At 43.5% G+C, this 922,746-nt stretch carries 854 protein-coding genes, 22 tRNA genes and 1 pseudogene (2 of these 877 cut by a window edge); 331 read left to right on the top strand and 546 right to left on the bottom strand.

Features of this window, described 5'->3' with window-relative positions; genetic code table 11:
• Window positions 1-273: the 5' portion of a ribonuclease E gene (gene rne / locus ACYTXU_RS04640; protein ID WP_462208724.1), read on the bottom strand. Its footprint begins 2,631 nt before the window's first position; only the first 273 of its 2,904 coding nucleotides appear in the window; the start codon lies at window positions 271-273; the stop codon falls past the left edge of the window.
• A 611-nt stretch (window positions 274-884) separates the two neighbouring features.
• Here rne and rluC point away from each other — a divergent pair.
• Both rluC and ACYTXU_RS04650 read left to right on the top strand, forming a co-directional pair.
• On the top strand, window positions 885-1,835 hold the full coding sequence (rluC, locus tag ACYTXU_RS04645) for a 23S rRNA pseudouridine(955/2504/2580) synthase RluC (protein WP_462208726.1): 951 nt from the start codon (window positions 885-887) through the stop codon (window positions 1,833-1,835).
• Window positions 1,832-2,482 (top strand): HAD-IIIA family hydrolase, encoded by a 651-nt coding sequence (locus ACYTXU_RS04650; RefSeq protein WP_462208727.1) that lies wholly within the window; start codon window positions 1,832-1,834, stop codon window positions 2,480-2,482. Before rluC ends, ACYTXU_RS04650 begins: the two co-directional genes overlap by 4 nt.
• 76 nt (window positions 2,483-2,558) lie before the next feature.
• Here ACYTXU_RS04650 and ACYTXU_RS04655 read toward each other — a convergent pair whose 3' ends face one another.
• Window positions 2,559-3,077, bottom strand: a complete 519-nt coding sequence (locus ACYTXU_RS04655; RefSeq protein ID WP_462208729.1) for a peroxiredoxin — start codon at window positions 3,075-3,077, stop codon at window positions 2,559-2,561.
• 80 nt (window positions 3,078-3,157) lie between these two features.
• On the opposite strand from ACYTXU_RS04655, the gene ACYTXU_RS04660 reads away from it, so the two are divergent.
• The 5 genes from ACYTXU_RS04660 to ACYTXU_RS04680 all read left to right on the top strand — a co-directional run bounded on the left by ACYTXU_RS04660 (window position 3,158) and on the right by ACYTXU_RS04680 (window position 6,259).
• A complete protein-coding gene (locus ACYTXU_RS04660; RefSeq protein ID WP_462208731.1) occupies window positions 3,158-3,715 on the top strand; it encodes a GNAT family N-acetyltransferase in 558 nt (185 codons plus the stop codon).
• A 12-nt stretch (window positions 3,716-3,727) separates the two neighbouring features.
• Window positions 3,728-4,234, top strand: coding sequence for an O-acetyl-ADP-ribose deacetylase (locus ACYTXU_RS04665; RefSeq protein ID WP_462208733.1), 507 nt, complete (start codon window positions 3,728-3,730; stop codon window positions 4,232-4,234).
• A 21-nt stretch (window positions 4,235-4,255) separates the two neighbouring features.
• Window positions 4,256-5,011 (top strand): fructosamine kinase family protein, encoded by a 756-nt coding sequence (locus tag ACYTXU_RS04670; protein WP_462208735.1) that lies wholly within the window; start codon window positions 4,256-4,258, stop codon window positions 5,009-5,011.
• Between the two features lie 113 nt (window positions 5,012-5,124).
• Window positions 5,125-5,805: a hypothetical protein gene (locus ACYTXU_RS04675; RefSeq protein WP_462208737.1), complete on the top strand. Its 681-nt coding sequence runs from the start codon at window positions 5,125-5,127 to the stop codon at window positions 5,803-5,805.
• Between the two features lie 145 nt (window positions 5,806-5,950).
• Window positions 5,951-6,259, top strand: a complete 309-nt coding sequence (locus ACYTXU_RS04680; protein WP_462208738.1) for a hypothetical protein — start codon at window positions 5,951-5,953, stop codon at window positions 6,257-6,259.
• A gap of 80 nt (window positions 6,260-6,339) precedes the next feature.
• Here ACYTXU_RS04680 and ACYTXU_RS04685 read toward each other — a convergent pair whose 3' ends face one another.
• Entirely contained in the window at window positions 6,340-6,930 is a 591-nt protein-coding gene (locus ACYTXU_RS04685) for a Maf family protein (RefSeq protein WP_462208740.1), read from the bottom strand.
• A 179-nt stretch (window positions 6,931-7,109) separates the two neighbouring features.
• Here ACYTXU_RS04685 and ACYTXU_RS04690 point away from each other — a divergent pair, with 179 nt between their 5' ends.
• From ACYTXU_RS04690 to ACYTXU_RS04825, 28 genes are all read left to right on the top strand, one after another.
• Complete coding sequence (locus tag ACYTXU_RS04690) at window positions 7,110-7,634, top strand: YceD family protein (protein ID WP_012801116.1); 525 nt, start codon at window positions 7,110-7,112, stop codon at window positions 7,632-7,634.
• A 14-nt stretch (window positions 7,635-7,648) separates the two neighbouring features.
• On the top strand, window positions 7,649-7,813 hold the full coding sequence (gene rpmF / locus ACYTXU_RS04695; RefSeq protein WP_462208741.1) for a 50S ribosomal protein L32: 165 nt from the start codon (window positions 7,649-7,651) through the stop codon (window positions 7,811-7,813).
• Window positions 7,814-7,984: 171 nt separating this feature from the next.
• Window positions 7,985-8,995 (top strand): phosphate acyltransferase PlsX, encoded by a 1,011-nt coding sequence (gene plsX, locus ACYTXU_RS04700; protein ID WP_462208743.1) that lies wholly within the window; start codon window positions 7,985-7,987, stop codon window positions 8,993-8,995.
• 132 nt (window positions 8,996-9,127) lie between these two features.
• Window positions 9,128-10,090 (top strand): beta-ketoacyl-ACP synthase III, encoded by a 963-nt coding sequence (locus ACYTXU_RS04705; protein WP_462208745.1) that lies wholly within the window; start codon window positions 9,128-9,130, stop codon window positions 10,088-10,090.
• Between the two features lie 374 nt (window positions 10,091-10,464).
• Window positions 10,465-11,394 (top strand): ACP S-malonyltransferase, encoded by a 930-nt coding sequence (gene fabD / locus ACYTXU_RS04710; RefSeq protein ID WP_462208747.1) that lies wholly within the window; start codon window positions 10,465-10,467, stop codon window positions 11,392-11,394.
• 54 nt (window positions 11,395-11,448) lie between these two features.
• Entirely contained in the window at window positions 11,449-12,195 is a 747-nt protein-coding gene (fabG, locus tag ACYTXU_RS04715; RefSeq protein ID WP_462208749.1) for a 3-oxoacyl-ACP reductase FabG, read from the top strand.
• A 220-nt stretch (window positions 12,196-12,415) separates the two neighbouring features.
• Window positions 12,416-12,655, top strand: coding sequence for an acyl carrier protein (gene acpP, locus ACYTXU_RS04720; protein ID WP_012801122.1), 240 nt, complete (start codon window positions 12,416-12,418; stop codon window positions 12,653-12,655).
• Window positions 12,656-12,862: 207 nt separating this feature from the next.
• Window positions 12,863-14,101 (top strand): beta-ketoacyl-ACP synthase II, encoded by a 1,239-nt coding sequence (fabF, locus tag ACYTXU_RS04725; protein WP_462208751.1) that lies wholly within the window; start codon window positions 12,863-12,865, stop codon window positions 14,099-14,101.
• A gap of 233 nt (window positions 14,102-14,334) precedes the next feature.
• Window positions 14,335-15,180, top strand: coding sequence for an aminodeoxychorismate lyase (gene pabC / locus ACYTXU_RS04730; protein WP_462208752.1), 846 nt, complete (start codon window positions 14,335-14,337; stop codon window positions 15,178-15,180).
• Window positions 15,181-15,223: 43 nt separating this feature from the next.
• Window positions 15,224-16,228, top strand: coding sequence for an endolytic transglycosylase MltG (gene mltG / locus ACYTXU_RS04735; protein ID WP_462208754.1), 1,005 nt, complete (start codon window positions 15,224-15,226; stop codon window positions 16,226-16,228).
• Window positions 16,229-16,243: 15 nt separating this feature from the next.
• The gene (tmk, locus tag ACYTXU_RS04740; RefSeq protein WP_462208755.1) at window positions 16,244-16,894 is read left to right on the top strand and encodes a dTMP kinase; all 651 of its coding nucleotides are present in this window, start codon (window positions 16,244-16,246) and stop codon (window positions 16,892-16,894) included.
• Window positions 16,891-17,889 carry a DNA polymerase III subunit delta' gene (gene holB / locus ACYTXU_RS04745; RefSeq protein WP_462208757.1) on the top strand — a complete coding sequence of 333 codons (999 nt, stop codon included), beginning with the start codon at window positions 16,891-16,893 and terminating at the stop codon, window positions 17,887-17,889. Before tmk ends, holB begins: the two co-directional genes overlap by 4 nt.
• Before the next feature lie 58 nt (window positions 17,890-17,947).
• Window positions 17,948-18,298 carry a PilZ domain-containing protein gene (locus tag ACYTXU_RS04750; RefSeq protein ID WP_018624994.1) on the top strand — a complete coding sequence of 117 codons (351 nt, stop codon included), beginning with the start codon at window positions 17,948-17,950 and terminating at the stop codon, window positions 18,296-18,298.
• Window positions 18,299-18,321: 23 nt separating this feature from the next.
• A complete protein-coding gene (locus ACYTXU_RS04755; RefSeq protein ID WP_462208759.1) occupies window positions 18,322-19,107 on the top strand; it encodes a TatD family hydrolase in 786 nt (261 codons plus the stop codon).
• Window positions 19,108-19,156: 49 nt separating this feature from the next.
• Window positions 19,157-22,012, top strand: a complete 2,856-nt coding sequence (locus ACYTXU_RS04760) for a M16 family metallopeptidase (protein WP_462208761.1) — start codon at window positions 19,157-19,159, stop codon at window positions 22,010-22,012.
• A 542-nt stretch (window positions 22,013-22,554) separates the two neighbouring features.
• A complete protein-coding gene (locus ACYTXU_RS04765; protein WP_462208763.1) occupies window positions 22,555-24,615 on the top strand; it encodes a S8 family serine peptidase in 2,061 nt (686 codons plus the stop codon).
• 201 nt (window positions 24,616-24,816) lie between these two features.
• On the top strand, window positions 24,817-27,282 hold the full coding sequence (locus ACYTXU_RS04770; protein WP_462208765.1) for a S8 family peptidase: 2,466 nt from the start codon (window positions 24,817-24,819) through the stop codon (window positions 27,280-27,282).
• Between the two features lie 212 nt (window positions 27,283-27,494).
• Complete coding sequence (locus tag ACYTXU_RS04775) at window positions 27,495-28,334, top strand: DUF6689 family protein (RefSeq protein WP_462208766.1); 840 nt, start codon at window positions 27,495-27,497, stop codon at window positions 28,332-28,334.
• A 17-nt stretch (window positions 28,335-28,351) separates the two neighbouring features.
• Window positions 28,352-29,248: an FHA domain-containing protein gene (locus ACYTXU_RS04780; RefSeq protein ID WP_462208768.1), complete on the top strand. Its 897-nt coding sequence runs from the start codon at window positions 28,352-28,354 to the stop codon at window positions 29,246-29,248.
• A gap of 20 nt (window positions 29,249-29,268) precedes the next feature.
• Window positions 29,269-32,631 carry a protein kinase domain-containing protein gene (locus ACYTXU_RS04785; RefSeq protein ID WP_462208770.1) on the top strand — a complete coding sequence of 1,121 codons (3,363 nt, stop codon included), beginning with the start codon at window positions 29,269-29,271 and terminating at the stop codon, window positions 32,629-32,631.
• Window positions 32,621-33,367 (top strand): sensor histidine kinase, encoded by a 747-nt coding sequence (locus tag ACYTXU_RS04790; protein ID WP_462208772.1) that lies wholly within the window; start codon window positions 32,621-32,623, stop codon window positions 33,365-33,367. The genes ACYTXU_RS04785 and ACYTXU_RS04790 overlap by 11 nt, the downstream gene beginning before the upstream one ends.
• Complete coding sequence (locus ACYTXU_RS04795) at window positions 33,364-34,002, top strand: response regulator transcription factor (protein WP_462208774.1); 639 nt, start codon at window positions 33,364-33,366, stop codon at window positions 34,000-34,002. Before ACYTXU_RS04790 ends, ACYTXU_RS04795 begins: the two co-directional genes overlap by 4 nt.
• 132 nt (window positions 34,003-34,134) lie before the next feature.
• On the top strand, window positions 34,135-36,597 hold the full coding sequence (locus ACYTXU_RS04800) for a S8 family serine peptidase (RefSeq protein ID WP_462208776.1): 2,463 nt from the start codon (window positions 34,135-34,137) through the stop codon (window positions 36,595-36,597).
• A 157-nt stretch (window positions 36,598-36,754) separates the two neighbouring features.
• A complete protein-coding gene (locus ACYTXU_RS04805) occupies window positions 36,755-37,933 on the top strand; it encodes an acyl-CoA dehydrogenase (protein WP_012801140.1) in 1,179 nt (392 codons plus the stop codon).
• Between the two features lie 207 nt (window positions 37,934-38,140).
• A complete protein-coding gene (locus ACYTXU_RS04810; protein ID WP_462208778.1) occupies window positions 38,141-38,437 on the top strand; it encodes a hypothetical protein in 297 nt (98 codons plus the stop codon).
• Between the two features lie 128 nt (window positions 38,438-38,565).
• Window positions 38,566-40,749, top strand: coding sequence for a carboxy terminal-processing peptidase (locus tag ACYTXU_RS04815; protein WP_462208779.1), 2,184 nt, complete (start codon window positions 38,566-38,568; stop codon window positions 40,747-40,749).
• A gap of 95 nt (window positions 40,750-40,844) precedes the next feature.
• Window positions 40,845-41,840, top strand: coding sequence for a mechanosensitive ion channel family protein (locus tag ACYTXU_RS04820; RefSeq protein ID WP_462208781.1), 996 nt, complete (start codon window positions 40,845-40,847; stop codon window positions 41,838-41,840).
• A 17-nt stretch (window positions 41,841-41,857) separates the two neighbouring features.
• The gene (locus ACYTXU_RS04825; protein ID WP_462208783.1) at window positions 41,858-42,829 is read left to right on the top strand and encodes a zinc transporter ZntB; all 972 of its coding nucleotides are present in this window, start codon (window positions 41,858-41,860) and stop codon (window positions 42,827-42,829) included.
• 127 nt (window positions 42,830-42,956) lie between these two features.
• On the opposite strand, the gene ACYTXU_RS04830 is transcribed toward ACYTXU_RS04825, so the two are convergent.
• A complete protein-coding gene (locus ACYTXU_RS04830) occupies window positions 42,957-44,936 on the bottom strand; it encodes a pyridoxal phosphate-dependent decarboxylase family protein (protein ID WP_462208785.1) in 1,980 nt (659 codons plus the stop codon).
• A 120-nt stretch (window positions 44,937-45,056) separates the two neighbouring features.
• Window positions 45,057-45,443, bottom strand: coding sequence for a putative zinc-binding protein (locus tag ACYTXU_RS04835; RefSeq protein WP_462208786.1), 387 nt, complete (start codon window positions 45,441-45,443; stop codon window positions 45,057-45,059).
• A 227-nt stretch (window positions 45,444-45,670) separates the two neighbouring features.
• On the opposite strand from ACYTXU_RS04835, the gene ACYTXU_RS04840 reads away from it, so the two are divergent.
• The 3 genes from ACYTXU_RS04840 (at window position 45,671) to ACYTXU_RS04850 (ending at window position 48,704) form a co-directional block, all read left to right on the top strand.
• Complete coding sequence (locus ACYTXU_RS04840; protein WP_462208788.1) at window positions 45,671-47,710, top strand: ribonucleoside triphosphate reductase; 2,040 nt, start codon at window positions 45,671-45,673, stop codon at window positions 47,708-47,710.
• Window positions 47,711-47,817: 107 nt separating this feature from the next.
• Window positions 47,818-47,955: an anaerobic ribonucleoside-triphosphate reductase gene (gene nrdD, locus ACYTXU_RS04845; RefSeq protein ID WP_462208790.1), complete on the top strand. Its 138-nt coding sequence runs from the start codon at window positions 47,818-47,820 to the stop codon at window positions 47,953-47,955.
• Window positions 47,955-48,704, top strand: coding sequence for an anaerobic ribonucleoside-triphosphate reductase activating protein (locus tag ACYTXU_RS04850; RefSeq protein ID WP_462208791.1), 750 nt, complete (start codon window positions 47,955-47,957; stop codon window positions 48,702-48,704). Before nrdD ends, ACYTXU_RS04850 begins: the two co-directional genes overlap by 1 nt.
• A 31-nt stretch (window positions 48,705-48,735) precedes the next feature.
• Here the strand turns inward: ACYTXU_RS04850 and ACYTXU_RS04855 are convergent, their stop codons facing one another.
• The 9 genes from ACYTXU_RS04855 to ACYTXU_RS04895 form a co-directional block, all read right to left on the bottom strand.
• Window positions 48,736-49,458 carry a Crp/Fnr family transcriptional regulator gene (locus ACYTXU_RS04855; protein ID WP_462208793.1) on the bottom strand — a complete coding sequence of 241 codons (723 nt, stop codon included), beginning with the start codon at window positions 49,456-49,458 and terminating at the stop codon, window positions 48,736-48,738.
• A 71-nt stretch (window positions 49,459-49,529) separates the two neighbouring features.
• Window positions 49,530-50,744 carry an alginate export family protein gene (locus ACYTXU_RS04860; RefSeq protein WP_462208795.1) on the bottom strand — a complete coding sequence of 405 codons (1,215 nt, stop codon included), beginning with the start codon at window positions 50,742-50,744 and terminating at the stop codon, window positions 49,530-49,532.
• Window positions 50,745-50,981: 237 nt separating this feature from the next.
• Window positions 50,982-52,298 (bottom strand): prephenate-dependent tRNA uridine(34) hydroxylase TrhP, encoded by a 1,317-nt coding sequence (trhP, locus tag ACYTXU_RS04865; RefSeq protein ID WP_462208796.1) that lies wholly within the window; start codon window positions 52,296-52,298, stop codon window positions 50,982-50,984.
• Between the two features lie 24 nt (window positions 52,299-52,322).
• Window positions 52,323-53,144 carry a phenylalanine 4-monooxygenase gene (phhA, locus tag ACYTXU_RS04870; protein ID WP_462208798.1) on the bottom strand — a complete coding sequence of 274 codons (822 nt, stop codon included), beginning with the start codon at window positions 53,142-53,144 and terminating at the stop codon, window positions 52,323-52,325.
• Between the two features lies 1 nt (window position 53,145).
• Window positions 53,146-53,685, bottom strand: a complete 540-nt coding sequence (locus ACYTXU_RS04875; protein WP_462208799.1) for a VOC family protein — start codon at window positions 53,683-53,685, stop codon at window positions 53,146-53,148.
• Window positions 53,686-53,707: 22 nt separating this feature from the next.
• Window positions 53,708-54,790, bottom strand: a complete 1,083-nt coding sequence (gene hppD, locus ACYTXU_RS04880) for a 4-hydroxyphenylpyruvate dioxygenase (protein ID WP_462208801.1) — start codon at window positions 54,788-54,790, stop codon at window positions 53,708-53,710.
• A gap of 138 nt (window positions 54,791-54,928) precedes the next feature.
• Window positions 54,929-55,864, bottom strand: a complete 936-nt coding sequence (locus ACYTXU_RS04885; RefSeq protein WP_462208802.1) for a cation transporter — start codon at window positions 55,862-55,864, stop codon at window positions 54,929-54,931.
• A gap of 3 nt (window positions 55,865-55,867) precedes the next feature.
• Window positions 55,868-56,323, bottom strand: a complete 456-nt coding sequence (locus ACYTXU_RS04890) for an MgtC/SapB family protein (RefSeq protein ID WP_462208803.1) — start codon at window positions 56,321-56,323, stop codon at window positions 55,868-55,870.
• A gap of 52 nt (window positions 56,324-56,375) precedes the next feature.
• On the bottom strand, window positions 56,376-57,290 hold the full coding sequence (locus ACYTXU_RS04895) for a pirin family protein (RefSeq protein ID WP_462208805.1): 915 nt from the start codon (window positions 57,288-57,290) through the stop codon (window positions 56,376-56,378).
• A 155-nt stretch (window positions 57,291-57,445) separates the two neighbouring features.
• On the opposite strand from ACYTXU_RS04895, the gene ACYTXU_RS04900 reads away from it, so the two are divergent.
• The 13 genes from ACYTXU_RS04900 (at window position 57,446) to ACYTXU_RS04960 (ending at window position 68,566) form a co-directional block, all read left to right on the top strand.
• Window positions 57,446-58,204, top strand: a complete 759-nt coding sequence (locus ACYTXU_RS04900; protein ID WP_462208807.1) for an SDR family NAD(P)-dependent oxidoreductase — start codon at window positions 57,446-57,448, stop codon at window positions 58,202-58,204.
• A 163-nt stretch (window positions 58,205-58,367) separates the two neighbouring features.
• Window positions 58,368-58,562 carry a hypothetical protein gene (locus ACYTXU_RS04905; RefSeq protein ID WP_462208809.1) on the top strand — a complete coding sequence of 65 codons (195 nt, stop codon included), beginning with the start codon at window positions 58,368-58,370 and terminating at the stop codon, window positions 58,560-58,562.
• Between the two features lie 184 nt (window positions 58,563-58,746).
• Window positions 58,747-59,739 carry a Kelch repeat-containing protein gene (locus tag ACYTXU_RS04910; RefSeq protein ID WP_462208810.1) on the top strand — a complete coding sequence of 331 codons (993 nt, stop codon included), beginning with the start codon at window positions 58,747-58,749 and terminating at the stop codon, window positions 59,737-59,739.
• A 20-nt stretch (window positions 59,740-59,759) separates the two neighbouring features.
• Entirely contained in the window at window positions 59,760-60,422 is a 663-nt protein-coding gene (locus tag ACYTXU_RS04915; protein WP_462208812.1) for a hypothetical protein, read from the top strand.
• A gap of 116 nt (window positions 60,423-60,538) precedes the next feature.
• Window positions 60,539-61,144, top strand: a complete 606-nt coding sequence (locus ACYTXU_RS04920; RefSeq protein ID WP_462208814.1) for a hypothetical protein — start codon at window positions 60,539-60,541, stop codon at window positions 61,142-61,144.
• Between the two features lie 42 nt (window positions 61,145-61,186).
• Window positions 61,187-61,567, top strand: coding sequence for a VOC family protein (locus ACYTXU_RS04925; protein ID WP_462208816.1), 381 nt, complete (start codon window positions 61,187-61,189; stop codon window positions 61,565-61,567).
• Between the two features lie 51 nt (window positions 61,568-61,618).
• Complete coding sequence (locus ACYTXU_RS04930; RefSeq protein ID WP_462208818.1) at window positions 61,619-62,944, top strand: APC family permease; 1,326 nt, start codon at window positions 61,619-61,621, stop codon at window positions 62,942-62,944.
• Between the two features lie 67 nt (window positions 62,945-63,011).
• A complete protein-coding gene (locus ACYTXU_RS04935) occupies window positions 63,012-63,821 on the top strand; it encodes a PhzF family phenazine biosynthesis protein (protein ID WP_462208819.1) in 810 nt (269 codons plus the stop codon).
• Window positions 63,814-65,160: an ergothioneine biosynthesis protein EgtB gene (gene egtB / locus ACYTXU_RS04940; protein WP_462208820.1), complete on the top strand. Its 1,347-nt coding sequence runs from the start codon at window positions 63,814-63,816 to the stop codon at window positions 65,158-65,160. The genes ACYTXU_RS04935 and egtB overlap by 8 nt, the downstream gene beginning before the upstream one ends.
• Before the next feature lie 27 nt (window positions 65,161-65,187).
• A complete protein-coding gene (gene egtD, locus ACYTXU_RS04945; protein ID WP_462208822.1) occupies window positions 65,188-66,123 on the top strand; it encodes an L-histidine N(alpha)-methyltransferase in 936 nt (311 codons plus the stop codon).
• A 27-nt stretch (window positions 66,124-66,150) separates the two neighbouring features.
• Window positions 66,151-66,615, top strand: coding sequence for a tetratricopeptide repeat protein (locus ACYTXU_RS04950; protein ID WP_462208823.1), 465 nt, complete (start codon window positions 66,151-66,153; stop codon window positions 66,613-66,615).
• A gap of 37 nt (window positions 66,616-66,652) precedes the next feature.
• A complete protein-coding gene (locus tag ACYTXU_RS04955) occupies window positions 66,653-67,087 on the top strand; it encodes a YqaA family protein (RefSeq protein ID WP_462208825.1) in 435 nt (144 codons plus the stop codon).
• An 81-nt stretch (window positions 67,088-67,168) separates the two neighbouring features.
• Complete coding sequence (locus ACYTXU_RS04960) at window positions 67,169-68,566, top strand: amidohydrolase family protein (protein ID WP_462208826.1); 1,398 nt, start codon at window positions 67,169-67,171, stop codon at window positions 68,564-68,566.
• Between the two features lie 76 nt (window positions 68,567-68,642).
• Here ACYTXU_RS04960 and ycaC read toward each other — a convergent pair whose 3' ends face one another.
• Window positions 68,643-69,266 (bottom strand): isochorismate family cysteine hydrolase YcaC, encoded by a 624-nt coding sequence (ycaC, locus tag ACYTXU_RS04965; protein ID WP_462208828.1) that lies wholly within the window; start codon window positions 69,264-69,266, stop codon window positions 68,643-68,645.
• Window positions 69,267-69,465: 199 nt separating this feature from the next.
• Between ycaC and ACYTXU_RS04970 the strand changes: the two genes are divergently transcribed.
• From ACYTXU_RS04970 to ACYTXU_RS05065, 20 genes are all read left to right on the top strand, one after another.
• A complete protein-coding gene (locus ACYTXU_RS04970; RefSeq protein WP_462208830.1) occupies window positions 69,466-70,323 on the top strand; it encodes a helix-turn-helix domain-containing protein in 858 nt (285 codons plus the stop codon).
• A 98-nt stretch (window positions 70,324-70,421) separates the two neighbouring features.
• Window positions 70,422-71,276, top strand: coding sequence for a pirin family protein (locus tag ACYTXU_RS04975; protein WP_462208832.1), 855 nt, complete (start codon window positions 70,422-70,424; stop codon window positions 71,274-71,276).
• A 49-nt stretch (window positions 71,277-71,325) separates the two neighbouring features.
• A complete protein-coding gene (locus ACYTXU_RS04980; RefSeq protein WP_462208833.1) occupies window positions 71,326-73,086 on the top strand; it encodes a cation:proton antiporter domain-containing protein in 1,761 nt (586 codons plus the stop codon).
• Between the two features lie 127 nt (window positions 73,087-73,213).
• Window positions 73,214-73,591, top strand: a complete 378-nt coding sequence (locus ACYTXU_RS04985; RefSeq protein WP_462208835.1) for a BlaI/MecI/CopY family transcriptional regulator — start codon at window positions 73,214-73,216, stop codon at window positions 73,589-73,591.
• Window positions 73,592-73,599: 8 nt separating this feature from the next.
• Window positions 73,600-74,577, top strand: a complete 978-nt coding sequence (locus ACYTXU_RS04990) for a M56 family metallopeptidase (RefSeq protein ID WP_462208837.1) — start codon at window positions 73,600-73,602, stop codon at window positions 74,575-74,577.
• Window positions 74,578-74,691: 114 nt separating this feature from the next.
• The gene (locus ACYTXU_RS04995) at window positions 74,692-75,912 is read left to right on the top strand and encodes a TolC family protein (protein ID WP_462208839.1); all 1,221 of its coding nucleotides are present in this window, start codon (window positions 74,692-74,694) and stop codon (window positions 75,910-75,912) included.
• 2 nt (window positions 75,913-75,914) lie between these two features.
• Entirely contained in the window at window positions 75,915-77,153 is a 1,239-nt protein-coding gene (locus ACYTXU_RS05000) for an efflux RND transporter periplasmic adaptor subunit (RefSeq protein ID WP_462208841.1), read from the top strand.
• 9 nt (window positions 77,154-77,162) lie between these two features.
• On the top strand, window positions 77,163-80,291 hold the full coding sequence (locus ACYTXU_RS05005) for an efflux RND transporter permease subunit (RefSeq protein ID WP_462208843.1): 3,129 nt from the start codon (window positions 77,163-77,165) through the stop codon (window positions 80,289-80,291).
• The gene (locus tag ACYTXU_RS05010; protein WP_462208844.1) at window positions 80,284-80,979 is read left to right on the top strand and encodes a HupE/UreJ family protein; all 696 of its coding nucleotides are present in this window, start codon (window positions 80,284-80,286) and stop codon (window positions 80,977-80,979) included. Before ACYTXU_RS05005 ends, ACYTXU_RS05010 begins: the two co-directional genes overlap by 8 nt.
• Before the next feature lie 18 nt (window positions 80,980-80,997).
• The gene (locus ACYTXU_RS05015) at window positions 80,998-81,531 is read left to right on the top strand and encodes a hypothetical protein (RefSeq protein WP_462208846.1); all 534 of its coding nucleotides are present in this window, start codon (window positions 80,998-81,000) and stop codon (window positions 81,529-81,531) included.
• Window positions 81,532-81,544: 13 nt separating this feature from the next.
• Complete coding sequence (locus ACYTXU_RS05020; RefSeq protein ID WP_462208847.1) at window positions 81,545-81,886, top strand: DUF6488 family protein; 342 nt, start codon at window positions 81,545-81,547, stop codon at window positions 81,884-81,886.
• Window position 81,887: 1 nt separating this feature from the next.
• Window positions 81,888-82,973 (top strand): DUF2231 domain-containing protein, encoded by a 1,086-nt coding sequence (locus tag ACYTXU_RS05025; protein ID WP_462208849.1) that lies wholly within the window; start codon window positions 81,888-81,890, stop codon window positions 82,971-82,973.
• A gap of 299 nt (window positions 82,974-83,272) precedes the next feature.
• Complete coding sequence (locus ACYTXU_RS05030) at window positions 83,273-83,509, top strand: OadG family protein (RefSeq protein ID WP_462208851.1); 237 nt, start codon at window positions 83,273-83,275, stop codon at window positions 83,507-83,509.
• Window positions 83,510-83,547: 38 nt separating this feature from the next.
• Window positions 83,548-85,347, top strand: a complete 1,800-nt coding sequence (gene oadA, locus ACYTXU_RS05035; RefSeq protein WP_462208853.1) for a sodium-extruding oxaloacetate decarboxylase subunit alpha — start codon at window positions 83,548-83,550, stop codon at window positions 85,345-85,347.
• A 36-nt stretch (window positions 85,348-85,383) separates the two neighbouring features.
• Complete coding sequence (locus tag ACYTXU_RS05040; RefSeq protein WP_462208855.1) at window positions 85,384-86,682, top strand: sodium ion-translocating decarboxylase subunit beta; 1,299 nt, start codon at window positions 85,384-85,386, stop codon at window positions 86,680-86,682.
• Window positions 86,683-86,809: 127 nt separating this feature from the next.
• The gene (locus ACYTXU_RS05045; RefSeq protein ID WP_462208857.1) at window positions 86,810-88,249 is read left to right on the top strand and encodes a serine hydrolase; all 1,440 of its coding nucleotides are present in this window, start codon (window positions 86,810-86,812) and stop codon (window positions 88,247-88,249) included.
• A 6-nt stretch (window positions 88,250-88,255) separates the two neighbouring features.
• Window positions 88,256-88,633 carry a DUF6249 domain-containing protein gene (locus tag ACYTXU_RS05050; RefSeq protein WP_462208859.1) on the top strand — a complete coding sequence of 126 codons (378 nt, stop codon included), beginning with the start codon at window positions 88,256-88,258 and terminating at the stop codon, window positions 88,631-88,633.
• A gap of 5 nt (window positions 88,634-88,638) precedes the next feature.
• The gene (locus ACYTXU_RS05055) at window positions 88,639-89,166 is read left to right on the top strand and encodes an RNA polymerase sigma factor (RefSeq protein ID WP_462208860.1); all 528 of its coding nucleotides are present in this window, start codon (window positions 88,639-88,641) and stop codon (window positions 89,164-89,166) included.
• On the top strand, window positions 89,159-89,383 hold the full coding sequence (locus ACYTXU_RS05060) for a hypothetical protein (RefSeq protein ID WP_462208862.1): 225 nt from the start codon (window positions 89,159-89,161) through the stop codon (window positions 89,381-89,383). The genes ACYTXU_RS05055 and ACYTXU_RS05060 overlap by 8 nt, the downstream gene beginning before the upstream one ends.
• A gap of 102 nt (window positions 89,384-89,485) precedes the next feature.
• Window positions 89,486-89,809 carry a hypothetical protein gene (locus ACYTXU_RS05065; RefSeq protein WP_462208863.1) on the top strand — a complete coding sequence of 108 codons (324 nt, stop codon included), beginning with the start codon at window positions 89,486-89,488 and terminating at the stop codon, window positions 89,807-89,809.
• Between the two features lie 42 nt (window positions 89,810-89,851).
• On the opposite strand, the gene ACYTXU_RS05070 is transcribed toward ACYTXU_RS05065, so the two are convergent.
• Window positions 89,852-90,475, bottom strand: coding sequence for a LysE family translocator (locus ACYTXU_RS05070; protein WP_462208865.1), 624 nt, complete (start codon window positions 90,473-90,475; stop codon window positions 89,852-89,854).
• A gap of 377 nt (window positions 90,476-90,852) precedes the next feature.
• Between ACYTXU_RS05070 and ACYTXU_RS05075 the strand changes: the two genes are divergently transcribed.
• The 10 genes from ACYTXU_RS05075 to ACYTXU_RS05120 all read left to right on the top strand — a co-directional run bounded on the left by ACYTXU_RS05075 (window position 90,853) and on the right by ACYTXU_RS05120 (window position 96,617).
• Window positions 90,853-91,143, top strand: a complete 291-nt coding sequence (locus ACYTXU_RS05075; RefSeq protein ID WP_462208866.1) for a hypothetical protein — start codon at window positions 90,853-90,855, stop codon at window positions 91,141-91,143.
• Window positions 91,144-91,146: 3 nt separating this feature from the next.
• A complete protein-coding gene (locus ACYTXU_RS05080) occupies window positions 91,147-91,518 on the top strand; it encodes a hypothetical protein (RefSeq protein ID WP_462208868.1) in 372 nt (123 codons plus the stop codon).
• An 84-nt stretch (window positions 91,519-91,602) separates the two neighbouring features.
• Window positions 91,603-92,226, top strand: coding sequence for a hypothetical protein (locus ACYTXU_RS05085; RefSeq protein ID WP_462208869.1), 624 nt, complete (start codon window positions 91,603-91,605; stop codon window positions 92,224-92,226).
• Between the two features lie 542 nt (window positions 92,227-92,768).
• Window positions 92,769-93,551, top strand: coding sequence for a tyrosine-type recombinase/integrase (locus ACYTXU_RS05090; protein ID WP_462208871.1), 783 nt, complete (start codon window positions 92,769-92,771; stop codon window positions 93,549-93,551).
• A gap of 109 nt (window positions 93,552-93,660) precedes the next feature.
• Window positions 93,661-93,993: a hypothetical protein gene (locus tag ACYTXU_RS05095; RefSeq protein ID WP_462208872.1), complete on the top strand. Its 333-nt coding sequence runs from the start codon at window positions 93,661-93,663 to the stop codon at window positions 93,991-93,993.
• A 349-nt stretch (window positions 93,994-94,342) separates the two neighbouring features.
• Window positions 94,343-95,137 carry a transporter gene (locus ACYTXU_RS05100; protein ID WP_012801253.1) on the top strand — a complete coding sequence of 265 codons (795 nt, stop codon included), beginning with the start codon at window positions 94,343-94,345 and terminating at the stop codon, window positions 95,135-95,137.
• Window positions 95,138-95,184: 47 nt separating this feature from the next.
• The gene (locus ACYTXU_RS05105; protein ID WP_012801252.1) at window positions 95,185-95,484 is read left to right on the top strand and encodes a heavy-metal-associated domain-containing protein; all 300 of its coding nucleotides are present in this window, start codon (window positions 95,185-95,187) and stop codon (window positions 95,482-95,484) included.
• 59 nt (window positions 95,485-95,543) lie between these two features.
• Window positions 95,544-95,942, top strand: a complete 399-nt coding sequence (locus ACYTXU_RS05110; RefSeq protein ID WP_462208874.1) for a hypothetical protein — start codon at window positions 95,544-95,546, stop codon at window positions 95,940-95,942.
• Between the two features lie 157 nt (window positions 95,943-96,099).
• On the top strand, window positions 96,100-96,375 hold the full coding sequence (locus ACYTXU_RS05115; RefSeq protein WP_462208875.1) for a thioredoxin family protein: 276 nt from the start codon (window positions 96,100-96,102) through the stop codon (window positions 96,373-96,375).
• A gap of 164 nt (window positions 96,376-96,539) precedes the next feature.
• Window positions 96,540-96,617 carry a hypothetical protein gene (locus ACYTXU_RS05120; protein ID WP_462209356.1) on the top strand — a complete coding sequence of 26 codons (78 nt, stop codon included), beginning with the start codon at window positions 96,540-96,542 and terminating at the stop codon, window positions 96,615-96,617.
• Between the two features lie 123 nt (window positions 96,618-96,740).
• Here ACYTXU_RS05120 and ACYTXU_RS05125 read toward each other — a convergent pair whose 3' ends face one another.
• Window positions 96,741-97,058, bottom strand: coding sequence for a transcriptional regulator (locus ACYTXU_RS05125; RefSeq protein ID WP_462208877.1), 318 nt, complete (start codon window positions 97,056-97,058; stop codon window positions 96,741-96,743).
• 812 nt (window positions 97,059-97,870) lie between these two features.
• Between ACYTXU_RS05125 and ACYTXU_RS05130 the strand changes: the two genes are divergently transcribed.
• Window positions 97,871-98,716 (top strand): DMT family transporter, encoded by an 846-nt coding sequence (locus ACYTXU_RS05130; protein WP_462208878.1) that lies wholly within the window; start codon window positions 97,871-97,873, stop codon window positions 98,714-98,716.
• A 60-nt stretch (window positions 98,717-98,776) separates the two neighbouring features.
• Here the strand turns inward: ACYTXU_RS05130 and ACYTXU_RS05135 are convergent, their stop codons facing one another.
• The 23 genes from ACYTXU_RS05135 to ACYTXU_RS05245 all read right to left on the bottom strand — a co-directional run bounded on the left by ACYTXU_RS05135 (window position 98,777) and on the right by ACYTXU_RS05245 (window position 125,345).
• Window positions 98,777-99,910, bottom strand: coding sequence for a phospholipase D-like domain-containing protein (locus tag ACYTXU_RS05135; RefSeq protein WP_012801247.1), 1,134 nt, complete (start codon window positions 99,908-99,910; stop codon window positions 98,777-98,779).
• 78 nt (window positions 99,911-99,988) lie between these two features.
• Complete coding sequence (locus ACYTXU_RS05140; protein ID WP_012801246.1) at window positions 99,989-102,355, bottom strand: phosphoketolase family protein; 2,367 nt, start codon at window positions 102,353-102,355, stop codon at window positions 99,989-99,991.
• Between the two features lie 14 nt (window positions 102,356-102,369).
• Window positions 102,370-103,497, bottom strand: a complete 1,128-nt coding sequence (locus tag ACYTXU_RS05145) for a hypothetical protein (protein ID WP_462208880.1) — start codon at window positions 103,495-103,497, stop codon at window positions 102,370-102,372.
• 29 nt (window positions 103,498-103,526) lie between these two features.
• Window positions 103,527-103,781, bottom strand: a complete 255-nt coding sequence (locus ACYTXU_RS05150; protein ID WP_012801244.1) for a DUF5676 family membrane protein — start codon at window positions 103,779-103,781, stop codon at window positions 103,527-103,529.
• Window positions 103,782-103,840: 59 nt separating this feature from the next.
• Entirely contained in the window at window positions 103,841-104,299 is a 459-nt protein-coding gene (locus ACYTXU_RS05155; protein ID WP_462208882.1) for an ATPase, read from the bottom strand.
• Between the two features lie 19 nt (window positions 104,300-104,318).
• On the bottom strand, window positions 104,319-105,674 hold the full coding sequence (locus tag ACYTXU_RS05160) for an MBL fold metallo-hydrolase RNA specificity domain-containing protein (protein ID WP_462208884.1): 1,356 nt from the start codon (window positions 105,672-105,674) through the stop codon (window positions 104,319-104,321).
• Entirely contained in the window at window positions 105,671-106,582 is a 912-nt protein-coding gene (locus ACYTXU_RS05165) for a ribose-phosphate diphosphokinase (RefSeq protein ID WP_462208886.1), read from the bottom strand. The genes ACYTXU_RS05160 and ACYTXU_RS05165 overlap by 4 nt, the downstream gene beginning before the upstream one ends.
• Complete coding sequence (locus tag ACYTXU_RS05170; RefSeq protein ID WP_462208888.1) at window positions 106,579-108,111, bottom strand: thymidine phosphorylase family protein; 1,533 nt, start codon at window positions 108,109-108,111, stop codon at window positions 106,579-106,581. Before ACYTXU_RS05170 ends, ACYTXU_RS05165 begins: the two co-directional genes overlap by 4 nt.
• Window positions 108,108-108,479, bottom strand: a complete 372-nt coding sequence (locus ACYTXU_RS05175; protein WP_012801239.1) for a hypothetical protein — start codon at window positions 108,477-108,479, stop codon at window positions 108,108-108,110. The genes ACYTXU_RS05170 and ACYTXU_RS05175 overlap by 4 nt, the downstream gene beginning before the upstream one ends.
• Before the next feature lie 93 nt (window positions 108,480-108,572).
• A complete protein-coding gene (locus tag ACYTXU_RS05180; protein WP_012801238.1) occupies window positions 108,573-109,214 on the bottom strand; it encodes a methyltransferase family protein in 642 nt (213 codons plus the stop codon).
• Between the two features lie 26 nt (window positions 109,215-109,240).
• The gene (locus ACYTXU_RS05185; RefSeq protein WP_012801237.1) at window positions 109,241-109,525 is read right to left on the bottom strand and encodes a DUF2933 domain-containing protein; all 285 of its coding nucleotides are present in this window, start codon (window positions 109,523-109,525) and stop codon (window positions 109,241-109,243) included.
• Window positions 109,526-109,818: 293 nt separating this feature from the next.
• A complete protein-coding gene (locus tag ACYTXU_RS05190) occupies window positions 109,819-110,172 on the bottom strand; it encodes a cupredoxin domain-containing protein (protein WP_012801235.1) in 354 nt (117 codons plus the stop codon).
• Between the two features lie 24 nt (window positions 110,173-110,196).
• The gene (locus tag ACYTXU_RS05195) at window positions 110,197-112,422 is read right to left on the bottom strand and encodes a heavy metal translocating P-type ATPase (RefSeq protein ID WP_407635485.1); all 2,226 of its coding nucleotides are present in this window, start codon (window positions 112,420-112,422) and stop codon (window positions 110,197-110,199) included.
• Between the two features lie 71 nt (window positions 112,423-112,493).
• Complete coding sequence (locus ACYTXU_RS05200) at window positions 112,494-112,922, bottom strand: MerR family transcriptional regulator (RefSeq protein WP_012801233.1); 429 nt, start codon at window positions 112,920-112,922, stop codon at window positions 112,494-112,496.
• Between the two features lie 274 nt (window positions 112,923-113,196).
• On the bottom strand, window positions 113,197-116,319 hold the full coding sequence (locus ACYTXU_RS05205; RefSeq protein WP_462208891.1) for an efflux RND transporter permease subunit: 3,123 nt from the start codon (window positions 116,317-116,319) through the stop codon (window positions 113,197-113,199).
• Entirely contained in the window at window positions 116,312-117,931 is a 1,620-nt protein-coding gene (locus tag ACYTXU_RS05210) for an efflux RND transporter periplasmic adaptor subunit (protein ID WP_462208893.1), read from the bottom strand. Before ACYTXU_RS05210 ends, ACYTXU_RS05205 begins: the two co-directional genes overlap by 8 nt.
• A gap of 11 nt (window positions 117,932-117,942) precedes the next feature.
• Complete coding sequence (locus ACYTXU_RS05215) at window positions 117,943-119,265, bottom strand: TolC family protein (RefSeq protein WP_462208895.1); 1,323 nt, start codon at window positions 119,263-119,265, stop codon at window positions 117,943-117,945.
• Complete coding sequence (locus tag ACYTXU_RS05220; protein ID WP_012801229.1) at window positions 119,262-119,804, bottom strand: DUF411 domain-containing protein; 543 nt, start codon at window positions 119,802-119,804, stop codon at window positions 119,262-119,264. Before ACYTXU_RS05220 ends, ACYTXU_RS05215 begins: the two co-directional genes overlap by 4 nt.
• Window positions 119,805-120,484: 680 nt before the next feature.
• Entirely contained in the window at window positions 120,485-121,756 is a 1,272-nt protein-coding gene (locus tag ACYTXU_RS05225; protein ID WP_462209358.1) for an APC family permease, read from the bottom strand.
• A gap of 105 nt (window positions 121,757-121,861) precedes the next feature.
• Window positions 121,862-122,611, bottom strand: a complete 750-nt coding sequence (locus ACYTXU_RS05230) for a copper resistance protein B (protein ID WP_012801226.1) — start codon at window positions 122,609-122,611, stop codon at window positions 121,862-121,864.
• A 9-nt stretch (window positions 122,612-122,620) separates the two neighbouring features.
• Window positions 122,621-124,396, bottom strand: coding sequence for a copper resistance system multicopper oxidase (locus tag ACYTXU_RS05235; protein WP_462208896.1), 1,776 nt, complete (start codon window positions 124,394-124,396; stop codon window positions 122,621-122,623).
• A 77-nt stretch (window positions 124,397-124,473) separates the two neighbouring features.
• A complete protein-coding gene (locus ACYTXU_RS05240) occupies window positions 124,474-125,022 on the bottom strand; it encodes a c-type cytochrome (protein ID WP_012801224.1) in 549 nt (182 codons plus the stop codon).
• Window positions 125,023-125,054: 32 nt separating this feature from the next.
• Window positions 125,055-125,345, bottom strand: coding sequence for a hypothetical protein (locus ACYTXU_RS05245; RefSeq protein WP_012801223.1), 291 nt, complete (start codon window positions 125,343-125,345; stop codon window positions 125,055-125,057).
• A 196-nt stretch (window positions 125,346-125,541) separates the two neighbouring features.
• Between ACYTXU_RS05245 and ACYTXU_RS05250 the strand changes: the two genes are divergently transcribed.
• A complete protein-coding gene (locus tag ACYTXU_RS05250) occupies window positions 125,542-126,234 on the top strand; it encodes a heavy metal response regulator transcription factor (RefSeq protein WP_462208898.1) in 693 nt (230 codons plus the stop codon).
• 31 nt (window positions 126,235-126,265) lie between these two features.
• Window positions 126,266-127,618, top strand: coding sequence for a heavy metal sensor histidine kinase (locus ACYTXU_RS05255; RefSeq protein WP_462209360.1), 1,353 nt, complete (start codon window positions 126,266-126,268; stop codon window positions 127,616-127,618).
• A 56-nt stretch (window positions 127,619-127,674) separates the two neighbouring features.
• Here ACYTXU_RS05255 and ACYTXU_RS05260 read toward each other — a convergent pair whose 3' ends face one another.
• From ACYTXU_RS05260 to ACYTXU_RS05285, 6 genes are all read right to left on the bottom strand, one after another.
• Window positions 127,675-128,943: a cation:proton antiporter gene (locus ACYTXU_RS05260; RefSeq protein WP_462209362.1), complete on the bottom strand. Its 1,269-nt coding sequence runs from the start codon at window positions 128,941-128,943 to the stop codon at window positions 127,675-127,677.
• 252 nt (window positions 128,944-129,195) lie between these two features.
• On the bottom strand, window positions 129,196-129,777 hold the full coding sequence (petA, locus tag ACYTXU_RS05265; RefSeq protein ID WP_462208900.1) for a ubiquinol-cytochrome c reductase iron-sulfur subunit: 582 nt from the start codon (window positions 129,775-129,777) through the stop codon (window positions 129,196-129,198).
• A 219-nt stretch (window positions 129,778-129,996) separates the two neighbouring features.
• Window positions 129,997-130,521, bottom strand: a complete 525-nt coding sequence (locus ACYTXU_RS05270; protein WP_012801218.1) for a c-type cytochrome — start codon at window positions 130,519-130,521, stop codon at window positions 129,997-129,999.
• Window positions 130,522-130,532: 11 nt separating this feature from the next.
• Window positions 130,533-131,666, bottom strand: a complete 1,134-nt coding sequence (locus tag ACYTXU_RS05275) for a porin (RefSeq protein ID WP_462208902.1) — start codon at window positions 131,664-131,666, stop codon at window positions 130,533-130,535.
• A gap of 849 nt (window positions 131,667-132,515) precedes the next feature.
• The gene (locus tag ACYTXU_RS05280; protein WP_462208903.1) at window positions 132,516-132,752 is read right to left on the bottom strand and encodes an integrase catalytic domain-containing protein; all 237 of its coding nucleotides are present in this window, start codon (window positions 132,750-132,752) and stop codon (window positions 132,516-132,518) included.
• Between the two features lie 422 nt (window positions 132,753-133,174).
• The gene (locus tag ACYTXU_RS05285) at window positions 133,175-133,399 is read right to left on the bottom strand and encodes a transposase (RefSeq protein ID WP_462209363.1); all 225 of its coding nucleotides are present in this window, start codon (window positions 133,397-133,399) and stop codon (window positions 133,175-133,177) included.
• 520 nt (window positions 133,400-133,919) lie between these two features.
• On the opposite strand from ACYTXU_RS05285, the gene merR reads away from it, so the two are divergent.
• The 5 genes and pseudogenes from merR (at window position 133,920) to merA (ending at window position 137,161) form a co-directional block, all read left to right on the top strand.
• Complete coding sequence (gene merR, locus ACYTXU_RS05290; protein ID WP_012801204.1) at window positions 133,920-134,312, top strand: Hg(II)-responsive transcriptional regulator; 393 nt, start codon at window positions 133,920-133,922, stop codon at window positions 134,310-134,312.
• An 84-nt stretch (window positions 134,313-134,396) separates the two neighbouring features.
• The gene (locus tag ACYTXU_RS05295; protein ID WP_012801203.1) at window positions 134,397-134,744 is read left to right on the top strand and encodes a mercuric transporter MerT family protein; all 348 of its coding nucleotides are present in this window, start codon (window positions 134,397-134,399) and stop codon (window positions 134,742-134,744) included.
• 34 nt (window positions 134,745-134,778) lie between these two features.
• Entirely contained in the window at window positions 134,779-135,054 is a 276-nt protein-coding gene (merP, locus tag ACYTXU_RS05300; protein WP_462208906.1) for a mercury resistance system periplasmic binding protein MerP, read from the top strand.
• Between the two features lie 13 nt (window positions 135,055-135,067).
• Window positions 135,068-135,513: pseudogene (gene merC / locus ACYTXU_RS05305) on the top strand (organomercurial transporter MerC).
• Between the two features lie 10 nt (window positions 135,514-135,523).
• On the top strand, window positions 135,524-137,161 hold the full coding sequence (merA, locus tag ACYTXU_RS05310; RefSeq protein ID WP_462208907.1) for a mercury(II) reductase: 1,638 nt from the start codon (window positions 135,524-135,526) through the stop codon (window positions 137,159-137,161).
• Between the two features lie 379 nt (window positions 137,162-137,540).
• Here merA and ACYTXU_RS05315 read toward each other — a convergent pair whose 3' ends face one another.
• From ACYTXU_RS05315 to ACYTXU_RS05380, 14 genes are all read right to left on the bottom strand, one after another.
• A complete protein-coding gene (locus tag ACYTXU_RS05315; protein WP_462208909.1) occupies window positions 137,541-138,197 on the bottom strand; it encodes a bile acid:sodium symporter family protein in 657 nt (218 codons plus the stop codon).
• A gap of 59 nt (window positions 138,198-138,256) precedes the next feature.
• Window positions 138,257-139,144, bottom strand: a complete 888-nt coding sequence (locus tag ACYTXU_RS05320; protein ID WP_462208911.1) for a cation diffusion facilitator family transporter — start codon at window positions 139,142-139,144, stop codon at window positions 138,257-138,259.
• Between the two features lie 34 nt (window positions 139,145-139,178).
• Complete coding sequence (locus ACYTXU_RS05325; RefSeq protein WP_026309318.1) at window positions 139,179-140,081, bottom strand: cation transporter; 903 nt, start codon at window positions 140,079-140,081, stop codon at window positions 139,179-139,181.
• A gap of 176 nt (window positions 140,082-140,257) precedes the next feature.
• Entirely contained in the window at window positions 140,258-143,452 is a 3,195-nt protein-coding gene (locus tag ACYTXU_RS05330) for an efflux RND transporter permease subunit (protein ID WP_462208913.1), read from the bottom strand.
• A gap of 16 nt (window positions 143,453-143,468) precedes the next feature.
• A complete protein-coding gene (locus ACYTXU_RS05335; RefSeq protein ID WP_462208914.1) occupies window positions 143,469-144,779 on the bottom strand; it encodes an efflux RND transporter periplasmic adaptor subunit in 1,311 nt (436 codons plus the stop codon).
• Window positions 144,780-144,795: 16 nt separating this feature from the next.
• Window positions 144,796-146,028, bottom strand: a complete 1,233-nt coding sequence (locus ACYTXU_RS05340) for a TolC family protein (RefSeq protein ID WP_462208915.1) — start codon at window positions 146,026-146,028, stop codon at window positions 144,796-144,798.
• Window positions 146,029-146,126: 98 nt separating this feature from the next.
• Complete coding sequence (locus tag ACYTXU_RS05345) at window positions 146,127-146,492, bottom strand: hypothetical protein (protein ID WP_462208917.1); 366 nt, start codon at window positions 146,490-146,492, stop codon at window positions 146,127-146,129.
• A 137-nt stretch (window positions 146,493-146,629) separates the two neighbouring features.
• Window positions 146,630-147,562, bottom strand: coding sequence for a DNA-binding protein (locus ACYTXU_RS05350; RefSeq protein WP_462208918.1), 933 nt, complete (start codon window positions 147,560-147,562; stop codon window positions 146,630-146,632).
• 822 nt (window positions 147,563-148,384) lie between these two features.
• A complete protein-coding gene (locus tag ACYTXU_RS05355; RefSeq protein WP_462208920.1) occupies window positions 148,385-149,230 on the bottom strand; it encodes a hypothetical protein in 846 nt (281 codons plus the stop codon).
• A gap of 124 nt (window positions 149,231-149,354) precedes the next feature.
• On the bottom strand, window positions 149,355-149,690 hold the full coding sequence (locus ACYTXU_RS05360; protein WP_462208922.1) for an FmdB family zinc ribbon protein: 336 nt from the start codon (window positions 149,688-149,690) through the stop codon (window positions 149,355-149,357).
• A gap of 31 nt (window positions 149,691-149,721) precedes the next feature.
• Window positions 149,722-150,252, bottom strand: coding sequence for a hypothetical protein (locus ACYTXU_RS05365; protein ID WP_462208923.1), 531 nt, complete (start codon window positions 150,250-150,252; stop codon window positions 149,722-149,724).
• Between the two features lie 126 nt (window positions 150,253-150,378).
• On the bottom strand, window positions 150,379-151,098 hold the full coding sequence (locus ACYTXU_RS05370; protein ID WP_462208925.1) for a hypothetical protein: 720 nt from the start codon (window positions 151,096-151,098) through the stop codon (window positions 150,379-150,381).
• A gap of 72 nt (window positions 151,099-151,170) precedes the next feature.
• Window positions 151,171-153,423 carry a Mov34/MPN/PAD-1 family protein gene (locus tag ACYTXU_RS05375; RefSeq protein WP_462208926.1) on the bottom strand — a complete coding sequence of 751 codons (2,253 nt, stop codon included), beginning with the start codon at window positions 153,421-153,423 and terminating at the stop codon, window positions 151,171-151,173.
• Complete coding sequence (locus ACYTXU_RS05380) at window positions 153,414-154,583, bottom strand: ComEC/Rec2 family competence protein (protein WP_462208928.1); 1,170 nt, start codon at window positions 154,581-154,583, stop codon at window positions 153,414-153,416. Before ACYTXU_RS05380 ends, ACYTXU_RS05375 begins: the two co-directional genes overlap by 10 nt.
• Before the next feature lie 339 nt (window positions 154,584-154,922).
• On the opposite strand from ACYTXU_RS05380, the gene ACYTXU_RS05385 reads away from it, so the two are divergent.
• Window positions 154,923-155,831 (top strand): WYL domain-containing protein, encoded by a 909-nt coding sequence (locus ACYTXU_RS05385; protein ID WP_462208930.1) that lies wholly within the window; start codon window positions 154,923-154,925, stop codon window positions 155,829-155,831.
• Between the two features lie 57 nt (window positions 155,832-155,888).
• On the opposite strand, the gene ACYTXU_RS05390 is transcribed toward ACYTXU_RS05385, so the two are convergent.
• A complete protein-coding gene (locus ACYTXU_RS05390) occupies window positions 155,889-156,425 on the bottom strand; it encodes a hypothetical protein (RefSeq protein WP_462208932.1) in 537 nt (178 codons plus the stop codon).
• 48 nt (window positions 156,426-156,473) lie between these two features.
• Entirely contained in the window at window positions 156,474-156,587 is a 114-nt protein-coding gene (locus ACYTXU_RS05395) for a hypothetical protein (RefSeq protein ID WP_462208934.1), read from the bottom strand.
• Between the two features lie 317 nt (window positions 156,588-156,904).
• Between ACYTXU_RS05395 and ACYTXU_RS05400 the strand changes: the two genes are divergently transcribed.
• Complete coding sequence (locus tag ACYTXU_RS05400) at window positions 156,905-157,147, top strand: AbrB/MazE/SpoVT family DNA-binding domain-containing protein (RefSeq protein ID WP_462208936.1); 243 nt, start codon at window positions 156,905-156,907, stop codon at window positions 157,145-157,147.
• Between the two features lie 148 nt (window positions 157,148-157,295).
• Here ACYTXU_RS05400 and ACYTXU_RS05405 read toward each other — a convergent pair whose 3' ends face one another.
• Window positions 157,296-157,706: a hypothetical protein gene (locus tag ACYTXU_RS05405; protein WP_462208938.1), complete on the bottom strand. Its 411-nt coding sequence runs from the start codon at window positions 157,704-157,706 to the stop codon at window positions 157,296-157,298.
• A 191-nt stretch (window positions 157,707-157,897) separates the two neighbouring features.
• On the opposite strand from ACYTXU_RS05405, the gene ACYTXU_RS05410 reads away from it, so the two are divergent.
• The 4 genes from ACYTXU_RS05410 to ACYTXU_RS05425 are packed head-to-tail and all read left to right on the top strand — an operon-like array spanning window position 157,898 to window position 162,931.
• A complete protein-coding gene (locus tag ACYTXU_RS05410) occupies window positions 157,898-158,542 on the top strand; it encodes a hypothetical protein (protein WP_462208940.1) in 645 nt (214 codons plus the stop codon).
• Window positions 158,532-160,376 (top strand): hypothetical protein, encoded by a 1,845-nt coding sequence (locus ACYTXU_RS05415; RefSeq protein WP_462208941.1) that lies wholly within the window; start codon window positions 158,532-158,534, stop codon window positions 160,374-160,376. Before ACYTXU_RS05410 ends, ACYTXU_RS05415 begins: the two co-directional genes overlap by 11 nt.
• Complete coding sequence (locus ACYTXU_RS05420; protein WP_462208943.1) at window positions 160,369-161,310, top strand: AAA family ATPase; 942 nt, start codon at window positions 160,369-160,371, stop codon at window positions 161,308-161,310. The genes ACYTXU_RS05415 and ACYTXU_RS05420 overlap by 8 nt, the downstream gene beginning before the upstream one ends.
• Window positions 161,294-162,931 (top strand): hypothetical protein, encoded by a 1,638-nt coding sequence (locus ACYTXU_RS05425; RefSeq protein ID WP_462208944.1) that lies wholly within the window; start codon window positions 161,294-161,296, stop codon window positions 162,929-162,931. The genes ACYTXU_RS05420 and ACYTXU_RS05425 overlap by 17 nt, the downstream gene beginning before the upstream one ends.
• Window positions 162,932-163,093: 162 nt before the next feature.
• Here the strand turns inward: ACYTXU_RS05425 and ACYTXU_RS05430 are convergent, their stop codons facing one another.
• The 8 genes from ACYTXU_RS05430 to ACYTXU_RS05465 form a co-directional block, all read right to left on the bottom strand.
• Complete coding sequence (locus ACYTXU_RS05430; protein WP_462208946.1) at window positions 163,094-163,867, bottom strand: type IV toxin-antitoxin system AbiEi family antitoxin; 774 nt, start codon at window positions 163,865-163,867, stop codon at window positions 163,094-163,096.
• A 368-nt stretch (window positions 163,868-164,235) separates the two neighbouring features.
• The gene (locus tag ACYTXU_RS05435) at window positions 164,236-164,526 is read right to left on the bottom strand and encodes a hypothetical protein (RefSeq protein ID WP_462208947.1); all 291 of its coding nucleotides are present in this window, start codon (window positions 164,524-164,526) and stop codon (window positions 164,236-164,238) included.
• Between the two features lie 182 nt (window positions 164,527-164,708).
• Complete coding sequence (locus tag ACYTXU_RS05440) at window positions 164,709-165,005, bottom strand: cyclic-phosphate processing receiver domain-containing protein (protein ID WP_462208949.1); 297 nt, start codon at window positions 165,003-165,005, stop codon at window positions 164,709-164,711.
• A 121-nt stretch (window positions 165,006-165,126) separates the two neighbouring features.
• A complete protein-coding gene (locus tag ACYTXU_RS05445) occupies window positions 165,127-165,645 on the bottom strand; it encodes a DUF3592 domain-containing protein (RefSeq protein WP_462208950.1) in 519 nt (172 codons plus the stop codon).
• 315 nt (window positions 165,646-165,960) lie between these two features.
• Window positions 165,961-166,449 carry a hypothetical protein gene (locus ACYTXU_RS05450; protein ID WP_462208952.1) on the bottom strand — a complete coding sequence of 163 codons (489 nt, stop codon included), beginning with the start codon at window positions 166,447-166,449 and terminating at the stop codon, window positions 165,961-165,963.
• Between the two features lie 1,515 nt (window positions 166,450-167,964).
• Complete coding sequence (locus tag ACYTXU_RS05455; protein ID WP_462208954.1) at window positions 167,965-168,468, bottom strand: hypothetical protein; 504 nt, start codon at window positions 168,466-168,468, stop codon at window positions 167,965-167,967.
• 13 nt (window positions 168,469-168,481) lie between these two features.
• Window positions 168,482-172,285, bottom strand: coding sequence for an Ig-like domain-containing protein (locus ACYTXU_RS05460; RefSeq protein ID WP_462208955.1), 3,804 nt, complete (start codon window positions 172,283-172,285; stop codon window positions 168,482-168,484).
• Window positions 172,282-173,937 carry a lipase family protein gene (locus tag ACYTXU_RS05465; RefSeq protein ID WP_462208957.1) on the bottom strand — a complete coding sequence of 552 codons (1,656 nt, stop codon included), beginning with the start codon at window positions 173,935-173,937 and terminating at the stop codon, window positions 172,282-172,284. The genes ACYTXU_RS05460 and ACYTXU_RS05465 overlap by 4 nt, the downstream gene beginning before the upstream one ends.
• 268 nt (window positions 173,938-174,205) lie before the next feature.
• On the opposite strand from ACYTXU_RS05465, the gene ACYTXU_RS05470 reads away from it, so the two are divergent.
• From ACYTXU_RS05470 to ACYTXU_RS05485, 4 genes are all read left to right on the top strand, one after another.
• Window positions 174,206-174,724 carry a hypothetical protein gene (locus ACYTXU_RS05470; RefSeq protein ID WP_462208959.1) on the top strand — a complete coding sequence of 173 codons (519 nt, stop codon included), beginning with the start codon at window positions 174,206-174,208 and terminating at the stop codon, window positions 174,722-174,724.
• Between the two features lie 45 nt (window positions 174,725-174,769).
• On the top strand, window positions 174,770-175,105 hold the full coding sequence (locus ACYTXU_RS05475; protein WP_462208961.1) for a YegP family protein: 336 nt from the start codon (window positions 174,770-174,772) through the stop codon (window positions 175,103-175,105).
• A 158-nt stretch (window positions 175,106-175,263) separates the two neighbouring features.
• Complete coding sequence (locus ACYTXU_RS05480) at window positions 175,264-175,695, top strand: 5' nucleotidase, NT5C type (protein ID WP_462208963.1); 432 nt, start codon at window positions 175,264-175,266, stop codon at window positions 175,693-175,695.
• A 100-nt stretch (window positions 175,696-175,795) separates the two neighbouring features.
• On the top strand, window positions 175,796-175,951 hold the full coding sequence (locus ACYTXU_RS05485) for a hypothetical protein (RefSeq protein ID WP_462208965.1): 156 nt from the start codon (window positions 175,796-175,798) through the stop codon (window positions 175,949-175,951).
• Window positions 175,952-176,323: 372 nt separating this feature from the next.
• Here ACYTXU_RS05485 and ACYTXU_RS05490 read toward each other — a convergent pair whose 3' ends face one another.
• Entirely contained in the window at window positions 176,324-176,704 is a 381-nt protein-coding gene (locus ACYTXU_RS05490; RefSeq protein WP_462208966.1) for a MerR family transcriptional regulator, read from the bottom strand.
• Between the two features lie 70 nt (window positions 176,705-176,774).
• Between ACYTXU_RS05490 and ACYTXU_RS05495 the strand changes: the two genes are divergently transcribed.
• Window positions 176,775-177,539 (top strand): MauE/DoxX family redox-associated membrane protein, encoded by a 765-nt coding sequence (locus ACYTXU_RS05495; protein ID WP_462208968.1) that lies wholly within the window; start codon window positions 176,775-176,777, stop codon window positions 177,537-177,539.
• 79 nt (window positions 177,540-177,618) lie between these two features.
• On the opposite strand, the gene ACYTXU_RS05500 is transcribed toward ACYTXU_RS05495, so the two are convergent.
• From ACYTXU_RS05500 to ACYTXU_RS05510, 3 genes are all read right to left on the bottom strand, one after another.
• Window positions 177,619-177,972, bottom strand: coding sequence for a hypothetical protein (locus tag ACYTXU_RS05500; protein ID WP_462208969.1), 354 nt, complete (start codon window positions 177,970-177,972; stop codon window positions 177,619-177,621).
• A gap of 285 nt (window positions 177,973-178,257) precedes the next feature.
• On the bottom strand, window positions 178,258-179,622 hold the full coding sequence (locus tag ACYTXU_RS05505) for a hypothetical protein (protein WP_462208971.1): 1,365 nt from the start codon (window positions 179,620-179,622) through the stop codon (window positions 178,258-178,260).
• 177 nt (window positions 179,623-179,799) lie between these two features.
• On the bottom strand, window positions 179,800-181,188 hold the full coding sequence (locus tag ACYTXU_RS05510; RefSeq protein ID WP_462208973.1) for a S41 family peptidase: 1,389 nt from the start codon (window positions 181,186-181,188) through the stop codon (window positions 179,800-179,802).
• A 140-nt stretch (window positions 181,189-181,328) separates the two neighbouring features.
• Between ACYTXU_RS05510 and ACYTXU_RS05515 the strand changes: the two genes are divergently transcribed.
• The 4 genes from ACYTXU_RS05515 to moaE all read left to right on the top strand — a co-directional run bounded on the left by ACYTXU_RS05515 (window position 181,329) and on the right by moaE (window position 183,788).
• A complete protein-coding gene (locus ACYTXU_RS05515) occupies window positions 181,329-182,462 on the top strand; it encodes a helix-turn-helix domain-containing protein (protein ID WP_462208974.1) in 1,134 nt (377 codons plus the stop codon).
• 87 nt (window positions 182,463-182,549) lie between these two features.
• Window positions 182,550-183,026 carry a cyclic pyranopterin monophosphate synthase MoaC gene (gene moaC / locus ACYTXU_RS05520; RefSeq protein WP_462208976.1) on the top strand — a complete coding sequence of 159 codons (477 nt, stop codon included), beginning with the start codon at window positions 182,550-182,552 and terminating at the stop codon, window positions 183,024-183,026.
• A 31-nt stretch (window positions 183,027-183,057) separates the two neighbouring features.
• Window positions 183,058-183,303, top strand: coding sequence for a molybdopterin synthase sulfur carrier subunit (moaD, locus tag ACYTXU_RS05525; protein WP_462208978.1), 246 nt, complete (start codon window positions 183,058-183,060; stop codon window positions 183,301-183,303).
• 2 nt (window positions 183,304-183,305) lie between these two features.
• Window positions 183,306-183,788, top strand: a complete 483-nt coding sequence (gene moaE / locus ACYTXU_RS05530) for a molybdopterin synthase catalytic subunit MoaE (protein ID WP_462208980.1) — start codon at window positions 183,306-183,308, stop codon at window positions 183,786-183,788.
• Here the strand turns inward: moaE and mobA are convergent.
• From mobA to ACYTXU_RS05590, 12 genes are all read right to left on the bottom strand, one after another.
• Window positions 183,785-184,381, bottom strand: a complete 597-nt coding sequence (gene mobA, locus ACYTXU_RS05535) for a molybdenum cofactor guanylyltransferase MobA (protein WP_462208982.1) — start codon at window positions 184,379-184,381, stop codon at window positions 183,785-183,787. The genes moaE and mobA overlap by 4 nt on opposite strands.
• Window positions 184,382-184,396: 15 nt before the next feature.
• Window positions 184,397-185,479, bottom strand: coding sequence for a molybdenum ABC transporter ATP-binding protein (gene modC / locus ACYTXU_RS05540; RefSeq protein ID WP_462208983.1), 1,083 nt, complete (start codon window positions 185,477-185,479; stop codon window positions 184,397-184,399).
• On the bottom strand, window positions 185,476-186,156 hold the full coding sequence (gene modB, locus ACYTXU_RS05545) for a molybdate ABC transporter permease subunit (RefSeq protein WP_462208984.1): 681 nt from the start codon (window positions 186,154-186,156) through the stop codon (window positions 185,476-185,478). The genes modC and modB overlap by 4 nt, the downstream gene beginning before the upstream one ends.
• A 13-nt stretch (window positions 186,157-186,169) precedes the next feature.
• Window positions 186,170-186,889, bottom strand: a complete 720-nt coding sequence (gene modA, locus ACYTXU_RS05550) for a molybdate ABC transporter substrate-binding protein (protein ID WP_462208986.1) — start codon at window positions 186,887-186,889, stop codon at window positions 186,170-186,172.
• Window positions 186,890-187,888, bottom strand: a complete 999-nt coding sequence (moaA, locus tag ACYTXU_RS05555) for a GTP 3',8-cyclase MoaA (RefSeq protein ID WP_462208988.1) — start codon at window positions 187,886-187,888, stop codon at window positions 186,890-186,892. It abuts the gene before it with no gap.
• Between the two features lie 16 nt (window positions 187,889-187,904).
• On the bottom strand, window positions 187,905-188,726 hold the full coding sequence (locus ACYTXU_RS05560) for a peptidylprolyl isomerase (RefSeq protein WP_462208989.1): 822 nt from the start codon (window positions 188,724-188,726) through the stop codon (window positions 187,905-187,907).
• Window positions 188,727-188,805: 79 nt separating this feature from the next.
• On the bottom strand, window positions 188,806-189,483 hold the full coding sequence (narI, locus tag ACYTXU_RS05565; RefSeq protein WP_462208991.1) for a respiratory nitrate reductase subunit gamma: 678 nt from the start codon (window positions 189,481-189,483) through the stop codon (window positions 188,806-188,808).
• A gap of 16 nt (window positions 189,484-189,499) precedes the next feature.
• Window positions 189,500-190,231, bottom strand: coding sequence for a nitrate reductase molybdenum cofactor assembly chaperone (gene narJ, locus ACYTXU_RS05570; RefSeq protein ID WP_462208993.1), 732 nt, complete (start codon window positions 190,229-190,231; stop codon window positions 189,500-189,502).
• Window positions 190,228-191,784 carry a nitrate reductase subunit beta gene (narH, locus tag ACYTXU_RS05575; protein ID WP_462208994.1) on the bottom strand — a complete coding sequence of 519 codons (1,557 nt, stop codon included), beginning with the start codon at window positions 191,782-191,784 and terminating at the stop codon, window positions 190,228-190,230. The genes narJ and narH overlap by 4 nt, the downstream gene beginning before the upstream one ends.
• Before the next feature lie 9 nt (window positions 191,785-191,793).
• Window positions 191,794-195,546 carry a nitrate reductase subunit alpha gene (locus ACYTXU_RS05580; protein ID WP_462208996.1) on the bottom strand — a complete coding sequence of 1,251 codons (3,753 nt, stop codon included), beginning with the start codon at window positions 195,544-195,546 and terminating at the stop codon, window positions 191,794-191,796.
• Window positions 195,547-195,629: 83 nt separating this feature from the next.
• Window positions 195,630-197,243 (bottom strand): MFS transporter, encoded by a 1,614-nt coding sequence (locus ACYTXU_RS05585; RefSeq protein ID WP_462208998.1) that lies wholly within the window; start codon window positions 197,241-197,243, stop codon window positions 195,630-195,632.
• A gap of 96 nt (window positions 197,244-197,339) precedes the next feature.
• Window positions 197,340-198,587 (bottom strand): MFS transporter, encoded by a 1,248-nt coding sequence (locus tag ACYTXU_RS05590; protein ID WP_462209000.1) that lies wholly within the window; start codon window positions 198,585-198,587, stop codon window positions 197,340-197,342.
• 314 nt (window positions 198,588-198,901) lie between these two features.
• On the opposite strand from ACYTXU_RS05590, the gene ACYTXU_RS05595 reads away from it, so the two are divergent.
• Both ACYTXU_RS05595 and narL read left to right on the top strand, forming a co-directional pair.
• Window positions 198,902-200,656, top strand: a complete 1,755-nt coding sequence (locus ACYTXU_RS05595; protein ID WP_462209001.1) for a histidine kinase — start codon at window positions 198,902-198,904, stop codon at window positions 200,654-200,656.
• A complete protein-coding gene (gene narL / locus ACYTXU_RS05600; protein WP_462209003.1) occupies window positions 200,653-201,297 on the top strand; it encodes a two-component system response regulator NarL in 645 nt (214 codons plus the stop codon). The genes ACYTXU_RS05595 and narL overlap by 4 nt, the downstream gene beginning before the upstream one ends.
• Window positions 201,298-201,471: 174 nt before the next feature.
• Here narL and moeA read toward each other — a convergent pair whose 3' ends face one another.
• Entirely contained in the window at window positions 201,472-202,698 is a 1,227-nt protein-coding gene (gene moeA / locus ACYTXU_RS05605; protein WP_462209004.1) for a molybdopterin molybdotransferase MoeA, read from the bottom strand.
• Complete coding sequence (gene moaB / locus ACYTXU_RS05610; RefSeq protein ID WP_462209006.1) at window positions 202,695-203,264, bottom strand: molybdenum cofactor biosynthesis protein B; 570 nt, start codon at window positions 203,262-203,264, stop codon at window positions 202,695-202,697. Before moaB ends, moeA begins: the two co-directional genes overlap by 4 nt.
• Before the next feature lie 184 nt (window positions 203,265-203,448).
• Between moaB and ACYTXU_RS05615 the strand changes: the two genes are divergently transcribed.
• Window positions 203,449-204,192 (top strand): HesA/MoeB/ThiF family protein, encoded by a 744-nt coding sequence (locus ACYTXU_RS05615; protein ID WP_462209007.1) that lies wholly within the window; start codon window positions 203,449-203,451, stop codon window positions 204,190-204,192.
• 51 nt (window positions 204,193-204,243) lie between these two features.
• Here ACYTXU_RS05615 and nhaD read toward each other — a convergent pair whose 3' ends face one another.
• Entirely contained in the window at window positions 204,244-205,647 is a 1,404-nt protein-coding gene (gene nhaD, locus ACYTXU_RS05620; RefSeq protein ID WP_462209008.1) for a sodium:proton antiporter NhaD, read from the bottom strand.
• Between the two features lie 230 nt (window positions 205,648-205,877).
• Between nhaD and ACYTXU_RS05625 the strand changes: the two genes are divergently transcribed.
• Complete coding sequence (locus ACYTXU_RS05625) at window positions 205,878-206,984, top strand: hypothetical protein (RefSeq protein ID WP_462209010.1); 1,107 nt, start codon at window positions 205,878-205,880, stop codon at window positions 206,982-206,984.
• A gap of 21 nt (window positions 206,985-207,005) precedes the next feature.
• Window positions 207,006-208,613: a BCCT family transporter gene (locus ACYTXU_RS05630; protein WP_462209012.1), complete on the top strand. Its 1,608-nt coding sequence runs from the start codon at window positions 207,006-207,008 to the stop codon at window positions 208,611-208,613.
• 591 nt (window positions 208,614-209,204) lie between these two features.
• On the opposite strand, the gene ACYTXU_RS05635 is transcribed toward ACYTXU_RS05630, so the two are convergent.
• Window positions 209,205-209,567 carry a cupredoxin domain-containing protein gene (locus ACYTXU_RS05635; RefSeq protein WP_462209013.1) on the bottom strand — a complete coding sequence of 121 codons (363 nt, stop codon included), beginning with the start codon at window positions 209,565-209,567 and terminating at the stop codon, window positions 209,205-209,207.
• Window positions 209,568-209,583: 16 nt separating this feature from the next.
• Complete coding sequence (locus ACYTXU_RS05640) at window positions 209,584-211,836, bottom strand: heavy metal translocating P-type ATPase (RefSeq protein ID WP_462209014.1); 2,253 nt, start codon at window positions 211,834-211,836, stop codon at window positions 209,584-209,586.
• Window positions 211,837-212,198: 362 nt separating this feature from the next.
• Here ACYTXU_RS05640 and ACYTXU_RS05645 point away from each other — a divergent pair, with 362 nt between their 5' ends.
• The 9 genes from ACYTXU_RS05645 to ACYTXU_RS05685 all read left to right on the top strand — a co-directional run bounded on the left by ACYTXU_RS05645 (window position 212,199) and on the right by ACYTXU_RS05685 (window position 221,047).
• Window positions 212,199-212,543 (top strand): metalloregulator ArsR/SmtB family transcription factor, encoded by a 345-nt coding sequence (locus ACYTXU_RS05645; RefSeq protein ID WP_462209016.1) that lies wholly within the window; start codon window positions 212,199-212,201, stop codon window positions 212,541-212,543.
• A gap of 49 nt (window positions 212,544-212,592) precedes the next feature.
• Window positions 212,593-213,066 (top strand): arsenate reductase ArsC, encoded by a 474-nt coding sequence (locus ACYTXU_RS05650; RefSeq protein ID WP_462209017.1) that lies wholly within the window; start codon window positions 212,593-212,595, stop codon window positions 213,064-213,066.
• On the top strand, window positions 213,066-214,085 hold the full coding sequence (gene arsB, locus ACYTXU_RS05655; protein ID WP_462209018.1) for an ACR3 family arsenite efflux transporter: 1,020 nt from the start codon (window positions 213,066-213,068) through the stop codon (window positions 214,083-214,085). Before ACYTXU_RS05650 ends, arsB begins: the two co-directional genes overlap by 1 nt.
• A 490-nt stretch (window positions 214,086-214,575) precedes the next feature.
• Entirely contained in the window at window positions 214,576-214,866 is a 291-nt protein-coding gene (locus ACYTXU_RS05660; protein ID WP_462209019.1) for a hypothetical protein, read from the top strand.
• A 32-nt stretch (window positions 214,867-214,898) separates the two neighbouring features.
• The gene (locus tag ACYTXU_RS05665) at window positions 214,899-215,645 is read left to right on the top strand and encodes an endonuclease/exonuclease/phosphatase family protein (protein ID WP_462209021.1); all 747 of its coding nucleotides are present in this window, start codon (window positions 214,899-214,901) and stop codon (window positions 215,643-215,645) included.
• Window positions 215,646-215,663: 18 nt separating this feature from the next.
• On the top strand, window positions 215,664-217,178 hold the full coding sequence (locus ACYTXU_RS05670; protein WP_462209022.1) for a thymidine phosphorylase family protein: 1,515 nt from the start codon (window positions 215,664-215,666) through the stop codon (window positions 217,176-217,178).
• Entirely contained in the window at window positions 217,175-218,059 is an 885-nt protein-coding gene (locus tag ACYTXU_RS05675; protein ID WP_462209024.1) for a ribose-phosphate diphosphokinase, read from the top strand. Before ACYTXU_RS05670 ends, ACYTXU_RS05675 begins: the two co-directional genes overlap by 4 nt.
• Window positions 218,060-218,073: 14 nt before the next feature.
• Complete coding sequence (locus ACYTXU_RS05680; RefSeq protein ID WP_462209025.1) at window positions 218,074-219,669, top strand: Na/Pi cotransporter family protein; 1,596 nt, start codon at window positions 218,074-218,076, stop codon at window positions 219,667-219,669.
• Window positions 219,659-221,047 carry an MBL fold metallo-hydrolase RNA specificity domain-containing protein gene (locus tag ACYTXU_RS05685; RefSeq protein ID WP_462209027.1) on the top strand — a complete coding sequence of 463 codons (1,389 nt, stop codon included), beginning with the start codon at window positions 219,659-219,661 and terminating at the stop codon, window positions 221,045-221,047. The genes ACYTXU_RS05680 and ACYTXU_RS05685 overlap by 11 nt, the downstream gene beginning before the upstream one ends.
• Window positions 221,048-221,059: 12 nt before the next feature.
• Here the strand turns inward: ACYTXU_RS05685 and ACYTXU_RS05690 are convergent, their stop codons facing one another.
• From ACYTXU_RS05690 to ACYTXU_RS05800, 23 genes are all read right to left on the bottom strand, one after another.
• Window positions 221,060-221,842, bottom strand: a complete 783-nt coding sequence (locus ACYTXU_RS05690) for a class I SAM-dependent methyltransferase (RefSeq protein WP_462209029.1) — start codon at window positions 221,840-221,842, stop codon at window positions 221,060-221,062.
• Window positions 221,843-221,956: 114 nt separating this feature from the next.
• Complete coding sequence (locus ACYTXU_RS05695) at window positions 221,957-223,390, bottom strand: NAD-dependent succinate-semialdehyde dehydrogenase (RefSeq protein WP_462209031.1); 1,434 nt, start codon at window positions 223,388-223,390, stop codon at window positions 221,957-221,959.
• Between the two features lie 123 nt (window positions 223,391-223,513).
• Window positions 223,514-225,280 (bottom strand): arginine--tRNA ligase, encoded by a 1,767-nt coding sequence (gene argS / locus ACYTXU_RS05700; protein WP_462209032.1) that lies wholly within the window; start codon window positions 225,278-225,280, stop codon window positions 223,514-223,516.
• A gap of 104 nt (window positions 225,281-225,384) precedes the next feature.
• A complete protein-coding gene (locus ACYTXU_RS05705) occupies window positions 225,385-225,873 on the bottom strand; it encodes a low molecular weight protein-tyrosine-phosphatase (RefSeq protein ID WP_462209034.1) in 489 nt (162 codons plus the stop codon).
• Between the two features lie 45 nt (window positions 225,874-225,918).
• The gene (gene kdsB / locus ACYTXU_RS05710) at window positions 225,919-226,689 is read right to left on the bottom strand and encodes a 3-deoxy-manno-octulosonate cytidylyltransferase (RefSeq protein WP_462209036.1); all 771 of its coding nucleotides are present in this window, start codon (window positions 226,687-226,689) and stop codon (window positions 225,919-225,921) included.
• A complete protein-coding gene (locus tag ACYTXU_RS05715) occupies window positions 226,679-226,864 on the bottom strand; it encodes a Trm112 family protein (protein ID WP_462209038.1) in 186 nt (61 codons plus the stop codon). Before ACYTXU_RS05715 ends, kdsB begins: the two co-directional genes overlap by 11 nt.
• Entirely contained in the window at window positions 226,854-227,819 is a 966-nt protein-coding gene (gene lpxK, locus ACYTXU_RS05720; RefSeq protein WP_462209040.1) for a tetraacyldisaccharide 4'-kinase, read from the bottom strand. Before lpxK ends, ACYTXU_RS05715 begins: the two co-directional genes overlap by 11 nt.
• A 45-nt stretch (window positions 227,820-227,864) precedes the next feature.
• Window positions 227,865-229,613 carry a lipid A export permease/ATP-binding protein MsbA gene (gene msbA, locus ACYTXU_RS05725; protein WP_462209042.1) on the bottom strand — a complete coding sequence of 583 codons (1,749 nt, stop codon included), beginning with the start codon at window positions 229,611-229,613 and terminating at the stop codon, window positions 227,865-227,867.
• Window positions 229,614-229,620: 7 nt separating this feature from the next.
• Window positions 229,621-230,043: an ExbD/TolR family protein gene (locus tag ACYTXU_RS05730; protein ID WP_462209044.1), complete on the bottom strand. Its 423-nt coding sequence runs from the start codon at window positions 230,041-230,043 to the stop codon at window positions 229,621-229,623.
• A gap of 30 nt (window positions 230,044-230,073) precedes the next feature.
• Entirely contained in the window at window positions 230,074-230,727 is a 654-nt protein-coding gene (locus tag ACYTXU_RS05735) for a MotA/TolQ/ExbB proton channel family protein (protein WP_462209045.1), read from the bottom strand.
• 362 nt (window positions 230,728-231,089) lie between these two features.
• Window positions 231,090-231,431: a helix-turn-helix transcriptional regulator gene (locus tag ACYTXU_RS05740; protein ID WP_462209047.1), complete on the bottom strand. Its 342-nt coding sequence runs from the start codon at window positions 231,429-231,431 to the stop codon at window positions 231,090-231,092.
• A gap of 407 nt (window positions 231,432-231,838) precedes the next feature.
• Window positions 231,839-232,204, bottom strand: coding sequence for a hypothetical protein (locus tag ACYTXU_RS05745; RefSeq protein ID WP_462209049.1), 366 nt, complete (start codon window positions 232,202-232,204; stop codon window positions 231,839-231,841).
• Window positions 232,205-232,206: 2 nt separating this feature from the next.
• Window positions 232,207-232,725: a hypothetical protein gene (locus ACYTXU_RS05750; protein WP_462209050.1), complete on the bottom strand. Its 519-nt coding sequence runs from the start codon at window positions 232,723-232,725 to the stop codon at window positions 232,207-232,209.
• Window positions 232,726-232,964: 239 nt separating this feature from the next.
• The gene (locus ACYTXU_RS05755) at window positions 232,965-233,342 is read right to left on the bottom strand and encodes a hypothetical protein (RefSeq protein ID WP_462209051.1); all 378 of its coding nucleotides are present in this window, start codon (window positions 233,340-233,342) and stop codon (window positions 232,965-232,967) included.
• A gap of 266 nt (window positions 233,343-233,608) precedes the next feature.
• On the bottom strand, window positions 233,609-234,091 hold the full coding sequence (locus tag ACYTXU_RS05760; RefSeq protein ID WP_462209053.1) for a hypothetical protein: 483 nt from the start codon (window positions 234,089-234,091) through the stop codon (window positions 233,609-233,611).
• A 46-nt stretch (window positions 234,092-234,137) separates the two neighbouring features.
• Window positions 234,138-234,479 carry a hypothetical protein gene (locus tag ACYTXU_RS05765; RefSeq protein WP_462209054.1) on the bottom strand — a complete coding sequence of 114 codons (342 nt, stop codon included), beginning with the start codon at window positions 234,477-234,479 and terminating at the stop codon, window positions 234,138-234,140.
• Between the two features lie 129 nt (window positions 234,480-234,608).
• Entirely contained in the window at window positions 234,609-235,013 is a 405-nt protein-coding gene (locus ACYTXU_RS05770) for a hypothetical protein (RefSeq protein WP_462209056.1), read from the bottom strand.
• Window positions 235,014-235,086: 73 nt separating this feature from the next.
• On the bottom strand, window positions 235,087-235,581 hold the full coding sequence (locus ACYTXU_RS05775) for a DinB family protein (RefSeq protein WP_462209057.1): 495 nt from the start codon (window positions 235,579-235,581) through the stop codon (window positions 235,087-235,089).
• 30 nt (window positions 235,582-235,611) lie between these two features.
• Window positions 235,612-236,313, bottom strand: coding sequence for a DUF4328 domain-containing protein (locus tag ACYTXU_RS05780; RefSeq protein ID WP_462209059.1), 702 nt, complete (start codon window positions 236,311-236,313; stop codon window positions 235,612-235,614).
• Window positions 236,314-236,397: 84 nt separating this feature from the next.
• Window positions 236,398-236,913, bottom strand: a complete 516-nt coding sequence (locus ACYTXU_RS05785) for a hypothetical protein (protein WP_462209060.1) — start codon at window positions 236,911-236,913, stop codon at window positions 236,398-236,400.
• Between the two features lie 85 nt (window positions 236,914-236,998).
• Window positions 236,999-237,379: a hypothetical protein gene (locus tag ACYTXU_RS05790; protein WP_462209062.1), complete on the bottom strand. Its 381-nt coding sequence runs from the start codon at window positions 237,377-237,379 to the stop codon at window positions 236,999-237,001.
• A 380-nt stretch (window positions 237,380-237,759) separates the two neighbouring features.
• A complete protein-coding gene (locus ACYTXU_RS05795; RefSeq protein ID WP_462209063.1) occupies window positions 237,760-238,032 on the bottom strand; it encodes a hypothetical protein in 273 nt (90 codons plus the stop codon).
• 78 nt (window positions 238,033-238,110) lie between these two features.
• On the bottom strand, window positions 238,111-240,468 hold the full coding sequence (locus ACYTXU_RS05800; RefSeq protein ID WP_462209065.1) for a DNA internalization-related competence protein ComEC/Rec2: 2,358 nt from the start codon (window positions 240,466-240,468) through the stop codon (window positions 238,111-238,113).
• A 48-nt stretch (window positions 240,469-240,516) separates the two neighbouring features.
• Here ACYTXU_RS05800 and ACYTXU_RS05805 point away from each other — a divergent pair, with 48 nt between their 5' ends.
• Window positions 240,517-241,158 carry a DUF2062 domain-containing protein gene (locus ACYTXU_RS05805; RefSeq protein WP_462209067.1) on the top strand — a complete coding sequence of 214 codons (642 nt, stop codon included), beginning with the start codon at window positions 240,517-240,519 and terminating at the stop codon, window positions 241,156-241,158.
• A gap of 408 nt (window positions 241,159-241,566) precedes the next feature.
• Here ACYTXU_RS05805 and ACYTXU_RS05810 read toward each other — a convergent pair whose 3' ends face one another.
• Together ACYTXU_RS05810 and ACYTXU_RS05815 are read right to left on the bottom strand one after the other, a co-directional pair.
• Window positions 241,567-242,253 carry an ABC transporter ATP-binding protein gene (locus ACYTXU_RS05810; RefSeq protein ID WP_462209069.1) on the bottom strand — a complete coding sequence of 229 codons (687 nt, stop codon included), beginning with the start codon at window positions 242,251-242,253 and terminating at the stop codon, window positions 241,567-241,569.
• Entirely contained in the window at window positions 242,246-243,490 is a 1,245-nt protein-coding gene (locus ACYTXU_RS05815) for a lipoprotein-releasing ABC transporter permease subunit (RefSeq protein WP_462209070.1), read from the bottom strand. The genes ACYTXU_RS05810 and ACYTXU_RS05815 overlap by 8 nt, the downstream gene beginning before the upstream one ends.
• 137 nt (window positions 243,491-243,627) lie before the next feature.
• Between ACYTXU_RS05815 and ACYTXU_RS05820 the strand changes: the two genes are divergently transcribed.
• Complete coding sequence (locus ACYTXU_RS05820; protein ID WP_462209072.1) at window positions 243,628-243,915, top strand: hypothetical protein; 288 nt, start codon at window positions 243,628-243,630, stop codon at window positions 243,913-243,915.
• A 671-nt stretch (window positions 243,916-244,586) separates the two neighbouring features.
• On the opposite strand, the gene ACYTXU_RS05825 is transcribed toward ACYTXU_RS05820, so the two are convergent.
• Both ACYTXU_RS05825 and nagZ read right to left on the bottom strand, forming a co-directional pair.
• Window positions 244,587-244,982 carry a DUF2288 domain-containing protein gene (locus ACYTXU_RS05825; RefSeq protein ID WP_462209074.1) on the bottom strand — a complete coding sequence of 132 codons (396 nt, stop codon included), beginning with the start codon at window positions 244,980-244,982 and terminating at the stop codon, window positions 244,587-244,589.
• Entirely contained in the window at window positions 244,982-245,986 is a 1,005-nt protein-coding gene (nagZ, locus tag ACYTXU_RS05830; protein ID WP_462209365.1) for a beta-N-acetylhexosaminidase, read from the bottom strand. Before nagZ ends, ACYTXU_RS05825 begins: the two co-directional genes overlap by 1 nt.
• 214 nt (window positions 245,987-246,200) lie before the next feature.
• On the opposite strand from nagZ, the gene ACYTXU_RS05835 reads away from it, so the two are divergent.
• A complete protein-coding gene (locus tag ACYTXU_RS05835; protein WP_462209076.1) occupies window positions 246,201-248,078 on the top strand; it encodes a M2 family metallopeptidase in 1,878 nt (625 codons plus the stop codon).
• A gap of 240 nt (window positions 248,079-248,318) precedes the next feature.
• Here ACYTXU_RS05835 and ACYTXU_RS05840 read toward each other — a convergent pair whose 3' ends face one another.
• From ACYTXU_RS05840 to ACYTXU_RS05855, 4 genes are all read right to left on the bottom strand, one after another.
• Window positions 248,319-249,779, bottom strand: a complete 1,461-nt coding sequence (locus tag ACYTXU_RS05840) for a sensor domain-containing diguanylate cyclase (protein WP_462209078.1) — start codon at window positions 249,777-249,779, stop codon at window positions 248,319-248,321.
• Between the two features lie 91 nt (window positions 249,780-249,870).
• Window positions 249,871-250,566: a PAQR family membrane homeostasis protein TrhA gene (gene trhA / locus ACYTXU_RS05845; protein ID WP_462209079.1), complete on the bottom strand. Its 696-nt coding sequence runs from the start codon at window positions 250,564-250,566 to the stop codon at window positions 249,871-249,873.
• A 109-nt stretch (window positions 250,567-250,675) separates the two neighbouring features.
• Entirely contained in the window at window positions 250,676-252,565 is a 1,890-nt protein-coding gene (locus ACYTXU_RS05850; protein WP_462209081.1) for a sensor domain-containing protein, read from the bottom strand.
• 342 nt (window positions 252,566-252,907) lie between these two features.
• Complete coding sequence (locus tag ACYTXU_RS05855) at window positions 252,908-254,863, bottom strand: 2,4-dienoyl-CoA reductase FMN-binding domain-containing protein (RefSeq protein ID WP_462209367.1); 1,956 nt, start codon at window positions 254,861-254,863, stop codon at window positions 252,908-252,910.
• A gap of 304 nt (window positions 254,864-255,167) precedes the next feature.
• On the opposite strand from ACYTXU_RS05855, the gene sppA reads away from it, so the two are divergent.
• Together sppA and ACYTXU_RS05865 are read left to right on the top strand one after the other, a co-directional pair.
• A complete protein-coding gene (gene sppA / locus ACYTXU_RS05860) occupies window positions 255,168-257,045 on the top strand; it encodes a signal peptide peptidase SppA (protein WP_462209083.1) in 1,878 nt (625 codons plus the stop codon).
• A 181-nt stretch (window positions 257,046-257,226) separates the two neighbouring features.
• Complete coding sequence (locus ACYTXU_RS05865; protein WP_462209084.1) at window positions 257,227-257,691, top strand: nuclear transport factor 2 family protein; 465 nt, start codon at window positions 257,227-257,229, stop codon at window positions 257,689-257,691.
• A 907-nt stretch (window positions 257,692-258,598) separates the two neighbouring features.
• On the opposite strand, the gene ACYTXU_RS05870 is transcribed toward ACYTXU_RS05865, so the two are convergent.
• The 12 genes from ACYTXU_RS05870 to ACYTXU_RS05925 form a co-directional block, all read right to left on the bottom strand.
• A tRNA-Asp gene (locus ACYTXU_RS05870) sits at window positions 258,599-258,675 on the bottom strand.
• Window positions 258,676-258,842: 167 nt separating this feature from the next.
• Window positions 258,843-259,295: a YcgN family cysteine cluster protein gene (locus ACYTXU_RS05875; protein ID WP_462209086.1), complete on the bottom strand. Its 453-nt coding sequence runs from the start codon at window positions 259,293-259,295 to the stop codon at window positions 258,843-258,845.
• Window positions 259,296-259,297: 2 nt separating this feature from the next.
• On the bottom strand, window positions 259,298-259,564 hold the full coding sequence (locus tag ACYTXU_RS05880; protein WP_462209089.1) for a YcgL domain-containing protein: 267 nt from the start codon (window positions 259,562-259,564) through the stop codon (window positions 259,298-259,300).
• 83 nt (window positions 259,565-259,647) lie between these two features.
• On the bottom strand, window positions 259,648-260,802 hold the full coding sequence (rnd, locus tag ACYTXU_RS05885) for a ribonuclease D (protein WP_462209091.1): 1,155 nt from the start codon (window positions 260,800-260,802) through the stop codon (window positions 259,648-259,650).
• A gap of 57 nt (window positions 260,803-260,859) precedes the next feature.
• Entirely contained in the window at window positions 260,860-262,518 is a 1,659-nt protein-coding gene (gene fadD / locus ACYTXU_RS05890) for a long-chain-fatty-acid--CoA ligase FadD (RefSeq protein WP_462209093.1), read from the bottom strand.
• A 135-nt stretch (window positions 262,519-262,653) separates the two neighbouring features.
• Complete coding sequence (locus ACYTXU_RS05895) at window positions 262,654-263,520, bottom strand: alpha/beta fold hydrolase (RefSeq protein ID WP_462209094.1); 867 nt, start codon at window positions 263,518-263,520, stop codon at window positions 262,654-262,656.
• 287 nt (window positions 263,521-263,807) lie between these two features.
• Window positions 263,808-264,674, bottom strand: a complete 867-nt coding sequence (locus ACYTXU_RS05900) for an MBL fold metallo-hydrolase (protein ID WP_462209096.1) — start codon at window positions 264,672-264,674, stop codon at window positions 263,808-263,810.
• Between the two features lies 1 nt (window position 264,675).
• Entirely contained in the window at window positions 264,676-266,136 is a 1,461-nt protein-coding gene (locus ACYTXU_RS05905) for a transglutaminase-like domain-containing protein (protein WP_462209097.1), read from the bottom strand.
• The gene (locus tag ACYTXU_RS05910; protein ID WP_462209099.1) at window positions 266,111-267,763 is read right to left on the bottom strand and encodes a Na+/H+ antiporter NhaC family protein; all 1,653 of its coding nucleotides are present in this window, start codon (window positions 267,761-267,763) and stop codon (window positions 266,111-266,113) included. The genes ACYTXU_RS05905 and ACYTXU_RS05910 overlap by 26 nt, the downstream gene beginning before the upstream one ends.
• Window positions 267,764-267,808: 45 nt before the next feature.
• Complete coding sequence (locus tag ACYTXU_RS05915; RefSeq protein WP_462209101.1) at window positions 267,809-269,113, bottom strand: amidohydrolase family protein; 1,305 nt, start codon at window positions 269,111-269,113, stop codon at window positions 267,809-267,811.
• Window positions 269,110-270,537, bottom strand: coding sequence for an amidohydrolase (locus ACYTXU_RS05920; protein ID WP_462209102.1), 1,428 nt, complete (start codon window positions 270,535-270,537; stop codon window positions 269,110-269,112). The genes ACYTXU_RS05915 and ACYTXU_RS05920 overlap by 4 nt, the downstream gene beginning before the upstream one ends.
• 22 nt (window positions 270,538-270,559) lie before the next feature.
• Window positions 270,560-271,960: a sodium-dependent transporter gene (locus tag ACYTXU_RS05925; protein ID WP_462209104.1), complete on the bottom strand. Its 1,401-nt coding sequence runs from the start codon at window positions 271,958-271,960 to the stop codon at window positions 270,560-270,562.
• Window positions 271,961-272,210: 250 nt separating this feature from the next.
• Between ACYTXU_RS05925 and ACYTXU_RS05930 the strand changes: the two genes are divergently transcribed.
• Entirely contained in the window at window positions 272,211-272,468 is a 258-nt protein-coding gene (locus ACYTXU_RS05930) for a DUF4282 domain-containing protein (RefSeq protein WP_462209105.1), read from the top strand.
• 28 nt (window positions 272,469-272,496) lie between these two features.
• Here the strand turns inward: ACYTXU_RS05930 and ACYTXU_RS05935 are convergent, their stop codons facing one another.
• The 12 genes from ACYTXU_RS05935 to ppsA form a co-directional block, all read right to left on the bottom strand.
• Entirely contained in the window at window positions 272,497-274,194 is a 1,698-nt protein-coding gene (locus ACYTXU_RS05935; protein ID WP_462209106.1) for an acyl-CoA dehydrogenase family protein, read from the bottom strand.
• Between the two features lie 122 nt (window positions 274,195-274,316).
• Entirely contained in the window at window positions 274,317-276,002 is a 1,686-nt protein-coding gene (locus tag ACYTXU_RS05940) for an alanine/glycine:cation symporter family protein (RefSeq protein ID WP_462209108.1), read from the bottom strand.
• A 78-nt stretch (window positions 276,003-276,080) separates the two neighbouring features.
• A complete protein-coding gene (dinB, locus tag ACYTXU_RS05945; protein WP_462209109.1) occupies window positions 276,081-277,187 on the bottom strand; it encodes a DNA polymerase IV in 1,107 nt (368 codons plus the stop codon).
• 83 nt (window positions 277,188-277,270) lie between these two features.
• The gene (locus ACYTXU_RS05950; protein WP_462209111.1) at window positions 277,271-278,626 is read right to left on the bottom strand and encodes an ATP-binding protein; all 1,356 of its coding nucleotides are present in this window, start codon (window positions 278,624-278,626) and stop codon (window positions 277,271-277,273) included.
• Window positions 278,623-279,297, bottom strand: coding sequence for a response regulator transcription factor (locus tag ACYTXU_RS05955; protein ID WP_462209112.1), 675 nt, complete (start codon window positions 279,295-279,297; stop codon window positions 278,623-278,625). The genes ACYTXU_RS05950 and ACYTXU_RS05955 overlap by 4 nt, the downstream gene beginning before the upstream one ends.
• 55 nt (window positions 279,298-279,352) lie before the next feature.
• Window positions 279,353-279,643: a PepSY domain-containing protein gene (locus ACYTXU_RS05960; protein WP_462209114.1), complete on the bottom strand. Its 291-nt coding sequence runs from the start codon at window positions 279,641-279,643 to the stop codon at window positions 279,353-279,355.
• A gap of 27 nt (window positions 279,644-279,670) precedes the next feature.
• Window positions 279,671-280,195: a glycine zipper 2TM domain-containing protein gene (locus ACYTXU_RS05965; protein WP_462209116.1), complete on the bottom strand. Its 525-nt coding sequence runs from the start codon at window positions 280,193-280,195 to the stop codon at window positions 279,671-279,673.
• A gap of 116 nt (window positions 280,196-280,311) precedes the next feature.
• Entirely contained in the window at window positions 280,312-280,566 is a 255-nt protein-coding gene (locus ACYTXU_RS05970) for a GlsB/YeaQ/YmgE family stress response membrane protein (RefSeq protein WP_462209118.1), read from the bottom strand.
• A 48-nt stretch (window positions 280,567-280,614) separates the two neighbouring features.
• A complete protein-coding gene (locus tag ACYTXU_RS05975; RefSeq protein ID WP_462209119.1) occupies window positions 280,615-282,255 on the bottom strand; it encodes an AMP-binding protein in 1,641 nt (546 codons plus the stop codon).
• Window positions 282,256-282,267: 12 nt separating this feature from the next.
• Window positions 282,268-282,708: a GNAT family N-acetyltransferase gene (locus ACYTXU_RS05980; protein WP_462209120.1), complete on the bottom strand. Its 441-nt coding sequence runs from the start codon at window positions 282,706-282,708 to the stop codon at window positions 282,268-282,270.
• A 157-nt stretch (window positions 282,709-282,865) separates the two neighbouring features.
• On the bottom strand, window positions 282,866-283,255 hold the full coding sequence (locus ACYTXU_RS05985; RefSeq protein WP_462209122.1) for a hypothetical protein: 390 nt from the start codon (window positions 283,253-283,255) through the stop codon (window positions 282,866-282,868).
• Window positions 283,256-283,382: 127 nt separating this feature from the next.
• Window positions 283,383-285,752 (bottom strand): phosphoenolpyruvate synthase, encoded by a 2,370-nt coding sequence (gene ppsA / locus ACYTXU_RS05990; RefSeq protein ID WP_462209123.1) that lies wholly within the window; start codon window positions 285,750-285,752, stop codon window positions 283,383-283,385.
• A 143-nt stretch (window positions 285,753-285,895) separates the two neighbouring features.
• Between ppsA and ppsR the strand changes: the two genes are divergently transcribed.
• The gene (ppsR, locus tag ACYTXU_RS05995) at window positions 285,896-286,717 is read left to right on the top strand and encodes a posphoenolpyruvate synthetase regulatory kinase/phosphorylase PpsR (RefSeq protein WP_462209125.1); all 822 of its coding nucleotides are present in this window, start codon (window positions 285,896-285,898) and stop codon (window positions 286,715-286,717) included.
• A gap of 284 nt (window positions 286,718-287,001) precedes the next feature.
• Here ppsR and astE read toward each other — a convergent pair whose 3' ends face one another.
• From astE to ACYTXU_RS06010, 3 genes are read right to left on the bottom strand one after another with little or no spacing between them, the layout of a single operon-like run.
• Window positions 287,002-288,030, bottom strand: coding sequence for a succinylglutamate desuccinylase (gene astE / locus ACYTXU_RS06000; protein WP_462209126.1), 1,029 nt, complete (start codon window positions 288,028-288,030; stop codon window positions 287,002-287,004).
• A 50-nt stretch (window positions 288,031-288,080) separates the two neighbouring features.
• The gene (locus tag ACYTXU_RS06005; RefSeq protein ID WP_462209127.1) at window positions 288,081-288,923 is read right to left on the bottom strand and encodes a M23 family metallopeptidase; all 843 of its coding nucleotides are present in this window, start codon (window positions 288,921-288,923) and stop codon (window positions 288,081-288,083) included.
• Window positions 288,924-288,932: 9 nt separating this feature from the next.
• The gene (locus ACYTXU_RS06010; RefSeq protein WP_462209129.1) at window positions 288,933-290,438 is read right to left on the bottom strand and encodes a DNA recombination protein RmuC; all 1,506 of its coding nucleotides are present in this window, start codon (window positions 290,436-290,438) and stop codon (window positions 288,933-288,935) included.
• A gap of 549 nt (window positions 290,439-290,987) precedes the next feature.
• Here ACYTXU_RS06010 and ACYTXU_RS06015 point away from each other — a divergent pair.
• A complete protein-coding gene (locus ACYTXU_RS06015) occupies window positions 290,988-291,527 on the top strand; it encodes a hypothetical protein (protein ID WP_462209131.1) in 540 nt (179 codons plus the stop codon).
• Between the two features lie 14 nt (window positions 291,528-291,541).
• Window positions 291,542-292,786 (top strand): S8 family peptidase, encoded by a 1,245-nt coding sequence (locus ACYTXU_RS06020; protein ID WP_462209132.1) that lies wholly within the window; start codon window positions 291,542-291,544, stop codon window positions 292,784-292,786.
• Window positions 292,787-292,954: 168 nt separating this feature from the next.
• Here ACYTXU_RS06020 and ACYTXU_RS06025 read toward each other — a convergent pair whose 3' ends face one another.
• The 8 genes from ACYTXU_RS06025 to ACYTXU_RS06060 form a co-directional block, all read right to left on the bottom strand.
• A complete protein-coding gene (locus tag ACYTXU_RS06025; RefSeq protein WP_462209134.1) occupies window positions 292,955-293,422 on the bottom strand; it encodes a hypothetical protein in 468 nt (155 codons plus the stop codon).
• Between the two features lie 875 nt (window positions 293,423-294,297).
• A tRNA-Arg gene (locus ACYTXU_RS06030) sits at window positions 294,298-294,374 on the bottom strand.
• A gap of 162 nt (window positions 294,375-294,536) precedes the next feature.
• Window positions 294,537-295,739 carry an efflux RND transporter periplasmic adaptor subunit gene (locus tag ACYTXU_RS06035; RefSeq protein ID WP_462209135.1) on the bottom strand — a complete coding sequence of 401 codons (1,203 nt, stop codon included), beginning with the start codon at window positions 295,737-295,739 and terminating at the stop codon, window positions 294,537-294,539.
• A 6-nt stretch (window positions 295,740-295,745) separates the two neighbouring features.
• Entirely contained in the window at window positions 295,746-298,112 is a 2,367-nt protein-coding gene (locus ACYTXU_RS06040) for an ABC transporter permease (protein ID WP_462209136.1), read from the bottom strand.
• Between the two features lies 1 nt (window position 298,113).
• A complete protein-coding gene (locus tag ACYTXU_RS06045) occupies window positions 298,114-298,863 on the bottom strand; it encodes an ABC transporter ATP-binding protein (RefSeq protein WP_462209369.1) in 750 nt (249 codons plus the stop codon).
• Between the two features lie 208 nt (window positions 298,864-299,071).
• Window positions 299,072-299,746, bottom strand: coding sequence for a putative metal-binding motif-containing protein (locus ACYTXU_RS06050; protein ID WP_462209138.1), 675 nt, complete (start codon window positions 299,744-299,746; stop codon window positions 299,072-299,074).
• A 12-nt stretch (window positions 299,747-299,758) separates the two neighbouring features.
• The gene (locus tag ACYTXU_RS06055; protein ID WP_462209139.1) at window positions 299,759-300,343 is read right to left on the bottom strand and encodes a putative metal-binding motif-containing protein; all 585 of its coding nucleotides are present in this window, start codon (window positions 300,341-300,343) and stop codon (window positions 299,759-299,761) included.
• Window positions 300,344-300,686: 343 nt separating this feature from the next.
• Window positions 300,687-301,631 carry a DUF4238 domain-containing protein gene (locus tag ACYTXU_RS06060; protein WP_462209141.1) on the bottom strand — a complete coding sequence of 315 codons (945 nt, stop codon included), beginning with the start codon at window positions 301,629-301,631 and terminating at the stop codon, window positions 300,687-300,689.
• A gap of 238 nt (window positions 301,632-301,869) precedes the next feature.
• Between ACYTXU_RS06060 and ACYTXU_RS06065 the strand changes: the two genes are divergently transcribed.
• Window positions 301,870-302,274 carry a hypothetical protein gene (locus ACYTXU_RS06065; RefSeq protein WP_462209143.1) on the top strand — a complete coding sequence of 135 codons (405 nt, stop codon included), beginning with the start codon at window positions 301,870-301,872 and terminating at the stop codon, window positions 302,272-302,274.
• 153 nt (window positions 302,275-302,427) lie between these two features.
• Here ACYTXU_RS06065 and ACYTXU_RS06070 read toward each other — a convergent pair whose 3' ends face one another.
• The 17 genes from ACYTXU_RS06070 to ACYTXU_RS06150 form a co-directional block, all read right to left on the bottom strand.
• Complete coding sequence (locus ACYTXU_RS06070; protein ID WP_462209145.1) at window positions 302,428-302,640, bottom strand: RNA-binding S4 domain-containing protein; 213 nt, start codon at window positions 302,638-302,640, stop codon at window positions 302,428-302,430.
• Between the two features lie 549 nt (window positions 302,641-303,189).
• The gene (locus ACYTXU_RS06075) at window positions 303,190-303,591 is read right to left on the bottom strand and encodes a hypothetical protein (RefSeq protein WP_462209146.1); all 402 of its coding nucleotides are present in this window, start codon (window positions 303,589-303,591) and stop codon (window positions 303,190-303,192) included.
• Window positions 303,592-303,655: 64 nt separating this feature from the next.
• Entirely contained in the window at window positions 303,656-304,114 is a 459-nt protein-coding gene (locus ACYTXU_RS06080; protein ID WP_462209148.1) for a hypothetical protein, read from the bottom strand.
• 269 nt (window positions 304,115-304,383) lie between these two features.
• Window positions 304,384-305,214 carry a hypothetical protein gene (locus tag ACYTXU_RS06085; protein ID WP_462209149.1) on the bottom strand — a complete coding sequence of 277 codons (831 nt, stop codon included), beginning with the start codon at window positions 305,212-305,214 and terminating at the stop codon, window positions 304,384-304,386.
• A gap of 109 nt (window positions 305,215-305,323) precedes the next feature.
• A complete protein-coding gene (locus ACYTXU_RS06090; protein ID WP_462209151.1) occupies window positions 305,324-306,460 on the bottom strand; it encodes an SIR2 family protein in 1,137 nt (378 codons plus the stop codon).
• 324 nt (window positions 306,461-306,784) lie between these two features.
• Entirely contained in the window at window positions 306,785-307,030 is a 246-nt protein-coding gene (locus tag ACYTXU_RS06095) for a hypothetical protein (protein ID WP_462209152.1), read from the bottom strand.
• Window positions 307,031-307,194: 164 nt separating this feature from the next.
• A complete protein-coding gene (locus ACYTXU_RS06100; protein WP_462209153.1) occupies window positions 307,195-307,572 on the bottom strand; it encodes an Ltp family lipoprotein in 378 nt (125 codons plus the stop codon).
• Between the two features lie 19 nt (window positions 307,573-307,591).
• The gene (locus tag ACYTXU_RS06105) at window positions 307,592-307,741 is read right to left on the bottom strand and encodes a hypothetical protein (protein WP_462209155.1); all 150 of its coding nucleotides are present in this window, start codon (window positions 307,739-307,741) and stop codon (window positions 307,592-307,594) included.
• 229 nt (window positions 307,742-307,970) lie between these two features.
• Window positions 307,971-308,183, bottom strand: a complete 213-nt coding sequence (locus tag ACYTXU_RS06110) for an RNA-binding S4 domain-containing protein (RefSeq protein ID WP_462209370.1) — start codon at window positions 308,181-308,183, stop codon at window positions 307,971-307,973.
• Window positions 308,184-308,282: 99 nt separating this feature from the next.
• Entirely contained in the window at window positions 308,283-308,726 is a 444-nt protein-coding gene (locus tag ACYTXU_RS06115; RefSeq protein ID WP_462209156.1) for a DUF6714 family protein, read from the bottom strand.
• A gap of 48 nt (window positions 308,727-308,774) precedes the next feature.
• Window positions 308,775-309,206 (bottom strand): hypothetical protein, encoded by a 432-nt coding sequence (locus ACYTXU_RS06120; protein WP_462209157.1) that lies wholly within the window; start codon window positions 309,204-309,206, stop codon window positions 308,775-308,777.
• A 326-nt stretch (window positions 309,207-309,532) separates the two neighbouring features.
• Window positions 309,533-309,623: transfer RNA gene (locus ACYTXU_RS06125), tRNA-Ser, on the bottom strand.
• Window positions 309,624-309,684: 61 nt separating this feature from the next.
• Window positions 309,685-309,900, bottom strand: a complete 216-nt coding sequence (csrA, locus tag ACYTXU_RS06130) for a carbon storage regulator CsrA (protein ID WP_012801363.1) — start codon at window positions 309,898-309,900, stop codon at window positions 309,685-309,687.
• Window positions 309,901-310,125: 225 nt separating this feature from the next.
• Window positions 310,126-312,759, bottom strand: coding sequence for an alanine--tRNA ligase (gene alaS / locus ACYTXU_RS06135; RefSeq protein WP_462209158.1), 2,634 nt, complete (start codon window positions 312,757-312,759; stop codon window positions 310,126-310,128).
• A gap of 62 nt (window positions 312,760-312,821) precedes the next feature.
• Window positions 312,822-313,292, bottom strand: a complete 471-nt coding sequence (recX, locus tag ACYTXU_RS06140; RefSeq protein ID WP_462209160.1) for a recombination regulator RecX — start codon at window positions 313,290-313,292, stop codon at window positions 312,822-312,824.
• Window positions 313,293-313,320: 28 nt separating this feature from the next.
• The gene (gene recA / locus ACYTXU_RS06145) at window positions 313,321-314,364 is read right to left on the bottom strand and encodes a recombinase RecA (RefSeq protein WP_462209161.1); all 1,044 of its coding nucleotides are present in this window, start codon (window positions 314,362-314,364) and stop codon (window positions 313,321-313,323) included.
• A gap of 138 nt (window positions 314,365-314,502) precedes the next feature.
• A complete protein-coding gene (locus tag ACYTXU_RS06150) occupies window positions 314,503-315,000 on the bottom strand; it encodes a CinA family protein (protein ID WP_462209163.1) in 498 nt (165 codons plus the stop codon).
• A 265-nt stretch (window positions 315,001-315,265) separates the two neighbouring features.
• On the opposite strand from ACYTXU_RS06150, the gene ACYTXU_RS06155 reads away from it, so the two are divergent.
• The 4 genes from ACYTXU_RS06155 to fdxA all read left to right on the top strand — a co-directional run bounded on the left by ACYTXU_RS06155 (window position 315,266) and on the right by fdxA (window position 319,304).
• A complete protein-coding gene (locus ACYTXU_RS06155) occupies window positions 315,266-315,700 on the top strand; it encodes an SRPBCC family protein (protein WP_462209165.1) in 435 nt (144 codons plus the stop codon).
• A gap of 17 nt (window positions 315,701-315,717) precedes the next feature.
• Window positions 315,718-316,026, top strand: coding sequence for an ArsR/SmtB family transcription factor (locus tag ACYTXU_RS06160; RefSeq protein WP_462209166.1), 309 nt, complete (start codon window positions 315,718-315,720; stop codon window positions 316,024-316,026).
• Window positions 316,027-316,344: 318 nt separating this feature from the next.
• Window positions 316,345-318,939 (top strand): DNA mismatch repair protein MutS, encoded by a 2,595-nt coding sequence (gene mutS / locus ACYTXU_RS06165; protein WP_462209168.1) that lies wholly within the window; start codon window positions 316,345-316,347, stop codon window positions 318,937-318,939.
• Window positions 318,940-318,980: 41 nt separating this feature from the next.
• Window positions 318,981-319,304, top strand: coding sequence for a ferredoxin FdxA (fdxA, locus tag ACYTXU_RS06170; protein ID WP_012801369.1), 324 nt, complete (start codon window positions 318,981-318,983; stop codon window positions 319,302-319,304).
• An 845-nt stretch (window positions 319,305-320,149) separates the two neighbouring features.
• On the opposite strand, the gene ACYTXU_RS06175 is transcribed toward fdxA, so the two are convergent.
• The 3 genes from ACYTXU_RS06175 to ACYTXU_RS06185 form a co-directional block, all read right to left on the bottom strand.
• Entirely contained in the window at window positions 320,150-322,264 is a 2,115-nt protein-coding gene (locus ACYTXU_RS06175; RefSeq protein ID WP_462209169.1) for an amidohydrolase family protein, read from the bottom strand.
• A gap of 373 nt (window positions 322,265-322,637) precedes the next feature.
• Entirely contained in the window at window positions 322,638-323,402 is a 765-nt protein-coding gene (locus ACYTXU_RS06180) for a DUF2884 family protein (protein ID WP_462209171.1), read from the bottom strand.
• A gap of 215 nt (window positions 323,403-323,617) precedes the next feature.
• Complete coding sequence (locus ACYTXU_RS06185; RefSeq protein WP_462209172.1) at window positions 323,618-323,902, bottom strand: DUF4404 family protein; 285 nt, start codon at window positions 323,900-323,902, stop codon at window positions 323,618-323,620.
• A 121-nt stretch (window positions 323,903-324,023) separates the two neighbouring features.
• Between ACYTXU_RS06185 and ACYTXU_RS06190 the strand changes: the two genes are divergently transcribed.
• On the top strand, window positions 324,024-325,751 hold the full coding sequence (locus tag ACYTXU_RS06190) for a hypothetical protein (RefSeq protein WP_462209173.1): 1,728 nt from the start codon (window positions 324,024-324,026) through the stop codon (window positions 325,749-325,751).
• Between the two features lie 204 nt (window positions 325,752-325,955).
• The gene (locus ACYTXU_RS06195; RefSeq protein ID WP_462209175.1) at window positions 325,956-327,230 is read left to right on the top strand and encodes an NAD(P)/FAD-dependent oxidoreductase; all 1,275 of its coding nucleotides are present in this window, start codon (window positions 325,956-325,958) and stop codon (window positions 327,228-327,230) included.
• Window positions 327,231-327,391: 161 nt separating this feature from the next.
• On the opposite strand, the gene megL is transcribed toward ACYTXU_RS06195, so the two are convergent.
• Together megL and ACYTXU_RS06205 are read right to left on the bottom strand one after the other, a co-directional pair.
• Window positions 327,392-328,594 (bottom strand): methionine gamma-lyase, encoded by a 1,203-nt coding sequence (gene megL / locus ACYTXU_RS06200; RefSeq protein WP_462209177.1) that lies wholly within the window; start codon window positions 328,592-328,594, stop codon window positions 327,392-327,394.
• A 29-nt stretch (window positions 328,595-328,623) separates the two neighbouring features.
• On the bottom strand, window positions 328,624-329,112 hold the full coding sequence (locus ACYTXU_RS06205) for an Lrp/AsnC family transcriptional regulator (protein ID WP_462209178.1): 489 nt from the start codon (window positions 329,110-329,112) through the stop codon (window positions 328,624-328,626).
• A gap of 200 nt (window positions 329,113-329,312) precedes the next feature.
• Here ACYTXU_RS06205 and ACYTXU_RS06210 point away from each other — a divergent pair, with 200 nt between their 5' ends.
• Window positions 329,313-329,957 (top strand): esterase/lipase family protein, encoded by a 645-nt coding sequence (locus tag ACYTXU_RS06210; RefSeq protein WP_462209179.1) that lies wholly within the window; start codon window positions 329,313-329,315, stop codon window positions 329,955-329,957.
• A gap of 208 nt (window positions 329,958-330,165) precedes the next feature.
• On the opposite strand, the gene ACYTXU_RS06215 is transcribed toward ACYTXU_RS06210, so the two are convergent.
• Window positions 330,166-332,208, bottom strand: a complete 2,043-nt coding sequence (locus ACYTXU_RS06215) for a S9 family peptidase (protein ID WP_462209181.1) — start codon at window positions 332,206-332,208, stop codon at window positions 330,166-330,168.
• 282 nt (window positions 332,209-332,490) lie between these two features.
• Window positions 332,491-332,772 (bottom strand): chorismate mutase, encoded by a 282-nt coding sequence (locus ACYTXU_RS06220; protein ID WP_462209183.1) that lies wholly within the window; start codon window positions 332,770-332,772, stop codon window positions 332,491-332,493.
• Window positions 332,773-332,874: 102 nt separating this feature from the next.
• Between ACYTXU_RS06220 and cmoA the strand changes: the two genes are divergently transcribed.
• The 4 genes from cmoA to ACYTXU_RS06240 all read left to right on the top strand — a co-directional run bounded on the left by cmoA (window position 332,875) and on the right by ACYTXU_RS06240 (window position 335,779).
• The gene (cmoA, locus tag ACYTXU_RS06225; RefSeq protein ID WP_462209184.1) at window positions 332,875-333,603 is read left to right on the top strand and encodes a carboxy-S-adenosyl-L-methionine synthase CmoA; all 729 of its coding nucleotides are present in this window, start codon (window positions 332,875-332,877) and stop codon (window positions 333,601-333,603) included.
• An 18-nt stretch (window positions 333,604-333,621) separates the two neighbouring features.
• Window positions 333,622-334,629 carry a tRNA 5-methoxyuridine(34)/uridine 5-oxyacetic acid(34) synthase CmoB gene (gene cmoB, locus ACYTXU_RS06230; RefSeq protein WP_462209186.1) on the top strand — a complete coding sequence of 336 codons (1,008 nt, stop codon included), beginning with the start codon at window positions 333,622-333,624 and terminating at the stop codon, window positions 334,627-334,629.
• Window positions 334,629-335,297: a pseudouridine synthase gene (locus ACYTXU_RS06235; protein WP_462209188.1), complete on the top strand. Its 669-nt coding sequence runs from the start codon at window positions 334,629-334,631 to the stop codon at window positions 335,295-335,297. Before cmoB ends, ACYTXU_RS06235 begins: the two co-directional genes overlap by 1 nt.
• Before the next feature lie 405 nt (window positions 335,298-335,702).
• Window positions 335,703-335,779: transfer RNA gene (locus ACYTXU_RS06240), tRNA-Arg, on the top strand.
• A 317-nt stretch (window positions 335,780-336,096) separates the two neighbouring features.
• Here the strand turns inward: ACYTXU_RS06240 and ACYTXU_RS06245 are convergent.
• The 5 genes from ACYTXU_RS06245 to ACYTXU_RS06265 form a co-directional block, all read right to left on the bottom strand.
• Entirely contained in the window at window positions 336,097-336,627 is a 531-nt protein-coding gene (locus ACYTXU_RS06245) for a transposase (RefSeq protein ID WP_462209189.1), read from the bottom strand.
• A gap of 231 nt (window positions 336,628-336,858) precedes the next feature.
• Complete coding sequence (locus tag ACYTXU_RS06250; RefSeq protein ID WP_462209190.1) at window positions 336,859-337,332, bottom strand: DUF2489 domain-containing protein; 474 nt, start codon at window positions 337,330-337,332, stop codon at window positions 336,859-336,861.
• A gap of 68 nt (window positions 337,333-337,400) precedes the next feature.
• Window positions 337,401-337,964: a YqiA/YcfP family alpha/beta fold hydrolase gene (locus ACYTXU_RS06255; protein WP_462209192.1), complete on the bottom strand. Its 564-nt coding sequence runs from the start codon at window positions 337,962-337,964 to the stop codon at window positions 337,401-337,403.
• 15 nt (window positions 337,965-337,979) lie between these two features.
• Window positions 337,980-338,999 carry a helix-turn-helix transcriptional regulator gene (locus tag ACYTXU_RS06260; RefSeq protein WP_462209193.1) on the bottom strand — a complete coding sequence of 340 codons (1,020 nt, stop codon included), beginning with the start codon at window positions 338,997-338,999 and terminating at the stop codon, window positions 337,980-337,982.
• A 301-nt stretch (window positions 339,000-339,300) separates the two neighbouring features.
• On the bottom strand, window positions 339,301-339,531 hold the full coding sequence (locus tag ACYTXU_RS06265; protein WP_462209194.1) for a DUF2798 domain-containing protein: 231 nt from the start codon (window positions 339,529-339,531) through the stop codon (window positions 339,301-339,303).
• A gap of 185 nt (window positions 339,532-339,716) precedes the next feature.
• On the opposite strand from ACYTXU_RS06265, the gene aat reads away from it, so the two are divergent.
• The 3 genes from aat to infA all read left to right on the top strand — a co-directional run bounded on the left by aat (window position 339,717) and on the right by infA (window position 341,606).
• Window positions 339,717-340,442, top strand: a complete 726-nt coding sequence (aat, locus tag ACYTXU_RS06270) for a leucyl/phenylalanyl-tRNA--protein transferase (RefSeq protein WP_462209196.1) — start codon at window positions 339,717-339,719, stop codon at window positions 340,440-340,442.
• A 22-nt stretch (window positions 340,443-340,464) separates the two neighbouring features.
• Window positions 340,465-341,211, top strand: a complete 747-nt coding sequence (locus ACYTXU_RS06275) for an arginyltransferase (RefSeq protein ID WP_462209198.1) — start codon at window positions 340,465-340,467, stop codon at window positions 341,209-341,211.
• Window positions 341,212-341,387: 176 nt separating this feature from the next.
• Window positions 341,388-341,606 carry a translation initiation factor IF-1 gene (gene infA / locus ACYTXU_RS06280; RefSeq protein ID WP_012801389.1) on the top strand — a complete coding sequence of 73 codons (219 nt, stop codon included), beginning with the start codon at window positions 341,388-341,390 and terminating at the stop codon, window positions 341,604-341,606.
• 103 nt (window positions 341,607-341,709) lie between these two features.
• Here infA and clpA read toward each other — a convergent pair whose 3' ends face one another.
• Together clpA and clpS are read right to left on the bottom strand one after the other, a co-directional pair.
• Window positions 341,710-343,977, bottom strand: a complete 2,268-nt coding sequence (gene clpA / locus ACYTXU_RS06285) for an ATP-dependent Clp protease ATP-binding subunit ClpA (protein WP_462209200.1) — start codon at window positions 343,975-343,977, stop codon at window positions 341,710-341,712.
• A gap of 33 nt (window positions 343,978-344,010) precedes the next feature.
• Entirely contained in the window at window positions 344,011-344,364 is a 354-nt protein-coding gene (gene clpS, locus ACYTXU_RS06290) for an ATP-dependent Clp protease adapter ClpS (protein WP_462209202.1), read from the bottom strand.
• Window positions 344,365-344,510: 146 nt separating this feature from the next.
• On the opposite strand from clpS, the gene ACYTXU_RS06295 reads away from it, so the two are divergent.
• The gene (locus ACYTXU_RS06295) at window positions 344,511-345,089 is read left to right on the top strand and encodes a hypothetical protein (RefSeq protein WP_462209204.1); all 579 of its coding nucleotides are present in this window, start codon (window positions 344,511-344,513) and stop codon (window positions 345,087-345,089) included.
• 56 nt (window positions 345,090-345,145) lie between these two features.
• On the opposite strand, the gene ACYTXU_RS06300 is transcribed toward ACYTXU_RS06295, so the two are convergent.
• Complete coding sequence (locus tag ACYTXU_RS06300; RefSeq protein ID WP_462209206.1) at window positions 345,146-345,682, bottom strand: SixA phosphatase family protein; 537 nt, start codon at window positions 345,680-345,682, stop codon at window positions 345,146-345,148.
• Between the two features lie 173 nt (window positions 345,683-345,855).
• Here ACYTXU_RS06300 and ACYTXU_RS06305 point away from each other — a divergent pair, with 173 nt between their 5' ends.
• Window positions 345,856-346,380 (top strand): TIGR00645 family protein, encoded by a 525-nt coding sequence (locus tag ACYTXU_RS06305; protein ID WP_462209208.1) that lies wholly within the window; start codon window positions 345,856-345,858, stop codon window positions 346,378-346,380.
• 93 nt (window positions 346,381-346,473) lie between these two features.
• On the opposite strand, the gene ACYTXU_RS06310 is transcribed toward ACYTXU_RS06305, so the two are convergent.
• The 4 genes from ACYTXU_RS06310 to ACYTXU_RS06325 form a co-directional block, all read right to left on the bottom strand.
• On the bottom strand, window positions 346,474-346,806 hold the full coding sequence (locus tag ACYTXU_RS06310; RefSeq protein ID WP_462209209.1) for a YegP family protein: 333 nt from the start codon (window positions 346,804-346,806) through the stop codon (window positions 346,474-346,476).
• 125 nt (window positions 346,807-346,931) lie between these two features.
• A complete protein-coding gene (locus ACYTXU_RS06315) occupies window positions 346,932-347,525 on the bottom strand; it encodes a carboxymuconolactone decarboxylase family protein (protein WP_462209211.1) in 594 nt (197 codons plus the stop codon).
• Window positions 347,526-347,542: 17 nt separating this feature from the next.
• On the bottom strand, window positions 347,543-348,106 hold the full coding sequence (gene msrA, locus ACYTXU_RS06320; protein WP_462209213.1) for a peptide-methionine (S)-S-oxide reductase MsrA: 564 nt from the start codon (window positions 348,104-348,106) through the stop codon (window positions 347,543-347,545).
• A gap of 118 nt (window positions 348,107-348,224) precedes the next feature.
• Window positions 348,225-350,171 carry a M1 family metallopeptidase gene (locus tag ACYTXU_RS06325; protein ID WP_462209214.1) on the bottom strand — a complete coding sequence of 649 codons (1,947 nt, stop codon included), beginning with the start codon at window positions 350,169-350,171 and terminating at the stop codon, window positions 348,225-348,227.
• A 360-nt stretch (window positions 350,172-350,531) separates the two neighbouring features.
• On the opposite strand from ACYTXU_RS06325, the gene ACYTXU_RS06330 reads away from it, so the two are divergent.
• Window positions 350,532-351,350 carry a cyanophycinase gene (locus ACYTXU_RS06330; RefSeq protein ID WP_462209216.1) on the top strand — a complete coding sequence of 273 codons (819 nt, stop codon included), beginning with the start codon at window positions 350,532-350,534 and terminating at the stop codon, window positions 351,348-351,350.
• A 57-nt stretch (window positions 351,351-351,407) separates the two neighbouring features.
• A complete protein-coding gene (locus ACYTXU_RS06335) occupies window positions 351,408-351,989 on the top strand; it encodes a hypothetical protein (protein ID WP_462209217.1) in 582 nt (193 codons plus the stop codon).
• A 95-nt stretch (window positions 351,990-352,084) separates the two neighbouring features.
• On the opposite strand, the gene gltX is transcribed toward ACYTXU_RS06335, so the two are convergent.
• The gene (gltX, locus tag ACYTXU_RS06340) at window positions 352,085-353,503 is read right to left on the bottom strand and encodes a glutamate--tRNA ligase (RefSeq protein WP_462209219.1); all 1,419 of its coding nucleotides are present in this window, start codon (window positions 353,501-353,503) and stop codon (window positions 352,085-352,087) included.
• A gap of 220 nt (window positions 353,504-353,723) precedes the next feature.
• Here gltX and ACYTXU_RS06345 point away from each other — a divergent pair.
• The 3 genes from ACYTXU_RS06345 (at window position 353,724) to ACYTXU_RS06355 (ending at window position 356,256) form a co-directional block, all read left to right on the top strand.
• A tRNA-Val gene (locus ACYTXU_RS06345) sits at window positions 353,724-353,799 on the top strand.
• A 274-nt stretch (window positions 353,800-354,073) separates the two neighbouring features.
• Complete coding sequence (locus ACYTXU_RS06350) at window positions 354,074-355,465, top strand: FAD-binding oxidoreductase (RefSeq protein ID WP_462209220.1); 1,392 nt, start codon at window positions 354,074-354,076, stop codon at window positions 355,463-355,465.
• Window positions 355,465-356,256: a hypothetical protein gene (locus ACYTXU_RS06355; RefSeq protein ID WP_462209372.1), complete on the top strand. Its 792-nt coding sequence runs from the start codon at window positions 355,465-355,467 to the stop codon at window positions 356,254-356,256. Before ACYTXU_RS06350 ends, ACYTXU_RS06355 begins: the two co-directional genes overlap by 1 nt.
• Here ACYTXU_RS06355 and ACYTXU_RS06360 read toward each other — a convergent pair.
• The 12 genes from ACYTXU_RS06360 to pepN form a co-directional block, all read right to left on the bottom strand.
• Window positions 356,253-359,519, bottom strand: a complete 3,267-nt coding sequence (locus ACYTXU_RS06360) for a ligand-binding sensor domain-containing diguanylate cyclase (RefSeq protein WP_462209222.1) — start codon at window positions 359,517-359,519, stop codon at window positions 356,253-356,255. The two genes, ACYTXU_RS06355 and ACYTXU_RS06360, sit on opposite strands and share 4 nt — an antisense overlap.
• Window positions 359,520-359,601: 82 nt before the next feature.
• A complete protein-coding gene (locus tag ACYTXU_RS06365) occupies window positions 359,602-360,150 on the bottom strand; it encodes a lysophospholipid acyltransferase family protein (RefSeq protein WP_462209224.1) in 549 nt (182 codons plus the stop codon).
• 21 nt (window positions 360,151-360,171) lie between these two features.
• Window positions 360,172-361,692, bottom strand: a complete 1,521-nt coding sequence (gene purF / locus ACYTXU_RS06370) for an amidophosphoribosyltransferase (RefSeq protein WP_462209226.1) — start codon at window positions 361,690-361,692, stop codon at window positions 360,172-360,174.
• 1 nt (window position 361,693) lies between these two features.
• Window positions 361,694-362,218: a CvpA family protein gene (locus ACYTXU_RS06375; protein WP_462209228.1), complete on the bottom strand. Its 525-nt coding sequence runs from the start codon at window positions 362,216-362,218 to the stop codon at window positions 361,694-361,696.
• A 62-nt stretch (window positions 362,219-362,280) separates the two neighbouring features.
• Entirely contained in the window at window positions 362,281-363,081 is an 801-nt protein-coding gene (locus tag ACYTXU_RS06380) for an SPOR domain-containing protein (RefSeq protein ID WP_462209230.1), read from the bottom strand.
• Between the two features lie 10 nt (window positions 363,082-363,091).
• Window positions 363,092-364,408: a bifunctional tetrahydrofolate synthase/dihydrofolate synthase gene (folC, locus tag ACYTXU_RS06385; protein ID WP_462209231.1), complete on the bottom strand. Its 1,317-nt coding sequence runs from the start codon at window positions 364,406-364,408 to the stop codon at window positions 363,092-363,094.
• Between the two features lie 18 nt (window positions 364,409-364,426).
• A complete protein-coding gene (gene accD, locus ACYTXU_RS06390; protein WP_462209232.1) occupies window positions 364,427-365,293 on the bottom strand; it encodes an acetyl-CoA carboxylase, carboxyltransferase subunit beta in 867 nt (288 codons plus the stop codon).
• A 107-nt stretch (window positions 365,294-365,400) separates the two neighbouring features.
• Entirely contained in the window at window positions 365,401-366,195 is a 795-nt protein-coding gene (gene truA / locus ACYTXU_RS06395) for a tRNA pseudouridine(38-40) synthase TruA (RefSeq protein ID WP_462209234.1), read from the bottom strand.
• A 99-nt stretch (window positions 366,196-366,294) separates the two neighbouring features.
• Window positions 366,295-368,607, bottom strand: a complete 2,313-nt coding sequence (locus tag ACYTXU_RS06400; protein ID WP_462209236.1) for a FimV/HubP family polar landmark protein — start codon at window positions 368,605-368,607, stop codon at window positions 366,295-366,297.
• Between the two features lie 127 nt (window positions 368,608-368,734).
• A complete protein-coding gene (locus ACYTXU_RS06405) occupies window positions 368,735-369,754 on the bottom strand; it encodes an aspartate-semialdehyde dehydrogenase (protein WP_462209238.1) in 1,020 nt (339 codons plus the stop codon).
• A 59-nt stretch (window positions 369,755-369,813) separates the two neighbouring features.
• On the bottom strand, window positions 369,814-370,137 hold the full coding sequence (locus ACYTXU_RS06410) for a hypothetical protein (protein WP_462209239.1): 324 nt from the start codon (window positions 370,135-370,137) through the stop codon (window positions 369,814-369,816).
• Between the two features lie 32 nt (window positions 370,138-370,169).
• Window positions 370,170-372,836, bottom strand: a complete 2,667-nt coding sequence (gene pepN, locus ACYTXU_RS06415) for an aminopeptidase N (protein ID WP_462209241.1) — start codon at window positions 372,834-372,836, stop codon at window positions 370,170-370,172.
• A gap of 124 nt (window positions 372,837-372,960) precedes the next feature.
• Between pepN and ACYTXU_RS06420 the strand changes: the two genes are divergently transcribed.
• The 4 genes from ACYTXU_RS06420 (at window position 372,961) to ACYTXU_RS06435 (ending at window position 377,591) form a co-directional block, all read left to right on the top strand.
• Window positions 372,961-373,344 (top strand): metal-binding protein, encoded by a 384-nt coding sequence (locus tag ACYTXU_RS06420; protein WP_462209242.1) that lies wholly within the window; start codon window positions 372,961-372,963, stop codon window positions 373,342-373,344.
• A gap of 454 nt (window positions 373,345-373,798) precedes the next feature.
• Window positions 373,799-374,890, top strand: coding sequence for a pyruvate dehydrogenase (acetyl-transferring) E1 component subunit alpha (gene pdhA / locus ACYTXU_RS06425; RefSeq protein ID WP_462209244.1), 1,092 nt, complete (start codon window positions 373,799-373,801; stop codon window positions 374,888-374,890).
• Window positions 374,890-375,870: an alpha-ketoacid dehydrogenase subunit beta gene (locus tag ACYTXU_RS06430; protein ID WP_462209245.1), complete on the top strand. Its 981-nt coding sequence runs from the start codon at window positions 374,890-374,892 to the stop codon at window positions 375,868-375,870. Before pdhA ends, ACYTXU_RS06430 begins: the two co-directional genes overlap by 1 nt.
• Window positions 375,867-377,591, top strand: a complete 1,725-nt coding sequence (locus ACYTXU_RS06435; RefSeq protein ID WP_462209247.1) for a 2-oxo acid dehydrogenase subunit E2 — start codon at window positions 375,867-375,869, stop codon at window positions 377,589-377,591. The genes ACYTXU_RS06430 and ACYTXU_RS06435 overlap by 4 nt, the downstream gene beginning before the upstream one ends.
• Before the next feature lie 54 nt (window positions 377,592-377,645).
• Here the strand turns inward: ACYTXU_RS06435 and ACYTXU_RS06440 are convergent, their stop codons facing one another.
• Complete coding sequence (locus ACYTXU_RS06440; protein WP_462209248.1) at window positions 377,646-377,990, bottom strand: hypothetical protein; 345 nt, start codon at window positions 377,988-377,990, stop codon at window positions 377,646-377,648.
• A 163-nt stretch (window positions 377,991-378,153) separates the two neighbouring features.
• On the opposite strand from ACYTXU_RS06440, the gene ACYTXU_RS06445 reads away from it, so the two are divergent.
• The 4 genes from ACYTXU_RS06445 to ACYTXU_RS06460 all read left to right on the top strand — a co-directional run bounded on the left by ACYTXU_RS06445 (window position 378,154) and on the right by ACYTXU_RS06460 (window position 383,999).
• A complete protein-coding gene (locus ACYTXU_RS06445) occupies window positions 378,154-380,232 on the top strand; it encodes a prolyl oligopeptidase family serine peptidase (RefSeq protein ID WP_462209249.1) in 2,079 nt (692 codons plus the stop codon).
• A 454-nt stretch (window positions 380,233-380,686) separates the two neighbouring features.
• Window positions 380,687-381,523, top strand: coding sequence for a glutamate 5-kinase (proB, locus tag ACYTXU_RS06450; RefSeq protein WP_462209251.1), 837 nt, complete (start codon window positions 380,687-380,689; stop codon window positions 381,521-381,523).
• A 376-nt stretch (window positions 381,524-381,899) separates the two neighbouring features.
• A complete protein-coding gene (proB, locus tag ACYTXU_RS06455) occupies window positions 381,900-382,703 on the top strand; it encodes a glutamate 5-kinase (protein ID WP_462209252.1) in 804 nt (267 codons plus the stop codon).
• 9 nt (window positions 382,704-382,712) lie between these two features.
• Window positions 382,713-383,999, top strand: a complete 1,287-nt coding sequence (locus ACYTXU_RS06460; RefSeq protein WP_462209254.1) for a glutamate-5-semialdehyde dehydrogenase — start codon at window positions 382,713-382,715, stop codon at window positions 383,997-383,999.
• Between the two features lie 97 nt (window positions 384,000-384,096).
• On the opposite strand, the gene ACYTXU_RS06465 is transcribed toward ACYTXU_RS06460, so the two are convergent.
• The 13 genes from ACYTXU_RS06465 to ACYTXU_RS06525 all read right to left on the bottom strand — a co-directional run bounded on the left by ACYTXU_RS06465 (window position 384,097) and on the right by ACYTXU_RS06525 (window position 393,189).
• Window positions 384,097-384,747, bottom strand: a complete 651-nt coding sequence (locus ACYTXU_RS06465) for a hypothetical protein (protein WP_462209256.1) — start codon at window positions 384,745-384,747, stop codon at window positions 384,097-384,099.
• Between the two features lie 504 nt (window positions 384,748-385,251).
• Window positions 385,252-385,327: transfer RNA gene (locus ACYTXU_RS06470), tRNA-Lys, on the bottom strand.
• A 226-nt stretch (window positions 385,328-385,553) separates the two neighbouring features.
• Window positions 385,554-385,629, bottom strand: a tRNA-Lys gene (locus tag ACYTXU_RS06475).
• Between the two features lie 120 nt (window positions 385,630-385,749).
• On the bottom strand, window positions 385,750-385,944 hold the full coding sequence (gene iscX / locus ACYTXU_RS06480; RefSeq protein ID WP_462209258.1) for a Fe-S cluster assembly protein IscX: 195 nt from the start codon (window positions 385,942-385,944) through the stop codon (window positions 385,750-385,752).
• Between the two features lie 53 nt (window positions 385,945-385,997).
• Window positions 385,998-386,336, bottom strand: a complete 339-nt coding sequence (gene fdx, locus ACYTXU_RS06485; protein ID WP_462209259.1) for an ISC system 2Fe-2S type ferredoxin — start codon at window positions 386,334-386,336, stop codon at window positions 385,998-386,000.
• Window positions 386,337-386,345: 9 nt separating this feature from the next.
• Complete coding sequence (gene hscA / locus ACYTXU_RS06490; RefSeq protein ID WP_462209261.1) at window positions 386,346-388,199, bottom strand: Fe-S protein assembly chaperone HscA; 1,854 nt, start codon at window positions 388,197-388,199, stop codon at window positions 386,346-386,348.
• 26 nt (window positions 388,200-388,225) lie between these two features.
• Complete coding sequence (gene hscB, locus ACYTXU_RS06495; RefSeq protein ID WP_462209263.1) at window positions 388,226-388,759, bottom strand: Fe-S protein assembly co-chaperone HscB; 534 nt, start codon at window positions 388,757-388,759, stop codon at window positions 388,226-388,228.
• A gap of 82 nt (window positions 388,760-388,841) precedes the next feature.
• On the bottom strand, window positions 388,842-389,165 hold the full coding sequence (gene iscA / locus ACYTXU_RS06500) for an iron-sulfur cluster assembly protein IscA (RefSeq protein ID WP_462209265.1): 324 nt from the start codon (window positions 389,163-389,165) through the stop codon (window positions 388,842-388,844).
• Window positions 389,166-389,212: 47 nt separating this feature from the next.
• The gene (gene iscU, locus ACYTXU_RS06505; protein WP_012801431.1) at window positions 389,213-389,596 is read right to left on the bottom strand and encodes a Fe-S cluster assembly scaffold IscU; all 384 of its coding nucleotides are present in this window, start codon (window positions 389,594-389,596) and stop codon (window positions 389,213-389,215) included.
• A gap of 21 nt (window positions 389,597-389,617) precedes the next feature.
• Window positions 389,618-390,832 (bottom strand): IscS subfamily cysteine desulfurase, encoded by a 1,215-nt coding sequence (locus tag ACYTXU_RS06510; protein ID WP_462209267.1) that lies wholly within the window; start codon window positions 390,830-390,832, stop codon window positions 389,618-389,620.
• A 62-nt stretch (window positions 390,833-390,894) separates the two neighbouring features.
• Complete coding sequence (locus tag ACYTXU_RS06515; RefSeq protein WP_462209269.1) at window positions 390,895-391,362, bottom strand: Rrf2 family transcriptional regulator; 468 nt, start codon at window positions 391,360-391,362, stop codon at window positions 390,895-390,897.
• A 197-nt stretch (window positions 391,363-391,559) separates the two neighbouring features.
• Window positions 391,560-392,390, bottom strand: a complete 831-nt coding sequence (cysE, locus tag ACYTXU_RS06520) for a serine O-acetyltransferase (RefSeq protein ID WP_462209271.1) — start codon at window positions 392,388-392,390, stop codon at window positions 391,560-391,562.
• A 1-nt stretch (window position 392,391) separates the two neighbouring features.
• Complete coding sequence (locus ACYTXU_RS06525) at window positions 392,392-393,189, bottom strand: RNA methyltransferase (RefSeq protein WP_462209373.1); 798 nt, start codon at window positions 393,187-393,189, stop codon at window positions 392,392-392,394.
• 206 nt (window positions 393,190-393,395) lie between these two features.
• On the opposite strand from ACYTXU_RS06525, the gene ACYTXU_RS06530 reads away from it, so the two are divergent.
• Window positions 393,396-394,172: an inositol monophosphatase family protein gene (locus tag ACYTXU_RS06530; protein WP_462209273.1), complete on the top strand. Its 777-nt coding sequence runs from the start codon at window positions 393,396-393,398 to the stop codon at window positions 394,170-394,172.
• Between the two features lie 114 nt (window positions 394,173-394,286).
• The gene (locus tag ACYTXU_RS06535) at window positions 394,287-395,084 is read left to right on the top strand and encodes a 2-oxoadipate dioxygenase/decarboxylase family protein (RefSeq protein ID WP_462209274.1); all 798 of its coding nucleotides are present in this window, start codon (window positions 394,287-394,289) and stop codon (window positions 395,082-395,084) included.
• A 71-nt stretch (window positions 395,085-395,155) separates the two neighbouring features.
• Here ACYTXU_RS06535 and ACYTXU_RS06540 read toward each other — a convergent pair whose 3' ends face one another.
• The gene (locus ACYTXU_RS06540) at window positions 395,156-396,085 is read right to left on the bottom strand and encodes an electron transfer flavoprotein subunit alpha/FixB family protein (protein WP_462209276.1); all 930 of its coding nucleotides are present in this window, start codon (window positions 396,083-396,085) and stop codon (window positions 395,156-395,158) included.
• Window positions 396,085-396,834: an electron transfer flavoprotein subunit beta/FixA family protein gene (locus ACYTXU_RS06545; protein WP_462209277.1), complete on the bottom strand. Its 750-nt coding sequence runs from the start codon at window positions 396,832-396,834 to the stop codon at window positions 396,085-396,087. The genes ACYTXU_RS06540 and ACYTXU_RS06545 overlap by 1 nt, the downstream gene beginning before the upstream one ends.
• Before the next feature lie 181 nt (window positions 396,835-397,015).
• Between ACYTXU_RS06545 and ACYTXU_RS06550 the strand changes: the two genes are divergently transcribed.
• Entirely contained in the window at window positions 397,016-398,671 is a 1,656-nt protein-coding gene (locus ACYTXU_RS06550) for an electron transfer flavoprotein-ubiquinone oxidoreductase (RefSeq protein ID WP_462209279.1), read from the top strand.
• Between the two features lie 67 nt (window positions 398,672-398,738).
• On the opposite strand, the gene ACYTXU_RS06555 is transcribed toward ACYTXU_RS06550, so the two are convergent.
• The 7 genes from ACYTXU_RS06555 to phhA (ACYTXU_RS06585) all read right to left on the bottom strand — a co-directional run bounded on the left by ACYTXU_RS06555 (window position 398,739) and on the right by phhA (ACYTXU_RS06585) (window position 406,489).
• Window positions 398,739-399,923: a DUF3466 family protein gene (locus ACYTXU_RS06555; protein ID WP_462209281.1), complete on the bottom strand. Its 1,185-nt coding sequence runs from the start codon at window positions 399,921-399,923 to the stop codon at window positions 398,739-398,741.
• Between the two features lie 131 nt (window positions 399,924-400,054).
• On the bottom strand, window positions 400,055-401,317 hold the full coding sequence (locus ACYTXU_RS06560) for a DUF3466 family protein (RefSeq protein WP_462209283.1): 1,263 nt from the start codon (window positions 401,315-401,317) through the stop codon (window positions 400,055-400,057).
• Window positions 401,318-401,395: 78 nt separating this feature from the next.
• Window positions 401,396-402,043 carry a maleylacetoacetate isomerase gene (maiA, locus tag ACYTXU_RS06565; protein ID WP_462209285.1) on the bottom strand — a complete coding sequence of 216 codons (648 nt, stop codon included), beginning with the start codon at window positions 402,041-402,043 and terminating at the stop codon, window positions 401,396-401,398.
• A 27-nt stretch (window positions 402,044-402,070) separates the two neighbouring features.
• Window positions 402,071-403,060: a fumarylacetoacetate hydrolase family protein gene (locus tag ACYTXU_RS06570; protein ID WP_462209286.1), complete on the bottom strand. Its 990-nt coding sequence runs from the start codon at window positions 403,058-403,060 to the stop codon at window positions 402,071-402,073.
• 48 nt (window positions 403,061-403,108) lie between these two features.
• The gene (locus ACYTXU_RS06575; RefSeq protein ID WP_462209288.1) at window positions 403,109-404,239 is read right to left on the bottom strand and encodes a homogentisate 1,2-dioxygenase; all 1,131 of its coding nucleotides are present in this window, start codon (window positions 404,237-404,239) and stop codon (window positions 403,109-403,111) included.
• A gap of 1 nt (window position 404,240) precedes the next feature.
• Complete coding sequence (gene hppD / locus ACYTXU_RS06580; protein WP_462209290.1) at window positions 404,241-405,302, bottom strand: 4-hydroxyphenylpyruvate dioxygenase; 1,062 nt, start codon at window positions 405,300-405,302, stop codon at window positions 404,241-404,243.
• Window positions 405,303-405,685: 383 nt separating this feature from the next.
• Window positions 405,686-406,489, bottom strand: a complete 804-nt coding sequence (gene phhA, locus ACYTXU_RS06585) for a phenylalanine 4-monooxygenase (RefSeq protein ID WP_462209291.1) — start codon at window positions 406,487-406,489, stop codon at window positions 405,686-405,688.
• A 356-nt stretch (window positions 406,490-406,845) separates the two neighbouring features.
• Here phhA (ACYTXU_RS06585) and ACYTXU_RS06590 point away from each other — a divergent pair, with 356 nt between their 5' ends.
• Window positions 406,846-408,780, top strand: a complete 1,935-nt coding sequence (locus ACYTXU_RS06590; RefSeq protein WP_462209293.1) for a transglycosylase SLT domain-containing protein — start codon at window positions 406,846-406,848, stop codon at window positions 408,778-408,780.
• A gap of 47 nt (window positions 408,781-408,827) precedes the next feature.
• Here the strand turns inward: ACYTXU_RS06590 and ACYTXU_RS06595 are convergent, their stop codons facing one another.
• A complete protein-coding gene (locus tag ACYTXU_RS06595) occupies window positions 408,828-410,036 on the bottom strand; it encodes a hypothetical protein (RefSeq protein ID WP_462209295.1) in 1,209 nt (402 codons plus the stop codon).
• 175 nt (window positions 410,037-410,211) lie between these two features.
• Between ACYTXU_RS06595 and ACYTXU_RS06600 the strand changes: the two genes are divergently transcribed.
• From ACYTXU_RS06600 to ACYTXU_RS06615, 4 genes are all read left to right on the top strand, one after another.
• The gene (locus ACYTXU_RS06600; protein WP_462209296.1) at window positions 410,212-410,511 is read left to right on the top strand and encodes a DUF6763 family protein; all 300 of its coding nucleotides are present in this window, start codon (window positions 410,212-410,214) and stop codon (window positions 410,509-410,511) included.
• Between the two features lie 134 nt (window positions 410,512-410,645).
• Window positions 410,646-411,311 carry a uracil-DNA glycosylase gene (gene ung / locus ACYTXU_RS06605; protein ID WP_462209298.1) on the top strand — a complete coding sequence of 222 codons (666 nt, stop codon included), beginning with the start codon at window positions 410,646-410,648 and terminating at the stop codon, window positions 411,309-411,311.
• Between the two features lie 114 nt (window positions 411,312-411,425).
• Window positions 411,426-412,430 (top strand): ABC transporter substrate-binding protein, encoded by a 1,005-nt coding sequence (locus ACYTXU_RS06610; protein WP_462209300.1) that lies wholly within the window; start codon window positions 411,426-411,428, stop codon window positions 412,428-412,430.
• A gap of 4 nt (window positions 412,431-412,434) precedes the next feature.
• Complete coding sequence (locus ACYTXU_RS06615) at window positions 412,435-414,204, top strand: response regulator (protein WP_462209302.1); 1,770 nt, start codon at window positions 412,435-412,437, stop codon at window positions 414,202-414,204.
• Here the strand turns inward: ACYTXU_RS06615 and ACYTXU_RS06620 are convergent.
• The gene (locus ACYTXU_RS06620) at window positions 414,176-415,585 is read right to left on the bottom strand and encodes a formimidoylglutamate deiminase (protein ID WP_462209304.1); all 1,410 of its coding nucleotides are present in this window, start codon (window positions 415,583-415,585) and stop codon (window positions 414,176-414,178) included. The two genes, ACYTXU_RS06615 and ACYTXU_RS06620, sit on opposite strands and share 29 nt — an antisense overlap.
• Before the next feature lie 62 nt (window positions 415,586-415,647).
• Between ACYTXU_RS06620 and hutI the strand changes: the two genes are divergently transcribed.
• Window positions 415,648-416,877: an imidazolonepropionase gene (gene hutI / locus ACYTXU_RS06625; RefSeq protein WP_462209305.1), complete on the top strand. Its 1,230-nt coding sequence runs from the start codon at window positions 415,648-415,650 to the stop codon at window positions 416,875-416,877.
• Between the two features lie 104 nt (window positions 416,878-416,981).
• On the opposite strand, the gene azu is transcribed toward hutI, so the two are convergent.
• Both azu and ACYTXU_RS06635 read right to left on the bottom strand, forming a co-directional pair.
• Window positions 416,982-417,407, bottom strand: a complete 426-nt coding sequence (gene azu / locus ACYTXU_RS06630) for an azurin (RefSeq protein WP_462209307.1) — start codon at window positions 417,405-417,407, stop codon at window positions 416,982-416,984.
• Window positions 417,408-417,529: 122 nt separating this feature from the next.
• Entirely contained in the window at window positions 417,530-418,735 is a 1,206-nt protein-coding gene (locus ACYTXU_RS06635) for an N-formylglutamate amidohydrolase (protein WP_462209309.1), read from the bottom strand.
• A gap of 209 nt (window positions 418,736-418,944) precedes the next feature.
• On the opposite strand from ACYTXU_RS06635, the gene hutC reads away from it, so the two are divergent.
• From hutC to hutH, 3 genes are read left to right on the top strand one after another with little or no spacing between them, the layout of a single operon-like run.
• Window positions 418,945-419,676, top strand: coding sequence for a histidine utilization repressor (hutC, locus tag ACYTXU_RS06640; RefSeq protein WP_462209310.1), 732 nt, complete (start codon window positions 418,945-418,947; stop codon window positions 419,674-419,676).
• Between the two features lie 25 nt (window positions 419,677-419,701).
• The gene (gene hutU / locus ACYTXU_RS06645) at window positions 419,702-421,387 is read left to right on the top strand and encodes a urocanate hydratase (RefSeq protein ID WP_462209311.1); all 1,686 of its coding nucleotides are present in this window, start codon (window positions 419,702-419,704) and stop codon (window positions 421,385-421,387) included.
• Between the two features lie 14 nt (window positions 421,388-421,401).
• Window positions 421,402-422,934: a histidine ammonia-lyase gene (hutH, locus tag ACYTXU_RS06650; RefSeq protein ID WP_462209313.1), complete on the top strand. Its 1,533-nt coding sequence runs from the start codon at window positions 421,402-421,404 to the stop codon at window positions 422,932-422,934.
• A 117-nt stretch (window positions 422,935-423,051) separates the two neighbouring features.
• On the opposite strand, the gene ACYTXU_RS06655 is transcribed toward hutH, so the two are convergent.
• Complete coding sequence (locus ACYTXU_RS06655; RefSeq protein ID WP_462209315.1) at window positions 423,052-423,402, bottom strand: hypothetical protein; 351 nt, start codon at window positions 423,400-423,402, stop codon at window positions 423,052-423,054.
• A 57-nt stretch (window positions 423,403-423,459) separates the two neighbouring features.
• On the bottom strand, window positions 423,460-424,008 hold the full coding sequence (locus tag ACYTXU_RS06660) for a YceI family protein (protein WP_462209317.1): 549 nt from the start codon (window positions 424,006-424,008) through the stop codon (window positions 423,460-423,462).
• Window positions 424,009-424,126: 118 nt separating this feature from the next.
• On the opposite strand from ACYTXU_RS06660, the gene ACYTXU_RS06665 reads away from it, so the two are divergent.
• Window positions 424,127-425,656 (top strand): DUF4139 domain-containing protein, encoded by a 1,530-nt coding sequence (locus ACYTXU_RS06665; RefSeq protein ID WP_462209319.1) that lies wholly within the window; start codon window positions 424,127-424,129, stop codon window positions 425,654-425,656.
• Between the two features lie 79 nt (window positions 425,657-425,735).
• Here the strand turns inward: ACYTXU_RS06665 and ACYTXU_RS06670 are convergent, their stop codons facing one another.
• From ACYTXU_RS06670 to sdhC, 9 genes are all read right to left on the bottom strand, one after another.
• A complete protein-coding gene (locus ACYTXU_RS06670) occupies window positions 425,736-428,480 on the bottom strand; it encodes a M16 family metallopeptidase (RefSeq protein WP_462209321.1) in 2,745 nt (914 codons plus the stop codon).
• A gap of 183 nt (window positions 428,481-428,663) precedes the next feature.
• Window positions 428,664-429,536, bottom strand: coding sequence for a succinate--CoA ligase subunit alpha (sucD, locus tag ACYTXU_RS06675; protein WP_462209322.1), 873 nt, complete (start codon window positions 429,534-429,536; stop codon window positions 428,664-428,666).
• Window positions 429,536-430,702 carry an ADP-forming succinate--CoA ligase subunit beta gene (sucC, locus tag ACYTXU_RS06680; protein ID WP_462209323.1) on the bottom strand — a complete coding sequence of 389 codons (1,167 nt, stop codon included), beginning with the start codon at window positions 430,700-430,702 and terminating at the stop codon, window positions 429,536-429,538. Before sucC ends, sucD begins: the two co-directional genes overlap by 1 nt.
• A 120-nt stretch (window positions 430,703-430,822) precedes the next feature.
• Complete coding sequence (gene odhB / locus ACYTXU_RS06685) at window positions 430,823-432,085, bottom strand: 2-oxoglutarate dehydrogenase complex dihydrolipoyllysine-residue succinyltransferase (protein ID WP_462209325.1); 1,263 nt, start codon at window positions 432,083-432,085, stop codon at window positions 430,823-430,825.
• A gap of 39 nt (window positions 432,086-432,124) precedes the next feature.
• The gene (locus ACYTXU_RS06690; protein ID WP_462209326.1) at window positions 432,125-434,944 is read right to left on the bottom strand and encodes a 2-oxoglutarate dehydrogenase E1 component; all 2,820 of its coding nucleotides are present in this window, start codon (window positions 434,942-434,944) and stop codon (window positions 432,125-432,127) included.
• 288 nt (window positions 434,945-435,232) lie between these two features.
• Window positions 435,233-435,931 carry a succinate dehydrogenase iron-sulfur subunit gene (locus tag ACYTXU_RS06695; RefSeq protein ID WP_462209328.1) on the bottom strand — a complete coding sequence of 233 codons (699 nt, stop codon included), beginning with the start codon at window positions 435,929-435,931 and terminating at the stop codon, window positions 435,233-435,235.
• 30 nt (window positions 435,932-435,961) lie between these two features.
• A complete protein-coding gene (gene sdhA / locus ACYTXU_RS06700) occupies window positions 435,962-437,740 on the bottom strand; it encodes a succinate dehydrogenase flavoprotein subunit (RefSeq protein WP_462209330.1) in 1,779 nt (592 codons plus the stop codon).
• 3 nt (window positions 437,741-437,743) lie between these two features.
• Window positions 437,744-438,097 carry a succinate dehydrogenase, hydrophobic membrane anchor protein gene (gene sdhD / locus ACYTXU_RS06705; RefSeq protein WP_462209332.1) on the bottom strand — a complete coding sequence of 118 codons (354 nt, stop codon included), beginning with the start codon at window positions 438,095-438,097 and terminating at the stop codon, window positions 437,744-437,746.
• A complete protein-coding gene (sdhC, locus tag ACYTXU_RS06710; RefSeq protein ID WP_462209334.1) occupies window positions 438,088-438,465 on the bottom strand; it encodes a succinate dehydrogenase, cytochrome b556 subunit in 378 nt (125 codons plus the stop codon). The genes sdhD and sdhC overlap by 10 nt, the downstream gene beginning before the upstream one ends.
• Window positions 438,466-438,805: 340 nt before the next feature.
• Here sdhC and gltA point away from each other — a divergent pair, with 340 nt between their 5' ends.
• From gltA to ACYTXU_RS06725, 3 genes are all read left to right on the top strand, one after another.
• Window positions 438,806-440,095 (top strand): citrate synthase, encoded by a 1,290-nt coding sequence (gene gltA, locus ACYTXU_RS06715; protein ID WP_462209336.1) that lies wholly within the window; start codon window positions 438,806-438,808, stop codon window positions 440,093-440,095.
• A 181-nt stretch (window positions 440,096-440,276) separates the two neighbouring features.
• Complete coding sequence (locus ACYTXU_RS06720) at window positions 440,277-441,356, top strand: tryptophan 2,3-dioxygenase family protein (RefSeq protein WP_462205842.1); 1,080 nt, start codon at window positions 440,277-440,279, stop codon at window positions 441,354-441,356.
• Between the two features lie 8 nt (window positions 441,357-441,364).
• The gene (locus ACYTXU_RS06725) at window positions 441,365-441,895 is read left to right on the top strand and encodes a hypothetical protein (RefSeq protein ID WP_462205843.1); all 531 of its coding nucleotides are present in this window, start codon (window positions 441,365-441,367) and stop codon (window positions 441,893-441,895) included.
• 4 nt (window positions 441,896-441,899) lie between these two features.
• On the opposite strand, the gene ACYTXU_RS06730 is transcribed toward ACYTXU_RS06725, so the two are convergent.
• Together ACYTXU_RS06730 and ACYTXU_RS06735 are read right to left on the bottom strand one after the other, a co-directional pair.
• Complete coding sequence (locus tag ACYTXU_RS06730; protein WP_462205845.1) at window positions 441,900-442,325, bottom strand: VOC family protein; 426 nt, start codon at window positions 442,323-442,325, stop codon at window positions 441,900-441,902.
• Window positions 442,326-442,336: 11 nt separating this feature from the next.
• Window positions 442,337-442,849: a GAF domain-containing protein gene (locus ACYTXU_RS06735; RefSeq protein WP_462205846.1), complete on the bottom strand. Its 513-nt coding sequence runs from the start codon at window positions 442,847-442,849 to the stop codon at window positions 442,337-442,339.
• A gap of 188 nt (window positions 442,850-443,037) precedes the next feature.
• Between ACYTXU_RS06735 and ACYTXU_RS06740 the strand changes: the two genes are divergently transcribed.
• The 3 genes from ACYTXU_RS06740 to ACYTXU_RS06750 all read left to right on the top strand — a co-directional run bounded on the left by ACYTXU_RS06740 (window position 443,038) and on the right by ACYTXU_RS06750 (window position 444,962).
• Window positions 443,038-443,229: a DUF1289 domain-containing protein gene (locus ACYTXU_RS06740; RefSeq protein ID WP_026309294.1), complete on the top strand. Its 192-nt coding sequence runs from the start codon at window positions 443,038-443,040 to the stop codon at window positions 443,227-443,229.
• 60 nt (window positions 443,230-443,289) lie between these two features.
• On the top strand, window positions 443,290-444,687 hold the full coding sequence (gene asnS / locus ACYTXU_RS06745) for an asparagine--tRNA ligase (RefSeq protein ID WP_462205847.1): 1,398 nt from the start codon (window positions 443,290-443,292) through the stop codon (window positions 444,685-444,687).
• Between the two features lie 98 nt (window positions 444,688-444,785).
• A complete protein-coding gene (locus ACYTXU_RS06750; protein WP_012801478.1) occupies window positions 444,786-444,962 on the top strand; it encodes a CBU_0585 family protein in 177 nt (58 codons plus the stop codon).
• A 72-nt stretch (window positions 444,963-445,034) separates the two neighbouring features.
• Here ACYTXU_RS06750 and ACYTXU_RS06755 read toward each other — a convergent pair whose 3' ends face one another.
• Entirely contained in the window at window positions 445,035-445,586 is a 552-nt protein-coding gene (locus ACYTXU_RS06755) for a nitroreductase family protein (protein ID WP_462205849.1), read from the bottom strand.
• Window positions 445,587-445,839: 253 nt separating this feature from the next.
• On the opposite strand from ACYTXU_RS06755, the gene ACYTXU_RS06760 reads away from it, so the two are divergent.
• Window positions 445,840-446,043: a hypothetical protein gene (locus ACYTXU_RS06760; RefSeq protein ID WP_462205850.1), complete on the top strand. Its 204-nt coding sequence runs from the start codon at window positions 445,840-445,842 to the stop codon at window positions 446,041-446,043.
• A 559-nt stretch (window positions 446,044-446,602) separates the two neighbouring features.
• Here the strand turns inward: ACYTXU_RS06760 and ACYTXU_RS06765 are convergent.
• The 3 genes from ACYTXU_RS06765 to ACYTXU_RS06775 all read right to left on the bottom strand — a co-directional run bounded on the left by ACYTXU_RS06765 (window position 446,603) and on the right by ACYTXU_RS06775 (window position 447,574).
• Window positions 446,603-446,678 (bottom strand) — tRNA-Glu (locus tag ACYTXU_RS06765).
• A 643-nt stretch (window positions 446,679-447,321) separates the two neighbouring features.
• A tRNA-Glu gene (locus ACYTXU_RS06770) sits at window positions 447,322-447,397 on the bottom strand.
• 101 nt (window positions 447,398-447,498) lie between these two features.
• Window positions 447,499-447,574, bottom strand: a tRNA-Ala gene (locus ACYTXU_RS06775).
• Window positions 447,575-447,703: 129 nt separating this feature from the next.
• Between ACYTXU_RS06775 and ACYTXU_RS06780 the strand changes: the two genes are divergently transcribed.
• From ACYTXU_RS06780 to pyk, 4 genes are all read left to right on the top strand, one after another.
• Window positions 447,704-449,752, top strand: a complete 2,049-nt coding sequence (locus tag ACYTXU_RS06780; protein ID WP_462205851.1) for a prolyl oligopeptidase family serine peptidase — start codon at window positions 447,704-447,706, stop codon at window positions 449,750-449,752.
• A gap of 219 nt (window positions 449,753-449,971) precedes the next feature.
• Complete coding sequence (locus tag ACYTXU_RS06785; RefSeq protein ID WP_462205852.1) at window positions 449,972-451,189, top strand: efflux RND transporter periplasmic adaptor subunit; 1,218 nt, start codon at window positions 449,972-449,974, stop codon at window positions 451,187-451,189.
• Between the two features lie 11 nt (window positions 451,190-451,200).
• A complete protein-coding gene (locus tag ACYTXU_RS06790) occupies window positions 451,201-454,386 on the top strand; it encodes an efflux RND transporter permease subunit (RefSeq protein ID WP_462205853.1) in 3,186 nt (1,061 codons plus the stop codon).
• A gap of 185 nt (window positions 454,387-454,571) precedes the next feature.
• Entirely contained in the window at window positions 454,572-456,017 is a 1,446-nt protein-coding gene (gene pyk, locus ACYTXU_RS06795) for a pyruvate kinase (protein ID WP_462205855.1), read from the top strand.
• Between the two features lie 16 nt (window positions 456,018-456,033).
• On the opposite strand, the gene ACYTXU_RS06800 is transcribed toward pyk, so the two are convergent.
• The 5 genes from ACYTXU_RS06800 to ACYTXU_RS06820 form a co-directional block, all read right to left on the bottom strand.
• The gene (locus ACYTXU_RS06800) at window positions 456,034-456,930 is read right to left on the bottom strand and encodes a DMT family transporter (protein WP_462205856.1); all 897 of its coding nucleotides are present in this window, start codon (window positions 456,928-456,930) and stop codon (window positions 456,034-456,036) included.
• A gap of 106 nt (window positions 456,931-457,036) precedes the next feature.
• Window positions 457,037-458,098, bottom strand: coding sequence for a MaoC family dehydratase (locus ACYTXU_RS06805; protein ID WP_462205858.1), 1,062 nt, complete (start codon window positions 458,096-458,098; stop codon window positions 457,037-457,039).
• 52 nt (window positions 458,099-458,150) lie between these two features.
• The gene (locus ACYTXU_RS06810; RefSeq protein ID WP_462205859.1) at window positions 458,151-459,059 is read right to left on the bottom strand and encodes an HpcH/HpaI aldolase/citrate lyase family protein; all 909 of its coding nucleotides are present in this window, start codon (window positions 459,057-459,059) and stop codon (window positions 458,151-458,153) included.
• A gap of 36 nt (window positions 459,060-459,095) precedes the next feature.
• On the bottom strand, window positions 459,096-460,739 hold the full coding sequence (locus ACYTXU_RS06815; protein WP_462205860.1) for an acyl-CoA synthetase: 1,644 nt from the start codon (window positions 460,737-460,739) through the stop codon (window positions 459,096-459,098).
• An 8-nt stretch (window positions 460,740-460,747) separates the two neighbouring features.
• Complete coding sequence (locus ACYTXU_RS06820; protein ID WP_462205861.1) at window positions 460,748-461,869, bottom strand: HpcH/HpaI aldolase/citrate lyase family protein; 1,122 nt, start codon at window positions 461,867-461,869, stop codon at window positions 460,748-460,750.
• A gap of 164 nt (window positions 461,870-462,033) precedes the next feature.
• On the opposite strand from ACYTXU_RS06820, the gene ACYTXU_RS06825 reads away from it, so the two are divergent.
• The gene (locus tag ACYTXU_RS06825) at window positions 462,034-463,026 is read left to right on the top strand and encodes an HpcH/HpaI aldolase/citrate lyase family protein (protein WP_462205862.1); all 993 of its coding nucleotides are present in this window, start codon (window positions 462,034-462,036) and stop codon (window positions 463,024-463,026) included.
• A gap of 66 nt (window positions 463,027-463,092) precedes the next feature.
• On the opposite strand, the gene ACYTXU_RS06830 is transcribed toward ACYTXU_RS06825, so the two are convergent.
• Complete coding sequence (locus tag ACYTXU_RS06830) at window positions 463,093-465,339, bottom strand: carbohydrate binding family 9 domain-containing protein (protein WP_462205863.1); 2,247 nt, start codon at window positions 465,337-465,339, stop codon at window positions 463,093-463,095.
• A gap of 191 nt (window positions 465,340-465,530) precedes the next feature.
• Window positions 465,531-466,766, bottom strand: a complete 1,236-nt coding sequence (locus ACYTXU_RS06835) for a choice-of-anchor H family protein (protein WP_462205864.1) — start codon at window positions 466,764-466,766, stop codon at window positions 465,531-465,533.
• A gap of 221 nt (window positions 466,767-466,987) precedes the next feature.
• On the opposite strand from ACYTXU_RS06835, the gene ACYTXU_RS06840 reads away from it, so the two are divergent.
• From ACYTXU_RS06840 to ACYTXU_RS06870, 7 genes are all read left to right on the top strand, one after another.
• Window positions 466,988-467,719, top strand: a complete 732-nt coding sequence (locus tag ACYTXU_RS06840) for an FAD-binding oxidoreductase (protein WP_462205865.1) — start codon at window positions 466,988-466,990, stop codon at window positions 467,717-467,719.
• Window positions 467,720-467,747: 28 nt separating this feature from the next.
• Window positions 467,748-469,481, top strand: coding sequence for a dipeptidyl-peptidase 3 family protein (locus tag ACYTXU_RS06845; protein WP_462205866.1), 1,734 nt, complete (start codon window positions 467,748-467,750; stop codon window positions 469,479-469,481).
• A gap of 148 nt (window positions 469,482-469,629) precedes the next feature.
• Window positions 469,630-470,022, top strand: a complete 393-nt coding sequence (gene tusD / locus ACYTXU_RS06850) for a sulfurtransferase complex subunit TusD (protein ID WP_462205868.1) — start codon at window positions 469,630-469,632, stop codon at window positions 470,020-470,022.
• Between the two features lie 5 nt (window positions 470,023-470,027).
• The gene (gene tusC, locus ACYTXU_RS06855) at window positions 470,028-470,393 is read left to right on the top strand and encodes a sulfurtransferase complex subunit TusC (protein WP_462205869.1); all 366 of its coding nucleotides are present in this window, start codon (window positions 470,028-470,030) and stop codon (window positions 470,391-470,393) included.
• A 10-nt stretch (window positions 470,394-470,403) separates the two neighbouring features.
• A complete protein-coding gene (gene tusB, locus ACYTXU_RS06860; RefSeq protein WP_462205870.1) occupies window positions 470,404-470,676 on the top strand; it encodes a sulfurtransferase complex subunit TusB in 273 nt (90 codons plus the stop codon).
• Between the two features lie 9 nt (window positions 470,677-470,685).
• Window positions 470,686-471,012, top strand: coding sequence for a TusE/DsrC/DsvC family sulfur relay protein (locus tag ACYTXU_RS06865; protein ID WP_462205871.1), 327 nt, complete (start codon window positions 470,686-470,688; stop codon window positions 471,010-471,012).
• A 217-nt stretch (window positions 471,013-471,229) separates the two neighbouring features.
• The gene (locus ACYTXU_RS06870) at window positions 471,230-471,886 is read left to right on the top strand and encodes an MlaC/ttg2D family ABC transporter substrate-binding protein (RefSeq protein WP_462205872.1); all 657 of its coding nucleotides are present in this window, start codon (window positions 471,230-471,232) and stop codon (window positions 471,884-471,886) included.
• A 64-nt stretch (window positions 471,887-471,950) separates the two neighbouring features.
• Here the strand turns inward: ACYTXU_RS06870 and ACYTXU_RS06875 are convergent, their stop codons facing one another.
• Window positions 471,951-472,424: a redoxin family protein gene (locus ACYTXU_RS06875; protein WP_462205873.1), complete on the bottom strand. Its 474-nt coding sequence runs from the start codon at window positions 472,422-472,424 to the stop codon at window positions 471,951-471,953.
• A 104-nt stretch (window positions 472,425-472,528) separates the two neighbouring features.
• Between ACYTXU_RS06875 and ggt the strand changes: the two genes are divergently transcribed.
• On the top strand, window positions 472,529-474,271 hold the full coding sequence (gene ggt / locus ACYTXU_RS06880; protein ID WP_462205874.1) for a gamma-glutamyltransferase: 1,743 nt from the start codon (window positions 472,529-472,531) through the stop codon (window positions 474,269-474,271).
• Between the two features lie 61 nt (window positions 474,272-474,332).
• Here ggt and ACYTXU_RS06885 read toward each other — a convergent pair whose 3' ends face one another.
• Entirely contained in the window at window positions 474,333-474,518 is a 186-nt protein-coding gene (locus ACYTXU_RS06885) for a PspC domain-containing protein (protein WP_462205875.1), read from the bottom strand.
• A gap of 765 nt (window positions 474,519-475,283) precedes the next feature.
• On the opposite strand from ACYTXU_RS06885, the gene pheA reads away from it, so the two are divergent.
• Both pheA and ACYTXU_RS06895 read left to right on the top strand, forming a co-directional pair.
• The gene (gene pheA / locus ACYTXU_RS06890; protein WP_462205876.1) at window positions 475,284-476,489 is read left to right on the top strand and encodes a prephenate dehydratase; all 1,206 of its coding nucleotides are present in this window, start codon (window positions 475,284-475,286) and stop codon (window positions 476,487-476,489) included.
• 10 nt (window positions 476,490-476,499) lie between these two features.
• Window positions 476,500-477,537, top strand: a complete 1,038-nt coding sequence (locus ACYTXU_RS06895; RefSeq protein WP_462209375.1) for a 3-deoxy-7-phosphoheptulonate synthase — start codon at window positions 476,500-476,502, stop codon at window positions 477,535-477,537.
• Here the strand turns inward: ACYTXU_RS06895 and arfB are convergent.
• The 11 genes from arfB to ACYTXU_RS06950 form a co-directional block, all read right to left on the bottom strand.
• Window positions 477,534-477,950 carry an alternative ribosome rescue aminoacyl-tRNA hydrolase ArfB gene (gene arfB, locus ACYTXU_RS06900; RefSeq protein WP_462205877.1) on the bottom strand — a complete coding sequence of 139 codons (417 nt, stop codon included), beginning with the start codon at window positions 477,948-477,950 and terminating at the stop codon, window positions 477,534-477,536. The genes ACYTXU_RS06895 and arfB overlap by 4 nt on opposite strands.
• Window positions 477,951-477,953: 3 nt before the next feature.
• Complete coding sequence (trhO, locus tag ACYTXU_RS06905) at window positions 477,954-478,928, bottom strand: oxygen-dependent tRNA uridine(34) hydroxylase TrhO (RefSeq protein ID WP_462209376.1); 975 nt, start codon at window positions 478,926-478,928, stop codon at window positions 477,954-477,956.
• Window positions 478,929-479,192: 264 nt separating this feature from the next.
• Window positions 479,193-479,408 (bottom strand): helix-turn-helix transcriptional regulator, encoded by a 216-nt coding sequence (locus tag ACYTXU_RS06910; RefSeq protein ID WP_462205878.1) that lies wholly within the window; start codon window positions 479,406-479,408, stop codon window positions 479,193-479,195.
• The gene (locus ACYTXU_RS06915) at window positions 479,408-479,833 is read right to left on the bottom strand and encodes a hypothetical protein (protein ID WP_462205880.1); all 426 of its coding nucleotides are present in this window, start codon (window positions 479,831-479,833) and stop codon (window positions 479,408-479,410) included. Before ACYTXU_RS06915 ends, ACYTXU_RS06910 begins: the two co-directional genes overlap by 1 nt.
• Before the next feature lie 107 nt (window positions 479,834-479,940).
• Entirely contained in the window at window positions 479,941-480,621 is a 681-nt protein-coding gene (locus ACYTXU_RS06920) for a M48 family metallopeptidase (RefSeq protein WP_462205881.1), read from the bottom strand.
• A gap of 24 nt (window positions 480,622-480,645) precedes the next feature.
• Window positions 480,646-480,939: a GIY-YIG nuclease family protein gene (locus tag ACYTXU_RS06925; protein ID WP_462205882.1), complete on the bottom strand. Its 294-nt coding sequence runs from the start codon at window positions 480,937-480,939 to the stop codon at window positions 480,646-480,648.
• 31 nt (window positions 480,940-480,970) lie between these two features.
• On the bottom strand, window positions 480,971-481,480 hold the full coding sequence (locus tag ACYTXU_RS06930; protein ID WP_462205883.1) for a C40 family peptidase: 510 nt from the start codon (window positions 481,478-481,480) through the stop codon (window positions 480,971-480,973).
• Window positions 481,481-481,570: 90 nt separating this feature from the next.
• The gene (locus tag ACYTXU_RS06935; RefSeq protein WP_462205884.1) at window positions 481,571-482,566 is read right to left on the bottom strand and encodes a serine/threonine protein kinase; all 996 of its coding nucleotides are present in this window, start codon (window positions 482,564-482,566) and stop codon (window positions 481,571-481,573) included.
• A 12-nt stretch (window positions 482,567-482,578) separates the two neighbouring features.
• The gene (locus ACYTXU_RS06940) at window positions 482,579-483,283 is read right to left on the bottom strand and encodes a DUF502 domain-containing protein (protein ID WP_462205885.1); all 705 of its coding nucleotides are present in this window, start codon (window positions 483,281-483,283) and stop codon (window positions 482,579-482,581) included.
• A 60-nt stretch (window positions 483,284-483,343) separates the two neighbouring features.
• A complete protein-coding gene (locus ACYTXU_RS06945; protein ID WP_462205886.1) occupies window positions 483,344-484,540 on the bottom strand; it encodes a GNAT family N-acetyltransferase in 1,197 nt (398 codons plus the stop codon).
• A 687-nt stretch (window positions 484,541-485,227) separates the two neighbouring features.
• Complete coding sequence (locus ACYTXU_RS06950; RefSeq protein WP_462209377.1) at window positions 485,228-487,432, bottom strand: M3 family metallopeptidase; 2,205 nt, start codon at window positions 487,430-487,432, stop codon at window positions 485,228-485,230.
• Window positions 487,433-487,736: 304 nt separating this feature from the next.
• Between ACYTXU_RS06950 and ACYTXU_RS06955 the strand changes: the two genes are divergently transcribed.
• A complete protein-coding gene (locus ACYTXU_RS06955; RefSeq protein WP_462205887.1) occupies window positions 487,737-489,545 on the top strand; it encodes a tetratricopeptide repeat protein in 1,809 nt (602 codons plus the stop codon).
• Between the two features lie 3 nt (window positions 489,546-489,548).
• Here the strand turns inward: ACYTXU_RS06955 and ACYTXU_RS06960 are convergent, their stop codons facing one another.
• Window positions 489,549-490,061, bottom strand: a complete 513-nt coding sequence (locus ACYTXU_RS06960) for a hypothetical protein (protein WP_462205889.1) — start codon at window positions 490,059-490,061, stop codon at window positions 489,549-489,551.
• A 294-nt stretch (window positions 490,062-490,355) separates the two neighbouring features.
• Between ACYTXU_RS06960 and ACYTXU_RS06965 the strand changes: the two genes are divergently transcribed.
• Entirely contained in the window at window positions 490,356-490,889 is a 534-nt protein-coding gene (locus tag ACYTXU_RS06965; RefSeq protein ID WP_462205890.1) for a hypothetical protein, read from the top strand.
• Window positions 490,890-490,965: 76 nt separating this feature from the next.
• On the top strand, window positions 490,966-491,535 hold the full coding sequence (locus ACYTXU_RS06970; RefSeq protein ID WP_462205891.1) for a PhnA domain-containing protein: 570 nt from the start codon (window positions 490,966-490,968) through the stop codon (window positions 491,533-491,535).
• Window positions 491,536-491,631: 96 nt separating this feature from the next.
• Here ACYTXU_RS06970 and ACYTXU_RS06975 read toward each other — a convergent pair whose 3' ends face one another.
• From ACYTXU_RS06975 to ACYTXU_RS06990, 4 genes are all read right to left on the bottom strand, one after another.
• Window positions 491,632-492,678, bottom strand: coding sequence for a PepSY-associated TM helix domain-containing protein (locus tag ACYTXU_RS06975; protein WP_462205892.1), 1,047 nt, complete (start codon window positions 492,676-492,678; stop codon window positions 491,632-491,634).
• A gap of 106 nt (window positions 492,679-492,784) precedes the next feature.
• The gene (locus ACYTXU_RS06980) at window positions 492,785-494,914 is read right to left on the bottom strand and encodes a TonB-dependent receptor (RefSeq protein ID WP_462205893.1); all 2,130 of its coding nucleotides are present in this window, start codon (window positions 494,912-494,914) and stop codon (window positions 492,785-492,787) included.
• A 167-nt stretch (window positions 494,915-495,081) separates the two neighbouring features.
• Window positions 495,082-495,381 (bottom strand): DUF6694 family lipoprotein, encoded by a 300-nt coding sequence (locus ACYTXU_RS06985; protein WP_462205894.1) that lies wholly within the window; start codon window positions 495,379-495,381, stop codon window positions 495,082-495,084.
• 62 nt (window positions 495,382-495,443) lie between these two features.
• A complete protein-coding gene (locus tag ACYTXU_RS06990) occupies window positions 495,444-495,950 on the bottom strand; it encodes an N-acetyltransferase family protein (RefSeq protein ID WP_462205895.1) in 507 nt (168 codons plus the stop codon).
• A gap of 64 nt (window positions 495,951-496,014) precedes the next feature.
• Between ACYTXU_RS06990 and ACYTXU_RS06995 the strand changes: the two genes are divergently transcribed.
• Window positions 496,015-496,770: an SDR family NAD(P)-dependent oxidoreductase gene (locus tag ACYTXU_RS06995; RefSeq protein ID WP_462205896.1), complete on the top strand. Its 756-nt coding sequence runs from the start codon at window positions 496,015-496,017 to the stop codon at window positions 496,768-496,770.
• 13 nt (window positions 496,771-496,783) lie between these two features.
• Here ACYTXU_RS06995 and ACYTXU_RS07000 read toward each other — a convergent pair whose 3' ends face one another.
• Window positions 496,784-497,707, bottom strand: coding sequence for a hypothetical protein (locus tag ACYTXU_RS07000; RefSeq protein WP_462205897.1), 924 nt, complete (start codon window positions 497,705-497,707; stop codon window positions 496,784-496,786).
• Between the two features lie 182 nt (window positions 497,708-497,889).
• Here ACYTXU_RS07000 and ACYTXU_RS07005 point away from each other — a divergent pair, with 182 nt between their 5' ends.
• From ACYTXU_RS07005 to ACYTXU_RS07015, 3 genes are all read left to right on the top strand, one after another.
• On the top strand, window positions 497,890-498,426 hold the full coding sequence (locus ACYTXU_RS07005) for a hypothetical protein (RefSeq protein ID WP_462205899.1): 537 nt from the start codon (window positions 497,890-497,892) through the stop codon (window positions 498,424-498,426).
• Between the two features lie 234 nt (window positions 498,427-498,660).
• Entirely contained in the window at window positions 498,661-499,563 is a 903-nt protein-coding gene (locus tag ACYTXU_RS07010; protein WP_462205900.1) for a pseudouridine synthase, read from the top strand.
• Between the two features lie 50 nt (window positions 499,564-499,613).
• Complete coding sequence (locus tag ACYTXU_RS07015; RefSeq protein WP_462205901.1) at window positions 499,614-499,883, top strand: DksA/TraR family C4-type zinc finger protein; 270 nt, start codon at window positions 499,614-499,616, stop codon at window positions 499,881-499,883.
• Window positions 499,884-500,147: 264 nt separating this feature from the next.
• On the opposite strand, the gene ACYTXU_RS07020 is transcribed toward ACYTXU_RS07015, so the two are convergent.
• The gene (locus ACYTXU_RS07020; RefSeq protein WP_462205902.1) at window positions 500,148-500,738 is read right to left on the bottom strand and encodes a hypothetical protein; all 591 of its coding nucleotides are present in this window, start codon (window positions 500,736-500,738) and stop codon (window positions 500,148-500,150) included.
• Between the two features lie 141 nt (window positions 500,739-500,879).
• Here ACYTXU_RS07020 and ACYTXU_RS07025 point away from each other — a divergent pair, with 141 nt between their 5' ends.
• Together ACYTXU_RS07025 and ACYTXU_RS07030 are read left to right on the top strand one after the other, a co-directional pair.
• Window positions 500,880-501,839, top strand: coding sequence for a transposase (locus ACYTXU_RS07025; protein WP_462205903.1), 960 nt, complete (start codon window positions 500,880-500,882; stop codon window positions 501,837-501,839).
• 336 nt (window positions 501,840-502,175) lie between these two features.
• Complete coding sequence (locus ACYTXU_RS07030; RefSeq protein ID WP_462205904.1) at window positions 502,176-502,478, top strand: integrase core domain-containing protein; 303 nt, start codon at window positions 502,176-502,178, stop codon at window positions 502,476-502,478.
• Window positions 502,479-502,818: 340 nt separating this feature from the next.
• Here ACYTXU_RS07030 and ACYTXU_RS07035 read toward each other — a convergent pair whose 3' ends face one another.
• The 10 genes from ACYTXU_RS07035 to ACYTXU_RS07080 all read right to left on the bottom strand — a co-directional run bounded on the left by ACYTXU_RS07035 (window position 502,819) and on the right by ACYTXU_RS07080 (window position 517,935).
• Window positions 502,819-503,274, bottom strand: a complete 456-nt coding sequence (locus ACYTXU_RS07035) for a hypothetical protein (RefSeq protein WP_462205905.1) — start codon at window positions 503,272-503,274, stop codon at window positions 502,819-502,821.
• Between the two features lie 16 nt (window positions 503,275-503,290).
• Window positions 503,291-504,703 carry an RHS repeat domain-containing protein gene (locus tag ACYTXU_RS07040; protein ID WP_462205907.1) on the bottom strand — a complete coding sequence of 471 codons (1,413 nt, stop codon included), beginning with the start codon at window positions 504,701-504,703 and terminating at the stop codon, window positions 503,291-503,293.
• A gap of 210 nt (window positions 504,704-504,913) precedes the next feature.
• Window positions 504,914-506,359, bottom strand: coding sequence for a bifunctional 2-methylcitrate dehydratase/aconitate hydratase (locus ACYTXU_RS07045; RefSeq protein ID WP_462205908.1), 1,446 nt, complete (start codon window positions 506,357-506,359; stop codon window positions 504,914-504,916).
• A gap of 171 nt (window positions 506,360-506,530) precedes the next feature.
• Window positions 506,531-507,286, bottom strand: coding sequence for a 4'-phosphopantetheinyl transferase family protein (locus ACYTXU_RS07050; RefSeq protein ID WP_462205910.1), 756 nt, complete (start codon window positions 507,284-507,286; stop codon window positions 506,531-506,533).
• Complete coding sequence (locus tag ACYTXU_RS07055) at window positions 507,259-507,738, bottom strand: SRPBCC family protein (RefSeq protein WP_462205911.1); 480 nt, start codon at window positions 507,736-507,738, stop codon at window positions 507,259-507,261. Before ACYTXU_RS07055 ends, ACYTXU_RS07050 begins: the two co-directional genes overlap by 28 nt.
• A 15-nt stretch (window positions 507,739-507,753) precedes the next feature.
• Window positions 507,754-511,749: a non-ribosomal peptide synthetase gene (locus tag ACYTXU_RS07060; RefSeq protein WP_462205912.1), complete on the bottom strand. Its 3,996-nt coding sequence runs from the start codon at window positions 511,747-511,749 to the stop codon at window positions 507,754-507,756.
• An 18-nt stretch (window positions 511,750-511,767) separates the two neighbouring features.
• Window positions 511,768-512,046 (bottom strand): acyl carrier protein, encoded by a 279-nt coding sequence (locus ACYTXU_RS07065; RefSeq protein WP_462205913.1) that lies wholly within the window; start codon window positions 512,044-512,046, stop codon window positions 511,768-511,770.
• Window positions 512,043-513,830 carry an acyl-CoA dehydrogenase gene (locus tag ACYTXU_RS07070; RefSeq protein WP_462205915.1) on the bottom strand — a complete coding sequence of 596 codons (1,788 nt, stop codon included), beginning with the start codon at window positions 513,828-513,830 and terminating at the stop codon, window positions 512,043-512,045. The genes ACYTXU_RS07065 and ACYTXU_RS07070 overlap by 4 nt, the downstream gene beginning before the upstream one ends.
• A 2-nt stretch (window positions 513,831-513,832) precedes the next feature.
• A complete protein-coding gene (locus ACYTXU_RS07075; RefSeq protein WP_462205917.1) occupies window positions 513,833-515,590 on the bottom strand; it encodes a fatty acyl-AMP ligase in 1,758 nt (585 codons plus the stop codon).
• Window positions 515,590-517,935 (bottom strand): efflux RND transporter permease subunit, encoded by a 2,346-nt coding sequence (locus ACYTXU_RS07080; protein WP_462205918.1) that lies wholly within the window; start codon window positions 517,933-517,935, stop codon window positions 515,590-515,592. The genes ACYTXU_RS07075 and ACYTXU_RS07080 overlap by 1 nt, the downstream gene beginning before the upstream one ends.
• A 557-nt stretch (window positions 517,936-518,492) precedes the next feature.
• On the opposite strand from ACYTXU_RS07080, the gene ACYTXU_RS07085 reads away from it, so the two are divergent.
• Window positions 518,493-519,776 (top strand): NAD(P)/FAD-dependent oxidoreductase, encoded by a 1,284-nt coding sequence (locus ACYTXU_RS07085; protein ID WP_462205919.1) that lies wholly within the window; start codon window positions 518,493-518,495, stop codon window positions 519,774-519,776.
• A 74-nt stretch (window positions 519,777-519,850) separates the two neighbouring features.
• On the opposite strand, the gene ACYTXU_RS07090 is transcribed toward ACYTXU_RS07085, so the two are convergent.
• The 3 genes from ACYTXU_RS07090 to ACYTXU_RS07100 all read right to left on the bottom strand — a co-directional run bounded on the left by ACYTXU_RS07090 (window position 519,851) and on the right by ACYTXU_RS07100 (window position 523,178).
• Window positions 519,851-520,744, bottom strand: coding sequence for a DUF5694 domain-containing protein (locus ACYTXU_RS07090; RefSeq protein WP_462205920.1), 894 nt, complete (start codon window positions 520,742-520,744; stop codon window positions 519,851-519,853).
• A 155-nt stretch (window positions 520,745-520,899) separates the two neighbouring features.
• A complete protein-coding gene (locus ACYTXU_RS07095; RefSeq protein ID WP_462205921.1) occupies window positions 520,900-521,940 on the bottom strand; it encodes a Vgb family protein in 1,041 nt (346 codons plus the stop codon).
• A gap of 71 nt (window positions 521,941-522,011) precedes the next feature.
• Window positions 522,012-523,178, bottom strand: a complete 1,167-nt coding sequence (locus ACYTXU_RS07100; RefSeq protein WP_462205922.1) for a dipeptidase — start codon at window positions 523,176-523,178, stop codon at window positions 522,012-522,014.
• Between the two features lie 148 nt (window positions 523,179-523,326).
• Here ACYTXU_RS07100 and ACYTXU_RS07105 point away from each other — a divergent pair, with 148 nt between their 5' ends.
• Window positions 523,327-523,782 carry a winged helix DNA-binding protein gene (locus ACYTXU_RS07105; protein ID WP_462205923.1) on the top strand — a complete coding sequence of 152 codons (456 nt, stop codon included), beginning with the start codon at window positions 523,327-523,329 and terminating at the stop codon, window positions 523,780-523,782.
• A gap of 213 nt (window positions 523,783-523,995) precedes the next feature.
• On the opposite strand, the gene ACYTXU_RS07110 is transcribed toward ACYTXU_RS07105, so the two are convergent.
• The 7 genes from ACYTXU_RS07110 to ACYTXU_RS07140 all read right to left on the bottom strand — a co-directional run bounded on the left by ACYTXU_RS07110 (window position 523,996) and on the right by ACYTXU_RS07140 (window position 534,212).
• Window positions 523,996-524,985 (bottom strand): hypothetical protein, encoded by a 990-nt coding sequence (locus tag ACYTXU_RS07110; RefSeq protein WP_462205924.1) that lies wholly within the window; start codon window positions 524,983-524,985, stop codon window positions 523,996-523,998.
• Between the two features lie 101 nt (window positions 524,986-525,086).
• Window positions 525,087-525,584: a DUF3592 domain-containing protein gene (locus tag ACYTXU_RS07115; protein ID WP_462205925.1), complete on the bottom strand. Its 498-nt coding sequence runs from the start codon at window positions 525,582-525,584 to the stop codon at window positions 525,087-525,089.
• A 27-nt stretch (window positions 525,585-525,611) separates the two neighbouring features.
• Window positions 525,612-526,796 carry a 2-methylaconitate cis-trans isomerase PrpF gene (prpF, locus tag ACYTXU_RS07120; protein ID WP_462205926.1) on the bottom strand — a complete coding sequence of 395 codons (1,185 nt, stop codon included), beginning with the start codon at window positions 526,794-526,796 and terminating at the stop codon, window positions 525,612-525,614.
• Window positions 526,797-527,216: 420 nt separating this feature from the next.
• Window positions 527,217-529,808 carry a Fe/S-dependent 2-methylisocitrate dehydratase AcnD gene (acnD, locus tag ACYTXU_RS07125; protein ID WP_462205928.1) on the bottom strand — a complete coding sequence of 864 codons (2,592 nt, stop codon included), beginning with the start codon at window positions 529,806-529,808 and terminating at the stop codon, window positions 527,217-527,219.
• A 502-nt stretch (window positions 529,809-530,310) separates the two neighbouring features.
• A complete protein-coding gene (gene prpC, locus ACYTXU_RS07130; RefSeq protein WP_462205930.1) occupies window positions 530,311-531,450 on the bottom strand; it encodes a bifunctional 2-methylcitrate synthase/citrate synthase in 1,140 nt (379 codons plus the stop codon).
• A 19-nt stretch (window positions 531,451-531,469) separates the two neighbouring features.
• A complete protein-coding gene (gene prpB / locus ACYTXU_RS07135; RefSeq protein ID WP_462205931.1) occupies window positions 531,470-532,354 on the bottom strand; it encodes a methylisocitrate lyase in 885 nt (294 codons plus the stop codon).
• Between the two features lie 352 nt (window positions 532,355-532,706).
• Window positions 532,707-534,212, bottom strand: a complete 1,506-nt coding sequence (locus ACYTXU_RS07140; RefSeq protein ID WP_462205933.1) for a fumarate hydratase — start codon at window positions 534,210-534,212, stop codon at window positions 532,707-532,709.
• Window positions 534,213-534,387: 175 nt separating this feature from the next.
• Between ACYTXU_RS07140 and pabB the strand changes: the two genes are divergently transcribed.
• From pabB to ACYTXU_RS07160, 4 genes are all read left to right on the top strand, one after another.
• Window positions 534,388-535,806: an aminodeoxychorismate synthase component I gene (pabB, locus tag ACYTXU_RS07145; RefSeq protein ID WP_462205934.1), complete on the top strand. Its 1,419-nt coding sequence runs from the start codon at window positions 534,388-534,390 to the stop codon at window positions 535,804-535,806.
• Window positions 535,799-536,362: a CoA pyrophosphatase gene (locus ACYTXU_RS07150; RefSeq protein WP_462205935.1), complete on the top strand. Its 564-nt coding sequence runs from the start codon at window positions 535,799-535,801 to the stop codon at window positions 536,360-536,362. Before pabB ends, ACYTXU_RS07150 begins: the two co-directional genes overlap by 8 nt.
• Window positions 536,363-536,490: 128 nt before the next feature.
• Window positions 536,491-537,864 (top strand): L-serine ammonia-lyase, encoded by a 1,374-nt coding sequence (locus ACYTXU_RS07155; protein ID WP_462205937.1) that lies wholly within the window; start codon window positions 536,491-536,493, stop codon window positions 537,862-537,864.
• A 193-nt stretch (window positions 537,865-538,057) separates the two neighbouring features.
• Window positions 538,058-538,954 carry a TIGR01777 family oxidoreductase gene (locus tag ACYTXU_RS07160; RefSeq protein ID WP_462205938.1) on the top strand — a complete coding sequence of 299 codons (897 nt, stop codon included), beginning with the start codon at window positions 538,058-538,060 and terminating at the stop codon, window positions 538,952-538,954.
• 43 nt (window positions 538,955-538,997) lie between these two features.
• Here ACYTXU_RS07160 and ACYTXU_RS07165 read toward each other — a convergent pair whose 3' ends face one another.
• From ACYTXU_RS07165 to leuC, 19 genes are all read right to left on the bottom strand, one after another.
• Complete coding sequence (locus ACYTXU_RS07165; RefSeq protein WP_462209379.1) at window positions 538,998-540,551, bottom strand: amidohydrolase family protein; 1,554 nt, start codon at window positions 540,549-540,551, stop codon at window positions 538,998-539,000.
• A 109-nt stretch (window positions 540,552-540,660) separates the two neighbouring features.
• Window positions 540,661-541,572, bottom strand: coding sequence for a 5'-nucleotidase (locus ACYTXU_RS07170; protein ID WP_462205940.1), 912 nt, complete (start codon window positions 541,570-541,572; stop codon window positions 540,661-540,663).
• Between the two features lie 57 nt (window positions 541,573-541,629).
• Complete coding sequence (locus ACYTXU_RS07175; RefSeq protein WP_462205941.1) at window positions 541,630-542,358, bottom strand: MlaA family lipoprotein; 729 nt, start codon at window positions 542,356-542,358, stop codon at window positions 541,630-541,632.
• A gap of 88 nt (window positions 542,359-542,446) precedes the next feature.
• On the bottom strand, window positions 542,447-543,232 hold the full coding sequence (locus ACYTXU_RS07180) for an HvfC family RiPP maturation protein (RefSeq protein ID WP_462205942.1): 786 nt from the start codon (window positions 543,230-543,232) through the stop codon (window positions 542,447-542,449).
• A 13-nt stretch (window positions 543,233-543,245) separates the two neighbouring features.
• Window positions 543,246-544,091: an HvfB family MNIO-type RiPP peptide maturase gene (locus ACYTXU_RS07185; protein WP_462205944.1), complete on the bottom strand. Its 846-nt coding sequence runs from the start codon at window positions 544,089-544,091 to the stop codon at window positions 543,246-543,248.
• A 77-nt stretch (window positions 544,092-544,168) separates the two neighbouring features.
• Complete coding sequence (locus ACYTXU_RS07190) at window positions 544,169-544,549, bottom strand: HvfA family oxazolone/thioamide-modified RiPP metallophore (protein WP_462205945.1); 381 nt, start codon at window positions 544,547-544,549, stop codon at window positions 544,169-544,171.
• A 173-nt stretch (window positions 544,550-544,722) separates the two neighbouring features.
• Window positions 544,723-545,748 carry a tetratricopeptide repeat protein gene (locus tag ACYTXU_RS07195; protein WP_462205946.1) on the bottom strand — a complete coding sequence of 342 codons (1,026 nt, stop codon included), beginning with the start codon at window positions 545,746-545,748 and terminating at the stop codon, window positions 544,723-544,725.
• 3 nt (window positions 545,749-545,751) lie between these two features.
• On the bottom strand, window positions 545,752-546,228 hold the full coding sequence (locus ACYTXU_RS07200; RefSeq protein ID WP_462205947.1) for a cytochrome c-type biogenesis protein: 477 nt from the start codon (window positions 546,226-546,228) through the stop codon (window positions 545,752-545,754).
• On the bottom strand, window positions 546,225-546,791 hold the full coding sequence (locus tag ACYTXU_RS07205) for a DsbE family thiol:disulfide interchange protein (protein WP_462205948.1): 567 nt from the start codon (window positions 546,789-546,791) through the stop codon (window positions 546,225-546,227). Before ACYTXU_RS07205 ends, ACYTXU_RS07200 begins: the two co-directional genes overlap by 4 nt.
• Window positions 546,781-548,769, bottom strand: a complete 1,989-nt coding sequence (locus ACYTXU_RS07210; protein WP_462205950.1) for a heme lyase CcmF/NrfE family subunit — start codon at window positions 548,767-548,769, stop codon at window positions 546,781-546,783. The genes ACYTXU_RS07205 and ACYTXU_RS07210 overlap by 11 nt, the downstream gene beginning before the upstream one ends.
• Window positions 548,770-548,780: 11 nt before the next feature.
• On the bottom strand, window positions 548,781-549,260 hold the full coding sequence (gene ccmE, locus ACYTXU_RS07215; RefSeq protein WP_462205951.1) for a cytochrome c maturation protein CcmE: 480 nt from the start codon (window positions 549,258-549,260) through the stop codon (window positions 548,781-548,783).
• Window positions 549,261-549,267: 7 nt separating this feature from the next.
• Complete coding sequence (gene ccmD, locus ACYTXU_RS07220; RefSeq protein ID WP_462205952.1) at window positions 549,268-549,492, bottom strand: heme exporter protein CcmD; 225 nt, start codon at window positions 549,490-549,492, stop codon at window positions 549,268-549,270.
• Window positions 549,493-550,269, bottom strand: coding sequence for a heme ABC transporter permease CcmC (gene ccmC / locus ACYTXU_RS07225; RefSeq protein ID WP_462205953.1), 777 nt, complete (start codon window positions 550,267-550,269; stop codon window positions 549,493-549,495).
• Between the two features lie 57 nt (window positions 550,270-550,326).
• The gene (ccmB, locus tag ACYTXU_RS07230) at window positions 550,327-550,998 is read right to left on the bottom strand and encodes a heme exporter protein CcmB (RefSeq protein ID WP_462205955.1); all 672 of its coding nucleotides are present in this window, start codon (window positions 550,996-550,998) and stop codon (window positions 550,327-550,329) included.
• A complete protein-coding gene (gene ccmA / locus ACYTXU_RS07235) occupies window positions 550,998-551,624 on the bottom strand; it encodes a heme ABC exporter ATP-binding protein CcmA (protein WP_462205956.1) in 627 nt (208 codons plus the stop codon). Before ccmA ends, ccmB begins: the two co-directional genes overlap by 1 nt.
• Before the next feature lie 8 nt (window positions 551,625-551,632).
• Entirely contained in the window at window positions 551,633-552,709 is a 1,077-nt protein-coding gene (gene leuB, locus ACYTXU_RS07240; RefSeq protein ID WP_462205957.1) for a 3-isopropylmalate dehydrogenase, read from the bottom strand.
• Window positions 552,702-553,100: a hypothetical protein gene (locus ACYTXU_RS07245; protein ID WP_462205958.1), complete on the bottom strand. Its 399-nt coding sequence runs from the start codon at window positions 553,098-553,100 to the stop codon at window positions 552,702-552,704. Before ACYTXU_RS07245 ends, leuB begins: the two co-directional genes overlap by 8 nt.
• Window positions 553,101-553,347: 247 nt before the next feature.
• Window positions 553,348-553,989, bottom strand: coding sequence for a 3-isopropylmalate dehydratase small subunit (gene leuD, locus ACYTXU_RS07250; protein WP_462205959.1), 642 nt, complete (start codon window positions 553,987-553,989; stop codon window positions 553,348-553,350).
• The gene (gene leuC, locus ACYTXU_RS07255; protein WP_462205960.1) at window positions 553,989-555,422 is read right to left on the bottom strand and encodes a 3-isopropylmalate dehydratase large subunit; all 1,434 of its coding nucleotides are present in this window, start codon (window positions 555,420-555,422) and stop codon (window positions 553,989-553,991) included. The genes leuD and leuC overlap by 1 nt, the downstream gene beginning before the upstream one ends.
• 215 nt (window positions 555,423-555,637) lie before the next feature.
• On the opposite strand from leuC, the gene ACYTXU_RS07260 reads away from it, so the two are divergent.
• Together ACYTXU_RS07260 and ACYTXU_RS07265 are read left to right on the top strand one after the other, a co-directional pair.
• Entirely contained in the window at window positions 555,638-556,504 is an 867-nt protein-coding gene (locus ACYTXU_RS07260) for a LysR family transcriptional regulator (RefSeq protein WP_462205961.1), read from the top strand.
• Between the two features lie 30 nt (window positions 556,505-556,534).
• Window positions 556,535-557,047 carry an SRPBCC family protein gene (locus tag ACYTXU_RS07265; protein ID WP_462205962.1) on the top strand — a complete coding sequence of 171 codons (513 nt, stop codon included), beginning with the start codon at window positions 556,535-556,537 and terminating at the stop codon, window positions 557,045-557,047.
• Between the two features lie 548 nt (window positions 557,048-557,595).
• On the opposite strand, the gene ACYTXU_RS07270 is transcribed toward ACYTXU_RS07265, so the two are convergent.
• Together ACYTXU_RS07270 and ACYTXU_RS07275 are read right to left on the bottom strand one after the other, a co-directional pair.
• Window positions 557,596-557,799, bottom strand: coding sequence for a DUF3185 family protein (locus ACYTXU_RS07270; RefSeq protein ID WP_462205963.1), 204 nt, complete (start codon window positions 557,797-557,799; stop codon window positions 557,596-557,598).
• Window positions 557,800-557,873: 74 nt separating this feature from the next.
• Window positions 557,874-559,142 (bottom strand): dipeptidase, encoded by a 1,269-nt coding sequence (locus ACYTXU_RS07275; protein WP_462205964.1) that lies wholly within the window; start codon window positions 559,140-559,142, stop codon window positions 557,874-557,876.
• Window positions 559,143-559,228: 86 nt separating this feature from the next.
• Here ACYTXU_RS07275 and ACYTXU_RS07280 point away from each other — a divergent pair, with 86 nt between their 5' ends.
• From ACYTXU_RS07280 to pdxH, 3 genes are all read left to right on the top strand, one after another.
• Complete coding sequence (locus ACYTXU_RS07280; protein WP_462205965.1) at window positions 559,229-559,486, top strand: DUF3820 family protein; 258 nt, start codon at window positions 559,229-559,231, stop codon at window positions 559,484-559,486.
• Between the two features lie 182 nt (window positions 559,487-559,668).
• Window positions 559,669-561,036 carry a DEAD/DEAH box helicase gene (locus tag ACYTXU_RS07285; protein WP_462205966.1) on the top strand — a complete coding sequence of 456 codons (1,368 nt, stop codon included), beginning with the start codon at window positions 559,669-559,671 and terminating at the stop codon, window positions 561,034-561,036.
• Window positions 561,037-561,148: 112 nt separating this feature from the next.
• Window positions 561,149-561,784: a pyridoxamine 5'-phosphate oxidase gene (pdxH, locus tag ACYTXU_RS07290; RefSeq protein ID WP_462205967.1), complete on the top strand. Its 636-nt coding sequence runs from the start codon at window positions 561,149-561,151 to the stop codon at window positions 561,782-561,784.
• Between the two features lie 95 nt (window positions 561,785-561,879).
• Here the strand turns inward: pdxH and ACYTXU_RS07295 are convergent, their stop codons facing one another.
• The 4 genes from ACYTXU_RS07295 to ACYTXU_RS07310 all read right to left on the bottom strand — a co-directional run bounded on the left by ACYTXU_RS07295 (window position 561,880) and on the right by ACYTXU_RS07310 (window position 564,019).
• A complete protein-coding gene (locus tag ACYTXU_RS07295; protein ID WP_012800902.1) occupies window positions 561,880-562,089 on the bottom strand; it encodes a cold-shock protein in 210 nt (69 codons plus the stop codon).
• 335 nt (window positions 562,090-562,424) lie between these two features.
• Window positions 562,425-562,655 (bottom strand): Imm32 family immunity protein, encoded by a 231-nt coding sequence (locus ACYTXU_RS07300; RefSeq protein ID WP_462205968.1) that lies wholly within the window; start codon window positions 562,653-562,655, stop codon window positions 562,425-562,427.
• A 34-nt stretch (window positions 562,656-562,689) separates the two neighbouring features.
• Window positions 562,690-562,926 carry a hypothetical protein gene (locus ACYTXU_RS07305; protein ID WP_462205969.1) on the bottom strand — a complete coding sequence of 79 codons (237 nt, stop codon included), beginning with the start codon at window positions 562,924-562,926 and terminating at the stop codon, window positions 562,690-562,692.
• Between the two features lies 1 nt (window position 562,927).
• Window positions 562,928-564,019, bottom strand: coding sequence for a 4-phosphoerythronate dehydrogenase (locus ACYTXU_RS07310; protein WP_462205970.1), 1,092 nt, complete (start codon window positions 564,017-564,019; stop codon window positions 562,928-562,930).
• A 97-nt stretch (window positions 564,020-564,116) separates the two neighbouring features.
• Here ACYTXU_RS07310 and folE point away from each other — a divergent pair, with 97 nt between their 5' ends.
• Both folE and mnmC2 read left to right on the top strand, forming a co-directional pair.
• A complete protein-coding gene (gene folE, locus ACYTXU_RS07315) occupies window positions 564,117-564,674 on the top strand; it encodes a GTP cyclohydrolase I FolE (RefSeq protein ID WP_462205972.1) in 558 nt (185 codons plus the stop codon).
• Between the two features lie 8 nt (window positions 564,675-564,682).
• Window positions 564,683-566,590 (top strand): tRNA (5-methylaminomethyl-2-thiouridine)(34)-methyltransferase MnmC2, encoded by a 1,908-nt coding sequence (gene mnmC2, locus ACYTXU_RS07320; protein WP_462205973.1) that lies wholly within the window; start codon window positions 564,683-564,685, stop codon window positions 566,588-566,590.
• A gap of 71 nt (window positions 566,591-566,661) precedes the next feature.
• On the opposite strand, the gene ACYTXU_RS07325 is transcribed toward mnmC2, so the two are convergent.
• The gene (locus ACYTXU_RS07325; protein ID WP_462205974.1) at window positions 566,662-567,459 is read right to left on the bottom strand and encodes a putative porin; all 798 of its coding nucleotides are present in this window, start codon (window positions 567,457-567,459) and stop codon (window positions 566,662-566,664) included.
• 310 nt (window positions 567,460-567,769) lie between these two features.
• Here ACYTXU_RS07325 and ACYTXU_RS07330 point away from each other — a divergent pair, with 310 nt between their 5' ends.
• Complete coding sequence (locus ACYTXU_RS07330; protein ID WP_462205975.1) at window positions 567,770-568,024, top strand: DUF5676 family membrane protein; 255 nt, start codon at window positions 567,770-567,772, stop codon at window positions 568,022-568,024.
• A 161-nt stretch (window positions 568,025-568,185) separates the two neighbouring features.
• Here the strand turns inward: ACYTXU_RS07330 and ACYTXU_RS07335 are convergent, their stop codons facing one another.
• From ACYTXU_RS07335 to ACYTXU_RS07380, 10 genes are all read right to left on the bottom strand, one after another.
• Window positions 568,186-569,058: a pirin family protein gene (locus ACYTXU_RS07335; RefSeq protein ID WP_462205976.1), complete on the bottom strand. Its 873-nt coding sequence runs from the start codon at window positions 569,056-569,058 to the stop codon at window positions 568,186-568,188.
• Between the two features lie 94 nt (window positions 569,059-569,152).
• The gene (locus tag ACYTXU_RS07340; RefSeq protein WP_462205977.1) at window positions 569,153-569,869 is read right to left on the bottom strand and encodes an ABC transporter permease; all 717 of its coding nucleotides are present in this window, start codon (window positions 569,867-569,869) and stop codon (window positions 569,153-569,155) included.
• A 5-nt stretch (window positions 569,870-569,874) separates the two neighbouring features.
• On the bottom strand, window positions 569,875-571,764 hold the full coding sequence (locus ACYTXU_RS07345; RefSeq protein ID WP_462205978.1) for a monovalent cation:proton antiporter-2 (CPA2) family protein: 1,890 nt from the start codon (window positions 571,762-571,764) through the stop codon (window positions 569,875-569,877).
• Window positions 571,764-572,327: an NAD(P)H-dependent oxidoreductase gene (locus tag ACYTXU_RS07350; RefSeq protein ID WP_462205979.1), complete on the bottom strand. Its 564-nt coding sequence runs from the start codon at window positions 572,325-572,327 to the stop codon at window positions 571,764-571,766. The genes ACYTXU_RS07345 and ACYTXU_RS07350 overlap by 1 nt, the downstream gene beginning before the upstream one ends.
• A gap of 460 nt (window positions 572,328-572,787) precedes the next feature.
• Window positions 572,788-573,909 carry an ATP-NAD kinase family protein gene (locus tag ACYTXU_RS07355; RefSeq protein ID WP_462205980.1) on the bottom strand — a complete coding sequence of 374 codons (1,122 nt, stop codon included), beginning with the start codon at window positions 573,907-573,909 and terminating at the stop codon, window positions 572,788-572,790.
• Window positions 573,897-574,442 carry an elongation factor P hydroxylase gene (locus tag ACYTXU_RS07360; RefSeq protein ID WP_462205981.1) on the bottom strand — a complete coding sequence of 182 codons (546 nt, stop codon included), beginning with the start codon at window positions 574,440-574,442 and terminating at the stop codon, window positions 573,897-573,899. Before ACYTXU_RS07360 ends, ACYTXU_RS07355 begins: the two co-directional genes overlap by 13 nt.
• A 14-nt stretch (window positions 574,443-574,456) precedes the next feature.
• Window positions 574,457-575,371 carry a 50S ribosomal protein L3 N(5)-glutamine methyltransferase gene (prmB, locus tag ACYTXU_RS07365; protein ID WP_462205982.1) on the bottom strand — a complete coding sequence of 305 codons (915 nt, stop codon included), beginning with the start codon at window positions 575,369-575,371 and terminating at the stop codon, window positions 574,457-574,459.
• Complete coding sequence (locus ACYTXU_RS07370) at window positions 575,368-576,165, bottom strand: lysophospholipid acyltransferase family protein (RefSeq protein WP_462205983.1); 798 nt, start codon at window positions 576,163-576,165, stop codon at window positions 575,368-575,370. The genes prmB and ACYTXU_RS07370 overlap by 4 nt, the downstream gene beginning before the upstream one ends.
• Before the next feature lie 266 nt (window positions 576,166-576,431).
• Window positions 576,432-576,893, bottom strand: a complete 462-nt coding sequence (sixA, locus tag ACYTXU_RS07375; protein WP_462205984.1) for a phosphohistidine phosphatase SixA — start codon at window positions 576,891-576,893, stop codon at window positions 576,432-576,434.
• Between the two features lie 47 nt (window positions 576,894-576,940).
• A complete protein-coding gene (locus ACYTXU_RS07380; RefSeq protein WP_462205985.1) occupies window positions 576,941-577,948 on the bottom strand; it encodes an adenosine kinase in 1,008 nt (335 codons plus the stop codon).
• A 95-nt stretch (window positions 577,949-578,043) separates the two neighbouring features.
• Here ACYTXU_RS07380 and ACYTXU_RS07385 point away from each other — a divergent pair, with 95 nt between their 5' ends.
• The gene (locus ACYTXU_RS07385; RefSeq protein ID WP_462209381.1) at window positions 578,044-578,895 is read left to right on the top strand and encodes a 6-pyruvoyl trahydropterin synthase family protein; all 852 of its coding nucleotides are present in this window, start codon (window positions 578,044-578,046) and stop codon (window positions 578,893-578,895) included.
• 19 nt (window positions 578,896-578,914) lie between these two features.
• On the opposite strand, the gene ACYTXU_RS07390 is transcribed toward ACYTXU_RS07385, so the two are convergent.
• The 8 genes from ACYTXU_RS07390 to ACYTXU_RS07425 all read right to left on the bottom strand — a co-directional run bounded on the left by ACYTXU_RS07390 (window position 578,915) and on the right by ACYTXU_RS07425 (window position 587,502).
• Window positions 578,915-582,049 carry an AsmA family protein gene (locus ACYTXU_RS07390; protein WP_462205986.1) on the bottom strand — a complete coding sequence of 1,045 codons (3,135 nt, stop codon included), beginning with the start codon at window positions 582,047-582,049 and terminating at the stop codon, window positions 578,915-578,917.
• 48 nt (window positions 582,050-582,097) lie between these two features.
• Window positions 582,098-582,913, bottom strand: a complete 816-nt coding sequence (gene xthA, locus ACYTXU_RS07395) for an exodeoxyribonuclease III (protein ID WP_462205987.1) — start codon at window positions 582,911-582,913, stop codon at window positions 582,098-582,100.
• A gap of 68 nt (window positions 582,914-582,981) precedes the next feature.
• A complete protein-coding gene (locus ACYTXU_RS07400) occupies window positions 582,982-584,811 on the bottom strand; it encodes a M61 family metallopeptidase (protein ID WP_462205988.1) in 1,830 nt (609 codons plus the stop codon).
• Window positions 584,812-584,961: 150 nt separating this feature from the next.
• A complete protein-coding gene (locus ACYTXU_RS07405; RefSeq protein WP_462205990.1) occupies window positions 584,962-585,312 on the bottom strand; it encodes a hypothetical protein in 351 nt (116 codons plus the stop codon).
• Between the two features lie 33 nt (window positions 585,313-585,345).
• Window positions 585,346-585,852 carry a hypothetical protein gene (locus ACYTXU_RS07410; protein WP_462205991.1) on the bottom strand — a complete coding sequence of 169 codons (507 nt, stop codon included), beginning with the start codon at window positions 585,850-585,852 and terminating at the stop codon, window positions 585,346-585,348.
• Window positions 585,853-585,894: 42 nt separating this feature from the next.
• Entirely contained in the window at window positions 585,895-586,083 is a 189-nt protein-coding gene (locus tag ACYTXU_RS07415) for a hypothetical protein (RefSeq protein ID WP_462205992.1), read from the bottom strand.
• A gap of 69 nt (window positions 586,084-586,152) precedes the next feature.
• Window positions 586,153-586,824, bottom strand: coding sequence for a DUF2589 domain-containing protein (locus tag ACYTXU_RS07420; RefSeq protein WP_462205994.1), 672 nt, complete (start codon window positions 586,822-586,824; stop codon window positions 586,153-586,155).
• A 63-nt stretch (window positions 586,825-586,887) separates the two neighbouring features.
• Window positions 586,888-587,502 (bottom strand): DUF2589 domain-containing protein, encoded by a 615-nt coding sequence (locus ACYTXU_RS07425; protein ID WP_462205995.1) that lies wholly within the window; start codon window positions 587,500-587,502, stop codon window positions 586,888-586,890.
• Between the two features lie 222 nt (window positions 587,503-587,724).
• Here ACYTXU_RS07425 and ACYTXU_RS07430 point away from each other — a divergent pair, with 222 nt between their 5' ends.
• Together ACYTXU_RS07430 and ACYTXU_RS07435 are read left to right on the top strand one after the other, a co-directional pair.
• Window positions 587,725-590,910 (top strand): nSTAND1 domain-containing NTPase, encoded by a 3,186-nt coding sequence (locus ACYTXU_RS07430; RefSeq protein WP_462205996.1) that lies wholly within the window; start codon window positions 587,725-587,727, stop codon window positions 590,908-590,910.
• Window positions 590,911-590,923: 13 nt separating this feature from the next.
• On the top strand, window positions 590,924-591,274 hold the full coding sequence (locus tag ACYTXU_RS07435) for a hypothetical protein (RefSeq protein ID WP_462205997.1): 351 nt from the start codon (window positions 590,924-590,926) through the stop codon (window positions 591,272-591,274).
• 133 nt (window positions 591,275-591,407) lie between these two features.
• Here ACYTXU_RS07435 and ACYTXU_RS07440 read toward each other — a convergent pair whose 3' ends face one another.
• Entirely contained in the window at window positions 591,408-596,930 is a 5,523-nt protein-coding gene (locus ACYTXU_RS07440; protein WP_462205998.1) for an alpha-2-macroglobulin family protein, read from the bottom strand.
• A gap of 562 nt (window positions 596,931-597,492) precedes the next feature.
• Here ACYTXU_RS07440 and ACYTXU_RS07445 point away from each other — a divergent pair.
• The gene (locus ACYTXU_RS07445; protein WP_462205999.1) at window positions 597,493-598,692 is read left to right on the top strand and encodes an MFS transporter; all 1,200 of its coding nucleotides are present in this window, start codon (window positions 597,493-597,495) and stop codon (window positions 598,690-598,692) included.
• Window positions 598,693-598,896: 204 nt separating this feature from the next.
• Here ACYTXU_RS07445 and ACYTXU_RS07450 read toward each other — a convergent pair.
• The 6 genes from ACYTXU_RS07450 to uvrY all read right to left on the bottom strand — a co-directional run bounded on the left by ACYTXU_RS07450 (window position 598,897) and on the right by uvrY (window position 602,520).
• A tRNA-Leu gene (locus ACYTXU_RS07450) sits at window positions 598,897-598,983 on the bottom strand.
• Between the two features lie 46 nt (window positions 598,984-599,029).
• Window positions 599,030-599,103 (bottom strand) — tRNA-Cys (locus ACYTXU_RS07455).
• A gap of 64 nt (window positions 599,104-599,167) precedes the next feature.
• Window positions 599,168-599,243 (bottom strand) — tRNA-Gly (locus ACYTXU_RS07460).
• A gap of 150 nt (window positions 599,244-599,393) precedes the next feature.
• Complete coding sequence (gene pgsA / locus ACYTXU_RS07465; protein WP_462206000.1) at window positions 599,394-599,960, bottom strand: CDP-diacylglycerol--glycerol-3-phosphate 3-phosphatidyltransferase; 567 nt, start codon at window positions 599,958-599,960, stop codon at window positions 599,394-599,396.
• A 71-nt stretch (window positions 599,961-600,031) separates the two neighbouring features.
• On the bottom strand, window positions 600,032-601,870 hold the full coding sequence (gene uvrC, locus ACYTXU_RS07470; RefSeq protein WP_462206001.1) for an excinuclease ABC subunit UvrC: 1,839 nt from the start codon (window positions 601,868-601,870) through the stop codon (window positions 600,032-600,034).
• 11 nt (window positions 601,871-601,881) lie between these two features.
• Window positions 601,882-602,520 carry a UvrY/SirA/GacA family response regulator transcription factor gene (gene uvrY, locus ACYTXU_RS07475; protein ID WP_462206003.1) on the bottom strand — a complete coding sequence of 213 codons (639 nt, stop codon included), beginning with the start codon at window positions 602,518-602,520 and terminating at the stop codon, window positions 601,882-601,884.
• A 105-nt stretch (window positions 602,521-602,625) separates the two neighbouring features.
• On the opposite strand from uvrY, the gene ACYTXU_RS07480 reads away from it, so the two are divergent.
• Entirely contained in the window at window positions 602,626-603,159 is a 534-nt protein-coding gene (locus ACYTXU_RS07480; RefSeq protein ID WP_462206004.1) for an early set domain-containing protein, read from the top strand.
• Window positions 603,160-603,333: 174 nt separating this feature from the next.
• Here ACYTXU_RS07480 and ACYTXU_RS07485 read toward each other — a convergent pair whose 3' ends face one another.
• From ACYTXU_RS07485 to thrS, 21 genes are all read right to left on the bottom strand, one after another.
• Window positions 603,334-603,660, bottom strand: coding sequence for a HigA family addiction module antitoxin (locus tag ACYTXU_RS07485; protein WP_462206005.1), 327 nt, complete (start codon window positions 603,658-603,660; stop codon window positions 603,334-603,336).
• A gap of 15 nt (window positions 603,661-603,675) precedes the next feature.
• Window positions 603,676-603,969 carry a type II toxin-antitoxin system RelE/ParE family toxin gene (locus ACYTXU_RS07490; protein WP_462206006.1) on the bottom strand — a complete coding sequence of 98 codons (294 nt, stop codon included), beginning with the start codon at window positions 603,967-603,969 and terminating at the stop codon, window positions 603,676-603,678.
• 37 nt (window positions 603,970-604,006) lie between these two features.
• A complete protein-coding gene (locus tag ACYTXU_RS07495) occupies window positions 604,007-604,213 on the bottom strand; it encodes a hypothetical protein (RefSeq protein ID WP_462206007.1) in 207 nt (68 codons plus the stop codon).
• Window positions 604,214-604,349: 136 nt separating this feature from the next.
• On the bottom strand, window positions 604,350-606,395 hold the full coding sequence (locus ACYTXU_RS07500; RefSeq protein WP_462206008.1) for a TonB-dependent receptor domain-containing protein: 2,046 nt from the start codon (window positions 606,393-606,395) through the stop codon (window positions 604,350-604,352).
• Between the two features lie 259 nt (window positions 606,396-606,654).
• A complete protein-coding gene (locus ACYTXU_RS07505; protein ID WP_462206009.1) occupies window positions 606,655-607,287 on the bottom strand; it encodes a hypothetical protein in 633 nt (210 codons plus the stop codon).
• Between the two features lie 12 nt (window positions 607,288-607,299).
• A complete protein-coding gene (locus ACYTXU_RS07510) occupies window positions 607,300-607,995 on the bottom strand; it encodes an HAD family hydrolase (RefSeq protein ID WP_462206011.1) in 696 nt (231 codons plus the stop codon).
• Window positions 607,995-610,961, bottom strand: a complete 2,967-nt coding sequence (locus ACYTXU_RS07515; RefSeq protein WP_462206012.1) for a type I restriction endonuclease subunit R — start codon at window positions 610,959-610,961, stop codon at window positions 607,995-607,997. Before ACYTXU_RS07515 ends, ACYTXU_RS07510 begins: the two co-directional genes overlap by 1 nt.
• Before the next feature lies 1 nt (window position 610,962).
• Window positions 610,963-612,210, bottom strand: a complete 1,248-nt coding sequence (locus tag ACYTXU_RS07520) for a restriction endonuclease subunit S (RefSeq protein WP_462206013.1) — start codon at window positions 612,208-612,210, stop codon at window positions 610,963-610,965.
• Entirely contained in the window at window positions 612,210-613,670 is a 1,461-nt protein-coding gene (locus tag ACYTXU_RS07525; RefSeq protein ID WP_462206015.1) for a type I restriction-modification system subunit M, read from the bottom strand. Before ACYTXU_RS07525 ends, ACYTXU_RS07520 begins: the two co-directional genes overlap by 1 nt.
• Window positions 613,667-615,796 carry a DUF262 domain-containing protein gene (locus ACYTXU_RS07530; protein WP_462206017.1) on the bottom strand — a complete coding sequence of 710 codons (2,130 nt, stop codon included), beginning with the start codon at window positions 615,794-615,796 and terminating at the stop codon, window positions 613,667-613,669. The genes ACYTXU_RS07525 and ACYTXU_RS07530 overlap by 4 nt, the downstream gene beginning before the upstream one ends.
• A complete protein-coding gene (locus tag ACYTXU_RS07535) occupies window positions 615,793-617,271 on the bottom strand; it encodes a type I restriction-modification system subunit M (RefSeq protein WP_462206018.1) in 1,479 nt (492 codons plus the stop codon). The genes ACYTXU_RS07530 and ACYTXU_RS07535 overlap by 4 nt, the downstream gene beginning before the upstream one ends.
• A 215-nt stretch (window positions 617,272-617,486) precedes the next feature.
• Window positions 617,487-617,577, bottom strand: a tRNA-Ser gene (locus tag ACYTXU_RS07540).
• Between the two features lie 142 nt (window positions 617,578-617,719).
• Window positions 617,720-617,796, bottom strand: a tRNA-Pro gene (locus ACYTXU_RS07545).
• A gap of 96 nt (window positions 617,797-617,892) precedes the next feature.
• Window positions 617,893-618,243 carry a MerR family transcriptional regulator gene (locus tag ACYTXU_RS07550; protein WP_015780726.1) on the bottom strand — a complete coding sequence of 117 codons (351 nt, stop codon included), beginning with the start codon at window positions 618,241-618,243 and terminating at the stop codon, window positions 617,893-617,895.
• Window positions 618,221-618,523 (bottom strand): integration host factor subunit alpha, encoded by a 303-nt coding sequence (locus tag ACYTXU_RS07555; protein ID WP_015780727.1) that lies wholly within the window; start codon window positions 618,521-618,523, stop codon window positions 618,221-618,223. The genes ACYTXU_RS07550 and ACYTXU_RS07555 overlap by 23 nt, the downstream gene beginning before the upstream one ends.
• 31 nt (window positions 618,524-618,554) lie before the next feature.
• Window positions 618,555-620,933, bottom strand: coding sequence for a phenylalanine--tRNA ligase subunit beta (pheT, locus tag ACYTXU_RS07560; protein ID WP_462206020.1), 2,379 nt, complete (start codon window positions 620,931-620,933; stop codon window positions 618,555-618,557).
• Between the two features lie 141 nt (window positions 620,934-621,074).
• On the bottom strand, window positions 621,075-622,121 hold the full coding sequence (pheS, locus tag ACYTXU_RS07565; RefSeq protein ID WP_462206021.1) for a phenylalanine--tRNA ligase subunit alpha: 1,047 nt from the start codon (window positions 622,119-622,121) through the stop codon (window positions 621,075-621,077).
• Between the two features lie 197 nt (window positions 622,122-622,318).
• A complete protein-coding gene (gene rplT, locus ACYTXU_RS07570) occupies window positions 622,319-622,678 on the bottom strand; it encodes a 50S ribosomal protein L20 (protein WP_015780730.1) in 360 nt (119 codons plus the stop codon).
• A 15-nt stretch (window positions 622,679-622,693) separates the two neighbouring features.
• Window positions 622,694-622,891 carry a 50S ribosomal protein L35 gene (gene rpmI / locus ACYTXU_RS07575; RefSeq protein WP_015780731.1) on the bottom strand — a complete coding sequence of 66 codons (198 nt, stop codon included), beginning with the start codon at window positions 622,889-622,891 and terminating at the stop codon, window positions 622,694-622,696.
• Window positions 622,892-623,046: 155 nt separating this feature from the next.
• Window positions 623,047-623,580 (bottom strand): translation initiation factor IF-3, encoded by a 534-nt coding sequence (infC, locus tag ACYTXU_RS07580; protein WP_462209383.1) that lies wholly within the window; start codon window positions 623,578-623,580, stop codon window positions 623,047-623,049.
• A 25-nt stretch (window positions 623,581-623,605) separates the two neighbouring features.
• Window positions 623,606-625,525: a threonine--tRNA ligase gene (thrS, locus tag ACYTXU_RS07585; RefSeq protein WP_462206023.1), complete on the bottom strand. Its 1,920-nt coding sequence runs from the start codon at window positions 625,523-625,525 to the stop codon at window positions 623,606-623,608.
• A gap of 264 nt (window positions 625,526-625,789) precedes the next feature.
• Here thrS and ACYTXU_RS07590 point away from each other — a divergent pair, with 264 nt between their 5' ends.
• A complete protein-coding gene (locus ACYTXU_RS07590; RefSeq protein ID WP_462206024.1) occupies window positions 625,790-626,242 on the top strand; it encodes a GFA family protein in 453 nt (150 codons plus the stop codon).
• A 250-nt stretch (window positions 626,243-626,492) separates the two neighbouring features.
• Here the strand turns inward: ACYTXU_RS07590 and ACYTXU_RS07595 are convergent, their stop codons facing one another.
• The 12 genes from ACYTXU_RS07595 to gloA all read right to left on the bottom strand — a co-directional run bounded on the left by ACYTXU_RS07595 (window position 626,493) and on the right by gloA (window position 640,220).
• Window positions 626,493-626,687 (bottom strand): CPXCG motif-containing cysteine-rich protein, encoded by a 195-nt coding sequence (locus ACYTXU_RS07595; protein ID WP_462206025.1) that lies wholly within the window; start codon window positions 626,685-626,687, stop codon window positions 626,493-626,495.
• 36 nt (window positions 626,688-626,723) lie between these two features.
• Window positions 626,724-627,740, bottom strand: a complete 1,017-nt coding sequence (locus ACYTXU_RS07600) for a diguanylate cyclase (RefSeq protein ID WP_462206026.1) — start codon at window positions 627,738-627,740, stop codon at window positions 626,724-626,726.
• A gap of 277 nt (window positions 627,741-628,017) precedes the next feature.
• Window positions 628,018-628,395 carry a VOC family protein gene (locus tag ACYTXU_RS07605; protein WP_462206027.1) on the bottom strand — a complete coding sequence of 126 codons (378 nt, stop codon included), beginning with the start codon at window positions 628,393-628,395 and terminating at the stop codon, window positions 628,018-628,020.
• A 21-nt stretch (window positions 628,396-628,416) separates the two neighbouring features.
• The gene (locus ACYTXU_RS07610; RefSeq protein ID WP_462206028.1) at window positions 628,417-628,557 is read right to left on the bottom strand and encodes a DUF2474 family protein; all 141 of its coding nucleotides are present in this window, start codon (window positions 628,555-628,557) and stop codon (window positions 628,417-628,419) included.
• Window positions 628,557-629,588 carry a cytochrome d ubiquinol oxidase subunit II gene (cydB, locus tag ACYTXU_RS07615; protein WP_462206029.1) on the bottom strand — a complete coding sequence of 344 codons (1,032 nt, stop codon included), beginning with the start codon at window positions 629,586-629,588 and terminating at the stop codon, window positions 628,557-628,559. Before cydB ends, ACYTXU_RS07610 begins: the two co-directional genes overlap by 1 nt.
• A complete protein-coding gene (locus ACYTXU_RS07620; RefSeq protein ID WP_462206031.1) occupies window positions 629,585-631,018 on the bottom strand; it encodes a cytochrome ubiquinol oxidase subunit I in 1,434 nt (477 codons plus the stop codon). The genes cydB and ACYTXU_RS07620 overlap by 4 nt, the downstream gene beginning before the upstream one ends.
• Before the next feature lie 440 nt (window positions 631,019-631,458).
• Window positions 631,459-632,001: an REP-associated tyrosine transposase gene (locus ACYTXU_RS07625; protein WP_462206032.1), complete on the bottom strand. Its 543-nt coding sequence runs from the start codon at window positions 631,999-632,001 to the stop codon at window positions 631,459-631,461.
• Window positions 632,002-632,155: 154 nt separating this feature from the next.
• Complete coding sequence (locus ACYTXU_RS07630) at window positions 632,156-632,569, bottom strand: hypothetical protein (protein WP_462206033.1); 414 nt, start codon at window positions 632,567-632,569, stop codon at window positions 632,156-632,158.
• A gap of 3 nt (window positions 632,570-632,572) precedes the next feature.
• Window positions 632,573-634,570: a TonB-dependent receptor gene (locus tag ACYTXU_RS07635; RefSeq protein WP_462206034.1), complete on the bottom strand. Its 1,998-nt coding sequence runs from the start codon at window positions 634,568-634,570 to the stop codon at window positions 632,573-632,575.
• An 85-nt stretch (window positions 634,571-634,655) separates the two neighbouring features.
• Window positions 634,656-639,251, bottom strand: coding sequence for a carboxypeptidase regulatory-like domain-containing protein (locus ACYTXU_RS07640; RefSeq protein WP_462206036.1), 4,596 nt, complete (start codon window positions 639,249-639,251; stop codon window positions 634,656-634,658).
• 198 nt (window positions 639,252-639,449) lie between these two features.
• Window positions 639,450-639,773, bottom strand: a complete 324-nt coding sequence (locus ACYTXU_RS07645) for a hypothetical protein (protein WP_462206038.1) — start codon at window positions 639,771-639,773, stop codon at window positions 639,450-639,452.
• 54 nt (window positions 639,774-639,827) lie between these two features.
• Complete coding sequence (gene gloA / locus ACYTXU_RS07650) at window positions 639,828-640,220, bottom strand: lactoylglutathione lyase (RefSeq protein WP_462206040.1); 393 nt, start codon at window positions 640,218-640,220, stop codon at window positions 639,828-639,830.
• A gap of 111 nt (window positions 640,221-640,331) precedes the next feature.
• On the opposite strand from gloA, the gene pyrC reads away from it, so the two are divergent.
• Window positions 640,332-641,372, top strand: coding sequence for a dihydroorotase (gene pyrC / locus ACYTXU_RS07655; protein WP_462206041.1), 1,041 nt, complete (start codon window positions 640,332-640,334; stop codon window positions 641,370-641,372).
• Window positions 641,365-641,967 carry a ribonuclease T gene (gene rnt, locus ACYTXU_RS07660; protein ID WP_462206043.1) on the top strand — a complete coding sequence of 201 codons (603 nt, stop codon included), beginning with the start codon at window positions 641,365-641,367 and terminating at the stop codon, window positions 641,965-641,967. The genes pyrC and rnt overlap by 8 nt, the downstream gene beginning before the upstream one ends.
• Window positions 641,968-641,981: 14 nt before the next feature.
• On the opposite strand, the gene ACYTXU_RS07665 is transcribed toward rnt, so the two are convergent.
• Window positions 641,982-642,230, bottom strand: a complete 249-nt coding sequence (locus tag ACYTXU_RS07665) for a hypothetical protein (protein ID WP_462206044.1) — start codon at window positions 642,228-642,230, stop codon at window positions 641,982-641,984.
• A gap of 188 nt (window positions 642,231-642,418) precedes the next feature.
• On the opposite strand from ACYTXU_RS07665, the gene ACYTXU_RS07670 reads away from it, so the two are divergent.
• From ACYTXU_RS07670 to ACYTXU_RS07680, 3 genes are all read left to right on the top strand, one after another.
• Window positions 642,419-643,441 carry an isoaspartyl peptidase/L-asparaginase family protein gene (locus ACYTXU_RS07670; protein WP_462206045.1) on the top strand — a complete coding sequence of 341 codons (1,023 nt, stop codon included), beginning with the start codon at window positions 642,419-642,421 and terminating at the stop codon, window positions 643,439-643,441.
• Window positions 643,442-643,472: 31 nt separating this feature from the next.
• Window positions 643,473-643,907, top strand: coding sequence for a hypothetical protein (locus ACYTXU_RS07675; protein WP_462206046.1), 435 nt, complete (start codon window positions 643,473-643,475; stop codon window positions 643,905-643,907).
• A gap of 228 nt (window positions 643,908-644,135) precedes the next feature.
• A complete protein-coding gene (locus tag ACYTXU_RS07680; protein WP_462206047.1) occupies window positions 644,136-645,848 on the top strand; it encodes a GMC oxidoreductase in 1,713 nt (570 codons plus the stop codon).
• A gap of 306 nt (window positions 645,849-646,154) precedes the next feature.
• Here the strand turns inward: ACYTXU_RS07680 and ACYTXU_RS07685 are convergent, their stop codons facing one another.
• Window positions 646,155-646,760 (bottom strand): peroxiredoxin, encoded by a 606-nt coding sequence (locus ACYTXU_RS07685; RefSeq protein ID WP_015780755.1) that lies wholly within the window; start codon window positions 646,758-646,760, stop codon window positions 646,155-646,157.
• 142 nt (window positions 646,761-646,902) lie between these two features.
• Window positions 646,903-647,856: a LysR family transcriptional regulator gene (locus ACYTXU_RS07690; protein ID WP_462206049.1), complete on the bottom strand. Its 954-nt coding sequence runs from the start codon at window positions 647,854-647,856 to the stop codon at window positions 646,903-646,905.
• A gap of 91 nt (window positions 647,857-647,947) precedes the next feature.
• Between ACYTXU_RS07690 and ACYTXU_RS07695 the strand changes: the two genes are divergently transcribed.
• From ACYTXU_RS07695 to bfr, 3 genes are all read left to right on the top strand, one after another.
• Complete coding sequence (locus ACYTXU_RS07695; RefSeq protein ID WP_462206051.1) at window positions 647,948-648,514, top strand: flavodoxin family protein; 567 nt, start codon at window positions 647,948-647,950, stop codon at window positions 648,512-648,514.
• Window positions 648,515-648,846: 332 nt separating this feature from the next.
• Window positions 648,847-649,080: a bacterioferritin-associated ferredoxin gene (locus tag ACYTXU_RS07700; RefSeq protein ID WP_331892368.1), complete on the top strand. Its 234-nt coding sequence runs from the start codon at window positions 648,847-648,849 to the stop codon at window positions 649,078-649,080.
• Window positions 649,081-649,917: 837 nt separating this feature from the next.
• Window positions 649,918-650,397, top strand: a complete 480-nt coding sequence (gene bfr / locus ACYTXU_RS07705; protein WP_331892366.1) for a bacterioferritin — start codon at window positions 649,918-649,920, stop codon at window positions 650,395-650,397.
• 185 nt (window positions 650,398-650,582) lie between these two features.
• On the opposite strand, the gene ACYTXU_RS07710 is transcribed toward bfr, so the two are convergent.
• From ACYTXU_RS07710 to grxD, 3 genes are all read right to left on the bottom strand, one after another.
• A complete protein-coding gene (locus tag ACYTXU_RS07710) occupies window positions 650,583-651,290 on the bottom strand; it encodes a glycerophosphodiester phosphodiesterase (protein WP_462206053.1) in 708 nt (235 codons plus the stop codon).
• 1 nt (window position 651,291) lies between these two features.
• On the bottom strand, window positions 651,292-652,002 hold the full coding sequence (locus ACYTXU_RS07715; RefSeq protein ID WP_462206055.1) for an NYN domain-containing protein: 711 nt from the start codon (window positions 652,000-652,002) through the stop codon (window positions 651,292-651,294).
• A gap of 73 nt (window positions 652,003-652,075) precedes the next feature.
• A complete protein-coding gene (grxD, locus tag ACYTXU_RS07720; protein ID WP_462206056.1) occupies window positions 652,076-652,405 on the bottom strand; it encodes a Grx4 family monothiol glutaredoxin in 330 nt (109 codons plus the stop codon).
• Window positions 652,406-652,618: 213 nt separating this feature from the next.
• Between grxD and ACYTXU_RS07725 the strand changes: the two genes are divergently transcribed.
• The 5 genes from ACYTXU_RS07725 to ACYTXU_RS07745 all read left to right on the top strand — a co-directional run bounded on the left by ACYTXU_RS07725 (window position 652,619) and on the right by ACYTXU_RS07745 (window position 661,875).
• Entirely contained in the window at window positions 652,619-653,689 is a 1,071-nt protein-coding gene (locus tag ACYTXU_RS07725) for an ABC transporter ATP-binding protein (RefSeq protein WP_462206057.1), read from the top strand.
• 305 nt (window positions 653,690-653,994) lie between these two features.
• Window positions 653,995-656,868 (top strand): ribonucleoside-diphosphate reductase subunit alpha, encoded by a 2,874-nt coding sequence (locus ACYTXU_RS07730; RefSeq protein WP_462206058.1) that lies wholly within the window; start codon window positions 653,995-653,997, stop codon window positions 656,866-656,868.
• 146 nt (window positions 656,869-657,014) lie between these two features.
• On the top strand, window positions 657,015-658,262 hold the full coding sequence (locus tag ACYTXU_RS07735; protein ID WP_462206060.1) for a ribonucleotide-diphosphate reductase subunit beta: 1,248 nt from the start codon (window positions 657,015-657,017) through the stop codon (window positions 658,260-658,262).
• Window positions 658,263-658,498: 236 nt separating this feature from the next.
• Window positions 658,499-661,165, top strand: a complete 2,667-nt coding sequence (locus ACYTXU_RS07740) for a beta-propeller fold lactonase family protein (RefSeq protein WP_462206061.1) — start codon at window positions 658,499-658,501, stop codon at window positions 661,163-661,165.
• 62 nt (window positions 661,166-661,227) lie between these two features.
• Window positions 661,228-661,875, top strand: a complete 648-nt coding sequence (locus tag ACYTXU_RS07745) for a nuclease-related domain-containing protein (protein ID WP_462206063.1) — start codon at window positions 661,228-661,230, stop codon at window positions 661,873-661,875.
• Window positions 661,876-661,920: 45 nt separating this feature from the next.
• Here ACYTXU_RS07745 and ACYTXU_RS07750 read toward each other — a convergent pair whose 3' ends face one another.
• Both ACYTXU_RS07750 and ACYTXU_RS07755 read right to left on the bottom strand, forming a co-directional pair.
• Window positions 661,921-662,352, bottom strand: a complete 432-nt coding sequence (locus tag ACYTXU_RS07750) for a hypothetical protein (protein ID WP_462206065.1) — start codon at window positions 662,350-662,352, stop codon at window positions 661,921-661,923.
• Window positions 662,349-662,897, bottom strand: coding sequence for an RNA polymerase sigma factor (locus ACYTXU_RS07755; RefSeq protein WP_462206067.1), 549 nt, complete (start codon window positions 662,895-662,897; stop codon window positions 662,349-662,351). The genes ACYTXU_RS07750 and ACYTXU_RS07755 overlap by 4 nt, the downstream gene beginning before the upstream one ends.
• Window positions 662,898-663,019: 122 nt before the next feature.
• On the opposite strand from ACYTXU_RS07755, the gene ACYTXU_RS07760 reads away from it, so the two are divergent.
• On the top strand, window positions 663,020-663,352 hold the full coding sequence (locus tag ACYTXU_RS07760) for a hypothetical protein (protein ID WP_462206069.1): 333 nt from the start codon (window positions 663,020-663,022) through the stop codon (window positions 663,350-663,352).
• Between the two features lie 76 nt (window positions 663,353-663,428).
• The gene (locus ACYTXU_RS07765) at window positions 663,429-664,859 is read left to right on the top strand and encodes a serine hydrolase domain-containing protein (protein WP_462206070.1); all 1,431 of its coding nucleotides are present in this window, start codon (window positions 663,429-663,431) and stop codon (window positions 664,857-664,859) included.
• A 112-nt stretch (window positions 664,860-664,971) separates the two neighbouring features.
• Here ACYTXU_RS07765 and ACYTXU_RS07770 read toward each other — a convergent pair whose 3' ends face one another.
• From ACYTXU_RS07770 to ACYTXU_RS07780, 3 genes are read right to left on the bottom strand one after another with little or no spacing between them, the layout of a single operon-like run.
• A complete protein-coding gene (locus ACYTXU_RS07770; RefSeq protein ID WP_462206071.1) occupies window positions 664,972-665,658 on the bottom strand; it encodes a hypothetical protein in 687 nt (228 codons plus the stop codon).
• Window positions 665,659-665,661: 3 nt separating this feature from the next.
• Window positions 665,662-666,237, bottom strand: a complete 576-nt coding sequence (locus ACYTXU_RS07775) for a GDYXXLXY domain-containing protein (RefSeq protein ID WP_462206072.1) — start codon at window positions 666,235-666,237, stop codon at window positions 665,662-665,664.
• The gene (locus ACYTXU_RS07780; RefSeq protein ID WP_462206073.1) at window positions 666,234-667,568 is read right to left on the bottom strand and encodes a DUF2157 domain-containing protein; all 1,335 of its coding nucleotides are present in this window, start codon (window positions 667,566-667,568) and stop codon (window positions 666,234-666,236) included. The genes ACYTXU_RS07775 and ACYTXU_RS07780 overlap by 4 nt, the downstream gene beginning before the upstream one ends.
• Window positions 667,569-667,682: 114 nt before the next feature.
• On the opposite strand from ACYTXU_RS07780, the gene ACYTXU_RS07785 reads away from it, so the two are divergent.
• A complete protein-coding gene (locus ACYTXU_RS07785; RefSeq protein WP_462206074.1) occupies window positions 667,683-668,129 on the top strand; it encodes an ion channel in 447 nt (148 codons plus the stop codon).
• Window positions 668,130-668,192: 63 nt separating this feature from the next.
• Here ACYTXU_RS07785 and sodB read toward each other — a convergent pair whose 3' ends face one another.
• Window positions 668,193-668,774 carry a superoxide dismutase [Fe] gene (sodB, locus tag ACYTXU_RS07790; RefSeq protein ID WP_462206076.1) on the bottom strand — a complete coding sequence of 194 codons (582 nt, stop codon included), beginning with the start codon at window positions 668,772-668,774 and terminating at the stop codon, window positions 668,193-668,195.
• 210 nt (window positions 668,775-668,984) lie between these two features.
• Between sodB and ACYTXU_RS07795 the strand changes: the two genes are divergently transcribed.
• From ACYTXU_RS07795 to ACYTXU_RS07805, 3 genes are all read left to right on the top strand, one after another.
• The gene (locus tag ACYTXU_RS07795; RefSeq protein WP_462206077.1) at window positions 668,985-669,611 is read left to right on the top strand and encodes a fused MFS/spermidine synthase; all 627 of its coding nucleotides are present in this window, start codon (window positions 668,985-668,987) and stop codon (window positions 669,609-669,611) included.
• Between the two features lie 7 nt (window positions 669,612-669,618).
• Window positions 669,619-670,530 (top strand): spermidine synthase, encoded by a 912-nt coding sequence (locus ACYTXU_RS07800; RefSeq protein WP_462206078.1) that lies wholly within the window; start codon window positions 669,619-669,621, stop codon window positions 670,528-670,530.
• A 116-nt stretch (window positions 670,531-670,646) separates the two neighbouring features.
• Window positions 670,647-671,072 (top strand): helix-turn-helix domain-containing protein, encoded by a 426-nt coding sequence (locus tag ACYTXU_RS07805; protein WP_462206080.1) that lies wholly within the window; start codon window positions 670,647-670,649, stop codon window positions 671,070-671,072.
• Window positions 671,073-671,135: 63 nt separating this feature from the next.
• On the opposite strand, the gene ACYTXU_RS07810 is transcribed toward ACYTXU_RS07805, so the two are convergent.
• The 3 genes from ACYTXU_RS07810 to ACYTXU_RS07820 are packed head-to-tail and all read right to left on the bottom strand — an operon-like array spanning window position 671,136 to window position 673,625.
• Window positions 671,136-672,311, bottom strand: coding sequence for a trans-sulfuration enzyme family protein (locus ACYTXU_RS07810; protein ID WP_462206081.1), 1,176 nt, complete (start codon window positions 672,309-672,311; stop codon window positions 671,136-671,138).
• 34 nt (window positions 672,312-672,345) lie between these two features.
• Entirely contained in the window at window positions 672,346-672,660 is a 315-nt protein-coding gene (locus ACYTXU_RS07815; RefSeq protein ID WP_462206083.1) for a hypothetical protein, read from the bottom strand.
• Entirely contained in the window at window positions 672,660-673,625 is a 966-nt protein-coding gene (locus tag ACYTXU_RS07820; RefSeq protein WP_462206084.1) for a PLP-dependent cysteine synthase family protein, read from the bottom strand. Before ACYTXU_RS07820 ends, ACYTXU_RS07815 begins: the two co-directional genes overlap by 1 nt.
• Before the next feature lie 177 nt (window positions 673,626-673,802).
• On the opposite strand from ACYTXU_RS07820, the gene ACYTXU_RS07825 reads away from it, so the two are divergent.
• The gene (locus ACYTXU_RS07825; protein ID WP_462206085.1) at window positions 673,803-676,043 is read left to right on the top strand and encodes a thiamine pyrophosphate-dependent enzyme; all 2,241 of its coding nucleotides are present in this window, start codon (window positions 673,803-673,805) and stop codon (window positions 676,041-676,043) included.
• Window positions 676,044-676,524: 481 nt separating this feature from the next.
• The gene (locus tag ACYTXU_RS07830) at window positions 676,525-678,369 is read left to right on the top strand and encodes a S8 family peptidase (protein WP_462206086.1); all 1,845 of its coding nucleotides are present in this window, start codon (window positions 676,525-676,527) and stop codon (window positions 678,367-678,369) included.
• Between the two features lie 683 nt (window positions 678,370-679,052).
• Here ACYTXU_RS07830 and ACYTXU_RS07835 read toward each other — a convergent pair.
• Window positions 679,053-680,600, bottom strand: coding sequence for an AbgT family transporter (locus tag ACYTXU_RS07835; RefSeq protein WP_462206088.1), 1,548 nt, complete (start codon window positions 680,598-680,600; stop codon window positions 679,053-679,055).
• A 158-nt stretch (window positions 680,601-680,758) separates the two neighbouring features.
• Here ACYTXU_RS07835 and ACYTXU_RS07840 point away from each other — a divergent pair, with 158 nt between their 5' ends.
• Both ACYTXU_RS07840 and ACYTXU_RS07845 read left to right on the top strand, forming a co-directional pair.
• Complete coding sequence (locus ACYTXU_RS07840; RefSeq protein ID WP_462206090.1) at window positions 680,759-681,580, top strand: M90 family metallopeptidase; 822 nt, start codon at window positions 680,759-680,761, stop codon at window positions 681,578-681,580.
• 220 nt (window positions 681,581-681,800) lie between these two features.
• Window positions 681,801-682,358, top strand: a complete 558-nt coding sequence (locus tag ACYTXU_RS07845; protein ID WP_462206092.1) for a hypothetical protein — start codon at window positions 681,801-681,803, stop codon at window positions 682,356-682,358.
• Window positions 682,359-682,410: 52 nt separating this feature from the next.
• Here the strand turns inward: ACYTXU_RS07845 and ACYTXU_RS07850 are convergent, their stop codons facing one another.
• Window positions 682,411-683,598, bottom strand: a complete 1,188-nt coding sequence (locus tag ACYTXU_RS07850) for a BaiN/RdsA family NAD(P)/FAD-dependent oxidoreductase (protein WP_462206093.1) — start codon at window positions 683,596-683,598, stop codon at window positions 682,411-682,413.
• A gap of 126 nt (window positions 683,599-683,724) precedes the next feature.
• Between ACYTXU_RS07850 and ACYTXU_RS07855 the strand changes: the two genes are divergently transcribed.
• Both ACYTXU_RS07855 and ACYTXU_RS07860 read left to right on the top strand, forming a co-directional pair.
• Entirely contained in the window at window positions 683,725-684,609 is an 885-nt protein-coding gene (locus tag ACYTXU_RS07855) for a DMT family transporter (RefSeq protein WP_462206094.1), read from the top strand.
• Between the two features lie 10 nt (window positions 684,610-684,619).
• Complete coding sequence (locus tag ACYTXU_RS07860) at window positions 684,620-685,072, top strand: OsmC family protein (RefSeq protein ID WP_462206095.1); 453 nt, start codon at window positions 684,620-684,622, stop codon at window positions 685,070-685,072.
• A gap of 57 nt (window positions 685,073-685,129) precedes the next feature.
• Here the strand turns inward: ACYTXU_RS07860 and ACYTXU_RS07865 are convergent, their stop codons facing one another.
• From ACYTXU_RS07865 to ACYTXU_RS07915, 11 genes are all read right to left on the bottom strand, one after another.
• On the bottom strand, window positions 685,130-687,034 hold the full coding sequence (locus ACYTXU_RS07865; protein WP_462206097.1) for a M14 family zinc carboxypeptidase: 1,905 nt from the start codon (window positions 687,032-687,034) through the stop codon (window positions 685,130-685,132).
• Window positions 687,022-688,098: a hypothetical protein gene (locus tag ACYTXU_RS07870; protein WP_462206098.1), complete on the bottom strand. Its 1,077-nt coding sequence runs from the start codon at window positions 688,096-688,098 to the stop codon at window positions 687,022-687,024. Before ACYTXU_RS07870 ends, ACYTXU_RS07865 begins: the two co-directional genes overlap by 13 nt.
• 64 nt (window positions 688,099-688,162) lie before the next feature.
• Window positions 688,163-689,524, bottom strand: a complete 1,362-nt coding sequence (locus tag ACYTXU_RS07875) for a class II fumarate hydratase (RefSeq protein ID WP_462206100.1) — start codon at window positions 689,522-689,524, stop codon at window positions 688,163-688,165.
• Window positions 689,525-689,608: 84 nt separating this feature from the next.
• A complete protein-coding gene (locus tag ACYTXU_RS07880; protein WP_462206101.1) occupies window positions 689,609-689,836 on the bottom strand; it encodes a SlyX family protein in 228 nt (75 codons plus the stop codon).
• A gap of 73 nt (window positions 689,837-689,909) precedes the next feature.
• Window positions 689,910-691,211, bottom strand: a complete 1,302-nt coding sequence (locus tag ACYTXU_RS07885) for an ABC transporter permease (protein ID WP_462206102.1) — start codon at window positions 691,209-691,211, stop codon at window positions 689,910-689,912.
• A complete protein-coding gene (locus ACYTXU_RS07890) occupies window positions 691,211-692,056 on the bottom strand; it encodes an ABC transporter ATP-binding protein (protein ID WP_462206104.1) in 846 nt (281 codons plus the stop codon). Before ACYTXU_RS07890 ends, ACYTXU_RS07885 begins: the two co-directional genes overlap by 1 nt.
• 69 nt (window positions 692,057-692,125) lie before the next feature.
• Window positions 692,126-692,611, bottom strand: coding sequence for a YchJ family protein (locus tag ACYTXU_RS07895; RefSeq protein ID WP_462206106.1), 486 nt, complete (start codon window positions 692,609-692,611; stop codon window positions 692,126-692,128).
• 30 nt (window positions 692,612-692,641) lie between these two features.
• A complete protein-coding gene (locus ACYTXU_RS07900; RefSeq protein WP_462209385.1) occupies window positions 692,642-692,911 on the bottom strand; it encodes a YdeI/OmpD-associated family protein in 270 nt (89 codons plus the stop codon).
• Window positions 692,912-692,986: 75 nt separating this feature from the next.
• Entirely contained in the window at window positions 692,987-693,880 is an 894-nt protein-coding gene (locus ACYTXU_RS07905; RefSeq protein ID WP_462206107.1) for a prenyltransferase, read from the bottom strand.
• Window positions 693,881-694,001: 121 nt separating this feature from the next.
• Complete coding sequence (locus tag ACYTXU_RS07910) at window positions 694,002-695,426, bottom strand: TonB-dependent receptor (RefSeq protein ID WP_462206108.1); 1,425 nt, start codon at window positions 695,424-695,426, stop codon at window positions 694,002-694,004.
• 3 nt (window positions 695,427-695,429) lie between these two features.
• Entirely contained in the window at window positions 695,430-696,335 is a 906-nt protein-coding gene (locus ACYTXU_RS07915) for a recombination-associated protein RdgC (protein WP_462206109.1), read from the bottom strand.
• Between the two features lie 36 nt (window positions 696,336-696,371).
• Here ACYTXU_RS07915 and ACYTXU_RS07920 point away from each other — a divergent pair, with 36 nt between their 5' ends.
• Window positions 696,372-696,515: a hypothetical protein gene (locus tag ACYTXU_RS07920; RefSeq protein ID WP_462206110.1), complete on the top strand. Its 144-nt coding sequence runs from the start codon at window positions 696,372-696,374 to the stop codon at window positions 696,513-696,515.
• A 5-nt stretch (window positions 696,516-696,520) separates the two neighbouring features.
• The gene (locus tag ACYTXU_RS07925) at window positions 696,521-697,141 is read left to right on the top strand and encodes an FKBP-type peptidyl-prolyl cis-trans isomerase (protein WP_462206112.1); all 621 of its coding nucleotides are present in this window, start codon (window positions 696,521-696,523) and stop codon (window positions 697,139-697,141) included.
• A 169-nt stretch (window positions 697,142-697,310) separates the two neighbouring features.
• On the opposite strand, the gene ACYTXU_RS07930 is transcribed toward ACYTXU_RS07925, so the two are convergent.
• Window positions 697,311-699,443, bottom strand: a complete 2,133-nt coding sequence (locus ACYTXU_RS07930; RefSeq protein ID WP_462206113.1) for a pilin — start codon at window positions 699,441-699,443, stop codon at window positions 697,311-697,313.
• A gap of 188 nt (window positions 699,444-699,631) precedes the next feature.
• Here ACYTXU_RS07930 and ACYTXU_RS07935 point away from each other — a divergent pair, with 188 nt between their 5' ends.
• The 3 genes from ACYTXU_RS07935 to ACYTXU_RS07945 all read left to right on the top strand — a co-directional run bounded on the left by ACYTXU_RS07935 (window position 699,632) and on the right by ACYTXU_RS07945 (window position 702,339).
• Window positions 699,632-700,483: a DUF6279 family lipoprotein gene (locus ACYTXU_RS07935; protein ID WP_462206114.1), complete on the top strand. Its 852-nt coding sequence runs from the start codon at window positions 699,632-699,634 to the stop codon at window positions 700,481-700,483.
• A gap of 100 nt (window positions 700,484-700,583) precedes the next feature.
• A complete protein-coding gene (locus ACYTXU_RS07940; RefSeq protein WP_462206115.1) occupies window positions 700,584-701,789 on the top strand; it encodes a S1 family peptidase in 1,206 nt (401 codons plus the stop codon).
• 13 nt (window positions 701,790-701,802) lie between these two features.
• On the top strand, window positions 701,803-702,339 hold the full coding sequence (locus tag ACYTXU_RS07945; protein WP_462206116.1) for a hypothetical protein: 537 nt from the start codon (window positions 701,803-701,805) through the stop codon (window positions 702,337-702,339).
• A gap of 55 nt (window positions 702,340-702,394) precedes the next feature.
• Here ACYTXU_RS07945 and ACYTXU_RS07950 read toward each other — a convergent pair whose 3' ends face one another.
• From ACYTXU_RS07950 to ACYTXU_RS07960, 3 genes are all read right to left on the bottom strand, one after another.
• A complete protein-coding gene (locus ACYTXU_RS07950) occupies window positions 702,395-703,135 on the bottom strand; it encodes a DUF3307 domain-containing protein (RefSeq protein WP_462206117.1) in 741 nt (246 codons plus the stop codon).
• 33 nt (window positions 703,136-703,168) lie between these two features.
• A complete protein-coding gene (locus tag ACYTXU_RS07955) occupies window positions 703,169-703,798 on the bottom strand; it encodes a transcriptional regulator (protein ID WP_462206118.1) in 630 nt (209 codons plus the stop codon).
• A gap of 109 nt (window positions 703,799-703,907) precedes the next feature.
• On the bottom strand, window positions 703,908-704,081 hold the full coding sequence (locus ACYTXU_RS07960; RefSeq protein ID WP_462206119.1) for a hypothetical protein: 174 nt from the start codon (window positions 704,079-704,081) through the stop codon (window positions 703,908-703,910).
• Window positions 704,082-704,273: 192 nt separating this feature from the next.
• Here ACYTXU_RS07960 and ACYTXU_RS07965 point away from each other — a divergent pair, with 192 nt between their 5' ends.
• The 9 genes from ACYTXU_RS07965 to ACYTXU_RS08005 all read left to right on the top strand — a co-directional run bounded on the left by ACYTXU_RS07965 (window position 704,274) and on the right by ACYTXU_RS08005 (window position 709,457).
• Window positions 704,274-704,564 (top strand): hypothetical protein, encoded by a 291-nt coding sequence (locus tag ACYTXU_RS07965; protein WP_462206120.1) that lies wholly within the window; start codon window positions 704,274-704,276, stop codon window positions 704,562-704,564.
• A 141-nt stretch (window positions 704,565-704,705) separates the two neighbouring features.
• On the top strand, window positions 704,706-705,275 hold the full coding sequence (locus ACYTXU_RS07970; protein WP_462206121.1) for a hypothetical protein: 570 nt from the start codon (window positions 704,706-704,708) through the stop codon (window positions 705,273-705,275).
• Between the two features lie 28 nt (window positions 705,276-705,303).
• A complete protein-coding gene (locus ACYTXU_RS07975) occupies window positions 705,304-705,621 on the top strand; it encodes a hypothetical protein (protein ID WP_462206123.1) in 318 nt (105 codons plus the stop codon).
• A gap of 60 nt (window positions 705,622-705,681) precedes the next feature.
• Window positions 705,682-706,113, top strand: coding sequence for a hypothetical protein (locus tag ACYTXU_RS07980; protein WP_462206124.1), 432 nt, complete (start codon window positions 705,682-705,684; stop codon window positions 706,111-706,113).
• A gap of 98 nt (window positions 706,114-706,211) precedes the next feature.
• Complete coding sequence (locus ACYTXU_RS07985) at window positions 706,212-706,667, top strand: hypothetical protein (protein WP_462206125.1); 456 nt, start codon at window positions 706,212-706,214, stop codon at window positions 706,665-706,667.
• A 193-nt stretch (window positions 706,668-706,860) separates the two neighbouring features.
• Window positions 706,861-707,361 carry a hypothetical protein gene (locus tag ACYTXU_RS07990; RefSeq protein WP_462206126.1) on the top strand — a complete coding sequence of 167 codons (501 nt, stop codon included), beginning with the start codon at window positions 706,861-706,863 and terminating at the stop codon, window positions 707,359-707,361.
• Between the two features lie 140 nt (window positions 707,362-707,501).
• Window positions 707,502-708,023, top strand: a complete 522-nt coding sequence (locus ACYTXU_RS07995; RefSeq protein WP_462206127.1) for a hypothetical protein — start codon at window positions 707,502-707,504, stop codon at window positions 708,021-708,023.
• Between the two features lie 222 nt (window positions 708,024-708,245).
• Entirely contained in the window at window positions 708,246-708,557 is a 312-nt protein-coding gene (locus ACYTXU_RS08000; RefSeq protein ID WP_462209386.1) for a YcxB family protein, read from the top strand.
• A 123-nt stretch (window positions 708,558-708,680) separates the two neighbouring features.
• Complete coding sequence (locus ACYTXU_RS08005) at window positions 708,681-709,457, top strand: nucleotidyltransferase domain-containing protein (RefSeq protein WP_462206128.1); 777 nt, start codon at window positions 708,681-708,683, stop codon at window positions 709,455-709,457.
• A gap of 24 nt (window positions 709,458-709,481) precedes the next feature.
• Here ACYTXU_RS08005 and ACYTXU_RS08010 read toward each other — a convergent pair whose 3' ends face one another.
• Window positions 709,482-711,395: a GGDEF domain-containing protein gene (locus tag ACYTXU_RS08010; RefSeq protein WP_462206130.1), complete on the bottom strand. Its 1,914-nt coding sequence runs from the start codon at window positions 711,393-711,395 to the stop codon at window positions 709,482-709,484.
• A 216-nt stretch (window positions 711,396-711,611) separates the two neighbouring features.
• On the opposite strand from ACYTXU_RS08010, the gene ACYTXU_RS08015 reads away from it, so the two are divergent.
• From ACYTXU_RS08015 to ACYTXU_RS08030, 4 genes are all read left to right on the top strand, one after another.
• Window positions 711,612-713,333 (top strand): L,D-transpeptidase family protein, encoded by a 1,722-nt coding sequence (locus ACYTXU_RS08015; RefSeq protein WP_462206131.1) that lies wholly within the window; start codon window positions 711,612-711,614, stop codon window positions 713,331-713,333.
• Window positions 713,334-713,428: 95 nt separating this feature from the next.
• Window positions 713,429-714,424, top strand: coding sequence for a D-Ala-D-Ala carboxypeptidase family metallohydrolase (locus ACYTXU_RS08020; protein ID WP_462206133.1), 996 nt, complete (start codon window positions 713,429-713,431; stop codon window positions 714,422-714,424).
• A gap of 362 nt (window positions 714,425-714,786) precedes the next feature.
• On the top strand, window positions 714,787-715,785 hold the full coding sequence (locus ACYTXU_RS08025; RefSeq protein WP_462206134.1) for an amidoligase family protein: 999 nt from the start codon (window positions 714,787-714,789) through the stop codon (window positions 715,783-715,785).
• A complete protein-coding gene (locus tag ACYTXU_RS08030; RefSeq protein ID WP_462206136.1) occupies window positions 715,770-716,459 on the top strand; it encodes a gamma-glutamyl-gamma-aminobutyrate hydrolase family protein in 690 nt (229 codons plus the stop codon). The genes ACYTXU_RS08025 and ACYTXU_RS08030 overlap by 16 nt, the downstream gene beginning before the upstream one ends.
• Window positions 716,460-716,599: 140 nt before the next feature.
• Here ACYTXU_RS08030 and ACYTXU_RS08035 read toward each other — a convergent pair whose 3' ends face one another.
• From ACYTXU_RS08035 to ACYTXU_RS08095, 13 genes are all read right to left on the bottom strand, one after another.
• Entirely contained in the window at window positions 716,600-717,238 is a 639-nt protein-coding gene (locus ACYTXU_RS08035; protein ID WP_462206138.1) for a hypothetical protein, read from the bottom strand.
• 88 nt (window positions 717,239-717,326) lie between these two features.
• A complete protein-coding gene (locus ACYTXU_RS08040) occupies window positions 717,327-717,989 on the bottom strand; it encodes a hypothetical protein (RefSeq protein ID WP_462206140.1) in 663 nt (220 codons plus the stop codon).
• Window positions 717,990-718,043: 54 nt separating this feature from the next.
• A complete protein-coding gene (locus ACYTXU_RS08045) occupies window positions 718,044-718,445 on the bottom strand; it encodes a hypothetical protein (RefSeq protein WP_462206141.1) in 402 nt (133 codons plus the stop codon).
• Window positions 718,446-718,480: 35 nt separating this feature from the next.
• A complete protein-coding gene (locus tag ACYTXU_RS08050) occupies window positions 718,481-718,816 on the bottom strand; it encodes a hypothetical protein (RefSeq protein WP_462206143.1) in 336 nt (111 codons plus the stop codon).
• A gap of 85 nt (window positions 718,817-718,901) precedes the next feature.
• Window positions 718,902-719,555, bottom strand: coding sequence for a hypothetical protein (locus tag ACYTXU_RS08055; protein ID WP_462206144.1), 654 nt, complete (start codon window positions 719,553-719,555; stop codon window positions 718,902-718,904).
• A gap of 108 nt (window positions 719,556-719,663) precedes the next feature.
• A complete protein-coding gene (locus tag ACYTXU_RS08060) occupies window positions 719,664-720,803 on the bottom strand; it encodes a DUF4785 domain-containing protein (RefSeq protein WP_462206145.1) in 1,140 nt (379 codons plus the stop codon).
• Between the two features lie 10 nt (window positions 720,804-720,813).
• The gene (locus ACYTXU_RS08065; RefSeq protein WP_462209388.1) at window positions 720,814-721,629 is read right to left on the bottom strand and encodes a lipase family protein; all 816 of its coding nucleotides are present in this window, start codon (window positions 721,627-721,629) and stop codon (window positions 720,814-720,816) included.
• Between the two features lie 834 nt (window positions 721,630-722,463).
• A complete protein-coding gene (locus tag ACYTXU_RS08070; protein WP_462206146.1) occupies window positions 722,464-725,469 on the bottom strand; it encodes an immune inhibitor A domain-containing protein in 3,006 nt (1,001 codons plus the stop codon).
• A gap of 1 nt (window position 725,470) precedes the next feature.
• A complete protein-coding gene (locus ACYTXU_RS08075) occupies window positions 725,471-725,803 on the bottom strand; it encodes a hypothetical protein (protein WP_462206148.1) in 333 nt (110 codons plus the stop codon).
• Window positions 725,804-725,969: 166 nt separating this feature from the next.
• Window positions 725,970-726,056 (bottom strand) — tRNA-Leu (locus tag ACYTXU_RS08080).
• An 86-nt stretch (window positions 726,057-726,142) separates the two neighbouring features.
• On the bottom strand, window positions 726,143-726,367 hold the full coding sequence (locus ACYTXU_RS08085; protein WP_462206149.1) for a helix-turn-helix transcriptional regulator: 225 nt from the start codon (window positions 726,365-726,367) through the stop codon (window positions 726,143-726,145).
• 3 nt (window positions 726,368-726,370) lie between these two features.
• Window positions 726,371-726,841: a hypothetical protein gene (locus ACYTXU_RS08090; protein ID WP_462206150.1), complete on the bottom strand. Its 471-nt coding sequence runs from the start codon at window positions 726,839-726,841 to the stop codon at window positions 726,371-726,373.
• A gap of 192 nt (window positions 726,842-727,033) precedes the next feature.
• On the bottom strand, window positions 727,034-728,827 hold the full coding sequence (locus ACYTXU_RS08095) for a DUF885 domain-containing protein (protein ID WP_462206152.1): 1,794 nt from the start codon (window positions 728,825-728,827) through the stop codon (window positions 727,034-727,036).
• Window positions 728,828-729,004: 177 nt separating this feature from the next.
• Between ACYTXU_RS08095 and ACYTXU_RS08100 the strand changes: the two genes are divergently transcribed.
• The gene (locus tag ACYTXU_RS08100; protein WP_462206153.1) at window positions 729,005-729,457 is read left to right on the top strand and encodes an RDD family protein; all 453 of its coding nucleotides are present in this window, start codon (window positions 729,005-729,007) and stop codon (window positions 729,455-729,457) included.
• On the opposite strand, the gene ACYTXU_RS08105 is transcribed toward ACYTXU_RS08100, so the two are convergent.
• The 3 genes from ACYTXU_RS08105 to lptF all read right to left on the bottom strand — a co-directional run bounded on the left by ACYTXU_RS08105 (window position 729,454) and on the right by lptF (window position 732,399).
• On the bottom strand, window positions 729,454-730,116 hold the full coding sequence (locus ACYTXU_RS08105) for a class I SAM-dependent methyltransferase (protein WP_462206154.1): 663 nt from the start codon (window positions 730,114-730,116) through the stop codon (window positions 729,454-729,456). The two genes, ACYTXU_RS08100 and ACYTXU_RS08105, sit on opposite strands and share 4 nt — an antisense overlap.
• Before the next feature lie 105 nt (window positions 730,117-730,221).
• The gene (gene lptG / locus ACYTXU_RS08110) at window positions 730,222-731,286 is read right to left on the bottom strand and encodes an LPS export ABC transporter permease LptG (protein WP_462206155.1); all 1,065 of its coding nucleotides are present in this window, start codon (window positions 731,284-731,286) and stop codon (window positions 730,222-730,224) included.
• Window positions 731,287-732,399 carry an LPS export ABC transporter permease LptF gene (gene lptF, locus ACYTXU_RS08115; RefSeq protein ID WP_462206156.1) on the bottom strand — a complete coding sequence of 371 codons (1,113 nt, stop codon included), beginning with the start codon at window positions 732,397-732,399 and terminating at the stop codon, window positions 731,287-731,289.
• A gap of 171 nt (window positions 732,400-732,570) precedes the next feature.
• On the opposite strand from lptF, the gene ACYTXU_RS08120 reads away from it, so the two are divergent.
• The 5 genes from ACYTXU_RS08120 (at window position 732,571) to ACYTXU_RS08140 (ending at window position 738,356) form a co-directional block, all read left to right on the top strand.
• The gene (locus ACYTXU_RS08120) at window positions 732,571-734,061 is read left to right on the top strand and encodes a leucyl aminopeptidase (protein WP_462206157.1); all 1,491 of its coding nucleotides are present in this window, start codon (window positions 732,571-732,573) and stop codon (window positions 734,059-734,061) included.
• Window positions 734,062-734,063: 2 nt separating this feature from the next.
• The gene (locus ACYTXU_RS08125; protein WP_462206159.1) at window positions 734,064-734,492 is read left to right on the top strand and encodes a DNA polymerase III subunit chi; all 429 of its coding nucleotides are present in this window, start codon (window positions 734,064-734,066) and stop codon (window positions 734,490-734,492) included.
• Window positions 734,493-734,561: 69 nt separating this feature from the next.
• The gene (locus ACYTXU_RS08130; protein WP_462206160.1) at window positions 734,562-735,101 is read left to right on the top strand and encodes a class I SAM-dependent methyltransferase; all 540 of its coding nucleotides are present in this window, start codon (window positions 734,562-734,564) and stop codon (window positions 735,099-735,101) included.
• Window positions 735,102-735,231: 130 nt separating this feature from the next.
• Window positions 735,232-738,003 carry a valine--tRNA ligase gene (locus ACYTXU_RS08135; RefSeq protein WP_462206161.1) on the top strand — a complete coding sequence of 924 codons (2,772 nt, stop codon included), beginning with the start codon at window positions 735,232-735,234 and terminating at the stop codon, window positions 738,001-738,003.
• Window positions 738,000-738,356 carry a hypothetical protein gene (locus tag ACYTXU_RS08140; protein ID WP_462206162.1) on the top strand — a complete coding sequence of 119 codons (357 nt, stop codon included), beginning with the start codon at window positions 738,000-738,002 and terminating at the stop codon, window positions 738,354-738,356. Before ACYTXU_RS08135 ends, ACYTXU_RS08140 begins: the two co-directional genes overlap by 4 nt.
• Before the next feature lie 79 nt (window positions 738,357-738,435).
• Here the strand turns inward: ACYTXU_RS08140 and ACYTXU_RS08145 are convergent, their stop codons facing one another.
• From ACYTXU_RS08145 to guaB, 5 genes are all read right to left on the bottom strand, one after another.
• Entirely contained in the window at window positions 738,436-738,861 is a 426-nt protein-coding gene (locus ACYTXU_RS08145) for a hypothetical protein (RefSeq protein WP_462206163.1), read from the bottom strand.
• 88 nt (window positions 738,862-738,949) lie between these two features.
• Complete coding sequence (locus tag ACYTXU_RS08150) at window positions 738,950-741,511, bottom strand: bifunctional aspartate kinase/diaminopimelate decarboxylase (protein WP_462206164.1); 2,562 nt, start codon at window positions 741,509-741,511, stop codon at window positions 738,950-738,952.
• A 237-nt stretch (window positions 741,512-741,748) separates the two neighbouring features.
• On the bottom strand, window positions 741,749-742,228 hold the full coding sequence (gene tadA, locus ACYTXU_RS08155) for a tRNA adenosine(34) deaminase TadA (RefSeq protein ID WP_462206165.1): 480 nt from the start codon (window positions 742,226-742,228) through the stop codon (window positions 741,749-741,751).
• Between the two features lie 676 nt (window positions 742,229-742,904).
• Window positions 742,905-744,482, bottom strand: coding sequence for a glutamine-hydrolyzing GMP synthase (gene guaA / locus ACYTXU_RS08160; protein ID WP_462206166.1), 1,578 nt, complete (start codon window positions 744,480-744,482; stop codon window positions 742,905-742,907).
• Window positions 744,483-744,639: 157 nt separating this feature from the next.
• On the bottom strand, window positions 744,640-746,103 hold the full coding sequence (gene guaB, locus ACYTXU_RS08165; RefSeq protein WP_462206167.1) for an IMP dehydrogenase: 1,464 nt from the start codon (window positions 746,101-746,103) through the stop codon (window positions 744,640-744,642).
• A 111-nt stretch (window positions 746,104-746,214) separates the two neighbouring features.
• Here guaB and xseA point away from each other — a divergent pair, with 111 nt between their 5' ends.
• Window positions 746,215-747,582: an exodeoxyribonuclease VII large subunit gene (gene xseA / locus ACYTXU_RS08170; protein WP_462206169.1), complete on the top strand. Its 1,368-nt coding sequence runs from the start codon at window positions 746,215-746,217 to the stop codon at window positions 747,580-747,582.
• On the top strand, window positions 747,582-748,349 hold the full coding sequence (locus ACYTXU_RS08175; RefSeq protein WP_462206170.1) for a hypothetical protein: 768 nt from the start codon (window positions 747,582-747,584) through the stop codon (window positions 748,347-748,349). Before xseA ends, ACYTXU_RS08175 begins: the two co-directional genes overlap by 1 nt.
• A 5-nt stretch (window positions 748,350-748,354) precedes the next feature.
• Here the strand turns inward: ACYTXU_RS08175 and der are convergent, their stop codons facing one another.
• The 21 genes from der to ACYTXU_RS08280 all read right to left on the bottom strand — a co-directional run bounded on the left by der (window position 748,355) and on the right by ACYTXU_RS08280 (window position 769,980).
• Window positions 748,355-749,758 (bottom strand): ribosome biogenesis GTPase Der, encoded by a 1,404-nt coding sequence (gene der, locus ACYTXU_RS08180; RefSeq protein ID WP_462206171.1) that lies wholly within the window; start codon window positions 749,756-749,758, stop codon window positions 748,355-748,357.
• A 5-nt stretch (window positions 749,759-749,763) separates the two neighbouring features.
• Window positions 749,764-750,930, bottom strand: a complete 1,167-nt coding sequence (gene bamB, locus ACYTXU_RS08185) for an outer membrane protein assembly factor BamB (RefSeq protein WP_462206172.1) — start codon at window positions 750,928-750,930, stop codon at window positions 749,764-749,766.
• Window positions 750,931-750,955: 25 nt separating this feature from the next.
• Window positions 750,956-751,579, bottom strand: coding sequence for a YfgM family protein (locus tag ACYTXU_RS08190; RefSeq protein ID WP_462206173.1), 624 nt, complete (start codon window positions 751,577-751,579; stop codon window positions 750,956-750,958).
• Window positions 751,580-751,655: 76 nt separating this feature from the next.
• Complete coding sequence (gene hisS / locus ACYTXU_RS08195) at window positions 751,656-752,927, bottom strand: histidine--tRNA ligase (protein WP_462206175.1); 1,272 nt, start codon at window positions 752,925-752,927, stop codon at window positions 751,656-751,658.
• 128 nt (window positions 752,928-753,055) lie between these two features.
• Window positions 753,056-754,195, bottom strand: coding sequence for a flavodoxin-dependent (E)-4-hydroxy-3-methylbut-2-enyl-diphosphate synthase (ispG, locus tag ACYTXU_RS08200; protein ID WP_462206176.1), 1,140 nt, complete (start codon window positions 754,193-754,195; stop codon window positions 753,056-753,058).
• Window positions 754,196-754,242: 47 nt separating this feature from the next.
• Window positions 754,243-755,151, bottom strand: coding sequence for a RodZ domain-containing protein (locus tag ACYTXU_RS08205; RefSeq protein ID WP_462206178.1), 909 nt, complete (start codon window positions 755,149-755,151; stop codon window positions 754,243-754,245).
• A 3-nt stretch (window positions 755,152-755,154) separates the two neighbouring features.
• On the bottom strand, window positions 755,155-755,946 hold the full coding sequence (gene pilW, locus ACYTXU_RS08210; RefSeq protein ID WP_462206179.1) for a type IV pilus biogenesis/stability protein PilW: 792 nt from the start codon (window positions 755,944-755,946) through the stop codon (window positions 755,155-755,157).
• Between the two features lie 136 nt (window positions 755,947-756,082).
• Window positions 756,083-757,207: a dual-specificity RNA methyltransferase RlmN gene (gene rlmN, locus ACYTXU_RS08215; protein ID WP_462206181.1), complete on the bottom strand. Its 1,125-nt coding sequence runs from the start codon at window positions 757,205-757,207 to the stop codon at window positions 756,083-756,085.
• A gap of 232 nt (window positions 757,208-757,439) precedes the next feature.
• Window positions 757,440-757,871, bottom strand: coding sequence for a nucleoside-diphosphate kinase (gene ndk, locus ACYTXU_RS08220; RefSeq protein ID WP_462206182.1), 432 nt, complete (start codon window positions 757,869-757,871; stop codon window positions 757,440-757,442).
• 194 nt (window positions 757,872-758,065) lie between these two features.
• Window positions 758,066-759,040: a BsuPI-related putative proteinase inhibitor gene (locus ACYTXU_RS08225; RefSeq protein ID WP_462206184.1), complete on the bottom strand. Its 975-nt coding sequence runs from the start codon at window positions 759,038-759,040 to the stop codon at window positions 758,066-758,068.
• Window positions 759,041-759,327: 287 nt separating this feature from the next.
• Window positions 759,328-760,002, bottom strand: coding sequence for a 7-cyano-7-deazaguanine synthase QueC (gene queC, locus ACYTXU_RS08230; RefSeq protein WP_462206185.1), 675 nt, complete (start codon window positions 760,000-760,002; stop codon window positions 759,328-759,330).
• Window positions 760,003-760,689: 687 nt separating this feature from the next.
• The gene (queE, locus tag ACYTXU_RS08235; RefSeq protein WP_462206186.1) at window positions 760,690-761,331 is read right to left on the bottom strand and encodes a 7-carboxy-7-deazaguanine synthase QueE; all 642 of its coding nucleotides are present in this window, start codon (window positions 761,329-761,331) and stop codon (window positions 760,690-760,692) included.
• Between the two features lie 104 nt (window positions 761,332-761,435).
• On the bottom strand, window positions 761,436-762,167 hold the full coding sequence (gene ybgF, locus ACYTXU_RS08240; RefSeq protein WP_462206187.1) for a tol-pal system protein YbgF: 732 nt from the start codon (window positions 762,165-762,167) through the stop codon (window positions 761,436-761,438).
• Window positions 762,167-762,685, bottom strand: a complete 519-nt coding sequence (gene pal, locus ACYTXU_RS08245; RefSeq protein WP_462206188.1) for a peptidoglycan-associated lipoprotein Pal — start codon at window positions 762,683-762,685, stop codon at window positions 762,167-762,169. Before pal ends, ybgF begins: the two co-directional genes overlap by 1 nt.
• A 35-nt stretch (window positions 762,686-762,720) precedes the next feature.
• Window positions 762,721-764,085 carry a Tol-Pal system beta propeller repeat protein TolB gene (gene tolB, locus ACYTXU_RS08250; RefSeq protein ID WP_462206190.1) on the bottom strand — a complete coding sequence of 455 codons (1,365 nt, stop codon included), beginning with the start codon at window positions 764,083-764,085 and terminating at the stop codon, window positions 762,721-762,723.
• 3 nt (window positions 764,086-764,088) lie between these two features.
• Window positions 764,089-764,979: a cell envelope integrity protein TolA gene (tolA, locus tag ACYTXU_RS08255; protein WP_462206191.1), complete on the bottom strand. Its 891-nt coding sequence runs from the start codon at window positions 764,977-764,979 to the stop codon at window positions 764,089-764,091.
• A 21-nt stretch (window positions 764,980-765,000) separates the two neighbouring features.
• The gene (gene tolR, locus ACYTXU_RS08260) at window positions 765,001-765,429 is read right to left on the bottom strand and encodes a protein TolR (protein WP_462206192.1); all 429 of its coding nucleotides are present in this window, start codon (window positions 765,427-765,429) and stop codon (window positions 765,001-765,003) included.
• Window positions 765,430-765,437: 8 nt separating this feature from the next.
• Entirely contained in the window at window positions 765,438-766,151 is a 714-nt protein-coding gene (gene tolQ, locus ACYTXU_RS08265) for a protein TolQ (protein ID WP_462206193.1), read from the bottom strand.
• Window positions 766,138-766,557, bottom strand: a complete 420-nt coding sequence (gene ybgC / locus ACYTXU_RS08270; protein ID WP_331891270.1) for a tol-pal system-associated acyl-CoA thioesterase — start codon at window positions 766,555-766,557, stop codon at window positions 766,138-766,140. The genes tolQ and ybgC overlap by 14 nt, the downstream gene beginning before the upstream one ends.
• 106 nt (window positions 766,558-766,663) lie before the next feature.
• Window positions 766,664-767,683: a Holliday junction branch migration DNA helicase RuvB gene (ruvB, locus tag ACYTXU_RS08275; RefSeq protein WP_462206194.1), complete on the bottom strand. Its 1,020-nt coding sequence runs from the start codon at window positions 767,681-767,683 to the stop codon at window positions 766,664-766,666.
• Between the two features lie 329 nt (window positions 767,684-768,012).
• Window positions 768,013-769,980 carry an ATP-binding cassette domain-containing protein gene (locus ACYTXU_RS08280; RefSeq protein ID WP_462206195.1) on the bottom strand — a complete coding sequence of 656 codons (1,968 nt, stop codon included), beginning with the start codon at window positions 769,978-769,980 and terminating at the stop codon, window positions 768,013-768,015.
• A 172-nt stretch (window positions 769,981-770,152) separates the two neighbouring features.
• Between ACYTXU_RS08280 and ACYTXU_RS08285 the strand changes: the two genes are divergently transcribed.
• From ACYTXU_RS08285 to ACYTXU_RS08320, 8 genes are all read left to right on the top strand, one after another.
• Complete coding sequence (locus ACYTXU_RS08285) at window positions 770,153-770,506, top strand: hypothetical protein (RefSeq protein WP_462206196.1); 354 nt, start codon at window positions 770,153-770,155, stop codon at window positions 770,504-770,506.
• A gap of 74 nt (window positions 770,507-770,580) precedes the next feature.
• Entirely contained in the window at window positions 770,581-770,919 is a 339-nt protein-coding gene (locus tag ACYTXU_RS08290) for a hypothetical protein (protein ID WP_462206198.1), read from the top strand.
• 248 nt (window positions 770,920-771,167) lie between these two features.
• Window positions 771,168-771,605: a PaaI family thioesterase gene (locus ACYTXU_RS08295; RefSeq protein ID WP_462209389.1), complete on the top strand. Its 438-nt coding sequence runs from the start codon at window positions 771,168-771,170 to the stop codon at window positions 771,603-771,605.
• A gap of 50 nt (window positions 771,606-771,655) precedes the next feature.
• Complete coding sequence (locus ACYTXU_RS08300; RefSeq protein ID WP_462206199.1) at window positions 771,656-772,324, top strand: hypothetical protein; 669 nt, start codon at window positions 771,656-771,658, stop codon at window positions 772,322-772,324.
• Window positions 772,325-772,338: 14 nt separating this feature from the next.
• Window positions 772,339-772,608: a hypothetical protein gene (locus ACYTXU_RS08305; protein WP_462206201.1), complete on the top strand. Its 270-nt coding sequence runs from the start codon at window positions 772,339-772,341 to the stop codon at window positions 772,606-772,608.
• Window positions 772,609-772,787: 179 nt separating this feature from the next.
• On the top strand, window positions 772,788-773,888 hold the full coding sequence (locus ACYTXU_RS08310) for an alpha/beta hydrolase (protein WP_462206202.1): 1,101 nt from the start codon (window positions 772,788-772,790) through the stop codon (window positions 773,886-773,888).
• Window positions 773,889-773,959: 71 nt separating this feature from the next.
• A complete protein-coding gene (locus ACYTXU_RS08315; protein WP_462206204.1) occupies window positions 773,960-774,214 on the top strand; it encodes an RNA recognition motif domain-containing protein in 255 nt (84 codons plus the stop codon).
• Window positions 774,215-774,401: 187 nt separating this feature from the next.
• Complete coding sequence (locus ACYTXU_RS08320) at window positions 774,402-774,908, top strand: hypothetical protein (RefSeq protein WP_462206205.1); 507 nt, start codon at window positions 774,402-774,404, stop codon at window positions 774,906-774,908.
• Here the strand turns inward: ACYTXU_RS08320 and ACYTXU_RS08325 are convergent.
• Entirely contained in the window at window positions 774,892-775,401 is a 510-nt protein-coding gene (locus ACYTXU_RS08325; RefSeq protein ID WP_462206206.1) for a hypothetical protein, read from the bottom strand. The genes ACYTXU_RS08320 and ACYTXU_RS08325 overlap by 17 nt on opposite strands.
• A 166-nt stretch (window positions 775,402-775,567) precedes the next feature.
• On the opposite strand from ACYTXU_RS08325, the gene ACYTXU_RS08330 reads away from it, so the two are divergent.
• Window positions 775,568-776,599 (top strand): GAF domain-containing protein, encoded by a 1,032-nt coding sequence (locus ACYTXU_RS08330; protein ID WP_462206208.1) that lies wholly within the window; start codon window positions 775,568-775,570, stop codon window positions 776,597-776,599.
• A 15-nt stretch (window positions 776,600-776,614) separates the two neighbouring features.
• Here ACYTXU_RS08330 and ACYTXU_RS08335 read toward each other — a convergent pair whose 3' ends face one another.
• The 5 genes from ACYTXU_RS08335 to aspS all read right to left on the bottom strand — a co-directional run bounded on the left by ACYTXU_RS08335 (window position 776,615) and on the right by aspS (window position 782,729).
• Window positions 776,615-778,075: an SEL1-like repeat protein gene (locus ACYTXU_RS08335; protein ID WP_462206209.1), complete on the bottom strand. Its 1,461-nt coding sequence runs from the start codon at window positions 778,073-778,075 to the stop codon at window positions 776,615-776,617.
• A gap of 6 nt (window positions 778,076-778,081) precedes the next feature.
• Window positions 778,082-778,699: a Holliday junction branch migration protein RuvA gene (gene ruvA / locus ACYTXU_RS08340; protein ID WP_462206211.1), complete on the bottom strand. Its 618-nt coding sequence runs from the start codon at window positions 778,697-778,699 to the stop codon at window positions 778,082-778,084.
• A complete protein-coding gene (gene ruvC / locus ACYTXU_RS08345; protein ID WP_462206212.1) occupies window positions 778,696-779,226 on the bottom strand; it encodes a crossover junction endodeoxyribonuclease RuvC in 531 nt (176 codons plus the stop codon). The genes ruvA and ruvC overlap by 4 nt, the downstream gene beginning before the upstream one ends.
• A gap of 670 nt (window positions 779,227-779,896) precedes the next feature.
• Window positions 779,897-780,640, bottom strand: a complete 744-nt coding sequence (locus tag ACYTXU_RS08350) for a YebC/PmpR family DNA-binding transcriptional regulator (RefSeq protein ID WP_462206213.1) — start codon at window positions 780,638-780,640, stop codon at window positions 779,897-779,899.
• 328 nt (window positions 780,641-780,968) lie between these two features.
• A complete protein-coding gene (gene aspS, locus ACYTXU_RS08355) occupies window positions 780,969-782,729 on the bottom strand; it encodes an aspartate--tRNA ligase (RefSeq protein WP_462209391.1) in 1,761 nt (586 codons plus the stop codon).
• Window positions 782,730-783,015: 286 nt separating this feature from the next.
• Between aspS and olsF the strand changes: the two genes are divergently transcribed.
• Window positions 783,016-784,713, top strand: coding sequence for a bifunctional ornithine lipid synthase OlsF (gene olsF / locus ACYTXU_RS08360; RefSeq protein ID WP_462206214.1), 1,698 nt, complete (start codon window positions 783,016-783,018; stop codon window positions 784,711-784,713).
• A gap of 12 nt (window positions 784,714-784,725) precedes the next feature.
• Here olsF and dapE (ACYTXU_RS08365) read toward each other — a convergent pair whose 3' ends face one another.
• On the bottom strand, window positions 784,726-785,946 hold the full coding sequence (gene dapE, locus ACYTXU_RS08365) for a succinyl-diaminopimelate desuccinylase (protein WP_462206215.1): 1,221 nt from the start codon (window positions 785,944-785,946) through the stop codon (window positions 784,726-784,728).
• A 173-nt stretch (window positions 785,947-786,119) separates the two neighbouring features.
• Here dapE (ACYTXU_RS08365) and ACYTXU_RS08370 point away from each other — a divergent pair, with 173 nt between their 5' ends.
• A complete protein-coding gene (locus ACYTXU_RS08370) occupies window positions 786,120-787,769 on the top strand; it encodes an amidohydrolase (RefSeq protein WP_462206216.1) in 1,650 nt (549 codons plus the stop codon).
• Between the two features lie 114 nt (window positions 787,770-787,883).
• Here ACYTXU_RS08370 and ACYTXU_RS08375 read toward each other — a convergent pair whose 3' ends face one another.
• Window positions 787,884-788,120: a hypothetical protein gene (locus tag ACYTXU_RS08375; protein WP_462206217.1), complete on the bottom strand. Its 237-nt coding sequence runs from the start codon at window positions 788,118-788,120 to the stop codon at window positions 787,884-787,886.
• A gap of 153 nt (window positions 788,121-788,273) precedes the next feature.
• Between ACYTXU_RS08375 and ACYTXU_RS08380 the strand changes: the two genes are divergently transcribed.
• Genes ACYTXU_RS08380 through ACYTXU_RS08395 form a run of 4 tightly spaced genes read left to right on the top strand, consistent with a single transcriptional unit; the run spans window position 788,274 to window position 792,908 of the window.
• Window positions 788,274-789,989, top strand: a complete 1,716-nt coding sequence (locus tag ACYTXU_RS08380) for a proline--tRNA ligase (protein WP_462206218.1) — start codon at window positions 788,274-788,276, stop codon at window positions 789,987-789,989.
• A 5-nt stretch (window positions 789,990-789,994) separates the two neighbouring features.
• Entirely contained in the window at window positions 789,995-790,588 is a 594-nt protein-coding gene (locus ACYTXU_RS08385; RefSeq protein ID WP_462206219.1) for a transglycosylase SLT domain-containing protein, read from the top strand.
• 5 nt (window positions 790,589-790,593) lie between these two features.
• Window positions 790,594-791,820: a patatin-like phospholipase family protein gene (locus ACYTXU_RS08390; protein WP_462206220.1), complete on the top strand. Its 1,227-nt coding sequence runs from the start codon at window positions 790,594-790,596 to the stop codon at window positions 791,818-791,820.
• Window positions 791,821-791,852: 32 nt separating this feature from the next.
• Window positions 791,853-792,908 carry a Rossmann-fold NAD(P)-binding domain-containing protein gene (locus tag ACYTXU_RS08395; protein ID WP_462206221.1) on the top strand — a complete coding sequence of 352 codons (1,056 nt, stop codon included), beginning with the start codon at window positions 791,853-791,855 and terminating at the stop codon, window positions 792,906-792,908.
• Between the two features lie 4 nt (window positions 792,909-792,912).
• On the opposite strand, the gene tilS is transcribed toward ACYTXU_RS08395, so the two are convergent.
• Together tilS and accA are read right to left on the bottom strand one after the other, a co-directional pair.
• Window positions 792,913-794,184 carry a tRNA lysidine(34) synthetase TilS gene (tilS, locus tag ACYTXU_RS08400; RefSeq protein WP_462206222.1) on the bottom strand — a complete coding sequence of 424 codons (1,272 nt, stop codon included), beginning with the start codon at window positions 794,182-794,184 and terminating at the stop codon, window positions 792,913-792,915.
• Between the two features lie 9 nt (window positions 794,185-794,193).
• Entirely contained in the window at window positions 794,194-795,153 is a 960-nt protein-coding gene (accA, locus tag ACYTXU_RS08405) for an acetyl-CoA carboxylase carboxyl transferase subunit alpha (protein WP_462206223.1), read from the bottom strand.
• A gap of 165 nt (window positions 795,154-795,318) precedes the next feature.
• Here accA and ACYTXU_RS08410 point away from each other — a divergent pair, with 165 nt between their 5' ends.
• Window positions 795,319-796,794, top strand: a complete 1,476-nt coding sequence (locus ACYTXU_RS08410) for a DNA-3-methyladenine glycosylase 2 family protein (RefSeq protein ID WP_462206224.1) — start codon at window positions 795,319-795,321, stop codon at window positions 796,792-796,794.
• Between the two features lie 20 nt (window positions 796,795-796,814).
• Complete coding sequence (locus ACYTXU_RS08415; protein ID WP_462206226.1) at window positions 796,815-797,297, top strand: methylated-DNA--[protein]-cysteine S-methyltransferase; 483 nt, start codon at window positions 796,815-796,817, stop codon at window positions 797,295-797,297.
• Between the two features lie 314 nt (window positions 797,298-797,611).
• On the opposite strand, the gene ACYTXU_RS08420 is transcribed toward ACYTXU_RS08415, so the two are convergent.
• The 3 genes from ACYTXU_RS08420 to ACYTXU_RS08430 form a co-directional block, all read right to left on the bottom strand.
• Window positions 797,612-798,217, bottom strand: a complete 606-nt coding sequence (locus ACYTXU_RS08420; RefSeq protein ID WP_462209393.1) for a Vat family streptogramin A O-acetyltransferase — start codon at window positions 798,215-798,217, stop codon at window positions 797,612-797,614.
• A gap of 252 nt (window positions 798,218-798,469) precedes the next feature.
• Window positions 798,470-799,147 carry a type 1 glutamine amidotransferase domain-containing protein gene (locus tag ACYTXU_RS08425; protein WP_462206227.1) on the bottom strand — a complete coding sequence of 226 codons (678 nt, stop codon included), beginning with the start codon at window positions 799,145-799,147 and terminating at the stop codon, window positions 798,470-798,472.
• Window positions 799,148-799,286: 139 nt separating this feature from the next.
• On the bottom strand, window positions 799,287-799,667 hold the full coding sequence (locus ACYTXU_RS08430; protein ID WP_462206229.1) for a VOC family protein: 381 nt from the start codon (window positions 799,665-799,667) through the stop codon (window positions 799,287-799,289).
• Window positions 799,668-799,792: 125 nt separating this feature from the next.
• On the opposite strand from ACYTXU_RS08430, the gene ACYTXU_RS08435 reads away from it, so the two are divergent.
• Entirely contained in the window at window positions 799,793-800,476 is a 684-nt protein-coding gene (locus ACYTXU_RS08435; RefSeq protein WP_462206230.1) for a hypothetical protein, read from the top strand.
• Window positions 800,477-800,493: 17 nt separating this feature from the next.
• On the opposite strand, the gene ACYTXU_RS08440 is transcribed toward ACYTXU_RS08435, so the two are convergent.
• The 4 genes from ACYTXU_RS08440 to ACYTXU_RS08455 form a co-directional block, all read right to left on the bottom strand.
• Window positions 800,494-801,924 carry an amidohydrolase family protein gene (locus tag ACYTXU_RS08440; RefSeq protein ID WP_462206231.1) on the bottom strand — a complete coding sequence of 477 codons (1,431 nt, stop codon included), beginning with the start codon at window positions 801,922-801,924 and terminating at the stop codon, window positions 800,494-800,496.
• A gap of 265 nt (window positions 801,925-802,189) precedes the next feature.
• The gene (locus ACYTXU_RS08445; protein ID WP_462206232.1) at window positions 802,190-802,576 is read right to left on the bottom strand and encodes an MAPEG family protein; all 387 of its coding nucleotides are present in this window, start codon (window positions 802,574-802,576) and stop codon (window positions 802,190-802,192) included.
• Window positions 802,577-802,694: 118 nt separating this feature from the next.
• The gene (locus ACYTXU_RS08450) at window positions 802,695-803,027 is read right to left on the bottom strand and encodes a hypothetical protein (RefSeq protein WP_462206233.1); all 333 of its coding nucleotides are present in this window, start codon (window positions 803,025-803,027) and stop codon (window positions 802,695-802,697) included.
• Between the two features lie 131 nt (window positions 803,028-803,158).
• Window positions 803,159-803,773, bottom strand: coding sequence for a hypothetical protein (locus ACYTXU_RS08455; protein WP_462206234.1), 615 nt, complete (start codon window positions 803,771-803,773; stop codon window positions 803,159-803,161).
• A gap of 419 nt (window positions 803,774-804,192) precedes the next feature.
• Here ACYTXU_RS08455 and ACYTXU_RS08460 point away from each other — a divergent pair, with 419 nt between their 5' ends.
• Together ACYTXU_RS08460 and ACYTXU_RS08465 are read left to right on the top strand one after the other, a co-directional pair.
• Window positions 804,193-804,729, top strand: coding sequence for a helix-turn-helix domain-containing protein (locus ACYTXU_RS08460; RefSeq protein ID WP_462206235.1), 537 nt, complete (start codon window positions 804,193-804,195; stop codon window positions 804,727-804,729).
• A 56-nt stretch (window positions 804,730-804,785) separates the two neighbouring features.
• On the top strand, window positions 804,786-805,172 hold the full coding sequence (locus ACYTXU_RS08465; RefSeq protein WP_462206236.1) for a hypothetical protein: 387 nt from the start codon (window positions 804,786-804,788) through the stop codon (window positions 805,170-805,172).
• 298 nt (window positions 805,173-805,470) lie between these two features.
• Here ACYTXU_RS08465 and dnaE read toward each other — a convergent pair whose 3' ends face one another.
• From dnaE to rpsB, 16 genes are all read right to left on the bottom strand, one after another.
• Window positions 805,471-808,956 carry a DNA polymerase III subunit alpha gene (dnaE, locus tag ACYTXU_RS08470; protein WP_462206237.1) on the bottom strand — a complete coding sequence of 1,162 codons (3,486 nt, stop codon included), beginning with the start codon at window positions 808,954-808,956 and terminating at the stop codon, window positions 805,471-805,473.
• Between the two features lie 145 nt (window positions 808,957-809,101).
• The gene (gene rnhB, locus ACYTXU_RS08475) at window positions 809,102-809,677 is read right to left on the bottom strand and encodes a ribonuclease HII (protein ID WP_462206238.1); all 576 of its coding nucleotides are present in this window, start codon (window positions 809,675-809,677) and stop codon (window positions 809,102-809,104) included.
• 44 nt (window positions 809,678-809,721) lie between these two features.
• Window positions 809,722-810,918, bottom strand: a complete 1,197-nt coding sequence (gene lpxB, locus ACYTXU_RS08480) for a lipid-A-disaccharide synthase (protein ID WP_462206240.1) — start codon at window positions 810,916-810,918, stop codon at window positions 809,722-809,724.
• A gap of 86 nt (window positions 810,919-811,004) precedes the next feature.
• Window positions 811,005-811,763, bottom strand: a complete 759-nt coding sequence (gene lpxA / locus ACYTXU_RS08485) for an acyl-ACP--UDP-N-acetylglucosamine O-acyltransferase (RefSeq protein ID WP_462206241.1) — start codon at window positions 811,761-811,763, stop codon at window positions 811,005-811,007.
• On the bottom strand, window positions 811,760-812,230 hold the full coding sequence (gene fabZ / locus ACYTXU_RS08490; RefSeq protein WP_462209395.1) for a 3-hydroxyacyl-ACP dehydratase FabZ: 471 nt from the start codon (window positions 812,228-812,230) through the stop codon (window positions 811,760-811,762). The genes lpxA and fabZ overlap by 4 nt, the downstream gene beginning before the upstream one ends.
• A complete protein-coding gene (gene lpxD, locus ACYTXU_RS08495) occupies window positions 812,220-813,269 on the bottom strand; it encodes a UDP-3-O-(3-hydroxymyristoyl)glucosamine N-acyltransferase (protein ID WP_462206242.1) in 1,050 nt (349 codons plus the stop codon). The genes fabZ and lpxD overlap by 11 nt, the downstream gene beginning before the upstream one ends.
• Before the next feature lie 84 nt (window positions 813,270-813,353).
• A complete protein-coding gene (locus ACYTXU_RS08500; RefSeq protein WP_462206243.1) occupies window positions 813,354-813,854 on the bottom strand; it encodes an OmpH/Skp family outer membrane protein in 501 nt (166 codons plus the stop codon).
• A gap of 31 nt (window positions 813,855-813,885) precedes the next feature.
• Complete coding sequence (gene bamA / locus ACYTXU_RS08505) at window positions 813,886-816,357, bottom strand: outer membrane protein assembly factor BamA (RefSeq protein WP_462206244.1); 2,472 nt, start codon at window positions 816,355-816,357, stop codon at window positions 813,886-813,888.
• Between the two features lie 10 nt (window positions 816,358-816,367).
• The gene (rseP, locus tag ACYTXU_RS08510) at window positions 816,368-817,705 is read right to left on the bottom strand and encodes an RIP metalloprotease RseP (protein WP_462206245.1); all 1,338 of its coding nucleotides are present in this window, start codon (window positions 817,703-817,705) and stop codon (window positions 816,368-816,370) included.
• A gap of 60 nt (window positions 817,706-817,765) precedes the next feature.
• Complete coding sequence (gene ispC, locus ACYTXU_RS08515; protein WP_462206246.1) at window positions 817,766-818,965, bottom strand: 1-deoxy-D-xylulose-5-phosphate reductoisomerase; 1,200 nt, start codon at window positions 818,963-818,965, stop codon at window positions 817,766-817,768.
• Between the two features lie 2 nt (window positions 818,966-818,967).
• The gene (locus tag ACYTXU_RS08520) at window positions 818,968-819,858 is read right to left on the bottom strand and encodes a phosphatidate cytidylyltransferase (RefSeq protein ID WP_462206247.1); all 891 of its coding nucleotides are present in this window, start codon (window positions 819,856-819,858) and stop codon (window positions 818,968-818,970) included.
• A gap of 3 nt (window positions 819,859-819,861) precedes the next feature.
• Complete coding sequence (uppS, locus tag ACYTXU_RS08525) at window positions 819,862-820,527, bottom strand: polyprenyl diphosphate synthase (protein ID WP_462209396.1); 666 nt, start codon at window positions 820,525-820,527, stop codon at window positions 819,862-819,864.
• Between the two features lie 143 nt (window positions 820,528-820,670).
• Window positions 820,671-821,228: a ribosome recycling factor gene (frr, locus tag ACYTXU_RS08530; RefSeq protein WP_331891568.1), complete on the bottom strand. Its 558-nt coding sequence runs from the start codon at window positions 821,226-821,228 to the stop codon at window positions 820,671-820,673.
• A 102-nt stretch (window positions 821,229-821,330) separates the two neighbouring features.
• Window positions 821,331-822,047: a UMP kinase gene (gene pyrH / locus ACYTXU_RS08535; RefSeq protein ID WP_462206248.1), complete on the bottom strand. Its 717-nt coding sequence runs from the start codon at window positions 822,045-822,047 to the stop codon at window positions 821,331-821,333.
• Window positions 822,048-822,106: 59 nt separating this feature from the next.
• Window positions 822,107-822,976, bottom strand: coding sequence for a translation elongation factor Ts (tsf, locus tag ACYTXU_RS08540; protein ID WP_462206249.1), 870 nt, complete (start codon window positions 822,974-822,976; stop codon window positions 822,107-822,109).
• A gap of 107 nt (window positions 822,977-823,083) precedes the next feature.
• Window positions 823,084-823,821, bottom strand: a complete 738-nt coding sequence (rpsB, locus tag ACYTXU_RS08545) for a 30S ribosomal protein S2 (RefSeq protein WP_462206250.1) — start codon at window positions 823,819-823,821, stop codon at window positions 823,084-823,086.
• A gap of 517 nt (window positions 823,822-824,338) precedes the next feature.
• Between rpsB and ACYTXU_RS08550 the strand changes: the two genes are divergently transcribed.
• From ACYTXU_RS08550 to ACYTXU_RS08605, 12 genes are all read left to right on the top strand, one after another.
• Window positions 824,339-824,575, top strand: coding sequence for a hypothetical protein (locus ACYTXU_RS08550; RefSeq protein WP_462206251.1), 237 nt, complete (start codon window positions 824,339-824,341; stop codon window positions 824,573-824,575).
• 77 nt (window positions 824,576-824,652) lie between these two features.
• Window positions 824,653-825,552: an acyl-CoA desaturase gene (locus tag ACYTXU_RS08555; protein WP_462206252.1), complete on the top strand. Its 900-nt coding sequence runs from the start codon at window positions 824,653-824,655 to the stop codon at window positions 825,550-825,552.
• Window positions 825,553-825,576: 24 nt separating this feature from the next.
• Window positions 825,577-826,128: a DUF7010 family protein gene (locus ACYTXU_RS08560; protein WP_462206253.1), complete on the top strand. Its 552-nt coding sequence runs from the start codon at window positions 825,577-825,579 to the stop codon at window positions 826,126-826,128.
• Between the two features lie 73 nt (window positions 826,129-826,201).
• Complete coding sequence (locus ACYTXU_RS08565; protein ID WP_462206254.1) at window positions 826,202-826,402, top strand: hypothetical protein; 201 nt, start codon at window positions 826,202-826,204, stop codon at window positions 826,400-826,402.
• 202 nt (window positions 826,403-826,604) lie between these two features.
• Entirely contained in the window at window positions 826,605-827,015 is a 411-nt protein-coding gene (locus tag ACYTXU_RS08570; protein ID WP_462206255.1) for a hypothetical protein, read from the top strand.
• A 169-nt stretch (window positions 827,016-827,184) separates the two neighbouring features.
• Window positions 827,185-828,021, top strand: a complete 837-nt coding sequence (gene map / locus ACYTXU_RS08575) for a type I methionyl aminopeptidase (protein WP_462206257.1) — start codon at window positions 827,185-827,187, stop codon at window positions 828,019-828,021.
• A 3-nt stretch (window positions 828,022-828,024) separates the two neighbouring features.
• On the top strand, window positions 828,025-830,673 hold the full coding sequence (gene glnD, locus ACYTXU_RS08580) for a [protein-PII] uridylyltransferase (RefSeq protein WP_462206258.1): 2,649 nt from the start codon (window positions 828,025-828,027) through the stop codon (window positions 830,671-830,673).
• A 38-nt stretch (window positions 830,674-830,711) separates the two neighbouring features.
• The gene (gene dapD / locus ACYTXU_RS08585; RefSeq protein WP_462206259.1) at window positions 830,712-831,536 is read left to right on the top strand and encodes a 2,3,4,5-tetrahydropyridine-2,6-dicarboxylate N-succinyltransferase; all 825 of its coding nucleotides are present in this window, start codon (window positions 830,712-830,714) and stop codon (window positions 831,534-831,536) included.
• A gap of 15 nt (window positions 831,537-831,551) precedes the next feature.
• Window positions 831,552-831,917 (top strand): Spx/MgsR family RNA polymerase-binding regulatory protein, encoded by a 366-nt coding sequence (locus ACYTXU_RS08590; protein ID WP_462206261.1) that lies wholly within the window; start codon window positions 831,552-831,554, stop codon window positions 831,915-831,917.
• Between the two features lie 6 nt (window positions 831,918-831,923).
• Window positions 831,924-833,075 carry a succinyl-diaminopimelate desuccinylase gene (gene dapE / locus ACYTXU_RS08595; RefSeq protein WP_462209398.1) on the top strand — a complete coding sequence of 384 codons (1,152 nt, stop codon included), beginning with the start codon at window positions 831,924-831,926 and terminating at the stop codon, window positions 833,073-833,075.
• Between the two features lie 21 nt (window positions 833,076-833,096).
• Window positions 833,097-833,807 carry a M15 family metallopeptidase gene (locus tag ACYTXU_RS08600; protein WP_462206262.1) on the top strand — a complete coding sequence of 237 codons (711 nt, stop codon included), beginning with the start codon at window positions 833,097-833,099 and terminating at the stop codon, window positions 833,805-833,807.
• 337 nt (window positions 833,808-834,144) lie between these two features.
• Window positions 834,145-835,539, top strand: a complete 1,395-nt coding sequence (locus tag ACYTXU_RS08605) for an SLC13 family permease (RefSeq protein WP_462206264.1) — start codon at window positions 834,145-834,147, stop codon at window positions 835,537-835,539.
• 86 nt (window positions 835,540-835,625) lie between these two features.
• Here the strand turns inward: ACYTXU_RS08605 and ACYTXU_RS08610 are convergent, their stop codons facing one another.
• The 5 genes from ACYTXU_RS08610 to ACYTXU_RS08630 all read right to left on the bottom strand — a co-directional run bounded on the left by ACYTXU_RS08610 (window position 835,626) and on the right by ACYTXU_RS08630 (window position 838,658).
• Window positions 835,626-835,949, bottom strand: a complete 324-nt coding sequence (locus ACYTXU_RS08610) for a hypothetical protein (RefSeq protein WP_462206266.1) — start codon at window positions 835,947-835,949, stop codon at window positions 835,626-835,628.
• An 82-nt stretch (window positions 835,950-836,031) separates the two neighbouring features.
• Window positions 836,032-836,772 carry an enoyl-CoA hydratase-related protein gene (locus ACYTXU_RS08615; protein WP_462206267.1) on the bottom strand — a complete coding sequence of 247 codons (741 nt, stop codon included), beginning with the start codon at window positions 836,770-836,772 and terminating at the stop codon, window positions 836,032-836,034.
• A gap of 1 nt (window position 836,773) precedes the next feature.
• Window positions 836,774-837,475 carry a DNA polymerase III subunit epsilon gene (dnaQ, locus tag ACYTXU_RS08620; RefSeq protein WP_462206268.1) on the bottom strand — a complete coding sequence of 234 codons (702 nt, stop codon included), beginning with the start codon at window positions 837,473-837,475 and terminating at the stop codon, window positions 836,774-836,776.
• 18 nt (window positions 837,476-837,493) lie between these two features.
• On the bottom strand, window positions 837,494-837,943 hold the full coding sequence (gene rnhA, locus ACYTXU_RS08625) for a ribonuclease HI (RefSeq protein WP_462206270.1): 450 nt from the start codon (window positions 837,941-837,943) through the stop codon (window positions 837,494-837,496).
• A 4-nt stretch (window positions 837,944-837,947) separates the two neighbouring features.
• Window positions 837,948-838,658 carry a methyltransferase domain-containing protein gene (locus ACYTXU_RS08630; protein ID WP_462206272.1) on the bottom strand — a complete coding sequence of 237 codons (711 nt, stop codon included), beginning with the start codon at window positions 838,656-838,658 and terminating at the stop codon, window positions 837,948-837,950.
• Between the two features lie 75 nt (window positions 838,659-838,733).
• Here ACYTXU_RS08630 and gloB point away from each other — a divergent pair, with 75 nt between their 5' ends.
• Both gloB and ACYTXU_RS08640 read left to right on the top strand, forming a co-directional pair.
• Window positions 838,734-839,579 (top strand): hydroxyacylglutathione hydrolase, encoded by an 846-nt coding sequence (gene gloB / locus ACYTXU_RS08635; RefSeq protein ID WP_462206274.1) that lies wholly within the window; start codon window positions 838,734-838,736, stop codon window positions 839,577-839,579.
• 87 nt (window positions 839,580-839,666) lie between these two features.
• Window positions 839,667-841,139 (top strand): lytic transglycosylase, encoded by a 1,473-nt coding sequence (locus ACYTXU_RS08640; RefSeq protein WP_462206276.1) that lies wholly within the window; start codon window positions 839,667-839,669, stop codon window positions 841,137-841,139.
• A gap of 83 nt (window positions 841,140-841,222) precedes the next feature.
• On the opposite strand, the gene ACYTXU_RS08645 is transcribed toward ACYTXU_RS08640, so the two are convergent.
• From ACYTXU_RS08645 to ACYTXU_RS08700, 12 genes are all read right to left on the bottom strand, one after another.
• A complete protein-coding gene (locus ACYTXU_RS08645; RefSeq protein WP_462206277.1) occupies window positions 841,223-842,467 on the bottom strand; it encodes an ABC transporter permease in 1,245 nt (414 codons plus the stop codon).
• A 1-nt stretch (window position 842,468) separates the two neighbouring features.
• A complete protein-coding gene (locus ACYTXU_RS08650; protein ID WP_462206278.1) occupies window positions 842,469-843,266 on the bottom strand; it encodes an ABC transporter ATP-binding protein in 798 nt (265 codons plus the stop codon).
• Window positions 843,253-844,332, bottom strand: coding sequence for a YcjF family protein (locus ACYTXU_RS08655; RefSeq protein ID WP_462206279.1), 1,080 nt, complete (start codon window positions 844,330-844,332; stop codon window positions 843,253-843,255). The genes ACYTXU_RS08650 and ACYTXU_RS08655 overlap by 14 nt, the downstream gene beginning before the upstream one ends.
• Window positions 844,329-845,747 (bottom strand): YcjX family GTP-binding protein, encoded by a 1,419-nt coding sequence (locus tag ACYTXU_RS08660; protein WP_462206280.1) that lies wholly within the window; start codon window positions 845,745-845,747, stop codon window positions 844,329-844,331. Before ACYTXU_RS08660 ends, ACYTXU_RS08655 begins: the two co-directional genes overlap by 4 nt.
• A 130-nt stretch (window positions 845,748-845,877) precedes the next feature.
• Window positions 845,878-847,779: a hypothetical protein gene (locus tag ACYTXU_RS08665; RefSeq protein WP_462206281.1), complete on the bottom strand. Its 1,902-nt coding sequence runs from the start codon at window positions 847,777-847,779 to the stop codon at window positions 845,878-845,880.
• A gap of 35 nt (window positions 847,780-847,814) precedes the next feature.
• Window positions 847,815-849,113, bottom strand: a complete 1,299-nt coding sequence (locus tag ACYTXU_RS08670; protein ID WP_462206282.1) for a tetratricopeptide repeat protein — start codon at window positions 849,111-849,113, stop codon at window positions 847,815-847,817.
• A 20-nt stretch (window positions 849,114-849,133) separates the two neighbouring features.
• Window positions 849,134-849,763, bottom strand: coding sequence for an energy transducer TonB (locus tag ACYTXU_RS08675; RefSeq protein ID WP_462206283.1), 630 nt, complete (start codon window positions 849,761-849,763; stop codon window positions 849,134-849,136).
• Between the two features lies 1 nt (window position 849,764).
• Window positions 849,765-850,166, bottom strand: a complete 402-nt coding sequence (locus tag ACYTXU_RS08680) for an ExbD/TolR family protein (RefSeq protein ID WP_462206285.1) — start codon at window positions 850,164-850,166, stop codon at window positions 849,765-849,767.
• A 17-nt stretch (window positions 850,167-850,183) separates the two neighbouring features.
• Complete coding sequence (locus ACYTXU_RS08685) at window positions 850,184-850,696, bottom strand: MotA/TolQ/ExbB proton channel family protein (protein ID WP_462206286.1); 513 nt, start codon at window positions 850,694-850,696, stop codon at window positions 850,184-850,186.
• Between the two features lie 9 nt (window positions 850,697-850,705).
• The gene (locus tag ACYTXU_RS08690) at window positions 850,706-852,049 is read right to left on the bottom strand and encodes a MotA/TolQ/ExbB proton channel family protein (protein ID WP_462206288.1); all 1,344 of its coding nucleotides are present in this window, start codon (window positions 852,047-852,049) and stop codon (window positions 850,706-850,708) included.
• Window positions 852,046-852,822 carry a DUF3450 domain-containing protein gene (locus tag ACYTXU_RS08695; protein ID WP_462206290.1) on the bottom strand — a complete coding sequence of 259 codons (777 nt, stop codon included), beginning with the start codon at window positions 852,820-852,822 and terminating at the stop codon, window positions 852,046-852,048. The genes ACYTXU_RS08690 and ACYTXU_RS08695 overlap by 4 nt, the downstream gene beginning before the upstream one ends.
• A gap of 292 nt (window positions 852,823-853,114) precedes the next feature.
• Window positions 853,115-854,206 (bottom strand): hypothetical protein, encoded by a 1,092-nt coding sequence (locus ACYTXU_RS08700; protein WP_462206291.1) that lies wholly within the window; start codon window positions 854,204-854,206, stop codon window positions 853,115-853,117.
• 415 nt (window positions 854,207-854,621) lie between these two features.
• On the opposite strand from ACYTXU_RS08700, the gene ACYTXU_RS08705 reads away from it, so the two are divergent.
• The 5 genes from ACYTXU_RS08705 to ACYTXU_RS08725 are packed head-to-tail and all read left to right on the top strand — an operon-like array spanning window position 854,622 to window position 859,890.
• Window positions 854,622-856,298, top strand: coding sequence for an ABC transporter substrate-binding protein (locus tag ACYTXU_RS08705; protein ID WP_462206292.1), 1,677 nt, complete (start codon window positions 854,622-854,624; stop codon window positions 856,296-856,298).
• Window positions 856,298-857,257 carry an ABC transporter permease gene (locus ACYTXU_RS08710; protein ID WP_462206293.1) on the top strand — a complete coding sequence of 320 codons (960 nt, stop codon included), beginning with the start codon at window positions 856,298-856,300 and terminating at the stop codon, window positions 857,255-857,257. The genes ACYTXU_RS08705 and ACYTXU_RS08710 overlap by 1 nt, the downstream gene beginning before the upstream one ends.
• A complete protein-coding gene (locus ACYTXU_RS08715) occupies window positions 857,254-858,117 on the top strand; it encodes an ABC transporter permease subunit (RefSeq protein WP_462206294.1) in 864 nt (287 codons plus the stop codon). Before ACYTXU_RS08710 ends, ACYTXU_RS08715 begins: the two co-directional genes overlap by 4 nt.
• 4 nt (window positions 858,118-858,121) lie before the next feature.
• Window positions 858,122-859,102 (top strand): ABC transporter ATP-binding protein, encoded by a 981-nt coding sequence (locus tag ACYTXU_RS08720; RefSeq protein WP_462206295.1) that lies wholly within the window; start codon window positions 858,122-858,124, stop codon window positions 859,100-859,102.
• Window positions 859,102-859,890 (top strand): ATP-binding cassette domain-containing protein, encoded by a 789-nt coding sequence (locus ACYTXU_RS08725; protein ID WP_462206296.1) that lies wholly within the window; start codon window positions 859,102-859,104, stop codon window positions 859,888-859,890. Before ACYTXU_RS08720 ends, ACYTXU_RS08725 begins: the two co-directional genes overlap by 1 nt.
• Before the next feature lie 70 nt (window positions 859,891-859,960).
• Here the strand turns inward: ACYTXU_RS08725 and ACYTXU_RS08730 are convergent, their stop codons facing one another.
• From ACYTXU_RS08730 to ACYTXU_RS08785, 12 genes are all read right to left on the bottom strand, one after another.
• Window positions 859,961-861,880, bottom strand: coding sequence for a SurA N-terminal domain-containing protein (locus ACYTXU_RS08730; RefSeq protein WP_462206297.1), 1,920 nt, complete (start codon window positions 861,878-861,880; stop codon window positions 859,961-859,963).
• A 192-nt stretch (window positions 861,881-862,072) separates the two neighbouring features.
• Window positions 862,073-862,149: transfer RNA gene (locus ACYTXU_RS08735), tRNA-Asp, on the bottom strand.
• 43 nt (window positions 862,150-862,192) lie between these two features.
• A tRNA-Val gene (locus ACYTXU_RS08740) sits at window positions 862,193-862,268 on the bottom strand.
• A 13-nt stretch (window positions 862,269-862,281) separates the two neighbouring features.
• Window positions 862,282-862,554: an HU family DNA-binding protein gene (locus ACYTXU_RS08745; protein WP_015780967.1), complete on the bottom strand. Its 273-nt coding sequence runs from the start codon at window positions 862,552-862,554 to the stop codon at window positions 862,282-862,284.
• A gap of 171 nt (window positions 862,555-862,725) precedes the next feature.
• On the bottom strand, window positions 862,726-865,134 hold the full coding sequence (lon, locus tag ACYTXU_RS08750; RefSeq protein ID WP_462206298.1) for an endopeptidase La: 2,409 nt from the start codon (window positions 865,132-865,134) through the stop codon (window positions 862,726-862,728).
• 106 nt (window positions 865,135-865,240) lie between these two features.
• Window positions 865,241-866,509, bottom strand: coding sequence for an ATP-dependent Clp protease ATP-binding subunit ClpX (gene clpX / locus ACYTXU_RS08755; protein WP_462206299.1), 1,269 nt, complete (start codon window positions 866,507-866,509; stop codon window positions 865,241-865,243).
• A 282-nt stretch (window positions 866,510-866,791) separates the two neighbouring features.
• On the bottom strand, window positions 866,792-867,409 hold the full coding sequence (clpP, locus tag ACYTXU_RS08760) for an ATP-dependent Clp endopeptidase proteolytic subunit ClpP (RefSeq protein ID WP_462206300.1): 618 nt from the start codon (window positions 867,407-867,409) through the stop codon (window positions 866,792-866,794).
• A gap of 85 nt (window positions 867,410-867,494) precedes the next feature.
• The gene (gene tig / locus ACYTXU_RS08765; protein ID WP_462206301.1) at window positions 867,495-868,793 is read right to left on the bottom strand and encodes a trigger factor; all 1,299 of its coding nucleotides are present in this window, start codon (window positions 868,791-868,793) and stop codon (window positions 867,495-867,497) included.
• Between the two features lie 157 nt (window positions 868,794-868,950).
• A tRNA-Leu gene (locus ACYTXU_RS08770) sits at window positions 868,951-869,035 on the bottom strand.
• A gap of 93 nt (window positions 869,036-869,128) precedes the next feature.
• Window positions 869,129-869,204 (bottom strand) — tRNA-His (locus tag ACYTXU_RS08775).
• Window positions 869,205-869,246: 42 nt separating this feature from the next.
• Window positions 869,247-869,323: transfer RNA gene (locus tag ACYTXU_RS08780), tRNA-Arg, on the bottom strand.
• A 34-nt stretch (window positions 869,324-869,357) separates the two neighbouring features.
• Window positions 869,358-869,434: transfer RNA gene (locus tag ACYTXU_RS08785), tRNA-Pro, on the bottom strand.
• Window positions 869,435-869,612: 178 nt separating this feature from the next.
• Here ACYTXU_RS08785 and folD point away from each other — a divergent pair.
• The gene (folD, locus tag ACYTXU_RS08790; protein WP_462206302.1) at window positions 869,613-870,467 is read left to right on the top strand and encodes a bifunctional methylenetetrahydrofolate dehydrogenase/methenyltetrahydrofolate cyclohydrolase FolD; all 855 of its coding nucleotides are present in this window, start codon (window positions 869,613-869,615) and stop codon (window positions 870,465-870,467) included.
• Between the two features lie 145 nt (window positions 870,468-870,612).
• Here the strand turns inward: folD and ACYTXU_RS08795 are convergent, their stop codons facing one another.
• Genes ACYTXU_RS08795 through ACYTXU_RS08810 form a run of 4 tightly spaced genes read right to left on the bottom strand, consistent with a single transcriptional unit; the run spans window position 870,613 to window position 873,446 of the window.
• Complete coding sequence (locus tag ACYTXU_RS08795) at window positions 870,613-871,152, bottom strand: hypothetical protein (RefSeq protein WP_462206303.1); 540 nt, start codon at window positions 871,150-871,152, stop codon at window positions 870,613-870,615.
• A gap of 41 nt (window positions 871,153-871,193) precedes the next feature.
• Entirely contained in the window at window positions 871,194-871,844 is a 651-nt protein-coding gene (locus ACYTXU_RS08800) for a lysophospholipid acyltransferase family protein (RefSeq protein WP_462206304.1), read from the bottom strand.
• A 20-nt stretch (window positions 871,845-871,864) separates the two neighbouring features.
• Window positions 871,865-872,824 carry a phosphatidate cytidylyltransferase gene (locus tag ACYTXU_RS08805; RefSeq protein WP_462206305.1) on the bottom strand — a complete coding sequence of 320 codons (960 nt, stop codon included), beginning with the start codon at window positions 872,822-872,824 and terminating at the stop codon, window positions 871,865-871,867.
• A 31-nt stretch (window positions 872,825-872,855) separates the two neighbouring features.
• Window positions 872,856-873,446, bottom strand: a complete 591-nt coding sequence (locus ACYTXU_RS08810; protein WP_462206306.1) for a CDP-alcohol phosphatidyltransferase family protein — start codon at window positions 873,444-873,446, stop codon at window positions 872,856-872,858.
• Window positions 873,447-873,564: 118 nt separating this feature from the next.
• On the opposite strand from ACYTXU_RS08810, the gene ACYTXU_RS08815 reads away from it, so the two are divergent.
• A complete protein-coding gene (locus ACYTXU_RS08815) occupies window positions 873,565-874,308 on the top strand; it encodes a helix-turn-helix domain-containing protein (RefSeq protein ID WP_462206307.1) in 744 nt (247 codons plus the stop codon).
• A 22-nt stretch (window positions 874,309-874,330) separates the two neighbouring features.
• Here the strand turns inward: ACYTXU_RS08815 and ACYTXU_RS08820 are convergent, their stop codons facing one another.
• Both ACYTXU_RS08820 and cysS read right to left on the bottom strand, forming a co-directional pair.
• Complete coding sequence (locus tag ACYTXU_RS08820; RefSeq protein ID WP_462206308.1) at window positions 874,331-874,651, bottom strand: hypothetical protein; 321 nt, start codon at window positions 874,649-874,651, stop codon at window positions 874,331-874,333.
• Window positions 874,652-874,669: 18 nt separating this feature from the next.
• Entirely contained in the window at window positions 874,670-876,067 is a 1,398-nt protein-coding gene (cysS, locus tag ACYTXU_RS08825; RefSeq protein WP_462206310.1) for a cysteine--tRNA ligase, read from the bottom strand.
• Window positions 876,068-876,235: 168 nt separating this feature from the next.
• Between cysS and ACYTXU_RS08830 the strand changes: the two genes are divergently transcribed.
• Complete coding sequence (locus ACYTXU_RS08830) at window positions 876,236-876,748, top strand: peptidylprolyl isomerase (protein WP_462206311.1); 513 nt, start codon at window positions 876,236-876,238, stop codon at window positions 876,746-876,748.
• 77 nt (window positions 876,749-876,825) lie between these two features.
• Window positions 876,826-877,542, top strand: a complete 717-nt coding sequence (locus ACYTXU_RS08835) for a UDP-2,3-diacylglucosamine diphosphatase (protein WP_462206313.1) — start codon at window positions 876,826-876,828, stop codon at window positions 877,540-877,542.
• A 6-nt stretch (window positions 877,543-877,548) separates the two neighbouring features.
• Here the strand turns inward: ACYTXU_RS08835 and ACYTXU_RS08840 are convergent, their stop codons facing one another.
• The 7 genes from ACYTXU_RS08840 to ACYTXU_RS08870 form a co-directional block, all read right to left on the bottom strand.
• Complete coding sequence (locus tag ACYTXU_RS08840; RefSeq protein WP_462206314.1) at window positions 877,549-878,115, bottom strand: DUF924 family protein; 567 nt, start codon at window positions 878,113-878,115, stop codon at window positions 877,549-877,551.
• Window positions 878,116-878,135: 20 nt separating this feature from the next.
• Entirely contained in the window at window positions 878,136-879,662 is a 1,527-nt protein-coding gene (locus ACYTXU_RS08845; protein WP_462206315.1) for a hypothetical protein, read from the bottom strand.
• Window positions 879,663-879,859: 197 nt separating this feature from the next.
• Window positions 879,860-880,582: a dipeptidase PepE gene (pepE, locus tag ACYTXU_RS08850; protein ID WP_462206316.1), complete on the bottom strand. Its 723-nt coding sequence runs from the start codon at window positions 880,580-880,582 to the stop codon at window positions 879,860-879,862.
• 33 nt (window positions 880,583-880,615) lie between these two features.
• On the bottom strand, window positions 880,616-881,227 hold the full coding sequence (locus ACYTXU_RS08855; protein ID WP_462206318.1) for a MiaE family protein: 612 nt from the start codon (window positions 881,225-881,227) through the stop codon (window positions 880,616-880,618).
• A 98-nt stretch (window positions 881,228-881,325) separates the two neighbouring features.
• Window positions 881,326-883,302 (bottom strand): transglutaminase TgpA family protein, encoded by a 1,977-nt coding sequence (locus tag ACYTXU_RS08860; RefSeq protein WP_462206319.1) that lies wholly within the window; start codon window positions 883,300-883,302, stop codon window positions 881,326-881,328.
• A gap of 17 nt (window positions 883,303-883,319) precedes the next feature.
• Window positions 883,320-884,270, bottom strand: coding sequence for a DUF58 domain-containing protein (locus ACYTXU_RS08865; protein ID WP_462206321.1), 951 nt, complete (start codon window positions 884,268-884,270; stop codon window positions 883,320-883,322).
• Window positions 884,271-884,281: 11 nt separating this feature from the next.
• Entirely contained in the window at window positions 884,282-885,199 is a 918-nt protein-coding gene (locus tag ACYTXU_RS08870; protein WP_462206323.1) for an AAA family ATPase, read from the bottom strand.
• A 124-nt stretch (window positions 885,200-885,323) separates the two neighbouring features.
• Here ACYTXU_RS08870 and ACYTXU_RS08875 point away from each other — a divergent pair, with 124 nt between their 5' ends.
• From ACYTXU_RS08875 to ACYTXU_RS08885, 3 genes are all read left to right on the top strand, one after another.
• A complete protein-coding gene (locus ACYTXU_RS08875) occupies window positions 885,324-885,854 on the top strand; it encodes a hypothetical protein (RefSeq protein ID WP_462206324.1) in 531 nt (176 codons plus the stop codon).
• Window positions 885,855-885,970: 116 nt separating this feature from the next.
• A complete protein-coding gene (locus ACYTXU_RS08880) occupies window positions 885,971-886,594 on the top strand; it encodes a hypothetical protein (protein ID WP_462206326.1) in 624 nt (207 codons plus the stop codon).
• A gap of 219 nt (window positions 886,595-886,813) precedes the next feature.
• Window positions 886,814-886,972: a hypothetical protein gene (locus ACYTXU_RS08885; protein WP_462206327.1), complete on the top strand. Its 159-nt coding sequence runs from the start codon at window positions 886,814-886,816 to the stop codon at window positions 886,970-886,972.
• A gap of 125 nt (window positions 886,973-887,097) precedes the next feature.
• Here the strand turns inward: ACYTXU_RS08885 and fadJ are convergent, their stop codons facing one another.
• Both fadJ and fadI read right to left on the bottom strand, forming a co-directional pair.
• Window positions 887,098-889,254, bottom strand: a complete 2,157-nt coding sequence (gene fadJ, locus ACYTXU_RS08890) for a fatty acid oxidation complex subunit alpha FadJ (RefSeq protein WP_462206328.1) — start codon at window positions 889,252-889,254, stop codon at window positions 887,098-887,100.
• Window positions 889,254-890,570: an acetyl-CoA C-acyltransferase FadI gene (fadI, locus tag ACYTXU_RS08895; protein ID WP_462206329.1), complete on the bottom strand. Its 1,317-nt coding sequence runs from the start codon at window positions 890,568-890,570 to the stop codon at window positions 889,254-889,256. Before fadI ends, fadJ begins: the two co-directional genes overlap by 1 nt.
• Window positions 890,571-890,821: 251 nt before the next feature.
• Here fadI and ACYTXU_RS08900 point away from each other — a divergent pair, with 251 nt between their 5' ends.
• The 7 genes from ACYTXU_RS08900 (at window position 890,822) to ACYTXU_RS08930 (ending at window position 898,710) form a co-directional block, all read left to right on the top strand.
• Window positions 890,822-891,781 carry an AAA family ATPase gene (locus tag ACYTXU_RS08900; RefSeq protein WP_462206331.1) on the top strand — a complete coding sequence of 320 codons (960 nt, stop codon included), beginning with the start codon at window positions 890,822-890,824 and terminating at the stop codon, window positions 891,779-891,781.
• A gap of 11 nt (window positions 891,782-891,792) precedes the next feature.
• Window positions 891,793-892,776 (top strand): DUF58 domain-containing protein, encoded by a 984-nt coding sequence (locus ACYTXU_RS08905; protein WP_462206332.1) that lies wholly within the window; start codon window positions 891,793-891,795, stop codon window positions 892,774-892,776.
• An 11-nt stretch (window positions 892,777-892,787) separates the two neighbouring features.
• Window positions 892,788-893,330: a DUF4381 domain-containing protein gene (locus ACYTXU_RS08910; protein WP_462206334.1), complete on the top strand. Its 543-nt coding sequence runs from the start codon at window positions 892,788-892,790 to the stop codon at window positions 893,328-893,330.
• The gene (locus tag ACYTXU_RS08915; RefSeq protein ID WP_462206336.1) at window positions 893,323-894,369 is read left to right on the top strand and encodes a vWA domain-containing protein; all 1,047 of its coding nucleotides are present in this window, start codon (window positions 893,323-893,325) and stop codon (window positions 894,367-894,369) included. Before ACYTXU_RS08910 ends, ACYTXU_RS08915 begins: the two co-directional genes overlap by 8 nt.
• Window positions 894,362-896,098, top strand: a complete 1,737-nt coding sequence (locus ACYTXU_RS08920) for a VWA domain-containing protein (RefSeq protein ID WP_462206337.1) — start codon at window positions 894,362-894,364, stop codon at window positions 896,096-896,098. Before ACYTXU_RS08915 ends, ACYTXU_RS08920 begins: the two co-directional genes overlap by 8 nt.
• Window positions 896,099-896,130: 32 nt before the next feature.
• Window positions 896,131-897,855 (top strand): BatD family protein, encoded by a 1,725-nt coding sequence (locus tag ACYTXU_RS08925; protein ID WP_462206338.1) that lies wholly within the window; start codon window positions 896,131-896,133, stop codon window positions 897,853-897,855.
• Between the two features lie 96 nt (window positions 897,856-897,951).
• Window positions 897,952-898,710 carry an SDR family NAD(P)-dependent oxidoreductase gene (locus tag ACYTXU_RS08930; protein WP_462206339.1) on the top strand — a complete coding sequence of 253 codons (759 nt, stop codon included), beginning with the start codon at window positions 897,952-897,954 and terminating at the stop codon, window positions 898,708-898,710.
• A gap of 71 nt (window positions 898,711-898,781) precedes the next feature.
• Here the strand turns inward: ACYTXU_RS08930 and ACYTXU_RS08935 are convergent, their stop codons facing one another.
• The 10 genes from ACYTXU_RS08935 to ACYTXU_RS08980 form a co-directional block, all read right to left on the bottom strand.
• The gene (locus ACYTXU_RS08935) at window positions 898,782-899,024 is read right to left on the bottom strand and encodes a hypothetical protein (RefSeq protein WP_462206341.1); all 243 of its coding nucleotides are present in this window, start codon (window positions 899,022-899,024) and stop codon (window positions 898,782-898,784) included.
• Between the two features lie 180 nt (window positions 899,025-899,204).
• On the bottom strand, window positions 899,205-904,043 hold the full coding sequence (locus ACYTXU_RS08940) for an NAD-glutamate dehydrogenase (protein WP_462206342.1): 4,839 nt from the start codon (window positions 904,041-904,043) through the stop codon (window positions 899,205-899,207).
• 156 nt (window positions 904,044-904,199) lie between these two features.
• The gene (locus ACYTXU_RS08945; RefSeq protein WP_462206344.1) at window positions 904,200-906,548 is read right to left on the bottom strand and encodes an efflux RND transporter permease subunit; all 2,349 of its coding nucleotides are present in this window, start codon (window positions 906,546-906,548) and stop codon (window positions 904,200-904,202) included.
• A gap of 32 nt (window positions 906,549-906,580) precedes the next feature.
• Complete coding sequence (locus tag ACYTXU_RS08950; RefSeq protein ID WP_462206345.1) at window positions 906,581-907,588, bottom strand: WD40/YVTN/BNR-like repeat-containing protein; 1,008 nt, start codon at window positions 907,586-907,588, stop codon at window positions 906,581-906,583.
• An 80-nt stretch (window positions 907,589-907,668) separates the two neighbouring features.
• Entirely contained in the window at window positions 907,669-909,051 is a 1,383-nt protein-coding gene (locus ACYTXU_RS08955; RefSeq protein WP_462206346.1) for a DUF1329 domain-containing protein, read from the bottom strand.
• 19 nt (window positions 909,052-909,070) lie between these two features.
• Window positions 909,071-911,008 (bottom strand): DUF1302 domain-containing protein, encoded by a 1,938-nt coding sequence (locus tag ACYTXU_RS08960; protein WP_462206347.1) that lies wholly within the window; start codon window positions 911,006-911,008, stop codon window positions 909,071-909,073.
• A gap of 313 nt (window positions 911,009-911,321) precedes the next feature.
• A complete protein-coding gene (locus tag ACYTXU_RS08965) occupies window positions 911,322-911,501 on the bottom strand; it encodes a hypothetical protein (protein ID WP_462206348.1) in 180 nt (59 codons plus the stop codon).
• Window positions 911,502-911,536: 35 nt separating this feature from the next.
• On the bottom strand, window positions 911,537-912,493 hold the full coding sequence (locus ACYTXU_RS08970) for a hypothetical protein (protein ID WP_462206349.1): 957 nt from the start codon (window positions 912,491-912,493) through the stop codon (window positions 911,537-911,539).
• A complete protein-coding gene (locus tag ACYTXU_RS08975) occupies window positions 912,490-913,347 on the bottom strand; it encodes an ABC transporter ATP-binding protein (protein ID WP_462206350.1) in 858 nt (285 codons plus the stop codon). Before ACYTXU_RS08975 ends, ACYTXU_RS08970 begins: the two co-directional genes overlap by 4 nt.
• Window positions 913,340-913,714 (bottom strand): GntR family transcriptional regulator, encoded by a 375-nt coding sequence (locus ACYTXU_RS08980; RefSeq protein WP_462206351.1) that lies wholly within the window; start codon window positions 913,712-913,714, stop codon window positions 913,340-913,342. Before ACYTXU_RS08980 ends, ACYTXU_RS08975 begins: the two co-directional genes overlap by 8 nt.
• A gap of 219 nt (window positions 913,715-913,933) precedes the next feature.
• On the opposite strand from ACYTXU_RS08980, the gene ACYTXU_RS08985 reads away from it, so the two are divergent.
• The 3 genes from ACYTXU_RS08985 (at window position 913,934) to ACYTXU_RS08995 (ending at window position 916,470) form a co-directional block, all read left to right on the top strand.
• Window positions 913,934-914,950 carry a YeiH family protein gene (locus ACYTXU_RS08985; protein WP_462206352.1) on the top strand — a complete coding sequence of 339 codons (1,017 nt, stop codon included), beginning with the start codon at window positions 913,934-913,936 and terminating at the stop codon, window positions 914,948-914,950.
• Window positions 914,951-914,975: 25 nt separating this feature from the next.
• On the top strand, window positions 914,976-915,878 hold the full coding sequence (gene nudC, locus ACYTXU_RS08990) for an NAD(+) diphosphatase (protein ID WP_462206353.1): 903 nt from the start codon (window positions 914,976-914,978) through the stop codon (window positions 915,876-915,878).
• A gap of 232 nt (window positions 915,879-916,110) precedes the next feature.
• Window positions 916,111-916,470: a hypothetical protein gene (locus ACYTXU_RS08995; protein WP_462206354.1), complete on the top strand. Its 360-nt coding sequence runs from the start codon at window positions 916,111-916,113 to the stop codon at window positions 916,468-916,470.
• Between the two features lie 44 nt (window positions 916,471-916,514).
• Here ACYTXU_RS08995 and epmA read toward each other — a convergent pair whose 3' ends face one another.
• On the bottom strand, window positions 916,515-917,468 hold the full coding sequence (epmA, locus tag ACYTXU_RS09000) for an EF-P lysine aminoacylase EpmA (protein WP_462206355.1): 954 nt from the start codon (window positions 917,466-917,468) through the stop codon (window positions 916,515-916,517).
• Between the two features lie 272 nt (window positions 917,469-917,740).
• Window positions 917,741-918,304: an elongation factor P gene (gene efp, locus ACYTXU_RS09005; RefSeq protein ID WP_462206357.1), complete on the bottom strand. Its 564-nt coding sequence runs from the start codon at window positions 918,302-918,304 to the stop codon at window positions 917,741-917,743.
• Between the two features lie 26 nt (window positions 918,305-918,330).
• Between efp and epmB the strand changes: the two genes are divergently transcribed.
• The 3 genes from epmB to ACYTXU_RS09020 all read left to right on the top strand — a co-directional run.
• Window positions 918,331-919,395 carry an EF-P beta-lysylation protein EpmB gene (gene epmB / locus ACYTXU_RS09010; protein WP_462206358.1) on the top strand — a complete coding sequence of 355 codons (1,065 nt, stop codon included), beginning with the start codon at window positions 918,331-918,333 and terminating at the stop codon, window positions 919,393-919,395.
• Between the two features lie 95 nt (window positions 919,396-919,490).
• Window positions 919,491-921,263 carry a hypothetical protein gene (locus tag ACYTXU_RS09015; RefSeq protein WP_462206359.1) on the top strand — a complete coding sequence of 591 codons (1,773 nt, stop codon included), beginning with the start codon at window positions 919,491-919,493 and terminating at the stop codon, window positions 921,261-921,263.
• Window positions 921,264-921,381: 118 nt separating this feature from the next.
• Window positions 921,382-922,746, top strand: the 5' portion of a protein-coding gene (locus ACYTXU_RS09020) for an EAL domain-containing protein (protein WP_462209400.1). Its footprint extends 705 nt past the window's final position; 1,365 of the gene's 2,070 nt are visible here — the first part of the coding sequence; the start codon lies at window positions 921,382-921,384; its stop codon lies off the right edge, out of view.

Raw genomic sequence — 922,746 nt, forward strand, 5'->3', positions numbered from 1 at the left:
TTTAATTGTAGGACGGCCACGCGATGGTGCATTATGCATGTATTCACGGGCAACTTCTTTGAGTGGAAGGAAACCATGGCGTTCTGCACCATAGTCAACAAAAGCGGCTTCAAGGCTAGGCTCGATACGAGTCACTTTGCCTTTGTAGATGTTACCTTTTTTTTGTTCTCTTCCTGCTAGCTCGATATCTAAATCATACAAACGCTGGCCATCTACCAGCGCAACACGCAACTCTTCATGGTGATTCGTTGCGTTTATCAACATACGTCTCATTTGTTATTAACTCTCAATTTCTGCGGACACAGGAAGAGCTAGCGAGAATATTAGGAATAGGGTCTAAAAACCCGTCAAGCCTTTTAAGGGCAAGGGGTTTTGGTTGTGAATTTCTGTAAGTTTAGTTTCTTAAACTGTTTTTTCATCACTAAGTTGACTGTTAAACCTGTTTATTTCCTGTTTGGCTATTTCACGTCTTACCGCTTGTTGTGCGCGAAAGAAGCCAAACTAACCGAGCAACTTGAACGTTTATCGTATAAACGTATTCAATGAGCTGCTCTACAATTCTGCTATTTTCCGGTGACCGGCTTTAAAAAATCATTTCTGCTGTTATGGTATCTCAGCTTGGCGTCGTTCTTCTCTTATTTAGAGTTGTTTAACGCTATGTGCTGATTTAATACCTTCATATAAGGTGTTGTTTGCTTCCGTTGGCCTCAATTTATGCCTGCTTTACTATAAAGCTTTTGCTAGTTGAGGTGGAAGGAGCGACACCAGGCGCTCTTTCTGAGCGTGTAGCTCTGTTGCGCATTATAGACTGCTTATATAGGCAGGGCAATCTTTTGTTTTTTTAAGCTATTGATTTGACATGTTTTCAGGTATAGTTGCGCCCGATGAATAGTGAATCCCGTCCAAAAGTCCAATTTGTTGAAGTGCAGACTGAAGAAGCCGGTCAGCGCATCGATAACTTTTTGCTCAAAAAACTCAAAGGCGTTCCCAAATCCCACATCTATAAGATGCTGAGGAAGGGCGAAGTTCGAGTTAATAAAGGTCGAATTAAGGCCGAATATAAAATTAAAGAAGGCGACTCGGTTCGGCTTCCTCCAGTCAAAACAACCAACACAGCAACTGAAGTGCCGGTTAATCTGAACATTGTTCAGGACCTGGAAAACGCAATCTTGTACGAAGATAAGCGATTGATTGTCCTGAATAAGCCACATGGCATGGCTGTTCATGGCGGCAGTGGCATGAGCTTTGGTGTCATTGAAGCACTGCGAGCGTTAAGAACTGACGCACCTTTTTTAGAGTTAGTTCATAGACTTGACCGTGATACCTCAGGTTGTTTGTTAATTGCCAAAAAGCGCAGTACGCTGCGTTTCCTGCATGAACAACTGCAGAAAAAGCTGATGAGCAAGCAGTATTGGGCGCTGGTGGAAGGGAAATGGCCAGCCAAATTAAAGCATGTTGATTACCCGCTGGCGAAGAACCATTTAAAGTCGGGGGAGCGAGTGGTTCGTGTAACCGAAAATGGCAAACCGTCATTAACCTCGTTTAGTGTGGTTGAGGTTTTCAAAAACTTCAGCCTGGTGTCAGCCGAGCCTGTAACCGGTAGGACTCATCAGATCCGTGTTCATGCTCAGCAGGCAGGACATCCGCTGGTGGGTGATCCAAAGTATGGCAATGATGAGGTGACTGAGCAATTTAAGCGTCAGGGCTTATCAGGCCGTTTATTCTTACACGCTTATTCGTTAACCTTTAAAGTGACCCCGGAAGATAAGGCCATCAAGGTCGAAGCACCGCTTCCCGCAGATTTACAGAAGACCCTGGAGTATTTACGTCGATGATAGCAAAGCAAACTCGATTAATCGTTTTTGACTGGGATGGCACATTGATGGATTCAACAGGACGTATCGTTTCCGCCATGCAAACTACCGCAACTAATTTAAAACTGCCGATCCCATCGGTGGACGATGTACGCGGTATTATCGGCTTAAGTTTGGGTGAGTGTTATCGACGTCTGTTCCCTGAAGTTGATGATCACGACTGGATTACTGAAGAGTATCGTTATCAATATGTTGAAGGTGACCAAACACCCAGTCCTTTGTTTGAAGGTACAGAAGATACACTTGAGCACCTGAAAAGCCGAGGCTACCTGTTAGCCGTCGCAACCGGCAAAGCGCGTCATGGTCTGGACCGAGTATTGAACGAATCTGGTTTAAGAGAGATATTTGATGTGACTATTGCCAGCGATGAAGCGCAAAGCAAGCCACACCCCGAGATGCTGCATAAACTCATGGCTCATACAAAAACTCAGCCTGAACAGTCCATTATGGTCGGCGATACCACTTTTGATTTAGAGATGGCGCAACGAGCAGGAATGGGCGGTATTGGAGTGACCTTTGGCGCTCATACCATCGAAATGCTGAAGACCTGTGCTCCGCAAGCCATTATTGATGACATCCGACATTTAAAAGACTTCTCTCAACATTAGGCAGAACACCAGCCAGAACATTAAAAAAGCGCTCTTGGGAGCGCTTTTTTGTGGACATTTATATCTGAAATTAGGATTAACTGTCTTTCTGTAAGCTCTTAAGTTGAGCGACCACATTGGTCATGTGCGTATCAGGATCTACGTCATCGTAGTGATAAACGATGTTGCCATTAGGGTCGATGATGAAGGTTTGGCGTTTGGCATATTCAACTGGGCCAAAGCCACCTAGAACGTCATAAGCTGTGGCGGCTTCTTTATCCACGTCAGCCAGAATGCTAAATGGCAAGCCATGAATCTCTGCGAAGGACTTGTGTGACTCAACGTCATCTAGCGACACACCAACCACATCCGCATTGAGCGCTTTAATATCTTTATAGCCATCGCGGAAGTTCTTAGCTTCGGTGGTACAGCCGGGGGTGTCATCTTTCGGGTAGAAATACAGCACCAGCCATTGGCCCTTATAATCTTCCAAGCTTTTCCACTCTTCGTTCTGATCCTGTAGCTTAAAATCTGGCGCCAAGGCACCAATCCAGCCAGATTCAGCGGTTGCTGTAAAACTAAAAGTTACCAGTAAAGCTAATAGAAAGTGTTTCATAACAGTGTTCATTCCTGTAGACCTTTTGTAAGATTGTAGAACTTATCAATGCAACTTAATACCTGAGAGCTCAATTTTCTGTGAAGATTTGCCAAGATACGATAATTAAACTACCTGTTCTGGAAACCGAGCGTCTGATCCTCCGACATTATAAGAATGCAGACCTGCCTACCTATTATGAAATGATGGCAGATCCCGACATAACCCGCTATTTATTTTCCGGTAAACCCATGTCTGAACACGATGCCTGGCGTAGCATGGCGACCATGGCGGGGCATTGGATGCTCAATGGCTATGGCCAGTGGGCGCTGGAAGAAAAAAGCAGCGGGCAGTTTGTTGGTCGTGCTGGACTGATAAAGCCAGAAGGCTGGCCTGCTATAGAGGCAGGATGGGTGTTACATAAAAGAGCTTGGGGTAAAGGCTATGCTACTGAGGCTGGTAGAGCAGTCATTGGTTATGGTTTTGAAACCCTGAACCAAGAACGCATCATCAGTATGATCCAACCTGATAATACGCCATCAATTAAAGTCGCAGAGCGTCTGGGCGAGTCATTCAACAAAAAGATAACTCTGTTTGGTATCGATGCGCTGGAATATGCTATAGATAGAGAGACTTACCAGAGGTTATATAAGCAATAGGAAGGAGTCGGGATGACGTTAAGACTGGATGCGGGCGACATAACTCAGCTTTATGTGGATGCCATCGTTAATGCTGCCAAGAAGAGTTTGCTTGGCGGTGGAGGAGTGGACGGAGCCATTCATCGTGCCGCTGGCTCTGAATTGTTGGAAGAGTGCAAAACTCTGGGCGGTTGCGAAACAGGTGAAGCCAAAATAACTAAAGGCTACGACCTTCCAGCTCAACACGTCATTCACACGGTAGGACCCGTCTGGCATGGCGGTGATGAGAATGAAGCGGAGCTATTAGCCAGTTGCTACATGAACAGTTTGCAACTGGCCGAACAGCAGGGCTTGCATAGCATTGCTTTTCCCTGCATCAGCACCGGGGTTTATGGCTATCCAAAACAACAGGCGGCAGCTATCGCGGTCAATGTCTGTAAAATGTTTGCCAGTAATGCCGAGTCGTTAAAAGAAATCATTTTCAGCTGCTACGATGATGAAAGCTTAGCGATTTACCGGCAGCTATTAGCTGTTTCATAAATAACGGATTACCTGAGTCAGATGTTCCATAAAAGTAACAGTTCGCAATTCAACGACCACCTTGTGCAGGAAGCGAAAGGTCTTGAACTGTTGCGCGAGACTATTCAAAAGCATCAAGTTCCACACCTCAATATCCCCAAAATAGAATCGGTTTCTGATGAACAGCTGGTGTTGCAGAAAGTTAATGGTTCAAGCTGGAACCCGCAACTGATGAAACAGCTCGGAGAAGGGCTGGCCCATTTGCACAAAGTTAAAGCTCCACACTATGGGCTGGACGAAGATAACTATATTGGACTCAACCCACAGGTGAATGGACGTTTTGATCATTGGGGGAAGTTCTTTGTTGAACAACGCCTGCTTTATCAGACCAATCTAATCAAAGACCAAAAAATTAAGCGCGTGCTTGAGGAACCTATTCTTGAGCGTAAAGATTTATTGGAAACCTGGCTCAACCGCCACTGCATTCATCCTAGTCTGGTGCATGGGGATTTGTGGTCAGGCAATGTCCTGTTTGATGACCAAGGCCCATGGTTGATTGACCCTGCGGTCTATTATGGCGACCGCGAAGTGGATCTGGCTATGACCGAAATGTTCGGCGGCTTTAGTGAAAGCTTCTACGACGGCTACGACTCAGTGTATCCCAGAACCAACGCTTACCCACAAAAGAAAGTCATCTATAATCTGTATCATTATCTGAACCACTACAATCTTTTTGGCGGAGCTTATTTGCAGTCCTGTAGAAATTTAATTGATCAAATCCAACATCACTTTTATTAGGCTATGGGAAAATTGGATTTAAATGTGCTTATTGGTATTCTTGGCTTGCGAGCATAAACTATTACCGAATATTCCAAACCGAAAGTCGAACTACTTATCTAAGGCAATATTTAATGAGTTATAAAGAGCTAATTGCGCAGTTGAACGTTGCGTTTGATACTGAAAATGACCCAATGATGCTGGCTTCATTGAAAGATATGTATTACGAATTTAATGATCTAGATGCCGGTTTGCTGTTTGCCATAAATTCAATGATGTGCTCTGAAGGGTATTTTGAGGAGTCTGAAGAAACTCTTATTGATTTGTTAGATACTAGATTAGAACAATCTGCAGCTGTTTGGCTTTTATATATGCATACTCGAATGTTCACGATATATGATAATTTAGATAGAGCTGTAGAGTCTCTGTATAAGTTTCCAAAGTCCTCTGTTGGTAATTATGCCCTTGCTTTTTACCATGATTACAATAGTAATAATACATTATCAAAGCATCACATAGATATATCAATTGAATTGGATGAATACCCGGCGAATCTGATATTTTATGCGAGGAATTTCTGCAAAGAAAGAAAACAGAAGCTTGCATATATTGAGAAAGCCCTAAAAAATGTCATAAAACGTGATATCGAAGAAGATGCTTTTCCCAATACAATTAATGAATATTTAGATGATTATAACAATGAGTTACTTCTTCAAAGGATTGTTACAAGTTCAAACTGGCGAATAATGACTCGCGAAGCTGAAGAGTTAAGAGGAGGTTTTTGGCAGAAAGTAAGGTCTATCATTGGTGGTTAATAAGTAGGGTGCGTCGAGATGCACCGAAGAACTTTAAAGTCACTCAGGTGGCTTACTGAGAAGCGGTATGCTTTTAGCAACATTTGTCTGGATCTAAGAATTGCGGTAAAACACTTAGCACTAAGAATAGTTAGGAAATTATAAAATGGAAAGACGCCAGTTAATTTTGATTTTTTTAATGCTTCATGTTGTTTTTTATGGAATAGGTTTTTATATGTCGTTGATGTTTAGCAAGCAAAATTGGCAGGTGTTTTTAGTAAGTTTGCTCTTGATTGCTTTAAGCCAGAAATATGTCTTCCTATTTCAATGGTTAAGAGAAAAGTCAGATGAAACCTTTGAAGTTATAGACCCGAATGAACATATCAGTGTTAATGATGCCATTGAGCGCTATAAAGAAGCTGAGCGTATCAGGCGCCAAAAGAGTAAGTGGTATGAGTTTTGGAGCTGGAGCTAGCCATCATCTTTTAACGGTGCGTCACGACGCAGGGTCTGCCCCCTTGGGTACCCTACATATCTACGAACCTTAATAGGTATTTAAATAAGCTCTACCCCAAACTCTCTAAGTTTTATTGCCAAAGCTATCAGGGGCAGTCCTATCAAGGCTGTTGGATCCTTGGACTCTATGGCTTCAAATAGCACTATTCCCAATCCTTCACATTTAAATGAACCTGCGCAATCAAAAGGCTGCTCTTTTTCAAGGTAGTTGATGATTTCTTTTTCGTTGAGCTGTCTGAACTGCACTTTGGTGGCGACGACTGTGGTGTTCTGTGCTGTTTGATTTGCGTTGGTGACGCATAAAGAGGTGTAGAAGGTGACGGTTTGACCTGAGCAGGTTTTAAGTTGCTCAATGGCTTTGTCCATGGTTCCGGGTTTGCCGAGTATTTGATTGTTGAGAACGCAGACCTGATCCGAGCCGATGACCAGGGCATCTGGGTGATTTACTGCAACGGCAAGGGCTTTCTGTTGCGCCAGACGGGCTACTAACTCTATGGGCTCTTCATCGGGAAAGGGTGTTTCGTCGATATCGGGCGATAGAGCTTCGAAATCATCCAGAATACGGATTAGAAGCTCTTTGCGGTACGGCGAAGAGGAGGCGAGGATAATGCGGGTTTTAGAAGTATTCATCGGTGCTTTTTATCTCGGCTTTTATTCGGGCTTTTCATTAGGCTTTTTGTTAGAGAATCAGTTGCTTAGGAGCAATTGTGTAAGATTTGGCTAAAAAAGCAATCAAATAGGCGAAATTTGCTTAAAATTAGCGGGTTTGCTTTGACTAGACCACAAGATATATGTATTATTGCGCGCCTATGTCAAGTCGCAGGTTCCCGGCATCGCTCAGTCCCAATAAATTCGTGGACCAGGGCAAAGAAATAGATGCCACCCTTGAGATTGATTATTTTGAGCGTTTTCGCCAGTTGTTGAATTCATCAAAAGGCGAAATTCACTGTAAAATCAATGGTGAGAGGGTTAAAGATACTCGTACAACTTCACTGCATGTGGCTCTCACTGGTGAAGTCGAATTAGTATGTCAGGGCTGTACTGAACCTTTTATGTTCAAACTTGACCGCCAAGCAGTTTTGCGTCCGGTTTACTCGGAAGAGCAAATGAACAACGCCCCAGATGATGTGGAGCCTGTGCTTGTTGGCGAAGACGGATTAGATATAAAATCAGCAGTAGAAGATGAGCTGATTTTAACACTACCACTCATACCTTTATTCGGTGAGTGTAAAGAGCTGGAGACCTACCAATCAGGTGAGCTTCCAGAAGAAACAATTGAGCAGGCAGAAAAGGATAACCCTTTTAATGCCTTAAAAGATTTAAAGTTTGATTAAGCAGGAGAAACCTCATGGCTGTACAAAAGAATCGTAAAACTCGCTCTACGCGTGGCATGCGTCGTTCACACGACTCTTTGAGCGCACCAACATTATCAGTTGAAAGTGAAACTGGTGAAATCCATCGTCGTCACCACGTGACTAAAGATGGTTTCTATAAAGGTCGCAAAGTCGTTTAATTCTTTTCTAGAGAGTTCTTTGCAGAACCTCTAAAGAAGAACAGAGTTAAGTCCGAAACAATTTATTATTAAATGCTAGTTTCAATGCTGGCTAAAACAATGATAAGTTTACCGTTAACAACCGATTTATGTTGACCTGTTACCGTGACTAAAACTCTAGCAATAGATTGTATGGGGGGCGATTATGGCCCCTCAGTTATTATTCCAGCGGCTTTAAAAGCGCTGGAAATCCATTCTGATATCACTATTTACCTGGTTGGCCATCAAGAACAGGTCAAAAAGCAGGTTTCTCAACTCAATCCCCAAGCATTTGATATTTTCGGTGACCGTTTGCGTATTCAGCATGCGTCCGAAGTTATTGCTATGGATGAAAAGCCTTCTCAGGCCATTCGAAATAAATCCGATTCCAGTATGCGCGTCAGTTTGCAGCTCGTTCGCGACAATGTGGCAGATGCTTGCGTGAGTGCAGGCAATACTGGCGCTTTGATGGCTTTGGCGACTATTTTAATTGGCACCTTGCCTGGTGTAGAGCGTCCTGCGATTGTTGCAGAACTTCCGAACAAGAAGGGCACTGTGAGCCATATGCTGGATCTTGGCGCTAACATTGATGCCAGCGCAGAGCAGCTGACCAGTTTTGCCATGATGGGCCATGTCTTGTGTCAGGCGGTTGATGGCAAAGATGATCCTAAAGTCGCCTTATTGAATATCGGTGAAGAGCAGAGTAAAGGGCGGGATAGCATCAAACTGGCTGGCGATATCCTGAGCAAACAGGCGGAAATTAATTACGTTGGCTTCATTGAAGCAAACCAGATTTTTAGCGGTGATGTCGATGTTATAGTTTGTGATGGCTTTACCGGTAATAATGTCCTTAAAGCCTGTGAAGGGATTACTCGTTTCCTGTATGATCAGCTGAAGGTTGAATTTACCCGTAATTGGCGCAGCAAGTTGATTGCGGCGATGGTTAAACCGGTCTTAAAAAGTTTCCAAAAGCGTATCAACCCCGACCAGTATAATGGGGCAAGTCTGTTAGGATTACGCGAAATTGTGATCAAGAGTCACGGTTCTGCTGATATCAAAGCGACTTTGTGCGCTATAAATAAAGCGATTTCAGAGATTGAGCGTCAAGTTCCTCAGGAAATCCAGAATAAAGTAAGCCACCTGGTTTTGCCGATAGAACATTAATCTATTGGAGTATGCTTTTAACATCCGGGTGGTCATTAAGATTTGTAGATACTCAGTGGATTTTTTCTCACAAAGTCGGTAAATGAGACGTTTGTAGATAAATATCCGGTGAATGATTAAAGGGTTGTAAGTGTGAAATATTCTAAAATTCTTGGTATGGGCAGCTACCTGCCAGAAAAAGTTTTAACCAACGCCGATCTTGAAAAAATGGTTGATACCACTGACGCGTGGATCACAGACCGCACCGGTATTAAAAAACGCCATATTGCTGCTGATGATCAGTCAGCTTCTGATTTGGGGTTCGAAGCGGCCAAGAAAGCCATCGCTAATTCAGGCATTGATGCCAGCGACATAGACATGATCGTCGTCGGTACTGCAACGCCGGATAAAATGTTCCCAAGCGTTGCCTGCTATATTGGGCACGCCTTAGGTATTGGTGGCGTACCAGCATTTGATATCACTACCGCCTGCCCAGGCTTTGTTTATGGTTTAAGCATCGCTGACCAATTTATCAAAACCGGTCATCGCAAAAACGTTCTAGTCGTTGGCACAGAAGTGTTATCGCGCCTGGTGAACTGGGATGACCGTTCAACATGTGTAATCTTCGGTGATGGTGCGGGCGCAGCTGTCGTCACAGCAAGTGAAGAGCCAGGTATTCTATCCACCCATATCCATGCAGACGGTGGCTATGGCGACCTCTTGTACTGTAATAATGGTCTAAGAGGGCAACTGGGCGAGTTCCCAGAGCCACAAATCGTAATGCGTGGCAATGAAGTCTTTAAGGTTGCAGTGAAAACACTGAGCCAAATCGTCGATGAAACCCTCGCAGCCAATAATATGCAAAAAGAAGATATTGATTGGTTGATCCCTCATCAAGCAAACATCCGTATTATTCAAGCTACAGCTAAGAAGCTCGGTGCTTCAATGGATAAAGTTGTGGTGGCGGTTGATCGCCACGGCAATACATCCAGTGCCTCGATTCCACTGGCCATGTGCGAGGCGATTGAAGACGGTCGTATTAAGCGCGGTGATGTGTGCTTGTTGGAGAGTTTTGGGGGTGGGTTTACTTGGGGTTCCGCCCTTATACGTTATTAAGCAAAAGAGCTAATACTGCGCTGAGGCTTTGTTATCGAATGTTTGAAAAGCTTGTTATTGAGTGGACTCAACGCCGCACTTTCCAAACATCGATGCCGCGCCTCAGCATTGTCTAGCTCTTTTTCGGTTATACAAATTGAGGAATTGCTTACATTTTGTCATTCCCGCGTAGGCGGGAATCTATAAATGCTTTTTTAAGAGAATGGACTCCCGCCTTCGCGGGAGTGACGAGGATAAGTTTATAAGTAACGTAGGGTACTGCTTTGATCTCAATGCAGTGCTATGAGTCGTTTAATCACATAAATCGCTGCTGATTCTTTATAAGATTCAGCTTTAAATAAATCCGATAACCAATTGAATAAAAAGATTTAATTATGAGTAAAACAGCATTTATCTTTCCAGGTCAGGGTTCGCAAGCGGTTGGTATGCTTAGCGATATCGCTGACAAATATCCTATCATCGAGCACACTTTTGCTGAGGCTTCGGAGGCTTTGGGCTACGATCTTTGGCAGCTGGTGCAAAAAGATGAAGAGGGCAAATTGAACCAGACTGAGTTCACGCAGCCAGCTTTGTTAACAGCCAGTGTTGCTTTATGGCGTTTGTGGCAGCAGGAAGGCGGTACTAAACCGGCATTCCTGGCAGGTCACAGTCTGGGCGAATACAGCGCTTTGGTAGCTTCCGGCGTGATTGAACTAGGCGATGCCGTTAAGCTGGTCGAAGCACGTGGTCAGTTCATGCAATTGGCTGTTCCTGCCGGTACTGGCAAAATGGCGGCTATCATTGGCTTGGATGATGAAAAGGTTCGTGATGCCTGTGCTGTTGCAGCACAAGACGAAGTGGTTGAGGCGGTTAATTATAACTCGCCTGGCCAGGTCGTTATTGCCGGTAGCGCCGATGCTGTTGAGCGCGCCATGGAAGCCTGTAAAACTGCCGGTGCTAAGCGTGCCTTGCCGCTTCCTGTCAGTGTTCCTTCGCATTGTGCACTAATGCGTCCGGCGGCCGATAAGCTTGCTCACATGCTTGAAAGTATCAATATCAGTGCGCCGACCATTCCAGTGATCAATAACGTGGATGTGGCTGTTGAAACCGATCCGAAAGCGATTAAAGATGCTTTGATTCGTCAGCTGTACAATCCTGTTCGTTGGACTGAGACGGTTCAAAAACTGAAATCAGAAGAGGCTCTAAACTTATTCGAATGTGGTCCGGGCAATGTGTTGTGCGGTTTAGCCAAGCGTATTGACCGCGAGCTGAATGCTGCACCACTAGCCAGTTTAGACAAGTTTGAAGAAGCGCTTTCAGACTGATCACAGAAATGAGTTTTGCTGACAAAACAGAATACATCAGAAAGGAAAGACACCATGAGTTTGAATGACAAAATTGCTTTAGTGACTGGCGCCAGTCGTGGTATAGGCCAGGCTATTGCTCACCGTTTAGCCCAATCAGGAGCGACTGTTATTGGGACAGCAACCTCTGAAAGCGGTGCTGAAAAAATTACTGAGAACTTTAAAGCTGCCGGTTTAAATGGCATAGGCATGGCGCTTAACGTCACTGACCCAGAGAGCATTGAAAGCGTTTTAGACGCCATCAAAGGCGAACACGGACGTACTCCAGATATTCTGGTCAATAATGCTGGTATTACGCGCGATAATCTTCTTATGCGTATGAAAGACGAGGAGTGGGAGAGTATTCTGAATACTAACCTGACTTCAATTTTCCGCCTGTCAAAAGCCTGTTTGCGCAGCATGATGAAGTCCAAGTGGGGCCGCATCATTACTATCGGTTCTGTGGTGGGCACTATGGGCAACGCAGGTCAGGCTAACTATTCAGCCGCTAAAGCCGGTTTGATTGGTTTCTCCAAATCATTGGCCCGCGAAGTAGGTTCGCGCGGTATTACGGTCAACGTGGTTGCTCCGGGCTTCATTGATACCGACATGACCAAAGCGCTTAATGATGACCAGAAACAAGCCATGTTTGACCAGATTCCGATGGCGCGTTTAGGTCAGCCAGAAGAGATTGCCAATGCCGTGAACTTCCTGGCTTCCGAAGAGTCAGGGTACATTACCGGCGAAACGATTAACGTTAATGGTGGTATGCATATGGTTTAGAGCAGTTATGCCAACCAAGCCTGGTTTAGGATATTGGCTATATAACAGCTTTAAATTAACAAACTGTCATATTAAAATAGCGACCAATTCTGCTATTATGCAAAACTTGATGCAGGTCTGACCTTTGCTAAAAAAGTGAATTTAAACTTGCAAGTTTGCTGGAGTTAACTAAACTACCGTCGCAGTATAATACTGTGATATACAAGAGGATTTAAAACAGATGAGTACTATCGAAGAACGCGTAAAAAACATCGTTGTTGAGCAATTAGGTGTTAAAGAAGAAGAAGTGACTGCTGAAGCTTCTTTTGTTGATGACTTAGGTGCGGATTCATTGGATACCGTTGAATTGGTTATGGCTCTTGAAGAAGAGTTTGATACTGAGATTCCAGACGAAGAAGCTGAGAAAATCAACACAGTACAAGCCGCTATTGACTACATTAAGGCGAATGTTGACGCGTAATTTAACTCGTCTGCAATCTATTCGTAATAGTTAGCGAATGTAAAATGGGTAAAATACGAAAGTATTTTGCCCATTTGTGTTTTTATAGCTTAAAAAAACTCTGGGCGAAATGAGCCCTATCTGTGGCTGAAGCAATGTTCTGTTGAAATAATTAAGCGTAAAGCTTTCGGCAGAGCTGATAACAAACCCTGACGTGAGGTGATTTCCTTGAGTAAACGTAGAGTTGTAGTTACCGGTTTAGGCATGTTAAGCCCGCTTGGTAACAACATCAAAGATTCTTGGGATGGTATTTTAGCATCGAAAAGTGGTGCCAATATGATCGAGGATTTTGATGCCAGCAATTTAAGTACCCGATTCGTGTGTTCGGTTAAAAACTTTGATGCTGAGCCAGTATTGGCCAAAAAAGATGCACGTAAGATGGATATCTTTATCCAATATGGCATTGTGGCTGGTGCTCAGGCATGGGAAGACTCTGGTCTGGAAGTCACTGAACAAAATGCACATCGTATCGGTGCTTGTGTTGGCGCAGGTATCGGTGGCATGACGACCATTGAAGAAACGACCATATTAAATCATGAGCGTGGGCCTCGACGCATTTCTCCGTTCTTTATCCCGGGCTCCATTATCAATATGATTTCAGGCCATTTGTCGATCAAGTATGGTTTGAAAGGTCCTAATATTTCTATCGTCACTGCCTGTACCACTGGTGTGCATTCCATTGGTCATGCTGCGCGCATGATTGCTTATGGTGATGCCGATGCCATGTTAGCCGGCGGTGCTGAAAAAGGCTCTACACCTGTCTCAATCGGTGGTTTTGCTGCAGCAAAAGCGCTTTCTACGCGTAATGATGATCCGCATGCTGCTTCGCGTCCCTGGGACAAAGACCGCGATGGTTTTGTGATGGGTGATGGCGCTGGTGTGATGGTGCTGGAAGACTACGAGCATGCCAAAGCACGCGGTGCAAAAATTTATGCCGAGGTGACAGGCTTTGGTATGAGTGCCGACGCTTTCCACATTACTTCACCGCCAGCTGATGGCGAAGGTGCAGCCAGCTCAATGCAAAACGCATTAAATGATGCAGGCCTAAATCCAGAAGACATTCAGTACATTAATGCACACGGTACCTCAACACCAGCAGGCGACTTAGCTGAAACCAATGCGGTTAAAACAGTGTTTGGTGATGCGGCTCGCAAAGTGATGGTTAGCTCAACGAAATCTATGACCGGACACTTGTTGGGTGCTGCAGGTGCTGTTGAAGCGATCTTCAGCATACTAGCGATTCAGGATCAGGTGGCACCGCCAACAGTGAACCTGGATAACCCCAGTGAAGGCTGTGATTTGGATTACGTACCGCATACCGCCCGCCAAGCTAACATTGAACATACTTTGTGTAATTCCTTTGGCTTCGGTGGTACTAATGGCTCATTGGTGTTTAGTAAGGTTTAGCAAATTTCCGATTGCCGATATTCCTTATAGGATGGGTTAGGATTTATCCGTAACCCATTAATTTGAAGTAGCTTGATGGGTTACGCTTTGCTAACCCATCCTATAAGTCTGGCTTGTTGGTTCGGCATGTTTTATTGAGGCCCTCATTTGAGGGCCTTTTTGCTGTCAGGCTTTTAAAATAGTGCTAATAAATTTGCGCTGTATCTTGTTTGCTTTTGCATTAGAATGCTTTGATGAATTCGAAAGACACTCACATTTTATCGGGCCATACATGGCTTAATGGTCAGCCGAGTCAGGAGGTGGCGATCTCGGATCGTGGCTTGCTGTATGGCGATGCATTTTTTACGACCATTAAAGTCACTGGTGGCCGAGTTGAGCATTGGGCTTTGCACTCTGAGCGTTTGATGTTTAGTACCAAAAGGCTTGGTTTCCCGTCTCTAGACTTAACACTGATTGAAGCGGAGCTACAGGCTTTCGTTAAAGAACAGTCGGGCGTTTCGCAGTCTATTGATGGGGTTGTGCGGTTGACGATTAGTCGAGGCTCGGGTGTAAGGGGTTATAAAGCGCCTGTCTCGCCAGAAGTGCAGCGTATTTTGAGCTGGTCGCCTATCCCAACAGCCGAAACGTTTGATGAGGGCGTTCGTCTATCCATTTGCTCAACCCCGCCAGTGATTCATCCTGCTCTCGCGGGTGTGAAGCACTGCAACAGGCTGGCTGAGGTGCTGGCGGCTGAGGAAGTTCCGCAGGAGTGCTTTGATGGCATTATGAGCCTTAATGACAAGGTGATATGTGGCACCAAATCAAATATCTATTTTTATCTTAATGAGCAGTGGCAGACGCCAAAGTTAGACCAGGCCGGGGTTAATGGTACAGTTCGACGTTGGTTGTTAAATAGCCAGCCTGGCTTTGTAGAAGCGAACATAATCCACAAAGATTTAGCTTCAGCTCGCTACTGCTTGGTATCTAATGCAATAGTCGGTATTATTCCCGTAGTTGCCATTGGTTCAACCAAGTTTGAGCTTTATCCTGACTGGCAGGAGTTGGCTCAAAGCTACCGCCAGGCTGCGTTTGCAAAGTGATGCATCATAATTCTTACTACAATAATTGATCTAAAGAGTATTAATGAAAAAACCAATATTGACCTTTTTTATTTTGATCGTCCTTATTTTTTCAGGTGTCACCTGGTATTTATGGAATGGATTTCAGGACTTTATTCAGCAGCCGCTAGGTATTGAGCAAGAGCTCGATGTTCAAAAAGGAACCAGTGCCTATAGTTTGGGCCGTCAGTGGCAACAAGACGGCAATATCCAGCAGTTCTATTACTACCAGCTGTTACTTAAACTTAAACCCGAATTGCGCCCAATAAAGGCTGGCAACTATGCGATCACTGCTGATATGACAGCGGTGGATGTGTTGCAAAAGCTGGTTGCGGGCGATGTTATCAAGTATCAGTTTTCAGTTATTGAAGGTTCCAATATCTATGAACTGTTGATCGCATTAGAGCTCAACACAGATTTAACTCATGAGATTGATTACAGTCTGGAATACGAGACTATTTTTGACGCCATGCAATTTGTGGGGCAACAGCATCCTGAAGGCATGTTTTATGCGGATACTTATCAGTTTATTAAAGGCGATTCCGATTTAGATATTCTTAAACGTGCTTATGGGCGTTTGCAAACCGTATTGGACGAAGAGTGGGTTAAGCGTGCCGATGGATTGCCCTATGAAACGCCTTACGAAGCCTTAATCATGGCATCGATCATTGAAAAGGAAACAGCGGTTCCGGCTGAACGTCCAGAAATCTCGGGAGTGTTTGTGCGTCGTATTGAAAAGAACATGTTGCTACAAACCGACCCAACTATTATTTATGGTTTGTTGCCGGAGTTCGATGGCAACATTCGTTACAAAGATATTCGCAGTCCACATCCGTGGAATACTTACGTCCATCGTGGCTTGCCGCCAACACCGATAGCGATGGTGGGACGAGAGGCGATTCAGGCGGCGTTAAACCCTAAACCTGGCGATACTTTATACTTTGTGGCTAAAGGTGATGGTAGCCATCATTTCAGCAAAACATTAGAAGAGCATAATCGAGCTGTTCGTAAATACCAATTAAAGCGATAGTGGTGAGTGGATAGTATGACGAACATTAGAGCAGGCAAGTTTATTACCATCGAAGGGACTGAAGGTGTTGGTAAGTCCACCAACATAGCCTTTATCAAAGCTTGGTTCGAAGCGAAGAATATTTCGCTACTGCATACGCGTGAGCCAGGCGGCACACCTTTAGCAGAAGAGATTCGCGAACTGCTTCTATCTCAACGGGAAGAGGCGGTAGATGCTAAAAGCGAGCTGTTGTTAATGTATGCAGCAAGAGCTCAACATGTCAGCCAGAAAATTAAACCAGCACTGGAACAGGGGCAATGGGTGTTGTGCGATCGTTTCAGTGACGCCAGCTTTGCGTATCAGGGAGCGGGCAGAGCGCTTGGTCTTGATAAACTCGTTGCGCTGGATCAATGGGTGCTGGAAGGTTTTAAACCGGATTTGACGATACTGTTGGACTTGCCAGTGGAAGTGGGTTTGTCGCGTGCACAGGAGCGTGGTCCTATCGATCGCTTTGAAGAAGAGAAGGTGGAGTTTTTTGAGCAGGTCAGAAATGGTTATTTGCAGATTGCTCAGCAAGAGCCGGACCGGGTCAAGATTGTCGATGCGCGAGGAAGTTTGGAAGAGGTTCAGCAACAGATTGAACAGGTTCTTATTAATTTCTATCAGCAGCAGGTATCCGACTCATGACATCCATTGAAGCATGGAACCAAAGTCGCTTTCAGCGGGTGCAGGATCAATTCCAACAAGGCTCACTACCACACGCTGTTCTGTTAATGGGGCCGGAAGGGATTGGTCGAGAAAACTTTGCTCAGGCACTGGCTCAATGGCTGCTATGCCTCAATCGCCAGGAAGAAGCCTGTGGCGAGTGCAAAAGCTGCTTCTTGTTCGATGCTGGCCACCATCCTGACTATCATCTACTGGATATTGAGCAGGATAAGACCCAAATTTCAGTAGGGCAGGTGCGTGAGCTGATTACCTCAATGCAGGAGTCATCGCATCAAGGCGGCTGGAAAGTTGCCAATATTGCTAATGTGCAGGCCATGAACGCAAGTTCATTTAATGCGCTTCTTAAAACGCTGGAAGAGCCGCAACAGAATACTTTGCTTATCCTGCAGACCTCACAATTACAAGGCGTCCCGCCGACCATTCGTAGTCGTGCCCAGCTGTTATCACTCAGCGTCGACGATCTGGAGGTTGTTAAGCAATGGCTGACCGAACGACAGGGCAATATGACACAAGCTCTTGAGGCCGCTGTGAACCTGTTTCCTCAAGCACCTTATAAAGCTGAAGACTTTGGTGTTAATGGTGATACACTGAAATATGCCGAGTTCATTGTGCAGATGAATGATCTGGTCCAGGGAAGCAATACCCCCATCCAAATGGCTCAGTTTTGGCATGAAGAGGTGGCGGATGCGGTGTTTTGGATGCAACTGATGGTGCGCGATATTCTACTGCTTCAGCAAGTTGATAAAGAGCCTGATTTGCTCTTTACGCAACAAAAACAGGAGCTTGAAGCGCTTGCTAAAGCCATTAACGGGCAAGGTTGGTTGATGTTGTTGGAGAAAATAAATGAGCTTCAACGGTTGATTAAGCAAAAAAGTCCCGTTAATCTAATGGCATCGTGGCAAAGTTTGTTGATTTTTGTCACCCAAATTGCCAGTAAATACAAGCCACTAGGTTAATTTTATAATAAACTGGTTGATGGTTTTATCAGCTCTCATTGATTAAGGCAGTTACCCAATGCGGATAGAAAGAACGGGTCCCGGCATATTAACCATTCATGTCGAAGACAAAGAAGACCTCTACAAAGCTTATATGCCATTCCTGGAGAATGGCGGTATCTTTATTCAAACCAATAAAGAATATAACCTGGGCGATGATGTCTTTATGCTGCTTGCCATTATTGATGAGCCAGAAAAATTGCCGATTGCCGGTAAAGTTGTCTGGATCACGCCGATTGGTTCGCAAGGTAATAAGCGAGCCGGTATTGGAATTCAATTCAGCGATCAAGATAATGGTCAAACCAAAAATAAAATTGAAAACTTGTTAGCTGGCCGCTTGGATTCAGATAAACCTACTCATACGATGTAACTCATCTCACCTATTAATTTCTTATGCTTATAGATTCACACTGCCACCTGGATCGCCTTGATCTGGGTGCATACGATAACGACCTCAATAAAGCTTTAGATTATGCCCGCGAACGTGGCGTTAAACACATGCTGTGTGTTGGCATCACCATCGATAAGTTCGATGATGTGCGCATGATTGCAGAAGCCAATGATGATATTTCCTGTTCAGTGGGTATCCATCCTCTATACGATGCTGTGTCTGAAGCTGACGTTGATTTGTTAGTGGAAAAATCCAAGCATCCTAAAGTTGTTGCCATAGGCGAAACCGGATTAGACTATTTCTATAACAAAGATCCTGAAAACCATAAGTTACAACAAGAAAGTTTCCGCAAGCATTTGCGTGCAGCGCGACAAGTAGATTTGCCGGTAATCGTTCACACACGAGATGCTCGTCAGGATACGATTAATATACTGCGCGAAGAAAAAGCACAAGAGTGCGGAGGAGTTTTACATTGCTTCACTGAAAGTCTCGAAATGGCGCAAGCGGCACTAGAGTTGGGTTTCTATATTTCATTCTCTGGTATCGTGACCTTTAAAAATGCCGAAGAACTTAGAGAGGTATGCCGCCATATTCCTCTGGATAAATTATTAATTGAAACCGACTCGCCTTATTTGGCGCCAGTGCCTTATCGTGGTAAAACTAACCAGCCTGCTTACGTTAAAGAAGTAGGGCAGTTTGTTGCTGACCTGCATCATATTAGTTACGACGAGTTATGTGAAATCACATCCAGGAATTACCAGAATTTATTTAGAAAAAGTGTTATTTAATAAATTAGATGTGTTGTGCAAGAATTAATCTGACAATTAGGACGTATCAATGAAAAAAATACTACTTCTATTAGCTTTGTTCTTATCGGTTGCTGCGTGTCAGCACAATGGGGCGGTAAGTGAGGAGCAGCAAAGTCAAACTGCTCAGTCCGATGAATCGACAGATTTTAAAATCCCTTTCGAAAAGTATCAGTTGGATAATGGCTTGACCGTTATTCTGCATCAGGATAAGTCTGATCCGATTGTGGCAATGGCAACAATCGTGCATGTTGGATCAAACCGCGAAAAGCCGGGGCGTACCGGTTTTGCACACTTTTTTGAGCACATGGCTTTTAATGATTCAGAGAATGTTCCGCAAGGGTCCAACCGTAAGCTGATTGAAGAATTAGGTGGAACACGTAATGGTGGAACCTGGACTGACGGTACCATGTACTATGAAGTTGTTCCTAAAGACGCACTTGAGAAGTTAATGTGGATCGATTCCGATCGACTTGGTTTCATGATCAATACAGTCACTGACGGTGCTCTGGAAAGAGAAAAGCAGGTTGTTAAAAACGAAAAAAGACAGCGCGTTGATAATCAAGCATACGGACATACTCAGCATGTTATTCTTAAAAACCTTTATCCAGAAGGTCATCCCTACAGCTGGACAGTTATTGGTGATCTGGATGATTTACAGGCTGCGACACTTGCAGATGTAAAAGAATTCTATAGCGAATATTACGGCCCATCGAACGCCACGTTAGTGATTGCGGGTGACATTGATTTTGAAGAAACCAAACAAATGGTCGAAAAGTGGTTTGGCGAAATCAAAACGTCGGAACCGGTTAAGGATCCTGAGCCAATGCCTGTTGAGCTTAAAGAAACCAAAAAGCTCTATCATCTGGATAATTTTGCAAAGGTTCCTGAAGTTCGACTTACCTTTCCTACTATCGAACAATACCAGAAAGATGCTTATGCGCTGGATGCACTTGGTGAAATATTAAGTCGGGGCAAAAGAGCTCATCTTTATAAAGTGATTGTTGAAGAGCAAAAACTGGCACCTTCCGTTGCTGCCTATAATAGTTCTAATGAGATTGCAGGAACATTTACCATTCGCGTTCGAGCCAACGCCGGTGTTGATTTGGATGAAGTTAAAAAAGCAATTGATACAGCTTTAGCGAACTTTGAAAAAGAAGGCTTCAGTGATAATGACTTGAAGCGCATTAAAGCGAGACAGGAAACGTCTTTTTATAATGGTATTTCCAGTGTTCTGAGTAAAGCATTTCAATTGGGTATTTATCAGGAATACGCAGGCGATCCAGCTTTTGTTGCTAAGGCTATAGAAAACATTAAGAGTGTCACTCGTGATGATGTTATGCGTGTCTATGATCAGTACATTAAAGATCAAAATTATATAATGACTAGCTTTGTTCCAAAAGATGAGCCAACACTTATTGTTGATGGTTCAGTTAAAGCAGACGTAGTCGAAGAGCAGATTGTGCAAGGTGCAGAAAAAGAATTTGATGCTGATGCCGTTGCTGATTATGAAAAGACGCCTACCAAACTTGATCGTTCGGAGCCGCCTTTAAGTGATACACCGAAAGTTTCTATCCCCGAAATTTCTAAGTCGGTCGCTGATAACGGGCTGGAAATTTATACTATGAAGCATAGCGAACTGCCTATTGTCAGTTTTGCCATGCGAATAGATGGTGGAGCCTGGCTTGAGAAAGATGGACAATATGGCGTAGCGAACTTATTGGCTGAACTGATGAACGAAGGTACTGCAACTAAAAGCCCAGAAGAGCTGGAAGATGCTATTGGATTGTTAGGTGCAAGCATTCGTTTTGATGCCAATAATGACTCGGTTTTTGCAACAGGCACAACTTTAGCTAGAAACTATGAGCCGACTATGGATTTACTAAGCGAGATGCTGCTTGAACCTCGCTTTGATGAGGAAGAGTTCGAGAGGCTGAAAGCTAAGCAACTGAATAGCATCAAGCAAAGCGAAGCCAGTCCTTTTGCGGTTGCCAGCAGAGCCTTCTATAGCCAGATTTATGGTAAGGAGCATCGAGCCGGTATCCCAAGTGGTGGTACTTCTGAATCTGTTGCGGCCATCTCTCTTGATGATGTAAAGGCTTTTTATGATAAAGCCTTGTCACCAAAAAATGCTGCTATTCATGTGGTAGGGCAAATTAATCATCAACAAGTTAAGGCGGGTATCAAGAAGCTTTCCGAGGATTGGACAGGTGAATCTATTGCATTGCCCGAATATAAAAAGCCTCAGTCATTTGATTCACCCAAGGTCTTTTTCGTTGATATTCCTGATGCCAAGCAATCCGTGATTATCGTTGGTAAGCGTGGCTTGAGAGGAGATGACCCTGACTTTTATCCTTTCACAGTTGCCCAAAACCGTTTAGGTGCAGGCAGTAGTGCGCGCTTATTCCAAACGCTGCGCATTGAAAAAGGTTATACCTACGGTGCTTATACCAATATTGCCAAAGCTCGCTTTATTGCTCCTTTTATGGCTTATTCACAGGTACGAGCTAATGTCACTTTAGAGTCTCTGCAGATTTTCAAAGATCTGATTGGCAATTATGATGAAACCTTTGCTGAGCAGGATTTGAACATTACTAAGAACCTGTTAATTAAGCGGAGTACCCGTGAGTACGAAACGATTGAGAATCTTTTAACCATGCTAAATGAAGTGAGCAAGTTTGATTTGCCCTTTGATTTTGTGGAGAAGGAACAAGCCCAACTTGAAGCAATGACCGTTGAGCAGGCTAAGCAGATTTATCAGAAATATGCCAACGAGCAAGAAATGATATACGTTATTGTTGGCGATGCAGCTACTCAACTGGAAAGAGTCAAAGAGTTTGGTTATGGCGATCCAATCATGTTGGATCGAAAGGGTAATCGTTTGTAATTTATTGTTGTTTACAGGTGTTCTTTCCGATTCTGATGGTCACCCGTGAAAACTAGTAGTTATATAGAAAGCTTTAGGTAAGTCCAAGCTTTTTTCAGTTGGCCTTATATTGTTTGTTTCGCTACTCAGCGAGTTCCTTTTCTTTGCTTGTCCAAAGAAAAGGAACCAAAAGAAACGACACCCCGATATTGAGGCCACGCTTTGCGTGACTTCCTGCGTTACTCCCAAAATACTTGACGCACCAGAATTTACATCACATCCTTGTGCTGAAAATTCTTATCAAAATCATCCACGATTTTGATTGCTATATTTTGTACGTGCCTTAGCTCAATATAAAGGGGGGATTGGTGCTATGTTCAACAGATTAACGATTCTTCAACTTACAATATAATAGCTACTTTTTTCTTTCTCTTTTCTATCTCCTTCTAGGGGAAAACCCCTGCCTGATCTAGGGGCTTTACCTAATATCTCTTTTTCATGGCTTTGTGCATAGTCGTAGTCGAACTAAAAAATATTATTATTTTGACTACGAGGACCAAACCATGAAACCAACTGTATCAGTAATCACAGCCAGTGTTTTGGCAGCCGTAGCAGGGACCGCTCACGCAGATGCTATCATTGGACCAGAGTTAACAGAGATGTTACCTACGACACTAACTTCAACCAAGGTTGTTGTTACCACTCATGAACGCTCACAACTGGACGATGTCATGTTGACCCTCGGCCAGCCTTATTTAGCAATGAATGTGCTACCCATGGCTGGTGCAACTCTGACTAAATCACAAATTAATGCTTTAGCCAAAGATGAGCGTGTTAAAAGTATTTATTACGATGCGCCACTTAAATACTATAACTACAACTCCGGTGAGATCACTGGAGGTCACTATGTTCATGATGTTGAGAATGTTACCGGTCGTGGTGCAACCATTGCCGTACTAGATTCCGGTGTCGACGCAACTCACCCGGACTTACAACTTGGCTCTAAAGTGGTACAGAACGTAAAAATCGTTGGTGACCTTGATCTTGCCGGTGGCTTGAATTTATTCCTTGAAGGCGTGCCAAACAGTGACACCAGTTCAGGACACGGTTCGCATGTTGCCGGTACTGTTGCTGGAACAGGCGCAGCTTCTGCTGATGATGCTCGTCGCGCTAACTATCACGACGGCATTGCTCCAGACGCCACTTTAGTGGGTATTGGTGCAGGTGATGCTATCTCAATTCTTTACGCGATTGCTGGTTTTGATTATGCGATTGGCAACAAAGATAAATACGGTATCGATGTCATCACAAATAGCTGGGGTACTTCTGGAGGCGCAAACTTTGATCCTAACAGCCCTACAAACCAAGCATCTTATGAAGCTTATAAGCAGGGCATTATCGTCACCTTCGCTGCGGGTAACGATGGTCCAGGTGATAACACTCTTAATCCTTATGGTGTTGCACCATGGACTATTAATGTCGCAGCAGGTACCGAAAATCGCGATTTAGCAAACTTCTCAAGTCGTGGTGTTGCCGGTGACGAATTCAAAGCTCCTGATGTAACAGCGCCAGGCAGTAACATCATTTCAACAAAAGCATTGAATACTGCTTTACCTTTATTAGGTCCAGTTCTTGACCCTGAATATCCTGAGTATGACGTCTATTACGCAGGTATGAGTGGCACTTCAATGGCGACACCTTTTGTTGCTGGTGTGGCAGGCTTATTGCTTGAAGCTAACCCTGATCTATCTCCTGACCAAATCGAAGATATTATTCGTGATACAGCCGATCCAATGGAAGGTTACGAATATCATGAAGTGGGCGGTGGTCATATCAATGTTAAGGCCGCAGTTGAAATGGCTCGTGTCACTGAAGGTAAGCGTGCTGAGTTCATGGCTGGTAATACAAAATGGTCATCTCAGGGTAACTGGAAACTGGTTTCTGAGAATGACTCTATGATCGACTATGTGTCTCGCTGGAGCACTAAGTCAGACTCTGAGAGCACCGATGGAACTTACCAGGAAAGCCGTCGTAACAATGCTGAAGTGATGTTCAACTTTATCAGCGATAGCATTCAAATTCTTTACACCGCTAATAAAAAAGGTGGCCATGGAGAGCTGTTCTTAAATGGTCAAAGTAAGGGCATTATTGATTTTTATGCTCCAGAGACAACAGCGAAATCATTTGTACTAAGTGATTTAGATACGTCACAGGTACACAGCCTGTCCATCAGAAACGTTGAAGGTACTATCAATTTTGATGGCCTGAAAATGGATGGTCAACTGGTTGATAATGGCACCTCTATCACTACTGAACAACAAACCATCAGCGGTAACATTGGTCCATCAGCAGAGAACATTCAGTTCAATGACCATGTCATCACAGTTAGCTCAGATGCTGTGGCAATCGACGCAGTCCTTAGCTGGGCCGGGGTTGCTGACCTGGACTTCCAGTTGTTAGATGCCAGTGGCGCAGTTGTTGCCAGTAGCGCTTCCTTAGATAACCCAGAAGTCATTTCATTCAGACCAGAGCAGGCGGGCGACTATACGCTTAGAGTCAACGGATACATCAGTGTTTCAACCGACTATACGATAGATGTAGAGGTTTCAAACCTGATCCAGTAACTGCTCGTGAGAGGCGTTGGGGGCCTTCGGGCCCTCTTTTTTAATGTTCCTATCTATAAGAATAACCGCAACATTCCTCATTCATGATTGGGGGTTTTCCCTGATGAACTCTGAGTAGTTACACCGATAGTAAACAAGTCAAAAATGACTTGGAATGGTGTCTCATAGAAATAGATTTAATCACCAAGGGGTAGTTTATTTATGAATACTAATTTTAAACGACTGGCGTGTGCTGCCGCACTAGCTGGCTTTAGCATGAACGCAGCGGCTGAAGCTGTAATTGGCAGCGAGTTGCAGCAGAACCTGCAAACGATGTCGATAACAGACAACACGATGGCCGTTGTTACTTTTGATCAACTTGAACAGTTGGCACCAGAACAGGTTCAGTCTCTATTGGATCTGGGCATCACTGACGGCGTTCAGTTTAAATCTTTGCCGATTATTGGCGTTGTGGCAACACCGGTACAAATTGAAAAAATCAGCAAAATGAATGGGGTTCGCTCTGTTTTTGCCAATCGTAGCTTAAGTTATTTTAATGCTGATTCGCGTGAGCTAACCGGTGCGGAGAAGTTACAGACTAACGAATTTGCTCAAACCAATGGCATCAGTTTCACCGGTAAAGGTGTGACGGTTATGGTCAATGACTCGGGCATTGATGCCACTCTGGCCGATCTTGAGTATGGTTCAAAAGTAGTCGAGAACGTACAGGCCATTACTCATGCGCAGGCATTGTCTTTAACACCTACTGATGGTGTATGGATAGAAGGTCAACTAAACACAGACTTGAACGTCGGCCATGGTACTCACTGTGCAGGAACCGTAGCAGGCTGGGGCATTAGCTCTGACGGTAAATACAAAGGGGCAGCTCCTGATGCTGAGCTTGTTGGTTATGGTTCTGGTGCGGGTCTGTCGATACTTGATGCATTGGGTGGTTATGACTATGCCATCACGCATATCTATGATTTTAATTCTCCGATTCGTGTGATGAGCAACTCATGGGGTTCTAGCGGTAAGTATGAACCAAATGGGCCGATCTCGGTAGCGTCTTATAAAGCCTATAAGTTAGGTATGATTTCTGTATTTGCTGCGGGTAACAGCGGTGCAGGTGAAGATACGCATAACCCTTATGCACAGATCCCTTGGGGCATGTCGGTTGGTGCTGGTACTAAACAAGGCACTTTGATCGATTTTTCGTCGCGCGGTAAGCGTGATGAGAGTGGTACCTTTACCATGCCTGATGGCACTGAGTGGACTTATCACAATGAAATTTCAGTGGTAGCGCCTGGTGTTGATATTATTTCAACGCGCGCAAAAACAAATCTAGTTTCTAATGGTGGCGATGCAGATGTTGATGCTATTGAAACTGAATATCTTCCTTACTACACCATGATTTCTGGTACTTCGATGGCGACTCCTCACGTAGCTGGTGTCATTGCTTTGATGCTTGAAGCTAATCCTAATTTGACGCCGCTTGAGACCAAGCGTTTGATTCAGGAAACCGCTACCAACATGCCAGGTTATGAAAAGTGGGAAGTGGGTGCTGGTTATGTGAATGCGTATGCGGCTGTCGCTGCAGCATTAAACTATAACCCTGAGCATAGCGTGACTGTTAACAACTTGAATACTTTCAATGGCAACGCGATTGTTCTGCCGCCAGAGTCTCCTGAGCCTTTTGAGGTGTTGTATTCGCCAGTGGGTGAACCTGAGGTTCATGAGTTTACAGTCGGCTCTGATGCAGTGTGGGTTTCAGCTTCAGCGGAATCTTTAGCGAATACCATTAAGCTTAAACTTGAAGCGCCAGACGGTACCGCGTATTTCGGTAACTTAACCTTACCAGTATTAACCACGTCTATGCGTGTTTCTGCCCCGGCGCAGGAAGGCACATGGAAATTATCAGCTTACGGTTTAACTTCGTTGTCAGGTGTAGAGGCTGATCCGACTGGAACAACGAACGGTCCTGGTGTTCCTGAAATTGTTAGCGGTGAGATTGGTATTTTCACATCAGGTGGTTACGAAGGGCTTGATGATATAGCAGGGCACCCAGCTGAGAATGCTATTCAGTTTGCGACCAGTGAGCGTTTAGTTGACAGCTTTAATGATAAATTCTTCCGTCCTGATCGAGCACTGAAGCGTAAAGAGTTGGCCCAGTATCTGGTGATGGGAGCAGCTGTTCGCCAATATCGCGATTTATTGAACCAGCCTGTAGTGAGCTTCAGTGATGTGGGTAATGAGTTAGCCGCATTTGCTGAGTCTGCAAGCGCTACTGGTGGTTCATTGAAAGACCGAGTGCAAAAGCAGGAGGCTGTTATGTTAACTGAAGGTAGCAAATTCCGTCCTAATGACTCGGTAAACAGAGCTGAGTTAGCTTATTCGCTGGTACAAAGCCTGGGTTTGCAAGAGCAAGCGCAGAGTTTCACTGGTGATATTACGGTTAGTTACAATGGAAAAACGATAGTAGTCCGTGACCAAGATGAGATTCCTGAAGAGTTGCGTGGTTATGTTCAATTAGCTTTAGACTTATCAATTGTAGGCGTTCGCTACCATATTGAGCAGGGGCCCTTTGACTTAGAGCCTCAATTGGTTGCTTACTTTGAGCCAGGTAAGACTATCACTCGTGCAGAGTACGCAGTATTGATTGGTCGCTTTTATGACTCCTACTATCAATAGGATAGTGATGTAACTTGATAGAAAACTTTAGGTATAATATAGCTTATTCTTAATAGTTTTTATCAATGAAGCTAAGAGAAAGTAAGCAAGGATGCTTACTTTTTAATGTTTATTTCAATGCATTCTTGCTTTAATGCATAAACTTAAGTATTTTGAATTGGTGGTTTGCATTAGTTTTATCTAATGAAACATTTCTCTCACGTTGCGAGGTAATGATGATGACAGCTTTTAAAGCTCTGGCCTTAAGCGTAACTATTCTATTGTTGAGCCTGGGCTCAGCTGCCAGTAAGGCGGATCCGGTAGAATTGACGGTACAAGGCAATAAAGTTGAAGCAATAATCAATCTTACAGGGAACGTATCAGCTGATTTAACCTTAACATTTGAAAATTCTGTTGGCCTTACTGCTGACAATATTGGTATTACGGCAGAGGTAGTTAATATAACTGATCTCAGTTTGCTCAATCGACTACCTGACACTTTAAACATTAATTTGTTAACAGCATTTCCGATGCTGATAACGATTGAGCCGCCATCGAATAAAGGATTTGCTTTTTCGGGCTTAGCCACAGTGGATATTCACACCCACAATTTAGAGTATTTGCCAGGAACACCACTGCGTTTCTTTAAAGCACCTTTAAATGGTCAGTTTGAAGATATTACTGCGACCATGGGGTCAGGCAGTTATCGTGCTCGGGGTACAACGGGTAAGTTTTCTCAGTTTTTAATTGTTGCGGACTTAAGACCTGTTCTGACGGTTGTTAACACTAAATACAATCGCTTAAGCAATAAACTATCGGTATTCTCAACTCAAATTGATCCGGTTTTATATACTGAGCTCAGCAGTAAGCTGAACGAAGTACAGCAGTTGATCGCGGCGCAAAACTATATTTTGGCCAGTAATAAAGTTGACGATTTTAGCCGAATTATCGAACAGGCAGACCCAGCGGATATTCCGAATGTTTGGCGCTCCAGTCGTGATATTGACAATGTAGCAGGTGAGTTAATTGCCTATGCAAATACATTGCGCTTTAGCCTGCGTCTCGCGAATTAGAACGTTTAGTGACGATCATGCCTGCAAAAATCACAGTCTGCTATTCAGACAAGCCAGCAAGTGAAGCTTATTTATATGAGCAATCCAACTACCGAATTGGTCGGGCTGACACCTGTGATTTAGTTTTAAAACATCCAACGGTTTCAAGACAACATGCATTGATGTCGCATCTTGCCGATGGCTGGCACCTGAATGACCAGGCCAGCCAAAATGGCACCAAGGTTAATGGTGTTAAAGTTGAAGCCAGCCTATTGAATGGTAACGAACTGATTTCCGTCGGTGACATTGATTGTTTGTTTGAAGCTAAAACATTACAGCAAATAAAAGCCATTGAATCCCATAATCAATGGCGATTAGAGCAAAGCAAGATAGTCAGTCAAGTTGCTGACAACATGTTACTGGATACCCTTCAAGAGCAGCTCAATTCACTGATTGGTTTGACTGGTACCCAGCGTGGGCTTGTAATGTTAGGCAACGATTTTCAAAGCCTCAAAGTAGGCGCTGTATTAGGTATGTCCAATGCAGATTTTAATAACAGAGCATTCGAAGGAAGTGTTGGCGCTATGATGAAAGCTATCAATAGCACTAACCCCGTTGTGGCAATGGATGTTAGCCAGGATGCAATGTTGGCAAAGCGTGAGAGTATCCAACGCAAACAAATTGCGGCTCTGGCCTGTGTACCATTATTTTCTGATGGGCAGTTGATTGGTGTAGTTTACACCGACAGCAAAGAGTCGAGTAAAGTTCTGACAGAGCTGGACATGGATATACTTTCTATCATTAGTCAGCAGATGACTTTAAGTTCCGAAGCTATTGTTTTACAGAATCAAATAACCAATCTCATGAATCGGATGCCAGAATCAAGAAGTTATGATAGCCTGTTAAATAAACCGATATTACAACTCGTGCATTAACACTATAAGGTTAAGCTTCAATGGTGAATGATGACCCGAAGCAAAGCCATAATGATTCTGGGGACTTATCAAAGACTCAAGTAATTGAAGACTTTGAAACTCTTGAAACTGGAACCCTTCTGGCTGGACGTTTCCAAGTAGAAAAGCTACAAGGTGTAGGCCGCTTTGGTGCTGTCTACAAAGTAAAAGACTTGCAGCTCGACGTACTGGTCGCGCTCAAAGTTTTACACCCCACCATATCAAAAAACCAGCAGGCTCTTGCTGATTTCAAAAAAGAGATCCTACTTCTCAGACAGCTCTCTCATCCGAACATCGTTCGTGTTCATGAATATTATTCTGATCGGGAACTTCATTTTTTTACTATGGACTGGATCGAAGGCGAAAGTCTTGAGCAAAAATTGCGACAGCAGAATAAGAAGGGGGAGTCTTTTACAGAACAGCAAATCGAGTCGTATCTTAACCAAACGATCAGTGCCTTGAGCTTTGCAGAAAACCATAAAATTCATCATCGTGATATCAAACCAGAAAACCTGCTAATTGATAATAACGACCAGCTTTACCTGGCTGACTTTGGCTTAGCCGTCTTGTCAGATGCGCGAAGCGAAGGAATCATCAGCGGTACTCCCTATTATTTACCGCCCGAATATCTACAAAAAAATGATGTTCATAGCTCCATAGATATTTATGCGGTGGGCGTTATTTTTTATCAAATGCTTTGTGGTCGCTTACCTTTTGATGCAAACACTCTCGATGCTTTAGTTAAGCAAAAGCTTCAAGGAGTTGATTCTTTTCCGGTAACTAATAAAGAGTTAAAGAAGTTTAAGCCGGTCATTTTAAAACTCATATCAGCATACACACATTCACGTTTTCAAACAGCGGAAGACTTACAGCAAGCCGTTGATCATCTTCTGATAAAGCAGCCGCCAAAATCTAAAAGTGCTAAACAATTTGCCTGGATAGCAGTTGCTATTCTTTTAATTCTTGCCGTTTTATTCTGGTGGCGTTATCAAACTCAAAATCCACCGAGTGCTCCACACACATCCTTGGCCATTTTGCCATTTGAAAGCCAAATAGGTGGCCAATCAGTCGATGACTGGGTGCGATATGGTATACCTGATTATCTTAATTACCAATTAGCACAGAACTCCGAACTTAGATTGGTTAATAACGAACGTGTTTTGCAAACTTTAGATCTACTTGGTTATCAGGAAGCTCCCAATGACAATCAGTTACTGTTGCTTGCTGATCTTCTTAAAGTGAATAAGATGATTAATGCAAAACTTATTCCGACCGGTAGTGAACAGAGCACTCTGGTGTTGGAATTGCTGTCAGTTTCTGGCAATACCATCAGCAGAAGTACCGTTTCTGAAATTGTACTTCTTGAAGATTCTGCTGATTCAAACGTTCGTCAATTGGTTACCGATCTGAATCAGGCATTAAGAATTACTCTGGACGTATCTGAAGAGACTAGTGAAGGCTTTATTTTACAGAGTGGTGTTCAGGAATTGATCAAACAAGGTCAGTGGCAGCAAGCGGCAACAGCGCTCAATGATTTGATTATTAAGCAACCTGACTCTGAACACCTCTGGTTTGAACTTGGGCAAGTTTATTTGAATTCTGGTGATCTGCAACAAGCGGAAGAAGCCTTCGCCAAATCACAATCTTTGAGTCCTCCGCAAAGTTTCATCCATTTGAGAGCTACTGCAATACTCAATGAATTGGCCGAAAAATTTGATCAAGCTGAGCAGGTTTATAGCGATCTAATTGATCAGTATCCGCTAAATATCGAGCTTAAGTTTTCACTGGCAGAGCTTTATATCAATACCCAGCAATTTCCAAAAGCCGAACAGACGCTACAGCAGGTGGTCCAGCTCGACCCTAATCATCCAAGTGCATGGTTTGAATTAGCCAAGGTATCAATCTGGTCAGGAGATGCGCAAACAGCGGTAGATGATTATCTGGTCAAAGCGTTAGTCATTGCCAAGAAGTTGAAGGATATTAAGTTTGAAGGTGATGTGCTCAATGCAATGGGAGTTGCTTACCAGCGCTTAGGAAACCTGGAGTTGGCACAAGATTATTATCTGCAGGGATTACACAAACGTAGACTGGCCAATGATCAAAATGGGATGGCAACCAGTATGTCCAATTTGGCCACAGTACACTCCATTCAGGGGCAGCATGACGAAGCGACGGAGTATCTAGAGCAAAGCTTAGCTGTCTATGAATCCTTAAATGATATTGAGGGTGAGGCTAATGCTTACAATGAGCTAGGAGTTTTAGCAGAGGAGCAGGGATTATATGAAACAGCCCTTGAGAATTATCGCCAGGCATTAACTCTGCGCATCAATCTCGGGGATGAGTGGTTAAAAGCTGAGAGCATGAATAATATTGGCTTTATCTATTATTTGCTGTCAAACCCGGAAAATGCATTAGTTTTTTGGCAACAAGCAGAGCAGTCTTATCAGAAAGTTCAAGATCCCGTGGGGGTTATTAGAGTTCGTGAAAACCTGGGGCAAATGGAGTTAGCCATGGGCAACTGGAGAAGTGCATATTTTATCTTTGAAAAAGCACTCGAAGATTCTAAGCAGCTAGGGCTGCTCGAAGAAACACTGGTCGCAGAAGCTTATCTAGCGAAGCTGAGCTTTTTACAAGGAAATTTTGCACAAAGTCTGCCGAAGCTCGAATCACTTTACCAGCAGGTGCAAGAGCGTAATGACATTCGCGGGGTGATTGAGTTTGGCTTATGGCTGGCAGACTGGCATTCTTTGACCGGCAATCCTGATTCACTTCAACAGCAACTTGAGTCAATCAGCGACTTAGTCATTGATAAAGGCAGTATTGAGCAACAGTTTTATTATAAAACGTTAGCATTGCGTTCTGATGAAGTGCCTGACTCTGAACAGTACCTAGTTGATATGTTTGATAGAACTAATATTCCCGATGCTACGAAATTGAGGTATTTGCTCGATCAGGCCCAGCGTTCTTTAAAGTCCAATACTGAAGATTTTCCTGAACTGGCCAGGAAAATACGTTTGTATGATATGGCGCTTCATCAGTATGAGCATATGTATTTGCTAGAGTTAGAAGGCGCTTATTTCTATGTTAATAATGAGTGGGAACAGTTAGAACTATCTTTGAACCAGGCTGATCAACTGATGCGCAGAATGGGGGACTACTGGAGAAGTTTTCAGCTGAACCGCCTACGCGCGTTATTGGTTGAGCAGTCAGGTGAATCGCCAAAGTTATATCGTCAACGAGCACAACAACAACTGAATCATCTGTTACAGCAACTACCGGAAGACTCTCGTTCGGTATTTATAGAACAACAAAATATTGTTGCTTTCGATGATAACTTAATGGAGCTCGGTGTGAATGATGAATAGCGAAAAAGATATTTCAGAACTGGTTAATGAGCTTAACCAGAAGCAGCAAAAGATTGCCCAGGAACTTCTTAGTGGCAATCAGCAAATGCGCACTTTGGCAAAGCGCGTGTGGCGTGTTCAAGAAGACGAAAGAAAGCATATAGCTCGTGAGTTGCACGATGGTGTAGGACAACTGTTAACCGCATTAATCAATCAGCTGCAACAAATGCACAAAGAGGGTCAGCCAGATCCAAAAGAGCTTGATGAAGCCTTAAACCTGGCAAAACAGGCACTGAGCGATACGCGAGAAATATCGCGATTAATGCGCCCTCGAATACTGGATGATTTGGGTTTAATACCCGCTTTGCAATGGTTGACGCGCGTTATGGGTGAAAAAAACTCTATCGAGATAGAGCTGCATGAACAGTTATCAGTCGGCCTGGATGATGAAACTCAGACCTTGGTTTTTCGAGTGGTACAGGAAGCCATAACCAATGCCATTAAGCACGCTCAAGCAACACACATAGACATTACGGTTATTGCAACAGAGCGAATGCTGGTTATTAAGATTAAGGATAATGGTGTAGGAATGACAAAAGAATTATCTGAGTCTGTCGATGGCTTCGGTCTGTCAGCCATGCGTGATCGAGTAGCAGCGTTTGGCGGGCAGTTGATGGTTGAATCAAAGCCGAATGAAGGTTGCGAAATCAAAGTAATAATCACCGGTGCAATTGGCAATGGAGATAGCTCTGTATGATTAGAGTAATGTTAGCCGATGACCACACCATTTTAAGACAAGGGTTGGTCAGCTTATTGAGCAAAGACTCTGACTGCACAGTGGTTGCTGAAGCATCCAATGGTCTTGAGGCAGTGGAAAAAGCACTTGAAACCAGGCCACAGGTGGCGGTCATTGATATTTCGATGCCCGAACTGAATGGCATGGAGGTTGTGAAACGAATTCATGACAAACTGCCTGAGTGTAAAATTCTGGTGCTGACCATGCATGAAGAACAGGAATATGTGATTCATATGGTCAGGGCCGGAGCATCAGGTTACTTATTAAAAGACAGCGCCAGCGAAGAATTGATTGACGCGGTCAAAGCATTGGCCAGCGGTAAAACTTATTACAGTCAATACGCTGCCAGTGTGCTGGCAACCCAGTACTCTCAACCCGATCAAGAGTGGCAAGACCCTTATAAAAATTTGACCCAGCGGGAGCGCGAAGTGTTTCATCTGGTGGTTGATGGTAAAACTACTAAAGATATTGCCCGAGCGCTGGATATCAGCGTTAAAACTGCGGAAAACCACCGTGGCAAAGTGCTGGAAAAACTGGGCGTGTCCAATACTGCCGAACTAGTTCGCTACGCAGCAAAACATAATTTGCTGGTTTAATCGATTTTCCCTGCAGTACCTTGAAGTAACTGACAGGTAGCATTCCTAATCCCGACTAGGGGATTTCCCTAATTATTCTTTTCTTAGTTTCATGCGATGCTCAGGCTCTCAATCCAATGGGGGTTTCTTAACATGAGTAAATTCAACTTAAAAACAAAACCTATTTACGGTGCTTTGTTAGCAGCGGGTTTAGGTTTATCTGCAATGGCCGGTCACGCTAAATCGATTGGTCCACAACTAACTGATTTGTTATCTGATGCAACTGAGCAAGAAGCGTTTGAAGTAATTGTCACTTTTGAAGGCTATGAGCCTGCTTCCTTGTCACAACTGCAAGCTTTAGAAAGTTTAGGTGTAAATAGCGGTGTCAGCTTTAACAGTTTACCAATGGTGGGTATCACGGCAACCAAGCAGCAGATTGATGCTATCTATGCTCGCGACGATGTACGCTCAGTCTGGTACAACGCTCCTTTAACGCTTGAAAATGATGGTTCAACAGAACTGACTGGTGTTGATCGTTTGCGCGATGATCAGTCAATGCGCAATCTTGGTATGCCATATTCGGGCCGTGGTATCGGGGTCGTAATTAACGACTCTGGTGTTGATGGCACCCATAGTGATATCAAATATCCTAACCATGTGACGCAAAATGTTTTAGCACAGGTTAATCTTAATTCACTATCAGGCATTCTTCCGATCACTTATCAGGAAGACGTTGCTAACACTGATATTGGTGGCGGTCACGGTTCACACGTTGCCGGTATTATTGGTGGTAACGGTGCCATGTCTAGTGGCCTTTATCAGGGGGTTGCTCCTGGTGCAAAACTAATTGGTTATGGTTCCGGTGCGGGCCTGTTCATTCTGGATACTCTTGGCGGTTTTGACTATGCCTTAACGCACCAATTTGAGTATAACATCCGTGTTATTTCCAATTCCTTTGGTAATACAAGCGACACGGGTACGGATTTTAATCCAGATGATCCAACGAACGTTGCAACCAAAGCTTTGAGTGATAATGGCGTTATTGTTGTTTTCTCTGCTGGTAATTCCGGTTCAGGCGAAGCGACCATTACCGGTAACTTCAAAAAAGCTCCATGGGTGATTACGGTGGCTGCGGGGGATAAGCAAGGCGATCTGGCAGACTTCAGTTCACGCGGCGTTAAAGGCAAGAGTGGTCAAGCGGTGGTTGATGGTGAAACTTTCACTTGGGAAGACCGCCCAACCATTACAGCGCCAGGTGTTGATGTGATTTCAGCTCGTGCATCCTTATCAAGCTTGAGTGCTTTGAGCGTTACTTCAGACAGCGAAGTGATGGATGCTAATCATGTACCTTATTACACAGTGATGAGTGGTACCTCGATGGCTGCTCCGCATGCATCGGGTATTGTCGCCTTGATGTTAGAAGCAAATCCGAACCTTACATGGCGTGAAGTGAAACGTATCATGCAAGATACAGCGACTAATATGCCTGGGCTTGAGCCATGGGAAAGTGGTGCCGGTTACGTCAATGCTTACGCTGCGGTTAAGGCGGTGCTTGATGAGTCTAAAAGTTTCGGTGAAACCACCAAGATCCAGCGTGAATTCAATGCAGCTGCTCAGACTTCAATCGCCGGCGAGTTCGACATAGTGGTTCCATTTAGCCCGGTGGGTGAAAATGAAGGTGTTACCTTTGAAGTTAACAATGAAGCTTCATTGTTGATGGTTCGTGCCAACGTTGCTGATAACACAGTGGGAATGTCATTAACCAGTCCAAGCGGTAAACGCTATGGCTCCAGTATTGCACTACCTGTCCTAGGTCAGAATATTGCTGTCACTGCTCCAGCAGAAGAGGGAACCTGGACGTTACGTGCTAACGGTATTGGCGGTGTGTCAGGCGTTGATGTGGATCCTGCTAACGTGACTAATGGCTACGCATTACCGGGTGAGATTGATGCAGTTGTTAAAATTACCCGTACCGATGGCTTTGTTGGCTTGAACGACGTTGTTGGTCATCCAGCACAGGCATTTATCGAAACCGCTGTTAGCGAACAGTTAGTCGATGCTTTGTCTGACGGCTTTGCTCCTGATGAAGTTATTTCTCGTTCGCAAATGGCTGACTATTTAACGCTTGGAGCAGGTATACGCCAATCAAATGCAGGCGATAGCCAGCAGTATATCGACGTTACCGAAGATACTTCGGCTATCAATGCAGTGACCCAGAAGGGTTCTCCACTACGCGATAGAGCGCAAGTAACGGCTTCTGTTATGACAGCCAATGGCAATATGTTTAATCCTAACGCGGGTGTCAGCAAATTGGATGTGGCTTATTCACTAGTCCAGTCACTTGGTTTGGAAGAACTGGCTAATACATTCTCAGGTGACATTACGGCGATATTTGGTGCTGACAGAGTGGTACTTGAAGATCAGAACATGATTCCTCAAGAGTTAAAAGGCTATGTTCAGTTAGCTCTTGATTTAGGTATTCTGAATGCACGCTTTTCTGTAACTCAGGGAATGTTTGATTTGGAGCCAACGATCCATGCTCACTTCGAACCTAGTGAAGTGATGACTCGTGCTGCTTTTACTGTGGCCATCACTCGCTTCTATAGCGTTCTATAACTCTCTACCCTTCAAACGCAAAGGATTGATCTAGCCCAAGGAATGGGCACTTTTCTTAACTTTTCTGGTCAGATGTGTATATAACCACTGGTTAATTTATGCCAGATTGCGTATATTCGGTGCTTCAATTTTTACCTATAACCATACAGATTTTATCATGTCTAAAGCATTACTTGACCACTGGGACGATATCCTTTTACTTGATGAGCAGTTAACGGAAGAAGAACGAATGATCCGTGATGCTGCGCGCGATTATTGTCAGGAAAGACTGATGCCTCGCGTTTTAGAAGCCAATCGCCACGAAATTTTCGATCGCGAGATCATGACCGAGCTAGGTGAGCTAGGTTTGCTTGGTTCAACCATTGATGGTTACGGTTGTGCAGGCGCCTCTTATGTTGCCTATGGCCTGGTGGCGCGCGAGGTTGAGCGTGTGGATTCTGGTTATCGTTCTGCTTTGTCGGTTCAATCCAGCTTGGTGATGCATCCAATTAATGCTTATGGCACCGAAGCACAAAAAGAAAAGTTCCTGCCAAAGCTAGCAACAGGTGAGTGGGTAGGCTGTTTTGGTTTGACCGAACCTGATTCAGGGTCAGATCCAGCCAGCATGAAAACTCGCGCTAAAAAGGTTGATGGTGGTTATCGTTTAACCGGTAATAAGATGTGGATTACTAACTCGCCAATCGCTGACGTATTTATTGTCTGGGGAAAGGACGACGAAGGCGAAATCCGCGGCTTTATTCTGGAAAAGGGCATGGAAGGTTTGTCAGCACCGAAGATCGAAGGTAAGTTCGCATTACGCGCTTCTATTACCGGCGAAATTGTGATGGATAATGTGTTTGTTCCAGAAGAAAATAAATTCCCTGAGATTAAAGGTCTTAAAGGTCCATTCGGTTGTTTGAATGTTGCCCGTTACGGTATTTCCTGGGGTGCACTGGGTGCTGCAGAGTTTTGCTGGCACGCCGCGCGTCAATACGGTTTAGATCGTAAGCAGTTCAACAAGCCATTAGCTTCAATGCAATTATTCCAGAAGAAGCTGGCTGATATGCAAACTGAGATTAGTTTGGGTCTGCAAGGTGCCTTAAGAGTAGGGCGCTTGATTGACGAGAAACGCTTTAAGCCTGAAATGATTTCACTGGTTAAGCGTAACTCTTGTGGTAAAGCTCTCGACATCGCTCGCATGGCGCGTGATATGCATGGCGGTAACGGTATCGCTGATGAATTCCATGTAATTCGTCATGCCATGAACCTTGAAGCGGTTAATACCTATGAGGGTACGCATGATATTCATGCCTTAATCCTTGGTCGTGCACAGACTGGATTGCAGGCATTCATGTAAAACAAATTCGGTTTTACTGTTTACCAAAGGGCCTTCAAGGCCCTTTTTTGTGCGTCTTATAAAGTAATTTGAGTGATTTTTAGTCAGATTTGTCGACAATTACTGTACTTGTTAATGCTTCACTTGTGAGAAACAAAGCAGAGCGCTACACTGAAAACAGTAGCCTGTTATGGCTGATAAGCCCTAGTTTAAGTCCAAGGAGGTCTTATGAAAGTATATGTTATTGAAACTCATTTACTTGATGGCGACCAGGATATAGCTATTTTTGACCAAAGAACAAAAGCAGAGCGTTATATTGAGAGTCATGAGTTACATGGTAAGCCGGAGGTAGTCGAAGTGCCCGTTCGAGGGGCTCAATCAAATCCAGACGAGGTTTTTACCGCGTCAAATTATGATGCGGCCAGGGATATCCAGTTTTTTGAAGGCGCATACGGCAATCAAAAGGACGCAGAGACTGCAGCTGGACCAAATGGCTTAGTTTTGCATAGAGCTATTAGGCATTGATATTCAAAGAATTTTTTAATAGATACACACTTTTACACACTCTACGGCTTGTAATTTACGTAAATATACGCAACCTTTAGTCTAGAGAAGAGTCATTACTACAAAGCTTTCCCATTAAAGGTATTTAGATGAACAAAAATAAATGGTTATTAACATTACTGGCCTTAACCTTACCGCTGACCATTCACGCGGAGGAGGTTAAAAAGGAACCTGTAGCAAAGGAAGAAGCCTTTGTTGTTCCTGAGCCTGCCAGTTTAAATTTAAAGCCAGAAGAAAAATTCCGTGAAACAGGGCGAATTGTTTCTTTTTTATTGATTGAGCGCCATTATGAACATCCAGACTTTGATGATGAGTTATCTAAAGAAGCCTTTAAACAGTTTTTGAAGTCACTCGATCCTAATCGAAGTTATTTCTATCAAAAAGATATCGAGCAACTTGATGACTATGAAACACTGTTTGATGATGCATTAAGGACAGGCCGCATTGAGTTGGCCTATAATTTCTTCGCCTTATTTGAAGAACGTTTTCGTGAGCGTTATTTGTTTGCTTTGGAGCAGCTGAAAGAGCCACTAGATTTCGATAGTAATGCTGAGTTCGAGTATGACCGTCGCGAAGCTCCCTGGCCAAAAGACGAGAAAGAAATGAATGCCATTTGGAAGAAACGGGTTCTTAACGATGCATTAAACTTAAAGCTTGCTGAGCAAACGGATGAGGAAATTAAAGATAAGTTGGCTAAGCGTTATCAGTCAGCCATTCGTCGCTTATCACAAACCAAAAGTGAAGATGTATTTGGCTATTTCATGAACTCTGTGAGTGCTGCCGTTGACCCTCATACCAGTTACTACACCCCCCGACAGTTTGAGAATTTTGCTATCAATATGAGCCTGAAGCTGCAAGGTATTGGTGCAGTATTAACTCAGGAAGATATGTTCACCAAGATTGTGTCAATCGTCAATAAAGGGCCAGCGGATAAGTCAGGTCAAGTTCACCCTAATGATAAAATCATTGGTGTTGGTCAAGGCGAGAAGGGTGAGATGGTCGATGTCATCGGCTGGCGCAATGATGATGTGGTTGACTTGATTCGAGGCGAAGCTGGAACGATTGTTCGCCTGCAAATTATTCCATACACTAAATCCGGTGATGGTATGCCAAAAGTGGTTGAGTTAGTTCGAGAAGAAATCAAACTTGAAGACCAGGCAGCTAAGTCAAAAGTTATGCAAGTTGAGCAATACGATAAAGACTTCAAGATGGGGGTAATTGAATTACCTTCCTTCTACTCTGAATCAGTTGCTTCAAATGGTAATGGTAAAGAGATAACCAGTACAACCAAAGACGTAGAAAAGCTACTTAAAGAACTTAAGAAGCAGGATATTGATGGCTTGGTTTTAGACCTTCGCAACAATGGTGGCGGTTCTTTAACCGAGGTGGTTAACCTTGTTGGTCTATTTATTGAAAAAGGCCCCGTGGTTCAAGGTCGTGATAGTCGCGGACGCTTGCGTGTACTTAAAGATACTGATTCCAGTGTGCTTTATGATGGTCCTCTTGCTGTATTAGTAAATGGAGGTTCCGCGAGTGCCTCTGAAATTTTTGCAGGAGCTATTCAAGACTATGGTCGCGGAATTGTACTCGGTGAGAATACCTTTGGTAAAGGTACGGTACAAAGTATCGCTGACTTAAATCAATTTATTCGGAATCCTGAAATTCAAGCTGGTGCTTTAAAGCTGACAGTGGAAAAATTTTATCGGGTAACCGGTGCAAGTACGCAAAACAAAGGTGTTAAGCCAGATATTGCGTTCCCAACAATTTTTGACAGTAGTGAATACGGCGAAGGCTCTTATGATAATGCTTTGGCCTGGGATACTATAAAAACAACCAGCTTTAATAAAGTGGATACACTGGATAGTTTTATTCCATACCTAAAATATCAGCATGAACAAAGGAAAGTGAATAACCAGGAGTTTTCGTTCCTTGAAGAGGATATTGACAGAGCTTCTGAGCAACGTGACGCAAAAGTAGTTTCTTTAAATTATGAGAAGCGCCTCAGTGAACGCAAACGTAATGATGAGATTCGATTGCAGCGCGAAAATTTACGCCGCAAAATGGAAGGCTTGGAACCGCTTGATGAGTTAGCCAATGAGGAGGACAGTGAGTCGGATGAGTTGACTGATGAAGCTTCAGAAATTGTAGAAGAGGATCAGAAAGACTTATTCCAGAAAGAAGCTGGCAATATTCTCTCAGACTTCATTATGATTCAAAAGAAGCCGGAGCTTGCAACTAATATTGTAGCTGAAAAGAAAGCTTTAAAAAATTAATCGTCATTATATTGCAAAGGGCCAGCTTTATGCTGGCTTTTTTGTATTAGATATAATAAAAAGGGGAAAGTTACTATGAGTTTCAGGATGTATAAATGCCACTAATGCCAGTGTTAATGAGTACGCTCTCTAAGTTTGAAGATATTATGAGCAAACCTCTTATAAGCTTGAAAGAGGGAAGCAGTATCAATTTATGGCAGTTGTTACTGGCTTTATTGTTTGTGGTTATTGCGTGGCTGGTCAGTCGCTATGTTGCTAAGTTTATTGGCCGCAAAGTACTCAAGATGATGAATGTTAGTGATGACAATGTCGTGGTAGTGCAACGACTGGTGTTCTTTGTAATGCTTGGCATTATTGTCGTCACTGTCCTGTCTTTTTTAAAGGTTCCCTTAACCGCTTTTGCTTTCATCTCAGGTGCCGTTGCAATTGGTGTTGGTTTTGGCGCTAAAAATGTAATGGATAACTTCATCAGCGGTTGGATATTGATGTCGGAGCGACCTGTGAGAATTAATGATGTGGTTGAGATGGAAGGGCAGCTGGGTCGGATTATTCAGGTGGGAAATCGCTCAACTATTATTCGAAGAATAGATGGCGCTCATATGGTCATCCCAAACAGCACCTTGCTACAGTCAAATTTGATTAATTGGACATTGCTCGATCAAAATATACGTAGCGTTGTAAAAGTTGGTGTCGCTTATGGTAGTGATATAAAAAAAGTCAAAGAAATTGCGATGGATATTATGAATGAGCATCCGGAAATTTTGGACGACCCCGAGCCGGAAGTGGTTTTCGAAGATTTCGGTGATAGCTCCTTGGTTTTTGACTTATGGTACTGGGCTTCACTTGGTTCAATTCGTGGACTGCGAGCCATAAGAAGCGATGTGCGTTTCGAAATCGACAAGCGATTAAAAGAAAACAATATTGTTATTGCCTTCCCTCAGAGAGATGTTCATCTGCATTTTGCTGATGACGTAGCCAAGCAGTTAGCGCAAAAGCTACAACCCTCGGAGCAGCCAAAATCTATAGAGGACCAATCTAAAGAAAGCAAGACGAGATCCTCTGTGAAAAGTAAAGAAACGACTTCGAAATAGGGTTAGGGGACACTACTATGACCGAAACTGTTCATGCGCCGATCACAAGTCTGCACCTGACTCGTAAAGGTGGGTTACTGGAAAATGCCTCGCTTGAGACTGAGCGGTCTGGTCAATCCTTAATCTGGCATCACATCAACTATACTTCTCCAATAGCCAAAGATTGGTTAGATCAGGAACCTAGAGTGGACGAAATCGCTCAGGATATTCTGTTGCGAGCTGAAACCCGCCCGCGTTTTTATATGGAAGATAGTACTATTTTAATGTGTCTAAGAGGTGTGAATCTTAATCCTGATTCTGAACCTGAAGATATGATCTCGATTCGTTTATGGGTTACCGAAGATATGATTATTACCAGCTGTAATCGTCATAGCTGGTCGATAACAGATATTCAAAAAGCCTTGGAGCAGGGGGCGGGCCCTAAAAGCAGTGGAGAGTTCATTTCATTACTGATTGAAAGACTCGCTATTCGAGTTGAGGAGTTTTTCGAAGAGCTGGACGTTAATCTGGATAAACAGGAGGACACTCTAGCCAGCATTGGCTTTGATGAGTTTTATGCGCAAATTAGCCACTTGCGTCGCCAAAGTGCCACCATTAAAAGATACTTAACTCCACAAAAGGACGCTCTTGAGAAGCTTTATCGAAGCCAAAGCCCAATTATTACCAAGCTGGATCTCGATAATATTAGAGATGATCTGGATAAGTTTACTCGCTTGCTAGAAGACATTGAGTTGACCCGTGAACGTACCATCGTCTTGCAGGAAGAGTACCTTGCCAGAATTGCACATCAACAAAACAGCCGTTTGTACGTACTGGCAATTATTTCAGCCATCTTCTTACCACTTACGTTCCTAACTGGTGCTTTGGGGATGAATATTGGTGGATTGCCAGGTCTTGAGGATGATAATGCCTTTCTGTATGTTTCGATTTTCTGTGGTGCTTTAGCGGTTGTGCTTTTGATTTGGTTTAAATATAAGAAATGGTACTAGCATCATCATCTGTTTGCGGCCAGAAATTGCTCCAATCATTTCTGGCACTTCCACCATCCCTGGTGGTCGCAATCTCACAACAGGGGAAACCAATATTCGAACTATAGAAAACTACTCGATATCTAAGCTACTCAATATCTAAGTAACGTAAAATCAAAGATTCAAGATAATCGCAATATTTCACCACATAGTCATTTCCATTGGTGTCATTAGCCAGCCATGGATTCATGATGGTGTGACGAAGCAACATGATACGATCACTCTCTAAGGTTCTGTTTTGTACCTCTTTTACAAAGTACTTTTCCTGCAGTCCCAGCATCTCACATAATTCTTTTGCATGATGGTCACTGATATTCTTGCGCATAATCTGCGTACTTGAACCGATAAACTCACGATCCTTCGGCGAACTGTCTCGTGATATTTTGAGGTGTTGATATATGTTCTTGGTAAAGTCATTCAAATAAGTGATTGACTGATTGCCAACTGGATTAATAACGATGCAGATTAAATTAGTATCTGGCGTATAAGGCAAACAGAGATTAGCTCGTCCTTTAACCTTTTCTTTAAGCTCTAATAATTTATCAAAAAAGTATTCTGACGTTTTAAGGCTTTGTCTAATCACGCGACCAAAATTTTTGTAGTTCAAGGGTAACACCTGATTGGTGACATAACTCGCTGCTGCGACCGAGCCTGGCTTCGATCCTTCTAAGATATATTGCCCTAGTTTTTCAAATTGCTTGGTGGCTGGTGTTTCAACTGAATGAGCAACCTCTTCAAACACGTAAGGTGCTTCCTGAGTCAGCAAGTCGGTAATATCCTGATTACGGCTAATAAAACCACCTGAACCAAATGGAAGGTAACCAAGCTTATGTGGATCAATGGTTACCGAGTCTACGTCTTTTATGCTGGTAATTGAGTTAAAGACTTCTTTTGAAGGGAAGTACTTGAACATTTTTTTTGCTTTACTGTGGCTTATGGTTGAACCGTCTTCATCGCGGAACATGCTGGCCAGATAACCACCCCATGCTGCATCCACATGCACATAGAAATCTAAACCTTTAGCGCTGAACTCATCACGCAACGCTAGAATCTTGTGAATGGGATCGACAGTTCCGAATTCTGTGGTACCTAAAATACCAACGCAAGCCAGAATGGGGATGTTTTTACTCAGTGCGTTATCGAGTATTTTTCGCAGCGCTTCAATGTCCAAACGCATATTAGAATGTACTGGGATCTTGATCAGTTGATCCGAGCCAAAGCCCATGACGCGCATCCCTTTTTGCCAACTATAGTGAGCGGAACCCGGCACCAGTACTAACGGTTGTTTCAGGCCTAAGTGATTGGAGTAGAAATAGGCAGGCCCAACGGTCTCGATACGATGTTGCTCAACACACTCATTAAACTTATCTCCTAGCTCAGGATAGGCTTCAGCGATAGCTTGCTCTGTTTCGTGCTTAAGGTTTAAAACATTATCAATAGACAGGTTGGTTAACTGCCATAAATTAGCATCTGCAAGTTTGCCGTTTAGAATAATACTATTTGGCAGTTTAAGTTCTAATGACTTTACTGCTTCGGCAAGAGCCAGCGGGTAATATTTTGCGGCTCTGAAATTCCATAAACTTTCATAGTTAGCCACGGTTCCACCGGAAGTTAAATGTCCCCAGGCACAGGGTGACTTGGCAGGGTCTGTATTAAAACCAAACATATCGGCAAACTGTTGGCCAACTTTAAGCTCAAGGTCTACTGTGACGGTGGCTGCTTCAAAAGACACATTATTAGGGTTGTAAAGTGTTGTGACTATTTGCGCTATTAGTCCAGGCATCATTAAATCGGAGCACATATGACCAATATAGCGGGGACTAAAAAAAGGCACCGACTGTTTTAATGAAGCGGTAAGCTTGTGCAGCTCGGTACGCATTTTAGCAATAGCATCCTGATACTCTGGAGATTGTGAAGCAAATGTAGAAATTGCTGGCAAGTCTTCAGGATGAATATTTCGACGCCAATAGATGTGATCTCTCAATAGCTCTGTTAGAACCTTTTCGAAAACGTCATTGTTCTCGCCGTAAGGCCCTAAAAAATAAGGGGCTAAAAACTCTAAATTCATAATCTTTTATCCTAAGATGTTTTAAACAGAGTAGAGGGATTTGTAATAGAGCGTATTGATCATAATCAACAAGAAGCGTTTCTACTGATTTCATACTATACTACTGGTTCTTTTGTCATTTCAGACTTCGTCAACAAACTCTTGTGACATTTCATCTGCAATGATTCTTACCTTAATCAATAATTTGTTCATAGCTGCTTCCGAGACTGCTTCGTTATAGCGTTTTTTGTAGCCGTATTCGGTCAGCACCAGGTGCTTGTCTGGTTTCACTGCGTGATTGTGCAAACAGGCTTTGGCGCAGGCCAAATGACATCCATCGATGACAATGATCTTTCGTCCTGATTTCGCTTTTCTAACGATTGAGGGGATGTTGCCGCCAACGCCGGCAATGCATGACATTTCAGCCCGCTGCTCCTTATTCAGTCTGACTGCCAGCTCGTTTGCTGTTTGCGCCAGGTTGGAACAACCCGAGCATGAATATACAAGAGGTTTTTGGTTTGTCGCCATAAGCCTGTCGTTCAAAATGACTCTGAAATTGGATAGACAATGTAACGTTTATAAGGGGAGAAGCTAATTGATCTACATCAATCGACAGATATAAAAAATATGGCTTTAAGTTGAGCCAGATCAAGGATAGAAATACCACATATTGATTAAATCTAACTCGTAAACACAATATATTGAATCTGTAATGGCCGGAAAGCCAACTTGCAGAGAGCAATGGAGATAACGATATGGGTATAGAAATAGAAAAGGCACCGATGCCACTGAAGATTGTAAAGCGGGATTTGAAGGAAGCCAAGTTCGAGCGTGCGAAAATTTATGAAGCAGTGTTAAAGGCTGGTAAGGCTTCAGGAGAGTTTGATGCTGATGAGGCAGAAAAACTCACCCGTCAGGTGATTGACGTTTTGAGTTTCAGGTTCACCGATTTAACGGTACCAACGGTAGAGCAGGTGCAAGATATTGTTGAGCATTGTCTAGCGGTAAATCAGTATTTTGCCACCGCGAAGGCCTATATTCTGTACCGCGAAAAACACAAAATTATTCGTGAAAATAAAAAGACATTTTTGGATATCACATCTTCCGTTGAAGAGTATTTATCCGGTTCGGATTGGCGGGTAAAAGCTAACGCCAACCAGGGCTATTCATTGGGTGGATTAATCCTCAATGTTTCTGGAAAAGTTATTGCCAATTATTGGCTCAATCATATTTATGAACCTGAAATTGGTCAGGCACACCGTAATGCTGACTTGCATGTTCATGATCTGGACATGCTCGCCGGTTACTGTGCAGGTTGGTCGCTGAGAACATTACTGCATGAGGGTTTAAATGGGGTACCGGGGAAAATTGACTCCGGTCCACCGAAACACTTATCCAGTGCAATCGGACAGATGGTGAACTTCCTTGGAACTTTGCAAAACGAATGGGCCGGTGCGCAGGCATTCAGTTCATTTGATACTTACTTAGCGCCTTATCTGCGCAAAGATGCGATGAAATATGAGGATGTTAAGCAGTGTATTCAGGAGTTTATTTATAACCTGAATGTACCTTCTCGTTGGGGCACGCAAACACCATTCACCAACATAACACTGGACTGGGTCTGCCCAGAAGATCTTCGCGAACAGATCCCGATTATTGCTGGTGAAGAAATGCCTTTTGCCTATGGCGATTTGAAGAAAGAAATGGACATGATCAATCGTGCTTATATTGAAGTGATGATTGAAGGCGATGCTAAAAAACGTGTTTTCACTTTCCCCATTCCAACTTACAACATCACACCGGACTTTGACTGGGAATCTGAAAATGCAGACTTGTTGTTTGAGATGACGGCTAAATATGGCTTGCCGTACTTCCAGAACTTTATTAATTCAGAGCTATCGCCGAATATGGTTCGCTCCATGTGCTGCCGTTTGCAGCTCGACCTTCGCGAACTCTTAAAACGTGGCAACGGTTTGTTTGGTTCTGCTGAACAAACAGGTTCGCTGGGTGTGGTAACCATTAACTGCGCACGTTTAGGATACCTCTATAAAGGAGATAAGAAAGCATTGCTTGATCGCATGGATGAACTAATGTTATTGGCTAAAGATTCGTTAGAAGTAAAACGCAAGGTTATCCAGCACTATATCGACAGTGATTTATTCCCTTATACCAAGCGCTATTTAGGGACCTTACGCAATCACTTCTCAACCATTGGTGTTAATGGTATCAATGAGATGGTGCGCAACTTTACCAATAATGAGCATGACATTACGTCGAAAGAGGGTCATGCACTGGCGATTGAACTGCTCGATCATGTTCGTGCGCGCATGGTGCAGTACCAGGAAGAAACGGGTCACCTGTACAACCTCGAAGCCACTCCGGCAGAAGGTACCACTTATCGCTTTGCCAAAGAGGATAAGAAGCGTTACTCAGATATTATTCAGGCGGGTTATGAGGACGCACCTTACTACACCAACTCATCGCAGTTGCCTGTTGGCCATACCGATGATGCATTCGAAGCACTTGAGCTGCAGGATGAGCTGCAAAGCAAATATACCGGCGGTACAGTGTTGCACCTTTACATGGGGGAGCGCATTTCAAGTGCCGAAGCCTGTAAGAAAATGGTGCGCAAGACATTAACCAACTTCCGCTTGCCTTATATCACCATAACGCCAACCTTTTCGATATGTCCTGTGCATGGCTACCTAGAGGGTGAACACGAGTACTGCCCACGGTGCGATGAAACCTTAGTGCAGAAATCGGGTGGCAAAAATAACGAGAAGGTGTGCTGCTAATGTTTGAATTTTATTTACAGGATACTGAACTGGTGAATTTGTTCCATTCACAAAAGTATCACCTAGAGCTTTTAAAACCAGTTTCAACAACAAAGGAGAAACCTACTATGCAACTTAACAACCAAGATCGTCAAAAGTGTGAAGTTTGGACCCGAGTGATGGGCTACCATCGTCCGGTGTCAGCCTTTAACAAAGGCAAGCAATCTGAACATAAAGAGCGCCAACACTTTAACGAGCGTGCTTAATGCTCAAAGTCGCTCAAACTATCAGTAACATTGAATCTAATGTTGCTTTAAGAGTAGGGGGCTTAACGCCCCTTACTACCATTGATTATCCCAATCACTTATCCTGCGTTGTCTATTGCCAGGGGTGTGCCTGGCGTTGTCGTTATTGCCATAACCCTGAATTGATACCGACCAAGGCTGATCAGTCTTACGATTGGCAAGAGCTGGTAAATTTTCTTAGAAAACGTCAAGGCCTGTTAGAAGCCGTAGTCTTCAGTGGTGGCGAACCGTTACTACAATCAGCATTAGTTCCGGCAATCGAAACAGTCAAAGCTATGGGATTCAAGATTGGGCTACACACTGGTGGTTCAGCACCAAAACGCTTCAAATCTGTCCTTCCTAATGTTGACTGGGTGGGCTTTGATGTTAAAGATTTGCCGGAGTTTGGTGATGCCATTATACGAGTCGATGGCGCAGCGCAGGCCAATTGGCAGAGCCTTGATATGCTACTTGATAGTGGTGTTGATTACGAATGTCGAACAACCGTGCATTGGAACCTAACTAATCCAGACAGGGTATTAAAACTTGCAGAAACTTTAGCTGCTAAAGGCATCAAAAACTATAACCTACAAATCGCCCGTAACAAAAACACCCTGGATGAAAGTCTCCGCAGTGACGAGTTTGCCTACTCAATGATTGATAAAGAAACCCGCCAACAGCTATGCGCTGCAATAGAACCTCTATTTGAACAATTTAAATGGGTTGAGTAAATTTTTTACTGATTATGGCTTGTAAGTATAGCTACAAGCTTGCCACTCCATCACTGGATTCTAAATAATATTCTGATAATCGATCTCGCTGTAAAACTGTGACCTTGCCATTACTGAATGAAAAGACATTCTCATCCTCAAACTTCTTCAATAGTCGTGAAAAGGTTTCAGGTCTGATAGATAGCTTTCCAGCGATTGACTTCTTTGAAATACTAATCTGGAAGGTGCCCCCATCTTCAATATCATGTGGCATCATGTCGTAGACAAAGCGTGCCACACGCTGCGAAGCATCAAGCACGGTTAGCATCTCAATTTCATTAATATGTCCACGCATCTTCAAGCAGATATTGCCGAGCATTTTCATCGCCAGGTCACTGTTATCGTGAAGGAGGCTATAAAAATAATCGCTCGGTATGGCCAATATCTGGCTACGCTTTGTGCTGGTGGCATTGATAGGATAGAACTTTTTCTGCAGGAACATCAGTGCTTCGGCAAAAGTATCATTACTATTGACGAACTTGATGATTTTTTCTCTTCCCTCGGTTGAAATCAAATGCAGTTTTACCTGACCATCCAATACCAGAAAGAAATATTTAGCTGCCTGCCCCTGACTTATCACTGGTTTGTTTGGCTTAAAGTAACTGAGTTTACTAATGGCAAGCAATTTATTTAACTGCTCACTGCTTAAACAGTTGAACAGAGCGTTTCTACGTAGGGTAGGGGCTAAATTGTTAAGTAATAATGCTTCCATCATGAGTTCTCTCTATTTACTTTAGCCTCTACTTAACCAAAGTAAGAGGCTATTATTGTCTTGTGATTTGGTAACTAGAAATTAGCCACCAACATTAACCAAATCTTGCGTGTATCCACTGAATGTCCATCTGAAGAATAATCAGCCAGCTTTGCGACAAAACTTAAGTTCTGATCAATTTTAGTCGAGTAGTTAATGCCTAGTTCCGACCCGTAGTCCTGACCTGTCGCATCAGCCTGAAAGTCATGATAAACAATACTTATTTTGGACATGACAAAACTGGTGCCGATACTGAAGTAAGTGTCTTCAATACCTGCGTCTGGCGTTACCAAAAACTGATCTGCCCAGCCCTGGAATTTGTGCTTTGTTGCAAGAGGTGTTTGAAATGCCTGACCTGAAACATTGGCATCGCCGCCAAGAACTTCCTGACCAACTGCAAAAGTCCAGTTCTGTAACTTGTAGCCAAGCTCCAGCAATTGATAATCAGTACTTAAGTCAGCAGGGTTGTCTTCGTACTCGGACTGTTTGGCGTATTCCGCATTGAAAAATAGTGGTAAGTCAGATGTGCCACCATAAGAAAATCGAGCACCTAACGTTTTAGTTGAACTTAATGGTGTTTCTTTAAAATCCAGGAAGTAACCGTAGAAGTTGAGATCGATACTGTCAGACAATGCCCAGTCATAATTTAAGAAATGACTGCGGGTATCCACATTGCCGTCAAAAATAGTATTAATGTTATTCACATAGGCATAGGTGATATTGGCATTGTCGAACGAGCGGTTGTTGATTAATACACCATCAAACGTTTGCTCATTCTGACGCCAGCCGACGCCACCGACAAAGCGCTGCGTGCCGAGGTTTATACGCTGACGACCAGCAACCACTTTGGTGCTGTCAAAGCCGCTGTAAGTTAGTGCAGCCTGATTGATTTCGGTTGCTTCAGGATCTGCAACCACAGAATAATTAATGTTGCCATTTAATGTGCTGTTGTAATCATCACGGTTGGTTACCGCGCTGACATTATCCACTTCAAACTTGAAGCTGAAATCATTATAGGTTTGTGTATCTAATGTAATCCGAGTCAGCAGGGTAGAGGCCGTTGCATCTTCCAATGCATTATCCTGGTCAACATCTTCCAGACGGTAGCGTAAGTGCCACTTAACATCAGTATTTTCCAATGATTCGGCAAAACTGTTGGCTTGCTCTTTAGGTTCTTCTGCTTGCACGATGCTAGAACCTAGCAATAGGGCACCTGCAACAGCGATCGATATTTTTGTCAAATGAGTCATAGTCAGCTCCACAATGATATTATTTTCATTGTAACGATACCTCAATAAACCAGTACGACTTTGATTTATGTCAATAAATGCATTTTTAATGCATCTTTATGTGCGATTCTGTCCATAGCCATCAAAAGTCGTAGGGGCGGACCTATGTGTCCGCCCGAATGAGATATTCGCACAACAAACAAGCGGGCGGACACGCAGGTCCGCCCCTACCCGGAACGAGTAACAAATTCCTCGTTCCTACAAATTCCTCATTAGCAGCGACATAGAGTCAATGTTTCCTACATCGACCCCGTCTGGGATTTGTAATACCACTTTATGACCTGAACCTGGCGCAACATCCATTGTTTGCCCCTTGATGTTTTCCATGTCTTTGAGCTGAAAATACTGATTACCTTTGGGCGTCATCAGTTCAAGCGTATCGCCAACTTCAAAACGATTTTTGACTTCAACGGTTATGCTGTTGTCTTTTTTGTCACTAATTTCGCCAACAAAGAGTTGTCTGTCACGCACTGAATTGCCCGTCTCATAATTCTGATACTCATCGTGCACATGGCGGCGATAAAAACCTTCGGTGTAGCCACGATGGGCCAATTTTTCCAGTTCATCCATTAGTGTCATATTAAAAGGTTTGCCTACTACAGCATCGTCAATCGCTTGACGATAGACCTGAGCAGTTCGGGCAACGTAATAGTGGGATTTAGTACGACCTTCGATTTTGAGAGAATCAATGCCCATACGAGTGAATTGATCCACATGCTGCACTGCACGTAAATCTTTAGAGTTCATGATGTAGGTTCCATGCTCATCTTCAAACATCGGCATGTATTCGCCGGGACGTTCTTTTTCCTGCAGCAAAAACACTGACTGTGGATCGACTGTTTGTACGGCCGGTTCTGATTGGTTTACTGCAATAATATCGCCAGACTCATTTTCTGTGGCTTCGTGTAAATCGTATTTCCAGCGACAGGCATTGGTGCAAGTCCCCTGATTGGGATCACGATGGTTGAAATATCCTGAAAGCAGACAGCGGCCAGAATAGGCCATACACAGTGCACCGTGCACAAACACTTCCAGCTCCATCTCAGGACAGTGCGTTTTGATTTCTTCGATTTCTTTAATCGACAGTTCGCGCGATAAAATGACTCGCTTGATGCCTTGCTGATACCAGAACTTAACGGTGGCATAGTTAGTGGCATTAGCCTGAACTGATAAATGCACTTCCTGTTCTGGATAAGCCTCTCGCACCATCATAATCAGACCCGGATCGGACATGATTAATGCATCTGGTTTTAAGGCGATGACTTCCTTAATGTCATTCATGAAGGTTTTGATTTTACTGTTGTGCGGTGCAATATTGCTGGCAATATAAAACTTCTTGCCCTGCGCATGTGCTTCCTCAATGCCAATCGCAATATTGTCCAGGCCAAAGTCATTATTGCGGACTCTTAAGCTGTATCTGGGTTGTCCCGCATAAACGGCATCTGCGCCATAGGCAAATGCGTAACGCATGTTTCTTAATGTCCCGGCAGGGGACAGTAGTTCAGGTATTTTCATAGTTTGAGAGCTGGGTTACAGTGGTTAACAGTCGTGTTGTTCTTTGAAGCCGCTCTTTGGATCAGATGATTTAGCAGGAAAGTTAGCTGCAAAATCACCTAACTCAATCGCATCATGAATATGCTCGATAATATTGCTATCCATGATGTTATAGATATCTTCAAATTGCTTAATGATGAAATAGGTCGTTTGCAGAATATCAATTCGATAAGGCGTTCTAAGCGCAGTCATCACATCAAAAGGTTTGCGCACAGGCTTTTCACTTTCCAGGCTATATACCGTTTCCTCAGTCGAAGACAAAATACCTGCACCATAGATTTTCAAATCATCTTCAGCCTGCTGAATTAAGCCGAACTCAACGGTAAACCAGAACACGCGAGCTAGGTAGATGCGCTCCTGTTTAGAAGCGGCTAAGCCGAGCTTGCCATAGTTCTCGACAAATTTAGCAAACACCGGATTAGTCAGAAGCGGGCAGTGGCCATAAATCTCATGGAATATGTCCGGCTCCTGTAAATAATCAATTTCTTCTCGAGTTCGAATAAAGGTTGCCGCAGGAAATTGTTTATTGGCTAATAACTCAAAGAACTTACCAAAAGGAATTAAGGCCGGAACCGCAGCGACTTCCCAGCCAGTTTCTTTGCGCAACACGCGATTAATGTCAGGTAACTGCGGAATGCTGTTATTCGACATTTGCAGTCGCTCAAGGCCATCCATATAAGCATCGCAGGCTCGGCCTTTGATTAGCTCCATTTGCCGCTTATAAAGAATTTCCCAGGTGCCATTTTCTTCTTTGGTATAGGCGACAAAGCCTTGTTCGTCAGGTGTTTTTGCTTGATATGCGGTCATGCTATACCTCTACAAACTCTTCGCTATGCAACCATTCTGCATGCTTAGGTGCTTTTTTAGTGCGACTCCATTCATCTAGCATGTCCCATTTGACTTCATCCAACTTTTTCATCATCTCGTCCGTTGCAGTCACGCAGGTCAGCTCTAAGCGGTGACCGTTGGGATCAAAGAAATAAATAGACTTGATAATCTCATGGTTGGTTGGGCCAAGTACTTTAATACCATGCGCTTCGATTTCTTTTTTCGCTTCCATCAAAGCATCTTCATCCTTAACGCGCAGTGCAATGTGTTGCACCCACTCTGGGGTATTAGGGTCTTTGCCCATGTCTGGTGAATTTGGTAATTCAAAGAACGCCAGAATATTGCCGTTGCCGGCATCCATGAACAGGTGCATGTAAGGATCCGGTTCTTTAGTTGATGGGACCCGGTCTTCAGCAATCGCTAAAATAAAATCCATGTTCAATACTTTGGTGTAAAACTCGACCGTTTCTTTGGCGTCTTTACAGCGATAGGCTACGTGGTGTATTTGTTCTATTTTCATTATCGGTTCCTCAGCTCTCAGTTTAAAGTACGCCGCGCTTCTTTTGATCGCGTTCAATCGATTCAAACAATGCCTGGAAATTACCTTCGCCAAAGCCAAGGTTATTGGCACGTTGAATGATTTCAATAAAGATAGGTCCAAATAGGTTCTTAGTGAAAATTTGTAGCAGGTAAGAGTTTTCGTCGCCATCGACTAAGACCTGATGATCCTGAATGCGTTGATGGTCTTCTCGCACATTGGGCACACGATCGAATACCGTTTTGTAGTAGTCTTCGTGGATATCCAGAGTATCAATCACTGAATGATCAAGCTTATCTAATGAACCCAAAATATCATGAGTTTCAAAGGCGATGTGTTGGACACCTGGGCCATTATATTCGCGCAGGTATTCATCAATTTGATTGCGGTCGTCACCTTTACCTTCATTAATAGGAATGCAGAAGCTTCCGTCTGGCGAACGCAAAGCGTACGAAAGCAAGGCTGTTTCCTGACCTTTGATATCGAAATAGCGAACTTCTGTGAAACCAAAAACGTTTTTATAAAAGTCAGCCCATTTCTGCATGGTGCCTTTGTAAACATTATTGGTCAGGTGATCGATTCTCAAGAATCCTTTGTTCTCAACGACGACTGGATTCTCTAAATCTTCAAAGTCCTGTTCATAGATTGAGCCTGGCTTAGTTTGAGAAGAGCTCTTTGAACCTGCAAAAGTATCAATGAAATAGATCAGGCTATCACCAATGCCATAAATAGCAGGATAGGGTAGATCGGTATCTTCAGGTTTGGCAGCTGTGGCGCCACGGTCTATTGCAATTGACAAGGCTTTGTCCGCGTCATCCACACGCCAGCCCATAGAGCTGATGGCAGGGCCGTGACTTTTTGCAAACTCTCGAGAAAAGCCCGCGCGCTCTTGGTTAATCAAAAAGTGAATATCATTTTGATTAAAGTAATAGATGTCTTTGCCCTTGAATTTTTTTAGCTTTGAAAAGCCAAAAGCTGCGAAAACCTTTTCCATGTAATCGCTGTCAGGACTCGCGAACTCAGTAAACTCAATCCCGCGAAGTCCTAAGTAATTGTGATTGTCAGACTGCTCAGTTGCATGTGCCATAACAAAAGCCCCATTTTTTCAGCTATAAGAATGTGAGCGTAAGAGTAACGGCAAGTGCACCGAAAGCTATTGACCTGGATCAATAGGCGGTCAGAAAGGAGTGGAAGGTTAGTGTGGTAAGACCTGAGGCTGAATGAGTCAGGCTTTAAGTTTCAAAATTCGGATAGCTCCGAACAATACAACCAGACCGATAATTAAACCTATCACGAGATCCGGATACCGAGAGCCGGTCCAAGCCACCAGGCCTCCGGCTAGAATGACGCCGGTATTAGCGATGACATCATTTGCTGAGAAGATCCAGCTTGCCTTCATATGCGCCCCTTGCTCACGATGACCTGATATTAACCACAAGCATGTCACGTTGGCGATTAAGGCCAGTAGGCCAATCATCATCATTAAGTCAGAGGTGGGGTCGCTGCCAAACCAATATCGACGGAATACTTCAAACAATGCGCCGAGTGCCAACAGTAATTGCAGCCAACCGGATAAATGGGCCACTTTCAACTTCTTCTTCACGGTATGGCCAACGGCGTAGAGTGCCAAGCCATAAACCATGGCATCAGCGAGCATATCCAGCGAATCAGCAATCAAGCCAGTGGACTGTGCTATCCAGCCAATGGTCATTTCGACGATAAACATCAGACCGTTAATCATTAGTAGCCATTTTAAAATACCGGCCTGCTTAATATCGAACTCTTCATTTTGCTGATGTATTGAGGTCAGAGTTTCAGAGTCAATGGTTTCAGTATTAACCACATAGGCGCCATAGTTGAGGCTTTCCATTTTGCGCGTAATCAGTTCAAGGTTGTTCTGATGGTAGATCGAGACTGAGCGATTCGGGATATCACACTGGATAGTTACTTTGGGCTTAACGTCCTCCAGCACCATGCGAATCATGCGCTCTTCGGAGTGGCAGTCCATTTTAGGGACTTTGAAGTGGGTCAATAAATGACTGGCGTCAGATTGGTTGTCATGTCCAGTTTCATGCTCATTTGGTTCATGCTCATTTGGGTTGCTGGATTCCTTTGGCGGATCGTCCGAGCAACCGCAACATTCATCGCTGTCTTTGTTCATGGACTAACTTTTTTCTTCAGTCTCTGTGTCACTATTCTTAACCACCTTTTTAGCGTTGTAGCCGAAGTGCAGGGTCAAGTATGTGATGATACTAATCAATAGCGCGACTTCATAACGTTGGTAAGCTACAGCGATGCCAATGGCACCTGTTGCCCAGATGCTAGCTGCAGTCGCTGTACCGCTGACATGATTGTCATTTTTTAAAATCGCGCCACCGCCGATAAAGCCGATACCGGTAATAATGCCTGCTACCACACGTGCTTCGGGTTCTGCGCCATCGAATATGTCTATCCCAATCAGTACGAAACCACAGGCTGCGATACTAACCAGCGGAAACGTCCGTAAACCGGCACCGTGAGCCTTCGCTTCGCGGTTTAATGCTATCGGTAAAGCCAACACGTAAGCCGCAGCCAATGTAAAGCTGTGCATTCCGACTAAAGCCCAATTAATATCAATCATTTACCATTCCTTATTAAAGTTATGCTTGATCTAAAATAAGTTGTACAGACTCTTATTCTGGCAGTGGTATAAACTCTAACTCGTCGCCCGGAACTTTTGGATACTTGCCGTCTTTCCAGTCTTGCTTAGCCTGTTCAATTCGTTCTTTACGGCTGGAAACGAAGTTCCACTCAATATAACGCTTGCCCAAGTGTTCGCCACCAATCAATACCACGCGGCTGGATTTTATGGCCTTCACCATTAAGTCTGGCTTACCAGTTAAGATAGCCATTGAGTGTTCTTCAACCGTCACTCCATCGATCTCAATTTCGCCTTCAACCACATACAGGCCACGCTCATCAGCTTCTGGTAATTTCAAGCTTTGTTCGTGATCCATGCGTGCTTCGAGGTAAATAGTCTTGGCAAACGTTTTAACTGGTGAGGTTTTGCCATAAGCACTTCCCATCATAACCTTCACAGATACGCCATCAACCTCAAGCTCAGGAATATCAGCGGTGGGGTAGTGATAAAAAGCGGGATCAATTTCTTCATCTTTTTCAGGTAATCCTAACCACAATTGTAAGCCGTGCAATTGATGCATCGAATCTGTTACATCACGGCGCTCGCGCTCTGAATGAACAATGCCTTTACCCGCCACCATTAGATTAATATCACCCGGCTGAATGGTTTGTTCGCTACCGAGTGAGTCACGATGCAAAATTTCCCCGGTAAATAAATAGGTCACGGTGGCTAGATTGATATGGGGATGAGGACGCACGTTAACGCCCTGGCCAGGCTGAAAGACAGCAGGACCCATATGATCAAAGAAGACCCAGGGGCCTACTTGTTTTTGTTCACGTGTAGGAATCGAACGGCGCACCTTGAACTCACCTAAATCTTTATCACGCGGCTTAAGGATACGCTCAATGGCCGAACAAGGCTTCTCCTGATACTCAATATCCAGTTGATTATTCACAAGATTACTCATCGCATACTCTCCTTAACTAGCTTGTTAAACCAAGCTTAATAGACCTCATCTCTACTATAAAACAAAATCGTATCATCTTTTGACATATATCAAGAAACTGCGGGCTGAATCAGTTACTCTGAACTTACCGTCAATATAACGTAAAAGGGAATAGCATGGCACAAGCAGAGAAAAAAGTTGCACTCGTTACAGGAGGCAGCGCAGGAATCGGCAAAGCAATTGCAGAGTCATTCGCAGCACGAGGTGATAGGGTTATCATCAGTGATGTCGATAAGGACCGCGGTGAAAAACTCGCCGATAAAATCCGTCAAAATGGCGGCGAAGCAGGCTTCATCCAAACCGACGTATCCGATTTGGATTCGGTCAAACATCTTTTTGAGATTATCAACGACCGCTACGGACGACTGGACTACGCAGTTAATAATGCCGGTATAGAAGGTGAACAAAACGAAACCGCCGACTGCACCTTTGAAAATTTCGACCGCACTATCAAAGTGAATCTTTATGGCGTCTTTTATGGCATGAAACACGAGCTTGAGATCATGCGCGAGCAGGGCAGTGGCGTCATCGTCAATATCTCATCGATTGCTGGCGAAGTTGGCTTCATGAATCTCCCTGCATATTGCGCCTCAAAAGGCGGCGTAATCCAGCTCACCAAAACCGCTGCACTCGAATACGCCACACGCAACATCCGCGTCAACGCCATCTGCCCCGCAGTAATCATGACCGAAATGGTCGAGCGCATCACCAATAACGACCCAGAAACCCAGGAAGAATTCGCCAAACTGCAACCGATGGAGCGTGCAGGCAGACCTCAAGAAATCGCCGACAGCGTCATGTGGCTCTGCTCCGACAAATCCAGCTTCGTCACCGGTCAAGCCATCAACATCGATGGTGGTTACCTAGCAAGATAGATTTTAACAAATACCCCTAGACGTTAGTCGCAATTGTGCCTGTTTGCTGAAAAGCTCACAGGCAATTTTTTATTGCAATTCATAGTAAGCTGTCTAGTATTGAGCAAATGCAGGGGGCGTCATTCAAATTTCTACCCACTTAATATAATTAGCGATTAAGACTATGCTTGAAAAACAAGAAATTGAGTTTAACGAATATAAATTTGTCCTAGAACAGGATTTACCAGATGTAGGCTGGTACGTCACTGTCTTCCACGGCGATGATTCTGTATACGATACACTGCAAGACTCTAAGAAACTTGCTATCGAAGTTATCTATCAGAAATTTGGATGTCCCAAAGACTTGTGGGGCAAATGATCGTCGTAGGGTGCGTCGTGACGCACCGCTTTTTGTTTCAGGCAACCACGAGCTGTAAATAATTCTTTATTGATTCAATATTAACTAGGAAATTGTAAGTTTCAAAGTAATCTATAAGTTCAACGGTGCGTCACGACGCACCCTACGTTCCTAAAACTCTGCGAATTAGTTGGGAGTAAGTGCCATGTTCACACGCCGTACATTTTTAAAAGGTTCTTTGCTGTCTGCTTCGGCTATTGCTTTACCGTGTATGGCGAAGTGGGAAACTAAGGCGTCGCTTCCTTTTAATGTGCAGGAGATATATCCGGCGGTACACAAAGGCAAGATTTACGTTGCAGGCGGTTTGACGGTAAAGGGTAACGAGCTTGATGTGTACGATGAAGTGGTGGCTTACGATCCTGCTTCTGATGCTTGGCATGAGTCCGTTTCGTTACCTGAACCAAGACATCATCCTTATTTAGTTTCTCATAATGGTAAGCTGTTTGCGTTCAGCGGTTTTACTGTGGCTGAAAACGGTAGCTGGTTTGGTAGTCGCGATATGTTGGTTCTGGATGAAGAAAATAAACGTTGGCGCAAATATCCAAACCACATGAGTTATCCTTTGTGCGAAACAGTAGCCGCTTCTATTAATGGGCGAATCCATCTCGCCAGCGGCAGACGTCCTAAAGGCATGAGCAACGGCAACTGGAATGATCATATCGATGCCAGCAGTCATAAAGTCCTCGATCCTTCAACAATGACCTGGGACTGCGCACATCCTATTCCAACAGCGCGAAACAGCGCCGCTGGCGGTTATTTGAATGACCTGTGGCATGTCATTGGCGGTCGTACCGTCGAAGGCGGCAATCTCAACACCCACGAAGTTTATGATTACAAAGAAGACAAATGGCACGCTCTCGCACCATTACCGCAAGCGCAGGGCGGATTAGCAGCCGCAGTGATGGGCGAGCATATCTACGTCTTCGGCGGTGAGTATTTCACCAACGGTGGCGGAGTCTACAAAAAAGTCTGGCAGTACTCACCAAAAGAAGATAAGTGGCAACAAATCGGTGAAATGCCCGTGCCTCGTCATGGTTTGGGCGCAGTTACTTTCAATGATAGTATTTATGTAGTTGCTGGGGCTACACAGGCAGGCGCAAAAGGCACCAGCAATCGACTATCAGTATTTAAACTATAATTTTGTATTAAGGAACAATCATGAAAAAAACATTGCTTATTGGATTATTATCAATTCTTTTAACTGCTTGTGGCGGAGGTACTATTGGCGGTTTGTTTCCGGCACCAAAAATACTTGATGGCAGCTTGGATGGGACACGGTACACATCACCGGATAAAGTCTTTAGCGTCACAGCGCCAGTATCGACAAAAGCAAGTGCCTGGCTTTATACCTCCGTCAAAGAGCACTCTGAGAAAAATGATGATCAAAGCTCAAGGTTTGTTGGCTTTAAACCGCCTTATGACAGCCACTTTTACTCTGTTGAAGTCGTTGATTATGCGAATAAATTACCGTTAAGTGACGAGCAGTTTCAGCTTGTGGTGGGACACACCATTAAAAGAGTTATCAGTTCGTCTGAAGAACGTTGGAAGACCGAATCTCAAGAGCTAACACATAGTGAGTTAATTTGTGATGATGGAAATAAAATGACTTATACTGTTTATAAACAGCCCATCACAAGCCAGTCGCAAGAGTTCGTTAAATACTATCTCTTATCCTTAACACACAAAGAAAATGCAGTTGCGGTTATTACAAGCGAACTTAATTATGAGAAGAGCCACTCAAATACTTATGAAGCAGATTTAACCTCCGTGAACTATGCAAAACACAATGAAATGGCTTGCTCAGTAGAAATCAATATCTAAAAAAAGTTATCTGCCTAGGATGTAGGGTTGATAGTTTATGTTTTGCTGGTGCTACCCAGGTAGGCGCAAAAGGCACCAGCAATCGTTTATCAGTATTTAAACTATAGGAACTGTATATGAAGATAGCGATAACAATTCTCGCTGCTTTGTTCTTAATTTCAAGTTGCGCAACGTATGTTTGGGGAAACAAGTGGGAACTGGAGGGCGGAAACTCTTGGCAAACGTTAAAAGAAAAGCGTAGCAGAGCAGATTCTCAAAATGGTGATTTAATAGTCGCACGGTGTAATAATCAAGAACTATATCTTGGCACAAACCAAGTAAAATCTGGATCTGCAGTAGCACCTCTATTGATACCTGTAGCCTTTAGTGAAAATGAAGATGCAAAAAAATCTCCAACCTTACAAATTTTTTTAAAATACCCCCATGTTAAAACATTGTGTACTGAATATAAGGATGAAGTCATCAGCATGTCTTATGCTGACAATATACTAAGCGATGTAGAAGTAAAACCAGGAGTTGGGTTTCAAGTTCTTAATACAAATGAGGGTGAGCACTTTTGCTCAATTATTGTAGATGCCTCAGTTGCCGAAGATAACGATATTGTGCTGTCGCTAAATAAGGATGCCTTTGGCTGTCAACTGCCTCCAATAACTATATCTAAAACTCAGTATCGTTGTGTTAAAGAAGCCAAATGGGGTGGTACCGACTGTGGAGTAAATTAATTTGCTGCAAATATTTTACAACCATTCATGAGGAACTCTAAGATGAACTCAAGACTTTCCACCATTAAACAAATCGCTATTACTGTTAGCGATGTTGAGAAAGCTTTATATTTCTATCGGGATATTTTGGGCTTGGAGTTTCTTTTTAGCGCAGGCCCAAATTTGGCATTTCTAAATGCTGATGGCGTTCGAATCATGCTGAGTACTCCTCAGGGGGCAGGGGCGGTTGGTGCTAATTCTATTCTTTACTTCAACACCAAAGATATCGAGGCGGCTTACAAAAACTTTGTGGAGAAGGGTGCAAAAGTCGAACGTGATCCGCAACTGGCGGCTAACTTGCCTGACCACGACCTGTGGACTGGCTTTCTTCGTGATCCTGACGACAACCTCGTTGGTTTAATGGAAGAAAAACCTAAAGCTTGATAATTAATTTGATTCACGTAGGCTTTAACTAAAGTTGCTGAAGGAGTCTGCATGAGTGATTCAAAAAAGTCTCTAAGCCTACTGGGTGCTGTTTCGATGGGTACCGGGGTCATGATTGGCGCCGGTATCTTTGCGTTAACAGGGCAAATTGCCGAGCTAGCTAACGCACTATTTCCACTGGCGTTTCTTGTCGGCATGATAGTCACCAGTATTTGCGCTTACTCTTATATTAAACTTTCTCAGAACTACCCATCATCTGGCGGTATCGCCATGTTTCTGCAAAAGGCATATGGCAAAGGTGCAACCACAGCAATCTTCGCATTGCTGATGTTCTTTTCCATGATTATCAATCAAAGTCTGGTTGCCAGAACTTTTGGTACCTACACCCTGCAACTGTTTGAAATTGAGCAGCTTGGTCAATGGGGAATTCCAATACTCGGCGCACTATTATTGGTGTTTGCATTTTTCGTTAATATTATCGGCAATAAATATATCGAAGGCTTATCGGTTGTGATGGCTTTCATTAAAGCGATTGGTTTATTCCTTTTAGCACTGGGCGGACTCTGGGCTGCTGGCTTTGATTTTAACAGCTTATTTGAAATGGCAAACCATTCGAAGCTGACAGAAGATCTCGCTCTCAATCCTATCTGGGGCTTCATTTCTGCGGTTGCTTTGAGCGTGTTGGCCTACAAAGGCTTTACAACCATTACCAATAGCGGCGATGAAATAATCGATCCTAAGCGCAACATCCCTAGAGCCATCGCGATTGCGATTGGCATCTGCACACTGGTTTATCTGTTGGTAGCAATCTCGGTCAGTAGCAACCTGACTGTCCCCGAAATTGTGGCAGCCCGTGACTATTCGTTGGCAGAAGCTGCTAAACCTGCGTTTGGGGAATGGGGCCTGACGATTACCGTATTATTCGCGATAGTGGCAACGGTTTCTGGAGTCATTGCCAGTATCTTTGCAGTCTCCCGAATGCTGACCATGCTTACCAATATGAAACTGGTGCCTCACAGTCACTTAGGTATGCCTGGCAGTATTCAAAAACATAATGTGGTTTATACCGTTGGTATTGCAATATTATTGACGCTGTTTTTTGATTTGAGCCGCATTGCCTCGATGGGTGTTATTTTCTATATCATCATGGATATTGCTATTCACTGGGGAGTTTTAACCAAGCTCAAAAATGAAGTGAACGCCAATCCCTATATCGTTTCTTTCGCAATCACATTAGACGTTATTATTTTGAGTGCCTTTTTGTGGATTAAGTGGCAAATGGATCCGTTTGTCATTTGGGCAAGCTTAATTGGGCTAGGTCTTATTGTAATAGGCGAGACCGTTTTCCTACGAGTTATCAGAAATAAAAACCAATAAAATCATAGTCTTGAATAATATTGATAATACAGTAGGCTAGTAGATATATTTACAGCTGAGGGCGTTTATGCAGGAGTTAGATGGTAAAAAGGTTTTTCATGTATCGGTTTTCAGTGGTGACTTTCACGGCAAACTGTTTGCAGGTACTGAAGCTCTGGTCTTTTTAGAAGATGAGGCATTGACCAGCAAAGAGATGCAATCCATCGCCAAGCGCAAAGACATTCCGGCTACCTGTTTTGTTTGGCCAGCCGATGAAAGCTCCAAGTTTCATATCCGCTTTTTTAATCCTGAAACCGAAATTCAGCTGTGTGGCCATGGTTTGTTGGCGGCTGCACAAGTTGTTAATGACAAGGTCGATGTTGAGAACCCAATCGAACTTATCACCCAATCTTCACATATCAAAACTAAAATAGATGATGGAGAGCAACTTTGGATCGGCTTTGACACTATTGATTTTGAACCAGCCGACATTCCGGAATGGGCTGAGGATTGCTGTAACATTAAGCCTGTTAGTGCATCTAAAGTAGGGCCAAGTAATGGTTATTGGATCTTTGAGTGGCCACAGGATTTTGATTTAACGGAGCTTGCAATCGACTTTGATAAGCTGACGTTTGCAACGGAGCGAGCTTTGATAGCTACGACTCAATCGCAAGCCAAAGGTTTCGATTATGACCTGCGCTATTTCGCGCCTCAGCATGGCGTCAACGAAGATAAGGCTACCGGTTCAGCTAACCGAGTGTTAGCCAGTTATTGGAAAAGTAAGTTAAATCGAAGTAAATTTAAGGCTAGACAGCTTTCAGCCAAAGGCGCTGTGATTGAAGTAGAGTGCGTGAACGACGTTGTATGGATTTCAGGAAAGGTTACTATTAATGCTTGATCAGGTTAAAGAAGAGTCGTCAACAGAGCTTGTTGAACAAGTTCTCTCTGACTTCATTGCTACTCGATTTCTTACCGAGCAGCTATGTGAGCCATTAAAAGCTGAAGATTACAATCTGCAAGCCATTGCTGAAACCAGCCCTGTAAAATGGCATCTTGCCCACACCAGCTGGTTTTTCGAAACTTTCATTCTCAAGAAATTTAGTTCCAGCTTTGCTCCATTTAATCCACGCTACGAATATCTATTCAATTCCTATTACAACGCCATTGGAGAACAGTTCCCACGCCCTCAGCGCGGTCTTTTATCACGACCTTCAGTTAAAGAAGTCTATGAGTATCGACAATGGGTTACTGAGCAGATTAAGGAGCTTGTTAGCTCTTTAAGACAGCATCAGGATCAGGATAGTAGACTAGGTGATGCTTTGAGCCTAATCAGGTTAGGCGCTAATCACGAGCAGCAACATCAGGAACTGCTGTTAACTGACCTGAAGTACAACTTGTTTCAAAATCCAATTTTGCCCGCTTATCGTAGTACCAGCCAACTGGTTGATCAAAATGAACAGGTCCTGCCAATTGAATGGATTCGATTCGATGAGAAACTGGTAATGATCGGAACGGACATTACCGACTTTCCTGTTACTCAAAATGACTTTGCTTATGACAATGAAACCCCCAGCCACAAATTTTATCGCCATCAGTTCTCAGCAGCTAATCGTCTAACAACCAATGGTGAATATCTTGAGTTTATAGAAGGGGGCGGCTATCAGGAACCACAATACTGGCTCAGTGATGGTTGGGACGCAGTCAGAGAACATCAATGGCAGGCGCCACTCTATTGGTTTAAAAGGAATGGCGATTGGTTTGTCTATACCTTGAACGGAGAGAAACCGCTCAACCTTAATGAGCCGGTAGCTCATGTTAGCTATTATGAAGCCGATGCTTTTGCACGCTGGAGTGATGCGCGTCTACTGACTGAGCAAGAGTGGGAGTCTATCGCAAAAGAACCTCAAGCGAACGCTAGCTCAAATAGTTCTATCTTAAATAATTTTGTCGACAATGATGTGCTGCACCCCGTTGCAGCAACGAGTAACAATGGCCTGCAACAGTTCTATGGTGATGTGTGGGAGTGGACTTCTAGCGCTTACACTCCTTACCCAGGTTTTAAGGCAGCCGCAGGAGCAGTGGGCGAATACAATGGCAAGTTTATGTGTAATCAGTACGTTTTGAGGGGCGGCTCATGTGTAACCAGTGAGAATCATATCCGCAAAACTTACCGTAATTTTTTCTACCCTGACTCGCGGTGGCAATTTAGCGGCATTCGGCTAGCTCGCGACATCTAGATAATCATTTCAAATTAGGTCAGAACAATGAACATAAAAGAACCGTCCATAAATAAAGAACAACAAGATATTCTTGACGGCCTAAGCGCTGAACAGAAGTTTATTAACCCAAAATACTTCTATAACCATCGTGGTTCGAAACTATTTGAAAAGATAACTCAACTTGATGAGTATTACCCTACGCGAACAGAGCTAGGGATTTTAGAGAGTCAGTCGAAGGAGATTGCAAAACTTATTAGCTCAGATTCTATCATCATTGAACCTGGCGCCGGAAACTGCACAAAGATTGAATACTTATTGACGGATATCCATCCGAATGTTTACGTCCCCCAAGATGTATCCGAAGAGTTTTTGCAAAAGTCAGCTGAGCGTTTATCAGAGCGTTACCCTTGGTTAGAGGTTCATCCAATCGCCAGTGACTTCTCAGACCCTATTGTATTGCCTGAAATCTATCAACATTTTGCCAAGCATGTATTTTACCCCGGCTCAACCATTGGTAACTTTGAGCCTGAGGACGCAATAGCTTTTCTAAAACAAATGCATCAGCTGGTCGGCAATAATGGTGGCATATTGCTCGGCGTCGACTTACACAAAGATAACGACATACTGCATGCCGCCTATAATGATGAAAAAGGTATCACTGCTGAGTTCAACCTCAACACCCTGAACCATATCAATCAGATTCTTGAAGCTGATATCGACACCAATCAGTTTGAGCATCACGCTCTTTATAACTCTCAACAGCAGCGCATCGAAATGTACCTGCGTAGTAAAGCAGATCAATCCTATGAAATCCTGAGTAACATCATTACCTTTGCAAAGGGAGAGCTGATCCACACAGAGCATTCGTACAAATATACACTGGACGGTATCGCCGAGCTTGCTAAAAAATCAGGATTCACACTTAAAAAAAGCTGGCTCGATGAAGAAGAATTGTTTAGTGTTAGCTACCTAACCGCATAACCATCCATCAATAATAAGAATCACAGCATGAAGCAATTTTTTCGTAACATAGCTAACCTTTTCAAGCTAACTCCTAGAGCACTAACACTAGCTTTTGATTACTATAACGATAAGGATTATTCAGAAGCTGCTGAATTATTCAGTGAGTTGAGTGAGCAAGGCAATGACATAGCCCAGGCTGCACTTGCATATTTGTATCTGGAAGGCAAAGGAGTAGATAAGAACATACCAGAAGCATTGAGGCTTAGTAAATTGGCGGCCGAACAAGGGAATAGGGATGGGCAGTTCTACCTGGGTCTTATTTATCTACGCGAATTAGAATTTGGTCAGGACGATTCAGAAGCATTGCAATGGCTTCACAAGGCAGCTAAACAGGGCCATCCCGGTGTTAAAGAAGTTCTTGAGACACACCAGAAACGCATGGAGTTGTGTCAAGAATATGATCGAGTGCTGGAGAATGCAGGTTTAAAGAAGAAAAAGAAGCGTAATTAATTTTCGTATGTTCACTATCTTGATTAGCCGCTAGTCGATGGAATACTTCGCTGAACTAGGCTATATCGGCCTTTTTATAGCTGCATTTCTTGCAGCCACCATCCTGCCGCTCAGTTCTGAGCTGGTTCTTACCGCATTACTACTTAATGGCTTCTCACCCGAGCTTCTGGTTATTGTTGCCACTATTGGCAATGTTCTTGGTTCATTAACCAATTATGGTCTGGGTTATTGGGCCAGCAAGACGGTCATCCAGAAGTGGTTACGCATGACGGAAAGTGAATTCGTGCGCGCCGAAGAACGGTTTAAAAAGTACGGTATCGTTGCGTTACTCTTTGCTTGGGTTCCTGTTATCGGCGATCCGCTGACAGTAATGGCCGGCATTTTACGCATACGATTATTGTGGTTCTTAATCTTAGTCACTATTGGTAAATTTATGCGTTATTACATTTTAGCAACAGTGATACTCTCCTAACTGTTATACAAAGCTCTGGGCTTGCTTCAATGCTTTATTACGGCTAAGGTTAATCGACGTAATAAAGGCGTGGGGGTAATAATGATACGTTCTCGATTTCTGTCTGTGTTCCTGCTTCTGGGGACTCTTTTATCTTTCGATGCAGCTGCTGAAAAATATGCCTTACAAGGCGGGCGTTTAATTGATGGCTATGGCGGCCCGCCATTAGCTAATAGCATTATTCTGGTTGAAGATGGAACCATTCAAGCCGTTGGCCAGGTAGGACAGCTTGAGGTACCCGAAGGTTATACAGTGATCTCAACTGAAGGTATGGATGTATTGCCAGGACTTTGGGAAAGCCATGCGCACCTGATGTTAAATGGACACGCAGATTATAGCCATTGGCAACCTACTTATCGCGAGCGACAAGTTGATGAGATTATGCCTGCCAGTGCGGTTCAGCTACTGCTCGCTGGAGTGACCAGCGCGCGCGATTTGGGTGCGAACCTTGAGGACTCTATCGAGATAAAGCAACAAATAGAGCAGGGTAATATTGCAGGCCCTAATTTATTTGTTTCAGGCCCATTTTTACAGTATGAACCTTATCCTGGCTCTGACCATTACCGCTGGGGAGTCAAAACCGTTAGAGAAGCTAAACAAAAGGTGCGCCAACTGGCTAAAGCTGGCGTTGATATGATCAAGCTGGTCGATCAGGATCAAATGGATCTGGAAGTTGCTCAGGCGATTGTTGATACAGCGCATGAAAATAACTTAAAAGTCATCGGTCATTCCCATCGACCTGACGAGATTCGAGTAGGCCTTAAAATTGGCGTCGACAACTTTGAACACACAGGGCTGACGACCGCACCAGAATATCCTGAAGACGTCATGAAGCTGCTGAAAGAACGTACTGCAACTGGGCGCGTAGCAGGCGGTCCATTATTCTGGACACCAACCGTCGAAGGCCTCTATCAATACCCCGAGCTGATAAAAAATCCAGAGCGACTAGATAACACCTGCTGGCACCGTGGATTAAAGCCGGACACCATCAAAGACATCAAAGCTTCATTAACCGATCCCGGCAAGCTCGATTACATGCAGCTGACACCATTGCGACAGCCAACGTTGAAACGTAAAATTGCGCAGCTCAGAGAAGCCGGTGTCGTGTTTTTAGTGGGAACCGATAGCGGTATTCCGACAAAGTTTCATTGCCAGAGCACCTGGAATGAAATGACGGTCTTAACCAATGCTATGAATATTCCAGCCATGGATGTCATACGTTCGGCAACTTATTGGCCAGCAGTCATGATGGGCGTTCAAGATCGCTTAGGTAGCATCACATCTGGCAAACAGGCGGACATTATCGCTGTACAAGGTGATGTGTTGCGCTACATGAACTTGTTATCGGACGTAGATTTCGTCATGAAAGAGGGCGTTATTTATCGACAGAATGGGCAGGTTAATGAACAAAAGCTTGCTCCGAAGCAACGCGTTCAATAACAATCAATAGCAGATAACATTAAGTAGCAAGGTGCTGCCAAAACAGCACCTTGCTAACTGCTTACTTCAAAAGCTATTATTTCTCAGTTTGCTTCGTATAACTAGCAATCAGGTTACGATAGTCAGGAATGTGGTTGCTGAATAAAGCGCCCAATCCTTCAATATCGTTTCTCCAATCACGATGTAATTCACAGGCGGCACCAAACCAGGTCATTAATTGTGCTCCTGCTTTGCTCATGCGATCCCAGGCAGCGTCACGAGTCAGATGATTGAAGGTACCTGATGCATCAGTAATAACAAACACATCAAAATCTTCTGCTAAGGCTGATAAGGTCGGGAATGCTACGCAAACTTCAGTCACTACGCCTGCAATAATCAGTTGTTTTTTGCCGGTAGCTTTAACAGCTTTGACAAAGTCTTCATTATCCCAAGCGTTAATCTGTCCAGGACGTGCGATATAGGGCGCATCAGGGAATATATCCTTTAGTTCTTGCACTAAAGGGCCATTCGGACCGTCTTCAAAACTGGTGGTTAGAATGGTTGGCAGGCCGAAGTACTTTGCCGCATCTGCCAATGCCAAAACATTATTTTTAAACTTGTCCGGATCGATGTCTCTTACTAAAGACAGCAAGCCAGTTTGGTGATCGACTAATAATACCGCAGCATTATCTTTATCAAGTCTGGTATATTGATTACCCATTATAAATCTCCTGTTTGGATTAAATTGTGCTACAGGCAAAATATATACCCAAAGTACTCCAGGAGACTTACAGCAAACTGCTAAGCTTTACAGCTTATTGCTATTAACGACTTTTGCGGGCAGATGCTTATAGATTTATGAGGGGTAATAAAATATAGTCGTAATAGAGTATTAAAGAGGATTCGTGCGGTAAGTTTTAATGAGCAAATATTTTAGAGTTGATGTAACAAAAGCGTTAATTGACATACCCAAGGTTGGCTCAATAGAGTTTTCCAGTGGGGGCAAGGTTGAAAGCACACGATTTAACTCTGAGGAGTTAACAATTTTGTTTCCTCTTGAGCATGCTGGCTTTGAATTAAGATGCGATGAGGTTGATGAAAAACTGTTGGCGGCTGGGGATATTTGTTTAATCTCCAGTAAATTTAGCTACTCACTGGAGTGGTGCAATGCTCACTATTTGAAAGTCAGCGTCAAGAATGACTTTATTAAAAAAGCAATCTCAGGTGATAAATCCGATCTGATATCAGCCTTATCAACTCGTATCGGATTTCATGATAGCTTCGCGTTAAGATATGCACAAATTTGCAGGGAATATATTAACAAGCATGGCAGTGATGATATTGAGTACTATCAAAGCTGGATTCACATTTTGCTCAATTATCTAATTGAACACTACGCTGTAATTGAGCAGCCCACTTCACAGCACTATCAGCCTACTCACGATATAGACAAAATTCCTGATAAAAATATCAGAGAGCTTATGATCTATATGGATCTCAATGTTGATACCACTATGACCGTTAAAGAAATGGCTGATTATGTTGGCATGAGCCAGTATCATTTCATCAGAGTCTTTAAAGCAGTAGTCGGCATGCCTCCCGCCCGATATTTTGGTTTGCAGAAAATCAACAAAGCAAAGCATTTACTTTTAGAGGGCAACTCAATATCAGATGTTGCTTTCAAACTCGGTTATTCAAGCCAGGCGCACTTTAGCAATGCATTTACCGCTGTTGAAGGCGTTGCTCCGGGCAAGTTCCTTAAAGAAAAGTTTAACTAAGCAGTATTCAATAAAAAGTAGCAGGATTATGCAAAACCCTATACCAGTTATGGGGCTATGATAGAGCTGTATTTTTCTTAATGGCTACGAGGTGAACCATGAAAAAGATTAAGCAGTTATTGAATGAAACACATGAGCATTGGGTGGGTAATGGGTTTGCCGTAAGGTCACTATTTTCATATCAAAATTACAATGAATTGCTCAGTCCATTTTTGTTGTTGGATTACGCTGCACCGCGTGACTTTCCACCCAGCTCCATGAAAAGAGGAGTAGGGGAGCACCCACACAGGGGTTTTGAGACAGTAACTATTGTCTTTGATGGCGAAGTTGCTCACAAAGACTCAACCGGTTCTGGCGGTGTCATAACAAAGGGGGGCGTGCAATGGATGACTGCTGGCTCCGGCATTATTCATGAAGAGTTTCATTCCGATGAATTTGCTCAAAGAGGCGGTGCTATGGAGATGGTTCAGTTATGGGTTAATTTACCCAAGCAAGACAAAATGACTGCCCCTAAATACCAAGGCATCAATGCTGACGATATACCCGAAACCGTTATAAGTGATGGTGTTACGGCAAGAATCATTGCTGGAGAGTTGAATGAGGTTCGAGGACCAGCGCAGACATTTACGCCCATTAATCTTTGGGATCTGACACTGAGTAAAGGACAGCATTCTATTGAAGTACCTGCAGGCCATAACTCTATATTGCTGGTTAGAAGTGGCACAGTGCAAATAAACGACAATGGCATTGTCCGGGCAGCACAGGGCGCCATATTTGACCAGGAGGGCAGCAGTATTTCCATTGAAGCTAATGGCGATGATACCAAGGTGTTATTGATGACTGGTGAGCCGATTAATGATCCGGTTGTTGGTTATGGGCCTTTTGTCATGAATTCTGAGAACGAAATCAGAGAAGCTGTAAATGATTTCAACAATGGTACCTTTATCCGCTAAGATACCATTCAATCAGATATAAACAGGCCCTAATAAGAGGGGAGTATTAGTGGACTTTACGTTTAATCATTTAGAACTCATGTTTCTACAGGCCCTGCTTTTAATTGCAGCGGCCTGTTTTTTTGTGCCTATATTTAAGAAGCTTGGACTTGGAGCCATACTGGGCTTTCTGGTTTCAGGAATTTCGGTCAACATCATATTCTCTGGACGTTTCTCAGAACATCCTGAAGAGCTACTCCATTTTTCAGAGTTTGGCGTTGTCCTGTTTCTTTTTGTTATAGGACTCGAACTGAAGCCTTCTGAACTTTGGAAAATGCGCAAAGATATTTTCGGCTTAGGTTTATTGCAGGTGCTGGGCTGCGGCTTAGTTATTGGTGGAGTCAGTTACAGCCTGGGTTACAGTGTTGCCGCATCAACTGTTATTGGCCTGGGCATGGCCTTGTCGTCCACTGCAATTGTGATGAGTCAGCTCGATGAAAACCGTGAGCGCGAAACGCTGCATGGAAAAAAGTCCTTTGGTATTCTCCTATTCCAGGATTTGGCTATCGTGCCATTATTGCTTTTGGTAGCGCTATTATCGCCAACAGGCGAAAGTGTCAGCCTACAGCAAAGCTTTATTAACGTCGGCATGGCCATAGCTGCGATAGGATTTTTAATACTTGCAGGGAAGTATTTACTCGATCCTTTATTCAAGCTGCTTGCTAAAACCAGAACACAGGAAATTATGACTGCCAGCGCATTGGGCATTGTAATATTCGCAGCATTGCTAATGGCGGCGGTAGGCATGTCTTATGCAATGGGTGCATTCCTTGCCGGTGTTATGCTTGCTGAATCAGCTTATCGTCACGAAGTTGAAGCTAACATTGAGCCGTTCAGAGGGTTATTCCTTGGTTTGTTCTTTATAGCCGTGGGATTATCTTTAGATTTAACTATCGTGGCTGAGAATTGGCATATCATCCTGCTGGCAGCTCCATTAGCGATGCTACTAAAGGCTGTGACGATTTATATCATTACACGACTCCTTAAGAACTCACACAATGTATCGATTAAGACTTCCCTTGGATTGGCCCAACTTGGTGAGTTTGGTTTCGTATTGTTCGCTGCGGCATCAACGGGTGGAGTTCTTGGCGCTGAAATATCCTCAATACTAATAGCGATTGTTTCAGTTTCCATGGCGCTCTCACCGTTAGTCGAAAAACTGATACCGCTGTTTGTGTCCAAAGGCTTCGAAGAAGTCATCGAAGAAGATTATAGCGATACCAAGGGGCGTATATTAATTATTGGTTTTGGCCGTTTTGGGCAAATCGTTTCGCAGCCATTATTCTCCAACGGTTATGACATTACTATTTTGGATAATGATTCACACAGAGTAAAAGATGCCGGCTCATTCGGATTCAGAGTCCATTATGGTGACGGTACACGTCGCGATATTCTAAGAGCTGTAGGCATAGAAAGCTTCGAAGCGGTAGCAGTTTGTACTGACAATAAAGACATCACCAATCAAATTGTTGAGCAAATACAGTCCGCAAACTCGACAGCAAAAATATTCGCACGCTCTTATGACCGAATGCACTCAATTGAACTCTACGACAAAAAAGTCGAATACTCAGTTCGAGAAACCTTCGAGTCAGCACTGGTCTTAGGCAAGCAGGTGTTAATTGGCCTGGGTGCTAGCGAAGATAATGCAGATGAGCATGTTGCTGACATAAGACAGAGAGATAAAGACCGCCTGATGGAGCAGGCAACAGGCGATTATCATTCTGGCAGTGACCGCATACACCGCAAGCCGGTTCGCCCCGAGCCACTGTAATAGCCAAAGCTGCTACCCATATAGGCAGCCGTACTGAGAAAAATACTGAGGCGCACCACAAAACCGATTGACAGTCGGTTTTCTCCTGTGCGAGGATGCCAACACATCAAATTGAACTGATATTTCAATGGTTTTAGGCGAACTCGAAAAACAGGTGCTGCAATATTTATGGGCCCATCCAGACTCGGATGTAAAGCAGGTTCACTCTGTGCTGGCTACTCAGCGGGGCGGGGGAACACTGAATACTATCCAAAGCACCCTCGATCGTCTCTTTAAGAAAGGCGTGTTGTCGCGCCATAAAAAAGGGCTGGCTTATTATTATCAGGCTAAACTTGATCGTGAACACCTAATTGCCAAGCTTATTGATAATGTCACCAGCGATTTCATTTCTGAAGGTGAAAACAGTCTAATTGCAGCTTTCTCTTCAATTTCTTCAGATCTTGATGACTCCCAACTTGAAGAGCTTGAAAATCTCATCAAGCAACAAAGAAAAGCGAGGGGTTAAGAAGCAATATGGTAGTTGGTGATTGGGCTTTAATTCTAAATTTAGTCAGTATCGGGTTGCTGGGTTTGTTTATTATCCATGCATTACAATCGATACTTTGGCTTTTTATTTCTGAAAAGCTAGCGGACTTCAGCCCAAAGCATAGAAAGAGCTTACTACTGGTGTGGGTTGCATGCCCTTATGTGCTAAGTACAGTCATTACACTATTTTTCTACCTCTCTATCACGGGCCCTTTTGAACTACTCGATGAAGTAGCTCATTGGCATCATGCTTACGTTTTCCACTTTGATAGCTGGCATGGATTCTTATTATTGGGCTTCATTGCTTACATTGTCTGGCAGTTGTCTAAAGTCATTAGACGCTGGGTGATTCACAGCTCTGACATAAAAAGTCTCAATTTATTGAGCAGAGTTATTAGCAGCACAAGTAATAGTAACTCAAGTCCAGAAGTACCCAATTACTATTTGCTGGATAGCGCTAAACCTGCTGCTTTTGTTGCTGGGCTCATTAAACCAAGATGCTATCTTACAAACGGTTTAAAGCTGCAGTTGACTGAAGAAGATTTAAATATCGTATTACAGCATGAGCAGGCGCATTTAACTTCCAATGATGCGTTATCTAAATGCCTGTTCAATTTACTTTGTATTTTCTATCCAGGCTTTATCAAAAAGCCAATCAAGAAGAGTTTCGCTTTAGCACTTGAGCAAATTGCTGATCAGAAAGTGCTGCAGTCACATACAGGATTAGATGTCGCGGCAACTTTGGTAAAGGTTGCCAAGCTTCAAAGCTCATACAAAACTAATTTTAGCTACTGCTACTTCGGTTCAGAGCACATAGCCCTGCGGGTTAATGAGTTAATTACACCCGGCCATAAAAAGAGTTTTCCTATAATAATCAGCCTAATCAGTTTTGCGTTATTGTTGTTCTCAACGCTGTCAGTTATTGACGCTTCGCATCATCTTATCGAATCTTTATTTACACACTAATCAGGTTCCTTTATGACGTTTAATACCTCATCAAACAGGTCTTGCAAACCGATTGCCAGTCGGTTTTATCAACGAACACATTTCTGGTGTTCGCGATATTTATTAGCTTGTTTAATGCTCTTTAGTATCAGTGCAGTAGCAGAAACTACTGATAGCACCTACCCAGTTACTTTAGACGAAGCTATTCAAATGACTTTGCAAAACCATCCCGAGATGTCTCGATACCAATACCAAAAGCAACGCTTTGATGGTCTGGTAAAACAGGCGAGTGTGGGTCAAAAGCCAAAACTTGACGTCACTATAGAAGATGCTTTTGGTTCAGGTGATTACAGTGGATTTGATATCGCTCAAACAACGATTGGAATTACCTGGATATTAGATGGTGATTTGATTGATGGGCGGGTTAAAGCAACAAAGCAAGCTGCGTCACAAGTAAGTTTTGAAAGAGATATTCAAGCCTTAGATTTATCGGCTACCACAGCTAAGATATTTATCGAGCATGTAGCTTTGCAGGAACAAATCAAGTTAGCTCGGTTGAACCTCAAACAAACAGAGGAAGCTTACCAATCCATCGTGAGCCGCAACCAAAAAGGCAGGGGCTCAACAATTGATACTATTCAGATGAAAGCCAATGTGGCGCGTGCGGAATTGATGGTTGAGGATTTAGAGCATGAGCTTAAAGCCAGCCAGCGACGTTTCCTTAACCAGGTTGGAGAGCAAAGCAGGTTGCTGACTCCGAAAGGCAACCTTTTTTCAATTCCACACGTAAACTCTTTTGATGAGTCATTGGTAAAACTTAAGCAGCACCCAAGATTATCATCCTTTGCCAATAAAAGCCGTGTTCTTGAATCTCAAATTGAATTGGCCCGAATTGAAGCAGAGCCTAAGTGGGAAATCTCTACCGGCGTGAAACGTTATGAAAGAACCAGTGATGTCGGCATCGTTGCCGGGTTTTCCGTACCACTTGGCAGCAGTAGTAGTAATGCAGGCAAAATTCAGTCTTTACGCGCAGAACAATCTATTTACCAAGTAGAAGCGGAGGTTCTTAAACGAGATCTCCACACCCAACTGTATGTCTTGTTGCAGGAAATTGAGCACAGCAAGCATGTAATCAGTGTTAATCAGGACACCATTATTCCGCTTTTAAAAGAAGCTAAACAAGAAGTTAACAAAGCCTATGAAATAGGCCGAACAAGTTACCTTCAATGGTTCAACATCCATCAAGACTACCTGGCCGCACATTTAAATTTAATCAGTACCTATAAAACGCTGCATCTGCAAAATATTGAGTTACAGCGATTAACCGGTACTTCATTAGAAACTTTAGAGAACTAATTATGCATAAGTTTACTATCACAGCGATTTTAATCAGTTTGTTAATGTTGGTTTCAGTTGGTTTTACGTCTGAAGTCGCTGCATTTTCTGGTTCTTCAGAAGAGGAAGAAGAAGTCGTAGAGAAGGGTCCACATAATGGACGCATGTTACGCCAGGATGGTTTTGCGATTGAACTGTCAATCTTCGAAACAGGCGTGCCACCAGAGTTTCGCGTATGGGTAACTAAAGATGGCGACGCTGTCGCGCCAGAACAGGTTGATTTAAACGTTAAGCTGACACGACTGGGTGGAGTCGTTGATGATATCAACTTTCAGCCAGAAAATGATTACCTCAGAGGTGATATGGTGATTTATGAACCACACTCATTTTTGGTAACGGTTACAGCTAATCATCAGGGGACTTCCTATAGCTGGGAGTACGATAACTTTGAGGGTAGAACTGAAATTGCCGATAAGGTCGCGCAAGCAATGGGCATTGAAACTGGCATTGCCGGTCCAGCCACCTTGCACCAGACCATCGAAGTTTATGGTGAACTGAAATGGCCACCCGGAGCACAGCGCCAAATTAAAGCACGTTTTGCAGGTGAAATTCGTAAGGTTCATGTTGACCTGGGTTCATCAGTAAAAAAGGGCGAGGTTTTAATGACCGTTGAAAGTAATGAGAGTCTAAAGCCTTATTCTATCCGCTCGCCGATTACTGGCATAGTAACTGGGCTATTCTCCAATGAAGGAGAGCAGGCCAACGCTCAAGTTTTACTGGAGGTTACAGCAACCGATAAGCTGGTTGCTGAGTTAGCTATTTACCCAACAGACAGGGCAAAGGTGAAACTTAATGCACCTGTGGAACTGATGATTAGCGGGTTTGATACTCCAGTTCGCTCAAACATAGATAGTAGCTTACCTCGCATACGCTCCGATCAAGCAAAGATTTATCGCGTTAAACTCAATAACACTGAACTCGGGCTTAGTGAAGGACAGTTTGTCACCGCTAAAGTTGAAGTGAATACTCTGCAAGTTCCCTTGGCTGTAAAAAGAACTGGTTTACAGGCATTCAGAGATTTTACGGTCGTCTATGCCAAAGTAGGCGAGCAGTACGAAGTGAGAATGCTTGAGCTTGGTGAACAAGATAGCGAGTGGGTAGAAGTTCTGGGAGGACTTGAACCTGGCACCGAATACGTTACTGAAAACAGTTTTATTATCAAAGCCGATATCGAAAAATCCGGCGCATCACACGACCACTAGGAGTGAGCAATGCTGGATAAAATTTTACGATTTTCGATACATCGAAACTTTTTAATACTGATTGCCGTTCTTGCCTTAGGTGGGCTTGGACTTTGGAATTTTAAAAAGCTGCCGATTGATGCATTACCAGACATTACTAATGTACAGGTTATGATCAATACCGAGGCTCCGGGCTATACACCTCTTGAGGTTGAGCAGCGTGTTACCTATCCATTGGAAACCGCGTTAGCCGGTCTTCCAGGGTTAACAAATACGCGATCCGTTTCTCGCTATGGGCTGTCCCAGGTAGTTGCCATATTTGACGATGAAACAGATGTCTATTTTGCAAGACAGTTAGTCAATGAGCGGCTTGTTTCTGCTAAGTCTGAGCTGCCATCGGGTCTTGAACCACAACTTGGTCCTATAGCAACAGGCTTGGGTGAAATTTTCATGTTCACCGTTGATGCCGAACCTGGAGCGGTTAACGAAGAAGGCGAACCGATTACCCCAATGGATTTACGAACGGTTCATGACTGGATAATTCGTCCGCAGTTAATGCGCGTTCCAGGTGTGGTCGAAGTGAATCCGATCGGCGGTTATGAGCGTGAAATTCTAGTCGCTTTTGAGCCGAAAAAAATGCTTGCGTTTAAATTAACCCAAGCTGATGTCATTTCAGCGATTCAACAGAATAATGCCAATCAGGGCGCTGGTTTCATTGAACAAAGTGGTGCTCAATGGCTGATACGTATTCCGGGTCAAGCTGAAAACCTGGAAGCTATTGAATCCATCCCATTAAGTACTCAAAACGGTTCAAGCATCAGAGTATCGGATGTGGCTACAGTGAGCGAAGGCCATGGCTTGAGAACTGGAGCAGCCACACAAAATGGGCGTGAAGTGGTCATGAGCACCGTCTTCATGTTGATTGGCGAGAATAGCCGCACCGTTGCGCATGCTGTTGGCGAAAAACTCAAAGAAATTAACGATACTCTTCCCGAAGGAGTGGTTGCGACTGCCGTTTACGACAGAACCAAGCTGGTTGATGAGACCCTGAAAACGGTAACCACAAATCTCACAGAAGGTGCCTTATTAGTCATCGTCATTCTGTTCCTGTTGTTAGGCAATATTCGTGCAGCTTTCTTAACCGCATTAGTTATTCCTTTTGCAATGCTGATGACTATTACCGGCATGGTACAAACACGAGTCAGTGCCAATTTAATGAGTCTCGGTGCTTTAGATTTTGGTTTGTTAGTTGATGGGGCCATTATTATTGTTGAGAACTGTCTGCGGCGACTCAGTCAAAATAGTCACCAACATGGTCAGCTGGCATTAAGAGAACGTCTCGACATAGTTTTTAATGCTACACGTGAAGTCATTCGTCCGGCCATGTTTGGTGTCTTTATTATCACTGCCGTATACCTTCCGATATTTGCGCTGGAAGGCGTCGAAGGCAAGATGTTCCACCCAATGGCCATCACTGTAGTCATAGCACTGTTAAGCGCTATGCTGCTGTCGATCACATTCGTTCCTGCGGCTACTGCATTGCTGTTTAAAAAGCCTGTTCAGGAAAAACACAATTACATAATGAAAGGCGCCGCAAAAATCTATCAGCCAGCACTTAGTTGGGTGCTAAAAGCTAGATGGATTGTGGTTTCAGTTGCCGCTTTATTAGTGGCCATCAGTGGTTATCAGGCAACAAGATTAGGTAGCGAGTTTGTACCCAATCTTGATGAAGGTGATATTGCTATGCATGCACTGCGTATTCCTGGCACATCTTTGAGTCAGGCTATTGCATTGCAAGAAAGTCTTGAAGACAAAATTAAAGAAATGCCAGAAGTCGAGAGGGTATTCACCAAAATTGGTACCGCGGATGTCGCTACTGACGCTGTTCCTCCAAGCGTTGCAGATAACTTCATTATTATGAAGCCTCGAGATCAATGGCCTAACCCTGACAAGACTAAAGAACAGGTTATTCAAGAGCTATCAGATCTGGTCAATCAAATCCCAGGTAACCGTTACGAGTTTTTGCAACCGATTCAAATGCGCTTCAATGAACTTTTGGCCGGTGTCAGAGCAGAGCTTGCGATTAAAGTTTTTGGTGATGATTTAGAGCAACTGGCGGCACTGGGAGATGAAATTGAAGGGGCGATAGCTTCCGTCGATGGCATTGCTGATTTGCAGGTCGAGCAAATCACAGGGCTGCCTATGCTAGTCATCGAACCAGATACAAAGAAACTGGCTCAATATGGAATAAGCAAAGCATTGTTACAGCAGCAGCTTGCTACTGCCATGAGAGGAACTGTTGCCGGAAAGTATTACGAAGGTGATATTCGTTCTGACATAGTTGTTCGGCTGAATGAAACCAGTCGTTCCAATATGGATAGCCTTAATCGCTTACCCATACAAATTAATGGAGATACGGCAGTTCCTTTGCAGGAATTAGCAACGGTGAAGCAAATCATTGGCGCTAACCAGGTTAACCGTGAAAATGGAAAGAGGAGGGTCGTTGTTACTGCTAACGTAAGAGGACGTGACCTGGGTTCATTCGTTGAAGATATTCAAACAGCTATAAATAGTAATGTTGATATCCCTGCTGGGTACTGGGTCGAATACGGTGGTACTTACCAGAAACTTCAGTCAGCATCGGATCGATTAAGTCTTGTGATACCCTTGACGCTGCTGATGATCATTGGCTTGCTAATTTTGGCGCTTGGATCAGTTAAAGATGCACTTATAATCTTCTCGGGGGTACCACTGGCTTTAACCGGTGGGATTGCCGCTTTAATGTTGCGTGACATACCATTTTCAATTTCAGCAGCCGTTGGCTTTATTGCTCTATCCGGTATTGCAATTTTAAATGGGCTGGTTATGGTGTCCTTCATCAGAGAGCTAATCAAAGATCGTATCACTCTGGATAAAGCTATTTTCCAAGGTGCATTAACCCGTTTAAGACCTGTGTTAACAACCGCTTTGGTTGCCTCTCTAGGTTTTGTTCCGATGGCGTTAAATACTGGCATTGGTTCTGAAGTACAGCGTCCATTGGCAACTGTTGTGATTGGTGGCATTATTTCTTCCACCTTGCTAACCCTGTTCGTAATTCCGGCACTGTATAAATTACTACACAAAGAAAATACTCCCAATAAGGAGCAAGTAAGTGAATAACAAAGCGATTAATATCTGCTTAAAAATTATTGTGGCCTTGCTGGCATTGGTTTCTGCTAATGCCTTTGCGCATGGCGTTGATGACAGCACGCGTAGCTTTCTAGAAAATAATACCGGTGTGCAGTTCATTCCCTTTCTATACATTGGTGCCAAGCATATGGTGACCGGTTATGATCATTTGTTATTCTTAGCCGGTGTTATTTTCTTTCTGTATAGAAGCAAAGACGTACTGTTGTATGTCACCATGTTTACCATTGGCCATAGCATTACGCTGCTGTATGGCGTACTCAATGATATTAACGTCAATGCCTATCTGATTGATGCCATTATCGGCTTATCCGTTGTCTATAAAGGGTTCGATAACCTGGGTGGCTTTAAGCGTTTATTTGGTCGACAACCCAACACGCAGTTAGCCGTTTTGATATTTGGCTTATTTCATGGCTTTGGCCTGGCGACCAAACTGCAAGAATTTCAATTGCCTGAAGATGGCTTGTTGAGCAATCTGATCGGATTCAATATTGGTGTAGAAATAGGGCAGTTTGCAGCTTTAGGCATCATCTTATTGCTCATCAATGCCTGGCGGAAACTACCATCCTATGAAAAGTTTTCAGTTACTAGCAACACACTATTGATGAGCGCGGGCTTTATGCTGATGGGCTTCCAGCTCACAGGCTACTTCTTAAATTAATAAGACAAGAGATTAACTATGCAACCAACAGTTAGTAATAAAAGTTTACTCAAAGCGACTATTATCGCTTTAGTGATTGCGGCAATCGCCTTGGTAACCATTATTTTGCCGTCAGAGTACAACATTGACCCAACTGGAATAGGCCAGAAGCTTGGGCTAACAGTTTTAGCCACGGGCGTGACTGAAGAAAACAAAGTAACACCTGTTGAAAATGATGCCCAACCTGAGTCAGCCACCAAGACTATCGAGGTGACGGTTCCGGCTGGACGTGGTATCGAGTATAAGTTCGCCATGGAGCAGTTCTCAAAGATGACATACGAATGGATTACCGACGGCCAGACACTCTATTTTGATCTGCATGGCGAACCTGAAGGTGATACAACCGGTTATTTTGAAAGTTATGTCATAGCAACCAATGCCGAAATGAAAGGCTCTTTCACAGCACCTTTCGCGGGTTCGCATGGTTGGTATTGGAAGAACAACTCAGACCAGGACGTAGCGATACAATTAATCGTCGAAGGTGAATTTGAAGTTATTGGTTTAAAACAGTAAATTGGAGACAGTTATGAAAAAAATATTAAGCATTTTAGCGTTGGTAATTGTGTTTGCATCGGGCAGTGTATTTGCGCACGGTTCGCACGGTAAAATCAGCGGCCAGGACGCAAAGAGCATTGCCTATAAGTCAGTTAAGCAAATGACTTTTAAAGACTTAGGTTTTGAGCCAGGGAAGCTGAATGAGAGCTGGAAGGAAATTACTGATGCTGACATTTCAGTAGTCGAAGTCGGAACAGGTTATTTCGTCGTGAGTGCAAAAAACACATCGGAAGAAGCGACTATTTATTTCAAGATAGCCACTAATGGTCAGGTGCTGGCTGCTAGTGAAACAAACATCTTCTCAGAGGAATAGTATGATCGAAATCATTCCAAATTGGCACCCAATATTTGTTCACTTTACCGTAGCATTACTTGTTATCTGCGGGATTTTTCAACTGGTGCTTTGGGTTTTTCCCAGTAAAGCAACATCTACAGCAATTAGCGCTCAGAGCTGGCTAGTTATACTCGGCTCAATCGCAGTGTTAGCGACAGTGGGTACAGGGCTTCAGGCTTATTATAGCGTTGCTCACGATACACCATCGCATTTAGCGATGACCGATCATCGTAATTGGGCATTGGCCACAAGTTCTGTTTTTCTGATTGGCGCGGCTTTGTTTTTTCTGTTTCCAAGAAAGCGTCAGTATCTTGCAGGTGTCTTCTTCGTTGCAGCTTTGATTTTAGTGTCAATCACAGCCTATAAAGGTGGCGATCTTGTTTACCGACATGGGTTAGGGGTTATGTCATTACCCGAGGTAACAGGTGAAGGGCACGATCACGACCATGATGATGGCAATGGCCACGATACGCAAAGCAACCATCACGGTGATACTGAAGAAAGCACTACAAAAGCAAACGATACTCATGTTCACGATGACACGCATGCACATCAGGGTGATAGCCAAGATCATCATGCAAATGAAGATGATCGAGCATACATCAAACAAATAATCGCTGATGTAAAATACGGTTGGGAAAATGGTGATGGAGCTCCGTTCCGAAAGCATTTCCTTGATTTTGAAGGCGCCCGATATGTAGAGTCAGGTGGTCAGAACGAAGGCCTCAACGACCTGGTGACCCATCATGTAGAACCTGAAAAAGATGCTCTTGAATATCTTTCTTTGGAATTCTCAAATATTGAAATCCATTTTGAGAATAACTTTGCCTGGGCTGTAGCCGACACCCGAGTCAAAGGTAAGGTCAACAAAACGGGATATGAGTTTGACAAGTCTGGCTACCAGACATTCCTGTTCCGCAAAGTAAACGACCAGTGGAAAGTGGTGCATACTCACTCATCATCACGCGATTATCGTGGCGATGAGGTAAAAGACGAGCCCAAAGAAGACACCAATGAAGAAGCTCAAAATTCAGGCCACTCACATGACGAACCTCATGAGCATTAAGTGTCATTTCTAAATGTTATCAGCAGCATAAAAGCCCCTAATTAAAAAACGGGGCTTTTTTTTCATTACAGCAAATGACTGCTTTGAGCTTAGCTGAAGAGCTTGCACTATAAAAAGTAGGTTATTTCTTATTTGATAGACTCAACCGTTCAAGCAACGAGGTCTACGATTTATCAATTCTATAACTGTTACTTATTTGACAAAAGTATTCGCGCTTGATTAACTGCATTCCACTTGAATACGTACTAAACTAGTAAAATGTGTTGTGTCAATTTTGTTGTTTTAGTAAAGAGGCTCCCATGAATGAACTAATAAGCGGTTTATCGTTAATGCTGGTTGGCATGACAACGGTATTCTGTTTTTTAACATTGCTGGTTATTTGCATCAATATTTCCTCAAAAGTCATCAACCGCTTTTGGCCCGAAGCACTGCCTACAACACAGCGAAATACTTCTACTGATGATGAAGTGGTAGCGGCAATAACCTCTGCCGTTCATCAATACCGTAATAAACATAGCCGCAACAAGCATCAATAATTTGTACGCTCAGCCAATTCGAAAGGATAAATATTGCAATGAACGATAAACCCTTAAAAGTTACCGATGTTGTTCTAAGAGATGCACATCAGTCGTTATTTGCCACCAGAATGCGCCTGGACGATATGCTCCCGATAGCAGAAAAACTTGACCAGGTTGGCTTTTGGTCACTAGAAACCTGGGGCGGAGCGACCTTTGATTCATGCATCCGTTATCTTGGAGAGGATCCTTGGGAACGTTTAAGGCAATTAAAAAAAGCGATGCCCAACACACCGATGCAAATGCTGTTCCGCGCACAAAACATATTGGGTTACCGGCATTACGCTGATGATGTGGTCACAGCATTCGTTGAGCGAGCCGCAGCTAATGGTATGGATGTGTTTCGCATATTCGATGCAATGAACGATCCGCGAAATTTAAAAACCGCCATTAAAGCCGCGGTTGATTGTGACAAACATGCTCAAGGGACTTTATCCTATACCGTCAGCCCTGTGCATAATATCGACAAATGGCTTGATATGGCCAAGCAAATTGAAGACATGGGTGCCCACTCAATTTGTATTAAAGATATGGCTGGCTTATTAAAGCCCTATGTTGCCGAAGAGCTGGTCAGCAGGTTAAAAGAAACGGTCAATGTGCCTATTGCTCTGCATTGTCATGCCACGACTGGTTTAAGTACTGCAACCATAATGAAAGCTGCCGAAGCAGGTATTGATATGGTGGATAGTAGTATTTCATCCATGAGCATGACCTACGGCCACTCGCCAACCGAGTCTATCGTATCTATTTTTGAAGAAACCTCACGCAGCACTGGTCTAGATTTGGCGCTGCTGGAAGACATTGCAGCTTACTTCCGTAGTGTTCGCACAAAATACGCCAAGTGGGAGGGCAGTTTAAAAGGTGTCGACTCTCGTATTTTAAGATCGCAGGTTCCCGGAGGCATGTTGACGAATATGGAAAGTCAGCTAAAAGAGCAGGGCGCAGAAGATAAGTTTGATGCCGTATTGGCTGAAATTCCTAAAGTACGCAAAGATTTGGGGTATTTACCCCTCGTAACACCAACCTCGCAAATTGTTGGCACACAGGCCGTACTTAATGTGTTAACGGGTGAACGTTATAAAAGCATCAGCAAAGAAACGTCCGCGGTATTAAAAGGGGAGTATGGCACGCCCCCGGCCCCCGTTAATGAAGAACTGCAGCAGCGTGTACTTGATGGTAAAGAGGTTATCACCGAACGTCCTGCTGATTTGTTAGAGCCTGAGCTTGAAAGGTTAAGCGATGAGCTGGTTGAAATTGCTGAAAAAGAGAACATCAGCCTGGAAGGTGAGTTAATTGAAAATGTTCTTACTTATGCATTGTTTCCACAGATCGGTCTTAAATTCCTTAAGAACAAAGGCAATCCAGAAGCGTTTGAGCCAGCGCCCGGCAATGAAACGAGTAGTGGAGAAGAATCAAGTGTCAATCAGCCGTCAGCATCTACTAGCACCATGTCAGGGCCCGAGTCCTATCAGGTGTCCGTTAACGGTAAAAACTATTCCGTAACGGTTGCGCCGGACGGACAGATAGCTGATATCAAGTCTGCGTCTCAATCCTCTCAAACCGAGGCTCAGTCAAATGTGCAGTCGAATGGTGAAGCACTCGAAGCTCCTATGGCCGGGAATATTTTTAAAGTAGAGACCAAAGTTGGCGAGCAGGTTGAAGCCGGTCAAACTCTGATTATTTTAGAAGCCATGAAAATGGAAACGGAAGTCAAAGCAGTAAACTCCGGTGTGGTGTCTGAAATACTGGTCGCAGAGGGTGATTCAGTAAAAGTTGGTACGCCTTTAGTCATTTTATAAATAGTATCCAGTCAATAAAACTAAACGAGTATATTAATGGACGGCTTATTAAAACTTTGGCAAGACACCGGTATTGCAAATTTTACCTGGGGTCAATTGGTCATGATTGGCATCGGGTTTTTATTACTTTACCTGGCAATCTCGAAAAAATTTGAACCTTTATTATTAGTCCCCATAGGTTTTGGAGGCATTCTAGCCAATATTCCTAATGCAGGCTTGGCGTTAGATGCTGTTGAAAATGCGATTCATTTGGCACAACCAGAAGTTATGCAAGCCATAGCTGGTGCGCTTAATGTGGAGTTTCAAAATAGCGCTCAATTGCTTAACGATTATTATCAGGCGAATCAAGCCAACAGTTTGGCCAGTATGCAGGTAGCAAGAGACGCTGGCTTTACTAACGGCATGCTCTATAACTTTTATATGATTTCCATTGCGACTGGTGCCGCTCCTTTGCTTATTTTTATGGGGGTAGGGGCCATGACCGACTTTGGTGCCCTGATTGCTAATCCCCGAACCTTATTTTTAGGTGCAGCCGCACAGTTTGGTATTTTCGCAACTTTGTTGGGTGCCATTGCGCTTAACTCAGTACCTGGTTTTGAATTTACCCTAAAAGACGCCTCGGCGATTGCAATTATTGGCGGGGCAGATGGGCCTACCGCAATATTTCTAGCGTCAAAACTGGCGCCTGAACTACTCGGAGCCATTGCAGTTGCAGCATATTCTTACATGGCGTTAGTCCCCATTATTCAGCCACCAATCATGAAGCTCTTCACGAACGCTGAAGAACGTAAAATAGAAATGAAACAACTGCGCCATGTGAGCAAGACCGAGAAAATTGTTTTTCCACTTATTCTACTCGTGCTTTGCGCGGTATTTTTGCCATCTGCCTCACCGTTGATTGGGATGTTCTGCCTTGGCAATTTGATGCGTGAGTGTGGGGTGGTTGAACGCCTCAGTAATACCGCACAAAACTCTTTGATCAACATTGTTACCATATTTCTAGGCTTAAGCGTTGGCTCAAAATTAGTGGCAGAAAAGTTTCTGGCTTTAGAAACCTTGGGTATTTTAGGGCTAGGAGCTGTGGCTTTTGCAATCGGAACCGCGTCGGGTGTATTGATGGCCAAGTTACTGGGTAAGTTCAGCAAAAACCCCATCAACCCATTGATCGGCGCAGCCGGTGTTTCAGCAGTACCTATGGCAGCTCGAGTGGTCAATAAAGTAGGCTTAGAGGCCAATCATCACAACTTCTTATTGATGCATGCCATGGGGCCGAATGTGGCAGGAGTTATCGGCTCTGCAGTAGCGGCTGGTGTTCTCCTGGCACTTGCCGGCTAAGAATCTGAATAAGCGGGCGACTGGATAACAGCCGTCCATTTTATTTATAAATAACTTTTTTCTTCCTCCCAAATCCAAAACAAGACTCCAGTGCATCAAATAAGTACCACACTTTGGAGTTTTAATAATGACATCGATATTTTTCAAGATACTGTACGGTATTACGCTAGCTGTAAGCACGCAACAAGTTACTGCTTTGAGCTTAGCTGAAGAGCTTGCACAGCAAGACGCTGAGCTATTTAAAAGAGGGTTCAACAACTGTGACACTGACTACTTACAGCAACATGTTAGTAATGATTTAGTTTTCTATCACGACGAAGGCGGCATTCAAGATAAAGAACAGTTTATGAGTAGTGTTGTTAAAAATATTTGCTCTAATCCCGATGTAAAACCTATTCGCAAGCTTGTTGAAAGTTCTATTGAAACCTTCCCTCTGCATAAGAATGGCAAACTGTATGGCGCCATTCAGCAGGGTGAGCATGAGTTCTATATAAGAAGAGAAGGGTACCCTGATAAGCTGACCAGCACCGCTAAATTCACCCATGTTTGGTTAAAGGAAGATGCTGACTGGCAGTTAGCCAACGTCTTAAGCTATGACCATGTATCACCCAATAACGAACAGTTGAAAGAGCAACTTTTAACTGATAACAATGTACCTGCTTTAGGGATTGGCGTGATCGAGAATGGCAAGATTGCGAACATCAAAGTTTATGGTGAGCGTAAGAAAGAAGAACCTGCGACTGAAGATACGATCTTTAAAGTAGCATCACTGACCAAACCCATCGTGGCTTTTGTTACCCTGAAGCTGGTTGATGAGGGCAGGTTGAAGCTTGATGAGCCATTACATTCTTACTGGATTGATCCTGACCTGGTTGATGATAAAAGGCATGAGATGCTGACGGTTAGGCATGTGCTGACTCATCAGACGGGTTTTGATAATTGGCGTTGGATGAACCCAACCGAAAAGCTCAGATTTAACTTTGATCCAGGAACTGAACACCAATATTCCGGTGAAGGCTTCGAGTATTTGCGCAAGGCTCTGGAGATTAAATTTAATACCACAATAGAAGAATTAGCCGCAGAGTATTTATTTGAGCCAGCACAAATGGACGATACTCATTTCTGGTGGAACGATGAAGTGGATGTGGAGCGTTATGCGCATAATCACGATGAAAAGGGCCAGCTCATCACGCTGAAAAAATACTATTCAGCGAATGCCGCTGCAAACTTACTCACTACAGTTGCTGATTACTCAAAGTTTATAAGTTACATGATGCAACAGTCAGAAGAACATCCAAACTTATACAACGACATTGTTTCAAAGCAGATAAGAATAGGGGAGAATCATCACTTTGGTTTGGGCTGGGAAATCTTTACCGACTTCAGTAATGACGAGTACGCCTTACTACATACCGGAAGAGACCCCGGTGTAAACACACTGGCAATATTCTTTCCTAACAGTAAAAACGGTTACGTGATTTTTATGAACGGCGACAATGCTTTACCCGTTCTCGAGCATGTGCTAAAAGATTCATACTTAGGTGATGAACTGTGGCAAAGGCGTTAATTAGTTATGAATGAACTTGCAGAAATTCTTATTCCAGCAATTGTTTTCTCGACCATTATTATCCTCTCGATATTGTTGCTAGGGTATAAGTACAAGACGAAAAAGCTCTTCTTGAGCATGACTAACGACAGCCTTAAAACCAATCCAAACATTTCGCCTGAAGTTATCAGAGAGATTGCCGACCAGGTTTTAAGACCAAGCAGTGATGTTAAAAAAGGCCTATTACTCATCGGTATGTCGGCTGCAATACTGGTTGGTTCATTCATCGCAGACTTTCCCACTAATGGCCGTATGGACTTGAACGACATGATCAATGGTATTGCGGCTTTTCCGGGAGTGATAGGGATTGTGTATCTACTTCTGGCCAAGTTCGACAAAGCCTAGTTTATATGAAAAGTGCTTCAACCGAGCACCTGATAGTCATCTGTCAGACGACAGGCGATAAGAATGCTTTCAATGAACTGTTCGCGCGACATGATCAGGCATTGAAGGCATTCCTGTATCATCGGCTGGATTGCCAGAATATTGATGACATTGTGCAAGAAACCTACGTCAAAGCGTTTCTCAAAATCAAACAGTTTGATGGCAAGTCAAAGTTTTCGACCTGGTTGTACAGAATTGCTTTTAACGAGTTTCTGCAGTTAAAACGTAAAGCCTCCATATTCACGCGATTAAAGGAGAAGTGGCAATCTGATAGTGAAAGGCTTCTAGCGACTACTGATAACTCATCTGTGTACATTGATGCGCAACGAGAAATTAATCGATTGAGCACAATCCAGCAGAAGGTCTTTATCTACGCAGAGCTGTACGAACACTCACACACCGAAATATCAGAGCTACTACAGATACCGCTCGGCAGCGTAAAAACTTACCTCAAACAAGCCAGAGAACAGTTAAAGGTACAAGACGATGTATAAACTAAAATTCAGACATAAATTAAAGTTAGCACTGAATAAGTATAAACGACTGATAATCTTATTAGCTGCATTCCTAATTACATCGTTAATCATCATTGCCATGTACGCCAATAGCAGCGGTCTAACCATACCGGGTATTTATGATACAGATCCGATTACCCTGATCATTGGGCTAGGTGGGTTAATGGTTATCTGTATATTGGTATTTTTGGATTAATTTTACGATCAACTAAATAGGTTCAATATTTTCACGACTAATCAAAAGATTATCTGCGGTGTCCGGTAATCTAATGTTACGCATACACACAAGGAGAAATTGATGCTGTCCATCGTACTTGAGTTCAAGGTTGTAGAAGGGAAGGACGAGGAGTTCATCCGCGCTTGGACAAAATGCACTGAAGTAATCTACCAGAATTTCCAAAGCCTTGGCTCGCGGCTACACAGGTCAGAAACGGGTTCTTTTATAGCCTATGCGCAATGGCCTGACCAGGCCACCTACGATAAATCAGGTGAGTGGCCCTCAGAGCTGGTTAAATACAGAGAAAATATGCGTAAGTTGCTAATTGATGGAAAGCCGCGGGTATTACATAAGCTGAGTATGGAAGTTGATCTTCTTAATAGCAAAATCTACAACAATGCGTAACAAGGCTGTAGTTGCCGCCTATAACCATTAACCCACTAACTACTAACTTAGTGCCAACCAAATGCCGACTGCCATCATCAAGCTACCGGACAGCCGGTTGATCAGTCGCACATTGTCACTGCGTTGCAATATTCGTCTTAATGTCTTTCCCCCGGTGGCATAGAGCATTAAAAACATAAATTCACTTAACAATATGATGACAACCAGAGCTGCGAGTTGTGGTGGCATCGACATATCTGGATTGATAAATGAGGGTAATAAAGAGACGGTAAAAGCCCAGCCTTTAGGGTTAGCGATCGCAGTAACGAAGCCTTGCATCGCCAGCTGTCGCCCAGACACAGTTTTGGGGGCGTCATCACTCAGCTCAATGGCCATTTTGCCACGTGAACGCCACATCTGGATCCCAAGATAAATCAGGTAAGCGCCGCCACCGTATTTGAGAACCATGAATGCCGTGGGGTAGTTCAGCATGATGCTGGCCACGCCTACCACAGCCAACACTGAAACCAGCGCTACACCAATCAATTCTCCCCACATCATATACATGGTGCGTCGAACACCAATACTCATACCAAGCGTGAGTGACAGGGTCATACACATCCCTGGCGTGGCAGAAATAACCAGAAACGTTGGAATAAAGAGTAAAATTAAAGTGGTATCTAGCATGCTATCCAAATTGTTTGATAACTGAAGTAACAGAAGGGCTGCGAAGTTTATCATAAAACAAATGAGTGGATATAATTTAGGGAAGATATAGAGATCAATCTACTAAAAAGCTTAAAGTGATTCCTTTAATATCCAACTGTACGACTATAAGGTTCGGTGAGCTTGTTTAGTAATATCCTGTTTTAAATACGAAAAACATGGTATCTAGAAATTAGTTTTCCTAACACATTGATTTTGCTACTATCCCTTGAGCTAAGCAAATTTAATGTCTGGTTTCATATGGTATTAGGCGTAAAACCGGACATTAAAAATAAGTTATTAAATCAAAAAGATATCGACGATGTTCGGTAATATAATGTTAGGCAATTAGTAAAGTTATGAGCCAAATAGAAAAAGCGATTAAAAATTTAGGTATAAAGCGAACTGTAAACCTGACAGGTAAAAGCATTCAGCTCGCTTGCTTGATCCGAGAAGAAGATAGACGTCCATTTAATGCCGTTTGGTGGAAAGGGAAGGAATCATACCTTATGGCAGTAGACGACGATGGTAATTTCCTTCTGCGGCACTGTGGGGGCTATGTGATTTATTGGGATCACTCAAAGAGGCATGAAGAAGTTGTCGCAAAGAGTGAAAACGAGTTTCTAACCATGATCGAGTTCGGAGAGTGAGCTATGTCAAAGGTTAATCGCAGCAAAGACTGCGGAAATTCTCCGAAGAATAAGTTCGCTGAAAATATAGCCATTTCCATTGAGTTAGGCGACTCAGCGTTTCTAATAGAAGTCCTTTCTCAGGATGCATTATGGGAGCTGCCGAATGGCTCACTCATTAAGCGTCACGAAGTGAAAGATCAAATAGATACTTGTCGAGAAAAACCAGTTACCTTAACGATTGACCATGTGGTAACCCATGGAAAGGCTGGTGCAGTTAACGGTACCGTGAAGATAAAAAGTGGTGCGCTGAAACGCTTTTGCCACGTAATCGAGTTCTCAACCGCAAAATGCGAGAAAGTTCGTCGCTTAGTGTCGTATGGTAACTCTCAATAAGTAAGCATCCACAAAGATTTACAGTTATGGACACCGTTGGCTAATTTAGATCTATAAAACAAAATATTTACACAAGGACCCCATATGCGAATCCCATCAAAAATATTGGTATTAACAACGTCACTTTTAATCCTGGCCGGGGAGGCAGTCGCTTCCGAAGCTATTGGAATTAACCCGACAAGCAAAGCACCTCTTTTCGATGGTCGTTGTGATACTTCTGAATGGCAAGAAGCAACAAAGATTGAACTTCCAGCGCAGACTGCCATTTATCTTATGCACGACAAAGATTCCTTATTCGTTTGCGCCAAAGGCAAGGCTGAAGATTACACGGTTATTGACCTTTACATTGAAGATGCTGAAACCGGCTATCTCTACAATCTACATGCTTCCGCCCAATTATCAGAGCGGACACTCAGTGATAAAGACTGGAGTGAATCTGAGTTTTGGAATCATAAAGACTGGAGTGGATATTGGGTACCATACGCCGGTGAAGAAGAAACTGATGAAGGCAAGCGCACTCAATTCCTGGAAGGATCCCACAGAGAAGTTCAGGTGTTTCGAAAGAAATTTGTTGGCAACTCTTGGAATATGATGATTCGTGTCAGTGCTGTTTATCAAGACGGAGAGTATGGAGCAGAATTCTTTTATCCAGAACAAGCGGTAGATACCGATAAATCCACTTGGACAAAGTTTTCATTTTCTGAATAAAAACACCTAAACACCAACTAAGAGCGAGAAGACTAAGCGGCTATCAGAGTAGAGCCGCTTAGATGTTCATTTAAGCAATCTCACTAATCCCCATATTAATAACAATATTCAATTTAACATAATATAAGTTATGCGAACATGTTGATATGGTTAGGGTATCCTAGGGTTAGCTTGATGGGTATTTAAGAAAATTACTTTAAAGTTTGTAAGTAAATAGCTTGAATTTTAAGAAAATTACTTTAAAAGAAAATCAATTGAAATTTGATAGAGTTGGCCATCTTAAGCAAGATATTTTCTAGTTTATGAGTATAACCAATAGAAAATTATAGCTATTATTCAATTATTACGATATGTGTCTGAAAACTTACTACATTGATGGGCTATTTAGCTCCGAATTCTAGGGTTTAATAATGTCACTTGAAATCTGACTGGGTGCTAGCCAGCTTTGTACGAATTAAGTCCTCTATATCTTTCAAATGAGAAAAATCCGTTAAAATACCATTATTACGGATTTTTTAGATGCCCTGCTCCTAGGATTTATTATGGCTAAGTCGGGACAAGCTCGCGTTTTAAGTCCAGAGCAGCAGCGCTGCTTATTTGAGCAAATTCAAAAACATCGGCACCCTGAAAAAAATAACGCGATTATGCAAATCAGCTTCAAGCTGGGGCTTAGAGCACAAGAAATTACGTTACTTCAAATAAAAGAAGTAGCCAGGCTAAAGAATAATGGAAGTGATTATGATCTTTTAGAAGTTATGAGTTTGCCTGCGGCCTATACCAAAGGTGCAGATGCTATGAATCGTTCAAAAACTCAATATAAGCGTAAAACAGTATCCTTTTCAGTTCATGAGTTTAACCGAATTATTCTTCAAGTTTCAAAACTCGCAAAATCAGGCGCAGATATAAACCCTGAAGACTTTTATCCAGAATTAAAACGACATAAAGGGAAAACAAGAGACTTGCCTTTAATTAATCAATCTTTAAGAAGAGCATTAAATGAACACCTTTGCGTGCGACTTGCCAAAGCTGTAAGTTTGAAGCCGAGTGATCCGTTATTCATTACTCAAAAAGGTGGTCCCTATTCCCCTAATACCCTTCAAGAGCACATGGCTCATATGCTTCGCAATTGGGCATCGATTGAAAAAGCAAGTTCACATAGTGGTCGTAGAAGTCTTATTACGAATATTATACATGAGCAAAAACTATCGGTTAAAGTTGCACAAAAGATTGCAGGGCATGTTAACCCATCCACTACTTTGATTTATGAAGAGCCACCAGAGGAAACCATTACTGATGCATTATCGAACCTGGAAACTGATTCTTAGTCAACATTGAGCTTATTTTACTTGGTGCTAAAGTACTTCAATTACAACTAATTCACTTCAAAGCCCATAGAATTACAACTGAGTCAGTTCAAAATTCATATAGAGAAATATGTCGTATAACGACTTGATAACAGGCATTAATCATGTGACTAATAGAGCTCGGTACCCTTTCTCGACTATATATTATATGCAAGAACATGAATTGTTTTTAGAAATCATCAATCGTGATGACCCCAAACTCACCCTGGCATTTAATAAGGATGATAAATGCTGGGGTTGGTACGGTTACGATGGTATGGGTAGATATGTATTTCTTGAAATTAAGAACCAGGAAGTCCTAAACTCTGCCGAGTATTACTTTAATCAGAATTTACTTCGTAAGATTAAGGATGTATACGCTGTAGAAAATGGGTGTGAATGCACCCTGTATGAAATAGCTTAAACGGCCCCCTCAGACAGAAAATCCGTAAAAATACCATTTTACGGACTTTATATTGACCCCGCTAAGTGCAAATAGCCGCCCCGCCCTCATCAGCGCTTAGAATTCTGTGCCTCCAATGTTAGTACAATACTAAGTTGTTTGGGGTTCTGGGGCTATGTCTGTAGCCCTCTAATAACGGTGGTTATAGCGCACCTTTACTTTTGAAACATCCTTAAAGCGCACTATCTGCAACCTCATTTTAAGTCATTTAACGATCATTTCTCATAAGGATAAGTTAAAATAAGGATTGACATGGAGTTAACTCCATACGTTATCGTTTAACTTATTTATGACTTAGACAGGGAAAAAAATGCTTTACAAGCAATCATTAAAACAAACCATCACGGCGATGGGTTGTTGGCTTTTCTTGCCTGTTAGCTTATTCGCACATGATCCGATCTTTAGCCCTGGCCCTCATGTTCTGTTTAAGGATGGATTTGAAATCCACACTGAATTTGTCCGTTCCGAGCAAGGAGATGAATCCGATAGCGAGCAAGCCATTGCACTAAAGTATGGAATAACTGGTGATTGGGTGATCGGAATTGAACAGCCCTATCAGATCATTAAAGATGAATTTGGTTCCCAGAGCGGTGTTGGTGATATTCTTTTATCAACAAAGTATCGCTTTTGGCGTGAAGATACTCCTGGTGTTCAGGAATCGGCAGCGGTTTTAGTAAAAGTAAAACTGGATTCATCTAATGATGCATTAACAACCGATACAGTGGACCCAGTGTTGGGCTTTACCTACGGCTATGAAAGTCTGACATGGTATCGATTTAATCAAAACAATGACCAACTACAACGAGGTGATCGGTTGTTTGTCGATCTTGCTGGCGGATATCGCTCTCAACTAAACGATTATCGAGAAGCTGATACTGTATGGTTGCTTGAACTGAATGGTGAGTTTATAAAGCGCAACGCCTTCAACGGTCTTGATCTTAACAATACTGGTGGCAATCAGTGGTTCGTTTCTCCTGGGATCATGTTGACGTACAGAAATTTTGCCGTTAAAGCAGGGATTCAGCTCCCTGTGCTATCAAATCTTAACGGTGATCAGCCCCGCGCAGATTATCGGGCGCGTCAGGAATTTGAGTGGCATCTATAAATTAACAAGAGGTGTAGTGACTTATTAGTAATCTATTAAAGGCATTAATGAGTTTTCTGGTGGTATTTTCTGCGCTGGTATGGAGTGCGTCCGCTTTTTCTGCCTCCAAACACTATCAAATAAGAGTAGATGGATTAGCGTGTCCCTATTGCGCGTATGGTATTGAGAAAAAACTGATGAAAATTGACGGGGTAACCCACGTCGATATTGATTTAAAAAAAGGCCTAGTGATAGTGGTTGGGAATGAAACACTGGTATTAAAAGACTCACAGTTAAAAACGCTGTTTAACGATGCAGGATTTACCTTCCGTAAAATAGAAAAGGTTGAATTAATCAATAATCAATAATCGTTTCTACGGCAAGACAAGATTCACAGCTTAACAAAAGTGAAGTATAGGATGACTCGATGACTAAGAATACAACCGAAAACAAAGAAACGAGGCTGACTTGGTTAGCATTATTTAGCACCATGGGCACTCTTGTCTGCTGTGCGCTACCCATTGCTCTCGTAACTCTGGGCATGGGGGCTACTGTGGCTTCTTTAGTCAGCAGTATGCCTTTTTTGGTGACATTAAGTGAACACAAAATTTGGGTCTTTGTTATATCCGGAGCACTGCTGGCATTTTCTGCTTGGATGATTTATCGGCCTAGACGCAATTGCTCGACTGATCCGGAACTTGGCGTATTGTGCAATAAAAGTCAGCGGTGGAACCGTCGAATTTTTTGGCTATCCATCATTTTATGGTGTGCTGGCTTTTTTGCCGCATTTTTGGCGTTACCACTACAAATTTGGTTAGAAAGATAAAACTCATTTTAAAAGGTGCTGATGATTACAAAGAGGAAAAATTTATACCAGCTTTACGGTTTCACTGGCTTACATCACTGTACGAAGGGATTGTTAAGTGGACATCAAACGTCTATTTTGACAAAGAACGAGTCGAATAAAGGAGGTAACACTGGTTATGGTCATATCAATCACGATAGAATTGTTTTCAGCATCCAGTTTTAATCGCTGTAGCGCAGCTAAACAGCGCGTTCAGGCTATCGTAGATGGGCTTGGTGAATATGATGCCATTCATTATCGAGAAATCGATGTGCTTGATGAATTGGATTATACGGTGTCATTGGGAATCTTGATCACACCGGCTATCGCCATTGATGGTAAACTGGTTTTTACTGCAATGCCATCCATGGAGCAACTTCGAAATCATGTACAACAACATTTGGATGAGATATGAACGAACTCATGCTAAAAACAAACCTTAGAACCGCTAATATCTACCTAAAGACTCTTTCTTATATGAGGAGTTCTTGAATGTATCAGATAGGTGAAGTCACTTAGCAGTTTAACGTCAGTGCCGATACCTTTCGCTACTATAAAAAATTTCACTTACTTCCAGCGATCTCACCGAGTTCCCCTGGTTTACGGACGTACTGCGACAAAGACTTATCTCGGCTCAAATTTATCAAACACGCATAACGCATGTAGTTTCATCCGCTAGTTTATTGTTTGTCTGGAAAGCTCAATGAGCTATTTCAGAATAGCCGTTATTATATTTCAAATACTTCATTCACAATATATTATTAAAAAGTCTCTTCCTCATTAAACCTCATCATTAAGCTCCAGATTAATATGATTGACTGGCTCCACTGCAACCAAACCATGCTCTGAAGCATCAGTATGAGTATTGATAAATGACTCCAACTTTGGGACTAAGATTTTGGCGTATTCTGTGGTTGTATATATCTCTAGCTTCAAACCTCTAGAGAGCATATCCTCACGAAAATAATTTCGATAACTACCAAACCCACTAACTGACATCAGGGTTAGTCCCTTGATAGGAAATTGAACTAATAATTTTTCCAACTTTACCCATAACAACTCTGGAAAAATTGCTACTACTTTTACACTTTTCTTCATAAGTCTTACCTTTTATTCAAGTTTCTAAAATTCATCTCTGGGACCAGTTAACATGCACAATTTTCCAATTACCATCTGGCTTAATTAGTTCCAACGTCTCGACACTTTTTCCCTCATAAATATACACGTAATCTGCTAATGACTTGAGTGCGGCTTTGGTACCCCCACAGTATAGTGCCTTTTGGACATCAACGACAATTTGGCCAGCTTGCGAGTAAGGGCCAGACTGTATTACCTCATGTGAACCAGGAGCAACTCCTGCCATCAAGCTTGGTGATGATATATATAACGCAGTCAATAATATCAGAGCTTGCCAAGACTTTTTTTTATTAAATTTGTTGTTGTGCATATAATTAAGTACATTTTTTCTCCTTGGCAATCAGCATGAATAAGCAGAGACCTCGCTGATTATTGTTTGGGGTTAATGCGTGAGCAATTAGTTACGCCTATCTTGATGACTAGGGACTAACTAAAGATAGTCATTAAACAATCATATGATACAATTACAGTAACCAATTTTAGCTGTCATGCAGATGACCAAAAAATTACAAATCTGTAATCTCATAGTGGCAAAGGTTCTCTTTTTATTGATGTAACAATCAACGCTCTGACATCTTTGGCCTTATTTGCATAAGTATTAGTACACGGAAAGCTTGGTGGCGTGCTAGCATAAGCGCCAGACACAACTTTAGGTATTGGCAGTCATTAGCTAATTTTTTTATCTAAGCACGCTACGCATAGATTGGAGCATTGCTATTATTAATAAGACAAATCCTTTTCTAAACTCCACCACTTTAATAGCTGTTCTGGTCATGGCACTTTGGGCAATTTGCTATCCACTTATTCGACTCAGTCTGCCATATGCTCCTATAATGCTAACCGCATTCCTTAGATCCGTGATAGCAGGAATTACTCTGCTTTGTATTGCTAGACTTCTGAACCGCCCCTTGCCCAAAGGAATAAAAGAATACGGTTACATCATAGCCATTGGCATCACTGCAACCAGTATCGGTTTTTGGGGAATGTTTTACGCAGGGAGCTTAATAACACCGGGCTTGGCTACCGTGATTACGAATACACAGCCATTGATAGCTGGCATTCTTGGATGGTTCTTTCTGAAGGAGCGCATAGGAAAGTTGGCTTTATTTGGTACAATACTCGGATTTACAGGTGTTATTATCATTAGCGTAGAAAGTTTTTTGACAGTTGGGAGCCAACCTGTAAGTGGTATTTTATTTGTTCTTATTGCAGCTTTAGGTATTGCAATCAGTAACGTTCTACTAAAAAAAATGGCCAATAGTATCAACATTCTCTATGCCATGGGTTTTCAACTATTGCTGGGGTCAATTCCTTTAGGGTTGATCACGGTATTTCAAGTTCCCTTGTTACCCTTTTCTTTTAATTGGGACTATACTTGGATATTGCTCGCATTAGCGCTACCGGGAACTGCCCTGCCATTTATTCTGTGGTTCTGGTTGATGGACAAGGCTCCACTCTATAAACTGAATATTTATAGTTTTTTAACTCCAGTTTTTGGGCTTTATTTTGGCTTAGTATATTTTTCCGAATCCCTATCTTTAGTACAATGGTTGGGTATACTTATGATCATAGGCACAATACCGCTTGTAATATTATCATCCAGAAACCGGATAGTTTGAGGATATAGGAAGCCAGCTATGGCTAACGCTCAAATCAACTCATACTAAAAAAGAATATGCTTACAGCCATCGTTTTAAGATTATTGCAAGCAGCTCCAAACAACGCGACTTTAACCCACGCCGCTCCCAATTTCTAGATAATATGAACTCCGACTGTGATAAATCTTGTAAGAACTGCTCTTTTAGTTCTGCCGCCAATTTCCGATCTGTAGCTTCTAGATTAATTTCGTAATTAATAAATAAACTACGATAGTCAAGGTTAGCAGTTCCCACTATAATCCAGTCATCATCAATAACAACAGTTTTTGCATGTAGCACTCTTGGAAGGTACTCATAAACCCTTACTCCGAACGCAAATAAAGAAGCGTAAACATGGTGAGCGGCCCAGCTTGTAATACGCACATCACTCTTACGAGGGAGTAATAATCTGACGTCCACACCGCGCTCTGCGGCCTTGCGTAATTGTTCAAGCGTATAACTGTCGGGGACAAAATATGGTGTTGTAAGATAAATATACTTTTTGGCATTCGCAAACGCACCACTATATATGCATCGAAGACGGTGACGACAGGTCCGAGTATGATTGTGTAGCAGTCTACCGCCCTGCTGCTCCTGCTCCTGCTCGGGTAACCAATACAGGCGACGTTGCCAAAATGAGTCAAACAACTGTGAAGCCACCTCAACAAGTGGTCCTCTGATGCTTATATGAGTATCTCGCCAACGCAAATCTCCATACATAGCTTGAGAGTTTTCTTTATGAATATTGAATCCACCAAGAAAGGCAACATGGTTATCTACTACAAGTAACTTGCGATGATTTCGTCGATTATAGCGCCAAGGTTTGTGCCAACTCCAACGGTGAAACCAATGAAGCTCAACATAGTTGCTACGTAGTTGGTGTTGCATTTTACGCGAAAACCAAAATAATGAACCTGCCGCGTCTATATGAACCCTTACCTTGATACCAGCCCTAGCCCGTTCAGCAAGTGCCTCGCAAAATTGGCTCCCTATCGAGTCATCAGAAAAGATATAGCTTTCAAGCCTTATAGCTTCTTTGGCTCCAGTTATTGCGGTCAACATGGATGAGTATAGATCATCACCTTCTGTAAATAACTGAAAGCTATTAACAGAGGGTGAAGTCGATATCTCACCTTTATTGGGGGCGCATTTTTTTTCACAGCTAGTACTTTTCATTTATAGACCTATGTTATCACCCTGAAGCATTCAGCTCGCTCACGAAAAAGAAATCAGTGGGACAGTCTATGACCATTTTCACTGTCTAGGTTCATTTCTTAAGAGTCTTTGACAAATCGCTGTATGAACGCTGTCGGTATCCGAGTGATTTGCTTTTAACAGCCCCTGTGTGTCCAATGTACCACCGTGATTAATGAATCCAAAATAGAGAGTTTTGCTGATCCCGAGATCTAAAGGCCGACAAATGCCTGCCAGAGTTTCAGGTCGCATGTGAGCGACGAATACACGTAATGCTATATCTGGTGGAAACAAATTTTCTCGAGTAACATCGTCGACTATGAAAGAACTTTCCAGCGAATCTCTTGCATTGCGGAAACGTCCTGGCTCGATCATATAGGTGACACAACTTTTGACTCCTGCCGCACTAAGCCGCTGATGCACCTCGAAGCAAACGCGCAATTGGTAGGCACCAACAGCAACCAGCTGTATATCACCTTCCCCAAATAGGGTGAATGCACCATACTGCAACAGCATTTTGGTCTGTTCAGGAGTAAAAAATGTTTCCAGCGACTGTTTGGGTATAGTGAGCGCCCAGATCTGCCCCCTAGTTCTATAACACTCACGAATACAAGCAATCGCTGTATTGCTGTCACCAGGATATATAGCCCGGGAAGTATCACTCATTTCACCTAAAAAAGCTTCGCCAAAAGTTGGATCCTGATGGGATTGTTCGTTTTTACCATTTTCCCAAAGGTGAGATGTTACAATAACGGGCACAGAAAGCCATTGCGGCTGTCGGTTCAATACCTTTTGATGACGAACAAAAATAATCTCCTGCCGTAAAGCGCCCAGCATTTTCACGGCGAAAGCTTCATAAGATACAACCAGATTGATTCCCCCCTTATTTGCTAAAGCAGCACTGACAACCGCCTCTTCATTCAGGGCGGTAATTACCCCACCATGTATCGACTCTGCAACCCCTTTTTCTGGTGTTAATACCCGATGATTCAAGTAGTCTAGTGTTAGGTTCATAAGGTTGCTCCGTAGCTCATCTGGATTGCCCAAACGAGGCCTGAGCTCAGGATTAGCTTCCAGAAGAGCGCGTACCTCACGATCCACTGCAATCATAGGTGATTCGAGCTTTCCGACTTGCAGCCAGCCAGCCTTCGGTACCTCATTAATATGCGGATTACGTTGTGTCAGGGCATGATCTTTTTCCCTGACCCGCAGATCAATATCATGAGTGAGGAATGCACTAATTGCTAAGTCAAGTTCAATTTTGGGTACATATAACTGTTGCGCATACTGGTTGAAGTATGTCCGGGACTTAGCATCGTATCTAGGGTTTGCAGGCAAAGGTGTACCATGAGAGGCATTGGTTCCTGCACCATAAAACCCGTATCCTTTTACTGTTTCCGCGATCAGATAAGGTAGCCTTACTGGGTAATGCATTTGATCAGAAGCAATCTGTTCTGCACAAGCCGAGAGTCTATTTTCTGATTCAAAGATTCCCCAAATAAATGCTGCAGGATCCCTACCATCAATTGTTATTGGGCTAAAACCATTATGCTGTAAATGATTGTAGAACCACTCGAGCCCCCCTTGTTGGTACATGATGGAGCGTTGATCAATCCGGCGACCATTGGCAATCATCACAGGCGTAACCAAACCACAGTCCTCCGCTCTCCACCAGCGAGGAGCCCAGTCACTGCCTCGCTGCTCCTCAAACGCTCCATCACTAATAAAGGCAACTAACCGCTCACCTGGTAACGGCATATGAACATACTGCAGCTCAGCAAACCCAAGATATCCACCTTCGATCAACCCGCCTGCTGTGTGTGGGCTCACATGACTGCCTAAAGGCGCCTCAGGACGTCCATCTTCATCAGTAGCATAGCCATAAAAGTCTCGCACCAAACGAGATAACCCTTGCTCGTTAAGTGAATAGCGCTCCTCTTGCTCTTTATACACATTGCCTAGCAAAACATTGACTGCGTCAATTGCAGCCACACAGTGCCCCTGTCCCATCAACCAGCTTCTGGTATGGCCGGCTAGCACGTTAGCTGCAAGGTATCCCACATAACCAGGAACCATATTAAGCGATCCCCCAGTGTGTCCCTGAGGGTTCTCTTTGAAATCTTCGTTGTTAAGCTCATGTCCATCCAGATATACATTTCTAGCATAAGTCATATGTGTAACCAGCCACATGGAAGCACTCGCCAGTCGATCAGCGGCACACAATATAGCTACAATATCCTCAAATCTTGCATATCGTCCATGACATAGTAACTGCTGGCATAAGTCGAAAACTCGTACCTGGGTTTCGTCGGTATGTCGGATAACACCGTATCCTTTGGCCCAGCGCGCAAAAGCTGGATAATGTGAACGATACAAGTTCGCACGCTGTTGAATGCGATGTAGGTCTTGTTCATTAATTGGGTACATCAACTTCCCCTTTATTAGAGTTTGTAAAACCACTTGCAGCGAGCAACAGACTGCAACATGGTTTGATGTTCGTTACCTTTCATGATCCAACATTGGACACCTTGGTTATTATCTACGGACAAGCACAAGGCTTGGCGATTACCAAGAGTTGTTGGTAACTTCTCAGTCTGCGGCTCTATGACGTGAATGTTGAAAAATTCGAGTTCTCGCAGTATGCGCAAACAAAGTGATACTGCATTCTCAGCAATACCACCGCTGAGGACAATGCCATCAAGCCCACCCAGCAAAGCAATATAACTACCTAAGGTTTTTCGGATTCGGTGGAGGAAGAGCTCAACAGCTAATAGAGCTTGTGGCGATGTGCTACTCAATAAATCTGCCATATTCCCACTCTCACCTGATACCCCAAACCACCCAGACTGATTATTTAAGATCTCTTCAGTTTCAAAGGGAGTCCAACCTTCACGCTTCTGTAGCCATGTCAGAAGGCCGGGATCTAAGTCACCACAGCGGGTACTCATAAGCAATCCTTCACTCGGAGTAAATCCCATGGTTGTCTCAATTGGTCGGTTATCGAGTATCGCGGCCATAGAACAACCACTACCTAACTGCATGGTCACTAAGCGACGAGAGTTAACTTTTAGCGAAAATTCAGACGTAGTCGATTGCCAGAAATCCAACATGCCAGCATGTGCAAAACCGTGGAAGCCGTAGCGCCGTAATGAATATTTATTCTGCAAGGACATTGGCAATCCAAGCAGCTGTGCCGTTAGCGGCAACTCATGGAAAAACTCGGTATCAAAAACGGTGATAATTTTTGCTTGAGAATCTAATTGCAACAGTTGAACAATACATTTCAAGCTTAGTTTGTTATGAAGAGGTGCCAGATCAGCTAACGACTCCAGAGACCTTAAAGTACTTTCAGTGATCAAAGTTGGCTTGAATAAACTGGGGCCACCATGAACAAAACGGACAATATAAATTGAGATGCCTGCTGTATTTAGAGATTGTAATAGCGATGATATCTCATCGGCTTTACACTGCCCCTCTGCGCTGACATCAACTGTTGTTATAGAGTCGTATATTGCCCATTTAAGCGTGGCACTTCCTGGATTAATAATGCCTATAGCCGAAGTTTTCATGGGGTTTATTCAATCGAATCAATTTTGCATCAGCGAAGTTTGTTGTAACATACTGCCAGTAGCCAACCGGAAAATCCAGCCAGAAGCATCCAGCCAACCAACCCGTAAACAACTCCTTTTAGTGTAAGTTGCCATCCCATCTGTGACCAATCACCATGTATCATGTGACCAGTAATACCCAACATCAGAGACGGCATAAGCCAGACTAACAGACTACAAATCAGCCACACCAACCCAAATGAAATAGCCGTAGCCAAACCAAATTTCAGTTCATTGATTTTCATGATCTTTCTCCTTAGGTTATCTTACAACCTTCTTGCTTGCCAAACTGATTAAGCACTATTTACAAGTCATTTAATCGATTAAATCCCTTCGTCATAAACATAGCATCATGCTCTTCTAGCTCCAAAATATTTTGTAGCAACTCTTGGGCGCTTGGCGCGACAGTACGCGCGGATAGGTTCTTGTATAGCTCAATTAATTGTTTATTAATGTGCAGAATTTCAGTAATGATCTCATCAAGATCTAGCTCAGCAAAGGGCCGGTCACAGTTGCTATATCTATGAATTGGGTGGTTTTCTAAATATTCATAACACCAAGTGTCAAGTGCTTTAATGTCACTGTCTATTTCAGATCTATTCAGCGCCTTTGATAAGGACATCTCGTGCATAGCTAAATAGTCTAGGAACAGCTTTGCTCGAATATTCTGATTATCTTTGGCGCAATGGCTTAAGCAATTGGAAAGGTGCTGGTGAAACTCACTGGTCCAGTGCAGTACATCTTTTAAGGTTTTAATATTCATCCTTTGATCTCCTAAATTTCTAAACATGCAATGTTCTATGATAACTTGCGACACCGACCTCAAAATGGGTCTCGCTCTGCAAGTAATTTCGCATAGACTCTAGCGCCTCTGGATCACCGTGGATTAACTGGATAGATAATTGCTTTTTAAGGGCTGAGCTTTTTAGCCACTGTTCGATTTCAACATAATCTCCATGTCCAGAGAGATGGTGTAACACTTCCACCTTCGCCTTTATTGGTATCCATTTACCATGAATTTTTACCGTTTCAGCTCCATCTAACATTTTAGCGCCTCGTGTACCGCCAGCTTGATAACCACTGAAAAGAACGGTTGTTTTTGAATCTCCCAGCAATCGTTTAAAGTGATGTAATATCCTACCGCCACTAGCCATGCCGCTACCTGCAATAATGACATGGGGATAATGCTGTTGAGCTAACGCTTTGGAATCCTCTACACTTCGGGTATAAGTTGTCGTTTGACACATACGGTGGCACTCCTCATCAGTCAATCGATGCAGTTTGCTATAATGGCAATAAATATCAGAGACATTGATTGCCATGGGACTATCAAGATAGATTGGTAATTTTGGAATATCACCCGATTTCATCAGTGTAGTGAGCATATGTTGTAATGTTTGAGCCCGGCCCACGGCAAAGCTAGGTATCAGCACAGCGCCTCCTCTTTGCGCTGCTTCATTAACTATTTTTGCAAGCTGTTTATAAGGATTTTCGGTATCATGACGTCTATTACCGTAGGTTGATTCAAGGAGCAATAGATCTAGATCTGGAAGTGGTTTGGGAGGAAGTGTCAATATATCATCTGGACGCCCAACATCGCCGGAAAAACCTATTCGCTTTCCTTCGGCCTCAAGAATCACGCTACCTGCACCTAAAATATGGCCGGCTGATTGTAGATGAAACGACAAGTCGCCAACCACTATAATTTCACCAAATTCCAACGATTGAAATAAGGTCATAGACTCTTCGGCTGTAGCTCTGTCATAAAGCGGTTGTGGATGAGCGTGTTTGCCTAATTTATGTTTTGAATAATATTTTGCATCCTCTTCCTGTATGTGCCCACTATCAGCAAGCAGTATGGCGCATAAATCTTTAGTAGCATGGTGTGTATAAACTGGTCCTCTGTATCCTTGCTTGTATAATGCTGGGATATAGCCAGAATGATCCAGGTGTGCATGAGTTAAAATTACGGCATCCAATGATTTAATATCAAAAAGAGGCTCCTGCCAGTTACGTTCACGCAACCATTTATAGCCTTGAAATAATCCACAATCAACCAGTACACGACTAGTAGTGGTTTCTACCAAAAATTTTGAGCCGGTAACTGTTTCAGTGCCGCCGAGGAAAGTGATTTTCATTTATTGAGCTCCTGTATTTGCAAGCTGCTTAGGATGGGCTCTATCAGTAACAGTGTCACGTCAAACACATTAGATGTGTGAGGAAGTGTGTTGCTAGTAAAGAGTTTCTGCAATCCCGATTGTAATAGCCGTATATCGCTGTCATCAGCAAACAAACCATGAATGGCAGCACATTGAATGTCCTTTATATCTTGCTTTTGTAATGCTTCAACACATTTTAAAATGGTCTCTCCACTTGAAATAACATCATCTATGATGACTGCCGTTCGATGCTTGTGCAGAGCTATATCGGGTAAGGTTACTTCGACTTCGAAATCACCATAGCGATGCTTTTCACCAATGACATAAGGATGACCGCTGTACCGAGAAATATCAGAAACCCACTGCTCGCTTTCTGTATCAGGCCCCACCAGTAGCACATCATGTTTTTGTTGTAGCCAATCGGCTAGGGCTGGAGCCCCTTGAACCACTTGAGTTGGAACATTGTATATTTCATTCAGTGAGTAATAACGGTGTAAGTGTGGATCAACAGTCACTAACCAGTCGATATGTTGTGAGAGTGTCCGAGCAAACAGTCGTGATGTCACTGCTTCGCCTTCAACAAACCGACGATCCTGCCGCATGTATGGTAGATACGGTGTAACCAGTCCTATAGATTTGGCACCCAGTTCGCGTAACGTGTCCAGCAAAAAAATGAGTGGAAGATATTTCGCGTTTGGCCGCGATAAGTCTGCTAACAATATGCAAGGAGTATCTGTTACGGTTGAGTCGATTTTCAGATAAGACTCTCCATCAGGAAAGAGTCGTTTTGTATATTGTCCTTTGATTAAATTTAATTCACGGCAAAGCGAATTTGCAAGAGGGTGTTCCTCAAGTGAAAATAATATCGGGTTCGTTTTTCCTTTCATTGTAACCTCCCGCTAATTGAGAATATATCAGTATTATCATTGTAATACGACATCGCATATTCGAGCTCACCTTGACTGTCGCTAAACAAAGTAAATAAAGGTGTTTGGGAGGTAACACTATCGCCAACATTGGAATGGAGTCTAAGGCCGGACACTGGAGTAAATGGTGCTCCAGCTAGTTTAGCAAGTCGTGCCAGTTTCCGATTGTCAATAGCCACAATAGTGCCACTTTTACTTGAGGGTTGAACATGCTGAAACCGTGAAGAGGGAAGTGACTTTCCCCCGCCTTGTGCGCTAAGAATACGTTTGAATTGTTCATAAGCTTTGCCACTTTCCAGTATCGACGTAGCTCTTTCTAGTCCAGAAGCAAGGCCACAGTTTTCGGCCAGATCAAGTAAGTGAGAAGCTAATAATAAAGCTCGTTCACGTAGTTCCTGGGAGGCGTCCTGTTGACGTTTGAAGATGGCAAGTAGATCACGAGCTTCTTCAACGGGGCCGATACCAGAACCAATGGGCTTGCTTCCATCAGTAATAATGCAACGAACGTGGATACCACACGCAGCTCCGACCTTGGTAAATAAATTAGCTAATCGCTCAGCCGATTCACGCTTTCGAACTTTGGCTGTGTCACCTACGGGTATGTCAATAATGGTATGTGTAGAGCCAGCAGCAATCTTTTTAGATAGAACTGAAGCAATCAGCTGACCTTCACCATCCAAGTCTAGAGCACGTTCAATTCTGATTAACAGATCGTCGGCAGGACTTAAATTGACTGCACCACCCCAGCACAGGCAAGCGCCCGTTTCCTGAACTACACGTTGAATAGCGGAAAGATCGAGATTTACTTCGGTTAGGGTTTCCATGGTGTCAGCTGTGCCAGCTGGAGAAGTGATAGCTCTTGATGAAGTTTTTGGCATGATATGGCCTGCGGCACTAACAATAGAAACAACGAGAGGGGTCGTTCGATTACCCGGAATACCCCCGATACAGTGTTTGTCTAAAACCTGATCGTATTTGGGCCAACGTAAACTTTTACCAGCATTTACCATAGCCTTGGTCAAGTCAATGATTTCATCGGGTAGCAACCGACCACCAGCGCACACAGTCAAAAAGCTTGAGATCTCGATATCACTATATAGGTGCTCACTGATATCAGTAATAATCGCCTGTAGTTCCGTATAGTTAAGCGTGTTACCAAAAACCTTTTTGCGTAGAGCTGTCAACGAGCTGACCACATCAGCATGCCCCACTGTTACCATCTCATTCAAATCCGGTTTAAGTCGTTGCATGGCAACCTTCGACAAGCCTACATACCCTTGTTCTAATACATGGTTATCAACAACGTTGAGGCTTGCCACTATTGAGAGGGTTGAAGAACTAACAGTTATTCGCGAACTAGATGTGAAACCTTCTGAGCGACAAATATGGCAATCCTCACGCATATAAATCACTGGCTCCTGATGAGTGTTAATTCCAATGTCGACAACTTTCAGCTGGTTATGACTTCCTTTATTCACCTGACGAATCATTTTTGCTTTTTCCTTGGTATCCGAGGTGAACTATGGCAACTCCACGGTTTATGATTAGCATTGTCTTTAACATTTTGGTCGACAAACTTGTAATAATCTTCTTTGAAATGTGTCCACCATCCATGACTCACTTCAACACCATTTTTCTCCATTATCTCTTCAATAAGATCAAGGCTTAGCCGCGAAGCATCATAAGCGAGGCTCAGTACCTGAGATGCTTCATCAAAGGATATATGATCCAATCCGTACAACTGGTCTATCGTTTGAATAGCTGCCTCTATGCATTGCTCAGCACAGGGTTCAAGTTTCAGATGTCTAGCGACTAAGTTGATTTCTGAAACGCCGAGTCGATGTTCTTGATGTTTCATACTTTAGCTCCTTAAGGTTTGCGAATACCGCATCACTTGATCTAACCAGTTACTCTGAGCCACTTACCTCTTTGCAACAGTCCACTACCATAATCAAGTTTGATGAGATGTAAATAACGGAATCCAGCTAGGCGTCCGTCGCTTGTACTCTATATAATCTGCGCCAAACTCCTGTTGTGCCACCCGCTCTTCACGTTTTGCGAGGTGAACATAAACCAAAACCAGAACCGGAAACATGATCAAGGTTGGTAACGTTGGCCATTGCAATAGAAATCCGAACATAATCATAATGAATGCAAGATATTGTGGGTGGCGGCAACGCGCATACCAGCCAGTGGTGGCCAATGAGCGGGTTTGTTGTGCCTTGTGTAGAACGTTCCATGCCGAGGCCAATAAGAAGAAACCGAGTATAATCAGGATATTACTGGCAATATGCAATGGATCCCAATGGGGATTGCCTTCAATACCTAAAAGGGTATGCAGTAGATGGCCGTTCTCATGGGAAAGGAAATCAATATCAGGATACTTTTCAGTTAACCAGCCTGAGAGAAAATAAATAGTTAGTGGGAATCCGTACATCTCGGTAAACAAGGCAATAACAAATGCAGAGAAGGCACCAAAGCTACGCCAATCAGTTTTTGTTTTCGGCTTGGTAAAACTAAATGCAAAGAAAATAAATATTGCTGAATTGAGTATTACTAGTGTCCATAGGCCATAACCTGACTCTCCGTGCATTATTTTTCTCCTATTCTCTGTTGGGGTTAATCATGATGAGGATGTTCTTGCTCTCGGCGACCCTTTTCTAAGCCACATTGATTGGCATCTTGCTTGGACTCGTCCTTATACTGGTCATGGCGGTTATCGTGCCCTCCGTGTCCACCATGCATAAACAAATGCATAAATAGACAAGCCAAAAGAATCAGGAAGGGTGAATACTGCCAGACATGTTGTCTGTGCTCGACTAGTAAAAAGTAGGTTGCTGCAGCTATTAGCCCTAGGGCGGCTAAGCCTTTTGGGGTAAACCAGAATGATTTTTGTATTGCCATATCACACCTCAGTTGTGTTACTAAAAATCGTTGTCCGTTGCTCTGTTTTTCTCATGAACCCGCGGTAAATCATTGTTCGGTACAATTCTTCGCTATCAGTATTTACATACCCTGTATCGACAAACAGCTGCACTACCTGCTCTTCCTCAGTGTATATCTCCTTTTGAATACGCCTGATCAAGTGGTCTTCGAAAAAGCTATTTAAATAATAGCCTCGACTACGGACCGGGTGTAGGGTACATCGTCTTATCCCGTTTATTATCAAGGCTTTTTCTGCTACTTTCCTCATTATGTTATTGCGCTACAATTTGTCCGCGGTACATCTGCATCTGACAATGAAAGTCGTATTCGCCCGCTTTCAAGCTGGACAATTGGATTGTTTTTATCTTATTCAGCGGCAAAGTCTCGCTGATTTGCAGCTTAGGAATCAACAAAGTTTCAGAGCATGGTGATTGATCCTTGCGGATAAACTTGATTTCAACCACAGAACCAGCTGGAACTTTAATGCGCGACGGTGAGTAGGTACCGTTTTCCACGGTAATAAGCAGATCGTTGTCACCTAGCACGGCTTCTTTTGGCTTGTAAAGCCAGAACCACCACATAATCAGGGCAATTAACACCAAACCTGTAATATTGATCAATAACATGTTGCTTTCCTTCTACTCTTGAAATTAGTGTTCCTGCGCTTTAAATAAACGCAGTCGGTTGGCATTAGTCACGACGGTTAGTGATGAAAATGCCATCGCAGCTCCTGCGATAACAGGGTTTAGTAACATGCCCAAAAACGGATACAAAACTCCAGCCGCGAAGGGCACACCAGCCACGTTATAGATAAAGGCACCGAATAAATTCTGTTTAATATTGCGCAATGTCGCCTTGCTAACAGCTATGGCATCGGCAAGGCCGTGCAGCGAACCGCGCATCAAAGTGATGTCCGCACTTTCAATGGCCACATCAGTACCCGTACCGATGGCAAAACCGACATTAGCAATCGCTAAAGCAGGGGCATCATTGATGCCGTCACCTGTCATACCTACTACTTCGCCTTCCATTTGCAACTCTTGCACCTTCTTGGATTTTTCTTCGGGCAATACTTCGGCAAAAAATTCTTTTATACCCGCTTTTTCCGCTACGGCTTTGGCTGTGGCTCGATTATCACCAGTAAGCATAACCACCCGGATGCCGTTATGCTGGAGGCGCTTAATGGCAGCAATTGAGTCTTCTTTGATAGGATCGGCCACGGCAATAATGGCTGCTAATTGATTATCTACCGCAAAATACATTGGTGTTTTTGCATCGGAAGCCAATGATTGAGCTTTTTCAATGAAGGTTCCAAGATAAATATTTCGTTCGTGCATGAGTTTTTCATTGCCAAACAACAGAGTTTTACCCTCCACTTCGGCCTGCACCCCATGTCCGGCAATGGCGTTAAAATTGGATACCTTGCCAGTTTCGATACCTCTATCCTTAGCACTCTCTACAATAGCCATAGCTAAAGGATGCTCAGAGCCTGACTCAAGCGTTGCAGCCAACCGTAAAACGGACTGCTGATCATGCTCACCGGCCACCAGCACATCGGTGACCTTGGGAGCTCCCAAGGTAATGGTACCGGTTTTATCAAGAACCATTGCCGATATCTTCGATGCCATTTGCAAGGCTTCTCCGTTACGAATTAATACACCTGCCTCCGCTGCCTTACCTACACCCACCATCACCGACATTGGTGTTGCCAGTCCCAGCGCGCAGGGGCAAGCGATAATCAAGACCGTAGTAGCTGATACAATGGCGAAAGCTACTGCCGGTTCAGGTCCAAAATTAAGCCAAGTCAAGGCGCTTATTACAGCAATAATCATAACCACCGGTACAAAATATGCTGAAATCACATCAGCTAGGCGGCCAATAGGAGGTTTAGAATTTTGCGCGCGCTTTACCATATTGATAATCTGCGCTAATGCAGTGTCTTTGCCAACCCGCGTAGCTTTAAAAAGAATCGAACCAGATTTATTAATGGTGCCCGCTGCTATGGTATCACCCTGGCTCTTTTCAACCGGCATTGGCTCGCCAGTTAGCATTGATTCGTCAATTGCTGTATGCCCTTCAATCACCTCTCCATCAACAGGAATTTTTTCACCCGGACGTACCCTCACTACATCATCTATTAAGACCTGGTCAATGGCGATATCCAACTCTTTGCCATCACGGACCACTCGAGCCGTTTTTGCCTGCAGTCCGATCAGTCTCTTGATAGCATCCGAAGTCCGACCACGTGCTTTAATTTCCAGCGCTAGACCAAGGTCAATCAAGCCTATAATTATCGCAGTAGCCTCGAAGTAAACATGGCGTGCCTGATCGGGTACACTGCCTGGAAAAAATACCACTACCATTGAGTACAACCATGCAGTGCCGGTTCCAAGCGCTATCAGCGTATCCATATTGGCGGAATGATTAAGAAAGGACTTCCAGGCACCGACAAAAAAATGTTTACCAGAAAAGTAGAGAACACCAAATGTCAATATGCCCACTATTAGCCACGCTATACGCTCTGTTGTAGTGTTAACGTTAACTTCACCAGTAATTAGTGCGTAGGCCATTAAGGGGATACCCAGTGAGAGGGCAATCCAAGTTTCCTTCACCAAACGCTTATAATAAACTTGATCGGCTTTTTCTTTTTCCTTTAATGCATCATCTTCGCTCTCAATAGCGGTAAGTTTGGCATTATAACCGGCCTTTTCTACCGCCTTAATTAAAGCAGATGCCTCTACATTGCCAGTCACGCTTACTGTACGCTGAGCAAAATTCATCTCAGCACTCTCAACTCCAGGAATAGCCAACAATGCCCTTTCAATTTTTCTGACGCAGCTACCACAACTCGCTCCTTCAACCAACAGTTCCAACATACCGACCTGAGCACCCTGCTCTTCGCTTTTCACAGTCACAAAGGAACTGATATTTTCTTGCCTATGTTCTTTCATACTGATGCATTCTCCACTTGTCGAGCACTAAACTCCTCAATTAAATAACAGATCATTTTTCCTGTAGGAGCTTGATCTGGTTTATCTTTCCAAATCTTTAGTGCAGTTTTTATCTTTGTTCTGAGTAAAGCAGTTTCACGAAATCTCTGCTCGGTTCCACGTAATCTAAGTTCCATTATCCTCCTTGTTGTTGGGCAAGGAGTTTTTTGCATATCGGCCTCCTTAAGAATCTGACCAATATCGTTAACCGAAAAACCTATCTGTCTGGCGCTCAGAATAAAGCGAAGCCTTTGCCAGTCTTTCTTGCAAAACTCTTTATACCCATTTCTTGGGTTTTTGATGGGTTTCAAATACCCAATCCGAGTGTAATAACGTACCGTGTCCGGTGTTATATCAAGGCTGGTGGCTAGCTCTCTTACTCGCATAACTATTCCTCTAAAACAGGACTTATATTTTTAAATCCCTGAAATTAAGTGTCGCTTGACAGTCTACTACCTGCGTGCAGCACATAGGTCAACTGCAATAACTCAGAAGACATACACGATAGAAATAAACAGCACCTGACTCTAATCTTCTGCCTCTTATAGTAACGTGTAAGCAACACCTTCCTTTTGATCTAGATCATTGCTCCTGATACAATTCTTAAGATTGACAACACATGCTTTCCTGATGGTGCGTCCTTGCACCTGAATAAAAGCACTAATCACGTAACACACGTTCACGCCACAAAAAGTAAACTGCTGGTAATACCAGCAAAGTCAAAAGAACCGCACTAAGCATGCCACCAACCATAGGTGCTGCAATACGACTCATTACTTCTGAGCCAGTACCACTACCGTACATGATCGGTAATAAGCCAACAACAATTGCCGCCGCTGTCATCATCACTGGTCGTACACGTTGCCCTGCACCATGCAACACTGCATGATGCAACTCATCTCGTTTTGGTGTAGTACCTTCAGCTTCACATTCTATCTGCATGCGGACATAAGCCTGATTAAGATATACCAGCATAATGACACCAATCTCCACCGCAACCCCAGCGAGAGCAATAAAGCCTACTCCCACGGCCACTGAAAAGTTATAGCCAAGTAGATACATAAGCCAGAAAGAGCCAATCATGGCCAACGGTAAAGTACCCATAATAATGGCTACTTCAGCAAAACTTCGGAAGTTCATATACAGCAATACTATAATGATGAGTAAAGTCAAAGGCACAACATAGGTTAGCTTTTCTTTGGCCCGAAGCATGTATTCGTACTGACCAGACCAGGTCACAGAGTAACCTGCCGGCAAATCTAGCCGTTGCTGAACAGTTTCCATTGCAGCTTTCACGTACGTTCCTACGTCCACATTCTCAATATCCACAAAGGTCCAGCCATTAAGCCGTGCGTTTTCACTTTTAATGGCTGGAGGACCGTCCTCAACGTAAATTTTCGCCACATCTGCTAACGCGATACGTTGACCGCTGGATGTAACTATCGGTAATAATCCGATCTGCTCCGGTGAGTTGCGATAGTCTTGTGGATAGCGCAGGTTCACTGGATACCGCTCCAAACCTTCTACTGTCTGTGTCACATTCATGCCACCTATAGCGGTTGCAACTACTTGTTGTACATCAGCAATATTGAGTCCATATCTGGCTGCTTTCTCGCGCTGAATGTCTACCTTAATGTAGCGTCCGCCAGCTACTCGCTCAGAATAGACAGAGGCGGTACCGGGTACATCCTTTAGAATCTGCTCCAGTTGCTGGCCAATTTGTTGAATTTCTTTTAGTTCCTCACCCGCGACCTTTATACCTACTGGTGTTTTGATACCGGTAGCAAGCATATCGATGCGGGTCTTGATTGGCATTACCCAAGCGTTAGTTAAACCAGGAAATTTTATCAGCGCATCCATTTCCTTTTTGAGCTTATCGGTAGTCATACCCTCTCGCCATTCGTTCTTGGGTTTCAGTTGTATGAACGTTTCAATCATAGTTAGCGGTGCAGGGTCAGTAGCTGTTTCAGCACGGCCAATCTTTCCAAAGACTGTTTTAACTTCAGGGATAGTGGCAATCAACTTATCTGTTTGTTGCAGAACTTCACGAGCCTTACCAATCGACAAACCTGGATAGGTAGTAGGCATATACATTAAGTCTCCTTCGTCCAAGTTAGGGATAAATTCGCTCCCAATTTTATTGACTGGCCAGAACCCTACTAAAGTTAATAATAAAGCTAGGGCTAATGTTACTTTGGGAAAGCGTAGGACTGTTTTTAATGCGGGCATATAGAGCCCCGTGAGAACCCGATTAATGGGGTTTTTGTTTTCAGGTAATATCTTTCCGCGGATAAAGTACCCCATCAGTACAGGAACTAGCGTTACTGCAAGCGCAGCACTGGCTGCCATCGCATAAGTCTTGGTAAATGCCAAAGGGCTAAACATTCGCCCCTCTTGAGCTTCCAAGGTAAAGACCGGAACAAAACTCACTGTGATAATCAACAAACTAAAGAATAATGCAGGCCCCACTTCAGCAGCCGATTCTGTTACTATTTGCCAACGGTTTTTGTCTGTTAGCGGAGTTCTCTCCATGTGTTTGTGCATGTTCTCAATCATCACAATAGCACCGTCGATCATAGCCCCAATGGCAATAGCAATACCTCCCAATGACATGATATTGGCATTTAACCCCTGCCAATGCATAACGATAAAAGCTGTCAGAATTCCGACCGGTAAGCTAATTATCGCAACCAAAGAAGAACGAATATGAAATAGAAAGATCATGCATACTAAAGCTACTACTAAAAACTCCTCGAGTAACTTATGCCAAAGATTTTCGACTGCTCGTTCGATTAGTCCTGAGCGGTCATAAACGGTAACCACTTCCACGCCCTCGGGCAACCCAGCCTTAAGTTTCTCAAGTTTAGCTTTAACACCATTGATAGTTTTCTGCGCGTTTTCACCCATACGCATCACAACGATGCCACCAACGGTTTCACCCTCACCGTTGAGTTCCGCTATACCACGGCGAATCTGTGGCCCTACTTCAATTTCTGCTACGTCCCTTAGTAGTAAAGGCGTACCATTACTGTCAACCCCAAGCGGGATGGTTGCCAAATCTTCAATTCCTTGAATATAACCACTTGCACGTATCATATATTCGGCTTCTGCCATCTCTATCACTGAGGCCCCCACTTCCTGATTACCACGTTTAATTGCTGTTTGAATATGAGATAGAGGGATACCGAAAGCACGTAATTTCTCAGGGTTTACTTTTACCTGATACTGCTTGACCATACCGCCAAGTGAAGAGACTTCTGAAACACCTGGAACGGTTTGTAACTCGTACTTCAAAAACCAGTCCTGCAGACTACGTAACTGGCTAAGATCGTGTTTACCGGTGCGGTCAACCAAAGCGTATAAGTAAACCCAACCAACACCGGTAGCATCCGGGCCCAATTGTGGGCGGGCGCTGGTTGGTAATGTTGGTGCAACTTGTGACAGATACTCCAGGACTCGTGAGCGCGCCCAATAAGCATCTGTGTCTTCATCGAAGATAACGTACACATATGAATCACCAAAGAAGGAATATCCACGTACAGTCACAGCACCGGGGACTGAAAGCATAGAGGTGGTAAGAGGGTAAGTTACCTGATCCTCCACTACCTGTGGTGCTTGGCCGGGATAGCTGGTTTTGATGATGACCTGTACATCCGACAAATCGGGGAGAGCGTCCACTGGCGTATTCTTAAGGGAATACAGGCCAATGCCTACAAGCATTAAAGTGGCCAATAGCACAAAGAAACGGTTGCGGATGGACCAACGGATCACTGACTCAATCATGATATTGCCCCTTTTGTTCGTGATTGTCGTGATTCATATTTTCATGCTGATTGGATTCTAGTATTGGTGTTTCACCGTGACTCATACCCTTGTGTTGGCTATGATTCATTTCAATAGGGTTAGAGTCCTCTGTTGCCTCTTGGTCTAGGATCTGTATCTCGGTCAAGCGGTAATCATCACTACTGTATTTGGTGAGCTTCACATGCAAGCGCATTCCCTGTTTGAGAGTATCAATATCTACCCCTGTAGCAATGTTAAAGTCCATGGTCATCGCAGGCCATTTCCAGTCGGGAATTGCCTCATGCTTTAAGGTTATCATACGATGACCAGGCATGAGACTCTCAACTTGCGCTTCAGTCCAGACCGAATTGACCTCGGTATTAGCTTCTTTGTTTGCCCCGCTGTCCTGCTGAGTCATACGCATGAAATCAGAGGTTTTACTTGATTCCGAGTCTATCAGGAATTGTGCAGAGGTGACGATGCGCTCACCGGCATTTAGACCACTAGTAATCTCTAGCTTTCGAACGCCTTCTCGACCCACATCAACGGCCACTGATTTAAACTTGCCATCGCCGAGCGCTAACACTACTCTAGCTTGCCCCCCAGTTCGAATTAGGGCTTCTCGCGGAATTAGCAGTGCTTCCGATCCCTTCCGAGTGTTAATCTCCATCTGTGCAAACATACCAGGTTTTAGTAAGGTATCAGAATTATTGACCTGCACCCGAACTTGTGCGGTTCGAGTCTTTGTGTTTAAAGAGGGATAAACATAATCAACCTGGCCTGTCCATTCACGACCAGGCAGATAGTCCAACCACAGACTTACCTGATCGCCCTCTTGGACCAAACTTGCCTGACGTTCAAATACCTCTCCAATGACCCAAAGATGCTCAAGCTGGCCGATACTCATCAAGCTCATACCAGGATTAATAAACATACCTTCTCGCACCGCGAGGCTATCCAATACCCCAGATTGTGGCGCGGTAATGGTAATAGTCTGAGTAACCTTTCGAGTTTTTCGCAGCCTATCAATGTCAGCCTGCGCTACCTGAAGCGCTAACAACCTTTGAACAGCTGCATTTATTAATACCTGATTACCTCGTTTCGATGCCAAGAGTAACTCTTCCTGAGCGTTAACAAGTGTGGGTGAATATAGGCTATATAAAGGCTCACCCGCCTTAACCGGATCACCAATCGCCCGTACATAGAGTTTTTCGACCCAGCCTTCTACTCGTGGACTGATATGAACCAGTTTGTTCTCGTTGTACTGAACATAACCGACGGTTTGAACATTAAGACTCAGTCGCCCGGATTGCACAGTCGCAGTGCGCACCCCAAGATTGTTGGTTACCTCTGGGGAGATTAAGACGGTGCCGACTTCACCATTATCGCTACCACTCTCATACACAGGGATTAAGTCCATCCCCATTGGTGATTTTCCAGGTTTGTCACGCTTATAATTTGCATCCATCGGAGCCACCCAGTAAATAGGTTTGCGCTCATCGTTTGAAGCTGTTGAGATCGTTTCATTATTGCTACTCAGTAGCCAAACGGCAGATGCACCAAGTAAGGCACTAACTAACGCGACCATTAGGGTTTTCTGTACTGCTTTCATGTTAAACTCCTTTAAAACGATATTACTGACCGAGCATCATCTGACTCTTGAGTAAGTAAGTAATTGATTTGGGCGATAGTTTTTTGACGTTCAACTGCAATGGCTAGCGCGTCAATCTTGGCATTTAGCTCAGCGATTCTGGCTCGCACAGCTTCGGAAAAGTCACCATCGTCATTTTTGTAGCCACTCAGCGAAGCCTCAGCCTGCTCTGCCATTTGGGGCAGTAATTGTTCAGTATAAAGCGCGTGGCGTTCATCAAGACGTTCCAGTTCTGCACTTGCAGTTTCCAATTCCGCCATCAGTCTACGGCCTAGCAAGTACTTCTCAGCTTTAATAGCCTCAGTCCGGTTTACCGCTGCGCTAACCTCCTGATCCTGCCGGTTATCTGTAAAAATAGGCAGATCGAAACTAACGCCAATAGAGAACAAATCTGCTCTATCACGCCCGAGTGGATCGCTGGCCCTATAGCCATATTGGGCTGTAACCCCCCACTCAGGTTTGTATTTCTGTTTAGCAAGCTCAATACTCGTTTGTGTTGCGTTGATTCTTTGTCCCAACGCTTTCAATGCTGGATGATGGCTAATCAATTTGTACTGCATATTCTCACTGTCCTGCGCATTGGTGGGAACTACCAGCGACTTCGAGATGGAGTTTGATGGCAATGACGAGCTCAAGCGTACCGTAGCATATACACCAATCCATTCGGACAGTCGCTTCTGTGCACTCTCCTGTTGTTGCTTGAGCACTGTTAGCCGATCAGATAATTGTGTCAGCTCCAGTTGCGCACGAATAATATCCTGCTGGTGTGCCCGCCCTAGAGCTGAGGAGTAACTGGATTCAGCTGCATCTGCTAATTGCTCAAACAATGCGCGGTCTAGTTCGATCAATCGAATACTCTCCTGTGCCTTGAACACTTCAAGCCATAGTTGAGTTACCATGGCGGTTACTTTAGCTCGTCGATCAAGTCGTAAGAACGGATGCTGCATTGCAAGCTGCTTTTTCTGCTTCTTAGCTAATACGAGACTATCTCCACGTGGAAACATTTGGCTAATACCCACCGACAATTGGGTCATAGCTTCTTGGTTAGTATCAAAGCTATCTACAGGAAAGTTTCCCGCCATAAGGCTCATGCGCGGATCTGGTAAACTTGATGAGGCAATAGCTTCGTTATTTAGTGCTTCTTCGGTATATTTACTGCTGCGGAGCCAAGGATCAGTTTCAATAGCAATTCTCACCGTATCTTCTAACGTTAGGCTTTCTGGAACAAATTCAGCGACAGCTCTCTCTACTCCAATGCCAAGTAGTGCGATAAGAATTGTAGTAAGTATTTTCATGGGTTCATTTCCTGTTTTTCTTCTAACTGATATTGCTGGTGTTTGCTATCAACTTGCATAAATACCTCAGAAGTGCCGTCTTTTTTCATAAGCAATATCTGATAAGGCATAAACTTATTGCCAAACTCCATTCCTGGACTACCTACTGGCATAGCAGGCACAGACAGCCCTATAGAATCACTTGGTGGATTGGCCAAAAATTGCTGAATATAACGAATGGAAATGTGGCCCTCAAAGACGTAACCATCTGAAGATACAGCTGTATGGCACGAGCGTAAATTGGGTGCTATTCCAAATCGCTCTTTTACAGCTAATAAATCATTTGGATGTTGGGTCATGACTTTATACCCACCCACTTCAAGGTGATCGATCCATTTTTTACAGCAACCGCACGATTGACTTTTATAAACCGTTACCGTTTCAATATCTGTGGTAGTTTGTTCAGAAGTGTGTGAGTTACTGGACTCCTGATTGCAGCCTACAAGAAAAACGAATATTGGTAGCCATATCATCAAACCTTTCAAAATAAATCGAAGCATACTGCCTCCTGTTTCAATGCCATTTCTAATGGCACATACATTAATATGTAACTAATCATTTAAACCAATCTATGATTAATAGTAAGAGTGTTGTTTATATAAAGAATAGAATGAAAGTAATTTATATTCGATTAAATAGGAGGTTTTATAAGAGGGAAATAAGGAGGGGGTGAGAATAAAAAGATTTGCGAACAAGCAGCGTCAGAATAACTCATAGTATCTAACTGTAAATTTTCTACATATTGTATGATGGGCAAACAACCACCCATAAAGCAATCACCTTCTATTTGATCCCCAGAACAACATATATGAGTATTCTTTTCTGCCTCTGAATAAGTATGAGCTAAGTGTGCTTGGCTATTCAAAGAATCAACAGTATATGTTGAGTCAAGAGACACATTACAATAGTCGGAAGTAGCTGAAACATTATTCACAACGAAAATTATGAATAGTGTAAAGCAGAATCCACGTACATCTATCGTCAACCAAGTCACCTAAATATTATCTATAATAGAAACTAGCATAAATACGATAATCTTTACTAAAAAGACAGATACGCTAGTAAAAACACGTAAGTACTATAACAGATTACAACTTACTCAATTATTACCCCAAGGTTACATTTGTGTAATCTTAAGTTATTACCTACAGCCATTCGGGAATAAACAGTAAGTACAGACCTAGTGATCATGCTGTTTGCTACCTGTGCTTGCTGTAGAATGTCTCAGAAAAAATAGCTCGGCAATGGCAATGACAAGCATTGTTGCTACCGCAACCCCAATTACAAACGGATCGGTGTTAATTTTGACCCAAACAAAACCACCAAGCGCGAGTAAATCCAGTAGAATGGCCGTGGCTGGGACCCACGCTTTAGCTTTCACGTCCTCCCGTAAATAACGAAGAATCCCCCAATGAATAGCAACATCCATAATTAGGTAGAATACAATACCCAAAGCAGCAATCCGTGAAAGATCAAAAAAGGCTGTCAGGAATAGTCCAAGAGCTACTGTATAGACCAAGGTATGCTTTTGGATATTGCCAGGCATACCAAGGTGACTATGGGGAACCAATTTCATCTCGGTCAGCATGGCCAACATACGTGATACTGCAAAAATACTGGCGAGAATGCCGCCTGCCGTTGCCGTCATGGCTATAGCGACCGTAAACCAGACACCGTAATCGCCCAGTGCTGGGCGTGCTGCCGCTGCAAGGGAGTAATCTTGTGTTTCAATGATTTCTGCTAATGATAAATTGCTAGCTACGGCAAAACCAACCAGTGTGTAAATGACCACACAGATCACAATAGAGATTATAATGGCACGACTGATATTCCGATGAGGCTCTTTCACTTCAGAGCCACTGTTTGTGATAGTTGTGAAGCCTTTAAAAGCCAGTATGCCGAGAGCGGTTGCTCCAAGGAAGTTACCGATGCTTCCTGTTTCTCCCGAGGTTGAGAAGTCAACTGACAGGCTATCAGCAATCCAAACTCCCGCCAGTCCGAAAATCAATATCCCTCCAATTTTCAGAAACCCGATGAATGATGCAGTACCTTGTATCATCCGATTGCCAAGCAGATTGAGTAAAAAAGCTGCCAGTATTAGCGATACACCCAGAATGGGTACCATGCGACCAGTCTCATCCCCCCCAAAAAGCTGCATCGTATAGGCTCCGAAAGTACGAGCCAAAAAGCTCTGAGCAATTACCATCGAAAAATACATTAGTAGAGCATTAAATGCGGTGGGCAGACGGTTACCATAAGCTTTATGTAGATACATACCGATGCCACCAGCGGAAGGCCAGGTATTAGAAATCTTTATATAGGAATACGCGCTGAAACTTATAATCACGGCAGCGGCGAGAAACGCAAGTGGAAAAAGAACCCCTGTCATCTGAGCCATCTGCCCCGTAAGCGCAAATATACCCGCACCAATCATGACTCCAGTTCCAAGCATCACAGTTCCGGATAACGTTAAGCTTTCTTTTTGATATTCTGTTGTTCGGTTTTTTTCCACAACCGTCCCTCTAGATTTGAATTGTATCAATAATTAAAGTATTGGCTAAAACCACAGTCGAACCCCTATCATGATACCAGTTTCTGATACGTTTTTTCCTTCAGCCTTTATTTGTTCGGCCATATCTCCCAATGCTCGACTCCAGTAAACGCCTATGTAAGGTGCGAATTCTCTGGACAGTTCATAGCGATAACGCAATCCGAGACGAATGTTGTTTAAACCTTTAGGGCGCTTGTACTCTTCAGCGTCACTTAATGATGCAGCCATTTCTATACGTGGCTGTATATACGACACTTGAGACAAACGTACATCATATTCAGCCTCTAGACTCATAGAAATATCACCATCTTCATTTATCGTAATGGAGTTATCCATTTCAAACTGATATGGTGCTAACCCGAATAAACTAAACACCAAGTAGTTTTCACGATTGGCATCCGAACCTACTGTTCCGCGAGTACCAACACCTCCTTGTAATTCCCAGAATGGAGAAATTAAATGACTAGCTAGCAACTCTGTACTCTCTAGATATACAGGCTCGCCATCATCCCATGTACTTTCTCCTTCACTTTTGAAATATATGCGATTCTCATCACCACCATACCAAGCTAGCATATCCCATACCAACTGATCATCATCATTATTCGTGCGAATAACTTCGAGTCGATCAAATAGAACTTGCCCAGTTCTATACTCTTTTATAGGCTCTGGCCAATTATCTTCAGCATGATTGGCGAATGCGGAAGCGCACATTCCTGCCAGCCCAAGGATTATAAAATTATTTAGTACTTTCATGGCATTTTCTCAGCTAACATTGACAACTCGGAACATTCCCGCCTTCATGTGATAAAGGAGATGACAATGAAAGGCCCAACTACCACGAGAGTCAGCACTAATTAGTAATGAGACAATCTCGCTGGGTTTGAGACTCATAGTATGTTTTCTTGGTCGAGGATACTGCCCATTCTCAAGTTCCATCCACATACCATGCAAATGAATTGGATGCTCCATCATAGTATCATTTACCATGATCAAACGCAGACGCTCACCATAGCTAAACTTTACTGGCCCATCGACTTCGGTAAACTTCACACCATCAAAAGACCACATGTACCTTTCCATATTGCCTGTAAGGTGGAGCTCGATTTCACGCGCCGGTTCCCTTTCATCAGGCCAAGAATGGGCACCAATAAGATCACCATAAACCAAAACGCGATGACTTACACCGTCAAGACCCACACCTGCTTCGTTCAACCGACTGACAGGATTTCTGGCAATCATAGCTGCACCCGAGCCATGTTCATCCTCTGCATGCTTGAAATCCAAGTCGGGAGCTGATGGTGGAGATGCTCTCTTAGCCATTTTTTTACCATGGTCCTCATGCTTCTGATGATGGGACGTCATGCTGGATTGACTTCTTTCAGAAAAATCCATATTTATATCATCCTTTTCATGCGACATCCCCATAGCTGCCATATCTCGTTCTGGCACTGGCCGCAATTCGGGAACTGCCGCCTCTAGGCCTAATTCTGTTGCTAACGTGCCACGCACATAGCCACTACGATCCATGCTTTCTGCAAATAAAGTATAAGCTTTACCACCTTTCGGTTGCACAATAACATCATAGGTTTCCGCCACACCGATTCGAAACTCATCTATTGTGACTGGCTTTACAGGCTGACCATCTGCAGAAACCACAGTCATTTCCAAGCCAGGAATTCGAAAGTCAAAAAAAGACATGGCAGAGCCGTTAATAACTCTTAGCCTAATTTTTTCACCAGGTTTATATAGAGCCGTCCAGTTAGATTCGTTATCAAGACCATTCATAAGATAGGTATAGGAGGAGGCAGTTACATCCAAAAGATCCCGCGAGCTCATACGCATTCTGTTCCACATGGCTCGCTCTTCCCAAGTTTTTCCTAGCCCCTGACGACGGATATCGTTTAGAGTGTCACTTAATGTTCGTTGCTGGTAATTATAATATCCTTCAGCCACTTTCAGGTTGCGGAATACCTCATAAGGGTCTTCAAATGTCCAATCACTTAGAATAATAACGTGTTCTCTATCCGCACCTAAATCCTCATCGGCTGGGTCAATCACAAGAGGGCCCAGGTGGCCTAGCTGTTCCTGCAGTCCTGAGTGACTGTGATACCAATATGTTCCATTTTGCTTAACATCGAACTCGTAGTGGAAGGTCTCTCCCGGCTTTATACCGGGAAAGCTAACTCCAGGAACACCATCCATGTTCTCTGGGAGAATAATGCCATGCCAGTGAATTGATGTATCCTCATCAAGAGCGTTGGTGACATTCAGCCGGGCTCTTTGCCCTTCTTTCAATCTTATTAGGGGACCGGGCATACTTCCGTTAATGGTTATTGGTCTACCAACTTGGCCACCGATACTCATTTCTTCTTGATGAATATGCAGATCTACAACGCTATCTAACTTGATCTTATCACCATAGCTTCGCCCGGCTGAATTGGCCCAGGTGGGTACTATTCTAGCTAAGGCAAACACAGCCCCTGCTCCAACAACGGACTTGATAAACCGTCTACGGTCTTGTTTGATTGGCTTGTCCATCGCATCATGTCCTCATCATTTACAGTCTTGTATTTAACTCCGGCATTTTATTTGTAGTAATATTAGATATTCTTCTGTTAATGAACATCTTGACTCGCAGTTCCGCGAGCAGTCAAAATTTGGTATTGCTCAGGCGACAAGTCTGGAAGACGTTGTAAGAAAGCCACCATATTCCAGATCCGTTCATCGTCATGCCCTACACCCCAGGCAGGCATACCTGAAGCCTTGATACCATGTTTAATGATCCAAAAACGCCGCCGAGCCTGTTCATCCGATGCAACAATTTGCTGCACGGTATCGGTTAGGTTTGGAGGTGCCGGGTAAAGCCCTAAGGCAAGATCGCTCTCAACTTTACCTGGTTTTAGGTGGCAGCCTGAGCACATATCATTATAATCTGCTCCACCTACCAATAAACGGTTAGGATTATCAAGATCGGGCGGTACCTTAATATTAGAGGAAGCTCGTGAAATTGAGCGCTCACGTAAAGTTTCTAAAGCCCAGTAAGTGAAGCCATTATGTTGATTGTCAGCACCAACTTGGTAGAACCCAGAATACAAGAAGCCTATACCACCCACAACAGCTACACCAATAGTAATAACTATACACTTAACGCACGAAACAGCCATGTTGCCTCCTTAGTAAGACACATATGCTAGACTTAATGCTGATGTTTTTTTGAAGATTCTGTTCCCTCAGTTTTACTACCATGCTCATTATATTCTGAGCCTATGTCTTCTTGGTCATGCTTCATTTCCTGTTGACACTTTTTCATCATGGCTTGAATTACGGGATCTTTCATATCCATTTTTGAGTGTTCATCAGCTTTCATGCTCTCACAGTTAGGTTTTTCAACTTCTTTCATATGCTCTTTCGGATCGTGAGCTTGAACAGATGATGTGAATACTAGAACAGATATAGTTAAAACGATATTAAACAATTGATGTTTCATTAAATGACTCCTTGGTCGTATCTTAATATTTTCTGCACACCAGTTATTCTTTAGCGTGCTAACTACTTTCGTAGTAATATATCAAATATCAGTAACAGTTAGATGACTCCATGATTACAAAAATGTAATCTTTAGGTAATCTTGTGGTTGGATCAGTTTGTTTAAAATATTGACGAGATATATAACGAGAGTATTTATGAAGCTACTACTGGTTGAGGACGAACCGAAAACAGGGGATTACTTGCGACAAGGCTTAGGTGAAGCTGGCTTCGTGGTTGTCCTTGTACGAAATGGGCTTGATGGTCACCATTTAGCTATGACCGAATCCTTTGACCTGATAATTCTTGATGTAATGCTTCCTGACGTAGACGGTTGGCAAATAGTAAAAGCACTGCGCCAAATCGGAGGCCGAACACCAGTATTGTTTCTTACTGCTCGTGATAGTGTAGATGACCGCGTCAAAGGGCTGGAGCTTGGCGCAGATGACTATTTAGTGAAACCTTTTGCATTTGCTGAGCTTCTAGCTCGTGTACGTACATTATTACGAAGAGGAGCCTCTCCGCCAAGCTCAAATCAACTCAAGATCTCCGATCTTACCCTTGACCTAATCAAGCATCGAGTCGAACGGTCAGGCTACAAAATCAACCTAAGTCACAAGGAGTTCTGCCTTTTGGAATTGTTAGTAAGGCGCCAAGGTGAGGTGTTACCACGCTCACTTATTGCTTCGCAGGTATGGGACATGAACTTTGATTCGGACACTAATGTCATTGATGTAGCCATTCGACGATTAAGAGCCAAAATCGACGACAACTTTGAAACAAAACTAATTCATACCGTGCGAGGTATGGGTTACATGCTAGATGCTGAATCAGATAATGATTTTGCCTGAACGAAGACCTCTATCGTTAACTACAAGAGTCATGGTCTTTGTTGCACTGGCTATTGGCGTCAGCTTGCTACTGATCGGCAGTTTAGTTTTAAGTACAGTAGAGCGGCATTTTGCTGAGCAGGACGCAGAAGAGTTAACGGTAATAAACAGTGCAATATTTGAAGCCATACAAAGCACAGAAGAGTTATACCAGCAACAGAATACCTTATCTAATGCAGTATCCGGACATCATGGTGTATACTTTGAGGTCTGGGGAGACGATGGCACCCAGCCAATATTTAATACACCCGATGTCGATTTCTCAGAGATTATTTCAACATTACCACCGGTAAACCCTATTCAAGCAGAAGGCTTAAGTGCTTGGAAGAGAAATGGAAAAACCTATCGTGGTGTTGTCACAAGCCTTATCAGTAATGGCAAAGAATACAGAGTTGTAACAGGAATCGACATGAGCTTTCACATACAGTTTTTGTCAGGATTTCGTCGTAGTTTGTGGCTAATTATGTTATTCACTGGCGGGATTACTCTCCTTGCCACCTGGTTAGGAGTTCATCAGGGACATGCTCCTTTACGTGGGCTTTCCGAGAACATGCGTAAAATTCAAGTTGATCGCCTCCATGTACGACTAAACATTAATACGTTACCCTTAGAGTTGCAGGACCTTGCTACCGCATTTAATCAGATGATGGAGAGATTAGAAGAAAGTTTTGCTCGTCTATCACATTTTTCTGCAGATATAGCACACGAATTGAGAACCCCTCTGACTAATCTAATCACCCAAACACAGGTAGTATTAGGAAAGGCTAGAACCCTCAACGAATATCGTGAATTACTCTACTCAAATTTAGAGGAGCAAGAACGCCTAGCCAAGATGGTCAACGACATGCTTTGGCTAGCAAAAAGTGACCATGGCTTTCTCAAACCCACTCTAGTGAACTTAGATCTAGCTGGTGAAATAAAAGACTTGTTTGAATTCTTTGAAGCATTAGCAGATGAAAAAAATATTAGTCTGTCTCTAGAGGGCCAGGCTTCATCTATTCATTGTGATCGTTCCATGATTCGCAGAGCCATATCAAACCTTTTATCAAATGCTATTCGTCATACTCCTGAAGGTCAATGGATTAAAATTCAGCTTAACACACCAACGGAAGACGAAGTATCTCTTAGTGTGATTAACCCAGCCTCCCCAATCTCCACGGAACACCTTCCAAGAGTGTTCGATCGTTTTTATCGTGCAGATCCATCAAGAAAGCGACAAAGTGAAGGGGTAGGATTGGGGTTAGCAATAGTACGCTCTATTGTTGATGCGCACAGAGGATATGTCGAGGCAGCTTCGAACCAGAATACAACCACCTTTACACTTTTTTTACCAAAATCAAAGTGAACTTAGTGAATTGCTCCTCGTCCCTACTGGCAAAGACTTTTTAACTTCCATAAAACTCACTCAAGATTATTCCCACCAGCATCATTTGCTCTTTTTTTCTTTACCTGTTGAGAAAGGAGAAGTCTAAAACCTATGGGAGCTACTAAGGTAGTAATAATCGCCACAAGGACAATGGTTGAGAATAAGTTTTCCACAATCTGAGAGCTACTAGTGTCACTCACTTCAAATAAGCCTGCTCTCAACGCAATACCAGCAATAATCAACTCCACTACACCACGCGAACTCATTGCAACCCCCACCGAGACTGACTGCCTTATTGAATAGCCAAAAAGATAACATGGAATGGCTGCACCTAAGATTTTACCGAGAAACGCGATAGTAATTAAAGTAATCAAAAATAAAGGTGTTTCTGTAATCGCTGACAATTCTATTTCCATCCCAATCGATGCAAAAAATATTGGAGCTAAAAAACCTGTAGTGATCGCAGAAACTTTCTTTTTTACGTCTTTAAAAACTTTTTGATTAATGGTATTCCGTCCAAAAGAAAGTCCTGCTGCAAACGCGCCCAGAATAAAATGTAGCCCCAGTACTTCGGCGATCATAGCAAATATAGTACCAAGGATTAAGAGGAAACTGAAAACCATCTCTTCAATCCCGAGACGGTTAATATAACGTGCTGTTGGCTTTACTAGCCATCGTCCCAAGAAATATACGAGAGAGACAAATAAAAACGTTTGACCAAATATGATTATAATGTCATTAGCACTAGGTAGTCTCCCTGTATTTAAAATTGCTGTAAGTATACTTAGTAAAATCAAACTAAGAAGATCATCAATAACTGCTGCTGAGACAATCAGCTTTCCTATAGCAGTCTTTAACATCTTCATATCAATAAGAACTTTAATTGTAACTGGAACTGCGGTTATTGCGAGTGCTGTTCCGACAAAAAAGGATTGTGCAAATTGGAACTCCGAACTGGGAAGCCATAGCCAGGCTATTCCAAACCCTGACACCAAAGGAATAAGCATGGCCAAAATTGCAACTGACAAAGCAGTAAAGCGAGACTCCAGCAATTCTTGAGGTTGCATTTCAAGACCACCTAGAAGCATGAGAAAGAAAATCCCTAAGTCGGCTAAAGTCATAAAGTGATGACTATCGTTAAGATTAAATAATTCCCAGTCCTTACCAATCCAGCCAATCAACACCCCAAGCATGACACCTGCAATAATTTCACCGGCTAGTACAGGCAAACTGAGTCGTGCCGCTATCGCACCACATAGCCGGGTAATAACAAGCAATATAAAAATAATCCATAGCGTTTCCATCAATAATTATTCCTGTGATTATTAGTTAGTTAATCAATGTTCTCCATGTCGATACCAAATATAGTTGATCAGCAACATAATATACAACGGAAACTATTGCCTAGTTAAATAGCCTGATGGTTCGCCAGAGCAAACAAAAGGTGTTAATCGAGAGGGTATATCTGAAAGTTGTTAGCGAGCAAATAATCCAAGGAGAACTCTCCTTATAAACGTCAGTTAAGTTTCTCATCTATTCATGTTTCGTTCTCATTTTCAAACTGGTCTCTGATGAACGCCAATCTCCAACAGGTTTTCGTCTACATAACGGTGAGGTGGAATAATCAAATTTGATGGTGCGGGTACACTTTTATAAACTCGCCCTGCCAAATCGAATTTGGAACCATGGCAAGGACAAAAGTACATTGCGTGGTAGTCATCCTGAACCCCATAAGGTTGATATTTAGGCACACAACCAAGATGAGTGCATATGCCAACTACAACTAAGATTTCATCTCGAATACTACGCAATGAATTTCGCGCATACTCGGGTTGATGTTCAATAATTGAGTCAGGGTCACGCAATCGGGTAATATGATTAGTATTACTTAAGCCTTTGACTTGTTCTTCCGTTCTTCTTAGAACCCAAACAGGTTTGCTTCGCCATTTTACGGTCACCATAAACCCCGGATCAATTTTTGATACATCAACCTTTACAGGCGCTCCTTCAGCCCTAGTCTGCGCACTCGGATTCCAAGACTTAATAAAAGGTATAGAAAGACCCACCAATCCGGCCCCTGCTATAAAAGAAGTTGCTATGGTAAGAAATCGTCGCTTACCATGGTTAGCTGAATTCATAGTATTTCACCTAATAGACTTTAAATAGACTGATGTGTTCCATATCTATGCATCACAACAACTATTGTGTTTGTAATGTTAATTTTTTTATACACTTAATAGTGTAGCTTTTCACACTCGTCAAACTCTTCGTGTTTCAAAACCAAGCATTAATCGAATACATGCTTTACTCTACACACAGGTCAAGCTGATACAATAACTTGACCTGTGGCTCTGTGTTTACTTTTCAAGATATTCTATAATCGATTCAATTTGTTCCTCACTCAGTGATATTCTTGGCATTGCTGAAGCAGGATTATTAAACTGTGGGTTTTTTAACTTAGCTTTAACAAAATCCTTTCCTCTTTGAGCAACAATATTATCGAGAGCGGGACCTATGCTCCCACCAGAACCATCGAAGCTATGACAGCCCATACACCCAAATCGGGAAACAAGAGTTCGTCCATCGGGTAATTCATCCAAAGCGGATTCAGATTTTTGACTAGCGCTTTCTGACGGTTCCAACATGTCCTGAATGTATTTTTCTAAAACACGTGCTTCTTCGCCTGTAAGGTGCCCTTTCTCTCGCATATGAGGAACTATCACCGACCAGTCCGCTCCTGTAAACTCCTGAATAGGACGTGGATTGTGGCAACGAGCACAATTGTCATTATATATTTCTGCGCCACTACCTACTTCTACTCCATGAGCCTGAATAGAGATAACAGCAAAAGTGACTGTAAAAAATAATTTAGCGAAATTCATTGATATTCTCCTCAAAAACCGTAAGCAAATTGTGCAAAGACACGAGTATCTTTATCACCGTTGAACATCTTGGTGTCTTCAAAGGCAAATTTCAGAGCTGTACTAGGCGAAAGCCAATAGTTAACTCCATAGGTCCAGCGCTCACCTTCGTCTATACCCTTTAATCGACTGTGCCTCACCACAGCCTCTACAGTATTTAATGACTCAATATTTAGCTGGCGCAGACTATAAGTTCCTTGAATATACCAACCGGAGCGGTCAATACGATACAGCTCATCTACGTATTCGCCTTCGTGCAATTCTTCAACTAAGGCGTCAGCCTCGCTTCGAATATATTCTCCGCGAACCGAAACATAATCACTAATCCAGTTGATATCAAATGCCGATGCGTTATAGCTTAAATCTCCCGAGGCATCGTATTTACTCCGATAGAACGAATACCCTACTTCCCACTCAGGAAGGAAGGCTAAACCAACTCGTCCACCAAGCGCTTTGTTATCATTGTTGTCTGAACTACCACCTTCAAACTCAATTTCTGGAAATAGATTTTCCCCATGCCCATCAATTTCACCCACCTCCGCTTCTTCAGAGTGTTCTTCAACCTCTTCTCTAGCTCCATTCACCAAATAAAGATCAAAAAACCATTTACTATGCTTGCCGATAGGTTGGGTAAACTGGATTGCAACCCCCGTATCACTGAGCACTGGTATAACACCCGACATTAGTCCATTGCCACCGTGTCCACCATAGGTTCCGGGTACAGAGGGCAATTTATTTATCCAGCTAGGATGTAGGTTTGCACCGAACTGCCCAAAAGGGAGTAAAAACTTCCCTGCGGTAAAAGTCCATTGATCATTAATGAAATAATGAATATCACCGTATTCTAGTTCTGTTTCCGTTTCACCGTCTTCACCTATCGAAAACTCTAATTCAGCTTCAACATGAAGTTTATCGGATACTTTTACTAGAAAAATTGGAACAAATTTAGTCTTAAAGCTATCAACTACATCTTCAGTACGAGTGTAAGTCGTCTCACCATACCCTCCAAATGCAAAGCGACCATCTTCATCATCATTGGTTTGTGCGTTTGCCGAAAGGATAGTTAAGCCGACCCCAAAAAATAAGGTTAGTCTACCAAGTTTCATGGTACATCTCCGTTATCATTAATTCTAAAGGTGCTACGCTGACGTCGTTTACCTTGCTTATTCTGGAGCAGGTATTCTTTTACTGCCAGCCGTAGATTAAAAAATATGTGGTTAGTAGATTTTTATTGAGGCGGGTGTTCTATGGGAAAAAAAGGGGGGGTAACGTCACACTTTTGATAAACATTTACACGAAGGTTAACAATTCCAAGTGCTTTGTCAGGCAAATTGTCCATCGCTGGATAAGCAACAACACAAGTTATACAATCTGCACAACTACCATTGCAACCTAGGTCACAACAACGACATTGGTGCAATTCTTCTCGCTCAGTCTCTTGCTGAAAATGATGTGATGATAACTTTTTAAGCTTTTGTGTATCGGAGTGAGGTTCAATAACGAGCTTTGAAATTTGTAATACCTTAGATTTGCTATCTGTATACGATTCACATGCCAAGACACTACTTGATATCACTAAAGCCATTATCGGCAACAGTAGTTTAAAGACATGTAGCATTATGATCTCCCCAATATATATATCTGCCTATTAATCTTATCGATTAGAAATGTGTGCATATTGATCGAAATCAAATAAATAGAAAGATTGTCAATTAATTAGTAAGGACTATAGTTACAGACTAAAACCTAACGACATATATGCTAGCGATTGACCCTTACCCTAAAAAACGGATACGGGTTTTAAGCAGCTAATCTCTCAAAGTTGTCACCTAAATGAGAGTGTCTGCGTCTGCGATTATAAAAGCCTTCGATGTATTGAAATAAGCTGGTGCGGGCTTCTCTTAAATTTAACCTGTTCTGTTTTCAAAGTTCCAAAGAAGCTCTCTGCTACTGCATTATCTCAGCAGTTGTCTTTGGCGACTCATACTATTGGCAACACCAGCCAGCATATTTTCCAGTTCTTCTGAAACGTATTGTGAGCCACGATCGGAGTGAAACAGTTCAGGCAGACAGCCGCGTCGGGCTTGCGCTATGGCAACTGCCTCGCACACAAGTTCAGCCCGCATGTGGCTGGCAAGTTGCCAGCCGATCACCGCTCTTGAATAAAGGTCAATGACAACCGCAAGGTACACATAGCCAGTTGCCAGCGAAATATAGGTAATGTCGCTGACACAGACTTTATTGGGCTTATCAACATTAAACTTACGATTCAGTGCATTCTGCGCTATCGGCTGCCTGTGTTTAGAGTCCGTTGTGACAACAAACCGTTTGTGCTGCTTCGGATAAATCGAATACTCACGCTTTAATCACGCCACGCGTTTATGATTAACCGTTTCACCCAGGTCTTTCAGCTCTTAAGTGAGTCTCGGCACACCGTACACCTTTTGATTCTCGTTATGACACTTTATTAACTTAGGCAGTAATCGCACATCATCAAGCGTTCGCTGGCTTGGAGGCCTACTTTGCCAGTCGTAATAACCCGATAGGGAAACGCCCAGAGCACGGCACTGAAGCCAGACATCAAACTCTGGATGCTCCTGAATAAACTGGTATTTTACGCGTGGTGCTTCGCAAAGTAGGCCGCCGCCTTTTTTAAGATTTCCTTTTGCTGACGAAGCTCAGCAACCTCTTTCCTTAATTGCTTAAGCTCCTGCTCTGGACTGAACTCAAGTCCAGAACCTAGTAATTCGCTGCGGTACTGGTTAATCCAGGCATACAGGGAGTTAGGATTAATCCCCAAGTCTCGGGCGATTGTTGCTGTACTTGGCTCACTAGATATTGCAAGCTGAACGGCGTCGAGTTTAAATTTGTTTCGTGTATTTTCGGTTGGGCATCAGAATTCCTCTTTTGTGTATTCTACACTGAGTTTTCTGTGTCCGTTAAATGGGGGAAGGGTCATTCTGGAGGTGGCCCAATAGTCAGAATGTCTCCACTAACTTTGAAGACTTAATCTTTTCATATACTAAACCACTTATAGAGCCATTTTAATTGCACTGCAAATACTGGAAGTTGAAGGCCTTAGAAATTGGCCAGAGTTGATTTGTACATCAATCAAACTGAAGACAACGAAGACATAATACTTAAATTTGTAATAGGTTGGTTATGCATCATAAATACACATCGTGGTACGGCCACGATTCGTGATAAATCGACCAAAAAAAAGTTTAACCATATGAAATATATTGAATATCTCAACGAACTAACAGCAGACTTTGCGCTATTGATACACTGTTTGTTATATTCGTACTTTCAACTTAGAATTTTACTACCCACTTCAGTACCGACAATACGGTTAAATTATGTATGTAATTGGTCAACTTGCCAAATTGGCAAGCGTAAACGTTGAGACCGTTAGATATTATGAACGGTGCGGCTTAATTGAACAGCCCCAAAAACCCGTTAAAGGTTATCGTCGTTATCCTGAGACGACTTTGAATCGCATTCGGTTTATCAAACGTGCTCAAGAGTTAGGGTTTTCCTTGGATGAGATCGCTAACTTGCTGATGCTGGAAGAGACTTCTTGCCAAGAAGTACAAAGTATAGCAAACCACAAACTTGCCAGTGTTCGTGCAAAAATGGCTGATCTACGCCGCTTAGAAACCAGTCTTAATGATTTACTGAAACAATGTGCAAGCAACACTGAACAGGCACATTGCCCGATTATTACTTCCCTTCTCCCAGAAAACAACTAATAACAATCGCTAAATCCCTTGACTCCGTACTTGGATACGGAGTTTATACTGTTTTCTATCAGAACATTTGAAGTGGAGTAAGCCATGGCAAAAAACGATACCAGTTTACCGCTAGTTGGTGGTATTGCTGCTGCTATTGGTGCTGGGCTTTGTTGTGCTGGGCCCTTAGTCTTGTTACTACTAGGCGTTAGTGGTTCTTGGATTGGCAATCTGACCGTATTGGAGCCATACCGCCCTATTTTTATCTTGCTGGTACTGGTTTTATTTAGTTTTGCCGGTTGGAAAGTTTATCGACCTATAGAAGAGTGTGAGCCTGGAACCGCTTGTGCAATGCCACAAGTACGTAAGCGCCGGCAGATCATTTTCTGGGTAACCGCCTTCATTGCATTAATATTAGTCACTAGCAATTACTGGATTATCTGGTTTGCTTAATTATATCGTTGAGAAATAACCCTTGGAGAAGAAGATGAAAAAAATTGCACTATTATCCCTACTATCAATACTTAGCTTGGGTGCGTTTGCCAAGCAGCAAACAGTCATGCTTGAAGTTCCCACGATGACCTGCGTAACTTGTCCGATTACGGTGGAAAAAGCATTGCAACAGGTTGAGGGAGTTACCAAAGCTCAAGTGACCTTCGAAGATAAGTTAGCCGTGGTCACTTTTGATGATGAAAAAACTACGGTGGAAAAGCTGACCGAGGCCACAAAAAATGCCGGCTATCCATCTGTGGTAAAGCAATAAAGGACGAATACTAATGAAGAACCTGCTGAGTCTTTTTACCCGCATTGGCGACAAAGCCAGCTCATTAGGTGCCGTGGTGTCTGCCATGGGTTGTGCCATGTGCTTTCCGGCCATCGCCAGCTTGGGGGCAGCCATCGGGCAGGGTTCCTCAGTCAGTGGTAGTGGTTCTTTATCAATACACTCTTGCCTATATTGGCTTGGGTTAGCCTAATAGTTAACGGACTTGGCTGGATTGGTCACAAGCAGTGGCATCGTAACCTGCTTGGTATGCTAGGGCCTATTCTGTTGTTGCTATCACTTTATCCGTTCTTTCAATATGCCTGGAGCACTTATGTGACGTACTCAGCCTTGGCACTGATGGTAGCGGTATCAATCTGGGATATTTTTTCGCCAGCGAATAAACGCTGTGACAATGAAAGTTGTGTGCTTCCTGCCGACAACACTCACTCAAATCCATAAGGAGGTCTTTATGCGTAAATTCTCCATCTCTGGAATGACTTGTGAAAGATGCCCTCAGCAGATCGAAGATGCCTTGATCGTCATGCCTGGCGTCAGAAATGCCACCGTTTTTTATACGAAATCCAGTGCAGTCGTCGAAGCAGAATCTGATGTCAATGAACAGACGCTAATCAATACCATCAAAGCTCTTGGCTACACGGCTCAACCTGTCGCGTTAGATGGCTGCGATAGTGAAGATGTGACTGACAAAAAGTCGCTGCATGTCGCTATCATCGGTACTGGCTCGGCTGCTTTTGCTTGTGCTATCAAGGCAGTGGAAAATGGAGCACAAGTCACACTCGTTGAAGCTGGAGATGTGATCGGAGGTTGTTGTGTTAATGTCGGTTGTGTACCTTCGAAAATTCTGCTCCGGGCTGCCCAGCTGGCTGAACAGCAGCGTAACAATCCTTTCGACGGTCTAGAAAATCATGAACCTTCTTTGGATCGTAGCTTGTTAGCGAAACAACAAACTGCACGCGTGGAAGAGTTACGTGCCGCCAAATATCAGCATATTCTGGATACCAATCCAGCATTGTCATTGGTACAAGGTTATGCATCTTTTAAAGATACTCATACCTTAACTATTCGCAACAAAGATGGTTACGAGCAAGAGCTGGTTGCAGATCGCTTTTTGATTGCCAGCGGCAGTCAGCCATCTATTCCTCCTATTCCAGGCCTGGTTGATACCCCTTATTGGACTTCGACGGAAGCTTTATTCGAAACTGAGCTACCTGAGCACTTGTTAGTGATAGGCTCTTCAGTTGTGGCTGTCGAACTTGCTCAAGCTTATCGTCGGCTGGGTGCAGAGGTCACTATCTTGGCTCGCAGTACTTTATTGCTCCGTGAAGACCCACTGTTGGGAGAAGGCTTAACCGTAGCTTTTGAACAGGAAGGCATTCGCGTACTGGAACATACCCAAGCCAGTCAGGTGTCTTATGAAGATAATAAGTTTATCCTTGATACCGAGCAAGGAGAAATTCGTGGCGATAAATTGCTGGTCGCCACCGGCCGTGCACCTAATACCGGTAAGCTTAATCTTGCCGCTGCCGGTGTAGAAAAAGAGGCCAATGGAGCGGTCACTGTAGGTGATCAGATGCGCACATCACAGTCACATATTTACGCAGCAGGTGATTGTAGTAACATGCCGCAACTGGTTTATGTCGCGGCAGCGGCAGGCAGTCGTGCAGGGATTAACATGACAGGGGGTGAAGCTCGGTTGAATCTATCCGCGATGCCAGCCGTGATCTTTACCGAACCGCAGGTAGCAACGGTAGGGTTGTCAGAACAAGAAGCTCATGCACAGAATATTGAGACCGAAAGTCGAGTATTGCCACTGGAAAACGTGCCTCGAGCACTGGCTAACTTCGACTCTAAGGGTTTCATCAAACTGGTGGTTGAAGCTGGCTCCCAACGCCTGATCGGAGCCCAAGTATTAGCTCATGATGGCGGCGAGATTATCCAGAGCGCGGCACTGGCGATTCACAACCACATGACAGTGGATGACTTAGCGGATCAATTGTTTCCTTATTTAACTATGGTGGAAGGCCTGAAGCTTTGTGCACAAACTTTCAGTAAAGATATTAAAGAACTGTCTTGCTGTGCTGGGTAAGCTTTATCTTTCGTCAGAAAAGATATTTATGAGTCTGCTTTTGGTTTCCAGTGATACGGTACTACCAATGTACTGCATATTTCTTCGTGGAAAGTTTCTTCAGTAACTGTTTGAGAGCTAGCCTCAAGCAAGATATTTGGCCACAATAGGAGATGTGATCATCTGAATTACTGCAAAGAATGTGGCTGGTATTACTATTTCTGATGGCAACCGGGATGCAGCCACAAAAGCCGCTGCAATGCTAAATTCTTTTTTTGCTGACAGTAAATAGGTATGCGATGACTTCCGGTCGGTCTGTCGTTATAAACCGTGAAGCCATTCCAATTAAGTAGCCACAAAGATTTAGACTTAAAGCTGCTCCAGCAATTACAAAAGCATACTATCCATAACCAATGATGGTTTCTGCATTGGAAGCCACTACCGCAAGTAATATTACAAGATAGAAGACTGACCCAATTCCTGCGTAAGTCGAATCATGCTTTGAAATAATCGTCGGAAAGTTGGTGCGTAAGGTTACACCGAGAATTGTAGGCACTAAAACAACTAGAGCTAACTCCAGGATGATGGAAACGAGAGGGACTTCTAGCTGTATCCCTGTCAGCCATAGAAAAAGGAGCGGAACTACGAAAGGAGAAAAGGCTGTATTGACCGCATTGAAAACGGCGGCCAAGGCAACGTTTCCACGAGCCATCAGTACTAAAAGAGGAGAAGATACATCTGTTGGCAGTGTGCCAAGCAGAGTTTGGCCTGTAGCAAGCAATCCGTTTCCAAAAAAAGGCGACCAGTCAAGAAGCCTGCAATTGAATCGGGCCATAGACGAGCCCCATTGCCAAAACTGTCTTGACGGTTTGCGAAAGACTATTCGTACGGCATGTGCATCAAATGTAAGGCTGATCACAAACATCAGAATCACAAGTAAAGGGGCTATTGAGGAGTCGAGGTACTTCCCGGATTCGGGCAATATCAGGCCAACTCCAGCTACAATAATCACAAACCAAACAAGATTTGATTCAACGAAATAAATTAATCGACGCATAAGTCAAGGGTACCAGTTACTGTGCGGCCACAATATAAATTATAGCTGTACTCTCCCAATTACAAAGCTTCAGAAGCATCGCGGCATTGCTCGTCAGTCATTTCAAGCTCAATAGTCGTATGCTCTAAATTAAATTTACTCAATCGTTCTGCTATAGATTTTTTTAACTCCAGCTGTTGCTGCATAGATAGTGCATCCTGTAGAGCTAGATGAGCAGTAAGTACGTGATGCTCTCCATCCAATGACCACAAGTGCAGGTGATGGATACTGTCGACTTTTTCAAGTTCTATTAAGGTTTTGTATACTGATTTTGACAGTTCTTTGTCAGGGATTGCCTGTAAAAATAACCTTATAGTGTGCCAAAGGTTTTTAGCAACATTAATTAAAATATAGAGAGTGAAAAGAATCGACAAAGCTGGGTCAAGAATGGGCCAGTCAACAAAAAGAAGTACGATGGAAACGATTAAAACTGCAACCCAACCAAGTACATCTTCCAGTAAATGCCAGTTGAGTATACGCTCATTAAGAGTTTTACCTTTACTTAATTTATAAGCCGCAAAACCATTAACTAGCACCCCAAACACGGCTAACGCGATCATGCCCTCAACCATAGGCATTTCTGGTTGCAGGAGTTTAGGGATAGCTTCTGTCAGAACCCATGCAGAACCAATAATCAGGACTAGGCCATTAATAAGAGCTCCAAGCAGTGATAATCGGCGATAACCATAGGTGAACTCTGAATTTGAACCTTTCTCACTAACTTTACTAAGGAACCAAGCAAATCCAATGGATAAACTGTCGCCAAGATCATGGACTGCATCGGCCATGATGGCGGTACTATTGGTTAAGATACCTCCTATAAACTCGATAATGGTAAAGGTGACATTCAGAAAAAATGCCCAACCTATACGAGTATTTGAACCATGTGAGTGCGAATGATCATGCATTTAAGATTACCTCTTGTGGAGCTTTATTCTTACTTTAGGATTTGATCTTCAATATGCGAAAACCACCAGTTAAAACAATTGAGCCAATGATAAAGCCAATGATTAAGTCTGGGTATTGCGACCCCGTCCATGCTACCAACCCCCCAGCAATAATAACACCAAGGTTGGCGATGACATCGTTAGCAGAAAAAATCCAACTTGCTCTCATGTGAGCGCCGCCATTTCGCTTTTTGGCAATTAAGATTAAGCACCAGACATTTGCTACCAAGGCAATTAAGCCAAACACCATCATAAGGTTTGACTCAGGCTCACTCCCTTGAACCAGTCTCCTCACAACTTCTGTTAATACACCCAGAGCTAATATAATCTGTAACCATCCTGATATATGCGCTGCACGGAGTTTTTTTCGGACGCCATGCCCAACGGCGTATAGTGCCACCCCATACACTGCTGCATCGGCAAACATATCCAATGAATCAGCTATCAATCCGGTCGATTGTGCCCACCAGCCGATAACAAGTTCTGTAATAAACATCACTGCATTAATAGCTAATAGCATTTTAAGTATCCCAGCTTCCTCTGCTTCTTCATTTTGTGCCGTCAACCTTGCTTTATGGATAATCTCGCTGTCCACAGCGTTAGTTGATTCCAATCTAGCCCCAAGCCCAAGAGACGTTATCCGGTCTTCTACCATGTCCCTGAGTTCAAGGTGATGAAACACTCTAACTATGCGTTTATGTGTATCAAACTCGAGTATTACACTTGGCTCAAGACTGTCCAGTGCCATTCGGATCATGCCTTCCTCTGATGGGCAGTCCATTTTAGGAACGTGGTATTCGCTTACATGTGCCCCTTCAAATAACTTGTCGTCGTTAGTAATATCTTGTGTTTCATCTGTAGCATCTGCTTTGCAGTCACGGTTACATTTCTGGCTCATAGGTATACCTTGCATTTTTTGATATTGGCTTTCCCCCTCCCCGATCACTATAGTCTAAAGCGGAGAGTCCTCGATACGAAAATGGGCGAGCTTTCAGCATTAATGGGGTGTTGGTTCAAACCATCTTACTATTATAAAGTATTGCCGACTCCAAAATAGAGCCGGCAGATTGCTAGTTAGTGTTTCTCCTTCAACTTACCTTTTGAAAACCAGGCAAACAGAACGGGCAACACAAACAGTGTTAAAAATGTGGCTGTTATCAGCCCGCCTACGATAACACTGGCAAGCGGTTTTTGTATCTCTGCGCCAACGCCATTTGATAGCAACATCGGTATTAAACCTAACGCAGATGTCACTGCTGTCATCAATACCGGTCTAAGCCTGGATACGGCACCATCAAAAGCGGCTTCACTGACAGGTAGGCCATCCTTGATACGCTGATTGATACTTTCAACCATCACTACACCGTTAAGTACCGCGACGCCAAACAGGGTAATAAATCCGACCGAGCTGGGCACTGATAAATACTGCCCTGACAGCCAGAGTGAGAATACCCCACCAATAATGGCTAGAGGTACATTTACCAGAATCAGCATAGCCTGACCAACCGAAGCAAAGGCAAAATAAAGCAACAAGGCGATAAGCGCCAGCGATAATGGCACGACCAGCGACAGACGCTTTTGTGCTCGCTGTTGATTTTCGAATTGTCCACCTATATCCACGGAGTAACCCGTTGGCAAATCAACTTGTTCAGCAATCGCTGCGCGAATATCTGCTACCACGCTGCCCATATCACGCCCTTGCACATTGGCCTGAACGACTACTCTGCGCTGAACATCATCGCGGCGAACCTGCGGCGGGCCGGAAGCAATATTTACAGAGGCTACATCACCAAGGCGAACCCAGGCTCCTGAAGGTGCCTGCAAACGAAGGTCAGCAATAGTTTCGCGATCTTGGCGAAAACGTTCATCCAACCGAACATAGATATCATAACGTTCGTTACCATTGATGATTTGTCCAGCGCTGGCACCGCCAAGCCCATTTCGAACCACTTCCATGACATCCGCTACGTCAAGTCCATAACGAGACAATGCGCGGCGATTGGGCTTTACGACCAATTGAGCTTCACCGACAATTTGCTCCATGGCAACATCACGCGTACCGTCGATCTTTTTGACCACTGCCTCAATTGCCTGCCCTTTTTCAGCCAGCACATCAAGATCTTTACCAAAGAGCTTTATCGCTAGTTGCGCTTTAACCCCCGATAACAGCTCATCCACACGGGTGGCAATCGGTTGTGAAAAATTGAACAGCAATCCTGGATGTTGTTCCAGCTTTTGCTCCATCAGGGATTGAAATTCATAACGATTATCGGCGCTGGTCCATTCTGGCACTGGCTTAAGACCAATATAGATCTCAATGTTATTCACTGGCTCTGGATCACCGCCAATTTCGGCACGTCCAATGCGTGATAACGCATAGGTGACTTCCGGGAATTCCATCAGCATTGCTTCAAGTTTTGGAGCGACTTCAAGCGCAGTATCCAGGCTGGAGGACGGAGCGAGTGTTACCCGGAGGTTGACCGTTCCTTCTTCGAGTTCAGGCACAAACTCGGTACCCAGACGCGGTATTACTAAAGCTGCCGCAACCACGAGCGTTACAGCAATACCAACGACGACCTTACTGTGGCTCATAGCCCACGACAAACCCTTGCGGTAGAGTTTATCAAGTGGTTTCAAGACGAAACTCTCCCGCGGGCGTATCCCTTTGCGAAACAGGTAGGTGGCTAATGCTGGGACTATGATTAAAGCTACAACCAGCGCGGACAGCATAGACAGCATGATACTGATAGCCATCGGCTGGAACAGTTTGGCTTCGACCCCTTCGAAACTGAATAGCGGCATGAAGACAACTAAAATAATTGCTGTCGCAAAAAATATAGGTCTTGCTACCTCTCTGCCAGCTTCTTGCAAGCGTAAAGCAATCCCATGGCTATCATGAGCTGCATCAACAGGATCTGGATCATCCTGAACCATTGTCTGTCTATCTTTGTCATGGGTGGCATCGGGATGGGTCAAATGTTTGAACATGTTTTCGACCATCACTACAGAGCCATCCACGAGCATGCCAATGGCCACGGCAATACCGCCTAGAGACATTAAGTTTGCCGAAAGACCAAACCACGCCATCACCATCAAAGCAATACCGATGGAAATTGGAATTGAGATCAGTACCAGTAAGGTAGCACGCAAATTCATTAGGAACAGCGCCAAAATGACCACAATGAAGACAAACGCCAGTAACAGAGCATTGACAACGGTATCAACCGCTTGCGTCACCAGATCGGCCTGATCATAGTAAGCCTCGAACTTAACTCCTTCCGGTAACGCCTGATTAATACGCTCGATACGGGCATTAACCCCATCAATGGTGCTTTTGGTATTGGCGCCTAAACGTTTTAATACAATGCCTGAGACGACTTCGCCTAGTGTCTCAACTTTCCCATCCGAAGTTCGGCGTGTCATGGTCACTGCGCCCTGGCGGATTTCGCTACCCAGATTCACTTTGGCTACATCCGATACGGTGATAGTGGTGCCATCCACCGTTTTCAGGGGAACTTGACGGATCTGCTCCAGCCCTTGCTTGCCATGATCGAGCCAGCCGGTACCTCGGATCACCAATTGCTCCTGACCACGGTTCATATACCAGCCGCCAACATTGGTGTTGTTACGCTCCAGAGCCGCCATGATATCGTCCTGGGTCAGATCGTAAGATAACAGCTTTGACGGATTCAGATCGACCTGATACTGACGCACCTCACCGCCGAAAGACAGCACATCAGTCACGCCTTCGGCCGGGATAAGCAACAACTTGACCACCCAGTCATTTAAGCTGCGTAGCTCCATGGCATCGAAACCCGAACCGGGTTCGGCAACCAGTAAATACTGATAGACTTGCCCCAGCCCAGAAGTGTTTGGCCCCATTTCGGGTGTACCAACGCCCTCTGGAATCAGCTCTTTGGCAGCCTGAAGTCGCTCGAATACCAGTTGCCGGGCAAAGTAAATATCAGTGCCTTCCTTAAACACAACAGTAACGCCAGACAAGCCAGTCTTTGAAATAGACCTTACTTCTTCTACATCAGGCAGAGCGTACATGACAGCTTCAATCGGATAGGTTATCAGCTGCTCGACTTCCTCAGCAGCCAAGCCAGGAGCTTCAGTATTGACCGAGACCTGAACGTTGGTAACATCCGGAAATGCATCAAGATTCAGCCTTGGAATAATAAAAAAGGCGCTGACCGTTAGTGTAATGAGCGCAATCGCCACCAGCAAACGGTTAGTGACCGCCCAATCGACAATTCGATTAAACATAGAGTCTCCTTAATGCTTAGTGGTTATGCGGATCAAAACCGCCTTTGGCGATTTGTGAAGCAACAAAAAAGGCACCGTCGGTAACAATACGTGTTCCGGGAACAATGCCGTTAATTTCACGCAACGAACCTAGTGCTCGCTTTAGTTCAACTTCTTGAGAGCGAAACTGCCCTGGACTCTCTTCTACAAAAATTGCCCAGTCTCCATCGGGATTTCGCATCAGTGCTGACTCTGGCACAGCCAATACCGGCTCTTCTGTACGAAAACGGAAGAAGACCTCTGCAAACTGTCCCGGATGCAGCCTATGCTCCAGGTTGTCCACCAATAAGCGCACTGTTCGGGTTCGTGTAACGGGGTTTATGGTATGTGCTTCTTGGGATACCTTGCCTTGAATTCGGATATCACCAGCCACAATGTCAGCCAATGTACCGAGCGGAAGTGATATAGACTGATCTGCTGGAAGGTGTGCTTCGACCCAGAGCTGCTTCTCATTGGCCAGCTTGATCAGAGGAGAACCAGCTTCGACGCGCTGCCCCTGCTCGAAGTCGTCAGATAACACAGAACCATCGGTTTCGGCACGTAGGGTATATTCGCCCAATGCCTTAATATCTTGCGATGCCAGGGACTGCAAATCTGACTCAGCTAACCCATAGGCCTGCAACGTTGCCCGAGCAGCCTCCCAGCTGGTTTTGGCCTGGATATAACGCTGCTCTCCAACGGTTTTGCGACCGAGCTTGCGGACTCTTTCCCATTCAGGCCGGGCGGTGCGATAGTCTGCCTGGGCCTGTGCCACATCCTTACTGAACAGGGTTACCAGTGGCTGGCCTTGTTCGACATGAGCGCCCAATGCTACGTGACGACGTAATACAACGGAAGCTACTCGCGGTGACACTATGTAGCTAGTGTATCCATTAGAAAGAACTTCCCCTGGTGCGTAGAACTCATAATCAACGCGCTCGGCAGTGAGAGGAGCAACCTGGATATCAGCAATCGTCATTTGGGTAGCATTTAGTGCCGTAGTGGCAGAAGCTTCTTCTTGATGCCCATGTGCATCTTCTTCAGTATTACTTTCGCTGTGTCCCGCCTCATCATGACTTTCATTGTGGGAACTATCGCTAGACCCATGTTTTGTATCACCATGACGCTCATGTTCATCCGTGGCATTTGATGGGTGCTCCTTGTGAGACGCATCATCCTTATGCTCAATAACCTCTTGAGCAGGCTTGCTCTTATCATGTTCGTGCCCCTCACCACTCATCGTTTCTGCAAGCCCTATGCTTGGTGCAGTCATTGCGGCGCTTAGCATCGCTATCAATAATCTATTCATGTTCATTGTCCTATCTTTAATTCAGTGGCTTAGTCGCAGTTGGTGCAACAGCTCTGAGCTGGCCGGAGTGCAGCAACACTTCGGTTAACGCAAGCTGTGTGTGCTTTTCGAGTGAGATTCCTGCCAGCAGGCTCTCCGAACGCTGGTTGAGAGCGAGCAGGTAGTCAGTTGTTGATAGATCACCGCTTCGCCACTGGCGTTCCAACAAGTCAGCACTATTTTCAACTCTGCCACGAGCCAGCTCGAGCCAGCGTCGGTATTGCTCGTCATAACGTTTCCAGGCAGCTTGTGCAGCCTGCCAGTCAAACCGTAGATTGCGATAAACGGCCAAGAATCGGGCCTCTGCTTCTAGTGCTGCACGATTAGCCACACGAGTTTCGGCACTGTAGTCATTACGTACATTCAAAGGAATCGAGAAGGTCAGGCCGACAGTATTTTCTCCACCGTCGCGACCAGCATTGACTCCAAAGGTCGGCTCTGCTTTGGCTGCACGTCGGGTTGCTTCGGCCTCTTCCTTGATGGAACTCCAGCGAGCCTGGGCACTGGCAACATAGGGATGTTGTAGCAACTCCTGGTCAGTAATGGACACCGGCTCCGAAGGCCAGAAATCTTCGGGAATGCCTCCTTTTTCAGGAGTCCACTGTGGCAAAAGTTCGCGCACTCTGCTTTCGGCTTTTTGCAAAGCGACTTCAAGCTCAGCGACCTGTGCCAGCTGTTTTGATAAAGATAGAAAGGTGAGCTCAGCATCAATAGTGCCTATATCTCCTGCTTTTTGGCGCTTTTCAGCCACTTGCAATAATGCATTAAGTTGCTCTTTTTGTGCCTGAGCTATAATGGCGGCTTGATTACTGGCACGCCACTCAACCAATGCTGATAGAGCCTCAGCAGTCTTACTCATAACCTGTTGCTGATACTGGGCTTTAGCTGCTTGTCGGATAAAAGCCGCCTGCTGCTGTTTAGCACCTCGTCTATCCCACCAGTCAACCGTTTGAGAAACACCTACACGGTAGTTATTTTCTTCACCAACCTGTTCCAGCTCAGAAGATAACTCCGGGTTGTAAAGTGGCTGTTCCGCTGCGTCCGCAGTAGCTTCCGAGCCTTGCAGTTGCTCGCGGGCCGCGATGATGTCTGGGTGCTGCTTTATCTGTGATGCCAGCCAGCGCTCCCAATCAACGGGTTGCGCTTGCGCTGAAGCCGACAGCAAATAAATAACGGCACACATCGCATAAGAAACTGATAGTTTCTTCATGAAATTTCCTCACAATTAAAATCAAAGTACATCAGGCACAGCTGGGTTGGCATTTGCACAACGCTATACCTCAGAATAAAAGTTTATTTGTACTGTATTTAACTGATCGGAGGGGGATTATCAGGGAAGGCTATATGGGAACGGTAATGGGAAGGGTTGCCTAAAATAGCACCCTTGTGATAAAGAGAAGCAGAGATATCTTGGCGACCCAGAAAGAAAGGGTGTGATGAGCCATGACAGTGACAACAATGGTGGCAATCAAGCTGGTAGCTTTTGCTCTTTTCTGATTCTAACCAACGCTTGTCATCATCTGGTATTGGAGAGGAGTGAGCTTTTTGATGCTCGTGATCAAAAGTAAGATGCTCAGAACCGGATTGATGAAACTGATGGACGTCCGCCACAGCAACTACCGATTGCAGGGCAATCAATATGGCTAGAGCGAAAGTTAAAAGTTGACGGTTCACGGTAAAAAAGAGTCTCTACTCGTTCTCATAAATGCAGGGCAGTAGACTAGCAGATTATCAGTTAGTTCACAAAAGATAAGTGGATACTAACCAACTATTACACAGCTTTGTGGTTAAACGCTAGCTTTCAGACTTGGCTACTTCCTGTTTTTTGCGAGTTTCTTGGGCGATTTCAATTCCTCAATCTCATGCTCTAGCAGCACAACGGAAGTGTTTAGCTCATTGTTTTCTTTGGTTATAGCATCAAGTTGCGCTAGTAGCTCCTCTCTGTCAGTACTGGCTGACTGCACCTTTTCAGTTAACGTTTTTAATGAGTTTTGAAGTTCGCGCTGTGACTTGGCCAACAACCGCTTTTCGGTGATTAGCTCAGCGTTCTGACGGTTCAACTGCGTGAGTTCTGACTGTTGAGAGGCAATGGTTTGCCCCAGCTTTCGCTGCTCTGCTCGCAATCCCGACACTTCTTCAGCGTGCTTGCGCTCTTGTTGATCACGTTGTTCTTTGGCGGATTCGCGGAAGTGGCTCAAGTTGTCATAACTGTGTTGCAGACTCTTCTCCAGATCGATAATTCGTTCATCTTTTTGTCGACAAACGGCTGTAAGTTCTTTCAAGTCACTTTGAATACCTTGCAACTCAATGTTCAGTTGCTCACTCTCACGGCTGGCAGTATTGAGCTTCGCCTGTAGTGAGTGAATGTTCTCACTTAGAGCTTTATTTTGCTCTGTGGCTTGGCTTAACGACTCCTCAAGTCCTGACTTTTCTTGATTCCAGGCCTGACGCTCATTCTCAAAAGCTTGCTCCATGTCTTCAATGGTTTTATTCGCTTCAGCGTTGAGCCTGGCAGCAAGCTGGCTTACCAGGTGCCCAATGGCGTCGGAGACTTTGACCTCGGTGAGTGTACCGTTAGTACGGGTCTTTTTAATATCTTTGAGGTATTTTGAGATGGTGGTTTTGGAGCCTGTGTTACCCAGCTCAGCTCGTATTGCATCAATTGATGGGTTATTAACACCCTGTGAAGTCAATGACTTATATGCTTTTTCAACGTCATATTGAGAAATACCGATGCGCGCCATTTTTGAAACCTCTGATTATTTTGTACTGCATGGTGTAATATGTATATACATACTATTTCTATACTCTTTACATGTCTATAGCTTTCGATGTTTCATTTTGGATAATAATAGATTATCTATTGTGATAGACATTTTTGGACGATATGATGAGATAAAGTCGTACATAACACGCATATATGCCCGATTCTAAAAATACTGATTTAGTGAGTTTTTACGTCAACGCAGCCAAATGCCTTACGAAAACTATTTTCTGAAAACCAATCTCTTCGTATTAATATCAAAATACTACTAAGCGTAGTTCATGATCCCTATGAATGTTAAATTAATTTAGTTGCAAACCCAAAATGAATGTTGTATTTATTCATGGATTTGCCTAGTGATTAAGTCGAATAGCTCATCCGCTAATGCTAGAACCTTCTTGAAGGCTGAATTAAAAGATAGCTCATCATCAATGTCGAACTCAACTTTATTGGTCCTATAATATTCCAGATTGTCCGTTTCAAAGTGTTTTAACTTTTCTGGAATAATTTTAACTTTGTCCTTGATCGGAGCGGGATCAAAACTTGCTTTTAAGAACTGATGCTCACCACAATGAACATCTATCCAAATAAAAACATCTTCACCTAAATAAGCCCATTCTTTCTTATAGCAATAAAAAAAGTTCGTCTTCCTTCATCAGTGTCGTAATTAAAATATCCTTGGTATTTCCTATTAAGCCAAGATTTTATAATATCCTCATCACGATATGCCGATAGCTCTTCGAATACTGAGCGATGTACTTGGTAAACATGAAGCAGATCTAACTCTCCGCTATCAATATCTTTAAAGGGATTGAATGCTGTCCTGCCTGCCTGAACTGTAGCCTAAGTCCATGTATCCCTGCTCTTCTAGCTTCAAATAATAGCTAATGGCCTGATGAATACCGAAGTTATTATCTTCAGGATCTATCCCTTTAAGATAGACCTTGGGATCAGTGACCATATCCTCGACATACCAACGGTGGCCTTTAGGGAGATATCCTTGATTTGTATAGGGTATAAATTGACCACCTTCTGTAAGGTTGTTAACTACTTTTGAAGGAAGGTAATACCCAAATGGCGGTATCTCATTTTTATAGCATAATCCAACACATGCGGTTAAATAGGCCCTTGTTTTCCAATAACAGGCGCTATCAAAACTCACGAAATCATATCGATATATGTATTTGTCACCAATTGCTTTGATCAAGCTTTCAAAAATCAGCAGAACACTGTCATTCCAGCAGGGATTTTCAGGGGATAGGACATACACCCTTTCCACGTCAGTCGGCCTTTGTTTAATACTTTTAATATGCTGCTCAAATTCCGGGACATTCTTATAAAACCCCTTAACCTCATAAATAGTGTCGGAATCACCATCCAGCCACTCTCTTTTAACCCCAAACATGTCGCATGCCTTTTCCAGAACATCTTCTGTCAGTTTTTCGAGTAACCGTTCATTAGAGTGCAAATCGGGCAGCTCGATGCCACCATCGAAAAATCGTGGGATCTGGTTTTGGTGAACACCATGATTTTCAAATAATGCCAGGAACCGCCTGATAATTATCGGTTGAGTGTTTGGCTCATTCTTGCCAAAGAATTTTTTGAATCTATCAAAGATAGATAGCCCTGCTGAAATTTCTCCAAGCATGTTTATTATTTGCTCAATTAATAGTCATGACTTGAATATATAACAAGGACTTGGATCTTGTAATAGTTAGCAACAGTTTTTTGCATACTTTTATAATTAGCGAATTTCTAACAATCAAAGGTTGTTAGTCGATCAATATGATACGGCTGTTGTCCTGATTGATATCGTCTGAACGGCATTTTGGGCAGCGAGGACGCGCATTTAGCGAGTAGTTTCCACCGCAAGCACACTTACCTGTAACTGCTGTCGTAAGCTTGGGTTCATTATCACTCAACTCTGGGTCCCACTCGTAGTCAAAACTATGATAGCCCCACAGTTCCATCAGCAACTCATCAGGAGCTAACAGCTTTTCCTTACCACAGTCCTCACAATGAGCAACATGGCCAGCCATGATTGGACCTTGGGTGAACTCGAATTCATGCTTACAGCTGTTGCACTGATATTGATAAAGCTTGCCCATAAATGCTCCAAATGGCCTGAAGGAAATAGAATTATTGAGGTTTGCTAGTAAGTTCTGACCAGTCTACTTTATCGGAGATTATTAATTTGCCCTGGCCAAAGCGCTCTACATAATAAAAATATTTGTAATTCCTATAGCCACTACCAATCACCTTCACTTCCCAACGGTGCTCAGCAAAAAGGTCGTACGCGACTTTTTTCCTATTCCTTACGTCGAAGCCGAGCCCCGGTGGCATCCCCGCCTTATGCAGAGAAACCTCGATGTCTTCTTTTAGTGAATCAGATGGATGCAAGTACCTATCGTGTGGAGGATACAAAAAAGAGACCACAAGAGTACCTATAAAACTAAAGAAAAGTAGTGAGAAAAAATGTTTTCTCTTCTTTTTGAAAAGTAGAAATATGAGTGGAATTAATATCGCCAAGCTAATGCCGAGCGATATTACTATGTAAATAAGCTGGTTATAAACTATACCGAGGCCCCAGCTGTAAGGCGCGACAATATAGAAGACACCGGCTCCAACGAGTAGTGCGAGTAATGCCTGTATTACAAAGTCCTTAATCAAGATGAGTTCTCAATTATTCTTGCGCCACCTTAGTCAGTGGAAGTGGTGGTTAATAAAAAACCAACTCTTCCATACAGTAACAACATCGATTGCTATTCGCTGAACTAGGCCATAGCAGCTAGCTGATCATAATTCACATACAGCCATAAGGCGCAACGCGTAACTGTCAGCCGCATCACGAACCCAAGACTCATTGACAACAAATAACCACCAAAACAACATGCTCATAGAAAATACAACTGCCGCATACTCCAAAGCATGTTTTTTTATATCAATATATTCAGTGCTAGGATATAAATTCAAAAATATTAATAAAATTGAAAGAGATGAAAATAATATACCAGACCATTTTATTCCAAGACAGTTTCTTCTAAATCCGTATGATATGTTTTCTTTAAATAATAATCGGTAAGTTTCTGTATCTCTAGTTTTTTCGAGCAACCACCTTATGGCCGAATCATAATACTCATTTGCCTTATCTGGATTGTTCTTTTCATCTGCCTTAGTCGGTGATTGCCAGTGGGTGATGTTTTTCGACAAATACTTGTGATATCTGTTTTTTGTATGCTGATCCAATGTGCTATCACTATGTCGCAATATGATAGTTGTAGGCTTCCCTCCCCATAAGGCGTATAGCCGTTTTTCAGTTTCCCTGCCTTTGTGTCTTGAGTAATGCGCTAATAAAGTAATAAAGCCACATGCTACTATAGTGCTCAGCAACGTAGCCACAAGATTGTAGAGAGATGGAATAACAATGTATGAAGTTACAATAAGAGGTAACAATGCCAGGAGTGATGGCTTAACTCGTGCCCCCAAGCTATATTTGTCGAAAATATTAGACAACATTCATGTTTCTACCATATTTGTTAAAGCTATTTAAATAGTAGCTTCGAGCAGTTACTGGTATATAAAGTAGATTTATTCAAAATCTATTTCGCTACCCTTCCCATCAATATAAAAAGCAAATGACATATCAGAAACAATCAGCATTAATGCAGGCAACCCATCTTCTTTTAAAGCTGTATTCAAAAAACTAAGCTGATGAATGTCGGCTTGACTTTGTTGCGGTGATAAACCTCTGGGATGAGAATGCCATTCCCCAACATATGTCACTACACCTCCAGTTCGTTCAAGGCTGTTGTTCAACAATTCATTTGACTGATATTCTCCCCTTTTAAAGCTAGTAGGTGTTGAATCACTTTTTTCAGGAGCACTACAAGCTTTCACCAATGTAATAGTTTTGGCCTTTTGATCTACTATACCAAATAAAACCCCACCTGTTTCATTAGGAAGCGCTTCATCCCGAAACATTTTTATCTCACTTAAAAAACCATCATCCCAACTGACCTCCCAACCTGAAATCACAGTAGATTTTGCAGGAAATACAGCTATGTCATAAGGTGTAACACCGCTAAGATCATCCTGATACTCCCAAATGCATATTTTAGCTGAGCTATTTGAAACGCTTTTTCTTATTTGTCTGGATAAAATTGCAGCATGAAGGTGAATTAACTCATCTGATATGGCAGCAGTCGCCTCCCGGCATCCAGCTCCAACCCAAAACTTTCCCAAATGTCCAGTTAGGTGCCGCGCTCCCCATCCGCTATTTAATATAGCTCTATAATATTGCGCCTCTAGACTATTACACCGAATGCTTCTTTCTTTATCCTCTAATAAAAGTACCGCAGACATTCCCGAGGGAGTAATAAACACATTTGCAGTTCTAGGAAAATTGTCTCGTTTAGAGATTTTTCTTGGCACATACAAAGTTGTCGTCGTATCGACAAGGAGTTCAGACTCTTCAACTCTGCTTACTACTTGGGGGGCATCCGAAACGACACTACCAACAAGATGTTTTGTGGAATTATGACTATCCAATTCATGTATATTAGCAACAATAGAATCCACTACCATCGACTTTGGAAAACCCACGTTATTGCGTGATGTGATATGACGAGTGATATTATGGGGTTTGAGTATATCATCGTCTATGTACGTCCACTCCCCCCAACATTCGCGCCCCCATATTTTTGCAATCATTCCACCTAGAGCTCCTACACCCGCAATAATTCCATTAGGACCTAAGTCATCTCTAGATATCCCTGAATACTGTCTAATATCCTCAGGAGTCGGATAAGAGTATACACTTATAGGAAAAATAGGGATATTCTCCCATTCATCACCGTCGGATGTTCCTAGCACGTCTCTATACCACTTGTTTTGTTTGGGTGCTTTAAACAAAACGCTTAGCTTTTCACCCAGCATTGCGTAAGGCAAGTCAACCATAAAGCCCTGTATTTCAACTTTTTCAACGACATTGTTACGAATTCTCGGCACCGCTATCAACAAAAGTATAAATTCTTTTACCTGATTATTTACACTAACCCCATCTTCAGTAACTTGCGCCAGAATAGCACTCTTTAACTGCTCTACAACCCCTCTCCCCTTTTTTTTAAGGAGCGTTTGGAGCTGACCCAATGTATACGGATATTCCTCCACAGGGCCATTTTCGACAGGTTCCAAAACAACTGGAACTGTCACACAAGAAGGTTTGTTGCTTATATTTTTATCCGCATAACTACCAATTAATGTTGTTAGATTATTACTCTCAACCATGGTAAAAGAGAGGCAATTCTGTTTAACTACTTTATCACTGAAATAATTATTAGGTAGGACTACACTGTAAGGGCTTGAAAAAAAAATTTGCTCTATAGGTTGATCTTTGTCATGAATTCTTCCGTTTGCCGTCTCCCTGAGCCACCAGAAAACTCGCTTTATAAATAACTCTGGGGTCCAGGACCTTTCGACAGAGGACCAGGGTTCTATATACAAACATAAGGATCGGGGTTCATTTTCCAAAACGTGATTTTGATGGATCGTTACTGGAAAATCTTTTCTTAGCGCCCTAACTTCCCAAATAAAATCTTTATCAGGAGTATATGTTATAGACAACCGCTCCATTCGATGTATACCAGCTTGATTATCTACATCAAAAGTACCGTCAGCAAACTCCGCTATTATTGACTGCGTATTGTTATCTGAATTAGATTTTAATTCGAGTACTACACATGAAGAATTATCCAAACAAGCCTGATAAACACTCTGAACAACAGGATCTAACTGATCAGCCGTGATGAGTTGACCACCCCAATCAAAGAAATCTACTTGCATGCGCCAGCTCTTGGAGGCGAACATGACAAAACTGATGCTGCTGCTGAACTTGCAACAGTAATTTTAAAGCCACTGGTAGTTACCTCAAAGTCTAGCGGCTTAGGGTTGAATTTGTTCGGCTCTTCCCCTGTGCATTTAAAGATCCCCGACACCCCTAATATTTCACGATATTCTCGCTTTGCACGTATACAAGGAGGGTCAATCTTATCGTCAAGGATTGGTTTGCTGCTTGAAACTATAAATGCCCCGTAGTTAGCATTTGAAAGAGCTTTCCGAGCTTTGGGTGAAACTGTTGCCTCTTCACCATTATCAGACCAACTATCATGCGAAAGGCTCCGCCAAGAGCAATGATGTGGAGCCAAAAGTAGGTCATAAGCTAAATCTTCAGAGCTATAATTAGCAGCTACCCTCTCCCAAATTGTTACATCTGCATCTCCACCACAAAGAAATGTACTAATGGCGTTCCCATGCATGTTGCCTTTAATCTTAAAGCTGATTATGACGCTTGAGTTGTTTTTAGATAGAATAGCTTCGGATTCATCGTCTTGTTTAGTAAAAGGAGCAATTAAGGTGGAGTTCAGATATGCGGTAGCTGTTTTATTGACACCATTAAATACTTGCCCATTACGGATTAAAATTGGTTGTAACTCATCTGTTTTACCATTTTCGTCTTCACCGAGAATCAAAAGCCTATCACCATCCCTAACATTGAAGTTTGATTTCTTATTAATTTCAACTCTACGCTTTGCTTCTGAGTTAAAAGCTTTAGCATCATCGCAAAGAACATGATTTTTTGAAGCACGTCTAAATACCATCGGAGATGACCACATCTCACGAATGATAATCCTCTTTTCATTTTGAGGCTTAAAATCATCAGGGTAATCATCAATTGGCCCCAACCAGAAATGAGTGCGCAAGCCTAAGCAATGATCTTTATCTGGATGTGTTAAAAGCATTGCGTCTACATAGGGCCTGTTGTTGTCATCGTTATTAATTCTATCTCTAAGATACTTGCCAACATCAGGCGTGAAGTCCTTTGAATCATCAGCTGCTGTCCTAATATTGCAGTCGATTAAGAGGCTTGTTCCTTTTTCATCAGCAAGCTTGATTAATGTCATATCTCCATTATCTACAGGGAAAAATGTGATTGTAGCTGTCATAGTCTAATTACCTCCAGCTCTATAAAAATAAGTTTCTTATGTTATTAGGCTTATAGAACCTTAGCAGGCAACATAAGATGGTGTGCGGGAACTAACTTACTGAAAGAGTAGATGGGACTGGAGATGGGAGATACGTTATCTCGAGCTTATTTCAAACAAAACTTCAGATTCTGTAGAACTAACCGCTTCCTATGACTCACCGGCAACTACTAAATATTATTAGTGATTACTGGTTATCATTAATCGCACCATACCTCATCAAAATGATAATGTCAATTAAAAGTATATAGTATATATTTTGTATATTAGTCTACAGGGCGCTTTTTAAAAGGAGAAAATATGTTTGTACCCGCATCCAACCTTGACCTTGGTGAATATTCGGTTAATCAACTAGAGAGACTTGCTTTTATTGAGTACTCGGCATACTTTCTTGGTGAGGTCGGCAGGAAGATTCTTCAAGACAGGTTCGGTATAAAAGAGGCTGCAGCATCAAGGGATCTAACTCTTTATAATGATATCGCTCCAGGTAACATCACATACAATCCTAGATTACGCTTTTATGAACCTAGCTCCAGTTTTAAATGTGTTTTTAAGTATTCAACCGATCGATTACTTTCAACTATGGCAGAAGGCTATGGTGATGGTGTTAAAAACGATAATAACTCCCCCATCACATGTGAAGCTCCTAGGCTTAGTCAACCCGATCAGAGGGTATTGTCATTTGTTACCAGAAGTTTAAATTTACAAAAACCATTAGAAATCACGTACCGCTCGCTAACAAGTGGTGAAACACGACGTGAGATTATCCCCCATGCTTTAGTAGATAACGCACTAAGGTGGCACGTTAGAGCATATGATCGAAGAAGGGACCGCTTTACGGATTTTGTTATAAATAGAATTTCAGAGCCAAGTTTTAGCCAAATCACAGATATTAAAGAACATGAAACACAGAAATTTGATAAGCAATGGAATACTGAAGTCACTTTGGAGCTCGTGCCGCACCCTAGAGTAAGTCATAAAGAGACAATTGAAAAAGATTATTGCATGAAGCAAGGAGTACTAAAAAAGCGAGTCCGAGCTGCATTAGCTGGTTATGTACTAAGACGCTGGAATGTGGATTGCTCATCAAATCACGAGTTAGAAGGCGAAGAATATCATTTGCACTGTCAAAATATAGAAACGCTGAAAAAACTTAGTGAGCTGGAAATATCTACCTTAACCCTCGCTCCAGGTTTTAAGAAGGACTGATATTACCCCTTAATAATGATAATTGTTTGCTCCAAATGATCTGAATGGAAAGAATGATTACTGAGGTTTTCTATTATTAAGTTCGGACCAATTTACTTCCTCTGAAATGATTAGTACACCGTGGCCAAAGCGCTCAATGTAGGTGAGCGTTTTGTGCTTTAGCGGATCATTGCCTGAAATCCTAACGGTCCATTTATGCTCGGCAAAAAAATCAAAAGGCTGCTTGGTTCTGTAGCCTACCCTTATTCTTAAATCTGCAGGCATGTCCGTTTTTTTATGCAAAGATGCCTTGATGTCTTCACGAATAGAGTCTGATGGCAGTGTTAACCTCTTACTTGAAGGGTATAGAAAAACCATTAACACTATGCCGATAAAACTAAACAGAAACGTGGAAACCAGGTGTTTTTGCTTCTTTTTAAAGAAGAAAAGGATGGATGGAATTAAGATGGCCTGGCTAATAGCAAGAGATAGAGCGGCATAGATAGGCTCTTGTATAAAGATCCCGAGTCCCCAGCTATGAGGCGCTGTGATATAGAACACACCAGCTCCGACGAGCAGTGCAAGACATGCCTGTATGGCAAAATCCTTAGTCATAATCTTCCTCAATCGCACCAGCCTCACGATACTGAGTTAAACTGGCGGTTAATGAAAAGCAACCCCTTCCATAAAGTGACTACCATCAACCGTAAGCACATTGGTGTAGATCTCGGTGCTTTTCACCGAGCTGTGACCTAACATCTGGCTGATCACTTTCAAGGGTCGTCCATGTAATACTAAATGAATCGCAAAGCTGTGTCGAAAGGTATGACTGTAAGCACCGCATCAAACTGACCACCCCGCCAGTATCAGTTGACCACCCCTACCGGCATGTCCTGACCAGACCGCTTGCCAAAACTGACCAGAAAAACTCTACATAAAGTGCACCGAAGGACCCTTTTAATTCGCAATGGATTAATCTGGGAATGTATGTTGCTGCCAACTTACCGGAAGTGGACAGTCGCTACTGCACGATGACATAATTGTTTAATGCAGTCTTTATTACTGCGGCTAACTGATTTAAACAGGAGGATGACATGCCCACGCTAGTATTAACAAAAGTTGGAAACTCTGTTGGTCTGGTGATCCCCGAGGATCTGCTTCTGGCTTTAAACCTTGAAATTGGCTCTAAAGTTGATGTTACTCAGGTTGGTAATTCACTCCTAGTCAAACCTACGAAAAAGCTAGAAAACCTTCATGATCTGGTAAAGGATATGAAGAGAGAGCAACAACACGAAGAGACGTTTGCTGATAAACCGATAGGCAAAGAAATTATTTAGTTCGCACAGATTCCAGTAATCGGAAAATTTCCAGCTTCAATATATAGGGCGGCAAATTTTTAGACGTTAACAATCCTGATATACGCTGTTCCGATTTGTGCCTCTTAAGAGAATGGCAACAAGCCGATAGACGCAGCTAGGTAATCAACTAGAGTTGTTGAAACCTAGCGATCAATTCCTCTCGAAGTGGCTGGATTTCGTAGCTCAGCCGCCCCTGCCCTTCAAATCGTTTCATATCTCGTTCTAGCTCTTCCGTGCTTTGCCAATAAGATTTCTTTTGTCGGCGTATATAGTGAAACCACAAGGGGGCATGGGGATCCTGAATCAGTGCTTCGCGCAAACTCAGCAACGTTTCCTGAGAAATGGATGTTTTAAGCTCACTGATGGGGTTGCCGTCCAACTTGACTAGATCTCGTATCAGCGCAAACAGTACTAGATCGGCAAATCGGTAACGACGAGGTTTAGAAGCTGAAGGATCGTACAACTCATGCCAATGATCAAAATTAGATTTTGAAATATCCAATAATGTCACCGCAAAGCTGCGGGGAATGTGAGCCATGGAGCCTTTACCTTTAGATATTAAAAAGCCATCAACTTTCAGATATTCGTCTGAAAATTTCCGATAAACGAAGATTAAGCAAGAGATAAGTTTGCGGGTAAACTTTTTAAGTAAAGGGAGTGATTCACTCCATATCCCTCAGTGAGAGATCGACACTCTCTCCTGAGGGGGCTCCAAAATGGTCGAACAAAATGCTTGATCTTCGAAACCCGCAACAACAGATTACCAAAATCGGATTTAAAAAGAAATGCGACTTTTACCAGTGTGGCATGTTGAAATATAACGGTGTGGCCGACTTTCACTCCTACCACGAACTCCTGCATGCCCTTTTGTTAGAGTCCGATCCCGATGTCACGCGTTTTGTACCTCAGCCGTTTCGCTTGCCCTGGAGGCAAAACGGTTACGTCCCCGACTGTTATATTGCTAGAGGCTCTCAACGTCTTATTGTCGAAATAAAACCTGAAGGAAAGTTTCCCAAAGAAAGAGGTGAATGGGTCAGTCGTTTCTGTCGACCTCATGGGATCGAATATTGTGAAATTACAAATGAGTCCCTAATGGCTCGAGAAGTTAAAGCTCGTAACTGGTTCTGGATAGTCAGCTACCTGCGAGCCTGGAAGGACTTTGACAGCACAAACCAAATCAAACAACTTTATGAACAGCTCGTCGATGCTGATGCTATTGAATTAGGTTCACTTATTCCGTACTACAAAGATAAAGAACAAACATTGGATCTTCTGGCCTTATTTCGAATGGCTCATCGGGGACAATGTGAGCTTGAGTTAGACTATTCGAGCTTGAATCCAGATACTATTGTGAGGTTGGTTAATGCTTCGTAAACATCAAGAGTGGCTAACGACTCACCCAGAGTACCGTGATTTAGATCAATGGCCAACGATTGACTTAAGCCTCATTGAGCCACAGTATCATGCCCAGGTAAGGCGCAATCTGGCTGTAATGGGTGCGTATCTGGACGGAGGATCCATTAATGACATTGCGCAAACATTCAACCTGTCTCAACAGGCCGTGTATGCGTTAACGCATAATGCACTTGATTCCTCTCTAAAGTCGCAACCTCAACTGTCGAAAGCTTTGATACCTTACCAGGTCAGAAAGCCACATCGGCGCACGAAACGGTTACCCTCTCTGACTACCCCCTCTGGTTCTGCTTGTTCATTTGGATGTGTTATGCAGTCTGTTGAAGGTTTGGAAAGCTTTTTACTCAAAAAAATTAAAGCTAAGCTTCAGCATAAAGAAAATTGCGATAATTATACAATTACAACCTTACATCAAGACTATTTACAGTATTTGCGAGATCATCAATGGCCCGTAGATCAATATCCTTTCACGGTAATCTCCCTAGGGTATCAATCATTTCGATCTTGGTTAATCGAAAAAGAAAATGAATTGCAGGCTTTTGTCTATCCGAAGAGAATCATACAGCCAAAAATCTTGGTTGAGTATTTGCTAGAGGAACTTCAGCTAGATGAGCAATTGACTGATGCTATGAGTAAAGTTTGGATCGAGTACGATGGACAATTCTTTCCGGTTCGCTTGGCACGTTGCAGTCTAATCTTAATGATCGACAAACGCTCCGAGTTAATTGTTAGTCACTATTTAGTCGTCGATAGATTCTATGATCAAGATGATATCCTACATATGCTACAACAACTTGTTTATCCAGAAGATAAGGAGCAAAGCTATACCAACAATGAGCAGCAGTCTTTAACTGTCGAGCAGAAGGACTTGATTGATGCACTGCCACAAATCCAAGTGGGACAAGTTGCTTTGGATAATGCGTTGGCGCATTTAGCTGATAGTGTTCGTCAACTTATCGTCAATGAATGGGGTGCCGTACAAAACTTTGGATTAGTTAAAGTGCCCAAGCGGCGTAACCTTATAGAATATGCGTTTAATCGACTGAATAACCCCGTTCACAGACTTCCATCAACGACCGGCTCGCACATTTATGATCCAAAGCGAGAGCCAGCGCATCAAGCTAAAAAGGCACCTCGAATACAGTTAAAAGAGCTGGAAGCCATGATCAGTCTGGTGATTGCCGAAACCAATCAGAAAGCAAGAAGTAACTTAGGCTGCAGTCCACTTGAGAAAGCGACTCAGCTTTTTCATGAAGGAGCTTATTGGTTCCGCCCCGCGCCCCCCCCTAAACGATTTGGGTACAGTACACGATCAAGAATCGTAACCCTTCATGTCAATACCGCCGAAAAGAGGCGACCTTACTACAATTTCGATCGTGTTCGGTATACATTACAAAATATGGAGATAAAATTGAACCACTCGATAAAGGTGAGAGTTTGGTATGACTCGAGAGACATTCGGAAAATGGAAGTCACTACGCTGGATGGAGATAATATCGGCATTGGTTTAGCGGCTATATCTTGGCAACGTCACCCTCATTCCCGCAAAACACGCCGCCGCACCTTAAAACATACCAAGGATTCCAACAGATACAGAACCGACCCACTCGGGGCTTACGTTAATAAAATAGTTAAGCATCGTGACTCCCCAAAATATGCCCTGGAGATGGTTCGGGTTAGCCGTGAAATGAATTTCAAATCCAGTCCTGAGGAACAAGAAAGTGGCATAAACGAGACACAAAGCGGTTTATCCAATAAGCGCAATAAATTTACTTGGAGTAGTAGTCATGTCTAAACTAGGTACCAGCTTCTACGATCATCCTATCTTTACTCCTCAAGCATTTCGAGTTCCCACACGAGCTGAGAAAATTCTTCTCGATCAATTGCATAATCATCTTTGGACAGGAAAACCAGGGGCTTTTTTTCATGGGCCACCAAGGATCGGAAAGACCACCTCTTTTTTGAATGTAAGAAATAGTATACAGGCACGCTCAGGTGTACATTTGCCGGTCTTATATACGTCCATGCCTCCACGTGATAAAAATACTATACGCGAGGTTCATTATAAGTGTCTGACACATACTGGATTGTCATTCAATCGACGGGCAACATGCAATGAGTTAGCCAATACGTTAGTTGCGCATTTGATAGAGTTAAGCCATTTAACTGAACATAAAACAGTCATCTTAATTGTTGATGAAATACAGAGACTAACACCTAAGCAAATAGAAGTATTCTCAGAGTTATACGATACTTTATATGAATATAACTTACGATTATGTGTATTTATGATCGGAAATAGTTCAAGTTACCACTTATTATTATCTGACCTTGAACTTGATAGTAATGAGTCCATTCGAGGGCGCTTCTTTACCGAGCAGCATAAATTTAAAGGGATACATTCAAAGCAAGATGTTGAGTTTATTCTAAAACAGTACGATAAATTACGGTATCCGGAAGAAACGGGTCCAACTTATACGGAGTTTTTCTCTGAAAAAGAATTCAACAATGGATTTCGTTTAGCTCAGCTGTCTTCCATCATCTGGGATACGTTTAATACTTATCGCAAGCAACTGAAAATATCATCTTGGCCGGCGCAATACTTTTTCAGCGCGCTTAACCTGTTATTGCCCGATTACTTATATAAATACGGCGCAAAAAATTTTGAGCCAGATATGATTTCTGCATGCATCGAAGCTTCAGGATTACTTCATGCGCCCTATCAGTGATACCGTTATCAATACTGGGTATTGGTTAAGCCAGCCTTTAGAATCCTGGTACTCAGTAATGATACGTCTATTTCATTGCAATCCCAGCTTGACACTTCATGGCTGGGAAATGTTTTTAAACGATAACAAGGCATGCTCTACAGAAAAGATGTTCGACCTACTAAAGGATCTCTATCTTAAGCAAGCGGAGATTTTGCCGGAACACAAACAGGAGCTTGAAAGGCATTCTCATCAAATCCCAAATGGTAAACCTCAACTCTGCCAAGAATGCGGTAACGCTGGGTACCACTCTTACCTATTTCAGTTCCCTTGGCTTCATACCTGCCCGTTACACTCAAAACCGCTTGAGTCATTGTGCAAAGAGTGTAATCGGCCATGGGGAAACTGCAAAGAATTTTTTAAGCATCACTGCCAGGCATGTGGTTTAAAGCCTCTTGATGAGTATTTGGTCTTGCAATATAACTTAGGCAAGCAGGATTTCGCAGGTCTTCTTACATTATCAGAACATGTAGACAAGTTGGCAAAATCATCAGTTCTTTGGTTTTGCTGGGATCAATACGAAGATCTTGTTTTTTCAAGAGAAAATAAAATGAACATGAGGCCATCGGATGAAGATTTTGCATCAGTGATGTTACACCTTTATCCGAAGGCTACCATCGCCCTTGAACCTTATTTAACCTATCAGGCCACGACTCATAAACAATGGTTGGTAAAGTCCACCCAGTGGCAGCCATCAGATATATATGAGGATTGCCCGAATAGGTATACTAGGATCCTAAGCCATAATCATTTATGCCCTGAAATTTACGGGCATATTATCCAATTACCTCAACAGATGGTTCTAGCTAGACAGAAGGCGATAAAACGAGTTCATGAGTTATTGAATGAAATCCACCCTAAAACACACTCACTTCATAGGTCTGATATATCTTCCATAATGTCTATCGAGAGTGACTGCCCTCTTTGCATTGCATTTAGTTGTTGGTACTCCATCCTATTGGTTGATAATCATAGCTGGTATATACCACCTGATGACCCTGAACAAAATTTCTTATACTTTGATGGTATTAAGAATTATCCGAAGACTCCAACACCCTGTAAATACCTTGCTACTGAGGAGAGCTATTACGAAACACCTATAGACTTCCAAGCGTTCATGTATGAAATAGATTTGTTGCAATGCTTTCTTCAAGTTTATGAGTATATTGCCACTTCCTACGTTCAGGTTATCAAGTCTTACCCGAGAACGGTTTATATTGCTGACCTTGAAAACTACTTAACGCACGTTAAACCAAGCCAAGATGGTCAAGCATACTTTCAATTACACAATCATTGTTTGGATGGCTACTTTCCTAATAGCTATCTGCCCGAGGCATTTACTCTAAAAAAGTTTCCAGAAATCATAGAAATGCTGAAGAAAAATAATCCACACTTTTTTTACATGAATAAAGAGCTCTATCGAGATGGACTCACTTCTGTTCAATACCAAATGCTTGGTTTATTGTTTGTCCATAATCAATTTAGAAATCACTATGTGGGATACTCACATTTTTTGGAATCGAACTTTGAAAAGATACGAGCATTTTTGTCAAGGAGGGGTCAAATAGCGAATACCTGTTAGACGAGTTGATAAGTCATCTAATAATGCTCTGAGAACCAACTTATAATGATCTGAAAGTAAGAGTTGAGTTTAACTGTAATCCTTCCATAAAACTGGAGCAGTTATAAGCAGAAAATTTCGTTACACTACACGTAGAGCAGTTTTGTTTGTTGCTGATACCCACTATCCATGGTTTTCTTCGATTTCCTTGGGGACGGTTATTTTATATTTCGGTACATATACACCATTTTTAACGATACTACGTTTACCATGCCCTAAATCCAGCTCATCTATTTTTATATAATCAAACCAGGCATGACCAGCTTTTTCAGCCATATACAAGAATAAACGCTTCGCTTTTACTGAGGTGCAATTCATTAGTAACTTGTTTACGTTAGCTGGCCTTAAATTATTCACCCCCTCCATTAGTTCATACACTTCTAATAAAGGCTGCTTCTGGGGAGCCTGATATAAACACTCAAGTATAGCTCTAGCTGGACTAGAGACTTTCACTTTAAACCCTTTGTGCTCAAAGTCTATTAGTCCTATATCTGGAGATAAAAATGATGAAAGCGTGGTTTTTAGCTCTAACCCCCAATCGTATTTTCTAAACCAACTAGGTAGATTTTCATGTTCACTTCCAAAGAGTTGAGCTCGTTTGGCAGATACTTCTAAATAATGAGATTTACCCTGAAGTGATAAGGCCGTCTTCTCTCCTGGGTGAACAGACAGGCCAAGCTGTGATTGCAATGCGTATACTCCAGCAAGATAGTCTACTTTCTTACCGTGGCGCACTAGTGCGCCAGTGCCTATAGAGTCAAACCATTTTCTTTTTCTATAGCGCTTTTGCAAATCGTAGCTATAACCCTCTTTAGCAAGCCATGAATATGTTAAAACAACATCTTCTGGCTGACTACGGAGAAGGCGGTTTAATTTTGAATCATTTAAGGTACTCATAGTACCTATAGTAGCACTTATTTAAACTTTCCCAAGCCCGGTGGTCTAGTCAGGAGATTATAGTATAGGTGGTCAACTGATACTGGCAGGGAGGTTGTTTAGCGGCGGTGGGTATAACACGAATTCTACTGGGAAACTTTAAAGCTGTTATTTGAATTGTATCGTGCCAACCAGGACCTTGTTCTTTGCTTGCCCAATATTCGAACTCTTCCCAATCACATACACAGTCATGAGATTCCAAATAAATTCTCAAGACTTCTTTGATAATTTTCCCTTTTTTTAGCAACGAGAGCTTGGATTTCTTGCTGGTTCATGAAGCACCTAACACCGCCCATAAGCGATTTAAGAGAGTGAATTTGATGCTCTTGTTAGATTGCATTTATGACGCCATCTTTTTGTAACCATGAAACTGCTAGCCCACATATTGAACAAGAGAACCCACAATCTTTGTCATAATGTAAATCATTGTTAATCCAGTATTTTATACCGTTTATTGTTGCGAGCTCACTTGCATACTGAGGTGTTGCACCTTTGCTTAAATGGTGAATAAATTTAAACTCACTACCACCAGGACTCACTTCTATAAAGATAGCGCCTGCGATTAGCAGTGGTGTAATTGCTGGTGCAATATGTGGACATGGTCGTTTCATGGTTTGCATTTCAATCTAACATTATAGTATCGGACATTAAGGTTTAATGGATATTAGCAATATCAATACGTTAGGGAAAGAACAGATTAGAACATGGCTCTCCCTCTGCGTAGTAGCATGCACAGGGGCTGAAATGTACTAAGTTACGCTGAGGTTCGATTCTCCAAGCAATATTTCAAGTGTATGATTTGCTATTTATCTTTACTATGCGCATAAATACTTTTAATGCCAAGCTCCATTTTTTGACGAGCAGACGAGTTTGCTGAGTGCACTTTTATTCTTGGAGGTGAAAAATTGTTTACAATTACTTGCTCTTCTATCCATAACACGACATCGTAACCAGTACCATGTGCATCATCACCGAGATCGTGATCGAGACTGATTTCTTCAACTAATCCAGATTTTAAAAGTTCAATTGCCTCTTCAGGCCAGTAAACTCTTTTCCATCCTACTGGCGTTTCTCTTTCATCATCAAGATAGACTTTCAAAAATTCTCTCCCAAATTACACATTACTCCAAGTTCGCATTTCCAGTTTTATCGATTCATTACCACAATAAGTTGAGTTTGTGCAGGTCCAAAACCTATTGTTATTTGTTAGTGTCGAAATTTTAGACCTTCGCCAAGATTGTGATTGCTACGTAAAGACACAGCGCAGCTGCTAACAGCCCAATACAAGTACTACAAATTCCATAATTGCTAACCCCTCGGAACACCACAGATCGTCCGTGATTGTCGGGGTCAAAATATACAGTAAACCTTTCGCCTGGATCCGTTTCTCCAATAAAGTCTAGCACGTGCATAGGCGCAGTTAGATGTGAGTTTCCCATCAGCGCATCCATCCAATACATTCTATTACCAGTATAACTAACTCCTCGAACCTCATATTTATATGATATCTCTGGTCTATAAATATGACTTACTTCCTTTCTTCCATCATTGTAGGAAACGTTCTCTGAGTATGATATGACATTCTTTATCATTACTGCCTCAACCGGCACCCAAAACATGGATTTATAAGATCTGAAAACATCATAAATAGAATAAATTAAGACATACACTCCAATAATAAAGAGTATCACAGCAATGATTTTTACTACTATCGAATCTGGGCTTAACTCTATTACCATTTATTAATCCTTGCTCGCAATAATACCTCTAAGCTTGCTGATTTTGATAGCATAATGTTTGAGCTCAGCCCGCTGGCCAACGCGCCTTAGAGAATGGTTATGAGCCGACGCTCATTGGTTTCCACTCTCCGCCCGAGCCGTGATAGGTCTCGGCCTCTTTCGCTATCCGAATTGCTCTCTTCAAATCAGTTGGAAGCTTGATCTTAATCGTTCTCCGAATGAAGTGCATTGCGGACAATCTGGCATGTCAATCCTTACGGCTCATAACGCCAAGCTAAAAGGCACCAAAGGTGAGGAACGAATTTAAGCGTCTTGTTATGTTTTGCTGAAGTCTTCAATAACTTTACCACTACCAAAAAATTCAAGCTCGCATGCTGTATGCACATAAACACCCGATATCATAAGCCTCTTTCCTTTTTGAGGTAACTGTTCAGGTATAAAAAATAACTCTATAGATTCTCTCGATGAAATTTTAGCAGGTAAAGTATTAGAACTTTCTAATACCAATGCCTCTGGAAAGGCAAGCCTAGTATCGTCATCCGTATTTAGCGTAAATCCAGCCTCAATTATTGTGAGGTCAAACTTGCTAAGGTTTACGACTTTAAGTCCAATTGTTTCAAAGTGACGATTCTTATGAATTCCATTTTCGGTAATACCTCTAGTTTTTCCATCGGGCATCCAGTGAAATGACAACGGTTTAACCCTAAGACAAACTTTTTCTTTACTTGTATCTCTAAAAAGATTATGGAGCCCTAACGCTAATCCACCCAGCGCACAAATACTAATGATAATATCTTTAATCATAAGAGATAACTACTATTCGACACGAAAACATGACGCTTGCAGCATGCGCGCCCACGGAATGGAGCCGAAGGCGCAATGTAGTGGGAGTCGCTGTGCCTGCACTGGTTATGTTTCATTCTACTCCGACACTTAACGTTATATTAAGCCGCTTAGGAACTACATACCTTTGCCTTCCTTGTCCTAATCTTTTACTAGAACTCTTACTTCAAGGTCATAGCTATATCTAGTCACGGTTTGCGGTGGAAAGTCAGCCCATAACACATATGAACCTGCATTAAAATACGTGCCATGGGCTTTCGACCCCCACCTTATATTTACAGGCCACTCATTCCTGCCATAAATATCCGGCTGACTGGTAACCAGGTTCGATATTCTTTTGTTATCTAGATTCTTAATATGCAGATATATTCTAGTTTTATCCCTATCAACTCGGAAATTAAGCCTATTGTTGTTAGGATTTTGATTGCTCACATGTAGCCTAGCAATCGTTTCCCATCTATTATCATCAGCCTTTTCAGCGAATGCTAATGAATTAAATAGTGTCAATGAAGTAACTGCTAGTAGTAATAGAAAAAATACTCTAATCATAAGTCAGCCCTTTTATATTTTACGCGCGTTCTAGTCTCTGCAGCCTCTAATTCGAGATTGGTAGTTACTACGACACTGTCGCCTTTGTATGTCATTCGATGCACTACTAAGGCATGCTGATAGGCGATAACGTGCAGTTTGACGGCATGCTAGGCACCTTTGAGTTGTACACGATTTTGGTAGGTCGGAGTTTAACTCTTCCATTAATATATCAATTAATATCACATCTGAATCAGAGTAGCCTTTCTGCTCCTTTTTCACTTCTTCAGCAATTGTTAATGAAGTAAATAATGTTAATGACACCGCTGTTAGCAGTAATGCACTAAAATTTCCAATCATAATTTATTCCTTTTAGGTTTTAGTTGAGATTGCGGTGACCACTAACTTCCACCAATTGTTGCAGCACTAGCAACTCTTTGGAAACATAACATTATATTACCGGACATCACCGATAACCCTTTAATTACAAGTTGTTTATTTTTAATGTCCGCTTTCACGACTAATACCAGGTAAATCGGACATTAATATCGTACTTTCTTCAATGGATAGTAGCAAAATCAATGGCTTAGGGAAAGACAATATTAGAATATGGATCTCCGTATACACTTCAACCTGCTAAGTTGGCTAGTTGCCCAAGTGACTCATCTCATCGTAGGGGGGATGCTAGAGCCCAGGCCAAATAACAAAGCTTCCCTTTGTCAGGAGGATTGGTACGGACAGGTATCTCTACAAGATAGGTGAAATCTTTCGGACAATCCTCGGGAAGGCGCGGAGATTAAGCCGAAACGCTTCGGAAATTGGCCGGCCCATTAATATCGAAGATATTCAAATTAAATGATGCTATTTTTAAATGGATTCCTACTATTTGATATTCTCATATTAATTGTATGTTCTGACTAACTAATAGAAATTACATCATAAACCTATTTATTGAACCTCAACAACTTCAATAATTTCGGTACTAATAAATGTTCCTTCCGCTATATATATGTAAAGTTTAGAGTAACCTGGCTCTCGGAATATTATCACTTTATGTTTGTGAGGTATAAAAGAGCTGAACCAAGGCTTTAGTTGTTTGGGTTTATAAACTTTAATTATATGGTTAACTTTGTTGTTGTTTATATATTCCGATAACACAACATCAAAGTCATCCGGTTTATTAATATATCGCTCATCAAATGGGTAAGCTATTACAACAATCAGTGAGCCTAAAACAAAAAGCACCATTGAAACCATTATTTTATTTACTTTTTTTGAGTAGTGAAATGTAAGAAATGCTGAAATTATTACAGTCAAACAAATGGCGACAGGCTCAGTCCCATATCCGCCCCAATCTCTTTCACCTGGAGCAACAAGATAAAATATTATTGCTCCAAGCGCGATGTAAATTAAGTAGTTAACAATAGTTTTTATTAGCTCTTGCTTATCCAAACCTGGCTTAGTGCTATTCAGCTTTAACACTCCAGCTAAGTAAGGAACCTGTTGCGTTTAACTTTTGGTCAGATACTTTAAGAGTCCAAGTACCTTTTATATCTATTTCACTCTTAAATTCTATATTCCATATTTCGTCTCGGTTATAACTACCTGGATTACTCAAATTATAATGCTTACCAGATGGGGCTATTAATTGAACAGCTATGTCAGACTCAGAAACATGGGATATGGTGGCTCTCACTTCAATTCCATGAGCCAAGTGACTATTTGCAATATTGATATTGGATGAAACGCCATAGCCCTTATTGTCGGGGATATTATAATCATTATCATTGCGATACTCTGTACCTGAACTCTGACTCACCGTTATATTTACTGTAGATGAGCTAGAGTTATCTGAGCTGTCAGTCACACTAGCAGTAATTAAATGCTGACCAAGTGATAAATTAACCATTATCTCAGAACCGCTTCCAAGAGCTCCGTCAATGCTTGACTCCCATAGAATGTTTTCTAATAACCCATCTTCATTATCAATGGCTTCGGCCATTAAAATGATATTTATATTGCTTGCGTAGTTATCACCATCTTCTGGAGCCAATATTTGAATGCTGGGAGCTGTATCTATTTTTTCTTCAATGTTAATAACGATGTTGGCGTTAGCTGTTAGCACTCCATCGCTAATGGTATAAGAAAAACTCATCTCGCCGACATATGACGAGTCAGACACATATTTAATTTTATTGTTTTCTATTGTCGCCTCACCGTAATCAGGCTGTGTGACACCAATAATATTAAGAACATCTCCATTTGAGTCAGAATCATTCTGCAATACATCCAGGGTGATCATTCCACCTTGTATTACACTTGCCGAATCATTCTCTGCAATTGGAGCAACATTAGTATCTTCAACTGCTACAGCAACTGTGGCTGTTGACTGAGCCTTTCCATCACTAATAGTGTAAGTGAATGAATCATTACCAACATAGTCAGTATCTGGAGTGTAAATGATATTATTACCAGAAGCTTCAGCTGTTCCTGAGCTAGGGTCAGCAATTGACGTGATGGTTAATGTATCGTTATCAGGATCTTCATCATTACTTAACACATCAATGCTCGCTGATTGATTAACTTGCGTTATTGCAGAATCATCATGAGCGATTGGAGGTGAGTTAGTTTGGTTTACGGTTACAAAGACACTTGCAGTAGACTCATTGCCGTTGCCATCGGTGACTGTATAAGAAAATATGTCTTCACCCATAAAATCTAGAGCTGGAGTATATTCAACTTGTCCACTGCTTATAGTTGCATCACCATTGGAAGGAGAGCTTACAGAAACAATACTCAGTGGATCATTCTCAGGATCAGTATCATTTTCTAATACAGGGATAGTGACTGTAGTATTGGTAAGAGTAGAAGCATAATCATCATTTGCTACTGGCGGGTAATTAATACTGTCACTAACTATATTAATTAGTACATTAGCTTCAGAATAGCCCCCCTTCGTATCGGTAATGGTGTATTTAAAACCATCAAAGCCCATAGAGTCAGCATAGGCTGTATAAACAGCTTTATTATCAACAAACTCAAGAGTTCCTTCATTGGGAAGCGTGTACTCTACAACATAAACATTATCACCATCAGGATCGGAGTCATTTGCAACAATGTCGAGTGTAGTTTCAACACCAGCATTGACTGTATATTCATCATCATTCGCCACTGGGGGTGAATTAGAAACTGCTCCAACGTTTAACGTTGCAACTGCACTGTCAGTTCCATCTTTTGCTATGTTGGTTTCTGGGTCAACATCAATTATCGTATATTGAAAAGAGTCTTGCCCTTCAAATCCATCATTAGCCTTATAAACGATAATATTGCCATAATTAGTGACCGTCCCATTCTGAGGGGAGGTGGTCTCTGTAATATATAAGTTATCGCCATCTGGGTCAGAGTCGTTTTCAAGAACCGTTAACTGAGACTCACCGTTGACAGGTATTGCATAAGTATCATCATTAGCAACAGGCGGTAAATTATTCGTAACTGAAACGGTAATAGTTCCTATATCACTACCACGTTTCCAAACATTATTTTTAGGGTAAACGTCTAATATTTCATAGGTAAAAACATCATCACCCATAAATCCTTCATTCGGAGTGTAGTGCACTGAATTGCCAACAATCTCAGCAACACCATTTTGGGGTTGAGTAACAGAGTTCACCTTAATCAAGTCGCCATCGGCATCTATATCATTTGATGCAGCATTGATGTTAATTGAGGAACCATTTGAAGCGGTAAAGTCATCAATGGCTTCAGGAGCGTTGTTGGGGCCATCTTCACATCCAGCGAAATCCCAACAGTTTATGACTTCCGTAGCTCCAATATTATCTAACTTTAGGAAGCCTTTTGATTCCCCGCTAGAGTGTATTAGTAGGTTCTCTAGAATCAGTGCAGACTCAAATCCGTGACTAGTTATATCTCCTGCAGAAAGAGTGGTCTCCAGTGTGTTTAAACCAGCCGAGAGTTCCGTAGGATTACTTCCCAAAAGCGCAATGTCTATATTATCTTCAGTCCTAATACTGAATGAATAGCCATATGTGCCCGCAGTAACGGAATCAATCTCAAAAAAAAACCTCATTCCCTCGAAAATATTATTGTTATCTTCATCGATATACTCATATCTGTACCCACCGGAGTACTCAAGCTCATCTCGTTCCCATTCATCAAAGTTATATGCAGCAGTATCTTTTAAATTGTCAAAATGTTTATAGTATCTTCCATTTCGATCAATTCTTACGAGCTCAAGATTAAATTGCCCTGAATATCCAATTTTCCTAATGTCAAAGCCTTTGAACTTTAGCTGAAACTGATTGTCGCCGAATGTTATTTTTTCTGTAGACTCAAGATACTCTGTACCAACTTTAAGTTTCCCATAAATATAATAGTAATCATTTTCTTCGAACGTGCCGTTGAACGGGAATGTTAAGATAAGCTCATCTTTTAATCCGTCTGAATCTAGATCAGTTGTACTCTCAACATAGTCTGGACTGATATCAGTAGTAATAGTTTTCACATTGAATGTTTTTGCCAACCGACCTTGAAATTGCTCGCCAATTGAGTTTGTTCCTTGATATTCCGCTACTAAGTTGTACATTCCAGGGTTTTCTAACAATACAAAAGTAGTATATAAACCATCATCTGGATGAATATCGTTATTTTCGCCATCATCAACTGCTGTTTTGCTATAAATCTCTTGACCATCTTTCGATATAGAAAAATTGACAGTACCACTTGTAAAATGAGAACTCCCTTCAATCAAATAGAGTGACAGTGGGATATGTTTATCTGTACTTATTAAATTTGAAGCATCACCGACATAAAGCTTGGATGATATATTTGAACCTTCAAATAAAACTGTAATTGGTATTGGAGCTGAACCAGAATGAGTCCCAGTTACAATATATTCACCAGCTACACCGCCTTGCATGAAATCTATAAACCAGCTTTTGATCGGGAATACTAGCGCGGATATCCCATTATCCGCTTCATTAATCAAATATGAAACGTCATGCGTAGAAGCATTCGTTTCTGTGATGCTCTGGCCTGATGGGGTCGTTATTGAAATATTATCAGTGTTAAAATCACTGGTGTTGGCAATAAATAACTTGATGCTTGTATTGCTAGGTGCAATAAATGTATATGTGAAAGTATCTCCGCTTATAGTAGCTTTGTCATTTATCTGAAGAGGTGTAAGAACAGAAGTGCCGCTTATAGCTACATGACTAATAAAAATCTGAATAATTAAAATTAAATATTTCATTGGGTAACTCTCCATTCCAGTACACCGTTTAGTGCTTCCTCAAGAACGATATCCTGTCCTCCGGATTTAATATCGTCCAATACCTCCTGCCTATAAGCAATTGAAATATGGTTGCTTATTGTATTTATGTGCTTATCAGACTCGGGGATTTGAGAACTTTCTAGTGAGACAACTCCGTCATTTGGTTGATTTTCAGAGGTTTCTTTCTGTCTTGGGAATTTAAAAATATAGATACCATATAATGTCTGCACAGTTTGTACTTCTTCTCTGATATATTCTATATCTCTTACAATTTTGAAAAGGTGGTTATGAATATATTTCCCTCCAGGGAATAACTCAGACTCTCTATCATCATCTAACACATTCCAATTGCCGGTATTGTCGGCATTTCCACCAAGAGTTAGAAGTTTAATATCCCCACTAATAGGATATATACGGGAGAATAAAGTTGATAAGTCTGTCTGTAAATCACAAATATCAGGTATTAGACCAGTTACAAACTTCATCCCAAACATGTCAAAAGAACTCATTAGATCTGCTACCGAACTGCCTTTAAAAGGGGTGTCTAATGTTGCAAGGGAATTTATTTCAATCGGGTTTTCTACATCTAACGTTTGCATTTTCCCTACAGTAACCAAGGGTTTCTCTGCATTTAAGATATTAACGAGAGATTTAGCATCTAAGCCTGCTTTTGAGTGAACAATTAAATTAAACCTATGAGCGCCGTAATCGCTGGCTGCTGACTTTAATCCCTCCAATACATTTTCTGCATGCTTGTAATATGATAACTGTTCTACTTGATCTACATTGCATGATGAATATAGAACAGCGATAGCGTGGTCAATAATAAAGGCCGGTATACCATACTCATCCATAATTCTATTTTTGAAGCCAGAAGCTTCAAATGTACTAGGGCTGCCAAATAAACCAACATTTAAGGCAATTGGATCTACAACTTCGAATTCTAATATTACAAAATCAATTTCTGTAGCCCACGCTTTACACCCAACTTGCCCTGAGCTTAGTACCGTATTTTCATTTGCAACATCAATTTCTATCTCAAGTGTATTTCTAGCGAAGCCACTGGGTGTTGGTTCTGTAAGCAGGTTTAACTTATCAATACTTAGCTCAAACGTATTCCTACCTAAGTCCCACTTTTCATTACTGCCTCTTAAGACTCCTATTTTTTCTCCATTAAAATATACTTCATCTACTTCAGGTGCAATCTGATCATTGACTCCATCACCATCACAATCTCTAGGTGGAGAATAAGTATCTACATCAAATGCAGGAATATGAAGTTTAAATGTTTCAGATATGAGCCCATGTTGTTTCAATTTAGCAATATCTCCGACATACCTATAGATATCAAAATCAAATGTTAGTTCTGGAGTATTGTCATCGTTTCTTGTAACGTATTTATCATTGCCTGGGCCTACATCGACAACAATAAAAGTATCAGAAGGAATCCCTAGCTCAACATAGTCATTTGGGAAACTTCCGATATGACCTGGGAAAATTGAATCATCCAAATTCTCTGTCTTCTGAACTTCAAAGCTTGATAATTTTCGGTTTGGATCGTCTAAAGAAAAGCCTGTTGGTGAATAAAGTGTTATTGTTAATAAAAGCAAAAGCAGTAGTCTATTACTCATCCCTAATTTCCTTTATTATTTATTTGCTTACACGGTTAGTATAGGTATTAATCAAATTTATGCAAACCAATGCATATATGCATTGTTAGTACCCCTCAAGAATTACGCTCCTGTATAAGTGAAAAATTATAAGATTACATTACTCTAAATATAGAGTTAGAATTGTAAAATGTGCGATGACTCATAAATAACCGAAGGCGTTTGGGTATTAAAAGTTTCAGACCAAAAAAGGACACGGTCAGGATATTAAAATCATGGAGAATATCTTTTGAATAAGAGCTTGATAGTGCAGGTCTTAATATCCCTTCTCGTTGGAGCAGGGGTGTTTTATATATCGGCACCACATAGTTGGGGAGTTGGGATTGTCTTTCAAGAGATAATCTATGGAATAATATCGCTTGGAATTAGCCTTGCTATATTATTTCCTACAGTTATTTTATTATTTAAAGGTAGAAAAAAATATCCTTTCTCAATCCTCATATTCAGTATTATAGGTTGCTTACTCTTAGTTTATTTTTACCCGGCAAATTATAGATATTCAACTCCTTCTGAAGCAATTAGCAACGAGGTTGAAGCGCTTTTAATAGACAAAGGAATGCCATCAACCGTTGACTTCCAAGTTATACGTAGGAAGAAAGTACCTTTTGATATTTTTGCAGAGCATAATTGGGAGGTGGAAGTCTCAGGCAACAAAGCTGGGGAGTATTTGTACTTCTATTATATAGAACGCTTTGGAGAGGGTGAGTTGGTAACATATGGAGAAAGCAATTGGTCAAAACTTAATTAAGTTTAACGTTGATTTAAGGTGTGAGTTTAAAACAAGGAGATGAAAATGAAAGGCAAATACGAGATATTTCAAAGTAGTGCTAATAGTCAATACTATTTTCGGTTAAAGGCGTCTAATGGCGAGATTATATTAGCTAGCGAAGGGTATACGACTAAATCAAGTTGTCAGGGTGGGGTTGAATCAGTGAAAAAACACTCTCCAGACGATGATAACTATGTAAGAAAAGACTCCACAAATGAGCAATATTATTTTGTGCTGAGAGCTAAGAATTATGAAATCATAGGTCGAAGCGAAATGTATACAACCAAGGCCTCTAGAGATAATGGCATAGAATCTGTTAAGCGGTTTGGCCCAGATGCTGACGTTGTGGACTTAACTTAGCTTTTGACCTTATCCTTTGAAAAGACCCTAAGCTAATGCAATGGCAAACTAGCACTATATTAGTGCAATGTTGATAGTAATTGACCGTATGAGCATCATGGATGTTCGTACGGTTTAAGCTGTTATACAATAGTGTAAATTGCGACAGTGATTGAATTATGATCATCTATATTGATATGGACGGGGTTCTAGCAGATTACGATGCTGCATATGCTCAAATCAAGAAACAGCAGCCAGATGTAGCTTACCCCCAATCTTTACAAAAGTTCTTTGAAGACCTGGAGCCTATAGACGGTGCCATAAAAGCATTCTTCAGGCTGTGTGAGAAGAACGATGTGTATATCCTAACCGCCCCTTCTAATAGAAATCCTTTGAGCTATACCGAGAAGCGACTATGGGTTGAAAGGCACCTAGGCTTTGAGGCTACTGAACGACTAATTATCTGCTCTAATAAAGGACTCCTGAGAGGTGATATTCTGATTGATGATAATATCGACGGTAAAGGACAGGAAACGTTTGAGGGTAAAGTGCTACATTTTGGGAGCGAAGGCTTTCAAACTTGGTCTAATATTTTGAAGGAACTGGATTAACCTCTAGCTTCTACGATGAATATTTATTGCGTAATGCCATTCAAAACTAATAATGATGTTATTGAAGCAATATTCTACTAGTAAGATTAAGGAGATAGGTATGGCCAGGAAGGACTTGTGGAGCTTTACTGAGGGTAAAAGTTCAGTAACGATTGAGCTGGCTAAAGGATTAGAGCAAATGACAGGAATCAGCCTTGAGTACTGGATGAATCGTCAGAAGAAGTATGATGCATTTATGAGAAGTAGCATAAGGTAAGTTCTTGTTAGTAGCATGGCTATTTAAATCAAATAACTCGGTTCAATCCAAATATTTGAACATCTCACCCTTTTTTGTTTTAACAGTGACAAATTATGGTTTCATGAACAAATGAAATGTCATCCAACTGACTATACACATACATATTTTAAAGTAGTTTTCTTATATTCCTTCCAAATAAATACAAAAGTAAAATCTTGTAAGAAAATTACTTTAAAAACTTTCCTTCCGGACAGAGAAATCAAAGAGTTATAGCTTTATGGGTTAAATGAATTTATTTGAATGCCCACTTGAAAAAAGTATCTATAAATTATTGATTCATTAGCACTTCTGTCGCTCTTATGGTCTTTAAACGGCTTCTATGCGTTTGAGTTAAACGTCAAATGCTTCGATTATTGGGCATGGGCCTGTTTTTCTGCTGCGGCATTCTGTCGCCAGTTGCTGCAATGAGTTCCTGGCTTGTTTAAGTTCTGCTATTTGTTTATCGAGTGCTGTGACGCGTAAAGATGCAAGTTCATACGCTTTGTGTCGGTCATCGCTTGAGTCTAACGCGATTAACTCTTTGATCTCTGCCAGTGTGAATCCTGCGGCTTTGGCTTTGAGTATGAACTTAAGTTGCCTGAGGTCTTCGTCACCGTAACGACGAATTCCGCCTTCTTGGGGAGGAATCTTGAGTAAGCCTTTGCGTTGGTAAAACCTGATGGTTTCGACGCCAACGCCGCCCGCCTTTGCGAATTTGCCAATTGGTAACATGTGTCTTGACTCCGTACTATGGTACTGTATTTATACTATCACCATCTCAAAACAGGTACGAGGATAACTTATGACTGCTAAGCAAGAAAAGAAAGCTGTACTGTATCGAATGGTAATGGACAAACACGTGTGCCCATACGGGCTTAAAACCAAAGATCTTTTGCAGCGTGAAGGCTATGAGGTTGAAGATAACTGGTTAACGTCTCGAAACGAGACTGACGAGTTCAAGTCTAAACATGATGTATCCACCACTCCACAAACCTTTATCGAAGGAGATAGAATTGGTGGCTATGACGATGTTAGAGAGCACTTTGGTAAACCAGTAAAGTCTGAAGACGAAACCAGCTACCAGCCGGTTATTGCGCTATTTAGCATGACGTTTTTAATGGCAATAGGGGTAAGTATTGCAGTGTCTGATACAGCTCTGAATCTACAAGCATTGCATTGGTTTATAGCATTCAGTATGGCTATTTTGGCGCTGCTAAAACTACAGGATATCGAAAGCTTTTCCATCATGTTTCTTAACTATGATCTACTCGCTAAGCGATGGGTCCCCTACTCTTACATCTATCCCGTCGCGGAAGGTCTTGCTGGTGTATTGATGATAGGAGGGTTGCTGCCCTGGCTCTCTGCGCCGTTAGCATTCATTATCGGTTCAATAGGCGCAATATCAGTGTTTAAAGCTGTCTACATTGATAAACGAGAACTGAAATGCGCCTGCGTTGGCGGCTCCAGTAATGTCCCACTAGGCTTCATATCACTGACCGAAAACTTGATCATGATAGGCATGGGGATTTGGGTAGGATTAAGCGCTCTGGGAGTGACTTTAAGTTAGTCGCCTGAAACAGAAGTGCCAATCATTGACTGCACCATAACGGTGAATAGATGACTGGCATTTCTAATTCATTAGAACATTAATTTCTATGCGACCGAAAATGCTCCGCCCGATTAGCCATAGCAGTCATCAGATTTGCAGCTTGACTGGTTAGCGGATGTTGAGTGGAATCTTCTTGCGGAGAGATATAGTTCGCCATTTCGCGGACAATCTCTAACTGTCGCTCTGATCCTTCAGCTAGCAACGCTATGATTATGTTCTCCAGCGCAATCACACGAATCCGAAGGTGTACCAACTCAGCATTGGTCATTTCGGGAATCTCAACTGATTCACCGTCTTGATACGCAGCACCGCCCTCATTGTCCCATCTTGAAAGGTCCTCGTCCGATTTCAGAAATTCTTTTTCATCAGTTTTGGAACTTGAATTAGCCATCTGTGAAAACTCCTTGTAATAACTTTTGGTTAGCTCAGTATCCAATGTAGCTCGAAAAAAGCGAATTGTACAATGATCGTATGCATGAACCCATTGCAATGAAGTAGTTTAAGTGCGACAACGAACAGACGAACTTATTTTACAAGTGATAAGGGGATTGCTGCCTTGGCTATCTGCACTATAACGGTGAATAGGTGATAGGTATTTCTAATTAGTTAAAACAGTTAGTCTCGAATAAATTTAACCTGACCCCATTAATTTATTCTAAATAGCTGAGACTACCTTCTATGGTTGAAAAGTTATTGAGTTCCAATAATTTTTCCATTTGATATCTGGCTCTTCATTATACCTCTTGACGATAAGTAGAAGCGCTTTCCTTATATGTTTTTCCAAAGTATCTATGAACTCATGAGGTGGAATATTTTTACATTTCAACCCTTCTCCATGAACTATAGAGCTTCGACAGCTGTAAGCGCTTTTCATAAACTCCATAATTTCAGCTCTAGTCTCTGGACTATTACCAAGTAGCATTGCTGCACGATGACTCACCTTGTAACTAAGAGCACCTCTAGAGCCCGCCTCAGATCCAACAAAGATGGCTTCTGCAGAAATCATCAAGTCAACTATTTTATCCTCATAGTTGTCTCGAGTGATAGATTGAGAAAATCTCCTTATCGCAAAAGAAAGAAATTTTGGCTTGTCTGACAGGAAAACCCGATTAGTACTATCCCAAAACTGCTTGAAGTTGGACTCTTCTTCTAGGTTGAAATCCAAGGTGTTTTGGGGAAACCGTTTAACTGGTGTTTCAAAAGTATGACTAAAATTTTCATTAAAAATATTACTATCATACATAAAGGTACTAATGGGGGTTACTTCGCCTTTGCCAAAAGCTCTAAGAGAATTGATTATGCCATTTAACTCTTGGGTTTGATCTCCCATCAAATCCAAAAACGCTTGGTCATCACATCTACTGCCTAGGTATTTCTTTTCTGTAAACTTTTGTTGAACTGCATATCGAACAGGTTGAACTAAGCTTCTATCAAAGTTATTAGGATAAATGAGAACCCCTGATTCAAGTAAACGCAGTATTTGCTCCTCTGTCATCTTTATTATTGATAAGTTATCAGAAAGTTGAAATACGTTGCTTTCTTGAGAATAAGAGTTAATTGGAGTCAAATGAGTAATTTCAATAATCTCTGAATATAGGAACTCTTCTAACTTGTAGTAGGCATTAAGCGTTTCCTCTGAAGAAATTGATAGCTCAGATGATTTCCCTCTTAATACCTCCTTTGTGTGCCACAACATTAAGGTCTTAAGTTCCAATCTCGTTGAAGAAGCGCTTGTCCCAACTAAACTTTCTAATTGTTTACTAATGACAGTATCTTTTTTCAACTCTTCCACTAGTGTCTTATAAGTTAATGTATTCGCCTGCTTTGCATTTTCATAGGCTTTTAATATTGAGAAGTCCCACAAGAACTTTTTAGTTTGCACCCTTTGATATATATAGTCGTCGCTTTTGATCCATTCTTTCTCGGGCACAACAACAATATTGTTAAAACTAATAATTTGACTAATAAGTTCCGCCGAAAAATTTAATACAGCTATTTGCAAATTAGGATTTTTTACAGTTACTAGTTTTTCCATTGTCATTGTTGCTACCCTCGATACCATAATTAACGAATATCATCTCATTTTTTGAGTTTCAGTTCTCACGTATTATTTTAAAAGCAGTACTGGATTGCAAACGGCTGGTGTCCATTTGAGGTGTGTCATGAAGGTGTAGTGGCCGCGGGCCTGGCCCATGAGCATTATGGCTGGTGATATACCCTATTCCTTCATAGATTTATCAATAAGCTGAAGTACCTCTTTCATTGCTTCTGCGTGGCTATTGTATATCGAATCTCTTGAGAATATTGGAATATGCACATCTGGTTGAATTCCTTTGCCTTCCCAGTTTGCGCCATTTATATCTTTATAGACTTCGTTTGATAATCCTAACTGCCAGCCGTTGGGCAGGTTTTTATCAAGCACATCGGAAAAAGCGCCTCGCGTTACATCGCCAACGACTGTTACGTTGGGGAATGTTTTCATGGCCATGACAAAGTTTTCGGCTGCGCTTACGGTATGGTCGCTTGTCACTAAATAGACTTGTCCTTGATAGGGATGGCCAGCTTGTGCGGTTACTGTCATAACCTGCTGCGAATGTGGGAAGCCGTGCGCTTGCTTGGTATAAACGACCTTTTCTTTATCAGTAAAGTATCCAGCAAATAATAAGCTAAGCTCTTCATTGCCACCGCTATTGGTTGAAACATCGATGATCAATGCCTCAGTGTCTTTTAGCGTCACAAAGATTGTGTCCATGACTTTTTTTGCATTGTCGATCTCTTGTTGAATAGTGTTGTTTTCGCTGAATCCTCTCATGCCAAGAAAGTTGATATATCCTATATCACCGATAGTTCCCCATAATATCTGGTCATCATAATCTGAGTGGTACTGCCTGGTGAGCAGTTTATTGCGGATTGTTTCTTTATGCTGGCGATACCAATCTCTGCGAAATTCTCTGGCATTGGTAAATGCTGATTGATGATTAAATGCCCTATCAAGCTTGTTGCGCAGTACTTTTGACTGTCCAGCAGTATAGGTGAGCTCCTGCCCTTCTATTTCTGCAACTAAATACAAATGAGCATCATTAATATTCTTGAGCATTGAGGTAAGAACAGCAAAGAAAGCTCTATCTGTCATGCTTTCATGAATCTTAGTTTTGGCTGCCCTGACTCTTTCGCTCCAGTTGATTCCGTACAGCTCAAAGAACGCATAATGCTCGGACATAAGCTGGGTGAAATAGTCGAATGTTGCTTTCTTTGTTAAGTCTGATTGCGTTAAACAGATATCATCAATGTCTAAATTCAGTCTTCGGAATAAATAGTTAGTGGAATATTGGCTGTAAGAGGTTTGAAAAGTGTCATTATCCAGCTTTGCGAAATTTTGCGGCAGGTGCTCGGTCACTGGATAGTTGGGTAAGCAGTGCAAACCAGCTCGATCAAATACTGAAAGTCCTGAGTCGTCAATAGACACAAGATAGCCGTAACCTGGCACTTCCCATACTCCTTTGTAAAAGGAAATATTACTTTCAATTTCCTCTGAAAGTTCTGCTCTGTTGTTAGAGCACCCGGCTAGCACCAATCCCAATAGACCAAAAAATAACCACTGTTTCATTTGTAGGCTCCGATAAGTTGAAAAACAATCGAAACTTATCGTTTTTGCCGTGCTGGATCGTCCTATCCGTTAGGTTAGTATGTTTTTTTGCAAGATAATGTCTAAAATGTTGGAAAGATTACTGCGATGAACTAACAATAATGAATAATCTGGAACTAGGGTTCTTTGGCCTAACTGGCGGCTTAATGGGGTTAACGGCATTTTTAGCTATCCAAGCTTTGGCTAAGCCTCGCAAACAATATCACCTATTCCTGGCTGTGTTTTACGCAGCCATTTTTGTTACTTACTTTGACGATCTGATTTTCACGCTTGATCTCTGGAAGACCTATCCTTGGTTTACTAATGGGTATATTCCAGTGCTTTATATTATCCCTCCGGCCTACTATCTCTACATCAGAGGCTTAACGAAACCCGAAAAGATCATGGCTAAAAGTAAGAACATAGCGCATTTAACAGGGTTTATAATCAGCCTTGCATTATGCATACCCTATTTTCTTTTCGACCAAGAGCTTAAGTTACAGCGCCTATCTGCGGCTCCGGGAACCTTGGAGCACTTAGGCTACATTACCTGGGGACCAACAATAGCACTATTAATGGTCATCCCCTTTTCATTGTTTTACCTGGTATTGTGTTTCAGGCAAATCAAGCACCACGTAACCAATATTAAGCAGCTCTTCTCAAATATTGAAAACAAAGATTTATCGTGGATCAGATGGTCGCTCATTATCTTATTTGTTGCTTTGCTACTAAGCTTCCTGCAATTGTTCAATATCATCAATGTCATTCCAACCCAAGCTCAAAACCTATATTTTGCTGTGGCACAGTTTCTGTGGTTATCAAGCATCGGGGTGCTTTCAATTCAGCAAAAACCAATCTACACAAACAAGAATAAAGTTAACGATAAGTATGAACGTTCAAAATTAGATGAAGCAGAAGCCAATAAAATAGAACAACGTCTGAAACTATCCATGCAGGAAGAAAGGTTGTATCAAGAGCCTGACTTAACACTTCGTCAACTGTCTGATCATTTAGGCTTCTCAGCACATAAAATATCGCAAATATTGAATAGTCGAATGGGCAAAGGCTTTTATGACTATATCAACGCGCTGCGAATTCAAAGAGCGTGTGAGCTTATTAACCAGACCAACAAAACCATATTGGACATTGCGTACGAGGTTGGCTTTAACTCTCGCTCAACATTTAACAGCGCCTTTAAAAAACACACCGAGCAGACACCGTCGCAATTCAAAAAACAGCTTCAAACAAAGCGATAGAGACTTAACAAACACTTGATCTGGATTAAGTTTCTGGTCTTTTTTTGCTGTATTATTGTGCCTATAAACCTCTATTTTACTTAGATTATGCTTACTCATCTTGATGATAAGGGCCATGCTCACATGGTTGATGTGACGGATAAGGGTAACAGCTCGCGTGTGGCTGTTGCTGAGTCTGTGGTTAGTTTTAATCCTGAGACGTATCGGTTGTTGCTGGACGATGCTTTGCCGAAGGGTGATGTGTTCGCTACGGCGAGAATTGCGGGGATTCAGGCGGCTAAGAAGTGCAGCGATTTGATTCCTTTGTGCCATCCTTTGATGCTGACTTCGGTTAAAGTTGCTTTTGCTTTCAATGATGAGGAGCATCAGGTGACTATCGAGGCGATGTGTAAGGTTTCCGGGCAGACGGGAGTCGAAATGGAGGCTTTAACTGCGGCGTCGGTTGCAGCTTTAACGCTATACGATATGTGCAAGGCGGTGGATAAGGGGATCGTTATTGGCCCTACTCGCTTGCTGGAAAAGTCGGGTGGTAAATCGGGCCATTGGCAGGCCGAACAGTCTTAGGTAAAAACGGTCAACAGGCGAGTACATTATTATGATTAAGGTTTTATTCTTTGCGAAATATCGCGAGCAACTCAACACGGATTCGCTGCAGCTGGATGATGATTTTTCATCGGTTCAGTCGCTGATTGATGCCTTAAAAACGAAAGGCGATACCTGGCAGAAGGTGTTTTCTCAGCCCGGTTTGATGATTGCCGTTAATCAGCAGATGGCTAGAGTGAACAGTTCTCTAAGCGACGGGGATGAAGTCGCGTTTTTCCCTCCTGTTACAGGTGGTTAAAAATGTTAGTGAAAGTACAGCATGAAGACTTTGACCTGAGTTTGGTGAGCGATTATTTCAAGCAATGCGGCTCTGAAATTGGTGCGGTCGTTACCTTCACCGGTCTGGTTAGAGACTTTCAGCATCAGTCTGATGATGATGAGCGTGTTGAAGCCTTAACCCTGGAACATTATCCCGGTATGACCGAATCGGTTTTAACTCAGTTGGCTGAGGATGCTAGCTCGCGATGGAGTCTCAACGAGGTGGTTATTATTCATCGTGTCGGCACTTTATATCCCGGCGACAATATCGTTTTAGTGGCCACCGCTAGCGCGCACCGTCAAGATGCATTCAATGGCTGCCAATTCATTATGGATACTTTAAAAACCACGGCGCCGTTCTGGAAAAAAGAAGAAACAGATCAGGGTGCTCGCTGGGTTGAGGCGAAACAAAGCGATCAAAGTGAAGTGGACAAGTGGCTTACCGAAAGTGCTAAAGAGTGCTAAAGATCAGAAGGCGAATTGATATTCGCCAGTTTGTCCGCTTGATCTGAGCAATCTATCCGACTTGGATTCTGCAACTTCACCCACTGCTGCGCCCTCCTATTCCCATTCTTTAAATAACCAAACAACGAGTCTTTCAGTTGACTGCTTAGCAAGCAGTGTAATGGTTGCAGATTTTCGCCAATGCTGAGGCAGCTGATCAACGCTGATGAGTTCTGATAATTGGCCAGCAACTCTTGCAGCATAGCCTGGTTAATCTGTGGCGTGTCGCATGGCAGGATAAGCCAAGTTTCAGCCTGGTAAGTGTCCAGCGCTGAAAGGATGCCGAGCAGAGGCCCTGCAAATGGTTCTATGGCTTCATAACTTTTATCGCTAACCAGATGCTCGCTGTATTTCCTGTACTGATCAAAGTTGCGATTGCAACTGATCACCAACTGATTAACATCCGACATGGGCAACTCTTCAATCAGGTGCTCTATCATCGGTTTGCCGTGATAATCAATCAGCGCTTTATCTTCGCCGCCCATACGCGAGGATTTACCGCCTGCGAGTAATAGCACATTCAGCCTGACTTTTTGAGTATGGTTATTGGTCATGGGCGGTCATTTCCTTTAGGCCTTAATCGAAACGGCTTTAATTTGCGCGATAACACTCTGGCCTTCGCGAATCTTTAACTCGGCTACCGATTTTTTGGTGATTAAAGAGAATAATCTTTGCTGGCCTAGCTTTAATTGCAATAACTTGCTGGTACTTGAGTAATCGATTATCTGTTCGATGGTGACTTCAAGCAAATTCAAAATACTGCTGTCGGTTACTTTGCTCAGACTGATGGAAACATCTTTGGCATAAACGATGATTTTCATTGGCTCATTCATGGCTAGGGCGTGCGGAATATACAAGTCCTGATGCTCACAACTTAAGCGACAGAGACCGTACACTTGTTCCCGATCTCTGGTTGGTTCTATATGACCTACCAACACCGAGCATAGCTGCTCAGCAGGTAGAGACTGGTTGTTGTAATTAGAACAATATTCTTCCAGCGGGAAGCAGCCCGTAACCACGCCATCTTTGACCGGTAAGACATGGTCGGCTAATTTCAAAAGTTCTTCATAAGCATGGGTCACATAAATAATCGGCACATTAAACAGTTTAGGGATTTGCACCAAGTAGCTGATGATGGATTGCCGAGCCTGATCATCGAGCGCCGATAAAGGCTCATCCATTAATAGCAGTTTGGGGTACGATAAAAGCGCTTGAGCGATAGCGCAGCGTTGCTTTTGTCCTCCCGACAATGTCGAGGGTTTCTTGTTTAAGAATTTAGCCAGACCTAATGCTGTGATCACTTCGTTAAAAGAGTAGGCGCGTGGCACCCTTCCCCCTCTTCGCTTGTAACCATATTCAAGGTTTTGCTTAACGGTTAAATGAGCAAACAATTCAGGCTGTTGCGCAACATAGGCGACGTGTCTTTGATAAGGCTCCACAAAGACAGATGTTTGACTGCTTAACAAGATCATATCGTCGAGTTGCATGGAGCCCTGAGGCCGCTCGAAGCCAGCGATTGACCGTAGAAGAAGACTCTTGCCGCTACCACTCGGCCCCCAGACCACGGTAATGCCCTGTAAGGATATGCGCTGTCTGGCAGTGACCAGAAAACCGGTTTTCTGCAACTTAAAGTCGAGGGCCAATTCACTCATGCTTCAGCCCTCTTGCGATGATTTAAGCGGTATGAAACCAACATCAGTAACACAGAAATAATCACAATAATGATGGCGAGCTTATGCGCTTCTGCGTAATTCAGCATTTCAACCTGCTCATAGATGGCAACGGAGGCCACTTTAGTTTCGCCCGGAATGCTGCCGCCGATCATTAAGATAACGCCAAACTCACCCATGGTATGGGCAAAGCCTAAAATTGAAGCGGTAATAAAACTATTACGGCATAAAGGAGCCACTACTGAGAAAAAAGTATCCAGTGGTTTTGCACCAAGGCTATAAGCCGTTTCAATGGGTTTGCGCCCGAGCGCTTCGAAAGCATTATGTAGGGGCTGAACAACGAAGGGTAAGGAGTAAATAATTGAGCCAATCACCAGGCCGCTAAAACTAAACAAGAGATTGCCAATGCCCAAGGCTTCGGTTAACTGACCGACCCAACCATCAGGAGATAGCAAGATCAGCAAATAAAAACCGATAACGGTTGGCGGCAGCACCAATGGTAAAGCAACAATAACGGAAACAATGTGCTTGAGCCAGCCTGTGCTTTGCGATAATTTCCAGGCGATTGGCGTTCCAATTAACAGCAGGAAAATCGTGGTGACGAAAGCCAGTTTGAGCGATAAAAGAATTGGCTGCCAATCAATGATAAAGAAGTCCATAGACGAATCTAACTTAACAATCTTTTATGTGAGTATAGCCCATTTCGCTTATCAGTGATTGAATTTCATCAGACAAGATATAGCGATACAGACGTTGTGCGCTTTGCTGTTTGTTGCTGGATTGTAACACCGCCATGTTCTGTTTAATCGGAGCGTACAGCTCTTTTGGCACTAACCATACGTATCCTGTGTCAGCATCATGGACATTGGAGTAAGCAACGAAACTACCATCGACCACTTTATGCATGGCATATTGATAAGCTGCTACCACATTTTGACCGTAGATAATCTTTGCTGAAAAGTCAGTCGAGCCATGACTAAGCGTTGATTCAGCAGCTTTACCATAAGGCGCAAGATTGGGCTTTGCTATGGCAATTTTTTTGAGCTGGCTCAGCTCCTGAAGCTCGGTGATTCGGTGCTGCTGAGAATAAAAGGCTAACTGACCACAGGTATAAAGTTGCGATTGCATTGCTAGCTTGTTATCTAATAAAGCATCGACTCGTTCTTCATCAGCCGATAGAAACACATCAAAAGGTGCGCCATTGATTGCCTGCGCATAGAGTTGCCCAGTTGAGCCTGAGTGTAAGACAACTGTAATGCCGGTTTCGGCTTCATAGCGTTCTGCAATATGCTGCATGGGTTTTAAGAAATTCGCAGGGACGGCAACACTGATCGATTCCGCCTGTGCAACAGACAGGCTGAGCAACAACACAATGGCAAATAGTCTACGCATCTAGCCACCGGTCATATTCATAAAACGCAGGATTTGCACATCACCGTTATTACTGAAGTGATGTTCTTTTGGCTTGAGTTTGATCGCTTCAATAATTCGCTCTTTGAGTAACTCTGTTTGATTGGGGTAACGACGCACAATCGCTCTTAAGTCCAGGGAGTCTTCATTACCCAGACATAGCAAAAGCTGCCCCTCTGCGGTCAGACGAATACGATTACAGCTACCGCAGAAATTATTGCTGTGCGGGGAAATAAAACCAATATTGCTGCGATGACCCTGTATCGAAAAATAGCGTGAAGGACCTCCGGTATTCAGAGTTGAAGGCAGTAGTTCATGGTGTGCTTTGATAATGGCTTTTACGTCTTCGCTTGAGCAGAAGGTTTTTGCACGATCATGCGAGGAAATATGACCTAAGGGCATTTCTTCGATGAAGCTGATATCCAGATCATTGTCCAACACATAATCCAATAGTGCTGGTATCTGCTGATCATTCTGCCCTTTCATGATGACAGCGTTGAGCTTAATTTTTTCGAAGCCAGCATCTTTGGCTGCTTGAATGCCTTCCAGCACTTTATCTAACGTTCCGGTGCGGGTGACTGAATGAAACTGTTTTTCATCCAGCGTATCAAGACTGATGTTCAAGCTGCGAACACCGCTTTGATATAGCGGCCTGGCCAACTTGGTTAGCATTGAACCATTGGTCGTGATGGCCAGATTGTTTAAGCCATCCAACTGACCCAAACTCGATGTAAGTTTGATGATGTCGTGGCGAACCAATGGCTCGCCACCGGTTAAACGTATTTTGTTGACGCCAAGTTCAGTAAATGCCTGGCTGATTTGTGTCAGCTCTTCATAACAGAGTAACCTTTGTTTGGGCAAAAAAGTCATGTCTTCAGCCATGCAATAAACACATCTGAAGTTACAGCGATCAGTTACCGACAGTCGTAGATAGGTGATTTGACGGCCAAAGGGATCGATTAACTTTGTTTGCTCACTCATAAGGTTACTTCTTCTGTTATTGACCAAAGAAAATGTTGTCTTGTTCGAGCTTTAGTTCCAAGCCTTCAATTGTAGAGTCTTCTACCAGCTGATACAGATAATCGCTGACCGCCTGGCGATGACGACGTAGATTCAGGTAATCATGAATCTTTTCGCTGACCATAGAATACTCAAGCTGTTTACCAGCAATCTTTTTGTTGATAAACACGATATGGTAGCCATAGCGGCTTTCAATCGGTTTGTCATAGATGCCTTCATCAAGCGGGAATAATTGACGTTCGAACTCAGGAACGGTTTGCCCTTTGCTGATTTGCCCGAGCGAGCCGCTGGTTTTATTAGAAGGACATTCCGAATACTCAATCACCATGTCAGTGAATAGTGAACTGTTTTCGAGAAGCTTATTAATTAACTTTTCAGCCAATGTTTTCTTCTGAATACGTCCCTCGATATCATCAGGAGCAACAGCCAGTAAAATATGACTGACTTCCATAATGGGCGCGGTCATAAACTTAGGTTTGTTCTGCTCATAATATCGCTGGCAGTCTTCATCAGACACTTGCTTAAAATTAATATTATTCTCAATCAAATCTTCAAAAGCCTGCTCTTCATTGTCTATCTTTTTCGCGCGATCTTTTATCTGCTGCTTAAGCAGTTGGCGAATGACTAAAGCCTGACCTGCTTTTTGAATCGCTGATTCAGCATCATTGGCAGGATGGTACTGAAGCTCTTCAGACAAAAGCTTTTCATCAATAACCTCACCATTGACTGAGATGACTGGTATCTCGAAAGGAGTCTGTTGATCCTTCTTGGTGGGTTTGTAAGTTGCCGCTGTTGACATATAAATCTCCTACCGAATAACTTTTAACGTAACCGTTTGCTGTTTGTAAGCAGGAGATGTAACTCCCCTGCTCCACTGTTTATCGCTGTCTAACGACCTGATATTTTCGTCCAAAGTACCAGATGGGCATGCTGATAATATGAACCAGACGCGTGAACGGAAATACCAGGATCATGGTCATGCCGACAAACACATGCAGTTTGTAGATGATATGAACGTTAGCAATGTAAGCCGCTGCTTCGAAACCCTGGAAGGTAACGATGGATTGTGCCCAGTTCGCCAGTTGTACCATTACTGAGCCATCCATATGTTGGCTTGAAACAGCAATGGTTAGCAGCCCTAAGAGCAACTGAACCAATAACAGGAACAGAATGAAAATGTCAGACTTACTGCTATTCGCTCTAACCCGGTCATTGGTTAAGCGACGGTGAATTAACATAACCAAACCAATCAGGCAGATAATGCCAAAGAAGCCACCGGAAACCATTGCCAGAAGTTGTTTATCCGCGGTACTGATGAAATAGTGATAAATGGCTTCGGGCAGAAGCAAACCGACAAAATGCCCCAGCAGAATAAAGATCACACCAACATGGAAGAAAATACTGGCTATCCGCATCCCTTTATTGCTGAGCATTTGGCTGGAATGTGCCTTCCAGGTGTACGGCTCGCGATCGAAACGGATCCAGCAGCCTACAATGCATATAGCTAATGCAATGTAAGGATAGATCCCAAAAAGTAACGTGTTGAAATTTGACATAACTATACTCCTGGACCTAACGTTGTATTGAGTCTGATTTGTTCTTAACTGAGGCTTCATGCCAATTGATCGGCACTTCTTTATTGGCGCTCAATTGTGGTGCCGGACGATTAGATGGGCACGACTGTCCATCAATCGGATCATCAAAACGAATCTCCTTGTCTTCCCACTCTTTATCAATCGCTTCTAAAGTGTCCTCGGGTTGCTCTTTGGCTACCGTTTCCTGAATTTCTTTGCGATCCACTTGTGCGCCAGAAATGATCAGTAAACTTCTGAACAAAATTGAAAACGCTGATTCGCGCTTTTCAAGTCGTTCTTCAAGTAGAGCAAAAATGTGAGCAACGTCAGCCAGCCATTCGCGTGCATAGAGTTCTTCTTGTTCTGATAAGAACTCCAGGAACAAAGGGATGTAATCAGGCATTTGACGAGAGTCGAGCTCAAAGCCTTTGGATTTATACATTTCCAAAAGATCGACCATGGCCTGACCGCGATCGCGTGATTCGCCATGAACATGCTCGAAAATCAAAAGCGAGACATAACGTCCACGTTCGAACAAACCATCGTAGTTGGCTTGTAAATCATAGATGTCGCTAGCTCTTTGCTGTTCAATTAAAGCAACGATTCTTTCGCGTACTTCGGGTGGCAGATGCCTGGTTGAAGCGGTCGCCTCAACCAGTGCATCCGAGTTATCCAGTAAGCTTTGGGTTGGGTAGTCCAATAAGCGAGATATAACTTTTAGAATCTTCATTGGTCATTCTCCCAGATTTGTACGGTTTTAATGATGTCACGCTGGGTGATTTTCTTAGCACCAAACATGTTGACGTCGTTATTACCGGAACTACAGCCGTTGCCAAAACTAAAGCCACAACCATTACGCTCTTCGTAGGCCTCTGGAATATTTAACTCGCGGTGGCCAGTTGGAATCACGAAGCGATCTTCGTAGTTAGCAATGGCCAGATAGCGATACATTTCTTCAACCTGTTTTTTGGTAAGAGAAACATCTTCCAGTACATCCAGATCCTCAACACCTTCTACCTGTTGCGAACGCTTGTATGCACGCATAGCCAAGAGACGTTTAAGGGCAAGAATCACTGGCTTTTCATCACCTGCTGTTAACAAGTTAGCCAGATATTTAACCGGGATACGCAAAGATTCCACATCAGGAATCACACCCGATTTACCGACATAACCAATATGACCCGCTTCGGCAGCAGACTGAATGGGGCTCAAGGATGGTACATACCAAACCATAGGCAAGGTTCTGTATTCTGGGTGTAATGGCAGCGCCAATTTCCACTCAACCGCCATTTTGTAAACTGGCGATGCCTGCGCAGCTTTAATCACAGAATCAGCGACACCATCTTTACGCGCTTGCTTGATGACTTCTGGATCATTCGGGTCAAGGAATATTTCCAGCTGCTTTTGATAGAGATCAGTTTCAGAAGCGGTTGATGCAACTTCTTCAATCTTATCCGCGTCATACAGCAGGACACCCAGATAACGGATGCGGCCGACACAGGTTTCCGAACATACCGTTGGCATGCCTGCTTCAATCCGTGGGTAACAGAAAATACATTTTTCTGATTTGCCGGTCTTCCAGTTGTAGTAAATTTTCTTATAGGGACAGCCGCTGATACACATCCTCCAGCCGCGACATTTTTCCTGGTCTATCAGAACAATGCCGTCTTCTTCACGCTTATAGATAGCGCCAGAAGGACAGGAAGCGACACAAGTCGGATTCAGGCAGTGCTCACACAGACGTGGCAAATACATCATGAATGTATTTTCATATTGGCCGTAAATTTCTTTCTGGATGTTATCGAAATTTTTATCTTTACTGCGTTTTTCAAACTCAGTACCAAGAATTTCTTCCCAGTTTGGTCCCCATTCAATTTTCTCCATTCGCTTGCCGGAAATTAGCGAGCGTGGCCTTGCTGTTGGCTGATGCTCAGACTCTTTAGCGGTATGCAAATGTTGATAATCGAAATCAAATGGCTCGTAGTAGTCATCAATTTCCGGTAAATCAGGATTAGCAAATATATTAGCTAAAATTCGGAACTTGCCACCAATTTTAGGGCGGATGCTGCCGTTGGCTTTACGCACCCAACCGCCATTCCATTTGTCCTGGTTTTCCCACTCTTTCGGATAGCCAATGCCCGGCTTGGTTTCAACATTGTTAAACCAGGCATACTCCATCCCTTCGCGAGAAGTCCAAACATTTTTACAGGTTATCGAACAGGTATGGCAACCAATACACTTATCAAGATTAAGGACCATACCCACTTGTGCACGAATTTTCATTACTGGCTCCTATACTTCATCAGGTAGTGGTTGAGGATGAACATCGCCGTCCGGCCCATCGAGCCAGTCAACCTTGTCCATTTTTCTAACGACAACAAACTCATCACGGTTACAACCGACAGTGCCGTAATAGTTGAAGCCATAGGATTGTTGTGCATAACCACCAATCATGTGAGTTGGCTTTAAGACAACACGAGTTACTGAGTTGTGGTGGCCACCGCGTGTGCCGGTCATTTCAGAACCAGGCACATTCACGATGCGCTCCTGAGCGTGGTACATCATCACCATGCCTTGTTTGACCCTTTGGCTAACCACGGCACGACAAGCAATGGCACCATTGGCATTGAACACTTCAACCCAATCGTTGTCTTCAATTCCAGCTTCGGTTGCATCAAGCTCGCTCAACCAGATGATTGGACCGCCACGAGACAAAGTCAGCATCAGCAGGTTGTCAGAGTAAGTACTGTGAATGCCCCACTTTTGGTGTGGTGTAATCCAGTTAAGAACAATCTCTTTATTGCCATTTGGCTTCTTGTCTTTCACGTATTCAATGGTTTTAGTATTGATAGGTGGACGATACGAAACCATTTGCTCACCAAAAGCCTGCATCCAGATATGATCCTGATAGAACTGTTGACGACCGGTGATGGTTCTCCATGGAATAAACTCATGGACATTGGTGTAGCCAGCGTTATAACTGACATGCTCATCTTCCAGTCCTGACCAGGTTGGTGACGAAATAATCTTACGTGGCTGTGCCTGGATATCACGGAAGCGAATTTTCTCTTCGTGTTTTGGCAATGCTAAATGAGTATGGTCCAGACCAGTGAACTCGCCTAACGCCGCCCAGGCTTTAACCGCAACATTACCGTTTGTTTCTGGAGCTAGAGATAGCACCACTTCAGCAGCATCAATCGCAGTTTCGATTTGCGGCTGACCTTCGCTGACACCTTCGTCAAGAACGGTGTGGTTTAATTGACGCAGGAACTCAACTTCTTCATCAGTGTTCCAGCCAATACCTTTACCGCCATTGCCAAGTTTTTCGAGCAAGGGTCCTAGCGATGTAAACTTCTTGTAGACGTTTGGATAATCACGTTCAACCACCATCATATTCGGCGCTGTTTTGCCGGGGATAAGTTCGCACTCGCCCTTCTTCCAGTCTTTAACATCAGACTGAGCCAACTCGCCTGCGGTATCGTGCAGAATCGGTACTGTGACCAAATCTTTTTCGATGCCAAGCTCGCCTTCGGCGACTTCAGAGAACTTCTTAGCAATGCCTTTGTAAATATCCCAATCAGAGCGAGCTTCCCAGGCTGGGTCAACTGCTGTTGATAATGGATGAATAAAGGGGTGCATATCTGAAGTATTCAAATCGTCTTTTTCATACCAACAAGCGGTTGGCAAAACGATGTCTGAATAGAGACAGGTCGATGACATTCTGAAATCAAGAGTGACCACAAGATCCAGTTTTCCTTTAGGACCCTCTTCAACCCAGTCGGCCTCTTCAGGTTTAAAGCCACCACGAGTTCCCAGGTCTTCATTCATTAAGCCGTTTTTAGTGCCTAATAAATAGTTGAGCATGTACTCATGGCCTTTGCCCGAAGAACCTAATAGATTGGAACGCCATACAAACAGATTGCGTGGGAAGTTTTTAGGATCATCAGGAGCTTCGCTGGCAAAACGCAAGTTGCCATTTTTCAACTCTTGTACCACATAGTCTTTTGGATCCATGCCCGCAGCTTCCGCATCACGGGTGATCTGCAATGGATTACGATCCAGTTGCGGTGCAGATGGCAACCAGCCCATACGCTCAGCTTTAATGTTGTAGTCCAACATATGTTCAGGGTATTGAGACTTATCAGCCAATGGCGATAAAACTTCGTGGATGCTGACTTTTTCATGACGCCATTGCGAACTGTGGTTATAGAAGAACGACGTTGAGTTCATTTGACGTGGTGGACGACTCCAGTCGAGACCAAAGGCCAGCGGCAACCAGCCTGTTTGTGGGCGTAGTTTTTCCTGACCTACATAGTGCGCCCAGCCACCGCCTGATTGACCAACGCAGCCACACATCATCAGCATGTTAATCAAGCCACGATAGTTCATATCCATGTGATACCAGTGATTCATTGCCGCACCGACAATAATCATGGCCTTGCCTTTTGTTTTATGAGCCGTGTCAGCAAACTCACGCGCAATACGAATCACTTTGTCGCGCTTAACGCCGGTAATTTTTTCTTGCCACGCCGGAGTAAATGGAATGTCATCGTCAAAACTGGAAGCAACGTTTTCGCCACCTAACCCACGGTCGATACCATAGTTGGCAATCATCAAGTCATAGACAGTGGCAACTTTAACGGTTCTGCCATCGGCCAGGGTAATGGTTTTGCAAGGTACGTTACGGTTGAGAACATCGTTATGTTCGCAAGAGACCCAGTGTTGATTGGTTTTATCAGAAGCAAAATGAGGGAAAGACACCGACGCAACATCATTGCCAATCAGCGATAATTGAAGCTTGACGTTTTTACCTTCCTTACCTTCTTTATCTTGAATGTTCCATTTGCCCTTCTCGCCCCAGCGATAACCGATAGAGCCGAGCGGAGAAACCAATTCATCGGTGTTCTCATCATAAGCAATGGTTTTCCATTCAGGATTGTTGTCCTGGCCTAAACTGTCAACCAGATCAGATGCGCGCAGGAATTTACCTGCTGTGTAGCCACCCTTTTCATAATCGTCTAGTACAACCAGCATTGGCATGTCAGTGTAGCGACGAACATAATCAATAAAGTATTCGCTTGGGTTTTCCAAGTGGAATTCTTTCAAGATGACATGACCAAATGCCATGCCTAAAGCAGCGTCAGTACCCTGCTTCGGATTGAGCCATTCATCGGTTAGCTTGGACACTTCTGCATAGTCAGGAGTAATAGAAACTGTCTTGGCACCTTTGTAGCGAACCTCTGTAAAGAAGTGCGCATCCGGTGTCCGTGTTTGTGGCACGTTAGAGCCCCATGCAATGATATAGTTGGAGTTATACCAGTCAGCAGATTCAGGTACGTCAGTTTGCTCACCCCAGGTCATTGGCGATGCTGGAGGAAGGTCACAGTACCAATCATAGAAGCTCATACAGACGCCACCAATCAAAGATAAGTAACGCGAGCCTGCAGCGTAAGAGACCATCGACATTGCTGGAATGGGTGAGAAGCCAACGATACGGTCAGGACCATATTGTTTTGCCGTATAAACATTAGAAGCGGCGATAATTTCATTAACTTCGTCCCAGCTTGAACGAATGAAACCACCCAGTCCGCGTTTTGTTTTATAGCTGTTGGCTTTTTCAGGATCTTCAACAATTGACCGCCAGGCTTCAACAGGAGATCTCGTCAATCGTGCTTCACGCCAGAGTTTCAATAACGGTTTACGAACCTTGGGATACTTAAGGCGGTTGGCGCTGTAAAGGTACCAGGAATAGCTGGCACCACGCGGGCAACCGCGAGGTTCGTGATTAGGAAGATCAGGGCGCGTTCTAGGGTAATCAGTTTGCTGAGTTTCCCAGGTCACCAAGCCATTCTTCACATAAATTTTCCAGCTGCATGAACCGGTGCAGTTAACGCCATGCGTTGAGCGAACAATTTTGTCATGCTGCCAACGTTGTCGATAGCTGTTTTCCCAAGCGCGGCTTTCGTTGGTCACTTCGCCGTGACCATTGGAAAACTCGCTCTGTTTTTTCTTGAAAAACTGTAAGCGATCAAGGAATTGACTCATATTACTCTCCCATCTGATCTGTTATTTAAAGTCATATAATTTGTCATAGTTAAAATGGTCATAATTAAATTCTTCACTACCAATTAAGGGTTATAAAACTCACCGCTTTTTCTCAGGTAAAACCACCAGTTAATGAATAAGCAGACTGCATAAAATATGGCAAAACCAATCAGTGCATATTCTGGTGTGGTGGCTTGAATCTGCTCACCGAAGACTTTAGGAATATAGAAAGCACCGTAAGCTGCAACCGCAGAGGTCCAGCCAAGCACTGGGCCAGCCTGCTCTTTCGGAAATACCATAGCGATGGTACGGAAGGTTGAACCATTACCAATACCTGTTGCTGCAAACAGGATTAGGAACAGAATAAAGAACGGAATAAAGAACTCTTCAGGGCTGGCAGAACCATAGGCTGCTTTCATGTAATAGGCCACGCCAAGTGCACTGGCGACCATGATCAGCGAACAAATTTGAGTGACTAAGGCGCCCCCCACTTTGTCAGAAATCCAACCACCTACTGGACGAATCAAAGCACCAATGAAAGGTCCCATCCAGGCATACATTAATGCACTAGGGCCGTTAGTATTAATCGTATCGTGGGTCATGACACCATCGACCATGATATGGCTGTAACCAAAGATAACTTTAATAGCCAGTGGAAATGCTGCTGCAAAACCAATGAAGGAACCAAAAGTCATGGTGTAAATAACACTCATCACCCAGGTATGTTTATTATTGAAAATTTTGTATTGGCGGTTAAGACTGGTGCGGATCTGCCCCGGTAATGCTTTGAGTAAAAACACCGTCGCAGCAATAACCAATACCAGAACAATTTCTTTAGGAACACCAAAACCAGAACCATTAGCGCTTTCAGGTAGCATCAACCATAAACCGGCGGTTGCTGTTATAAAACCAATCAGTAACATGAAAGTGATTTTGCCAAAAGCCGACATAGGATTACCGATGTCCGGTGATACTTCTTGCGTCTTAATGTTGTTCATACCGAACCAGCCAGCAAAGGCCAGTGGCACAAGCAATAATAGCCACACAAAGCCGGCATTTTGAATCCAGGTTTCTGAGCCCGCTTCAATTTTGCCAATCAGAGTTCCGCTTGAACTGACTAAGGTCATTGGATCGCCGCCCATGGCTCCAAATGCTCCGAAGGTCATAAAGAGAGGAACCAGAATTTGCATTGAGGTGACACCAAAGTTGCCCAGTCCAGCATTTAAACCCAAGGCTAAACCTTGCTGTTTTTTCGGGAAGAAAAAGCTGATGTTAGACATTGAGGAAGCAAAGTTACCGCCACCCAAGCCTGATAACAAAGCCAGTAGCTGGAACATCCACAGTGGCGTGTCTTTATCCTGTAGCGCAATACCGGTTCCTACTGCTGGAATCATCAATAATGCAGTGGTAAAGAAGATAGTATTACGACCACCGCACAGGCGGATAAAGAAGCTACTGGGGATGCGTAAAGTCGCGCCCGTTAAGCCAGAAATAGCCATCAGAGTGAATAACTCTGACTTTTCAAAAGGGAAGCCAAGGTTCAACATTTGAACCGTGATAATTCCCCAATATAGCCAGACTGCAAAACCGCACAGTAGACTTGGGATTGAAATCCAAAGGTTTCGGTTAGCAACCTTCTTACCTTCGGACTCCCAAAACTTAGGATCTTCTACATCCCATTTTTTTAAGTCAGCCATTGTTCTCTCCAATTAGTACTCGTTAAATTCGTTATCAACCTATGCCTTGTTGCCAAGGCATACTTTTTTCGGTGGTTTGCTTTGCAGTAATTCGCATTACAGTATTTCGCTTTCTTTTTTCTGTTGAACAATCGCGTAGTTCATCCAGACCATGCAGATAGCAACCAGAATGAACAGCAGCATGAAGCAAGAACTACGAACGTTGGTATAGTCTGATAAAAGACCGAAAAAGATAGGTAAAGTGAAGCCACCCAGGCCGCCGATAACGCCGACCATGCCGCCCACTGAACCCATATTGTTGGGGTAATAGTCATGAATGATTCGATATACACTGGCTTTACCGAAACCCTGTGCAATACCGACCACAAAAACTAATGCTGTGAAAAGCCAAATGTTTAAACCAATATCGAAACTAAAATCCCCTTCGATACCTTTAACCAGTAATGTTGTTTGGGGATAAGAAAGGAAGAACAGACAGGCAATTGAAATCCAGAACACCCACCAGTTAACTTTACGTGCTCCAACCTTATCGGAAGCATAACCGCCCGCAGCACGAATCACTCCGGATGGTAAAGTGAATAGCATGGTAATAAAGGATGCGGTTTTAAGATCTAAACCATATTCACCGACATAGTATTTTGGTAGCCATAAAGCCAAAGCGACAAAACCACCAAACACAAAATAGTAGTAGAGGCCAAAACGCCAAACACGAAGTTCTTTCAGTGGCGCTAACTGATCCTTAAGTGAAATGTGTTGCCCGGTTCTGGCTCGTTCGACTTGCTTTGGATCGTTAAAGGTGAAAAACCAGAAAATGATAGCCATCACCAGCATCGCAATTGAATACACCTTGGGTACCATTTGCCATCCCGCTGCAACCACAATCATTGGCGCAACTAAGTTGGTGATAGCGGCACCAGCATTACCGGCACCGAAGATGCCCATTGCCGTACCCTGCTTGTCTTTTTCGAACCAGGCAGAGGTATAGGCAATACCAATTGCAAATGAGCCACCAGCTAAACCGACAAATAATCCTGCCACCAGGTATTGCCAATATTCATGGGCAAATGCCAGGCCATAAGTAGCGCCAGCAACTAACAACATTTGAATAAAAAAGACGATACGCCCGCCGTAGCGATCGGTTAAAATGCCCAACGGCAATCGCGTAAGGGAGCCTGTCAAAATTGGTGTGGCGACCAGAATACCGAACTCGGTGTCACTTAGCCCAAGCTCTTGCTTAATCTTGATGCCGATAATCGAGAACATGGTCCACACTGCAAAGTTAAATGCGAATGCGACCGTACTCATGGACAAAACAGAATATTGTTTTTGTTTGTGCGTTAGCATTGAGAGCCTCCTCATCTTTATCTCAAGCTGAAGATACTCCCCCTCTTTGACCATCTATTTGATCGAGATCAATAAGCCATTCCCGCTAACAATTACTATATTTCAAAACTACCACCTAAGTGGTACAGGCGAGATAAATGTAAGTTATTGATAATTATGTGAAAGCTTGTTTCTTGTTCGTGCCAGGCAACAAAGTTTCGACCCTTAGGTTCTTTAGTAGTACTACTCAACGAAAGGCTTAACCATTGCTCAAAAACACCGTTAAAGACAGCGCAGTCAATTACACCTCCCTAGTCACTAGAGCAGGTTTGGTCATGGCTATCATTGTCGCCCTTGCTTTAGCCAGCTTAATTAGTTCTATGTTTGTTTCGGAAAGCCTTGACGGTGATGCTGCACAGATCAATGTTGCCGGGTCGCTTCGAATGCAATCGATTCGCTTGTCCAGAGCACTGACAGCCGAGCAAAATAACTTAGATATTTTGAATGCAAGTTCAGCCACTGACGAGATCCGTGAATTTGAACGCAGACTTAGCATATTGTTAAGTCATGGTTTAATTGCAAATGGCGAAAACAACAGGATTATTGAAATTCACAAACTGTTGGAACAGCAGTGGCTTGGCATTAAACAGCAGGTCAACAGCAATCCAGCTGTATTTAAAAATAACTACGGATTGATCGATAGCTTTGTCGGTACTATTGACCGTTTAGTATCTGTTTTGCAAAGTGAATCTGAGCGTAAGATTCGTATTCTCAGAATGATTCAAGGTAGCGCCCTCTTCTTAACATTGTTGACAGCCTTTATCGCCCTTTACCGTATTAATCGCAGCATTGTTCAACCGATGAACAATCTGGTAGCAGCAGCTAAAGAAGCATCCAAAGGAAACTTCAATGTCAGGGTTAGCGACACTTCTAATGATGAGATTGGTCTGCTGGGTTCTACCTTTAATGAAATGTCAAAGCGATTACAAATCATCCATAACCATCTTGAAGAAAAAGTTTTAGAAAAAACCACTAAGCTGGAACGAAGCAATAAGTCACTGGAATTGCTGTACCAAACTTCACATAACCTGGTCAGAGCCAATAGCAGACGTGATTTTGAAAACTTATTAGTTCAGGTAGAACAAACGATAGGTGATGGACAGGTAATTTTATGCCTTGATAAAAAGATGGAAAATACTCATCAAAGGATTCCTATCAGTCAGCATGACCTACCGAAAAACTGCGACCAGGTTCATTGTAATGGCTGTCAAATATCAAATAGCGTCAGACACTCTTTTAGCATTAATAAACAAGACAAGGACTATGGTTCTCTGCAGTATTTCTCGAATAAAGAAGAGCCGGAACAATGGGTTCATAACTTGCTGCAAGCTATTGCTGACAACATAGCTGTTGCAATCAGTCTCGACCAAAAACGAGCACAGGAAAATCTACTGCTATTGATGGAGGAGCGTGCAGTCATTGCAAGAGAGCTGCATGACTCTCTTGCACAATCACTGTCCTTTTTAAAGCTTCAAACGTCATTGCTCAGCAGGCAGCTGGATAAAAATCTTGAGCGACAGACAATCGAAACCACCATTGATGACCTTAAAGATGGTTTAAACAATGCTTACCGGCAATTGAGAGAGTTGCTGACAACTTTCCGTCTGCAAATTGAAGAGCCCTCTTTAGAAAGCGCACTCAAAGGTACCGTTGCTGAATTTAGTACCAAGTGTGGTTATGAGGTAGAGCTTGATTATTCGATAACGAATCAAACCTTAACCTCCAATCAACAAATTCATGTACTACAGATAGTGCGCGAAGCATTATCCAATGTTCAACGGCATTCGCAGGCGACTAAGGCCTGGGTCAAATTATTTATCCAAGATGGAAAGGTGCATGTCGAAGTTGTTGATAATGGTATTGGCATCCCCAATGAAATGCCCGAAGGCACCCACTATGGTTTATCCATCATGAATGAACGCGCTGCGTCGTTGAGTGCCAATATTGATATTCGCAAAGCGCAAGCCCAAGGCACCATCGTTGAGATGACTTTAGAGCCACAAACTAACACTATAGAAGGGATACGATGAAACAGAATAATATTTCCATCATGCTGGTTGATGATCACCCGTTGCTGCGCAAAGGCGTTGTTCAACTGATTGATCTGGAGGATAACCTGGAGGTGGTTGCTGAAGCCAACAACGGTGAAGATGCTGTAAAGCGAGCACTTGAATTAGATCCCGATCTGATCATGCTGGATCTGAATATGAAAGGGTTGAATGGTGTTGAAACTTTAAAGGCCATTAAGCAGACAGGCGTTAAAGCCAAAATTATTATGTTTACGGTATCCGACGCCGAAGCTGATGTTTTGCAGGCTCTTAAGGCTGGCGTTGACGGCTACATTCTCAAAGATTCAGAACCTGAAGAGCTGATTGACTATATTAATAAATCCATGCAGGGTGAGCTGGTGATAAGCGCCCCACTCACTCAGATTCTGGCAAAGTCACTTCGTCCTAAAGCGGAAAAGGAAGAGCTTCTTGAAGCATTAACCAATCGGGAATCGCAAATTTTGCGCTATATTTCGCAAGGCGATAGCAACAAGGTAATTGCTCGAAAACTGGATATTGCAGAAAGTACTGTTAAAGTGCATGTTAAGCATCTGCTGAAAAAAATTAACCTCCGCTCTCGTATCGAAGCGGCGTTGTTCGCGGTGGAGAATAAATTGTTTTGACAGGAGCTGCGTTTACGGAGAATCAATTGGGCTGACCTACCTGCCCCATCACTCCACAGCTTTGATGGGTTACACTAACGTTAACCCATCCTATAGCTTCATATTAATATCTGGTGAAGCTACAAAGAACTAATCGAATAGCTTCCCATTAATAACCAGTGAAGCTAGAAAGATCTAATTGAAAGGTACGAACTCTATCGAGTCTCCCTCGTTAACAAGGGTATTAACAGGAATACGAGCAAAACCATTACTCCAGCTACTGGACGATAATACTCCAGAACTTTGATTCGGATATTTATCGAGCCAAATCTCACCATCTTTCTCGACGGTTCTAACATACAGATATTGCTCGCGCGGTGCTGCTTTACTAATCGAGAAGGCTACCTTGGCAGTCAGCTTATTCGGATACTTTTCACTGCATCCCTGAAAGACTTTAAGATATGGTTTGGCAATCACATTAAATGTCGCAAACACAGCTGAAGGATTACCGGGCAAACCTATAAAGGGAGTATCTTTGACGTAACCAAATGCAAATGGCTTGCCTGGTTTTATCGCAATTTTCCACAAATCAAGTCGACCGAGCTGTTCAACACTGGTTTTCACATAATCTTCTTCGCCAACCGAAACTCCGCCGCTGGTTATAATACAATCAGCGTTCTCAGCAGCATCCGTAAGCGCCTCTTGAATTTTCTCTTCATTGTCTTCAATGGTACCGCAATCATGGATATTGCAACCCAGAGACTGCAATAAGCCTATAAGAGTGTAATGGTTGGAGTTATAAATTTGTCCAGCTTCAATGGGCGTGCCAGGTTCAATCAATTCATTGCCTGTTGAGATCACAGCAACTGTTAATTTGCGATAGACAGGAACTTGCTGAATGCCCACCGACGCCAACAAACCAAGCTCTTGCGCCCGCAATTGTTTGCCAGCTGTAAGAATAGCTGAATCAGCTGCAATATCCTGACCCTTGGGGCGGATGTTCTGTTGCTCAACGACTGACTCAGGAAACGTCACCCAAACGCCGTCAGCACCTTCAGATACTTGGCACTGCTCCTGCATAACCACAGCATTACAATGTGGTGGTACTGGTGCCCCCGTGAAAATTCGCGCACAAGTTCCCTCTTGCAAGGCTTGATCAGCTGGATCGCCGGCAATAATACGCTGGCTGACTCGCAATGGCTGACCAGCTTGTAAAGAGTCAGTATGAACCGCATAACCATCCATAGCACTGTTATCAAAGCCCGGCACATTAATGTGTGAAAATTGTTCTCTGGCTAAGACTCGACCCAATGCCTTGTACAAAGGAACCGTTTCATATTCCTGTATCGGCTTTACGCTTTGCAGCAAAGTCTCAATCGCTTGATTAACCGGCATCAAACCAGGAGCATCACAGCAACTCATGAGCGTGTCTCACATACTTGCAAGCGCCCCGCTTCATCGGCTTGCTGAATTTCCAGATGTTCAACAAAATTACAGGGGCGATGACTATTATCGAGTTGCTCTTCGAGAATCTGATACCAGGCTGTTCGGCAGGCGTTGGGGGATCCTGGCATACAAACAATCAGAGTGCGATTGGCTAAACCTGCCAAGGCTCTGGACTGGACAGTTGATGTGCCGATATCACCATAAGAGATATGTCTGAATAACTCTCCAAAGCCATCAACCATTTTATCTAATAACGGACTGATTGCCTGTGGCGTATTGTCGCGTGCTGTAAATCCTGTACCACCTGTGATTAATACCACCTGTACTTTTTCATCAGCAATCCACTCTGACACCACTGCGCGCAATTGATATATATCATCCTTTACGATCTTTTTATGAGCTAACAGATGGCCTGCATCGGTTAATCCTTTGACCAGCGTTTTGCCAGAAGTATCTGTTTCTTCAGTGCGGGTGTCACTGACTGTCAGCACAGAAATGTTCAGAGGAATAAAGGGTTTCGGCTGTTTACTGTGAGAATTCATGGATAAATACCTGTTCAATTTTGTTGTATCATAGAAGATAGTCACGCTGTCTAACTTGATAAAGATCAATAAAATTCCCTTTTCAAACATCCATTCAGTGCTGTAATTAATAAGAAGTGAGATGATTGGGTTGCAAGAATTTTTATGCGATACTTCCATCACTTGCAACAGACAAGATGCATCCATGCTTACCGAACAAGAGCTCATTCACTATAGTCGCCACATCATTTTGCCGCAGATCGATGAAGCCGGTCAGGAAAAAATCAAGCAATCGAAAGTGCTTATAGTTGGTATGGGCGGCCTCGGTGCGCCAGTAGCGATGTACTTAGCTGCGGCAGGTGTTGGTCATCTCTATATTGCAGATCATGATCAGGTTGAGCGCTCCAATTTACAACGACAAATTATTCATAAGCTGGATAGTATTGGCTTGAATAAAGTTGATTCTGCGCAGTCCACTCTGGAAACTTTAAACCCTTGGATTCAGGTAACCAGCATCAAGCAAAAACTCGAAGATCAGGAGCTGGATGAGTTACTCAGTAAAGTCGATGTGGTGATTGATTGCTGTGACAATTTTAAAACACGCTTTGCCATCAACCGAGCCGCAGTTAAACATAAAAAACCGTTGGTATCCGGTGCGGCAATTCGCTTTGAAGGACAGCTGTCCGTTTTCAATTACACCGAGCAATCACCCTGCTATCAGTGCCTTTATCAGCCGGATATTCAGCTAGATGAAAACTGCTTTGATCAAGGCGTTCTGTCTCCGGTGGTGGGAACCATAGGAACCCTGCAAGCTACAGAAGCACTCAAAGTAATCACTGGTGCAGGCCAAGTGTCAGATGGTCAGCTGCTAATTTACGATGCACTCAATGGCGACTTCAGAAAGATCAAAGTCGCCAAAGATGCTAACTGTTCTATTTGTTGTTCGTAACAACAATAACTCAAGAGCCAGATTCTTAAGGCAAGGCAATTCTAGTCAGAATCACCCTCCATTAATCAATAAATGCACCCAGATGCTAGCTGCGTAACCTAGCGCGATGGCTGGTGTCCATTTGAGGTGTGTCATGAAGGTATAGTGACCGCGGGCCTGGCCCATGAGTGCGATACCAGCTGCTGAACCGACTGATAATAAGCTGCCACCAACACCTGCTGTTAAGGTGACCAATAGCCATTGTGCGTGTGACATGTCGGGTTGCATAGTCAGCACTGCGAACATTACAGGAATGTTGTCGACGATGGATGACAAGATGCCGACCAGGACGTTGGCTGGCGTTGCGCCAAGCTCACCATACATGTAGCTGGATGCCATGCCAAGATAACCCAGGAATCCTAAACCACCTACTGCAAGAATAACCCCATAGAAGAAGAATAAGGTATCCCACTCTGCTTGCGCGATGCGGTCAAAGATATCGTAGGGTCTTTGAGTTGAAACGCTGGTTGGGTTTTCTTCGGTTTCTTTTTTGTGTTTTCTGCGTAAGAAGAAGCCATAGAATTTCAGGAAACCAAGACCAAGCATCATACCGATGGCTGGTGGCAAGTGCAGGAAGTTATGGAATGAAATGGCTGTGATGATGGTCAGCAGGAAGAGGCCGACGATGACTAAACCGCCCTGCTTTATTTGCGCATGACTACCCTCTTCGATTGCTGCAGGTTTACCCTTCATGATGGCAAATTGCATGATAAATGCTGGTACCAGAAAGTTGACTACTGACGGCAAGAATAGTGCGAAGAACTCTGAAAATTCAACCATGCCTTTTTGCCAGACCATCAGGGTTGTGATGTCGCCGAATGGACTGAATGCACCGCCTGCGTTGGCCGCGACAACGATATTGATACAGCTGACGCCGACGAATTTTGCATGGCCATTACCAACCGCTAACACTACTGAGCACATGATCAATGCGGTGGTTAAGTTGTCCGCAATCGGTGAGATAAAGAAGGCAAGAATACCGGTCATCCAGAACAGCTGTTTGTAGCTAAAACCTTTATTAACTAGCCAGTCACGCAGTGCGTCGAATACATCACGCTCAATCATGGCGTTAATGTAGGTCATGGCGACTAATAAGAAGAAGAAAAGCTCGGCGTACTCTAGGAAGTTATGACGAATACCCTGTTCGGCTAATGTGGAAAGCCCATGCTGTTTATAGACAATACCTATCACCAGCCAGATAAGACCTGCCGCAATTAAAATTGGCTTAGATTTTCTTAAGTGGATTTTTTCTTCAAATATGACCAGTGAATACGCGATCACGAAAATAGCGATGGCTACAAAACCAACCCAATGATGGGTTAAATTAAGTAAAGTTTCAGATGAAGTTTCTGATGCAAGCAATTGAAAAGGAAAGAATAAAGCAATAATTGCAATGAGAGAGGCTGGGGTTTTCACGGCTTTTACTAAATCTATGCTAAGGAAAAGTGGCGCAATTATAGTCAGCTTTTATTCATCGACATAGATTTAAATCAATGTTTTTCGATATTTATTGTATGGGCCGTAATTAGTTTTATTGATAGCGTTAAGTCCGCCCTGTTCCATCTGGGCAAGGGCTGGGTGCGTTTGATTTATCAAATCACGTGGGTATAGTAGTAATTAAGCACAGCATTAACTAAGGGATGAATATGTCAAAGGTTCTATCTGGAGGCTTAGTTTTGTTTCTGGGGATACTTCTGGTATCGCCTGATGAAGCTGGTGCAGATGACGAGGAACTCGACGTCAAATTGGGCGGTGCCATACGGCTCAATTACACTTGGCAAGATTATTCAGACGATAGTGATGGCAAGTTTGATTTCGAGCTGTTTGCTGTTGACGTTGATATTAGCAAGGGCAAATGGTTTGTCGATTCTCAATTCCGTTTTTACCAAGATTTCAACGCCGTTCACCATGCTGAAGTGGGTTACCATTTCGATGATTCTAACCGATTGGCGGTTGGCGTTTCGCAGGTACCATTCGGTATTAGTCCTTATTCTTCTCACGGTTTCTGGTTCGGTGGCACTTATTATCTAGGCTTCGAAGATGATTATGATACTGGTGCGAAATGGACTCACACATCCGGTGACTGGACATTTGACACCGCCTACTTCTTTAATAGCGAATATGATAACTCTGCGCGTTATGGGCGCTACTCTTTTGATGTCGCCAGCACCGAAGATCGTGACAATAAAGAAGATGGCCAGGCGAATTTCAGAGTGCAATATCAACTAGGTGATCATGTTATTGGTGGTTCTTTGCAAGCGGGAAAGATTCGTAATCGAACCACTAATGATACAGGCAACCACGCAGCTGCCGCTGTTCATTTTGATGGTCATTTCGATAGCTGGAATTTGCAGCTACAGCATATTTATTATGACTTCGAGACCGCTCCCGGCTTGCAAAATACCGACCACCGAATTGCAATGTCTGCCTTTGATTTTCCCTTCGAAATTGCTACAGAAGCCAATGTCACCAGTTTTAATCTCGCCAAAACATTCAAGGTTGGCAATGAATTCGTTGATAAGGTCGTTTGCTATAACGACTTTACCTACACCGCGGCCAGTAACAAACCGGGACTGACTGACTCAATTCAGAATGTTACAGGCTGCACCTTAATCAAGGATGGACTTTATACCTACATTGACTGGATAGCCGGCAAAAACATGTGGTTTGCCGGAGGACCAGGGATTGGAGTTTACGATGGGCCTGAAAAATGGCATTCACGTTTAAATATTAATATCGGTTATTACTTTTAATATACATCAACAGGGGGATTCATGAGTGACTCTGATAAAGAGCCAAAACCATCAGGTAACCCACTCCATAAAAAATACGATACGGATCATGAGCTAGGCGAAAATAATGTTGAGCTACTGGGTATGGATTTACACAACCCAGTATTTTTCACCTCAACTTTTCTGATCGTATTTTTCGTCATATTGACGTTATTATTTCCTGAAAGATCCGAAGAAGCCTATAAAGCGGCTAAAGCATGGTCGACTGGTAACTTTGACTGGCTATTTATGATTGGCGGCAATGTTTTCGTTTTATTCTGCTTATTCTTGTTATTCTCGCCGTATGGAAGAATTCGGATTGGCGGCAAAGAAGCAAAGCCAGACTTTAGTATTCTTTCCTGGTTCGCCATGCTATTCGCAGCAGGCATGGGGATTGGTCTGATGTTCTGGAGTGTGGCCGAGCCGGTCGGTTATTTCACCAGCGTACCTGCGAAAACACCTTTCAATGTTCCCACAGGTTCAGAAGAAATGGCAATGGGTGCAACCATGTTCCACTGGGGCTTACACCCTTGGGGAATATATGCCGTTGTCGCACTTTCCTTGGCTTTCTTTGCCTATAACTGCAATCTACCATTAACCATACGTTCAAGTTTTTATCCTTTGTTTGGAGAGCGTGTATGGGGAACGACTGGTAATATTATTGATACAGTCGCGGTATTAGCTACAATTTTTGGCTTGGCAACATCACTAGGCTTCGGTGCTCAGCAGGCCGCAGGCGGCTTGCATTACCTGTTCAATGACATCCCTAATAATATTACCACTCAGCTTGCTATTATTTTCGGCGTTACTGTCATAGCCATTCTTTCTGTGGTTAGAGGCCTTGAAGGTGGCGTTAAAGTTTTAAGTAATATCAATATGTCTTTAGCGGCGTTACTGATGATATTTGTCATTATCACAGGCTCAACTGTGATGATTCTCAATGGGGTTGGTGAAACATTAGTTTCTTATGCTAAGAATGTGATTCCGCTTAGTAACTGGATTGGACGTGAAGATAAAAGCTTCTATGAAGGTTGGACCATATTCTACTGGGCCTGGTGGATTTCATGGTCTCCTTTTGTCGGTATGTTTATCGCCAGAGTTTCGAAGGGGCGAACAGTAAGACAGTTTATCGCTGCAGTTCTAGTCATCCCTACTCTGTTAAGTGCGGTCTGGATGACAACATTTGGTCGGACGGGTATCGATCAGGTTCAAAATGAAGTAGGGAAGCTGGTTGATGGGATCGCTGATGAGTCTTTGGCTTTATTCCAGATGCTTGAGAACCTACCTCTTGCATCGGTAACATCAGCCATCGCTATTATTCTGGTGCTGGTATTTTTTATTACTTCCTCGGACTCTGGATCATTAGTAATTGATAGCATCACTGCCGGAGGTAAAGTCGATGCACCTGTAGCACAGCGGGTTTACTGGGCTGTTCTGGAAGGCGTGATCGCTGCTGTATTATTATTTGCAGGCGGTGAAGAAGCTCTTAGTGCATTACAGGCAGCTGCAATTACCGTCGGACTGCCCTTCACTATTATACTGTTGTTAATGTGTGTGAGTTTATTTATGGGGCTCAGAGCAGCCTATAAATTAAATTACAAAGGGCAATGACCTGACGGAAGGTGTTGGTAGGGGCAGACCAGTGTGTCTGCCCTTTTTTATGCGTCAATGTTTAGGGCGGGCACATTGGCCCGCCCCTACCTATGAATTAGGAACAGAGCAAAGCCGCGGTATGACGGTTATTAAATATAAATGGCGTTTATTGCTAGGAAATGGGGCTCAGAGCAGCTATAAATTAAATTACAAAGGGCAATGACCTGACGGAAGCTTGTTGGTAGGGGCAGACCTATGTGTCTGCCCTTTTTTATGCGCCAATGTTTAGGGCGGGCACATTGGCCCACCCCTCTACCTATGAATTAGGAAAAGCGCAAAGGCGCTGGGTCCCGCGGTAAGCGACCAAAGGAAGTGCCTCTGGCGCCGCGGGATGAGGGTTATTAAATATAAATGGCGTTTACTGCTAGGAAATGGGGCTCAGGGCAGCCTATAAATTAAATTACAAAGGGCAATGACCTGACGAAGGGTTGTTGGTAGGGGCAGACCTATGTGTCTGCCCTTTTTATGCGTCAATGTTTAGGGCGGGCACATTGGCCCGCCCCTACCTATGAATTAGGAAAGATCAGGCGCACGCCAAAACATCTGCATTCACTCCACATGCAGCTGGCCTTTGTACATTTGCATCTGACAGTGAAATTGATAATTACCCTTTTCAAGTTTTTTTAGTTTGATGGTTTTAGTTTTATTGATGGGCAAACTTTCGCTGATGTCTAACTCCGGGAAGATGACCATTTCCGCACAGGGTGTTTCGTCTTTGCGTTTAAATTCCAGGCTAATTTCAGTGCCAGCTGGAACGCTGATACGTGAAGGTTGGTATACACCATCTTCGACGGTAATTTTGATGACATCCTGGTCTTTTGCCTGAACGTCTTTTGGTTTATAGATCCAGAACCAGTAAATGATCAGGGCAATGACTGCTAAGCCAATAATGTTTATCATGAGTAAGTTCATAGCTTATCCTTTTGGCTTAATGGTCTTTGGGTTTAAAGAAACGCAAGCGGTTGGCGTTGGTGACAACGGTTACGGATGAAAACGCCATCGCTGCACCGGCGATTACCGGGCTGAGCAAAATACCGAAGAATGGATACAAAAGACCCGCAGCAATGGGGATGCCGCCAACGTTATAAATAAAGGCGCCAAACAGGTTTTGTTTGATGTTGCGTAAGGTTGCTTTACTGGTAGCCACGGCATCAGCCAGGCCATGCAATGAGCCGCGCATTAAGGTGATATCGGCGCTCTCAATGGCTACATCAGTTCCTGTGCCGATGGCGAATCCAACGTCCGCCTGCGCAAGCGCCGGTGCATCATTAATACCATCACCGGTCATACCGACCAGCTCGCCCTCTTCCTGAAGCTCTTTAACTTTATTAACTTTTTCTTCGGGGAGCACTTCGGCAAAGAAATCATCAATGCCAACTTTGCTGGCCACTGCTTTGGCGGTGGCTTTATTGTCACCGGTCAACATAATCACACGAATATGGGCTTTCTTTAATCGCTTAATGGCTTCGATAGAGTCTTCTTTGATCGGATCGGCCACTGCAATAATGGCGGCGAGTTTTTTATCAATGGCGAAGTACATCGGTGTTTTGGCTTCGCTGGCTAACTCTTGTGCTTTTTCAACGGCATGATCAATCTCTATGCCTTGATCACGCATCAACTTTTCATTACCAAAATACAGATGCTTGCCGTCGACATCAGCTTCCACACCATGCCCAGTAATGGAGTTAAAGTCTGAGCTTTTGCTAAGCTCAATATCTTTTTCTTTAGCCGATTCAACAATGGCTTGAGCGAGCGGATGTTCTGAGCCGGTTTCAAGACTTGCCGCCAGCTTCAAGTTTTCATCGTCTGATAAATCATTGAATGACACTATGTCGGTTACTTTAGGCGAGCCTTCGGTAATGGTGCCGGTTTTATCCAGTACCATTGCAGTGATTTTGGAAGCGGTCTGTAACGATTCACCATTACGAATCAGGACGCCTGCTTCAGCTGCTTTACCGACACCCACCATCACTGACATGGGCGTTGCCAGTCCTAATGCACAGGGACAGGCAATAATAAGAACGGTGGTGGCTGACACCACGGCAAAAGCCAGTGCATCTTGGGCGCCAAGATTGAGCCACACCAATGCGGTGATAACGGCAATAATCATGACTGCAGGCACAAAATAGGCAGAGATAATATCAGCCAGGCGACCAATCGGTGGCTTGGAGTTTTGCGCCTGTTTGACCATCTTGATGATCTGCGCGAGCGCTGTATCTTTGCCGACACGTGTCGCTTTGAAAATAATTGAACCACTTTTATTGATAGTCCCGGCAGAGACCTCATCGCCCTCTCCCTTTTCAACCGGCATGGGCTCACCGGTCAACATGGATTCATCAATGCTTGATCGGCCCTCGGTCACTTCACCATCAACCGGAATTTTTTCACCGGGACGAACGCGTACTAAATCATCTTTTTGGACATCTTCAATTGGAATATCTTGCTCATCCCCGTCACGAATAACACGAGCCGTTTTAGCCTGCAAGCCAATCAAACGCTTAATGGCTTCCGAGGTTCTGCCTCGAGCTCTGACTTCTAACGCCAGACCTAAATTAATCAAGCCAATAATCATGGCGGTTGCCTCAAAATAGACATGGCGCGCCATTTCGGGAATTGAATCAGGGAAGAACACCACAACCATCGAGTAGAGCCAGGCAGTACCCGTACCCAATGCTATCAGGGTGTCCATATTGGCTGAGTGGTTTTTAAAGGATTTCCATGCACCGCTAAAAAAATGCTTGCCGGAAAAATACATGATAGCAAGGGTGATAAGTCCGACGATTGACCAGACAATTCGCTGGTTGGTGGTATTGACGGTCATGGCACCGCCAAGCAAGCCATAGGCCATTAGCGGTACACCGACTAATAGCGCAATCCACATCTGAGTCATCAAGCGCTTGTAGTAGGCTTTATTAGCTTCTTCCTTTTCTTCCAACGCATCGCTTTCCGATTCGTTCTCGATAACGGACGCTTTGTAGCCTGCATTCTCAACGGCTTTGACCATGGAGTCACTGGAGGCGCGACCTTTAACGGTTACAGTGCGGTCAGCGAAATTCATTTCAGCCTTTTCCACGCCGGACACATTTTTTAAGGCACCTTCAATTTTGCCGACACAACTGGCACACCCCGCCCCTTCAATGGTGAGTTCTACAGTATTTTGTTTCGGAGAATGATCACTCATGCAACTTAACCTTAGCTTTGATTTGGCAATGCTTTTACGGTTGATAATTACTACTTTAGCACCGATTGTTTTAAGAAATAACCATTAGTTTTAAGGGTTTTGCTGATCACTTGATGGAGATCAATCGGGTTCACTTTGCTGGGATTCGTAAACTCATCGCCAGCCTACGAGCGGCTATGTGCGTGTAGATTGAATAAATGCTAAGCACTTCAACGTTTAAGACGATTATGCTCACCAGCAACTTAGGAATGCCCCGTCATTTGTAGGCTGGGATGAATGCAATGAATCCCAGCTCTTTTATTTGACATATATGATTTTTCATATATATTGCCCGCCATATGTATTCATTCCAGGGCGAGACTATGCAACCGACCGACTTCTTCAAATGTTTGGCGGACGAAACGCGCTTACGTTGCCTGTTGCTAATCCAACAAGAGAACGAATTGTGTGTGTGTGAATTAATGGAGGCGCTGGACGAAAGCCAACCGAAGATTTCTCGTCATCTCGCCCAATTGCGCCAGTGCGGGCTATTACTGGATCGACGTGACGGCAAGTGGGTTTATTATCGCTTAAACCCTGGTTTACCCGCCTGGACACACTCTGTATTGGCTGAAACCGCTCACCATAATGAAGCATTTGTTGCACAGAATCTGAAGCGTCTGCAAGCAATGACCAATCGTCCTGAACCGTCTATTTGTTGTGAATAATCAGTGCCTTACTCATTATTTCTAAAGCTATTTCTATAGGGTTTAACGCATGAAACTACTCTTTATCTGTACTCATAACGCCTGTCGTAGCGTACTCGGGGAAGTCATTGCCCGCACTTTGGGTGAAGGTCGGTTGGAAACCGCCAGCGCTGGCAGTGCACCACGTGGTGTTGTCCACCCTCTTACCTTGAAATATCTCGCTAAGCACGACTACAGCAACGAAGGATTAACTAGCCAAAGCTGGGATGAGTTGAGCGACTTTGAACCGGATGTGGTGATCACTGTGTGCGACAGCGCTGCTGGCGAAGCCTGTCCTGTGTGGATGGGTAAAACTTTAAAAGTACATTGGGGATTGCCAGACCCGTCAAAGGGTCATAGCTCTGAAGAGGAAGAAGCCAAAGCTTTTGCGTATGTGATTAGCGTTATCGAAAAACGCATTCGTGCGCTTCTGGAGAAAGATTTCGAACAAATGGATGCTGACCAACTTAAAACTGAACTGCAACAACTTGGGGAGTTATTTTGATGGGTGTTTTTGAACGATTTTTATCACTTTGGGTTGCGCTGTGTATCGTTATTGGTGTCGTAGCAGGTAACGTATTACCGGACCTTTTTAGTTACATAGCAGAATTGGAATACGCTCACGTCAACATATTGGTGGCAGTGCTCATATGGCTGATGATTTTCCCGATGATGGTGCAGGTTGATTTCAAGTCGATAAAAGACGTCGGCAAAAAACCAAAGGGGCTAATTTTAACGCTGGTCATCAACTGGTTGGTGAAGCCTTTTACCATGGCTGCGCTCGGCGTTTTGTTTTTCAAATTCTTCTTCGCCGATTTGGTTGATCCGCAAACAGCCAATGAATACATCGCAGGTATGATTTTATTAGGCGTTGCACCCTGTACAGCGATGGTTTTCGTCTGGAGTCATTTAACTAAAGGCGACGCCAACTATACTTTGGTGCAAGTTTCGATTAACGACGTCATTATGGTCTTTGCCTTTGCGCCACTGGCCGCTTTCCTATTAGGCGTAACCGACATTACCGTGCCATGGGAAACATTGTTATTGTCGGTGATTCTATATGTCCTGTTACCGCTAATTGCCGGTGCAATAACACGCAATGCGTTAGATAAAAAAGATGATCATCATAGACTGCATATGTTTCTGGTCAAATCGAAGCCATGGTCCATTTTAGGCCTGTTGCTAACCATCATTTTACTATTCGCCTTTCAAGCCGAAAAAATCCTCGACAAGCCGTTGGATATTGGCCTGATCGCCATTCCACTACTGATACAAACCTATGGCATCTTTATTATTGCCTATGCCGCTGCCAAGTTTATGAAACTGCCGCATAACGTTGCCGCTCCAGCATGCATGATCGGCACATCCAACTTCTTCGAGCTTGCTGTAGCCGTCGCCATTTCATTGTTTGGCCTACATTCCGGCGCTGCACTGGCCACGGTTGTTGGTGTTCTGGTTGAAGTACCAGTCATGTTATCGTTAGTGGCTTTTGCAAATAGAACTAAGCATTGGTTTAAGTCTTAAGTTTATTTGTGGGGACAACTGATGGGTTGTCCCTGCTTTACATAAATACGTCCACTCTTGCCGTAGACTGGTCCTTTTGCTTGCCCTTTTGAATAAAGATCCTTAAGAGCAGATTCCCTAAAGGGACTTCCTTCGGTCGCCTGAATTACCTAAAGGTATTTCCTTTGGTCACAGTTCAGGATGATAGTCCTCTAGTTAGGGATTCCTGTTCTAGGTAAATCTCATTAATTTTTTAGGTGCACACTTAACTTTACCGTAAAGCCCCTTAATTGGCACCACACCAAATCCCATGTCATCCTGAACTTGATTCAGGATCTGCCTTTGATCTTTCAAAACAATGAGGGCAAGCACGCAGGCGCTACCCCTGTCCCCATCAAATACCTGAATTTCCTCCTCATTCTTTGACAAAAATCAAGCAGTTAAACTGTCAATATGATATACCTAGTATGTGCTTTACACTCTTAAACATATGGACTAAGGAGTTTGCATCATGAATGAAGAAGAATTGAAATCGGAAGCTAAGAAGCTGTATGAAAAACTTAAAACTCAGCGCGATGAATTGAAGGTTCAGGCGCATCTGGCTAAAGCAGAACTTAGAGATAAGTGGCATGAGACAGAACATGAGTGGCAGCGATTTGAGGCCAAGGCTAAAACTATTGGTAAAGGTGCAGAAAAAGCTTCTGAGGATATAGGCAAAGGCTTTACTCTCATGGGCGAGCAGCTGCAAGAAGCTTATAAGGATTTAAAACAAGCATTCAAATCCAGCAACCTAACAGATTAAGCCCTGTTAGTGTTTAAACTGGAATACTCAGGATGAACCTTAAGGTCATCACCTACAATATTCATCGCGCTATTGGCGTTGATCGCCGGTTTCGTCCTGAGCGAATTATCGAGATTCTTGAAAGTTATGATGCAGATATCATTACCTTGCAAGAGGTTGATGATGGCGTTCCCCGCTCCCGTGAGTTGAATTTAGCCAAAGAACTGGCTGAGGCGCTTGATTTTCCTTACTACGTTTTAGGCAAAAACGTAAGCCTAAAAAAAGGTCATTATGGCAATGCGACATTAAGCCGTTTTCCGATCGTTCGTGAGCGTAATATTGACCTGACAATAGACAACAAAAAGCGCCGTGGTTGCCAGCACACTACAATCGATATTCCTTCGAGCCCTTCAAAGACGGTTCATCTTGAAGTATTCAATTTGCATTTGGGTTTATCCGCCAAAGAACGCGACAAACAAATTCAAAAACTATTGAACTCAGCTGAATTTAAGAATTTAGATAAAGACAGCAATAAACTGATCATTGGTGACTTTAATGATTGGCGCTCTTTATTACGCAAACCAATGACTGATGAAGCCGGTTTCAAATGTGCAACTGATCGGCGTTATAAAAATAAAGTTTCGGCTTTAAAAACCTACCCATCTTTTTCACCACGTGGCGGATTGGATCGCATTTTTTATCAAGGTGACTTAAAACTTGAGAATGTTTTTTTATGTCGCAAAAAGTTATCCAAAGTGGCCAGTGATCACAAACCGGTCATAACAGAGTTCAAGCTATAATATTGAGTACAAATTGATATGGATAAAACAGAATCGATATTACCCATTGCTTTACGATTAGGGATCAACTCTCGCCATGAGCCGCTGATTTTTCTTCGCTCAGACTCTCCTGTAGCACGTTCAGAAGGTTTTGAAACCATGTCGCGGGTGCAAGTCGAGGTTAATAATAAAACGATTATTGCTACGCTTTTAATTGTTTACAGTGATTTGATTCAGTCCGGTTATGCTGGTCTCTCAGAGACAGCCTGGAAGCGCTTAAAGATTACTGAAGGGCAACGTATAAAGCTCTCCCATGCTCCGCAGGTAGATTCGCTGGCTTATATTCGCGCTAAGGCTTTTGGTCATGAACTGAATAAGCATCAGTTGCATGAAATAATACGTGACATTGTTGATGGTCATTATATGGATGTTCATTTGGCTGCATTCATTACCGCCTGCGCCAATAACAACATGACCCATGACGAAATCTTATATTTAACTCAAGGCATGGTTGCTGCCGGGCAGAGTTTAACTTGGCCGGGCGATAAAATTGTTGATAAACACTGTGTCGGTGGCCTTCCTGGCAATCGAACCTCTCCTATCATCGTCTCAATTCTGGCCGCCAAAGGTTTAACAATTCCCAAGACCTCATCACGCGCCATCACATCCCCTGCTGGCACTGCAGATGTCATGGAAACCATGACCAAAGTAGATTTGACTTTTTGTCAATTAAAGGAGGTGGTTGAAAAGCACCATGGTTGCTTGGCCTGGGGAGGTTCGGTCAGCTTGAGCCCCGCTGATGATATTTTGATCAGTGTTGAAAAAGCATTGGATATTGACTTTGAAGGTCAGCTGATTGCTTCAATTCTATCGAAGAAAATTGCTGCAGGTTCTAAGTATGTGCTGATTGATATCCCAGTTGGACCAACAGCAAAGCTTCGCAGTCAAAAGAGCGCACAAGTGCTTGCAAAGCAATTAGTGGCCATTGGTGATGAGATGGGATTAAAAGTTAAGGTAGTGTTAACCGACGGCTCGCAACCGGTGGGTTATGGTATTGGCCCAGCGCTAGAAGCGTGGGATGTTATTGGCGTTTTGAAAAATTCAAGCTCCGCTCCGCAAGACTTAAAAGAACGTTCAGCACTTCTTGCTGGAGAGTTGCTGGAGCACGCCGAAGTAGTTCAAGTAGGTGAAGGAAAAAAAGAAGCACTGCGCGTTATTGAATCAGGCGAAGCATGGGATAAGTTCATGCAAATCTGCGAAGCTCAGGGTGGCTTTAAAGAGCCTCCTGTTGGTTGCTGCAAGATGAATGTGAATGCAGATAAAACAGGCTATATTCGACGAATTAATAACCGACTGCTAAGCCGTCTTGCAAAGCTCGCCGGAGCGCCAGCGGATCATGCATCTGGTGTCTACATGGAAGCCAAAGTTGGCGATTTTATTACTGAAGGCTCAACACTACTGGCTATTCATTCTGAGGCGCCTGGTGAGCTTGAATACGCATTAGATTTTTATAACACCCATAAAGAGATGATCATTATCGAGGAAGGATTATGAGCACCCTATTTTTTGACTTGTCAGAAAACTTGAATTTATCAGCGCCCGTATGTGACAAAATCGGTGCCACTATGGGCAAACTATCCATGCATTACTTCCCGGATGGTGAAGTCAATGTTCAGTTACTGAGTCCCTGTAAGGATCAAACCGTAGTAGTTTTAGCTGATTTATCGCATCCGAACTCTAAACTTCTTCCTCTGTTGTTTGTATTACGCATGATAAAGGAGCAGTCGCCAAAGAAGATTGTGCTCATTGCTCCTTATCTTCCCTATATGCGTCAAGACGCAGTATTTCATCAAGGTGAATCGATTCTTGCCAAACATTTTGCGGAGATACTTTCTGAAAATCTGGATGCGCTGATTACTGTCGACCCACACCTGCATCGTTTCTTCAGTCTGGATCAGGTGTACCCTATCCGCACTTACCTGGCTCATACATCCAGTCCGATTGCACAATGGATTAAAGAACAAATAAAAGATCCAGTGATTATTGGACCGGATAGTGAAAGTCGCCAATGGGTTGAAGCCATTGCCAGTGAAATCCATGCGCCTTTTCTGGTCGCCAATAAAGTGCGCCATGGCGACAAGGACGTAGAAATTACGGTTAAAGGCCTGGAAGAATACAAAGACAAAACCGTAGTGCTGGTTGATGACATTATTTCCACTGGGCATACCATTTTGGAAATTACCAAGCATCTCGAGCAGGCCGGAGTCAGAACCATTATATGTGTCGCTACGCATGCCATATTCAATGAAAACGCTTACGGAAAGCTGGCCCACTCTCACATTAGCCAGATCGTAAGTTGCAATACGATTCCTCATGTTAGCAATGCAATCGATGTATCGGATAGCATCGCTGAGAGTTTTAAACTGGTTAAATAATGGATTAACTTTTCATGAATCTAGATTGGCTAAACTTTTTAGCAGGTGTCGGAATCTTCCTTTGGGGGATGTCGCTGATTGAGTCAAGCTTAGCTAAGTTAGCCTCTGGGAAACTTAACCACTACCTTTCCTCCTGGACCAAAACCCCAGTTTCGGCAGTCATCACTGGCGCTGCCTGCACTACGGTTGTGCAAAGCAGCTCTCTGATAACCTTAATCGTCCTGGCCTTAGCCAGCTCAAAATTACTGAACTTAAAACAAGCTGTCGGCGTTATCTTCGGAGCCAACCTTGGAACAACAGCAACTGGCTGGCTGGTTACTTTTCTCGGGTTTAAATTTAGCTTAGGTGAGTTTGCCATTTACTTTATTGGTATCGCTGCGCTTGGTCGTGTCTTCTTCGCAAAAAACTCTAATCAGATAGCTTTATATTCACTCTTTATCAGCATGGGCCTGATTTTATTCAGCCTTGATATCATTAAGGCTGGAACCCTTGGGCTAAGCGAGAACTTTGATCTGAGCGATTTAAAGAGCCAGTCACCATTGGTGTTTTTAGCTATGGGTATGATATTAGCTGCCCTGTTGCAATCAAGTTCTGCTGTGATGATGATGAACTTAAGTGCCGCACACGCAGGACTGATAAGTGTTGAAAATGCTTTTGCCATAGTTGTTGGTGCTGATATTGGTACCACTAGCACAGCTGTTCTTGGCAGTATTAAAGGGGCTAAAATCAAGAAACAGCTCGCACTGGCTCATGTGCTTTTCAACCTAACCAATGCAATTATTGCAGTTTTGCTGATATTGCCCTTTATTAAAACGATATTCGGTTACCTCAGTATCACTGACACCCTTATTAGCATCGTTGCGTTCCATAGCATCATTAATCTAATAGGTATTTTGTTATACCTTACTGTTTTCAGTTACTTTACCAACTTCCTGTCATATCGGTTTAAAGATACTTTAAGTCCTATCGAAAGCAGGCTCTCACTTATTCCGTTAAACATACCGCCAGTTGCAATTGAAGGATTTCGTTCGGAGACTATTTCATTTATCAATAAAGTCGGTCAGTTTAATCAGAGATGTCTGTCAACTGACTTGATAAACCCCGAACACTATTTTGAATTGAAAAAGATGGAAGGGTTATTTATCAAACTTTCTCGACAATTGTCAGAGCGCCCATTAACCCAGCAGCAAACGCAGGCTTTGTATAACCTGCTGGCCGCCGTCAGGCATGGCATTTATTCTGCAAAACTGTTGAAAGATTTACTCGTTGATTTAGAACAGCCTGATTTGGCTGAGTCCTACCGTGACAAGTCGACCTTCCCTATATTCGATCAATCTAAAGCATTTTATGAAGATTCAAGACAACTGTTCGATCAGAAGATTGAACTCAGCTTTGAAGATTTCACCAAAAATTGGTACGAGCAACTCTTCCATGAATTTAAAACTAGCGAAGCTAATTTATTAACTTCACAAATCAGTCAAAATATTTCAGTCGATATCATTTCCACTTTGTTAAATCTAAACAAATCACTTTATAAGTCCTGCAAATATTATATGCAGGCGTTAGAATCAATTGATAAATCCTTTAAGGAAACTAACCATGAAAATTAAAGTCCATGGTGCAGCGGAAGAAGTAACGGGTTCCTGCATCCAGATTACCACTGAACAGAGTAACATCATCGTTGATTGCGGCCTTATACAAGGAGCACCAAAGCGGGAAGAAAGAAATCGCGCCCCCTTCCCTTTTTCTTTGCGCGATCTTGATACCGTCATTTTAACCCACGCGCATATTGATCATAGTGGTCGACTGCCCGTGCTTGTTAGCCAAGGCTACGAGGGCCCTATTCATACTCATGAGGCTAACGCAGATCTTCTTGATATTTTACTGATGGACAGTGCTTACCTGCAGGAAAAAGAAGCTGAGTGGGCCAACAAAAAACGCGATCGTAAAGGCTTAAAGCTAGTCGATGCGCTTTATACGCAAGATGATGTGCCACCGGTCCTGTCTCTGTTGAATTTACATCCTTACAGCAAGCCGATACAGATTACCGAAGACATTACCTTAGTCTTGCACAATGCCGGACATATTCTAGGCTCAGCTCACGTTGAGCTATTGGTTAAGGAAAATAGCCATACCAAACGGATTATTATAAGCGGCGATATTGGTAATCCCGGCTCACCTATTCAGGAAGACTCTAACATCTATGGTAAAGCGGATCTGGTCATCATGGAATCAACCTACGGTAACCGAAACCATCAAAGCTGGGATGCATCTATCCTTGAGCTTAAAGAAGCGATCAATAAGGCGCATCATGACGGTGGTAATGTTCTTATTCCTTCATTCGCAGTAGGTCGAACTCAAATTCTGCTTTACTACTTCGCTAAATACTACAAAGAATGGAACTTGGGCGACTGGGATATTTATCTGGATAGCCCAATGGCAATTAAAGTCACCAATACCTACGGCAAGTATTGGCAACTGTATAAAAAAGAAAGTCAGTATTTATGGTCAGGCGACACCCTGCAACAGAAGCTTCCTAACTTAAAGTTTACACCTGATACGGAGCAGTCGATTGAGCTTAACAGTGTTCATAAAGGAGCCATAATTATTGCCGGAAGCGGCATGATGAATGGTGGACGCATCAAACAGCACTTGAAACACAATATCTGGCGCCCACAATGCACTCTTATAGTGGCAGGCTTCCAGCCAGAAGGAACTTTGGGTAGCAGAATCGTTGAGGGCGCGCCTTACATTAAATTATGGGGTGAAACTGTTAAAGTGGCAGCCAGCGTTTATACCATTGGTGGTTTCTCGGCTCATGCAGGCCAGCAGGAATTACTTCGCTGGTATCAAAAGTTTGAAAACTCTCCCAGACTCGTATTAGTTCATGGCGCCAAGACGACCATGGAAGAGTTCCATAGCTTTATGACCCAAAACGTCGATAGTGAAGTCACAATCGCAAAACAAGGCGAGGTGATACGAGTCTAGGTTTATAAGATTCTAGTAAGCCTGCTTGGTTAACAACCAACTGGCACGGGCAGTTTCATTCTCAATATAATGTTGTAAGTGTTCATTTCGTTGTTCAATGAACTGCTCCAGCTCGCGCTTAATTTCGGGTTGTTTTAATTTTAATTCATTAACTCTGGCGGTCAGTCTTTGCGTATCGCGACGGTAGATGTCGATCAGGATTCGTTGCTCCCAAATTAGCTTACGAGCTGAATGAAGAACGGATTCTGCTATCACATCATCCATGTTTTTCTCCAACTCCATACCACTACCGATGTTAAATGAATGACTCTTATAGTCACTCTCTACCAAAATAAAACCATCACCTTTTATGTGTTTAGAGAGGATATCTAAACTTTCAACTCTGTCGCCTAAAACATCGGTGCAGGCCGGAAAAACGATAACGTCAAATAGCTCAGTATTATTGTCCAAAAAGTCAGCCATGTTCTGGCGTAAAAATTCGGTTTGATTTTTAACCCGCTGGGTGGTCGCATCAATTTTTGCCTGCTGAATAAAATCATCAACTACATCAACACCAATACCTTGCCAGCCATAGTGTTTGGCAAGGTTAATCAAGGTCACGCCTTTACCACAGCATAAATCCAATACTCGTTTGCCGAGTTCATCTTTTTGCAGTTCGTCAATAAGCTGCATCATATAGCCAGTATTACTGCCTAGCTCCGAAAAGTCTTGATACAGGTATGGTAGGAAATCGATCAGTCTGTGACTGCTCAATTCTAAGGATTGTTTTACGGATTCAACTTCTTGAAAATTCATAGCTGACTCCTTTTCTTGGAATAATATGGTACGAACCTAACCTCTTTAACAGGCTCGTACCTTTGTTGTACTATATTTTCAACAAGTTAGCTAGTGTAGCTCACCCACTTTTGGCTATTTAATACACAAATACTTGATATCTAAATAATCGCTGATACCGTATTTTGAGCCTTCTCGGCCCATTCCGGACTCTTTTACACCGCCAAATGGTGCCATATGATTGGATATAATCCCTTCATTGAAGCCAATCATGCCTGACTCAATCTGTTCGCTCAGCCGCTTGATACGGTGTCTATCATCGGTATACACATAGGCAGCCAAGCCTGCTTTAGTGGCGTTGGCCTGCTCCACTACAGACGCTTCATTACTAAAGGCGATTAATGACAAGACTGGACCAAATATTTCTTCGCAGGCGATATCCATATCGAAGTTTACGCCCGTCAGTATAGTCGGCTCATATATTTGGTTGTGCTTACCGGATACTTCGCCACCAATAACAATCTTAGCTCCATCATCCTTAGCAGACTGCACAAGGCGTTTTACCTTGTCGATACCAGCCTGGTTAATTAATGGAGTGATTGAAACATCATCTTCCAGCCCGGAACCGGTGCTGAGTGATTCAACTTTTTTGACTAGCTTATCGACCACTTCTTGAAAGATATTTTCATGGATAAATATTCGATTAGCGCAAACACAGGTTTGCCCAGAGTTGCGAAATTTACTGGCCATAATACCGTCAACCGCATCATCAATATCCGCATCATCAAATACAATGAACGGTGCATTGCCGCCAAGCTCCATAGTGACATGCTGAACATTTTGCGCGGCTTGACTCATCAGAATTTTGCCGACTTTGGTTGAGCCGGTGAAAGAAATTTTACGGACCTTATCGCTTGAGGTAAAAGCCTCACCTATCAAGCTGGCTTTGCTGCTGGGCACCAGGTTAATCACACCAGCAGGAATCCCTGCCTGTTGCGCTAACTCTGCCATTGCCAGAGCCGATAGTGGCGTTTCAGAAGCAGGCTTAATCACTACAGTGCAACCAGCTGCCAATGCTGGCGCCACTTTACGGGCAATCATCGCCTGCGGGAAATTCCATGGGGTAATGATGCCCACCACACCCACCGGCTGCTTTATAACATGAATCTGTTTCTTACCGTCTGGAGAGGGAATGATATCGCCATCAACACGGAGAGCCTCTTCAGCAAACCATTTAATATAATTGGCACCGTATTGAATTTCACCCTTGGCTTCTTGCAGTGGCTTGCCCTGCTCTGTCGTTAATATTTCAGCCAAATCATCAAGGTGATCAATAATCAATTGATACCAGCCCAGGAGTTTATCAGAGCGTTCCTGAGCCGTTGTCTTGCTCCAGGAATCAAATGCCTGATGCGCTGCATCAATTGCCTGCTCAACTTCTTTTTCGCGACAATCAGAAACTTCAACAATTAGCTCTTGTGCAAAAGGATCATCAACGCGAAAGCGCTCTTCCGTTTTAACCCATTCGCCATTGATAAAGGCACGAGACTTTAATAATGATTCGTTCATAACACTCCAAAAAAAATGGCTCCATATGGAGCCATATTAACGAAGCTTTATGATTAATCAAAGCGGCACTGCGTAACAGCGTGAAGAATTCGAGGTTTAGCCCCTATCTCCTATCAAGCCTTGTTACATCCGCTCAAGCGTTTCAATGCCTAAAAGATTTAACCCCATCTCAAGTTGAGACAGGCAAATCTGACTTAATCGCAATAAACTTGCCTGACGTGCCTTGTCGGGCTCATTCATAATATGCTGCTTCTGATAGAAAGAACTGAACTGTTGTGCCAGATTATACAAATGCTCGCACAAGTAATGTGGCGCACGTTTATCAACCGTCTTTTCAAGCGCCACAGGGAAATCAAGCAAACCGAAAGTTAAGTCATATTCGTTTTCACTGGTCGGCAGCAAATCACCGGGCTTGGCCCCAGCATCTTCTGCTTTGCGCAGAATGGATTTAATACGCGCAACCTGCATCAATAAATAAGGGCCGGTTTTACCTTCGAACTCACTGAATTTTTCCAAATCAAAAATATAATCTTTAATTCGGTAGTTTCTTAAGTCTGCGAATTTCAACGTCGAAATAGCCACTTTATGCGCGATTTCTTCTTTTTCATCCTCATCAAATTCTGTGCCGAAGTTACTAGCCGCTAATTTTTTACGCGCTTCTTCTTTGGCCATTTGAATGAGGTCATGCAGTTTCATCACGCCGCCGGAACGAGTCTTAAATGGTTTGCCGTCCTTGCCGTTCACGGTTCCGAAATAAGTATGCTCGTAAGCAGTATTAGCATTCATGCCCATTAAATCTGCAGCGGCAAATACCTGTTTGAAATGCTGTTGCTGGCGACCATCGACCACATACAATACCAGGTTGGCATGGTCCTCATAAATACGCTCGTACAGCGTTGCCAGATCGGTTGTACCGTACATGACTGCGCCATCAGACTTGCGCAAAATCAGTGGTGGCATAACCGCTTCGCCTTGCTCGTCTTTAAAAGGAACGATTAAAGCGCCCTGGTCACGAATCGCTAAACTTTTATTTTCAAGTTCTTGAATCACTTTGGCGATAAATGGATCAGCGTCACTTTCACCTTTCCACAAATCAAAACTCACGCCCAGTTCTATATAGTCGCGCTTTAGGGTTGCTACCGAGACATTAACAAAATGTTTCCATAGAGCACGATAGCCGGCACGACCATTTTGTAATTCGAGAGTTGCCTGACGTGCTTTTTCAGCGGCAGTTTCATCAGACTTACATAAACCAGACTCTTGCGGATAGATTTCTTCTAAATCTTGAATGGTAACTGGAGATTCGTCGGGATATGGACCAGTGAAACCAGCATCAAAATAAACCAGGTCAGGTTGACGCTTTTTAAGGCCTTCGATCAACATGCCCATTTGCGTGCCCCAATCGCCCAGGTGAGCGTCGGAAACAACCTGATAACCTTTAAAGCGGAAAATACGCTGTAATGAATCGCCAATGATTGCTGTGCGCAAATGGCCAACGTGCATTGATTTAGCAACGTTTGGACCACCAAAGTCGATCATCACTTTGCAATCGGATTTGTCTTCATGGCAGCCAAAAGTGTCGTCTGAACCGTATGTTTCGAGGGTCTTTGCCAGTGATTTTGCGTTAACAAATACATTGATAAAGCCCGGACGTACAACGTCAACTTTTTCAATTAAGGAGTTCTCTGCCAAGGCCGCGACCACCTTTTCGGCAGTCACAAAAGGATTGCCTGCACCTAACTTTGCAGCGGCCATTGCACCATTACATTGATAATGGCCCAAATCAGGGCGATTCGAGCGTTGCACACCGCCAAGGTTTGGTGGCAATTCAAGGCTCTCAAATGCATCGGCAAAGAGTTGGCTCAATTGATGTTCGATAGATACAAGCATGTCAGTTACAGATCGTTGAAAAAATTGGCGCTATTATACCTGCTTGAGCAGTGCATGCCACGGGTTAGCGTAAGAAACATCGGCGCTAATAACTTATTTACCGACTATTTGTTGTGAATACGGCGCAATTCCTCGATTAAGCCATCGCTGGCGGCCTCAATCAGTTTAATAACCTCTATAAAGCCTTGTTTACCACCATAATAGGGATCGGGAACCTCGCGCTTTGACAAGTGCGGAGCATAATCGGCCAGAAATAACTTAACCTTGTGCTGATAGTCAGGCTCGGGGACGGCGTCAAGCAGGTTATAGTAGTTCGATTCGTCCATGGCCACCAGCAAATCAAATTCATGAAAATCGACGTCTCTTACTTGCCGCGAGCGAATAAAAGACAGGTCATAGCCCACTTTTTTTGCTTCTTCTTGCGCACGCTGATCGGAATGTTCTCCCACGTGATGGGCACTGGTTCCGGCCGAATCGACAAACACCAGGTCACTTAATTCGGTTTGCTCTAATTTATGTTTGAAAATGCCTTCGGCTGTTGGGGAACGGCAGATGTTGCCCAAACACACAAATAATACTGAAAATTTTGCCATGAGAATTAGCTGCTCGTCTTACTTAATTTACTTTGCTTAACCTAATTAAAGTCTGTGCATACGATAGAACTGTTCAGCGGCCGCCAGATCTTCCTGAGTATCAACGCCCAGTCCTGGTGCTTCGCTGGCCTGTTCAACGTGAATGGAATGCCCATGAGCTAACACACGTAATTGCTCTAAAGATTCCATTCGCTCAATCATGGCTGGTGCCATCTTGACATAATCCGCCAAAAAGCCCGCACGGTAAGCATAAATCCCGATATGACGTTGGCAATGCTCAATTTCCTGAACACGCTGCTCCTCGAAAGCACCTCGCTGCCATGGAATCGGCGCGCGTGAGAAATACAAGGCTTTGCCCTGTTCATCCGCGACCACTTTGACCACATTCGAATTAAAGACTTCTTCAGAGTCGGTGATTGGGGTTGATAAGGTCGCCATTGGAAAGGCTGTGTGCTGATTGAGGTTTTCCGCAACCTGGCGAATATTTTCGGGAGAAATAAACGGCTCATCGCCCTGCACATTGACCACAATAGTGTCGTCTTTCAGCATCAGCTTGTCGCAAACTTCCGCAAGACGGTCGCTGCCAGATACATGATCTTCGCGGGTCATGCAGACATCGCCACCAAATAACTTAACGGCTTTTTCAACGCGCTCATCATCAGTGGCAACCACAACCTGTTTCGGATCGGCCATCAATGCCCTTTCGTAAACATGCTGAATCATAGGTTTGCCACCGATCATTGCCAATGGTTTACCCCGTAGTCGTGTCGAGGCGTAACGCGCCGGAATGACTACGATGAAATCCTTAAAGTGCATCGAGTTCCTCGCTTGAGACTTTACGCGCTTCGTCTTCCAGCATTACAGGGATATCATCTCGTATCGGATACGCCAATTTGTCAAAGCGACAAATCAACTCTTCACTATCTTTGTTATAGACTAGGTCGCCCTTGCATATCGGGCACACCAGAACATCTAAAAGTTTATGATTCATGCGTTATAGCCTTAATCTGTTCCATTAACGACTCTAAAAACTGTTTTGACAGTTTAGCGCTAACGGGTAAAAAATAAAAACGCTCATCGGCAAAAGACAGGCATTTAACTGCATCTTTTTCCGTCATCACAATATTGTTTTGCAATGACTCAAAATCCTGTTTTGAAAATTGGTAATGATCGGGAAAGGATTGATACTCAAACTGATAGCCTAAGCCTTCAAGCGTCTTATAAAAACGTTCAGGGTTGCCAATGGCCGCCACTGCTGTAAAAGGCTCTTTGAATTCACTACTATGCCCATTCACGGCTTGGATGGGATCGGCTTCAAGCACCATGTCTTTACCATTAACAACGATATGATCAGCTCGTTTAAGCCTCGATTTAGGCTCACGTAATGGCCCAAAAGGCATTAGCCAACCATTACCCAGTTGTCTGTTGCCATCGACCACTACAATCTCAATATCACGTTGCAAAGCATAATGCTGAAGACCATCGTCACAAATAATGATATTACAGCCTTGAGTTTCAAGTTCTTTTGCGCCCCGCGCTCGAATGGGATCAACCACAACGGGAACTTCAGTTCTACGGCGAATTAGAAAAGGTTCATCGCCTGACTCCGATGCTGGTGTCGATTCGGTCACCGTTAAAGGGTAATGATCAGATCTGCCGCCATAACCGCGACTGATAAGCCCCGGCTTGTAGCCCTGACTTTTAAGCAGCTCGATAAGGTAAATGGCTAATGGGGTTTTACCTGTGCCACCGACAGTAATATTACCGATGACGATGACTGGGGTCTTAAGTTTAGTAGAACGGAAAATACCCATTCGATAAAAAGATCGGCGCAACCAGACGATTAATCGTAACAATAGATGAGATGGCCAGAATAACCAAAGCCACCAGACAGTTTTGCGGTACCACAATGACTCAAAAAACTGTTGGCTTTTGGAAATGGCCATGCCCTATCCTGCTGGTTCGTTGTTTACGGATTAGTATTCCGCTACTTATTCGCTAAATTGCATCTGATACAGTCGAGTGTACTCACCATTTTTATCAAGCAATTCCTGGTGACTTCCTGATTCGATAATGATGCCGTTTTTCAGCACTAATATTCGATCGGCACTTTCGATGGTTGATAATCGGTGTGCTACTACGACCGTAGTTCGATCTTTCATCAGCTCTTCAAGCGCTTGTTGAATGTATCGCTCGGATTCAGTATCCAGTGCCGAAGTCGCCTCGTCGAGAATTAGAATCGGTGCATCTTTTAGCATAGCTCTTGCAATCGCAATCCGCTGACGCTGACCGCCGGATAGCATGACGCCATTATCGCCAACTACCGTATCCAAACCTTCCGGCAATTTCTCGATAAACTCCCAGGCATGAGCATTCTTAGCTGCCTTAATAATGTCTTCATCAGACACTTCATCCATACGACCATAAGCAATGTTATGGCGAATGCTATCGTTAAATAAAACCACGCTTTGCGACACGATGGCGATTTGCTTACGTAACGAATCCAGCGTTAATTCCTTCACCGGAATTCCATCAATTAATAACTCGCCATCATCAATGTTATAAAGACGTTGCAGCAAGCTGGCGATGGTACTTTTACCACTACCGGACTTACCCACTAATGCGATGGACTGTCCAGCCGGTACATTGAACGAAATATTATTGAGAACAGGCTCGTTGGGTTTATAACCAAAAGTCACCTCTTTAAACTCAATAGAACCGTCAGCTTTGTCGATAACTTTTGTGCCTTCGTCCGGCTCATTCGGCAAGTCCAGAATATCGAACACACTTTGCGCACCGGCAATACCACGTTGCAAGTGTGTATTAACATTACTGACTTCTTTTAATGGACGCAGAATCATCGCCATCAAAGTAATAAAGGAAATTAGCTCGCCTTCTGAAATACGATCATTAAGCATTTCAAGGCTGCCGAAATACATAATGGCGGCAAAACCAACACCGGCAATCACCTGAATAACCGGCGAAGCAATACCTTTAGTCGCAATCAGCTTCATGTCCTGCTGACGATTGCGATTGGCCTGCTTATTGAAGTTTTTAATTTCGCGTTCAGTGCCGCCAAAAATCTTAATGACCTGATTCGCTTTAATAGACTCTTCCGCAGCGCGAGTCACATCACCCACAACGTTCTGAATGCTGCTACTGACTTTTTTCAAGCGACGAGCGCTGACTTTAATCACCCAGCCAACAATCGGCACTAAAATGAACAAAAATAGCGTCAAGCGCCAGCTGGTCAAGGACATAAAGATAATAATAAACAGAATGGTGCCACCAGCACGCAGCGCCGAAGTGATGGCATCGGAACTGGCCACCGCAACCTGCTCGGTATTAAAGGTCAGGGTCGATAAAAGATTACCCGGGGCACGCTTAGAAAAGAATTCAGTTGGTTGGCGAACAAAGTGCTCATAAAGCTGTTCGCGCAGGGTCTGCACCACTTTGCGGCCAACCCAGCCCATGCAATACACGGAGATAAAGTTAAACACGCCGCGTAGCACAATCGCGCCCATAATAAATAACGGTGTTTTAACCAGTAGAAAATGGCTGTCTTTCGCCCTGATACCATCATCAATCAGGTATTTAATCGAGTTAACAAAATAAGTTTCTACCAGTGCAAAGAGGATGTTCGCGACTACACCAACGATAAATACCGTTTTGTATTTCTTGGTGAAGCCCAACAGGCGTTTGTAGATTTCCCAGCCTGTGTAGTTTTTTGGTTCAGTCATGAGTCGACTAGTCTTGAGTATCCGATTTAGGTTGTTGCGTAGCCAGTGTCAGGTTATTAAAACCTACTTGCCCTGCTGCGTCCATAACGCTAATCACCGACTGATAAGGCGCTTGCGCATCTGCGTTAATGACCAGCGGCGTTGCAGGATCATTGGCTACCTGCGTAATGGCGTCCTTTATAGTCTCTAGTTGGCGATTAATCAAGCCCTCGCCATTAACAAACACCTCGCCATCCTTATTGATACTGATTTCGATGACCTCAGGGAGCTTTTCGGCAATTTCGCCATTAGCTTCCGGTAACTCCAGGTTGATCTTGCTTTCTTTCTTAAAACTGGTCGAAACCATAAAGAAAATCAACAACAAAAACACCACATCGATCAGTGGTGTCAGATTCAGTTGCAACTCTTCTTTTTTCTTGTTTTGCCACATATTCGTTACAAGGCCTGCTAGTTAGTCGGCTTAGTTACCGGTGAAAATTTCACGTTCGCCATGCAGCACATCCACCATCTTCAAGGCTTCCTGCTCCATCTCGCTAACCAGCTCTTCAACACGGCGACTGAAATGACGGTGCATAACCAGAGTCGGGATTGCCACAGCCATACCGGCAGCCGTCGTAATCAAAGCTTCCGAGATACCGCCAGCCAGAGCATCAGCATTACCCACGCCCTGCAAGCGAATCACCGTAAACACCCGAATCATACCGATAACAGTACCCAAAAGACCTAATAGAGGAGTTACCAAAGCAATCGAGCCCAATGTATTCAAAAAGCGCTCCAGACGAACCACAACTGCACGCCCCGCTTCATTAATACTGGCTTTCATCGCCGCACGACCGTGCTGATGATTCAACAGACCCGCCGTTAAAACTTCACCCAATACCGAGCTATTTTTCAGATCGCGCATCTTGGTCTTATCAAACTGACCATTCTTAATCCAGGTCCAAACCTGAGCAACCAGATGCTTTGGCAAAATACGGTTACGTTGCAAGCTCCAAAAGCGCTCAACAATGATACCCATAGCAATTAAAGAACACAGCGTAATTGGCACCATCGTCCAACCACCTGTTTTAAGCAGATCAAACAACATGCCGCTTGAGGTAGCAAATAAAGGCATATCTCCCCTCGTCATTGAAAAAGACTGATAAATCACCGGCTTATCATCATATTATTGCCAGCTTATAGTTTACTTCGGCCAACTGGCCTAATTGATTGAAAAACAAACAATTCTAAAATTAGGAACCGAACCATTTTGCAGTAGACGCCCAGTAAGAGCAAGAGCTAATTAAGCCCAACTGTGACGTGGTTAAGGGGAAATGGGAAAGGTTGATATTTGAGGTAGGGTGCGTCGTGACGCACCATAAAACCTGATGATACCCAAGCGGTCAGTCAAGAAACACTCTGCAAAAAAGCGCTGGGGGTAACGGGGTCTGAGTAAAAAGTGCTCTTAATTCATTCTGATCCCATTAGTTATAGGCGTTAGATCGTTAAAACAACGGCTATGATAAAGGCAGTGATAAATGCAACGACGGTTGAAATAAGAGTAGCTTTTTTATCCATGCCAGATGTCTTGTACCTCATTAAACCTAGCAATGAAGGAACTATCTCCTCTTGATTCTCTTCACTGACTGAGAGGTCACTAATATGAATACCAAAAGTAGCACAGATAGACTTAACTGACTCAGGTGAAGCTATACCTGACTTTTCAATACGTTGAATTGTTCTTAAACTAATCCCGCTAACCTCAGCAAGATGTGACTGACTCCAGGCTTTGGACTCTCTAAGTTGTTTTAGTTTTATTTTATCTAATTTCATTTCCATTACTGTTTTCTCCGATATAAACATTCATTTTATTATCGCGAGAAACCTTATTTTTTGATACGTCATCTATATGACAGCTCTACGTCATTGCTATGCCATGAGTATACACTGCTCCACTAAATACCTGAACCTTAATGGGAGGCTCATAATTTATTCTGACCCTGACGGCTTCCCTAATATAGTAACTATAAGACTAATGAGTACAACTATATAGATAGTGAATTTATTAAAAGCCATTAAACTAATTTCTCTCTCCATTTAGATTATATTCTCATTGTGAAACAGCATCGTACCATTGAGCCACAGGCGGTGCGTCGCGACGAGCCCTACAAAAAAGCACCAACCCACAGGCTTGTCATCCTGACAAAAGTCAGGATCTGCTCTTTTTATATTTTACCGGGGAAATATTAGGCTTTACGCCACTGCTTTATTGCTCTTTCAATGTGCTCCTGATTGAGAATATCAAATAATAAAGTCCATTCTAAAAACTCAATTATTAGGCTTTTTTGTTTTTCAGAACACACAGACTTAAAGTTATAATAGCTGTGCTCAATGTTCTTAACTCTACCAATCTCAGACAGGGCTGAAATTGTGCCATCAATAACTAAATTTCCATCACTGTGATCATGTTTTAGGCACCAAGCCATATAGGAAGGAATGACTAATGAAATATCCTCATCCAAATCAAAAAGGGGGGCCGAGTTAGCCTCGATTAAAGCATCCGGTAAAGGCTCCTTTACCTCAAATTCTTTTAACAACTCAATATGATTCATTATCAATGACCATTAATTACTGATTCTTGGCTATTATTTATACTCTCCATGTATTCATCCATTAGACGTTCTTCGCTTTCTCTAATGATCTCGTTTGCTTCTTCAGCGTCATCACTAGACCAAACTAACCAGCTCTTCCCATATCTTTTCTTTTTAATAAAGTTGATATTATGAGATTTAAACTCACCAATGACTTCCTCTTCCAGGCCTGTCATTGACAAAGAAATAGACCTGTCTTTTGGTAGGTCGCTTTCTATATATTCAAAATATAATTCATCAATTTTCTTTTGATTAGAAATATTTACTTTTATTGTTTCTGGATCTATCTGTTCAAAAGATATGTCTTCATTTTTTAAAATATCGTTAAATTGCTTTGATACCTCAAGATCATGTATTCGTATTTGGTAATACTCCGGCAATACAAGATCTATTTCCTTATTTTGAGAAGAGTCACAATCTACTAGCATTGCTAAAACGATAAACAGCACATTAAGTTTCAATTTAATGGAGTAAGAGTACATTTTCTTAATTCTGCTCCTTTAGGAACTTTCATTGGTATCCACCAAGTTCTGCCCCCATTATTCTTTAGAGAGGTGAAATAATGCATCAACCTGTTCAAGGGCCTCTACTAGTAAAACCTTGAGTTCGCTAACGCTCGTCGAGGCTACGCTTACTGCAATTTTTAGGTAGGGTGCGTCGTGACGCACCGCTTTGCTTCTTTATGGCCTTATGGCGAGGATATTAATATATAGTTCTTAATTTACTCTAGCTCCCCATTAGCTTCCATACTTTCCTTAATCTTATCTGGACACGATTTGATGGTCTCTAAAACTTTAGGAATAGATTTACTTACTGCTTCTTGACGGCTTTTTGAGGTTACTACATCATAAATCATTTGAGCCCATTCCTGCCTAGTAAAGGTTTCGTCAAGTGTTTCATCAATACAAGAACATATTCTTTTCGTAAATTCTGGGTCAAATCCTCCAGCATCTCCCCTCTCATAACAGCCATTACTAATAGCCTTTTTATAATTTTCTATTTCCCCGTCTGTAATTGAATCAACGGATTCGTAAGATGACCAAGCACTTACACTTATTATCAACAGACAGAATAATGTTATTCCTCTAGTGACTCTCATAACTACCTCAATATACCTATCTTTAATTGTGCCTTTATTAGAAAAGTTTACTCAAAAAACTCAATATGAGTTTTATCGTTTATCTGCTTTCAGCGGAAGTTTTAATACAATTTTGCACCCCCTTATTACTCTCAGGCGGTGCGTCACGACGCACCCTACAAAAAAGCACCAATCCACAGGCTTGTCATCATAAATTTAATTTAGAATCTGCTTTTCCTTTGTAGCCTCGAACAGCGATAGCGTGTTCGAGGATCTCTACCTAAGCATTACTTCGGAAATCCAATATCATCACTTAATATAAGAGAAATAGGCTTTTCATTTCCTAAAGTTACGTTAATAAATAGCAATCCCCTACTGTTCGAGTATAAATAACTACTGATTACCGTCTTTATCTCTACATTCGTATATTGAGCCTCAATGAGAAAGACATCATCCAAACCAAGAATTTCTTTACTCTCACTAACAACCCGATATTCAATATCGTCTTGAACCCACGACTGACCTGAGATTACAGGGTCTTCAGGTACAGCAAACCATATCTTGGGAGTTTTGAAGCAATGAATACTACTATCTAGCTCACAAACTTCCATATCATTACCATAAGGCAATTCACTAACTTGCTTCCTATCAATATCCAAAACGACCAGGTCATCATACTTATCTAATAAATAGGAATATGAGTAAACTTGTTTAGAGTATGTTATCTGTACAGGGAATATTAGGAAAACTATAAATATAAAACGTTTCATATATGACTCAACTTAATAAGCAATTTGTATAGATGTTGCTTTTAATTTACTCTGACCTCATCAACTTGCTTATTATTTTGTAATATACAAGGCTCGATAATAATATACCGACAAACAAACCGAAGCTGAGTGCACTGAACTCTGAGTATATTACCAAACTTAAAAATCCCGCCACAAACCCAAAAAACAGAGGTACTTTAGCTAAGACAGCATTTTCAGTTTTAAAGCCTATGAGCGAAATTATAAAGCCAAATATTAAATAAAATAATCCACTCACCAAGAAGCCAACAGCCAACGACATAAAAAACCACAATTCAGGGCTTCCCATGTCAGAAGCAAAAGACGCTTCCGGAAAAAGTAATAATAAATATGTTAATTTTCTGTTCATCAATTATTTATCCTTAACGCCGCCAGCATAAATTTATTCCGCCCCATTAATTCTGTAATTTACTCTAAGCCCTAACATTACCTTTAACGGACGAAGCACGTTAACGCGTAGCTCCGTTTGCAGGCTTTGTTATGCATTGTTATTTTTTTGATAGTTAATTAGCAAACACATGCCCATGCTTTGTCCATATGCATTTGCTTTAGCCATGCCTTGAACTTTTTCAGGTATATATTTTTCTGAAAGCTTTTCAAAGCAGAAATCCAATACTTTTTCTACTATTACTGGGCAGTCTTCTGGAGTTCCTTTGTATACGCGTAAAAAACCAGCCTGTGGATCACCACAAAACCCAGGAATGCCACTTGCCTTAAAATTGTGAAACCATTGGTCTCGAGGCATCACTAACTGGCCATTAATAATCTCCGGATCAAAGAGCTTTCTTTCTTGAGGTGGAATATAGCTAGTTTGTGTTTCTTTTGGCTGATTTGCGACGCACCCTGTTAATATGACCGCGATTAAAAATCCGATGAATTTCATTTTTTCTCCATTAATTCATGTAATAGGTTGATTTGGAACGCCAGCGGAAAACCAGTTCCGGTAGACGCAATTATTAAACCCCAGTCTCCCGCAAGAACACCGGAAAGTCAGTAACTGGTGGCGAAACATTGAGCTGATAGAGAATGCCAGCAATGTGGCCTCGGTGGTAGGTAGTATGGTTTACGACGTGCAGTAGGATATCCCGACGATTCATCTGTCCGGTTCCTCCCCCAATAAACTCAAACTCTACAATCTCCCCAAGCTCATTCTCTGCGAGAGTATCAGCGTAGTTGACATACCATTCATCAATGCTGCGTTGGCCTACGATCAGTTCCTCAAGTTCCGGGCAACCTTCGGGATTGCGTGTGTTTAAGCCGTGAGGTTTGCCTAGCAGATGGCATTTCCAGACGTAGTCCATTTGATAGGAGTGGTTGAGCGTGCGAACCAAACTACCAAAGATGATTGAACGCGGTGCGGTAAGCTCCGTATCGGAAAGCAAAGACAACGCAGATAGAAGCAGATCGTCTGCCCAGGCCTTGTAGCGAGTAAGAACCGCCGTATCTCTCATGAGACTATCCCATCGCACTTAACGCCCAAATCAGACGGCGCCTTCAGCGGTCGGCTGCATGTGAATGTTAGCACTTTCCAAATGACGTGTTTGAAAGCTATAAATTCTGTTTACGATAGTCAAAAAAACCAGCGCTAATACTATGTCTAAAACATCTGATATTCGATAAATAAGATTAATGTTCATCAGCTCTTCAAGCTCTTCCGCACGCTCGGAAATCCTAAAAATGGCCTGACCCAGAAAATTCGATATGAGCCATACAGCCCACCATAACGGCAACACTCCGCTTATATCTTGTGACTCCCAGTCAGAAGGGTCTTTGCTGGCCTTCCAGATTTCTTTCATTGCCTGGTATGGCTTCCACAAACATAGAATTGGTATAAAGTAGTAACCTATTGACCAACCTGGTGTAAAGGCCATATTCTTCGCGCCAAGCTGCTTTACGTTGGAGTTTGCTCTATGAATCCAGCGTAATATTAGAAATCCAGAAATAACAAACACCGACAAATAAACAAGTCCAATTATTCTTTGACGTTGATCGTTTGCCTCCGCATCAGCTATCACCTGCGCTTCCGATGTATAAGTTCCATTCTGAACGCTCGACAGCAATTCGTATTCCGCAGAGCCAGATGCTATTGAAACTACGGCGACTACAATTTGGGCATAAAGCACGTACCGAACCCACTTTGTCAGGTTTCCTGATGCGCTGAAACCTTCTTTATTCTTTAGCAATGTACTATCTCCTTGTGGCGTTAACGTTTTTGTTTTGCGGCAGCGAGTAAGTTTACGAGTGAAATGTCGCAAAAGAACTACTGGTTAGGGGGCTTCATATTCTCGCAGCTTTAATATTACAGAATTAATAAACTTATTCTTTTCTTTCTTTCCATTAAAAACACGTAAAGGTAACCACGTCAATGTACCATCAGAAAAACCCATCAGCACACCTTTTTTGAAGCCTTGAAAAGCTTCTAGTTCTTCCCACTTTCGTGAGAGGTACTCACCGCTTGGATAAGTCGCTTTTATTTCTACATCATTAATTTCTAGATTCACTTCTTGCTCTGATTCATTTGTTTCTTTTATGTATTTTTTCTCTAGGTGAGGCTTAATTGCTATTTTCCAGACAATGAAAATACCTAGACCCAACCATACAAGTGGCTGCCAAATATTGTTTGCCCGTGGTGCTAAGAAAATAAATCCAAGTAACCACATAAGTCCGAGCAATAAAATCAGTCCTCGAGACCAACCACTCAAACCAGACGAGGCATTCCTAACAGCATTATAGCTATCGATTAGATCTTTATGGGTACTTACATACTTGAAACTGTATTCCATTTCTATCCCTAACGCTCGGCACAGCGGAGGCCAGTATGGCCGTCGCGATTGATGCCGCTTGTTCTGTTATCGTGTGGCTTAATGATCATTGCCAAATATCCCAGAGAACCCAAACCAAAGCTATAAGGATAGCCGTGGTAACTATCCACTCAATTAAGTTACTTTTAAGCATTGGCTTTTCTGTTTCCTGAAGTGGTACTTTCTTTAACTCAATCTGCTGAATCAATAAACCTAGAAAGACCAAACCTAGGCAAAGATGAACAGGAGCATAAGCCTTTCCAATGAAAAACCCAAAAAAGAAAATAAATGGCATTCCTCCAGCAACCACCGACCAATATAAATCGCTCTTGCTCTTCGGTATATAAAAGAATTTAGCACAGCCTTTGCATTGCACTGGATTCTTTTTTCTACTCCAAAAAACTTTTAATGTTGCAAGCTTATCTAATTTACAGTTTGGGCATTTCATCTAGATGAACATAACATTATATTACCGGACATCGCCGATAACCTATTGATTTTAATGTCCGTTTTTCAGGCTAATACCATATAAAACCGAACATTTCTGTTTTGGTATCTCTTTTCTGTTAATTACTACGCTCTTGAGCGAGAAAAGAGATAACGCCTTATAATAGTTAGGTTTTTAGGTATTGCAATGACTTTGTCAGTTGAGTTTTCAATTCAGCATATGCGACAGCATCAGGTTTGAATCACAGTTTATAATCAAAACCTCGAGTTCGCTTTGCTCGTCGAGGCTACATTAACTTATGTAATTCGAAGCTTCTGTATATTTTAAAGCGGTGCGTCATGACGCACCCTACCACTCTTTTTACGCATCCAATAATTTAGTTATTCTGAAAAAGTATAGTCACAATAAAGCTTTCCAGATAAACCACCTTCAAAACAACTGAGCACTACTCTTGTATTTGCTTTTACGTATGGTGAGTTTACATTTATATACCTACCATCATCCAGCTTAACAGTCATGGTAGTAGCCTTATCGATAATTACCCTTTCAACGATACCATGTAGCTTCAACCTATCTTTAAAAGCTACGGTATACTCATAAACGAAAAAGACAATAAAACAAATACCCATAAGCGAATATATTATTTTTCTCATAAGCTTTCACTTTGTGCCTTTGGCTAATCTAAATTCATGCAAGAAGACTACAGTTTTATGTGTTTGCAGTCCACTTTCTCAAACCTCACAAGCCTCTTTCCTCCAAACCTTCTGCTCTTCTCTCCAGCGTTTTATAGCTCTGTCATAAGGATTGATGGTGATCTGGCCTGCGCAGCCTGAGTGTTCGGCTTTGATGTTGAATTCTTGATAGCGTTTGTAGACGCTGGGATGAGGAATCGGATAGCGGCTGTGGAGTTCGCTGGTGTAGATGACGATGTCGGGGTCGACGCGTTTGATGAAGGGATAGGTTGAGGAGGTTTTGCTGCCGTGGTGCGGTGCGATGAGTATATCGGATTTCAGTTTGCTGTAATCTTCGGCGGCTGCTAACAGATACTCTGCGTCTTTTTCGATATCGCCGGGTATTAGAATACTAAATTCGTCGATGGTGATTTTTACCACGCAGGATTGGTTGTTGGCTTTGTCGGAGACGGCGTTTTGTTCGCCGTAGAAAAACTCAAGTTTTGCGCCTTCGAGCTGTATGGTCTGCCCTACTTCGCACGGCTGGCTAGGTTTGTCATACCAGGAGTCGGCTATGATCTGGTTAACGGGAATATTATCCAGCAGTTCATAGACTCCACCTGCATGGTCGTTGTCTTTGTGGCTTAATATCAGGGTATCAATCTTATTGATACCTAATGTTTTAAGGCTGGGAATGATGTAACTGGAAACGGCGCTTGAGCCGGAGCTAGCATATCCGGTGTCGTATAAAATGGCGTGATTATTGTTGTGTAATAAAACGGCTAGTCCATGCCCGACATCAAAGATTTCTATTGACCATTTATTATCTAATAATTTGTATTCTGATAATTGTCGATCAAGTTTTTGACCCATCAGCATGATTGAACTGATCAATAGCGCGAAAGTAATCAACGGTCTCTTGGTGCTTGATAGCGGAAGCCAGCAGATAAGTAAGACAAGAAATAACACTACGCCGATCAGCGTTGGTAGTGTTGCGTTGATAACAATCAAGGATGACTTTTGGACAAAGCTGCTGTGTAAAAGTTGTTCGCTGTATTGAAAGAAATAACCCACAAGGCTATCAAGTTGGTGCAATGGCCAAGTCACACCTAATAGACTGAATATGAAACTTAGAAATATGACTGGTAGTAACACGATACTAAACAGCGGAATCATGACGATGTTGACCAGCATGCCGAGGAAACTGGCCTGTTGAAAATAAAGTAATGAGGGAATGGCCAGGGTTAAGGTAATGGCAACTTGCAGCTTTAACAAGGTTTTGAATTTATGTTTCCAGTTGTTAGCCTGTTGAGTGCGCCCCATCAGCATTAAGCTTATGACCACTACCGCTATAAAAGTCATCCAGAAGCTGGCAGAAAGAACGCTGAGCGGGAATATTAGCAGTACCAATAACAGCGACCAGATTAATCCATCGTAAAGAGCAGACCGTCTTTGTAACAGAAAAGCCAAAGCAACTGAGCACCACATCAATAAAGCGCGCACTGTTGGAATGGAAAAATCTGCCATGGCGCTGTAGAGAAAAGCAATGATGCAGCTGCCAACCAGGCCCACATGAAATGGTGGCCACCTTCTGCCAATCGATAAGCCTGACGCCCTGCCCCACAGAAAACTGATCAACCAGTAGCTAACGCCAGCAATGATTGAGATATGCAGTCCAGAAATAGCGATCAGGTGACTCAGCCCGAGCTTTTGCAGGACTTCTCTTTGCTGATCAGTGATGGATGATTTTTCACCAATCAGCAAGGCCTGAAAAATACCCGCATTGCTTAAAGTGGCTAATCGGTCATGCGTATATTGACGGAATTGATGTATCGGGTTGCTGGTATTGGACTTTAGTTCAAGCCAGTCTGTGCGTATGTAGCCGCGCGCATCAACCCCATTTTCGAAATAGAATCGTTCGAGGTCAAAGCCAGCCATATTGACCGGGCCATGGATGGGTTTGAGCTTGATTTGCATTTGCCATAGCTGACCTAATCTGAAAGGACATTCAGATTGATAGAACTTTAATCGAATCAGCTTGCCTAACAGAAGGCTATCGTCGGCTCGCTGAATACGAGCCCTAAACTGGCAATACTCAGGATAAATAGCTGGTAATTCAACAACCTCGGCATCTATAATGTGCGCCTGATTGTTTAAGGGCTCCGGTATTTGGCGCTGTAACTGCCAATATGCGTTGCTGCAAGTCCATACAATTCCAAGGCACAGGCCTCCAAGCGCTAAAAACTTTGTTTTAAATGCTTGGGGATGCTTTGTTAGGATGGTTATAGTAGTTGAGGAAATACCGATAACTACCAGCACCAATAAAAGCGTTGATAAAATGATAACGTCAAACGACAAACTTGGAATGAACAGTATAGAGCAACAACCTGCCAAAAATGCCAGTGTCCATACAAACATAATGGATAGTCCTTATCCTGATTGTTTTACAGTGTTAAGTGATTTTTAATGCCCCGCAAAATTTTTAAAAAATATTTACCTGATCATAAAAAGATTAAGGAAAACCGTTACATGAAGGTTTTCGGTGATTTTATTCATGATCCGGGTTTATGGCACCTCAACCGCTACAGTGCGTCCGGGGCTTTTGCTGTGGGCTTATTTTGTGGCTTCCTGCCCATTCCATTCCAGATGGTTGTTGCAGCAGCATTGGCCATTTACTTTAGAGTAAACTTGCCGATTTCTGTTGTCCTCTGCTGGATCACCAATCCAATCACGATCGTGCCGATGTTCTATTTCGCCTATAAAGTTGGCGCCTGGATTCTCGGCGTTCCACCCAGTGATTTCACATTTGAACTAAGCTTTGAATGGCTCAGGTCTGAGCTGATTCATATCTGGAAACCATTCCTGCTTGGTTGCCTTATCTGTGGCGGCACCTTGTCGTTTATTGGTTACCACACGATCAATCTATTATGGCGTTTACATGTGGTGCGCGCATGGCGAGCACGTCAGGCCCGCTGGAAAGAAAAGTTGCTTCATACCCTGCACCTTGATCAGCTCGGCAAAAAAGATGATGCCGATGAAGACGATAATCCTTCTGACTCAGCTGAAGAAATCTATCGCGAGAAACGTAACGACCATCGCAACGACTGAGCGGGATTATGACAAACTTGGCTCTTTGACGTTGTACGAGATTAGCTAGGATTTTGTTAAGAGATGTCCCTTAGTGTAGAACACGACAACTAGAAAGCTCCTATACGCGTAACACCGTTCACTTAAGCAACAATAAAATGGAATTTCTTTACTACATTTCTTGAAAGAGTGAGTGCTTCAGAAGCTTTTATTATGGTTAAAAAAGTCACTGGATTATGAAATACGTCCCTGTATTTCACCAGAGGCCAGCTTCGCTGTTCAAAATCTCTCCCTGAGATTTTGTCCGCGGTAAGCGACCGAAGGAAATGCCCTCGGCACCGCGGGATGACAGGATCTGATTTTAGGATTGATGCTGTGAAGGGAGTATTGCAGTTAGCAATTCTATTATTAATACGGGGTATCTCTTACTTACTCAATTACCGTTAAATGGCCGTCTTCTAATTTCAGTTGGCGTTGCATTTTTGATGCTAATTCAAGATCGTGAGTTACGGTGATAAAAGTGGTGCCCATTTCCTGGTTAATTTCGCACATCAAGTCATAAACTCTTAATGCAGTCGCGTGATCCAGATTACCGGTTGGTTCATCTGCTAACACACAAACAGGGTCATTAGCCAAAGCGCGTGCAAAGGCAATACGCTGACGTTCGCCTCCGGATAACTCTGAAGGTTTATGAGTTCCACGATTGGTAAGTCCAACTCGTTCAATTAAGGAGCCAGCTTTACGATAGGCTTGCTCACGAGGAGTTCCTCGAATGATCAGCGGCATGGCCACATTTTCCAGCGCAGTAAACTCTGGCAACAAATGATGGAATTGATAAACAAATCCAATATTCATATTTCGGAATTCGCCCTGCGCTTTGGGTTTAAGTTTATGCACATCCTGATCGTTAATCAGAACCTTGCCATCAGTTGGTGAATCCAAGGCTCCTATTAAATGCAATAGAGTGCTTTTGCCTGAACCAGATGCGCCGACTATGGCTAACTGTTCGCCTCGTTCAACCGTTAGATTAAGAGATTCTAAAACAGTAACCTTACTGGCTCCATCTTCATAAATACGGCTCAGATTCGTTACTTCTATCAAATGATCATTATTCATAACGAAGAGCCTCCGCTGGTTGAGTTTTGGATGCTTTCCATGAAGGATACAAGGTCGCTAAGACACTGATAGCAAATGCTGATAGACCAATTTTAATGACATCATCAACAATCAGTTCAGTAGGCAGGAAGTTCACGAAATAAACATCTTGCGGGAATACACTGACACCAAATACCGTTTCTACCCAGTTAACAATATCGGGTAAGTTCAATGCCAATAAAACGCCCAGGATAACCCCTGCCAGAGTACCGATTAAGCCATTGATAATACCGCTGGTCATGAAAATCCGGAGGATTGATCCAGGACTTGCACCGAGGGTTCTTAAGATAGCAATATCGGCCTGTTTTTCTGTTACCAGCATAACCAGTGAAGTGACAATATTAAATGCAGCCACGGCGATGATGAAGGTCAGAAGAATAAACATAATCTTCTTTTCCATATCAATCGCGTTGAATAAGGTTTGATGTTGGCGCGTCCAATCAGTGACGAAATATTGGTGATTCAGCAGTTCACTGACCTGATAGTTAATGTCATACACATTCATGACATTACTGGTTTTCAATTGAAGCGCTGAAACCCCTTCCTGGCGTAATAATTGTGCGGCATCATCCATGTGAATAAAGGCAAGGCTCTTATCAGCCTCCGAGCGGGTTTCGAAAATACCCGTTACGGTGAAGCGCTTGGTGCGCATACTGATTCCAGCCAGCGAAATTCTGGTCTCACTAAGAATCAATAAGGAAACTTTGTCGCCTATATTAAGGCCTAAACCTCGAGCGATCGATGCGCCGAGTACAATATTATATTCTCCGGCTTTAAGCTCGTCGAAGGAACCGCTGTACATGTTATCTTTAACGATGGAGACTTCGCTGATTTTATGGGGAAGGACGCCCTGCACCATGCCAAAACGCTCGCGCCCCTGAAAACGGAACATGCTTTCTGACTGCACATAAGGAGAGGCGCCGATGACCTCCGGATGCTGTTTGACCTTTTTTTCCAAAGCTTTCCAATCTGTTATCGGGCCACCAAGCTCCTGAACCAGGACATGGGGCGCCATTCCTAAGATCCGGTCTCTAAGCTCACGCTCAAAGCCGTTCATCACGGACATCACCGTGATCAGCACCATGACCCCAAGGGCAATTCCAATCATGGATATTAACGATATAAAAGAAATGAAGTGGTTACGGCGCTTAGCTCTGGTATAGCGCAACCCTACAAATAACGAGAATGGCAGTCGCATCAGCTTATCTGGTAAAACAAAGTTGGCGTCATATTGAATGGTTCACAATTTGGAGTCAAGTTATCGGTTAAAATTATTAGCAATGTTACCTAATTTTTTGATATTCTAGAGAAAATAACGATTAAAGGGGTCGTAAGATGAAAGCATTAAAAGGATTAGCGATAAGCTTATCTGTGGTTTTAGCTACTTTTGTTGGGACAGTTCAAGCTGACGAAGTTAGAGTTCCTGTTTCCGAGCAAGGCAGTGCTGCTATAGAAACGCCGAAAAGTGGCATTACTCAAACAAGCGTTGAGCAAAAATTTGGATCGCCACAAGCAGTTCATGGTCCAGTAGGCGACCCGCCAATCACTAAATGGGTTTACTCTGGTTTCACCGTTTATTTTGAATATGACCGTGTAATCCACACAGTCATTCATCATCAGTAAAATTAGGTAAGGTGTCAGTCGATTACGACTCCTGCTAAGTTAGAACAAAAAAGGCCACTCGATTGAGTGGCTTTTTTTGTCATTGATGGGTTACGCTCAAAGAGCTAACCCATCCTATATCAATTTTCTTCCGACCTAAATTAGTGTCATCCCGCGGCTATAACCACCGGTTTCAATGACTTTGTCTATCCTCTCAGGAAGTTTTCGCCACTCGGCGAGTTACTCTTACTAAATATATCCTGTAATCCTCTGAAGTCAGCGTCGATTCTCTCTGCTGCTCAAATTTGTCTTACTCAAAATAGCCATAAAATCATCAGAGGCGATCTTATACGCGGTAAAGGCTGCGGGATGACAAGCCTTAAAGATTCTCATTTATAGGATGGGTTATACCCGAGGGGGCAGACCCGGCGGTAGCCGTAACCCATCAATTACACCAACGATGGGTTACGCTCAAAGAGCTAACCCATCCTATATCCGTATTATATTAAGAAATACCGTAAGCTGGTGATGAGCGAAGCGAATCCCAGCTTTTTTTGGGTGGCTTAAAGGGCTTTGCTGGGATTCGCTTCGCTCATCACCAGCCTACAAATGCTTATATTTTCATGCTGACTTATTAGGGGCATGCAGGAGCGCCACCCTACAGGCTTGGAACCGGTTGAGACAGAGACTAGCTACTTTAGCTGCGCCAAGATGTAAGGTGCGACGACTACTGACCAGAACTCTGTTTCTGGCTGGCAGTTTTCTTTAACAAATTCTACCGGCATGCGTTGGATTTTTTCCGAGTCGATTAATGGTTTAATGGCTTCTGCGTTGTCCAGTGACAGGTCTGCTGCGCAATTGATCAGATCAACACCCTGATCAATGAGCAATAAGTTGCCTTTGGCGAAGAAGCGTTCGATTTCTTTCCAGGCAACAATGGCGGTTTCGCCATTCAATTTCATGATCAGCTCTTCTTTAGGCGTTAACTGAGTAAAGCTGTCGGTTTTCTGTTCGGTTGGGTTCTCTTTATTTGTATTCTCTTTAGTCATATCGTCGTCTTTAGTCATATGTTTTTCAGTTTCAATCATTAAGCCAATAAATTATCTTTCAATTCTAACCACTGATCACTCCCCTGCACTCGTGTCAGGGAATAGTTCAATGATTTCCCTTTCATTTTCAGTAAGCGCTGAGCTGATTTAGGATCGCAGTCAAAATCAAATTGTTCAACCAGCTCCTGGCCTTCTGTGGGATGATTACACACTAGAACCATATCGCAGCCTGCCTGAATGGCCGCTTCAGCACGCTCATAGTATCCGCCGACCACTTCGGCACCTTTCATGCTCAGGTCGTCGCTGAATATGACGCCATCAAAGCCTAATTGGCCGCGAAGAATATCTTGTAGCCATACAGTGGAAAAGCCTGCAGGCTGTTTATCAAAAGAAGGATAAATGACATGGGCTGGCATTACAGCTTGATAGTCTTGAGCTAACTCGGCAAAGACACGCATGTCTTCACTGATAATTTGTTCACGAGGACGTTCATCGACCGGAATATCAATGTGTGAATCTGCTTCGACAGAGCCATGCCCGGGAAAATGCTTCGCTGTCGCGGCCATGCCGTAATCATTCATACCACGAATAAACTCGCGGCCTAACTCAATCACTTCGTCCACCTTGCCCGAGAAAGCTCGGTCACCAATCACCTGACTGATGTTTTTGTTCAAATCAAGCACCGGCGCAAAGCTAAAGTCGATGCCTACTGCCTGCACCTCAATCGCTATCATGGCACCCCACTGGTACGCTTTACGCTTAGCCAGTTGGTGATCAGTGTTTTCAAGCAATATAGTTCCCATTGCAGGAACTGCGGTAAAGCCCTCACGAAAGCGCTGCACCCGCCCTCCTTCGTGATCCACTGCAATCAGGATGTCTCTTGCTGCTGTTTCACGGATCGACTGACACAGCTCCGCAACCTGTTGCGGCGACTGATAGTTACGACTAAATAGAATGATGCCGCCTAATAGTGGATTCTGTAGTAAATCCCGCTCACGGGCATTCACTTCCAATCCTTCTATATCAAGCATCAAGGGGCCAATACTCATTAATTCGGGCTCCAATACAGGTTATTACAATCAATTGTGTGCAATGGTAACCGATAACAGGCTTTAAGATAACTGCTTGCTTCTAAAATTAGCAAAAACCGATATAATGTTTGGCTGGTAGGAGTCATCGAGCAAGTCTTTACGGGCTAAGCTCAACAACATAATAAAGATATCAAACATTTACACTTTGGAGTTAAAGGTATAGTTTATGATTAAAATTAAGAATGCCGTCAGTAGTGCCGTTTTAATCGGTGCGCTGCTTGGTTTGTCTGCTTGCAGTGATGAGAGCGCTGACAAGCAACAGGTCAATGAAACACAGCAAACTGAAGCTCAGGTAACAGTTGCTGATGCCGAAAAGTTCGTAGCAGATGCTGAAAAGCGTCTATCTGAAATCTCTGAGTATGGCGCAAGAGTGGCATGGGTCAATGCTAACTTTGTGACACATGATACGACTCAGTTGAATGCTAAAGTCGGTGAAGAATACACCAAGCTTGGTGTCGAATTAGCCAATGGCGCAAAGAAGTTTAATGATCTTGAGCTGCCTTATGACTTAAATCGTAAGCTTGAAATGATCAAGTTAGGTTTAACTCTTCCTGCTCCTTCTGATGCAGACAAAACCAAGAAATTGGCTGAAATCACTTCTGAACTGGACAGTATTTACGCTAAAGGTGAAAGCCCTGATGGTCGTAGCTTGGGCGAATTAAGCGAAGTGCTGCGCACTTCACGCGATCCTCAAGAGCAGTTTGAAGCCTGGCTAGGCTGGCGTACGGTATCTCCAAAAATGCGCCCTCTTTATGAAGAGATGGTTCAAATTGCAAACGAAGGTTCACAAGAACTGGGCTATAAAGACACCGGTGCTATGTGGCGTTCAAAATACGACATGCCTGCCGATGATTTTGCCAAAGAAATGGATCGTCTATGGGGCCAGGTTGAACCGCTTTATGAAGCCCTTCACTGCCACGTTCGTGCTGAGCTTAACGAAGAGTATGGCGATGAAGTAGTTGCTTTGGACAAACCTATTCCAGCTCACTTGCTAGGTAATATGTGGGCTCAACAATGGGGAAACATCTACGACTTAGTCGCTCCTGAAGCTGCCGCTAAAGGCGTTGACCTGGATCCAATTCTTCGCAACCATTATGGTGTTGACCACGAAGTAGTCACTTATAACGAGAAAGAAAAAGCGGTTAAGAAAATGGTTAAGACTGCTGAAAACTTCTTCTCTTCGTTAGGTTTTGCTCCACTACCTGATACTTTCTGGGAACGCTCATTGTTTGTTAAGCCTCGTGACCGTGATGTACAGTGTCATGCGAGCGCCTGGAACTTAGATAACCAGGAAGATATCCGCATCAAAATGTGTACTGAAATCAACGCTGAAGATTTTCAGACCGTGCACCATGAGCTAGGACACAACTACTATCAGCGCGCTTATAAAGATCAACCGATTCTTTATAAAGGCAGTGCCAATGATGGTTTCCATGAAGCCATTGGCGACACCGTTGCCCTTTCCATCACACCTGCTTACTTAAAGCAGATTGGATTGATTGAACAAGAGCCAGATGCCGATGCTGATATCGCATTGTTAATGCGCTCTGCAATGGATAAAGTTGCTTTCTTACCTTTCGGTTTAATGGTTGATAAATGGCGCTGGCAGGTATTCAGCGGTGAAGTTCCTGCTGATAAATACAATCAGGGCTGGTGGAACCTGCGTACTCAGTACCAAGGTATCGCTCCTGCGGTAGAGCGCACCGAAGCTGACTTTGATCCTGGTGCTAAGTACCACATCCCGGGCAACACGCCTTACTCGCGTTATTTCCTTGCGCACATCCTTCAGTTCCAGTTCTTCCGCGACATGTGTGAGATGGCTGGCAATGAAGGTCCGCTTCACCGTTGTTCTTTCTACGGCAACAAAGAGGTGGGTGCTAAGTTGAATGCAATGTTGGAAATGGGTGCAAGCCGTCCATGGCAGGATGCTTTGGAAGCTATGACCGGCCAGCGTGAAATGGATGCAACAGCGGTACTTGAGTACTATGCTCCGTTGAAAACCTGGTTAGATGAGCAAAACAAAGACCGTAACTGTGGCTGGTAATTACTGCCTCTGTTACAAGAAAAGGCGCCTTCGGGCGCCTTTTTTGATCTTCTCATAGTACCAAGGGCAATTGAGCTACTCATAATCCAGTGGCGTTTAGTAGGCTTCTCTCATCACCAGCCTACGGATCTAACTGAATAAGCTCATAGGATGGGTTAGCTCTTTGAGCGTAACCCATCGTCAGACTTATAAGGTATTGTTCTATGGCAATTTATCGAGTATTAAGAGACTTTCTTTACTTTAACAACTATACGAGTTAGTTTGGTTTTTGCCTTGTTCTTTTGATTTATAGAGAGCTTTATCTGCTTCAGCCAACAAATCTGACTCGAGGATTGAACGCCCATCCAAACAAGAAATACCAATACTGATGGTTACTGAATGTTCGGTATCGTCTGGAGCAATAAAGACTTCATTGGCGACTTGATGCCTGAAACGCTCCATAGCCTTTTTACCCGACTCAAGGTCGGTTTCCGGTAATAAAACCGCAAATTCTTCCCCACCAATTCGAGCATAAAAGTCGATATCTCGACAGCTTTCACGCATGACTTGAGCAAGCTTTATTAAAACGCAATCACCAAAATCATGGCCATAAGTATCGTTAATAACTTTAAAGTCATCAATGTCCCAGATAATGACGCAATAGTTGTGCCCCAGACGAATCGAACGGTGGTGTTCTTTAGTTAACGCCGGCATAAAAGCACGTCTATTGGGTAACCCGGTTAGAACATCATGTTCGGCAGCCTGCTTCCAACGCGCTTTAGACTCTTTAGCAAGACGCATCTGATATTGTTGTAACGCCAGACCAAACACCGTGATGGCGCAAGCATAAATAAAGGCCATTAACTGAAAAGCTGTGGTATGGTCTGTGCGCGCAACAAATGGGCCTAATTCAAAGTGAGTAGCAGTAATTAAGCTGATAAAAGTTAGAGTGCTAATGATCGCCACGGTAAAAAGCCTGAGCTCTAAACTCATAATTACTAGAACGGGTAAAATCAAATAAGTAATGGCTGGGTAGCGCGTAGTACCGAGTAAAACTATCACCAGAATGAGTAAAATAGCAGCACACAAATTCAGAGAAGGTTTTTTTAGTAATACGGGGTCCAGCTTCAGGCTGTTATAGACGTGGTACACTAGTAGTATGCCAAGAGAATCTGCTAACAGCAGGTTGATAAAAAACTGTTCGAGCTGATGGGCTAAAAGATAACCACCTTGCCAAAGATTTATGGTGATAACACTGACAGTAATAACTGGCGGGATGACACACACCCACCATATAAATTTAGATAAGCCTCTTGGATTATCTGCGCCATTATGCAGATACTTGTTAAACAATAACGCCGCGAGCCAAGCCTGGAAAGAATCGGCAATAGCTGAAATCAGAGTATGCAGTTTTGGATTTTGTACACTGCCAACCTCCATGCCCGGCAGGTTGACATAATACGCTGCAATGACAATCAAAGGAACTGCCTTCCAGCCCCAACGTAAGCACATTAAAAATCCGATACCAGAAGGTAACCAAAGCAAACTGATGTTGCTTGGAAATAAAGTAAATAGGCTCATGCCAAAGCGAGCGCTGGCATAATAAGCTGAGGTTGATAACAGAAGTAAAGTGATTGAAACGAGGCTGGTGCTGCGCTTCCCTTCTCTTAATTCCTTATTACCCTTTTGAAAATTTTGTGATAAGTATGATTTTAGTAACATAATTCCCCATCCATGCTCCGCCAATTTACTTGATTGAGCATGGATAAACAACTAAAAATAGTGTGTTTTTTAAACAGTCCTGAAATTGGAATTAAATAACAAATAGATAAATAGCCAGAAAGTGGCAGACGGCGCCCCCTAGGACAAATAGGTGCCAGATAGCATGGTTATAAGGAATTTTTTTATCTGCTGCATAGAAAATAGTTCCAAACGTATAGGACAACCCGCCTGCCAGCAACAGCCACAAAGCTGGCATCGGGACCTTCTCAAGCATTTCACCTGCAGCCACAACAATCACCCACCCCATCAGGATATAAGTGATCAAAGAAACCCTGGGAAACCTTTGCTTGAACTTTACTTTAAAAATTACACCAAACAATGCCAGGCTCCAAATCACAGCAAATAATATCCAGCCCCAGATGCCGTTCAGACTGACTAAGACGAAAGGAGTATAAGTACCAGCTATAAGGAAATAAATGGCACAGTGATCACAGGTCTGGAAGACTCTTTTGACGAACTCTGGTTGAAAGCTGTGGTAAAGGGTAGATGAAGTAAAAAGAATGACCAGGCTCAAACCATACACGATCGAGCTTGCAAGCTTCCAACCATCCTCAAGCTGCACAGAAGTCATGATCATCATAGTCATGGCAGCTACGCTCAGTAACGCCCCTATTCCATGAATCAAAGCATTGGCGATTTCTTCCCCTATGCTGTAGGTATGTTCAGTTAACTCAACATCTAGATGGGCAATATTGTGTTCTTTGGAATGTTCTAGATTATTTGACATGCGGTGCCTTTGTTCAGATCCGACCAGATGCGGCTATCTTCGCTGACATTGAGCCTGAGGTCAATAGTTGAGCGTACACTTGTGAGTTGAAATTTGAAGGGTTAAAAAGCTAGGCAGCAAGGAATTCTGTATAGAATTGATTAGCGGGAACTGGCGAACCAAGCAAGAAACCTTGTGCCTGGTCGCAATCATAAGAAGTTAACAAGTCAACAATGTGTTCATTCTCAACCCCTTCGGCTACGACAGATAGCCCAAACAGATGAGCAATTTTGATGATTTCGGCCACTAAAGAGTGCTGAATTTCTGACTCCTCGAGCGAACGGATAAAACTGGTATCAATTTTTAATTGTTGAACAGGCAGCTTCATCAGGTAATTAAATGAAGAGTAACCGGTGCCAAAATCATCAATCGAAATCATAACGCCAATATCATTAAGTTTTTGCATCCTTGTGATGGCATTATCAATATCTGCAATAAAAGCCTGTTCAGTAATTTCAATCTCAATACAACTTGCCTTGATACCATATTTTTTCACGTACTTTTCCAAGTCTTCAACCAGGTTGCCGTGCTGGAAGTAGCGCGGTGAGATATTGATGCTAACTGGACAGCAGCTGTCACTGTCGCCTTTCCATTGAGCGATATCTCGACAAGCTTGCTCAATTACCCACTGGCTTATTGGAATGATCATACCGTTAGACTCTGCTTCACTGATAAATTCATCTGGACACATTAACGTTTCTTTGTTGTTCCAGCGAATTAAAGCTTCAACGCCGACCATTTTTTTGTCTAACAATGAAAATTTGGGCTGATACTCAAGGTAAAACTCATTGTTTCGCAGTGCGCGCCTTAAAGAGGTGCGCATTGACAGGCGGTATTTAGAATATTGTTCCAGATGATTAGAATAAAAACTGTAGGTGTTTTTACCCTGTTTTTTAGAGTTATACATGGCCATGTCAGCCTTCTTCAAAAGATCTGCTGCATCAGAGCCATCTTCTGGATGTATAGCAACGCCAATCGAAGGTGTTATATAGACCTGATGAGCACCTAAAGTAATGGCAGAGTCAAGTGCATGCTTAATCCTGTCAAGGACGTTAACAATCGCATCTCTATCCTCCACATCCTCAAGCATAATCACAAACTCATCGCCACCAAGCCGTGCGAAGGTGTCATGTTCTCTCAAGGCAACTAAAATTCTCTCAGCTACTTTCTGTAGTAAAAGATCACCTTGAGCGTGGCCAAGAGTATCATTGACAGTTTTGAATTCGTCTAAGTCTAAAAAGATAACAGCTAGATAGTCATCTTTTCTTTTGGCCAATTCTAAGCCATGTTCCAGGCGCTCAAAGAACATGGTTCGGTTCGGCAGGTTAGTCAGTTCATCGTGGTAAGCAAGATAACGAGCTTCTCGCTCCTTCATTTTAAGGTCAGTAATGTCTTTAATGGTCCAGACCAATCCTTGAGTTTGACCATCAAGTTCCAGTGCTTTGGCTTTGCACTCAAAAAATCGGCCATCGTTATGCTCGATCAGAATATTGCCACTATCCTCTTGTTTAATCAGCGTTTTACGGATCTGATTAATGACAATCTCAGGATTATTAATATTTTTCAGGAGGTGGCGGCAGATTTTAAAGTAGCTTAGTGACTGGAATTCCTTTGCTGACATATCAAGCATTTTGAGCGCAGTATCATTATAGGCTGTAGGGATACCGTCCGAACTTATCTGCACAATGCCATCATAACCTGCATCCATGGTGACTCTGAGCTTGCGGATACTTTGTTCAAGCTCGTGTTTAACTTGCTCCAGATCGGTTAGCTTATTTTGTAGATGGTTAAATCGTTGTCGCGATTCACCCGAGTTTAACGACAAAGACTGCTCATACCAAAGGCGCTCTTCCTCAGCTCTTTTATAAGCCTCATCAATTGCTTTTAGAAATCTTTTCGGCAATAGCTCATGATCACCATTTAAATAGTTTTGAATTTGACGGTTCAGTAACTTATGCATGTCTACCTCGATGCAAACCCTTTGCAGGTAGATTGGTCATTACATGAATGAAACTTACGCAAAACCAAGCAAAAGTGATCAACTCTTACTGAATGTTTGAGTCTGTGTTCGCTAAGAAAAGATTGATAAGAAAAATATGAAATAAAAAATGCCGAGGCAAGCATTGCAGCCAGCCCATTCAAGAAAGGCAGTAAATCCGTTATCCAAGCCATAGAAATAACCCAATAAAAAGTCCGTCTATAGGTTATTTCTACCACTTCAAATTTGCATTGTCAATTTAATGGCAAATTAAAAATTCTTTATTTTAAAGCATTTACCGCAATGCAAGTTTGCATTAACGAGTTAAATATCGAAAGCAAGCTCTGTTCCTTGCCGTATGGCTCTCTTTGCATCCAACTCGGCAGCCACATCCGCTCCACCAATTAGATGCACCGGAACCCCTCTCTCGGCCAGTTCATCGTGCATGGCTCTTAATGGTACTTGTCCTGCACAAATAATGACATGATCTACCGGCAACAGCTCTTCTCGCCCATCTTCATACTCAATGACTAAACCATCATCATTAATTTGTTTGTACTGCACGCTGGTAATCATGCGCACATTTTTGTGCCTGAGGCTGGCACGATGAATCCATCCTGTTGTTTTTCCAAGTCCTTTACCCATCTTGCTTGATTTACGTTGCAACATCACCACGTCACGCGCTGCCGGATCAAACTCTGGTTCTTTTAATAACCCACCCGGCAATTGATACAAAGCATCAATGCCCCACTCTTTTAACCATTCATCAAGATTTAAAGTAGGCGATTCGCCTTCATGCACTAAAAACTCAGAGACATCAAAACCAATACCACCAGCGCCAATTACCGCAACTTTTTGACCCACAGGCTTTTTATGCCACAGAACATCGATATAACTCATCACCTTTGGACTATCAATTCCTGGAATATTGGGGATTCTTGGAACCACGCCGCTGGCCAATATAACCTCATCATATTGTCCTACCAAATCATCAATCGACATTTCAGTGTTCAAATGAACATGAACACCTGTCAATAGTAACTGCTTTTGGAAATAGCGTAGCGTTTCATAGAACTCTTCCTTGCCAGGAATCTGCTTGGCGATATTTAACTGACCACCAATCTCTGTGCGTTTATCAAATAAATGAACTTCATGACCACGCTTGCTCGCTTCGGTTGAAAAAGCAAGTCCTGCAGGCCCGGCACCAACAACTGCGATACGTTTCTTTTTGGTCATTGGCTTAGCGATTAATTCAGTTTCGTAACAGGCACGCGGATTCACCAAACAGGTGGCACGTTTATTTTTGAACACATGATCGAGACAGGCCTGATTACAGGCAATGCAGGTATTGATTTCATCCGCACGATCCTGCTCAGCTTTAATCACAAACTCAGCATCTGCGAGCAATGGGCGCGCCATCGACACCATATCGGCTGTGCCACTGCTCAATATTTCTTCTGCAACATGCGGCATATTAATTCGATTGGAAGTAATCAGTGGTACTGACACTTCATTGCGTAACTTTTTAGTTACCCAGGCAAATGCTGCGCGCGGAACTGAGGTAGAAATAGTAGGAATACGTGCCTCATGCCAACCAATTCCGGTATTGATGATGGTTGCACCAGCTTGCTCTACTTCCTTTGCCAATTGCACCACTTCATCCCATGAGCTTCCACCCTCAACCAGATCCAGCATTGATAACCTGTAAATCACAATAAAATCATCGCCAACAGCTTCTTTAACGGCCTTGATAATTGCTAACGGAAAACGAATACGATTCTCGTATGCACCGCCCCACTCATCAGTTCTATGATTGGTGCGCTTCACAATGAACTGGTTGATGAGGTAGCCTTCAGAACCCATGATTTCAACGCCATCATAACCCGCTTTTTTCGCTAAGCGTGCACAATTAGCGTACTGCTTAATGGTCTTTGCAATGCCGCGCTTAGAAAGTGCTTTGGGGGTAAAAGGTGAAATGGGGGCTTTCAGTTTTGAAGCTGAAACAGAAAACGGATGATAAGCATAGCGTCCGGCATGAAGAATCTGTAGTGCAATTTTGCCGCCCGCTGCATGTACAGCATCAGTGACTATTTTATGTTTCTTAACCTGCCACCCAAAACTGAGCTGGGAAGAGTGAGGAGCAAGACGGCCTCGGAAATTCGGCGAAATGCCGCCGGTCACCATTAAGGCTACACCGCCACGCGCACGCTCCGCATAAAATGCGGCCATCTTTTCAAAACCACCCTTCTCTTCTTCAAGCCCAGTATGCATTGAGCCCATCAACACGCGGTTTTTCAGTGTGGTAAAACCTAAATCCAATGGTTCGAGTAGTTTTGAGTATGTCACGGTCGCGTCTTTTTTTTCTGATTAAAGATGAGCTTAAGTCTACTGGTATAACCAGATCAAGGCAATCCCCGATCAAGATCTGAAAAGTACATATTTAATTACAAAATGAAAGAATAGGGAAACCCTTGTAATACAACAAGTTATGAAAAATTATTAAATTCAACACTAGTCATAAAACAACCAATTTGTATAGAATGTCGCCAGGCAAAATTATTTTAACTAGAAAAGGTACTTTCACGTGTCACAACCTAACTCAATGATCGGTAAATTCTTTTACCGCGTATGGAAGACAGTCGATGTCGCAGGCCGATTAATGATCGGGCTTATCGCACTGACAATCTTTATTTTATTTGTTCGCGGCTGCGCAAGCGGCCCTGACCTGCCCAAAGTCGACGAAGGCGCAGCTTTGATTCTTGCCCCTAAAGGCATTATTGTTGAACAGGAAACCTATCTCGATCCAGTGGCACGAGCCATGCAGGAAGCGCAAGGGACAGCTCCCAACGAAACCTCTATTTATGACTTGCTAGATGCAATTGAGTACGCGAAAAACGATGACCGCATTAGTGTTATGGTTATCAACGTTAATAGTTTTCAAGGCGTTTATGCGGGTATCAGTAAATATCAGGATCTTCGCAAAGCAATTGACGACTTTAAAGAAAGCGGCAAAAAAGTCATCGCGGTCGGTGATTACTACATGCAAGGCCAATTCTATTTGGCATCTGCAGCTGATGAAGTTTATATGAACCCATTTGGCATGTTGATGTTTGAAGGTCTTGGTCGTAACGGCACCTACTTCAAGTCAGCGCTTGATAATCTAGGTGTTAAAGTCCATGTGTTCCGTGTAGGAACTTTCAAATCAGCCGTTGAGCCCTTCATTCGTGACGATATGTCAGAAGCTGCTAAAGAAGCTAATATGGAATGGTTAGGTGACTTATGGGCACACATGAAGCAAGATCTTGCCGGTTCACGCAACATGTCAGTTGAAGAGTTTGATAACTTCATAGAAAACTACTTAGTTAAATTCGAAGCAGCCAATGGCGATAGCGGCGAACTTGCCGTTCAAGAAGGCTTTGTTGACAAGCTAATGACGCGCGGCGAATTCCGCCAATACATGATTGATATGGTTGGCTTGAATGAGGAAAAGGATTCTTATAAAGCTATCGGCCATAAAAACTATCTCAAGTCCGTTCGCCCATTGGTTGAGCTTCCAAGCAACAAAGACACTGTCGCAGTGATTGTTGCCAAAGGTGAAATCGTCGACGGTAGCCGCAAAGAAGGTATTATCGGTGGTGATAGTACGGCACGCTTAATTCGAAAAGCACGTCTTGATGAAAAAGTTAAAGCCATCGTTTTACGTGTCGATAGCCCTGGAGGCAGCGCCTTCGCATCGGAAGTCATTCGCAGCGAACTTGCACATGCTCAAAATGAAGGCAAAATCGTAGTTGCTTCAATGGGTGGCGTTGCAGCTTCTGGCGGCTACTGGATTTCAGCAACTTCAGACGAAATCTGGGCACACCCTACTACTATTACAGGTTCAATTGGTATCTTCGGTATGATTCCAACTTTTGAAGAACCACTGAATAAACTAGGCGTTTATCGTGATGGTGTTGGGACAACTAAGTGGACATTAGCATTCGATCCGATGGATGGTATCTCACCTGAAATCGCTCAACTCATACAACGCAGTATTGAGCGCGGTTATGATCGTTTCTTGTCACTGGTTGCTGAAGGTCGCAACATGACTAAAGAGGAAGTCGATCAAGTGGCACAGGGCCGTGTATGGTCAGGTGAAGATGCACATCGCTTAGGTCTTGTAGATCAACTGGGTGACCTGGAAGATGCTATTGAGTCAGCAGCAAAACTTGCCAATATTGGCGATGACTATGCTGTAAAATTCATCAAGCGTGAATTAAGTGCTGAAGAAATCTTCATCAGAAACTTGCTTGAAAATGCTAAGGCAGAAGGCAAGCTTGACGCAGTTATTGCACAGCTTAAAGATAGCGAAACGGATGTTATTGGCCACGTTCTAGGAAAGGCCAAAGGCATCGTTAATATCTTCAACAACTTTAACGATCCAAACCATGTCTACGCACACTGTATGTGTGTTGAGCTATAACCGACAAGGTTAACAAGGAAAAGGCGCTATTAATTAGCGCCTTTTTTGTATCTGTAACAAACAGACTTTAATGCTCCCTCAAACTACCCTGCTCAATCTACTTCTTCTTACAATTGCTAACACACAGTATTGGTTGGCTCACTTACAATGGAAAAGTATAGAAACCACGATAGAGACAACAATGAAACTTTTAATAACCACATTGGCAATTTGTTTTATATCAACAGCGACTTATGGAAAAACCCTGCAAACAGATTATGAGGTGCTTCATAAAGAAATTCAGTCGATGGATAACAAACTTTTCGATATAGCATTTAATCAGTGCAACTTGGATCTCTGGAAAACAATCGTTAGTGAAGACATTGAGTTTTATGACGACAGAACAGGCCTGAATACCTCTTTTGAAAAAGAAGTCAGATCCTTCGAAGATAAGTGCTCCAAACCCTTTGCAGTGACACGCCATCTAGTCTCCAATGAGATACATCCACTAGGAGAATATGGTGCTCTTCAAACTGGAAAACATAACTTCTATGTTGACGACAACCTGGTCGAAAAGTCTCAATTCATCACTATTTGGGAACGTACAGCTGATAGTTGGATAGTGAAACGAGTAGTGAGTTATGACCATCAGGCTGTAGAGCCGTGAGGTAAATGCCGGATCGAATATAGGATGGGTTAGCATTTATGCGTAACCCATCAAGCCATAAAACCATAAAGTCGTGCTTTAGCAAAACCAGAAAGCTGGGATTCATAATATTCATCCCAGCCTACGATGAATGCATTGAAGTTGGTAAAGAAGGATTGCTCGATGTGCGAGTCCTGGCCCGAAGTAAAAGTCGCTTCTGATATAGGATGGGTTATACCCAAGGGGGCAAACCCGGCGCTAGCCGTAACCCATCATGCCATAAAACGATGGGTTACGCATAAATGCTAACCCATCCTATAAAGAGCAATAGCGGAATATTAGCGAGAGCTCCTTTCAGTCACGCGATAGTCCTATTTCCTTCAGGCACAAAAAAAAAGCCAGAGGCTGCTTTTTGATATAGTGGCGGAGCGGACGGGACTATCAATTACATCCTTGTAATTGACCACTTCGTGGCCATCGTCACTTCGTTCCGATGTTCAAAGTTTGTAGGAACAAACTGAAACGGCTTTAGCCGGCCTGCTTGCAGGTGGATTACAGGGATGTAATCCATAAAGTTACTCCTGCAATTTTCACTTGGAATTGCTCCTGCATTCCAAGCATTCACTTCATCCATGAAGCTTGTCGAACCACACTTCCCCTAAAGGGATTCCTTTCAGTCACGCGATGGTTCTCGTCCCTATTTCCTTCAAGTATAAAAAAAGCCTGCTAGAAGCAGGCTTTTGGTATAGTGGCGGAGCGGACGGGACTATCAATTACTTCCCTGTAATTGACTACTTCGTGGCCATCGTCACTTCGTTCCGATGTTCAAAATCGTTCCAGACGATTTTGTCGAACACCGCTCGCGGGTTCTCGTCCCTGTTAAATTTAGGAATAAAAAAAGCCTGCTAAAAGCAGGCTTTTAAGATAGTGGCGGAGCGGACGGGACTCGAACCCGCGACCCCCGGCGTGACAGGCCGGTATTCTAACCAGCTGAACTACCGCTCCGCAGTATTTGTTAGGTCTCTTGCGAGTCTTAACAGGTGTTTCGCTGGTGACCTCATCGGTCGACGGAGCGCATATTACTTTCGTTCTTGGGGTAGGTCAACAACTTTTTTATAAAAACATTTAACTTTTATGAAAACCGATTAAATGCTGTGCAAATTGATGATTTTTCAATCGGCTAGCGGGATCCAGGAGATGATTCGATCTTCAACTTCTTCTGCCGTAAGCTTTGTTTCGGAGATGACTTTGCCTTTAATGCTGTGCCCTTTTTTATGCACCAGCTGTTTATCGCCTGAGATTAAATAATGCCAGTCAGGAAGGTCTTTACCCTCTGCCACCAGCCGATAGGCACAGGTGTCTGGTAACCAGAAGTATTCTTCAATAGTATCTGCAGTCAGTTGGACGCAGTCTGGAACTTTTGAGGTTCGATGTTCGTAATCGGTGCAGGCTAAGCTCTTAGTATCAAGCAAGCGACAGGAAACATCGGTTTGCATCAAGAGGTCATCATCATCGTCGATAAACTGTACACAGCAGCATTTAGCGCACCCGTCGCACAGTGATTCCCACTGCTCATGCGTCATGTCTTTTAACGCTGTGGTGAGCCAAAATTTATCGACGGACATCGTTATTTTTTACCTGCTATCAGTTGCGCTATCTCTTCTTCGCTTGGCGGCATTTGCAGGAAGTAGCCCTCTTCTTCCAGCCTGGCTTTAACTTCAGCGATATCACACAAGGCTAAACTCTGGCGCTCATTTAAATCCAGATGCATGACCAGTTCAGGCTCACCCCAAACCTGGGTCAAGCCTTCTGGCAAATCTTCAAAATCTGTCTCATAAGGAACATAAAGATAGGTATCGGGTTTCTTGGCACTTTTATAAATACTGCACATCATAATGAGGTTTCTCGTAAAACTTTAGGTTGCAACACATGGTAAACAAATGGTTAAACTCTAAGCCTTGAACTGTGAGTAAAAAGCTAGATAAATTCTTGCATGGCTTGCTTAAAAGGCTCGGCAAGCAAACGCTGACGCCAGCTGTTCCAGAATCGATTGGGACGCCCCTTAAAGCCTAACGTCATCTTTATATAATACTCGATCAGGCGTCGATTACATAAAGCCTCTGCCGGGATATTGTTATGACTAGCCACTTTTTCAACCTCGGCTTTCAGGGCATTGAACATGGCTTTGCTCTTGGGGATTTTATGGAAAGGTTGTAGTGGCTCTGGCCACTGTTCTTTATCAACCTGGTCTGCCAGCTCAATTTGACGAATCAGCTCAGCGCCATATTTACGGATACTGCCTCGATGACAGCCCATAGAAAGCAAGTCACTAATAGTCGTTTTTTCTTTCTGGCAAACCTCAATCAGATGATGGTCACGAAATACAAAGGTCTTAGGAATATTGTTGTCGCGAGCAAGCGTTTCACGCCATTGGGCAAGTTTTTGCAACCGATTGAGCTGGAATTGATTTAAGCGAAAAGCGCCTTTAACTTTAAGATAGGCTTCAGCATAATCATCCGCTTGGATAATGGCTGCAAAAATACTGTTCACATCTTCAACCACACACTCAAACATGCCTTTTTCCAACATGCTGTAGCGTAATCGATAGTAGACCGGCATCAAATATTGAACATCCTGTGCCGCATACACTTTCTGTTCCTGAGTTAAAGGTCGTTGCAACCAGTCGGTTTTGGTATGTTCCTTATCCAGCACAATACTTAAAAATTGCTCGACAATATTGCCGTAACCAACACTGAGGCCAATACCATCAATTGATGCTGCAATTTGCGTATCGAAAACCTGGTTAAACTCAAAACCATACTGATGATACAGTGCTTCCAAGTCCTCGCTACAACTATGCAGAGCTTTGACTACTGATGATGAAGCAAACAATTCCATCAACGCCGATAAGTCATCACAAGCTAAAGGATCAATCAGGTATATTTCCTGACCATCATAAATTTGAATTAAAGCAAGTCGATGGAAATAGGTATTGGTTCTATCAAACTCGGTATCGACGGCTAATTCTTTGAGAGTCAACCATGACTGGCAAAGCTCTTGTAAACGCTCAGGATCAGACACAGTTTCAACATGAACTGAGTCCTGGTGCTGCTCTAAATGAAATCGTGCCAATTTTATGCTCCTGACGCTCGTCTATGAGCATCATGGGATGAAGAATAATTTGCGTAACTATTTACGCAATTCTTTACGAAGGATTTTTCCGACGTTACTTTTAGGAAGTTCATCTCTGAACTCAACAACTTTAGGGATCTTGTATCCGGTCAAGTGCTCGCGAGTATGTTTAATAACCTCCTCTTCGGTTAAGGTGCTGTCCTTCTTTACCACAACCACTTTGACCACCTCACCTTTCACTTCGTCCGGCTCACCAATAGCAGCCACTTCGAGAACACCCGGATGAAGTGCCACAACATCTTCAATCTCGTTCGGGTAGACGTTAAAGCCGGATACCAGAATCATATCTTTCTTGCGATCAACAATTCGCAGATAGCCTTTGTCATCAATGGTCGCCATGTCGCCCGTTGCTAACCAGCCATCTTCTTTTAAGACCTCTGCAGTTTCCTTGGGACGATTTAAATAACCTTTCATAATTTGCGGGCCTTTGACCCAAAGCTCGCCAGGTTGACCGATATCGACTTCGTCACCCTCTTCGTCTCGAATCTCAACATCGGTAGACGGAATCGGCAAACCAATGGTGCCGTTATAGGATTCAAGATCCAGCGGATTCATGCTGACCACGGGAGATGTTTCGGTTAAGCCATAACCTTCCAGTAGTGGAGTTTTAGTAAGCTCTTGCCACCTTTCGGCAACTGACTTTTGCACTGCCATACCACCGCCAACAGACAACTTCAGTTTGCTGAAGTCCAACTCGCGGAATGCGGGAGTATTCAACAACCCATTAAACAAGGTGTTGACTCCAGTCATAGCGGTAAAGGGATATTTTTGCAGTGTTTTACAGAAATCTTTCATATCACGCGGATTGGTAATATAAATATTGTGACCGCCCGCTTTAGCAAACAATAAGCAGTTCACGCACAGAGAAAAGATATGATACAGAGGTAAAGCCGTAATGATGGTTTCTTTGCCTTCATCAAGAAAAGGCCCCATCCAGGCATAAGTCTGCAATACATTAGCAACCATATTGCGATGGGTTAACACAGCGCCTTTTGAAACACCGGTTGTACCACCTGTATATTGCAAAAAAGCGGTATCTTCAGCAGTCAGCTCGACAGGCTGTACTTCTTTAGCTGCTCCTTTTGTCATGGCGTCAACAAAGCTATGGCACTGTTCTAGATTGAAACTCGGTACCATTTTCTTAATATACTTGACGACAAAATTAACAATAAAACGTTTAGGCTGCGAACACATATCGCCAACCTGAGTAACAATGATGTGTTTTAAGTTAGTCTTATCAATGACCTTCTCTAAAGTGTCACCAAAGTTAGCCAAAATAACAATTGCATCAGCTTCACTATCATTAAGCTGGTGCTCCAGCTCACGCGGTGTGTATAAAGGATTAACGTTAACCACAGCCAGACCAGCGCGGAAAGCACCGAACAAACACACAGGATATTGCAATAAATTAGGCATCATCAGAGCAAGCTTTTCGCCTTTCTGAAGGCCTAATTCATTTTGCAGGTAGGAGGCAAAATCTCGAGCTTTCTGATCCAGCTCGCGGTAGGTCAAGGTGATGCCCAAATTAGTGACGGCCGGCCTATCACCAAACTTTTCGACACTTTCATCGAAAATGGCCATCAGGCTGGAATACTGTTCAGGATCAATTGTTTGCTGAACTTCTTTTGGGTAATGCTTTAACCAAATTTTTTCCATGTAGCTTCCTGTTATAGCTATGATTAATAAATTTTATGGCCAAGAAAAGTAACCGATTGTACCGAATAAGGCAACTTTTAACCGCCAGTTGGGATATTTTGAGCGTAATTTTCCAATAGTTGCTTAACTTTCTATCTAACCCTGATTAAATTTTGCCCAAAAGTCCAGTATCGGCTCCGCTACCTGTTGCGGATATTGCATGTGCAAATGATGGCCACCCTCAAGGTCGATCCATTCAGACTGTTGCAGATAGGACAGCCTTTTTTCAATGGCCGGCTTTTCCTGCAACATCCCTTGTTTACCACGAATAAACAATACTTCAGCTGCCACATTATTCATCAAGGCCTCAAGCTGTGGCTCAGTCATTCGTATCCACGAGGCATTCTTTAAACGCGCGTCACTTGACCATTGATAGCCTCGATCACACAAGGTTACACCGCGCTCAATTAAAGGCAACAAAGTCTCTGCGCTCAACTCACTCACTTGCGCACGTGCATTCGCCGCTTCTTCAATCGAATTGAAATAACGTTTCTGGCTACGTTTAGCTTTGCGCTGGTCAATGGCTTGCGCCAACTGCTCAATGGTTTGCTCAGGAGTCGATATAAAAGGCCCTAACGCATCAATAGAAACCAGACTTTTAACTCGGTTAGGTACCGCTCCAGCGTAAATCATGGCTAATGCAGCGCCCATAGAGTGTCCTAATATATGACATTGATCGATATGAAGGACATCCAGCGCACCATCAATAATCGAAATCCCCGAAACAAACTGATAATCAGCATCTTCCGACAAATGTTCAGACTGGCCATGCCCCGGAAACTCAATGGCAATCAGACGGTATTTATCGGCTAAATAGGGTGCCAGATAGTGAAAGGTAGCTGCATTATCCAACCAGCCGTGCAGGCAGAGAATAGGCTCGCCTTTAGGATTGCCCCATTCCAGGACCGCAACTTTGTTATGGTGTATTTGAAAGTGATATTCCTGGTCGAATCTGACATGCATAATCTTGCTTCTCAATCGCTCTTATGTACGTTAACAACAGATGAAGAATAGCATAGCGACCAAAAAAAAGGGCCATGTGAATGGCCCTATGAGGAAATAATTACTCATAAAAGAGAAGTGACAATGACAACCAGAAAAACAATTCCACAATTTTGCACATCTAGCCAAGACTGCTTCATTGCTTTCCGTATATATTTTGAACAGTTGTCATGCATTAAGTTCCAACAAACTGCATTTTTTTCGAGCAATTTATCTAAATGAGACTCTGTAAATTATTAAACAATAAGTTACATTGCCATGTTAATGATTTGCTTTAAATTGTCCTGGGTCGTAAAGCGCCCTTTTTCGTCTTTGGTGACCTTGCCAAGGCATGTTTCTGGGTCATGAGTAAAATAAAGATGGCCATTTTCCTCAATCAACCGATCAAGTAACTTCTTCTTTTCCTCAATCAAATTTTCAGGGAAACGGTCATAGCCCATGGTGATTGGCAAGTGAACCCAGGGTACTCCAGGAATCAAGTCAGCGGCAAAAACCACCGGTCCCTGCTCCGTAGTGATTTCGGTAAGTAGCATGCCCGGGGTATGCCCGTTTGATACAAAGAACCGATAATCATCACCCAGTAAATCACTGTGTTCCCCTTCAATCAGGTGCAGCCGCCCAGTTTGTTCAATTAAGTCGGTCAGGCCTGGAATAAAGGAGGCTTTATCACGTGGATGTGGATTATTAGCTCTCTCCCAGGCTTCTTTGCCAATAATGAATTCGGCATTAGGAAACAGCAGCTCAGGCTCTTTGCCTTCCTGCCATTGGCTTAGCAGGCCGCCTGCGTGGTCAAAATGCAGGTGTGACAACACAAGAATATCTATATCTTCGTGACTGACGCCTGCATCAGTCAGCGACTTCAGTAGCACATGCTCATCTTCCTGGACACCGTAGCGATCTTTAAATTTAGGTTCAAAAAATGCACCAATACCCGTTTCAAACAGTATATTTTTATCACCGTCTTTAACCAGTAAAGCGCGGCAGACCAAATCGATACGATTCTGCTCATCCACCTCAACCCAACGCTGCCATAAGGCTTTCGGCGCATTACCAAACATTGCACCGCCATCCAGTTTCTGTGAGTTGCCAAGTATCGAGTAAAAATGTTTTGCCATGTTATAACCTTTTCATTTGCTCTGCTGTTCCGCTTTTATAGTGAATTTCCTGCACCTGAAAAGCAAAACGGTCTTTTGTGCTTGCTGAATCAGTGCTATCAAGATTGATAGCTACCGGGATATGGGTACTGGTTACTTCAGTCAGATTCCAGGTTGGATCAACGGCAGTCCAATGCCCTGCCACCAGTACTTCAACCCAGACATGACCACCAAAACGTTTTTCATGATCACCTAAATACACCAGACCATTAACTTCCCGCGCCGGAATCTGAGCCGCCGATAACATTTCAATCAGTAGCTGAGCGTATTCTGTGCAATCACCGACTCTGTTATCCAGAATGTCATCAATGTTAAAGCCTGCGGGCACTGGCTGATAATTCAAGTAGTCATAAACAAAACTGACTAATAACTCAACTTTCTGCCAGTCGTTTTTCGAGCCAGTAATAGCGTCCAAAGCTAACTCCCTTGCAACGGGGTTCAGGCGCTCAGCTTCAAACTTTTGCAATAACTCTAAGTCTTCACCAGTTGCTTTATATTTACTGCCTGTTCGCAGTTGGATAGTATCTTTTTCAGTATTCACGGTAACCGCAGGATGATTCTCAAACCAACCCATCTTTCCGTTTTGTATACCCAAAGTTAGCGATTGAATATGATTAGCTGCACCAAGCGGTTTATCCACCGCAACTCCACTGTTTAAATAGAGATCACTCTGCATCTCGGGATTAAGAGTTACCTGCCGTGAGCTGGCCACATATTCCATACCGTTTGCGAAGGCATGCAGCTTAGGCCAACCTTTCTTTGATAACCGATGCCAACTAACTTCGTTGCTCGGATGCCGCTGCTGCAAAGCAATATAGGGCTGATTAGCTTGAGATTTAAGGACCTGATAGTAACTGGTTTCAACCTTGTAACTGCGAGTATTCAGAGTTTTCACTTCAAAGCTTTGCTCAGGCAAGACGTTCTGCTCAATCTGATGGGACACAAAGAAGTAATCGCTAAGATTGTAATCTACCGATGGCAAAGTCTTTTGGTAACGTCTGTCGTTACGAACTTCTGAAACCTTCATCTCCTCATCGTTCACAAAAGAGGTTTCTACCTGCAACTGGGGCTCTTCCGTATAAAGTCGTCCGCCAGTCAGTTGATAAGGAGCCTGGGTGGAGAAATACAGCTCACGGGTATAGTGAAATTGGAATCGACGTCCTTGAACTCGCCCTTCCAAAAAATCATCTTCTATAACCGCATATTGATTGTCTTGTTCAACTAGCTCAACGCTAGCTCTGCCAACGGCCTGATTATGCCAGTTAATTTGATACCACTGTTTGAAGGGTTCGATGGTCGCTAAGTCCCAACGATACTTTGGAGAGGATTCTCGCAGTCCTAGCCACAATAGGGCTACAACTGCGAGTATTAATACACAGGATTGGAAAAAGCGATGTTTAAATAGCGTCGTTAGCCTCGTCATGTTTGGCTATTTTAAAGTTGAGCATCCCATAAATAAAGGAAACTATCGGATTTACCAGATTAAAAAAGGCATAAATCCAATAGGCTCCGGTTGCGACCCCTAAAGTTGCCGCCATATAGGCACCACAGGTATTCCATGGAATCAGCGGTGAAGTAATGGTTCCCGCGTCTTCCAGCGTTCTCGACAAGTTCTTGGCATCAAGCCCTCGTCGCTTGAATTCAGCACGATACATACGACCTGGCAGGACAATCGCAATGTATTGATCTGCAGCTATGACGTTCATACCGATACAGGTCAATAACACTGAGCCAATCAATGAACCCGTCGATTTGGCCATGCCGATGATCGAATACACCAATTTATGCAAGAGACCCGTTTTCTCCATCGCTGCACCGAAACTCATGGCACAGATAATTAACCAGATGGTATTCATCATTTCTGCCATGCCGCCACGGCTAAGCAATTCGTCAAGCGAATCATCACCAGAACTTATAGAGAAGCCACCAAATATTGCCTTCCAAACTGCAAATGTAGCAGCTAACACATCACCATAATTAGAAACTTCAGTATCGAGCTCATCGGTAAGAGAAATTGATTTGGACTCCCCCTCATCTAAAACAACGGTTTTGCTAATAGCTTCATCGGTATCACTCATTACGTAGTTAAAAGTTATAGTTGAGGTATCTTTATCAATTGAGAAACCCTGTACTTCACACTGATAATGAGAAGATTTTTCACAGACATATCTATCAGCACCAACGAACGTTTCAATAACATTAAACTGTACGATTATGGCTAATAAACCGCCCAACAGAGCACCAATCAAAATGGTTGCTACAGCTGGAACTTTTTTGATCGCCATGACAAATACAGCTACTAAAGGAATCAATGACCAGAGTGTGATATTAAAGTTGGCATCGAGTAATGCCAGCGTCGATTCAAGCTCTAAATTTTCCGCAGGAACATCACTAGTCAAACCAAAATAAGTGAAGAGGATCAGTGCAATGATGAGGGAAGGTGTTGTCGTCCATACCATGTGACGAATGTGCGTGAACAAATCCGTTCCAGTAACTGCTGGCGCCAGATTAGTGGTGTCTGACAATGGTGACATTTTATCACCAAAATAGGCGCCCGAAATGATAGCACCGGCGGTAATTGCAGGATCTAATCCGAGACCTTGCGAAATACCAATCAGACCAATACCGATGGTACCGGCGGTTGTCCAGGAGCTGCCAATACTGACTGCTACAATGGCGCAGATAATGCAGCTTGCCACATAGAAATAATCGGGCGACAAAATCTGCAAACCATAATAAATCATGGTCGGTACTGTTCCCGCCAGAATCCAGGTGCCGATCAAGGAACCTACCATCAACAGGATCAACATGGCCCCCATCGCCAAACTGATACCATCAACGATTCCTGCCTCTAATTCCTTCCAGGTCTGGCCATTAAACAGGCCAATTAATAATGCAATTGCAGCACTAAGAATTAAGGCAATTTGATTGCCACCATAAGAGGAGTCACTGCCAAATAATTTAACTGATAAAAAAAGCAGTACAATTAAGAAAACTACAGGCGTTAGAGCCTGTAGCATACTCGGCTGTCTATCCGATGAATCAACCATTTTTTTTCCTACTTATTAAAAGTTTATAGAGTTTCTTTGACAGGGTTACTTTCTGTAACCAGTATTTTTATCAGTATCTAAAGCTTTATAACGATCACGAAGTTTGGTCGAACGGTTTTCCATATCGGTAGCTTTGCCGTCAATCCAAACCTGTTCTGCTAGTGTCGTTACTTCAAGTGGATCGCCATTCCAAAGCACTAACTCAGCTTTAAAACCTTCTGCAATCTTGCCGTAAGCATCGTCGCCAGCAAAGTATTCAGCTGGCGTTGACATCATGGCCGCTAAAGCATTGTCGTAGTCCATGCCATAAGCCACAGCGTTACCCGCAGAATGGCGCACGGTATGTGCGTTATGGCTGTCAAGGAACCCTTGGCCCAAGAACATCACCTTAACACCCGCTTTAGACAAAATGGCTGCATTATCATAACGCTTGCCAAGTGATTCAAAACTACTCGGCAGGTTATCCATTGGATCAACAAATACTGCCACATCAGCTTCAGCTATTTGCTTTGCCACCCGCCATGCTTCGGCAGCTCCAACAAAAGCAATCTTGATCTTCTGTTCCTTAGCAAAATCGAGCAACGTTAATAAATCGCTTTCTCGGTTTGCTGAAATAATCAAAGGAACTTTTTTATCAATGACGGCCTGTAAAGCGCGAAGATCATTAATACTGTAATGAAGTTCGCGGAACTCACCCAGCTCAATAGCTGAGCGATTATTTTTATAAATTCGAGCTTCATTAAGAGCTTGATTCAGTTGGTGCAAAGTACTGGCTCGAGAGCCACCCGACATATCCGCCGCTCTTTCACCAAATGCCGCAAAGATGGCAACATCTTTAGCAATAAGCGCATTATAGTCGCCATCTAAAGACATCACCGCACCACGTCCCGCGAAAACATAAGAGCCAAGACTCGGAGCAATTAATGTTCTGGTAACACCATTAGAACGATTGACTGGAATTAAAGTTGAGTTGTGATTGAAGACCTGATCCACTCTAAAAGAGGCACCCTGATCTTCGTTTTCAGTTTCCATATCAGCAGTTTGATCTAGTGAGCCTAGCTCTATTAAACCAATCTGATTGATTAAAGCGAAGATGCCCGGTGTAAGGACTTTACCTTTGCCGTCTATCACATTGTCAGCTTGCATCGACAAGTCATCAGCAATGGACTTAATGACGCCATCCTCAATCAATACATCACCTGATTGCAAAACACCTTGTGATGAAAAAGTATGAATCTTGGCATCTTTGATTAATGTTGTTTCTGCGCTGCAAACACTAGCGATTAAGCTTACAACACCAAGAGTAGCGGCTATCGGCCTTGCTAAAGATTTTGTGCTTAAAAACTTCATAGTGCGCCCTCCTCTTGTGCTTCTACTTCAAAGCCATACTGACCTAACTGGAAATCGCTGACAGGTTGGTATTTTTCATCATGGCGATCATACATAAGCGCACCATCAATGAAGACTTTCTCCGCCTTAGTATAAACACTGAACGGATTGCCATCCCACAGGACGACATCCGCCATTTTGCCAACTTCAAGAGTTCCGGTTTGCTCGCCAATACCCATTGATTTAGCAGGATTGATAGTGATCCACTCAATGGCTTTCTCAGGAGTGATGTTCATGCCCATGGCATTACCAGAAGCCATCGATTTGGCCGCATCTTTGTTCAAATGTTGAATGCCTGTTGGCGAATCCGAGTGTACGATCGCACATGCCCCCGCTTTTTCGACCAGAGCGACATTTTCAGGAACCATATCGAAGGCTTCCTGCTTAAAGCCCCACCAGTCAGACCATAATGCTGAGCACACATTATTTTCTGCAAGTTTGTCCGCAATCTTGTAGGATTCGACCGCATGATGGAAAGTAGAAATCTGGAAGTCAAACTCATCGGCAATTTCCATCATTAGCGCCATTTCGTCAGCACGATAACAATGGTTATGAATAAGAATTTCGCCTTTCAAAACACCAGCCAGTGTTTCCATTTGCAAGTCACGCTTAGGTGCTTTGCCATTGCCTTTACCTTCTCTATAATCTTCCCACTGCTTTTTGTAGTCAGCCGCTTTAATCCAGGCTGCACGGAATCCAGCTATGTTTGCCATACGGGTCATCGGCGAGCGACCTTTGTTGCCATAAACGCGCTTTGGATTTTCACCACAAGCCATTTTCAGACCATGAGGTGCGCCGGGAAATTTCATCTCCATGACTGAGCGAGCTGGAACATTTTTCAAAGTTACGGTACGGCCACCAATCAAGTTGGCAGAGCCCGGTAGAATTTGCATTGAAGTAACGCCACCAGCCAACGCTAATTCAAATTGTGGATCGTGCGGCCAAACCGAGTGCTCGGCCCAAACTTCGGCGGTAACGGGATCGGTCATTTCGTTTCCATCCGCAGCAGACTCTACGCCCGGAGCAGGATACACACCTAGATGTGAGTGCACATCAATAAGGCCCGGTGTGATCCACTTCCCTTGACCATCAATCACTTCAAGATTGTCATCAGCAGGTGCATCAAGATCTGTTCCGACGGCGATAATTTTGCCATCTTTAAATAGCACAGAACCATTATCGATTCTTTCTCCGGCTGCAGTGAGCACAGTTGCATTTTTGATTAGAACTGGATGATAGCTTTTAACTTCATACGTGGATTCAAATGCAGTATTAGGCTCTTCTGATTGTGGCTTTTCATCTTGCTTTTCTGCGCAAGCAAACAAAAAAGCAGCGCTGATAAGCGCTGCCAGAGTGAGCCGGGTTTTTGCAGGAAATTTAATCATTTTGCTCTCCCGAAACTTAAAGTTAACCAATAATAATAACGCCAAAGAAGCGGTCTAAGATGGTCACGACAGTAATAAGGCCTAAAACGACTGGGCAGAAGAAAGTGATTGCAAAATCAATGTATTTTGAGACCCACTTCCAACCATTCTCGCGGCCAATAGCTATTTCAGCATTAAGATTATTTTTCTTCCACACATAAGCCACGAAGATAGAAATCAAGGCACCGCCTAGAGGTAAGAAAGTATCGCTGGCAATAGCCTCAACAAAATCCATAAAGGTTACGTATTGCCACTCAGCGTTTTTATTCATCTGTACGAACTGAGTCAGGCTATCTACAGAACCATTACCTAGAAGTGATGGAATACCAATCAAGAAAATTAGAGCTGCCATACCCCAAACTGCTACTGGACGCTTAATTTTCTTCTCGTCTACCAGGTAAGAAACTGGCACTTCAAGCAATGAAACCGTCGAAGTTAATGCAGCAAAACATAACAATAGGAAAAACAATGCTCCAACCACAATCCCAAGAGTTGGTCCGAAACTTGCAAAAACGCCAGGTAATGTTGCAAAGATTAAACCAGCACCGCCATCAACGCCTTCCATAGTGCCCTGAGTTAAGTAAGCAACAAACGGGAAGATCATCAAACCGGCAAGGAAAGCGATAGAAACGTCAGTTAAGGTGATTAAAGCAGCTGATTTAACAATATCTTGCTTCTTGGACACATAACTACCGTAAGTAATCAAAGCACCCATACCCAAAGAAAGTGAGAAGAAAGCCTGTCCTAGAGCGGAATAGACAACCTCACCATTTATCTCTGAAAAATCAGGAACCAGATAATATTCAATACCGACAGCAGCGCCATCTAGCGTCATGGCATAAATGATCAGGCCAACAATCATTAAGAATAGCGTTGGCATTAAAATAGTAGCAGCACGCTCGATACCGTTATGAATACCACGAGAAACGATAAAAGCGGTTATCGCCATAAAGACTAAACCGTAAAGACCTATTTTCTGCCAATCAGTGATAAAGGTTCCAAATTCTTCACCAATCCCAAAGTTGCCCTGAATCATTTCAAGAAAATAACCGAAAGCCCAACCAGCAACAACGTTATAGAAAGATAAAATCAAAACACCGGCTAAGACACCCATAAAGCCAATAATGGCCCAATTTTTATGCCCCAACTTCTTAAAGGCGCCTACTGGGTTCAAGTTGGTTTTACGACCAATGGCGATTTCAGACACCATAACCGGGAAACAAAGCAAGAAACAGAAGGCTAAATAGATAACGACAAATGCTGCGCCGCCACCTTCTCCTACTTCAAATGGAAATTTCCAGATGTTACCCAAACCAACAGCAGAGCCAGCCGCTGCGAGAATGAAACCTATACGTGTATTAAACTGACCTCGATTTGTTGCCATGTGATTTACCGAATTATTTATATGTTATTCGGGTCTGTTGACCCTTAGTGGAATTTGCCCCAGCCGCTAATAACATCATAATTATTCTTATCACTCAAGTATCTCGAATAATATAGTTGCACTTTTTTTAATGGTTCTCATTAGCTGATTAAATACTAACCGGTATATTAATTGACCTGTCAAATTAGCTGACATAGGATTAAGGGGCTCTATGGGGGGGCAAAATACGATAATAGAAAGGAGATACACAATGAAAGATATATTAAACTTTAACAAAATGGTCACGCCTATCATTATTCAAGTTATTTTCTGGGTTGGTGTTGTAGCGATCTTCATCGCAGCATTCCAATATAACTTTCTACAAGGAATATTAATGATAATTTTCGGAACCCTTATCTGGCGTGTCTACTGTGAGCTTATGATTGTTATATTCCAGATAAATAAAAATGTTCACATTCTCGCTGAAGGCAAAAGCAGTCCAACCAATAACGACTCTGAAAACATTTAAGAGCAAGCCCTACAAAACAAGCTGGGGCTTAAAGCCCCAGTTCATTTTCGATACTTCTTTTTAAGCCAAAAGCTTTCGGCAATAAGCGATTGAAATAGAACTCCATCAACTCTGCTTTATCATTCTGGTCTTTTTCCGCCATTTTTAACCATAAATAAGCGTATAGACTCAGCGCCATATAGTGCAGATAGTCGCAAGCGATATATTGTTGCTTATCCTGATCCGATGAAAACTGCTCTACGATCTGAGAGGACAGGCTTTCCAATTCATCAAGCTGCGTTATCAAAGTTGCTTTATGGGGCGTGTCCGCAAAGCTTTGCATATCAGCACGCATATCGGTTAATAATTCAGACAAAAACGCGCCTTTGTTAGCGACAATCTTGCGCCCAATAAGATCCAACGCCTGAATACCATTAGTGCCCTCGTAAATTTGAGCAATACGTGCATCGCGGACATGTTGCTCCATACCCCACTCGCGTACATAACCATGTCCACCGAACACCTGCTGGCCAATAGTACACACCTCATAACCAATATCGGTAAAAAATGCTTTTGCTACGGGCGTTAATAAAGCTGCCATGTTTTGTGCTGTACTAACAACGGCTTTGTCATCGGAGTGGAATGATTCATCAAGCCATGCACCGAGCCAGACGGCGAGCGCTCTACCTGCTTGAGTGTATGCCTGCATGGTTTTCAGCATACGCTGCACATCGCCATGTCTGATAATCGGCGCAGTGCCTTCAACGCCCTCAGCTCTACCCTGCAACCGGTCATTGGCATAACCAAAAGCTTGTTGATAAGACATTTCACCAAGGCCAACACCCTGCAAGCCAATCGATAAGCGCTCAAGATTCATCATGGTGAACATACAACGCAAACCCTGATGTGGACCACCGATAATAAATCCGGTAGCGTCATCCATATTAATGACACAGGTAGAAGAAGCCTTAATACCCATCTTGTGCTCAATTGATCCGCAACGAATACCATTGCGTTCGCCGAGTGAACCGTCATCATTTACCATAAATTTGGGGACTAGAAAGAGACTGATGCCTTTAGGGCCAGCAGGCGCATCTGGCAGGCGAGCCAGTACCAGGTGGATGATATTATCAGCCATATCATGCTCACCGCCGGTAATGAATATCTTTGAACCGCTCAGCTTATAGGTGCCATCTTCCTGTGGTTCAGCTTTGGTTTTCAGGATTCCCAGATCAGAACCGGCATGCGCTTCGGTTAAACACATTGAACCAGACCATTCGCCGCTGATCAGTTTCGCCAGGTATTGATCTTTAATCACATCGTCAGCGTGTGCCTGTAATAAATGATAGGCACCTGCGGTAAGGCTGCCGTAAAGACAAAAAGAGCTATTGGCTGAATAGAACATTTCCTCGACCAACACATGTAACGCTTTAGGCAGCCCCTGACCGCCATATTGAGGGTTGGCGGTTAATGATTGCCAGCCACCTTCGACATATGCCTGATAAGCTTCTTTGAAACCTTTTGGGGTAGTCACCACGCCATCATCAAATTGACAGCCTTCTTCGTCGCCTGATCGATTGATCGGTTGCAATACACCTGTTGCAAACTTGCCCGCCTCTTCAAGAATAGCGTTATAAAGCTCTGCGTCGAACTCAGCAAAGTCAGCAATACCTTTGAATCGATTTTCGAGATCAAAAACGTCTTTAATTAAAAACATCATGTCGTCAACGGGTGCTTGGTATTGCATTGCTTCTCCTAGGTTATCTGTGCCGATTTATTGCAGGCATAAAAAAACTCTGGTGACCACCAGCTTAGCGCCGTGGTCAGACCAGAGTCAGTATAGAAAAAACCTAAAGAGTTTGTCTAGCCCTAATCAGCTTGATCTTGTTTAAAGTTTTTCCAGTAATCCTTAACGGTATTCTTCATGTCTTTGTGCAGTAAAGTAATACCGATCAGATTGGGTATCGTCATCAGAGCCACCGTGACATAAGCTAATGTCCAGACAACCGTCGAGTCAACGATAGCCCCCAGGAAAAACAAGCCGACAAATACGACTCGATACGGCATAACCGCTTTCGGCCCAAATAAGTAAATCGATGCCCTGTCGCCATAATATGACCAGGCAATGGCCGTCGTGAACGCGAACAGCAGCAAGCCAAGCGACACAATGTACTTACCACTTTCGCCCATGTAGCCTTTAGTGAAAGCTAATGCAGTCAAGTTTGCAGAATGGATCAGGGATTTACCCTGAACGGTTATGGAAGAGTCCTCTAGACGGCCTTCTGAAACTGGAATTTCGCCAGTGATAGGATTACCTTCACTATCAAGATAAGTGACCTCTTCCGCGACTGAACGAGCATTAAGCAGAGTAAAGCCATCTGAAATCACTTTACCGTCTTGCAATGAGATTGTGCCGGTAAATTGCTTAATTTCTGAGGGTACCGAACGCTTTTCATCAAGGTGAATCATCAGCTTCTTAACATGCTCATCATTGCTATCGGTATAATCTCCGACCACAAACTCCATATCCGAGCGATCAAACTTATTGAAATGTTTTTCTGTCCAGACGCCTGAAGACAGAATAACCAGACCGGTCAAAGTACAAATAATAATAGTATCAATGAAAGGCTCTAGCAGTGACACCATACCTTCTGATGCAGGCTCTTTGCCTTTGGCTGCTGAGTGAGCAATTGCCGCAGAACCTTGACCAGCTTCATTCGAGAATAAACCACGGTTAACGCCACGATCCATGGCATAAGCGAAGCTTGCACCAAGGAAACCACCTACTGCCGATGAACCAGAGAAAATACTACCGAAAATCGCCTGGAATGAAGGAAGAATGTTTTGATAATTATAAGCGATAACCAGTAAAGCACCGACCACATAAATAACGGCCATGAAAGGCACAACTTTCTCTGCCACTTTGGCAATGCGCTTAATACCACCGATAATGACTAAGGCTAATAGAACCGCAAGGACACCACCGGTAACCCACTTTTCAATATGGAAAGTAGAATTCATAACTTCGGCGATGTTATTAATCTGCGGCATATTACCGCTACCAATAGAACTGATAATGGTCGCCATTGCAAACAGTACCGCCAACCATTTCATGTTCAATTTCTTTTCCATGAAATACATCGGGCCACCAGCCATGGTGCCATCTTCCGTTTTTTCTCGGTATTTATGAGAAAGGGTAACTTCAACAAACTTGGTAGTCATACCAAAGAAGGCTGTCACCCACATCCAGAATAGCGCTGCCGGACCACCAATGAAGATAGCCAAAGCAACACCACCAATATTACCGGTACCGACTGTACCTGATAGAGCTGTGGTTAATGCCTGGAAGTGCGAGGTATCGCCAGGGGAGTCTTTCTTAGCATATTGACCGCGGACAATTCTTGTTGCCTGTCCAAAATAGCGAATCTGTGGAAAACCTAGATATAGCGTGAAGAAAACACCTACACCTATTAATAAATAAGGAAAATATCCTGCTGAGCCCAAATAACCATCAATAAATGTGAGCGCATCATTAATCGTCTCGACAATCTCCAAAATCGAATCCCCATTGTTAATTTGTTAGAATCTATTGAGTGGCATAACCTTACCACAAGTATAAAAAGCTTGGCTAGACTACCCAAAATCATCGTCTAAGTCACTATATTCTAAAGGCAGCTGTACAAAATTGGTGGACTCAGAAGCTTGAAATCGAACGCCAATCCCTAATAATCTCACCGATTTTTCACGTCGATAAAAGCCCTCTTCCATCAACTCATAAAATAAATCATCGTTAATTCCAAAGCTGGTACGCTCAACCGTGGTGGCAGTGAAATCACTGAATTTCAGCTTAGCAAACAGCTTGTTCACAGGAGCACCGACACCTGAGCGAGCAACCCGCCGCTTTAGAGTTTGTAATAGGTAGGGCAATTCTTCAAGACACTCATCAAGCGTTACCAAATCCTTATCATAAGTATTTTCAACGCTTAGAGACTTTCTTGGATAATGGGTAATTACCTTACGATTATCGATACCGCGTGCCAGTTCATACAGACGTTGGCCAAAACTGCCAAAGGTTTTGCTCAGAGTCAGCAAATCGATTTCTCTAAGTTCCTTGCAGGTATCAATGCCCATGCGCTGGAACTTTTCAGCCGTTTTCTTACCGACGCCATGAATCTTATTGACCGGCAATCGCTCAACAAACCCTTGAACCTCATCAGGGGTTAATACGAACTGTCCATTAGGCTTATTCCAGTCTGAGGCGATTTTGGCCAGAAACTTATTAGGGGCAACGCCTGCCGAAGCCGTCAACTGAAGTTTCTCAAAGATTTGATAGCGAATGGCTTGCGCAATGTAAGTGGCGCTCCCTTTGTATTCTGTACAGTCGGTAACGTCCAGATAGGCTTCGTCCAGCGATAGAGGCTCAATCAAATCCGTATATTGCGCAAAGATGCCTCGAATGACTTTTGAGTCATGACGATACTTATCAAAGTTGGGGGGTACTATGATCAGCCCAGGACACAAACGCTTAGCGTAAGCTGATGGCATTGCTGAACGAACGCCATAGGAACGAGCTTCGTAGTTACAAGTAGCGATAACACCCCGCTTGTCTGGCGAACCGCCAACCGCAATGGGATGATTATTAAGCGATGGATCGTCGCGCATTTCAATAGCCGCGTAATAACAATCCATATCAACATGGATAATTTTACGAATGGGCTCACTCAAATCTGATTGCGACATCTGGAATTTTGACTGTAGAAAAGAAAATACTTCGCATAGTTTAACCCATGCGATAACTTTTAGCTCATGGGCGTGAACACTGTTTAGAAGACCAGCTTAATAAAGGCACCACCCAAGTCACTGGTACCAATATCCATATCTCCACGGTAGGCATCAACGATTTCTTTCACTACCGACATACCAATGCCCTGCCCGTCCACTGACTCATCCAATCTCTTGCCTCGCGATACAACTGAGAACCTGACGTCTTCAGCAATACCTGGCCCATCATCTTCAATACAAATAGTCGTTTTTAAACCATTTTGGCTAGCGCTGATTTTGACCTGTTGTTTCGCCCACTTGCAGGCATTGTCCAATAGGTTTCCACAAATCTCATAGAGATCACCTTCATTGAGCAATACTTGCACAGAATCAGGAATATCAACATTAATTTGAATCGTTTTATGGGAATAGACTTTTTCCAGGCCTTTCACTAACTTAGTAATTGCAGGTTTCAATGAAATTGATTTCATCATCACCTGCGGACCACTGGTCGCCCGTTGCAGCTGATAGCCGACAATCTGATTCATTCGTTGCAATTGCTCGCCACACACTTTCGACAGATCTTTCTCATCAGCATCATTTTGTAATGCTGCCTGCATAACGGCCAATGGGGTTTTCAAACTGTGAGCAAGATTGCCAAGGGTTTCTTTGTAGCGCTTGCTTTGGTGACGCTCGTTACTGATGAAGCGATTAATATTATAGGTTAACAAGCGTATTTCTTGAGGATATCTATCGGATAGTTTATCTAAAAGCCCCTGCTCAACTTTGCGCAATTCCTTTACCGCTTGCCGGATCGGTTTTAATGTCCAGCGTAACACCACAAATAGAATCAAAATAAGCGAGGCAGCTAAACCTGCGAGCCACATCCAAAGCGTATTTCTATAAGCATCAATGACCTGATTAAAGGGTCGCTTATTCTCTAGAACCACAAAATGGTAGAGCGATATCTCACCACTTTCGGACTCCCATTCTGCAATATAATGAAACTGAAAATAATTCTCACCCGAAAGGGTCAAGGAATTGAGAGTGGCTTCGCCGGGTAATGTCAAAGGTAAAGGGATTTTCCCCTGCTCGATATTATAAGTGGCCGACAGTGATTGCCAGATAAGACTCTCTGTTTCGTCATAAACAAGCGCCGAAATACCACTGCCATATTGATTAAAACGTTTATCCGAAGGGATTTCTTCCGGTAAATAGAGCTCGCCTGGTTCTAACTGATCAGCTACCGATAACAGACTGTAAAACTGCGCGTAAAGTCGCTCAAAAGTTGCCTGTCGTATACCTGCTTTGTAAGTGTTGAGCAAAATAAAACTCATGGCGGCAATAAAAAATACCAGCACAATACTGGTATTTAATAAAATTCGCTTTTGAAGGGAATAAGAAGCTTTCGGATTCACAGATCTGCTCTTAGTCGATAACCTCGGCCTCGCAAGGTGTCAATTGGCTGAATGGTACCGTCTGGATCAATTTTCTTACGTAAACGCCCGACAAAAACCTCCAATACATTAGAGTCGCGATCATAATCCTGTGCGTAGAGATGCTCAGTAAGTTCAGTCTTTGAAACAACTTTGTCCGGATTAAGCATCAAATATTCCAGAACCTTATACTCATAAGCAGTTAAGTCCATCACCTGACCATTAACCTTTACTTCTTGCTTCAAGCTATTCAGGCTAATAGGGCCTTTGACAATTTCAGGTTTAGAGTAACCAGAGGCGCGGCGCAATAAGGCATTAATACGAGCTAGTAATTCTTCCGTCTGGAAAGGTTTCACTAGATAGTCATCAGCTCCTGCCGCCAGACCATCAACTTTATCCTGCCAGTGGCCTCGAGCTGTTAAAATGAGTACTGGAAATTCAACATTTTCTTCGCGCAAAGTAGCAATCACGTCCATACCCGAAATGTCAGGTAAACCCAGATCAAAAATCCCTAGGTCAAACTCATACTCTCGCGCAAGGTAAAGAGCCTCTTCACCATTTGGAGCTTCTTCCACAACGTAATTTTGTGCTTTTAATGCGCTAACCAGTTGCTCACGCAATGCATCATCATCTTCGACTAATAACAGTTTCATACGCCTATCTACACCCCATTCCTTACCAACCTTCCTCTATGGACGCTCCGTTTTATCAACGGGTAACCCGTCCATTACATGCGTTCACTAAAACATAGCTCACACGTCCGGATGAACTTAATACTTTCACTCGATAAACTGGTGGTCTACGATTCATGTTTAATGTAGCTGACAGCACTCGACCATCAGTTTGTTGAGCTGCAGCGCTCATTGCTGCGCTTTTACCAATCGGCACGCAAACCTGCTCTTTTCGCTCGATTTTTGTATCCAGACGAATGCCAGCCGCTTCCGCTGTACTAAGCAACAGTGCTGACATTGTCAGAAAGACGAACAATATATATTTCATAAAAACCTTTATTTAATGCTATGAAATTTAATGTCTGTAACCACGTCCAGGGCGGACATTGACTTCAACATCAATCCAACGTCCAGGATCGTAGTCCATAAAAGTAGTGTAACGCTGGCCTTTATATTTATAAGTGACATTATAGCCAATAATAGCGGCATGACCATATCGGCTTTCTGTGACCTCGCAACGGTATCGACTGTCTCGCCCATCACCCGCCACAGACTGACCAATGGCAGAGCCTACCACAGCACCAGCAACTGAACCAAGACGCTTTTCGCCCCGATCACCGCCCAGCTTATAGCCTACGACACTACCTACAACAGCACCAACAATGGAGCCTTTACGACGGTCACGCTCAGAGCTTGTAGTATAACAACGTTCTCTTGGGTAGCGAGCTTCGCTGTAACCAGAAATAGGCTCAACATACACAACTTTAGCGCGGTCATAACGAGTATTATCGTAATTATCACGCTTGTCATGGCCTGCTTCCGCAACATTGGCCAATCCTAAGCTTGTAAAGATAGATGTGATTAATAGTAAGCTTTTCATACACAATACCTCATATTGTGGTCGGGAACCTGCTGAGCAGAGCCCCGTAGATTTAAGGTAAGTGTATAAAAATCAAGCTGAATGCTTTCTGAACTTGATTAAAAGAATGGTATTTTTTATCTTTTTCCGGCGAACATGTTTTGTAATGCCAATAATATGATCGCTCCGAGAGTGGCCGTCAGTAAAGTTTCGATATTAAAGCCCGAAATCTCACCAAAGCCAAAGTAACTCCCAACATAACCACCAACAATAGCACCAATGATACCAATCACAATCGTCATGATGATACCTGCTTTCCTGGCGCTGGGGATAATGGCTCTAGCCAAAAGCCCAGCAATTAGACCAACAATAATCCAAGTTAAAATTCCCATATCGATATACTCCTTCAATTTGTCAATGAGTTGACATGAATATTCAGGTTAATCCCAAATAATCATTTCTTGCTTTTTGTAGTGCTTTTCAATGATGGCTTGATAGTGCTTTTCCACTTGCTGACGACGAATTTTCAAGGTGGGTGTAATCAATCCATTGTCAGTTGTCCAAGCCTCATCGACAAATATGAGCTTAGTTAAACGCTCATGCTTTTCAAGTTGATTATTCAACTTTTGTATAGTCTGTTCCGTTTCCTGGGTAAAAGCTACACGATCTTTGATTGTTTTATTATGAATCGAAGCAATCGCTACTGGAGCAGGTAAACCATCTCCAATAACGCATAAATGCTCAACACCCAGTTCAGGTTCTAGCTTGGCCTCGATTGGCGCTGGAGAGACGTATTTTCCCTTAGAAGTTTTGAAAATATCTTTGACGCGACCAGTGATAAATAAGAAACCATCCTCATCAATCATGCCGATATCCCCGGTATGAAAGTACCTCTCATCATCAATAACCTCTGATGTTTTAATCGGCTCTTTATAATAGCCTTGCATCAAACAGGGGCTTTTAAGAAGTATCTCACCACTGTCGGCAAGCTTTGCTTCTGCGGTCGGCATACAAACACCCACTGAGCCTTTTTTGCGACGCTCTGGCTTGCTGGCATGTGAGAAAGCCATGGTTTCGGTTAGGCCATAAGCTTCGCAGATTTGTAATCCCAGGTTATCGAAAAAATCCATAGTTGCTCTTGGTAAAGCTGCCGCACCAGAGAGCACAATCTTTGTTTTATCAAGCCCAAGACCTTCTAATACTTTGCGTCTGATAATATTTTTGATAATGGGTAATTTAAGCAGTAGCCATAACTTTCTCTTGCCAACTTTGTCCTCGATACCTTGCTGGAACTTGAGCCAGATTCGAGGCACACCAAAAAATATGGTTGGACGAACCGACACAATATTTTCCTGAAAACGATCGAGCGATTCGGTAAAGGAAATGACGCTGCCTGTATGAATGCTGATAATTTCGGTAAGCTCGCGCTCAGCACAATGTGCCAATGGCAGGTAGGAAAAAGCTCGCTCTTGTCCAATATCCACAAACTGGGCAGCTGCGGCAGCTCCATTAGACAAAGCTCGGTAATCGATCATGACACCCTTTGGGATGCCGGTAGTGCCAGAGGTATAAACAATAGTCGCCAACTCATCTAGATCTGGGATCGGTGAATCAGCCATGGCCTCAGTTTCAGCAATTACTTCATCCCACTCTTTAATACCCGGATGAGGCTGATAGAAACTGATTTTAGGTAACTCATCGGCAACCGCTTCACTCTTTGCAGCCCAATCTGGCATCTTACCCACAAAGAGTAATTTCGACTCACTATGCTCCAAAATAGTAGTAATCGTTTCTTTACCTGCCGTCGGATAAATTGGAACTGATATGTGTCCTGCCATCATGATAGCCAGATCGGCCATAATCCAATGTGAACAATTCAGAGACAGTATGGCGACCTTACTTTTCGGTGGTAAGTTGGTCTTAAGGTACTGAGCCATCTTTCGAACTTGCTGGCCAACTTCATGCCAAGTGTACTCTTTCCAATCATTACCAAATGGCTGTCGAAGAAATACCTGTTCTGAAGCGACGGTTTCCCAATGATAGAAAGCTTTTAATGTTGGCTCTAGTTGTGACTGACTCATAAATTATTCTCTTTATACTAAAGTTTTGGACATAAAATAGTGTGGGCCGATCCCAGGAAGCTGGAACTCCTCTCCCTTTATAACAAAATTGAGCTTAAGGTAAAATGGCACGGCTTCAGTTCGAGCGTTGCACCAGATAAGCTCCCCACCCTGCTGTGCGCATAATGACATGCCATGCTTTAACAGTTGAGCACCGATTCCTTTACCGCGATAATCAGGCTCAGTTGCCATTCCTCTTAAACGCCAGGCATTCTCAGAAGGCTCTAAAGCATGAGACTCAGGATAGAAAGAAGCAATACCTATAACCTTTCCATCATCAAAGCTTGCCACATGAAAACACTCTTGTTTGGCATCCTCTTTATAAGTACATTCTTCTATCGGTCTGCCTGGCCTTAGAACTTGATGCCTTAGAGGAATAATTGTTGCTAAGGGAACCTTTTGTGATTCAAACATGATAATTGGCAGCTCTCCCTCGGAGATTCACTCTATAAAGATGTGTATTAATACTTAGTTTATATACTATTCAAACTTTCTAATCCAACAAAAACAGCATATAAAAAAAGCCACTCATTGGAGTGGCTTTCTTAAGGAATAAGCGTTGAAAGCTTAATTATTGATCATCTTCCTTTACTTCTTCTTCTACAGCTTGCTCTGCTTCTTCAAGCTCTTCTTCAGCTGCATCTACCATTTCTGCTGCTTCGGCCTCAGCATCTTCAACCATTTGATCGGCTTCGGCTTCAGCTTCGTCTACCATTTCTGCTGCTTCTTGCTTAGTTTCCTGGTAGTTTTCTTCCGCAGCTTCTTTTAACGAAGTAACAGTTTCTTCTGTAGTTTCAGCAGTATCTTCAACAGCTTTCTCAGTTGCTTCAACGGCATCTGCTGTTGCTTCTTTTACTGACTCAACAGCTTCCTGAGTTTCTTCTTTCGCAGACTCTTTCTTATCATCACTGCAAGCAACCGCAAGCGCTGATGCTAAAAGTGCAATAGCTAAACGTTTCATTTCCTATCTCCTCCTCGGATTATTTACTTATAAGTAAAGTCACAAAAAAATTCATAACCTTTTATAAACTTGAGCAACAAACATACAGCATTTATTGCTCAAGCGGTAAATAATACAATAGGTTAGGTTATTTTTTCGCCAGGAAAAGCCACGTTTCGAGAACTGTGTCAGGATTTAACGACACGCTGTCAATGCCCTGTTCCATCAACCACTTGGCCAAATCAGGGTGATCTGATGGCCCCTGCCCACAGATACCGATGTATTTGTTGGCTTTTTTACAGGCCTTAATGGCATTCGCCAACAAAACCTTGACCGTAGGATCTCGCTCATCAAATAGATGAGAAATGATGCCGGAGTCTCGGTCTAGTCCAAGTGACAGCTGAGTTAAGTCATTAGAGCCCACAGAGAAACCATCAAAATACTTCAAGAACTCTTGAGCTAGAATCGCATTCGATGGAAGCTCACACATCATAATAACGCGCAAACCATTATCACCACGACGCAAACCATTTTCTGCCAGTAACTCAATGACTTTTTCTGCTTCACCAAGAGTACGCACAAAAGGGATCATGACTTCAACGTTGTTAAAGCCCATCTTGTTACGAACGCGTTTAATCGCTTCGCACTCAAGTTCAAAACAGTCGCGGAACTCTTCGGAGATATAACGTGAAGCACCACGGAAGCCCAACATTGGGTTTTCTTCGTGCGGCTCATATAAGTGACCACCAATCAAATTCGCGTATTCGTTAGACTTAAAGTCTGACATGCGAACAATGACTTTTTCCGGTGCAAAAGCACAGGCAATCGTCGAAATGCCTTCGACTAATTTGCTAATATAAAACTCTTTTGGATTCGGATAGCCAGCCATTTGCATCGCAATAGTCTTTTTCAGACTTTCATCTTCCAGCTTGTCATAATCCAGCAATGCTTTCGGATGCACGCCAATCATGCGATTAATAATGAACTCAAGACGGGCCAAACCAACGCCTGCATGAGGCAAATGAGCAAAATCAAAAGCACGATCCGGATTACCCACATTCATCATGATTTTGAACGGTAATTCAGGCATGTCTTCAACAGAGTCTTTGCTGACTTCGAAATCAAGCAAGCCTGAATAAATCATACCTGTATCGCCTTCCGCACATGAGACAGTTACTTCAACACCATCTTTAATGCGGTCAGTTGCATCACCGCAACCGACAACCGCCGGAATACCCAGTTCACGCGCAATAATCGCCGCGTGGCAAGTACGGCCGCCACGGTTAGTCACGATAGCAGCAGCTCGTTTCATCACTGGCTCCCAGTCCGGGTCAGTCATGTCAGTTACTAAAACATCACCAGGTTTTACGCTGGCCATTTGATCAATCGAGCTGATCACACGAGCCTTGCCTTTACCTATTTTCTGACCAATGGCACGGCCTGTTGCTACTACATCGGAAGTACCTTTCAGGCGATAGCGTTCAATAATATTTTTATCGGAACGACTCTTAACTGTTTCAGGACGTGCCTGAACGATATAAATCTTGCCATCAGCACCATCTTTCGCCCACTCAATATCCATTGGACGCTTATAATGCTCTTCGATAATCAAAGCCTGTTTAGCAAGCTCTTGAACTTCACCGTTGTTAATACAGAACTGCATACGCTCCTGCACATCAACGTCAACGGTTTCAACACTCTTACCGTGATCAGTATCGTTGGTGTAAACCATTTTGATGGCTTTGCCACCTAAGGTTTTACGAACAATCGACTGACGACCTTCGGTGAGAGCTTGTTTATAGACATAAAACTCATCAGGGTTTACTGCACCCTGCACCACTGTTTCGCCAAGACCATAAGCACCGGTAATAAACACCACATCATTAAAGCCTGACTCGGTGTCCATGGTGAACATTACGCCACTGGCAGCAATGTCACTACGCACCATCTTTTGTACACCGGCAGAAAGCGCTACTAAAGAATGCTCAAAGCCCTGGTGAACACGATAAGCAATCGCGCGATCATTAAATAATGATGCAAACACTTCTTTAAGCGCTTTCATCACATTATCTAGGCCGCGAACATTAAGGAAGGTTTCCTGCTGACCGGCAAATGAAGCATCTGGCAAATCTTCAGCGGTAGCAGAAGAACGGACGGCAACCGCAAAATCATCATTGGCATCGCCTTTTAATTTGGCATACGCCTCGGTAATAGCCTGTTCCATTTCTGGAATAAACGGAGTGTCCATCACCCAACCACGTATTTTGGCACCGACTTCGGCTAATTTCGTAACGTCATCAACATCCAGGCTTGATAACTCTTCATTGATGCGCTTGTTCAGACCGCTTTGCTCAAGGAAAGCGCGGAAAGCATCGGCTGTAGTCGCAAAGCCGTTTGGAACGCTAACGCCCATATTGCTAAGGTTGCTGATCATTTCCCCAAGTGATGCGTTTTTACCGCCAACGCGCTCAACGTCACCCATCCCAAGTTGGTCATACCAAAGTACGTATTTATCCAAGGTTCTATCTCCAGTTTATAAATTTGGAATTACCGCAAACCGCTCATTTTTGGCTGATTATCTTGCCGATAGTGAGCGTAAATGCTTAAATTCACGAACAAAGTGGTCTTTGTGGCCGCTATTTTACTGATAAATGAGCAAATATGAAACGCACAGTCTTTTTTATTTCCGACCGCACCGGTATTACCTCAGAAATGCTGGGTCAATCACTAACTTCCCAGTTCGAAGGAGAGGTGGAATTCACCTATCACACCATTCCTTTTGTTGATGATGTGGATAAAGCTAACGCTGCGGTTTCCCGTATTAATCAGACTGCAATCCGTGATGGCCATAAGCCTATTGTCTTTGAAACCATTGTTAAACCGGAGATTCGGACCATCATCACCTCAGCCAATGCGTTGCTGGTGGACTTTTTCCATACCTACATTGGCCCCTTAGAAAAAGAACTGGGTGTACACAGCTCATTCCGGGTCGGCAAATCTCACTCAACAGATGATAGACAGGCTTATGACACCCGCATGAGTGCGGTTAATTTTGCTTTGAACAATGATGATGGAGCTTCAACCAAGCATTACAACCAGGCCGACATCATCCTGGTCGGCCCATCACGTTGCGGCAAAACCCCTACCTCACTATATATGGCGATGCAGTTCGGTATTTTCGCAGCCAACTACCCTTTCACCGAAGAAGACCTGCCGAATATCAAATTAAAGCCCGGCTTAGCGCAAAATAAGCATAAGTTATATGGATTGACCATTGACCCAATGCAGTTGCATGAGATTCGTAATAAACGCCGACCCAACAGCAAATATTCGGCACTCAATCAATGTATGCTGGAAATTCGAGAAGTAGAATCACTTTATCGCAGAGAAAACATTCCTTTTATCGACACCACATCCCGCTCAGTTGAAGAGCTGGCAGTGAAGATCATGGCCGACAAGGAAATCCAGAGGAAGATCTTTTAAAACAGAGTGGTTTTTAATTCAACTAACATAGCGCATTAAGAACAAGCTCTAAGAAGCCCTATGAATTTAAAGTACGCGTCTGAATTTTTTTCTATGTGGAGATTAAGAGCAGATTCCCGAAAGTATGTCATCCTGAACTAGATTCAGGATCTGCTCTTAAGGTTTTTAAAAGCTCAGTAGCTCTCAAAAGACTCTAAACGAGTCGTCTTCCGACATTAGATCGGGCGACCGCAGGTCGCCCCTACGAATAATGCTCTGTTGCAGGCCGATGGCTTCAATAAGGCTCAACCCAAACTCACCGGCTCTATCAACAAGGCCATTCTTTGTCCTTTAGGAACCTTATTATTAGGGAAGACAATCGCCTCACCATCAGACTCGACCACATAAGGCTCATCAGGATCAGACAGTAACTCAAAGCCTTGCTCAAACTCGGTGAAATTAGCCAAGTCATCCTCAACATTGAGATGCGATTCATCAGAGATCCGCAACAGCTCTTTTTTAACTGCAAATAGATTTAACTCATCGGTAGAACGGTCATTATTGAAGTGATAATTGGCAGCGACCAGTTTTCGTAATTGATTTTCCGCTTGCTTAAAATCATCGCGATTATTTTCACCGAATGGTTTAACCTTTCCAAGCTCCACCGTAAAAGCGTCGGCTTTGAAATGATGGCTGGTATGGTACGAAAAAGTCGAGCTTGCTTTGTGATAAAGCAGCACAGTATCTACGCCACAATCCTGCACAAAAGCTAACTGCTCTGCTTTGTGCTCGCGACCATCAAGATAAGGATAAATAGCAAAGCGTTGATGTTTAGAAGCTCGAATCGCGGTATGCAGATCATAGTGATAGCGACGAGCATCAGTCGGTGACTTATCAAAGAAATCTTTTACCGCCGCTTCAAGGCGCTTGGCTCGCAAGGCTTCATAGCAACTGGCATCAGCCTCAAGATAAGCCTTCCAATGATGGTTAAACATGCGATTCAAATTAAATTCTAAGAAACGCTCTTGCTGCATCATGGCTTTCGGGTTACCGAGCAATATCAGCAAATTGACTTGCAAAGCCTGACTCCCCACAAGAATATCACGCACCATATCACTGATAATTTCCATCGGTGCCGTTTCGTTGCCGTGCACACCACAGGAAAGACAAACATACTGATTGCTAGGTTGGTCGGGAGTAAATTCTATAATCCCGGCATCATGAAAGATTGCTTTGCCTTGATCGATTTCCAGCGAAAAAGGTTCATGGTGATCAGGATTTTGACGGACAAAGTCAATAAAGTTAAATGTATTAAAATCGTGTGACGTTAGCATAATTCTCTATGTTACTGATTCAGTTATTTAGTCGAAGCTCTTGACTAAGCCTACTTAGTCGCAGTTTCTTCAAAAGGCGGAACCAACAATTGCGGATCTAAACGATGGCTCAACCAATTTAGACGCCAGTCAAGATGTGGGCCGGTTGCGCGACCGGTAGCACCAATGCGACCAATGAAATCGCCCTGCTTTACCGGCTCACCGACTTCAACGTCAACACTGCTCAAATGCAAGAAAGTCGAGTTCACGCCAAAGCCATGATCAATGATAATGGTTCCACCCGAATAAAACATATCCGGGTGCGCTAAACGAACAACACCATCCGCCGGCGCGACAACTTCAGTTCCGGTTGGAGCTGCAACATCAACCCCAAAATGAGGTCGTTTGGGATCGCCATTTAAAACTCTTTGGCTACCATAAAAACCACTCAAGCGGCCTTTTGCTGGCCAGATAAAATCCTGCATGAAATATCTAAAATCTGTAATTTCGGCACGAGCCTCAGCGACCTGTGCTGTTTCTTTTTTTATGCGCGCTAATACTTCAGGTTTCTTAGGCGTCACTTTCGATGGTGGTAAACCATCGATACGTTCAATGTTGTACTGACGTTTGCGAATGGTGATGGGCTGGGTTTCTGTTTGCTCGCCCCTGGAAACGATTAAGGTCGCACTTTCAGGCATATCACGATGAAAACCAAACACAAAGTAACCATCGTCCGAAACCTTGATGTCTTGTCCTTCAAATTTTACTGCGGCTCCCGGTACTGCCTGGCCAATCACCAAGCCTCCTTGCGTGAAGTCACCTTTTAATGACAATATCAATGGCTCTTTCGCATTTAATTGAGTAAGGCTAAAAACAACCGTCAACAATAGAGCCAATACTACAAATCTTTTCATTTACGTTACCTATTCAGAATCATTCTTGTTTTCAATCTTGGCAGTAACTGCCACCTCTATAGAGTCCTCATGATCCTCATGGTTCAATTCAACCTGTTCAATCTTCTCAAAACGGCTGCTGATCTTATCAGCGGAGATAGTCACTTTCTTAACATCATCAGACACATTATTAATATGACGCGCCAAATCACTCATTCGCGTTCTGAATCGACCGAAGTCTTTCGACAACATCCCTAAATGTTCCTGAATGATATGAACCTGCTTGCGAGTAGCTTCGTCTTTCAGCACTGCGCTGGCAGTTGTCAGCAATGCCATCATAGTCGTCGGCGACACCATCCACACTTTTTGTTGTTGAGCAAACTCAACCAGATCAGGATGATGCGCATGAATTTCTGCAAACACTGCCTCAGCAGGAATAAACATCACAGCACCGACAGCGGTTTCCTGGTCGATAATGTATTTGCTGGCGATATCATTAACATGCTTTTTAATGTCTTTAAGGAAAGCTTTATGCGCCTGGTCGCGCTCAGGCGATGAACGTTCGACGTCAACCATCTTCTGATAATTTTCCAGCGGGAATTTCGCATCAACGCCAATCACGCCCGTCGGTTCTGGCAGGAACAAAGCACAGTCAACAATTTTGCCATTACTAAAAGTATGCTGGAATTTATAATGGCTGGTTGGCATAACATTCGAAACCAAAGACTCCAGCTGCACTTCACCAAAGGCACCACGCGAACGTTTATCCGAGAGAATTTCCTGCAAGCTAACCACGTTACTGGACAACTCGGTAATCTTTTTCTGCGCATCATCAATCAATGCCAGACGCTTTAATACATCCTGGAAGGTCTGAGTGGTTTTCTCAAAACCATCAGCCAAACGCTTCTCAACCTGGCCACTGATTTCTTTAAGACGCTCATCAGTAGTTTTGGTCAAGCCAGACATGTTTTTCTCAAAGTTTTCGGCTTGTGTTTTGAGGTTAAGCGTAATCTCTTCGCGAACATCTTTCATGCCGCGGCGGAATTGCTCCTGCAGCATAGCCAAAGCCTCTTTTTGGTTCAGCTCGATCTGATCCTTCAATTGCAGAATATTTTTCTGCAGAGTTTCCTTAAATTGATACAGCTCTTTTTGTTGGCTAACTGTATTGTCGCTAACCTTCTGACCAAGATTGTCACTGAACTTATTAAAACCGCCCTGCACCAGACTCTGGAACTGCTGGAAAGATTCAGACAACTTGACCTGATTGCCCGCCAGCTTTTCCACCATGCTGTCCGAAGCGCGCTGATTCTGCTCAACCAGGCGATTAAAGTCGTTTTTGGTCTGCTCAAAAGTATGACTCTGACGAGAATCCATACTCTTCAACAAATCACGCGACACCGACATATCATCAAGCAGCTGCTTAAAAGTGTTCTTTTGCCGAATCATTGCGGCCATAAAGGCAATCGCCAGTATGACAATAATCACCAGCAAAATGATTTCAATCGGATACTTGTTCCAAAGAGTTTCTAATGACATGAATGTTTAGCTTTTATTAGTGATAAATCAGACTTCCCAATGTGGTCTTATTATACACACAAGCCACCGCATCAAAAGTGGGATTTATAAGCAGTTGCAGGTCATCGGGCAACCACATTGGGTTGCCCCTACCGGGGTTTCAGCTCCGCAGGGGCGAATGGCGTTCGCCCAAACTATGCAGGCAGCTCATTCTACCGATAGAGGCTCCTTGTAGGCTGGCGATGAGTTTACGAATCCCAGCAGCGTAAATTGGATAACTACACTGGTGCACGAGCCAAGACCCGCCACAACCAATCCTCATCCTTAGGGGCGAATGGCATTCGCCCTAAATGTCACCCCCCCTTAAAGGCTGCCTTACCAATGCAAAAATGCATCAACAGCGACCCAAATCACAGCTCCGACACCGAAACTTTCGTATGACTTGTTGTTTTTTTGTACATCTCCTAGAGTGTTTTTTGCTGGTTTGCTCGCTTAATTAACAATAGGAGGTTTGTTGTTTATATAGAGAGTTGATCGGCACTACAAAATGGAAATCTAAGGAGAAAGTTTATGAAAAAACTATTAGTAGGAAGCTTAATAGCGTCATCTCTCGCTATTTTAAGTGGTTGTGGGGCTGATGGAAGAGTGACAGGTGGCGGCACCATGCACTCAGCCGGCGGCGATGGAAAAACCGTCTTCACAATCAATGCCAGCCGATGTCCCGATTCCACAGGAGAAAGTGTTGTCAAAGGACAAGTTCAATTCCACGATAAAACAGCCATTGACTTCGAAGATACAGGCGGTGTCAGTTTACACGCTGACGTTACATCAGCCATGTATTGCTCAGGTGATCCAGCTGATGACAACGGTGAATACTGCTTGCAATGCCAATCTGAGGGATATTACGAAGTTGAATTTGCTTACAGCTCCCAGAACAGCCAGAACCCAGGTGAAGGCAGCGGCTTCATGTGTATCGCCGATGCTGGTTCAGGAAATGGCTTACACGGAATTGCCATCGTTCAGGTTACTTCAGGGCCCTATGACGGCTACTCCAATCTAGGTGGAGTCAGCGGCAACGTGCAAGCTCACGAATGCAACACTCAAGAGTAAAGGGAGTTTATAACATGAAATTAAATAAAATCAGTCTAGCCACTCTTGCTGCAGTAGGATTGGCTATTTCATCAGCAGCTACCGCGAACACACTGGTACACAAGCGCTTTGTAGTTGAATACTCAACGCAAAAAAAAGCGGAAGTGATTCAAACATTAAATGAAGCCGGTGCCAACATTAAATTGGAACTCGATTCGCTAAACACCATCGCCTTTGAAGTTGATTCATTGGAAACTTTGCGAAACTTACGAGCAGACTCCAATCTAAAAATCGAGATTGATCCCGTGAGAACGATAACGCCTTCAGGCTACACCAAAATTGAAGATCACGTGGACGATCCTTTAAAGTCTCACCCTTCGCTGTATGGTATTCATATGGTGCAATCCGGTGACTTTCCAACTGGAGCGGCAGCCAACCCTGCTAAAATTTGTGTGATTGACACCGGTTACGATATCACGCACGAAGATCTGCCGAAAAATGCGATGGGCTCAAATGATCTGAGTGGCCCCTGGTATGGTCCCCTGCCAGAAGATCTTCACTATCACGGCACCCACGTTGCAGGAACCATTGGAGCGATAGGTGACAATGGTATTGGTGTAACAGGTGTTATCCCAAACGTTGAAGACACCGGCGGTTTCTATATCGTTCGATACTTTGACTCAGAAGGCGGCGTTGCCTATGCCTCCGGCCTTGCTGGAGCCATTGAGGAATGTGCCAATAACGGCGCTAACGTCATCAACATGAGTTTGGGTGGCCCAGTTTATTCTAAAGTTGAAGAAAGAGCCTTTGAACGTGCTCGTAAGGCAGGTGTTTTAAATATCGCCGCCGCAGGTAACGATGGCGTTTCAACTCATAGCTACCCCGCTTCTTACGACTCAGTCATGTCAGTCGGAGCGCTCGACTCAGCCAAAGTCATTGCTGATTTCTCGCAAACCACTTCGCAAGTGGAAATATCCGCACCCGGTGTTAGCGTTGGCTCAACAGGACCCGGTGATGCATATATCATCGCCAGCGGAACCTCAATGGCAACTCCGCACGTAGTCGGTGTCGCAGCACTGGTTTGGAGTCACTATCCACACTGCTCAAACTTCGACATCCGCACCGCACTGAAAGCCTCCGCGGAAGACCTCGGCGAACCAGGCCATGACTATGCCTATGGCGCAGGACTCGTTCAAGCCAAAGCAGCTTATGATTACCTTGCAACTAACGGTTGTACAGGCAGAATCTGCAAAGGTAATGAATGCGACCCTGCAAAATAATCATACACACACCAACCTAAAGGCGGCTCTTGCCGCCTTTTTTATGAGTCGTATAGGTTAGATAAAACAAACTGAGGCGCCATTCAACAACAATCATAAACAACCCCGCTCACGTAGAGGCGAATGGCATTCGCCCAAAGAAATGATTTCCCTGGGGTAGTCCTGACTTTAGTTTGCTAGCTGAGTATTTTTGTACTTCGAGTAAGCCTCTCCAAGCGCAACCCTCAACTGTCGCAATGGCAAATACTCAACTCGATATTGGGAGAAGTGGCTTTTAGCTGAAGTAATCACATCAGATTCAGTACCCGCTATGTACAGACCATCGATCTCATCCCAAAACAAATACAAATTGGCTGGATGTTCCGAATATCCTTGATATACCAAGTGCCGACTGTCATCGCCCTCTTCCTCGATATAAATATTGTTTTGCAGTTTTCGGGAGTCGTCGCATTGAGATATGTAATGAGTAGCCTTCAAGTTTCCAGAATCGTTATAAACCACAACTTTTGCAGAAGAAACACAAGTCGTATAGGTTTTGATATGACCCTCCTCCTTTAGCTTGTAGAAGATCAGAGCAGCGCATGCAGCTATAACTAGAAGCAATATGAGGTTGAGGTGCTTTTTTATGATGGACAATATTAATTCCCTGTAATTGTTATAAGACACCACGAATAGTAGAAACCTTTACTCATAAAGTCAAAATAGTCCAATCCAGATGCGTAGGTTAGATAAGTTGAGGTATGTCATTCACGATGGGCACTTCCTTCGATCGCCCGCGAAGGTGATCAAAGGAAATGTACTCGGGTGCAAGAACCCAAATTTTGAACCTGCTCTTAAAGTCGCTGGATCCCGCGGTCAAGCCGCGGGATGACGATGTTATGCTTAAATGCTCAGCATGACACTAACCACGATGTTGCTTGGATAATGGTCGAAGGCTACACCCACCAGACTGGATTAACGGTCAAGTATTGTCATCCCGCGGCTTGACCGCGGGATCCAGTGACTTTTGTTCAAACTACAAATACCCCGTCGACCTAAGGAAGGATTACTGCGTGCTTTGTCGAACTCCTTCGGAGGTTCTCATCATTTCCTTTGACACAACGAAAAAAGGCTTCCGGTTTAAGGGAAGCCTTTTGAATAATGGCCGAATGTGACCGCCAGGGCAGGATTTGTTCCCTACAAATCTCTGCATTTCCTCCATCCTTGGAGGTCAGACGGCGGGAATGCCAGAATTGCAGGAGCATATTCTGGTGAAGGATTACAACGTTGATCCGTTCAGGTTACTCTTTCCTTCAGGCAATAAAAAACCCCGCAAAGTGCGAGGTTTCTTGAATAATGGCGCGCGTGGAAGGATTACTGCGTCGCTGCGCTCCTTGCCCTTCGGGCCGTCGTCGGCTGCGCCTCCAACGTTCAAAGCACTTCGTGCTTTGTCGAACTCCTTCGGAGGTTCTCATCATTTCCTTTGCCACAACGAAAAAAGGCTTCCGGTTTAAGGGAAGCCTTTCGAATAATGGCGCGCGTGGAAGGATTCGAACCTCCGACCGCCTGGTTCGTAGCCAGGTACTCTATCCAGCTGAGCTACACGCGCATCTCGTTGTCGGGCGGTATTATGCCACCAGACGATGATATGTCAACGGCCTTTTGTAAATTTTTCCTGAATATTTCTATTTTTAACTTAACGGTCTGTTTTATAAACAGTTTTTGGTGAAAAACAATACAAAACGTTTATAAATCAAACAGGGCTTAAATCTTACCGTTTTCTTGGGGTGACGGAAAGCCCGTCTTCAATCTCTTCGCTGGGGTTATAAATCAAGACTTCACCTTCGCTAACTCCACTCAAGACTTCGGCTTCCAGTCCGTTAATCGCCCCTATCTCCAAAGTGCGTTTTGTAGCTACGCCATCTTCTATCGCAAACGCTACCCACTGAGTGCCTTCGCGAACCATAGCAATAACTGGAACAATCAGGCTGTTCGGTTTATCAGCCAGAATAATATCGACATCCAACTGATAACCATGCCCCAGCTTTTGCCATTGCTCTGGCGGACTGGTGAAGTCGATGTAGATATTCACTCGCTGTTCTTCTATCCCAAGCGCAGTCACTTTTTTATAGGCCATAGGCTCCACTTGTCTGACGATACCTTCCAGCACGATATCACCGCCCCAACCTTCCATTCGTACTTTCTGTCCTTTAGAAAGCCGCACCGCTTCTGTGGAAATCAGCTCGACTTTGACCTCAAGCTCATTCGGATCACCAATATCCATAATCGGCTGTGCGGCATTGATAACACTGGCACTTTGTCTATAACGGGTTAACACGACGCCATTAGCAGGCGCGATAACCTGGCTACAATCGCATTTAGGCAAGAACTCAGCCAATGAAGTATCAAGTAAGGCTTGAACCCGTTCAAGCTCAGCGCGACGTAGCTGCAAGGTTGCCTGAGTCGCCTGCAATTCCTGCTGCAGGCTTTGATAGATTTTTTTCGCGGTATCATATTCCCGTTCAGAAATAGCTTCTTCCTTAAATAAATTATCAGCTCTTTCCAGATCACTTTTGGCGAAACTCAATTCATTTTGCACCTGCCTGAGTTTGGCCTGCGTCATTTCCAGTGCGGATTGGGCAGCGTGCAATTCTGCTACGGCCTGCTTTTCGCTACGAGGATCGAGCGGCTGTGATCGTAAGGGTTCAATTTCCGCGACCACAGTTTCATTGGCTACAACAGGATCTCCAACCTCCAATTCAACACGCCGCAAATAGCCGGTTATTGGAGCCGATACCTGATAAACATGCTTAACCTTGGTTTCGCCAACCTCTGAAACCACCTCATAAAATTGCCCTTTAGTCACCTTTACCGTCTCAACTTCGCTAGCTCTCGGCCACAAGCCATACGCCAACAAAGCAACTAGAACAGCAGCCAGCAGTATCCATAATGTAAAACGCTTATTAATGCCCATGAACAATTATTCCTTGGTCTTTAAAACTTCGATGAGATCGAGATTATGAATTCGTTTTGCAACAAATAGCGCAGACATAACCGAAGCGACAATCGCCACAATAACGGCGTAGCTATAGGTGTGCGGATAAATAATAATCGGGATTCTGAACAGTTCAGTCTCCAGAGCATAACCCAGCAAATGAGTCAGCCCCCAACCCACAAAACAACCTAGCGCCAAACCTATCAAGGTTAGCAACCCAATCTCACATAATAAAATATAGGAGGTTTCACCTTTAGTAAAACCCAGAACTCGCAGAGTCGCCAGCTCGCGCCCTCTTTCCGACAAAGATATTCGAATCATGTTGTAGGAAACGCCGAATACCAATATTGACGAAAGCACAATAAAGATAAAAATAAACACCAGCATACTCTCGGCAACCGTGTCGTTAAAAGCATCCAGCGAGGCTTTTTTGGTTACTAAGGCGGTGATGGCCGGTGACTCTTTAACAGCAGTGTAAAACGCCTGCGAAGCATTCGGGTCAACCACCAGGTTCAGCATAAAATATTGCCCGACCTCGCCCAGCTCACGATTAAGAGATTCAAGATTCATATAGGCAGGCATGCCCATAAAAGTATCGAAGATACCAGCTACCGCAAAGTCGCGACGCAATCCCGTCTTATCCAGAAACTCAACATAAACCCGATCGCCCACCGCCACATTCAACTTCTCCGCCAGCAAGCTTCCAATCACCATCCCCTCTTCCGGCAAGGAGATAACTTTTTGTGAATAGTTGTCATAAATGGGCTGCAAAGTAGCATCCGAGCGAATGCCCGTAATCGCGCCTCTGTGACTCTTGGTGCCATTGATAAACTCAACGGAAACATAGCGTATCGGCTCAGCCTCAAGAACGCCCGGCAATCGTTTAACCTGATGGAACGCCTGCTGTTTTTGATTCTGATAAAAAGCCATCGTCATATCTTGTCGCTGCGCATCATTAAAGAAAGACACACCCAGAAACTTAATCGCATCAAACATCTGGATACCGAGAACCATCAGGCCCACAGCAAAGGAAATTCCGATAACGGTGAAACTTGCTCGCAATGGCTTACGAATGATCTGCCGAATGGCTATCCGGGTCGGTTGATCGAGCCAATGCTTGATACGCGAAGTGTCGATAAAGCTTCTGTGATAAACATCAGGACTGGGCGGCACCATAGCAACAGCCGGTGGCAATTTAACCACCTTGGCGATCGAGCCGATGATACCGGACAGTGCAGCAATAACACTGATGCCGGTACTGATAACAAACGATGATATGGAAAAGTCATAGACAAGAACTGGGAAGCGGAAAAACTCCGCATAGACTTTGGTATTGGCCTGGCCAAGATAAGCACCCGCAATTAAGCCAATCACAGCACCCACCAGACACATCACCAAAACCATCCTGAAATAATGCATCCCCACCTGCAGATTGCTATAGCCAAATGCTTTTATTAAACCAATCTGCTCGCGCTCGTTGGTGATCATTCGACTCAACACCATGTTCGTCAGAAATGCAGAAACCAACAGGAATATGGCAGGGAAAATTGTCGAGGTGGTTTTGAGCTGCTCAATTTCATTGTTCACAAACCAATAGGACATCTGGTCATCGCGCAGATAAGAGTTTCTGCCGCCATAAGGCTCCAGCACCATATCAATCTGCTTGAGCAATGCCTGATGATCAGCCTTGGCATCAAACTTAAAAGTCGCATCATTAAATGCGCCTTTCAGATCAAAAGCCGCCTCGAGCGAACTCTGCCCTGCCCACAAGACCCCGTAACGTTTGTTATCCGGCATCAAGGAACCCGGACTCATGGCGTAAATATATTCAGGGCTTAAAGCAATGCCGACAATCGTGAAGTAACGTTTTTTACCATTCATCACCGCCGGCAATTTATCGCCCAACTTCAAGTTGTGCGCTTCGGCAAAAGGCTCATTCACAATCACCTCGTCAGAAGCACCCGGAGCAATCCAGCGCCCTTCGCGCATGGCCAGTTGATTAAGTCGTGGTTGCCCGTGATCCGGAATTGAGGTCAACATGCCCATAACCGGCTCATTGAAATCCGGCATATCCAGACTGGCGTATTTCTTAATTCGGGTTTCGACTAAGCTGATACCCTCAATCGCTTCTAAACGCTGTTTAACCGTATTGGGAACACGCACAGCGCTGACAAAAGCATCCGCAAACTGATAATCGGAATAATATTGTTCGGAGGTTTTCTGAAGTGATTCAAGCGTGGTCAACGCCATGCTCAAGGTAGCAATACCCGATGCAATAACCAAAGCCACAGCGATGACCTGGCCTTTGACATGCCATAAGTCACGCAGCAGTTTCAGATTCAGGGCGCGCATATCACCACTTTAACTCGTTGGGAGACAGACGATTTGAATTAGAATGGATATCAGAAACTTTGCCATCGCGAAGCGTCACCACACGATCGGCAATGCCACCCACCGAAGTGTTATGGGTAATCACAACAGTCGCAGTGCCGAGCTCGCGGTTGACCTGCTCAATCGCTTCCAGCACTAAAATACCGGTCTGATGATCCAGCGCTCCTGTCGGCTCATCACATAATAAAATTTCAGGCTGCTTGGCAATCGCCCTGGCGATAGCCACCCTCTGCTGCTCACCGCCGGAAAGCTGCGCCGGGAAATGATCCTTTCTGGGTAATAAACCAACCAGATCCAATGCTTCTTCAGGCTTAATGGGGTTTTTAGCAATCTCAGTCACCAAAGCGACATTTTCTAAAGCAGTAAGGCTCGGAATTAAATTGTAGAACTGAAACACAAAGCCGACATGTTCGCGACGAAAGTTGGTCAACATTCCCTTGCTTTGCGAGCTTATCAAGCGATCCTTAAAATACACCTCGCCCGAAGTGGCATCATCCAATCCGCCCAGAATATTAAGCAAGGTCGATTTACCGCTACCCGACTGCCCCAGCAAAACCACCATCTCATGCTCATACACCTCAAAATCAACGCCATCCAGCGCCTTAACCTCAACCTCACCCGTCTTATAGACCTTAGTCAGATTGTGCGCATGCAACACAGGCTTCGACTCAGTTGAAGCTGAGACACCTGTTTCTTCTTTCGTAGTTATGATTTCCGACAAGCTCAGATCCCTGATTAAAAAACAAACACCCTATGTTTCATAGTAAGAATCGAGCGGAGAGATAGCAATAGAATTTTAAAAGGAGTGGAGATTAGATGATTTATGTCAGTTGGTGACACGCGCAATACACACAGATTCAAGCCTGCATGCATCACGCGAACGACGAATTAATTCGTACTATACATTCATAATTTGCGGCCTACCGACACTGCATAGAAACATACCCATCCCCATCAGCATCTAAATCGCCAACGGTTCTAGGGTTACAATCTTCATCAATGCCTTGCGAATCGCAGATTTCCTTATTGCCTGGGTTGCGATTTGGGTTGTTGTCATCACAATCATCACCGCCACAGTGCATGGCTTTGTACCCGTCTCCATCCTTATCTTCACATGGCTTTTTACAACTCTTTTCCCTTTCAAAGCATAAGCCGCTTTCACAAGGAGGTTCCCCCGGTACGCAGGTGCCGTTTCCAGCAGGTGACATGACACGATATCTGCCATCCGTACGGCAAACTTCTTCACCGTTGCAGAAAATACCATCAGAGCAGTCAGCATTGGTGTTGCAACGATTTCGATTACGCTCTGCTGCTTCTTTCTCAAGGTAGAGGTTATAGGCCTTAGTATTAACACAGGCGCATATATCAAACCTCATTTTACGGTTCCACCGCTGTAATTCGGTTTCACCTTTACCGCAACGGCAGCGCTCGACCTGACAGCCATAGCCTGACTTTTCTTCGTAGGCCGCACAAAACTTTTTTGCATCAGACTCAGCGTTAGCATGGGCAGGCATCGATACGAACAAAAATGAAGCGAGTAGCCAAAAACTCACAATGCCTAGCGTAGATAGTAACGATATTAGTGCTTTATTCATCTGTCCCTCTCCTTATTTCGATCCATCGCAATTTTCATCAATGCCATTATTCGGAATATCTTCGGCACCGGGATGGATTGACGAGCTTCGATCATTACAGTCGCCTTTCCGCTCAGAGTATCCATCTGGCAGGCTGCAAGCATAATAAACTTTCGAAGCATCGCCCCAAAGATCTGAGTCGGCATCAAGGTAATAAGTCCGTGACACACCTTCATCAACATCCCCATTACAATTATTATCTACACCATCACAGACTTCCTGAGCACCAATATTGATGTCACGTCTCGAGTCATCGCAATCATAGGTAGCTGTATCAAACTTATTGTTTTGGCTCGCTAAAGTCGTATTCGCTCGCGCTTTTTGTTTAACGACTTGAGATTTAAGCTTTTGATGGTCTTGCAGTTTTTTCTGATACTCAATATCAGAAAGCATTTTGACTTTCTTGATGTTCTTTATGGTATTAGGGTTGATCGAAACAGTTGGCTTGGTTTTTAGCTGCACATTCTTTACTTCCTGCGCGGCATCAGTAGAACCCGATGCAAGAATAAGCGCGAAAGCTGCAACTATGCATAGATAGCAAGAAAACTTAGGTTTCATCCTGTTCTCCCTCAGTTTGTTAATTCCCGTCAATAAAGCTAGCATAAATGCATTAACCCTGCTCAAACCACCGTCACACTAATTTCATCGAGATACATGATGCTTAGGGCTCACAAAGAGGTGCCTAACAAAGCTATGTCCATTAACAATGTTACGGCATACAGACTCCAGAACAATTAAATCTTGAGAAAGCTTATAAATTCACGGCATAAAAAAACCTGCTGGAGCAGGTTTGAAGGATTAAGTTTATGGGTGTCCAATATTTTAGGTTGGTTGATTTATGTTAGTTGGGGGGTAGCTCCAACATAACCTTCGCCTCGGAGGAGTGAAGGTGATTGCATTCCTAGGAACCAAAATCCTTCAGCAAATGTTTGCCGCTCAATATCACACCCTCCTGATTATAGAAGTTAAAATCGTACGTGGGTGCATATACTTGTTTATAAAAGAAGTTAAGTAGCTTTGAATTAAGATTAGCGACGAGAGTCCTCGGCGCATCAATGACACCATCAGACCCTTGAAACTCACCAATAAGAGCCACTCCTTTAGATACAGGAAAATATACTTGTGTTTCTTTTAGACCAAAACCCGGGTTATGTTTATAAAAAGGCGGAATCCTGGCTGGATCTTTCCAAGTTAGATTCACAGGATTGTCAGTAGTGATAAATGGACCAGACTCATCTTTCGCTTTCAAGATTAACCAGTTTCTCCTTTCTAAATATGGGAGAATAGCTTCAAACTGAACAAACTCCATGTGAATGTGATGCTCTCGAGCCACTTCAATACTATATGCTTTGCTCTCGTGAAAGGCCTTAACTTCTTCGTAAGTGATACTGTCATTTACTTCTTGGCCACTTTCTTTCATTTGCAGGACTTGGGACTCCCATCGCTCCTTACTTTCCAAAGACAGATCCATAACTCTTGTGATAATTTCAGCCTCAAATGAACGCATGTGCTCTCTTCTTTCTGGCGAGCGAACAGCCAAAAGAGCTATTAACGCTAGTGTAACCTCACGTATCTCTCCATCAAATGCCACGCCTTTATCCAATTTTTTTAATGCAGTTGCAGCTTCACGTTCAAATTCAGCTAAGGACATCTCCAATACATTTGGGTGCACTCCTTCTACATCTATTCGATTAAAGTCTCTTATACCACCAACATTTCTGGGTTTTGTTTCAAAATATCTCCTCTGACGGAAATCTATTATAGACAATTTTGATTTTTTGCTACCACCTTTAGTGAAGCCTTTTAAATAGCATTGAGACAAATAATGGTGATGCCGTGCGGTCATATTTTTCCCTATAGTTAATGATGTCAGACTCTGACCTATAATTCTCATTTGAACGCTTAAAACCCATACACTATACTAACAACAATACCGCTTGCTAAAAAATCAGCACTGTACATTTAATTCGAAAATAGATTCAGTGTAATGGAAGAAGCAAGTTAAATAGAAATTACTGATTCTATTTTTAATACCTCATTATAATGTATTAAAGCCTAATCAACTGCGCTTTAAAAGGAATAGTATGATATTGACAATTATTTTTTTAAGTAACGGCAAGGTTTTTTGCGACCCCTCACAGGTTGACTTGAGCAAACTTTCCTCTTTCAAAGATTTCTGTAAAGTATTAGACCGATCTGCCGTCATTATAGAAGAGATGCATAATAAGCAAGTAGACCACTACTTGTTCTTTGTCGATGACCGCCAAATAGAAGCAGCAGCTATAAAAAAATACTTTAAGCCCGAGTGGAGCTGGTCAGCGGGGCTTCAGGTTGGCTTCTTTGCTTGGATTCTGGCATTTATACCATCAGCATTGATTTCTGAATATGCTGACATCCCCATTAATCACTCTGTGTTCGGTTGGTTAGCAGGAGGAATTTCTATTATTGCTGGCATTTGGGCAGCCCGGAATCTTGGAGGGAAGTTATAAATATTTAGTATTTATAATTTTGGAATCATAAATCATGTTTAATTGCTTTTAGCTCATAAGAAAGTATAGAAAGTATTGGACACCCACAAACTACAGACATAAAAAAACCTGCCGAGGCAGGTTTAAGCAATCTAATAGCAGAATTAATTACAGTTACTTCAGTAGAACTTTGATTTCGTCGTCACCATATTTAATAACGTCACCGGACATGATTTTCTTTCGTTTTCTCTTTTCTATTTCGCCGTTGACTAAAACCTGACCGTCATCGATTACAGCTTTTGCCTCACCGCCACTACTTACAATACCTTCGAACTTTAGTATTTTATAGAGCTCAACAGGCTCTTTTGTAATTTCTACTATCTTCACTGCAATCCTCCCCTTATGTAACTACAGTAAATGGGGTCAGAGTACATTTTTATTCTTCTTCGGTCTACTTACACTCAATTAATATACTCTGATCCCATTAATTACTGCTCAAACCACCGTCACAGTAATTTCATAGAAATACATGATGCTTAGGGCTCACAAGGTCTACGGCATACACCTTCCAGGTCTATTAAAGCTCGTCTTAGCTTATAAATTCACGGCATAAAAAAACCTGCCGGAGCAGGTTTGAAGGTTAAAGTTTGTGGATGTCGATACTTTGCTTAATAATTTACTCTGACCCCATTAATCTTCCGTCAATAAAGCTAGCATAAATGCATTAAGTCTGCTCAAACCACCGTCACACTAATTTCATCGAAATACATGACCATTAGGGATCACAGGCTTTACGGCATACACCTTCCAGGTCAGTTAAACCTCACAGAAGCTTATAAACTCACGGCACAAAAAAACCTGCCGGAGCAGGTTTGAAGGTTCTAAAGTATGTGGGTGTCGATACTTTGCTTAATAATTTACTCTGACCCTATTAATTCATAGAAAAACAATTTTCCAAGGCTTACCATTTGCCTTTGCAGAATCGTTGATATTTTTTTCGATGTTTTTCAAACCATGTATAGTGAATTTAAAGTCGATTTCAATACCATTTTCATACGTTATTTCCGCCTCAGGTAATGAATTATCCAAATAACTATAAGATATTCCGTGTTTTTTTCCTAAGCGATATGGAACTTCAACCTCAATAAGGTTGTTATCTATGCGCACATATCTAAGTGGTCCATCTTTGATGCCATCATTATTTTCGCACCATTCAGCTCGAATGTTCTGCTCTTTGACCTCTTTAATCTTAAGGTGGCCATTGTTTGGACATTGGAGTTCAGTCGCATAAGAAAGGACTTGTAACGTAAGGATAAACATAAATATGAGATAACGCATAAAAGACTCTAGTTGTAGTTAATGTACTCTGGACCCCATTAATTTGCCGGTTGTTTGATTTATGTCAGTTTGGGGCAGTGTTATGAAGCCATGCCTCAAGCAAGTTATTAGCCTGCTCCATATCAGGAGCAACAAATCCTAAGCCTCTTAACTTGTCTCCTTCTGAAACATATATTAAGTGCAATCCTTTAGGTCTTTTGCCTTCTCGAGTTGTGTAAACATCAACTGTATAAAGACTCTCGGCATAACTATTCACCTTCTGAAAGATTAGTTCGTCATCACTATCCTTAAAAACTGAAATAGTTGGCAAGGAACCATTACCACGTGGTATCCAAATCTCATGAAATTTGAATTCCCCACCACCTTTTAACTTTATGAAATTAAAGTTAGTTAAGTCCGACTCTATAAATTCAGACCCGATACAATATTCTTTTTCAAATACTGGATAGCATGATTTGTTTTTACAACCATAGGAAAAGATAGCGGATGTGAATAATAAAAGTATAGCGATAAGCTTTTTCATTTTATCTCTTTAAGTCAAAAGGGCTTAGCTGAAGTTTATGGGTGTCCAATACATCACTAACTCAATTAATTTACTCTGACCCCATTAATTTCCAGAGTCCTGTCATTTCAATATCTGGCTCTACAAATTATTAATGATGTTGGGCTCAGGTGCTCGAATAAAGCTTGGCTACAGGCAATTTCATTAGTTAAGGAAAAACTGTACTATGAGCTTTAAGAAATTCGTGGGGATCCGTCAGACTCTGACCCCATTAATTTACCCCATTAATTTTAAAACTTAAACCCTGTTGCTTTAATCGGAATGCTACCGATACCGCTCGTACTTATATGATCTTTCAAGTCTGAGTATACTTCAGTAGCAAAATTATAAAACTCTTGATGAAACTCATCATCATCGGAACAGTTAGTTGATTCAGCGAAGCACTTAGCCGCTGAAAACAGCTTTGATATGGCAATGACCATTATCATTTGCTTTAAACCCACAGCACCTTCCCTAGTATCTGGCAAAGGGATAACTGCAAACTGGCCTTTTGTGTTCATAGCGTGACTTGTTTCGTCTTTTATTTGTTGCAGAGTAGGATGCTTCATTTTGCACAAAAGTTTATAGTTGTAATAACAAAGCCTCCAAGCTTGTTCAAAGTCTTTGCCACTTGGAGGTTTGCTTTTTATTTCACCAAATAAATCTCTTTGTGCAGCCATCTTGGATAGCCGTTGAGGCTTCCATGGAACATCACCATTTTTATCGGCAAGAATTTCTTCGGCTAAATCATCTCTGCCGCTAATACAATTTACTACAAGAGCATTTTCATAAAGAGAGGACGCAACACATGCAGCTTGATACGGATAACCCCAATTAATAAGTAACCAAACCCCTCTGAAGTCACTCATTACTCTCTTTAGAAAAGCCGCAGCCAATTTAAGAGATTTACTGCCAGATTCTTCGCCTTTTAAAAATGGTGCTTTAATAGCAAGATTCATACATTTTTCGGCAAGCTCATCCCAAGGCTTTAAGGCGTGGTGATTTTTATCAATTGCATGAACCTCTAGCTGAGCAAGGTAATTCCAATAATGATCTGGCCAATTGTCTGGTGTAATATCCATTTTTTGAAAGTCCCTTAAACCACTCTAGGCCACATAACGCCGTTATAACCAGCGCAGCTTTGCTGCGTCCGGCGCCGAAGGCGCGTAGTTGATAACTTTGTTATAAGAACTACTCTCCAGTTCTAATCGTTTTGAGAAGCTTAGGAATATCTTCGTGTTCTTCATACCAAATAATACCGACACCAAAAGACAGGGCATCATTCTCTTCGAACTTTTCCATTAGCTGGATTAGTTCTTCAACAACCTCATCCAGCCCTAATTGAGAACGCGACTTTTCATCTAGTATTTCTTTGTTTTCTTCTAGAATTTTTACTAAGCGCTCTTTGACAAAAGAGCTTTTATATCGTTTTTTCAGACAATAGTGATGAATATTATCGTCTCCGCGTTCATTTCTTGAGATGTCTAGCAACCGCCTAAGATTTGGATCTGAAAATGATAAACCTATAAATATGCAATTATGGTCTTTAAACTTATTAATTTGAATCAAATTGCTCCAGCCGTAAACATCATTATACTGCTGGTGATATCCATCTTCTCCCAATACAACTCTGTTTTTTGAAGTCAGCTTGCCATCTTGCGGTAAGTAGCCGTGTACATGGTAAATAGGGAGTTCATGACGCTTATTTTTCATTCCTCGGCTATATATGGGAGCAAAAGGAATATCAACGTCGATATTACTTAGGCACTTTTCGATCATATCATCGTAATTATATGTAATTATTGAGTCTAAGTTAGGGCTTCTCCCAGCAGCAATACAGAACTGTCGAACTTCTTTTAATAGCTCAGAATCTTTCTGAGATTTTAGTTCTGAGTACAAACCATCCCTTATCGCATTTTCAAATGCTAAAGTAGAACGAGGATTTTTCTTTCTAAAGTAATTATGAAGATACCTAGCTGTGATAAGTGAGTTTGGTTCAAAAATACTTGAGAAAGTTCTAGCCAACACCCCAGCTTTCTCTTCCGCACTACCATTATCAGCCTCTTCATCTTCATTTTTTATTGTTATCAATAACAATTTTTGAAGGAGTGTATTCCAATCTGGTAGTCCATACGCAGCAGAAGCTCCAGCTCCTAACACCATCACCAAACTTTCGTTTCTATACCAATCAGAAATCTGGCTAAGCTTCTGCTTCTGTGTTTTTTCCGACCTTCCTGGCAAAAACAGAGATGACTCAAAGTTGCTGGACAAACCTAGCTTGGCAATCTTTTTGAGCAGCTCTCCAGCCAATGTGACTTCTACTGACACTCGAAATTCCTTTAGTTCTTATAACATTATATTACCGGGCATCACCGATAACCTTTTGATTTAAAATGATTTATTTTTAATGCCCATTTTTCAGACTAATACCATATAAAACGGAACATTTCTGTTCTGGTATCTCTTTTGAGAGCATATGGGGTCAGAGTACATTTCAATACCAAGCCCATCATAAATATTCAATTAATTTACTCTGACCCCATTAATTCGCATTAATTCCCATATTAATTCCCATATTAATTTTTAGCAAAATTGAGGGTGCTAAAAATAAAAGGTGATAATATTAAAATAACTTTATGCATAATCCCGCCGCTAGTTAAAAGATGCTTTACAGGTCGGACAAACCTTAGATTCCTTGTTTTGCAGTTTATTTCCACAATTAGTACAAACTGAATAAACCGCCATACTTGAGCCAATCAACAAGAATAAAAATCCTACGAATAAACCTATGGGAAACCAGAAGAACATTAGTGCAATTCCAGCAGCCTGAACCAAAGCACCAACTCCAGCAAACTCTGACTTACGTCTCTTCTTAGCTTTTATTGGTTCTTCCGACATATTTCCTCCTTAATTTAATTTGTATTCCATCTTCGACACCAATGTTCTGAAACTTCTGAACATTTACAAACTTATAAGTTAAATGGGTCAGAGTACCTTTCAATACCACCCCATCATAACCATTAAATTAATTTACTCTGACCCCACTAATTTTTAATTTTCATTCAGCAAGCTCCCGCCTGTTTTGCCCCGTAGGTTGCTTGGCTCTTTGTGTACTTATCTCCATAACTAGATGAAAGCTGCTCAATGAGGCCTTTGCACGAGAAACCCTGAATGCTTAGGTATTGTTTCGCAGACCTTACCGCTTGCTTATTCCAATCAATGTTCATGCTATCGACAGCTACAGTTGCATCAGAAACGTTATAACCATCTCCATAGTCTGACGATAGTTGCTCAATAAGTCCGTTGCGTGAGAAACCTTGGACGCTGATGTATTGCTGGGCAGACCTGACGGCATTTTTTTGAGGGCCTGTTAAACTATTGCCCCACGTAGGCGCGGTAGCAAAAAAAACTGCAATCAGTGCTAACTTCAAAAAATTCATACTAAGTTCTCCATGAAAACTAATTCTTGCATCCGTTTTTCGCACATGTGATTTTTTGTGAACTAGAAACCCAATGGTCTGGATGTTCCTTAGTATCAAAACCACAACCAGTTTTACCGCCTTTAGTACCTTTATGAATTTCATTTGTTGGTATATGTTTTACAGCCATATTGAATCTCTCCTTAAGGTCTTGTCGTTGAGCCTGGTATCTCTTCTAAGATCTCAGCTTCACTACTCTTTTGTGAAATAGCTCACACCTTATAATAGTTAGGTTTTTTGGTATTGCAATGATTTTATTGTTTGAATTTTAATCGACCAATTATCCAAACGATAAATTACGGGCATAAAAAAACCTGCCAAAGCAGGTTTAAGTAGTCTAATAGCAGAATTAAATATGGTTATTTCAGTAGAACTTTGAATTCGTTGTTCATAAACTCAATAACATCACCTGACATTATTTTCTTTCGTTTTCTCTTCTCTATCTCACCGTTGACTAAAACCTGACCGTCATCGATTACAGCTTTTGCCTCACCGCCACTACTTACAATACCTTCGAACTTTAGTATTTTATAGAGCTCAACCGGCTCTTTTGTAATTTCTACTACCTTCACTGCAATATCCCCTTCTGTACCAATAAATGGCATTACATCATATTAACGGACAACACTGCATAAGAATTCATGACTACCGAATGTTTAATATACTCATTACTATTCATTTGACCATATTTCTTGGACTTTAAGAGCTTCATTTTGATAACTGTTATCTTCAAGTTGTTCTGCATAATTTAATATGGTGTACTCCACAAAAGCTTTAATTAGCTCACGTTGCTCTGAGTTACATGCCATATACAATTCATTGCCTTTTCCGTCTGCTTCAAGATGAAACAAGAACTGACCAAAATAGAACTCATTATTCATTGTTTCTAAACTCAAACGTATTAGAGACGGCATATAGTATTTCTTGCCCTCTGCTGTGGCAAAACATAATGGATCCCAGCCAGGATTTCCTAACTCATCGAGACTGATAGTATCAATAGTAGAATTGAGCAGTGTTTGGTCGTGCTCTTCACATTCATCACAGTGTTTATAATCAGTAAAATGCCTGGGCTTTTCCATATGGAATAACCGTTTTGCTTCTTCTATCCAATCCATGCTCTATTTACTCATAACATTTCAACAAATGGCTGACGCCTAGTCCTATTACTGCTTGCTTGACCTTACATAGCTATTGATTTTGCCATGTTGTTTAAGCGAATCTAAATAATCTGATGTAATACCACCTGATGCCCATGTACATTCAGGATCAAGGTTGTCACAGCCGATAAATACTCTTTCACCTTTTTTAGAAATTTGTATGTGGATAATTCCCTCTTGATGGTGCAATAGCTCTTTTTCTTTAATGAGCTCAAGTATTTTTTTAGAGCTTTCAGTTGTTAGGGGAATTATATAAAAGTTAAGTTTTGGCCAAGATGTTTGACGTGGCAATATATCAGTAGCCTCACAAACTATATTGTCGAAATGATTGAAGTTATCAACTAGTTCGTAACCCTCAAAAGAAATATATGAGTCTTCACTTGAATAAAAGTCCATAATCTCTTTAAGAGCATTAACTTTATCCTTAATATCGATCATGTACATAAATTAAGCAACATTACGAATCTGTTAGACATCGAGCAACCTTACGCCACAAATATCTGTGAGGTCAATTAAACCTTTGAAGCTCACAAATTACAGACATAAAAAAACCTGCCGGAGCAGGTTTAAAGAAACTCTTTTGAGGGAGGGATTATAAAATACAAGCGACCGTAGGGAGTCCCCTTGCGGGATATTTTACCCTTCGGGCCAGCGTCGCCTTGCTCCGCTGTTCAAAATCGTTCCAGACGATTTTGTCGAACCTAAAGGTTCTCATCCTTCCTTCTATTATTTTAAATTGGATTTGAAAACCCAATTTAAAATAATGGCGGTGAGGGAGGGATTCGAACCCTCGATACCGGATTAGGGTATACTCCCTTAGCAGGGGAGCGCCTTCAGCCGCTCGGCCACCTCACCTTTAGTGCGGACGGAATGTTACCTTATTTAAGATAAATTGCAACACTCCTTTTCCACTTTTTTAATAATATTCGTTATCGTCTGATGAGCCGCCTTGATAACCTTCCATTTGCTTCTCATGTTGAATGCGCAAATAGATTTCTTCGCGGTGTACAGCAACTTCTTTAGGTGCGTTGATACCGATGCGAACTTGATTACCTTTAACGCCTAGAACAGTTACGGTGATTTCATCACCAATCATAAGTGTCTCACCGACACGACGGGTTAAGATTAACATTCCAATCTCCTACATTTCCTGTAGCTCAGAAACTCGGCAATCATTGCTTATTCCTTCGCCATCTACAAATCGACTGTATAGTTTACATACAAAGTTGAAGCGACGGATTCTATCAATATTCCTCGCGCAACTCTACTTTTTTGTGAGTGGACTCACAAAGTTACCTAACTAGGATAATCGGTTACAGTTTAATTGTATAGCTAAAGGCCTTGAGATTAAGGCGCTCTAGCTTAATCGTTCTGTAACCCAGGGCTTTACGCTATCCAGTGCTGCTGGCAGTGCTGCCGGGTCTTTACCGCCTGCTTGCGCCATGTCTGGGCGGCCACCGCCCTTGCCGCCTACTTGCGACGCGACCATATTGACCAGCTCTCCTGCTTTAACCTTGCCGGTTAAGTCTTTGCTGACGCCGACAATAATGCTGACTTTGTCTTCTTCAGCGATGCCTAACACCACGATACTGCTGCCCAGCTTGTTTTTGAGCTGGTCTTGGATTTCACGCAGTGCTTTAGCTTCAACACCTTCTAATTTAGTGACCAGTAACTTAACGCCATTAATCTCTTCGGCCTGGCTGGCAAGATCGCTGCCTTGCGATGAGGCTAATTTGCTCTGCAGGGCTTCGATGGTCTTCTCGAGCTGGCGACTCTTGTCCATGAGTTGGTTTACTTTTTCAGCTACCTGCGAAGGTTCTGATTTGAGTAACTTACCAATCGATTGCAAGCTGGCTTCGGTGGACTGCATCCAGTTAACTGCGCCCGCGCCTGTGGTCGCTTCGATGCGACGAACTCCAGCTGCGATGCCGGACTCGGATAGAATTTTGAAAGCGCCGATATCACCAGTGCGTTTAACGTGTGTACCGCCGCATAGCTCAACCGAGAATGGCGACATGGTGAGAACTCGCACTTCATCGCCATACTTTTCGCCGAATAAGGCCATTGCGCCGTGTTCTTTGGCTTCGTCCATCGACATGGTCTCGGCTTGAACTTGATGATTTTCGTAAATCTTCTGATTGACCAGGGCTTCTATCTGGCGAAGCTGTTTCTGCGTCACTGGCTCTGGATTGGAAAAGTCAAAACGCAAACGCTCTGGGCCTACCAATGAGCCTTTCTGGGTTACATGCGTGCCAAGAATGTTGCGCAGCGCAGCATGGAGTAAGTGAGTGGCTGAGTGATTACGCATGGTGTGTTGACGACGTTCTGCATCAACAAAAGCCTGTAGCTCAGACTCATTGGAGATTGAGCCTTTTTCCATGTAACCAATGTGCGCAATGGCGTCGCCAATTTTCTGTGTATCTTCAACTTTGAAGCTAGCGCCACAGCCCATCAACTGACCGGTATCGCCTACCTGTCCACCTGCTTCTGCGTAAAACGGCGTTTTCGCTAAAATGACAACGCCCTTCTCGCCTTCTTCCAGACGCTCGACTTCCTGCTCGCCTTGAAGCAAACGGGTAACGATCACATTCTGATTGGTGTAGTCATAACCGGTGAATTCTGAACGCTCATCGATACTGAAGTTATCGTTGTAATCAGTACCGAAGTTACTGGCGGCTCGCGCACGTTCACGCTGCTCGTTCATGGCTTTCTCGAAACCATCCCAATCAACTTCCAGCCCTTTTTCGCGCGCGATATCAGCGGTTAAATCTTGTGGGAAGCCATAAGTGTCATAGAGCTTGAATACCGTTTCGCCAGAAATGGTTTTGCCATTGTTGGCAACAAGGTCAGCGATATCCTGATCAAGGATCTGCATACCTTTATCTAAAGTACGCGCAAAGGCTTCTTCTTCTTTCGCCAATACTTTTTCAATTAAGTCTTTGTGCTCAACCAGGCCTGGATAAGCATCGCCCATCACATCAAGTAATGGTTGAATCAGTTTGGCAAAGAAAATGCCTTTAGCGCCCAACTGATGGCCATGACGTACCGCACGTCGCACGATACGGCGCAATACATAACCACGACCTTCGTTGCTTGGCACAATGCCATCCAGCACTAGAAATGCGCAAGAGCGAATATGGTCGGCGATGACACGCAATGATTTGTTATCAAGGTCTTTGACCTTTAACAGATCGGCAGTTGATTTGATGAGATGTTGGAACAGGTCGATTTCATAGTTACTGTGAACGCCCTGCAAGATTGCAGCAATACGCTCAAGCCCCATACCGGTATCAACCGATGGTTTTGGTAATCGCTCCATGGTGCCGTCTTTGTGACGGTTGAACTGCATGAATACCAGATTCCAGATTTCGATAAAACGATCACCGTCTTCTTCAGGCGTTCCCGGAGGGCCGCCCCAGATGTCTTCACCATGATCATAGAAGACTTCGGTACAAGGACCGCAAGGACCAGTATCGCCCATCGCCCAGAAGTTATCGGACGCGTAACGCTCGCCTTTGTTATCGCCGATACGGCTGATGCGATCCGCTGGGAAACCGATATCATTGACCCAGATATCAAAAGCTTCGTCGTCTTCTTCGTAAACGGTGACCCACAGCTTTTCTTTAGGCAGTTTGAATTCTTCAGTTAGCAGCTCCCAGCAATAGGCAATCGCTTCTTTCTTGAAGTAATCGCCAAAGCTGAAGTTTCCGAGCATTTCAAAGAAGGTGTGATGACGCGCGGTATAACCGACATTTTCCAAATCGTTATGTTTACCACCGGCGCGAACACAGCGTTGTGATGAGGTTGCGCGGGTGTAGCTACGCTTATCAATGCCTAGAAAGCAATCTTTGAACTGCACCATGCCTGCATTGGTAAATAGCAATGTGGGATCGTTGGCGGGAATCAGAGGGCTGCTATCAACGATGTGATGGCCCTTGTTTTCAAAGAACGATAAAAAAGCGTTACGAATTTGGTTAGTTGTCATACTCACGGTGATAACCTATTACCTTATTTGATACTTTAATTTATTTTCTTAACTATTTGAAAGTTAAGCTATTCGTCTTCCTCAATTGAGGCGCGAGATAAAATTCGGTTGATGATGTCGAAATCAAAACCGCGGTACTGCATGAAACGCGCCTGTTTGGCTTTTAGTTTCAGGTCATTACCGGGCAGTTGATTATATTTCTTTTGCCAGATTGATAAAGCGGTTTTATACCAATCTATGTCCATTTCTTCGAATAACAAGCTGATCTGATGTTCATCAATGCCCTTTTTCTTGAGCTCCTGTTGAATTCGAAGTGGCCCATAGCCAGTTTCGACGCGCACCCGCAGGAAGCTTTTGGCGAAACGCTGGTCACTTTGCAGGTTCCGTTCAGCCAGTCGATCCAGATAGGCTTCGACCTCTTCGCCTTCGAATCCACGAACTTTCAGCTTATCCAAAAGCTCACGCCGGGAATGTTCCCGGCGTGCTAGTAAGTCCATTGCGATAATTTTGTAATCGCGTTTTGGCTTTTCTTTCTTCATTCAGTGCTGTGAAAAAATGCAGTAAAAGTTAGGCTTCAACTTCCGGCGCATCTTCATCAGCTTCATCAGCAGGCTTTTTCGCGGTTACCAATAACTCTGAGCGAAGTTTAGCTTCAATTTCTTCCTTAATATCTACATTATCTTTCAGGAACTGAATAACATTCTGTTTACCCTGGCCAATCTTGTTGCCATTGTATGAATACCAGGCGCCAGACTTTTCAACCATGTCATGCTTAACGCCCCAGTCAAGAATCTCACCTTCTAGTGAAGTACCTTCACCATAAAGGATCTGGAATTCAGCCTGTTTAAATGGCGGCGCCACTTTGTTCTTAACCACTTTGACGCGAGTTTCGTTACCGACAATCTCGTCGCCCTGCTTGATTTGGCCAATACGACGAATATCCAAACGAACCGAAGCATAGAACTTCAATGCGTTACCACCGGTAGTCGTTTCTGGCGAACCAAACATAACACCAATCTTCATACGGATCTGGTTAATAAAGACACACAGCGTATTCGAGCGTTTAATGTTAGCCGTCAATTTACGCAAAGCTTGCGACATCAAACGAGCCTGCAAGCCCATGTGTGAGTCGCCCATTTCGCCTTCAATCTCAGCTTTTGGCGTTAGTGCTGCCACTGAGTCAACCACTACGATGTCTACCGCACCTGAGCGCACTAACATATCGGTAATTTCTAATGCCTGCTCACCAGTATCCGGTTGCGAAACGATAAGGTCATCAAGATTGACGCCAAGCTTCTCGGCATAAGTCGGATCTAATGCGTGCTCAGCATCAACGAAAGCTGCTGTGCCGCCCTCTTTCTGACAACTGGCAATAGCTTGCAGTGCCAAGGTTGTTTTACCAGAAGACTCAGGGCCATAAATCTCAACCACGCGACCTTTTGGTAAACCGCCAATGCCCAACGCAATATCAAGCCCTAATGAACCGGTCGAAATTGTTCCAATACCTCGAGCTGCGCTGTTGTCACCCAAGCGCATAATTGAGCCTTTACCGAATTGGCGCTCAATCTGTGTTAAAGCCGCACCAAGAGCTTTCTTTTTGTTGTCATCCATCTACGGATACCTACCTAATCGTTTTAAAAAGTTAAAATTCGCTTCAAAAATAAAGCCCCGATTATTCCACAATCACACTCGAAAAGTAACCTGTGATCGCTGACAACCCTTAGAGAAATTGTCATTCGCATGCTAGAGCTATTTCCTACTTAACCAGCCTACTAGCATACTGCCTAAAACGTCATTTAATGTCGCAATACGAATGTCTGAGCGAGAACCTGATAATTGCAGTAAACGCGAGTGAACAGCTTTTCCATCAAATAAGCCTATCCAGACTGTGCCGACTGGCTTTTCTGGCGTGCCGCCATCCGGCCCTGCAATGCCGCTGACAGAAACGGCAATACGATTTCCACTGCCTGACGCTATATATGCGCCACGCGCCATAGCCTCGACAACCTGCTGCGACACGGCGCCATATTTATCAATGATATGAGCAGGCACACCGAGCATATCTTGCTTGGATTGGTTGGAATAGGTGACAAAGCCACGATCAAACCAGTTTGAGCTGCCCGCCTGTTCAGTGCAGGTTGCAGCGATCAGTCCACCAGTACAAGACTCGGCGGTGACTAATAAAAGGTTTTTCTCAATCAGTAAGTTAGCGACTCTTTTTACGAGATCACTTGAATGTTCAGTCATAGGCTTTTTATCATTTTGAGGCAAGCTTGGCCTACCTCTTTATCGTCAAATCCGTTGAGCCACGAGAAAGTTTATATCCTACAAGTTTTCAATAACAATAGACATATTTTATCGGCATTGAAGTTGACTAATGCCGTATTTCTCAAGGCAATAATAAATTCAGAATGACAACAATTACAAATGCAACCAAATGGTTGCATTTGAGATAAAAAAATGCTCTACTGGATTCTGTCACAACTCAATTAACTAACTAAAGGAGCTTATTATGCAGGATAAAATTGAACGTGAAATTATCATCAATGCACCTAAAGAACGAATTTATGAAGCAATTGCCGATCCTAAAAAGGTGGTTCAATGGTTCCCTGAGACACTTGAAGGTAGCTACCAGGTTGGAGAGAGTCCTATTTTTGGCTTTGGTGAACATGGCAAGAACCAGGTCTACATTGTTGATGCCAAACCGCATGAATACTTTGCCTACCGCTGGGTTCCCGGCTCCAACCATTTTACAGGCGATGTTCTATCGGTGCCAAACACCTTGGTAGAGTTTCGTATCAGCGAGTCTGGTAATGGCTGTAAAGTCACTTTAACTGAAACAGGTTTCTCCAAACTTCCCGCAGAAGTTGCCGAAGAGAGCTTGAAGCAAAATACTGGCGGCTGGGAATTTATGCTGGATCGCCTGCAAAAACTATTTGCAGAATAGAGGTTTATAGAAGAATCATGGCTATCACTAGCGTTTTTAAAGCCTTAGGCGACCCCGTCAGACTGGAGATGGTTCAACGCCTGTCTGACGGTTCGCCCTATACCATTGGCCGTCTCTCAGAAGGGCTTGGCATATCGCGACAGGGCGCAAGGAAACAGATACAGGTCCTCGCCTCCGCCAAGGTTATTAAGCTCAAACCTCAAGGACGCGAAACCAGCATCACCCTTGAAACCGCGTCATTGAAAATAGCACGAAAGTTTATAACCGATCTCGAAAAACAGTGGGATCGTCGACTGGAAGCGCTAAAGGATTTTGTCGAAAAATGAAGTGTTCCGTTGTCCATACTTAACTTTCCCTATTTAATTGTCGCTACTTAATTTCCCTTTCAAAATTGATTACCCAAGGTGGGCCAAGGCCCACCCTACGGCTAGAATAACTGCTTGTGGTCGAACTGCAGCGAAACGGTGCTATATTTATCAATGATATAAGCAGGCGCACCGAGCATATTACGAGTTCACTTGAATGTTCTGTCATAGGCTTTTTTATCATTTTGCAGCAAGCTTGGCCTACCTCTTTATCGTCAGATCCGTTAAGCTATGCGAAAGTTTATTTCCGCAAATTTTCGATAACAATAGACATATTTTATGGGCATTACAGAACAAGAAACTTCCCCAAAACATCTCGACCAACACACGCCCATGATGCGCCAATACTGGCAGCTCAAACAGGATCATATGGATTACCTGCTGTTTTATCGCATGGGGGATTTTTATGAGCTGTTTTACGACGATGCCAAACGCGCTGCTGAATTACTCGATATTACCCTGACCAAACGCGGCAGCTCTGCCGGCGAACCCATTCCGATGGCAGGCGTCCCCTTTCATGCGGTGGATTCTTATCTGGCGCGCATTGTTAAGCTTGGCGAGTCAGTGGCTATCTGTGAACAGATTGGCGATCCTGCCACCAGCAAGGGGCCGGTGGAGCGCAAGGTTGTTCGTATCGTAACGCCCGGAACTCTGTATGACGAAAACCTGTTGGATGCCCTTTCCGATAAGCTGTTAGCCGCGGCCTATAAAAAACGTAACCATTACGGACTGGCCTGCCTGGATATGGCCAGCGGTCGTTTCTGGTTATCAGAGTTTGAGAACAAAAATGCTTTTCAGGCAGAGCTGTTTCGAATCAAACCGGCTGAATTAATTCTGGCCGATAATCAGCAAGAGCTTACCCAAGGTTTAACCACCGCCGTCAAATGGCAACCGGACTGGGCGTTTGATTTTGAGCAAAACCGCGACAAGTTATTGAGCCACTTTGCGGTGCAGAGTCTGGCCTCTTTTGGTTGCGATGATTATGAACTGGCGATTTGTGCGGCAGGTGCCGTTTTGGACTATGCCAAGGCAACTCAGCTTAATAACTTGCCGCATATTCGCCTGTTGCAGAAACTGGAACACAGCGACCAGCTGGTTCTGGATCCAGCAACCCGTCGTAATCTGGAGCTGACCGAGAATATTCAGGGTGGTCACAGCAATACCCTGTTTGAGGTTATGAATTCGACGCAAACCGTGATGGGTGCGCGTTTACTGAAACGCTGGCTGCACACCCCGCTTCGCAATCATAACAATGTGCAAAAGCGTTTAGACAGTGTGGCTAACCTGACCCATGACCATGCCTTTGTTTCTATCCAACCGATTCTCTCTGAAATCGCTGACATCGAGCGCATTGTCACCCGCATCGCTTTGGCCAGCGCAAATCCGCGCGATTTAAAGCGTTTGCAACAAGGTTTAACTCAAGCCACCTTGCTGCTCGAAGCATTCAGCCAACTCAACATCTCCTTGGATCAGGCACAAAACATTGAGCCTTTGCCCAATATTCAGCAGCTTCTGGAACGTGCTTTAGTCGAGCAACCGCCAATGGTTATTCGTGATGGTGGCGTTATCGCCGAAGGCTTTAATACTGAACTCGATGAATTGCGCTCTTTGGCCGATGACGCCAATGAATTCATGCTGTCACTGGAGCGACGGGAAAAAGAAGAGTCCGGCATCAACACCTTAAAAGTCGGTTACAACAAGGTGCATGGTTTTTATATCGAAATCTCACGCGCGCAGAGCCATCAAGCCCCGGCGCACTATATTCGCCGCCAGACACTGAAAAATGCTGAGCGTTTTATTACCCCAGAGCTTAAAGAATACGAAGAGAAAGTCTTAACCAGTAAGACCCGCGCGCTGGCTCTTGAGAAGCGTCTGTATGACGAATTGATTCAGGAGCTGCAACAACATGTCGCTGAGATTCAATCAACTGCCAGCGCCATTGCAGAGATTGATGTACTGGCCTGTTTTGCCGAGCGCGCGACTAACCTTGGTTTTAATCGCCCGACGCTAGCTGACAATGAAGGCTTAGAAATCAAACAGGGCCGTCATCCTGTGGTTGAGTTTCACAGTAAAGAGCCCTTTATTCCAAATGACCTGAGCATTAATAATCAGGAACGCTCACTGATTATTACCGGTCCCAACATGGGCGGTAAATCCACCTATATGCGCCAAACGGCTCTTATCACCCTGCTCGCTTACGTAGGCTCTTACGTTCCAGCTGATACTGCGGAAATTGGCCCAATTGATCGTATCTTTACCCGCATTGGTGCTTCCGATGACCTGGCCAGTGGTCGCTCAACCTTTATGGTAGAAATGTCCGAAACCGCTAATATTTTGAACAATGCCACCAGCAACAGTTTAATCCTGCTCGATGAAATTGGTCGCGGCACCAGCACTTTTGATGGTTTGGCTTTGGCATCGGCTACGATTCAATATATCCACGAAAAGTTACAGTCCTACACCCTCTTCGCCACTCACTACTTTGAGCTGACGCAACAGGCTGAACAGTTGGATGCTATGGTTAACCTGCACTTTTCGGCAACCGAACATAAAGATGGTGGTCAGGAAAAACTGATCTTCTCGCACCAAATCCAGTCCGGCCCGGCCAACCAGAGCTACGGCATTCAAGTGGCGCAATTAGCCGGACTACCGAGAACCGTGATTCAACAAGCACGCCTTTTGCTGCAGCATTTTGAGCAGCATGGCACCCATGAAAGCGAACTGCCAAAGATTGAATTGGAACTCATAGAATCAGCACAATCTAATCCAGAACTGGAAGCGATGGCCGAGCTTGTGAACTCAGCTAACCTTGATGAGATGACGCCCCGCGAGGCGCTAGAACTATTGTATAAGCTGAAAGAATCGCTACAATAACGGGCAGTTAGCTTGCCGTAGAAAATAGCTAGGAGAAATTAATGGCATTCGTCGTAACTGATAACTGTATTCAATGTAAATATACCGACTGCGTAGAAGTCTGCCCGGTAGACTGTTTCTACGAAGGACCAAACTTCCTGGTCATTAATCCAGACGAATGTATTGATTGTGCTTTGTGTGAGCCAGAGTGCCCCGCCGAAGCAATTTTTGAAGAAGATGACATTCCAGCCGGCATGGAACACTTTATCGAACTCAACGCCGAATTATCAGAAGAATGGCCCAACATCACCGAAAAGAAAGATCCGTTACCGGATGCTGAAGAATGGGATGGCAAGCCGAACAAATTGGAACATCTGGAAAAATAAATAGAAGCCCTCGAAAGAGGGCTTTTTTGTATGACTATGTCATACCGCGGCTTGACCGCGGTATCCAGTGACTTTGTACTATTATGTGGGAAATGCTTTTCGCCACTCGGCGAGTCCCTTTTCTTTACTTGTCTAAAGAAAAGGGACGAAAAGAAAGGACACCCCGTGATTGAGGTTTCGCTTTGCTCAACTCCCTTCGTCTCCGCCAAGCCATTTAACGCACCGTAAAATACGTTCCATCTCCCTAAAGGGATTTCCTTCGGTCACCTGCCCGAATTTTACTATTCAAAACGTCCTGTTTTGAATTGCTATGTCTTGTCTACTACTCAGCTCAATCAAAAGTGGTTATTGGTGCTAGCCTGATAGTTTCGGAGTCACATTGATAGTATAAATTTCAGGGGTTGCCCTACTTATAATTAATAGCCTCGCATCATGGCTATAGATTATCTTCCCTCCATTTATCTGCCCATTTATAAAAATAGAAAAGTAAAAAAAGAAACAAATATAGACAGGCTATGATAATGACTGTTTCAAGAGAAAATATATCTTTTAAACCAATACTTTTATATATCAGTTCATAAATTGTGAAAATAACAAAGAAAATGAAGGTATAAACTAATGACTTTAACCAAGGTGATGAACCTTTTTCTAATTTAAATGCTGATATTAGCCCACCCAATATCCCTTCTACGACTCCATCCATTAGCTATGCACCTCACTTTCCTAATCAGTATTAACACTTTGATTTGCTTTTTGTAGAGAAAAATTTAGAAATACCAATGAATACCAGGGCAGACACACAGGTCTGCCCCTACCGATTTATGACAGTTTGTCATTCCGATAAACTAGAGTTCAAAATCCACTGACTTGGTGAAAGGTTTTACCCCAATTTCTTCGTAGATTTCATCGGGCTTATAAAGATTTTGGCCTTTGATAACCAGAGCGACCTGTCGAATATCATTCATGTCTTCCAGTGGGTTGCCGTCGATGAAGACCAGATCTGCTTGTTTACCTTCTGTAATGGATCCTACATTTTTCTCATTGCCGACTACTTCGGCTGAGGTAATGGTTGCCAGCTTGAGAACGTCGGCGTTCGAGATTCCACCTTGCGTGTAGAGAATCAGTTCTCGGTGTAGCGTGAAGCCTGCGATGCTATCGGTGCCCGGCACTACGGTAACGCCGGAGTCATGCAGTTTTTTGACCATGGCGACCATGGCATCAGCTGATTGGTTGTAAGCGTCGCGCTCTTCAGGCTTGATGTCCATCCAGGCTTTTTTGAAGCCTCTGGCAACGGTAACCGGAAGGTGGTTATAAATAGCTGCGTTTTCAGGATCGACTTTACCAGCCTCGCCCAATAACAGGCTTCTGAATACCGAAACGGTTGGATCGATTACAGTGCCCTTTTCTTTAAGCAACGCCATGAAGTCGTTAACTTCTTTGCTGTTTAAATCCAGCTCATGAGCTTTTTCGCCGGGAATGGTAAAACGAAGACGCTGACGAGTATCGATATTTTTGCCAAGGAAGTTCAGGAAAATCATATTGATGTGCTGAATTTCATCGAACCCAGCATTGACAGCTTCTTCAGCGGTCATAAAGGCTGGGATATGACCGCTCAAGCGCATTCCTTTGCTGTGAATATGCTTGGCTAGAGGCTCTATCCACGCTGGTTCCATGGAGCTGTAGGTTTTAATTTGTGGGTAACCATTTTCTGCATACCAGTCGACAGCAGCCATGGCGCTTTCCAATGAGTCTACCGTTTTGCCCATTTTCATGGCATATGGGCTTTCTCTATCCATAAAGCCTGAGCGATACACATCGCTACCCAAGATCTCATTGGCTTCACTCATGCGCTCGATATCGACGATATTGTCGTGGGTATTACCCATATCGCGTACATTGGTGACACCGGCAGGCATGTTGAGCAGACCATCGTTTTTACTTAAATGACCGTGCATATCCCACAGGCCCGGAATCAATGTCTTACCTTGTGCATCAACCTGAGTGTAATCGCCGTCTGGAATTTCAGAACCGATACGCGCAATCTTGCCGTCTTGAATTAAAATAGATTGTTCTTCAACCAACTTGCCAGAAATCACATCCACGTAATTGGCATTAGTCACAAGAATGGGCTTTTCTGAAGTGTGGATCAGCTTTTTAGCCAGGTCTTTCAGGTATTGGTTATCCGCTTCTTTCTGAATAACTTGAAGTTGCTCAAGATGTTCGCGTCCCCAACCTTCGGGGATAACGCCGAACCAGCCGCCGCCATCGGTGGCAAAGAAATTATAATCATCGTCATACCAGGCGAAATCTGGCGAGAAACCAAAACCGGTAATGCCGATCAAGTGAACCGTTTTTTCTTCCTGACCATTATTAAGCGTCACAGAATCCAGCTTGATCATGCCTGCTTCACCACTTGGCAGCAGTTCTACTTTGCCAGTTTTGGAGTTGCTTATTGCTTTTAGCAGCGCACTATTTGCAACGCCGGTTCCGTCCATTGCAACATAAAACTTTTTGCCATCGACTTTTTCCTCGCCTTGTTCATTAGTGCTTTGCCACTGGGCAATGCTGCCTTTCTGACTAAAAGACTCATCGATTGGCGCGCCAAACGCTGAAATACCTTTGACCGTTTGACTGGTAATATAACCCTGTTCATCAACGGTAATCACTTCTTCAATTTTCACCACCCGGTTGTTCCAGCCAAGTTCCATATCGCTACTGAATACGTTGCCCGACTGCTGCACAGACAAAGAGCCAGCCTGATCTTCTTTATTGTAGATATTGTATTTGGTTAACTGTGTGACTGGAGCTTGCTGGACATTATCGACATGAACTGAGTTTTCTGTTGTGCTCACTTGAGCAGAGTTATTTGAGGCCTGCTTTTCATCGTTATTGTCACAGGCAACAAGCTGACTAACGAGCAAGGCGACAGCCGCCACTTTAAAAATGGATTTAGTGTTCATAAAGGTCTTCCCCATTTGTGTTTTTTTGCGTTCTAAAGAGCTTATAGAGGAGCCGATAAGCTGTCCATATTAAGACGATTTTAAAATGTAAAAAGATGTGCACAAAAAAGTTCATCGCATATTAGCCGTAAAGTTTATAGGATGGGTTAACGCAGTGTAACCCATCGTTGTGGCCAGCATGGATTGATGGGGTACGCCTATGGCTAACCCATCCTATGAACCCAAAAGAGAGCTGGGATTCATTGTATTCATCCCAGCCTACAAGTTTAGGCAATGCATGCCCCGCCTAAGCAATTGCGACTTAAAAAGCCCCAAATACCATAAAGGCTATTCGGGGCTGGGGGCTTATGAAAAAGAATTATGAAGAATCGAGTTACGGAATTAGTTGATAATTCTCATACTGTTCGAAAGCGCTCACAAAGGAGTCTTCCTTGGCTTCTATCTGTTTAACCAGGTCACACAAAGCATCCGCTTTTTCTTCAATAAGTTTTGCTTTAGCTTCATATTTGGTTTCCATTTCCTGGCCAAACTTTTCCATGCGTTGTTCAAAAGCTTTAACTTTTTCTTCATTACCACTCATAGCGGCAGCGATCATGGAAGGTATATTGACTTCAACGAACTCAGTAACGCTTTCTTCCATTAAAGCTTCGAATTCTTTTTCAAACTCAGCACCTTCCAGATACTCAGCGATAGCTTCTGGACGTAAATGTGAGTCACTGATGTGCTGTTTCAGCTCAGCGGCTATGGTATCGACTCGAGCAATAATTTCATCCGCTTTTGCTGGATTGTGCTCCAATAGAACACCGGTCACATCGCGTACTGCCTCCAATGCCAATAATGAGGCATCTTCTGCTATATCGCTGGCAGCTGGCAGTAGTTCACGAATTTGCTGAGCATATTCATGCAACAGCTGAGTTTGCTTCGACGACAAGCTTTGAGTCTTGCCATCTAACGACAGTGTATTGCTGTCTTTAATGACCACAGATTGTTGCTTATTTTTGGTAAAAACAATCTCATTACCGTTTAGATTAACGTCATAAGCCATATCCACGTCACATGTTTGGCTTTTTGCATTTGCTACACCCGCACCAGTTGCCATCAATACTGCAATGGCTAAGGTTTTTATTTTATAGTTCATAGAATTTCCTCCGTTTATTTATAGCCATATATTCTGACTACCCTTTTAAGATGCGCTTTATTGAGAAAAAGGTTTAGTCTTTGTTTGTGTAAAAGAGGTGCTTTGGGTAACAAAGTATTGCAAAAACAGGCTATAGAAATGATTTGAAAAATTGTTGAGGAGGAAAAGGATGATAAGGCTAAATGCATTAGCCTTATCGGGTTCAGATAATGAGCTTAGACACCCATATTACTTAAACTGTTTGAAATCCGGCGCACCAAGCCCGCTAAAGACGGATGTTCCTGCTCAAATTCAACCAGACGATCCTTAAAACGCTCTAATAGAAACTCATCAGGAGCTTCACGGCTATCCTGCAAGAACAGCTTGGATTCAATCATAAACTCTAGCTTGGTGAGAACGGCCTCTTCTTTATCTGACAGGTCATGATCACTATCCAGGGCTTGCATTAGCTTTTCGGATAGTATGAGAATATCGTTCTGATTTGCGGTGGAATCGGACATAATCGCTCCTTTTGAAACATTCTTTTACCGATTGTAAGTCAAAGATACACAAAAGCCATTGGTCTTAATAGTTGTATCCCTTATAATTTGCCACGGTACTACAACAAAGAGAAGGAAACACATGAAAAAATTATTAATTATTATCGTAATTGCTTTTGCAGTTGCAGCGGGAATCTACTTCTACAAGGGTGGCAGCGCTACAGTAGCGGCCAAGGATAATTCTGTTCTTGCCTACGTGCCTGCTGACACCGTTCTATTTACAGGAAGTGTAACACCAATCAGTTTTGAAGAAGCTATGGCCATGAGCCACAAGCTAGGTCTTGATCCATCAACTTTTATTGATATGCAAGATGACAGCTTTGAACTGGGTCCAGACTCTCCTGATGCAGCACGCATCGGTCTTGGTCTTTATACCAAATACATGAAGTCATTTGCTGACAATACGACAGTTAAGACTTTAGGTATCACTGAAGCTCCTAATGCAGCGTTCTACACAGTTGGTGCTTTACCAGTTATGCGTATCGAGCTAGACGGCACTGATACTTTTGCCAAGTTAATCGAGCAAATCGAAACTGAACAAAACGTAACTGCTGATGTTAAAAACATGGATGGCGTTGAGTTCCGCGAATATGCGCTCTCAAGTGACCCTTCAGTTCCTTATACACTAGTGATCAGTTCACACGATAACCAAGCGGTTATGACTGTAAACACTCCACTATCTGACGATAAAGACATCAAAGTGGCTTTGAACAAGCCAGAGAAAAGCATCGCTGAGACAGGCCGCTTGACTAGCATGATGTCTGCAAACGACTATCTTGGTCATTCTCTATTCTTCATTGATAACCTTGCTATCATGAAAGGCGTAACTAACCCGAAAGCAAACAGCTTTGGCGTTATGTTAGACGAGTTGCTAGTAGTTAATGGCGCTCAGGGTGCTTTGGCAGATATGCAAACTCCTGCTTGTGCATCTGAGTTTACAGCCCTTACAGCTAATTGGCCTACTATGTCAGGCGGTTACACTGAGTTCAGCGCGAACGAAGCAAGTTATAAGTTCATGCTTGAAGGTGCTAACGCTGATTTGCTTAACAGCCTACAAGGTATTCGTGGTCACTTGTCAGAAAACTTGAACAACGATGATTATGTCATGAGCTTCGGCATGGGTTTTGACATGGACCAGATGGTTCCTGTGATTACTGATGTATGGCAGCGTTTGACGGAAACTCCTTATGAGTGCCCTCCTTTAGCTGAAATGCAAGCTGGCTTAAAGCAGCAAAACCCAATGATGCTAGGCATGATGACTGGTATGGTTGCTGGTATCAAAGGTATCGGTTTCGGTATCGTTGAAATGGATATGGCTGGTTTAGAGCAAGCTTCTAACAACCCAATGGCTATGGCTGACAGCATGCAAATGATTGTCACTGTAAGCGCACAAAAACCACAAGACTTATTGATGACTATGAGCTCATTTGCTCCGCAATTTGCTCAAATGGAACTGAAAGATGGTGGTGATGCTGTATCGTTGCAAGACCAGATGGGCATGCCAGCAAGTATTGCGCTTCGTGGCCATGATTTGGTTCTATTAGTAGGCGCCGATGCTCTGTCTCAACTTCCAAGCATCAAGTCAAACGACGATATTTCAAGCAATGGCTTATTCAGCATGAGCATGAACTTTGGCAAATACATGGAGCTTATCTCTTCTATGATGAACGACATGGATGCCAATTCAGAAATGGCTCAAGACCAGAAAGCTATGTTTGATAAGCTTAAAGAAGTAGACGGTACTATCAAAGGTACACTTGATATTACTGACCAAGGTGTCGTTTCAGAGACCAGCTTCAAAGCTAAATAATCTAGTCTTCATACATTAGATTCAATCAAGCCCGGTTCGCCGGGCTTTTTTGTGCCTGCTAACCATTAGCATACAGCCGCTTCAATCGCTTAACTGCTCATTATTTGATCTACATCATCTATTCGATTATTAAATAAGACTACTCTAATATAAATTGATATTTCGTTTAATACGGTTAAACGGGGATCTGAAAAGGAATCAGCGATGAAAAAAATTATTGTGTTAGGAGCAGGCATTGGTGGCATCCCAATGGCTTACGAGTTAAGAGATGAACTCAAAGATGTTGCGGAAATAACCGTGATCAGCGACCTACCCTATTTTGAGTTTACGCCGTCCAATCCTTGGGTGGCGGTTAATTGGCGAAAGAAAGAACAAATCAGAGTCGATCTGGCAGAAGTGTTTGCCAAAGGAAGCATCAAATTTATTCATAGTGCTGCCAAAAAGGTTAAGCCCGATAGTAATCAGGTTGAATTGGACAATGGCGACACGCTTGATTATGACTACCTGGTCATCGCTACAGGCCCTGCACTGGCGTTTGATGACATCAAAGGTTTAGGCCCAGAACATTTCACTCATTCGATTTGTAAAACTGACCATGCGGATAGCACTCGTCAGCATTGGGATGAATTTGTCGAAAACCCAGGGCCGATTGTTGTTGGTGCCGTACAAGGTGCGTCCTGTTTTGGTCCTGCGTATGAGTACGCACTGATTCTTGATACTGATTTGCGTAAACGCAAAATCCGCGATCAGGTGCCGATTACTTTCGTCACTTCAGAGCCCTATATTGGACATTTAGGACTGGATGGAGTTGGCGATACCAAAAGTTTATTGGAATCAAAGTTACGTGATGCCAATATTAACTGGATCACCAATGCCTCAGTTGATGAAGTCACTCAAGATGAAATCCACGTTACTGAGCATTTCCGCGATGGACAGACCATCAAGCATGACCCGATTAAGTTTAAACATTCAATGCTACTACCCTCTTTCCGTGGTATCGATGCAGTGTTTGGCATTGAAGGTTTAACCAATCCGAAAGGTTTTATCCTGACCGATAAGTATCAACGTAACCCAACCTTCAAAAACGTCTTTGCTGTTGGTGTTTGTGTTGCTATTCCACCTATTGGTAAAACTCCAGTCCCAGTGGGTGTGCCAAAAACTGGCTATATGATTGAATCCATGGTTACGGCTACCGTTCACAACATCAAAGCACTGATTGAAGGTAGAGAGCCCGATACCGAACCAAGCTTAAACGCCATGTGCCTGGCAGACTTTGGTGATGGTGGTGTAGCATTTATCGCCAAGCCACAAATACCACCTCGTAACTTGAATTGGTCTGGTAGCGGTAAGTGGGTGCATTACGCAAAGGTAGTATTTGAGAAATACTTTTTGCACAAAGTACGCCGCGGGACTTCCGAGCCGTTCTGGGAAAAGTTTATTATGGATATGATCGGTGTGAAGAAATTGAAGAAGAAATAACTAAAGCTTTGTTGGGTTACGAGGCCTTGCCTCTAACCCAACCTATAAAAGCGATGTTGATTTGTGCGCATTTCGCAACTCATACAGAGGAAAATATAGGATGGGTTAGGTGTTAGCCGTAACCCATCATAAGTCTAGCAGATAAAGACCAATTAAAATAACTAAGCCGCTTTTATCTGCTTGGCCTTCAGTGCCTGCGCAAGATCACCGATGATGTCATCTATATGCTCAAGTCCCACAGAGATACGGATTAATGTTTCACTGATGCCTGCAGCAGCTCGCTCTTCTGGTGTATAAGGCGAATGAGTCATTGAGGCTGGGTGCTGAATCAAGGTTTCTGCATCACCTAAGCTCACTGCAATACGACACATTTTCAGGCTATTCATAAAGCGAACGGCATCATCAAATCCACCCTTCACTTCAAAAGCAATCACACCACCGGCACGCTTCATCTGCTTGCCAATCAGGTGATGAGCCGGATGACTTTTAAGGCCAGGATAGTAAACCTGCTCAATCTGATCGTTGGCTTCTAAAAACTCAGCGACTTTTTCGGCATTGTCACAATGACGCTCGACACGTACCGAAAGGGTTTTCAGGCCGCGTAGAACTAACCAGGCATCATTAGGGCTCATGACCGCGCCCATATCTTTAAGCGTTGTCATTTTAATGTTTTCAATCTGCTCAGCGCTGCCGCAGGTAATACCGGCGACGACATCACCATGACCATTCAAGTATTTTGTCGCACTATGAATAATCAAATCCATACCAAAATCACTGGGCTGCTGTAACACTGGAGACATAAAAGTATTATCAAGAATGGTTAATAAATCGTGTCTTTTTGCGATATCAGAAATCGCCTGCATGTCAGCACAAACCAGGTTCGGGTTGATCGGCGTTTCAAAATAAATCAGCTTGGTGTTTTCTTTGATGGCGGCTTCGACTTCGATAGGTTTTGTAATATCAACAAAGGTTGCTTCAATGCCTAAGTCTTTAAACTTATGATTGATTAGGGCGAACGTGCAACCGTACAAAGCAGCAGACGCTACCAGATGATCTCCGGCTTTTAAGTTCGCCAACAATGTTGCAGAAACCGCACCCATGCCAGAACCAAAAGCAGCCGCTTCTTCGGTATTTTCCAAAGCCGCCATTTTCTGCTCTAGTTCGCGTACAGTTGGATTACCTAACCGGCTGTAAATATAACCCTGCTCTTCGCCAGCAAAGCGGCTTGCGCCCTGCTCGACGTTATCAAAGACAAAGGTTGATGTCTGGTGGATAGGTGTTGATAGTGATCCAAAACTAGGATCGCCGATGCGACCTGAATGGATAGCTTTGGTTTCAATATTGCTGAACTTACCTGAACTCATACGACTCTCGCTGTTGATTCTCGCCAAAATTAATCATCAAGAATATTGATAGCCGTCGTGGCCTTCACCTCCTTCAATACCAGCGTGGTATGAACCTTGGCGACTCCCTCCAGTGGAATCATCTTCTTCGATATAAAATGCTCTAAAGACTGAGTGTTTTTTACTGCGACTTTAAGCACATAATCATATTCGCCAGTGACGTTGTGGCACTCTAAAACTTCTGGCCAGGACGTCACCTTGTCTAAAATATTCTGAATCTGTTCAAAACGATGTAACTGCAAACTAAATTCAACAAAACACAAATTGTCGTAACCAATTTTTTGCCTATCAACCAAAGCAACGTATCGGGCAATCACGCCCTTTTGCTCCAAGCGCTTAACCCGTGCATGAACTGCCGGGGGCGAAAGGTTTACCTGCTTGGCAAGCTCGGCATTGGTCAGGCGACCATCGTTTTGTAGTATCTGCAGAATCTTCTGATCAACAGAATCCAGCTCTATTTCGTGTGAATATGTTACCATTTTGACTAGCTCCAAATGAATGATATTCGGCATACTAGCAGAAATGACGAATATTTATAATAAATTGCAGCTTATATAGATACATTATTCGAAAAGGAAACTTGTAACCAAAGAGAATATGAAGAATCTTCCGTCAAAATCTTCTGGTCAGACAAGAAACAGGCTACACTGGAGCTATCAACTCAAAAAAACTGATAACAATGAAGCAGTTAGTCATCTTACTTCACGGCATGGGCCGCACCCGCTTTTCCATGCGATCTTTAGAGAAATACTTTAAGAATCAGGGCTATCAAGTCCTCAATGAATCCTATGATTCACGGACAAAGCCGATTGAAATCATTGCTGAAGAACACATTGGAAAGCTTCTGCAGTCCGTCAATATCAATGACTTTGAAGCGGTTCACTTCGTCACCCACTCACTTGGCGGCATCATGCTGCGATACTATTTAAGTCATCATGAAATTAACAAGCTTGGCCGTATCGTGATGATCGCCCCGCCCAACCAAGGCAGCGAAGTAGCAGAACTCTACCGGGATAAGCTGTGGTACCAACTAGCCACCGGAAAACCCGGGCAGCAACTGTATATTCATAACAATCCGCTGCTGGAACAGCTGAAGCCAATACCAAGCGATGTTGGAATCATGATCGGAACCCGCTCCTCCGATCCCTGGTTTAATCACGCCTTTGCCGGGCCACACGACGGCAAAGTCTCAGTCCAAAGCGCCCACCTTCCTGAAATGAAAGACTTCATCACCGTCAACCACGGCCACACCTTCATCATGAACAACAAAAAAGTACAGCAACAAATTGAACACTTCTTACAGCACGGTGTTTTTGAACATTAGCTTAAAGCAACAGCCGTCATCCCGCGGCTTGACCGTGGGATCCAGTGACTTTTTCCATCGCTTTAAAGCGCATGGATTTACCCGAGGGCATTCCCTTTGGATTCCCGCCTTCGCGGGCGACCGCAGGAAGTGCCCGTGGTGAATAACAAAACTGAGAACCACAAAAAAGCCCGCAAACTGCGGGCTTCTTCTCAATCCAATTCCGATATTAACTCTCACTATCAGAACCGTTTTCCAATTTCTCTTCGTGCTTAAGATCATACGGAGGAGGATTGCCGCCCTTACCTTTAAGGTAGTGATCCATCCAACGCATTAAGCGCATAGAGTAATCTAACTGAGCCGCAGACTTTTTATTACCGTGACCTTCGCCGGGATATAGAACCAACCGCACAGGTGCATTACCTAAGGTCTTAAGGTAACGATACATTTCCATCGACTGAGATGGGTGAACACGAGTATCAGCTTCACCATGCATAATCAACAAAGGCGTTTTACCTTTTGGTGCATGATAAATTGGGCTGGTTTCCAGCATCCACTGATAGTCATCCCAAGGCCATGCGCGAGCATGTACGGCCTGCATTTCGTTAGGAATATCTGTGGTACCAAACTTAGACAGCTGATTCGAAATACCAACAAACATTACGCCTGCTGCATAGTGCTCTGATAGCGCAGTAGATGACCATGCCGTTGCATAGCCGCCATAAGAGCCACCAGTAATACCTACTTTATCGTTATCAACCATACCGTCTTTTACTAGCGCCAATTTACCGTCAAGAATATCGGTAAATTCAGGGTCTGCGTATGCATGTTGATCTAAGCGAGCGAACTCATCACCACGACCTGTGCTACCGCGGTAGTTAGGGAAGAAAGAGAAATAGCCTTGCGCTGATGCATATTGCGCCGGATCGCCATAATTGGTTTTCCAACCATTAGATTCATGCGATTCTGGGCCACCATGAATAAAGGCAATCATTGGGTAACGCTTGCCTTTCTTGTAGTTCAATGGGTACACCAGAACACCCTGAATTTTCAGGCCATCACGTGCTTCATACTCATAGGCAACTTGTTTACCAAGCGCTTTGTCGGCTAACCAAGGATTGCTATTGGTCAAACGCTCAAAGCCTTCTGCATTAAAAGCATAGACTTCGCGAGGATGAGAAGCGGTATCAGTCATGGCATAAATATCACCGTTATTAGAAACGCTCAAGCGGCTATGAATACCATTACCATAATCAACCACTGGACGATCAGCAATTTTGCGCTTCACAGCAGCTTTAACAATGCGACTTTCAACACCTTGGTGCTCGATATAAATCACATCATCGCCATTCCAGGCTATATCCATCACATGGCTGCTCAAATTAGCGACACGCTTATAGATGGTTTCATCATCAACGTCAGCAATATATAAAGCACCATTGGTTGGATCGTTGTAATCATTTGCGCCCAGGAAAGCAATCTGCTCTCCATCCGTTGACCAGACCGCTTTACCCTGCTTCCCTTCAGTTTTGAAGTTAGCAACGATATCACCGTCTAAATCAACAACCTGAAGCGATTTCTTCATGTAGATATCATCAATCAATGAAGTTGGTGAGGTTTGAATCATTAACTGATCATTCACTGGAGAAAAAGCTACCGATAATACATGATCATTAATCTCTAGCTTCGCGGGATTTTGTTTATCGTCAGACGAAGCTAACTCATATACCCAGGCATGAGTCATTTTGAGGCCTTCTTCATAGACCTTAGCTTTGAAACCTTTCTTATCAAGTTTCTCTTTGTGCTTTGGGTCTTCTTCTTTAGCAAGGAAGACCAGCTTAGAACCATCACCATTGATGGTGTAGCCGCCAATATCAGTTTCAAAACTTAAAACCTGTTGTGACTCACCGCCATCCACAGGAATCATGTAAAGTGATTTATGTTTGTCATCACCACGCTTGGCCGTGTAATAAATCGCCGAGCTGTCATGCGCCCATTGAACTCCACCAATATTCACCTCACCAGTGATAAATGGGCGCGCTTCGCCACCCTTCTTCATGACAAACAATTCATTCCATGCTGTACCGTCTTCATCAACATAAGGTGTGCGCGGTTTAGACTGTGTAAATGCAACGTACTCACCGTTCGGTGAAACATCTAAAGAAGTAACAGACTGTAACTTAGAAATATCTTCCAAGCTCATGCCACCATCTTTTGCCATCAAGCCTGTAGAGGCAAGAAGCAAACTTATAGAAATCAATAACTTTTTCATTGGTCCCCTTACGAACGTATCAATTAAGCCAAAAAATTCATGCTACAAAAATTACAAAGCGGACAGGATATAAAAAATCATACATAAGTGCCAGCCCATAAACTTATTGGCTTTGTAAAGATAATCAATGCAGAAATGCTTTGTTACATTTAGAAAATTGCCAGAGCTGGCGGCTTTGTTAAAGTGGGGGTGTGGAATTAGTATTAACTACCCCTTAGTGCTAAATCCCGCATCTCAAAATACCTCCTTCTCATTTTGAGACGCAACTTTTGCCCGCCTACTTTAGGCGGGCTTTTTTTTGTCCTGCTGAACTCGCAGACTGGCCTTAAATATCGGTTTGAAAATCGCTTCGATCTCTTGCTGAGTAAAAGTTGGGCTAAATTCCTGATACAGGCTCTCAAGGATTGCTTGTTCACGAACTGGATCGTAATCATCTACGCCTTGCTCCCGCTTAGCAACAGCCAACTGCAATACCATTTGTGTTCGCTTTTCGACCAACTTTAATAGTTCACTGTCTAATGCGTCAATCTCTGAGCGCAATCTTTGTATAACCTCTGAATTCACCGTACATCTACCGTCGTCATTAAAAATCATGGGTAAGTGGCGTCTATTATAGTAGAATTGCGCACAAAGTTGTTAAAAGCCTTTTCGGCTTGTTAAATCATCATGACTGAACGCAAAGATACCATTTTCGCAGAGCCACAGGACATCAAGAAATTCGAGTTTGACCACAAGGTTGTCGAAGTCTTTCCTGATATGATCAAACGCTCAGTACCCGGCTACACGACTATTATTCAAGGCATTGCCGAGATTGCCCAACGCTTTATCCAGCCCAATAGTAAAATATACGACTTGGGTTGCTCGCTTGGCGCGGCGTCCCTAGCAATTCGTCAAACCGTAGATCGCTCTGATTGTATGATTGTGGCGATTGATAACTCGCCGGCCATGATTGAGCGTTGTCAGATGATTCAATCGAGCTATAACTTTGCTATGCCCATTGAAGTTAAGGAAGCTGATATTAATGACCTTGAAATGTCATCGGCAAGCATGATTATTCTGAATTTTACTTTGCAGTTTCTTCCACGTGGCCATAGGCAGGAACTGGTTAGCCGTATTTATGATGCTCTGCTACCGGGTGGCTGTCTGGTTTTATCAGAGAAAATCACTTTGCAACATGACGCATTAAATGAACACATCATCGACCTGCATCATGACTTCAAGAAACAAAACGGTTACAGCGATATGGAAATTGCCCAGAAACGTGCAGCTCTTGAAAATGTATTATTGCCAGATACTCGCGAGAAACATTACCAGCGTTTTGCCAATGCCGGTTTTAGCCAATATGACAGCTGGTTCCAGCAGTACAACTTCGCCTCATTTGTCGCCGTTAAATAATATAGCACTCTAGTAACCATGATTAATTTCACTAATTCCTACAAAGCCATTGCCGATAGTCGACTTCATCCCTGGCTTGACCAATTCAAGCAGGCCGTTAATGACCGCATGGCCGATTATACGCATGGCAATCTAAGCGATTGGATCAAATTGCTTAAGCAATTGCCTGACATCACACCTGATCATATAGAGCTGGCCAGCAAAGTAGAAATTGGCAGCGCTTCGCAACTATCAGAAACTGAGCAACAAGAACTGAAACAACTCTTGATGAAGTTTCACCCCTGGCGTAAAGGCCCTTTTCATTTATTTGGCCAGCATATCGATACCGAATGGCGCTCGGACTGGAAGTGGGATCGTTTAAAGGATCAAATCAGCCCATTAGAAGATCGTATTGTATTAGATGTAGGCTGTGGCAATGGCTATCATTGCTGGCGCATGGCTGCACAAAATCCAAAGCTGGTGCTCGGCATTGACCCATCGCAATTATTCTTAATGCAGTTTGCGGTGATGCAAACCTATTTAGCCGACTACCCTGTTCACTACCTGCCAGTTGGTCTTGAATATCTGCCGGAAAACTTATCGGATCAAGGTTTCGATACTATCTTTTCGATGGGCGTTCTTTATCATCGCCGCTCTCCCATCGACCATATTCTGCACATGAAAAACCTGCTGCGTCCCGGTGGTGAACTGGTGCTCGAAACCCTGGTTATTGATGGTGAGCCTGACCAATGCCTGATACCAAAAAATCGTTACGCACAGATGAACAACGTCTGGTTTATTCCTACAACCGGCATGCTTAAAAACTGGCTAGCAAAGTTGGATTTTCAGGATATTAAAGTTGCTAACGTCGCCAAGACCGGACTTGATGAACAACGAGCAACCGACTGGATGACCTTTCAGTCGCTCGAAGATTACCTTGATCCGCAGAACAAAGAACTGACCATTGAAGGCTACCCCGCTCCGAAGCGTGCGGTCATGATTGCTACGAAACCGGGTAAGCGCGGCAATGCAAAGGCAGGCAACTAATGGCTGACTATCATATTGTCCCCTTTTGCCCTGAGCCGGTACGCATTCTACATCCTGACAAGCACTTTCTGTTCGTCAATAAACCCGCAGGATTATTGAGTATTCCTGGACGTCATGAAGAAAATAAGGACTGCGTTGTTACGCGCTTGCAGAACCATCCCAAATCAAAAACCGCTTCAATCGTGCACCGCCTGGATATGGCCACATCAGGCGTTATGATATTGGCACAGACCAAATTCGCGCATAGAGAAATCAGTAAGCAATTTGAATTACGCCAGACTGACAAATATTACATCGCAGTCGTGGACGGCATCGTGGAAAGAGGCAGCGGAGTTATCGACCTGCCTATGATCGCCGACTGGCCAAATCGACCGAAACAAAAGATAGACTTTGAACAAGGTAAAAAAGCCATAACCGAATGGGAAGTCATTGAGCGCGATTTGGATAAACAAACCACTCGCCTTAAACTCAAACCGATAACCGGACGCAGCCACCAGCTGAGACTACATTGCTTTGAGTTAGGCCACCCGATTCTAGGCTGTAACCTGTATCGTAAAAACGGCTCAGAAACTAAAGCCAAACGCCTGCTACTGCACGCAGCAAGCCTGACCATTACACACCCTAAAACCGGCAAAATCATCACCGTTGAATCGCCCTGCCCGTTTTAGCTTGATAAACATCGGAATAATTGTGAAAATACGCCCGCTTCAAGCGCTAGTAGCTGGGCCTACCCCATCTTCGTCAGAAGATAGGTACAATTGGATAGAGCGAAGCTCTACAATAATCTCAGTGTATGAGAAGTTTAAAGAAACATTTTAGTATATAGATTATGCACCTGTAGCTGGGACTGCCCCGTCTTCGTCAGAAGATAGGGTACAGTTGGATAGAGCGAAGCTCTACAATAATCTCAGCGCATGAGAAGTTTAAAGAAACATTTTAGTATATAGATTATGCACCTGTAGCTGGGACTGCCCCGTCTTCGTCAGAAGATAGGGTACAGTTGGATAGAGCGAAGCTCTACAATAATCTCAGCGCATGAGAAGTTTAAAGAAACATTTTAGTATATAGATTATGCACCTGTAGCTCACTTGGATAGAGCGCAGCCCTCCGGAGGCTGAGGTAGCAGGTTCGACTCCTGCCAGGTGCGCCACTTCTTTCCCGTAGGACCTAGTTGCACTCGGCCTGAGCAATACCAAATCTCATCACTGAAACAATTGAACAAATTCCGCCTATCATTCGGGCGACCGCAGGTCGCCCCTACACATATATTTATTCTTTATATTGCCTTTCAGGCGCTCACCTTTTTAAGGCTTAAACAAACAACGGTCGAAACCGAGCAATCTAATCAACAAACTCTATTTCACATTAGGCAGCCGCAGGTCGCCCCTACAACTATCTTTCTATCTCGAACCCAATTGTAGGGGCGACCTGCGGTCGCCCTAATATAGCAGCGCTACGGAGATTTATTTATTTCACATAAAGCTTATCCAACTCCCACTTCAATGGATTATTTTGGATATATTCCCGTATCTGACTCAACTCTTCCTCATTACGAATGACTCGATCCCAATAATTACGCTGCCAAACCTTTTGATTATTATCTGATAAACGTAAATTATTGCGCCTAGTTACAGCAGCTTTAAATCCGCCAACTATCGCACCTAATGATTTTGTTTTAGGACCTATTGCGGGGATTTGATTATTATTAAAACCCTGGTTCACCTGATCATTCCAATTAATAAATAAGATTGCATGAAAATGATTAGGCATTATGACCCAAGAATCCAGCTCGACTTGCTTTCTTATCAAACCAGTCTTTTCCCATTCGTCCGCAATAATTTTTCCCAGATGGTTTAATTTGACTTGATGATTAACAATATTTCCAAACAGACATCGGCGCTCATGTGCACAGAGTGTTATGAAGTAGGCACCTGCCTGAGAATAATCAAAATGAGATAATCGAATAGAACGACGTTTATTACATGATGTAAATTCCATATTAACTTCCTTGTTAATTCGGGCGACCGCAGGTCGCCCCTACACATATATTTATTCTTTATATTGCCTTTCAGGCGCTCACCTTTTTAAGGCTTAAACAAACAACGGTCGAAACCGAGCAATCTGATCAACAAACTCTATTTCACGTTGGGCAGCCGCAGGTCATCCCTGCGACTATCCTTCTACCTCGAATCCAATTGTAGGGGCGACCTGCGGTCGCCCGAGCTCCTTCTAAGAAACTTTCTGCTCCATAGCCTGAAAATGCACAATAACTCTATCCACAGCTTCGCTAATATCCGATTGATGCTCTGCTTCCAGATCCATCATTAGCTTGGTATGAGTCATCTTTTCTTTGGTTTTTAAATCTTTCCAGCCTTGATGCGTAGGGATATGGGCGGTTTTATCATAAATGGTATAAAACACGGTGAAGTTATCACGTAGCTCATCTTCAAGTCGCAGTTGATCAATTAATACCTTTAAACGAATACAACCTTCGATTGTCGGGCATTGCTCATGCTGCATGGCTTTTGCGATGGAGGTGATGCTTTCAATAACCGACTTCATTTGAGCATCATGCTTTTCAGCTTGAGCCGCCGCTGATTGCTGCATGGTCTTCTTTTGCTTATTAAGTTTAAACAGCAGAACTGCTGCATAACTGGCAAGACCCAGAGTTATCAACCCTGCGATGATGTAAAAAGCAGTCATAAAATTAAGGCTTCTTAAAAGATGATTGCATTGTACTGGATATCATTAGAATTCCCAAAGTTCAAACCTTATTTGCGGATCATCTTTTCAATGATCGGAAACACTCGTTCGAACTCGGTGAAGCGATGAGTTCCAGTGTCGAATGTATGTATTGGGTAGATGCCTTCCAGTTCTTTGGCAGTTTTTTCTGAGTCCAGCACTTCGTCATCCATGGCAAGGGCTACCTCACATTGACCATAAGGTTCGCTGGTGACTCTATAGTGATTAAAGTCTTGCAGATCTTTTGTGGTGACTTTGATGCTTTCATCAAATTCGCCAAAGACTTTAAACTCTCCTGTTTCGAGTGTTTTGTCTGGGTCTAGCGAAGGGTTAATCATTAAGGAATTAACGGGAAGTTCTGATGCCAGCCATCTGGCCCAGAAGCCGCCGAGCGAGGTTCCTACGACAATGAGCTCATCATCTTTACCAATCAGTTTTTCGTACTCATTGATAAGAATTTCTTCTGCCACGACTGGCGAGTGTGGCGTGTAGTTAATACCCTGAACATGGCAGTTAGGGAAAGCTTGTTGCATCGCTTTGACTTTAGGGCTTTTGGCTGAACTTCGAAAGCCGTGTAAATACCAGATGTTCATTATTTGCCTTGTGCTCTATTTAGGGTTTCTGCCGTACAGGTCCATCATGCCCTGCACTGTCTTTTTCATGTCATCGCGGAAAGCTTTTGGTTGTATAACTTCTACTTGATCGCCAAAGCCAAGTAACCACCATTTGATAGATTGGGTAACATTGATCGTTGCAATAACACGCACTCTGCCGTCTTGTAGCTCTGTCAATTGCTGATCTTTTGCTAAGGGTGTTTCACTCAGGTGCTGCGCTGTTGGTTTGCTGAAAACAAGTTCAAGGCTTTGCTCTGGATACAGACTAATATCAAGACCGCCCTGCTCCAAATATTGCCTAATGTCAAAACCGGCCACTCGTTTAGGCTGACTATCGAGAATCTCTATATCGTTTATACGGTGGATAGCAAACTGAATGAGTCCCTCTGCTTTTTGCCCATCATAAGTTGCAATCAGATAGCTCACCTGTTCCTGCTGCACTACGCCTTGCGCGCTGACAATATAGTCTTTGGTTTCGCCGCCCTTTTTGGTGTAGTTCATTTTGAATTGTTTATTCAGCAGCAGTGCCTTATAGATATCAAGCAGATGATTGGCGTTAAATTTTGCAGGTTCTAATGGATAAACCTTCGGATAGATGGCAACTCGCTTTTCCCAATCCGCATATTTATATTTTTCATTCTTAAGCGCTAGCTTGGCTTCTTTGAAGTATGGTGCAAGCGCATCAAGACTGGCTTCAGGCAATAAGCTATGGGTATATTTTTCCATCAAAAGAAAACCAAGTGCCAGATCCGGTCCCATCTTCTTAAGTGAGATGTGTGAACCCTGAGGAAAGTAATAATAATTTTCGCGGCCCACGGTTTTGACATGCACACCAAACACACGCTCAAGCATGGCCATATCGCGCTGGATACTACGTTTGCTTAGGTTGCCAAGATTATGACTCGACTCAAGATATTCAATCAGGTCATTAACAGTGACCTTTTGTGGTTCAGTCGGAATACGCCTGAGAATCGCAAGCTGTCGTTCGATTTGGCTGAGTTCTTTAGCTGCCATGTGCTTCCTTTTATATCATTGAGCAATTACGACGCAATATGACGCACTGCAGAGCTAATATCAAGTCTGAGGAGACAGGCTGTGAAGTATTTTAGCCATGGTCCGCGATAAATAGTTTTGCGGTCTGTTTTCTCGCCCCCTTTTGACACTTCCACTTTTCGTCACAGGGTAAAAGCCATCAGTGTTTAGGGATGAACCTGAGGGCTTTTTTATTTGTTACAGATGATTAATTGGGCAGACACGCAGGTCTGCCCCTACCCAAACAAGAACAACTCGTGAGTTGTCCCTACCCTAGATTGTTTTATTCCGACTCTTTTAGAACCATGCTGACTAATTTATGAACCAGTGGCGATACCACGAAAATCGCTGGGAAAGCAACAACGGAGGCGAAGGCCCAGGCTTTCAACCAGATGGTGACGATATTGCTCACTAAACCGACGTTAAAGACGCTGATGATAAATGACATGATGCATGACATTAGTAGTGACATGAAGAATGAAAAGACGATGCGATGGTGTTTTGGGTTGATCATGGAGTATCCCGACGGTGCTCATTTCACGTGGATGATATAGCTCTACTGTATAGGGTGCAATTAGCTTAATGCATAAAGGCTATTAGGTTTTACTATGAGCGGTTAATTCAGCATATCCATAAAGAACTCGCCAACACCTCTTAAAATTGTTACTTTCAAGAAAGTTAAGAATCACAGAACTCTCTATGGCTAATAGCATATTTCTTCTCGATGAAACGCCTCTATTTCCTGATGCCAGATTGGCTCAGGATGAGCCAAATGGCTTACTGGCAGTCGGTGGCGACTTATCAGTTCCAAGGCTTAGCGAAGCCTATCGCAATGGCATATTTCCTTGGTTTTGTGAGGATGAACCTATTTTGTGGTGGTCACCCGATCCGCGTTGCGTGTTCATGCTGGATGAGATTCATGTGTCGCGTTCGCTGAAGCGCGAGCTTAAAAAAGAGCACTACACAATAACCATCAACCGGGCTTTTCCTCAAGTCATGCAGCAATGTGCTGCACCAAGAGCTGACCAACCTGAAACCTGGATTTTACCTGAAATGCAACAAGCCTATGTCCAACTCCACCAGGCAGGATTAGCGCATTCTATCGAAGTCTGGGAAAATACAGGCGATGAGGAAGTTCTGGTCGGAGGCATGTACGGTGTCAGTATTGGTCGGTTTTTCTTTGGTGAGTCCATGTTCAGCCGTCGCCCGAGCACCTCCAGGATAGCCTTGGTCTATTTGGCACACTTCTTAAAACAAGCTGGTTTTTTAATGATTGATGCCCAGGTTGGCAATCCCCATTTGTATCGAATGGGCGCACGAGATATGGCTCGTGATGAGTTTTTGTGGCATCTAAAGCAAGAAATTAACTGGCAACAGCCCCCGAATCTATGGCAAAGTAAGATATTGAAGGAATGGAAAGACTAGCTAAATATGCGCGGTTCTTGTTATGAGTAACAAAGAAAAAAGCACTCAACATATTAAGCTCTATGCAGGGCCAGAGCACGCTTGTGGCTATCTGGACAATCAGACAGCGGTTTCCCTGTTCGCTGATCCGTCACTTCCCATGAATAACACTCTCTATTCAGAGCTCAGCCGCCTTGGCTTCCGTCGTAGCGGTAATCATGTATATCGTCCCAAGTGTCCCCATTGCTCGGCATGCCAGCCTTTCAGAGTGCTCGCAGAGCAATTTAAACCAAGCCGAAGCCAAAAGAGAATTTTAAAAGCTAATAAGAACTTGAGTGTTCACTTTGAACCGGCAAAGCCTGACCATGAAGATTATGAGCTTTATGAGCTTTATGTCACTGAAAGACATAAAGATGGAGATATGTACCCGCCTTCATACAACCAATATGCAGACTTTTTATTTTCAGACTGGTGCAAATCCGCTCAGATCCGAATCAAAGATGGTGACCAGACGGTGGCCATCATGTGTCTGGATTTATTAGATGATGGTTTATCAGCTGTCTATTCATTTTTCGATCCCAATACACCGCATAAAAGTCTTGGGGTATTCCTGGTACTAAAAACTATCGCCTTAACTCGCAAGCTCAATCTACCCTATGCCTACCTTGGTTACTATATCCAAGACTGCCATAAAATGAGTTACAAAAGCTCCTACAAACCAGCAGAAGTTCTCCACAACAATCGCTGGAAACTCCTGTCAGAAACCATACCAAGCTCAGACATCAGCTAACGTCACTTCAAGGACTATCTTATGCAAATGACGCCAGAGCCGTTCAATTGCTCAAAAATACGGCTAAATCTTGCTTAATCACACAAAATCTTTGCGATTATTATCTAAATAGTGCATCATACGCGCGCAATTTTTGAACATTCTGTTGAAAGTCAAAGAGGAGAAACGGGCTTAACATGGCGAAAGAAGACGTAATTGAATTAGAAGGTAAAGTGTTAGAAACCTTGCCGAATACTATGTTTCGAGTAGAGCTCGAAAATGGTCATATTGTCACTGCACATATTTCAGGTAAGATGCGCAAAAACTACATCCGCATTTTAACCGGTGACACTGTTACTGTTGAAATCAGCCCTTATGACTTATCCAAGGGTCGCATCACTTTCCGTGCCCGTTAATTTGGAAGCATTAGATAAAAAAGGCGCTAAAAGCGCCTTTTTTGTTTTCTAAAATATTAAGTCAGGGTGAGAGCCGCCCCCTTTATAACTGCGGGTCAGGAAATCAGGAAGTTCCCTGCGGTAGTTTTTCCATGTGTGGCTCAATACGAATATCCAGCTCATCATTTTTCAAACTGACATAGACATCTCCGCCCTGCATTAACTTACCAAACAAGATTTCATTGGCTAATGGACGGCGAACCTTATCACTGATAAGACGAGCCATTGGACGTGCGCCCATGTTCTCATCATAGCCGTGCTTCGTGAACCACTCTCGAGCTGCATCATCCACATGCAAGTTGACTTGCTTATCATCAAGCTGACCTTGAACTTCGGTTAAGAACTTATCGACAATCGACATAATGACTTTTTGTGGTAACGAATTGAACCAGACTATCGCATCGAGACGGTTTCTAAACTCTGGTGAGAAAGTACGGTTAATAGCTTCTTCGTTGTTGCGTGAGCGATCCTGTTCTTTAAAACCAATATTACCTTTTATGATTTCCTGCGCTCCCGCGTTACTGGTCATTACTAGCACAATATTTCGGAAGTCGGCTTTGCGCCCGTTATTATCGGTTAAGGTGCCGTGGTCCATGACCTGTAATAGCAGATTGAACACATCGGGATGCGCCTTCTCAATCTCATCCAGTAACACTACAGCATGCGGATTTTTGTTAACCGCTTCCGTCAATAAGCCACCCTGATCATAACCTACATAACCAGGAGGCGCGCCAATCAGACGCGAGACAGTATGACGCTCCATGTATTCCGACATATCAAAGCGGATCAGTTCAACACCCATCAATCGAGCTAACTGTTTAGTAACCTCTGTTTTACCCACCCCTGTCGGGCCTGCAAACAAGAATGAGCCCACCGGTTTGTTTTCCTGGCCTAATCCTGCTCGGGATAACTTGATCGACTCTGCAAGAGTCTCAATTGCTGGATCTTGACCAAAAACAACCATCTTGAGATTTCGCTCAAGGTTTTGCAGTAGTTTTTTATCAGAAGAAGACACCGTTTTCTCAGGAATTCGGGCAATTTTGGCAATAACCTGCTCTATCTCGTGAGGTGTGATGGTTTTCTTACGCTGATCTTCCGGCAGGATACGCTGGCGCGCACCGGCTTCATCGATCACATCAATTGCCTTATCTGGTAATTGACGATCATTGATGTATTTGGCGGATAGCTCTGCCGCAGCTTGAATGGCTTGCTTTGAATAACTCACACCATGGTGTTTCTCATAACGATCTTTTAGGCCTTCTAAGATACCGATAGTGTCTTGTACCGTTGGTTCATTAATATCAATTTTTTGGAAACGACGCGCTAAAGCGTGATCTTTCTCAAAAATTCCGCGGTACTCCTGAAATGTTGTTGAGCCCAGACAGCGGAGCTCACCATTGGCCAACACTGGTTTAATCAGGTTGGATGCATCCATAGTGCCCCCAGAAGCGGCACCAGCACCAATGATGGTATGAATTTCATCGATGAATAGTATGGCATGAGTTTCTTTTTTAAGCTGCGCGAGCACCGCTTTGAGGCGTTTTTCAAAGTCACCTCGGTATTTAGTGCCAGCCAAAAGAACACCTAGATCTAAGGCATAAACTACAGCGTCCTTAATCACTTCAGGTACATCACCATCAATAATGCGCTTGGCCAGTCCTTCTGCGATGGCGGTTTTACCAACACCAGCTTCACCAACCAACAGAGGGTTGTTTTTGCGGCGGCGGCATAAAACCTGCACTACCCGCTCAATCTCATTTGCACGACCAATCAAGGGATCAATCTTTCCCTGCTCTGCTAATTTATTGAGATTAACGGCATATTGATCGAGTGGTCGCGGTTCTTGTGGCTCTTGCTCACCCTCTTCATGTTCCAGCTCAGGAAAATCCTCATCCTCTTCAGAGCCAATACCATGAGAAATGTAGTTAACCACATCAAGACGAGAAATATCTTGTTTCGATAATAAGAATACAGCTTGCGACTCAGGCTCGCTAAACATCGCAACCAGTACATTAGCGCCACTCACTGCCTCACGACCTGATGACTGAACATGAAATACCGCACGCTGCAAGACTCGTTGGAATCCTATCGTTGGCGAAATTTCAAACTCGTCATCTTCATCGGAGAATTGAGGCGTGGTCTGATTAACGAACTTTTCAAGATCGGATTTTAGAACCCCTACGTCAGCACCGCATGCACGTAAGACTTCCAGGGCATCCTTATTATCTAACAGGGCCAGCATCAGGTGCTCGATGGTAATAAATTCATGACGTTTTTCACGAGCATCGTGAAACGCATGGTTTAATGATTGTTCAAGTGCTTTATCGAGCATAATACCACCTACCTTTTGTAACGCTTGATTGAGTTATTCACCGTCTTCCGGCTCCATAACACATAACAAAGGGTGCTGATTTGCGCGAGCAAACTCATTAACCTGAACTACCTTAGTTTCAGCAATATCAGGCGTAAAAGTTCCACACACACCCTGCCCTTCGTGATGAACCTGCAACATAACACGGGTTGCCTGTTCGGTGTCCATCGTAAAAAACTTACGCAGCACATCAACCACAAAATCCATCGGGGTGTAATCATCATTAAGAATCAACACCTTATACATAGGTGGTTGTTTGAGCTTAGGTTTGGCATCGGCGACTGCGAGGCCGTGCTCATGCTCCTGTTCGTGATCGTGGTTCTGATTGTGATTTTGGTCGTTACTCATAGCAACTTCGTTTCGCTAAATGTCTCTATCATTATGGCATAAATGGGGCCATAGGTAAGCAAGTTCAAGCTTTGCATTAAGTTTCTATTCAGATATATACAGTCTATAATTAGCTAGGCTTTTTTTACAACTATTAGGAAACAAAAATGACAATTTACAAATTGGGCTTAGCCGCATTATTAACTGCAAGCTTGACACTAAACACTACCGTACATGCCGAAGAAGCTGAGATATCAGGCATTCTTGGCGGTGGCCTCTCATTTGGTGGGGAAACTCTGATTGACGACATTAACTTCACCGACGGTTCCAGCGACGAAGTTAAAGCTGGCGAAGGCTTTTGGATAGACTTCGGCTTTAGAGCAGACTTTCAGGATTGGGCTCTGAAAAGCACTATTGGCTATAAAAGTGGTGGCGTTGTTGCCTCTAATGGAAATGCAACCTTTTCACGTACGCCTCTAACCATGATTGCCTCTCTCAATAATAATGGGCATCTATTTGGTGCTGGTTTTACCTACGAGTTGAACCCTGAGCTGGATATTGACCTGCCAGGCTTATACGGTACTGCAGAATTTGAAAATGCACTTGGATTAGTCCTAGAGTATGAAAATAACCATGACACCTGGGCCTGGGGTGTTCGTTATACTCATATCGACTATGATTATGATCCAACCGGCGAAACCTTTGACGGCAACAATATTGGTGCATTTTTTAACTGGTATTTTTAAAGTCGGATTGAATTATGAAAGGCGGCTTCGGTCGCCTTTTTCTTTTTAGAACTTTGTTATTTAAACAGTGCCTTAGGCGTCAATAACCAATCTAAATGCCCTTGATTTATCTTCACGTTTTTCCAATGGTTTATTTTCAGGGATATTCTGGCAAGCGATGCTGTTGGAAACTTAACGTTAGCCCCCTTAACCAGTTCACCAATTAATATTGAGCACATAGGCTCATGAGATACGATCATTAATTTCTCTACAGTGTCATCCTGCTTTTGAATAATCTCCAACGCTTCCTCAGCACTGGCTAAATACAGCTCCCTATAATACTTGATATCACATATCCAGCCGCCCTTCTCTTTGGCGAGCGCTAACGTTTGCTTAGTGCGGATTGATGTTGAACATAAAACCAACTCTGGAACTTGCCTGATACGGACTAAATGTTTTCCCATTTGTTCAGCAGCATATTTTCCTCGTTCGGCTAGAGGTCGCTCATGATCGCTTGAAAAGCTTGCTTCCCAGTCAGATTTTCCATGCCGAAAAATATAAAGCTTTTTCCCAGAGTTCTCCTCACTTTCACAATCTGCTTGAGTTTGGCTCATAGTATCTTAATCCGTTATGCTTGCTTGCTAAGCATTATCATAGCGCCAGATAACAGCTTAATGACAGAATTTCTGCAGCTAGATGAAACCTGGATCTATTTTATTGTGCAGACTCCTGTAGATTCTATTAGAATGGGCACAAAACAATTCACAGTAAAACAATAAGGGTAACAATGAAAAATATAGAAAGACGTTTTGAAGCAGCTCTATTCAGTAGCCGCTGGGTATTAGCGCCATTTTTTGTTGGACTGATAATCTCTATATTTATTCTTCTAGGCAGCTTCAGCAAAGAATTATGGCACTTGATTACTCACTTTGGAGAGTTTGGGGAAATTGCCACTATTCTCGGTATTTTAGCGCTAGTCGACATGACCTTATTGGCTAATTTGCTGATTATCATAATTTTCAGTGGTTATGAGAGTTTCGTTTCCAAAATTGATGTTGCTGATCATGAAGATAGGCCCGGATGGATGGGGAAAGTTGGGTTTTCCACATTGAAAGTGAAGCTGATTAGCTCAATCGTAGCCATTTCTGGTATCGACTTGCTGAGAACTTATATGCAGCTGGATAAGATGCCTGAAGCAATAGAAACCGACGTAGTTATGTGGAAGCTCCTGATACATGGAACCTTTGTCATATCAGGATTGCTATTTGCGGTTATGGACTATCTGACAACACAATCTGAAAATAGTCATTAGTAATACTCTTTAAGTGATGCTCTTTAAGTAACACTCATTAAAAAATAAAAGCCCTTAAACAAGGGCTTTTGTTTTTTACATTTAAGGATAAGTCTAGGCTTCTGTTTCAACCTTTGCATCTTGAGCATTTTGAGCTACTGAAACTATACCGTTATTACGCCCACTTTCAGACTTATACATTTGGCTCTTACCAATTTGTTGGCCATTAGTGGCATTAAGCGTGAAATAAAAACGACCGTCTTTGGCTTTTTCTTTTGAAAACCGATCTGCATTTAACGAGTTTTTGCGAACAGAATCGATACCGTTCACACAAGCTACCTGCGAACCATAACCCTGGCTTTGCAAAATAACTTCACCGTTACCCGCCTTTAGCACGAAATATAGCTTCCCATCTTTTCCTTTTGAAATAACAAATTTACCTGCCATAAGTTCCACCTGAAAATTATTTGATTATCACACAGCTGCTTATGAATGAATCAGCTAGCAACAATAATCCTCTATTTGTTAAACAACAGCAAGTACCGGTGCGCAAATTTAGCATTAAAATTGCACTAGCTGGTGTGCTTACCACCAGTCCAGCCACCTTTGGACAAAACTCTCTCACCCATTTGCTTTGGTGAATCTTCAAGATCAGTCGCCATCGAATCATTCCAGCGGTTTAAGAATCCGTACAGACAAACAGCTCCCAAAATCTCAACAATCTGTTCATCGGACCAATGCTCTTTCATCCGTTGCATAAGTTCATCATCTACTGCATTGGGTACCGAACCGGCCGCTAATGCATAATCCAGTGCAACACGCTCAGCATTGCTATATAAAGCTGAGGTCTGATAGTCCCAGATAGCATCTAACTTTTCTTGTGATATGCCATGGATATTGGCTGCAATTAATGAGTGGGCTTCACAGTACTGGCAGCCTGCAGCACGACTTGCAAAATGTGCAATCAAACGCTTAAAACCTAAATCCACTTCTCCATCAGGATCCATTACCGCCTTAGTTAGGACTCCGAATGCCTGCACCATTTTAGGGCGACGTTGCATAGTTAATAGGCTATTGGGAATAAACCCCAAAATCTCTTCAAAAATTCTAAAGTCGTCCGCAAGTTCCGGATGACTATCTGCTGATAGTGGCTTTAAATGTGCCATCAATAACTCCTCTAATATTATGATTTATTCGATATGAAACAGACTCCAGTGCCACCATGTCCACAATAGCCCCCTGGATTTTTTGAAAGATACTGTTGATGATAATCTTCAGCAAGGTAATAGGTTTCTAATGGTTCAATATCTGTAGTAATTGCTGGATAACCTTTTGCACTTAATAATTTTTGGTATTCATTCTTGCTCTTCAATGCTAACTCTCGTTGCTCTTCTGAATGGGTAAAAATGACGGAGCGATACTGACTACCCCTATCGTTACCTTGACGCATGCCTTGAGTGGGATCATGATTTTCCCAAAATAGCTGCAAAAGCTCTTGGTATGAAATGACGCTGGGATCATAAATAATTTGTATAGCTTCGGCATGGCCAGTCAACCCACTACAGACTTGCTCATAAGTAGGATCTTTAAAGTCTGAACCTGCGTAGCCAACACTGGTCATTAATACTCCTGACTGTTGCCAGAACATTTTTTCAACTCCCCAGAAACATCCCATAGCAAAAGTAGCAATCTGTTGCCCTGCTTCTGGCTGAGTCGTTATTAACTTACTAAACACATGATGCTTCATAGAGTGTTCCCATAACTTTTATCTACATAGACTACCACCATCTACAAATGTTACGAAAGTCATAGCACAAAAAAGGCTTTCCGAGGAAAGCCTTTATAATCATTAAATAGCTAAATGACTACTTTACGATTTCATCCAGCGTTGCCTGAGCCAATGGATGATAGCCAGGACGTGCAACCTTGTACACGCGTTTGGCGAATTCGGCACCTTGTTCCGTTTCCATCAACTGCTTGTACAAAGGAACAATTAGCTTACGGCGGCCTATACTAATTAAATAGTCCTCAAGTCGCGGTAAGACCACATTATATCCAGCCTTTATTGATAGCAGTAACCATGCATGGGCAATTTCATTGTTGGTTGATTCAGTTAATTTAAACTGAGCATCCATAGCCATCATGTCATCTGGGGACATCTCTGCCGGCAGATTATTAATGAAGTGTAACCACTCGTGAACTGTCCACTTTTCAGTACCAAGCTGCGCCAAGGTGATTTCACCAGAAAGAAGCTTCCTGGTTTTTTGATCAACAATTTTAAAGGCGTCCGATGTTGGATTGGGCATCATCTCTGGCAACATGGGCTCGTGAATCCAAGTATCGATTTCCTCATCGGACACAATCCCCGGATGCTTGTCTAAAAGGTTTTCTTTTAAATAAGCTTTAAACTGCTGAGTGGTAATGCTCTGGAATGCAAAATGGTCAAAGTATTTAACCAGGAATGCATCGAAAACCTCACGGCCAAACTTCTCTTCCAGCCAAACCAAAAACATTTGACCTTTAGTATACGGCACAGTTGAGAAAGCATCATCGGGATCGGCACCCTTCAGATCAACGTTTAAAACCGTATATTCTTTTGGCAAATCCTGAACCGCCTGACGTAAATCCTGTACAGCCAATGACTGCTCCATTAAAGCGCGCTCACGGCCGAAAAGCTCTTCCATAATGCGATTTTCAACATAGGAGGTGAAGCCTTCGTTAAGCCAGAAGTCATGCCAGTTAGCATTGGTTACAAGATTTCCGGACCATGAATGAGCAAGCTCGTGAGCAATCAGACTAACAAGGCTTTTATCACCCGCAATAACGGTAGGCGTGATAAATGATAGACGAGGATTTTCCATGCCGCCATAAGGAAAAGCTGGTGGCAAAATTAATAGGTCATAACGTCCCCAGCGATAGGGACCATAAAGCTCTTCAGTGACTTGAACCATCTCTTCGGTGTCATCAAACTCAGCTACCGCTGAATCTAACATTGCTGGCTCAGCATAAACACCAGTTCTCTCACTCATCGCCTTAAATTTAAGATCACCCACACCAATTGCAATCAGGTAGGTAGGAATCGCCTGTGGCATTTCAAAATGATACTCGCCATCAAGCTCTGTATCTGGCTCATTAAAGGCGCTCATGACTGCCAATAACTCTTTGGGAGTACGAATCGTAGCATTATAAGTAATACGCACAGCAGGGCTGTCTTGAACAGGAACAAAGCTACGGGCATGGATAGCTTGAGCCTGGCTGTACATAAACGGATGCTTTTTACCGTCAGTCTGCTCAGGAGTTAGCCACTGCAAGCCACTGGCCTGAGGCTGAGTTGCATAATGGACTCTTACTTTATTAACGCCCTCTTTGAGGTTTACCGTTAACTTAGAGCCCATAACTTCATCTTTTTTAGCTAAATCAAACTCACCTGCAATCCATTGATCATTCTGGCTAAGTTCAACTTTAGAAATATCAATGTCACGCGTATCCAGAATGAGCTCGCTGACATCTTCTTTTAAACGATCAAAGCTTAGGTCAACATATCCTTTCAGTGATTTCGCTTCAAAATCGACAGTCAAATTCAAATCAAGGTGTTTTAAATCTACTTCATGGAGATTACCGTAAGTATGATCATCGATTGGATTATGAGCTTTCTTAACTGCGCTGGGTTCAGCCTTTGCCACCTGTTCTTGCTGTGACTCTGCAGCAATCAGCTCTGTTTGAGGCTTACTGTTTTCTTCTGTTTCTTGCTGACATCCTGCTAGCGCGGCAATCACTGCCAGCGAGCAGAACAAAGTCTGTTGTAGTTTCATTCTAATTACCCGTGAAATTGAAAGTCTGTCATTTAAGCAACAAACAATTTATCTGTAAAGGTTTAAACCCGAATGACCTATTGACGCTGATTTAAGCGCAGTGCTAATGTAGATTTTATCCGAGGCTATCAGATCAACGAGTTACAAGTCTCTGTATGAAGTTTGGCTGATAAGTTAATGATTTTAATCAAACACCTTGATTTGATTACCATTAACTCTGCCACATTTTTTAGTGTTATTTAGTGTTATGCTCGCTCCAAGATAAGAGGTTCATTTGCAATTAAAGTTGCGAATTAAAACCCGAAGACATTTGTTCGAGTTGGAGCTGATAACCTACTACCCTTTTTAAAGGATTCACTCATGCCATCACAAGGTAGCGGTAAGTTTGAACGTGGTTACATCATTCCAATTGGCGGATGTCAGAATTCAATCAGTGACCGAGTTGCTGAAGAAATGCGCAGTATCTGCCTGACCGCTAAAGCCAATGCTTTAGTGTTAAATATCAGCGAAGACCCGCAAGAAACTGAGCTTGAACAGATTTTACACAAGAATGGTTTCGAAAAATGTGAAACTCATACGGTACGAAATCGTCAAGATGCCGCAAGTCCAATTACACTGCAGCATCTCGTCGGAGTAGACTTGGTGATCATCATTGGGGAGCGACCATTACAGATTTCCACGTTGATAGGTGGCACGTCATTAGCGAAACAGCTTCGCAAGCTAAATGCTGATGGTATTCATATCGCTGGCTTGTGTGGTGCCGCTGCACTACTGAGCGAACACATGATTGCCGGTGGTGATGAAGCCAGCATTCCACGTCAATCTGGTGTAACCATGGCTCCGGGGCTTGGATTAACTAACCGCTTTATGGTGGATTACCACTTTAAACAACAAGGACGGCTTGGCAGGCTATTAACTGCTTTGTCTTACAACCCATTTACCATCGGGGTAGGAATTGACGATGGTACGGCTTTATTTATAAGCCCTAAAGATGAATTACAGGTTTATGGAGGTGGCGCAGCTACTTTAATTGACCCCTCTAACTTACAATATTCGTCTATGGGGTCAGCGGGAAATGGTGATCCGATTTCCCTGTTTGGACTACAAATGCATATTCTGGCTGAGGGAGCTCGCTTTAGTGTCGGAGAACGTGATGCGTTTGACGAGCACTGGGCTTAGCGAAACTGTACGCCAAAAATTGAGTACTATATTTAACTGACAATTGGGTGATTATCGATGACAAAACATCTTGCCAAAACTTTAACTTTTGCACTTTCAACACTGCTCTTTGTTGCATGTAAACCTGCAACAGTAGCTCAGACGGACGATGCACCAAGCAAACCGGTCGCCAGCACAAAATCGGTTAACATTGGTGCCAGCAATTATATGACTGTTCCCGCAAACTGGAATCTCAAACCCTCAATCATGCCAAAAGGCTTTGTCAGCTACACTATCAAAAATAATAATCTGCACATAGTTATCAGTGGCTATGCTACTGAACGTTCCAATTTCAACCATGCTAAAAGTCGAAAAGATTTACAAAACGTTACTCTACTGTATCGTGCCGGGGCAACTAATAAAGAACAGCAATATCTAACTCTGGATGATCATCATAAAGTCGGCGGTTACACTCAATATACCTGTCGAACTGCTACAAAGTGCTATCAGGTATTCCCTCTTTCTCATTGGCGTTCAGTGATAGCTTCTGACTTCCATGTTGGTGGCATGAAGTACACCATCACGGCAGGTGTCGATGATTTGCAAGGGGTATATGCTCAACAAATTTTATCAGCAATTAAAAGTATCGAGTCGAAATAGTCCTGCTAGTAAACAGTATTAACCTATACAAAAAAGCCTGCAATATGCAGGCTTTTTTAATTCCGAGCTAGGTTCATCCTGAGATAAGTTAATGATCAGGCTTGCGCTTCTCGCTCAGCGATAAAGGCCAACGCCATATCAATACGCTGAATGACACGTTCTTTACCAATCCATTCAAGTGTAATACCTAAATCTGGCGACATTCCAGCTCCAGTCACTGCGACACGCAGCGGCATTCCAACTTTACCCATGCCAATCTCCAGCTCTTCTGCAGTGGCGCTGACCAGACTGTGTAAAGACTCTGCGCTCCAATCATTAGCTTGCTCAAGCTTGGCTTTCACCACTTGCAACGGCTCTTTAGCCACTGGACGTAAATGCTTCTTGGCCGCTCCAGCATCAAACTCTTCAAAATCGTGATAGAAATAACGAACGGCTGATGCCAGCTCTTTAAGCGTTTTAACACGCTCAGCCATTTCTGGGATTAATAGTTTAATATCCGGGCCATTGCTGGTATCAACTGACTGCTGTTCAAGATGCCACTGCAGATGCTTGAGCACCTCTTCGGCAGGCAGTGCTTTCATGTAATGCTGGTTCAGCCAATTAAGCTTGTCAGTGTTAAATGCAGACGGTGCGCGATTCACATCAGACAAGTCGAAGTACTCTATCATTTCTTCCAGGGAGAATACTTCTTGATCACCATGCGACCATCCCAAACGTACCAAATAGTTCAGTAGCGCTTGCGGTAAGTAACCATCATCACGATATTGCATAACGCTCACTGCGCCATGGCGCTTTGATAAACGCTTACCGTCATCACCCAGAATCATAGGAACATGGGCGTATAAAGGAACATCGTATCCAAGCGCTTTAATCATATTAATCTGACGTGGTGTATTGTTAACATGGTCATCACCACGAATGACATGAGTGATTTCCATATCCAAATCATCCACTACCACAGTAAAGTTGTAGGTTGGAGTGCCGTCAGTACGGGCAATGATCAAATCATCCAGTTCGCTGTTATTAACCGAAATTTTCCCTTTGATCAAATCATCAAATACCACCGCACCCTCTTTTGGGTTTTTGAAACGAATGACGTAGGGTTTTGATAAGTCCTGCTCCGCTTCACTTAGATCTCGACAATGACCGTCATAGCCAATATTTTTCTTAGATGCTTGTTGCTCTTCGCGCAAGGCATCGAGGCGCTCTTTTGAGCAATAGCAACGGTAGGCCTGCCCTTTTTCAAGCATTTCACCAATGACTTCTTTATAGCGCTCATAACGCTTGGTCTGATAGTAAGGCCCTTCGTCATGTTCCAAATGTAACCACTCCATTCCATCCAGAATGGCCTGCACTGACTCATCAGTTGAGCGCTCGCGATCAGTATCTTCAATCCTTAATACAAAGGTGCCCTGATGTTTTTTAGCATACAGCCAGCAGTAAAGAGCTGTTCTAGCGCCACCTACGTGCAAATAGCCTGTTGGGCTTGGAGCAAAACGAGTTTTTACGGTCATAATCAGTCAATTGTTGGTTGTGAAGTAAAAGTGCCGCTATTCTAGCAAGTGCCCTTGCTTTACAAAACCACTTTAATCTATTTGTTGCTGACGCTTTCGACTCACCCTTGATTAATTGTTAAACAAAACAATGGTTTTTTAGACTTTTCCTCAAAAAGTTGTTGACCTAACCGATAACCACTTTATAATGCGCTCCGTTCTTGACGAACAGATGGAAATTGGGTGGTTAGCTCAGTTGGGAGAGCATCGCCCTTACAAGGCGAGGGTCACTGGTTCGAGCCCAGTACCACCCACCAACTTCCGTCCCCCTTACGATATATGTTGATAACGTTGACGTTGATGACAGTATTGTATGATGTATTGATAAGATTATTTTAAGCTTCTGAATCTCAGAAGCTTTTTTTTTGCCTGTCACCTTTAACCAGCTTAATATCCACTACAACTTCTAGCAGAACTTTTTCTTTTCATCGTGTTTTTTGGTCACAATATTATTAGCACATTCCTTTTAGTCGCCAGCTCTGGCACAATATGCGCCTATTTGGCATATTCAACCACCTTTGTAAATTGCTCATGTCTTCAGATACTTACATCGCCCAATTACGAACCTTACTTGATGATGACTGCTTACTTACTGATAAAGAGTCACTTGACCACTATGGTAAAGATTGGACCAATATAAAGCAGCCTGCTCCGCTAGCAATTGCCTTGCCAAAAACTACCGAGCAAGTACAAAAGCTGATTCTATGGGCTAACCAGAATCAAGTAGCGGTTGTTCCTTCCGGTGGACGAACTGGCCTGAGTGGCGGCGCAGTGGCTGCTAACGGCGAACTGGTCATTGCATTGGATAAGATGAACAAAATCATTGAATTCAGCGCTGGTAGCCAGCAGGTGCACTGTCAAGCTGGGGCTATCACTGAACAGATTCAGCAATTTGCCGAAGATAATGATCTTTACTACCCGGTAGATTTTGCCTCCAGCGGTTCAAGCCAAATTGGTGGCAATATCGCAACCAATGCTGGTGGTATTAAAGTAATCCGTTATGGCTTGACGCGTGATTGGGTGCAGGGATTAACCGTTGTAACCGGTAAAGGTGATGTTCTCGAGTTAAATAAAGGTTTGATTAAAAATGCAACCGGTTATGACCTTCGACACCTGTTTATTGGCAGCGAAGGCAGCTTAGGTATTGTTACTGAGGCAACCCTTAAGTTAACCCGAAAGCCTGCAAACTTAACCGTATTACTACTGGCTATTCCGAACCTTGATAGCTTGATGCCCATTTTGCAACAATTCCAAAAAGCGGTTGATCTGACCGCCTTTGAATTCTTCTCTGATGAAGCGCTGGCAAAGGTTATGGCACATCATAATCTTGCATGCCCTGTTGAGCAACGAGCGCCTTATTACTGTTTATTAGAGTTCGATGCCAGTAGCGAAGAGATCATGGATACGGCATTGGCAAAATTTGAAAGCGGTCTGGCTGATGAGCTGATCGTTGATGGCAGCATGAGTCAAAGCCAACAGCAGGTTGAGGAACTTTGGAAATATCGCGAGTTTATTTCTGAAACGATTTCCAGTCGTAAACCTTATAAAAATGATATTTCTGTCACTCCAGAAAAAATTACTGGTTTTCTAACGAGCGTCAATGAGATTGTCGCCACGGATTATCCCGACTTTGAAGTGATTTGGTTTGGTCATATCGGCGATGGCAATCTGCACCTGAATATCCTGGCACCTGAAGATATGGCCTATGAGGACTTTACTCAAGCATGTGAGCAAGTAAACCCTAAAATATTCGGCCTACTGAAAGAAATGGGCGGCAGTATTTCGGCAGAACACGGCGTGGGACTGCTAAAGAAGCCTTATCTGAGCTATACACGAAGTGAATTGGAAATGGGCTATTTAAGAGCCATTAAGCATGCTTTTGACCCTAATGGTATTATGAATCCCGGTAAGGTTATTGATTGATGTTATTAGCCCTAAGCCTTGTCGCATTACTGATTGGCCCCTTTCTGGTGGGTCTATTCCCTTATAACCGCCGACTGGATAACTTCCTGTTCGCTTTTGTATTAGTTTCAGTAGGCGGACTATTACTGATTGATGTCTTGCCAGCCATATGGGAACACATTAGCTACGCACTTATCCCAGCCGTACTGCTTGGCTTTTTCGGTCCTGGCTTGATTGAAGTAAGTTTTAGAAGAGCCGCAGATAAAGCACATAGTTTGGCAATATTTTTAGGCATCAGCGGTCTTATGATCCATTCGCTGCTTGATGGTGCAGCAATAGTTACTAACGATACCAATCCGATGCTTGCTTACGCAGTTATTCTTCATCGTATAGTTGTTGGTTTAAGCATTTGGTGGATTGTGCAACCACAGTGGGGGAATTTTAGAACCTGGCTGGTATTTGCCTTTATGTTTGTAACTACTGTGATTGGATTCTACGCTGGCGAGCAACAATTAACTGGGCTTCACAACAACCTCATTGATTACTTTCAGGCCTTTATCTCCGGTACCCTGCTCCACGTTATTATTCACCGTCCTCATGTGGACGATCACGGACATATTCATCATCACGACCACTCTGTTCCTGTCTCAGTCATTCATGAAGAAACTACTAATAACCATCATCATTCTCATGCGACAACAGAAGCTCATCATTCTCATGGACTTGTGATTAAGCATAAAGGATATTTTGCATTAGGAATGGTGCTTGCTTCTATATTACTGTTCGTTCTTCACTTGATTCATCAACATTAAATCCAAAGCAATTTTTTCGACTTTGGAATCGATGAAACATAATCCAACTGTCCGCTAACAATTAACGCCGGAAGATCGGAAGCTAATTTTGCATCCAGCTCTGCGCTGCGAGTAAACTGATTGGCGAAGATCCCTATCCAAGCATTGCGGCTATTCTTTTTGGCAACCGCTAGTGCCTTCTCGGTCACGTAAATAATTTGCTCCCAAGTTAAAGGATTTTCAATATTATCCATAAAAGGAAAATGGGTAAAACCAATGCTACAGGTTACATCCGTTGTGCTGCCGTTGCCCAAATCAAACTTCCGTGAAGCAACAATATTACGGATTTTTTCCGCCAGCAACATCTGTTCCCGCTTCTCGATACCACGACTTAGAATAACCAAGGTTGCTCCTTGCCAACGAACCAATGTATCGGTGCCGTAACAAATCGTTCTTAAACAGTCAGCAAGTTGTTTAATGACTTCATTCCCGCACAACTGTCCGTACTGCTGATTAATGGTCGCCAAGTTATCAATATCAACTGCAAAGACGCCAAGGTGAACACCTTGAAGATCGGCTTTATCGCGCCAGGTAGCTAAAATAGAATCTAATTCTTGTTGAATGCTGGATTTTAAGTAGCTACGTGTTCGGAATCCGGTAATCTGATCATCCATACTGGACTGCTCGAGTTTTGATGACAAAAGTTCAACTTGATAACGTTGTTCCGATAACGAATATTGCAGATCCTCGACACGGTAAAGCAGTGATTTTTTATCTTTAAGCAGCATTTGGCTTTTTGACTCAGACTCTTTCAGCTGTCTTTCTTTCAACCTTAACGCTTTTTTGATGCCACGATAAATGTAAAAAACCACTCCTAAAATAAATAAGGATAGTGCAATAAAGTACACAGCAAATCCTTTTGTACTACGCCAAAATCCCTTCTCAACGTTGATTTTTAATAGAGACTCTTTACTGCTCCAATCACCATCTTCATATCGTACTTGAATCCGAATGTTAATATTTTCACGCTCGATGGTATGCAGACGAATTAAGCGTGAATGACCCAAATTGATCCAGTCATTGCTTAGACCTTCAATTTTATAACGAAACTCTAAATTTTTAGCGTTAATGTAATTAAAAACGGTGAATTTAATATCAGTAATGTCGCCATACTCAATGCTGGCAGTAAATTGAGAGTTATTTTGGTTTGCTGATAATGGCTGACGTTCATTATTTTGCACCACTTCAGTGATTTTTATGGGTTGGTGCTCTTTATCAATAATGATCTCTTCTGGCTTAAAATAGCTGATGCCATTCAAGCCACCAAAGTACAAATATCCCTCACTGTCCGCATATTGAGCATTGGCAAAAAACTCACTGTACTGTAAGCCATCTGAGTAAGTATAGTTTATGGGGCGACCTTTATCGGGATGGAATTTGACCAGTCCGTTAGCCGTGGAAACCCATAAGTTGCCTGAACGATCTGCCAATATGGAGCATATGAAATCATTGATGAATCCATCATTCACAGTAATGCGCTGAAAGTAGACCTCACCATTAACGTTATAGCGGATGCGATTTAAACCAGTAACTGTCCCTACCCATAAAACTCCGAGCAAATCTTCATAAATGACATTAATATCTGAGCTGGAAAGTGTTTCCGGATCATTGGGATCACTTAAATAATATTGCAAGTCAAAAGTAAGAGGACTAAAGCGAACGAGCCCCCTGGAGCCGCCTAACCAAATGTATCCCTGCAAATCTTCATACATGGTGTAAACACCGTACTTTGACTGAATAAAGCTGGCAGGTAATCGCTCTGTAAGGTTTTCAATAATGATATTCTGGGGTCTAATTCCATCAGGAGACTTATTAACAGTTACCTTAAAAAACCCCTGCTTTCCTCCTAGCCATATGTGTCCATTCCGACCTTCGATTATAGTAGCAAGATCTTTCAGGTTAACAGTTTGGCCATTATTATCTTTAAGACTGCCAAAAGATAAAAAGTTATCACTTCCATAAGGTCTAATGAAGAGACTAGTACCCGTTAACAACCAAAGATTGCGATCCCGATCTTCCAACATATCTGCAACATAACCAGTATTAACAAAGCCCTCTTCGGTCGGAAGTGATGAGTAATGATTAAGCTCTGTGTAACTTTTATTATATTGATAGATTCCCGAAGACTCAGTCCCAATCCACAAGTGCCCCTGGTAATCTTTCAATAATGTGGTGGTAATATTGTCTCGCTCAAATGAGGCCACTTCAGACTTCTGCAACAAATGTATAAATTGCTCTCGAGAATCCCAATAATTCACACCTAAGCCTGTTCCTAACCATATTAAGCCATCAAAGCCTCTCATTAGAGACAAAGTATAATCACTGGCAATTGAATGCTTGTCGCTAAAGTTTGCATGATGTTCCTGCACTACCGCTTGCGACTTAGCATCCCAATATTTAAGGCCAGTAATCGTTGCTAGCCAAAATCCTTTATCATCAGGCAACAAAGACTCTACCTCAACAAATGAGTCTGTCTTTGAGTCATAAATATTAAAATGATTAAATTCACCACTATTCATTTCAAAACTGGAGAAACCGGTGCTTCTAGAGAGATAAAGGTGATCCGAGTCCTCTTCAAAAGAGAAAAAGGCATCGAACTTATCTATTTCTTCTGCACAGTATTCTTTTCGTTGCGCCCCAGCAAAATCGACATGAAGAATACAGTTCTTCTGCATAAAATATATACGCTGTCCAATGACAGTCATTTTTTGCAGCTGCTTATCCTCAATAAAATCAGTTAAGCGCTGATTATGATTGACAGTCTTATTTTCAATATCAATGATTGCAAAATAATCGGCCCCCAACACTGATAATGTTTGATCGGGATTTAAAGCAATCGACCAGACTTCCTTGAGCTGTCGCTCGGTTGAACTGCGATTGCTATCCACCAACAAGTTCTGTAGTGAATTGGTCCAATGGGTAACTCTTAAGGTATGGATATCGATGCTATCAAGACCCTGGGGCGTTAAAACCCACAGAGTCCTATTACCATCAAACAACAGGTTACTGATGGTAGGTGAATTTATGGTTTCAGAATTGGTTGGCGAGTGACGGAAGATTGTATTTTGCACACCGTCAAAACGATTTAAGCCGTCTTGAGTACCGATCCAGGTATAACCCAAACTATCCTGGGCAAGACTTAATACAGTACTTTGGCTCAGCCCATTCTCAATATTGTAGGTATGGAATCGAATTCTTTGTAAATTATTTTTTGCCTCAATCATGTCAGTAACAAATACTAGACATAGTAATAAGCAAAAAGCGCAGACAAAGTTTCTGCGCCTGGCCTTCAGGCAGGTGTTTTGATTAACGCTTTTCCTCGAATCGTATATCACTCGCTAACTCTGGTCTTATCCCTGCTTTATCTTTATAAAAAGCTCTTATCTTACCAAGATCCTGCTCTTGGCTACCGCAAGGGTACAGCAACTCCCCTAGACCAATCTCTTTTGTTTTTGAATTAAGAAAGGTCATTAGAATGGGGACTTCTGCCTTTAGTGCAATATGGTAAAAGCCACTCTTCCAATATGGTTTATAACTTCTTGTTCCTTCTGGAGCAAGTGCAAATTGGATTTCTTCCCTTTGTTTAATAATTTCAGCCACTTGATCAACAACTTTATTGGCAGAATTTCGTTCGACCGGAATACCACCAAACATTTTGAAGAACCAACCAAAAGGCGGTTTAAATAAAGTATGTTTTCCCAAATACGCAATTTTCATTTTGAAGCAAAAGCGCACCATCAACATCAACACAAAATCCCAGTTTGATGTATGAGGTGCAAAAATGACGACGTACTTCTTCTCATCAGGTAACTGCCCTACCAGCTTCCAACCAAGCAGACGCAGAATTAACTTCATGATATAACGCATATAACCTCGTTATTGATTATGTAAATCCATAACCATGGCAGAGTCGTCAAGGTCTTCAATATCCTGATTTTTCTTCGCACAATCATTGCGTTTCTTTTGTAGTCTATCCAGGTAAGCAGTATCAATATCACCCGTAATGTACTCACCCGTAAAAACAGATAGGTCAAACCGCTTAATACTGGGGTTACCTTCACGCACTGCTTCTACCATACCCTCAATATCCAGATAGATCATCTTGTCAGCACCAATAACTTGCCCGACTTCTTCTTCAGTACGGCCATGTGCAACTAACTCGCTTGCAGCTGGCATATCAATACCATAAACATTAGGGAAGCGCACAGGAGGTGCCGCTGATGCAAAATACACTTTATTGGCCCCAGCCTCACGAGCCATTTCGATGATTTGCTCTGAAGTGGTACCGCGTACAATTGAGTCATCAACCAGAAGAACATTCTTATCTCGGAACTCTAGCTCAATCGCATTCAGTTTCTGGCGAACGCTTTTTTTACGCAACTGCTGACCGGGCATAATAAAGGTGCGGCCAATGTAACGGTTTTTAATAAAGCCATGACGCATTTTTACATTCAACTCATGCGCTAACTGGACAGCGGAAGTTAATGAAGTATCAGGGATAGGAATAACCACATCTATATCGTGATCCGGCCACTCACGCAGGATTTTTTCTGCCAGCTTTTCACCCATGCGCAGGCGCGCCTTATAAACAGACACGTTATCAATCATTGAGTCGGGGCGAGCAAGATAGACATGCTCAAAAATGCAAGGTGTAAGCTCGCTATCTTCGTAGCACTGCTTCTCATGCATGGTGCCATCTTCGGATATGAAGACAGCGTGACCGGCACCGATGTCATCAATCAAATCATAACCGAGTGCATCTAAAGCAACCGACTCTGAAGCAACCATATACTCAGTGCCCTTTTCAGTCTCACGCTTGCCATACACCGCAGGTCGAATGCCGTGCGGATCTCTAAAGCACAGTAAGCCATGCCCGCTGATTAGAGCTACCGCCGCATAAGCGCCTTTACAACGCCTAAAGACATTTCCAACGGCATCGAAGATATCATCTGGGCTTAACTGATTTTTATCTTTAAGCTGGAGTTCGTGGGCGAGTACATTTAACAGTACTTCCGAGTCAGAGTTAGTATTCAGATGTCGACGATCTGTCGAAAACAGCTCTTCTTTCAGCTGCTCAGAATTAGTTAAATTGCCATTGTGAGCTAAAGTAATGCCATAAGGAGAGTTAACATAAAGCGGTTGGGCTTCAGCGCTGGTCGAGCTACCGGCAGTTGGGTAACGAATATGCCCTATCCCCGTATTGCCGGTCAATCGACGCATATGGCGAGTATGAAAAACATCTCTAACCAGGCCATTATCCTTACGTAGGTAGAGACGACCATTGTCGGTGGTCACAATACCTGCAGCATCTTGGCCACGATGTTGTAAAACAGTTAATGCATCATAGATGCTTTGATTAACAGGGTTCTTACCTACGATTCCAACAATACCACACATATTACTTTTGCTCGTCTATTTCGGTTGGTGGTGTAGCGTCCTCTTTAAGCTGAGGAACAACTTCACCAAGTTGCTCATAAAACCATTCGGCGACCATCTCCATATTAGGGAGCAAACTTGATTGTCCCCACCACTCATCCTCAGGTACTGGGGTAAACTGCTTTAAGCCCAATACTATTAATGCGACCACTAACACACCTCTCAAGGCTCCAAAGATCATTCCCAGCAGTCGGTCTGTTCCGCTAAGCCCAGCCGCATCAACCATTCTACCAATCAGATAGTTAATGATTCCTGCAATCACAAGAGTTATAACAAATATAGAAACCCAGGCTACGCCTAAGCGCAAGCTATTGGTATCAATGTGATTAACGAGAAGCGCGGCAAATGGTTCGTAAAAACCTTTAGCGACAAAGAAAGCGACAATCCAGCCTGCTAGCGATAACGCCTCGCGCACGAAGCCACGAAGCAAGCTAATTAAAGCTGAGATGCCAATAATGGCGAGAATAACCCAATCGACCCAAATCATTAAGGAGGCTACTGTGTTGTGTTGGCGGCTATTTTAACAGAGGTCACAGCCAGGTGAAATGGTTAATGTTGTTTTGGGTCAAACTCAATCACCTTAACTTTTGAACCAACGACCTTTTCCAGATCTTCAGTTCTTTTCTCGGCCTCTCCTTTTACTGGATAAGGGCCAACATAAACCCGTGCATAAGTATCCCCTACTCTTTGATAGGCTCGGTACCCCTGGTCTCGCAAGCTGGTGACCAATTTAGTTGCGTTTTCTTTATTAGAAAAAGATCCGATTTGGATAAGCCAGGCACTGTCAGAGAAAGCCAGCTCGCTCTCAGTACTGTCTTTAGATTGTGGTTCAGCTTGAGGTTGAGGCTTAGATTTAGGTTCTATCTGAGTCTTGGGTGCAGACTCAGCGTTTGATTTAGATTCGACCTGAGCAACCACCTCCGGCTGCTGCTTTTCTACTGGCTTGGTAGCAATTTCCTGCCCTTGAGTATTTTCTGTCTTGTTATGCTCAGCCATTTCTACTGACTGCTGAGGTTTTAGTTGATTCTCTGCTTGCTGTGTCTGGTCATTCGGCTTTGTAACCGTTACTGGGTCAGAAGCAACTTGCTTGGTTTGTTGGGTACCCTCATCATCAAGATTAATAACCAAAGGTCCCTTTTCGACTGGGCCTGTAGCTTCAAAAGGAGTCATTCCATCTTGTTGATCGATGGAGTCTGATTGCTGGAGTTGATTTTCGCTTGGAATTTCGGGAATTTGCGACTGGATCTGAGAGCGATACTTTTCACTGTCGAGAATCATCGGCAAAAAGAAAACTGCTAATGCTAAAATTACTGAAGCACCCACTAAACGATATTTTAATTTTTCATCCACAGCTAAAGCCTCATTTTACGTGTTTAGTCGTTCTAGCATTGTGTTGGCTAAATTGGGGCCACGTTTCAAGCATCATGGCAGCGGTAACAAAAGAACCAAAAACAACCAAAGCGTCATTCTGACGTTGATGTTGCCAATATTCATCTAAAGCATCAACCAGTAAATGGTAAGATTTTGCTTCTTTTCGTGAATTTTCAGGCAGTTTATTGAGTAATTCTTCACCTTTAGCGCCTCTTGGGCCAGGAAGATCAATACAGCTCCACTGATCAACAGCCGTACAGTGAGCCAAAGAGCCAACAACATCCTTATCTTTTAACATACCGCAAATAGCCGTAATGTGCTCCACACCGCGCCCTTTGAGCTGTTCTAACTTTTGGTTCAGAACTTTTGCAGAGTCAGGGTTGTGTGCTACGTCCACAATCACTATAGGCGCTTTGCAAAGATACTGAAAGCGTCCGATAAAGTGTAACTGCTGATACGATCGTCTGACTGATTCTGGATTAATTTTTTTCGGAAAGACCAGCAAAAAAGCTTGAAGTGCAGATGCCAGATTGCTCACAAATAAATCATTATTTACCAAGCCATTAATGGAGAACTGCTGACCTTCAATAACAGTGGCAAAGGTCCACTCGGAGCCAAGATCCTTATATTGATAATCAAGTTGAGCAACAAGCCCTTTGGCCTGCCTTGCACTAACTTCTGGCAGCAGTAGATATTGAGCTTCTGGGTCAGCAATAATAGCTGGCTTATCCGGACGCATAATCCCCGCTTTCTCATGAGCTACCTTTTCCAAGGTATCGCCTAGCCAATCAACGTGATCAAGACCAATCGAGGTAATTACAGCGACATTGGGGTCAATGATATTAACTGCATCCATTCGTCCGCCAAGACCCACTTCTAACACAATCAAATCCAATTCTTGTTGCTTAAATATCCAGAGAGCAACCAAGGTCGTAAACTCAAAATAAGTCAGAGGGGTATCATTTTGATGTTGAGCTATATGACGAAAAGCGGTTACAAGTAAGTCGTCTGAAACGGGTTGCCCGTTAATTTTGACACGCTCGTTGAACTTTAATAAGTGAGGGGATGTGTAACTGGCAACAGACAAGCCATGTTCCACTGCTAATGAGTCTAAAGTAGCAACTACCGTACCTTTGCCATTAGTGCCGGCCACGGTAATCACTGGTGCATTTAGCTCGAGAAGCCCTAGCTGTTTGGCAACCTTTTCGATGCGCGACAAGCCCAGCTCTATTTGATGGGTAGGATGAGCCTGTTCAAGCCAGGCTATCCATTCATTTAAAGTATCAAAATCTGGTGAGGCACTCACTGCGCAATCTTGAAAATGTCAGGCAGCAGGCTTAGATAAATTTAATAATTTTGCGGCAAGGCGAGAAATGGTATCGCGCATTTCACGTCGATCAACAATCATATCAATCGCTCCATGCTCTAACCAAAACTCACTCAAACGGAAACCCTCAGGAAGTTTTTCCCGAATGGTTTGCTCGATAACGCGCTGTCCAGCAAAACCAATTAACGCTTTAGGTTCAGCTATCTGTACGTCACCCAACATTGCCAAACTTGCTGTCACACCACCCATAGTTGGATCAGTCAATACTGAAATATAAGGCAAGTTTGCTTCGGACAGTTTGGCTAAAGCTGCGCTGGTCTTGGCCATTTGCATCAATGAGACTAACGCCTCTTGCATACGTGCACCACCACTGGCTGAGAAACAAACCAAAGCCGAACGGGTTTCGATGGCAGCATTAACGGCGCGAACAAACTTCTCGCCAACAACCGAGCCCATTGAGCCACCCATAAACTGGAAGTTAAAGGCACAGGCCACAACTGGGACATCATTCACTGTACCTTTAAAAGCAATCAGCGCATCATTTTCATGAGTTTGCTTTTGAGCAGCAGAAATGCGGTCTTTGTACTTTTTAGAGTCGCGGAATTTGAGCATATCCACTGGCTTCATGTTAGCGCCGATTTCTTTGCGGTTTGCCTCATCCATAAGCAACTCCAATCGAGTGCGTGCTTTAAGCCGCATATGATTGCCGCACTTAGGGCAAACGTGTTGACTGCGCTCAAGTTCTGCGTAATAAAGAACGCCTTCACAAGCAGTACATTTGCTCCATACCCCTTCAGGAATGGATTTCTTTTTTTGCGACCCTTCAGGGTTGCGTTTCGGTAATAATCGTTCTAACCAACTCATAATTTCAGTCTTTTATTCGTCGCTTAACAAATTGCACGCATTGTAACAGGTTTAGTGGCAAACGGAATAAACCTCTGGTTTAACCACTTTAAAATTTCAGCACCCAGTCACATCCTTGACGGTAAAAATAAAGGGCCAGGGGAAACTTTTGGCAAGTCGAACTGTTCAGGGTACTCAACATCTACCAGATATAGGCCATTAGGGCTGGCAGTCGATGCTGCCTGAGTACGATCTTTTCCATCCAGTAACTGCTTTGCCCATTCAGGCTTTTGGTTATATCGCCCAATCTCAATCAGGCTACCAGCAATGTTGCGAACCATATGATGTAAAAAAGCATTTGCCTTTATATCTATGACAACATACTCACCCAAACGCTCAACAAATAGGTGATGGATATTCCTGAAAGATGTTTTTGACTGGCAACTTGCCGCTTGAAATGCTGCAAAATCTTGTTCACCGGGAAAATATTGACACGCTTCATTCATGACGTCGGTATCCAGCGGAGCTCGGCACCATGTCAGTCCTGAGCGAGCAATGGCTGGACGAGTTGAAGTATTGGCAATGATGTATCGATAACGACGTGCCGTAGCACTAAATCGCGCATGAAAGTCATCTTGGACTTCTCGTGCCCACCTAACAGCAATGTCGTCAGGCAACTGGGTATTTGCGCCCATAGTCCAAGCTTTTAATGGGCGCTCATTAGTTAACTCGAAATGAATAACCTGGCCTGTTGCATGCACGCCTGCATCCGTTCTGCCGGCGCAAAAAACCTCAATGGGCTGATCAGCAATTTGGGATAACACATCCTCTAGCTGTTGCTGCACAGATGATGCATGAGATTGGCGTTGCCAACCATGATATTTGTGCCCATCGTACTCGATACAGAGCGCGACTTTAGCCATAACTGGAATCTCTTTTGTACTGTTTAGATGCACAACACCGGGCTAAACCCGGTGCTGTGTGTTTGGACAATATATGCGCCCATTATAGCAGGCTTACTTTTAAGACAATAACTTAGTGGCTTCTGCACTCTGTGCTGAATTACCTTCTTTTTGAACTTCCTGCAAAATATCTTTTGCAGACTCTTCATCACCCATTTCCAAATAGGCTTTCGCTAGCTCCAATTTGGTTTGCACTTCATCTTCAGAAATACCTGAAGAATCAGCAGCAACCTCAGAAGATGCTTCTGATTCTTGGGTTACCAGACTTTCATCGTCTGCCTCTAACGAAAAATCTAAACTGTTGTCGTCTTTTTTCGCTTCATCAACAACCACTTCAGATTTAACTTTATCCTGCTCAGCAGTCTCTTCAACTTCTTTATCAAAGTCACTTAAATCAAAGTCTAAAGGTTCGTTGGCAGCTGTTGTATCGACCTCAGGTTCTTCCGTCGCTTCCAACTCTGCAGTTAAATCAACCTTAACTTCCTTATCATCATTCTGGTCATTGAATGCAAAAACATCATCTTCATCAGGTAAGGGCTTAGTTGTTTTAGTAACAGGTTGAGCAGGCTTAGCCGCTGGCGGTGCCACCATTGATGATAAACTGGCAACCTTAAGCCCTAGCTTAGAGTCATGATCAAAGTCCTTTGATAGACCTTGCTTAATCTGGTGGAATTTCTCGGCATTTTTCTGGCTAGCCAAAATCTCCATATACTTAACTCTAACTTCATCATTTTTCGGTTCTTTAGCCAATGCTTCCTCTAATACTCCATTCGCCTGCGTCAGCTTACCGCGGGCAATTAAAATATCAGCTTCCTCAATTGGACTTGAAGGTGCCTCATCAAAAGTCATCTTGTCCTTGCTTAAGAACGAATCTCCAGGAGTTTTCTTGGCAGTCCCCCCACCAAAACTTGGAACCAGACCAGAATCACCCTCTTCTGGTGGTTGTCTATTACGCCAATAAACAGCGCCGCCGGCAATTACCAGCAGTGCTAACAGTCCACCACCGGCCCAATACCAGAATCCTTCCGCCTGATAGAATGACTCTTCAGATTTTGAACTGGTTGCTGGGGATGTTTGGGGTTTTGTTTCTGCAACAGTTTGCTCTACTGTAGTTTCAGGTTGCTCTGAAACTGCTTTGCTGGAATCCTGCTCTTCAGCAACCTCAGATTCAGGTGATTCGATAGGCAAGGTGTCATCGGCGGCTTCTGCAGAGCCAGACAAGACTGCCAAAGTGTCATCTTCAACCTGAAGTCCAGTATCGGCAACATCGTCCTTAGCTTGTAACTCTTCTTTTAATTGCTCATTTTGAAGCTTTAAAGTTTCAACTGCTTCTCTTAAGGTATTCACTTCACTTTGCAATTCATCCACTGTATTAGAGTCTGTTTCTGAACCACCCGCCTGATTTAATGAGCTATCCTCAACGCTGGCAATGCTTAAACGACCACCTTGGGTACTTGATTCACTGCTAGACTGAGTTTCGGCTACTGTTTTACGCACATCTAAGGGCGCTTGGCTGCCGGCCAATGATGCACGATATTCACTCAATGCCTCGGCATGAGTGATGCTATCAATATAGGTTTGCTCTGGAATTTTCAGCTTTGATCCTGCTTTCAAGCGATTAACATCATCATTAATGAAAGCGTCTGGATTACTGCGATAAAGGGCTATCAGTGTTTGCTGCACCGTAGCATTATTCGGACGAACTTGCTGGGCAATACTCCATAGCGTCTGACCTCGGCCAACGCTCCAGTTATTGCCATCAAAAACAGGCGCTGAGCGACGCTGAGTCACAGCAGTTTCTTTCACTTCACCGGAATCTTTTGATACTGGCGTTTCAGCAGGACTGGTATCGACTTGTTCTTGAGCAGGTTCAGGAGTGGGGGTCCGCTTTATTTCTTTGGTGACCGATAATGGGCGCTGGGTTGGTGTTACCTGAGTTTGAGCCGGCTCTTGACTGATAACCGGAGTCGTTCTGTTAAAAACAGGAGGGTCCAACAGCAGAGTATATTCACGCATCAACTTGCCTTGCGGCCAATCAAGTTCAATGATGATGTTTACGTAAGGTTCTTTGATTGGTGAATCGCTGGAAACACGCACGGCCTTTGAACCATCAGCTTTGGTGTATATCTCAAAACGTAATAGGCTATGAAATGGCTCACGAGTAACGCCATAGCGCTCATAAGCTTCAAACGAAGCTACTTTAGCACGCAAGTCTGACTCTTGAAGCTCTTTGGAAGAAAGAAGAACGATCTCAGCGTCAAGCGGTTGGTTGAGACCTGATTCAGTCTTAATTTCACCGAGTCCAAGTGACCAGGCCTGAGATGTCATTAGTGCCGTCGATACAGCGACAGTCGCAGCTAATTTACGAAACATAAGTTCTCCCTCTTAAATACCCACAATGAAAATCCCAAGCAAAAAGCCGACATTCTGACGCGGCTTTTTGATGCTGGAACTTAAGATTATACTTTAAGTTAGCTATTGTTAAGTGCTAATTTTGCGACTATAAGTAACTTTTTACAAGTATTTCAGCGATTTGAACTGTGTTCAATGCCGCACCTTTGCGAACATTATCGGAAACTACCCACATGGCAAGGCCATTTTCCATGCCAACATCCTGGCGAATTCGGCTAACAAAGACAGCATCCTTACCACTTGCGTGAGTGACAGGAGTGGCATAATTAAGCTTGCTCATATCATCAACCACCGTAACCCCTTTTGCATGCTTTAACAAGAATCTGGCCTGCTCAACATCAAGTGGTACACGGGTTTTAATATGAACGGCTTCAGAGTGCCCATAAAAAACCGGAACACGCACCGCAGTTGGACTAACGCCAATAGTAGGATCTTCAAAGATTTTATGGGTTTCCCATACCATCTTCATTTCCTCTTTGGTGTAGCCATTTTCCTGGATTGCATCAATATTCGGTAACACATTAAAAGCAATCTGCTTGTCATAGACTTTGCTGACTGCTGCACGGCCGTTGAGTAGTTCAGCGGTTTGGCTGGCCAACTCTTCTACTGCTTTATGGCCTGAGCCTGAAACAGCCTGATAGGTACACACATTGATATGCTCAATACCCACATCGTCCTGGATCGGCTTGAGAGCAACTAAAAGTTGCATGGTAGAGCAATTGGGATTAGCAATAATACCGCGATTTTTATAATCGGCAATTCGTTCAGGATTGACTTCTGCAATGACTAGCGGGATATCATCGTCATAACGGAAGTGAGAAGTGTTATCGACCACGACACAGCCCGCTTCAGCAGCTTTAGGAGCATACTCAGCAGAGATATCACCGCCCGCAGAAAATAAAGCAATATCTGCCATCGAAAAGTCAAAGTCCGCAAGGTTTTCAACTCGAACCGACTTACCCTTATACATCAAGCGCTCGCCAGCGGAACGCTCACTTGCCAGCAAGTACAAATTCTCAACTGGAAAATCACGCTCTTCCAGAATCTCACGAATAGTAACACCGACGGCACCTGTAGCGCCGACGATGGCAACATTAACTTTTTTCAATTTAGTTCTCCGAAAACACCAAAAAAGGAATCAATATGAACTCTAAAAATCAGCCCTAACTACTTCTTTCTGCTGAACATTATCCAAACTCTTAATGCAATATAGCCAACAAATCCAGCAGCAATCATGTAATGGGACGCTAGAACCCATAAGTCAGCATTTTCATCAGGGTGGACATATTTCAGTAAAAAACCGGCGGCAAAAAGAAGAACGGCCAGGAAGGACAAACTCTGCAGACGACGATTACGCTTAATTCTCTGGATATGAATAGCACGCTCTAGTTGCTCTTCACTGCTACCTTTCAATACGGCACCACAATGCGTGCAAACTTCCGCTTTGCTCGAAATTCGCTTACCGCACACAATACATCTGATAATTGACATAACTCACTCTTACTCTTATCGATTAATTTAAATCAGCCTAAAGCCTTGCTAGCTATCTCATAAACATCTTTGGACAGATCAGGCAGTTGCAAAATACCCTGTAATTGTTCGCACATCAAGCGCTGACGCTCATCGTCAAACTTTTTCCAGCGATTAAAGGCACCGGTCAAACGTGCAGCTGTTTGCGGGTTCACGCTATAGAGGATTTTGATTTGTTCCGCCAGGAATGTATAGCCCTTTCCATCCTTACGGTGAAACTGCGGCAGGTTTGAACCGGCAAAGGCTCCTACCACAGATCTAACCTTATTGGGATTCTTAATATCAAAGGCCGGGTGCTTAATTAACCCTTCTACTCTATCAATCGTGGAATCGGTTGGATCAGTAGCCTGCGCCATGAGCCACTTGTTAACGACTAAGTCCTCATTCTGCCATTTCTGATAAAAATCTTCAGCTATCTGCTTTTTCTGCTCATAATTGGAATGCATAAGCAATTTCAGCGCCGTTTCAGCATCCGTCATATTGTTACTATTGAATAACTGGCTGACTGCCAATTCATAAGCCTTCGGCTTTTCCAGCACAACCAGATAGCTTAAACAAACACCCGCAAAGGCTCGCTTAGCAATTGAAGTTTTATCCTGATTAAAATTGCCAACATGATGATTGGCCTGATAATGCACCAGCCAATCCATTTCCAGATGACTAGCCAGTTCTTTTTTCAAAAAGTTATGAGCATTAATCAAATGGTCAAGATTGACTCGCTCCACTTCTTCGATCAGAGCCTTAATATCGGGCAAGGTTAGAGCCAACGCTTTAAAGCGCCCATCAAGCGACTCGTCAGAGAGCAGGTTTTGCACTGCGTTGACCAGATGTAAAGGGAACTGCATAGGCTCGCCCGCTTCCTGCTCTGCACACAGCTGCCAGATCACGCGCGCAAATAACCGCTGCCCTGCCTCCCAGCGATTAAAGGGATCGCTGTCATGAGCATACAGAAATGCTAAATCTTGATCGTTATAGTCATAATGCAGGCGCACAGGCGCTGAGAAATTACGTAAAAGCGACAAAACAGGTGTATGCTTCACATCAACAAACTCGAAGGACTGCTCCGATTGAGTTAGATGCAAAATATCACCGGTTAGCTGTTCCTTGTGGGAAGCAAGTTCAAGTGGCAAGTCATTGCCATCCTTATCAAGCAAACCAAGTTTAAGTGGAATATGGAAAGGCAGCTTGTTCGATTGCCCGGGTGTATCAGGACAAGCCTGTCCTATATGCAGGGTCAGCTTTTTATGTAACTCATCATATTCGCTAGTGACCGTGACCTCTGGCGTACCAGCCTGCAAATACCAGTGTCTGAATTGCTTCAGATCATAACCGTTAGCCTCTTCCATAGCGCTAACAAAGTCTTCACACGTGACTGCCTGCCCATCATGACGCTCAAAATATAAATCCATTCCACGACGGAAACCATCAGCACCTAACAAGGTGTGATACATGCGAATCACTTCGGCACCTTTGTTGTACACAGTCACTGTATAAAAGTTATTCATCTCAATATAGCTGTCAGGACGGATCGGATGTGCCATGGGACCAGCATCTTCAGCAAACTGATGTGAGCGAATGACTTTGACATCCTCAATGCGCTTAACTGCATGATCGGTTTGATCGGCCGTAAATTGCTGGTCACGGAAGACGGTTAATCCTTCTTTTAAACTGAGCTGGAACCAGTCGCGGCAAGTGACTCGATTACCGGTCCAATTATGGAAGTACTCGTGAGCGATAACGGCCTCGACGTCTTCAAAATCTTGATCCGTAGCAGTATCTGAGTGGGCCAGGACATATTTAGTATTAAAGATGTTAAGCCCTTTGTTTTCCATGGCGCCCATATTGAAATCACCGACAGCCACAATCATGTATATATCAAGATCATATTCGAGCCCAAACACCTCTTCATCCCAGGCCATGGCTTTCTTGAGAGACTCCATTGCATGATGACATTGGTCAAGCTTGCCCTTATCCACATAGATTTCGAGCTTGATATCACGCCCTGATTGAGTCTTAAAATGGTCTTCCAGCAAATCATAGTCACCAGCACACAAGGCAAACAGATAGCTGGGTTTACGGAACGGATCATGCCAGATCGCATAATGACGACCATTGGCTAATTTTCCGTGCTCTATTTGATTACCATTCGAGAGTAAATAGGGATACTTCTGCTGCGCTGCCTCAATACGAACGGTAAAGATACTCATCACATCAGGGCGATCGGAGTAGTAGGTGATTTTACGAAATCCCTCGGCTTCACATTGAGAACAGAACTTGCCATTAGACAAGTACAAGCCTTCCAGACTAGTATTGGTGTTAGGATAAATTCTTACTTTAGTCGTCATCTCAAAAGAGCTTTGCTGATAATCCAGGTCCATGACCTTATCCAACCAAACCGTTAACTGCTCAGAGTCAGTTTCGTACTGAGCCGGTTCTAACTTGTGACCATCAATAGCAATTTCCAACAACTCTAACTCTTCACCATCAAGCACTAAACTATCAGAAGAATCTGCATCAGGATTAGCGCGTAGCTTTAAGCGAGCATTGACAATGGCATGGTCATCAAACAGCTCAAAGTTTAAATTCACTTCATCAATCAAGAATGCTGATGGTTTATAATCTTTGCGGTATTTTACTGGGATGCTATCGCTTGTTTTCATAAAAGCTCTTAGTTAGAAGTCCAATGGTTGGTTAAAAGTAAATTGCCGCTATTGTAGCAATCATGCAAACTATCCGATATAAAAGACTTCGCCAAAAACAACTTACCAATAGAAAAAAATAACTATGTGTAAATGCTCTGAACTAGCCGACATTTTATTAGGCGATGATGAAATTATAAGCAACAGCCCGCAACACCCTCTGCACGGACTGGATGAAGTGGACTGGAACCCATCGCAGTGGGCCTGCTTGAACCAATGCCCGGAATGCGGGCAGCTCTGGCACATTGATATTGCCAAAGCTAATCAGATCGGAATTTGTGTCAAAGTAGCAGACCAAGCCGCTTGGCAAAAACTGGATACTACTCATGCCCGAATTGACTTAATGGTACAAAATCATGGCGGTTTAAGTTTCGAAACCTGTAAGTGGAAACAGTGTAATAATAACTGCGTAAAAGGCTTAGCTTTCTGCCCAGAACACGCCTATTTTGAGATGGATATCAAGGCCTGATTTTGGATACTTATTCTAGTCATGATGACTCGTTATAAACGACTAACTCACTGAATTTTGGAAAATTACCCATGCTCATCAATAAGTTTTACTAATCAATAGCTGAACAACCAGCAACAAAACTGATGCTTCACTGGTCAGAACTGCCATTTACTATACAAAAGGCTTAAAAATCCGTACAATCGCCTCCGAAAACAGCTGTTTTTAACCATGGGAAAGCTCAAATTAACGGCCGAGCGAACGCTCTAACTTATTAAAAAATAAGTTTATTTTATAAAGTGGCTGACTAAAAACCACTCTTCATAAACCGTTAACGGAAACACTAAAAAGTTCACGTATAATCGGACTATTTCTGGTCATAGAGTAAAAAGATTGCGTGAAAACAGTCTTTAAAGCTCAATGAGCTTTAAAACGAACAGAATTTTTTTCCCAGTAACCTTAGGAGAATGTAGCCTTGACGACTACAACTGTTGCTTCTTTTGAAATCAAGTACCACCAGTATCTTGATACTCAGGGTAAACCAACCCAGAAACTACCCGCATTTGCCAAAGATATGGACACAATGCGTAAACTTTACCGTGAAATGGCTTTGCTACGTGCTTTTGATGCAAAAGCATACGCTTTGCAACGTACTGGTAAAATGGGTACCTACCCTGCTTCATTAGGTCAGGAAGCTATTGGTATTGGTTATGGCGATGCCATGACTGCCGAAGATGTTCTTATTCCTTATTACCGCTCTACTGGCGCCATGCTAAAACACGGCGTCACCATGAAAGAAATTCTTCTTTATTGGGGTGGAGATGAAGAAGGCTCTAACTATTCTGTAGCCAAAGATGACTTCCCTATTTGTGTACCGATTGCTAACCAGATAGTTCATGCATCAGGCGTAGCCAAAGCCATTCAGATGCGTGGCCAAAAACGTGCGGTTGCCACTGAAATTGGTGAAGGCGGTACTTCGGAAGGTGACTTCTACGAAGGTATTAATGTTGCAGGTATCTGGAACCTTGGCGTTGTTTTCATGATTAACAACAACCAATGGGCTATCTCGGTTCCAACTGAAATTCAAACCGCTTGCGAAACTTATGCGCAGAAAGCAATTGCTGCCGGTATTGAAGGCGTTCAAGTTGACGGCAACGATATCATCGCAGTGAAACAAGTCGCCGATTATGCGTTTGAAAAAGCACGCAATGGCGGTGGCCCAACTTTAATTGAAGCTATCACTTACCGTTTATGTGATCACACCACTGCGGACGATGCATCTCGTTACGATGATCCTAAAGTTAAAGAAGAAGCCTGGAAAAATGAACCAATGGTTCGTTTGCGCAAATATTTAGAAGCCAACAAGGCCTGGTCTGACAAAGACGAAGACGCTATGAAGGCAGAAATTGCTAAAGAAGTTGATGCAGCAGTTAAAGAATACGAAGAGGCTCCAAAGCCAGGCCCAGAATTGATGTTTGATCATCTCTACGCTGAGCTACCTGAAAATACCAAACCACAACGTGAAGCAGCGATTAAGCTGGCCGAAAAAGCGCGAGGTGCAAAATAATGGCAGCGATTACTTTAATTGAAGCAGTCAATGCAGCAATGGCTTATGAGCTTGAGCACGATAAAGATGTTGTATTGTTTGGTGAAGATGTCGGTAAAAACGGCGGTGTATTCCGTGCAACTGACGGCCTACAAAAGAAATTTGGCGCAGATCGCGTCATCGACTCGCCTCTTGCGGAATCTATGATTGCCGGTTTAGCGGTTGGTATGGCCGCACAGGGCATGAAGCCAATAGCTGAAATGCAATTTATGGGCTTTATCTTCCCGGCAGTTGATCAAATTTTCGGTCACGCAGCACGTATGCGTCATCGTACGCGCGGCCGCCTGACTTTGCCGATGGTTATTCGTGCACCTTATGGTGGCGGTATCCATGCACCTGAGCATCACTCTGAATCTACTGAAGCATTGTTTGCCCATATTCCGGGGCTTAAAGTGGTTATCCCTTCCAACCCAAGCCGTGCTTATGGTCTGATGTTGGCAGCAATCCGCGATCCTGATCCGGTGATTTTCCTTGAGCCAAAACGTGTCTACCGTATCGTTAAACATGAAGTTGAAGATACTGGTGAAGAATATCCATTAGAAGCTTGTTTCGTTGATCGCGAAGGCTCTGACATTACCCTGATTTCCTGGGGTGCTATGATGCATGAAACCTTGCAAGCTGCTGAAAAATTAGCGGCTGAAGGTATTGATGCCGAAGTGATTGATGTAGCAACGATCAGCCCAATTGATATGGATACAATTCTTGAGTCAGTTCAGAAAACTGGTCGCGTCTGTATCGTTCAGGAAGCACCAAAATCTGGCTCAGTCGGTTCTGAAATTGCCGCTGAGATTGCCGAAAAAGCGATTATGAGTTTACTCGCGCCAATTGGCCGCGTATCAGGTTATGATACGGTGATGCCTTATTACCGCTTAGAAAAACAATACATGCCGACCGTGGATCGTATCCTCGATGAAGCGCGCAAAATCATGGAGTACAAATGAAACAGTTTAACTTACCCGATTTAGGTGAAGGCTTACCAGATGCGGAAATCGTACGCTGGTTAGTTAAAGAAGGTGATGAAGTAACTGTCGACCAGCCTATGGTCGAGATGGAAACTGCTAAAGCCGTGGTTGAAGTGCCTTCTCCATTCGCTGGTCGTATTGGAAAATTACATGGCCAAGCTGGCGATGTGATTGATGTGGGTGCCGTTCTGGTCACTTTTGGTGAAGTCGGCGAAGTGGCCGAAGAAGCTCCTGAGCCAGCACCAGTTGCCGAGACAGCAAAAGAAGAAGCACAAGCATCAGCTCCTGCTGCCGGTAGCGACACTTTCTTGCTTCCTGATTTAGGCGAAGGCTTACCTGATGCAGAAATCGTTCGCTGGTTAGTGAAGGAAGGCGATACGGTGACCGTTGATCAGCCTATGGTTGAAATGGAAACTGCTAAAGCTGTGGTTGAAGTACCCTCTCCTTTTGCTGGCAAAGTTTCAAAGCTTTATGGCCAGGCCGGTGACGTGATCGAAGTTGGCGCGCCATTGGTAGCTTTTGGTGACATGAGCGGTGGCACTGGCGGCGCTACTGCTAGTGAAAACAAACCAACCACACCAGCTAAAGAAGAAGCTGGCGAAGAAAAACGTGCTGACAGTGGTACTGTTGTTGGTGCTGTTGAAGTCGGCAACAATGTTGTTGCAGAAACAGCCAACGCAGTAGTTAAAGCATTAGCCAAGAAATTGAAAGTCGATTTGACGCAAGTTAAAGGTACTGGCAAAGACGGCGCTATTACGCAAAAAGACGTGCGTGAAGCGGCCAAATCTGGTGCAACGACTTCAGCCACTCAGGCAGAGCAACCTCAGCAATCAGCTGGCGTTGATACTTCAAACCCTCTTGCTTATAAAGCCTCTCCTGCCGTGCGCGCATTAGCTCGTAAGCTGGGCGTTGATTTAGGCGATTGCCAGGCAACTGGGCGCAAAGGTTCGATTACTCGTGATGATGTTGAACAAGCCTCTCAAGGCGGTTCATCAGCTCCACGCCAATCGCAACCAGCCATGTCTGCGCAACAGGCAAAAGGCTTACCAGCAGTTAATCTGGAAGTGAAACCTGAAAAAGTTCGCGGGGTGCGTCGCGCCATGGCAATGGGTATGGCAAACTCAGCAGCAACAGTTGTTCCAACCAGCCTGGTTGAGGATGTCGACATTACTGCATGGCCAAAAGGCACCGACTCACTGGCTCGCTACGTTCGAGCCCTTGTCACTGCTGCAAAGCAAGTGCCAGCGATGAATGCCTGGTTCGATGGTGAAAACTTCGAGCGTCTATTACACCCGAACGTTAACGTCGGTATCGCGGTTGATTCACCGGACGGTTTATACGTACCGGTAATTCATAACGCAGATCGTATGGACATGGCAGGTGTACGTGCTAGAGTTCAGGAGCTTCGCGAAAAGATTGAAACTAAATCATTGAAACAGGATGATCAGCAAAATGCGACCATCACTCTTTCAAACTTTGGTTCTATCGCCGGTCGTTACGGCACTCCAGTAGTATCGCCACCTCAGGTAGCGATTCTAGGAACTGGCCGCTTCCGTAACGAATTGAAGCTAACCGACAAAGGCATTACCAACGCAAAAATGTTGCCATTGTCGTTAACTTTCGATCACCGTGCCTGTACTGGAGGAGAAGCAGCCCGCTTCCTGGCAGCTGTGATGGAAGACCTACAGTTAGCTCGTTAATTCAGTTTAAGAGCTAAATAAAAAGCGTAGCGTTAGTTTCTAACCTACGCTTTTTTATTGCCCTTCTTCCTTCTCTATTTCTCTTATCATTGCAAACTTTCCAGACATAAGCTGTCCACGATGCTTTTCGCACCACCAGCGGTAAATTGGATACATTAACAAGCTACCCAAAATTGCAAAAATAAAATATAAAAAAATTGTAGGAAGAAAACTAATCAGCATACTCCCTACTGAAACAGCAGTCTCTTCAAATGGTGATACTGTTAATAAAAACAAAGCAAACATCAGTGCAAAACCTATACATACAAATAAAGCTATTTTTATATAGCTTATAAAATCTAACTGTATTCTCGCTTTTGTATCATAGTGTTCTTCTATAATTGTTCTTTGATGCGTCAAACCACTTTCCTTCTGTAATATTTCAACACACTTGTATCCTAGCGGAGCTTTAAACGCTTTGCTATGCTCTTTGGTGATTTTATATGTGGAAAGTTAATTCAAGACATTAGGGACTGATTCCCTTTTAAAATGTGTTTGTGTGGAGGCTCATGTGGAAACAACAATGAAAAAACTATTACTGACTGGCTTGCTCAGTGCTTTATTGACTACTTCGGTTTCTGCCAAAGAAGCCAATGACCCTTATATCTGGCTAGAAGAAGTCGAAGGTAAAGGAGCCCTTGAGTGGGTTGAAGAAAACAATAAAGTATCTTTGAGCTATCTGCAGTCTCAGCCGTTGTATGAAGAGTTGTATGAAACCAACCTTGATATTCTTAACTCTGACGACCGTATCCCCTATGTCACTGAGATGAACGGTTACTTTTATAACTTCTGGCGTGATGAAAAACATGTGCGCGGTGTTTGGCGTAGAACCACCTTAGAAGAATACAAGAAAGCAGAGCCTAAGTGGGAAGTCATTCTTGACGTTGACGCACTTGCTGAAAAGGAAGATGAAAACTGGGTTTATAAAGGATCTAACTGTCTTTACCCCGACTATCAACGCTGCCTGATAAGCCTGTCTCGCGGCGGTGCTGATGCTACCGTTGTTCGCGAGTTTAATGTTGAAAGTAAAAGCTTCATAAAGGGCGGTTTCCAGTTACCTGAAGCAAAGAGCAATTTAAGCTGGATTGATGAAGATACTGTCTTTGTGGGCACTGATTTTGGCGCAGACAGCCTGACCGATTCGGGTTATCCAAGAGTGGTTAAGCTGTGGAAGCGAGGCCAAAAACTCGAAGACGCAACAGCTGTATTCGCAGGTAATCAAAGCGATGTTGCAGTACAAGCCTTCGTCACTCGTGATAAAGAAGAATCTTATAAATTTGTCTACCAAGGTTTGGACTTTTACAGTTCTGAAATTTATTTATTTACTGAAGATGGCTTAACAAAGCTTGACCGTCCAAAAGATAGTTCATTTAGAGCCATTAATAATGGTCAACTGTTACTTGAGTTAAAATCAGACTGGACTATTGGTGACAAAACCTATCAGCAAGCTACACTCCTTTCGATCGCCATTGACGATTATCTGTCAGGCAAGAAAAACTTTACTGAAGTGCTAGTGCCCGATGAGCGCACAGCAATCAGTGGTATATCTTCGACTAAAGATTACTTGCTGGTTAATCTGCTCAAAGATGTGAGCAGTGAACTGCATCGTTATTGGTACACCGACGGTAAGTGGCACAATCAAAAAGTAGACTTACCGGAATTTGGCACAATCAGTGTGGCTGGGACCAGTGACAAGCATAATAACTTTTTTGTTAACTATGCCAGCTTCTTAACACCTAGTACTTTTTCTTACTTTGATGAGAAGACAGAGAAATTCAGCGAGCTAAAAAGCTTGCCAGCTTTCTTTGATGCCGAACCTTACAAGGTTGAACAGCATTTTGTTGAAGCAGACGATGGCGTTAAAGTGCCCTACTTTATCGTCATGCGTAAAGATGTCGAATACAACGGCAAAAACCCAACCTTGCTTTACGGTTATGGCGGTTTTGAAGTTTCCCTGCGTCCAAGCTACTCAGCGCTGATAGGCAAAAATTGGTTAGAACAGGGTGGCGTTTATGTCCTTGCCAATATACGTGGCGGTGGCGAGTACGGTCCAGACTGGCATCAGGCGGCTTTAAAAGAAAATCGTCATGTGGCCTTTAATGATTTTATCAGCGTTGCCGAGGACTTGATCGAGCGAAAAATCACATCCGAAGAACATTTAGGGATACGTGGCGGTAGTAATGGTGGCCTATTGGTTGGCACCGTTGCGACGATGCGTCCGGATCTATTTGGTGCTGTAGTTTGTCAGGTTCCACTACTGGATATGAAGCGATTCAACAAACTACTGGCCGGAGCAAGCTGGATGGGTGAATACGGCAATCCAGATAATGAAGATGAGTGGAACTACATCAAAACCTACTCGCCTTATCATAATGTTCACAAGGATGAAGATTATCCAAGAATTTTCTTCACAACTTCGACCCGAGACGATCGTGTTCACCCAGGCCATGCGCGCAAGATGGTCGCCAAAATGCAAGCCATGGGGCACGATGTACTCTACTACGAAAACACTGAAGGTGGTCATGGCGGCGCAGCTAATAATGACCAATCAGCCAAGCTTTATGCGCTGATTCATACTTATTTAGCGGATCAGTTAAAATAATCCCGCCCAGTGTTTTAGTGCCTTTTTTGATCTTAACCAATCTATTAAGACCTGCCACTGTCATCCCGCGGCTCGACCGCGGGATCCAGTGACTTTTCATTCCGCATCAAAGAATTCTCGACCCTCTAATCAAGTAACGAATCCATAAAATACGGCTTACTTTAATCAGTGTGCATAATCTGAGCTCACCCTCCCCCTACTTTATAACCAAAAGTTAATTGACTGGATAATGTTTTCCAGCGATTATCAACGGTATGAATAGATTCCCTCATACAGCACAGCCTCTACCGGTTATCCCCGCAAGTCTTCCCGTACCCGGAAAGTCTCGGCTTGCGCTGTGTGATTGTTTTTTAGAGAGTTGTAGTAGCTAGCACTCAATTAAGAAAGACCATAAACCACAGAAACCCGCAAGCCAAAGGCTTCGCGGGTTTTTTAATGCCTAAGAGAAATACAAATGAATGACATAAACTTTAGTCACTATCAAAAAATTGTTATCAAGGTAGGATCTGCCTTGATTGCACCGGACTCGCGCGCCTGTTCTGCAGAATATTGCTTGCCCATCGCAAACTTCATAAAGAAATGCCATGCAGCATCAAAACAGGTCATTCTGGTGTCTTCAGGCGCAGTAGCAGCCGGTTTCAATCAATTACAGTTACCTGCAACTCAAACCATTAACCTTGAGCAGAAACAAGCATTGGCAGCTATCGGACAGTCCATTGTGATACGTCATTGGCAGCACTTTTTTGACCAGGATGTCGCGCAGGTCCTGTTAACTTCAGACGATATCAACAATCCCAAGCGAGCCAGTAACGCCAAAAAGACCTTTGCCCAGTTAGAACAATTTGGGGCACTACCAATTGTGAATGAAAACGATACGGTGGTCACTGAAGAGCTCAAGTTTGGTGACAACGACATGCTAGCAGCACAGGTTGCTCTACTGACGGGCGCCGATTTGCTAATCATATGCAGCGATGTTGATGGTGTTTTTAATGATAATCCGCACACTAATCCAGATGCTGTGTTGATTAAAACCATTGATTACGGCAACCAGGACGTTATTGGCTATGCCAAGACTAAGCATAATCGTCGCTCCAGCGGCGGTATGTTGAGCAAACTCCAGTCGGCTGCTTTAGCAAACACACAGGGTATTGCGGTGACTATTTGTAACGGCAAGAAAGAGGCTTATAACCATTTATGGGCTAACCAGAATCCTGGCACCTGGCTTTATCCAAATCGGCTAAAAGTTATGAATAACCAATCTTCGCATAAGAGGAACTTATCCGAAGCATAAGATACTGTTATTTCAATTATTTTTCCATAAACCTGAAAATCGCTGAGATATGGCCTCGTGGGTAGTTAGCAATACTTAAACTAATGCTACTACCCTACCAGTTGAAGCAGCAGATCTGCGCTAAGAGGCGCTTAGAGGCCCTCTCAGATTTTCTCGGGTTAGAATTTGACATAAGGATCTGTATGGTGACAATGCGAACCGTGCTTACTATTTATTCAACAGCGAAAAAGACAGCAACGGCGGGCTTTTTGAGCCAGTCGGACGCTATTTCTGTTGCTCCTGCATTAGTTACAACGACTAATTGCAGCCCTGTCTTCAGGCACATCCTTTCGATTTTTCCATTCACATATCCTTTAAATTAAATATAAGGTATTCCATGCTCGAACACATCGATTTTAGTCAATACAAAAATATAGTCATTAAAGTTGGATCGGCGCTGATTGCTCCAGACGGTCGCTCCTGCTCATCAGAATATTGTTTGCCGATTGCACACTTTATTCGTAAATGCCACAAAGCTGGCAAGAATGTAACCTTGGTATCTTCTGGTGCCGTGGCTGCAGGTTTTAACCTGGTCAAGCCGGATAATGAAGTGTTAACCCGTAAAGAAAAGCAACCATTGGCGGCGATTGGCCAATCTATGGTGGTTCGACACTGGCAACGCTTCTTTGATGATGTGGTAGCACAGGTACTATTAACCTCTGCCGATATCAAGAATCCTGAGCGTTCTGAAAATGCGCGTAACACTTTCCAGACCTTATTTGAACTGGGTGCTATGCCAATCGTGAATGAGAATGACACAGTTGCCACAGAGGAGCTGACGATTGGTGATAACGACAACTTGGTCGCACAGGTTGCTGCGTTAACTGACGCTGACCTGCTTATCATCTGTAGCGATATTAACGGTGTCTATGATGACAACCCCAAGACAAACCCTGAAGCTGAGTTAGTCACTCAATTCAGTGGCGTTACTGATGAAACCTTAGCCGTCGGCAAAGGTAGTCATAACCCACGCGGTACTGGCGGTATGCAAACCAAGCTACAAGCTGCGCGCTTTGCATCAGAAAACGGTATCGACACCATTATTTGTAATGGTAAGAACGAAAGTTACATGAGGTTGTTCAGCAACCAGAACCCAGGGACTTTGATCCACCGTACTTGTAAAGAAGTATCGGTAGCCTAGGAGGAATTTATGACCATGAAAGAAAATTCATTTGAAAGTAAAGAACAGCAAGAGCTGTATGAATTAACCGTGCGCGCCAAACAGGCAGCACAAACGCTGGGCAATTTGACCAGCAGCCAAAAGAATGATGTTTTAGCGGCGATGGCTAAAAAACTAAAAGCCAACCAGAACCAGATTCTGGAAGCCAATAAAAAAGACATTCAATACGCCAAAGATAACGACCTGTCCGACGCGATGGTCGATCGCCTGCTTCTTGATGAAGCGCGCGTTGATGGTATGGTTGATGCTCTGCACAATGTGATTAGCCTGGCCGACCCAGTTGGCGAAATGGGCCCAAGTACATTGCGTCCGAATGGTATTCGTGTCGGCAAGATGCGTATTCCTTTAGGCGTCATACTGATGATTTACGAAGCGCGTCCTAACGTAGCAGTAGAAGCTGCTGCCCTGACACTAAAATCAGGTAACGTAGTGATTCTACGTGGCGGTAAAGAAGCATGGCATTCTAACCAGGCACTGATTCAATGCTGGCATGATGCGCTGGTCGATTGTGGCCACAGCAAAGAGATGGTCTGCATCGTTCCATCGCAAAGCCACGAAGCAGTCAATAACCTGCTTCAATTCCGTGACACCATTGATCTGGTCATTCCACGCGGCGGCGAGCGTTTGATTCGTGCAGTAACCGACAACAGCAAAATTCCAGTGATTCAGCACTTTAAAGGTGTTTGTCATCTGTATGTCGATAAGTTTGCTGATATGGACAAAGCTGAAAAGCTTCTTAAAGACGGCAAGGTATCACGTCCTGGTGTTTGTAACGCACTGGAAAGCCTTGTTATCCATAAAGACATTGCTAACGAATTCTTAAAGCGCGTTAACAAGCTAGGCAATGAATTTGGTATTCAGTTTAAAGCTGATAAAGACTCAGCCGCACAATTGGATAATGCTACAGAAGCCAGCGCAGAAGATTATCATAATGAGTATCTGAGTCTTGCCATGAGTGTTAAGCAGGTAGATTCCTATGATGATGCCGTTGCGCATATCCTTGAACACAGCTCAAGCCACACCGAAGTGATTGTCACTGAAAACATAGACCGTGGTAATGAATTCATCCGCCGCATCAACTCATCAGTTGTGATGGTCAATGCTTCATCACGCTTCTCAGATGGTGGCGAACTAGGCTTGGGTGCAGAGATTGGTATCTCAACCAGTAAACTGCATGCCTACGGCCCAATGGGACTGGTACAGCTCACTACAGAGAAATATGTAGTCACTGGCCAAGGCCAGGCAAAGCACTACTAAAACAGTGCTTAATAAAGCGTTCGAGCAATAGGGTCGACTAGCCCTATGCTAAAGCCGCGGGTGTCCTCTTTCTAAGAGCCCTGCGGCTTTTTTCGTTTTATTCAGTTATATAATTGATGAAAACGGTTAGAAAGCCAGGAGTTTTAAAACGGGACTTAGATACAATACTATCACTGGGCGTATCTACCAAATGAGCATACAGAGTACCCGCAAGCTTTGGATAATCCTTGTGTTCTTTGGCAAAGCTAAGTTCATAGTAACCATCAATATTCGCGCAATAACTAGATATACGCTTTACCACTGTATCATTCTTGGTTAACTTACCAGTTAGGAACTCCTTGTGCTCAGCATCCATTTCCTTAACTTTATCATCAAAGTCTTCATCATCATCCTTTGTGCTAAACCAAAAGTACTCAGAGCCATCTCGATTATCCCAGCCATAGTCAATTAAATTACCGCTATCGTCATACTTATAAACCATACTGAACCCAACCATTGGAGGTTGATACTTAATTATTTGGCCTTTTGAATCAAAATTATAAGTAAACGCGATACAAGCATGTTCATCATCAAGATTATCAAAAACTGCCACATGAATCTCACTAATCTTATTATTAACTATTTGTTTTTGATCAATAAACTCAAGACCGCTGAAAGAAGGGATTTCCTGCTCTTGAGTTTCAGCATTAACGATCTTAACACTGAGTAAAGCAATCGAGATAAGAAGAAGTATTTTTATAACCCGCATAGTTCTATTTCCATATTGTATCGTTATTCAAAAGCACATTAGCAAATGACTCAATGTCAGTAAACATATCATATATCTCACAACCGTCGTTATGGGTGTGCCAAGGCACATTCCACCTTGCTGTGATAATCGCTCCAAACGAATGCGGGCGTTATAGGATGGGTTAGCGAAGCGTAACCCATCAAATACAACAAGCGACTCATCGGTGGGTTACGGCTTCGCCTAACCCACCCTATAACTGGATTGTATGGATATAGATTGGTGTGATGCACTCAATAGACGGCAGTACTATAGGATGGGTTAGCGTAGCGTAACCCATCAAATACAACAAACAACTCATCGGTGGGTTACGGCTTCGCCTAACCCACCCTATGTTCTTAATAGCAGTAGGTTGGTGATGTACCCTTAGGGCAGGATCACCAACCTACATCAGCCTTAATGGAAACAAATAACTCAGGCACAAAAAAAAGCCGCTAATGTTTCCATTAGCGGCTTTTCGGGATTTGGTGGGTTGCACAGGGATCGAACCTGTGACCACCTGATTAAAAGTCAGATGCTCTACCGACTGAGCTAGCAACCCAAATCTCTTGTCAGGCCTTGGCCTAACTCGATGGCGCGTATAATACCTTTTTGAGCTGAAAACTCAAGCCTAAATTCCGATTAAATACCACTTAATTGAACATTTCTATCAGCCGATTATTCTCGGGTGAAATGTGGGGTGGAAGATAGGGTGAAAGTCAGGCATAAAAAAACCGCCAATATTTCTATTAGCGGTTTAGTTCCCTTTGCTTTAAAGGGGAAGAATTTGGTGGGTTGCACAGGGATCGAACCTGTGACCACCTGATTAAAAGTCAGATGCTCTACCAACTGAGCTAGCAACCCAAATTCTCTTTCGAGAGTCACCAAAGTGCGATTTTGGTGAGACGCGTATAATACTGTTTTTTGCAGAAAATACAACCTTTTGTTGGCTCTTTTCGGCTTTTTGTCCGCTCAAAAATTGCCCTATTCGGCCTCTTCTATCCACGCCATCTGAATCGCTTCCAGAATACGCTCACCGCAGCGCTTCGGGTCATCATCAAAGTCTTCCAATCCCATGACCATTTTCTGTAATTCCATAAAATTGACGGTCTTTGGGTCAACATCTGGGTGCTTTTCATATAGCTCAATGGCAATATCTAAACTATCTATCCATTTCATAGGAATACTCTCTCAATACTGGCATCTTAAAAACTGGCTCTTCAAACTGGTCTCTAATGACGCTCGGACACTTGGTTAATGGTGTATTTAGGGATTTCTACCGTTAAATCCTCGCCATCAACCACTGCCTGGCAACTTAGGCGCGATTCAGGCTCAAGTCCCCAGGCCTTATCCAGCATGTCGTCTTCGAGCTCATCGCTCTCTTCTAACGAATCAAAGCCTTCTCTGACAATGACATGGCACGTTGTACAGGCACACGACATTTCGCAGGCATGTTCAATCTCAATATTGTTGCGCAATGCAACATCCAGAACCGTTTCGCCCTCTTCAGCTTCAAACACAGCACCTTCCGGGCATAACTCTTCATGGGGTAAAAAAATCACTTTAGGCATGTTTAACCCTTATATCTCATCAATTTCATGACCAACCAAAGCTTTTGCGATACTCGCATCCATCCGTCGGCTGGCAAATTCTTCAGTACTCTTATCGACTACTTTAATAGCTTCTTCAATCGCCTCAATATCACCATTGTCGCTGATGTAAGCCAGCTGCTTTAAAGCCTGTTCAATGGCGTTACGCTCATCTTTCGACAGTAACCTATCACCACTTTCTGCCAATGCAGCCTCGACAGCTTCTATTACACGCCTGGCTTCAACTTGCTGCTCACGCAACATGCGCGCCTTCATATCCTCTTCTGCATGACTCACAGAAGACTGTAGCATGGTAGTGATCTGCTCATCATTCAATCCGTAAGAAGGCTTAACGGTAATATCCGATTTTACACCAGTAATAGTCTCTTCAGCAGTTACTTTAAGCAAACCATCGGCATCGACCTGATAGGCTACTTTAATCCGTGCAGCACCGGCGACCATCGGTGGAATACCACGCAATTCAAAGCGCGCCAGGGAGCGGCAATCTTCTACCAACTCACGCTCACCTTGAACTACATGAATAGCCATAGCTGTTTGGCCATCTTTATACGTAGTAAACTCTTGTGCGCGAGCAATAGGAATTGGCGTATTTCGGGGAATGATCTTTTCGGCCAGACCACCCATAGTTTCGACACCCAGTGATAAAGGAATGACGTCCAGTAACAGCATATCCTCATCGCTTTTGTTGCCGATTAGAACGTCTGCCTGAATTGCAGCGCCAATGGCAACCACTTTGTCTGGGTCGATATCAGTCAGCGGCTTCTTGCCAAAATAGTCTTCAACTTTTTGGCGAACCAGCGGAACACGTGTAGAACCACCAACCATTACAATATCTTGTACTTCTGACGCTTTAAGTCCCGCATCTTTTAATGTGCGGCGACAGGCTGCCAGAGTCTTATCAACAATCGGTGCAATCAATGATTCCATGAGCTTTCGATCCATTGAGCCCTTCCAGTGCTTGAAATTGATTTCAACACTGTCATGATCGGTCAAAGCTTCCTTAACGTCACGCGCCTTAATCATCGCCATCTGATAAGCATTACGATCATTCTTATCGATATCCGCCTGCTCAACAAGATAACCAGCAATAGCTCGATCAAAGTCATCGCCACCTAAGGCACTATCACCGCCAGTGGACATCACTTCGAAAACACCTTTTTCAAGACGTAAGATAGAAATATCAAACGTGCCGCCGCCTAAATCATAAATGGCATGGATACCTTCACTACCTGTATCCAAACCGTAAGCCAAAGCCGCAGCAGTTGGTTCACTAATCAAGCGCAAGACTTTAACACCAGCAATCTGTGCAGCATCTTTCGTCGCCTGGCGCTGCGCTTCATCAAAGTAGGCTGGTACCGTTATCACGACACCGCCAAGCTCGCCTTCCAATGACTCTTCTGCTCGCTTAACCAGCGCCTTTAAAATCTCGCTGGATACTTCAACTGGATTTTTCATCCCGCAGTCCGTTTCAACCGCCGGCATTCCTGTACCAGATGCCGTTAATCGGTTAGCACTAAACTCTTTAATCTTTTGTACGTCCTTCAGACCACGGCCCATTAAACGCTTAACCGAGCTAATGGTGTTCAGAGCATCAGAGCAGACAAATAGTTTGGCCGATTTACCGACCGACACAGTACCGTCTTTTGCGTAATGAACAATCGAAGGCATAATATGGTCGCCTTCGAGATCAGGCAAAGTTTTTGCTTTACCGCTACGCACGGTAGCAATCAGCGAGTTGGTCGTTCCCAGATCAATGCCCGCCGCCAGTTTGTGCTGATGCGGATCGGTGCTTTTGCCTGGTTCTGAAATTTGTAGTAACGCCATAAATAATATTACTGATTCAAATGTATTTAGCTTAAAAGCTTGTCTTCTGCTTGTTCAATGTCGGACAAGGTTTTATGCAAGAATTGGAGCTTGTAAATCGCTTTCTCAAGTTCATCGGTATTAAGGGGTTGATTCGCAAATAACTCTGCCATCTGCTCTTCCTGTTTTTCTTCCAATAGGCTAATTTTATCAGCAAATTGATTTAACCGGGAGATATCACTACTGGAGACAATATCTTCTAACTCTTCACGCAACTCTAGTTGCTGCATCAAAAACTCAGGATCATTAACCGTATGATCTTTAGCGGTATCGATGCCTGTCTTGAGATGTAATAAATATTGGGCACGCTTAACGGGATTTTTAAGAACAGCAAATGCATCATTAAGCTGGGTTGTTTTTTGCATGGAGAGCATTTGTTGCTGAGCACCAGAGCTGGCAAAGCGATCGGGATGAACACTATTTAATAGAGTTCTTAATTTAGCTGAAAGTTTTGGAATATCGATAGAAAAATTCGGCTCAAGGCCGAACATTTCAAAATAGTTTTGTTGTGAATTAGCCATAACAGGAATTCTTGTTGATAGAGTTTAAAGCAACCGGTGCGTAACCAGCAGTCTTATTAATTTGTGAAAGCTTTACAGACTATCAAACTGTGAAAGACTCACCACAACCACACTCACCCTTAACATTTGGGTTCACAAACTCAAAGCCTTCGTTTAAACCTTCTTTTATGAACTCCAGACGAGTACCGTCAAGATAGAGCTTACTCTTAGGATCAACAATCACCTTAACGCCTTTATCTTCGAAAACAACATCTTCCTCATTGAGTTCATCAACGAACTCCAAGACATAAGCTAAGCCGGAGCATCCTGTGGTTTTAACGCCCAGACGAACTCCAAGCCCTTTGCCGCGATTGGCTAAGAAACTTTTAACACGTTCTGCTGCTGCATCGGATAAGGTGATTGCCATATTAAATCCTAATCTACTTACCTGGTTATTACTTAATAAATACTCAATTACTGACCGTGCTTTTCTTTGTAATCTTTCACTGCTGCTTTAATCGCATCTTCAGCTAACACTGAACAGTGAATTTTTACTGGAGGTAAAGCCAACTCTTCAGCAATTTGCGTATTCTTAATGGTTTGTGCCTCATCGACCGTTTTGCCTTTAACCCACTCAGTGATTAAAGAACTAGAGGCAATCGCAGAGCCACAACCGTAAGTCTTAAATTTAGCATCTTCAATAATGCCCTGCTCATTCACTTTAATTTGCAGTTTCATTACATCACCACACGCCGGTGCACCGACCATACCTGTACCAATGCTGATGTCAGTCTTTTCAAAAGAACCAACGTTGCGTGGGTTTTCATAATGATCAATTACTTTTTCGCTATAAGCCATAGTAGTATCTCCTACAATTGTTTAGTGGGCTTGCCACTCAACTTTGGACAAGTCCACACCCTCTTTGTACATTTCCCAAAGAGGTGATAATTCACGTAAACGACCAATTGAGCCTTGAACCTTCTCAATGGCATGATCAACTTCTTCTTGCGTCGTAAAGCGACCGATAGTGAAACGAATTGAGCTGTGTGCCAATTCATCATCACGACCTAATGCACGCAGTACATACGAAGGCTCCAAACTGGCTGAAGTACAAGCCGAGCCGGAAGAAACCGCTAAATCTTTAAGTGCCATAATCAATGACTCACCTTCAACAAAGTTAAAGCTGATATTGATGATGCCAGCTACGCGTCTTTCTGGATGACCATTAAGATACACTTCTTCCATATCTTGCACGCCATTCCACAAACGCTCGCGTAAGCGCATAATCCGCTCATTGTCGCTGGCCATATCTTCTTTGGCGATACGAGCAGCTTCGCCCATGCCGACAATTTGATGCGTCGGCAAAGTACCGGAGCGCATACCACGCTCATGACCACCGCCATGCATTTGCGCTTCTAAACGAACACGCGGTTTACGACGCACATATAAAACACCGATACCTTTCGGGCCATACATTTTGTGGCCTGAAATCGATAACAAATCGACTTTCGTTTTCTCAACATCAATTGGCAACTTGCCAGCACTTTGTGCTGCATCAACGTGGAAAATGATTTTTCGTTCACGACACATTTCGCCGATGGCATCAATATCCTGAACCACACCCGTTTCGTTATTAACATGCATCACGCTCACTAGAATAGTGTCATCACGCATGGCATTTTCAAGAGCTTTAAGATCAAGCAATCCATCTTCTTGAACGTCCATATAAGTAACATCGTAACCTTCACGTTCAAGCTGGCGAGTAGTATCCAGAACGGCTTTATGTTCTGTTTTTACGGTAATAATGTGTTTGCCTTTTTTACCATAAAAATGTGCAGCGCCCTTAATCGCTAAATTGTCAGACTCAGTAGCACCTGAAGTCCAGACGATCTCACGAGGGTCTGCATTAATTAATTCAGCTACTTGTTGACGAGCAATATCTACCGCCTCTTCTGCTTCCCAACCAAATTTATGAGAACGAGAAGCCGGGTTACCAAAGATACCGTCAACACTCATGTATTGAACCATCTTCTCGGCAACACGCGGATCGACCGGCGTAGTTGCTGCGTAATCAAGATAGATGGGTAATTTCATGCTTTTCTCCGCTGTTTCGTTTGCCTATTAACTACCAATCATTACTGGCAGCTGATAAATCGTTAACTAAATAAAATAACGTCTTCTTCACGAAAACGCTGATTCTGGCGCTCTGCAACTTTTTGTACAAAACCCCTTTGAATAACCTGCTCTAAAGTGATACCACTCAAGAACTGATAAATCTGATCACTCAACTCAGTCCAGAGCTGGTGCGATAAACATAGGTCACCATCCTGGCAACCGCCTTTTCCATTACACTTTGTTGCGCTAATCGGCTCATTGACCGCAAGCACAACCTCTGCAATCGAAATCTGACTTGATGGACGTTTCAGCTCATATCCACCGCCGGGACCACGCACACTGTCGACCAAACTGGCTTTTCTCAGCTTGGAAAATAACTGCTCAAGATAGGACAAAGAAATATCCTGCCTGCTTGAGACTTCAGCTAATGTGATGGGGCCATTTCCGCTGTGCAACGCCAAGTCCAGCATGGCAGTCACAGCATATCGACCTTTAGTACTTAGTTTCATAAGCTCTTCCCGTAAATTACCCTTTAATGATCCCATACCCGAGTAATTTAGTCAACTTTCATTAATCAAACAGGGAGCAAGTAGCCGTCCGCAACCTCTTGATTAAAAAGAAACTTATCAGAAACCCAATAACCATTAAAATATTTCATACCACAGATTGGGCAGAAAACCGAATAAACTAGTCAGATATTAACTGATTAGTTATCTTTATCATTCTTTTCAGTCCTGGGAGCTTCACTTTCACTAGAGTCATTGTGCTTAGAATCCATCTGTTCACCGGTATCTAATGGAGCTTTTGGCTGACCGTTACCATCAAGAATCTTGCCGCAATCCATATCCGGCAGGTCAAACTCAGTCAGATCAAACCCTTTTGATTTCAATGCACAGCAAATGGCATGAAGCTGCGCTTCCATTGCATTGGCATGTGTGTACATAGTGCGAATGGCTTGTGTTAATGGATCTTGCTGATCAGCGCTAATGCCGTAAGCTTCGAATATTTCATCGTCATCGTGTTTGGAGCGAGAACTTTCACGTGCTGGAATACCTATTACTGTAGTATCTTCAGGAACATCTCTTATGACCACGGCATTTGAGCCAACGCGTGCATATTTATGCAAGGTGATAGGACCAAGCACTTTTGCGCCTGCCCCAATAACCACCCCATCTTCCAAGGTTGGGTGACGTTTGCCTGCTTTCCAGCTGGTGCCTCCCAATGTCACGCCATGATATAAAGTGCAGTCATCGCCAATCTCAGCAGTTTCACCAATCACTACCCCCATACCATGATCAATAAAAAAGCGACGACCAATTTTAGCGCCTGGATGAATTTCAATCCCCGTTAACCAACGAGCAAGAGTGGATAAGGTGCGCGCCAACCATTTCCAATTCGCCTTCCATAACTTATGAGCCAAACGATGAAACCAGACGGCATGCAGGCCAGGATAATTAGTCAAGATTTCAAAGTTGTTACGCGCGGCAGGATCGCGGTGGTAAACACTTTTAATGTCTTCTTTCATGCGCTTAAACATACTATGAGCCTTTTACATGCCGTTTAATATACTTATCTATAGAGGATAGAAAGCCTCGTAAGATATTCACCTCACCTTTATTAAGGCGGGCTTTTGCCAGAATTCTGCGTATTCTAGCAGGTAATAATTTAGGTTGCTCGGGGTTGTAGAAGTCCGTTTTGTTCATAGTGGATTCCATATGGTTATATAATCCATCCACCTCTTCGAAACTTGCCAGCTGCTCACTGTCTTTATCCTGCTCCGCGTCAGCTTGCGTATTATAACCTGGCTCAGCATCAACCGGATGTGAATCTTGCTCAGCTGACCCAGCTGTAACTTTACTGGCCAGCCTGATTTCATAAGCAATCAGCTGAACGGCCGAAGCAAGGTTTAATGACATGTATTCAGGATTTGCTGGAATATTGACGTGATAATGGCAGAGTTGTAATTCTTCATTGAGTAAGCCAGTGCTTTCGCGACCGAACATAATCGCTACCGGACGCGCTTCTTTTTGTTCTTTGATGAGCTCCCCCATCTCACGAGGCTCAATCAAAGGCCAGGGTAAAGCACGGTTACGCGAGCTGGTGCCAATAATTAACCGGCAATCCGCCAAAGCTTCCTCAACAGTTTCAACGACCTGTGCATTTTCCAGCACATCCAGAGCGCCGGATGAGCGAACCATGGCTTCTTCAGAGGGAAAATCCTTAGGCTTAACCAGGACCAGATGCTTCAGGCCCATGGTTTTCATTGCGCGCGCTGCAGCACCGATATTGCCGGGATGACTGGTCTGACAAAGCACTATTTTAATGCTATCGAGCAATTGAGGATCAAATTGTGGTTCTGAAGGGGTGGAATAGCTCATAACGCGTTGAAAAGAAGCATAAAAAGTTAAGCGTTATGATAACAAAGCGCAAAGGAATCCCCTATTTATAATGATAAATATTTTACCCAGTATAAATATTTGGTATGATGCGCCCGATTTTGGCCTTTGAGCCAGTAGTTCTTTGACAGTGGTGGTATATCAATATGAATGCGTACAAAACAATTGCCGTGCGTGCGGCTAACCGTGCGGGTGACTTTATTGCAAAAGCGTTTACTGATCGTGATCGCATTATTTCGCAAAGCAAAGGCCTCAATGATTTTGTCAGTAACATCGATCAACAAGCCGAATACTTGATCATTGATACCATCAAAAAAAGCTATCCTGATCATGCTATCTTCGCTGAAGAAAGCGGCCATCAAGGCAGCAGTGATACTGTCTGGGTCATCGACCCTCTCGATGGCACTACCAACTTCCTTCGTGGTATCCCTCACTTCTCTATTTCCATTGCCGTTCGCCAGAAAGGCAAAACTGTTGCGGCAGTGGTTTATGATCCACTACAGGATGAAATGTTCAGTGCAGCCAATGGTTCAGGTGCACAGCTAAATAACAAGCGCCTACGCGTTAGTAATGCCAAGAAGCTGGAACATGCCATACTCGCAACAGGCTTTCCATTCCGTGAAGGACAAGACCTGGCAAAGTACATGGAATACTTCCAAACTCTTTACCCACATTGCATTGATATGCGTCGCGCAGGCTCAGCTGCTTTGGATTTGGCTTATGTTGCTGCTGGTCGCTACGATGGATTCTGGGAATTTGGTCTAAGCGATTGGGACACCGCCGCAGGCGCTTTAATCGTTAAAGAAGCTGGCGGTATGGTCAGCGACATCAAAGGTAATCAGTACACAGGTGATTCAGCGAGCATTCTGGCCGCTAACCCTGGCGTCTTTAAGCATTTCTTACAGACGGTCAAAAGCATCTAATCCACAACAACACTCATTCTTTTCAGATTTCACTAGAGAACGACGGGCCAATTATTATACAATTGGTCTGTCCTCTTACCAGATTCACACAAAAGTACAAAGGTAGTTATTGATATGAATACTCTTTTTAATGCACTTTGGGAAGATTATATTGAAATCACGCCAGACGCATTGACTATTCACAATAAATTCAAAGAGTTAGGTGAAGAAGTTATCACCAACGATCACATCGCGTTAAGAACCTTTAATGACGGTTTGATCAGCCTCAAGCATATTGGCGAGTATCTTAAGCAATTTGGTTACCAGGAAGCTGGCGAATACCACTTTGAAGAAAAGAAACTGTACGCCAAGCATTTTGCCCATGAAACCGATCAAGACACTCCCAAAATCTTCGTCAGCGAATTACTGCTGGAAGAGTTCTCTCCAGAGCTACAAATGTTCTGCCGCGGCTTAATTGCAGAAGCCAACTGGAATATCGGCAAAAATGGTTTACAGCTACCAAGCCGTCCTTGGGGCAAAATTTCTCGCACAGCTTACGAAAAGTTGCTGGAAGAAAGTGAGTATGCAGCCTGGCTAGCAGCCTTTGGCTTACGCGCAAATCACTTTACCGTTTCAATCAACCATCTTACAAAATTAGGAACGATTGAAGAGGTAAACGAGTATCTCAAGCAACAAAACTTTGAACTCAACACCAGCGGTGGCGAAATCAAAGGCAATGAAGAAGTCTGCTTAAAACAAAGTTCTACCATGGCTAACATGGTCGACTGGAAATTTGAAGACGGCACCTACCCTATTCGTTCATGCTTTTATGAATTTGCAGAGCGTTTTGCCATGAACAATGGAGAGCTTTATCAAGGCTTTGTTGCAGCAAGTGCTGACAAGATTTTTGAATCAACAAACGCAGCTGCCTAATTTGATACAGCCATGACCCAAATAAAAAAACCGCCAAATGGCGGTTTTTTTATTTGGTTATAAACTTGTTATTAAAGCGATTCGATCAACTCAGGTACCACTTTAAATAAGTCAGCAACTAATCCATAGTCAGCAACCTGGAAGATTGGAGCTTCTTCATCTTTGTTGATGGCAACAATCACTTTGGAATCTTTCATACCTGCCAAGTGCTGAATGGCGCCTGAAATACCGACAGCAATGTACAGTTCAGGAGCAACAATTTTACCGGTTTGTCCAACCTGATAATCGTTAGGTACAAAGCCAGCATCGACTGCTGCACGCGATGCACCAACTGCCGCGCCTAATTTATCAGCTAATTGCTCAAGCATGGCGAAGTTTTCACCATTGCCCATACCGCGACCACCTGAAACAATCACTTTGGCTGATGTTAATTCAGGACGCTCTGACTCAGTCAGCTCTTCACCAACGTAATCCACTAAAGCACCATGCTCTGTTGTGCCGATCGACTCTACAGAAGCTGAACCACCTTCGTGTGACAAAGCATCAAATGCTGTTGCACGAACAGTAATGACTTTCTTGCCGTCGTTACTTTTTACCGTAGCAATGGCATTACCGGCATACACCGGGCGCTTAAAAGTATCATCACTTTCAATCGCAATGATGTCTGAAATTTGTTGGACATCCAGTAGAGCTGCGATACGTGGCGCAATGTTTTTACCGAAGGTTGTTGCTGGCGCAAGAATATGAGTAAAACTCTCAGCTTGCTCAACCACTAACTTATCTAAGTCTTCAGCAAGCAAGTGCGTATAATGCTCAGCTTCGGCCAAAAGAACTTTATCGACACCTTCTGCTTTAGCAGCTTCGTCAGCCACTGATTTACAATCATGGCCTGCAACCAAAACGACCGTGTCACCATCTAGGTTCTTGGCAGCAGCAATTGTGTTAAATGTCGCTGGCTGCAACTCGCTGTTATTATGTTCTGCAATGATTAAAGTGGCCATTAGATCACCTTCGCTTCATTTTTCAATTTATCAACCAGTTCGGCAACGGTTTCAACTTTGATACCTTCTTTGCGAGCTGGTGGGTTTTCCACTTTAAGTGTTTCTGTGCGTGGTGCCACATCAACACCAAGATCAGCAATCGCAAGCTCGTCAAGCGGCTTACGTTTTGCTTTCATAATGTTCGGCAAAGAAGCAAAACGAGGCTCGTTCAAACGTAAGTCTGTCGTGATAATCGCTGGCAACTTAACAGACAAAGTTTGCAGACCGCCATCAATCTCACGCGTAACCTGAGCTTTACCATCAGCAACTTCTACTTTAGAAGCAAAAGTACCCTGTCCCCAACCTAGAAGAGCGCCAAGCATCTGACCGGTCTGGTTATTATCACCGTCGATTGACTGTTTGCCCAGAAGAACCATCTCAGGCTGCTCTTTCTCAACCAAAGTCTTCAAAACCTTGGCTACCGCTAAAGGCTCAACTGCGTCGTCTGTTTTAACCAGAATGGCACGATCCGCACCAAGAGCTAGCGCAGTACGCAAGCTTTCCTGGCACTGCTGATTGCCAATAGAAACTACTATCACTTCGCTGGCCACGCCCTGTTCTTTCAAGCGCACCGCTTCTTCGACAGCAATCTCACAGAATGGATTCATGGACATTTTCACATTAGCGGTTTCGACGCCAGTGTTGTCCGCCTTAACGCGAACCTTAACATTCGCATCAATAACACGTTTTATTGCAACGAGAATTTTCATGAAAACCCTATCTATGTATAATTTCGCCAGATATAGACGACTGGAGCGCCTATCTTTAGTAAAATAGGGCGCAATGGTGACGTTTTAAGGCCTTAAGGTCAATAGTTAACGGTCAATTTGCGCCGAATTTGAACAGATTTTAACCGTTTTTGAGTAAAAAAACAGATAAGGGGAGAATTAAGTGGAACGTGAATTTATGGAGTTTGATGTCGTAATCGTTGGTGCAGGCCCTGCGGGCTTATCAGCGGCGATTCGTCTTCGCCAATTGGCAGCTGAAAAAGACCAAGATTTAATGGTCTGTGTGGTTGAAAAAGGCTCCGAAGTTGGTGCGCACATCCTATCCGGTGCCGTTTTTGAACCTACCGCACTCAATGAACTCATTCCTGACTGGCAGGAAAAGAACGCTCCCCTGTTGACCAAGGTGTCCGAAGATAATATTTACCTCTTTAGAGGTCAGGACAAATCCATCAAGATCCCAAACTTCTTTGCGCCTAAAACCATGCATAACCATGGCAACTATATTGTCAGTTTAGGCAATGTCTGTCGCTGGTTAGCTGAGCAAGCTGAAAGCTTGGGCGTTGAAATATTCCCGGGCTTTGCTGCTTCCGAAGTGCTTTACAATGACGATGGTTCGGTAAAGGGTATCGCTACCGGCGATATGGGTATTGGTCGTGACGGTGAGAAGAAAGACGGCTATATGCCTGGCATGGAGTTGCACGCCAAGTACACCTTATTTGCTGAAGGTTGTCGCGGTCACTTAGGTAAAGAGTTGATAGGCAAATTTAATCTCGATGAAGGCAAAGAGCCGCAGCATTATGGCATTGGAATTAAAGAGCTGTGGAAAGTGCCAGCTGAACAACACAAGCCAGGTCTGGTTGTGCACACAGCAGGATGGCCTTTAAGCGAGTCAGGCTCTGCTGGTGGCGGCTTCCTCTATCATATTGAAGATGAGCAGGTAGTTGTTGGACTGATTACCGACCTCTCCTATTCAAATCCACACGTTAGCCCTTTTGATGAGTTCCAGCGCTATAAGCACCAATCGGCTATTAAGCAATATCTGGAAGGTGGCGAGCGCATCTCTTATGGAGCGCGAGCCATTACCAAAGGTGGTTTGCAATCACAGCCAAAAATGTCTTTCCCGGGTGGCTTGTTGATTGGTGATGATGCAGGCACCTTAAACTTTGCCAAAATCAAAGGCTCACACACCGCCATGAAGTCAGGCATGATTGCTGCTGAAACGGTTATGTCAGCTGTGGCGAGTGAACGCGCTAATGATGATTTGCTTGAATATGCAGATAATTACAAGAAGTCCTGGGCATGGAAAGAACTTCATGCACAACGTAACTTCGGTCCTGCACAACATAAATGGGGCAACCTGTTAGGCTCGACTTATGCCTTCATTGATTTAAATATTTTCAATGGCAAGCTCCCTTGGACCTTGAGCGACCCTGAGCCAGATTACGCGCAATTAAAGCCAGCGTCAGAATGCAAAAAGATTAACTACCCAAAACCGGATGGTAAGTTATCATTTGATAAGCTTTCATCAGTGTTTGTTTCCAACACCAATCATGAAGAAGATCAGCCAGTTCATCTACAGCTGAAAGATCCTTCCATCCCGATTGAGGTTAATTTAGAAAAATACGATGAGCCCGCGCAACGCTACTGCCCTGCTGGGGTTTATGAAGTAGTACGTGATGATGATGGCAATAACCCCAAGTTTGTGATTAATGCTCAAAACTGTGTGCACTGTAAAACTTGTGATATCAAAGACCCAAGCCAGAACATTCACTGGGTTACTCCTGAAGGTACCGGCGGTCCAAACTATCCTAATATGTAATTCACTGCTCGATTGTTACTCATAAAAAAAGCGGCTATTGCCGCTTTTTTTTGTCTCACTGGTTTAATTAATTAAACTTTCTTCTAAACCCAAATAAAGTCAATAACACCAACATCAAGAAAGGAACACTGCCACCCCCTGAGTCTGTCACCTCTTCATTCTCTACTTCTTCCGTTGGTTTGCATGAAGTTTCGTCGGCAACAGGAATTAATTTAAGTGCTCGTACCGCTCCATCCTTGCCACCATAAACAACCATTTCACCCGAATTATTAATATCAAGTACACGACCAACGCTCCAAGAAGGATCACAGATTAACTCATTGATATTTTTCATCATTGAATTATCTATAATAAATGGTATTGACTCAAAGTCATCATTAGTTGCATAGCCAACAATTTGTCCAAGATCATTGATTGCAGTCGGGAGCAATTCAGGGAAGCTATCAACAGATGATTCCAATAAAGTAACTTGATCAGCATTGAAGTTATAATAAAAGCCTGTGTAGAGACCAGTTTCTCTATCTCTTATATAGCCCACTACTTCATTGTTAATATTGATATCTTTTGCTTGCATAAGTTCAAGCTCTAAAGAAGGTATTTCTCGAGTGTTCTCAAGGTTATCAAGATCAACTACATACGAGCGGGTCGTGAAATCCCCTTCATTATCACTCAGCAAATGATCTCTATAGCCTACCAGTACATTACTGTCATTAATTGCACTCGCTGTTAAAACCTGAGTTTGTTCATCTAATGAAATATATTGAGATGAGTTTAGGTCATAAGCAAAAAATTGCTCAAAATTTTCTTGTCCATTGAGCTCTTTTAAAAATCCAGAGCCTATAACAATTCCATTGTTATTAATATCTACAGCTATGTGTAAATTAAGAGTAGCATGCTCAGGCAAAGCTAAAACCTGCCCGTTAGAATACACAACAGGAACAGCGCCAGACTCAGATGTTGAGGAAGCACCTACCGCAACCATAGAGTCATTAATAGAATAGGCATCGCCTTCATCGAAATCCAATGTACCCAAATCAACTATAGCGGTTCCATCGTATAATGCCGGGTGAAAATCAAAGCTATTAGCAGGTCCCTGTGAATGACCTACAGCCATTCCACTATTATTAATTTTATATGCAACAGCATTGCTACCACCTAGATCACCTAAATCAACAACCCGATAGTAACTGGCATGGGATACTGTAGATAGCATCAGTAACCCGGCAAGTGCTGAACAAATTTTATAGTACATAGTTTCTCCTTGATTTATAAGAACTTTTAGCTGCCTTTTAATATATTACATGGTCAAGCAACAAATAAAAGCGACAAAAGTCGCTTTTATTTGTTTCTTTATATCAAACCTTATTTTTTTAAGGGTATAGATCAATTAAGTTTTCGTCTGATCCCAAACAAAGCCAACACCATCAACATTAAGAAAGGAACACTCCCTCCTCCAGATTGGTTATCTTCTTCTTCACAGGTTTCAATCGCCCCACCAGTGGGATCAAGTCTGAAGGCTCTTACTTCTCCATCTTTCACACCAAAACCGACAATTTGACCTGCATTATTGATATCTGTTGCTTCAGTTAATTTCCAACCAGAATCACAAACAATCAGGTTATTTAAATCTTTCATTTCACCATTTTCGTAGATGAAAGCTGCAAATTCGTTTAGCGTCGGCGCTGATACAAGTGCTCTACCAACAATTTGCCCATTATCATTAATAGCTCTTGCTCTCGAGTCGGTAAAGCTGGAACCTAAGAAACCCAAAAAAGTTAACTCTTCTGAACCACTTTGCGCATCATAATAGAAAGCTTCTTGATTATTGCGACTACCTGAAATGTAAACACTACCGACAACTTCATCATAAAGGTTAATATCATGGGCGAATGTCGCACGGTTATCTTTGGTCGGAAGTTCAGTTAATAAATTGCTATTATTGGTATCTATAATGAATGACTTAATGGTGTACTGTTCTGTATCAGGGACTTTTGCATCTGAAAAGCCAAGTGCTTTTCCTGTATTATTTATTCCCGTCATATAAGACTTACGAGTTACTTCATCAGCTAATGATGCAATCATAGTATAGGTCTGATCGTTATTATTATAGATGAAGCCTCTATCCACAGGACTTTCAGTATCATCAGGATCAACATCAAAGCGTCCAAATCCAACGATAAGATTGTCATCATTAATAGCAACAGCTTTTGTTTGGGTAAGGTGCTCTTTTTCTACCAACGTTTCAATTCCTGAGTCAAAGATCACTGCAAAGTTATCCTCACGAACTATTTGGCTTCCATTCTCCTGCTCAACCTCAGTAAGCACATTGGCATAACCAACGGCAACGCCTGAAGCATTAATCCCTACGGCTTCACTGACTGTTCCATCAGTAAGCACACCAAGATCCTCATTACCACCTGATTGATACTTTACGGCATGACCATAAAACTCTCTGCTACCGTCTTCATTTCTTGGGCCATTAGCGACACCAATTCCAACACCCATCTCATTAATCTTATAAGCAACACTGTAATTACCTTCTAGTCCACCCAAATCAACGATGTCATAAGGTGCGGAAACTGCTATCCCACTCGTTAGGGTGAGTAAAGACACAAGTAATGTTTTCTTAAATCGCTGTTGTTTCATTCTATTTCTCTTATATTGACGAATTTGGTGTAATCAATGCACTTCAATCATGTGACATTAGAGTGTCACGATCGGATATCATTCAGCATCGGGCTGTGATTCTGGCCTGGCATCTTTAAAGGCGTCTAAGGTTAAGCAATGTTGCTCTACTTCAACCAGACGTGGGTAATCAGTTAAATCAACGTTAAAGCGTCGTGCATTGTACATTTGTGCCACAATAAAGGCATCCGCTAAAGTCAGCAAATCGCCAAAGGCAAATGGCCCCAGCCCTTTGTAATTTTGCAATTCTAGCTCTATCGCCCTGAATCCTTCATGAATCCAATGCCGATACCATGTATCTTTAGCCTCATCACTGACATTAAGCTCACCTTTCAAGTACTTAAGCACTCTCAAGTTATCAAGCGGATGTATATCACAAGCAATGATTTGACATAGGCTTCTGACTTTAGCTCTTAAAAAAGGTTCACTGGGTAATAATTGTGGGCCCTCAAAAGCTTCTTCGAGGTACTCACAGATAGCCATTGACTGACTTAGGAGCTTGCCATTGTCATCCAATAACGGCACCAGCCCTTGAGGGTTTTGCACAAGATATTCGGGTTTATGCTGCTCACCACCATCTTTCACTAAATGAACAGGTATCATTTGGTAAGACAGACGCTTAACATTTAACGCAATGCGAACTCGGTAAGCTGCCGTTGACCGCCAGTAACTATAAAGCTTCAGCATAAACCCTCCTGATATTATTCTTAAGTGCTAGGCTTTCGGTTCGTATTTCTCAACAACTTGGTTGATTTGACCAAAGATACTGTCGCCATTCGCATCAAACATTTCGATAGTAACGCGGTCACCAAATTGCATGAATGGGGTCGATGGCTTGCCATTAGCAATGATTTCCAACATACGAACTTCGGCCAAGCAGGATGAGCCAGTTGACTGGTCTTTATTAGAAATAGTACCCGAACCAACGATAGTACCTGCACTTAATGGGCGAGTTTTAGCAGCATGTGCAACCAGGGTTGGGAAGTCAAAAACCATATCGACACCACAGTCAGGCTTGCCTAATAAGTTTTCATTGAGATGTGTTACCAATGGTAAAAACACTTTTTTGCCATCCCACTTATCACCCAGTTCATCCGGAGTTACAGCGACAGGAGAAAATGCTGAAGATGGTTTAGACTGGAAGAAGCCGAAGCCTTTAGCCAGCTCACCAGGGATAAGATTACGTAATGACACGTCATTCACTGTCATCAACAAGCGTATTTCTTTTTCTGCTTGCTCAGGTGTTGCATCCATCGGTACGTCACCAGTAATTACAGCGACTTCCGCTTCCATATCAATACCATACTCTTCGCTGGCCATTTTGATATTTTCGCGAGGACCAAGGAAAGTATCGCTACCACCTTGATACATCAATGGGTCAGTCCAGAATGTTTCTGGCATCTCAGCACCACGAGCTTTACGTACTAATTCAACGTGGTTGACGTAAGCGCTACCATCGGCCCATTGATAGGCACGTGGTAAAGGTGACTCACAGACAGTTTGGTCAAACTTAAACGCATCCGCAGCCTTGCCTTCGTTCAGTTCAGTATAAAGTAGCTCCAGTTTTGGTTTGAAATTATCCCAATCATCCAAAGCAGCTTGCATGGTTTTTACAAATCCAGGCTTTACTGCACGTGATAAATCACGGCTGACTACGACTAACTGGCCATCTCTTGAGCCATCTTTTAATGTTGCTAATTTCATTATTACTTCCTAAATTCTTATCAAATCAATTGAATGGTTTCGATGAAGTTATTTGCTGGCTTTCCAGCTATTACAATACTCTTCATTCTCTACACTGCTCATCGCATCGGAAACCTCTAAGGCATCACGCGTATCGATCATCACAGCCACTTCATCCGTTTCTTTCTTGGCGTACTTGCGGCCTGCTTCGAATGCTTTCGGGTGTGGGCCATGAGTAAAGCCAGACGGATGGAAGGTGACCATACCAGCATCAATGTTATCGCGGCTAAAGAAATCGCCTGCGTGGTAGAAGAGCACTTCATCAAAATCGTCATTGTTATGGTAGAAAGGTACTTTTAAGGCACCAGGGTCCGACTCAATTGGACGTGGCACAAAAGTACAAATCACGAAGCGACTGGCGACAAAAGTTGTGTGTGCTGATGGTGGCAAATGATAACGATGTGACATCAATGGACGAATATCCCGCCAGTTGATGCGCACAACCGATAAGTCACCATGCCAACCAATTGCATCCAGCGGCGAATAGTTAAAATGAACTTTCGAAATTTGTTCGCGGCGTTTAATCTCTACTGACCATGGCTTGTCATCCTGTTGCGCCAAAAATTTTTCGTTAACGCTTGGCACATCTAACATTGCCGGATCGAAAATAGCCTGAGGACCAACCAAACCTTTTTCAGGCAGCTGATAGCTATCGTTGGTCGCTTCGATCAATAACATGGTCATCGGCTCTTGTGGCTCAAGACGCCACATGGTTCCGCGCGGAATAACCACATAGTCACCATCGCGAATTTCCATATGCCCATAATCGCAGAATAAATCGCCTTTACCCTTATGGATAAAAAGCAGTTCATCGCCATCACCATTACGCGCCAATGCTGGCATTGCTTCAGCACAATCCCAGATACGGAATTTACAGCTGGCATTATGCAACAATTCTTTGGCGCTCCAAGGCGAGAGACTCGCCTTGTCGAGATCATTTAAGTCAAACGCACGTGGGCGCAATGGGCCTTCCCATTTTTCCCACGAGGTTGGCGCACGCTTGTGATGAAAGTGCGCCGTTGGACCAAAGAAACCACTTCGGCCAGCCTCGCGCTCGTAGATTGCCTCTTCCGGCAAATCCGCATGCGCCTGGCGTGAAATGGTTCCTTCCTTATGAGGGAACGCAATCCATTTACGCATCTTAAATTACTCCGCGCTGGATCTGGTCTAATTCGATAGACTCAAACAATGCCTTGAAATTACCCTCACCAAAGCCCTGATTACCTTTACGCTGAATGATTTCGAAGAAGATAGGACCAATCACAGTATTGGTAAAGATCTGAAGCAAGATGCCTTCTTCATGATCCAATGAGCCGTCAATCAAAATACGGTTTTTACGTAATACATCAACATCTTCATGATGCTCAGGAATACGCTTTGGAATCATATCGTAGTAGGTGTCTGGTGTATCCATGAACTTCATACCGCCGGCACGAAGATCTTCAATGGTTTTATAAATATCGTCTGTTGACAGCGCGATATGCTGAATACCTTCACCATTGTATTCTTTCAAGAACTCTTCAATTTGTGACTTCTCATCGGAAGATTCATTAATCGGAATACGCAACTTGTTGCATGGGCCGGTCATTGCTTTTGAGAATAGACCCGTTTGCTTACCTTTAATGTCAAAGTAGCGGATTTCGCGGAAGTTGGCGATGTTTTCATAGAACGTTGCCCAAACATCCATACCACCACGCTTAACGTTATGCGTTAAATGATCAAGGGTAAGTAGGCCTCTGCCTTTAGGGAATTTCTCGACACCTTCATAGTACTCAAAATCATCATCATAGAAACTGTTTGGCTTATTGCCCCATTTATCAATGAAGTAAAGTACCGAACCACCAATACCATAAACTCCTGGATGAGACATATGCTCTTCCTTATCAAAAGGCTTAGCACCTTTTTCTACTGCATAATCAAAGGCTTTTTGCGCATCGGCTACACGCCATGCCATAGCACAGGCACAAGGGCCATGATCTTTGCTAAACTCATGGAAGTAGCCACTCATTTCGCTGTTCACAATAAAGTTGATGTCGCCCTGACGGAATAACACGGCATTTTTCGATTTATGCTTGGCGATTTCAGTAAAACCAAGTAATTGAAATAGTTCTTTTAACTTCTGTACACCCTCTTCATTGGGCGCTGTATACTCAACGAACTCAAAACCATCGGTGCCTAGCGGGTTAAATGTTGTATCAGTCATGTTTGACTCCTAAATCTAATGAGAGGCTTAACTCTTTTCATCTAAGCCTCGAATTTAAAGCTATGCGGCGAATTCGAACTATCTTGTACTGACATTCGCCCATTTAAAGGGTTGGTCCATAATTTTAATAACTCGATGAAAGATTACAGACCTGGCGCATGAAATCATACGCTAAGAAAACTGAACGCTAGCTCCATTGAGCGCGAATTTGGTCGGCAACGATAAACGTTGGTGTGATTTGTTTGGTAAACATCAATAACATATAGTCTTTTGCCCTGTAACAGCTTGATTTTAAAGTAGCTATTTACGATCCCTTCATTATGCAACAGCCCGCCAATATTAACAATATCGCGGGCTGCTTAAGTAGAATGTTCAGCTATATGTTAGCTGGCCATTTTCTCTTCTTTGGGTGGAAACAAAGGTTTATGTAAACCTAGGCGTTTAGCCTCTTGCACCATCGACATGACATCAGACTTAGCTAAATCAAACAACTGCTTGAAGTCATCAATTACAAAATACTGTGGCTGCATGATATCAATACGATACGGTGTCCGCAGGATATCAATCGGATCAAATGGCTTACGAATGACGTCCGGATTTTCCAGACTATGTGGCGTCTCGCCAATCGAGGACAAGATACCACCACCGTAAATACGCTGACCTTCTGCAGTATTGACTAAACCAAACTCAACGGTGAACCAGTAGAGTCGTGCTAAGAAAACACGATCTTCTTTCGAAGCTTCATAACCTAACTTGCCGTAAGTGCTGGTAAATTCTGCAAAATAAGGATTGGTCAACATGGCGCAATGGCCAAAAATCTCATGAAAAACATCAGGTTCTTGCAAATAATCCATTTCCTCTCGGGTACGAATAAAAGTCGCACACGGGAATTTTTTATCTGCTAATAAAGCAAAGAACTTGTCAAAATTGATTAACGCCGGAACCCAGGCGACTTCCCAGCCGGTTTCCTTTCTAAGCACGCTGGAGACTTCTTCTAACTGTGGAATGCGGTCTTTAGGTAAATTAATCTTATCAAGACCTTCGAAATATTCAGGACAGGCACGACCTTTAATCAGTTTTTCCTGGCGTGTGATTAACTCATGCCAAACCTGATGTTCTTCGTCTGTGTAGTGAATAAAGCCATCTTCATCCATTGGACGAGCTTTATACTTGGTACCTGTACCCATGTAATTACCTCTTCAATGTTTCAATTAGTTTATCTAACCCTATATCTCTAACTTCGCGCATCACGCGGCACATTATCAATACCTTGGACCACGAAAACAAGTAAAAATTGCCAAACATTTCAATTAACCGGTGGAACTTTTAAGTGACCTGCAATACTAAAGTTTAGTAACACTTTTCACGATCATTTAACTTCAAGTAGGCACTACTTCTTGTTATAAACTCATCGTCAATTAATTTATCAATAGAGCTCTAAAACTTAACTAACCAATGCAAAATAATCAAACTAGCGTATTCTATAAGAACCTAAGTCTAACTAGCGTAACGATGCAACCCGTCAATCAAGGATGTCACGACAATGCGTAAAATTACGATTGCCTTATCCCTTACTATTGTAACCTTTTTTAATTCAGCACAGGCCAAACCAGCCTACAGCCCTGATCAAGAAGCCTTTTTACAAGCTGAAGAAGCGTTTAAGCAGGGAAACTTGACTGAGTATCAAAAACTAAAAAAAAGTCTTGCTCATTATTCACTTCTCCCCTATCTCGAATATGAGGAAATTAAAGAAAAGCTCAATAAAAACAGTCATCAGCAAGTCGATGACTTTATTCAGAAATACGATTCTTCGCCACTGAGCAGCCGCCTGCGCTGGGACTATATTCGACTATTAGCCAAAGCTAAAAACTTCGATCTAATGACAAAATACTACTCCTTTGGCTCAGTCACCAGTTATGACTGCCTGCTTTTAAGTCATCAACTCAAACAAGGCAAACCAATCAGCGCTTTATCCGAACAGATCTCCAATTTATGGAATGTGTCAAAATCCCAACCCAAGGAATGCGATAGTGTTTTCGAAAAGTGGATTGACAACAACCAGTTACAACAGGATGTTGCCTACCAACGGTTTTATCAAACGGCGCACGAAGGCCCAATAGGTTTGCTGAGTTATCTCAAGCGCTACTTGCCACGTGATGAACAGTATTTAGCCGACCTCTGGCTGAAAGTTAGACGTAACCCGACAGTGGTTACTCGTTCAAACTTTTTCCCGGGAAAGAATCCGGAAAAAGAAGCCCCCATCTTAGTCTACGCAGTTAAGCGATTAGCATGGGACGATCGCGATGATGCTTATAGTGCCTGGAAACGAACACAAAACCGTGTTCCTCTGGCTGGAGCCCATAAGTCCGATGTAGAACGAACCTTATTTCTGGCTCTAGCGACAGAGAACAATCCCAAAGCCATTGATATGGCAAAAGATAACATCAAGGATTACCTAGATGATGCTCTAGTAAACCACTGGAAACTCGTCACTTTTTTACGAACTCAAGACTGGAAAACCATTACAGAACTGTATGAAATATTACCCTTTGAGCAACAAAGTAACGAACAGTGGCGTTATTGGTACGCAGTAGCTCTGGAAGAGCTGGGACAAAAGGAAGAAGCTCAAATACTCTTAGCGGAGCTGGCAAAAGAGCGAGATTACTATGGATATAAGGCCGCTACGCGCTTACAGCTTCCCATTCAGCTTAATCATGCACCTCTAATCATCCCAGATGAAATAATGGACTCTGTCCGCCAGTCAGCCAATGTCGAAAGAGCACGTGAGTTATATGCTATAGGACACTACCTTGACGCTACTCGAGAATGGCGTAGCTTACTGAGTAAGTTGCAAACCCCTGAAGAAATCCAGGCAGCAGCAGTGATTGCTAATGAATGGGGTTGGTATAACCAAAGTATCCTGACAATTGCTAAAGCACAACTCTGGGATGACACTGATATTCGCTTCCCCACCGCCTTCAAAGAAGATTACATTAATATAGGCAAACAAGTACAACTGCCGCCGCACTGGCTAATGGGTGTTGCGCGACAAGAAAGCGCTTATGGACCGAGAGCAGTCTCACCAGCAGGAGCCTATGGACTGATGCAAGTAATGCCAGGAACGGCCAAAACTTTCGCCAAAAAGTTCCAAAGCTCCTACAAGCATCGTAGCGACTTGTTAGATCCCGCTATTAACATTCAGATGGGGAGCCGCTATCTACAGATGCGTTTTGAAGAACTTGAGCAGAACCCTGTTTATGCATCTGCTGCTTACAACGCTGGCAAAAGTAGAATTGAGGAATGGAAACAGTATGGCAGGTATCCCACTGAAATCTGGATCGAAGCCATTCCTTATACCGAGACTCGTGATTACATAAAACGTGTTATGACCTATCGGCAAATTTATGCACTGAAACTCGGGCTTGATGACGATATTTTTGAGTATATTTTGAGCACTGAAACTGGCGATACAAAATAATAAGGCGCAACACTAGCGCCTTATTATGAGTTCTATCTGTCAATTAACTAAAAATATCTCTCAAAGGTTATCGATAAATAATCATCATTTCTAAATGGGTAAAGCATGCTATCCATTGGCCTGGTTTCGTCAATTCCCTCGAACCATCGCCCTTCGATCACCAGCTTCCAACTATCGCCGAGTCGGCGACTGGCTTCGAGGTTAATAAACTGTTGGTTTTCCGCATATGAGTACCCCAACAACACTTCTGTCGATGGAATATCATTCATGGCCAAGCGTAGGCCTCCTACCCAGATATCTTCCTGTCTGAAGCCACCGGGAAGTACGTCACGGGAATCATACTGATATTCCATGATAACGCCCAAGTCTGCACCTGATTCAGTAATACCATAAAATGAATATTCAAACCCACCGACTGCTGCCGAGTAACGATCTTGCTCAAAGCCTGAGCGAGACATGGCCTCAAGCTTCCATAACCAGGCTCCTTTGGTTGCTTGAACATCGATACTGGTTTGATCAATAGTCACATAAACAGGTCTTAACTTTGGATCCATTGGATTGCTACTGTCTAGAACAAATTGGGGATCACGGCTGGTTCCAGAAAAGTGTGCAATTCCGATATCCCAGTCCCCGATCCATTGTGACCAGCGAATAGCACCATCCAACCGAGACTGCCCTTCTGGATCCGCATAGATCGGATTATCAGTATCAATCACATACGGAAAACGCAAACGTCCATCCTCACCGGCAAACGTTCGTTCTCGAAAACCAGGTAAAGCGAAAATACTCAATAAGCCCCAATCGCGTTCTGTGGACAGGGCAACCATCGGTTGGCCTAATTTATCTTCACCATCGATATTCTCAACAAAATCAGTTTGGTTGATGATGTCAACTAAATGCTGAGACTCTGCCACTCCCCAGAACACCTTACCAATACCCGCTCTAACTTCCCATTCATCGCCGACGTATTGCAGCATTAGCTCACGAATATCACCGTGCGTACGTTCACTGTCCATACTGTCCCAGCGAAAAAATGGTTTGAAGGTAATGCTTAAATTGTGTTCATCCCAGCGGTGGTAAAAGTCAGGCTCAACCATGACCGATGCCAGTTCCTGACCTTGCCCTGAATCTCCCTCTTCAAAGTAGTAGCGAGCTTCAGTAGCCACAACACCACGCCACTCAGCAGAAAATGTTGGTAAACAGAATAAAATCAATAAGCTAGAAATGTAGAATTTCTTTAAATTATAGTGGGACATTGTTTCCATACTAGTTGGTCTGTAATTTGCGCCCATTGTAAATAATGATGTGGTCAAATACCAGCAAGGTTTCTTTAGTAATCCAGGTCGCATAATAGACAATATCAATAGTCAGGGTCGTGCATTTTTTGAGCAATGTGCTACTCTGAATACTCACATAAATTAAGGAGGTCACATGGCACAAGAACTACTGCCCCAGCGTGGCCATTGGTATAAACGCGCGGATTTAAACGCTATCTTTGAAGTCGTCGCATTAGATGACGATGAAGGAACCATTGAAGTTCAGTATTTCGGTGGTGAAGTCGAAGAATTAGACTTAAACAGTTGGGAATTACTCGAATTAAGTCAAGCAGCGGCACCAGAAGATTGGAGCGGCGCCTTAGAAGTGGATGATTATACCCTTGGCGACGAGTTAGAATTAGCGCCCAGTTCGCTGGATGATGTACTTAATATCATCGATTCTAACGACGTTTGAATATTACAGTTTCTGTCTAATGGAAACATTGGCTCAATGCGCCTTCAGAAAATCAACTACCTAGCAATATCTCTGGTCATCACAAAACCATAAGTTATAATCAACATCATCAATCAGACCGACTAGAAAGAATAATGTCAAAGTCCATCACCAACTGGACAGAAGCACTCGCCCCAGTAAAAAAACAACCTTTTTTCCCCAAATTAATGGCTTTTGTACAATCAGAGCGGCAATCGGGCAAGGTTATTTACCCACCTCGGGAACAAGTATTTTCAGCACTTGAGCAGACGCCATTCCAACAGGTTAAAGTGGTTATCTTAGGCCAGGATCCCTATCATGGTCCAAAACAGGCCAACGGCCTTTGCTTTTCGGTCAATCCCGGTCAGCCACTTCCACCATCGTTACGAAATATCTATAAAGAGCTAGCAAACGACTTAAACTGCCCACCACCAGAAGATGGCGATTTAAGTCGCTGGGCGAAACAGGGAGTGTTGCTGCTTAATACGGTGCTAACGGTAGAAGCCGGTCAGGCAAACTCGCACAAAGGCAAAGGCTGGGAGCTTTTTACTGACGAAGTTATAAGAAGCCTTAACCAGGCTATTCAGCCCATCGTTTTCCTGTTGTGGGGCTCACATGCACAAGCTAAATCCTGCTTGATAAATAACCCCAAACACACTATCTTAACCGCTCCGCATCCGTCGCCGCTATCGGCACATCGCGGATATTTCGACTGTAAGCATTTTTCTAAAACAAATCAAATACTTGTCGAAAACAAACAAACACCTATAGAATGGATATAACCTTGCCTGCAATAGATAAGGTTAGCCTTGGATTGAGCTATTAGGATACCTCAACCATAGACTCTGATATTACTGCGCATGATTAGCAAGGAATATTACAAATATTGAAGGATTATGAACTGCTTTTTTAGAGCTTTGAAAACAACTACCAATCTGCTTATAGCTTTAGCACTATTTGCGGGTGGGCACCACTTTGCCTATGCAGCGCAAACTCAGGACAACGTCCAGACAAGCCCGCAACAAACAGCTCCGAAAAACATTACCATTATTGCCCAGCACTTTTCGAGTCATTATTCAACCATAGCTAAAAGTTTATCCTTATCTTCTCTTGCTAATGATTACAAAGTGACCAATATTTCTTTAGAAGATTGGAAACGGCAAAAACCTCAATCCGAACTCATTATTAGTTTGGGCCCAACACCACTAGCCGAACTGCTCAAGTCGGAACATAAAGAACCCGTCTTAGCAGCATTAATTACCTTTCAGGACTGGAAAGAACTGACTAGCAAATACTCTCCTCCACAATCGGTCAGTGCAATCTTTTATGATCCTGACCCAAAGCGACAAATTATTCTGGGTAAGCTATTATTACCTTTATCTAAGTCTGTAGGTGTAATGTACTCCATGAACACCCCCTATTTTCTGGAAGAATATAAAAACAGCTTAGAGTCACTTGGATTGACATTACAGACGACACAGATAAAGCAAACAACAGAAGTAGCCGGTCAATTTCCAGCCTTAGCTCAACAGGCTGACTTTATTATTGCGCAGCCAGACCCGGTCATTTATAACAGCCAAACCCTGCCAAGGGTGCTGTTAAGCAGCTACCGCCAAAGAAAGGTTATCATTGGCTACTCGACAGGATTGGTCAATGCTGGAGCAGTGGCAACCACCTACACAACACCAGAAATGCTGGTTACCGATATTAGAGAATCAGCACTAGACATTTTAAACAATAAATTTACGAACTTTACTAGACATAGCAAATACTACGATATCAAATATAACAATGAAGTTGCGCGCTCTTTGGAACTGGAAACAATTTCCAAACAGCAGTTACAATCACAGATAGACAAACTCATTACCGAAGTAGATCGGTCAACTGACTCTAAAAGGTAACGCTTTGAAACGTGCCAAGTATGTTAACCAATATAATTTTGCTTTTATTATTGCAGTCATAGCCCTGCTTCTAATAAGCAACTATCTGTTTACTAAAGCTAGTAAAGCACAACATTTCTACCAACAACAGAACTTGAGTCAATCAATACTTGCCAATTTAACTATTGAACTTGAATACGGATTATCGTTTGGTAACAAAGTTGATCTTAAAAACTCGTTAGAGGCGCTCAGAGACAATAATGGGGTTGCCATGATTACTGTCTTAGACAACCAAAAAAACATCATGGCGCAGCTTGATAACCGCGATATTTTATCGATTCCAAATGATACGCAACTCATTAATTTCACCCAGCCAATCGACCAGACGCACAACAGCTCTTTAAGTGACTCACTGCTTATAAATGAAGAAATTTTACGTAATGTCAAACTTGAGCGACGACTTGGCGAAGTGACATTAGGTATGACTCCCCTATCCTTTAGCCCGGCCATTGAGGACTTGGAGACCAACCGCACTATCTTTAATATTTTGATCATTCTTTTGATGGCGCTGTTGTGGGTCTATATGTATTTCCGATTAAGCTATACCAGCCGAATCATGAAAAAAATTACTGACTCTCTGAATCGGTCAGTACTCCCAAAAAACATTCTTTACAGTAGCAAAACACAGGAAACCCAAGCTTTAATTAAAGCAATTATCGATATATTTCTTAATAATAAGAATCTTGAGCATCAACTAACGCTACTCAAAACTGAAGTCACTCAGGCAAGACGTGATGCGAATACGGAGCTACAGGAGTTTCTCGGCTTCTTACTTGAGAACCCTATCCAGCATGATGACGAAATGATTCAGTTATTTTATCAATCCATCACTCAGCACATAGGTGATCGCAAAAGCTCAATCTGGTCAAGAGATTTACTAAAGCAGATCATTACAGAGCTATCCAGACAAGCAAAAAACAATCAGGTGACCATCTACGATTCGTATAGCGGCGATCGTATTAACCGCCAATTAATCATCGATAAAGATAACTTTAAACGCTTCTTGCTACTGCTATTGTCTGAACTTATAAAGGTGTGCAGTGGTCATGAACTGAGGCTTTCCTTCGATCAGCGCCAAGCGATAAAAGACAATACGATCCTCAGAATTTCTATTGCATCGGAGGCTGATAACTTTATTAATGCTATCAACTCGCAAAGTCTCTTCCAATTTATGCACGATGCCCCAATCACAAGTTACAGCAATAATGTTCACTTAATTGCCGCAAAACACCTACTACGAAAATTTGGTGGCGAGTATTTCTACTTCGAAAAAGAAGTTAGAATCGAGATACCCGTTGCGACTTTAGCTGGGGAAGCTCCAGAGGTTATGACTGAGAGTGTGAACCCAATTGAAACTGACATCAGCGCCTTAATTTTCGACTCGGATCCCATCGACAAAATGGTGCTAATGGGATACCTGGAAAAACTCGGTGTAGCAACCGAAAAAGCCTCAGCCAAACAGGTGGTTCTACAAAAAATTCGTCATGAAAAATTTAATGTTATTATGGTGAACTCAGACTTCTTTAATGAACCCGATCCCTTTTTCTTCACGAATTTTGAAAGCGAGCTTAGCAATCAACTCGAACAAACCAAGATATTAGTCATCAGCAGTGACTCAAGCGTTCAAAATACCGAACTATTCAAATCTTTAAATGCCCACTATCTTGCAAAACCAATTGATATTAATGAACTTAAAAGTATGCTGCTTAATTTATGTACTGACGCAGGCGACTAATGGTTTTCCGATACTGCGTCTTAATTTTATCTTCGTTCCTATGTAATCCATCTTTTACCCAACATTGACCATTAACCCACACTGAGCGAATCACATCATTACTAAACTGATGGTTAAAGATAAATGCATCGAGAAGTTCATCATCGCTTTTTCCTAATAGCGCTAAATTCTCAGGATTCAACTCAATAAAGTCCGCTTTGTTGCCAACTTTAATTACCCCTGCCTGCCGACCAAGTGATTGAGCCCCTGCTGCTGTAGCCTGTTGCCATAACCACAAGCCATTAGAACTGTGCTCAGCTTCAACCAACATCGTGCGTGACTGACGCGCTAAACGCTGTTGATATTCAAGCCAACGCAATTCCTCAGTTGCATCAACTGATATATGGCTATCGCTTCCGACCGACCACCTCCCCTGATGCGATTTATAATCCAGCATTGGGAAAAAACCGTCGCCCAGGTTTGCCTCAGTGGTAGTGCAGATTGCAACCACTGCATTTGACTCAGCCACGCGTCGAATCTCTTGCGATGTCATATGAGTTGCATGAACCAAACACCAGCGTTCATTCACATCAAGATTATCCAGAAGCCATTCGACAGGTCGCTTGCCATGAAACTCCAGACTGTCATTCACTTCCTTCATTTGCTCGGCGATATGGATATGAATGGGTGCCTTATCATTAAGCGTGTTTAAATGGTCAATTGCGAAACTTAAGTCCTGCAGGTTCACAGCGCGAAGTGAATGAGGAGCAATACCAAAAGACTGCTGATATTGCTTGGACAAACTAGCCACATTATCAATCAATGCTGCATAAGCTTGTTGGTCGTGAATAAAGCGCTTTTGGCCAAGATTAGCAGCCTGATCACCAAAACCACTGTACCGATAAAACACAGGTAGTAATGTCAGACCAATACCAGACTCTTTTGCTGACTCGAAAATTCGCTGCGACATTTCCGCAGGATTGTCGTAGCTAGCTCCGTTAGTGTTATGGTGTAGATAATGAAATTCACCAACAGAGGTATAGCCCGCTTTCAGCATCTGCATATAAAGCGCCGATGCAATTGCCTGTAAATCTTCAGGGCTGATAGCATCGACAAAGCCGTACATAGCCTGACGCCAGGTCCAGAAGCTATCGCCGCCCTTGCCACTCTTTTCGCCTAGGCCCGCCATCGCCCATTGAAAGGCATGAGAGTGGCTGTTGGGTAGACCAGGAATCACACTGCCCCGTAACTGTTCTCCAGAAAAATCAGAATCAAGTTGCGTATCAGGTTTCAATTCTAATATAACGCCATTACAATCTAGCTTGATTAAAACATCTTTAGCCCAACCTGATTCGGTGAGGAGATGTTTGGCAAACAGTTGCTTATCATTGTTTTCAGGCATAATAGCGTCAATCCAAAGTTGAAAGTAAAGTTAAAAAACGAAAAGTTAAACGAGATCATAATATGAGCCACGCAGAAACGAAACCCTTTGATTACCTTATTCATAACGTTAATATCGCTACCATGGCCAATAGCAATGAGTATGGGATCATTAACAACGCCTGTGTTGGTGTAAAGTCAGGGATGATTCGCTTTATTGGCACCCCGGAACAATTGGAGCACCCCAATGACTTGGAGCACAATGCTGAGAACTTAGTTAATGCACATAATCAATGGTTAACGCCGGGCCTAATTGATTGTCACACACACCTGGTTTATGGCGGAAACCGTGCCAGTGAATTCGAAATGCGCTTAAATGGTGCGGATTATGAAGAAATTGCCAAAGCTGGTGGCGGCATTCTTTCTACTGTTCGCGCAACTCGTAATGCAAGCGAGCAAGAATTATTTGATAGTGCCTCAAAACGATTGACGTCATTATTAAAAGAAGGCCTGACTACTATTGAAATTAAATCCGGTTATGGCCTTGATACGGAATCAGAAATTAAAATGCTAAAAGTCGCCAAACGGCTGGGTAAGGAATTTCCAGTTCGAGTGACAACCACCTTTCTAGGTGCTCATGCACTGCCAGAAGAATACAAGGAACGTGACGATGACTATATTGATCTAGTCTGCAATGAAATGCTTCCCACAATTGCTGAACTTGAACTGGCCGATGCTGTTGACGCCTTTTGTGAAAATATTGGTTTCAGCTATCAACAGACACAAAAAGTCTTTGAAACGGCCAAACAATTGGGCCTCCCTGTCAAGCTGCACGCCGAACAATTGTCCGATCAATCAGGCGCAGGGCTTGCTGCAGATTACAATGCTCTTTCTGCCGATCACCTTGAGTATTTATCACAAGACTCCATTGAGAAGATGGCCAAAAGTGGTACGGTCGCAGTACTGTTGCCCGGAGCTTACTATTTCCTACGAGAAACCAAACTTCCACCTATCCAAGCGCTTCGTGATGCCAAAGTGCCAATGGCAATCGCCACTGATAGCAACCCCGGCACATCGCCTGCAGAATCCATTTTGTTAATGCTTAATATGGCCTGTACCTTCTTTAGAATGACACCGCTTGAATCTCTACAAGGAATAACCATCAATGCAGCAAAAGCACTAGGACTTGAAAAGGAAGTTGGTTCCATTGAAGTTGGAAAAAAAGCCGATATGGTATTGTGGGATATTGATCATCCCAATCAATTAAGCTACCAGCTTGGAGGCAGTAACTGGGTGCGAACGTTTAAGGGTTAAGTCTTTAACGCAAAGCTTTTAAAGTTAACATCCACAAAAAAAGAGCGCTCAAAGCGCTCTTTTTACATTGTTGTAGTTAGCTTAATTTAAGATGACTCAACAACCTATTCTACTATGATGACACCTTTCATCATGAAAGAGTGACCAGGGAAACTACAGATAAACTCGTAAGTACCCTTCTCTTTCAAAGTGAACGTAATAGTATCGCTTTCACCGCCACCAATGACTTTCGTGTGCGCTAAAACACTATCGTTTCCTTCTGGAATATAATCATTGGCTTTAGCCTGAATTGCAGCGTTGGAAAAGGCTTGAACATCGGTTCCTTGCGCTAACACCACAAAGTTATGGCCCATAACGTCTTTTCCTAACTTACCTGTGTGATTCAAGGTCAACTTTACCTCTTCACCAGCCTTGACTTTGATTTCACTGACGTCAAATTTCATAGCATCGTTACTGTTCACAACAACATCTTTTGCAAACAGAGGCATAGCAAATAAAGCTAGAAAAACTGTTAATAAAATATTACGCATTTTGTCACCTTTCAGGTTAGATTAAACACGCATTCAGGATACCAGTTTAGTCTGAATAAGACATGAATTTGAGCACATTTTCACGGTATATCTTTTCATAAATAAATCGAAATAGATTACTTCTAGTTATGCAAAGACAGGCTCAATTCTTTGAACAGCTTTGCAATAACCTGTTGCACACTCTGGGTCTTCGCCTTATCCAGTAAACGCAATTGCTCATTAAGATAAGTAATCTGCGAAAGTTCAAGCTGCAAACAGTAAACTTGATTGTCAGGATCAGCGTAATGGCGAGTAATATAACCACCCTTGAATCGACCATTGATGATTTTGCTATACTGCCGGCTATCGAAATTTTCTAAAACTTTTGCAAGCGACTCATTAAGGGTTTCACCGCTATTGCTACCGAAATTAAAGTCTGGCAACTGCCCCTCAAAAAAGCGCGGCACTTCCGATTGAATGGTATGAGCTTCAAACAACAAACAAAAGCCATGCTGCTTTTTGGCGTTCTCAATTAAGCGTACTAACTGGTCATGATAGGGTTGCCAATATAGCTCTACCCGACGTTGTATCTCTGCACTAGTCGGCAACTTTTCTTCAGCATATAAGGGTTCACGATCAAAATTGCTGGTTGGACATAACTCCGTATTGTCAGCGCCGGCGTAGAGAACTTCGCCCGATTTGTCACGATTCAAATCAATCAGATAGCGCGAGTAATTGGCATTGATTCGAGTTATTCTCATCTCATCCAAAAAACTGTACAAATCGACCAGATACCAGTCGGTATCAGCACTGTCGTAAGCTGCAGGCTGCATTTGCTTGATCACATCATATGGAATAAATTGGCCATGATGTGGCATGGACACAATAATCGGAGACTCGTATTGCTGGCAGTCAAAAACAGGATAGTCAGCAGCTTGTAGCTTTAAGGTCGCCCTATCCAAAGCCAATTTGTCCGGTTCAACGAAGTCTTGACGCGCTCGCTGAGAATCAACCACCTCTGGTGAGTAGTAGATATTAAGCAATGACTTGGCATCCCTCATTAAGATGCCACAACGTGCTTCAACCTCATCCCAAGATTCACTGTTCAAATACCATTTGACCTGCAACAGATAATCAATGAAGAAATCGGTCAGTGTTCTGTGGTACTTATCTTCCACGCCAAGCGCTTGAGTCAGTTTAATGAGGCCCTGGTGAATCTTCTCACGAGCTATATTGATCGAGTAACGGTTAATATAGAACCAGGCAACTCGCAAGTGGTTGCGATGATTAAAGTCACTCGCCGCAATAGACTGGGATTCAAATTGTTTAATTAACTCATTGATATTCATATAGTAGCTAAATTCTCTTAAGTTTAGATGTTCAACGTTAAGGAAGTTTATTGATAAAAAATTGGTTACTGGAGTTGCTTTTAAGCAGTGTTTTTGGTTGTATATACAACCTAGCATACAAGATTGATTTTATTAGTCAAACAGACTCTAACCGGCTACTTGGAAAATGAGCTGAAACTGACTGATAACTAACAATATAGGCTCCAACAATGACTGAACAGAATACTCGCCTTTATGTCACGGTGAAAGAGTTTATTAAGCAAGGCATTGAACAGCAACGCTGGAAAGAACACAAGCGTGTACCTTCTGAAAATGAACTGGTTGAAACCTGCAAAGTGAGTCGTATGACAGCACGTCGTGCCCTTGATGAGCTTACGGAAGAAGGCGTTCTCTATCGGGTTCAAGGGCGTGGTACTTTTGTCGCCCCCAAGAAACTCTATTCTCCGATGCTCAAGATTCGAAATATAGCGGAGGAAATTATAGAAAGAGGCGGTTATTACTCGAATGAGCTCATTTTGTTGCAGAAAGAACACTGCCCTATTCACCTGCTGGATCGCTTTGAAATTGAAGAAGGTGATGATATCTACCACTCAATTATGGTCCATAAAGATAGCGATAAACCTATTCAAATTGAGCAGCGTTATGTTAACCCAAAGGCTGCACCTGATTATTTGAAGCAAGATTATGCACGGATCACCCCCAATGTGTATTTATCCAAAGTTGCACCGTTAACCGAAGCGGAGCACCAGATAGAGGCTCGCGAAGCCGATCCTTTCATGCAAGTCACGCTCAAGCTTCAAGAAAATGAGCCTGTGTTATGCATTGATCGAGTGACCTGGTCAAATGATACATTGGTCAGTTACAGCCAGCTCTATCACCCTGCGAGTCGCTTCCGTATTACCGGACGCTTTAAAACCGAACATCAATTAACTGAGCTATAAAGAGCTCAATAAAGAGGATATGAATATGACTGACAAGAATCGCTTAGACCCCGATCGCGTCATTCGAGCACCACAAGGCACAACTCTCAACGCAAAGTCATGGCTCACCGAAGCACCACTTCGTATGCTTATGAATAATCTTGATCCGGATGTTGCAGAACATCCACAGGGTTTAGTGGTTTACGGTGGTATCGGTCGCGCTGCTCGTAACTGGGAATGTTATGACAAGATTGTTGAAACGCTAAAGCGCCTGAATGATGATGAGACTTTATTGGTTCAGTCTGGCAAACCAGTGGGAGTTTTTAAAACTCATAGCGATGCACCGCGAGTGTTAATTGCTAACTCTAATCTAGTTCCACACTGGGCTAACTGGGAACATTTTAACGAGCTCGATAAAAAAGGCTTGATGATGTATGGCCAGATGACAGCTGGTTCCTGGATTTACATCGGCAGCCAAGGCATTGTGCAAGGGACTTATGAAACTTTTGTCGAAGCCGGACGCCAGCATTTTGATGGCAATACTCAAGGCAAATGGATCTTAACTGGAGGCCTTGGTGGCATGGGTGGTGCGCAGCCACTAGCAGCCACAATGGCTGGTTACTGCATGATTGCAGTTGAATGTGATGAAACGCGAATAGATTTTCGCATCCGCACTGGTTATGTCGACAAAAAAGCGACCAGTGTTGATGAAGCCATTGCTCAGCTTAACGAAGCATTAGAAAAAGGCCAGGCAATCTCTATTGGCCTGTTAGGCAATGCGGCGGATGTTTTCCCTGAGCTGCATAAGCGAGGAATCAAACCTGACCTGGTCACTGACCAAACCTCAGCACATGACCCTGTAAACGGCTACTTGCCAATTGGCTGGACCGTTGAAGAATGGCGCAAAGAAGCGCAAGCTAACCCTGAGCGAGTCAGTAAAGAAGCAAAGAAATCAATGGCAGTTCAGGTGCAAGCCATGTTGGACTTTTATCATGACGGCATTCCAACCGTAGACTATGGCAATAACATTCGCCAGATGGCGCTTGAAGAAGGCGTTAACAATGCCTTTGATTTCCCGGGTTTTGTTCCAGCCTACATCCGCCCACTTTTCTGTCGTGGCGTTGGTCCCTTCCGTTGGGCAGCCCTTTCCGGCGATCCTGAAGATATTTATAAAACCGATCAGAAGGTCAAAGAAATTATTGCCGATGACCCACACCTGCATAACTGGCTGGATATGGCTCGTGAGCGTATCCAATTCCAGGGTTTACCAGCACGCATTTGCTGGGTAGGTCTTGGTTTACGTCATAAACTTGGTCTGGCTTTTAATGAGATGGTGCGTAACGGCGAGTTGAAAGCTCCTGTAGTCATTGGTCGCGATCATTTAGACTCTGGCTCAGTTGCCAGCCCTAACCGCGAAACAGAAGGCATGATGGATGGCTCTGATGCAGTATCCGATTGGCCGTTATTGAACGCCATGCTCAATGTGGCAGGTGGCGCAACCTGGGTATCATTACATCACGGTGGTGGCGTTGGAATGGGCTTCTCGCAACACTCGGGTGTAGTCATCTGTTGCGACGGCAGTAAAGATGCCGACAAACGTATTGAGCGAGTCTTATTTAACGATCCCGCGACCGGCGTAATGCGCCACGCAGACGCGGGTTACGATATCGCACAACACTGTGCTAAAGAGCAGGGTCTCGATCTGCCCATGCTCAACGACAAAAATTCCTAAGAGGTTATCCTGATATGTTTCAATTTACTTTAACCCCTGGTGAGCTTTCATTAACCGACTGTAGAAAAATTTATCAAGAGTCGGTATCCGTAAAGTTGCAAGACAGTTTTTATCCTGTCATCGACCGTGCCGCACAGACTGTAGCTGATGTCATCGAGAATGATGAAACGGTTTACGGTATTAATACCGGTTTCGGCCTACTAGCTTCAACCCGGATTCCAAAAGAAAAACTGGAACTGCTACAAGAGAGCCTGGTGCTTTCTCACGCAGCCGGTATCGGTGAATTGCTACCAGATAATATAGTACGCTTATTGATGGTGTTAAAGCTATCCAGTTTAGCGCAAGGGCATTCTGGGGTGCGTCGTGAAACAGTCGATGCTCTAATCAGCTTAGTGAATCACGAAGTCTATCCCTGTATCCCCGAGAAAGGTTCTGTCGGCGCATCTGGTGATTTAGCCCCTCTAGCTCACATGAGCTGTACTCTGATTGGTGTTGGCGAAGTTCGTCACCAGGGAAAAATCATGTCTGCGGTTGAAGGCTTAAAAGTCGCTGGACTTGAACCGCTTACACTAGGTGCCAAAGAAGGATTAGCTTTATTAAACGGTACACAATGCTCAACAGCATTGGCCCTGGCCGGTTTATTCGGTGCTGAAAATAACTTTGCCGCAGCAATCGTTGCTGGAGCTCTTTCTGTGGATGCGGTGATGGGTAGCGTTGCACCGTTTGATGCTCGCATTCATGAAGTGCGTGGCCACAAAGGACAACAGCAGGTTGCGTTGAATTTGCTGAATTTGATTAAAGGCAGCGAAATAAACGAATCGCATGAAGACTGCGAAAAAGTTCAAGACCCCTACTCGCTGCGCTGTCAGCCGCAGGTCATGGGAGCCATTTTGGATCACATGCGCTTCGCAGCTTCAGTCCTGCTGACAGAAGCCAATGCTGTATCTGATAACCCGTTAGTTTTCCCCGAAGAAGGCGATATCATTTCTGGTGGCAACTTCCATGCTGAGCCGGTAGCCATTTCTTCTGACTTATTAGCAATTACTATCTCCGAAATTGGCGCCATTGTGGAGCGTCGAATTGCACTGATGCTTGATAAACATTTGAGTGGTCTACCTCCATTCCTGGTGCAAGATGGCGGTGTCAACTCTGGTTTTATGATTGCCCAGGTGACGGCAGCGGCGCTTGCCTCAGAGAATAAAAGCCTTGCGCATCCAGCATCTGTCGACAGCCTACCAACGTCAGCCAATCAGGAAGATCATGTGTCAATGGCGACTTTTGCGGCACGACGTTTACGTGATATGAATTTCAATACCGCTGGGGTCATTGCCGTTGAGCTGCTCTCCGCTGCTCAGGGTATTGATTTTAGAGCACCACTTAAAACCTCGCCTCGCTTGCAAAAGGCCTATGACGCTATTCGTGAAAAAGTTTCATATTATGAAAAGGATCGTCACTTTGGCCCTGACATTGAAGTAATCAAAGCGCTAATTGATCAAGGTTTCTTTAATGAGATGGTTGATGAACTGGAGTTGCCTAGCATCCAATAAAGTGGACTGCTAAACAGAAATGCAAAGGCGCTCAATTAAGAGCGCCATTTGCTCTGCTTTACTATCGCTATGTTAGTAAACTGGTGGGATTTTCTTTTTTTTAAATGTATTAAACAATTACTCACTGAAGCTAGCCAATCCTAGCGACACTTCAGCAACTCTACGTCGAGCCTGACTCAAATATTTTGCGAACTTTTGATTCTCTTTTAACTCACTGAACTCTTCAGATTCATAAAGTTCTTTGACTTGTAATTTCTGCTCAGTGAACTCATCGGGCAAGTAATCAACTCCGACTTTGCACCAAGCCATACCTTTAAGACGCAAGTCTTCCGGATGACCTTTTCCTTGAACAAATTTGCAAATAGAAGTGATTTGACTCGCCATTTGCGAATCAATCTTAAGAACGCCAGCTTGTGCGTTGAGCGATACTAAAAATACCACTACAACCAATAAAACGGAATGTTTCATACGGACTTTTGCTATATGGTTTTCAGCCCGCTAAAACATATCGTTAACGAGCCAGGGTTATTGTTCTAAAACTACTTTGTAATTTACTTCGACCTCATGCTTCACCCAATCAGGGTTCTTCCAAGCACCAAGCCCAAGCTTAAAATCGAGTCTGTTTAATGTATAGTTTCCTGATAATTCTATCAAGCTACCCAGTTCCACATAATTCATGAACAGCGTCACAGGTTGTTCAATTCCCTTGATAGCAAGCGAGCCTTCAACCTTATATTTTCCATCACTTTCAAGCTCGATCTTATTGCTAACAAACAATCCCTGTGGCGTATTTTCAACATCAAACCAATTGCTTTTTTTGAGCATCCCGTCACGCTTTTGGCTACCACTTTCGACACTCGCTAAATCCACCTCAACGCGGATCGAACTCATCGCTAGATTGTCCTTATCAAACACTATAATTGGGGTAAAAGATTGGAACTCGCCATTAAATTCAGTCTTCTTATTTTGCACACCATTAAACTTGATATAGCTCTCACTGGCTTTAACTGCAAATGGCTCATTTGCAGAAAGGCTGTTAACCACAAAAGCACTAGAAAATACCAATACAAGCATTGCTAATCTGTTGAGAAACACCATAACACCTCGACATAAATACATTAGTTGGCCGTAGTAACCCTTTTCGGTTAATCTGGCGTTTATATGGACACGATTACAACATAAGGTAATGAGTATGAAAATAACATCAAACACAAAGTCACTATTCATCAAGAGAATAGTACCAACAGTCATAGCGCTTACCCTATTGGGCTGTAATTCCAATGCCAGCGCTGAAGAGAAAGATGCAGTGACCATCTATAGCAGCGCCCAACCAGGCGCCATTGACCCAGACCTGTATCGTCCTATACCTGGCCAAAATCGAGGGCATTACACGATCCCGGGCTACGGGGTTGTTAAATCAACTCGTAACTATGAACTCAACAAAGGTCAGAATAAGCTACAGGTCACAGATGTAGCTGCCTATATAGATCCTACCACCGTCTCAATTCGCTCATTGAACAATAAACAGACTCGAGTGCTGGAACAAAGCTATCAGTTTGACCTTGTTAATGGGCAGCAGCTTTTACAGCGATTTATAGGTAAAACCATTACCGTCCAACAAAGTGCTGGGGATGAGTTAGTAGAAGTTAAAGGCGAGCTTCTAAGCGCTGATGGCAACCTGGTCATTAAAACCGACAAGGGCAGTATTCAGACTCTCAGTTATTACACTAATATCATCTTCCCAGATTTGCCAGAAGGTCTCCTCACAAAACCGACGCTTATTTGGCAGCTCAACTCCCCCACTTCCGGTAATCAAACTATCGAGCTCAGCTATCAAACTGAAGGCATGACCTGGTGGACAGATTACAATGTAACTTATGATGAGTCCGATACTTGTAAGATGGATTTATCGAGTTGGGTCAGTATTATCAATCAGTCGGGGGCCAGCTTTAACAATGCAAAGCTTAAGCTGATTGCTGGTGATGTTAATCGCGCACAACAAAATGAACCGCTTAGAGTGATGGCCTCACGTGTTGCGGAAGAAGCCAGGATGGATAAAGGTTTCGAAGAAAAAGCCTTTTTTGAATACCACCTATACACATTAGGGCGTCCTGCTGACTTACCCAACAACTCCACAAAGCAACTTGAGCTATTCCCTTCTGTGAAAGAAGTTCAATGTAATAAAGAATTAGTCTTTGATGCTTCCAGCCAGTTCTATAGCAATCATGGAATGAATACCAACGAAGGTTATGGCAAGAACTCTTCCGGTGACGTCAATGTCTATTTACGGTTTGCTAATGAAGAAAAGAACGCTTTAGGTATTCCCTTACCTGCAGGCAGAATTCGAGTAAACCAACGTGATACGGATGGAAGCCTGGAGTTTATTGGTGAAGATATTATTGATCACACGCCAAAAAACGAAGACGTGTTAATCAAAGTGGGAAATGCGTTCGACATTAAAGGTGAACGTAAGCAAACGAACTATAGAATTGACAGTAATAATAAAGAACTTACTGAAAGCTTTGAGATAACGCTAAAGAATCATAAAGATGAAGCAGTTGATGTGGTAATAAGGGAAAATCTTTACCGATGGTCAAACTGGAACATTACGCGTAAATCTCATGACTATGAAAAACAAGATTCGCGCCATGTTCACTTTACGGTCAAAGTTCCCGCTAATGGAGAAACTAAAGTAACCTATACAGTCGAATATGACTGGTAAAAAATTAGTTGATTCTAGTAAGAAACCAAAAAGCCACGGCAGAAACCGTGGCTTTTTTATAAACGCAGATTATATACATCTACTCTGCTTCTAGCTTCGCCTTATCACCCGCTTTAATGATTGAAATATTATCCATCTTAATATGACGACGGAAGGCTTCATTCACATCCTTAAGGGTTAAAGCTTTAAGTTTCTCTTCGTATTCCTTTGACCATTCCATAGTACGGTCAAGATCCAGGTTACCGGCCAGAGTACTGACTAAACGTGAGTCCTTTGAACGATCGATACGGTTATTCTGTAAAACACCATCACGCGCTTTATCCAGCTCTTCTTGAGTAAAGCCATCTTTTAATGCACGCTCCAGCTCTTCTTTGAAACCTAACTCAACGCGTGGCAAGTTCTCTGGTGCAGAAATTGCATAAGCACCAAACAAGGCATTTTCATCTTCAGAACTTGCGTTAAAGAATGAGCCTGCGCCATAACTTAAGCCATCTTTTTGGCGAAGTCGAGTTGCTAAACGGCTATTTAAAAAACCGCCACCGAAGATTTCGTTAGCCATCTCTAGCGCGGGGTAATCTGGGTGTTGATCACTTAGTGCAATCTTGGTCATAGCAGCAAATGCTGCACCGGCTTTATCCGGCGTATCAATAAACTTATTGATAGCTTCAACATCAGCCACAGTTTGTTTAATACGCTGATAATCAACTTCCGCATTCCAGTCACCTAGAATAGCATCTAATTGGTTCTGTAAAGAGTCACGATCAAAATCACCAACTACCGCGATATCTGCATCCTTCGCACCAATAAAGTTGCTGTGGAAGGCTTTCAAGTTGTCTACTTCAACAGCTTTAATCGCTTCAATCTGCTCTTCAATGCTCATGCTATAAAGCGGATGGCTTGGGTCATAAGGATTCAAGTGCTGGCTCAATTGTCTGAAAACTTGCGATTGTGGCTGTTGCTTTTGCTGTTCAAGCGCAACAATTTGCTGATTTTTAAGAACATCTAATTCTTTGGCATCAAACGCAGGATTCTTTAGTACCTCTTCAACCAGCGATAATACTTCAGGTAGATTTTCTTTTACGGTTTGAATTCGTACTGAAGCATTAGTCGCGCCACCTGAAACACTCACATTGGCTTTAAGACGATCAAACTCGGCTTGTAGCTCTTCACGAGTATGGTTTTCCGTTCCACGCATTAACATGCTAGAAGTAAGCGATGGAACAACACCAGCGTTGCGTAGGTCTTCAAGGTTACCAATATCAAGCTTGACGGTCATAACCACTGACTCACCACGTGTTTTCTTTGGCAGATAAACCACTTTCGCACCGTTAGACAATGTAGTGCGCTCACTACGCTCATCAATGTTGGCGTACGATGCATCAAAATCTTCGCCTTGAGCAACTGCCTCACGGCCAGTGTAACCATCTAGCATTGCTTTAACATCTTCATCGTTTAGTCTAACAATGGAATCCGCACGGTCAGGCTGAGCTTCTGGGATAAACAGTGCTAAAGTACGGTTGTCGTTCACCAGGTACTCTTCGGCAGCTCTCTGAACATCTTCTGCAGTTACTTTCTCTAAGCGATCACGGTTCAAGAAAAGCAATCTCCAGTCACCCATGCCAACCCATTCGGTTAATTGAAGCGCAACACTTTGTGTGTTATTGAAGCTTAGCTCAATACCTTTTAATAGCTTGGTTTTAGCGCGTTCAACTTCTTCTTCTGTAATTGGGTTTTCAGAGACACCTTCCAGAACTTTGATAAAAGCACTTTCTGTCTTAGCAAGATCCTTATCTTTAGCTACCTGCGCTATATATAATAAAGCGCCTGGCTCAGCCAACTGGAATGCAAAGCCTCCAGCAGAAGCTGCAAGATCATTTTCTACCAGTTCCTTACGCAGACGGCCAGTTTGTGAGTCGCCCATAATTTGTGATAACACCTGAACTGCCGCAAAATCTTCATGAGACCCTGCTGGAGTTTTATAGAGTCCACCGACAACTTGTACGTCACCTGTGCGACGAATAGTTACTTTTCTTTCGCCATCCTGAATAGGCTCTTCTGTATAAAGTTCAGGAAGTTGACGCTTAGGTTTTTTAATATCACCAAAATATTTATCAATCTTCTTGATGATTGCTTCTTCATCAATCTTACCGGCAATAATCAAAGTCGCATTGTCAGGTTGATAGTATTTTTTGTAGAAGCCTTGAAGATTAGTAATATCAACATTCTCAAGATCTGAGCGAGCACCAATAGTTGATTTACCATAGTTGTGCCAATCATAAGCAACCGACATCAAACGCTGCATCAAAACACGTGTTGGGCTATTCTCACCATTCTCGAGCTCATTACGAACAACTGTCATTTCACTGTCTAAATCTTTCTTGGCAATAAACGAGTTGATCATACGATCAGCTTCAAGGTCGAGTGCCCAGTTCAAATTATCTTCTGTGGCAGCAAAGGTTTCGTAATAGTTAGTGCGATCAAGCCAAGTAGTGCCGTTTGGCTCAGCCCCGCGCTCACTCAACTCTTGTGGGATATCTTTATGGTTTGGAGTACCTTTAAAAACCAGGTGCTCAAGTAAATGAGCCATACCCGTTTCACCATAGTTTTCATGCTTTGAGCCCACATGATAGGTAATATTTACGGTGATTGATTCCTGGGTAGGATCCGGGAAAAGTAATACCTGCAAACCATTATCCAAGCGGTATTCAGAAATACCCTCAACCGTAGTAACTTTTTCTACGCCTTTAGGGAGTTTGGCAAACGCAGCAGAAACACCGGTCGTAAGTACCAGAGCCAAAGCTGCTGTTTTTAATTTTAGAGTCATATATCCCTCTTAATTTTCAATAACAATAAGACATTCCAATACGAGCATGGAGTATCCTTGAAAGCGATGTAACTGTGTAGTCGCCATTTGTTAATAAATATTACAATGTCTTTCTGCAAATATTACAGACACAAAAAAGCCGCTCAAAACATTGAGCGGCTTTAATTTCAAACGGTTAGTTAATTACCAACCAGTTACTTCTTTCAGTCCATTACCAATATCAGCTAATGAACGTACAGTCTTAACACCTGCATCTTCAAGGGCAGCAAACTTCTCGGCAGCTGTACCTTTACCACCAGCAATGATAGCACCGGCATGGCCCATACGCTTACCTGGAGGCGCTGTTACACCCGCAATATAAGATACAACGGGCTTGGTGACGTTTTCTTTAATGAATGCAGCAGCTTCTTCTTCTGCCGAACCACCAATCTCACCAATCATGACGATAGCCTCAGTCGCAGGATCGTCCTGGAACATCTTCAAAATATCAATGAAGTTAGAACCTGGAATTGGGTCACCGCCGATACCGACACAAGTCGATTGGCCAAACCCAAAGTCAGTGGTTTGTTTAACCGCTTCATAAGTCAAAGTACCGGAACGAGAAACGATACCTACTTTACCTGGCAAGTGAATGTGGCCAGGCATAATTCCAATCTTACACTCTCCCGGAGTGATAACACCCGGACAGTTAGGGCCAATCAAACGAACACCTAGATTGTCACAAACAATCTTAGCTTCAAGCATATCCATAGTTGGAATGCCTTCAGTAATACAAACAACCAGCTTAATACCGCCATTTGCAGCTTCTAAAATCGAATCTTTACAGAAAGCAGCTGGTACATAGATAACAGAAGCTTCTGCACCCGTCGCCTCTACAGCATCTTTAACGGTATTAAATACAGGCAAGCCTAAGTGAGTCTGACCACCCTTACCAGGAGTCACGCCACCAACCATGTTAGTGCCATATTCAATCGCTTGCTCAGTATGGAAAGTGCCTTGTGAACCAGTGATACCCTGACAAATAACCTTAGTGTCTTTATTGATTAAAATACTCATTATTTGTCCTCCGCTGCAGCAACTACTTTTGTCGCCGCATCAGTTAAACTTTCTGCCGCGATGATGTTCAAACCTGATTCAGCTAGAACCTTTCTACCTAACTCAGCATTGTTACCTTCAAGACGAACAACAACTGGAGCTTTAACACCAACTTCTTTAACAGCACCAATAATGCCTTCAGCAATCAAGTCACAACGAACAATTCCGCCAAAGATGTTAACTAATACAGCCTTTACGTTAGAGTCTGAAAGGATAATCTTAAACGCTTCCGTGACACGCTCTTTAGTAGCGCCGCCACCAACGTCCAGGAAGTTTGCAGGCTCTCCACCATGCAGTTTAATGATATCCATGGTACCCATCGCTAGACCGGCACCGTTAACCATACAGCCGATGTTGCCATCGAGTGCTACATAGTTAAGTTCGAACTTAGCTGCATGAGCTTCACGCTCGTCTTCTTGCGAAGGATCGTGCATTTCAGATAATTTAGGGTGACGGTACATTGCATTACCGTCGATGTTGATTTTGGCATCAAGACAATGCAAATCGCCATCTTCTTTAATGACCAAAGGATTGATTTCAAGAAGCGCCAAATCTTTTTCCACAAACATCTTAGCAAGCTGCAAGAAGATATGAGTAAATTGCTTAACTTGCTTACCTTCCAGGCCTAACTTGAATGCAAGCTCACGGCCTTGGTAAGGTTGTGCGCCAACTAATGGATCGATGGTTGCTTTAAGAATCTTCTCAGGAGTTTCCTCAGCAACTTTCTCGATTTCAACACCACCTTCAGTTGAAGCCATGAATACAACGCGACGGCTTGAACGGTCAACGACGGCACCCAAGTAAAGTTCTTGAGCGATGTCGGTGCACTCTTCAACCAAAATCTTGCTAACTGGCTGACCGTTTGCATCGGTTTGATAAGTCACCAAGTTTTTACCAAGCCATTGCTTAGCAAAATCTTTAACTTCTTCTTTGGTCTTAACAAGTTTTACACCACCAGCTTTACCACGACCACCGGCATGTACCTGGGCTTTAACCACCCACACATTGCCGCCAATGCGACCAGCTGCTTCAAATGCAGACTGAGGATTATCAACTGCGTAACCCTCGGATACTGGTAAACCATACTCTTTGAAAAGCTGCTTACCTTGATACTCATGTAGGTTCATGTTTATGTTCCTATTGCTTTGGCATAAGTGCTTTTACAAGCACAAAAAATTTAAAACTTAGGGTGATTAAAAACACCGATGCCGAACCAAGGTTCGGCATCAGCGCTTATATTCTGGAGTTTACAAATCCAGTAACATACGAGCTGGGTCTTCAATGAATTCTTTAATCGTTTTCAAGAAGCCTACAGACTCGCGTCCATCAATAATTCTATGGTCATAAGATAGCGCGACGTTCATCATTGGACGAATCACAATCTCACCATTGATAACCACAGGACGATCTTCCATACGGTTCATACCAAGAATGCCACTTTGCGGTGGATTGATAATTGGCGTTGCCATTAACGAACCGAAAACACCACCGTTAGAAATGGTGAATGTACCGCCGGTCATATCTTCCACTGTTAACTTGTTATCACGAGCTTTTTCACCAAACTCACGGATCTTAGCTTCAATCTCCGCAAGGCTCATGGTATCTGCATCACGTAAAACTGGCACTACCAAACCGCGTGGGGAGGAAACCGCAACACCAATATCGTAGAAACCATGATAAACAATATCATCACCATCGATTGATGCATTGACCGCAGGGTAACGTTTTAAAGCTTCAACTGTTGCCTTCACGAAGAATGACATAAAACCTAAACGCGTGCCGTGAACTTTCTCAAACTGTTCTTTATAGCGCGAGCGTAGCTCAACCACTTCTTTCATGTTGATATCATTGAAAGTGGTAAGAATCGCTGCTGTACGTTGAGCTTCAACCAAACGCTCAGCAATACGCTTACGAAGACGCGTCATTGGAACACGCTTTTCTTCACGTAAACCTGCTGATACAGGCGCAGAACCTGAGTCTTTCTTGCTCTCAGACGATTTAGCAGAAGCGCCACCGTCTTTAATGAATTTCTCAACGTCTTCTTTGGTTAAACGGCCACCTTTACCGCTCGCTGGAATCTGCTTAGGGTCAAGATTATGCTCGGCAACCAAACGACGTACTGCTGGCGATAGAACCTCCAGGTCTGCAGAAGATGTTTCTTCTTTATTTGATTTAGCTTCTTTATTTTTGTCCTCTTTTGAGGATTCATCTTTTGAAGAGTCGTCTTTCTTGTCATCGCTGCTATCATCTTTAGCTTTAGCATCACCTGATGCACCCGCTTCAAACTTAGCGATAGCCTCTTCCTGAAGTACCGTGTCGCCCTCTTCTTTGATGATTTCAGAAATCACACCATCATCAGGAGCAACCACTTCTAAAACAACTTTATCTGTTTCAATATCAACCAAGTTTTGGTCACGTGATACAGACTCACCTGGCTTAACGTGCCATGTAGCAATAGTAGCGTCAGCTACTGACTCAGGTAACACAGGAACTTTAATTTCGATAGCCATGTTTTAACCTTTTACCTTACCTAAATAAATTTAATTCGATTATTTGATGCCAAGTGCATCTTTAACAAGCTTTGCCTGCTGCTCATTATGAATAGATGCATAGCCAACTGCTGGAGCGGCCGATGCTTCTCTTCCGGCATATTCCACTTTTGCACCATTTGGAACAGCCTCGTCTAAATTGTGACGTGAACAGTACCAGGCGCCTTGATTTTGTGGCTCTTCCTGACACCATACAAATTCTTTTGCTTTCTTATACTGACCAATAATTTTTTCCACTTCATCATGTGGGAAAGGATACAATTGTTCAATACGGATAATAGCAACATTGTCCAACTCTTCCTGACGACGTTTATCAAGTAAATCGTAATAAACTTTACCTGAACACATCACCACTCGAGTCACTTTTTTCTTATCCAAACTATCGATCTCATCGATAGCATTCTGGAATTGGCCTTTAACCAGTTCGTCTATACTGGAAACAGCCATCTTATGACGAAGCAAACTCTTTGGTGTCATAACCACAAGAGGCTTACGCAGTGGACGAATCATTTGGCGACGGATCATGTGAAATGCCTGCGCCGGAGTTGATGGCACAACGACCTGAATATTATGTTCAGCGGACAGCTGTAAGAAGCGCTCTAACCTCGCAGAACTATGCTCAGGACCTTGACCTTCATAGCCATGTGGCAAGAACAAACTCAAACCCGATAAGCGGCCCCATTTTTGTTCACCAGAACTAATAAATTGGTCGATAACCACCTGAGCACCGTTGGCAAAGTCACCAAACTGAGCTTCCCAGATGACCATTGAGTTTGGTTCGTTAGTAGAGTAACCATATTCAAAGGCTAACACCGCTTCTTCGGAAAGAACGGAATCAATCACCATAAATTGTGGCTGATCGTCTTTGATATTCTGTAGTGGGATATACACTTCAGCATCGTCTTGATCGTGCAGCACCGCATGGCGATGGAAGAAGGTACCACGACCACTATCCTGACCGCATAAGCGAACTTCGAAATCCTGATCCAGCAAAGAGGCGTATGCCATGGTTTCAGCAAAACCCCAATCCATTTTGATTTTGCCATTAGCCATTTTCTTACGCTCACCCATTAACTTTTTAACACGTGATTGCAAGGGTAAGTCGTCTGGATAGTGGCAAATTTTTTCAGCCAGCTCTTTAAATTTTGACTTAGTCAACGCAGTGTCTGCTGGTGACTGCCATGTCTGGTCTAAGAATGGAGTCCAGTCAACGTTAAACTCACGCTCTCTATCTTCGATTCGATTAAGTACAACACTTTTGCCGGCATCAAGTAGATCTCGGTAGTCATCTAGCATCTTTTTTGCATCGTCTGTGGATACAACTTTATTGTCGACCAATCGATCCTCATAAATCTTACGAGGTGTAGGATGCTTTTTAATTTTTTGATACATCACAGGCTGCGTAGCATTCGGCTCGTCAGCTTCGTTATGTCCATGACGACGGTAACACACCAGATCAATCACGACGTCCTTCTTAAACTTCTTGCGGAACTCTAATGCAAGGCGCGATACATACAATACCGCTTCTGGATCATCTCCATTAACATGGAAAACTGGTGCTTCAATCATTTTAGCAACATCTGTGCAATACGCCGTTGAGCGAGCATCGTGTAGCTTGGACGTAGTAAAGCCAACCTGATTATTGATGACAACATGGATAGAGCCGCCAATATAGAAACCGCGTGCTTGCGACATGTTGAACGTTTCCATTACAACACCCTGACCTGTTATCGCAGCGTCACCATGAATTAGGATTGGAATGACCTGGTCGCAATCTTTATCCTTGCGACGCTCCTGACGAGCTCGAACAGAGCCAAGCACTACAGGGCTAACGATCTCAAGGTGTGAAGGGTTAAATGCCAACGCCAAATGAACTGGTCCACCTTCTGTTTCAACATCATTGGAGTAACCCATATGATATTTAACATCACCTGAAGAACCATTTTTAACGACCGCATTTTTGCCTTCAAACTCATCAAACAATACTTGAGGATTCTTCCCTAAGACATTGACCAGCAAATTTAAACGGCCACGGTGCGCCATACCGATAACAATCTCTTTGGCGCCCACAATACCGGCTTGATTGACAAAATCACGCATCATCGGCACTAAACTATCGCCACCCTCTAACGAAAAGCGTTTTGCACCTGGGAACTTAGAACCTAAATATTTTTCCAGGCCTTCTGCTGCCGTCAAGCCTTCTAAAATTTTCTTGCGAGTTTCTTCGCGGAAACTATGTGAAGAATTTGCTTCTTCCAACTTTTCCTGGATCCAGCGACGCTCAGTCAGGTCATTGATATGTAAGAACTCAGCACCAATAGAGTTGGAATAAGTATCTTTTAATCTCTGAAGAATCTCTTTAAGACTTTGCTGGTCAGGACCGGCTAAATTACCGACATGGAATTTTGTATCCAGATCAGCCTCAGACAGCTCGAAGCTCTCAAGGCTTAAATTAGTAGGATAAGGGTGCTTCCAAAGACCTAATGGGTCAATATTAGCGTGGTGATGACCACGGGCACGATAAGATTCAATCAGGTGCAATACTTTGACCTGCTTTGGGTCTGCAACTGAAGAGCCACCACCTTGAGTGAAGGCAATTTTCTGGCGATTTAAGCCAATTTGACGAAAATGCTCACGAATATCACTGTGAGGAACATCCTTCGTATCACTGCTCTTTGCAAACTCATCGAATTTTTGTCTCCAGTCAGAGTCGACCGACTGAGGATCTTCTAAGTATTGCTCGTATAGTTCTTCCAGATAGCCTGCACTGCTACCTGATAGGTAGGCGTTCTCAAACATCGCCTCTAACCCATTTTTCATGTACGTAACACCACTCTTGGTATTTATAAGTCGCTATGATAACTAAAAATCAGGGGTCTTAACACAGTATTAGCTCTTTAATTGTTAAAAGTACTGGGTAAAAAAGCCTGATTAACTCATTGTTTTTATGATCCAGTGACAAATCAAGATATGCACTAAATCTGACAATCTCTTAAGGCGATAACCGTTATGTATCAAAAAGTAGCCTGTTTATCGCAAAAAAAGACGAAAAGAACAGAGATAAACTCCGATCTTTTCGTCTTGTAATCTTCTTAAGAATCAGTCGAACTAGACTCCGCTTTTCAGAAGCATTGAGCGTATGTGACCAATAGCTCGAGTCGGGTTCAAACCTTTCGGGCACACGTCAACACAGTTCATAATGCCACGACAACGGAATACGCTGTATGCATCATCCAGATCCGCCAGGCGTTCTTCAGTTTGTGTGTCACGGCTATCAATTAAGAAGCGATAGGCTTGCAACAAACCAGCCGGGCCAACAAACTTGTCCGGATTCCACCAGAATGATGGGCAGGAAGTTGAACAACAGGCACACAGGATACACTCGTAAAGACCATCCAGCTTTGCACGGTCTTCAGGTGATTGCAGGCGCTCTTTTGCAGGCGGCTCATCGTCAGCAATCAAGAAAGGTTTAATTTTCTCATACTGCTTATAGAACTGAGTCATATCAACAACCAGGTCACGAACAACTGGCAAGCCGGGCAATGGGCGAACAACAATCGGCGTTTTCAGACTTGATAACGAGGTAATACAAGCCAGGCCATTTTTACCATTGATGTTCATGCCATCTGAACCACAAACGCCTTCACGACAAGAACGACGGAAAGACAAGGTTGGGTCCTGATCTTTTAACGCAACCAATGCATCCAACAACATCATGTCTGAACCTTCAGGAACCTCTAAATCATATTCCTGCATGTAAGGTTTTTTATCCGTTTCTGGGTTGTAGCGATAAATACTAAATTTCATTTGCTTCACTCCGTATTCTGTTGCTACAGATTAATATGTACGGGCTTTCGGAGGGAAAGCTTCGATTTTGGTTGGGCTCATATTCACATCACGCTTACCCATTTCTTCAGTAGCTGGGTAATAGACAGAGTGAACTAACCAGTTTTCATCATCACGATCCGGGAAGTCTTCACGACTATGAGCACCACGACTTTCAGTACGGAACTCAGCAGCCTTAGCAGTTGCATAGGCAACTTCCATCAAGTTCTCAAGCTCAAGACACTCCACACGCTCTGTGTTGAAAGCCTGTGACTTATCTTTCAGGCGAGCATTTTTCATGCGCTCACGAAGTTGCTTAACTTTGTCCAGACCTTCTTTCATCAAGTCACCAGTTCGGAATACACCGAAATGGTTTTGCATGGTATTTTGTAACTCGCGACGAAGCTCAACCGGATCTTCACCATCGTTAGAATCATTCCAACGGTTGTAACGGTTAAGAGAACGCTCTGCATCAGAATCATTAAAGTCAGAAAACTGAAGGCCTTCACGCAATGACTCTTCAAGGTGCAAGCCTGCTGCGCGACCAAATACCACCAGGTCAAGCAACGAGTTACCGCCCAGACGGTTAGCACCGTGTACCGATACACAGGCCACTTCACCAACGGCGTAGAAACCTTTAACGATTTTTTCGTCGCCAGCAGGAGTACGGTCAATTACCTGGCCATATTTATTGGTCGGAATACCACCCATCATATAGTGACAGGTTGGAACCACAGGAATTGGATCTTTTGCCGGATCAACGTGAGCAAAGATTTTAGCCAGTTCGCTGATACCTGGTAAGCGAGAGTTAAGAACATCTTCACCCAGATGATCAAGCTTCAGGAATACATGGTCGCCATTCGCGCCAGCGCCACGTCCGGCCAAAATTTCTTTCATCATTGAGCGAGCAACAACGTCACGCGATGCCAAATCTTTTGCGTTCGGCGCATAACGCTCCATGAAACGCTCGCCATCTTTATTAATCAGGTAACCACCTTCACCACGGCAACCTTCAGTGACCAGCACACCTGCGCCGGCAATACCGGTTGGGTGGAACTGCCACATTTCAATATCTTGAACCGGCAAGCCAGCACGCAATGCCATGCCAACACCGTCACCAGTATTGATCAAAGCGTTAGTGGTTGAGGCATAAATGCGACCCGAGCCACCTGTTGCAAAAACAGTAGCGCGCGATTTAAATAAGGCGATTTCACCGGTTTCGATGCACATTGCCGTAACACCACAAACATCACCGTCGTCATTACGCACCAAGTCCATCGCATACCACTCGTTAAAGAATTGAGTGTTAGCTTTTAAGTTGGCTTGATATAAAGTGTGCAGCAAGGCGTGACCAGTACGGTCGGCAGCAGCAGCGGTACGAGCAGCCTGCTCGCCACCAAATTCTTTAGATTGGCCGCCAAAAGGACGTTGGTAAATTTTACCGTTATCCAAACGCGAGAAAGGTAAGCCCATGTGCTCCAGCTCATAAACCGCAGCCGGGCCGTTTTCACACATATACTCGATCGCGTCCTGGTCACCAATATAATCGGAACCTTTAACGGTATCGAACATATGCCAGCGCCAATCGTCAGGGTGTGAGTTGCCTAATGCAACGGTAATACCACCTTGAGCAGAAACTGTGTGCGAACGAGTTGGGAATACTTTTGAAATCAATGCGACTTTCTGGCCACTTTGCGCCAGCTGCAGCGATGCACGCATACCAGCGCCACCGCCACCAACGATTACCGCATCAAAGGTATAGGTTGGAATCGAGGAGATTGGGTTAGACATGCTTTATAGACTCCACAAAATCTGAATGCCCCACACTAACAGCGCAAGACAGATGAGAATTACTAATACTTGGAAGATGAAACGAATCGCCAATTTAGGCATATAGTCTGTAGACACAATCCACAAACCAATCCAAGCATGTCCGATAACTGACAAGAGTGCCAGAAAAGAGAATACCTTCATAAAGGTTGATGCAAACAACTCTTGCCATACCGGGAAAGTAAGCTCAGGAGTTGTGCACAAGAAATAACCCAGGTAAATCACATAGGCCAGCATAACGAGTGCTGATACACGCTGGATAATCCAGTCGTGTAAGCCTGAGCGACCTAGACTTGTAGATGCTGTTACTATGCCCATACCCACACTCCTAATGCTACTGCTGCGATAGCAGATAGAATGATAACCAACCATGCGCCACGGCGGCCGCCCTCTAAGGACTCACCGATGTCCATATCCATTAACAGATGACGGACACCTGCAATAACGTGATAAGCAACAGCGGTGGTAATAGCCCATAGGATAAATTGCCAAAGGAATGACTCGCCAAACATTGACTGTAATTCACTAAAGCCGGCTGGGGTTAAGGATTTTTGCAGCATCCATAAAAGGATGGGTACAGCGAAGAATAATATAACGCCTGTAATACGGTGCAAGATTGAGGAAATTGCAGGTACAGGGAATCTTATCGTAGCAAGATTCAGGTTTGTTGGTCTCTTTTGATTCACGACGTATCTTATCTATTTTTGCCCAGGTCGCCAGGGCGTGAGAGTCTCTGTGTCCCGTCTTGCTTCATTGCGTGAAATGCGACCGAAAAGTACGCTGCAGACAGGAACCCCGTAGTGATACAAAGTTTCGGAGGCAAATTATATAAGTGCTTGTCGGTGATTACAATTAATTAACCCAATAGATTTTCTATATATGCCAAAATCTTATTGATCATCATCAAGAGTCACAAAAATATCTCATGTAAAATGTGGCAAAATTTTGTAGAATGCACCACCTGATTGAGATTAGACTCGATTATTTGAGTAAAAAGTAAGCAATTTATAGTCCAAAGGAGACTTTATGTCGCAACAAACAGCTAAACTTAGCTTACCCAATGGCGAAGAATTGGATTTGACCGTACTTTCCCCTACTTTGGGTAAAGACGTTATCGACGTACGAGCGTTAGGCAAAGCTGGCTACTTCACTTATGACCCTGGTTATGTATCAACCGGCGCCTGTGAATCTAAAATCACCTTCATTGATGGTGAAAAAGGTCAGTTACTTTACCGTGGCTACCCTATTGAGCAGCTTGCCGAACAGTCAAATTTTGAAGAAGTTGCTTACCTGCTATTAAATGGCGAATTACCAAGCAAAGAAGAATACGAAAATTTCGTCGCGAAAATTAATAATCACACCATGGTTCATCAACAGATGATGAACTTCTTCAACGGTTTCCGTCGTGATGCCCATCCTATGGCGATCATGGTATCGGTAGTAGGTGCTCTATCTGCTTTCTACCACGATTCATTGGACATCAATAACACACAACACCGCGATATCAGTGCATTGCGCTTAATTGCTAAAGTGCCCACTATTGCGGCTATGTGTTACCGCTACAGCGTAGGCCATCCTTTTGTGTATCCTGATAACGATATGAGCCTGGCTGAGAACTTTCTAAATATGATGTTCAGCATGCCTACTAATGACTGGAAACCTGACCCAGTATTGGTTAAAGCGATGGATCGTATCTTTATCCTGCACGCTGACCATGAGCAGAATGCATCAACTTCGACAGTACGTTTAGCTGGCTCTTCTGGCGCTAACCCATTCGCAGCCATTGCTTCAGGCATTGCATGTTTGTGGGGCCCTGCGCACGGTGGTGCTAACGAAGCCTGCTTGAACATGCTGCGTGAAATTGGTGATGTCAGCCGTATCCCTGAATTTATTGAACGCGCGAAAGATAAAAACGATCCATTCCGTTTGATGGGCTTTGGTCACCGCGTTTATAAAAACTTTGACCCTCGCGCTAAAGTCATGCGTGAAAGTGCGCACGAAGTTTTAGATTTATTGGGCAAACATGACGACCCAATCTTCAAAATCGCGCTTGAGCTGGAAAAAATAGCACTTGAAGATCCATACTTCATTGAGAAGAAACTGTACCCGAACGTAGACTTCTACTCGGGCGTTATTCTTGATGCTATGGGAATCCCGACTAATATGTTCACAGTCATTTTCGCCTTGGCGCGTACTGTGGGCTGGGTATCTCAGTGGCACGAAATGATTGGTGAAGATGATCGTCGTATTGGTCGTCCTCGTCAGTTATACACGGGCGCAACTGAGCGTGAGTATACTGATCTTAATAAACGTTGATCTCAATAGGCGCTGATCACACGAAAGGCGCCCTACCTTTGAAAAATTATTGCTGACAATATTTTTTTCAAAGGTCTATAATTTAAAGGAGCACTTGATGTGCTCCTTTTTATTTTTCTGAATATTATTTCTGACTGGTAAACACTACCCAAACAGTTGATGACAATACAAATGGTGGATCATGCAAAAAAATACGAAACCCTGTTACTATCCTGAGTATCTTCAGCTTAATAAGCTGTTAGATGCCCAGCATCCTGAAAGCACCAAGTATGGTGCCGAGGCACATGATGAAACTTTATTTATTATTGTGCATCAGGCATATGAATTGTGGTTCAAACAAGTTCTGCATGAAATCCACTCGATCCTACCCGTGCTCTCGCAAAGTCATGTGGACGAAAGCAATATCAGCACAGTCAACTTACGACTAGAGCGTATCCACCGCATTCAGGATGTACTAGTCGATCAAATAGATATTCTGGAAACCATGACGCCGCTCGACTTTCTGGACTTCAGAGACTACCTCATTCCAGCATCAGGTTTTCAGAGCATTCAATTTAAAGAGATTGAGATTCTGTTGGGTTTGAAATCAGAATACCGCATTAATTTCGACAAGAAGTCTTTCTACAGCCGCCTTAACGAAAAAGATCGCAACTACCTGATGGACCTGGAAGAAAAGCCCTCACTATTTGATGCAGTAGAAAAGTGGCTGGAGCGTATGCCATTTCTTGAGTTTGGTGACTTTAAATTCTGGAATATTTTCAAAGATGCCGTGGAAACCATGCTCACTCACGACGAAAAGGTGCTTAAAGAAGCTGATTATCTCAGCGATGCGGAAAAAACCTTCCAGCTGAATGATCTGGAAAATACCCACGCCACTTTTGATGCATTATTCGATAAAGAAAAGTACGACGAACTGAAAACTCAAGGCCGTTTCCGCATGAGCCAGGAAGCGACGCTCAGCGCTTTATTTATCAATTTATACCGTGAGCAGCCCATGCTGAATGGTCCTTTCAGACTATTACAGAGCCTTGTTGAAATTGATGAGAAGTTCACAACCTGGCGCTATCGCCACACTACTATGGTGTTGCGCATGATTGGTTCGAAGATTGGTACTGGCGGCTCGGCAGGCCATGACTATTTAAAGCAAACCACTCAAAACAACCGCTTCTTCCGTGACTTATTTAACCTGACCACATTCCTGATTCCGCGCTCGGCACTGCCTAAACTGCCGGACGAAGTGATTAAGGCGATGAATTTTTAAGGCTGAAGATGAAAAAACTGCTGGGATTAATTGGTATCGTGCTGACTATAGCCTCTAGCTCTGTGCAGTCTATAGAAAGTAGCGATATTCATTTCCCAGACCATTATAAGTTTCGTCTGATTATTGCCCCTAGCTTTGAAACTGTGACTGTTTACCAACTCAATGATGAGTTTCGTGATGACTTTTATTTACTGAAATACCAATACCCTAATATTCAAGAGCTATACAAGGAAGTCCCTAAGGAGATATATGGGGGCAAACATCCCGTTTCCGATGTTGACTACAAGTGTTTATTAAATAAAGTGGATGAAATACTCAATGAGATTGAGCTAAGCGCTAACAATGAAATTCGTCCTGACGGCTACGGTTGGGTATTTGAGTCTAGCTTAAAGTTTGGGGTGAAGTTGTCCATAAGTAGTCCCCACATTAAAGCCGAAGAAAGAGGGTTAACCCACTTAATCGAATTAGAAGAAATGCTGAATCAAACGTTTTCGACTGGCTCTCTCAACTGCAATATAGAAACAGCAGTTGAGGCGTAGAGCTCTATTTAGCAAACAGCTGGCTTAAATCATCAACCCCCTTAAATTCCAGTGCATTGCCAGAGGGGTCATAGAAGAACATGGTCGCTTGCTCGCCGGGCTGACCTTTGAAACGAATATAAGGCTCGATGGCAAACTGGGTGCCCTGTTCTTTTAATCGTTCGGCTAAATCTTGCCAGGTCGCCATATCCAACACAACACCAAAATGTGGTACCGGAACGGCATGACCATCAACCTGATTATTGGCTTTATCATGATCAACACTCATGGCCTCATCAAGATGCACCACCAGCTGATGCCCGTAGCAGTCATAGTCAATCCAATGATCGCTGGAGCGGCCTTCGGCGAAGCCTAAGACCTGACCATAAAATTGTCTGGCCTGCTCTAAATCATGCACTGGAATAGCTAGATGAAAAGGACGAATACTCATTAGTGGGCCTGCTATGGAAATTGTGTTTGCTTGATGAAGGTATTTAAAAGCAGGGTTAAACCATCCGCATCCTGCTGATCAAAACGATTCCTGATCGGACTATCAATGTCCAGCACCCCTTTTAAGTCGCCATCAACCACTACTGGAATCACTACTTCGCTTTGCGAGGCAGCATCACAGGCAATATGGCCCTCAAACTGATGGACGTCTTCTACCAACTGAGTTTCCAGAGTAGCTGCCGCCGCGCCACAGACACCACGCCCAAAAGGAATATGGACACAAGCCACTTTACCCTGATACGGCCCAAGAATAAGGCTTTCAGTCTTTTCTGGATTGACCAGATAAAACCCGGACCAGTTCAAATCAGGCAGCATCTGGAAGATAAAAGCTGACATTTGTGACATATTGGTAATCCAGTTGCTATCTTCTGCCAATAAAGCGTCAAGCTGAAGCGCTAATTGGCGATAGTATTCTGGTTTATCATTCTGATAGTCTTGGATTTGTGATTCGTCTAGTTGAAACATGCTATTTTCAGGAAATTTACAATAGCGGCAAGATAGCTGACAGCCCTAATAATTACAAGCCTTAGATGGTAACTGAATATGAACCTATCCAGTGTTTATGGATTACGATTATCACTAGCCAATGAGAGCTTCTCACGGTAACATACTGCGTTTGTTTTTTCGTGAGTTTTGCAGGAGAGATCGTGTCCATGTCAAGCAAAGGTCAAAGAAGCCCTACTGCTTCGCCATGCATTGGCGTCTGTAGTACCGTTCTGGGCGATGAAGTGTGTCGCGGTTGTGGCCGTACCTTTGACGAAGTCCTTAACTGGCATACCTTTACTGATGATCAGAAAAAAGCGGTCAACCTTCGCCTGAAACTCGAAGGAAAACAAAAGTTTTAAATTGAAAATTAATATAAATTCTCACGTCTAATTTAGAAGGTAAATCGGAGCCTTAATATCATGTTAGTATCTATTGTCGACGCCCTAGCGGGCAAACCAGCCGCCGGTGAGCAAGTTACCGTTCAAGGCTGGGTACGTACTCGTCGTGATTCAAAAGCCGGACTATCGTTCGTCAATATCCACGATGGTAGCTGCTTTAATCCCATTCAGGCAGTAGTCGATAATAATGTGGCTAATTATGAGTCCGAAGTGGTTAAGCTTACCGCCGGTTGCTCAGTACGCGTTACTGGCAAATTGGTTGAGTCACAAGGTAAAGGCCAGTCATTCGAGATCCAGGCCACTGAAGTTGAAGTATTAGGCTGGGTTGATGAGCCTGACACCTACCCGATTCAGCCAAAGCCTCATTCGGTTGAATTTTTACGTGATAATGCACACTTGCGTCCACGCACTAATTTAATCGGTGCCGTTACTCGTGTTCGCAACTGCCTGGCACAAGCGGTTCACCGCTTCATGCATGAGCAAGGTTTTTACTGGATTCACACGCCAATTATTACTGCATCGGATGCCGAAGGTGCTGGTGAAATGTTCCGCGTCAGCACGCTGGACATGACCAACCTACCAAAAAATGACAAGGGCGATATCGACTACAGTCAGGACTTTTTCGGCAAAGAATCCTTTTTGACCGTATCCGGTCAGCTTAATGTCGAAAGTTACTGTATGGCCATGTCCAAGGTTTACACCTTTGGCCCTACTTTCCGTGCCGAAAACTCCAACACCAGCCGCCACTTAGCTGAATTCTGGATGGTCGAGCCTGAAATTGCTTTTGCCAACTTGTCGGATAACGCCGATTTAGCCGAAGCCATGATGAAATACATCTTCAAAGCGGTGCTAGACGAATGTGCTGATGATATGGCCTTCTTCCAGCAGCGCGTTGACAAAGACTGCATCAACCGCCTTGAAAACGTCATTAATCACAACTTTGAGCGCATGAGTTACACAGATGTCATCGAAGTGCTGAAAAAAGCCGACAAGAAGTTTGACTACCCTGTCGAATGGGGCATCGACCTACAATCAGAGCACGAGCGCTACATTGCAGAAGAGTATGTTGGTCGCCCAACCGTGGTCATGAACTACCCGAAAGACATTAAAGCCTTTTATATGCGCTTGAACGACGATGGCAAAACAGTCGCCGCAATGGATGTTTTAGCTCCAGGCATTGGCGAGATCATCGGTGGTGCGCAACGTGAAGAGCGCCTGGACGTGCTCGATAAGCGTATTGAAGAAATGGGCTTACCAGCTGAAGATTACTGGTGGTATCGCGACCTGCGTCGTTATGGCACAGTGCCGCACGCTGGTTTTGGTTTAGGCTTTGACCGCTGCGTGTCTTATGTCACTGGCGTGCAAAACATCCGTGATGTAATCCCATTCCCTCGTGTACCTAATAACGTTAAGTTCTAATTACTTATAATTGTGCTCAAATGATTAAGGCCACAAACGTGGCCTTTTTTATTGCATTGAGCTAGTATGAAGTCAGTACACAGCCAACGGAAACAGCTATGTCAAAAAAGAATTACACCAGTGAAATCACAGATTTTTTGCAAGAGCTTGATGAGACGATTAAGCCTGACTCGCCTTCTCGTCGTGCGGAAAAAGCTAAGTATGATGAGATAAACGAAAAGCGTGACAACCCTGACTACAAAGATAAAAAATCAAAACTATGGGAAGAGTTTTAGCCCTTCCCTTTCCCTGTTCCACACATTCTCTCGCTCTCTCTACACTCTCTAGATATAAGATGTAAGATATAATTAAGCCCAACTGACAAAATCATCGACATCAGGGATTGGCTTCGCTTTAAGCTCCATATCTGGCGTGCCTATATAGATAAAGCCCACAATCGTATCATTGTGATCTAACCCTAGTAATGGCCTAAGATGCTCATTAAAGGCCAAAGGTCCTGTCCGCCAGTAAGCGCCATAGCCTAAGCTATCAAGACCCAACATTAAATTCTGCACGCCCGCTCCAGTAGACAGCACTTCTTCAATATGTGGGACTTTTTCATGCCCACGAGCTTTTGCCACCGCAACAACGACCATTGGCGCACGGTGAGGCAACGACTTAGTCTTTTCCTGCTTTTCAATCTCAGCGTTGGGATCCTCAGACACACAAGCCAAACGGTACTTCTCTCCTAACTCATTCAAAGCATTTTCACCCTCGAACACAATATATTGCCAAGGCATCAGGCGCTTGTGATCGGGAGCCCTTAAAGCAGCCTTAAAAACCTGATTCATCTCTTCTTTAGTTGGTGCAGGTGCTTTTAAGCGTCCGCAAGAAACACGATTAATTAAAGTGTCTAACATGATATTTTCTCAAAGTTCATACTCTAAATTGTTAGCGACTATAGCATAAATTCAATTACCTAGAATGAATAAAACTTTAAAGGATTATCTAGCAGAAACAATTAAGAACTTCGCAGAAATGACCATATTAATGGCTCGTGTCGACAATACCTTGTCTGCCATTAATACTGATTAATGTGTTGATTTTCTATCCATTGTTCCGTATTTTGAATCCTGAACACTAAAACAAAACACAGTAAATGGGGATATTATTATGAAAAACTTAGGTTCATTCATTGCTTTATTGGGGATTGCTTCCATCGCTCTATTCTTCTTCGACTATGAGTTAAAACTACTCGGTTGGATTAACAACTGGGGTGAAAACATCGCATGGACAATACGCGGTGGCCTAGTCGTAGTGGGCGCATTGTTATTCTTTATGGCACCTTCAGAGAAAGATTCAGAAGAAACAGCTTAAACCAGCTGTAACTCTTCTAAAAGCCCGACCATGTGTCGGGCTTTTTTGTGGCTGCCATTCCAATGCATTGACACTCTCGCTGGAGGAAATGCAGAGATTTGTCAGGAACAAATCCTGTCCTGGCTATCAGTTCTGAGGGGCTTAAGGGCGCAGAGTTTTGCTCCTCGGCAACAGCTCCTGCGTTGCTCTAACTCCTGCATCCATGCAGTCGTGCAAACTCTGCACTTCAACCATCTGACCTCCATGGATGGAGGAAATGCAGGGATTTGTCGGGAACAAATCCTGCCCTGGTGCTTGTCGAACGAGTTCTCCTTCATTATCGACATGATATAATAAAACCCAGCCACAAGGGCTGGGTTTTATTTATATGGCACTGACCCACAGGGATGTGGGGAATGCAGCAACAATGCCGGGAGTCTTGGCTGTCCGTAGGGGAGGCAGAATTTTGCTCCATGCAAATTCTGCACTTCCGCCATCCATGGCGGTCGTCGAACTGGTTCTCCTGCACTTTCGACATGATATAAAAAAACCCAGCCACAAGGGCTGGGTTTTATTTATATGGCATCCCGTAGGGGAGTCGAACCCCTGTTACCGCCGTGAAAGGGCGGTGTCCTAGGCCTCTAGACGAACGGGACACAATGTTTGAAACTGTTCTCTCAAACGCGGGCGCAATAATAATGCCCCTACCCCCGTTTGTCAAAATTTTTATGGCTCTTTTTAGGTTTTTTACTGTTTTAAATCGAAAGTGGCGATAAATCAGTCAGATAGGTTAAGAAAGGTACAGCTGGAGTAAAGCCATATTAATCAGAAGAGACTGACCAATCCTCTCTGTTTCACTGTAAATCGTAAGGGAAAAGCCAATGCAGTAGTCCCATCCAAAATCAATAGTATTATCCAGAGTTATGTCATACTGACGGAAGTCAGTATCTGCTCTTTGACCTTTCAGAAACTCTCTAGGCTGCTCGGTAGAAAAAGCTCAGCGACAAGGTAGCCTAGGTCAACACAGTGCTATGGCTACCGGGGAGGCCGAAAACTGAATCTGACTGACAGGGACGTCAGGAATGCCGAAAATGCAGGAGCAACTTTCGGTCTGTGTTGACTTATCGTAGGGGAGTACTCAGCACATCCTGTGCTTCGCCCTTCGGGCCAGCGTCGCTCCGCTCCGCTGTTAAAATTTGTTCCCGACAAATTTTTCGAACCCTTACAGGGCTTCTCCGTCACCATACAGAATGCATAGATACAAAAAAGCCCAGCATATAGCTGGGCTTTTTCTGTATATGGCATCCCGTAGGGGAGTCGAACCCCTGTTACCGCCGTGAAAGGGCGGTGTCCTAGGCCTCTAGACGAACGGGACACAATTCTTACGTTGAACATTTTGCTGTTAATGCGAGGTGAATAGTGAGGAAGTTTACACCAGTAAACGACGAACTAATCAACAAAGCAGTAACACAAAATTGGTGGAGCTAAGCGGGATCGAACCGCTGACCTCTACACTGCCAGTGTAGCGCTCTCCCAGCTGAGCTATAGCCCCAAAACAATGGCGCGCATTTTAGCACGGAGCTTACTACTGTCAACTGTATTTTGATGCAAATTATCGACTTAGCTCGAAAAGCTCAGTATAGTTTTGGCCACCTAGCACTAATAAAAATTTGAGTCTGTTATGAAACATTTATTCTTGGTATTTGGCTTACTGGCTTTAAACGCTGGTGAAGCTATGGCATCAAAGCCTTTTACGGCTGAAGATATGGTGACCATGAAGCGGGTTGCCTCCCCTACTCTCTCACCTGACGGAAAGACAGTCGCTTATATGCTACGAACCACTGATCTCGAAGCTGATAAAGGTACTTTTGATATTTACCTGACCAGCTCGATTGATAAAAAGAGTAAACCTAAACAGATTACGACCGACCCTGCTGCTGATACCAGCCCAAAATGGTCGGCTGATGGCAGCTACCTTTATTTCCTATCAAGTCGCAGTGGTAGCAATCAGCTGTGGCGATATGCGGTAGCGTCAGAGTCTATTGAGCAAGTTTCTGATGTACCTGTCAGTATAGGTACTTATAAGCTGTCACCAACGGGAGAGCAGGTTGTTTTTAGCGCATCGGTTTACCCGGAATGCGATACCCTAAAATGCAGCAAAGAAAAAACTGAAGCAGCGAGCAATAGCAAACAGGAAGGCAAGCTGTATGACAAGATCTTTGTCCGTCACTGGGATCATTGGTTAGAAGGTACGCAAAGCCGTTTGTTTAGCGCCAAGCTTTCTAAGTCGCCTTTTACAGATGCAACTGCCCTTTCCCATAGCTTAAACGGTAATGTTCCCTCCAGCCCTTTTGGTGGCGACGAAGAGTACGCTATTAGTCCAGATGGCAAGACAGTCATTTTTACTTTACGTATCGCCGATAACAATGAGCCAACTTCTACCAACTTTGATTTGTACGAAGTTTCCATTGCTGGTGGCAAAGTTAACAACCTGACCAAAGCAAATCTGGCTTGGGATACCCAACCTGTATTTAGTCCCGATGGCAAAAAACTAGCCTGGCTTGCGATGGATCGTCCGGGCTTTGAAGCGGATCGTCGTCAGTTGCACATTCGTGATTTAAAATCTGGCAAAACAGAAAACGTTACCAAAGACTGGGATCGCTCTTTCTACGGCTTCCAGTTCAGCAAAGACGGCAAACAGGTCTTCTTGTATGGTAACCATATTGGCAAAAATGTTATCTGGTCCTATGATTTAGCAACCAGACAAAAACAACAGCTCACTGACGCTGGCTATGTGTCAGCATTTGATGTGGGCTCAGATAAGGTCGTTTATCAATATGACGATCTGAAAAATCCTGCTGATTTGTATGTGATGGAGCTTAATGGCGCTAACAAACGTCAACTGACTCATGTTAATCAAGATGTCATGTCCGAGCTAGAATTTGGTGAGTATGAGCAATTCAACTTCAAAGGTTGGGATGATGAAACCGTCTATGGCTATATCGTCAAACCTGTCGATTTTGACGAAGACAAGGAATACCCATTAGCTTTCCTGATCCATGGTGGCCCTCAAGGCAGCTTTGGTGATCACTTTCATTATCGCTGGAATCCACAGACCTACGCCGGTCAGGGATTTGTTGCAGTCATGATCGATTTCCATGGCTCTACAGGCTATGGCCAGGACTTCACAGATGCAATTACAGGTGACTGGGGTGGCAAACCACTGGAAGATTTACAGAAAGGTTTAGCCTACGTTGAAGAGAATTATGAGTTTGTTGATACTGATAACGCCTGTGCTTTAGGCGCTTCTTATGGCGGTTACATGATCAACTGGATTGCCGGTAATTGGTCTGATCAATTTAAATGTCTGGTTAATCATGACGGTATTTTCGACAACCGCATGATGTACTACTCAACAGAAGAACTTTGGTTTGTTGAATGGGAAAATGGTGGTACCTATTTCGATACACCGGAAAACTTTGAGAAACATAATCCAGTTCATTTTGTTAAAAACTGGAAAACACCGATGTTAGTGGTCCAAGGTAGCAAAGACTACCGAGTTCCAGAAACACAGTCATTGGCCACTTTCACTGCGCTTCAGCGTCAGGATATACCAAGCCAATTATTAATTTTTGAGAATGAAAATCACTGGGTATTAAAGCCTAATAACAGCATTCAATGGCATCAAGTGGTCAATAATTGGTTACATCAGTGGCTAAAAGCCAAATAATTCAAACTATCTAACTAAACCCTTCATAGTTAATTACTATCTAAAAACAACAAAAAGGTGCCTTTGGGCACCTTTTTTTCACACTTCAGCCTTTAAAATACAGGACTGAAACATTTGTTAACCTTTTGTCATTACTGAACATTAGGTTATAAAAATGGTCGAGAGTTATAATAGCTTCGAGTTGGAGTAATCCTAAAATTTGTTAAGCGGGAAAAAATAATGACCAAAAGAATCGTAATTGGTGTATCAATAGTTATTGCAACAGCGATAATTATTTGGGGGCTCATCAACATGAAGCCGGAACCACCAAAAAAGAAACCTTTTGTCCAAGCCATCGTCGTTGAAACCAAAACTGTCGAAGGTGAAGACATTCAATTCATTGTTGACAGCCAAGGACCTGTTCTGCCAGTTGAGAATTCAACTATGGTTGCAGAGGTTAGCGGCCGCATTATCAGTGTCTCTGATAACTTTCGGGTAGGTGCATTTGTCGAAAAAGGTGAAACCCTGTTTGCCATTGACCCAGCTAATTATGTTGCTAATGTACGCAGTGCTGAAGCCGCCCTTGCACAAGCCCAGGCAAGTTATCAAGATGCTCAAGCCAGAACCGAGCAAGCTCGTAAAGACTGGAAGAAGATTGGTAAAGGAGAACCTTCTGATCTGGCTTTACGACTCCCACAGCTCAAACAAGCTGAAGCTTCGGTTCAATCTGCAGAAGCAGATCTGATGCGTGCCCGTCGCGATTTAGAAAGAACCAAAGTTAAAGCCAGTTTTAACGCCTTGATTCAAAGCAAGATGGTTGGCTTAGGTCAGTTCGTTAATGTCGGCAGTCAGGTAGCCACTCTGTACGGCACTGAGTATGCCGAAGTTCGCTTACCGGTTCCTGATCAAGAGTTAGCTTTCCTTCGCCTACCCGATATGGAAAATCCGCAAAAACAACCTGATGTGCGCCTACTGGGCAGCTATGCAGGAGAGGAGCAAAATTGGTTCGGTAAAATAGTTCGTACCGAAGGTGTTGTTGAGCAAACCAACCGCTTAACCTACCTGGTCGCTCAAATTCAAGACCCTTATAATTTAAAAGCACAAAATAGTGATGAAAAACCGCTGAGATTCGGAACATTTGTCCGAGCAGAAATTGCAGGTAAGCAGCGCGAAGGCCTGATAGCTCTTCCACGTCAAGCTCTTTACTTTGGCAATACCGTTTTGATCCTGGAAAATGAAAGTGAAATTCGCTTACAGGAAGTGACCTTAGCTCGAACTGAGGCCAACACTATTTATATTGATAGCGGCCTAAAGTCAGGTGACGAGGTCATCACTACTCCGGTTCATAATCCCGTTAACGGTATGAAAGTCCAAAAAGTTGGCAGCCAGTCAAAGTCCAGCACTGCAAATACCAATGACACCGCTTTAAGTTCAAGCGCTGACACAGCTAAGCAATAAGGAATTCGCAGATGGTCAAACAATACGATACACATACCGGAATCATCTCCTGGTTCGCCCGCAACTCGGTTGCAGCGAATCTACTGATGATTTTCATTTTTGTTGCTGGGGTCATAGGTTTAATAAACCTTCGCCAACAAGTTTTCCCGGATATCGTTGTCAACTCGGTAAGTATACAAGTACCCTACCCTGGTGCCGCACCTCAGGAAGTTGAAGAAGGCATTGTCATCCTCATTGAAGAAAATATTAAAGAAATTGAGGGCATAAAAAAAGTTACTTCAACCGCATCTGAAGGGATGGGAAGTATCACTGTAGAAATCCAGGACAACTATGAAGTTTCTGCGGTGATGGATGAAATCAAAGTTAAGGTTGATGCCATTCCTAACTTCCCAGCACTAGCAGAACGCCCAGTGATCTATGAAAATCGCAACCAACGCGACGTCATGCGCCTCAATGTATTTGGCGATGCTAATGAGCAGACTCTAAAAGAATATGCCAAGGATATTAAAAATGAACTCCTGACGCTTTCGAACGTTGGTCTGGTTGAGGTACAAGGGGCAAGACCTTACGAAGTAGGTATTCAGGTAAGCGATTATCAATTACGCAAATATGGTTTAACCCTACAAGATGTTGCCAATGCGGTTCGTAGCCACTCTCTGGACTTGCCTAGCGGTACCATTAAAACTCTAGGCGGTGATATCTTGGTTAGAACCAAGAACCAGGCCTACGATGCCTACGACTTTGCAAAAATACCGGTCATAACACGTCCGGATGGCACCACTCTATTACTGGCGGATATTGCAGCGATTGATGATGGCTTTGCTGAGTGGAATTTTCTGTCACGCTTTGACGGTCAACCAACAGTCAGCTTGAGAGTTCGCTCATCCCTTGAGTCTGATGATCTACTAATAGCTGAGCAAATTTACGACTATCTGGATAAGAAAACTCCCACACTTCCGGCAGGAATAGGTATTGAAGCTTGGGGGGATGGTACTTATTACCTGAAAGGTCGTCTTGAGATGATGCAGAAAAACATGATCACAGGTGTAATACTAGTTTTCATCGTTTTAGCTCTCTTCTTACGCTTTAAACTTGCTTTCTGGGTCATGATTGGCATCCCTCTCTGTTTCCTGGGAGCATTTGCTTTGATGTATATGTATCCAGGCTTTGCCATGACCATCAACATGATTACCCTTTTCGGATTTATTCTGGTGCTGGGGATCGTTGTCGATGATGCAATTATTATTGCTGAAAGTGCTTGGGCCTCCATTGAGGAAAAAGGTCACAGCATTGATAGTGTCGTGGAAGGCTCTAAAAGAGTCGCCCTGCCTGCAACCTTTGGTGTACTGACAACCATAGCAGCTTTCTATCCAATGCTGGCAATCAGCGGACCATGGAGCAATGCAATGGCATCCATGGGTCTCGTAGTAATGTTCTGTTTGATGTTCTCATTAGTTGAGTCAAAACTTATTTTGCCAGCTCACCTGGCTCACATGAAACTCAACAAACTAGAGGATACCAAAAATCCAAAAGTAAGAGCCGTCAAAGGGTTCTTCCGAGCGATACGTTTAAAAGTAAAAGATCTATTGTCGCGCTTTATCAATAATGTTTACAGGCCAAAACTTGAGCTATTTTTGAAGTACAGAGGCCTGACTATTCTAACCTTTATCTGCATATTATTTATCACAACAGTCGGCTTTATTGGCAGCGGTTGGGTCAAAGCCCGTATGTTCCCAAGTATTCCAAATGATGGCGTATTTGTAGAGATAAAAATGGCTGAAGGTGCAACTGCCGAGCAAGCAATGAGCAACATTCAGGTTGTATGGGACAAGCTTAATGAGCTACACAAAGAAGTGGAAGCTGAGCATGGCATTGGCGTCTTCCAACATGCCTTTATGTGGACTCGTGAAAATACCGGTGGTTATATGTGGACTGAGTTGGTGAAGAGTGAAAACTTACCAATTCATCAATTTGAATTGATTGACCGCTGGCGAAACATGGTCGGAACATTACCCGCTATTGAAGAAATAAGCTTTGGCGGCGGTGGCGGTGGCCCTGGCGGTGATCGAGTGGGGTATCGTCTAGTCGGTTCAGATATTGAAGAATTACAGATTGTTACGGAGAAAATCCGAGCCAAACTGGCTGAGTATGACGGTGTTTATGACATCAGTGATAACTTATCCGGTGGTAAAGAAGAAGTCGTTGTTGAAGTGAAACCGCACGGCTATAACCTGGGATTAAGCACTCAAGTCCTATCTCAGCAGGTTCGAAATGCATTCTATGGCTCAGAAGCTCAGCGTTTCTTACGCGATAACGAAGAAATAAAAGTCTTTGTTCGATATCCGCTAGAAGATAGACGCTCAATTGGCAACCTGGAACAGATGCCAATCAGAACACCATCTGGGGAATATGTCACTTTCACCGATGTGGCTGACTATAAGGTGCAAGAAGGTTACGCGAGAATTTCAAGGATTGATGGTGTGCGCGCAAATCGCATTAGCGCGGATGTTAGCCCTCAGGCACCGATCACCTCTGGAGAGATTCAAGAGGATATGAATACTAACATTGTTCCAGGTATATTGGCGCAACACCCTACGGTAAAACTGGAAAAAGGTGGCCCTAGTGAAGACGCCGAAAAGTTACAAAGAGAACTTCTTCAAGGGGCTGCTATTGCTCTTATATTAATTTACGGTTTAATGGCAATACCTTTAAAATCCTATATCAAACCTGTGGTTGTCATGTCAGCGATTCCATTCGGTATTATTGGAGCAATGGTAGGGCATTTACTTTTAGGACTGGATTTAACCATGTTCTCCTTCTTCGGTATTATTGCTTTATCGGGGGTTGTAGTGAATGATAGCTTGTTGATGGTCGACTTTATTGGCCGGGCGCGAGCAGAAGGTATGTCACGTATTGAAGCTGCTGTTAATGCCGGTACTCGTCGTTTCCGAGCCATTATCTTGACCTCATTGACGACCTTCTTCGGCTTGTTACCAATCACTACTGAAACCAGTTTGCAAGCACAGTTAGTGATCCCGATGGCGGTCTCACTGGCATTTGGTATCGTCTTTGCAACAGTGATTACGCTAATCTGGGTACCCTGCTTATACGTCGCATTAGGTAGCGTCAAAGATTGGTTCCTTGGTCGCGATGCCAAAAGTATTGCTAAAGATCAAGAAGCATACGAAAGCAACTAACTACAAAGCGGTGTTTAATTAAAGGGGCTTTACGCCCCTTTTTTTATATCAATCGTTTTATAAAAACTTAATACTGATCAATAGCAGCCCTGCCCTTTTTTCTCTACAATGGTGTTGTTTTTCCAGTGCTTGCCTTTACACTGGTAATTATCAAACATATCTATCAAAAACTGAGCAAAAACCATATGTTTAAACGCACCAAAATTGTTGCCACCCTGGGGCCCGCCACTGAATCAGACGATACCATTCGATCATTAATTAAAGCTGGCGCCAATGTTTTTCGGCTGAATTTCTCTCATGGTGAAGCTAAAGATCATATTCATCGAGCTGAACAGATTCGCAGAATCTCGCGGGACATGAACCGCTATATTGCTATTCTCGGTGACTTACAGGGTCCAAAGATCCGCATCGCTCGCTTTAAAAATGGCAAAATAAACCTGGAAGTTGGAGCGACTTTTATCCTTGATTCCGAACTGGAAAAAGAAGCCGGTGACGAAGAACGGGTTGGCATTGATTACAAACAACTACCTGCTGATTTAAAAGAAGGCAATCACTTGATGTTGGATGATGGTCGTATTCAGTTAGAGGTTAAGCGTTTAACTTCAACTGAAATCATTACCGAAGTCATTATTGGTGGCGTATTAAGTAATAATAAAGGGATTAACCTGTTAGGCGGTGGTCTTTCAGCCCCGGCTCTTACCGACAAAGATCGCTCAGACATCAAAATTGCCGCCGCCATGCATGTGGATTATCTGGCGGTTTCTTTTCCAAGAAGTGCTGACGATATGCATGAAGCACGTAAGCTGCTGCAAAAGGCAGGCGGTAACAGCAATTTGGTGGCAAAAATCGAACGTGCCGAAACTGTAAACGATGACAAAATACTTGATGCCATTATCATGGCATCCGATGCGGTCATGGTGGCACGTGGTGATTTAGGTGTCGAAATTGGCGATGCTCAATTAATTGGTGTTCAAAAACATATCATTTCCAGATCTCGAGCTCTTAATCGTGTGGTCATTACTGCCACACAAATGATGGAAAGCATGATCCACAACCCTATTCCGACGCGAGCCGAAGTCTTCGATGTGGCTAATGCAGTATTAGATGGTACCGATGCAGTAATGCTAAGCGCTGAAACCGCAACAGGCGACAACCCTGCGCGCACCGTTCAAGCAATGGCTAACGTCTGTCTTGGTGCCGAAAAACAATCCATGATTCGAATGTCTCGTCACCGTAATGAGATGTCTTTTGAACTGATTGATGAAGCAATTGCCATGGCAACTATGTACACCGCCAATCACCTCAAAGGTGTTAAAGCCATTGTCGCACTAACGGAGTCAGGATCAACGGCATTATGGTTGTCGCGTATTCGCTCGGGTATGCCGATTTTTGCATTGAGTCGCAATGAGCAGACTCTTCGCAAGGTAGCGCTTTATCGTGGTGTAGAAGCGATTGAGTTTGATCCAACAGTATTAGCAAAGCATGATGTTAATCGGCTAGCCGTTGAAGAATTAAGACTGAGAAACTTCGTAGAAGATGGAGACCTGGTAATTATTACTAAAGGGGATTCTATGGGAGTTCTGGGTGGCACTAATGCCATGAAAATTGTTCGTGTTGGTCAGGTTTATTAATGACAAAATAACAGTCTTAACCACCACTGTTATAAACAAATACAATCACGCCAAGGAAGGCGAGTACCACACCCGCTAAACGACGACGGTTCACTTCTTCTTTCAGGAATAACCAGGCAAATAGCACAATAAACATAATCGACGTTTCATTCAGCACCGAAGCTATAATGGCATCAGTATATTTATAGCCGCCCAGCCAAAGCATCATCGAGATATAGGTTCCAAGCACACTGGCGATGATCAAGATGCGCCAGTCCCTGGGTTGCTTTAGCTCTCGGATTACACGTAAAAATTTACCCCCAATGAGCAACAGGACAATTGAGCCCATTATTCCACCAATAAGGCGTAAACTGATGATCCAGAAGAAGCCATCACCTTCCAGAATCCTTTTAACCATCACCACACCAACGGCATTCAGGAAAACAGCTCCGGCTGCTAACGCAAGCCCTTGCCATAAAACTGGTGTATCAACGTTCTTTCGGTTGCGTTGCCAGGTTACCAGAACGATTCCAATTAACACCATCAAGAAACCAATAAACTGGCTCCAGTGAAGTGTCTCATTTAGGAATAGAACCGACAGTACTATAACGAATGGGCTATATAGACTGGAAACAATAGCGGTATTGCCCGCCCCAACTTTCCGCAAAGCCAGAAAATACCAGGTATCGGACAGCGCAATCCCAATAAAGCCACTAATAGCTACAATTGTCCAATTAATAGCATCCAACTGTGGCAATTGAAACCCTTCCATCAGTAAAGCAGTGGGTACCAACAGAAAGGTTGCCAGGATATTTTTGAAGAGATTGAGCGCGGTCGCGCTAAGAGTTTCGCCAGAATGTTTGAATAAAATAATCGCCGTTGCCCAGCATATCGCGGATGAAAGCGCGAATATCTCACCTAAGCCAAAAGTCATACATCAATCTCAATACAGTGGCGAAAGCCAAAAGAACTCAGCGAGTGAGCCAAAAGATAAGGCAACTTATCATAAAGCGGCATCAAGACCTATCGTTTTAAAAAGCTCAGGTATTGGGAATTAAGACAGTGTAATCGAGATCCAGTACAACATTTTCTGGAAAATCTGTTTTCGGATTTGTGGCTGAGGACACCTGTTCTTTAATGGACTGCCATTGCACATTCTTAAAACCAATAGTTCTAAGTCTTAATGCCCCCAATCCAAAGCCTAGTTCATACTTGTTTTGGACCTGTGTCGCAGCGTAAATTGTATTGCCAGCGTAACAAGGATTAAGATGCACCCCGCCATTGATAGCCGCTAACCATTGCGCGTTGGCCAGTCCATTATGCGACAGGCTGCGACAGAGAGAAATAATGTGACCACCATAGACTAAACGTTGCTGATGCTGGCTGTCTTGCATCTGGTGATAATTAAAGTGCACCTTGGCATTGTTCTGATACAGTTTAGTTGCCATAGTGTGCTCGCTGGCGTCGATAGTCAGACCATCAATATGATCAATCCACTCACCGACTTGATAATCTTTGAATGCAAACTCTTCGCCGCTGGCAATATAACTGTACTGATCAGCATTAAACTGATCCGGCAAGGCAAGATAAGCTGGGCTTACTTCAGAGTTAAGCTGAGGTTCTACTGCAAAAGTATTCTGCATCCCTTCAGCTTTTTTGTGCACCATCACCCAACGCTTCCAGCTGGCTACAGAATGTCCATCCTGATTCATCGCTCGCGAATGAACATAAACAATACCAGTCTTTCCATTGGAGTTTTCTTTGAGGCCAATTACTTCAGATAAGACCGAAATGGTATCACCAATAAAAGCCGGCAATACAAACTGCACTTCAGCATAACCAAGATTGGCAACAGCATTCAGTGAGATATCCTGAACGGTTTTGCCAAAAGCAATATGAAAAAGAAGAAGGTTGTCCACAGGCGGTCTATCAAAACCAACCTTACGCGCCAAATGATGATTACAGAATAAGCTAAAGCGACTACCGGTTAGTGCAATATAAAGACTCACATCCCCGTCTGTAATAGTTCGAGGAATCGGGTGCTCAATGATTTGACCTAAAGAAAAGTCTTCGAAAAAACGTCCAACAGATGATTTGTTCATGTCCTACCGCTTATCGTTATATCACTGGATTAAACACTACCTTAAATAGCGCCTATCGGCTAGTGCCAATCAGTTCGTTTTGCCCCAACTCTTTAACGGTATCATAAAGTGTTAGCACCCGTTCAGCCCATTCTCTTAACGAAGGTTCAATCAGTCGATCATCTATCACAGCAACATTACGCCCTTCTTCATTGGCTTGTTTAATTGCAGTGATAATAGCTTTTGCCCGATTGATATCATCTAGCTTTGGAGTGAATGCATCATTGGTATAGTCCAATTGAATAGGATGAACCACCGCTTTACCATCGAAGCCAAGATCGCGTGCCTGACGACAGGAAAACTCACAGGCTTGAACATTCTTTAAATCAAAGTGTGGACCATCAATCACACACTTCTTATAGGCTCGCGCTGCTAATACTACCAAAGACAAACTGGTCAGCAAGCCAGCACGATCATTGGTCTGAGTGATTTTCAGCTCATTAGATAGATCAGTAACGCCCATGACAACGCAGGATACACGCTCACTGGCGGCGCAGATTTCTTCGGCATGCAAGACGCCTAATGGGCTTTCAATGTTAATCATGACACTGATGTTATCCTTTCGAACTTCATCAATCTGGTCGATATATTTTAGTAAGCTTTTTGCAGACTCTATTCTAGGGAGTAATATCGCATCGATATCCAGATTTTTAATCGCCTTTAAATCTTGCTCCCCCCATTCAGTATGTAACGGGTTAATCCGTACGATACGCTCTGAGTACTCAAAAGTTGGCGACTGCTCAAAAGCCTTAAGCAACAAATCCCGAGCCGTTTGCTTATGTTGTGGTGGAACCGATTCCTGCAAGTCGAAAACGACACTATCAGCAGCTAAACCTCTGGCTTTCTGCAAAAAGCGCTCAACATGTGTGGGCACATACAGCATGGTTCTGCGTGGACGATAATTAAGACTTGATTCCATCATTGTTCCTATAGGTTTAATCACTTTGCGGTTCATGAGTTAAAGTAAATGTTGTTCTAAATCTTTCAGCAGCTTCTTGCGAAGCACTTTGCCATTCTTGGTACGAGGATAGTCACGCACCAAATAGACTTTCTTTGGGGCTTTGTACTTTGCCAACTGATGTTGGCCATAATCTAAAATCTGCTCTTCTGTAACTTGTTTTCCTTGCTCTGGTATAACACATACCACAACCAACACTTTATCTTTGCCAACTTCCTCCCCCAAAGCAACACAGTCAGCAACGTCAGGATGAGCTTTAATAACACGTTCTATCTCATGTGGTGAAACACGAAACCCGAAAGTATTGATAATGTCGTCTTTGCGACCTAAAAACCAGATATAGTCCTGTTCATCACGCTTGGCATAGTCACCGGTAAAAAACCAGCCATCATGAACCGCCTTTACCGTTTCTTCTGGCAGATTCCAGTAAGATAAAAATAAACCAGGATCATCGGCCCGAATACAAATCATCCCTTCTTCGCCATTTGCCACAGCTTGCAAGTCTTCATTCAACAGCGCAACCTGATGCCCAGGTTGCACAAAACCGGCAGCCCCTGGCACAACTTTGGCTTGTTTATGCTGAGAAATATAGTAAGAAATCTCGGACATACCGATTGCTTCATAAATCGGAGCATTGAATCGCTCCTCCCACAAAGATTGCATTTCATCGGAAAGGTGTTCGCCTGCGCTCATGCAATGTTTAAGGGATGGTAAATCTTTACCACTGAATTCAGTCTTTTGAATAATCTGCCGATAAATGGTGGGTACACCGATGAAAATACTGCACTCGTGCTTTTGAATCAATTTCGGCCAGGTATGCGCATCATTATGTCCTTCATAGGCAATCACAGTATGGCCATGCAATAATGGATCCATCAGCGCGGAACCTAACACATAGGTCCAGTTAAATTTGCCGGAATGCATAATACGCTCGGTGACACCTTCCTGAAAATCAAACCAGTAACGACTGGCTGGCAAGCGACCTAATAGAGCTCTTTGCGCATGCAGTACACCTTTGGGGTAGCCAGTAGTCCCAGACGTATAAACAAGATAGGCGGGATCGTTTACAGCGGTTTTGACCGGTGTAAATTCTACTGATACACCATTCAACGCATCATTAAAATCAACTAAATGAAATTCATCGGATTGCGGTAACTCCCCGGTCCCCGTTAAGAACACGATTTTAATGCCCGTATTCTTTAATTCGCCTTCTAATTCTCGCCACATGGATTTGTGGGTAACAAGCACACTAGCCTGTGAGTCATTTGCCAGATAAGCGACCTCATTGGCAGCCAACAAAGTGGACGTTGGGACGGCAATCGCAGAGTATTTAATCGCCCCGAAAAATGCTACCGGATATTCCAGAGAGTTAGGCAGGCGAATTAATATTCGATTTTCCACGTCGACATTCAAAGATTGCAAGAGGTTTGCAAACTGTGAAGTTTTCTGAGCTAACTGAGCATAAGTTACCTGACTGGTTCCTAGTGACTCATCTTCGACAATAAGCGCTGCTTGATTGGCTTTCTCGGTACTCGCATGCTGATCGACACATGCCTCGCAAATATTAAAGTGACTGGGCAGTTGCCATTGCCACTCGTCGATATCCTGATTGTAGTGAACAATGCTTTCAAAGGAATATTTCATAATAATCCTTAAATCATTCCATACGGCCAGTTCTCACGGATCACATGAACCGGTAAGCGTTTCAGAACGTCCAGGGCAAAAGCCTTATCTTTCTCATCCAGCGATTTCAGCGCATAGGCCCGTAGCAAACTTTGCAGCGCTTTACCAAACATAGGAGGATCCAGCATTTCACCTTCAAACTTAATTGCACCGCCTAACAAAGCATCGGCATCAATTGCTGCTTGCAGCACTTTAACGTTACGCTCAATCTGTAATGGCGATGGTGTGAACGCCACTTTACACAAATGAATATGAAATGGATGAATGACCTGCTTACCTGTTAATCCCATTTGCGCTTCAACCAAAGCATGGCGATGCACTACATGAGACTCTCTTTCGCCATGCAAGTCTAACCAACGACGAACGTCATGTGGCTCAATGTAATTTTCGGGCATCGGTGTTTTATTGATTAAAACTTCAACGCCACCTATCACACCTGTGCCGGCAATGCGTGCTTCCAGCAGTAACATGCGTAGATAAGTTTTCAGTTCATCAATCCAGCCTTCGGGAGTGAGATGAATAGCCATTGCTTTAGAAAAGTCATGAATACCAAACACCACATGGCGCACGGTTGAGTACTGCATCAGTTCAGGGGATATTTTCAGAGAGCGTGGATGTTCAATAATAGGTTGAATTTCAATCTTAGGATTAACACTGACCAGCCATGATGACAAGTCGCGAATTTCAGCTGCCCCATACACCTCGCCCGCTTTGGCTAAAACGATCACATCAATATAATCAGACATGTCACGGATAAGCTTCAAGTCTTCTTCATATTCGTCGGTTCTGAAGGGATTTATACGAACTGCGATTTGAAAGGTTCGACTCTCAAATAATGGGAGTTCTTGACGTAATAACTCTCGGCTCATGGCTTTCTGCCGACAACCATCCTCAAGATCAAATAGCAAAGTGTGCGCACTGGTATTGTGTGCGTACTTACGCATGCGAGCAGAGGCCTGCTCCATCGTTTCATAAACACCATCGGCCGGAGAGTACTTAACTGGTGGATAATACAGCTGAATTCCTGGCCAGAAGCCCCCCAACACGATCTGTTCGTCTACTTTTTCCAAAAAAGAATGCTCTTGCATCATTTTAACTAATCCGACCAGTTATTTGACATAAATAAATCATATTCAAACGATTATTTCAAATTTTTGTTTGAATTTTATTCGGCGCACGATAGTATTAATTAGACATCGCACCCAGCTAATAGGTTGCAACTTAAATTATCTTATTGATAAGTAAGGAGAATATAGTGAGTTCAATGGTTCATCCTAAAGATGCATTATTTGATGCCGAAAAGCCGTTTCCGGTCATTCCAAGCTGCGAACACTTCGCTGGCAGTGAAAAATTAATCCGAAAAGCACTCGAAATGCAGGATACCATTGGCCCCGTATTCGACATCACCTGTGACTGCGAAGATGGCGCCCAGGCTGGTAAAGAAAAAGAGCATGCGACCATGATTGCCGAAGTGCTTTCAAGCGATGCAAACAAGCACAAAATGGCTGGCGTCCGAATTCATGACTACCAGCATCCTCACTGGCAAGCCGACCTTGATATTCTGATTCCTAAAATTGGTGACATCGTTACTTACTTTACCCTCCCCAAAACAACCTGCGCCGCCCATACTCAGGAGATGGTCGATTACATAAAGTCCTTATGCAACAAACATGGCATTGAACGGAAGATTCCAGTGCATGTTTTAATCGAAACACATGGTGCTTTAAAAGAGGTTTGGGAGATTGCCAAAATTGATACGGTACAGGTTTTGGACTTTGGCATGATGGATTTTGTCAGTAGTCACCAAGGAGCGATTCCAGCCTCCTCCATGCGTAGTCCTGGCCAGTTTGATCATCCGCTGCTCGCTCGTGCGAAAACCGAAATGTCAGCGGCGGCTTTAGCCAATGGAGTAGTTCCTTCGCATAACGTAACACTTGATCTTAAGAATCCTTACCAAACTTACAAAGATGCAGAGCGCGCTCGTAATGAATTTGGTTTCTTACGTATGTGGAGTATTTATCCTACCCAAATTCAATCAATAGTGGACGCCATGAAACCGGATTACTCTGAAGTCAAAGATGCCGCCAATATATTAGTCGCAGCTCAAGATAATCACTGGGGCCCTATTCAATATGATGGTGAACTCCATGACCGCGCCACCTATCGTTATTATTGGCAGCTTTTAGAGCGAGCCCATGTCAGTGGATTGGCTTTGTCGGAAGAAGCACATAAGCGATTTTTTGCTTAATAATTTAAGCAAGTCGGACACAAAAAAGCAGCCTTTTTTGGCTGCTTTTTTTGCTTATATACCAGGTTAAAACTGAAATGCGTAACTGAACTTCGAAAAGAACGTTTTGCCGGTTCTTTCAAACTGATTCACGGTATCATTTTCAAATCCATTATCAGAGTACCCTAAATAAAATACAGTTCTTGGATTCCACTTATAGCCATAAAGTAATTGTCTATTAACTAGCGTTTCCTTGCTCACCTGATCAGGATTCGAGTACAAAGCGGCATTGTAATCAACATCCGTATATCTAATCACTAACTTAACATAACTGTATTCGTCAAAATGGTAGCGTGAATCAAAGTTAAAGATATCCGCTTTAAATAACTGTCCCTGCTCTACATCAAAATCAGTAAATTCCCACTCCCCATTGAAGGCCCAATGAGGTGTCACTTGCCACTTAGCAAAAAGACCATAGGCGTTTCGCTCGGCAGCTCTTGCATGGCGATAATCAAGACTGTCCCCCCACTTAATGGAATAACCTAACTGTAGCGAGTTATCAGGATAAAAAGATCCGTCATGGGAATAGTATTTTTGTGGGAACCAACCACCCTGATAAAACTCATAACTCACATTACCGACCAGGTTAAAGCCAGAACGATAAGCACCATTTGCATTCAAAGTAACAGTTGCCAGATCCCATAGCTTCTGATCAGTATACTCTGTAACTCGCTCACCTTTTACTTGAACACTATAATCCGAAAAGAAGTCATCTTTCGCCTGATCGCCATACCATACACGCTTCACTCCAAAGGCCTGTCGGTCATAACCGACCTGAGGTTTAAAACCAACATCTGTCCGAAAGTCCTTGTCAAAATCAATATGAGTAGCGAAAACATCCCAATTGCGTCCATTGTGAGAATAATTCAGTCGGTAACCTAAACCACTGCTGGTTGGAGCAAGTCCATATTCCTGCTGTAACTGTTGTGGATTTTCAGAGTCTGAATACATCACTTCATAACGAAACTCGTCGACATCTGTTATTGAATATTTACCATCAATAGCTGCCACACTATTGCTGTACCCCTCGCCTCCACGGTGGGTAACCATGCCGCCTAGTTGGGATTTTTCACCTAGGTCATAAGCATATCGAGCAGCAAATATATTCGACTCCATATTACTGCCATCTGGATTTCGTAGAGTTGCAAAGCTAGAACTCAGGCTGCCAGGAATTAAAAAAGATGTTTGCTGGTCTCTACTGGCCAGAATGCCATAAGAGTGTCCCTCAGATTTACCGATATATTTAGCGCCAAAATCTGGGTCAGCAATGGTTCTGGTATGCAGCAAAGTAAATGGCGTTCTGAAGTACTCAGCTCCTTCTAAAAAGAAAGGGCGCTTTTCTGAATAAAACAAAGAAAATTGAGCGTTAACGTCCAGTTGAGCGGCATCTGTTTCAACTTGAGAAAAATCAGGGTTAATAGTGGCATTAAGTGTTGAACTATCCGTTACTCCCCAACGCACGTCCATACCCGTCTCCCAGTCGATACCATTGCCTTGCCACTCAGGCTCGGTAGGTGGGTTGCGGGTTTGAGAATCCTGTGCCGCAACATAAGGTGTTACTTCAAGATTGCGACCACTTTCGATATTCTCGAATCCTTGTGCCTTATCGATCTGGCAAACGTAGCAATTAACATCTCGTTTCTGTGGTGACAGTGCAAAACGATGCATAAAACCACGTGGATAAAAGCGAACAAAATCAATACCCCAGGTTTTAATATTTTTATCGTCTGGGAAACGTAACACTTTAAAAGGAAGCTCAATTTCAACAGCGTAACCTGTTTCTGTAATTTTAGCGGCGCTATACCAAATACCATTCCATGAAGAGTCCTCGGAGAAAGTAATATCATCTTCAATACTGTCAGACTGAATACCTGCGGCATTAACAAAGAAGTTATAGGCTTTGCGACTATCATTAAAAGTGTCCACCTTAAAGCCAACTTGATCATCACCCCAGGTAGTATCTCGATCAGAATAAGAATAGTGTATGTTTTGCGGTTGAGGATCTTCTGCAATAAAAGCAACAAATAATGACGAGCCATTTTGAGCAATGTAGGCAGTAGTCTTGACTGGTACCGCTGTATTTTCACCTGGGCGGGTTTCATAATCCAAAGTGACTTGCGTTGCAGATTGCCAAATGGCCTCATCAAGCTTGCCGTCCAGAGTTATTTCACCTTCTACAAAGGGGACTGTCAGCGAATCGATTTGTTTAGCGAAGATTGCTGATGAAAAAAGTGCAAGCGCTAGAGAAGTAATACTAGTTTTAAACAGACACATTATAGTTTTTGAGTTTCCTTCAGAATGGTCGTTATTGTAATTTAAACAAAAGCTTATGGTGGCAAAACTTGTAACAGGATATTACAAGCAATCATAGAGTACAAGAAAGCTCTGGTCTGATCATAAACGACAAAAAAAGCAGCTGGGACACAGCTGCTTTTCAAGTGAGAAATATCTATTCCCTTTACTGCTTAGCTCTTTCTACGGACCCAGCCAAATAATCCCAGCATTGAAAGTCCAAGCAGCCCCCAACTTCCTCCACCCGAACCATAGCTGGTCGATGACGGAGGTGGGTTTACTACTGTGCTTTGTGTATCACGACCTGCATCTTCCAATGGCACTTCAAGCAGTGGCGAAAACTCACTGGACACATCGTCTAATATTTCACCGGTGTCGGCATCAATCAGCTCAATTCTGAAGTCATAGTAATCCGTTGGGTAGCCAGACTGCCATTCTGCATCAATTGAAATCACATCATCAGCGCTGGAGCCTACCACTGTAAACACAGTAGTTTCAGTTTCATATTCCCAGCTGTAACCAGGTCTTTTTTGGTATAGCACTGCATAAACATCTCTTGAGCTTTGTTCGGTGTCTACATCGAAACTAATGGTAAAATCACGATAGAATCCATCGTTATCGTTATCCGTCCAGATCTCTGTTTTAACCGTGCTCACCCAGGTATCGCTTGATACATTGCCAGACTCATAGGTTTTGTCCTCAAGCGGCAACCAACCTAAATCAGGGTCATCATATTCAGTAAAAGTATCCACCACACCTGAATAGCCATACTCAAACAAATCAATCAGTACCTCATAACGTCCCGGTGGAAAGCCACTGTTAAGCCTGGTGGTGACCGTATAATCATCAGAAGAGTTATCACCGTAAATGCTAAACACATTAGTTGTGTAATAATGCGTCCACTCACTGTCTCCATTTTTACGAATAAACATTTCAGCATAAACGTCATAATATTCATCGTAATAAGCATCCACATCAAAGTTAACGCTTAGCTTGGTGTAATAGCCATCAGCATCATAATCTTCTGAGAGATAAACTGACGCATCATAAAAATATAGATGGTTGAGACTTGAACTAGAACCCTTCTCGGATGCTTTTGGAAGTTCACTCTTCTGCGCGCGCATTGCGCTACGAGTTTTGTCAGGTGATTTATCCAGCTCAAGTTGCAACTCAGCCTTCAAGTTTGTGGTCACCTGCTTTGAGGAGTAAGTTGAAGTGCGATTAACATCAATAGCCTCTTTTTCAACTTCATTAGTGGTGCTCTCAGCTTGCTTCTCACTCTCAACTATACTGGTGGTAGCTGATTTGCCAGCAATACGAACCTGAGGCTCCCCTGCTACAACCTGTCCTGCAAACAATATCGAGGATAAGGTCACCCCAAGAGGTAATAATGTTCTTGCTATTTTCATAATGGACTCCTAGTACCCGATGCCTTTTCACTGCTTGAATCTTGCTATAAAGGCAGATAAAACCATGCAATTACTGATTAATGACTCCATTAAAACAATCGGCAACTGAATCCTTCCTGAATTAAAAAACAGACTATTTGCAAATGACTGCACGCTTTCGCTTGTGGAAATTTCAGAGCTATAACCTATAATGACAGCAAAATAGAAGATTGAGAGCTCGTATGCCATTACCCACTTTTCGTGTTGCATTAACCGAAAACCAACAAATAACGCCGAAAGTCCATAAGCTTGTATTCAAGTTCGTGGAACCAAAGCACTTTACCTACGTTCCAGGGCAGTTCGTATCCTTTATCCTGCCACACGAAGGCGATAAGCCATTAAAACGCAGCTACTCCATCGCCAACCTTGAGCAAAGCCCCGAGAACACACAATACCTTGAGATTGTGGTAGCTTACGTTGAAGGCGGTAAGGCAACTGAATTCTTCTTTAATGCTGAGCCTGGGCTAGAGATTGATATTACCGGTCCATTTGGACTCTTATACCTCCCTGAAGAGTTGCCAAAAAGGGTATTTTTAGTAGGCACCGGAACAGGGGTTGCGCCCTATCGCTGTATGCTCAACCAGCTCAATAATTATCCAGACACAGAGTTTCATATTCTGTTTGGCGCTCAATATGAAGAAGACATGTTTTATCTGGACGATTTTAAGCATGCCGCTGAACAAGATAATATATTCTTCCATCGCTGTTTGAGTAGAGAAGAACCGTTACCATCCAATTGCTCAAAAGGCTACGTTCAGCACAAGTTAGAAAGCTTTGAACCCAATCCAGAAACAGATCTAGTCTATTTATGCGGTAACCCGAATATGGTTGATGACGTATTTAATCTTTTAAAAGACAAAGAATTTGGCGTAAAACAAGTAAAACGCGAAAAATACGTATTCAGTAAGTACTAATCGATATTAGAAATATCAGGACATTATTATGAATAAGACCTTTTTTTTGAATAAAACAGTATGCACATTATCATTTGCCATCGCATTAGCACTTGGCGGTTGCAGCAATGACTCAGACACAGTTGAAACACAGGCGATTAACGAGCAACAAGCTGAAGTTACTGGTGAAACAAAAACTCCAGGCACTGATCAGGATGCTGTTAAGGAAAGTACGGACTATAGCCGCTTTGACATTTATGCGCCTTTTACGCTAACCAGTGACCTTTCGCATTTATCCGATAACCAGAAGAAAATGATTAGCCTGCTGATTGACGCTGCGAAAATCATGGACAACCTTTTCTGGAAACAAGCTTACGGTGATAAAGAAGCACTGCTAGCCAAAATTGAAAATCCTAAGGCTAAACAGTTTGCCATCATTAACTACGGCCCTTGGGATCGCCTGGACGGTAACCAACCTTTTATTGAAGGTTACGAGGTTAAAAATAAAGGCGCACAATTTTACCCTGCTGATATGACTGTTGCTCAATTCGAAGCCTGGGAGCAGGAAGATAAAGACGGGCAATACTCACTGGTGCGTCGCGATGACAGTGGCAACCTAAAACTTGTCCCGTATTCGGTTGCCTATAAAGATCAGCTTGAAGAAGCCAGTCGTTTATTAAAAGGAGCCGCCTTGCTCGCTGAAAATGAAGGTTTCAAGAAATACCTGGAGCTGCGTGCTGACGCCTTATTAACCGATAACTATCAACCGTCTGATTTGGCCTGGATGGACATGAAAACCAACCCAGTTGAAGTTGTGATTGGCCCAATTGAAAACTACGAAGATCAGCTTTTTGGGTACAAAACCGCTTTTTCCGCTTATGTGCTAATCAAAGATTTAGAGTGGAGCGAACGTCTATCACGCTTTGCTGCTTTTCTACCTGAGCTACAAAAAGGCTTACCTGTTGAAGACAACTACAAACAAGAGATGCCAGGCACAGACAGCGACTTGAATGCATACGATGTAGTTTATTATGCGGGCGATAGTAATGCAGGCTCAAAAACTATTGCCATTAACTTACCCAATGACGAACAGGTACAGCTGGCGAAAGGTACGCGTCGCCTGCAGCTTAAAAATGCCATGCGCGCCAAGTTTGACAAAATTCTGGTACCCATCTCTGAACAGTTGATTGCGCCAGAACAGCGTAAGCATATTACTTTTGATGCTTTCTTCGCCAACACCATGTTCCACGAAGTTGCACATGGCCTCGGTATTAAAAACACCATTGATGGATCTAACACTGTCCGTGCCGCACTTAAAGATACCGCTTCAGCTCTGGAAGAAGGTAAAGCCGATATTCTTGGTCTCTACATGGTCAGCAAACTGTACGACAAAGGTGAAATTAAAGATGGCGAGTTGATGGACAACTACGTCACCTTCCTTGCCGGTATCTTCCGCTCCGTTCGCTTTGGTGCATCCAGTGCTCACGGGCGTGCCAATATGGTTCGCTTTAACTTCTTTAAAGAAGCTGGCGCCTTCAGCCGCGATCCGGAGACAGGTTTGTACAAGGTCAACTTTGACAAAATGACGGCAGCAATTGATGCCCTTTCCAATAAAATCCTGACCATCCAGGGCGATGGTGATTATGAAGCTGCCAAGCAACTGTTAGAACAGCAAGGCATTATTGATGACCAATTGGCGAGTGACCTGAAAATGCTGGAAGAAAAACAAATCCCTGTTGACGTTGTCTTTAAACAAGGGAAAGAAGTGCTAGGCCTCGACTAATACTTAATCCTTTAGCAGTTTTAAGGCGTCTACGGACGCCTTTTTCATATGTCACTATTTACTTCACCGCTAGGACTGCCTGTCACTCTCTGCTAAAATAGCGCATCGCATTAACTGACCAGGCTAACAAAGCATACCGCTTTTCTTTATGGCAACTTTTTCATTACTCGTTACCGCTAATCCCTACTCTTCTCAGGGGCAGTTTAGCGCTATTCAATTTGCCAGAACCTTGCTTGAACAAGGGCACCAGCTCATGCGCGTCTTCTTTTATGCGGATGGTGTACTAGTAGCTAGTCGTTTACACGCTCCTCCCGCTGATGAAATTAATTTAACCAAAGCCTGGGCCAAGTTGGCCATTGAAAAAGATATCGAACTTGTTGCTTGCGTTACCGCCGCCAATAAACGTGGAGTCGTCAACGCAACTGAGGCAGAGCGTAATGCCTTAACCGGTGACAATCTGGATCCAGCTTTTGAAATCAGTGGTCTCGGACAATTAACAGAAGCGATGCTGGAAAGTGATCGCCTCATTACATTTGGATGAATGCTATGAATAAATCCATTTGTATTGTATTTAACAAAGCACCCTACGGCTCACAAGCCGGCCGTGAGCTACTGGACATTGCTTTAATGGCAGCAGCTTTCGATATGCCCATAACAGCTGTTTTTGTTAAGCACGGTATTTATCAGTTATTAAAAGGACAAGAGCCGGATATTCTTAATATCAAAAATCACTCGGCCACTTTTAAAGCACTGCCATTGTATGGCATTGAAGAAGTGCTTGTTGAACAAGCAGCCATGCAACAATTCGCTCTAACTAAAGATGAGTTAATTGACATCGAAGATCTAAAAATGGTGGCAAGCGACCAAATAAAAACGACAATCTCGCAAAGCGATTTTGTTTTAACACTGTGAAGGTTGGTTTATGAAAAGCCTGTATATTATTAACCAGCCACAAAAACTTGATGAAGCATTACCTTACATCAGTGAGCATGACGGTATTTTGCTAATTGAAGATGCTGTTGTATTGGCTGCCGATGATACAAAACAGTTATCAGGTTTAAAACAGTATGTTTTAGAGGAAGATCTCATCGCTCGTGGATTACATGAAAAAGCTGAAAACGGATGGGAATTGGTCGACTACCCTAAATTCGTAAAATTGACACTAGAATACGACAAATCAGTTTCCTGGCTGTAAGGTTTAGTGATGAAAGACTTACTGGCAGAATTACCACGAGATAAACAGGGTTATTTAACCGAGCCAAGCCTTTGGAATGAAGACATTGCCAACGCCATTGCCAACGAAGAAGGCATTGAGCTGACCGATGACCACTGGCAGGTAGTATGGTACGTTCGCAAGTTCTACGAAGAGTTCAATACCAGCCCTTCGATTCGCCCATTAGTAAAGTATTTGGCGAAAGAGTGGTCACCGGAAAAAGGAACCAGTATCTATCTGCACATCCTGTTTCCCGAAGGCCCCGCTAAGCAGGCTACTAAAATTGCCGGATTACCCAAGCCCGCGCGCTGTATCTGACATCAACAAACAAGCTTAACCAGTTGATTTACCAATAGTTATTCAATTGTATCCATAATGTGTGAGGTGTTACAAATTTCACATTAAGCTTGTGTTAAGTTTGATTGTTTAGGATAGCAAGCAATAGTAAAATAACAGCCAATTTAGAAATGGCTATTTCTGACGTTAATAGCGTCTAAGCATAACAACCAAATATTGATAAGGTTAAGGTGAACCTATGAAACGCATCATTAATCAAGTGCTTGCAGTGTTGGTACTTATTGGATTGAGCTTTGCCGCAAATGCAAAAGTCGACCCGAAAGTACACTTAGAAGAAGTGACGAAACAAATCAGTAGCGAGATTCTTGAAAATAAAGACAGAATCAAAACTGATGCTGATTATGCTAAAGGGCTGATTGAAACTTATTTGCTTCCTGAAGTGGACACTGAGTACATGGCCAAGCGTATCTTAGGTCGTGAATACTGGACCGAGTCCACAGAAGAGCAGCGCCAGACCTTCATTGATCAGTTCATCAGTTTGTTACTTAACAGTTATGCCAAAGGCTTGGCTAACTACGAAGGTCAACCAATCACCTATGAAGACACCCAATACTCAACCAGTGGCAACACAGCCAATGTCCGTTCTGTGATTGTTCCTCAAGAAGGCGAGCCCATCCTGATTGATTATCGTCTTAAGTTGGGAGCTGACGACAAATGGTTGGTAACTGACGTCATTATTGAAGGTGTTAGCATGGCTAAAAGTTATGCCACTCAATATCGTGAAAGAATTGCTCAAATTGGTATTGAAGCAACCTTGAAAGAACTGGCCGAAGAAAACGAAAAAGCAAAAAATGCCACTGAAATTAGTGACGAGCAAGCAAACCAGAAATCTTAATAATCGAACATTGAAAAAAGGCCAGTTTTCAAGCTGGCCTTTTTTCTATTAGATGAACTAATTATTATAGTTTACTCAAAATATTTTCCGCAGAACTTTTTTCGAAGCCCTTCTCGTCAACTTCCAGCGCTTTTACAACGCCGTCATCAACAATCATGGCAAAACGTTTGCTGCGTACCCCCATCCCAAAGCCGGTAGCATCCATTTCGATACCCATTGCTTCGGTAAAGTCAGCATTGCCATCCGCCACCATCATAATGTCATCAGCATTTTGAGCTTTACCCCAGGCATCCATCACAAATACATCGTTGACCGACATACAGGCGATGGTATCAACGCCTTTAGACTTGATATCATCTGCTTGCGCCACGAAACCAGGTAAGTGCGCTTCACTACAGGTAGGGGTAAAAGCACCAGGCACAGCAAATAAAACGACTTTCTTGCCTGAGAAAATCTCATCGGTTGAGATATCCTGTGGCCCATCTTTGCTCATCACTTTCAGGGTTACGTTAGGTAAAGTATCACCTACTCCAATCATAGTTATCCTCTATATTTCTCTGTTATTTGAACTATTATCTTAACGCTATATTTATTTATAGGGCAAAGTTTATTAGAGTGCCAGTACACCACAGGAGAAAATTCATGAAACTATTATTCAGAAACCTCGCTCTGTTCACATTATCACTAGGCTTATCCGCCACAATGCTTACAACAAGCCTGCAAGCCGCCGACCGAGTGACTGGTAAAGACTTCGCCACACGCTCTGAAGTTATTGCGCAGCATGGTATGGCGGCAACCAGCCATCCTTTAGCGACCCAAATTGCTTTGGATGTCATGAAGCAAGGTGGCAATGCCATTGACGCGGCCATTGCAGCGAATGCTGCTCTGGGCTTAATGGAACCCACCGGTAGCGGCATTGGCGGCGACTTATACGCCATTGTCTGGAGCGCCAAGGACAAGAAGCTCCATGGCCTCAATGCTTCTGGACGCTCGCCTCTTGGCTTATCTTATAACGAGTTGAAAACTGAACTCGATCAATTAAATCGCCACGATCTTCCGCCCTACGGCATGTTACCCATATCAGTACCGGGCGCAGTTGATGGATGGTTTGAATTACACGATAAATTTGGCAAATTGCCAATGAAGCAAGTTCTAGCACCGGCGATTAGCTACGCTGAAAATGGATTTCCGGTTACTGAATTGATTGCTTACTACTGGAACCTGAGTGTTCCCCGCCTAAGCCCGCAACCCGGCGCTTTCGCTGAAAGCTTTACCATTGATGGCAAAGCTCCTCGTAAAGGCCAGATATTCAAGAACCCTGATTTGGCAAATACCTACCGCACTCTTGCTGCAAAAGGTCGTGATGCTTTCTATAAAGGTGAAATCGCGCGCAAGATTGATGCTTTCATGAAAGAAAATGGCGGCTACCTGCGTTACGAAGACTTTGCCAAGCACACTTCAGACTGGGTTGAGCCGTTAGGTGTTGATTACAAAGGCTACACCTTATGGGAGCTGCCACCCAATGGTCAGGGAATCGCTGCGTTGCAAATGCTGCAAATTCTTAAAAATTTCGATTTAAAAGCCATGGGCTTTAATAGCACGGAATCTTTGCACACACTGGTTGAGGCTAAAAAACTGGCTTTCGAAGATCGAGCCAAGTTCTATGCAGATACAGACTTTAGCGAGCAGCCCATTGATGAGCTGATATCAGAGGAATATGGCAAGCACAGGGCTGAGTTGATTGGTAAACGTGCGGCTCGCACGGTTCAAGCTGGCAACCCCAGACTTGAAGAAGGCGACACTATTTATCTGACCACAGCCGATAAAGACGGCAACATGGTGTCCCTGATTCAAAGTAACTATCGCGGCATGGGTTCTGGCGTAGTCACTCCGGGACTTGGCTTTGTGTTTCAGGATCGTGGCCAATTATTCTCCATGGATCCTAAGCACGCCAATGTGTATGAACCCGGTAAGCGCCCTTTCCACACCATCATTCCAGCCTTTATCACCAAAGACGGTAAACCCTTCATGAGTTATGGTGTGATGGGAGGAGCCATGCAGCCACAAGGACATGTACAAATCCTGATCAACATGGTGGATTATGGCATGAATGTTCAGGAAGCAGGCGATGCGCCACGTTGGCAGCATATGGGCTCAACAGAACCGACGGAAAGCCAGGCAGCTTATTTGAAAAATGGTGGCTATGTTGAGTTTGAATCAGGCGTACCACAAGAGGTGTTGCGTGACTTACAGCAACGTGGCCATGATGTTCGTTTTGGTAACGGTGGCTTTGGTGGTTACCAGGCCATTATGTGGGATAAAGAAGAAGGCGTTTATTATGGTGCTTCAGAGTCTCGTAAAGATGGACAAGCAGCTGGATATTAAACGACACATTGAGTCATCAGAAATAGCCTCTGGTAAATTACCAGAGGCTATTTTATTATTCCTATACTCCCTCTTCTGGCATCACAATCCATAAAACCAAATAAACAATGACTCCTGCAAAGGCAGTGAAAATAGTCAATATTGCATAGAGTAAGCGAGTTGGATTAGGCTCCCAGCCCAACCACTTGGCTAGCCCACCACAAACTCCTGCAATCACACGATCTTTAGTACGTTTAAGTTGTGCCATAGAACTCTCCTTATTACGTAACATCTACCATCACAGCATAGCAGTAGCTTCCTCTTTGACCAACAAGGAGTCTGTAAATCTTTGTGATAGTACCGGAATTGTTAAGCAAACAGGAAAAATGATTTGAAAGGTACTGAGAAGGAAAAGGCGAGCCGCTACAGACTGCTCAGTCATACAGTCATATAGCGACTCTGGGGTAGAACCTTACGTAAAACAAATTAAGAAAGGTCTTAGTTAGCTTTCCTTCAGCTATATACCGATTGTCCATCATGGCGAGTATTCAATAAGCAAATTTGAGTTGGCTTAAGCGAGAAATCAAGCCACTTATTAAATACTATCCCGAACCGTTAATGTTTTACTAACAGTGATAAACCGCCATTTGTCATTCCGCAACATCCCTTTACGTTATGACAGTGCAAACAACCGGTAGTGGAAAGCGAACGAAATGAATTCTACACAACACTCTCAGATATATCTACACTTGACTCCATATTCAAGCAAGTTCATATAGCCTAAGTGAATAAGCGGAAGGTTTAACAAATAATACTGTTGACAGAATCATCATAGCTAAATACGATTGAGTCATGAACAAGCGCATCCAACAGTTTTACTTTTATTTCTTTACTCTGAAATTTTCGGAGGAGTCTTGTTCGCATAGTTAAAAGTTAAAAAGTAAAACACAAAGAACAGCTGAAAAACCTCCCTCCAGGGAGGTTTTTTTTTGCCTACAGCATTTTAAGAGAGCACCATTTAAGAGACTAAGACATGAATAAACCAGAAGCAGATCTAAATCATCTTCGAGAGGCGATCGGTAATCTCGACTCAGAACTTCTCAATATATTTGCTCAGAGGCGTCAACTGAGCTTGCAAGTTGCCGCCTACAAGCTGGCAAATAAAGGTGAGATTAGAGATGAGAGTCAAGAAAAGAAATTACTTGCACGCCTTATTGATAAAGGGAAAGCGTATGGCATAGCCCCTAACACAACACTGACGCTATTCCACAGTATTATCGAAGACTCAGTAAGGAGTCAGTATGATTTTTTTCTACAGGAACAGCAGGAAAATCAAGTACAGACAACCCAGGTAGCCGTTCTTGGGGAACCGGAATCATACAGCCACATAGCCTTAAAGAATCACTTCTCAACAAAAAGGCAGCAGCTACGGACGGTTCATTGCCACTCCTTCATGCAAATCTTCAAGGAGGTAGACAATGGTTCCGTGGATTTGGGTATTGTGCCAATCGAAAATACTACCTCAGGAAACATTACCGAAATCTACGACCTGCTTGCAGAGCATCATCTTAAAATAGTCGGTGAAGAAAAACTAAAAGTTCGTCATTGCCTGGTAGGCACTGAACAATCTTCTATCGAAACGTTAAGAAATGTGTATTCACATCCTCAAGCGATTGCCCAATGCAAAAAGTTTTTCCTTGAGCATCCTCATATCGAGAGTCATTTCCGCAGTAGCTCCAGCTCAGCAATTAAGCTAGTGGCCGAATATCAGAATCCAAGCATTGGTGCCATTGCCAGCGAGCAAGCAGCCGAACAGTCTGGGTTAAAAGTTTTATCCTATGCTATCAACAACTACCAGGAGAACTACACTCGGTTCTTATTGATCGCAAAACAGGACATTCGAGTTCCATCCGCGATACCAGCCAAAACCACTTTAGCTCTGGAAACCGGACAGCAGCCGGGTGCCCTTCTCGACTGCTTGCAGATCCTGAAGAAGTATCAGATCAATATGAGTAAACTCGAATCGCGTCCAATCCCCACCCAACCTTGGCATGAACGCTTTTATATTGACCTGGAAGGCAATACGGACGATGACAATGTATCGAAAGCTCTGATGGAACTTGAAAAAACTGCCAACACATTACATTGCCTAGGTTGTTACGCGAAACATGATGTTGTCGCTACTAAGCTGGACACCTCGATTATTGAACACTCGGAGCAAAACAATGAACTCAGCTAACCCCATACCAATCAAACAGACTAAAGTTGAGAATGCCAATATTGAGCGACTTGATCTGCTGACACCACCACAGCAGCTCAAACATCATCTGCCGCTATCGGGACAGGCCAAACGTACGGTCGTAAACAGCCGTTCAACCATTCAGAAGATTTTAAACGGCCATGATAAAAGGCTCATGGTTATTAGTGGCCCCTGCTCTATTCACGACATCGACAGTGCAAAAGAATATGCCACAAGGCTGCATAAACTTCATCAGGAGTATAGCGATAAGCTTTTCATCATTATGCGAGTGTATTTTGAGAAACCGAGAACCAATATTGGCTGGAAAGGTTTGATAAATGATCCAGAATTGGATGGTAGCAATAATATTAACCTGGGCCTTCGTAAGGCTCGTTCACTTCTGCTATGGCTTGCAGAATTAGGGCTGCCCGTAGCCACTGAAGCGCTCGACCCCATCTCTCCACAATACATTTCCGATCTCATCAGTTGGTCAGCCATTGGTGCGCGTACCACCGAATCGCAGACTCACCGCGAAATGGCATCGGGGTTATCGATGCCAGTCGGCTTTAAGAACAGCACCGACGGTTCGCTTGATTCAGCTGTCAATGCCATTCTGGCTGCATCATCGCCGCACAGTTTTATTGGTATAGACAACAGTGGTCAAACCGCCCTGCTTCATACGCGAGGAAACCCTGACTGCCATATCATTTTACGGGGCGGAACTCAGCCGAACTATGATCAACAAAGCATTGCTAACTGTATTAACAAGTTGCAGCAAAAAAAACTTAATACAGCGGTTATTATCGATTGTAGTCACGGCAACTCGAACAAGGATCATAACAATCAGCCCAAGGTCATGCAGGATGTGGTTAAACAAATCATAGCGGGCAACCACCACATTAAAGGCGTCATGTTGGAGAGTCATTTAAGAGAAGGAAATCAGTCGCTCGGCACTAATCTAACCTATGGACAATCGATTACGGATAGCTGCATTAGTTGGGAAGTCACAGAGAAACTGTTAAAAGATACCTTTGAAAGCTTGAATTAGATTTGCGGTTTCTTGCGCATCGATTTCTTTTGCCCATGTTGCGTTTTTTTATCGAGACGTCGTTGTTTTGCAGCTTTGGATGGCTTGGTTTTGATGCGCTTTTTCTTGGGCTTGGCAACCGACTGAATTAAAACGCGTAAACGCGACAGGGCATCATCACGATTTCGCTCTTGGGTACGATGTTTTTGTGCTTTGATCACCACCACTCCATCTTGAGTAATGCGGTTGTCATTGAGCGCTAACAATTCAGTCTTGTAAAACTCAGGTAATGAGGATGCGTTAATATCAAAACGTAAATGAATCGCACTAGCAACTTTATTAACGTTTTGACCACCCGCGCCTTGCGCACGGATGGCGGTTAACTCTATTTCAGAATCAGCAAGAACAACATTGTTTGAAATGACCAAAGGCATAACTTAACGCTTGGCCTTTTGCTTTTGCGCTTGTTTCTGCAGATCTTTCATACGCTTTTTCTGTTGGCGGCGCTGTGCAATTGCAGTAAGCACGTCAGAACCAATATGCTCTTCACCGCGCGCTTTTGCCAGTTGCACCTGACGTTCACGCTCTGCATAACGCTGGCGTTGTTCGGGAGTTTGCTGATCAAAACAATGAGGACAACTCACGCCTTTCTCGTATTTCTCGTGTTGCATTTCTTCTGCAGTAATCGGCATACGACAGGCATGGCACTGGTCATACTGACCTTTCTTCAGGTCATGATCCACAGCAACTCGATTATCAAAAACAAAGCACTCGCCTTCCCATAGAGTATCATCTTTCGGTACTTCCTCGAGGTACTTCAAGATACCGCCTTCCAGATGGAAAACATTTTCAAAGCCCTGCTCTTTTAAATAGGCAGTCGACTTTTCGCAGCGAATACCGCCAGTACAGAACATGGCCACTTTTTTATGCTTACTGGGATCGAGATTTTGTTTAACGTACTCAGGGAACTCGCGGAAAGTTTCTGTGTTTGGGTTAAGTGCGCCTTTGAATGTGCCAATCTGAACTTCGTAATCATTACGAGTATCCACCAGCACCACCTCAGGATCAGATATCAAAGCATTCCAATCTTTTGGTTTCACATAAGTCCCCACCACACGCTTCGGATCAATGCCCTCAACGCCCATGGTCACGATTTCTTCCTTCAGTTTGACCTTGGTGCGGTAGAAGGGCATCTCTTCATCATAGGACTCTTTATGGTCAATATCAGCCAGACGCTCGTCATGCTTGAACCAGGCCAGAAGAGCATCAATCGCCTGACGTGTTCCCGCCACAGTACCGTTGATACCCTCTTTCGCCAATAGCAAAGTACCTTTGATCTCATTCTTAAGCATCACATCCAGCAATGGCTGACGGATAGCCTCGAAATCATCAAGGGAGATAAACTTATACATGGCGCAAACGACAATCGGATGCGTCGTTTCGTTATAAACAGAAGATGATGTAGACACAGCAGACGATTCTGCTGAAACAGATTTGGTTTGACTCATTGTTACCTCTCGCTCGCTGGAACGTAAAACCAGTGCAAAATTCTGGCGCGATTGTAACGGTTTTTGAAAGCGATGTGTAGGGTTTGTGGTTACTTTTTAGCCAAGTTAATAGTCACGCTCCCAACTATATAAGCCATTTAAGGGTTCTTTCAGCTTAGCCTTTCCGACTCATTCTTCCCATGCGAACACTTCTTCAATCCCAACACCAAACACATTGGCAATCTTAAATGCTGTTTCAAGAGATGGAGAGTACCGCCTTTGCTCTATTGCAGCTATCGTTTGTCGAGTAACTCCAACGGCATCACCGAGCTCTGCTTGAGTCAAGCCGGAAGCTTGTTCTCGTAACTCCCGGACTTTATTGACGATAGGTAATTGCTTTGCCATTAGTGAATAACCGAGCGAAAATAAAATATTTGTGCGACATACTCAAATAACTGACTCAAAATGAGGCTGCCAAAAACGGTATAAAACAGCAGATGTCCGTTATAGGTGAATAAGTAAATCCCTAATGAGCTTACAACACAAAAGGCAAGTACAAAGCTGGATGCTGCGCCTGCTCGAGCAAATATTAATTTTTCACGCTCATCGTTGCCACTGCTAGCATCTTTCGGAGAAAGTACAGCCAAAAGTATATGACCAATGACTGCAATGATGACCAGTATCACTGTATAAGCTATTAAGCTCGGAAATATAGGCGGTACAAGTTGTCCAATCTCTTTCGAGATTAGAATAACAGAATAGGTATATAAGATCGTTGCAATTACCAAAGCCAAAAGCATTAACCAGGCTGATTTTTCTTTAAATGACATATCACCACCCAATGTTAAAAATATTTAACATTTATGGTAGAGCTAATTTTTCGACATGTCAAATATTTTTAACATTGCTCATGATAGATATCAGACAGATGATTGTCTCAACACCACACCTTATGCCCATGTTGTTTAAGCCACTGCTCTGACTCTCGGTAATCAGTACAATTGGCTTCAACCAGTTGCCAGAAGTGGCTGGAGTGATTCATGTATTTCAGATGGCACAGTTCGTGGATAATTAAATAATCTTGCACGGAGATCGGAGCCATCATCAAAAGCGGGTTAAATTGTAATACACCTTTGGCGGTACAGTGCCCCCACTTGGTTTTGGTCTTACGGAATCGAACGCCTTGGACTTTGTCATCCAAACCCATGGCTGAAGCGATTTGCCAGACTCTAGGTTCGAAGCTTTCTTTAGCTTGCTGCAGCAACCATTTCTGAAGTTGTTTTTTAAGATAGTCTTCTTCAAGTTGGCGAGCTTGAATATAAAGCATATCGCTCTCTACCCTAACCTGATTTTTTCCACGCGAAAGGCTAAGCCTATATTCTTTGCCACAAAACAAAATGGCTCCACCCTCTTCAAGCTTTAAGCGCTCGCTGTTCTTTTGCTGTTGGAGTTTTAGCTTTTTTAAAATCCAGGGCTTTTTGAGTTCTACAAATTCGTCAATCCAGTTTTGTGGTGCTTTTAAGGGTGCACGCACTTCAACACCTTCGTCACGTATATAGATGACCAGGGTTTTACGCTTGCTACGCGTGATGGTTAGCTTAAAGGCTTGGTGTTGCATTGATAATGGTTTATGACCTATGGCTTATAGTTTTATATTACTTTTAGGCGGAATCTCATTAACTATTAACTTACCCGATGCCAATAGTTTTTTCTGTTCTCTGGTCAGCCGCTTAACTTTAATTTCTGCTTTAAGCGCTTCAGATTTACTTTCAAATTCGGTGTGGTAAATCATGGTCAACGGCTGTCGGCCACGCAAGTACTTGGCGCATTTCGGGCCATTGGATTGGTGTTCTTCAAAGCGACGATGCAGATCATTAGTGATACCTGTGTATAAGGTGTCATCACCGCAACGTAAAATATACAAATGCCAGTTCATTAGATTGATTTACTCATTATTTATTCTTTACTTACTCTTTATACAGGCGACCAGCGCGAATCAGGCGTGGTTTAAAATAAGGATTATCCATAGTGGTAATTGAAACGGTTTTGCCGCTCGAAGGAGCGTGAACGAACTGCTTATTGCCGATATAGATGCCGACATGCGATGGTTTGCCATTGATACGGTAAAACAATAAGTCACCAGGCTCCAGTTCATCCAAGGTTACCGTTTTTGAAGCTTGTAACTGATCCCTCGAAGTTCGCGGCACATAATCACCGACCTGGGTATGGGTAAAATAGACCAGTCCGCTGCAATCAAAGCCCTGCTGAGGCGTTGAACCACCATAACGATAGCGTTTGCCCAGCATCGATTGAGCCATTCTGGCAATATTCTCACCTTTGGTGGAGCCTTGCTCATCAGTTTTTACTTCACTGGACTGTCGTGTATCTTTAGCCACTCGCTCAGGCGAACTGGAGCAAGCCCCAAGCCATAGGCCCGAGACAGTAATCAGAATTAATAGTAAGTGTCTTTTATGCATTGCTCTACCCTAGCAGATGAAATCTGAACTTACCCTAAACCAGCGCACATTCATTCTATGCCCTCGCTAACACAAAGATATAACCTTATATCATAAGTTTGGCAACTCTAATGTCGGCTCTTGCAGCTCTGCAAACTGGCTACGCAAATCAAGAATTTGCTCTTCCCAGTAGCGAATCGAATCAAACCAGGGAAAAGCCTGCTGAAATGCAGGATCGCTCCAGCGCTTTGCCAGCCACGCACTATGATAAAACATGCGTAGGGTTCTTAATGGCTCGATTAATTTTAGCTGCTTTACTGGAAACTTTTGAAACTCTTCATAACCCTCGATTATTTCTGCTATCTGCGATAGCTTTTGTGGTCGCTCACCGGACAATAACATCCATAAATCCTGCACCGCTGGCGCCATCCTCGAATCATCAAAATCCACAAAGTGCGGATTGTCATCACGCCATAAAATATTACCAATATGGCAATCGCCATGAGTCCGAATATAGTCAAGCTCCCCAACTTCCTGCCACTGCCGGTTAACTTCTTTCAGTATATCTTCAGCTAGAGTTCGATAAGGCAGATGGTACTCACGAGGTACTGCATGCTCCATCAGATATTCAAAGCTTTGCTGGCCAAAAGTTTCTACAGTTAAGCTGGGGCGAAACTGATAAGGCTTGATCTCACCCAAGGCGTGAATGCGCCCTATAAATCGGCCCAAAGTAAACAAGCTATCCAGATCATCTAGTTCCGGTGCATGGCCACCTTTGCGCGGATACAGAGCATAATAGAAGCCGTCATACTCAAACAGAGTTTTGCTGTGCAGTGACAATGGCGCAACGACCGGTAACTCAGATTCTGCAAGTTCGGTGGTAAACTCATGCTCTTCTAGAATTTGTTCTTGCGTCCATCTTTCTGGACGATAAAACTTAGCAATGATCGGCTGCTGCTCTTCAATACCGATTTGATAGACTCGATTTTCATAGCTGTTCAAAGTTAATATTCGGCCATCACTATAAAACCCCAGGGCTTCAATCGCATCAAGAATGAAATCTGGGGTCAGCTTATTAAAAGGGTGTGCTTGCGACTGCTCGCTCATAAAAAGTTAGCCTTAATCATCGCCGCCCTTATTTTTCTTGGCGTCTTTCTTAGAGTCTTGCTCAGAATCATTTTTATCTTTATTGCCATTCTTATCTTTCATGAGATCGGCTTTGTCTGGCGTGACGACAGATTTATCCGTTCCCATTGATGCAGTTAGCACTTTCTTCATGGCATCGCTGGGTGACATATCCAGATCTTTGCACTTTGACTTTGGCATGAAGAATGTGAAGCCACCAATTTGATAGCTCATGGGCACATAAACAGCAACCAACTCATCACGCTCTCCCAAGCTAACATCACTGGCGGTAACAAACCCAATCACCTCGACACCCTCGCTCACTTCGCACAAAACTGCCTGCTTCAAGTCTTCGTCTTTATCGGGGGACAGGAAACGCATGATCTCATTAAAAGCGTTGTAGATGGTGTTAACAAAAGGAATGCGTTCCATTAACTTATTAAGCCCTGATAGAATCAACTGCCCCAGATAAAACTTAATCAAAAGCCCTAAGCCAAATATCAGTAGCAGGCCTAAAATCAAACCCAATCCCGGCCAATAAGCATCTTCAGAAATAACCAGCAACAAAATCTCACGCAGATAGGTTTCAAGCGTACCTAGCAACCAACCAATCAGGGCAATGGTTAGCAAAATAGGCAGAATTGCAATCAATCCCTGCAGGAAAATTGCACTAATATCTTTCATACCACCAATTTTCATTTATTCATTATTCCATTCGAGAAAACATGGCAAAACAATAGCATACTTACTGCATAGCGACTATGAATGGTTTGGGGGAGATTTGTAGGCTGAATGCACCTGATAGTAGTCTAACAAGTGATCAATTTCTTTGGCCTCGTAACGAAGCGCCTTATCAATTGCCTCCCGAAAAGCTGGTTCAACAATGTCATGATATGAATAGGTCAACACAGGGTTAAAGCCGCGGGATAATTTATGCTCGCCCTGCGCGCCCGGCTCAAAAACCTCAAGACCCTGCCCAATGGCATAGTCTACCCCTTGGTAATAGCAGGTTTCAAAGTGCAGATATTCTTCATCAACCAAAGAACCCCAATAGCGACCATAAAGGTGTGTCTTAGAACGAATGAAATAAGCCCCGGCCAGTCGTTGATTGTCTTTCCTGGCAAACAACAATAACACCTGATCGCCCATGCTCTTTGCCAATAGCGGGAAAAACTCGGGCGTTAACTGCGACCAACTGCCCTTCTCATCAAAGGTCTTCTTATACATCTCGTAAAACAGCTGCCAATCAGCATCAGTCGCCTGGGTTCCTGACAACCACTCAAAGCTCCAGCCACGACTATTAACCTGACGTCGTTCACGCAGAATATTCTTACGTTTTTTAGCTTTGAGGTTCGATAGAAAGTCATCAAAAGAGGCGTACCCCTGATTCATCCAGTGAAACTGAATATCGCGACGTGATAATAAAGGACTATTAGACAGCAGCTCAACGCCATCTCGATCCAGAAAGTTGATATGCCATGAACTGATGTGGTTCTGTTTTAGCCACTCAGATACGGTATTGATAATCGCAAGTTGCTGCTCTGTACTAAGCCCCTTGTGCAACAATCTAGGGCCTGTGATGGGCGATAAAGGTGATGCAGTCAAAGCTTTAGGATAATACTCAAGTCCATGCCGCTGGTAAGCATTGGCCCACGCCCAGTCAAAGACGAATTCTCCAAAGGAGTGGCCTTTAATATAAAGCGGCATAAAAGCCACAAGCTGGTCATTGTAATAGGCGACAAGGTGCATAGGCTTCCAGCCCTTCTCCGCTGTGACTGAGCCACTTTCCTCCAACGCCTGCAAAAAGCTGTAATCAATAAAAGGATTGGTTTCACCGGCCTTAACCCCCAAAGCCAGCCATTGAGCACTGGAAATCGAAGTTAGCGACTCAATAAAGGTGATGCTTAAGCCATCTGTAGTAGCGCTATCGGAGTTTTGGATTGGGGATCGATTCAAGAGTAGACAGCCTTTAATAAGATAAGATTAAAGCTATCATGAAACGTTAAGCAAAAAAAAGCCCACTCAAAAGCATAAGTGGGCTAAACTTGGGGGTAAGTTTTAAATCAAAACAATCTATAGGGGTGCCCCTTAAGACGCCAAAAGGGGCGAATCATCAGAATTCATTATAAATTCTGACAAGACTCATAATTTATAGTAATGCAATGACTAACATTGAAACAACAAGTGCTGCAATTACTAGCTCTAATGCACCTTCAGTAATCTCGTTCATGTCTATCTCCTTCAGTTAATGACTCTATGTCTCTGTTACGGAGTGAATTCTACTCCTGTTATGTGACATTTTTAAGACAAATTCGCTGGATATTTTTTAGGGGTAAGCATTAGTTTTTTTTATAATAAAAGTCATTTCTGCAATATGAGATTAGCTTCATATTTCGTTAATTCGGTTAAGTTACTCTAATCCTTATAAAAAAGGCGAAAGCATAAATGACATTTTTGTTGGAGGCTAAGCGATCATTGATCAGTAGTTAGTGAAAGCTTGCTAAGCTGTTGATTCAAAAGTGTTAACTGGTTGTATTTTTCCCTCATATTGACAGCGAAAATTTTGGCCGGGCAATAAGCTAGCCCTACAAAAAAGCCACCCGAAGGTGGCTTTTAGAGACTTGTATGATTAGTCCGTTTGATTTAATCGATCAAACCACGACTTTTCAGCAAGTACTTTGGATCGGCTTCTTTACCACGGAATTTCTTATACAACTCCAATGGGTCTTCGGTACCACCCTTCGATAAGATATATTTGACGAATTTATCAGCCGTCTCTTTATCGAAAATACCGTTTTCTCGGAATGCCTGATAAGCATCGGCACCAAAGATTTCTGACCAGATATAGCTGTAATAACCCGCTGAATAGCCTCCAGAAAAGATGTGTGAGAAATACGTTGTGCGGTAACGGGGAGCAATCTCAGGGATTAGTCCAACCTCATCGAGAACCGCCTTCTCAAACGCATCAGCATCTTTGACTACGGTGCCGACTTCCTGAGTATGCCAAGCTAAATCCAACAGAGTAGCAGCCATATATTCAGTGGTTGCAAAACCCTGGTTAAACTGGGCAGCAGCCTGGATTTTGTCAATCATTTCCTGAGGAATAACTTCACCAGTTTTGTAATGCTTAGCAAATTGACCCAATACTTCTGGTTCCAGCATCCAGTTCTCAAGCACTTGTGATGGGAACTCCACAAAGTCGCGAGGTACAGAGGTACCGGTTTGTGATGGATAAACACCGTCAGAAAGCAAACCGTGAGTTGCATGACCAAACTCATGGAATAAAGTACTCGCCTGGTCGAAAGTTAATAATGTTGGCTCATCACCGACTGGACGAGGAAAGTTTAGGACATTAACGATAATCGGTTTAACGAACTCACCCTCTTCAGTTACAAACTGCTTGCGATAAGAGTTCATCCAAGCACCACCACGTTTGCTGTCGCGAACATAGAAGTCAGCAAGGTAAATACCAATCAGCTCGCCCTTTTCGTCAGTCACTTCGAAAGTACGGACATCTTCATGATATTTAGGCAAGTCGAAGCGCTCTTTGAAGTTCATACCAAATAGGCGGTTTGCCGTATAGAAAACACCTTCTAAAGTACTATCCAACGAGAAGTAAGGCTTAATTTCAGCATCATTGAGCGAATACTTAGATTTGCGGATTTTCTCCGCATAGTGACGCCAATCATGAGCTGCAAAAGTAAAGTCTCCGCCTTCTTCATTAATCACGTCCTGCATGGCAGCTACTTCAGCTTTCGCCTGCTTGATGGCCGCTGGCCACACTTTATCTAACAATTCAGAAACGTTTTCAGCATTCTTAGCAGTACGCTCCTCAAGCACAAAGTCAGCGTGTGACTTATAGCCCATCAAATCGGCTTTTTCTGCTCTAAGCGCAGCTAACTCAATGGCGATTTTCTTGTTGTCATATTCATTATCGTTATCACCGCGATGAGTATAGGCGTAATATACTTTCTCTCGAAGGTCGCGCTTGGTGGAATTAACCAGGAAAGGATCTTTACTTGTGCGATGAGTCGTAATCACCCATTTTCCTTTATGCCCACGCTCTTCAGCTGTTTTTGCCGACGCATCAATAAACCATTGAGGTAAACCGGCCAAATCTTCTTCTTTATCAATCACCAGCTCCCAGTTATTGGTTTCAGCCAGAACATTTTCCGCGAACTGTAATGACAACTGAGTTTCTTTCTTATTCAACTCACGCAACTTTTGCTTTTGCTCATCGTTAAGCTCAGCACCACCACGCACAAATGTTTTATAGCTGTCTTCCAGTAAGCGCATTTGATCGGGACGCAAGCCCAGCTCATCTTTCTTAGCATAGATAGCTGATACGCGTTTAAATAAGTTCTCGTTTAAATTAACATCATCGCGAAGCGAAGAAAGTTGAGGACCAATCTCCTTCGAAATAGCCTGCAATGTTGGGTTGGTATGAGCAGACGTCAGATTATAAAAAACATTAGTGACTTTATTTAACAGCTTGCCATTATATTCCATTGCCTCAATCGTATTCTCAAAAGTCGGCTCTGCTGAGTTATTAGCAATCTCATCCACTTCCACACGTACTTCAGCGATAGCACGCTCAAAAGCAGGTTTGAAGTGTTCATCTTTGATTTGCTCAAAGGGTGGCATGCCGTAAGGCGTATCCCACGCTTCAAAAAATGGATTCGCCGCGGTGGCATTATTCTGGGTATCCGTACCGTTAGCCCCATCTACTGACTCTATAGACTGAGCTTTTTCCGAATCAGCAGGGCTTTGTTTTTCCGAACTGTCGTTCGAACACCCTGCTGCAATGAACGCAGACATTACGGCTGCGGCTACGGTTAGTTTCTTCATCATATATACCTTAATCAATTATTACCTTGATGCTACTTTGCTTAAAAAATAGTGACTTAATATTCACTTTTCCCCAATGCGCACCTGTAAACAAGCACGCCAAAATCCTACATAACTCATCGTTTATACGGACTCTGCAACTAATAGGCAAGGCACGCCAACCGCTAATATGTAACAAATCTCAACAAATTAAATGGTTGAGCTCAATTTATCCCCGCTTGCTGCCCAGCTACATTCTGTTAATACTCAGTTAAGCTATTGATATGCTATGCTTTGCGATCATCAGCCAAAAAAATAAAACACTATGCGAATTGGGGTACTTTTTCTGTTCCTGGCCATATCCAGCACTGGTCTGGCGAAGGATTCAGCGCCGCTTTACCAATGCCAGGACGCCATCAAGTCACGTCCACACACCGAGGCTCTCAGCATCTGCTTGCAATCGTTGGAAGCTCAGGAAGGTAAAAACTCTGCAGTAACGACACAGCTCTGGCTTGAATTAGCCGATTTGTACTCGCAACAAGGCCATTACGGTGATGCTGATTACTATTTAGCCAAAATTAAGCAAAGTGAATTCTTTCTGAGCAACACTGAAACCCAATATCGCTGGTATCGAATGGTCGGCCTCAGGCTCTTACATCAAGAGGATTACGAACAGGCAAAAATAAAATTAGAGCAGGCTAACACCATTGCACAGCGAGAACAGAACATCGAATGGCTAGCTAAAAGCAGTAATGATTTAGGACTTATTCATCACAAACTTCTCAAATATAAAAGTGCTCTTCTCTATTACAAAGAAAGCCTTAAACATAAGGAATTGATTGGCAATCTCTATTATGTCGGCACCACACTTAATAATCTTGGCTTGTTGAATAAAGATATGGGGGATATCGAACAGTCGATCAACTATTACGAACAGGCACTACAAACCTATTTGGATTACACTCAGCTTGATGACTTTGATGTTCGCGTCATGTCGAATATTTCCCACCTCTACGAAGATCTTGCAGTGGTGTATGCCCTCAGCGGTAACAATGAAAAACAAAACCAATACATAGACAAAATTATTGCCACTTTCTCAACCAAGCTTTCAGACAATGAAAAAGTAAGGGCTCTCAAAAACCTTGCTCTGGTCCATACCAATCAAAAGCAAAGCACCGAAGCGCGCAAATTTATAGCTGAAGCACGAAAATTCGCCGGAGATGACTCAAACTACCTTGATGAAATTTACTACATTGAAGCCTATATCAGCTACTTAGAGGAGAACTATGAGCAAGCCATATCGCTAGCCAATACTGCTATAAGCCATACCAAAGCACATAGTGAACCGCGAGTGCTAAGTAACTCTTATCAGCTGTTGTACACTATCTTCGAGCAGCAGGGTCAATATGAAAAAGCCTTCGATCACCTGAATAAATATTATCAATACAAAGAACAGGAATTGCAGGCGCAATACCAAACAGATCATCAGTTAATCATCCAGCAAATTGCCAAGGAGCAACTGGAGCGGCAACTGGTCACCGAACAACTGGCTAATGAAAAGCAGAGTAATCGAATCCGCTCCCTTTCTAATCTGATCCTCGGTTCTTTAATCATTCTATTAGTGCTAGCTTTTCTGTTAATTTTTCTTGGCTACCGCAAGCGTAAAGAAAAGCAGGCATTACTGGCTTCCATTAAATCGCACAAAGAAAAATTGCTACTACTGGAATCAGAAGCACTACAAGATAAAGATAGCACAGAAGAAAGGAGGACAATCGAAGAAGGCTCAGATGCAGAAGCTCGCACCGATGAGCAGTTCAGACAGTCCTTGGTAGAGCTGCTGATAGAAACCGTTAATTTGTGGGAAAAAGCAACTCAGCTGGATCGAATTGAACTCGCGGAAAAAAGCCGTATCTGGCGCGTATCCATTGATGAAGGACGATTAAGAACACGTTCACTGGATAAGTACCTTAATATTCAGAAAATACCGCAAAATCCACGCTGGCGAAACGTGGTCAAAACCAGCCACTACGTCTTGGCAGAATGCGACCTGCTTCCAACTGACCGAGCCTTACTAGAGGATAAACTTGAACAGGTTATGTCTCTTATTAAAGCCCGGTCTATGGAGCAAAGCTAAATTTTAGAAGCTGCTACGAACTTTTACCGGCTCTGCCTCATAGATTTCATAAACACAGTCAAAGCTCAGGCCCTGGGTAAAGTCATAATTTTCATGATGGCCATCAGCCGCCTCTAGATTATTCACAAAACTGGCAGGTGCAGTAAAACGAGGTAACAACCCTTGTGGGTATTGACTGGCATGCAACGAAGCATAAGCATTACAGGTATTAGTGCCAATCATTGCAGCCTGATAAAAATGGTCAACCTGGCCACAAGTCTTTTGCTGCGCTAACCTTTCACTTTGTATTTCACAGCTCTCCTCCAATTCGGCACCTTTTTTGTATACCAGCCAAGCTTTGTAATCAAAAAACTGGGCGTAATTTGAGTACTGATGATTGAGCTGGGCTTCACTAAAGTTGAAACTCGTGGCCACAGCCACATTGGTTTGTGTATTTAAGGCATCAATCGGCAATTCATGAGCTTTTAAAGGTGAAAATAAGGCTAGGCTTGTCATAGCAAAGCATAATTTTTTCATAATCTGGGAGACTCCAATCATTTGTTTTACTTTTCAACCTACAATGTAAGCACCTCAACAGAAAATAACCAGCTTTATATAGGGTAAAAATGGGTAAACAACAATAAAAACAATGGGTTACTCATCAATGGCTGTTCTATGACAAAGGTTGCAAGCGTAGCTTTACAGCCTGTGCCCCCGGCTCACTCATAAAAAATAAGCAGAGAATAATGTCGGCAATGCGCACGGCTGTACACTTTTCATACAGCAAGCGTGTTAAAATGTCTTCAGGTAAGACTCGATAAGGAGGTTTTTATGTCACGCTTACTCTACCGCTGCGACAATCTCGCAGAAATTGAAAACACCTACAAGGATCTCCGCGACGCAGGCGTCGAAGATGCCCACCTGCATGTCATAGCCAAGCAAGATGGACGCCTACTCAGGCGTGGTTTAAATGCTGCCAATACCTGGTACAAAACCGATATATTGAATGGCTGGAGTCAAGGTGTTCGTTATGGCTTGGCGGCCGGTATTCTCGCCAGCTTATTGTTCGCGGCATCTGAAGTCTTTAGTGGTTACTATGGCTTTGTTGGAATCCTCTTCACGCTAATAATATTCACTGCTTTTGGAACATGGTTAGGTGGCTTTATCGGTCTACAAACCAAGAATCATGCTTTAAAAGACTTCTTCCACTTTGTTGATGAAGGTGAGTATCTTCTGCTGATTGACTTGAGTGCGGCTGAGGCAAAGCACATTAAAGCCGTGCTACATTATCACCCAAGTCTCAAGCTGGTAAGTGATGAGGTCGAAACCACCATCCCAATGCACATTATGGAACGTATGCATTAACGCCATCAATTAAGCACTGCGTTCCAATTCCCCCCTGAAAGAGGCATAATAGCGCCTTTTTCAGGGAGCCATTGCCATGAGCATTCTTAATACCCTAACTGAGCGCGCCAATAATCAATGTGAATTATGCGGCTCTAGCGACAACCTATCTGTTTATGAAGTCCCCCCAGCAGAAGCAAACTCAGACAAATGCATTTTAGTTTGTGCAACTTGCGCCAGTCAGCTCGAAACTCCCGAATCAATTGATGTGAACCATTGGCGCTGCCTGAACGACTCGATGTGGAGTCAGGTTCCAGCCGTTCAGGTCGTGTCCTGGAGAATGCTCAAAAAGCTGGCCAGCATGGGCGAAACCTGGGCACAGGATCAGCTGGATATGATGTACATGGAAGATGAGACACGCGAATGGGCTGAAATGACCCTGGCCGATGACTCGCGCGAACCCACATTGGACAGCAATGGCACGCCATTACAAGCTGGTGATAATGTGGTTTTAATTAAAGACTTAGACGTTAAAGGCGGAGGCTTTACCGCCAAAAGAGGCACCGCAGTACGCGGCATTTCCTTAAGCGACAACCCTCTGCATATTGAAGGACGCGTTAACGGGCAAAGAATTGTTATCATTGCAGCCTATGTCAAGAAGTCGTAACTGATAAATACTCGATTGAAGGTAGCACCGGGTATAGGATGGGTTAGGCAATAGCCGTAACCCATCAAATCAGCAATATGACTTCTCAACACCACTCTAATTTCTGACCTTACGCTTTTGCCTGCACCATCCCCAAAACCAGACACCGGTGGCCGATAGCACAATCAAAGCCAATCCACTGAGGAAAATCAGCGTTAAATAGGTATTCCCCCCAATATTAGCAATATGAAGCGGATACACTTTTTGCGCCAGTCGATAACCGAGAGTTTGTTCACGAACATTGGTCCACTCGGTAATTTGATGAGTATCGGGATCAAATGCGATCCGCGTTCTACCATTCTTATGCCATTCCTCTGGCTGCGCCATTCTCATGCTATTAGAAGCCCAGGAGATAAGCTTCGGTTGCGCGTCAGGCATCACCTGCCGCGCTGCTGCAAAACGCTCTTGCCAGCTAGAGCTATTGAGCTTCGGTACCGTAATGGCAGACCTTTGCTGCCCTTCCTGCGGAAACAATGTTTTCAGCGTTAAACCAACAGCTCCGCTATACATCATGGCAGTGCCAGTTGCCACAGCAATGACAATGGGCACAAATAATATCACGCCAATTGTTCGATGGGACTGCCACAGAGTCTGCCCCCACTGCTTCTGACCAGGCTTTGACAAGCGAACCGAAAAGTCTTTCTTGCTCCACTGCTTGCGCGGCCACCACTTTATGAGTCCAGAAAAAATCAGCAACAGACAGCCTATCCCAAAAATTCCCTGAAGTTCCTCGCCCAATTCATGCAGGAGTAGATGATGATGAAATTCAACCATCCACTCGATCCAGTCGGACATAGCGGGACGCGAAAGCAGTAGCTCACCTTCGGCTGAGTAATAATGATGAGTGCCATGGCCGTCAACGGTTTCTATCCACGGATGATATTCAGAAGGCAGGAAAGCATAGTTGGCAGAATGCTGATCAAAAACTCTGGCCGCCTGTTCCTGAGAAGGAATAACAGACAAGTTCAATGGCGAGTAGGTTAGCTGCAACAGCTCCGTTTTAAAAAGCAGCAAACTCCCGGTTAAGGCAATCAATAAAAGCCAAAGGCTGAGCACAAGGCCCAGCCATTTGTGTAGGATGGTAATGATTCGTCTAAATCGCATAATGGTTATCGGTTACGCTTTAGCGAATCGCTGCTTACTTTATGGATTACCATTAAGACACTTACCATTAAGACACTTACCATTGAGACGGTTACCACTGAGACTATTACCACTGGTTGCGCCAATTCACGCTTATCGTGCGACCGCGACCGGTAAAGTTACGCGCATCGTTACCCGCGGTTTGTGCGTAGTAGGTAAAGTAATACTCATCCAGCAAGTTCTCAACACCGATAGTAAACTCACCAATATTTTGCGTGGCAATATTCATGGTGAAATCGAATGTGTCATAACCTTCAAAGTTATTGATAGCTTGTGCACCTGAGTAAATATTGCGGTCAAACAACTGGTTCCACTGTAAACGGGTATTGATGTCACCACTCCAATATTGAGTCCAGTAAAGATTCAAACGACGCGGCGTCATGTTGCTGCCACCTAATGGTGTATCTACCTGGCCATCATCATCGCTATCAAAATCACCTTCGGTATCGGCATACATCAAACCAAACGTCGTGTCGTTATTGACTGCATAACGTGTATCCAGCTCAAAACCTGAAATCTCGGTCTTTTCACGGTTAACAATAAAAATACCATCTGAATTAGGTGATAATCTCGCACCTAAATCAGAATTGGATTCAAAGTAACTGGCTGACACAGACAAGGCGTCATCGCGATACTCAACACCAATCTCATTATTATCAGTGACCACCGGCTGCAAGTTTAAAAAGCTTTCCACTTGCTGGTCGGGCTGATCAATAGCGCGCAAAACACGACCAACATCAGGCATGCTGAAGGCTTCAGAAACGCTGATAAAACCGCGCCACTCAGAGTTGAAGTTATAGACGGCACCAAAGTTAGTTAAGAGCTCATTAAAAGACGGACTGCCACCTTCAACAAAACTACTGTTATAAGAATACAGGGTAGTAAAATCATCAACTTTTAAATTACCGTACTCATAACGCAAGCCAGCACTTAAAGTTAAACCATTGTGCATATAGCGTGCCTGAACATAAGGAGCCCAGTTCTCGAAACTGGTTTCAGGAACCCATTTGCGTCCTGTTTGCGCTAACTCTTGAAAAGTCGTATCTTCCAGAAAATCAACACCTGCCGTCATGTCCACAGGCATATCAGCAATTTTTTGCCAGTTAATGGTTATACGCGAACCCAGTTTGTTAGAGTCGTTGCGCGATTGATCGAAGATGTCGGTGCCGTAAGCTGGATCCTGAAAAGTAGCAAATCGACCGCCGCCGTAAAGTGCAGAAAAATCCTGCGAGAACAGTTGCCAATTCAACGCCCCACCTAGGAAATCGCTATCCCGTAATTCTACGCTAGCAGTAGTAATTTCATTCTCCGCAGGATCACCTTCTAATACACCACGCCTGGAAATAGCCGGAATACCCGCTGCACGATCGCCAGTAATCGTAATATAGTCGCCATTTGACGCTAACTGATAATGGTTCAACATCACTCGAATTTCTTGCTCATCATTCATGCGATAAACAAACTTACCAAAAAAATCCTGGCTTGATGAATCCATAGTGTCGCCTTGAGTGGTATCCACACCAATGGCAGTGCCATTACCATCGAAATACAGGCCAGATTCGCGCAAATGACCACCCAGCATGATTTCATAATCATCTGTACCATGGCTCCACAAATAACCAGCATGATAGCTCATTCCATCAGATGTACCGGTCGGTTGCGCTGAGAAGCCAGCATTGACTTCACTCGATGTACCGCTGGCTGATTTAGTCACAATATTAATAATACCGCCGCTGGCGCCCATACCTTGGATAGCGCTGGCACCGTGGATAACCTCCACCCGTTCAATCATCAATGGATCAATGGTATTGGCAGCACGCGCACCATCTCGTAGTGGATTAGACTGAGGAACTCCATCGATGAGATACAAAGGCTTGCGGCCGCGTAAGGTTTCGCCAGAGCTGGTTAATTTTTGGCGCGAAGGACTGAACGAAGGAACAAGATTACCCAGAATGTCCGATAGAGAATTCGCTACAGACAACTGCAGACGGATTTCTTCACCGTCAATGACTGTGATGGTAGCTGGCACGGAACTTGCCGGCAATGGCGCGCGAGTGGCCATAATAGTCAGGACTTCAGCGTCTTCGTTGACAGTCGACTGCTCAGAAGTACTTTCTTCCGCTGCGTCTACTTTCCCCGGTAGAAATACACTCGATAATGCTGCTAAAACAGCAATAGAAATGACTGATTGTTTCATGATTATTGCAAAACCTTTGAATGAGGATGCAAATGATAACAATTCTTATTACCGAATCAAGTCTTTTTTGCATTAACCCTGATAAAAGTCAATTAGGGTGGCTAATATACAAAGGTTAGGCAATAAAAAACCCGGCCTGAGCCGGGTTTCAAGACTCTTAAAACTAATTACTTAGTGTCTTTAGCCTGTTCAATAATTTCTTCTGCTGTCTTGCCATGAAGCTTTTCTTTAAGTTCTTTCTCAATTTTTTCTTCATCGCCCATAGAGCTAAAACCAACCTGCATTGCAATGCTCATAACTGCTTGGCCCAATTCCATTTTCTCTTCTTCGGTCATGTCTTTCGTCATTTCCTCCATAGAGGCTTCCATGGTTTGATCATTAGTGGCATCAAACGTTGGCTCGCTACTACAAGCTGCTAAACCCAACGCTAAAAATAAAACAAAAATCGAACGGATTAAAATTGTCATAGTGCTTCCCTCTTATTTAAGCAGTCCTCATCTTACTTGAAAAGAAATGCTCCTTCTAATATTTATTCATGATTCTCCACAAATAGTTGCATCAGATAATCATCCATAACAAAGCCACCGCCTATATCCATTACCAGCTCTTCAACCGTTACAAAGCCCATTCGCTGATAGGCAGCGATACTGCCAGAATTGTATTTGTTAACGGTCAGTTGCACTTTCGGCAGCCCCTGCAATTGTGCTTGCTCAATGATAAATTGCATCGCCTGGCGTCCAATCCCCTGCCCTCTTAGCTGAGAAGACACATAGATTTTACTTAAAAATAGAGCATCCTCTTTAAGGTAAAAGGACAGATAGCCAACCAAGCCACCATCAAGCACGATACAATAATATGAAACACCCTCTGATATCTGTTTAGCCATGGCAGGAACCGACTGGAACTTCTCAAGCATATACTCAACCTGCTCGGAGCCGATGATCGGCGTGTAATGTTCACGCCAGATAATAGCTGCTAACTCTGCAACTTCAGGCAAGTCTGACGGTGTTACCTTTTGAATAGTGATGCTTTGCATAAACGATTTATTTCCCCTGATTAGCTTTCACTTTGCGTTCACGGCTGTCAGCAATAATAACCACATGAGTATCGCGATTGTATTTGGCGCCAGTGGTGGCATCGGACAAGAGTTTGTCAAACAAGCTCTCGAACGCTATGCGGTGGTGTTTGCTTGTTCCCGTGCTCAAAGCAGTGCATCTGATGATGACCAATTTCCCGCTATTAAGGCACTGGATAACGGTTTGGTCAAGGTTCAGCTTAATACTCTTGATGAAGAGCAGCTGCGGCGCTTTTCCCGGCATGTGACCGACCAGTACGGTCATACAGACCTTATTATTAATGCCATAGGCATATTGCACGACTCGAAAGAACTGCAACCAGAGAAAAAAATGGAGGATTTTGACCTTAATAACTTCATTGAGGTGATGACAGTCAATGCCTCAACGACAGCCTTAATTGCAAAGCACTTCATAAAATTATTAAAACAATCTGACGCACAACCCGCCATATTGGCTAGCCTGTCGGCACGGGTGGGAAGCATCAGTGATAACCGACTGGGTGGCTGGTACAGTTATCGCGCCAGCAAAGCCGCTCTCAATCAAATCATCAAAACATTATCGATTGAAGTAGCACGACGCAATAAAAACACCGCGGTCATTGCACTCCACCCCGGCACAACAGACACCAAGCTCTCAAAGCCCTTTCAACAAAACGTCAAGCCTGAAAAGCTATTTTCAGCCGAGTACTCGGCACGCAAAATGTTTCAGATTATCGATAACCTGTTTCTAGAAGATAACGGCAAGTTCTTTGCCTGGGACGGCTCCACCATAGAGTGGTGAAGCCTTGATAGAATCAAGATCCAGCTTGAGCCAAATCAGCTTTAGTCTTGATAGTATTCACAAAGCTCTCATCTTCTTTCTGTTCATGTGGCGCCAATAAATAAAAACTGTCGCCATCATATGTTTCAACATAGATTTGGCTGTAGCTAAAAGCGGTTCCTTTTTCTTCAATGCCAACAAAAGACACTTCAGAAAATGGTGCAGAATAAATATACAGCTCACCATCCAGAGTCTCATAACTGATAACGCGTGAATCAGTGACAACATTACCGCCTTCCAGTATAGAAGTAAGACCTTCTGAGAAAAATAACTCAACTTTTTCATCACTATGAATGATGTTGCTATCACGTAAAGTTTCGACATGAGATATGGAAAGAGTATCTTCACTCATCAACGATGTAGGAACCCAAATGCCCGCCTCCATGAGCAGAACAACTCCTATCAGAAAACCTAGAACGACATGGAACGGTGTGGCCAACCACCAGGTTAGTTTGCTGGTCGCTTTATACTCTGGATTCTGTTGTTTTCGTAAGCGGTGATACTTAAAAGCAGCTAACGTAGCTTGAGCCAAAAGAACCGTTATAATCAGTACAATAAGTATTCCAGACACCTTTCCAGCTTGGCTAAAGTAAAGAATTTTAGCTATCACATAATAGCCAAGCATTAGTAGAGCACTCACGCGACTTTTATGGTAAATGCCAGTTGCTAAAAGCGCAAAAGCCACAACATCATAAAAAAGTGCTGAATCAAGTATGGCAAGCAGGCCATTCTCATAATGAGCGACAATAGTCATGATTAAGGTTAATACTGCAACCACAACAGTAGTCCAAAAGCCCCGCCTGATTTTAATCTTACACTCTTCAAGTTCAGGCCCTACATCCTCACTGAACCTTACCTCATCGGCATCTTTACTATCGTTTTTAAAGTTATACTCCATAAATCCCCCCAATACTTAACATTCTTTTTATATCTACAGTCATAGTCATCCGACTAAAAAGACATTCTAGCCAGATTATCCGGTCTGACAATTAATAATTGTCCAGAGAGGCGTAATATTTACATATTTTTCACATGCGGCCTGATAGATTAATAACAAATTCGTGTTACAGGAGTTACATTATGAGTCGTTTACTTTATGAGTCAGACAAGCTCAAACATGTACAAGCCACCTATGAGGATTTAAAGGCACACGGTATTCAAGACAGCGATCTGCATGTTATCGCTAAAAAACAAGGCAAAGTACTTCGCCGTGGGTTAAACACCGCAAACTTCTGGTACAAAACCAATGTACTGAACGGCAGCTTTAAGGGATTTATAGGCGGAACCCTAATTGGTTTAATTGTCGCGACGATACTGTATAACACTCAAGCACTTAATGGCTTATACAGCACCTTCGGCTTTGTTGCCACTACCATACTATTCAGTGGTTTTGGAACCTGGTTAGGTGGTCTACTGGGCCTTGAAAGTAAAAACTACAAGCTACGAAAATATTATAGACTTGTAGAAGAAGGCAAATACTTATTACTGATTGATGTCAAAGAAAGGAATATAAAACCCGTTGTGCAATCGATTCATCAGAATCATCCACAACTAAAATTACTCAGCGATGAAATCGAAACCGTCATTCCTTTCGACTTCATGCAAACAAGTCACTAAAGAATTAAACAGGTTAGCCTGATGGATTAGTCATAGACCTTGAACGTTAAAGGTTCTTACCCTAGATATAAGATACCCTCCTAACCCAACTATCTTATATCGCTTTTAGCTCCCTCACCGGGAGCTTTTTTTTAGTTAATCAAATGTGAAACAAAAAGCCACACACTAATCTAGTCTTTTTCTTTGACCAGCAAACCCATACAATGTGGCCCTAATCAACACATCGTATATTTTGTGCCCAAAGCCGATAAACCTTCAAAAGTAACGCTACCAGTTCGAAGTAACTATAAGTCAGTCCTGTCATTCCTGGTTGATACCTTTCCTCATGTATCTGAAACTGAGTGGATGAATCGTATGGCTGAAGGGAAAGTCTATTGGGAAAACCGCGCTAACGTTACAGTCGATGCAGAATATCAAGCAGGTAGAGTTTTATATTATCATCGCGAGGTGGAACAAGAGCCCACTATTCCCTTTACAGAGGTTATCATTGAGCACAATGAGCATTTTTTAATTGCCTACAAGCCCCACTTCCTGCCTGTTATGCCGGGTGGCATTTTTGTTAACGAGTGTTTACAACAAAGATTGATCAATAAAACTGGCAACCAGAACCTTCAAGCGGTTCATCGACTTGATCGAGACACCGCCGGACTAGTCATGTTTTCAACCAACCCTGATACTCGCAACCAATATCATCAGTTGTTTGCCCAGCAAAGCATTGAAAAACAGTATCAGGCAATCGCTAAGACTCAAACAGAAGAGAATCAAAGCAGTAAAAGTTGGCATATTCAGAATTATCTGGCTCGCTCAAACCCTCAATTTCTTTTCCAAAACCTTGATGCGCCCCCACACGATAAAGATGCTCAATATGCAGAATCACTTATCCATTGTGAAGTAGATAACCATCAGCTAGGACTGTTCACTTTATCTCCTATAACTGGGCGCACACACCAGTTACGCCTTCATATGATGTCCATCGGCTTTCCGATACTTAACGATCGTTTTTACCCTTCCCTGCAGCCTAGGCAACCGGACAATTTCAAGCAGCCATTACAGTTAGTGGCCCACAAACTTAGCTTCGTCGACCCCATCAGTGGACAACAGCGTGCCTTTACGAGCCCCGTGCAACTTGAAATTTAGACAAAAAGCCTCACAATAGTCAGTAACAGTTACCACTATCCCCTAATATTATGGCTTCAGGTTGGGCGCGCGAAGGCGCGGTACAGGAACAGATTGAAAGCACCATCAAAGATGGCGTTGAGCGTGCGCGCAGCGAAATGAACCATGCTGCAGAGTCACTGACTCACTGCGAATGGTGCGATGACAAAATACCAGAGCCGCGCAGACAGGCGATAAAAGGCGTACGCTTTTGCATTATGTGCCAGGAAGAGTATGAGAAAGAAAAACAAGCCGCCGCTGGCATGAATCGTCGCGGAAGCAAAGACAGTCAGTTACGATAGGTGATTGTTTTATTAAGAAGTAATTGTACCCACCGCCCCCAACTGACCACCCGTACCAGAAAAACCTGATTTGATACAACCCTTCCTTTTTAAACACAAAACCGAAGCATCCACTTTAATCAGGACTCAACAACACGGGCTAACTCTAAAATATGGGTGTCCTAGATTTTTGCATCCCAGATTTTCCGCTTAACCAAATCAACCTTGAAAAATCATAACAAAACTCTAGCGGACATGCGGACAGGACAGTTAGCACAAATTAATTCAACCTGAGCTCATTAATTTTTCAAAGTATTGCTGCATTTTTAAAATTAAAATATCTAATTCTGTCAAAGTGTAAGGCTGGCCATTGTAATTTCCTAAACTTACAATAGTGAAATTGGCCACTTGGCCTTTTTTATCATCCACTTTAAACGTTAATAATTTGCAAGGTGTTGGCCAAAAAACCTCACCTATACTTTCGCTTTTAACATCCTCTAATAGTTCTATAAAAACAAGGTTGGCATCGTCAGCCTTCAAACTTTGTTTAACACCTTTAGTAGAGCTGGGATATACAGTTTTACCTTTGTAACCGAGAAAATAAGCTTCATAAACAACATGGTCTGAGTTCCCAACCTCTAATAGTATATAGCTTGAATAGTCATCCATTCTTCCTAATGAATCAAGAAAGCTATCCCTTGTAGAATATTCTGAAGCCCAATTTTCTTTACATTCGTTAAGAATAGCTTTAGAACTGTTATTAAGCTCTAAAGTGTCTGGGTGGTTTATGTTATGTTCAATCTCACAAGAGGCTAAAAATATAAAAACAATAAATACTATTTTACTTTTCGACCTGAACAATCTGTTCTTCGCCATTTTTTCCTCACTGAATTAACCCTAATGAAACTTTGGGACACCCACAATTATTTCGCACAAGATTAACAGAGATTAGCCACTGACCGTAGCAGTTTCTTTCGATACGATAAGTGCCACATGGATAATTGCTAAGGATAGCTTATGACTGTGGCGCGTAGCCGACTGATTGATGTTCACTCAACTCCCTATTACCACATTACCTGCCGTTGTGTGCGCCGTGCTTTTCTGTGTGGTGTCGATAGTTATACGGGTAAGGATTATGAGCATCGTCGAAGCTGGATTGAGGATAAATTGTTTGAGTTAACCTCGGTTTTTGCGATTGATGTGGCTGCCTATGCCGTCATGAGCAATCACTATCATTTGGCGTTACGTATTGACGATGAGCAAGCTCAGAGCTGGTCGACGCGCGAGGTGTTGGAGCGTTGGACACAGCTGTTTAACGGCAGCATGATCGCGCAGCGCTATCTAGCCGGTGCAACCTTAGGCGATGCCGAGTTGGAGGTGCTGGATGAGCTGGTTAATGAGTACCGTCAACGTTTGATGAGTATCAGTTGGCTGATGCGTATTCTCAATGAATCAATCGCACGCATGGCCAATCAGGAAGATAATTGTAAGGGCAAGTTCTTTGAGAGTCGCTTTAAATCGCAAGCCATGCTGGATGAAGCGGCGCTTTTATCCTGCATGGCGTACGTGGATTTAAATCCAATAAGAGCCAAGATGGCAGCCACACCCAAGGCTTCAGATTACACCTCCATCCAGGCACGTATCCGGCAGGATGTAGAGAAAGCCTTATTACCCTTTATTGGTAACGAACGACAAGAGCAACCCAAAGGCATTGCCTTTCACTTGACCGATTATCTGGAGCTGGTCGACTGGTCGGGACGCGCCATTCGACACAATAAGCGAGGCAGTATTCCGCAGTCTTTACCGCCCATTTTAGAGCGACTGAATCTTACCGAGGATGACTGGTTGTTGCAGACACAATTCTTTGAGAAGAAGTTTAAGCGCGCTGCCGGACATTGGTACAACTTAAGTCAGCTCGCTAACCGGCTTGGGCAACACTGGTTACATGGCAAATCCTTCAAACCGATAACAACATAAACCCACAATCAAAGTCGAATCAATCTATCAAGCCAGCTTGAGGCTTAACCCTGCCTTAAACTCAGCAAAAACCATCCTGTAAGCGGCTTTTATAAAACCCTTCCTTTTTAAGTGCAACATCTAACCATCCATTCCAAATTAAAACTCCACAACACGGGCTAACTCTAAAATGTGGGTGTCCTAGTTTTTTTTACCTTTGTGGACAACAAGCCTGTACTTGGTGTGATTGAACATCATTCACGAAAGCTTATGGGATTAATACCGCTCAGCTCGAAGTCGTCATTGAATATCATTAAGCAGCTTATCAAGTTATTTCGCTATTCCAAGAAACCTACAATGATTAGAAGTGACAACGAGGCTTGCTTCAATTCAAAGCTACTCAGGCTCTTTCTAAAATTAGCAGGTATCAAACATCAAACTATTGAGAAGCATTGCCCATGGAAGAATGGTCGAATTGAGCGGTTGTTTGGCACTTTGAAATCAACACTTAATGGGCTGCCGATTAAACCAGAAGAATTACCATTACTCTGTTACAACTTTCAACAGTGGTATAACGTCATTCGTCCACACCAATCTCTCAACGGTAAAACACCGGAAGAAGTTTATTGGACACAGGTAAGGAAGCAATATCGACAATAAATAATACGCTCAATATTCAATACCAATCACCGTCCGCAAGTTCGGTCGATACTCGGTGCTTTGCATTCAAAAAAATGGTTGAATATTGAGCAGAACAAATGTTGTAAAGTGAAAAACAAGAACAATCTTTAAGAGCAAGCAAAAAAACAAAGGTTGATTTGACTATTTCTTGATCAAATCAACCTTGATATATCATAACAAAACTCTAGCGGACATGCGGACAGGACACCGAGCGCTGCTGGGGATACTCCGAATGCCGTATCCGAAAAAGCCAAGCAGGGCTTGGCTTTTCGTCTATTGAAGGTAGAGGCCACTAAACTTCAGCTATGCCTGCTCCTTTTTATTTAACTTCTATATTCAAGGAATTAGATATATAAACACTATCTTCAGAATAGCCTAAGCCTTCACTCAGCCTGTTCACATACCTAACAACCACAGAGTATTTACCATCTGGTAGGCCTAATCTTTTAAAGATATACTCCTTACTTATTGCTTTTCCGACAAACTCTGAAGGTTTTAACTTAACAATATGTTCTGGTTCAATAACTGGAGAAATTCTAAACTTAGACCTATCGTAGTGTTTCTTCCCGTTTACATCAGTAAACACAAACTCAAAATCTCCCATGCTTATATCACCCACCGCCATTCTTTTATTTACCATTAGATTCATATTAGATGTGTTTTTTATAATGAAATATAGACCATCCTCTACCTCTAAAATATGAGTTTCTAATTGTTTTGCTGAGGCACAACTAAATGTGAACATTAACACTGTACATATCAACATTTTTTTCATATAAATCCACCTCTCATTAATTGGTTTTCCGTGGCAAGTTAGGATAAGAACTGTAGGTCGAGAAGTCGCCTCTCATTGCTCTTTCATAGTTCTTCTGATTCAATTTATTCAAATATCCCTCGTAATAAATCTGTCTAAGATCTTTGATTTCATTTTTTGTTAACCCAAATCTTTTAGCTTGATCAAGCTCATATTGATAAGCTTGAACTTCTTGTAAATACACAGGCTGGGGGCCAGTCCAATATTTCTTATTTAACATCTGCATTTGTACATGCACCTCAACTTCGTGAGCAATAACCGAACCTAACCATCCAAATGAATTTCTAACAAATGCACGTGGTCCAATTTCTACATCTGCCTGAGTATTATTATAATTTGGTGATGTAATACCATCTTGAGTTATATTTTCGTTATAAGATAAAGAACTTACACCTTCCAACCCTATTCTAAAGTGTTTTACAGCCTCATCAATTGCTTTCTGCCTGTCCTTAGGGTCCTTTGATGCCATTAAAGATTTTAGATAAGCTTCACGCTCCCGGTTCGATTGTTCAGTTCTTGAACTAGCAATATCAGCTTCATGATGAACCAAACTACTATTTAAAGCAGCACGCTGTTTAGTACCACCACTTGTTGGGCCAACTGTAATATGGGTAGTTTCATTATCACCAGCAATAGTAATGCTCTCAATATCTTTGATTGGTGTACTTCCAATATCTTCAGTATTAACATTTACCTTGGACACAATTGCAACTTTCCTTACCACACCGTTTTCATCTGTGAGAGTTCCAAAATGTAATTTTCCTGAAGGACGTTCCCAAACCGTTTCACACATAGCATTTCGTTCACAACTAAACTTATACCCACTCGGATCAGTCCCGGCCAGCGGATTATTCATAATGTAGGAGTACGGATTCATGCTCTGGCTGTTGCCAGGACTCTGAATGAACGGATCGACGGAGAGGAATCGGCCCAGATTGTAGTCGTACGCGCGTCCATTCATATGAATGAGTTCAGCGTCATCGAGGTGCTCATGGTCGGTGAAACCACGATTGGTGAACGGAATATTGTCCATAAAGTCACCGCTATGCGGATCGGACAATGCCGCTTCTCTTAGCGTCGGTACCGCGACATCCATGAAGTCACCCGTTCTTGGCTTCCCGAATGGATCGTAGCTGCGGTGCTCGGTGATTTGGTTATTATGGTCCACCAGCGTGACTACTGAACCCAGCCTATCTCGCAGGGTAAAGCGGATTTTGTGATCGGCTAATGGCTGACCCACGATCTCTTCTTTACTGATAATCGCGACATCATCAATGTAGGTTTTCGTGATGGTGCTGCCGCCCTGCTCAACAATTTCAACCATCTTGTCGAGGTAAATAGTGGTTTCATCGCCTTCAGGTAATCCGGTTTTAACCTGCTTGAAGCGCATCAGGTCGGCGCCATAAGCGAAGGTACTATTGATACCGCCTTTAGTGATGCTAATCGGTTTGTTGAAGGCGTTGTAGCTGATGGTTTTGCCATCGCCTTGTTTGAGATTGCCGTTGGCATCGTATTCAAAGTCGTTGACTAAAAGCGTGCTGCCACCCGGTTGTGGTACTAATGCATGTGGTACTAATGGGGTCAGAGTACATTGATATAATTAAATCACCAACAAATTCATAAATTCATTAACGGGCGTTTCGAGGAAGGCTTCTTCGTCAAGGCAGAGGTCGATGATTTCCTGGCCGTGTTTTCTGGGGAATCGTGTGTAGACGTTCTTTTTGAATTTTTCAATAAGCACTGGGATGCCTTCATCGCGACGGAATCGGTGCCCAAGAGGATATTCAATTTCGATTTTGTCGGTTGAGCTTCCATCTTTAAAGAATATCTGGATGGCATTGGTGATGCTGCGTTTGTCAGGGTTGTGATAATCTTCTGAGTAGTTTTTGTCTTCCACCACGGACATTTTTTCGCGTAATGCACCTATCCGTTCGTCATTGGCGATATCGTCTTCATAATATTCTGCAACCAAGTCTCCGAACAATAAGCCGCACGCAACCATGTACTGTAAGCAATGATCTCTATCTGCGGGATTATGCAGTGGCCCTTCTTTGGAGATGATTCGGATCGCTGATTCATGAGTGGTCAGCTCGACTCGTTCAATATCATCCAATCGGCCCTTAATCTCATTATGTAATTGAATGGCAGCCTCAACTGCAGTTTGCGCATGAAATTCTGCAGGATAAGAAATCTTGAAGAGAATGTTTTCCATAACGTAGGAACCATAATCGCGTTGGAATTTAAACTCTTTACCGCCAAAGGACACATCATAGAAACCCCAGCCTTTAGCTGTTAAAGCTCCCGGATAGCCCATTTCACCTGTCATAGTAATCATCGCTAAACGCACTGCGCGTGATGTAGCGTCACCAGCAGCCCAGGACTTTCGCGAACCGGTGTTAGGCGAGTGCCGATAGGTGCGTAAAGATTGGCCATCAACAAAGGCTTGCGACACTGCGTCAATGATGTCTTCTTTTTCGCCGCCCAGCATATGCGCGATAACCGCAGTGGAGGCGATTTTTACCAGAATGACATGATCCAGGCCAACTCGATTGAAACTATTCTCCAATGCCAGAACTCCCTGAATTTCATGAGCTTTGACCATGGCTTCCAGCACTTCTTTCATGGTTAACGGCGAGTAGCCTTCGGCAATGGCCTGTCGACTCAAAAAGTCCGCAACAGCTAAGATCGCACCAAGATTATCCGATGGATGCCCCCACTCCGCCGCCAACCAGGTGTCATTGAAATCCAGCCAACGCACCATACAACCAATATCAAATGCCGCCTTTATCGGGTCAAGTTCGAACTGCGTTCCCGGCACTCGCGCACCAAATGGAACAAGGGTCCCCGGAACGATGGGCCCAAGATGTTTAGTGCACTCCGGATAGCGAAGCGCTAAAAAACCACAGCCGAGAGTATCCATCAGACAAAAGCGCGCTGTCTCCATCGCTTCATCACTGGCCACCACATAATCAGCAACATACTCGGCGATATCCACCAGTACCTGATCCGGTTCCTGACGAATATTTGATTCAACATTGGTGCTCATAGCTAATCCTTAATCCATGTATTGCTCATGTCTTCATACTAACGCTGAAAGTTATGGTTGTCATCAGGAGTAAGCTGACTGCACAACTGTGTCTCAGAATTTTTTAAGAATCTTTGCACTTGGAATTAAGAGCCTGTCTAAGGGCAAGAAGAGTTATTGAAACTTAACCTGTTAGGTTTCAGCTGGTAAGGTTAACAAGGTCAGAATGCAGCCCTGATACTTTTTATACCAGCCCTGGAAAATGTCACCCTGAGTAAAATGTGGGTTAAGGGAGTCAATCAACTGTATGGAAAAGCGCGACCAGCCGTTTCTGTTTTCAATAGTCGTAACCTGCGCTACTGAAAAGTCAAAAAAGCGTTTCACCATCGGGTAAAGTAATTTGTATAAACTTTCTTTTGCGGAAAAGATCACCGTTAAAGCTTCGTTCTTTTTGAGAGGAAAGTGCGGCAATAATGATGATTCATCCTCGGTTAGAATCTGACGCTTTATGACCTCATAATTCTCTTCGCAGATAAGAGGTTCCATATCAATTCCGATAGACCGAATCGTTTCACAACTTGTCACAGCGGCTACAGCTAGATTGCCAGTATGAGATATGGATCCGACAAAACCCTGCGGGAAAACAGGCATTCTAGAGTCTTCGTTCATCACTTGGCCAGGAGTTGTCATGCTTGTGGTAGCTTTCAAGCATTCAGACATAGCATTTTTTGCAGCCAGTCGGCCGGCCAAATAGTCTGACCGCCGCTTTGCAGAGGCTTCGAATAGCCTATCGGGAATGTTAATATCAAACTGTTCGAACAGTTTCAAACTACAGTGTTCAGCATCGTAGGAAACGGCTGATATGACACTAGAAATACTTTCGGGAGTTCCAAGATAGAACTCCCGCTCAACAAACGGCTTCAACCGGCTTTTTTCACTTGCTGCCAACTGGCAAATCTTTCTTTTAAGCGCTCAACATCCTCGCTAACCCGCTTGACTAATGTCTTACGAATTAAATTATGCGGAATAATACCGAAGAACTTACCCGGGGTTGCGGTAAAGACCCAATGTATCTTGACCTCAGATCCAGCTGGCTTGAATGTGTAGTGTCCCTGATAGCGTAGTGGACCAGATAATGTTTCATAAGCATAACGCTTATTTTTTTCGTACTCCGATACCTGTGCTTCAAAGTTCATTTTTCTACTTAAAAAAGCAAAGTGAATAATGTATTCCGTACCTTGCTGAATCGGCATATCAGAATTCTTCAGAGTGACCTTATCGCAAGATGACTGCCACTCCTCATCGTTAACAGGATTTGCCAGGTATTGATAAACTTCATCAATAGTCCCCGGCAAGCTGTAATCCAAAACCACTGTAATATCCTTACTTTGTCCGCTCATTGTTTTCTCCAAATTCTAAGAAGCTTTCTTTACTCTTGCGTTGTTAGTCATTAAATGTTGATTCAAATGCTCAGCAATCAGCTGGACATTCGGTTTATACATAATAGAGTTATGATCGCCGGGGATATCAACCACAGAAAAATCATTGCGTAATATGCTGTCCCAACCTAAATACTCACCGAAATCTTCAGGTTCATTTTCCGCCCGGTATAAATAGACATCTAAGTCGTAGCGCTTTTCATCATACATTTGCAGTGCCATGCCATTTGCAATATAGACCTGGAAAAAGTTAAGCAGGCTTTCAACATCGGTATCAGCATCTAAAATGTCTATGTCACGCGCCCGGTCGAGCACATATTCAAACTGATCTTCAGGTTCAATATCTCTCAGTATTTCGACAGGAATATCCAACGTTTTATTGTGTGGTACAGCAAGATCACGGGCAAACCAGGATAGCAGTGTCGCATCGTCACCATCGCTGGGATGATTAGCAACAATGGGAGCCCTAGTATCGAAAACATGTATCCCCTCAACATCATGACCTAATGCTTGGAGCTGCGATGCGGTCTCGTATGCTAAGACGCCTCCGAAACACCACCCTCCTAATCGGAAAGGACCATCGGGTTGATTAATGAGTATTTTTTCAACATATTTTGACGCTATATCTTCTATACCAACTTCTATTTCATCTGCATCTTTAATACCGGGAGATTGATAGGCAAATACCGGAATAGCGCTATCAAGATATTGATTTAATGCCATGTAGCAATGAATGGTTCCACCAATAGGATGAAGCAAATGCAAAGGCCGAACTTCAGTGTGACCTTTGTTAAGAGACACAACAATATGATCGTCAGAGCCAAAATCACTGTGACTGATAGCTGATGCCATTGCTTCAATTGTTGTATTGCTAAATATAAACTGGTTGTTTAAATTCAGATCAAAGTTTTCATTAATCTTGCCGATCAATTTCATAGCCAATAACGAGTGACCACCAATATCATAGAAGTCATCATCAACACTGATGGCCTCCTGATTTAGAACGGCCTGCCACAACCCAAGTAGCTGTCTCTCTAAATCTGAGCTTGGCTCGATCAGTGTCCTATTATGGATAGTTGCAAAATCAAACTTTGGCAATTGCTTACGATCAACTTTCCCATTAGAGTTCAGTGGTAACTTCTCCAGTTCAATAATGAAATTAGGAATCATGTAATACGGAAGCAAATGCTTCAATTCCGACTTTACCATTTTATCTGTCAGACTCTGTTCGCCACTACTGACAAAATATCCAATGAGAGTTAGCTCACCGTTCAGCTTTTCTGCGACTACTACGGCATCCCTGACACCAGTGACTTTGCGAAAGTTCTCTTCTATATCAGAAAGCTCTATACGAAAGCCTCTGATTTTGAGTTGATTATCACGACGACCAAGACATTCAAGCTGTCGATCATGAGTGAGTCGACCAAGATCACCAGTCTGATAAATCTTATGTCCGAAACGGTCGGACCATAGGTAGGCCCGCTCTGTTAAATCGTTTCTATTGAAGTAGCCTTTGGTTAATCCATCCCCAGCTATATAGATATCGCCAACCACACCGACGGGGACCGGTTTTAAGGCCTTATCAAGAATCATGACTGTAGTATTGGCAATGGGAGTTCCAATATCGACTTGTGCTCCCTTATATTCAGACAGCGTTGACCAGACAGTCGTTTCCGTCGGTCCGTAAACATTGAATAGCCTTGAACATCTTTCTGATAAATCATCAGCAAGTGACTTAGGCAGGTTTTCACCTCCACAAAGAATCGTTAGGCCTTCAACGCCCTGCCAAGCTGAATCCACCAACATTTTCCAGGTCGCGGGAGTTGCCTGCATCCAGCTAGGTTTGAATTCATGCAATTTATTGATTAACTGAGAAGCGTCTGCACTAGTGTTAGAGTCTAATATGATAGTTTTAGCGCCAACTGATAACGGCAAAAAAAGTTCCAGCACTGAGATGTCAAAAGAAATCGTGGTAACAGCTAATAGCGAATCAACTTCAGACATGCCGGGAGTCTGTGCGAAGCTACTCAACATGTTTACAACATTTCTATGGCTAACCTCAACCCCTTTCGGTCTTCCTGTTGAGCCAGAGGTGAATATCACATATGCAGATGCGTCAGGAGAAACTGACGATAATTTACGGCTACTAGATTGCTCTGCAGCTTTCTTTATGAGCTCATGAATGCTGACACTATCGATAGTGCCATTTATATCGGAATGTCCTTGGCGATCATTAATGATAAGGGATAAATGACCATCTTCGACAATCATCTGTGCTCGATCTTTAGGAAGATTTGGATCGATCGGCACATAAGCTGCGCCAGCCTTCATAATAGCTAGAAGCGTTATGATCAACTCTTTATTGCGTTCCAATGAAACGCCAACACGTTTCCCGTTAATCGAATAGTGTTCAGATAAATACTGTGCTAGCTGTGTTGATGATTTAGCCAGTTCATCATAACTCAGCTCAGAAGTCTCATCCTGAACAGCAACTCGATTGGGGTAATTCTCTGCGACCCTTTCTATCAGATCGGATATGGATACTTCTGGAATATTAAGCTCAATATTAGAATTTATGACAGACTGCATACTATTTGCATGAAGCTCTGGCAGCAGTTCAAGAGCAGAAACATCAGAGCCCAACTTGCTCAGCACCTGGTCGAGAATATGGGTAAAACTGAGTCCCAACTGATGCATGCTTTCGCGCTTAAAAAGATCATCTCGATACTTTAGAGAAACGCAGAGCTCACCGTCGACCATCGCCCCCATTTCAATATTAATGTCGTACTGCCCTTCTTGTTGTGGCAACCAATAGGGCTTAAGCAGTAAATCACCCCACTCTACACTGCTATCAGAACCCGTGTCGTTAAAGAAACCTGAAAACTCATTCAAGCCGGGTAATTTATCCCAGGCAAAGCCTGCTTGCACTAAAGCAGAACGGCTGGGATCAGGCTTAATCTTCAATGCTTTAACCAAATCAGGGAAAGAAACTTTCTGGCTTTTAACACTACTTTTAATGGCGCCAGCAGTTTCATTGATAAACTCTGATACTTTGCAATTGTCCTGAACAGAACTTCTAAGCACTATAGTATTTACAAAGTTGCCAATAGCTTTGTGGTATTTTCGTCTATCTCGTCCGGAAACCGGAGTGCCAACCAGTATCTCATCCTGACCGGTATAACTATGCAATACAATAAAATACGAAGTTAACAATAAGGTATAGGGTGTCACCTCCAGAGCCTTGGAGGTTTCTAGAAGCTTGGCGGTAATGTCATTAGGAATGCGAAACTCTATCGACTCTCCTTTAAAAGGATTAATAGCAGGCCTTAGATAGTCAGTTGAAAGATTTAAAACCGAATCGGCCATAGATATTTTTTCAGCCAAGTCAGTTACTGTGGCTTGGTACTCTTCGGTCTTTTTATATTCACAGTCGTCATCAAGATAATTATTGTATTCACAGCAAGCATCATTCGGAAAAAGGTCACCATTGGTGACAGCTGAATATGCAGATGATACATCTTTTAAGAATAGTCCTAGCGACCAAAAATCAAAACAGGAATGATGCGCTACAAACAACAGTACCTGCTCTTGACCAGCCAGTTGAAAAAGGTAGCACTTAAGTGCCACCTCATCTTCTAGCGCGAAAGGCAATCGCGAATAGTTTAAAATATTGTCTCTGGCTTCAACTGAATCAAGGTCCGATAAGTCAACACTTTTAACCTCAATTATCTGTTCCGTCGGTCTAAAATAAATATCCTCCTGATACTCACAAAAAACGGACTGGAGAGCCGTGTGCTTTTTCTGCACTAGTGATACCGCACTCTGCAATTGGTCAAGCTCACAACCATTAATAACCTGAGCAGCGAACACAAGGTTGTACGCTGCCGTAGACGGGTTACTTTTCTGTATGTAATACAAGCCTTTTTGAGTTGCGGTTGCGTGTTTTAACAGTTCCATTTCATCAACACTCATAATATTCCTATAGTCGATTTATAAGGTTAAGTCTTCAAAGTTATTAGCCACATATTCAGCCATTTCATTGATGTTGTTAAAGTCCCATAACAAAGTGCTTGGCAACTCAATATCATACTTATCTTCCAGATCACCAATTAGAGTGATGGCATCAATTGAGTCTAAACCGTATCCAGTAAATGTTTTACTGAGATCGACTTCATCCTCTGAGATAGATAAGCGCTTAGCTAATAAAGTCTTGGTTTCTAGCTGAATTTCTTCAATTTGTGGTTTTGTCATTACAGTTGTATCGTTCATGCTACTTTCTCTTCCGTTTTTAATGTTTCTGAATCAATCAAAGGTAAAAGGGGTAAGCTAACCAGCGAATAGGTGTCATGCTCATTAGTTCTCCTTTGCAACTCATCTGCCGCTTTATCGTAATAGCGATTCAGGTTGTCCTGTGTTTCCACATTAAGCTCTAGCAGCAATCGGTCTAAAGCGACTACCAACCAACCTGCATCAGCAATATAAGCGTCACTGACATCCCTGTTGTACAACCAATAATTAATGGCACATACGCCAGCATGGATAATGCAATATTGTCTGGATAGACTGAACATTTCAGGTGATTGTAAGCCGATCTTATAGCCAGTATTGCCCAATACACGATCAAGGTTGGACTTGTACTTTTCGACTAACGCAGCAGTAAGATCGCGCACCGACTCAATAGCCTTAACATCATTAATTTCATCAAGCTTAGCGGGAAGCTCAACGATACTTTCCATAATGAGATCTTTGGCATGGCTGGATAGGTCAAGTTTCGCCCCATCAAACTCCTCCACTTTCTCTGTCACACGGAATAGCTGTTGCAATAACTCTTCATTGACAGGGATTTTCTTCTCAAGCACTTTCTTTTGTCTTCTTGCAAGAAGTGGCAATTGCGTGCTCAGCGAATACAGATTTACTTCAGAACTACCATCAAACAGGCTTACTACCTGGCTATCACGTAGCGACTTTTGGAAAATACCGTCTTTATGACGCTCTCTTAAGAAGAATCTTGCTCCGAGAACCGTTGCAAGATCTTTTTGTGCCTTATCAAGTTTAAGCGGAGCAAAACATTTTGCCACTGCTGATAAAATACTCAACTGCTCTGGAATAACGTGAGCTGCACGAATAAGCGTTGAGCCCACAGCATCAGTAGTGAGAATATCAACAAACGCGCCAGTCAAATATCGCTTAGCATTTGGAATATCAAAGACACTGTTCTTATAGAGCTGCCGATTTTGTGCAAAATCCATAACTACTCTTAAATTGTTCTCAAGAGCTCCTATCGATAATGTTGCACACAATGTCCTCGTCACCTGGAATGCTTTAATTGCAATTTCCAGTCCATCACCTTCTCGTCCTACTAAGCTATCATTTGATATCTTGGTTTCATTAAACTTGATACCACAAATGTTACAGCCTCTTAGCCCATAGGTTTTAACCTTGGGTAGATAACTGAAAGTGGAAGGATCAAGTTTACTTTTCTCAACCATAAATAGAGAAAGATTGCGTGCCCCTTTTTCATTGCTGGTACGAGCTAACAGCATGACCGTATCTGAACGAGCCGCTCTGTTAATAGGCCACTTCTCACCTTCTAAAATATAACCATCATCGGTTTTAACTGCTGTCAGTTGATTTGCTAATAAATCTGAACCGTGCGCCTCCTCTGAATACGCCAGACATGGCGCGCAATTATTGGACATGGTAATTTCAGCACAACGTTTCTTAAGTTTCTCATCGCCCCCGACCCATGCAATGATTGACCAAATCAAGGTACTCATTGTGACGGCAGTGGATAAATCACGACGTGCTAACACTCGCCCTAGCTCATAAATTTCTTCGTATGAGTGGAGCTCCCCGCCTAAGCTTTTAGGCACGTACTTTTGGTGTAACTTTAGAGACAGGAGAAATTGGAAAAACTCTTCTTGAAAAGATTCGCTTTCATCCAGTTCCATGATTCGCTTATAAGACATTAATGTCTCAGGATTATTGGGATCTCCCAATGCCTCTTCGAGCATCTGACCCAATTGATATTGCGGTAATTCCCTTATATTCATAACTACTCCGTGATATTAGCAACTTCTCTGGATTGTTCGTTGAAAGTATTGGCTAGTCTCTCATCAAGATAGACTTTCTTTGCATGCCGACGTTGAATTTTTCCACTGGTGGTTTTGGGCAGAGTCCCTGGCCGTATGAATTTCACATCAAATAAATACAGGCCATGGTTCTCGGCAACTTTTTCCTTAAGTACCTCTTTTACTTCTAAGTGCTGTTCAGGATCGATGCGACGGTCAATTTCTTGTAATACAACCAGCTTTTCAGCACCCTCATCTTCGATAGAAAATGCAGCACCGCTATGAGGTTTGATGTGATCACTAGCATTAACTATGGTTGCTTCAATGTCTTGAGGATAATGATTTTTGCCGCGAATAATGATCAGATCTTTAATACGACCAGTGATATAGACTTCATTATCATCAACAAACGCTAAGTCGCCCGTTCTCAGATAACGATGCTCAGTATCACCATTTAAGATGCCGACAAAATCTTCCCCAGTAATCGGGGCTTTCTGCCAGTATCCACTAGCAATGCTATCTCCCCGTACCCAAACTTCACCGATAGTACCCTCGGCAACCTCTTGAAAGGTTTCTGGATTGACAATTTTAATATCTAAGTCAGGGACGACCTTGCCGCTACTGACTAACGCAACCGACTCGTCGGACTTAAAAACGCGCTCGGCGCGGTCTGCCTGGAGATGTTCTTTGTCGAAGTGACCAATGACAGGACTGGATGAGTGGCAGGCGCTGGTAACCATCAATGTTGTTTCCGCCATCCCGTAACAAGGTAAATGACTTTGGTGATTAAACCCGTATTCTTCAAAACGGTCACTGAATGCCTTGATGGTTTCGTAACTAATTGGTTCAGCGCCATTAAAAGCAATCTGCCAACTACTAAGATCACAGTCGACCAACTGCTTATCTCGAACCCTTTTCACGCAGGCCTCGTAGATAAAGTTAGGGCCTCCCGATATGGTCCCCTTATAATCACGAATGGCATTCAACCATTTGATTGGTCTTTGTATGACAGAAATTGGCGACAAAATAACGCATGAATAACCTGTATATAACGGCTGAATTAATCCACCAATAAGACCCATATCATGATAAGGCGGTAACCAGGTCACCATACAGGAAGATTGATCCTGACCGGTTGCTAACCGAATCATTTCGGAGTTATGGATTAAGTTTCCATTGGTCACCATGACCCCTTTCGGATTACCCGTTGAACCTGAGGTGTACTGCAGGAAAACCACAGAATCTTTAGCCAAAGTCACTGGTTGCCAAGCTTCATTGCCAGTAAAAAAATCATGGCTATCAGTTGTCAACCAAGTCGCACCAAACTGATCGAGTTTATCTAATATATCTTGGCTAGTAGCCTTAACGACCTTCTCCTTAGTTAACAAAATCTTCGGAGTACAGTCTGCTAATATTCTTTCTATGCGATTAAAGTGATTGCTTTGTCTTGGTTCATAGACTGGAACTGCAATTGCACCAGCAAAAATCACAGCAAAATAAGCAACCGTATAATCAATACCCGGTGGATACATTAAAACGATACGCTCACCTGCAACGTCAAACTGTTGCAGTCTTGCTGCAAGTTGCTTAACACGATACTCAAACTCTGAGTAACTAATTTCTTCCAAATCACCATCACGATCTTTTAAATGCGTATAGGCGATTTTATCTGGTTGAACTTTGGCTCTATGCTCGACTAAGTCGATCAATGAGCCACCATAAAAGTCATGCTGATTAATCATTACACTTTCTCTCCCTGTTCGATATTTAAACGGTCCTCGTTTAAATCTTTAGCAAAAATCCAACTGTCAAACTTCAACAACAAGGCTGGCAGAACTGTTAAGTCCATAATTAAAGCCACTAACAGCGTTATCGAAGACAAGTATCCGATGGTGCTATTCACCTGGAACCCTGATGTTGCCAGAATCGCAAAACCGATGATTAAAACCACTGAGGTTACGACGATAGCCTTACCCACACTGCTATAAGTATCATTCAAAGCCTGCTGAGGGTTCATGTTGTTGATACGTCTGTTATGTACATAACGACTGATAAAGTGAATGCTGTCGTCAACAACAATCCCGAAAGTTAAAGCAGTAATAATGGATGCTGCCAGACCAATCATCCCCACGGTTAATCCCCAAACCCCTAAAGCAACCATTGCTGGCAGGATATTGGGTATCAAACTCAAAATACCTAACTTGGCGGATCTGAATGGGAATACCAGAATGAAGGAGATAACAATCAAAGCGATTGCCGTCGCCAGCAACATGCTGTCGATATTGTCTTGTGCGACATTACCAAACATCATTGACCAGCCAAGACCATCGCTGTGCATATAGCTAGGTAAGTTCTTGTTCATCCACTCTTGAGAACGTTGCTCAAAAGCCAATAGCTGATTGTTAGTGACATCTTTTAAAGTCACAGTCATACGGGTAGCTGACTTATCCATTTTTACCCGCTCAGTTATTCCAAGGCCGTAAGGCAATGAAGTTTCATAGAGCAAGATATACTGACTAATAAGATCACTATCTTCTGGAATCTTATAGAAAGACTGCTGATCATCATTCAAGTTTTTATTTAAACGCTTGATGACATCTGAGAAGGTATTAACATGCATTACCTCAGGCTGCTCATACAGCCAGCCTGTAAACTTTTCCAGATTGTTCATGTACTCAGGCGTTGATATCTTCTCATCTTTGCTAGCAGGTAAATCGTATTCAACGATACTGATCCCCGTCAGGTTATCGAGAGCAAACTCCGTCGAAGTACGCACATCATAGGATTCATCAAAGTAGCGTATAAAGTCTTCATTAAGCTCGTTTTTCATTGAAGCAGCAGATAAACCAACCGCCGCAACAATCCCTACTACAAGAACCTTTGCTGGATGTTTGGAAACCCAGGCCGCAACGCCTTTAAGCAGGTTTGAAAGGCGCTGGTTTTGTGGTTTCTTATTAGCTAGTTTTTTAACCGGCAAGATATTAATCAACGCAGGAAGAAGTGTCAGTGATAAGAAACATGCAACAGCTATTCCTACCGCAGCAATATTGCCAAGCTCTCTGAAAGGAGGAGCATCACTGAAGTTCATGGTTAAGAAACCAATTGCGGTACTTAAGGACGTTAAAATAATCGGCTTTGCATTTAACCTTAGAGCTTCCTGCATCGCTTTATGTTTTTCATAACCATTCACACGGTAATAATGAACGAAGCTCAATAACAGGTGTACACAGTCAGCAACCGCAACGGTTAAAATAATAATGGGTGCCGCACCTGATACGGGATTTAATGCCATTCCCGCCCATCCAGCGAAACCGACTGCACCACCAATAGAAAGCAACATAACAAGCAAAGTCACCGAAACAGCCGTGGTCGAACGCAACAACAAATAAAGACCGACTAAGATGATGAGTAACATCAATGGGATTAGCTTGGCGTTGTCTTTTTCAGTTGTCTCAGGGAAGGCATTGTTCATCATGACAATACCCGTTAAATACATATCGATGTTTTGGTTTGAAGCGAGCGTTTCTTCAACCAGGTTACGCGCATAGGCAACAACTTCACGAGTTTCACTATCAACCATGCCGTCAGTAAAGTTAATGGTGACATTGACACCGGTCACCGCAGCATCATCAGAAATCAGGCGGTTTTTAAGGTTAGGCTCGGCCAGCGCTGTCCGTTTAGTATTGTTAAGATCGTCCTGCGTCATGTAACTAACATCACCCACCAAATCTTCGATGATAAGATCGTCTTCGGATGCATAGCTGTGCTGGAAGTTTGTAATCGAATCAACACGTGTTGAATGTGGTATTTGCCAGCTCTTCTCGGTCAACTCTTTGATAGTCGCCAAGGTGCCTTTTGTGAATACCTCACCATCTTTGGGTGCTATGACAAATAGCAAGTTGTCACTTTGGGTGTAATCATCACCAAGTTTGTTAGAAGCGATTAGCTGTGTATTTCCTTCATCAAAATAGACCTTATAGTCTGCTGTTTGAGTTAGATTCTTAGCTCCTACAGCTAATAGCAATGCAACAACAATACTTATTGATAATAGATGCCAACGATATTTATTGACCCAACAGAAACCCATAGAGAAACCCTCTTTTGATAGAAATAACTAATGCGATAAAGATACTGAGAAGAATCCTGCATATACCTTAAATCTTCCATGTTGCAAAAAAATAAAAGTATCATGAAGAACATGTTAAAAATTTGGACAGGTAACCAGATGTTTTTGAATGGTTTTTTGGCAGTCCTTTACTTTTTTGCGGGGAAATTATAAAGACATGATGGCTTGAAAGTAAAATCATTTTTGGTTCTATCACGAGAGGTAAAACCAGTCAGAACAAAACCAATGCAAATGTAACTTATTAGTAAAACTATTGAGTCAAATGCGCTTTAAATCAGTCTATAATTTAGTCATCTGTACAAAATTGTGACACTTGGAATTTTAATAAGAATTAGAAAATTGAAAGAAAAAACGTCTGAATCGAAGCAAAAAGTAGTCACTTTTTTATATCTTAAATAGAGTTCGATAAGTACAGAAAACTGACAAGCACAAAAATATATTGGTACAGCAACAAAAGGACTCTTTTAAAGTGTTAACAATTTCGTCACAATGCTCGCAAATAACAGAAGTAAATGATTATGGCCAACTATCCAAACAGCTATTACGCAGCTACCCTTAACTCACGATTAGAAACCAATCCACTCCCGCAAAACCTTGAAGTTGAAACCTGCATCATCGGTGGCGGTTACGCAGGCCTAATGACTGCCTTGAGTTTGATCGAACGCGGCCATACCAATGTCGCGATTATCGAGAAACATAAGGTCGGCTGGGGCTGTTCTGGACGTAATGGCGGCTTTGTGTTCGGCGGCTATTCGGTTGGCCCTAAAAAGTTGATTAAGCAGGTCGGTGAAGCAAAAGCCAAAGAGCTGTATGACTTGACGATTGGTGGCGTTAACCTCATTCGTGATCGCGTTCAGAAATACCAGATCGACTGTGACCTGGTGGATAAGGGCGTATTGTGGGCTAACTGGTTCAAGGATCAGTCAGTGCTGCTTGATGAGCAGGCATTTATGCGCGACAAGATGGCAACGGACTGGCAATACATTGAGCCAGAAGTTTTGAGAGAAAAACTTAAGACTGACCGCTATCATGGCGCCTTGTTTGAACCCAATGCCATGCACTTCCATCCGCTGAATTATGCGCGCGGAATCGCCAAACAAATTCAATCACAGGGCGGCCAAGTTTTCGAAGACTGCCCAGTGCTGGATATCGATTACCAAAGTGCTACCAAGATTGTTAAAACCATCAATGGCAATGTCAGAGCCAAGAATGTTGTTTTATCAGGCGGTGGTTATATTGGTGATTTATGCAAGCCTGTAGCTCGTTCGATTCTGCCAATTTCTACCTACGTGATGACTACAGAGCCACTGGGCGATGAATTACAAAATTATATCAATACCCAGGCTGCCGTTTACGACACCCGCTTCGCTTTTGATTATTACCGTCCCTTAAAAGACACCCGCATTCTGTGGGGTGGTCGCATTAATGCCAACACCAACAAGCCTAAAGACCTCGACCACATTCTGCGTCGTGACCTGGCTAAAGTATTCCCAGAACTAAAAGACGTTAAGGTGGATTACAACTGGCAAGGCTGGATGGGCTATGCACGCCATCAGATGGCACAAATTGGCGAAGTAGCACCGAACGTCTGGTACGGCATCGGCTTTGGTGGCCATGGCGTTGCCCCCACCACTGCCGCTGGCGAAATCCTAGCAGCGGCAATCACCAAACAAAACGATACCTATAAACAATTCCAACCGTGGGGACTACCCTGGAACGGCGGCCCATTTGGGCCAATGGCCGCGCAGATGAGTTATTGGTGGTATGAACTTAAAGACTGGATGAAAGAGAAGACAGAATAACCAGGTTCCTTGGCCAATCATCAACATGGGCAGGCACACTGGCCTGCCCCTACCAAATAATTAACAGCCAAAAACTACTGTTTAATTGACTGAGAAGCTTTCTCTAAATAAGGCACTGGGTCAACTGACTTATATCCACCCAATCCATTGAGAATATACTCAAACCAGGGTTTATGCCCTGCCCCATAAATAATGACCACTCGATCGCCGGGTTTGGTGACATTCATCAGTTTTGAGATGATCTTGGTATTACGCATCATGTAGTAAGCAAACAACTCTGCACCAGCTTGCGACTCGCCCTGATCAAATTTCATTAAGTCAAAATACAGAGCATCATCAATCAAAGGGCTACCTTCAGTGTTTGCCAGCGCCAAATACTTAGCCAAATCACGATGTAAATTATCCTTGGTGAAACGATTTAAGCGCTCAGCAATATCACCAATCATGCTTTGAATTTCAGCCATACGACCTTGCTCATTGATTTGTTCCATCAATTTTTGCATCGGGAAATAATCAGGTTCACCCTCTGAGGGTTGTTCATCAATGCCATGTACTCGATTCAAACCAGCAAGTTTTGCCAGTCGATAACCAATCTGAATGGATTCATTGCGCTTGCTTAACAAGTCAGACTCTTTGAATGTATCAAAACCAGTATCAATATAATTAGGAGCTTCTGTCACTCGCTCAACAGCAACAACGGTGGGTTCAAACTCTCGTAGCGATTCGGCAATGGCTTGCAACTCTTTTTGTCTTTCTGGGGTCAAGACATCAATCGGTTCTATGTTAATGACATCCAAACCAGGGCTAGCAAAATGTTCGCTACCGATAACCATGACCTGAACCATCTTTGAATAATCTTTTACACCATTCTTCCCCAAATCCTCACTGTTACTAGCCGCTGGCCCATGACTCGCACAGGCTGACAAAAAGAGAAACAGAACAACCCACAAATAAGTAAGCCTAACCATTAACGTGCTCCAATAAATTACAGATAGTTAAAGTTAGATGCCAATGTGTGCAGAAGGGTTTAGTCAGGTTTAAAAAAGAACAGGAATGTTGGATTTCATTCCATTGGGCCTCCCCCTTGGGAACATCCCAACCTACAAAAGAACTATATAGTAAACTACTCCTTAGACTTTTTCTCTCCCTTAACCTCACCCTTGGCAATAAATCCGGTATCAATACCAAACCAGAAAGCATCTTCATTTGCGTCATAATACATATGACGAATAGAGCCACCTTCTTTAATCACGGTGCTGCTGATAAATTTTTCAGCTGTGGTATCAAAGCCAACCATCACATTCGGGTAAGGCCCTGTCTGGGCAATCCAGATCACACCATCATCATCCAGCGCAGTGCCGTAAGGACGACTACCCTCGCCTGCTGGCAACATCCACTCTTCAAAGGCTTCCTCTTCTGGATTATAGCGACCTAAAAAGCCGCCCATAAAGTCCACATACCAAACGTTTCCATCTTCGGTAATTTCCAAACGGCGTGGACGTGCATTGTCGCGAGGAATATCCACCTCAGTCAAAGCCATATCGGCTTTTTCAACAAAAGCTAACTTGTTGGTGCCAAGTAAGACTGACCATACATTGTTGTTGCTATCGGTTTTAACACCATAAGGACGTGAGCCATCTTTGCTCATGGTGACAAAACGTACATCACCCGACTCAACATCAAGATGACCAATCGCATTCGAATGCTGCGCGGTAAACCAGATATTCTCATCAGCATCAAATACTAACGTATGCGGATCTTTAACCGCATCAGGCATAGGAAATTGCTTAATGTCACCCGACTCAGGATCGATACGACCAATATGCCCATTGCGATTGCCCGCGTACCAAACATAACCATCGCTATCCACAATCAAATTATGTGGATGGCTACCCTCAGGCACCTCAAACTTGGTCATCTCACCCGACTCAGGATCAAGACGCGCAATATAATTATCCGCCTGCCCACAGAACCACACCATGCCATCCGGCGCCACAAAAGGATCACGCGGCCGCCCACTCCACTCAACCTCGTAAGCCGTCACTTCAAGCAATGATGGAAGCTCTGACAAAGGAATCGTCTTATCTGCAGCTTGCGCTGAAATGGCAAACGAACTAGTGAGAAATAGCGAAGAAATAAAATACTTAAAAGAAGCGTGAAACATAAAGAACTCCTGTAATGAAACACAGGAGTTCAGTATAGAGGGAAAAAGTTATAGGGGCAAAGACGTGCGTATCACTTCCAAACTTCACGCATTAAGTTGTATGCATTGAGTCCTAAAACCTTCTCAATCCTAGTATTACTGTGCCCCCTTTCGGCTAGTTTGTTGGCAAGCAAGTAAAACTGTTCAGGCCCAACGATATCAGGCATAAAGTTCAAATTACCAAGCTTTTCACCAGCCGCGGCAGCGCCATTATCAATACGATGCTGCGTCATCTTATCCGTGCTTTCACGAACGCTATCCATGTCATCAATCCCTGTGTAACCACCGTCAGTGCCAATAGCCACGTGATCTTCACCACAGACATTAATGGCGTGCTCAATGTGCGCCACTAAATGATCTGAGTTAGCTTTGCTGTCTGGTGCCAGGAAAGGCATAAAGTAAACACCAAACAGTCCGCCTTTATTGGCCAGCATGCGCAGTTCTTTGTCAGTTTTATTGCGCGGGAAGTCAGCCAAAGCACGACAACCGCTATGGCTAATGGTAACCGGCGCTTTACTCTTTGCTATCGCTTCTAGACAGGTACGCTCACCACTGTGGCTCAAATCGATTAAGACATTGGCTTCATTCATCTTCTCTACCGCCTGATGACCAAACTCAGTGAGCGGTAATCGTGGACTGACATTAGCGCCGCCGCCAATCTGATTCTGGCCATTGTAGGTCAACTGCATAGTAAGTACGCCAAGATGTTTAAAGGTATCGACATGATCAAGGTTATTACCGATGACATGGCTGTTCTGGAATCCCAACGTCACAGCAAGCTTATTGTCTTTTTGCGCTTGTATGATGTCGTCAAATTTTCGAACCAATGTCAGCACATCAGCATTCGCATCAATCAATTTGTGATGCTGACTGAGCATACTCACACTAGTCTCAAATACGTCATCGCCAGGATACGCTGGGAAAGGAGCGCCAGTAGTTTGGCGGTAACAACTTAGGCCACTCGCTAACACATCGCGTCTCAAGCGTTCCGACATCCGCCAGTTATCCAAAATACTGCCACCCGGATCATTAATGTCATACAACACACCTAAACCATCAAAAACAAACCAGTCGTTGTATTGCTGTTTGCTAATGATAGTTTGGCTAGTCGTTGAAGCTAATAAGTTACTAGCGCTTAATTTCAAGCCAACAGCCGTTGCAGTCATCACAGAGTTCGTTAGAAAAGACCTTCTATTCATTGGTATTAATCCCTATGTTCGATTTTCTAGACACACACTTTATAATTCGCAATATATTGCGCAACATGTTACATTAATTCCTGAAATTAAGTCAATGCATGATTGATCTGAATAAAACAATGAAATTAGAGAGGCGGTTAAAGAGAAAATGAATGGTAAAGCACTACTGGGTAAACGCGCAGAAGATCTGAGCAACCTCATTGAACAACAAACCCAACCTATTTTCGATAGCCTGGGAATTATTGTCCCAATCAAATCCTGCTCTACCCTGCTCAGTCTAATAGAGCTAGAGCAAGCATCGTTAGCCGAACTCGCCAGAAAACTGGAACAGTCACACCAACTGGTTAAACAAAAGCTACCAAAACTAATCAAGCTCGGACTGATTCAGCAACAACCGGATAAAGAAGACAAAAGACGAACCCTCTACTCCCTAACAAGCAAGGGCAAAGAACAGAGTCAAAAGATAAAAGAATACCTCAAACAATCAGAAGTTTTAGTTGATAGTATTTCGAAAGATATTGGTGTGGATATTTTCAGTGCAATTGATCAGGCAATAAATTCAATGAAAGATAGAAGCTTGTGGGAGAGATATGGAAAAGAATAAGAAGAGACACGAAACTTAACAAGGACGTAACATAGAAAAACTCCTGTAGTTAGACACAGGAGTTTATGAGGGGAAATTAAGAGAAGAGCAAAGAGACAGTTGGCAAACAATCAACACTTGTCATCCCGTGGCGCCTGAGGCACTACCTTCGTTCGCTTATCACGGGAGCCAGTCACATGTAATAACTGGTGTATCTCGGCACATAAAGTCTTGTTACTCTAACAAACCTTTACGCTCTAATAAGCTTAATCCTTTGACTGTTGCGGTATAAAGAGTTGCCCCGTCCATATATCCTATTTCTTCGATATATTTTTGATTATTTAATTTATCCAAAACAATCCTTACCTTTGAAACCGAAACGCCCAACTCACTTGAAAGATCAGCAGCTGAAAGCCCCGCTCCTTCACCCATCTCAGATATATTAGCTATAACCTGTGTGTCAATATCATCTAAATCAAAGTCTTCCTTATGTACTTTTTCATATATTTTTTTTGTCCCGGATTGCTTTACTTGTTTTACATTTTCAAGACTGCCATCCTCGATCAACTCATCTAAGTATGAATTAAGTATTCTTTTACTTTCCTCTGTGAATGAACTCCACTCTCTAACACCAAATAAGTCATCTAGTGAAAACTGCCCTCTCTCTCTTTCATTGACTAAACTTACCAGGCCCTCCTTAGTTATTGATAATTTGTCTTTACTTTTACTCTCTTCGGAACTAATTTCACTAGAACCAATTTGACTTTTCAGCTTTTTAATTTCTTCATTTTGACTTGTGATTGTTCTTTGTAATTGAACCGTATTTTCTAAATATTTTTCTCGTAAGCTTGCAATTTCAACTCTTAACTGTCTGGATTCTTCTACAGAAAGAAGCATTTCGTTCTCTTGTTGCTGTTTTATTTTTTTGAGTTCTCGCTGAATTTTCAATGAAAACTCATAAACAGGCTTAGCAATATAAGGATATGCGAATATGTATAGCGCTGTTAGCATGGAAGGAAAAATAAAATAGCTTGCTCCCCAAAATAACTGCTCACTCCAGTATTCTGAAATAAATACAAATTTTCCTGACAGTTCCTCTGAAGAAAAAACTATGATGATTAATTTATAGTTCCACACTAACCAAGAACAAATGAATGCTCCTAAAAGCGGACTTGAAGATCTATCGTAAAGATATGCTTTTATTGATTTAATTATGTCCTGCATTGACATCTCTCCCCATAAAAGTCTAAAACTATCCCACAAAAAAAGCCGCATGTTAAGTGCGGCCTTAATGCAAATATGACTTAAAAGTCCATACCGGGCAATCACTTATCGTCGAGAACCCCATCAAAATACAAAGGTCCTCGCTTTTGTTTATTCAATGGAATCGATAGTTTTTTGAAGATTGATGAAACCTGAGGTGCATCTGGATCATAGTAAATCATTACTGGCTTACCTACCTGATATTGCTCTAGAAACTCTTCAGCTTCTTTGTGAGTAGATTGGTTGATCAGAACCAGGGCCAATTGCTGGCCATGATAGGTTTTACCGTCAATCTCATAGGTATATTCGATATGGGGTTTGTAGGATGTGGTATTAATGGTAATCGTATTAGAAGGGCTATGTTCTATCTTAACTTCTGTACTTTTAATGAAACCTGTCGTTCGTTGCCAGTGCTTATAGTTATCTAAGCTTTCATCGGCATATTCTTTAAATGCTTTTAGAGGCTTCTTTAAAAAGTTAGCCATTAGTCTTAATGCAAATACAGAAACAAGAAGGAATATCCCTATTCCAAATACTGCGGCTAACTCTTCATTCGACATATTTCATCCCTTTTTCTGTTTCTATTTCTAAAAACAATCGCCCGGCACTCTGACCCAGCCTTCCATTAAGACACGTGCACTACGACTCATGATAACTTTTTTGGCGACCCAGTCATTGCCTTGCTTTTCGGTTTCGGCGCCTACTTTAAGCGTGCCTGATGGATGCCCGAAGGTGACGCCTTGGCGATCTCCTCCACCTGCGGCGAGGTTGACCAGTGTGCCGGGAATGGTAGCTGCGGTTGCGATGGCGACAGCGGCGGTGCCCATCATGGCGTGGTGCAGTTTGCCCATGGATAAGGCACGGACGTTAAGGTCGATATCGCTAGCTTTGATTTGTTTACCGCTGGAGGATATGTAATCGGCTGGCGGTGCTACGAAGGCGACTTTCGGTGTATGTTGGCGATTGGCTGCTTCTTCGATGTCTGAAATTAAACCCATTTTAACTGCACCGTGCGCTCGAATGAGTTCAAACATGAGCAAGGCTTTACCATCGTTATTGATCGCTTCCTGTAGCTCTGTGCCGTTGTAATTGACTTCGTTGGCGTTGAGGAAAATGGTTGGAATACCGGCGTTAATCATGGTCGCTTTTAATGTGCCGATGCCGGGCACTTCCAGATCGTCAACCAGGTTACCCGTTGGGAACATGGAACCTTCACCATCGGCAGGATCCATGAATTCAACTTTGACCTCTGCTGCTGGGAATGTCACACCGTCTAGTTCGAAATCACCTGTTTCCTGCACTTCGCCATTGGTGATTGGAACATGTGCAACAATGGTTTTCTCGATATTGGCTTGCCAGATACGAACCACGGCGACACCATTGTCTGGAATACGACTTGGGTCAACCAGCCCGCTGCTGATGGCGAACGAGCCAACCGCCGCGGTCAAGTTACCGCAGTTACCACTCCAGTCTACAAAAGGCTTGTCGATAGAGACCTGACCGAAAAGATAATCCACATCATGATCAGGCTTAGTGCTCTTTGACAGGATGACAGTCTTGCTGGTGCTTGAAGTAGCGCCACCCATACCGTCGGTGTGCTTGCCGTAAGGATCAGGACTGCCGACAACCCGTAGCAATAATTTATCACGCGCTTCGCCCGGTACCTGGGCTGCTTCGGGTAAGTCAGTCAGGTTAAAGAATACACCTTTACTGGTTCCGCCACGCATGTAGGTGGCTGGGATTTTAATTTGTGGAGGAAACTTGTTAGGCATCATTACACCTTATTTTATTAGTTTGGTAGGGGCGCACCTATGTGTGCGCCCGACTATTTTTTAAAGTCACTGGATCCCGCGGTCAAGCCGCGGGATGACAAGTCTTTTAGTTCTGTCGTAGCCTCGAAGGAGCAAAGCGTCTTCGAGGTTTATGTCTTGAGTTAAAAACGCTGGGATTCGTTTCACTCATCACCAGCCTACAACAATATGGTAGGGGCGCAGGGTCTGCCCCATTGGGTACCTGTGTGTGCGCTCGATTATTTTCTCAAGAGCAGATTCTGACTTTCGTCAGAATGACAATCCTTTATGGATTTGCTCGCTGCCCCCTACTTATAGGTTGGGTTAGCCATAGGCGTAACCCAACTTTCTCAATTACAGTCACGGAATCCCGCGGTTAAACCGCGGGATGACAGAACATTATTAAGCATTCCCACTCAAGAAATCTTGTGCGAATCGCTGCAACACGCCACCAGCCTCATAGATAGAAACTTCTTCTGCGGTGTCGAGGCGGCATTTCACTGGGATTTCTACTCGCTCGCCATCTTTGCGGTGCATGATGACTTTGAGGTTTGCCCCTGGGCTGACTTCGCCTTCAACGTCGTAGGTTTCTGTGCCGTCGATGTTGTAGGTTTTGCGTGTTTCGCCGTTGGTGAATTCTAACGGTAATACGCCCATGCCGATCAAGTTGGTGCGGTGAATACGTTCGAAACCTTCGGCGACGATTACTTCAACACCTGCGAGGCGTACGCCTTTGGCGGCCCAGTCGCGTGATGAGCCTTGGCCATAGTCTGCACCGGCAATTATGATCAACGGTTGCTTGCGTTCCATGTAAGTTTCAATGGTTTCCCACATGCGCATTTCTTTGCCTTCTGGCTCAAGACGCGCTAAGGAGCCCTGTTTAACCGAACCATCTTCGTTGCGAACCATTTCGTTCAACAATTTTGGGTTGGCGAAAGTGGCGCGTTGTGCGGTTAAATGGTCACCACGGTGGGTTGCATAAGAATTGTAGTCTTCTTCCGGCAAGCCCATTTTGTCGAGGTAGGCACCTGCTGCGCTTGATTTTTGAATCGCGTTGGATGGTGACAAATGATCGGTTGTGATGTTGTCGCCTAACACTGCCAATGGACGCATACCTTTCATGGTGCGCTCGCCTGCCAATGCGCCTTCCCAATACGGTGGGCGGCGAATGTAGGTGCTCTGCGGACGCCAGTCGTAGAGCGGTGTGCTTTTCTCACCCATATCGACTTTAATATCAAACATTGGCTCATAAACCGCGCGGAACTGTTCCGGCTTAACGTTATCTTTGATGATCGAATCAATTTCTTCGTCACTTGGCCAGATGTCTTTTAGAGTGACTGGGTTGCCGTCTTTATCAGTTCCCAAAACATCTTTTTCGATATCAAAACGAATGGTACCGGCGATGGCATAAGCCACGACTAATGGAGGCGACGCCAGGAAAGCCTGGTCAGCGTGCGGATGAATACGACCATCGAAGTTACGGTTACCAGACAGTACTGCAGTCGAATACAAATCGCGTTCTTCGATTTCCTGTTTGATCTTTGGATCCAATGCGCCACTCATTCCATTACAGGAAGTACAGGCGTAACCGACGACACCAAAGCCAAGATTTTCAAGTTCTGGTAATAAGTTTGATTCTTCAAGGTAAAGAGTTACCGCTTTTGAGCCAGGTGCCAATGATGTTTTCACCCAAGGCTTACGGGTTAAGCCTAATTTGTTAGCGTTACGCGCGATCAAACCGGCAGCAATCATGTTGCGTGGGTTACTGGTATTGGTACAGCTAGTGATGGCAGCGATAATACAGGCGCCATCCGGCATTTTGCCTTCTTCGGTTTCGATATGTTTGGCGATACCTTTGCTGGCCAGATCGGACGTTGAAACTCGCGCATGTGGATTCGAAGGGCCTGCAATGTTGCGTCCCACTGAGGATAAATCAAAGGTCAGTACACGCTCGTATTCTGCACCGGTTAAACCATCCGCCCATAAGCCAGTTTGCTTGGCGTAGGTTTCAACCAGTTTTACATTCTCATCATCACGACCGGTTAGTGTTAAATAATCAATGGTTTGCTGATCGATATAGAACATGGCGGCGGTTGCGCCAAACTCTGGTGTCATGTTGGAGATAGTGGCGCGGTCGCCTAAGGTTAAGTGCGAAGCTCCTTCGCCGAAGAACTCAAGGTATGAGGAAACGACGCGTTCGTTACGCAAGAATTCGGTAATCGCTAATACGATATCAGTACTGGTGATGCCCGGTTGTGGTTTGCCTTTTAATTCAACACCAATAATGTCCGGAAGACGCATGTATGAAGCACGACCTAGCATTACGCTTTCCGCTTCAAGACCGCCCACACCGACTGCGATAACACCTAATGCATCAACCATTGGCGTGTGGCTGTCAGTACCGACTAAAGTATCAGGGAAAGCAACGCCGTCGCGTGATTGAACAACAGGCGACATACGCTCTAAATTGATCTGGTGCATAATGCCATTGCCCGGTGGGACAACGTTGACGTTTTCAAACGCTGTTTTACACCAGTTAATAAAATGGAAGCGATCTTCGTTACGACGATCTTCAATGGCACGGTTTTTTTCGAAAGCATCTTTTTCGAAGCCTGCGTGTTCAACCGCTAACGAATGATCAACGATCAACTGAGTCGGAACCACAGGATTGACTTTGGAAGGATCGCCGCCCTTCTCCGCGATGGCATCGCGCAAACCCGCCAAATCCACAAACGCTGTTTGCCCCAAAATATCGTGGCACACAACGCGCGCAGGAAACCATGGAAAATCCAGATCACGCTTACGCTCAATCAGCTGCTTCAAGGAGTCCGTCAGCGACTCAGGATCGCAACGGCGCACCAAGTTTTCAGCAAGGACTTTTGAGGTGTAAGGAAGTTTATCGTAAGCACCCGGTTGGATGGCTTCAACCGCTTCACGCGTGTCGAAGTAATCTAAGTTAGTGCCTTCAAGTTTCTTTCTGTAATTTGTGTTCATAAGTTTCCACACGATTGTGTTTGATGGATTTGGTTTTGTTGTTGCTAATAGTTACTTTGTAACCCAACTCTATTCTTTCAAAAGCCAAGAGCAGATCCTGATTTTCATTCAGGCAGGCAATTCTCCAGGAATTGCTTGTGACTAAAAGGAATGCCCTTGGTACATTCCCCACATCCCTGTGGGTCAGATGACATGTCTGTTGGTTCTGTCGTAGCCTCGAAGTAGCTAAGCGTCTTCGAGGTCTTAAATCTCTACATGGTAGGGCGCACCTGTGTGTGCGCCCATGTACAACCTTGTAATACCCTGCACCCAAGGGCAGGCTTCGCTCGGATTCGCAGTGCTGGGTCTGCCCCTTGGGTGCATCGCCAGCCTACAAATTCGCTACTTATAGGTTGGGTTTACCCAAAGGGGCAGACCCAGCCTTGGCGTAACCCAACTCTTTCAATTAAAGTCACTGGATCCCGCGGTCAAGCCGCGGGATGACAGCTATTTAAAAAACATTTTAACGTTTGTCGATTGGAACGAACTTCTTATTCTCCGGCCCATTGTAGTTGGCACTTGGACGAATAATTTTGCCATCAACACGTTGCTCCATAACATGCGCTGACCAACCGGTGATGCGCGAGATTACGAAGATTGGTGTGAACATGGCTGTTGGGATGCCCATTTTGTTGTACGAAACGGCTGAGAACCAATCAAGGTTAGGGAACATTTTCTTTTCGTCCCACATGACTTGTTCCAAACGTTCTGCAACGTCATACAATTTGGTGTCGCCCTGCTCTTCTGACAATTCTTTGGCAACTTTTTTGATCACTTCGTTACGTGGATCGGACACTGTATAAACTGGGTGGCCGAAACCGATAACGATTTCTTTGCGCGCCAAACGTTCTTTGATGTCAGTTTCTGCATGGTCGGCACTGTCATAACGCATTTGGATATCCAGCGCGACTTCGTTGGCGCCACCGTGCTTTGGACCACGTAATGCGCCGATACCGCCACAGATTGCTGAGTACATGTCTGAGCCTGTACCTGTGATCACGCGGCTGGTGAAGGTTGATGCATTGAACTCGTGCTCTGCGTACAGGTTCAATGAAATTTGCATGGCGCGCACCCATGAGTCTGGGCATGGCTCGCCGTGTAACAAGTGTAGGAAGTGACCGGCGATTGACTCTTCGTCAGTTTCCAGGTCAATGGCAACGCCGTTGTGCGAGAAATGATACCAGTACAATAACATTGAAGGGAAAGATGCCAATAGACGATCAGCAATATCTTTTGCTTCGTTCATCGGCTGGCTTTCGCGCTCCGGTAATACAGTACCCAGCATTGAACAGCCGGTACGCAATACATCCATCGGATGTGCGTTAGCTGGAATCAATTCCAATGCGTCTTGAACTAAAGCAGGAAGACCACGAAGCGCTTTTAATTTGCGCTTATAGTTGGCAAGCTCTGCTTTGTTTGGCAACTTGCCATGAATCAATAGATGGGCAACTTCTTCGAACTCGCAATTTTCTGCTAAGTCTAAAATATCGTAGCCACGGTAATGTAAATCGTTACCGGTGCGGCCTACAGTACACAATGCGGTATTTCCTGCCGCTACACCAGACAGTGCTACGGATTTTTTTGGTTTTGGTAAATCTGACATGGTTAACTCCTAGTCTGTTTTATTTCTTTTTGGCTTTTTCTTGCGCGAATAATTCATCGAGCTTTTGCTCGTATTCGTGGTAGCCAAGATAGTCGTATAATTCTTCACGCGTTTGCATGATATCTATCACGTCGCGCTGATGTCCTTTCGCCATAACATCTTTGTAGAAAGTTTCCGCTCCTTTATTCATGGCACGGTATGCACCACAACAATATAAAACGATATCGACACCAACACCTGCTAGTTCGTCACAAGAGAACAAAGGTGTTGCGCCAAATTCTGTGATGTTGGCAAGGAATGGAGCTTTAACGTGCTTACGGAAGGTTGCATAATCTTCCAGCGAGCGCATGGCTTCCGGGAAAATCATATCAGCACCGGCTTCGATACAGGCATTGGCACGATCAATGGCAGACTGCATGCCTTCGACGGCTAACGCATCGGTACGCGCCATGATGACAAAGTTTTCGTCGGTACGCGCATCAACGGCAGATTTAATTCGATCAACCATTTCTTGTTGGCTGACGACTTCTTTATTAGGACGATGGCCACAACGCTTAGTTGCCACCTGATCTTCCATATGGAAACCGGCAGCGCCCGCTTTGATGAGGCCGCGCGTGGTGCGAGCGATGTTGAATGCACCACCGAAACCGGTATCGATATCAACCATTAATGGCAGTGAACATACATCTGTGATGCGACGGATATCAACCAGCAAATCTTCAGCGGTTGAGATGCCAAGGTCTGGCATGCCTAGTGAATTAGCGGCAACACCACCACCTGATAGGTAAATGGCTTTGTGACCAATTTTTTCAGCCATACGCGCGGTATAAGCTGTGATGGTTCCCATTAATTGTAGCGGATGGTTTTCTTCGACCGCTTTACGAAATTTTAAACCTGCACTCATAATATAAACCTTCTTGTTTCTTGGGGTGCATCACGACGCACCCTACGCATTTAATTTTTATTAAAAACTCAAGCTGAAAATTAACAACTAATCATCCGCCATAAGTCTCTTAATACGTCTTCTAATCACAATCAACTTTTTTAATGTAGAGTAACAAACTAATGCTGACAATATAGTAAGAAAAACACCTAATAATGTATCTTCCTTTAGTTTATATATGCCAAGTGCGAATGTTGGGACTGCAAATATGAGCACATAGAAGTTGTAGTCCTGTACTTCTTTAAGAGCCCTATATTCATCGACTTTGCTGTACTTTTCCCTTCGCACTATTATCACTCCAAATAAATTATTCTTAACTCGCTAACTTAACCTTCCAAACCGCCGGACCAGTCTTGTGGACGCTTTCACCTTCAGAATCCACCGCCACGGTCACTGGCATGTCTTTTACGTCAAATTCATAGACGGCTTCCATTCCCAGTTCTGGGAAGGCGACGACTTCTGAATGTTTGATCGCTTTTGAAACCAGATAGGCAGCACCACCGACGGCCATTAGATACACCGACTTGTGTTTCTTGATGGCTTCGATGGCTTCATCACCGCGCTCTGCTTTGCCGATCATGCCCAGTAAGCCGGTTTTGTCGAGCATCATGTCAGTGAATTTATCCATACGCGTTGCGGTTGTTGGGCCGGCTGGGCCTACCGCTTCATCGCCGACTGCATCGACTGGGCCGACGTAGTAAATAAATCGATTAGTGAAGTCGAGGCCTTCTGGCAAGCCTTCGCCTGAATCGAGTAAATCTTTAATCTTTTTATGCGCTGCATCACGGCCGGTTAGAATCTTGCCGTTTAGCAACAGAACCTGACCCGGTTTCCAGCTGGCCACTTCTTCCGGCGTAATATTATTCATGTCTACACGCTTGGCATCTGCAGCGGCTTCGTATTCCATATCCGGCCAATCTTCAATTGATGGTGGAGTAAGAATAGCAGGCCCGGTGCCGTCTAATGTGAAATGAATATGACGAGTTGCCGCGCAGTTTGGAATCATCGCTACCGGCTTAGACGCAGCATGGGTTGGCCAATCTTTGATTTTGACATCAAGCACGGTAGTAACACCGCCCAAACCTTGTGCGCCGATACCGAGCTTATTGACCGCTTCGTAGATTTCTATACGCAACTCTTCTACGCGATTACTCGGGCCGCGCTTCAATAGCTCCTGCATATCAATTGGATCCATCAAGGATTCTTTGGCCAGTACCATGGCTTTTTCAGCAGTACCACCAACACCTATACCAAGCATACCTGGAGGACACCAGCCCGCGCCCATCTTAGGCACAGTCTCTACCACCCAGTCGACAATCGAATCACTTGGATTGAGCATGACAAATTTAGATTTGTTTTCAGAACCACCGCCTTTCGCAGCGCAGGTCACTTCAACCTTGTCGCCTTTAACCATTTCGACGTGAATCACGGCTGGTGTATTGTCCTTGGAGTTAAGGCGTTTACCTGCTGGGTCCATCAGTACTGAAGCACGTAATGGGTTTTCAGGATTCAAGTAAGCACGACGAACACCTTCATCAACCATTTCCTGAATGGTCATGCCGCCTTCAAAGCGCGCGTCCATCCCTACTTTGACGAAAGCACAGGCAATACCGGTGTCCTGACACACGGGACGATGGCCCATGGCAGACATGCGTGAATTGACCAGGATCTGTTTCATGGCATCTTTCGCCGCAGGGCTTTCTTCTTTTTCGTAGGCTGCAGTTAGCGCCTGGATAAAATCTTTTGGGTGGTAGTAGGAAATATATTGAAAGGCATCAGCAACACTTGCAATAAAGTCTTCTGCTTTAATGGCGGCCATTAAGTCTCTCCCGTGGACGGCTCAGAATGAGTAAATTTGTGCTTCGCTATACAAGAAGCAAACAAACCTCTAAAATCGGCAGAACATTATACAGGCTGGCAATGGCGTTTCCCAAATTTTGGACGCTAATTATTCAGATTTAGCCACCAAATTGACTCTTTTTTAAACTATCTGCATGAAAAACACACAGAACACAGCTCAATTTGTTGAATTTCCTTACAGAGACCCAGCAGCCCTACGCAACCTTTTCTCCTGGTTCGCTAACGAGCCGTGGGCCTTATTGCTGGATAGCGGCAAAACCACTCATCAGGCAGCCCGTTTTGATCTGATTTTAGCTCGGCCACGAGCCACCATTCGCTTTAGCGATGGTAAGACTGAGGTTACTGGCCTTGATCTGAAACTGGGCCATACGCCTTTCGAAGACTTGCGCCAGTTTTATCAGGCTGGTCTTGATGACTACCTGCCATTGCCCAAGGAATTGTCGCGCTTGCCCTTTCACGGTGGCATCGCAGGCTACTGTAGCTATGACCTCGGTCGCTACGTCGAAAAAATCCCAAACATTGCTGAAAAAGATATCCAATTGCCGGAGATGGCCTTTGGTTTGTATGAATGGGGCTTTATTAGCGACCACCAACAGCAAAAATGCTATCTGCTTAAGTTTTCCGATTACTGCGAAACTTATTGGGAAGATATCATTCGTGAGTTCGAAGGCTATTACGAGCAGGCTGAAAAAACGAGCTTTGAAGACTTTCAATTAGCCGACAACTGGCAATCAAATATGAGCCAGCAAAGCTACACTGACAAATTTCAGAAGGTGCATGATTATATTCATGCAGGTGATTGCTATCAGGCCAATCTAGCGCAACGTTTCAAAGCACCTTATCAAGGCCATCCCTGGAATGCTTATTTAAAACTAGCCGAGCACAATCAGGCACCCTTCTCGGCTTATATGAACCTCGAGCAACAACAAATTCTTTCTGTGTCGCCAGAACGTTTCATTGAAGTTAAGAAACAAAAGCACAAAAGCCACGTCATCACGCAACCGATTAAAGGCACCCGACCACGCTCAAAAGATCCGATTGAGGACGAACGCCTATCCGATGAATTGCAAAATAGCGCTAAAGATCGTGCGGAAAATTTGATGATTGTTGATTTGCTACGCAATGACATTGGCCGCAGTGCAGCGATTGGCTCAGTCAAGGTTACTAAACTGTTTGAGCTACAGACCTTTACTTCAGTGCATCACCTGGTCAGTACGATTGAAGCTGATTTGGCACCAAACAAAGATGCCATTGAATTATTAAAATACTGCTTCCCCGGTGGCTCGATTACAGGCGCACCCAAAGTACGCTCGATGCAAATCATTGAAGAACTGGAACCGCATCGCCGCAGTATCTATTGTGGCTCAGTGTTGTATTATGACTTTAGAGGCATGTTGGATTCGAATATCGCTATCCGCACATTAGTCACTGAAAATGATACCATTTACGCATGGGGTGGCGGCGGATTAGTTGCTGACTCCGAGGCGGATAATGAGTATCAGGAAACGCTGCATAAACTGAGTAAAATTTTACCCGTTCTTAAAGATGATTAAACTGATTGATATTGAAAAAGCTCTGGCCCGCGCAAACCAGATCACACCTAAAGAAACTACTCTCAGACCAAGTGCGGTGCTGGTACCGATTGTTGAGCGTGAAGAAGGGTTACAATTATTGCTGACCCAAAGAACCTTCCACTTACGCCATCATGCGGGACAAATCAGCTTTCCCGGCGGCAGCATGGATGACACGGATAAAGACTTGATCCATACCGCACTACGCGAAACTCATGAAGAAGTGGGTATCCCTGACAAGCTGATCGATGTTCTCGGTAAACTTCCATTACAACCTACAGTTTCAGGTTTTATGATTCAGCCCATAGTCGCGCAGGTACAGCACCATTATGAGATGCGACTGTGTGAGGCTGAGGTGGCTGATGCTTTTGAAGTGCCACTTGATTTCGTGTTAAATCCAGATAATCAAAATCACTTTTACAAAGAATACAATGGTCAGCGCTATTCGGTGTATTCGATACCGTATCAGGAGCGCAATATCTGGGGCGCCACCGCCAATATCATTGTCCAGTTTTCGAAGCTTATCCATAGGCTCTAACACTCCCCATTTTACAATAACCTCCTCTTATAAAGCTTCTCTGGTCTGAGTAGCTAGCCATAGCAACTGCTACTTATAGCGAGTACAATCAGGGATATTAATTTTGATTAAATTATTGAGGTTTTACCTTGGCAATTAGCGTTTTTGACATGTTCAGTATTGGTATCGGCCCCTCCAGTTCTCATACCGTAGGGCCTATGCGTGCTGCACACCGTTTTATTGAGTTTTTGGCAGAAAAGAAACTGTTACCTTCGGTAGCCAGAGTTAAATCTGAGCTTTATGGCTCCTTAGGAGCAACCGGTAAGGGTCACGGCTCTGATAAGGCTGTCTTACTTGGTCTTGAAGGTCACCTGCCTGAAGAAATTGATACCGACATTATTCCAGCCCGATTAGAAACGATCCGTGGCGAGAAAAAAATCAAATTGAATAACGAGTTCGAACTCAAATTTAATGAAGAAAAAGATCTCGTTATGCATCGCCGAAAATCGTTGCCGCGACATTCCAACGGCATGATTTTTTATGCTTTCGATAAAGACGGCAATGAGATTGCGAAGAAAACTTATTACTCAGTCGGTGGCGGTTTTGTCGTCAACGAAGATGTTGATGCTGACACACCGATTATGGAAGACGACACCAAAGTAAAATATCCTTTCACTTCTGCAGCAGAACTCATGCAGACCTGTAAGGATGAAGGTATTTGTGTATCAACATTAATGCTGGAAAACGAAAAGTCATGGCGCAGTGAAGAAGAAGTCAAAGCCAAACTACTTGAAATCTGGCGAGTGATGGAAGACTGCATTAAGCGCGGCTGTAATCGCGAAGGCATTTTACCCGGCGGTTTAAAAGTTAAACGTCGAGCTCCCGGTATTTATCGTAAGCTCAAATCAGACTCGAATGAGAATGATGTTTTACGCGCCATGGATTGGGTCGATCTTTACGCGCTTGCCGTTAATGAAGAAAATGCTGGCGGGGGCCGAGTAGTCACGGCACCAACCAATGGCGCAGCCGGTATCATTCCTGCCGTTCTCTTCTACTTTATGCGCTTCCATCAAAACGCTGATGAGAAAGCAGTTATCCGTTTCTTATTGACTGCTGGTGCGATCGGTATTTTGTATAAATTGAATGCCTCAATTTCTGGCGCTGAAGTTGGTTGTCAGGGCGAAGTTGGCGTGGCCTGCTCGATGGCCGCCGGTGCACTGACCGAAGTTATGGGCGGCAGCCCACAGCAAGTGGAAAATGCTGCAGAAATCGGTATGGAACACAACCTCGGCTTAACCTGCGATCCTGTTGGTGGCCTGGTTCAGGTTCCCTGTATTGAACGTAACGCCATGGGCTCTATCAAAGCCATTAATGCTGCTCGCTTAGCATTACGAGGTGACGGCGAACACAAAGTATCACTCGATAAAGTCATTCAAACCATGTGGGATACCGGCATGGATATGCGTGACAAATATAAAGAAACTGCGCGTGGTGGTTTAGCAGTTCATATTATTGAGTGTTAATTTTTTATAAGCCCTGTTCGTGTGTAGGGACAACTCATGAGTTGTCCCTACTCTCAAGCTCCTATTCTCCGCACCTACATCGTTATCTAAATTGAATAAAGTAACATCCAGCTAAAAATTTAACTCCTTCACTTACTTTGCACAGCCAGCTTGTTATACTAATTTAACGTCTTAATGGCTATTGAGGGATTATATGGAAACGGTTTTAATTACAGGTGGTACCGGCTTTATTGGTCGTAATTTGATTCCTTTACTACAGAAGGACAATTATAAAATTATTGTTCTGAGTAGAACTCCTTCTAAATATCAAGACGACTTCTATTTTAAGCATGTCGAGCTGGTGGGAGATCTTGCTGAAGTAAAGCATGCGAATATTGTGATTAATCTGGCTGGTGCGAATTTATCAGCTAAGCGCTGGACTGATAAATACAAACAGGAAATTGTTAACAGTCGATTAAATTTAACCAATGATTTGATCGACTGGATGTCAAATCTGGAGCATAAGCCCCACACCCTAATTAGTGGTTCTGCTATCGGTTATTACGGCCCTCGCGGCAATGAAACGCTAGATGAAAATTCAACCTCGGGCAACGCTTCGGAATTTCAGGTTCGACTATGCTCAAAATGGGAAGATGCGGCCTATCGAGCTGAGAGCCTTGGAGTTCGTGTATGCTGCATTCGCACGGGGGTTGTACTCGGTGACGAGGGTGCCCTGCAACAGATGCTTTTGCCTTTTAAACTTGGGTTGGGCGGTAAGCTGGGCTCTGGAAATCAATACTTTTCCTGGGTTCATATTCAGGATCATGTGCGAGCGCTCAAACACTTGATCGACAATAACAGTCTAACCGGCTCTTTTAACCTAACCGCACCAAATCCTGTTACTAACGAAACCCTTACCAAGACATTGGGTAAAGTCCTCGGCCGCCCTACTTTTATGACGGTTCCCGGTTTTGCTTTGAAACTTGTTATGGGGGAAATGGCCCATATTCTATTGACTGGACAAAGGGTCTTACCGCACAAACTTGAAGAGTCGGGGTTTAAATTTAATTATCCAGAATTGGAACCAGCCTTAACTCAGATCTTGAAATAAAAAAAAGCCTCCGCATCTTGCAGAGGCTTTTACTAGATTAAAATCACTTAGCCTGTTTAGCTTTCTCAACGATAGCTTTAACGTCTTCTCTTAGTTGACGTGCATCAAAAACAATACCATCTTTAATGGTGTATTTTACACCGCCGACTCGTTGCGGCACATTATCAAGCCCCAAACGGTAATGGCCTGTGCCATAAAGAACCTTAAAGTTTGCAATAGGGTTTTCATCGACGATCACCAAGTCGGCTAATTTGCCCGGACGTAATGAGCCAATCTTATCATCCATGCCCAAAGCTTCTGCGCCATTGAGCGTCGCAGATTGAATGACTTCGAGTGGATGAAAACCGGCTTCCTGTAGCAATTCAAACTCTCGAATCAAACCAAAACCAAAGATTTTGTAGATATAGCCTGTGTCTGAACCTGTGGTTACCCGCCCGCCATGATTTTTATAATCATTCAAGAAACTCATCCAGATACGATAATTTTCTTTCCAGTCAATTTCGTTTTGTGTAGTCCAATCGAAAAAGTAAGAACCATGCGAATGACGGTTGGGTTCGAAGAATTCGAGTAGTTTCGGATGAGTATAATCATCATGCCACTCGGCCTCTCGCTCACGCATGACATCACGGCTGGCTTCGTAAATGGTTAGTGTTGGATCGATGGTAAAGTCCAACTCGATCAACTCATCACGCACAGCGTTCCATCGTTCGCTACCCTTTTCGGCAGCCTGTTGCCATAAACGGCCAGCTTCGGTGAAGCGGTGTGATTCATCGTTGTAGTTATATTCGAGCGGATAATCCTGAATAGTCTTATCGGTGAACAGGGCTTCCGGCAAGCCATACCAATGCTCCATTGATGTTAAGCCGAGACGCGCTGAATCCAATGCATTAGTACCATACACGTTCAGTTGGGCATGGTGCATCATAGTGCCTAAACCCTGCTTAGTAGCTTCATCCAATGCGGCTTCCATCATATCTTTCGGTAAACCAAAAAACTTAATTCCGGCTGCGCCTTCGTTAGCAACATGGCGAACCCACTTGCGAGCTTCTTTAGGGGTTGTAATCTCTTTGTTCCAACCCATGCCGAATCCAATGTAAGGCACAATGCGTGGTGCTGTGATCTTGTTCTGTTGACTGAGCTTTTGATGTTTTAGCGTCCAGTCAAGGCCGTTAAAGCTACCCGGTTCGCGCACCGTCGTAATGCCATGCGCCAACCATAATTTCAACGGATATTCAGCCGGTAACCCATCGACACTACCTGCGATATGTCCGTGCATATCAACAAAACCAGGCAGTACATAATGGCCACTGATATCCATTACTTTATCATTTGGACCTGCTTTTGGTCTTTTAGCTTCATTAATTGCAACACCCGGCGCACCAACCGAACGAATACTTTTAATAATGTTACCTTCGATAATGATGTCTACTGGACCAATTGGCGGTGCGCCTTCACCATTGATGATAATGCCGCCACGCAAGATGAGCCGATTAAAAGGACCTTCGCCTTCAGTTCTTTCTGGTGCATCAATAGTAGCTGCTAATGAGGAAAAGCTTGCAAAACATAGAAGTGCTGAGATGAAGTATTTGATACTGATGTTCACACTGATACCTTGCTGATAATTCTAAAAGTATTCAGCAAGATGCCCGAATCAGTCTTAAATATCAAGGAAGGAGGTGTAACGAAGTTTTATGAAGCAAAGCGACTTATTCGGCTTTCTTCTTATTAATGACGCCATTAGGTACATGACCACTGGCAATATGCTCTCTGGCGCGCTCAATATGGCCTTCCTGGTCATCGAAGAATACATCCGCACCAAAGGCTTTAAGGAACCGGGTCTTATCCATGCCACCGAGAAATAAGGCTTCATCAATACGAATATCCCAGTAACGGAGTGTCCGAATCACGCGCTCATGTGCGGGAGCTGAGCGAGCAGTCACTAAAGCAGTTCGGATTGGGCAGTCTTCGGTGCCAAACTCTTTCTGTAGCTTATGCAGTGCTGCCAGGAAGTTCTTGAATGGGCCGCCTTCGAGGGGTTTCTGAGCGGATGCTTTTTCATGCTTGGTAAACTCTTCCAGCCCACCACTTTGAAAAATCTGCTCGGACTCATCAGAAAACAAAACTGCATCGCCATCAAAAGCAAATTTGATGATATCGCTTTCATTGCCTGCTTGAGTTGGCGCCACAATAGTTGCCGCGGCAATACCTGCCTCTATTGCTTGGGTAACATCAACAGGATTGGTGGAAAGGAACAAGTGAGCACCAAAAGCTTCGGCATACAGATAAGGGCTATTACCCGAAGTAAAGGCAGCACGGGTAATATGCAGCCGGTGATTTTCAATAGAGTTAAAAACACGAAGTCCGGTATCGGCACTGTTTCGAGACAGCAGAATGACCTCAACTCGAGGTTTGTCTTCTGCCCCTTCATTCAGAGCCAGTAACTTGCGGACCAAACCAAATGCAGCGCCAGGTTTAAGTAGCTCATCTTCGTGATCGATTTGATATTGGGCGTAACTGTTAACGCCACTTTCCATGTAAATGCGATGGCTTTCTGCCAGATCAAATAAGGCAGTTGACGAAATGGCAATGACTAGAGTGTCTTTAAAATCCATCGGCATAGCTTGGTTATCCTAATAGTATTGCTTGGTTATCCTAATAGTATTGCTTGGGTAAAACTACCAATCTTCGCAATCTTCTTCAAACTCACAATCATCTTCAATCGGTGGACGACCATCGTAAATTAAGAATTCTCTACGCTGCAAATAAGCATCGCGGACCATTGAGTACTCGTCTAATGCTTGCTCCAGCTGTTCTTCCAAAGGTAATAAAGATGCGCGAGTCTGAATCAGATCCAGGGCTCTTAAGCTCCACTCGGTTTGCGTGTCATCCATTTCATCATAGGGGCTATATAAAGCGGTTTTGTCTACAGCAAAGCCAATACCATCACGAGCAGTGGAAGGGCCAATAAAAGGCAGCATTAAATAAGGTCCAGAGTCAAAACCCCAGGCAGCAAGCGTTTGCCCAAAGTCCTCTTCTTCTTTCTTTAGGCCCATTTCCGTCGCAGGATCAAGAAAACCGGCCAAGCCAAGAGTGCTATTAATGAGGAAACGACCTGTATCACGCCCTGCCTTGCCGAATTTGGCTTGCAGGATGTCATTAATAATGGTTCCAACCTCACCTAAGTTACTGAAAAAATTGGAAATACCTTTTTCAACAGGGTCGGGAGTCACTGCTTGATACCCTTCCGCTGTGGGCTTTAGAATAGCTTTATCAATGGCACGGTTAAATTCCCATACGCTGCGGTTGTATTCCTCATAGGGATCTTTGGGGTTATTAGAATCGGTTGTGGCGCAAGCTGATAAGGTTAAAACACCCAAAACCAATATCAATCGGTGAAACGTCATTATTTTTTCCTTTGGTATTCCAATGGCGCAATGATAAAGGTTTCAGTGGATTTGCGCCAGACCTGTTGTTAGAACCGTTGGCCCTGGTTCATGAATTAACTCCCAAAATCACGTCACGCTGCAACAGGCTATCTAACATTTGTTTTCCACCTTCAATGAGCTGTTGGGGGTTGGGAAACTGAGTTTCTTCAGCCAGTTGTTGCAATGCCTGTTGGCCGGTAATTTGCCGCTCCTGCTCCAAGTGCTCCTGGAAAATCTGCAGCAAGCGGTAAGTGAACAGATTAGTTTCCATAAATTCAATCTTATGTTTACGGTCACGGCAAATAATCAGAAAGCTGGGCTGTTCGGGTTTCTCTTCAGGTATATATGCACTGCCGATACGATGCACCGGATATTCGTAGGCCAGCGCTTTAGCTAAAGGTGATATGACGATACTCTGCTCAAACAAGTCGCCATTTCTGTCATGCGGGATGGACAGAATATTGTCTTTATTAGCTAATAAAGCCACCTCCATCCACTCCCAATGAGCCAGCTCCAGCATAAAAGGATAGTCATTCTGCTCTGGCTGGCGATGTTCCGATAAATAGTTTAAAAACTCAGCAGAAATCTCTGCAAAATAAGGTGAATGAGCTCGATACTCAGTAAAGAAGTCTCGCACTATCTGGTGCCATTTATCGTCTGGTGTTAAGGAACGCAAAATCGGAAAGCTACTGGCACAGAAATTCTGAACGTTGTTATAAAACAAATCCTGATAAACCTTCATGCGCCGAGCTTCAATACCTTCAGGCGCTTGATATTTAGAAGGGTTACGCAAATTTTTAGCGAACTCGTATTGGATTTGTTGAAACTTGGGTAGCTCGGAGCCGTTATTCATTGCGCATAAACCTCTAAGCTATGGCTGCTGGGGCTTGCTGATATTTATTCTGTAATACTTTAATTTGCTCTACTTCTTTCAATAACTGGCTCATTTTCGGAATATTAAAATCTCGCTCCAGCAAAGTCGGGAAAACACCAAACTGTTCATAAGCCAGATCCAGTAAGTCCCAAACTTGAGTTTTGACGTCAGAGCCATGGGTATCCACTTTGAGGTCATCTGCTTCATCATAATGACCAGCGATATGACCGTAAGCAATGCGATGTTTTGGCAGAGCTTTTAGAAATTGTTCAGCATCATACTGATGGTTAATACTGTTTACGTAAATGTTGTTAACGTCTAGTAGCAACTTGCAGTCTGCCTCTTCTAAGACCGCTAACAAAAACTCTAACTCGGACATTTCCTGTCCTGGTGCCGCATAGTAGGACACGTTCTCCATAGCGATCTGTTGCCCGATAATATCCTGAACCTGTTTAATACGAGCTGCTACATAATGAACCGCTTCTTCGGTAAACGGAATCGGCATCAAGTCATACATATGACCATCATCACTACAATAACTTAAGTGTTCGCTGTAACACTGAATATCATAAGTCTTAATGAACTCAGCCACCTGTTTGACAAAATCAGTATCCAATGGCGTTGGACCACCTATCGACAGTGACAGTCCATGAATGACAAAGGGGAATCTATCGGTATAGCGTCTAAATTGCTCTTGCAAACGGCCACCGTATGGAATCCAGTTTTCAGGAGCAACTTCCATGAAATCAACATCAGACTGATCCAAAGCGTCATATTCATCAAGAAAGTCTCGACGAAGTCCTAAGCCTGCACCAGTAATGATCTTTTGTTGTTTCACATTCACTCCCAGAGAAATAATGAATCGAAAGGAAAAGTGGCGACAAAGCGCCACTTTAATTGGCTTGACTCAAGTGATTAGCTAGCGCCACCACATTTGCCTTCTTCGGTTTTCTCGGCTTTTTCTTCGCCGCATTTACCTTCTTTGGCTTTATCTTCACCGCATTTGCCTTCTTTGGCTTTTTCGGCTTTGTCTTCACCGCACTTACCTTCACCACACTTGCCTTCGCCGCACTTACCTTCTTCGGCTTTTTCGGCTTTGTCTTCGCCGCATTTACCTTCACCACACTTGCCTTCGCCATCTTTGCCATGGCCATCAAACATAGAAAGGTTATAACCAGATTGCAGGTCATTTAAAGTGAAAGGGTTGTCGCCAGCGGCGGCGGTACCGACTGCTGCAGAAGCAGCAAGCGAAGCAGACACGACAAGGGCTAACTTGGTTTTATCTTTATTTAACATATGACATAACTCCTAACTTGTGGTTTAACTTGTTGTTTAAAAAACTGTTACGAATACAGAATATTCAGGTTTTAGACCAACCTAATCGCTATTTGTTACATAAAATTAATAGCTTAACAACAAATTTCCACTATTCCCTGTGAAAGTCACGTCAAAACAAGGAAGGATCGAACTTAATTCACAGTTTGGTTAATCTCAATGTGAAACTGTTCACCAGGCGTCAACTTATCTAACAACTCAGTTCTACCATATTGGTCACCGGTGCCAGGTTGAGCAATACCTTCCACTGACAAACGAATTTCAACCATAACATCTTGAGCTTGCCATAAATCTACGTCCGGCAGCATCACATCATTGGGAGTCAGCAGCACGCCATTGTAGAGCTCGGTTAAGGCTACTGAACGTACCGCTACGGGAGGCCCGCCAGCTTTAGAACGCACGATAACAAAGGCCTTACTGAACTTTTCCAAAGGCAGCTCAGATAAGTTATCGACAAACACTTTAATGTTATTGGTGCGCTGCAATTTGAGCTGATGCTCAGCTCTGGCAATCTGCTCTTGCATTAACTTTGCAGACTGGCTCCCTGGTTCGCGCATCTCTAAAAGGCGTTGCCAATAGTTAATGGCCGCTTCATAGTTCTGTTGCTTGAACTGATTAACACCCTGCATTAATAAAGCACCGTCATGCCTGGGATCTTTCATGAGAACAAGATTGATATGCCGTTCTGCAGCCTGATAAGCAGCCTGCTCGTTTGATTCCAGAAAATATTGAGCTGCTTGCAAATGACTGGCATCAGTAGGTTCGAGACTGATAGCGCGCACAAATGCCTGGTCGGCTTCTTCAATCTCACCAAACCTTAAAAAGATTTGCCCAAGCTGAAACCACTTTTCCTTATTGTCAGGCTCCATCTCGCTACGCAAGCGTAATTCAGTTAAAAACTCTAGAACCGTAATCTCTTTCTTTTGTGCCCTATCGGCCAACTGTACAAGATCAAGTTCAGCAAGGGACTGGTGCTTCTCAGAAAGCTGTTCCAGCTCGGCATGAGCTCCCATCTTGAAATAGATAAACAGGCTCAAAATACCGCTTACCAACAACATACTGACATACAGTAGCTTTCTATTTGAGCCTTTAAAGACACCACCGAATAGCCAGGCAGCCCAAACAAGAACAATCAGCGCTAATGTGATCCAAGCTACCATGAATTATTCGCCCTTTTCTTTTAAGTGAGTGTCTTTTGAAAGAGCTTCGTTTGAATGAGGGCCATTAGATTGAACATCGCCTGTTTCGGGATCTATTTTTCGACGGCCTACACGTGTGATGACAACGATTAAAATAATCAGGAATATCGCCAGTGGAGCAAACCAGAGAATATAGTTGGCAGGCTGAACCGGTGGATCATACAACACAAAATCACCGTAGCGCTCTTGCATATAAGCTAAAATGTTACGCTTGGTTTCGCCAGCTTTAACTTTCTGCTGCACAATAAAACGCAAGTCTCTGGATAAAGGCGCATCAGAGTCGGCAATGGTCTGGTTTTGACATTTAGGGCAACGAAGCTCATTAATAATTTCATAATACAGTTGCTCTTGTTCTTCATTATCAAACTCGTAAGTTTCGATGACAGCTTGGCTAAGCTGTGCAAAAAACAAGATGCTGATGCACAATACAAGTTGCTTCATTGAGTTGCCTCCACATCGACTAATGATGGATCCAGTTCTTTCATTTTTGGCAAAATCATTGTCTTCCAGACTCTATCATCAATAACACCGACGTAACGATGATGAATAACACCGTCACCATCCACAATAAAGGTTTCTGGAGCACCATAAACTCCCAGATCGATACCCAGAGTGCCTTCTTCATCGGCTATCGAAAACAGATATGGGTCACCACCTTTTTGCAAGTACTGCAATGCATCAACCCGCACATCTTTATAGTTTAAACCAATGATCGGGATAGGATATTGATTTGCGAATTTAACTAAATACGGATGCTCAACGTGGCAAGATACGCACCAGGTCGCCCACACATTCAGTAAGAAGGGCTTATTGGGCAAGTCTTTATTGGTAAAAGCTTCTTCAGGGTTATGCAGATTACTCAAGCGAAACTCTGGTACTTGCTTACCAATACGTTGCGATGGTAACTCTGTAGGGTCAGAGCCCAAAGAGAACCAGAAGACGATCACCAATGCTATGAAAACAACGATAGGGATCGATGTTATCAGTAATTTTTTATTGGCCATTGGAAACAGCCTCCTCAGAGTTTTTTTTCTTAAACTTCTTTTCCCGATAGCGCTTATCGGTCATCGCCAAAAGTCCGCCCAAGGCCATAAAGATAGCGCCTAACCAAATCCAACGTACGAAAGGTTTGTAATACACTCGAATCGCCCAGGCAGCATTATTCAATGGCTCACCCATAGCAATATAAACGTCCCTAAATAAACCGGGATCAATTGCTGCTTCAGTCATGACCATTTGTGATGCATTGTAGCGACGTTTTTCAGGCTTTAACTCAGCGATAAAATCACCTGACTTGGACACCGCAAAAATAGCTTTCGATGAAATATAATTCGGGCCCTGAATGTTTTTAAAATCTTTAAAATGAACCGATAAACCTTCCACTTCGACAGTCTCGCCAATCTCGATGCGAATATCTTTCTCAATACTGTAGTAAGAGGTTAACACCACACCCAGAGTTGTGACTGCCACACCGATATGGGCGAAAATCATACCCCAATAACTACGGCTGATTTTGCGCATGCCCGCCCAGCGCGTCTGACCCTTTTCCGATTGCAGCTGAATATACTTGATCGTGCCAGCAATTACCCACAAGCCTAAAATAGTTCCTATCACAGCCATTGGTTCAAGTTCATCAAACGTGAAACCATTCAGGCCAAAGGTCAAAATAAAGGCCAGAATAATACAGCTTGAGAACCACCAGATATATTTCTTCAACAATGCAGGCAGGTCATCTTTTTTCCACTTAATTTGCTGACCAAAAGGCATCAATAGCAAGATTGGAATGAAGAAGACAGAGAACATCAAATTAAAATAAGGAGGGCCAACGGACGACTTGCCGTCAGTAAAAGCTTCGACCATCAGCGGATGCAACGTACCCAATAAAACCACAAAGGTCGACACTGCTAACAATGCATTATTAAACAGCAACGCCACCTCTCGTGATACTAAGGTGAAATTTGATTTGGAACGAACTTTGCTCGATTGAATCGCATACAAAATCAACGAAGCACCTACGACAATCGCCAAGAACACCAATATAAACTTACCGCGAACCGGATCGTTAGCGAAAGCATGAACCGAGGTTAGCACGCCGGAACGAACCAGGAAGGTTCCCAGCAAACTTAAAGAGAAGGTCAAAATCGCCAGCAACACAGTCCAGGACTTAAATACGCCACGCTTTTCCGTAGCCGCCAAGGAGTGAATCAAAGCAGTACCCGCCAGCCAGGGCAGGAAGGAGGCATTTTCAACCGGATCCCAGAACCACCAGCCGCCCCAGCCAAGTTCGTAATAAGCCCACCAGCTGCCTAGTGCGATTCCTATGGTCATAAAGATCCAGGCAATCGTTGTCCATGGACGTGACCACTTGGCCCACTTATGATCGAGTTCACCCTGCAACAATCCAGCGATAGCAAAAGCAAACACCACTGAGAATCCAACATAGCCCATATACAGCATGGGCGGATGTACGATCAGACCAAAATCTTGCAGTAAAGGATTGAGATCAGCGCCATCAATGGGAATGAAAGGTAAAGCACGCTCGAAAGGGTTTGATGTGAATAAGGTAAAGGAAACAAAGCCAACCGCAATTAACCCCATAACTCCAAGCACGCGTGCGGTCATTTCGTCCGGTAAAGATTTGCTGAACTTAGAAACCGCAAAAATCCAGCCGGTTAAAATTAGCACCCACAGCAACAGGGAACCTTCGTGCGATCCCCATACCGCAGAAATTCGGTAGTAAATAGGGAGCTGAGTATTGGAATGATTGGCGACATAAGCTACCGAAAAATCATTCTGGATAAAAGCAATCGTCAGGCAGACAAAACTGACCAGCATTAACAGAAAAATACTGGTCGATGCCCGGTGCGCAAATTGAATCAAACCTTTATGGTTGGTGTGCGCACCATAAAATGGCAAAGTACCTAATAAAATGGCGTTAATAAACGCCAATATGAGAAAGAAGTTACCGAGTTCAGGTATCAAAGGAAAACCTACTAGTATTGGTCTGAAGGTTGTTTAGATTCGTCACCATCACGTGGCTGCATAGGATGGCCATATTTTTGCAAAGAAGCTTCCACTTCTGGTGGCATATAGGTTTCGTCGTGTTTGGCCAGCACCTTAGTCGCGACCAGTTTATTCTGGTCCACTAACTGACCTTCCGCAATCACACCCTGCCCTTCTTTAAACATATCCGGCAAAATATTGTCATAGCTAATGACCATCTGATTCTGATTGTCGGTGATTTTAAACTCGACATAGAGTCTTTCACCAGAACGCTCAATTGAGCCAGGTACCACCAAACCACCAACACGAATGGTTTTGTTTAAAGGTGCACTACCTTCTTTAACTTCGGTAGGAGCATAGAAGTGGTTAATGTTTTCATTGAGAGCGTAGAGGATCAGGGCAACCGCACCAGATAATAAAATCAGGCCAGAGATGATAGCGATGAGTTTGTTACGACGATGTGCTTTCATAAATCTTTTAATCTCGGGATTCGGTTTTTTCGACTTTCAACTTACGCGCTTTAGGTCGAGCAGCATTCGAATCACTGGAATTGAGCTCAGATTTTACTTGGCTACGCAGAGATTTCAATAAATATCGGAACCAATAGAAGATGCCTAATAACACGATAAAAGTCATTAGATAACTCGACCAGACATAGGCACCATGTTTGCCCATAAAAATAAACTCATGAAAACTATTCATTTATAGACCTCGCTTTGGTGTTTTATGCGCCTTTTGCTCGGTAGCCCAATCGGCAACCCAGCGTGATTTTTGTTCACGCATCAGAATCTCCACACGCAAACGCATGATCACCAGACCAATAAACAGCAAATAGAAAGCACCAATCATGGTAAACAGTGGCACTTGGAACTCAGGAGCCAACGCACCTTTTTGAGTCACCGAATAGCCCTGATGCAGTGTGTTCCACCACTTTACCGAGAAATAGATAATGGGCACATTAATGACGCCGACAATCGCCAGAACTGCGGCCGCTTTGTCCGCTTTAGCACGCTCAGCAAATGATGAATGTAAGGCGATAAAGCCCAGATACAAGAACAACAATAATAATTCAGAGGTCAGGCGCGCATCCCATTCCCACCAGGTGCCCCAGGTAGGTTTGCCCCAGACTGCACCAGTGAACAGCGCAATGAAGGTCATGGCCGCACCAATCGGCGCGATCGCGCGCGAGGTAGCGAAGGCCACTTTCATTTTCCAGACCAGACCTATGGTAGAAGCTATCGCCATCACTACATAACCGATCATCGACAGGGCAGCGGCCGGTACGTGGATATACATGATACGAACGGTATGACCCTGGCCCTGGCGAGCTTCAATTGGCGAAGCCCATAATGAGTAATATAAGCCAACTGCTAATAAAATCAGCGTGCCAGCCCAAATCCAGGGAAGCCATTTAGCAGATTTTTCGAAGAACCATTTAGGAGAGCCGAGTTGATGAAACCAACGCCAACGAGAAGCCATTAATTGTAAACCTATTGTCAGTCAGTCTTTAATTTATCTGGCCACTAGCAACACTCGCTAGCTGACCGAAATTTTCAATGCGCGCCCTGCTGCAAAAGGGCTCATAACCAGCGCAATCAATAATAACGCAGCTAAAATCGCAAGTTGGCCATTATAACTGAAATTTTCCAGCGATGCTGTAACTGTTGAGGTGCCAAAAATCAAAATTGGCACGTACAAAGGCAACACCAGAACCGCCACTAACATTCCATTGCGATTGGCGGCCAAAGCCAGACTCATGCCCACCGCACCGATCAAGCACAAGGTTGGCGTACCAAGTAATAAACTCAACATCAGTACCCAAGTATGATTGGAGTCGACAAAGCCATGGTTGATCTGCATCAAAATACCGAGCAATGGTGAGACGATCACTAAAGGCAAGCCGGTTAACAACCAGTGGGCCAGTATTTTTGCACTGGCAACCTGGGTCGGCCCAGCAATCAACAGAGTTTGCTCCAGTGAGCCATCCTGATAATCGCTACGATAAAACTGCTCAAGCGACAACAGGGTTGCTAATAAAGCGGCCACCCAGATAATGCCCGGAGCAATCTTTTGCAAAGTTGGCGCCTCGGGACTCACACCAAAAGGAAACAAGCTAACCACCATGACAAAGAAAAACAGCGGAATAACGATTCCAATCCAATTACGGCGAGCTACCATTAACTCTTTTTTCAACAAGGCGCGAAACATCAGTGTTCAATCCCTATTCGTTGGTCAATAGCCAGCTCTTCGATTTCGTGATGCGAGGTAAAAAGCACCGCCCCGCCTTGCTTGGCAAATTCCTGAATCAACACAGCCAGCCAATGACGCGTAGCCTTATCCAAATTGACAAAGGGTTCATCCAGAATCCAGATTTTCGCTGGCTCAATGACCAGTCGGCATAAAGCAACTTTGTGTTGCTGCCCAGCAGACAATTCGGCAAAACGACGATTTTGCAATTGAGCAATCCCCAGCTGCGAAGTCGCATCATCAATTAATGGTTTTGGGTCTTTTATGCCACGCAAGCGCGCATAAAAGCTCAGATTTTCGAAAATAGTCAGCTCCGCCTTCATGGATAAGGCATGAGCGAGAAAGATAAGATCTTGAAAGTATTCAGAATCAAGGCTGGTGATAGGCTGCCCATTCCAATGAATTTTGCCGCTGTCAGCCTGTAATAGACCCGATAAGCAACGCATCAAACTGGTTTTGCCAGAACCATTTTCACCATAAAGATAGGTAATAGTCGAAGGCGCTAACTCAAGTTCAGCGCCTTCCAACAAAACGTGCTCAGCACGCGATATGGTCAAATCAGAGGCCAATAAGCCTTTGTTTGTCATAATGACCCTTATTTCAGAGCAGCTAACACTGCATCGCCCATTTCACTGGTCGATACCAATTTCATGCCGTCAGTATAAATGTCACCGGTGCGGTAACCTTGATCCAGGACAGTAGAAACCGCATTATCAATTTTATCGGCCAAGGCTTCTTCGCCAAAGCTGTGACGTAGCATCATCGAAACCGACAGAATAGTTGCTAATGGATTCGCTTTGTTCTGACCAGCAATATCCGGGGCGCTACCATGAATCGGCTCATACATACCCTTGCCATTGGCATCCAAACTGGCCGAAGGCAACATACCAATTGAACCGGTCAACATAGCCGCACAATCAGACAGGATATCACCGAACATATTGCCGGTTACCATCACATCGAACTGCTTCGGTGCACGCACTAACTGCATAGCCGCGTTATCCACATACATATGCGTCAACTCAACTTCAGGGTACTCCTTGCCCACACGGATCATCACTTCACGCCATAGTTCAGTCACTTCAAGCACATTGGCTTTATCCACTGAACACAAACGCTTGTCACGCAACATAGCCGCACGGAAAGCTACATGAGCAATACGCTCAATTTCACTTTCGCTATAAACGTAAGTATTAAAACCTTCACGCTCGCCATTATCTTTGGTACGAATACCGCGAGGTTGACCGAAATAAATACCGCCGGTTAACTCACGAACGATCAACACATCAAGACCAGAAACCAACTCAGGCTTTAAGCTCGAAGCACTCGCCAATTGTGGATACAAAATCGCAGGACGTAAGTTGCCGAACAACTCTAATTCAGAACGCAATTTTAACAACGCCTTCTCAGGACGAACCGCAATTTCATACTGTTCCCACTTAGGGCCACCAACCGCACCTAATAACACAGAATCCGCCTGACGCGCCTTCTCAAGCACCTCGTCAGTCAAAGGCACGCCATGCTCATCAAAAGACGAACCGCCCACCAAATCAGACTCATAAGCCATATCCAAACCATGGTCAGCAATCAACGCATCCATCACGCGCGTCGCCTGACCCACAATCTCCGGACCAATACCATCGCCCGGTAATACCAAAATTTTCTTAGTCATAATCCCACTCAATTTCATTGTTTGTAGTATATTCAATTGCTGTGAAGAACGAAGTTTCATCAATATCAAACGAAAACTGTCGCTTCATTTCACTCGCAAAACATGCGACAAATTCATTCTCAGGTTGACGCCATACTTGATCCACTCGACCCGATGCATCAAGGCTTACAATCACCGTAAACTTATCTTCGAACCTACCTATCTTATTAACACAGACCGGAACCGCCTTACCTAAAAAATCGCCTTGGGCCATTATCAAGCGATAAGCATCCTGCTGTCCCAGATTTGACTCCATACTATGTGCTTTGGATAACGCTTGCTCGAAGCTCAAACCAGCCGTTTGAGCAGAAGCTGTTACCATTAAAGCTATGAAGAAAAGAATCCACTTCATGAGTGTTCTCTCTAGTTGTTAACTTGATTAGTAAAGTACACTGCGACGGCTACTTTGTAGAGCGGTGCGTCGCGACGCACCCTACATGTTATATATTCAAACTATAGTTTCACTTTTCAATCAAGAAAACGCTGGAAAATTGCTTCAGGGCGCGGCATTTAGAATTTTTTAATGGGGAGTTGACGTTCTGGTCAATGACCCAGAAAAAAATTCTAAATAACAAAGCCATGGAGCAATTTAACGCGTTTTACGATTGAAAAAGCCATGGAGCGCGTTTCTTACGCTCATTCTCATACTCAGTAATCGCTGCTTCTTGCTGCAAAGTAATACCAATATCATCCAGGCCATTCAACAAACTGTGTTTACGGTCTTGCTCAACTTCAAACTTTATTACTTCGCCATTGGGTCGAGTAATTGTCTGTTGTTCAAGATTGATATCCAGCTTGTAACCTTCGTTGGCTTCGGATTCTTTAAATAGCAGATCAACGGTTTCGTGATCTAAAACTATCGGTAAGATACCGTTTTTGAAGCAGTTATTGAAGAAGATATCGGCGAAACTTGGCGCTATGACCGCTTTAAAGCCGTAATCTTCTAATGCCCATGGCGCGTGTTCACGGCTTGAGCCACAACCAAAGTTTTCGCGCGCCAGTAGAATTGATGCACCTTTATAGCGCGGGAAGTTCAAAACGAAGTCGGGGTTAATCGGACGTTGTGAATTGTCCATACCTGGTTCGCCATGATCAAGATAACGCCATTCATCGAATAAGTTCGGACCAAAACCACTGCGCTTGATGGATTTCAAAAACTGCTTGGGAATGATCGCATCAGTATCGACATTGGCACGGTCTAAAGGCACCGTTAAACCTGTGTGTTGAGTAAAGGCTTCCATTAGTTCGCACCTCCAGTAATCGGTTGCAGTTCTAATTCACGAACGTCGGTGAAGTGGCCAAAAACAGCTGCTGCCGCAGCCATTCCAGGGCTTACCAGATGGGTACGTCCACCCTGCCCCTGACGACCTTCGAAGTTACGGTTCGAGGTTGAAGCGCAATGCTCGCCTGGCTCTAAACGGTCAGCGTTCATTGCCAAACACATCGAGCAACCCGGCTCACGCCACTGGAAACCTGCCTCGGTAAAGATTTTGTCCAAACCTTCTGCTTCGGCCTGCTCTTTTACCAGACCAGAACCTGGAACCACCATCGCCAATTTAACGCTGGCAGCTACTTTGCGACCTTTTGCCACTGCAGCGGCTTCGCGCAAATCTTCAATGCGTGAGTTAGTGCAGGAACCAATAAACACTTTATCCACCGGAATTTGCGTGATCGGCGTATCCGCTTTCAGATCCATATATTTCAAAGCACGCTCAATACCCTCTTTCTTCACAGGGCTTGCTTCGTTGGCTGGATTTGGAATCATGCCGGTAACGGGCTTAACCATTTCTGGCGAAGTTCCCCAGGTCACTTGTGGAATGATGTCTTCAGCTTTTAATTCGACCACTTTATCGAAGTGCGCATCAGTATCACTTTTCAGATCTTGCCAGGCTTTAACTGCCATGTCCCAATGCTCGCCTTTTGGTGCGAACGGACGACCTTTGACATACTCAATCGTTTTATCGTCAACAGCAACCAGGCCAATACGGGCACCGGCTTCGATGGCCATGTTACAGATGGTCATGCGACCTTCCATCGACAAGTCTTCAATCGCTGAACCAGCGAACTCGATGGCATGGCCATTACCGCCAGCAGTACCAATTTCGCCAATTACCGCCAACACGATATCTTTTGCGGTTACGCCAACACCTAGCTTGCCATCAACCTTGACCAGCATGTTCTTCATTTTCTTCTGGCGTAAACATTGGGTCGCTAATACATGCTCAACTTCTGATGTGCCGACACCAAACGCCATCGCTGCAAATGCGCCGTGGGTAGCTGTGTGCGAGTCACCACAAACCATGGTTAAACCCGGTAACGTGTAGCCCTGTTCAGGACCAATCACATGCACGATGCCCTGACGAACATCATCCATCTTAAATTCAGTTACACCATACTCATCACAGTTATCATCAAGCGTTTGTACCTGAATGCGTGAAATCGGGTCTTCAATCCCTTTGGTGCGATCCGTTGTAGGAACATTGTGATCCGGCGTCGCTAAATTGGCTTCGATACGACGAGGTTTACGGCCCGCCAGTTTCAAGCCTTCGAAAGCCTGAGGCGAAGTCACTTCGTGGAGTAGTTGACGGTCAATATAGATCAACGCAGAACCGTCGTCATTTTGCGCAACAAGATGGTCATCCCATAACTTGTCAAAAAGGGTTTTACCTGCCATTTGGCACCTCTGATATGTCTAAAAAAGTATCTATAAAAAGAGTCTTCAATTAGGTTAATGTCGGCTGTCAGGTTTGCCTACTATTTACTGTTATTGCGCAAACGTAGGCATGAGAGTGTCCTGACAGTGACAACTATCACTTGAGCATGATAGAACTTCATCTATAATAACTCAAATTCATTATTGTCATTAAATCGATAACCAACAGGAATGACGTGGATACAGATTTACTGAGAACCTTTCTAAGCGTTGCCAGCATTGGCTCTTTTACCCTGGCAGCGAAAAAACTGCAACTGACCCAGCCCGCTTTGAGCAAACGCATCAAAAGGCTGGAAGCTATCGTTGGCACCAACTTGTTTGATCGGGTCGGTAATCATGTTATCGAAACCGAGGCTGGGCGACTGTTGCGTGAACAGGCTCCTGCGATACTGGGTAGTATTGATAGCACTTTTCAGGACATCAGAGACCTCACCGGCAAAGTCAGTGGTCAACTACACATTGGCACCAGCCACTATATTGGACTGCACCTGCTGCCCGATTACCTTGAGCAATATATCGACACCTATCCCGAGGTCGATCTTAACATCGACTTTATTGATTCAGAGCTGGCTTATGATCGAGTGCTTAGCGGTGATCTGGAGCTGGCACTGCTGACCTTCCCCTCACAGGCGAACCCACGATTAGAACATCAACTGATCTGGCAGGAAGCTTTGCAAATTGTCTGTCACCGCGATTATGAACTGCTCAAGCATACAAACCCAATGGGTCAGCTCAGCGACTACCCCTGTATTTTACCACCAGCCCACACCTTCCCCCGTGAGCTTTTTGAACATCAGCTGGAAGCACTTGGCGTACATCTGGGCAAAGTCAAAACGGCCAACTATCTGGAAGTCATCGCTAAACTGGTCGCCTGCAAAATGGGCTGGACCCTACTGCCGGAACGTCTGGTTACAAGTCCTCTAACCGTTATCAGTGAAGAAAAGAATCTTTCTGTGCGTAGCATGGGCATCATCTATCGCACCAATAAAACGCTCTCTAATGCAGCACAAGCCCTAGTAGATTTATTGCATCAACCGCAGTAATCTAAACCAAATCCAGAACTGGGAATTCCAATGAGAATAATTACTTTCTTATTTTTTGTGTTCGCAACAGCAACAACAAAGGCAGAAGTCACAGAAGTTTCAGAACAGCATTTCGTCATCAGTATAAACATCGCCATTGATGCGCCCAGCAGACAAGTCTATGACCAGTTTATCCAGATCGGCCAATGGTGGCAGGACAGCCACACCTGGTTTGGTGATGCCTCAAAAATGACAATCAAGCCCAAAGCAGGCGGCTGCTTTTGCGAACGCAATGGCGAGCAGCAAGCAGTACACATGACCCTCTCACAGATTAATCCCGGCAAGAGCGTCCACATGACAGGCGGCCTAGGCCCACTGAGCTCACTCGCCGTTAACGGTTATATGACATGGAACTTCGAAGCAACCGAAGACAACAAAACAAAGCTCAAACTCAACTATCGAGTCACAGGTTTTGTTAATCAGAAAACAGTAGACTGGGCAAAAGCAGTGGATGGGGTCTTGATGCAGCAGGTGAGTAATCTAAAGACTAAATTTAAGCATTAAAATAAAGCTCTTTATATAGCAGATAAACTTAAAGCGATTGTCACAGCTAGAAGGATTGCACCAGTAATCCCCTTATATTGAGCTAAGACACGTACAAAATATAGCAATCAAAATCTGTGACCCAAGGGAATCCCTTTAGGGAGATGATTTTGATAAGAATTTTCAGCAAAGTGACCAAAGGAAATCCCTTTAGGGAGATGTGATGTAAATTCTGGTGCGTTAAGTATTTTGGGAGTGGCGCAGGAAGTCACACGAAGTGTGGCCTCAATATCAGGGTGTCGTTTCTTTTGGTCCCTTTTCTTTGGAAAGCGACCGTAGGAAGTGCCTGTGGTACAAAGAAAAGGGACTCGCTGAGTAGCGAAACAAAAACCATAGGAATGACAGGAAAAAGAGCATAGATTTACCCAAGGGTATTCCCTTTGGTCACCCTCCTTCGCGGGCGACCGTAGGAAGTGCCCTTGGTGAATGACATTACTTGATTGAATAGCTAACTGATTAAAGTAAATAAAAAAAGCCCGCAATATGCGGGCCTTTTCGTTGTACCAGACTTACTTCTTCCCAAACGCCAATTGCAAAATACCAACCAGCCCTAAAATTCCACCACCAATCATTAACCAGGTAGCTTTATCGGAAAAAGATCCAGTCCAAGCTTCGCGGATCTGCTCTCCTGCGGCCTGAGTCATGTTGTAGCCCCAGATAAAAAGAGCAATACCAACGACCAGTAGAACGATAGCTATAATCTTATTGTTCATTCTTGATACTCCTTTAATATGATGATAGTTGAAGTGTTCATCAACTATCATAGTGAATTTCAAGCGGTTAGCAATTATTGTTGTTGGGCATGGTTCTCAACCTGAGTCCATACACGAAGCAGGTTGCCCGATAAGATCTTGGCAATTTCCTCTTCACTGTAACCTCGAACAAGCAATCCTTCGATAAGATTTGGGTAAGTAGCAACATCTTTAAGTCCTGTCGGAAGACTGTCGCCTACACCGTCATAGTCCGAACCAATACCCACATAATCAACACCAACTAACTTAATCACGTGGTCGAAATGGTCAAGGACGATCTCAAGATCAGCAAACACAAATGGCTTCTCTTCACGGTACTGTTTGGTAAAGTTCATAACACTTTCATGCTCAACAGAAACACCGTTTTCATCCATAAACTTCTGACGCGCTTCTTTATAGGCATCATAGTTGTCGCGTGACGCTTGCGAGACAAAAGTTGAGCCAAAATTAATAAATATGACACCACCCTTTTCAGCTAAAGCTTTAATCATTTCATCGCTCATGTTGCGCTCAAAGCCGGGAGTGAAATGGCGAGCAGATGAATGACTGGCAATAACTGGCACTTCGGATACTTCAAGCACATCAAAGAAGGCTTTGTCGGATAGATGAGATACATCTACCATCATGCCTAAGCGATTCATTTCCTTAACCACCTGGCGACCAAAATCGCTCAAACCATCATTTGGTCGAGCTTCGTCATAAGAAGAATCCGATAAATGATTACTCAAGGAGTGAGCCAAAGTAATGTAGCGAATGCCACGGTCGAAAAAGTATTCCACATTGGCTAGCTCACCTTCTAATGGCGAACCGTTTTCCATGCCCATCGGCAGAGAAATAAGACCCTGTCTGAAATTACGCAACAAATCGCCTGGTGACATGGCCAGAGCAAATTTATCAGGAGCATCAGCAGCCATTTTTTCAACCATATCGATCAGCTGCTCGGCCTGTGCTTTGCTACCGCCCTTCTCTTCCAGATCGGCAGGAGTATAAATCGACATAAAAGGCGCATCTAAACCGCCCTTAACCGCACGCGGATAATCAAAGTCCCCGCCTTCGGTCGATTCGCTGACATCATCATATTTTTCTAGCAAACGATGCGGCACGTCGATGTGAGTGTCTGCAATGATATATTTTTTACTGATTTCTTCTGCTTTAGCACTGAAATCTACCGGCTTCTCAGAAACCTCAACTTCAGCCATCACCTCAGTGTTAACAGACTCTTGAGCGGATTCTTCCTGCTGACAGGCAGCCAATGCACTGAATGAAAGCGCTACTACTAATGTATTAAAAAATTTATTTTTCATGACCACTCTCTCGATTATTCGCTTGACTTTAAAACTCTATAGCATCATAAACACTCAATCCAAGATTGCAATCGACAAACCCGTAAATGCCAAACTCCGCCGACCAAGAGTCAAACCCACAACAAGAACTTATCGACGCTATCAACCAAGTGATGCCATTTGGCAAATATCAGGGGCGTCGTTTACTGGAGCTACCGGAACCTTATCTGGTCTGGTTCCACAAAGAGGGCTTTCCCAACAATAAGTTAGGCCGCCAATTAGCGCTTATTTATGAAGTGAAACTCAATGGGCTTGAGGGTATCCTGAAGCCGTTGTTAAAGAGGACGCCGCAGAGAAAGCCTTAAAGACCAATGACGGTTGTCCTCAATTACTTTACCGTAGGGACAACTCATGAGTTGTCCCTACAAACCCTACAAAAGAAAACGGCCTCTCAGACAGCAATCCTTGCTATAAATCGCATTAAAAATAAACACCTCACAACATTTAATGCTAAAATACCGCCAGTTATTTTCAATAGGTTATTCACGTGTCAGATACTTCTATTTTCCAGGAACTCCATTCTGGACTACAAAAAGCGTTACAGAAATTAAAGTTTCACACTCCTTCTGAAGTTCAGGAAAAAGCCATAGAGCCTATTCTTGATGGGCAGGATCTGATGGTCAGTGCTGAAACAGGCTCTGGTAAAACGGCGGCTTTCTTGCTGCCGATTATTCATAATTTATTGGAAAAGCCTTCACGCCACACCAGTACACGAGTTTTGATTCTGGCACCCACGCGTGAACTTGCCCGTCAGATTAATAAGCAAGCGAAAGACCTGGCACAATTCACCTCGATTAAAACTGGCTTGATTATTGGTGGCGCTGACTACAACTATCAGCAATCAATTTTCCGTGACAACCCAGAAATTATCATTGCCACCCCGGGCCGCATGTTAGAACACTGCGAAAAGCAAGGTGCTGATCTTAATGACCTTGAGTATCTGGTAATTGATGAAGCGGACAAGATGTTTGAGATGGGCTTTACTGATGATGTACAAGCCATTGCTGGATATTGCAGCCCTCAACGTCAAACGCTTTTATTCTCTGCTACTTTGAAAAGCAAAGGCATAAAACATCTAACCGATTATTTGATGAATGATCCGCAAGCGATTGTTCTGAATTCTTTTGAAGCAAAAAATGATTCCATTGCACAGTTCATTATCACTGCTGATGATTTAGTCCATAAAGAAAAATTGACCCAGTGGCTACTAACCAATGAAGAGTATCGTAAGGCCATCGTGTTCTGTAACACTAAAGAACAGGTGGACCGTTTAGGCGGGCTTATTCGTTACCATAAGATTGCTGCCGGTACTCTGCATGGTGATATATCACAAAGCATTCGCAATCATGTCATGACCCAATTCCGTGATAGTAAAATTAAAGTGCTAATTGCTTCTGATGTCGCTGCTCGCGGCATTGATGTTAAAGATATCGATCTGGTGATTAACTTTGATATGGCGCATAACGCAGAAGATTACATTCACCGAATCGGACGAACTGGACGCGTTGCTGAAACAGGAACAGCCATTTCATTAATCAGTCATCGCGAATGGAATCTAATGGCGGCTATCGAAAAAGCCATTAGCGGCAGTTTCCAGCTACGAAGCATTAAAGAACTTCCAGCGAACTACAAAGGTCCCAAGAAACTTAAATCCAGTGGCAAAGCAGCTGGTAGTAAAAAGAAGAAAGATGGCGCTAAGAAACTAACAGCGCGTGAAAAGAAACGCCTTGAGAAGAAGCAAAATAAAAAAGTGACTGGTGCTTCAACCGCTTCACCAGAGAAGCAGAAGCCAAAGAAAAAATTTGGTGCGATTATGGTTGACTCTGGCGATACGCCGATGAAGAAGAAGTCTTAATCCAGTTTAAACCTCTAGTGAAGAATTTTACGATTAACGTGATCCAGAAGCTTGCACATCACTCGCTTCGCATTTTACTATCAAAGAAGGTTTCAACAATTAAGTCGATATTATGGCAATAGATGATCTGCGCCGTGAGTACTTACTGGCCAAACTCCAACGTTCGGACCTGGCTGACAACCCCATTGAACAATTTAAGTTATGGTTACAGCAAGCCATAGATCGTGAACTTAACGACCCTACCGCTATGGTCCTGAGCACTGTCGATCGGAGCAACTGCCCCAGCCAACGCATTGTTCTGCTCAAAGATGCTAGCGATAAAGGCTTTGTCTTTTATACCAATAGCCAAAGCCAGAAAGCACAGCAGATTGCACAAAATCCAATGGTCAGTCTACACTTTCCATGGCACAAAATGGAACGACAGGTTTCGATTAAAGGCGTAGCGGAAAAAATGGGCATTAAGGAAACTTTGGCTTACTTTGCCAAGCGGCCACGCGAAAGTCAGATTGCGGCCTGGGCGTCACAACAAAGCCGCCCAGTCAAAACTCGTGAATTATTGGTACAACAGTTTGAAAAGATGAAGGCTCGCTTTGCCGAGGGCGAGATACCTTTGCCGGACTTCTGGAGCGGTTATCGAGTTAAACCTCAAAGCATTGAATTTTGGCAAGGGGGCGCGCATAGATTGCATGATCGCTTTGTCTATACCCCTTCTGAAAATGGTTGGAATATTGAACGTTTGATGCCTTAACTCTTTTATTAACACTTTTCCATCAGGCATAAAAAAAGCAAGCACTAGGTGCTTGCTTTTCTATATTACGATTTAAGACTGTTTATTTAACAGTATTAAAGAGCAGTAATATTTTCAGCTTGTGGGCCTTTCTGGCCGTCAGTCAAGGTAAACTCAACTTGTTGACCTTCTGCCAAAGTTTTGAATCCAGAGCTAGCAATAGCGCTGAAATGAGCAAAAACGTCTGGGCCGTTTTCTTGCTCGATAAAACCAAAACCTTTAGCTTCGTTGAACCATTTAACGGTTCCTTTAACTGTTTTAGACATAATAAATATCCTGTAATTTAAACTGGGCTTTTGACCCAAAAATAATGGTGCCTTCATGAGGCATGAATAGCGTGAAATACTGGCTGAGAATTTTGAAACTACAGAACGGAGTACTACGAATAAAACTGCGATTTGGAGTGTATAAATACTTAGGTCATTCTTTCTAGCTGTGGCCAGCATATAGTAGTTTGAACTATTGTCAACATATATCGATGAATTGAGACTTTTATTTACAAGTTGAACCGATCTTCAACTGCGGTATATATCCACCAGCAGAACAATAAACCCGCCTGTCACTCTGATTAATAAGATAAATAGTTTAACTATCCGGCTTTCTACTTTTGATTAAGGTGCTTTTGATTGAAAACGATAATATTGGGACCTTCCTCACTTTGAAAGTGCTCGTGCTCCCAATCGCTACTATTACGAATACCCTTAGCACAATTCATAAGAAACGCAGCAAGAGACTCAAGCTCATCTGGATCTGAACATAAAGTTAACTCTTTTAAATGCAGTAACTCTTCATTGCTGGTTTGTGCTTGTTTTATGTAACCATATAACTGCATTTACATGCTCCAAAGTAATCGGTCAGTAAACCACTTAGTTTCTGTATATATCCACCAGCAACACAATAAAGCCACCTATCATGCTGACTAAACCAGCAACGACGATGAACAAGGCAACTAAACCGACCAACACCTGAAAGCCGCCCTCCGGTAAGAAAGCTGATCCCCATAGCAATGGCAATCCTATAAAAAGGGCCATGGCAAAGCTTAAACAGATTATCTTCCAGCCTCGCGGCATACGGCTGGTAATGATGTATTCAATAGGGTTCACGCTAACTCCAAAACTCTAATCGCTGCGGATAATTTTTTCGAAGGTTATCAAACTCCTCAGCAATAGTCTCCACGTTGTGTCTCGAAACCTGGCCCGAAACCTGTCTCAGCGCCTGCCGCATTTGGCTATCATCTTGTTTAATATCATAAAAAGGTTGGAGACTCTGATAAAGCACTCCTGACTGAGCATATGGTTGAGATGGAACAGACCACTTAGGCGCTTGCGGCAGTAATTCTTTTAACGTCATTTTAGGCTCAATGCCTTGCCACTGGCAAAAAGCTTGATAAAGCTGGTAAGTACCCCTTATTTTTCCTTCCTGGCTGTAGCCGGCAATATGCGGGGTTGCAATCAGGGTTTCATCCATCAGCTCTAGATTAACATCGGGTTCGTTTTCCCAGACATCAAGAATAAAGTCTATGTTATGACCGGCCTGCCTGGACTGCAGTGCAGCCTTGTTATCCAACACGGCACCACGCGAGCTGTTGATCAATAAGCTGTCGTTCGCCATACCCGCCAGAAATTTCTGATCGATTAAATGATAAGTGGAATGTTTGCCAGCTTTCGCCAGTGGCACATGGCAAGTCACCACATCACACTGCTGAATCGCTTCCAGCGATACAAATGGACGTGAATCGCCCTGCTCTGCTAATGGCGGGTCATTGAGCAAGTATTCAATGCCCAATAACTCTAAAACCTGCGCAACTTTTGAACCGACATTGCCAGCGCCAATAATCCCGACTCGACACTGAGTAACATCTTTTTGTCGCTGCTGCGCCCAATAAGCTATTGCTGACAAAACATATTCAGCCACAGCCTGCGCATTGCAGCCGGGTGCAAAGGAAAATTGAATGCCATTATGTTCAAGATACTGGCGATCAATGTGGTCAGTGCCGATGGTGGCGCTGCCAACAAACTTGACCTTGCTGTCCTGTAACAGACTTTGGTTAACCTGAGTCACTGAACGGACTAAAAGCATATCCGCATCGACTAGATGCTTAGAGGTTATTTTTCGACCAGCGATTAACTGTACCTCGGCAAATGGTCCAAACAACTCTTTGACCAAAGGCATATTTTCATCAGCAACAATTTTCATACTTAACAGTCAGGTATTCACACAAAACTCATAATTATTTGGGTATTGTAGCGATATCTATTAGAATTACGACTGAAACGACCGCAGAGTAAGATAAATGTCTGACAAATTAGAAAACTTATACCGTGAAATCCTGGTGGAGATTGGTGAAGATATTTCCCGTAACGGTATTTTAGATACCCCCAAACGCGCTGCTAAAGCGATGAAATTCCTGACCCATGGCTATGAGCAAGATTTAGACGAAGTCGTTAATGGTGCGATTTTCGATTCTGACAATGATGCCATGGTTATCGTTAAGGACATTGAGCTTTATTCGATGTGTGAGCACCACATATTGCCATTTATAGGCAAGGTTCATGTAGGCTATTTGCCTACCGGTAAAGTGATTGGTCTATCCAAAATTGCCCGTATCGTTGATATGTTTGGTCGCCGCTTACAGATTCAGGAAAATCTGACCAAGCAAATTGCTCACGCGGTTCAAGATGTCACAGGCGCATCTGGCGTAGGTGTGATTGTTGAAGCAAAACACATGTGTATGATGATGCGTGGTGTGGAAAAGCAAAACTCAGTGATGACCAGCTCCACTATGCTGGGTCAGTTCCGCTCTTCGCAAAACACCCGCAACGAATTCTTAAGCCTGATTGAGAAACGATAAACCTTGTAATGCATAATGCATTTTTAGGCGTTGAGCCCGCTAGAATCGAATGGCGCCCAGCCACAGTTTTAGAGGGCTCAACTGAACAAGCTCCTCTTATTCCCTACTCAACACAGTTCAATGATATCTACTTTGATACTCGTGACGGTATCGCAGAAACTGATTATGTATTCCTCCAAAGCAACCGACTTCCAGAACGATTCAAAGACCTGACTCAGAACCAATTTATTATTATAGAAACAGGCTTTGGTACCGGGTTAAATTTTCTTCGCACCTGCAAGCTTTGGCATGAGTTGGAAGATCAAAGAGCAAATCCCAATGCTCAACTTGAATTTATCAGCATAGAGCAATATCCAATTGGCCCCGATGATTTGCAAAAAATGTATCAGACGCTTGATATTGAATCAGAGTTTACTGAACAACTGCTGGCTCAATATCCACCCGCCATGCCCGGTGCTTATACCATTGAGTTGCCACACAATATTAAATTGACCCTGATACTCAATCCTATTGATAAGGCTCTCAAAGAATTTGCCGCAGGAGAAGACTTTAAAGTTGATGCCTGGTATCTGGATGGTTTTGCCCCCAGCAAGAATCCTGAAATGTGGGCTAAAGGTCTGCTCCATTTTATGGCATTGCATGGAGCCAATACAGAAAATAGACGAACCACCTTTGCAACTTTTACTGCAGCATCAGTTGTCCGCAAGCAACTGCATCACTATGGTTTCGACGTGTCGAAACAAAAAGGATTTGGCTCCAAGCGTGAAATGCTGGTTGGCTCTTTTCAAGGAAAAACCATTTCAAGCCCACACCCAACACTCGCTGATGATTATTTTATAAAGAGCGGCATACCACATCAAAAAGTGGCTGTCATTGGAGCAGGCTTGGCTGGTTGCGCGCTAGCTTATAGCTTGCACCAAAGAGGGATCGAAGTTCATATATTTGAGCAAGGCAACAGTCTGGCCAGCGGCGCCTCAAAAATGCCTGCACTATTGGCAACACCGAATATCTCGCTTGACCATAATGCGTTTAGTCAATTGACCTTTATGGGCATGGAACACCTACAACGATTCTTACATCGCCATCAAAAAGAATTTTCGAAGCTCAGTTACAGCAAAAGATGTTTACAGTTAGGCAGTGAAAAATATTCTGAGTGGCAGCTTGAGCAATATGTGAAAGCTTATGACAATCGCTATTGGCAGCCCGAGTTGCTCAAGTGGAAAAAAACTCAGATTAACAACAATGAACACCAGGGCTTACTGCTCCCAGGCATTCTGGTTAATGGCCCTGATTTTTGTGAAGCAATGGTAGATGCCATTCCAAGTAACCGGATTCATTTAAACCATGCCATTGAGTCATTAAACGAGCTAAAAGAGTTTGGTCATATTATCTTAGCCACAGGCCACCACAGTCTGCTCAATAAGTTAGCACAGAATGAACCATCACTTTCTCCACTCAGAGGTCAGTTAACGTCACTGTTACAAAACCCAAACCAGTGTTTAGGCTTAGACTATCCAATCAATTACGATGGCCACCTGTTCGAGTGTGATGACAAACTCGTTGTCGGTGCGACTTTTGATATGAGTTTGGATGAAAATATCAGCCCACAAGACAGGCAAAAGAATCTACAGCAAGCAAATGAGCGATTTGGGTTGAATCTCAAAGACAACAGGCAATGCCAGGATTATGTTGGCATTCGCGCTGCAACTTATGACCGATACCCTTTTTGTGGCCCACTCACCGGACAACTTGATAACTCACCAATGATATGGACAAACTACGGCTTCGGTACTCGTGGCTTATGCCTTGCTCTTTTATGTGCAGAAATTATCAGTAGCGCTATCAATCATGAGTCCCTTCCTCTGCCTAAATTCTTACTGCAAAGAATCAGCCCTAAACGTGTACAGAAAGCATAAAAAAAGCCGAGAAGCGTAAACTACTCGGCTTTGTATGACTAACAGACTCTTTGTTCTATCAAAGCAACCTATTAGAACTGAGCACGCAAACCGATAGTGTAAGTCTCAGTCTCAACTAGATCATCTTGTGAAGCAAAGCTAGCATACAACGCAACGTTCTCGTTGAAGAAATGTTGAGCACCAACTTCATACAAATCATCATCAGCTAAAGTTGCAGAAACTGAAGTTGCTTTGCTGAAGTAGTAGCTTGAACCTAACGCCCAAGTGCTACCAAAATCTGTATCAGTGAATGAAACATTCGCTGTGAAATACTGGTCATCACCTAAGTGAGTGAAGTACTTAGAAGACAAAGTGACATAGTCAGTGTTGTCATCAGTCGCCAAAGTGAAACCAAGGTAATCAGTTTCATTAATTTGGTGATTGTAAGCAGCAGAGATATTGTAAACAGTATCAGAACCATCAGTATCTATTGCATCAACACGAACTAACAAATCATCGCTGAACAAGTAACCCAAAGAAAACAGAGTCGCATCGTTATCAAATTTGTCTTCTGCATAGCCAGCACCGATCAGGAAGTTTTCTACAAACAACTCGCCAGAAACTTCAGCGGTGTAGTACTCACCAGTTTCCCAGTTTGTATAAGCTGCGCCAATGTTGCTAACTTTATTGATGTATTCGAATTCATTGTATGGGCCCAAAGATTCTTTCTTATCGAAGAAATAAGTACCAGACAAACCCAACATATCATATGAGTCGCCAGCAACATCTACATTACTCCAAGTAATGTCAGATAGGACCTGATACTCTTCTGCAGAAACAGAAATCGCTGAAGAAAAAAGAACCGCTGTAGTAATTAATTTTAATTTCACTTTGTTAGTCTCCGTGTGTTTAATCTAAAGTGCGGCGCGGATTCTAAGTCAACAAAATAGGTTGGTCAATGAAAAGTTAAAATCTTATATCTTTTTGTAATGTAAGGCTTTTTTTACACCATAGAGATTAGATTAACTAATTATATCGGTTAGATTTTCTTACCCTTCCTGTCATGATACGAGCTGATTTTTGTAGTTCATCGCTATGCTTTAAAACTTCGAACGAGTTGAGCCAAATCAATACAGCACAGTTTAATTTGCTGTAACTTATAACTTGGTTATTAGTTATTTGGTAACAAGGAGATTTGAAATGAAAATTCAACCATTAACATTAGGAATAGCAACTGCAATCGGTTTCGCCATCGTCTGGATACTATGCTTCATCTTTGTTTGGGCATTGCCGGCACTATCTATGAATATATTCGCTGATATGATGCACAGTAGTGATATGAATATGCAATGGCACTTCGGAGTTTCTGGGTTTGTCATAGGACTGCTGGCTTGGTCAATTATTAGCGGATTTACCGCTTGGTTAATAGCCATTTTGTATAACAAACTGTCCTAGAACATTCGTAACCAATATAAGCAGATAGACTATTTCCGTATAACCTTAATCCATCTACTCTTCAGCAATATGCATTAAGGATATATGGGGCAAGATTTCGAAAAAAAACCTGCATAAAGCAGGTTTAGGTAAACTATTATCTTTTAATAAGTCTTTTGCTTTCACTCAATCTTTCCCATCTTACCATTTTCGAAATCTAAAATGGCCTGCTTAATTTCTGCAGGTTTGTTCATGACGAATGGACCATGACGGACGACAGGTTCTTTAATCGGCTCACCAGCGAGTAGCAAAAACTCGACATGACTTTCGGCTTCTGCGTCGAGTGAAAATTTAACCCCATCTCCATCGTGCAAGATCACCATTTCGCCATCATCAACTTTAAGACCATCAATCCTTAAACCGTTACCATAGAACACATAGAGCATGGCATTAAGGCCTGCTTTGAGCTCTTGAGTATAGGAGCTGCCAGGGTTGATGATCCAATGCTGAAAGGTTATCGGAGTATGGGTATCAATGACTGCTTGTTTGCCCATAGCTTCGCCAGCAATAATTTTAACCGATACACGACCATCTTCCGAAGTTGCGGTTGGGATCGACTCATCAGGAACTTCCTGATACCGAGGTGGGTCCATTTTATTTTTAGCGGGTAAGTTGATCCAGATTTGAAAGCCATGCACTCTGCCGCCTTTCTCCATGATCAAACTGGAAGGCATTTCTGAATGCACCACGCCACTGCCAGCGGTCATCCACTGCACATCACCTGGCGCAATTCGCCCACTATTGCCTGCTGAGTCCTTATGTTCAAAGACCCCATCAAGCATATAGGTTACCGTTTCAAAGCCACGATGCGGATGGTCAGGCGCCCCCACGGCTTCACCGGGCTTGTATTCCGCAGGCCCCATTTCATCAATTAAAAGAAAGGGGTCAACTATCCTGTCAGGAATTTGTCCTGGAAACGGACGTCGCACTTTAAAGCCGCCACCTTCCATGAGTTCCACGGCTCGCACTTTCATTAAAATGCCGCGTAAATTCATAAGGTCTCCAAATCAGAGTTACACAATCTATTATTTACACTTTCCGTGAATTTAATGTCACGAAAAGTATTACACTCGATGCTAAATCATTCACCTAATCCTGGTGGCTGTCTAACCGAGCTTTGAGTCGTAAAGCCAAATATATCGCAACCGAAAATGCCGCTGAGCACAGTATGGTCGCCATAATCACAATCTGGTAACGGACTGCTAATAAGGGCGACACACCAGATAAGATCTGCCCTGTCATCATGCCGGGCAAAGCTACCAAGCCTACCGCCAGCAAGCTGTTAATTTGCGGTATCATCGCAGTATTAAAGGCTTTATTTCGTGCTTGTTCTTGAGGTTGAGCAATTAATAACTCGCTATCTAATCGCTCACCTGCAAGACTCAAACTATTCATGGTATTAGCCAACAACATTCCTCCGAGTGGAATAACGTAGCGTGGTTGATACCATGGATCTAAATGTAGCACAGCAACAATAATCAGAGCGAGAACCGATCCACATCCGAGCATTAAGGCCGTTACTAACTGTATATAATGATGGCGATTTTTATCTTTTAAAGGGCGCAGAGCAATCCAGCTGGAGACCACTAACATAAAGCTTAAAACTGCCAGGCCTAGCAACCAGTTATCAGTAGTAAAAAGGTAAACCAACACGAAACCGATAGCGATTAACTGCACCACCATGCGGGTGGTTGAAATGATTAAATCAGATAAGGGTATCGACCAGCGGTAAAAAATAATACCCACTAACGCAACCGGAAGAATTACATATATAAGCTCTAAATAACCAATTTCAGGTAAGGTCAAGGTTGCTAATCCTCATTCTTGTTTTGGGATTCTTCAGCACCCTCTTCAGCTGTCCAATCAGCCATCCAGGGTTGACGCTGCTCGACTTTATTAGCTTCCTGATCAGCACGTAAAACCGTTTCCAATAATTCTGCTTTTTCTGCCGCTTCCAGAATGTACTGCTTATCATCACCCCAGATATCCGCCAGCTCTTCAAGGTGTTTATTGTCATAATGTAAAAAAGTTTTCGCTGCGCGATGTGCCTGATAATGACGATAGCCAAGTGCGCTAAGCGCCTCCTGCCCAAGCAGCAATGCTGAACCTAAAGTTTCTCGAATCACATAATCAGCACCGGCTTTCCGGATTTCATGCGCTTCGCGGCGACCTTTTGCGCGGGCCAGGACTTTTAATTGTGGGAAGTGTTCTTTGCATAACTTAGTCACTTTTAAGCACTTGTCTTGATTATCCACCGCTATAATCATCAGCTTTGCGGTTTCTGCGCCTGCAGCTCTTAAAATATCAACATTGGTCACATCGCCATAAAAAGCTTTAGTGCCAAAGCGTTTAACCAACTCTATCTGCATCACGTCGTATTCCAACAGAGTTGTATTAAAGCCTTGTGAACGAAGTAAACGCGAAACTACCTGACCGAAGCGACCATAACCAGCCACAATAACAGGAGTTTCACCATCATCAATTTCATCAAAATCACGACGCTCAATATCTTTTTTCAGGCGCGGCTGTAACACTCGCTCAGCAAAAATAATCAGTAGTGGTGTTAGCAGCATGCTCAAGGTAACTACAACAGTCAGTATTGATATAGTATCTTGATCGAGCACGCCATTCTGAGCCGCATAGGTCGATAGCACAAACGCAAACTCACCACCTTGTGCAAGAGAGAAGGTAAAGATCAGGTTTTCCAGCAGAGGCATTTTAAACTGCCTGGCCAGCATGCCGAGCACCACAATCTTAACCACTAACAGCAGTGCCAATAATCCAATAATGAGCCAGACCGACTCTATTAGCAGCACTAAATTAATACTGGCGCCAACGGTAATAAAAAACAGTCCGAGCAATAAGCTCTTAAAAGTATCTAAACCAACTTCTAACTCATGCCGATATTGGCTTTCTGCAAGAACTACCCCGGCCAGGAATGCACCTAATGCTGGCGACAGACCGACTTTCTGCATCACCAAGGTGATAGTGATCACCAATAGTAACGAGGTAGCAATAAAAATTTCTCGAAGCCCCGTCCTTGCAATCCAGTTGAAAATTGGAGAAATCAGGTAACGACCGACCAGAATAATACCGATAACCGAACCAAGAATTAAGAAGGTTTGTTGCAAGCCCAACTCTTCAACATGCCCAACAGAAGTTGTGGCATCAACTTGCAGCGTCGACAGTAACGGCATCACCGCAATCATGGGAATGACGATAACATCCTGGAACAACAGAACCGAAAAGGACGACTTTCCAGCATGAGTTCTAAGCAGTCCTTTTTCAGACAGGGTTTGTAAAACGATAGCCGTTGACGACAGGGCCAACATCATGCCAATCGCTAATGACATTTTCCAGTGCAAGCCAACGATAGAGATGGAGATAGCGGTAATCAATAAAGTTGTTATTAATACCTGTAACCCGCCTAAACCTAAAATGGGTACTCGTAATTTCCACAGTTTTTTAGGTTCTAGCTCAAGGCCAATCAAAAACAACATCATGACCACGCCAAACTCTGCAAAATGCATGACATCAGATACATCATCACCCACTAACCCTAAGGCGAATGGGCCAATGATAATGCCAGCCCCTAAATAGCCCAGCACCGAACCAAGCCCCATTCTCTTAGCCAGAGTCACACCAATGACCGCTGCTAATAGAAATATAAAAGTCTGGTATAAAGCGCCTTGCATTTCCATTAGTAAGTCTCCCCTTCAATCAGAGAATCATCATCCCTTAATGACCGCAATAACTGAGCATATCGATGAGCCTGATCAGCTAGCTCTGAATCGGTCAAAGCCAATGCATCATATAAGACAAACGGTTTTAGGTAGCGCATGCCACAGAATATAGCCGTTTGTTCGAAGGGTTTGAGTAACTCTTCAACCGGGTAATGATTAAATCCGGTCGAACCATAACTTGATTCGCTGCCACCAATGGTCACAGCACTGAGCAGGCATTTGCCGGAAAGCTGATAACCTCCATCACCATAGGCAAAGGAATAATCCAGCACCACATCCTGCCATTCTTTTAACAGAGACGGTGAGCTGTACCAATAAAAAGGGTGTTGGAAAATAATGACTTGATGCTCTTTGAGCAGGCGTTGCTCTTCTTCAACATCAATAAAGAAATCAGGGTACTTTTCATAGAGGTCATTAAATGTCACGCCTTCGAGATCTCGAATCGCAGAAACCATAGCGCGGTTAGCGATTGACTGCTCATAAGCGGGATGGGCAAATATGACTAAGACCCTGTTTTGCATAGTTTTTCCTTTCATGCGGCCAGTAAGGCTTACTATGCTTTGAGTCTACACAAGATCGCTAGAAATATAAATTATTGCAAAACAGACAGACAAAATAAAAGCGGCTAAAAGCCGCTTTCAACTGTGAATCGTTAGATCCCCTGATTCCCTACCTTGGGTTGGTATATCCGTATACTCGTTTCCATGTTCCTATATTCTTCCAGACTCGATTTGTAGATTGTGTAATCTCCCTGACTACGCGGGCTACTTTAGCAAAAATGATGGTTTGTACAACAAGTCAAAATTGAGTTTTCTTAAATCAGGCTTACATTCAAAGTTGATAATACACAAATAAATCAATAGCTTAGATGTTAAACATGCATTTTTAAGGTTGTTTTACCCAGGTCTTTTCAGCGATCTCGGAGGGGCTTGTGAGAGATCTCGCACAAAGATAGTGGCGAATCTCGTCATAACCGCCGATTTAGATTCGGCCAATAGGATATAAAACCGAGTCTTCGTAGCCAGTTATCACCTTGATAGGCCCTGAAAACTCTTCATTAAGCGTCGGATCATCACTGTCAATGATTAAAGGCTTACCGTTTAATTGCTGTAATTTGGTCTTAGTAGCAATCACCATCAGATTATCGCGCCCAAGCTTACGCAGCACCTTAGCGCTCAGTTGCTGGTTACCACGGCCAATAATGTGCCCTTGCCCGCCAATAATGGTAATAATGGCTTTAACCTTACCAGGGTTATTATCAACCAACTCCAATAAATGCTTTTCGTACACATCAGTCTGAATCAGCTGATGCTGAAAAACATGGTCAATACCTAACAACGTATTCGGTAGCCCTAATGTGTCCATAACTGCTGCACAGGTTGTTCCAGAGCCGATAAGGTAATGGAAGTCATCCTCCATATTCTCAACCAGATACTCAGCAATATCCTGAACCACCAGTGCTTCCACTTCTCTGCCACCGGACTTGGTTGACTGCACGTACCGATGTTCGGCAGGAACCTGCATTTCGCCATATTTTTTAGCCCGTACCCGACCTTTTCGAAAAGCATCTTCGTCAATATCCATCACTGACGTTTCCAGCAAACTGACCAGCTCATTATTCAGCATCTGCTCAATCACCAATCCGGCGGCCTTAGGAGTCACTGCATAAACGCCCGAATGAATCTTGACGCCGGCAGGTATTCCTAACACTGGTAAATCTTCGCCTACGGCTTCATAAATATTTCGGGCTGTGCCGTCACCGCCGGCAAACAACAGTAAGTTACTTTTTTTGAGGAGAATGTTTTTTGCTGCCTCAATAGTATCTTGTGCCGTGGATTGACCTTCGAATGAGTAGACACATTCATAGTTAAATCCAAACTCTTTAAGTAACGCTTCGCCCATATCCCCTGAAGCGGTATAAAAAAACAATTGTTCTTTGTAGGGTTGTAATATTTGCAAGGCAAGTCTTGCTCGATTAAGAGACTGACTGACAGCACCACGAGCAAAGGCTTCTTCGCGGATGGCCTGGCCATCGCTGCCTTTAAGGCCCACTTTTCCGCCAATGCCAGCAAATGGATTAACAATAAAACCTAAATGGAACATGCCGAAATATCAGGAAATTGAATGGGCTGACCTTGTCGATAATAGCGACAAAGCATTTGAATCATGCGCAATGCACGAGGGGGGAAACTATACTCAAAATAATACTGCAGGACTTGATAAACCTGCTCTCGAAAAGCTTCGGCGTCACCGGATGGATTGTTCAGATTATCCAGGCTGAGTCGGAACGGCAGGTTAGCTGACAATGCAAAAGCCCATTCCAGCGCCTGCGGCTTTTGCTCGACTTTGAAAAACTCTTGCTGCTGCTCAGGCGTTCGACCGTCAGCCGCATACCAGTAGCCATAATCATCTATCTGACGACGCTTTTCACCGGCGATACACCAGTGCGCACATTCATGCAAAGCACTGGCAAAATAGTCGTGCGAAGAAAAAATAATCGCTGGTCTATCACCTGCAGGAGCTTGATAGAAAGGCTCATCTGCACCAGCTTGCAGGCGGGTATTGCAGTCGGAAAACTCTTGATTGAAGAGTTCGACAACATCCTCAACTTTATGAAAGTCTTGGTTATAAATCATTTAAGTACAAACGTTTATGAAAAGTGCTCAAGTAGCTGCTGACGAGTCAGTAGAAAAACGCCATCACCACCCTTTTCAAACTCAAGCCAGCTGAAAGGCACATCCGGGAAAGTTTCTTCCAATGCTGGCCAGCTATTACCCACTTCGACAATAAGACAACCTTGCTCAGTCAGGTGCTCAGCGGCTTGCTCCAAAATGCGACGCGTGATATCCAGACCGTCTTCGCCAGAACCTAAACCAATTTCAGGTTCATGCTGATATTCTGCCGGCATATCAGACAAATCTTCTGAATCCACATAGGGCGGATTAGAAACAATTAAATCAAATTTTTCATCACTCAGCGCTTCAAATAAATCAGAAACTACCGTTTGCGCTTTAGGATACAAACCCAGACGCTCGTTATTGATATCAGCAACCGTGATGGCATCTTCGGAAATATCAGAAAGCACTACTTCAGCATCATCAATGTAGGCTGCGATGGCTAAACCAATACAGCCACTACCACAACATAAATCGAGAATGCGAGGATTGTCTGCTTCCAGCCAGGGATAGAAATCGTTTTCGATTAATTCAGCAATCGGTGAGCGAGGCACCAGCACACGCTCATCAATATAAAACTCAAGGCCAACAAAATACGCTTTATTGGTGATATAGGCTAAAGGCTTACGATGTTCAACCCGCTCAAAAATGGCATGAATGAGATGCTTTTTCTCATCAACTAACAGCTTAGCCGTTAACATGCCTTGCGGATAATCCTGCGGCAGATCAAGCATTTGTAGAACGATGGCGACCGCTTCATCCCAGGCATTATCAGTACCATGACCAAAATATAAGTCTGACTGATGAAACTGCGAAGCAGCAAAACGAATGAAGTCAGCAACCGTCTCTAAAGACTGCTCCGCTTCCTGATATATGGGACTTAAGGTCATGAGCTTCTCTCTTCCAACATCCTTTTCATTGAATTATATACCAGATCGGACAGTTCATGGCGATGTTCTGCATCATACTCACGACAATCAATCGCCTGTCCGACTTTAACCTTAACCGGTTGATGCAGACGCATCTTGAGCCACTTCTTTTCAGGCAACACTTTATAGATATCCTGCATGACCACTGGAATAATCAGCGCGTTGGTATCAATCGCCAAACGAATACCGCCTTTTTTCAGGGGTATAACCTCACCATTTTTTGAACGAGTACCCTCGGGGAACATCCAGATTCGAATACCGCTTTCCATTTTTTCACGAGCAATTTTCAGATCTTTAATCGCTTGCTGACGATTTTGACGGTTAATGGAAAGGATTTCAGCGGCCTTCATCGCACTTGAGAGTAGTGGAATACTGAACATTTCTTTTTTAGAAATCATGCGAATACTGCCCGGCAAAGCAGTAAAAGCGAGGGGAATATCATAGGCGCTGGAATGATTGCACATGATGATGACACGACGCCCTTCTTCAACTTGTGCTTCTAAATCGCCTTCTACTTCCCACTCCAAACGCCCAGCGCAAATCAGTCGACTCGACCAGTCAAACAGGATTTTATCTACCTTGCTGCGCATATTCTTTTTCGAAAAGAAGGCAAAATACAAAGTCTTCAGACAATATTTACCGGTTACTAGAATCGAATAGGAAATTACCCATAGCGCTCTTAGTAAGCCAGCCTTTTTCGGTTGCGGGCGCGGCTTGTCGGTCTTTGTTTGTGCTGTTTGAGTTGAAGAATTCAAAGTTATAGAAGGTCAATCATCAATGAAGTGGCAATGCTAGCCATTTTTTGCCCTAACTTCCAGTATTAACTTGTATCAGGGGTCATTTCAGAATGTACGGACAACTCATGAGTTGTTCCTACGATCCTGCCCACTAGTTATGTTCCGTCTCTGTGTAGGGGCGCACCTGTGTGTGCGCCCGAATTCTTCATACATCACAAATAATTAAGGGCAGACACACAGGTCTGCCCCTACCAAACTAATGAACTGCGTTCGCCCTATCCAGATCAACTAGGCTCGTAAAAGTTAATAAGACTGGGCTTTCCCTCAATAAATTCGAGTTCAGCAACGGCTGAAGTCGGGAAATAGCGCCCCTGCCCTGGCAACCAGCTGGCCAGCAAATTAGCGACTAGTGGCATATGGCTCACCAGCAGAATTGTCGACTGTGGTAGCGCTTCGATATAGGAAGCCGTCATCTCAGGATCTGACTCTGAGCGCAACAGAGGCTCCTGCTCAGTTAAAAACGGCCTGACTTTAGCCGCCATTAACTGCTGTTCTACGATATCGGCCGTTTGTTGGGCACGAAGGTAAGGACTGGCCAACATCACCTCAAGTTCCAGCTCCTGCTCTTTCAATATTGCAGCAAGACGTTGCCCCATCTGTGCTACGTCCTGCTTGCCAAGCTCAGACAATTGACGCTCCCCATCAATATAGGGAGCATCACCGTGTCGCATAATCCATACTTTCATAATCGATTACATTAAACCCTGAATTGGTTCTAAAAAAGTCCGTCTCATTATTTGCCGAAGTGTTGTTGATTAAACTCTTTTAGCTCATCAATCGCTTTGCCATACAGGCGCGGACCAAACTGTGTCACTAAGTGCCCAGCAGCAAAGCTGGCCAGCTTTCCGCACTCGGCAAAACTATAGCCTTGAGTTAAGCCGTAGAGAAATGCTCCAGCAAACATATCACCCGCACCATTGGTGTCTACTGCTTTCACCGGATGAGCTTCAATATTGTGAATCTGCTCACCATCAAAGAAGATAGCCCCTTTTTTACCCAGCGTGATCGCTACCTGTTTGGCTGACTGCTTTAAAATTTCCATGGCCTGATCGACATCGGACGCGCCAGTAAATTCAAGAGCTTCATCATCATTACAGAATAACAAATCAACGCCACCTTCGAGAATCTGCTCAATCTGAGGCTTAAAAAAGCGCACCATATTGGGATCAGATAATGTGGTCGCAACCTTGACGCCGTTTTCTTGTGCGTGCTTTTTAGCACTTAAAGCGGCTTGATGCGCCTCAGGCGAGCTCACCAGATAACCTTCAAGATACAGATATTTACTATCAGCCAGGGCATCAAAGTGGACATCCTGCTCTTTAAGCTCGCTGCTGATACCAAGGAAGGTATTCATGGTGCGATCAGCGTCAGGAGTGACCATAACCAGACACTTTCCGGTCGTACCGTGATTGTCTTCAAGCTGATGCAGGCCATTATCGACACCGGCAGAGTTTAGATCTGAAGCATAAAACACACCCGCCTCATCACGGCCTACTTTACAGGAGTGAAAGGCTTTGCCACCCAACTGAGCAAGCGCGATAACACTGTTAGCAGCTGAACCGCCAGAGGCGCGTTGGTGGATATTACCGTGCAAATGGCTAAGCAGGTAATCATGACGCTCTTCATCAACCAGCGTCATAACCCCTTTTTCGACGCCAAGGCGTTCCAGTTCCTGTTCGTTGACCTCAATTTCGATATCAACCAATGCATTGCCCAAGGCATATAAATCATATTGCTTCATAAAATTCTAATAGCTTATAAAAGTTTAATTTTGCGATGCAGGGATTATGCTATAATTTGGCTCATTATTGAATGGCTTTTAAAGAACCAATCGTTATGCCTGCATTATTTGTTGACCAACTCACTGTAATTGATTTTGCCTTCTTTGATCCGGCCCGCGGCATCGTAGGTGAAAGTTGGATTGTAGACTTGGTGCTCGAAGGAGAGCTCGATGACCAAGGTATGGTGTTTGATTTTGGTGACGTGAAGAAACGCATCAAACAAGCGATTGACGCAACCCTCGATCATAAGTTTGCGGTTCCCAGCCAGTACTCCGAAATGTCCGTGTCAGAAGATGGCGATACACTCACTCTTGAGATGCGAGACACACAAGGTCACTTTTACCGTCATCAATCACCCAAAGAGGCAGTTGCTCTAATTCCTGCAGTCAGCGTCACCCGTGAAAGCACTCTTTCTATATTGCATGATGCATGCTCGAAAGTGGTGCCGGATAATGTGAAGAAAATTTATCTTAATCTGCGCACAGAAAACATTCGTGGAGACTACTACCATTATGCCCATGGTCTGAAAAAGCATCTGGGCGACTGCCAGCGCATCGCTCATGGCCACCGCTCACAAATACATATTTTTGAAAATGGCGAACGTAGCCAAGACCTCGAAACTTACTGGTGTGAGTTGTGGCGTGATATCTATATTGGTACCGCTGAGGATTTACAGAAAGATTTCGAAGACAATGGCATGCAGTATTTTGAATTCTCTTATCAAAGCGAGCAAGGTGAATTCTCTTTAGTGCTACCCGCTGAGCGCTGTCATATTATGGAACAGGACTCTACGGTTGAACTTATCGCGCAGCACATAGCTGATCAACTGAAAGAAAAGAATCCTCAATCAAGCATTAAAGTTAAGGCTTATGAAGGCGTTAACAAAGGCGCCATTGCCTTTGCTTAATCCGCATTAAGAAATACACCTACTGAGTCGGTTCGCCCGACTCAGCCTCATCCTCTGAGCTATTCTCTAATTCTCCATCTGCATCAAGCTCACCGTCAACTTCCGGCTCTGGCTGTTTAAGCTCTGGCTTAGGAATATCAACACCTTTCTCCGGGTGGGCAACCTTACCATCATAAACGCTGTCACAGTAACCACCGGTTAACAGACCAACACCCGTTTTCAAAAGCCCAACCACAGAACCCGTCACCGCATCAAAAGCCGTACGGAAGGTTTCAATTTCCGGAGAGCTCAAGCTACCATTAAGGGTTTGGCTATATTCCTTACAGCCTTCTTCATTGAGAATCATAAACTCGAAATCGTTGAACGCCATAATCGATAAATCGATATTACCGTCAAAAGCAAAACGGTAATACTGAGTGGAAGCGGCAACGTCACGCGTTTTTAAAACGCCTTTGTCGATGGTCATATCAACGTGAATTTGGCCAAACATGGTATTGCCCTGGTCAGCACCAAGATTGCTTAAAACACCTTGCATACTGACGCCCTGTGATAGCAATAAGCCCGCAGGCCCCGCCAAAACGAAGCCACCGATATCCAACAAGCCAAACTCCTGGCTTTCAAGGAAGCGTTCTAACACTTTATTCACGTTCAGATTGACCAATTGCACCGGCTCTTTGTTCGTAAGCAGAATTTGTCCATTTAAGCTGGAGTAAATGTCCTCCTCTTTTAAACCGGTAAAGGTCAAGTCTGCTAAGCCATCCAGCTTGCCGCGAAGGCTAATACCCTTTTCATTTTCGGGACGAACCAACTTCTCTAAATCAAGATTTTGAAAATCAAATTCAAAATGCGATGCATAGCCCGGCTGAGCCAGGTCAATCAGCCAGTCTGCGCTGAGATCAGCCTCGTTCACTTTAACGGTTAAAGGCTTAACGGTGATTGTGCGAGCCGATTGAACGGCCTTAATATCAAGGTTGGAATAAGTATCTTCATCTTGCTGAATCTGAGCAGCTTTCAACTCAATGCTTTTAAATGAATTTTCAAGTTGCGAGTCGAACCACTCGCTGATTAAAAGGTTATTTTTAACTAGCAATAGACTTGACGCAGACATGTCCACATCCGTAATTTTATAAGTTTCCTTAACCCGAACTTCATTACCATCCGCATCCAGTCCATCCGTCATGTTAACAATAACGCCATTTAAGTTACGCAGGTTAAGACTGTTAATGACAACAGATTGAATCGGCAGGCGCTCGGCCGAAGCCTCTCCTTCTGAAGCAGCCTTTTGCTTTGATGGTGAATCTAAATTAAGCGTTAACCTTCCCGACTGATTGCTAAGAGTTTCAAGCACCAGACGACTATCGGCAATGGACCCAACAGCTGATAAAGAACGAACCGCCAGCTGTTTCGACTCTAATTTTTCAGCGCTAATTTTAAATGCCGTATCAAGCTGGTTCAAAGTATCAAGACTAAAAAGCACCTTGTCTGCCATTAACGGAAAAGCATCAACCTCTAGCGAAGCATTCTCTAATTTAAACTCACCATCAGACAATTTAGCTACAGCATTTAATTGCTTAACTTGAGCGTCCTTAATGGTTATTTGATTGAACGGTATGGCATCACTATTGGCCGAAGACTTGCCAGCAGTTTTCTCAGCTTTGCTTAAATCAAACTCAAGGTCGACACCCTTTAGATTCAGGGGAGATATCAATAGATTACCGGACTCACTTTCAATATCGGTAGAGATTTTTGTTATTGCCACTTGAGGAAAACTGACGTCAGAAGCTTGCAACTTGGCATTAGTCTTTTGCGTCCATAGCTCGGGGCTAGCAATGACTAACTTATGATCAAGTATCACCGGTAACTGCTGCACTTCACCATTAATTGACTGCGCTTTGTAACTATCAGCCAACCCCAGATTTAAACTTCCGTCTGTAACAGTGAGTTGATGCAAAAGAATCCGCGCAAAAGGTAAATGGAAATCCGTTTTGTCTTCGGGCGAGAGAATTTCCTCAGCCGAAGTATCTGCTGACTGACTGGCAGCACTGTCAGGTGCTTGAGTCGCGGTCTGATAATTAATTGCCGGGCTGGCCAGCGTAAGTTGTTTAACCTCAAAAGAGCTGTCGGCTAAGTCGCCTTCCATTTGCAGTGTTTTATAGCTGAGAACCTCGGAATCCAGCTCCTGCGAAGACAGAGTATATTGACTGTTTTGCTGCTGATAAAAATCATTCCAGTCACTCCACAGAGGCTTTTTATCTTTAACCAGCACCAACTGAGAGAAGGTCGCCTGGATATCATTGACCGAGAGCTGGTGTTGCCCTTCCAACTCAAAATGAGTGGTTCCAATATCAATGGCCTCAACCAATAAACTATTGAACGGTAACGTTAGGGGCTCTGTCTCCTGACCACTGCTATTAACATTACTGGCCGAATTACTCTCAGCAATGCTAATAGTAATATCCGCCGACGTTGATGAAAGCTTTTCGATAATCACATCCTGATCTAAAACTTTGGCTTGTAGCTTAACCTTATGCAGGGTGCTTTTATCCGTATGTAATTGATCAATATCGGCAGTGATCTGAGTATTGCTTTCAACAAAGAACTCACTGAGCTGACTAAATAGAAAAATACCGCGCTCGGCAACCGGTAAATCTGTAATGACTAAGTTAATCCCGGTAGCTTCTAACCTCACCTCATCATCGAAAACAAAGTCTGAATCTTTAATACGAATTTCAGCAACATTTAAGCGCTCAAAGAAGAAGCTTTTGTCACTCTCTGCACTGTCTTCGTCTTCAGTCGCTGGCAGCTCATAATCGAAGGGGTATCGGATAACGGCTTTATCAAGCTCAATACTATCAATCAGCAAACTACTGAATAGACCGGAGTAAGAAATTTCTGCGGTGAGTTGATCAAAAGTAATGGCAGGATTATCTTCCGGCCCCACTCTTGTTGCAGAGATACTGACGGTTCCAGAAAATATCGACACATCAAGCTCGCCTACTTGTGAGCTCATGCCTAATTGCTGTTGAATCTGCTTTTCTAAAAAGGCTTCCGAGTTAATCAGATAGACCAGAATCGAAACAGAAAGAATCAGCAGGATAAATAACCCTGCCAATACCCAAAGGAGCCTCTTGCTCCACTTCCATAACTTAGTCATACGCTTCCTGTTTCGATCAAAAAGATGATGTTTAAATTAAAACAGCTACTAACGTTTTAAGTCAAACTCTGTCCATACGGGTGCATGGTCAGAAGGCCGCTCCATGGAGCGAATTTCATAATCAATATCCGAAGCAACCGCTCTCGCGTTCAACCAATCACAAGCAAATACAGAATCAATCCGAAGACCGCGTCTTGGTTCACGCTCAAAGCCACGGCTGCGGTAATCAAACCAGCTAAACTTGTCATCAACATCAGGATTAATCGTACGGTAAGTATCATGCAATCCTGTTGCGAGGATCTTTTGCAACCACTCTCGCTCTTCCGGCAAGAAACTGCATTTACCTTCTCGCAGCCATCGCTTGCGGTTAGGCTCGCCAATACCAATATCGATATCTTCAGGTGAAATGTTAATATCACCTAAAACAATGGTTCGGTGATTGCCTTGATCATTGCTCAAATAATCTAGTAGATCCGCATAAAATTTTCGCTTATAGGGGAACTTCAGTGGATGCTCACGATTCTCACCCTGAGGGAAATAACCATTTAAGACTTTGATAATCTCATCGCCATATTGATAGCTGGTAATAATCATTCGACGTTGCGCATCTTCAGGATCATTAGGAAATCCTTTTTCGACAGTTAATGGTTTTTGCTTACTAAAAGTCGCAACACCATAATGCGCCTTTCCACCATGAATGTCGATGTGATATCCCAAGTGTTCGTATAGGTCAAACGGGAAAGCATCATCATGGACTTTGGTTTCCTGTAAACAAATAATATCCGGATCATGTTTTGCGACCAATGCTTCGATCTGATGCGCTCGTGTGCGAATACTATTAATATTAAAAGTTACTATTTTCATTCAATATCCCGTTCTTTATTTAAAACTAATACATTTAAACCAGACTCTTAAACAATCTATTAAGTTAATTAAGGTGTTAGCCACTGCTTGAGCTTTGGCGACTCATCTTTTTCTTCACTACCATATACCAGATAAGCAGTATCAGCCACGCTAGCGCGTAGTCTGACCTCAAAGGTCATAAGCTCATCCCGGCGGAATCCACGGATGACAACGGTCTCGCCTATTTCACACTCGGCCAGACGCTTAATGAATTCATCGTTATCAATTCTAAGATCATTCATGCTGATTAACTGATCACCCGCCGAAATACCAGCTTCGCAGGCTGCGGAATCCCAATAGACCGACTTGATACTTATACCAAGGTTGGCCGCCTGATAATCAATGCCTAAACTGGGCTTTGGTTTGTTATGAGGCATTTCATCTTTGACCTGCCCTTTATCATTGCGATCATTTTTAGGCTGGAAGACAAGCTCCAAATCGACAGTTTTCAGCAGCTCCTCCACGGGTAGTTCATCAGTCGAATAGAGTGCTAGCTGGAAAAATCTCTCCAGCTCGGATTGATGTTGCTCACCGCAGATTTCAATCGTGATATTTTGAATCGAGTCATTTTTTACGCCAACCTGTGGTTGACCAAAATCTTGCCATAACCGCACCATCACATCCTGTAATGACTTTTTATTGTCCGTTAACTGTCTAATTAACAAATCCATACAGAGCGCAATCACAGTACCCTTGCCATAATAGCTGACCACCGCATTCGGTGCATTTTCATCCTGCTTATAAAACTTGGTCCAGGCATCGAAGCTGGAATCCGCAATGGACTGAATCAAACGCCCTCGCGCTCGCTCTAAAACAGTAATGGTTTTAGCAATACTTAGCAGGTATTGTTTGATCGGAATGATACCTGTCTGTACCAAGGCTAAATTATCATAGTAGGAAGTGAAGCCTTCAAAAGCCCATAATAACTCAGTATAGGATTCCTGCTGCGTGTCGTAGGGTAAAAATTCCGCAGGTTTAATACGCTTCACATTCCAGGTATGAAAGTACTCATGCGAACATAAATCCAAAAACGTCAGATACGAATCTTTTACCTTCTCTGGATCATCGCTCGGCAAGGGTAAATCTTCGCGACTGCAATGCAGAGCTGTGGAGTTTCGATGTTCAAGTCCACCAAAACCTTTACCCAACACATAAGTCATAAAAATATAGCGTTCAACTGGAGCTGGTTCGCCAAAGAAGCGAATATGGTGCTCGCAGATTTTAATCAAATCATTTTTCAGGCGTGTCTCGTCAACTTGATGCTTACCGGTCAGCGCCATGTGATGCGGTACACCACAGGCTTCGAAGCTGATCAATCGAAAATCGGACATCTCCACCGGGCAATCAATCAACTCATCATAGTTATCCGCGGCATACCAGCCAAAACCGAACTCTTCCGTTCCATCAACAGGTTTCAAGCCAGTGGCTACACGCCATTTTTTGAATTGCTCGCCTATGGCAGGCTGAATATTGACCTTACAGGAAGACTCTTCCTCGCCCTTCACCGCCAGAAACACACTGGTGCCATTGAAGAAGCCGTGCGTCTGATCGAGATGTGCTCCTCGCACTGACAAATCCCAGGCATAAACCTGATAACGGACTTCAACCGGACCAGAGCCAAGCTCGATGTTCTCAACCAGCCAACGTGACTTATCTAACTTTCTAACCGACAAAGGCTTGCCTGAGGATTCGGCTTTAAGCCACTGAATATGCTTGGCGAAATCACGAATCATATAACTGCCCGGAATCCAATTGGGCAGATACAGCTCTAACTCTTGCCCTGAGGGCTTATCAATGGTTAAGGTAACTTCAAAAAGATGGGCGTGTGGATCTACGGGGAAAATCTGGTATTGAGTCATGAAAGACGATTAATATCCTAACGATAAGTTCTCGCATGATTATAGGCAATCGAATACAAATTTACAGGTGGTAATGCAAAAATAGCCGTCGTCAGTCGAATATTGTCCAACAACGGCTACCTCTATCGCTACGATAGACAGCTCTTTTGCCTAAACCGGGTGCGGGTAGCGATCGTCACCTGGAAATTGACCGCCATCAGGCAAACCAGCGATCACTTGAGCACTCGCGGTCGGTGTTGGCATTGCCCAGTTCATCCAACCCGGAATAAAGGCATTTCCAACCTGAGGGGGCTGATTGCCTTGTGGGTGAATATGCCCCACCACACAAATTCTGTACCCTTGTACTACCACATAGGTATAAGCCTGGCGAGTCTGTCCAGCTTGTGAAGTATTGACGAAAACCGACTGACTAAAATCAGCATCGGCCACTGCTTGCGCAGCATCCTGGTCGGTAAAGTTTACCGGATAACCCCACTGACATTTATTTTGATCCCATGGCATAACAGTTCTCCTTTTCTTTTATTAAAGAGTAAATTAAATGTTTTGGCAGTTTTGCACTGTATAAGCTTGAATGGTGCAACGCTTGATAGAGGTCATAGCGATGTGTTGTGCCAGACTGTTAGGAACGATAACTTCAATATCCCCCTCCTCATTGTTGTAACAACGAAAGGAATAACCTAACTGTCCCAATCTGGGAATTAGCAGTTGATCATCAGCAACAGCAATTCCTGCATCTCGCAACGCCTGTTTAAGTGCGGGAACATCAATATCACCATGCTTAAACGACTCATCCAAACAAGTTATTAAAGGTAAATCACTGGTAACTGAAGCGCGGTGAATATATCCCACACCATTACCATCCTCACCGGCATAATCCGGTAAATAACCACGCGCAGTGGATTCTGCCTCAGCAATATACAGACCTGACCAATCTGCATCGTTACCAGCATTTTGCTGATAGATAGCAGCATTCCAGACATCAAAATTTGCTGCCTTATAACCGATTGCACCAATCGACAGTTGTCCAATTTCTATATCCATTGTCTTTCTCCTTCACTAATGGTTAATAAATAACAACGCATTTTAATGCTTGGCTTGCGCAGCAACTTTTTCAAATGAATTAACGGCTTTCGTCACAACATTCGATGACTCGCCAGCTAAAGAAATTTTGGCCGAGCATCCTTTGCAACTGAATGAGTCACCGGCAACTAATTTTTTTACGTTAATCGCAATGGGTTGTTGACAATTAGGGCAATTAATTTGCGTGAACATATAAAACTCCTTGCTTAAATAGCTTTAAAAAAAGGCTATGCAAGCGCATAGCCTTGGTTCGACCAATGATTAGCCAGCTTCACCATAAACAGGCATTTCAATCGGCGAAATACTGTTAGTGAAGGCCTGGATGATTGTGGTAACACCTTGCGGTAATGGGATCTGACCAGCATGTACCTTAACGCTGTATTGAGCAGAGTTGCTTTTCTCATAATGGGTATCACGAGAAGAGGAACTGCTGCTGTCATAGCTCACGCTACCAGATACTTCAGCAGAGAAAACGCCGTAACCTACTTTGGCAGAGAAACTCGATTCAGCACTGAGTGCTTGCTCGGTTTTGTCATTGGTAGATTCGCTAAAGCTCGATTTAACTTCCATATCAAAACCAATCGAAACATCATCAACGGCTAATGAGTTCAAAGGCAGGATAGTTAAAAGTGGTAGGTCGAAAGTGGTTTTTACTTCGCTAATGGTCGGCTCTTGATCCGGTTGTGTCGGATCAACAGGAACCAATACACCGCGTGATAAGGTCATTTTGATCAGCACAGGCTGATAATGATCTTTTCCATCATCGGTGGTTTCCTTCGCAAAACAGGTATCAAGCAAAAACTTGGTCTGTGTTGCAGCCATTGCTGAGTTTGCTTTGGCAGCCGCTAACAGTGGCGCACCTATCAAGTCACCCATTGGTAATCCGGTGAACTGCTCAGCCATACTGACTAATGGTGGTTGTGCATCAGACATAGTAAATCTCCTTATATTTAAAGTTTATGTAGTTAAGTGCAGCAGAACCCAAACCCACTTCTTCTATCCTGGGATTTGCGCTCTTAGTGCTCGGTCATAACCTTCCACAAGTTTCTGCAATCCTTGTGGTGGCTCTTTGCAGTCAATAACCACTTCCAAAGTGGCATGATGCGACTTGCTCTGGCCGTCGTCTTTAGATTTACCTAAGCGGCCAGTTTTGGGTTTATCGGGGAACGCAATCTGCAATTTATCTTCGACCAGGCTGATATCCAGGTCGGTAGTAAATTTCAGTTCAGACAATTGAATGGAATTAATAGGGATTAAACTTAGCAGCGGAACGCTGACGGTATGAGTTTCAACACCGTTTTTGGTCACATTAGGATATTCAATGTTAACCAGTTTTGGAGCGAGCGAACCTGCTTTGTCATGGCCTGCTTTTTTCAGCGCTGAAGAAAGACTATTCAATACATCTTTAATTTTCTCCGCCTGCTCGGCATCCTTACTATCTAAGTCGGCGATGGCAGACAAAGCCGATTTAGCTAAATCATCAACTTCAGACTCTTCTTCATAACGCTCAAAAAAATCATCAAGAATTTCAAGATTCTTTTTAGCTACTACTGACGATGCCGATAGAGCACTCTGTTGTATGGCGGAAACTAACTCTTCTAAATTAATCATCGTTTTACTCCCTTAAATAAGTCATATTTGCATCTGCTGACAAACAGCGGTCATGCGGTTAGGATGATTAAGTTATGCAAAAGATTGAGACGAAAGTCCTTCTGAAAAGCTGGAGAAAACTTGCGGAAATCTGGATATTAAAAAAACTATGTTTTTCAAATAGTTATACAACAACAACAATTTTCACACTATAAATAAAAGACAATAGCTGAAGAGAAAACGATGAAAAACAAACCAATTAAAGTTGGTGAATGGCTTGTGGACATTGAAAGCAATCAGATGCAACTGATTGAAGACAACGATCAGCAAGTCATATTTGAACCTAAAGTCATGAATGTGCTTGCTTGTTTAATCGAACACGCAGGTCAGGTCGTCAGCACAGAAACCTTGATTGACCGTTGCTGGCCGAATCAATTTCTCAGTGACAACCCATTACATAAGTGTATCAACCAGCTTAGAAAAGCATTTAAAGACAGCTCTCGCAGTTCCCGCTATATCCTGACAGTCCCTAAACGTGGCTACCGTTTGTTAGCGCCGGTCGATACAGAGTTTGAGTCGCAAGAAAATCTTGACATCAAACCTCCCTACCCCGGTCCACGTGCTTTTAATGACAGTGAAAGTAAACTTTTTTATGGGCGTGACTATCAGGTCCAAGAACTGCTCTACCTAATAAAACAACGCAGCATCAGCAATCATAAAGGCAATATATTACTGGTTGGCGAAGAAGGGGTAGGTAAAAGCTCATTGATACACGCAGGGCTTAGATCTGAGTTGGCTAGTTTTAACATTGATTTTGAGAGTATTGATGGACACGCTTCAGAGCAGGTGTTTACAAAACAATTAGAAGGCTTGAAAGCACGCTATATCAACAGCGGCAGCTCTGACCACAAAACAGACATCAAGCCTGTCCTCATTCTGATTGATCACTTAGAACTCAAGTCATTAATCATGCAAACCAATGATCAATCGGTACGCTTGGACACAACACAAAGAGCTACTCAACTACTGCAACTGGCCAACCAGCTCAATCAGATAACTTATGTCACCTTAATAATTTGCTTGCGACCTTTCGATTTAGCCATACTCAGCAAAAAAACCGAATACTGCTCTTTATGCAAGGGCGAGCTTTACTTACTGGACAAACCGAGCACCACCGAAATATATTTAGCGATTGCCCAGCCAGCTACTCAACATCATTTAGATTTTGAAATAAGCCCAAAGACAGGCATGACGCTTGCTCAAGAGCTACACAAACTGTGTATTACGAATCAGCTGTCACTGAAACAACTACAAGGCCTGCTCTATGAACTGTGTCAAAGGACTAGCAACAGACAGCTCACTTTTGAAAGTTTCGAGCAGCTCAAGCGAGAAAGAACCGACCTATGGTTAAATCGGCAATCACATATAGTTGAAGAATTCCAAACCAATTCCGAAACGTTAAACCCATTACTAAAGAAACTGATTAAGGTGAAATTTGACGGTGCCTTTCACATTAAGCTCACTGAAGCACCACTGGCCAGCTTTAATAGTCTGCCAATATTAGCTCTGATCAGTCAGCTAATCGATAACAAGTTACTAACCTGCTATGTCAAAAAAGACCTGGTTTTTATCAGCTTTATAGACCAAGCAGTTATTCATGCCCTGCCCTTTACTCAGCAATGGGTCAATAAACATTATCAAAGCCTGATCAGTAAGGAACATATTTCAGCCAACTGTGAACTTTGGCTGACTCATAATAAAAGTAACGGCTATTTATTATCGCCGGGCAAGCCACTGGAAGATGCTAAACAATTACTTGAACTCAACCAAAAAGACTTAGCCCATAATCACAGAGAATATATACAAGCTTCACTCAAAGCCGTTAATCAAAAACAACGATTTAAAAGGCTCATGATTAGCGCCGTCTGCATCCTGTCATTGATTTCCACTAGCGCCTTATTAGTGGCCAATAACGCCAGAATTAGCCAGCAAAATGCCAGGCACGACGCAGAACAACTGATTTCATTTATGAACCAGGAGCTTAAACGAGAGCTAATACCATTAGGCAAACTAGACTTAATGGAAAGTCTTGGTATCGAGATATTGGGATATTTCAGAAATAGCGGTATTAACAATGTGAATGCCACATTACATACAGCGATGGCACAAAAGCTATTAGGCGAAGTTTATACTCAACAAGGACAACACAGCAAAGCTAAGAACCACTTCGAACAGGCACAAACTCTATTAAACGAGATACTCCATCAGCAACCACAACTACCAAAAGCCATTTTCGAATTAGGGCAGGTTAATTACTGGAAAGGCTACCTTGCCTATCTGGACACTCACTACTCCGAAGCCAAACAGCACTGGAATCAGTATTTTCAACTATCACAACAGCTAGTCACCCTTGATCAACATAACAGCCAATACCTCAATGAGCTCTCCTATGCTCATAATAACCTGGGCACGCTTGCTCTGCTTCTCCATCAGCATAAGGATGCGCTATACCATTTCCAGGAGTCGGCCCATCTTAAGCAACAACTGGTTACTGATTCATCCGTTGATATCCAAATTGAGCTTGTTGATACTTACTCATGGATTGCTCGAACCTATGATTATTTAGGTCAAACCGAAAAGAGTCGAAGTCACTATGAGAAACAACTGCACACGTTAATCAACATTAACAAACAAAATAACAGCTCCAAATCTCAACAATATTATCTTGCAGTAGCTCATCAGAATATGGCCAATATTAATTTTATTCTGAATAATCTGGTGGACGCACTGGATGACTTGAAGCGCTCGTTAATCATACTTAATGAGTTAATAGAGTACGAGCCCAGCAACGTAGAATATCAAGAATCCAAAGTCTTTACTTTAACCATGCTCGGACAGATCTATCGACTACTAGAGCAGTATGACTTATCGCAATTACACTTGAGCCAATCATTAGCAATGGCTCAATCGCTCACCACTCCACAAACACAATCAAAAAAAGGACACTTCTACCTAAGCAAGATACGTTATGAATTAGGACGCTATCAACAGACTCAAGGCCATTTAAAAAGTGCTTATAACCAATACCAGAAGGCTTTGACACAAAACCTTATAGAAACCAACGAGAGCTATCACCAAGAGTTAGTTGCATTAATTCACCTACGGCTTGCTGAGCTCATCCTGATGGAATTTGGAAACAAAGCTCCCAAACAACAGACCGAAGCACATTTTCGCACGGCCCAGGATCTTCTCGAGCAGCTCATTAAAGACAATCAATCATTACGCTACCAACTTCCTTATTGTCAGATTAAAAAACACCTTAACCAACTGGATGCGAGTCAGTGCCATGAGAAAAACAGCCAACAACTCAGCACGCAAATGAAACATCCGGAATACACCAACAACTTTGATACACCTATAGCAAACTAACCAAGGAAAACTTATGAAAACAGAACTTACTGTGGTTTATGTTGGAGTGAATGGAAACTCCAATCTGGGGAAATATTTTTACAACTATGACCCAGCGATATTACTGGTCGAAGATTGTGAGTGCCCAATCACATTTGTATTATCTGAAGAGACACAACCACATTATAAAATTATCGATATGTTCGTCTCAGGTTCTGGCAAGCAATTTAAAGATATCAAAATTGCCGAAGATGGACGTAGCATCAGCTTTACGGATAGAAACACTAAAAAGCAATTAATTAGCCTCTCTATACTAGTTAAAGACACCAAACTCGGCCACCTGATCAATTGTGACCCTCAAGTTATGAACAAACCGCCAAACTAAATCAAACTTACGACCATATGAGTCTGGATTACTGCAAGCAGTTAATCCAGACGGCCCCTCACTGAATGTTAAGCTTTAACTAAAGACTAACTGCCGAAAAGTACGGTGGACTTATTTATTTCTATATAGATACCTACTCAACAATAATAATATTTGCTTTACTAGAACCAAAAACATCATCATCATACATTTCTTCAGCAATGGCAGGTAAGGCTGAGAATTTCCCTTGATGCGTAACCTGAGCCACATATTCGATAACATAGCCTCCAGCCGGCAAGAATTCAGCATAAAACTTTACTGTACGGTTGCCAACTTGTGACTCACCAAAATAATAGTTTGATTCTAAACTATCAAACAAGGCTCTTGGTGCAGAGTTTGCTAATCCACCCTCTACCGCGAAAAAACCTCCTGGTATAAAGTCAGTAACAGCAACAAAACGTCTATTAACAGGGTTCTGTATATTCAGTGTTATTTTGACCCAATCACTACGCTGTAAACTCTCCCCTGCAACTCTTTCCCATTCGCCATTTTTGTAGACGGAGTACTCACGTGAGATAGACAATCCTTTTGACTCGCTCTTAGCAACCATGCCATCTATCAAATAGTTAATGCTAGCTTTGACATAAGTATTCCCAGAAGGATTATTAACAAGCTTAAGCTGACTATTGTTATCAATGTTGATGCTTATTGGTTTCGAAACACCATTATTTTCTATAGTAAAATGGGTATCTTCTATTTGAAAATTGAAGAGAGAGGCATCATTTACGGTTTCAAACTTACTAATATATTCTGAAAGTGCAACAGTACAATAAGCGTTAGTAACGGTATTGCCAAAATCACCTTTACCCTTCCGTCTATACTCAAGAGCAGCATTGACTAATTTATTCACTGTCTGCTGAGGCACGTTTGCTGAAGTCATACCATTAATAATATTACAATATGTTTTGGCATCATAATTGAAGTACCGCCATGGTAATTGGTCCTGTTCGACTAAGATTAGCTTTTTATTGGTTTCCCTACTTTTGGCAATAATTTCATTAGCCAATGCTTCAGCTTCAGAAGTAAACTCGTCGTACTTAGAGAGCATACCAAGTAACAACCCTTTGCTTGAATGACTCAGATTTTTTCTGTTCTTATAAACTGTGCTAATTGAATGTTGGAAATTAGACTTACCACTCAATGAATGAAGAAAAACGATTCTTTGCTCGTCTGACAACTTTTCATCTTTTAACTGATGCAATACAAACGCCTCAAGCCTCTTCAAAGCTGTAGGGCTCATCTCATAGCCCAAAAGTTGAAGTTTTTCTGCGGCAAAAAGTGTGTGAGCACTCAGGAAGTCGCTAACTGCAATATTCTTCGGCTCAAAAAATGACATTCCACCATTAGGGGCTTGGAAATCTTCAATATGATTAACAGCTAAATCAATATTTGCTAACAGCTTTGACTTATCCCTCGGCAGGTAATCACCGGATTTTAATTGATAGGCTGCAACCAATGCACGACTCACGCGCTGCTCCCAACAATTGTGAGGATAATTTTGCATATAATCATATGTCCCAGATAGTTGAGAACTAATGCTGGATGATAATGCAACGGTCATATCGGCATGATCATGCGTGCTATCAGTTATCTTATCCAAAAGAATAGAACTTTGTGCAGGCATAACAGCGTAATAAGTATTACTCCGCGGTATTAATGTATTACTAACAGGAATTGATTTGATTAAACCATCAGCAGAGTCTTTTGAAGAACTCAACACAGTAACTACAACTTTATCAGTTTCAGGAGTAGTGATATCAAACTCAATCTTGTTTTCTTCATGTGAAATCACTGAACTGAATACTTCAATATCTGTTTCCATGAATATTTTGTTATTGGCTTTGGCCTGAGCAGCTATACTGACCTCTGGCAAAGTTCCTTCCGAACGAGAAATAACCGTTGCTCGCCCCATAAAACTATCTCCAACAGAAAGCTGCTTGGGAATACTAAGACGAGTTTCTAACGTTTTTTGAGTTTTGACAGAAGCGGTTCTTGCCGAAATGTCTCCATCCAGACGAGTACCTATAACCAACACTTTCCAGCTGGCAAGGTTATCTGGCAGCTGGATATCCAAGACCTTCTTAGCTCGGGATTCTACAGTGACATCTGAGTTCCAATAAGCAGATTCTTTGAACAAAGTTCTGAGCTGTGAAGTGTCTACTTTAAGCCCGCCAACGTTAATCAAGGAACGTTGACCAGACAAAGATGCCTCAAAGCTTAAATCCTTCGATCGAGTCATTACTGTGACTGGAGCGGCTCCCAATCCAACATCTGTTCGCTTAAGTCTAGAGCCAGTAACGACAATCATTTCCGAATCAGAAAAAATATCTAACTCCATACTCTTAAGATCGCTATCTTTATAGAGGCTGCTCGAGTATAGCTTCTTGGATAAGGTATAAGTATTTGGAGAATCCCATCTGATCTTATCGGGAGACATTTCTGACTGATAGATATCATAGTACTGCGCATCAACCATTTGATTTACAATACTTTCATCAACAACCGCAACGGTATACTTCATATCCCCGCCGGTTAGATTCTCAATAGCTAGCTCAACAACCTCGCCCGGTTGCTTAATAGAATCATCCAGCTCAACTTTGAAGCTGTCAGGCCTAACAGGAGGTTCTACCGTTACTCGCCGAGTAATGGATGGAGCAAAATCAATAAGCTTTGAATTTTTGGGCAAACTTCCTAACTCTTTCGGAAATAAGTTTATTGTAATATCAACTCCTGGAGCCATTTCCTCAATAACTTTTAAGTCATGAGAACTCAACCCATTACCCACTTCCATGACATGATATTCAATCATTTTATTTCGATGAACAATCAATAGAGCAGTAGCTTCTTTAAATGGATTAGTAAACGAGATAGTAGCTGTATCACCAACCTGATAAATATCTCTATCAGAATGAATAGTCATATCTTGAAGACTATTGTTGTCCGAGCTATCTTTATAAAAATATTTTTGAGCGTAGGATGTTTGGTGGCTACCATCATCGTAGTGTATGGTCGCTAAAATATCGTAATAACCTTCAAGGTCCGGAGTGAAAGTACAGGAGTTAAGATCTTTCTGTGAACACTCGATATCTTCCTCAGGGCTTTCTTTATCATCCGCTGACCGACCCCAGAATGGTTTTGACTTTCTAATAGCATAATCAACGGGGATATCCTCAACTTCGTCCCCTTCAGGTGTAACAACCACCGACTCAATAGCGTAGGGCTTATTGGAAGGTATTGACCAGCCTATTGACTTTATACCTACAAAGTATGGCTTGCTGGAGTAAGGGATAGTTACTATTCGACTAACTGCATCATCCATTCCTCCACCACTCACTGACGATTGAACGGTTATTTTTCCGTAATTGAAGGTATTCTTGGGCACAGATAACTTTTTACTAGCCAAACCATCACTATCAAGTCGCCCACCAAAGAAAAACTCTGTTACATCATCACAATAACCACAAGAATTTTCATCAAAAACATAATCACCATACTGAATGTGGCTTTGACTGATTGAATAGGGTTCAACCTTTATCATTACCTCTGTTTGCCCCGCAGAGTAAGGGCCACCCGAGAAATACTCTGCTTTGGTGGAAACATCTAATTGCTCGCTTCCATACAAGCTTTCTTGCTCGATCTTCGTAGTAACCTTAATATCATTCGTTTTAAAATTGGCAACTTTGAAATAAGCCTGGCTATCAAAGTAACCTTTTCCCTCAAGTATAATTGAGTAATCACCGTCGTTGATTTTTTCCGGCAAATGAATCTGTCCAGAATATGTTCCAAACTCGTCAAACTTAGGATCTTTCTTCTGATAAAACCCTTCACAATTTCTTATGCTATAACAATCATAATCTGAGCCACTGACTGACAATACTGTTTCACCAGATAATTGAGGGATTATCAATTCATTGTCACGCAACTCTCTCAAGTAAACAGTATAATTGACGATTTCACCAGGCCTGTATATTGGCTTATCAGTAATTCCCCATAACCAATATTCACCTTCATTTATATAACTTGATTCGTAAGATAAAGAACCTGTTACAGCGGCATTTGCACTATGGTATTGCGTTAAAAATGCTTTACTATCCCACTTATCATCAAATGAAAATAATATTTTATCAAAGTCGTACTTATTCAGTTTGTTAATAATTGAAACAGAATCAACTTTAGCAATACCACTATTATTCGTTTCTAAGTCGATTAAGTGATACTGCTGCTGGCTATAAATGGTACTGAGTGAAAACTGGGTATTAGCTAGAGGTTCTCCACTTAACAAATCTGTAATAAAGAATAAAGCCTCATGTTTACTCTTTATAAAATGGATGTTGTATCGCGTTCTCTGTATAGAAAAATTAGAGAAATAAGTTTGATCGTCATCGTAATAAATAGATCCAGAGAGTTGCTTCGCATCTGAAAGTCCTGGCAAGTCCACCTTGGTCTTGACTAATTTATTTCTACCAGGAACAGTATCTAAGTGTTTCTTATGATTAACAGAAACGTAGTCTTGGTAATCAATAGCAACCTCCAAGCGATCAACGTTGAGAGTGTGTGCAAACAAGCTAATCTCATCATTTATGCTCAACACTTCTTCTCTGTAAGGGTTTTCTGCGTTCGGATCAAAGTCATTTGCTCTAAGAACAATATCACTTTTTTTTAACTTTCGACCAAAGATATCTTTGACATCTTTAAAACACGCTAATCTAATATCGGTATTTGGTTTGTATATCAAGACTTCTATTGAGGAGTTAATATAATTGTTTGCAAGTTCTAATTCAGGAATAGAAGCCATACAGCTTTCCACCGACTCGCTATCCAAAGCGACGTTGAATTTTAGGGAAACAACCGAATTAGCCTTACAAGCTTCATTCTCTTTAAGAGGGTCTTCCCAATGGTCACGACAAGTGCTGCCAAGATATTTAAATGTCTTATAAGGCTCTATATTTTTTTTAAACGTAATACTTTCAGACTTTAAATAACCGTGTGGTGTACTTATTCCTGATGTTTGGAAAATTTGATATTGATGATTCAGTTTTAATGGTTTATTCGGAGTTAAGAGCCAACCAGTATTTTTTTTATAATCTTCAGTTTCTCTACTGAAATTATCTTTTTCAGCTGGTTTAACAGTTAATTCAATCAAGTCACCTTTATCACTTTTAAGGAAAGTTGACTTTTTAAGAGATTCGGGAACAACAGAAATATTAAAATATGCCAAAATGACTGGAAGGTCGGGACTCTGCCATTTATGCACTGAAAAATGCTCTATTTCAGGGCGACTAGTGGATACTTTTACACTAAAACCAGGAATTTTTGTTCCATCCGTATAATAAAGCCCATCCTTAACATTAATACTGTAGCTTGCAGCAGGAGGCAAAGTAGATGCATTATATAACTCACATTCTAAATTTTTTCGGTCACTCCACACCCAGTTACAGGAATGTTCAGGAGTTATGTAAATTGGTAATTGAGTAGGAGAAACTCTTTGCACAGGCTTATCGAATGCTATTCGTATTTCTTGGCGCTCGATATAATCCTTAAATATTATTTCATTCTTAGCTAGAAGACTGTTTGACCCAAACAATGTAAACATGACGAGCAATAACTTTATTTTCATTATATTCCCTAAAATATTATTTATATTAGAGTCCAAGGCTAGCTATACACCTAGCTTTTATTATGACCTGTGAATACTTTCAACCAACTATATTGAGCTTGCCGCCATGTTGCAAGTTGATAGTAAGAGATAAGCTTTCTTGATGGGTTACGCTTTGCTGGGTCTGCTCCCTTGGGTAAACCCATCCTATAATACTAATAAAACATTCGCACTAATAAAAAAAAGCCCCGAGTCTTGCAAAAGACTTGGGCCATAAACACAACACAGGGGTGTTGAGTGTTTTATGAGGACTAACGTGGCTCTATATTGGCTCTTTACCTTTGTTGCTAGCTTGCGCGCCCATATTCATAAATCCTTAACCGCCCATAGAACTCCCGTGACGTAACCACTCATGACTAATGAGAGTCTTGTAATGCCAAATGCTGTCAGGAGACCAACGGAATTTATAGCCGATGACTGGATGTCGCACAACAGCTAACTAAAAGGTTGGTTGTCTTAAAGGAATAAACTGATAAGGTAAAACCGTGTAGCAATTTTCTAGCTTGGTTCGCTGGTGTAGTTAATGACCATAAATACTGATCCTCAAAATTCAAAAGCATCGCCCCAAATACTGCTCTTTGTTTGCGTCATGTTAATCGCAACCAATTTACGAGCGCCATTTACCGCGATGGCACCGCTTCTGGAAATGATCCAGGAGGCACTCAATATAGGGACTTCAGAAGCCGGTATCATTATGGCTATACCTTTGTTTGCCTTTATGCTGTTTTCTCCTTTCATCCCCACGATTACTCGAAAAATTGGCTTTGAAAACGGCTTACTATATACGGTCATTCTAATCGGTCTGGGCACTTTCCTGAGGTCTTACGGAGGTTTATCATTTCTATACTTAGGAACGGCCATAATAGGCCTGGGCATTGCAGCTGGTAACGTCATACTGCCCAGTTACATTAAACTTAAATTCCCACACAAGATTCCCTTGGTGACTTCCAGTTATGTACTAACGATGGGACTAACAGCAGCAATTAGCTCTGCTTTGGTGATTCCTCTGACTCAACTCAGTGATTTAAGTTGGCGCTTTGCGGCGGCAGCTTTTGTCATACTTCCGATCATCACCGTTATTTTATGGGCTCCTCAGGCACGAAAAAGCACGAAAGAAAAGATTGGGGATATTACTAATCAATACCTCTCCCCCATCTGGCGCTATGCCCTGGCCTGGCAGGTCACCATTTTCTTCGCCTGCAACTCTATTTTATTTTATGCCATGATTAGCTGGCTGCCGTCTATTTTAAATGAAATAGGACTGAGCCCAGAAAAAGGCGCAACATTACACGGCGTGTTGCAGCTAGCATCAGCAGTCCCAGGTCTCATCTTAGTTCCAATCATTAACCGTTCAAAAGACCAGCGAGGGATTGCCACGATAGTCGCAATTGTTAACTTACTGGGATTATTAGGATTATTGTTATTTTCTGAGTGGGCAATATTCTGGACAATCATCATTGGTCTTGGAAACGGCGGTGGATTTATCCTCGCTCTATCCTTTATGGGGTTACGAACCTCAACCAGCGACAGAGCGGCTTCGTTATCCAGCATGTCACAAACCATAGGCTACTTAGCTGCCGGAGGGGCCACTCTTATATTGGCCAAAGTCGCCGAAGCTTATGACAGCTGGCAGCCCATACTCATTATCTGCATGGTTTTGTGTGTCGCGCAGGGAATCGTAGGGCTGTTTGCAGGAAGGACTATTGAAATAAAGTCGGACTGAATTGGTTTTACACAATGAGCCAAAGCCAACGAATCTTACCCATGCTCCTCAGCTAAAATTGAACACACACCGTAATGTAATCGAAGTTTTGCATGCTTAAACTAAGGAAGAGTGATTCGGATTTGTGTACCGCAGATATAAAAAAAGCCCTGCGTCAGCAGGGCTTTGAGGTTCTTTATCGTTCTTCTATAACAAGATGAAGAATGGTGCCCAGGGCCGGAATCGAACCGGCACGGTGTTGCCACCGAGGGATTTTAAGTCCCTTGCGTCTACCAATTTCGCCACCTGGGCAGATGACTTGCTTTATCACACCAACTTTACAGCTTTAGTCTAATTATGGAGGCTGAGGCCGGAGTCGAACCGACGTCCACGGATTTGCAATCCGCTGTATAGCCACTCTACCACTCAGCCATAAATCAGTTTTGCTGGTGCTGATATAAAAAACCTCGGCCTAGAAGCACCGAGGTTTTGAATTTGGAGCGGGAAACGAGATTCGAACTCGCGACCCCAACCTTGGCAAGGTTGTGCTCTACCAGCTGAGCTATTCCCGCGTCATTTGATGGCGTGCATTTTACTGTGAAATCTTAATGTGTCAACACAAAAAACCGATTTTTTTAGCACGCTTCCTGAGGCTGATTAAGGCTTGAACAATATGTTCTTTTTTTAAGCCGAAATCCTGGTGCCGCGTCAGGAGCTGGTTATTATGCGTCATTCTCCGAGCTTGTCAAGTACGGCCAGGCAGCTTTTAAATAGGTATACATAGACCATAAAGTAAGTAACGCTGATAACCAGATGAAGACGAATCCAAAAGTCTTAGGTAACCCAAATACGCTCGGCGGCGCTAACAGGAATAGGAAAATCGCGAACATCTGGCTCAAGGTTTTAAGCTTTCCAATCACGGATACACCAACTACCGCTCGATTGCCTACTTCTGCCATCCATTCGCGTAATGCCGAAATGGTGATCTCGCGGCCAATAATGACCATCGCAGGAATCGCCAGCCATAGGCTTCCTTCTCTTTCTACGAGCAGAATAAGGGTTATCGCGACCATCAGCTTATCGGCCACTGGATCTAAAAAGGCTCCGAATGGCGACTCGATATTCATTTTCCGTGCTAAAAAGCCATCCAGCCAATCGGTTGCCGCCGCAAAACAGAAAATGCCTAAGGTAATCCAGCGTGCCACAGGACTATCAATATAAAAGAATAAGACGAACAGCGGGACCAATAAAATTCGAAAAGCTGTGAGTACGTTAGGTAAATTCCACATGATGACTTTCAGGTTCCAGATTGATTGTTGTTGACGGCCTCATTGTAGCGGATTGTTTTTAATAAATACCGCTAACTATGCAAATAATCATAAATTTTTTGTGCCAGCGACATGCTCACCCCCGGTGCTCCAGCAATATCTTTGACGCTGGCTTTTTCGACCTCTTGCCAGCCACCGAAATGCCTGAGCAACGCTTGTCGCCGCTTAGCGCCCACGCCGGGGATTTCTTCCAGCAAAGACTTGGTAGCTGACTTTTTACGTTGATGACGATGTTTGGTTATCGCAAAGCGGTGTGCTTCGTCGCGAATGTGCTGAATAAAGTGCAGTGCTTTCGAGTCATCATCCAGCAATAAGGGCTGATGCTGCCCCGGAAACCAAATCTGTTCCATGCCCACTTTGCGGTCACTGCCCTTGGAAACGCCGATCAGATAAACAGACTGCAGCTCCAGCTCGTTAAAGACTTCTTCCGCCTTCGCCAGCTGCCCTTTTCCGCCATCGACAATCACCAGGTCAGGCAAAGTCTGCTGTTCGTCTTTTAAACGCTTGTAGCGGCGTGTCAGGGCTTGCTGCATCGCAGCATAATCATCACCGCCGGTAATCCCCGAAATATTAAAGATGCGATAGTCAGCTTTCTTAGGGCCATTCTCATCGAACACCACGCAAGACGCCACGGTTTGCTTGCCCTGGGTATGGCTGATATCAAAGCACTCCACATGCTTCGGCATCTGTTCCATTTGCAGTGCTTTTTGCAGGTCGAGCAAACGTTGCGTGAAATTGGATTTACTGTTGAGCTTGGCGCGCAAGGAATGTTCAGCATTCTTATTGGCAAAGGTTTGCCATTCTTTAACCTGGCCGCGGCTGGCCTGACGAATGGTAACCTTATTGCCGCGCTGTTCAGTAAAGGCTTCTTGAAGCGCTTCTATATCTTCCGGCAAATTCTCAATCACCACCTGCTTAGGGATTTCTGCGCCAGATAAATAGTAGAAGCCAAGAAAGGTTGAAACGATTTCCTGTAAATCACTATGCTTCGGCACTTTCGGGAAGTAGGTTTTATTGCCGACAATCGTGCCCTGGCGAATAAAGACCAACAAGATACAGCAGACGCCGGAAGCATAAGCGACTCCAATCACATCCATATCCGAGGCGGTGCCACTGATCACTTGCTGTTGCATGACGTGGCGCATCTGTTTAATCTGATCACGATAACGCGCGGCGATTTCAAACTCCAGGTTCTGACTGGCCACATCCATCTTTTGCTGCAAACGTTTAATGACCTGTTCGCTTTTGCCCTGATAAAACAGTTTCACGTTCTCCACATCCTTGGCGTACTCTTCTTTCGAGATATAATCCACACAAGGCGCGGTACAACGCTTAATCTGGTACTGCAAGCAAGGTCGAGAACGGTTGGCAAAATAGCTGTCTTCGCACTGGCGGATCTGGAAGGTCTTTTGGATCAGTGACAAGCTCTGGCGCACAGCGCTGGAACTGGGAAAAGGCCCGAAATACTCGCCCTTTTCTTTCTTGGCTCCGCGATGATAAGCCAGTCGCGGAAAATCACCCGCCGATAAAAATACAAAAGGATAGGATTTATCATCCCGAAAAAGTACATTAAAGCGCGGCTTGTATTTCTTAATCAGATTATTTTCGAGCAGCAGCGCTTCGGTTTCGGTTTCGGTCACCGTTGTATGAATATCTTCAATATAGGTGACCATCAGTTCAGTTTTGGGTGACTGATGCTGCTTGGTAAAATAGCTTTTAACGCGATTGGAAAGATTCTTGGCCTTGCCCACATACAGGGTTTCGCCGTCTTTACCCAGCATCTGATAGACACCGGGTTTATGACTCAGGTGAGCAAGGATTTTTTTGATATGTGGTTTGATTGAAGTTGAATTGTCGTCCACAGGACTCATAGCTCTATCTACTACTGAGCTTCAATCACTTTATAGCGAAGCGCCATGTGAGTCAGGCTCACATCATTTTCAACGCCGAGCTTTTCAAATAAACGATAACGGTAACTGTTCACCGTCTTGGGGCTTAAGTGTAGCTTGTCCGAAATTGACTGGACTTTTTCGCCACGCGTGATCATCAGCATGATCTGCATTTCACGCTCAGACAAATTACTGAATGGGTTGTCTTCCGATTTGCTGAACTGGCTCAGCGCCATCTGTTGTGCCACCTCTGCCGCCAGATAAAGCTTACCGCGATTAACCGAATGAATGGCCTTGACCATTTCATCAATATCGGTTCCCTTAGTCAGGTAGCCCATAGCGCCAGCAGCGATAAACTGCGAGGGATAAGGTTCAGAGCCATGCACCGTCAAAGCAATCACCTTCAAATCCGGCTCAAAGCGCAACATACGACGAGTCGCCTCCAAGCCGCCGATCCCAGGCATATTGGCATCCATCATCACCACATGAGGATTCAGCTCCTTCACCTTCTTAATTGCTTCTTCCCCAGACTCAGCCTCGCCAACCACATCAATTCCATCTGCATCCGAAAGTAAACGACCCAATCCCATGCGAACCAAATCGTGATCATCTACCAGCAAGACTTTAATCATGTAAACCTCAATAAATCATTTATATTTTTGAATAAAATAGCGGTTCAATTATTATGAAATTGCTTTAATATAGCAAGCACAGTTAAGACAGGAATGAGAACTAATATGAATATAAAGCACATCTGCATTTTATTTGGGATAACTGCATGGGCCAACTTCGCCACAGCAGCCTCAACTCCGGAAGATTGCGCGGCCATAACAAACGACGATAAACGTCTGGCCTGCTACGACCAATTTCTAAAAGGTAAGAAAGCACCAGCCAAGCCAGAACAAGCAGCACAGCCTGAAAAACCGGCAAAACCTGCTAAGCCAGAGCTTCCTGAACAGGCGCAAAAACCAGCTCCTAAACCAGACGTTGCTGCGAAAAAAGACAAAGTCGAAGAGTTTGGGCAAGAACGAATTAAAAAAGAAGAAACCCTCGATAAAATCAACGCCACCGCGCTGGGCGAATTTACTGATTGGGAAAAAGGGCTGCAAATCCAACTTGATAATGGTCAAGTCTGGGAGATCACAGACCTACGCCCCGGCTACTACAAAGTTACCAACCCCACAGTAACCATCGAAAAAGGCTTCATGGGCAGCTACAACATGAACGTCGAAGGCCGCAACAAAAGCTACCGCGTCATTCGTATTGAATAAACTCCTGTCATCCCGCGGTCACAGCCGCGGGATGACAAGCATGACGTATTAACAAGGGCTTGCCCTTCGTACGAGCGATTCATGAATCGCCCCTACAACACAAGGCCACTACCATAGGATGGGTTAGCAAAGCGTAACCCATCAATTAAGAGCAGATCCCAAATAACTCAAGAATTAACAAACAGTTTGATGAGGTTCGGTATGGGGCTTCACTCTTTTAACATTTCTGGCTTCTTCTGCATAAGCTTTATGCCGTACATCCCACAGTTCGACGGAGTGCTGAATATTCAGCCAGAACTCAGGAGTATTCCCTAAAGCGGCTGCCAGCTTAATCGCCATAGGTGCGGTCAAGGAACCTTTATCGTTGACGATTCGACTTAGAGTGTTGCGATGAACCCCCATAGCCTCAGCTAATTCATTAATTTCGATACCCATAGGCTCCATAAACTCAGTCACCAACATTTGACCAACCGTAACTGGGCGTCGCTTTGTATTTCTCATAATCCTTAATCTCCCCTAGCCCCTATATACATGAGGGTCTAGATAAGTGTTTTCTCCAACTCCATCAATCCATTGAAAGATAAGTCGATATTGCTTATTTACTCGAATGGAGCACCAACCTTTTAACTTACCTTTTAAATGTTCGAAACAGTTACCAGGTGGCACTCTAAGATCCGCTTCTTCCGTTGCGGCATCGATGATTTGTAGCTTTCTATATAAAGCATTTTGGATATTTTTAGGGATTTTCCGGTGGGAAATATCGTCTTCATAAAAAGCTTCTAACCAATCATCCCTGAATGTAATTGCCATAATTTACTTCTCAATACCAATCATTCTATGCACAACGTCATTGTGCGTCAAGTTGTGATTTTTCCAACAACTCCCTGTAATAATCCAGAATATATGGGCAACCCACTAAAATTCCAAGACTTAGCAATTGCAACAATGCAATTTCATTGCTGCTCTTTAGTTCTTTAAAGCCGCTACCTGCGGTTTTTTTCGAAATGGCAAACATGATGTAGGGGCGACCTGCGGTCGCCCAAGCTTGTGACATCCCGCTGCTTTAACTCATAGGATGGATTAGCAAAGCGTAACCCATATGTTTTTTCTTCTTTATTGATGGGTTACGGCTAAAGCCTAACCCATCCTATAAGAGCAGAATCTGCTCTTTAGCTCTGCTCTTCCTTCTTTTAAAACCTAAACTCAAACCCGACATAAAGATTCCTACCATTCGCAGGCAATCGCTCCCCAACAGCTACCTCACTTCCCGCAGCACGATTGACGCCACCGAGATGCTCGACATACTGTTTATCAAACAGATTCTCAATCCCTGCACGCACGGTCAGCCCACCCTCAAACATATAATCGGCCATCCAGTCCCACACCATATACCCAGCGGTTTCGGTTTCATTATTGATACTCGACACCCGATCCTGGTTGGCATAAACCTGCGCGGCAAACTGGGTACTGAACTGCACGCCCTGATAGCCCCACACGAATCGCGTATTGAGCGGTGCAATACGATACAAATTGATATCGCTATCATCGCGCTGACCACGCACATAACTGACTATCCCGGACATGAAGAAATCCGATGGCATGTCATAGCGCCAATTGGCATCAAAGCCCCACAAGCTTGCATCAATATTGGTGAACTGCAATGGCGCAGGATCACCCATCATTCCGGCGACCATAATCGCGCGCGGCTCGTCACTTGGGTTGGCTTCTATGTAATCCTTAACCTGCGAATAGAACACCCGTGGCGACACTTTAAAACCACCATTCACATAATCAAAACCGGTATCAATCTGGTAAGCAGTTTCTGGGGCAAGGTTGATATCCCCGACATAGGTTTTACCATCCGCCAGGCCGCCGGTTGATTGCATCGGCAACCACAAATAACGCTGCTGATAACTGGCGGCGCGTTGTTTAACGCCCAATCCATAATTCCAGATCAGACTATCGCTAACCGTCGTCTTGCCATGATAGGTCACATCAAGGGTGGTATCGCTGACGCTGCGATCCGCCTGATTAAAATCACCCACCAAACCAGCAATCGCAGGATTCATCATCGCCATCGAATGCGCCACCTCGCCCGCATCTGCGCGGTTATATTTAGCGCGCGCACCCAGCGTATCGCTGCGCCCTTCCGAACGCTGACTCCACTGCACATAGGCGCTATGACGGTCATCCTCAACCTGATTAAAATTAATCACGCCGAACATCGCATTATTCGGATTACTGATATCCACATCATGCTCAGACAGATAACCCTCTGCACCGTACACCCAGTCGCCCGACGTCAACTGCACCTTATAATCCGCGCTCTCGGCTGCCGCATAGGTATAACGCTGGGCGCTAAGATTCAGATTCTCGCGCTGGCTAAAATTATCCATGCCATGGGTATTGTCCGAAGCCCCGAACTGCCACTCCAGCACTGCGCCGTCTAACTGATGCTCACCATCCAGGCTCCACTGCTCACCATCCACATAATTGATATCCATCGGCAACGCAGGCGTGCCCGAGAAGCCGGTTTCGGTCTTGCCATAACGCAGACCAATGCGGCTGTTATCGAACGCATAAGCCACATCCAGACCCGACTGCTGCTTATCGTATGCGGTAGTGATGATGTCGCGCCCCAGCGCATCCTCAGCATTATTGGCCGTCTGGTCGCTGATAAAGGCATAAACCCCAAAATCATTCGCGCTGACATTGATATCCCCGGCATAAGTCGTGCCGTCGTTAATCCCCGAATACCAGCTGCTCAAAGAACCCTCGACCGACAGCTCCTCAGAAGTGCGCGCACGCTTCAGATGCACATCAACCGCGCCACCGAAAGTATCAATCCCCGCCGTCACCGGCGCAATCCCGCGATACACCGTCATCGCCTCAACGCTTACTGGCACGGCATAGGTCAAAGGCGCATCCATCCCATTCGGCCCAGCACCCACCACAGGACGCCCACCAAGGTTCACAGCCACACGATCCGCAAACATCCCACGATACTGCGCAATCCCCGTCACCGGCCCATTCTTATTCACATTCGCCCCAGGCACCGTCTTCAACCACTGCGCCACATCCGACTCAACCGGATCCGCATCCGCCACCGAAAAGTCATCAGCCGAAGCACGAGAAGCACTGATGGTAATCACATCAATATGCTCATCCTCAGACTCAAGATCCTCAGCCAACGCAACCCCAGGAAACACAGCCCCACCAAACAAACAGCCAGACACAGCAACAGCCACCGCGCTCACACGAAAAGAATCAAAAGAAAAGAAATTCATAACGCCCTCAGAAAAGAATCAAATCGGCGCTAATTGTATAGATATGAAAGGAAAAAACACTGCGACAAATTGTCGCAGGGATATGAAGAATCAATAATATTCAGTCATAAAAAAAACGATGATTGGCGTTAATAAGAACGAAATAACTCTAAGTAGCCTCTTTACATTATATTTGAATAGAGCTTAAGCTTAAGCCTTACAATGAACGCTATACTTTTTCCTCATTCACCTCTGCTCCAGGTATATTATTTTTCAACCACCGGAAGCCAAAAAGAGTAAGTAATAACATTGCATCAGCCAAAAGAACATAATCTTTGAGTGATAACAGTAGAAGAATTAAAAAAGAAGCAAGTGTACATAACACCGCAGGAAGAATTTCCCAGATCTTCTTTTTGAGCTCTGAGTTTGAGTAAACAAGATCCCAGATGATATACAGAACAAAAATCATAATAAACAAAGTTGACTCTGGGTTTGCACTAGGCTTTTCAAATGAGTCTATTTTTTCAATCAAGCCAAAATATAATATTAAAATAAAAATATCTATAATCAGCAGTGCAAAGCCCTTAGAGATAATTGTCGTGAGTCTTGGAAAGTTAGGCTCTTCAAAAGTATTTGACCAATCAACCCAGCTAGTAGTTATTACAAACAAAGCTAATACGAAATGGCTTATTGTATATTTTGCTGAATTTAGCCACTCTAGAGTAAACTCAAAGTTTTGTAGTGAAGTATATACAGTCACAGTTAGCTGCCCTACAACTAGGGCAAATAGCATAGAAATAAACATATGCCTCAACTTAGTTTCGGTTCTTCTTGCGATTTTATCTGACTCTTCAGAACTCATAATATAATCACCTTAACAATGATTTAACACTTCTATTAATTCTTTGATTTTGATTGCGCCTTCACTTTCACTTTTATCATCCAATTCATTTGCATTGTTTTCATTATCTTTCCAATTATGGTTTAAATACCATATTGCATTTAGACCACAACTTAATGCGGGTAGTATGTCTGATTTTAGACTATCTCCAACCATAAAAGAGTTATGGTTATTTATAGAGTACTTTGACATAAAATCCATAAATACACTTTCAGTTTTCTTCTCAACTACTTCAACTGCCTTTATCATATGCCTTAAATGAAACTTCCTGAGCCTTTTCTCTTGCACCCAGGTTTCCCCAGCTGTTATCAGCCCTAACTTGTATTTTTGAGATAACGTTTCAAATATTTCTTCCACACTTTCATTGTGTTTTGGCTCGGACTCAAATACTTCTAGTGCTATCTTACGGCAGTGAACAATCAAGTTATTCGTTTCTTTATTACCAAGAAAATGTAATACAGTATCCTCAAACGATCTTGCAAATCTACAAGAGGAGTAACCGTAGGTTTTGTACAACTCTACATCTCTTTGTTTCTGATAACTTTCTACTTCTAGTTTGTCCACTCCCTCCTCAGCTAACACCTTGCATAATTCATCTCTAGCATCATCATATAGGTGTTCAATGTCCCATAGAGTGTTATCTGCATCGAAAATAACCCAATTATCCATCAATAATATTCCTTAATATATGCATAAGCCCTATCGAATAAAATCTGGTCTTTGTGGAGCTTATACTTTAGCAACGATTTGCGTAGTGATTTTTGTACTTCCCTTTCCCCTGATACGGAGTTTTGCCAGCCTGGGAAGCGTACGACTCTCACAATGGCGTCTATGTCGTTGACGATTCGTTCTACTACGGCGGGGGTTTGGTCTGTTTTTAACTCTAAGAACAACTCGGTTAGTGCCGCTTTTGGAGTCTTTTCTTGAAGTTCTTCTGCAAGCTCTTTTTCCGCTTGGACTGTTTCTTTTGCGATTTTGCAGAGTTCTTTAATGAAGTCGATTGAGGCAATTAGGCCTTTTTCAGCCTTATCTCTTAACTCTTCAAGCCTTTCACTTAGAGACTTAAATTTAGGGAGGTCTTTGTGTTTATTAAATCTTTTGATTAAGGCTTTTTCTAACTGCTTTACTCTTTGAGGACTTGGGTTATTGAATATATCCTCAATGACATCAGCATCCATGACGAACTCATTGAGATGATGTATATCACCTACATGAACATTCTCATGTATGAGCTTTGTGGTCTGAGCGCCTAAAGTAAGCCACAATAACTTACCGATGTTATCCGACGCTGGTTTTACTGACTCATAGACTTGGGCTAGCCATTTATAGTCTTCGTTATAAATATCCAGCATATTGTCTGGAGATAGCGACTCCCAGAGCTTTGACAGGTATTTAAAGTCTTGCGCAAAGGCATCTTTCTTTTCATCAGTCGCTATCGCTTCTTGAGCAGCTTCTAGGCCTTCAAACCCTTCGATGGTCCTATCGACACCTTCAAAGTGCGATAAAGCGTCAGTCATTGCCTGAGGTAGCTTGGAGCGTAACTCTGAGAGGTTGGTGATGATTTGCTTAACTTCAGTTTCATCAAACTCTAACGCCTTTGCAGCATCATCAAATACACCAAAATAATCAACAATTCTTCCGAAAGTCTTATTTGGGTATAGGCGATTCGTTCTACAAATAGCCTGGAGAAGTGTATGGTCTTTTAAAGACTTGTCCAAATACATCGTTTGTAGGATTGGAGCATCGAAGCCCGTGAGCAACTTCGCAGTTACGATAATAAATTTAAGCTCAGAACCTTTGTCTTCAAACTCTTCTACAATATCGCTAAGCTGATCTTTAGTTAAAGAGTATTTCTGTTTAAAGTCGTAATCATCATTTGCTGTGGTAGATATAACCACTTTGCTGGCTTCTGCCGGGAAGTGCTTATCCAGCTCTTCCTTATATTGATCACAAGCATATCGATCTGAGGTGACAATCATTGCCTTGAACCCTTGAGGCTCGACCTTCTCTTTGAAATGGTCAGCTATATCTTCTACTATTTTTTCGACACGCTCTGGAGACTTTAAGAATGCTGCCATTTTTGCTGACTTTTTATTCAATGCGTCCGCTTCTTCATCCGTTAATGCGGCACTTTCCTTGAACTCTTCAAAAGCAGCATCAATAGCTTCTTTATCAACATGAACATCTACTAAGCGTGGTTCAAAATGTAAAGGCAACGTAGCATCGTCTCGAATAGAGTCATGGAAGGTATACCGAGACAGGTAACCACCGCTATCTCCTTCAGCGCCAAATGCCCAGAAAGTATTCTTGTCTGCTTTATTGACTGGTGTACCGGTTAAACCAAATAAGAAGGCATTGGGCAAGGCCGCTCGCATCTGCCTGCCTAAATCCCCTTCTTGAGTTCTATGAGCTTCATCGACTAAGACGATAATATTATCCCTAGTATTCATATTAGGTTTAGCATCCCTAAATTTATGAATCATGGAAATAATGATTTTGCGGGTATCTCTCTCTAAGAGCTTTTGTAAATCACTTATGCTTTCTGTAGTTTCGACATTGGGGACATCTGCAGCATTAAATGTTCCACTAATTTGAGTATCAAGATCGGTACGGTCTACTAAAACTATGACCGTTGGACTTTTTAACTCAGGAGCCCTTCTAAGCTTTTGTGCCGCAAACACCATAAGCAATGACTTACCTGAACCCTGAAAGTGCCAGATTAAGCCTTTCTTAATCTCACCTGCTTTAACACGCTCAACTATCTTATTAGCACCTTCATATTGCTGGAAACGGGGGATAATCTTTATACGTTGTTTTTTCTTATTCGTTGAAAATAAAGAAAAGTTTCTCAGTATATCCAGCAGTCTGTATGGATGTAGTAAGTCGTTAAGCTCTTTACCAACCTCAGAAAGCCCTAAGGCTTTCGATACGTCATCACTACCGTAAACTCGCCAAGGCGCCCAAAACTCTAATGGGCATCGAATTGCTCCATAGAACAACTCTTTACCCTCTGTCGCAAAGGATAAAATGTTAGGTACAAATAACTGAGGAACAGCGTTCTCATAGACATTATGGATCTCATTAGCGCCATCGAGCCAACTGATTGAAGGTCGGATAGGAGTCTTCGCTTCCCCAACTACGACAGGAATACCATTAATAAGGAAAACAACATCAGGAATTTTGGTTTCTCTATGATGGACTCGATATTGGTTACTAACTATGTAAGAGTTGTTACTCAGATCGTCAAAATCAATTAGCTTAATAGGGATATGCTGATTATTTTCACCAAATGGTAGGGTCTTGTCGCCCGATAACCATTTAAAAAATTCTTCGTTAGCTTTAACCAACCCCACTTGATTTACAGAAATTAAAATAGCGCGGAGTTTATGGATTACCTCATCAGTCAAATTGGGATTAGCTTCAATCTCTGGGTTAAGACGCAGTAAAGCCTTTACAATCTCAGGCTCAACCAAAACCTCATTAACCCCTCGCTCAAGCTGCTCTGGCGATTTGTATTGCCACTGCACAGAAACAGGAGCAGGTTTATGCTCCAACAGTTGGTTAGAGTTTAGGTTGGTGCCACTCACTTGATGGATGATGTAGTGTTCCACACTATTTAATTCGGTAAATCCCATTTTAGAAAACCACCTCTGAAATTACATTTCTCAGAATATATAGATCGTTAAGTTTTTTCTGGGCGTTAGCAGTAGTTTTTTGCGTCGAGCCAATTAGCTGTAGAGTTTTCAATTGATCTTTCATTGGCGGAACGATAAAGTTTATTTTTTTTAGAGTGCCCGAGCTTAGCCCATCCATTATGCCACCTACAGCCAACCTGTTTATTTGATGTGTTACTAAATTTGAACTGAACTGAAGTCTCAGTATATTAGGTTCAAGCATCTCCTTATTTATTTGCAGCCTAATTAGATGAGAGTCCATAATTCCTTTTTGAATACCTTCTGGAACTATCATTGTTTTTCCTATAGTGCCCATTATCGATATTAAAAAATCCCCAGGTTTAACCTCACAGGACTTTAGTTTCTGCTCGAAATATTCACCAGATATGTATCGCTCGCCTATACTCATATCATTGTTAAAAACATTCTCTTGACCATATACCCTTATTCCTTCGGATGTTAGCAACTCCTTTTTCAATGAGCTACCAAAAGGCCCCATTTTCATGGCTCCTTTCTTTGGTACTAAAAAATCCTCTATCTTCAACACTTGATACTCTTCTGGTAATAAGCCAAAACAAGTCTTCTTCGTTCTCTTTCTTTTCCCACCTTCAAGCAAAAAATTAAAACTACTATTCTGGTATGTTTGATTATTTTCGATAACACTCTCTACGGTATTAATATATTTATATAACTTATTAAATAATTTTGATAATAGCCTCTGAATTTTTACTGGTGGTATCAAGAACTCTTGATGTTTTAACGTTCCCCAATTGATTGTTGGTGATAACGATCCCACTGAAATATCAATTGCTCGGTTCATAAATAAATTTGAATGTAAGAAAAATGGAAATAACTCCGGATCAATCACCTCTGGATTCGCTCTCAAAACCAATGCATGAGCAGAACAAAATCCATCAGTGGTCGCCACACCGGCCTTGCGTTGATATGCACGACGACGACCAAAAATCACATCACCTTTATAAAACCTGAGCTTTTGACCATTTACATCGTCTGGAGAACCATGACGCCTAATATGAATAGAACCAGAATCTAAGTGCTCTAAACCTATGTAAACTTTCAAATCTGTATTATTAGGGTCGACTCTTTCAGAAATATTTGTCGCAATTTCATCAAAGCGATATGTTTTCCAGTTAGATTTATCTAAATTATTCAAATCAATGTTTAAGTTCTTTGTTGGTTCTTTCATCATTAACTTAGTTCCTTAAACAACTGATTCATGCTTGTAGCTAATTGCTCCGAAGATTGTTTCCAATTGTGAATAGCTTCATCTAATGTCAGATTAGTCTTACTGGTATCTACATTGCTTACATACAATGGCATATTGAGGCTGGCTTTATGGTTTAGAACATCTTCAATACTAACTACCTTTGCAAAACCCTCTTCACCTGTATATGCTTTATAAGCATTATAAATACGCTCTATATGGCTTTTTTCCAAGAAAGCGATATTTTTATCCTGTCTCACTTCTTTAACAGCATTAATAATCAGCACCTTACCTTTCTTACTTTCTTCTTTATTTGTTTTCGTAATCAATAAGCAGGCTTCCATCGGTGAGTTATAGAAAAGGTTTGGGCCTAAACCAATCACACACTCGACCAAATCCTCTTCCACCATTTTTTTACGCATAGCTGCTTCAGAGTCACGAAATAATATCCCATGAGGCCATAGCGAAATAGAGCGACCATTTTTGTCATCAAGGCTTTTCTGGATATGTTGCTGGAATGCATAGTCGGCACAACCCTGTGGAGGAGTTCCCCATAGATTTCTGCCATAAGGATCATCCATAAAAGATTTACGGTCCCATGATTTTATTGAATACGGAGGGTTAGCTAAGATGACATTAAATTTCTTAAGTTCATCGTTTTCTAAGAAGCCTGGATTGGATAGGGTGTTGCCTCGAATGATCTGAAACTCTTCAATTCCATGCATGAACATATTCATACGTGCAATCGCTGAAGTAAGAAGGTTAATCTCTTGCCCATACAACTTTAGAGTTCGGTATTCTTTACCCTCTTCTTTTAAATGGAGGGCACAGTTCAATAATAGTCCACCAGAACCACAGGTAGGGTCATAGACGGACTCACCCGGCTGAGGGTCCATAATCATGGTCATGAGCTTGACCACTGTGCGGTTGGTATAAAACTCAGCAGCTGTATGCCCACTATCATCAGCAAACTTCTTGATTAAATACTCATAGGCATTACCAAGCTGATCATCAGGGACAGTGCTTAAGTTAAGTTTATATTGAGAATAATGCTCTATAAGCTCAATCAGCATTTCATCTGACAGACGCTCTTTATTCGTCCAGCTGGCATCCCCAAAGATACCGTACAAGGTATCTGGATTAGCCTGCTCAATAGCCCGCATAGCGTTTTGAATAGCAGAGCCAACATTAGTCGTTACTTCTCGTACATCATTCCAATGCGCCCCGTCAGGAACCTGAAAATGATGATTCTCAGCAAAAGCAGCGTACTCTAAATCACCATCACTCTCTTTTAGCGCTAACTCAAACTCCTCATCATAGACATCAGAGATACGCTTAAAGAACAACAAAGGAAATATATACTGCTTATAGTCACCAGCATCAATAGTACCGCGAAGCTTAGTCGCAGCACCCCAAAGGTATTTTTCTAATTCTTGTTGGTTCATAGGCTGTTATTTAATTTTCCATTATCATCTACATTTTCACCAAACGATTCTAAATGTAATAATTTGAGCTTTTGTTCTTTAGACTCGAACTTAACACCCCATCGGTTTTCTAAGAAGGAAAGCAGCTTCAATCCCCTCCTGATAATTGAGTATACATCCCAAGTAGAATATTGGTTCACTACTTCTAGCTCAGAATTAGACCCATTGTTATACCCGTTTCTAATTAAGTTCTGATTTGAATCATATTTGGCTTCTTTCTTATTATCGAAAGAATCATTTTGTAAACTAGAATTAATTGCACTGGATAGTGGAAGAAGATTTCCTAAACTACCCGTTGCTGAGTTCAAGCTTTCATCATCAAAATGTTCAAATAACTCAATCCAGTATGGATCCGTGGGTGTTTGAGGGAGAATGTGCTCAATTGAAACCTTATCTTTATCACTTTTCGTAAAGTTAGACCAACTCAGTTTTGGCTGACCTCTAGATTCTCTTAAGCTTTCTTCATACTCAAAAAGAAAATACCTAAGATCATTCCATCCATAAAATCCATCCCCACCATCTTTAAACTTTCTATCAATAAAGGTTTCAAATCCTTTAGCATCAAAATGGTCATCGGTATAGCATGCCTTTTTAAGATCTTTATCAAGCTTGGCCAAAACTTCATCAATACTCATTTCACCAAAATACACAGAACGAGCTGCTCTATAGTAGTAACTACTTCTATAGTTTGACTGCATCCTATTTATCCGAAACACGAGGAATAAAAAGCGTTCTATGGCTTTCAGAAGTTTCAATCTGGCTGGCTCACCTTTATTTGTTCTAATTAGAGCGGCCATAATTAACGGTCTAAAATAACTTACTTTCACTCGATTTATCTTATCCATCCATATTTTTTCATCATCATTCAGTGCATCAGAATTCTGAGGGAAATATGTTGAATACCATGTCTTAGAAGCGACCTTTAGACTTGAAACATAATTGTCTATATCTTTGATAGTACGCTTTGATACTATTTCAACTTGAGGCTCTTCTTCAATTGTAGGAGACTCATCATCCGACTCTTCTTCATCCGTGATTTCTTCAACCTGCTCAAGGGATGAAGTATTGATAACTATGGTTTCTAAGACATTTTTAGGATTGAAATAATCATCTAGCAAATATCTAATATAGTCGTTACCCTTAACACGCGAATACTTAAAATACATAATCCAATGAGCCCTAAGAAACTCATCATCATTCAAAGGATTCTTTTTATTGCGACCAAGCTGAAAATAAACCTCCTTCCATGCATCATTAATTTTCTTCCTAATTGACTCTTTTGTATTTTCATCAACTTGTCTATTTTTATACAGAGTCGTTAGATAAATTAATCGATTTTTAAGTAATTCAAGATCAGACAGTTGTTTACCACGATTATTCATCGTCTCAAATGCAACAAACACATCAAAATCATCTTTTATTTCATAGACATTAAACAGAAATCTAGTAGTTAATTTATTAAAAAGCTCTTCAATTCCATCAATACCGAAATCCTCTGCATATTGATTTATATTCTGCTTGAAGAATTCTTTAGCATTCTCTAGATTTAATGTATAAAAAGTTTCGTTAACTGTACCTTCATTGGGCTCATTAAATATTCGATGTCGTAAAAATTCGAAAGAAGGGTTATCAGTCTCATAGCCAAATTTGTAAGTTTTATTAACTTCATGTTTCGGTTCTTCAACACAAATATACTGCTCGATTATGTCCGAAAGCCTATAAGAACCAAGCATCACGTCCTTTTCATGAGGAACCTTTTCCTTTGTAAGCTTTTGAATTACCTCGATTAAGCATTGTAGAAAAATAGATACTGTTGTTAATCTCTGTTGGCCATCTACAACATAAAATGGAGTGTATCTTCGCTTTTCAATTAACCAGCTTTCTTCGTTCCAGTTGCTATATTTCTCTACAGGCACTCTTTTTATAGATAGCACACCTGTATAGTGGGAGCGGTCTGTATCAAGGCTTACTAAATCCTCCCAAAACTCTACAAACTGCTTTTGGCCCCAAGCATATCCTCTTTGATAATCTGGTATTCTAAAAATTCGTTTATTAAAAACTTCATCTAATGATTCTAACTCCCTCATTGCAAAAACCTCCCTAATACTTTTTTAAACTCTTCTTCAGCTTTTAAACATTCCTGCCAGGCCTCTTTTAGGTCAGCCATTGCTTCCTCTACACTTGGAAGGTTATCTTCAATAATCTTTTCTACATACAATGGAATGTTTAGATTGAAATCATTTTCTTCTAAGTCTGAGAATGAAGCTACTTTGACGTAATTTTCTACGTCTTGATAAGCCTTATACCACTCGTAGATTTGCTGAACATGTTTGGGTTCTAAGAAGTTTTGAGCCCTACCGACGCGGACTTGATCAGCGGCATCAATGAATAACACTTTATCTTTCTTATGCTCTTCTTTGTTCTGTTTGAAAACCATAATACAGGCGGCTAATTGAGTTCCGTAGAATATATTAGGGCCTAAACCTATAACCGCTTCTAATAAATCATTCTCTAGTAGAGCTTTCCTAATTTTTCCTTCTGATGCTTTTCTGAATAATGCACCATGCGGTAGTACAACAGCCATCCGACCCGTACTATTCATAGATTTGATCATATGCTGAACCCAGGCCATATCACCGTTGCCTTTTGGTGGAGTTCCAGCAATGTTTCTTCCGTATGGGTCATTAACCCAAAGGTCTGCGCCCCAGTCTTTTAGTGAAAATGGAGGGTTTGCAATCACACAGTCAAAGGTCTTGAGGCCGTCAGCCTCGAAAAATGCGGGATTTCGAAGAGTGTCACCTCGGAAGATATTAAAATCCTCAACTCCATGTAGAAACATATTCATTCTAGCAATCGAGCTAGAAGTCAGGTTTTTTTCCTGCCCATATAGCTTCAAAGTCCTAAAATCTTCTCCATTATCCTTTAGATGGTCAACACACTCTAAAAGCATACCGCCAGTTCCACAGGCGGGGTCATAGATGGTTTCACCTTCATGGGGATCTAATATTAAGCCCATTAGATGCACTACAGAGCGAGGTGTATAAAACTCTCCCGCCTTCTTATTGGTTAAGTCTGCAAAGTGCTTGATCAGGTACTCATAGGCATTACCTAGAATATCCGGTTCAACGTTTGCGTTGCTTAAGATGTACTGTGAGAAGTGCTCAATCAGGTTTAGGAGTAACGCGTCGGTTAGTTTATTCTTATTACCCCACTGTGCATCACCGAAGATACCATAAAGATACTCTTGATTTGCTTGCTCAATGCCTCTTAAAGCATCTTGAATAGCTTGGCCCACATTAGTGGTTTTTTCTCGAACATCGTTCCAATGGCAACCATCAGGAATCTCGAACCTGTGAAATTCAGGCAATGCTGCGTACTCTTCATCGCCGCCAGACTCCTCTAACGCGAGCTGGAATTCTTCATCATAAACATCAGAAATACGCTTAAAGAATAAAAGTGGAAAAATATAAACTTTAAAGTCAGAGGCATCAACCGGCCCTTTTAAGATCCAGGCAGCTTTCGAAAGATATTGCTCAAGCTCAGATAGAGATAATTTACCCATACATTCTCATTGTGTAATTTTGATCCGTGGTTGTTATTCTAGTTATGTAACAATTTGTAGGCTGCTTTGAATACTAGCCTTTAATGTGACCTCGTTCAACTTTAAAAGGCAATGCATATTTGCATTAGAAAGTAATGGTTTGATTAAAGAGATACTAATTGAAGGCAAGAATTCCAGGCACAAAAAAAGACGCTGATTAGCGTCTTTTTGAGATATGGCGGAGAGGGTGGGATTTGAACCCACGGTGGGCTACAAACCCACGCCGGTTTTCAAGACCGGTGCATTCAGCCGCTCTGCCACCTCTCCGAATTGCGCGAAATAATACCGTATGAAGTTTCCTTATGGAAGCCTTTTTAGCAAAAAATTCGCTGTTTTTACTGTTATTTTCAATAACCGGTCAGTTTTGATTACTATTTAATCTAAACTGTATCTAACTTTGGTTATGAATTGGTCGGAGCGAGAGGATTTGAACCTCCGACCCCTTGCACCCCATGCAAGTGCGCTACCAAGCTGCGCCACGCTCCGACTAGCATTTTCATTTAGGCAATAAAAAATGCGGTGCCAATAGTACCGCATTTCCTTAATTTTGCAATGATTTGTTTAGCTTATTCTCAGCGGGCTTTATGCGGCTAAGAATTGCTTGAGTTTTTCGAGCTCTTCGATTAACTCATCGATTTGCGCTTTGTTGACCGGAGCTTCTTCGCCGTTGCTTTCGCTGAGGCATTGTCTTGCTCCGCCTATCGTGTAGCCGTGTTCGTATAGTAGCGAACGGATTTGGCGTACGATGAGGACGTCGTCGCGTTGGTAGTATCGACGGTTACCACGACGCACCGGATCAAGTTGGTCGAACTCTTGTTCCCAATAGCGTAGGACGTGTGGCTTTACTGCGCAAAGGTCGCTTACTTCCCCAATAGTAAAGTAGCGTTTGCCGGGGATTGCCGGCAATTCGTTATTGTTGCTCGGTTCCAACATAGTCGGCGACTTTTCCTCTTAATTTTTGTCCAGGCTTGAAGGTCACAACGCGTCGCGCGCTGATTGGAACTTCTTCTCCGGTTTTCGGGTTACGTCCAGGCCGTTGTGCCTTGTCCCTGAGTTCAAAGTTTCCGAAACCGGAAAGTTTGACGTTATATCCATCCTCCAGGGCATCACGGATCTGCTCGAAAAACGCTTCTACGATTTCCTTAGACTCACGCTTGTTAAGCCCTAGCTCTTCGTACAAACGTTCTGCCATGTCAGCTTTTGTCAGTGCCATAATATATCCCCTTTGATTCCAGTCGAAGCCGTTAGTTTCTTAACGCCGCTCCATATTGCTCAGCAAGTCCAGACACTACTTTTTCGACTACAGCATTGATTTCTGCGTCTTCGAGTGTCTTGTCCGGATGACGGAGTGTCATGGCCAATGCAATACTTTTCTTGCCTGGTTCCAAGTGCTCACCCTTGTATATATCAAAAATATGGGCATCTGTCAGTAAATTCCCACCATTTTTTACAATAAAATCAAGTAATTCGCCCGCTTTCACAGAATCTTCGACAACTAGCGCAAGATCGCGTCGGATCGACGGGAACTTGGATAATGGCTTAAATTCAGGCAATTGGCGCTCAGAGAGCGGCGCAAGGTCCATCTGGAACACGAATGCGTCCATATCCAGGTCGATTTCCTGCTGTACCTGTGGGTGGATTTTACCGATATAGCCGACTGCGTGGCCGTCGACGCTAATCTCGGCTGCCTGGCCCGGATGGAGGATGTCCATGTGCAGGGTTTTGAAGTCGTATGACTTGTTAGTGGCTTGCAATAAGGCTTCTACGTCGCCTTTCAGGTCGTAGAAATCAACCTTTTCGCCATCGGTGTTCCAGCTTTCTTTGTTACGCAGGCCGCAGACCAGACCGGCAATGGTCGGGATCTGCTCTAGCGTGTCGCCGGAATTGATGAAGCGCAAACCAAGTTCGAAGATGCGGATGCGGTTCTGTTGGCGGTTGATGTTGAATTTTGCGGTTTGCACCAGGCCCGGCAATAAGTTGGTGCGCATGACCGCCATTTCGCTGGAAATCGGGTTCATCAGCGGCAATGGTTCAATGCCCGGGTGCAGTTGTAATTGGAATTCTGGCTCAACGAAGCTGTAGGTGATGACTTCCTGATAACCGCGCTTGACCAGTGCGTCGCGCATGTCGTTTTTCCAGACGCGGTTTTCTGGCTGGTCGAACATGGCCATTTCGGCTTGTGGCTTGCGGCTTGGTAGCTTGTTGTAGCCGTAAACGCGCACCAGCTCTTCAATCAGGCTCTCTTCGTTGTCGATGTCGAAGCGGAAGCTTGGCACCACCACGTCCCAACCGTCTGCGTTAGCGGTTAGTTTGAGGCCCAGGCGAGTCAGGATGTCTTCTACCTGATCATCGGCGAATGGGAAGCCGACAACGCGCTCGATGCGCTGACGACGCAAACGCAGGTGGCGCTTGGTTGGCATGGCGTCGTGATCAACTGCTTCGATGATGTCGCCTGGCTGGCCGCCTACGATCTCTAGTAGCAGTTCAGTAGCGCGCTCCATGGCGGTGCGTTGCAATTCAAAATCAACGCCACGCTCATAACGATGTGATGCGTCTGTGTGCAGGCCGTATTGGCGTGCGCGACCGGCAATCGCAATCGGGTCGAAGTAGGCACTTTCGAGGAAGATGTTGTCAGTTTCGCTGTTGATGCCTGAATGTTCGCCGCCCATCACGCCAGCAATGGCTAGTGACTTGTTGTGGTCTGCGATTAATAGTGTGTCGTCAGTCAGTTCGACTTCCTGGCCGTCTAGCAAGGTTAGTTTCTCGCCCTGCTTCGCCATGCGAACATCGATGCCGCCTTCGATTTGTTTAAGGTCGAACGCGTGCATTGGGTGGCCCAGTTCCAGCAATACGAAGTTGGTGACGTCAACCACTGGGTCGATGGCACGAACGCCTGAGCGCTCGATGTATTTAACCATCCAGTCAGGCGTTTTGGCCTGTGGGTTGATGCCTTTAATGATGCGACCAAGGTAGCGTGGGCAGGCTTGCGGTGCAGAGAGCTTAATCGGTAGCGTGTCGCTGATTTCAGGTGTTAATGCCTGTGGTTTATGCTCGGTGACCGCGGTTTGGGTTAACACACCCACTTCACGCGCGATGCCACGAACGCCTAGACAATCGCCACGGTTCGGCGTCAGATCCACTTCGATAACGTGGTCATTGAGGTCGAAATAATCTTTTAGGTCTTGGCCTAGTGGCGCCTGGCTATCCAGTTCAACAATGCCGTCGCCGTCTTCGCCAATCTCAAGTTCAGTTGATGAACACAGCATGCCATGAGAAGCAACGCCGCGCAGCTTGGCTTTTTTGATTTTGAAGTCGCCCGGCAAAACGGCGCCAATCATGGCAACCGCGACTTTGATGCCTGCGCGTGCGTTTGGCGCACCGCAGATGATTTGTAGGTCTTCGTCGCTGGCTGAACCGACCGATACTTTACAGACGCGCAGTTTATCGGCGTCCGGGTGTTGTTCGGCTTCTACGATTTCGCCGACCACAACGCCTGAGAATTTATTGCCCAGGTATTCAAAACCATCAACTTCCAGGCCAGCCATTGTTAATTTTTCTACTAATTCTTGAGTAGAAATTTCAGGGTTTACCCACTCTCGTAACCACTTTTCACTGAATTTCATAATGCTTTACCTAGTTTGCTACCTTGGAGTAGCTGCTTATTCGCTAATTCTGTTATTGGGTGATTCGTGAATCACCCCTACATTTATATTTTATTGTCACTCCCGCTTTCGCGGGAGTGACACAAATCGGAGCCCGTGCTATCAGTTGAACTGTTTAAGAAAGTTCAAATCATTCTCAAAAAATAACCGAAGGTCATTCACGCCATAACGCAGCATAGTTAGACGCTCGACGCCCATACCGAAGGCGAAGCCGGTGTATTTTTCGCTGTCGATGCCGACGGCTTCGAGTACTTTCGGATGCACCATGCCGCAGCCTAGAATTTCCAGCCAACCGGTGTGGCTACAGACGCGGCAACCGTCGCCATTACACATCACGCACTGGATATCGACTTCCGCCGATGGTTCTGTGAATGGGAAGTAGGACGGGCGGAATCTAACAGCCAAATCTTTCTCGAAGAAATGCTTCAGGAACTCGTCCAGAATGCCTTTTAGGTCAACGAAAGTGGTGCTTTCGTCAATCAATAAACCTTCCACCTGATGGAACATGGGGGTGTGCGTTAAATCTGAGTCACAACGATAAACACGACCCGGTGCAATGATTCTGAATGGCGGCTTTTGCTCTTCCATCACGCGAATTTGCACTGGCGAAGTATGAGTACGCAATAAACGCTCGGCATCGATATAGAATGTATCGTGCATGGCGCGCGCTGGGTGATGCTCAGGGATGTTCAGCGCAGTGAAGTTATGGAAGTTGTCTTCCACTTCCGGGCCTTCTTCGACCGAGAAGCCCATTTGCGCAAAGTAGGATTCGATTCTGTGTAAGGTACGATTGACCGGATGAACACCGCCGTCCTGGATGTTACGACCAGGCAGAGTGACGTCAATCGTTTCGCCAGCTAGTTTCTTGGCGATCTCAGCGTCTTTAATGGATTTTTGCTTCGCTTCGATTATGGCGAACACTTCTTTTTTAGCTTCATTAACACGGGCACCAAACTTTGGCTTTTCTTCCGGTGGAAGTTTGGCCATTTGTTGCATTTGAGCTGTTATCAGGCCTTTTTTACCGACGAAGCGGGCTTTTACCTGCTCTAGCTCCGGTAAACTTTGAACCGCTGAAATCTCTTGTTCAGCCTGCGAAATAATCTCTTGTAAACTGGAGTCCTGTTGACTCGTACCCTGTGTATCGACCATGAGAATTCTCGTTGTTAAGTACTGTATTTATTAAAGACTGTGTCTGCGTCTATCAAGTATTCTGTCTAAAAGTATTACGTCTAATTGAAATTGCATAAAAAAAGGAAGAGCATCTCTGCCCTTCCTTTTTACTTCAATCGCTTGTCACCCGAGGGCGACTAAAATACTCTTCTCGTTAAAGAACAGTTATCAGCTTATTAAGCTTCAAGGACAGATTTAGCCTGGTCTGCAAAAGCAGCAAAAGCTACTTTATCAAAAACCGCTAATTCTGCTAGCATTTTACGATCAACTTCAATGTTTGATTTTTTCAAACCATTGATAAAGCGGCTGTACGACAAACCGTGTACACGAGCTTCAGCATTGATACGAGCAATCCATAAAGCACGGAATTGACGTTTACGCTGACGACGGTCACGATATGCATATTGACCCGCTTTGATAACAGCCTGTTTAGCTACACGGTATACACGACTACGTGCACCATAATAACCTTTAGCTTGCTTTAAGATTTTCTTGTGACGCGCATGGGCAGTCACACCACGTTTTACTCTTGGCATCTCTTAATCCTCACCTTAACCGTTTGGCAACATACGATCGATTGAACGTGTGTCAGCAGCATCAACTAACTTAGCATGACGTAAATGACGCTTACGCTTCGTTGATTTCTTGGTCAGGATGTGACGCAAGTGTGATTGTTTGTGCTTGTAACGGCCAGAAGCAGTTTTCTTGAAACGCTTCGATGCACCGCGATCAGTTTTCATCTTTGGCATAATAAAATACTCGCATTGTTACCCGTCATGGCCATTGCTTTAAAGTTGTGCAATCGTTTGAGCGCATGACTAGTTATAAAAACGGACAGCTCAGTGGTTACACCATGCTGCCCAACCTATGAAAAGTGTAAGTGCTCTTGCGAGACTCTTCTTACTTACCTTTTCTTTTTGGGGCCAATCACCATCGTCATCTGACGACCTTCCATTGAAGGGCGGTGTTCAACTGCTCCATATTCTTCCAGGTCTTTTTCGACACGCTTCAACAACTCCATTCCGAGTTCTTGGTGCGCCATCTCACGACCACGGAAGCGAACAGTTACTTTCGCCTTGTCCCCGTCTTCCAGGAAACGTATCAGGTTGCGTAGTTTTACCTGATAATCTCCTATGTCCGTCCCTGGGCGAAACTTAATTTCTTTCACGTGAGTTACTTTTTGTTTTTTCTTAGCAGCTGCTTTCGCTTTCTTCTGCTCAAAAAGGAACTTACCGAAGTCCATCACTTTACAAACTGGAGGATCCGCATCTGGCGAAACTTCCACTAAGTCCTGGTTAGCTTCTTTAGCTTGAGCCAGGGCTTCTTTTATATCTACTACGCCTACGTTTTCACCGGTGGCGTCTATCAGGCGAACTTGTTTCACCCGGATGTCTTCGTTTATGCGCTGTCTATCGGAGCGCTTATCACCTTTTCTGATGGTAATTTTCCTCTTTAATTAGTGCCTAGTCAGCCTTTCTGGCTCGCTTCGCAACTTCTGCTTCTAGCAACTCAGCAAAGGCTTCAATACTCATGCTACCTAAGTCTTCCCCATCACGAGTACGGACTGCAACATGGTTATTTTCGACTTCTCTATCACCGACCACTAACAAGAATGGCACGCGTGCTAGAGTCTGCTCGCGAATTTTAAAGCCGATCTTCTCATTTCTCAAGTCCGAATTCACTCTAAAACCTTTATTTTTCAAGGATTCGACCACTTTTTGGCAAAAATCGGCCTGTTTGTCGGTAATATTCATGACAACAGCCTGAGTTGGCGCCAACCAAGCAGGGAATTTTCCAGCGAATTCTTCGATCAAAATACCGATAAATCGTTCAAGTGACCCCAAAATGGCTCGGTGCAACATCACCGGAGTTTCGCGCTCGCCACTTTCCGCCACATATTCTGCGTCTAAGCGACCCGGCATTGAGAAGTCAACCTGAATAGTACCACATTGCCAGTGACGCTCGAGACAATCTTTTAGTGTGAACTCAAGTTTCGGGCCATAAAAAGCACCTTCGCCTGGCTGGTATTCGAATTGAATGTTGTTGGCTTTCAGAGCGTCGGCCAGTGCCGCTTCGGCTTTGTCCCACTCTTGATCAGTGCCGACGCGCTTTTCTGGGCGCGTTGAAAGCTTGACGATAACGTCGGTAAAACCAAAGTCTGCGTAGACGTCATAAAGCATTTCGATGAACTTGGACACTTCTTCCTGAATCTGATCTTCAGTACAGAAAATGTGCGCATCGTCCTGCACAAAGTTGCGCAGACGCATGATGCCATGCAAGGCACCCGATGGTTCGTTACGGTGGCAAGAACCGAACTCGGCCATACGCAATGGCAGGTCACGGTAGCTTTTCAGGCCAACGTTGAAAATCTGGACGTGGCATGGGCAGTTCATTGGCTTAATCGCATAATCACGCTCGTCTGATTTAAGCGTAAACATGTCGTCGCCAAACTTGTCCCAGTGGCCTGATTTTTCCCACAAACTGCGGTCGACCATCTGTGGCGTTTTCACTTCCTGATAATCATGTTCTTTCAAACGCTCGCGAATGTACTGCTCAAGCGTTTTATAAATAGTCCAGCCTTTGTCGTGCCAGAAAATCATGCCCGGTGCTTCTTCCTGAATATGGAACAGGTCCAAAGCTTTGGCGATTTTACGATGGTCACGCTTCTCCGCTTCTTCTAAGCGGTGCAAGTAGGCTTTCAGTTCTTTCTTGTTAGTCCAGGCTGTGCCGTAAATACGTTGCAGCATGGCGTTGTCTGAATCGCCGCGCCAGTAAGCGCCGGCAACTTTCATCAACTTGAATGCTTTCAGTTTCGAAGTGGAAGGCACGTGTGGGCCACGGCACAGGTCGATAAAATCACCCTGGCGATATAAGGATAAGGTTTCGTTCTGTGGAATCGACTCGATGATTTCAGCTTTGTACTCTTCGCCCATGTTACGGAAGAAAGCAACCGCTTCGTCACGGCCCATTTCAGTGCGCTCAACTTGCAAGTTCTCTTTGGTGATTTTTTCCATCTCTTTTTCGATGGCGCGCAAGTCGTCTTCTGAAAACGGCTTCTCAGTCGCGAAATCATAGTAAAAGCCATTATCGATTACTGGCCCGATGGTGACTTGAACGTTATCAAACAGTCGCTGTACCGCTTGCGCTAACAAGTGGGCGGTTGAGTGACGAATCACTTCCAAACCATCTTCATCGCGCTCGGTGATGATTGCTAAATCCGCATCGTTTTCGATAACAAAGCTGGTGTCTACCATCTGACCATCCACTTTGCCCGCTAATGCAGCTTTGGCTAATCCGGGACCTATGTCGTTTGCAACGTCATAAACTGAGACTGCGTGGTCAAATTCACGCTTACTTCCATCAGGTAATGTAATTACAGGCATTTTTACTCTCTCTTTCGAATATAGCCCCTACGAATGGGCTATTATTCAATCGGTTAATTAACAGTACAAAAGCAACCGAGCTTTAAAAACACAGTCGCAAAAAACACCCGTCAACCTGGATTATGAGGCTGATTGAGGTGTTAATGTGAAATTATCGGGGAACCCGATGAATATATGCAATAGGATATAGCAAAAAGCCCTGTAAAACATTAGGTTTTATGGATAATCTTATAATTTTTAAGGCCAATTAAGGAAATTACTGCTATGAGTTATGCAACTGCTCAATGTCTGTGTGGAAAAACAGGAATCAGCGCGCCCAATCTCGGCGACAGTATTGGTGCTTGCCATTGTGTCATGTGCCGCACCTGGTCGGGTGGCCCCATGCTTGGTGTCGATGGTGGCGAAGGTTTGATTCTGGAAAATGAAGCGCACATCAGCGTTTATAAGTCATCCGAATGGGCCGAGCGCGGATTTTGCAATGTGTGCGGTACGCACCTGTTTTATCGCCTCGTAGATAGCGACAAGTATTACATTCCGGTTGGCCTGTTCGCCGACAATGACAAGTTTCATTTCGATGAGCAGATTTATATTGAGCAAAAGCCGCATTACTATGATTTCGCCAACAAGACCAAAATGATGACCGGCGATGAAGTGGTGTCAGAGTTTGAGGAACAAAGTGCCGAGAAAACGCCGGATGACTTGAAGAGTTATCCTTAGATTATAGGGCAGCCACATTGGGCTGCCCCTACCAAGAGCAAAAAATAATTAAATGTAGGTTGGTGATGAGCGTAGCGAATCCCAACAATTATGCCAATTATGCGACTAACGTTGGGATTCGCTACGCTCATCGCCAACCTACACAAAATCTACAGCAACTCACTCAAGGCCGAGTAAATTAACTTACAGCCCAGTCCAAACAGCAGTACGTAAATAATATTGAGGAAGACTTTCTGCACAAAATGCATGGTTAGCCATTGTCAGTCGCTATGTTAATACTGACATCTTCGCCATCGGCTGAAACCTGGACTTGAAACTCAATCGGCCGACAACAAATCTGGCAGTCTTCAATATACGACTGTTGCATAACGGAGGGATCAATAAGGATGGTTTGCGGCTCACCGCAATAAGGACAATAGATGGTGGATTCAATTTGTCTAAGCATGGCCCATTTTGGATCAGCTCAGTGGTGATTGGCAAATCAGGATACCGGTTTTAGGACAACTTCTTCATGGGGTTCGTAACCGACCACTTCGATGCGATTGCGCCCTGTCTTCTTGGCTTGATACATGGCAATGTCTGCATCCCGAGTGAACAAGGAGGAGCTGGAGTCTTTTGGGGGAACTCCGTAACAGACACCGGTACTGATAGTGAGGTATGAGCTAACTGCGGAGTATTTATTTTCAATCTTAAGGTCGATAATAGCTTGTCTGAGTCGTTCAAGGTGCTTGATAAAACAGTCGACACCATTTTCGAGGGTTGCCACCACCACAAATTCTTCACCGCCAAAACGAGCAACTAGATCGGCTTTTCGTGCGAAGCTTTCTGCAATTTTATCGGCGACAGCTTTTAAAGCCTTATCACCTTCTAGATGACCATAGTGATCGTTATACAACTTGAAGCTGTCAATATCGATAAAGACTACTGCCATGGTTGCTTCCAGTCTTTGGTGCACTGCCCATAGGCGGTCCAATTCCTGGCCAAAATAACGACGATTGTGTAAACCCGTTAATGAATCGCGACTGGCTAGTTCCTGTAACTCATCTTTTAAACTCAAAAGATTCTCATGCCTTTCTTGGATGCTCCGCTCCTTCTCAACTCGTTCGGTAACATCCTTTTGTACCGCGATGTAGTGCGTTAACTGACCACCATCAGAGAATACCGGCGAAATGCTTAACTCACTCCAGAAAGGCTCACCTGTTTTTTTATGATTGAGCATGGTGACGCGACATGACTGTTGATTAAGAACTGCTTCGCGCAGTACATCAATTTCAGCTTGCTCTTCAGTGCCTTGAATATAGGTCCAGTAATCTTTACCAATCACTTCTTCAACTTTGTAGCCTGTTATCAGTTCAAAAGCCGGGTTGGCAAAAATAATTTGACAGTGCTCACCTTTTATTTGAGATATCACGATGCCGTCTACCGTCGCTTTTAAAGCTTCAGCGAGTAGATCGGATGAAATGAAGTCAATGTTATTCAAAACAGTCTTCTGTGCCATTTACTTTCTATACAGTTATCGTTAAAAAGTCGGCTCAAAGGATGAAATGTGGCCTAGAGCCCGTCACCAACTCAGTACAATTTATCCACAACTGTACGATGTGAGTTCTTGATATATATGCCCAGATCCCTAGGAAGCGCTAGCGTTATATCAGAAACTGACTACTTTTAGTACACATAATTTGTAGGGTTATTAGAATCTTATGAGTTTTTGATCTATGTCAGGGGTATTAGACAATGGCCTCAAAGCTTAAGCTTGTTGCTAGTTGGCCTATATTTTACGAAATCTCAACGCGCCATGGAGGGTTCAAACGGTTTTCTCCAGCCCAGTAGAGCTTAATTTTGTTGCCGCTGGGATCATAAAGAATAGCCTCGCGCCATAGATAGTGCATGTCAGTGGGCAGTTGTTCAAACTCAAAGCCTTTTTCAATCAATTCATCAACCCACTCATCCAGTGCTTCATGTTCAAAGTAAATGGTCGCACCCGAACCGTTGCTTTCTGGCTCCAACATCAGAGAAAAAGTTGAGCCGCCTTGAGGGCACTCAAATCGAGCGTAGTGCGGCGAATCGACGATTTGCACAAAGCCCAGTCGACGATAAAACTCAGTCGCTTTAGGGATGTTGTTTACCGGTAGTGTAACTTGATTAAGATTCATAATAGTTTCCCCGCCAATGGGTTACCCCAGAAAGAGCCTGATACCATAACCAATAGTTGCCAACGTTAATACGCCGGCTAACCATAAGCCAACAAACCACAGGATCTTTTTCCAGGCGGGTTTGTCGACTTGCCTTTTCTCATCAACCTTATCCTGGTTCATCAGTGATAAGCCTCATCCGCTTTAACCTTGCCGCGGAAGACCCAGTAGGCATAAGCAGTGTAGCCAATAATAATCGGCAATAATGCTGATGCACCCACCAGCAGGAATTTCAAACTATCATCCGGAGCGGCTGCCTGCCAGATGGTAATCGAAGGCGGAACCAGATTCGGATAGAAGCTGATTAGAATTCCAATGTAACTCAGTACAAACAGACAAATCGCATATAAAAATGGGCTATTGTCGCGACCTTTGCGTAAACCATTGAGTAGCTGGAAGCCACAGAACAACACAGCTAATGGCACAATGATCAGATAATAAAGATTCGGTGCATCAAACCAGCGATGCAAGTATTGCTGTTCGATAAACACCATCCACAGACTGATGATGCCGATAAAAAGCAAAGTCAGCCAGGCTGCGATTTTGGCAAATTTAACGGACTGTTTTTGTAACTCGCCAGTGGTTTTCATATTGAGCCAGGTTGCACCCAACAGCACGTAACCCACTGCCAAGGCAATGCCGGTTGTGATACTAAATGGCGTTAACCAATCCCACCAACCGCCCGCATAGGCACGATCAGCAACGGTAATTCCCTGTACCAATGCGCCGAGCGCGATGCCCTGACACAAAGTCGCTACCAGAGAACCGAGGAAGAAACCGCGATCCCACCAGTCTTGCGAGTTTTTGGTGCGCCAGTGAAACTCAAAGGCCACGCCACGGAAGATCAAACCGAGTAACATTAAAATAATCGGCATGTATAGGGCTGGCATAATCACTGCATAGGCTAATGGGAATACTGCAAAGAGTCCGCCACCACCGAGCACCAGCCAGGTTTCGTTGCCATCCCAGATGGGTGCTACTGAATTCATGGCCGTTTCTTGATCGGTTTTGCTTTTGATGAAGGGGAACAGAATGCCAATGCCCAGATCGAATCCGTCGAGGATGATATAGGCGAGCACTGCAAAGGCAATCAGCCCGGCCCAGATCATAGCGTAATCTATTCCAGAAGACGCAATCGTCATAGAATCAATCATTGGTCACCCTCCCTTTTTTTGCCATCTGTTGTACCGTCTGATTTGCTGGCCACCCGATTGGATAAGAACACGGTAGTTTCCGAATCATCATCGACTTCAATGACTTGCGATGGTCTTTTGCCCATCAAGCGCATGGTGTACCAGACACCCGCTCCAAACACGACAAAGTAAACCAGCATGAAGGCCAGTAATGAGGTGGCGACCGCTGGTGCGTCTAGCGGCGAAGCCGAGTCAGCGGTTTTTAACAAGCCGTAAACCGTATAAGGTTGGCGCCCTACTTCGGTGACAAACCAGCCAGCCAGAGTTGCGATAATGCCGGACGGAGCGAACACAATGGCTACTCGCAACAGCAAGGGCGAATCATAAAGTTTCTTGCGAGCGCGTAAATACAGACTCCATAATCCTATCGCAATCATGCCCATACCAATCGCCAACATGATGCGGAAACTCCAGAATACAATCGGCACATTTGGCCATTCATCTTTGGGAAATTGATCGAGGCCAACCAGCTCACCATCAGGATCATGAGTCAGAATAAAGCTGGCCGCTTTTGGAATTTTAATGGCGTAATCAACGGTCTCTGTTTCGCTATTCGGTAAACCAAATAAATACAGTGGCGCACCTTTTTGAGTTTGGTAATTGCCTTCCATTGCCGCGACTTTAGCAGGCTGATGCTCCAGCGTATTGAGTCCATGCAGATCACCTATCAGCAATTGCAGAGGTGCAACCAGGGCTGCCATCCACATTGCCATGGAGAACATCAAGCGTGCCACTTCATTGCGCTCACCCTTTTTGCGCGCCTTGAACAAATGCCAGGCACCAACACCACCGACCAAAAAGGCTGTGCTTAAGAAAGCCGCCGTTGTCATGTGCGCTAATCGATAAGGAAACGAAGGGTTAAAGATCACCTCGAACCAATCTGCGACAATAAACTGGCCAACCTCGTTAATCGCATAGCCAGTGGGCGTTTGCATCCAGCTATTAACACTCAGGATCCAGAAGGCGGACATCAGGGTACCGATTGAAACCATTACGGTAGCAAAGAAATGCAAGCCCTTGCCCACCTTGTTCATGCCAAACAGCATGACACCTAAGAAACCCGCTTCAAGGAAAAAGGCTGACAGAACCTCATAGCCCATGAGTGGACCAAGCACCGGACCGGTTTTATCAGAAAAGACACTCCAGTTAGTGCCAATCTGATAGCTCATCACCACGCCGGACACCACGCCCATACCAAAAATAATGGAGAATATTTTGAGCCAATATTTAAAAGTAGCGAGGTAAACCGATTTGCCAGTTTTTAGCCAGAGGCCTTCAAGAACAGCAAGATAAGCGGCTAATCCGATGGATAACCCAGGAAAGATAATATGAAACGCGATGGTAAAAGCGAATTGAATTCTCGCCAGCAGCACAGCATCGAGCAGCTCCATCCATAACCTCCTTTATTTAAAGAGAGAATTGACCCAGATCAAGGCTAAAACCATCATACCGTGCAGGCCATTGGAAACAAGGGACTTTGCACGGTCTTTGCAGGATATTTTGTATGGACAAATTAAATTTGGATTAGTTTTTGTATGGGTTAAGTGTTGGTGAATTGATTGACTATTTACCGAGTAAGCAATCTTCTGGCAAATTGATGGGTTACGCTTCGCTAACCCATCCTATAAATCGAGGTGTTTCATGAATATGCGTCTGGTCGACTTTGAGAATATTATTGATTGATTACAGAACGAGCCAATCATACGCAAACTGATGGGTTACGCTCCGCTAACCCATCCTATAGGTACTGCCCCCCTTGGGTGCATCCTATGATGAGCTTAACCGTTACCTTAGTTATAGGATGGGTTAGGCGCTAGCCGTAACCCATCGACTAGCCTTCACCATAATTTTTGTCGCAACCAAATTCATGGGCCACCGCACCACCCCAATCAGCTGGAAAAAAAACCTTTCTAACGTCACGGTGAAAGCTTGAATACGGCCAATCAATAACTCGTTTGACGTGACCATGTTTAACTGGATTAAAGTAACAGTAGTCAATGTGTTTTCTATAATCTTCTTCATGAACAATGAGATGTGCCCAAAACCGTCTTTGCCATATCCCTCTTTCTTTTTTGTTAGCTCTAGATGGTGTGATGGTTTCATTAGAGCTAACCCCCCTGGAGAAATAACTTTTAATTAAACGAATAATGGTGGAGTAGTTTTGGTTAATATCTGGGAGCGTCAGTACACAATGAAAATGTTCAGGAAGGACTGTTATGGCATCGATAGTAAATGGATATTGAACTTTTACCTTATTAAAAGCTTCTCTTAACAAATCAATATTTTCCGTTAATAGCTTAGATTTACGATTAGCTAAATTAACCGTAAGAAAATAGGCACTGTTTGGATTATAGATCCTTCTGTAATTAGTCATTCCTTTGACTCCAGCTTGTGATTTGATGGGTTACGCTACGCTGGGTCTGCCCCCTTGGGTAAACCCATCCTATAAAAGTTTGGGGGTTCATTTTACAGGATGCACCCAAGGGGGCAGACTCGGTTAAGCTTCTGCCGTAACCCAGCACACACTACTACGAATTCTGCTCTTTCTTAATATAACTGCCCATAAACCATTCGAAGAACACGTGGCTATTTAAATAACCTCGGAAGCCGATCAAATAGAGAATCACCAATAAGCTGTAAACCATGGCTAAAAAGCCGCTCAAGGTTAGAAAATCTTTGGCAATAATCAGCAGATTAAGCGCTTGCAATAGTGCTACCACATACAACATGGCGCGCATAAATTTCCACCAAGAACGCACCTTAAACACGATGATCAGATTACTTATCAGCATGCCGCCGAGCAAAGTCCAATCAGACAAGGCGGTGAGCATTTCGCTGCTGGATTGAACATATAGACGGTACAATGACCATAGAGCTATCAACATGATCACTGTATTAATTAATATGACAATTTTTGTACTTTTAGGCATTGGTGTAGACATTGATTACCAACTCTTTGTTAATCTGACTCCAAAACTTCGGCCTTCAGCATAAGGGGCAACGTCATCGGATGATGAAAAATATTCTTCATCAAAAGCGTTATCGACAAACATTGACCAGTTGAAGTTATCACTCAACTCTTGCTTAAAGGCTATTCTGCTTATCCAGGCCGCAGGTGTGGCTTTTTCGCCAGAGCCGAAGTCATCTTTAGAAAGGCGGTATTGTAGCGAAAAGTCGAGCGACCAGCCATTAGCAAAATACCGAGCCCGACCTTGCAAACGGTTTGCGGGAATATCAGACAAAGTGCTTCCATCATCATCTTTGCCTTTAACAAGCATACCGCCCAAGCCTAGCTGCCATTGCTGATTGATGACAAAGTTCGAATCAAACTCGGCACCATAAATCACACCATTGTTAAGATTTCGATACGTTAACAGACCCGGTGAGAGTTCAATCCGTTCAATATAGTCGCTGACTTTTTGATGATAAACATTCAGACTGAACTGCTTATCATGAGTACCATATTGCACACCTAGATCAAGGCTCAGCGATCGCTCTTTGCTCAAGTCAGGGTTACCAATTACTTCCCCGCGCCCTGTTGTTCCGGTGTAAAAACGCTCGCTGACTGTGGCAAAGCGAATTCCAGTTCCAACATTTGCGGTTAGCATCGTATTGGCGCTGAGAGGCTTTGATAAACCTAGAAATCCGGTAATGGCATTATCAGAGATGGATGCGTTACCTCGATTGGATTGATGATTATTAATCAAGCGGGTTCCCATTTGCCATTTAGTATCAGCCCAAAACCAATTTAAAGTCGCAAAGGTAGCGAGCTCTCTTTCTGACGCGCCGTCTAGACTTTGGCTATGTGTCACACTGTTATCCAAATAGGATAACTCCTGTTCTTTGGCATTAATATTAGCCCTTTGAAAACCATCAACACCCCATAAACCTTCTAGAGCCGAAGTAGATGCTTTCCAGTTTTTTTCAAAGTGAAACCCATAGTCTTGTGATTCGTTGGCCACACGATTTTCTCTTTGCCCGGGTCTGATGGTTAAGGTTTCAACTTCATTAGGATGGAAATAAAGGCTGCCTCGCCAATCCATAGTTTGCGCGGTCAGCTGATTCAACCAATGCTTTTCAGAAGGAACCGTTACCAGGCGATCTGGATACTGTGTGCTTGAACGACCAATGTCATCCCCATTACTCATTAACAGTAGCCATTCAAAATCGACGCCATCCAATGTCCAATGCTTAATGAAAGTTCCGGAAAGTTGCTCGTAGCCATTGTTTAATTCATTACCAAAAACATCATCGCTGTTACTTGAGTATTGTCTGGCTATGGCTATGGACCAGTCCGTATCGCCAGTTCCATAAATCTGGCTATTTCGATTGCCTTCTGTTTGATAGTCAGTAGACAAGAATGAACCATTGAAAAACGCCGGAGATAATTTGACCACGCCACCTAAACTTCCGGATTGGTACAGAGTCGATGCTGGACCTCTGTAAACTTCAGCATGATCTAATAATAGAGGATGCAAAAATGAGCTAGCCACACCGGCTCTGCGTTCTGCTTTTAAAGGAATATCAGAAACATAAGTTAAGACTCTGTGACGGGACAGTCCGCGAATTGAATACACCTGAAATAATCCAGCCTGACCATTCTCTGCAACACCTGGAACTTCTACCAGCATGTCTAAAATATTAGAGGGATTTATCGTTAACTGTGTTGGCGAAACTAAACTTGAAGTCGTATTCATGTCAGTGAAATGCTTTGGTGAAGATGTTGCCAGGATTGTAATTTTGTTTGGAGTATCGAGGCTATCCACCATCTCTTTATTACATAATTCATCAGCACTTGCATCATCTGCCTGATCAGCGCTCTCACTACACACTTTTTTTTGTTCTATATTTTTTTCTGTAGGTAATTCTGAAGGTTTTTCTGCGCCTACAACGTCACTGTAGGAGCTCATTAACAGTAAACTTAATATGAAGTATTTAGTCATTCTTTTCACGTTTGGAAAATCTAAATCATAATGAAAAAAGCACTGGCGGAAACCACCAGTGCTTTTTTGTTTTTAGAAAATACTATTAAGAAAGATATTTTCTACGTCTTGCTAAACCAGCTAGTGCCAATAGCGCCAAGATAACAAATCCAGTGCTACCGCCACCGCCACGAGAAGGGTCTTTGTTGATAGTCAATGTTGCTTGACTCGCCCCCAAGTCGGCTTTACCGGCATTTGACAATTCGAACTCAAAGTTCAAGTCAGATTCCTGATCGGTATCAAGCGTTTCGATAGTAATAACTTTGTCTGCCGTCTCACCATGTGCCCAGGTTAAAGTGCCTGATGCTTCAGTAAAGTGAGTACCTGCAAGAGCTGTACCATCAACTGTTGTGTAATCAACAGTTACCTGATGATCGGAACCATCAACGCGAGATACAGTAATCTGAATTGAACTACCATTTCTCACAGCACCGCTGTTACCGCTGATGCCTAACTCACCAAACACAGGTTCTCTGACAGTCAAACTAATATTCTTAGTAATGGTTCCATACGGAGTATCATTACTAAAAATGGCTTGAGCTTCATAAGTACCAAGAGGTAAGTCTAGAGTCGAAACATTGAAGTCCAGATCAGCCGTACTGTTAGCATCGACTGTACCCGTTGCAGCAGATAGCGTTATCCAGGTTGGAGTAATATCACAGACACCAGTTTCACCTGAAGTGATACCTACCACAGTTTGTCTGGCCTGGTTAACAGCCCATAAGTTGCCATCACAATCTATGGCAAGACCGGCTTGACCGCCATCCATTAAATCCTCAAGAATATCATCGCCATCAGTATCAACAGATGGAATAACAATTTGACCAATTGGATCCAATTCAGGAGTCGAAGCATCTAAAACCATAATATCTGGTTCTACACTTCCAGCCACATCGTTAGACATGACGAACAAATGATTGGTCGATGGATTTAATGCGAGACCCGAAACAGATAAGTCAACGTTGATAGAGCGAAGAATATTACCTTCGGCATCAAACTGATGAATCACGCTGTCGTTCCAAGAACCGGCATAGAAGGTTCCTGAAATAGGATCGTAAGCTAAACCACGTTGTGATGTGCCAAAGGTAGGACAGATTTTATTGCCTGTTACCGTTTTAGCTACCGCATCAATTTCGTGGATACAGGTGTTATTAGTAACCGAAACCTGCCACAAGCTCTGAGTACGTGCATTGTATGCAAGATCGGCCGCATAGCCTACGGTTACCGCGCTGGTATCAATAAACTCACCAGTCTTAGTGCCGTCAGTAGCATATTGATGCAATGCATCAAGCGCCGCTCCACCTGCAGTAACATCACCAACCCAAATGTCTGAAGTTGATTTATCGAATCCAATACCCCAGCCGAGCGTTAACTCTGTTGGGAATTGCGCAACAAAATCTACAGCGACTTCTGGAGCACTAGGTGCGTATGAACGATAACGAATCTTCTTAGTATCGAACTCTTGTAACGCTTTAGGGCCAAAGCGACGAGTAGCCTGGTCAAAAATACCATAAGGCTTACTCACCTGCTCAACGTCACGAGTGAGGAACAACGAAAGCTCGTAGTTGGCATCTGCGTTACCACTATTTTCAAGAGAAACACTTGCTGTTTCCTCAACTTCAGCGGCAACCTCTAACACAACCTCTCCAACTTCTAACAAGCCCGCATCAAGCATCACAGGCTGGCTTAAATCAAATTGAGAAAGATCAACGGTTTGAGTTTGGTAATTGTTTGCAGAAACTTCGACTTCAGTGACGCCATCAGAACCGATGAACACTCTGAAGAAACCATCATCCAGGCTCGCATCATCCGGAGTTGCTACAGAGCTGGTTGAAGATGAAGAACCGCTAACATTTGCTCCATTAAGAGCCAGTTGAGTGTTATTATCAACAACATAGCCGCTTGCATAGTAACCGCCATCAGCGACACAGCTTGGAGTACCAAAAGCAACGTTATCAATATAAGCGTACCACTCGTAGTCAGCTTCATATGCAAATCGAACCTGGAAGCTGGTAGCGCCAGCGAGCTGTGTTGATAAATCTATAGAAAGATTGTCTACAGTATTAGTCGCTACAAAGTCATACACTGATACCCATCCAGCATCGTCAACATTGATATCGACTGTATACACATCACTACCAGCGAAAGTTCTAAATAAGCTGGTGAAGGTCAGTGTTGTAGACTCAATATCAGCGACGTTAATCACTGGAGAGACCAATACAGAACTGACCAAATTACCAGGGCCAGCTGCATCACTATCAATAGCTGCCGCTTCGCCGTTAACATTCAACAAGTTGCCTTTAGGAGCAGTCGAAGCTGCCTGCCATTCCATGCCTGAACTTGTGATGTCCTGAACGGTCCAGCCAGTTGGTGGCACACCTGCATCAAAACCTTCAAAGAAGGTGTTCCAGACATAACCTTGCGCAGTACAGTTAGAATCAATTTCTAATGCAAAGTCACGAACAGGAGTATTCTCTGGAAGTATGTCGTAGCTTACTGTTAGATAACCAGCATCTATCGCGGTAGCTCCAATTTTGACTAAGGTGCCTTCATAGGCTTCTAGTGAATATTGCCCAGTTGAAGGATCTGTGAAAGTAGAAATCGTTGCGCCTGGAGCAGTAATGGTTACTTCGGCATAAAGCGGAGTTCCCAGACCTGATCCATCGGTTACTGTACCGCTAACAGTTACCTGATCAGCTTCGTCAAGTGACACATCAACATCTTCCACTTCATCTTCAGCTAAGTCGATACCATTAACGTTTCCAGCAAGATAACCATATTTTGTAAACTCAAGGTCATACAAACTATCAGCAGGCAAGGTTAACGAATAGTTACCAGAAGCATCGGTCGTCGCAGTTGCACCACCGGCAGCAACTCTTACATCCTGGATTGGATTACCAGAATTATCGGTTACCGTACCTTCGATGTATCCTTTAGGACCCGCTACACAATTATCAAACTTAAAGCTACCAATATAGGTTGCCCAGCCCGTAGAGTTATCGTTAGCAGTTTTGTAATACTCGGTGGTATACCAGAAAGTACAATCATCTACAGGATCAACACTTAAGCTACTGTAGTCACCCCAACGATTAGCGCCCGATTGTGAGCCTTCGCCAGCTTTTAGCTCTTGCTCGGCAACCGTCAACGTATCAGCAGGGTCATCTTGATAACGACCGCTGAAGCGAATTGAAGGGAATGTTGCTGGACCAGACACACTGTAAGCAACACCAATGTTACCAACCGCATCCATCGCAGCACTACCCATCCAGCGCGAATTGCCATCGTCTAAATTGAAAGTACCCTGATTAGCCACTGAAGCATCACCGGTAGTACCGTCAATATCAAACTCATACCAACGCACACCAGCAATATTCGAATCAGTTGCTGAACCAACCACTGTATGGTTAGCGACTAACTTATGATCCGTGCCATTCAAGAAGCGGTAGGCCAGGCGGAACATCATGCGTTCGCCAATAGCATCAAGTCGCTGAGCATTAGGCTGAACAATACAGTCACGCGAGAAGCCACACACTCCACCATTGTAATCTGCAACAGCCAGCGTATTTTTCAGGTTGAAACTTGAGTTGGCGGGAGTGTCCCAGTCAACGTCAAAAGTCCATACGTCCATCGTATTAAGAGAAGTACCTGACGTTACGAAATAACCTGGCATACCTTCTGGCGGCAAATAGCTACCATCAATGTCTGCTGGCATTGGTGTAAAGGTATTTGGATGAGTGGACTCAAGGTCAATAATGACCTGTTGTGCAGGTTGACCAGCAAGCATCTTGTCACGCTCATAGGCAACAACGCCTGAGCCCGCAAAAGACAAGCCAGGTGTTGCAAACTGATTAACGCCCATGTAATAAGCATCAGTCCAAACACCAAAGTGAGGGTAGTCATTAAACTTGGTGGTGCTATATGCAAAATCATACAGATAGTAAGCACCTGTCGGATCGTTTGTTTGAGAAATGGCAATACATTCTCTGTTATCAGTAAATCCATCAGTGAATGCAAATTGACTCAGCATCCATCTGTCGGCTGCACTATCATACAAAACAATAGGATCACCACGGTTAGTTGATTCACACAAACCACCAAAACCTGACCACAATTGATTGATAGCAATTGGGCCTACTAATTGATTACCATCTTTGTCCCAAATAGCTAAAGCAGTATTAACCATTTGCACAACGTGATTAGGACCCACATCAGCAACCGTATCTGGCGGAACCGCACCGGTAACGTTGCCCATGCCATCGAAACCAGTTTCGATTGAAGGAATTAATGGAGAAAAAGCGTCACGCTTTTGCTTGGTTTGAAGAACAGGATCACCTGCAAAGTCTACATTTTTTTGTAGTATTTCTTTTGCAAAAGGATGGTTCTGATTTGGCACCTCGCGGATTAAATCGACACCAGGAATCTTCTCACCTGACTGGCTGAGCTTATATTTACGAGCGTTGGTGACTTCTGGCAAAGGTTTCGCCACAGTGCGCAAAGGCTCACTGAGTTTTGGTTTGGATAACACAACTTTGACTGAATCACGGTCTCCCGCTTCAGCAATGTTCATTCCCCCAAAGATAGCAGTTGTACCTAACAAACCTGCTATGCATAACCTGACCAAAGTTTTATTGGTATTTGACACAATAACTCCTTGAATAGATTTGATTATTTGATGAGTATTAAGCTCCCCCTCCATCACATAACTTTTGGCTAGGTGATTTTCCTGAGCCACAATTTTATAGCATAACCCTCTCAGATATACTGTAGAGAGTTGTAGTTATTTGTAGCTATCTTGCTGCTAAGTTTATATATATTATTTATTCAAAAAGGAAAGCTAAATCTATTGATCGGAATCTTTATCTTCTTCCTTATCTTCTTCCTTGTATTTTTTATCGATTAACTCTTGCGGATATTCAGGGTTAGGCACTTCACATATACCCTGTTCGTTTTTAAATTTATCGTCACAGTCCTGCTCTTTCAGCTCCGCATCTTTTGAAATTTCTGTAAGTGGTTTACTTTCTTCTGGTGTTACCGTTTGTTGGTTGTTAGAAACACCTTCATCGTCATTAACTGACTCATTCACTGAGTCTTTTGCGCAACCCGAAAATAGAAGAGCAGAACCCATAATACCGCTCAAGAACACTATTTTTGCAAGCTTATTCATACATACACTCCTTTTACAACTTTTAGTTTTTTAATCTTACTTTCCGTTTTGAGCTTACTGGTTATGTCTGTCTTCTAATAGTTCAATTTTGTATCCATCCGGATCTTCAGCAAAAGCCAATACTGTAGTGCCGTGTTTCATGGGCCCTGGTTCGCGAGTAATATTACCACCTGCTTTTCGAATTTTTTCACAAGCTTCGTACACATCATCCACTGCAATGGCGATATGACCAAAAGCGTTGCCCATCTCGTAATCATCGGTATCCCAGTTATGGGTCAGTTCTAGCACCGTATTGTCTTTTTCCTCGCCATAACCTACAAAAGCCAATGTAAAACGGCCAGATTCATAATCGTGTTTGCGAATCAACTTCATCCCTAAAACATTAGTATAAAAGTCTAATGCTTTATCCAGATCTCGAACGCGTAGCATAGTGTGTAAGATTCTCATTGTTCCTCCGAAGGTTATTTGTCGGTTACGCTTTAGTTGCAAGCATGACTTGCGTATAATAGCCCGCCATTATAGCAAGTAAATGGTTAAGCGCCTTAAGGCACGAATTTTATGCAAAGCATTACTATAACTCGTCCAGATGACTGGCACATCCACCTGCGTTCCGGCGCAGCCTTGCAACATACGGTTAAAGATGTCGCTCGCCAATTTGCGCGCGCAATTGTTATGCCGAATCTGGTGCCACCAGTAACTAACGTTGAGCAAGCCAAAGACTACCGCGACTGCATCATGCGTTATAAAAATGATAGCGCTGACTTTGAACCGCTAATGACCCTGTATTTAACTGATAACACCTCAGTTGAAGACATAGAAGAAGCAGCTCAGTCTGATTTCGTTAAAGCATGTAAACTTTACCCTGCTGGCGCTACTACTAACTCAGATTCAGGACTGACCGATATTGAGAAAGCCTATCCAGTCTTTGAAAAGATGGCGGAGCTTGGGATGCCGTTGCTGGTGCACGGTGAAGTGACCTCCCCTGAAATCGATGTCTTTGATCGGGAAAAAGTGTTTATCGACACCAAACTGCGCCCGATCATTGAGCAGTTCCCCGACCTCAAAGTCGTGCTGGAGCACATTACTACCAAAGATGCGGTCGAGTTCGTTTCTTCACAAGGACCTAATGTAGCCGCGACCATCACCGTGCATCATCTGTTACTTAACCGCAATGATATGCTGGTCGGCGGTATTCGCCCGCACCTTTATTGCTTGCCCATCCTAAAGCGGCAAATACACCAGGCAGCATTGATTGCTGCAGCGACTTCCGGTTCTCCCAAGTTTTTCCTGGGTACCGATAGCGCCCCTCATACTAAAGACAAAAAAGAAGCAGCCTGCGGTTGCGCTGGTGTTTACACCGCTTATTCAGCGATAGAGCTCTATGCAGAAGTGTTCGAACTTAATAACGCTTTAGACAAGTTAGAAGCATTTGCCAGCTTCCATGGCCCAGATTTTTACGGCCTACCACGCAATACCGAGACCATTAAGCTGGTCAAAGAACCTTGGAAAGTGCCTAAGAAATTATGCCTTGGCAACGATACCCTGGTTCCATTCCGAGCAGGTGAAACTATCCAGTGGAAAATTAAAGACAATGATTAACTTAAGCATGAAGGAGCGATTTCGCGGCTTCTTCCCGGTCATTGTTGATGTGGAAACAGGTGGCTTTAATGCGGCAACTGATGCCCTGCTAGAACTGGCAGCGGTTACCACTGGGTTTAATGCTCAAGGCAGACTCGAAATCAAAAACAGCTACCATTTCAATATTGAGCCGTTTGAAGGGGCCAATATTGAGCAAAAGGCGTTAGATTTTACGGGCATTGATCCTGACAACCCTTTGCGCGGAGCCATTGCAGAACAAAAAGCCTTAAAATCTTTATTCAAGGATTTGCGCAATGAGCAGAAAGATGCCGAATGTAATCGATGCGTGCTGGTCGGCCATAACTCCTGGTTTGACTTGAGCTTTTTGAATGCCGCCACTGAACGGGCTGACATAAAGCGTAATCCTTTTCACCCTTTCACCAGTTTTGATACCGCTTCTTTGTCAGCTTTGATGCTTGGGCACACAGTACTGGCTCAGGCTTGCGATCTGGCTGGCATCGAATTCAGCCAGAAAGAAGCTCATTCAGCGCTGTATGATGCGACTAAAACCGCTGAATTATTTTGCTTGCTGGTTAATCGCGCTAATCAATTTTAAAAACGGCTCCTAAACTATTGGCTGTTGTATAAACAACGGCCACACAGCTCTTCACAGGTCATCTGTAAAATGAGCGCCTTCTCTACCAGCTTCAAACGATCTGGGGTGGTCGCTCTTAATTCTTCATAACTGACCAGGCCAGAGTCAAACAAGTCGTTCAGCCGCCGACCTTTCCAGCAAGCCACTACGGCTCCAGAATCCGGTTCTACTAATTGCAACTCTGGCTGTGGTTTATCCAACCAGGCATTGATCATATAAGTCATTCTTCACCTTTTTGTTATCGTATCGTTCAAATATTTCCAAACAACCCAAATGAGAATAGTTATCATTTGCATAATATGCAATAGCTAATCAACATTTTTATTAAAAAGTTCACAACTCGGGGTGCAATCCGATAAATTTGCACTTATGCTTAGAGCAATCAGTTCAACTCAATATGGTTAAATTAACGATGATAAAACAAACGCTTACCGCCATTACCCTGCTGACCGGATTAGCATTTGGAGCAAACGCTATGGACAAACCTAGCCATGAAAAGGCTCAAACAGCCATCGTCATCCACGGCGGTGCCGGGACTATATTAAAGTCAAAAATGACGCCAGAGATTGAACAGGCCTACATCGAGGCCTTGGAGCATGCGCTAAAAACCGGACATGCAATCCTGGAAAAAGGCGGCTCTAGCACCGAAGCGGTCAAAGCAACCATTGTCACCATGGAAGACTCACCGTTGTTTAATGCTGGCAAAGGAGCGGTCTTTACTCATGACGGTAAGAATGAGCTGGATGCTTCGATCATGGTCAGCAATGATTTATCAGCCGGCGCCATCGCAGGTGTCAGTCATATCAAAAACCCAATTCTGTTAGCCGATAAAGTTCGTACCGACTCCAAGCATGTCCTGATGGCACGCGAAGGCGCTGAAGAGTTCGCCAAAGAACAAGGTTTTGAGCTGGTTGACCCTAAATACTTCTTTACTCAGAACCGCTGGGATCAGCTGCAAAAAATACTCAAAGAAGATCCCGATAAAATGCAGCTGTCGGAAGATGAAGCTAAGAATTCTAAATTTGGTACCGTCGGTGCTGTAGCGCTCGATAAAGATGGGGTAATCACCGCTGGTACATCTACCGGTGGCATGACCAACAAGCGCTATGCACGAATTGGCGACTCCCCTATCATTGGTGCTGGCACTTACGCCAATGCCCATTGCGGTATTTCTGCCACAGGTCATGGCGAATACTTTATTCGAGCTGCCGTGGCTTATGACATTTGTGCATTAGTGGAGTACAAAGGCGAAACCATTCAGGAAGCAGCCGATATCGTCATCAAAGACAAACTCAAAGAGATGGGCGGCGATGGCGGAGTCATTGGCCTTGATAAAGACGGCAACATTATGATGAGCTTCAACACACCCGGAATGTACCGAGGCGCCATCGATGTTGACGGCAACATCACGATAGAAATCTACCAGCAAAAATAGAGCGCATAGCAGGCGCGAATAGGAGTTTTGTATGAACACAAAAACATTGGGCATCATTAGCATCTTAATGCTTTCCAGCCTGTTAGGCGCCTGCAGCGACGACTCATCAAACAAATCCAATCAGACAAAACCAGAAACCCGTAACGATGATGAGATTGGAGTGCTTGAACCCTATCTGGAAGAACCCATTTTAGAAACACACCAAAACGGCGAAAGAAAAGTTGGCCTCTACTCCGAGAGCAATGGGCAAGGTACATTTGAAGACTGTAAAACAGGCAAAGAATACGGGGTGGATATCAACCAAGATGTCAGCCGACTCCATTCTACTTACATTGCATTAACCCAGGTTGATGAACAAAGATTGATGGTCGAGCTAGTCGGTGAAGTCCAAGCTGATCAAAATGAAGCCAGCATACTTCAAATCCAGAAATTATTAAGCATTACTCATCTAACCAGCTGCCCATGAGTTAAAGCTTAGTACCAGTCATCTCTTTTCACTCCTGTTCTTGGCTACCTCTTCCTTATCCAATCAAAAACGCCTTAAATTTCATACACTTTAATGCATAAATGAAGCGGTCATTTGTTCCTTTCTACTGTACTATAAAATCACTCAAGTTAAGTCCTAAACAGAAAGCAATTATAAGTAACTTGAGTATAACTATTACAATTTCACCATAGCTAAAAGGAACTTCACATGTCATTCAATTATTCAAAATTCTTTAAAGGCACCAGCTCAGAACCTGCCGGCGAATCTCAGGGCTATCCGGTTCCGGGCCGTCAGTCTGCGACAGCTGATGAAATCGCAGGCAATGCTTTTTTTGCTTCTCAGTGTGACTGGCAAAATGTTGTTAATGAAGAATATGACTACATAGTTATTGGAACGGGGCCAACGGGCGTTGCATTTATTGAGCAAATCTACTCAATAAACCCTAACGCTAAAATACTGATGTTGGAGCGAGGCGGCTTCTGGCTGCCTGTTCATTATCAAATGTTACCCGATGCTTTCGCACAAACCACCGGCTCTCCCCCTACCACTTATCCCTGGTCGAGAACTCGAAAGATGGTCACCACCTCACCAGACTTTTTCCAAGCTGGTTACATTCCGGTGGTAGGAGGTCGCTCAACTTACTGGAGCGCCTGGAGCCCCTCACCCACTCCGGATCTGATGAGAGACTGGCCACAGGAAATGATCGACGTCACCTTACAGCCCAACTTTTGGGAGAGAGCAAAGAAATTCCTCCATGTCACTTCAATGGATAACATCAATGATGGCGTCTACGGCAATCTGCAGTCACAACTGGATACCAATATTGCTAACAACTTTAAGCAATTTGTGCCCTCCGCAGAGAATGCTTTTCCAGCACCGATAGCCGTTGCCAATCCTGAGTGGAAAACCGTTAAATTTTACAAATACTCGACGGTAGGCACCTTATTGAATATTCACCAAGAACAACAAAAGTTGGCACAAGCAGGCGCTGGCACAGCACTCACGATTGCTGATCAATGTATTGTAGAGCGCTTAATCCATGACGATGAAGGCCAGGTTATAGCCATTAGCACCAATAGAGGGAGTGTTAATGTCGCTAACGCAAAAATCATTTTAGCCATGGGCGCCATTCCGCCGGCAACACTACTCATGAACTCTTTCAAAGAGAAACTTCCTAATGCCGGACAAAGATATACTGGACATTTTATGTCTCACGTTACTGCACGTGTGAAACGCTCAGCTTTTGATAACTTATCCGACTTAGAAATAGGCGCTGTCTATCTTGATGGTAAAGCAAGCAATGGGCTCCAGTATCATGTTCAAGCCAGTGTTTTTGCCGAACAAAACCCGGCTGAAGATAGCACCACCCTCGCCCGCGAATGTCCCGATGCAGCAGCGGCTCCAACCAGCGAGCAGATGCTGGGTTCTGAAGAGTACGTTGTTTTTGTCTGCGCCACTTTAGGCGAAGTCAGTGAGAAAAATGACAACAACTGGATAAAGCTTAATCAGAACCAGGACCCCACCACCAACATCAACCTTCAGTTATTACTGGGGGATGAAGACAGACAATTATGGGACGAGCTGGACAAAGCCACCTATCAGACAATTGCCGCGCTATCTTCGAAACAGTCCACTCCGGAAATTGAATATTGGGTTGATAAACCCGATGGTAGCGGATACTGGACAACTGACAAGCCGCCACAGGATCAAATTCGACTCAACATCATTGTTCATGAGGCATCCCAGTTATGGGTTGGGACCGATCCAAATGACTCTGTGGTCGGCCTTGATTACCGCCCTCATGGCGTCAACAATGTCTATGTTACTGGTGCGGGGCTGTTCCCTACTTCTGGCTCATGGAATCCCACCTTAACCATGTGCGGATTTGCTCAGGATTTAGCTGTAAAGCTAGAGCAATAACCATCTCGCAGTTTTATTGAACATAAAAAAAGCCCAATAGAAAACTGCTGGGCTTTTCATCAACCTAATTACGCAGGAAAATTATTCAAGTTCGAGGCGCCGGACTGTTTTTTAGCGGAGCCGACCTCTAGGGTCGTTGAGCACAAAAAAAGCCTGACAATACGCCAAGCTTTCTTTCAAGCAATTGCGCCGGAAAATTGTCCAAATTCGAGGCGCCTGACTGTTTTTTAGCGGAGGCGACCAACTTGGTCGTTGAGCATCAAAAACAGGCAGGCAACAAAGAAATTGGATAATTTAACCAGTAATTTATAGTTTGTCGGCAGACTCAGATAGATACTTAGCCACACCTTCAGGCGTCGCATCCATACCCTTATCACCTTTGTTCCAACCTGCTGGGCAAACTTCGCCGTGCTCTTCGTGGAACTGTAGCGCGTCAACCATACGAATTAATTCATCAACGTTACGGCCTAATGGTAGGTCGTTAACTACCTGGTGGCGAACAACGCCATCTTTGTCGATTAGGAATGAACCACGGAAAGCTACGCCTGCTTCTGGATGCTCTACGTCGAACGCTTGGCAGATTTCGTGTTTTACGTCAGCTACCAGGGTATAACCAACTTGGCCAATACCGCCGTTGTTGATGTCAGTGTTACGCCATGCATTGTGAGTGAAGTGAGAATCGATTGAAACACCGATTACTTCTACGCCACGCTTTTTGAACTCTTCTAAGCGGTGGTCGAATGCGATTAGCTCTGATGGACATACGAATGTGAAGTCTAACGGGTAGAAAAAGACAACCGTTGGCTTGCCTTTGGTTGTTTCGGCAAAGTTAAAGTCTTCTACGATCTCGCCGTTGCCTAATACTGCTGCTGCCGTGAAATCTGGTGCCTTGCGGCCTACTAATACTCCCATTATTTCCTCCAAGAGTGTGTTTATTCAATTTTAGGTGTGCGTATTATACGCTGATATGACAATAATTCTTAAGACCTTTCACAAAAGATTAAAAGTCTGATTGAAATCGATTAAAACTTGAACGATGACGCAGACTCGCTCCCTAACTGGGCTTTTCTGAGCAAGCACTAATCACTTTACGGGTTTGCTCAAAACTTTCCCGCATCAGGATTCTGAACCATTTGTGCAGTGCGGTCTGGTGTTGTCGTTCATGCCAGTAGAGATATATGTCCAGAAGTGGCAGTTTCAAGGGCATTTCCTTCATAACCACACCATAGCGATCGCATTCTTTCTCCGCGACCAGACGCGGCATCGAAAACATCAGGTCGGTGCGGCTACAGATATCAAGCGCTAAGTGGAAAGTGGGAACATAGAGTGCGATTTTTCGTGATAGTCCCTGCTTTTCGAGTGTACGGTCAATGAAAGGCTTGCCTTTACCGGTTACCGTCACCAGTCCGTGTCGTTGCTTTAAGTACTCGTCGAGACTGATCGATTTTTGTTTTGCCAGCCGATGTTGCTTTGACATAACTAATACAAAATCATGCTGAATCAGGTGGAAACTATGATACTTGGTGCTTTCAAATGACTTGTCCTCTTCACCGACCAGAAAATCGATGTCACCCTGCTCCAGCAAAGAAATTCCATCGGGACGAATATTAAAGGAGCGCAACGCAACGTTAGGCGCCTGAGCTTGCAAATCTTGCCATAGGTTGGGCATGAACAGGCTCATCTCTAAATCCATCGACATAATGCTGATTTCACCTTTGGCTTTTGCCGGGTCAAACTTTTCCGGCTGGATCATGCACATGAAATCAGCTAGCCAGCTTTTAAGCCTCGGTTGTAGCTCCATTGCTTTGTCGGTTAGCTGATAACCGTTACCAACCCTTACCAACAACGGGTCATCCAGCATCTCGCGCAATCTCTGTAATGAGCGACTGACCGCCGGTTGGCTCATGTGGAGCCGATCGGCGGCATTAGAAATATGCTTTTCTTCGAGCAGCACATCCAGTAACACCAGCAGATTCATATCTAAAGAGCGAATATTCTCAACTTGCATACTTAATATCTATTTAATGCATTTCAAGCATAACTATAAACCAGCTACAGTCGCTCCATCAAGTCAATAAATTCAATTTGGAGTTTAAAAAATGAGTAAAAAACTAGTAGCTGTGGTTTATCACAGTGGTTATGGCCACACTGAAGTACTTGCCAACCAAGTTCACCAAGGTGTGCTGGATGCTAATGCGGATGCCGCACTGGTTTCAGTCAATGAAGTCGATGAACAATGGGATACGCTAGCTAAGGCCGATGCCATCATTTTCGGCAGCCCGACCTATATGGGTAGCGTTAGTGCTGATTTTAAGGCTTTCATGGATAAATCTTCCAAAGTCTGGGCTGAACAAGGCTGGAAAGACAAGTTAGCGGCAGGCTTTACCAATTCTGGGTCTATGAGCGGTGATAAACTGAATACATTGATTCAAATGTCGGTGTTTGCCGCCCAACAAAGCATGTTATGGGTTAGTTTAGGTCTGATGCCCGGCAACGCCAGTAGCGAAGCTTCCCCTGATGATGTAAACCGAATTGGCGGTTACCTGGGCGCCATGGCGCAGAGCAATACTGATCAGGGCGCGGACCTGGCACCGCCACAAAGCGATCGAGAAACAGCACGCATACTCGGAACGCGGGTTGCTGAAATAGCTAAAAAATTCAAGTAGTTAGTATGTTTAACCTGATTTTCACGTCACTTTCACGGACCTTAAGTTATGTTAGCTCCATCAGTTCCCTAAACTGTGTTGTTGCAAAGCGTGCTGTTGCAATCTTTTTATTGAAATCTGTATTCAACAGACTCGTCTGAAACAAGGAAGTTATTTGTGACACTTCCCCGGGCCACCTCGCGTGGCCTTTTTTTTGCCTGTAAGCCAACCAGCTGCTTATTTGACTTATATTGACCATGATCAAAAATACCTAAATGCCAATGCAAGAGCAGTTGACAATCATTCGCATTTAGATATAATCTCAACCATCGAACACTATTTAATCTATTCTTATGTACGTTTGCCTTTGTAAAGCTATCACAGATAAGCAAATAAAAGACGCCGCCTTCAACGGCGCATCCAGTATGCGTTGCCTGAATAAAGAGCTCGGCGTTGCTACCCAATGTGGCAAATGTGCAGTAACTGCAAAGCAGATTTTGCGCGAGCATCATAGTCAGGTCACACAGTTTGACCCGCAAACGACACCAAGCTTTGTGGATGCAACTTTAGGAAAAGCCTTAAAGTAGCAAAACAGCCCCTACTTCAGAAAGCCGCTCCTCATGAGCGGCTTTTTTTGTTCCTGCCCTACTGCAAGGGTTTTGGGCAGCGACTAAGAAATCAACATCTTAGATTTTTGTTGAAGATAGCACCAATAACCCCATTTATATTGAGCTAAGGCGCGTGCAAAATATAGCAATCAAAATCTGTGACCTTAAGGAATCCCTTTAGGGAGATGATTTTGATAGGAATTTTCAGCAAAGGTGACCAACGGAAATCCCCTTGCGGGAGATGTGATGTAAATTCTGGTACCCAAGGGGGCAGACCCTGCGTTAAGTATTTTGGAAGTGGCGCAGGAAGTCACGCGAAGCGTGACCTCAATATACGGGTGGTCTTCTTTTATGAAGTACATCCCTGTACTTCACCCTTCGGGCTAGCTTCGCTATTCAAAATCGTTCCTGACGATTTTGTGGTTACTTAAAGCAAGACAAATTTGTCCGGAACAAATTTGAACAGCAGAGTGAAGCGACGCTGGCTTTAGCGGAATACAGGGATGTATTCCGTAAAAGTAACTCGCTGAGGAGCGAAATATTAGCAAAAGGAATGAATGAAAAGAGCATGGATTTACCCAAGGGCATTCCCTTTGGTCACCCTCCTTCGCGGGCGACCGAAGGAAGTGCCCGTGGTGAATGACAGTATGTGAAACTTTAATCCATCAACAATCACTCTCAAATAAGAACACATACCATTTGGCAATCATTCTAATTTACATTTAAATTCAATAAGTTACGTCTCCTCAAACTTGCTTGATCCAGGTCAAAGTCGTACAATCATTGGATACATTCTTAACTATCGGATTAAAAACAATGAAAGGCGACGCAAAAGTTATAGAAATTCTTAATCAAGCATTGGGCAATGAGTTAGTTGCTATCAATCAATATTTTTTGCATGCGCGTATGTACAAGGATTGGGGCTTAAAAGAGCTGGCCGATCATGAGTACGAAGAATCGATTGATGAGATGAAGCATGCGGATATGCTGGTTGAGCGTATTTTATTTTTGGAAGGCTTACCGAACCTGCAGGATCTTGGTCGCTTACGCATCGGTGAAAACACCAAAGAGATGCTGGAGTGTGATTTGGCGTTAGAGCTTGATGCAATTCCAGACTTACGCGACGGCATTAAATACTGCGAGGAAGTCCGTGATTATGTCAGCCGCGATATTCTGAATGATATTCTGGAAAGTGAAGAAGAGCACGTCGACTGGCTGGAAACTCAATTAGGTCTAATTGAAAAGATTGGTATTCAGAACTATCTGGCTGAAAAAATGAAGGAAGGCGGCAATTAATTGTCGAGAGTTTTTTGAAAAAAGGGTAGCAACAGCTGCCCTTTTTTATGTTTGTCACATAGTAGCACGAAGCTATAGGATGGGTTAACACAAGTGTAACCCATCGTGTGTTATGAAGGTGTGGATTGATGGGTTACGCCTGCAGGCTAACCGGGTCTGCCCCGTGGGTGCATCCTATGTTTCTGCTACAGTTCTTTTTTTGTTGGAGTATCATAAAGAATTCTCACTCTATCGGGATAATCGGTAAAAATGCCATCAACACCCATAGCTTTAACTTTAACAATATTATCGGGTTCATTCACGGTATGAACATAAAGCAACATACCTTCCTCATGTACCTGCTCCACCAACTCTTCATTCACCAAGCTTAAGCTGGGATGAAAGCTATAGGCGTTAACGTCACGAGCAAAGCTTAAGGCTACATCAGCTTGTTCATCGGCTATGACACCGATTTGAATATCCGGGTCAAGTTGGCGCACCAGAAACAGTTCAGAAAACAGATACGACGATATAATGAAGTTCTCTTTCTTGTAGCGGTCTTTATCCAACATCTTGACCAACTCCATCACCAGGCTGGCGGTTCGCAAACCTTTTAACTCGATATTGATAAAAGTATCAGCATCGATCAGCTCAATCACTTCATGCAGAAAAGGAATCTTTTCGCCCTGCCCCGCATCCAGACTACGTAAATACTCGACAGAGTGATCGAGTAATAGCCCAGAGCCATCAGTCGTTCTATCTAGAGTATCATCATGAAAAACCAATAAGTGACCATCGATATTTTGTACATCAAATTCAACGCCATCGACACCAAGTTCAAGCGCCTTGCGAAACGACAAGAGTGTATTCTCAGGGGCCAGTCCCATAGCACCGCGATGGCCGATGACTTTCATGCTATTTACCGCTCTTTTGTTTCTTATCCCTAACTTTCAAGTTGGTGCCAAAAGATTTGGTCTCGAACAGATCAATCACCTTAATCAGATCGCTTAACTTCTTGTAACCATAGTTACGAATATCGATTGAGGACTTGTTGGCTATGAATGAGCCGATAGGACCTAATGAGGCCCAGCCATCATCATCGGAAGTCATTTCAATAGCGTTTCTGATCAGTTCGATAAGTTTGGTATCTTGCTTAAGCTTACTCGGAGAGAACTTAGAAACATCAGCATTATCGAGCTTGGCGCCGAGTTCTAAAAAGCGGGTACAGGCATTACGAAAAGCATCCGGTGTTTTGGTTTCGCCATAACCGAAAACCAGCTTACCTTCATTGATAAGACGAGTGGCCAAAGGAGTAAAGTCACAATCGGAAGTAACCAGGCAAAAAATATCTACATCCTTTCCGTAAAGTACATCCATCACATCAATGGCCATAGCCAGATCCGTTGCGTTCTTGCCTTTGGTTAAGTCAAATTGTTGAATCGGCTGAATGGCAAACTCCAGTAATATATCTTCCCAACCTCGCAGATTGGCATTCTTCCAGTTGCCGTAGGCCTTGCGAATAATGACCATGCCATGGTTAGCGAGATCTGACAAAATCAAATCGAAGTATTTGCTCGAGGCATTATCCGCATCAACAAATAATGCAATATGCTTATTGTGTTCCATAATATTCCATCCATAAAAAATGCCGCGTTATAGCGGCATTTAATCATATTAGCTGTTTGGGTAAAACGACGTTTTACTCAGGCTGCTTACCGTAAGACTCGTTTAGCGCTTCCTGCAACTCGCCTTGCTGGAACATTTCAAGAATGATGTCACAACCACCTAGAAGCTCACCATCAACCCATAACTGTGGGAATGTTGGCCAGTTGGCGTATTTTGGAAGCTCGGCGCGAATGTCTGGGTTTTGCAAAATATCGACATAAGCAAACTCATGGCCACACTGCATCAAAGCTTGGACCGCTTGAGCTGAGAAACCACACATCGGTAGTTTCGGTGAACCTTTCATGTAAATTAAAACTTTGTTGTCTGCAATCTGTTGTTTGATTTGCTCAATAGTGTCGCTCATGTAAAACCTCGAATTTCGTTAATGGGGCACCCAGCCCTGTATCAGATGGCGGCGATTATAACGCTTTTCAAGGGCTATGAGCACCGTTAATCTAAAGAAATCTTGATCTGCATCTATGCAAGCTGAATTCTTGTCGCTACAATGCGTTACAAATGAGAATTAGTTTCAATTAGAGTTCGATTAGTACTGTTAAGGGCAGATAATTCATCTTCTATGAGCGAATTTAGCGACCACCCTATTCTGCAACTGAACGATGTTCAGTGTCGCCACGGCGAACAAATCATTGTTAACCACATCAGTTTTAAACTCAAAGCCGGTGATAGCGCCTGCCTTTTGGGTCCCAGCGGTTGCGGAAAAACAACTCTATTACGTGCTGTTGCCGGGCTCGAGCCTGTGTATGAAGGCTTTATCAGCATTCATGGTCAATTTTGCTCAAAGCCTGACTTCACCCTACCGCCGGAAAACCGTCATTTAGGGCTGGTATTTCAGGATCATGCCCTCTTCCCCCATTTAGACATCTTCGATAACGTGGCCTTCGGTTTACGTCATTTACCCCGTAAAGAGCGACGTGAACGAGTGCAGGAGTGTCTCGAGCTGGTGGGCCTGGAAGCTATGGAGAAGCGCTATCCTCATCAATTGTCTGGTGGCCAGCAACAACGCGTTGCCCTGGCACGCAGCATTGCACCGCGCCCTGAGCTGATCCTGTTGGATGAACCTTTCTCCAGTCTGGATACCCATTTACGGCGCTCTTTGGCACGCGAACTGAAAAGCCTACTCAAAGAACAGAACATCGCCAGCCTATTAGTGACCCACGATCAACAGGAAGCCTTTGCTATGGCCGACTACATCGGGGTCATGCATCAAGGTCAGTTACTACAGTGGGATACCCCTTACAACCTCTACCACAAGCCTGAAGATGCCCAAATCGCCTCCTTTATTGGTGAAGGTCATTTCATCGCGGGGCAGATTTCAGATCATCAGCACGTCAATACCGTACTCGGCAATTTCACCATCGCCAATGGCCAGAAATTCACGCCAAATGACAGCGTTCTGGTGCTGATGCGCCCTGATGACGTCAAACCTAATATGAACTCGCCCTTACGCGGAAAAGTCACTCACAAGGTCTTTAAAGGCGCGATCATTGAATATGAGCTGGAATTAGCTAATAAAGAGCAATTAAAGGCCATTTTCCCCAGCCACCATGACTATCCGTTAGCACAAGATATAGGGTTCGACCTGGATGTGAAGCACTTGATCGTGTATCCAGATCACATTTCTTTGTAAAATTTTTAACCAACTCAAAAAAAATGCAAATATGACTTAAAACGCTTGACCTAGCGCAAGCCCAAGCCCCACAAGGCCTCGCGACTTACCCACCATTTGCTAACAATTTATCCACAGAAAATTCCCCAAGATATACTCTTGCCAAGCGCTCAAAAACGCACTATCTTGTATTCATTGCGACAGCAACTAACTATATATAGTGAATCAAGAAGTTCGTCTAACTTGTTGATTCTCTGTTATCTCAGTCAAAAAATGAACAAAAAACAGCCAATCGCCAATAATGCAAAGAGGTCTGTGGAGGAATAATGGAAACCGAAGTCAGCAAACCTGAACAATCAGCTGCCAAAACACCAACTAATACACCATCTCGTCCGGAAATCGAAGCTACCAAACCTGGTGAGATTCGTGTTATTCGCCGTAATGGAAAAGTAACGCCTTATGACGACAGCAAAATCGAAGTCGCCATGACCAAGGCGTTTCTAGCCGTCGAAGGTGGAGCAGCAGCAGCATCAAGCCGTGTACATGAAACGGTACGTCAATTAACCAAGCAAATCACTGAAGCATTCAAACGAAGAATGCCAGGTGGCGGCATCATCCACATTGAAGATGTCCAGGATCAGGTTGAACTGGCCTTGATGCGTAATGGCGAACAGAAAGTAGCTCGTTCTTACGTGTTATACCGAGAAGAACGTTCACGCGAACGCGCCGCTCGCGACACAGCCAAGCTTGATGCGCTGGTTGGCGACAATCAGGTGATGGTAACCGTTGAAGACGGTAGTAAACGCCCATTAGATGTTGAGCGTTTGCACACGGTTGTGGTTGAAGCCTGTAAAGATCTGTCTGACGTTGAACCAGACCAAATTCTTAAAGATACCATGCGTAACTTGTACGATGGTGTTGCTATTAAAGACGCCTACCAGGCGTTGGTCATGACGGCTCGTACCATGATCGAGAAAGAGCCGAACTACACTTACGTAACCGCTCGTTTGTTGCTCGACAGTATTCGTTCTGAAGCCTTAAGAGAGCTAGGCGTTGCTAAACGTGCCACCCAAAGTGAAATGACTGGGATCTATCCAGAAGCCTTCAAAGCATATTTGAGCGTTGGCGTTGAAAATGAATTGTTAAGTCCAGAGCTTCTGAGCTTTGACCTCGACAAGATCGCTAACGCCATCAAGCCTGAGCGCGACATGCTATTTACTTACCTTGGCATTCAGACGCTATTCGACCGCTACTTCATCCATAAAGACGAAGTCCGTATCGAGCTACCGCAGGTGTTCTGGATGCGTGTGGCGATGGGCTTGGCGGTCAACGAAGATGATCGTGAAGCGCGTGCGATTGAGTTCTATGATGTGTTATCCACATTCCACTACATGAGCTCAACCCCTACTCTATTCAATTCAGGCACTTTGCGTCCTCAGCTTTCAAGCTGTTACTTGACCAATGTTCCTGACGACCTCGACGGCATCTATGGCGCGATTAAAGATAACGCTCTATTGTCGAAATTTGCCGGCGGTCTAGGTAACGACTGGACACCAGTACGTGGCCTTGGTGCTTACATCAAAGGTACGAACGGCAAATCACAAGGTGTTGTACCCTTCTTGAAAGTGGCTAACGACACTGCGGTTGCAGTCAACCAGGGTGGCAAGCGTAAAGGCGCAGTCTGTGCTTACCTTGAAACCTGGCACATCGATATCGAAGAGTTCCTCGAGCTTCGTAAAAATACCGGTGATGACCGTCGTCGTACTCACGATATGAACTCTGCCAACTGGGTGCCTGACTTGTTCTTGAAGCGTGTCAGCACAGATGGCGATTGGACGCTATTCAGCCCCAACGAAGTGCCTGATTTGCACGACCTGTATGGTAAAGAATTCGAAGAGCGTTACGAATACTACGAAGAGATGGCTAAATACGGCAAGATCAAAACCGCTAAGACCATTCCGGCGAATGTTCTATGGCGTAAGATGCTGTCGATGTTGTTCGAAACAGGCCATCCTTGGATTACTTTCAAAGATCCTTGTAACCTGCGTTCACCACAACAGCACGTTGGTGTCGTACACAGCTCTAACTTATGTACCGAGATTACTCTGAACACCAAAGCAGGCGAAGAAATTGCGGTCTGTAACCTGGGTTCAGTCAACCTGCCGAAGCACATGAAAGACGGTAAGTTGGATACTGAGCAGCTGGAGAAAACCGTTGCCACTGCAGTTCGTATGTTGGACAACGTGATTGATATTAACTTCTACCCAGTAGAAACCGCGCGTAAATCGAACATGCGTCACCGTCCAGTGGGTCTTGGCCTAATGGGCTTCCAGGACGCTCTCTACTTGCAGAAAATTCCTTACACCTCCGAAGCAGCGGTTGAGTTTGCTGACAATGCGATGGAAGCGATTTCATACTATGCCATTCAGGCATCAACGGATCTTGCTGAAGAGCGCGGTTCTTATGAAAGCTTCGCTGGCTCACTATGGTCGCAAGGCATTCTACCGATTGACTCGATTGAGAAGTTAATCGAAGAGCGTGGTGCTGAGTTCATCGAAGTGGATACCAGTTCAACGATGGATTGGGATACATTGCGCGAGCGTGTAAAAACTGTCGGTATGCGTAACTCGAATGTGATGGCCATTGCACCAACCGCAACCATCTCTAACATCTCTGGCGTCTCTCAATCAATTGAGCCGACCTACCAGAACCTGTACGTGAAATCGAACCTGTCAGGCGAATTCACAGTAGTTAATCCATACATGGTTAAAGAACTGAAAGCTCGCAAGCTGTGGGATTCTGTGATGGTTAATGACCTGAAATACTACGAAGGTAGTTTGCAGCACATCGACCGCATCCCAAGCGAAATTAAAGAGCTGTTCGCAACCGCCTTTGAAGTGGAACCAAAATGGTTAGTGGAAGCAGCAAGCCGTCGCCAGAAATGGATCGACCAGGCGCAATCGCTCAACCTATACATGAGCGAACCATCCGGTAAGAAACTGGATATGGTCTATCGCATGGCCTGGTTCCGTGGCTTGAAAACCACTTACTACTTGCGTTCACTAGGCGCAACCAGTACTGAGAAATCAACCATCAGTGATGGCAAGCTCAACGCCGTATCCTCTGGTCCAGCACCAGTCGGCTCGGCAGCACCAGCTGCTTGTGCACTTGATGACCCAGATTGCGAGGCTTGCCAATAAGGCAAGCTTTTCGCTTAAGTGAATAACTAAAAAGAGAAGTGACGACAATGGAATGGGGTCGCAACGAAAGTTCGCCCCTTTTTTCACGAAAATAAAATTGCAATGCAAAAGCGTGAAAAGCACAACCAAATTTAAGAGAGGTAAACATGTTCAACTGGGATGATTACAACAAAGAGGAAAAAGCTGAAGCGCCGAAGAAAGCACAACCCGCTCCAGCACCTGTAGTCGAAGAGCAGCAAGAGCAAGCTGCTGCTGAGCCAAAAGCAACTCAAGAAGAGTATATTGAGCCTGAAGCGTTAGACAATCTTGCTAAAGCACAAGCCGCTTTAGAAGAGCTCGACGTAGCACCAGGTTTAGAAGAATTAGAAATGGGCGCGGCTCGTATCGAAGTTGATGATAAGAAAATGATCAACTGCCGCGCTGATTTGAACCAGTTAGTACCCTTCAAGTACGACTGGGCATGGCAGAAATATCTGGATGGTTGTTCAAACCACTGGATGCCACAAGAAATCAACATGACCAAAGACGTTGCCACCTGGAAAGATCCCAATGGCTTAACGGACGATGAGCGTAAAATCGTCATGCGTTCTTTAGGTTATTTCTCAACTGCTGACTCATTGGTTGCCAACAACCTGGTACTGGCGATTTATCGCTTGATTACCAACCCTGAGTGCCGCCAGTACATTTTGCGTCAAGCATTTGAAGAAGCAATCCACACCCACGCCTACCAATACTGCGTAGAGTCATTGGGCATGGATGAAGCTGAAGTATTCAACATGTACCGCGAAGTACCAAGCATCGCTAAAAAAGCCGCTTGGAGCATTAAGCACACGCAAGGGATCTCCAACCCAACCTTCAAAACTGGCACAGACGAAGCAGACCAGGAATTGCTACGCAACCTAATCGGCTTCTACTGCGTTACTGAAGGCATTTTCTTCTACTGTGGCTTTACTCAGATCTTATCAATGGGTCGCCGCAATAAAATGACTGGTGTTGCTGAGCAGTTCCAATACATCCTGCGCGATGAATCAATGCACCTGAACTTCGGCGTTGACATCATCAACCAGATCAAACTGGAAAACCCACACTTGTGGACAACAGAATTCAAGCAAGAAGTCCTGCAAATGATTCTTGAAGGCACACAGCTCGAAATTGAATACGCACGCGACACAATGCCACGCGGTGTATTAGGCATGAATGCTGGCATGATGGAAGAATACCTACAGTTCATCTGTAACCGCCGTCTTGCCCAATTAGGCCTGCCTGAACAATTCAAAAACGTCTCAAACCCATTCCCATGGATGAGCGAAATCATGGACTTGAAGAAAGAGAAAAACTTCTTCGAAACCCGTGTCATTGAATATCAAACTGGTGGCGCCCTGTCTTGGGATTAACACCACATTTAACAGTTGGGGGAACAGAGGAGCTAAGAGACGTCTAACTCCTCTTCCAAGAGCCTGGCAAGCAATTGTCAGGCTTTTTTATTGGCTGTAATAAAGATGAAATTGCATACGTCAGAACGTATAATGCCCGAAATATTACTAGGAAGGACTGACTATAAATGAGGGTTTATATACTTGCCACAATTCTACTTTTCACATCAAACGTAGAAGCACAGCTAGTAAAAATAGTGTCAAAACAAACAGACTACATCACGGACAGGGCTATCTATTCAACGTTTTCACCCGATGATCAGTATTTATATACATCATCTCTCATTGGTGGCTTAGGGGTATTTAAGATTACCTCTACAGGCTATGAAGAACAACAAGTAATAGCCCAAGCTGTAATTAATACGCCTTATATGAATAGTGTCTATCAGGCTCCTCTTTATATGGATATTACTCAAGATGGAAAGCTGATGTTTGTAGCTAATCGAACACTTTCTACCACATATGAATCATATGGTGATGGAATTGATGTTTATAAGAGAGACTTATCAACTGGGGAAATAACCCAAGTTCACAAATATCTGACTTGGCAAGATAACTATGATGGTTTAGAGAAAGTCCATAAATTCTTATTAACTGAGCAAGATAACTTATTAATTACAATAAATCTAGTTGGAGGCATCAGCACAAACATTATTGATACCAATAGTGGCGAGCTCACACAACTTAACAAATACGATATTAACACCCCAGGCTTCGAAAATTTTCAAGGCCCTACCGATATCATCGAAATAGGGGATAAAAAATTCCTTGTTGTAAACCCAAGCAGTAACTATATCCACTTATTAGAATATTCTGAAACTGGTGAAATATCTATCATTGATAAAGTATCGACACAAGTATCAGCATCTATTGAAAGCCCTACAAAAATAGTTGAAACCCAAAGCCCCAATAGATTTTTGTTCTTAGGTGAAACTGGCTTAGGAGCTGTAGAGATAATAAATGAGAGTACAATTAATATCGATCAAATATCATGGGATGGTCAGACCCAGAATTTACTTCGCCTTGCCGGCTTAGCCTACAATAAAGTGAATGATAATCATGTTGCAATATCAAAGGATACTGGCGCACTCATTACCTTTAACAACAATGGTAATACTAATACTGCTTTATATGAACAGGTTCTAACAATGGGCTCTAGGAACATTGTTGATGCATCATCAGTAATTTCATCTAATTCATCAGGCAGCAGACTTTCTATTACTGGCTACAAACATGGAGTAGTCGCTCTACTTAAAACAACTGAATCCAGTAATAGTAATTACTCTGTGATAGGCCATGACAATAACGAAATATCAAAACTGCAGGGTGTTGCTCATTTAGAGAGCTTAGGAAAGAATGAACTGCTCAGCTACGGTGAAAAAGCCTTCTCTAAGTTTCACTTTGATGAGGACCAAAAGATACTAGTGCAGGATTATTATGTATTACTAGAAGAAACAACACCGATACCACCATATATCACCCTGAGAGGTGTTCAGGTATCGCATGATAAGAACCATATTTATGCAACCTTTTCTGGTAACAAAGGCGAATCAGGCATCAACACCTATTCTATTGAGCGTGAGTCAAAACAAATTAATAAAATAGATTATATAAATGGCGATAGTTTAAATATTGATAACTTCAGATATGGTCATGTCCTAGGTGACAGTACTAAGATCTCTATATCACCCAATGACGATTTCCTATACTTCCCTAATGAACAGTACGATTACGAGAGGTATAGTAGTTATGATACATTAGAGATATTTGGTAGGACTCCAGCTAACGGCCTTTTGAACTTTGAAGGACGATATATAGATGACAATACACAACGCTGCAAAATAAGCCCGAACGGAGGCTCCCCCTCTCAAGCTACTATCGTACATACAAAGGATGATAAGTTTGTCTATGCTGTTGGAAGAAATACGATATCCATTCTCCAGAAAGGCCTAGATGGACAGTTAAGCTGCATACAAAACACCTCCTCCATTGGCTTAAGATCTGCACCATTCTCAATGGCACTTCTAAATGACGATAATTATTTAGTTACCGCAGAAACATATGGCGTCACACTTTTTAGTCGAGATAAAGAAACGGGCTTATTAAGCGAATTGGATACTTGGAGCCTAAGTGATGAGAACAATACCGTAAATGGACTACTTGATAATGTAAGGCAGATCATTAAGCACCCGCATGGGAATCGTTTTTTTGCAGTAGCAAGTGATACCACTACAAGCCACTACCAAAACTACTTAGGTTATTTCAAGATAAACAAAGACACCCAAGAAATAGAGCTGATTGAGACAGTAGATAATTTCTATAGTGAAAACCAAGATGTTAAAGCACTAAGTATCAGAGACTGGACATTCTCAAGCAATGGGGAGTATCTTCACTTTATTCAACAGGCTGTAGCTCAATTTAATATATGGAATCTCGAAATCTTAGAAAAGTCTCCAACAAATATTGAATCAGCAAACTTACAAGCGACCGATAATGAGATGAACCAAATCACTATATATTGGGCTCAAGTCAGCAATAGCTCTGTCTATCAAATTTACGTTTCTGATACGCAGAATAGTGGGTTTAGTTTACTTAGCGAAACATCAAGCCTTGAATACACCCACGGAGGACTAGAAGCCTCGAGCACAAAATACTATAAAGTAAAAGCCTGCAATGATATGGGGTGTACAGATTTCTCTAATCCCGCAAGAGGTAATACATTAGAGCAATCATCTGAGAATGATAATGATGAAGAAACCAATAACAACTCCTCTGGAGGAGGTGCTATTAATCTTTACCTTCTGCTAATAATGATTACTAGCGCCTACATCAGGCTATCTGCAGGAAGAAAAAAACGGTATTAATATTCTCTAGCCTGGCAAGAAATTGTCAGGCTTTTTTATTGGCTACATTAAGGTCAAATTAAATGGACTTACCGAGCATTTTCTTTAACACCTTTCTTCAGATCTTAGTTCAGTTCTGGTGGTTGATTCCGATACCAATTATTCTGGTTTTTTTACAATCGCCTTACTTCAAAGGCAAAGTAGGAGAAAGACGTGTAAAGTCAGCTTCTTCCAGACTAGATCCTACTAAATACACCATATTCCATGATGTCACTTTACCAACCAGCGATGGCACCACACAAATTGATCACATCATCATTTCCAGGAAAGGTATTTTTGTTATTGAAACCAAAAACTATTCAGGCTGGATCTTTGGTTCTGAAAAGAATCGCTTCTGGACGCAGGTAATTTATAAAACCAAAAACAAGTTTCAGAATCCTTTATTTCAAAACTACAAACACATCAAAACACTTCAAAGCCTGCTGCAACTACCCCTTCATTATTTTCATTCTGTGATTGTCTTTGCGGATGACTCGACTTTTAAAACCAAGTTGCCTGAAAATATCATTAAAGATTATCAATTAAATAATTATATAAGTAGATTTGAACAAGTTCATTTAGACGATCAGCAAGTAACTGATGTGAGATGCAAAATTGAAGACCATAGACTGCAACAGGGATTTAAAACCAACCAGAAGCATATTCAAAATTTATCAAAGAATAGGCGCTAGCCTTTCCACCTGCCGTAACAGTGCTGTTTAGTTTGTCAGGCTTTTTTATTGGTCTTTATCAACGTGCCGCTGCATCCAACCAACGACACAGACGGCAAATAAAGCGCTTAGTAGTAGCGGTAATGGAATCGATTGGCTTAACTGATTTAACAATACAGATTGCGGTAACAACAAGATAAATCCGATGACACTGGCCAATGCCATTAATGTGCAGAGTAAATAAGTTAATAGCTTACTGGCTCGCTGCTTACTATGACGTCGGCTAATGTGCTTTGTTATTTTGTCTGCCAGCAATGGCGATGGTTGCTCTTCTGGCTGCTGCTCCAGTAGCTCATAAAGGCTCTGATATTCCCTCAGCTCCTGTAGATCATTTTCTTGTAGATCATCTTTATGTAGCTCAGCTGATTCACTGGCTACAGTTTTATCCATAGCCTGCTCCTGAATGCGCCACACATTTTTATCAATGTCGTTACTCATAAGTACTCTCTCTTGGCATGCAGTATTTGTTTTAAGCGCTTTCTGGCTCGAAACAAATGACTTTTAATGGTGCCCTGCGCTAAATCGGTTATTTCAGAAATTTCAGATAAGGTCAGCTCTTCCAGATGATATAGGCTGACGATGGTTTGCTGGAGAAGCGGGAGTTGCTTCATGGCAGTTTGCATCTGCTGTTGTAGTTGCTGCTGCTGAAGGTCTTCAAGTTGTGAAGTTCCAGTCTCATCTTCAGCAGCCTCTACTTCAACATCAACTTCATCAAGCTGCCTGCCCTGCTTCTGTAAAAAACGCACCGCAAAATGATAAGCAATTCGGCCAATCCAAGTGGATAGTTGACTTTCCCCTTTGTACTGACCCAATTTATTATAGACCTGCAAGAACACCTCCTGACTTAACTCAAGGGTATCTTCAGAATTTTGAACCAGTCTTGAAATAATGTGCCAGACCAGCTTTTGATAGTTGTTAACCAAAACTTCAAAGCTTCCCGGTTCATTATTCAAAACTCTTTTGACAAGAGTTAAGTCATTCATACCTAAATAGATGCAGCTAATAGCCTATCGGTTGCAATTTATTTAAAAAAAGTGCAACCGAACTTGAATACATGGTATCTATTGTTATAGAAATTCATTGAAATCCTTATTGCGAGGCGTTTATGTTCGACATTATTGCCATACTTATCCCGGTCATACTAGCTATATGTATCGTCATTATTGTGCGCATCATTAATGATACCAGTTTACGCAAACGCCTTGCAGAAACACAAACCGAAAAAGAGGTAGTTGACTCATTGCTCGATAGCCAGGCAGAACAACACAGACGCTCGTTATTTTGCTGGGGCTTCTCCACAATGATGGCTGGCGTGGCGATGGTCGTTATCGGCATCTTCGATCTTAGCGCAGATGACCCGCTGGCTTACGGCATTATCTTTATTGCTGCTGGCCTGGCACTACTGTTTTGCCATCAATTCTTGAGAATTAAGCGGTAACAATAACCGCAAACGTTTAACACGGTTAAACACAACTTCTAAAACCTTTAACTTCCATCAAAGAAAGGAACTTACTATGTTTATAAAACATACGCTCGCGCTCGCCTGTATGATTTGCACAACAGCCTGTACGGCAAGCAGCGATCCAGCTAAAACCCAACCATCAACTAAAGACTTTACTGCTCCGCAGAAAGTGGAAAAGATCGTCAAACACTACGCAGAAACAGCTAAAATACCGGGCGTTGCGGTTGCTTATATCAAAGATGGCAAAACTCAATGGGTATCAGTATATGGCCAGGCGAATGAGTCAGGCTCTGTAACAGAGAGTACCTTATTTAATGTCGCTTCATTGACTAAGCCGGTATTTAGCATGCTGACTTTGCAGTTAGTCAACGAAGATAAATTATCCCTCGATGAATCGCTTTCACAATACTGGATTGATCCAGACATTAAAGATGACCCAAGACATACTCAGTTAACCGCAAGATTGGCGCTCAGCCACCAGACAGGCTTTACTAATTGGCGCGGCGGTAACCCGCTTTCTTTCATGTTTAGTCCGGGTGAACGTCATGAGTACTCCGGTGAGGGTTTTGATTATTTGCGCAAAGCAGTTGAGGTAAAAACTGAAAAGACAATGCCACAGCTTATGGCAGAGTACATCACTAAACCGCTTGCGATGAACAATACCTACTTTGGATGGCAGCCGGAAATGGATGCTAATATTGCCAATCGCTATGATGAAGCAGCCCAAACCATAGAGCGCAAACCTTTTTATAAAGACAGTCATTCAGCGGCTTGCTGCACTCTAACCACCATCAATGACTATTCAAAATTCATTGCCTGGGTAGCGCAAGGCGCTGGACTATCTGATGAGCTATTATCGGATGTTCAAACCTTACAATCCCAACATGACAACCCAGTCGAGTACTATGGTTTAGGCTGGAGGCTGATTGAATTTAATAATCAGACTTTTCTGATGCATGACGGGCGCGAGCCAGGTGTGAGAGCTTTTACCACCGTATCAACAGAAACCGGTGAAGGACTGGTCATTTTGACCAACGGTTCAAATGGTGAATTGCTGTATCGACCTTTGATCGAAGCAACACTATCAGTTCAGAATGACTATTTAGCACAAACTGACAAAGATGCCTGGGTGTATTTGACCTCAGTACCTAAAGAAGTCCAACCAAGAATGATACAGTTTATTGCTCGCTCTCCTTCTTTCATATCGAAAGCTTTATACGCGGCTAACGAGACAGTCTTTTTTCAGTCGGGACTACAAGACAAAAAGTTATCAGCTTTAAAAAAACAGGCTGAAAATCACATTGATTCGTATGTTCTAGGAATGGTAGATGGGAAATATGACGGACAGCCCTTTATCAACATTATGAGTGCCTTAAGTCAGTCCCACGATGATACGGTTTTACTTAAACATGATCTCAGCAAGGCTGTAACAGTAGATGCATGGGTTGCTCTACTGAAGCAAGCAACACAAGCCAAGCAATAAGTTTGCCCGGATCTTCTCCCGCCCCCCTCAAAAAAAAGTAGCGCCAGTCTTTGGCGCTACGACTTAATTTTCCCCGAATTACATTCATAAAAGTCACCATGATACTACACAGCTAGAACCGATTATTTTTGCGCTTTTTACGTCGTTTAAACATCTGCGGATTACTTCTGACAAACACTGTAACCCATCGCTCTAAAAAAGATGCCTTTTTGCCTTTCTTAATATAAAAGTAGCCAATGATGGTAATAGTCAATGCGCCAATGGCATCAACGATTAAATCCCACATGGTATCAGTCAGGCCTGAAGGATCGCCAAGCATAGGTTTCTGCATATTCATGCCAAAGAAACTGTCCATGGCAAATTCAAATATTTCCCATATCACACCGAAACCAACAGCGAACAGAAAAGCAAAGAAGGCGACAAAACCGGGCTTCATATGTAAGCCAATTTCTTCCGTTTCGTTGAGTATATGCACCATCAGGAAACCAATGATTCCCAACAAAAAGCCTGATGTGGTGTGTAATGCCATATCCCACCACCAGAAGCGTGTGTAATAATCTCTAATCTCACCTAAAAATAATGCCGCAAAAATAAATGCGATTGCCATCAAGGCAAAAATAGGTGGAATGTATACATGGAAAAATTTTGCTAACACAATCGGTGCTAAAGTGATCAGTATAATTCCTGTCGTGATAGTCGCCGTAAACCATTGCTGATTCCATAAAGCAACTAGCACCTCAAGCAACAGAATTAGTTGTAGGACTATGGTGATTCTTTTGTGAATCTGTGACTCTTTCATATATTACTGTGTCTGTTTATTTGCCTGCATTTCGATGTATTCTCTGATAGGCAAATCATTCACGTATAAATCCTCTATTGTACCTTTCCCTTTGTAGACACGAACCTTGGCATAAACATCTTCAACCTCATCTCTTTGGCGACGCCATACGGCCGACTCAATCTTTGGTGCATTTTCCTCAGAGGCAAAATAGCGATCAAAGGGCAGACTGACAAGGTAGCCACCGTCATAACCTCGATAAAAAGTTTCAAGGTACAGGTAGTCCTGTCCCTCTTCCGGTTTAACATCCGTTAAAACTTCCAGTACTGCGTAGCCGTCATCATCAACACCGACTAAGGCGTAGACCCAGTCTTCACTTTCAATTTCTGCCCCTTCCATAACTGGAACCACTTCTTGGTCAGCAGCATAACTCAGGGTGACATAGCGTCCGCGAAAAGGATCATAAGGATCGATTGGACGCGTTTTGAATTTATAAGCGGTTCCTTCTGTCAAAATCTGATTTTGCTCGAAAATCATATAACCCGGAACAGCAAGTTGAATGGCAAACATAACGACTACTAGAATTAATGTTGGTTTCATGCTGTTTCCTCCTGTTGTGCTGACACATCCCGTTTGAGCTTCTTGTTATACCAAATATTGACTCCGAGGAAGGCGCTACCAATAAAGATAAATACAATACCTTTGAGTACAAAGGGGATATCACTATCAAAGAAACGGAACAACACCAGGAAGGAGAACCAGAGCAGGCCTGCATTAAGCAACATGAGTCTGTGTTGATTGATCCCTTGCGACATTATGACCACTGAGGCAATCAACACATAAAGATTAGCAAGAGTGATATAGACCAGTTCTGGCAATTTGATTTGAATGCCGATGACTCCTAGTATCGCCAGCAACATGCTAGTGATCAACGCCCACTGATTAATCCCCAGACGCTTAAACTTGAGGATGACAAAACCAATCGTTGCCAATACCGATATTGCAAAAACCAGCAGAATCAAATAATCATTAAATACAAACTTTGAGTCCGAATCTAAGTTACTGTACCGATAAAAATTTTCCCAGGTCAGCATGAGACTGATGCTGGCAATACCCAGGGCGCCAGCAGATGAAAAAGGATTGCCCCAGAAGCCATGACTCTTAAAACCAAAGAGCCACTTGCCTAAAGAATAATATAAAACTGATAGCGCGAGCATGATGTATATCATCCAGTCGTCGATGGGTGATTTCCAACCAACGCTATAAATTATAGAGAAGGTGCTGCCAATGAGCACAAACCACAGCGCCCATTGAAACAACAGGTACCGCTGCTGTTTATAAAGGTGATAGAGATAAGGAGCAAGCAACAGGTAATAAAGCCAATAAGGTTCGCGCTCTAAGCCACAGAGCCATAATATTAATGCGCAAACAAGGATCAGGACTCCCGCTGAGCCAATTAAATAAAGGATTGGAATACCGAGCACCAGCCAGGTCACTAAAAACCGTTCCAAATCCCCATAGATATGATAGGTCTGGCTGATTAAAGCAATACTTGCTGCTGTAGCGAAAAATAATAAGGTTCCGGCTGCTTCTCTTAAGCCTGTTAACTGCGGCTTATAACGGACAGAGTACCAGGCCAGGGCCTGCGCAAGTATTAACGGCAGGATAGACAGAACAGTCCGCGTTCCCTTGCCAAAGCTTTCCCAATTATGGGCAACTAACAAAATAATACCGCCGCCAATCAGAATAGCACCCAGCGAGATGAGCAATAAACTGCTCCAGCTTGAATAAAAACTATCGACATTGCTGGTGGAATATCTATTGAGTATTTGGGTTTGTTGTTCTCGCCCAATAATCCCCTGCTCCACCCAATCTCCTGACTCAGACTCTAGCCAGCTTTTTTGGTTTTTAGTGCACTGTTTAGGTTCCATGAGGTCCTTCCGTTTATAGTTTACCCAACACTATAGCACTGAGATTAACAGATGCCTATTGCCTATTTTTTCTGCTAAAGTATTGTAAGTTGCTGACAAACAAAGGCTTTAACCATGGTATTTATTCTAGTCGTGACCATTATATTGATCATGATTGCCGTTGGCGTCCACTACCAGGCGCTCTATAGTATCTCGGTATTTCTCGAGCGAATAAACACAGCGGGCCGCTACAAGGTGATGCTAGGCGTGTTGATGGCCTTGGTCGCCCACTTCATTGAGATTTGGGTATTTGGAATTGCCTATTATTTAATGGGTAACTATCACGAAGGGCCAGACAAGCTAGTCAATGTAGATGGGGAAATCGTGAATGACTTTTTTAGCTGTATTTACTTTTCTTTTGCTTCATACAGCAGTTTAGGTTTTGGTGATATCGTACCTGAAGGCCCAATCCGCTTTATGGCAGGTTCAGAAGCGGTCATCGGACTGGTCTTTATTGCCTGGACTGCATCGTTACTTTACATTGAGATGCAAAAGCACTGGATCAAACCTCATCCTAAGTAAACCAATTAGCAGGCACAAAAAAACCGGCAATCGCCGGCTTTTTTACGTCTGGCTATACTGAGCTTACGCGAAGTTTTTCGCAGCAAAGTCCCAGTTAACCAATTCCCAGAAATGCTTCAAGTACTCTGGGCGAGCATTGCGGTAGTCAACATAGTAAGCATGTTCCCAAACGTCAACAGTCAACAATGGAGTCATGCCTGCGTCAGTAATTGGTGTACCAGCATTGCTAGTGTTAACAATTTCTAAAGCTCCGCTTGAGTTCTTCACTAGCCAAGTCCAACCAGAACCGAAGTTACCAGTCGCGCTTGCTGTGAATTTCTCTTTAAAGTCAGCGAATGAACCGAATGCTGAATTTATGGCGTCAGCTAATGCACCCGATGGTTCACCACCACCATTTGGGCTTAAGCTGTTCCAGTAGAATGTGTGATTCCATACTTGTGCAGCATTATTGAAAACACCACCCTCAGATGTACGGATAATATCTTCCAATGATTTACCTGCGAAATCAGTGCCGTCAATCATCTTGTTCAAATTAGTCACATAGGCTTGATGATGCTTGCCATAGTGATAATTGATCGTTTCTTCTGAAATATGTGGCGCTAACGCATCACGGTCATAGGGTAATGCAGGAAGTTCAATTGCCATGTTTATCTCCTGGGTTGAAAATTGGGTTACAAAATAAGTTGTTACGTCACTGTAAAGGGCATACATTCTAACACGTTCAATTCTACGACCCAATAGAGCCAAGCTATCGTAAGGCCAAATTTGTCGAGTCTGTTGCCCTTTAATTGGCTTTGACATTCCCTGCCATTCCCTTATTATCATTGTTCATTTCATCAATAATAAAAGAAAACTATGCAAATATTCATACTGACTTGCGCCTTTATGTGTGGCTTCCTGATCATGGCCATCGAATTGCTTGGCGGTAAAATTCTATCACCTTATTTTGGCGGTAGCGTCTATGTTTGGGGAAGTATTATTACCGTCTTTATGTTGGCTCTTTCCATTGGCTATCTATTTGGCGGAAAACTGTCGCTAAAAAATCCTAACACACGTAAATATGGCATCATCTTCATGCTGGCTGCATTATCAGTAGTGCCTTTAACCATGGGGCATGTTGCTGTTTCTGAGTGGGTGTTCGACTTCACTGATGATCCTCGATACGGCTCTTTGCTCGCTTCCACCATTCTGTTTCTCATCCCAACTATCATTTTGGGTATGATTGCGCCCTACTCTGTTCGATTACTGGTCAGAACCACGCACAGTAGCGGACAAACCGCAGGCTTTCTTTACTTCGTTTCCACTCTGGGCAGCGCAGGAGGCACTTTAGCCACCTCATTTTATTTAGTACTATGGTTTAAAATTGATCACATTTTGTACGGCTCAGCACTGATATTATTTACTATCGGTCTGATTGCTTTTTTCTTCCCACAACCGCCTCTGTCCGCAAGAACAGTTTCCACTAACGAACCGGCCGAATAGGATGATTATGAAATCATTTATCATAAAAACGATTCTGGCTTCGCTGACTGCGTCATTCCTTTTGCTCGCAACAGCTCCAAAAGCCGATGCCAAAATTATTGAGCAAGAGCGCTCGCTTTATCAGAACGTCTACATGGTTGAAGAATATGGCATGCACTGCATGCGCTTCCGCAAGAAAAATAAAAATGACCTCAGCCAGTCCTGCATATTTCTTGATGCACCCGAAATTTTTGTCTTCGATTATTACAAACAAGCCATGGGTGTCACCTTCTTTGTTGAAGACCCGAAAGAAATTTTGATTATTGGTCTAGGCGGTGGTGTGTTAGCCAATACCTTTGGTGAACTTTATCCTGAAGCTCATATTACCTCAGTCGAGATTGACCCGGTTGTCGCCAAAATGGCCAAGAAATACTTTTCTTATGACGACTCCAAGCCAAATTTCGAAACTCATATTCGCGACGGTCGAGTATTTGTTAAACGTGCTTTAAAAGACGACAAGCGCTATGACCTGATTCTGTTGGATGCTTTTAACAGTGACTATATTCCAGAGCATATGATGACTAAGGAATATCTGGAAGAAGTTAAAGCGCTGGCAAAAGACGATGGCATCATCATGGCCAATACCTTCAGCACCAGCGATTTGTTTCATCACGAGTCAGCCACATACGCTGAAGTTTTTGGGCCAATGTATCAAATCAACTTCAAGGACAAGAAAACCAATCGCGTTATCGTGGTTAGCAACAAAGAGCTACCGGGAAAACGCGAGTTGTTGAAAAAAGCCAATGAGATGAAAGGCATATTGCAAATTTATGGCGTCGATACTCTCGCTCTGTTTGATGCTATCAGTGATGAGGTCAATTGGGATACAGAGGCTAGAGTCTTAACCGACCAATATTCTCCCGCCAATTTGCTTAAATAATAAACGATATTGAGCCGTATTAACTACTGTCACCCCACTGGCGGGCGTTTGACGTCACCGCCAGTGACACTTCTATGGATAATCTCTAATCGAAAACACAGCAAACGGAGAAATTAATGATTATCAAAAAACTACGCGAACAAAAACAATGGTCACAGGAACAACTAGCCACATTAAGTGGTTTAAGCATCCGCACTATTCAGCGGATTGAAAGTGGCAATCGCGCCAGTTTGGAGTCATTAAAATCTCTTGCTGCTGTTTTCGAAACTAATATCGAAACATTACAAAAGGAGATTATCGTGATAGATAAGAAAACTGAAGAGTGGAAAGCACAGCCATGGTGGATGCGGTTCAATATGGTTGGCATCAAACGTCGCAAAGACTTAATTGTTATAGAAGGCATCTGTATCGCATTGGGCTTCTTATTTTGGATAAGCAGCTTTTTCAAACCAGAATTAATGCCGGTGACGCCAGCTCTCTTTCTGAGTGCTTATCTTGGCGCCTGGACAGTGCGTAAAGGCGATAAAGACAAAATATGGTGAGCCATAGAACCACAACAAAAAAAGGCGCTTAAAGCGCCTTTTTTATTGAGTGCGTGATAAGTGTTAGAACTTCAACGCCTGATCAATATCAGCAATCAAATCTTCAACATCTTCAATACCCACCGACAAACGCACTAGGTTTTCCAAAATGCCGATTTCCTGACGAATTTCATAAGGCACCGACGCATGGGTCATAATAGCAGGATGGTTAGACAAGCTTTCAACACCACCTAAACTTTCAGCCAAAGTAAATAACTTCAACTTTTCCATAAAGGTGCGTGAATTCTTAGCGGCCTGCTCTTCTGTGTCGCCTTTGACCAGAATAGAGATCATGCCACCGAAACCTTTCATCTGTTTCTTAGCTAATTCGTGCTGAGGGTGCGAAGCAAGGCCCGGGAAATAGACCGCATCGATTTGCGGGTGCTTGGCTAAATGCTCAGCAATGATTTGACCACTGGCATTATGTTGCTTCATGCGAAGAGCTAATGTTTTGACGCCACGTAAGGCAAGGTAGCTATCGAATGGGCCCTGAATCGCTCCAACAGAGTTATGCAAGAAAGCCATTTGTTCACGAAGCTCATCGTTGTCACCAACCACAGCCATACCACCAACCATATCAGAATGGCCATTTAAGTATTTTGTCGCTGAATGCATCACGATATCAAAACCATAATTCAATGGTTGTTGATTGTAAGGAGTAGCAAAGGTGTTATCGGCTACAGCAATCAGATTATGCTTCTTAGCAAAATCAGCAATCGCCTGCATATCAACCACTTTCAACATCGGATTCGTTGGACTTTCAACCCAAATCATCTTCGTGTTTGGCTTAAGTGCTTTTTCCAGATTGCTTAAATCAGACAAGTCGACAAAGCTGAAATCAAGATTAGCTGTACGCTTACGCACTTTATCGAACAAGCGGAAAGTACCACCGTAAAGATCGTCCATCGCAATAACGTGCGAACCGGCATCCAATAACTCAAGAATGGTGCTGGTTGCCGCCATGCCTGAAGCAAAAGCATAACCTTGCTTGCCATCTTCTAAATCTGCTACACAACGCTCATACGCCATACGCGTTGGGTTTTGACTACGCGAATACTCATAACCAGTATGTTCACCAGGACTTGGCTGGGCATAAGTCGAGGTAGTAAAAATAGGAGGCATCACAGCGCCAGTGATTGGCTCTGGTGATTGACCAGCGTGAATCACGCGGCTAGCAAATTTCAATTTTTTATCTGACATAGAATTCTTTACCTTTAAACCTTAACGATTTCTTCTAAAAGCGAGGACGGTCGGCTTTAGCCTGTTCTTTCTTGTACTGTTTAACAATACGATAGGCTTTAAAAATTTGTTTGTGGAATGGAATCATCAATAAGACACCCGCCACCATAATGATCCAGGGGTAATAGGGCCAGTTGATAGCGTTAACCAACAGACCACCACCCTTCTCATTGTTCATATAGATTTCATAACCGGCAAAAACCACTAGTGCCATACCAATTATATCGAGTAACAGTGCGACAGCAGAGAGCTTGAATACTTCATGCTGTTGGCTTGATTGCGGATTTTGCTTTTCATCAAAACCAGTCATTACAAAAACCCTTTTTCCTTCATCCACTCATCGTTATACATTTTTGACAGATAACGATTACCAGTATCGCAAACCAGAGTGACGACATTCTTTGGCTCGGTTTGATCCTGACAATAACGCAAAGCTGCTGCTAACAAGGTACCGGTTGAAGAGCCACCCATAACCGCTTCTTTACGCATCAAGTCACGCGCTGCCATCAGCGCATCTTTATCGGTGACGGTGTAAGCTTTATCAAACAGGCTCATATCACAAATATCAGGGATAAAATCTTCACCAATTCCCTCAATTACCCAGCTACCGGCTTCTTTGATTTCACCGGTTTTCAAGTAATCAACCAGAATCGAGCCTTCAGGATCGGCAAGAACCATTTCGATATCAGGATTTTTTTCCTTCATGTAACGGCCAATACCAGTAATAGTACCGCCAGAACCCACGCCGATAACAACCGCGTCAACTTTACCGTCCAGCTGTTCCCAAATTTCAGGCGCTGTGGTTTCGTAATGTGCCTGAATATTGGCATCGTTAGAGAATTGATTAATAAAGAACCAGCCGTTTTCTTCCGATAAGCGTTTGGCCACATCCTGATAATACTCAGGATGACCTTTACCCACATCAGAACGGGTACGAATCACTTCCGCACCAAAAGCACGCAAGTTATATTCTTTTTCCATGCTCATTTTGTCGGGCATGACGATTTTCAAGGTATAGCCTTTTTGAGATGCCACTAAAGCAAGGCCTAAACCCGTATTACCAGCCGTCGCTTCAATCAGCGTATCGCCCGGCTTGATATGGCCTGCTTTCTCAGCAGCTTCAATCATACTGACCGCAATGCGATCCTTGATCGAAGCGCCTGGATTCTGCGATTCCATTTTGCCGAACAGGCGGCATTTGCCCGTATCCAGATTCTGGAATTCCACCATTGGCGTATTGCCAATCATCTCAAGAATATTGCTGTATACCTTCATAAAACCTTCGCGTTTAGGTTATAACAACCGGTTATTTGTAGAATGGCCGCTACTTTACCATATTGCACAATCGAATAAACCCATTTGATCAGATCCAACCAGTTGTCCCATCAGTGACATATTTATAACCATAACGCATACTAACCGGCAATTTTTCATCGATATAAAAGCTATAAAATGTTAGATCGTGCCAGTGTCATTGATAAGAACTTTCAGATTGCTGTGAAAACAGCAAAATTCCCAGAAAAAGTCAGTAATATCAAAGCGTCAGTGACGCAGCTCTCTCCTAAAGAGTTTGTCGAGCTATTCGAATCTCAGGTCATCAGCCGCCATCTGGATTTGCGCGCGCGAATCCTTAAAGATCAGGGTATTGGCTATTACACTATTGGTAGTAGCGGGCACGAAGGCAATGCCGTAATGGGCAAGGTCTTTCGTCATACCGATATGGCCTTTCTGCACTATCGCTCCGGTGCTTTAATGACACAACGGTCACGCCAGCTACCCAATATCGATCCTATCCGCGACCAGATTTTATCGCTGGTAGCAGCAAAAGAAGACCCCATTTCGCAAGGCCGTCATAAGGTTTTCGGCAGTGCGCAGCTGTTCGTACCCCCGCAAACCAGCACCATTGCCTCGCACCTGCCTAAAGCGATGGGTGCCGCCTGGTCACTGGGTCGTGCCGAACGGAATAATTTTGATGCAGCCATTCCCGGCGATAGCGTGATTCTGTGCAACTTTGGTGATGCCAGCTTTAACCACGCTACCGCACAGTCTGCATTGAATACGGCTCAATACCTATCCTATAAAGGTGAGCCTCTGCCGCTGGTCTATATTTGCGAAGACAATGGTATTGGCATTTCGGTTTCAACGCCGCCGAACTGGGTCGAAAATAACGTTAAAAACCGCCACAGCATTGAATATATTCAGTGTAATGGTTTGCACCTGCCGGATGTTTATCTCGCCGCTCTTGAAGCCGAAGAGATTGCTCGCCATGAGCGACGCCCGGTATTCCTGCACATGAAAACAGTGCGCCTGATGGGGCATGCTGGCAATGACACCGAAAGTATTTATCACAGCATAGAACAGATCGAACAGACTGAAGCACAGGATCCTTTGCTGCACTCGGCGCGTGTCTGTATTGAAGCGGGCTACCTGTCCACCGAAGACGTACTTGATATGTACGAGAGCACTCGTCAAAAAGTAGAAAAGACTGCAGAACAGGCTATCAAACTACCTAAAATCAGTACTGCTGAGGAAGTATGCGCTTCCATTGCGCCAGAGCTTCCCGCCAAAGAGAAGCCCCCTATCGCTAAAATCACGCGTCGTCAGGAGCTATTCGAGATTGGTCGCCAGTTTAAGTTTCTGGATAAGCCACGCAGCATGGCGCAACTGATCAACTATGCACTTACCGACTTAATGGAACAATATCCAAATTCCATCATGTTTGGCGAAGATGTTGGCAAAAAAGGCGGTGTTTACAGTATTTCGACCAATTTACAGAATCGTTTTGGCGAGCACCGTGTATTCGATACCTTGCTTGATGAAACCAGTATTCTGGGTACCGCCATTGGCGCAGCCCATTTAGGTTATCTGCCGGTTCCAGAGATTCAGTTTTTAGCTTATACCCACAATGCGATTGACCAAATTCGTGGCGAAGCTTCCACCCTATCTTTCTTCTCGAATAACCAATTCACCAATCCGATGGTGGTTCGAGTCGCAGGCCTGGCCTATCAGAAAGGCTTTGGTGGCCACTTCCACAATGACAACAGTATTGCCTTCCTGCGTGAAATACCCGGTGTGACACTGGTTTGCCCATCGAATGGATTAGATGCTGCACAAATGATGCGCGAAGCTTTCCGTCTGGCCGACGAGCAAAAACGTGTGGTGATATTCTTGGAACCGATCGCTCTTTACCATGCCAAAGACCTGCATGAAACCGGCGACAATGGTTGGTTGTTTGAATATCCCGAGCCAAATCAAACCGTTGCATTTGGCGAGCCAGGTATTCGCAAACCGGTCAACAATAAAGGCAAAGAAGTCGACAGCAAAGACATGCTGATTATCAGCTATGGCAATGGCTACTACCTGTCAGCACAGGCACAAAAAGACTTAAGCGATAAACACAAGCTGGATGCCACTATTATGGATCTACGCTGGTTAGCGCCATTGAATCACGAAAAAATTGCCGCAATTGCCAGCCAATATAAGAAAGTATTGATTGTCGACGAATGCCGCAAAACAGGCTCGGTCAGCGAAGAAGTCATCACCGGCCTGGTTGAACGTTTGGACAAACTACCACAAATCAAACGCATTACCGGCCACGACACCTTCATCCCAATTGGCACCTCATGGCAGTACGTTCTTCCCAGTAAAGAAGACATAATCAAAGCGGCTGTCGAACTCAAGGCAAATACATAAATACTTGGTCTTGCAAGGGTGTTCCTGCTTTATATGGAACACCTTTTCTAAGGCACTGCACAAGCCAATTCTTGCTTAATTCAAAAACGACTTAACTCAGCATCGATCATAAATATCTATAAAAATCCTCTCTAAGATGTTGAATGCCATAGCTTAAAAGGTCAAATATCATTATTTTTTCTTATCAAGAGTTAGCGTTGACAAGCTGCTTTGTGTCGAAATCATTAGTCATAAAACACTTTCTAACTATTTGCCTTCCCATATTTGCATCCCTCTACAACAAAAAGAGCGATAGCATACACTCACTTGATTTTTTCGGAGATTTGTATCGATTTGTAATAACTTGACCCAGCTCTTAATTCGCACATCCATTAGAGTGATTTTACATTAGTAATATTGATGCGAAGGCATCCCTTTTATAAATTTACTAAGTCCAGATTGAATCTGGATAACTCAAAAACAATACTAAGGGGAATTTTTAATGAAACTAAACCATATAGTTGCAGGAGTTCTACTAGCGACTGGCGCAACAGGCGTCTATGCTGGTGAGTTCAAAACTGCTTCAGTACCAAGTAAAGCTATCAAAGGACAATACATTGTTGTCCTAAAGGATGATGCTGTAGCTCAAAACATGGGGCAATTTTCCAGCAATGCTTCAGAGCAAGCCATTCAAATGATGACTGAGACCTTGAGCCGTAAATATCAGGCACAAGTTCAGCGTACTTACACAAGGGCATTAAAAGGTGGTACTTTCACTTTGTCTGAGAAAGCAGCACAAAAGCTTGCTCAGGATCCAAATGTATTATTGGTTGAAGAAGACCAAATCGTTAGTCTCAATGCGACCCAAAACAATGCCACATGGGGTATTGACCGTGTTGACCAGCGTAACCTACCGTTAAGCGGCACCTATACATACAACACCACTGCCAGTAACGTCAATGCTTACATTATCGATACCGGTATCCTTAATTCGCATAGTGAATTTGGTGGTCGCTCTGTAAGCGGTATCGATACTGTCGATAATGATAACGACGCAACTGACTGTAACGGTCACGGTACGCATGTTGCTGGTACTGTAGGTGGTTCTACTTACGGTATTGCAAAAAGCGTTAACTTAATTGGTGTTCGTGTATTGAATTGTAGTGGTAGCGGTACCTTATCCGGAGTAATCGATGGCATCGACTGGGTGGCTAACAACCATACCAAACCAGCTGTTGCTAACATGAGTTTGGGTGGCGGTGCTTCATCATCGATCGATACCGCCGTTGCCAACTTGGTTTCTGCCGGTGTCACAGTAGTCGTGGCTGCTGGTAATGATAATAGCAGTGCCTGTAACTACTCGCCTGCGCGTGAGCCAAGCGCAATCACTGTAGGCTCCACCACCTCAAGTGACTCGCGTTCAAGCTTCTCGAACTATGGTTCTTGCTTGGATATCTATGCTCCCGGTTCTAGCATCACATCAGCATGGTCAAATGGTGGTACTAACACTATCAGCGGTACCTCAATGGCTTCTCCACACGTAGCGGGAGTTGCTGCTCTTTATTTAGCAGACAACCCAACCGCGACACCAAGCCAGGTTGATACAGCGATCACTGATGCTGCAACACCGGGTGTCGTTTCAGATGCTAAATCGGGCTCTCCTAACTTGTTGTTGTATAGCTTGTTTGATGGCACACCTCCTCCTCCACCACCTCCAGGTGACGAACTAGAAAATGGTGTATCGGTAACTTTCTCTGGTGCTCAGTATTCAGAAACTGATTACACTTTTGAAGTTCCATCAGCCGCTTCTAACGTGAGCTTCGATATGTCAGGCGGTACCGGTGATGCTGACTTGTATGTTAAGTTCGGTAGCGAACCAACCACTTCTAGCTACGACTGTCGTCCATACCGTAACGGTAACAACGAAAGCTGTGACTTCTCAGCACAAACCGGTACTTACTATGTGATGGTTCGTGGTTACACCAGCTTCTCCAATGTAAGCTTGGTAGCAACGCACGATGGCGATGACACAAACCCTCCACCAGGAGGCGGTAGCGAAACACATGAAAACATTTCAGGTGCTTCAGGTAGCTGGACTCACTTCTACGTTGATATTCCTGCTGGCATGAGCAGCCTGGATGTTCAAATGAGCGGTGGTTCAGGTGACGGCGACTTGTATGTTCGTCGCGGCGCACAGCCAACGACTTCAAGCTATGACTGCCGTCCTTACAGATGGGGCAACAATGAAACTTGCTCTTTCTCAAACCCAGCTCAAGATCGTTGGTACATCAGCATCCGAGGTTACTCTTCTTATTCAGGTGTAACTTTGCAGATTGACTGGCAATAAAACCAACTCATTAATTGAGTTAATCAAGATGCCGTCCTAAGGGGCGGCATTTTTTTGCCAAGAATATAATGACCAGCAGAATGGTTAAAACGTCGTAAAACTGATGGGTTACGCTCTTTAGAGCTAACCCATCCTATATTAGGTCAGAGTACCCCTTAGATCTCTGCTCTTGTAGGATTGATATGAATTAAACTTCACCATCTTCATATCTAAACTTCCAAATTACCGCAAAAATTGTTTTCTATCAGAAAAGGAATAGCTTTACCTAGAAGCGATATCCCGAAAGCTTGCTCCAAAATCCCCCTTATATTGAGCTAAGACACGTACAAAATATAGCAATCAAAATGTGTGACCAAAGGGAATCCCTTTAGGGAGATGATTTTGATAAGAATTTTCAGCAAAGTGACCGGAGGAAATCCCTTTAGGGAGATGTGATGTAAATTCTGGTGCGTTAAGTATTTTGGAAGTGGCGCGGGGAGTCACGCGAAGCGTGGCCTCAATATCGGGGTGGTCTTCTTTTGGTTACTTTTCTTGACCACGCAAGAAAAGTAACTCGCTGAGGAGCGAAATAAAATGCTATGGGATGAAGATAGTCGTCAACTCCCCTCCCCCAGTGGCCGCCTCTTACTCTAAAGATAAAAAAATGCCGCTTAAAAGCGGCATTTTTATCAACTTACTAACAACTACCCTGCTGGATAAATATAACTCGCCTGTAAGCCTAGCGGAATACCAATCCACCAGTATGCTAACAGGAACAAACTCCAGCCGATCAGGAATGCGATAGAGAACGGTAGCATCATGGCGACCAAGGTGCCGATACCTGTTCCTTTAACGTATTTCTGACAGTAAACCACCACCAATGGGAAGTACGGCATTAATGGTGTGATGATATTCGAACTTGAATCACCGACACGATAGGCTGCCTGGGTTAAGTCAGGAGAAATGCCTAACTGCATCAGCATCGGTACAAAGATAGGAGCCAGAAGCGCCCATTTCGCTGATGCAGAACCCACAAACAGGTTAACAAAAGCGGTTAAGAAAATAATACCGACGATAGTGATAGCACTTGGCAGAGCCATAGCTTTAAGCACCTGCGCACCTTCAATGGCCAGTAATGCACCTAGGTTTGATTGTGAGAAAGCTGCAATGAACAAAGCACAGAAGAAAGCCATTACGATGTAGTAAGCCATACCGTGCATTGCTTTACTCATGGCATCAATCATATCTTTAGTGGTTTTAAAGGTACCTGCTGTGAAACCATAAACCGCACCCGGGACCCAGAATAATAAGAAGATCAAAGGAACGATGGATTTCATCAACGGAGCCTGGAAGGAAGTCAATGAACCGTCGTGGCGTAGTGAAGAGTCAGTGCCTAAAGACGCATAAATGAGTACGCCAATACCAACCAGCATTACCAAAGTAGAAATCACGAATGCCTTTTTCTCTTTACCCGTAATTTCATGGAACTCTGGCAAATCATCCGTATCACCATCAACTGGCGTTTTTTGTAGACGTGGCTCAACGATACGTGCGGTAATAAACCAACCCAGAAGTATAATAAATAGACTCGAAATACCGGTAAAGAACCAGTTATTCAAAGGGTTAACCGACATGCCCGGCTCAATAATATGAGCGGCTGACTGGGTAAAGCTTTGCAGTAATGGGTCAATGCCTGAAGGAATAAAGTTAGCACTGAAGCCACCGCTGACGCCGGCAAACGCCGCAGCAATACCCGCTAATGGATGGCGTCCCATCGCGTAATAAATCACACCTGCCAATGGGATGACCAGTACATAGCCTGCATCGGTGGCTGTGTGACTGACAATCGCAATCAAAATAATGGTAGGCGTCAATAAGAATTGTGGCGTTCTTTTAAGCATCAATTTGATGCCAGTATTGATATAGCCGGAATGCTCAGCGACCCCAACACCTAACATTGCCACCAACACAACCCCAAGTGGCGCAAAGCTGGTAAAGGTCACCACCATGTTCGACAGGAAGTTAGCTAACGCATCACCGGTTAAAAGATTGTTGACGATAATGTTTTCGCCAGTACGCGGGTCAATTGCGTCAAAGCTGATGCCAGAAAGCATCCATGAAAGAACCCAGATAATCAGCATTGCTGATAAGAAGATCATCGCTGGGTCAGGCAATTTATTACCGACTCGCTCAATCCCATTCAAAAAACGAGCGATAGCCCCAGTCGGCGCTGCCCCATTGTTATTATCCATCTCATTTCCTCAAATTAAGCCAAGTGCAAAGTTATACCTTATCTAGCAAGCCATATTCAAGCAAACTCAGGTCTTATCAGCCATTTAGAGCCATCTATATGCTTGAAAATTAAACAACCACCCCAATCTTGATTAAACACAATCAATAATAACGACCTATGACCGCACTCTATATTGTCCTCGCCGCCTCTGTTTTCGCCATTATCTGGATTCTCAGTTCCAATTACCGTAAAAAACGTAAGAGACAACAGGTTGCCAGCCAACCATTCCCTAAAGAGTGGCGACAGATCCTACGCAACAACCTGCCTTTCTTTTATAAGATGCCCGCTGATCTGCAGTTACAACTCAAAAAAAAGATGCAGATCTTTCTGGCTGAAAAAGACTTTGTCGGTCGCAAAGGCCAGGACATTACTGATGAAGTTAAAGTCACTATCGCCGCTCAGGCATGTATGCTGCTGCTCAATCGTCCCACCGACTTTTACCCCTTCCTGAAAACCATCGTAGTTTACCCGGCGGCCTTTATCACCCGCCACAATCGCTACGACGCCTCCGGCATTCAAAGCGAAGAGCCGCGGGTATTACTTGGCGAGTCATGGAATCGTGGCCAAGTCATTCTGTCCTGGACTGACTCCGCCAATGGAGGCGCTGATTTTGAAGATGGTCATAATCTGGTGATTCATGAGTTCGCTCACCAACTGGATGGCGAGTCTGGCGTCACTAATGGTGCGCCGCCTTTATCAGCTGAACAGAATTATAAAAAATGGGCTCGAATTATGTCTCTAGAGTTTCAGGAGTTGCAACGCAAAGCATCAACAGGTGAACAGACCTTATTGGACAAGTACGGAGCCACCAATCCAGCAGAGTTCTTTGCAGTAGCGACCGAAATCTTTTTTGAGAAGCCCCAAGAACTTAAGCAACTCCACCCGGATCTCTATCAAGAATTTCAGCATTACTACTCTATCAATCCCGCAGAGTGGTAAGCCAAGAATTGCAAACTGTTTAATTTATGAGCAACCATAAGAATGTTAGGGTATACTGCGACGTTGGACTGACAAGGTTCTGGTCCTGCCAGCGGAGTCCTAAATCCGCGACAGAATAGACAGCAAGTTACTTTCTCTTCACTGTCTATTGAATCTAAATTTTGAGCCACTTCCTTGCCAGATCGGTATTTTTTTCTGAATGATATCATGGAGGTACGCTATGAAAACCCGATCTAAACTGTACACAGCTTTAAGCATTACCTGCTTTTCAACACTCTTCCTTATCCCCTTATCTGCTGATGCCAGCGAGCAAAAAAGAATCAAGCAAGCACGATCAGCAGCACCCACTTCTGTCAGCGCAGACGCAACCATTGTTGATGGTGATAAAGTTCTAGTGGAAGGCAATAATGGCTGGACCTGCATGCCGGATACCTTCCCCGGTGATAACGCCCCTATTTGCGTTGATGGCGTCTGGATGGAAATGATGCAGGCGATGGGTAACAAAGAAGAGTTTACAGCTGATAAAATCGGCATTTCCTATATGTTACAGGGTGATGAAGGCGCTGGCGTCAGTAACTCCAATCCACATCACCATGACCATAAAAATGCGGATGATTATGTGGAAACCGGCCCGCACTTGATGATCATAGTGCCCAAAGACATGCTGGAAGGCATCACTGACGATCCATCGGAAGGCGGCCCTTATGTGATGTGGGGCGACACTCCTTATGCGCACATCATGCTGCCAGTTGAAGATCTGAAGAAACGCGGTAAATAGGCCTTAGTAAAATGGCCCACATTAATAACGTTATTAGTGTGGGCTATTTCAGTTAGACATATTGCCCGGCGGCATAACCGCTGGCCCAGGCCCATTGAAAATTAAAGCCGCCTAAGTGGCCGGTAACATCCAGCACTTCACCAACAAAATACAATCCATTAACCTTTTTAGCTTCAAAGGTTTTCGACGACACTTCATCTGTATCAACGCCACCCATAGTCACCTCTGCTGTGCGATAACCTTCGGTACCAGTTGGTTTAAGCTGCCAGTCCTGCAACTGCTCAGCGATGGTTTGCAAAGCCTCATTGGACAATTCTGCCAACGGCTTTTGCCCATAATCAGCAAACCAGATTTCGCATAACCTATCGGCCAACTTCTTGGTTAATTGCTCAGCAAGCACTGTGTTGATATGGGCCTTCGGTCTTTCCTGTTGAACCTGTTTTAAATGGTCGTACAAATCCACATCAGGAAATAAGTTGATTGAAATCGCATCGCCCGGCTGCCAATAAGACGAGATTTGCAAAATGGAGGGGCCGCTTAAACCGCGGTGGGTAAATAAAATGTTTTCGCGAAAAGATTGTCCATTGCAGCTTACCAATGCATCCGCTGAGGTACCGGACAAACCGGCAAACTGTTCCAGTAATTTTGGAGTCAGAGTAAAAGGCACCAGTGCAGCATAAGTTGGGAAAAGCTTGAGGCCAAATTGTTTAGCGATATCATAACCAAAGCCAGTCGCGCCCATAGTTGGAATTGACAGGCCACCGGTGGCAATCACCAGCGACTGGCAGTGCCACTTGCCCTGACTGGTCTGGATGATAAAGCCATCATCGACTTTATCCACCTGTTTCACTGAGCACTCGGTTCTGATCTCAACACCCGCCTGAGCGCACTCGTCCAGCAACATATTCACTATATCTTTTGCTTTATTATCACAAAACAACTGCCCCAGTTTTTTTTCATGATAAGGAATGCCGTGCTTCTCTACCATGCCAATAAAGTCCCATTGGGTATAGCGGCTTAAAGCTGATTTACAGAAGTGCTGATTGTGCGAAAGGAAATTCGTTGGCTCGGTGTAATAGTTAGTAAAGTTACAACGCCCACCACCCGACATCAGAATTTTCTTGCCCACCTTATTAGCATGGTCAAGGATCGCAACCGAACGGTCGCGCTGTCCTGCGGTAATACCGCACATCAAGCCAGCAGCGCCCGCGCCGATAATAATTACGTCTTTCTTTTGCATTCCCCAACCTTGAAAAGCGAGCCTATTTAGCCCATAGAAAAAATCATGCGGAACAATTCTAGCATTTGTGGCATCATCACAACATTATTCTTCACCCAAAAGTTACACCTCGTTATGGCTTTTATTATGAGCACCCCAGTGTTGTACGCTCTCTGCGTTCTCATTTGGGGAAGCACCTGGTTTGCAATCGAGTTTCAGCTCGGTGTTGTGCCACACGAATATTCATCGTTTTATCGCTTCGGTCTAGCGTCCTTATTACTATTCGCCTTCTGCTGGTTTAAGAAGCTTCCTATGCGCTATGGCTTGCTGCAACACGCCTGGCTTGTCCTGATGGGCATCACCTTCTTCGGCCTAAACTACCTGTTGGTTTACGAAGCTCAGGAATACCTGACTTCCGCGATGGCTTCGGTCATATTCTCAGCGGTCCTGATCGTTAACATCTTCAATTCATGGCTGTTTTTCAAAGCCAAAATTACCGCCCGTGTCATTATCGGCTCAGCGCTCGGCTTGCTCGGTATGGTGATGATTTTCTGGAATGAGTTAACCGACTTTACTCTGGAAAATGCTAAGCTGTATGGCCTGCTGATTGCTCTGCTTGGTGTGCTCTGTGCTTCGATTGGTAATATGGTTTCGGTTCAGACTCAAAAGTACGATATGCCGGTCATTCAGATGAATGCCTACGCCATGGGCTATGGCTCCCTGTTCAGTCTGGTTGTAGGAATAGTTCAAGGCAAAGCGTTGATCTACGACATGGCACCAGGCTACACCATTAGCTTAATCTACCTGTCGGTGTTTGGTTCAGTGTTGGCTTTCGGCGCCTACCTGACCTTACTAAGACGGATCGGCATTCATAAGGCTACTTACGCGGTAGTGCTTTTCCCTGCAGTGGCCTTAATTATTTCAACTTTCTTTGAAGACTTTATCTGGACCTGGATTATCGCGACCGGCATTGTGCTGATTGGACTCGGTAATATCTTTGTGATAAACCGAGAGGACATCAGGAAGAAATAAAGGAGCTATCATGCTTGAAGACAGCGTACATAAAGCAACAGTTACAAATACCTTAGAGGACGGACTCTTCTGCAATATTGATGCTGATGGTCATAAATTAGTAGGTGATGAGCCCGAAGAACGCGGCGGACACAACAAAGGGCCGACTCCCTATCATTATCTGGCCACCGCCTTAGGCACTTGCACCGCCATGACGCTCAATATGTACGCCAACCGCAAAAAATGGCCAGTAGAACAAATCAAGGTCGATGTCATTCATAAGAAGATCAAAGCTGAAGACTGTGAGGACTGTGAAACCGAAAAAGGCTCTGTCGATGTTTTAGAACGCCACATCAAAGTAACCGGTGATTTAGATCGTGAGCAGCAGGAACGCATGCTCGAAATTGCTAACAAATGCCCAGTGCACAGAACCTTGATGGGTGAACTGAAAATTCGCTCGAAACTGGTGTGTCAGGTTAAGTAATAATTTTGTCGAGGGCGAGCGCCACTCGCCCCTAAAAACTTGTTTAGCGATAGATAATTAGGCTGAACTCTTCGTCTTAAATCGGCGCGCGAATCCGAAAACACCCAACCATAACAATAAGAACCAGTGCACAGCACCCCCTCCTCCTCCGCTAGACTGCGGTTCCGCAAGGGTTAAATTTTGATTCGATACTGTCAGCGTATACGAGGAGTCTGTGCCCCCGGAGTCACCCGCTTGTCCATTAGAGTTTTCATAGTTAGTCCATGCTCCGCGATTCCAGTCAACGGCTGTAGTAGGATTAGCATCCAAGGACAGGCCAGCCAAATCTTGAACCGCAAGATTAATTTTGATATTTGTTGTGCCCGTTGTCGAACTGACAGGAATATCCGTTGGAAGTGTAAAGTCGACTTTGAAAGCATCATCGTGGTATTGATCAAACGTAAAGCCATCAACTTCCTGGTTTAACCAAACACTTCTATTGGTACTAATGGTACGCGTAAAATTGCCACTTCCACCATTTCCGCTAATGGTTACCGAAGGCGACAAGGTTACTGATTGCCCTGTGTATTGAGTAATAACACCAGACGAATTTCTCACTCGCATTGGCTTACTGAAACTGACATACAAGGAATAGGTCTGCCCGCCTTGTAGCGCATTATTAGCGGTGACATTTAAACTCCTGCTCGAACCGCTAGTCCAGGCTGCAGCATAAACATCATTGCCATCACTATCTACCAGCTGGACTTTAGTCACATAAGCCGGTCCAGCCTGATGGTAAAACATCAGCATCTGGGCAGGAGCAAGTTGATCTCGAGTACGTGCAATTTCACTGTCCGGCATAATAAAGCCTGAATGGCTCGCACCAGTGCCACCATAAAAAGCTCCCCCACTTGGCTCATTGGCAAAACCTTGTGGTGGTTCCAGTTCTAAGGTCCAGGTTGGAATTAAATCGGTGTAAGCAAAGTACTCCGCGGTAGCCGGTATCCCGCTCCCCACCTGATTGTAGACAGGGACGTAATCTGCGCCTTGCGCTTGTGTCGTGCTTTGAAATTTTGAAGCTAAACTTTTGGTAATCGCATTGAGGCGGTTGTTATTGGGTTGCGGCACAAACAAAACTCGTGAAAAAGAATGCGTATCCTGATAAAAACGTAAACGATTTCTTGGACCCAGTTGCGCGGCAGCTAGAAGTGCCTGAGTTTCAATCTCAGACTGTGCTGAAGCACCACCATAGATCAAACTGTTTGGATCACTATTGCCAGCTTGTACTCCAAAGAAAACAGGCCCATTCCGATTTAAGTCGACGCCTCGTAAACGATCGGTTTCAGTTGATAACACCTCATCAACATTGGGCATGTTTTTGCGGCGCATACGCCCATCTCTTGGCTCTGCAAACTTCTGTCCAGGTGACGAGCCTGAGTTCGTTCCGGGTGATTGGGTTACTTCAGTGGGGAAGCGCTGAGTCTGCAAAAAACCGTCAATGTTCATAACAGGCAGGATAACGATGTTAGTGTTGTCTAATAAATATTGAACCACACTCTGATCATTTTTCTTTTCTGTCAGCTGCTCCATCAACTCGGTAACCACCTCCGGACTTTGCCACTCACGTGCGTGAATCGTGCCGTTAACTAAAAATGCAGGTTCTGTACGACCATCATTTGTTTGGTTATCACTATCACCAAAACGATAGGCGTAAATATCACGGTTATTATGAGTTTGGCCCACCACGCTACTTCTTACTTCGGGGTGAGTGACTGCCAAGGCTTGGTGCTGGCTATGTAAGCTATCATAGGTTCTAAAGCCGTCGACACCTGTTAGTGAGTCAACAGGAATAGGTACCGGATAACCGATCGCCAACTGATTACTCGAATTGGTATTTTCAGTGTAGCTTAAGACCTCTGCTTCAATACTTCCTGAGTAGATAACTAAAGCTGAAGTTACGATGCATGCTGTTAATTTAACCATGTGTTCACCTCCGCTTTAATATCTTCAAACTGAATATAACCCTGCTCAAGAATATCTCTCAGCTGAGCTTTTGAATCGGGAGTATTGGCAAGCTTCAGCGCGAGCAAACAATTTGCAACCGCATAACGAGAAGTTTGATGTTGTCTCAGGAATTCTACAATAGTGGAGTAATCAGAATGGTCTTTCATTAATTTTGATAAAGCAAAAGCACTACTTGAACCTAACGTTTCGTCAGACAGATGGGAATACAGAACATCTCTATCAAGTACACTTTGCGGTAGCTTGCCATACTCAATGAGAGCCTGTGCTGCTAGCCCCGATCGATTCGAAATGAGCTCTTTTAATAAAGCCTCTCGCTCATGTTCTGAAAAATACTGATCCAGCCCCCTCAAAAGCTGGTGCTTTGAAGCAGACTTATGTTGCGAGTTCAACAATGCTTCTGCTGCTTTGTAACTCCGACTTGTCACAACTAAAGTTTCTAACAACTTCAAACTATCGGGATTGTCATGATCCTTATAATTAGCTACCAGCAAATCAATTGTTGATATTGGCAATAATGGGGAGTTTTGCAGTGTACCCTTTGCAGCTTGCAGGTTGATGAAGTTGTTTGTGCTTGCTTCAGCAAAAAGCACAGGGTTAGTTTGCAGTAAAATCGTGAACTCTGATTTCTTAGAATGAACTTCATTCATGAATAGTTTATGTCGAGCTAGCGATGAAGTATCAAAGATAGGAACGGCAATCGGGCCTTCAGGATGTTGCTTATAGGCAGTGACTTTATGTATTGTGGCCTGTTTTAAAAAATTAATATCATCTTGGGACAGTTCCTCAGGATTCAGATCACTGACTTTCTTGAAAAGAAGATATTCGTTAACTAAGGAATCTTCCGCCCCTCCTTTTAGAGCTGCATCACTTAGCTCTTTTATCTGCGCTATACGTTCCTCCGTATAGACTTGATTGCGGGGAACTTCCGATATTAACAAGGGGCCACCCTCATTAGCACTTAAATTGCTCCCATAGATTAGCCCAAGAGCAAAAAAGAACGCAGTTGCTTTACTATTTATCATACCTATACCTCACCTTGGCAATCACATACCAATTTAAAGTTAGACCGCAACTGCTCCAGTAAGTTTAAGTCAGCTTTTTCGGGTCTAATATTTTCTTGAGTTTAGCTTTTGAAATGGTTGTTGTCTCTACGGCCACATCCAAAATGCTTCGCTCTTCACGTCTTGCCTTGTAAACAATCTCAGAAGCTTTCTCATAACCAACTTCCGGTGCCAGCGCAGTTGCCAAAATAGCATTCTTATCGAGCTTATCAGTCAAAGCTTTCTCATTAACTTCAAAGTGGGCGATAGTCTCTGATAAATGCTCTGCAGAGGTGGTAGCCAAATGTAATGACTGCAATAAGTTATAGGCTATTACCGGCAGCATCACATTAAGCTGGAAATTTCCTGACTGAGCGCCGATGGTAATGGTCGTATTATTGCCCATGATTTGCGCCGCTGCCATCGCCACCGCTTCCGGAATCACAGGATTAACTTTACCAGGCATAATACTGCTACCCGGCTGAATGGCTTTCAATTGAATTTCTCCGAGTCCGCTGACTGGTCCACTATTCATCCAGCGCAAGTCATTACTGATTTTCATTAGCGCAGTTGCCAGCGTATTCAACACACCCGATAACGCCACACTGGCATCCTGCCCAGCAATGCTGGCAAAGGTATTTTTACTTTTGCTGAAAGGTAACCCGCTATGTGCTTTGAGTTTTTGCGCAAAAAGACTGCGGAATTTTGCTGAGCTGTTGATGCCAGTTCCAATCGCCGTACCACCTTGAGCCAGTTGCGCGATAGTGGGCACGATCTTTTGGCATGCATCAATACTGATTTGAATCTGATGCGCCCACCCCGAAAGCTCCTGTTGCAGACTCAATGGCATGGCATCCATTAAATGGGTGCGTCCGGTTTTAACGACCTTCTTGTGTAGCTTTCCTTTATTCTCAATCGTAGATTTCAAAGTCAACAAAGCTGGAATTAACTCATGCACCAAAGACTTCGTCGCTGACACAGAAATTGCAGTTGGGATCACATCATTACTGCTCTGCCCCATATTCACATCATCGTTGGGATGGACTTTCAGCTTGGAGTTTGAAGCCAGGTGCGAAACCACCTCATTAACGTTCATGTTGGTGCTGGTACCGGAGCCGGTTTGGAATATGTCGAGAGGAAAATTCTGGTGATTGACTAATTTATCCTTGCGGATTTTTTTGATGGCTTTGGTAATTGCCTGGAATTTATTTTTGGAGAGAAGCCCAAGCTCATGATTGGTTTCTGCTGCTATCAGCTTGATATCAAGAATGCTATCAATAAATGCCAACGGCATTTTAAGGTCGCTGATATTGAAGTTATTCAACGCACGCTGAGTTTGTGCAGCATACAGCGCATCCTCTGCAACCTTAACCTCACCCATACTGTCCTTTTCGATACGAAAGCTCATTACTCACCTCGTTTTCTGTAAAGTCCAATACTTACAAGGTAACAGGCAAGACAGCAAAAGTTCAACTCAATTAATGTTCAACGCTCAATAATGCGGAGGAATCTCATCTGCCGGATTAAAAGGTTTATCCGGTAATTGTGAGCGAATATCATCAATTTTATCGCCAAGGCTCATAAACCGACGCTCAAGAGCGCGAATAATGTCATCCTGCTTGGTCACCATTTTATTTAAATGCTCAATGGTATCTTCCTGAAATGCTAGTTTAGATTGCAGATCGTGGATTTGTTCTTGTAAGTCTTCAATGGAACTCATAATGCACCCTGAAAGGATTTATCGTAGGGTGGGCCTTGGCCCACCATCCAGATAACATAAGATGTACTAACTATTATGCCTGTTTCAATTTTAGCATACGAGTTCCAATAAAGAAGGTTACAACGCCAATCGCTGTCAAAATAGCCAGTGGTGTCATCATTTCGATATAACTAAAGTCGCGCCAGATAGCGCCTTCAAATGCCAGAATAGCCCACTTCACTGGACTGATATGACTGACCGACTGCATCCAGCCTGGCATCGCGAACAATGGAATCATGGCGCCACCTATCATCCCCATCAGGATCAGAAATGCATTGGTCATACCGGCAACCGATTGTTCGGTTTTGGTAATCGATGCGAAAAACATCATGACACCAACGAAACAAATTCCCGCAGCTAGAACGGCCAAGACCAGCTTGATAAAATCAAAGCGCACATCCAGTATAAAGTAAGCAATAGTGAACAGCATTGTCACCACCATAGCTTGCGCTGCAAAACAGCCCAGTGCCTTGCCCGCAAGGATTTGCGTGCGACTAATTGGCGCAATAGCTAATCGATCTATAGTACCCAACGTTTTTTCACGCACCAGACTAATCGCAAAACCAATCACACAGCCCATAATCGCCCAGATAACGCCTTGTGGGATAGTGATCGAAAAGGCATTTCGCGGGCCTGTCTTTTGCACCATGACTTCTTCCCTGGTTATCTTCAATGGCATCATTGGATTGTCGCCATCGGAACCAAAGTTTAACCCTGTCGAACCAGCACCATCAGGTTGCTTAGCAAGTTCCTGCTCCGTTAGCTCTTTAAACTTGGGTAGATAATCACTCAACAATGACTTCCACTCAGCAGGCATATCATCACTTTGCTGAATATCATCTATTGAGAAGTCCAGCTGCTTAATCATTTCATTAGCATCCGAAAAGGCAAGCTCAAAGCGCTTGATACCTAACTTCATCAAAGAGCCCTCAAGATAGCCTGCCTCAGCTTTGCGTGCCGGGTCGATGCCAACCAGAATCTCAGGAGCTTGACCACTAAAGATGCCACCATAATTCTCACCGAAGCCTTCTGGCAAAATAATAAAGGCTACCCGCTTACCGGTTCGAACCAGCTCTTTAGAGTTAGCTTCATCCGTTTCGGTAACAACAAACTCATTTGCTTCTTTGAGCTGTTGTACAAAAGCTTGTGATTTTTCAGTGTTATCTAAATCAGTCACAGCAATTTTCAACCCTTGCGAACCACCTCCACTGGAAAAAATCGAGCCAAAGAAAAAGGCAAACAGTAAAGGAAAAACAAAGGTAAAAAATACTGCCATTTTGTCCTTGAACAATAATTTCAAGTCTTTTTTCATTAAGGCTATAACAGCTTTCATCATTAATCCCTCAGTTGTTTGCCAGTTAAATTCAAAAAGACGGTTTCAAGGTTTGGTCGTCGCAAACTTAAATTCTCCACCGTGTTTAGATCTTTTAAACGAGCCATCAGGTCATTAACCGGATTGGCTGTCATAAAGCTTTCTTCACCCTGCTCAGAACTTATGTTCACGCTTGAGTGCCCACCATGCTGCTCAATCAATTCATCAACAGTCCCCAGCGCCAGCAATTGCCCTTTATCAACAATGCCTACTCGGTCGCAGAGCTTTTCGGCTTCTTCCATGTAATGAGTGGTGTAAATAATGGTTTTGCCCAAGTCTTTTAACTCAAAGACGCTTTCAAATAATTTATTGCGGGATTGGGGATCGACACCAGCAGTTGGCTCGTCCATAAAAATAAATTCGGGGTCATGCAATAAAGAAGCCGCTAAATTCAAACGACGCTTCATGCCGCCAGAATACTCGCTTACCGTATCTTTAGCGCGGTCCTGCAAGCCAACAAACTTTAAAGACCACTCCATTCGCTCGGCTTTCAGGTTAGAAGACAAGCCATACAAATCAGCAAAAAAACTCAAATTATCCAATGCCGTCAGCTCTTCATACAGAGCAAGCGACTGCGGAATCAGACCAATTTTATGTTTAGTCGCTTTAGCGGTCGGTAGCTCACCATTGAGTTGCACAGAACCCTGATCTGGACTGATAAGGCCACACATCATGGAAATGGTAGTACTTTTACCAGCTCCATTGGGTCCTAGCAGACCAAAAATATGCCCCCTCTCAACGGTAATAGATAGATTATCAACAGCTTTGAGAGCACCGTAATGCTTAGAAATACTCCTAACTTCAATCATCCCTTCTCCTAATTTATTGTTTTGTTATAACAGTAACCTTTTGTTAGATGCCGCTGACAGGCAAAAGGTTTAGTTGGCCAGACAACATTTTTTCGCTTTCTTACCACTGCCACATGGGCAAGGGTCATTCCTGGATACTTTAACGACCTGTTTCGGCTTGAATTCACCATCGGTATACAACCACCGGCCATCCTCACGAACAAAATTGGAAGCTTCATGCAAGCAATGCAACTTATCCTTATCCAGAAAATAGGCCTTGAACTCCACCACCCCAGAATCACCCTCCTGCTCCGCACGAACCACCTCAAGACCACACCAGTGAGTTGATTTAGCACTTTGCTCAAAATCCTCTACCGAAGCATTACCACGATAGCCTCTATGATGAGTGTCGAAAATATACTGCCCCAGCCCGAGAAAATAAGCACTGTAACGCGACCGCATTAATTGCTCAGGAGATTCAGGTAATGTCTTACCCAAATGAAAAGGCTCACAGCAATCACCGTAAGCCAAAAGGTTAGTTTTTTCTTTAATGTGACATGGACAACTAGTGGTCATGAGTAATGCCAAATTTAGAAATTATAGAATTCATGCCTTACCAGTCCTTTCTCGATGTGAGCATCCCGGCCAGCAGCAAGGTCTTCGCTTGCCATTTTTAAGATCATTTGCAACGCGTTCAATTCTACGCTGACGAGTTTCAGCTTTCTTAGCATCCCCCACCCAACATATCCATTCATTCCGAGCAAGCTCCGTGATATCTTCCCAAAACTCAAGCGCCTCAGGGTCATTCACTAAAGTGCTCAACAAATCTTTAGGGAGCTTATGAACGACTCCGCCGGAGACTTTTTTATTAGCAATAGTTTTCGTCGACATACAAAATTCCATTTCAGCTAAATCAAAGTGGAATTCAGCACTTTACCAGCGAAATAAAATTTATCCAATAAACAAGCCAACAGCCAGCAATACAGGTGTTAAAAGCGTCACAGCAACATTCACGCCCATTGCAGGGATTAATTGAGAAATATCCCCTTTGAAGTCTTTAGCTTCACGAAATGCTTTCAACGCCAATGGTGCTGTTGTTAATGCGAGTAAGCAATAGATTGGCAGCTGTTGCGCTGCCACACCAAAAATCACAGCCAGATAAGTCAAAAGATAGAAACAACCTAAAACTAACGCACTTTTTCTAAAACCAATGGTTATGGGAAAATGCTTTCGCCCAATAGACTGATCCGCTTCTACGTCAGGAAATTGATTCAGTAGCAGCAAACCGCTCACTAAAAAAGTCGCAGGCAAAGATGCTACAAAAGCCACCAGACTATATTCACCGGTTAAAGCAAAATGCGTTCCCATAATCATCAAAATGCCAAAACCAAGACCCGGCGCAACAAGACACATCAAAGGGCGATAAACCCACCAAGTGGTATAAGTAATAAGGAGGGACAACCCAAACAAGCCAAGCGGTAACAGCTGCCAACCATGCACACCAATAAAGTAGAACCCAATAAAGCCAGTAACCGCAAAAGTGATCCAGGCAAACCATAAAGCAGCCTTAGCTACCTCAGGATTAGCCAGCAAAGCACCACTACCACCACTGAAAGGTGTGCGCTCAGTTTTCAAATCCAAACCGCTTTTGTAGTCAAAATACTCATTGAACACATTAACACTGATATGCGCCGACAAAGCCCCCACCAAGATCAGCAATACATGAAAACCATTCAACTCCCCTGTTTGCCAAAATGCAGTACCAATACCAACCGATACACACGCGGGTGTCAGTAATAAAAAAGGTAAACGCATTGTGCCGAGGAGAGTTTTAAGAGTGTTCAAAGTGAGACCATTAATTGTTGTTTGCAGGGTACCCGTAGGGCTATTTGGCACAAAAAGAGGTGCGTCGCGACGCAGATCCTGCCCTAGGGGTACCCTACCAATCAGGGCACTCTGTCATTACCTACTCCTCCGGCAGCTCACAATACCCAAACATACAACGCGCTTTGATCTCATCGCGTATGGGGTCGGGTAACTGCTTTTCCCAGTCGCCTTGTCCCAGCGGTATTTCTTTGGCGATGTTGCGGGCGGAGATGTGCAGATTTTCGTCATTCCAGGTTTTGGTGGCGACGAGGTGTTTGTTTTCAGTCAGGTGCTTTAATAAGTACTTTGTATTTTCTGCCACTTCGACATTGTCGAGAGTGACTAGCTGGCCACCAATTCGAGTCGGGTATACATAAACATTCGTGTTGCCGGAAAACAATTTACCCATCGCTTCGAGAATACCGCCCTCTAGTCCTTCATAATAAGACTCATTAAACAGCTGATCGAAATCGAGAATACTGAGCACGATACCAATTCGGTTTTGCGTGTAACGACGCATCCAGGAGCGCAAGCGGAAGAAACGCAGGTAATCGGAAATCAGTACGTTGTAGCCAAGTTTGTTGAGCAAGTCGACTCGCGCCAGAAAACCTGCATCATCGGTTTCGCCATCATTGGCCAGTTCTGCCATGGTGATTTCGGCAACGGTAAAAACTTCATCGCCCTGCACACCCTCTTCTTCCAGAAATTGCTTCATGGCGGCCTGAGTCATGTCGACGTGAACCTTGGTTGGTGGCTTAAAGGAGCCACGAATCACCAGCACGTCTTTTTTACGCAACATGCTACCTGGAACTTCTGAACTGCCTTTCGCATCGAACATCACCGCACGGCAGCACCATGAACGAACCAGATGCAAATTCATCAGGCGGTTTTCAACTTTTTCAAAGCTGTGACCGGCAAAATGAATCAAGTCCACTTCGATACGTTTTTGGCCAAAGTCATTGACCAGATTATCCAGTAACGACTCAATGAAAACTTTTGGATCTTTGTGATAATGAAATGCGCCATAAACTACGTTAACACCGAAAATACCCAGCGCTTCGGATTGCTCTTTATTGGTTTCATCCAGCATTCGAACGTGCATAACAATTTCGCTGGGCGGAGCTTTAGGCTCCAATTGCATGCGGATGCCAATCCAGCCATGACATTCGTTCTTCTGGCTGTAACTGCGAGCAGTAACCGTTGCTGCATAACTGAAATACTGAGTATCTTTAGATCGCACTTCATCCAGCCGCGAATGCAAAAGATCATATTCATGCACCAACATCTGCTCAACGCGCTCGCGGCTAACGTAGCGCCCTGCCTTACCATAAATATCATCGCTCACCTGCATGTCGTAAGCCGACATGGTTTTGGCAATGGTTCCGGCGGCAGCGCCCGCTGAGAAAAACTGACGCGCAACTTCTTGCCCCGCGCCAATTTCAACAATGGTTCCGTACTGAGTAGGATTCAGATTGACCGCCAGGGCCTTCTGTTCGGTCGTTAGGGTTTTATCGTGTTCAACCACAATTTATTCCTTCTCGGTAATCACTTTAAATTCGGTTTTCAGTTCTGCGATAAATTCTGCCAGCGTCTGGCTCATTAAGACTAAATCGGCGTCCAGTCGGGCATAGGGTTCGATATCATCGATCTCTTCATTTTCTTTAAGCAATTCATCGTCGAACTTGATGCTTTTTATCAGCATATCAGACTGAATCACTGCATTGAATTGATCTTTAAAACGAATGCCGAGCTTTTCGACCCAATATCCATCTTCCAGTAAATCATCAATCAATGGATTTGACTCTTCACTGTCTTTGAATTTTGCCACACGGTCATTCTGCGGATCTTTAAATTCGTATTGGCCGGTTAAGGTCCAGCCATGCGGTAAGCCTTCTTTCAACCAACGATTCATAATCGCTGATGGACTTTCTTCGCCCATCAATCGAACGGCACCCAGCGTGCCGAGGCTATCAATCAATAGCTCGATAAAACTATCCGCAACCGCATTACTACCGGCGTTGATGACCAATAAATTATTACGGGGATCAATATAACCATACGTATGGCTCGACTTGCTTAAGGCTTTGGGCTTTAACAAACTCAGAATATCGTCTTTCAGCGCCGTTTTTTCCTTGCCAAACACCTTACGACCTTCTTCGGCCTCAATGGTCGACACGCGTTCTTCCAGGGTTTCTTTGACCATACTGGCAGGAATCACTTTCTGCTCTTTACGAAGACACAGCAAGATGCAGCCATTGGCCGAATGAACCAGGTGTTCAAACTGACGATTTAATGGGGAAATCCAGCCTAAGGTTTCGGTATCCTGCCTGCCAACCGAACTAAAGCGTTGATTTTCAAGAAGTTCAGCGAGCTCTTCGGGTGAATGTTGAAACGGCGTTGTGAGGTGATAGATATAACAATTACGAAACCACATGAGGACTACATTTGCGCAAGAATTAGGGGGCGTATTATGGCGAAATTCACTGCTATCCGCTATAGCAGCAAGAGGCAAATTGTTGATTCAGGAGATTCAAATCAAGGAATTGCCCAAAAAGCCTTTAATTTCAACAATCCATCCCCACATAGCTTATTGATTCGTAATTTAGGAAATTAATTATTATGTCCACTCCAGACTTCTCGTCTACTGAAGCCAAAGCCTCATACGGTATTGGTCTACAAATGGGTCAGCAAGTGAAAGGTGCCTTTGAAGGTGTATCAATCGACGCGGTTGTTGCCGGTATCCAAGATGCTTTTGCTGGTCAAAACCCTCAAATCCCTGCGGACGATATCAATGCCGCCTTTATGGCAATGCAAGAACGTCTACAAGCAGAACAAGCTGAGATGGCTAAGAAATATGCCGCAGAAGGTGAAGCCTTCTTAGCAGAAAATGCCAAACGCGATGAAGTCACTGTATTAGAAAGTGGTTTGCAATACGAAGTGATCACCGAAGGTTCTGGCGAAAAGCCAACCGCTGACTCCACCGTTCGCACTCATTACGCAGGTACTTTGGTTAATGGTCAGGAGTTCGACAGCTCATACAAGCGCGGCGAACCAGCTGAGTTCCCAGTGGGCGGCGTGATTAAAGGTTGGACTGAAGCATTGCAACAAATGCCTGTTGGCTCAAAGTGGAAACTATACGTTCCATACCAGTTGGCTTATGGCGAACAAGGTGCTGGCGGTGCGATTGGCCCATTCCAGGCTTTGATTTTCGAGATTGAGCTGCTTGATATCGTTTCATAAACGATTGTAAGAACTCTCTGCTGTTCTTGATTAGTGAGAAAGCAGAAAGCCCGCAAGACCATCAGGTTTTGCGGGCTTTTTTTTATTAGGACAACTCATGAGTTGTCCCTACATCAGCCTGTAGCCTCGAAGTCGCTTTGCTCCTTCGAGGCTACAAGTCTAGTCCTTATCAAAGCCCACAAATTCGTGCGCGTAATTTGAAGTCTACGTTAGAGTCGCAATTCCAGCCGACAATAATATCTTTCTCAACAATTGGCTCAAACTTCGCATAGACGTCACTGTAGCCATTGCCGAAAGTCACCGGATTAAGATAAATAGTGACCACGCCATCTGCCACGTCAACATACTCTACTGCTTCTGCTGACGACAAATCTGCACCAATGCCGTGCTTGCCTAAGTCCAGCTCTTCAAATTCTTCGCCCATCGCTTGCGCATGAGCAACCTGACTTTTTAAACTGTTGGCAGTTACTGTAGCCTGTGCCAGTTTGGCACGCTTGGTGTAGTCTTGATACGCAGGAATCGCTACAGCCGCTAACACTCCAACCACCGCTGCGGATTGCATACCACCACCGGCAAATAAAATATCGCTGGCGCTTTGTTCAAAGCTAAGTTCCATGCCTAGATACTTATCGCTTGAATCCAACTTGAAACCGACAGCACCGTATTCAGCAAAATCCATTTGGTCAGCGGTTGGCAGCGCCATGATATCGAAGTCAGCTTCAGTAAGATCCGCCACCATCAGTAAAGCTTCTAAATAATAGTGATAGGAATTACGCGACAAATCACGCACCGAAGTCGTCGCTGCAACAAGTGAATGAGTCACATCCTGCCCTTGCGTATCTTTGATCCAGTCAGCTAAAGAAACATTTGGCTTACGTTTGGCGCGCTCCATCAATGGTTGTGGCACCGATGAGTAAATCAGATAACCGTTTTCGATAGTCCAGTAAAGGCGCGTGTTAAGCTTTGAAAGTGGAACGTAAAAGCTTCCAGTTGTCGCCGTAGACACAAATTCCGACTCTTCTTCATCCATCATTTTAAAACTTAACGAATGAATTTCTTTGCCCTGATGCTTGGTCACCTGGTAGTTGCCTTGCGCATTTTTAACCAGGCTATCAATGATCTGCTGCATCAATTCAGGGTCATTCACTTTAGTCGCCGTAAAACCGCCAACGTCGTCTCGGAAATAAACCAACTCTGGGCCAAACACGCTTGCCAATTGCTCAACACTAAAGCCAAGGTTTTCCATAACCAATTGGTTAAGTTCTTCCAGGCTATCTTCATCACCACCCTGAGCTTTGTTGATGCTGTCAAATAAACGCACCTGCTCTTCATAAGTTGGGATCGATAACATCACCATAGTGCGCGGCGTGCCTACTGTCTTGACGTCGAAATCATTGTTAACCGCAGGAATAAAATCACGAATCCCCACCTTTGGCATATCAACCAGCATGGTCAAACGCGTTTTGCCGTTACTGACGCCATAACCAAAACCGATGGCATTCATCTGGTCTAGGCCATACTCCTTAAGTTCTGCCAGTTGCTGAGGCGGCAAACTCATGGTCAACATCGGCATCACCTGCTTGATGTTTACCCATGCAAACAAACCTTTGCCACTACTGTCGATCTGGCTTTGAATATCCTGCATGGCGTGTTGCGGGTTATCTTTAATCGACTCCATCACGTTGCTCAAGACCGTAAATGAAGTGGCGAAACCCATTGCCATAACAAACTGCTGACTTTTCGCGTCATACTGATAACGCGCCATCGCGCCCGGCATCGAGAAAGAGCCAGTGCCATCATCATTTGCCGTGTGCTTGATTCCTTGCGACTCTAAATCTGCGGTAAGCGCCACTAGCGTATCGTTAAACGCCTTGTTGTCGGCAAAGTTAAAGCGCGTGCCATACACCATGACTGGCATTGGCTTACCCGCTGACTCTTGGATGAAAGCTACTTCAAGCGGTGAAGTCATGTGCTCAACAAACAGTTTCGCCACAGCATCAACAGGTGCTTCAAGGTGGGTCAGGATGTTTTGATTAAGCGCAGTTTGAATGGCTTTAACCTGCTGATTATGAGCTTGGTTGTTTTGTGCTAATTTAAAACCGTTGTCCTGCCCTGTAAACAGGAACCAGGCAGTTGGCACACGCGTATATGCAACCGTGCTGTCCGGCAGTGATGCCTGCAACCAGGCGGCTTGAACTAATGGTTTGTCGGCTGGTTTAACCGTTTCTTTTTTGTCGTCTGAGCAAGCTGCCACAAAAAGCACCAAACTTGCTGCGGCAATCGCCCCAATAAAACGCTTCATTCCATTCCCTCTTTTGTTATGGTCATTAAGTCTTTAATTTATGATTCAAAAAAACCTGCTTATTCTACCCTATAGGCCTATAGTGTGAAACATGGAACTAATTGACAGTTTCTTCACTCGAATCGCTTATAGTAAGTGCGTTAGCGCACGATAAAATTAAAGTGCATAAAACTACACCAAGGAAAAACATGACCATCCACAATAAAAGTTCGCGTTTGCTGATAGTGTTTCTGTCCATATTCTTGATACAGGCTTGTGGCATTAAGTTTTGGTATAACCGCATGGACTGGGTGGTGCCCTGGTATTTGGATGACTATGTTGAACTCAGCAGCCAGCAGGAAGACACGCTCGAACAACTGCTGGAACTGAAAACCGAATGGCATCGCTCCAACGAGCTTCCCAAATATGTCTCCATGCTCAGCCGTATGGAAGCCGATATTAAATCTGGCGCTATTCACCAAACCTATGATCGCTACCGCCGAGACATTCGCGGCTTTTATGACACTCTGCTTGATGAACTAAGCGACGATCTCGTTGCGCAAACTGCCAGCCTGACCGATCAACAGGTGAAGCAGTTGATGGATAACCTCGATAAAGAAGCCAAAGAACAATTCGAAGAATTCAAAGAGCTCACTAATGAAGAAAGACAGGAAGAAAGACTGGAACAACTCGAAGACAGCTTTGACGAATGGATTGGCAGTCTTAACGACGAACAAGAAGCACTGATCAAAGAAATGGCCAGCCTGCTTAAATCCTCCGGCGAAGTCACCTACCAATATCGAGCCAAATGGCGCGACGCTTTCCGCACCGCACTAGCCGAACGTAAAAGCGAATCCGGCCAAGCCGCAATTAAAAGCCTTATTACCGATCCGTACCAAGTCGGCGGCGAAGAAATGAATCAAATTCGCGAGTACAACGGTAATATTTACAAAGAATACCAGCTCAAAATCTACCGCACACTAAGCGCCAAACAGAAACGCCACGTCATCGGCGAAATTAAAGACTACCGCGAAGATTTCGAAGACCTGATTGATGATTAATGCTGATTACAAAACAATCAGTTTGTGGTAATATCCCCTCGGAAAAATAATCGCGAAAGCGAATAAACACAATAATTACATTGGGAATATTACAATGACATTGAATAAATTCATTATTCTCTTTTTGGGAATAATTCTTGCTTCGGGCTGCGTGAACAATCAATTTAACCCTAAAACTTTACCAAAAGAACTTAAGGTTAATTCAACCGTTCAATTACCAAACCCTACGCCATTAGGCATCTATATACCTTCCACATTCACTAGCAGTTATTACTATGACAAGTATAGCGCTCGTTCGATTGAGTACGGTAAAGCCTTACAAAAAGGGACTCTTGATGTCAGTCAAGTTTTCTTTACTGACGTGACTTTTAAAGATCAAAACCCGAATAAAGAGTTTGGCTTATTTTTAGATATCCAGCCTAAATGGGACGTCAAAACAGGGAATGTTGGTCTTACCTATGATTATCAGGTGCTCAACGCACAGTTTGAGGTTATTTTAACTGGAACACAGTCATACTCTCGCTCCGTTAACTATCAAGCTCCAGAAAATACTTTCTACAATACCTCTGTACGAGTTAGCCAGAAGATGTTCGTGGATATTTCCAATAAACTACTAAAAGCGCAAAAGAGTTACGCGAGCACAGCGAAAATTAGCGACATACCGAATAAGATGCTAGCCAATCTGGAAAAACCAATTTCTACATCAGTTGCTTATATAATAAATGATAAAGGTCACTTAATTACCAGTTTAAGCGAAATCAACCAATGCCTTGTAATCAAAGCCGAGAACAGTGGCATAACTTCCGACGTTGATATGGTTGACAATAGCTGGCTACTGGATTTGGTTATTTTGAAAAGTCCAGAATCTAGTAAAAATTACTTACAGTTTTCTAAAGCCCCATTAAAAGTCGGTACTTCTGTGAGCACAATAAGCTATCAAAACAACACTGATAAAAACTCATCTGCCCCACTTCTCAGCTTTGGTCATATTATTTCTACAGAAGGTATTTCAGGCTCACTAGGAGTGTATCAATTCGCCACAGCCACCAAACCTGAGTCAAAAGGTGCTCCTATATTAAACAGTAATGGTCAAATCGTTGGTATGTTGACTGGTGAATACAATACGAAATACCTCTCTGAGGAAGAGATTATTTCAGCAAATAATCATTTTGCACTAAAAAATGATTACCTGAATAAATTTCTAGATGTTAAGGGCATATCTTACTCCTTCAGCAACAATGATGAAGAAGTTGACATTACCGAAATGCTTCTGGCTAACACTGTAAAACTGAACTGCTACGAATAATAAGGATATACCAATGAAGTCTTTACTTATTTTACTATTATCATTGAGTACTCTTGCTCATGCATCAGAACAAGATAACAAAGAAACGAAACTTTCCATACCTATTAATTATGCTAGCAATGTTGATAGCCCAAGCTTTCATACAAAGTTAAAGGAAATAGAGAACTTTAGTAACGTCGAATATGACCACAATGGCAGCCCTCTTTTATTAATAACAACGCTACACAACACTATGACCAATGGTGGTCAGGCAACAGGATTATTTTCCGCAATGTTAGCGGGCGGCTCACTGGGATTAATTCCAATGGTAACCAACCAGGATTTAACCATTACCTACAATGTTATGGTCAATAGACAAGTCTTAGCGCGTTTTAGTTACACGGAAAACTTTACGGATGCAGTAAGCTTGTACAATGCAGGGAACCTAGAAATTGATGAAGATGTTGAAGCATGGTTATTATCAACTCTACCAAAGTTTGAAGAAGAGCTGAAACAGCACAGTGATTTTTCTATTTTGCTTTATGAGTATGATTTATATTTCAATCAATAAAATCTACTCTAGGATATTAAGATTATAAGTCAATGCCCGCCAATGCGGGCATTTTTTATTGAATCCAAAAGATATACCCCAAACTAACCGCAATCGCCAAGCCAAAGCTGATCAAAGTACCAATCAAAATATACTCCGTCAGCTTGCGATCATGCGCTTCCTTCAAGTCACCAAATCGGAACACAGATTTAGCCGCAAGCAGGAAGCCGATACCATGCCAATTATCAGTAAGAATAAACACGAATATAAACAGGCGTTCCAGCATACCGATAAAGCTACCGGCATTAGCCAATGAATGATCACCATCATACACATTCAACGGCGCCCAGCGGGAAATCAGAACCTTGATAATAATCGATGAAACACGGGTTAAAAGAAGCACCGCAATCAACAATGCCAGAATCTTTTCCTGCGGAATCACCCACTCGCTAATACTAGTCGTATACAAGGAAACCACGAAAGCAATCACCGCCAGATGCAGTAGTTGGTCAATCACAAAGAAGGTTCGGCGATTTACCATCGACTCAGGACGACTATAGTTATCCGCGTAACGCCCCGCCATGCACTTAAAACCATCAATCAGATAATGCGTCACCACCAAAATAACCAAGCCTAACCAGTACTCAGGATTGAAGGAAAAAGCAATCGCGTAAAAAATGGCATGAACACCCGCATGAAAAATTAAACCAGTCGAAGCAAAAGCCTTTTGCTCCTTATCCTGAATCCACTTTAACGGTTGAATGACAAAATCAGCGACCAGGTGCGCGAGTAATAATTTTAAGAAGAGTAATGTCATAGGCTTCCCACTAATCCTTAGAATACGATGAAATCATAGATGTCGCTTAATCAGCTTCTGACTGTAAGCCAACATCTCCATAATAGCATCGAACCCCGACCGATTCTGTCGCTCACTCACCCGACTTTGAGTAATACCTAACATTTCAGCAATTTCAGTCTGGGTCGCGTTCGGCATCTGCATGCTGGCACGCACCACCTCAGCGCTCGACGCGGACCAGCCGTCCATCGTCAACAGAGCCAGCTTCAGGTTGAGATTCAAAAGCTCATCCACCTCATCCCAAGGCGTCTTAATCGCCAAAGTCCGCTTCTTCAGATCATCAAACAAATCCCCGGAATGAACAAAAGCCGAACCATTCGACTCAAGAATCGAATCCGCCTTATACGACATATCACCGACCCCCACCGCCATCCGCACATCCAGCCCCTTGGTCGAACGCACCACCGCCTTCAACCAGACAGCGATATCCAACGCAAACTCAGGCTTATCCAAACGAAGCTGGAAACTATCACCACGATAGACATGCCACTGACGAGGAGACTCACCCAAAGTCGCCAACGCCTTTTTCAAAGGCTCAAGCCAATCCCTCGAGTCCTTCTTAGCCCGGGAATTGATAATGTCACCGGTAATCACCGCGACGGTAGAATGATTATTAGTACTCATAAAGCAATTTATACGCCTTTAAATGTATATTGTCAATTATACGCCATATTTAATATATTGCAGGTTGGCGATGAACGAAGTGAATCCCAACGGGTCTTTAAACTGCATCTTAAATGTTGGGATTCGCTCCGCTCATCACCAACCTACCACGTCCCTCAAACCCTACCTCTAAACCGCCACCAACGGAAATCCCAAGGACGGCCCCTAAACTGACACCAAACAAACCACCATAAGTAATGTCATCCAGAACTAGATTCAGGATCTGCTCTTCAGCTTCACTCAACCGGCAACCAACCCCACAAACTCATTGCAATACCCATAAACCCAACTATTATAAGTTCATATCTTTTAACAAATAATAACTACCGACAATGCACGGTAATGTAATTCTAAAAATACAAAGCTAACTATGAGTCTACCCCCAAATACAATGCCACGTTACGAAAAAATAGAAATGGTCCTATTAGGTATCATTGTGGCATCAATACTTTTTGGCTACGGTATGTATGCATTAATTGAAGCAAACTGCACTTTAATTGGGAGAGGCAATCCGCCACAAGGTACCTTCATTACGTTCTATGGGATGGAGGCGAGATTGCTTAGCACAATTTACATTGGTGCCGGTGTCTGGATGTTTGCAGGTAAATATTTACACAAGCGCCACAAACGGAAACTGGCTACTTCTCTTTCATGGCTTGGTGCCATTACTTTGCTTTTTGGTCTGTGTGTGCTGGTAGTTATTTTATGTTTGCCATTATTTACCTAACAAGGCAACCACAAACTCATTGCAATACCCATAAACCTAACTATTATAAGGTCTTATCTATTCTCCTCAGGGCAAAACTGCCTGATAAGAGAAATACATACCAAGACAAAAATGTCCGGCAATATAATTTTAGGAGTGAAAATGAGTAGTATGCCTCCAGAAGGGAGCCAAATAAGAATAGATAACCTAGAAGGCCATCAGCTTATTGTTGTCCCACATGGCAGTGGTAGTGCCATGAGATATTTCTTAGGGCTATTTTTCCTATTCTGGATGGGAGGGTGGTTTATGGGCTTCACAAGCGCACTCACGCAAATTGCCGCAGGTGAAGCTGGCGCTTTTCTAATTTTTTGGTTTGGAGGCTGGACTATAGGCGGTGTTTTCGCGGGGTACATGATTTATCGTGTATTTAGAAAAAGTATTCCTGAAAAAATCTTGCTGAATCGCCCATCTTTGTCGTTGGATACTGGAGTCCCACCTTTAAAAATCAATCCTGGCTTTAACAGTCAAAAGGAATATTGGAAATCCTTATTCCCTAGAAGAAAACGCATAGAATTTACTCCTAGTGACTTGAAAACACTGGTTTTGAGAGAAACCGATAGTGGTAATAGGCTTACTATTGATAAAGGCTCTGAACGTATAGAGTTTGCGATTGGAGCTTCCGAGATCGAAAAAGAATGGCTATATGGCTACTTGAAGCAAAATTACTCCTAACAAACGTGTTAAATATACCCAGAAAACAATGAACCGATCTCAACGAAATAAATCCCAATATGCTTCAGAGCAGAATACATTTGTAGGCGAATGCAAAGATAATCCCCTAAAGTTGTCCGAGAAAATGCTAGACGGACTTCTTTCAACATTATGTATTGAGCTAGGCTATTGTCTATCACCAAAAGCACGCGCCACAATTTTAAACAACCCACCGACTGATCCTGACTCTTTCGCGCGACGAGTTATGGAACTTGAAGGAGTCGGCTCGGAGGATAAGGAAATGTTCGCACCTGTATTTGAGCATACCTACAATGTATTTCGCAAAGCCAGTGGTAAAAACACATAGCATTCACACTCGCTAACGTTCGGGATTTGATTGGCACTCTAGTTAAAAGGAAAATAAACAATGTCTAAACCAACAACTAAATTCGGTTTTATAGGTATCACACTCGGCGGTATCGCCTTATTACTGGCTTTAGTACATTTCTGGGCAGGCCCTTTCTCACCGCAACCAACTTTAGAAACGACAGTTGCAGAAAAAGCGGCTTCAATTAAGAATGCGACCCTCAAGGCCATAAAGGGTGAAGAATATCAGGAGACTTACCAATCCAACTGGGATGCAGACAAAATCACCGAAGTTTCTACAGCGGTCTTAGGCGGCCTGGCATTTATTCTGGCAATTCTAGCCTTCGCTAAAAAAGAACCTAATCGGGTCGCAGCAGGTGCAGCAGCTCTTGGAGTCAGCGCCATCGCCTTTCAATTCATCGCAATGTATGCAATGGCATTACTTGTGGTACTACTGATAGCTGCAGTTTTGTCAGGGTTGGGATTTGGGTAAAACAAAATCAATAGGCTCAGAGCAAGCAAAGTGCTTCAAGTATGCTCTCTGCCATTTCATTAATACATATTTATTAACCTCTACATTTGGGATATTTGATGAATAAGATATTTTCTTTAATAGTGATCGTTTTGATATTAATCATTGGTAAAAAGCTTGGGGAGCACGTATTTAACCCTGAGTCTCCTTCAAAGCAAGACGTTGTGAATAAGTTAATCCAAGCATTTAAACAGGCGGCTAAAGAAATCAATCAAAACACTCCTACCATGGTTGATAGCGAAACCCGTATGGATAAAGCAACAGTAGGTCCAGGTGCAGTATTGACCTATCACTATACTTTTCCGAACTATTCATCCGACGAAATAGAGAGAGAGTGGATATATTCTGATCTGCGCGAAAGAGTAACTAGCGATGTTTGTAATAGCAAAAAAATGAAACCCTCGCTTCAATATGGCGCGACCTATTCCTATTCTTATTCCGGCAGTGACCAAAAGTTAATTGGTGCATTTCAGATTAAGAGAGAAGATTGTGGTTACGCAGCTATCAATCCATAATAATTATTAAGATTCTTATTTAATGTGGTCATAGTAATTGTGGTCAATTCGACCCACAAACTCATTGCAATACCCATAAACCTAACTATTATAAGGTCTTACCCATTCTCCTCAGGGCAAACTTCCCTGATAAGAGAAATAGGTACCAGAACGGAATGTCCGGTTTTATAGGATATTTGCTAGGAAAACGGGCATGACAAATAAACAATCAAAAATCAAAAGGTTATCGGTGATGTCCGGTAATATAATCTTAAGTAAGAATGGCCGGTTTATGGAATTTCTGAAGAGAATATTTAGGAAGAAAGAACCCGCACAGTCGGAGATTGAAATATGCGGTGCTGGACAGCTTTTGTGGGACGATCAAGAACAATATTGGATCGGATCCTATAAAGGAGTTCGATTGAGTGTGGCGTATAATGGGTTTTCTGAGCCGCCAGTGGACTTCTCTAACTTTATAGCTAAATCACTATCTCGTCCTGGTTTGATTGAAGAGATTGTTACGGCAGCTAAGGAAGAGGCTACAGCCAAGTACCCGGAAAAGCTGCATCACGAGATTGATGGCTTAGCGGCCAAGGAAATAGTATTTCAGGAGCTCAATTTTATTCTGGTACAATTCTTCGGGCCTCATAATCAGGAGCCATTTTGGTTCTGCGAGCTGCATGGAGATAAAATCTATGTCGGCCGCGACACGTGACCACTTCACAAACGCAGTCACAGCGACGGCTTTTCCATTACGGCTGCGCGCCTCCATTACCAGGCAGAGAATAACTATTTTGGATACCCTCGAAGGAGCAATAGCGACTTCGAGGTTTTGTCACACTAGGAAAATAATTTATGCGCAAAATACTTTTAACAATCGTTCTTTTAGGGTTTATAGCTACCGCACCGGTATTCGCAGACTCATGGAGATTTGAGCCTAAACTCGACGAAACAGAGTTTAACTTTGGTGCAGTACGTGTAATCAGAGGAATAGACTCTCGTGAGGATCAACGCTTTCCTAAATTCTTCGTCAAGGTATTTAAGGATGGTGAGCTGGTAGCCCTTTATCCTGGTGCGTCTTTCGATCACATAGTAGCTTCTAAGGATAACTCTCTCTTCGTAGCAGTATCAAACAGTGGCTTACCGAGCACCGCTCTAATGGTGTTTAGATCCCGTGGTTCTATTGGAATTTTCCTGAATCACTATCAGGGAAATATCAGATACTGCGACGAGAGCGTCACACTCGTACGCACTTGGTATGACGAAGAAGAACCAAACATCACATTCCACTACGAAGGGGATAGAGTTGAAGAGGTCACAATTAACTCATGCTATGGGCATGAACTCAAAATCACCGAACTAACAAGTTTTCGATAAAAATTCATGAGATCAACTTTTATTATGTTCCTATTTACTCTACGTTTATGAAAGGAGTTCCAATTGAAAATTGAGGGAGTAGTATCAGAATCTGATTTTCTAAGATCACAGTATTTACATATAAGACCCCATCCAGCATTCTTAGTGCTGGGAATAATTCTTTGCTTGTCAGCGGTTTTATTGCTGATCATTTCATTTTCGTGGCTATTATTTGCTTGTCTCATGTATCTCACAGTACATTTTTTCGTGCTCATTCCGTGGCGTGTCAAAAAGGTATATCACGAATACTCTGCAATACAAGAACCAACTTCTATTTCATTCAGTGATGAGGGATTAGAGTTTAGTAGTGCAAATGGTAAGGGCCTTTTCCCATGGTCTGACATACGAAAGATAAAGAAAAATAACAGCCTTATTCTTATCTACCCAAATAGGATTAACTTTCATCTCATTCCCTCCCATTTCTTTAATTCGAAAGAAGAATTTGATGAGTTTGCAAAACTGGTAGATAGCAAATATCGAACGACTAAACAATAAAAGCCAGCGTAGCCTCGAAGGTATGATAGCGACTTCGAGGTTTATTCAACGTCCTTGATTACGATCAGCGGGAGTGCCCTTGGTGCGCTTTCTCTAATCGAGGCTACAAATTAAATATAAATTATGATTGAAAAACATATCAGAAATGAAATTCTCAACCGAATAGAAAAAGCTGAAAAAGAGCATGGAGTAAGAGTGCTTTACGCAGTTGAATCTGGTAGTCGGGCTTGGGGTTTTGAATCACCAAATAGCGACTATGACGTTCGCTTTATTTATGCCCACCCTAAGGATTGGTATGTTGCTGTCGACTTGGAAGAAAAAAGAGATGTCATTGAATACCCGATTGTCGATGAAATAGATATCAACGGATGGGACATCAGAAAGGCTTTAAGATTGTTTTCAAAGTCTAATCCAGCTTTTGTAGAGTGGCTACGGTCGCCCATCGTTTATATAGAACGTGGTGATTTCGCAATCAGTGCTCGGAAGTTGCTCCAAAAAGTTTATTCGGTGCAAAAAGGAATATACCATTACCGAAGCATGGCAAAAACGAACTACAGGGGTTATCTGCGTGATGATCTTGTACCTATCAAGAAGTATTTTTATGTATTAAGGCCTCTACTCTCAATCATGTGGTTAGAAAAGTATCAAGAACCAGCTCCAATCGAATTCGAAAGACTAAGAACACTCATTAAGGATGATGCTGAGTTAAATGACCAAGTATCAGCACTTCTCGAAAGAAAGAAAAGAAGTTTAGAAAAAGAGCTGGCGCCACCCATAAGCGAGTTAAATAGTTTCATTGAAAGGGAACTACAACGTTTGGAGGACTTTTCAGAGCGACCAGGTAAGAAGGTAGAAGCAATGACTGATCTTAATATTTTATTTCATGAGAGCTTAAGCTAAAGACAATTTAAATATTCCCAACCCTCACTCCTCAAAACAAACCAGATTGCCGCCTTCGGCTTTGGCTTTATACAGCTGCAGGTCAGCGCGTTTGATGGCTTGTTGCGGTGAGTCGTTGGCGGCTATGACGGCGGCGCCGATGCTGATGGAGAGGTAATCGCCGCCTTTGTTGCCGTAGTCATGTTTAATCTGCAGATCGTTTATGCCGCAGACGATTGATTCTAGTTCTGCTTTAATGGTTTCGAGGTCTCCTAGCTTTAACAGGATGGTCAGTTCTTCCCCGCCATAGCGATAGCATTTGCCGTTTGATTGGTTGATCAAATAGGCGGCGACTGCTTTTAGGGCGTTGTCCCCTGCTTCGTGGCCGTAGTTGTCGTTGTAGAGTTTGAAGTCGTCGATGTCGGCTATCGCCAGTACGAAGCGGTCTTCTGGAGTCTTGATGATTTTATCGAGATCCTGGTCGAAGGAGCGGCGATTGAGCAAGCCTGTCAGTCCGTCTGAATGGGCTAATTCTTCCAGTCGTCGATTAGCTTGAGCCAGCTCGGCGGTTCGCTGTTCAACTTTGGCTTCCAGTTCATGTTGCGCCTTTATGAATCGCTGAGCCATTGTTTTAAAGGCTTCGATTACGCGTTTAACTTCGCCATGGGTTTTCGCATTTACTGCATCGCCGGCTATCACATCCTGATAATTACTTGCTCCCATCAAAGTAGCGACTTTAGCGACCATTTGCAGAGGTTTTGAAACCTCGGTTTTGATGTGCCAGTAAACCATCAGCAAAATCAAACCTACTAAAGCAATACCGGCCAGGGTTAATTTCAAAGGAAAAATAAGCGCCTGCATTTGAATTTCGGAACGTGGATAGACGGTGAAATACCACCAGTCGAGGCTTTTGATGTTGTTCACGATAACCAGTTGCTCTTCTATGCCCTCGTCCAGAACCATGCCATCTTTCAGGTCAGGATTATCTTGCAGAAGCTGATAAATCTCTTCGTAAAGTGGTTCCTGATAATTCTCAGGAGTCAGGATTTGGCGTGTATTCAGCGCAGTCATCGACATGTTGGAAGCGGCGATCAGGCCGCCTTTATTATTAAGCACCAGGTGTTCTGCATTGGGTTGTTTCTTTTCGATCAGCTCTTCCAGTAACTTGGACAAACTGACATCAAAGCTGGCATTGACCAGATGCCGCCCCTTGAAGTCCACCGGCTTTTGATAGGTAATTACCCAGAAGTCTGCGGAAATATCGTAATACAACCCCGTCCAGAGCGACTCGCGCTCAGTATTAAACTCTTGCAGAGTTGATTGAACCACCGAAAAGTCAGTTATCACTAAATCTTTGTCGGCTAGCAGCCCCCATGGTTCTTTTCGTGAAAACATAACGATAATATTTTCTGGAAAAGAGAAGTGACTATTGGCTACCCGTTCCTGCCAGGCAGGCCCCAGTTCATTCAAAGTATATTGAGCAGCAATGACCCGCACCTTTAACTCATCATCAATCGGGTACTTGCGAGGCCCGGCGAAGGTCGAAACATCTTCAAACAAAGCAAAGCCGACATTTTCACCCCGATTAAAGTCAGCTTTAAGGCGCATGACTCCAGGCGAGGTTTCCTCATACCAGTTATCAAATGCTTTGATGCTTGACTGAGGATTGTTCTTTAAAAGTTGATAGCGCTGCAAAAACTGCTCTGCCAGAATATCCGCCTGAGATTGAACCTGATCAAACTTCCAGCGCTTCTTTTCAAGCTTGGGCGCAATGCCCTGCTTTAATAGCTGAATGTATTGTTCACGAGTGGATTGGTAGGTAGTCAGAAAAGTTACGATTGATGCCAGAATCACTATCGACAGTGCCCATAAACTAATATGCACCAGAAGCGCTGTCGTCAGCTTCTCGCGTGCTCTTAAACGCCTGTCTTGATTCCGTCTATCCATACAGTCCGACATTATTGGTGCTAGACACTAAATTAGCATGAGCTAAAGAATAATGCAGTTAGTTTTTGGGCTTGCCAGGGTAATGGCAATTACCTTTAGTACTTTAGTCTAGCGCTCCCTTCATTTAAAAAATGTTTTACAAAGCTACTCATGTGATTGTTCGAAAATCAACCAATAGAGGTCTATACTAAAATGAGCTAGGAAGCTATTCATTAACTGGAGTTGGTTATGTGGTTTTGGTTGAGCAGTTGTATTAAGAGAAGTCATTTTTACGCTAAAGTGGTGTCCCTGTGTTGGATAAGTATATTTAGCCCCTTACTTCTCGCACACGCACCCTCCCCTCCACTGCTTGCTTCCAACTTCAATGGCTTTGATGAAGCAAACTTTCAAGAATCTGAGTCGGCTCTTCAGGTTAGCCTAGCGTATCACTTACAAAACGGCCACTTGCCGCTGCTAGGCGTTTCGCTTTTAAATTCACCCACGCTCTATGACTTTTACCGTGAAAGGGGATTTTCTCGGATTTGGGATTCTTTATATCGCGAACAGGACACGTTACAGCAACTGTTGGCGTACTTACAACAAGTCCATTTACACGGTCTGTTAGCCAGCGATTATCACTTCCGGACATTGATGGAGCGCTGTCAGATTCCAACACAGGAGTTAGTAGCCGAGTGTGACCTTTTGCAAACTGACGCCATTTTAAGTCTGACTAAGCATCTGCTGTCTGGGAAAATCAATCCCAACCTTATTTATAAGGACACCGAGGTGCCTAAAGTAGCTATAGATCTCACTGAACGGTTAAATTCAGCCATTCATGCGCCAAGCCTAATCAACCACTTAAAAAAACTAGAACCTCAATCTCAGGATTATCAAAGCCTAAAAGAGTACCTTGCCTCACTTTCCAGCCGTGTCGCTCCTGATTGGCCTCAGCTTGACTTGCAACCCTCGATCAAGCCACAGATGAGCGATCCGCGATTGGAAGCTATTGCCGAAAGACTTATATTCTGGGGGGATTTGTCCGAGGACTGGTATCATCATGCCCCTTTGGATGTACTCTTTGATGATGATTTAGTGAATGCGGTTGCACAATTCCAGTCTCGTCATGGCCTGGAGCCGGATGGCGTACTGGGTAAAAGGACCCTATCGGCATTGAATATCACCCCGCAACAGCGAATGGAACAGCTCGCAGTGAATCTTGAGCGAATTCGTTGGCACCAGCTGAAACCGGTAACTCGTCTGATTATCGTTAATATAGCCAGCTTTGAGCTGTTAGCTTTAGAGAATGGAAAAGAAAGCCTGAGGATGCTGGTGATTGTTGGCCAGCTTAATCGCCAAACTCCTATTTTCGAAGATACCATTCAGTATTTGGTGCTAAATCCTACTTGGGTGGTTCCTTGGGAACTCGCAACAAAAGACAAGCTTCCACTGATTCAAGAAAACCCTCAATACCTGCTGGATAATCAATTTAGCGTCTATTTGCAGGACTTTAAAGTTGAAGATCCAAGCCTTATTGACTGGAAAAAGGTATCAAGATCGAACTTTCCTTACCGTTTAGTACAGGCCCCAGGAGACAATAATGCACTCGGCCAGGTTAAGTTTATGTTCCCCAATACCTATGAAGTCTACCTCCATGACACACCCACTAAGTCATTGTTTAAAAACGATATAAGAGCATTTAGTTCAGGTTGCATTCGGCTACAGAAACCGATGGAATTGCTCTGGTGGCTGCTTCGCTCTGATGGATTGAGCGATATCGATATAGAAAATCAATTGAACAAAAAACATACAAATACGGTAAACTTATCATCACCTGTCCCAATAAGAATGGAGTATAGAACCGCTTATTTGGGACTGAATCAGACGGTTCAGTTTAGAGCAGACATTTATCAACGTGATACAAAGCTGTATCAAGCACTTCAACAACCAGCGGCAAGTTTCCTCTTGCGCTAACCTCAAAAGGACTTAACTTCATCAGGGTCAACAGGATGGTCCAGGGCATTTTTGTGTTTTAATTTATGCTCACTGTTTTCAGTGAAGGAGCTATTGTGCCAAAGATTAGACTGAGCGACCTGTATCAAGTGCGAACCACCTGGGCATTACTGATGATAGTAACCCTGTGGATCTTAACTCCAAAGCAAAGCCATGCGATTACCGAAAACAAGGACTATCAAAGCGGCAAAGCTGAGTTTGAACTCATTGCTAACAATAGAACCATTCCGTATGAATTGTTTTTCCATACAGTAATGCCCGCGCAAGAGCTCAGCCTCAAATCCAATCGCACTCAACTGACGAGTCGCGTGTCAGTTAACAAACAATGGCAACCATTAGACTGGAAGAACGGCCAGTTGCAATGGAAAGCACCAAAAACTCCAGGGCTTTACACCCTTGAAACCAGCGATCAAAAAACCGGGCATCAGATTACATTATCAGTTTTTGTATTACGCCCTGCCTCGGAAATGAAAAATGGCGTACTCAATGGCTACAAAATTGGTAACTATCCCGAGCCATTGAAGGGCCTGCCTACATACTCAGCTCCAAAAGGCTTTATTGAAGTAACGAAAGAGAACATGGATACCAAAATCACGCCACACTTTACACTGGGGCAATTCTTGTGCAAACAGCCAGGCGGCTATCCAAAATACATGGTGCTAAGACAAAACCTGCTGGAAAATTTAGAACTATTGCTAACCGATGTGAATGATAAAGGAATCCGCACCGACAGTTTTGTCATCATGAGCGGTTACCGCACACCGGCATACAATAAAGCAATTGGAAATGTTGCCAACAGCCGTCATGTTTATGGTGATGCATCAGACATTTTCATTGATACAGTATCCAATGGTCGTATGGACGACATCAATGGCGATGGCAAAGTGAATGAAAAAGATGCGCTACGCCTATACGAGTTTGCTAACAACCCCGAGGTTCACGATCATCGTGACGATCTCATCGGTGGTATTGGCGTCTATAAACCAAACACAGTACGCGGCCCATTTGTGCATGTGGATGTCCGAGGCACTAAAGCTCGCTGGGGAATCTAATCTAGTCTATGAAGTCCAAAGGCCATCGCTTGATGGCCTTTTTTTATTTCTAAAGTTGAGATAAAAATTATGGTTCTCCGATATATAAATAAAGATGCTCAATTGTTTTCGGTTCGTGCCTGGCAGAATCGAGCTATTACGGACATATTTAACCTATATTCCTCATCAGAAAAAAAGACAGATTTGATTTTCAATGCCTTCAGTTTTGTGCGACAGGTTTGAGCATGCCTATGACTTTATGGTATGTATTAAGAAAGTTTAGGGAAATGATCATTTATTGAAGCTGGTGTTTATAGGATACGCAGATCATTGTTACTTCGTAGACCACCATCAGAAATTTCATTGAATTTGAAGGATATTAAATGCCTAAAGCAGACCCACAATTAAAGTCGCCTCCGTGGTTAGAAAATGCTGATGGGAAAAAGCGGCGGATCGGTGTAGAGCTTGAAATGAGTGGTCTTGAACTTGATACACTCGCTTCATTGGTAGCCAATCATTTTAGTCTCACTATTTCCTCAGATGGCCGGTATGCGCGAACCTTAAAAGGCGATAATAGCGGGGACTGGGGCGTCGAGCTAGATTACGACTATATAAAAAAACTGGGCCGCAAGGAGCAGCATAATAAAACATTCATGGATCAGGTAAACCGCTCGACAGAGGAGTTATTGGCATGGGCGGCAAAAGCGCTGGTTCCGGTTGAAGTTATTAGTCCACCACTGCCCTGGGATCGATTGAATGAGGTTGAGGGCTTAGTTAAACGTTTACACAAGAAAGGGGCTAAAGGTACCGCTGACAGAGCCGTTAATGCATTCGGCATGCAGCTTAATCCTGAATTGGCCAGCCTTGAAGCAAAGCATATTACAGCTTGTTTGAAAGCTTTCATGTGCCTTTACGATTGGCTTTATAAACGTGCCGATATTGATCTTACGCGCCGCATAACCAGCTATGTAGATCCCTTCCCTGTTGCATACATTAAGAAAATCATCAAAAACGATTACTGGCCTGAGCTTTCAGATCTGATTGATGATTACCTGATTGATAACCCAACCCGCAACCGAGCACTGGATATGCTGCCTCTGTTTAAGCATTTGGATGAGCAACGGGTTCTTGATAAAACCGACGATGAATTGATAAAAGCACGCCCAACGTTTCATTACCGGCTACCCGACTGCGATATCGATAACCCACAGTGGGGAATATACCAAGCATGGAACGACTGGGTTGAGGTCGAACGTCTGGCCGCCGATGAGAATCGCTTACAAGCTTGTTGCCAGGCTTATGAAAAATATTTGAACAGTCCCTTGAAGCGGCTTTTCACTAGCTGGGATAAGATTGTGGAGAAGCAATGGCTAAACCGGTAATCGCTGTTACAGGACCAAAGAGAGGTGCTTTTGGCCCCAGATTGCTGGTTGCATGGGCCATCCGTTTCTACGGTGGACGCCCGCTACAATTGCGACCAGGCGACGAACAACTTCAGCATGAATATGATGGCGTGGTGATCACCGGCGGGCATGATGTTGAACCTGTGTTATATGCGACAGAGCCGGAAGTAGAACCAAAATACGACAGCGCTCGCGATGCCTTTGAAATGAAAATCATTAAAGGTGCCTTGAAGCGAAACCTGCCGTTACTGGGAATATGCCGAGGCGCACAACTGCTTAATGTTGCTTGCGGAGGAACACTGTTTCAACAACTGCACCTGCATCGTGTAAAAACCTCAAACCGTTGGACTATTTTTCCATTAAAAACACTTTATAAGTCAGACACCTCAGAAGTCGGTAACAGCCTGCTCTTGTCTATTATGGGCAGCAAACCTTCCAAGATTAACAGCCTGCATAATCAGGGGATTGATAAGGTCGGTGAAAACTTAGTAGTGACTGGCAAAGATGCCGATAACATTGTTCAAGCTATCGAAGCTCCCGCCATACCTTTTGTACTGGGAGTACAATGGCATCCCGAGTTTTTGCTATACATGAAATCGCAGCGAGCGATCTTTAAAGCTTTAGTAAAAAAAGCTGTTAAGAGTCAACATTGAAAGGAGTTAACAGTCGAAGGTGTTGTGACTTATTCGAGGCTACGCGTGCAGAGCCTACTTGGAAGTTTGTGAGGGCCCAATATTTATCACCTTCATTAAAGCGGCATCGGCCATTAAGGCATTAATATAAATTTCTTCAATCATTCGTCATCTCCCTCTTCTTTGAATATAACTTTTTTTATTAAATATGAACGCTCTTTGATAGGACTGGAGTCAGGGCAAGAATATGAGCTTTTAAAAAAAATTGAGCTCCAAGCACTTTTCTTGGATAATCTCAACTGAACATCCTCTGCTAGAATTTCTTTCTTTTCTCTATCTACAACAATAAAAGAACTTTTACTTAAAGACCAATTTGAACTAGAAAGTTTATAATTACTTTTATATTCTCTGTTAAGCTCATATCTAGGAAAAGGCTCGGATGCAACCTGAATATCTAAGCATTCATCAATTTTCATTTCTTTGATTTTCTTTACTATTCCTTTTCGTGAGTATTCACAAAGTTCTTCCTTGAATCGCATATTATAGATACCATTTTCGAAATCATACCCGTGCTTGCTTCTTTTAAATTCAAAAACAACAAAAGGAAGGCCAGATTCAAACAACTTCATTGAGCAATGATCAAGTGAGTTACATGTTCTATCAAAATATCCATTCGCTTGTGCTTTATTATAAATTTTTAAGCCAGCCTCATTTTCACACAGCACCTTATGCTTAACTTGTTCAGATGAACATCCACAAATTAAAAACATTCCAAATAAAATAAACACTCTATTTTTCAATTTATCGCTCCTTAATACTATTCATCTAAAACTTGGATGTATACCTATACGGCTAATAACAACCTTCACCTTCTCTGGCTAACTCCATCTACTTTGAACTAGGCACGATAGTTTGTTCATATAAATTTCCAAGAATGGGGTAAGCATAGACCTTACACCCCTTAGAACCACCCTCATGAGGTGTTCCAGGCACCACGTCCTTTATATATTGTGTTGTTTTGCTATAAATGTTCTCATCACGATCTTTTATTACCAACTCTACTTTATTTATTGTGGTTCCAAATAAATTACCAACAGTAATTACACGGTTATTGTCTTCATAAAAATATTTAGCAGTAGGTGACTTAATGCTTTTTGCAGCAACACATTTATTTTCCCTAAATTGTTTAATAAAATCGTCAGGGCTTGAATAACTATCTATCTTTTTAGTGATTTTTACATTACAAAACTTATTCCCTTTGTCGGCAATAAAGTAACGCCAATAACCTTTTTCAGGGATATATGCTGTAGAGTAAGTTCTTTCGTTATTAAATTCCATATAAGAAATCCCTGTTCTTTCATACATATCAAGAAATTGCACCCAGCAAGATGAGCTGCACTGCGCATGATAAAAGCCATCGGCCTCTACCTGCTTATAAATGACCGTTCCTGCATCTTTCTTGCATAATTTTCTATGCTCCGAAGCTCCAGGCGAACACCCTACCAACCCCAAAGCAACCGATAAACTTAGCAGTAGTTTTAACTTTTTCATCACAACTCCCTATAGCTATAGCGGTGCGGTACGTCGCGACGCACCCTGCGCTAGCTACTCTTTTTCCAACCCTCTTTTTTCAGCTCTTTCCTGAAAGAGATCAATGGCTAGAAATTCTTCCAATTCTTCAGCGCTTAAGTCTTGTCTTAATCGTGCAAAGGACTCTCGATATGGCTTGACCTCTTTTTCAAACTCTTCCCGGGGCATTGTGTCCATAACTTTACTTTCTCCATCATAAGTCTCAAGGTATTGAAGAATTTCATTACCGTTCTCATCTACGATAATTTCAACATGAACCTTACTATCTAATGAATCTAGATATTCAGACTTAAAGCTTAAAGAGTAATCTTCCCTTTCAATTTCCGTTGCAAAAAACATCTCTTTTATTTCGTACCCAATTAAAAAACACAGCGCTAGCACCACAATAAGGTTAGTTGCTGTTATCGCTTTTGACATCGTCCTTTATCCCCTCTCTATTGTAGTAGATTGCTTTAATGGCTTTTCTCATATCGTTTGCGATCTTCTGCAAGCATTTTCTCCCCCATTGCAATGAATTCAGCTTCAGTCAAAACATCTACAGGGCCATTCTTTTCTTGGCCAGCTCGATACTTATAAAAAACTGTATTGCCCTGATTATCGACTCCTTCGAGATAATAATACTCAATATGTGTTGATAATATTGACTCTGTTATTAAGGGGCTGTCCTGTACATCAGGCTTATCTTTTTGAAAAAACTCTTTTGTGCCGATAGCAACAAAAAACATAACAGATGCGAATACAAGTACAAACATTGTCGCTTTGTATGAGTTCCCTATTGGAAAATTCAAACTATCTATTCCCCTTTTTTAGTAACGGTTAATCAAATATCCTTAAGTAGAAAGCCTAGACGCATCCTCTATCCAGCTTTGCATTCTAACAATTGGACATATACCCATAAGGGTAATAACAGGCTTCACCCTCTCTGGCTAACTTGCGCATTTCTATTAATCGCTCTTGATATTCATCGCAGTAAATACTTCGGTTCGGGCCTGTGTGCTGTTGTATTTTCAGGTAGGTTTCATAAGCTCGACCAACTACCCAGCGGCAATGTGTATGATTTTCGGATATTAGTTGCTGCTTGATCATTGCTGGGCTTTGGTAGTTATTACTGGTTTGACGATTTGTGGTTGTGTTTTTTGGGATGGGTTTAACCCGCTCCATGGGGATCACACTAAAGCCTTCTCCTGATAAATCCTGTATTTGATAGTTACCAGTTGATGGTGGCGTCTCTGTATATCGTTTATTACCACTGCCGTCTGTCCATGTGTAGATCACGGGTTTTGTAGATAGAGAATTTTCTTGCTTTTGAGCAGTCAGGTTTTGTCGTTTGTTATTTACAACTTTTTGACTAACAGGCTTTGCTGGCTTTTGAGAAGGTTTTTCTACCGGCTTAGCTTGTTGGTTTTGGCTGCTATCCTCTATTTCCTGTTTGATTGAATCGACTTCCAGATAATGCAGATAGGTAAAACCGCCAAGCACAACCAGTACTAGTAATATTCCAAATAATGCCCCAATTAAATAATTCACGTCCCTGTCCTTTTTCTTTGTGTTAGTTGGAGTCTACTTTATTGGCTAAAACTTTTGAAGCATAAAAAAGGCAGCCGAAGCTGCCTGTAACAATCAAAACAATGATGATTATTTTAAAATAGCCATTTGGCTTTGGTCTCGCAGCTCTACATTTCTCAGCTCATAAGGTGCGCTAAGGCCACTCTTCGCTAAGATACTTGAGTCAAACTCCATCATGATTTGTCCCGAACCGCGACTAAGATTCTGTGCGGTGTGAGTTGTCATGATAGGTTTCATGTTGCCTGCTTTGTCTGTGCCGTATAAAACGCCACGTACTTCAAAGCGACTGTCTTGCTTAACGCTCACTGGTACCATGGCTTTAAGGTTTTTATTGCCACCGACGATTTGCACATTGCTGCCAACTGATGCTGTCATTTCGTCATAGGAGAATGGTACGCGACCATTACGTTGAACCAATTTGCCGTTTACATGAGCTTTAACTTCGGTGTGTAGTTCCCACAAAGCACCGGGCACATTATCAGCTGCCATTTTCATGGGCATTTTCACCTGATAGCCGTCACCTGATTTTTTGAAAATCACTGGGTAACTTTGACCGGTTGGCGAGACTAGTTGTCCTTTGATGTTGCGGATAGTTTGGGCCTGGCCTTGGTCAAAGACATGAGCATTAACGTTTAGCGTTTCACCTTTGAAGTAACCGCCGCGTTGTGATTTGAGATATAAAGCGGTGTCGCTGTTTTTCTCAAAGACATTGATGCGGTATTTGCCGTTGGGATTAAGTTTCTGGTTGGTTTGTAAGGTGAACTCACCTTGCCCCAAATTATCAGCTAACTTAAAACCGGTGGTTCCGCGTTGGAAACCAACACCTTGTGCCTGCATGGCATTACTATCAACCAGCATGTCGAAGCCACTGCCTTTTGCGAAGCTTTTGCCACCCTTCTGGCTGATGTTCATCATCTGCGGCTCAACTGCTGAACGACCATCGGCTGCTGAGATACGAACTAGCGCACCTGGAGCGCTGGTGGTTAATGAGACACCGCGTTGCAATGAACGACCATTCACATCCAAGCTGTATTCGCGGCTTTGCGTTGCTGGAACATGTTGGCTTTGAGTAATGGCAAATTTGTTGTCCTGGCCAACTGCAAAACTGTAGCTGGTAGCGTCTGTGTTTCTGATATTAGTATTGGCGTTAACGGCTGAACTCAAGACAAGAGCCAGCGTGGTAGAAGTAATTAATGCAATATTCTTCATGATGGGCTCCTTAAATTCGGTTACGTAGGTATGAGTCTAGATAGAAGCAGTTACGACGGCTTTGCGCATGACTGAGCGGCTCACCACCTTTGGTATACCATTTGTCATAGAACCAGACCGAACCGGCAGCACTTTGCGAACTGCAATTGAGGAATCCATCTGAGCAGCTGTCGAGCCAGTTTTGCGTGAATTCAAGCCCCACATTCTGCGAATATCCGCCGCAATAACTGTCGCCATCCCAGATCGCTGACTCAACGTCAGTACCCACTACGTTAACGAATGGCTTCGGTAAGCTTGGACGACCAGATGTACCGTATAGCCAGTTGGCATTATAGCTCGCCATCCAGGACTCCTGCTGCTGACGTACCGCATCATTTTGATAACCAAGCAACCAGCCTAGCGATTGCTCGAAAGCATTACCGCTCAACACAGCTTGCGCCAACGGAGTGCCACCACTTGATGGTGCTAAGGCAATGACTTCTTTTGTTTTGTTGATGATATTCGGAAAACGACTATCCCAGGTTGGGTTTGACAGGATCCAGCGCACCACATTGCCACCGTTTGAGTGGGTGATGAGGGTCATCTGCGTAATGCCCTTATTATTGATAAAGTTAGTTAATTGCCCTGCTAAACAACCTGAAGCACGGCTGTCCCACATGTATTGAGTAAAGTCACAATTAATGACCGTGTAGTTGCTTGAGTTGGGAAGGCCTTGAATGACCGATTGAATCATTGAACCGGTCCAGTAGTCATTATAAGCATCGCTTTGCTGGCCTGTGCCATGAACAAAAGCAACGCCAACATTCGCACTCGCGGAAGCGGCCATCAAGGAACCGCCAATCAAAGACGCCCCCAACAAGAGCTTGTTTAGGAAAGATTTCTTCAGCATTTGCTACCCCCTAGGTTTTTAAGCTGACTGCTCACTTATAGCTTTTTATTTTCTGTAACAAAGCTACAAGCATTCCTTCTTTGCCTTTAATTAGTTTTTATAAGGCAAACAAGTTTATAGCATCAGTTTTACTAATTGTAAAAAACGCTAGTTTTAAACATGGAGATAGCTTTCAAGAGGTTTTATTCATACTGAGATAGACATTTAAGCCATTGTTATTTAAAGATTCTTAAGCAACTTTCAAACACATACTTGAAACCATAAAGGTAACTTTCAAACAAGCGTTCAATGACAGCAAGTCATTAGTAGAAGTAAGTGGCAGGAAATAGCTGATAACAAGTCAGTAATGACTTATGAATTTGATCAGTTTGTGATTTAGGTCACTAATTTTTGTGCAAAAAAAGCCGTGCTCTCGCTATGCCTTGAAGGATAGTGCTAACGGGGGATTAATTGAGCTGACATGCAGGTCAGGGCAGACCCGAACCTAACCGCATGTGACGAGTAAACAGCTCAATCCAAAATCGCTTAGTTTCAAGTAATAACTAGAAACATAGGATGGGTTAGCCACAGGCGTAACCCATCAATTCACACCTTCGTAGCACAATGATGGGCTACACTGGCGTTGCACCCAGAGGGCAGGCTCCGCTCGGTCTGCCCCCTTGGGTAAACCCATCCTGTAACTTCACGTATATGCGATGAACAAAAAAGCCGTGCATTCGCACGGCTTCCTATTTAGCTCTGTGAGCTTAAGTGTGTTAAAGCTCAGTTGTCTTAGCGTCTTTTATAGAGCACCAATCCTAATAGCATTAACAGCAACCAGTTGGTGCTACCGCCGCCGCCACCACCGCCGCTTGACGGAGGAGCAGTTACCGTCACAGACTGAGTCATCTCTCTTTCAACACCTGTTCCATCAGTGGCCTTGAAAGTCACTTCATAAGTACCACCGGCTGAGTAGGTATGTGAGGGAGACTTAGCTGTGCTGCTACTTCCATCGCCGAAATCCCACTCATAAGTGTAATTACCGTCCCCACCTGTCGCAGTGCTTGAGAAAGTTACCGTTAAGTTGTTGCGACTGGAACTGAAATTAACATTAAGCGGTGCTACTACACTCACCTGCTTCGATATTTGTGCTTCCTGGTTATCGCCACTCGTGACGGTCATGGTTATGGTGTAAGTACCAGTGAGGCTATATCCATAGCTGGCATTTAAGCCAGTTTCCTGGTTACCATCGCCCATATCCCATTGAACACTGTAAGTTTCGACACCACCCGTGATCGATGCTTCAAGTTCTACTACTGCACCAGTGGTCGCTAGATTAAAGTCAGCCGATAGTGCATCACCAATCACAACTACCTGTTCAACAACACTTACAGTGCTGTCCTGATCAGTAACCGTCAATGTAACCGTATAGTTGCCGCTAGTAGCGTAAGTATGAACTGGAGCCGCTTCAGTAGAGACTGCAGAACCATCACCGAAATCCCATTCATAGGTATAACCAGGAATCCCGCCAGCCGTTTCATCGGTAAAAGAAACTTCTCGGAAATTACGTTGGAATTCAAAACCCGCTGCTAATTCAAGAGGTGCGACACTGAGTTTAACGGTTGCCGTACTGGAGTTTGCTGCCTGATTAAGCACTTCCATTTTGAAACCATGCTCTGGCAATACAAGACCTGACGCAGGCTGCTCAGGAGCAGAATAATCATTGGAGTCATCAAATACAGAAATAGCCGCTAAATGATTGTCGTTACTGGTAGCTTTTTGATCGTAGAGACCAAATGCAGCATCTCTAATCTGAGTTAAGGTACTACCCGGACTTGAACCATTCATAATGATATTTTGGTCGGCATCCACAACACCGGTAAAGCCGTAGCCAGGATGATCATCAGCACCAACTTTATTGTCACTGTAGTTCTCATTACCGAACCAGACTAAAACGCCAGGGCTATTAAAGGTGTTAGCAAAACCTACATCACGACCATTAGCGCTTCTGAGCTGTATCCAATAGTTCTGTGGTAGGCCTGGTGCTTTATTAGAAGCTCTCGAGAAACCATCTAGGGTTACTGCATCAGCAACTTCTGCACCATCGGTATGGATAGCAGATCCGGATTGTTTAACAGTAATATCGTCGGCGACGAAACCATAACCACCAACGCTTTGATCCGTTTCATAGTTGAAACTGAAGGTTACGCTTTGTCCGGCATAAGCTGTCACATCAAACGTTAAATCAACCCAGCCATCGGCTCCTTCAGAGCCAGCGATATCGACTGATTTACCAGTAACAAAGTTGTTCACATTATGATACTGATTGTTAACTTTAGTATGATTACCAGCAAGCGCCGTGCCATTAGCTTTAACCTGCAAATAATCATAATCAACTTCAATATCCCAGTGCGCTTTCATACTCAACTCAAGAGTACCAGTCGCAGGCAGGTCAACAATAAAGCTCATACTGTTCGACTTCATATCACCTTTGCCCGAGTAATATTGATACGAGCCTGTATAAGGAGTCATAAAGTCAAAAAGCGGAGCTGGAATATCGACTCTGATTTGGTTATAAGTTCCAGAATGGTTAGAGGCCTGTACTAAATCAACATCTTGCGGAGCACCCATTAAATCATCAAGGTTAACAACCAACTCATCGATCCAGTCACCACCGTAAGTTGCTTGCAAGAATGAACGCGCATAGGGGCTGAAACCAGTTGGCTTGGTACCAGCAGGGCTACCCACCCAGCTACCCGAGGCCATTACTGACCAGATACCTACTGGTGAGCCTTCTGCAGAGCCAGCGATGTCATATTCATCAGGCAAACCTAAGTCGTGTCCAAATTCATGCACAACAACACCGGTTGCCGCATCGATTGGCTGAATTGTGTAGCCAAAAAGCTTTTTACTGGTACCGGGAATGGTGTAACCGCCCTGCTGACCGTCAACAAAGAAACGGTGTGACCAGATAGCATCATCACTTAACACACCACCACCCGCTTCTTCGCCGACGCTTGAGTGGTAAATCATCACGTGATCGATAAGACCGTCCGCTTCTTCAATGTTACCGTCACCATCTAAATCATAAGGATCTTCCAAGTCATAATCGGCAAGATTAATGCCATTTGCCTGGACAGCCTTAGTAACAGCTTCTTTAACTAATGCTGGAACATTTTTATCGTTATCATTGTTGTCAGGATCATTCTCGCCATAATGTACGGCATTATTATCCGCGGTTACCCAGCCATAGGTATCACCCGTGAAGGAGAACATACCGCCTGATTCATCCTGATAAAAATTGTACCCTGATTCCAGGTTTTGCCCCGATGGCCCGGTAAAGCCAGTGGTTGAGAACATCAGGTTTTGATAATGCGATACTGGATACGAATCATAGTACATATTCGTATCGCTTGGAGATAAGCGGTTATCATCGTAAGGTAAGTCAGGAAAGTCGATTAATACAGCAAGCACTTTAACCGTTTTATTATTTATAGTTTTTTGCTCAGTTGTCACTCCCTTAATAAAGGACTGCTTCTTTTGCTTTAAACTGTTAGCCACTAAAGTTGGTTGCTTTGGCTGACTACTTAAACTTTGACCAAGATAGTGCTTTACTGCCTGTTCTTTTTCAGCTTCGCTGGCATTAGCATTAATATCGCCACGCTTTTCAAGCCAGTACAAAATTCTTTCATGATTGACCAACGCAGGGTCTTTTGGGGTAACCGATTTTTCAGCGGCTTGTGCCATTGGAGTGGCAAGCGCAATTGCCAATAAACTATAAATAGCGGTGTGTTTCATTTCACTTTCCTTTTAAACAATTTTCATACACAGAATTTTTCTTGTTGATATAATTTCGAATAACCAATTCTCGCTGCTCTTTATCCATCTCTTCGGTGATCAAACCTTTCTCAATAAGCATCGGCTCAAGTTTCCAGATATCTTTAACAGGAGCTGGAGCACTACAGATTGGTTTAACCGGACCTTTATGTGGATTGAATTGAGAGTCGGAAGCTTGATTTGCATGCTCTTCAACACCTTCGGCTTCCACCTGAGTATCGTTTTTACAAGCCACCATCAACAAAACAAAAACTGAGCAAGTCAACAACAAATAAACACGCATTTCTTTACTCATATAATAATAAGACTCCTATTAAAGACCAGTTTGCATGAGGCTTCAAGTCAGATTACCAAACTCACAAGCTTGGATACAAAAGCATACAGTTGCGCTGTTTTTAGGGGATTTTCTAAGAAGATAGGGTAGGAACGAAAAAGCCCTTGTAAAAACAAGGGCTTTGATGTGGTACCAGAGGCCGGACTCGAACCGGCACGCTTTTAAGGGCGCGGGATTTTGAATCCCGTGTGTCTACCAATTTCACCACTCTGGCTTTAAACTTTGTATTAAGGCGAGGCCCTAAAAGTGAGGCGCATTATAAACTAACAGACTGTTTTTGCAATACTAGCGTTCGCCTTTTTAAGCGGTTTGCTGCTCCACATCAGTCAGGCTAAACACTTCTTCAACAGGGACTTTAAAATACCCTGCAATTTTAAGCGCTATTATGGTTGAAGGTACGAATTTACCAACCTCAATAGTACTGATGGTTTTTCTTGAAACACCAATTGCTTCGGCTAATTCGCCCTGGCTCATTCGATGCTCAGCTCTAAACACACGAATTCTATTATCTAGTTCGGGGTGCATAAACTACTCCTCCATACCTTCCAAATCATCCTCTCGAGTAAGCCAGAAGAAACTGAGGCTGACAGAAAGAACAGCAATGGCAAATAATGAAGTAAAGTAGAACCTTATAGGCAGTTCCAGCAGTTCAAGCTGGGAGGAGAAACCGAGCAAAACTGTGACACTCAATGTTGTTGCTATCCAGCCATTCTTGAAACTTACTAGCATTGCCCCCGACACAAAACCTTCTGGTTCCTTTGCTCCAACAAGTTGTCCACCAAGCTTTTGCTTTATACCAGGCCATATCGCAATAAGGGTAACACCCATAGTAATGACAACACCTACCATGGTAATCATATCCAATATACTGTTGAGCGTACCCTTAGGAGTAAACTCTTCAGCAATTATCATTAAGTAGGTAATTCCACATAGCAGCATGCCCCAGGCAACGCCTCGTTGCATCCTGTCGACCGTTTCTGCACAGTTATTTTGTTTCATAGCTCATTTCTCCATAAAGTTAAATTGAAATTGAAAGTGTCAAAAAGACAATCAAGCAACCCTCTTTGATACCTCTGGGTTACATTATGGTACTTTTGCAGCCCAAGTCAAGAGTTTTCTATTTGCACATAAAAAACCCAGCGCAAGGCTGGGTTCTGTATCTACAGGTTGTTGTTAATTAATAGTGGACTATTACGAATCTCCCTTCTTAATTGACGCTTTCTCATCTGCAATAAACTGTTCGATTTGAGCTTCTAGAACACTTAACGGAATTGAACCATTGGCTAGCACCGCATCATGGAAACGACGAATATCAAAATCTGCACCCAGCTCTTCTTCAGCTTTGGCTCGAAGTTCCAATATTTTCAGCTCGCCTAATTTATAAGACAGTGCCTGCGCCGGCCAGCTGATATAGCGGTCTATTTCGGTTCGAACGTTGTGGGTCGAAAGCGCGGTATTCTCTTCCATCATTTTGATGGCTTGCTCACGCGTCCAGCCTTTGGTGTGCATGCCGGTATCCACGACCAGGCGGATTGCACGCCACATTTCATAAGTTAAACGGCCGAAGTTGCTGTAGGGATCCTGGTAAAAGCCTGCTTCAAGCCCCAATTTTTCACTGTATAAGCCCCACCCTTCGCCAAAAGCTGAAATATAAGTGTTCTGGCGGAAACTGGGCAAATGCTCCAACTCTTTTGCTAAAGCGGTTTGCAGATGATGACCCGGGACGGCTTCATGCAAGGTTAGCGCCTCAAGATTATACAAAGGACGCTTATCCAGCGCATAAGTATTAACCCAATATTCGCCCGCACGAGTGCTGTCTAATGGCGCACCAGAGTAACGGCCTGTGGTGTATTTCGGAGCGATAGCCTCGGGAACGGGCACAACGCCGTAGGGCTGGCGCGGCAACTTACCGAAGAACTGTGGCAACTTATGATCCATCTTTTTAGCGATGTAAGAAGCCTCTTTAATCAGCTCTTCTGGAGTTTCGGCATAGAACTGAGGGTCAGTGCGTAAGAACTCTAAAAATTCAGGGAAAGTACCCTCAAAACCACTGTCTTCGATAACCTGCTCCATTTCTGTACGAATCCGCTTAACTTCTGATAAGCCGATCTCATGGATCTCATCAGGCGTCATATCCAGAGTGGTATAGAGTTTCACCTGATTCTGATAATAAGCTTTACCATCTGGAAAATCGTACGCAGCAATCGTTTGTTTGGCATTGGGTAGATATTCCTGCTCGAAGAACTTGAGGTAGTTTTGATACTCGGGAACCACCACCTGACCGATAATGGTCGTCGCCTGCTTTACCAACTCCTGCTTCTGTTGTTCAGTAAAATGTTTGGGGAAATTATTAAAGGGCGTAAACCAGGCTGTTTCGGTAGCATTGTCTTTGATATAGGCTTTAATGCCATCACTGTAACCTTCCAGCACCGCTTTTGGTACTGTAAAACCACGCGCCATGCCTGCTTCCATGTTGCTGATATTTTGTTGGAAATGACCAGGGATTTGAGTCAACAGCGTAAGATAATTTTCATAGTCCTCATAAGTGCGAAAGCTCACTCTCTGCGCCAGCCCCGCCATTCCAACATGAAAGCCCCATTCTGAATTTAACGGCATTTCATAAGTTTTAAGGTCAATTTCTGCGACTTCCTGCTCTAATTGAAACAGCATCATGTCATAACTGATTTGATCGTCTGCAGACAGATCATCTCGCTGAATACTATTGAGTTCGCCGATCAGCTCTTGCAATTCTTGCTTTCGGGCTTGGTAGGCTGCTGGGCTCACATCACGCAGTTTGCCTTTGGCTGAGTCATCACCACGGCTGGCTGCCCATAATGGATTCTGCTTGAGATTGTATTCTTCAACCTTGTCAAAAAACTCATACAACCATTGAGTGTAATCTTCGCCTGCGTTAGCAGCCATACTGCTAACCAGCAAGCTGCTGGAGATTATAGTTGAAATAAAAAGGGCTTTGATTAGTTTCATTATCGTTACCAAGAAATATTCGTGCACCTTTTATAGCAAGATTTGCTGGCTGGATAAAGCACTGAACGACTGGAGACTGGCAAATGCTGCTACCGAACGTTTCGTATGGAGTCACAGCAGCGCTTTTGGTAGACTAGCGCCACTTTGAAAAGGTATCACTGACGAGCTGAACGAAACATGTCCCAACCATTAATCACAACACCAGCACCACTGACCAAAAAGTTAGGTGCATGGCTTTACGATGCGCTGATCTGCATAGCCATCTGGTTTTTGTGGGGATTATTCACTTTCCCATTAATTCGCTGGTTACTAGGTGTTGAGGACATCCACCAAGGACAGGATACCTTAACCTATAAAATCTACTCAATTCTGCCAGCGTTATTAATTCTGTTTTACTTCGTCGGCTCACACGTTCGTTACGGCCAAACTGTTGGCATGAGTTCCTGGAAACTGCTGTTGGTGCAAAACAATGGTAAGCCGGTGACATTTGGACAAGCGATGCTTCGTGATGTCACTGCCGTGTTAGGCATTGGTATGTTATTTAGCCTATTTAACGCCAAAAAGCTCGGCTGGCACGATATGCTCAGCGGTACTCGCGTAGTAGCTCTGCCCGATAAGAACAAAGACTAACCTCGCTCATAGCGCAAGACCTGACCTTTATAGCCTTTAGCTACTTCTTCATTAGGTATGGCGGCAGTTTGTGTATGTTGATAGCCCAAACCTACCATCTTGCGACTAAATTTCGCATGGTGGCCGCGGCCCGGATCAATCAAAATGACTTCACACTGCGGTTTAGCATGTTGATCAATAAAGTCTGACAACAGCTCAACATGCTCATCTTCATATAACAGATCACTGCCAATAATCAGATCAAACTGCCCGATACCACAGTCATCATCAGCCCAGCCAGTGCGCACAAAGGGGATTACCTGATCATTGTTTAATAAGGCATTGGTATTCAGAAAATTTTCAACTTCCGGATGGTAGTCCGTTGCCGTAATATCAGCCCGTCTTTTGTTCAGCACTAAACTGGCAAGTCCAATACCACAACCGACTTCCAGTATGCGTTTACCTTTTATATCAAAGTCATGCATGATGTCGGCCAGCACGCGGCTTGAGTCCCAGACTACACCGAAGATCGGCCAAGTCGCTGAGCTAATACCGAGATTTTCAGCAACTTGTTGTCGATCGGAAAATTGTTGTTTATCGCGCAAAGTGCGCAAGTGAATATCCATTTGACCACGGTCACCAAATTCTATCGTTTGGTAACGAAAACGTAAGGAAGGCATAGTAAGGTCTCAGTAGGAAGGTCCGTTGACCTTTGTAGTTACTTTAACCGATCTCCATCATAATAACGATAAAAAGTCTTTGTATTAAAAAGCTGAAATTCAGAGCTAGCCGGCTTTTCGAAGCAGATACCAGGCACCTGCTGCAAATATCGCCGGTGGCAAAATAGCGCCGAATATTGCAGGCATACCAAACACCAGGCTAACCGGACCAAAGGTGCGCACCGCAAAGAAATAAGCCATTCCAGTTAAGACTCCAACCAGAACTCTGGCGCCCATGGAAACACTCCGCATTGGTCCAAATACAAACGAAGCAGCCAGAATAATCATGATCGCAGTACTGATTGGCTGAATCAGTTTGCGCCAGAATGCCAGATCATAACTTTGCGTATCCAATCCATTATTAGCAAGATATTGCCGGTAACGATATAAACTCATAATATCCAGAGTTTCAGGGTCATCACTGAGAACTGACAAATTATCCATTTGAATATTGGTGCGCCATTCCATCGCATCAAATCGCTCCCGCTCAACTCTGTTTGGTAAAACAGTTGTTTGATAGCCATTCTTAAGTCGCCACACGTTCGCTTCTATCAAAGCGCTGGGGGCATGGATAACAGATTTCAGAGTCCGACTCTCATCAAACTGGTATATCGAAACACCTTCCATACGATCACTACCGATAACTTCCTTGACATGAACCATCTGACCGCCATCTTTTACCCAAACCCCTTGTTCGCCTTTAACCAGCTGCTCGCCCAGTATGGCTCGATTACGAATATCCTCCGCCATACGGGTCGTTTTTGGTGACACATATTCACCGAGGAAAATAGCAAAAGCAATAAGGATCAAACCATAGCTCAAGGCAGCACCAACAATTTGCATCGTTGTTTTACCAGCTGCACGCATGACCGTCAGTTCACTGCGAGATGCCAGCAGGCCTAACCCGGCAATTGATCCGATCAAAATTGCCATGGGGAAAAATTCGTAAATATATTGCGGCGCGAGCAATAAGGAATAAGCCAGTCCATCAACAAACTGATAACTGCCTTTGCCAAAATCGCCACTCTCATCAATTAATGCAAATAGGACCCGAATAATAGCCAGTGTCATCAAGGTCATGATGGAGGTGGCCAAGATGGTTTTACCAATATAAAAGCGAAGAATATTCACCTAGTTCGCTCCCTCATTATCCGTTACTTTTTCATTTGCTTTTGGGGTGTTAGAGCGACCATGCAGATACAGCAATCTTGCTGCTAAAAAGCCCATGATTAAATAGATTGGAATAAAACCCAACCAGCCCGGGATTTGCTCGGACTCCAAAGATCGCCTGAAGATAACGATTAACACGATATAGCCGATGTAAACCATCAAAGCTGGCAACATTTTAGCGAACTTGCCTTCGCGAGGACGCACACGACTTAATGGAATGGCGAGAAACATAAACAAAGGAACCGAGATTGGAACCGCGATACGCCAATGAAGCTCAGCCCAGCTGGCACCGTCAGCTGTTTGCCACAACTCTGGAGTTGATGTGGCGCTGATTTTGCGTCGTGACACAATGCTGCGGTCCGCATCCAGCCGTGCAAAATAACGCTCAAACTGGGTGATGTTCTTGATCTGCTGATTCTCATCAAGCTCATAGACATGTCCATCATTGAGCTGCAGAAAGTTTTTATCAATCGATTCATCATAAAAACGTTCAGCACTTTGCGCAGATATGATTCGTGTACCGGGGTTAGTTTCACTGGGCATTTCTGCCAAAAAGAAATTGCCTAACTGTGTCGAGCGCTCAGAAGAATCTGCATAAACCACTCCTTGGCCCTGTTGGAACATTTGAAAATGACCTGGCGTCAACATGCTCAGCTCTAACTTGCTGGCATGCTCATCGCGAATTTGATAGGTCAGCTCATTAGCTTGTGGTGACAACCATAAGGTCACCCCGCCGCCAATCAGCGCAATAATTACAGCAGCCGGTGCGAGCATTTTAATTAAAGAGCGCTCACTTACTCCCACCGAACGTAGCACAGCCATTTCACTGTCGACATACAATCGGCTGAAGGCCAATAAACACCCCAGAAAAAAAGCCAGAGGTAACAAGAAACCGATTAGCACAGGGCTATAAAGGCCAACCATTTGCCATACCATAGCACCGGAAATATCTCCTGCGGCTGCCTGAGCAAGATACTTCACGATACGCTGACTCATGAAAATGGCGAAAAGCACACCCAGAATGGCAGTGGTGCTGGTTAACACTTCGCGATTTAAATAACGACTTAAAATCAAAGGAAATCCTTGGTTTTACTAAGCTCAGTAGACCATTGAAAGGCCAACAAGCCCTACTATGCTCAGGCTTTAATACCGTGTCAAACAGCAAGATGCTGTGCTGGTATTAATTCTCATATCGGTTAAACTATGGCGCATTATAAACCAAAATCAACGATTTGCAGGTGATCTATGGAATTCTTTGTAAAAAGTGGCAGTCCCGAAAAACAAAAAACCGGTTGTCTCATTGTTGGCGTATTTGAGTCGCGTAAATTATCAGCTCAGGCACAACATATCGACGAAATTAGTGACGGCTATATCAGCGCCATTGTTCGTCGTGGTGACATGGAAGGTAAGTTTGGGCAAACACTTTTATTGCATAATGTTCCGCACACCAGTTGTGAACGTGTTTTATTGGTCGGTTGTGGTAAAGAGCGAGAATTCGACGGATCTCAGTACAAAAAACTCTCGAACAAAACTATCAAGTTTTTACACGAGACAGGCACTACCGATGCCATTAGCTGTCTACCTTTATTAAACGTTAAAGGCCAGGATTTATACTGGAAAGTACGCTTTGCAGTCGAAGCAGCTAACGACAGCCTGTATCAATTCGAAGAGCTGAAAAGTAAAAAGTCCGAAACACGCCGCCCTCTTCGCAAAATTACTTTATTTGTTGAGTCCCGTGCCGATCTGTCTGAAGGCGAGAAAGCCATTTTACATGCGCAAGCTATCAGTGTTGGTCAATCATTAACCAAGGATCTGGCCAACCTGCCTGGTAATATTTGTAACCCAAGCTATCTTGCCAAACGTGCCGAAGAGCTGGCCAAGCATTATAGTGCGATGAAAGCTACCATTCTCGATGAGTCTGAATTAGAAGATATGGGAGCGGGTGCTTTTGTATCAGTATCGCAGGGCTCGGATCAACCTGGCAAACTGATTTGCATGGAATATATGGCTGGCGGCAAAGATGAAAAACCGGTGGTTTTTGTCGGTAAAGGTATTACCTTTGATACTGGCGGTATTTCAATCAAACCATCAGCTGCTATGGATGAAATGAAGTTTGATATGGGTGGTGCTGCCTCTGTGTTTGGTGTTATGCAGGCCATCGCTGAAATGAATCTACCAGTAAATGTGGTGGGTGTGGTCGCAGCGGCAGAAAATATGCCAAGTGGTCGCGCAACTCGTCCAGGTGATGTGGTTACTTCATTGTCTGGTCAAACGATCGAAATTCTGAATACTGATGCGGAAGGTCGTCTGGTTCTGTGTGATGCGCTGACTTATATCGAGCGTTATGATCCTGATATTGTCATTGATATTGCTACGCTTACTGGGGCGGTAATCATTGCTTTGGGCCATGAAGCATCCGGCATGATGAGTAATAACAACGGCTTGGCCAATGAAATCGAATCGGCCAGCGAAGTGACGAATGATCGCGTATGGCGCCTGCCTATCTGGGAAGAATATCATCAACAGCTTAAGAGCAATGTTGCTGACTTTACTAATTTAGGTGGCCGTGCTGCAGGCTCGATCACAGCAGCCTGCTTCCTTGCCAAATTCACCAAAAAATATCGCTGGGCGCATCTTGATATAGCCGGCACGGCTTGGAACAGTGGCGCTAAGAAAGGCGCAACAGGTCGTCCTGTGCCGCTATTGTCGCAAATTGTTTTGAACCGAACCAAATAAGCATGACCCAAGTCGAGTTTCACATTCTAGAAAGCCAACCGGGTGAAGAAGCCTATTTTCGCCTGGTTGGGCAATGTGTTAAAAGTCTCTATAAGCAAGGGCGCAAAGTTTATATTCATACTCACGATGAAAAACAGGCTCATGCCATTGACGAGTATTTATGGACACTGGATTTGAATGAGTTTATTCCTCATAATCTAGTTGGCGAAGGGCCTGCTAAGGCACCTCCAGTCCAAGTGGGTTACACCCAGCCTCCCGAAGAGCAACATGATTGTCTGATCAATCTTTCGCGTGACGTGCAGCCTTTTTTCAGTTATTTTCTGAAGTGCTACGAAATAGTCCCGAACGAAGACGAACATAAAGAAAGCGCTCGAGAACGCTATAAGTACTATCGTGGGCACGGCTACCCTTTGCAGCATAAAAAACACTGACCTTTTGTATTTAAAAGGTAAATAACTAAAATTTATAATAATTTTAATAGCTTAGACGAGAACTATTGTATGAATGGGTTTACCCGATACGCCCTCAAAAATTTAAAAAGCACCGGAAGCATTGCTCCTAGCTCACGCTTTCTCGCTAAAAAGATAGCTAAAAACATTCCACCATCAGCCAAGACTCTGATTGAACTCGGTGCTGGAGATGGTGTTATTACCCGCCACATATTGGCTGCGATGGATCCCGATGCTCAATTAACTGCTTATGAGCTATCGGACGAGTTACTTCCATTACTTCAAGGTATTCAACATCCAGGGTTTAGTATCAACAATCATTCTGCGCTTGAGTTAACCAATGACTTTGAGCCTGGCAGTGTTGATTTCCTGTTGTCGTGTTTGCCCATTGCATTGTTCGATGAAAAAATGAAACGCGATCTGTTACAACAAATTCATCAGGTTCTATCTCCTGATGGTTTATTCGTGCAATATCAGTACCTGCCCAAAGACCGCAGACTGATCAGAGAGTATTTTCCCGAGACGAAATCGAAATGGATTGCACTGAACATTCCTCCTTCATTCATCTATATTGCTAAACCTGCAAAATAACCCCTGAATTCTAGGATTTGGCGCCATAAAAACCTGCACGAAAGTTCAACAAATCCTAGATATCTAAGCCATAGACGCTATAATTCAGGGCTTCACTACGAATAACGTTCAACCGGCTAAGACCAATATCATGGATAAAGCATACGACCCGAAATCGATCGAACAAAACTTGTACAAGACCTGGGAAGATAATGATTATTTTTCACCCAAAGGTGGTGACGAAAGCTACTGCATTATGATCCCTCCGCCCAATGTCACGGGCAGTCTGCACATGGGCCACGCTTTCCAGCACACGATTATGGATGCGCTGACTCGTTATCACCGCATGAAAGGCGACAACACCTTGTGGCAGCCAGGATCTGACCACGCCGGTATTGCCACACAAATGGTAGTTGAACGCTTATTAGATAAAGAAGGCAAGAGCCGCCATGATTTAGGTCGCGATGCCTTCATCGACAAAGTCTGGGAATGGAAAGAAGACTCTGGCGGCACCATTTCTCGCCAAATGCGCCGTTTAGGCGATTCCTGCGACTGGTCGCGTGAAGCGTTCACCATGGATGACGACCTTTCCAATGCCGTTTTAGAGGTTTTTGTTCGATTACACGAAGAAGGCTTAATCTATCGTGGTCAACGTCTAGTCAACTGGGATCCTAAACTACTAACCGCAGTATCGGATCTGGAAGTAGAGTCCCACGAAGAAGATGGTCACTTATGGCACCTGAAATACCCTCTAGCTGATGGTTCTGGTCATTTAGTGGTTGCCACCACTCGCCCCGAAACCATGCTTGGTGATACCGCAGTAGCAGTTCACCCGGATGATGAACGCTACCAACATCTAATCGGAAAAACCATTAAGTTGCCGCTTACTGACCGCGAAATTCCAATCATTGCCGATGATTACGTTGAAAAAGATTTCGGTTCTGGCTGTGTAAAAATAACGCCTGCTCATGACTTTAATGATTATGAAATGGGTCAGCGCCATAACCTTGAAATGATCAACATATTGACACCGACTGCTCACATTAGCGATACAGCACCAGAAGCTTATCGCGGCATGGATCGCTATGAAGCACGTAAGAAAGTCGTCCAAGATTTTGAGCAACTTGGTTTATTAGAAAAAATTGAACCTCATAAATTGAAAGTGCCACGTGGCGACCGAAGTGGTGTTGTCATTGAGCCTTACTTGACAGACCAATGGTACGTCAAAATTGCACCACTTGCTGAGCCTGCTTTAAAAGCGGTTAAAGATGGTGACATCAAATTTGTACCCGACAACTGGTCGAACACTTATTATCACTGGATGGAAAACATTCAGGACTGGTGTATCAGTCGTCAGCTTTGGTGGGGCCACCAAATCCCAGCTTGGTACGATAAAGAGGGCAATGTTTACGTCGGGCGCAGCGAAGAAGAAGTTCGCGAAAAGCATAACCTTGGCGTTCAGGAATTAACGCGTGACCCTGATGTGCTGGATACATGGTTCTCTTCTGCCCTTTGGCCATTTGCCACACTTGGCTGGCCAGAGGAAACTCCAGAGCTGAAAACCTTCTTGCCAACCAGTGTTTTGGTAACAGGTTTCGACATCATTTTCTTCTGGGTTGCCCGCATGATTATGATGGGCCTGAAATTCACTGGTGAAGTGCCTTTCAAAGAAATCTATATCACTGGTCTGATTCGCGATGAACACGGCCAGAAGATGTCAAAATCGAAAGGTAACGTGCTCGATCCGATCGACATCATTGACGGGATTGATATCGACTCTTTAGTGGCAAAACGTACCACTGGCATGATGAACCCTAAAGATGCGGAGAAAGTTTCCAAGCGCACCCGCAAACAATTTCCAGAAGGCATTGCACCCTATGGTACAGACGCGATGCGTTTTACCTTCTGTGCTATGGCATCCACTTCGCGCGACATCAATTTTGATCTTAATCGTGTGGAAGGTTACCGAAACTTCTGTAACAAAATCTGGAATGCAGCCCGTTATGTTCTGATGAATACTGAAGCTCAGGATACCGGGGTTAATGGCGGTGAAATGACCTTGAGTGTTGCTGACCGTTGGATTCAAAGCGAACTGCAGAAAACCATTACCGAATTTGAAAAAGCCCTTTCTAATTATCGTTTCGACCTGGCTTCTAACGCACTTTATGAGTTCACCTGGAACACCTACTGCGATTGGTATTTGGAGCTATCTAAGCCAATCCTTTATGGGGATGAATACAGTGAAGCCGAAAAACGTGCCACCCGTCATACCTTAGTTTCTGTATTGGAAAGTTTGATGCGCTTGCTGCATCCTTTCATGCCGTTTATCACTGAAGAAATATGGCAACGAGTGGCGCCTTTGACTGGTATCAATACCAAAGAGCAAACCAGTATAATGTTGCAACCGTTCCCTGAAGTTCAGACTAACTTAGTTGATGAACAGTCTGAACAAGATATCGAATGGTTAAAAACCATCATTGTTGGCGTGCGTAACATTCGCGGCGAAATGAATATTGCACCGGGCAAGCCGCTCACAGTTTTATTCCGCAATGGTTCTGAGCAAGACAAATCGCGTCTGGATAGTTACCAAAATTTCTTAAGCAAGCTGGCCAAACTTGAGTCCATCGAGTGGCTTTCACCTGATCAGGAAGCCCCCATGTCCGCTACTGCGCTAGCAGGCAAAATGGAAATATTGATTCCAATGGCAGGTTTGATTGACGTTGAACAGGAAATGGCTCGGCTCAATAAAGAAAAAGAAAAGCTTGAGAAAGAACAACAACGCATTAGTGGTAAGCTTTCTAACAAAAACTTTACTGACAAAGCACCTGAAGCAGTTGTTAGCAAAGAGAAAGAAAAGCTCGAAGAGGTTGAATCAACTTTGAGTAAAGTTGCTGAACAAATGAAACAACTGGAGTCACTATGAAAACTCTAACGCTTACCATTTTTTTCATCAGCTCCCTACTTGGGATGCCTTGCACCATTGCCGAGGAGCCGCAAAAACACTTCGGCTACTTTAAAGTTGGTAAAGGGCAGATTGGTGAAGCCTGCCCTGAGTTAAAAAAAGGACAGCAGTTAACCTACAGTGTTAAGAGCAACAAACCGGTTAATTTTAACTTCCACTATCACAAGGGTGAAGAAGTCGTCTACCCAGTAGAAGATCATGAAACACAACTGATTGAAAAAACTTTTACCGCAGACATGGATGAAACCTACTGCTTGATGTGGACCGGGCTTGAGGATAACTCCACAGTTAAGATAGAGTATTTTATACAATAACTATACCCTTACTCAGGAAATATCAATACCAAAAAGGCGCTAATATGCGCCTTTTTTATTACTGACTGGGTATTCACGATTAAAATAACTTTGGTCGATATTTGAAGTGTTTCTTCACTGTTTCGATGATCTGCGTTTCCGACATTTTGTCAGCCGCTTCGACTTCGATTTTAATCCCATTATCAAGTGAATTCTTTTCAAGATATTTTGCAAACTCTTTCTTTGCTTCAGCAGGGCCAAAGATATACAAATTTTTTGCATTATTCACACTGTTAGCCACTTGTGAATAATACTGATTAAGTATCTGCTGGTTCCGTCTATCAGCTTTATCTTCGGCAAAAACACCCTGTGGTCCGTAGGGCGTTTCAGAGCCAGCGCCACGTTTTTCATCAATATGCTCTTCTACTCCAGACTGAAAAAAGCGGGTGCTAATTCCCTTATCACTAACCCCAACCAAAACGGCCTCTCTGTGATCGAGCCAGACACCAATTTTAGAGTGAGCCATAAATACCTCCATATCAGAAGACATACCTCTATCATACTCCTTGATAAAAATATTTAAAGCCTACCGCATCACCCTAAAAGCATAGCGCCTACGGCAAACATACCTCCTCTGCAGGGGCTCGCATATTGTAATGAGTCGACATAACATGTCCGTATGCGCCAGCATTTTCTATCAGAATTAAGTCACCTTCAAAGGTGTCTGGAAACGGAATTTCAATGCCTAGCTTGTCGGTACTTTCACAAATCGGCCCAACAATGGTCGCCAAGTGGTTTTTACTGTCAGTCATGCGAGTTAAATTTACAATATTGTGATAAGAACCATACAGTGCGGGCCGCATGAGTGAGTTCATACCCGTATTAATGCCTACATAATAGTAATTCTGCTTCTGTTTAACCTGAGTCACTTTAGACACAAGAACTCCTGTGTTAGCAGCAATATATCGACCAGGCTCAATCCATAGTTGATAATCGGGATACAAGGCTTTTACTTCGAGTAAGCTCTGATTAATCTGTTCCATGGTCAATTCAGTTTGTTGGGCACGTTCTTTAATACCAAATCCACCACCCAAATTTAAATACCTCACATCAGGGAACTGTTGCGCAACACTGGCCAGAAGACGAGCATGTTCAGCCCAATGTTCGTTAGTTAAAATGCCGCTGCCAGCATGAGCATGCAAACCGAGTACTTTAATGTTGTGCTCTTTAATGATGGGTAGCAGCTCTTCTAATTCCTGAATGGGAATACCGAATTTAGAGGTAGCCCCTGCTGTACGCACATTCTCATGGTGACCTTTACCGATATTGGGGTCGATACGCAGGAAAATAGTCTTGTTTGTAAAAGTCTTTGCCCAATGCTTCAAAGGGTAGCTACTATCAAGTGACAACATTACTCCATAATCCAAAGCTTTTTGATATTCGCTATGGCTAGCAAAGTTAGGCGTAAAGAATATTCGGCTTGTTTCTATATCCGGAAATAGCTGCTTCACTCTCTCTACTTCGAAAATGGACACGGTTTCAAAGCCAATGCCTTGCTCATAAGCAGTTGTTAACACCTGCGGATGATTGTTCGCTTTTACCGCAAAGAAGATTTGATCGACTGCACTGATGCTTTGTAGGTTATTAATATTTTCAGCTACTGCGCTTAGGTTATAGATATAAGCATTTTCTCGTTCATCAAGACACTGTTCGATTTCACCGCGTCGCTGCTGCCACCACTTCTTCACAATAACTTCTGCAGCTGGCTTTTTCAGTTCTTTAGCAGTTGGACCAAGAATCTCACTGTTTGGGTTATTGCTAATTAATAATTCATGTAACGCTGCGATAACCTTATCGCAATGCTCATCATCAATAACAAAGGTCAGGTTAAGATCGGATGCAGCCTGCGATAACAAATAGACTTTATAGGTTTCAAAAATCGAAAATGCAGGAGCGATTTTGTGTAATATGGCGCGAACGTTCTGGCCGACAATAGATACGGCCGAGCAATTTTTCATGACATTGACTCGACAAATGGTCGCCAGTTCTTCGACCAGATTTTTTAGTCTTCGCTCACTAACTACCTGTGTCAAACTATCCAAACTAATAGTCACGTTGGTCTCAGAAGTCGACACCAAATCCACTGACACCTGATGCTTTTTAAAGATGGCAAACAAATCAGCTAGAAAGCCTGCTTGTTGCCACATGCCCTGGCTTTCCATCGAGATAAGTGTAATGCCATTCTTTGCTGTAATCGCTTTAACCATGCCCCAACGATTATCAAAATGATGGATTTGAGTTCCTGGTAACTCTGAATCAATGGTTGAACGGATAAAGATGGGGATGTTAGATAGCTGCGCCGGACGAATAGCTCTTGGATGCAACACCTTAGCGCCAGCAGAAGCCATCTCCTGCGCTTCATCGTAATTAAGGTGATTTAGCAAGCGCGCGTTAGGAACCTGGTTTGGATTTGCAGTGAAAATACCGGGTACATCCGTCCAAATTTCAAGCCTGCTCGCAGCCAGCTTTGCTGCAAAATAAGCAGCAGATGTATCAGAGCCACCCCGTCCCAGCAAGACTGTATCTTGTTCATCATTACTGGCAATGAAGCCTTGTGTGATAACGACTGGAGAATCTTGAGTAGCATTAATTAAGTTTTGATCAAGGTCGCATACACAGCCTGCAGACAGGTAGTCGCTCTGGCTTTGTGGGTTGGCGTATAAATAGCTTCTGGCATCCAACCATAACGGTTTATCATCAAGCACTTTTGACAAATACTCTGCACCAATCTTAGTAGCCCACAGCTCCCCCTGGGCCATAACCAAAGCACGCGTGCGATCGCTCACCTCACCCAGCAAGTTGATGCCATCCAACAACCGCTTTAAATACAAATACTCATCCGCTAGCAGGTTATCCGCTATTGCCAAGGAATCAATGAGTTGATCATGAAGTGTTACCACCTCCTGATAACCCTCCGCATAATCACCATCAATAGCCTGTACAATCAATTGCTCAAGATGATTGGATACCGTGCTAACGGCCGAATGAACAACAAACACCTTGATGCCTTTAGCACGTTTTCGTTTGACAATTTTGGCAATGGTATCCCAGTTATTGCGTGAAGATACGCTGGTACCACCGAATTTCAAAACGTGCGCAGTGTTAGTTGTTGTCATCGCCAATCTCCAAATCTGTTATGCGAATATCGTGTTAATAAAATCTTGAGCCATAAAAAAACCCGCAGAGGATGTCCTGTGCGGGCTTTGAAATAGAAAACAAATTAACTTTTCTTTCACCCACAATCATAAAGGACACGTTTTTTAAGTGCCTTCTTAGTCTGTTTCTTGAAAGAAAAAGTCATATTCATAATGCGAAATATAAGTGATTTAACGGATAAGTCAAATAATTACTGGTTATTTATTTTGCTTGTCTGCTCTTTTGTTGCGAAAGAATCGTTTTAATTGCTCGCTACACTCTTCCTGTAATAAGCCTGATTCAACAACACATTGATGGTTAAAGCTTGGATTCCGCAAAATATTCAGTACGGAACCAGCAGCACCCGTACGTGGATCGGTTGTTGCAAAAACCACTCTCGACACTCTTGCATGAACCATTGCCATGGCGCACATTGCGCAGGGTTCAAGAGTCACATATAGCGTTGTATCCACCAGACGATAATTATCAAGCTCTTGTCCAGCCGCCCTTATGGCAATCATTTCAGCATGAGCCGTAGGGTCATGGTTAAGAATGGGCTGATTAAAGCCTTCGGCTATCACTGCTCCCTCTTTTGCCAACACGGCACCCACAGGCACCTCGCCCTTCTCTTCGGCGATAGCCGCCAATTCAAAAGCTCGTTGCATGCAATGATGATCAAATTCAGTAAAGTCAGCCATGAGAATCGAGTGTCAGTTATTTTGATGGGTTACGCTTTATAAGCTAACCCATCCTATAAGAACAGATATATGAAACCAATTCTTGATTATAAATCTAAGATTTTTGATGTTAGGCGCACTGCCCAATCATACTGTTAAAACCAACAAATCAATTAGCGAGAAGAAATATTGGATTTTTCTGCTTCTGCAAGGCGTAAGTTCGCGCAAAGAGGGAGTGGACATAGAGTCCATGACCGATTGAGCAAACTTACAACACAGCAGAAGCAGATAAAGACTTATATATTCCGCCAATTCTGTAGACGCAGGATTTTTGCGATCTCTACGCGGCAAAAACAGATTTTAGCGCGGAATGGACACCTAGTCCCTGAGCACTAAATCTAGCCCATCTATCCAAACATTAAAATCACGTCCTAATTAGCGAGAAGAAATATTGGATTTTTTTGCTTCTGCAAGGCGTAAGTTTGCGCAAAGAGGGAGTGGACATAGAGTCCATGACCGATTGAGCAAACTTACAACACAGCAGAAGCAGAAAAAGACTTATTTATTCCGCCAATTCTGTAGACGTAGGATTTTTGCGATCTCTACGCGGCAAAAACAGATTTTAGCGCGGAATGGACACCTAGTCCCTGAGCACTAAAATCTGTTTTTAACAAAGTAGAATCACAAAAAGACCAGTCTACTCCCATTCAATAGTGGCTGGGGGCTTACTTGAAATGTCATAAGTAACCCTCGATATCCCATCCACCTCATTAATAATACGACCGGAAACATGCTCCAGAAATTCGTACGGCAAATGTGCCCAACGTGCTGTCATGAAATCTATGGTTTCAACGGCACGAAGCGCTACCACGTAATCATATTTTCTGCCGTCTCCCATAACCCCTACGGAACGCACTGGCAGGAACACGGTAAATGCCTGGCTGGTTTTGTTGTAGAGGTCATGCTTATACAATTCTTCGATGAAGATTGCATCGGCACGACGAAGCAGATCAGCATACTCTTTTTTCACTTCGCCAAGAATTCGAACTCCAAGGCCAGGGCCTGGGAATGGGTGACGATAAAGCATGTCGTATGGCAGGCCTAGTTCTAACCCAATCTTACGTACTTCATCTTTAAAAAGTTCGCGCAATGGTTCGACTAACTTTAAATTCATTTTTTCAGGCAGGCCACCAACGTTGTGGTGTGATTTAATAACATGTGCCTTGCCAGTTTTTGCGCCCGCTGACTCAATCACATCTGGGTAGATAGTTCCTTGTGCTAACCACTGTGCATTAGTTAATTTTTTAGACTCTTCATCAAAAATATCAATAAAGACTTTACCGATCATTTTTCGTTTTGTTTCAGGTTCGTCTATACCTTTTAACTCACCTAAAAAACGATCCTCGGCATCAATGCGAATGATATTCAAGCCAAAGTTATCACCAAACATGGCCATGACTTGATCGGCTTCATTTAATCGCAACAAACCATTGTCTACAAAAACACAGGTTAACTGTTTGCCGATGGCGCGGTGCAACAACATGGCAGTTACGGATGAATCAACACCACCCGATAAGCCTAGAACAACTTCGTCGTCACCAACTTGTTCTTTAATTTGCTCAATAGCGTCATCAATAATGTTTTCTGCAGTCCACAATTTTTCACAACCACAAATATCATCAACGAAGCGCTCAAGAATACGACCACCTTGCTTAGTGTGGGTTACTTCAGCATGGAATTGAATGCCATAGAAAGGTTTGTCTTTATGCGCGATCGCAGCGATTGGTGCGTTATCACTTGAAGCGATAACCACAAAATCCTCTGGTACCGAAAGCACTTTGTCGCCATGACTCATCCAAACGTCGAGCACCGGATGCCCTTCTGCATTGAAGCGGTCTTCAATACCCTCAAATAAAGCACTGTGACTTTTAGTGAAAACTTCTGCGTAGCCAAACTCACGTTTTTCCGAACCACCAACACGGCCACCAAACTGATCTGCCATGGTTTGCATGCCATAGCAAATACCCAACACAGGCACACCTTGCTCAAAGACACACTGCGGTGCACGAGGGGTATTTTCTCCAGCTACTGACTCTGGACCACCTGATAAGATAATTCCTTTAGGATTAAACTCACGAATGAATTCCTCTTCAACATCGAATGGTACTAACTCACAATAGACGCCAATCTCACGCACGCGACGGGCGATTAACTGAGTGTATTGTGAACCAAAATCCAAAATAAGAATTCGATGTTCATGAATATTTTCTTGCATTGTCATTACCTTTAATCAAGTTAGGTATAAATAAACACATTAATAAACAAATCAAAAAGCCGCAGACTGATTCTGCGGCTTTAAATCTATCCGTCTGCTTTTATTACGGAACAAAGCTGAGTGCTCTCTTATCGACTTGCTCTCAGCTTAATGACGATTATTTCACGCGATAGTTTGGCGCTTCTTTTGTAATAGCAACATCGTGCACATGACTCTCGTTCATGCCAGCATTAGTTACCCGTACAAACTCCGCCTTGTTCTGCATTTCTTCAATGGTTGAACAACCGGTTAAGCCCATACTTGAACGTAAGCCACCCATCATCTGATGAATAATCTGAGTCATTGAACCTTTATAAGGAACACGACCTTCGATACCTTCTGGAACCAATTTATCAGCAGCGTTTGAGCTCTGGAAATAACGGTCACTTGAGCCCTGCTTTTGCGACATGGCGCCTAATGAGCCCATACCACGATAAGACTTGTATGAACGCCCCTGGAATAACTCAACTTCGCCCGGAGCTTCTTCAGTTCCGGCAAGCATTGAACCAACCATAACGCTATAAGCGCCAGCGGCTATAGCTTTACAAATATCGCCGGAGAAGCGAATTCCACCATCGGCAATGAATGGGATACCAGAACCTTTAAGCTCTTTTGCAACGCTGGATACCGCTGAGATTTGTGGAACGCCAACACCGGTTACGATACGCGTTGTACAGATTGAGCCTGGGCCAATCCCTACTTTGACACCATCCGCCCCAGCATCAACCAAAGCGCGAGCACCTGCAGCAGTAGCAACATTACCACCCATCACTTGTTTGTCTGGGTAGTTTTGTTTAATCCACTTGATACGGTCTAATACACCTTGCGAATGACCATGCGATGTATCCACTAAAATAATGTCGACCCCAGCGGCAACAATCGCAGCAACGCGATCCGGCGTTTCAGTACCAGTTCCAACCGCGGCGCCCACTCGCAAGTGGCCATAGCGATCTTTACAGGCGTTAGGCTTAGTCTCAGCATTGTTAATGTCTTTAACTGTGATCAGGCCTTTCAATTCAAAGTTATCGTTTACCACTAACAACTTTTCAATTCGAAATTCATGCAGCTTGTCGTAAATTTCTTCTTGGCTAGCTTCTTCTTTAACAGTCACTAAACGCTCTTTGGGCGTCATGACTTTCGATACAGGCTTATCAAGATTGGTTTCAAATCGAATATCGCGGTTCGTCACAATACCAACTAATTGATTGCCATCAACTACCGGCATACCTGAAATACCATGCTCACGAGTCATTTGTTTAACTTGGCCGATGGTGATATCTGGAGTGATAGTAATTGGATCGCTGACAATTCCGCTCTCGAATTTTTTAACGCGACGAACATGCTCGGCTTGTTGCTCTATAGTCATGTTCTTGTGAATAAAGCCCATACCGCCTTCCTGCGCCAACGCAATAGCTAAACGCGATTCAGTGACCGTGTCCATTGCAGCAGAAACAAGGGGGATGTTGAGGGTATACTCGCTGGTAATCTTAGTGCGCAGGTCTGCGTCAGCAGGCAAAATGTTGGAGTGTGCCGGCACTAATAAAACGTCGTCAAAGGTAAGAGCTTCCTCTATAATGCGCATATTGTGTTCCACGTATTATTCCGCCAATGCGGAAGGCACTGGCTTGATGAAGCGCGTTATTATAACGCTTTAGCCATTGCAAGGTAAATAACTATTTAATTCGATTTATCTATGATTAAACCCATTCTTGAGCCACAAAAAACAGGCGAAACCCGCAAAATTTACTCTGTGAGCGAATTGGCGTTCAAAGTTCGTAAACAACTAGAGGATGTGATTGGCCAAGTATGGATTACCGGAGAAATATCAAACCTTGCCCTTCCGGCCTCTGGACACTGGTACTTCACGCTTAAAGATAATGGCGCTCAGCTTCGCTGTGCCATTTTCAAGAACCGTAACCGCAGTGCCCGCTTTACACCAGAAGATGGTCAGCAGGTTTTGCTACGAGCCAAGCTGAGCTTATACGAACCGCGTGGCGATATTCAGCTAATCGGTGAATATATTGAGCCAGCAGGCGAAGGGGCACTGCAAATTGCTTTCAATCGCCTCAAAGAAAAACTGCAGGCTGAAGGATTGTTTGCCCCAGAACTTAAACGTCCTATTCCAAAGCATCCTAAAAAGATTGGTATCATCACCTCCCCCAGCGGCGCGGCTATCCGAGACGTCTTAAGCGTACTCAAGCGCCGCATGCCACAAATTCCTGTGATTATTTATCCGAGTCAGGTTCAAGGTGAAAAAGCTGCAAAAAGTCTTATAGAGCAATTGGAGATCGCTAACCAGCATGACCAGTGTGATGTGCTGCTAGTAACACGTGGTGGCGGCTCATTGGAAGACATGTGGTGCTTTAATGATGAAACTCTGGCTCGAAAAATCCGCGACAGTCGTATACCGGTCGTTTCTGCAGTTGGTCATGAGGTTGATACCTCAATCAGCGACTGGGTCGCCGACTTAAGAGCGCCGACACCTTCTGCCGCAGCAGAGTTGCTGGTTCCTGACCAAAGCGAGCTTCTACATAAGCTGGTGCAGCTTGAACGCCGCTTATCAGGCGAGTTTGAACATCAACTACAGGTCGCTCAATCCAAGCTTGATACGCTAATTGCTCGCATTATTCATCCAAAGCAACAACTCAACAGCTATAAAGTTGAGTTGCAGTCACTCAACAAAAGCTTATTAGGCGCGCAAAAATATTTGTTACAGAGCAAACAAGCTGAATATAAAGACTTGAATTCTCGGCTACGTAGCTACAACCCTAAGCTGCAACTTAGCCAGGCTAAAACCTCATTACAGCAGACTAATAAAAGCTTAGTGCAATCATGGAAGTATCTACTGAAACAGAAACAACAGATGTTGGCGCTAAAGGCACAAAAGCTGAATAATATCAGTCCATTAGCAACACTTGAGCGTGGTTATACTATTACAGAGGATGAAGTGGGTAAGGCTATAGTGTCAGTAAAACAGGCAAAAAAGTGTAAAACCATCACAACAAAATTCAAAGATGGTAAGGTCATTAGCCAAATACTAAAATCTCAAAAGGATATGTGATGTATAAAATCTTAGTAAGTTTAATATTTATATTTATAATATCTTCTTGTGTATCAGCAAGCTCTGAACCGCAATATTACACCAAGCTGTATGATGGAAATTACTTAGATCGAGTTCAAGTTTCCTACTTTCAAGTTAATAAATCTAATACATTGCCGAAACGGAAGGTGTACTTGGTTTCATTCAACAACAAAGAAATACTTGATGACACAGTAACATTTGAGATATTACCAGGTAGTCACGAAATCGACTATTACTGCATCGGCAAAGACGGGGAAAAATATCACGGCAACCAAACCATCACCACAAAACCAAACTACTTTTATGAATTAACCGCCAGAAGTAATGGAGAAGGTGGATGCTTTCATCTTTTTCAGATGTACGGAAAAGTTGTTACTTACGATGATAAAAGCCAGGGAATACCAGCTAATCATCCCAAAGGAGAACCATTACCCTCAAGTACATCGTTCCACTCAATTTTTGAGCAATATGAAAAAGATTACCCCAATCAAATATGGCCGGAAGTAAGAAGCGGGATGTACAATTTTCTAGTCCAAAATTACTCTTGCCAAAATTATAAAATCACCTCTGTGAATACAACTGGCAGTGGTAGGGTTTGGCAAAAAGAACAAGCCTCCAAGTTAACTATTACTGGAAATTTGGGAGAGCAATGGGAAATAGTAGCTTGCGGAAAGAAACACCAACTTCAGATTCTATTCGAAAGCCCTGGAAATGCCGGTAAATATATTTCTATATATAAACTTTAACGGCTCTACTTCTTACTAAACTTTTTAATTGCGCGCTTACGCTTTAGGCGTTGACGGCGTGTGATTTCGTTTTTCTTACCTTTAAACGGATTATCACCCTCTTTCAGCTCTAATCGAATCGGGGTGCCGATCAGTTTCAATTTGTCACGGAAAAAGTTGATCAAGAAACGTTTATAGCTTTCAGGAAGTTTACTGCACTGATTACCGTGAATCACAATCAAAGGTGGGTTATGGCCACCCGGATGTGCGTAGCGTAATTTAACGCGACGACCACGAACAGTAGGAGGTTGATGCTTTTCGCTGGCTTCTTCAAGCAAGCGCGTCAATTTCGAAGCACTCATTTCCACTTGAGCACTGGCCCAAGCTTCGTCTACAGACTCCCAAAGATGTCCAACGTTTGAGCCATGTAACGCAGAAATAAAGTGAATTCGTGCAAAATCAATAAATCCTAAGCGGCGATCAATTTCATGTTTGACGTTATCGCGTTGCTCTTCGGTCATGCCATCCCATTTATTGATCGCAATGACCATTGAGCGGCCTGAGTCGATAATATAACTAATCAGGCTTAAATCCTGATCAGTAATCGGCTCACGCGCATCCATCACCATTATTGATACGTTTGAGTCATCAATCGCCTGCAAGGTTTTTAGGACTGAAAATTTTTCGACGGTTTCTTTAACTTTGCCACGACGCCTGACTCCAGCCGTATCGATCAGGGTGTACTTTTTTTCACGCCGCTCCATTTCAATATAGATACTGTCGCGAGTTGTACCGGGCAAGTCATAAACCACGACACGTTCTTCACCCAAAAAGCGGTTAACCAAAGTAGATTTACCCACATTCGGACGACCAACAATAGCTAGCTTGATTCCCTGGGCTTTTTCATAGCCAACCAGCTCCTCTTCATCACTAGACTCCAGATGAAGCTCATCAAAAATCGTATCGACTAATGTGTTAACACCTCGACCATGAGCGGCTGCTAGGGGCAGTACGGTTTGATAACCAAGGCTGTAATAATCTGACAGGGCTGCCTCGGCATGAATACCATCTACTTTATTGACCAGTACGATGATAGGCTTGTTCTGACGCCTTAAATGGTCAGCAACAAACTCATCGGCGGCTGTCATACCGGTTCTGGCATCAACTAGAAACAGAACAATATTGGCTTCGTTGATAGCCTGCAATGACTGACCAGCCATCAAGCCATCAATACCCTCTTCATCGCCAGCGATACCTCCGGTATCAACGACAATAAACTTTTGTCCTTTTAAGGTGGCTTGCCCATATTGACGGTCACGAGTTAGACCAGGCAGGTTAGCTACCAGTGCATCGCGCGATTTTGTTAATCGATTAAATAATGTTGACTTACCAACGTTGGGGCGACCAACGAGAGCGATTACTGGTAGCATGAATGTTACTCTTCAGAAGCTGTTGCCAGCGGGTTACTCAAAGAATAGAGATAACCATAGCGGCTTGTTGCGATGATTTTATCCTCGGTCACTATCGGTGTATGAGCCACGCCATACCGATCTAAGTGTGTCCTAGCAACAAATTCACCAGTGCTTTTATCTAACCAATGCAAGTAACCCTCAAAGTCACCCACGATAATATAGTCTTCGTTGTCTGCCGCCCCGGTTAACTTACGGTAGAGCAGCCCTTCCTGAGTCCAGACCTCTTCACCGGTAAGACGGTCAAGAGCAATAACTGTACCGCTGGTATCGACCATATAAACGCGTGTCGCATCCACTAAAAGCTCTTGCGTCACTGAAGCTTCTTTGCGCCATAAAAAACGACCATTGGTTAAATCCAAAGCGATGGCAAATCCATTAAAGCCGGCAGTGTATAAATAATTAGAATAAACTACTGGAGTAGAGTCGACATCAACGATTCTTGAAATCTCAGAGCCGCCACGCGGAGCTGATATCCTCTGCTCCCAAAGCATATCGCCTGATCGCAAATTAAAGGCAGCCATTTTACCGTTGGCAAAACCAGTTATAACAACACCGCTGGTAGCTACGGGGGCCGATGTACCGCGTAATGTCAGGTTGGGAATAATTCGATCATAGAACCATTCCTGCTTTTGAGTGGCCAGCGAATAGGCAAAGATACGACCATCAGGCGTGCGTACAACGAGTCGGCCATCGCTGATAGCTGGCTTTGCTAAAACCTCAGTTGTAACGTTAACATGCCATAACTTCTTACCGTCTTTAACATCCAACACGTGAACCTGAGCATTTTTTGTACCGATGGCAACCAAACCCGCATTAGCGGTAACACCACCAGAAAGCGGCTGGTTTAACTGATTTTCCCATAGCACCTCTCCGCTTTTAATATCAAAAGCTGTGACCAGACCTTTTACATCAGCAGTGATGATTTTATCTTCCCACAAAGCTGGGGATAGACTGTTGAACTTACTCCCATCACCATCTCCAATAACTTCAACCCACTGTGATTCAACAGAAAATTTCTCGTCAATATCATCCAGTTCTTTCGGCGGGTTGACCACTTCATCGGAGCAAGCAGCTAAGAAGCTTAGCGCAATCAATAAAGCGAATAATCGTTGTGTCCAACCAGAAATCATAAACATATCCCGTTATAAGTATCTATTATTTATCAATGCCAAACTCGCTTAAACGCATCTGAAGTAACGGGTTAACCGCCCCATCTCCTGCATCACGAGCTTCAATTAAGACACTTTTTGCTTCTTCTGTTTTATCCTGTGCAATTAAAGCTTCAGCTTTAATCAATAATGCATTTGCACGGTAGGCTTGTTCATCAATAGTCTCAGCCGTCGCTATGGCATCACCATATTGTTCAAGTTGCAACTGCACACGGGCTAAACGCAACTGGGCGATAGACTCAAAAGTGTCGTTAGATTGGTCAACAACCCACTTCAATTGTTCCGCAGCTTCAGCAAATTTATCATCATTAACCAACTGCTCAGCAAATGTCAGTACTGCAAGCGAGGCATAACTTGATGCTGAATGCTCAGTTTTCACCCCTTCAACTTTATCAGCCAAGGCAGCTGAATCAGCGGTTTCAGACAAAGATAAGACTTCAGAATAAGCCATTGAGGCCATTCCGCCTTGCTTTTCTTGGTACTCCTGATAGTAATTCCAACCGAACAAAGCACCAAAACCAATCACGGCCCCTAAAATAATGGCAGCACCGTTTTCCTTCCAAAACTGTTTTATCGCTTCGACCTGTTGTTCTTCTGTTTCGTAAGCCACTACCGGCCTCCTCAATAATCGATTTAATTTGTAATAACTCTTTTTACCAAAGATCTTTTATACCCAGCACTTTTAACTAGACCAAGTACTGATCAAGCAACTGGCAAATATCGCGCTGCGATACCACCACCTGCTCTTTATGTTCTCTTAAGTATTTAACCCCAACCGTGCCATCCTGTACTTCCTGCTCGCCGATGACTAGCGCAATTTTAGCACCGCTTTTATCTGCCCGCTTAAACTGCTTTTTGAAATTTCCCGCACCACAGTTCATTCGAGTCCGAATGTTTGGCCATAGCTCGCGTAACTGCTCTGCCAATTGCATAGCGCTCAACTCGGCATGGTCGCCTAAAGCAACCAGATACACATCAGCAATGGTGACTTCTTCAGCCGCCATCTCTTGAATGAGAGCGACAATACGTTCTAACCCCATGGCAAAGCCACTGGCTGGTGTAGCATGACCGCCTAATTGTTCCGTCAAGCCGTCATAACGGCCACCGGCACAAATCGTACCTTGCGCGCCTAACTTGTCGGTCACCCACTCAAAAACTGTACGGTTGTAGTAGTCTAAACCACGAACCAAATTAGTATTAACGCGATACGGAATATTGTTAGTATCCAAAATCTGGCAAAGACGCTTAAAGTGCTGCTTTGACTCTTCATCTAAATGGTCACTCAGCTTTGGCGCATCTTTAACCAGTTTTTGCACTTCCGGATTTTTACTGTCAAGAATTCGCAAAGGATTTGTTTCCAGGCGACGTTGACTGTCTTCATCCAGCTGGTCTTTAATAGGCTGTAAATACGCAACCAATTTATCCCGATACTCAGTCCGAGCTTCATTTGAGCCTAACGAGTTAATTTCAAGATGGACAGTGTCATGAATACCAATCTTTTTCCATAGCCGAGCGGTCATTAAAATCAGTTCTGCATCCACATCAGGCGTGCCGACGCCAAAAGTTTCCACACCTAATTGATGAAACTGGCGATAACGGCCCTTTTGCGGTCTTTCATGGCGAAACATTGGCCCCATGTACCATAGGCGCTGCTCTTGGTTATAAAGCAAACCGTGCTCAACCCCTGCTCGCACACAGCTGGCCGTGCCCTCTGGACGCAAGGTTAAACTATCGCCATTGCGGTCTTCAAAGGTATACATCTCTTTTTCAACAATATCAGTCACTTCACCAATAGAGCGCTTGAAAAGTTGAGTCTTTTCAACAATTGGCATACGAATTTCAGTATAGCCATAAGAGGCCATCAGCTCTCTCAAAACCGACTCTAATTTTTGCCAATGTGGTGTCGAATCCGGCAAGATATCATTCATGCCACGGATTGCTTGTATTTTTTCCGCCAAAACTAACCTTGTTCCGTCGATTGTTTAATTGAATTGAAAGTGCGAGATTATAGCGAATTTGGCGAAAAACAGTAGCTTTTTCCGCCAAAACTCATCTTTGAGTCTGTTTCGCTTTGCTGATGATCGGACTATCTGACCTGAGTGACAGGAACCTGCTCAGCTCCTTTGGTGATTTCTTGCGTTTTCTCACGCTTCTCAGCTAACTTGCGTCGAATTTGTGCTTCGAGCTCATCAACCAAATCTTCATTAGCGACCTTATGGCTCTTCTCACCATTCTCGTACAACATGCTTTTTTTGAAGCCGCCGGTCAGACCAATCGAAACTTCTTTAGCTTCGCCAGGACCATTGACCACGCAGCCAATCACAGCCACATCAATGTGCTCATTGACATCTTCCAGGCGCTGCTCAAGCTCATTAACCGTTTTAATCACATCAAATTGCTGACGTGAACAAGATGGACAGGCAATTAAGTTGATACCACGCTGACGCAAGCCTAGGCTTTTCAGGATATCGTAACCAACTTTAACTTCCTGAACAGGGTCAGCTGCTAAGGAGACACGTATAGTATCGCCAATCCCTTCTGCCAGTAACATTCCCAAGCCTACTGCTGACTTTACAGCACCCGTGCGAAAACTACCGGCCTCGGTAATTCCCAGGTGAAGTGGATTATCAATTTCTTTCGCTAAAATACGATAAGCGGTAACCGTCATGAAAACATCCGATGCTTTCAGGCTAATTTTATAATCCTTAAAATTATGGCGCTCCAGCATCTCAATATGACGATACGCCGACTCTACCAGAGCTTCTGGCGTAGGCTCTCCATACTTTTCCTGCAGATCTTTCTCAAGAGAACCAGCGTTGACACCAATACGAATCGGAATATTACGCGCTCTAGCCGCCTCAACAACTGCTTTAACCCGCTCTTCTGAGCCAATGTTGCCAGGGTTAATTCTTAAGCAGTCGACGCCATACTCAGCTACCTTCAAAGCAATTCGATAATCAAAATGAATATCGGCGACTAAAGGCACTGGAGACTGTTGTTTAATAAGTTTAAAAGCTTCGGCAGCTTTCATAGTGGGCACAGAAACACGAACAATATCAGCACCGGTATCTGCCAGAGCACGAATCTGAGCAACAGTCGCGTCTACATCACAGGTTTCTGTATTGGTCATGCTTTGTACCGCAATAGGCGCATCACCGCCCACTGGCACATTACCCACCATAATCTGACGCGATTTGCGTCGGCTAATCCAAGATTGACCGTTCATAATACTTTATACATAGGTTATTGAGTCTATTGGCAAAATACTGAGTATCAGTCGCCAAGAGTTAATCGAGCTGCCCGAGTATCAGGATAACTCGACAAATCAATAGGTTCATTTTGATAGGATAATTGTACAGCAGATGGCTTGCCAAGTGTTAGCTGAATAGGAGTTGGACCCGATAAACTCATTGAAGTCCCGCCCTTTTTTATACCTAACGCCAACACCTTGCCATTGGCATCTGTGATTCTTACCCAGCAATCATCAGAAAAAACCAAGACAAGCTCACCACTTGCTCCAGCCGCGTTAGTAGCCGTCTCTGCTGCCGCATTTGCTGGTGCAGCCTCTTCAACCTCCAATGATTCCGATAAAAGCTCACTATCGTCTAAAGCTGGCGTAGATTGCTCCTGCGGAGGGGTATCAGTAGATAATTCAGTAGATTCTTCAATTGCTATCTGAGCCACTTCTTCACTTTGCCCCATAGGCAGAATAGTCTCTTCTTCAGATGAGGCTGTTATAGAGGAAGTAAATTGTTGCCAGACCTTCTTTTCAACCAACAGGTAATAAATACTAAAGGCCAACACCAGAACGATAAGAGTGGTTACTACTTTGACCATCCAATTACCTGATGTTAAAGGCTTTTCCAACTCAATGGTAGCTAAGGAATGCTCAGGACTGGTGAATAAATTACTGCGCTTACAATAGTTATCGAAGTTTTCAACGATATCGTCATCGTCCACATTTAATAATTCGGCATAATTTCTTAAGTAGCCCCTGTAAAAGGTGACAGGGAGATCTGGTGAGTAATCATCGCTTTCGATCGAAATTATTGTTTGACGTGTCAACTTCAACTTCTGAGACACATCGTCAATAGAGATACCGGCCCTCTCTCTAGCCTGCTTTAACAAGCTGCCTGGGCTGAATTGGATATCGTTTTCTGGAGTTTGATCAGTTTCTGACATTAATTATCTTAGAGTAATGTATTCTTGAGCCTCATCAGATGTCGGATAAAGCTTCATTAGTTTCTCTCCATATCCTCGCATATTACTACGTGCCTGTAGTTTTTTTGCTATTTTATAACCCAGCAATAAAGACTTAGCAGTCGGTTTTGCTTTCGCCTCAAACCGAAACATATAAGCCTCGGCTAAACGATACTCACCTATTTCATAATTAACTTCAGCCATACCATATAAAGAGCGCGCTAAAGCGGGGTTAAACGATATAGCTTTCTCGAAATACTGTTTTGCAAGTTCATACTTCTCTGCTCTTATCGCGCAGAAGCCAGCATTTTCGTAAGCCCCTCCAACGGCAGTATAGTTCGGTTGCTCAACTGCTTTTAGGAAATAGCGAATGCCAGCATCGTACTCTTTGCGAGAATCACATAAAAAGACACCGTAAGCATTGAGATAGTCCGCATTTCTGGGAGATTCTTTGATGGCTCTTTTATAATAGTCTTCGGCTGTATCGTATTCATATACCGTTTGATAGTAGTAAGCCAGACCATAAAGTACATCAGGCATATCCGGATCGTGCTCATAAGCTTTAAGTAAGTTTTGTTTAGCCCATTCCATATGGCCAGCTTGAAGGTACTGTAAGCCTAAAGATAATCGTTTAGCGGCTGCTTCTTTTGGTTCATATTTCGTTCTTTGGACAGCGCCGTCTTTTGCTGCTGACTGGGTAGATTCTGTAGTCGTGGTTTGACACCCAACCAATGTTAGCGTTGAAAATACCAGAAACCACTTGGCATACTTTATCATTGCTTACTTCCTATCAATTTTTTATCACTATTTATTGTAGAGTTTTCACATAACGTTTAATGTCAAAACATATTATCTTAATAAATCAGCTAGTTGGACATAAATCAGGGCACTTTAGTTCACAATCATGGAGTAATTAAAGTGCCACGTTTTCAACTACAATGTCTTTCTTATACTCCTGACGACGCTCTTGACGTTTAGTCTTGTCATTAATCTTACCGGCAAGCTGCCCACAAGCGGCATCAATATCGTCACCTCGAGTGCGCCTGGTTACCACAACATAACCTTTCTTAATCAAATAATCACTAAATAAATCAATCGCTTCCTGAGTAGATGTCTGGTAACCCGACTGCGGGAAAGGGTTAAATGGAATCAGGTTGATTTTGCAGGGGGTATTCTTCAAAAGCTCTGCCAGTTCTTTTGCATGCTGCAAGGTGTCATTCACATCTTTGAGCATGACATATTCTATGGTCGCCTTACGAGCGGCATTAGAACGATCCAGATAACGATGTACACTGGCCATTAATTCTTTAATGGGATATTTCTTATTGATAGGCACTAACACATCACGCAAAGCATCGTTTGGAGCATGTAGCGAAATAGCTAGTGCAACATCCACTTGATCAATCAAACGATCCAATTGCGGTACCATCCCTGAAGTACTTAAGGTCACACGACGCTTTGATAGGCCATAAGCCAGATCATCCATCATAAGCTGCATGGATTTAACGACCGGATCAAAGTTTGCCAAAGGCTCGCCCATACCCATCATTACAACATTTGTGACTACTCGCTCATCACTTTTATGCTTGCCATGCAGATAGCGGGCTGCCAGCCAGACCTGGCCGATGATTTCAGCAGTTGTCAGGTTTCGGTTAAAGCCTTGGTAGCCGGTAGAGCAGAAAGTACACTCTAACGCACAGCCCACTTGGGAAGAGACACACAAGGTACCGCGATGACGTTCGGGAATAAAAACCATTTCCACAGCCTGACCGCCCGGGATTTTCAAAGCCCATTTCACAGTACCGTCTTTGGATTCTTGAACGCTGAGCACTTCAGGACCTTTAATTTCAGCAATGTCTTTCAAGCGCTCACGGCACACTTTGCTGATATTGGTCATTTCGTCGAAGTCTTCAACACCGAATTGATGAACCCACTTCATAACCTGCTGGGCACGGAATGGCTTTTCACCAAGTTCAACGAAGAACTCGACCATCTCATCGCGCGTCAGGTTGAGTAGATTAGTTTTTTCATTACTCATTACAGGACACCTTTACACGATTAATAGCTATATAAAGAGGATAGCTACAATCAAATTTTGTACATTTTATGCGCAATTGCTACGAATAGCAAAAGCACCCTCATAAACAAAAAATCACTTATTAAAAAAGGGATGAATGAATCATCCCTTTTTATATTCGTCTTAGTCATTTCTTTGTCGTTGAGCATGAAAATCAATCAGGCAACAAAGAAATTGAACAAAACAACCGTTTTTAACGAGTGCGAGGGCAAATCTCATCCGCACTAAAGAAATAACCGATCTCACGCTCAGCAGACTCAGGGCTATCAGAACCGTGAGCAGCATTTTCGTCTACAGAAACAGCGTAGTCCGCACGGATTGTACCGCGAAGCGCTTCAGCTGGGTTGGTAGCACCCATGATTTCACGGTTTGCTTTAATTGCGTTTTCGCCTTCTAGGACTTGTACCATTACTGGACCAGAAGTCATGAAGTCAACCAATGCACCGAAGAAAGGACGCTCTTTGTGTTCTGCGTAGAAGCCTTCGGCTTTTTCACGAGAAAGGTGGATCATTTTTGCTGCAACGATGCGAAGACCAGCGCGCTCGAAACGGCTGTAGATTTCGCCAATAACATTTTTTGCAACTGCGTCAGGTTTTACGATAGAAAAAGTACGTTCGATAGCCATTTCGGACTCCATCAAAATTCAGTCAAATGCTTCCTCAGCTATAAGTCAGCATCACATTAAGGATTCAAGATAAAAGGATAAGGGGCTAGTACTCGGTCATTTAACCTCGGACTAACCCCTTAAAATCGCGCGCATTATACTGAATGTCTATTATTTGGGCAATGCGCCCGGGTTGATTTAACTGGCTTTTGAGTCTAATAGTGACTCATCTTACTATCGAGACTCAATTGGCCCTCAGCCTCAAAGGGAATGAGCTGGAACAACTCGCCGGAGGCTTTGGTGGATGTTTTAACTTCAATTTTTAGCCTGTAAGAGCCAATATCCAGTTTATTACCAGACATATCCTTAAGTTCCAGGCTGTCGCCAAAGCGCTTATTTTGACCCGGTTCAAGAATGATAGTCTGGAAGGCTTGAGTGAACATACGGCCGTTTGACCACTGGTTAACGAGCTGATCGTTACTATCGTACAGGTAAATATCAAACAGCTGGCCGCTATTAAAAGTCAGCTCAATTGGCTCGGAAGTCTGATTGCTTAGAGTTATGTAAGCCTCGACTCTATCAGTTTCGTTGAGCATTATGGGTTCAGCAGGAAAGTTTGCTGAAACCTCAATGCCTTCATATGCAGGATAATTCATGCCAGCCAGCTTAGCATACTCAAGTTCATAATCCACCACATCGGCAATCGTTTGCTCAGTCCACTTAATAAGTCCGACATCATGTGAAAACCAGGCTGATATAAGACCTGCGTCGTTGCAATAACCATTGAAGTCTACGCGCACTACTGAATCAAAAGTTGCAGCCAAAGTGGTTATCGACTGACTTTTTGCAGCGATAGTTGCCGACTGGGTGCATGTATCGAGATCAACACTATAGTTTGTGCCAATACCGTCATTAAAGTTGATCAGTTTAACTGGATTGCCATGTTGCGACAGGGTTGAAATGGAGTTTGCTGAAGTTTTAAGCCACATCGCCTCCTTTCCGAGGTAGTTGCTGACTTGCTTCCATTGCGAACCGAAGCGATCCGACAGAGCAATTGTTTTACTTTGCTCATAATTTGAAGTGAATTCTTTATAGTCATTAAAGCTGTCCACTTCACTGGCTTTAGTGGCGCTAACGGCCATAATTGAAGTCGCGAACAATAAATTAATCATGTTGTTTTGTGTGTTCATAATATTACTCCTTTAACAATTGAATGGTGGGTAAAGACGATTCAATTGTGCGCAGAATAGGAACATGAACAAATGAATAAAACTAAGACTTCGAATCAGTTATTTTTATAATTATCAAATAGTTATTTGTTTTCAGGAAGTTGGCGATGCTTTTCATCAAGCTGTAAAACAATGAATAATTTGTGACAAACCAGATATGACTTAGGGTGTGAAACTGCGGTGAATTTTGCTTGAAAGATCTTTGTCGGTAATGTGACTGTCTGATGACAGCCACGGCAAGTGTATAGTTAAATGTAACGCGTTGGATCAGTAAAACCCTGGCTTTCAAATCCTTGCTTACGCAATCGGCAAGAGTCACAAACACCACAAGCTTTGCCATCATCAGTAGCCTTGTAGCAGGAAACGGTTTGGCTGTAATCGACACCGAGCTTCATGCCTTCAGCAATGATTTGAGCTTTGGTGAGATTGATAAGTGGTGCTTCGATGGTGAGCTTTTGCCCTTCAACGCCAGCTTTAGTGGCTAGATTAGCCATTGTTTCAAATGCTTTAATAAACTCAGGACGGCAATCAGGGTAGCCGGAATAGTCCACGGCATTGACGCCGATAAAAATATGATCAGCCTTCAGAACTTCAGCCCAGCCCAGGGCAATCGATAAAAATACGGTGTTGCGAGCAGGAACATAAGTGACAGGAATGCCCTCTTCCAACCCTTCAGTGGGTACATCAATGGAATGGTCTGTTAAAGCAGAGCCGCCAATTTGACTCATATCGAGATTAACAACGATATGCTCCTTGGCATCCATTGATAGAGCAACTTGTTTAGCAGCATTGAGTTCAGCCAGGCTGCGCTGACCATAATTAAAACTCATGGCATAGCAGTCATAGCCATGCGATTTAGCAATCGCTAAAGCTGTCGTTGAGTCTAAACCACCTGAAAGTAATACTACTGCTCGTTTGTTCATACTATTTATCAACTAATACTGGAATCTACATTTACGAAATATTGTTTCACGCTTTGAGTTTCGCCCCTCGGCGAGTTACTTTTACGGAATACATCCTGTATTCCGCTAAAGCCAGCGTCGTTTCACTCCGCTGTTCAAATTTGTTCCTGACAAATTTGTCTTGCTTTAAGTAACCACAAAATCGTCTGGAACGATTTTGAATAGCGGAGCTAGCCTGCAAGGTGAAGTACAGGGATGTACTTCATAAAAGAAGACCACCCCGTGATTGAGGTTTCGCTTTGCTCAACTACCTTCGTCTCCGCCAAGCCACTTAACGCAGGGTCTGCCCCCTTGGGTGCCGTAAAATACGTTCCTTCCGTGGCCCGAATTTTACTATTCAAAACTTCCTGTTTTGAATTGCTATGTCTTGGCTACTGCTCAGCTCAATCAAAAGGGGGTTTTTGGTGCCTGCCTGTGAGCCATAACAGAGTTTATCAAATTCATAAGCAGCTAAAACTAAAACTCATATCAATCTTACCCTGCTTTACACCTTAGGAACTCTTCTGCTTTACCATATTATCATTGGAAGGAGCGAAAATGCTCACTATGCGCGGCATTCAATCTGTATAAAGAAGGAGCTTACTGAAGATAAGTGACTGATTTATACAGATTGAATAACAAAGCAGATGAGTATTTTAGCCCTTCCAATTAGACGCCTGTGCGCTCACCCCAGATGACTTTATGCAACTGCACCTGCATTCTTACCTTTAATCGGTCTTTCAATATCCACTCAGCTAAGTCGGCATATTCAACCTGCCCATAGCTGGGTGAGAATAGGACTTCGCATTTGCTGGTTATGTCGTATTGCTCGACGGTCATTTTGCACCATTCGTAGTCTTTACGGCTACAGATGACGAATTTGACCTGGTCGGTTGGCTTTAGCAATGCAATATTTGAGTATAAATTACGTGCCATTTCTTGTGAGTCTGGGGTTTTCAGATCCATGACTATCATTACGCGTGAATCAACTGGGCTGAGATCATGCGCCCCACCAGTTTCCGTTGAAACTTTAAAGCCTTCATCACACAATAATTTAAAGAAGTCGAACACACGTTTTTGCGCTAATGGCTCACCACCAGTGATACAGACATGGTCACAGCCATATTGTTTGATTTGTGCCAGGATTTCTTCAAAGGTCATCCATTCTCCGCCACCAAAGGCATAGTCCGTATCGCAGTAGACACAGCGAAGGGGACAACCGGTCAGGCGAACAAATACCGTTGGCACGCCAACGGTGAGACTTTCGCCTTGTAGCGAATGGAAGATCTCGGTGATACGTAATTTACTCATAGAGTAAGCTCAAAACAGGGGCTCAAGGCGGAAATGATGAAAATATGCGCGGATTGTAGCAAAAGCTGCCTTTAAAGACAGCTTTTAGCGATTATTTGATGATCTTATAGGGTATCGAGCTTAGCTTTCGCCAGTCGGCCAGCAGTGGTATTCGGAAATAGTTTGCTGACTTGCTGGTAGGTTGCCTTAGCTGCGGCTTTATCGCCTTTCAGCTCCTGAACCTGAGCAAGTTTGAGCATAGCTTTATCCTTGATGTTGGTATCAGGAAACTGCTCATATACTGCTTTGAATTGGCTCTCGGCTTCTGCATATTCTTTGTCGCTGAAATGCAACTGACCTAACAGATAGTGTGCATTGGATGCTAAGGGATCTTTGGCATAATTACGGACAAAGTCTTTAAATGCGGTTTTTGCTTGCGGGTATTGTTGCTCGTTAAATAAAGAGAAGGCTTGGTTGTATGCCTCTTGAGCCTGATTACTTGAGCTTGTTCTTGTTTGCCCACCGGCATCGGAACTCAACTCTTCAGTTTCAGAGGTAGACAAGGTGGCACCACCCTGCAATCGACGATCAAGATCCAGATACAGCTCACGTTGCTGCTGTGTGAGTTGCTTGATTCGATAATCTTGTTGCTCAACCTGCCCTCGAAGTTGGCGAACTTCTTGCTGAAGTTGATTCACTTGCATTACCAGTTCAGCCATGACCTGGCTTTGTTGGCTGGTTTGCTGCTGTTGTACTGCAGAAATATCTCTGGCGTCAACAACCGGCGCAGCGCCATTACTCACAGCCGAAGCCGTGAGTAATGTTGCACCTAATAGATTAAATACACTTTTTTTCATTACTGATATTTAATCTCTACACGACGATTTTCTTGCCATGCTGCTTCGTTATGAGCAGGATTAGCAGGAGCTTCTTCACCAAAGCTAATCACTTCAATGCTTGAATCTGAAACACCATAAGTTCTAAACAATTGAGCAACAGATTTTGCACGACGCTCACCCAATGCTAAGTTGTATTCTGGAGTGCCGCGCTCATCAGCGTGACCTTCTAGAACAACACTTTTACCACTGCTTTGGATGTATTTAGCATGAGCTTCAAGAACTTCTACATATTCACTACGAATAGAGTCATCATCAAAGTCAAAGTAAATGACATTGTTATCTAATAAAGCAGCAATACGTTGTCTTTCAGCTTCTTCAGCGGCACGTTGACGAGCTAAGGCATCAGCTTCAGCTTGTGCTGCGGCATCTTCCTGCGCTGTTGTATCAACTTGCTCTTCTTCTGGCTTTGTAGTGCTACATGCAGCCAACGTCAAAGCAGCTGTAAGAGCTAGTAGTAATTGAACCGAACGTTTCATTGTTATCCTCCGGGATTGTTGTCACTGTTATTAACTTATAAAATAAAAGGCGACCATGCTGGTGCTTTAACTTCCCCAACAGTCGCTGGTAGCCTTGCTTTAAAACGTCCATCCATTGAAACCGCGCTAAGAACTTTTTGCCCGCCATCAACAGTTGAAAAAATAATCATACTGCCGTTGGGTGCAATTGAAAGCGACTCGTCCAGTGTGGTTTTTGTTAAAACCGTTAATTGACCAGTAGCTAAATCCTGAGCTGCGATATGGTATGCACTGTTGGTTTGATGAACCATAACGATGCTTTTACCATCCGGTGCAAACTCCGCACCTGCATTGTGTATACCCTCAAAGGTTACCCTGTCTACCTTCTTATCTGCAAGTGTAATACGATAAATTTGTGGTCTACCTCCACGATCTGAGGTAAAGATCAAACTTTTTCCGTCTGGAGCCCACGATGGTTCGGTATCAATCGCATAATGTCGGGTAAGTCTTTCAAGTTTTCTGGTGGTTAAATTCAACAAATAGAGTTCGGGATTTCCATCTTTTGACAAAACTACAACCATTTTGGAACCATCTGGTGACCAGGCAGGAGCACTGTTGAAACCTTTATAACTAGCCACAATTTCTCGTTGTCCTGATGCGATATCCTGTATCACAATTTCCGAACGGCCATTCTCAAAAGTCACATAACTTAATTGAGATGCATCCGGCGACCAGGTTGGTGACATGATCGGACTTCTTGATGCAAAAATTCGCTTGGCATTAAAGCCATCACTATCGGCGACAAATAGCTGATGTGGTCTGGGATTACTTCGATTAACTTCGACATAGGCAATTTGCGTAGCAAAAGCCCCTCGCTCACCAGTTAAAGCCTCATAAATTTCATCCGCGGCAATATGAGCACCCCAACGGAAATTATCGTTATCAACCACTTTTGTTTTCAAGACCATTAAGTGGGATGAGGTTGGAATCAAAGGATAACTGCCATCCTCAATATCAGCGCTGAAAATGGCCTTGTCGTTATAAGGGTCGATCAAGTCGTATGACACCATATAGTTGCCAGAAGCTGTTTGGCTGACGGTACCATAGACTACGCCATCAACACCCAGTTCACGCCACTGTTCAAGGTTCACCTGGTCAATAGAGTAAGGATGTTGAGGTAATTTTGATATTTCAGTTGGATTAAATTTACCGCTACGACGCAGGTCATCCGCTATTATTTTCGCAAAATCAAACGGAGGTTGTCCCTGCACTGCAGATTCAGACTCAAACTTAAAAGGGACAACTGCTATGGGACGTGCGTCAGAGCGCCCTTCCGTAATATAAATTTGAATTTCAGCCTTAGTGGCCAAAGCCATAAGGCTGATGCTGATAATTACTATCGTTTTTAAAATATGTCTCATGCTTTAGCCTTCATTTTTTGCTTTTAAATCAAATGTTATTCCTATATCTCGAATTTCACTCATAACTTCAGGATCATCAGAAAATGGTAATGGCTCAGCACGCTTTATTGCTGCTTCGCCAGTATCACAATAAGCCTTATCCCCATCTAACGATGGTTTGGTCTCTAACACAATTCCTCCCGGTCCTACTGTGATTTGGATTTTACAAGAGCCGTCTGTGGCTGGGTAATACCAGTTCCTCATGATCTTGGCTCTTATAAGAATTTTCAATTTGTTTATTTCGGACTCTTTCTGTCCTCGTCGCACGGTATCGCGCTGCGCTTCGAAGAACTCGTCATCCATAGCAGCCATTTCTTCTTCCAGTTTTCTGAGCTCTTCTTCTTTGCGCTTTTGCTCAGCTTCAGCTTCTTTACGCTTACGCTCGGCTTCTGCTTTTTTGCGCTGATCTTCTTCGAGGCGTTTCTTTTCTTCCGCCTCTTTTTGTCGCTGCTCTTCCAACTCTTTCTGTTTTTTCTCTTCTTCAAGCTTTTTCTGCTTTTCAGCCGCTAGTTGCTTCTTTTTCTCTTCTTCTAACTGTTGCTGCTCAAGCTTTTCTTGCTGCTGACGTTGTTTTTCAGCTTCAAGACGTTTTTGTTCCTGCTCTTTCGCTAGCTGTTTTTTGCGTTCTTCTTCCAAGCGTTTTTTCTCAGCTTCCTGTTGCTTCTTGATGGCATTAGCGTCAGGTTTTGGCAATTCTTTGGCTGTAACTATTTTGGCATTAATGGGGGCGTCCACATATTCGTGTTTAACATCAACTTCATCATCCCAGGCAAAATTGAACACCAATAATCCAATAACGATCACATGGACCACTATTGATAATATGATTGGGACAATGTTTTTTTTGTCTGACACGAATAAATACCTAACCTTTAATTACATTGCGTCGGTCATTAAACCGACATTTTCCACACCGAACTGTTGACGCAATTGATCCATCAACTCAACCACGGTTCCATAAGGAACTCTTCGGTCACCCTTGATCATGATCGGCGCATTCGGAGAGTTTTCGCGCTCTCTGGCAATCAATGTCATCAACTCATCCAACGTTAAATCTCGAAATTGTCGCGAACCAATATCCATGTGGAACGACTCGTCAGCTTTAATACCAACTACAAATGGATTCTGCTCATCCGGAGAAATAGGCTCTGCATGAGCGCTGGGTAGCTCAACATCAATCCCCGCCGTAATCAGCGGTGCCGTAATCATAAAAATAACCAGCAACACTAACATCACGTCGATGTAAGGTACGACGTTAATTTCTGAATTAGGCCGGCGGCGCTCTCTTCGAACCAGTTGAGTCATGACTACTCCTAGCTGTGCGCTTTACGGTGTAATACGCCGGAGAACTCTTCAAGGAAGTTCTCATACTGAGTTTCAATGCGCTGCAGACGATTGATGAATCGGTTGTAAGCAATAACCGCAGGAATTGCCGCAAACAAACCCATTGCTGTCGCAATCAAGGCCTCTGCAATACCTGGGGCAACCATGGCCAGAGTCGCCTGTTTAACTGAACCTAAGGCAATAAAAGAATTCATAATGCCCCATACGGTGCCGAACAAGCCGATATAAGGAGTCACCGAGCCAACCGTTGCCAAAAATGACAAGTTACGCTCCAGCTTTTCTACTTCACGGCTGTGAGCCACACGCATAGAACGGTGCGTACCATCCATGACAGCTTCAGGGCTAACACCACTTTGCTGGCGCAAGCGCATAAACTCACGATAACCTGCCTGAAATAATGACTCCAGACCTGATACCGGTTTTTGGCGCTGCGATAAATCCGTAGAGAGTTTGCCTAAATCAATACCCGACCAGAATCGGTCTTCAAATTTCTTACTCTCTCTGGCGGCTCTGTTAAGGACATTGGAACGCTGGAAAATTAAGGCCCAGGAAATAACCGATATGACTAATAACAAAACCATGATGGCCTGTACCGGAATACTGGCATGTAAAAACAGGTTGGCAATCGACATCGGATCTTCAGACGTTGACAGAACTCTTGTCGTCGTTTCAGCACCAGTCACGAGCTATCTCCTCTTTTAAATAGTCAGGCATGGCAGCAGGTTTCATGGTTTTCATATCAACGCAAGCCACGCGTATAGTTGCTTTATTCACTACTAATTGTTGTTCATCATCAGTGACCACTTCCTGCTCGAAAATCACGCTGGTTCGGCGAACGCTGGCGATTCGTGTTTTGATCAGAAGTTTGTCATTAAAACGGGCCGGAAGGAGGTATTTGGCATCCACATGAGCCACGGCAAAAGCTAAGCCCTTGTCGATCAAGATATCCTGTTCCCACCCCAAAGAACGAAGCCATTCAGTACGACCACGCTCATAAAACTTTAAATAGTTGGCGTAAAAAACCACGCCCGCCACATCAGTGTCTTCGTAATAGACTCTAACAGGCCAAATAAATTCACGCACACTCATTGTTTTTGCGACTCAGTATTATAACGATTCAAATAGTAAATAGTGTTAATAGCATCTCGAAAAATCTGCAATGGCATTGGCAAATTTCCCTTATATATTCAGTAAATTAGTTAAAAAGGTCGGGATCTTGAGGAATAATCTCGAAATGCTGATAGGCAAGCTTGGTAGCGATTCGACCGCGTGGCGTACGTTGAATGAAGCCCTGCTGGATTAAAAACGGCTCCAACACCTCGTCAATGGTATCGCGTTCTTCGCCAATAGCTGCCGCCAGCGTATCAAGCCCCACCGGGCCGCCAGCAAACTTCTCTATAATGGTCAGCAATAATTTGCGATCCATCATGTCAAAGCCTTTATGATCAACGTCGAGCATGTCCAACGCACGGTCGGAAATATCTTGAGTAATCACGCCATCAGATTTGATTTCCGCATAATCTCGAACTCGTCGTAACAGACGATTGGCAATCCGTGGCGTGCCGCGAGAGCGACGGGCAATTTCCAGCGCGCCCTTCTCTTCAATCGGCAAATCCAGAATGCGCGCAGAGCGCATCACAATATGAGTTAAATCTTTTAAGTTGTAGAACTCCAGCCTTTGCACAATACCAAAGCGATCGCGGAGCGGAGAAGTCAGAAGACCTGCACGTGTGGTAGCACCGACCAAAGTAAAAGGTGGCAGATCAATTTTAATCGAACGCGCCGCCGGTCCTTCACCAATCATGATATCCAGCTGATAGTCTTCCATCGCAGGATAGAGCACTTCTTCGATGTGTGGACTTAAACGGTGGATTTCGTCAATGAATAAAACGTCATTAGGCTCAAGATTAGTCAGCATGGCCGCTAAGTCGCCGGCTTTTTCCAGCACAGGGCCGGAAGTGTGCTTGATGCCCACGCCCATTTCATTGGCAATGATATTGGATAAGGTGGTTTTACCTAGGCCGGGAGGGCCAAAGATTAATACATGGTCTAATGCTTCCTGACGCTTTTTAGCAGCGCCTAAAAAGATCTCCATCTGTTCGCGGACTTTTTCCTGTCCAACATATTCACCTAACGTAGTCGGGCGAATGGCGCGATCAAACTGATCTTCGTCAGCAAACTCAGATGGTGCGATGATGCGGTCATGCTCAATCATTGGATTTCGTGCAAAGGCACTACCGATAAATAACGTGAAGCTAGTCTACCAAGTGTCTGTAACTTATGGAACCACGCCATTCGCGATTTCCATAATTGGTCATAATTGGCTTATATCCCTTATAGGCTCTCGTAGGTTGGTGATCTACCCATAGGGACAGACCCAACGAAGTGAATCCGAACGAAACCTGCCCTTTTGGTGCAACAAGTAGTTTGATTTCAGTGTTAAACCTAGAGTCGGCCATTGCTGGGATTCATTATATTCATCCCAGCCTACAGGTTCTCGGCAGGCACATTGGCCAGCCCTAAGACGCAACACTTTTATGAGGATTAAATCCCTTGCTCTAGTTGCTCTTGAAGCTCGAGCCACTCTTCCTCGGTCTGCTCTAACTGATCCTTCACTTGCGAATATTCACCACTCAACTCCACCAGTTTGGGCTTGTTGCTTTCTTCATATAGCGTTGGATCAGCCATAACGTCATCAAGCTTGGCTTTTCGCTGCTGCAATTCGTCTAATTTTTGCTCAAGTTTTCTCAGCTTATTTTTCAGCGGTTGCAGCTGCTTGCGTTTTTCTGCTTCTAGCTTTCTTTGCTCTTTGCGTGAAAGGTCATTATCAGCACCACTTTTATTCGACTCGATCTGTTCGCCTGATTCCGCATTGTTAGCACTACTAGCCGCATTCTTTTGCTGCAAAGTATCCTCTAATGACCAACGGGCATAATCGTCGAGATCGCCTTTGAAAGGCGCAACCTTACCATCAGCCACCAGATACAAATCATCACACACGGTTCGTAGCATGTGCCGATCGTGCGATACCAGCACCATAGCGCCTTCGAAACTCTGAAAAGCAATGGTCATGGCGTGACGCATTTCTAGATCCAGGTGGTTAGTCGGCTCATCCAGTAACAATAAGTTGGGTTTTGCATAAACCAGCATGGCTAACACCAGGCGTGCCTTTTCGCCCCCTGAAAATGGTGCCACAGGCTCAAGCGCCTTATCACCATTAAAATCAAAGCCGCCTAGAAAATTGCGCAACTCTTGTTCGGTGGCTTTAGGGTAATCGCGTTGAAAATGCTGGATAGGCGACATTTGCGGATGCAGCTGCTCCAACTGATGCTGCGCAAAATAGCCAATATTGAGCGTTTTAGCGGATACTTTTTCGCCCGCCAATAATTGCAGCTCGTCAGCCAGCACTTTAATCAAGGTCGATTTACCGGCACCATTTTTACCCAACAAGCCAATGCGATCGCCGGGCATCAATGAAAAGCCGACGCCCGATAAAATCTTTTTTACACCACCATCGACTTGATAACCGGCATCCGCATCTTTCAGTTGCAGCAAAGGACTCGGCAAATGGCCCAGTTCAGGAAAAGCAAAATCAAACGGCGAATCAACGTGCGCTGGGGCAATCTTTTCCATGCGTTCTAAAGCCTTAAGACGGCTCTGCGCCTGCTTGGCTTTCGAAGCTTTGGCCTTAAAACGATCGACAAAGGATTGCATGTGGGTAATTTCTTTTTGCTGACGCTCGAACTGCGCCTGTTGTTGCGCCAGCTGTTCTGCGCGCTGAATTTCAAAGTCAGAATAGTTACCGCTATACAGAGTGACCTTCTGCTGTTCGATATGGGCAATACGATTAACGGTGCGGTCGAGAAAATCGCGGTCGTGGGAAATAAGCAGCACAGCGCCCTGATAGGCCTTAAGCCAGTTTTCCAGCCAGATCACTGCTTCCATATCCAGGTGGTTGGTCGGCTCATCGAGCAGCAACAAGTTAGAACGACACATCAAAGCCTGCGCCAGATTCAAGCGCATCCGCCAACCGCCCGAAAAGCTTGATACGGGTAGCGACTCTTGTTCAGCGCTAAAACCCAAACCATGCATTAAAGCACCAGCGCGAGCACGCGCCGAATAACCATTAATTTCGTCCAGCCGTTGATGCAGTTTAGCGACCCGCTGACCATCCGCGTCATTGTGCTCACCCGAAACCGCCCTTTCCTCTAAACGAGCCAGCTCCGCCTCGATAGCACACAACTCCTCATCACCCTGCAACACATACTCCAACGCAGGAGCCTCAACCGACGGCGTCTCCTGACGCACGCTGGAAATGGTAATACCGCCCGCCATCGAGAAATTCCCCGCATCCTCCTCCAGCTCACCACGAATCAAAGCAAATAAAGACGACTTACCGGTACCATTAGCACCCGTCACCCCGACCTTATCTCTTGGATTAATAATGAAACTCGAATCTTCGAATAAAACAGTTTTGCCACGGCGAAGCGCCGTATTCTCGAAAAATAGCATGGAAATATCAGTTGATAGAAATTGCAGACATTATAAGGCTTAGCCAAAGCAGTACAATCAGAATCAGCAGCGATAGCGAGATCTTAGTAACTCTCTAAACGCTTCCCCGAACACCTAGGTTTTGCTAGTATCGGTTCAAATCAGAAAGGTATCTGCGTTGGTCTGTGGTGTAATGATGGGACATCCTAAACTAAAACTTACATTTTTAATGCTCTTAACTCTTTTTTTGTATGCATGTGCTTATACCCCAAAGGTTGCGGTTAAAAATGAGTGTGGCTTTACTACAGGTTATTCTGAGGAAAAACTTTCTGAAAGAAAGTTCAAGGTAATTATTTATACCGGAGTAAACTGGAGCACCAACCGAGTACAAAAAATATTAAATTACCGCTCAGCTGAGCTATGCAAATCAAAACAGGCAACCTATAAAATGATATGGGGATTAGCTTACCTAGACGGATGTATAAAGAGTGGGAATGCATCTAATGAAGAACATTGGGAGCTGTCGTGCGAAGAAACTAATGGTTAATTAGTGGGTCAGCGCATGCTTATTATTTAATACTCCCTTACATCAACTTTCTAAGACCTTATTTGAAAGAACTAATGAAAACAAAAAGCTCAAGACTTAATTCATATAAAAAAGAAGTTAAAAGACAATACTATTTATTAATACTAATACCCGTTGTTACTCTTTTGGCCAATACTTTTACTGATATTCACTATGGTCTTGCAGTTTTTCTGGGACTGTTAATAGTTACCCCAATAGTCTGCTTCTATAATTATTATATTGCTACTCGCTATAAACTTGTTATGGTTCACCTATCTCAAAAGCCATACTATAAAGAAGAGCGACCTTTTGTCTTTTATGCAATGCTGTTTTTATTTCTTGCTTTAGGCTTGGTCTTAATTGGCTTAATTCTCTTTGTAATTTATGGGAATTAATGAGGTCAGCAAGCGTAGCCTCGAAGGAACAAAGTGACTTTGAGGATAGAAGCTAGGGCACTATCCAATGTAGGGTGCGTCGCGACTCACCCCGTAAGTTTTCATTAATTCCAATGGTACCCCTAGGGCAGGATCTGCGTCACGACGAACCTACCTGCTAATGGAGAGAACTGATGGGTTCAGAGTGAATTAAGAAGCATTGCTTACTCTGCCCCCTTAGAAATAGCGGCACTATGAGGAGCCGATTTATGAAAATTAATGAGATGTCTGGTTTGGAGATTATGCAAGCGCTAGTCTCAGGGAAGCTTGCGATGCCGACCATGTGCGAAACCATGCCAATGAAAGTAGTCGAAGCTACCGAAGGCAAGATTGTTTTTGAGGTACACGCTGATGACCGTCATCTCAATGTGCTGGGTGGCGTTCACGGTGGCTTCGCGACCACGGTCCTGGACTCAATCACCGGATGCGCGGTTCATACCATGCTGGCGGCAGGCGATGCATACGCTACCGTTGACCTTAACGTCAAGATGGTAAGGCCTGTGCCTGTAAATACACCACTTTTGGCCGAAGGGACCGTTATCAACATGTCGAAATCCCTCGGTATTTCGCAAGGTGAGTTGCGGGATCAAGCTGGAAAGCTCTATGCGCATGCTACAGCCACCTGCATGCTCATGCGCAAAGTTTAATTAGTTTAGTAGTGACTGAGTAAATCAATAAACACAAAGGACATAACAGAATGAAAATAAAAATTGGGATAGCACTTATTATCATCGCCGTTTCTCTCGGCGGATTTTACCTCTATTCAAAAGAGTCAGCTCCAAAACAGGAAGAAGTGGTTACTAAAGAGAATAAAGGAATTAAGGTTGAGGATGTCATTGCAGATCCACAGCCGAATCACAATGTCAGTGATAATAAAGCTGCCTCCGAAAACTCTTCAGAAGCCACAACCGAATCAGAAACAGTCAAACACACAGACGAAAACATTGTTGAATTAATTAATGCACTTGAAGAAAACGGTGCTCTAAATTCGAATGAGATTTATAAACTAATGTCTGATTCGAAAGGTTTTGATATGGCTTTGCATCGCCTTGAAGAATCTTACTATGAACCAGAGTATAGCTACGAAACCAAGATTAAATACCAGCATTACTTTAATACCAGTCCTTTTCATATTGAAGGCAAGGCGCAACTGAATAACTTACAGTGTTCCCCAAAAATGTGTTTAGCAAAAGTTGCAGGTGTTCAAAGCGAACAACTTATGAATTACTCCCAGAGCATCCAGTCTTCCGAGGAATTACCCATCAAAGCTATGGCAGTCGGATATAGCGATACTCATATGCTATTAGCATTCTCTACCGACCCTGAAACGAATGCTATAATATTTCGGAAAGAGAGTGACGAATAAACCAAGGACAATCAATGAACAGTAACAAATTACGAACCACTTACTGGGTTATTGCAGCCCAGTTAATGTTAAGCGCTGTAACTGCCAATCAGTTTAGCCATGAGTTTATGTGGACTAAATTTGATTACCTGGTGTTCGGTATCATGTTGCTTGGTGCTGGCCTAGCGATTGAGCTGGTTCTTGTCATTACCAAGAAGCCACCTTATAGACTTGTCTCGATCATTGTTATTGCTCTGGCGTTTTTGCTGGTCTGGGCGGAGCTAGCAGTTGGGATTTTTCATTAATGAAACTTTTCCCGTAGCCTCGAAGGAACAAAGCGACTTCGAGGTTTTATTGAATATTCCTCGATTACGCTAACGCTAATTCCCTAAAGGGATTCCTAAAGTCACAGGCTACGACTAAACCCTTTCTTCTTTTTCTGCATCCAACTAGATAGATAACACCACCATAGTAGGAAGCTGGAATGACATACAAAATTATTACTTCTACCATTTTGCTGATTTTCTCAATAGGTGCTCTGGCAAAAGAGAGTTCTGAATGCAGCATAAAGTCTTACGCGGATGCTAGAGCTGTTATATCGGATCTAAACAAGATCGTTACTCCAAACGGTTTTCAAGAATCTTATGCCGAGAAGATTGGCGGCATTGACCAATGGATTACCGTTCGAGGAAAAGATAAAAACAATCCTATTATCTTGTTTGTGCATGGTGGTCCTGCCGCTCCGATTTCCCCCAGCCTTTGGCAGTTTCAGCGTCCTTTGGAAGAATATTTCACAATGGTTACCTGGGATCAGCGTGGTGCTGGCAAAACTTATACTTTAAATGACCCTGATAGCTATAAAGATTCCATCCATATCCAACAGTATGTTGCGGATGCCATTGAGATAGCCGAGCACATCAAGGAAAAATACAACAAGGAGAAAGTGATTCTGATGGGGCATAGCTGGGGAACCATTGTTGGCCTACACGCAGCCATTAAGCGCCCAGATTTGTTTCATGCTTATGTCGGTATTGGACAGGTCATTAACACTCACGACAATGAACGTATCAGTTTTAATTACGGCCTGGAGCAAGCTAAAGCTCATGGCAACCAAGCAGCCGTTGATGAAATGATGACCATCGCTCCCTACCCCGGTGACAAGCCGATTACACGAGATCGAATTGTTCTTGCCCGCAAGTGGGCCCAGCATTACGGAGGCCTAACCGCTTACAGGGATAATTCAACCTATTACTATAAAGCAGCAAGGTTATCGCCTGAGTATCTGGATGATGAAATCTGCGCCATTAATCAAGGCAGCCTCTTTACCCTGGAAAAAGTTATTGATGAATTTCTCGCTGTGGATTTCAAGCCAATCAAGGATATGTCGATACCCGTTATTATGTTCATGGGCCGTCATGACTATACTACGCCATCACAGCCTACCGCCGAATGGCTGGATAAGGTTAAAGCACCCTATAAAAAAGCCGTCTGGTTTAAACACTCAGCGCATATGATACCCTGGGAAGAACCAGGCAAGACCCTTGTTTCTTTAATACAGTATGTGCGGCCTTTGGCTGAAAAGTAAAATACAATTGATGGCCTATCCAAGCTAACAAATGGTATGATGCGGTATATACACACCAACCAATTCTCGCAATGAAATTATTAGTTCGAAATTTAGCCCGCACCACCACTGAAGACGAAGTCAAAGCACTTTTTGAAGAGTACGGTACAGTTCAGTGGTGCAATTTGATCATAGATAAAGCTACTGGCGGCTCAAAAGGCTTCGGTTTTGTTGAGATGCCTAAAATCGGCGAAGCCAAAGCGGCGGTCAAGAATCTTAATGGTCGCAACGTTGACGGCAGCAAAATTCGCGTAAAAAAAGCGGAAGATAAAAAAGAAGCCGAGTAATCGGCTCCTTCCCCCCCATAAAAAAGTATTCCCTGACCAACACAAGCTTCAAACTCCAAGTTGGTTCAATAGACCTCGATTAGACATCTGCTAATCGAGGCTTCAAAACTGATTATTTCCCTAATCCCATTCCAGTGCTAGACTGAGCCCTGTCATCATATTGATAAAACATCGAATTGGGGGTTATATGGTTTTCCTTAAAAGCGCAACCAAACTGGTTATCATTAGTTGTCTGGTTTTATTCAACGGTCTTGCTCTTGCGGCTGAGTCCAATAAGGATAAGCTGAAGCAGATGTTGGATGGCACGAACAAACAACAAACCGTTTCCAGCATTCCTGATCAGTTAATGACAGGACACTGGGTTGGTACCTATGACTATAATAATCGAAACGCCAACACACCACCCCCAAATACCTTTTCCATGGTGATGGAGAAGGTAAACAATAGCATCGTTGCTATGATCTTAGAACCCGATCTTAACCCTCAGTATTACGCACAAGTTGCTGAAGTTGTAAATCCACGCATCAACGGTCAAACTTTTAAGTTCACTAAAAAGTACAGCAGTGGCACAACTATTGACTATTCCCTTGAGATTGATGTGAGCAATCGCGCCATGTTCGGAAATTGGAATATCAAGAATGGACCTTCAGGAATGGTTCATATGATAAAGCTTGAAGCTAATGAGCTTCAATAGATTCTCTACTCGATCGTAAAGCCTCTTTTAACGAAGAGGCGTTATCGGTTGTTAACACAAGAGTCCGTTTCTGGTCTTTTATTTTTAGTTCGATGGCTTCTTTGCCACGACCGATATAGCCCAGCTGCTTAAGCTTGACTCTATAGCCATAACCGAAAAATTCAGCGGCTGGGTTACCCTTCTTATCCTCAACGGATTCAATATCCTTTAGCGCAACCTTGGTTTTGCCAAACTTGCCAAGGCTTGCGTAAAGATGCTCACCTTCAACTCTTAAAATAATTGCGATTTTAGAAACATACCAGGCTACTAGAGCAGTCACAGCACAAATTAACAGTGCCCAATGGCTGGGAATACCATTCGGTGAAACTGGCTTATCCAGGAATTCCTGCTCATAGAACGAGTAACCAAACAGTGCGGATAAAAAGATCAGAATTACTGCGACTGCTACCAGCAGTTTTTTGGGCATAACGGGTTGCGACTCGTAATAGTTCACTGTGGGACACCTGCTTTCTAGTTAATTGGTATAGATTTTAATGAGCCTTGGGCTGGTATGCAATGATAGATACTTGAACAGAATTAGAGACTAGTCATTTGACAGGCATATTCGGTTTGTACCATAGTAATAAGTGTAGATTTTGTAATCAGTCAGAGGATCAAGGATGCAGTTCCGATATAGTGATCCAACGGTGGAGAACACACAGCTCTCTCATAAAAAGCTTGAAGAAATAATTCAAGCGCAAACTGCCATTGCCCGTCTGGGTATCAATTTTGGTGCAATTCTCAAAGAGGCCGCTCAACAATCTCAAATGCTGACCAACTCAGATGGTGCGGTTATTGAGCTGATTGAAAACGATGAAATGGTTATCAGAGCAGCATCTGGTATCGCTTCACATTATTATGGAGTGAGAAGAAGAAGCGCCAATAACATGTCCTCCATTGCCATCAAAACCAAACAAGCACTCATTGCCAACGATACCGAAAATGACCCAAGAGTGGATCAAATTTCGAGGGCGGCAATTGGTCACTGTTCGATGATTGCCTTCCCCTTATTCCATGAGCAAAAGGTGGTAGGCGTTTTAAAAGTTCTCTCAAAAAAACCTAACTTTTATTCGATGGCAGAGCTTAAAATCATTGCCTACATGTCCGAGCTGGCGGCAAGCACTATGTATCATGCAGAGTACTATGCTCAAGATGAGCTTTTTCGTCGTGCCACTCAGGATGAGCTTACAGGAATCGCCAATCGAGCATTATTCATGGATCACTTACATCAAAATATTGCTCATGCCAAAAGAGATGGGAGTAAACTAGCAGTGATTGCGATTGATATGGATGATTTGAAAGTACTCAACGATTCCTTTGGTCACCACATCGGTGATAAAGCATTGCAAACACTTGCATCAAGGTTTGCAGAACAAATCAGGAGCTCCGATACCGTAGCGCGCTTTGGAGGTGATGAATTTGCGATAATTTTGTCACCGGTAAGCGGCAAAGATTCTGCCGAAGAAGTAGTTAGCAATTTAATTCAATCGCTTGATGAGCCGATGAAGGAAGAAGGTATAGATTTTAAACTCGGTGCAAGTTTTGGTATTGCAATTTATCCTGATGACAATGAAGCCGCAGATTCATTATTGGAACTGGCAGACAAAAACATGTTTAAGAACAAACGAAAACGAAAAAAGCAAAGGATTTAAGAGCCACTGTTATCCTCAGTCTTGAGCCGCCTCTATCAGACGATTAACCTGCTCCCAGGCTGTATCATCATTATCATCGTCTAACTCTTCTATAGCTGGCTCATAATTATTTTCCGCAGCCTTGGTCAGCCAATAGTAATATTGATCATAATTATTTTCAGTTCCTATACCCTCAAGAAACATCTGCGCCACTTTATACTGTGATTCACCATCATCTTGCTTTGCAGCCTTCATATACCACTCAAAAGCTTTATTTTCGTCTTTGGGAACGCTCTGCCCCGTCTCGTACAAAGTCCCAAGATTGTACTGAGCTAGTACATAACCTTCACTGGCAGCCTTTTCCCATAGCTCTTTGGCCTGTTTCGTGTTCTTCCACTTTCCGTCATGGTAGAAATAAATATTCGCCAGATTATTCATTGCGGCAAGACTATTATGGTTTATCGCCCGTTCATACCAATAGACCGCTTTTCGAATATTTTTTTTGGTTCCCAGCCCTTCTTCATGATAATAACCAACTTGAAATAACGAATCTGCATCGTTTGCCCTTGCTGCTACAAGATAGTGTTCGAGCGCTTTTTGATAATCCTTTTTTACGCCAACTCCATGGTTATACATCCAGCCCAGATTATAGTAAGCGTAAAGCTCATCTTGCTCTTTTGCCTTTTCAAACCATTCGAAAGCCTGTTGATAGTTTTTGTCGGTCCCGAGTCCATTTAAATAAGCAAAACCAAGCGAGTTCATTGAACCGGAATGACCTAGATCAGCGGCTTTCTTGAAATACTGAAACGCTAACTGCAAATCCTTGTCTACGCCATCACCATCTCGGTACGACAGACCCAGATAATATGCGGCCGAAGAATGATTCGCTCGCTCAGCCATTTCATAAAGCACGATTGCCTTGAAGTGATCTTCAGCTACAACTTCACCCATGTCATAGATATATCCGAGCTCAAACTGGGCGTCCGGATCACCGCTGAAAGTAGCTTCGCTTAACCAATATATGGCCTCTTCATAATCTGTCTGAACACCTTCACCATCATAATATAAATAGCCAAGATTGCGCTGGGCATCGGCGTCTCCACCCATTGCCGCAAGCAGATACCAGTAGATGGCTTCCTCATAATCTTGCGTCACAACTTCGCCCGCATCATACATATAGCCCATATAGAATTGAGGCGCGCTATAGCCTAATTGAGCTAAATAATACAAATAATAGAAAGCCTCCTGTTTTTGACCGGCATCGTACAAATCGACTGCATAGTAATATTGGTTAACATTCTCAAGCAGTTCTTGCTGATCGATAGTGGTCAGCAAAAATTTCAGTTGTTGACTTACTCCAGACTGCTCCAATAAATCGAATGGCTCAAAGCTCTGGTATCGTTGCTCCGCGTAGACACGAACAGGATCTTCTTCCGCATACAAGGGAAGCGGAACCAGCAACAAACAGAACAAAGTAATTAGAAATTTACACGACATGAATTCTTAACTCGCTAACTGCCTTAACGCCAATCGAATAAGCTCTTCGCTTTTGGCATCGTCTTGTGCCACCTGCGCCACCGCCTTACTGGCAATCTGAGGCTTATAGCCTAGTGCAATCAATGCGCTGACCGCCTCCTGCGACGCATCAGTTTTCCCTGTTTGTACGATAGTTGCATCAGATGGCTTGCTTGATGGCAGACCGGCACTAATTGACCAGTCTTTCAGGCGATCTGACATTTCAACCAACAAGCGTTCTGCCGTTTTCTTGCCGACGCCAGGCAATTTAACCAAGCGATCCACATTGCCGTCATGCACGGTCATGACAAATTCATCCGACTCCATTCCTGACAAAATCCCCAGAGCGAGCTTTGGTCCAACACCATTCACTTTTATCAGCTCACGGAACAAAGCCCGATCTTTAATGCTAATAAAACCATAAAGCGCATGTAAGTTTTCTGAAATCGACATATGCGTCGAAAGAATGGCCTGCTCGCCCTCTTCCGGTAACTGATAGAAAGTCGTCATAGGCACCTGAATTTCATAACCGACACCCGCGCTAGTTTCGATGATGACAAAAGGAGGGGTTTTTTCGATTAATGTACCGCGTATTCTTCCGATCAACGTAAACGTCCTCTAGTTATCGTTTTGGCGCCCTTCAACTGGGCTAAACCTTGAGATGTATTGGCATGGCATAAAGCCACGGCCAACGCATCAGCCGCATCAGCCTGTGGGCTAGTTGGTAATTTGAGCAAGGCCTTAACCATATGTTGAACCTGGGATTTATCGGCTCCACCAGTTCCCACTACAGACTGCTTAACCTTCGTTGCGGGGTATTCCGAAACGGGTAAAGCATAATGGCTTGCGGCAACTATGGCAGCTCCACGCGCCTGACCTAATTTCAAAGCAGAGTCTGCATTCTTCGACAGAAACACCGACTCAATGGCAAATTCATCAGGCTTAAACTCCTGAATCAGTTCACACACACTATCAAAAATCTGCTTGAGCTTTAAATCTAAGGTTTCATCCTTAATTCGAATACAGCCGCTGGTGATGTAACGTGGCCGGTTGGCAGGAATTTGACCACCCACTTCGATAATACCGAAGCCCGTCAGGCGTGAGCCAGGGTCAATTCCAAGGATGATAGGCATTAAAGCTCCAACAGAAAGTAATCATTATTCTCAATCGCCTATTAGACTTTTTCTAGGAGCAATGGTCAAGGCGGGGAGGAAAGAGACGTTGTTTGTAGGCTGGCGATGCACCCGAGGGGCAGGATCAGCAAAGCGAATCCCAACAGTTATAGACATCTTTATCGGGCGCACACATAGGTGCGCCCCTACCAAGTTATTCCGAAGTTCCGATTGTTTCGAGGATTATCTTACAAATTGTCAATTATCAAGTAGGGGCAGACCTGTGTGTCTGCCCGAAAATCCATTGTTGGGTTACGCCTTCGGCTAACCCAACCTATAAGAGGTAATTTTTTAGGCCAACGATGTTCAACTGGTTCTGTGCAAGAATAAATTCAACAAAGCCTCATCGAATATAGCACTCTATCTCTAGATAGCTCTCTAGGCGAAGGCGAGACGAGGCAAGTTTATTTTTTGCGATGATGAGTTAACAGTCTGTTGTAGGGACAACTCATGAGTTGTCCCTACAAAATAAACTCAACAAAGCCTCATCCAATATTAATCACACTCATAGAAGCACCTAGACGATGGCGAGACGAGGCAGACTGGCAGTGAAAAATCAGGATTTTACAAACAGTAAATGAGTGATTTTTCACTGCCGGTTTAACGAAGTATCGTCGAAGTATAGGAGCTTCTAGACGAGGTCGTAAGATTCTGAAGGAATATCCGCGTTAGTATACACATTCTGCGTATCATCCAGCTCTTCCAGACGATCCACCAGGCGAATCACTTTGGAACCATCATTGACGTCTAATTCAGCTTGAGTTGATGGCAGCATGGAAACTTCTGCATTTTCTGGCTCAAAACCTGCTTTGACTAATGCTTCTTTGATATCAAGAAAATCTTCAGGTTTCGTTTGCAGCTCAAAGGAACCATCATCGTGAGCTACGAAATCTTCTGCGCCGGCTTCTAATGCAGCTTCCATCAGCGCTTCTTCTTCGACATTATCGCCAAAGATGAACTGACCTTTTTTCTCGAAAAGGTAGGCAACCGAACCATTGGTACCCAGGTTTCCACCATGCTTAGTGAAGGCATGACGAACTTCGCCAACGGTACGGTTTTTATTGTCGGTCATGCATTCCACAAGAATTGCCACACCACCGGGGCCATAACCTTCGTAGGTAAGCTCTTCGTAGTTGTCGCCCTCTGCATTACCGGTACCACGTTCGATAGCTTTTTCAATGGTATCTTTCTTCATGTTTGCGCCGAGCGCTTTATCCATGGCGGCTCTTAGTCTTGGGTTATCATTGGGATCACCACCACCTTCTTTCGCAGCTACTACAAGCTCACGAATAATTTTGGTAAAGATTTTCCCGCGCTTGGCATCTTGTGCTGCTTTGCGGTGTTTGATGTTTGCCCATTTTGAATGACCAGCCATTATGCACTCCTCTCAAACTTTTGCTCGTCACAATTTCGTTGTTATAAAGTTTGTTCAAGCTTGTCATTTAGCAACAGTAAAATCCGCACTTTCTCAAACTTTCTGCCTCGAAATTGTTTAGCCCAAAGCGTTCTCTTACGTTCGGGCCTAGCATGTTTTCTAAATTCTATGTGACTTGTTGTTTAATAACCTTAGCCTTAAGTGTTGCAAAGATACTTTCAGCAAAGGAAATAAAAGATTAATGTCATTTACCAACGGCATTCATTTCAGTCTTCCGCGTAGTGGGCGACCGAAGGAAGTGCCCGTGGTAAATCCATTGCTCTATTACTTACTGTTCTTTTTTCTTCACCTGAATGCCTAACTCATCCAGTTGCTTTTCTTCCACAATGCTTGGTGCTTGGGTCAAAGGACAGCTCGCGGTGGTGGTTTTAGGGAAGGCGATAACGTCACGAATGGAGTCTGCACCTACCATTAACATCACCAAGCGATCCAAACCGAAAGCCAAACCACCGTGTGGTGGACAACCGAATTTCAATGCATCCAGTAAGAAGCCAAACTTTTCTTTCTGTTCGGTTTCATCAATGCCCAGAATATCAAAAACCGTTTCCTGCATATCCTGGTTATGAATACGAATCGAGCCACCGCCTACTTCGCTACCGTTTAAAACCATGTCATAGGCTTTCGACAAGGTTTCGGTTGGGTTAGCTTTAACGGCTGCTACATCGTTTTCTTTTGGAGCAGTAAACGGATGGTGCAATGCATGAATTTCACCATCAATGTCTTCAAACATTGGGAAGTCGACAACCCAAAGTGGTTTCCATTCATCGCGAATCAGCTCAAGATCCGTTGCAACTTTAAGGCGCAATGCACCCATGGCATCAGCAACCACACGCTTACTGTCCGAGCCGAAAAAAATAATGTCGCCTTCTTGAGCACCCACTTTTTCTACGATGGCCAGTGCTTTGTCATCGCCCAGGAATTTCAGAATTGGACTTTGCAGGTTTTCAGCGCCCTGCCCATTGACCTTCATCCAGGCCAAACCTTTGGCGCCATAAATACCGACAAAGTTAGTGTATTCATCAATTTGTTTACGGCTTAGTTGCGCACCACCCGGTACACGCAGCGCTGCCACGCGGCTTTGCTCGTCGTTGGCAGGACCGGCAAATACTTTAAACTCTACGTCTTTAACGATGGCATCAACTGTTACCAACTCCATATCGGTACGCAAGTCCGGCTTATCCGAACCATAACGCTCCATCGCTTCGGCATAGCTCATGCGCGGGAATGTTGGCAGTTCGATAGCCATCAATTCTTGGAACAGGTGGCGAATCAACCCTTCCATCAACGCCATCACTTCTTCCTGATCGAGGAATGAGGTTTCGATATCCAGCTGGGTAAACTCTGGCTGACGGTCGGCACGCAAGTCTTCATCACGGAAGCATTTAACGATCTGGTAATAACGATCAAAGCCGGACATCATCAACAACTGCTTAAACAGCTGAGGTGATTGTGGCAAGGCATAGAATGAACCTTTGTGTACGCGGCTTGGTACCAAGTAGTCACGCGCACCTTCTGGCGTTGCTTTAGTCAAAATTGGCGTTTCTACGTCGATAAAACCATGCTCATCCATATAACGACGCATGGCGCTGGTCACTTTATGACGGAAAATCATGTTCTGTGCCATTTCAGGGCGACGCAAATCAAGGTAACGGTATTTCAGGCGTTGTTCTTCTGATGCTTCCAGATTCTCATCAATCGGAATCGCTGGTGGTTGCGCTTTATTGAGGATAGTTAGCTCCTGCGCTAAAACTTCGATCTCACCGGTAGTCATGTTTTTATTGACCATTTCCTCCGGGCGAGCACGCACCTGCCCTTTCACCTGAATCACAAACTCATTACGAAGCTGCTCTGCGGTAGCAAACAACTCTTTAAAGTCAGGATCAATCACTACCTGAATCAAACCGCTACGATCACGTACCTGAAGGAAAATAAGACCTCCAAGATCACGACGGCGATGCACCCAGCCTGACAATGTAACCGATTGATTTACTTCATTTTTCGATAGTTCGCCACAGTAGTGGCTTCGCATTTTGCTTGTCATAGGTATTTCTGCCTGAAACCTGAATTATTTAAGAAGGGAAAAACCCCGAAAAAACGCAGTATGGTACGCCACCGCTTGCCGAGTAGCAAGCTGGAAGCCCCAGAATTGCTGAATTTTAACCCAGTTCCCGACAACAGGTTAAGCGCTCTGCTGTCATAAAAGTTTCTAATGGTTGCCATGCTGTTGTCACTTTGTGCTGAAAAAATAGCCAACATGAAAAAGTATTTACACATAATAGTTTCACTGCAAGCAACTCATTTGGGAGCGGGAGCTTATGATTGATAGCAAAAACCTGGTCGAGCATTTTTTGCCTAAACTGGATAAATCCCCTCGTATCAAATCGGGTGTTTCGAATCTGATTGCCAAGTTATTCCACCAACAGGAAATCAATGGCTTTATTGCGCAATATCAGCATTTATCCCACAGCGACTTTCTGGAAAAGGTCAATGAACATCTAGGCCTGAGTTACTCTGTCAGTAACTCTTCATTAGAAAATATCCCCGTGTCCGGGCGCGTGGTGATCATAGCCAACCACCCGTTAGGCTCATTGGATGGGCTGGCGTTACTAGCTTTAGTACATGCGGTTCGCAAGGATGTTAAAATCGTGGTTAACGAACTGTTAGGGTCAATGACACCACTGCGCCCCTTCTTCTTAGGCGTCAACAATCTTACCGGCCAAAATAGTCGAGATAAAATTCAGCAAATCCATCAGGCTTTAGACGATGAACAGGCGGTGATTTTCTTCCCCGCTGGTGAAGTGTCGCGCTTGTCCGTCAAAGGTGTTCGCGATGGCAAATGGCATTCGGGCTTCCTGCGCATGGCAAAGCATGCAAAAGCGCCGATTTTGCCGATTCATGTGGGCGGTAAAAACTCAAAATTCTTTTATGGACTATCACTGATTGCCAAGCCAGTCAGCGCCCTTTTGCTGGTTCGAGAAATGTTCAAAAATATCTCGCTGACTCTGCCTATTAAAGTGGGCAAATTGATTCCCTATGCTTCTTTTAGTGGTATGTCGCCAGCCAGCAAGGACAGCATTGCTCGCTTCAAAGAGCATCTATACGGCATAAAGAAAGATAAGAGCGGGCTTTTTGAAACAGAACAGTCCATTGCTCACCCAGAAAAAAAGCAGTTACTCAAAGAAGAATTAAGTCGCTGCCGCTTGATTGGTCAAACCCATGACGGTAAAAAGATATACCTGCTTCAAAATACCATTGATTCAGTTCTGCTTCGTGAAATCGGCCGTCTGCGGGAAGTTGCATTTCGCGCAGTTGGCGAAGGCACGGGCAACCGACGCGATATTGATAAGTTTGATTATTACTACAAGCATATTGTGTTGTGGGACGAACAAGACCTGGAGATTGTGGGCAGCTATCGCATAGCTGACATTAATCAGTTGGGAACAGATCAGGAACTGTATTCGGAAACTCTATTTGGATACGAAGATCAATTACGACAAAAATTCCCGATGGCCATGGAGCTGGGCAGAAGCTTTGTTCAACCACGATACTGGGGCAAGCGTAGCCTCGATTATTTGTGGTTTGGGATTGGCGCATATTTACGCGAAAATCCGCATGTGCGATACCTGTTTGGGCCAATTAGTCTGAGCAATGACTATCCTGCCTTTGCCAAAGATCTGATCATTTATTTCTACCAGAAATTTTATGGCGCTCCATTGCTATTAGCGCGATCCTTTAATGCCTATCGCATCAAGCCAGTGCAGAAAGCTAAGCTTGAAAAGCTGTTCAAACATCTGGACGAAAAAGAAGCTTTCGCAGTATTGAAATCAGAGCTTGGGAAATTAGGTTCTAGTGTGCCGACCCTATTCAAACAATACAGCGACCTTTGCATTGAAGGTGGTGTTGAGTTTCATGATTTTGGCTCGGATCCTGCTTTTGGAGACTGCATTGATAGCGTGGTCTGGATTGACCTGTTGAAATTAAAAGATAAGAAGCGCAAACGCTATATCGATTAAGATATTTTTCCTTTATTCACTATTAGACCTGTTGCTATTTAGCAGCAGGTCTTCCAGTAACTTAAAATAGAGATGACGTAACTGATCCAGCTCAGTAATGCTGACTCGCTCATTGGCCTGGTGGATGGTTTTATTGCTTGGACCAAGCTCAATGACCTGCCTGGCGATTTGCTTGATAAATCGACCATCCGATATCCCACCACCAGTGGTTAGTTTTGGTTTTATTCCACACTCTTTTTGAATGGTCTTTTGCAGGCTTTTACGTAATGAACCTCGTTTAGTCAGGTAAGGCTCTGCTTCATGATCCCACTCAATATCAGCCTTTAATCCATACTTGATAATTTTCTTTTCCACATAGGCTTTGATTTTCGTAAAACTATTTCTGGGCGAGTAGCGAAAGTTAAACCACAATTCTAAATCCGCTGGTGTCACATTCATGGCACCACTTTCCGAATGGACCTTCACAAGCTGGCAACTGGTTGAAGGGAAAAAGCGACTAGGCATATCCCAGCGTTTTGTGGAAAGTTTATGAATCAATCGTGACGACTTATGGATAGGGTTAATCAGTTGCTCAGGGTAGCCCACATGCCCTTGCTTACCGTGCAAAGTTATTTTGCAGTTAATGGAGCCACGCCGTCCGATACGAATCGAGTCTCCGAGTTTGAGCTCGGTGGTGGGTTCACCAACAATGGCGCAATCGATCACTTCTTTACGGGCCAGCAAGCTATCAACTATATGTCTTGTGCCTTCAACAGCAATACCTTCTTCATCACTCGTCAGAATAAAACCAATCGCGCCCTGATGCTCTGGATACAGCGCAATAAACTGCTCAACGGCAACCACCATCGCGGCCAAGCTTCCTTTCATATCGGAAGCACCACGGCCATGCAGGAAGCCATCTTTAATCACCGGAATAAAGGCTGGTGTATCCCACTTTGCATTCTGACCTGGAGGCACCACATCGGTGTGCCCAGCAAATACCACCACTGGATACCCTTCGCCACGCTTTGCCCAAAGATTGGATACCCGATTTTGATTCATAAACTCTAATTGGAGGCCAATCGCTTCTAATCGCTCGCCAATTAAATCACAACACCCCTGATCGGAAGGAGTAATTGAGGGCTTTCGAATCAGACTTTGTGCCAGCTCCAGCATGATGGACTGATAATTCAGCTCGATTTTGCTATGAGTTTTTGTCGCTTGTTCTTTTATAACACTTGTTTGCTTAAGCATAATTCACCTCTTTTATTTCACTCTCATTTATAACAATGGCTAATGACAGGTCAGCGACACAAAAATGAAGCTTTTACGACAGGAAACAGATAAACCGGGATTATCCAAACTCTTTATACAGAACGAAAAATAGACTAAAGTGCTACTACCCTAATTTCTCAAGAACTATCACAATGCATATGACCAAATGGATTCTGGGCTTAGCCCTGTTTATCACTTCGAGCCTCTTCACAGCGGCTCAGGCACTTCCCACCCTGATTCATAACGTTAAAGGCTATACTTTTTCTGATGGTGAACTGGTGGAGTTTGACAGTTTATTATTCGAGAACGATCAGGTTATCGCTTACGGCTCTCACGAAGATCTCGCCAATAAAGCCAAAGCCAGTATTTCAATCGATGGCAAAGGCGCTACCTTACTGCCCGGTTTAACTGATGCCCACGGGCATGTATTGGGATTAGGCCTCAATTTAATGCGCGTTGATTTGCGTGGTATTGATTCGCTTGATGGAACCATGAAAAAGATCAGCGAGTACGCCAAAGCCAATTCAGAGCTGCGCTGGATTCAGGGCCGAGGCTGGAATCAGGTTCTTTGGGCCAAAAAAGAATTTCCAACTAAGCAAATGCTGGACGCCATTATCAGCGACCGTCCGGTTTGGCTCAGTCGCATTGATGGTCACGCAGGTTGGGCTAACAGCAAAGCGTTAGAGCTTGCCGGTATTACTAAAGACACCGCCGACCCAGCTGGCGGAAAAATTATTAAAGATGCCAATGGCGAGCCAACGGGCGTGTTGATTGATGCAGCCATGGGTTTGGTGGAAAGCAAAATCCCTGAATTAAATACCATGGAGCGCCGCACAGCTTTGGAGCTGGCTTTTGATCACATGCTGAAACTGGGTATCACTTCGGTTCATGATGCTGGCGTCGATTTCGATACTTATAAATTAATGCTGGAAATGGCCAAACAGAATCAGATTCCTGTACGCCTTTATGGCATGTTAAGTGGTAGTGACTCGCACCTTAAAACCATGCTCGAAATGGGCAAAATCGAACTGCCTTACCTAAAATTCCGCTCAGTAAAATTATACAGCGATGGCGCATTAGGCAGTCGAGGCGCTGCATTACTAGCCCCCTACTCTGATGACCCTGACAACAGAGGACTGTTGCTAACCACTGAAAAGAAGCTGGCCGAAGATTTAAGTCTTATTACCGAATACGACTTTCAGGCAAACGTACATGCCATTGGAGATGCGGCTAACCGCCTGGTGCTAGATGCTTTTGCCAAACTTCCGAAAGAGCAGTCTGCGGATGTGCTGCGTCATCGCATCGAACATGCTCAAGTGGTTGCGGTTGAAGATATTCCGCGTTTTGCCGAGCTGAATATTATTGCTTCCATGCAACCAACTCACGCCACCAGCGACATGAACATGGCAGGTGACCGTCTTGGAGACGAGCGTTTAAAAGGTGCTTATGCCTGGCGCAAGATGCGCGAGCATGACGTGTTGATTGCTGCAGGCTCAGACTTTCCGGTTGAGCTGGCCAATCCTTTCCTCGGTATCCATGCCGCAGTGACTCGCCAGAACAGCGATAACCAGCCTGAGAACGGCTGGCTGCCCGGCGAAAAACTCAATCGCGCCGAAACCTTAAAAGCCTTTACGATTGATGCCGCTTATTCTGGATTCTGGGAAGATGAAATTGGTAGTCTGGAGTCGGGCAAAAAAGCTGACTTTATTCTAATCGATAAAGATATTTTTTCGGTTGAGCCTGAGTCGCTGGATGATGTGAAAGTTTTGCAGACTTGGGTCGGAGGAAAACGCCTGCACTAGGCTCTACTATAAATATCAATTCACAAAAAATACCTTTGCGTGAGCGCAGTGCTCACGCAGCCCATATCTATATAACCTCAAGTAACGACTATAAGCTAGTCGCTACTTGCACTGTTAATTACTCGCTAATTCACTCTTCTTAACACGTTTTTTAGGGTAATTAACCCACACCGTTTCTACGTGGGCATTCCCTTCACGTGCAGCTTTTTCGATCATCTGTACTTTCTGCCAATCGATAACATAGACATATTCATCATCGGAAGATGCAGCGTAGCGCGAAGAAGTAGAATTGCACCCTGTTGCCAATACCGCAAATGCAGTAACAGTCAGAGCTAAAGGTAGTATTTTCATAAAGCCTCCTATAAAAAGACTTACCAACATAATAGTACATTTTTTGACCAATCAGCAATTCACTTTATCTATCAAAGACGCTTTTGAGCCCCATTAAAGCTTGCTACAATAGACGCCCTCTATGATTTTGATAATGACAACAACGAGATACTAATGCGTAGTAGCCAATACTTACTGTCCACACAAAGAGAAGATCCAAGCGACGCCGAGCTGATTAGCCATAAATTAATGCTCCGAGCAGGCATGATCCGCAAGATTGCCTCAGGCATGTACACCTGGCTGCCAACTGGCTTGCGTGTTTTGCGCAAAGTAGAAGCCATTGTTCGCGAAGAAATGAACAAGGCTGGTGCAGTTGAGATGCTAATGCCGAGCGTGCAACCCTCTGAATTATGGGAAGAGTCAGGCCGCTGGGACCAGTTTGGCCCCGAATTACTACGTTTTAAAGATCGTCATGGTCGTGACTTCTGTCTGGGTCCAACCCACGAAGAAATCATTACGGCGGTCATTCGCGACGAGATTAATAGCTACAAACAGCTACCAGCGAGCTTTTACCAGATACAGACCAAGTTTCGCGATGAAGTACGCCCGCGTTTCGGCGTTATGCGTGCTCGAGAGTTCCTGATGAAAGACGCCTACTCTTTCCATGTTGATGAAGAGTCATTGTCAGAAACCTATCAGGTCATGCATCAAGCCTACTGCAATATTTTCGAGCGCATTGGTCTGGATTACCGCCCTGTATTGGCGGATACCGGTGCTATCGGTGGTAGTAACTCGCATGAATTCCATGTATTGGCAGAGTCTGGTGAAGACGCTATTGCTTTCAGTAGTGAAGGCGATTATGCAGCCAATATCGAAAAAGCGCAGAGTCTCGCGCCACAAAACGAAGCGGCTACCCCGACCCAGGACTTAACCAAAGTCGAAACTCCGAATACCAAGTCCATTAAACAGGTTTGTGAGTTACTGAAAGTTGAACCACATCAAACGATAAAAACCTTATTGGTGGTGGGTGAAGACGAAAGCAATCCAGTGGTGGCTTTATGTTTACGTGGTGACCATGAGCTTAATGAAATTAAGGCTGGTAAACATCCGCTAGTCGCAGAACCAGTACAGCTGATTTCTGATGAAGAGGTTAAGTCTGTGGCAGGTTGCGACGCCGGATCGGTAGGACCATCTGGTTTGGATATCCCAGTCATAGTCGATCGTGATGCGGCGGTACTCAGTGACTTTGTCTGTGGCGCCAATGACACTGGCTTCCACTTCACGGGCGCGAACTGGCAACGTGATGCGCAAATATCCGAAGTGATGGATATTCGCAATGTGGTTGCTGGCGATGCAAGTCCGGACGGTAAAGGTATTCTTGAAATTAAACGCGGTATCGAAGTGGGTCATATTTTCCAGCTTGGTACCAAATACTCTGAAGCCATGAACTGCAAGGTACTGGATCAAAATGGTAAAGCAGTGACATTAGCGATGGGTTGTTACGGTGTGGGTGTCTCGCGTATTGTTGCCGCTGCCATTGAGCAGAATTATGACGATAGCGGCATCATCTGGCCACAAGCCATTGCACCCTTTCAGGTTGCCATTATCCCAATGAATATGCATCGCTCGGAGCAAGTGCAGCAAGTAGCTGAAAAACTTTATGAGGATTTACAACAACTGGGCATTGATGTGATATTTGATGATCGCAAAGAACGTCCCGGCGTCATGTTTGCAGACATGGAGCTAATCGGTGTTCCTCATCGTTTAGTGGTCAGCGAACGTGGCTTGGAAAACGGAACTATCGAATATAAGAACCGTCAAAACACCGCAAAAGATGACGTCAGCGTAGAAAATGTTGTAGATTATATTCAAGGGTTGTTACAACAATAAGTGCTATGGCGTTAAGCAATATGACACTCAGTAGAGTTTTAATCGTTATTGTTCTTGTCGCTTTGGCTGGTTTCGCTGGAATCAGCCAGGCTCAAGAGCGACCAAACCAAGCTTTCTATGATGAGCTTAAGGCTCTAATGGAAGCTGATAATCATTTCGTTGATCGCTATGATGCCGAAGTCTGGATGAAAGACATGTCAGGGCGTCTTGCTCGCCGCGCACCCCATATTCCCGAAGATGAACGCTTGAAAATTCTTACATTGGTTCATCGCTATGCCAACACTTCGGGGGTTGATCCTCAATTGGTGCTCGCCATTATGGAAGTGGAAAGCAACTTCGATCGCTATGCCCTGTCGGTCGCCAATGCTCGTGGATTAATGCAGATCATGCCTTTCTGGAAAGATGAAATTGGCCATTCAGAAGATTCGCTTTTCGATATGGAAACCAATGTCCGTTATGGCTGCTATATTCTAAAGCTGTATCTCGATATGGAAAAAGGCAACCTAACCTATGCGCTTGGACGTTACAATGGTTCTCGTGGCAGAGCAAAGTATCCTAATAAAGTTTACGCTGCCCTACGCAAACGCTGGGCACTGTAAAACCAATGACTGAACGCCCTTCAATTCCTGGACTGATTCTTAGTGGTGGTGGTGCGCGTGCTGCTTATCAGGTGGGCGTGTTAAAAGCAGTTTCAGAAATATTGGAGCATCCTGAAAAATCGCCCTTTAGAATCGTCTCCGGCACATCAGCCGGTGCTATTAATTCCTGCGCGGTCGCTGAACACAGCCACCGTTTTGATGAAGGTATTAAGCGACTGGAACATCTCTGGGCCAACCTGACTCCGGATCAGATTTACCATACCAAATTACGTCAGTTATCAGGCAATGCTTTCCGCTGGATTTGGAATATTTTGCGTCCCGCCAGCCAACTCAAAAAACCATTGGCGCTGCTTGATAACACACCACTACGTAAACTGCTCACCAAAGCCATTCGCTTCGATGATATTCGCGACAACATTAACAATGGTTTCCTCGATGCAACCTGTATCACAGCCTATAACTACAATACCGGCGATTCAGTCAGCTTCTTTCAGGGCATACCCGACTTGGTCGAGTGGCAACGCTTTCGTCGTTTTGGTAAAGCGGAAGATTTAACCTTGTCGCATCTAATGGGATCGACCGCCATTCCCATGATTTTCCCATCTGAGCCTATCAATGATGTTCATTTTGGAGATGGCTCAATGCGTTTCCTAACACCGCTTAGCCCTACTCTGCGTTTAGGCGCGAATAAATTATTTGTGGTGACGGTAGAACCATTGCGGGGCGAAGTGGATCATGAAATCAAAATTCCGTCGATTGGTGATATCAGCGGCCACTTACTGGATAGTATTTTCATTGACAGTTTAGAAAGCGATATCGAACGCATGATGCGGGTTAATGAATTACTGGCTCATATTCCTGAGCGCGATATTGTGCGCGAACAGCTGACCCTCAAACAGGTGGATACCTTTATTATTTCACCGAGCACTGATCCGATGGAGCTTGCCGGCCAGTATTTTAAGAATCTACCGCGCGGACTACGCTTCTTCTTTAAACGAATTGGCGTTGATGAAGAAAATGGTGAGAGTATTTTGAGCTACCTGCTTTTCGACAAGTCTTTTACCAACCACTTAATCGAGCTTGGCTATCAAGACGCTATGAAACAGGAACATAATATTTTAGACTTCTTTAACTATCAGCAGACCCAGCAGGAAGAAGAGCCTGAGCAGGAAGATGAATCTGAGCAGAAAGAGTCATCTCAACAAGAAGAACTGACTCAGCAGGACCAGTAGTTTCTAATCAGTAATTTCTAAGAGCAACCGCTATGAATAGCTTTGATGATTTGTTTGCGCATTACCCGCCGGATGTTGCACCTTTCATGCACCAGATGCTGGCCGACTATCAAGCCACTCAACCTTATAAAGGATTCACGATTGTTCATAATGTTCCACTAACCCAAACCACCCTGCTCAAAATCGCCTGCCTCAAAGCCGCTGGCGCCGATCTCGCTGTCACCAATCCAAGCTTTATGAATGAAGACAGAGATGCGATACAAGTTTTAGCCAATGAACAGGTATCGTATGTACCACTGGAATCTGTTAAAGGTGAATTCGATTTTCTGCTCGACTGCGGTGCTGAGTTGGTGGATAACTGCTACGCACACAAAGGTATTGTGGAACTCACTCGCACAGGTGCTATGCGTTACCAACAACATAAAGAATTTCATGTACCCATTGTCTCAGTGGATGATACTCGATTGAAATGTCTGGAAACCTGCCTCGGCACTGGCGAAGGGGTTTATCGTGCCATTACAGAAATTGCCAATGTGGATTTAACCAATAAAAACATTCTGATTTTTGGTTTTGGTAAAGTCGGTATTGGTATCGCTTACTACTTCTCTAAAATTACACCCAACATAATTATTGCCGAAGCAGATAGTTCACGTTTACAACTTATCAAGCAGCGTGGCTATCAAAGTATTGATGCCAAACAGGTGCAGTTAGTTGAACATGCCGCTGAAGGCAGTGACCTGATTATCACCGCCACAGGATTGAAAGATATCATCAGTGATAACTATCACTCAGGTGCGTTTAAAGATAAGTTGCTGGCCAATGCGGGAGCCGAAGACGAGTTTGGTTTTGGGTTTGATGCAAGTGAAGTTCTGGCCGATAAAAAACCGGTGAACTTTATTCTCAAAGAACCAACCTTGATAGAATTCCTCGATCCGATTTTCTACGCTCACAATATCGCCATTGATGATGCACTGAATAATACACAGACGGGCTTTAGAGCTTTAGACAAAAAAACCGATGAGGCAATTGTTAACCTATGGGCTAAACATCATGGTTGGACAGTGGAACAGTTAAATGCAATTTTTTGATTTTCTAAGCCGGTAAATGCACTGCACAAATCTCGTTTTCAAACTCCAACAATAAAGCCTGATCACGCAACCAGGGAGGAACACCCTGCTCCTGAAAATAATTCTTCAATGAGACACTTTGCCCACCCTTTTCAAATCGGATGCGCTCACCACCTTGCCGTCCTCTAACCATTAACTCCTTACCCACCAAGTGTGGATAGTTTTGTTGTAGCCAGTCGAGAGCAATCAAAACCTTTCCCTCATGAATTAGATCAGCTTTTGCCGACCAACTTAGTTCAAGACCAGAATAATCCTTACCAGTTTCAGTGACCCAATAAAGCCCATCACGAAAACGCCTGATTGAACCGCTTCCCATTTCAATCACAGGACAGGCATCTGCTTTTGCCTCCAGCATTTGCATCTGAATTTGCTCTAGAACCGCCTGACTTGGCATATCTGCACCACAGGCTTCTAACCAGTAGCGCAACAGGTTTCTAACGCGCTGCGGGCTTAACTGCCTCACTCCTGCTAACATTAATGAGTTACGTTGCACTTCATAACAGTTCTCGAAATCAATGGCTGCCAGTTCATCCAACAACTGCTGATTCTCAGCCTGAATCTGGCTGGCGTTAGCAATGACTTTGGAAGCCTTCGGCCACTTTTTTTCAATAAGCGGCATAACCTCGTGACGCACAAAATTACGCCGAATATCCGTGTCCTGGTTGGTCGGGTCTTCAATGGCTTTTAAACAATGAGAATGGCAATAAGCTTCCAGATCCTCTCTGGTCACTGCCAATAACGGACGCGCCAAAAAGCCCTTTGCAAATGGAGTAAATTTTGGCATAGACGCCAGACCTTTGCTGCCTGCACCACGAAACAGCTGCAACAGGAAGGTCTCAGCCTGATCATTTAAATGCTGACCGGTAACCAAACAGGTCTGAGGGTTCTGAATCAATTGTGATAATGCCTGATAGCGCGCTTTACGGGCAGCGCTTTCAAGACTGGCAGCATCTTTATCGACTTCAACCTGAGCGGACTGAAAAGGAATGGTTAAGGACTCACAAAAAAGTTGGTTTCGTATTGCCCAGTCACTAGATGCCGTTTGCAGTTGATGATCAATATACACAGCGGACAATGAATAAGTGGAATTGGATGTTCTAGCCGAATGCAGCGCATGCAACAAGCTCAGCGAATCAACTCCACCACTTAATGCAACAACAATAGTTTTAATGGACTTAGAAGTGCAAAGAGCCAGAAACTCATCAATGGCTTGAGAAACTGGCTCTGACTTTGTCATAAGGAAAGATTATTCTTCGCTGACAGTACCGAACGACATCAGCTTGTTGTAACGTTTGGCGAGAAGTTGCTCGACGCTCAATTTTTCAAGCTCGTCCATATCTTTCACTAAACGCTCTTTTAAGCTTTTGCCCATCGCCAGATAGTCACGATGCGCACCGCCTAATGGTTCAGCAACGATGTTGTCGATCAGACCCAGGCTTTTGATACGCTCAGCGGTAATCCCCATCGCTTGCGCCGCTTCTTCGGCTTTTTCAGCACTCTTCCAAAGAATCGATGCACAACCTTCTGGCGAAATCACCGAGTAAGTGGAATATTGAAGCATGTTAACGCGATCACCGACACCAATCGCCAATGCGCCGCCAGAACCACCTTCACCAATCACGGTCGCGATAATCGGCACTTCAAGGCGCGACATCACTTTCAGGTTACGGGCAATCGCTTCACTCTGACCGCGCTCTTCCGCACCAACACCGGGGAAAGCCCCTGGCGTATCAATGAAAGTAAACACTGGCAGTGAGAAACGCTCTGCGAGTTTCATGATGCGTTTGGCTTTACGATAACCTTCTGGACGCGACATACCAAAGTTATGCTTAATCTTTTCTTTGGTATCACGGCCTTTCTGATGGCCAATGACCACTACAGGCTTATCATTTAATCGCGCAAGACCGCCGACAATAGACGCATCATCAGCATAGGCTCGGTCGCCTGCCAACTCATCAAAGTCAGTGAAAATATGCTCGATATAATCGCGAGTATAAGGACGCTGCGGGTGACGCGCTAGTTGCGCAACCTGCCACGGCGAAAGGTCAGAAAAGATTTGCTTAGTGAGGTCTTTCGACTTCTTTTTTAAACGCTCAATCTCTTCGCTAATATTGATTTCAGTATCTTCGCCCATCATGCGCAATTCGTCGATTTGCGCTTCTAATTCTGCGATAGGACGTTCAAAGTCTAGAAAATTCAAACTCATGCCTTATAAAACGGTTAGTTAGTGGCGTATAAGGGGCAATATTCTACCCTTATTTGCTTTGATAATGAATGGTAACTTGACTGGTCTAAACTGTCAGCCTTTATCGGCTTAAAACATTAATAATTCGGCATTTTTACCATCTGCTGTAATTGTACAGCATTGTCGGTGCCAATAGCGATTCAGTTCCGAAAATGGCTATTCAGTTCACCATATCCTGCTAAGATATGGCTAAATCAATCTGGCAAACGACGTTTCATGCTCAACTCAGCGACTTTAAAAACCTATCAGCAAGCACGCCTGGCGCGTGATCCGCGCTTTGACGGCACTTTTTTTGTCGCTGTGAAAACCACTGGTATCTATTGTCGGCCGATCTGTCCTGCGCCAGCACCCAAAGAACAGAATATCACTTATTACCCCAGTTCCGTGCAGGCGCAAGAAGCAGGCTTTCGCCCCTGTTTGCGTTGCCGCCCGGAAACCGCCCCGCTCTCCGCAGCCTGGATCGGCAATCAGGCTGTGCTTAAAAAAGCAGTGGCACGCATACAGGCTGGCGCTTTAAACCAAACCTCATTACATGATTTCAGCGAATCCATGGGTATTAGCGATCGCTATCTACGCAAGCTGTTTCAACAGTATCTTGGCGTCTCACCGATAACCTATGCCAACCATTTACGCCTGATGTTCGCCAAACAACTATTGCATCAAACCCAACTGCCTATTACTGATATAGCATTCATCGCAGGTTTTAACAGCGTGCGACGCTTTAATGATAGCTTTAAAGCCACCATGAAGCTTAGCCCCAGTAATTTACGGAAAAAATTGAACAATCAACAAGCTTCACATGAATCGCAAGCGATAAAGTTGAAGCTGCATTACCGGCCGCCCTATAACTGGCCAATGATGCAAGACTTTTTACAGCAGCGAGAACTGTCGGCAATCGAAAAGGTAACTGACCACAGTTACAGCCGCACTTTTAGTCTGGACGGTGCTAATGGCTATTTTACGGCAGAGTTTGATTCATCCAGTTCATCATTCAAGGTCACCATTGAACTGAGTGACATGAGCAAACTATTGGAAGTCACTCACCATATTCGTCGCGTGCTGGATTTGAACAGTGATCTGGAACTGATCGAAAAGACTCTGGGACAAGATAGCAATCTACAGCCTCTGCTGAAGTCAGGATTGCGACTACCCGCCACCTGGAATACCTTCGAAGCAGGAGTTAAAGCCATTCTGGGGCAGCAAGTTTCGGTTAAAGCTGCTTACACCCACACCGCCAGCGTGATAGAGCAGCTAGGCAGTAATTACAACGAACAGTACAAACTATTCCCAACGGCACAGCAAATAGTCAATGCCGATTTAAGCTTCCTCAAAATGCCCAACAGCCGCAAACAGACACTACACAACTTTGCCCAATGGTATCTCGACACAAACGGTGAAGACTTGTCATCCATACTGGATATCAAAGGCATTGGTCCCTGGACTTATGAATACATCAAGTTGCGTAGTGGCTTTGATAGCGATGCATTTCCAGAAAAAGATCTCGTCGTTATAAAAGCCATGGAAAAACACAATCTAACCAACAGCGGACAATGGCAACCCTGGCGCAGCTACGCAACGCTGCAACTTTGGCATAGCCTATAAAAAGTAAGAGAAGCATTTTTATGAATACAAAAATCTATTACCAAAAAACACAATGCCCCTTCGGCACAGTGCATATTTATGCCGATGAGAAACACCTCAAAGCGGTGTTATTTAAACCCTGGGATAAAGTGCCAGCACAAAATTTGCTAACCAAAAGTAACGGCGTTATCGAACAAACCCAGCACCAACTAGACGAATACTTCAAAGGCCAAAGAACCCAATTCGATCTACCCATCAAAGGTGATGGAACAGACTTCCAGCAAACCGTCTGGCAAACCCTTTGCAAAATTCCCTATGGCAAAACCTGGAACTACGGCCAACTCGCCCAGGCTATCGGCAACAAAAACGCCAGCCGCGCCGTCGGCGCCGCCAACGGCAAAAACCCCATCTCCATCATAGTCCCCTGCCACCGAGTTATCGGCGCCAGCGGCACCCTTACCGGTTACGCAGGAGGGTTAGCAATAAAAGAGTGGCTTCTGAAACATGAAGGGGTAATGAAATAACTGTCGGATGACGCTTCGCTTATCCGACCTACGTTTTCTAGCTTAAATTATTTGTCATTTGACCCACAGGGCAGGTTTTTGCTCCTGCAAAACCTGCATTCCTGACTTCCTGTCAGTCAGATGTGGGAGTTCCCTGTCCACACTACGAGCCAGAGTCTGCTCTTCGTAGGCTGGCGATGAGCAACGCGAATCCCAGCATTCTCCTCATTTCACACTAGTGACCAAAGGAAATCCCTATAGGGAACGTATTTCATAATCTGCTCTTATAGGTTGGGTTAGAGGCCTTGCCTCGTAACCCAACAAATCAATTACATTTACGAGTTACCAGCTTTACTCAAAGCTTCAATATCACTGTTAACAATCGCTCCAAGATTCTCGGTGATTTTCTCTGCGCTCCAATCCCACCAGGCAATCGCTAACAACTTCTCGATGGTCGTCTCATCGAATCGATGCTTAAGCACTTTTGCAGGATTACCACCAACCACGCTGTAAGCTGGTACATCAGCCGTTACAACAGACTTGCTGGCAACAATGGCACCATGACCAATAGAAACGCCAGGCATGATCGTAGACTCATATCCGAGCCAAACATCATGACCAATGACGGTATCACCTTTGTATGGCAAATCACCTTCACCCGGTAACACTTTCTCCCAACCGTTACCAAAAATATAAAATGGATAGGTCGAAAAACCAGACACCTTATGATTTGCACCATTCATAATAAATTTTACGTCTTTAGCAATGGCACAAAATTTACCAATCTTTAACTTATCGCCAATAAAGGGAAAGTGATAAAGCACATTGGCTTCGAAGTTATCAGGCCCATCAGGGTCATCGTAATAAGTATAGTCACCCACCTCAATATTCGGCGATGTTATAAAGTTCTTAAGAAAACCAACCTGAGGAAAGCCCTTCATGGGCTCTTTGTCATTAGGGTTCGGACCGTTCAAAGGCACCTCCGTAAAATGATTATTAGCTTGTCATTCTACACTTGAATTAAAGGGGGCATGAAATTACGAAAAGGATTTTTCGGTGGGCCAAGGCCCACCCTACTCTTGCATTTCCAAATCCACCGCAATCCTCACCGCCACGTCATTGCCGGGCTTGACCCGACAATCCAGTGACTTTAGACCAGGTGGATACTTAGAGTAAAGAAGAAAAGCGAAGTATCAACTAAGAGCTTTGATCAACTCATCCGCTACAGCAGCAGAAGATGCAGGGTTTTGACCAGTGATTAACTGCCCATCAACAATGGCTAACGAATTCCAGTCATCAACTTTTTCATAAATACCGCCTTTTTCAACCAGCTGGTCTTCCAATAGGTAAGGAACAACTTTCGAAAGGCCTACAGCGGATTCTTCTGAGTTACTGAAGCCAGTGACTTTTTTACCTTTAACGAGCGACTCGCCATTAGCATCTTTTACATTCAGTAATACAGCAGGCGCATGGCATACAGCAGCTACGGGTTTACCTGCCTTAATAAAGTCTTCAATGAGTTTTATTGAGTGTTCATCTTTGTGCAGATCCCACAACGGCCCATGGCCTCCCGGATAAAAAACTGCATCATAGTCGCTGGCATTCACATCAGACAGACGAACCGTATTGGCTAATTGATTGCGCGCCTCCTGATCTTTTTCAAAACGCTCAGTATCTTCAGTCTGAGCATCTGGTTGATGGCTTTTCGGATCAAGTGGCGGCTGACCACCACGAGGCGAAGCAAGCGTGATATCCACACCCGCATCTTTAAGTCGATAATAAGGACTGGCAAACTCCTCAAGCCAGAAACCTGTTTTTTCACCCGTATCACCCAATTGATCATGCGAGGTTAATACAAAAAGTACTTTCATTCGATCGCTCCTTAGGGTTTATATTCAAAGACACAAAAGATTATACAGAGCGAAATGTGAAAAACTAATGAGTATTCCAAATATTCAATATTCAAATACTTAATAATGATTCTGTAGATAGAGTGAGGACAATTATAGGTCAATCTACTACATTGACTCCCGGCGGATAATAACTAACTTCAAATCTGATCCCATCAGGGTCTTTCATAAACAGTGCAGTTACTCCGCCTAAATCCTGAATCTCTGGCGCCTCAAATCCTGCTTGGCGCATTGAAGTTTGTATTGATTCAACATGCTCTTTCGAAGGAGCGGAGAAGCCCAAATGATTCATCCCAGCGCCATACCTTTCATAGTCGGACGTGTCAGGCTTCGCCTGCAAAAATTGAAAAAAAAAGCCTTCGCCATCGGTCCATACATGATTCCGTTTTTTGGTAAAACCTACCAGTGGAAGTAAATGGTCATAATAAGGCATACTTCGTTCCAGAGATGACACAAGGATAGTAATATGATCAAGCTTCATGAGATTCCTATGAATTATTCTGTATTGGCGATGTTTATAGATATTATATCTATGGGCATTTGCCCATGAATACAAGCTTGAACTTTTTATCCGTTCAGCCCTATGATTAATCATTGTATGTACTAATGGAGATTCTTATTCGCCCTTTTCATATCGCCTGGATAGTCTGTTTAGTGCCCATCATTGCTGCGCATGCAGCTTATTTTATTGGTCTGTGGCAAGGCGTGGCGAATGAGTGCGTACCCTATTTCGAGGGGTGCACCTCAATCAGTCGCGCGGCGCGCAATGGCGATGCTATCTTTTTGTTTCGCGGTCTAATGATGCCAACAGCAGCATTTCTGATTATCTTCTGGTATTTGCAGTGTGTCTGGCTGAAAGAGCTAACCGATAAATATCACAACACGATTTTCGTGCTAGGAACCATTGGCGCTGTGTTTTTAGTTCTATACGCAGACTTTCTTGGTACCGAAGGTGACTTTTATGAGTTTATGCGACGTTATGGAATCACCCTCTATTTCGCCATGACCATTCTGGCGCAGATGTTAAGCATTCGCAGTCTGCAGAAAATAAAACGAACGTTAGACAGTAAGATTAAACGATACCTTTCAATACAATTTCTGTTGATTACCGTTTATTGGGTATTAGGCATCGCAAACGTCGTTATTAAAGCCACTGGCGTAAGCTGGGCCGATCAGTCTGAGAACATAATCGAATGGCACTTCGCCTTATATATGTCCTTCTATTTTGGGCTTACAGCCATGATGTGGAAGCGCAGTGGCTTTCAATTTCAGTTCAGGATTAACAGATAAGCTTCTAATCACCTCAATCAACGCTCTCTTATTTTGCTCCACATAAACTCATCTTTACCCATATTTTCTGTGTTTTTCTGTGCTAGATTTTCAAGCATGATATCAATCTGATTTTTATCAACCCAACGCCCATTAAAGAACACTCCTGATATCTTTCTTGTGTTATTAATATCTAACAAAGGATTTTCCTCAAGCAGAACAAGGTCGGCAAGCTTACCAACTTCAACAGTCCCAATTTTATCGTCAATTTCTAGCCATGTGGCTGCCAATCTTGTTGCAGCTGCCAAGGTTTCTTCGGTGGTTAAGCCAGCATCTACTAACAAGGTCAGCTCGTCATGCAATGAATAACCCCAAACTATGCCTGAAGTGCCTGCATCCGTTCCTGCTACCATGGGTACTCCAAGATCTTTAAAGGCTTTTACCAACTTGATATGAAAGTCTACCAGCTCGTCATAGTAAGCAATTCTTTTGGGATTGGTTCCCTGATTATATTGATTAGCAGTAATCCATTTGTCTTGCATTAATGGGTGTACGTATTTAAAACTTGGAAGATCTCTTACAGCATCCAATGAGCGTCCCTGAGCAGCAATCCTTACCAAGTTCGATAGATTAGGAGTAACCCAGGAGCCATTCTCTTTTGCCAATTTTGCAAGTTTATAAGCTTCTTCTTCAGTAAACTCATTGGCTCGCTTTGAGAACTCTTCTGCGTGAGCCACTAAGCTAAAGTGAGGGACGAAGGCATCTTCTGTGTTACCTTCAAAGGCACTGGGTATATGCCCCACCACCTTCATTCCTTGTTTGTTAGCCTCGTCCACAATAGCTTTGTAGGTTTCAATGTTAAGCCTTGAGTAAACCTTGATAAATTCGTAGCCATCACCTTTTGCGATTCGAACAGCCTGTTGCCCCTCGGAAGGAGTTGTTGCTACCTTACTCGCATTGCTTCCATCAATTAGTGCTGCCAACGCAATTCTAGGGCCAATCACATCACCTTTGATAATTTCATTTCGCTGCCCGAAATGCTCAACTCTACCGCTAAGTTCAAATGCTGTCGTAACACCATTTGCAACGTATAACAGCATAATGTCCTGGTTATCGAAGAAGATTGATGCACCTTTGGTTGGGTAGTTATTTCCTGGACTGCCCTCTACAAGATTGTGAACGTGCATGTCTATCAGGCCAGGGATCAGCCACTTGCCTTCACCATCAATAATCATGGCGTCATTTGGTATTTTTCCACCAATTGCAGAGATTTTGTTATCGACAATAACAACTGTAGTATTTTCAATGACCTTATTTTCTGCTGTCATTGGAATAACATTAACGTTTGTTAGAGCAATCGTTTTATTCTCTTCATTTTCCTGTGCCAGCGCAGAGTGCTGTGTGATTCCGCAACCTGAAAGCAAAAACAATGCCACGCATAAACTCGCTATAAATCGTAAGTTTTTCACTGAAAATTCCTTATTATGCTTTTTAATATTCGTTGTTATTTCAATCTACGCACATAAATACGTCATAGATACAACCGTGGGATTTCAAAATGTAAGATTTAATTTTTGCTAAACAGACATAAGGCAGAAACGAAGTGGTTTTGAGTTTCAATTTAGAATTAATAATTAAGACTCAGATTGTAGCCTCGATTAGCATAGCCGTAATCGAGGTATGTTCTAAAAACCTCGAAGTCACAATTGCTCCTTCGAAGCTACACCTACTAAATTAAATAAAGATTATTACCCACATCGACAATACCGCCAGGAAGTTAATGGTAAAAACCAAGCCTCTTAAACGAATATTATTCGCTAATATTTGTACTCCGCTATGAACCAACCGACCAGCAACAAATATCCACGCTAACCACAATTGAACAGAATCTGTATTCCCCATAACAATCAACAGCACGCAGGTAATGTGAAAAAATAAAGGCCATTCGAACTGATTCGAAAGATTAGCACTTATTCTTGGCTCCATTGCCGCCCATGTTTCTTTTTTACTTTTTACGACACCCCATACTGCCGGTGCTCGAACAATGGTCAGCAAAACATAAAGAAAAGCCACCCAAGCGATATGGGTAGCCATAGGAAAGAGAAGTAAGTGATTAGTCATATTCGGGGTTGCCTTATATTTATGCTACTTGATGGGCCATTAACGTTTACGTCGCGGACAAAGACAAGAGTTCACGATCTTCCTCCCACAACTTATGTCGAGGAATTAGTAAGTCTAGTTATGCATCAACACACTTAACGATACTACGAATTTCTGGAGAATCAGTGCTTATAACAGCTCCACCTCCGTAGGAAGTAGATTGATAACTGCCATACTTTGACTCTATCTCCTCAGCATCACCTTCACAAAGCTGATTAGCTTTCTCAAGAACAGCTGACAGAAGGTCATCGCGACTGTGAGGCAAAGAACCCATTACATGAATATAATATTCATCCGTACTTCTTTCTTCTACGGTTTTGTATTGAATAACAGCTCCCTTGTACCACTGCATACCTGTACATCCACTAATAAAAATAGCGGTCACTGAGATCAATAAATAAAGTCTTTTCATAGAAGTGGTCCTAGTCTGTTGGCTCGATTAGCCTAGGTCCTCTAGGGCATTCCCGTTGGTCATAATCGAGTAATATTAAAAAACCTCGAAGTCGTAACTAATCCTTAGAGGTTACACTTACAGATTGTTTCTTAAACATATGCATCCATTAAATGACAAATGAATGAAAAAAGTAATATCAATGTAGCACCCAAGGCAAAAGCAACGGCTCCAAAAAAGTAGTAATGCCAAATTACCATAAAGCGATTTGCGCGTAACATCTCAGCTTTGCCATATTCTTCTGGAAACTCACCAAGACGCTCTGCTTCTGTTAATTCCTTTACCTGATTATTAATTTGCGTTGCTCTTAACCAAGAAGAATAAAGTTCAAAAGCTATGTAAATGACCAAAGAAACAAGGATTAGCAACCCTGTACTTAGCGCCTGCCATGCAGCCAAGTATTCTCTTGTAAAATTCCACAGCGCAAATAATCCTGCGTAACCACCTAAAATAATGATGTTTGAATACTGCTTGGCATGTTCGTAACTATTTGTAATTACTTCCTTTTGTTTGTGTATGAAGTCCCTGAACTCGGTGTCGTCTTTTACGTCTGATTTATTATCTTCTGCTTCGAGGCGTTCATATACGGAGGACAGCTCATCAAGTAGCTTATCAATATCATCCAATGATGCAGCGACGTCACCATTGGTTCGGGCTTTTCTTACTTCATCCCTTATATTATTTATTGGATTTCGCCAATCCCACATAGATTAATCCTTCTGCTTAGCTTTGTTGGTTCTTAAAACTCTAATTCTTAGACGCTTTTATTACAAGCGCTGGTTTTACGGTCACCACGGGTAGGGCCTTCTCCTTGGAGACTTCCTTCGGTCATATTTCAGGAATTAAAGGACTAAGGCTACCGGATATGGGTACATTCCAGATAATAGCATTCTAAATTTTAAATCTTTTGAAGAGCAGATCCTGAATCGAGTTCAGGATGACAACACTCAAGCATGAACTATAGGGCCCTAACCCATTGATTATTAATAGCCTGTCGCTTTGATGTCGCCACAATGTCGCTAATCCTTCGCGGATATGTCGTGTTATACTTGGCCTCGAATTTACATAATTCAGGCTCACCGCTGTATCAACCAGCGTTACTACATAAACACTGAACGGATTAATTATGATTGTTAGAAAATTAAGATTGAAAAGAGGTTGGTCACAAGAGCAATTAGCAGAGTTAACGGGTGTCAGCACTCGTACCATTCAGCGCATTGAGCGTGGCCAGACCAAGCCCAGTCTTGAAACTCAAAAATCATTAGCCGCTGTGTTTGAAGTTGATATAGCAACATTTGAACCGTCCATATCTATGGACAGCACAGGAGAGCCTGATATGAACACCACCAACACCACTGAAACGACTCAAGAAGCTGAGCAAGGCGCGAAACCGAAGCCAGCTGTTGAAACTGTTAGCAATGAAGAGACAGACGCCATGGAGTACGTTAAAGGAATTAAGGAGTTTTACTCGCACTTACTCATCTACATCATCTTTAGCGTTATCTTTATCTTTGCGGGCAAAATGCCTGACATGCTGATCGCTTGGGGTGCCTGGACACTCGGACTTGTCTTTCATGGATTACAGGCCTTTGAAGTCATTAATATTTTCAAGATAAACTGGGAAAAGAAGATGGTGGAAAAGCGTTTAAAGAAAAAGTTGTAATCCGCAATAACATTGAGCAGACTCATAAGTCTGCTCAATTCTATAGGTAGTTCCCGATGGATTGGATTTATAGCTTCATTATTCTAGTCACAGCCCTATTTCTGATTGGGTTCGCTTTCATAGCTGTTATCAAACCTGCTCCTGCAAAGCACTTCTTACGACAGTTTGCTTCATCCGCCCAAGCTCATTACAGCGAGCAATTAATTCGAATCGTCTTTGGTTTATCCTTGATTCTTTATGCACCGCAGATGCAATTTATGCATTTTCACTTGGCACTTGGCTGGCTGATCGTTATAACCAGTTTAGGGTTATTAGGTGTTCCCTGGAGATGGCATAAAAAGTTTGCTGGCAAAGTTATTCCCTGGGTAATTCGGTTGCTTCCTGTTTATGCGGTGGGATGTTTGCTGTTGGGAGGAGTTTTGGTTTATGGGGTTTTGGGGTGATCAAATACATCTCAAAAAGGACAAAGAGCAGATTCTGAATCTAGTTCAGAATGACAAGTCTGGAAGGGAGGAAGTTATTATATCAAGATGGCATTGCCAAATTACGCGAAGGCTATTGTGTTAAAAGTTGTAGGCTGGTGATGTACCCCTAGGGCAGGATCAACGAAGTGAATCCCAGCAAATTAATCTGAAACATCTTTGGAAAGCAACGACTCAGGATCTTTGAAGAGTAGGTATTTTGGTGGGCCAAGGCCCACCCTACGAAGAAATGCACTTTGTATAAGTACGTTAATTTAACCTAATACTCCACTCTCGCATCAACACAGCCTGGGATGTGTTTCAGGCTAAACACTAATGCATCAACCGGTTGTACACACCAGTCTTCGCTCATGACGAAATCGCCAGCGATTTGTTTTTGTTGGTACTGGAAGTTGATAATCACTGGGCAGGCGCCGTCGCGGTTTTGGCTGATTTTTTCTTCGAGTTCAACCATGGTGTCTGGCCCAATGATGGAGTCGGATATAGTGATGATGATTTTTTTACAGTATTGTTCACGCGCCTGTTCGAACGACATAACGCTGTTGGCGCTGACACTGGTGCCGCCGGAATAGTCATCATGGCGCGCTTCGCCATCAACCACGATGACGTTGTCGCGACTTAGTAGATGGCGGTACGTTTCGAAGGTTTCTGCGTAAACGGTGACGTCACATCGTCCGGATTTATCATCCAGTGTGAGAATCGCCATTTTATCGCCGCGCTTGGTATTCATGACGCGCATGCCAACAATCAAGCCCACCACTCTTGCCGAGTTGCCGCGCCCTGTCGGTTGCAGATCACGCAGACGCGTAATGCTCATCTGTTTGATTTCGGGAATGTAACGATCGATTGGATGGCCCGTCAGGTACAATCCTAGTGTTTCTTTTTCGCCTTGCAGAACCTGCTCGTCGGTCCACGGCTTAACACGGATGTATTGATGCTGTTCGGTGGCGGTGGTCGCAACCACACTACCGAATAAATCATCCTGCCCCGCGGCCTGGCTTTTATTGAACTGTTCAGCAGCTTTTACTGCTTCATCCAGCGAGGCCATCAGCGTTGCCCGGTTCGGCCCAATCAGATCCATGGCGCCCGCGCGAATCAAGGCTTCTAAGGTACGACGATTGGCTTTCTTTAAATCCACACGGCTACAGAAGTCGAACAAATCTTTATAAGGACCATTGGCCTCACGTTCATTGACGATGCTTTCAATCGCTCCTTCACCCACACCTTTAATGGCGCCGATGCCATAGACAATGCGCCCTTCTTCATCGACCGAGAATCGATACTGCCCTTTATTAACATCAGGCGGTGTGATGGTCAGATTGTTATTTGTGGCGTCTTCAACGTAGGTCACGACCTTATCGGTGTTATCCATATCCGAGGACATAACCGCGGCCATAAAGGCTGCCGGATGATGGGTTTTCAGCCACGCGGTTTGATAGGCAACCAATGCATAAGCAGCCGAGTGTGATTTGTTGAAACCATAACCGGCGAACTTTTCCACCAGGTCAAAAATCTTCATGGCGAGATCGCCATCAACATTATTTTTAATCGCGCCTTCTTTAAAGATGCTACGCTGTTTTTCCATCTCTTCGGGCTTTTTCTTACCCATGGCTCGACGCAAAATATCCGCGCCGCCCAACGTGTAGCCAGCCAACACCTGCGCGATCTGCATCACCTGCTCCTGATAGAGAATGATGCCGTAGGTTGGCTCAAGAATTTCTTTTAATGATTCATGTTGATAGTTCGCATCAGGATAAGAAACAATCTCGCGGCCATGCTTACGATTAATAAAGTTATCAACCATGCCCGACTGTAATGGCCCGGGACGGAACAACGCTACCAACGCGATAATGTCTTCAAAGCGATTCGGCCTTAAGCGCTTGATCAAATCTTTCATACCGCGTGATTCGAGCTGGAATACGGCAGTGGTATCGGCACGTTGCAACAAGTCGAAAACTTCTTGGTCTTCTGTGTCGATGGTGGTGATATCAATTGGTTCTTCGCCTTTCTTGGCAATAATGCCGTTGGCTGTTTCAATTGCCCAGTCGATAATGGTCAGAGTTCGTAGACCCAAGAAGTCAAACTTGACCAGACCGGCACTCTCTACATCGTCTTTATCAAATTGAGTAACGATGTTGTGACCAGTTTCATCACAATACAACGGCGCGAACTCTTCCAGATCATTCGGTGCGATAACCACACCACCAGCGTGCTTACCGGCGTTTCGAGTGACACCTTCAAGCTTACGCGCCAAGTCCCACAACTCACGAACGTCTTCGTCTTCTTCGTATAAGCGAGGGAGTTCAGGCTCTTGCTCAAAAGCTTTTTCCAGCGTCATGCCCACTTCAAAGGGGATCAGTTTGGCCAGCTTATCCACGAAACCATACGGATGACTGAACACACGGCCCACATCGCGAATTACCGCCTTGGCGGCCATGGTTCCGAAAGTAATGATCTGCGACACACTGTTGCGGCCGTAGCGCTCGGCCACGTAATCAATCACCCGATCACGTCCTTCCATACAGAAATCGACGTCAAAGTCAGGCATCGAAACACGTTCAGGGTTAAGGAATCGCTCGAAAAGCAGGTCGTATTCCAATGGGTCAAGATCGGTAATTTTCATCGCGTATGCGACCAAAGAACCGGCACCGGAACCACGACCGGGCCCCACTGGCACGCCATTATTTTTGGACCATTGAATAAAGTCGGCAACGATTAAGAAGTAGCCGGGAAACCCCATGTCGTTGATAACGTCCAGCTCGATCTGCAAGCGTTCATCATAAGCTTGGCGAATCTCGGCGAAATCCTCTGCGTTACGGTCAAACAATTGATCAAGCCGCTCTTCGAGACCGTCTTTTGAGACTTTCTCGAAGTATTGAGCAATGGTCATGCCTTCTGGGATTGGGAATTCCGGTAAGAAGTACTCGCCAAGGCGCATATCCAGATTACAGCGCTTCGCAATTTCTACGCTGTTTTCCAGCGCTTCAGGAATATCCTCGAACAGCTCGACCATCTCTTGTTCGCTACGCAAATACTGCTGTTCGCTGTATTCGCGCGGACGACGCGGATCGGCTAATACACGCCCCTGATTAATGCAAACCCGAGCTTCATGCGCATCGAAATCTTCTTTATGGATAAAACGTACATCATTGGTGGCCACCACCGGCGTGCTTGCACCCTGCGCCAAGCCAATGACCTGATGGATGTATTCATTCTCTTGTGGACGTCCGGTGCGCTGTAATTCGAGGTAATAACGATCTTTAAAATGATGATTCCAGAAACCAAGATTTGAGGCGGCCTGATCCATATTGCCAGCAAGCAAGGCTTTACCCACATCGCCCTGGCGACCACCAGATAGAATGATCAAGCCTTCTGAAAATTCTGGTAGCCACTCTTTTTTAACTAATGGCAAACCGCGATGCTGGTTCTTGAGATAAGCACGAGAAATGACGTACTTGAGATTGAGGTAACCGGTATTGTTCATGCACAGAGCTGTGACACGAAAATGTTCGTCCTCATCATTAGGGTTCTGAATTAATAAGTCAGCGCCTGCTATCGGCTTAATGCCTGCTGACACTGACTGAGAGTAGAACTTAACCAAGCCACACATGTTCATCTGGTCGGTCATGGCGATTGCCGGAATCTTGTGTTCCTTGCAAGTCGCGATCAGTGGCTTGATCCGCACAACACTATCCACCATAGAGTATTCGGTATGCATTTTGAGGTGAATAAAACGTGGTGTCATAGTGTTCTGTCTGTTAGCTCTTGTTGTTTTAACTTGTTAGATGTCTTGATGATCTGACTTATTATAAAAGCCAGCCAAATTGTTTCCAGTGTTTTAATGGCTTTGATAGTTTTAATTATAATTTCAATAACTTAGCTGTGGTTTTCTAGAAGTCGAGCATTCGCTGTACAGGAGCATATGAGCGGCGATGAATCGGCGTGATTCCCAACTTTACAATAGCCTCTCGATGCTGCTGAGTCGGGTAACCTTTATGCTTGGCAAAACCATAGCCCGGATAAGACTGCTCCATTTCAACCATTTCATTGTCACGTGCCACTTTCGCCAAAATTGATGCCGCGCTGATAGCAGGTTCTTTGCTATCGCCTTTGATGATAGCCTCCATACGACAATCCAGTTCAGGACAGTGATTACCATCGATCAGAGCCAACTCGGGCAAATGGCTTAATGTCTCAACCGCACGTTTCATAGCCAATAGACTGGCCTGCAAAATATTAATTCGATCAATTTCTTCGACTTCAGCCCGCGCTATCGACCAGGCCAGGGCTTTCTCTTTAATCTCAAGGGACAATGCCTCGCGTCGCTTTTCAGTCAGTTTTTTAGAGTCCGCAAGACCTGTAATAGGATTTGCTGGATCGAGAATCACTGCAGCTGCAACGACCGGGCCCGCTAATGGGCCACGCCCCACTTCATCCACACCTGCGATTAAAATTGTTTGCTCCATAGCCTACTCTTTTTATAATCCGACTTATATTTCCAAGATAACTTTTAGCGTGTATTAGCCAACCACCATTGTGTAATCGAGTTGGCGGCATACACGTCAGCGTCTTTGCGTAGCTTACTATGCCATTCATCAAAAACGGTTTTTGTTTCTTGCCAACGTTGACCATCATCTTCAAGCCAGGCGCGAACCTCGGCAAATATATTATCTGGCGTACATTCGTCCTGAATAAGCTCAGGTATTAAAGGCTTTTTCGCCAACAGATTGGGAATAGCGAAGGTATCAATAATCAGCAATCGTTTGAATATCTGATAACTGAACCCTCCGACTTTATAGGCAACCACGGTTGGGCGCTTAATCAGCATGGCTTCTAAGGTCGCGGTACCGGATGCCATCACCAATAAGTCGCTGGCTGCCATGCAGTCTCTGGATTGACCGTCGAGCAGTTGTATATCTGGTGCATCGGTTGTTTCTTGTAATAGAGCTTGAAACTGCTGGCGTCGAGCCTGATTGGCCATCGGTGCTATAAACTGTGTATCGGGGTAAAAATCCTGAATCAACTTGACGGTTTCGATAAAGTCCTGCCCCAGAAACTTCATTTCAGAACCACGGCTGCCGGGCATGATACAGATAACACGCTTAGCACCAACATCAGACAATCCTAAGCGCTGTCTGGCCTCTAGCTTATCCATCTCCATCGGGATCTGATCGGCCAGCGGATGGCCGACACAGAAGTTATCAATCGCATGGCGTTGATAGATATCCTGTTCAAACGGAAACAGACACAGCATGAGATCGGTGGCTTTACGAATTTTAAAAATACGCTTTGGCCGCCAGGCCCACACTGAGGGGCTGACGTAATGAATGGTTTTGATGCCTTCTGCCTTGAGTTTTTTCTCCAGGCCGATATTAAACTCGGGCGCATCGATGCCGATAAACATATCGGGTGGCGACTCAATCCAGCGCTTAGCTAGCTCGCGACGCATTTTTAACAGTTCCGGAAGACGCTTTAAGATAGGTACGATGCCCATGACTGCCAAGGATTCCATAGGATAATGGCTCTTGCAGCCTTCGGCCTGCATTAAATCCCCCGCAATACCTTCAAATTCGGCATTGGGAAAGTGTTTTTTAAGTTCTTTAATTAAACCGGCACCTAAAATATCGCCGGAAGACTCTCCGGCGATGATGGCAATCTTGGTCACTGATTCTGCTACGGTATTATCAGCAAAAGGCGATGTCTGCATCGCTATACCCCTTTATTCTTTTGTACTTAAGATTGATATAAGCAGATCGGGCGTTTGCGACAGTCTGTCTATTAGCGATGAATCGCTTAGCGCAAAATACCTCGGTTCGCATTCTGCAAAAATTCTACCATTTGTTGCACATGGGGATCGGAACTTTCCGACATTTCAGCAATAGCTTCTTCGGTTTTCAAGGATTTACGGTAAATGGTGCGGTAGGCTCGCTTTAACTCGCTGATACTCTCAGCAGAGAATCCGCGACGCTTCAAACCTTCTGAGTTCAGGCCATAGGGCGCATTTTCAGCCACAAGCACAAACGGCGGGATATCTTTGCTGATGGCGCAATCCATACCAATAAAGGCATGGTCACCAATTTTGCAGAACTGATGGATTTTAGCAAAACCAGACAAAATAACGTGGTCACCCACATGGACATGCCCTGCGAGCGTCGCATTATTGGACATGATGATATTGTCACCAAGCACACAATCATGCGCGATGTGGGTATAAGCCATGAACCAGCCATTATTGCCTATGCGGGTTTCTGAACCATCCTGTACCGTACCTCGGTGTACCGTACAACACTCTCGGAACACGTTACCGTCACCAATGATGGTTCGTGTCGGTTCGCCCGCATACTTTTTATCCTGATTTTCTTCACCAATTGAAGAAAACTGAAAAAAACGATTGTTTTTGCCAATGGTGGTATAGCTTCCAATAACCACATGCGGACCAACTACAGTCCCTGAATCAATGGAAACGTCTTCACCAACAATTGAATATGGGCCAATTTCTACGTCGTCAGCAATCTTTGCTGATGGGTCAATAATGGCGGTTGGATGGATCACGCAATATCCTTCTTTGCACACATGAGTTCAGCGGAGCAGACTACTTTGCCGTCAACGGTGGCAACTGCAGAAAACTTCCACATGTCGCGCTTACGTTTCAAGACAGTAACTTCCATTACCACTTGATCGCCTGGTTCAACAGGTTTCTTAAAACGCGCATCGTCTATCCCCACAAAATAGAACAGAGAGTCATCACTTGGCAATGACTCAGTGGTCTTGAATGCTAGAATGCCGCTTGCCTGCGCCATTGCTTCAAGCATCAAAACCCCTGGGAAAACTGGGCGGTGTGGGAAGTGACCCGGAAAGAATGGCTCATTTACCGAGACATTCTTGATCGCCTTTAAATACTCCCCAGCTTTATAGTCAACCACACGGTCAACCAGTAAAAACGGATAACGATGGGGTAGATGCTTCATCACCTCATAGATATCCATAGAATTCATCTCTGTTACGTTATTATCGCTCATCATTGTCGTCTCTTGAGTCTTTTAGCTGCCCTAGTTCTTTTTCCAGCTGTTTTAGTTTACGCCACATTTCATCCAATTGTCTGAAACGTACTGCACTTTTATGCCATTCCTTGTTGGTCTGGAATGTCGTACCTGAAGAATAGGCCCCAGGCTCGGTAATTGATTTATTAACAAAAGTTGTTGCCGTGATATGTGCTTTGTCACATACCTCAAGGTGGCCAATTATACTCACTCTTCCAGCGATTGTGCAGTGCTTTCCGACAGTTGTGCTACCCGCAATCGCTGTACAGCCCGCAATGGCAGTGTAATCACCAATCACAACATTGTGTGCAATGTGAATATGGTTATCGAGTTTAACGCCCGTTCCAATGATGGTGTTCTCTAGCGCCCCGCGGTCTATCGCAGTATGTGCACCGATTTCTACCGAGTCACCAATAACGACGCTGCCCACCTGTGGAATTTTGACCCACTTCCCCTGGTCATTAGCATAGCCAAAGCCATCAGAGCCAATCACAACGTTAGCGTGAATAATACAGTCTTGACCAATTTGAACTGAATGATAAATAACCGTATTCGGGTATATAAGTGTATTAGCGCCGATGTTAGCGTTCTCGCCAATCACCACACCAGCGCCAATGATGGCATTATCACCAATCACGGCCCCGCTTTTTATGACAGCATTATCATCAACCGTCACATTTCCGCCCAAAGTTGCTGACTCAGAAATAACTGAGCTTGAAGCTATGCCTTGAACGGGACGAGGCGTGGTATCGAATATCTGAGCAGCCTTGGCATAACCTAAATAAGGATCTTTCATAACCAAGAGGTTGCCATTCATATGCTCAGCAATAGCAACATCCACAATCAAAGCTGATGCTTCACTATTTTCAACATGGTCTAGATATTTTTTATCGCTGATGAAGCTGAGCTCGCCTTTTTGCGCCTTATTTAACGGCGAAACCGCAGTTATCACTAACTGCGGTTCACCTTTAAGCTCAGCGCCAATAAGCTCAGCAATTTCTTGAAGTGTTTTTTGCAAACCTTTGACTACCTAACAGTACCTTTTAAAAGATAATACTACTCACTTACCAACAGGTTGCAATAATTTTAATAACTTATCAGCTTATTTTGATAACTCAGCAAGAACCTGCTCAGTTACATCGGGGATGGAAGTATCGATGTAAGGAGCCGCCTGACGATCAAGTAGTATGTTGTAACCACCTTTTTTCGCTACTGAATTTACAGCATTACGAATCTGATCACCTAACTTTTGCTGCTCTTCACGACTACGCTTTTCCACGTCTTCTTTGAATGCTGCTTCTTTTAATTGATAGTCAGACATTTTCTTCTGAATTTCACGCTTCTTTTCTGTCGCTTGAGACTCAGACATAGTTGCTACATTGTTAATGTAGTTAGTGCGAGCAGTTTCAATTTCTTCGCCCAAACGCTTTAATTCATCTTCACGACCAGTAAACTCTTTTTTCAGTTTTTGATTAATCGCGTCTTTTTGTGGAACTTTCGCCATAACTTCGGCAAAGTTGATAATGCCAATTTTCGTCTCAGCACTTGCCATCAGTGGCATACTGGCTGCTACAAATAAAAATACTGCTAATAATTTTTTCAAAATATTTCTCCGATACTTGCGTATTAACTAATTAAAATGTTCGACCAATTGAGAAAGAGAAAGTTTCCGAATCATCATAAGGTTCGCTTTTCAATGGTCTAGATAAACTGAATTGTAATGGCGCCATAGGTGAGAGCCACTGCAATGAAATCCCGTATGACGCTCTGTAATCCTTATAATCGCTGTAGTCAGGGATATAAGGCAAAATACTATTTGGCTCGACATTTAACCCTTCAAAGCGGCTCGCGTCAAATTTTGTATCCCAAACATTTCCTGCATCAACAAAAAAGCTCGTTCTCACATTAGCCGTATCTTCCACGAACGGGGTTGGGAAAATCAACTCAAGAGAGCTCAAGAAGCGCGCATTACCACCTACAGAATAGCGACCAATATATAAACGGTCATATTCACTCGGCAAAATAATGGTTGTGCTGCCAGCTCCTGGAATCGGGCTTGGTACTGACTGAGTCGTACGAATTCTTTGAATATCTCTTGGCCCGATGGTATTAGTTTCAAAGCCTCTTAATGAAGAGCTACCACCTCCATAAAAGTTTTGGAAGTAAGGTAAGTCTTCTGTATCACCGTAACCGTCACCATAAGCCAGACCACCGCGAATAGAGAAAATCCAGCCATCGTTAGTAATCGGGAAGTAATAATCAAAGTCGTATGTTGCTTTATAGAACTCAAGATCACCAATTGCGGTGCCTATGTCCAACCCATAACTATGGCGAGTTCCTTTTGAAGGGAATACAGCGCGGTTCAATGAGTTAATGCTGTACCCTAACTTCACTGAGAAAATATCAAAATTAACTTCTGAATCAACGGTTGCGTCATAACCTAACAGATCGAAAAAGTCGATAACTCTTTGTGAGTTTGTAATAGGAGACGTCAGTTCATTTTGTGATGCGTTAAAACCGATGTTAAAAGTTGAATATTCATTAACAGGAATATAGGCCGTTGTACCTAAGCCAAGGGTATCCAAACTCTGGGCGATTAAGTTTAACTTGCCGTAGTCTGTTTCACTGTAAATAAGGTTAGATGACAGTCCAATACCATCCTGAGTGAAATAATTATCTGTATAATTCAGGCTGATACTCTTAATTGCTTTGTTAGTATTTAAAGCTAAACCAACCGAGTTACCAGAGCCCATAAAGTTACTATGGGATAACTCTCCATTAATGGACATGCCATAAAAATCATTGTAACTAAAGCCACCGCTAACTTGTGCTGCGCTACGCTCTTTAACTCTAAAATTCACATCTGCACGATCAGTTGTACCTTCTTTCTTAACCGTATCGACCTCGACACTTTCTATATAAGGGAGTCTTTGCAAGCGAATTTTAGATCGCTCAACCAATGCAGATGACAACGAACCACCTTCTTGAACACGCACTTCACGTCTCAAAACCTCTTCATCGGTACTCACGTTACCTTCAAAGTTGATACGATCTACATAATGTCTTTCGCCAGGCTCAACCAAAACGATTAATTTAGCTTCGGGCGTGTCTGGCGATACTTCAGGAATGGTCCGCACTTGTGCAAACGCATAACCGTACATACCCAATAACTGCTTAATTTGCTCTTCAGCAAAAGTCATTGCGGCAGCAGAATAGGTATCCCCTTCTTTTAAAGGAATAAAGTTTCTAATAGTTTCTACATCCAAGGTGAAGTCACCAAGAATATCAATTCCTGAAACTGTATAAACCTCACCCTCTTCTATCACAATCGTGATGTAAATATCTTCTTCATTATTAGCTAACGATATCTCGGTTGAGTTAATTTTGAACTCAAGATAACCACGGTCTTTATAATAAGAGGTTAAGGTTTCAAGATCTTTTTCAAGAGTAACGCTATTATATTTATTGTCATCGGTAATAAAGGTGAATAAACCACCAGTAGTCAATTCAAATTGAGATAAGAGCTTCTCATCTGAAAATAAATCATTACCAACAATATTGAATTCTTTAATCTTGGCTGAGCCACCTTCATTGATGGTGATATGCAGCTGAACCCGGTTTCTTGATAACTCAGCAAGCTTTTTATCTACGCTGATATGGTAGTGGCCATTGGAGTAGTATTGATTGGCAATTTCTTGCTCGATCTTTTCAAGAATGAAGTTATTAAGAACTTCACCTTTGGAGATCCCAGCGCCTTTCATACCTTCCATTAACTGTTCTGTTTTAAGAACCTTGTTACCCTTTAAAATAATGTCAGTGATAACTGGGCGCTCCACCACAATAACCTTGAGCGTGTTGCCTTCTTTCTCCAGCTTCACAAAATCAAAATTGCCGGTTTGGTGAATGGCACGAATAATGCCAGGAGCACGGGCATCGTCTAATGTCTCACCGACACGGATAGGTAGTTCAGTAAAGAATGTTCCCAGTTCAACTCGTTGCAAACCTTCTACTTGGATGTCTTCTACAACAAAGGGCTCGATTGCGGCTGCTTTGGAAAAAAGTGCAGAAAATACTAAAGCCGTAACTGTTTTTGTTATCAAACGCATTGATTGTTCTCTATTGGTTTATTCGGTTTATATCGAAAAATAGCGCAATCGCCATGATTGTCAGCACTAGTATGATGCCAACTCTCATACCAAGTTCCATAATTTTTTCAGAGACAGGCTTGCCACGAACGAGTTCGACAAGATAGTACATTAAATGACCACCGTCCAACATTGGGATTGGCAGAAGGTTCACGAAGCCTAAATTGACGCTTATCATAGCGAGATAAAGCAAGAATGCAACCATTCCAGCCTGTGCAGTCTGCCCCGCACCTTGTGCAATTCCAACCGGCCCACCCAGGTTTTTAATCGATAATTTACCTGTAACCAATTTCCCCAGGAAGCTGCCGATTCTTTCGACCATCACCCAGGTTTGCTCAGCGCCTTTACCGAAAGACTCGAAGAAGCCGTAGTTTATGACGTTATAGCCTTGAAAAGCCGGTGAGATTCCAAGGTAGCCTATGGCTGGATCGCGCTCATTGGGTTCTGGAGTGACCACAAGTGGCTGCTGATATCCGTCACGAGCTACGATTAACTCAAGCGGTTTACCAGGGTTCTTTTCTATGAAGGAAACAAATTCGCTCCACAGGCTTATCGACTCACCATTGACCGATACAATCGTATCACCCACTTTAAGCCCGCCCTGGTCTGCAGGAGAGTCTTTCGCGACCAGTCCTAACGACGGCGTGCCATCAACACGGCCAAAATCTAAACCAAGACTATCAAAAATAGTACCTTCATCAGGCTCTTGCCATTGACTGACATCAAGAGTCACTGTTGTTTGTTCTTGATAAAGCGGCTTAACTACCACCTCGATGGTTTTGTTATCATCAATATGATCAACAAAAGCAAAAACGGCATCTTCCAGACTTTTAACTTGAACCCCATCGACGGAAAGGATTTCGCTGTTTTCTGGAAAGTTAGCTTGAGCGGCAACCGTATTCGGCAGGACGTTTGTAACAAATGGCTTACCCACGGCAATACCCATCATATAAACAGCCGCATACACCACTATTGCCAACAAAAAGTTGGCCATTGGGCCTGCCAATACAATTAAAATTCGTTTCCAGACTGGTTGACGATTAAAGGCATAAGGCAGGTCTTCATCAGCCACATCACCCTCACGTTCATCGACAAATCGGACATAACCGCCCAATGGGATCGGAGCAATGACGAACTCAGTGCCGTGCTTATTGGTTCGTCCCCAGATAGGTTTACCAAAACCCACTGAAAAACGCAGCGCTTTAACGCCAAGTTTCTTAGCTACCCAGTAGTGCCCCCACTCGTGAAAAGTGACTAAGACCCCCAACAGGATTAGCAAGCCAAAAATACTGTATAAAAAATCAGTCATTAAATGAATATTCTCAACATGTGTTATCTATCTCGGTCGCATTAAGCTTTAATAAGTTTTCTAATCTGCACTTAACGCATCAACAATACGCTGTGCGTGCTTTCTTGCCACACTATCGGCAGCCAGCACAGACTCTAAATCTACCACCTCAGCATACTCAGTCTCTGTTAATGTCTGCTGAATCACCGAAGCAATCTGATCAAAATTAATTTTTTCATCCAAAAATGCCGTTACAGCCACTTCATTGGCCGCATTCAGTCTCGCAGGAGCGTTGCCCCCTTCCGTCATTGCTTCTTTAGCCAGCTTTAAACACGGATAGCGCTCGTAACTGGGCTGCTCAAAGGTAAGCTGACTAATCTGCATAAAGTCTAAGGGCTCTACTCCTGCGCTGATTCTTTCAGGGAAAGCCAATGCGTGAGCAATCGGAGTTCGCATGTCAGGATTGCCCATCTGTGCAATTACAGAGCCATCCTGATAACGAACCATGGAATGAATGATACTTTGCGGGTGCAAGATCACTTCGACCTGTTCGGGCTGCACATCAAATAACCAGCAAGCCTCTATCAACTCCAAACCTTTATTCATCATGGTCGCTGAGTCGACCGAAATTTTCCGCCCCATTGACCAGTTAGGGTGCGCGCAAGCCTCATCCGGACTAATTACCGGAAACTCCGCCAGTGGCTTTTTCAAGAATGGACCACCAGATCCAGTCAATACAATATTGTGAATGCCACAAGATTGGATGCCCTGTGAAACAAAATGTTCCGGCAAACACTGAAAAATAGCATTATGCTCGCTATCAATGGGTAATAAAGTTGCGCGACTTTCGCTGACAGCCTGCATAAAAATAGCACCAGACATCACCAGCGCTTCTTTATTGGCTAACAGCACCTTCTTGGATGCCTTGACCGCCGCCAGAGTTGGCAATAAGCCAGCAGCACCCACAATAGCGGCCATAACAGTATCCACTTCTTCATGGCTTGCCACCCAGTCAAGTTGCTCGATACCCACCAATAGCTTGGTGGATATATTCTCGGCATTGAGCTTGGCCTGTAATGATTCGGCATGTTCGTCGCTGGTCAATACTGCGTACTCAGGTTCAAACTCAACACACTGCTTAAAAAGTAAGTTGGTGTTCTGATTCGCGGTTAACGCAAAGACATGGTAGCGCTCTGGATGACGTCGAATCACATCCAGCGTATTAGTACCGATTGAACCGGTTGCTCCGAGAATGCATATTGACTGACGTTGAATGGACATATTTATAAACTAAGGCTTAGGCCATGCTTAAAGATCAGCAAAGCGACAATAAAGAAAGGAGCTACTGAAAGTGTACTATCCAGACGATCCAGCAGGCCACCATGACCGGGTAAAATCTGACTACTGTCCTTAATTCCCGCCTGACGCTTGAGCATACTTTCAAACAAATCACCAATGACAGAAACCACAACTAGAGCCATTGCTAACAACACAAACCAAATCAACGAGAACGACAATCCAATAAAGAATGCCGCAATGGTTGATAACACCGTGGCGCTAAGCAAACCACCAATGGCACCTTCCCAGGTTTTGTTAGGACTAACCACCGGCGCCAACTTGCGCTTGCCCATTGCTTTACCAAAAAAATAAGCGCCAACATCTGCGCCCCAGATCACCACAAACATCAGCAACAACAGCCAGCCACCATAATAATGATTTTGTACAATATCAGTACTACGAATAAGAACCACAGCCAACCAGGTGCTCACCAGGAAAATCAGGCCAAACAAGGCGCGTATCCAGGGACCACGTAACCAGACACGACCAACCTTTGGGTATAGTAGAATCAGCACAAAAGCGACAACCCAGGCCATAATCGATACGATTAAGAGCTTGAACGGATGAGTTTCAGTCCAGTTAACCGGAATTACCGGATAATCAAAAAACTCGCCTTGATTCAGCCAATAATAAATACCACAAAGACTGGCAATCGCTAATAAGATAAATAGCGCACTGACAATACTATTGGTTTGTAATAATCGGCTCCACTCCCAAGCAATAATGGTAAAGACTGGAATCAAAATAAGCGAAAAAACTTTCAGGCCAGGATAAAACAACAGCGCCATAGCCAACGGCAATAACACTAACGCAGTTATGATTCTTAGTTTTAACATAGTTTATCCTGTTACCTGTTCACCGGTTTTGCCAAAGCGTCTCTGTCTTTGTGCATAGTCGGCCAACGCCAACTGTAATTGTTCACTATCAAAATCTGGCCATAATACATCGCTAAAATACAACTCAGAATAAGCAGCCTGCCACAACAGAAAATTACTGATCCGTTTTTCACCACCGGTTCTAATCAACAAGTCCGGCTCTGGTGTAGTTCCTGTTGCCAAAAACTGTGTCAAATTAGCCTCTGTCTGTTCCTGCCCGCTTGTTAACAGTTGTTGACTAGCCTGCATAATATCCCAACGGCCGCCATAGTTGGCCGCGATATTGAGTATCAGTCCATCATTATCAGCCGTTAGTGCCTCGGCCTTATCAATAGCTTTTTGTAAGCCTTTATCAAAACCAGCTTTGTTACCTATAACTTTTAATTTTACGTTATTCTTATTCAGCTTTTTCGATTCATTTTTAAGGCTGGTAGCAAATAAATCCATCAAAAAACTGACTTCATCAGCTGGACGGTTCCAATTTTCGCTACTGAAGGCAAATAAAGTCAGATATTTAATGCCCAACTCGCCACAGGTCTCAGCCATTTCGCGCGCTCTTTCCATACCCGCCTTATGACCAAACACGCGCTTTTTGCCGCGAGCCTGTGCCCAGCGTCCATTACCATCCATAATGATAGCAATATGCTGCGGCAACTTATCTGTTGTGGCTACTTGATTACTCGACACCCTGTTCTACCTAAATTTCAAAGACTTAAATACAAGAACGCCGCGAAGCATAAGCCCACGGCGTTCGTGAAATAGCATTGTGGGGATTATATCTCCATCAATTCTGTTTCTTTCTCCGCCAAAATCTCATCAATGCGAGCTATTTTGGTATCAGTCAACTTCTGGATCAAATCCTCTGCACGACGCAAATCGTCTTCAGAGATTTCTTTTTCTTTCTCTAGTTCTTTCAATGAGTTATTAGCATCGCGGCGGATATTACGCACTGCAACCTTTGCATTCTCAGCTTCCATTTTAACCACTTTGATGAACTCTTTGCGACGCTCTTCGCTCAACGGTGGCAATGCAATGCGAATCACCTGACCAGCGACGTTTGGCGTCAACCCTAAATCAGATTTAAGAATCGCTTTTTCGGTGGCTTCAATCGCACCTTTATCAAAAATTTGTAGTACCAAAGTACGGCCTTCTTGCACGCCAATACTGGCAACCTGACTGATCGGTGTGTCTACACCGTAATAAGGCACCATAATGTGCTCAAGCAAACTAGGATGAGCACGACCGGTACGAACCTTTGCCAAGTCACCTTTATAGGACTCAATGGTTTTATCCATACGCTGGTCAGCGTCTTTTTGAATGTCGTTAATCACAGAATATTCTCCTATTTTGCTTGTTTTTTATTAGCTAGGGCTATTATGCCCAATTTCGGGCTGGGATCAACGGCCGGCTTGTCTCCGGACGCGTAGGTTATATTAAGGATGAATCAATGTGCCTTCGGCATGACCCAGAACCGCTTTTTCGAGGTTCCCCGGTTTAGTCATATCGAAAACACGAATATTTTTGTTGTGGTCACGAGCCAAGCAGAACGCTGTTAAATCCATAACCGCAAGCTCTTTATCAAGTGCTTCTTTATAGCTTAATTGCTCATAACGCACTGCATTCTTGTCTTTAGCTGGATCCGCCGAGTAAACGCCGTCAACTTTAGTCGCTTTCAAAATCAGATCCGCATCGATCTCAATACCGCGCAAACAGGCTGCAGTATCCGTAGTAAAGAAAGGATTGCCAGTACCGGCACAGAAAATAACGACACGACCTTTTTCAAGGGAGTTGATGGCACCACGACGAGAAAAGCCTTGGCAAACACCATCGATGGGCATTGCCGACAAGACTTTCGCTGGCTGTCCAACACGCTCGAAAGCATCTTGTAGAGCCAGCGAATTCATTACTGTCGCCAGCATGCCCATGTGATCACCTGTCACACGGTTCATGCCAGCTTCGGATAGCTTCTGGCCACGGTAAATATTGCCGCCACCAAGAACCACACCAATTTCAATCCCCTGCGCACTCAACCCTTTAATTTCTTTTGCCATACGCTCCAGAATCGAAGGGTCGATTCCAAACGCCTCCTGCCCCATTAGTGCTTCACCACTTAATTTCAACAAGATTCGCTTGTAAGCCGGGTTTGTCATGCGCGGTTCCTCTTTAACTATCGCGACTATCGAGAAATGTTACCTAAGCTAATTCTAGCTTATTTTTTACCCATTTGAGCAGCAACTTCAGAAGCAAAATCTTCTGATTTCTTCTCGATACCTTCACCCACTTCGAAACGAGTGAATGAAACAACTTCAGCGCCTTTAGATTTCACTAAATCGCCAACTGTTGTTGATGGATCTTTAACGAAGTTTTGACCTTCAAGAGTAATTTCACCAACAAATTTCTTGATACGGCCGACCATCATTTTCTCAACGATCTCTTCAGGCTTGCCTTCCATATCAGGTTGAGCTTTGATGATTTCTTTCTCTTTTTCGATAACTTCTGGAGCAACGTCTTCAGCTTTGTTGAATTGTGGGTTGCTTGCTGCAACGTGCATAGCCACGTCTTTAGCCAAGTCTTCGTCACCACCTTTCATTGAAACTAAAACGCCGATACGACCGCCGTGGATGTAAGCACCCAAGTTGTCGCCTTCGATTTTAGTAACACGACGAACCGTCATGTTCTCACCGATTTTAGCAACCAGGTTAGCACGAGTGACTTCAACCGTTTCGCCTGAAGCCATTTCAGTGTTGTTCAAAGTCTCAACATCGCTGATACCTTTTTCCAACGCTAAATCAGCAACCGCGTTAGCAAAACCCAAGAAACTCTCATCACGAGCAACGAAGTCAGTTTCAGAGTTGATTTCAACTAGAACACCAACGCTGCCGTTAGATTTTGCCAAGATAACACCTTCAGCAGCGATACGGCCTGCTTTTTTAGCCGCTTTCGCCTGACCTGATTTACGCATGTTATCAATCGCTAACTCGATATCGCCGTCAGCTTCAACTAGAGCCTTTTTACACTCCATCATGCCAGCGGCGGTGCGCTCACGTAATTCTTTAACTAATGCTGCAGTAATAGCCATGATTTCTCTCCGCATGTCTTTCGTTGCCAGGATGCCGCAACGAATATCAGTAAATAGTTCAAAAAAGGGGGCATTGCCCCCTTAGAATAGCTTATGTAGCCTGCTGATTAAGCTTCGTCAGCAGCTTCTACAAACTCGTCGCTTTGATCGGCAGTTGTAGCATTGCTCTGCTTGCCGTCAAGAACCGCATCAGCAACCGCTGCGCAGTATAGACGAATTGCACGAATCGCATCATCGTTACCAGGAATGATGTAATCCACGCCTTTAGGATTAGAATTGGTATCAACAACCGCAACAACTGGGATACCCATTTTGTTAGCTTCTGCGATAGCAATGTTTTCGTGGTCAGCGTCAATCACGAACAATACGTCAGGCAAACCGCCCATGTTCTTGATACCACCGATAGAAGCTTCTAATTTTTCCATCTCACGACGGCGCATCAAAGCTTCTTTCTTAGTCAAACGCTCAAAAGTGCCATCTTCAGACTGTTTTTCTAAGTCTTTCAAACGGTTAATTGAACCACGAATCGTTTTGTAGTTAGTCAACATACCGCCTAACCAGCGCTTATCAACGAAGAACTGACCTGAACGAGTCGCTTCTTCTTTAACAATTTCGCTAGCGGCACGCTTAGTACCAACAAACAGAATCTTACCTTTGTTCGAAGCAACTTTACCTAAGTAATTCAACGCGTCGTTGAACATAGGAACAGTTTCTTCAAGGTTGATGATATGGATCTTGTTACGCGCACCAAAGATATATGGACGCATTTGAGGGTTCCAGAAACGGGTTTTGTGACCGAAGTGCACGCCCGCCTGTAGCATGTCACGCATACTAACTTTAGACATAATAAATTCTCCGAATTTCGGGTTAAGCCTCCGCAAATCCCATTTCCCGACCCAAGCCAGCTTTAATCCGACTGAGCACCCCGGCAAATGTGTCGATTTGCGTGTGTAGTTTAGGTTTAGTGACCCGAAATCCATCTAAAACAGACGCACTTACGAGCCACGGCGCGCTTTATACCATTTTTAAGGGTTTGAAGCAATTATTTATGTTGTATTTCGGGCTTTTAACGTCTCGTATTGCAAGAGCAAACGGCCATGACAAGCAGGCTACGCGACAACATAGGATGGGTTAGCGCAGCGTAACCCATCAAAACAACCATAATCGGTGGGTTACGCTAAAGCTAACCCACCCTATAATGCTTCCCATCTTTACCCAAACCTAACTGTAGGTTAGTAATAAGCAACACTCACTGGCCTAATAACAGTGCAAGTCCGCCACCTAAAATCAAACTTGTTTCAAAAGTCTAATGATAATAAAGTTTTATCAACTGATTCGTATAAGCAAAAATTATAGATACCTATGAGATACACTGACGGAAAAACTGCAATTATTGACGATAGAGTCATTATCAATGGACATCATCAAGGAGTGGTGGTCGCAAACATCGACGGGCAAGAGTACTCTCCAGAGTACCCCAAGGAACAATGGGAATATCTAGGCACGGGAGTGCTAATTGTTACTGAGTTTGGTGGGGTACTGCACTACAAACAAGATAACTTAGTAGATGAGCCCATTGAACTTTTAAAACGTAAATGAAGTTCATACAACTAAACTAATAGCAACCATAGGGTGCGTCGTGACGCACCATTTAATTTACCAGGAAATAATACCTCATGATGGAACCCGTCTTACGAATTAACGGAGATAACGCTAATCCCAATGAAGGAGAGGTTGTAGTTGATTGGCCCAAAGCCTTTTGGAATCTAGGGATGCTTCTGGCTTCGGTTATTTTAATACCCTTTTATACCACACCCGGTTCAGTTTTCCTTTTCGTTGTATTGGCCTACTTTACTCTGCTGATTGGCCATAGCGCTGGGATGCATAGAATGATGATTCATCGATCATTCAAAGCTATTAAGCCCGTCGAGCGGCTTTTAATTTATATTGGCGTCTTAGTAGGTATGTCAGGGCCTTATGGAGTCATAAAGATTCATGACTTGCGAGATTGGGCGCAGAGACAGCACAAGTGTCATGACTTTTTTTCGCACAGACGATCTTATTGGAAAGACATATGGTGGCAACTGACCTCAAGATTTAAATTTGCCCATCCTCCACACCTTCAGATAGAAGATAGTCTTTACCAAGACAAATTTTATCAATTCCTCGAAAAAACCTGGCGTCTACACCAGATACCGCTGGCTTTAATTCTTTATTACTTTGGTGGGTTACCATTTGTGGTTTGGGGGATTTTTGCCAGAGTTTCTCTCAGTGTCGTCGGACATTGGACAATAACTTACTTTTGCCACAACCCCGGCCAAGGCAGGTGGAAAGTTAAAGGTGCCTATGTACAGGCATCAAACTTACCGGGTTTAGGGATTTTGACTTATGGAGAATGTTGGCATAATAACCATCATGCATTTCCTGAGTCAGCAAGAATTGGGGTCGAAAAAGGCCAGTCCGATCCAACCTGGCACTTTATACAGCTTCTTAAAGCCTTCGGGTGGATCATTGAAGTTAAACTCCCACGCTCACAAGACTCAAGAGAAGATTTGCAGGAAATTACCAAACAATAAAAACCTCTAACAAGGAAAACTAAGATGATGACAATCACTGATGCACAACAAAACATGCGACGTTCATACTACGGCGGTGCGCCAGGTGTGGTGACTTCAGGCCTGATTTGGCTAATAGCTGGAATGGTCACTGTTAATAGCACACCAAAATACGGAATTGCTGCGTTGATTATTGGCGGCATGTTTATTTTTCCGCTTTCCATCCTTCTTTGTAAGCTTTTCGGTGTTTCAGGCAAACACGACAAAAACAATCCATTAGGGCCATTGGCGATGGAAGGTACTTTCTGGATGCTGCTATCGATACCGATTGCTTTTGCGGCATCGTTATACAAAGTTGAGTGGTTTTTCCCTGCTATGTTGTTAGTCATTGGCGGACGCTATTTGACCTTTTCCACCCTTTACGGCATGAAAGTCTTCTGGGCACTAGGTGGCACATTAGTCGCAGCGGGTTTTGCCCTATACTACCTCAACCCTCCTGTTATGTTCGGAGCATTTGCTGGCGGCGCCATTGAGCTTATCTTCGGCAGCGTTATTTTCGTATCCTACAAACAGGAACTTATGACATCTTCGACCTGATTTGATATATAGAGTATCTATATTTATAACACTATATTTAAAACACCCATCAGAATATTCAAGAGAGAACATTATGGATAACAAACAGCCTGAACAGAATGATGAGAAGAAAGAACCGCAAACTTTTGTAGGTGCCTTTATGGCAGTCGGCGTTGGTGTCGGTGCCGCTTTAGGTGTCGCTTTGGATAATATTGCATTGGGAATCCCGATTGGTATTGCGGTGGGTTTTGCCATTGGTCTGGCGATAGATGCAAAGAATAGGAAGTCAAAGTGAAACTTCAGTCTCAAGGCTAATTACCTGAAATGGAACTAGGTAATAATGTTTAAACGCCTCGTTGCTATTCTTTCAGGACACATTCACCAGCCCCTTTCAATCATCCAGCATTAGAAATACTAGCCTATTTCAAAGATAAGGATTTTGATGGCAAGCGGATGATTTATGATGATTTTGATATTTTTTAGGAGATATAAACTTTATGCTTGGAAAAATACTTGTAACCTCATTACTAATTTTGTCCTTTAACTTACCAGTTAAGGCAACCCCTTTTCTCGTTGGTACTTGGAAATCAAATGAAGAGCTGACTGTACAAAGTATGGAACGCACCATAGGCATCCCAGAGAAAAGTCGAGAAGCATTTCGAAACGATTTTTTTGGAAAACTAACCATCAAAGTCAAAAAGAATACTTTCTCTGCCTACTTTGATGGGAAGCAGCTGGAGTTAGACATGGAGTATGAAGTCACTAAGATTAATAACAATAGCTTCTTAATAAAGTCGTACAGTAAACAGACAGAAGATATTACAGAACAGAAAATTACCATAGAAGGTGATTGCTATTACACTCTTGTATCAGATTGGCAGTTTAGGGAATACTTCTGTAGACAATAGCCGAAGTTACCCCCCTAGAAACCGCCAATAATCACTGGCGGTTTTTGCTATCTAGTTTCCCTTGTTTCCTACAATTCGTTAGAATAGACCGCAAATTACGAGTTACCGTTTAAGCTTTCACTAACTTATTGAATATTAAGGTTTTGTGCGGGCATCATTTGGGCAGAAGATGACGATTAAGATTAAAACTCCTGAAGAAATTGAAAAAATGCGTGTTGCCGGGCGTCTGGCAGCGGAAGTATTGGAAATGATCGGCGAGCACGTCAAGAAAGGCGTGACTACCGAAGAGCTGAATGACATCTGTCATGAGCATATTGTTAAGGTGCAAGGTTGTTACCCTGCGCCTTTATATTATGGTGGCGCGCCCTATCCTGTGACATTAGGTGAAGATGGCCAACCTACCCAATCAGTACGCAATGGCGGTTTCCCAAAATCAGTCTGTACATCAGTCAATGATGTGGTATGTCACGGCATTCCTAATAAAAAGCCTCTACGCAATGGCGATATCGTCAATATAGATGTGACTGTCATTAAGGACGGTTATCATGGCGACACCAGCAAGATGTTTGTGGTCGGTGAGCCAACACCTCAAGCCAAAAAGTTAATTGAAACGACTCAGGAAGCGTTGTATCTGGCTATTGATATGGTTAAGCCAGGGGTTCGTTTGGGTGATATTGGAGCGGCCATACAGAAGTTCGCTGAAGGCAAAGGTTACTCCATCGTGCGCGAATATTGCGGGCACGGCATTGGCGATACCTTCCACGAAGAACCACAAGTCACTCATTACGGCAGACCCGGTACCGGCCTTGAACTCAGAGAAGGCATGACATTTACTATTGAGCCGATGGTTAATGCGGGTAAGCGTTTTGTCAAACACCATAAGAAAGATGGCTGGACGGTAATGACTAAAGATAAGTCATTGTCTGCACAGTGGGAGCACACTCTATTAGTGACTGCGGATGGTGTTGAAGTTTTAACGCGCCGTAGCGAAGAAGCATTCAAGTAAACTGTGGCCAGTCCTGATAAATACAATTATCTGCCGAAAGCTGCGGAGCTTCTTAAAAGTGCCGATTCGAGAGATCCGGGCGCGCGACTTAAAAGCTACAAGAATTATTTACAGGCCGGTCTTGATGCACTGGTAAAGCAGTTTCAAAAAGGCACCCGTATCAATCAGCTGCTAAAAGCTCGCAGCGCCCTGCTCGATCATATTCTTATTTCCAGCTGGCAACAGTTTCAGGTTAATGGTCATTCGGCGCTGATCGCTGTTGGCGGTTATGGCCGTGAAGAATTACAACCCTATTCTGACCTCGATATTCTGGTGCTATTAAGCGAAGACTCAAACTCCGAGCATACTCAGGAGTTAGAATCCTGGCTCGCCTTTCTATGGGATATCGGGCTTGAAGTCGGTCATAGTGTTCGCACTGTCAGTCAATGCGAAGAATTATCACGAACCGAAATTTCGGTCGCTACTAATCTTATCGAGTCACGTTTCCTTTGTGGTGAAAATGTTCTCTTTAAAGATCTACTTAAAGTCATCAAATCGGATAGTTTCTGCCCATCAGAAGAGTTCTTTCAGGCAAAGGTTAGCGAGCAGCGTGTACGCCACGCCAAATTTAAAGATACCTCGTTTAATCTCGAACCAAATATAAAATCCAACCCAGGCGGTCTGCGCGACTTGCAGGTCATGCAGTGGATTACCTTAAAGCATTTCAAAACCAGCAGCTTACACGACCTGATCGTCCATGGGATTTTTACTCGCCGCGAATATAAAAGCCTGATCAATCATCAACAATACCTCAATCGAGTACGCTTTGCTTTGCATGTGCTTTGTGACAAACGTGAAGATCGACTCTTGTTTGAACATCAAAAGAAAGTTGCTGAATGGCTTGGTTATGAAGATGACTCACACAAGCTTGCGGTCGAACACATGATGCAACGCTATTATCGGGCTGTGATGTCGATTCGAAATCTGAATGAACTATTCATTCAAGTATTTGAACAGGAGCATTTACGATCTGATGAGCGCCAAAAGGTCATTGACCTGGATGATGATTTTTATATTTATAAAGGTCGCATTGGCGCTAATGATCCGGATCTTTTTTATAAAAAGCCGCATTGCCTGATTAAAATTTTTCGCCATATTTCATTGCATCCCGAAATTCAGGAAATCGAGGCTCGTACGTTACGAATTATTCGTTCCAGCCAACAAATTATTAATGAGCAGTATCGCAAGGATCCGATCAATATCAGTTTCTTCAAAGAATTTCTATCAACCAAGCAGCTAACCAGTCGCGGCTTTGCTTTGATGAAACGGACCAATGTTTTGGGTTCATTAATTCCTTTGTTCGCTAAAATTGAAGGTCAGATGCAATTCGACCTGTTTCATGCTTATACCGTCGATGAGCATACGCTTTTTTTATTACGTCATATCATTCGTTATAACAGAACCGAGTTTCAGCAGGAATTTCCACTGTGTAGCAAAATCATGAAGACTCTGGTTGATCCAACGCCTTTATATCTGGCAGCTATTTTCCACGATATCGGCAAAGGCCGTGGCGGCGATCATTCGGAACTGGGTGCGGTTGATGCACTGGACTATGCGCAAAGTATTGGCCTTGAGCCACACATTTGCGAATTGATTTCATGGCTGGTCAAGAACCACCTGATCATGTCATTGGTAGCACAACGAAAGGATATTAGTGATCCGGATGTCATCGAAACTTTTGGTAAGCAGATCCCTTCAATTTTACACCTGGAATTGCTCTATGTATTAACCGTGTCGGATATTCGAGCGACTAATCCAACACTGTGGAACTCTTGGAAAGAGTCACTACTGAAAGAACTTTTTTTAGCGACCAAGCAATACCTGACCCAATCGACGCCTCGAGCAAATCAAAGTGAAATGGTGCAAGATACGCGTCAACAGGTTCTGGAGCAGTTTGGTAAGGTGGGCGATTCGATTGAGCCGATCAGAGAGTTGCTGGACGAACTCGGCGATGAATACTTATTACGCTACCACCCGGAACAAATCATCTGGCAAACCGAGCAGTTGATGTCGCAACCTGAGTTGCCTTATGTGGCCATCAAGAACCACCGCTCGCAGGCTGGCACCGAAGTGTTTATTGCGATTGAAGATCAGCGTGACCTGTTTGCTGCGATAACCGCACTATTAAGTCAGAACCACCTGAATATTCAGGCGGCAACTCTTTATACCTCACCAAAAGGGTTGTGTCTTGATACCTTCATTGTTCTTGATGAACAAGGCCACCCTCTGTCGTATGAGCGTCGCATTCAAGAAATTCAAGATAACTTGATTGAGGGTTTATCGGATCTGGAACACCGCAAACTGGACGTCAGCCGTGCGGTACCAAGCCGCTTGAAGCACTTCAACGTCAAAACGCGTATAGCTTTTAGTTATGACGAAAACTCTAATCTCACTACTTTAGAAATTACTGCTTTGGATCGCCCTGCACTTTTGGCAAAATTGGGGCAGGCTTTTATGGAGTGCGAGCTTAAAGTCCACTCGGCCAAAATTGTGACCCTCGGCGAACGTGTTGAAGATACATTTACTTTAAGTCGTCGTGACAACCAGCCATTAAAAGACAAAGCTGACTTGAAACAAGTTAAGCAGACAATTTTAGAAGCCATTGCTGGCTAACCGAATTAATCCTTATTTGATTGTAAAAGAGAAACACTATGTCATTACAAACTACTATTGAACAAGCTTTTGAAAACCGTGACCAATTATCACCGGCATCGGCACCGCAAGATATAAAAGAAACTGTTACTGAAGCATTAAACCTACTCGATTCAGGTAAGGCTCGCGTTGCCGAAAAGGTTGATGGCGACTGGGTTGTGCATCAATGGTTAAAAAAAGCTGTATTGCTTTCTTTCCGTTTGAATGACAACAAAGTGATTGATACTGGTCTGGCTCAGTTCTACGACAAGGTGCCAATGAAGTACCAGAACATGACTGAGGAAGAGTTTAAAGCTGGCGGTACACGCGTAGTGCCACACGCGATTGCCCGTCATGGTTCATTCATCGCTAAGAATGTTGTTTTAATGCCAAGCTATACCAACATCGGTGCCTATATTGATGAAGGCGCCATGATTGATACCTGGGCCACGGTAGGTTCGTGTGCTCAAATCGGTAAGAATGTTCACCTCTCAGGCGGTGCTGGGATTGGCGGCGTGTTAGAACCATTGCAGGCCGGCCCCACCATCATCGAAGATAATTGCTTTATTGGTGCACGCTCTGAAGTAGTCGAAGGTGTGATTGTCGAAGAAGGCTCGGTGCTTTCGATGGGAGTATTCCTTGGCCAGAGTACCAAAATTTATAACCGCCTGACCGATGAAGTGTCTTATGGTCGCGTTCCTGCTGGCTCTGTGGTTGTGCCAGGTAGTTTGCCTTCTGATTGCGGCAAATACAATTTGAACTGTGCAGTTATCGTCAAACAGGTGGATGCCAAAACTCGCGCAAAAACCAGCATTAACGATTTACTCCGCATGGACAAATTTTAAGAGGTAGGTTTAATTATGAGTCAATCCGTCACTATTTATGGTATTCCCAATTGCGATACCGTACGTAAAGCCGTTAAATGGTTGGAAGCTAACGACATTAAACATGAGTTTGTGGATTATCGTAAAAATCCTTTGCCACGAAAAGAAATCGAAAGCTGGGACAAGGCCATTGGCTGGGAAACTTTTTTAAATAAACGTAGCACTGCCTGGAAGCCCCTTGACCAATCAGTCAAAGACAATATTGATCGTGATTCTGCTTTGGATTTAATGTTGGATAAGGTGACTTTGATTAAACGCCCAGTGTTGGTACTGGAAAATGGCAAAAATATTGATGTCCATTTAAGCTTTAAACCTGAGCAGTATCAGGCAATCTTCAACTAACGAGACATTTCCATGAGCGAAACGCTGGCACTCAGTAAAGACTTGATAAACCGTCCTTCCGTAACGCCGGAAGATGCTGGCTGCCAGCAAATGATGATGGAATATCTTCAAGCCCTTGGTTTCAACAACGAAATCATGAACTTTGAAGATACCAGTAACTTCTGGTCTTTACATAAAGGTAAAACCGAAGGGCCGGTGTTTGTATTTGCAGGACATACCGATGTGGTACCAGCTGGGCCATTAGAAAAGTGGGATACCCCACCGTTCGAAGCGACGGAGACAGATGGCTATCTGTTTGGTCGTGGAGCTGCGGATATGAAATCCAGCCTGGCCGCCATGTTAGTTGCAACCAAACGTTTCGTTAAGGACTTTCCAGATCATAATGGCTCAATCGGCTTTTTGATTACCAGCGATGAGGAAGGTCCCTTTATTAATGGTACTGTACGCGTTATTGAAGAATTGATGAAACGTAACCAACCACTTGATTATTGTGTGGTAGGTGAGCCTTCCAGTAGCGAACAGTTTGGCGATGTCATAAAGAACGGACGACGCGGCTCATTAACAGGCTTTCTAACCTTGAAAGGTACACAGGGGCATGTCGCCTATCCGCATCTTGCCGACAACGCGATTCATAAATCGCTCAAGGCATTAGATGAACTGGCCCATACCGAATGGGACCAAGGCAATGAATTTTTCCCAGCCACCAGTTTCCAGATTGCCATAATCAAAGCTGGTACGGCAGGCAATGTGATTCCAGGGGAAAAGTACGTTGAGTTTAATTTCCGTTACTCAACTGAAACCACTCACCAAGAACTGCAACAAAGAGTCATTGCTCTTCTGGATAAGTATAACCTTGAGTATGACCTTAATTGGAAGCTAAATGGCGAGCCATTTTTAACGGATCATGGTCATCTACTCATTGCAGCGCGCAACGCCATCAAAGCAGTCTGCCAAATTAATACAGCACCATTAACTACTGGCGGAACCTCTGACGGTCGTTTTATCGCTAAGACTGGTGCCGAAATTGTCGAAATTGGTCCCGTTAATAAAACCATTCATCAAATTAATGAATGCGTTAAGATTGAAGACCTCGATAAACTCACTGAAGTCTACTATCAGATTTTGGTAGAGTTATTAGCGACAGCAAAAACACTCTAAACAAAAGCTATAAGGCACTCTATGCACACTTCTATGATGTCAGCCGAACAAATTCTTGGTCTTAATCAGGATCACCTTTTGCATATTGCTGACAACAGTGAATTACTTGGGCAAAAATTTCAATGTCATCACGAAGTACTGGTTCCGATTGCCAAGCTGATTCGACGATCTGAACTGGACGGCATTCCGTTACGCATTGTCAGTAGCTATCGCTCCTTTGAGCATCAATTGTCCATCTGGAATAAAAAATACTACCAAGAAGTGATGCTTAATCTACGTGATGGTTCTAGCGTCAACTCACAAGATCTTGATGGGCAGGAAAGAGTGGATGCCATTTTACACTATTCTGCTTTACCTGGTGCCAGCCGCCATCATTGGGGCACCGACTTTGACGTGTTCGATGCAAGCGCTATCGATATGGGTCATGATGTCGAACTCACTGAACAGGAATTTGATAAGAGCGGGCCTTGCGCACTTTTAAGTGATTGGCTTGAAGAACATTTAAGTGAGTATCAATTCTTTAAACCTTATGCCCAAGACATTGGTGGCGTCGCCTGTGAGCCATGGCATATCAGCTATAAGCCAATAGCCGAGAGAGCACTTGATGAGTTTCCAATAGAATTGTTGCGCACATCATTGGAGCAGTCTGACATTGGTGGTAAACAATTCATTATGCCTAAACTCGATGCTCTCGTGCAGAAGTATGTTATGAGAATTTGCAAGGAAGATTGATTTAATAGAAAGATATCAAGAGAGGTTAAGGATGTTAAAAGCGATAGCCGTTACCTTCATTATTTTTGCCATATTGTTTGCGGGCATTATTGCCTTAAAGCGTTCAGCGAATCTTTGGAGAATACCTAAAGGGTCAAAGCTCAACCTTACGATGATGAGGAAACTGAAGCAAACGATAAGCAAAAGATCGATAACGTAAATGAAGCTCCTCAACTAGAAGATCAATCATATTCGACTAAAAGCACCGATTCAAAAAATACCGATTTACCAGACACTGATTCACAAGATAAACATTAATAGTAATCAGAACCGCTTAACAAAATGGGGGCGTTAAGCAATGCAACAACACTTACGACACCTAGCTTTATTTTTTGGGCCGATATTTGCAGTTCTGGTCTATTTCCTAATGGCGAATGCCGAATTTGCCCATCCTGCTTCAATCACTGCAGCGATTGCTAGCCTGTGCGCGGTTTGGTGGATCTTTGAGCCTATCCCTATTCCTGCAACTTCGTTAATCCCTATTGCGGCCTTCCCGGCTTTTGATGTACTCAGTGCCAAACAGGTTGCAGAAGCTTATGGTCATTGGCTGATTCTATTGCTGATGGGCGGTTTTATCTTGTCGACCGCCTTAGAAAAAAGTGGCACTCACAGAAGACTTGCGCTTGGCATGATCAAGTTAGTGGGTTCGCACTCAGAAAAACGCATTGTACTTGGCTTTATGATAGCCAGCGCAAGTTTGAGCATGTGGATATCCAATACAGCAACCACGCTTATGCTACTGCCGGTTGCCATGGCAATTGTTCAGTGCGGTCCCGATAATGAAAACACTCGCAAATTTGCCATAGCCTTATTGTTAGGTCTTGGCTACGCAGCCAATATTGGTGGCGTAGGTACGCCGATTGGCACACCGCCCAATCTTCTATTTATGAACTTTTATGCGCAAGCAACAGGCGAAGTAATCAGCTTTATTGACTGGATGATTTGGGCCCTACCGATTGTCATTTTGTTTGTCCCTGTTATGTGGCTGTGGTTGACCCGAAAGCTCGAAGCTAATCAAAGCTATGACCTGCCGCCAGTTGGCAAATGGCGAGCAGAAGAAAAACGCACTCTGGCCGTGTTCGCAGTAGTCGCTTTTCTCTGGGTGTTCAGAACAGGACCTTTTGGAGGTTGGAGTCAGTTGTTGGGACTTACGCACGCTAATGATGCCTCAGTTGCACTGCTCGGCGTCATCGCCATGTTTATGATTCCTGACGGTAAAGGTGGCAAACTTCTGGACTGGGAAACAGCCAATAAAATTCCCTGGGGGGTTTTACTACTGTTTGCTGGTGGTATTGCTATCGCCTCAGCTTTCACAGCTTCCGGACTAAGTGAAATTTTGGGCAACTCAATGAGCTTTTTAACTGACTTGCCGCCAATATTACTAATCGTCTCAATCTGCCTAATTGTCACTTTCATCACCGAGCTGACCAGCAACACTGCGACCGCCGCCCTACTGATGCCGATTCTCGCTGCTGCAGGCGTTGCCGCCAACATGGATCCGGCCATATTAATGTTCCCTGCAGCAATCAGCGCCAGCTGTGCCTTTATGCTACCGGTTGCGACAGGACCCAATGCAGTCATCTTCTCCAGCAACAAGCTATCAGTCGAAATGATGGTGCGAAATGGTTTTTTTATGAATTTGGCTGGCGCCGTTATTATTACTTTAGTGGTTTACTTTATGGTCGGGCATTAAAATTACTTAAACTCATTCGCTCAAAAAAACGGACTTTAAGTCTGATGGATCCGCACTAATTTCCTATCCCCGTAACTCTAACCCCATTAATTCCACACTACTATTGGTTCGCCAGGTATTTCAAGCACTAAAGCTTCAGGTCCATTATACGATTGATCATCTAAAAAAACTTGTATTGATGTATTATCATCAAATAAAAGCTCTATGGACTTATCACTTTCGTTTACTTCCAATAGATACTTGCCTAATATAGTATCTTTGAAATCGTTTATATTTGAGGGCTGTGTTAACCTTTCATTATGTATAGCGAACCCAATACCGCCTTTAAAGCCGACATAAATACTTTCCCCATCAAACTCAAAATCTACTACTGTATTATTTATTATTTTATTTAATCCTACTGATCGCATTGGCAACCTCCATTATTGCTTATAGTTTTTTGAGGATTCCTCAGACTCTAAGATCGTTTTTATGAACGTACTAATAGAAATTTTATTTCTCTAAAAACTTTTTGAAAATCGCTTTGGCTTCATCACTTTTAAGAAGCTCAGAAAAACTCCGTGCTTCCCGCTCAATCGCCTGCCCAACCATGTCCGCATTTGAGCGTATCAATTGACGACTCATCTGTAATGCCTGGGCTGGTTTTTTAGCGAGGATTTCGGCTTTTTCCTGAGCGAGCTGCCAATAGTTATCAGCATCAATAATATCGTTGATGATGCCCCACTCTTTTGCTTTGGCTGCATTAAAAGGTTCTGCCAGTAATAACAGTTCAGCAGCACGAGCATAGCCGATTTGACGCGGTAACAAATAACTGGAGCCTGCCTCTGGACATAAACCTAAATCAACAAACGGCAAACTAAAGTAGGTTTCTTCAGTCGCATAAATTAAATCACAATGAAGTAAGAAGGTGGTACCAATACCGACTGCTGGGCCGGAAACAGCCGCCACAATCGGTTTGTTGAAACTGTACAGCGCCTTCAAAAAAGACAGTACCGGACTACCACTTTCTAAAACAGGTTGTTGTAAGAAGTCTGCAATATCGTTGCCAGCACAGAAGCAATCTTTAGCTCCTTTGAAAAGCACTACATGGATATCGGAATTACTTTTAGCTGATATAAACTCTTTAGTCAGCGCTGTGTACATATCGGACGTTAAGGCATTTTTTTTGCTAACCCGGTTTAGCTCAATATGTAGGACTTTATTCTCAATGTAACTGGATACAAATTCTGACATTCTACCCTTCCTGTTGATTCCAGATGGCTTCTTTTAACGATGCTAATTTTTTCTCATGCTCAGCAACTTCCTGACTAGCTGCCTTTATCACTTTAAGCGGTTGTCGACTTGCAGAAATTCGTCTCACTGTTGTTTCGGCTGTTTGCTGGTTAGCTGCGTTCTGGCGTCCCAGGGTCAAACTGGTTTGGCCGCCAGTCATACGCAAATAAACATCGGCTAAAATTTCCGAGTCGAGCAAAGCACCATGTAGTTCACGATGACTGTTATCAATTTCATAACGCTTACAGAGTGCATCCAAACTGTTTCGCTGACCAGGATGCATCTGTCTAGCCAAAACCAAGGTATCAAGAACAGTGCAATAATCAGAAAGCTTGCCTTTATTGCTATCAAGCAAACTTAATTCATGATCAAGAAACCCCACATCAAACGGAGCGTTATGGATAACCAGTTCAGCGCCTTCGATAAACTCCAGAAACTCATCAACGACGTCTACAAATTTTGGCTTGTCTTCCAGAAACTCATTGGTAATACCATGCACTTCCATCGCACCTTGATCAATCTCTCGATCCGGTTGCAGGTATTGATGATAGTGATTACCGGTAAACTTTCGGTTCACAAGCTCAACACAACCAATCTCGATGATTCTATGGCCATCGTATGGTTCAAGACCTGTGGTTTCTGTATCTAATACAATTTGTCTCATGTGATTTTGGTTCTCGCTTTATACGCCAGAAGACTGCAATACTTGTTCAACACCTTTATTGGCCAGCTCATCAGCAATATCGTTTTCAGCATGACCACTATGCCCTTTTACCCAATGCCAGGTAACATTGTGTCTGGCTACCTGCTGATCGAGTTGTTGCCATAAGTCCTGATTTTTAACCGGTTTCCTGTTTGCTGTTTTCCAGCCCTTTGCTTTCCAGTTTTCCAGCCATTGGTTGATACCGTTTTTAACATAAACAGAGTCTGTGGTCAGATCAACCTGACACTTGCCCTTTAGAGCTTTTAAGGCTTCAATTGCTGCCATTAACTCCATACGATTGTTGGTTGTATTCAACTCACCGCCAAATAGATGCTTTTCATGTTTGCCGTACCTCAACAATGCTCCCCAGCCACCAGGACCTGGATTACCTTTACAGGCGCCATCAGTATAAATTTCTATTTTTTTCACAAGCTCATTCTTCTATTTGTTTGGTTGATATATTAGCCAGGTTTCCAGCCATTGCCACTGACATTTTTTCTTCCAGTGGTCTGATAGGAGTCATCGTTGAAACCTTTTTCTGCACCTTTACCATGTATGCAATAGGTGCTGATAACCACGGCTTACTCATGTCACTTTTTCTTTGAAAATGCTTAAAGCCTCGCCACCAGGGACAGCCAATAGTTTCGACCTCTAAAACCTTAAATCCAAGTAAGTTAAACCAATCGGTATAGCGATACAATGTTAGCCGATGCTCTGGAATACATTTCCGTGTCGCCCCCAGTCCTAAACGACACTGCCAATACCAAGGGTTATCCGGCGCGTAAATAAGAGCATATAAATAGCCTTGAGGAGATAAACAGCGATGAATTTCTCTTAACAAAATACTGGGACTTTCGGTGAACTCAAGTGCATGACTAATGATCACGCTTTGCAAAGAGTCTGTCATGAATGGCAGCTGTTCAGGCTCAGCGTCAACACAGTGCTTAAGACTTTTCCCAATATGAATCTCATGCTCAAACACACTATCCGGTAAGCTTAAGCACTGAGTCAAACTATCCAATGTCAGTAAATAACCACCATGATAATCTTCCAAATGGCTTTGCAGCCACTCTTGCCAAATATAACGAATCCGGTTACCCGCAGGTAACTCTGGCCAACTGAGTTCAGACAGTTTCTTCGTCATCGTTATCTCGCCTTCCTAAAAGAAGCATTATACGGCAGGTTGCCAGTCAATAGTGGGTTATGTACATTAGGAGTCATGCTAACCCGACAAATGGACTCAAGCAAGCCAGTGCGTATTATTCCTTTAAAAGCCTTTAGTGATAACTATATTTGGGTTATTTTTTCTCCCGATGGCAGTAAAGTAGCTGTCGTCGATCCCGGTGACAGCCGCCCTGTCATTGAATTCCTTGAAGATAATAACCTTTCCTTAGACGCCATACTAATTACTCATTACCACAACGATCATATTGGCGGAGTTCAGGAGCTTAAAAACCGTTATCACTGTCATGTTTATGCATCCAAACATGATCAACTCAGCTTTGCTGATACAGAGCTTGATGAGGGCGATACAATGAGTCTGTTTGACGACAGCTACCAGTTTTCTATCCTTCATCTCCCCGGCCATACCATGGGTCATATCGGCTACTATGGTCAAAATTTGTCCGGTCAAAACCTGTCTGGTCATGACTTAAAAGGCCATAGCCTAGTGTTTTGTGGTGACACCCTGTTCCGGGCTGGCTGTGGACGCATGTTCGAAGGCACACCGGATATCTTTCACCATTCTCTGCAAAAACTTGCACACCTCCCTCCGAATACTCTAGTTTACTGCACACATGAATACACGTTAGCCAATATCGCCTTCGCTAAAACTATAGAGCCTGATAATCAAGATTTATTAGAGCTGGAACAGAATTGCAAAAAATTACGACAGCAGGATCTTGAAACTCTTCCTTCTACTATCGACAGCGAACTTAAAACTAACCCTTTTCTGCGCTGCTCCGAACCAACTGTGATTCAGATAGCTGAACAAGCAAAAAATAAAAGTATCTCTGATCCAGTGGAAACTTTTGCTACAATCAGACAACTAAAAGATAATTTTTAATAAATAATAATGCCTATGAAGCGCTTGATATTGATAAGTTGTTTAAGTTTGACTGCCTGTAGTTCTCTTGTAAAACAAGAGGATACAGTGGTTGATCGTCGTTTTGATCCGCAGAGAACTGCCGAAGATGGTGCTCCGCTGCCTGCCCCCGAGCTTGATAGCGAAAACCCATTATTATTGGCAGATCCTGATGAAGTCCCCTTTGTCCCCAATTTATGGGAACATTTAGCGACCCAGCAAACTTTTGCTAATATCAGCCATTCACGTATTGATACCTTCAAAAAACAATATCTTAAGAGCCCGCATTTATTATTGAAGCGCGCTGATAAAGCAGCTCCCTATCTTTATTACATCATTACCGAATTGGAAAATCGTAATATGCCGGTCGAACTGGCGTTTACTCCTATGGTTGAGAGCAATTTCGACCCGTTAGCACACTCGGTGGTACAGGCTGCTGGAATGTGGCAGTTTATGCCTAAAACGGCCAAAGGCTTCGGTATCACCATTGACGAGTGGTATGACGGGCGCCGCGATATTGTAGCCTCAACTCATGCAGCACTCGATTATTACCAATACCTCAACAAAATGTTTGATGGTGACTGGTTACTAACTGTGGCAGCCTACAATGTTGGCCCCGGTAACGTGATGAAAGCCATACGCGCCAATAAGCGCCAAGGGAAAGCTACTGATTATTGGTCTTTGCAATTACCCAAAGAGACCATGCGCCATATTCCCAAGTGGCTGGCGCTTTCAGACATTTTCTTGAACGCCCCTCAATATCAGGTGGATTTGCCATTAATTGATAATCAACCAGCATTCGTTGAGGTGGAAGTTGATGCGCCTGCAAACTTGATGGAGCTTGCCAAAATAGCTCAAATCGATAAGGATACTTTTTATCGATTGAATCCAGCATACAATCGCCTGTTTGTTCCAGACCATCATAAGAAAGCGACGATCCTGGTTCCTGCAGAAACAGTTGATCATTTTAATCAAGGACTGCTCGACATTGATCCAAAGCAACTGATGGCCTCAGTTAGCTATAAAGTTAAGTCAGGCGACAACTTAAGCTTAATTGCCAAGCGCCATAACACTACGGTGAAGACGATTAAGCAACTTAATAGCCTTAAGTCTGACTTCTTAAAGATTGGCCAGGAACTCAAGATGCCGGGCATTATTAATGCCACAGAATATGAGAAGAACTTTTTTGCCACACTCAGCAAAAATCAACAGCGTCGTCGTTACCAGGTGTATAAAGTTCGTTCAGGTGATAGCTTGTGGACTATATCTAGAAAGTTTGGCGTCAGCACCCGTCAACTTGCCAACTGGAATGGTATAGCTCAAAACAGCACTATTCGCATCGGTCAAAAATTGAAAGTATGGCCACGTGGTTATGCCAATTACGCTTCGAATAAAACCTCTTATCAAGTTAAAAGTGGTGACTCCTTATACACCATCGCCAGACGTTTTAATGTTAAGGTCAGCGACTTGAATAAATGGAACGGTTTGAAAAATTCATCCCTCATCAAGCCAGGACAGACGCTTACCATTTATAGCAAATAACCTCTGAATACCGACAATAAAAAAGGGGCTTTTTAGCCCCTTTTTTATTGTCTAGTAATCAGTTCCAGACGGAACTTCCATTCTTAACTTCTGAACAATACCTTTTCTTTCTTAAAGAAGACGGTAGTCCAGTAAAGTAAAGCACCGGCCAGCACGGCTGTTGAAACCAACAGGATGGTAATCAAGCCATAATCTACTGTACCTTTGATTAGGTCTTTCATGGCCAGAGCCACATTGGTTACCGGAATCATAGCAGTCTTTACATTCAACTCCATGCCGGGCACAAAGGCCACGATAACCGGCATGAAACCAATCATAAAGATCGGCGACATATAAGCCTGCGCTTCTTTCATGTTTTTAGCATATATAGAGGCACTCAGCATGACCGAAGCAAAAATACTGGTCAAAGGTACCAACAATACAGCTACCAGTAGCAGATCGAGGCCGGAGATATTGGATAAGAAATCCAAACCACCACCCGATTGTTTTCCGGCTAAACTGTCTGCATCCGGTGTGACTCCGGAAGGTTCAAAGGCAAAACTGAATATCCAGACCCAGAACAGATAACTGAGCAAGGTCACAACAACCGTGAAGAAACTAGCGGTAAAAATCACCCCGAACTTAGCCATCACAATCTGTCCTTTAGACATCGGCGTCAGTAGCAGTGTTTCGAGTGTACCTCGTTCCTTTTCGCCAACACCCAGCTCTAGCGCTGGATACATTGCACCCGATACAGCTAAAGCAATCAACAGGTAAGCTAACATAGGCCCGGCAAACTCACCGACCTTCTCGCGCTCCGATGCAAAGTTATTTTCCTCTATCAGGATGGGTTTATTAAAGGCTTTAACATTATCAGTTGTAAGGTTAAAGTTTCGTCCAAGCTCCATTCTTTGCGTATTGTTAAAGGCTTCCACTACCTCATCAACTCGTTTACCTAAAATATTATCAAGTCTGGTGGATTCTTTTGAATAGACCTTTAATACCTCTTGTTTTTGCGTCATTGAAGGCAGTGCCACACCTACAGGAACTTCAAAGATATAATCTACTTTCTTGTCCAGTATAGCTGCTTGGTAATCATCAGATTCAAGCTCAACTTTGATAAATCCCTTCTCTCGAGTGAATAAGCCAGCAAATCCTGGTAGCTGGTCGCTATTGACAAAAGCCACTTTAATTTCTTTATTTTCCGCCTCTTCGGTTTTAGTAGCGGTAAACTTTCCTATAGCAAAAAATAGCACCGGGAAAATTAAAGTCGGTAATAAAATTGAAAATATTAGCGTTTTTTTATCTCGAAGGATCTCTAACAGTTCTTTTTTGTATACTAACCACATCTCAGGCAACCTCTTTATTATTTACGCTGGCCAAGAAGGCATCGTATAAGCTACCTGATGCCGTGCTCGCTGCGAATTCTTTTGTTGGGCCAAAGAATTTTGTTTCACCCAAATCAATCAAACTGACTCGATCACACAATTTCTCAACTTCATGCAAATGATGGGTGGAAAAAATCACAGCCATTTCGGTGCCTTTATAGCTTTGTATAAAGTCCAATACTGTTTTCGCCGAAATTACATCCAGTCCGGTTGTAGGCTCATCAAACACCAACACCTTAGGCTCATGAATCACTGCCCGTGCAATTGAAGCTCTTTGCATCATACCGGTCGACAAATCATCTGCCCGCTTGCCTGCAAACGAGTGCATATCTAACATGGTAAAGATCTTATCAATACGCTCATCAATCTGTTGGCGAGACAAACCATGCATACGGCCAAAATAAGCTACATTTTCTCTTACACTCAAGCGATGATAAAGACCTGTTTTTCCTGACAAAAAGCCGATTTGCTTTTGAGCATAGCGAGGTTCTTTTGTCACATCATGTCCATTAATCAGGATTTGCCCCGCAGTAGGCTGGAGTGCCGTTGACAACATGCGTAAGGTAGTTGTTTTACCTGCGCCATTGGGGCCAAGTAAACCCAGCACTTCTCCAGCATTACAATTAAAAGACACATCTTTTACCGCATGAAAAACACCGTCACCTTCACGAGGATCAGTAACGGTCTTTCCTTTCTTCTTTTTCTTTGCTTCCTTTTTATCGTAAGCAAAGGTTTTGGCGAGACCTTTAATCTCTATCATGTTGCTCCCCTTTTGACTTGATAGCGCCCTTTGACGGCTCGCTTTTCTTTAGAATAGTCGTAATCTTGCTGTATAAAGACTTTCGAATGTAGCTAAGTTTAGGTTTATTGTCATCAGTAAACTCAATTGGACGACATAATTTCATGGTTTGAATGCCCATGCGGGCTATTAACAGACCAACACCGATACCCTGTGCGACTTTTGTTGATACAGTCGCTGTCAGGCTTTTACCGAGTAATTCGGCCCCAGCATCGGCAAGCATATCACTGGCACCAGCCAGCATCATATTCATCATTACTTGTTTAGTCAGGCCAATTCGCCCAAAAGTTGTCTGCGGGCAACCATAAATGCGCGATACTTCTTGTAGCATCTTACTGCTACGCCATGCCACTAAAGCCATGTCTGCCGCCGCTAGCGGGCTTAATGCGACCATAACAGCCGACTCGGTAGCATGTTTACTGATCGCCTGCAAAGCCATCTCATCAAGCCCTTCCAAAACAGTCTGCGAATAAATTTGAATTAACTCTCGATCATTATGTACCTGTTGCTTCTGGCTACTATACACTGCCATCGGACCAGAGATATCCAGGTGTTCGCTTATTTCAGCATTTACATCATCAATTACTGGCTGACTCTCACCATAGCTATTCTCATCGATCAGCTGCTTGAAGACTTGCTGCTTATCTTTACGCTGTCTAAGTTTACGACGACTTATCCAGCCCTTAAAGAGTCCAACAGCGCCACTCACTAATGCCAGGCCAGCTACTGCTGTTGCTATACCGCCCAGTAGACCATTAAAAGCAAATAAGTTTTGTATAAACAGATAGCTTTCATAAATGGCTGCACCGCCAACAAACGTAAAGAGTGCTGGCCAGAACAGTTTTTTAATACCTGACTTCTGTTTTCCATCTAGCAGTTTTGGTTTTGAACTTGTAGAAAATGAATGTCGATGACCACCAACTTTATCCACCAATGCTTTGTTGATTTGTTCTTCATAAAGCTTTGCATCAACTTTTTCAACGTTAATCCCTTCTTTAGAGCTAATTTTTACAGGCTTATCCTTCATCGGAACTTATCTCCAATCAGAAACTGTAATGCTTTATCCATCCGAATATGCGGTAAAATGCTACTGGCTAAATTATTAGGTACGGCAAAATTAATAAAGTCATACTGATGTTCCTGCCAGTCTTCTTTTGTTTGTAACTTATCACTCAACTTACCAGGATAGTTTATAACATCCTCGCCCGACTCCAGTTCAACACCCTTAACACACATCAACTTTTGCCCCTGATGTTCGGCCATTACCGCTTCAGTTGTTTTAATCGAACTGATCACTAAAGTTTCGAGCTTGATGCCTTCATACTGGATATCATTTTTGGCCTCTTGAAGCATTGTCTGCATAAATGCCTCAAGAGAACGGTGCTGCTCAGGCGGAACATGATCTGCTTTTGTGGCGGCTATTAACAATTTATCTATAGAAGAATTAAATATGCGTTTAAGCCAGCTGGACTGACCATAATTAAAACTCTTCAATAGCTCAGTCAAGGTAAACTGCATATTACGATAGTTCTGATAACCGCCATTTAACACTTCAAGGCAGTCCACCAGCAATATCTGCCTATCAACTTTTTCAAAATATTCTTTGAAGAAAGGTTTAACAATCTGGTTTTTATAATAATTAAAACGTTTCTCCAGAGTATGTATTAAGCTATCTTCTGCCAAAGCGCTCCAGTCAGAACTTAGCATATCCGGGTCGAGAACCGGAAAAAAATCAAGAACCGGAGCACCAGCGAATTCACCGGGCAAAACAAACCGTCCTGGCTGTAATAGATTATAGGTTTTTACCTGACTAAAATGAGTTCTTATAAAATCTTTGTACCAATTAGCGGCTTCTGTAATGTCCTCATCAGCCATAACTTGCTGATAAACCAATTGTGTTGAATGGTCACGCCAACCAGTTGATGACGGCAGTTCAGCCTGCTCAATCATAGCTAGACATTGCATTGACCAATCTTTAAAAGAAAGCCGTAACAGTGGCAAATCCAGTAACCACTCGCCCGGATAATCAATAATATCAATGGTTAAATGACTTTGCTTTTGAAGCTTTTGTAACCATTCATTTTTAATGGTGTAACGAATATTGAGTTGCGCCTGGAAAATTCCAGTAGTTGAGGCAGGCCATGAAGGTTCATGATTAAGCAGGTGGTTAATCGCTTCTTTATATCTAAATTCGGGAATATGCAGCTCATCATAGGAGCTAAATTTGCTGGCTAAAATACGCCCCTCTTTGGCAGGTCTGAAGAAAGGTAATTGGTCATTATCCCCAATGTGTAACAGCTGATTTATTAAAGAGGTTATAAAAGCAGTTTTTCCTGCTTTGCTCAGGCCAGTAACAGCGATTCTGACTCGCTTATCAATACCGCGCTCCACCAATTGCTCGGCCTTATTCAAAAGACGTTTAACAGACCTTTTATCACTCATAATAGATTTGACTCGATTTTTACTTAGTATAGATCACTGAGTCAGACAAAGTTATATACAATAGTAAACAGATATTTCTGAACAGATGTAGAATTGTTGCGATTTAAATGTGGACTGTCAGGATTAATGTTTAGTTGGCCCGATTTAACTGCTGAATAATCCCCTGTTTGAAAGAACTGTCTAGCTCATGATTGGTAGAAATTGATATGTAACTGTAGGCAAGACTTTTCTCAAGAAAACTTTCGAATTGTTCATAACTTAAAGCCTCCAATCTTTGACTCAACAACTGGCCTGGTACCGCTAAGTCGAACATTTGCGAAACCTGACGAACTGAATTATGTGATGCCTCTTGTAAACTTAGATGAAGCATCAGTGCTTTCTTATAAGTGACAAACTGGTCGCGGGAAAGCTTGTATCTTATCTTGGTATACTTTTCTGAAAAAGCCTTGATGAAGCTCTCTGCTGTTGCTGGGTTTATTGATTGATAGCTAAGCTCTATGGTAGAGCCGACAGTCCCCAAATGTACCAACTCAGGCGAGGACAAATATATTAAGGTATTTGCCTTACTCGCTGCCATACTTTGTTCAGATTTGAGCATTTCATTTAATAGTGCAAAGTAAAAAAGCTCCGACTCTTCCCACAGTTCTGCGCCAGGTATTGTGTCAATTGTAAGCTGGATACTACTTTCGTTATTCTTATTAAGATAGAAGCCTAGTTTAGCTTTACCAAAGTCTGCACTCCCGCCCTTCATCATAATCGGCTTTACTAAGGATAACTTAGCAAGTAATTGAAAACTCTCATCATAAGCTTCAAGCAAGTAACCACCATTGAGTGATATATACAGATCCTCTTGCGCAATATCACTCGCGGTAGACAGAGGAATAAACAACACTTTATTTAACTCATCAATAACGCTTGTTTCGTGTGATGCCGGGAAGCGCATGGCAAACAAGTGCGTATGTTTTGTTTTTGTATAAGTAATATATGGCAGATTTGCCAAGCTCTGGCAGTTAAGCTGTACACATGTGTGCAGGTTATTAATAACAATATTAAAATCAACAATACTGCTTTGCTTAGGCTGGAATTCAGACTTAATTTTAAAATTTTCGGGTGGCCTGTATGAATATGAAGTGTCTCTATCCACACTAGAATCGACTGAAAACTGAGCATCATGGTCTACATTTAGCAATCTCTTATAGTGATAACTCAAAATACTATCAATGGACAAATTTGGGATGTGTCTAAAAAATGTTTGTGATAGTTCAAGTCGGCGCTCTGTATCGAAAGAGCTAATATAAAGCAGAAAGCCAAAGGGATTTTGGATGCTAAGCTGAATATCAGCATATAGCTTATCTTTTAAATTAGCCACTTCCTTATCAGTCAATGAAGATTTAGGCAAATAGTCAGCACATGCTAACTGTTGCTGATAATAACTAAACGCAACATAGCCATCCTTTACGTAATTACAATTTAACAGACCTGTAGCAAGCGCTAATTTCCAATCGAACTCAAGGACCCGCTCTTTATCTAAGTCTAAGGGCTTAAGGGTAATATCATATCTGAGCCAATTTTTATCGTATGGTTGCTCAACTATTGTAAATTCAGATGATTTTACCAAACGGTTAAAAGCGCCGAGTAATCTTTGCTGATTGATACTGCCAAGAATGACAAGCTCAAAGCCATAAAATTGATGCGCTTCAAGACTCGTTATTAGCTTTTCTAACGTACCTTCAACAGTGTCTCGAGGATGTTTAATGACAAATGTGTGAGCTGGTTTACTGTAAGAATAATTAACCTGATACCCAGCAGCCATCAGCTGCAGCTTCAACTTGTTAAACGGCTCCACTAAATCAGTATCTGCCGTTACTTTGACTAAAGTAAAACTATGAGGAATATTTGCATCAATAAGCTGGACATTTATGCCCTCAGATATCGATTCAGATAAAGATGATTTTATAGAGGTATAAAGATCTGCTGCGGAAGAAGTAGCAGAAAGTAAGAACAATGATATAAATAGAAATAATCTTCGCATATAAAAAAGGCCTCTATTGAGGCCTTTATAAAGCATTAATCGTTTAATGCCAACTCTTTCTTTAAGTCTTCTATCTGCTTAATATAAGCAATGTAAGCATTTGCATTTCTAGAGACCTTGCTGTAGTTCTTGGCTTGCTCTAAGGCACTAAGAGCTTCATCGATTTGACCTAAGCGTTGATAAGCAACACCCATTTGCATATAACCATAACCTGCATCATCTGCTTTTAAACCGCCTTTTCTAAAGGCAGTTCTGAATGAGTCTATCGCCTTTCTATACTCTTCGTCATTGAAATAAATATAGGCGATTTCGTAATCATATTTTCCGCTACTAGTGTAGTTAGCAGCTTTCTTATATGCTGCAATAGCCTTAGAACTTGCTTTAGCATATTTATAACTATTTGCGATATTACGCCATATATCCTCATCAGCTTCAACAATACCTTTATTAACTCCTTCCTCTAACCTTTCGGCGGCAAGAAGGGGTATTTGACTGTTCGAATATAAAGCCGATAACTGCTTGAAATTTGTTTCAGAGTCCCACATGCCATTCATATAGGCCAGCTCAGCCAATGCTAACATATCAGCAGTCTTACCACGCTGACTAAGTACTGCGAATAAATTGTTATACATAGATTTTTCAGTCGGAAATAGCTCTACCATCTCACGACCAATAACCTCAGCGCCAGGCATATCTTTGAGCTCAATATGGGCCGCAAACAAGATACTATATAAAGGCTTGGTAGATTTACTGCCCTCCTGGATAGCCAGGTATGCTGGGCATATGCTCGAACGGAAATCTTGCTTTTGATAAAACAAGCTTGCATAAGTTGCATAAGAGGTTGCTGGAGGGTCAATAACTTCCTCAAAGTACTCTTTCATCCAACGTAATGCTTCATCATAATTCTCTTGTGCAGAAGCAATATTGGCTAGCGCAAGTCTTAAATTGACTTCATTTTGCTTACCTAATACGCCGGTCTCCATAGCCCTTATAAACTCTCTTTTAGCAGCCGCATATTGGGATTGCTCACGATAGTTTAGACCTAATAAGTATATAGCCCGACCTTTAGCAGCTTTGTCGCTAGAGTTTGCAATGAGGTCATTCAGTATAGCTATCGACTCAGCGTATTTAGCATCCGCATAAGCTTCGTTGGCAGCTGTGATTTTCTTGTAAGCTGCTTCAGAAGTAATGGTAGGCACTTTTTCTTCATCGTACTGGCCTTCTGTGGGCGCCAATAGTCTACAGGTATTTGTGTACTTGGTCTGCGGCAAAGCATTTGCCACAGTACCAAATGTTAAAGCGATGACCCCGACAATATATGTAATTTTAGTCATAATTCTTACTGTACTCAGAGTTAGTTGTCCAGCTGGAAGTCTAATTTATATTTCATATTACGCTGATGGATCGGTTGTCCATTTACGATACGAGGCTTAAACTTCCATTTACGAATAGCTCTCAAAGCTTCTCTTCGGAACATTCCTCTTGGGTTCTCATCGATGACACTGATATTTGAAGGAGAACCATCTGGGGCAATGTCAAACTCGAACGTGACATAGCCCTCAATTCCTTCTAAAGCAGCTTTTTGTGGATATTCTGGCTGTACTTGCATCAACGGAATAGCTTCACCGTCTCCCATACCTGAGAAGTCGGTACTTCCAAGACCGCCAATAAAGATTCCGCCACCATCCATAGTTGCATCAATGTTATCGATTTTAATATCGACCAGCGCTGTAACTACCTGCTTTTGCTCAGGAACATCTTGTTGCTGAGGTGGAGGTGGTTCTTTTGGCGGAGGTGGCTTTTTAGGAGGCGTACGCTCTTTACGTTGAACGTCTTTTTCCTCTTCGATATAACCGATATCAATATTGACATTATCGCGTTCTTTATCTTTATTTTCTGCAGTGCTAATCAATGCATTCATTAACAAGAAAATACCAAGTACGATACCAAACGCTAATAATGCACTTAAAAATGCTCTTGTCATATTATTCAACCCTTTCCGTTGCAACTGAAACGTTCGCACCGGAGCTCTTCGCGATATCTAAAACTTCCAACACTAATCCAGCTCTGGCTTTCTTATCCGCCTGAATAACCACTTCACCTTCAAGGTTTTCGGTTCTTAGTGACTGAATCTTTGCTTTAACCTCCGATGGTTGCAACAAATCTTTGTCAATAAAAATTTGATTTTTATCGTCAATTGCCACGAAGATATAAGCATTCTTTCGCTCAGCAGCCGTTTGTGCAGTAGGTTTTTCTACATCAACACCCGCCTGCTTAACAAATACAGTTGTTACAATAAAGAAGATCAGCATGATAAACACGATGTCCAGCATCGGTGTCATATCAATCTCAACATCTTCCTGTTTCTTTTGAGTCTGAATAGCCATTAAGGTTCACCAAAATTCTAGTGATGTGGAAGATTATCTGCTAATTGATGTGACTTCATATAAGCAGTTTGCTCTAGACGGCTACTAAAGAAAATTCCAGATAATGCTGCAACCATGCCAGCCATTGTTGGAATTGTTGCTTTAAAAATACCGCCTGCCATTTGACGAGCACTGCCAGAACCTTGCCCTGACATACTCTCAAAAACATCAATCATACCGGTTACAGTACCCAATAAACCAAGCAATGGGCAAATTGCAATTAAAGTCTTAATTAACAACATGCGTTGATTAAGCGCCTCACGAGCAATCGACACCCAAGCATCTCTAATTCTATGGGCTTGCCATGATTTAGTGTCCTCACGGGCATTCCATTGAGCTATCATCACTCTAGCATCTTTCGGAAATTGTCCGTAAATGTACCAATATCTCTCGATAATCAAGGTCCACATTAAGAAGAGAACGAGTCCTATCCACCATAGGACCCATCCACCTTTATCAATAAAACCAAGTATCGTATAGATTAATTCCATAAGAATTACCTAGCTGTTACTTTCTTCATGCTGAGCCATCAAGCCCGTGCTTTGCTCTTCAAGAACATGAATGATGTTCTTGCTTTTGCCAGCCACTACAGCATGTAAGAAGGTCAACGGAATTGCAGCCAATAGACCCCAAACGGTAGTAACCAATGCTTGTGAAATACCATCAGCCATTGTTTTCGGGTCACCTGTACCATATAGAGTAATCGATTGGAATACTTCAATCATACCAACAACAGTACCTAACAGACCTAGTAGTGGACCAAGCGCTGCGATAACTTTGATTAGATTAATACCACGCTCAATTCTAGGAGTCTCTTTCAGAACTGCCTCATCAAGCTTCAACTCTAAATTCTCTACATCCTCATTACGATTTGCTTGGTAAACCTTCATGATACGACCCAAGGGGTTGTTGCCAGGAGTAGCTGATTTTTTCTGTGAATGAACTTTCGGACCTGTAACAAAGTATAGAGTGAAGATTCTTTCAAGTGCTATAATCAAACCGATTATTAGAAGCACCATTACTGTTTTACCAGCAAATCCACTGAATTCCCATAAACGGTCAACTAGACTCATTTTCTCTTTTTCAAGTTTTAAAATAGCGCCTTTACTTGGATCCAGGAACAAACCTGCATACCCTGAGTTAGTAGCAGCAAACTCTTCAACTTGGTCTAGCACTCGAGAATCAGGCTGAACTTGCAAAGTTTTAATCACACCTTTATCAAAATACAGATACTCACCACCAGAAATCAGGTTAAAGGTACCTACACGAGTGACGGTTTGCTGTTCTGAACGGCCAGTCTCGTTAACCACATCAGCGGTAAATGTTGTCGTTACGCCTTGCTCAGACATTTCTTGCAACATCAAAACCCAGAATGCGCGGAGCTGTTCCATTTTAGGTAATGTTTCAGCCTCAGTTAAGTTGAATAACAGACCTTCACGGCCAGGGTATTGCGCACTTACCAACGAAGTACCAATATCACCGGTTAAACTGTTTGCAGCTTGACGAACAACACCAAATAACTCACCCAAGTTACCTTGCTTAATTCGCAAATCTTCTGCAATCTTGGTTAATTGCTTTTCATTATCGTCAAACTCTGCTTTCAAGCGCTCACTTTTTGCTTCTTCAGCTGCCAAGCGTGCTTTTGCATCCGCTAACAGTTGCTGTTGACGGTTGCGCTGTGAGCGGAACTGTTGAACACGTTGCTCATTTAGCTGCTCTTGAATACGCTCTTTATCACGAACTTTCTTCAAAAGATCTTCATGTGACAAACTCTCCGCCGCATTAGTTGCAACAGATGCCAGCGCGAAGACGCCAGCTAATGTAATAGCTAGAATATTTCTCATTGTGCTGCCTCCGCTACAGGAACTGGTACTTTAAATAGGACTGGTTGAGATATACCACGCGTAAATCTAATCGCATTGTTAACTGAGTCAAGGAATTCCTCTGGTAGTGATTCCCATTTACGCTCTAGCTTGTTCCAGTATGCGCCACTTGTACCATCAAGTGTTAAATAAACGTAAGTCAGACGACCCACACGCAAAAACTCTACTTCAAGAGCTTCGCCGTTTGCATTAATCTTGCCGGTATCTACAGATACAGCATTACCGTATTGCATCTCAATTTGATAGGCTTCTAAAATCTTGCGGTACTTTTCAGACACAGAAACGTTCGCGTCATCCATCAAGTTATACAAGTTTTGAACACGAGTCTGGCGATCATCAATATTGAAAGGAATGTCTAATTGAACAAACTCATCAAGAGTTGTAATCATCTCATCCATTAATGGTAAAACACCTTTCTCTGTCTCATCGATGCTTTCCATTTCCTGGGTACTGTCTACAATTTGCTTTTCCTGATTAGCAATCTGCTTTTCAAGTTGAGCGTTGTAGATACGCAAGCTATCCACTCTTTGCAGAGTATTACGATATTCAAGCGATAAATCAGTAGCTTCTTCCGCTAACTTATTAACCGAGGTTTGAGTGCTAGCAGCAGCTCGGTCAATACGCTTTTCGATATTCATTGAAGATTCAAACTGGCCAGCTGCAAATGCACTGCCCATGACAGCAGTGGCCAGAACGGCAGCAGCTGTTTTCTTAAAAAATAGTTGTTTTTTCATAAACTTACCCAAATTTCTGTTCAGAAATCTTTGCTTTTGATTGCCAATGCTTTTGAAAACTAGAGCTTTAAGACAAACAAACCAAATGATTTATCCCGTCTAAAAAAGCCTTAATTAGAAAGCATTAACGCCAGCCTTACGGCTTAAACTTGTGGTCAAAGAGGCCAACTATAAAGACAAAGCCGGAATGGGTCAACAAATGTATCGGGCGAATTAACAATTCTTTATGCAATACATAACTTTAACTTATATATTTGGCATCGGTCAGAATTGCATTTAAAAACAAGCCTAACTAAAAGTTGATACTACCGCTTAACTTTATGTACTTAGGGCTTTGGAATGTATATGGAACCAAGCCTCGGGCGTCTAAGTCCATGGATTGAGATGGAGAATCTTCAAGGTGTGCTGCACCTAATAGATTCATCAAATCAATTCGTATAACTAATCCGGTTTTATTCCATTTTGTCTGATATTGAAGACCAATATCTAACGTGGTTTCGTCAAAGTCCACAATATTGTTGGATGAGCTGTCGAGACCAAACTTGGTATCTTGCTTGTTTACATTTGCAGCGAGGGTCCAGTCCTCAGCCAGACGCATGCCACCATATAAGGAAAGTGCGCTCGCTTCAAAGGGCGTTTCCCGTTCCGCGAGATTCAGCGACGACTCTTGATACAAGCCTTTTGCAAACTCAACCGATGCGCCCAACGCAAAGTTATCACTGACCTGACGACTAATCTTTATCTCAATGCCTTCAAGATTCTGCTGAAAGCCTTGTATGCCAGCTAAGTTTGACATTAAGTTAATGGCTTCAGGGGATCCATCCCGATTAAAGTCATAATAGAATCGATAACTTGAGTCATGCTTCTCTCGCATCTGAGCAAGAGCCGATTCGGTGGTCACCAGCTCAACATCCGACTTTAAATAACTGATCGTTACATCCCATCCTTCATGAACTTTCTGATTAAAACCCAGCCCTACCGAGTTTTGATTAAAGCGCTTATCATCAAGAATGTTATTCACAGGATTTTCGAAACTAACGGACACAGGCAAACTTTGTTTACCATAAGTTATAAAAAATTGAGAGGTTTGGTTTGGCATTTCATAGGACGTCGAAATATCGCCATTCATACCGTTGGTATGTGCAGAGCGTGACAAGTCTAATGATACCAACCACTCACCGTCTTGCTCATCTTTAAGGCTAAACGATAAAGGGTCACTTTTGAGAGGGCTCACATTTAAATGATCGTACTTGTCATTTGCCAACAGGTTTACGCTAATATCATTCGCCGAGATCCTGATACTCTGATTATCAAGCACAAACGGAGTAAACCCAAGATTTTGAGTTCTCTCCAAAGAATCCGTCAATAATATTTCATCGCTCATGAATGAACCACCTTGCCCTCTGTCTCCCGCGTAACTACTTACCGCTAGAGAAGCCAGCGACGCCAAAGTGAGTGTCTTAAATAGAGACACGCGACATGGCTTTGCTATTGAATTCATCATCATTACACGACTCTTGTTAAATGGCATGACAGCTTATATTTTCTGGTCAACTCACTTTAACTTAAATATCAATTAGTTAGTTGGTATTCGTAATATTGAGTTAAACCTTTTTTGCATTCGTCCAGTATAGGTAAATGCCTGATTCCTTTCAACTTGAACCGTTGTAAAATTAGGTAAACCTCACAAGTTCTATGACTAACTAGCTGTATTTTGTGGGTTTATTCCCAAGCTTGGCTATTCATGCCAAATTAACATTGGTATGATTGAAACTTCTAACAAAAACAGCCACTGATGCATGAGCACAAAGCAAACCGTTAAATCTACCTTTTTAGGGCTTTTCAGTGGACTCCTATGCTGGTCTTGTCAGCCCCAGACTGACTTGGAGTCATTGCAAGCTGATGATTTACTGGTTTTTTGTTCTGAAGGTAGTCCGGACTCATTCAATCCTCAACTGGTCAGCTCAGGCACTTCTTACGATGCTACAGCACACACTATTTACAACCAGTTAGTCACTTACTCGCCGGGAACCACTGACATTACTCCCGCTCTTGCCGAGTCTTGGCAGATCAGTGACGATGGCACCCGCTACCGCTTTACGCTTAAACAAAACGTCTCTTTTCATGGTAATGAGATTTTCACTCCAACACGCACTTTAAACGCAGATGACATCATTTTCAGCTTTAACCGCCAACGATTAATCTCACATCCTTATCATTCCGTTTCAGGTGGCCGCTATCCATATTTTTATTCTCAAGGGCTTGATGAGCTGATACTTGACATTAAAAAAGTCGATGAGCATCAAGTTGAATTTGTTTTATCAAGGCCAGAAAGCCCATTTCTGGCGATTCTGGCCACTCCTTTCGCTTCAATTCTATCCGCTGAATACGCTGATTTTCTACTGAAACAGGATCAGCCGGAATTAATAGACAGCAAGCCAATAGGCACCGGCCCCTTTCGACTGAAGCGCTACGAGCCTGATTCACATATTCGTTATGAAGCATTTCAAGCTTACTTTGAGGGTTCCCCCAAGGTACGCGACCTGGTTTACTCCATTACTCCTGACGCAGCCATGCGTTTTGCACGCTTCAGTGCAGGTGAGTGTGATATCATGAGTAACCCGTTGCCGGTTCATTTACGCATCGCTCGGCAAAATCAATTCAATATTCTGGAAGTGCCAGGTCTTAATGTCGCTTATTGGGCTTTTAATATTGAGAAGCCACCCTTCCACGATGTCAAGGTGCGTAGAGCTCTGTCTATGGCCATTAATCGCGAAGCTATTTTGAAAGCGGTCTATGATCGCCAGGCACAAATTGCTACTAGCCCCATCCCCCCTTCTTCCTGGGCTTACAATAAGCAAGTGACCCGAATTCGCTATAACTCTCAGCAAGCGAAGCAGCTACTGGCTGAAGCGGGCTATGAAAACGGTTTTACCATTGACATCTGGGCCATGCCTATTCAACGAGCTTACAACCCAAACGCTCGTAAAATGGCTGAAATGATGCAACAGGACTTAGAGAAGATTGGTGTAAAAGCACGCATTATCAGTTATGAATGGGGAACTTTCCTTGCACGGGTTGCACAAGGCCTGCACCACAGTGTCTTGCTCGGCTGGAATGCTGATAATGGTGACCCTAGCAACTTCCTGAATCCACTATTAAGTTGTGCCTCCGCTCGAAGTGGCAATAACTACGCAAGATGGTGTGATCCAGAGTTTGATCGACTGATATTAAATGCCAGCCAATCCTCTGACATTCAGCAGAGAAAAGAATACTATTTTCAAGCTCAAGCTCTATTTAAGGAGCAAGCGCCCTGGCTAACAATCGCACACGCTAATAAAAGTCTGCTCAGTCAACCCCGAGTAAAAGGACTGGTCATATCACCAGTAGGCAATATCGAGTTTGATAAAGTATCGCTTGGCACCGCAGAAGAACATAGCTACCAGGATGACCAGCAAGAGGGGGTTGCCAAGTAATGCTTCGATTACTTCTGCGACACGGAACCACTTTAGTTGTCAGCCTTTTTGGATTAACCCTGCTGACCTTTATACTCAGCCAACAAAGTGATCAACCACTGCACCTTTATCAGAGCCAGCACTTTATAGGCCAATATATCGAATATTTGCAGTTTCTCTTCACAGGCGACTGGGGGTTTTCGAGTATTCATAACCGTCCTGTTTTACACGACTTTCTACTTCATTTTCCAGCGACTATTGAACTGGTTTTATTAGCCCTTTTATTCGCCATCATATTTGGCTTGACCTTAGGCATTATGGCAGCCAATCGTCGTGGCAAATGGCTTGATAACACTCTAATGGGAGTAACCCTGGTAGGTTACTCAATGCCAATTTATTGGTGGGGCATGTTATTAGTTCTTCTATTTTCCCTGACTTTAGGCTGGACCCCCGTTGCAGGCCGCATCGACTACATCTATGACATTCCACCCGTCACCCGGTTTATGCTGATAGACTCATTATTAAGTCAGGACCAATATGGATTAAGTGCTTTTTTTAATGCTCTGTTACATTTATTACTGCCTGCCATCACCCTAAGCACTATTCCGATGGCCATTATTGCGAGAATGACTCGTTCATCATTATTGGGTGTACTCAAAGCAGAATACATACGAACTGCACGCTCCAAAGGCTTGAGTCAACAAAGGATCATCTGGGTACATGCCCTTAGAAATGCACTCATTCCTATTTTGACCATTAGCGGAGTACAAATCAGTATTATTATGTCGGGTGTTATTATTACCGAATACATTTTTGCCTGGTCTGGAGTCGGTAAATGGTTACTTGAAGCTGTTGCACGACGTGACTTCGCCAGCATACAAGCTGGAATTCTAGCGCTATCTCTACTCGTCATTGCATTTAACCTAGCCCTTGATTTACTAGCCAGCTATATGAACCCTCGATTACGGAGGCCTTCATGACGCTCTCCAATACCAAGCTTGCCTGGCAGGTTTTCAGTCATAATAAAAGTGCCATGACAGGCAGCCTGATACTATTAATCATCCTGTTGATGAGTCTGGTCGGCCCCTGGTTTGCCCCGCATGACCCTGCGCAGCAGTTCAGTGATAAGATCCTCACTCCCCCGCTTTGGTATGATAGTGGCGACTTTGTCACTCCCTTAGGTACTGATGATTTGGGGCGTGACATGCTATCAAGATTACTTCACGGTGCTCGCTTATCTCTACAGCTGACTATCATGGTAGTGTTTGCCGCCGGCTTCATTGGCATTATCTTAGGTGCCGCAGCAGCCTTTCTAAATGCCGGATTGCGCTCTATGCTAATGCGCTTCATGGATTTACTGTTATCGCTGCCTTCTCTTTTATTAGCAATTGCTATCGTTGCAATTATTGGCCCAGGCTTACCAAATGCAGTCTATGCCGTGGTCATTGTGTTAATTCCACAGTTCGTAAAAGTCACTCAAAGCGCTATTTCTGAAGAGCTCGGAAAAGATTATGTGATGGCTGCGCGCCTGGATGGTGCCGGCCATATTCGACTGCTTTTGCATCACGTATGGCCCAATATCATTCCAGCACTCATCGTCCAACTCACCTTCAGTTTCTCTACTGCTTTACTTGATATCGCGGCTTTAGGGTTTCTGGGACTCGGTGCTCAACCGCCAATGGCCGAATGGGGAACCATGCTATCGGAAGCCAGAGCCTTTATTCAATTCGCGCCCTGGACTATGACATTACCCGGTTTGGCTATATTCCTGACAGTACTATCCATCAACTTGGTCGGTGACGGTCTACGCGATGCTTTTGATCCACGGTTAAACAGGTAATTCCATGAGTTTACTGCAAATCGAAAACCTTAATGTTGACTTCACCATAAACGATAAGCTGGTAAGAGCCGTTGACCATGTAAAGTTGAGCATTGATAGAGGGCAGGTTATTGGGGTTATTGGCGAGTCTGGTTCTGGCAAGAGTGTTATGGCGCTGGCCATTGCAGGTCTGCTTTCTCCAGCGGCTAAGATGCAAGCCGACCTGTTCACGCTTGACGGTCAAGATCTTACCCGTATGAACCCTGCAGAGCGTCAAAAACATATAACCAGCAATATTTCCATTATTTTTCAGGAGCCAACGTCAAGCTTAAACCCAGCATTAACGATTGGCTACCAACTGGATGAGACCATTCGCTTCCACGAAGGAGGCACTCCTAAGCAGCGCAAAGAAAAAGCATTAGAGCTACTTGTTCAAGTTGGCATTATGGATGCAAAGCGTCGTTATAAAGAATACCCTCATCAACTGTCCGGTGGATTAAATCAAAGGGCGATGATCGCCATCGCTCTGGCTTGTCAGCCTAAGCTATTAATTGCCGATGAGCCGACCACGGCACTTGATGTAACCGTTCAATCACAAATCCTGGATCTGCTGCTGAAAATCAAAGAAGAACATAATATGGCACTAATGTTGATCACACATGATTTCTCCATCTTGGCAGAAACCACTTCCAAAGTGCATGTCATGTATTGTGGTCAGATAGTTGAATCAGGAAGAACATATAGTTTACTCAGCCAACCTTATCACCCCTACAGCAAAGCCTTATTGGATAGTGTTCCTCATTTTGGTATGCGCTACAACAAGGGAAAGCGATTATATAACCTGCCAGGATCAACCCCACCAATTACCCATTTACCCGTTGGATGCTATTTAGGACCACGCTGCCCCTATGCGGCGAAAAAATGTGTCCAGCCCCCTGAGTTAACCAACATCAAAGGGCGCCGAGTCCGCTGTTATTTCCCTCTCATTGAGGAGGAGGATTCATAATGCCAAATTTATTATCGGCCAAACTCATCCGCAAGTCCTACAAGGTGTCGAACAATCCCTTCAAGCAACGTTATCGCGAAGTACTGAGAGGCGTTAGCTTTGGCCTTAACCCAGGGCAGACTTTGGCGGTGGTTGGAGAGTCAGGCTCTGGTAAATCGACATTGGCACGCATCCTTGTAGGAGCAGAAAAACCTGATAGTGGTGAATTGCTTTTTGAAGGGCAGGATATACTCAAAAGCTCCTCCTTTTGCTGGTACCGTAATATTCGTATGATCTTTCAGAATCCAGCAGCCTCACTCAATCCCAGAGCAACGATCAGGCAAAGTCTAGAAGAACCATTGATTAATGCGAGAATTGGTAATAGCCAGCACCGTAAAGAGCGTATAGAAGAAGTTCTGGAGTTAGTCGGCCTGAGGTCCGAATATGCTGAGCGCTACCCACATACATTTTCAGGCGGCCAAAGACAACGCATTGCAATTGCTAGAGCCTTAATGCTCAATCCTAAGGTCATTGTTGCCGATGAACCTGTATCAGCTCTTGATGTATCCGTTCAGGCACAAATTATCAACCTGTTATTAGATCTGCAGGATAGACTCGATTTAGCCTATATCTTCATCTCACATGACCTGGGTCTAGTGCAGCACTTTAGTGACAAGGTTCTGGTTATGCATAATGGTGAGCAAAAAGAATATGGACGAGTTGGTGAGGTTTTCAGCCAACCGCAATCAGAGCACACTGTGAACTTACTTAATGCTTCCGCCACCTACCGTAGGGCAATTGAAAGGTAACCTTGGGACAAAAAAAAGAGCCACTCTTATGAGTGGCTCTAAATTGAAATTTAACTTAATCTGCTAATCATTATTGTGACACTTCAGATCTTTCTCTGAAACTTTGCATCAAACCTTGAAGCTCTGATTGAGCATTTGCATTAGCAAGTCGCTGAGCGATTTGCTGACGGGTTGACTCATCCATAGTTTCTGGGTCGGGATAATTAACAGCCTGAACCTCAATAACTGCAAAATCACCATTGAACAATGATTCAACAGAACGACTAGCTTCACCATTTTCTGGAGCACTCAGACTAAAAATTGCATTTGACAAATCAAATGGGAGTGAAGATCCCCGAGCTTTTAAACTCTGCTTCTCAGTCCAGCTAAGACCTTTAGAGGCAAGCAAGTCTTCGACACTTTCATCAGTTTCAATAGCTGCCAACACCTGGTCGGCAAAGTCTTTCGTCGCATCGCGAATTTTCTCTTCTTTCAAAGTCGCAACGACTGACTCTTTAACTTCCTCTAACGGCTGAACTTGGGCAGGCTGATGCTCTTTTACGGTCACATACACTATGTCGTCATTGGTCAGTTCAATCATATCACTGACTTCTTCAGACTCAAGAATTGATGCAGAAAAAGCTTTCTCCATGAAAACAGGATTAGCAGCAATACCTGTTGCCGTGTCCTGACTGAACAAACCGGTTTCCTGAATGTTCAAGCCAACCTGCTCAGCAAATTTTTCCAGATCATCACCAAACTCAAACAAGTTTTCATTTAAGTTCGCCTGCTTCTCAAAGAAAACTTTTTGAGCCTGCTCATTTGCCAAAGTATTTTGAATCTCACTTTTAACATCTTCCAATGAAGATACTTGAGCTTCTTTCTTATCAACCAACTTAATGATGTGATAACCGTATTGAGTTTCAACAATGTCAGTTAAGTCTCCGATATTATTGAGTGCTAAAGCTGCAGACTCAAACTCTGGAACCCAACCTGTACCACTGGGATTATCAGACGAAGTTGGAACAGCGTCGACCCAGTTTAACTGGCCCCCATTCTCACCACTGAAAGTATCGCTTGAATGTTCTTTCGCGAGCTCTGAAAAATCAGCACCACTATTGAGCTGAGCCAACAGGTCCTCTGCTTTAGACTCGGCATTATCGACCGAGTTGTCGATTAGAATGTGCGCCACTAAGATTTCAGCAGGGTCTTGATAATTAGCTTTATTTTTATCGTAGAACTCCTGAACCTGCTGCTCTGTGATCTGTGAGCTGTACTCTTTAGTTAATTCATCTACAGACAATCGGACGTAGCTGAGATTCACTTTTTCAGGTTGCTCAAACTGTGTTTGGTTCTGTTGGTAGTATTCTTCAACTTCAGCATCAGAAACCTCAACCGAGTCAGCAAATGCATCACGAGCCACTCTCACAAACCGCACATCCCTCGCCTGCTCTTGCAAACGATAATAAGCCTCGACTTCATAATCTAGTGCGAAATTACTTACTCCCACACCTTGGTTAAGTTGCTCTTGGGCAATTTGTTGACGAGCATATTGCCGCAACTGAGCTTCAGACCAGCCCATTTGCCCAATGACCATTTTTGCGAGCTCAGCTGAATAAACGCCATCGCTCTGGAACTGTGGAAACTCTCTGATCCAGGTTTTAATTTGCTCCTCAGAAGCAGTAAGCCCGGCTTTATTGAGGTTTGCTTTAATAACCTGCTCGTTAATAAGTTGCTGTTTAATTTGTTCACGCAACAATTTTTGACTGGCCTCGGTTGCGTACTGTTGTTCAAATTGAGCGCTGCCCATTTGATTACGCACACGATCAAATCGTTGTTGAATCTGAGAGTTAGTAATCTCTGCGCCTTCAACTTCGGCGACTGTATCGGGGTTACCGCTAAACAGAGTACCCGTGAAATAGCCTGCAAAGATAAAGAAGATGATGATGATAAATAAAACCACCTTCATTATCGGCCCTTGCATGCTTTGCTGTATTCTTTCCAACATCATGGCTGAAATTACCTATTTGTTAATTGTTCAGTCCGAACATCAAACTTTAAATTATAATTCAAACTATCCAGTCACTCAGCATTACTTCACTATAATTTACATAGTCGATTAAAAGGATAACCTGAAAGCTCAGGAGACAGACTTGGGTTACTGGATAAAAAAAACGCGCCTTGGTAGGCGCGTTTAGTTTACTGGCGGAGCGGACGGGACTCGAACCCGCGACCCCCGGCGTGACAGGCCGGTATTCTAACCAGCTGAACTACCGCTCCTAAATTGTCGTTTTACGGTCACCATGCTTCGAATAGAAAGGCATGGTGGGTGGTACTGGGCTCGAACCAGTGACCCTCGCCTTGTAAGGGCGATGCTCTCCCAACTGAGCTAACCACCCGCAAAAACGGCGGCTAGTTTACCGCGTCTTTAAGAGCTTTGCCAGCTTTAAAACCAGGAACTTTTGCAGCCTTAATCTGAATAGTTTCACCAGTTTTTGGGTTACGACCTGTACGAGCTGCACGTTCCTTAACAGCAAAAGTACCGAAACCAACTAGAGATACTTGCTCGCCTTTTTGTAATGAATCCGTAATTGCGCCTAACATAGAGTCTAGTGCACGTCCGGCAGCCGCTTTAGAAATATCTGCGCCAGCTGCAATGGCGTCTATTAGTTCTGATTTATTCACTCACTTTCCCCTTTTATTTAGAAGTAATCTAAAGTATAAAAAATAAGCAGTAATTATTAGCGTTCTACTGCACAACTCAAGGTCTGCTGTTATATCAACTGACCCTTTTATGTGTCAAGAAAATTTCCGACAAACGGACAAAAAGCCTTCGAATAACAAGGTTTTTGTGCATTAGTGAGCATGGAGCTTGCCTTGCTCATCAGCTTTGCCAGTTTCAGTTTCGGTTGCTTCTGTCACTGGTTTAGTAATCGGTTCTGGTGGTCGCTCTAACGCAAAATCAATTACTTCATCGATCCACTTGACACATACGATCTTTAAATCCTTTTTAATATTCTCTGGTATATCTGCTAAATTCCTTTCATTTTCTTTAGGAATGATGACAGTTTTAATGCCACCCCTATGCGCTGCTAACAGCTTTTCCTTTAATCCTCCAATGGGTAAAACTTCGCCTCTAAGTGTGATTTCACCTGTCATGGCAACATCTTTGCGAACAGGGATATCGGTTAAACTTGAGATCAGGGCCGTACACATACCAATACCAGCACTAGGACCATCCTTTGGAGTAGCGCCTTCTGGAACGTGAATATGGAAATCTTTGTTTTCATAGAAGTCAGGCTCAATTCCTAACGCCAAACAGCGGCTTCTGACAACTGTCATAGCTGCCTGGATAGACTCCTTCATGACATCACCAAGCTGTCCGGTGTAGGTCGTTTTTCCCTTACCATTAACAACTACTGACTCAATCGTTAATAGCTCACCACCCACAGAGGTCCAGGCCAGACCGGTTACTTGTCCAACTTTGTTAGACTCACCAGCTCGCCCATAGTCATATGTTTTAACACCAAGATATTGATCAAGATTATCTTCGTTAACCTTAACAGTTTTTTCCGCCTTGTCAGCTAAAAGCTGTTGCTTAACCGTTTTACGACAGATCTTAGAAATCTCACGTTCAAGGTTTCGCACACCAGCTTCTCGAGTGTAATAACGAATAATGCCCAAAATAGCCGAGTCTTCTAATGCTAATTCACCTTTTTTAAGACCAGCATTTTTCATTTGCTTTGTAACCAGATAGCGTTTTGCAATCTCCAGCTTCTCTGCTTCGGTGTAACCAGGAATTCGAATAACTTCCATACGGTCCAATAAAGGTGCAGGAATATTCATTGAATTTGAGGTGGCGACAAACATCACTTCCGAAAGATCGTAGTCCACCTCCAGGTAGTGGTCATTAAAGGTATGGTTTTGCTCAGGATCCAATACTTCCAATAATGCAGATGATGGATCACCACGCATATCCATGGCCATTTTGTCTATTTCATCAAGCAAGAATAATGGGTTCTTAACACCAACTTTGCTCATCTTTTGCATCAATTTACCGGGCATAGCACCAATGTAAGTGCGTCGATGACCTCTGATTTCCGCTTCGTCACGAACCCCACCCAGCGCCATACGCACATATTTACGGCCGGTAGCTTTTGCGATGGATTGCCCCAATGAGGTTTTACCAACACCGGGAGGTCCTACTAAACACAAAACAGGACCTTTCAATTTTTTAACTCTTTGCTGAACAGCTAAATACTCCAGAATGCGATCTTTAATTTTCTCCAGACCATAATGATCGGCATCTAAGGTCTCTTCGGCGTTTCTTAAGTTGTGCTTAACACGGCTGCGTTTACTCCATGGCATACCCAGTAACCAGTCAATATAGCCACGCACCACCGTCGCCTCTGCAGACATAGGAGACATCATCTTGAGTTTTTTCAACTCGGTTTCGGCTTTCTCCTTGGCTTCTTTAGACATACCCGACTCTTCAATTCTACGAGCCAGCTCTTCATGCTCAGAAACCGTTTCTTCACCTTCGCCAAGTTCTTTCTGTATCGCTTTTATCTGTTCATTTAAATAATATTCACGTTGGTTCTTTTCCATCTGGCCTTTTACACGCCCACGAATACGTTTTTCAACTTCCAGCAAATCCATCTCGCTTTCCATCTTGCCCATTAATTGTTCCAGACGGTCCGACACATTTTCCATTTCAAGAATTTGCTGCTTGTCTTCTATCTTTAAAGACATATGAGCCGCAATGCTATCAGCCAAACGGCTTGGGTTTTCAATGCCTGAAAGCGTCGTTAATATTTCGCCGGGCACTTTTTTGTTTAACTTTACATACTTATCAAAGCTGCTTAGGGCCGCACGTGCTAAAGCATCAGCCTCATCATTTTGCTCTGCATCCGATGGGATAAGTTCAATCTCAGCAACAAACATTGGATCGGTATCAACGTAACGGGTCACTTTGGCTCGCTGAACACCCTCGACCAAAACTTTGACATTACCATCGGGTAGTTTCAGCATCTGCAAAATCGTCGCGACACAGCCGTAATCGTAAATCTGCTCTGTATCCGGAATATCCTCTGTGGCTTCACGTTGAGCTACCAACATGACTTGTTTGTCACCATTGGTGGCTTCTTCCAAGGCCAAGATTGACTTCTCTCTACCGACAAACAGTGGGATCACCATATGAGGGAATACTACGACATCTCGCAGTGGTAGCAGAGGAAGTTGTTTGGTAGTAGTTTCTGTTTGCATGAATGTTTAATCCTGAATAAGTAATAAAAAAGGGGCGAAGTTAACCTTCCTCCCCTTTACTCAACTATCTGTGTTCAACATCAAGCTCTCTCGCTTGATGCGAAGGCTACTCAGCGGCAGCTTGTTGCTGGTTGTCATAAATCAGCAGAGGCTCAGCCTCACCTTTTACAACAGCTGCATCAATGCATACTTTGCTAACGCCTTCGAGGGAAGGTAAGTTATACATGGTGTCTAATAATATTTCTTCAAGGATTGAACGTAATCCACGAGCCCCTGTTCTGCGTTGCATTGCCTTGTGAGCAATCGCGACTAGCGCATCTTTACGGAACTCTAGATCAACATTTTCCAATGAAAACAACTTGTTGTACTGTTTCGTTAATGCATTTTTAGGTTCGGTTAGAATTCTGATCAGAGCTTCTTCGTCAAGCTCCTGCAAAGTTGTAACAATTGGTAAGCGACCGATAAACTCTGGAATCAAACCAAACTTGACCAAATCATCAGGTTCTACCGCTTTCAGCATTTCGCCAATGGCTTTGCTTTCTTTAACTTGTTTGACGTCCGCACCAAAACCGATACCGCCTTTCTCGGTTCGTTCCTGAATAATCTTTTCAAGACCCGCAAAGGCACCGCCACACACAAACAGGATGTTTCCAGTATCTACCTGCAGGAACTCTTGCTGCGGGTGTTTACGACCACCTTGAGGAGGAACGGACGCTACTGTACCCTCAATGAGTTTTAGTAAAGCTTGCTGTACACCTTCGCCTGAAACATCGCGGGTAATAGATGGGTTATCAGATTTGCGAGAAATTTTGTCGATTTCATCAATATACACGATGCCACGTTGCGCTTTTTCAACGTCATAATCACATTTTTGCAGTAACTTCTGGATGATATTTTCAACATCTTCACCCACATAACCAGCCTCTGTAAGCGTCGTGGCATCTGCCATAGTAAAAGGCACTTCCAACATTCTGGCCAGTGTTTCAGCAAGCAAGGTTTTACCACTGCCCGTTGGGCCAATCAGTAAGATGTTACTTTTACCCAGCTCAACCTCTTTATGTTCGCTCGAAGCTGGTTCGCTTTCCAGACGTTTATAATGGTTATATACAGCAACAGACAATACTTTCTTGGCGCGATCCTGGCCAATAACATATTGCTCTAAAAAGTCAGCTATCTCTTTAGGTTTTGGTAGGTGGCTGCGCGATTCTTTTGCCGCAACTTCCTGAATTTCTTCAATAATAATATCGTTACACAGATCCACACATTCATTACAAATGAACACTCTAGGGCCCGCGATAAGCTTTTTCACTTCATGCTGGCTCTTGCCACAAAAAGAGCAATATAACGTTTTGTTGTCTGAGTTCTCGCTACTCATCGTTACCTCATAAGACTGTCATTACAGTCCGTTAGACATTTTCACTAGCCAGTACAGTTGGCACTTTAATAGCAACTTACTGAGGCCAAACCCAGCAAAATCAAGGTTCAGCACACATTTTATTTATCTCTAGTATTTACAGTAGCAAAATAATTCCTTTAACAAAAGAATAAATCTGCTTTAGCAAGAAAGCATTACAAATAGATAAAGATAAAGTATAAGTTTAGAGGTGTTTCCCAGAATGGAAAATGGAAGCTCCCATCAGCGATGGGAGCTTCACTATCAGGCTTGCTTTCTAGAATTAATAATCGAGTCAACCAAGCCATATTTAACGGCTTCATCAGCTGTCAAAAAATTATCACGATCGGTATCACGCTCGAGCTCTTCAACCGACTTGCCACAATGGTCCGCCATTATCGAATTGAGTCGATGTTTCAACTCTGTAATTTCCTGAGCATGGATTGCGATGTCAGAAGCCTGGCCTTGGAAACCGCCTAACGGTTGGTGAATCATCATACGTGAGTTAGGTAAGGTATGACGTTTTCCCTTAGCGCCACCGGTTAACAATAAAGCACCCATACTCGCAGCCTGACCCACACATACTGTTGAAACATCAGGACGAATAAATTGCATGGTGTCATAAATTGCCAAGCCAGCCGTGACCACTCCACCCGGAGAATTAATGTACAAATGAATATCCTTGTCTGGGTTATCAGACTCAAGGAATAACATTTGAGCGACTATCGAGTTAGCCATATAGTCTTCAATTTGACCAACACAGAAAATAACGCGTTCTTTTAAAAGTCTGGAATAAATGTCGTAAGAGCGCTCCCCACGAGAGGTTTGCTCTACTACCATTGGAATAAGGCCAGATGCCTGAGTTTCTATAATTTTACTCATGTTGTATTTCCTTGCCTGAAAACAAAAGAAGCGGAACAAGTCCGCTTCTTTTATTGAGAATAAACGCTTGTTTATCGCGTCACTTTTAACCCTGGTTTTTATTAGGATTTAAAAGCTCATCAAAGCTTACTGATTTCTCAGTTACTTTAGCTTTTTCCAGCACCAAGTCAACTACTGTATCTTCTAATACCAATGACTCGACTTCGCGTAAACGGTTAGCATCACCATAGTACCAGTCAATGACTTCTTGCGGTTGCTCATAAACACCAGCCAAGTCTTCTACTTGTGCACGAACTTTATCTTCATCGGCTTTCAAACCTTCAGCTTTGATAATTTCAGAAACTATCAAGCCAAGCTTAACGCGACGAGTTGCCTGTTCTTCGAACAATGACGCAGGCAAGTCTGGCGTTTGGCCTTCTGGAGCACGCATTTGTTGTGCCATTTCCTGACGCATACGCTCGATTTCTTGATCAAGCATTGCTTTAGGAACTTCAACTTCATGCTTATCAACCAATTGAGTCATCACCTGGCCTTTAACACGAGACTTAATAGCGTTACGAAGTTCACGCTCCATGTTTTGCTTCACATCAGCTTTCAGACTATTGATGTCTTCTGCACCAAGCTGCTCTGCTAATTCAGTAACGGTAGGAAGCTCTTTTTTGTTCACTGTATGAACATGAGTTTCAAACTTAGCTTCTTTACCTTTTAGTTCTTCAACATGGTAATCTTCTGGGAATGTCACAGTTACTTCGACATCATCACCAGCAGAAGCACCTACTAGCTGCTCTTCAAAGCCTGGAATCATGTTGCCAGCGCCAAGCTCCAATGGGAATTCTTTAGCTTCGCCACCTTTAAATGCTTCACCATCAATGAAACCTTTAAAGTCGATAACCACTTGATCGCCATCTTTAGCTTTACGCTTAACTTCAACCCAGTTAGCACGTTGACCACGTAAGGTATCCATCATTTTCGTTAAATCTTCATCAGAAACCTCTGATGTCGCCTTTTCAAGCTCAATAGTATTGAGATCAGCTAGCTTAACTTCAGGATAAACTTCGAAGGTTGCCGAAAACTTCAGGTTGGCGCCATCATTATTTTCAAGCAATTCTAATTGAGGATAACCAGCAGGCATCAATTTTTCTTGTTGAACCGCTTCGAAGTAGTGGCGCTGCATAACATCACCCAATACTTCTTGACGTACTGATGCGCCATAACGCTTCTTAACTACGCTGAATGGGACTTTGCCTGGGCGAAAGCCGTTCATTTTAACGTTACGAGCCATATCCTGTAGACGCTTTTCAACCGCGCCATCAATATTCTCGGCAGGAACATCAATGATTAACTTTCTTTCTAAACCGTTGGTGGTTTCAACTGAAACTTGCATTCGCTGATCTCCAATAGGCTATCTTTAGCAATAGCTATTCTTTACATAAAATGAATATGATAAGGCTTTTGGATGAAGACTTGAAGGGAATACCATTTAACCTCTGGACTGTTCACTACCTGCTTTACAGCATTTATATTAAGCACCGAGATTAAAATGGTGCGAAAGGAGAGACTCGAACTCTCACGCCTCGCGGCACTGGAACCTAAATCCAGCGTGTCTACCAATTCCACCACTTTCGCATTTTTGAATGCGGGCCCTAAGCCCTCATCGAACCATATTGTTCTTCTAACTGCTTGATTCCTAGAATCAAAATACACCGCACAGATAGAATCTGGGGTGGACGATGGGACTTGAACCCACGACAACCGGAATCACAATCCGGGGCTCTACCAACTGAGCTACGCCCACCATCAACCTCAACTCTCTCCTCTTACCGCCCATCTGTTAAAATGGCGCGTCCGGCAGGATTCGAACCTGCGACCCACGGCTTAGAAGGCCGTTGCTCTATCCAACTGAGCTACGGACGCATGTGAATCCAGACGTACGAGGCGAGAAAAAAATTGGTCGGAGATGAGGGATTTGAACCCCCGACATCCTGCACCCAAAGCAGGCGCGCTACCAGACTGCGCTAATCTCCGATGCCACGCAAGGGCTTGCCCCTGCGAGACGCGCATATTACTGATTTCCCCTATAACCGTCAACACTTTTTCTTTTGTTTTTTTACAAAAAAGAACCTTCTGATAAAAGCGTTGAGCCAATAGGCAAATATTGCGACAATAGCGCCTTTCAAACGCTCATTTGAATATATTACGCCTTATGTCTGCTCAAATTCTTGATGGCAAAGCCATTTCTGAAAAAGTTAAATTACAACTCGCTGAAAAAGTCAAAGCTCGCCTTGATAAAGGCCTACGCGCACCAGGGCTTGCAGTGATTCTGGTGGGTATTGATCCTGCTTCACAGATCTACGTTAACAAGAAAGTAGAGGCTTGTGAAAAAGTCGGCTTTATTTCCCGTAAAATCGTTCTTGAAGCAAACACCACTCAAGAACATCTATTACAACATATTGACGAATTAAATGCTGATCCAGCTATCGACGGTATTTTGGTACAGCTTCCGTTACCAGCGCACCTGGACTCCAATGTCATTCTTGAGCGCATCAAAGCCGATAAAGATGTGGATGGGTTCCATCCATATAACATGGGCCGTTTAGCGCAAAAGATGCCAACCATGCGGCCCTGTACGCCTTATGGTGTCATGGTCATGCTAAAAGAAACAGGAATCGATTTGATTGGTAAAGATGCGGTAGTCATCGGTGTCTCGAATATTGTCGGCCGTCCGATGGGCTTAGAGCTACTGATGGAACGTTGTACGGTCACTTTCTGCCACAGTAAAACCAAGGATTTGCCGAAAAAAGTCTCAGAGGCAGATATTGTTGTAGCCGGTGTCGGTATCCCAGAAATGGTCAAAGGTGACTGGATCAAGCCAGGCGCCATTGTGATTGATGTCGGTATCAACCGTTTAGAAAGCGGCAAACTGGTCGGTGATGTGGAATTTGATGTGGCTAAAGAACGCGCCTCATGGATTACTCCTGTTCCAGGTGGTGTTGGACCCATGACTGTCGCCATGCTTATGAGCAACACCTTGTTTGCTTGTGAGAACTTGCACGACTAAGCTGGTACAGCAATAGCAGATTGAAAAGCCATGCCATAACGCATGGCTTTTTTCTTTGTTCTGGAAAGTTCTATATTGGAAAGTTCTATATTGGAAAGTTCTATATTGGAAAGTTCTATATTGGAAAGTTCTATATTGGAAAGTCCTATGAAGGGAAATGATAGAAATACAAAGCATACACCACTAGCCACACGCCACCCCAGACAGCAACTAAATGTCGTCGCTGTAGATGCCTCAACAGATTAAAGGCAATCCAACGTGCAACATAGGCTATCACCAGAAAGCGCACTAGCCTTGCCGGAATACTCATCAGTAAAAACTCAATAATTGAGATATGTGCAGCTGACGCCTGTACTGCAAAAGTCTTGTAGGGCAACCCCTGCAGTGGACCAGTAAAAACCGCGAGCACTCCGGATGACTTCAATTGTTCATTAACTTTAGTCATCAATTCATCATTAATCGCAGGAACAGATTCAACCAGGTGGTATACAGTATCAAAGTTGTACTGTCCCCAGCAGTACATAACTCCACCACCTAATAAAGCCCCTAGTAAAGTGATGCAGCACAAGCGCGTCAAATTATGCTTTTTATCCAACGCATAATAACTTAACAGTACATCAGGCAAGATAAAAAAGAGGGTTGCCTCAGCAAATCCCCAGATGCCACTAAGCCAACTTTTTTTCATGGTAATCTCCCCCTAATCCTTTTAATGAAACACGACGATGATCAGTCCCACTTTGGCAACTTGACTGATGTCTGCATCTCATCAAACCGTGCTTTTATCTGCTCAAAGAAATTTTCTTGGGCGCCTTGATAATGCAGCGGTTGTGAGAAAACCACATCACAGAAGAAAGGCACCAGTAAGGCATCACCTTTGGGCAGGCTTTTGCCCAGCCCATGCATATAGATCGGATACACCGGAACCTCTGGACACTTTTCTGCGAGCTTCACCACCCCATACTTAAGCTCCGACATATTCTCCGGCTCGCCACGGGAACCTTCAGGGAAGAAAATCAATATCTTGCCCTGCTTTAAGGCTTCAGCGCATTGCTCAACCGGGCTTCGGGTTTGTCGCTCAGACTGACGCTCAATCGGTAAGATGCCAATGATGTTCAGTGCAAACCAGGCGATAAATTTGTTCTTCAAAAAGTAATCCGCGGCAGCTACCGGCTGTACTTTGTGCAGAATCTTTAATGGCAACAGCGATATCAGAACCATGGTATCCAGATGACTGTTATGGTTAGCGATGATTAAAGCTGGCCCATCCTCGGGAAGAATGGGTTCACTTTGATAGCGCAGGCCAATCACCAGCTTCACTATCGGCTTAATGATGATGGCGAAAAACAACCAGCGTAATGCCCTATTGATAATTTTCATGCTCATGCTCCTCATCTAACCTAGTAATAACAGTAGCGAATAACATGGAAGAACAGTGGTGCAGTAAAGGTAAGGCTGTCCAAGCGATCCAGAATGCCGCCATGACCAGGGATTAACTGGCCACAATCCTTGATGCCAATATCACGCTTGATAGCTGACAAAGAGACATCGCCAATAAAGCCAGCAACTCCAATACCCAGGCCAACCAACAAACCATGCCACCACAACATCGGCGTTAAGGTTTCAGCCAGAGCCATTGCCAATAGGCCTGTTGTCAAAACACCACCAATCAAACCTTCGCGCGTCTTGTTCGGGCTAATCGCTGGAGCAATTTTATTTTTGCCGAATAACTTACCCCAAATGTACTGGCTAACATCATTCAACTGAGTCAATAGCACCAGGTATAACAGTAGAGCTGCGCCCGAGCCTGACACCATCAAGTTTTTGACTTCTGCTTCATTTGGCAAAACGACCAGATAAGCCAGGTGACTCAAAGTAAAGACGGTCAGCATCAATCCCCAATGAATATTACCCACCGCACGCAAATAGTTCTTAGTTTCGCCGGCCAATACCATGCGAAAAGGAATAAACAGGAAGGCATAGACCGGAATAAAAATAATGAACATGCCGTACCAGCCGATTGAAATGAAGTAGTACTGCAAAGGAATGGTCAGGTAAGCCCAGAACAACACCCGACGATCAACCAGTCGAGTAGGCGTCATCGATAAGTATTCCTTGAGGGCGATGAAGCTCAGCATGGCAAACATCAGAATGGTTACCATCGGGCCCATGTAAAGTGACAGTGCAAAGACGCCCATCATGATCCACCAGGAGTTGATACGTTGAGTAAGCTCGGTGTGATCAGTTTGCGGTTTAGAGCGACTGAGTAAAAAAGACACCAGGGTTGCCACTAATAACAGGACAAACAAACTGCCAAATACTTTAGTGACCGGTTGTAAGCTACTTATATCGAAAAACATATCCATATCCTCTTGTTAAAATTGCTAGCGCTTACAGCGCAGCACGAATCCGGTTAATGACAGTCCACACTGACAACGCAGTGACCATGACTAAAACGGTATTTAAATAAACGGTCGGCACTGAAACGAAAGGAACCAGTAAACCCACCAGACCTAGCAGTAACGCTCGATCGCTTTTCCCCATCGGCCCCTGATACTGACGCTCTGCGCCAACCATGACACCCAGAATGCCCGCGAACTCGGTTAACAAAGCTGTAAAAGCAAAGCCAGCCAACAACCAAAGGCTTAATTCAGGAATAATGATTAAAGGAATGATTAAGAAGAGATCGGAAATCACGTCACCGATTTCATTGAGGAAAGCGCCCAGCTTAGATTGCTGCTGGTGCTCTCTGGCTAACATGCCGTCGATGGCATTCAGAGCCATACGGATTAATAAAATAACCGGCAAAGCCAACAATGCCATGATGCTATTGCTGATTATAATGGCAACTCCAGTTATGACACTCATCAGCATCGCCACCACGGTTACCTCATTAGCAGTGATGCCTTTGCGGGCTAAGCCGTTAACCAGCGGTCTTAATAACTGTTGAAACTTGGGTTTGAGTTGATAAACAGAAATCATGATATTTCCTTGTGAATCGTTGTTTTGATGAGGCTAAGTTGTCATAGGCGCTACCTTTAATCTACTTTTAATGCTAAAGTCGTGCTTTTATGACCATTTGGTATAGTATTGATAGACTATGAGTAGCCAAACGCTGGAAATTCTTGATGCTCTAAAACAGGAACTGAGAAAAGAAGGGATCACCTATAAGGCGCTAGGAAAGGCTTTGGACATGAGCGAAGCCAATATCAAACGCATGTTCTCGCAGCATAAGATCAGCCTTGAGAGACTGGAAAAGATCTGTGATTTACTGCACCTGGATATTCTGCAATTGGCTCAATCCGCCCATCAGCAACGTAAACAAATTTCACAGCTCACACTGGAACAGGAAAACCAGCTGATCAGTGACCAAAGACTGCTGCTGGTCGCTCAACTGTGTTTGTCGGATTGGAAGTTTGATGAAATGCTCCAGCGCTACAGTTTTACCGAGCCACAGTTAATCAGGTATCTGGTGCAACTGGATAAAATTGATTTTATTGAACTGTTGCCCGGCAATCGAATTCGAAAACGCGTCAGCCCACACTTCAAATGGCATCCCAAAGGGCCGGTGCAAAACTTCTTTGCGGAACATATCCAAAGCGAGTTCTTCCGCTCCAGTTTTACCAAGAAAAATGAAAAGGTATTGTTTATATCTGGAATGTTAAGTGATAAATCCAATCAGAAGATTCAGGAGTTGATTGACGAGCTGGGCACCGCCTATCGTCAGCAATTACGCGAAGACAAAAGTGTGGAGTTAGCGGAAAAAAAAGGAACCAGCCTGGTAGTTGGATTACGTAATTGGGAGTTGTCAGTATTTAATGATTTAAGAAGAAAGCCGCTTTAAGCGGTCGGTAGCAAGCAACAATCTATTGTTTTGGCTCAAAGCTTTCAAGCCTACATATTAAACCGCCCGAAATTATCCTTTTTGTACAAGAAACTATAACTTCTTCCCCTTTCCTTAAAACTGGTCCGGTCACATCGGTATAAAAAGCTTTACCCTTAGTGTTTATAATACGCAGGTATAAATTGCTGCGCTTATAACTCATCCCAACAATGTCACTTCTTTCTACTTTAGCTTTAAAATACTGTCTTTCGCCAAACTCAAATCCGTTAATCATCAATAACATTACAAGTACCATTACAACGGTAGTAATAATTAATGATGTTTTACGATAAAACATTTCCATGTTGATACGACTTCTTTACTACTTCCTGCGCCAACTGGTGCCGCCTGCCCCATCTTCAAGCTCAATATTCATCGCATGCAACTTGTCGCGGATTTCATCGGCCAGAGCCCAATCTTTATCGGCACGCGCCTGTAGGCGTTGCTGAATCAATGTGTCGACTTCCTCATCGGAAACATCGCTTTCGCCAGCACCAGATTTTAGGAAACCTTCAGGGTCCTGTTGCAACAGACTCAAAACGCCTGCCAGCTCTTTCAGTTTTACTGCGATAGTCGCTGCTGTAGTCATATCGGTAGCTTTCAGGCGATTGACCTCTTTGGCCAGATCAAACAATACAGGCATGGCTTCCGGCACGTTAAAATCATCGTCCATTGCTTCGATAAAGCGAGACTGAGCCTGCTCCAAAATGTCCAGCTTGTCATCATTTGCCTGGCTTAAATCCACACCACGCAGTGAATTATACAAACGCTCAAGACTGGCATCGGCAGATTCGAGATTAGCCTGGGTGTAGCTGAGCTGACTGCGGTAATGGCCACTCATCAGAAAGTAACGCACTGATTCCGGACGATACTGCTTTAACACATCACGAATGGTAAAGAAGTTGCCTAATGACTTGGACATTTTCTCTTTATCCACCTGCACCATACCGGTATGAATCCAGGTGTTGGCAAAAGTGCAACCATTAGCACATTCTGATTGAGCAATTTCGTTTTCATGGTGCGGGAACTGCAGATCCGAACCACCACCATGGATATCGAAAGTTTCACCCAGGCACTTTTTACTCATCGCAGAACATTCGATGTGCCAGCCCGGACGACCTTTCCCCCACGGAGAATCCCAGGAAGGTTCGCCCGGCTTTGAAGACTTCCATAAGGCAAAGTCCATCGGATCTTTTTTGATGTCGCTCACATCAACTCGCTCACCAGCATTAAGCTGCGTTAAATCCTGCTTACTCAGTTTGCCGTAGTCTTTAAAGGCTGGCACGTGGAAATACACATCCCCATTATCGGTAGCATAAGCCGCGCCCTTTTCAATCAGGGTTTGGGTCATTTGGATAATTTCATCCATGGTCTGAGTTGCGCGCGGCTCAATATCAGGGCGCTGCAAACCAATGGCATCGAAATCTTTGTACATTTCCTGAATAAAGCGTTCGGTCAGCTCACTAAAGTCTTCACCGTTTTCATTGGCACGATTGATGATCTTGTCATCAATATCGGTAATGTTGCGCACATAAGTCACATCATAGCCACGAAATTTGAGGTAACGGTTAATGACGTCAAAGGCCGCATAAGTCCGAGCATGGCCAATATGGCACAGATCATAAGTTGTCACGCCGCACACATACATGGAAACCTTGCCTTCTATCATCGGCTTGAAAGGTTCTTTCTGACGGGTCAAATTATTGTAGATCTGTAACATAAGTATCTTTTCTCGGTTTTGAATTTAGCTTTTAGTGATAAAAAACATTATCATAGGCGGCAAACTTAGAAGCCCGATATTGTAACCATCATCAGGCCTGCAGGCTAGCTCAATGCGAGAATTGGTCCGGTGATAGGTAATAAAACAGGTAAAATCAGGATATAAATCATGAGCACAACACATCCAAAAGTCACATTGACCACTAATCATGGCGACATCGTTATCGAGCTTAATGCTCGCAAGGCCCCGAAAACTGTGGAAAATTTCATCAGTTACGCGGAGAAAGGCCAATACGACGGCACTATATTCCATCGAGTTATTTCCAACTTTATGATCCAGGGTGGCGGCTTCACCGAAGATATGAGTCAGAAGCCAACCGATAGCCCAATCGATAACGAAGCCAACAACGGCTTAACTAACGCACGCGGTACAGTTGCCATGGCTCGTACCATGGATCCGCATTCAGCCACCTGTCAATTTTTCATCAATGTTAAGGACAATGACTTTTTGAACTTTTCTCAGGAATCGATGCAAGGCTGGGGTTACTGCGTATTTGGTAAAGTGGTCGAAGGAATGGACGTGGTCGACGCCATCAAAGAAGTTGAAACCGGCAGCTACAGCGTTCACCAGGATGTTCCGGTTGAACCTGTCATTATCGAAAAAGCTGTTATTAACGAATAACTGTAAGTCAGTTCAAAGCTGTATTAGCGACAATGCTGATACAGCTTTTTCATTCATCATTAAAAAAAGACACCAGCATGATTCATATTATTTCTGATCTACACCTTTGCGAAGAACGCCCTGACCTGACCGCCCTTTTCACTCAGTACATGAATGACATAGCGCCCAAGTCGGATGCTTTGTATGTGCTGGGGGATTTATTTGAGAGCTGGATTGGTGATGACGACGATTCAGACTTTGTTAAAACTATCATAGCCAAGTTCAAAGACTATTCAGACTCAGGCAAGCCACTGTATTTTCAGCATGGCAACCGTGACTTTTTATTGGGTGATGAATTTGCCAAGGCCACTGGCGGTGTCATTGTCGGCGAAGTTCATCCGATAACGATTGGGGATAAAGAAGCCATCCTGATGCATGGCGACAGTTTGTGTTGGGACGATAAGGAATATATGCAATTCCGCCAAATGGTTCGCTCAGAGCAGTGGCAACAACAGCTACTCTCTCAGCCTTTAGCGGTTCGTCGCGGAATCGCCGCTGACCTGCGTCAAAAAAGCCGCGAAGCCCAGGCCAATAAAGCCAGTGCCATCACAGATGTGCATTCAGATGCTGTCAAAGAAGCTCTGCAAAACCACAACGCCGACATCCTGATTCATGGCCATACCCACCGCCCCGATTTCCATGACATTGAAGTCGACGGCAAACATTGCCAACGCATCGTACTCAGCGACTGGGGTGAAAAAGGGCATTACCTGACCATCGAAGGCGATGAAATCGATAGTCATTATTTCGATTAATTTAAATTAGCAGAAGGGATTTTTCAGGAAAGCTTCTTCTGCAGGAGTACTTTTTCTTCCCAAGGCCTGATTGCGACCAGGGAATCGGCCAAAGCGGACAATTTGATCGCGGTGACACAAGGCGAAGGTTAAAGTGTTAGGGTCACCGAGCTTGATAAAAAGCTCAATACCACTTTCTTGAAGCTTAAGATCTTCAGCATGCATAAAAGGCATATAGAAGAACTTTCTCTCAACTGTTAACAAACCTTGGTCAAAACCATTGTTCACAGCTACTGCTGCATACTGCTGTGCTTGTTTGTCAGTGGCAAAGGCCTGTCCTTGATTACGATAAATATTGCGTGAAAACTGATCGAGAATAATGATTAACGCCAAAGCTCCTTTTTGGTTTTGCATTAAGTCATCCAGCTTACCCTCTGCGGCTAGCTGATGAGCTTCGCCAAATCGATCGCGAACTTCCTGATCAAATTTTGGATCAGACTGAAACCAGATGGCGCGGTCAGCGCCCAACTCTGCCGAGTCAGGCGCGCCGAACCAGAAGTCCAACACATCGCGTGTTAAATCATCTAAGTTCACAACAAGATTACTTCCTATTTCTACTTTCTTTTCAAAGACGGCTTGGCTGAATTTTCCGATTCAATCGCTTTCAGCGCTGCCTGCCACATGGGAATGGCTTTAAATGAAGTCACCATATCATAATCCAGGCCAATGCTGCCTTCGTCCGAATCCATGGCTTCAGTACCAGAACGGCTTTGGAACCATTTCATCCATTCTGTAGAGCCTGGGTCGTTGAGTACCAATGCTTGCTTAGCACTTGAACCAGGGGCATTAGTGACTTGAGGTGGATAGGTAGTAGCCGGCAACAAGAATGACTTTTGTGGGTACTGAGCGCTACTATGGCAACCTAAGCAACCAGCTGATGCTAAGCCTTTTGGATAATAATGACTACCGGCCCAAGCTGGAGTAACAACCGCACCATCATTTGGCCCCGATAAACGACCATCCCAACCTAAAGTCGCTGTTGAATATTCAGGCGCATTTGGGTTAACCCAGTTTTGCTGGAGGTTGGTGTTTACGGTAACCGGTGGCGTTAAAGCAGTACTGGCGGTATTGATAATATCCGGATCACCACCCCAGGTGGCACCCAACGGAATCATTTTATCCCACGCATCTTTACCCGGTGCATTCTTATCATAGATCAAAGTTGAAAATACCCAGCCGGTTTCAGGGGCTGCCACGCTATCTTTAACAATAATATCGAACTGCATCAGATAGACATTAGTCAATGTCGGATCCGCGGTCGAACCATCAGAACCATTGTTAGGACATTTCGAGACGCTTGGGTTATTACCCGAGCCGTTACTTTCATTCAGGGTTGAATAGATCGGCCACGACACTGTACCTTCCATTGGTGCCCAATCCGCGCCACAAGGGGTAACGAAAGCAAACTTGACGATAACACTGCCTTCGGCGTATTGCGCAGCAGGGTTAGTCAGGTTTGGATTATAGGCCTGCTCTTCTGTAGTCCCCCAGATGTTGCCCAGAGTCACGGCTGCGGTTTCATCGTATAGAGTTAACACATAAGTGGTTAAATCGAGAGTCTGTTCAGGCATGGTGCCGGCAGGAAAACCTGAGCCCACATAAAAACCATGAATTGGCTCACGCTCAGTTCCTAACCAGATCGACTGCCACCAAGGTTCACTTTGTGGATCCCACTGATCATAGCTATACAAAAGTTTTCGCATATCACCTGAGACATACTGTTTTAAAGCTTCCACATAAGCCATTGAGTTTTGAGTCGTAATAGGCCCATTATTCGTAACCTTTTTCCAGGGAAAGCTTTGTCCTGATGGTACCGAGGATGGATAGTCATGGCGCAATTGAAATAAAGGGCCTGAATAGACATCTTCTGGAGGGTTGGGTAATGCCGAGTTAAGAAAAGGGTGAATCGGTGAGTTGGCGTAATTTAAATTCTGAGCAGTAGAAGTCAGAAAAGGCACTTTGCCGTGTAATTCATCATCGTGTTTAGGGTGTTGTGGCTCGGAGGCGTGCGCGGATGATACTAATGATCCAGCAACGATGATCCCTCCTAACCATGAACTCAACTTTGAAAAGCTGTTCATCGTTAGATCTCCTTGGTGCTATATGGTTTAACATCTATGGTTTAAACCAAGGAGGACGATGATAACTTTGTAATTATTAAATGATCCTTCCTTGGCTAACTCTTATCCTATAGCAAAGGATAACTATTTGAAACTAAATGATTATTTGGTCTTACCAGCCAATCAAAATAGGTCATATTTGCATTGTTTGGCCGAGCTTAAAGCAACCAACTGATATTTTTGCCTGCGTTAATGGTTTTAATAACTTCGCCATCACGAAAAATCAAACCATCTTTCTGGCCGCGCAAGTATAATTGATCGCCTTGACGTTCCAACGCAGTACCTTCTTTAATGCCCACCACATAGCGGTGAGGATTGGCACGAGTGTATTCATAGATACGCTCCGCACGAGTTTCGCCATTGTGATTAGGTGGCTGATAATCGGTGTAATGAGGATTGATCTGGAACGGTACCAATGCCAGAGCGTTGAAACTTCTTGGTTGCACAATAGGCATATCGTTAGTGGTACAAATCGTTAAACCCGCCATATTAGAGCCGGCGCTCCAACCCATATAAGGCGTTCCTGCATTCACTTTTTTACGAATGGCATCAACTAACTCATTGTCATAAAGCTGTTTCAACAAATAAAAAGTGTTACCGCCACCGATGGCAATTGCTTGCGCCTTCTCAACCGCCTTAACCGGATCATCAAACTGATGGATTGAAACCACTTTGCGATTAATGCCTTTCAGGGCATTACTGACTTTTTCCTCATAAGCGTCATAGCCCATGGCAAACCCTGCATAGGGAATAAATAGAATGTCACTGACTGATGAAGGCAAAAAAGCATCCATCATCGGTAAAGCATGCTCAAGATAATCGGTCTGCCCTTCTCTTGAAGCACTGAGTAGTAATAATTTCTGTTGTGATGTATGTGACATTAAAGGTCTCTCCATCAAGTCATTAAGATAAGTTTATACAGGTACGCCTGAATGAAAACGGAATTGTTTATCAGGACTTTCTATAAGCTCTTGTTCTTTTTCAAGAAAGAACTGAACGCGCTCATCAATAGAAGCTTTGGCATAACTTTGTGCCAACTCCAGATAATCCGCGAAGTGGCGTGACTCTGATTTTAATAAAAAGCGATAATATTTGGAGAGCTCAGGTTCGCTCTCTTTGAAATAGGGCGCCAACGCATGAAATCGCTCGCAGGACCGTGCTTCAATAATGGCTCCAATGATCAAGCCGTCGATTAAACGTTGCGGCTCATCTTTGCTGGCAAACTGATGCAGGCCAGCAGCATAACGGGAAGGTTTGATTGCCCGATAACGAATATTGCGTTGCTCCATAAACTCAAGAACTTGCTCAAAATGCAGCACTTCTTCGCGCGTTAACTGCGAGAGTTTCTTCAGCAGATCAATACGATCAGGGTAACGAAACATTAATTTGACCGCCGTAGCTGCTGCTTTTTTCTCGCAATGAGCATGGTCAATTAAAAGAGTTTCGATTTCTTTCGTGGCACGTTCTAGCCAGGCAACTGGTGTTTTGCAATGAAGAAACTTATGAATTGGCGTGATGTCGGCCATTATATATAAACAGGGTTCGGGCAATGTGGGCGCATTATACCCACTTGCCCTTTGCTTGTCAGTTGGTACACCTGCTTCTGACAAAGGATAAGGTCAGATTAGCGGTAAGCCTTAGCAGTTTTAATAAAATTTTGCTGATTGCTAGCAGATGACTTTTCCTTCTGATAGCGTATTGAAATATAGCGTTTAATCACCGGTAAAGCTTTTGAATACAGTTCAGGATGCTCTCGCTTGATACGATAAAGCAGGTCTTTAGGGCCTTCATTAAGTTTAAGCTCTACGCCCTGTTTCGCTAACACCCTCTGAAAGTGTCGATAGGCCCGCTCAACTTTATCACGGCTTTTGGCCTGACTTAAAATCCACAGCCCGAAACCAGCACCGGCTAACACAATTGTTGCTAATAAGGCGTAGCCCAAATAGCGCCATTGGTTGTGGTTAACACCTAGCTTGGATAACCAACTAAACTGCATATCCTGATCATAACCCATCAAGCTTTCATTCCAGAAGCTTTGTAGTGCATCCCAACGAAGACTAATTTGTTGCCAAACATTTCTCGAAACTTCACTATCAGTAGTAGTTAAACTATCGAAATCAGCAAACCAGTCGTCTCTTGAACTGGTCTGGTTTAGCAATGAATCATCCACACGTGAAGGGTGAATTGCTGCAGTGGGGTCTACCCGACGCCAGCCTTCTCCATCCAGCCAAACCTCAGTCCAGGCATGGGCATCTTTTTGACGAATAATGTAGTAGTCACCATAGGGGTTATACTCACCACCTTGATAGCCAGTGACCACTCGCGCAGGAATTCCTACAGCTCGCATAATAAACACAAAAGCACTGGCGTAATGTTCGCAATAGCCTTCACGACTATTCAGCCAGAAACCATCAACAACATTCTGTTCAATTACCTCAGGTAGTAACGTGTAGTGATAGTTCTGTTGGCGAATGTAACTCAAGACAAATCGAACAAACTCTTCTGGCGCACCAATTTGCTGATATTCATTTATGGCCCATTCTTTAGTTTGATCATTGCCATTATCAGGCAACTGGGTATTGAGCTGTCTTTGCCACTGAGACAGTTCGATATCACTGTAATCCAGCTGATAGGCTTGGGCACTGTAAAGCAGTCTCTGATTAACTCGCTGTGCTCGACGCCAGGTAAAGTTATTAAATAAATAAACTTTTTCTTTAGGCGGTTCAATTAAATCTTCCAAACCAAAGATCCAATGTCGATTATGAGGTTCTAGCTGAACCCGGTAAGAGTAAGTTGGGTCCCCTTTGGGATAGCTTTCACCACGAATTGGCGACTCAACCCCTATCTTCCATGCAATACCATCAAACTCTGACAACACTAGACCTCGCCAGTACATTTGATTAACGGCAGGGGCTTCATCGTCAAAATCAACACGAAATGCTATTTCATCAAAACCGTATAAAGAACTGATAGCGCCTGGACTCATTTCATCATCGATGCCCATACCCGATTCAAGGTTTGAGGGCATTGCCCACAAAGGACCAGACAACCTTGGGAAAAGGAAAAATAATACCAGCATGATGGGTAACGCTTGCAATAAGGCAACACCCGAGATTTTACTTAAATGGCGAATCCCTGCTATACCTTTAATACTATTTAAAGCAATTAATCCAAGTAAAATACTTAGTATGGACACCAATAAATAAAAGCCCATTAAAATGGATTCGTCATACAGGAATGCGGTGACCAGGATGAAGAACGATATAAACAGAATGAGTGCTCCGTCGCGATAATTTTTCGCTTCGAGCAATTTAAAAGTATACATCAAACTGATCAGACCGACTCCAGCTTCACGTCCACTAATGGTTCTAAAATAGAGGAAAACACCCCCCAGTGCGCACAGTGCCAATACTAAAATCAACCATGAAGGTAGTTTGAAAGCTTTTTTATAAATGGTGTACCGTGTCAGCAGCAATGCAATAGTCGAAGCAGTAATCCAGCCCGGCAAATGAAACCATAACGGCAAAAGAACAATGGACTGAACGACAATGAGTAATGGGATGATGCCTGGCCGAGTCAGTGGTAATGATTGTGTATTCATGATTAATTGCCCACCACTTATTCCATCAACGCCAAAGCACTTAAGCATTGATGTAAATGCTCGGCACCCTGTCCTTTTTTAATTCGCAAATGAGGAAGCTCAAGGCCATAAAGACTCCCCGCCTGTTCTGCTTTTATTATTGCATCCGTTAAGTAAGAAATCGCCAGCTCTTTATTATATTGGCTGACGCTTTCCCAAGTTAGTAGGTGCTGCTCACCCACCTGCTCTTCAAATTCCTTTGTCAACAAACCGCGTTCACGCGCAAAAGCCTTCCACATGACCTGTTTAATCGGATCTCCAGACTGATAATCTCTAAGGCTATGAAAGTCTTCTGAACCTTTTTGTGCAAATGCCCCCTGCTCTTGACCTTGTGACTGAGGCGCCAATACTTGTGGACACTCAATGGGCTTTGGATAAATGAGCGCCACATGAGTTGGCTTAAACCATGACCAGACCTGAAATATTCCAAAAGGAAAAATGCTGGTACACACAAAACGTTCTGGTTTTAATAGTCCACGCTTATGTGCTTTAATTCTGATCTGAAGTACTGCCTTATTTTGTGACTCCACATCAAAATACTCAACTTTATCCTTACTGGTACCGACACCAATTGAGAAACGATAGCTTTCAGAAGGATTAATAAACTGAAATGGGAAACTACACTCCTGGTCAACATAAACTGGTTGCGGTTTTAATGGCCGAATTCTTAAACCTCTAACATTACGGTAAGTATAAAATACGGACAACATACCCAAGGCTAACAAAATGAAACCAGCCATAAAGCCCATGTTATTTTGGTAGTTTGTCGATGCGACCAGTATCAAGATAAGGATCAGTAACATCAGCCAACCATAGCGTGTTGGAAGTATATAAATGTTACGCTGGCGTAAATGCACTTCCTGCTGTTCAGGGCTGCGTTTATCGACCCAGGAAAAAAACTTGCGTTGAATATCTCTGATTAATTTCATCAAATTGATCGTTACGCTGGCACTGGAGTGTCATGAATAATCTGTTCAACCAGCACTTCTATTTTCTCACTGGACGTTTTGACTGATTGCAAGCGATGAGCCACGGTTGGCACAAAAACTTTTTGTATATCTTCAGGTAATACATAATCTCTCTCTGCCAAAAACGCCCATGCCTTTGCAGCACTAATTAAAGATAATCCTCCCCGGGGTGATAACCCATGGGCAAAGTCAGTACTTTGTCGAGTCGCATTAATCAAATCCATAACATAGTTTAGAAGATGATCGCTGATGGTTATTGTTTGTACAAATCGTTGAATCTCAATTAGCTCGGACAACTCCAGTAAGGTTTCTATTTTGTTCATCTGCACACGACCAGACTCGCCGCGAAGTAACACCTTTTCAAACCCCGCTTCCGGATAGCCTAATTGTACTCTGAATAAGAAACGATCAAGTTGCGACTCTGGTAGAGAATAAGTCCCAATCTGATAAGAAGGATTCTGAGTGGCTATGACAAAAAATGGCTGCGGTAAAGGATAGGTTTGACCTTCGATAGTGACCTGTTGCTCCTCCATGGCTTCTAACAGAGCACTTTGTGCTTTTGGAGTAGCTCTGTTAATTTCATCGGCCAATACTAATTGCGAAAAAATGGGCCCTGGATGAAACTCGAAGCTACCTTTTTCGCGGTCATAGATATTAGCACCGACAATATCACCCGGCAGAATATCGCTGGTAAATTGAACCCTTTGAAACTCTAACCCAAATACTTTGGCTACCGCCTGACCCAGAGTAGTCTTCCCCATGCCAGGCAAATCTTCTATCAATAGGTGTCCTTTGGCTAATAAACAAGCAACCGCCAGTTTAACTTGATGAGGCTTGCCTAAAACTACCTTATTGAGCTGGTCAAGGACGGGAGTCAACTTTTTGCGCATAAATTTTCCTGATAAGTTCTGTGAACCCATTAATGTTTCAATCAAGTGAGTTCAGTTATCGTTCAGATACCTACGAGGATAATTGACCTCGCATTATTTAACAAGAATACATGAGGAGATCACAATGTCATTAACAAAATTGTTCGTTGCAACTACGCTCGCACTATCATCAGGTCTAGCAATGGCGAACAACGTCAGCTATGACTACATTCAAGGTGGTCTTATAGATTACGATGAGCTTGATGGCGTCAACTTTGAATTTTCTAAAAGCTTTACCGAGAATATTTACGGTAAAATTGATTACAGTGACCTAGATAATGGCGGCTTCGACGTTAGCATTATGCGTATTAACGCTGGTTTCAATATGGAACTAACCAATAATACTGACTTTGTTGCCGAGTTTGGTTATGAAGATATCGATGCCGACTTCGGTTTTGATGATAACGGTTATAACTTCATGGCTGGCGTCAGAAGCATGTTCACCAATGACCTTGAGGTGGGTGCTTATGCTTCTCACTCGGATGTTCTAGAGTCAACAGACATCACAGTGGAGGGGCGTTATCACTTTGACCGCAACATGTCTGTCGGACTTGAGTTTGGGAATGACGATGAACTTGAAGAGCATATTGGCGTCAACTTCCGTTATAGTTTCTAAGCTTTCTGTACACAACCTTAAAAAGCCACTTCATTTAAGTGGCTTTTTATTTTCTCATCCGGTTTTGGTTATAGTATGATGCCCGGTGAAATTTATTGATATATGGAATGATAACGATGAAAAAAGCTTTATTCTTAGCACTTCTAAGCTCTCTTGCTCTGTCAGCTCAGGCCAGCGACAAGCTTAGCTACGATTATTGGCAATTTGGCTACATTCACAGTGGTGGTGAAACCACTAGTGATAAAACTGGTTTTAAAATTGATCTGACGGGTAGTTTTGATGATTCAACCTACCTTCGCTACATCATTCAAGAGCAGTCTGCAGATATCTGGACCAACTCCGTATATGGTGAGGTGACAGCTAGAGAATACTCATTATCATTCGGTTGGCACACACCAATGGGACGCAGCACTGACTTTTTTACCGAAATTGGCTATTTAAAGCAGGACGGTGAAGGAATCATTCAAGGCGACACCTATGGTAATGACGAAGATGGTTATTTGGCCAATATCGGTATCCGTGGTCGCTTCTCAGCCAATTGGGAGTATACGCTTTCTGCCGGATATCGCGATGTGGATTTTTCACCTTACGTCGATGAAGAGAATCATGAGGATGATAACGATACGGTGTATGGCTTTGAGACTCACTACTACTTCTCGAAACTATGGTCTGTCGGTGTCTCAGTTTCAGAAGAAGCAACTGGCCTAACTTCGGGCTTATCCTTACGTTTCACGCCATAACTAATCTGTGAGCCAGGCTTTAAACAAATGATTTCGCCTGGCTCTCCCCTGTCCTTGATATTCCGAGCAATTATAAACTTGTAAAGATTTCCGACGTTTTTGCAAACTGTTTCACACAAGCCCACAATGCAGTGAGAATCAGAACACAGATCATTTGGCCAATATCTCTAGAATAAGCTCCATACCGATGTAAACAAACCATATACGTAGGAAATTGAGATGAAATATATACTTGTTATTGTGGCTGCTCTAGCAGGTATCAAGTTTTTGGCAGACACACCATACTTTGCACAACTTTTTGTTGAAAACAAAGAACTGTTTGTTGCCTTGGCCCTGACTTTAGCTTCAAAGCCCTTGTTAAAAAGATTATTTGAGTAACAACTCCTCCCTGTAGTTTTTCAAGGTGACTCTGGTCACCTTATATTTTTTCTTTTTTTATGGTCATCTAAACAAAAAAAGGCCGAGCACATAGCTCGGCTTTTTTGTTCCTAACTCTTTTGCACCTAACCTTTTTTATAAAAACTATCCTTATTTTGCTTCATCTTAACCAAAACATTGGCCGGTTTGAAACGCTCTCCATAAAGCTCCTGGTAATGCTCCAATCTATCAACAATGGTAGCAATTCCGCGCTTATCCATATAGCGGAATGGGCCACCATGGAATGGCGGAAAGCCGATACCAAAGATAGCACCCACATCGCCATCACGCGCGCTGCGAATTATACCTTCATCCAAACAACGAGCAGCTTCATTGGCCATTAACAATACGCCGCGTTCAGCAATTTCTGCTGTACTGACTTCTTTACCTGGTTCAACGCCAAGCACGCCATAAACTGTTTCATCCACCTGCTTCTTCTTGCCCTTAGCTGGGTATTGGTAGAAGCCACGGTTATTTTTGCGACCTTTTCGATCATCATCCAGTAATTTACTAAAGGCTTTCGGTGGTTCCATCCGTTCGCCAAAAGCATCCTGCAGGATTGGTGCTACTTTAGTTGCAACATCAATCCCAACCTCGTCTAACAGGGTTATTGGCCCTACTGGGAAGCCTGCTTTCACCATGGCCTTATCTAACGTTTCAATGGCCACACCTTCGCTCAATAAAATTCCAGCTTCGTTAACATACGGAGCCAAAATACGATTGACATAAAAGCCTGCCCCATCATTAACTACAATAGGGGTTTTGCCTTGCTGTTTGCCTAAGTCAACACAGGTCGCGATAACCCAGTCGGCGGTTTTGTCGGTTTTAATAATTTCCAACAACGGCATTTTCTCAACAGGTGAGAAATAATGCAGACCCACTACCTGCTCAGGACGCTTGGCACCTTCAGCAATTTTACTGATGGGTATCGAAGAAGTATTGGTTGCGAAGATGGTTTTTTCTGAACAGTTCTCTTCAACGTCCTTAACCATCTGATGCTTCAAATCCAAATCTTCAAAAACCGCCTCAATGACTACATCACAGTCTTTAAATCCTTTGTAGTCAGTAGAGCCTGTTAAGTAAGACATGGTGTTACGTGCATCGCTGGGGGAAATAATGCGTCGCTTCATTTTCTTACTGATGATTTTCCAACTGTAATTGAGCGCGCCATTGACGCCTTTGGCGCTAACATCCTTAACTCGAACCTGCTTACCCGCTTTATCCACCGATACGTAAGCAATGCCCGATCCCATTAAGCCACCACCCAATACACCCACTTTATCGACAGTTACTGCTTCAACATCACCCTCGACACCTTTATCTTTTTTCAACTCAGTAGTTGCGAAGAAAATACTAATCAGAGCTTTGGCTTCTGGTGTCACCACTAGCTGACCAAAGTTTTTAGCTTCTACAGCAAGGCCCGCATCAAACCCTTGATTATATCCTTTTTCGACACACTCAATAATCTTATGGGGCGCAGGATAGTTGCCCTTAGTTTTACTATCCACGGTTTTACGCGCCTGATTAAAAACTAGGTTGCGTCCTAATGGATTAGCTTCTAATAACAGCTGCTTTATCCCAGGCAGGGAGACGTAATAAGTCCAAGGTTTTTTCTTGGAACGATCTTTGCGTAATTCATGCAAACGATTTATAGCCGCTTTCATCAAGTTCGCCGCAGGTACAATCTCATCGACCAAGCCGAGCTTTTTTGCTTGCTTGGGGAATAACTGTTTACCGGTCAGCATCATATCTAGCGCTGATGGTATACCAACCAAACGGGGTAATCTCTGTGTTCCTCCACTCCCTGGCAATAGGCCTAATTGCACCTCGGGTAGACCCAATTTCGTTTTGGAACTATCACTCGCGACACGGCCGTGACAGGCAAGGGCAAGCTCAAGACCACCGCCCAGACAAGCACCATCAATTGCTGCCACAATCGGCACTTTAAACTTTTCCAGCTGGTTAAATAAACGCTGGCCAGTTTTAGCAATCTCTTCAGCTTCTTCTGCAGTATCGACACTTTCCAGGACTGTTATATCGGCACCTGCAATAAAGCTGCCTTGCTTACCACTACGAACAATCACGCCTTTGACGCTAATATCATCGGCCAACTTTTCCAGTATCTCCCCAACCTGCTCACCAAATTCTGGCTTCAATACATTTTGCGCTTCGCCCGGCAGGTCGATAGTAATGATAGCAATACCATCTTCTTGCATTTCAAGTTCAAAAATTGATTCTGACATTATTCAACCTCCAGGATCATTGCTGCGCCAATACCACCAGCAGCACAGGCGGTTGTTAAACCCACACCGCCGCCACGACGCTTTAGCTCTCTTAATGTTTGCGTGATCATCCGTGTGCCAGTTGCAGCAAAAGGATGGCCATAAGCCAAAGAGCCTCCCAGCACATTGAATTTATCCATATCGATATCACCAATCTTGGTACGCTGCCCCAACTTCTCTTTAGCAAACTTAGTTGAGCCAAATGCCTGAATATTAGAAATAGTCTGCGCAGCGAAAGCTTCGTGCATATCAATCAGATCGAGATCCTTTAGCTGCATTTTGGCTTTCTTAAGCGCCATGGGCGTTGCATAGGAAGGCCCCATCAGCATGTCATGAGTCGCTTCAATTGCAGCAAAGGCATAACTCTTGATATAACCTAATGGCTCATAGCCTAACGCTTTAGCTTGTGATTCTTTCATCATCAGCACTGCTGAGGCGCCATCACTCAATGGTGTTGAATTCGCGGCTGTCAAAGTACCGTACTTGCGGTCAAAGGCAGGGCGTAGCTTAGCGTAACCTTCAAGAGTAGAATCAAAGCGAATAATATTATCGCGATGTAACGAGTCTTTTGTATAGGGCTCTGCATAAGCTGTCATCACTTCATCATCCAGCTTGCCCTCTTCCCAGGCCTGAGCAGCCAAGGTATGAGAGCGGTGAGCTAATGCATCCTGCTCTTCGCGAGTAATATTGCGGTCACGCGCCATCTGTTCGGCATTTTCTCCCATCGTCATTCCGGTCGAATATTCTTTAATAGCAGGCGGGACAGGTAATAGATCTTTAAAGCGCAGGCCCTTAATAATGGAGAGCTTCTGACCGACCGTCTTCGCTTTTTGCAAGTCGACCAGGGCTAGCTGTAGCTTACGGCTGACTCCTATCGGCACCACCGATGAAGAATCAGCACCACCGGCAATACCAATGGTGATATCACCTAAGGCAATCGAATCAGCCAGGCTGGCAACAGTCTGAAAGCTGGTGGCACAGGCTCGAGAAACTGAGTAGGCATCGGTATGAACATTCATTGGTGTGCCGAGTACGATTTCACGCGCGATATTAGGTGCTTCTGGCAGGATAACCACCTGACCAAAAATGACGCGCTCAATCAATTTAGGATCAAGCTCGCTACGTACCATCAGCTCATTAACGACCATCTTGCCCAACTCAATAGCATTAATCCCACGGAAATGGGTAGCCTGTTTTGCAAATGGTGTTCTCAAGCCTGAAACGATGGCAACACGGTCTTGCTTAGTCCGTGTTTTTTTTCCTGCTGTTTCACTCATGCCTGTCTCCTGATCAAGAGTCTTTAAAATGATTATTGCTTCGATTGTACCTGAACAGCCCAACTTTTCAAACGAACGTTTGAATACCTTCTCGCATGCTATACTAATTCACTCCATTCTTTTTTCCACCTAGAAACAATTAGTTGCACTTTTTAAGTGTTTTTTGATACAACTCAGGAAGCGTTTTTAATACATTGAACTATTACTCAATTTGACTTACAAAGCATTATCACAACTGGATACCCCATAATATGAGTATCAAACAAAAATTTATTGAATTAGAACAATTCCTTAAGTCTCGAATTATTGGTCAGCATGAACTGGTTCATAAGATGCTGATCGCCTTGCTTGCCGATGGTCATTTGCTGGTCGAAGGTGCTCCTGGCCTGGCGAAAACTCGTGCCATTAAAGAGTTATCAACAGCAGTAGAAGGCAATTTTCACCGCATTCAGTTTACGCCTGATTTATTACCCGCAGATTTAACCGGTACCGAAATCTATCGCCCGCAGGACGGAAGCTTCCATTTTCAAAAAGGGCCACTGTTTCATAATATGATTCTAGCCGATGAAATTAACCGTGCCCCTGCTAAGGTCCAATCCGCTCTGCTGGAAGCCATGGCAGAGCGACAGATAACTGTCGGAAGTCACAGCTTTGTCTTACCTCAGCTGTTTTTAGTTATGGCCACACAAAACCCGATTGAGCAAGAGGGAACTTATCCATTACCTGAGGCACAACTGGATCGTTTTTTGATGCAGGTTATCGTAGGTTATCCTGAGGCGGAAGCAGAGGCCGAAATTCTGGCGCTGAATCGACAAGAAGCATTAACAGGTGAATCAACACCAGCCCACCCGCTCACTCAACAAGACTTGTTTGAAGCGCGCAAAGAAGTTCTCTCTATTTATATGGCGCCAGAAATTGAAGAATACCTGGTGCAACTGATTATCAGCACCCGCCAACCCGAGAAACTGGGTGGAGCCTTAGCCAACTACATTGAGTACGGCGCCAGTCCACGCGCCACCATTGCTCTCGACCGTTGTGCTCGGGCAAATGCCTGGCTTAATGATCGTGATTATGTCACACCAGGAGATATCCAGGCGGTATTGTTTGATATCCTGCGTCATCGCATTATTTTAAGCTATCAGGCAGAAGCAGAAGGTGTAACCGCCGATACCATTATTGATGAGTTAATTAAACAAATCCCGACGCCTTAAGAATATTGTTAATGACGCCAAAAACGATCACCTCACAGAAAGCAGGCTCAAACTCTATTGAATTAAGTTTGGAGCAACTGATCGCCTGCCAGTATTGGGCGCGCGACAGCATTCCCTTGCCGAACAAGAAAACCAAGGCACATTTAGTTGGTGGACACTTATCCCCTTATAAAGGGCGTGGTATGGAGTTTTCCGAAGTACGTCAATATCAGTCCGGTGATGATATTCGCACTATTGACTGGAAAGTGACGGCTCGCACTGGCGAAGTGCATACCAAGATATTTCAGGAAGAAAGGGAAAGACCGGTATTCCTGCTTTTAGATTTGCAAGACTCCATGTTTTTCGGTTCCAAGAAACGCTTCAAGTCAACTCTGGCCTGTTTGCAAGCGGCACGCGTGTTCTGGACTGCCCATAACTCTGGCAACCGTGTAGGAGCCTTATTAAGCACGGCTGATGAACACGTAGAATTGAAACCGTCTAATCGCCGTCAAAATGGACTACAGCTTTTGCAACACATGCTTGAACTACACAACCAAAGGCTACAAGCTATCTATCAGCAAGAAAAACCTTTCACTATCAACCACTCTGCATTGTCTGATGCTTTATTACGCCTTCGCCACCTGGTTAAGGGCGGTAGCCTGATTTATATATTCAGTGATTTTTCTAACCTTTCTGAAGCATGCAAGCAGGATCTTATACACCTTGCCCAGCACAATGATATTCATGCAGTTATGATTACGGACCCATTAGAACAAACCATTCCGGCTGCAGGTGAGTTTCTGGTCACGGATGGCGATAATACCATAACATTAAATTCTGCAAGACCTGGCTTTAAAAACCGCTATCAGGAGTTGTTCCATGACAAGTTAATAAAGACACAAAAGTTCTTCCAGGAGGCTCAATGCAGTTTTGTGGAATACAGTACTGTGCAGGAACTCAGTGACTTTGCAATCAACCCCTACCGTCATCGTTCGGCGTCCAATAAAAGAGCATAGACGAAACATTTATGGCAAATCCACAGCAGGCCCAATTATTAGAACAGCTACGTGATATCCATTTACCCGATGGTGTCAGCTGGTGGCCATTGGCTATCGGTTGGTGGATAGCAATTGCAATCATTATGGCCGTTATTGTGTTACTGATTGCCAAAACTATTATGCAGCAACGACGTAAACGCTTTGCCATTTATGCACTGGTTGAGCTTGAACAGATAAAACATGAAGATGATAAAGACTGGCTAATACAAACCCATCAGATTATGCGTCGCGCCAGTTTATGTTATTTCCCGAAATCTCAAGTAGCCTCAATGGATACCAAGCACTGGATTATATTGTTGTATCAAACCGGTAGCGACATCTGGTCAGAACAAAGCCTGCAATTGTTGGAAGAAGGCGTATATAGAAATCCGGATACCATAGACTCCGAATATAAAGACCAATTTTTGCAAGAAGCCAGTTTATGGCTAAATAACTTACCCCGTTTAAAACAGTTGCCAGCCTTTACCAAGTCTTTCGCAACGGAAGCTCATGGGGGGCAATCTCATGTTTGAGTTGGTCTGGCCCTGGATTTGGTTGTTGCTCCCCCTGCCCTTGCTGGTCTGGTGGCTGGCGGAACGCAAGCGTCAACAGCAGGCACTAAGGGCACCACTATTTTTATACTGGCGAAGTATTCAAGAACAAGAAGGCAAATCAAGCAAACGATTTCCATGGCTGACTTTTTTGATCTGGGCCTTAATCATTTGCGCCCTCTCTCGCCCACAATGGGTCGGCGATACAATGAACTTGCCAGCGACTGGTCGCGATTTAATGTTGAGTATCGATATTTCAGGCTCAATGGAAATGCCGGACATGGTGATAAATGATAAAGAGGTTGATCGTCTGGTAGCTGTGAAAGCTTTACTCACTGACTTTATTGCACGCCGTAAAGGTGACCGTGTGGGTATGATCCTGTTTGGTGAGCAGGCCTATTTACAAACACCGCTGACATTTGACTTAAAGACCGTGCAAATTATGCTTGATGAAACATCAATCGGGCTTGCCGGTTCATCACGTACGGCGATTGGTGATGGTATTGGTCTGGCAGTAAAGCGCTTGCGCGAACGTGATGCCAATAACCGTGTGCTCATTCTATTAACCGATGGGCAGAACAACACCGGAGTGCTGAACCCCCTTCAAGCGGCAGAGCTCGCTGAACATGCAGGAATTACTATTTATACTATCGGTGTTGGTGCCGATGAAATGATTGTCAAAAATCGCTTCTTTGGCAATCGTCGTATAAACCCTTCTCTGGAACTCGATGAAGAAACCTTAATCGCTGTTGCAGAAAAAACAGGGGGAAGATATTTTCGAGCTCGAGACACCAAAGAAATGGAACAGATTTATAAAGTCATTGACCAACTTGAACCTGTTGAAGACGACTATCAAAGCTATCGCCCTATAAAAGCTTTATTTTATATCCCGCTTTCTATTGCATTATTAATTTCTTTGCTCTCTATTTTGATTAGAACCCTGATCAGCTGGAAAATCAACTCAAGCATGACAGCGCAGAGAAAAGTTACTGCCAACAATCAGGAGAAAACTCATGTTTGACTTTCTTCCTGATATTGGCTCATTGCATTTCATTCGTCCCTGGGCCTGGCTACTTCTGCTTCCCGTCATTGTTTTATGGTGGCTCTATCGAACCCGAGGTCAGCAAGCCAGCGGTTGGGCTAAACTCATTGATCAACACCTTTTAAGCTGGTTGATGCCAAAGTCGCAAGCAGGTCAAAGTATTAAGTGGCAAAAAATTCTGCTTCTATCATTCTGGATTTTAGCGACAATTGCTTTATCCGGACCTAGCTGGCAGAAGCTTCCACAACCCGTATTCTCCAACTTGGCGGCACGCGTTGTTGTGCTGGATCTCTCTGCCTCGATGGACGCCCAGGATGTAAAACCAAGCCGTCTAGCTAGAGCCAAATTTAAGCTTAGCGATATATTAAAAGCTATCGATGATGGCCAAACTGGATTGGTGGTATATGCAGGCGATGGATTCGTGCTAAGCCCACTGACCACAGACACAGATACCATTGACAACATGGTAGGAGTATTAGCCACTAACTTAATGCCTCTAGTTGGCTCCCTGCCCAGCAAAGGTATTGAAAAAGGGATTGAGCTTTTAGACAACGGGGCAGCTGGAACTGGAGACATTATCTGGATAACCGATGGTGCCAGCTCGAGTGAGCTTTCTAAAATCAAAGAGCTAATTGGGAATACAGCCTATAACTTGAATATTCTTGCTATTGGAACTTTTGACGGCGCCCCTATTCCAATGCCAAACAGCTCAGGCTTTGTCAAAGATAATAAAGGCAATATTGTTATTCCTAAATTGAACTATGACGAGTTAGCAAGCTTCGCCGATGAGATTGATGCAACTTTGACCCCAATGACTGCAGGTAATGACGACATTGAGTTATTGCTACAACAGGAACAACTCAGCATCGATGAAAAACTAGAAAAGCAAGACATCATGGCAGATAGCTGGCAAGACTCTGGATTCTGGATACTCTTTTTGGCGTTGCCTATTTTATTGCTCGGGTTTAAACACCGCTCGATGTTCGCTGTTGTTTTTGTCATGTCCATTGGCCTTGTTAGCAGTCCCGAGTTACAGGCTAACCCGCTTGAGAAAATGTTCCTTAATAAGGATCAACAAGCAAAAAAAATGCTCAATGAGGAGCAATTTGAAGAAGCTTATAAAACCTTTGAAGATCCTCAGTGGAAAGCGGTCGCAGCCTATCGTAATGGTGAATATAATACAGCAAAAAATCACTTTGAGGATGGTAAACAATTAAAACCAGCTGACCAGGTTTATAACAAGGCTAATGCTCAAGCCCTGGCTGGCGATCTTGAGGCAGCTCTTGAATCCTACAACCAAGCTTTAGCCCTCGATGCTAATCATGATGACGCACAGCATAACAAGAAAATTGTAGAAGATTTACTAAAGCAGCAACAAGAACAAGAAGAACAGAGTCAACAACAGAAAGACTCTTCTGATTCTGAACAAAAACAAAACGAGCAACAGCAAGAGTCCGAACAGCAAGATAAGAGCTCACAAAGTGATGATAGTAGCGATCAGCAACAGGAACCCAGCGAACAACAGCAACAAAAGCCAGAATTAACCGAAGAAGAATTGCAGCAGCAATTTAAAGAAGAAGAGAAAGACCAAGAGTTAGAACAATGGTTAAAAAGACTACCTGATGATCCTGGTGGTTTGTTGCGTCGTAAAATGTATCAAGAGTACCGCAAGCGAGGGCATCAACAGCACGTTGATGAAACATGGTAATGATGTTTTGAATGAATGTATATGGAATGAAAATGATTAAGCAAATCTCTATTTACTGCTTTTTAATAATTGGGCTTCTTCTTACGCAGACGCTTGAGGCGAAAGTCCAGTATATTTTAGATCGTGGTGAAATCCGTGAGAATGAAACTTTCCGTTTGAAAATTATAGTTCAAAACTCTTCGACACTCGCAAATGCATTAAGCCTTGATTTCCTACCTGCGGAATTGGAAAGACTCAGTCTCCAACAATTTAATAATAGCACCATGATCAATGGTCAGTTTCATAGTGAAATGGGCTGGGAAGTTAAATTATTGGCAAGGCAAGCGGGTACTTATACCATCCCCGCTACAAAGTTTGGTAATGAAAACTCTGAGACATACACTATTCGTGTGTTGCCAGCTATTGATGAGTTAAAAGATGATAGCAGCCCGGCTAAAGTGAAGCTGCGCGCAGCATTAAACCTTGATGAAGTCTATGTACAGCAACAGCTTATCCTGACCATAAGGATTTATCGTTCAGTGGTCACTCGTCACGAAAGTTTAACGCTACCCAAAGCAACTGGGGCTGTCTTAGAGCAATTGGGTAATGACCGCACGTTTGAAATGGTACAAGGCAATACCACTTATCGCGTGGTAGAACGCCAGTTTGCCCTTTTCCCTCAACAAAGTGGTGAACTTCTCATTGAGCCCATGACCTATACCGCCACTATTTTAGATGAAAATCAATCTACCAATCCTTGGGGGTTAAGCCGTACCAAGCCGATATCATTAAGCACGCCGCAATATAAGGTTAATGTAAAGCCAAAACCTATTGAGGCAAAAGAGCCCTGGTTACCGGCAACCAACCTAAAGTTAGAAGCAAACTGGCAACCAGGCAATCAGACGTTTGAAGTTGGCACCCCGGCCACCTTAGAATTTAAAGTTAAAGGTACCGGTTTGTTGCAAACTCAGCTACCTAATATCACTTTCCCAGAAGTGGATGGCGTCAAAATCTATCGTGACAGCCCTGAATTTCAACAACTCTTTAACCGCTTGGGTGTAACCAGCCACCATATCGAGAAATTAGCCATAGTGCCCAGTGCTACAGGCAAGGTCACCATCCCTGAACTCAAAGTTCCTTGGTGGAATACTGTTACCGATAGGCAGGATTATGCTGTATTGCCAGCAATGGCTATTCAAGTCAGCCCGCGCTCAGAATCCAGCCAGTCAGCCTCAATTAAGCCTATCGTGTCCAAAAACATTGATGACCCTGCAACGAATCCTGATTCAACAACCCCAGGTTCTGTACAAGACTCTTCGGATAGCAATGCTCTGAATATATGGCAGATTATCAGTATAGTGCTCGCTGCTTTATGGTTACTAACACTTATCCTCTGGCGCGTAACCAAGCCCAAACGGAGTATTAGTGACGACACTGACTTAAACCTGTCTTTCAGTGAAACTGAACACATGTTTAAAGCCAGTCTTGCTGAAGTTGAAAAAGCTTGCCGTAATAACGAACCTAAACTCACTCAACAACTATTATTACAATGGTGTCGCAACCAACAACACCTGAAACAGGTCAGCAATCTGAATCAGCTTAAACAATTCACTCAGCACCCTCAGCTTGTGGAACAGTTAGACAAGTTACAAGAAGCCCTATACTCGACACATCGGAAACAATTGTGGCAAGGCCAAGGCTTAGCAGAAACCCTTCAATATTTGCCTAAACCTGCCAATCAGAATAAGGACCAAGGCTTACCTCAGCTTTACTCCTAACCCTGCATTGACTCAATGGTCGACCCGTTTGGCACTAAGATTGGCACTCTGCTCGACTGTTGCTACAATGCTCCTTTTTGGTCATGAGATAACACTATGCAACTCAATCAAGCAAAAGCAATTATCAGTGGTGGCGCCTCAGGGTTAGGTTTTGCAACAGCAAAGAATATCATTGAGAAAGGCGGCAAAGTCGTTTTACTCGACATCAATGAAGAGCAAGGGGAAAAAGCTGTTCAGGAACTGGGTAACAGTGCGCTTTTTGTTAAAACCGATATCAGTAATGAGAATGATGTCGAGTCAGCGGCAGATAAAGCAACTGATTTTATGGGTGGCATCAATTTAGCAGTAGGTTGCGCTGGTGTATTAGGCGCTGGTCTGATCCATAGTAAGAAAGGCCCAATGCCTGCTGATTACTTTCAGAATGTGGTCAATATTAATCTTGTCGGCACTTTCCTTCTGACTCGTGCCGCTTCTCGTCATATGCAAAATAACGAAGTGGTAGACGGCGAACGTGGTGTGATCATTCATACTGCATCTATCGCAGCTTATGAAGGTCAGATTGGTCAGACAGCTTATTCTGCCACTAAATCTGCCATTGTCGGCATGGTCTTGCCTTTGGCTCGTGAATTCGCACGCATCAATGTTCGAGTGATGGCTATTGCGCCAGGCGTGTTCGAAACTCCAATGATGGAAAAGATTACCCCTGAGATCTGCGAACAAATCGCAGCGGGTATTCCTAATCCATCACGCTTCGGTAAGCCTTCTGAGTTTGCGTTAACGGTAGAGCAAGTGGTTGAAAATCAATACTTAAATGGTTCAACCATTCGCCTTGATGCAGCAGCTCGCTTACAGTAAGCAACCCGTATCAAACCCTATCAGCACCTGATCGTATGGCAGTCTTGGGTATAGCAGTCTCTGGAGAAAGCCTACGGCTGGTGCTGATATTTCACCATATCTAAAAAACCGCGATCCTGACGTCTTTCAGCAATAACTAAATTGTCCTCAACCTCAAGATCTTGCTTAATCGTTTCATCAATCTGCTTCTGATCGATAGGCTCTTGTTTAACATAGGTTTCTTTGTCTTTTGACTGATAATTCCAAAAGGCCTCAAATTCCTTTGCAAAACGGGCCGGTTCTTTAAGCTCTTCTGATAATACTAATGTACACATGGCTTTTTCCTCTTTGTTTATTTGACGATTCCATTACACCACTTAATTCTGAAAGCCATATGAGTCAATTATGACGAATTATGGCAATTACTATTTTTTTACACATTAACCTCTAAAACTTAGCTCGATACTTTGAGTAAAAAAATACCCAGCCTAAGCTGGGTATTAACACTTAAAAGACTATTTAATGAGACGATGACTTCGTTGCACCAAAATCTGTAATTCACGAAGAGCAACAGAGAACTTAGAGAACTCATGGGTACTGCTCTGTCTGAAGTCAGTCACCATCTCTTGCCAACGAGAAAGCAGATCATCATGCTCAGCCAAAAAGTGCTTAATCCTGGTATCCGCAGACTTATACTTGTTGGTCAAAGGCAAAACCGCTTCAATCAGGTTGCGTTGCTGATAATCTAGCTCTTCTCTGAAAGCCGAACGTGCAAACGCCTGCCAATGATTCAATACAGGTTGGGCAATGATTTGGGTTAAGAACCAGTGCAGGTTAATTTCCGCACCAAGTTTGTAGTAGACTTCAGCAACCAGAAGAATCGGTAAATCATATTGTTTTGCCAATTCAATGATATCCATGGCTGAGAACATGGTGCTCAATAAAGAAACCTGACGTGCCAGCTTCTCAGGAACTCCCTGAGCGATCAGCTGTTGGGCTTCTTTTTCAATGCCTTGTGCCTCTTTAGCTTCCAGTGTCTTATGAACATTACGCTGTAGCTCGACAACGCCATCACGGAAATATTCTACCACCTCAGCTATGGATTGATCCTTGCGACGATTACGCACGAACCAGCGAGTTGCCCGTCGAACAATTCGACGCGCCTGAAACATCATCTGGATCTGCACGTTGGCAGGAACCTTGTTATCCAGCGCTTCAATACTGCTCCACAGTCCTTGCATGTCGAAAGTTTCTTTCGCCATTGCATAGCATTGAGCCACTTCACCAATATTCGCACCCACTTCATCAATAACGCGGAAAGCAAAATTGGTACCCATCAGGTTAACCATTTCATTGGCAACACTCATGGCAATAATTTCATTGCGCAGTGGATGCTTGGCCATAACATTTGCATACTTGGTACGCAAAGGTTTTGGGAAATACTCAATCAGGTAACGCTCAAAATACTTTTCATCGCTGACTTCAGGAATGCGCAGTGAATCTTTCAGCTGCATTTTTCCGTAGGCAAGCAATACTGATAGCTCTGCTCTTGTTAACCCTTGTCCTTTCGACTCACGCTCAAGCATTTCTTCATCAGTGGGTAGATACTCTAGCTCACGGTCAAGCTGAACATCTTTTTCAAGCGCGTGAATAAAGCGCAGATGCTCTTTAACCATGCTCGGCGCACGAGACTCAGTAATACTGATCGATTGGATTTGACGATAATTATCTTCAATGACGATCTGAGACACTTCATCGGTCATTTTTGCCAACAAGGTATTGCGTTGCTTTTCGGTCAAGCTGTTCTCAGCCATCACGCCATTAAGAAGAATCTTAATATTGACCTCATTATCGGAGCAATTCACACCACCTGCATTATCAATAAAGTCGGTGTTCGCACGACCACCATTCAGCATATACTCAATTCGGCCAAGCTGCGTACAACCTAAATTACCACCCTCGCCGATTACTCGGGCTTTCATCTCAGAACCGTTAACACGAAGACTATCATTGGCTCTGTCACCAACTTCAGCGTGTGTTTCCTTAGAGGATTTCACATAGGTGCCAATACCACCATTCCAGAATAAATCAACTTTCATTTTTAAGGCAGCATGGATAAACTCATTCGGTGATAATGCCTTAGCTTTAACCCCCAGCATTTCTTGTATTTCCGGGGTCAAACTAATTGATTTAGCACTTCGCTCAAAGACTCCACCACCCTTAGAAATCAGGGATGAGTTATAGTCATTCCAGCCCGAACGAGGTAAGTTGAACAAACGTTGACGCTCTTTATACGAAGCTGCCGCATCTGGATTAGGATCTACAAAAATATGCATATGGTTAAAGGCAACCTGCAGGCGAATATGCTTGGACAACAACATACCATTACCGAACACATCACCCGACATATCGCCGCAGCCTACTACCGTAAAATCTTCGCTCTGGCAATTAATACCCATTTCACGGAAGTTACGTTTTACTGATTCCCAGGCCCCTTTCGCGGTAATACCCATAGCTTTATGGTCATAACCATTACTACCGCCTGAAGCAAATGCATCACCTAGCCAGTGGCCATATTCAAGCGAAATACCATTAGCTATATCAGAAAAAGTTGCTGTTCCCTTGTCTGCTGCGACAACTAAATAAGGATCTGGCTCATCGTGAATCACAACATCTTTCGGATGAACCAGCTTGTCAGAAACATAGTTATCGGTGATATCAAGCAAAGCACGAATAAAGGTTTTATAACACTCAACACCTTCAGCAAAGAATGCATCACGACCTCCCGTCGCAGGTAATTGTTTACAGACAAAGCCACCTTTAGCACCCACCGGCACAATCACAGAGTTTTTAACTTGTTGTGCTTTGACCAGACCCAATACCTCGGTACGGAAATCTTCACGACGATCTGACCAGCGCAAACCGCCACGGGCAACTTTTCCGCCACGCAAGTGAACACCTTCAACGCGAGGCGAATAAACAAAGATTTCAAACATCGGTACTGGCTTTGGAATACCGGTGATCAAGGCAGGCTTTAACTTAAAGGAAATATAGCTTTTGTCTTTACCGTCTTCGGTTTTCTGATAGAAGTTAGTACGCAAGGTTGCATCAATTACTTCAAGGTACTTATTAACAATTTTATCTTGGTCAAGGTTGCTGACCTGCTCAAAAATTTTACGCAATTCGCGCTTGTGACTATTGTATTTACGCTCATTAAATTCTTGTTCTGGACTAAAACGCAATTCAAATAGCTCTACTAAGCCATGTGCAATATTAGGATATTGCGACAAGGTTTGTTCAATGTAGGTCTGACTAAAAGTAAAACCAATTTGCCACATGTATTTAGCATAAGCACGCAACATGGCAACTTGACGCCAATTCAATCCAGTAGCAATGATTAAGCGATTAAAGCCATCTTTTTCAGCCTGATTAGTCCAGGCTTTAGCAAAAGCGGTCTGAAAGTTATCGCGGATTGCTTCGACATCTATTTCCTGATGATGACGGACGCTGAAGTCCATGATCCAGATAGTACCCAGCGCTTCTGATGAAACTTTATAGGGTGTTTCATCAATAACGGTCAGCCCCATATTTTCTAAAAGAGGCAACACTTCCGATAATGGGATAGGTTGCTCACGATTAAACAGCTTAAAGCGCAACAACCCACCTTCAATCTGCTTCTTATAGAGCAGCATATCGAATGGTCTGCCTTCGTTCAGACGTTCAATATGTTTGATATCTGCTATTGCTGACAATACGCTTTGTTGGTTTTGATAACCGGGTGAAAATGCCGTTGCATATTTCTTGTGTAACTTGATCGCTTCCGATGGCTCATAATGATGCTCAATGGTATCCATTAACACATCTTCCCAGCTCAAAGCAGCTTCTTGCAGATCAGCTTGGAGCTTTTGTAAGTCATACTCAATCGCTTCGGCATTCTCTACTGGAACACGGAAATGTGTTCGTACCAAATTTGATTCTGAGAAATGCGTATTAAACTCGGTCTCACCTTTGCTGCCGAAGGCATCAGACAGTATTTCCGTCATGCGAAGGCGCACTTTGGTATTGTAGGTATCTCTAGGTACGAAACACAAGACCGAAAAGTATCGTCCGAAAGGATCGCGGCGCACGAAAGCTCTAACCTGGCGGCGCTCCTGAATGTGCAGAATCCCCATCGCTACATTCAATAGCTTCAATGTTGGGATCTGGAATAACTCATCTCTTGGATAGGTTTCTAAAATATTTTTTAACGCTTTATAATCATGGCCGCCTTCCTTTAAGCCTGACTCAGCCAAGACATTATGAATTTTCTTACGCAATACCGGAATAAATTGCGGGTCCATGTTATAGGCCGCAGAAGTAAACAAACCGAAGAAGCGATATTCACCAACCACTTCACCCTTATTGTTAAAGCGCTTAATTCCAATATAATCAATATGGCTTGGACGGTGCACTGATGATACGGTGCTTGTCTTGGTTAAAACCAAGATATGCTCATTGGATAACGCCAGTTTCTGTGCACCTTTAGGGGACTGCGACAAGCGATACTGAATATGCTTTGTTTCATCAGCTAAAGTACCCAGTCCGCTATCCTTGACTGACTTTAAAACCAAATCATCTTTAGTCTTTTTCAAGTCATAAGTGCGAGAGCCCATCAAAACAAAATGATTGGCTTTCACCCAGCGTAAGAAATCTAATGCCTCGTCAATCCTATCTTTACGCAGCGGTGGCGGAGTTGTTTCCAGCTCATTTATAATAGCTCCCAGCCTGTCTCGCATCGGCTGCCAATCACGAACCGTGGCTCTAACATCCGCTAAAATTCGCAATAAATCTGACTCCACCTGTTTAATGGTTTCATCGTCCAGCTGTTTATCAATTTCGAGATACATCGGCGTTTCGATGTTGCTACTATCAACACAGTCACCGTCAACGCAGAGATTTAAAGATTTAACTTTGCCCTGCTTATCCCGTAATACTTCTATCGGAACATGGATATGCAAGTGGACATCAATTCCATGCCGATTCAGTTCCATTCGAATTGAATCCACCAGAAATGGCATGTCAGCGTGATTCAGCTCAATAATGGTATGTTTCGTTTTCCAACGATTCTCATCCGTTGTTGGATTATGGACACGCAATTTACAGGTGCCATCAAAATCCTGAATGAACTGCCACAGACTGAATATTGAATTGTAAATTTGCTCAGGAGTGCGCTCGCTGAACTCATCTTCAGAGACACTGTTATAAATAATTTCAGCAAATTGTTTTATGAGGTTGGATTGACGTTTTGGTGCTTTTTGTTCGATCAACTGCTTCACGTCGTTTAGCAGCTTGGGAGAAGTGTTTGAACTGGCCATTATCCTTTCCAAATACGCTTGAAATAGGTGAAAAAAATCGAAAATAAATTGAGTCAATTCTAGGCCATTTGAAACAAAAATGGCACCTAAATTTTACTTTAGATGCCATTATTTCCAACTGGTACGCCCTGTTAGCGTACTAATATTTTTTTAATATCAGCGGCGGTATAACAAAGCTGCTAATGCTGGTAGTAGGATAATTGCGCCTAACATGTTCACTAAGAACATGAACGTCAGCATTATGCCCATATCTGCCTGGAACTGCAGATCAGACATCAGCCAGGTACTAACACCAATAGCCAGCGTTAGACCGGTAAATAATACAGCGTTACCTGTCAGCTTGAGAGTCTCAAAATAGGCATCGGCCACACTCATTCCAGAACGAATAAATCCCACCATTCTTGAGAAGATGTAAATACCATAATCAACACCAATACCAACCCCCAGAGCAATTACCGGTAAAGTAGCAACGGTCAGACCGATTTCCAGCCAGGTCATTAGTGCTTGCGCCAGGAATGACACCACCACCAGCGGCAGAATCACACAAATAGTGCCGCGCACAGAACGGAAACTGATTAAGCACAACAGTGTTACGGCCAAATATACCCATATCATCATCGGTATCTGTGCTTCGGAAACCGCTTCATTAGTCGCAGCCATCACACCAACCGGACCCGTTGCCAAAAGATACTCAACTTCCTCATGAGCTTTATTAGCACGGAAATCTTTGACCTCTGCAATCAGTCGCTCAATTGTCTCAGCTTTATGATCATCAAGGAAAATCATTACTGGCATGATGCTGCAATTGGAGTTCAATAAACCGGTACCGGTTTCAACGCGACTAATTGACTGAACCAGTACAGCCTCATCTTTTGGTAAAACTTTCCACTTCAAGTTGCCCTCACTCAGCATGCCATTCACCACCTTGGCTACCTGCGGCAAACTGATAGTAGACTGGACACCTTTAACGTTGTTCATTTCCCATTGGAATTGATCAATGTTATTCATGATATCGAAGTATGTGCAACCATCCGGCTTTGTCTTTGCCAGAACATAAATTACATCAGTACCTATGGCATAGGTTTCGGTAATGTATTTATTATCCAGGTTATAGGTCGAATCCTGTTTTAAAGCTGGTGCTCCAGCTTGTAAATCACCTATCTTCATATTCAGGGACTGCCAATAGCCTAAGATTCCTAATAGCAGACCGACCACAATGACAATAGTTGATACAGGCTTACGGGCAAATCCAGCAATGATTTTCCACCACTTTTCACGAGCCTGTTCACGCTTACGAACGCCCTGAACAAACTTATCCGAGAAATGGGTATAGGATAATAGCAGTGGTAACAACAACAAATTGGTCAGAATAAGTACTGCAACACCAATACTGGCGGTGACCGCTAACTCGCGAATAATATCAATCTCAATCAGCTGCAGTGTTAAAAAGCCTACCGTGTCACTGATCAAAGCAATACCACCCGGGACGATCAAGGCGGCACAAGCCGCAATCGCAGCATTGTGAGTTTTCATGCCGTGGGCAACATTATGCTGCACACCATTGATCATCTGCACGCCATGGCTGACACCGATGGCAAAAATCAGGAATGGCACCAGAATCGACATAGGATCTATGCCGTAGCCCATAGCTGTGAGCAGGCCTAGTTGCCATACCACCGCAATAATCGATGTTAAAATTGGCAGCAAAGTCAATTTAAGAGAGCGGGAGTACCAATAGACCAGCAGCGCCGTGATAGCCAAAGCGATCAGAAAGAAAACAATCACACCACCTGCTGCGTCACTGACATCACCAATCATTTTAGAGAAGCCTATGATATGAACTTCAATGTTTGGGTATTTCGATTCAATGTCGGTACGAATCTGCTCTAAATCATGGGCCACACGGACAAAGTCAGTCTGTACCATCTGATCGCCGTTTTGTCCTGCTGACTGATCGTCTATAGGGTTATATTCGGATAGCAACTGTGCCGAAACCATTGCCGACTCGAACTCATTGGAGACTAATCGACCAACAATTCCTGCTTTTAGAATATTTTCACGAACCTGGTTTAGCGCACGCTCAGAACCATCAAACCGTGCAGGAATGACAGGGCCACCTTCAAGCCCCTGCTCGCTCGCTTCAATGTATCGTATATTGGGAGTAAATAGAGATTCTACCTGAGGTTGATTAACCCCTGAAATACCGGCCACTCTACCGGTTGTTTCATTTAAAGCTTCGAAGAAAGTGGCATTGAATATATCCCCACTCTTATCCTCCAGAGCCACCAGGACACGATTGGCTCCACCGAACTGTTCTTGATATTCAAGATACGTTTGCATGTACTCATGCTTTAGCGGAATATTTTTTTCGAAGCTCGCATCTACTCGCAATTGTGTAACGAAGTACGCCATGATCACTGTAAATACGGCAAACAAACTAATCCATAACGTTCGCTTGGAGAAAAAAATCTTTGAAACTAATGTTTCTAATTTGTTTTTTGTCATTCTGAATAACCTTTAACGAATACTATGGCTAATTACTCTTGTGATAGGCTTAAACGCTCAACGCCACCATCACCAACAACAATTACTGTCTCATCATCAATAGCTACAACTGCAGTACGGCCTTTCAAGTCTTTCCGCTTTTTGATATCAGTCGATGTCAATGTTTTATAAACCAGCACACCACCAGTACCCACCAGTACCCAGCGATTAGAGTCTAAAATGGCTAAATCGTGGAAGCCTGAGGCTGTACTTAGGAACTGCCCCTGCCATGATTGCCCCTGATCTTTTGAAATGTAGAGGTTGCCTCGAAGGCCATAGACATAAAGATAACCGTTATCATCTACCTGGATACCAAAAAAAGAGCCATCGTAAGGAGTTTCCAGCTTCTGCCATGTTTCACCACCATCGCGAGTTTCAGCAACTAACGCCGAGCTGGTTTCAAAACCATCGTCATCGATACCTTCAATATATTTCTCGCCGGCAATAACCCAGTAATCTTCAGTCACTTTCTTAAAGGAATAAAAGTGGCTGAAATAGCCATAATAATCTGCTAAACCTTCAATTTCTCGAGACTCCCAGGACTCACCGCCGTCCGCTGACTCAAGGTATAAACCATACGAACCTACCGCTATAATTAAGTCGCTGTTAATAAATTGCACATCAAATAATGCTGGTTGTTCGTAAGACTCTTCCTGATGACTTAACTGCCAACTTTCACCACCATCGTTAGTCAGCAAAACTGTTTGGCTGAAGCCAACAGCAATACCACGCTTGTCATCCAGAAAATCTACCGCTGTCAACTGCTCACGTGTCGGCACTGGCACTTGTCGCCACTCAATCCCTTCATCATCTGATAAAAGAATATGACCTCGCTCCCCTACCGTCACTAAGCGCCCTGATGGCAGTTTCTCAATATCCAATAATAATGACTTTGTTGCTTTATCAGCGATTAATGCGGGTTTAGCTTCCAAGCACGAAGAAGCAAAAGCTCCGATGATAAACAGCACCAAAGGGAATGCATACTTAATGATTGCTTTCATACAGAACTGAATTCTCTGGTTATTATAAACATGTAATAATAAAAAAAGCGGCCGAAGGAACGGCCGCTTGGACTGTCAAACTAGCGTCGACCGGCGCGACGTAATGCTGAAGGAGTAAAGTGTGACCCACTAAATTCAGCATTGAAGTTATACATATTCTCCTGGTTGTCTAAACCAATAACCAGGTAGCGACCGGATGGAAGATCGTAATATGCTTCAAGAGTCGACCACAACGTTGGTACATCGTAGTAGTTAATCAAGTATGCTTGAGCAACACGCCATAATTCACCACGCTCGTCATACATCTCTTCTGCAGCAATCTGCCAGCTATCCTCATCAATATAGAAAACGCGCTTCTTGTATTGATGACGGGTGTCCTCTTTCAAGTTAGCTTCCAATACCCATACACGGTGTTTCTCATAACGTACCAAGTCAGAGTTAATAACTCCTGGCTTGATGATTTCATCATAAGTAACTTCATCCGAGTGCAGTTTATAACTGTTGTATGGGATATAGATTTCTTTCTTGCCTTTAATCGTCCAGTTGTAACGATCGGGAGCACCGTTGAACATATCAAAATCATCGGTGGTACGCAGACCATCAGAAGCTGTGCCTGGAGCATCATAAGCAACATTAGGAGCACGACGCACACGACGCTGACCCGTGTTATAAGTCCATGCTTTACGAGGTTCCTTAACCTGATCCATCGTTTCGTGAACCAACAATGCTGTACCAGCCAAACGTGCCGGTGCAGTTACGTTTTGACGGAAAAGGAACAGAACGTTACCCTCTTCCAGCTTCTCTGGAGTCATATCAGGCTCGTTATAGATATGGTGAAGCTCATCTCTAAGCTTAACCAACACATAACTACCGTCTGGTAATGGCGCAGCCTGACCGACTTCACGCTCAACAGAAACGCCACGATAACGGGTAATTGAATTCCAGATTAGCTGTAAACCATTTTCCGGAAATGGGAACGGAACACCAATTGCAGCCCCTTTAATACCGTTACCTTCTTGTATCAACTCTGCACGACTAGCATTCGCTTTTACTGCATCTAGCACATGTTGAGGATACGAGGCACTACGGCGAGTTGGGTAAATGTGCATCTTGAAGCGATCTGGATAGGCTTTAAATAAAGCCACTTGACCATCCGTCAAATGCTCTCTGTACTGCTGAAAATTTGATGCATCAATTGTAAACAGCTTTTCATCGTCTGCGAATGGGTTAGGGTGATGATCACCTTCCTGATAACCTTCTGGAATCATGTCTTCTGTGATACCACCAGTCCAGGCAGGGATCGAGCCGTCTTCATTACCTGCTCGAATCGAACCCATGGGTGTATAGACATCTCCGCCTAATTGCGCAGCCTTTTCTGCTGAAACTTTAGCCGATGCAACGCCCGAGCATACTGCCGAAACGACTGCACCTGCCAATAACCATTTATTCATCATTTTAGCCATATCTTATACAACCCTTTTATTAAAACGAATAACTCAATGCTAGAGAGACATGATCCCGGTCTGAAATCAGGTTTGCAGAACCGCCACCGAAGTAGCTGTTATAAGCAAAATCCCACTTCCAAGCACTTAGGGTACTTAAACTTACGCCTGCTGACAGCGACTTACGACCTTCCAGGAAGTTCGAAATTGGAGCTGGGGTGTTACCACTCACATCATGCTGGAAAACGATACGTGGAGACATGTTCCAACCACTAAAGATGTTATTGTAGTCCCAGCGCATTGCCATGCGATAACCCCATGAGAACTCATCAGCGAAACCATTTTGAGTCGTGCCCTCACACTCGGTATAGACTCTTTGATTGGTTACCGGATGATTAAAGCCACAAGGAGAAGTGCCCGTAGGATCTATTCCAAATAAGCCGTCAATTGTGCCATTTCCGTTATAGTCAACAGCTCGATCAGGGTTGCCAGAGCGGAAAGTACCTTCAGCTTCGAAACGTAATTCGTCCTGACTAGGCATATCCAAAATCTGGTTGGCACCAACTTCCACCAAGAAAGCAGTTTGGTCTGAGCCAAAGACCGGCCCCAATAATGAAGTAATGGTCATCTGTGCCTGAACAGTATCCAGCAAACGATAACCTGAAATTTCTTCACCTAAACCAACACCGTTAGCAACTTGACTCGTACCGCTTGGGATCTGGCCAATAGGCTCAAGTGTCGCAAATAACAATTCAACGTCATCGACCTGTAATGGCTCATCGATACGATAGGAAACTTCACCAGCAACTGATAAACCACCATCGGTTGCAGTATTGAAACTCATACCAACCATTTGAATATCTTCAGGGTATTCAAGGAAGCCCGTTACGACCCCACTGGAATTGGCCGCATTAGCAGAAATGATTGGGCGACGACTATGATAATTCATGTAGTAGAAGCCTAGTTCAGTACCATAATCTGTAAAGTATCCTAATTTGACACCAAACTGACCTTCATCATCAGCAAAACGAGTTTTCTCTCTTAAAGCCACTGTACCAGGCTGGCCTTCAGAATATTGAGCAAAACCCAGATGTACTTCATAGCCTTTAAGACCCAAGAAATCTCGAGTTGAGAAATAAGTGCCTGGCTCATCAAACTTTACTTCTTCAAATTCGAATTGGTAGAAGGCTTCCATATTCCAGTTCATGCTTAAGTCTAACGAAGTCCAGATCATACTAGTAGGAATGAAGGCTTCTTTTAGCTCAGCACCTGGATTTCTTAATACTCTTAAGTCAACAGGGTTGGCTTCCGACAAGCTGTGCTGGATAAAGGTACTTTCACCCCAACTAACCACCTGCTCACCCAAGCGAACCTGCATAACGTTACCGTTATCGAATTCAAAGGTTTTCCAGACGTATACATCAAGCATACGAGCATCATAACCCTGTTCAGTTCTAGCCGTGTTGTACTCACCGCCATAACCACCAGCTGGGTAGCTGTCCAAATTACGGAAAGGAAGTTCTGTATCCATCAAAATACGATCGTAGTACCAAAGGCCACGAGCAAATAAACCTTGGTCACCATCTTTATGGCGCATATCCAGTTCATGGACACCTTTGATGACTTGCGAGAAAAAATCGCCTTGATCAAAATTCAAGTTACCGTCATCGGAGTTATTCGACCATGCACCGGGAGGAGCGGTAAAAGTGCCGTTAACACCTGTACCGTATAAATTAGAGATTGGTTGTCCGGTTTCTAGTTCATAAAGGTTGGCCTTACCGACTAGATTACGATCACGTTCTTCAACACGAACGCCGACACCCACAGATAATGTGGTATCAAAGTTGACGTCGTAATTTTCAGTATCCCAATTAACTGCCTGGCTACTAGCTGCAGATACAGCTAAGGCAACGCCGGCTGCAATCTTAGATAAGCGCGTCATTGGAGAGTTGTTATGGTTTAACCCTGTATTTTTCATACAATTCCTTCCCCCATCGATAGGAATTAACTGTTTGCTATAAACAAAAGTAAACGGAAGACGGTAAGACGTCATACCACTTATAAATCGCATACTATCAATAATTTCTACTTATAAGCAAGCAATATAACGATGCTTATTTGTCAAGATTTTTTGCAGGTGCTTTGAAGAGTAGTAGCGCCATTTTGTATAAGAAACAGCCAGTTTACAGGTTTCAGAGAATGAAATGATTCGATTCTGTCTGATATTTAACCAGCAATGGCGCTTGAGGCATGATGTGATAAAGCAAGGGCTGATTTCCAGCCCCTGTTTTCTATTTAAATAAGTTCTTGATGCTTAACTGGATCTTGTTCACTGTTTCCAGAGAGTTGAGTACCTCAATCTCTGGTACTGAGTGATTCCATTGAATGGCAATAATCGTCAACAGTGCTCCAACTCCAATATATAAGCACACTCGACTTAACCATTGAGTACTGCGTTTATTGTAAACCATGATCTTTCTCCTTTAAATACAACCGAGATGAGGGCTTAAAGCGCCTCGTCTCGGTAGCGACGAATCATAATAGCGCCGACCACTAAAATTGCTCCAAACGCTAATCCGAACCACAAATCCATATCCATTAGATGCTCACCAAAACTCAAAGGAAGCCAATCCTCTTCAATAAATTCCGAAACATCTTCATCAATAACATCACTGAAATCACCGGCGATTTTACCGACAGGGGTGATGTAAGCACTCCATATCATCACAAAGCGCTCGCCAATATAGGAAACTACGTAAGCTGTGTTTGTTACGATACTTTCAGCAATAATGACTAATATTACTGGCACTGTTGCTACCAGGAATGGCACCTTCTTCGTCCAGCTTGAAACCAGCAATAAATATCCAATAATCGGTGCAGCCCATAGAGTAGCAACATACAGCGCTTGTAACTGATAGAACGCAATCACAAACAGATTCGATGGCTGCCAGATGTTATGCCAGGCGCTGGCGTCTGATATCCAGGCAAAAATGGTGCCTAAAATCATGATAGCGATAGAGGTCAACTGTAATATCACCCAGACAAACAAGGGGGCAACCACCATAACCGTGACCACTTTTGAAAGCACAGTCATGCTGTCTGATACAGGCATCGACTTCCAGAATAAAATGCTGCGGTCTTTACGGTCATCGTACAGTGCGCCTAAACAGTAGAAGAAGCCTACAATAGCCAGCACAATACCAAAGCCGGTAATTAGCGTATAGAGCCCCATTTGCACACCAATTTCTTTAACGCGTGTGTCAACGCTGACGTCATACAGCTTGAATAAACTGGTCAGGTCATGACTGCCGACACCATTGATCTGCACGTTACTGGCGCTAAATACAAAGACCCCAAGGAAGACAGCGAATACTGCAATACCGCCAATAATCATCGGCACCCATTGCAAACCGGTTTTATTCTCCCAATACTCTCTTTTCAATAAGGTTAGAAACGTTTTCATGCGGCCTCTCCTTTCATCTTGGCAACAAACAGATCGGCTACGCTCGGCTTGCGAACCTTACCTAACTCTTGAAGTTGCTCCTTAGCGACGCCGTTGAATAGACATACCTTTTGTCCAAAGACTTCCCTGACATTCATTGGCTTCATCGCTAAGGCAGCTTCCTCAAACTCCTTCTCAACCATGACTTCAAAATACGAGTCTGCTATCGCGTCCATCGAGTCATCCAGCACAATCTTTCCATCCTGGATAAAAATGAGGTCACTCAAAATGTGCTCAATTTCTTCGACCTGATGCGTAGTTATTATTATGGTTCGATTATCGTCAAAATAATCGTTTAGCAGTTGCTCGTAAAATGACTTGCGGAACAGGATATCCAGTCCTAATGTTGGTTCATCCAGAATCAACAGGTCCGCATCAATCGCCATAATTAAGGCCAGGTGCAATTGCACCACCATTCCTTTGGATAAGGCCTTAACCCGGCTATTCCTTTTTATTTTTGTTTGTTCCAAGTACTTCTCACACAGCTCACGACTAAAGCGAGGGTGTACCCCCTCTACAAAGTCGATGGCCTGACTTACTTTAATCCAGCGAGGTAATACAGCCACATCAGCAATAAAACAAACGCGCTGCATTAACTCATCGCGCTGTTTATGCGGATCGAGACCGAAAATATTAAGCTCACCTTCGAAGGGTGTTAATCCCAACACTGATTTTAGTAATGTTGTTTTTCCCGCACCATTTGGGCCGATTAAACCCAAAATACGTCCTGGCGCTAGTTCAAAGCTGACATTATCCAATGCTTTGAAACTGCCATATCTTTTATTGAGTCCTTTTGCTTCAAGGATATTACTCATGATCGCTCTCCTCGTCCTTTGTGCGCTTGAACAACTCATCCAATGAGATTTGTAAACGCTCAATCTTTTGTAATAATGCAGGCCATTCCACAGTTAAAAACTGCTCACGCTCTTGCTTCAATAACTTTTCTTTCGCACCTTCTGTTACGAACATGCCTAATCCCCTTCGTTTTTCTGCTAATTCACTTTCCACCAATAATTGATACGCCTTGGATACGGTTATCGGGTTCAGCTTATACTCCGCTGAAATGTTCCGAACCGAGGGCAAGGCATCACCTTCCTGCAGGCTGCCATCGAGGATCATATTCAAGACCCTGTCGCGCAGTTGCAGGTAAATTGGCTGTGTGTCGTCCCAATGTATTTGCATATTTAGCTACCTGTTGGCAGTTACCTTCTGTTGTTTTGAATACAAACCTATCAAAATCAACATCTTAACCTAGCAGAACAACAACTCTTTACCATCAGTGTTCTGCTGACATGGTGTTATACTAAGATATAACACCGACTCTGTAAAACACTTTTTTAGTTTTTTTCATAAAAAGGCTGTAACAAAGTGTGTAAAAGATAACCATATTAAAGAAAGCTAATGAACTTCAAAGCAAAGGCCTGTAAACTCCCAAGCTTAGTTTTTCAGTTAATTATCAACGTGCAACCAGTCAAAATATTCCCATTTACGCCAGCTAATATTGTGCTTTTAGTATTGAGCATTGCCTGTGTATTCAGCCTGCTCCCTGCCAGTTATGCACTGGCTGCCGGACTTATCTGGGGCTGGTTCTTTGCTGATCAGCAGTCCTTACCCCTTGCCAGCTGGGCCAGTCTGTTACTAAAAATCGCTATTGTGCTACTAGGCTTCAGTCTTCCCTTAACTGAGTTATGGGGGACCGCCAAAGACAGCTTCGTATTAACAGTAAGTGTTATTGCCGGGGCATTAATCTTAGGATTGTTGGTTGCGAAACTGTTTAAACTGGACAAGCAACAGGGCTGGCTGATCAGCTCTGGAACTGCAATTTGTGGCGGGAGCGCGATTGCTGCAGTGGGTTCATCGATCAAAGCCAGTAGCCATAACATGGTCATATCGCTGGCGATTGTATTTATCTTAAATGCGGTGGCTTTGTTTGTTTTTCCTGCGGTTGGTCATTGGCTGGAGCTCACACAGAGCCAGTTTGGCCTATGGGCTGCGCTAGGTATTCACGACACCAGTAGCGTAGTTGGTGCCGCTGCCGTCTATGGCGAAGAAGCACTCGAAGTCGCAACAACCACCAAACTATCACGGGCATTATGGATTATTCCTCTGGCTATCATTGCCTCTGTGTCGCAACATTCGGGCAAAATCAGATTCAGCCTGCCGCTGTTTATCGTATTTTTCTTGCTGGCTAGCTCTGTGAGTAGTTTTGTTATGTCACCTGAACTTATGACGCAAGTGGGCACTTACATCAAGCCAGCTTCAAAGAATCTGTTTGCATTGAGCCTGCTATGGATGGGCACCAGCCTGAATAAAGCTGCAATCAAGGCAATCCCCATTCGCTCAATGTTACTAGGCATCATTCTTTGGCTTGCGGTATCTATCAGCTCATTGTACGTTGTCATGCAATGGTACCCATAACCCAATAGCAGATTAAGAGAACATCATGTTTGCACTGCAATTTAATCAGCTGGATCGTCAGGCTGAACTTAGAATCAATCCCACTCAACTTCGCGAGCTCGCACAACAAGCAGACAGCAGTATCCTGCCAGTCCACCGTCAGCAATTGCTGACTCAAGATGAAAGTCTTCTGTGGCTAAACTGGAGCGAATTATCCGACACCGTTGAGGATATTCAAGACAAGCACTTAATCTATCTTGGTCAGGTTCAAGAGGCTGACCAGAATAAGCACTATTTCAGTTACCGGCTGACTGAACCAGATTATTTTATCAAGCAGTTTCCATCAGTCTCGCTGAAAGGCTTACGCGAGCTGTTACCCGTATTATCAGAAGCTGAATCATTTTTAGCCAACGTGGCAATTGGCATCGAACATTGGCACAACACCCACCAGTATTGTGGCTATTGTGGCCATGCCACCTACTCTAAATTGGCTGGTTTTGTCCGTCAATGCAGTAATCAGGAATGCGGCAAAGAGCATTATCCGCGAACCGATGCCGCTGTGATTTGCGCTATCACTTACCAGGACAAAATTTTATTGGGACGCCAGGCTCAATGGCCGGAGAATCGCTATTCGGTGATTGCGGGATTTGTCGAACCTGGAGAGAGTCTGGAGCAAGCGGTGGCACGCGAAGCTAACGAGGAAGCAGGACTAACCGTCATCAATATTCAGTATTTTGGTTCGCAACCCTGGCCCTTCCCTCAGTCACTAATGACCGGCTTTACCGCTGAAGCAACTCACCCTTCGATAGCGTTGAAAGATGATGAACTCGAACATGCAGCCTGGTTTACTCGTCGGCAAATCAATGAGTTAGTTGGCAGTGGCCAGCTTATCCTGCCATACAAATACTCCATATCTCGCACTTTGATCGAGCACTGGCGCAAAAGCTAAGTACCTGATAGTTCACCACTAAGCTGTTTCTAATTCTTATTTTTCGTATATTTTTTAAACAATTATTGACGAATAATCCTTTCTCAAGTACAAATAGAAGCAATCCTTATAACTATTGCTTATAAAAGCAGGTGGTAAGGAGATACAGGATGTTTAGGAAACTGCTAACACTTTTCTCAAGATTTCATTGGCTGAGAACAGGTTAGCCAGATTTAGGAAACAAGGAGTTCTTATGTCTAAGATCACAATTCTCGCCGGCGACTTTCCAAGTGGCAATGGTCATTTTTCATTTCGTAATTTTACCCTTCCCGGAGACAGTAACCACTACCTCTGCGAAACGGTTAACATCAATCAACTTGAGTCCTTCAACAAGATCAATAGAGATATGGTCACTATGTTGGGCGTCAGCGAACGCACTGAGCGAATGCTGGATGACCTAACACAAGATCAGGTATTGTTTATGGCTCGCTTGAAGGATAAAAGACGATTTGTCGGCTTAGCCGATAAACGAACTTTTGACAAAATGAATATGGCGAGACGAATCGAAGGCAATAAAAATCAACCGATGACTAAGGCGCCGTCCGCCGCGTAGACAATCTGTTGGTCGGTTAGTTGGTTAGTTGGTTAGTTGGTTAGTTAGGCTCGATCCCAGGGAAAAGCAATGACATCTTGAATATCCTTGGTATTGAGTTTGATCATCAATAAACGGTCGAGCCCTAAAGCCACGCCTGAACACTCAGGCAAGCCATGCTCCAATGCTGCAATAAAGCGTTGGTCGATGTCTATTTCCGGCAAACTGTTACTCTTGCGCCACAGGTTATCCGCTCTGAAGCGAGCCAATTGTTGCTCGCTATCAGCCAACTCATAAAAGCCATTGGCCAACTCGACACCTTCAATATACAGCTCAAAACGATGAGCAACTCGCGAATCTGTCTCTGAAATACGCGCTAAAGCGGCCTGGCTGGCTGGATAGTCGTAAATAAAGCAAACAGAGTTATCCCTTCCCAGCCGAGGTTCGATCTTATCTTCAAACAACAGGCTCAGAAAATCATCCCGCTCCAAATTCTCCGGAAGACTCCCCAGATTTGAACGAGCGAACCGCTCAAGCTCATCATTACTGATGGTTAGAGGGTCAATTTTAAGAAAATCAAGAAACACCTGCTGATAGGTTAAATCCTGTCGTTGCCTTGGTCCCAGCACCTCAGTAACCAGCTCAAAAACCTCATCCATCAGTTGGAAATGGTCAAAACCCAATCGATACCATTCCAGCATAGTGAACTCAGGGTTGTGCCTGTTGCCCACCTCATCCTGCCGAAACGCTTTGCATATCTGATAAATAGAGCCATAACCCGCCGCCAATAAACGCTTCATGGCGTATTCAGGTGAAGTTTGCAGAAAACTTTTTTCAGCGGAGAAACCAACATCAGCAGTCATCGAACGCATATAGCGGTCAGTCACCCCATGATGTGATAAGACTGGAGTGTCGACCTCCAATACTTCACGAGCTGCAAAAAAGCTACGAACAGTTGATAGCAACTGCGCGCGGGCTTTGAGGTTCTGTAGTGAAGCTGAAGGTTTCCAGTGGGTCATAGATTTGAGTCAAAGGTTAGCTCAATGATTGATGGGTTACGCTTTTCAAGCTAACCCATCCTATAAACAGACATTAGTATTTAATAAGGGCAGGCACATTGGCCTGCCCCTACCAACCTGCTAATGCAATACCCTTACTATCACCGGCACCTACCTAGCGCAGGGAAAATATTCTTAGGCGAGGCATCTGGCCTGTGAGGAAGCGCAGCTGGCAAGTAGCCAATGAGCATCTGAGCATGCCTGATAACAAAGCATAAGGATATTTTAACAAGCTAGGCGCGTGAAACGTAATCGCCAGTCCTAGTATCGACTTTCAACTTGTCGCCTATATTCACAAACAAAGGCACTTTGACTACTGCGCCTGTGTGCATGGTGGCTGGTTTTGAGCCGCCACCGGAGGTATCGCCACGCAATCCTGGGTCGGTGTCTGTCACTTCTAACACCACAAAATTGGGCGGTGTTACGTCAATTGGGTTACCGTTCCATAATGTGATTGAGCATTTATCTTGCTCGATCAGGTAAACGGCTTTGTCACCTACGGCATTTTTGTCGGCTGAAACTTGCTCAAAAGTGTTTGGATCCATGAAGTACCAGAACTCGCCATCGTTATAGAGGTATTCCATTTCGGTATCCATAACGTCTGCGGTTTCGATGCTTTCACCGGATTTAAAAGTTTTTTCGACGGTGCGGCCTGTTAGTAAGTATAATACTTTGGTCTTACTGAAGGCTTGACCTTTACCGGGACGGACGAATTGGTTGTCGACAACCGTACATGGTTCGCCGTCTAGCATTATTTTTGTACCATTACGTATGTCGTTGGTGGTAATTGTTCCCATGTGTTCCTCTGGATATCAATGAGTTTATGATTCAAAACCTGCAGATTCTACCGCGAAATGATTCATATTGGCAGGAGCGAGAGTGGAAAAAGTTGCTGTCACAGGCAATTTCTTCGCCTTTTGAGCTCTTGTCTCGATTAAACCTTGCCATAGATGATCTCCCTTACACGGTTTTGCCTGAGCATCAGTTCATACAGAAAGTGCCGGCGCCTTTTGTCGAATGTATGGAAAAAAACAATCCATATGATCCCCTGTTGCGACAGGTTTTGGCTGTAAGCGATGAAAACCAGGAGGTTGCCGGCTTTGTGCCCGATCCTCTACAAGAGCAACAATCTGAAGTGCCGGGGCTTCTGCATAAGTACCGTTCACGAGTTCTAGTCATGCTGTCCACCGCCTGTGCGATCAACTGTCGCTATTGTTTCCGCCGTGAATTTCCTTATCAGCAACACCAGACGGGGCGTCAAGGCTGGCAAGCCATCTTTGACTATTTAAATGCCCATCCTGAAATCAATGAAGTCATTCTGAGCGGTGGCGACCCTTTAGCAGTCAATGACTCTTATCTGAAGGACTTTATCCAGCAACTTGAACTCATACCGTCTGTGGTTCGACTACGCATTCACACGCGATTGCCTGTAGTTATTCCACAGCGGGTTACTCAAGGATTGATAGAGGCTCTGACCGAAAGCCGCTTACAAACTGTCATGGTCTTGCATATCAACCATCCCAATGAAATAGGTGAGCTTTTTGCTAAAGCAGCAAACAGATTGCATCAGAACGGCATTCATCTACTCAACCAAAGCGTTCTTTTAAAGAATATTAACGACAGTAGCATTACTTTAGCCGAACTTAGTGAGAAGCTGTTTGCTCATCATATACAACCCTACTACCTTCATCAGCTTGATAAAGTTAGTGGCACACACCACTTTGAAGTTAATGATTCTGAAGCAATTAAGATAATGCAGGAACTCAACAGTCTGTTAGCTGGCTTCCTAGTCCCTAAACTGGTTCGCGAAGAAGCAGGTAGAAGTAGTAAAACCCCTATTGATCTGGGCTTATTAGCTACAAATAATCAAAGACTTAGTAGTAAATAAAACTGGCGCTTGGTGCCCCTATTCGCTAATATAAAAGCAATCACTTCATTGAAAAATAAAAGCTAATTTGCCAGCACTAGGCTAAGGAGAAAGAAGTGGCCTTAACTCAAGGACAATTGGGGCTCACAGTCAGAGTCAGAAATGAAACCATGGTCGCTGATATACCAGCCAGCGTCAAAGCTGCTGAGTCTTGGCTGGAACAATTGCCAATTGCCGATATGGGTGAAACTGCTTCCAAGGTTTTTCATTACCTATACGATCTCAATCAGTCACCATTAGAGCCCAAAGAACGCTTGCAGATCCTTGAGGCCATTGTCCCAACCAGTAAAATGCTGATGGCTTCCCTGTCTGAAATTTATGTCCATAGTCCGCTGAAATATTCTCAAAAACTACAATCAGCCTCTGAACTAGTACATGCTTTAGCATCTGAGCTGGTTTTTGGTTTTAATGCCGTTATAGAGGATTTGAATCAAAATCCACAGTTACTAGAAAAATATAGCAAGACTATTTTACCTGCTGCTTGTGCTAATGCCTTACATTATCTTGGCCAAATTCAATTACAGCGCTACCAGCTATACAAATCAGTAGGTGGTAAAATCTGGCGTCAGCAGAATATTATTTTCAAGTTAGCAACTAATAATGACATTTTAGATCACAAGTTAAAAAAATCATCCACGCCATTAGTCAGTGTTAAAAAGCAACTGCTGATAAATCTGACCATGTCTATTTGCAATCCGTATCAAATGAAACATGGCGAGGCAAGCGCCATTTATGAAGCTATTCAAACGCTAGCGGATCACATTGAGCTATCACCGACTATAAACGATAAAACATTGTTTGCTTATCTGCCTGAGACTGAAATTCCTCCACAACCTGCCAATGCAATAGAGAGCGAGTCTCAGTTAAAGTACGGTATTGATTTAACGGAAGCTATCGGGCTGCTTGAGAACAGTATGCGAGAAAAAAGAGGTGGCTTCTTTGGACGCTTCAAAAAATCTGCAGAGCTTAAACTGGATGATGATTTAAAAGCATTGGTACTTGAAAGCTGGAATACCGTTAAAACTCGTAACTTTATCCGCATCAACTCTAATCAAACGACTCAGGTTGCTGTCGGCCTGGCAAGCTCTCATCATTTTATGGTTGAGCGCATGGGGCGAGCAGTTCATGAGCGCTTCTTCGGTCCATCCAAGAAAGCCGAACCGTTTCAGGTCGAATCACTGGAGTTGGAACAAGAAGAAAGCCAGCACGGGTTTGTCTGGAAACAATCGCGTCCACGTAGTATGGACATACAGGATAAACGAAAAACCGAAGATGCTTTTGCATCAATATACAAGCCTCGTACTTTTGATCAGCGGAAGCTTGAGAAGGAAAACCACCCTTATAAAGAATTTAAAACCCGTGTCAAATATCAGTGGATAAACGGCGTTGTTAAAGATGTCAGCCCTGCAGGTTTTTGTGTGGCATTTGAAAAAGCACCATCCCAATATGCCGAAACGAATGAACTGGTGACTGTAGTTAACTTTAAAAATGGTCAAGAAATGTACAACCTAGGGTTGATTCGCTGGAATCGTTGGCAGGGTCATGATGTGTTCCTGATCGGCGTGGAATTAATTTCACCCGAAGCAACCCCTATTCGTGCAACACTGGACTGGGATTACGCTAAGCCCGCTTATCACCACAATGGACTTCTGTTGCCCGAAATGCCAAATGCAGGCATTGATTCCAGCATCATTTTACCGCCTTTAGGCTATCGCTCCGGTCAAACAGTTGCCATCCTTACTCCCGAAGAGGAGTATAAAGTTGAATTAACACGTAAGGTGATTGAGACTGATAATTTCATCCAATTTCATTATCGCAAAAGACCATAACTCAATTAACAAAGAACTTGGGCAGCATCGTCGATTAATGTTAAATTTGTGCTGCAGTTAAATCATTTTCAAGTAAAAGCAGATAACATAAGGGATCCTCAAGGTAACTCGATTCGTGATGACAAAACAGAGCAATAATTCACCCATAAACACCCTGATTTTCTCAGCCTCGGCCAATGACAGCGAGCAGCTTGCCAGTCATTTAAAAAACCAGGGGCTTCCAATCCGCCATCAGGTTGTTGCTAATAGCGAGCAATTAAAAGCTGCTATTGATGAAAAACAATGGCAACAGGCTCTCTTATTGGATGAGCTTGATAACTTGCCCATCCAACAAGCATTAACTTTGCTTAATAGCCAAAAACAACCAGTACCGGCAATCCTTTTAAGCAGTAATTATTCAGAGCAACAACGTTTCGACGCAATTACCAAAGGCCTTAAGGACTGCATTCCCAGCAGTGCTAAAGATTTACTGACTCTGCTTATTAAGCGTGAACAGCAGCTGGTTAACGCTGAAGCTAAATTAGTTGCGTCCAGCAAAATGGTTTCGGAAACAAGCAAACGAAACCAATTACTGTTAGAAAGTTCAAAAGATGCTATCGCTTACATTCATGATGGAATGCATATCTACACCAATCCAACATACCTTGAGCGTTTTGGTTATGAAGAGGATGATATTATTGTCATGACCATCATGGATCTGATTGATTCTGAAGATACTGACAAAATCAAGTCACTGCTTAAAGAGCAAGCTAAGAGCGGTGAAGAAGTCAGCCAGGTGCTCAAAGGCAAAAATGCTAACGGTGAGACATTTGAAGCAGACTTTATTGTTTCCTCAGCAGTTTATGACGATGAGCAATGTGTACAACTGGTTGTTCGTGAGGTCAGCGATCAAACGGAACTTCTTAAAAAATTAAAAGAAGTCAGTGAGATTGACCAGGTAACTGGGCTTCTTAATCGTCCAGCATTTATGGACAGATTAGAAGATATTACCAATAAGTCGCGCGACACCAAAATCGATACCGTGCTTTATCTGGTTGAGATAGACAAGTTCTCAAAATACCGCTCTGAATACGGGATTGCAGCCTGTGATGACTTACTAAAAGATGTTGCCGACTGGATGAAGGCACACGTTAGCGATAAAGCTATCGTTGCTCGAATCAGCGATAGTAGCTTCGGCATCATTTCGTTTGGAAAAGGAATGTCTGCTAGCGAACTACCGAAGAAATTACTATCTGAAATTGGTTCACACCTTTTTGAGGTATCAGAACAAACCCTACACCTTACCTTCAGTATTGGCGGCGTAACCTGTCATGACAATGATCTTGAGCCTGACAAGCTGGTACTCCATGCTACAGCAGTCAGCCATAAGGTTCAGGACAATGGTGGTAATGGTTATGAGTTGTTCAATCCTTCAATTGATAGCTTATTAACCGACGAAGAAAAAGTCTTGTATGATGAGTTCGCCCAGGCCAGAGACGAAGGT

The sequence above is a fragment of the Kangiella sp. M94 genome (genome assembly GCF_054926195.1).

Bases quoted from the DNA above. Each gene is read 5' to 3' on its own strand.
- rluC (WP_462208726.1), top strand. From the start codon at position 885: ATGAATAGTGAATCCCGTCCAAAAGTCCAATTTGTTGAAGTGCAGACT.
- ACYTXU_RS04650 (WP_462208727.1), top strand. From the start codon at position 1,832: ATGATAGCAAAGCAAACTCGATTAATCGTTTTTGACTGGGATGGCACA.
- ACYTXU_RS04655 (WP_462208729.1), bottom strand. From the start codon at position 3,077: ATGAAACACTTTCTATTAGCTTTACTGGTAACTTTTAGTTTTACAGCA.
- ACYTXU_RS04665 (WP_462208733.1), top strand. From the start codon at position 3,728: ATGACGTTAAGACTGGATGCGGGCGACATAACTCAGCTTTATGTGGAT.
- ACYTXU_RS04670 (WP_462208735.1), top strand. From the start codon at position 4,256: ATGTTCCATAAAAGTAACAGTTCGCAATTCAACGACCACCTTGTGCAG.
- ACYTXU_RS04675 (WP_462208737.1), top strand. From the start codon at position 5,125: ATGAGTTATAAAGAGCTAATTGCGCAGTTGAACGTTGCGTTTGATACT.
- ACYTXU_RS04680 (WP_462208738.1), top strand. From the start codon at position 5,951: ATGGAAAGACGCCAGTTAATTTTGATTTTTTTAATGCTTCATGTTGTT.
- ACYTXU_RS04685 (WP_462208740.1), bottom strand. From the start codon at position 6,930: ATGAATACTTCTAAAACCCGCATTATCCTCGCCTCCTCTTCGCCGTAC.
- ACYTXU_RS04690 (WP_012801116.1), top strand. From the start codon at position 7,110: ATGTCAAGTCGCAGGTTCCCGGCATCGCTCAGTCCCAATAAATTCGTG.
- rpmF (WP_462208741.1), top strand. From the start codon at position 7,649: ATGGCTGTACAAAAGAATCGTAAAACTCGCTCTACGCGTGGCATGCGT.
- plsX (WP_462208743.1), top strand. From the start codon at position 7,985: ATGGGGGGCGATTATGGCCCCTCAGTTATTATTCCAGCGGCTTTAAAA.
- fabD (WP_462208747.1), top strand. From the start codon at position 10,465: ATGAGTAAAACAGCATTTATCTTTCCAGGTCAGGGTTCGCAAGCGGTT.
- fabG (WP_462208749.1), top strand. From the start codon at position 11,449: ATGAGTTTGAATGACAAAATTGCTTTAGTGACTGGCGCCAGTCGTGGT.
- acpP (WP_012801122.1), top strand. From the start codon at position 12,416: ATGAGTACTATCGAAGAACGCGTAAAAAACATCGTTGTTGAGCAATTA.
- pabC (WP_462208752.1), top strand. From the start codon at position 14,335: ATGAATTCGAAAGACACTCACATTTTATCGGGCCATACATGGCTTAAT.
- mltG (WP_462208754.1), top strand. From the start codon at position 15,224: ATGAAAAAACCAATATTGACCTTTTTTATTTTGATCGTCCTTATTTTT.
- tmk (WP_462208755.1), top strand. From the start codon at position 16,244: ATGACGAACATTAGAGCAGGCAAGTTTATTACCATCGAAGGGACTGAA.
- holB (WP_462208757.1), top strand. From the start codon at position 16,891: ATGACATCCATTGAAGCATGGAACCAAAGTCGCTTTCAGCGGGTGCAG.
- ACYTXU_RS04750 (WP_018624994.1), top strand. From the start codon at position 17,948: ATGCGGATAGAAAGAACGGGTCCCGGCATATTAACCATTCATGTCGAA.
- ACYTXU_RS04755 (WP_462208759.1), top strand. From the start codon at position 18,322: ATGCTTATAGATTCACACTGCCACCTGGATCGCCTTGATCTGGGTGCA.
- ACYTXU_RS04760 (WP_462208761.1), top strand. From the start codon at position 19,157: ATGAAAAAAATACTACTTCTATTAGCTTTGTTCTTATCGGTTGCTGCG.
- ACYTXU_RS04765 (WP_462208763.1), top strand. From the start codon at position 22,555: ATGAAACCAACTGTATCAGTAATCACAGCCAGTGTTTTGGCAGCCGTA.
- ACYTXU_RS04770 (WP_462208765.1), top strand. From the start codon at position 24,817: ATGAATACTAATTTTAAACGACTGGCGTGTGCTGCCGCACTAGCTGGC.
- ACYTXU_RS04775 (WP_462208766.1), top strand. From the start codon at position 27,495: ATGATGATGACAGCTTTTAAAGCTCTGGCCTTAAGCGTAACTATTCTA.
- ACYTXU_RS04780 (WP_462208768.1), top strand. From the start codon at position 28,352: ATGCCTGCAAAAATCACAGTCTGCTATTCAGACAAGCCAGCAAGTGAA.
- ACYTXU_RS04785 (WP_462208770.1), top strand. From the start codon at position 29,269: ATGGTGAATGATGACCCGAAGCAAAGCCATAATGATTCTGGGGACTTA.
- ACYTXU_RS04790 (WP_462208772.1), top strand. From the start codon at position 32,621: ATGATGAATAGCGAAAAAGATATTTCAGAACTGGTTAATGAGCTTAAC.
- ACYTXU_RS04795 (WP_462208774.1), top strand. From the start codon at position 33,364: ATGATTAGAGTAATGTTAGCCGATGACCACACCATTTTAAGACAAGGG.
- ACYTXU_RS04800 (WP_462208776.1), top strand. From the start codon at position 34,135: ATGAGTAAATTCAACTTAAAAACAAAACCTATTTACGGTGCTTTGTTA.
- ACYTXU_RS04805 (WP_012801140.1), top strand. From the start codon at position 36,755: ATGTCTAAAGCATTACTTGACCACTGGGACGATATCCTTTTACTTGAT.
- ACYTXU_RS04810 (WP_462208778.1), top strand. From the start codon at position 38,141: ATGAAAGTATATGTTATTGAAACTCATTTACTTGATGGCGACCAGGAT.
- ACYTXU_RS04815 (WP_462208779.1), top strand. From the start codon at position 38,566: ATGAACAAAAATAAATGGTTATTAACATTACTGGCCTTAACCTTACCG.
- ACYTXU_RS04820 (WP_462208781.1), top strand. From the start codon at position 40,845: ATGCCACTAATGCCAGTGTTAATGAGTACGCTCTCTAAGTTTGAAGAT.
- ACYTXU_RS04825 (WP_462208783.1), top strand. From the start codon at position 41,858: ATGACCGAAACTGTTCATGCGCCGATCACAAGTCTGCACCTGACTCGT.
- ACYTXU_RS04830 (WP_462208785.1), bottom strand. From the start codon at position 44,936: ATGAATTTAGAGTTTTTAGCCCCTTATTTTTTAGGGCCTTACGGCGAG.
- ACYTXU_RS04835 (WP_462208786.1), bottom strand. From the start codon at position 45,443: ATGGCGACAAACCAAAAACCTCTTGTATATTCATGCTCGGGTTGTTCC.
- ACYTXU_RS04840 (WP_462208788.1), top strand. From the start codon at position 45,671: ATGGGTATAGAAATAGAAAAGGCACCGATGCCACTGAAGATTGTAAAG.
- nrdD (WP_462208790.1), top strand. From the start codon at position 47,818: ATGCAACTTAACAACCAAGATCGTCAAAAGTGTGAAGTTTGGACCCGA.
- ACYTXU_RS04850 (WP_462208791.1), top strand. From the start codon at position 47,955: ATGCTCAAAGTCGCTCAAACTATCAGTAACATTGAATCTAATGTTGCT.
- ACYTXU_RS04855 (WP_462208793.1), bottom strand. From the start codon at position 49,458: ATGATGGAAGCATTATTACTTAACAATTTAGCCCCTACCCTACGTAGA.
- ACYTXU_RS04860 (WP_462208795.1), bottom strand. From the start codon at position 50,744: ATGACTCATTTGACAAAAATATCGATCGCTGTTGCAGGTGCCCTATTG.
- trhP (WP_462208796.1), bottom strand. From the start codon at position 52,298: ATGAAAATACCTGAACTACTGTCCCCTGCCGGGACATTAAGAAACATG.
- phhA (WP_462208798.1), bottom strand. From the start codon at position 53,144: ATGACCGCATATCAAGCAAAAACACCTGACGAACAAGGCTTTGTCGCC.
- ACYTXU_RS04875 (WP_462208799.1), bottom strand. From the start codon at position 53,685: ATGAAAATAGAACAAATACACCACGTAGCCTATCGCTGTAAAGACGCC.
- hppD (WP_462208801.1), bottom strand. From the start codon at position 54,790: ATGGCACATGCAACTGAGCAGTCTGACAATCACAATTACTTAGGACTT.
- ACYTXU_RS04885 (WP_462208802.1), bottom strand. From the start codon at position 55,864: ATGAACAAAGACAGCGATGAATGTTGCGGTTGCTCGGACGATCCGCCA.
- ACYTXU_RS04890 (WP_462208803.1), bottom strand. From the start codon at position 56,323: ATGATTGATATTAATTGGGCTTTAGTCGGAATGCACAGCTTTACATTG.
- ACYTXU_RS04895 (WP_462208805.1), bottom strand. From the start codon at position 57,290: ATGAGTAATCTTGTGAATAATCAACTGGATATTGAGTATCAGGAGAAG.
- ACYTXU_RS04900 (WP_462208807.1), top strand. From the start codon at position 57,446: ATGGCACAAGCAGAGAAAAAAGTTGCACTCGTTACAGGAGGCAGCGCA.
- ACYTXU_RS04905 (WP_462208809.1), top strand. From the start codon at position 58,368: ATGCTTGAAAAACAAGAAATTGAGTTTAACGAATATAAATTTGTCCTA.
- ACYTXU_RS04910 (WP_462208810.1), top strand. From the start codon at position 58,747: ATGTTCACACGCCGTACATTTTTAAAAGGTTCTTTGCTGTCTGCTTCG.
- ACYTXU_RS04915 (WP_462208812.1), top strand. From the start codon at position 59,760: ATGAAAAAAACATTGCTTATTGGATTATTATCAATTCTTTTAACTGCT.
- ACYTXU_RS04920 (WP_462208814.1), top strand. From the start codon at position 60,539: ATGAAGATAGCGATAACAATTCTCGCTGCTTTGTTCTTAATTTCAAGT.
- ACYTXU_RS04925 (WP_462208816.1), top strand. From the start codon at position 61,187: ATGAACTCAAGACTTTCCACCATTAAACAAATCGCTATTACTGTTAGC.
- ACYTXU_RS04930 (WP_462208818.1), top strand. From the start codon at position 61,619: ATGAGTGATTCAAAAAAGTCTCTAAGCCTACTGGGTGCTGTTTCGATG.
- ACYTXU_RS04935 (WP_462208819.1), top strand. From the start codon at position 63,012: ATGCAGGAGTTAGATGGTAAAAAGGTTTTTCATGTATCGGTTTTCAGT.
- egtB (WP_462208820.1), top strand. From the start codon at position 63,814: ATGCTTGATCAGGTTAAAGAAGAGTCGTCAACAGAGCTTGTTGAACAA.
- egtD (WP_462208822.1), top strand. From the start codon at position 65,188: ATGAACATAAAAGAACCGTCCATAAATAAAGAACAACAAGATATTCTT.
- ACYTXU_RS04950 (WP_462208823.1), top strand. From the start codon at position 66,151: ATGAAGCAATTTTTTCGTAACATAGCTAACCTTTTCAAGCTAACTCCT.
- ACYTXU_RS04955 (WP_462208825.1), top strand. From the start codon at position 66,653: ATGGAATACTTCGCTGAACTAGGCTATATCGGCCTTTTTATAGCTGCA.
- ACYTXU_RS04960 (WP_462208826.1), top strand. From the start codon at position 67,169: ATGATACGTTCTCGATTTCTGTCTGTGTTCCTGCTTCTGGGGACTCTT.
- ycaC (WP_462208828.1), bottom strand. From the start codon at position 69,266: ATGGGTAATCAATATACCAGACTTGATAAAGATAATGCTGCGGTATTA.
- ACYTXU_RS04970 (WP_462208830.1), top strand. From the start codon at position 69,466: ATGAGCAAATATTTTAGAGTTGATGTAACAAAAGCGTTAATTGACATA.
- ACYTXU_RS04975 (WP_462208832.1), top strand. From the start codon at position 70,422: ATGAAAAAGATTAAGCAGTTATTGAATGAAACACATGAGCATTGGGTG.
- ACYTXU_RS04985 (WP_462208835.1), top strand. From the start codon at position 73,214: ATGGTTTTAGGCGAACTCGAAAAACAGGTGCTGCAATATTTATGGGCC.
- ACYTXU_RS04990 (WP_462208837.1), top strand. From the start codon at position 73,600: ATGGTAGTTGGTGATTGGGCTTTAATTCTAAATTTAGTCAGTATCGGG.
- ACYTXU_RS04995 (WP_462208839.1), top strand. From the start codon at position 74,692: ATGCTCTTTAGTATCAGTGCAGTAGCAGAAACTACTGATAGCACCTAC.
- ACYTXU_RS05000 (WP_462208841.1), top strand. From the start codon at position 75,915: ATGCATAAGTTTACTATCACAGCGATTTTAATCAGTTTGTTAATGTTG.
- ACYTXU_RS05005 (WP_462208843.1), top strand. From the start codon at position 77,163: ATGCTGGATAAAATTTTACGATTTTCGATACATCGAAACTTTTTAATA.
- ACYTXU_RS05015 (WP_462208846.1), top strand. From the start codon at position 80,998: ATGCAACCAACAGTTAGTAATAAAAGTTTACTCAAAGCGACTATTATC.
- ACYTXU_RS05020 (WP_462208847.1), top strand. From the start codon at position 81,545: ATGAAAAAAATATTAAGCATTTTAGCGTTGGTAATTGTGTTTGCATCG.
- ACYTXU_RS05025 (WP_462208849.1), top strand. From the start codon at position 81,888: ATGATCGAAATCATTCCAAATTGGCACCCAATATTTGTTCACTTTACC.
- ACYTXU_RS05030 (WP_462208851.1), top strand. From the start codon at position 83,273: ATGAATGAACTAATAAGCGGTTTATCGTTAATGCTGGTTGGCATGACA.
- oadA (WP_462208853.1), top strand. From the start codon at position 83,548: ATGAACGATAAACCCTTAAAAGTTACCGATGTTGTTCTAAGAGATGCA.
- ACYTXU_RS05040 (WP_462208855.1), top strand. From the start codon at position 85,384: ATGGACGGCTTATTAAAACTTTGGCAAGACACCGGTATTGCAAATTTT.
- ACYTXU_RS05045 (WP_462208857.1), top strand. From the start codon at position 86,810: ATGACATCGATATTTTTCAAGATACTGTACGGTATTACGCTAGCTGTA.
- ACYTXU_RS05050 (WP_462208859.1), top strand. From the start codon at position 88,256: ATGAATGAACTTGCAGAAATTCTTATTCCAGCAATTGTTTTCTCGACC.
- ACYTXU_RS05055 (WP_462208860.1), top strand. From the start codon at position 88,639: ATGAAAAGTGCTTCAACCGAGCACCTGATAGTCATCTGTCAGACGACA.
- ACYTXU_RS05060 (WP_462208862.1), top strand. From the start codon at position 89,159: ATGTATAAACTAAAATTCAGACATAAATTAAAGTTAGCACTGAATAAG.
- ACYTXU_RS05065 (WP_462208863.1), top strand. From the start codon at position 89,486: ATGCTGTCCATCGTACTTGAGTTCAAGGTTGTAGAAGGGAAGGACGAG.
- ACYTXU_RS05070 (WP_462208865.1), bottom strand. From the start codon at position 90,475: ATGCTAGATACCACTTTAATTTTACTCTTTATTCCAACGTTTCTGGTT.
- ACYTXU_RS05075 (WP_462208866.1), top strand. From the start codon at position 90,853: ATGAGCCAAATAGAAAAAGCGATTAAAAATTTAGGTATAAAGCGAACT.
- ACYTXU_RS05080 (WP_462208868.1), top strand. From the start codon at position 91,147: ATGTCAAAGGTTAATCGCAGCAAAGACTGCGGAAATTCTCCGAAGAAT.
- ACYTXU_RS05085 (WP_462208869.1), top strand. From the start codon at position 91,603: ATGCGAATCCCATCAAAAATATTGGTATTAACAACGTCACTTTTAATC.
- ACYTXU_RS05090 (WP_462208871.1), top strand. From the start codon at position 92,769: ATGGCTAAGTCGGGACAAGCTCGCGTTTTAAGTCCAGAGCAGCAGCGC.
- ACYTXU_RS05095 (WP_462208872.1), top strand. From the start codon at position 93,661: ATGTCGTATAACGACTTGATAACAGGCATTAATCATGTGACTAATAGA.
- ACYTXU_RS05100 (WP_012801253.1), top strand. From the start codon at position 94,343: ATGCTTTACAAGCAATCATTAAAACAAACCATCACGGCGATGGGTTGT.
- ACYTXU_RS05105 (WP_012801252.1), top strand. From the start codon at position 95,185: ATGAGTTTTCTGGTGGTATTTTCTGCGCTGGTATGGAGTGCGTCCGCT.
- ACYTXU_RS05110 (WP_462208874.1), top strand. From the start codon at position 95,544: ATGACTAAGAATACAACCGAAAACAAAGAAACGAGGCTGACTTGGTTA.
- ACYTXU_RS05115 (WP_462208875.1), top strand. From the start codon at position 96,100: ATGGTCATATCAATCACGATAGAATTGTTTTCAGCATCCAGTTTTAAT.
- ACYTXU_RS05125 (WP_462208877.1), bottom strand. From the start codon at position 97,058: ATGAAGAAAAGTGTAAAAGTAGTAGCAATTTTTCCAGAGTTGTTATGG.
- ACYTXU_RS05130 (WP_462208878.1), top strand. From the start codon at position 97,871: ATGGCACTTTGGGCAATTTGCTATCCACTTATTCGACTCAGTCTGCCA.
- ACYTXU_RS05135 (WP_012801247.1), bottom strand. From the start codon at position 99,910: ATGAAAAGTACTAGCTGTGAAAAAAAATGCGCCCCCAATAAAGGTGAG.
- ACYTXU_RS05140 (WP_012801246.1), bottom strand. From the start codon at position 102,355: ATGTACCCAATTAATGAACAAGACCTACATCGCATTCAACAGCGTGCG.
- ACYTXU_RS05145 (WP_462208880.1), bottom strand. From the start codon at position 103,497: ATGAAAACTTCGGCTATAGGCATTATTAATCCAGGAAGTGCCACGCTT.
- ACYTXU_RS05150 (WP_012801244.1), bottom strand. From the start codon at position 103,781: ATGAAAATCAATGAACTGAAATTTGGTTTGGCTACGGCTATTTCATTT.
- ACYTXU_RS05155 (WP_462208882.1), bottom strand. From the start codon at position 104,299: ATGAATATTAAAACCTTAAAAGATGTACTGCACTGGACCAGTGAGTTT.
- ACYTXU_RS05160 (WP_462208884.1), bottom strand. From the start codon at position 105,674: ATGAAAATCACTTTCCTCGGCGGCACTGAAACAGTTACCGGCTCAAAA.
- ACYTXU_RS05165 (WP_462208886.1), bottom strand. From the start codon at position 106,582: ATGAAAGGAAAAACGAACCCGATATTATTTTCACTTGAGGAACACCCT.
- ACYTXU_RS05170 (WP_462208888.1), bottom strand. From the start codon at position 108,111: ATGATTCGTCAGGTGAATAAAGGAAGTCATAACCAGCTGAAAGTTGTC.
- ACYTXU_RS05175 (WP_012801239.1), bottom strand. From the start codon at position 108,479: ATGAAACATCAAGAACATCGACTCGGCGTTTCAGAAATCAACTTAGTC.
- ACYTXU_RS05180 (WP_012801238.1), bottom strand. From the start codon at position 109,214: ATGCACGGAGAGTCAGGTTATGGCCTATGGACACTAGTAATACTCAAT.
- ACYTXU_RS05185 (WP_012801237.1), bottom strand. From the start codon at position 109,525: ATGGCAATACAAAAATCATTCTGGTTTACCCCAAAAGGCTTAGCCGCC.
- ACYTXU_RS05190 (WP_012801235.1), bottom strand. From the start codon at position 110,172: ATGTTATTGATCAATATTACAGGTTTGGTGTTAATTGCCCTGATTATG.
- ACYTXU_RS05195 (WP_407635485.1), bottom strand. From the start codon at position 112,422: ATGTTGGAACTGTTGGTTGAAGGAGCGAGTTGTGGTAGCTGCGTCAGA.
- ACYTXU_RS05200 (WP_012801233.1), bottom strand. From the start codon at position 112,922: ATGCGAGTAAGAGAGCTAGCCACCAGCCTTGATATAACACCGGACACG.
- ACYTXU_RS05205 (WP_462208891.1), bottom strand. From the start codon at position 116,319: ATGATTGAGTCAGTGATCCGTTGGTCCATCCGCAACCGTTTCTTTGTG.
- ACYTXU_RS05210 (WP_462208893.1), bottom strand. From the start codon at position 117,931: ATGAAAGCAGTACAGAAAACCCTAATGGTCGCGTTAGTTAGTGCCTTA.
- ACYTXU_RS05215 (WP_462208895.1), bottom strand. From the start codon at position 119,265: ATGAAAATACTTACTACAATTCTTATCGCACTACTTGGCATTGGAGTA.
- ACYTXU_RS05220 (WP_012801229.1), bottom strand. From the start codon at position 119,804: ATGCTTCGATTTATTTTGAAAGGTTTGATGATATGGCTACCAATATTC.
- ACYTXU_RS05225 (WP_462209358.1), bottom strand. From the start codon at position 121,756: ATGCTTGGAACTGGAGTCATGATTGGTGCGGGTATATTTGCGCTTACG.
- ACYTXU_RS05230 (WP_012801226.1), bottom strand. From the start codon at position 122,611: ATGAAAGTACTAAATAATTTTATAATCCTTGGGCTGGCAGGAATGTGC.
- ACYTXU_RS05235 (WP_462208896.1), bottom strand. From the start codon at position 124,396: ATGGACAAGCCAATCAAACAAGACCGTAGACGGTTTATCAAGTCCGTT.
- ACYTXU_RS05240 (WP_012801224.1), bottom strand. From the start codon at position 125,022: ATGGCTGTTTCGTGCGTTAAGTGTATAGTTATTACTATTGGTGTAGCT.
- ACYTXU_RS05245 (WP_012801223.1), bottom strand. From the start codon at position 125,345: ATGAAACATCAATTGTTTAATATCGTTTTAACTATATCTGTTCTAGTA.
- ACYTXU_RS05250 (WP_462208898.1), top strand. From the start codon at position 125,542: ATGAAGCTACTACTGGTTGAGGACGAACCGAAAACAGGGGATTACTTG.
- ACYTXU_RS05255 (WP_462209360.1), top strand. From the start codon at position 126,266: ATGGTCTTTGTTGCACTGGCTATTGGCGTCAGCTTGCTACTGATCGGC.
- ACYTXU_RS05260 (WP_462209362.1), bottom strand. From the start codon at position 128,943: ATGGAAACGCTATGGATTATTTTTATATTGCTTGTTATTACCCGGCTA.
- petA (WP_462208900.1), bottom strand. From the start codon at position 129,777: ATGAATTCAGCTAACCATGGTAAGCGACGATTTCTTACCATAGCAACT.
- ACYTXU_RS05270 (WP_012801218.1), bottom strand. From the start codon at position 130,521: ATGAATTTCGCTAAATTATTTTTTACAGTCACTTTTGCTGTTATCTCT.
- ACYTXU_RS05275 (WP_462208902.1), bottom strand. From the start codon at position 131,666: ATGAAACTTGGTAGACTAACCTTATTTTTTGGGGTCGGCTTAACTATC.
- merR (WP_012801204.1), top strand. From the start codon at position 133,920: ATGTATGTAATTGGTCAACTTGCCAAATTGGCAAGCGTAAACGTTGAG.
- ACYTXU_RS05295 (WP_012801203.1), top strand. From the start codon at position 134,397: ATGGCAAAAAACGATACCAGTTTACCGCTAGTTGGTGGTATTGCTGCT.
- merP (WP_462208906.1), top strand. From the start codon at position 134,779: ATGAAAAAAATTGCACTATTATCCCTACTATCAATACTTAGCTTGGGT.
- merA (WP_462208907.1), top strand. From the start codon at position 135,524: ATGCGTAAATTCTCCATCTCTGGAATGACTTGTGAAAGATGCCCTCAG.
- ACYTXU_RS05315 (WP_462208909.1), bottom strand. From the start codon at position 138,197: ATGCGTCGATTAATTTATTTCGTTGAATCAAATCTTGTTTGGTTTGTG.
- ACYTXU_RS05320 (WP_462208911.1), bottom strand. From the start codon at position 139,144: ATGCATGATCATTCGCACTCACATGGTTCAAATACTCGTATAGGTTGG.
- ACYTXU_RS05325 (WP_026309318.1), bottom strand. From the start codon at position 140,081: ATGAGCCAGAAATGTAACCGTGACTGCAAAGCAGATGCTACAGATGAA.
- ACYTXU_RS05330 (WP_462208913.1), bottom strand. From the start codon at position 143,452: ATGTTTAATCGAATTGTCGATTGGGCGGTCACTAACCGTTTGCTGGTG.
- ACYTXU_RS05335 (WP_462208914.1), bottom strand. From the start codon at position 144,779: ATGAATAGATTATTGATAGCGATGCTAAGCGCCGCAATGACTGCACCA.
- ACYTXU_RS05340 (WP_462208915.1), bottom strand. From the start codon at position 146,028: ATGAAGAAACTATCAGTTTCTTATGCGATGTGTGCCGTTATTTATTTG.
- ACYTXU_RS05350 (WP_462208918.1), bottom strand. From the start codon at position 147,562: ATGGCGCGCATCGGTATTTCTCAATATGACGTTGAAAAAGCATATAAG.
- ACYTXU_RS05355 (WP_462208920.1), bottom strand. From the start codon at position 149,230: ATGCTTGGAGAAATTTCAGCAGGGCTATCTATCTTTGATAGATTCAAA.
- ACYTXU_RS05360 (WP_462208922.1), bottom strand. From the start codon at position 149,690: ATGGGCAAGCTTTATCAATATCAGTGCAACAGCTGTAAGCATGAATTC.
- ACYTXU_RS05370 (WP_462208925.1), bottom strand. From the start codon at position 151,098: ATGTTGTCTAATATTTTCGACAAATATAGCTTGGGGGCACGAGTTAAG.
- ACYTXU_RS05375 (WP_462208926.1), bottom strand. From the start codon at position 153,423: ATGCAAGTAGATTTCTTTGATTGGGGTGGTCAACTCATCACGGCTGAT.
- ACYTXU_RS05380 (WP_462208928.1), bottom strand. From the start codon at position 154,583: ATGACAGCTACAATCACATTTTTCCCTGTAGATAATGGAGATATGACA.
- ACYTXU_RS05385 (WP_462208930.1), top strand. From the start codon at position 154,923: ATGTTTGTACCCGCATCCAACCTTGACCTTGGTGAATATTCGGTTAAT.
- ACYTXU_RS05390 (WP_462208932.1), bottom strand. From the start codon at position 156,425: ATGACTAAGGATTTTGCCATACAGGCATGTCTTGCACTGCTCGTCGGA.
- ACYTXU_RS05400 (WP_462208936.1), top strand. From the start codon at position 156,905: ATGCCCACGCTAGTATTAACAAAAGTTGGAAACTCTGTTGGTCTGGTG.
- ACYTXU_RS05405 (WP_462208938.1), bottom strand. From the start codon at position 157,706: ATGGCTCACATTCCCCGCAGCTTTGCGGTGACATTATTGGATATTTCA.
- ACYTXU_RS05410 (WP_462208940.1), top strand. From the start codon at position 157,898: ATGCTTGATCTTCGAAACCCGCAACAACAGATTACCAAAATCGGATTT.
- ACYTXU_RS05415 (WP_462208941.1), top strand. From the start codon at position 158,532: ATGCTTCGTAAACATCAAGAGTGGCTAACGACTCACCCAGAGTACCGT.
- ACYTXU_RS05420 (WP_462208943.1), top strand. From the start codon at position 160,369: ATGTCTAAACTAGGTACCAGCTTCTACGATCATCCTATCTTTACTCCT.
- ACYTXU_RS05425 (WP_462208944.1), top strand. From the start codon at position 161,294: ATGCGCCCTATCAGTGATACCGTTATCAATACTGGGTATTGGTTAAGC.
- ACYTXU_RS05430 (WP_462208946.1), bottom strand. From the start codon at position 163,867: ATGAGTACCTTAAATGATTCAAAATTAAACCGCCTTCTCCGTAGTCAG.
- ACYTXU_RS05435 (WP_462208947.1), bottom strand. From the start codon at position 164,526: ATGCAAACCATGAAACGACCATGTCCACATATTGCACCAGCAATTACA.
- ACYTXU_RS05445 (WP_462208950.1), bottom strand. From the start codon at position 165,645: ATGGTAATAGAGTTAAGCCCAGATTCGATAGTAGTAAAAATCATTGCT.
- ACYTXU_RS05450 (WP_462208952.1), bottom strand. From the start codon at position 166,449: ATGATTAAAGATATTATCATTAGTATTTGTGCGCTGGGTGGATTAGCG.
- ACYTXU_RS05460 (WP_462208955.1), bottom strand. From the start codon at position 172,285: ATGAAATATTTAATTTTAATTATTCAGATTTTTATTAGTCATGTAGCT.
- ACYTXU_RS05465 (WP_462208957.1), bottom strand. From the start codon at position 173,937: ATGAGTAATAGACTACTGCTTTTGCTTTTATTAACAATAACACTTTAT.
- ACYTXU_RS05475 (WP_462208961.1), top strand. From the start codon at position 174,770: ATGAAAGGCAAATACGAGATATTTCAAAGTAGTGCTAATAGTCAATAC.
- ACYTXU_RS05480 (WP_462208963.1), top strand. From the start codon at position 175,264: ATGATCATCTATATTGATATGGACGGGGTTCTAGCAGATTACGATGCT.
- ACYTXU_RS05485 (WP_462208965.1), top strand. From the start codon at position 175,796: ATGGCCAGGAAGGACTTGTGGAGCTTTACTGAGGGTAAAAGTTCAGTA.
- ACYTXU_RS05490 (WP_462208966.1), bottom strand. From the start codon at position 176,704: ATGTTACCAATTGGCAAATTCGCAAAGGCGGGCGGCGTTGGCGTCGAA.
- ACYTXU_RS05495 (WP_462208968.1), top strand. From the start codon at position 176,775: ATGACTGCTAAGCAAGAAAAGAAAGCTGTACTGTATCGAATGGTAATG.
- ACYTXU_RS05500 (WP_462208969.1), bottom strand. From the start codon at position 177,972: ATGGCTAATTCAAGTTCCAAAACTGATGAAAAAGAATTTCTGAAATCG.
- ACYTXU_RS05505 (WP_462208971.1), bottom strand. From the start codon at position 179,622: ATGACAATGGAAAAACTAGTAACTGTAAAAAATCCTAATTTGCAAATA.
- ACYTXU_RS05510 (WP_462208973.1), bottom strand. From the start codon at position 181,188: ATGAAACAGTGGTTATTTTTTGGTCTATTGGGATTGGTGCTAGCCGGG.
- ACYTXU_RS05515 (WP_462208974.1), top strand. From the start codon at position 181,329: ATGAATAATCTGGAACTAGGGTTCTTTGGCCTAACTGGCGGCTTAATG.
- moaC (WP_462208976.1), top strand. From the start codon at position 182,550: ATGCTTACTCATCTTGATGATAAGGGCCATGCTCACATGGTTGATGTG.
- moaD (WP_462208978.1), top strand. From the start codon at position 183,058: ATGATTAAGGTTTTATTCTTTGCGAAATATCGCGAGCAACTCAACACG.
- moaE (WP_462208980.1), top strand. From the start codon at position 183,306: ATGTTAGTGAAAGTACAGCATGAAGACTTTGACCTGAGTTTGGTGAGC.
- mobA (WP_462208982.1), bottom strand. From the start codon at position 184,381: ATGACCAATAACCATACTCAAAAAGTCAGGCTGAATGTGCTATTACTC.
- modC (WP_462208983.1), bottom strand. From the start codon at position 185,479: ATGAGTGAATTGGCCCTCGACTTTAAGTTGCAGAAAACCGGTTTTCTG.
- modB (WP_462208984.1), bottom strand. From the start codon at position 186,156: ATGGACTTCTTTATCATTGATTGGCAGCCAATTCTTTTATCGCTCAAA.
- modA (WP_462208986.1), bottom strand. From the start codon at position 186,889: ATGCGTAGACTATTTGCCATTGTGTTGTTGCTCAGCCTGTCTGTTGCA.
- moaA (WP_462208988.1), bottom strand. From the start codon at position 187,888: ATGAGTGAGCAAACAAAGTTAATCGATCCCTTTGGCCGTCAAATCACC.
- ACYTXU_RS05560 (WP_462208989.1), bottom strand. From the start codon at position 188,726: ATGTCAACAGCGGCAACTTACAAACCCACCAAGAAGGATCAACAGACT.
- narI (WP_462208991.1), bottom strand. From the start codon at position 189,483: ATGTCAAATTTCAACACGTTACTTTTTGGGATCTATCCTTACATTGCA.
- narJ (WP_462208993.1), bottom strand. From the start codon at position 190,231: ATGAAGATTCTAAAAGTTATATCTCGCTTATTGGACTACCCAACCCAA.
- narH (WP_462208994.1), bottom strand. From the start codon at position 191,784: ATGAAAATTCGTGCACAAGTGGGTATGGTCCTTAATCTTGATAAGTGT.
- ACYTXU_RS05580 (WP_462208996.1), bottom strand. From the start codon at position 195,546: ATGAGTCAATTCCTTGATCGCTTACAGTTTTTCAAGAAAAAACAGAGC.
- ACYTXU_RS05585 (WP_462208998.1), bottom strand. From the start codon at position 197,243: ATGGCTGACTTAAAAAAATGGGATGTAGAAGATCCTAAGTTTTGGGAG.
- ACYTXU_RS05590 (WP_462209000.1), bottom strand. From the start codon at position 198,587: ATGCTAACGCACAAACAAAAACAATATTCTGTTTTGTCCATGAGTACG.
- ACYTXU_RS05595 (WP_462209001.1), top strand. From the start codon at position 198,902: ATGGCTATCATTGTCGCCCTTGCTTTAGCCAGCTTAATTAGTTCTATG.
- narL (WP_462209003.1), top strand. From the start codon at position 200,653: ATGAAACAGAATAATATTTCCATCATGCTGGTTGATGATCACCCGTTG.
- moeA (WP_462209004.1), bottom strand. From the start codon at position 202,698: ATGAGTTGCTGTGATGCTCCTGGTTTGATGCCGGTTAATCAAGCGATT.
- moaB (WP_462209006.1), bottom strand. From the start codon at position 203,264: ATGAATTCTCACAGTAAACAGCCGAAACCCTTTATTCCTCTGAACATT.
- ACYTXU_RS05615 (WP_462209007.1), top strand. From the start codon at position 203,449: ATGCTTACCGAACAAGAGCTCATTCACTATAGTCGCCACATCATTTTG.
- ACYTXU_RS05625 (WP_462209010.1), top strand. From the start codon at position 205,878: ATGTCAAAGGTTCTATCTGGAGGCTTAGTTTTGTTTCTGGGGATACTT.
- ACYTXU_RS05630 (WP_462209012.1), top strand. From the start codon at position 207,006: ATGAGTGACTCTGATAAAGAGCCAAAACCATCAGGTAACCCACTCCAT.
- ACYTXU_RS05635 (WP_462209013.1), bottom strand. From the start codon at position 209,567: ATGAACTTACTCATGATAAACATTATTGGCTTAGCAGTCATTGCCCTG.
- ACYTXU_RS05640 (WP_462209014.1), bottom strand. From the start codon at position 211,836: ATGAGTGATCATTCTCCGAAACAAAATACTGTAGAACTCACCATTGAA.
- ACYTXU_RS05645 (WP_462209016.1), top strand. From the start codon at position 212,199: ATGCAACCGACCGACTTCTTCAAATGTTTGGCGGACGAAACGCGCTTA.
- ACYTXU_RS05650 (WP_462209017.1), top strand. From the start codon at position 212,593: ATGAAACTACTCTTTATCTGTACTCATAACGCCTGTCGTAGCGTACTC.
- arsB (WP_462209018.1), top strand. From the start codon at position 213,066: ATGGGTGTTTTTGAACGATTTTTATCACTTTGGGTTGCGCTGTGTATC.
- ACYTXU_RS05660 (WP_462209019.1), top strand. From the start codon at position 214,576: ATGAATGAAGAAGAATTGAAATCGGAAGCTAAGAAGCTGTATGAAAAA.
- ACYTXU_RS05665 (WP_462209021.1), top strand. From the start codon at position 214,899: ATGAACCTTAAGGTCATCACCTACAATATTCATCGCGCTATTGGCGTT.
- ACYTXU_RS05670 (WP_462209022.1), top strand. From the start codon at position 215,664: ATGGATAAAACAGAATCGATATTACCCATTGCTTTACGATTAGGGATC.
- ACYTXU_RS05675 (WP_462209024.1), top strand. From the start codon at position 217,175: ATGAGCACCCTATTTTTTGACTTGTCAGAAAACTTGAATTTATCAGCG.
- ACYTXU_RS05680 (WP_462209025.1), top strand. From the start codon at position 218,074: ATGAATCTAGATTGGCTAAACTTTTTAGCAGGTGTCGGAATCTTCCTT.
- ACYTXU_RS05685 (WP_462209027.1), top strand. From the start codon at position 219,659: ATGAAAATTAAAGTCCATGGTGCAGCGGAAGAAGTAACGGGTTCCTGC.
- ACYTXU_RS05690 (WP_462209029.1), bottom strand. From the start codon at position 221,842: ATGAATTTTCAAGAAGTTGAATCCGTAAAACAATCCTTAGAATTGAGC.
- ACYTXU_RS05695 (WP_462209031.1), bottom strand. From the start codon at position 223,390: ATGAACGAATCATTATTAAAGTCTCGTGCCTTTATCAATGGCGAATGG.
- argS (WP_462209032.1), bottom strand. From the start codon at position 225,280: ATGCTTGTATCTATCGAACATCAATTGAGCCAACTCTTTGCCGATGCA.
- ACYTXU_RS05705 (WP_462209034.1), bottom strand. From the start codon at position 225,873: ATGGCAAAATTTTCAGTATTATTTGTGTGTTTGGGCAACATCTGCCGT.
- kdsB (WP_462209036.1), bottom strand. From the start codon at position 226,689: ATGCACTTTAAGGATTTCATCGTAGTCATTCCGGCGCGTTACGCCTCG.
- ACYTXU_RS05715 (WP_462209038.1), bottom strand. From the start codon at position 226,864: ATGAATCATAAACTTTTAGATGTTCTGGTGTGCCCGATATGCAAGGGC.
- lpxK (WP_462209040.1), bottom strand. From the start codon at position 227,819: ATGGCCATTTCCAAAAGCCAACAGTTTTTTGAGTCATTGTGGTACCGC.
- msbA (WP_462209042.1), bottom strand. From the start codon at position 229,613: ATGACTGAACCAAAAAACTACACAGGCTGGGAAATCTACAAACGCCTG.
- ACYTXU_RS05730 (WP_462209044.1), bottom strand. From the start codon at position 230,043: ATGTGGCAAAACAAGAAAAAAGAAGAGTTGCAACTGAATCTGACACCA.
- ACYTXU_RS05735 (WP_462209045.1), bottom strand. From the start codon at position 230,727: ATGCCTTTATTTGCTACCTCAAGCGGCATGTTGTTTGATCTGCTTAAA.
- ACYTXU_RS05740 (WP_462209047.1), bottom strand. From the start codon at position 231,431: ATGGAAATGAAATTAGATAAAATAAAACTAAAACAACTTAGAGAGTCC.
- ACYTXU_RS05745 (WP_462209049.1), bottom strand. From the start codon at position 232,204: ATGAATCATATTGAGTTGTTAAAAGAATTTGAGGTAAAGGAGCCTTTA.
- ACYTXU_RS05750 (WP_462209050.1), bottom strand. From the start codon at position 232,725: ATGTACTCTTACTCCATTAAATTGAAACTTAATGTGCTGTTTATCGTT.
- ACYTXU_RS05755 (WP_462209051.1), bottom strand. From the start codon at position 233,342: ATGAGAGTCACTAGAGGAATAACATTATTCTGTCTGTTGATAATAAGT.
- ACYTXU_RS05760 (WP_462209053.1), bottom strand. From the start codon at position 234,091: ATGAAACGTTTTATATTTATAGTTTTCCTAATATTCCCTGTACAGATA.
- ACYTXU_RS05765 (WP_462209054.1), bottom strand. From the start codon at position 234,479: ATGAACAGAAAATTAACATATTTATTATTACTTTTTCCGGAAGCGTCT.
- ACYTXU_RS05770 (WP_462209056.1), bottom strand. From the start codon at position 235,013: ATGAAATTCATCGGATTTTTAATCGCGGTCATATTAACAGGGTGCGTC.
- ACYTXU_RS05775 (WP_462209057.1), bottom strand. From the start codon at position 235,581: ATGAGAGATACGGCGGTTCTTACTCGCTACAAGGCCTGGGCAGACGAT.
- ACYTXU_RS05785 (WP_462209060.1), bottom strand. From the start codon at position 236,913: ATGGAATACAGTTTCAAGTATGTAAGTACCCATAAAGATCTAATCGAT.
- ACYTXU_RS05790 (WP_462209062.1), bottom strand. From the start codon at position 237,379: ATGAAATGCCCAAACTGTAAATTAGATAAGCTTGCAACATTAAAAGTT.
- ACYTXU_RS05795 (WP_462209063.1), bottom strand. From the start codon at position 238,032: ATGAGAAAAATAATATATTCGCTTATGGGTATTTGTTTTATTGTCTTT.
- ACYTXU_RS05800 (WP_462209065.1), bottom strand. From the start codon at position 240,468: ATGTTTGTATGGACACTGGCATTTTTGGCAGGTTGTTGCTCTATACTG.
- ACYTXU_RS05805 (WP_462209067.1), top strand. From the start codon at position 240,517: ATGCCCCGCAAAATTTTTAAAAAATATTTACCTGATCATAAAAAGATT.
- ACYTXU_RS05810 (WP_462209069.1), bottom strand. From the start codon at position 242,253: ATGAATAATGATCATTTGATAGAAGTAACGAATCTGAGCCGTATTTAT.
- ACYTXU_RS05815 (WP_462209070.1), bottom strand. From the start codon at position 243,490: ATGCGACTGCCATTCTCGTTATTTGTAGGGTTGCGCTATACCAGAGCT.
- ACYTXU_RS05820 (WP_462209072.1), top strand. From the start codon at position 243,628: ATGAAAGCATTAAAAGGATTAGCGATAAGCTTATCTGTGGTTTTAGCT.
- ACYTXU_RS05825 (WP_462209074.1), bottom strand. From the start codon at position 244,982: ATGATTGAAACTGAAAAACATATGACTAAAGACGACGATATGACTAAA.
- ACYTXU_RS05835 (WP_462209076.1), top strand. From the start codon at position 246,201: ATGATTAAAATTAAGAATGCCGTCAGTAGTGCCGTTTTAATCGGTGCG.
- ACYTXU_RS05840 (WP_462209078.1), bottom strand. From the start codon at position 249,779: ATGTTACTAAAATCATACTTATCACAAAATTTTCAAAAGGGTAATAAG.
- trhA (WP_462209079.1), bottom strand. From the start codon at position 250,566: ATGTCAAATAATCTAGAACATTCCAAAGAACACAATATTGCCCATCTA.
- ACYTXU_RS05850 (WP_462209081.1), bottom strand. From the start codon at position 252,565: ATGCATAAGTTACTGAACCGTCAAATTCAAAACTATTTAAATGGTGAT.
- ACYTXU_RS05855 (WP_462209367.1), bottom strand. From the start codon at position 254,863: ATGGGCTCAATGCATACTGGGCTTGAAGAAGAGAAGGGTGGTTTTGAA.
- ACYTXU_RS05865 (WP_462209084.1), top strand. From the start codon at position 257,227: ATGAAACTTTTAATAACCACATTGGCAATTTGTTTTATATCAACAGCG.
- ACYTXU_RS05875 (WP_462209086.1), bottom strand. From the start codon at position 259,295: ATGTCCGTCGATAAATTTTGGCTCACCACAGCGTTAAAAGACATGACG.
- ACYTXU_RS05880 (WP_462209089.1), bottom strand. From the start codon at position 259,564: ATGATGTGCAGTATTTATAAAAGTGCCAAGAAACCCGATACCTATCTT.
- fadD (WP_462209093.1), bottom strand. From the start codon at position 262,518: ATGGAAAAAATTTGGTTAAAGCATTACCCAAAAGAAGTTCAGCAAACA.
- ACYTXU_RS05895 (WP_462209094.1), bottom strand. From the start codon at position 263,520: ATGCATGTCAGATTCGACCAGGAATATCACTTTCAAATACACCATAAC.
- ACYTXU_RS05900 (WP_462209096.1), bottom strand. From the start codon at position 264,674: ATGGCAAAACATTTTTACTCGATACTTGGCAACTCACAGAAACTGGAT.
- ACYTXU_RS05905 (WP_462209097.1), bottom strand. From the start codon at position 266,136: ATGACGAGGCTAACGACGCTATTTAAACATCGCTTTTTCCAATCCTGT.
- ACYTXU_RS05910 (WP_462209099.1), bottom strand. From the start codon at position 267,763: ATGGTTGATTCATCGGATAGACAGCCGAGTATGCTACAGGCTCTAACG.
- ACYTXU_RS05915 (WP_462209101.1), bottom strand. From the start codon at position 269,113: ATGAAGTTTTTAAGCACAAAATCTTTAGCAAGGCCGATAGCCGCTACT.
- ACYTXU_RS05920 (WP_462209102.1), bottom strand. From the start codon at position 270,537: ATGATTAAATTTCCTGCAAAAACCCGGCTCACTCTGGCAGCGCTTATC.
- ACYTXU_RS05925 (WP_462209104.1), bottom strand. From the start codon at position 271,960: ATGGCAACAAATCGAGGTCAGTTTAATACACGTATAGGTTTCATTCTC.
- ACYTXU_RS05930 (WP_462209105.1), top strand. From the start codon at position 272,211: ATGAAAGATATATTAAACTTTAACAAAATGGTCACGCCTATCATTATT.
- ACYTXU_RS05935 (WP_462209106.1), bottom strand. From the start codon at position 274,194: ATGCAATACCAAGCACCCGTTGACGACATGATGTTTTTAATTAAAGAC.
- dinB (WP_462209109.1), bottom strand. From the start codon at position 277,187: ATGTCGCAATCAGATTTGAGTGAGCCCATTCGTAAAATTATCCATGTT.
- ACYTXU_RS05955 (WP_462209112.1), bottom strand. From the start codon at position 279,297: ATGAAACTGTTATTAGTCGAAGATGATGATGCATTGCGTGAGCAACTG.
- ACYTXU_RS05960 (WP_462209114.1), bottom strand. From the start codon at position 279,643: ATGAAATATATATTGTTCGTCTTTCTGACAATGTCAGCACTGTTGCTT.
- ACYTXU_RS05965 (WP_462209116.1), bottom strand. From the start codon at position 280,195: ATGAAAAGCTTACTATTAATCACATCTATCTTTACAAGCTTAGGATTG.
- ACYTXU_RS05970 (WP_462209118.1), bottom strand. From the start codon at position 280,566: ATGGGAATTTTAACTTGGATTATTGTTGGTCTAATTGCTGGGCTTTTG.
- ACYTXU_RS05975 (WP_462209119.1), bottom strand. From the start codon at position 282,255: ATGAGTCAGTCACAACTAGAGCCAACATTAAAAGCTTTCTATCATTGG.
- ACYTXU_RS05980 (WP_462209120.1), bottom strand. From the start codon at position 282,708: ATGTTTGAATCACAAAAGGTTCCCTTAGCAACAATTATTCCTCTAAGG.
- ACYTXU_RS05985 (WP_462209122.1), bottom strand. From the start codon at position 283,255: ATGAAACGTTTAGCTATTGCACTTTTAGCATCAGCGCTTGCGGTTGCT.
- ppsR (WP_462209125.1), top strand. From the start codon at position 285,896: ATGAAACGCACAGTCTTTTTTATTTCCGACCGCACCGGTATTACCTCA.
- astE (WP_462209126.1), bottom strand. From the start codon at position 288,030: ATGCTAACGTCACACGATTTTAATACATTTAACTTTATTGACTTTGTC.
- ACYTXU_RS06005 (WP_462209127.1), bottom strand. From the start codon at position 288,923: ATGAAAAGATTTGTAGTATTGGCTCTATTGTTGACGGTTGTTTTTAGC.
- ACYTXU_RS06010 (WP_462209129.1), bottom strand. From the start codon at position 290,438: ATGTCATTAGAAACTCTTTGGAACAAGTATCCGATTGAAATCATTTTG.
- ACYTXU_RS06015 (WP_462209131.1), top strand. From the start codon at position 290,988: ATGAAAAAACTATTAGTAGGAAGCTTAATAGCGTCATCTCTCGCTATT.
- ACYTXU_RS06020 (WP_462209132.1), top strand. From the start codon at position 291,542: ATGAAATTAAATAAAATCAGTCTAGCCACTCTTGCTGCAGTAGGATTG.
- ACYTXU_RS06035 (WP_462209135.1), bottom strand. From the start codon at position 295,739: ATGGGCATTAATAAGCGTTTTACATTATGGATACTGCTGGCTGCTGTT.
- ACYTXU_RS06040 (WP_462209136.1), bottom strand. From the start codon at position 298,112: ATGCGCGCCCTGAATCTGAAACTGCTGCGTGACTTATGGCATGTCAAA.
- ACYTXU_RS06050 (WP_462209138.1), bottom strand. From the start codon at position 299,746: ATGAATAAAGCACTAATATCGTTACTATCTACGCTAGGCATTGTGAGT.
- ACYTXU_RS06055 (WP_462209139.1), bottom strand. From the start codon at position 300,343: ATGAAACCTAAGTTTTCTTGCTATCTATGCATAGTTGCAGCTTTCGCG.
- ACYTXU_RS06060 (WP_462209141.1), bottom strand. From the start codon at position 301,631: ATGACCGCACGGCATCACCATTATTTGTCTCAATGCTATTTAAAAGGC.
- ACYTXU_RS06065 (WP_462209143.1), top strand. From the start codon at position 301,870: ATGATATTGACAATTATTTTTTTAAGTAACGGCAAGGTTTTTTGCGAC.
- ACYTXU_RS06075 (WP_462209146.1), bottom strand. From the start codon at position 303,591: ATGCGTTATCTCATATTTATGTTTATCCTTACGTTACAAGTCCTTTCT.
- ACYTXU_RS06080 (WP_462209148.1), bottom strand. From the start codon at position 304,114: ATGAAAAAGCTTATCGCTATACTTTTATTATTCACATCCGCTATCTTT.
- ACYTXU_RS06085 (WP_462209149.1), bottom strand. From the start codon at position 305,214: ATGGATATTACACCAGACAATTGGCCAGATCATTATTGGAATTACCTT.
- ACYTXU_RS06095 (WP_462209152.1), bottom strand. From the start codon at position 307,030: ATGTCGGAAGAACCAATAAAAGCTAAGAAGAGACGTAAGTCAGAGTTT.
- ACYTXU_RS06100 (WP_462209153.1), bottom strand. From the start codon at position 307,572: ATGAATTTTTTGAAGTTAGCACTGATTGCAGTTTTTTTTGCTACCGCG.
- ACYTXU_RS06105 (WP_462209155.1), bottom strand. From the start codon at position 307,741: ATGGCTGTAAAACATATACCAACAAATGAAATTCATAAAGGTACTAAA.
- ACYTXU_RS06115 (WP_462209156.1), bottom strand. From the start codon at position 308,726: ATGGATTGGATAGAAGAAGCAAAACGGTTATTCCATATGGAAAAGCCC.
- ACYTXU_RS06120 (WP_462209157.1), bottom strand. From the start codon at position 309,206: ATGATCGATATTAAGGATAAAGTTAATGCTCTTAAAGAGATTATGGAC.
- csrA (WP_012801363.1), bottom strand. From the start codon at position 309,900: ATGTTAATCTTAACCCGTCGTGTCGGTGAGACACTTATGATTGGTGAT.
- recX (WP_462209160.1), bottom strand. From the start codon at position 313,292: ATGAAGAAAGAAAAGCCAAAACGCGATTACAAAATTATCGCAATGGAC.
- recA (WP_462209161.1), bottom strand. From the start codon at position 314,364: ATGGATGACAACAAAAAGAAAGCTCTTGGTGCGGCTTTAACACAGATT.
- ACYTXU_RS06150 (WP_462209163.1), bottom strand. From the start codon at position 315,000: ATGACTGAACATTCAAGTGATCTCGTAAAAAGAGTCGCTAACTTACTG.
- ACYTXU_RS06155 (WP_462209165.1), top strand. From the start codon at position 315,266: ATGCAGGATAAAATTGAACGTGAAATTATCATCAATGCACCTAAAGAA.
- ACYTXU_RS06160 (WP_462209166.1), top strand. From the start codon at position 315,718: ATGGCTATCACTAGCGTTTTTAAAGCCTTAGGCGACCCCGTCAGACTG.
- mutS (WP_462209168.1), top strand. From the start codon at position 316,345: ATGGGCATTACAGAACAAGAAACTTCCCCAAAACATCTCGACCAACAC.
- fdxA (WP_012801369.1), top strand. From the start codon at position 318,981: ATGGCATTCGTCGTAACTGATAACTGTATTCAATGTAAATATACCGAC.
- ACYTXU_RS06175 (WP_462209169.1), bottom strand. From the start codon at position 322,264: ATGAACACTAAATCCATTTTTAAAGTGGCGGCTGTCGCCTTGCTCGTT.
- ACYTXU_RS06180 (WP_462209171.1), bottom strand. From the start codon at position 323,402: ATGAACTATAAAATAAAAACCTTAGCCATTGCAGTATTGATGGCAACT.
- ACYTXU_RS06185 (WP_462209172.1), bottom strand. From the start codon at position 323,902: ATGTCCGATTCCACCGCAAATCAGAACGATATTCTCATACTATCCGAA.
- ACYTXU_RS06190 (WP_462209173.1), top strand. From the start codon at position 324,024: ATGAAAAAATTATTAATTATTATCGTAATTGCTTTTGCAGTTGCAGCG.
- ACYTXU_RS06195 (WP_462209175.1), top strand. From the start codon at position 325,956: ATGAAAAAAATTATTGTGTTAGGAGCAGGCATTGGTGGCATCCCAATG.
- megL (WP_462209177.1), bottom strand. From the start codon at position 328,594: ATGAGTTCAGGTAAGTTCAGCAATATTGAAACCAAAGCTATCCATTCA.
- ACYTXU_RS06205 (WP_462209178.1), bottom strand. From the start codon at position 329,112: ATGGTAACATATTCACACGAAATAGAGCTGGATTCTGTTGATCAGAAG.
- ACYTXU_RS06210 (WP_462209179.1), top strand. From the start codon at position 329,313: ATGAAGCAGTTAGTCATCTTACTTCACGGCATGGGCCGCACCCGCTTT.
- ACYTXU_RS06215 (WP_462209181.1), bottom strand. From the start codon at position 332,208: ATGAAAAAGTTATTGATTTCTATAAGTTTGCTTCTTGCCTCTACAGGC.
- cmoA (WP_462209184.1), top strand. From the start codon at position 332,875: ATGACTGAACGCAAAGATACCATTTTCGCAGAGCCACAGGACATCAAG.
- cmoB (WP_462209186.1), top strand. From the start codon at position 333,622: ATGATTAATTTCACTAATTCCTACAAAGCCATTGCCGATAGTCGACTT.
- ACYTXU_RS06235 (WP_462209188.1), top strand. From the start codon at position 334,629: ATGGCTGACTATCATATTGTCCCCTTTTGCCCTGAGCCGGTACGCATT.
- ACYTXU_RS06245 (WP_462209189.1), bottom strand. From the start codon at position 336,627: ATGGAATTTACATCATGTAATAAACGTCGTTCTATTCGATTATCTCAT.
- ACYTXU_RS06250 (WP_462209190.1), bottom strand. From the start codon at position 337,332: ATGACTGCTTTTTACATCATCGCAGGGTTGATAACTCTGGGTCTTGCC.
- ACYTXU_RS06255 (WP_462209192.1), bottom strand. From the start codon at position 337,964: ATGAACATCTGGTATTTACACGGCTTTCGAAGTTCAGCCAAAAGCCCT.
- ACYTXU_RS06260 (WP_462209193.1), bottom strand. From the start codon at position 338,999: ATGGCAGCTAAAGAACTCAGCCAAATCGAACGACAGCTTGCGATTCTC.
- ACYTXU_RS06265 (WP_462209194.1), bottom strand. From the start codon at position 339,531: ATGATCAACCCAAAACACCATCGCATCGTCTTTTCATTCTTCATGTCA.
- aat (WP_462209196.1), top strand. From the start codon at position 339,717: ATGGCTAATAGCATATTTCTTCTCGATGAAACGCCTCTATTTCCTGAT.
- ACYTXU_RS06275 (WP_462209198.1), top strand. From the start codon at position 340,465: ATGAGTAACAAAGAAAAAAGCACTCAACATATTAAGCTCTATGCAGGG.
- infA (WP_012801389.1), top strand. From the start codon at position 341,388: ATGGCGAAAGAAGACGTAATTGAATTAGAAGGTAAAGTGTTAGAAACC.
- clpA (WP_462209200.1), bottom strand. From the start codon at position 343,977: ATGCTCGATAAAGCACTTGAACAATCATTAAACCATGCGTTTCACGAT.
- clpS (WP_462209202.1), bottom strand. From the start codon at position 344,364: ATGAGTAACGACCAAAATCACAATCAGAACCACGATCACGAACAGGAG.
- ACYTXU_RS06295 (WP_462209204.1), top strand. From the start codon at position 344,511: ATGACAATTTACAAATTGGGCTTAGCCGCATTATTAACTGCAAGCTTG.
- ACYTXU_RS06300 (WP_462209206.1), bottom strand. From the start codon at position 345,682: ATGAGCCAAACTCAAGCAGATTGTGAAAGTGAGGAGAACTCTGGGAAA.
- ACYTXU_RS06305 (WP_462209208.1), top strand. From the start codon at position 345,856: ATGAAAAATATAGAAAGACGTTTTGAAGCAGCTCTATTCAGTAGCCGC.
- ACYTXU_RS06310 (WP_462209209.1), bottom strand. From the start codon at position 346,806: ATGGCAGGTAAATTTGTTATTTCAAAAGGAAAAGATGGGAAGCTATAT.
- ACYTXU_RS06315 (WP_462209211.1), bottom strand. From the start codon at position 347,525: ATGGCACATTTAAAGCCACTATCAGCAGATAGTCATCCGGAACTTGCG.
- msrA (WP_462209213.1), bottom strand. From the start codon at position 348,106: ATGAAGCATCATGTGTTTAGTAAGTTAATAACGACTCAGCCAGAAGCA.
- ACYTXU_RS06325 (WP_462209214.1), bottom strand. From the start codon at position 350,171: ATGAAACTACAACAGACTTTGTTCTGCTCGCTGGCAGTGATTGCCGCG.
- ACYTXU_RS06330 (WP_462209216.1), top strand. From the start codon at position 350,532: ATGCCATCACAAGGTAGCGGTAAGTTTGAACGTGGTTACATCATTCCA.
- ACYTXU_RS06335 (WP_462209217.1), top strand. From the start codon at position 351,408: ATGACAAAACATCTTGCCAAAACTTTAACTTTTGCACTTTCAACACTG.
- gltX (WP_462209219.1), bottom strand. From the start codon at position 353,503: ATGACCGTAAAAACTCGTTTTGCTCCAAGCCCAACAGGCTATTTGCAC.
- ACYTXU_RS06350 (WP_462209220.1), top strand. From the start codon at position 354,074: ATGTCTTCAGATACTTACATCGCCCAATTACGAACCTTACTTGATGAT.
- ACYTXU_RS06355 (WP_462209372.1), top strand. From the start codon at position 355,465: ATGTTATTAGCCCTAAGCCTTGTCGCATTACTGATTGGCCCCTTTCTG.
- ACYTXU_RS06360 (WP_462209222.1), bottom strand. From the start codon at position 359,519: ATGATTGAGGCAAAAAATAATTTACAAAGAATTCGATTCCATACCTAC.
- ACYTXU_RS06365 (WP_462209224.1), bottom strand. From the start codon at position 360,150: ATGAAGTTAATTCTGCGTCTGCTTGGTTGGAAGCTGGTAGGGCAGTTA.
- purF (WP_462209226.1), bottom strand. From the start codon at position 361,692: ATGTGTGGTATTGTTGGAATCGTAGGTAAGAACCCTGTTAATCAAAGC.
- ACYTXU_RS06375 (WP_462209228.1), bottom strand. From the start codon at position 362,218: ATGATTTGGGTCGATTGGGTTATTCTCGCCATTATTGGCATCTCAGCT.
- accD (WP_462209232.1), bottom strand. From the start codon at position 365,293: ATGAGTTGGTTAGAACGATTATTACCGAAACGCAACCCTGAAGGGTCG.
- truA (WP_462209234.1), bottom strand. From the start codon at position 366,195: ATGGCTAAAGTCGCGCTCTGTATCGAGTACGATGGGCACAAATATCAT.
- ACYTXU_RS06400 (WP_462209236.1), bottom strand. From the start codon at position 368,607: ATGTTTCGTAAATTAGCTGCGACTGTCGCTGTATCGACGGCACTAATG.
- ACYTXU_RS06410 (WP_462209239.1), bottom strand. From the start codon at position 370,137: ATGTCAATTATCAGATGTATTGTGTGCGGTAAGCGAATTTCGAGCAAA.
- pepN (WP_462209241.1), bottom strand. From the start codon at position 372,836: ATGAAAACAAGCGATAGCATCCCAGTAAAATACCGCAAAGATTATAAA.
- ACYTXU_RS06420 (WP_462209242.1), top strand. From the start codon at position 372,961: ATGTGTAAATGCTCTGAACTAGCCGACATTTTATTAGGCGATGATGAA.
- ACYTXU_RS06430 (WP_462209245.1), top strand. From the start codon at position 374,890: ATGGCAGCGATTACTTTAATTGAAGCAGTCAATGCAGCAATGGCTTAT.
- ACYTXU_RS06435 (WP_462209247.1), top strand. From the start codon at position 375,867: ATGAAACAGTTTAACTTACCCGATTTAGGTGAAGGCTTACCAGATGCG.
- ACYTXU_RS06445 (WP_462209249.1), top strand. From the start codon at position 378,154: ATGAAAAAACTATTACTGACTGGCTTGCTCAGTGCTTTATTGACTACT.
- proB (WP_462209251.1), top strand. From the start codon at position 380,687: ATGAATGACATAAACTTTAGTCACTATCAAAAAATTGTTATCAAGGTA.
- proB (WP_462209252.1), top strand. From the start codon at position 381,900: ATGCTCGAACACATCGATTTTAGTCAATACAAAAATATAGTCATTAAA.
- ACYTXU_RS06460 (WP_462209254.1), top strand. From the start codon at position 382,713: ATGACCATGAAAGAAAATTCATTTGAAAGTAAAGAACAGCAAGAGCTG.
- ACYTXU_RS06465 (WP_462209256.1), bottom strand. From the start codon at position 384,747: ATGCGGGTTATAAAAATACTTCTTCTTATCTCGATTGCTTTACTCAGT.
- iscX (WP_462209258.1), bottom strand. From the start codon at position 385,944: ATGAAATGGATAGATAGTTTAGATATTGCCATTGAGCTATATGAAAAG.
- fdx (WP_462209259.1), bottom strand. From the start codon at position 386,336: ATGCCTAAAGTGATTTTTTTACCCCATGAAGAGTTATGCCCGGAAGGT.
- hscA (WP_462209261.1), bottom strand. From the start codon at position 388,199: ATGGCGTTACTACAAATTTCAGAACCAGGCAAAAGCACCGATCCGCAT.
- hscB (WP_462209263.1), bottom strand. From the start codon at position 388,759: ATGGCTAATTCACAACAAAACTATTTTGAAATGTTCGGCCTTGAGCCG.
- iscA (WP_462209265.1), bottom strand. From the start codon at position 389,165: ATGGCAATCACCTTATCCGATGCAGCAGCAGAACGTGTTAAAAGTTTC.
- iscU (WP_012801431.1), bottom strand. From the start codon at position 389,596: ATGGCTTATAGCGAAAAAGTAATTGATCATTATGAAAACCCACGCAAC.
- ACYTXU_RS06510 (WP_462209267.1), bottom strand. From the start codon at position 390,832: ATGAAATTACCCATCTATCTTGATTACGCAGCAACTACGCCGGTCGAT.
- ACYTXU_RS06515 (WP_462209269.1), bottom strand. From the start codon at position 391,362: ATGAAACTAAGTACTAAAGGTCGATATGCTGTGACTGCCATGCTGGAC.
- cysE (WP_462209271.1), bottom strand. From the start codon at position 392,390: ATGTTTAAGCGCATGAAAGAAGACATTAAAAGTGTTTACCACCGCGAT.
- ACYTXU_RS06530 (WP_462209273.1), top strand. From the start codon at position 393,396: ATGAATGCGTACAAAACAATTGCCGTGCGTGCGGCTAACCGTGCGGGT.
- ACYTXU_RS06535 (WP_462209274.1), top strand. From the start codon at position 394,287: ATGAATACTCTTTTTAATGCACTTTGGGAAGATTATATTGAAATCACG.
- ACYTXU_RS06540 (WP_462209276.1), bottom strand. From the start codon at position 396,085: ATGGCCACTTTAATCATTGCAGAACATAATAACAGCGAGTTGCAGCCA.
- ACYTXU_RS06545 (WP_462209277.1), bottom strand. From the start codon at position 396,834: ATGAAAATTCTCGTTGCAATAAAACGTGTTATTGATGCGAATGTTAAG.
- ACYTXU_RS06555 (WP_462209281.1), bottom strand. From the start codon at position 399,923: ATGTACTATAAAATTTGTTCAGCACTTGCCGGGTTACTGATGCTATCT.
- ACYTXU_RS06560 (WP_462209283.1), bottom strand. From the start codon at position 401,317: ATGAAACAACAGCGATTTAAGAAAACATTACTTGTGTCTTTACTCACC.
- maiA (WP_462209285.1), bottom strand. From the start codon at position 402,043: ATGCTGAAGCTTTATAGTTACTGGCGGTCAACGGCAGCTTACCGAGTT.
- ACYTXU_RS06570 (WP_462209286.1), bottom strand. From the start codon at position 403,060: ATGAAATTAGCAACATTAAAAGATGGCTCAAGAGATGGCCAGTTAGTC.
- ACYTXU_RS06575 (WP_462209288.1), bottom strand. From the start codon at position 404,239: ATGCGTAAATGGATTGCGTTCCCTCATAAGGAAGGAACCATTTCACGC.
- hppD (WP_462209290.1), bottom strand. From the start codon at position 405,302: ATGACTGATACAACATTTAACCCGCTAGGCACCGATGGTTTTGAGTTC.
- phhA (WP_462209291.1), bottom strand. From the start codon at position 406,489: ATGGGTACAGGTACCAAGTATAAAGCTCGTCCAATGGATGAAGATGGC.
- ACYTXU_RS06590 (WP_462209293.1), top strand. From the start codon at position 406,846: ATGCGTAAAATTACGATTGCCTTATCCCTTACTATTGTAACCTTTTTT.
- ACYTXU_RS06595 (WP_462209295.1), bottom strand. From the start codon at position 410,036: ATGTCCCACTATAATTTAAAGAAATTCTACATTTCTAGCTTATTGATT.
- ACYTXU_RS06600 (WP_462209296.1), top strand. From the start codon at position 410,212: ATGGCACAAGAACTACTGCCCCAGCGTGGCCATTGGTATAAACGCGCG.
- ung (WP_462209298.1), top strand. From the start codon at position 410,646: ATGTCAAAGTCCATCACCAACTGGACAGAAGCACTCGCCCCAGTAAAA.
- ACYTXU_RS06610 (WP_462209300.1), top strand. From the start codon at position 411,426: ATGAACTGCTTTTTTAGAGCTTTGAAAACAACTACCAATCTGCTTATA.
- ACYTXU_RS06620 (WP_462209304.1), bottom strand. From the start codon at position 415,585: ATGCCTGAAAACAATGATAAGCAACTGTTTGCCAAACATCTCCTCACC.
- hutI (WP_462209305.1), top strand. From the start codon at position 415,648: ATGAGCCACGCAGAAACGAAACCCTTTGATTACCTTATTCATAACGTT.
- azu (WP_462209307.1), bottom strand. From the start codon at position 417,407: ATGCGTAATATTTTATTAACAGTTTTTCTAGCTTTATTTGCTATGCCT.
- ACYTXU_RS06635 (WP_462209309.1), bottom strand. From the start codon at position 418,735: ATGAATATCAATGAGTTAATTAAACAATTTGAATCCCAGTCTATTGCG.
- hutC (WP_462209310.1), top strand. From the start codon at position 418,945: ATGACTGAACAGAATACTCGCCTTTATGTCACGGTGAAAGAGTTTATT.
- hutU (WP_462209311.1), top strand. From the start codon at position 419,702: ATGACTGACAAGAATCGCTTAGACCCCGATCGCGTCATTCGAGCACCA.
- hutH (WP_462209313.1), top strand. From the start codon at position 421,402: ATGTTTCAATTTACTTTAACCCCTGGTGAGCTTTCATTAACCGACTGT.
- ACYTXU_RS06655 (WP_462209315.1), bottom strand. From the start codon at position 423,402: ATGAAACATTCCGTTTTATTGGTTGTAGTGGTATTTTTAGTATCGCTC.
- ACYTXU_RS06660 (WP_462209317.1), bottom strand. From the start codon at position 424,008: ATGCTTGTATTGGTATTTTCTAGTGCTTTTGTGGTTAACAGCCTTTCT.
- ACYTXU_RS06665 (WP_462209319.1), top strand. From the start codon at position 424,127: ATGAAAATAACATCAAACACAAAGTCACTATTCATCAAGAGAATAGTA.
- ACYTXU_RS06670 (WP_462209321.1), bottom strand. From the start codon at position 428,480: ATGACTCTAAAATTAAAAACAGCAGCTTTGGCTCTGGTACTTACGACC.
- sucD (WP_462209322.1), bottom strand. From the start codon at position 429,536: ATGAGTATTTTAATCAATAAAGACACTAAGGTTATTTGTCAGGGTATC.
- sucC (WP_462209323.1), bottom strand. From the start codon at position 430,702: ATGAACCTACATGAGTATCAAGGTAAGCAGCTTTTCAAAGAGTATGGT.
- odhB (WP_462209325.1), bottom strand. From the start codon at position 432,085: ATGGCTATCGAAATTAAAGTTCCTGTGTTACCTGAGTCAGTAGCTGAC.
- ACYTXU_RS06690 (WP_462209326.1), bottom strand. From the start codon at position 434,944: ATGAAAAATGGGTTAGAGGCGATGTTTGAGAACGCCTACCTATCAGGT.
- ACYTXU_RS06695 (WP_462209328.1), bottom strand. From the start codon at position 435,931: ATGAAATTTAGTATTTATCGCTACAACCCAGAAACGGATAAAAAACCT.
- sdhA (WP_462209330.1), bottom strand. From the start codon at position 437,740: ATGTCTAACCCAATCTCCTCGATTCCAACCTATACCTTTGATGCGGTA.
- sdhD (WP_462209332.1), bottom strand. From the start codon at position 438,097: ATGGGCATAGTAACAGCATCTACAAGTCTAGGTCGCTCAGGCTTACAC.
- gltA (WP_462209336.1), top strand. From the start codon at position 438,806: ATGTCGCAACAAACAGCTAAACTTAGCTTACCCAATGGCGAAGAATTG.
- ACYTXU_RS06720 (WP_462205842.1), top strand. From the start codon at position 440,277: ATGCAAAAAAATACGAAACCCTGTTACTATCCTGAGTATCTTCAGCTT.
- ACYTXU_RS06725 (WP_462205843.1), top strand. From the start codon at position 441,365: ATGAAAAAACTGCTGGGATTAATTGGTATCGTGCTGACTATAGCCTCT.
- ACYTXU_RS06730 (WP_462205845.1), bottom strand. From the start codon at position 442,325: ATGAGTATTCGTCCTTTTCATCTAGCTATTCCAGTGCATGATTTAGAG.
- ACYTXU_RS06735 (WP_462205846.1), bottom strand. From the start codon at position 442,849: ATGTTTCAACTAGACGAATCACAAATCCAAGACTATCAGAATGATAAA.
- ACYTXU_RS06740 (WP_026309294.1), top strand. From the start codon at position 443,038: ATGTCAAGCAAAGGTCAAAGAAGCCCTACTGCTTCGCCATGCATTGGC.
- asnS (WP_462205847.1), top strand. From the start codon at position 443,290: ATGTTAGTATCTATTGTCGACGCCCTAGCGGGCAAACCAGCCGCCGGT.
- ACYTXU_RS06750 (WP_012801478.1), top strand. From the start codon at position 444,786: ATGTCAAAAAAGAATTACACCAGTGAAATCACAGATTTTTTGCAAGAG.
- ACYTXU_RS06755 (WP_462205849.1), bottom strand. From the start codon at position 445,586: ATGTTAGACACTTTAATTAATCGTGTTTCTTGCGGACGCTTAAAAGCA.
- ACYTXU_RS06760 (WP_462205850.1), top strand. From the start codon at position 445,840: ATGAAAAACTTAGGTTCATTCATTGCTTTATTGGGGATTGCTTCCATC.
- ACYTXU_RS06780 (WP_462205851.1), top strand. From the start codon at position 447,704: ATGAAACATTTATTCTTGGTATTTGGCTTACTGGCTTTAAACGCTGGT.
- ACYTXU_RS06785 (WP_462205852.1), top strand. From the start codon at position 449,972: ATGACCAAAAGAATCGTAATTGGTGTATCAATAGTTATTGCAACAGCG.
- ACYTXU_RS06790 (WP_462205853.1), top strand. From the start codon at position 451,201: ATGGTCAAACAATACGATACACATACCGGAATCATCTCCTGGTTCGCC.
- pyk (WP_462205855.1), top strand. From the start codon at position 454,572: ATGTTTAAACGCACCAAAATTGTTGCCACCCTGGGGCCCGCCACTGAA.
- ACYTXU_RS06800 (WP_462205856.1), bottom strand. From the start codon at position 456,930: ATGACTTTTGGCTTAGGTGAGATATTCGCGCTTTCATCCGCGATATGC.
- ACYTXU_RS06805 (WP_462205858.1), bottom strand. From the start codon at position 458,098: ATGAACAAATCATCTGTTGGACGTTTTTTCGAAGACTTTTCTTTAGGT.
- ACYTXU_RS06810 (WP_462205859.1), bottom strand. From the start codon at position 459,059: ATGATGGAATCAAGTCTTAATTATCGTCCACGCAGAACCATGCTGTAT.
- ACYTXU_RS06815 (WP_462205860.1), bottom strand. From the start codon at position 460,739: ATGAAATATTCCTTTGAAAGCATTGTTCACTACAATCAGGATATCGAC.
- ACYTXU_RS06820 (WP_462205861.1), bottom strand. From the start codon at position 461,869: ATGATGCAAGAGCATTCTTTTTTGGAAAAAGTAGACGAACAGATCGTG.
- ACYTXU_RS06830 (WP_462205863.1), bottom strand. From the start codon at position 465,339: ATGTGTCTGTTTAAAACTAGTATTACTTCTCTAGCGCTTGCACTTTTT.
- ACYTXU_RS06835 (WP_462205864.1), bottom strand. From the start codon at position 466,766: ATGAAAATAGCAAGAACATTATTACCTCTTGGGGTGACCTTATCCTCG.
- ACYTXU_RS06840 (WP_462205865.1), top strand. From the start codon at position 466,988: ATGCCATTACCCACTTTTCGTGTTGCATTAACCGAAAACCAACAAATA.
- ACYTXU_RS06845 (WP_462205866.1), top strand. From the start codon at position 467,748: ATGAATAAGACCTTTTTTTTGAATAAAACAGTATGCACATTATCATTT.
- tusD (WP_462205868.1), top strand. From the start codon at position 469,630: ATGGCAACTTTTTCATTACTCGTTACCGCTAATCCCTACTCTTCTCAG.
- tusC (WP_462205869.1), top strand. From the start codon at position 470,028: ATGAATAAATCCATTTGTATTGTATTTAACAAAGCACCCTACGGCTCA.
- tusB (WP_462205870.1), top strand. From the start codon at position 470,404: ATGAAAAGCCTGTATATTATTAACCAGCCACAAAAACTTGATGAAGCA.
- ACYTXU_RS06865 (WP_462205871.1), top strand. From the start codon at position 470,686: ATGAAAGACTTACTGGCAGAATTACCACGAGATAAACAGGGTTATTTA.
- ACYTXU_RS06870 (WP_462205872.1), top strand. From the start codon at position 471,230: ATGAAACGCATCATTAATCAAGTGCTTGCAGTGTTGGTACTTATTGGA.
- ACYTXU_RS06875 (WP_462205873.1), bottom strand. From the start codon at position 472,424: ATGATTGGAGTAGGTGATACTTTACCTAACGTAACCCTGAAAGTGATG.
- ggt (WP_462205874.1), top strand. From the start codon at position 472,529: ATGAAACTATTATTCAGAAACCTCGCTCTGTTCACATTATCACTAGGC.
- ACYTXU_RS06885 (WP_462205875.1), bottom strand. From the start codon at position 474,518: ATGGCACAACTTAAACGTACTAAAGATCGTGTGATTGCAGGAGTTTGT.
- pheA (WP_462205876.1), top strand. From the start codon at position 475,284: ATGAATAAACCAGAAGCAGATCTAAATCATCTTCGAGAGGCGATCGGT.
- arfB (WP_462205877.1), bottom strand. From the start codon at position 477,950: ATGCCTTTGGTCATTTCAAACAATGTTGTTCTTGCTGATTCTGAAATA.
- trhO (WP_462209376.1), bottom strand. From the start codon at position 478,928: ATGTATAAGTTTATCTCCCTTGATGATTTCGAGGCTATCCGTCAGCCA.
- ACYTXU_RS06910 (WP_462205878.1), bottom strand. From the start codon at position 479,408: ATGGCAAAGCAATTACCTATCGTCAATAAAGTCCGGGAGTTACGAGAA.
- ACYTXU_RS06915 (WP_462205880.1), bottom strand. From the start codon at position 479,833: ATGTCATTTAAAGAAAAATCAGCCTGGTTAATGCTTTTGGCTTTGGTA.
- ACYTXU_RS06920 (WP_462205881.1), bottom strand. From the start codon at position 480,621: ATGCAACACCAAGCCTTTAAGCTAACCATCACGCGTAGCAAGCGTAAA.
- ACYTXU_RS06925 (WP_462205882.1), bottom strand. From the start codon at position 480,939: ATGAACTGGCATTTGTATATTTTACGTTGCGGTGATGACACCTTATAC.
- ACYTXU_RS06930 (WP_462205883.1), bottom strand. From the start codon at position 481,480: ATGCATAAAAGACACTTACTATTAATTCTGATTACTGTCTCGGGCCTA.
- ACYTXU_RS06935 (WP_462205884.1), bottom strand. From the start codon at position 482,566: ATGAGCGAGCAGTCGCAAGCACACCCTTTTAATAAGCTGACCCCAGAT.
- ACYTXU_RS06940 (WP_462205885.1), bottom strand. From the start codon at position 483,283: ATGAAAATTGGTGGTATGAAAGATATTAGTGCAATTTTCCTGCAGGGA.
- ACYTXU_RS06950 (WP_462209377.1), bottom strand. From the start codon at position 487,432: ATGAAGAAACTAACCGTAGCCGCAGCCGTAATGTCTGCGTTCATTGCA.
- ACYTXU_RS06955 (WP_462205887.1), top strand. From the start codon at position 487,737: ATGCGAATTGGGGTACTTTTTCTGTTCCTGGCCATATCCAGCACTGGT.
- ACYTXU_RS06960 (WP_462205889.1), bottom strand. From the start codon at position 490,061: ATGAAAAAATTATGCTTTGCTATGACAAGCCTAGCCTTATTTTCACCT.
- ACYTXU_RS06965 (WP_462205890.1), top strand. From the start codon at position 490,356: ATGTCACGCTTACTCTACCGCTGCGACAATCTCGCAGAAATTGAAAAC.
- ACYTXU_RS06970 (WP_462205891.1), top strand. From the start codon at position 490,966: ATGAGCATTCTTAATACCCTAACTGAGCGCGCCAATAATCAATGTGAA.
- ACYTXU_RS06975 (WP_462205892.1), bottom strand. From the start codon at position 492,678: ATGCGATTTAGACGAATCATTACCATCCTACACAAATGGCTGGGCCTT.
- ACYTXU_RS06980 (WP_462205893.1), bottom strand. From the start codon at position 494,914: ATGAAACAATCAGTCATTTCTATTGCTGTTTTAGCAGCATTATCGAGT.
- ACYTXU_RS06985 (WP_462205894.1), bottom strand. From the start codon at position 495,381: ATGACAATTTTAATCCGTTCGATTTTTGTTTTATTTTTAGCGTTGGGT.
- ACYTXU_RS06990 (WP_462205895.1), bottom strand. From the start codon at position 495,950: ATGCAAAGCATCACTATTCAAAAGGTAACACCGTCAGACTTGCCTGAA.
- ACYTXU_RS06995 (WP_462205896.1), top strand. From the start codon at position 496,015: ATGAGTATCGCGATTGTATTTGGCGCCAGTGGTGGCATCGGACAAGAG.
- ACYTXU_RS07000 (WP_462205897.1), bottom strand. From the start codon at position 497,707: ATGGAGTATAACTTTAAAAACGATAGTAAAGATGCCGATGAGGTAAGG.
- ACYTXU_RS07005 (WP_462205899.1), top strand. From the start codon at position 497,890: ATGAGTCGTTTACTTTATGAGTCAGACAAGCTCAAACATGTACAAGCC.
- ACYTXU_RS07015 (WP_462205901.1), top strand. From the start codon at position 499,614: ATGGCTTCAGGTTGGGCGCGCGAAGGCGCGGTACAGGAACAGATTGAA.
- ACYTXU_RS07020 (WP_462205902.1), bottom strand. From the start codon at position 500,738: ATGGCGAAGAACAGATTGTTCAGGTCGAAAAGTAAAATAGTATTTATT.
- ACYTXU_RS07025 (WP_462205903.1), top strand. From the start codon at position 500,880: ATGACTGTGGCGCGTAGCCGACTGATTGATGTTCACTCAACTCCCTAT.
- ACYTXU_RS07030 (WP_462205904.1), top strand. From the start codon at position 502,176: ATGATTAGAAGTGACAACGAGGCTTGCTTCAATTCAAAGCTACTCAGG.
- ACYTXU_RS07035 (WP_462205905.1), bottom strand. From the start codon at position 503,274: ATGAAAAAAATGTTGATATGTACAGTGTTAATGTTCACATTTAGTTGT.
- ACYTXU_RS07040 (WP_462205907.1), bottom strand. From the start codon at position 504,703: ATGCGCTTCAAGCAGGTTAAAACCGGATTACCTGAAGGCGATGAAACC.
- ACYTXU_RS07045 (WP_462205908.1), bottom strand. From the start codon at position 506,359: ATGAGCACCAATGTTGAATCAAATATTCGTCAGGAACCGGATCAGGTA.
- ACYTXU_RS07055 (WP_462205911.1), bottom strand. From the start codon at position 507,738: ATGAGCGGACAAAGTAAGGATATTACAGTGGTTTTGGATTACAGCTTG.
- ACYTXU_RS07060 (WP_462205912.1), bottom strand. From the start codon at position 511,749: ATGAGTGTTGATGAAATGGAACTGTTAAAACACGCAACCGCAACTCAA.
- ACYTXU_RS07065 (WP_462205913.1), bottom strand. From the start codon at position 512,046: ATGAACGATACAACTGTAATGACAAAACCACAAATTGAAGAAATTCAG.
- ACYTXU_RS07070 (WP_462205915.1), bottom strand. From the start codon at position 513,830: ATGAATATAAGGGAATTACCGCAATATCAATTGGGTCAGATGCTCGAA.
- ACYTXU_RS07075 (WP_462205917.1), bottom strand. From the start codon at position 515,590: ATGATTAATCAGCATGACTTTTATGGTGGCTCATTGATCGACTTAGTC.
- ACYTXU_RS07080 (WP_462205918.1), bottom strand. From the start codon at position 517,935: ATGGGTTTCTGTTGGGTCAATAAATATCGTTGGCATCTATTATCAATA.
- ACYTXU_RS07085 (WP_462205919.1), top strand. From the start codon at position 518,493: ATGGCCAACTATCCAAACAGCTATTACGCAGCTACCCTTAACTCACGA.
- ACYTXU_RS07090 (WP_462205920.1), bottom strand. From the start codon at position 520,744: ATGGTTAGGCTTACTTATTTGTGGGTTGTTCTGTTTCTCTTTTTGTCA.
- ACYTXU_RS07095 (WP_462205921.1), bottom strand. From the start codon at position 521,940: ATGTTTCACGCTTCTTTTAAGTATTTTATTTCTTCGCTATTTCTCACT.
- ACYTXU_RS07100 (WP_462205922.1), bottom strand. From the start codon at position 523,178: ATGAATAGAAGGTCTTTTCTAACGAACTCTGTGATGACTGCAACGGCT.
- ACYTXU_RS07105 (WP_462205923.1), top strand. From the start codon at position 523,327: ATGAATGGTAAAGCACTACTGGGTAAACGCGCAGAAGATCTGAGCAAC.
- ACYTXU_RS07110 (WP_462205924.1), bottom strand. From the start codon at position 524,985: ATGCAGGACATAATTAAATCAATAAAAGCATATCTTTACGATAGATCT.
- ACYTXU_RS07115 (WP_462205925.1), bottom strand. From the start codon at position 525,584: ATGTCGAATGAAGAGTTAGCCGCAGTATTTGGAATAGGGATATTCCTT.
- prpF (WP_462205926.1), bottom strand. From the start codon at position 526,796: ATGCCTAACAAGTTTCCTCCACAAATTAAAATCCCAGCCACCTACATG.
- acnD (WP_462205928.1), bottom strand. From the start codon at position 529,808: ATGAACACAAATTACAGAAAGAAACTTGAAGGCACTAACTTAGATTAC.
- prpC (WP_462205930.1), bottom strand. From the start codon at position 531,450: ATGTCAGATTTACCAAAACCAAAAAAATCCGTAGCACTGTCTGGTGTA.
- prpB (WP_462205931.1), bottom strand. From the start codon at position 532,354: ATGAGTGCAGGTTTAAAATTTCGTAAAGCGGTCGAAGAAAACCATCCG.
- ACYTXU_RS07140 (WP_462205933.1), bottom strand. From the start codon at position 534,212: ATGGCCGCCATTAAAGCAGAAGACTTTATTGCAAGTGTTGCTGATGCC.
- pabB (WP_462205934.1), top strand. From the start codon at position 534,388: ATGAAAAACACACAGAACACAGCTCAATTTGTTGAATTTCCTTACAGA.
- ACYTXU_RS07150 (WP_462205935.1), top strand. From the start codon at position 535,799: ATGATTAAACTGATTGATATTGAAAAAGCTCTGGCCCGCGCAAACCAG.
- ACYTXU_RS07160 (WP_462205938.1), top strand. From the start codon at position 538,058: ATGGAAACGGTTTTAATTACAGGTGGTACCGGCTTTATTGGTCGTAAT.
- ACYTXU_RS07170 (WP_462205940.1), bottom strand. From the start codon at position 541,572: ATGCCGATGGATTTTAAAGACACTCTAGTCATTGCCATTTCGTCAACT.
- ACYTXU_RS07175 (WP_462205941.1), bottom strand. From the start codon at position 542,358: ATGACGTTTCACCGATTGATATTGGTTTTGGGTGTTTTAACCTTATCA.
- ACYTXU_RS07180 (WP_462205942.1), bottom strand. From the start codon at position 543,232: ATGAATAACGGCTCCGAGCTACCCAAGTTTCAACAAATCCAATACGAG.
- ACYTXU_RS07190 (WP_462205945.1), bottom strand. From the start codon at position 544,549: ATGTTAAATAAAGATAAAACCAAGTTAGCCCTTGTCGTGTCTGCTTCG.
- ACYTXU_RS07195 (WP_462205946.1), bottom strand. From the start codon at position 545,748: ATGGTAGCTTGGATCACATTAGCGCTGATTGTTCTTGTTTGGGCTGCC.
- ACYTXU_RS07200 (WP_462205947.1), bottom strand. From the start codon at position 546,228: ATGAAGCAACTTGTATTGTGCATCAGCATCTTGTTTTTTGCACAGCTT.
- ACYTXU_RS07205 (WP_462205948.1), bottom strand. From the start codon at position 546,791: ATGGCCAATAAAAAATTACTGATAACATCGATCCCTATCGTTGTTTTC.
- ccmE (WP_462205951.1), bottom strand. From the start codon at position 549,260: ATGAAAGCACATCGTCGTAACAAACTCATCGCTATCATCTCTGGCCTG.
- ccmD (WP_462205952.1), bottom strand. From the start codon at position 549,492: ATGAATAGTTTTCATGAGTTTATTTTTATGGGCAAACATGGTGCCTAT.
- ccmC (WP_462205953.1), bottom strand. From the start codon at position 550,269: ATGGCTTCTCGTTGGCGTTGGTTTCATCAACTCGGCTCTCCTAAATGG.
- ccmB (WP_462205955.1), bottom strand. From the start codon at position 550,998: ATGTTTCGCGCCTTGTTGAAAAAAGAGTTAATGGTAGCTCGCCGTAAT.
- ccmA (WP_462205956.1), bottom strand. From the start codon at position 551,624: ATGACAAACAAAGGCTTATTGGCCTCTGATTTGACCATATCGCGTGCT.
- leuB (WP_462205957.1), bottom strand. From the start codon at position 552,709: ATGACTAAGAAAATTTTGGTATTACCGGGCGATGGTATTGGTCCGGAG.
- ACYTXU_RS07245 (WP_462205958.1), bottom strand. From the start codon at position 553,100: ATGAAGTGGATTCTTTTCTTCATAGCTTTAATGGTAACAGCTTCTGCT.
- leuD (WP_462205959.1), bottom strand. From the start codon at position 553,989: ATGGAAGCCTTTACTCAACACACAGGTTTAACGGTGCCTTTAGACCGT.
- leuC (WP_462205960.1), bottom strand. From the start codon at position 555,422: ATGGCAGGTAAAACCCTTTTTGACAAGTTATGGGATGACCATCTTGTT.
- ACYTXU_RS07265 (WP_462205962.1), top strand. From the start codon at position 556,535: ATGAGAATAATTACTTTCTTATTTTTTGTGTTCGCAACAGCAACAACA.
- ACYTXU_RS07270 (WP_462205963.1), bottom strand. From the start codon at position 557,799: ATGAACAATAAGATTATAGCTATCGTTCTACTGGTCGTTGGTATTGCT.
- ACYTXU_RS07275 (WP_462205964.1), bottom strand. From the start codon at position 559,142: ATGAAAAATAAATTTTTTAATACATTAGTAGTAGCGCTTTCATTCAGT.
- ACYTXU_RS07280 (WP_462205965.1), top strand. From the start codon at position 559,229: ATGCCAAACTCCGCCGACCAAGAGTCAAACCCACAACAAGAACTTATC.
- pdxH (WP_462205967.1), top strand. From the start codon at position 561,149: ATGGCAATAGATGATCTGCGCCGTGAGTACTTACTGGCCAAACTCCAA.
- ACYTXU_RS07295 (WP_012800902.1), bottom strand. From the start codon at position 562,089: ATGTCTAAAACAGTTAAAGGAACCGTTAAATGGTTCAACGAAGCTAAA.
- ACYTXU_RS07300 (WP_462205968.1), bottom strand. From the start codon at position 562,655: ATGCAGTTATATGGTTACATAAAACAAGCACAAACCAGCAATGAAGAG.
- ACYTXU_RS07310 (WP_462205970.1), bottom strand. From the start codon at position 564,019: ATGAAAATTGTTGCTGATGAAAATATGCCTTTGGTCAAAGAGTTGTTT.
- folE (WP_462205972.1), top strand. From the start codon at position 564,117: ATGTCTGACAAATTAGAAAACTTATACCGTGAAATCCTGGTGGAGATT.
- mnmC2 (WP_462205973.1), top strand. From the start codon at position 564,683: ATGCATAATGCATTTTTAGGCGTTGAGCCCGCTAGAATCGAATGGCGC.
- ACYTXU_RS07330 (WP_462205975.1), top strand. From the start codon at position 567,770: ATGAAAATTCAACCATTAACATTAGGAATAGCAACTGCAATCGGTTTC.
- ACYTXU_RS07335 (WP_462205976.1), bottom strand. From the start codon at position 569,058: ATGAATTTACGCGGCATTTTAATGAAAGTGCGAGCCGTGGAACTCATG.
- ACYTXU_RS07345 (WP_462205978.1), bottom strand. From the start codon at position 571,764: ATGGAAATGCAAGGCGCTTTATACCAGACTTTTATATTTCTATTAGCA.
- ACYTXU_RS07350 (WP_462205979.1), bottom strand. From the start codon at position 572,327: ATGCAAAACAGGGTCTTAGTCATATTTGCCCATCCCGCTTATGAGCAG.
- ACYTXU_RS07355 (WP_462205980.1), bottom strand. From the start codon at position 573,909: ATGTTCCATTTAGGTTTTATTGTTAATCCATTTGCTGGCATTGGCGGA.
- ACYTXU_RS07360 (WP_462205981.1), bottom strand. From the start codon at position 574,442: ATGATTTATAACCAAGACTTTCATAAAGTTGAGGATGTTGTCGAACTC.
- prmB (WP_462205982.1), bottom strand. From the start codon at position 575,371: ATGACCTTAAGTCCCATATATCAGGAAGCGGAGCAGTCTTTAGAGACG.
- sixA (WP_462205984.1), bottom strand. From the start codon at position 576,893: ATGAAAGTATGGATTATGCGACACGGTGATGCTCCCTATATTGATGGG.
- ACYTXU_RS07380 (WP_462205985.1), bottom strand. From the start codon at position 577,948: ATGAAGCAATATGATTTATATGCCTTGGGCAATGCATTGGTTGATATC.
- ACYTXU_RS07385 (WP_462209381.1), top strand. From the start codon at position 578,044: ATGCCTGCATTATTTGTTGACCAACTCACTGTAATTGATTTTGCCTTC.
- ACYTXU_RS07390 (WP_462205986.1), bottom strand. From the start codon at position 582,049: ATGACTAAGTTATGGAAGTGGAGCAAGAGGCTCCTTTGGGTATTGGCA.
- xthA (WP_462205987.1), bottom strand. From the start codon at position 582,913: ATGAAAATAGTAACTTTTAATATTAATAGTATTCGCACACGAGCGCAT.
- ACYTXU_RS07400 (WP_462205988.1), bottom strand. From the start codon at position 584,811: ATGACTCAATACCAGATTTTCCCCGTAGATCCACACGCCCATCTTTTT.
- ACYTXU_RS07405 (WP_462205990.1), bottom strand. From the start codon at position 585,312: ATGCCATGGGATCAAAATAAATGTCAGTGGGGTTATCCGGTAAACTTT.
- ACYTXU_RS07410 (WP_462205991.1), bottom strand. From the start codon at position 585,852: ATGGATATAGAAATTGGACAACTGTCGATTGGTGCAATCGGTTATAAG.
- ACYTXU_RS07415 (WP_462205992.1), bottom strand. From the start codon at position 586,083: ATGTTCACGCAAATTAATTGCCCTAATTGTCAACAACCCATTGCGATT.
- ACYTXU_RS07420 (WP_462205994.1), bottom strand. From the start codon at position 586,824: ATGTCTGATGCACAACCACCATTAGTCAGTATGGCTGAGCAGTTCACC.
- ACYTXU_RS07425 (WP_462205995.1), bottom strand. From the start codon at position 587,502: ATGATTAATTTAGAAGAGTTAGTTTCCGCCATACAACAGAGTGCTCTA.
- ACYTXU_RS07430 (WP_462205996.1), top strand. From the start codon at position 587,725: ATGAAAAACAAACCAATTAAAGTTGGTGAATGGCTTGTGGACATTGAA.
- ACYTXU_RS07435 (WP_462205997.1), top strand. From the start codon at position 590,924: ATGAAAACAGAACTTACTGTGGTTTATGTTGGAGTGAATGGAAACTCC.
- ACYTXU_RS07440 (WP_462205998.1), bottom strand. From the start codon at position 596,930: ATGAAAATAAAGTTATTGCTCGTCATGTTTACATTGTTTGGGTCAAAC.
- ACYTXU_RS07445 (WP_462205999.1), top strand. From the start codon at position 597,493: ATGACCATAAATACTGATCCTCAAAATTCAAAAGCATCGCCCCAAATA.
- pgsA (WP_462206000.1), bottom strand. From the start codon at position 599,960: ATGTGGAATTTACCTAACGTACTCACAGCTTTTCGAATTTTATTGGTC.
- uvrC (WP_462206001.1), bottom strand. From the start codon at position 601,870: ATGAGTCCTGTGGACGACAATTCAACTTCAATCAAACCACATATCAAA.
- uvrY (WP_462206003.1), bottom strand. From the start codon at position 602,520: ATGATTAAAGTCTTGCTGGTAGATGATCACGATTTGGTTCGCATGGGA.
- ACYTXU_RS07480 (WP_462206004.1), top strand. From the start codon at position 602,626: ATGAATATAAAGCACATCTGCATTTTATTTGGGATAACTGCATGGGCC.
- ACYTXU_RS07485 (WP_462206005.1), bottom strand. From the start codon at position 603,660: ATGAGAAATACAAAGCGACGCCCAGTTACGGTTGGTCAAATGTTGGTG.
- ACYTXU_RS07490 (WP_462206006.1), bottom strand. From the start codon at position 603,969: ATGGCAATTACATTCAGGGATGATTGGTTAGAAGCTTTTTATGAAGAC.
- ACYTXU_RS07495 (WP_462206007.1), bottom strand. From the start codon at position 604,213: ATGTCACAAGCTTGGGCGACCGCAGGTCGCCCCTACATCATGTTTGCC.
- ACYTXU_RS07505 (WP_462206009.1), bottom strand. From the start codon at position 607,287: ATGAGTTCTGAAGAGTCAGATAAAATCGCAAGAAGAACCGAAACTAAG.
- ACYTXU_RS07510 (WP_462206011.1), bottom strand. From the start codon at position 607,995: ATGGATAATTGGGTTATTTTCGATGCAGATAACACTCTATGGGACATT.
- ACYTXU_RS07515 (WP_462206012.1), bottom strand. From the start codon at position 610,961: ATGGGATTTACCGAATTAAATAGTGTGGAACACTACATCATCCATCAA.
- ACYTXU_RS07520 (WP_462206013.1), bottom strand. From the start codon at position 612,210: ATGATGAAAGAACCAACAAAGAACTTAAACATTGATTTGAATAATTTA.
- ACYTXU_RS07525 (WP_462206015.1), bottom strand. From the start codon at position 613,670: ATGAACCAACAAGAATTAGAAAAATACCTTTGGGGTGCTGCGACTAAG.
- ACYTXU_RS07530 (WP_462206017.1), bottom strand. From the start codon at position 615,796: ATGAGGGAGTTAGAATCATTAGATGAAGTTTTTAATAAACGAATTTTT.
- ACYTXU_RS07535 (WP_462206018.1), bottom strand. From the start codon at position 617,271: ATGGGTAAATTATCTCTATCTGAGCTTGAGCAATATCTTTCGAAAGCT.
- ACYTXU_RS07550 (WP_015780726.1), bottom strand. From the start codon at position 618,243: ATGTTGGAACCGAGCAACAATAACGAATTGCCGGCAATCCCCGGCAAA.
- ACYTXU_RS07555 (WP_015780727.1), bottom strand. From the start codon at position 618,523: ATGGCACTGACAAAAGCTGACATGGCAGAACGTTTGTACGAAGAGCTA.
- pheT (WP_462206020.1), bottom strand. From the start codon at position 620,933: ATGAAATTCAGTGAAAAGTGGTTACGAGAGTGGGTAAACCCTGAAATT.
- pheS (WP_462206021.1), bottom strand. From the start codon at position 622,121: ATGGTCGATACACAGGGTACGAGTCAACAGGACTCCAGTTTACAAGAG.
- rplT (WP_015780730.1), bottom strand. From the start codon at position 622,678: ATGCCAAGAGTAAAACGTGGTGTGACTGCCCATGCGCGTCACAAGAAA.
- rpmI (WP_015780731.1), bottom strand. From the start codon at position 622,891: ATGCCAAAGATGAAAACTGATCGCGGTGCATCGAAGCGTTTCAAGAAA.
- thrS (WP_462206023.1), bottom strand. From the start codon at position 625,525: ATGCCTGTAATTACATTACCTGATGGAAGTAAGCGTGAATTTGACCAC.
- ACYTXU_RS07590 (WP_462206024.1), top strand. From the start codon at position 625,790: ATGAGTTATGCAACTGCTCAATGTCTGTGTGGAAAAACAGGAATCAGC.
- ACYTXU_RS07595 (WP_462206025.1), bottom strand. From the start codon at position 626,687: ATGCTTAGACAAATTGAATCCACCATCTATTGTCCTTATTGCGGTGAG.
- ACYTXU_RS07600 (WP_462206026.1), bottom strand. From the start codon at position 627,740: ATGGCACAGAAGACTGTTTTGAATAACATTGACTTCATTTCATCCGAT.
- ACYTXU_RS07605 (WP_462206027.1), bottom strand. From the start codon at position 628,395: ATGAATCTTAATCAAGTTACACTACCGGTAAACAACATCCCTAAAGCG.
- ACYTXU_RS07610 (WP_462206028.1), bottom strand. From the start codon at position 628,557: ATGAACCAGGATAAGGTTGATGAGAAAAGGCAAGTCGACAAACCCGCC.
- cydB (WP_462206029.1), bottom strand. From the start codon at position 629,588: ATGATTGATTCTATGACGATTGCGTCTTCTGGAATAGATTACGCTATG.
- ACYTXU_RS07620 (WP_462206031.1), bottom strand. From the start codon at position 631,018: ATGGAGCTGCTCGATGCTGTGCTGCTGGCGAGAATTCAATTCGCTTTT.
- ACYTXU_RS07625 (WP_462206032.1), bottom strand. From the start codon at position 632,001: ATGACTAATTACAGAAGGATCTATAATCCAAACAGTGCCTATTTTCTT.
- ACYTXU_RS07630 (WP_462206033.1), bottom strand. From the start codon at position 632,569: ATGTCTACACCAATGCCTAAAAGTACAAAAATTGTCATATTAATTAAT.
- ACYTXU_RS07635 (WP_462206034.1), bottom strand. From the start codon at position 634,570: ATGACTAAATACTTCATATTAAGTTTACTGTTAATGAGCTCCTACAGT.
- ACYTXU_RS07645 (WP_462206038.1), bottom strand. From the start codon at position 639,773: ATGAATAAGCTTGCAAAAATAGTGTTCTTGAGCGGTATTATGGGTTCT.
- gloA (WP_462206040.1), bottom strand. From the start codon at position 640,220: ATGAGAATCTTACACACTATGCTACGCGTTCGAGATCTGGATAAAGCA.
- pyrC (WP_462206041.1), top strand. From the start codon at position 640,332: ATGCAAAGCATTACTATAACTCGTCCAGATGACTGGCACATCCACCTG.
- rnt (WP_462206043.1), top strand. From the start codon at position 641,365: ATGATTAACTTAAGCATGAAGGAGCGATTTCGCGGCTTCTTCCCGGTC.
- ACYTXU_RS07665 (WP_462206044.1), bottom strand. From the start codon at position 642,230: ATGACTTATATGATCAATGCCTGGTTGGATAAACCACAGCCAGAGTTG.
- ACYTXU_RS07670 (WP_462206045.1), top strand. From the start codon at position 642,419: ATGATAAAACAAACGCTTACCGCCATTACCCTGCTGACCGGATTAGCA.
- ACYTXU_RS07675 (WP_462206046.1), top strand. From the start codon at position 643,473: ATGAACACAAAAACATTGGGCATCATTAGCATCTTAATGCTTTCCAGC.
- ACYTXU_RS07680 (WP_462206047.1), top strand. From the start codon at position 644,136: ATGTCATTCAATTATTCAAAATTCTTTAAAGGCACCAGCTCAGAACCT.
- ACYTXU_RS07685 (WP_015780755.1), bottom strand. From the start codon at position 646,760: ATGGGAGTATTAGTAGGCCGCAAGGCACCAGATTTCACGGCAGCAGCA.
- ACYTXU_RS07690 (WP_462206049.1), bottom strand. From the start codon at position 647,856: ATGCAAGTTGAGAATATTCGCTCTTTAGATATGAATCTGCTGGTGTTA.
- ACYTXU_RS07695 (WP_462206051.1), top strand. From the start codon at position 647,948: ATGAGTAAAAAACTAGTAGCTGTGGTTTATCACAGTGGTTATGGCCAC.
- ACYTXU_RS07700 (WP_331892368.1), top strand. From the start codon at position 648,847: ATGTACGTTTGCCTTTGTAAAGCTATCACAGATAAGCAAATAAAAGAC.
- bfr (WP_331892366.1), top strand. From the start codon at position 649,918: ATGAAAGGCGACGCAAAAGTTATAGAAATTCTTAATCAAGCATTGGGC.
- ACYTXU_RS07710 (WP_462206053.1), bottom strand. From the start codon at position 651,290: ATGAAAGTCATCGGCCATCGCGGTGCTATGGGACTGGCCCCTGAGAAT.
- ACYTXU_RS07715 (WP_462206055.1), bottom strand. From the start codon at position 652,002: ATGGAACACAATAAGCATATTGCATTATTTGTTGATGCGGATAATGCC.
- grxD (WP_462206056.1), bottom strand. From the start codon at position 652,405: ATGAGCGACACTATTGAGCAAATCAAACAACAGATTGCAGACAACAAA.
- ACYTXU_RS07725 (WP_462206057.1), top strand. From the start codon at position 652,619: ATGAGCGAATTTAGCGACCACCCTATTCTGCAACTGAACGATGTTCAG.
- ACYTXU_RS07730 (WP_462206058.1), top strand. From the start codon at position 653,995: ATGGAAACCGAAGTCAGCAAACCTGAACAATCAGCTGCCAAAACACCA.
- ACYTXU_RS07735 (WP_462206060.1), top strand. From the start codon at position 657,015: ATGTTCAACTGGGATGATTACAACAAAGAGGAAAAAGCTGAAGCGCCG.
- ACYTXU_RS07745 (WP_462206063.1), top strand. From the start codon at position 661,228: ATGGACTTACCGAGCATTTTCTTTAACACCTTTCTTCAGATCTTAGTT.
- ACYTXU_RS07750 (WP_462206065.1), bottom strand. From the start codon at position 662,352: ATGAGTAACGACATTGATAAAAATGTGTGGCGCATTCAGGAGCAGGCT.
- ACYTXU_RS07755 (WP_462206067.1), bottom strand. From the start codon at position 662,897: ATGAATGACTTAACTCTTGTCAAAAGAGTTTTGAATAATGAACCGGGA.
- ACYTXU_RS07760 (WP_462206069.1), top strand. From the start codon at position 663,020: ATGTTCGACATTATTGCCATACTTATCCCGGTCATACTAGCTATATGT.
- ACYTXU_RS07765 (WP_462206070.1), top strand. From the start codon at position 663,429: ATGTTTATAAAACATACGCTCGCGCTCGCCTGTATGATTTGCACAACA.
- ACYTXU_RS07770 (WP_462206071.1), bottom strand. From the start codon at position 665,658: ATGAAAGAGTCACAGATTCACAAAAGAATCACCATAGTCCTACAACTA.
- ACYTXU_RS07775 (WP_462206072.1), bottom strand. From the start codon at position 666,237: ATGAAACCAACATTAATTCTAGTAGTCGTTATGTTTGCCATTCAACTT.
- ACYTXU_RS07780 (WP_462206073.1), bottom strand. From the start codon at position 667,568: ATGGAACCTAAACAGTGCACTAAAAACCAAAAAAGCTGGCTAGAGTCT.
- ACYTXU_RS07785 (WP_462206074.1), top strand. From the start codon at position 667,683: ATGGTATTTATTCTAGTCGTGACCATTATATTGATCATGATTGCCGTT.
- sodB (WP_462206076.1), bottom strand. From the start codon at position 668,774: ATGGCAATTGAACTTCCTGCATTACCCTATGACCGTGATGCGTTAGCG.
- ACYTXU_RS07795 (WP_462206077.1), top strand. From the start codon at position 668,985: ATGCAAATATTCATACTGACTTGCGCCTTTATGTGTGGCTTCCTGATC.
- ACYTXU_RS07800 (WP_462206078.1), top strand. From the start codon at position 669,619: ATGAAATCATTTATCATAAAAACGATTCTGGCTTCGCTGACTGCGTCA.
- ACYTXU_RS07805 (WP_462206080.1), top strand. From the start codon at position 670,647: ATGATTATCAAAAAACTACGCGAACAAAAACAATGGTCACAGGAACAA.
- ACYTXU_RS07810 (WP_462206081.1), bottom strand. From the start codon at position 672,311: ATGTCAGATAAAAAATTGAAATTTGCTAGCCGCGTGATTCACGCTGGT.
- ACYTXU_RS07815 (WP_462206083.1), bottom strand. From the start codon at position 672,660: ATGACTGGTTTTGATGAAAAGCAAAATCCGCAATCAAGCCAACAGCAT.
- ACYTXU_RS07820 (WP_462206084.1), bottom strand. From the start codon at position 673,625: ATGAAGGTATACAGCAATATTCTTGAGATGATTGGCAATACGCCAATG.
- ACYTXU_RS07825 (WP_462206085.1), top strand. From the start codon at position 673,803: ATGTTAGATCGTGCCAGTGTCATTGATAAGAACTTTCAGATTGCTGTG.
- ACYTXU_RS07830 (WP_462206086.1), top strand. From the start codon at position 676,525: ATGAAACTAAACCATATAGTTGCAGGAGTTCTACTAGCGACTGGCGCA.
- ACYTXU_RS07835 (WP_462206088.1), bottom strand. From the start codon at position 680,600: ATGGATAATAACAATGGGGCAGCGCCGACTGGGGCTATCGCTCGTTTT.
- ACYTXU_RS07840 (WP_462206090.1), top strand. From the start codon at position 680,759: ATGACCGCACTCTATATTGTCCTCGCCGCCTCTGTTTTCGCCATTATC.
- ACYTXU_RS07845 (WP_462206092.1), top strand. From the start codon at position 681,801: ATGAAAACCCGATCTAAACTGTACACAGCTTTAAGCATTACCTGCTTT.
- ACYTXU_RS07850 (WP_462206093.1), bottom strand. From the start codon at position 683,598: ATGCAAAAGAAAGACGTAATTATTATCGGCGCGGGCGCTGCTGGCTTG.
- ACYTXU_RS07855 (WP_462206094.1), top strand. From the start codon at position 683,725: ATGAGCACCCCAGTGTTGTACGCTCTCTGCGTTCTCATTTGGGGAAGC.
- ACYTXU_RS07860 (WP_462206095.1), top strand. From the start codon at position 684,620: ATGCTTGAAGACAGCGTACATAAAGCAACAGTTACAAATACCTTAGAG.
- ACYTXU_RS07865 (WP_462206097.1), bottom strand. From the start codon at position 687,034: ATGGTTAAATTAACAGCATGCATCGTAACTTCAGCTTTAGTTATCTAC.
- ACYTXU_RS07870 (WP_462206098.1), bottom strand. From the start codon at position 688,098: ATGATAAATAGTAAAGCAACTGCGTTCTTTTTTGCTCTTGGGCTAATC.
- ACYTXU_RS07875 (WP_462206100.1), bottom strand. From the start codon at position 689,524: ATGAGCTTTCGTATCGAAAAGGACAGTATGGGTGAGGTTAAGGTTGCA.
- ACYTXU_RS07880 (WP_462206101.1), bottom strand. From the start codon at position 689,836: ATGAGTTCCATTGAAGACTTACAAGAACAAATCCACGATCTGCAATCT.
- ACYTXU_RS07885 (WP_462206102.1), bottom strand. From the start codon at position 691,211: ATGATGAAAGCTGTTATAGCCTTAATGAAAAAAGACTTGAAATTATTG.
- ACYTXU_RS07890 (WP_462206104.1), bottom strand. From the start codon at position 692,056: ATGATTGAAGTTAGGAGTATTTCTAAGCATTACGGTGCTCTCAAAGCT.
- ACYTXU_RS07895 (WP_462206106.1), bottom strand. From the start codon at position 692,611: ATGACCACTAGTTGTCCATGTCACATTAAAGAAAAAACTAACCTTTTG.
- ACYTXU_RS07915 (WP_462206109.1), bottom strand. From the start codon at position 696,335: ATGTGGTTTCGTAATTGTTATATCTATCACCTCACAACGCCGTTTCAA.
- ACYTXU_RS07920 (WP_462206110.1), top strand. From the start codon at position 696,372: ATGGCGAAATTCACTGCTATCCGCTATAGCAGCAAGAGGCAAATTGTT.
- ACYTXU_RS07925 (WP_462206112.1), top strand. From the start codon at position 696,521: ATGTCCACTCCAGACTTCTCGTCTACTGAAGCCAAAGCCTCATACGGT.
- ACYTXU_RS07930 (WP_462206113.1), bottom strand. From the start codon at position 699,443: ATGAAGCGTTTTATTGGGGCGATTGCCGCAGCAAGTTTGGTGCTTTTT.
- ACYTXU_RS07935 (WP_462206114.1), top strand. From the start codon at position 699,632: ATGACCATCCACAATAAAAGTTCGCGTTTGCTGATAGTGTTTCTGTCC.
- ACYTXU_RS07945 (WP_462206116.1), top strand. From the start codon at position 701,803: ATGAAGTCTTTACTTATTTTACTATTATCATTGAGTACTCTTGCTCAT.
- ACYTXU_RS07950 (WP_462206117.1), bottom strand. From the start codon at position 703,135: ATGACATTACTCTTCTTAAAATTATTACTCGCGCACCTGGTCGCTGAT.
- ACYTXU_RS07955 (WP_462206118.1), bottom strand. From the start codon at position 703,798: ATGAGTACTAATAATCATTCTACCGTCGCGGTGATTACCGGTGACATT.
- ACYTXU_RS07970 (WP_462206121.1), top strand. From the start codon at position 704,706: ATGAGTAGTATGCCTCCAGAAGGGAGCCAAATAAGAATAGATAACCTA.
- ACYTXU_RS07975 (WP_462206123.1), top strand. From the start codon at position 705,304: ATGAACCGATCTCAACGAAATAAATCCCAATATGCTTCAGAGCAGAAT.
- ACYTXU_RS07980 (WP_462206124.1), top strand. From the start codon at position 705,682: ATGTCTAAACCAACAACTAAATTCGGTTTTATAGGTATCACACTCGGC.
- ACYTXU_RS07985 (WP_462206125.1), top strand. From the start codon at position 706,212: ATGAATAAGATATTTTCTTTAATAGTGATCGTTTTGATATTAATCATT.
- ACYTXU_RS07990 (WP_462206126.1), top strand. From the start codon at position 706,861: ATGACAAATAAACAATCAAAAATCAAAAGGTTATCGGTGATGTCCGGT.
- ACYTXU_RS07995 (WP_462206127.1), top strand. From the start codon at position 707,502: ATGCGCAAAATACTTTTAACAATCGTTCTTTTAGGGTTTATAGCTACC.
- ACYTXU_RS08000 (WP_462209386.1), top strand. From the start codon at position 708,246: ATGTATCTCACAGTACATTTTTTCGTGCTCATTCCGTGGCGTGTCAAA.
- ACYTXU_RS08005 (WP_462206128.1), top strand. From the start codon at position 708,681: ATGATTGAAAAACATATCAGAAATGAAATTCTCAACCGAATAGAAAAA.
- ACYTXU_RS08010 (WP_462206130.1), bottom strand. From the start codon at position 711,395: ATGTCGGACTGTATGGATAGACGGAATCAAGACAGGCGTTTAAGAGCA.
- ACYTXU_RS08015 (WP_462206131.1), top strand. From the start codon at position 711,612: ATGTGGTTTTGGTTGAGCAGTTGTATTAAGAGAAGTCATTTTTACGCT.
- ACYTXU_RS08025 (WP_462206134.1), top strand. From the start codon at position 714,787: ATGCCTAAAGCAGACCCACAATTAAAGTCGCCTCCGTGGTTAGAAAAT.
- ACYTXU_RS08030 (WP_462206136.1), top strand. From the start codon at position 715,770: ATGGCTAAACCGGTAATCGCTGTTACAGGACCAAAGAGAGGTGCTTTT.
- ACYTXU_RS08040 (WP_462206140.1), bottom strand. From the start codon at position 717,989: ATGAAAAAGTTAAAACTACTGCTAAGTTTATCGGTTGCTTTGGGGTTG.
- ACYTXU_RS08045 (WP_462206141.1), bottom strand. From the start codon at position 718,445: ATGTCAAAAGCGATAACAGCAACTAACCTTATTGTGGTGCTAGCGCTG.
- ACYTXU_RS08060 (WP_462206145.1), bottom strand. From the start codon at position 720,803: ATGAAGAATATTGCATTAATTACTTCTACCACGCTGGCTCTTGTCTTG.
- ACYTXU_RS08065 (WP_462209388.1), bottom strand. From the start codon at position 721,629: ATGGCCGCTTCCGCGAGTGCGAATGTTGGCGTTGCTTTTGTTCATGGC.
- ACYTXU_RS08070 (WP_462206146.1), bottom strand. From the start codon at position 725,469: ATGAAACACACCGCTATTTATAGTTTATTGGCAATTGCGCTTGCCACT.
- ACYTXU_RS08075 (WP_462206148.1), bottom strand. From the start codon at position 725,803: ATGAGTAAAGAAATGCGTGTTTATTTGTTGTTGACTTGCTCAGTTTTT.
- ACYTXU_RS08085 (WP_462206149.1), bottom strand. From the start codon at position 726,367: ATGCACCCCGAACTAGATAATAGAATTCGTGTGTTTAGAGCTGAGCAT.
- ACYTXU_RS08090 (WP_462206150.1), bottom strand. From the start codon at position 726,841: ATGAAACAAAATAACTGTGCAGAAACGGTCGACAGGATGCAACGAGGC.
- ACYTXU_RS08095 (WP_462206152.1), bottom strand. From the start codon at position 728,827: ATGAAACTAATCAAAGCCCTTTTTATTTCAACTATAATCTCCAGCAGC.
- ACYTXU_RS08100 (WP_462206153.1), top strand. From the start codon at position 729,005: ATGTCCCAACCATTAATCACAACACCAGCACCACTGACCAAAAAGTTA.
- ACYTXU_RS08105 (WP_462206154.1), bottom strand. From the start codon at position 730,116: ATGCCTTCCTTACGTTTTCGTTACCAAACGATAGAATTTGGTGACCGT.
- ACYTXU_RS08120 (WP_462206157.1), top strand. From the start codon at position 732,571: ATGGAATTCTTTGTAAAAAGTGGCAGTCCCGAAAAACAAAAAACCGGT.
- ACYTXU_RS08125 (WP_462206159.1), top strand. From the start codon at position 734,064: ATGACCCAAGTCGAGTTTCACATTCTAGAAAGCCAACCGGGTGAAGAA.
- ACYTXU_RS08130 (WP_462206160.1), top strand. From the start codon at position 734,562: ATGAATGGGTTTACCCGATACGCCCTCAAAAATTTAAAAAGCACCGGA.
- ACYTXU_RS08135 (WP_462206161.1), top strand. From the start codon at position 735,232: ATGGATAAAGCATACGACCCGAAATCGATCGAACAAAACTTGTACAAG.
- ACYTXU_RS08140 (WP_462206162.1), top strand. From the start codon at position 738,000: ATGAAAACTCTAACGCTTACCATTTTTTTCATCAGCTCCCTACTTGGG.
- ACYTXU_RS08145 (WP_462206163.1), bottom strand. From the start codon at position 738,861: ATGGCTCACTCTAAAATTGGTGTCTGGCTCGATCACAGAGAGGCCGTT.
- ACYTXU_RS08150 (WP_462206164.1), bottom strand. From the start codon at position 741,511: ATGACAACAACTAACACTGCGCACGTTTTGAAATTCGGTGGTACCAGC.
- tadA (WP_462206165.1), bottom strand. From the start codon at position 742,228: ATGGCTGACTTTACTGAATTTGATCATCATTGCATGCAACGAGCTTTT.
- guaA (WP_462206166.1), bottom strand. From the start codon at position 744,482: ATGCAAGAAAATATTCATGAACATCGAATTCTTATTTTGGATTTTGGT.
- guaB (WP_462206167.1), bottom strand. From the start codon at position 746,103: ATGCGCATTATAGAGGAAGCTCTTACCTTTGACGACGTTTTATTAGTG.
- xseA (WP_462206169.1), top strand. From the start codon at position 746,215: ATGATTAAACCCATTCTTGAGCCACAAAAAACAGGCGAAACCCGCAAA.
- ACYTXU_RS08175 (WP_462206170.1), top strand. From the start codon at position 747,582: ATGTATAAAATCTTAGTAAGTTTAATATTTATATTTATAATATCTTCT.
- der (WP_462206171.1), bottom strand. From the start codon at position 749,758: ATGCTACCAGTAATCGCTCTCGTTGGTCGCCCCAACGTTGGTAAGTCA.
- bamB (WP_462206172.1), bottom strand. From the start codon at position 750,930: ATGATTTCTGGTTGGACACAACGATTATTCGCTTTATTGATTGCGCTA.
- ispG (WP_462206176.1), bottom strand. From the start codon at position 754,195: ATGAACGGTCAATCTTGGATTAGCCGACGCAAATCGCGTCAGATTATG.
- ACYTXU_RS08205 (WP_462206178.1), bottom strand. From the start codon at position 755,151: ATGTCAGAAACTGATCAAACTCCAGAAAACGATATCCAATTCAGCCCA.
- pilW (WP_462206179.1), bottom strand. From the start codon at position 755,946: ATGATAAAGTATGCCAAGTGGTTTCTGGTATTTTCAACGCTAACATTG.
- rlmN (WP_462206181.1), bottom strand. From the start codon at position 757,207: ATGAGTAATGAAAAAACTAATCTACTCAACCTGACGCGCGATGAGATG.
- ndk (WP_462206182.1), bottom strand. From the start codon at position 757,871: ATGGCTATCGAACGTACTTTTTCTATCGTAAAACCTGACGCAGTTGCA.
- ACYTXU_RS08225 (WP_462206184.1), bottom strand. From the start codon at position 759,040: ATGAACACACAAAACAACATGATTAATTTATTGTTCGCGACTTCAATT.
- queC (WP_462206185.1), bottom strand. From the start codon at position 760,002: ATGAACAAACGAGCAGTAGTATTACTTTCAGGTGGTTTAGACTCAACG.
- queE (WP_462206186.1), bottom strand. From the start codon at position 761,331: ATGAGTAAATTACGTATCACCGAGATCTTCCATTCGCTACAAGGCGAA.
- ybgF (WP_462206187.1), bottom strand. From the start codon at position 762,167: ATGAAAAAAAGTGTATTTAATCTATTAGGTGCAACATTACTCACGGCT.
- pal (WP_462206188.1), bottom strand. From the start codon at position 762,685: ATGAAACGTTCGGTTCAATTACTACTAGCTCTTACAGCTGCTTTGACG.
- tolB (WP_462206190.1), bottom strand. From the start codon at position 764,085: ATGAGACATATTTTAAAAACGATAGTAATTATCAGCATCAGCCTTATG.
- tolR (WP_462206192.1), bottom strand. From the start codon at position 765,429: ATGACTCAACTGGTTCGAAGAGAGCGCCGCCGGCCTAATTCAGAAATT.
- ybgC (WP_331891270.1), bottom strand. From the start codon at position 766,557: ATGAGTGTGCGTGAATTTATTTGGCCTGTTAGAGTCTATTACGAAGAC.
- ruvB (WP_462206194.1), bottom strand. From the start codon at position 767,683: ATGATTGAGCATGACCGCATCATCGCACCATCTGAGTTTGCTGACGAA.
- ACYTXU_RS08280 (WP_462206195.1), bottom strand. From the start codon at position 769,980: ATGCTATTTTTCGAGAATACGGCGCTTCGCCGTGGCAAAACTGTTTTA.
- ACYTXU_RS08285 (WP_462206196.1), top strand. From the start codon at position 770,153: ATGATGGGACATCCTAAACTAAAACTTACATTTTTAATGCTCTTAACT.
- ACYTXU_RS08290 (WP_462206198.1), top strand. From the start codon at position 770,581: ATGAAAACAAAAAGCTCAAGACTTAATTCATATAAAAAAGAAGTTAAA.
- ACYTXU_RS08295 (WP_462209389.1), top strand. From the start codon at position 771,168: ATGAAAATTAATGAGATGTCTGGTTTGGAGATTATGCAAGCGCTAGTC.
- ACYTXU_RS08300 (WP_462206199.1), top strand. From the start codon at position 771,656: ATGAAAATAAAAATTGGGATAGCACTTATTATCATCGCCGTTTCTCTC.
- ACYTXU_RS08305 (WP_462206201.1), top strand. From the start codon at position 772,339: ATGAACAGTAACAAATTACGAACCACTTACTGGGTTATTGCAGCCCAG.
- ACYTXU_RS08310 (WP_462206202.1), top strand. From the start codon at position 772,788: ATGACATACAAAATTATTACTTCTACCATTTTGCTGATTTTCTCAATA.
- ACYTXU_RS08315 (WP_462206204.1), top strand. From the start codon at position 773,960: ATGAAATTATTAGTTCGAAATTTAGCCCGCACCACCACTGAAGACGAA.
- ACYTXU_RS08320 (WP_462206205.1), top strand. From the start codon at position 774,402: ATGGTTTTCCTTAAAAGCGCAACCAAACTGGTTATCATTAGTTGTCTG.
- ACYTXU_RS08330 (WP_462206208.1), top strand. From the start codon at position 775,568: ATGCAGTTCCGATATAGTGATCCAACGGTGGAGAACACACAGCTCTCT.
- ACYTXU_RS08335 (WP_462206209.1), bottom strand. From the start codon at position 778,075: ATGTCGTGTAAATTTCTAATTACTTTGTTCTGTTTGTTGCTGGTTCCG.
- ruvC (WP_462206212.1), bottom strand. From the start codon at position 779,226: ATGCCTATCATCCTTGGAATTGACCCTGGCTCACGCCTGACGGGCTTC.
- ACYTXU_RS08350 (WP_462206213.1), bottom strand. From the start codon at position 780,640: ATGGCTGGTCATTCAAAATGGGCAAACATCAAACACCGCAAAGCAGCA.
- aspS (WP_462209391.1), bottom strand. From the start codon at position 782,729: ATGCGAAGCCACTACTGTGGCGAACTATCGAAAAATGAAGTAAATCAA.
- olsF (WP_462206214.1), top strand. From the start codon at position 783,016: ATGATTGATAGCAAAAACCTGGTCGAGCATTTTTTGCCTAAACTGGAT.
- dapE (WP_462206215.1), bottom strand. From the start codon at position 785,946: ATGCTTAAGCAAACAAGTGTTATAAAAGAACAAGCGACAAAAACTCAT.
- ACYTXU_RS08370 (WP_462206216.1), top strand. From the start codon at position 786,120: ATGCATATGACCAAATGGATTCTGGGCTTAGCCCTGTTTATCACTTCG.
- ACYTXU_RS08375 (WP_462206217.1), bottom strand. From the start codon at position 788,120: ATGAAAATACTACCTTTAGCTCTGACTGTTACTGCATTTGCGGTATTG.
- ACYTXU_RS08380 (WP_462206218.1), top strand. From the start codon at position 788,274: ATGCGTAGTAGCCAATACTTACTGTCCACACAAAGAGAAGATCCAAGC.
- ACYTXU_RS08385 (WP_462206219.1), top strand. From the start codon at position 789,995: ATGGCGTTAAGCAATATGACACTCAGTAGAGTTTTAATCGTTATTGTT.
- ACYTXU_RS08390 (WP_462206220.1), top strand. From the start codon at position 790,594: ATGACTGAACGCCCTTCAATTCCTGGACTGATTCTTAGTGGTGGTGGT.
- ACYTXU_RS08395 (WP_462206221.1), top strand. From the start codon at position 791,853: ATGAATAGCTTTGATGATTTGTTTGCGCATTACCCGCCGGATGTTGCA.
- tilS (WP_462206222.1), bottom strand. From the start codon at position 794,184: ATGACAAAGTCAGAGCCAGTTTCTCAAGCCATTGATGAGTTTCTGGCT.
- accA (WP_462206223.1), bottom strand. From the start codon at position 795,153: ATGAGTTTGAATTTTCTAGACTTTGAACGTCCTATCGCAGAATTAGAA.
- ACYTXU_RS08415 (WP_462206226.1), top strand. From the start codon at position 796,815: ATGAATACAAAAATCTATTACCAAAAAACACAATGCCCCTTCGGCACA.
- ACYTXU_RS08420 (WP_462209393.1), bottom strand. From the start codon at position 798,217: ATGAAGGGCTTTCCTCAGGTTGGTTTTCTTAAGAACTTTATAACATCG.
- ACYTXU_RS08425 (WP_462206227.1), bottom strand. From the start codon at position 799,147: ATGAAAGTACTTTTTGTATTAACCTCGCATGATCAATTGGGTGATACG.
- ACYTXU_RS08430 (WP_462206229.1), bottom strand. From the start codon at position 799,667: ATGAAGCTTGATCATATTACTATCCTTGTGTCATCTCTGGAACGAAGT.
- ACYTXU_RS08435 (WP_462206230.1), top strand. From the start codon at position 799,793: ATGGAGATTCTTATTCGCCCTTTTCATATCGCCTGGATAGTCTGTTTA.
- ACYTXU_RS08445 (WP_462206232.1), bottom strand. From the start codon at position 802,576: ATGACTAATCACTTACTTCTCTTTCCTATGGCTACCCATATCGCTTGG.
- ACYTXU_RS08450 (WP_462206233.1), bottom strand. From the start codon at position 803,027: ATGAAAAGACTTTATTTATTGATCTCAGTGACCGCTATTTTTATTAGT.
- ACYTXU_RS08455 (WP_462206234.1), bottom strand. From the start codon at position 803,773: ATGTGGGATTGGCGAAATCCAATAAATAATATAAGGGATGAAGTAAGA.
- ACYTXU_RS08460 (WP_462206235.1), top strand. From the start codon at position 804,193: ATGATTGTTAGAAAATTAAGATTGAAAAGAGGTTGGTCACAAGAGCAA.
- ACYTXU_RS08465 (WP_462206236.1), top strand. From the start codon at position 804,786: ATGGATTGGATTTATAGCTTCATTATTCTAGTCACAGCCCTATTTCTG.
- dnaE (WP_462206237.1), bottom strand. From the start codon at position 808,956: ATGACACCACGTTTTATTCACCTCAAAATGCATACCGAATACTCTATG.
- rnhB (WP_462206238.1), bottom strand. From the start codon at position 809,677: ATGGAGCAAACAATTTTAATCGCAGGTGTGGATGAAGTGGGGCGTGGC.
- lpxB (WP_462206240.1), bottom strand. From the start codon at position 810,918: ATGCAGACATCGCCTTTTGCTGATAATACCGTAGCAGAATCAGTGACC.
- fabZ (WP_462209395.1), bottom strand. From the start codon at position 812,230: ATGAGCGATAATAACGTAACAGAGATGAATTCTATGGATATCTATGAG.
- bamA (WP_462206244.1), bottom strand. From the start codon at position 816,357: ATGCGTTTGATAACAAAAACAGTTACGGCTTTAGTATTTTCTGCACTT.
- rseP (WP_462206245.1), bottom strand. From the start codon at position 817,705: ATGACTGATTTTTTATACAGTATTTTTGGCTTGCTAATCCTGTTGGGG.
- ispC (WP_462206246.1), bottom strand. From the start codon at position 818,965: ATGTCCATTCAACGTCAGTCAATATGCATTCTCGGAGCAACCGGTTCA.
- ACYTXU_RS08520 (WP_462206247.1), bottom strand. From the start codon at position 819,858: ATGTTAAAACTAAGAATCATAACTGCGTTAGTGTTATTGCCGTTGGCT.
- uppS (WP_462209396.1), bottom strand. From the start codon at position 820,527: ATGGATGGTAATGGACGCTGGGCACAGGCTCGCGGCAAAAAGCGCGTG.
- pyrH (WP_462206248.1), bottom strand. From the start codon at position 822,047: ATGACAAACCCGGCTTACAAGCGAATCTTGTTGAAATTAAGTGGTGAA.
- tsf (WP_462206249.1), bottom strand. From the start codon at position 822,976: ATGGCTATTACTGCAGCATTAGTTAAAGAATTACGTGAGCGCACCGCC.
- rpsB (WP_462206250.1), bottom strand. From the start codon at position 823,821: ATGTCTAAAGTTAGTATGCGTGACATGCTACAGGCGGGCGTGCACTTC.
- ACYTXU_RS08550 (WP_462206251.1), top strand. From the start codon at position 824,339: ATGAGATACACTGACGGAAAAACTGCAATTATTGACGATAGAGTCATT.
- ACYTXU_RS08555 (WP_462206252.1), top strand. From the start codon at position 824,653: ATGATGGAACCCGTCTTACGAATTAACGGAGATAACGCTAATCCCAAT.
- ACYTXU_RS08560 (WP_462206253.1), top strand. From the start codon at position 825,577: ATGATGACAATCACTGATGCACAACAAAACATGCGACGTTCATACTAC.
- ACYTXU_RS08565 (WP_462206254.1), top strand. From the start codon at position 826,202: ATGGATAACAAACAGCCTGAACAGAATGATGAGAAGAAAGAACCGCAA.
- ACYTXU_RS08570 (WP_462206255.1), top strand. From the start codon at position 826,605: ATGCTTGGAAAAATACTTGTAACCTCATTACTAATTTTGTCCTTTAAC.
- map (WP_462206257.1), top strand. From the start codon at position 827,185: ATGACGATTAAGATTAAAACTCCTGAAGAAATTGAAAAAATGCGTGTT.
- dapD (WP_462206259.1), top strand. From the start codon at position 830,712: ATGTCATTACAAACTACTATTGAACAAGCTTTTGAAAACCGTGACCAA.
- ACYTXU_RS08590 (WP_462206261.1), top strand. From the start codon at position 831,552: ATGAGTCAATCCGTCACTATTTATGGTATTCCCAATTGCGATACCGTA.
- ACYTXU_RS08600 (WP_462206262.1), top strand. From the start codon at position 833,097: ATGCACACTTCTATGATGTCAGCCGAACAAATTCTTGGTCTTAATCAG.
- ACYTXU_RS08605 (WP_462206264.1), top strand. From the start codon at position 834,145: ATGCAACAACACTTACGACACCTAGCTTTATTTTTTGGGCCGATATTT.
- ACYTXU_RS08610 (WP_462206266.1), bottom strand. From the start codon at position 835,949: ATGCGATCAGTAGGATTAAATAAAATAATAAATAATACAGTAGTAGAT.
- ACYTXU_RS08615 (WP_462206267.1), bottom strand. From the start codon at position 836,772: ATGTCAGAATTTGTATCCAGTTACATTGAGAATAAAGTCCTACATATT.
- dnaQ (WP_462206268.1), bottom strand. From the start codon at position 837,475: ATGAGACAAATTGTATTAGATACAGAAACCACAGGTCTTGAACCATAC.
- ACYTXU_RS08630 (WP_462206272.1), bottom strand. From the start codon at position 838,658: ATGACGAAGAAACTGTCTGAACTCAGTTGGCCAGAGTTACCTGCGGGT.
- gloB (WP_462206274.1), top strand. From the start codon at position 838,734: ATGCTAACCCGACAAATGGACTCAAGCAAGCCAGTGCGTATTATTCCT.
- ACYTXU_RS08645 (WP_462206277.1), bottom strand. From the start codon at position 842,467: ATGTGGTTAGTATACAAAAAAGAACTGTTAGAGATCCTTCGAGATAAA.
- ACYTXU_RS08650 (WP_462206278.1), bottom strand. From the start codon at position 843,266: ATGATAGAGATTAAAGGTCTCGCCAAAACCTTTGCTTACGATAAAAAG.
- ACYTXU_RS08655 (WP_462206279.1), bottom strand. From the start codon at position 844,332: ATGAAGGATAAGCCTGTAAAAATTAGCTCTAAAGAAGGGATTAACGTT.
- ACYTXU_RS08660 (WP_462206280.1), bottom strand. From the start codon at position 845,747: ATGAGTGATAAAAGGTCTGTTAAACGTCTTTTGAATAAGGCCGAGCAA.
- ACYTXU_RS08665 (WP_462206281.1), bottom strand. From the start codon at position 847,779: ATGCGAAGATTATTTCTATTTATATCATTGTTCTTACTTTCTGCTACT.
- ACYTXU_RS08670 (WP_462206282.1), bottom strand. From the start codon at position 849,113: ATGACTAAAATTACATATATTGTCGGGGTCATCGCTTTAACATTTGGT.
- ACYTXU_RS08675 (WP_462206283.1), bottom strand. From the start codon at position 849,763: ATGACAAGAGCATTTTTAAGTGCATTATTAGCGTTTGGTATCGTACTT.
- ACYTXU_RS08680 (WP_462206285.1), bottom strand. From the start codon at position 850,166: ATGGCTATTCAGACTCAAAAGAAACAGGAAGATGTTGAGATTGATATG.
- ACYTXU_RS08685 (WP_462206286.1), bottom strand. From the start codon at position 850,696: ATGGAATTAATCTATACGATACTTGGTTTTATTGATAAAGGTGGATGG.
- ACYTXU_RS08690 (WP_462206288.1), bottom strand. From the start codon at position 852,049: ATGAGAAATATTCTAGCTATTACATTAGCTGGCGTCTTCGCGCTGGCA.
- ACYTXU_RS08695 (WP_462206290.1), bottom strand. From the start codon at position 852,822: ATGAAAAAACAACTATTTTTTAAGAAAACAGCTGCTGCCGTTCTGGCC.
- ACYTXU_RS08700 (WP_462206291.1), bottom strand. From the start codon at position 854,206: ATGAGCGATGAAATATTATTGACGGATTCTTTGGAGAGAACTCAAAAT.
- ACYTXU_RS08705 (WP_462206292.1), top strand. From the start codon at position 854,622: ATGAGCACAAAGCAAACCGTTAAATCTACCTTTTTAGGGCTTTTCAGT.
- ACYTXU_RS08710 (WP_462206293.1), top strand. From the start codon at position 856,298: ATGCTTCGATTACTTCTGCGACACGGAACCACTTTAGTTGTCAGCCTT.
- ACYTXU_RS08715 (WP_462206294.1), top strand. From the start codon at position 857,254: ATGACGCTCTCCAATACCAAGCTTGCCTGGCAGGTTTTCAGTCATAAT.
- ACYTXU_RS08720 (WP_462206295.1), top strand. From the start codon at position 858,122: ATGAGTTTACTGCAAATCGAAAACCTTAATGTTGACTTCACCATAAAC.
- ACYTXU_RS08725 (WP_462206296.1), top strand. From the start codon at position 859,102: ATGCCAAATTTATTATCGGCCAAACTCATCCGCAAGTCCTACAAGGTG.
- ACYTXU_RS08730 (WP_462206297.1), bottom strand. From the start codon at position 861,880: ATGATGTTGGAAAGAATACAGCAAAGCATGCAAGGGCCGATAATGAAG.
- lon (WP_462206298.1), bottom strand. From the start codon at position 865,134: ATGCAAACAGAAACTACTACCAAACAACTTCCTCTGCTACCACTGCGA.
- clpX (WP_462206299.1), bottom strand. From the start codon at position 866,509: ATGAGTAGCGAGAACTCAGACAACAAAACGTTATATTGCTCTTTTTGT.
- clpP (WP_462206300.1), bottom strand. From the start codon at position 867,409: ATGAGTAAAATTATAGAAACTCAGGCATCTGGCCTTATTCCAATGGTA.
- tig (WP_462206301.1), bottom strand. From the start codon at position 868,793: ATGCAAGTTTCAGTTGAAACCACCAACGGTTTAGAAAGAAAGTTAATC.
- folD (WP_462206302.1), top strand. From the start codon at position 869,613: ATGTCTGCTCAAATTCTTGATGGCAAAGCCATTTCTGAAAAAGTTAAA.
- ACYTXU_RS08795 (WP_462206303.1), bottom strand. From the start codon at position 871,152: ATGAAAAAAAGTTGGCTTAGTGGCATCTGGGGATTTGCTGAGGCAACC.
- ACYTXU_RS08800 (WP_462206304.1), bottom strand. From the start codon at position 871,844: ATGAAAATTATCAATAGGGCATTACGCTGGTTGTTTTTCGCCATCATC.
- ACYTXU_RS08805 (WP_462206305.1), bottom strand. From the start codon at position 872,824: ATGTTTTTCGATATAAGTAGCTTACAACCGGTCACTAAAGTATTTGGC.
- ACYTXU_RS08810 (WP_462206306.1), bottom strand. From the start codon at position 873,446: ATGATTTCTGTTTATCAACTCAAACCCAAGTTTCAACAGTTATTAAGA.
- ACYTXU_RS08815 (WP_462206307.1), top strand. From the start codon at position 873,565: ATGAGTAGCCAAACGCTGGAAATTCTTGATGCTCTAAAACAGGAACTG.
- ACYTXU_RS08820 (WP_462206308.1), bottom strand. From the start codon at position 874,651: ATGGAAATGTTTTATCGTAAAACATCATTAATTATTACTACCGTTGTA.
- cysS (WP_462206310.1), bottom strand. From the start codon at position 876,067: ATGTTACAGATCTACAATAATTTGACCCGTCAGAAAGAACCTTTCAAG.
- ACYTXU_RS08830 (WP_462206311.1), top strand. From the start codon at position 876,236: ATGAGCACAACACATCCAAAAGTCACATTGACCACTAATCATGGCGAC.
- ACYTXU_RS08835 (WP_462206313.1), top strand. From the start codon at position 876,826: ATGATTCATATTATTTCTGATCTACACCTTTGCGAAGAACGCCCTGAC.
- ACYTXU_RS08845 (WP_462206315.1), bottom strand. From the start codon at position 879,662: ATGAACAGCTTTTCAAAGTTGAGTTCATGGTTAGGAGGGATCATCGTT.
- pepE (WP_462206316.1), bottom strand. From the start codon at position 880,582: ATGTCACATACATCACAACAGAAATTATTACTACTCAGTGCTTCAAGA.
- ACYTXU_RS08855 (WP_462206318.1), bottom strand. From the start codon at position 881,227: ATGGCCGACATCACGCCAATTCATAAGTTTCTTCATTGCAAAACACCA.
- ACYTXU_RS08860 (WP_462206319.1), bottom strand. From the start codon at position 883,302: ATGAATACACAATCATTACCACTGACTCGGCCAGGCATCATCCCATTA.
- ACYTXU_RS08865 (WP_462206321.1), bottom strand. From the start codon at position 884,270: ATGAAATTAATCAGAGATATTCAACGCAAGTTTTTTTCCTGGGTCGAT.
- ACYTXU_RS08870 (WP_462206323.1), bottom strand. From the start codon at position 885,199: ATGCGCAAAAAGTTGACTCCCGTCCTTGACCAGCTCAATAAGGTAGTT.
- ACYTXU_RS08875 (WP_462206324.1), top strand. From the start codon at position 885,324: ATGTCATTAACAAAATTGTTCGTTGCAACTACGCTCGCACTATCATCA.
- ACYTXU_RS08880 (WP_462206326.1), top strand. From the start codon at position 885,971: ATGAAAAAAGCTTTATTCTTAGCACTTCTAAGCTCTCTTGCTCTGTCA.
- ACYTXU_RS08885 (WP_462206327.1), top strand. From the start codon at position 886,814: ATGAAATATATACTTGTTATTGTGGCTGCTCTAGCAGGTATCAAGTTT.
- fadJ (WP_462206328.1), bottom strand. From the start codon at position 889,254: ATGTCAGAATCAATTTTTGAACTTGAAATGCAAGAAGATGGTATTGCT.
- fadI (WP_462206329.1), bottom strand. From the start codon at position 890,570: ATGAGTGAAACAGCAGGAAAAAAAACACGGACTAAGCAAGACCGTGTT.
- ACYTXU_RS08900 (WP_462206331.1), top strand. From the start codon at position 890,822: ATGAGTATCAAACAAAAATTTATTGAATTAGAACAATTCCTTAAGTCT.
- ACYTXU_RS08905 (WP_462206332.1), top strand. From the start codon at position 891,793: ATGACGCCAAAAACGATCACCTCACAGAAAGCAGGCTCAAACTCTATT.
- ACYTXU_RS08910 (WP_462206334.1), top strand. From the start codon at position 892,788: ATGGCAAATCCACAGCAGGCCCAATTATTAGAACAGCTACGTGATATC.
- ACYTXU_RS08915 (WP_462206336.1), top strand. From the start codon at position 893,323: ATGTTTGAGTTGGTCTGGCCCTGGATTTGGTTGTTGCTCCCCCTGCCC.
- ACYTXU_RS08920 (WP_462206337.1), top strand. From the start codon at position 894,362: ATGTTTGACTTTCTTCCTGATATTGGCTCATTGCATTTCATTCGTCCC.
- ACYTXU_RS08925 (WP_462206338.1), top strand. From the start codon at position 896,131: ATGATTAAGCAAATCTCTATTTACTGCTTTTTAATAATTGGGCTTCTT.
- ACYTXU_RS08930 (WP_462206339.1), top strand. From the start codon at position 897,952: ATGCAACTCAATCAAGCAAAAGCAATTATCAGTGGTGGCGCCTCAGGG.
- ACYTXU_RS08935 (WP_462206341.1), bottom strand. From the start codon at position 899,024: ATGTGTACATTAGTATTATCAGAAGAGCTTAAAGAACCGGCCCGTTTT.
- ACYTXU_RS08940 (WP_462206342.1), bottom strand. From the start codon at position 904,043: ATGGCCAGTTCAAACACTTCTCCCAAGCTGCTAAACGACGTGAAGCAG.
- ACYTXU_RS08945 (WP_462206344.1), bottom strand. From the start codon at position 906,548: ATGACAAAAAACAAATTAGAAACATTAGTTTCAAAGATTTTTTTCTCC.
- ACYTXU_RS08950 (WP_462206345.1), bottom strand. From the start codon at position 907,588: ATGAAAGCAATCATTAAGTATGCATTCCCTTTGGTGCTGTTTATCATC.
- ACYTXU_RS08955 (WP_462206346.1), bottom strand. From the start codon at position 909,051: ATGGCTAAAATGATGAATAAATGGTTATTGGCAGGTGCAGTCGTTTCG.
- ACYTXU_RS08960 (WP_462206347.1), bottom strand. From the start codon at position 911,008: ATGAAAAATACAGGGTTAAACCATAACAACTCTCCAATGACGCGCTTA.
- ACYTXU_RS08965 (WP_462206348.1), bottom strand. From the start codon at position 911,501: ATGGTTTACAATAAACGCAGTACTCAATGGTTAAGTCGAGTGTGCTTA.
- ACYTXU_RS08970 (WP_462206349.1), bottom strand. From the start codon at position 912,493: ATGAAAACGTTTCTAACCTTATTGAAAAGAGAGTATTGGGAGAATAAA.
- ACYTXU_RS08975 (WP_462206350.1), bottom strand. From the start codon at position 913,347: ATGAGTAATATCCTTGAAGCAAAAGGACTCAATAAAAGATATGGCAGT.
- ACYTXU_RS08980 (WP_462206351.1), bottom strand. From the start codon at position 913,714: ATGCAAATACATTGGGACGACACACAGCCAATTTACCTGCAACTGCGC.
- ACYTXU_RS08985 (WP_462206352.1), top strand. From the start codon at position 913,934: ATGAACTTCAAAGCAAAGGCCTGTAAACTCCCAAGCTTAGTTTTTCAG.
- nudC (WP_462206353.1), top strand. From the start codon at position 914,976: ATGTTTGCACTGCAATTTAATCAGCTGGATCGTCAGGCTGAACTTAGA.
- ACYTXU_RS08995 (WP_462206354.1), top strand. From the start codon at position 916,111: ATGTCTAAGATCACAATTCTCGCCGGCGACTTTCCAAGTGGCAATGGT.
- epmA (WP_462206355.1), bottom strand. From the start codon at position 917,468: ATGACCCACTGGAAACCTTCAGCTTCACTACAGAACCTCAAAGCCCGC.
- efp (WP_462206357.1), bottom strand. From the start codon at position 918,304: ATGGGAACAATTACCACCAACGACATACGTAATGGTACAAAAATAATG.
- epmB (WP_462206358.1), top strand. From the start codon at position 918,331: ATGATTCAAAACCTGCAGATTCTACCGCGAAATGATTCATATTGGCAG.